At 69.8% G+C, this 901,581-nt stretch carries 857 protein-coding genes, 5 tRNA genes, 23 pseudogenes and 3 riboswitches (1 of these 888 only partly in view); of the genes and pseudogenes, 475 read left to right on the forward strand and 410 right to left on the reverse strand.

Annotation, left to right across the window (positions count from 1 at the left end; translation table 11 throughout):
* Nucleotides 1-186: 186 nt before the first annotated feature.
* Nucleotides 187-459, reverse strand: a complete 273-nt coding sequence (locus ACFSZT_RS06970) for a hypothetical protein (RefSeq protein ID WP_377392504.1) — start codon at nt 457-459, stop codon at nt 187-189.
* Between ACFSZT_RS06970 and dacB the strand changes: the two genes are divergently transcribed.
* The 13 genes from dacB (at nt 430) to folK (ending at nt 13,041) form a co-directional block, all read left to right on the forward strand.
* Complete coding sequence (gene dacB / locus ACFSZT_RS06975) at nt 430-1,956, forward strand: D-alanyl-D-alanine carboxypeptidase/D-alanyl-D-alanine endopeptidase (RefSeq protein WP_377392501.1); 1,527 nt, start codon at nt 430-432, stop codon at nt 1,954-1,956. The two genes, ACFSZT_RS06970 and dacB, sit on opposite strands and share 30 nt — an antisense overlap.
* 21 nt (nt 1,957-1,977) lie before the next feature.
* Complete coding sequence (locus ACFSZT_RS06980) at nt 1,978-3,045, forward strand: zinc-dependent metalloprotease (protein WP_377392498.1); 1,068 nt, start codon at nt 1,978-1,980, stop codon at nt 3,043-3,045.
* Nucleotides 3,024-3,986 carry a tRNA lysidine(34) synthetase TilS gene (gene tilS / locus ACFSZT_RS06985; protein WP_377392495.1) on the forward strand — a complete coding sequence of 321 codons (963 nt, stop codon included), beginning with the start codon at nt 3,024-3,026 and terminating at the stop codon, nt 3,984-3,986. The genes ACFSZT_RS06980 and tilS overlap by 22 nt, the downstream gene beginning before the upstream one ends.
* Nucleotides 3,987-4,021: 35 nt before the next feature.
* Entirely contained in the window at nt 4,022-4,576 is a 555-nt protein-coding gene (hpt, locus tag ACFSZT_RS06990; protein WP_377392544.1) for a hypoxanthine phosphoribosyltransferase, read from the forward strand.
* A gap of 155 nt (nt 4,577-4,731) precedes the next feature.
* Entirely contained in the window at nt 4,732-5,100 is a 369-nt protein-coding gene (locus tag ACFSZT_RS06995) for a hypothetical protein (RefSeq protein ID WP_377392492.1), read from the forward strand.
* A 21-nt stretch (nt 5,101-5,121) separates the two neighbouring features.
* The gene (locus ACFSZT_RS07000) at nt 5,122-6,474 is read left to right on the forward strand and encodes a hypothetical protein (RefSeq protein ID WP_377392489.1); all 1,353 of its coding nucleotides are present in this window, start codon (nt 5,122-5,124) and stop codon (nt 6,472-6,474) included.
* A 3-nt stretch (nt 6,475-6,477) separates the two neighbouring features.
* The gene (locus ACFSZT_RS07005; RefSeq protein ID WP_377392486.1) at nt 6,478-7,269 is read left to right on the forward strand and encodes an ESX secretion-associated protein EspG; all 792 of its coding nucleotides are present in this window, start codon (nt 6,478-6,480) and stop codon (nt 7,267-7,269) included.
* 58 nt (nt 7,270-7,327) lie between these two features.
* A complete protein-coding gene (locus tag ACFSZT_RS07010; RefSeq protein ID WP_377392483.1) occupies nt 7,328-8,107 on the forward strand; it encodes an ESX secretion-associated protein EspG in 780 nt (259 codons plus the stop codon).
* 221 nt (nt 8,108-8,328) lie between these two features.
* A complete protein-coding gene (gene ftsH / locus ACFSZT_RS07015; protein ID WP_377392480.1) occupies nt 8,329-10,734 on the forward strand; it encodes an ATP-dependent zinc metalloprotease FtsH in 2,406 nt (801 codons plus the stop codon).
* The gene (folE, locus tag ACFSZT_RS07020; RefSeq protein WP_377392477.1) at nt 10,694-11,362 is read left to right on the forward strand and encodes a GTP cyclohydrolase I FolE; all 669 of its coding nucleotides are present in this window, start codon (nt 10,694-10,696) and stop codon (nt 11,360-11,362) included. The genes ftsH and folE (ACFSZT_RS07020) overlap by 41 nt, the downstream gene beginning before the upstream one ends.
* The gene (folP, locus tag ACFSZT_RS07025) at nt 11,362-12,201 is read left to right on the forward strand and encodes a dihydropteroate synthase (RefSeq protein ID WP_449301409.1); all 840 of its coding nucleotides are present in this window, start codon (nt 11,362-11,364) and stop codon (nt 12,199-12,201) included. Before folE (ACFSZT_RS07020) ends, folP begins: the two co-directional genes overlap by 1 nt.
* Nucleotides 12,194-12,553: a dihydroneopterin aldolase gene (gene folB, locus ACFSZT_RS07030; RefSeq protein ID WP_377392474.1), complete on the forward strand. Its 360-nt coding sequence runs from the start codon at nt 12,194-12,196 to the stop codon at nt 12,551-12,553. Before folP ends, folB begins: the two co-directional genes overlap by 8 nt.
* The gene (gene folK, locus ACFSZT_RS07035) at nt 12,550-13,041 is read left to right on the forward strand and encodes a 2-amino-4-hydroxy-6-hydroxymethyldihydropteridine diphosphokinase (RefSeq protein ID WP_377392471.1); all 492 of its coding nucleotides are present in this window, start codon (nt 12,550-12,552) and stop codon (nt 13,039-13,041) included. The genes folB and folK overlap by 4 nt, the downstream gene beginning before the upstream one ends.
* Before the next feature lie 18 nt (nt 13,042-13,059).
* On the opposite strand, the gene ACFSZT_RS07040 is transcribed toward folK, so the two are convergent.
* Nucleotides 13,060-13,911, reverse strand: a complete 852-nt coding sequence (locus tag ACFSZT_RS07040; protein WP_377392468.1) for an NmrA family transcriptional regulator — start codon at nt 13,909-13,911, stop codon at nt 13,060-13,062.
* 140 nt (nt 13,912-14,051) lie between these two features.
* On the opposite strand from ACFSZT_RS07040, the gene ACFSZT_RS07045 reads away from it, so the two are divergent.
* The gene (locus ACFSZT_RS07045) at nt 14,052-15,020 is read left to right on the forward strand and encodes an AraC family transcriptional regulator (RefSeq protein WP_377392465.1); all 969 of its coding nucleotides are present in this window, start codon (nt 14,052-14,054) and stop codon (nt 15,018-15,020) included.
* A 185-nt stretch (nt 15,021-15,205) separates the two neighbouring features.
* On the opposite strand, the pseudogene ACFSZT_RS07050 reads toward ACFSZT_RS07045, so the two are convergent.
* A pseudogene (locus ACFSZT_RS07050) lies at nt 15,206-15,382 on the reverse strand (MerR family transcriptional regulator); the annotation flags it as partial.
* A gap of 110 nt (nt 15,383-15,492) precedes the next feature.
* Here ACFSZT_RS07050 and ACFSZT_RS07055 point away from each other — a divergent pair.
* The 9 genes from ACFSZT_RS07055 to ACFSZT_RS07095 all read left to right on the forward strand — a co-directional run bounded on the left by ACFSZT_RS07055 (nt 15,493) and on the right by ACFSZT_RS07095 (nt 24,215).
* Nucleotides 15,493-15,954 (forward strand): DUF3180 domain-containing protein, encoded by a 462-nt coding sequence (locus tag ACFSZT_RS07055; RefSeq protein ID WP_377392462.1) that lies wholly within the window; start codon nt 15,493-15,495, stop codon nt 15,952-15,954.
* A gap of 69 nt (nt 15,955-16,023) precedes the next feature.
* Complete coding sequence (locus ACFSZT_RS07060) at nt 16,024-17,637, forward strand: DUF6779 domain-containing protein (RefSeq protein ID WP_377392459.1); 1,614 nt, start codon at nt 16,024-16,026, stop codon at nt 17,635-17,637.
* 82 nt (nt 17,638-17,719) lie between these two features.
* Nucleotides 17,720-18,892, forward strand: a complete 1,173-nt coding sequence (locus ACFSZT_RS07065) for a PrsW family intramembrane metalloprotease (RefSeq protein ID WP_377392456.1) — start codon at nt 17,720-17,722, stop codon at nt 18,890-18,892.
* 146 nt (nt 18,893-19,038) lie between these two features.
* Nucleotides 19,039-19,935 carry a Rossmann-like and DUF2520 domain-containing protein gene (locus ACFSZT_RS07070; protein ID WP_377392453.1) on the forward strand — a complete coding sequence of 299 codons (897 nt, stop codon included), beginning with the start codon at nt 19,039-19,041 and terminating at the stop codon, nt 19,933-19,935.
* Nucleotides 19,932-20,846, forward strand: a complete 915-nt coding sequence (panC, locus tag ACFSZT_RS07075; RefSeq protein WP_377392450.1) for a pantoate--beta-alanine ligase — start codon at nt 19,932-19,934, stop codon at nt 20,844-20,846. The genes ACFSZT_RS07070 and panC overlap by 4 nt, the downstream gene beginning before the upstream one ends.
* An 11-nt stretch (nt 20,847-20,857) precedes the next feature.
* Nucleotides 20,858-21,358, forward strand: coding sequence for an aspartate 1-decarboxylase (gene panD, locus ACFSZT_RS07080; protein ID WP_377392447.1), 501 nt, complete (start codon nt 20,858-20,860; stop codon nt 21,356-21,358).
* Entirely contained in the window at nt 21,359-22,144 is a 786-nt protein-coding gene (locus tag ACFSZT_RS07085; protein ID WP_377392444.1) for a type III pantothenate kinase, read from the forward strand.
* Nucleotides 22,145-22,224: 80 nt separating this feature from the next.
* The gene (gene lysS / locus ACFSZT_RS07090) at nt 22,225-23,730 is read left to right on the forward strand and encodes a lysine--tRNA ligase (RefSeq protein ID WP_377392441.1); all 1,506 of its coding nucleotides are present in this window, start codon (nt 22,225-22,227) and stop codon (nt 23,728-23,730) included.
* A 134-nt stretch (nt 23,731-23,864) separates the two neighbouring features.
* Nucleotides 23,865-24,215 (forward strand): histone-like nucleoid-structuring protein Lsr2, encoded by a 351-nt coding sequence (locus ACFSZT_RS07095; protein ID WP_377392438.1) that lies wholly within the window; start codon nt 23,865-23,867, stop codon nt 24,213-24,215.
* A 9-nt stretch (nt 24,216-24,224) separates the two neighbouring features.
* Here ACFSZT_RS07095 and ACFSZT_RS07100 read toward each other — a convergent pair whose 3' ends face one another.
* On the reverse strand, nt 24,225-25,070 hold the full coding sequence (locus ACFSZT_RS07100; protein ID WP_377392435.1) for an AraC family transcriptional regulator: 846 nt from the start codon (nt 25,068-25,070) through the stop codon (nt 24,225-24,227).
* Between the two features lie 94 nt (nt 25,071-25,164).
* Between ACFSZT_RS07100 and ACFSZT_RS07105 the strand changes: the two genes are divergently transcribed.
* The 5 genes from ACFSZT_RS07105 to ACFSZT_RS07125 all read left to right on the forward strand — a co-directional run bounded on the left by ACFSZT_RS07105 (nt 25,165) and on the right by ACFSZT_RS07125 (nt 29,141).
* Nucleotides 25,165-25,731 (forward strand): TIGR03086 family metal-binding protein, encoded by a 567-nt coding sequence (locus ACFSZT_RS07105; protein WP_377392432.1) that lies wholly within the window; start codon nt 25,165-25,167, stop codon nt 25,729-25,731.
* 181 nt (nt 25,732-25,912) lie between these two features.
* Nucleotides 25,913-26,377 carry a hypothetical protein gene (locus ACFSZT_RS07110; RefSeq protein ID WP_377392429.1) on the forward strand — a complete coding sequence of 155 codons (465 nt, stop codon included), beginning with the start codon at nt 25,913-25,915 and terminating at the stop codon, nt 26,375-26,377.
* Complete coding sequence (locus ACFSZT_RS07115) at nt 26,374-27,027, forward strand: DUF3558 domain-containing protein (protein ID WP_377392426.1); 654 nt, start codon at nt 26,374-26,376, stop codon at nt 27,025-27,027. The genes ACFSZT_RS07110 and ACFSZT_RS07115 overlap by 4 nt, the downstream gene beginning before the upstream one ends.
* On the forward strand, nt 27,027-28,397 hold the full coding sequence (locus ACFSZT_RS07120) for a hypothetical protein (RefSeq protein ID WP_377392423.1): 1,371 nt from the start codon (nt 27,027-27,029) through the stop codon (nt 28,395-28,397). The genes ACFSZT_RS07115 and ACFSZT_RS07120 overlap by 1 nt, the downstream gene beginning before the upstream one ends.
* 3 nt (nt 28,398-28,400) lie before the next feature.
* Complete coding sequence (locus tag ACFSZT_RS07125) at nt 28,401-29,141, forward strand: ESX secretion-associated protein EspG (protein ID WP_377392420.1); 741 nt, start codon at nt 28,401-28,403, stop codon at nt 29,139-29,141.
* 85 nt (nt 29,142-29,226) lie between these two features.
* Here ACFSZT_RS07125 and ACFSZT_RS07130 read toward each other — a convergent pair whose 3' ends face one another.
* Complete coding sequence (locus tag ACFSZT_RS07130) at nt 29,227-30,063, reverse strand: (2Fe-2S)-binding protein (protein WP_377392418.1); 837 nt, start codon at nt 30,061-30,063, stop codon at nt 29,227-29,229.
* A 387-nt stretch (nt 30,064-30,450) separates the two neighbouring features.
* Here ACFSZT_RS07130 and ACFSZT_RS07135 point away from each other — a divergent pair, with 387 nt between their 5' ends.
* On the forward strand, nt 30,451-33,003 hold the full coding sequence (locus ACFSZT_RS07135; RefSeq protein ID WP_377392415.1) for an ATP-dependent Clp protease ATP-binding subunit: 2,553 nt from the start codon (nt 30,451-30,453) through the stop codon (nt 33,001-33,003).
* Nucleotides 33,004-33,067: 64 nt separating this feature from the next.
* Here the strand turns inward: ACFSZT_RS07135 and ACFSZT_RS07140 are convergent, their stop codons facing one another.
* The 4 genes from ACFSZT_RS07140 to ACFSZT_RS07155 all read right to left on the reverse strand — a co-directional run bounded on the left by ACFSZT_RS07140 (nt 33,068) and on the right by ACFSZT_RS07155 (nt 36,057).
* Nucleotides 33,068-33,874, reverse strand: coding sequence for an NAD(P)H-binding protein (locus ACFSZT_RS07140; protein ID WP_377478194.1), 807 nt, complete (start codon nt 33,872-33,874; stop codon nt 33,068-33,070).
* 70 nt (nt 33,875-33,944) lie between these two features.
* Complete coding sequence (locus tag ACFSZT_RS07145) at nt 33,945-34,763, reverse strand: SIR2 family NAD-dependent protein deacylase (RefSeq protein ID WP_377392409.1); 819 nt, start codon at nt 34,761-34,763, stop codon at nt 33,945-33,947.
* A complete protein-coding gene (locus ACFSZT_RS07150) occupies nt 34,760-35,071 on the reverse strand; it encodes an antibiotic biosynthesis monooxygenase family protein (protein WP_377392406.1) in 312 nt (103 codons plus the stop codon). The genes ACFSZT_RS07145 and ACFSZT_RS07150 overlap by 4 nt, the downstream gene beginning before the upstream one ends.
* A 50-nt stretch (nt 35,072-35,121) precedes the next feature.
* On the reverse strand, nt 35,122-36,057 hold the full coding sequence (locus tag ACFSZT_RS07155) for an AraC family transcriptional regulator (RefSeq protein ID WP_377392403.1): 936 nt from the start codon (nt 36,055-36,057) through the stop codon (nt 35,122-35,124).
* 95 nt (nt 36,058-36,152) lie between these two features.
* Between ACFSZT_RS07155 and ACFSZT_RS07160 the strand changes: the two genes are divergently transcribed.
* Complete coding sequence (locus ACFSZT_RS07160; RefSeq protein ID WP_377392401.1) at nt 36,153-36,887, forward strand: class I SAM-dependent methyltransferase; 735 nt, start codon at nt 36,153-36,155, stop codon at nt 36,885-36,887.
* Between the two features lie 14 nt (nt 36,888-36,901).
* Here the strand turns inward: ACFSZT_RS07160 and ACFSZT_RS07165 are convergent, their stop codons facing one another.
* Nucleotides 36,902-38,359 carry a M1 family metallopeptidase gene (locus ACFSZT_RS07165; protein WP_377392398.1) on the reverse strand — a complete coding sequence of 486 codons (1,458 nt, stop codon included), beginning with the start codon at nt 38,357-38,359 and terminating at the stop codon, nt 36,902-36,904.
* Between the two features lie 13 nt (nt 38,360-38,372).
* On the opposite strand from ACFSZT_RS07165, the gene ACFSZT_RS07170 reads away from it, so the two are divergent.
* On the forward strand, nt 38,373-39,140 hold the full coding sequence (locus ACFSZT_RS07170) for an alpha/beta fold hydrolase (RefSeq protein ID WP_377392395.1): 768 nt from the start codon (nt 38,373-38,375) through the stop codon (nt 39,138-39,140).
* A gap of 12 nt (nt 39,141-39,152) precedes the next feature.
* On the opposite strand, the gene ACFSZT_RS07175 is transcribed toward ACFSZT_RS07170, so the two are convergent.
* The 6 genes from ACFSZT_RS07175 to ACFSZT_RS07200 form a co-directional block, all read right to left on the reverse strand.
* Complete coding sequence (locus ACFSZT_RS07175) at nt 39,153-40,121, reverse strand: peptidoglycan recognition protein family protein (protein ID WP_377392392.1); 969 nt, start codon at nt 40,119-40,121, stop codon at nt 39,153-39,155.
* A 55-nt stretch (nt 40,122-40,176) separates the two neighbouring features.
* The gene (locus ACFSZT_RS07180) at nt 40,177-41,061 is read right to left on the reverse strand and encodes an A/G-specific adenine glycosylase (protein WP_377392390.1); all 885 of its coding nucleotides are present in this window, start codon (nt 41,059-41,061) and stop codon (nt 40,177-40,179) included.
* A gap of 57 nt (nt 41,062-41,118) precedes the next feature.
* Complete coding sequence (locus ACFSZT_RS07185) at nt 41,119-41,970, reverse strand: EamA family transporter (protein WP_377392387.1); 852 nt, start codon at nt 41,968-41,970, stop codon at nt 41,119-41,121.
* Nucleotides 41,971-42,215: 245 nt separating this feature from the next.
* Nucleotides 42,216-43,316 carry an HNH endonuclease signature motif containing protein gene (locus tag ACFSZT_RS07190; protein ID WP_377392385.1) on the reverse strand — a complete coding sequence of 367 codons (1,101 nt, stop codon included), beginning with the start codon at nt 43,314-43,316 and terminating at the stop codon, nt 42,216-42,218.
* A gap of 485 nt (nt 43,317-43,801) precedes the next feature.
* Nucleotides 43,802-44,293 carry a beta-class carbonic anhydrase gene (locus tag ACFSZT_RS07195; protein ID WP_377392382.1) on the reverse strand — a complete coding sequence of 164 codons (492 nt, stop codon included), beginning with the start codon at nt 44,291-44,293 and terminating at the stop codon, nt 43,802-43,804.
* A gap of 83 nt (nt 44,294-44,376) precedes the next feature.
* A complete protein-coding gene (locus ACFSZT_RS07200; RefSeq protein WP_377392379.1) occupies nt 44,377-45,477 on the reverse strand; it encodes a LacI family DNA-binding transcriptional regulator in 1,101 nt (366 codons plus the stop codon).
* 184 nt (nt 45,478-45,661) lie between these two features.
* On the opposite strand from ACFSZT_RS07200, the gene ACFSZT_RS07205 reads away from it, so the two are divergent.
* The 3 genes from ACFSZT_RS07205 (at nt 45,662) to ACFSZT_RS07215 (ending at nt 48,381) form a co-directional block, all read left to right on the forward strand.
* Complete coding sequence (locus tag ACFSZT_RS07205) at nt 45,662-46,606, forward strand: metal ABC transporter solute-binding protein, Zn/Mn family (RefSeq protein ID WP_377392376.1); 945 nt, start codon at nt 45,662-45,664, stop codon at nt 46,604-46,606.
* Nucleotides 46,603-47,430 (forward strand): metal ABC transporter ATP-binding protein, encoded by an 828-nt coding sequence (locus ACFSZT_RS07210; protein WP_377392373.1) that lies wholly within the window; start codon nt 46,603-46,605, stop codon nt 47,428-47,430. Before ACFSZT_RS07205 ends, ACFSZT_RS07210 begins: the two co-directional genes overlap by 4 nt.
* 66 nt (nt 47,431-47,496) lie before the next feature.
* A complete protein-coding gene (locus tag ACFSZT_RS07215; protein ID WP_377392370.1) occupies nt 47,497-48,381 on the forward strand; it encodes a metal ABC transporter permease in 885 nt (294 codons plus the stop codon).
* Here the strand turns inward: ACFSZT_RS07215 and ACFSZT_RS07220 are convergent.
* Both ACFSZT_RS07220 and ACFSZT_RS07225 read right to left on the reverse strand, forming a co-directional pair.
* Nucleotides 48,335-49,645, reverse strand: a complete 1,311-nt coding sequence (locus tag ACFSZT_RS07220; RefSeq protein ID WP_377392367.1) for an alginate O-acetyltransferase AlgX-related protein — start codon at nt 49,643-49,645, stop codon at nt 48,335-48,337. The genes ACFSZT_RS07215 and ACFSZT_RS07220 overlap by 47 nt on opposite strands.
* 37 nt (nt 49,646-49,682) lie before the next feature.
* A complete protein-coding gene (locus ACFSZT_RS07225; RefSeq protein WP_377392364.1) occupies nt 49,683-50,912 on the reverse strand; it encodes a DUF445 domain-containing protein in 1,230 nt (409 codons plus the stop codon).
* Nucleotides 50,913-51,024: 112 nt separating this feature from the next.
* Here ACFSZT_RS07225 and ACFSZT_RS07230 point away from each other — a divergent pair, with 112 nt between their 5' ends.
* From ACFSZT_RS07230 to ACFSZT_RS07245, 4 genes are all read left to right on the forward strand, one after another.
* Nucleotides 51,025-52,026, forward strand: a complete 1,002-nt coding sequence (locus tag ACFSZT_RS07230) for a DivIVA domain-containing protein (RefSeq protein ID WP_377392361.1) — start codon at nt 51,025-51,027, stop codon at nt 52,024-52,026.
* 164 nt (nt 52,027-52,190) lie between these two features.
* Nucleotides 52,191-52,958 carry an SDR family oxidoreductase gene (locus ACFSZT_RS07235; protein WP_377392358.1) on the forward strand — a complete coding sequence of 256 codons (768 nt, stop codon included), beginning with the start codon at nt 52,191-52,193 and terminating at the stop codon, nt 52,956-52,958.
* 114 nt (nt 52,959-53,072) lie between these two features.
* Nucleotides 53,073-53,756 carry a hypothetical protein gene (locus tag ACFSZT_RS07240; protein WP_377392355.1) on the forward strand — a complete coding sequence of 228 codons (684 nt, stop codon included), beginning with the start codon at nt 53,073-53,075 and terminating at the stop codon, nt 53,754-53,756.
* A gap of 49 nt (nt 53,757-53,805) precedes the next feature.
* Nucleotides 53,806-55,416 carry an SLC13 family permease gene (locus ACFSZT_RS07245; protein WP_377392352.1) on the forward strand — a complete coding sequence of 537 codons (1,611 nt, stop codon included), beginning with the start codon at nt 53,806-53,808 and terminating at the stop codon, nt 55,414-55,416.
* On the opposite strand, the gene ACFSZT_RS07250 is transcribed toward ACFSZT_RS07245, so the two are convergent.
* From ACFSZT_RS07250 to ACFSZT_RS07260, 3 genes are all read right to left on the reverse strand, one after another.
* Nucleotides 55,367-55,696: a hypothetical protein gene (locus ACFSZT_RS07250; protein ID WP_377392349.1), complete on the reverse strand. Its 330-nt coding sequence runs from the start codon at nt 55,694-55,696 to the stop codon at nt 55,367-55,369. The two genes, ACFSZT_RS07245 and ACFSZT_RS07250, sit on opposite strands and share 50 nt — an antisense overlap.
* Nucleotides 55,697-55,708: 12 nt before the next feature.
* Nucleotides 55,709-56,308 carry an MFS transporter gene (locus ACFSZT_RS07255; RefSeq protein WP_377392346.1) on the reverse strand — a complete coding sequence of 200 codons (600 nt, stop codon included), beginning with the start codon at nt 56,306-56,308 and terminating at the stop codon, nt 55,709-55,711.
* Between the two features lie 127 nt (nt 56,309-56,435).
* Nucleotides 56,436-57,287, reverse strand: a complete 852-nt coding sequence (locus ACFSZT_RS07260) for a glycerophosphodiester phosphodiesterase (protein ID WP_377392343.1) — start codon at nt 57,285-57,287, stop codon at nt 56,436-56,438.
* Nucleotides 57,288-57,412: 125 nt separating this feature from the next.
* Here ACFSZT_RS07260 and ACFSZT_RS07265 point away from each other — a divergent pair, with 125 nt between their 5' ends.
* Nucleotides 57,413-58,348 (forward strand): hypothetical protein, encoded by a 936-nt coding sequence (locus ACFSZT_RS07265; protein WP_377392341.1) that lies wholly within the window; start codon nt 57,413-57,415, stop codon nt 58,346-58,348.
* A gap of 41 nt (nt 58,349-58,389) precedes the next feature.
* Here ACFSZT_RS07265 and ACFSZT_RS07270 read toward each other — a convergent pair whose 3' ends face one another.
* Nucleotides 58,390-59,826, reverse strand: coding sequence for an MBOAT family O-acyltransferase (locus ACFSZT_RS07270; protein ID WP_377392338.1), 1,437 nt, complete (start codon nt 59,824-59,826; stop codon nt 58,390-58,392).
* 222 nt (nt 59,827-60,048) lie between these two features.
* Between ACFSZT_RS07270 and ACFSZT_RS07275 the strand changes: the two genes are divergently transcribed.
* Complete coding sequence (locus ACFSZT_RS07275) at nt 60,049-60,624, forward strand: dihydrofolate reductase family protein (protein ID WP_377478196.1); 576 nt, start codon at nt 60,049-60,051, stop codon at nt 60,622-60,624.
* A gap of 31 nt (nt 60,625-60,655) precedes the next feature.
* Here ACFSZT_RS07275 and rlmB read toward each other — a convergent pair whose 3' ends face one another.
* The 6 genes from rlmB to ACFSZT_RS07305 are packed head-to-tail and all read right to left on the reverse strand — an operon-like array spanning nt 60,656 to nt 65,366.
* Nucleotides 60,656-61,624, reverse strand: coding sequence for a 23S rRNA (guanosine(2251)-2'-O)-methyltransferase RlmB (gene rlmB, locus ACFSZT_RS07280; protein ID WP_377389268.1), 969 nt, complete (start codon nt 61,622-61,624; stop codon nt 60,656-60,658).
* Nucleotides 61,625-61,627: 3 nt separating this feature from the next.
* The gene (gene cysS / locus ACFSZT_RS07285) at nt 61,628-63,013 is read right to left on the reverse strand and encodes a cysteine--tRNA ligase (protein ID WP_377389265.1); all 1,386 of its coding nucleotides are present in this window, start codon (nt 63,011-63,013) and stop codon (nt 61,628-61,630) included.
* Between the two features lie 17 nt (nt 63,014-63,030).
* Complete coding sequence (locus ACFSZT_RS07290; RefSeq protein WP_377389262.1) at nt 63,031-63,717, reverse strand: HAD family hydrolase; 687 nt, start codon at nt 63,715-63,717, stop codon at nt 63,031-63,033.
* Between the two features lie 19 nt (nt 63,718-63,736).
* A complete protein-coding gene (gene ispF / locus ACFSZT_RS07295) occupies nt 63,737-64,201 on the reverse strand; it encodes a 2-C-methyl-D-erythritol 2,4-cyclodiphosphate synthase (protein ID WP_377389276.1) in 465 nt (154 codons plus the stop codon).
* A 17-nt stretch (nt 64,202-64,218) separates the two neighbouring features.
* Complete coding sequence (locus ACFSZT_RS07300; protein WP_377389273.1) at nt 64,219-64,869, reverse strand: IspD/TarI family cytidylyltransferase; 651 nt, start codon at nt 64,867-64,869, stop codon at nt 64,219-64,221.
* A gap of 5 nt (nt 64,870-64,874) precedes the next feature.
* Nucleotides 64,875-65,366, reverse strand: coding sequence for a CarD family transcriptional regulator (locus ACFSZT_RS07305; protein ID WP_377389260.1), 492 nt, complete (start codon nt 65,364-65,366; stop codon nt 64,875-64,877).
* 319 nt (nt 65,367-65,685) lie between these two features.
* Here ACFSZT_RS07305 and ACFSZT_RS07310 point away from each other — a divergent pair, with 319 nt between their 5' ends.
* The 4 genes from ACFSZT_RS07310 to ACFSZT_RS07325 all read left to right on the forward strand — a co-directional run bounded on the left by ACFSZT_RS07310 (nt 65,686) and on the right by ACFSZT_RS07325 (nt 69,105).
* Complete coding sequence (locus ACFSZT_RS07310) at nt 65,686-66,231, forward strand: copper chaperone PCu(A)C (protein WP_377389258.1); 546 nt, start codon at nt 65,686-65,688, stop codon at nt 66,229-66,231.
* A gap of 29 nt (nt 66,232-66,260) precedes the next feature.
* Complete coding sequence (gene radA / locus ACFSZT_RS07315; RefSeq protein WP_377389255.1) at nt 66,261-67,628, forward strand: DNA repair protein RadA; 1,368 nt, start codon at nt 66,261-66,263, stop codon at nt 67,626-67,628.
* 121 nt (nt 67,629-67,749) lie between these two features.
* On the forward strand, nt 67,750-68,832 hold the full coding sequence (locus tag ACFSZT_RS07320; protein ID WP_377389252.1) for a WD40/YVTN/BNR-like repeat-containing protein: 1,083 nt from the start codon (nt 67,750-67,752) through the stop codon (nt 68,830-68,832).
* On the forward strand, nt 68,833-69,105 hold the full coding sequence (locus ACFSZT_RS07325; protein WP_377389250.1) for a MoaD/ThiS family protein: 273 nt from the start codon (nt 68,833-68,835) through the stop codon (nt 69,103-69,105). It begins immediately after the preceding gene.
* Nucleotides 69,106-69,298: 193 nt separating this feature from the next.
* On the opposite strand, the gene otsB is transcribed toward ACFSZT_RS07325, so the two are convergent.
* The 3 genes from otsB to ACFSZT_RS07340 are packed head-to-tail and all read right to left on the reverse strand — an operon-like array spanning nt 69,299 to nt 74,856.
* On the reverse strand, nt 69,299-71,827 hold the full coding sequence (otsB, locus tag ACFSZT_RS07330) for a trehalose-phosphatase (protein ID WP_377389247.1): 2,529 nt from the start codon (nt 71,825-71,827) through the stop codon (nt 69,299-69,301).
* Nucleotides 71,828-71,866: 39 nt separating this feature from the next.
* The gene (locus ACFSZT_RS07335) at nt 71,867-73,318 is read right to left on the reverse strand and encodes an alpha,alpha-trehalose-phosphate synthase (UDP-forming) (RefSeq protein ID WP_377389245.1); all 1,452 of its coding nucleotides are present in this window, start codon (nt 73,316-73,318) and stop codon (nt 71,867-71,869) included.
* A gap of 23 nt (nt 73,319-73,341) precedes the next feature.
* A complete protein-coding gene (locus ACFSZT_RS07340; RefSeq protein WP_377389242.1) occupies nt 73,342-74,856 on the reverse strand; it encodes a threonine/serine exporter family protein in 1,515 nt (504 codons plus the stop codon).
* A gap of 226 nt (nt 74,857-75,082) precedes the next feature.
* Here ACFSZT_RS07340 and ACFSZT_RS07345 point away from each other — a divergent pair.
* The 3 genes from ACFSZT_RS07345 to ACFSZT_RS07355 all read left to right on the forward strand — a co-directional run bounded on the left by ACFSZT_RS07345 (nt 75,083) and on the right by ACFSZT_RS07355 (nt 78,854).
* A tRNA-Thr gene (locus ACFSZT_RS07345) sits at nt 75,083-75,155 on the forward strand.
* A gap of 1,072 nt (nt 75,156-76,227) precedes the next feature.
* Nucleotides 76,228-77,214, forward strand: a complete 987-nt coding sequence (locus tag ACFSZT_RS07350) for an ABC transporter ATP-binding protein (RefSeq protein WP_377389240.1) — start codon at nt 76,228-76,230, stop codon at nt 77,212-77,214.
* A complete protein-coding gene (locus tag ACFSZT_RS07355) occupies nt 77,211-78,854 on the forward strand; it encodes an ABC transporter permease (RefSeq protein ID WP_377389237.1) in 1,644 nt (547 codons plus the stop codon). The genes ACFSZT_RS07350 and ACFSZT_RS07355 overlap by 4 nt, the downstream gene beginning before the upstream one ends.
* Before the next feature lie 57 nt (nt 78,855-78,911).
* Here the strand turns inward: ACFSZT_RS07355 and ACFSZT_RS07360 are convergent, their stop codons facing one another.
* Together ACFSZT_RS07360 and ACFSZT_RS07365 are read right to left on the reverse strand one after the other, a co-directional pair.
* Nucleotides 78,912-80,546, reverse strand: coding sequence for an alkaline phosphatase D family protein (locus tag ACFSZT_RS07360; protein ID WP_377389234.1), 1,635 nt, complete (start codon nt 80,544-80,546; stop codon nt 78,912-78,914).
* A 395-nt stretch (nt 80,547-80,941) separates the two neighbouring features.
* Complete coding sequence (locus ACFSZT_RS07365; RefSeq protein ID WP_377389232.1) at nt 80,942-82,177, reverse strand: erythromycin esterase family protein; 1,236 nt, start codon at nt 82,175-82,177, stop codon at nt 80,942-80,944.
* Nucleotides 82,178-82,455: 278 nt separating this feature from the next.
* Between ACFSZT_RS07365 and ACFSZT_RS07370 the strand changes: the two genes are divergently transcribed.
* Together ACFSZT_RS07370 and ACFSZT_RS07375 are read left to right on the forward strand one after the other, a co-directional pair.
* Nucleotides 82,456-84,084 carry an amidohydrolase gene (locus tag ACFSZT_RS07370; RefSeq protein ID WP_377389230.1) on the forward strand — a complete coding sequence of 543 codons (1,629 nt, stop codon included), beginning with the start codon at nt 82,456-82,458 and terminating at the stop codon, nt 84,082-84,084.
* Between the two features lie 197 nt (nt 84,085-84,281).
* Entirely contained in the window at nt 84,282-85,001 is a 720-nt protein-coding gene (locus ACFSZT_RS07375; protein WP_377389228.1) for an SIS domain-containing protein, read from the forward strand.
* A 3-nt stretch (nt 85,002-85,004) separates the two neighbouring features.
* Here ACFSZT_RS07375 and ACFSZT_RS07380 read toward each other — a convergent pair whose 3' ends face one another.
* The 4 genes from ACFSZT_RS07380 to ACFSZT_RS07395 are packed head-to-tail and all read right to left on the reverse strand — an operon-like array spanning nt 85,005 to nt 88,831.
* Nucleotides 85,005-86,033 carry a sigma-70 family RNA polymerase sigma factor gene (locus ACFSZT_RS07380; RefSeq protein ID WP_377389271.1) on the reverse strand — a complete coding sequence of 343 codons (1,029 nt, stop codon included), beginning with the start codon at nt 86,031-86,033 and terminating at the stop codon, nt 85,005-85,007.
* Between the two features lie 31 nt (nt 86,034-86,064).
* Nucleotides 86,065-86,892, reverse strand: coding sequence for an aldo/keto reductase (locus ACFSZT_RS07385; RefSeq protein WP_377389226.1), 828 nt, complete (start codon nt 86,890-86,892; stop codon nt 86,065-86,067).
* Nucleotides 86,893-86,903: 11 nt separating this feature from the next.
* On the reverse strand, nt 86,904-87,224 hold the full coding sequence (locus ACFSZT_RS07390) for an STAS domain-containing protein (protein ID WP_377389223.1): 321 nt from the start codon (nt 87,222-87,224) through the stop codon (nt 86,904-86,906).
* Nucleotides 87,221-88,831, reverse strand: coding sequence for an ATP-binding SpoIIE family protein phosphatase (locus ACFSZT_RS07395; protein ID WP_377389221.1), 1,611 nt, complete (start codon nt 88,829-88,831; stop codon nt 87,221-87,223). Before ACFSZT_RS07395 ends, ACFSZT_RS07390 begins: the two co-directional genes overlap by 4 nt.
* A gap of 110 nt (nt 88,832-88,941) precedes the next feature.
* On the opposite strand from ACFSZT_RS07395, the gene ACFSZT_RS07400 reads away from it, so the two are divergent.
* On the forward strand, nt 88,942-89,643 hold the full coding sequence (locus ACFSZT_RS07400; protein ID WP_377389219.1) for a dienelactone hydrolase family protein: 702 nt from the start codon (nt 88,942-88,944) through the stop codon (nt 89,641-89,643).
* On the opposite strand, the gene ligD (ACFSZT_RS07405) is transcribed toward ACFSZT_RS07400, so the two are convergent.
* Genes ligD (ACFSZT_RS07405) through ACFSZT_RS07415 form a run of 3 tightly spaced genes read right to left on the reverse strand, consistent with a single transcriptional unit; the run spans nt 89,640 to nt 95,178 of the window.
* The gene (ligD, locus tag ACFSZT_RS07405) at nt 89,640-90,545 is read right to left on the reverse strand and encodes a non-homologous end-joining DNA ligase (RefSeq protein WP_377389217.1); all 906 of its coding nucleotides are present in this window, start codon (nt 90,543-90,545) and stop codon (nt 89,640-89,642) included. The two genes, ACFSZT_RS07400 and ligD (ACFSZT_RS07405), sit on opposite strands and share 4 nt — an antisense overlap.
* Nucleotides 90,542-91,978, reverse strand: coding sequence for a non-homologous end-joining DNA ligase (gene ligD / locus ACFSZT_RS07410; protein WP_377389215.1), 1,437 nt, complete (start codon nt 91,976-91,978; stop codon nt 90,542-90,544). The genes ligD (ACFSZT_RS07405) and ligD (ACFSZT_RS07410) overlap by 4 nt, the downstream gene beginning before the upstream one ends.
* 29 nt (nt 91,979-92,007) lie before the next feature.
* Complete coding sequence (locus ACFSZT_RS07415; protein ID WP_377389212.1) at nt 92,008-95,178, reverse strand: S8 family serine peptidase; 3,171 nt, start codon at nt 95,176-95,178, stop codon at nt 92,008-92,010.
* Nucleotides 95,179-95,397: 219 nt separating this feature from the next.
* On the opposite strand from ACFSZT_RS07415, the gene ACFSZT_RS07420 reads away from it, so the two are divergent.
* The 3 genes from ACFSZT_RS07420 (at nt 95,398) to ACFSZT_RS07430 (ending at nt 98,666) form a co-directional block, all read left to right on the forward strand.
* Complete coding sequence (locus tag ACFSZT_RS07420; protein WP_377389209.1) at nt 95,398-96,183, forward strand: metal-dependent hydrolase; 786 nt, start codon at nt 95,398-95,400, stop codon at nt 96,181-96,183.
* A gap of 625 nt (nt 96,184-96,808) precedes the next feature.
* Nucleotides 96,809-97,429 carry a DUF222 domain-containing protein gene (locus ACFSZT_RS07425; protein ID WP_377478198.1) on the forward strand — a complete coding sequence of 207 codons (621 nt, stop codon included), beginning with the start codon at nt 96,809-96,811 and terminating at the stop codon, nt 97,427-97,429.
* Nucleotides 97,383-98,666 carry an IS256 family transposase gene (locus ACFSZT_RS07430; protein ID WP_377478200.1) on the forward strand — a complete coding sequence of 428 codons (1,284 nt, stop codon included), beginning with the start codon at nt 97,383-97,385 and terminating at the stop codon, nt 98,664-98,666. The genes ACFSZT_RS07425 and ACFSZT_RS07430 overlap by 47 nt, the downstream gene beginning before the upstream one ends.
* A 9-nt stretch (nt 98,667-98,675) precedes the next feature.
* On the opposite strand, the gene ACFSZT_RS07435 is transcribed toward ACFSZT_RS07430, so the two are convergent.
* Nucleotides 98,676-99,484 (reverse strand): IS5 family transposase gene (locus ACFSZT_RS07435; protein ID WP_377478151.1). Its coding sequence is split into 2 segments (ribosomal slippage): nt 98,676-99,142 and nt 99,142-99,484, totalling 810 coding nucleotides; the frame shifts between segments, so codons are not numbered across the junction.
* A gap of 90 nt (nt 99,485-99,574) precedes the next feature.
* On the opposite strand from ACFSZT_RS07435, the gene ACFSZT_RS07440 reads away from it, so the two are divergent.
* Entirely contained in the window at nt 99,575-100,072 is a 498-nt protein-coding gene (locus tag ACFSZT_RS07440; protein WP_377396428.1) for an HNH endonuclease, read from the forward strand.
* Nucleotides 100,073-100,483: 411 nt separating this feature from the next.
* On the opposite strand, the gene ACFSZT_RS07445 is transcribed toward ACFSZT_RS07440, so the two are convergent.
* From ACFSZT_RS07445 to paaI, 9 genes are all read right to left on the reverse strand, one after another.
* On the reverse strand, nt 100,484-101,632 hold the full coding sequence (locus tag ACFSZT_RS07445) for a type III PLP-dependent enzyme (RefSeq protein WP_377396425.1): 1,149 nt from the start codon (nt 101,630-101,632) through the stop codon (nt 100,484-100,486).
* A complete protein-coding gene (locus ACFSZT_RS07450) occupies nt 101,629-103,317 on the reverse strand; it encodes an IucA/IucC family protein (protein ID WP_377396422.1) in 1,689 nt (562 codons plus the stop codon). Before ACFSZT_RS07450 ends, ACFSZT_RS07445 begins: the two co-directional genes overlap by 4 nt.
* Complete coding sequence (locus ACFSZT_RS07455; RefSeq protein ID WP_377396419.1) at nt 103,314-104,831, reverse strand: IucA/IucC family protein; 1,518 nt, start codon at nt 104,829-104,831, stop codon at nt 103,314-103,316. Before ACFSZT_RS07455 ends, ACFSZT_RS07450 begins: the two co-directional genes overlap by 4 nt.
* Nucleotides 104,828-106,384, reverse strand: coding sequence for an IucA/IucC family protein (locus tag ACFSZT_RS07460; protein ID WP_377396416.1), 1,557 nt, complete (start codon nt 106,382-106,384; stop codon nt 104,828-104,830). Before ACFSZT_RS07460 ends, ACFSZT_RS07455 begins: the two co-directional genes overlap by 4 nt.
* The gene (gene sbnB, locus ACFSZT_RS07465; protein WP_377396413.1) at nt 106,366-107,358 is read right to left on the reverse strand and encodes a 2,3-diaminopropionate biosynthesis protein SbnB; all 993 of its coding nucleotides are present in this window, start codon (nt 107,356-107,358) and stop codon (nt 106,366-106,368) included. Before sbnB ends, ACFSZT_RS07460 begins: the two co-directional genes overlap by 19 nt.
* Nucleotides 107,359-107,368: 10 nt before the next feature.
* Nucleotides 107,369-108,382, reverse strand: coding sequence for a 2,3-diaminopropionate biosynthesis protein SbnA (gene sbnA / locus ACFSZT_RS07470; protein ID WP_377396410.1), 1,014 nt, complete (start codon nt 108,380-108,382; stop codon nt 107,369-107,371).
* An 89-nt stretch (nt 108,383-108,471) separates the two neighbouring features.
* Nucleotides 108,472-109,086, reverse strand: a complete 615-nt coding sequence (locus ACFSZT_RS07475; RefSeq protein ID WP_377396408.1) for a TetR/AcrR family transcriptional regulator — start codon at nt 109,084-109,086, stop codon at nt 108,472-108,474.
* 12 nt (nt 109,087-109,098) lie between these two features.
* Nucleotides 109,099-110,397, reverse strand: a complete 1,299-nt coding sequence (gene paaK, locus ACFSZT_RS07480) for a phenylacetate--CoA ligase PaaK (RefSeq protein WP_377396405.1) — start codon at nt 110,395-110,397, stop codon at nt 109,099-109,101.
* Entirely contained in the window at nt 110,394-110,783 is a 390-nt protein-coding gene (paaI, locus tag ACFSZT_RS07485; RefSeq protein ID WP_377396431.1) for a hydroxyphenylacetyl-CoA thioesterase PaaI, read from the reverse strand. The genes paaK and paaI overlap by 4 nt, the downstream gene beginning before the upstream one ends.
* A 169-nt stretch (nt 110,784-110,952) precedes the next feature.
* Here paaI and paaZ point away from each other — a divergent pair, with 169 nt between their 5' ends.
* From paaZ to ACFSZT_RS07535, 10 genes are all read left to right on the forward strand, one after another.
* A complete protein-coding gene (paaZ, locus tag ACFSZT_RS07490; protein ID WP_377396402.1) occupies nt 110,953-112,986 on the forward strand; it encodes a phenylacetic acid degradation bifunctional protein PaaZ in 2,034 nt (677 codons plus the stop codon).
* Nucleotides 112,983-113,930, forward strand: a complete 948-nt coding sequence (paaA, locus tag ACFSZT_RS07495; RefSeq protein ID WP_377396399.1) for a 1,2-phenylacetyl-CoA epoxidase subunit PaaA — start codon at nt 112,983-112,985, stop codon at nt 113,928-113,930. Before paaZ ends, paaA begins: the two co-directional genes overlap by 4 nt.
* Nucleotides 113,920-114,210: a 1,2-phenylacetyl-CoA epoxidase subunit PaaB gene (gene paaB / locus ACFSZT_RS07500; RefSeq protein WP_377478202.1), complete on the forward strand. Its 291-nt coding sequence runs from the start codon at nt 113,920-113,922 to the stop codon at nt 114,208-114,210. Before paaA ends, paaB begins: the two co-directional genes overlap by 11 nt.
* A gap of 7 nt (nt 114,211-114,217) precedes the next feature.
* The gene (paaC, locus tag ACFSZT_RS07505) at nt 114,218-115,084 is read left to right on the forward strand and encodes a 1,2-phenylacetyl-CoA epoxidase subunit PaaC (protein ID WP_377393867.1); all 867 of its coding nucleotides are present in this window, start codon (nt 114,218-114,220) and stop codon (nt 115,082-115,084) included.
* Nucleotides 115,078-115,566 carry a 1,2-phenylacetyl-CoA epoxidase subunit PaaD gene (gene paaD / locus ACFSZT_RS07510; RefSeq protein WP_377393865.1) on the forward strand — a complete coding sequence of 163 codons (489 nt, stop codon included), beginning with the start codon at nt 115,078-115,080 and terminating at the stop codon, nt 115,564-115,566. The genes paaC and paaD overlap by 7 nt, the downstream gene beginning before the upstream one ends.
* 3 nt (nt 115,567-115,569) lie before the next feature.
* Nucleotides 115,570-116,655, forward strand: coding sequence for a 1,2-phenylacetyl-CoA epoxidase subunit PaaE (gene paaE / locus ACFSZT_RS07515; protein WP_377393863.1), 1,086 nt, complete (start codon nt 115,570-115,572; stop codon nt 116,653-116,655).
* Between the two features lie 42 nt (nt 116,656-116,697).
* Complete coding sequence (locus tag ACFSZT_RS07520; protein ID WP_377393861.1) at nt 116,698-117,195, forward strand: hypothetical protein; 498 nt, start codon at nt 116,698-116,700, stop codon at nt 117,193-117,195.
* A gap of 61 nt (nt 117,196-117,256) precedes the next feature.
* A protein-coding gene (locus tag ACFSZT_RS07525) for an IS5 family transposase (RefSeq protein ID WP_377478151.1) occupies nt 117,257-118,065 on the forward strand; the annotation gives its coding sequence in 2 pieces (ribosomal slippage) (nt 117,257-117,599 and nt 117,599-118,065; 810 coding nt in all).
* A 73-nt stretch (nt 118,066-118,138) separates the two neighbouring features.
* Entirely contained in the window at nt 118,139-119,227 is a 1,089-nt protein-coding gene (locus ACFSZT_RS07530; protein WP_377388293.1) for a sensor histidine kinase, read from the forward strand.
* Entirely contained in the window at nt 119,224-119,889 is a 666-nt protein-coding gene (locus ACFSZT_RS07535; RefSeq protein WP_377388295.1) for a response regulator, read from the forward strand. The genes ACFSZT_RS07530 and ACFSZT_RS07535 overlap by 4 nt, the downstream gene beginning before the upstream one ends.
* Here the strand turns inward: ACFSZT_RS07535 and ACFSZT_RS07540 are convergent.
* On the reverse strand, nt 119,867-120,109 hold the full coding sequence (locus tag ACFSZT_RS07540; protein WP_377388297.1) for a hypothetical protein: 243 nt from the start codon (nt 120,107-120,109) through the stop codon (nt 119,867-119,869). The genes ACFSZT_RS07535 and ACFSZT_RS07540 overlap by 23 nt on opposite strands.
* A 324-nt stretch (nt 120,110-120,433) precedes the next feature.
* Here ACFSZT_RS07540 and ACFSZT_RS07545 point away from each other — a divergent pair, with 324 nt between their 5' ends.
* Together ACFSZT_RS07545 and ACFSZT_RS07550 are read left to right on the forward strand one after the other, a co-directional pair.
* Nucleotides 120,434-121,537, forward strand: a complete 1,104-nt coding sequence (locus tag ACFSZT_RS07545) for an HNH endonuclease signature motif containing protein (protein ID WP_377388299.1) — start codon at nt 120,434-120,436, stop codon at nt 121,535-121,537.
* A 274-nt stretch (nt 121,538-121,811) separates the two neighbouring features.
* Nucleotides 121,812-123,902, forward strand: a complete 2,091-nt coding sequence (locus tag ACFSZT_RS07550) for an MMPL family transporter (protein WP_377388301.1) — start codon at nt 121,812-121,814, stop codon at nt 123,900-123,902.
* On the opposite strand, the gene ACFSZT_RS07555 is transcribed toward ACFSZT_RS07550, so the two are convergent.
* Together ACFSZT_RS07555 and ACFSZT_RS07560 are read right to left on the reverse strand one after the other, a co-directional pair.
* Entirely contained in the window at nt 123,886-124,275 is a 390-nt protein-coding gene (locus tag ACFSZT_RS07555; protein ID WP_377388303.1) for a VOC family protein, read from the reverse strand. The genes ACFSZT_RS07550 and ACFSZT_RS07555 overlap by 17 nt on opposite strands.
* A 96-nt stretch (nt 124,276-124,371) precedes the next feature.
* On the reverse strand, nt 124,372-124,821 hold the full coding sequence (locus tag ACFSZT_RS07560; RefSeq protein ID WP_377388305.1) for a MarR family winged helix-turn-helix transcriptional regulator: 450 nt from the start codon (nt 124,819-124,821) through the stop codon (nt 124,372-124,374).
* A gap of 94 nt (nt 124,822-124,915) precedes the next feature.
* Here ACFSZT_RS07560 and ACFSZT_RS07565 point away from each other — a divergent pair, with 94 nt between their 5' ends.
* The 5 genes from ACFSZT_RS07565 (at nt 124,916) to ACFSZT_RS07585 (ending at nt 128,402) form a co-directional block, all read left to right on the forward strand.
* On the forward strand, nt 124,916-125,881 hold the full coding sequence (locus ACFSZT_RS07565) for a ring-cleaving dioxygenase (RefSeq protein WP_377388307.1): 966 nt from the start codon (nt 124,916-124,918) through the stop codon (nt 125,879-125,881).
* Entirely contained in the window at nt 125,878-126,489 is a 612-nt protein-coding gene (locus tag ACFSZT_RS07570) for an alpha/beta hydrolase (RefSeq protein ID WP_377388309.1), read from the forward strand. Before ACFSZT_RS07565 ends, ACFSZT_RS07570 begins: the two co-directional genes overlap by 4 nt.
* 303 nt (nt 126,490-126,792) lie before the next feature.
* Nucleotides 126,793-127,080 carry a hypothetical protein gene (locus ACFSZT_RS07575; protein ID WP_377388311.1) on the forward strand — a complete coding sequence of 96 codons (288 nt, stop codon included), beginning with the start codon at nt 126,793-126,795 and terminating at the stop codon, nt 127,078-127,080.
* Nucleotides 127,081-127,090: 10 nt separating this feature from the next.
* Nucleotides 127,091-127,846: an Abi-alpha family protein gene (locus tag ACFSZT_RS07580; protein ID WP_377388313.1), complete on the forward strand. Its 756-nt coding sequence runs from the start codon at nt 127,091-127,093 to the stop codon at nt 127,844-127,846.
* A 49-nt stretch (nt 127,847-127,895) separates the two neighbouring features.
* Nucleotides 127,896-128,402 carry a hypothetical protein gene (locus ACFSZT_RS07585; RefSeq protein WP_377388315.1) on the forward strand — a complete coding sequence of 169 codons (507 nt, stop codon included), beginning with the start codon at nt 127,896-127,898 and terminating at the stop codon, nt 128,400-128,402.
* 3 nt (nt 128,403-128,405) lie between these two features.
* Here ACFSZT_RS07585 and ggh read toward each other — a convergent pair whose 3' ends face one another.
* Genes ggh through ACFSZT_RS07610 form a run of 5 tightly spaced genes read right to left on the reverse strand, consistent with a single transcriptional unit; the run spans nt 128,406 to nt 133,901 of the window.
* Nucleotides 128,406-129,764, reverse strand: coding sequence for a glucosylglycerate hydrolase (gene ggh, locus ACFSZT_RS07590; protein WP_377388317.1), 1,359 nt, complete (start codon nt 129,762-129,764; stop codon nt 128,406-128,408).
* A complete protein-coding gene (locus ACFSZT_RS07595; protein WP_377388319.1) occupies nt 129,761-130,843 on the reverse strand; it encodes an ABC transporter ATP-binding protein in 1,083 nt (360 codons plus the stop codon). Before ACFSZT_RS07595 ends, ggh begins: the two co-directional genes overlap by 4 nt.
* A 12-nt stretch (nt 130,844-130,855) precedes the next feature.
* Nucleotides 130,856-131,743, reverse strand: a complete 888-nt coding sequence (locus ACFSZT_RS07600) for a carbohydrate ABC transporter permease (RefSeq protein ID WP_377388321.1) — start codon at nt 131,741-131,743, stop codon at nt 130,856-130,858.
* Entirely contained in the window at nt 131,740-132,585 is an 846-nt protein-coding gene (locus ACFSZT_RS07605) for a carbohydrate ABC transporter permease (RefSeq protein ID WP_377388323.1), read from the reverse strand. The genes ACFSZT_RS07600 and ACFSZT_RS07605 overlap by 4 nt, the downstream gene beginning before the upstream one ends.
* Nucleotides 132,585-133,901 carry an ABC transporter substrate-binding protein gene (locus tag ACFSZT_RS07610; RefSeq protein ID WP_377388325.1) on the reverse strand — a complete coding sequence of 439 codons (1,317 nt, stop codon included), beginning with the start codon at nt 133,899-133,901 and terminating at the stop codon, nt 132,585-132,587. The genes ACFSZT_RS07605 and ACFSZT_RS07610 overlap by 1 nt, the downstream gene beginning before the upstream one ends.
* Before the next feature lie 75 nt (nt 133,902-133,976).
* Between ACFSZT_RS07610 and ACFSZT_RS07615 the strand changes: the two genes are divergently transcribed.
* Nucleotides 133,977-135,164, forward strand: coding sequence for an ROK family transcriptional regulator (locus tag ACFSZT_RS07615; protein WP_377388327.1), 1,188 nt, complete (start codon nt 133,977-133,979; stop codon nt 135,162-135,164).
* Here the strand turns inward: ACFSZT_RS07615 and ACFSZT_RS07620 are convergent.
* Both ACFSZT_RS07620 and ACFSZT_RS07625 read right to left on the reverse strand, forming a co-directional pair.
* Nucleotides 135,140-135,829, reverse strand: a complete 690-nt coding sequence (locus ACFSZT_RS07620) for an alpha/beta hydrolase (protein WP_377388329.1) — start codon at nt 135,827-135,829, stop codon at nt 135,140-135,142. The genes ACFSZT_RS07615 and ACFSZT_RS07620 overlap by 25 nt on opposite strands.
* A complete protein-coding gene (locus tag ACFSZT_RS07625) occupies nt 135,826-136,311 on the reverse strand; it encodes a pyridoxamine 5'-phosphate oxidase family protein (RefSeq protein WP_377388331.1) in 486 nt (161 codons plus the stop codon). Before ACFSZT_RS07625 ends, ACFSZT_RS07620 begins: the two co-directional genes overlap by 4 nt.
* A gap of 69 nt (nt 136,312-136,380) precedes the next feature.
* Here ACFSZT_RS07625 and ACFSZT_RS07630 point away from each other — a divergent pair, with 69 nt between their 5' ends.
* Nucleotides 136,381-137,043: a winged helix-turn-helix transcriptional regulator gene (locus ACFSZT_RS07630; protein ID WP_377388333.1), complete on the forward strand. Its 663-nt coding sequence runs from the start codon at nt 136,381-136,383 to the stop codon at nt 137,041-137,043.
* Here ACFSZT_RS07630 and ACFSZT_RS07635 read toward each other — a convergent pair.
* A complete protein-coding gene (locus ACFSZT_RS07635; RefSeq protein ID WP_377388335.1) occupies nt 137,019-137,393 on the reverse strand; it encodes a VOC family protein in 375 nt (124 codons plus the stop codon). The two genes, ACFSZT_RS07630 and ACFSZT_RS07635, sit on opposite strands and share 25 nt — an antisense overlap.
* A gap of 79 nt (nt 137,394-137,472) precedes the next feature.
* Here ACFSZT_RS07635 and ACFSZT_RS07640 point away from each other — a divergent pair, with 79 nt between their 5' ends.
* Nucleotides 137,473-137,979 carry a mycothiol transferase gene (locus tag ACFSZT_RS07640; RefSeq protein ID WP_377388337.1) on the forward strand — a complete coding sequence of 169 codons (507 nt, stop codon included), beginning with the start codon at nt 137,473-137,475 and terminating at the stop codon, nt 137,977-137,979.
* A gap of 362 nt (nt 137,980-138,341) precedes the next feature.
* On the opposite strand, the gene ACFSZT_RS07645 is transcribed toward ACFSZT_RS07640, so the two are convergent.
* Entirely contained in the window at nt 138,342-138,914 is a 573-nt protein-coding gene (locus ACFSZT_RS07645) for an HhH-GPD-type base excision DNA repair protein (RefSeq protein WP_377388339.1), read from the reverse strand.
* A 308-nt stretch (nt 138,915-139,222) separates the two neighbouring features.
* Here ACFSZT_RS07645 and ectA point away from each other — a divergent pair, with 308 nt between their 5' ends.
* The 4 genes from ectA (at nt 139,223) to thpD (ending at nt 142,546) form a co-directional block, all read left to right on the forward strand.
* The gene (gene ectA / locus ACFSZT_RS07650; RefSeq protein ID WP_377388341.1) at nt 139,223-139,777 is read left to right on the forward strand and encodes a diaminobutyrate acetyltransferase; all 555 of its coding nucleotides are present in this window, start codon (nt 139,223-139,225) and stop codon (nt 139,775-139,777) included.
* 43 nt (nt 139,778-139,820) lie between these two features.
* Nucleotides 139,821-141,074, forward strand: coding sequence for a diaminobutyrate--2-oxoglutarate transaminase (ectB, locus tag ACFSZT_RS07655; RefSeq protein WP_377388343.1), 1,254 nt, complete (start codon nt 139,821-139,823; stop codon nt 141,072-141,074).
* A gap of 60 nt (nt 141,075-141,134) precedes the next feature.
* Complete coding sequence (locus ACFSZT_RS07660; RefSeq protein ID WP_377388345.1) at nt 141,135-141,527, forward strand: ectoine synthase; 393 nt, start codon at nt 141,135-141,137, stop codon at nt 141,525-141,527.
* A 113-nt stretch (nt 141,528-141,640) separates the two neighbouring features.
* Nucleotides 141,641-142,546: an ectoine hydroxylase gene (gene thpD / locus ACFSZT_RS07665; RefSeq protein ID WP_377388347.1), complete on the forward strand. Its 906-nt coding sequence runs from the start codon at nt 141,641-141,643 to the stop codon at nt 142,544-142,546.
* A 247-nt stretch (nt 142,547-142,793) separates the two neighbouring features.
* On the opposite strand, the gene ACFSZT_RS07670 is transcribed toward thpD, so the two are convergent.
* From ACFSZT_RS07670 to ACFSZT_RS07690, 5 genes are all read right to left on the reverse strand, one after another.
* Nucleotides 142,794-143,672: a hypothetical protein gene (locus ACFSZT_RS07670; RefSeq protein WP_377388349.1), complete on the reverse strand. Its 879-nt coding sequence runs from the start codon at nt 143,670-143,672 to the stop codon at nt 142,794-142,796.
* Nucleotides 143,666-144,157, reverse strand: a complete 492-nt coding sequence (locus ACFSZT_RS07675) for a DUF6932 family protein (RefSeq protein ID WP_377388351.1) — start codon at nt 144,155-144,157, stop codon at nt 143,666-143,668. Before ACFSZT_RS07675 ends, ACFSZT_RS07670 begins: the two co-directional genes overlap by 7 nt.
* A 107-nt stretch (nt 144,158-144,264) precedes the next feature.
* A complete protein-coding gene (locus ACFSZT_RS07680) occupies nt 144,265-144,813 on the reverse strand; it encodes a hypothetical protein (protein ID WP_377388353.1) in 549 nt (182 codons plus the stop codon).
* A 13-nt stretch (nt 144,814-144,826) separates the two neighbouring features.
* On the reverse strand, nt 144,827-145,522 hold the full coding sequence (locus tag ACFSZT_RS07685) for an OmpA family protein (protein WP_377388355.1): 696 nt from the start codon (nt 145,520-145,522) through the stop codon (nt 144,827-144,829).
* A gap of 67 nt (nt 145,523-145,589) precedes the next feature.
* Nucleotides 145,590-146,396, reverse strand: coding sequence for an SGNH/GDSL hydrolase family protein (locus tag ACFSZT_RS07690; RefSeq protein ID WP_377388357.1), 807 nt, complete (start codon nt 146,394-146,396; stop codon nt 145,590-145,592).
* Between the two features lie 265 nt (nt 146,397-146,661).
* Between ACFSZT_RS07690 and ACFSZT_RS07695 the strand changes: the two genes are divergently transcribed.
* A complete protein-coding gene (locus tag ACFSZT_RS07695; protein ID WP_377388359.1) occupies nt 146,662-147,324 on the forward strand; it encodes a DUF3159 domain-containing protein in 663 nt (220 codons plus the stop codon).
* 37 nt (nt 147,325-147,361) lie between these two features.
* Here ACFSZT_RS07695 and ACFSZT_RS07700 read toward each other — a convergent pair whose 3' ends face one another.
* Nucleotides 147,362-148,297 (reverse strand): N-acetylglucosamine kinase, encoded by a 936-nt coding sequence (locus ACFSZT_RS07700; RefSeq protein WP_377388574.1) that lies wholly within the window; start codon nt 148,295-148,297, stop codon nt 147,362-147,364.
* Nucleotides 148,294-149,310, reverse strand: a complete 1,017-nt coding sequence (locus ACFSZT_RS07705) for an SIS domain-containing protein (RefSeq protein WP_377388576.1) — start codon at nt 149,308-149,310, stop codon at nt 148,294-148,296. The genes ACFSZT_RS07700 and ACFSZT_RS07705 overlap by 4 nt, the downstream gene beginning before the upstream one ends.
* A gap of 141 nt (nt 149,311-149,451) precedes the next feature.
* Here ACFSZT_RS07705 and ACFSZT_RS07710 point away from each other — a divergent pair, with 141 nt between their 5' ends.
* The 3 genes from ACFSZT_RS07710 (at nt 149,452) to ACFSZT_RS07720 (ending at nt 152,777) form a co-directional block, all read left to right on the forward strand.
* The gene (locus ACFSZT_RS07710) at nt 149,452-150,207 is read left to right on the forward strand and encodes a GntR family transcriptional regulator (protein ID WP_377388361.1); all 756 of its coding nucleotides are present in this window, start codon (nt 149,452-149,454) and stop codon (nt 150,205-150,207) included.
* Entirely contained in the window at nt 150,204-151,625 is a 1,422-nt protein-coding gene (locus tag ACFSZT_RS07715) for an MFS transporter (RefSeq protein WP_377388363.1), read from the forward strand. The genes ACFSZT_RS07710 and ACFSZT_RS07715 overlap by 4 nt, the downstream gene beginning before the upstream one ends.
* A gap of 123 nt (nt 151,626-151,748) precedes the next feature.
* Complete coding sequence (locus tag ACFSZT_RS07720; protein ID WP_377388365.1) at nt 151,749-152,777, forward strand: hypothetical protein; 1,029 nt, start codon at nt 151,749-151,751, stop codon at nt 152,775-152,777.
* On the opposite strand, the gene thiE is transcribed toward ACFSZT_RS07720, so the two are convergent.
* Entirely contained in the window at nt 152,755-153,438 is a 684-nt protein-coding gene (thiE, locus tag ACFSZT_RS07725) for a thiamine phosphate synthase (RefSeq protein ID WP_377388366.1), read from the reverse strand. The two genes, ACFSZT_RS07720 and thiE, sit on opposite strands and share 23 nt — an antisense overlap.
* Nucleotides 153,439-153,469: 31 nt before the next feature.
* Nucleotides 153,470-153,575, forward strand: a riboswitch (TPP riboswitch).
* On the opposite strand from thiE, the gene thiO reads away from it, so the two are divergent.
* The 4 genes from thiO (at nt 153,571) to ACFSZT_RS07745 (ending at nt 156,167) form a co-directional block, all read left to right on the forward strand.
* Entirely contained in the window at nt 153,571-154,686 is a 1,116-nt protein-coding gene (gene thiO, locus ACFSZT_RS07730; RefSeq protein WP_377388368.1) for a glycine oxidase ThiO, read from the forward strand. Its footprint overlaps the riboswitch before it by 5 nt.
* Nucleotides 154,686-154,886: a sulfur carrier protein ThiS gene (gene thiS, locus ACFSZT_RS07735; RefSeq protein ID WP_377388370.1), complete on the forward strand. Its 201-nt coding sequence runs from the start codon at nt 154,686-154,688 to the stop codon at nt 154,884-154,886. Before thiO ends, thiS begins: the two co-directional genes overlap by 1 nt.
* A gap of 2 nt (nt 154,887-154,888) precedes the next feature.
* On the forward strand, nt 154,889-155,665 hold the full coding sequence (gene thiG, locus ACFSZT_RS07740) for a thiazole synthase (RefSeq protein ID WP_377388372.1): 777 nt from the start codon (nt 154,889-154,891) through the stop codon (nt 155,663-155,665).
* Between the two features lie 76 nt (nt 155,666-155,741).
* Nucleotides 155,742-156,167: a MarR family winged helix-turn-helix transcriptional regulator gene (locus tag ACFSZT_RS07745; RefSeq protein ID WP_377388374.1), complete on the forward strand. Its 426-nt coding sequence runs from the start codon at nt 155,742-155,744 to the stop codon at nt 156,165-156,167.
* Between the two features lie 4 nt (nt 156,168-156,171).
* Here ACFSZT_RS07745 and ACFSZT_RS07750 read toward each other — a convergent pair whose 3' ends face one another.
* From ACFSZT_RS07750 to ACFSZT_RS07775, 6 genes are all read right to left on the reverse strand, one after another.
* Nucleotides 156,172-156,984 carry an ion transporter gene (locus tag ACFSZT_RS07750; protein WP_377388376.1) on the reverse strand — a complete coding sequence of 271 codons (813 nt, stop codon included), beginning with the start codon at nt 156,982-156,984 and terminating at the stop codon, nt 156,172-156,174.
* Between the two features lie 10 nt (nt 156,985-156,994).
* Nucleotides 156,995-157,846 (reverse strand): bifunctional hydroxymethylpyrimidine kinase/phosphomethylpyrimidine kinase, encoded by an 852-nt coding sequence (gene thiD, locus ACFSZT_RS07755; protein WP_377388378.1) that lies wholly within the window; start codon nt 157,844-157,846, stop codon nt 156,995-156,997.
* Between the two features lie 104 nt (nt 157,847-157,950).
* Nucleotides 157,951-158,775 (reverse strand): bifunctional hydroxymethylpyrimidine kinase/phosphomethylpyrimidine kinase, encoded by an 825-nt coding sequence (gene thiD, locus ACFSZT_RS07760; protein ID WP_377388380.1) that lies wholly within the window; start codon nt 158,773-158,775, stop codon nt 157,951-157,953.
* On the reverse strand, nt 158,772-160,418 hold the full coding sequence (gene thiC, locus ACFSZT_RS07765; RefSeq protein WP_377388382.1) for a phosphomethylpyrimidine synthase ThiC: 1,647 nt from the start codon (nt 160,416-160,418) through the stop codon (nt 158,772-158,774). The genes thiD (ACFSZT_RS07760) and thiC overlap by 4 nt, the downstream gene beginning before the upstream one ends.
* A gap of 159 nt (nt 160,419-160,577) precedes the next feature.
* Nucleotides 160,578-161,519 (reverse strand): S1C family serine protease, encoded by a 942-nt coding sequence (locus tag ACFSZT_RS07770; protein ID WP_377388384.1) that lies wholly within the window; start codon nt 161,517-161,519, stop codon nt 160,578-160,580.
* Between the two features lie 115 nt (nt 161,520-161,634).
* Nucleotides 161,635-162,186: a peptide deformylase gene (locus tag ACFSZT_RS07775; protein ID WP_377388386.1), complete on the reverse strand. Its 552-nt coding sequence runs from the start codon at nt 162,184-162,186 to the stop codon at nt 161,635-161,637.
* A 241-nt stretch (nt 162,187-162,427) separates the two neighbouring features.
* On the opposite strand from ACFSZT_RS07775, the gene ACFSZT_RS07780 reads away from it, so the two are divergent.
* Together ACFSZT_RS07780 and ACFSZT_RS07785 are read left to right on the forward strand one after the other, a co-directional pair.
* Nucleotides 162,428-162,751 (forward strand): DUF3263 domain-containing protein, encoded by a 324-nt coding sequence (locus tag ACFSZT_RS07780; RefSeq protein ID WP_377388388.1) that lies wholly within the window; start codon nt 162,428-162,430, stop codon nt 162,749-162,751.
* Nucleotides 162,748-163,413, forward strand: coding sequence for a LytR C-terminal domain-containing protein (locus tag ACFSZT_RS07785; protein WP_377388390.1), 666 nt, complete (start codon nt 162,748-162,750; stop codon nt 163,411-163,413). The genes ACFSZT_RS07780 and ACFSZT_RS07785 overlap by 4 nt, the downstream gene beginning before the upstream one ends.
* 120 nt (nt 163,414-163,533) lie before the next feature.
* On the opposite strand, the gene ACFSZT_RS07790 is transcribed toward ACFSZT_RS07785, so the two are convergent.
* From ACFSZT_RS07790 to moeA, 4 genes are all read right to left on the reverse strand, one after another.
* Complete coding sequence (locus ACFSZT_RS07790; RefSeq protein WP_377388392.1) at nt 163,534-165,774, reverse strand: AAA family ATPase; 2,241 nt, start codon at nt 165,772-165,774, stop codon at nt 163,534-163,536.
* 50 nt (nt 165,775-165,824) lie between these two features.
* Nucleotides 165,825-166,808, reverse strand: a complete 984-nt coding sequence (locus tag ACFSZT_RS07795; protein ID WP_377388394.1) for a CDP-alcohol phosphatidyltransferase family protein — start codon at nt 166,806-166,808, stop codon at nt 165,825-165,827.
* A gap of 5 nt (nt 166,809-166,813) precedes the next feature.
* Nucleotides 166,814-167,509, reverse strand: coding sequence for a phosphatidylserine decarboxylase (locus tag ACFSZT_RS07800; RefSeq protein ID WP_377388396.1), 696 nt, complete (start codon nt 167,507-167,509; stop codon nt 166,814-166,816).
* A gap of 193 nt (nt 167,510-167,702) precedes the next feature.
* Nucleotides 167,703-168,908: a molybdopterin molybdotransferase MoeA gene (gene moeA / locus ACFSZT_RS07805; protein ID WP_377388398.1), complete on the reverse strand. Its 1,206-nt coding sequence runs from the start codon at nt 168,906-168,908 to the stop codon at nt 167,703-167,705.
* 73 nt (nt 168,909-168,981) lie between these two features.
* On the opposite strand from moeA, the gene ACFSZT_RS07810 reads away from it, so the two are divergent.
* The 4 genes from ACFSZT_RS07810 (at nt 168,982) to ACFSZT_RS07825 (ending at nt 172,084) form a co-directional block, all read left to right on the forward strand.
* A complete protein-coding gene (locus ACFSZT_RS07810; protein WP_377388400.1) occupies nt 168,982-169,659 on the forward strand; it encodes a TIGR00266 family protein in 678 nt (225 codons plus the stop codon).
* 5 nt (nt 169,660-169,664) lie between these two features.
* Nucleotides 169,665-170,249, forward strand: coding sequence for an AIM24 family protein (locus ACFSZT_RS07815; protein ID WP_377388402.1), 585 nt, complete (start codon nt 169,665-169,667; stop codon nt 170,247-170,249).
* A gap of 114 nt (nt 170,250-170,363) precedes the next feature.
* Entirely contained in the window at nt 170,364-170,570 is a 207-nt protein-coding gene (locus ACFSZT_RS07820; RefSeq protein WP_005441480.1) for a cold-shock protein, read from the forward strand.
* Between the two features lie 71 nt (nt 170,571-170,641).
* Nucleotides 170,642-172,084: a serine/threonine-protein kinase gene (locus tag ACFSZT_RS07825; protein WP_377388405.1), complete on the forward strand. Its 1,443-nt coding sequence runs from the start codon at nt 170,642-170,644 to the stop codon at nt 172,082-172,084.
* A 7-nt stretch (nt 172,085-172,091) separates the two neighbouring features.
* Here ACFSZT_RS07825 and ACFSZT_RS07830 read toward each other — a convergent pair whose 3' ends face one another.
* From ACFSZT_RS07830 to ACFSZT_RS07845, 4 genes are read right to left on the reverse strand one after another with little or no spacing between them, the layout of a single operon-like run.
* Entirely contained in the window at nt 172,092-172,850 is a 759-nt protein-coding gene (locus ACFSZT_RS07830) for an iron ABC transporter ATP-binding protein (protein ID WP_377388407.1), read from the reverse strand.
* Complete coding sequence (locus ACFSZT_RS07835) at nt 172,847-173,824, reverse strand: iron chelate uptake ABC transporter family permease subunit (RefSeq protein WP_377388578.1); 978 nt, start codon at nt 173,822-173,824, stop codon at nt 172,847-172,849. The genes ACFSZT_RS07830 and ACFSZT_RS07835 overlap by 4 nt, the downstream gene beginning before the upstream one ends.
* Nucleotides 173,825-173,847: 23 nt before the next feature.
* On the reverse strand, nt 173,848-174,846 hold the full coding sequence (locus ACFSZT_RS07840) for an ABC transporter permease (protein WP_377388409.1): 999 nt from the start codon (nt 174,844-174,846) through the stop codon (nt 173,848-173,850).
* A complete protein-coding gene (locus tag ACFSZT_RS07845; RefSeq protein WP_377388411.1) occupies nt 174,843-175,805 on the reverse strand; it encodes a siderophore ABC transporter substrate-binding protein in 963 nt (320 codons plus the stop codon). The genes ACFSZT_RS07840 and ACFSZT_RS07845 overlap by 4 nt, the downstream gene beginning before the upstream one ends.
* A 156-nt stretch (nt 175,806-175,961) precedes the next feature.
* Here ACFSZT_RS07845 and ACFSZT_RS07850 point away from each other — a divergent pair, with 156 nt between their 5' ends.
* Nucleotides 175,962-176,423, forward strand: coding sequence for a MarR family winged helix-turn-helix transcriptional regulator (locus ACFSZT_RS07850; protein ID WP_377388413.1), 462 nt, complete (start codon nt 175,962-175,964; stop codon nt 176,421-176,423).
* Nucleotides 176,424-176,444: 21 nt separating this feature from the next.
* Here ACFSZT_RS07850 and ACFSZT_RS07855 read toward each other — a convergent pair whose 3' ends face one another.
* Nucleotides 176,445-177,422: an NAD-dependent epimerase/dehydratase family protein gene (locus tag ACFSZT_RS07855; RefSeq protein ID WP_377388415.1), complete on the reverse strand. Its 978-nt coding sequence runs from the start codon at nt 177,420-177,422 to the stop codon at nt 176,445-176,447.
* Nucleotides 177,423-177,686: 264 nt separating this feature from the next.
* Between ACFSZT_RS07855 and groL the strand changes: the two genes are divergently transcribed.
* Nucleotides 177,687-179,315, forward strand: a complete 1,629-nt coding sequence (gene groL / locus ACFSZT_RS07860; RefSeq protein WP_377388417.1) for a chaperonin GroEL — start codon at nt 177,687-177,689, stop codon at nt 179,313-179,315.
* 302 nt (nt 179,316-179,617) lie between these two features.
* Here the strand turns inward: groL and ACFSZT_RS07865 are convergent, their stop codons facing one another.
* The gene (locus ACFSZT_RS07865; protein ID WP_377388419.1) at nt 179,618-179,821 is read right to left on the reverse strand and encodes a PspC domain-containing protein; all 204 of its coding nucleotides are present in this window, start codon (nt 179,819-179,821) and stop codon (nt 179,618-179,620) included.
* A gap of 123 nt (nt 179,822-179,944) precedes the next feature.
* Here ACFSZT_RS07865 and ACFSZT_RS07870 point away from each other — a divergent pair, with 123 nt between their 5' ends.
* Nucleotides 179,945-182,323: a xanthine dehydrogenase family protein molybdopterin-binding subunit gene (locus ACFSZT_RS07870; RefSeq protein ID WP_377388421.1), complete on the forward strand. Its 2,379-nt coding sequence runs from the start codon at nt 179,945-179,947 to the stop codon at nt 182,321-182,323.
* A 359-nt stretch (nt 182,324-182,682) separates the two neighbouring features.
* Here ACFSZT_RS07870 and ACFSZT_RS07875 read toward each other — a convergent pair whose 3' ends face one another.
* Nucleotides 182,683-183,633: an o-succinylbenzoate synthase gene (locus ACFSZT_RS07875; RefSeq protein ID WP_377388580.1), complete on the reverse strand. Its 951-nt coding sequence runs from the start codon at nt 183,631-183,633 to the stop codon at nt 182,683-182,685.
* A gap of 92 nt (nt 183,634-183,725) precedes the next feature.
* Between ACFSZT_RS07875 and ACFSZT_RS07880 the strand changes: the two genes are divergently transcribed.
* Entirely contained in the window at nt 183,726-184,304 is a 579-nt protein-coding gene (locus ACFSZT_RS07880; protein WP_377388423.1) for a type 1 glutamine amidotransferase domain-containing protein, read from the forward strand.
* A gap of 160 nt (nt 184,305-184,464) precedes the next feature.
* Here the strand turns inward: ACFSZT_RS07880 and ACFSZT_RS07885 are convergent, their stop codons facing one another.
* The 3 genes from ACFSZT_RS07885 to ACFSZT_RS07895 form a co-directional block, all read right to left on the reverse strand.
* On the reverse strand, nt 184,465-185,373 hold the full coding sequence (locus ACFSZT_RS07885) for a DUF72 domain-containing protein (RefSeq protein WP_377388582.1): 909 nt from the start codon (nt 185,371-185,373) through the stop codon (nt 184,465-184,467).
* A 57-nt stretch (nt 185,374-185,430) separates the two neighbouring features.
* Complete coding sequence (locus tag ACFSZT_RS07890) at nt 185,431-186,186, reverse strand: DUF4253 domain-containing protein (protein WP_377388425.1); 756 nt, start codon at nt 186,184-186,186, stop codon at nt 185,431-185,433.
* Between the two features lie 276 nt (nt 186,187-186,462).
* On the reverse strand, nt 186,463-188,109 hold the full coding sequence (locus ACFSZT_RS07895; RefSeq protein ID WP_377388427.1) for a DNA repair helicase XPB: 1,647 nt from the start codon (nt 188,107-188,109) through the stop codon (nt 186,463-186,465).
* A gap of 246 nt (nt 188,110-188,355) precedes the next feature.
* Between ACFSZT_RS07895 and ACFSZT_RS07900 the strand changes: the two genes are divergently transcribed.
* The gene (locus tag ACFSZT_RS07900) at nt 188,356-190,902 is read left to right on the forward strand and encodes a sensor histidine kinase (RefSeq protein ID WP_377388429.1); all 2,547 of its coding nucleotides are present in this window, start codon (nt 188,356-188,358) and stop codon (nt 190,900-190,902) included.
* Nucleotides 190,903-190,936: 34 nt separating this feature from the next.
* Here the strand turns inward: ACFSZT_RS07900 and ACFSZT_RS07905 are convergent, their stop codons facing one another.
* The 4 genes from ACFSZT_RS07905 to ACFSZT_RS07920 are packed head-to-tail and all read right to left on the reverse strand — an operon-like array spanning nt 190,937 to nt 194,422.
* A complete protein-coding gene (locus tag ACFSZT_RS07905; RefSeq protein ID WP_377388584.1) occupies nt 190,937-191,767 on the reverse strand; it encodes an ABC transporter ATP-binding protein in 831 nt (276 codons plus the stop codon).
* A 44-nt stretch (nt 191,768-191,811) separates the two neighbouring features.
* Complete coding sequence (locus tag ACFSZT_RS07910; protein WP_377388586.1) at nt 191,812-192,594, reverse strand: ABC transporter permease; 783 nt, start codon at nt 192,592-192,594, stop codon at nt 191,812-191,814.
* Nucleotides 192,595-192,632: 38 nt separating this feature from the next.
* A complete protein-coding gene (locus tag ACFSZT_RS07915; RefSeq protein ID WP_377388431.1) occupies nt 192,633-193,400 on the reverse strand; it encodes an ABC transporter permease in 768 nt (255 codons plus the stop codon).
* A gap of 2 nt (nt 193,401-193,402) precedes the next feature.
* Nucleotides 193,403-194,422 carry an ABC transporter substrate-binding protein gene (locus ACFSZT_RS07920; protein ID WP_377388433.1) on the reverse strand — a complete coding sequence of 340 codons (1,020 nt, stop codon included), beginning with the start codon at nt 194,420-194,422 and terminating at the stop codon, nt 193,403-193,405.
* A 583-nt stretch (nt 194,423-195,005) separates the two neighbouring features.
* Between ACFSZT_RS07920 and ACFSZT_RS07925 the strand changes: the two are divergent.
* From ACFSZT_RS07925 to ACFSZT_RS07950, 6 genes and pseudogenes are all read left to right on the forward strand, one after another.
* Nucleotides 195,006-198,088 (forward strand): annotated as a pseudogene (locus tag ACFSZT_RS07925) (sensor histidine kinase).
* Between the two features lie 3 nt (nt 198,089-198,091).
* The gene (locus ACFSZT_RS07930; RefSeq protein WP_377388435.1) at nt 198,092-198,550 is read left to right on the forward strand and encodes a roadblock/LC7 domain-containing protein; all 459 of its coding nucleotides are present in this window, start codon (nt 198,092-198,094) and stop codon (nt 198,548-198,550) included.
* Nucleotides 198,551-198,627: 77 nt separating this feature from the next.
* Entirely contained in the window at nt 198,628-199,587 is a 960-nt protein-coding gene (locus tag ACFSZT_RS07935) for a DUF742 domain-containing protein (protein ID WP_377388437.1), read from the forward strand.
* A complete protein-coding gene (locus ACFSZT_RS07940; protein ID WP_377388439.1) occupies nt 199,568-200,179 on the forward strand; it encodes a GTP-binding protein in 612 nt (203 codons plus the stop codon). Before ACFSZT_RS07935 ends, ACFSZT_RS07940 begins: the two co-directional genes overlap by 20 nt.
* Before the next feature lie 113 nt (nt 200,180-200,292).
* Entirely contained in the window at nt 200,293-200,712 is a 420-nt protein-coding gene (locus tag ACFSZT_RS07945; protein ID WP_377388441.1) for a roadblock/LC7 domain-containing protein, read from the forward strand.
* Nucleotides 200,705-201,181: a DUF742 domain-containing protein gene (locus ACFSZT_RS07950; RefSeq protein ID WP_377388443.1), complete on the forward strand. Its 477-nt coding sequence runs from the start codon at nt 200,705-200,707 to the stop codon at nt 201,179-201,181. The genes ACFSZT_RS07945 and ACFSZT_RS07950 overlap by 8 nt, the downstream gene beginning before the upstream one ends.
* A gap of 286 nt (nt 201,182-201,467) precedes the next feature.
* Here ACFSZT_RS07950 and ACFSZT_RS07955 read toward each other — a convergent pair whose 3' ends face one another.
* A complete protein-coding gene (locus ACFSZT_RS07955; RefSeq protein WP_377388445.1) occupies nt 201,468-203,708 on the reverse strand; it encodes a helicase-associated domain-containing protein in 2,241 nt (746 codons plus the stop codon).
* A gap of 63 nt (nt 203,709-203,771) precedes the next feature.
* On the opposite strand from ACFSZT_RS07955, the gene ACFSZT_RS07960 reads away from it, so the two are divergent.
* The 4 genes from ACFSZT_RS07960 to ACFSZT_RS07975 all read left to right on the forward strand — a co-directional run bounded on the left by ACFSZT_RS07960 (nt 203,772) and on the right by ACFSZT_RS07975 (nt 206,966).
* Nucleotides 203,772-203,975 (forward strand): hypothetical protein, encoded by a 204-nt coding sequence (locus ACFSZT_RS07960; protein ID WP_377388447.1) that lies wholly within the window; start codon nt 203,772-203,774, stop codon nt 203,973-203,975.
* 108 nt (nt 203,976-204,083) lie between these two features.
* Entirely contained in the window at nt 204,084-205,484 is a 1,401-nt protein-coding gene (locus tag ACFSZT_RS07965) for an NAD-dependent malic enzyme (protein ID WP_377388449.1), read from the forward strand.
* Nucleotides 205,481-205,963: a cyclic pyranopterin monophosphate synthase MoaC gene (gene moaC, locus ACFSZT_RS07970; RefSeq protein WP_377388451.1), complete on the forward strand. Its 483-nt coding sequence runs from the start codon at nt 205,481-205,483 to the stop codon at nt 205,961-205,963. The genes ACFSZT_RS07965 and moaC overlap by 4 nt, the downstream gene beginning before the upstream one ends.
* 58 nt (nt 205,964-206,021) lie before the next feature.
* Nucleotides 206,022-206,966 (forward strand): molybdenum cofactor biosynthesis protein MoaE, encoded by a 945-nt coding sequence (locus ACFSZT_RS07975; protein WP_377388453.1) that lies wholly within the window; start codon nt 206,022-206,024, stop codon nt 206,964-206,966.
* A 427-nt stretch (nt 206,967-207,393) separates the two neighbouring features.
* On the opposite strand, the gene ACFSZT_RS07980 is transcribed toward ACFSZT_RS07975, so the two are convergent.
* The 3 genes from ACFSZT_RS07980 to moaA form a co-directional block, all read right to left on the reverse strand.
* Nucleotides 207,394-208,035: a LysM peptidoglycan-binding domain-containing protein gene (locus ACFSZT_RS07980; RefSeq protein WP_377388455.1), complete on the reverse strand. Its 642-nt coding sequence runs from the start codon at nt 208,033-208,035 to the stop codon at nt 207,394-207,396.
* Between the two features lie 1,126 nt (nt 208,036-209,161).
* On the reverse strand, nt 209,162-209,467 hold the full coding sequence (locus ACFSZT_RS07985) for a MoaD/ThiS family protein (RefSeq protein WP_377388457.1): 306 nt from the start codon (nt 209,465-209,467) through the stop codon (nt 209,162-209,164).
* Between the two features lie 4 nt (nt 209,468-209,471).
* Complete coding sequence (gene moaA / locus ACFSZT_RS07990; RefSeq protein WP_377388459.1) at nt 209,472-210,536, reverse strand: GTP 3',8-cyclase MoaA; 1,065 nt, start codon at nt 210,534-210,536, stop codon at nt 209,472-209,474.
* Between the two features lie 103 nt (nt 210,537-210,639).
* Between moaA and ACFSZT_RS07995 the strand changes: the two genes are divergently transcribed.
* The 7 genes from ACFSZT_RS07995 to ACFSZT_RS08025 all read left to right on the forward strand — a co-directional run bounded on the left by ACFSZT_RS07995 (nt 210,640) and on the right by ACFSZT_RS08025 (nt 216,304).
* On the forward strand, nt 210,640-211,044 hold the full coding sequence (locus tag ACFSZT_RS07995) for a TOBE domain-containing protein (protein WP_377388461.1): 405 nt from the start codon (nt 210,640-210,642) through the stop codon (nt 211,042-211,044).
* A complete protein-coding gene (gene modA, locus ACFSZT_RS08000; protein WP_377388463.1) occupies nt 211,041-211,784 on the forward strand; it encodes a molybdate ABC transporter substrate-binding protein in 744 nt (247 codons plus the stop codon). The genes ACFSZT_RS07995 and modA overlap by 4 nt, the downstream gene beginning before the upstream one ends.
* Complete coding sequence (locus ACFSZT_RS08005) at nt 211,771-212,577, forward strand: ABC transporter permease (RefSeq protein ID WP_377388465.1); 807 nt, start codon at nt 211,771-211,773, stop codon at nt 212,575-212,577. The genes modA and ACFSZT_RS08005 overlap by 14 nt, the downstream gene beginning before the upstream one ends.
* Nucleotides 212,574-213,692 (forward strand): sulfate/molybdate ABC transporter ATP-binding protein, encoded by a 1,119-nt coding sequence (locus ACFSZT_RS08010; protein ID WP_377388467.1) that lies wholly within the window; start codon nt 212,574-212,576, stop codon nt 213,690-213,692. Before ACFSZT_RS08005 ends, ACFSZT_RS08010 begins: the two co-directional genes overlap by 4 nt.
* 9 nt (nt 213,693-213,701) lie before the next feature.
* On the forward strand, nt 213,702-214,496 hold the full coding sequence (locus ACFSZT_RS08015; RefSeq protein WP_377388469.1) for an HAD-IIA family hydrolase: 795 nt from the start codon (nt 213,702-213,704) through the stop codon (nt 214,494-214,496).
* A 41-nt stretch (nt 214,497-214,537) separates the two neighbouring features.
* Nucleotides 214,538-215,338, forward strand: a complete 801-nt coding sequence (locus tag ACFSZT_RS08020; protein WP_377388588.1) for a metallophosphoesterase — start codon at nt 214,538-214,540, stop codon at nt 215,336-215,338.
* Nucleotides 215,339-215,440: 102 nt separating this feature from the next.
* The gene (locus ACFSZT_RS08025) at nt 215,441-216,304 is read left to right on the forward strand and encodes an endonuclease/exonuclease/phosphatase family protein (RefSeq protein ID WP_377388471.1); all 864 of its coding nucleotides are present in this window, start codon (nt 215,441-215,443) and stop codon (nt 216,302-216,304) included.
* 2 nt (nt 216,305-216,306) lie between these two features.
* Here the strand turns inward: ACFSZT_RS08025 and ACFSZT_RS08030 are convergent, their stop codons facing one another.
* A complete protein-coding gene (locus ACFSZT_RS08030) occupies nt 216,307-216,684 on the reverse strand; it encodes a YccF domain-containing protein (RefSeq protein WP_377388473.1) in 378 nt (125 codons plus the stop codon).
* Nucleotides 216,685-217,311: 627 nt separating this feature from the next.
* Nucleotides 217,312-218,070 carry a PhzF family phenazine biosynthesis protein gene (locus ACFSZT_RS08035; RefSeq protein WP_377388475.1) on the reverse strand — a complete coding sequence of 253 codons (759 nt, stop codon included), beginning with the start codon at nt 218,068-218,070 and terminating at the stop codon, nt 217,312-217,314.
* 151 nt (nt 218,071-218,221) lie between these two features.
* Here ACFSZT_RS08035 and ACFSZT_RS08040 point away from each other — a divergent pair, with 151 nt between their 5' ends.
* Nucleotides 218,222-219,880 (forward strand): AMP-binding protein, encoded by a 1,659-nt coding sequence (locus ACFSZT_RS08040; RefSeq protein ID WP_377388477.1) that lies wholly within the window; start codon nt 218,222-218,224, stop codon nt 219,878-219,880.
* Between the two features lie 913 nt (nt 219,881-220,793).
* On the opposite strand, the gene ACFSZT_RS08045 is transcribed toward ACFSZT_RS08040, so the two are convergent.
* The 4 genes from ACFSZT_RS08045 to ACFSZT_RS08060 form a co-directional block, all read right to left on the reverse strand.
* Nucleotides 220,794-221,897, reverse strand: a complete 1,104-nt coding sequence (locus tag ACFSZT_RS08045; protein WP_377478205.1) for an HNH endonuclease signature motif containing protein — start codon at nt 221,895-221,897, stop codon at nt 220,794-220,796.
* Between the two features lie 722 nt (nt 221,898-222,619).
* Nucleotides 222,620-223,657 (reverse strand): ion channel, encoded by a 1,038-nt coding sequence (locus tag ACFSZT_RS08050; RefSeq protein ID WP_377388480.1) that lies wholly within the window; start codon nt 223,655-223,657, stop codon nt 222,620-222,622.
* A gap of 41 nt (nt 223,658-223,698) precedes the next feature.
* On the reverse strand, nt 223,699-224,664 hold the full coding sequence (locus tag ACFSZT_RS08055) for a R2-like ligand-binding oxidase (protein ID WP_377388482.1): 966 nt from the start codon (nt 224,662-224,664) through the stop codon (nt 223,699-223,701).
* A 12-nt stretch (nt 224,665-224,676) separates the two neighbouring features.
* Nucleotides 224,677-225,267: a TetR family transcriptional regulator gene (locus tag ACFSZT_RS08060; protein ID WP_377388484.1), complete on the reverse strand. Its 591-nt coding sequence runs from the start codon at nt 225,265-225,267 to the stop codon at nt 224,677-224,679.
* Between the two features lie 83 nt (nt 225,268-225,350).
* On the opposite strand from ACFSZT_RS08060, the gene ACFSZT_RS08065 reads away from it, so the two are divergent.
* The gene (locus ACFSZT_RS08065) at nt 225,351-225,977 is read left to right on the forward strand and encodes an HAD family hydrolase (RefSeq protein ID WP_377388486.1); all 627 of its coding nucleotides are present in this window, start codon (nt 225,351-225,353) and stop codon (nt 225,975-225,977) included.
* Here the strand turns inward: ACFSZT_RS08065 and ACFSZT_RS08070 are convergent.
* Nucleotides 225,943-226,176, reverse strand: coding sequence for a hypothetical protein (locus ACFSZT_RS08070; protein ID WP_377388488.1), 234 nt, complete (start codon nt 226,174-226,176; stop codon nt 225,943-225,945). The genes ACFSZT_RS08065 and ACFSZT_RS08070 overlap by 35 nt on opposite strands.
* Before the next feature lie 161 nt (nt 226,177-226,337).
* On the opposite strand from ACFSZT_RS08070, the gene ACFSZT_RS08075 reads away from it, so the two are divergent.
* Nucleotides 226,338-226,724 (forward strand): cold-shock protein, encoded by a 387-nt coding sequence (locus tag ACFSZT_RS08075; protein ID WP_377388590.1) that lies wholly within the window; start codon nt 226,338-226,340, stop codon nt 226,722-226,724.
* Nucleotides 226,725-226,769: 45 nt separating this feature from the next.
* On the opposite strand, the gene ACFSZT_RS08080 is transcribed toward ACFSZT_RS08075, so the two are convergent.
* Genes ACFSZT_RS08080 through ACFSZT_RS08090 form a run of 3 tightly spaced genes read right to left on the reverse strand, consistent with a single transcriptional unit; the run spans nt 226,770 to nt 229,882 of the window.
* Nucleotides 226,770-227,261 carry a DUF2771 family protein gene (locus ACFSZT_RS08080; protein ID WP_377388490.1) on the reverse strand — a complete coding sequence of 164 codons (492 nt, stop codon included), beginning with the start codon at nt 227,259-227,261 and terminating at the stop codon, nt 226,770-226,772.
* A 9-nt stretch (nt 227,262-227,270) separates the two neighbouring features.
* Nucleotides 227,271-229,088 (reverse strand): MFS transporter, encoded by a 1,818-nt coding sequence (locus ACFSZT_RS08085; protein ID WP_377388492.1) that lies wholly within the window; start codon nt 229,086-229,088, stop codon nt 227,271-227,273.
* A 41-nt stretch (nt 229,089-229,129) separates the two neighbouring features.
* The gene (locus tag ACFSZT_RS08090) at nt 229,130-229,882 is read right to left on the reverse strand and encodes a glutaminyl-peptide cyclotransferase (RefSeq protein WP_377388592.1); all 753 of its coding nucleotides are present in this window, start codon (nt 229,880-229,882) and stop codon (nt 229,130-229,132) included.
* Nucleotides 229,883-229,965: 83 nt separating this feature from the next.
* Here ACFSZT_RS08090 and ACFSZT_RS08095 point away from each other — a divergent pair, with 83 nt between their 5' ends.
* Complete coding sequence (locus ACFSZT_RS08095) at nt 229,966-230,748, forward strand: DUF3027 domain-containing protein (RefSeq protein ID WP_377388494.1); 783 nt, start codon at nt 229,966-229,968, stop codon at nt 230,746-230,748.
* Entirely contained in the window at nt 230,726-233,566 is a 2,841-nt protein-coding gene (locus tag ACFSZT_RS08100) for a sacsin N-terminal ATP-binding-like domain-containing protein (RefSeq protein WP_377388496.1), read from the forward strand. Before ACFSZT_RS08095 ends, ACFSZT_RS08100 begins: the two co-directional genes overlap by 23 nt.
* Here ACFSZT_RS08100 and ACFSZT_RS08105 read toward each other — a convergent pair.
* Nucleotides 233,563-234,402 carry an aldo/keto reductase gene (locus ACFSZT_RS08105; protein WP_377388498.1) on the reverse strand — a complete coding sequence of 280 codons (840 nt, stop codon included), beginning with the start codon at nt 234,400-234,402 and terminating at the stop codon, nt 233,563-233,565. The two genes, ACFSZT_RS08100 and ACFSZT_RS08105, sit on opposite strands and share 4 nt — an antisense overlap.
* 53 nt (nt 234,403-234,455) lie before the next feature.
* Nucleotides 234,456-234,680, reverse strand: a complete 225-nt coding sequence (locus ACFSZT_RS08110; protein ID WP_377478207.1) for a DUF2530 domain-containing protein — start codon at nt 234,678-234,680, stop codon at nt 234,456-234,458.
* Nucleotides 234,681-234,774: 94 nt separating this feature from the next.
* Here ACFSZT_RS08110 and ACFSZT_RS08115 point away from each other — a divergent pair, with 94 nt between their 5' ends.
* Nucleotides 234,775-236,229 (forward strand): NCS2 family permease, encoded by a 1,455-nt coding sequence (locus ACFSZT_RS08115; protein ID WP_377388502.1) that lies wholly within the window; start codon nt 234,775-234,777, stop codon nt 236,227-236,229.
* Here the strand turns inward: ACFSZT_RS08115 and ACFSZT_RS08120 are convergent.
* Nucleotides 236,222-236,926 carry an ArsR/SmtB family transcription factor gene (locus ACFSZT_RS08120; protein WP_377388504.1) on the reverse strand — a complete coding sequence of 235 codons (705 nt, stop codon included), beginning with the start codon at nt 236,924-236,926 and terminating at the stop codon, nt 236,222-236,224. The two genes, ACFSZT_RS08115 and ACFSZT_RS08120, sit on opposite strands and share 8 nt — an antisense overlap.
* A gap of 65 nt (nt 236,927-236,991) precedes the next feature.
* Between ACFSZT_RS08120 and ACFSZT_RS08125 the strand changes: the two genes are divergently transcribed.
* From ACFSZT_RS08125 to ACFSZT_RS08135, 3 genes are all read left to right on the forward strand, one after another.
* Nucleotides 236,992-237,780 carry an isocitrate lyase/PEP mutase family protein gene (locus ACFSZT_RS08125; protein WP_377388506.1) on the forward strand — a complete coding sequence of 263 codons (789 nt, stop codon included), beginning with the start codon at nt 236,992-236,994 and terminating at the stop codon, nt 237,778-237,780.
* 61 nt (nt 237,781-237,841) lie between these two features.
* Nucleotides 237,842-238,276 (forward strand): MarR family winged helix-turn-helix transcriptional regulator, encoded by a 435-nt coding sequence (locus ACFSZT_RS08130; RefSeq protein WP_377388508.1) that lies wholly within the window; start codon nt 237,842-237,844, stop codon nt 238,274-238,276.
* 36 nt (nt 238,277-238,312) lie between these two features.
* Nucleotides 238,313-239,656, forward strand: a complete 1,344-nt coding sequence (locus tag ACFSZT_RS08135; RefSeq protein ID WP_377388510.1) for an MFS transporter — start codon at nt 238,313-238,315, stop codon at nt 239,654-239,656.
* Nucleotides 239,657-239,802: 146 nt separating this feature from the next.
* On the opposite strand, the gene ACFSZT_RS08140 is transcribed toward ACFSZT_RS08135, so the two are convergent.
* The 4 genes from ACFSZT_RS08140 to ACFSZT_RS08155 form a co-directional block, all read right to left on the reverse strand.
* Nucleotides 239,803-240,426, reverse strand: a complete 624-nt coding sequence (locus tag ACFSZT_RS08140; protein WP_377388512.1) for a superoxide dismutase — start codon at nt 240,424-240,426, stop codon at nt 239,803-239,805.
* A 162-nt stretch (nt 240,427-240,588) separates the two neighbouring features.
* Nucleotides 240,589-241,242 (reverse strand): biliverdin-producing heme oxygenase, encoded by a 654-nt coding sequence (locus ACFSZT_RS08145; protein ID WP_377388514.1) that lies wholly within the window; start codon nt 241,240-241,242, stop codon nt 240,589-240,591.
* Between the two features lie 49 nt (nt 241,243-241,291).
* Complete coding sequence (locus tag ACFSZT_RS08150) at nt 241,292-241,909, reverse strand: TetR/AcrR family transcriptional regulator (RefSeq protein WP_377388516.1); 618 nt, start codon at nt 241,907-241,909, stop codon at nt 241,292-241,294.
* Nucleotides 241,910-241,978: 69 nt separating this feature from the next.
* Nucleotides 241,979-243,475, reverse strand: a complete 1,497-nt coding sequence (locus ACFSZT_RS08155) for a glutamate--cysteine ligase (protein WP_377388518.1) — start codon at nt 243,473-243,475, stop codon at nt 241,979-241,981.
* Between the two features lie 224 nt (nt 243,476-243,699).
* Here ACFSZT_RS08155 and ACFSZT_RS08160 point away from each other — a divergent pair, with 224 nt between their 5' ends.
* From ACFSZT_RS08160 to ACFSZT_RS08180, 5 genes are read left to right on the forward strand one after another with little or no spacing between them, the layout of a single operon-like run.
* A complete protein-coding gene (locus tag ACFSZT_RS08160) occupies nt 243,700-244,524 on the forward strand; it encodes a TrmH family RNA methyltransferase (RefSeq protein ID WP_377388594.1) in 825 nt (274 codons plus the stop codon).
* A complete protein-coding gene (locus ACFSZT_RS08165) occupies nt 244,502-245,104 on the forward strand; it encodes a DUF2537 domain-containing protein (protein WP_377388520.1) in 603 nt (200 codons plus the stop codon). Before ACFSZT_RS08160 ends, ACFSZT_RS08165 begins: the two co-directional genes overlap by 23 nt.
* A gap of 23 nt (nt 245,105-245,127) precedes the next feature.
* Nucleotides 245,128-245,589: an MmcQ/YjbR family DNA-binding protein gene (locus ACFSZT_RS08170; RefSeq protein ID WP_377388522.1), complete on the forward strand. Its 462-nt coding sequence runs from the start codon at nt 245,128-245,130 to the stop codon at nt 245,587-245,589.
* A 5-nt stretch (nt 245,590-245,594) separates the two neighbouring features.
* Nucleotides 245,595-246,542: an NAD-dependent epimerase/dehydratase family protein gene (locus ACFSZT_RS08175; RefSeq protein ID WP_377388524.1), complete on the forward strand. Its 948-nt coding sequence runs from the start codon at nt 245,595-245,597 to the stop codon at nt 246,540-246,542.
* Nucleotides 246,543-248,819, forward strand: a complete 2,277-nt coding sequence (locus tag ACFSZT_RS08180; protein ID WP_377388526.1) for a glycosyltransferase — start codon at nt 246,543-246,545, stop codon at nt 248,817-248,819.
* A 295-nt stretch (nt 248,820-249,114) separates the two neighbouring features.
* Here ACFSZT_RS08180 and ACFSZT_RS08185 read toward each other — a convergent pair whose 3' ends face one another.
* Nucleotides 249,115-249,609 (reverse strand): GtrA family protein, encoded by a 495-nt coding sequence (locus tag ACFSZT_RS08185; protein WP_377388528.1) that lies wholly within the window; start codon nt 249,607-249,609, stop codon nt 249,115-249,117.
* 156 nt (nt 249,610-249,765) lie between these two features.
* Between ACFSZT_RS08185 and ACFSZT_RS08190 the strand changes: the two genes are divergently transcribed.
* Complete coding sequence (locus tag ACFSZT_RS08190) at nt 249,766-250,923, forward strand: NAD-dependent epimerase/dehydratase family protein (protein WP_377388530.1); 1,158 nt, start codon at nt 249,766-249,768, stop codon at nt 250,921-250,923.
* Between the two features lie 84 nt (nt 250,924-251,007).
* On the opposite strand, the gene sepH is transcribed toward ACFSZT_RS08190, so the two are convergent.
* The 3 genes from sepH to ACFSZT_RS08205 all read right to left on the reverse strand — a co-directional run bounded on the left by sepH (nt 251,008) and on the right by ACFSZT_RS08205 (nt 254,568).
* Nucleotides 251,008-251,883, reverse strand: coding sequence for a septation protein SepH (gene sepH, locus ACFSZT_RS08195; RefSeq protein WP_377388532.1), 876 nt, complete (start codon nt 251,881-251,883; stop codon nt 251,008-251,010).
* 192 nt (nt 251,884-252,075) lie between these two features.
* Entirely contained in the window at nt 252,076-253,206 is a 1,131-nt protein-coding gene (serC, locus tag ACFSZT_RS08200; protein ID WP_377388534.1) for a phosphoserine transaminase, read from the reverse strand.
* A gap of 12 nt (nt 253,207-253,218) precedes the next feature.
* Nucleotides 253,219-254,568, reverse strand: a complete 1,350-nt coding sequence (locus ACFSZT_RS08205) for a serine hydrolase domain-containing protein (protein WP_377388536.1) — start codon at nt 254,566-254,568, stop codon at nt 253,219-253,221.
* A 103-nt stretch (nt 254,569-254,671) separates the two neighbouring features.
* Between ACFSZT_RS08205 and ACFSZT_RS08210 the strand changes: the two genes are divergently transcribed.
* Entirely contained in the window at nt 254,672-256,381 is a 1,710-nt protein-coding gene (locus tag ACFSZT_RS08210) for an SDR family oxidoreductase (RefSeq protein WP_377388538.1), read from the forward strand.
* 213 nt (nt 256,382-256,594) lie between these two features.
* On the opposite strand, the gene ACFSZT_RS08215 is transcribed toward ACFSZT_RS08210, so the two are convergent.
* Nucleotides 256,595-257,746, reverse strand: coding sequence for a citrate synthase 2 (locus ACFSZT_RS08215; RefSeq protein ID WP_377388540.1), 1,152 nt, complete (start codon nt 257,744-257,746; stop codon nt 256,595-256,597).
* A 247-nt stretch (nt 257,747-257,993) separates the two neighbouring features.
* On the opposite strand from ACFSZT_RS08215, the gene ACFSZT_RS08220 reads away from it, so the two are divergent.
* The 11 genes from ACFSZT_RS08220 (at nt 257,994) to ACFSZT_RS08270 (ending at nt 268,427) form a co-directional block, all read left to right on the forward strand.
* Nucleotides 257,994-258,296, forward strand: a complete 303-nt coding sequence (locus ACFSZT_RS08220) for an urease subunit gamma (RefSeq protein WP_377388542.1) — start codon at nt 257,994-257,996, stop codon at nt 258,294-258,296.
* A gap of 38 nt (nt 258,297-258,334) precedes the next feature.
* Complete coding sequence (locus ACFSZT_RS08225; RefSeq protein ID WP_377388544.1) at nt 258,335-258,631, forward strand: urease subunit beta; 297 nt, start codon at nt 258,335-258,337, stop codon at nt 258,629-258,631.
* Nucleotides 258,632-258,775: 144 nt separating this feature from the next.
* Nucleotides 258,776-260,491, forward strand: coding sequence for an urease subunit alpha (locus ACFSZT_RS08230; RefSeq protein WP_377388546.1), 1,716 nt, complete (start codon nt 258,776-258,778; stop codon nt 260,489-260,491).
* Nucleotides 260,491-261,177 (forward strand): urease accessory protein UreF, encoded by a 687-nt coding sequence (locus ACFSZT_RS08235; RefSeq protein ID WP_377388548.1) that lies wholly within the window; start codon nt 260,491-260,493, stop codon nt 261,175-261,177. Before ACFSZT_RS08230 ends, ACFSZT_RS08235 begins: the two co-directional genes overlap by 1 nt.
* The gene (ureG, locus tag ACFSZT_RS08240; protein ID WP_377388550.1) at nt 261,167-261,901 is read left to right on the forward strand and encodes an urease accessory protein UreG; all 735 of its coding nucleotides are present in this window, start codon (nt 261,167-261,169) and stop codon (nt 261,899-261,901) included. The genes ACFSZT_RS08235 and ureG overlap by 11 nt, the downstream gene beginning before the upstream one ends.
* The gene (locus ACFSZT_RS08245; RefSeq protein WP_377388552.1) at nt 261,898-262,635 is read left to right on the forward strand and encodes an urease accessory protein UreD; all 738 of its coding nucleotides are present in this window, start codon (nt 261,898-261,900) and stop codon (nt 262,633-262,635) included. The genes ureG and ACFSZT_RS08245 overlap by 4 nt, the downstream gene beginning before the upstream one ends.
* A 111-nt stretch (nt 262,636-262,746) precedes the next feature.
* Nucleotides 262,747-263,439, forward strand: a complete 693-nt coding sequence (pdxH, locus tag ACFSZT_RS08250; protein ID WP_377388554.1) for a pyridoxamine 5'-phosphate oxidase — start codon at nt 262,747-262,749, stop codon at nt 263,437-263,439.
* A gap of 100 nt (nt 263,440-263,539) precedes the next feature.
* Entirely contained in the window at nt 263,540-264,826 is a 1,287-nt protein-coding gene (locus ACFSZT_RS08255; protein ID WP_377388556.1) for an MFS transporter, read from the forward strand.
* A 55-nt stretch (nt 264,827-264,881) separates the two neighbouring features.
* A complete protein-coding gene (locus ACFSZT_RS08260; protein WP_377388558.1) occupies nt 264,882-266,264 on the forward strand; it encodes an APC family permease in 1,383 nt (460 codons plus the stop codon).
* Between the two features lie 27 nt (nt 266,265-266,291).
* A complete protein-coding gene (locus tag ACFSZT_RS08265; RefSeq protein ID WP_377388560.1) occupies nt 266,292-267,209 on the forward strand; it encodes an aldose 1-epimerase family protein in 918 nt (305 codons plus the stop codon).
* Nucleotides 267,210-267,215: 6 nt separating this feature from the next.
* Nucleotides 267,216-268,427, forward strand: coding sequence for an amidohydrolase (locus ACFSZT_RS08270; protein ID WP_377388562.1), 1,212 nt, complete (start codon nt 267,216-267,218; stop codon nt 268,425-268,427).
* 45 nt (nt 268,428-268,472) lie between these two features.
* On the opposite strand, the gene ACFSZT_RS08275 is transcribed toward ACFSZT_RS08270, so the two are convergent.
* On the reverse strand, nt 268,473-269,618 hold the full coding sequence (locus ACFSZT_RS08275; RefSeq protein ID WP_377388564.1) for an acyl-CoA dehydrogenase family protein: 1,146 nt from the start codon (nt 269,616-269,618) through the stop codon (nt 268,473-268,475).
* Between the two features lie 90 nt (nt 269,619-269,708).
* On the opposite strand from ACFSZT_RS08275, the gene ACFSZT_RS08280 reads away from it, so the two are divergent.
* The 3 genes from ACFSZT_RS08280 (at nt 269,709) to ACFSZT_RS08290 (ending at nt 272,858) form a co-directional block, all read left to right on the forward strand.
* The gene (locus tag ACFSZT_RS08280; protein WP_377388566.1) at nt 269,709-270,314 is read left to right on the forward strand and encodes a TetR/AcrR family transcriptional regulator; all 606 of its coding nucleotides are present in this window, start codon (nt 269,709-269,711) and stop codon (nt 270,312-270,314) included.
* A 62-nt stretch (nt 270,315-270,376) separates the two neighbouring features.
* Nucleotides 270,377-271,297 (forward strand): carbohydrate kinase family protein, encoded by a 921-nt coding sequence (locus tag ACFSZT_RS08285; RefSeq protein WP_377388568.1) that lies wholly within the window; start codon nt 270,377-270,379, stop codon nt 271,295-271,297.
* Between the two features lie 247 nt (nt 271,298-271,544).
* Nucleotides 271,545-272,858 (forward strand): citrate synthase, encoded by a 1,314-nt coding sequence (locus ACFSZT_RS08290; protein ID WP_377388570.1) that lies wholly within the window; start codon nt 271,545-271,547, stop codon nt 272,856-272,858.
* Between the two features lie 184 nt (nt 272,859-273,042).
* Here the strand turns inward: ACFSZT_RS08290 and ACFSZT_RS08295 are convergent, their stop codons facing one another.
* Nucleotides 273,043-274,233 carry an ABC transporter permease gene (locus tag ACFSZT_RS08295; RefSeq protein WP_377388596.1) on the reverse strand — a complete coding sequence of 397 codons (1,191 nt, stop codon included), beginning with the start codon at nt 274,231-274,233 and terminating at the stop codon, nt 273,043-273,045.
* Nucleotides 274,234-274,238: 5 nt separating this feature from the next.
* Nucleotides 274,239-275,150 carry an ABC transporter ATP-binding protein gene (locus ACFSZT_RS08300; protein ID WP_377388572.1) on the reverse strand — a complete coding sequence of 304 codons (912 nt, stop codon included), beginning with the start codon at nt 275,148-275,150 and terminating at the stop codon, nt 274,239-274,241.
* A 133-nt stretch (nt 275,151-275,283) separates the two neighbouring features.
* On the opposite strand from ACFSZT_RS08300, the gene ACFSZT_RS08305 reads away from it, so the two are divergent.
* Nucleotides 275,284-276,152 (forward strand): IS5 family transposase gene (locus tag ACFSZT_RS08305; RefSeq protein WP_377478175.1). Its coding sequence is split into 2 segments (ribosomal slippage): nt 275,284-275,649 and nt 275,652-276,152, totalling 867 coding nucleotides; the frame shifts between segments, so codons are not numbered across the junction.
* A 23-nt stretch (nt 276,153-276,175) separates the two neighbouring features.
* Here ACFSZT_RS08305 and ACFSZT_RS08310 read toward each other — a convergent pair.
* Together ACFSZT_RS08310 and ACFSZT_RS08315 are read right to left on the reverse strand one after the other, a co-directional pair.
* Nucleotides 276,176-277,726 (reverse strand): glycerol-3-phosphate dehydrogenase/oxidase, encoded by a 1,551-nt coding sequence (locus tag ACFSZT_RS08310; RefSeq protein WP_377389876.1) that lies wholly within the window; start codon nt 277,724-277,726, stop codon nt 276,176-276,178.
* Complete coding sequence (locus tag ACFSZT_RS08315) at nt 277,723-278,367, reverse strand: TetR/AcrR family transcriptional regulator (RefSeq protein ID WP_377389878.1); 645 nt, start codon at nt 278,365-278,367, stop codon at nt 277,723-277,725. The genes ACFSZT_RS08310 and ACFSZT_RS08315 overlap by 4 nt, the downstream gene beginning before the upstream one ends.
* A 16-nt stretch (nt 278,368-278,383) precedes the next feature.
* On the opposite strand from ACFSZT_RS08315, the gene ACFSZT_RS08320 reads away from it, so the two are divergent.
* The gene (locus ACFSZT_RS08320) at nt 278,384-280,003 is read left to right on the forward strand and encodes an FAD-binding oxidoreductase (protein WP_377389880.1); all 1,620 of its coding nucleotides are present in this window, start codon (nt 278,384-278,386) and stop codon (nt 280,001-280,003) included.
* Nucleotides 280,004-280,067: 64 nt separating this feature from the next.
* On the opposite strand, the gene ACFSZT_RS08325 is transcribed toward ACFSZT_RS08320, so the two are convergent.
* Nucleotides 280,068-280,511 carry a MarR family winged helix-turn-helix transcriptional regulator gene (locus ACFSZT_RS08325; RefSeq protein ID WP_377389882.1) on the reverse strand — a complete coding sequence of 148 codons (444 nt, stop codon included), beginning with the start codon at nt 280,509-280,511 and terminating at the stop codon, nt 280,068-280,070.
* 67 nt (nt 280,512-280,578) lie between these two features.
* Between ACFSZT_RS08325 and ACFSZT_RS08330 the strand changes: the two genes are divergently transcribed.
* Nucleotides 280,579-281,931: an MFS transporter gene (locus ACFSZT_RS08330; RefSeq protein WP_377389884.1), complete on the forward strand. Its 1,353-nt coding sequence runs from the start codon at nt 280,579-280,581 to the stop codon at nt 281,929-281,931.
* A gap of 43 nt (nt 281,932-281,974) precedes the next feature.
* On the opposite strand, the gene ACFSZT_RS08335 is transcribed toward ACFSZT_RS08330, so the two are convergent.
* From ACFSZT_RS08335 to ACFSZT_RS08355, 5 genes are all read right to left on the reverse strand, one after another.
* A complete protein-coding gene (locus tag ACFSZT_RS08335; RefSeq protein WP_449301426.1) occupies nt 281,975-282,535 on the reverse strand; it encodes a gamma-glutamylcyclotransferase in 561 nt (186 codons plus the stop codon).
* Nucleotides 282,536-282,605: 70 nt separating this feature from the next.
* Nucleotides 282,606-283,706 carry an S-(hydroxymethyl)mycothiol dehydrogenase gene (locus ACFSZT_RS08340; protein ID WP_377389888.1) on the reverse strand — a complete coding sequence of 367 codons (1,101 nt, stop codon included), beginning with the start codon at nt 283,704-283,706 and terminating at the stop codon, nt 282,606-282,608.
* A gap of 77 nt (nt 283,707-283,783) precedes the next feature.
* Nucleotides 283,784-285,013, reverse strand: a complete 1,230-nt coding sequence (locus ACFSZT_RS08345) for a C39 family peptidase (protein WP_377389890.1) — start codon at nt 285,011-285,013, stop codon at nt 283,784-283,786.
* Between the two features lie 51 nt (nt 285,014-285,064).
* Entirely contained in the window at nt 285,065-285,463 is a 399-nt protein-coding gene (locus ACFSZT_RS08350) for a PaaI family thioesterase (RefSeq protein WP_377389892.1), read from the reverse strand.
* Nucleotides 285,464-285,641: 178 nt separating this feature from the next.
* Nucleotides 285,642-287,264, reverse strand: a complete 1,623-nt coding sequence (locus tag ACFSZT_RS08355; RefSeq protein WP_377389894.1) for a long-chain fatty acid--CoA ligase — start codon at nt 287,262-287,264, stop codon at nt 285,642-285,644.
* Between the two features lie 327 nt (nt 287,265-287,591).
* On the opposite strand from ACFSZT_RS08355, the gene mihF reads away from it, so the two are divergent.
* Complete coding sequence (mihF, locus tag ACFSZT_RS08360) at nt 287,592-287,903, forward strand: integration host factor, actinobacterial type (RefSeq protein ID WP_377389896.1); 312 nt, start codon at nt 287,592-287,594, stop codon at nt 287,901-287,903.
* A gap of 18 nt (nt 287,904-287,921) precedes the next feature.
* Here mihF and ACFSZT_RS08365 read toward each other — a convergent pair whose 3' ends face one another.
* Together ACFSZT_RS08365 and ACFSZT_RS08370 are read right to left on the reverse strand one after the other, a co-directional pair.
* Nucleotides 287,922-289,085, reverse strand: coding sequence for an isochorismate synthase (locus ACFSZT_RS08365; protein ID WP_377389898.1), 1,164 nt, complete (start codon nt 289,083-289,085; stop codon nt 287,922-287,924).
* A 4-nt stretch (nt 289,086-289,089) separates the two neighbouring features.
* Nucleotides 289,090-289,800: a 4'-phosphopantetheinyl transferase family protein gene (locus tag ACFSZT_RS08370; RefSeq protein ID WP_377389900.1), complete on the reverse strand. Its 711-nt coding sequence runs from the start codon at nt 289,798-289,800 to the stop codon at nt 289,090-289,092.
* A 99-nt stretch (nt 289,801-289,899) separates the two neighbouring features.
* Between ACFSZT_RS08370 and ACFSZT_RS08375 the strand changes: the two genes are divergently transcribed.
* The gene (locus ACFSZT_RS08375) at nt 289,900-291,069 is read left to right on the forward strand and encodes an acyl-CoA dehydrogenase family protein (RefSeq protein ID WP_377389902.1); all 1,170 of its coding nucleotides are present in this window, start codon (nt 289,900-289,902) and stop codon (nt 291,067-291,069) included.
* A 60-nt stretch (nt 291,070-291,129) separates the two neighbouring features.
* Here the strand turns inward: ACFSZT_RS08375 and ACFSZT_RS08380 are convergent, their stop codons facing one another.
* The 4 genes from ACFSZT_RS08380 to ACFSZT_RS08395 form a co-directional block, all read right to left on the reverse strand.
* Complete coding sequence (locus ACFSZT_RS08380; protein WP_377389904.1) at nt 291,130-291,465, reverse strand: hypothetical protein; 336 nt, start codon at nt 291,463-291,465, stop codon at nt 291,130-291,132.
* A 68-nt stretch (nt 291,466-291,533) separates the two neighbouring features.
* The gene (locus ACFSZT_RS08385) at nt 291,534-292,118 is read right to left on the reverse strand and encodes a TetR/AcrR family transcriptional regulator (RefSeq protein WP_377389906.1); all 585 of its coding nucleotides are present in this window, start codon (nt 292,116-292,118) and stop codon (nt 291,534-291,536) included.
* Nucleotides 292,109-293,635, reverse strand: coding sequence for an ATP-dependent acyl-CoA ligase (locus ACFSZT_RS08390; RefSeq protein ID WP_377389908.1), 1,527 nt, complete (start codon nt 293,633-293,635; stop codon nt 292,109-292,111). Before ACFSZT_RS08390 ends, ACFSZT_RS08385 begins: the two co-directional genes overlap by 10 nt.
* Entirely contained in the window at nt 293,632-294,375 is a 744-nt protein-coding gene (locus tag ACFSZT_RS08395; RefSeq protein ID WP_377389910.1) for an enoyl-CoA hydratase/isomerase family protein, read from the reverse strand. Before ACFSZT_RS08395 ends, ACFSZT_RS08390 begins: the two co-directional genes overlap by 4 nt.
* A gap of 83 nt (nt 294,376-294,458) precedes the next feature.
* Here ACFSZT_RS08395 and ACFSZT_RS08400 point away from each other — a divergent pair, with 83 nt between their 5' ends.
* From ACFSZT_RS08400 to ACFSZT_RS08410, 3 genes are all read left to right on the forward strand, one after another.
* On the forward strand, nt 294,459-294,899 hold the full coding sequence (locus ACFSZT_RS08400) for a GNAT family N-acetyltransferase (RefSeq protein ID WP_377389912.1): 441 nt from the start codon (nt 294,459-294,461) through the stop codon (nt 294,897-294,899).
* A gap of 33 nt (nt 294,900-294,932) precedes the next feature.
* Nucleotides 294,933-295,616, forward strand: coding sequence for a metal-dependent transcriptional regulator (locus ACFSZT_RS08405; protein ID WP_377389914.1), 684 nt, complete (start codon nt 294,933-294,935; stop codon nt 295,614-295,616).
* A gap of 118 nt (nt 295,617-295,734) precedes the next feature.
* Nucleotides 295,735-296,076: a transcriptional regulator gene (locus tag ACFSZT_RS08410; RefSeq protein ID WP_377389916.1), complete on the forward strand. Its 342-nt coding sequence runs from the start codon at nt 295,735-295,737 to the stop codon at nt 296,074-296,076.
* Here the strand turns inward: ACFSZT_RS08410 and ACFSZT_RS08415 are convergent.
* From ACFSZT_RS08415 to ACFSZT_RS08435, 5 genes are all read right to left on the reverse strand, one after another.
* A complete protein-coding gene (locus ACFSZT_RS08415; protein WP_377389918.1) occupies nt 296,026-297,288 on the reverse strand; it encodes a pyridoxal phosphate-dependent aminotransferase in 1,263 nt (420 codons plus the stop codon). The genes ACFSZT_RS08410 and ACFSZT_RS08415 overlap by 51 nt on opposite strands.
* Before the next feature lie 195 nt (nt 297,289-297,483).
* A complete protein-coding gene (locus ACFSZT_RS08420; protein ID WP_377389920.1) occupies nt 297,484-298,620 on the reverse strand; it encodes a sulfotransferase family protein in 1,137 nt (378 codons plus the stop codon).
* 10 nt (nt 298,621-298,630) lie between these two features.
* A complete protein-coding gene (locus tag ACFSZT_RS08425) occupies nt 298,631-299,404 on the reverse strand; it encodes an SDR family oxidoreductase (RefSeq protein WP_377389922.1) in 774 nt (257 codons plus the stop codon).
* Nucleotides 299,404-300,573 carry a hypothetical protein gene (locus ACFSZT_RS08430; protein WP_377389924.1) on the reverse strand — a complete coding sequence of 390 codons (1,170 nt, stop codon included), beginning with the start codon at nt 300,571-300,573 and terminating at the stop codon, nt 299,404-299,406. The genes ACFSZT_RS08425 and ACFSZT_RS08430 overlap by 1 nt, the downstream gene beginning before the upstream one ends.
* A gap of 21 nt (nt 300,574-300,594) precedes the next feature.
* Nucleotides 300,595-301,092, reverse strand: coding sequence for a nuclear transport factor 2 family protein (locus tag ACFSZT_RS08435; protein ID WP_377389926.1), 498 nt, complete (start codon nt 301,090-301,092; stop codon nt 300,595-300,597).
* Between the two features lie 107 nt (nt 301,093-301,199).
* Here ACFSZT_RS08435 and ACFSZT_RS08440 point away from each other — a divergent pair, with 107 nt between their 5' ends.
* Nucleotides 301,200-301,949 (forward strand): 3'(2'),5'-bisphosphate nucleotidase CysQ, encoded by a 750-nt coding sequence (locus ACFSZT_RS08440; protein WP_377389928.1) that lies wholly within the window; start codon nt 301,200-301,202, stop codon nt 301,947-301,949.
* 76 nt (nt 301,950-302,025) lie between these two features.
* Here the strand turns inward: ACFSZT_RS08440 and ACFSZT_RS08445 are convergent, their stop codons facing one another.
* From ACFSZT_RS08445 to ACFSZT_RS08495, 11 genes are all read right to left on the reverse strand, one after another.
* Nucleotides 302,026-302,379 (reverse strand): hypothetical protein, encoded by a 354-nt coding sequence (locus ACFSZT_RS08445; protein ID WP_377389930.1) that lies wholly within the window; start codon nt 302,377-302,379, stop codon nt 302,026-302,028.
* Between the two features lie 545 nt (nt 302,380-302,924).
* Nucleotides 302,925-304,730, reverse strand: a complete 1,806-nt coding sequence (gene recQ, locus ACFSZT_RS08450; RefSeq protein ID WP_377389932.1) for a DNA helicase RecQ — start codon at nt 304,728-304,730, stop codon at nt 302,925-302,927.
* Nucleotides 304,731-304,762: 32 nt separating this feature from the next.
* On the reverse strand, nt 304,763-305,122 hold the full coding sequence (locus ACFSZT_RS08455; RefSeq protein ID WP_377389934.1) for a DUF1801 domain-containing protein: 360 nt from the start codon (nt 305,120-305,122) through the stop codon (nt 304,763-304,765).
* 28 nt (nt 305,123-305,150) lie between these two features.
* Nucleotides 305,151-305,948, reverse strand: a complete 798-nt coding sequence (locus tag ACFSZT_RS08460; protein WP_377389936.1) for an alpha/beta fold hydrolase — start codon at nt 305,946-305,948, stop codon at nt 305,151-305,153.
* A gap of 13 nt (nt 305,949-305,961) precedes the next feature.
* The gene (locus ACFSZT_RS08465) at nt 305,962-306,699 is read right to left on the reverse strand and encodes an SRPBCC family protein (protein WP_377389938.1); all 738 of its coding nucleotides are present in this window, start codon (nt 306,697-306,699) and stop codon (nt 305,962-305,964) included.
* 308 nt (nt 306,700-307,007) lie between these two features.
* On the reverse strand, nt 307,008-307,898 hold the full coding sequence (locus tag ACFSZT_RS08470) for a Vgb family protein (RefSeq protein WP_377389940.1): 891 nt from the start codon (nt 307,896-307,898) through the stop codon (nt 307,008-307,010).
* Between the two features lie 281 nt (nt 307,899-308,179).
* Nucleotides 308,180-308,413 carry a biotin/lipoyl-containing protein gene (locus ACFSZT_RS08475; protein WP_377389942.1) on the reverse strand — a complete coding sequence of 78 codons (234 nt, stop codon included), beginning with the start codon at nt 308,411-308,413 and terminating at the stop codon, nt 308,180-308,182.
* Nucleotides 308,410-309,456 (reverse strand): alpha-ketoacid dehydrogenase subunit beta, encoded by a 1,047-nt coding sequence (locus ACFSZT_RS08480; protein WP_377389944.1) that lies wholly within the window; start codon nt 309,454-309,456, stop codon nt 308,410-308,412. Before ACFSZT_RS08480 ends, ACFSZT_RS08475 begins: the two co-directional genes overlap by 4 nt.
* A 14-nt stretch (nt 309,457-309,470) precedes the next feature.
* Complete coding sequence (locus ACFSZT_RS08485; RefSeq protein WP_377389946.1) at nt 309,471-310,445, reverse strand: thiamine pyrophosphate-dependent dehydrogenase E1 component subunit alpha; 975 nt, start codon at nt 310,443-310,445, stop codon at nt 309,471-309,473.
* Between the two features lie 118 nt (nt 310,446-310,563).
* Nucleotides 310,564-311,307 carry an IclR family transcriptional regulator gene (locus ACFSZT_RS08490; protein ID WP_377389948.1) on the reverse strand — a complete coding sequence of 248 codons (744 nt, stop codon included), beginning with the start codon at nt 311,305-311,307 and terminating at the stop codon, nt 310,564-310,566.
* Between the two features lie 79 nt (nt 311,308-311,386).
* Complete coding sequence (locus tag ACFSZT_RS08495) at nt 311,387-312,139, reverse strand: hypothetical protein (protein ID WP_377389950.1); 753 nt, start codon at nt 312,137-312,139, stop codon at nt 311,387-311,389.
* 95 nt (nt 312,140-312,234) lie between these two features.
* Here ACFSZT_RS08495 and ACFSZT_RS08500 point away from each other — a divergent pair, with 95 nt between their 5' ends.
* Together ACFSZT_RS08500 and ACFSZT_RS08505 are read left to right on the forward strand one after the other, a co-directional pair.
* On the forward strand, nt 312,235-313,311 hold the full coding sequence (locus ACFSZT_RS08500) for a hypothetical protein (protein WP_377389952.1): 1,077 nt from the start codon (nt 312,235-312,237) through the stop codon (nt 313,309-313,311).
* On the forward strand, nt 313,308-313,880 hold the full coding sequence (locus ACFSZT_RS08505) for a TetR/AcrR family transcriptional regulator (protein ID WP_377389954.1): 573 nt from the start codon (nt 313,308-313,310) through the stop codon (nt 313,878-313,880). Before ACFSZT_RS08500 ends, ACFSZT_RS08505 begins: the two co-directional genes overlap by 4 nt.
* Before the next feature lie 45 nt (nt 313,881-313,925).
* Here the strand turns inward: ACFSZT_RS08505 and ACFSZT_RS08510 are convergent, their stop codons facing one another.
* Nucleotides 313,926-314,984, reverse strand: coding sequence for an FAD-dependent monooxygenase (locus ACFSZT_RS08510; RefSeq protein WP_377389956.1), 1,059 nt, complete (start codon nt 314,982-314,984; stop codon nt 313,926-313,928).
* Nucleotides 314,985-315,038: 54 nt separating this feature from the next.
* Here ACFSZT_RS08510 and ACFSZT_RS08515 point away from each other — a divergent pair, with 54 nt between their 5' ends.
* The 3 genes from ACFSZT_RS08515 (at nt 315,039) to ACFSZT_RS08525 (ending at nt 319,245) form a co-directional block, all read left to right on the forward strand.
* The gene (locus ACFSZT_RS08515) at nt 315,039-315,638 is read left to right on the forward strand and encodes a TetR/AcrR family transcriptional regulator (RefSeq protein WP_377389958.1); all 600 of its coding nucleotides are present in this window, start codon (nt 315,039-315,041) and stop codon (nt 315,636-315,638) included.
* Nucleotides 315,639-315,857: 219 nt separating this feature from the next.
* Nucleotides 315,858-317,456, forward strand: coding sequence for an alkaline phosphatase D family protein (locus tag ACFSZT_RS08520; RefSeq protein WP_377389960.1), 1,599 nt, complete (start codon nt 315,858-315,860; stop codon nt 317,454-317,456).
* Nucleotides 317,457-317,856: 400 nt separating this feature from the next.
* The gene (locus ACFSZT_RS08525) at nt 317,857-319,245 is read left to right on the forward strand and encodes a PhoX family protein (protein ID WP_377389962.1); all 1,389 of its coding nucleotides are present in this window, start codon (nt 317,857-317,859) and stop codon (nt 319,243-319,245) included.
* 74 nt (nt 319,246-319,319) lie between these two features.
* On the opposite strand, the gene ACFSZT_RS08530 is transcribed toward ACFSZT_RS08525, so the two are convergent.
* From ACFSZT_RS08530 to ACFSZT_RS08550, 5 genes are all read right to left on the reverse strand, one after another.
* Nucleotides 319,320-320,096 (reverse strand): crotonase/enoyl-CoA hydratase family protein, encoded by a 777-nt coding sequence (locus tag ACFSZT_RS08530; protein WP_377389964.1) that lies wholly within the window; start codon nt 320,094-320,096, stop codon nt 319,320-319,322.
* 37 nt (nt 320,097-320,133) lie between these two features.
* Nucleotides 320,134-321,108: an NADPH:quinone oxidoreductase family protein gene (locus tag ACFSZT_RS08535; RefSeq protein WP_377389966.1), complete on the reverse strand. Its 975-nt coding sequence runs from the start codon at nt 321,106-321,108 to the stop codon at nt 320,134-320,136.
* A 180-nt stretch (nt 321,109-321,288) separates the two neighbouring features.
* The gene (locus ACFSZT_RS08540) at nt 321,289-322,437 is read right to left on the reverse strand and encodes an acyl-CoA dehydrogenase family protein (protein WP_377389968.1); all 1,149 of its coding nucleotides are present in this window, start codon (nt 322,435-322,437) and stop codon (nt 321,289-321,291) included.
* A 206-nt stretch (nt 322,438-322,643) separates the two neighbouring features.
* The gene (locus ACFSZT_RS08545) at nt 322,644-323,834 is read right to left on the reverse strand and encodes a CaiB/BaiF CoA transferase family protein (protein WP_377389970.1); all 1,191 of its coding nucleotides are present in this window, start codon (nt 323,832-323,834) and stop codon (nt 322,644-322,646) included.
* 10 nt (nt 323,835-323,844) lie between these two features.
* Entirely contained in the window at nt 323,845-325,011 is a 1,167-nt protein-coding gene (locus tag ACFSZT_RS08550; protein WP_377389972.1) for an acyl-CoA dehydrogenase family protein, read from the reverse strand.
* Nucleotides 325,012-325,132: 121 nt separating this feature from the next.
* Between ACFSZT_RS08550 and ACFSZT_RS08555 the strand changes: the two genes are divergently transcribed.
* The 4 genes from ACFSZT_RS08555 (at nt 325,133) to ACFSZT_RS08570 (ending at nt 328,909) form a co-directional block, all read left to right on the forward strand.
* Complete coding sequence (locus ACFSZT_RS08555) at nt 325,133-325,858, forward strand: IclR family transcriptional regulator (RefSeq protein WP_377389974.1); 726 nt, start codon at nt 325,133-325,135, stop codon at nt 325,856-325,858.
* Nucleotides 325,859-325,999: 141 nt separating this feature from the next.
* Nucleotides 326,000-327,052, forward strand: coding sequence for a TRAP transporter substrate-binding protein (locus tag ACFSZT_RS08560; protein ID WP_377389976.1), 1,053 nt, complete (start codon nt 326,000-326,002; stop codon nt 327,050-327,052).
* Nucleotides 327,039-327,617 carry a TRAP transporter small permease gene (locus ACFSZT_RS08565; RefSeq protein WP_377389978.1) on the forward strand — a complete coding sequence of 193 codons (579 nt, stop codon included), beginning with the start codon at nt 327,039-327,041 and terminating at the stop codon, nt 327,615-327,617. The genes ACFSZT_RS08560 and ACFSZT_RS08565 overlap by 14 nt, the downstream gene beginning before the upstream one ends.
* The gene (locus ACFSZT_RS08570; protein WP_377389980.1) at nt 327,617-328,909 is read left to right on the forward strand and encodes a TRAP transporter large permease; all 1,293 of its coding nucleotides are present in this window, start codon (nt 327,617-327,619) and stop codon (nt 328,907-328,909) included. The genes ACFSZT_RS08565 and ACFSZT_RS08570 overlap by 1 nt, the downstream gene beginning before the upstream one ends.
* A 48-nt stretch (nt 328,910-328,957) precedes the next feature.
* Here ACFSZT_RS08570 and ACFSZT_RS08575 read toward each other — a convergent pair whose 3' ends face one another.
* The 3 genes from ACFSZT_RS08575 to ACFSZT_RS08585 all read right to left on the reverse strand — a co-directional run bounded on the left by ACFSZT_RS08575 (nt 328,958) and on the right by ACFSZT_RS08585 (nt 331,000).
* Nucleotides 328,958-329,656 (reverse strand): HAD-IA family hydrolase, encoded by a 699-nt coding sequence (locus ACFSZT_RS08575; protein ID WP_377389982.1) that lies wholly within the window; start codon nt 329,654-329,656, stop codon nt 328,958-328,960.
* 24 nt (nt 329,657-329,680) lie between these two features.
* Nucleotides 329,681-330,343 carry a transcriptional repressor LexA gene (gene lexA / locus ACFSZT_RS08580; protein ID WP_377389984.1) on the reverse strand — a complete coding sequence of 221 codons (663 nt, stop codon included), beginning with the start codon at nt 330,341-330,343 and terminating at the stop codon, nt 329,681-329,683.
* Nucleotides 330,344-330,927: 584 nt separating this feature from the next.
* Nucleotides 330,928-331,000 (reverse strand) — tRNA-Arg (locus ACFSZT_RS08585).
* Nucleotides 331,001-331,154: 154 nt separating this feature from the next.
* On the opposite strand from ACFSZT_RS08585, the gene ACFSZT_RS08590 reads away from it, so the two are divergent.
* The 8 genes from ACFSZT_RS08590 (at nt 331,155) to ACFSZT_RS08625 (ending at nt 338,375) form a co-directional block, all read left to right on the forward strand.
* Nucleotides 331,155-331,805: a response regulator gene (locus tag ACFSZT_RS08590; protein ID WP_377389986.1), complete on the forward strand. Its 651-nt coding sequence runs from the start codon at nt 331,155-331,157 to the stop codon at nt 331,803-331,805.
* 85 nt (nt 331,806-331,890) lie between these two features.
* Entirely contained in the window at nt 331,891-332,580 is a 690-nt protein-coding gene (locus ACFSZT_RS08595) for a response regulator transcription factor (protein WP_377389988.1), read from the forward strand.
* 23 nt (nt 332,581-332,603) lie between these two features.
* On the forward strand, nt 332,604-334,001 hold the full coding sequence (locus ACFSZT_RS08600; RefSeq protein ID WP_377390025.1) for a sensor histidine kinase: 1,398 nt from the start codon (nt 332,604-332,606) through the stop codon (nt 333,999-334,001).
* A 114-nt stretch (nt 334,002-334,115) separates the two neighbouring features.
* Nucleotides 334,116-334,913 carry a DeoR/GlpR family DNA-binding transcription regulator gene (locus tag ACFSZT_RS08605; RefSeq protein ID WP_377389990.1) on the forward strand — a complete coding sequence of 266 codons (798 nt, stop codon included), beginning with the start codon at nt 334,116-334,118 and terminating at the stop codon, nt 334,911-334,913.
* Nucleotides 334,910-336,007 (forward strand): galactose-1-phosphate uridylyltransferase, encoded by a 1,098-nt coding sequence (gene galT, locus ACFSZT_RS08610; protein WP_377389992.1) that lies wholly within the window; start codon nt 334,910-334,912, stop codon nt 336,005-336,007. Before ACFSZT_RS08605 ends, galT begins: the two co-directional genes overlap by 4 nt.
* A 50-nt stretch (nt 336,008-336,057) precedes the next feature.
* Entirely contained in the window at nt 336,058-337,389 is a 1,332-nt protein-coding gene (locus ACFSZT_RS08615) for a S1C family serine protease (protein ID WP_377389995.1), read from the forward strand.
* Nucleotides 337,390-337,660: 271 nt separating this feature from the next.
* Nucleotides 337,661-338,161 (forward strand): MogA/MoaB family molybdenum cofactor biosynthesis protein, encoded by a 501-nt coding sequence (locus ACFSZT_RS08620; protein WP_377389997.1) that lies wholly within the window; start codon nt 337,661-337,663, stop codon nt 338,159-338,161.
* Between the two features lie 28 nt (nt 338,162-338,189).
* Complete coding sequence (locus ACFSZT_RS08625; RefSeq protein ID WP_377389999.1) at nt 338,190-338,375, forward strand: hypothetical protein; 186 nt, start codon at nt 338,190-338,192, stop codon at nt 338,373-338,375.
* Nucleotides 338,376-338,384: 9 nt separating this feature from the next.
* On the opposite strand, the gene mscL is transcribed toward ACFSZT_RS08625, so the two are convergent.
* From mscL to ACFSZT_RS08645, 4 genes are all read right to left on the reverse strand, one after another.
* Nucleotides 338,385-338,792 (reverse strand): large-conductance mechanosensitive channel protein MscL, encoded by a 408-nt coding sequence (mscL, locus tag ACFSZT_RS08630; RefSeq protein ID WP_377390001.1) that lies wholly within the window; start codon nt 338,790-338,792, stop codon nt 338,385-338,387.
* Between the two features lie 31 nt (nt 338,793-338,823).
* Nucleotides 338,824-339,468, reverse strand: coding sequence for an SAF domain-containing protein (locus ACFSZT_RS08635; protein WP_377390003.1), 645 nt, complete (start codon nt 339,466-339,468; stop codon nt 338,824-338,826).
* A 133-nt stretch (nt 339,469-339,601) separates the two neighbouring features.
* Nucleotides 339,602-339,928: an FmdB family zinc ribbon protein gene (locus tag ACFSZT_RS08640; protein WP_377390005.1), complete on the reverse strand. Its 327-nt coding sequence runs from the start codon at nt 339,926-339,928 to the stop codon at nt 339,602-339,604.
* Nucleotides 339,929-340,017: 89 nt separating this feature from the next.
* Entirely contained in the window at nt 340,018-340,647 is a 630-nt protein-coding gene (locus ACFSZT_RS08645) for a 5-formyltetrahydrofolate cyclo-ligase (protein WP_377390027.1), read from the reverse strand.
* 104 nt (nt 340,648-340,751) lie between these two features.
* On the opposite strand from ACFSZT_RS08645, the gene ACFSZT_RS08650 reads away from it, so the two are divergent.
* The 5 genes from ACFSZT_RS08650 (at nt 340,752) to ACFSZT_RS08670 (ending at nt 344,749) form a co-directional block, all read left to right on the forward strand.
* Complete coding sequence (locus ACFSZT_RS08650) at nt 340,752-341,654, forward strand: UTP--glucose-1-phosphate uridylyltransferase (RefSeq protein WP_377390007.1); 903 nt, start codon at nt 340,752-340,754, stop codon at nt 341,652-341,654.
* Nucleotides 341,654-342,925, forward strand: a complete 1,272-nt coding sequence (gene glp / locus ACFSZT_RS08655) for a molybdotransferase-like divisome protein Glp (RefSeq protein ID WP_377390009.1) — start codon at nt 341,654-341,656, stop codon at nt 342,923-342,925. Before ACFSZT_RS08650 ends, glp begins: the two co-directional genes overlap by 1 nt.
* 8 nt (nt 342,926-342,933) lie before the next feature.
* Nucleotides 342,934-343,614, forward strand: a complete 681-nt coding sequence (locus ACFSZT_RS08660; RefSeq protein ID WP_377390011.1) for a GNAT family N-acetyltransferase — start codon at nt 342,934-342,936, stop codon at nt 343,612-343,614.
* 185 nt (nt 343,615-343,799) lie between these two features.
* Nucleotides 343,800-344,621: a divisome protein SepX/GlpR gene (sepX, locus tag ACFSZT_RS08665; protein WP_377390013.1), complete on the forward strand. Its 822-nt coding sequence runs from the start codon at nt 343,800-343,802 to the stop codon at nt 344,619-344,621.
* A gap of 55 nt (nt 344,622-344,676) precedes the next feature.
* Nucleotides 344,677-344,749 (forward strand) — tRNA-Ala (locus tag ACFSZT_RS08670).
* Nucleotides 344,750-345,632: 883 nt separating this feature from the next.
* Here the strand turns inward: ACFSZT_RS08670 and ACFSZT_RS08675 are convergent.
* Nucleotides 345,633-346,424: pseudogene (locus ACFSZT_RS08675) on the reverse strand (recombinase family protein); the annotation flags it as partial.
* 347 nt (nt 346,425-346,771) lie between these two features.
* Between ACFSZT_RS08675 and ACFSZT_RS08680 the strand changes: the two are divergent.
* Nucleotides 346,772-347,980, forward strand: coding sequence for an IS110 family transposase (locus ACFSZT_RS08680; protein ID WP_377390015.1), 1,209 nt, complete (start codon nt 346,772-346,774; stop codon nt 347,978-347,980).
* 127 nt (nt 347,981-348,107) lie between these two features.
* On the opposite strand, the gene ACFSZT_RS08685 is transcribed toward ACFSZT_RS08680, so the two are convergent.
* The 3 genes from ACFSZT_RS08685 to ACFSZT_RS08695 all read right to left on the reverse strand — a co-directional run bounded on the left by ACFSZT_RS08685 (nt 348,108) and on the right by ACFSZT_RS08695 (nt 349,238).
* Nucleotides 348,108-348,401, reverse strand: a complete 294-nt coding sequence (locus ACFSZT_RS08685) for a hypothetical protein (RefSeq protein ID WP_110341528.1) — start codon at nt 348,399-348,401, stop codon at nt 348,108-348,110.
* Nucleotides 348,402-348,472: 71 nt separating this feature from the next.
* Nucleotides 348,473-348,979 carry a recombinase family protein gene (locus ACFSZT_RS08690; protein ID WP_110341526.1) on the reverse strand — a complete coding sequence of 169 codons (507 nt, stop codon included), beginning with the start codon at nt 348,977-348,979 and terminating at the stop codon, nt 348,473-348,475.
* 79 nt (nt 348,980-349,058) lie between these two features.
* Nucleotides 349,059-349,238, reverse strand: coding sequence for a hypothetical protein (locus tag ACFSZT_RS08695; protein WP_110341524.1), 180 nt, complete (start codon nt 349,236-349,238; stop codon nt 349,059-349,061).
* A gap of 786 nt (nt 349,239-350,024) precedes the next feature.
* Here ACFSZT_RS08695 and ACFSZT_RS08700 point away from each other — a divergent pair.
* The 3 genes from ACFSZT_RS08700 to ACFSZT_RS08710 all read left to right on the forward strand — a co-directional run bounded on the left by ACFSZT_RS08700 (nt 350,025) and on the right by ACFSZT_RS08710 (nt 351,340).
* Nucleotides 350,025-350,303: a helix-turn-helix domain-containing protein gene (locus ACFSZT_RS08700; protein WP_110341522.1), complete on the forward strand. Its 279-nt coding sequence runs from the start codon at nt 350,025-350,027 to the stop codon at nt 350,301-350,303.
* 174 nt (nt 350,304-350,477) lie between these two features.
* The gene (locus tag ACFSZT_RS08705) at nt 350,478-350,879 is read left to right on the forward strand and encodes a hypothetical protein (protein ID WP_146240091.1); all 402 of its coding nucleotides are present in this window, start codon (nt 350,478-350,480) and stop codon (nt 350,877-350,879) included.
* On the forward strand, nt 350,846-351,340 hold the full coding sequence (locus ACFSZT_RS08710; RefSeq protein ID WP_110341518.1) for a hypothetical protein: 495 nt from the start codon (nt 350,846-350,848) through the stop codon (nt 351,338-351,340). The genes ACFSZT_RS08705 and ACFSZT_RS08710 overlap by 34 nt, the downstream gene beginning before the upstream one ends.
* 29 nt (nt 351,341-351,369) lie before the next feature.
* Here ACFSZT_RS08710 and ACFSZT_RS08715 read toward each other — a convergent pair whose 3' ends face one another.
* The 3 genes from ACFSZT_RS08715 to ACFSZT_RS08725 are packed head-to-tail and all read right to left on the reverse strand — an operon-like array spanning nt 351,370 to nt 354,087.
* Nucleotides 351,370-352,164, reverse strand: a complete 795-nt coding sequence (locus ACFSZT_RS08715) for a recombinase family protein (protein ID WP_110341516.1) — start codon at nt 352,162-352,164, stop codon at nt 351,370-351,372.
* Nucleotides 352,161-353,102: a DNA methyltransferase gene (locus ACFSZT_RS08720; RefSeq protein WP_110341514.1), complete on the reverse strand. Its 942-nt coding sequence runs from the start codon at nt 353,100-353,102 to the stop codon at nt 352,161-352,163. Before ACFSZT_RS08720 ends, ACFSZT_RS08715 begins: the two co-directional genes overlap by 4 nt.
* A complete protein-coding gene (locus ACFSZT_RS08725) occupies nt 353,095-354,087 on the reverse strand; it encodes a hypothetical protein (protein ID WP_110341512.1) in 993 nt (330 codons plus the stop codon). The genes ACFSZT_RS08720 and ACFSZT_RS08725 overlap by 8 nt, the downstream gene beginning before the upstream one ends.
* A 539-nt stretch (nt 354,088-354,626) precedes the next feature.
* On the opposite strand from ACFSZT_RS08725, the gene ACFSZT_RS08730 reads away from it, so the two are divergent.
* From ACFSZT_RS08730 to ACFSZT_RS08775, 10 genes and pseudogenes are all read left to right on the forward strand, one after another.
* Nucleotides 354,627-355,604, forward strand: a complete 978-nt coding sequence (locus ACFSZT_RS08730; RefSeq protein ID WP_377390020.1) for a hypothetical protein — start codon at nt 354,627-354,629, stop codon at nt 355,602-355,604.
* A gap of 182 nt (nt 355,605-355,786) precedes the next feature.
* Complete coding sequence (locus ACFSZT_RS08735; protein ID WP_110341604.1) at nt 355,787-356,104, forward strand: pilin; 318 nt, start codon at nt 355,787-355,789, stop codon at nt 356,102-356,104.
* Between the two features lie 99 nt (nt 356,105-356,203).
* Entirely contained in the window at nt 356,204-358,210 is a 2,007-nt protein-coding gene (locus ACFSZT_RS08740) for a hypothetical protein (protein ID WP_236808377.1), read from the forward strand.
* A complete protein-coding gene (locus ACFSZT_RS08745) occupies nt 358,207-359,454 on the forward strand; it encodes a PrgI family protein (RefSeq protein ID WP_110341506.1) in 1,248 nt (415 codons plus the stop codon). The genes ACFSZT_RS08740 and ACFSZT_RS08745 overlap by 4 nt, the downstream gene beginning before the upstream one ends.
* Nucleotides 359,451-361,361 (forward strand): VirB4 family type IV secretion system protein, encoded by a 1,911-nt coding sequence (locus ACFSZT_RS08750; RefSeq protein WP_110341504.1) that lies wholly within the window; start codon nt 359,451-359,453, stop codon nt 361,359-361,361. The genes ACFSZT_RS08745 and ACFSZT_RS08750 overlap by 4 nt, the downstream gene beginning before the upstream one ends.
* A gap of 55 nt (nt 361,362-361,416) precedes the next feature.
* Entirely contained in the window at nt 361,417-362,262 is an 846-nt protein-coding gene (locus ACFSZT_RS08755) for a GP88 family protein (RefSeq protein ID WP_110341502.1), read from the forward strand.
* Nucleotides 362,263-362,311: 49 nt separating this feature from the next.
* Nucleotides 362,312-364,855 (forward strand): helicase HerA domain-containing protein, encoded by a 2,544-nt coding sequence (locus ACFSZT_RS08760; protein WP_110341500.1) that lies wholly within the window; start codon nt 362,312-362,314, stop codon nt 364,853-364,855.
* Nucleotides 364,856-365,119: 264 nt separating this feature from the next.
* Nucleotides 365,120-366,025: pseudogene (locus tag ACFSZT_RS08765) on the forward strand (replication-relaxation family protein).
* A gap of 3 nt (nt 366,026-366,028) precedes the next feature.
* Nucleotides 366,029-366,985 (forward strand): C40 family peptidase, encoded by a 957-nt coding sequence (locus ACFSZT_RS08770; RefSeq protein WP_110341496.1) that lies wholly within the window; start codon nt 366,029-366,031, stop codon nt 366,983-366,985.
* A gap of 39 nt (nt 366,986-367,024) precedes the next feature.
* Nucleotides 367,025-367,291, forward strand: coding sequence for a hypothetical protein (locus tag ACFSZT_RS08775; RefSeq protein WP_110341494.1), 267 nt, complete (start codon nt 367,025-367,027; stop codon nt 367,289-367,291).
* On the opposite strand, the gene ACFSZT_RS08780 is transcribed toward ACFSZT_RS08775, so the two are convergent.
* Together ACFSZT_RS08780 and ACFSZT_RS08785 are read right to left on the reverse strand one after the other, a co-directional pair.
* Nucleotides 367,286-367,630, reverse strand: coding sequence for a hypothetical protein (locus ACFSZT_RS08780; protein ID WP_146240090.1), 345 nt, complete (start codon nt 367,628-367,630; stop codon nt 367,286-367,288). The two genes, ACFSZT_RS08775 and ACFSZT_RS08780, sit on opposite strands and share 6 nt — an antisense overlap.
* Nucleotides 367,631-368,190: 560 nt before the next feature.
* A complete protein-coding gene (locus tag ACFSZT_RS08785) occupies nt 368,191-369,435 on the reverse strand; it encodes an IS256 family transposase (protein ID WP_110341587.1) in 1,245 nt (414 codons plus the stop codon).
* A gap of 195 nt (nt 369,436-369,630) precedes the next feature.
* Here ACFSZT_RS08785 and ACFSZT_RS08790 point away from each other — a divergent pair.
* Both ACFSZT_RS08790 and ACFSZT_RS08795 read left to right on the forward strand, forming a co-directional pair.
* Nucleotides 369,631-370,439, forward strand: a protein-coding gene (locus ACFSZT_RS08790) for an IS5 family transposase (RefSeq protein WP_377478151.1) whose coding sequence is annotated in 2 segments (ribosomal slippage) — nt 369,631-369,973 and nt 369,973-370,439 — 810 coding nt in all. Because the reading frame shifts where the segments join, the coding sequence is not laid out codon by codon here.
* A gap of 364 nt (nt 370,440-370,803) precedes the next feature.
* Nucleotides 370,804-371,712 carry an IS5 family transposase gene (locus tag ACFSZT_RS08795; RefSeq protein ID WP_110341492.1) on the forward strand — a complete coding sequence of 303 codons (909 nt, stop codon included), beginning with the start codon at nt 370,804-370,806 and terminating at the stop codon, nt 371,710-371,712.
* A gap of 390 nt (nt 371,713-372,102) precedes the next feature.
* Here ACFSZT_RS08795 and ACFSZT_RS08800 read toward each other — a convergent pair whose 3' ends face one another.
* On the reverse strand, nt 372,103-372,384 hold the full coding sequence (locus ACFSZT_RS08800; RefSeq protein WP_110341490.1) for a hypothetical protein: 282 nt from the start codon (nt 372,382-372,384) through the stop codon (nt 372,103-372,105).
* 74 nt (nt 372,385-372,458) lie between these two features.
* On the opposite strand from ACFSZT_RS08800, the gene ACFSZT_RS08805 reads away from it, so the two are divergent.
* Together ACFSZT_RS08805 and ACFSZT_RS08810 are read left to right on the forward strand one after the other, a co-directional pair.
* A complete protein-coding gene (locus ACFSZT_RS08805; RefSeq protein ID WP_369973573.1) occupies nt 372,459-372,833 on the forward strand; it encodes an oxidoreductase C-terminal domain-containing protein in 375 nt (124 codons plus the stop codon).
* A 64-nt stretch (nt 372,834-372,897) separates the two neighbouring features.
* The gene (locus ACFSZT_RS08810; RefSeq protein ID WP_110341488.1) at nt 372,898-373,473 is read left to right on the forward strand and encodes a TetR/AcrR family transcriptional regulator; all 576 of its coding nucleotides are present in this window, start codon (nt 372,898-372,900) and stop codon (nt 373,471-373,473) included.
* Between the two features lie 236 nt (nt 373,474-373,709).
* Here the strand turns inward: ACFSZT_RS08810 and ACFSZT_RS08815 are convergent, their stop codons facing one another.
* The 3 genes from ACFSZT_RS08815 to ACFSZT_RS08825 form a co-directional block, all read right to left on the reverse strand.
* Nucleotides 373,710-374,855, reverse strand: coding sequence for an acyl-CoA dehydrogenase family protein (locus ACFSZT_RS08815; RefSeq protein ID WP_110341486.1), 1,146 nt, complete (start codon nt 374,853-374,855; stop codon nt 373,710-373,712).
* A 54-nt stretch (nt 374,856-374,909) separates the two neighbouring features.
* Complete coding sequence (locus ACFSZT_RS08820; protein WP_233520109.1) at nt 374,910-375,284, reverse strand: PaaI family thioesterase; 375 nt, start codon at nt 375,282-375,284, stop codon at nt 374,910-374,912.
* A 103-nt stretch (nt 375,285-375,387) separates the two neighbouring features.
* On the reverse strand, nt 375,388-376,074 hold the full coding sequence (locus ACFSZT_RS08825; RefSeq protein WP_110341482.1) for a TetR/AcrR family transcriptional regulator: 687 nt from the start codon (nt 376,072-376,074) through the stop codon (nt 375,388-375,390).
* 167 nt (nt 376,075-376,241) lie between these two features.
* Here ACFSZT_RS08825 and ACFSZT_RS08830 point away from each other — a divergent pair, with 167 nt between their 5' ends.
* The 20 genes and pseudogenes from ACFSZT_RS08830 to ACFSZT_RS08925 all read left to right on the forward strand — a co-directional run bounded on the left by ACFSZT_RS08830 (nt 376,242) and on the right by ACFSZT_RS08925 (nt 402,277).
* Entirely contained in the window at nt 376,242-377,288 is a 1,047-nt protein-coding gene (locus ACFSZT_RS08830) for an LLM class flavin-dependent oxidoreductase (RefSeq protein WP_162788649.1), read from the forward strand.
* A 12-nt stretch (nt 377,289-377,300) separates the two neighbouring features.
* Nucleotides 377,301-378,741 (forward strand): annotated as a pseudogene (locus tag ACFSZT_RS08835) (cytochrome P450); the annotation flags it as partial.
* 132 nt (nt 378,742-378,873) lie between these two features.
* Nucleotides 378,874-379,929 (forward strand): IS256 family transposase, encoded by a 1,056-nt coding sequence (locus tag ACFSZT_RS08840; RefSeq protein ID WP_168214115.1) that lies wholly within the window; start codon nt 378,874-378,876, stop codon nt 379,927-379,929.
* 148 nt (nt 379,930-380,077) lie between these two features.
* Nucleotides 380,078-381,349, forward strand: coding sequence for a PucR family transcriptional regulator (locus ACFSZT_RS08845; RefSeq protein ID WP_233520110.1), 1,272 nt, complete (start codon nt 380,078-380,080; stop codon nt 381,347-381,349).
* A gap of 165 nt (nt 381,350-381,514) precedes the next feature.
* On the forward strand, nt 381,515-382,981 hold the full coding sequence (locus ACFSZT_RS08850; RefSeq protein WP_110341476.1) for a class I adenylate-forming enzyme family protein: 1,467 nt from the start codon (nt 381,515-381,517) through the stop codon (nt 382,979-382,981).
* Between the two features lie 156 nt (nt 382,982-383,137).
* Nucleotides 383,138-383,934, forward strand: a protein-coding gene (locus tag ACFSZT_RS08855; protein WP_377478383.1) for an IS5 family transposase whose coding sequence is annotated in 2 segments (ribosomal slippage) — nt 383,138-383,468 and nt 383,468-383,934 — 798 coding nt in all. Because the reading frame shifts where the segments join, the coding sequence is not laid out codon by codon here.
* A 16-nt stretch (nt 383,935-383,950) separates the two neighbouring features.
* Nucleotides 383,951-385,660: a DUF3556 domain-containing protein gene (locus ACFSZT_RS08860; RefSeq protein ID WP_377478211.1), complete on the forward strand. Its 1,710-nt coding sequence runs from the start codon at nt 383,951-383,953 to the stop codon at nt 385,658-385,660.
* The gene (locus ACFSZT_RS08865; protein ID WP_110341472.1) at nt 385,657-387,069 is read left to right on the forward strand and encodes a phytoene desaturase family protein; all 1,413 of its coding nucleotides are present in this window, start codon (nt 385,657-385,659) and stop codon (nt 387,067-387,069) included. Before ACFSZT_RS08860 ends, ACFSZT_RS08865 begins: the two co-directional genes overlap by 4 nt.
* 334 nt (nt 387,070-387,403) lie before the next feature.
* The gene (locus tag ACFSZT_RS08870) at nt 387,404-387,739 is read left to right on the forward strand and encodes a hypothetical protein (protein ID WP_233520111.1); all 336 of its coding nucleotides are present in this window, start codon (nt 387,404-387,406) and stop codon (nt 387,737-387,739) included.
* Between the two features lie 141 nt (nt 387,740-387,880).
* Nucleotides 387,881-388,744: an MlaE family ABC transporter permease gene (locus ACFSZT_RS08875; RefSeq protein ID WP_009156926.1), complete on the forward strand. Its 864-nt coding sequence runs from the start codon at nt 387,881-387,883 to the stop codon at nt 388,742-388,744.
* Between the two features lie 16 nt (nt 388,745-388,760).
* Nucleotides 388,761-389,645: an ABC transporter permease gene (locus tag ACFSZT_RS08880; RefSeq protein ID WP_232285490.1), complete on the forward strand. Its 885-nt coding sequence runs from the start codon at nt 388,761-388,763 to the stop codon at nt 389,643-389,645.
* A gap of 36 nt (nt 389,646-389,681) precedes the next feature.
* Nucleotides 389,682-390,542, forward strand: coding sequence for an ABC transporter ATP-binding protein (locus tag ACFSZT_RS08885; protein ID WP_009156924.1), 861 nt, complete (start codon nt 389,682-389,684; stop codon nt 390,540-390,542).
* Between the two features lie 4 nt (nt 390,543-390,546).
* Entirely contained in the window at nt 390,547-393,204 is a 2,658-nt protein-coding gene (locus ACFSZT_RS08890) for an MlaD family protein (RefSeq protein ID WP_377478213.1), read from the forward strand.
* The gene (locus tag ACFSZT_RS08895; RefSeq protein WP_236808371.1) at nt 393,201-394,484 is read left to right on the forward strand and encodes an MlaD family protein; all 1,284 of its coding nucleotides are present in this window, start codon (nt 393,201-393,203) and stop codon (nt 394,482-394,484) included. Before ACFSZT_RS08890 ends, ACFSZT_RS08895 begins: the two co-directional genes overlap by 4 nt.
* 5 nt (nt 394,485-394,489) lie before the next feature.
* Entirely contained in the window at nt 394,490-395,809 is a 1,320-nt protein-coding gene (locus ACFSZT_RS08900) for an MlaD family protein (protein ID WP_009156920.1), read from the forward strand.
* Nucleotides 395,806-397,071: an MlaD family protein gene (locus ACFSZT_RS08905; protein WP_110341464.1), complete on the forward strand. Its 1,266-nt coding sequence runs from the start codon at nt 395,806-395,808 to the stop codon at nt 397,069-397,071. Before ACFSZT_RS08900 ends, ACFSZT_RS08905 begins: the two co-directional genes overlap by 4 nt.
* Before the next feature lie 13 nt (nt 397,072-397,084).
* The gene (locus ACFSZT_RS08910) at nt 397,085-398,380 is read left to right on the forward strand and encodes an MlaD family protein (protein WP_009156918.1); all 1,296 of its coding nucleotides are present in this window, start codon (nt 397,085-397,087) and stop codon (nt 398,378-398,380) included.
* A gap of 119 nt (nt 398,381-398,499) precedes the next feature.
* Nucleotides 398,500-400,716, forward strand: coding sequence for an MMPL family transporter (locus ACFSZT_RS08915; protein ID WP_233520112.1), 2,217 nt, complete (start codon nt 398,500-398,502; stop codon nt 400,714-400,716).
* The gene (locus tag ACFSZT_RS08920) at nt 400,713-402,068 is read left to right on the forward strand and encodes a peptidylprolyl isomerase (RefSeq protein ID WP_110341460.1); all 1,356 of its coding nucleotides are present in this window, start codon (nt 400,713-400,715) and stop codon (nt 402,066-402,068) included. The genes ACFSZT_RS08915 and ACFSZT_RS08920 overlap by 4 nt, the downstream gene beginning before the upstream one ends.
* Nucleotides 402,065-402,277, forward strand: a complete 213-nt coding sequence (locus ACFSZT_RS08925; RefSeq protein ID WP_110341459.1) for a hypothetical protein — start codon at nt 402,065-402,067, stop codon at nt 402,275-402,277. The genes ACFSZT_RS08920 and ACFSZT_RS08925 overlap by 4 nt, the downstream gene beginning before the upstream one ends.
* A 12-nt stretch (nt 402,278-402,289) precedes the next feature.
* On the opposite strand, the gene ACFSZT_RS08930 is transcribed toward ACFSZT_RS08925, so the two are convergent.
* Nucleotides 402,290-402,958, reverse strand: coding sequence for a response regulator transcription factor (locus ACFSZT_RS08930; RefSeq protein WP_110341457.1), 669 nt, complete (start codon nt 402,956-402,958; stop codon nt 402,290-402,292).
* 164 nt (nt 402,959-403,122) lie between these two features.
* Here ACFSZT_RS08930 and ACFSZT_RS08935 point away from each other — a divergent pair, with 164 nt between their 5' ends.
* The 9 genes from ACFSZT_RS08935 to ACFSZT_RS08975 all read left to right on the forward strand — a co-directional run bounded on the left by ACFSZT_RS08935 (nt 403,123) and on the right by ACFSZT_RS08975 (nt 412,571).
* Nucleotides 403,123-404,397, forward strand: coding sequence for a sensor histidine kinase (locus tag ACFSZT_RS08935; protein WP_233520113.1), 1,275 nt, complete (start codon nt 403,123-403,125; stop codon nt 404,395-404,397).
* Nucleotides 404,398-404,586: 189 nt separating this feature from the next.
* Nucleotides 404,587-405,693, forward strand: a complete 1,107-nt coding sequence (locus tag ACFSZT_RS08940) for an NDMA-dependent alcohol dehydrogenase (protein ID WP_009156912.1) — start codon at nt 404,587-404,589, stop codon at nt 405,691-405,693.
* A gap of 81 nt (nt 405,694-405,774) precedes the next feature.
* A complete protein-coding gene (locus tag ACFSZT_RS08945; RefSeq protein WP_110341455.1) occupies nt 405,775-406,758 on the forward strand; it encodes a R2-like ligand-binding oxidase in 984 nt (327 codons plus the stop codon).
* A 109-nt stretch (nt 406,759-406,867) separates the two neighbouring features.
* Nucleotides 406,868-407,941, forward strand: a complete 1,074-nt coding sequence (locus ACFSZT_RS08950; protein WP_110341453.1) for an NAD(P)/FAD-dependent oxidoreductase — start codon at nt 406,868-406,870, stop codon at nt 407,939-407,941.
* On the forward strand, nt 407,929-408,249 hold the full coding sequence (gene fdxA / locus ACFSZT_RS08955; RefSeq protein ID WP_110341451.1) for a ferredoxin: 321 nt from the start codon (nt 407,929-407,931) through the stop codon (nt 408,247-408,249). Before ACFSZT_RS08950 ends, fdxA begins: the two co-directional genes overlap by 13 nt.
* Nucleotides 408,250-408,300: 51 nt before the next feature.
* Nucleotides 408,301-408,972 (forward strand): sigma-70 family RNA polymerase sigma factor, encoded by a 672-nt coding sequence (locus tag ACFSZT_RS08960; protein WP_110341449.1) that lies wholly within the window; start codon nt 408,301-408,303, stop codon nt 408,970-408,972.
* 11 nt (nt 408,973-408,983) lie between these two features.
* Nucleotides 408,984-410,474, forward strand: a complete 1,491-nt coding sequence (locus tag ACFSZT_RS08965) for an aldehyde dehydrogenase family protein (RefSeq protein ID WP_308191222.1) — start codon at nt 408,984-408,986, stop codon at nt 410,472-410,474.
* A gap of 46 nt (nt 410,475-410,520) precedes the next feature.
* A complete protein-coding gene (locus ACFSZT_RS08970; protein ID WP_110341445.1) occupies nt 410,521-410,928 on the forward strand; it encodes an SCP2 sterol-binding domain-containing protein in 408 nt (135 codons plus the stop codon).
* Nucleotides 410,929-410,939: 11 nt separating this feature from the next.
* On the forward strand, nt 410,940-412,571 hold the full coding sequence (locus tag ACFSZT_RS08975) for a long-chain fatty acid--CoA ligase (protein WP_110341443.1): 1,632 nt from the start codon (nt 410,940-410,942) through the stop codon (nt 412,569-412,571).
* A 570-nt stretch (nt 412,572-413,141) separates the two neighbouring features.
* On the opposite strand, the pseudogene ACFSZT_RS08980 reads toward ACFSZT_RS08975, so the two are convergent.
* From ACFSZT_RS08980 to ACFSZT_RS09000, 5 genes and pseudogenes are all read right to left on the reverse strand, one after another.
* Nucleotides 413,142-414,109: pseudogene (locus tag ACFSZT_RS08980) on the reverse strand (CoA transferase); the annotation flags it as partial.
* A gap of 30 nt (nt 414,110-414,139) precedes the next feature.
* Nucleotides 414,140-414,463: an enoyl-CoA hydratase/isomerase family protein gene (locus tag ACFSZT_RS08985; RefSeq protein ID WP_255565695.1), complete on the reverse strand. Its 324-nt coding sequence runs from the start codon at nt 414,461-414,463 to the stop codon at nt 414,140-414,142.
* A 230-nt stretch (nt 414,464-414,693) separates the two neighbouring features.
* Nucleotides 414,694-415,200, reverse strand: a pseudogene (locus ACFSZT_RS08990) (enoyl-CoA hydratase/isomerase family protein); the annotation flags it as partial.
* A gap of 5 nt (nt 415,201-415,205) precedes the next feature.
* Nucleotides 415,206-415,655: an enoyl-CoA hydratase-related protein gene (locus ACFSZT_RS08995; protein ID WP_110341435.1), complete on the reverse strand. Its 450-nt coding sequence runs from the start codon at nt 415,653-415,655 to the stop codon at nt 415,206-415,208.
* 26 nt (nt 415,656-415,681) lie between these two features.
* Nucleotides 415,682-416,029 (reverse strand): annotated as a pseudogene (locus ACFSZT_RS09000) (enoyl-CoA hydratase/isomerase family protein); the annotation flags it as partial.
* Nucleotides 416,030-416,056: 27 nt separating this feature from the next.
* On the opposite strand from ACFSZT_RS09000, the gene ACFSZT_RS09005 reads away from it, so the two are divergent.
* From ACFSZT_RS09005 to ACFSZT_RS09030, 6 genes and pseudogenes are all read left to right on the forward strand, one after another.
* Nucleotides 416,057-416,446 carry a hypothetical protein gene (locus tag ACFSZT_RS09005; protein ID WP_199542763.1) on the forward strand — a complete coding sequence of 130 codons (390 nt, stop codon included), beginning with the start codon at nt 416,057-416,059 and terminating at the stop codon, nt 416,444-416,446.
* A 35-nt stretch (nt 416,447-416,481) separates the two neighbouring features.
* A pseudogene (locus ACFSZT_RS09010) lies at nt 416,482-417,318 on the forward strand (IS256 family transposase); the annotation flags it as partial.
* 573 nt (nt 417,319-417,891) lie between these two features.
* A complete protein-coding gene (gene ltrA / locus ACFSZT_RS09015) occupies nt 417,892-419,346 on the forward strand; it encodes a group II intron reverse transcriptase/maturase (RefSeq protein ID WP_199542766.1) in 1,455 nt (484 codons plus the stop codon).
* A gap of 105 nt (nt 419,347-419,451) precedes the next feature.
* Nucleotides 419,452-419,954: pseudogene (locus tag ACFSZT_RS09020) on the forward strand (transposase); the annotation flags it as partial.
* 185 nt (nt 419,955-420,139) lie between these two features.
* Nucleotides 420,140-420,948, forward strand: a protein-coding gene (locus tag ACFSZT_RS09025; protein ID WP_377478151.1) for an IS5 family transposase whose coding sequence is annotated in 2 segments (ribosomal slippage) — nt 420,140-420,482 and nt 420,482-420,948 — 810 coding nt in all. Because the reading frame shifts where the segments join, the coding sequence is not laid out codon by codon here.
* Nucleotides 420,949-420,958: 10 nt separating this feature from the next.
* Nucleotides 420,959-422,404: pseudogene (locus tag ACFSZT_RS09030) on the forward strand (IS1634 family transposase); the annotation flags it as partial.
* Nucleotides 422,405-422,499: 95 nt separating this feature from the next.
* On the opposite strand, the gene ACFSZT_RS09035 reads toward ACFSZT_RS09030, so the two are convergent.
* Both ACFSZT_RS09035 and ACFSZT_RS09040 read right to left on the reverse strand, forming a co-directional pair.
* Nucleotides 422,500-424,056: an acyl-CoA synthetase gene (locus ACFSZT_RS09035; protein WP_110341429.1), complete on the reverse strand. Its 1,557-nt coding sequence runs from the start codon at nt 424,054-424,056 to the stop codon at nt 422,500-422,502.
* A gap of 261 nt (nt 424,057-424,317) precedes the next feature.
* On the reverse strand, nt 424,318-425,919 hold the full coding sequence (locus ACFSZT_RS09040) for an AMP-binding protein (protein WP_377388600.1): 1,602 nt from the start codon (nt 425,917-425,919) through the stop codon (nt 424,318-424,320).
* Between the two features lie 1,793 nt (nt 425,920-427,712).
* Between ACFSZT_RS09040 and ACFSZT_RS09045 the strand changes: the two genes are divergently transcribed.
* Nucleotides 427,713-428,303, forward strand: a complete 591-nt coding sequence (locus tag ACFSZT_RS09045) for a TetR/AcrR family transcriptional regulator (protein ID WP_009156892.1) — start codon at nt 427,713-427,715, stop codon at nt 428,301-428,303.
* A 464-nt stretch (nt 428,304-428,767) separates the two neighbouring features.
* On the opposite strand, the gene ACFSZT_RS09050 is transcribed toward ACFSZT_RS09045, so the two are convergent.
* The 3 genes from ACFSZT_RS09050 to ACFSZT_RS09060 are packed head-to-tail and all read right to left on the reverse strand — an operon-like array spanning nt 428,768 to nt 431,267.
* On the reverse strand, nt 428,768-429,766 hold the full coding sequence (locus tag ACFSZT_RS09050) for an FAS1-like dehydratase domain-containing protein (protein WP_009156891.1): 999 nt from the start codon (nt 429,764-429,766) through the stop codon (nt 428,768-428,770).
* Entirely contained in the window at nt 429,763-430,173 is a 411-nt protein-coding gene (locus tag ACFSZT_RS09055) for a Zn-ribbon domain-containing OB-fold protein (RefSeq protein ID WP_009156890.1), read from the reverse strand. Before ACFSZT_RS09055 ends, ACFSZT_RS09050 begins: the two co-directional genes overlap by 4 nt.
* Nucleotides 430,170-431,267 carry a thiolase family protein gene (locus ACFSZT_RS09060; protein ID WP_198285911.1) on the reverse strand — a complete coding sequence of 366 codons (1,098 nt, stop codon included), beginning with the start codon at nt 431,265-431,267 and terminating at the stop codon, nt 430,170-430,172. The genes ACFSZT_RS09055 and ACFSZT_RS09060 overlap by 4 nt, the downstream gene beginning before the upstream one ends.
* A 695-nt stretch (nt 431,268-431,962) precedes the next feature.
* Here ACFSZT_RS09060 and ACFSZT_RS09065 point away from each other — a divergent pair.
* The 9 genes and pseudogenes from ACFSZT_RS09065 to ACFSZT_RS09105 all read left to right on the forward strand — a co-directional run bounded on the left by ACFSZT_RS09065 (nt 431,963) and on the right by ACFSZT_RS09105 (nt 442,616).
* Entirely contained in the window at nt 431,963-433,117 is a 1,155-nt protein-coding gene (locus tag ACFSZT_RS09065; RefSeq protein ID WP_110341423.1) for an acyl-CoA dehydrogenase family protein, read from the forward strand.
* A gap of 33 nt (nt 433,118-433,150) precedes the next feature.
* Nucleotides 433,151-434,749, forward strand: coding sequence for an acyl-CoA carboxylase subunit beta (locus ACFSZT_RS09070; protein ID WP_377388604.1), 1,599 nt, complete (start codon nt 433,151-433,153; stop codon nt 434,747-434,749).
* Nucleotides 434,749-436,755: an acetyl/propionyl/methylcrotonyl-CoA carboxylase subunit alpha gene (locus tag ACFSZT_RS09075; protein ID WP_377388606.1), complete on the forward strand. Its 2,007-nt coding sequence runs from the start codon at nt 434,749-434,751 to the stop codon at nt 436,753-436,755. Before ACFSZT_RS09070 ends, ACFSZT_RS09075 begins: the two co-directional genes overlap by 1 nt.
* Complete coding sequence (locus tag ACFSZT_RS09080) at nt 436,755-437,567, forward strand: TIGR03084 family metal-binding protein (RefSeq protein WP_009156885.1); 813 nt, start codon at nt 436,755-436,757, stop codon at nt 437,565-437,567. Before ACFSZT_RS09075 ends, ACFSZT_RS09080 begins: the two co-directional genes overlap by 1 nt.
* Entirely contained in the window at nt 437,564-439,345 is a 1,782-nt protein-coding gene (locus tag ACFSZT_RS09085; RefSeq protein ID WP_377388608.1) for an acyclic terpene utilization AtuA family protein, read from the forward strand. Before ACFSZT_RS09080 ends, ACFSZT_RS09085 begins: the two co-directional genes overlap by 4 nt.
* 13 nt (nt 439,346-439,358) lie before the next feature.
* Nucleotides 439,359-440,129: pseudogene (locus tag ACFSZT_RS09090) on the forward strand (AMP-binding protein); the annotation flags it as partial.
* A 100-nt stretch (nt 440,130-440,229) separates the two neighbouring features.
* Complete coding sequence (locus tag ACFSZT_RS09095; protein ID WP_377388610.1) at nt 440,230-441,027, forward strand: class I adenylate-forming enzyme family protein; 798 nt, start codon at nt 440,230-440,232, stop codon at nt 441,025-441,027.
* Between the two features lie 41 nt (nt 441,028-441,068).
* Complete coding sequence (locus ACFSZT_RS09100; protein WP_110341414.1) at nt 441,069-441,797, forward strand: PaaI family thioesterase; 729 nt, start codon at nt 441,069-441,071, stop codon at nt 441,795-441,797.
* Nucleotides 441,798-441,848: 51 nt separating this feature from the next.
* A complete protein-coding gene (locus tag ACFSZT_RS09105; RefSeq protein ID WP_110341412.1) occupies nt 441,849-442,616 on the forward strand; it encodes an enoyl-CoA hydratase/isomerase family protein in 768 nt (255 codons plus the stop codon).
* A 355-nt stretch (nt 442,617-442,971) separates the two neighbouring features.
* Here ACFSZT_RS09105 and ACFSZT_RS09110 read toward each other — a convergent pair whose 3' ends face one another.
* Nucleotides 442,972-443,619 (reverse strand): TetR/AcrR family transcriptional regulator, encoded by a 648-nt coding sequence (locus ACFSZT_RS09110; RefSeq protein ID WP_110341410.1) that lies wholly within the window; start codon nt 443,617-443,619, stop codon nt 442,972-442,974.
* 121 nt (nt 443,620-443,740) lie between these two features.
* On the opposite strand from ACFSZT_RS09110, the gene ACFSZT_RS09115 reads away from it, so the two are divergent.
* The 3 genes from ACFSZT_RS09115 to ACFSZT_RS09125 are packed head-to-tail and all read left to right on the forward strand — an operon-like array spanning nt 443,741 to nt 447,318.
* Complete coding sequence (locus ACFSZT_RS09115; protein ID WP_110341594.1) at nt 443,741-445,336, forward strand: MFS transporter; 1,596 nt, start codon at nt 443,741-443,743, stop codon at nt 445,334-445,336.
* Nucleotides 445,333-446,403, forward strand: coding sequence for a BtrH N-terminal domain-containing protein (locus ACFSZT_RS09120; RefSeq protein ID WP_110341408.1), 1,071 nt, complete (start codon nt 445,333-445,335; stop codon nt 446,401-446,403). Before ACFSZT_RS09115 ends, ACFSZT_RS09120 begins: the two co-directional genes overlap by 4 nt.
* A 15-nt stretch (nt 446,404-446,418) precedes the next feature.
* Nucleotides 446,419-447,318, forward strand: a complete 900-nt coding sequence (locus tag ACFSZT_RS09125) for an alpha/beta fold hydrolase (RefSeq protein WP_110341406.1) — start codon at nt 446,419-446,421, stop codon at nt 447,316-447,318.
* 179 nt (nt 447,319-447,497) lie between these two features.
* Here ACFSZT_RS09125 and ACFSZT_RS09130 read toward each other — a convergent pair whose 3' ends face one another.
* Nucleotides 447,498-448,724, reverse strand: coding sequence for an IS256 family transposase (locus ACFSZT_RS09130; RefSeq protein ID WP_377388630.1), 1,227 nt, complete (start codon nt 448,722-448,724; stop codon nt 447,498-447,500).
* Between the two features lie 129 nt (nt 448,725-448,853).
* Between ACFSZT_RS09130 and ACFSZT_RS09135 the strand changes: the two are divergent.
* A pseudogene (locus ACFSZT_RS09135) lies at nt 448,854-449,516 on the forward strand (transposase); the annotation flags it as partial.
* On the opposite strand, the gene ACFSZT_RS09140 reads toward ACFSZT_RS09135, so the two are convergent.
* Both ACFSZT_RS09140 and ACFSZT_RS09145 read right to left on the reverse strand, forming a co-directional pair.
* Entirely contained in the window at nt 449,486-449,872 is a 387-nt protein-coding gene (locus tag ACFSZT_RS09140) for an integrase core domain-containing protein (protein WP_220818056.1), read from the reverse strand. The pseudogene ACFSZT_RS09135 and the gene ACFSZT_RS09140 sit on opposite strands and share 31 nt — an antisense overlap.
* A gap of 90 nt (nt 449,873-449,962) precedes the next feature.
* Nucleotides 449,963-450,493 carry a helix-turn-helix domain-containing protein gene (locus ACFSZT_RS09145; protein ID WP_199542774.1) on the reverse strand — a complete coding sequence of 177 codons (531 nt, stop codon included), beginning with the start codon at nt 450,491-450,493 and terminating at the stop codon, nt 449,963-449,965.
* Between the two features lie 56 nt (nt 450,494-450,549).
* On the opposite strand from ACFSZT_RS09145, the pseudogene ACFSZT_RS09150 reads away from it, so the two are divergent.
* Both ACFSZT_RS09150 and ACFSZT_RS09155 read left to right on the forward strand, forming a co-directional pair.
* A pseudogene (locus ACFSZT_RS09150) lies at nt 450,550-451,230 on the forward strand (TraM recognition domain-containing protein); the annotation flags it as partial.
* Nucleotides 451,231-451,465: 235 nt separating this feature from the next.
* Nucleotides 451,466-451,645 (forward strand): annotated as a pseudogene (locus ACFSZT_RS09155) (replication-relaxation family protein); the annotation flags it as partial.
* Nucleotides 451,646-451,687: 42 nt separating this feature from the next.
* On the opposite strand, the pseudogene ACFSZT_RS09160 reads toward ACFSZT_RS09155, so the two are convergent.
* Both ACFSZT_RS09160 and ACFSZT_RS09165 read right to left on the reverse strand, forming a co-directional pair.
* A pseudogene (locus tag ACFSZT_RS09160) lies at nt 451,688-453,207 on the reverse strand (helicase HerA domain-containing protein); the annotation flags it as partial.
* A gap of 151 nt (nt 453,208-453,358) precedes the next feature.
* The gene (locus ACFSZT_RS09165; RefSeq protein WP_158559813.1) at nt 453,359-454,156 is read right to left on the reverse strand and encodes a GP88 family protein; all 798 of its coding nucleotides are present in this window, start codon (nt 454,154-454,156) and stop codon (nt 453,359-453,361) included.
* Between the two features lie 1,089 nt (nt 454,157-455,245).
* On the opposite strand from ACFSZT_RS09165, the gene ACFSZT_RS09170 reads away from it, so the two are divergent.
* Nucleotides 455,246-455,551 (forward strand): MarR family transcriptional regulator, encoded by a 306-nt coding sequence (locus ACFSZT_RS09170; RefSeq protein ID WP_110341397.1) that lies wholly within the window; start codon nt 455,246-455,248, stop codon nt 455,549-455,551.
* 208 nt (nt 455,552-455,759) lie between these two features.
* Here ACFSZT_RS09170 and ACFSZT_RS09175 read toward each other — a convergent pair whose 3' ends face one another.
* Both ACFSZT_RS09175 and ACFSZT_RS09180 read right to left on the reverse strand, forming a co-directional pair.
* A complete protein-coding gene (locus ACFSZT_RS09175) occupies nt 455,760-458,099 on the reverse strand; it encodes an MMPL family transporter (protein WP_110341395.1) in 2,340 nt (779 codons plus the stop codon).
* A gap of 48 nt (nt 458,100-458,147) precedes the next feature.
* Complete coding sequence (locus ACFSZT_RS09180) at nt 458,148-458,750, reverse strand: TetR/AcrR family transcriptional regulator (RefSeq protein WP_199542772.1); 603 nt, start codon at nt 458,748-458,750, stop codon at nt 458,148-458,150.
* 412 nt (nt 458,751-459,162) lie between these two features.
* Here ACFSZT_RS09180 and ACFSZT_RS09185 point away from each other — a divergent pair.
* From ACFSZT_RS09185 to ACFSZT_RS09195, 3 genes and pseudogenes are all read left to right on the forward strand, one after another.
* Nucleotides 459,163-459,309: pseudogene (locus tag ACFSZT_RS09185) on the forward strand (TetR/AcrR family transcriptional regulator); the annotation flags it as partial.
* Nucleotides 459,310-459,394: 85 nt separating this feature from the next.
* A complete protein-coding gene (locus ACFSZT_RS09190) occupies nt 459,395-459,889 on the forward strand; it encodes a MarR family winged helix-turn-helix transcriptional regulator (RefSeq protein WP_233520116.1) in 495 nt (164 codons plus the stop codon).
* Nucleotides 459,886-461,574, forward strand: coding sequence for an MDR family MFS transporter (locus tag ACFSZT_RS09195; protein WP_110341391.1), 1,689 nt, complete (start codon nt 459,886-459,888; stop codon nt 461,572-461,574). The genes ACFSZT_RS09190 and ACFSZT_RS09195 overlap by 4 nt, the downstream gene beginning before the upstream one ends.
* 85 nt (nt 461,575-461,659) lie before the next feature.
* Here the strand turns inward: ACFSZT_RS09195 and ACFSZT_RS09200 are convergent, their stop codons facing one another.
* Complete coding sequence (locus ACFSZT_RS09200) at nt 461,660-462,631, reverse strand: AraC family transcriptional regulator (RefSeq protein ID WP_233520115.1); 972 nt, start codon at nt 462,629-462,631, stop codon at nt 461,660-461,662.
* A 161-nt stretch (nt 462,632-462,792) separates the two neighbouring features.
* On the opposite strand from ACFSZT_RS09200, the gene ACFSZT_RS09205 reads away from it, so the two are divergent.
* The 4 genes from ACFSZT_RS09205 to ACFSZT_RS09220 all read left to right on the forward strand — a co-directional run bounded on the left by ACFSZT_RS09205 (nt 462,793) and on the right by ACFSZT_RS09220 (nt 467,219).
* Nucleotides 462,793-463,113: a 2Fe-2S iron-sulfur cluster-binding protein gene (locus ACFSZT_RS09205; RefSeq protein WP_110341590.1), complete on the forward strand. Its 321-nt coding sequence runs from the start codon at nt 462,793-462,795 to the stop codon at nt 463,111-463,113.
* Between the two features lie 17 nt (nt 463,114-463,130).
* Nucleotides 463,131-464,519: a cytochrome P450 gene (locus ACFSZT_RS09210; protein ID WP_110341387.1), complete on the forward strand. Its 1,389-nt coding sequence runs from the start codon at nt 463,131-463,133 to the stop codon at nt 464,517-464,519.
* Between the two features lie 14 nt (nt 464,520-464,533).
* Nucleotides 464,534-465,718 carry an NAD(P)/FAD-dependent oxidoreductase gene (locus tag ACFSZT_RS09215; protein ID WP_377388618.1) on the forward strand — a complete coding sequence of 395 codons (1,185 nt, stop codon included), beginning with the start codon at nt 464,534-464,536 and terminating at the stop codon, nt 465,716-465,718.
* A gap of 895 nt (nt 465,719-466,613) precedes the next feature.
* Nucleotides 466,614-467,219 (forward strand): TetR/AcrR family transcriptional regulator, encoded by a 606-nt coding sequence (locus tag ACFSZT_RS09220; RefSeq protein ID WP_377388620.1) that lies wholly within the window; start codon nt 466,614-466,616, stop codon nt 467,217-467,219.
* On the opposite strand, the gene ACFSZT_RS09225 is transcribed toward ACFSZT_RS09220, so the two are convergent.
* Both ACFSZT_RS09225 and ACFSZT_RS09230 read right to left on the reverse strand, forming a co-directional pair.
* The gene (locus ACFSZT_RS09225; protein WP_110341383.1) at nt 467,134-467,658 is read right to left on the reverse strand and encodes an AMP-binding enzyme; all 525 of its coding nucleotides are present in this window, start codon (nt 467,656-467,658) and stop codon (nt 467,134-467,136) included. The genes ACFSZT_RS09220 and ACFSZT_RS09225 overlap by 86 nt on opposite strands.
* Before the next feature lie 30 nt (nt 467,659-467,688).
* Nucleotides 467,689-469,578 carry a sigma-54-dependent Fis family transcriptional regulator gene (locus tag ACFSZT_RS09230; protein ID WP_377388622.1) on the reverse strand — a complete coding sequence of 630 codons (1,890 nt, stop codon included), beginning with the start codon at nt 469,576-469,578 and terminating at the stop codon, nt 467,689-467,691.
* Between the two features lie 329 nt (nt 469,579-469,907).
* On the opposite strand from ACFSZT_RS09230, the gene ACFSZT_RS09235 reads away from it, so the two are divergent.
* From ACFSZT_RS09235 to ACFSZT_RS09285, 11 genes are all read left to right on the forward strand, one after another.
* Complete coding sequence (locus ACFSZT_RS09235) at nt 469,908-470,264, forward strand: VOC family protein (RefSeq protein ID WP_199542770.1); 357 nt, start codon at nt 469,908-469,910, stop codon at nt 470,262-470,264.
* A gap of 29 nt (nt 470,265-470,293) precedes the next feature.
* Entirely contained in the window at nt 470,294-471,478 is a 1,185-nt protein-coding gene (locus ACFSZT_RS09240; protein WP_110341379.1) for an LLM class flavin-dependent oxidoreductase, read from the forward strand.
* 82 nt (nt 471,479-471,560) lie between these two features.
* Nucleotides 471,561-472,727, forward strand: coding sequence for an acyl-CoA dehydrogenase family protein (locus ACFSZT_RS09245; protein ID WP_110341377.1), 1,167 nt, complete (start codon nt 471,561-471,563; stop codon nt 472,725-472,727).
* A complete protein-coding gene (locus ACFSZT_RS09250) occupies nt 472,724-473,785 on the forward strand; it encodes an acyl-CoA dehydrogenase family protein (RefSeq protein WP_110341375.1) in 1,062 nt (353 codons plus the stop codon). The genes ACFSZT_RS09245 and ACFSZT_RS09250 overlap by 4 nt, the downstream gene beginning before the upstream one ends.
* Nucleotides 473,778-474,578: an enoyl-CoA hydratase/isomerase family protein gene (locus ACFSZT_RS09255; RefSeq protein WP_110341373.1), complete on the forward strand. Its 801-nt coding sequence runs from the start codon at nt 473,778-473,780 to the stop codon at nt 474,576-474,578. The genes ACFSZT_RS09250 and ACFSZT_RS09255 overlap by 8 nt, the downstream gene beginning before the upstream one ends.
* A gap of 14 nt (nt 474,579-474,592) precedes the next feature.
* Complete coding sequence (locus ACFSZT_RS09260) at nt 474,593-475,906, forward strand: bifunctional 3,4-dihydroxy-2-butanone-4-phosphate synthase/GTP cyclohydrolase II (RefSeq protein ID WP_110341371.1); 1,314 nt, start codon at nt 474,593-474,595, stop codon at nt 475,904-475,906.
* On the forward strand, nt 475,903-476,421 hold the full coding sequence (locus ACFSZT_RS09265) for a flavin reductase family protein (protein ID WP_110341369.1): 519 nt from the start codon (nt 475,903-475,905) through the stop codon (nt 476,419-476,421). The genes ACFSZT_RS09260 and ACFSZT_RS09265 overlap by 4 nt, the downstream gene beginning before the upstream one ends.
* Before the next feature lie 52 nt (nt 476,422-476,473).
* Nucleotides 476,474-478,108 carry a long-chain fatty acid--CoA ligase gene (locus ACFSZT_RS09270; RefSeq protein ID WP_233520114.1) on the forward strand — a complete coding sequence of 545 codons (1,635 nt, stop codon included), beginning with the start codon at nt 476,474-476,476 and terminating at the stop codon, nt 478,106-478,108.
* 38 nt (nt 478,109-478,146) lie between these two features.
* The gene (locus ACFSZT_RS09275; protein ID WP_110341365.1) at nt 478,147-478,929 is read left to right on the forward strand and encodes an N-acyl homoserine lactonase family protein; all 783 of its coding nucleotides are present in this window, start codon (nt 478,147-478,149) and stop codon (nt 478,927-478,929) included.
* 531 nt (nt 478,930-479,460) lie between these two features.
* Complete coding sequence (locus ACFSZT_RS09280) at nt 479,461-480,564, forward strand: zinc-binding dehydrogenase (protein WP_110341363.1); 1,104 nt, start codon at nt 479,461-479,463, stop codon at nt 480,562-480,564.
* Between the two features lie 38 nt (nt 480,565-480,602).
* Nucleotides 480,603-482,042 (forward strand): aldehyde dehydrogenase family protein, encoded by a 1,440-nt coding sequence (locus ACFSZT_RS09285; RefSeq protein WP_110341362.1) that lies wholly within the window; start codon nt 480,603-480,605, stop codon nt 482,040-482,042.
* 109 nt (nt 482,043-482,151) lie between these two features.
* Here the strand turns inward: ACFSZT_RS09285 and ACFSZT_RS09290 are convergent, their stop codons facing one another.
* From ACFSZT_RS09290 to ACFSZT_RS09360, 16 genes are all read right to left on the reverse strand, one after another.
* Complete coding sequence (locus ACFSZT_RS09290; RefSeq protein WP_110341361.1) at nt 482,152-482,631, reverse strand: flavin reductase; 480 nt, start codon at nt 482,629-482,631, stop codon at nt 482,152-482,154.
* A 220-nt stretch (nt 482,632-482,851) separates the two neighbouring features.
* Nucleotides 482,852-484,096, reverse strand: a complete 1,245-nt coding sequence (locus ACFSZT_RS09295; protein ID WP_110341587.1) for an IS256 family transposase — start codon at nt 484,094-484,096, stop codon at nt 482,852-482,854.
* A gap of 68 nt (nt 484,097-484,164) precedes the next feature.
* Nucleotides 484,165-484,359 carry a hypothetical protein gene (locus ACFSZT_RS09300; protein WP_110341360.1) on the reverse strand — a complete coding sequence of 65 codons (195 nt, stop codon included), beginning with the start codon at nt 484,357-484,359 and terminating at the stop codon, nt 484,165-484,167.
* A gap of 118 nt (nt 484,360-484,477) precedes the next feature.
* Nucleotides 484,478-485,407: a hypothetical protein gene (locus ACFSZT_RS09305; RefSeq protein WP_146240086.1), complete on the reverse strand. Its 930-nt coding sequence runs from the start codon at nt 485,405-485,407 to the stop codon at nt 484,478-484,480.
* 43 nt (nt 485,408-485,450) lie between these two features.
* Entirely contained in the window at nt 485,451-486,266 is an 816-nt protein-coding gene (locus tag ACFSZT_RS09310; RefSeq protein ID WP_110341358.1) for a hypothetical protein, read from the reverse strand.
* 5 nt (nt 486,267-486,271) lie between these two features.
* Nucleotides 486,272-486,829, reverse strand: coding sequence for a hypothetical protein (locus tag ACFSZT_RS09315; RefSeq protein ID WP_110341357.1), 558 nt, complete (start codon nt 486,827-486,829; stop codon nt 486,272-486,274).
* Nucleotides 486,830-486,860: 31 nt separating this feature from the next.
* Nucleotides 486,861-487,451 carry a hypothetical protein gene (locus ACFSZT_RS09320; RefSeq protein WP_110341356.1) on the reverse strand — a complete coding sequence of 197 codons (591 nt, stop codon included), beginning with the start codon at nt 487,449-487,451 and terminating at the stop codon, nt 486,861-486,863.
* Between the two features lie 99 nt (nt 487,452-487,550).
* Complete coding sequence (locus ACFSZT_RS09325; protein ID WP_110341355.1) at nt 487,551-488,135, reverse strand: hypothetical protein; 585 nt, start codon at nt 488,133-488,135, stop codon at nt 487,551-487,553.
* A 146-nt stretch (nt 488,136-488,281) separates the two neighbouring features.
* Nucleotides 488,282-489,157, reverse strand: coding sequence for a hypothetical protein (locus ACFSZT_RS09330; RefSeq protein WP_110341354.1), 876 nt, complete (start codon nt 489,155-489,157; stop codon nt 488,282-488,284).
* A 61-nt stretch (nt 489,158-489,218) separates the two neighbouring features.
* Nucleotides 489,219-489,788: a hypothetical protein gene (locus ACFSZT_RS09335; protein WP_110341352.1), complete on the reverse strand. Its 570-nt coding sequence runs from the start codon at nt 489,786-489,788 to the stop codon at nt 489,219-489,221.
* A gap of 194 nt (nt 489,789-489,982) precedes the next feature.
* Complete coding sequence (locus tag ACFSZT_RS09340; protein WP_110341350.1) at nt 489,983-490,291, reverse strand: hypothetical protein; 309 nt, start codon at nt 490,289-490,291, stop codon at nt 489,983-489,985.
* Between the two features lie 362 nt (nt 490,292-490,653).
* The gene (locus ACFSZT_RS09345) at nt 490,654-491,259 is read right to left on the reverse strand and encodes a DUF7178 family protein (protein ID WP_449301410.1); all 606 of its coding nucleotides are present in this window, start codon (nt 491,257-491,259) and stop codon (nt 490,654-490,656) included.
* Nucleotides 491,256-492,052 (reverse strand): IS5 family transposase gene (locus tag ACFSZT_RS09350; protein WP_377478383.1). Its coding sequence is split into 2 segments (ribosomal slippage): nt 491,256-491,722 and nt 491,722-492,052, totalling 798 coding nucleotides; the frame shifts between segments, so codons are not numbered across the junction. Before ACFSZT_RS09350 ends, ACFSZT_RS09345 begins: the two co-directional genes overlap by 4 nt.
* A gap of 21 nt (nt 492,053-492,073) precedes the next feature.
* The gene (locus ACFSZT_RS28415) at nt 492,074-492,340 is read right to left on the reverse strand and encodes a DUF7178 family protein (protein ID WP_449301411.1); all 267 of its coding nucleotides are present in this window, start codon (nt 492,338-492,340) and stop codon (nt 492,074-492,076) included.
* 15 nt (nt 492,341-492,355) lie between these two features.
* Nucleotides 492,356-492,643 (reverse strand): hypothetical protein, encoded by a 288-nt coding sequence (locus tag ACFSZT_RS09355; protein WP_110341346.1) that lies wholly within the window; start codon nt 492,641-492,643, stop codon nt 492,356-492,358.
* Between the two features lie 168 nt (nt 492,644-492,811).
* A complete protein-coding gene (locus ACFSZT_RS09360; protein WP_146240083.1) occupies nt 492,812-493,057 on the reverse strand; it encodes a hypothetical protein in 246 nt (81 codons plus the stop codon).
* A 1,819-nt stretch (nt 493,058-494,876) separates the two neighbouring features.
* On the opposite strand from ACFSZT_RS09360, the gene ACFSZT_RS09365 reads away from it, so the two are divergent.
* Nucleotides 494,877-495,251, forward strand: a complete 375-nt coding sequence (locus ACFSZT_RS09365) for a winged helix-turn-helix transcriptional regulator (protein WP_158559785.1) — start codon at nt 494,877-494,879, stop codon at nt 495,249-495,251.
* Nucleotides 495,252-495,277: 26 nt separating this feature from the next.
* Here the strand turns inward: ACFSZT_RS09365 and ACFSZT_RS09370 are convergent, their stop codons facing one another.
* From ACFSZT_RS09370 to ACFSZT_RS09435, 14 genes are all read right to left on the reverse strand, one after another.
* The gene (locus tag ACFSZT_RS09370; protein WP_146240082.1) at nt 495,278-498,325 is read right to left on the reverse strand and encodes a BTAD domain-containing putative transcriptional regulator; all 3,048 of its coding nucleotides are present in this window, start codon (nt 498,323-498,325) and stop codon (nt 495,278-495,280) included.
* Between the two features lie 64 nt (nt 498,326-498,389).
* Nucleotides 498,390-498,827, reverse strand: coding sequence for a hypothetical protein (locus tag ACFSZT_RS09375; protein ID WP_110341339.1), 438 nt, complete (start codon nt 498,825-498,827; stop codon nt 498,390-498,392).
* Nucleotides 498,828-498,881: 54 nt separating this feature from the next.
* Nucleotides 498,882-499,334, reverse strand: a complete 453-nt coding sequence (locus tag ACFSZT_RS09380) for a pilus assembly protein TadG-related protein (protein ID WP_237338358.1) — start codon at nt 499,332-499,334, stop codon at nt 498,882-498,884.
* On the reverse strand, nt 499,331-499,828 hold the full coding sequence (locus tag ACFSZT_RS09385) for a TadE/TadG family type IV pilus assembly protein (protein ID WP_233520034.1): 498 nt from the start codon (nt 499,826-499,828) through the stop codon (nt 499,331-499,333). The genes ACFSZT_RS09380 and ACFSZT_RS09385 overlap by 4 nt, the downstream gene beginning before the upstream one ends.
* On the reverse strand, nt 499,825-500,244 hold the full coding sequence (locus tag ACFSZT_RS09390) for a TadE/TadG family type IV pilus assembly protein (RefSeq protein WP_233520033.1): 420 nt from the start codon (nt 500,242-500,244) through the stop codon (nt 499,825-499,827). Before ACFSZT_RS09390 ends, ACFSZT_RS09385 begins: the two co-directional genes overlap by 4 nt.
* Before the next feature lie 76 nt (nt 500,245-500,320).
* Nucleotides 500,321-500,506, reverse strand: a complete 186-nt coding sequence (locus tag ACFSZT_RS09395) for a hypothetical protein (protein WP_112277136.1) — start codon at nt 500,504-500,506, stop codon at nt 500,321-500,323.
* Between the two features lie 50 nt (nt 500,507-500,556).
* On the reverse strand, nt 500,557-501,450 hold the full coding sequence (locus ACFSZT_RS09400; protein ID WP_137096846.1) for a type II secretion system F family protein: 894 nt from the start codon (nt 501,448-501,450) through the stop codon (nt 500,557-500,559).
* A complete protein-coding gene (locus tag ACFSZT_RS09405) occupies nt 501,447-502,370 on the reverse strand; it encodes a type II secretion system F family protein (protein ID WP_377393711.1) in 924 nt (307 codons plus the stop codon). The genes ACFSZT_RS09400 and ACFSZT_RS09405 overlap by 4 nt, the downstream gene beginning before the upstream one ends.
* On the reverse strand, nt 502,367-503,815 hold the full coding sequence (locus tag ACFSZT_RS09410; protein WP_377393708.1) for a CpaF family protein: 1,449 nt from the start codon (nt 503,813-503,815) through the stop codon (nt 502,367-502,369). The genes ACFSZT_RS09405 and ACFSZT_RS09410 overlap by 4 nt, the downstream gene beginning before the upstream one ends.
* Nucleotides 503,812-504,651: a chromosome partitioning protein gene (locus tag ACFSZT_RS09415; protein ID WP_110341329.1), complete on the reverse strand. Its 840-nt coding sequence runs from the start codon at nt 504,649-504,651 to the stop codon at nt 503,812-503,814. Before ACFSZT_RS09415 ends, ACFSZT_RS09410 begins: the two co-directional genes overlap by 4 nt.
* The gene (locus ACFSZT_RS09420; protein WP_377393705.1) at nt 504,651-505,364 is read right to left on the reverse strand and encodes an SAF domain-containing protein; all 714 of its coding nucleotides are present in this window, start codon (nt 505,362-505,364) and stop codon (nt 504,651-504,653) included. Before ACFSZT_RS09420 ends, ACFSZT_RS09415 begins: the two co-directional genes overlap by 1 nt.
* A gap of 121 nt (nt 505,365-505,485) precedes the next feature.
* Entirely contained in the window at nt 505,486-506,529 is a 1,044-nt protein-coding gene (locus ACFSZT_RS09425; protein WP_377393702.1) for a hypothetical protein, read from the reverse strand.
* Nucleotides 506,523-506,879: a hypothetical protein gene (locus ACFSZT_RS09430; RefSeq protein ID WP_377393699.1), complete on the reverse strand. Its 357-nt coding sequence runs from the start codon at nt 506,877-506,879 to the stop codon at nt 506,523-506,525. Before ACFSZT_RS09430 ends, ACFSZT_RS09425 begins: the two co-directional genes overlap by 7 nt.
* A 324-nt stretch (nt 506,880-507,203) precedes the next feature.
* Nucleotides 507,204-508,072, reverse strand: a protein-coding gene (locus ACFSZT_RS09435; protein WP_377478175.1) for an IS5 family transposase whose coding sequence is annotated in 2 segments (ribosomal slippage) — nt 507,204-507,704 and nt 507,707-508,072 — 867 coding nt in all. Because the reading frame shifts where the segments join, the coding sequence is not laid out codon by codon here.
* A 260-nt stretch (nt 508,073-508,332) separates the two neighbouring features.
* Here ACFSZT_RS09435 and ACFSZT_RS09440 point away from each other — a divergent pair.
* A complete protein-coding gene (locus tag ACFSZT_RS09440) occupies nt 508,333-508,977 on the forward strand; it encodes a prepilin peptidase (protein ID WP_377393723.1) in 645 nt (214 codons plus the stop codon).
* A gap of 66 nt (nt 508,978-509,043) precedes the next feature.
* Here ACFSZT_RS09440 and ACFSZT_RS09445 read toward each other — a convergent pair whose 3' ends face one another.
* Nucleotides 509,044-509,526 (reverse strand): NUDIX domain-containing protein, encoded by a 483-nt coding sequence (locus tag ACFSZT_RS09445; protein ID WP_377478217.1) that lies wholly within the window; start codon nt 509,524-509,526, stop codon nt 509,044-509,046.
* Nucleotides 509,527-510,094: 568 nt separating this feature from the next.
* On the opposite strand from ACFSZT_RS09445, the gene ACFSZT_RS09450 reads away from it, so the two are divergent.
* From ACFSZT_RS09450 to ACFSZT_RS09510, 13 genes are all read left to right on the forward strand, one after another.
* Nucleotides 510,095-510,466 carry a hypothetical protein gene (locus ACFSZT_RS09450; protein WP_377396506.1) on the forward strand — a complete coding sequence of 124 codons (372 nt, stop codon included), beginning with the start codon at nt 510,095-510,097 and terminating at the stop codon, nt 510,464-510,466.
* Nucleotides 510,463-510,780 (forward strand): hypothetical protein, encoded by a 318-nt coding sequence (locus ACFSZT_RS09455; protein WP_377396503.1) that lies wholly within the window; start codon nt 510,463-510,465, stop codon nt 510,778-510,780. Before ACFSZT_RS09450 ends, ACFSZT_RS09455 begins: the two co-directional genes overlap by 4 nt.
* Before the next feature lie 151 nt (nt 510,781-510,931).
* Nucleotides 510,932-511,420 (forward strand): hypothetical protein, encoded by a 489-nt coding sequence (locus tag ACFSZT_RS09460; protein ID WP_377396500.1) that lies wholly within the window; start codon nt 510,932-510,934, stop codon nt 511,418-511,420.
* A gap of 2 nt (nt 511,421-511,422) precedes the next feature.
* Nucleotides 511,423-512,127: a 7-cyano-7-deazaguanine synthase QueC gene (gene queC / locus ACFSZT_RS09465; RefSeq protein WP_377396497.1), complete on the forward strand. Its 705-nt coding sequence runs from the start codon at nt 511,423-511,425 to the stop codon at nt 512,125-512,127.
* 206 nt (nt 512,128-512,333) lie between these two features.
* Nucleotides 512,334-513,107: a reverse transcriptase domain-containing protein gene (locus ACFSZT_RS09470; RefSeq protein ID WP_377396494.1), complete on the forward strand. Its 774-nt coding sequence runs from the start codon at nt 512,334-512,336 to the stop codon at nt 513,105-513,107.
* A 5-nt stretch (nt 513,108-513,112) separates the two neighbouring features.
* Nucleotides 513,113-513,670, forward strand: coding sequence for a formylglycine-generating enzyme family protein (locus ACFSZT_RS09475; protein WP_377396491.1), 558 nt, complete (start codon nt 513,113-513,115; stop codon nt 513,668-513,670).
* Complete coding sequence (locus tag ACFSZT_RS09480) at nt 513,667-514,128, forward strand: DUF6884 domain-containing protein (protein WP_377396488.1); 462 nt, start codon at nt 513,667-513,669, stop codon at nt 514,126-514,128. Before ACFSZT_RS09475 ends, ACFSZT_RS09480 begins: the two co-directional genes overlap by 4 nt.
* Nucleotides 514,125-515,174 (forward strand): glycosyltransferase family 2 protein, encoded by a 1,050-nt coding sequence (locus tag ACFSZT_RS09485; protein WP_377396485.1) that lies wholly within the window; start codon nt 514,125-514,127, stop codon nt 515,172-515,174. The genes ACFSZT_RS09480 and ACFSZT_RS09485 overlap by 4 nt, the downstream gene beginning before the upstream one ends.
* Nucleotides 515,171-516,148, forward strand: a complete 978-nt coding sequence (locus ACFSZT_RS09490; RefSeq protein ID WP_377396482.1) for a radical SAM protein — start codon at nt 515,171-515,173, stop codon at nt 516,146-516,148. Before ACFSZT_RS09485 ends, ACFSZT_RS09490 begins: the two co-directional genes overlap by 4 nt.
* A complete protein-coding gene (locus tag ACFSZT_RS09495) occupies nt 516,145-516,708 on the forward strand; it encodes a phosphoribosyltransferase (RefSeq protein ID WP_377396479.1) in 564 nt (187 codons plus the stop codon). The genes ACFSZT_RS09490 and ACFSZT_RS09495 overlap by 4 nt, the downstream gene beginning before the upstream one ends.
* A complete protein-coding gene (locus tag ACFSZT_RS09500) occupies nt 516,701-517,840 on the forward strand; it encodes a glycosyltransferase family 4 protein (protein WP_377396476.1) in 1,140 nt (379 codons plus the stop codon). Before ACFSZT_RS09495 ends, ACFSZT_RS09500 begins: the two co-directional genes overlap by 8 nt.
* On the forward strand, nt 517,840-518,694 hold the full coding sequence (locus ACFSZT_RS09505; RefSeq protein WP_377396474.1) for a 5'-3' exonuclease: 855 nt from the start codon (nt 517,840-517,842) through the stop codon (nt 518,692-518,694). Before ACFSZT_RS09500 ends, ACFSZT_RS09505 begins: the two co-directional genes overlap by 1 nt.
* Nucleotides 518,695-518,699: 5 nt before the next feature.
* Nucleotides 518,700-519,329 carry a PIG-L deacetylase family protein gene (locus tag ACFSZT_RS09510; RefSeq protein ID WP_377396471.1) on the forward strand — a complete coding sequence of 210 codons (630 nt, stop codon included), beginning with the start codon at nt 518,700-518,702 and terminating at the stop codon, nt 519,327-519,329.
* 18 nt (nt 519,330-519,347) lie between these two features.
* Here the strand turns inward: ACFSZT_RS09510 and ACFSZT_RS09515 are convergent, their stop codons facing one another.
* The 8 genes from ACFSZT_RS09515 to ACFSZT_RS09550 form a co-directional block, all read right to left on the reverse strand.
* Nucleotides 519,348-519,911 (reverse strand): flavoprotein, encoded by a 564-nt coding sequence (locus ACFSZT_RS09515; RefSeq protein ID WP_377396467.1) that lies wholly within the window; start codon nt 519,909-519,911, stop codon nt 519,348-519,350.
* Nucleotides 519,908-521,197 carry a helix-turn-helix domain-containing protein gene (locus tag ACFSZT_RS09520; RefSeq protein ID WP_377478385.1) on the reverse strand — a complete coding sequence of 430 codons (1,290 nt, stop codon included), beginning with the start codon at nt 521,195-521,197 and terminating at the stop codon, nt 519,908-519,910. Before ACFSZT_RS09520 ends, ACFSZT_RS09515 begins: the two co-directional genes overlap by 4 nt.
* The gene (locus ACFSZT_RS09525; protein ID WP_377396461.1) at nt 521,194-522,093 is read right to left on the reverse strand and encodes a phosphotransferase enzyme family protein; all 900 of its coding nucleotides are present in this window, start codon (nt 522,091-522,093) and stop codon (nt 521,194-521,196) included. The genes ACFSZT_RS09520 and ACFSZT_RS09525 overlap by 4 nt, the downstream gene beginning before the upstream one ends.
* Before the next feature lies 1 nt (nt 522,094).
* Complete coding sequence (locus ACFSZT_RS09530; protein ID WP_377478219.1) at nt 522,095-523,420, reverse strand: helix-turn-helix domain-containing protein; 1,326 nt, start codon at nt 523,418-523,420, stop codon at nt 522,095-522,097.
* Between the two features lie 65 nt (nt 523,421-523,485).
* Nucleotides 523,486-523,845 carry a hypothetical protein gene (locus tag ACFSZT_RS09535; RefSeq protein WP_377396454.1) on the reverse strand — a complete coding sequence of 120 codons (360 nt, stop codon included), beginning with the start codon at nt 523,843-523,845 and terminating at the stop codon, nt 523,486-523,488.
* Between the two features lie 14 nt (nt 523,846-523,859).
* Nucleotides 523,860-525,191 carry a helix-turn-helix domain-containing protein gene (locus tag ACFSZT_RS09540; protein WP_377396451.1) on the reverse strand — a complete coding sequence of 444 codons (1,332 nt, stop codon included), beginning with the start codon at nt 525,189-525,191 and terminating at the stop codon, nt 523,860-523,862.
* A 473-nt stretch (nt 525,192-525,664) separates the two neighbouring features.
* Nucleotides 525,665-526,393: a GntR family transcriptional regulator gene (locus tag ACFSZT_RS09545; protein ID WP_377396448.1), complete on the reverse strand. Its 729-nt coding sequence runs from the start codon at nt 526,391-526,393 to the stop codon at nt 525,665-525,667.
* A 30-nt stretch (nt 526,394-526,423) separates the two neighbouring features.
* Nucleotides 526,424-526,957, reverse strand: a complete 534-nt coding sequence (locus ACFSZT_RS09550) for a GntR family transcriptional regulator (RefSeq protein ID WP_377396445.1) — start codon at nt 526,955-526,957, stop codon at nt 526,424-526,426.
* A 296-nt stretch (nt 526,958-527,253) separates the two neighbouring features.
* On the opposite strand from ACFSZT_RS09550, the gene ACFSZT_RS09555 reads away from it, so the two are divergent.
* The 11 genes from ACFSZT_RS09555 to ACFSZT_RS09605 all read left to right on the forward strand — a co-directional run bounded on the left by ACFSZT_RS09555 (nt 527,254) and on the right by ACFSZT_RS09605 (nt 535,393).
* The gene (locus ACFSZT_RS09555; RefSeq protein WP_377396442.1) at nt 527,254-527,919 is read left to right on the forward strand and encodes a 6-pyruvoyl trahydropterin synthase family protein; all 666 of its coding nucleotides are present in this window, start codon (nt 527,254-527,256) and stop codon (nt 527,917-527,919) included.
* Entirely contained in the window at nt 527,916-528,380 is a 465-nt protein-coding gene (locus tag ACFSZT_RS09560; protein WP_377396439.1) for a 7-carboxy-7-deazaguanine synthase QueE, read from the forward strand. Before ACFSZT_RS09555 ends, ACFSZT_RS09560 begins: the two co-directional genes overlap by 4 nt.
* 63 nt (nt 528,381-528,443) lie before the next feature.
* Nucleotides 528,444-529,264, forward strand: a protein-coding gene (locus tag ACFSZT_RS09565; RefSeq protein WP_377478172.1) for an IS5 family transposase whose coding sequence is annotated in 2 segments (ribosomal slippage) — nt 528,444-528,798 and nt 528,798-529,264 — 822 coding nt in all. Because the reading frame shifts where the segments join, the coding sequence is not laid out codon by codon here.
* A gap of 28 nt (nt 529,265-529,292) precedes the next feature.
* A complete protein-coding gene (locus ACFSZT_RS09570; RefSeq protein WP_377478221.1) occupies nt 529,293-529,523 on the forward strand; it encodes a hypothetical protein in 231 nt (76 codons plus the stop codon).
* Nucleotides 529,524-529,757: 234 nt separating this feature from the next.
* Nucleotides 529,758-530,384 carry a GTP cyclohydrolase I gene (gene folE, locus ACFSZT_RS09575; protein WP_377392749.1) on the forward strand — a complete coding sequence of 209 codons (627 nt, stop codon included), beginning with the start codon at nt 529,758-529,760 and terminating at the stop codon, nt 530,382-530,384.
* Complete coding sequence (locus ACFSZT_RS09580) at nt 530,369-531,199, forward strand: hypothetical protein (RefSeq protein WP_377392746.1); 831 nt, start codon at nt 530,369-530,371, stop codon at nt 531,197-531,199. The genes folE (ACFSZT_RS09575) and ACFSZT_RS09580 overlap by 16 nt, the downstream gene beginning before the upstream one ends.
* Nucleotides 531,199-532,266 carry a hypothetical protein gene (locus ACFSZT_RS09585; protein WP_377392743.1) on the forward strand — a complete coding sequence of 356 codons (1,068 nt, stop codon included), beginning with the start codon at nt 531,199-531,201 and terminating at the stop codon, nt 532,264-532,266. The genes ACFSZT_RS09580 and ACFSZT_RS09585 overlap by 1 nt, the downstream gene beginning before the upstream one ends.
* Nucleotides 532,267-532,285: 19 nt before the next feature.
* A complete protein-coding gene (locus tag ACFSZT_RS09590; protein WP_377392741.1) occupies nt 532,286-532,981 on the forward strand; it encodes a dTMP kinase in 696 nt (231 codons plus the stop codon).
* Between the two features lie 31 nt (nt 532,982-533,012).
* Nucleotides 533,013-533,933, forward strand: a complete 921-nt coding sequence (locus ACFSZT_RS09595; protein WP_377392738.1) for a DUF2797 domain-containing protein — start codon at nt 533,013-533,015, stop codon at nt 533,931-533,933.
* A 72-nt stretch (nt 533,934-534,005) separates the two neighbouring features.
* Complete coding sequence (locus ACFSZT_RS09600; protein WP_377392735.1) at nt 534,006-534,845, forward strand: class I SAM-dependent methyltransferase; 840 nt, start codon at nt 534,006-534,008, stop codon at nt 534,843-534,845.
* Nucleotides 534,842-535,393 (forward strand): NUDIX hydrolase, encoded by a 552-nt coding sequence (locus tag ACFSZT_RS09605; protein ID WP_377392732.1) that lies wholly within the window; start codon nt 534,842-534,844, stop codon nt 535,391-535,393. The genes ACFSZT_RS09600 and ACFSZT_RS09605 overlap by 4 nt, the downstream gene beginning before the upstream one ends.
* 20 nt (nt 535,394-535,413) lie before the next feature.
* On the opposite strand, the gene ACFSZT_RS09610 is transcribed toward ACFSZT_RS09605, so the two are convergent.
* The gene (locus tag ACFSZT_RS09610) at nt 535,414-535,929 is read right to left on the reverse strand and encodes an NUDIX domain-containing protein (protein WP_377392729.1); all 516 of its coding nucleotides are present in this window, start codon (nt 535,927-535,929) and stop codon (nt 535,414-535,416) included.
* Between the two features lie 402 nt (nt 535,930-536,331).
* Between ACFSZT_RS09610 and ACFSZT_RS09615 the strand changes: the two genes are divergently transcribed.
* The 3 genes from ACFSZT_RS09615 to ACFSZT_RS09625 all read left to right on the forward strand — a co-directional run bounded on the left by ACFSZT_RS09615 (nt 536,332) and on the right by ACFSZT_RS09625 (nt 539,728).
* Nucleotides 536,332-536,748, forward strand: a complete 417-nt coding sequence (locus ACFSZT_RS09615; RefSeq protein WP_377392726.1) for a hypothetical protein — start codon at nt 536,332-536,334, stop codon at nt 536,746-536,748.
* A 541-nt stretch (nt 536,749-537,289) separates the two neighbouring features.
* Nucleotides 537,290-538,702, forward strand: a complete 1,413-nt coding sequence (gene ltrA / locus ACFSZT_RS09620) for a group II intron reverse transcriptase/maturase (RefSeq protein ID WP_377392723.1) — start codon at nt 537,290-537,292, stop codon at nt 538,700-538,702.
* Nucleotides 538,703-538,837: 135 nt separating this feature from the next.
* The gene (locus ACFSZT_RS09625; RefSeq protein ID WP_377392720.1) at nt 538,838-539,728 is read left to right on the forward strand and encodes a methyltransferase, FxLD system; all 891 of its coding nucleotides are present in this window, start codon (nt 538,838-538,840) and stop codon (nt 539,726-539,728) included.
* 76 nt (nt 539,729-539,804) lie between these two features.
* On the opposite strand, the gene ACFSZT_RS09630 is transcribed toward ACFSZT_RS09625, so the two are convergent.
* Nucleotides 539,805-540,668 (reverse strand): hypothetical protein, encoded by an 864-nt coding sequence (locus tag ACFSZT_RS09630; RefSeq protein ID WP_377392717.1) that lies wholly within the window; start codon nt 540,666-540,668, stop codon nt 539,805-539,807.
* A 170-nt stretch (nt 540,669-540,838) separates the two neighbouring features.
* Here ACFSZT_RS09630 and ACFSZT_RS09635 point away from each other — a divergent pair, with 170 nt between their 5' ends.
* On the forward strand, nt 540,839-541,483 hold the full coding sequence (locus ACFSZT_RS09635; protein ID WP_377392714.1) for an HAD family hydrolase: 645 nt from the start codon (nt 540,839-540,841) through the stop codon (nt 541,481-541,483).
* A 19-nt stretch (nt 541,484-541,502) separates the two neighbouring features.
* Here ACFSZT_RS09635 and ACFSZT_RS09640 read toward each other — a convergent pair whose 3' ends face one another.
* The gene (locus ACFSZT_RS09640; protein ID WP_377392711.1) at nt 541,503-542,771 is read right to left on the reverse strand and encodes a helix-turn-helix domain-containing protein; all 1,269 of its coding nucleotides are present in this window, start codon (nt 542,769-542,771) and stop codon (nt 541,503-541,505) included.
* A 442-nt stretch (nt 542,772-543,213) separates the two neighbouring features.
* On the opposite strand from ACFSZT_RS09640, the gene ACFSZT_RS09645 reads away from it, so the two are divergent.
* From ACFSZT_RS09645 to ACFSZT_RS09665, 5 genes are all read left to right on the forward strand, one after another.
* Entirely contained in the window at nt 543,214-543,699 is a 486-nt protein-coding gene (locus tag ACFSZT_RS09645; protein WP_110341260.1) for a 6-pyruvoyl trahydropterin synthase family protein, read from the forward strand.
* An 88-nt stretch (nt 543,700-543,787) separates the two neighbouring features.
* Nucleotides 543,788-544,240: an NUDIX domain-containing protein gene (locus tag ACFSZT_RS09650; RefSeq protein WP_377392708.1), complete on the forward strand. Its 453-nt coding sequence runs from the start codon at nt 543,788-543,790 to the stop codon at nt 544,238-544,240.
* Between the two features lie 73 nt (nt 544,241-544,313).
* Nucleotides 544,314-545,189, forward strand: coding sequence for an inositol monophosphatase family protein (locus ACFSZT_RS09655; RefSeq protein ID WP_110341258.1), 876 nt, complete (start codon nt 544,314-544,316; stop codon nt 545,187-545,189).
* Complete coding sequence (locus ACFSZT_RS09660) at nt 545,179-545,496, forward strand: hypothetical protein (protein ID WP_146240078.1); 318 nt, start codon at nt 545,179-545,181, stop codon at nt 545,494-545,496. Before ACFSZT_RS09655 ends, ACFSZT_RS09660 begins: the two co-directional genes overlap by 11 nt.
* Nucleotides 545,493-546,758 carry a hypothetical protein gene (locus ACFSZT_RS09665; protein ID WP_146240077.1) on the forward strand — a complete coding sequence of 422 codons (1,266 nt, stop codon included), beginning with the start codon at nt 545,493-545,495 and terminating at the stop codon, nt 546,756-546,758. The genes ACFSZT_RS09660 and ACFSZT_RS09665 overlap by 4 nt, the downstream gene beginning before the upstream one ends.
* Before the next feature lie 118 nt (nt 546,759-546,876).
* On the opposite strand, the gene ACFSZT_RS09670 is transcribed toward ACFSZT_RS09665, so the two are convergent.
* The 4 genes from ACFSZT_RS09670 to ACFSZT_RS09685 all read right to left on the reverse strand — a co-directional run bounded on the left by ACFSZT_RS09670 (nt 546,877) and on the right by ACFSZT_RS09685 (nt 550,542).
* Complete coding sequence (locus ACFSZT_RS09670; RefSeq protein ID WP_110341564.1) at nt 546,877-547,275, reverse strand: RNA polymerase-binding protein RbpA; 399 nt, start codon at nt 547,273-547,275, stop codon at nt 546,877-546,879.
* A 67-nt stretch (nt 547,276-547,342) separates the two neighbouring features.
* Nucleotides 547,343-547,564: a helix-turn-helix domain-containing protein gene (locus ACFSZT_RS09675; RefSeq protein WP_110341252.1), complete on the reverse strand. Its 222-nt coding sequence runs from the start codon at nt 547,562-547,564 to the stop codon at nt 547,343-547,345.
* 21 nt (nt 547,565-547,585) lie between these two features.
* Nucleotides 547,586-549,709 (reverse strand): hypothetical protein, encoded by a 2,124-nt coding sequence (locus tag ACFSZT_RS09680; protein ID WP_110341250.1) that lies wholly within the window; start codon nt 549,707-549,709, stop codon nt 547,586-547,588.
* Nucleotides 549,706-550,542, reverse strand: coding sequence for an SAM-dependent methyltransferase (locus tag ACFSZT_RS09685; protein WP_110341248.1), 837 nt, complete (start codon nt 550,540-550,542; stop codon nt 549,706-549,708). The genes ACFSZT_RS09680 and ACFSZT_RS09685 overlap by 4 nt, the downstream gene beginning before the upstream one ends.
* Nucleotides 550,543-550,976: 434 nt before the next feature.
* Here ACFSZT_RS09685 and ACFSZT_RS09690 point away from each other — a divergent pair, with 434 nt between their 5' ends.
* Nucleotides 550,977-551,573 (forward strand): cadmium resistance transporter, encoded by a 597-nt coding sequence (locus ACFSZT_RS09690; RefSeq protein WP_110341246.1) that lies wholly within the window; start codon nt 550,977-550,979, stop codon nt 551,571-551,573.
* Nucleotides 551,574-551,951: 378 nt separating this feature from the next.
* Here the strand turns inward: ACFSZT_RS09690 and merB (ACFSZT_RS09695) are convergent, their stop codons facing one another.
* From merB (ACFSZT_RS09695) to merA, 5 genes are all read right to left on the reverse strand, one after another.
* Nucleotides 551,952-552,635, reverse strand: a complete 684-nt coding sequence (gene merB, locus ACFSZT_RS09695; protein WP_110341244.1) for an organomercurial lyase — start codon at nt 552,633-552,635, stop codon at nt 551,952-551,954.
* Nucleotides 552,632-553,303, reverse strand: coding sequence for an alkylmercury lyase family protein (locus tag ACFSZT_RS09700; protein WP_168214104.1), 672 nt, complete (start codon nt 553,301-553,303; stop codon nt 552,632-552,634). The genes merB (ACFSZT_RS09695) and ACFSZT_RS09700 overlap by 4 nt, the downstream gene beginning before the upstream one ends.
* Nucleotides 553,300-553,974, reverse strand: a complete 675-nt coding sequence (merB, locus tag ACFSZT_RS09705; RefSeq protein WP_110341240.1) for an organomercurial lyase — start codon at nt 553,972-553,974, stop codon at nt 553,300-553,302. The genes ACFSZT_RS09700 and merB (ACFSZT_RS09705) overlap by 4 nt, the downstream gene beginning before the upstream one ends.
* A gap of 74 nt (nt 553,975-554,048) precedes the next feature.
* Nucleotides 554,049-554,462, reverse strand: coding sequence for a MerR family transcriptional regulator (locus ACFSZT_RS09710; RefSeq protein WP_245960021.1), 414 nt, complete (start codon nt 554,460-554,462; stop codon nt 554,049-554,051).
* 19 nt (nt 554,463-554,481) lie between these two features.
* Complete coding sequence (gene merA, locus ACFSZT_RS09715) at nt 554,482-555,903, reverse strand: mercury(II) reductase (RefSeq protein WP_110341238.1); 1,422 nt, start codon at nt 555,901-555,903, stop codon at nt 554,482-554,484.
* Nucleotides 555,904-556,019: 116 nt separating this feature from the next.
* Here merA and ACFSZT_RS09720 point away from each other — a divergent pair, with 116 nt between their 5' ends.
* Entirely contained in the window at nt 556,020-556,385 is a 366-nt protein-coding gene (locus tag ACFSZT_RS09720) for an ArsR/SmtB family transcription factor (RefSeq protein WP_110341236.1), read from the forward strand.
* 14 nt (nt 556,386-556,399) lie between these two features.
* On the opposite strand, the gene ACFSZT_RS09725 is transcribed toward ACFSZT_RS09720, so the two are convergent.
* Nucleotides 556,400-556,699, reverse strand: a complete 300-nt coding sequence (locus ACFSZT_RS09725; RefSeq protein ID WP_110341234.1) for a hypothetical protein — start codon at nt 556,697-556,699, stop codon at nt 556,400-556,402.
* Nucleotides 556,700-556,836: 137 nt separating this feature from the next.
* Between ACFSZT_RS09725 and ACFSZT_RS09730 the strand changes: the two genes are divergently transcribed.
* From ACFSZT_RS09730 to ACFSZT_RS09740, 3 genes are all read left to right on the forward strand, one after another.
* Nucleotides 556,837-557,547 carry a hypothetical protein gene (locus ACFSZT_RS09730; protein ID WP_245960020.1) on the forward strand — a complete coding sequence of 237 codons (711 nt, stop codon included), beginning with the start codon at nt 556,837-556,839 and terminating at the stop codon, nt 557,545-557,547.
* Entirely contained in the window at nt 557,544-559,541 is a 1,998-nt protein-coding gene (locus ACFSZT_RS09735; protein WP_110341232.1) for a hypothetical protein, read from the forward strand. The genes ACFSZT_RS09730 and ACFSZT_RS09735 overlap by 4 nt, the downstream gene beginning before the upstream one ends.
* Nucleotides 559,542-559,629: 88 nt before the next feature.
* Nucleotides 559,630-561,699 (forward strand): hypothetical protein, encoded by a 2,070-nt coding sequence (locus tag ACFSZT_RS09740; protein WP_377392696.1) that lies wholly within the window; start codon nt 559,630-559,632, stop codon nt 561,697-561,699.
* Between the two features lie 57 nt (nt 561,700-561,756).
* Here the strand turns inward: ACFSZT_RS09740 and ACFSZT_RS09745 are convergent, their stop codons facing one another.
* The 4 genes from ACFSZT_RS09745 to ACFSZT_RS09760 are packed head-to-tail and all read right to left on the reverse strand — an operon-like array spanning nt 561,757 to nt 564,745.
* Nucleotides 561,757-562,665, reverse strand: a complete 909-nt coding sequence (locus ACFSZT_RS09745; RefSeq protein WP_110341228.1) for a sterol desaturase family protein — start codon at nt 562,663-562,665, stop codon at nt 561,757-561,759.
* A gap of 48 nt (nt 562,666-562,713) precedes the next feature.
* Nucleotides 562,714-563,484: an AraC family transcriptional regulator gene (locus ACFSZT_RS09750; RefSeq protein ID WP_110341226.1), complete on the reverse strand. Its 771-nt coding sequence runs from the start codon at nt 563,482-563,484 to the stop codon at nt 562,714-562,716.
* 2 nt (nt 563,485-563,486) lie between these two features.
* Nucleotides 563,487-564,113, reverse strand: a complete 627-nt coding sequence (locus ACFSZT_RS09755) for a methyltransferase family protein (RefSeq protein ID WP_110341224.1) — start codon at nt 564,111-564,113, stop codon at nt 563,487-563,489.
* Nucleotides 564,113-564,745, reverse strand: a complete 633-nt coding sequence (locus ACFSZT_RS09760; RefSeq protein ID WP_245960019.1) for a class I SAM-dependent methyltransferase — start codon at nt 564,743-564,745, stop codon at nt 564,113-564,115. The genes ACFSZT_RS09755 and ACFSZT_RS09760 overlap by 1 nt, the downstream gene beginning before the upstream one ends.
* A 50-nt stretch (nt 564,746-564,795) precedes the next feature.
* On the opposite strand from ACFSZT_RS09760, the gene ACFSZT_RS09765 reads away from it, so the two are divergent.
* From ACFSZT_RS09765 to ACFSZT_RS09790, 6 genes are read left to right on the forward strand one after another with little or no spacing between them, the layout of a single operon-like run.
* The gene (locus ACFSZT_RS09765; protein WP_377392689.1) at nt 564,796-565,206 is read left to right on the forward strand and encodes an ArsR/SmtB family transcription factor; all 411 of its coding nucleotides are present in this window, start codon (nt 564,796-564,798) and stop codon (nt 565,204-565,206) included.
* Complete coding sequence (locus ACFSZT_RS09770; RefSeq protein ID WP_110341218.1) at nt 565,203-567,164, forward strand: heavy metal translocating P-type ATPase; 1,962 nt, start codon at nt 565,203-565,205, stop codon at nt 567,162-567,164. Before ACFSZT_RS09765 ends, ACFSZT_RS09770 begins: the two co-directional genes overlap by 4 nt.
* A gap of 29 nt (nt 567,165-567,193) precedes the next feature.
* On the forward strand, nt 567,194-567,667 hold the full coding sequence (lspA, locus tag ACFSZT_RS09775) for a signal peptidase II (RefSeq protein ID WP_110341558.1): 474 nt from the start codon (nt 567,194-567,196) through the stop codon (nt 567,665-567,667).
* A complete protein-coding gene (locus ACFSZT_RS09780) occupies nt 567,664-568,302 on the forward strand; it encodes a cation transporter (protein ID WP_110341216.1) in 639 nt (212 codons plus the stop codon). The genes lspA and ACFSZT_RS09780 overlap by 4 nt, the downstream gene beginning before the upstream one ends.
* Nucleotides 568,299-569,561, forward strand: a complete 1,263-nt coding sequence (locus ACFSZT_RS09785) for a phenylacetate--CoA ligase family protein (RefSeq protein WP_210407002.1) — start codon at nt 568,299-568,301, stop codon at nt 569,559-569,561. The genes ACFSZT_RS09780 and ACFSZT_RS09785 overlap by 4 nt, the downstream gene beginning before the upstream one ends.
* A gap of 18 nt (nt 569,562-569,579) precedes the next feature.
* A complete protein-coding gene (locus ACFSZT_RS09790; RefSeq protein ID WP_110341214.1) occupies nt 569,580-570,521 on the forward strand; it encodes a hypothetical protein in 942 nt (313 codons plus the stop codon).
* A gap of 356 nt (nt 570,522-570,877) precedes the next feature.
* Here the strand turns inward: ACFSZT_RS09790 and ACFSZT_RS09795 are convergent, their stop codons facing one another.
* From ACFSZT_RS09795 to trxA, 8 genes and pseudogenes are all read right to left on the reverse strand, one after another.
* Complete coding sequence (locus ACFSZT_RS09795; protein WP_110341212.1) at nt 570,878-571,681, reverse strand: hypothetical protein; 804 nt, start codon at nt 571,679-571,681, stop codon at nt 570,878-570,880.
* Nucleotides 571,678-572,088 (reverse strand): helix-turn-helix domain containing protein, encoded by a 411-nt coding sequence (locus tag ACFSZT_RS09800; protein ID WP_245960018.1) that lies wholly within the window; start codon nt 572,086-572,088, stop codon nt 571,678-571,680. The genes ACFSZT_RS09795 and ACFSZT_RS09800 overlap by 4 nt, the downstream gene beginning before the upstream one ends.
* Nucleotides 572,089-572,202: 114 nt before the next feature.
* Nucleotides 572,203-572,676 (reverse strand): phytanoyl-CoA dioxygenase family protein, encoded by a 474-nt coding sequence (locus ACFSZT_RS09805; protein ID WP_377478387.1) that lies wholly within the window; start codon nt 572,674-572,676, stop codon nt 572,203-572,205.
* Nucleotides 572,562-572,951: pseudogene (locus ACFSZT_RS09810) on the reverse strand (phytanoyl-CoA dioxygenase family protein); the annotation flags it as partial. The gene ACFSZT_RS09805 and the pseudogene ACFSZT_RS09810, both read right to left, overlap by 115 nt.
* Nucleotides 572,952-572,967: 16 nt before the next feature.
* A complete protein-coding gene (locus ACFSZT_RS09815; RefSeq protein WP_110341206.1) occupies nt 572,968-574,350 on the reverse strand; it encodes an MBL fold metallo-hydrolase in 1,383 nt (460 codons plus the stop codon).
* 29 nt (nt 574,351-574,379) lie between these two features.
* Entirely contained in the window at nt 574,380-574,706 is a 327-nt protein-coding gene (locus tag ACFSZT_RS09820; RefSeq protein WP_110341204.1) for a rhodanese-like domain-containing protein, read from the reverse strand.
* Between the two features lie 94 nt (nt 574,707-574,800).
* Entirely contained in the window at nt 574,801-575,385 is a 585-nt protein-coding gene (locus tag ACFSZT_RS09825; protein ID WP_110341202.1) for a class I SAM-dependent methyltransferase, read from the reverse strand.
* A 53-nt stretch (nt 575,386-575,438) separates the two neighbouring features.
* Nucleotides 575,439-575,801 (reverse strand): thioredoxin, encoded by a 363-nt coding sequence (gene trxA / locus ACFSZT_RS09830; RefSeq protein WP_110341200.1) that lies wholly within the window; start codon nt 575,799-575,801, stop codon nt 575,439-575,441.
* Nucleotides 575,802-575,926: 125 nt separating this feature from the next.
* Between trxA and ACFSZT_RS09835 the strand changes: the two genes are divergently transcribed.
* From ACFSZT_RS09835 to ACFSZT_RS09845, 3 genes are all read left to right on the forward strand, one after another.
* On the forward strand, nt 575,927-576,661 hold the full coding sequence (locus ACFSZT_RS09835) for a PIG-L deacetylase family protein (RefSeq protein ID WP_110341198.1): 735 nt from the start codon (nt 575,927-575,929) through the stop codon (nt 576,659-576,661).
* 377 nt (nt 576,662-577,038) lie between these two features.
* Nucleotides 577,039-577,317: an SHOCT domain-containing protein gene (locus tag ACFSZT_RS09840; RefSeq protein ID WP_245960016.1), complete on the forward strand. Its 279-nt coding sequence runs from the start codon at nt 577,039-577,041 to the stop codon at nt 577,315-577,317.
* 38 nt (nt 577,318-577,355) lie between these two features.
* Nucleotides 577,356-577,907 (forward strand): FAD-dependent oxidoreductase, encoded by a 552-nt coding sequence (locus tag ACFSZT_RS09845; RefSeq protein ID WP_110341194.1) that lies wholly within the window; start codon nt 577,356-577,358, stop codon nt 577,905-577,907.
* A gap of 49 nt (nt 577,908-577,956) precedes the next feature.
* Here the strand turns inward: ACFSZT_RS09845 and ACFSZT_RS09850 are convergent.
* The 6 genes and pseudogenes from ACFSZT_RS09850 to ACFSZT_RS09875 all read right to left on the reverse strand — a co-directional run.
* Nucleotides 577,957-578,064, reverse strand: a pseudogene (locus tag ACFSZT_RS09850) (hypothetical protein); the annotation flags it as partial.
* Nucleotides 578,065-578,075: 11 nt separating this feature from the next.
* Nucleotides 578,076-578,537: a YgaP family membrane protein gene (locus tag ACFSZT_RS09855; RefSeq protein ID WP_110341192.1), complete on the reverse strand. Its 462-nt coding sequence runs from the start codon at nt 578,535-578,537 to the stop codon at nt 578,076-578,078.
* 443 nt (nt 578,538-578,980) lie between these two features.
* Nucleotides 578,981-579,382: a DUF302 domain-containing protein gene (locus ACFSZT_RS09860; RefSeq protein ID WP_110341190.1), complete on the reverse strand. Its 402-nt coding sequence runs from the start codon at nt 579,380-579,382 to the stop codon at nt 578,981-578,983.
* Between the two features lie 28 nt (nt 579,383-579,410).
* Nucleotides 579,411-580,805: an MBL fold metallo-hydrolase gene (locus ACFSZT_RS09865; protein ID WP_110341188.1), complete on the reverse strand. Its 1,395-nt coding sequence runs from the start codon at nt 580,803-580,805 to the stop codon at nt 579,411-579,413.
* 2 nt (nt 580,806-580,807) lie between these two features.
* Nucleotides 580,808-581,125 carry a rhodanese-like domain-containing protein gene (locus ACFSZT_RS09870; protein ID WP_110341186.1) on the reverse strand — a complete coding sequence of 106 codons (318 nt, stop codon included), beginning with the start codon at nt 581,123-581,125 and terminating at the stop codon, nt 580,808-580,810.
* Nucleotides 581,126-581,152: 27 nt separating this feature from the next.
* Nucleotides 581,153-581,935: a sulfite exporter TauE/SafE family protein gene (locus ACFSZT_RS09875; protein ID WP_110341184.1), complete on the reverse strand. Its 783-nt coding sequence runs from the start codon at nt 581,933-581,935 to the stop codon at nt 581,153-581,155.
* A 638-nt stretch (nt 581,936-582,573) separates the two neighbouring features.
* On the opposite strand from ACFSZT_RS09875, the gene ACFSZT_RS09880 reads away from it, so the two are divergent.
* From ACFSZT_RS09880 to ACFSZT_RS09895, 4 genes are all read left to right on the forward strand, one after another.
* Nucleotides 582,574-584,736, forward strand: a complete 2,163-nt coding sequence (locus ACFSZT_RS09880; RefSeq protein WP_110341182.1) for an MMPL family transporter — start codon at nt 582,574-582,576, stop codon at nt 584,734-584,736.
* Between the two features lie 162 nt (nt 584,737-584,898).
* Entirely contained in the window at nt 584,899-585,963 is a 1,065-nt protein-coding gene (locus tag ACFSZT_RS09885) for a HoxN/HupN/NixA family nickel/cobalt transporter (protein ID WP_110341180.1), read from the forward strand.
* A gap of 745 nt (nt 585,964-586,708) precedes the next feature.
* On the forward strand, nt 586,709-587,110 hold the full coding sequence (locus tag ACFSZT_RS09890; RefSeq protein ID WP_110341176.1) for a GtrA family protein: 402 nt from the start codon (nt 586,709-586,711) through the stop codon (nt 587,108-587,110).
* A gap of 296 nt (nt 587,111-587,406) precedes the next feature.
* Complete coding sequence (locus tag ACFSZT_RS09895) at nt 587,407-587,670, forward strand: Chromate resistance protein ChrB (RefSeq protein WP_245960015.1); 264 nt, start codon at nt 587,407-587,409, stop codon at nt 587,668-587,670.
* 234 nt (nt 587,671-587,904) lie between these two features.
* On the opposite strand, the gene ACFSZT_RS09900 is transcribed toward ACFSZT_RS09895, so the two are convergent.
* Together ACFSZT_RS09900 and ACFSZT_RS09905 are read right to left on the reverse strand one after the other, a co-directional pair.
* Complete coding sequence (locus ACFSZT_RS09900; RefSeq protein ID WP_110341174.1) at nt 587,905-588,768, reverse strand: cytochrome c biogenesis CcdA family protein; 864 nt, start codon at nt 588,766-588,768, stop codon at nt 587,905-587,907.
* Nucleotides 588,765-589,496, reverse strand: coding sequence for a DsbA family protein (locus tag ACFSZT_RS09905; RefSeq protein ID WP_110341552.1), 732 nt, complete (start codon nt 589,494-589,496; stop codon nt 588,765-588,767). The genes ACFSZT_RS09900 and ACFSZT_RS09905 overlap by 4 nt, the downstream gene beginning before the upstream one ends.
* A gap of 150 nt (nt 589,497-589,646) precedes the next feature.
* Between ACFSZT_RS09905 and ACFSZT_RS09910 the strand changes: the two genes are divergently transcribed.
* Nucleotides 589,647-590,057 carry a hypothetical protein gene (locus tag ACFSZT_RS09910; protein ID WP_110341172.1) on the forward strand — a complete coding sequence of 137 codons (411 nt, stop codon included), beginning with the start codon at nt 589,647-589,649 and terminating at the stop codon, nt 590,055-590,057.
* Nucleotides 590,058-590,122: 65 nt separating this feature from the next.
* On the opposite strand, the gene ACFSZT_RS09915 is transcribed toward ACFSZT_RS09910, so the two are convergent.
* The 9 genes and pseudogenes from ACFSZT_RS09915 to ACFSZT_RS09955 form a co-directional block, all read right to left on the reverse strand.
* The gene (locus tag ACFSZT_RS09915; RefSeq protein ID WP_110341170.1) at nt 590,123-591,088 is read right to left on the reverse strand and encodes a M56 family metallopeptidase; all 966 of its coding nucleotides are present in this window, start codon (nt 591,086-591,088) and stop codon (nt 590,123-590,125) included.
* The gene (locus ACFSZT_RS09920) at nt 591,085-591,444 is read right to left on the reverse strand and encodes a BlaI/MecI/CopY family transcriptional regulator (protein ID WP_110341168.1); all 360 of its coding nucleotides are present in this window, start codon (nt 591,442-591,444) and stop codon (nt 591,085-591,087) included. Before ACFSZT_RS09920 ends, ACFSZT_RS09915 begins: the two co-directional genes overlap by 4 nt.
* A gap of 39 nt (nt 591,445-591,483) precedes the next feature.
* On the reverse strand, nt 591,484-591,831 hold the full coding sequence (locus tag ACFSZT_RS09925) for a hypothetical protein (protein ID WP_245960014.1): 348 nt from the start codon (nt 591,829-591,831) through the stop codon (nt 591,484-591,486).
* Between the two features lie 32 nt (nt 591,832-591,863).
* Nucleotides 591,864-592,757 carry a hypothetical protein gene (locus ACFSZT_RS09930; protein ID WP_245960013.1) on the reverse strand — a complete coding sequence of 298 codons (894 nt, stop codon included), beginning with the start codon at nt 592,755-592,757 and terminating at the stop codon, nt 591,864-591,866.
* 272 nt (nt 592,758-593,029) lie between these two features.
* Nucleotides 593,030-593,293, reverse strand: a complete 264-nt coding sequence (locus ACFSZT_RS09935) for a metal-sensitive transcriptional regulator (protein WP_110341166.1) — start codon at nt 593,291-593,293, stop codon at nt 593,030-593,032.
* A gap of 118 nt (nt 593,294-593,411) precedes the next feature.
* On the reverse strand, nt 593,412-593,627 hold the full coding sequence (locus tag ACFSZT_RS09940; protein WP_110341164.1) for an STAS domain-containing protein: 216 nt from the start codon (nt 593,625-593,627) through the stop codon (nt 593,412-593,414).
* A gap of 139 nt (nt 593,628-593,766) precedes the next feature.
* Nucleotides 593,767-594,345 (reverse strand): annotated as a pseudogene (locus tag ACFSZT_RS09945) (SulP family inorganic anion transporter).
* A 73-nt stretch (nt 594,346-594,418) separates the two neighbouring features.
* Nucleotides 594,419-594,679: pseudogene (locus ACFSZT_RS09950) on the reverse strand (SulP family inorganic anion transporter); the annotation flags it as partial.
* Nucleotides 594,680-594,855: 176 nt separating this feature from the next.
* Nucleotides 594,856-595,700, reverse strand: a pseudogene (locus tag ACFSZT_RS09955) (P-loop NTPase).
* Nucleotides 595,701-595,778: 78 nt separating this feature from the next.
* Here ACFSZT_RS09955 and ACFSZT_RS09960 point away from each other — a divergent pair.
* Nucleotides 595,779-596,060 (forward strand): metal-sensitive transcriptional regulator, encoded by a 282-nt coding sequence (locus ACFSZT_RS09960; protein ID WP_110341158.1) that lies wholly within the window; start codon nt 595,779-595,781, stop codon nt 596,058-596,060.
* A gap of 65 nt (nt 596,061-596,125) precedes the next feature.
* Nucleotides 596,126-596,686, forward strand: a complete 561-nt coding sequence (locus ACFSZT_RS09965) for a cysteine dioxygenase (RefSeq protein ID WP_110341156.1) — start codon at nt 596,126-596,128, stop codon at nt 596,684-596,686.
* A 540-nt stretch (nt 596,687-597,226) separates the two neighbouring features.
* Here the strand turns inward: ACFSZT_RS09965 and ACFSZT_RS09970 are convergent.
* Both ACFSZT_RS09970 and ACFSZT_RS09975 read right to left on the reverse strand, forming a co-directional pair.
* Entirely contained in the window at nt 597,227-598,027 is an 801-nt protein-coding gene (locus ACFSZT_RS09970) for a DUF2637 domain-containing protein (protein ID WP_110341154.1), read from the reverse strand.
* Nucleotides 598,024-598,419 carry a helix-turn-helix domain containing protein gene (locus ACFSZT_RS09975; protein WP_377392663.1) on the reverse strand — a complete coding sequence of 132 codons (396 nt, stop codon included), beginning with the start codon at nt 598,417-598,419 and terminating at the stop codon, nt 598,024-598,026. Before ACFSZT_RS09975 ends, ACFSZT_RS09970 begins: the two co-directional genes overlap by 4 nt.
* 67 nt (nt 598,420-598,486) lie before the next feature.
* On the opposite strand from ACFSZT_RS09975, the gene ACFSZT_RS09980 reads away from it, so the two are divergent.
* A protein-coding gene (locus ACFSZT_RS09980; protein WP_377478383.1) for an IS5 family transposase occupies nt 598,487-599,283 on the forward strand; the annotation gives its coding sequence in 2 pieces (ribosomal slippage) (nt 598,487-598,817 and nt 598,817-599,283; 798 coding nt in all).
* Here the strand turns inward: ACFSZT_RS09980 and ACFSZT_RS09985 are convergent.
* The 4 genes from ACFSZT_RS09985 to ACFSZT_RS10000 all read right to left on the reverse strand — a co-directional run bounded on the left by ACFSZT_RS09985 (nt 599,273) and on the right by ACFSZT_RS10000 (nt 605,384).
* The gene (locus tag ACFSZT_RS09985) at nt 599,273-600,901 is read right to left on the reverse strand and encodes a recombinase family protein (RefSeq protein ID WP_377389195.1); all 1,629 of its coding nucleotides are present in this window, start codon (nt 600,899-600,901) and stop codon (nt 599,273-599,275) included. The genes ACFSZT_RS09980 and ACFSZT_RS09985 overlap by 11 nt on opposite strands.
* 226 nt (nt 600,902-601,127) lie before the next feature.
* Nucleotides 601,128-601,376 (reverse strand): hypothetical protein, encoded by a 249-nt coding sequence (locus ACFSZT_RS09990; RefSeq protein ID WP_377389193.1) that lies wholly within the window; start codon nt 601,374-601,376, stop codon nt 601,128-601,130.
* Nucleotides 601,377-601,454: 78 nt separating this feature from the next.
* Nucleotides 601,455-603,371: a replication-relaxation family protein gene (locus tag ACFSZT_RS09995; protein ID WP_377389204.1), complete on the reverse strand. Its 1,917-nt coding sequence runs from the start codon at nt 603,369-603,371 to the stop codon at nt 601,455-601,457.
* Nucleotides 603,372-603,911: 540 nt separating this feature from the next.
* Nucleotides 603,912-605,384 carry a helix-turn-helix transcriptional regulator gene (locus tag ACFSZT_RS10000; RefSeq protein ID WP_377389190.1) on the reverse strand — a complete coding sequence of 491 codons (1,473 nt, stop codon included), beginning with the start codon at nt 605,382-605,384 and terminating at the stop codon, nt 603,912-603,914.
* Nucleotides 605,385-605,543: 159 nt separating this feature from the next.
* Here ACFSZT_RS10000 and ACFSZT_RS10005 point away from each other — a divergent pair, with 159 nt between their 5' ends.
* The 8 genes from ACFSZT_RS10005 (at nt 605,544) to ACFSZT_RS10040 (ending at nt 612,812) form a co-directional block, all read left to right on the forward strand.
* Entirely contained in the window at nt 605,544-606,191 is a 648-nt protein-coding gene (locus ACFSZT_RS10005) for a bifunctional DNA primase/polymerase (protein ID WP_377389187.1), read from the forward strand.
* Nucleotides 606,192-606,277: 86 nt separating this feature from the next.
* Nucleotides 606,278-606,829, forward strand: a complete 552-nt coding sequence (locus tag ACFSZT_RS10010) for a DUF4254 domain-containing protein (protein WP_377389184.1) — start codon at nt 606,278-606,280, stop codon at nt 606,827-606,829.
* Nucleotides 606,826-608,709: a hypothetical protein gene (locus ACFSZT_RS10015; protein WP_377389181.1), complete on the forward strand. Its 1,884-nt coding sequence runs from the start codon at nt 606,826-606,828 to the stop codon at nt 608,707-608,709. Before ACFSZT_RS10010 ends, ACFSZT_RS10015 begins: the two co-directional genes overlap by 4 nt.
* The gene (locus ACFSZT_RS10020; RefSeq protein ID WP_377389179.1) at nt 608,706-609,263 is read left to right on the forward strand and encodes a phosphoribosyltransferase; all 558 of its coding nucleotides are present in this window, start codon (nt 608,706-608,708) and stop codon (nt 609,261-609,263) included. Before ACFSZT_RS10015 ends, ACFSZT_RS10020 begins: the two co-directional genes overlap by 4 nt.
* Nucleotides 609,264-609,283: 20 nt before the next feature.
* A complete protein-coding gene (locus tag ACFSZT_RS10025) occupies nt 609,284-610,327 on the forward strand; it encodes a glycosyltransferase family 9 protein (protein ID WP_377389176.1) in 1,044 nt (347 codons plus the stop codon).
* 6 nt (nt 610,328-610,333) lie between these two features.
* Nucleotides 610,334-611,470, forward strand: a complete 1,137-nt coding sequence (locus tag ACFSZT_RS10030; protein WP_377389174.1) for a hypothetical protein — start codon at nt 610,334-610,336, stop codon at nt 611,468-611,470.
* A 2-nt stretch (nt 611,471-611,472) separates the two neighbouring features.
* Entirely contained in the window at nt 611,473-612,219 is a 747-nt protein-coding gene (locus ACFSZT_RS10035; RefSeq protein WP_377389171.1) for an SDR family NAD(P)-dependent oxidoreductase, read from the forward strand.
* On the forward strand, nt 612,216-612,812 hold the full coding sequence (locus ACFSZT_RS10040) for a histidine phosphatase family protein (protein ID WP_377389169.1): 597 nt from the start codon (nt 612,216-612,218) through the stop codon (nt 612,810-612,812). Before ACFSZT_RS10035 ends, ACFSZT_RS10040 begins: the two co-directional genes overlap by 4 nt.
* On the opposite strand, the gene ACFSZT_RS10045 is transcribed toward ACFSZT_RS10040, so the two are convergent.
* Entirely contained in the window at nt 612,749-613,159 is a 411-nt protein-coding gene (locus ACFSZT_RS10045) for a hypothetical protein (protein ID WP_377389167.1), read from the reverse strand. The genes ACFSZT_RS10040 and ACFSZT_RS10045 overlap by 64 nt on opposite strands.
* Here ACFSZT_RS10045 and ACFSZT_RS10050 point away from each other — a divergent pair.
* Nucleotides 613,149-613,577: a hypothetical protein gene (locus tag ACFSZT_RS10050; protein ID WP_377389165.1), complete on the forward strand. Its 429-nt coding sequence runs from the start codon at nt 613,149-613,151 to the stop codon at nt 613,575-613,577. The genes ACFSZT_RS10045 and ACFSZT_RS10050 overlap by 11 nt on opposite strands.
* Before the next feature lie 7 nt (nt 613,578-613,584).
* Here the strand turns inward: ACFSZT_RS10050 and ACFSZT_RS10055 are convergent, their stop codons facing one another.
* Nucleotides 613,585-614,061, reverse strand: coding sequence for an NUDIX domain-containing protein (locus ACFSZT_RS10055; protein WP_377389162.1), 477 nt, complete (start codon nt 614,059-614,061; stop codon nt 613,585-613,587).
* Nucleotides 614,062-614,442: 381 nt separating this feature from the next.
* On the opposite strand from ACFSZT_RS10055, the gene ACFSZT_RS10060 reads away from it, so the two are divergent.
* Entirely contained in the window at nt 614,443-614,841 is a 399-nt protein-coding gene (locus ACFSZT_RS10060) for a very short patch repair endonuclease (protein ID WP_377478390.1), read from the forward strand.
* A gap of 327 nt (nt 614,842-615,168) precedes the next feature.
* On the opposite strand, the gene ACFSZT_RS10065 is transcribed toward ACFSZT_RS10060, so the two are convergent.
* The 6 genes from ACFSZT_RS10065 to ACFSZT_RS10090 all read right to left on the reverse strand — a co-directional run bounded on the left by ACFSZT_RS10065 (nt 615,169) and on the right by ACFSZT_RS10090 (nt 622,559).
* Entirely contained in the window at nt 615,169-616,458 is a 1,290-nt protein-coding gene (locus ACFSZT_RS10065) for a DNA cytosine methyltransferase (protein WP_377389156.1), read from the reverse strand.
* A gap of 65 nt (nt 616,459-616,523) precedes the next feature.
* Complete coding sequence (locus tag ACFSZT_RS10070; protein ID WP_377389153.1) at nt 616,524-617,123, reverse strand: hypothetical protein; 600 nt, start codon at nt 617,121-617,123, stop codon at nt 616,524-616,526.
* A gap of 4 nt (nt 617,124-617,127) precedes the next feature.
* A complete protein-coding gene (locus ACFSZT_RS10075; RefSeq protein WP_377389150.1) occupies nt 617,128-618,798 on the reverse strand; it encodes a DEAD/DEAH box helicase family protein in 1,671 nt (556 codons plus the stop codon).
* Complete coding sequence (locus ACFSZT_RS10080) at nt 618,795-621,122, reverse strand: ATP-binding protein (protein WP_377389148.1); 2,328 nt, start codon at nt 621,120-621,122, stop codon at nt 618,795-618,797. The genes ACFSZT_RS10075 and ACFSZT_RS10080 overlap by 4 nt, the downstream gene beginning before the upstream one ends.
* Before the next feature lie 547 nt (nt 621,123-621,669).
* The gene (locus ACFSZT_RS10085; protein WP_377389145.1) at nt 621,670-622,353 is read right to left on the reverse strand and encodes a DUF2637 domain-containing protein; all 684 of its coding nucleotides are present in this window, start codon (nt 622,351-622,353) and stop codon (nt 621,670-621,672) included.
* 5 nt (nt 622,354-622,358) lie between these two features.
* On the reverse strand, nt 622,359-622,559 hold the full coding sequence (locus ACFSZT_RS10090) for a hypothetical protein (protein ID WP_377389143.1): 201 nt from the start codon (nt 622,557-622,559) through the stop codon (nt 622,359-622,361).
* 786 nt (nt 622,560-623,345) lie between these two features.
* Here ACFSZT_RS10090 and ACFSZT_RS10095 point away from each other — a divergent pair.
* Nucleotides 623,346-624,047: a uridine kinase gene (locus ACFSZT_RS10095; RefSeq protein WP_377389141.1), complete on the forward strand. Its 702-nt coding sequence runs from the start codon at nt 623,346-623,348 to the stop codon at nt 624,045-624,047.
* A 711-nt stretch (nt 624,048-624,758) separates the two neighbouring features.
* Here the strand turns inward: ACFSZT_RS10095 and ACFSZT_RS10100 are convergent.
* The 4 genes from ACFSZT_RS10100 to ACFSZT_RS10115 form a co-directional block, all read right to left on the reverse strand.
* Nucleotides 624,759-626,093 carry an MFS transporter gene (locus ACFSZT_RS10100; protein ID WP_377389138.1) on the reverse strand — a complete coding sequence of 445 codons (1,335 nt, stop codon included), beginning with the start codon at nt 626,091-626,093 and terminating at the stop codon, nt 624,759-624,761.
* 37 nt (nt 626,094-626,130) lie between these two features.
* On the reverse strand, nt 626,131-626,874 hold the full coding sequence (locus ACFSZT_RS10105; RefSeq protein ID WP_377389135.1) for a PDR/VanB family oxidoreductase: 744 nt from the start codon (nt 626,872-626,874) through the stop codon (nt 626,131-626,133).
* 102 nt (nt 626,875-626,976) lie between these two features.
* Nucleotides 626,977-627,132 (reverse strand): hypothetical protein, encoded by a 156-nt coding sequence (locus ACFSZT_RS10110; RefSeq protein ID WP_377389133.1) that lies wholly within the window; start codon nt 627,130-627,132, stop codon nt 626,977-626,979.
* A complete protein-coding gene (locus ACFSZT_RS10115; protein ID WP_377389131.1) occupies nt 627,132-628,265 on the reverse strand; it encodes an aromatic ring-hydroxylating dioxygenase subunit alpha in 1,134 nt (377 codons plus the stop codon). Before ACFSZT_RS10115 ends, ACFSZT_RS10110 begins: the two co-directional genes overlap by 1 nt.
* 108 nt (nt 628,266-628,373) lie before the next feature.
* Here ACFSZT_RS10115 and ACFSZT_RS10120 point away from each other — a divergent pair, with 108 nt between their 5' ends.
* Both ACFSZT_RS10120 and ACFSZT_RS10125 read left to right on the forward strand, forming a co-directional pair.
* Nucleotides 628,374-629,000, forward strand: coding sequence for a PadR family transcriptional regulator (locus ACFSZT_RS10120; RefSeq protein WP_377389129.1), 627 nt, complete (start codon nt 628,374-628,376; stop codon nt 628,998-629,000).
* 221 nt (nt 629,001-629,221) lie between these two features.
* A complete protein-coding gene (locus ACFSZT_RS10125) occupies nt 629,222-630,358 on the forward strand; it encodes a hypothetical protein (protein WP_377389127.1) in 1,137 nt (378 codons plus the stop codon).
* A gap of 99 nt (nt 630,359-630,457) precedes the next feature.
* On the opposite strand, the gene ACFSZT_RS10130 is transcribed toward ACFSZT_RS10125, so the two are convergent.
* Both ACFSZT_RS10130 and ACFSZT_RS10135 read right to left on the reverse strand, forming a co-directional pair.
* Nucleotides 630,458-631,357 (reverse strand): alpha/beta hydrolase, encoded by a 900-nt coding sequence (locus ACFSZT_RS10130; protein ID WP_377389125.1) that lies wholly within the window; start codon nt 631,355-631,357, stop codon nt 630,458-630,460.
* 177 nt (nt 631,358-631,534) lie between these two features.
* Complete coding sequence (locus ACFSZT_RS10135; RefSeq protein WP_377389123.1) at nt 631,535-632,212, reverse strand: DNA-binding response regulator; 678 nt, start codon at nt 632,210-632,212, stop codon at nt 631,535-631,537.
* A 95-nt stretch (nt 632,213-632,307) separates the two neighbouring features.
* On the opposite strand from ACFSZT_RS10135, the gene ACFSZT_RS10140 reads away from it, so the two are divergent.
* Nucleotides 632,308-633,240: an oxidoreductase gene (locus ACFSZT_RS10140; RefSeq protein WP_377389121.1), complete on the forward strand. Its 933-nt coding sequence runs from the start codon at nt 632,308-632,310 to the stop codon at nt 633,238-633,240.
* 10 nt (nt 633,241-633,250) lie between these two features.
* Here the strand turns inward: ACFSZT_RS10140 and ACFSZT_RS10145 are convergent, their stop codons facing one another.
* Genes ACFSZT_RS10145 through ACFSZT_RS10165 form a run of 5 tightly spaced genes read right to left on the reverse strand, consistent with a single transcriptional unit; the run spans nt 633,251 to nt 638,188 of the window.
* Nucleotides 633,251-633,832 carry a hypothetical protein gene (locus tag ACFSZT_RS10145; RefSeq protein WP_377389201.1) on the reverse strand — a complete coding sequence of 194 codons (582 nt, stop codon included), beginning with the start codon at nt 633,830-633,832 and terminating at the stop codon, nt 633,251-633,253.
* A gap of 12 nt (nt 633,833-633,844) precedes the next feature.
* On the reverse strand, nt 633,845-635,218 hold the full coding sequence (locus ACFSZT_RS10150) for a glucose-6-phosphate dehydrogenase (RefSeq protein WP_377389119.1): 1,374 nt from the start codon (nt 635,216-635,218) through the stop codon (nt 633,845-633,847).
* On the reverse strand, nt 635,215-635,904 hold the full coding sequence (locus tag ACFSZT_RS10155; protein ID WP_377478392.1) for a glycoside hydrolase family 15 protein: 690 nt from the start codon (nt 635,902-635,904) through the stop codon (nt 635,215-635,217). The genes ACFSZT_RS10150 and ACFSZT_RS10155 overlap by 4 nt, the downstream gene beginning before the upstream one ends.
* Nucleotides 635,822-637,042: a glycoside hydrolase family 15 protein gene (locus ACFSZT_RS10160; protein WP_377478225.1), complete on the reverse strand. Its 1,221-nt coding sequence runs from the start codon at nt 637,040-637,042 to the stop codon at nt 635,822-635,824. Before ACFSZT_RS10160 ends, ACFSZT_RS10155 begins: the two co-directional genes overlap by 83 nt.
* A gap of 33 nt (nt 637,043-637,075) precedes the next feature.
* Entirely contained in the window at nt 637,076-638,188 is a 1,113-nt protein-coding gene (locus tag ACFSZT_RS10165; protein ID WP_377389115.1) for an NAD(P)-dependent alcohol dehydrogenase, read from the reverse strand.
* Nucleotides 638,189-638,418: 230 nt separating this feature from the next.
* Here ACFSZT_RS10165 and ACFSZT_RS10170 point away from each other — a divergent pair, with 230 nt between their 5' ends.
* The 12 genes from ACFSZT_RS10170 to ACFSZT_RS10225 all read left to right on the forward strand — a co-directional run bounded on the left by ACFSZT_RS10170 (nt 638,419) and on the right by ACFSZT_RS10225 (nt 649,509).
* Entirely contained in the window at nt 638,419-639,000 is a 582-nt protein-coding gene (locus ACFSZT_RS10170) for a dihydrofolate reductase family protein (RefSeq protein WP_377389113.1), read from the forward strand.
* Between the two features lie 22 nt (nt 639,001-639,022).
* Entirely contained in the window at nt 639,023-639,400 is a 378-nt protein-coding gene (locus tag ACFSZT_RS10175; protein ID WP_377389111.1) for a YciI family protein, read from the forward strand.
* Nucleotides 639,397-640,614, forward strand: coding sequence for an RNA polymerase sigma factor (locus tag ACFSZT_RS10180; protein WP_377389109.1), 1,218 nt, complete (start codon nt 639,397-639,399; stop codon nt 640,612-640,614). The genes ACFSZT_RS10175 and ACFSZT_RS10180 overlap by 4 nt, the downstream gene beginning before the upstream one ends.
* A gap of 297 nt (nt 640,615-640,911) precedes the next feature.
* Nucleotides 640,912-641,340, forward strand: coding sequence for a dimethylamine monooxygenase subunit DmmA family protein (locus ACFSZT_RS10185; RefSeq protein ID WP_377389107.1), 429 nt, complete (start codon nt 640,912-640,914; stop codon nt 641,338-641,340).
* The gene (locus tag ACFSZT_RS10190; RefSeq protein ID WP_377389105.1) at nt 641,337-642,272 is read left to right on the forward strand and encodes a PDR/VanB family oxidoreductase; all 936 of its coding nucleotides are present in this window, start codon (nt 641,337-641,339) and stop codon (nt 642,270-642,272) included. The genes ACFSZT_RS10185 and ACFSZT_RS10190 overlap by 4 nt, the downstream gene beginning before the upstream one ends.
* Nucleotides 642,269-643,249 (forward strand): heme-dependent oxidative N-demethylase family protein, encoded by a 981-nt coding sequence (locus ACFSZT_RS10195; RefSeq protein WP_377389103.1) that lies wholly within the window; start codon nt 642,269-642,271, stop codon nt 643,247-643,249. The genes ACFSZT_RS10190 and ACFSZT_RS10195 overlap by 4 nt, the downstream gene beginning before the upstream one ends.
* Nucleotides 643,250-643,319: 70 nt before the next feature.
* Nucleotides 643,320-644,645: a type III glutamate--ammonia ligase gene (gene glnT / locus ACFSZT_RS10200; protein WP_377389101.1), complete on the forward strand. Its 1,326-nt coding sequence runs from the start codon at nt 643,320-643,322 to the stop codon at nt 644,643-644,645.
* Between the two features lie 25 nt (nt 644,646-644,670).
* A complete protein-coding gene (locus tag ACFSZT_RS10205) occupies nt 644,671-645,546 on the forward strand; it encodes a glutamine amidotransferase (protein ID WP_377389099.1) in 876 nt (291 codons plus the stop codon).
* On the forward strand, nt 645,534-646,217 hold the full coding sequence (locus ACFSZT_RS10210; RefSeq protein ID WP_377389097.1) for a GltB/FmdC/FwdC-like GXGXG domain-containing protein: 684 nt from the start codon (nt 645,534-645,536) through the stop codon (nt 646,215-646,217). Before ACFSZT_RS10205 ends, ACFSZT_RS10210 begins: the two co-directional genes overlap by 13 nt.
* Nucleotides 646,218-646,228: 11 nt before the next feature.
* Entirely contained in the window at nt 646,229-647,542 is a 1,314-nt protein-coding gene (locus tag ACFSZT_RS10215) for an FMN-binding glutamate synthase family protein (protein ID WP_377389095.1), read from the forward strand.
* The gene (locus tag ACFSZT_RS10220; RefSeq protein ID WP_377389093.1) at nt 647,539-648,720 is read left to right on the forward strand and encodes an NAD(P)/FAD-dependent oxidoreductase; all 1,182 of its coding nucleotides are present in this window, start codon (nt 647,539-647,541) and stop codon (nt 648,718-648,720) included. Before ACFSZT_RS10215 ends, ACFSZT_RS10220 begins: the two co-directional genes overlap by 4 nt.
* Nucleotides 648,721-648,849: 129 nt before the next feature.
* Complete coding sequence (locus tag ACFSZT_RS10225; RefSeq protein WP_377389091.1) at nt 648,850-649,509, forward strand: helix-turn-helix domain-containing protein; 660 nt, start codon at nt 648,850-648,852, stop codon at nt 649,507-649,509.
* A gap of 12 nt (nt 649,510-649,521) precedes the next feature.
* Here the strand turns inward: ACFSZT_RS10225 and ACFSZT_RS10230 are convergent, their stop codons facing one another.
* Nucleotides 649,522-651,069: an MFS transporter gene (locus tag ACFSZT_RS10230; protein WP_377389089.1), complete on the reverse strand. Its 1,548-nt coding sequence runs from the start codon at nt 651,067-651,069 to the stop codon at nt 649,522-649,524.
* Nucleotides 651,070-651,138: 69 nt separating this feature from the next.
* Between ACFSZT_RS10230 and ACFSZT_RS10235 the strand changes: the two genes are divergently transcribed.
* Nucleotides 651,139-651,714 (forward strand): TetR/AcrR family transcriptional regulator, encoded by a 576-nt coding sequence (locus ACFSZT_RS10235; protein WP_377389087.1) that lies wholly within the window; start codon nt 651,139-651,141, stop codon nt 651,712-651,714.
* Between the two features lie 124 nt (nt 651,715-651,838).
* A complete protein-coding gene (locus ACFSZT_RS10240; RefSeq protein WP_377389085.1) occupies nt 651,839-652,843 on the forward strand; it encodes a M14 family zinc carboxypeptidase in 1,005 nt (334 codons plus the stop codon).
* Between the two features lie 86 nt (nt 652,844-652,929).
* Here ACFSZT_RS10240 and ACFSZT_RS10245 read toward each other — a convergent pair whose 3' ends face one another.
* The 3 genes from ACFSZT_RS10245 to ACFSZT_RS10255 are packed head-to-tail and all read right to left on the reverse strand — an operon-like array spanning nt 652,930 to nt 657,656.
* Nucleotides 652,930-654,774, reverse strand: a complete 1,845-nt coding sequence (locus tag ACFSZT_RS10245; RefSeq protein WP_377389083.1) for a serine/threonine-protein kinase — start codon at nt 654,772-654,774, stop codon at nt 652,930-652,932.
* The gene (locus tag ACFSZT_RS10250; RefSeq protein WP_377389081.1) at nt 654,771-656,624 is read right to left on the reverse strand and encodes a serine/threonine-protein kinase; all 1,854 of its coding nucleotides are present in this window, start codon (nt 656,622-656,624) and stop codon (nt 654,771-654,773) included. Before ACFSZT_RS10250 ends, ACFSZT_RS10245 begins: the two co-directional genes overlap by 4 nt.
* 3 nt (nt 656,625-656,627) lie before the next feature.
* Entirely contained in the window at nt 656,628-657,656 is a 1,029-nt protein-coding gene (locus ACFSZT_RS10255; RefSeq protein WP_377389079.1) for a tryptophan--tRNA ligase, read from the reverse strand.
* 87 nt (nt 657,657-657,743) lie between these two features.
* On the opposite strand from ACFSZT_RS10255, the gene ACFSZT_RS10260 reads away from it, so the two are divergent.
* Nucleotides 657,744-659,162 carry a pyridoxal-dependent decarboxylase gene (locus tag ACFSZT_RS10260; protein WP_377389198.1) on the forward strand — a complete coding sequence of 473 codons (1,419 nt, stop codon included), beginning with the start codon at nt 657,744-657,746 and terminating at the stop codon, nt 659,160-659,162.
* Between the two features lie 90 nt (nt 659,163-659,252).
* Here ACFSZT_RS10260 and ACFSZT_RS10265 read toward each other — a convergent pair whose 3' ends face one another.
* The 3 genes from ACFSZT_RS10265 to ACFSZT_RS10275 form a co-directional block, all read right to left on the reverse strand.
* Nucleotides 659,253-659,840: a TetR/AcrR family transcriptional regulator gene (locus ACFSZT_RS10265; RefSeq protein ID WP_377389077.1), complete on the reverse strand. Its 588-nt coding sequence runs from the start codon at nt 659,838-659,840 to the stop codon at nt 659,253-659,255.
* Nucleotides 659,813-660,625 carry an SGNH/GDSL hydrolase family protein gene (locus ACFSZT_RS10270; protein ID WP_377389075.1) on the reverse strand — a complete coding sequence of 271 codons (813 nt, stop codon included), beginning with the start codon at nt 660,623-660,625 and terminating at the stop codon, nt 659,813-659,815. Before ACFSZT_RS10270 ends, ACFSZT_RS10265 begins: the two co-directional genes overlap by 28 nt.
* A gap of 192 nt (nt 660,626-660,817) precedes the next feature.
* On the reverse strand, nt 660,818-662,695 hold the full coding sequence (locus tag ACFSZT_RS10275; RefSeq protein WP_377389073.1) for a propionyl-CoA synthetase: 1,878 nt from the start codon (nt 662,693-662,695) through the stop codon (nt 660,818-660,820).
* A 212-nt stretch (nt 662,696-662,907) separates the two neighbouring features.
* Here ACFSZT_RS10275 and ACFSZT_RS10280 point away from each other — a divergent pair, with 212 nt between their 5' ends.
* Nucleotides 662,908-664,635, forward strand: a complete 1,728-nt coding sequence (locus tag ACFSZT_RS10280; protein WP_377389071.1) for a serine/threonine-protein kinase — start codon at nt 662,908-662,910, stop codon at nt 664,633-664,635.
* 132 nt (nt 664,636-664,767) lie between these two features.
* Here ACFSZT_RS10280 and ACFSZT_RS10285 read toward each other — a convergent pair whose 3' ends face one another.
* Together ACFSZT_RS10285 and ACFSZT_RS10290 are read right to left on the reverse strand one after the other, a co-directional pair.
* Nucleotides 664,768-666,342, reverse strand: coding sequence for a dolichyl-phosphate-mannose--protein mannosyltransferase (locus ACFSZT_RS10285; RefSeq protein WP_377389069.1), 1,575 nt, complete (start codon nt 666,340-666,342; stop codon nt 664,768-664,770).
* Nucleotides 666,343-666,353: 11 nt separating this feature from the next.
* Entirely contained in the window at nt 666,354-667,238 is an 885-nt protein-coding gene (locus ACFSZT_RS10290; RefSeq protein WP_377478228.1) for an HNH endonuclease signature motif containing protein, read from the reverse strand.
* A 165-nt stretch (nt 667,239-667,403) separates the two neighbouring features.
* Here ACFSZT_RS10290 and ACFSZT_RS10295 point away from each other — a divergent pair, with 165 nt between their 5' ends.
* A complete protein-coding gene (locus ACFSZT_RS10295) occupies nt 667,404-668,624 on the forward strand; it encodes an IS256 family transposase (RefSeq protein ID WP_449301427.1) in 1,221 nt (406 codons plus the stop codon).
* Nucleotides 668,625-668,659: 35 nt separating this feature from the next.
* On the opposite strand, the gene ACFSZT_RS10300 is transcribed toward ACFSZT_RS10295, so the two are convergent.
* Nucleotides 668,660-669,088, reverse strand: coding sequence for a DUF222 domain-containing protein (locus tag ACFSZT_RS10300; protein ID WP_377389700.1), 429 nt, complete (start codon nt 669,086-669,088; stop codon nt 668,660-668,662).
* Nucleotides 669,089-669,405: 317 nt separating this feature from the next.
* Here ACFSZT_RS10300 and rsmI point away from each other — a divergent pair, with 317 nt between their 5' ends.
* On the forward strand, nt 669,406-670,245 hold the full coding sequence (rsmI, locus tag ACFSZT_RS10305; protein WP_377389702.1) for a 16S rRNA (cytidine(1402)-2'-O)-methyltransferase: 840 nt from the start codon (nt 669,406-669,408) through the stop codon (nt 670,243-670,245).
* A 136-nt stretch (nt 670,246-670,381) separates the two neighbouring features.
* On the opposite strand, the gene ACFSZT_RS10310 is transcribed toward rsmI, so the two are convergent.
* Nucleotides 670,382-671,662 carry an aminodeoxychorismate synthase component I gene (locus tag ACFSZT_RS10310; RefSeq protein ID WP_377389704.1) on the reverse strand — a complete coding sequence of 427 codons (1,281 nt, stop codon included), beginning with the start codon at nt 671,660-671,662 and terminating at the stop codon, nt 670,382-670,384.
* Nucleotides 671,663-671,782: 120 nt separating this feature from the next.
* Complete coding sequence (locus ACFSZT_RS10315; RefSeq protein ID WP_377389706.1) at nt 671,783-672,571, reverse strand: acetoin reductase; 789 nt, start codon at nt 672,569-672,571, stop codon at nt 671,783-671,785.
* 108 nt (nt 672,572-672,679) lie between these two features.
* On the opposite strand from ACFSZT_RS10315, the gene ACFSZT_RS10320 reads away from it, so the two are divergent.
* Nucleotides 672,680-673,702, forward strand: a complete 1,023-nt coding sequence (locus tag ACFSZT_RS10320; RefSeq protein WP_377389708.1) for a DUF4185 domain-containing protein — start codon at nt 672,680-672,682, stop codon at nt 673,700-673,702.
* Here ACFSZT_RS10320 and ACFSZT_RS10325 read toward each other — a convergent pair.
* The 4 genes from ACFSZT_RS10325 to ACFSZT_RS10340 all read right to left on the reverse strand — a co-directional run bounded on the left by ACFSZT_RS10325 (nt 673,669) and on the right by ACFSZT_RS10340 (nt 676,775).
* Entirely contained in the window at nt 673,669-674,262 is a 594-nt protein-coding gene (locus ACFSZT_RS10325) for a GH25 family lysozyme (RefSeq protein WP_377389710.1), read from the reverse strand. The two genes, ACFSZT_RS10320 and ACFSZT_RS10325, sit on opposite strands and share 34 nt — an antisense overlap.
* Nucleotides 674,263-674,347: 85 nt before the next feature.
* Complete coding sequence (locus ACFSZT_RS10330) at nt 674,348-675,115, reverse strand: ABC transporter permease (RefSeq protein WP_377389712.1); 768 nt, start codon at nt 675,113-675,115, stop codon at nt 674,348-674,350.
* Nucleotides 675,105-676,091, reverse strand: a complete 987-nt coding sequence (locus ACFSZT_RS10335; protein ID WP_377389714.1) for an ATP-binding cassette domain-containing protein — start codon at nt 676,089-676,091, stop codon at nt 675,105-675,107. Before ACFSZT_RS10335 ends, ACFSZT_RS10330 begins: the two co-directional genes overlap by 11 nt.
* Nucleotides 676,092-676,169: 78 nt before the next feature.
* The gene (locus tag ACFSZT_RS10340) at nt 676,170-676,775 is read right to left on the reverse strand and encodes a PadR family transcriptional regulator (protein ID WP_377389715.1); all 606 of its coding nucleotides are present in this window, start codon (nt 676,773-676,775) and stop codon (nt 676,170-676,172) included.
* Nucleotides 676,776-676,835: 60 nt separating this feature from the next.
* Between ACFSZT_RS10340 and metG the strand changes: the two genes are divergently transcribed.
* The 9 genes from metG (at nt 676,836) to ACFSZT_RS10385 (ending at nt 688,183) form a co-directional block, all read left to right on the forward strand.
* Nucleotides 676,836-678,632 (forward strand): methionine--tRNA ligase, encoded by a 1,797-nt coding sequence (gene metG, locus ACFSZT_RS10345; protein WP_377389716.1) that lies wholly within the window; start codon nt 676,836-676,838, stop codon nt 678,630-678,632.
* Between the two features lie 2 nt (nt 678,633-678,634).
* Nucleotides 678,635-679,468 (forward strand): TatD family hydrolase, encoded by an 834-nt coding sequence (locus tag ACFSZT_RS10350; RefSeq protein WP_377389861.1) that lies wholly within the window; start codon nt 678,635-678,637, stop codon nt 679,466-679,468.
* Between the two features lie 322 nt (nt 679,469-679,790).
* On the forward strand, nt 679,791-681,158 hold the full coding sequence (locus ACFSZT_RS10355; protein WP_377389863.1) for a transglycosylase family protein: 1,368 nt from the start codon (nt 679,791-679,793) through the stop codon (nt 681,156-681,158).
* Between the two features lie 76 nt (nt 681,159-681,234).
* On the forward strand, nt 681,235-682,086 hold the full coding sequence (gene rsmA / locus ACFSZT_RS10360; RefSeq protein WP_377389717.1) for a 16S rRNA (adenine(1518)-N(6)/adenine(1519)-N(6))-dimethyltransferase RsmA: 852 nt from the start codon (nt 681,235-681,237) through the stop codon (nt 682,084-682,086).
* A gap of 52 nt (nt 682,087-682,138) precedes the next feature.
* Nucleotides 682,139-682,234: riboswitch (SAM riboswitch) on the forward strand.
* 186 nt (nt 682,235-682,420) lie between these two features.
* On the forward strand, nt 682,421-683,428 hold the full coding sequence (locus tag ACFSZT_RS10365; RefSeq protein ID WP_377389718.1) for a methionine ABC transporter ATP-binding protein: 1,008 nt from the start codon (nt 682,421-682,423) through the stop codon (nt 683,426-683,428).
* 69 nt (nt 683,429-683,497) lie between these two features.
* Entirely contained in the window at nt 683,498-684,466 is a 969-nt protein-coding gene (locus ACFSZT_RS10370; protein ID WP_377389720.1) for a 4-(cytidine 5'-diphospho)-2-C-methyl-D-erythritol kinase, read from the forward strand.
* On the forward strand, nt 684,463-684,678 hold the full coding sequence (locus ACFSZT_RS10375; protein ID WP_377389722.1) for a hypothetical protein: 216 nt from the start codon (nt 684,463-684,465) through the stop codon (nt 684,676-684,678). The genes ACFSZT_RS10370 and ACFSZT_RS10375 overlap by 4 nt, the downstream gene beginning before the upstream one ends.
* Nucleotides 684,679-684,681: 3 nt before the next feature.
* A complete protein-coding gene (locus ACFSZT_RS10380; RefSeq protein WP_377389724.1) occupies nt 684,682-686,454 on the forward strand; it encodes an ABC-F family ATP-binding cassette domain-containing protein in 1,773 nt (590 codons plus the stop codon).
* 43 nt (nt 686,455-686,497) lie between these two features.
* The gene (locus ACFSZT_RS10385; RefSeq protein WP_377389726.1) at nt 686,498-688,183 is read left to right on the forward strand and encodes a fatty acyl-AMP ligase; all 1,686 of its coding nucleotides are present in this window, start codon (nt 686,498-686,500) and stop codon (nt 688,181-688,183) included.
* Between the two features lie 430 nt (nt 688,184-688,613).
* Here the strand turns inward: ACFSZT_RS10385 and ACFSZT_RS10390 are convergent, their stop codons facing one another.
* The 8 genes from ACFSZT_RS10390 to ACFSZT_RS10425 form a co-directional block, all read right to left on the reverse strand.
* Complete coding sequence (locus tag ACFSZT_RS10390; protein ID WP_377389728.1) at nt 688,614-688,961, reverse strand: DivIVA domain-containing protein; 348 nt, start codon at nt 688,959-688,961, stop codon at nt 688,614-688,616.
* Nucleotides 688,962-689,294 carry a DivIVA domain-containing protein gene (locus tag ACFSZT_RS10395; RefSeq protein WP_377389730.1) on the reverse strand — a complete coding sequence of 111 codons (333 nt, stop codon included), beginning with the start codon at nt 689,292-689,294 and terminating at the stop codon, nt 688,962-688,964.
* A gap of 154 nt (nt 689,295-689,448) precedes the next feature.
* A complete protein-coding gene (gene pth, locus ACFSZT_RS10400) occupies nt 689,449-690,042 on the reverse strand; it encodes an aminoacyl-tRNA hydrolase (protein ID WP_377389732.1) in 594 nt (197 codons plus the stop codon).
* Nucleotides 690,043-690,052: 10 nt separating this feature from the next.
* Nucleotides 690,053-690,703, reverse strand: a complete 651-nt coding sequence (locus ACFSZT_RS10405) for a 50S ribosomal protein L25/general stress protein Ctc (RefSeq protein WP_377389734.1) — start codon at nt 690,701-690,703, stop codon at nt 690,053-690,055.
* A gap of 363 nt (nt 690,704-691,066) precedes the next feature.
* Entirely contained in the window at nt 691,067-692,047 is a 981-nt protein-coding gene (locus ACFSZT_RS10410; protein WP_377389736.1) for a ribose-phosphate diphosphokinase, read from the reverse strand.
* Nucleotides 692,044-693,516, reverse strand: a complete 1,473-nt coding sequence (glmU, locus tag ACFSZT_RS10415; RefSeq protein WP_377389738.1) for a bifunctional UDP-N-acetylglucosamine diphosphorylase/glucosamine-1-phosphate N-acetyltransferase GlmU — start codon at nt 693,514-693,516, stop codon at nt 692,044-692,046. Before glmU ends, ACFSZT_RS10410 begins: the two co-directional genes overlap by 4 nt.
* Nucleotides 693,517-693,560: 44 nt before the next feature.
* Entirely contained in the window at nt 693,561-695,276 is a 1,716-nt protein-coding gene (locus ACFSZT_RS10420) for a GGDEF domain-containing protein (protein ID WP_377389740.1), read from the reverse strand.
* Nucleotides 695,277-695,368: 92 nt separating this feature from the next.
* Nucleotides 695,369-695,440 (reverse strand) — tRNA-Gln (locus ACFSZT_RS10425).
* Between the two features lie 164 nt (nt 695,441-695,604).
* On the opposite strand from ACFSZT_RS10425, the gene ACFSZT_RS10430 reads away from it, so the two are divergent.
* Both ACFSZT_RS10430 and ACFSZT_RS10435 read left to right on the forward strand, forming a co-directional pair.
* Complete coding sequence (locus ACFSZT_RS10430) at nt 695,605-696,564, forward strand: acyl-CoA desaturase (RefSeq protein ID WP_377389742.1); 960 nt, start codon at nt 695,605-695,607, stop codon at nt 696,562-696,564.
* A 145-nt stretch (nt 696,565-696,709) separates the two neighbouring features.
* Nucleotides 696,710-697,309: a TetR family transcriptional regulator gene (locus ACFSZT_RS10435; RefSeq protein ID WP_377389865.1), complete on the forward strand. Its 600-nt coding sequence runs from the start codon at nt 696,710-696,712 to the stop codon at nt 697,307-697,309.
* A gap of 4 nt (nt 697,310-697,313) precedes the next feature.
* Here the strand turns inward: ACFSZT_RS10435 and ACFSZT_RS10440 are convergent, their stop codons facing one another.
* Entirely contained in the window at nt 697,314-698,558 is a 1,245-nt protein-coding gene (locus ACFSZT_RS10440) for a PQQ-dependent sugar dehydrogenase (protein WP_377389744.1), read from the reverse strand.
* 129 nt (nt 698,559-698,687) lie between these two features.
* Here ACFSZT_RS10440 and mfd point away from each other — a divergent pair, with 129 nt between their 5' ends.
* The 4 genes from mfd (at nt 698,688) to ACFSZT_RS10460 (ending at nt 705,118) form a co-directional block, all read left to right on the forward strand.
* Complete coding sequence (gene mfd / locus ACFSZT_RS10445) at nt 698,688-702,281, forward strand: transcription-repair coupling factor (RefSeq protein ID WP_377389746.1); 3,594 nt, start codon at nt 698,688-698,690, stop codon at nt 702,279-702,281.
* 93 nt (nt 702,282-702,374) lie between these two features.
* A complete protein-coding gene (locus ACFSZT_RS10450; protein ID WP_377389748.1) occupies nt 702,375-703,313 on the forward strand; it encodes a hypothetical protein in 939 nt (312 codons plus the stop codon).
* Entirely contained in the window at nt 703,310-704,275 is a 966-nt protein-coding gene (locus tag ACFSZT_RS10455) for a MazG family protein (protein WP_377389750.1), read from the forward strand. The genes ACFSZT_RS10450 and ACFSZT_RS10455 overlap by 4 nt, the downstream gene beginning before the upstream one ends.
* Nucleotides 704,276-704,284: 9 nt before the next feature.
* Nucleotides 704,285-705,118: a murein transglycosylase gene (locus tag ACFSZT_RS10460; protein WP_377389753.1), complete on the forward strand. Its 834-nt coding sequence runs from the start codon at nt 704,285-704,287 to the stop codon at nt 705,116-705,118.
* Nucleotides 705,119-705,122: 4 nt separating this feature from the next.
* Here the strand turns inward: ACFSZT_RS10460 and ACFSZT_RS10465 are convergent, their stop codons facing one another.
* On the reverse strand, nt 705,123-705,536 hold the full coding sequence (locus tag ACFSZT_RS10465) for a tetratricopeptide repeat protein (protein WP_377389755.1): 414 nt from the start codon (nt 705,534-705,536) through the stop codon (nt 705,123-705,125).
* Nucleotides 705,537-705,668: 132 nt separating this feature from the next.
* Between ACFSZT_RS10465 and ACFSZT_RS10470 the strand changes: the two genes are divergently transcribed.
* The 8 genes from ACFSZT_RS10470 to ACFSZT_RS10505 all read left to right on the forward strand — a co-directional run bounded on the left by ACFSZT_RS10470 (nt 705,669) and on the right by ACFSZT_RS10505 (nt 714,703).
* Nucleotides 705,669-706,127 (forward strand): VOC family protein, encoded by a 459-nt coding sequence (locus tag ACFSZT_RS10470; protein ID WP_377389757.1) that lies wholly within the window; start codon nt 705,669-705,671, stop codon nt 706,125-706,127.
* Nucleotides 706,128-706,228: 101 nt separating this feature from the next.
* Nucleotides 706,229-707,515 carry a phosphopyruvate hydratase gene (gene eno, locus ACFSZT_RS10475; protein WP_377389759.1) on the forward strand — a complete coding sequence of 429 codons (1,287 nt, stop codon included), beginning with the start codon at nt 706,229-706,231 and terminating at the stop codon, nt 707,513-707,515.
* A gap of 8 nt (nt 707,516-707,523) precedes the next feature.
* Nucleotides 707,524-708,060 (forward strand): FtsB family cell division protein, encoded by a 537-nt coding sequence (locus tag ACFSZT_RS10480; protein ID WP_377389761.1) that lies wholly within the window; start codon nt 707,524-707,526, stop codon nt 708,058-708,060.
* Complete coding sequence (locus ACFSZT_RS10485) at nt 708,053-708,580, forward strand: DUF501 domain-containing protein (RefSeq protein WP_377389763.1); 528 nt, start codon at nt 708,053-708,055, stop codon at nt 708,578-708,580. The genes ACFSZT_RS10480 and ACFSZT_RS10485 overlap by 8 nt, the downstream gene beginning before the upstream one ends.
* A gap of 150 nt (nt 708,581-708,730) precedes the next feature.
* Nucleotides 708,731-710,419 (forward strand): lytic murein transglycosylase, encoded by a 1,689-nt coding sequence (locus tag ACFSZT_RS10490; RefSeq protein ID WP_377389765.1) that lies wholly within the window; start codon nt 708,731-708,733, stop codon nt 710,417-710,419.
* A gap of 151 nt (nt 710,420-710,570) precedes the next feature.
* Nucleotides 710,571-711,524: a Ppx/GppA phosphatase family protein gene (locus ACFSZT_RS10495; RefSeq protein WP_377389767.1), complete on the forward strand. Its 954-nt coding sequence runs from the start codon at nt 710,571-710,573 to the stop codon at nt 711,522-711,524.
* Nucleotides 711,525-711,605: 81 nt separating this feature from the next.
* Nucleotides 711,606-713,336, forward strand: a complete 1,731-nt coding sequence (locus tag ACFSZT_RS10500; protein ID WP_377389769.1) for a S8 family serine peptidase — start codon at nt 711,606-711,608, stop codon at nt 713,334-713,336.
* A 377-nt stretch (nt 713,337-713,713) separates the two neighbouring features.
* Nucleotides 713,714-714,703: a glycoside hydrolase domain-containing protein gene (locus tag ACFSZT_RS10505; RefSeq protein ID WP_377389771.1), complete on the forward strand. Its 990-nt coding sequence runs from the start codon at nt 713,714-713,716 to the stop codon at nt 714,701-714,703.
* A gap of 66 nt (nt 714,704-714,769) precedes the next feature.
* Here ACFSZT_RS10505 and ACFSZT_RS10510 read toward each other — a convergent pair whose 3' ends face one another.
* Nucleotides 714,770-716,266 carry a S10 family peptidase gene (locus ACFSZT_RS10510; protein WP_377389773.1) on the reverse strand — a complete coding sequence of 499 codons (1,497 nt, stop codon included), beginning with the start codon at nt 716,264-716,266 and terminating at the stop codon, nt 714,770-714,772.
* Nucleotides 716,267-716,340: 74 nt separating this feature from the next.
* Here ACFSZT_RS10510 and ACFSZT_RS10515 point away from each other — a divergent pair, with 74 nt between their 5' ends.
* The 5 genes from ACFSZT_RS10515 to ACFSZT_RS10535 all read left to right on the forward strand — a co-directional run bounded on the left by ACFSZT_RS10515 (nt 716,341) and on the right by ACFSZT_RS10535 (nt 720,498).
* Nucleotides 716,341-717,480, forward strand: coding sequence for a macrolide family glycosyltransferase (locus ACFSZT_RS10515; RefSeq protein ID WP_377389775.1), 1,140 nt, complete (start codon nt 716,341-716,343; stop codon nt 717,478-717,480).
* A 38-nt stretch (nt 717,481-717,518) separates the two neighbouring features.
* Nucleotides 717,519-718,226: a uracil-DNA glycosylase gene (locus tag ACFSZT_RS10520; protein ID WP_377389777.1), complete on the forward strand. Its 708-nt coding sequence runs from the start codon at nt 717,519-717,521 to the stop codon at nt 718,224-718,226.
* An 82-nt stretch (nt 718,227-718,308) separates the two neighbouring features.
* Nucleotides 718,309-719,631, forward strand: a complete 1,323-nt coding sequence (locus ACFSZT_RS10525) for an NAD(P)/FAD-dependent oxidoreductase (RefSeq protein WP_377389779.1) — start codon at nt 718,309-718,311, stop codon at nt 719,629-719,631.
* A 25-nt stretch (nt 719,632-719,656) separates the two neighbouring features.
* Nucleotides 719,657-719,733, forward strand: a tRNA-Leu gene (locus ACFSZT_RS10530).
* Nucleotides 719,734-719,919: 186 nt separating this feature from the next.
* The gene (locus tag ACFSZT_RS10535) at nt 719,920-720,498 is read left to right on the forward strand and encodes a dihydrofolate reductase family protein (protein WP_377389781.1); all 579 of its coding nucleotides are present in this window, start codon (nt 719,920-719,922) and stop codon (nt 720,496-720,498) included.
* A 32-nt stretch (nt 720,499-720,530) separates the two neighbouring features.
* Here the strand turns inward: ACFSZT_RS10535 and ACFSZT_RS10540 are convergent, their stop codons facing one another.
* Both ACFSZT_RS10540 and ACFSZT_RS10545 read right to left on the reverse strand, forming a co-directional pair.
* Entirely contained in the window at nt 720,531-721,094 is a 564-nt protein-coding gene (locus ACFSZT_RS10540) for a dihydrofolate reductase family protein (RefSeq protein ID WP_377389783.1), read from the reverse strand.
* Nucleotides 721,095-721,220: 126 nt separating this feature from the next.
* Nucleotides 721,221-721,679, reverse strand: coding sequence for a nitroreductase/quinone reductase family protein (locus ACFSZT_RS10545; RefSeq protein ID WP_377389785.1), 459 nt, complete (start codon nt 721,677-721,679; stop codon nt 721,221-721,223).
* A gap of 65 nt (nt 721,680-721,744) precedes the next feature.
* On the opposite strand from ACFSZT_RS10545, the gene ACFSZT_RS10550 reads away from it, so the two are divergent.
* Entirely contained in the window at nt 721,745-722,401 is a 657-nt protein-coding gene (locus ACFSZT_RS10550; protein WP_377389787.1) for a TetR/AcrR family transcriptional regulator, read from the forward strand.
* Nucleotides 722,402-722,413: 12 nt separating this feature from the next.
* On the opposite strand, the gene ACFSZT_RS10555 is transcribed toward ACFSZT_RS10550, so the two are convergent.
* The 3 genes from ACFSZT_RS10555 to ACFSZT_RS10565 are packed head-to-tail and all read right to left on the reverse strand — an operon-like array spanning nt 722,414 to nt 725,342.
* Nucleotides 722,414-723,220: an ABC transporter ATP-binding protein gene (locus ACFSZT_RS10555; RefSeq protein WP_377389789.1), complete on the reverse strand. Its 807-nt coding sequence runs from the start codon at nt 723,218-723,220 to the stop codon at nt 722,414-722,416.
* Nucleotides 723,217-724,296 carry a FecCD family ABC transporter permease gene (locus ACFSZT_RS10560; protein WP_377478231.1) on the reverse strand — a complete coding sequence of 360 codons (1,080 nt, stop codon included), beginning with the start codon at nt 724,294-724,296 and terminating at the stop codon, nt 723,217-723,219. The genes ACFSZT_RS10555 and ACFSZT_RS10560 overlap by 4 nt, the downstream gene beginning before the upstream one ends.
* Nucleotides 724,293-725,342, reverse strand: coding sequence for a FecCD family ABC transporter permease (locus ACFSZT_RS10565; protein WP_377389795.1), 1,050 nt, complete (start codon nt 725,340-725,342; stop codon nt 724,293-724,295). The genes ACFSZT_RS10560 and ACFSZT_RS10565 overlap by 4 nt, the downstream gene beginning before the upstream one ends.
* Nucleotides 725,343-725,447: 105 nt before the next feature.
* On the opposite strand from ACFSZT_RS10565, the gene ACFSZT_RS10570 reads away from it, so the two are divergent.
* Nucleotides 725,448-726,440, forward strand: coding sequence for an ABC transporter substrate-binding protein (locus tag ACFSZT_RS10570; protein WP_377389797.1), 993 nt, complete (start codon nt 725,448-725,450; stop codon nt 726,438-726,440).
* A gap of 148 nt (nt 726,441-726,588) precedes the next feature.
* On the opposite strand, the gene ACFSZT_RS10575 is transcribed toward ACFSZT_RS10570, so the two are convergent.
* The 4 genes from ACFSZT_RS10575 to ACFSZT_RS10590 all read right to left on the reverse strand — a co-directional run bounded on the left by ACFSZT_RS10575 (nt 726,589) and on the right by ACFSZT_RS10590 (nt 729,112).
* Nucleotides 726,589-726,957, reverse strand: coding sequence for a hypothetical protein (locus ACFSZT_RS10575; protein ID WP_377389799.1), 369 nt, complete (start codon nt 726,955-726,957; stop codon nt 726,589-726,591).
* A 372-nt stretch (nt 726,958-727,329) separates the two neighbouring features.
* A complete protein-coding gene (locus tag ACFSZT_RS10580) occupies nt 727,330-728,286 on the reverse strand; it encodes a LysR family transcriptional regulator (RefSeq protein ID WP_377389801.1) in 957 nt (318 codons plus the stop codon).
* Nucleotides 728,287-728,343: 57 nt separating this feature from the next.
* On the reverse strand, nt 728,344-728,745 hold the full coding sequence (locus ACFSZT_RS10585; RefSeq protein WP_377389803.1) for an ATP-binding protein: 402 nt from the start codon (nt 728,743-728,745) through the stop codon (nt 728,344-728,346).
* On the reverse strand, nt 728,738-729,112 hold the full coding sequence (locus tag ACFSZT_RS10590; protein WP_377389867.1) for an STAS domain-containing protein: 375 nt from the start codon (nt 729,110-729,112) through the stop codon (nt 728,738-728,740). The genes ACFSZT_RS10585 and ACFSZT_RS10590 overlap by 8 nt, the downstream gene beginning before the upstream one ends.
* Before the next feature lie 159 nt (nt 729,113-729,271).
* On the opposite strand from ACFSZT_RS10590, the gene ACFSZT_RS10595 reads away from it, so the two are divergent.
* Genes ACFSZT_RS10595 through ACFSZT_RS10625 form a run of 7 tightly spaced genes read left to right on the forward strand, consistent with a single transcriptional unit; the run spans nt 729,272 to nt 735,674 of the window.
* Entirely contained in the window at nt 729,272-730,138 is an 867-nt protein-coding gene (locus tag ACFSZT_RS10595; RefSeq protein WP_377389805.1) for an STAS domain-containing protein, read from the forward strand.
* On the forward strand, nt 730,135-730,497 hold the full coding sequence (locus tag ACFSZT_RS10600; RefSeq protein WP_377389807.1) for an STAS domain-containing protein: 363 nt from the start codon (nt 730,135-730,137) through the stop codon (nt 730,495-730,497). The genes ACFSZT_RS10595 and ACFSZT_RS10600 overlap by 4 nt, the downstream gene beginning before the upstream one ends.
* The gene (locus ACFSZT_RS10605; RefSeq protein ID WP_377389809.1) at nt 730,494-730,916 is read left to right on the forward strand and encodes an anti-sigma regulatory factor; all 423 of its coding nucleotides are present in this window, start codon (nt 730,494-730,496) and stop codon (nt 730,914-730,916) included. Before ACFSZT_RS10600 ends, ACFSZT_RS10605 begins: the two co-directional genes overlap by 4 nt.
* Nucleotides 730,913-731,923, forward strand: a complete 1,011-nt coding sequence (locus ACFSZT_RS10610; protein WP_377389811.1) for an ATP-binding protein — start codon at nt 730,913-730,915, stop codon at nt 731,921-731,923. The genes ACFSZT_RS10605 and ACFSZT_RS10610 overlap by 4 nt, the downstream gene beginning before the upstream one ends.
* 14 nt (nt 731,924-731,937) lie before the next feature.
* Nucleotides 731,938-733,311 carry a PP2C family protein-serine/threonine phosphatase gene (locus ACFSZT_RS10615; protein ID WP_377389869.1) on the forward strand — a complete coding sequence of 458 codons (1,374 nt, stop codon included), beginning with the start codon at nt 731,938-731,940 and terminating at the stop codon, nt 733,309-733,311.
* 45 nt (nt 733,312-733,356) lie between these two features.
* A complete protein-coding gene (locus ACFSZT_RS10620; protein WP_377389813.1) occupies nt 733,357-734,364 on the forward strand; it encodes an ABC transporter substrate-binding protein in 1,008 nt (335 codons plus the stop codon).
* Nucleotides 734,364-735,674 carry an amidase family protein gene (locus ACFSZT_RS10625; protein ID WP_377389815.1) on the forward strand — a complete coding sequence of 437 codons (1,311 nt, stop codon included), beginning with the start codon at nt 734,364-734,366 and terminating at the stop codon, nt 735,672-735,674. The genes ACFSZT_RS10620 and ACFSZT_RS10625 overlap by 1 nt, the downstream gene beginning before the upstream one ends.
* A gap of 60 nt (nt 735,675-735,734) precedes the next feature.
* Here ACFSZT_RS10625 and ACFSZT_RS10630 read toward each other — a convergent pair whose 3' ends face one another.
* The 4 genes from ACFSZT_RS10630 to ACFSZT_RS10645 all read right to left on the reverse strand — a co-directional run bounded on the left by ACFSZT_RS10630 (nt 735,735) and on the right by ACFSZT_RS10645 (nt 741,059).
* Nucleotides 735,735-736,772: a cell division protein DivIVA gene (locus ACFSZT_RS10630; protein WP_377389817.1), complete on the reverse strand. Its 1,038-nt coding sequence runs from the start codon at nt 736,770-736,772 to the stop codon at nt 735,735-735,737.
* 92 nt (nt 736,773-736,864) lie between these two features.
* Nucleotides 736,865-738,859, reverse strand: a complete 1,995-nt coding sequence (locus ACFSZT_RS10635) for an SDR family oxidoreductase (protein ID WP_377389819.1) — start codon at nt 738,857-738,859, stop codon at nt 736,865-736,867.
* Nucleotides 738,860-738,904: 45 nt separating this feature from the next.
* Nucleotides 738,905-739,639 (reverse strand): class F sortase, encoded by a 735-nt coding sequence (locus tag ACFSZT_RS10640; protein ID WP_377389821.1) that lies wholly within the window; start codon nt 739,637-739,639, stop codon nt 738,905-738,907.
* A gap of 1 nt (nt 739,640) precedes the next feature.
* On the reverse strand, nt 739,641-741,059 hold the full coding sequence (locus ACFSZT_RS10645; protein ID WP_377389823.1) for an MSCRAMM family protein: 1,419 nt from the start codon (nt 741,057-741,059) through the stop codon (nt 739,641-739,643).
* A gap of 261 nt (nt 741,060-741,320) precedes the next feature.
* Between ACFSZT_RS10645 and ACFSZT_RS10650 the strand changes: the two genes are divergently transcribed.
* Nucleotides 741,321-742,139, forward strand: a complete 819-nt coding sequence (locus ACFSZT_RS10650; RefSeq protein ID WP_377389825.1) for a Bax inhibitor-1/YccA family protein — start codon at nt 741,321-741,323, stop codon at nt 742,137-742,139.
* Nucleotides 742,140-742,219: 80 nt separating this feature from the next.
* On the opposite strand, the gene ACFSZT_RS10655 is transcribed toward ACFSZT_RS10650, so the two are convergent.
* Both ACFSZT_RS10655 and ACFSZT_RS10660 read right to left on the reverse strand, forming a co-directional pair.
* Nucleotides 742,220-743,440, reverse strand: a complete 1,221-nt coding sequence (locus ACFSZT_RS10655; protein WP_377389827.1) for an acetyl-CoA C-acetyltransferase — start codon at nt 743,438-743,440, stop codon at nt 742,220-742,222.
* A 104-nt stretch (nt 743,441-743,544) separates the two neighbouring features.
* Nucleotides 743,545-745,389 (reverse strand): bifunctional metallophosphatase/5'-nucleotidase, encoded by a 1,845-nt coding sequence (locus ACFSZT_RS10660; RefSeq protein WP_377389829.1) that lies wholly within the window; start codon nt 745,387-745,389, stop codon nt 743,545-743,547.
* 123 nt (nt 745,390-745,512) lie between these two features.
* Between ACFSZT_RS10660 and ACFSZT_RS10665 the strand changes: the two genes are divergently transcribed.
* The 3 genes from ACFSZT_RS10665 to ACFSZT_RS10675 all read left to right on the forward strand — a co-directional run bounded on the left by ACFSZT_RS10665 (nt 745,513) and on the right by ACFSZT_RS10675 (nt 749,712).
* The gene (locus tag ACFSZT_RS10665; protein ID WP_377389831.1) at nt 745,513-746,883 is read left to right on the forward strand and encodes a cystathionine beta-synthase; all 1,371 of its coding nucleotides are present in this window, start codon (nt 745,513-745,515) and stop codon (nt 746,881-746,883) included.
* Nucleotides 746,884-747,041: 158 nt separating this feature from the next.
* Nucleotides 747,042-748,442, forward strand: coding sequence for a DUF4064 domain-containing protein (locus ACFSZT_RS10670; RefSeq protein WP_377389833.1), 1,401 nt, complete (start codon nt 747,042-747,044; stop codon nt 748,440-748,442).
* 112 nt (nt 748,443-748,554) lie between these two features.
* Nucleotides 748,555-749,712, forward strand: a complete 1,158-nt coding sequence (locus tag ACFSZT_RS10675; protein ID WP_377389835.1) for a cystathionine gamma-synthase — start codon at nt 748,555-748,557, stop codon at nt 749,710-749,712.
* A 12-nt stretch (nt 749,713-749,724) separates the two neighbouring features.
* Here the strand turns inward: ACFSZT_RS10675 and ACFSZT_RS10680 are convergent, their stop codons facing one another.
* Nucleotides 749,725-749,994 (reverse strand): hypothetical protein, encoded by a 270-nt coding sequence (locus tag ACFSZT_RS10680; RefSeq protein WP_377389837.1) that lies wholly within the window; start codon nt 749,992-749,994, stop codon nt 749,725-749,727.
* Between the two features lie 104 nt (nt 749,995-750,098).
* Between ACFSZT_RS10680 and ilvA the strand changes: the two genes are divergently transcribed.
* A complete protein-coding gene (gene ilvA, locus ACFSZT_RS10685) occupies nt 750,099-751,304 on the forward strand; it encodes a threonine ammonia-lyase (protein WP_377389839.1) in 1,206 nt (401 codons plus the stop codon).
* A 3-nt stretch (nt 751,305-751,307) separates the two neighbouring features.
* Here ilvA and hppD read toward each other — a convergent pair whose 3' ends face one another.
* On the reverse strand, nt 751,308-752,495 hold the full coding sequence (hppD, locus tag ACFSZT_RS10690) for a 4-hydroxyphenylpyruvate dioxygenase (protein WP_377389841.1): 1,188 nt from the start codon (nt 752,493-752,495) through the stop codon (nt 751,308-751,310).
* 118 nt (nt 752,496-752,613) lie between these two features.
* On the opposite strand from hppD, the gene ACFSZT_RS10695 reads away from it, so the two are divergent.
* On the forward strand, nt 752,614-753,090 hold the full coding sequence (locus ACFSZT_RS10695) for an Lrp/AsnC family transcriptional regulator (RefSeq protein ID WP_377389843.1): 477 nt from the start codon (nt 752,614-752,616) through the stop codon (nt 753,088-753,090).
* Nucleotides 753,091-753,380: 290 nt separating this feature from the next.
* Here the strand turns inward: ACFSZT_RS10695 and greA are convergent, their stop codons facing one another.
* Both greA and ACFSZT_RS10705 read right to left on the reverse strand, forming a co-directional pair.
* On the reverse strand, nt 753,381-753,878 hold the full coding sequence (greA, locus tag ACFSZT_RS10700; protein ID WP_377389871.1) for a transcription elongation factor GreA: 498 nt from the start codon (nt 753,876-753,878) through the stop codon (nt 753,381-753,383).
* A 169-nt stretch (nt 753,879-754,047) separates the two neighbouring features.
* Nucleotides 754,048-754,503 (reverse strand): DUF4307 domain-containing protein, encoded by a 456-nt coding sequence (locus ACFSZT_RS10705; RefSeq protein ID WP_377389845.1) that lies wholly within the window; start codon nt 754,501-754,503, stop codon nt 754,048-754,050.
* A 167-nt stretch (nt 754,504-754,670) separates the two neighbouring features.
* On the opposite strand from ACFSZT_RS10705, the gene mca reads away from it, so the two are divergent.
* Together mca and ACFSZT_RS10715 are read left to right on the forward strand one after the other, a co-directional pair.
* Nucleotides 754,671-755,585 carry a mycothiol conjugate amidase Mca gene (gene mca, locus ACFSZT_RS10710; RefSeq protein ID WP_377389847.1) on the forward strand — a complete coding sequence of 305 codons (915 nt, stop codon included), beginning with the start codon at nt 754,671-754,673 and terminating at the stop codon, nt 755,583-755,585.
* The gene (locus tag ACFSZT_RS10715; protein WP_377389849.1) at nt 755,582-755,917 is read left to right on the forward strand and encodes a hypothetical protein; all 336 of its coding nucleotides are present in this window, start codon (nt 755,582-755,584) and stop codon (nt 755,915-755,917) included. The genes mca and ACFSZT_RS10715 overlap by 4 nt, the downstream gene beginning before the upstream one ends.
* 41 nt (nt 755,918-755,958) lie before the next feature.
* Here ACFSZT_RS10715 and ACFSZT_RS10720 read toward each other — a convergent pair whose 3' ends face one another.
* Nucleotides 755,959-756,603 carry a maleylpyruvate isomerase family mycothiol-dependent enzyme gene (locus tag ACFSZT_RS10720; RefSeq protein ID WP_377389851.1) on the reverse strand — a complete coding sequence of 215 codons (645 nt, stop codon included), beginning with the start codon at nt 756,601-756,603 and terminating at the stop codon, nt 755,959-755,961.
* 25 nt (nt 756,604-756,628) lie between these two features.
* Complete coding sequence (locus ACFSZT_RS10725; protein ID WP_377389853.1) at nt 756,629-757,057, reverse strand: SAM-dependent methyltransferase; 429 nt, start codon at nt 757,055-757,057, stop codon at nt 756,629-756,631.
* 125 nt (nt 757,058-757,182) lie between these two features.
* Between ACFSZT_RS10725 and ACFSZT_RS10730 the strand changes: the two genes are divergently transcribed.
* The 4 genes from ACFSZT_RS10730 (at nt 757,183) to ACFSZT_RS10745 (ending at nt 762,840) form a co-directional block, all read left to right on the forward strand.
* Nucleotides 757,183-759,192 carry a thioredoxin domain-containing protein gene (locus tag ACFSZT_RS10730; RefSeq protein ID WP_377389855.1) on the forward strand — a complete coding sequence of 670 codons (2,010 nt, stop codon included), beginning with the start codon at nt 757,183-757,185 and terminating at the stop codon, nt 759,190-759,192.
* A gap of 102 nt (nt 759,193-759,294) precedes the next feature.
* Entirely contained in the window at nt 759,295-759,852 is a 558-nt protein-coding gene (locus ACFSZT_RS10735; protein ID WP_377389873.1) for a hypothetical protein, read from the forward strand.
* Nucleotides 759,853-759,896: 44 nt separating this feature from the next.
* Entirely contained in the window at nt 759,897-761,792 is a 1,896-nt protein-coding gene (locus tag ACFSZT_RS10740; protein WP_377389857.1) for an acyl-CoA dehydrogenase family protein, read from the forward strand.
* Nucleotides 761,793-762,240: 448 nt separating this feature from the next.
* The gene (locus ACFSZT_RS10745; RefSeq protein WP_377478233.1) at nt 762,241-762,840 is read left to right on the forward strand and encodes a DUF222 domain-containing protein; all 600 of its coding nucleotides are present in this window, start codon (nt 762,241-762,243) and stop codon (nt 762,838-762,840) included.
* 35 nt (nt 762,841-762,875) lie between these two features.
* On the opposite strand, the gene ACFSZT_RS10750 is transcribed toward ACFSZT_RS10745, so the two are convergent.
* Nucleotides 762,876-764,159 (reverse strand): IS256 family transposase, encoded by a 1,284-nt coding sequence (locus tag ACFSZT_RS10750; RefSeq protein ID WP_377478200.1) that lies wholly within the window; start codon nt 764,157-764,159, stop codon nt 762,876-762,878.
* Nucleotides 764,160-764,204: 45 nt separating this feature from the next.
* On the opposite strand from ACFSZT_RS10750, the gene ACFSZT_RS10755 reads away from it, so the two are divergent.
* A complete protein-coding gene (locus ACFSZT_RS10755) occupies nt 764,205-764,918 on the forward strand; it encodes an HNH endonuclease (protein ID WP_377478394.1) in 714 nt (237 codons plus the stop codon).
* Nucleotides 764,919-765,143: 225 nt separating this feature from the next.
* On the opposite strand, the gene trhA is transcribed toward ACFSZT_RS10755, so the two are convergent.
* Complete coding sequence (gene trhA / locus ACFSZT_RS10760) at nt 765,144-765,818, reverse strand: PAQR family membrane homeostasis protein TrhA (RefSeq protein ID WP_377384203.1); 675 nt, start codon at nt 765,816-765,818, stop codon at nt 765,144-765,146.
* A 94-nt stretch (nt 765,819-765,912) separates the two neighbouring features.
* Between trhA and ACFSZT_RS10765 the strand changes: the two genes are divergently transcribed.
* Entirely contained in the window at nt 765,913-766,692 is a 780-nt protein-coding gene (locus ACFSZT_RS10765; protein ID WP_377384205.1) for an isoprenyl transferase, read from the forward strand.
* A 506-nt stretch (nt 766,693-767,198) separates the two neighbouring features.
* Nucleotides 767,199-768,581, forward strand: coding sequence for a PhoH family protein (locus ACFSZT_RS10770; RefSeq protein ID WP_377384208.1), 1,383 nt, complete (start codon nt 767,199-767,201; stop codon nt 768,579-768,581).
* A 48-nt stretch (nt 768,582-768,629) separates the two neighbouring features.
* Here ACFSZT_RS10770 and guaB1 read toward each other — a convergent pair whose 3' ends face one another.
* From guaB1 to ACFSZT_RS10795, 5 genes are all read right to left on the reverse strand, one after another.
* Entirely contained in the window at nt 768,630-770,069 is a 1,440-nt protein-coding gene (guaB1, locus tag ACFSZT_RS10775; RefSeq protein ID WP_377384211.1) for a GMP reductase, read from the reverse strand.
* A gap of 52 nt (nt 770,070-770,121) precedes the next feature.
* Nucleotides 770,122-770,745, reverse strand: a complete 624-nt coding sequence (locus ACFSZT_RS10780) for an MBL fold metallo-hydrolase (protein WP_377384215.1) — start codon at nt 770,743-770,745, stop codon at nt 770,122-770,124.
* Nucleotides 770,746-770,759: 14 nt separating this feature from the next.
* Nucleotides 770,760-772,271 carry an ATP-dependent DNA ligase gene (locus ACFSZT_RS10785; protein ID WP_377384217.1) on the reverse strand — a complete coding sequence of 504 codons (1,512 nt, stop codon included), beginning with the start codon at nt 772,269-772,271 and terminating at the stop codon, nt 770,760-770,762.
* Nucleotides 772,232-773,170 (reverse strand): DMT family transporter, encoded by a 939-nt coding sequence (locus ACFSZT_RS10790; RefSeq protein ID WP_377384220.1) that lies wholly within the window; start codon nt 773,168-773,170, stop codon nt 772,232-772,234. Before ACFSZT_RS10790 ends, ACFSZT_RS10785 begins: the two co-directional genes overlap by 40 nt.
* 85 nt (nt 773,171-773,255) lie before the next feature.
* On the reverse strand, nt 773,256-774,008 hold the full coding sequence (locus ACFSZT_RS10795) for a TetR/AcrR family transcriptional regulator (RefSeq protein WP_377384223.1): 753 nt from the start codon (nt 774,006-774,008) through the stop codon (nt 773,256-773,258).
* 109 nt (nt 774,009-774,117) lie between these two features.
* On the opposite strand from ACFSZT_RS10795, the gene ACFSZT_RS10800 reads away from it, so the two are divergent.
* From ACFSZT_RS10800 to ACFSZT_RS10810, 3 genes are read left to right on the forward strand one after another with little or no spacing between them, the layout of a single operon-like run.
* Nucleotides 774,118-775,092, forward strand: a complete 975-nt coding sequence (locus tag ACFSZT_RS10800; RefSeq protein ID WP_377384226.1) for an ATP-binding cassette domain-containing protein — start codon at nt 774,118-774,120, stop codon at nt 775,090-775,092.
* Complete coding sequence (locus tag ACFSZT_RS10805) at nt 775,089-775,907, forward strand: ABC transporter permease (RefSeq protein ID WP_377384229.1); 819 nt, start codon at nt 775,089-775,091, stop codon at nt 775,905-775,907. Before ACFSZT_RS10800 ends, ACFSZT_RS10805 begins: the two co-directional genes overlap by 4 nt.
* A 54-nt stretch (nt 775,908-775,961) precedes the next feature.
* Nucleotides 775,962-776,537 (forward strand): TetR/AcrR family transcriptional regulator, encoded by a 576-nt coding sequence (locus tag ACFSZT_RS10810; protein WP_377384231.1) that lies wholly within the window; start codon nt 775,962-775,964, stop codon nt 776,535-776,537.
* A 10-nt stretch (nt 776,538-776,547) separates the two neighbouring features.
* Here the strand turns inward: ACFSZT_RS10810 and ACFSZT_RS10815 are convergent, their stop codons facing one another.
* Nucleotides 776,548-777,090: a sigma factor-like helix-turn-helix DNA-binding protein gene (locus tag ACFSZT_RS10815; protein WP_377384234.1), complete on the reverse strand. Its 543-nt coding sequence runs from the start codon at nt 777,088-777,090 to the stop codon at nt 776,548-776,550.
* Nucleotides 777,091-777,156: 66 nt separating this feature from the next.
* On the opposite strand from ACFSZT_RS10815, the gene ACFSZT_RS10820 reads away from it, so the two are divergent.
* Nucleotides 777,157-777,861: a zf-HC2 domain-containing protein gene (locus tag ACFSZT_RS10820; RefSeq protein WP_377384236.1), complete on the forward strand. Its 705-nt coding sequence runs from the start codon at nt 777,157-777,159 to the stop codon at nt 777,859-777,861.
* Between the two features lies 1 nt (nt 777,862).
* On the opposite strand, the gene ACFSZT_RS10825 is transcribed toward ACFSZT_RS10820, so the two are convergent.
* Nucleotides 777,863-779,260: a class II fumarate hydratase gene (locus ACFSZT_RS10825; RefSeq protein ID WP_377384238.1), complete on the reverse strand. Its 1,398-nt coding sequence runs from the start codon at nt 779,258-779,260 to the stop codon at nt 777,863-777,865.
* A gap of 102 nt (nt 779,261-779,362) precedes the next feature.
* On the opposite strand from ACFSZT_RS10825, the gene ACFSZT_RS10830 reads away from it, so the two are divergent.
* Complete coding sequence (locus ACFSZT_RS10830) at nt 779,363-780,361, forward strand: NAD(P)/FAD-dependent oxidoreductase (RefSeq protein WP_377384240.1); 999 nt, start codon at nt 779,363-779,365, stop codon at nt 780,359-780,361.
* On the opposite strand, the gene ACFSZT_RS10835 is transcribed toward ACFSZT_RS10830, so the two are convergent.
* The 6 genes from ACFSZT_RS10835 to ACFSZT_RS10860 form a co-directional block, all read right to left on the reverse strand.
* Nucleotides 780,362-781,135: a S1 family peptidase gene (locus ACFSZT_RS10835; RefSeq protein WP_377384434.1), complete on the reverse strand. Its 774-nt coding sequence runs from the start codon at nt 781,133-781,135 to the stop codon at nt 780,362-780,364.
* 8 nt (nt 781,136-781,143) lie between these two features.
* Nucleotides 781,144-782,199, reverse strand: a complete 1,056-nt coding sequence (gene glpX / locus ACFSZT_RS10840; RefSeq protein WP_377384243.1) for a class II fructose-bisphosphatase — start codon at nt 782,197-782,199, stop codon at nt 781,144-781,146.
* Nucleotides 782,200-782,308: 109 nt separating this feature from the next.
* Complete coding sequence (locus ACFSZT_RS10845; RefSeq protein ID WP_377384436.1) at nt 782,309-782,578, reverse strand: exodeoxyribonuclease VII small subunit; 270 nt, start codon at nt 782,576-782,578, stop codon at nt 782,309-782,311.
* Nucleotides 782,579-782,595: 17 nt separating this feature from the next.
* Entirely contained in the window at nt 782,596-783,012 is a 417-nt protein-coding gene (locus ACFSZT_RS10850; protein WP_377384245.1) for a hypothetical protein, read from the reverse strand.
* Between the two features lie 4 nt (nt 783,013-783,016).
* Nucleotides 783,017-784,273, reverse strand: a complete 1,257-nt coding sequence (xseA, locus tag ACFSZT_RS10855) for an exodeoxyribonuclease VII large subunit (RefSeq protein WP_377384248.1) — start codon at nt 784,271-784,273, stop codon at nt 783,017-783,019.
* Nucleotides 784,270-784,902 (reverse strand): lipid droplet-associated protein, encoded by a 633-nt coding sequence (locus ACFSZT_RS10860; RefSeq protein WP_377384251.1) that lies wholly within the window; start codon nt 784,900-784,902, stop codon nt 784,270-784,272. Before ACFSZT_RS10860 ends, xseA begins: the two co-directional genes overlap by 4 nt.
* A 117-nt stretch (nt 784,903-785,019) precedes the next feature.
* Here ACFSZT_RS10860 and ACFSZT_RS10865 point away from each other — a divergent pair, with 117 nt between their 5' ends.
* A complete protein-coding gene (locus ACFSZT_RS10865; RefSeq protein WP_377384254.1) occupies nt 785,020-786,048 on the forward strand; it encodes a 4-hydroxy-3-methylbut-2-enyl diphosphate reductase in 1,029 nt (342 codons plus the stop codon).
* A 349-nt stretch (nt 786,049-786,397) separates the two neighbouring features.
* Here the strand turns inward: ACFSZT_RS10865 and ACFSZT_RS10870 are convergent, their stop codons facing one another.
* Together ACFSZT_RS10870 and ACFSZT_RS10875 are read right to left on the reverse strand one after the other, a co-directional pair.
* A complete protein-coding gene (locus tag ACFSZT_RS10870) occupies nt 786,398-787,405 on the reverse strand; it encodes a DUF6542 domain-containing protein (protein ID WP_377384256.1) in 1,008 nt (335 codons plus the stop codon).
* Between the two features lie 148 nt (nt 787,406-787,553).
* Nucleotides 787,554-788,471, reverse strand: coding sequence for a DNA recombination protein RmuC (locus tag ACFSZT_RS10875; RefSeq protein WP_377384259.1), 918 nt, complete (start codon nt 788,469-788,471; stop codon nt 787,554-787,556).
* A gap of 162 nt (nt 788,472-788,633) precedes the next feature.
* On the opposite strand from ACFSZT_RS10875, the gene ACFSZT_RS10880 reads away from it, so the two are divergent.
* Complete coding sequence (locus tag ACFSZT_RS10880) at nt 788,634-789,800, forward strand: exonuclease SbcCD subunit D (RefSeq protein WP_377384261.1); 1,167 nt, start codon at nt 788,634-788,636, stop codon at nt 789,798-789,800.
* A complete protein-coding gene (locus ACFSZT_RS10885) occupies nt 789,797-792,766 on the forward strand; it encodes an AAA family ATPase (protein WP_377384264.1) in 2,970 nt (989 codons plus the stop codon). The genes ACFSZT_RS10880 and ACFSZT_RS10885 overlap by 4 nt, the downstream gene beginning before the upstream one ends.
* Before the next feature lie 183 nt (nt 792,767-792,949).
* On the opposite strand, the gene ACFSZT_RS10890 is transcribed toward ACFSZT_RS10885, so the two are convergent.
* Both ACFSZT_RS10890 and ACFSZT_RS10895 read right to left on the reverse strand, forming a co-directional pair.
* Nucleotides 792,950-793,456 (reverse strand): methylated-DNA--[protein]-cysteine S-methyltransferase, encoded by a 507-nt coding sequence (locus ACFSZT_RS10890; RefSeq protein WP_377384266.1) that lies wholly within the window; start codon nt 793,454-793,456, stop codon nt 792,950-792,952.
* Nucleotides 793,453-795,357: a DNA-3-methyladenine glycosylase 2 family protein gene (locus ACFSZT_RS10895; protein ID WP_377384269.1), complete on the reverse strand. Its 1,905-nt coding sequence runs from the start codon at nt 795,355-795,357 to the stop codon at nt 793,453-793,455. The genes ACFSZT_RS10890 and ACFSZT_RS10895 overlap by 4 nt, the downstream gene beginning before the upstream one ends.
* 95 nt (nt 795,358-795,452) lie before the next feature.
* On the opposite strand from ACFSZT_RS10895, the gene ACFSZT_RS10900 reads away from it, so the two are divergent.
* Nucleotides 795,453-795,770: a hypothetical protein gene (locus tag ACFSZT_RS10900; protein ID WP_377384272.1), complete on the forward strand. Its 318-nt coding sequence runs from the start codon at nt 795,453-795,455 to the stop codon at nt 795,768-795,770.
* A gap of 36 nt (nt 795,771-795,806) precedes the next feature.
* On the forward strand, nt 795,807-796,889 hold the full coding sequence (gene ychF, locus ACFSZT_RS10905) for a redox-regulated ATPase YchF (protein ID WP_377384274.1): 1,083 nt from the start codon (nt 795,807-795,809) through the stop codon (nt 796,887-796,889).
* Nucleotides 796,890-796,898: 9 nt separating this feature from the next.
* On the opposite strand, the gene ACFSZT_RS10910 is transcribed toward ychF, so the two are convergent.
* Entirely contained in the window at nt 796,899-797,378 is a 480-nt protein-coding gene (locus tag ACFSZT_RS10910) for a PaaI family thioesterase (RefSeq protein WP_377384277.1), read from the reverse strand.
* 79 nt (nt 797,379-797,457) lie between these two features.
* Here ACFSZT_RS10910 and ACFSZT_RS10915 point away from each other — a divergent pair, with 79 nt between their 5' ends.
* From ACFSZT_RS10915 to ACFSZT_RS10930, 4 genes are read left to right on the forward strand one after another with little or no spacing between them, the layout of a single operon-like run.
* On the forward strand, nt 797,458-797,658 hold the full coding sequence (locus ACFSZT_RS10915; protein ID WP_377384280.1) for a hypothetical protein: 201 nt from the start codon (nt 797,458-797,460) through the stop codon (nt 797,656-797,658).
* Nucleotides 797,659-797,707: 49 nt separating this feature from the next.
* The gene (locus ACFSZT_RS10920) at nt 797,708-798,046 is read left to right on the forward strand and encodes an ArsR/SmtB family transcription factor (RefSeq protein WP_377384283.1); all 339 of its coding nucleotides are present in this window, start codon (nt 797,708-797,710) and stop codon (nt 798,044-798,046) included.
* Between the two features lies 1 nt (nt 798,047).
* On the forward strand, nt 798,048-798,521 hold the full coding sequence (locus tag ACFSZT_RS10925) for an SRPBCC family protein (protein WP_377384286.1): 474 nt from the start codon (nt 798,048-798,050) through the stop codon (nt 798,519-798,521).
* On the forward strand, nt 798,518-799,141 hold the full coding sequence (locus ACFSZT_RS10930) for a maleylpyruvate isomerase family mycothiol-dependent enzyme (protein ID WP_377384289.1): 624 nt from the start codon (nt 798,518-798,520) through the stop codon (nt 799,139-799,141). Before ACFSZT_RS10925 ends, ACFSZT_RS10930 begins: the two co-directional genes overlap by 4 nt.
* Nucleotides 799,142-799,420: 279 nt before the next feature.
* Here the strand turns inward: ACFSZT_RS10930 and ACFSZT_RS10935 are convergent, their stop codons facing one another.
* Nucleotides 799,421-799,648, reverse strand: a complete 228-nt coding sequence (locus tag ACFSZT_RS10935) for a hypothetical protein (RefSeq protein ID WP_377384292.1) — start codon at nt 799,646-799,648, stop codon at nt 799,421-799,423.
* Nucleotides 799,649-799,815: 167 nt separating this feature from the next.
* Complete coding sequence (locus tag ACFSZT_RS10940; protein ID WP_377384295.1) at nt 799,816-800,106, reverse strand: 4a-hydroxytetrahydrobiopterin dehydratase; 291 nt, start codon at nt 800,104-800,106, stop codon at nt 799,816-799,818.
* A 33-nt stretch (nt 800,107-800,139) separates the two neighbouring features.
* Nucleotides 800,140-800,250: riboswitch (TPP riboswitch) on the forward strand.
* Nucleotides 800,251-800,280: 30 nt separating this feature from the next.
* Between ACFSZT_RS10940 and ACFSZT_RS10945 the strand changes: the two genes are divergently transcribed.
* Genes ACFSZT_RS10945 through ACFSZT_RS10955 form a run of 3 tightly spaced genes read left to right on the forward strand, consistent with a single transcriptional unit; the run spans nt 800,281 to nt 803,936 of the window.
* Nucleotides 800,281-801,330 carry a thiamine ABC transporter substrate-binding protein gene (locus tag ACFSZT_RS10945; protein WP_377384298.1) on the forward strand — a complete coding sequence of 350 codons (1,050 nt, stop codon included), beginning with the start codon at nt 800,281-800,283 and terminating at the stop codon, nt 801,328-801,330.
* A complete protein-coding gene (locus ACFSZT_RS10950; protein WP_377384301.1) occupies nt 801,306-802,922 on the forward strand; it encodes an ABC transporter permease in 1,617 nt (538 codons plus the stop codon). The genes ACFSZT_RS10945 and ACFSZT_RS10950 overlap by 25 nt, the downstream gene beginning before the upstream one ends.
* Nucleotides 802,923-803,936 (forward strand): ABC transporter ATP-binding protein, encoded by a 1,014-nt coding sequence (locus ACFSZT_RS10955; RefSeq protein ID WP_377384305.1) that lies wholly within the window; start codon nt 802,923-802,925, stop codon nt 803,934-803,936. It begins immediately after the preceding gene.
* A gap of 1 nt (nt 803,937) precedes the next feature.
* Here the strand turns inward: ACFSZT_RS10955 and ACFSZT_RS10960 are convergent, their stop codons facing one another.
* From ACFSZT_RS10960 to ACFSZT_RS10970, 3 genes and pseudogenes are all read right to left on the reverse strand, one after another.
* Entirely contained in the window at nt 803,938-804,831 is an 894-nt protein-coding gene (locus ACFSZT_RS10960; RefSeq protein ID WP_377384308.1) for an ABC transporter permease, read from the reverse strand.
* Nucleotides 804,828-805,804, reverse strand: a pseudogene (locus ACFSZT_RS10965) (ABC transporter ATP-binding protein). The gene ACFSZT_RS10960 and the pseudogene ACFSZT_RS10965 overlap by 4 nt, the downstream one beginning before the upstream one ends.
* Nucleotides 805,801-806,847, reverse strand: coding sequence for a LolA family protein (locus tag ACFSZT_RS10970; protein WP_377384311.1), 1,047 nt, complete (start codon nt 806,845-806,847; stop codon nt 805,801-805,803). The pseudogene ACFSZT_RS10965 and the gene ACFSZT_RS10970 overlap by 4 nt, the downstream one beginning before the upstream one ends.
* 136 nt (nt 806,848-806,983) lie before the next feature.
* Here ACFSZT_RS10970 and ACFSZT_RS10975 point away from each other — a divergent pair, with 136 nt between their 5' ends.
* From ACFSZT_RS10975 to ACFSZT_RS10990, 4 genes are read left to right on the forward strand one after another with little or no spacing between them, the layout of a single operon-like run.
* On the forward strand, nt 806,984-807,688 hold the full coding sequence (locus ACFSZT_RS10975; RefSeq protein WP_377384313.1) for a response regulator transcription factor: 705 nt from the start codon (nt 806,984-806,986) through the stop codon (nt 807,686-807,688).
* Entirely contained in the window at nt 807,685-809,028 is a 1,344-nt protein-coding gene (locus tag ACFSZT_RS10980) for a sensor histidine kinase (RefSeq protein ID WP_377384316.1), read from the forward strand. Before ACFSZT_RS10975 ends, ACFSZT_RS10980 begins: the two co-directional genes overlap by 4 nt.
* Nucleotides 809,029-809,040: 12 nt before the next feature.
* The gene (locus ACFSZT_RS10985) at nt 809,041-809,472 is read left to right on the forward strand and encodes a (deoxy)nucleoside triphosphate pyrophosphohydrolase (RefSeq protein ID WP_377384319.1); all 432 of its coding nucleotides are present in this window, start codon (nt 809,041-809,043) and stop codon (nt 809,470-809,472) included.
* A 38-nt stretch (nt 809,473-809,510) separates the two neighbouring features.
* Nucleotides 809,511-809,810, forward strand: a complete 300-nt coding sequence (locus tag ACFSZT_RS10990; protein WP_377384321.1) for a YciI family protein — start codon at nt 809,511-809,513, stop codon at nt 809,808-809,810.
* Between the two features lie 16 nt (nt 809,811-809,826).
* Here ACFSZT_RS10990 and ACFSZT_RS10995 read toward each other — a convergent pair whose 3' ends face one another.
* Complete coding sequence (locus ACFSZT_RS10995; protein ID WP_377384446.1) at nt 809,827-810,072, reverse strand: hypothetical protein; 246 nt, start codon at nt 810,070-810,072, stop codon at nt 809,827-809,829.
* A 151-nt stretch (nt 810,073-810,223) separates the two neighbouring features.
* Between ACFSZT_RS10995 and typA the strand changes: the two genes are divergently transcribed.
* The 5 genes from typA to ACFSZT_RS11020 all read left to right on the forward strand — a co-directional run bounded on the left by typA (nt 810,224) and on the right by ACFSZT_RS11020 (nt 818,253).
* Entirely contained in the window at nt 810,224-812,128 is a 1,905-nt protein-coding gene (typA, locus tag ACFSZT_RS11000) for a translational GTPase TypA (protein WP_377384323.1), read from the forward strand.
* A gap of 142 nt (nt 812,129-812,270) precedes the next feature.
* Nucleotides 812,271-814,019 (forward strand): ABC transporter family substrate-binding protein, encoded by a 1,749-nt coding sequence (locus ACFSZT_RS11005; protein WP_377384325.1) that lies wholly within the window; start codon nt 812,271-812,273, stop codon nt 814,017-814,019.
* Between the two features lie 337 nt (nt 814,020-814,356).
* Entirely contained in the window at nt 814,357-816,120 is a 1,764-nt protein-coding gene (locus tag ACFSZT_RS11010) for an ABC transporter family substrate-binding protein (RefSeq protein ID WP_377384327.1), read from the forward strand.
* 182 nt (nt 816,121-816,302) lie between these two features.
* Nucleotides 816,303-817,319, forward strand: a complete 1,017-nt coding sequence (locus ACFSZT_RS11015; protein WP_377384329.1) for an ABC transporter permease — start codon at nt 816,303-816,305, stop codon at nt 817,317-817,319.
* A gap of 1 nt (nt 817,320) precedes the next feature.
* Nucleotides 817,321-818,253 (forward strand): ABC transporter permease, encoded by a 933-nt coding sequence (locus tag ACFSZT_RS11020; RefSeq protein WP_377384438.1) that lies wholly within the window; start codon nt 817,321-817,323, stop codon nt 818,251-818,253.
* 133 nt (nt 818,254-818,386) lie between these two features.
* Here ACFSZT_RS11020 and ACFSZT_RS11025 read toward each other — a convergent pair whose 3' ends face one another.
* On the reverse strand, nt 818,387-820,171 hold the full coding sequence (locus ACFSZT_RS11025) for an ABC transporter ATP-binding protein (RefSeq protein WP_377384331.1): 1,785 nt from the start codon (nt 820,169-820,171) through the stop codon (nt 818,387-818,389).
* Between the two features lie 113 nt (nt 820,172-820,284).
* Here ACFSZT_RS11025 and mshB point away from each other — a divergent pair, with 113 nt between their 5' ends.
* The 3 genes from mshB to ACFSZT_RS11040 are packed head-to-tail and all read left to right on the forward strand — an operon-like array spanning nt 820,285 to nt 822,314.
* Nucleotides 820,285-821,124, forward strand: a complete 840-nt coding sequence (mshB, locus tag ACFSZT_RS11030; protein ID WP_377384333.1) for an N-acetyl-1-D-myo-inositol-2-amino-2-deoxy-alpha-D-glucopyranoside deacetylase — start codon at nt 820,285-820,287, stop codon at nt 821,122-821,124.
* Nucleotides 821,121-821,543 (forward strand): hypothetical protein, encoded by a 423-nt coding sequence (locus tag ACFSZT_RS11035; protein WP_377384334.1) that lies wholly within the window; start codon nt 821,121-821,123, stop codon nt 821,541-821,543. Before mshB ends, ACFSZT_RS11035 begins: the two co-directional genes overlap by 4 nt.
* A gap of 3 nt (nt 821,544-821,546) precedes the next feature.
* Nucleotides 821,547-822,314, forward strand: a complete 768-nt coding sequence (locus tag ACFSZT_RS11040; protein ID WP_377384336.1) for a hypothetical protein — start codon at nt 821,547-821,549, stop codon at nt 822,312-822,314.
* On the opposite strand, the gene ACFSZT_RS11045 is transcribed toward ACFSZT_RS11040, so the two are convergent.
* Nucleotides 822,308-823,087 carry a site-2 protease family protein gene (locus ACFSZT_RS11045; protein ID WP_377384338.1) on the reverse strand — a complete coding sequence of 260 codons (780 nt, stop codon included), beginning with the start codon at nt 823,085-823,087 and terminating at the stop codon, nt 822,308-822,310. The genes ACFSZT_RS11040 and ACFSZT_RS11045 overlap by 7 nt on opposite strands.
* A gap of 280 nt (nt 823,088-823,367) precedes the next feature.
* Between ACFSZT_RS11045 and ACFSZT_RS11050 the strand changes: the two genes are divergently transcribed.
* Together ACFSZT_RS11050 and ACFSZT_RS11055 are read left to right on the forward strand one after the other, a co-directional pair.
* Nucleotides 823,368-823,652: a WhiB family transcriptional regulator gene (locus tag ACFSZT_RS11050; protein ID WP_377384340.1), complete on the forward strand. Its 285-nt coding sequence runs from the start codon at nt 823,368-823,370 to the stop codon at nt 823,650-823,652.
* Nucleotides 823,653-823,724: 72 nt separating this feature from the next.
* The gene (locus tag ACFSZT_RS11055) at nt 823,725-827,051 is read left to right on the forward strand and encodes a glycosyltransferase (RefSeq protein ID WP_449301412.1); all 3,327 of its coding nucleotides are present in this window, start codon (nt 823,725-823,727) and stop codon (nt 827,049-827,051) included.
* Here the strand turns inward: ACFSZT_RS11055 and ACFSZT_RS11060 are convergent.
* Nucleotides 827,035-827,505 (reverse strand): metallopeptidase family protein, encoded by a 471-nt coding sequence (locus tag ACFSZT_RS11060; RefSeq protein WP_377384442.1) that lies wholly within the window; start codon nt 827,503-827,505, stop codon nt 827,035-827,037. The two genes, ACFSZT_RS11055 and ACFSZT_RS11060, sit on opposite strands and share 17 nt — an antisense overlap.
* 91 nt (nt 827,506-827,596) lie before the next feature.
* Between ACFSZT_RS11060 and ACFSZT_RS11065 the strand changes: the two genes are divergently transcribed.
* The 8 genes from ACFSZT_RS11065 to ACFSZT_RS11100 all read left to right on the forward strand — a co-directional run bounded on the left by ACFSZT_RS11065 (nt 827,597) and on the right by ACFSZT_RS11100 (nt 835,682).
* Entirely contained in the window at nt 827,597-827,950 is a 354-nt protein-coding gene (locus ACFSZT_RS11065) for a DUF3499 domain-containing protein (protein WP_377384342.1), read from the forward strand.
* A 159-nt stretch (nt 827,951-828,109) separates the two neighbouring features.
* A complete protein-coding gene (locus tag ACFSZT_RS11070) occupies nt 828,110-829,462 on the forward strand; it encodes a phosphomannomutase/phosphoglucomutase (protein ID WP_377384344.1) in 1,353 nt (450 codons plus the stop codon).
* 17 nt (nt 829,463-829,479) lie between these two features.
* Entirely contained in the window at nt 829,480-829,716 is a 237-nt protein-coding gene (locus tag ACFSZT_RS11075) for a Trm112 family protein (protein WP_377384346.1), read from the forward strand.
* A complete protein-coding gene (locus ACFSZT_RS11080; RefSeq protein ID WP_377384348.1) occupies nt 829,706-830,797 on the forward strand; it encodes a hypothetical protein in 1,092 nt (363 codons plus the stop codon). Before ACFSZT_RS11075 ends, ACFSZT_RS11080 begins: the two co-directional genes overlap by 11 nt.
* Nucleotides 830,798-830,846: 49 nt before the next feature.
* Nucleotides 830,847-832,082, forward strand: a complete 1,236-nt coding sequence (gene manA, locus ACFSZT_RS11085) for a mannose-6-phosphate isomerase, class I (RefSeq protein WP_377384350.1) — start codon at nt 830,847-830,849, stop codon at nt 832,080-832,082.
* 79 nt (nt 832,083-832,161) lie between these two features.
* Nucleotides 832,162-833,076 carry a cation diffusion facilitator family transporter gene (locus ACFSZT_RS11090; protein ID WP_377384352.1) on the forward strand — a complete coding sequence of 305 codons (915 nt, stop codon included), beginning with the start codon at nt 832,162-832,164 and terminating at the stop codon, nt 833,074-833,076.
* 86 nt (nt 833,077-833,162) lie between these two features.
* Nucleotides 833,163-834,677, forward strand: a complete 1,515-nt coding sequence (locus tag ACFSZT_RS11095) for an amino acid permease (protein ID WP_377384354.1) — start codon at nt 833,163-833,165, stop codon at nt 834,675-834,677.
* A 252-nt stretch (nt 834,678-834,929) separates the two neighbouring features.
* Entirely contained in the window at nt 834,930-835,682 is a 753-nt protein-coding gene (locus ACFSZT_RS11100) for a hypothetical protein (RefSeq protein WP_377384356.1), read from the forward strand.
* Nucleotides 835,683-835,686: 4 nt separating this feature from the next.
* Here ACFSZT_RS11100 and ACFSZT_RS11105 read toward each other — a convergent pair whose 3' ends face one another.
* Nucleotides 835,687-837,999: a hypothetical protein gene (locus tag ACFSZT_RS11105; protein ID WP_377384358.1), complete on the reverse strand. Its 2,313-nt coding sequence runs from the start codon at nt 837,997-837,999 to the stop codon at nt 835,687-835,689.
* Between the two features lie 115 nt (nt 838,000-838,114).
* On the opposite strand from ACFSZT_RS11105, the gene ACFSZT_RS11110 reads away from it, so the two are divergent.
* The gene (locus ACFSZT_RS11110; RefSeq protein WP_377384360.1) at nt 838,115-839,647 is read left to right on the forward strand and encodes an adenosylhomocysteinase; all 1,533 of its coding nucleotides are present in this window, start codon (nt 838,115-838,117) and stop codon (nt 839,645-839,647) included.
* Nucleotides 839,648-840,186: 539 nt separating this feature from the next.
* Here ACFSZT_RS11110 and ACFSZT_RS11115 read toward each other — a convergent pair.
* Nucleotides 840,187-841,173 carry an HNH endonuclease gene (locus ACFSZT_RS11115; RefSeq protein ID WP_377478236.1) on the reverse strand — a complete coding sequence of 329 codons (987 nt, stop codon included), beginning with the start codon at nt 841,171-841,173 and terminating at the stop codon, nt 840,187-840,189.
* A gap of 574 nt (nt 841,174-841,747) precedes the next feature.
* On the opposite strand from ACFSZT_RS11115, the gene ACFSZT_RS11120 reads away from it, so the two are divergent.
* Nucleotides 841,748-842,392: a dTMP kinase gene (locus tag ACFSZT_RS11120; RefSeq protein WP_377384449.1), complete on the forward strand. Its 645-nt coding sequence runs from the start codon at nt 841,748-841,750 to the stop codon at nt 842,390-842,392.
* 217 nt (nt 842,393-842,609) lie between these two features.
* Here ACFSZT_RS11120 and ACFSZT_RS11125 read toward each other — a convergent pair whose 3' ends face one another.
* A complete protein-coding gene (locus ACFSZT_RS11125) occupies nt 842,610-843,986 on the reverse strand; it encodes an FAD-binding oxidoreductase (RefSeq protein WP_377384451.1) in 1,377 nt (458 codons plus the stop codon).
* Between the two features lie 90 nt (nt 843,987-844,076).
* Here ACFSZT_RS11125 and ACFSZT_RS11130 point away from each other — a divergent pair, with 90 nt between their 5' ends.
* A complete protein-coding gene (locus ACFSZT_RS11130) occupies nt 844,077-845,036 on the forward strand; it encodes a helix-turn-helix transcriptional regulator (RefSeq protein ID WP_377384560.1) in 960 nt (319 codons plus the stop codon).
* Here ACFSZT_RS11130 and ACFSZT_RS11135 read toward each other — a convergent pair.
* The 4 genes from ACFSZT_RS11135 to ACFSZT_RS11150 form a co-directional block, all read right to left on the reverse strand.
* A complete protein-coding gene (locus ACFSZT_RS11135) occupies nt 845,017-846,123 on the reverse strand; it encodes an aromatic ring-hydroxylating oxygenase subunit alpha (RefSeq protein WP_377384453.1) in 1,107 nt (368 codons plus the stop codon). The two genes, ACFSZT_RS11130 and ACFSZT_RS11135, sit on opposite strands and share 20 nt — an antisense overlap.
* Nucleotides 846,120-847,265 (reverse strand): N-methyl-L-tryptophan oxidase, encoded by a 1,146-nt coding sequence (gene solA / locus ACFSZT_RS11140; RefSeq protein ID WP_377384455.1) that lies wholly within the window; start codon nt 847,263-847,265, stop codon nt 846,120-846,122. The genes ACFSZT_RS11135 and solA overlap by 4 nt, the downstream gene beginning before the upstream one ends.
* Before the next feature lie 10 nt (nt 847,266-847,275).
* Nucleotides 847,276-849,726 (reverse strand): GcvT family protein, encoded by a 2,451-nt coding sequence (locus ACFSZT_RS11145; RefSeq protein WP_377384457.1) that lies wholly within the window; start codon nt 849,724-849,726, stop codon nt 847,276-847,278.
* Between the two features lie 246 nt (nt 849,727-849,972).
* On the reverse strand, nt 849,973-850,758 hold the full coding sequence (locus ACFSZT_RS11150) for an IclR family transcriptional regulator (protein ID WP_377384459.1): 786 nt from the start codon (nt 850,756-850,758) through the stop codon (nt 849,973-849,975).
* 172 nt (nt 850,759-850,930) lie between these two features.
* Here ACFSZT_RS11150 and ACFSZT_RS11155 point away from each other — a divergent pair, with 172 nt between their 5' ends.
* The 8 genes from ACFSZT_RS11155 to secA all read left to right on the forward strand — a co-directional run bounded on the left by ACFSZT_RS11155 (nt 850,931) and on the right by secA (nt 861,539).
* Nucleotides 850,931-851,248 carry a bifunctional 3-phenylpropionate/cinnamic acid dioxygenase ferredoxin subunit gene (locus ACFSZT_RS11155; RefSeq protein ID WP_377384461.1) on the forward strand — a complete coding sequence of 106 codons (318 nt, stop codon included), beginning with the start codon at nt 850,931-850,933 and terminating at the stop codon, nt 851,246-851,248.
* On the forward strand, nt 851,245-852,411 hold the full coding sequence (locus ACFSZT_RS11160) for an NAD(P)/FAD-dependent oxidoreductase (protein ID WP_377384463.1): 1,167 nt from the start codon (nt 851,245-851,247) through the stop codon (nt 852,409-852,411). Before ACFSZT_RS11155 ends, ACFSZT_RS11160 begins: the two co-directional genes overlap by 4 nt.
* Before the next feature lie 63 nt (nt 852,412-852,474).
* Nucleotides 852,475-853,152, forward strand: coding sequence for an MtrAB system response regulator MtrA (gene mtrA, locus ACFSZT_RS11165; RefSeq protein WP_377384465.1), 678 nt, complete (start codon nt 852,475-852,477; stop codon nt 853,150-853,152).
* Between the two features lie 7 nt (nt 853,153-853,159).
* Complete coding sequence (gene mtrB, locus ACFSZT_RS11170) at nt 853,160-854,842, forward strand: MtrAB system histidine kinase MtrB (protein ID WP_377384467.1); 1,683 nt, start codon at nt 853,160-853,162, stop codon at nt 854,840-854,842.
* Nucleotides 854,843-854,877: 35 nt separating this feature from the next.
* Nucleotides 854,878-856,590 carry an LpqB family beta-propeller domain-containing protein gene (locus ACFSZT_RS11175; protein ID WP_377384561.1) on the forward strand — a complete coding sequence of 571 codons (1,713 nt, stop codon included), beginning with the start codon at nt 854,878-854,880 and terminating at the stop codon, nt 856,588-856,590.
* A gap of 75 nt (nt 856,591-856,665) precedes the next feature.
* Nucleotides 856,666-857,319, forward strand: coding sequence for a ComF family protein (locus ACFSZT_RS11180; protein ID WP_377384563.1), 654 nt, complete (start codon nt 856,666-856,668; stop codon nt 857,317-857,319).
* 452 nt (nt 857,320-857,771) lie between these two features.
* Nucleotides 857,772-858,452, forward strand: coding sequence for a ribosome hibernation-promoting factor, HPF/YfiA family (gene hpf, locus ACFSZT_RS11185; protein WP_377384469.1), 681 nt, complete (start codon nt 857,772-857,774; stop codon nt 858,450-858,452).
* Nucleotides 858,453-858,686: 234 nt separating this feature from the next.
* Complete coding sequence (secA, locus tag ACFSZT_RS11190; RefSeq protein WP_377384471.1) at nt 858,687-861,539, forward strand: preprotein translocase subunit SecA; 2,853 nt, start codon at nt 858,687-858,689, stop codon at nt 861,537-861,539.
* A 177-nt stretch (nt 861,540-861,716) separates the two neighbouring features.
* Here the strand turns inward: secA and ACFSZT_RS11195 are convergent, their stop codons facing one another.
* Nucleotides 861,717-862,190, reverse strand: a complete 474-nt coding sequence (locus ACFSZT_RS11195) for an Rv3235 family protein (RefSeq protein WP_377384474.1) — start codon at nt 862,188-862,190, stop codon at nt 861,717-861,719.
* Nucleotides 862,191-862,374: 184 nt separating this feature from the next.
* Between ACFSZT_RS11195 and ACFSZT_RS11200 the strand changes: the two genes are divergently transcribed.
* The gene (locus ACFSZT_RS11200; RefSeq protein WP_377384565.1) at nt 862,375-862,776 is read left to right on the forward strand and encodes an HAD-IA family hydrolase; all 402 of its coding nucleotides are present in this window, start codon (nt 862,375-862,377) and stop codon (nt 862,774-862,776) included.
* Nucleotides 862,777-862,895: 119 nt separating this feature from the next.
* Here ACFSZT_RS11200 and ACFSZT_RS11205 read toward each other — a convergent pair whose 3' ends face one another.
* Nucleotides 862,896-863,660: a TrmH family RNA methyltransferase gene (locus tag ACFSZT_RS11205; protein WP_377384475.1), complete on the reverse strand. Its 765-nt coding sequence runs from the start codon at nt 863,658-863,660 to the stop codon at nt 862,896-862,898.
* A gap of 35 nt (nt 863,661-863,695) precedes the next feature.
* Between ACFSZT_RS11205 and ACFSZT_RS11210 the strand changes: the two genes are divergently transcribed.
* Genes ACFSZT_RS11210 through pruA form a run of 3 tightly spaced genes read left to right on the forward strand, consistent with a single transcriptional unit; the run spans nt 863,696 to nt 867,288 of the window.
* Entirely contained in the window at nt 863,696-865,102 is a 1,407-nt protein-coding gene (locus ACFSZT_RS11210; RefSeq protein WP_377384477.1) for a WS/DGAT/MGAT family O-acyltransferase, read from the forward strand.
* Nucleotides 865,099-865,608 carry a DUF6912 family protein gene (locus ACFSZT_RS11215; protein ID WP_377384566.1) on the forward strand — a complete coding sequence of 170 codons (510 nt, stop codon included), beginning with the start codon at nt 865,099-865,101 and terminating at the stop codon, nt 865,606-865,608. Before ACFSZT_RS11210 ends, ACFSZT_RS11215 begins: the two co-directional genes overlap by 4 nt.
* Before the next feature lie 51 nt (nt 865,609-865,659).
* The gene (pruA, locus tag ACFSZT_RS11220) at nt 865,660-867,288 is read left to right on the forward strand and encodes an L-glutamate gamma-semialdehyde dehydrogenase (RefSeq protein WP_377384479.1); all 1,629 of its coding nucleotides are present in this window, start codon (nt 865,660-865,662) and stop codon (nt 867,286-867,288) included.
* Nucleotides 867,289-867,385: 97 nt separating this feature from the next.
* On the opposite strand, the gene ACFSZT_RS11225 is transcribed toward pruA, so the two are convergent.
* Nucleotides 867,386-868,225 (reverse strand): hypothetical protein, encoded by an 840-nt coding sequence (locus tag ACFSZT_RS11225; RefSeq protein WP_377384481.1) that lies wholly within the window; start codon nt 868,223-868,225, stop codon nt 867,386-867,388.
* A gap of 128 nt (nt 868,226-868,353) precedes the next feature.
* On the reverse strand, nt 868,354-869,358 hold the full coding sequence (gene rsgA, locus ACFSZT_RS11230) for a ribosome small subunit-dependent GTPase A (protein ID WP_377384568.1): 1,005 nt from the start codon (nt 869,356-869,358) through the stop codon (nt 868,354-868,356).
* Nucleotides 869,359-869,473: 115 nt separating this feature from the next.
* Here rsgA and ACFSZT_RS11235 point away from each other — a divergent pair, with 115 nt between their 5' ends.
* Both ACFSZT_RS11235 and ACFSZT_RS11240 read left to right on the forward strand, forming a co-directional pair.
* Nucleotides 869,474-870,277: an SOS response-associated peptidase gene (locus tag ACFSZT_RS11235; protein ID WP_377384483.1), complete on the forward strand. Its 804-nt coding sequence runs from the start codon at nt 869,474-869,476 to the stop codon at nt 870,275-870,277.
* Nucleotides 870,274-870,888 carry an alpha/beta hydrolase family protein gene (locus ACFSZT_RS11240; RefSeq protein WP_377384485.1) on the forward strand — a complete coding sequence of 205 codons (615 nt, stop codon included), beginning with the start codon at nt 870,274-870,276 and terminating at the stop codon, nt 870,886-870,888. Before ACFSZT_RS11235 ends, ACFSZT_RS11240 begins: the two co-directional genes overlap by 4 nt.
* A 46-nt stretch (nt 870,889-870,934) precedes the next feature.
* Here ACFSZT_RS11240 and ybaK read toward each other — a convergent pair whose 3' ends face one another.
* Nucleotides 870,935-871,411 (reverse strand): Cys-tRNA(Pro) deacylase, encoded by a 477-nt coding sequence (ybaK, locus tag ACFSZT_RS11245; protein WP_377384487.1) that lies wholly within the window; start codon nt 871,409-871,411, stop codon nt 870,935-870,937.
* A 206-nt stretch (nt 871,412-871,617) separates the two neighbouring features.
* Here ybaK and ACFSZT_RS11250 point away from each other — a divergent pair, with 206 nt between their 5' ends.
* Together ACFSZT_RS11250 and rsrA are read left to right on the forward strand one after the other, a co-directional pair.
* A complete protein-coding gene (locus tag ACFSZT_RS11250) occupies nt 871,618-872,271 on the forward strand; it encodes a sigma-70 family RNA polymerase sigma factor (RefSeq protein WP_377384489.1) in 654 nt (217 codons plus the stop codon).
* Nucleotides 872,268-872,609: a mycothiol system anti-sigma-R factor gene (gene rsrA / locus ACFSZT_RS11255; RefSeq protein WP_377384491.1), complete on the forward strand. Its 342-nt coding sequence runs from the start codon at nt 872,268-872,270 to the stop codon at nt 872,607-872,609. The genes ACFSZT_RS11250 and rsrA overlap by 4 nt, the downstream gene beginning before the upstream one ends.
* 84 nt (nt 872,610-872,693) lie before the next feature.
* Here the strand turns inward: rsrA and ACFSZT_RS11260 are convergent, their stop codons facing one another.
* Nucleotides 872,694-872,768, reverse strand: a complete 75-nt coding sequence (locus tag ACFSZT_RS11260; protein WP_098515123.1) for a 50S ribosomal protein bL37 — start codon at nt 872,766-872,768, stop codon at nt 872,694-872,696.
* A 158-nt stretch (nt 872,769-872,926) separates the two neighbouring features.
* Here ACFSZT_RS11260 and ACFSZT_RS11265 point away from each other — a divergent pair, with 158 nt between their 5' ends.
* On the forward strand, nt 872,927-874,411 hold the full coding sequence (locus ACFSZT_RS11265; RefSeq protein WP_377384493.1) for a sensor histidine kinase: 1,485 nt from the start codon (nt 872,927-872,929) through the stop codon (nt 874,409-874,411).
* Nucleotides 874,412-874,681: 270 nt separating this feature from the next.
* Here the strand turns inward: ACFSZT_RS11265 and ACFSZT_RS11270 are convergent, their stop codons facing one another.
* Complete coding sequence (locus ACFSZT_RS11270; protein WP_377384495.1) at nt 874,682-874,936, reverse strand: WhiB family transcriptional regulator; 255 nt, start codon at nt 874,934-874,936, stop codon at nt 874,682-874,684.
* Between the two features lie 291 nt (nt 874,937-875,227).
* Nucleotides 875,228-876,181 (reverse strand): diacylglycerol/lipid kinase family protein, encoded by a 954-nt coding sequence (locus ACFSZT_RS11275; RefSeq protein ID WP_377384497.1) that lies wholly within the window; start codon nt 876,179-876,181, stop codon nt 875,228-875,230.
* Nucleotides 876,182-876,480: 299 nt separating this feature from the next.
* On the opposite strand from ACFSZT_RS11275, the gene ACFSZT_RS11280 reads away from it, so the two are divergent.
* Nucleotides 876,481-876,960, forward strand: a complete 480-nt coding sequence (locus ACFSZT_RS11280; protein WP_377384498.1) for a hypothetical protein — start codon at nt 876,481-876,483, stop codon at nt 876,958-876,960.
* A gap of 3 nt (nt 876,961-876,963) precedes the next feature.
* Here the strand turns inward: ACFSZT_RS11280 and ACFSZT_RS11285 are convergent, their stop codons facing one another.
* Both ACFSZT_RS11285 and ACFSZT_RS11290 read right to left on the reverse strand, forming a co-directional pair.
* A complete protein-coding gene (locus ACFSZT_RS11285; RefSeq protein WP_377384500.1) occupies nt 876,964-877,446 on the reverse strand; it encodes a GNAT family N-acetyltransferase in 483 nt (160 codons plus the stop codon).
* A 19-nt stretch (nt 877,447-877,465) separates the two neighbouring features.
* Nucleotides 877,466-878,053 carry an acid phosphatase gene (locus ACFSZT_RS11290; RefSeq protein WP_377384502.1) on the reverse strand — a complete coding sequence of 196 codons (588 nt, stop codon included), beginning with the start codon at nt 878,051-878,053 and terminating at the stop codon, nt 877,466-877,468.
* Nucleotides 878,054-878,214: 161 nt separating this feature from the next.
* Between ACFSZT_RS11290 and ACFSZT_RS11295 the strand changes: the two genes are divergently transcribed.
* A complete protein-coding gene (locus ACFSZT_RS11295) occupies nt 878,215-879,828 on the forward strand; it encodes a GMC oxidoreductase (RefSeq protein WP_377384504.1) in 1,614 nt (537 codons plus the stop codon).
* Nucleotides 879,829-879,845: 17 nt separating this feature from the next.
* On the opposite strand, the gene ACFSZT_RS11300 is transcribed toward ACFSZT_RS11295, so the two are convergent.
* Nucleotides 879,846-880,454, reverse strand: a complete 609-nt coding sequence (locus ACFSZT_RS11300) for a dTDP-4-dehydrorhamnose 3,5-epimerase family protein (protein WP_377384505.1) — start codon at nt 880,452-880,454, stop codon at nt 879,846-879,848.
* Between the two features lie 293 nt (nt 880,455-880,747).
* Between ACFSZT_RS11300 and ACFSZT_RS11305 the strand changes: the two genes are divergently transcribed.
* Nucleotides 880,748-881,917, forward strand: coding sequence for an NAD(P)-dependent malic enzyme (locus ACFSZT_RS11305; RefSeq protein ID WP_377384507.1), 1,170 nt, complete (start codon nt 880,748-880,750; stop codon nt 881,915-881,917).
* Nucleotides 881,918-881,932: 15 nt separating this feature from the next.
* Here ACFSZT_RS11305 and ACFSZT_RS11310 read toward each other — a convergent pair whose 3' ends face one another.
* Nucleotides 881,933-883,354 (reverse strand): bis-aminopropyl spermidine synthase family protein, encoded by a 1,422-nt coding sequence (locus ACFSZT_RS11310; protein ID WP_377384509.1) that lies wholly within the window; start codon nt 883,352-883,354, stop codon nt 881,933-881,935.
* 103 nt (nt 883,355-883,457) lie between these two features.
* Here ACFSZT_RS11310 and ACFSZT_RS11315 point away from each other — a divergent pair, with 103 nt between their 5' ends.
* Nucleotides 883,458-883,838, forward strand: a complete 381-nt coding sequence (locus ACFSZT_RS11315; RefSeq protein WP_377384511.1) for a hypothetical protein — start codon at nt 883,458-883,460, stop codon at nt 883,836-883,838.
* A complete protein-coding gene (locus ACFSZT_RS11320; RefSeq protein ID WP_377384512.1) occupies nt 883,835-884,269 on the forward strand; it encodes a MarR family winged helix-turn-helix transcriptional regulator in 435 nt (144 codons plus the stop codon). The genes ACFSZT_RS11315 and ACFSZT_RS11320 overlap by 4 nt, the downstream gene beginning before the upstream one ends.
* 38 nt (nt 884,270-884,307) lie before the next feature.
* Here the strand turns inward: ACFSZT_RS11320 and ACFSZT_RS11325 are convergent, their stop codons facing one another.
* Genes ACFSZT_RS11325 through ACFSZT_RS11340 form a run of 4 tightly spaced genes read right to left on the reverse strand, consistent with a single transcriptional unit; the run spans nt 884,308 to nt 887,579 of the window.
* A complete protein-coding gene (locus ACFSZT_RS11325) occupies nt 884,308-884,772 on the reverse strand; it encodes a hypothetical protein (protein ID WP_377384514.1) in 465 nt (154 codons plus the stop codon).
* On the reverse strand, nt 884,769-886,175 hold the full coding sequence (locus ACFSZT_RS11330) for an ATP-binding protein (protein ID WP_377384516.1): 1,407 nt from the start codon (nt 886,173-886,175) through the stop codon (nt 884,769-884,771). The genes ACFSZT_RS11325 and ACFSZT_RS11330 overlap by 4 nt, the downstream gene beginning before the upstream one ends.
* 47 nt (nt 886,176-886,222) lie before the next feature.
* Nucleotides 886,223-886,897, reverse strand: coding sequence for a response regulator (locus tag ACFSZT_RS11335; protein ID WP_377384517.1), 675 nt, complete (start codon nt 886,895-886,897; stop codon nt 886,223-886,225).
* Complete coding sequence (locus ACFSZT_RS11340) at nt 886,794-887,579, reverse strand: phosphatase PAP2 family protein (RefSeq protein WP_377384518.1); 786 nt, start codon at nt 887,577-887,579, stop codon at nt 886,794-886,796. The genes ACFSZT_RS11335 and ACFSZT_RS11340 overlap by 104 nt, the downstream gene beginning before the upstream one ends.
* Nucleotides 887,580-887,743: 164 nt before the next feature.
* Between ACFSZT_RS11340 and ACFSZT_RS11345 the strand changes: the two genes are divergently transcribed.
* Complete coding sequence (locus tag ACFSZT_RS11345) at nt 887,744-889,270, forward strand: trypsin-like serine protease (RefSeq protein ID WP_377384520.1); 1,527 nt, start codon at nt 887,744-887,746, stop codon at nt 889,268-889,270.
* Nucleotides 889,271-889,355: 85 nt separating this feature from the next.
* On the opposite strand, the gene ACFSZT_RS11350 is transcribed toward ACFSZT_RS11345, so the two are convergent.
* A complete protein-coding gene (locus tag ACFSZT_RS11350) occupies nt 889,356-890,261 on the reverse strand; it encodes a GNAT family N-acetyltransferase (protein WP_377384522.1) in 906 nt (301 codons plus the stop codon).
* Between the two features lie 130 nt (nt 890,262-890,391).
* Between ACFSZT_RS11350 and ACFSZT_RS11355 the strand changes: the two genes are divergently transcribed.
* The 5 genes from ACFSZT_RS11355 (at nt 890,392) to ACFSZT_RS11375 (ending at nt 895,639) form a co-directional block, all read left to right on the forward strand.
* A complete protein-coding gene (locus ACFSZT_RS11355; RefSeq protein WP_377384524.1) occupies nt 890,392-891,489 on the forward strand; it encodes an ABC transporter ATP-binding protein in 1,098 nt (365 codons plus the stop codon).
* Nucleotides 891,486-892,181: an ABC transporter permease gene (locus ACFSZT_RS11360; protein WP_377384526.1), complete on the forward strand. Its 696-nt coding sequence runs from the start codon at nt 891,486-891,488 to the stop codon at nt 892,179-892,181. Before ACFSZT_RS11355 ends, ACFSZT_RS11360 begins: the two co-directional genes overlap by 4 nt.
* Nucleotides 892,178-892,873 (forward strand): ABC transporter permease, encoded by a 696-nt coding sequence (locus ACFSZT_RS11365; RefSeq protein ID WP_377384528.1) that lies wholly within the window; start codon nt 892,178-892,180, stop codon nt 892,871-892,873. The genes ACFSZT_RS11360 and ACFSZT_RS11365 overlap by 4 nt, the downstream gene beginning before the upstream one ends.
* A gap of 56 nt (nt 892,874-892,929) precedes the next feature.
* The gene (locus tag ACFSZT_RS11370) at nt 892,930-893,808 is read left to right on the forward strand and encodes an ABC transporter substrate-binding protein (RefSeq protein ID WP_449301428.1); all 879 of its coding nucleotides are present in this window, start codon (nt 892,930-892,932) and stop codon (nt 893,806-893,808) included.
* Between the two features lie 295 nt (nt 893,809-894,103).
* The gene (locus ACFSZT_RS11375) at nt 894,104-895,639 is read left to right on the forward strand and encodes a S8 family serine peptidase (protein WP_377384532.1); all 1,536 of its coding nucleotides are present in this window, start codon (nt 894,104-894,106) and stop codon (nt 895,637-895,639) included.
* A 151-nt stretch (nt 895,640-895,790) separates the two neighbouring features.
* On the opposite strand, the gene ACFSZT_RS11380 is transcribed toward ACFSZT_RS11375, so the two are convergent.
* Together ACFSZT_RS11380 and ACFSZT_RS11385 are read right to left on the reverse strand one after the other, a co-directional pair.
* The gene (locus ACFSZT_RS11380; RefSeq protein ID WP_377384534.1) at nt 895,791-899,507 is read right to left on the reverse strand and encodes a multifunctional oxoglutarate decarboxylase/oxoglutarate dehydrogenase thiamine pyrophosphate-binding subunit/dihydrolipoyllysine-residue succinyltransferase subunit; all 3,717 of its coding nucleotides are present in this window, start codon (nt 899,505-899,507) and stop codon (nt 895,791-895,793) included.
* Between the two features lie 379 nt (nt 899,508-899,886).
* A protein-coding gene (locus tag ACFSZT_RS11385) for an ABC transporter ATP-binding protein (RefSeq protein WP_377384571.1) crosses the window boundary here: on the reverse strand, nt 899,887-901,581 show its end. 2,007 nt of this gene lie beyond the right edge of the window; only the last 1,695 of its 3,702 coding nucleotides appear in the window; its start codon lies off the right edge, out of view; the stop codon is at nt 899,887-899,889.

The raw sequence follows: 901,581 nt of genomic DNA on the forward strand, positions 1-901,581 counted from the left end.
AGCGCGCCGCCCCCCGCGGACAGGCCGCGGCAGCCCCGGCAATCCCCGCAGCATTCCCGCGCACCCCGGCATCCCGCCCGGCCGCACCAGGCGCAAGGTCTGCCACCCCAGCAGCACGGCCAGTCACAGCCACCTCAGCAGCCACAGCAGCCACAGCAGCCACATCAGCCACATCAGTCACATCAGTCACAGGGGCAGTCTCCCCGGCAGCCCACGCAGCCGCACCGGGCGCTTCAGCAGCCGCCGTACCAGCCGCACCAGCGACCCGGGCCTCCCGGCCAGCAGCCACGGTCCCAGCAGCCCGCCCAGCCGCCCCGGGCGCAGGACCAGCCGCCCCGGGAGCCGCGCCCGATTCCGCGGGTGTCGCCCGAGCAGCCGCTCGAACCGGCCCACATCGAGGTCCGGCCTGCCGGTGTGCCCGCCGTGCCGATGCGGATCGAACCCGACGGTGAGCAGCACCCGGCCGCCGCGAAGGCCGCCGAGGACGACCACACCGAACCGGACCCGCCCGACGACGATCGCGGCGAACCGGATCCGCCTGCCGAGGCGGAACCGAAGCCGCGGCGCAGGCGCGGCCTGCTGCTCCCCGGGCTCGCGGTGCTCGTCGTCGTAGCCGTGGGGGTCGCGCTGGCGCTGCCCGATGTGTCCAACCGGCTGGGTCTGCCCTGGGCGCCGAACGCTCCGCAGGGCGATCCGCCCGAGCCGGTCGCGGTGTCCCGTCAGCTGCAGGGGCCGAACGCGTCCGCTCCCGCGCCCACGGCGGCCGGTGTCGGCGCCGCCCTCGCGGGCCCCGCTGCCGACCCGGCGCTCGGGACCCTCACCGGCAGCGTCATCGACCCCGCCACTGGGCGGACGCTCTGGGAGCGCGCGCCCGACCAGCCCATCACACCCGCGTCGACGACCAAGGTGCTCACCGCGGCCGCCGCGCTGCTCGCGCTCGACCACGGCAGCCGGCTCAGCACGAAGGTCGTCCAGGGACCGGAGCCGGGCACGGTCGTGCTGGTCGGAGGCGGCGACGTGACGCTGTCGTCGCTGCCGCGCGGCCAGGAGTCGGTGTACTCGGGAGCCGCGCACCTCGACGACCTGGTCGAGCAGGTCCGCACGGCCACCGGCGGCAACGTGAACGAGGTGCGGCTCGACCTCACCGCGTTCGCCGGCGGCACGACCGCGCCCGGCTGGGCCCCCGAGGACGCGCCGTCCACCTATGCGGCGCCCGTCGTGGCGGCGATGCTGGACGGTGGACGCACTGATCCGGCCGACGACGGGTCCGAGCGCGTCGGCAACCCCGGGGCCGTGCTCGCCCAGGAGTTCGCGGGCAGGCTCGGCGCGCGCGTCGGCTCGCTCGAGGCCACCGCGCCGCAGGGGGCGCGGCTGCTCGGCGAGGTCCGCTCCGCTCCGCTCACCGACCTCGTCGACCACCTCCTGCTGACCTCCGACAACCTGCTCGCCGACGTCGTGCAGCGCCAGGTCGCCATCGCCACCGGTCACGAACCGTCCTTCGCCGGAGCCGGTCAGGCGACGCTGGAGGTGCTGCGGCGCAACGGCTTCGACGTCCGGGGCGCCACGCTCTCGGACGGCAGCGGGCTGTCGACGAACAACAAGGTGCCCGCGCGGCTACTCGCCGACGTCCTCGCCGTGGCCGCCGCACCCGACGGCACGGCCGACGAGCGCACCCGGAAGCTCCGTCCGCTGCTCGGCGGCCTGCCCGTCGCGGGCGGCAGCGGCACGCTCGAAGGCCGGTACGACGAGGGCGTCGCCACGCAGGGCCGCGGCTGGGTGCGCGCGAAGACGGGCACCATTTCCTCCAGTGGCACGAACACCCTCGCCGGGCTGGTGCTCGATTCCGACGGGCGCGTACTCGTGTTCGCGCTGCTGACGGCGGGTTCCGACACCTCGACGGGCCGCGCCGCGCTCGACACCATCACGGCCACATTGCGCGGCTGTGGCTGCCGCTGAGGAACAGGTAGCGTCGACACGGTGAACCGCGCGCAGCAACAGCAGGACGAGCAGGCCGCCAACCCGTTGGTCGACTGGTCGGTCGCCGCGTCCACCGGCGCGTTCCTGGCCCGTGGCGGGCCGTCGGTGTCGATGGCCGAGGCCGAACGCGCCGTCGCGGAGCTGCGGGAGCTCACCGTCGACGCGGAACGGCACGTCCGCGAGCTCACCGGCCTCGGTGCCGGCCTGCCGCTGCTGCCCGGCGACGTCGTCGACCGGCCCGGCTGGGTCAGGGCGGCCGCGGCCGGGTTCGACGAACTCACCAGCCGCGCCCTGCCGCTCACGCAGAAGTCGCCGCTGGCGCCGCTCGTCGCGAGTGGCGCCGGTGTGCAGACGGGCGTGGTGCTCGCATTCCTCGGCTCGCGGGTGCTCGGCCAGTACGACCCGTTCGGCGGCGACGACAAGATGGGCAGACTCCTGCTGGTCGCGCCGAACGTCGTCACGGCACAGCAGGCGATGGACGTGCCGGGCCGCGACTTCCGCATGTGGGTGTGCCTGCACGAGTGCACGCACCGGCTGCAGTTCACGGCCGTCGGCTGGCTGCGGGACTACTTCGCCGACGAGGTCGCCCGGCTCGTCGGCGGCCTCGCCGAGAGCGACGGGCTCGTCACCATCCTCGGCCGGCTTCCGGAGAGCCTGCGCGAGGTGCGCAAGGCCAAGGCGGACGGCTCGCTGGCGCTGGCCGAGCTGCTGCAGTCGCCTGCGCAGCGGGAGGTGTTCGACCGGATCCTCGCGCTGTCCACGCTGCTCGAGGGGCATGCCGACTACGTCATGGACGCGGTCGGCCCGGAGGTCGTGCCGAGTGTCGCGACCATCCGGCGGCGCTTCACGGCCCGGCGCAAGGGTGGCGGTCTGCTCGACCGGCTGCTGCGCAGCCTGCTGGGCATCGACGCGAAGGTCCGCCAGTACGCCCTGGGCGCGACCTTCACCCGGCGCGTGGTGGACGCCGTCGGGATGGAGGGCTTCAACGCCGTGTGGACCTCGCCGAACACCCTGCCGAGCCGGGCCGAGATCAGGGATCCGCAGGCATGGCTTCGCCGGGTGCACTGATCGAGGTCCGCAGAGCCGTCCGCGAGTTCCTGCGGGAGCATGCTCCGCAGCGGCCGGGAGCGCTGTTCGTCGGCGTGTCCGGTGGGCCCGACTCCCTGGCTCTCACCGACGCCACCACGCAGGCGGCGCGCCACCTCGGAAAGCCGGTGACAGCGCTCGTCGTGGACCACGGACTGCAGCCGGGTTCGGCCGAGGTCGCCGCGACCGCGGCGGAGCTCGCCCGCAAGCTCGGCGCCGACGACGCGCGTGTGCTGACCGTGACGGTGTCCGGGGCCGGTGGGCCGGAGGCCGCCGCACGGCACGCGCGATACCGCGCGATGCGCGAGGCGCTGCCGTCCGGCGACGCGCTCGTGCTGCTCGGCCACACCCTCGACGACCAGGCCGAAACGGTGCTGCTCGGCCTCGGCCGCGGGTCCGGCCCCAGGTCCGTGGCCGGCATGCGCCCGCTCGACCCCCCATGGGGCAGGCCGCTGCTGGGCGTGCCGCGGGCCCTGACGAGGGCGGCGTGTGCCGAGCTCGGCGTGGAGCCGTGGCTGGACCCGCACAACAGCGACCGCCGCTACACGAGGGTCCGGTTGCGCGAGGAGGTCCTGCCGCTGCTCGAGGACGTGCTCGCGGGCGGGGTGGCCCGCGCGCTCGCCCGCACGGCCGCGCAGCTGCGCGAGGACACCGATACCCTCGACGCCCTGGCCGGCGAGCTGTTCGAGCGCGCCGCCGACGGCGCCGACCTCGACGTCGACGTCCTCACACCCGCGCCGCCCGCCCTGCGCAGGCGGGTGCTCCGCCGCTGGCTGCTGGCCGCCGGGGTGCGGGAACTGACCGACGCCCACCTTCGGTCGGTCGACGCTCTGCTCGGCGACTGGCGCGGTCAGGGCGGTGTTTGGTTGCCGGGCAATTTTGAGGCTCGCCGGGCACGTGGAAAGCTCTTGGTCAGACCGTGAACGACGCCGTACCCACCACCGAAGGGGACTGTCCCGTGTACGAAGGCGACATCGCCTCCGTGCTCATCACCGAGCAAGAGATCAAAGACAAGATCGCCGAGCTGGCCGAGAAGATCGCCGCCGACTACCCCGAGGACAACCGCAACACCGACCTCGTGCTGGTCGGGGTGCTCAAAGGGGCGGTCATGTTCATGACCGACTTCGCCCGCGCCCTGCCGATTCCCGCGCAGATGGAGTTCATGGCGGTCTCGTCCTACGGCTCCTCGACGTCGTCGTCCGGCGTCGTGCGGATCCTCAAGGACCTCGATCGCGACATCGCCGGCCGGGACGTGCTGATCGTCGAGGACATCGTCGACTCCGGACTCACGCTGTCGTGGCTGCTGAAGAACCTCAGCGCCCGCAACCCGGCCTCGCTCAACGTGGTGTCGTTGCTGCGCAAGGCCGAGGCCGTCCAGGTCGACGTGCCGGTGAAGTACATCGGCTTCGACATCCCCAACGAGTTCGTCGTGGGCTACGGCCTCGACTATGCGGAGCGTTACCGCGACCTGCCCTTCATCGGGACCCTCGACCCCAAGGTTTACGCCTCGTGACCGCAGGTCGACGGCTTGCGTCCGCGGCGGTGAATCCGGAACGCTTGGCGCGCGGATCGCGTCATACCGGCGCAGCTGTTGCGTTAACCTAAGCGAAGATCACAGGCGTGAGGCCGATCTCATCGGCTGTGCTGGGGAACAGGGAGAGTCTGGACATGGGGAACAGCAGCTACGCGGACGCCGCGGCGTTCCGCAACGCGGCCGCGACCGGTCAGGTGGGCGTTGACCCCGACGCCGCCCAGGCCGTGCTCAGCAAGATCCGCGCCGGCAAGGACACGGTGGAGGCCTTGCTGCGGGACGCGGGCGCGCTCGCGACGCCGCCGAAGCTGGGCGCGAACCCTGTCGGCAACGCCATCGCGGCCAAGTTCTCCGACCGCGCGAGCGGTGGCGGCGACTCCTACGCCGAGGCGCTGCAGAACCTCTACGCGCAGTACGACCACGCCGAGCACGCGATCACCACGGCCATGAGCCGCTACCACGAGATCGACGAGGCCGGCGCCGAGCCGTTCACCGGGCAAGCGTAGAAGCAGGGGGAACCGACCATCATGCGTATCGACAATCCCGGATTCGCGAGCGTGCCGGGCGGCTCCGGCCGGCCGGAGCCCGGCGGCGCCGTGCCGCTGGGGGACAACGGCGAGGTCGCCGACCTCGTCGCGCAGGCGCGGGGGCGCTCGGACGGCTTCACCTACGGCGACGACCGCGCCATCGGCGACCGCCCGAACTGGGAGGCGCAGGACAGCAGGCGGCTGTACGAGTTCGCCACGGTGAACAACGTGCCGGGCTCCGCCGAGGAGGTCGGCCAGATGTGGGCGAGCCACAGCTCGACCCTGCAGCGCGCGGCCGATGACCTCTACAGCGCCATCTCCGAGCTGGGTGCCGCGTGGATCGGTCAGGGCGCCGGTGCCGCGCAGGGCGCGCTCGTCGGCATCGCCAACTCCAGCTCGCAGGCCGCCGAGGCCGCCAACACGATGAGCTCGCGCCTCGCGCAGCAGGCCGCCGCGGCCGCCGAGCTGAAGAAGATGCCCCAGCCGGTGGAGTTCGATCCGGCGCAGGAGACCGCGGCCATGCTGGCCGGCGGACCCGCCGCCATGGTCAAGGACATGAAGCCGAAGTTCGACGCCGCGCGGGACGTCAAGGCCCAGCAGGTCGCCTACCTGGAGGCCTACACCGCGGCGATGTCCGAGGTCGACAGCACGACCCCGAGCTTCGGCCCCGAGTCGCTCGGTCTCAAGCCGATGGGCAACGCCTCCACGTTGCGTGCCGGTTCGGTGGGTGACGTGGGCGCATACGGCGGGATCGGCGGCAGTGTCGCCGGCGCGGTGTTCTCCGGCCTCGGCACCACGGCGCTGGGCGTGACCGGTGGCGAGGGTGTCGGCGCGTCCGGCTCCAACGAGCACCAGCGCGGCCCCGGGGCACCGCAGCAGCACCCCGCCGCTCCGGCTCCGGCCGCGGGCAGCGTGTCGGGCACCGGCTCGGTGTCGTCGGCCCCCGCACCTGGCGGAGGCGGCCCGAACCTGGCCGCCCTCGGCGGCGCGGTCGCCGGCGGTGTGCTCGGCGCCGCGGGCGTGCGCTCGCTGGCCAAGGGAAGCCGCAGCGGTGCGACCAAGGCGTCCGAGTCGTCGACGGCCGGCGCCCAGTCCGGCAACTCGGCGGCGTCGGTGCAGCCGCAGGGGCAGGGCGTCGTGGGCGCGGCGGGCACCATCGGTGCCGGTCAGGCGCCGCCACCTGCCGCTCCGATGGGCGGCATGGGTGCCGCGGCGGGCCAGCGCGACGAGGACAAGGAGCACACCCACGCCTCCTTCCTCATCGAGGCCGACCCCGACGAGACCTTCGGCGCCACGCAGGCCACCCCGCCGCCGGTGCTCGGCGCGTGGGGCCCGGACGACGAGGAGCGATGACCCGTGGCGGAGCGGCTCACTCCGCTGGAGTTCGACTTCCTCTGGGAGTCCTTCGGAGCCGGTGAACTGCCGTACCCGCTCGAGGTGCGCTCGCACGGCGCGACCCTGGAGGAGCGGGCCGCTCTCCGCGCCCAGGTACTACCGCAGCTCGCTCAGCGCGGGCTCGTGGACGACCGGGGACGGCCCGAGCCGCGCATCGAGGACTGGTTCGGCGTCCTCATCGGCTCTGACGTGAGCCTGGACTCCGTGCAGATCAGCAGTCCGGACGCCGAGCCGCAGCTGGCCGTGGCCGCTGCGCTCGGCGCTCAGGGCGTCCTCGCGATCAAGGACCCGCAGGGCTACTTCCTCGACCGCATTCCCGCCGACGGCCTGGCCAGCACGGTGGTCAGCCTGCTCTCACCCGCGCCGAGGGGGCAGGAGAAGTCGATCACCGTGCCGCTGGAGCAGCTGCTCTCGGGTCCTGGCGTCGACTTCCTGCAGCGGCGTGGCCCGGTGGGCGAGGACGGCAGGGCCAGTGTCGACGACGACCGCAAGGCGCTGGCGCGCCTGCACGCCCAGCCCAGGCTGCGGGGTGGCCAGATCGGGGCCAACGCGCGGAGCCGGACCGGCGGGAAGAGCCGCATGCCCGTGTTGAGCTGGTTCGACACCGAGTCGGGCCGGTACTTCACTCAGGCCAGCCGCGGCCGGGACGGCCGGGACTGGATCACGATCGCCCCCGCGGACGCGCCGACGTTGCGCCACCGGCTGTCCGAGATGCTCGCGGGGGCGGCGAACGCCACCGCCGCACCGCTCTGACCTGGTCGCGGTCGGCTACTGTTCGCGGGAACGAGTGTTGGATGTTGTCGGGAGGATCGTGCCCACGCAGGAGTTCTTCACCCCGGTCGCCTTTGATTTCCTGTGGGAGCAGGCGCGGGTCGGCGAGGTGCCGTATCCGCTGACCGTCCGTTCGCACGGCGAGACCGAGACCGAGCGCATGGCCCTGCGCCGCCGGGTGAACACGGAGTTCGCCGCGCGACGGATCGAGGACTCGCCGGTGGAGGACTGGATCAACCTCCTGGCATGGCCGGCGGTCAGCATCGACGCACTGTTCATCCCCGAGTTCCAGGCCCACCCGGTCGGCGCACTCGCCGCCTCCGACGGCAAGCAGGCGGTGCTGGCCGTCCAGGACGCGGACGGCGTGTGGCTGCGCCCGATCTACCCCGACGGTCTCGCGTCGGCGATCGTCGACCTCCTGCCCCGGACGCCCCGCGGCACCGAGGCGTCCATCACGTTGCCGATGGAGGAGGCCCTGCGCACGCAGCCGGCCCGCTCCGGGGTGCTGTCGGCGAGCCCGGGCGGCGGGTCCCGCAGGCGGATGAGCCTGGCCGACCGGCCGAACGACCCCCGCGAGGCCTACGCGCAGCTGATCGGCCAGCCCCGGCTGCGGGGTGGTCAGCTGGCCGCCAACAGCCGCGACGACCTGGGCGGAAAGCGGCGTTCGTCCGTTCTGGCGTGGTTCGACACCGCGAGTGGGCGCTACCTCAGCACGTCCCGCGCGGGTACCGACGGACGGGAGTGGGTGACCGTCGCCCCGGCGGATGCCAAGACCCTGCGCAGCAGGCTGTCGGAGCTGGTCGCGGCCGTCACGGACTGAGCCCGCGGCCCCCTGGCCTGGTGTGGTCCAGGCGCTGGTGGGAACATCGGTGCGCCCGTGACCGTTGAGTTCGTAAAGGATCGCCCGGCTGCTCTGCTGTGCCGGGCGGTACCCTGGTGGGACGGTTAGCTCCGTGCCCATTGCAGTTGTCAACACCGTGACGGCGGAAGTCACACGTACCGCCTAGCCAGGGAGGGTCGAGGCCACCACGGCCGGATCTAATGGACCGCAAGCGCCTGCTCAAGAACCCACTGTTGTGGATAGTCGCGGTTCTGCTGCTCTACTTCGCCTTCAGCATGATCTTCGACGGCGACCGGGGGTACACCCATGTGCCCACGTCGCAGGCAGTGCAGCAGATCGACTCCGGCAACGTCACGGAAGCCAATCTGGAGGACAAGGAGCAGCAGCTCAAGCTCCACCTGGCTCAGCCGATCGACGTCGAGGGCCAGCAGGTCAACCAGATCATCACCAAGTTCCCGGCGGGAGCCACGGGGCAGCTGTACAACGCGCTGCTCGACGCCCGCAACGGCGACTCGGGCGTGCGGTTCGACACCACCGTCACCCAGGACTCGTTCTTCACCCAGCTGCTGATCTACATGATCCCGCTCGGGATCCTGTTGCTGCTGCTGATGTGGATGATGAACAACGCCCAGGGCGGCGGTAACCGGGTCCTCAACTTCGGCAAGTCGAAGGCCAAGCAGCTCAACAAGGACCTGCCCAAGACCACCTTCAGCGACGTCGCGGGCGCCGACGAGGCCGTCGAGGAACTGCACGAGATCAAGGACTTCCTGCAGAATCCCGGCCGGTACCAGGCGCTCGGCGCCAAGATCCCCAAGGGCGTGCTGCTCTACGGCCCGCCCGGAACAGGTAAGACGCTGCTCGCGCGGGCCGTCGCCGGTGAGGCGGGCGTGCCGTTCTACACCATCTCCGGTTCGGACTTCGTCGAGATGTTCGTCGGTGTGGGTGCCTCCCGGGTGCGTGACCTCTTCGAGCAGGCCAAGCAGAACGCGCCGTGCATCATCTTCGTCGACGAGATCGACGCGGTCGGCCGCCAGCGCGGCGCCGGCCTCGGTGGTGGCCACGACGAGCGCGAGCAGACGCTGAACCAGCTGCTCGTCGAGATGGACGGGTTCGACTCGCGCGGCGGCATCATCCTGATCGCGGCGACCAACCGCCCCGACATCCTCGACCCGGCGCTGCTGCGCCCCGGCCGGTTCGACCGGCAGATCCCGGTGTCCGCGCCCGACCTGCGGGGCCGCGAGGAGATCCTGCGGGTGCACTCCGCGGGCAAGCCGCTGGCCGACAACGTCGACCTGAAGTCGCTGGCCAAGCGCACCGTCGGCATGTCAGGCGCGGACCTGGCCAACGTCATCAACGAGGCGGCGCTGCTCACGGCCCGCGAGGGCGGCAGCGTGATCACCGACGCCTCGCTGGAGGAGTCGGTCGACCGCGTGATCGGCGGCCCGGCACGCAAGAGCCGGATCATCTCCGAGAAGGAACGGAAGCTGACCGCCTACCACGAAGGCGGGCACGCGCTCGCCGCGTGGGCGATGCCGGACATCGAACCGGTGTACAAGCTGACGATCCTGCCGCGGGGCCGTACCGGCGGGCACGCCCTGCTCGTCCCTGAGGACGACAAGGAGCTGATGACCCGCTCCGAGATGATCGGCAGACTGGTGTTCGCCATGGGTGGACGGACCGCCGAGGAGCTCGTCTTCCACGAGCCGACCACCGGCGCCGTCTCCGACATCGAGCAGGCCACCAAGATCGCCAGGGCGATGGTCACCGAGTACGGCATGAGCCCGCGCCTGGGTGCTGTGAAGTACGGCCAGGAGCAGGGTGACCCCTTCCTCGGCCGCACGGCCGGCAGGCAGGCGGACTACTCCCTCGAGGTCGCGCACGAGATCGACGAAGAGGTCCGCAAGCTCATCGAGACCGCGCACACCGAGGCGTGGCAGGTGCTCAACACCTACCGCGATGTCCTCGACGAGCTGGTCGTCGAGCTCCTCGAGAAGGAGACGCTGCAGCGCCGCGACCTCGAGCGGATCTTCGCGACGGTCGAGAAGCGGCCGCGCATCACGGTCTTCAACGAGTTCGGTGAGCGACTGCCCTCGGAGAAGCCGCCGATCAAGACGCCGCGCGAACTCGCCATGGAGCGCGGCGAGCCGTGGCCTCCGGAGGAGGAGCGGCGCGAGCGCGAGCGTGAGCGCCAGCCGGAGGAGCAGCCGACCCCGGTGGCGACCGCTCCCGGTGGCAACGACCTGCCCGGCGGCCCGCCGTACAACGAACAGCGGCCGAACCCGCCGTCGTCGTACAACCCGTACGCACCCCCGTCGGGCGGCGGCAACTACCCGAACGGGTCGCGGGGCCAGAACGGCGGTCAGGGCGGCTCGTGGCCGCGCCAGCCCTACGGCGGTGGCCAGTCCGGTCAGTACCCGTCGGGTCCGCCGAACTACGGTGCACCTCCGGGGTGGACCCCGGCGACCACGCCCGGCGGTAATCGGCCCAGCCAGCCGTGGCGGCAGCAGCCGAACCCGAGCGGGCCGCAGTCCGGCAACGGCCCGGACTCCGCGCGGGGCGGGCGGCATGAAGGCGAATCGGACGAGCAGGACGGTCACTATCACTAGCGAGGTTTCCGGCAACGGCTACGGCGCGCTGGAGGAGGACACTCCACGCGCGACGGGCCGGGTCTTCGATCAGGCACGGGCGGAGAAGGCCGTGCGCGAGTTGCTGCTCGCCTGCGGTGAGGACCCCGATCGGGACGGATTGCGGGAGACGCCGGCGAGGGTCGCGCGCGCCTACCGGGAGATGTTCGCGGGGCTCTACAACGACCCGGACCACGTGCTGGACCGGACGTTCGACGAGAGCCACGAGGAGTTGGTGCTGGTCACCGACATCCCGATGTTCTCGACCTGCGAGCACCACCTCGTGCCGTTCCACGGTGTCGCCCATGTCGGCTACATCCCGAACGCCCAGGGCAAGGTGACCGGCCTGTCCAAGCTGGCGCGCCTGGTCGACCTGTACGCCAAGCGACCGCAGGTGCAGGAGCGGCTCACCTCCCAGGTCGCCGACGCGATCGACCGCAGGCTGCGGCCGCGCGGGGTGATCGTCGTGATCGAGGCCGAGCACCTGTGCATGTCCATGCGCGGCATCCGCAAGCCGGGTGCCCGGACCACGACGTCCGCCGTCCGGGGTCTGCTGCAGAGCTCGGCATCGTCGCGGGCGGAGGCACTGCAACTCATCAAGGGGCGCTGATGAACCCGCGAATCCCCCGGCCTGAGCGTTGTGTCGTGATGGGCATCCTGAACGTCACGCCGGACTCCTTTTCGGACGGTGGGAAGTACCTGAGCCGGGAGGACGCGCTTGCGCACGCCCACGCGATGTGGCGGCGCGGTGCGGACATCATCGACGTCGGCGGTGAGTCCACCCGGCCCGGTTCGGAGCGGGTGGACGCCGAGACCGAGAAGGCGCGCGTCGTTCCCGTGGTGCGGCAGCTTGCGGCGGACGGGATCGTCATGTCCGTCGACACGACACGAGCCGCGGTGGCGGCGGCCTCCATCGAGGCGGGCGCACACATCATCAACGACGTCTCGGGCGGGCTGGCCGATCCGGACATGGCCAGGGTCGCAGCCGAGACCGGCGCGCCGTTTGTCCTCATGCACTGGCGCGGGCACAGCAAGGACATGAACGCGCTCGCCGAGTACAAGGACGTCGTGGCCGAGGTGCGCGACGAGCTGAGCGCGCGCGTGGACGAGGCGCTCGCCGCGGGGGTCGCCGAGGACGCGATCATCCTCGATCCCGGACTGGGCTTCGCGAAGCAGGCGCAGCACGACTGGGCGCTGCTGCACCACCTCGACACCATCCTCGACATGGGCTTCCCGGTGCTGGTCGGCGCATCCCGCAAACGTTTCCTCGGCCGGCTGCTCGCCGATGCCGAGGGTGATCCGCGCCCGCCGTCGGGCCGTGAGGTCGCGACGGCGTCGGTGTCCGCGCTTGCGGCGGCCGCCGGGGCGTGGGGTGTGCGGGTGCACGACGTGGGAGCGTCCCTGGATGCCGTGCGGGTGGCCAAGGCGTGGAGCCGGGCCGGTGAGTGACCGCATCACGCTGACCGGCCTGAAGGTGTTCGGCCGGCACGGTGTGTTCGGCCACGAGAAGCGCAAGGGCCAGCACTTCCTGGTCGACATCACGGCGTGGTTGGACCTCTCGCGCGCCGCGGCGTCCGACGACCTTGCCGACACGCTCAACTACGGCGAGCTGGCGCAACAGGCCGCGGACATCGTCGGCGGCGAACCGTACGACCTGATCGAGAGCGTGGCCGGGCGTATCGCCGACCAGGTGCTGGATGACAAGCGGGTCTCGGCGGTCGAGGTGACCGTGCACAAGCCGTCGGCGCCCATCCCGCTCACGTTCGCCGATGTCGCCGTGACTGTTCGGCGCGAGCGATGAGCCGCGCCGTGCTGTCGCTGGGTTCGAACCTCGGCGACCGGCTCGGCTACCTGCGCCTGGCCGTCGAGGGATTCCGTGACGTGCTGGTCGCCGTGTCCAGCGTGTACGAGACCGCGCCGTGGGGCGTGACCGACCAGCCCGACTTCCTCAACGCAGTGTGCATTGTGGACGATCCGGCGCGGGATCACTGGGCGTGGCTGCGCGCAGGCCAGCGGCTCGAACGCGAGGCCGGGCGGGTGCGCGAGCAGCGCTGGGGGCCGCGCACACTCGACGTCGATGTGGTGACCGTCGACGAGGTGCGCTCCACCGACCCGGAGTTGCTGCTTCCGCACCCCGGAACTGCCGAGCGGGCGACCGTGCTCGTGCCGTGGCTGGAGATCGATCCGGACGCGGTGGTGCCCGGCGCCGGCCGCGCGGACGCGTTGCTCGCCGCGCTGCCTGAGGGCGACCGCGCAGGTGTTCACCGGCGCCCGGATCTCACTCTCTGACGGTCGGTTCGCGGCTGGTCAGCGGGCGGCGACGGGCTCCGGGGTCCAGGCGCCGAGGGCGGCGGTCTCGAGGATGTAGTCGGTGATGTCGCGGGGCTCGCGGCCGAGTGCTTGGCGTACGCCGTCGGTGAGGTGGGCGTTTCGGCCGTCGAGCACCTCGGCGAACATCGCGGTCAGTTGGGCGGCGAACTCGGGTGGCGCGCCCTGGGCGACCAGACCGGACACGAACTGGTCTTCGGTGATCGGCAGGTACGTGATCTCACGTCCGGTCGCCGCGGCGATCTCGGCGGTGGCGTCGGCGAAGGTGAGCAGTCGTGGGCCGGTGAGTTCGTAGACGCGCCCGGCGTGGCCGTCCTCGGTCAGCGCGGCGGTCGCGACGTCGGCGACGTCCGCGAGATCGACGAACGGTTCGGCGACTTGCCCCCAGGGAAAGGCCAGCATGCCGCCGCGCACACTGTCGGCGAAGGCCTCGTCCTCGCTGAAGTCCTGGGCGAAGAAGCTCGACCGCACGATCGTCCAGTCGGCTCCGGCCTGTTGCAACGCGTACTCGCTGAGCTGGGACCCGCGCTCTCCGCGGCCGGTGAGCAGCACCAGCCGCTGGACCCCGCGGGCCACCGCGGCCTTGGCGAAGGCGCCGATCGTCTCGGGCGCGCCAGGCGCGCCGGCGTCGGGGGCGTAGGCCAGGTACACCGCGCCGACGTCGGCCAGCACGGGCGCCCAGGTGGTCTCGTCCTGCCAGTCGAAGCGCGGATGCCCGGAGCGGGAACCGATCCGCACCGCATGGCCGCGGCTTCGCAGGCGGGTGGCGACCCGGCGGCCGGTCTTGCCGGTGCCGCCGAGAACCAGGGTCATCGTTTCGGTGTCTGTCATGGTGCCCTCCACTGGTTGATTGCTCGTTCGTCCAGTGTCGGGCGCGGCTTCCGGGACTTCCATGACTGTCCGTCGCTGCTTTTTGCTCGTTCGTCCAGATTGGCTGGACTGATGAACGTCCCAAGGTGGATGCTGGTCCGGTGACCGCGATCGATTTGTCGCCCCCGGCGGACCCGCTCGGGCAGGCGCTGCACTTCCTGCGCCTTTCCGGCACCTTCTACTGCCACACGTCGGTCACCGAGCCGTGGGGAGTCACGGTGCCCGCCATGGGTGACTACCTGTGGTTCCACGTCGTGACGTCCGGGCGCTGTCTGCTCGAGGTCGACGGCGGCGACGTGCAGGAGCTGGGGCCCGGCCAGCTCGCCCTCGTCCCGCACGGCCGGGGCCACCGGCTCCGCAGCGAACCGGGCGTGGCCGTCCCCGATGTCACCCAGCTGCCGCACGAGTACTTCGACGACCGCTATGCCGTGCTGCGCCATGGTGGCGGCGGCGCGCCCGGGACCCTGGTCTGCGGCGGCGTGCGTTTCGACCACCCCGCGGCGCGCGAGCTCGTCGCATTGCTGCCCCGGCTGCTGCATCTGGACGCATCTCGCGGCACCGAGGCGCAGTGGCTGCAGGCCACGTTGCAGTTGATCACCGCCGAGGCCACCACACTGCGACCGGGCGGGGAAACCGTGCTCACCCGGCTCTCGGACATCCTGGTCGTGCAGGCGATCCGGGCCTGGATCGAGGCCGACCCCGCCGCGCAGACCGGCTGGCTCGGCGCGTTGCGGGACCCGAAGATCGGGCAGGCGATCTCGCTCATCCACCGGCATCCGGCACACCCGTGGACGCTGGCCTCACTCGCCGCCGAGGTCGCCATGTCCCGCTCGGCCTTCGCCGCGCGCTTCACCGAGATCGCCGGAGAACCGGTGATGGCCTACCTCACCCGCTGGCGGATGCACCTCGCGCGCGAGCAGCTTCTCGACGGCGCCGCGGTCGGTGAGCTCGCCGGCCGGCTCGGCTACCACTCGATCGCCGCGTTCAGCCGCGCCTTCAAACGCGTCCACGGGATGCCGCCCAGCGCCATCAGGCGGCAAGCCGGGCAGCCGGGGTCGCCGTCGATCTGATCGCTCGACGACCGCGCCGGTGCGGTGGGCCCGGCGGCTCGCCGGACCCACCGCGTCCTACCGTGCCGACGCTCGCAGGGCGGCGACCAGCCACTGTGCGGCGGCGTTGCGGCTGGGGACCGGACCCCAGCCGTTGATGGTCGCGAGCAGCTGCCAGTACCGCTCGGCACGCGGGTCGGCGCCCTGACCGACAGTTCGCGAAGTGTGCGCACCAGCTCGAGCCTGGCGAGCGCCTTCGTGTCGTAGAGCCGGTACCCGGCGTGCGTGCGGTCGGTGGGTGGCAGCAGGCCCTCGTCGGAGTAGAACCGGATCGGCTTCACGGGCAGGCCCGTGCGTCGTGCCAGCTCTCCGATCGTGAACATGTCCGCCCCCACACATCCGATGCTGAACCCTCCAGTAGCTGGAGAGTCAACCATGAACGCGCTGACCGTCACGCCGATCACGAACAACGCGGCGTCAGTACGGTGGAGACATGCACTTCACGCGACCACGGGAGCTGCTCGCCGCCTGGCTGATCGGCCTCGCGCTCGGGTACCTGCTGTTCCAGGTCGCGTACGCGTCCATGCCCAGCCTGCCCACGCTCGCCGGGGTCACGCTGCTCGTGCTGGCCGCGGTCGAGGTGGTGCTGGCGTTCGTCGTCCGGAAGCGGATCCGCAGCGGCCGGGTGGTGACCGGGTTGGGGATCGCCCGCGCGGTCGCGCTCGCCAAGGCGTCGTCGTTGCTCGGCGCCCTCATGCTCGGCGGGTGGCTGGCCGGTGTGGCCTTTCTCGCGCCCCGCTCCGGCGAGCTGGTGGCCGCGTCGGACGATCTTCCGTCGGCCATCGTGGGCGCGGTCTGTGCCGCGGTGTTGATCGCCGCAGCTCTGTGGCTCGAGTATTGCTGCCGCGCACCGGAACCCCGTGACAGTGACCGCGATCGCCGGGTGACCGGTTAACGACCAAAACCCACCGTTCGAAGTACCGACAAGGTCTCGGAAGGATTACCGGAAGGTACGGTGTGGGGCATGACTGGCGTGGGTGAGGACTCGCGCGGCCACTCGTGGGGTAGGCCGTGGTTTGCCGTGAGCTTGACCCTCGCTGTCGCCGCCACGCTCGCCCTCGTGCTCACGGACGACCTGCGGTGGCTGCGGCTCGGCATCGTCGCGGCGCTGTGGGCGGCGTTGATCGGCGGCTTCGTGGCGGCTCGGTACCGCAAGCAGGCGGCCACCACCGAGGAAGCCGCCGCGCAGGCACAGGAGATCTACGAGCTCGAACTGGAACGCGAGATCGCCGCCCGGCGTGAGTACGAACTCGAGATCGAGTCCGAGACCCGGGAACGCGTCGAGGAGCAGTCCCGCGAGGAACTCGAGGCGTTGCGCGCCGAAGTCACCGCGCTGCGCGAAAGCCTGCAGTCACTCTTCGGCGGCGAAGTGTTATGGGAACGCCTTTCCCTGACCGCCCAGTCCACGCGCATGCGCGCACTGGCCGACGAGCGCCGGGTCGTCACGGCGGGCGACTCCAACGGCTCCCCGGCACGGATCACGGCGGGCAAGAAGGTCACGGCCGTCGCCGAGCGGCCCACCGAGCTGATCGCGCGCGTCCGGGACGACGACGAACCGGTCCCCGCGAACCCGCCCAGGCAACCGCAGGCCCGCCGCCAGCCGCCGGCGACGAGGCCGGCGCGAGCCCAGGAATCGAAGACCCAGTACGTTCCGCGCCCGGCCTCGCCGCCGGAGGAAAGCTCGCCGCCGCAACCGATCGACCCGCCCACGCGGCGAGTGCGCGCAGGCGAGTACGTCGGCGCGACGGCCGCCGCACGAGCCGAGCGTTCCCGCGGGCGGCAGCGTCCAGGGCAGGTAGCCACCGAATCCCGGGCGGAGCAGGGCCAGGAGACTCCCGTCGAGCGGTCCCGCCCGGAGCAGCGTCCGGTGCATCCGGGCGCCGGAACGCAGGCTCGGCAGCGCAAGCCGGAACCTGCCCGCTCCGGTATGGACCGCGTCCCGCGCGGGCGGCCCGCGGCGAGTGTGCCGCCACCGTCTCGCCAAGCCCCGGCCAGGGCCGAACAACCGACCACCTACGCTCGGAGCTTCGACCCTGACTGGAAACCGGATCAGTCGCACCTCGACGGTGCCGACGCCGAACCGGAGCCAGCCGTCGACCCGGCGCCCGCGCCGGCTCAGGCGGAGAAAGCGAACGCGGAGGAACCTGTCGCAGCCATGCGTGACCCCGAGGAGCCGGCCGCAGCCGCCGGTACCGACGAGCCCGCCCCGAACCCCACGCTCCCGCCCGCGGTGCGTGATCTCGCCCGCAGGCCCGGTGGCCGCAGGCGTCGGCCGGAGCCCGAGGAGCAAGCCGCCGAGACCGGCGAAACCGCACCGTCGGCAGGCGGTGGCGGCAGGCGGTATCGCCCGGAGGGCGAGCCCTGGCAGGGATTCCCGGCGGCCACACCAGCCGGCGGCGCGCGCCGTCACTCCAAGCCGGACGCCGACGAGGCCGGCGGCAGGCGCCGAGCCCCCGAACCGGCCGAGGACGCCGAGCCCAGCGGATCGCACAGCGAAGGCAAGTCGGTGAGTGAGCTGCTCGCCGCGTACGGCGCGGACGGGGCGACGCCGCGTCGCAGGCGGCGCGCCGCGGACTGATGCCGCCGGCGCGCCCGGCAGCGCGCCACCCGGCTCCGGTTCCCGATCATGCCCAGGGCGTGATTCGTCTAGGGTGCCCCGGATGAGGGGAACCACGACCGACTCCACGCACCGCCCGCGCAGGCACACACCACGCCGCATCACCGTGCTGCTGCCGGTGGTCGGCCTCCTCGCGGTGGCGCTGTGCGGGTTGCTCGTGGTCGGTCTCGCCACCGTGCGCGTCGGCGTGTTCCCGGTGGTGATCGGCGTCGTGGCCGCCCTGGTGCCGGTCGCCGTCGTCACCGCGGCGTTCCTGTGGGTCGACCGGTGGGAGCCGGAGCCGGCCAAGCTCCTGCTGCTGACCTTCCTGTGGGGCGCCTGCGTCGCCACGCTCACCGCACTGATCGTCAACGACACCGCTGAGACCGTCGGTGACCTGCTGCTCGGCTCCGGCAACGGCAGCAAGGTGACCGCGGTGGTGTCGGCGCCGCTGGTGGAGGAGGCCGTCAAGGCCGTGCCCATCGTGGCGATCCTCTGGCGGCGCTCGCACGAGTTCGACGGTGTCGTCGACGGCATCGTCTACGCCGGGTTCAGCGCCGCGGGTTTCGCGTTCACCGAGAACATCTACTACTTCGGTCGCGCGTTCGCCGAGCAGGGATACGGCGAGGGAATGGCGTCCGGTGTGATCGCGGCGTTCATCCTGCGTGGCGTGCTGTCGCCGTTCGCGCACCCGCTGTTCTCGGTGATCATCGGCATCGGGCTCGGCCTGGCCGCCCAGTCGCGCGGCCACGGGCGCAGCCGGTTCGCGCTGCCGCTCTTGGCCTACGTCGCGGCGGTGTGCCTGCACGCGCTGTGGAACGCGGCCGCCACGCTCGGCGGTGCGACCATGTTCCTCAACGTGTACTTCCTGATCATGGTGCCGATGTTCCTCGCCATGCTGCTGCTCGTGCTGTGGCAGCGCAGGCGTGAGCAGCGGATCATCGCCGCCGGGCTGCCCGCCATGGCCGAGGCCGGGTGGATCGCCCGGTCCGAGATCGACCTGCTCGCCGACCTCAAGGCGCGCCGCCGCTGGCGCAAGCAGGCCCGGCGCGAGTCCGGCAGGCAGGTCGCCAAGGCGGTCGCCGAGTACCAGGCGGGGGTCACCGAGCTCGCGTTCCTGCGGCGTCGGGGCTGCACCGACGACGAGGCCAGGGCCCGCCACGACCAGCTGGTCGCCGTCGTGCGGGAAAGCCGGGCCGAGGCGGTTCGGCTCGCCACAGCCACCCGGACCGCCTGAACCCCGGCGGGTGAAGCTCGTCACCTCGGCGCGTGGCGGGGGCGTCGCGGGAGCTAGTCTCGCGCCGTCGTCTGGTACCCGCGACCGAAGAGCGGGACTGGAACGAGCTTTGGGAGTTTCGCCATGAGCGTCCGTTGGGGCACGCGATGACGCGCCCTGCCCGCCTCGCGGTGGGCGTGGTGTCGGCGGGCAGAGTCGGCAGCGTCCTCGGCGCCGCACTGGCCCGGGCGGGACACACCGTCGTCGCCGCGTCCGGTGTCTCGGACGCCTCCGTCCGGCGCGCCGAACGCCTGCTGCCCGGGGTTCCCCTGCTGCCGCCCGACGAGGTCGCCCGCCGAGCCGACCTGGTCCTGCTCGCGCTGCCCGACGACGTGCTACCCGCCATGACGTCCGGGCTCGCCACCACCGGTGCCCTGCGTGCCGGTCAGATCGTCGTGCACACCTGCGGAGCCCACGGTGTCGGCGTGCTCCAGCCGGTCACCGACGTCGGCGCCCTGCCGCTGGCCCTGCACCCGGTGCTGACGTTCACCGGGCGCGCGGAAGACCTCGAACGGCTCGCGTCGTGCAGCATCGGCATCACCGCCGCCTCCGGTGACGACGCCGCCTGGAACGTCGGCGAGGCGCTGGCCGTGGAGATGGGCGCGGAGCCGGTGCGCATCCCGGAGGGCGCGCGGCCGCTCTACCACGCCGCCCTGGCCCACGGCGCCAACCACCTCGTCACGCTCATCGCCGACTGTGTGGAACTCTTGCGTGGCAACGGCGTGCAGAACCCGGAACGGCTCGTCGCGCCGCTGCTCTCCGCGGCCCTGGACAATGTGCTGCGCCACGGCGATCGCGCCCTCACCGGCCCGGTCGCCCGTGGTGACGCGGACACCTTGGCCGCCCACCTCCGCGTGCTCGGCGACAAGGCACCGGACGTGGAGCCCGCCTACGCCGCGCTTGCCCGTCGCACGGTCGCGCGGGCGAACGCGGCCGGCCTGCTCGGCGCCGACGCGGCGGCCGAACTCGACCACCTTCTCGACAACGGACGTGACACGCCATGACTGCCCCGAAGTTCCACCGCGGTGAGCTCAACGTCTACCGCAAGCCCGACGACGTCTCCAAGGTCACGGCCGCGCTGCGGGGCGTCGGCCGCCAGGTGGCGCTGGTGCCCACGATGGGTGCGCTGCACGACGGCCACCGCGAGCTGATCCGCCGCGCGAAGCGGCTGCCGAACACCATTGTCGTGGTGTCGATCTTCGTCAACCCGCTGCAGTTCGGCGAGGGCGAGGACTTCGAGGCCTACCCGCGGCCGGTGGAGCGCGACCTCGAGGTGCTGCGCGAGATGGGTGCCGACATCGCGTTCACGCCCCAGGTCGAGGACCTCTACGCGGCCGACGCCGCCGTCACGCTGCATCCCGGACCGCTCGGCGACGAACTGGAGGGCGCGTTCCGCCCCGGCCACTTCGCCGGGGTGCTCACGGTGGTGGCGAAGCTGTTCAACATCGTGCGCCCGCACTACGCGATGTTCGGCGAGAAGGACTACCAGCAGCTCGTCCTGATCAAGCGCATGGTGCGAGACCTCAATGTGGACACTCGCGTGCTCGGCGTGCCGACGGTGCGGGAACCGGATGGCCTGGCGCTGTCCTCCCGCAACACCTACCTGTCCGAAGAGGAGCGTGACCAGGCCGTCGTGCTCTCCGCCGCGCTCATCGCCGGCGTGCACGCCGGACGCAACGGCGCCGACGCCGTGCTCGAGGCCGCGCGCGCGACACTCGCGACGCGGCCCGAGGTCGAGGTCGATTATCTGGAGTTGAGGGGAACCGATCTGGGTCCCGCGCCCGTCGATGGTCAGGCAAGGTTGCTGATCGCCGCACGGGTCGGCAGGACCCGGCTGATCGACAACACCGCCGTGTTGCTCGGCGCCGCGGCCGAGAACGGGCTGGAACTGTCCGCAGAGGACGCAGGGGTATAGAGGGAGTCCGGATGTACCGCACGATGCTCAAGTCGAAGATCCACAGAGCCACGGTGACCCAGGCAGACCTGCACTACGTGGGCTCGGTGACCGTCGACGAGGCACTGATGGAGGCCGCCGACCTCCTCCCCGGCGAGCAGGTGTCCATCGTGGACGTCACCAACGGCGCACGGCTGGAGACCTACGTCATCAAGGGCGAGCGCGACAGCGGCGTCATCGGCATCAACGGAGCCGCCGCACACCTGGTGCACCCCGGCGACCTGGTGATCCTCATCGCCTACGGCCAGATGGACTCGGCCGAGGCCGCGTCGTTCGAACCGAGGATCGTCTTCGTCGACGCCGACAACCGCATCGTCGACCTCGGCACCGACGCCGCCCACGCCCCCGAGGGCTCCGGCCTGGTCAGCGGCGCGCTGCCCGTCCGCCCGAACGGCGACGCCACCCCCGCGTTCCCCGTGGCCGAGACCGTGGACGCCGCCCGGCTCGACGCGTTGCTGCACGCGGAGAGCTAGGTGCTGCTCACCGTCGACGTCGGGAACACGAACGTCTCGCTCGGCCTGTACTCCGGCAGGGGGGAGTCCGCCGAGCTCGTTCGGGACTGGCGGATGCGCACCGACGCACGGATGACCGCGGACGAGCTGTCGCTGACCATGCGCGGCCTGCTCGGCCAGTACGCGGACGCCGTCACCGGGATCAGTGCGCTTTCGACGGTGCCCGCGGTGCTGCGGGAACTGCGGGTCATGCTCGACCGGTACTACCCGCGGATCCCGAAGGTCGTCGTGGAGCCGGGCGTGCGTACCGGGGTGCCGCTGCTGGTGGACAACCCCAAGGAGGTCGGCGCCGACCGGCTCGTCAACACGCTCGCCGCCCACCATCTGCACAACACGGCATGCGTGGTGGTCGACTTCGGAACGTCCACCAACGTGGACGCCATCTCGGCCAAGGGCGAATTCCTCGGCGGTGCGTTCGCGCCCGGTATCGAGATCTCGGTGGACGCGCTCGCCGCCAGGGCGGCGGCTCTGCGCAAGGTGGAACTGGTGCCGCCCCGGTCGGTGATCGGCAAGACCACCGTGGAATGCCTGCAGTCCGGCATCCTCTACGGCTTCGCCGGCCAGGTGGACGGGCTGGTGCGCCGCATCGCGAAGGAACTCGCCGCGACTGGCGGCGGGCCGGTCGAGGTCATCGCGACCGGCGGGCTCGCGCCGCTCGTGGTGCGGGAATCCGAGACGATCACCGAGCATCGGCCGGAGCTGACCTTGCTCGGGCTGAGGCTGGTCTACGAGCGCAACGTCCGCTGAGCCGATGCCCCGGCCGCGCCGGCGCGTCAACCGCCAACCGGTTTACATCGCTCGGCGAGACGTTCGTACGCTAGGACCCCATGAGCGATATCCCGGAGCAGCCCAGGACTGACGACGACCTGCCGGAGCAGATGCGGGTGCGCCGGGAGAAGCGTGACCGGCTGCTGGCCGCCGGCGTCGAGCCCTATCCCGTGGAGGTGCCGCGCACGCACACGCTCGCGCAGGTGCGTGCCGCCCACCCGGACCTGCCGCCCGACACGCAGACCGGCGACGAGGTCGGTGTCACCGGCCGGGTGATGTTCCTGCGCAACACGGGCAAGCTGTGCTTCGCCACGCTGCGTGAGGGCGACGGCACGGAACTGCAGGCCATGCTGAGCCTCGCCAAGGTGGGCGAGGAGGCGCTGGCGTCGTGGAAGACCGATGTCGACCTGGGCGACCACGTGTTCGTGCACGGCGAGGTCATCACGTCCAAGCGCGGCGAGCTTTCGGTGCTGGCCGACAACTGGCAACTCACGGCCAAGGCCCTGCGGCCGCTGCCCGTGGCGCACAAGGAGCTCTCCGAAGAGACCCGCGTGCGCCAGCGCTACGTCGACCTCATCCTGCGGCCCCGGGCGCGCGACGTCGTCCGCACGCGGGCCGCGGTGCTGCGCGCGCTGCGCGACTCGTTCCACCGCCGCGGCTACACCGAGGTGGAGACGCCGATGCTGCAGACGCTGCACGGTGGCGCCTCGGCGCGGCCATTCGTGACGCATTCCAACGCGTTCGACATGGACCTCTACCTGCGGATCGCCCCCGAGCTCTATCTCAAGCGGTGTGTGGTCGGCGGTATCGAGAAGGTCTTCGAGATCAACCGCAACTTCCGGAATGAGGGCAGTGACTCGTCTCATTCGCCGGAGTTCGCGATGCTCGAATACTACGAGGCCTATGGGACGTACGACACAATCGGCGTGCTCACGCGCGAGTTGATCCAGGAAGCCGCCGAGGCGGCATTCGGTTCTCAGGTCGTCACGCTCCATGACGGAACCGAGTACGACCTCTCGGGCGAGTGGGCCGCAATCACAATGTACGGTTCGCTCTCCGACGCCCTCGGCGAGGAAGTGACGCCGGAAACATCTGTCGAGAAACTGCGCTCGTTCGCCGAAGCCCGCGGTGTCGAGGTCGATCCGAAGCTCAGCCACGGCAAGCTCGTCGAAGAACTGTGGGAGCACCTGGTGGGCGACCACCTCCACGCCCCCACATTCGTGCGGGACTTCCCCGTGGAAACGTCGCCGCTGACGAGGCAGCACCGCACCAAGGAGGGGGTCGCCGAAAAGTGGGACCTCTATGTGCGAGGATTCGAGCTGGCGACCGGTTACTCCGAGCTCGTCGACCCGGTGGTGGAGCGGGAGCGCCTCACCGCGCAGTCGAAGCTCGCGGCCGGTGGCGACTCCGAGGCCATGCAGCTGGACGAGGATTTCCTTCGCGCGCTCGAGTACGGAATGCCGCCGAGCGGTGGTGCCGGAATGGGAGTCGACCGCTTACTGATGGCGCTCACCGGTCTCGGTATCCGGGAAACGATCCTCTTCCCGCTGGTCCGTCCCGAATAACCCACAGGCGGATGACAATCCGCCGAAGCTGATTTGCTTTCGCCCCGGATAACGGGTATTAATGTCTCAAGTTCGAGACTTTGCCCTGCCACGGGGCGCGACGCGGTCTATCGCCGGCTTTACAGGAGGAAAAGATGGCGCAGAAGGTCCTTGTCTCCCTCGTTGACGACCTGGACGGGTCGGAGGCGGACGAGACCGTCGAGTTCGGTCTGGACGGCGTCAGCTACGAGATCGATCTGTCGGCGGAAAACGCCGAGGAATTGCGGGACGCGCTCGCCCAGTATGTCGAGCACGCTCGGCGTGCGGGCGGCCGTAAGCGGTCGGGTGGCCGCGCCGCCGCGGCGAAGGTTCCGGGCCGTTCGGCCGCTGTCGACCGGGAACAGAATCAGGCAATTCGCGCATGGGCGCGGAAGAACGGTTTCGACGTTTCCGACCGTGGCCGTATCCCGTCGGAGGTTGTCGAGGCGTACCACCGCAAGAACTGACGCCGGTTCTCACCGGTTCGACACGGCCTCCCGGGCAGCGGTCCCGGGAGGCCGTTTGTCGTCAGGGCCCTGTTCTCGGGCATACCGGGCAGGTGGCGACCCGACCACGGCAGTGAAATCGCGGACGAAATGCGCCTGGTCGCTGTAGCCCAGCTCGCCCGCCAGCCGCGCCTGGTCGAGCCGTGGGTCCGCCGCGATCCGCCGGGCGGCGTCGTTCAGCCGGTACACCCGGATGGCCCACTTCGGACTCACGCCGACGTGCTCGGCGAACGTGCGTTGCAACGTGCGCACCGACAACCCGGTGGCCGCGCTCAGCTGGTCGACCCGGGTGATGCCCGGGTCCTGGGCCAGGATCGCCACGGTTTCCCGGGCCCGGATCTCCGCGGTACTCGGCGGGGCGATGTCGCGGTCGAGCAATCGGTCGACGTGCCGCACCATCTCGGCCGGACTCTCCGCCGCACGCACGGCAGCCTCGGTGCGGACGGCCTCGGTTCCGAAGACGGCGGTCAGCGGCAGCGGTCCGTCGGCGAGGTCGGCGGCGGGCAGCCCGAGCAGTGACCGGCAACAACCCGGCCGGACACGGACGCCCAGCACCTGGTCGTGGCCGCCGAGGCGGTAGGTGAACACCTCCCTGCCCGGTCCCCACACGCCGGACGCGTCACTGGAGAACACGACGTGCACGGCGAGGTTCGGCAGCACCCGCTGCTCGTACGGTGGCCGCCCGTGCAGGTCCCACCGCAGCACCCAGTAATACTCGACGACCGGCCGCAGCCGCGGCGCAGGCTCGTGCCGCGACAGCTCGAACCGCCTCGCCGCCTCCTCGCCGGAGAGGATGCCCTGCGGGATGCGCTCCACGACCCGCACGATAGCCGCGGGCGGTGACGCGTTTGTTCAAGACGAACGGGCACGCGGGTGCTGGGATGGGCGGATGCCTCAACCGCGAGAAGCCGTGCCCGCAGCTGCCCGTGACCTGACCGATGTCGTGCGCGACATCGGTCGGCGCGACCTGGACCGTCCGACCCCGTGCACCGACTACACAGTGCGCGGCCTGCTGAACCACCTGCTGTATTGGGGGCCGAGCCTGCTGACGGCCGTGCGGAAGGAGGACCCGCCACCGCGCGCGGCGAGCGAGGAGACGGCCGCGCTGGTCACCGGTGACTGGCAGCGCCGGCTGTGCGATCTCGTGGCCGACCTGGCCGATGCGCTCAGCGACAAGAAAGCCTGGCAGGGCACCACCACGATGGGCGGCGGTGAGCTGCCCGGGTCGATGATCGGCGGGATGGTGCTGGTCGAGTTCGTCGTGCACGGCTGGGACCTGGCCACCGCTCTCGGCAGTCAGCGGCCGTGGTCACCCGAGGCGGCGGTCGGTGCGGAGGACGTGCTGCGCGGCATGGCCGAGCAGGGCAGGCAGATGAACGTCTTCGGTCCCGCGGTAGCGGTGCCGGCATCGGCTCCCGCGCTCGACCGCGCGCTCGCCCTCTCCGGCCGCGATCCGGCCTGGCAGCCGCTGGGGTGAGCGATGGTGGGGTGGCGGGCCAGCGTCGGAGGGTGGTTGGCGCGAACTGGCGTGCCATGGGGATCTGGCGCTCTGAACGAGGGGGAACGCTGACCACCCGATATGGGTGATCAGGGACAAGTCACAGCCAGTCGGTGACGGTCGCGCTACCCTGGGCACGCGATGCACTGGGGGAGGTGGCATGGCGACAACGGGGAACTGGCTCTCCGATGTGACGTTCTGGGTCGACGGCAAGGCTTCGGGTGGCAAGGCCGCTCCGGCCGGTGGCGGTAGTGCTGCGCCGGCGGGCGGTCAGGGCTTCAGCCTGAGCCGCGAGGAGGCCGAGGTCGCGCTGCGGGAGTTCCGCGCGATCCAAGACGAGTTGATGTACGTGAGCGAGAAGGCTCGCTTCCTCCTGCAGATGAAGCCACCAGCGGACGACCCTGCCAGCGTGCGGATGAACGAGGCCGCGACCGGGGGTGCCGCAGGGCAAGGCGCCTTCGGCCACGGCGCCGAGCATGTCGTTGCGGAGTACGAGTACTTTCGCGACCTGGTCACTCGCCTCGAAACCGCCTTGGGCTACTACCAGGAAGAGGACGAGTCGGCCGGTCGACAGGTCGGGCAATCAGGAGGATCGACAGATCCGGACAAGGGGTTCTTGGAATGACGCGGAAGGTTGCCGCGCTGACTGCCGTTGCTGCAGTGCTACTGGTCGCGGGCTGTTCCGAGTCGTCCCCCGGGCGGGCCGCGCCAATTTCGCAGCCGTCCGGCGCGGTTCACCCACCTGGTTCGGCCGAACCATCTAGTCCGCAATCGAGCGCTTCTGCGCTTCCCTACAGCGGGGCGCCTGCTGTGAACGACCCGCTTCCAGAGTCGGTCGTATCCGGCGATCCGTGTGAAGCGCTGACGCGCCAGCAGATCGAGCAGGCTCTTGGGGAGAACGCGCCTGAGGGGACACCGAAAGAAACTGAAGCCGGACCCGGATGCAATTGGCAGGATTCTCAGTCTGGGGCCGGCTTCACGGTCTTTTTCAGCAACGTCACCGGCCAGGGTCTGAGCGCCTACTACGCGAACACGCAACCGCAGGTGAAGGTGTGGCGCGAGCTGCCCCCAATTGAGGGCTTTCCTGCTGTTGCGTACAAGACCGCCGACGACGACCTCATCTGCTCCGTGGCTGTCGGCCTCGCCGACGAGTTCGCCGTTGATGTGGTCGGTGGTCTTGGTCGCGCAGCAGACAATCAGGTCGATCCTTGCGATGCGATGCAGGCGCTGGCCGCGTTAGTCGTCCAGAACCTCCGGCAGAAGGCAGGCCGGTGATGTCGATCTCCGACCTCAAGCATCTGTTCGACCCCTTCCTCGCCGGCGCCGTCCCGATGCCCGAGCTGGTGCGGCGGGTGCATGGTGGCCATTCCGGCACGTGGCAGGACGGTGGCAGGCAGGCCGAGGAGCTCGCCCGCACCCACGACCTGATCAGCGAGCGGGGCCGCAAGGCCCTCACTGTGCTGGAGAGTTCCTGGACCGGCGGTGGTGCCGACGCCGCCCGCGCCAAGCTGACGCCCGCATTGAAGGCGACGGTCAGTGCCTCCGCGGCCTACCAGGCGAACGCCCGGACCGTGACCGACAGCGCCTATGCCTTCGACGGGCTCAAGTCCTCGCTCGTACCGATGCCCGAGGCGGCGCCGTCCCGGAACGCGTGGGACACGCTCACCCCGTGGGACACCGACACCGAGGACCAGATCAACCAGTTCCGCCAGCTCGAGGAACAGAACCGGCAGGCCTACCAGGCCTACGAGCGCAACATGCAGGCTTCGGCACAGCAGTTGCGCAGGGACTACGGCACGCTCGACGCCCTCGACGGTGACATCACGCTGGACCAGCCGGGCGACACCAATGGCGTGGCAACGCCCAAGGACAGCGGCACGATCACGTTCGACGAGCACGGCTCCTCCCGCGGGTCGGTGTCCTCGCTCGCCGGCACGCCGTCCGGCATCGGATCGTCGGTCGGCACGCCGTCCGCCATCGCCGGCCCGATGGGCACCGTTTCCGGCACGGTGCCGGATTTCACGTCGACGCCCCGCCCGATCTCGGAGAGCACGTCGGCGTCGAGCTATCAGCCACCCGACCCGTCGCTCAACCGGCCCGCGGCTTACCAGCCGTCCACCTTCGGGTCCGGGGGTGGCCAGAACGCCACGACCGGCGCTCCGTGGACGGCCGGCGGCTTAGGTCGTATCCCGGCGCAGTCCACCGGCGGGTTCGGGCCCACCGGTGGCAGGACGGGGATGCCGGCAGGCGGCGGTTCGGCCGCGGGCCGGATCAACACTCCCGGGCTTGGCGGCATGTCGGGCAGCGGCAGCGCAGGTGGCGCGGGTGGCACGGGCAGCGGTGCGGGTGTGGCCGGACCGGGCCGGGGCAGCGGTGCCGCACCGCTCGGAGCGGGCGGAACTGCCGGCGCCCAGCAGCCGGCCGCCGGATCGCGGACGGGCGGCGGCGCGGCAGCCGGACGCGGGGCCATGCCGATGGGTGCCATGGGCGGCGCCGGCCGTGGCGGTCAGGGCGGCGACGACTCCGAGCACCGCAACAACTACGTCCAGGCCACCGACGAGGCGTTCGCGCTCACCGACGGCGACGAGGCTCTGCGCGACCCGGAAACCGGACACGTCGTCACGCCGCCGACCATCGGCGGGTGACTCGTGCCCGTGCTCAGAGGCCCCGTGGACGTCCCGCGGCCGGTGCTGCTGCACACCTGGGGCGTCGAGCGGCTCGGCGACCCACACCCGGTGCTGGGGTCGTTCGGCTACTACGTGCCTCAGGACGCCGTCGCCGAGCTCACCCGGCAGTGCCTGCGGTTGCTCGCCGAGCTCGGGCTCGCCACGGGTGACTCGCTCACCCGGGAATTCCGGGACACCCTGCGCACGCTGGCCCAACCAGGACGCGAACTGTACTGCTGGAGCAGCTTCGCCGACCCGGAGCAGGACCGCGCATGCCTCGTGGCGGAACGGGACGGCGAGGCTGTCGAACTGCAGGTGCAGGGCGACGTCGTGAGCATCGGTCCCGCTGATTCACGCCGGCTCGTGGAGGCGTTCGTCGCGAGCCTGCCGGACGTCCCCGCCGCGCGCGTCCGTCCGCTGACCGTGGACCGTGCCGAGTTCGAGCAGCGTGGTGAGACCGGCCTCGACGACCCGCTCGCGCAGCCGGGCGCCGCCGACGAGCTCGCCAAGCAGCTCCAGGCACCCCGTGACGCGGTCCACCAGCTCTACGGTGCCGTCACCTCGGACGGGCGGCGGCGCCGCAGCAGGCCGATGTCGGCGATCGACGTCTCCGGCGCCGGCCGGGTGCTCGTCCTCGTCGACGGCCACGACCGCCTGCACCGGCTCCCCGGTACTCCCGGCGTCCTCGCCGAGACGCTGGTCGCCACGTGGCAGAGCATGTGAAGAGCATGTGACCGGTACGGGCGGCCGAACGGCGCCATCGACCGAGGCCGTGCAACAGCACCAATGCCCGCACCGGCCGCCGGCCTCAGCCCTGCTTCGGGCAGCGGCGGGGGCAGCCCGCACACTCGTCCCGCCCGGGCAGCAGGTAGGTGAAGCAGCAGCTCTCCCGGCGCCGGGTCCAGGTGCGGCCGCCGTCGGCCTCCTCGGTCAGCCGCAGCGTGGACCGGGACGTGAGTGGGGGAAACGCCGATTCGAGCACCAGCGTCGCGTCGGCGACGCCGCCGCCCTCGTCGCCCGCGTCGCGCCCGGCCCACCAGAGGCTGTCGTCGAGCGCGTCGGTCGCCGCGGCCCACAGCATGCGCGTGCCCAGCGGGCTGATCCGGCGGTAACCGCGGACGAACTCGGCCGCGTGGCCGGTGAAGCGGGCCCGCAGGACAGCCGCCAGCGCGCGCTCGTCGGCCGCGACGGTGGCCTCCGGGCCGGTGCTTCCCGGGTCGAGCGGCAGGCAATGGAAGCGTTTGCCGAGCACGGCGATGCCGACGGGGTGGGGACGCCCTTCTCCCGCGATCCGGAGTGCGAGCTCCTCCGGCCGCAACCACGGCACCCGGCGCTCGTGGAAGAACAACAGCGCGCCGACGTAGGCGGGGATCCGCAGGTACCAGGACATGACGTAGGCGGCGACCGTGCGGTCCGGCGCCGCTCCGTATTCCTTCCGCAGCCAGCGGGCCAGCGCCGCCCACCACGGCAGGAAGCCCCGTGGGTCGGCGAGCAGGTCCGAGCACCGCAGCCAGCCGTCACCCGATACCTCCGTGCGGAGCTCGAGCCGCTGCTGGAAGCCGTCGGCGCGGGCCACCGAGGCGTCGAGAGCCGGGGCGGACAGCCGCGTGTGTCGAGGATCACGAAAGGATCGGTCAACGGTCACGCCCGCTCCTCGGCTGCTCCATCAGGACTACCTGCCCGCGTAAGGTGTGCCTAACCTAATGGTCTGGGCGGGCCGGCGCCAGAGCGACGACCCGATGGTGGGAAAGCCACGGCCGTGAGCCTGTTCGCAATGAGCGGACAAGAAGGATGGCCCGGAATCATCGGGGGCATCCCGGCGTTGTGCCAGACGTCCAGCCAGCAACAAACGGACTGTGTGTCCGAAGCGAGCCGTTGGCGGAACCGGCCGGAGCGGGTTCCAATCCGCCGTAGTGGTAGGCCGACACGCGCGCTTGGCTACTACAGTGGTCTCACGGTGCCGAGCTCATCATCGAACCAAGCATGATGACGGTGAGATCGGGCCGCCGGCGCAGCAGTCGAGGGAGTGGGAATGTTCGAGAGGTTCACCGACCGCGCGAGGCGGGTGGTTGTCCTGGCCCAGGAAGAGGCCCGGATGCTCAACCACAACTACATCGGCACCGAACACATCCTCCTGGGTCTGATCCACGAGGGTGAGGGTGTCGCCGCCAAGGCGCTTGAGTCGCTGGGCATTGCGCTGGAGGGCGTCCGCCAGCAGGTCGAGGAGATCATCGGCCAGGGGCAGCAGGCCCCGAGCGGGCACATCCCCTTCACGCCGCGTGCCAAGAAGGTGCTGGAGCTGTCGCTGCGCGAGGCGCTGCAGCTCGGCCACAACTACATCGGCACGGAGCACATCCTGCTCGGCCTCATCCGCGAGGGTGAGGGCGTGGCGGCGCAGGTGCTCGTCAAGCTCGGCGCGGACCTCAACCGGGTTCGTCAGCAGGTGCTGCAGCTGCTGTCCGGCTACCAGGGCAAGGAGCCGGCCGAGGCAGGCAGCGGCCGTGGCGAAGGCACCCCGTCGTCGTCGCTCGTGCTCGACCAGTTCGGCCGCAACCTCACCGCGTCCGCGCGGGAGGGCAAGCTGGACCCGGTCATCGGGCGCAGCAAGGAAATCGAGCGCGTCATGCAGGTGCTGTCGCGCCGTACCAAGAACAACCCGGTCCTGATCGGCGAGCCGGGCGTCGGCAAGACGGCCGTCGTCGAGGGACTGGCGCAGAACATCGTCAAGGGCGAGGTGCCCGAGACGCTCAAGGACAAGCAGCTCTACACGCTGGACCTGGGCTCGCTGGTCGCGGGCTCCCGGTACCGCGGTGACTTCGAAGAGCGGCTGAAGAAGGTCCTCAAGGAGATCAAGACCCGCGGCGACATCATCCTGTTCATCGACGAGCTGCACACGCTGGTCGGTGCGGGTGCCGCCGAGGGTGCGATCGACGCGGCGAGCATCCTCAAGCCGATGCTGGCTCGTGGTGAGCTGCAGACGATCGGCGCGACCACGCTCGAGGAGTACCGCAAGTACATCGAGAAGGACGCCGCGCTGGAGCGCCGCTTCCAGCCGATCCAGGTCGGTGAGCCGTCGCTCGAGCACACCATCGAGATCCTCAAGGGCCTGCGCGACCGGTACGAGGCGCACCACCGCGTCTCGATCACCGACTCGGCCCTGGTCGCCGCGGCGACGCTGGCCGACCGGTACATCAACGACCGGTACCTGCCGGACAAGGCGATCGACCTGATCGACGAGGCCGGCGCCCGCATGCGGATCCGCCGCATGACCGCGCCGCCGGACCTGCGCGAGTTCGACGAGAAGATCGCGGACGTGCGCCGCGAGAAGGAGTCGGCCATCGACGCGCAGGACTTCGAGCGGGCCGCGCGCCTGCGCGACGAGGAGAAGACGCTCCTCGGCCAGAAGTCCGAGCGGGAGAAGCAGTGGAAGGACGGCGACCTGGACGTCGTCGCCGAGGTCGACGACGAGCAGATCGCCGAGGTTCTCGCCAACTGGACCGGTATCCCGGTGTTCAAGCTCACCGAGGAGGAGACCACGCGCCTGCTCCGCATGGAGGAGGAGCTGCACAAGCGGATCATCGGCCAGGAGGACGCGGTCAAGGCCGTGTCGCAGGCCATCCGCCGTACGCGGGCAGGCCTGAAGGACCCGAAGCGCCCGTCCGGCTCGTTCATCTTCGCCGGCCCGTCCGGTGTCGGTAAGACCGAGCTGTCCAAGGCGCTGGCGAACTTCCTGTTCGGTGAGGACGACGCGCTCATCCAGATCGACATGGGTGAGTTCCACGATCGCTACACCGCCTCGCGGCTGTTCGGCGCCCCTCCGGGCTACGTCGGCTACGAGGAGGGCGGCCAGCTCACCGAGAAGGTGCGCCGCAAGCCGTTCTCGGTGGTCCTGTTCGACGAGATCGAGAAGGCCCACCAGGAGATCTACAACACGCTGCTGCAGGTGTTGGAGGACGGCCGGCTCACCGACGGTCAGGGTCGCACGGTCGACTTCAAGAACACGGTGCTGATCTTCACCTCGAACCTGGGCACGCAGGACATCTCCAAGTCCGTGAGCCTCGGCTTCTCTTCGGGTAACGACGAGGGATCTCGTTACGAGAAGATGAAGCAGAAGGTCAACGAGGAGATGAAGAAGCACTTCCGGCCTGAGTTCCTCAACCGGATCGACGACATCATCGTCTTCCACCAGCTCACGCAGGACCAGATCATCGAGATGGTGGACCTGATGGTGACGCGGGTCGAGGGTCAGCTCAAGGCGAAGGACATGGAGATCGAGCTCACCGACCGCGCCAAGGCCCTGCTGGCCAAGCGTGGCTTCGACCCGGTGCTCGGTGCCCGTCCGCTGCGCCGGACCATCCAGCGGGAGATCGAGGACCAGCTGTCCGAGAAGATCCTGTTCGGCGAGGTGCAGCCTGGCCAGATCATCATCGTGGACGTCGACGGCTGGGAGATCGGCGACGAGCGCGACGACAAGGCCAAGTTCACCTTCCGTGGCGAGGCCAAGCCGGTCAGCGTTCCGGACGCTCCGCCGGTGAGCATCGCCGCCGCCGGTGGCGAGGACTCCGGCGAGTCCGAGCAGGAGTAGGCCACCGCTCAACGACAAGCGCCCCCGCATTCGGCATCGAACGCGGGGGTGCTTGTCGTATCCGCTACCGGAATTCGTGCGCGTGCGCGCGAGCCCAGCCGGCGAACGTGGTGGCGGGCTGTCCGGTGATCTCCTCGACGGCGTTGTTGGCGTACATGGGTTCCTCGTCGAACATGGCCAGCACGTTGTCGACGAACCACTCGGCGTTCTCGCCCATCGCGGGGCGGAGGTGGTCGAGCGTCTCCTCCCGTGAGGCCGTGAGGAACGGAATGTCCCGGCCGAGCGCGGCGCCGATGTGGGCCACCTGCTGTGCGCGGGTGAGCGTCTCCGGACCCGTCAGCAGGTGCGCCTTGCCCTGGACGGCGGTGTCGAGCAGGGCGGTCGCGGCGACCGAGGCGATGTCGTCCATGGCGATCGGCGAGCTCGCGGCCTGCGGATACGGCTCGTGGACGGCCCCGGTGCGCCGGATCTGGTCGGCCCAGACGAGCGAGTTTTCCATGAAGTCGCCGGGCCACAGGTGTGTCCACGGGATGCCGGAGTTCTCCACGGCACGGGTGACGTCGCCCCACCACGTCTCGGGCTCACCGGAGAGGTCGACGACGTGCTCCACTCCGGCCTCGCGGGCGAGCCGCAGCACCTCGGCGACCGTTTCCGGCGTCGGCGCGAGGTACATGCCGGACACGCCGTCGAACACCCCGGGCAAGGTGTCCACGCGGCGGAGGTAGCCCGTGACCACCTCGACCGTCGGGGGCAGCGCCGCCCGGTCCGGGTCGATGGTGAGTGCGCGCACGGCGGTGGCGCCGCGTTCCAGCAGGTGATCGACGACCTTGCGGCCGATGTTCCCGGTCGCTGCGGTCACCAGAATGGTCATCCGTTTGCCCTTCCCCGTCGGCGGTCGAACCGGTGATGGTGCCACCGGGCCGAACGGGCGGGCAACGGAATCAGCCGGACAACCGGGCGTCGATGCGGGAAAGGGCGTCCAGCGCGCCGAGCGGGAGTGAGACGCCGCGGCCGTGCCGGACCTCGGGCTCACGCGGGTTGATGCGCACGAGAGCTCCGTTGGCCGCGCTGGCGAGCTCGGCCTGCCTGCGCACGGTCGGCACGGCGAGGCCCGCACCGAGTTCGACGACCACGAGGTCGGGATGCTCCCGTCGCCAGGCTCGCAGCTCGTCCAGCTGACGTTCGGTGCGTGTGCCCAGCCAGTCGAAGTCGCCGAACATCAAGATGTTCGGCCGCGCCAGGCCGCCGCAGTGAGGGCAGGCGGGCAGCGGCGGCACCGCGCGCATGGTGGCTTCGTCCACCGACACGGTCACGTCGTCGGCGGGCCAGATGTCGTCGCCGCAGCGTTCGAGGCACTGCAGGTGGTGGATCGAGCCGTGGACCTCGGCGACGTGAGGGAAGCCGGCACGCTGGAACTGTCCGTCCACATTGGACGTGAACACCCGGACCCCGCCGGATTTCGCGTCGCCCCAGCGGCGAAGAATCGCGAACCCGTCGTGGGGCCGGGTGCGGCGGTAGAGCTCGAGCCGGTGGCCGTAGAAGCCCCAGGCCAGCTCCGGGTCGGCCGCGAAGTGCACCGGATCGGCCACTTCCACGAAGCTCAGGCCGAGTCGCGCGTACGGCGGGTAGGCCCGCCAGAAGCCCTCGTCCCCGCGGAAGTCGGGCAGGCCGGAGTCGACGCCCATCCCTGCGCCCGCGCAGACCAGCAGCGCCCCGGCCGAGGAGATCAGCTCGGCGGCACGGTCGAGCTCCGCCGTCACTGAGCCTTCGGGCCCGAGCTCTGCACGACCTCGAACTCCAGCAGGCTCGCGCCGCTGGCCACCGGCTTCGCCCGCTCGCCGGAGTGGGCTTCCTTCGCCGGGCCCTGCGCCCACGCCTGGAAGTGCTCCTCCGACTCCCACTTCGTGTAGACGAAGTACCGGTTGTCACCGGAGACGGGACGCAGCAGCTCGAAACCTAGGAATCCGGGCTGCGAGTCGACGGCGTGCAATCGCGCGGCGAAGCGCTTCTCCAGCTCGGGGCCGGCGCCCTCGGGAACCTCGATCGCGTTGATCTTCACAACAGCCATGCCTCGAGCCTAGCCGTGATTATGAGGGCGGCCGTTCGGGTGCCCGATCCTCACGTCCGTGCGCGTTCGTCGCGCCGCCACCGCTCCGGCGTGATGCCGTAGCGGGCGCGGAAGCGGCGGACGAGGTAGGTGGCGTCGCGCAGACCGGTGCGGGCGGCCACCACGCCGAGTGGCAGGTCGGTCTCGCGCAGCATCCGCCGGACCTCGGTCATGCGCCGCTCGGTGATCCATTCGAGCAGCGGTCGGCCGGTGCGCTTGCGGACCAGGGTCGTGAGGTGGCCCGGGGTGTAGCCGAGCGCGCGGGCGACATCGCCGGCGGAGACGGGCTCGCGAAACGTCGCCTCGATCTCGTCGAAGACCCGCTCCACGAGGGGATTCGGGGCGCTCGGCGCCGAGGGCGCCAGCCGCGCGGCCGCCACGAGGATCCGCGTGAGCAGCCCGGCGACGGCCTCGCGAGCTCCCAGACGTCCCGGGTCGGCGAGCTCGTCGGCCAGCTCCGCCAGCCAGCTCGACCAGCGTGCCCGCTCCGCCTCGGCCACCAGACCGCGCCCCGCGCCGGGCGCGAACAGGGCGAGCAACGGATGGTGCTCCCACGCCAGGGGGGAGACGGAGGCCAGGGCGGGAACGGCGTCCGGGGTGAACGCGACCGACCACGCGTGGCAGTGGCCCGGCTCTGCGATGTCCGCGGCGTCGACGACCTGCCCCGGTCGCAGAGCGTGGACCTCTCCCGTGCGAAGTGCGCGCTCGGCGCCGTCGATCGCGACCGAGCCACCGCCCTGCTCGACGTACAGCAGGACGAGGAAGTCGTGGGCGTGCCGGCGATTCGGGGGCAGGTCGGCGTGGTCGGTGTCGGGGTCGAAGCGCATCACCGACACCGGCGGCAGACCCGGGCGTTGCCGGTAGCGGTAGACCGGCGTCCCGTCGGGCCGTACGGTTCGCAGGCTCGAGGCGGGTCCCGGCGAGTACTCGACCGAAGAATGTCCCATGACGACCGACTTTCGTCCTGCCCACACACCGCAGGATGTCCAACGCTGGAAGGTGACAACACCACGTTTACCACGCCGCCACCCAGGGAGCAGCCATGACCGCAGCCGACGTCCGAATCATCGACCACCGCACCCCCGACGAGCGGGACCGCCCGTTCCTGCCCGGCATGGGAAAGACCTGGCTCCTTCCGTTGTACGACGTCTTCACCCGGCTCGGAGGCATTCGCGCGCTGCACGCGCGGGCGATCGAGCTGGCCCGGATCGAGCCCCGGCAGGCCGTCGTCGACGTCGGCTGCGGCACCGGCAACTTGTCGTTCGTCGCGCTCGCCGCGCAGCCCACCGCTCAGGTCACCGGACTCGATCCGGACAGGGACGCCCTGCGCCGCGCCGCCCGCAAGGCGCGCCGCCGAGGTGTGTCCCTCACCCTCGTCCAGGGCTACGCCGACCGGATTCCGGGCGAGGACGGCTCGCTCGACCACGTGATTTCGTCACTGGCGCTGCACCACGTCGACGACGACGGGCGAGTCGCGTTCGCGCGCGATGCACTCCGCGCCCTCCGCCCCGGAGGGACGGTGACCGTCGCCGACTTCGGTGGCCCGGCGCAGGGTGCCGAGAACACGCCCCACGCCGGGCACGGCCCCGCCCACACTCTGCGGCACCTGACCGCCCGCCTGCGCAACCGCGCCGCGCAACACCCGGCCGTGGCCCGCAACCACGGCGACGGCATCATCGCGCTGCTCACCGGTGCCGGATTCGGCGACGCTCGCGAACTCGACCACGTCGACCACCGGTTCGGGCGGATTTCCTTCGTGCAGGCCACCCGCCCCTAGGGCGTCGGTGGCGGCTACAGCGGACCAGGGTGGAGGTACTCGTCGGCAGGCCGCTCGGTGGCGTGGAACCACGCCTGGAAGAAGCCGCGGAGGTCCTGGCCGGCGATGCGGGCGACGAACTGCTCGAACTGCGGCCACGAGGCGTTGCCCTCGGCGTGCGCCGCGGGCCACTCCCGCAGCACCCGGTTGAATGCGTCGTCGCCGATCTGCCTGCGCAGCGCATGAAGGGCCAGCGGCCCCTTGTCATAGACTCCGCCGAACTCGTTGCCCGCGCCCATGTCGTAGAGCCGTTCCGACCAGAAATCCTCGTCGCCGCGCAGCTCGTCGACGGCGCGGCGGTAACGGGCGTCGAGGTCGTCGCCGTTCCTGCCCTCCGCCCAGAGCCATTCCGCGTAGCTGGCGAGGCACTCGTTGAGGCAGATGTCGGCCCACGAGGCGACCGAGACCTCGTTGCCGTACCACTGGTGGGCCAGCTCGTGCACGATCGTGGTGAAGTCGGCGCTGCCGTCGTAGGTCGGCCTGCCCTGGGTCTCCAGTGCGTAGCCGACCTCCGCGGCGAGGTAGATGCCGCCGGTCGTGGATGCCGGGTAGTCGCCGAACTTCGTGGCCAGGAAGTCGATGATCTCGCCGACCCGCTGGGCACCGGGCCGGATGTCCTCGGAGCCGGGGGCGTAGGCGTCCAGCACGGGAGTGCCGTCGGCGAGGGTGCGGCGCTCGACGGTGAACCGATCGATCGCGACCGTCGTGAGGTAGCCTGCGACCGGCTCCGGCTCCACCCACCGCGTGGTCGTCCAGCCGCCGCCGGTGGACGAACCCTCCTCCCGGCCGATCGACACCGCCGTCCAACCGCGCGGCACCTGTGCGTTGAGCCGGAAGGTCGCCTTGTCGCGGGGATGGTCGTTCGTCGGATACCAGTACGACGCCGAGTGCGGCTCGCCGAGCACGAAGGCCCCGCCGGAGGGCGTGCGCTGCCAGCCGTTGCCGCCCAGGTCTTCGCTGGACTGCCCCGGCACACCGTGGTAGCGCACGCGCACGGTGAACGGCTCGCCACGCGGCAGCGGCTGCGGCGGCGTCACCACCAGCTCGTGCCGGCCGGACCGGTCGAACTCGGCACGTCGGCCGCCCACCTGGACCGATTCGACGGTGAGCCCGCGCAGATCCAGGTTGAAGCGGCTGAGCGCCTGGGTGGCCCGCGCCGTCACGGTGGTGTCGCCGTCGAGTCGTCCCGACGCGGGGTCGTAGCGGATCGAGACCTCGTAGCCGGTCGCGTCGTAACCCCCGTTGCCGGATTGCGGGTAGTAGGCGTCCCCGATACCTCCGGCGCCGGGGGTGGCCTGCTCCGTGGTCGGCGGGGACGGCGCCGCCTGCGTCGGTCGCGACGTCGGTGCCGGTGGCTCCTGGCCACCGGTGCACGCGGCTAGGGTGCACACGAGACCGCCGATGAGGCAGGTCCGGGCCCGGCTGTTCACCATGGATGGAGCGTAGATGCAGCACGGTGAGGGCGCCGTTGACTTCGGTGGCGAGGGAACGCCGATCGTCCTGCTGCACGGCCTCATGGGCCGCGCCACCACGTGGTGGCGGGTGGCGCGCTGGCTCACCGCGTACGGCCACGTGGTCGGCCTCGACGCCCGTGGGCACGGCCGCGCCCGCCGCGAGGGACCGTGGCACACCGAGGCGTTCGCGGCGGACGTCGCCGAGTTCCTGGACCGGCTGGACGAGGGACCCGCCATCGTGATCGGGCATTCCATGGGCGGCCTGCACGCGCTCGTGCTGGCGGCGAGCAGGCCGGAGCTGGTGCGCGCGGTCGTCGTCGAGGACATCGCTCCGGACCAGCGGGGCCGCACCGTCGAGCCGTGGCGGGGGCATTTCGAGTCGTGGCCGGTGCCGTTCGCCTCGCTGGCCCATGTCCGCGAGTTCTTCGGCAGCACGGGCGACTACTTCGTGGAGTGCTTCGAGGAACGCGTCGACGGCTACCACCTCATCGCCGAGCTGGCCGACCTCTATGAGATCGCCGCCGAGTGGGGCCGCCGCGACTACTGGTCCTATGTGGACAAGGTCAAGTGCCCGCTGCTGGTCGTGGAGGCCGGGGACACGGCGATGCCGCCGGGCCAGCAGGCAGAGCTGGCCCGCCGGGTCCCGGGCGGCGGCAAGCACATCGTCGTCGACGGCGCGGGGCACGTCGTGCACGACGACGCCCCCGACACCTACCGGGGCGCGGTCGAGGCGTTCCTGTCGGAGGTGCTCGGCCGGTAGCCGCGCTGTGGGTCAGCCCGCCAGCCGCGCCTTGAGTTCCTGCCGCTCGGCCCCTGAACCGGCGAGCAACGGCCAAATGTCGGCGCCGAGGAAGCCGCGCTCGTCGGCGTGGGCAGAGCCGTAACACGTCGCCTCGGGAACACCGTGCGCCCGCGCGAACTCCGCGACCGCGTCCCTCGTGGCGGGCCCGAACACGCCGTCCGTCGCGACGTTCACGCCGCGGGCACGCAACAGCCGTTGCGCGGTCCGGACCTTCTCGCCGGTGTCACCCGGCCTCAGCAACGGCCATTCGCGCGGCTGCACGGCCTCGACACCGAGTTCCGCGGCCACGGCCTCGCGCAGTTCGGGCAGCCGCGCGTAGAGCACGTCGCCCGGGCACTGTGTGGAGTTGAAGTCCCGGTGGCCCTTGATGAAGTCCGTCGTGATGCCGTACTGGTCGGCCATGTAGGCGACGAGCCGCACCAGCGAGTCCCACAACATCTGCGGGACGTCCTCTTCGGTGTAGAGGCCCTCGTTCTCGATGCCGATGACCTCGCTGTTGTGGTTGCCGACGTTCGCGCCCATGACGTGCTGGGTGCCGCCGCGCAGGACGTCCAGGCTGCGGTGCCTGCCCTCGGTGATGTAGCCGCCGCGGCTGTTGGTGAACTGCTGGCCCGAGTCGACCCAGCCGTTCGCGTCCATGTGGAAGTCCTGGATGGAGCGTGAGATCTGGAACGCCCGTTCCTTGGAGAAGTCGTCGGTGTTGCCGGGCTCCACGGTGTGGTGCACGACGATATAGGTGGGGGTGTGGTCGAGGACCTCGATGACGCCGTTCGGCGGGCGAGCTCCCCAGTCCGCGGTGGTGTAGATGGGTGGCTCCGCGGCCCGGCGCGGCGCGGCACCTGCCGCATTGGCGGGCAGCGCTGTCAAGGCACCGATCGCGGTGACGGTGAGCCCGCCCTTGAAGAGCGCGCGCCGGTCGAATCCAGGCTGGTCAGCCATGCGAACTCCCTCAGTCGTGGCGAGGGAGACGGTAACCAGAAGTGACGAAGCCTTGTCAATGTTCACCAGGAAGCGCGAAGCGCCCATCTGGGGTTTGTTCGACAAGACCATCCACAAGTAGGGAGTCCAGGCACCGGTCGCGCTGCCCCGCGCGTGCCCAAACGACGTCCAATCGCGACTTCTCGACGGGCTCGTCGGTGCCCCGCAGTACATCCAGGAGCAGCCCGCGCACCTGCCGGTCGGTGCCGGCGAACTTCTGGACCGGCTTCGCGGGGCCGTTGTAGGCGGGCCTGCCCGCGTGCTGCCACGCGCAGTCGGCCGTGATCGGGCAGTCGGCGCACTTCGGCGACCGCGCGGTGCAGACCAGCGCGCCCAGCTCCATCAGTGCCGCCGACAGCCGGGCGGCGCGAGCGTCGTCGTGGGGCAGCAGGGCCTCGACGTCGGCCAGGTCCCGGGTGTTCGACGGCGGGCCGGCGTCGCCCGCCCCGTGCACGGCCCTGGCCACGACCCGCCGCACGTTGGTGTCGACCACCGGCGCCCGCTTGCCGTACGCGAACGCCGCCACCGCCCGCGCCGTATAGGCGCCGATGCCCGGCAGGCCGAGCAGGGTGTCCACGTCGTCCGGGACGACGTCGCCGTGGTCGCGGGCGATGGCTTCGGCCGCGGCGTGCAACCGCAGCGCCCGGCGCGGGTAGCCGAGCTTGCCCCACGCCCGCAGCACCTCGCCCTGGCTCGCCGCCGCCAGCGCGGACGGCCGGGGCCAGCGCGCGAGCCACTCGTGCCAGATCGGTTCGACCCGCGCGACCGGCGTCTGCTGGAGCATGATCTCGCTGACGAGTACGCCCCAGGCGTCACAGTCGGGCCTGCGCCACGGAAGGTCGCGCCCGCACGCGTCGAACCAGTCGATCAGGGTGTCGGCGGTATCGGTGGAGAAGGGCACGCCGCGATTAAAACACCAACGGTCCGGCGTGCCGACCGGTGAGGTGCTCCGGATCGGTCACGCCAGCGCGATCGCCGTGACCCCCGCCAGGACGACGGTCGCGCCGACGATGCGGCGCACCGGGTGCGGTTCGCCGAGCAGGCGCCAGGCGGCGAAGCTGCCGAGCACGATGCTCAGTTCGCGCGCGGGCGCCACCAGGCTGACCGGGGCGAGGCGCATCGCGTACAGCACGCACACGTAGGCCACCGGGGACAGGGCGCCGACCAGCACCACCTTGCCGCGGTGCTCGCGCCACAGGGCACGGGTTGCGCTGCCGCGCATCGCGAACGGCGCGAGCAGGGCGCTCTGCAGCAGCGCGCCGAGGCCGAAATAGATCAGTGGCGGCACTGCGAGCGTGGTCACCGCGAAGGCGTCCCACAGGGTGTAGCCGGCGATGGCGGTGCCGGTGAGCAGGCCGTAGCCGACTCCTGCCCGGCTCGCCAGGGAACCCGCGCCGCCGCCGCTGATCACCAGCACGCCGGCGACGACCGCGAACGCTCCGAGCAGGCCGAGCGGGCCTGGCCGCTCCGCGAGCAGCAGCACGGCGGCGAGCACTGACAGCAGCGGACCGCTGCCCCGGGCCAGCGGGTACACCACCGAGAGGTCGCCGACGGCGTAGCCGCGTTGCAGCACGACACCGTATGCGACGTGCAGCACGGCGGTCACGGCTGCCGCGCCCAGCCATGTCCACTGTGGATGGTATGGGCCGGCGATCAGTTGCCACAGCACGAGGGGCAGCAGGGCGACGGCCGAGACCGTGTAGTAGAGGAAGACGAAGCGCGCGCCGCCGGGGGCGTCCTTGGCGACGAGGTTCCACATCGCGTGCACGACGGCGGCGACGAGGACGAGTGCGAGAGCGGTGCCGTTCACGAGTACCTTTCCGCCCTTCCGCGGGCGCGACAGGGCCAGGTACTCCAGGCTTTTGTCCCGTCATATGAACGCGGTGGCGGTGCCGCCGCGCTGGTGCCGCTCGGACCGGGCCCATCGTCCCTGGTTGTCGTGCTGGCTGTCGTCAAGCTGGCGGGACGGTGGCGGAACCCTAGGCACAGCGCGGCCATGCTAACAGCTCTGCCTTCGTAGCGGGTGTTGCGCGGTCACGGCGGGATTGCATCCCGTCATGACCGGTAGGTGTGGCCGGCCGGGGTGGTGATGTGGAGTTGGCCGGTGTTGGTCAGTTCGAATCGCCAGCCGGGGGTGTGTTTGGTGCGGTGGTGGCGGCGGAACAGCCCGATGAGGTTGCCGGTGTTGGTCTCCCTGTTGCGCTGGTATGGGATGACGTGGTCGAGATCGGTGTAGTGGGCGGGCCGGTGGCAGGTGGGGAAGCGGCATTCCCGGTCGCGGATCGTGACGTGGTCGGCGGTGACGGCGGGCGGGCGGTAGCGGGTGCGGCCGACATCGACAGGCGCCCCGGTGTGCGGGTCGGTGATGATCCGTCGCCAGGTGGAGTTGGGGTCGAAGGCGATGGCCCGCGCGATCGAGGCGGGGACTGGTCCGTGGCCGGCGAGCTCGGCCGGGTTCTCGGCGAGCCCGATCAGGGTGGCGACGTCGATGTGGATGAAGATCTCGGCCTTCGGTGACGCAGGACCGGCGTGGTTGCCCAGCAGAAGGTCGGCGAACACGTCGGCCCGTAGCTGATCCATGGTCCGGCTGTCGCCGGCGTTGCGTAGCGCGCGGGCACACCGGTCGATCCGCGCATACGCGGCGGAGGCCACCTCGGCCGGGAGGTCGGCGGTCAACGTGGCCATCGCATCATCACCGTGCCGCAACTCCACCCGCCGTTCCCGCCGCCGCGCCTCCGCCCGCGCCGCGGCACCCTCCGGATCCACCTTCTGCACCGCACGGTTCACCATTCGCCGAATCGACGAGGCATCCCGCCCCACCAACCGCCCGGAGACCAGCGCATCCACCTCCCGCGCCCGCGAATCAGACAAGACCGCTGTCGGTTCCGACACCTTCGACGCCTTGTACAGATCGATCTCGCCCCGCGACAACGCACCCAACGTTTCGGGAAGCCGCGACACCAAATCCCGCGCCAACCCTATTTTGATCCGGGCCACATTCTCCGAAATCGCCAACCCCAGCGCCACTTCCGACGCCACATCCGCAGCATCGTCCCGCGAAGCCGAATACTCCACCAAAGCCCGCACCTGCAGCGCCTGCAGCCGAGCGATCTCCCGCTCCAGTCGAACGACCTCATCGATAGAACTTTCCCCCATGCCAACGATTCTACCGCGAAATACCGAATCATATGGGTGAAGCCGCAAGCAACGGAACGTGACCAGGAAACCCGTTCCGTGGGGAACTGTCGCTAGCAATCAGATAATGCACGGTGATGTGTGGAGCGGCAGTTTCCCACGGCGCGCCGCAGGCGTGCTTGAAATCCAATAACCCAAGCAGGCCAGGCAACCACAACAATGGCAACCAATAACGTGAACGGCCCACTCGCACCGATCCCGGCCGCCATGATGGCCAGCCGTACCGACCCGCCACCCTGAACCACAGCCACGGCGACGCGAACGGCGAACACGGCAACACAGACGGCCGACACGGCGACCGGAATGGCCGACACGGCGACACAGACCGCAGACACGGCGACGCGAACCGCAGACACGCCGACCCGCCCCGCCGGCCAGCACGGCGACGCACACGCCCGAGCGCCGGCCGCCCCTCGACCCCGGGCCTGCTCCCCGACCTCGGGCCCCTACTTGACCTCGGACACCTGGCCGGTGTGCACGTCGTAGACGAAACCCCGGATGAGGTCGGTGTGCTCGAGGAACGGGCTTGCCTTGGCGCGCCGGATCGACTGCCGCACGCTCGCCTGCACGTCCCGGAACGCCTCGACGGCCCAGGTCGGACGCAGCCCGGTGGCCTCCTCCAGCTCGTCCTTGAACCCGTCCTCGGTGACGGCGTTGAGCCCGCAGTCGGTGTGCTGCATGATCAGCAGCTCGCGCGTGCCGAGCTTGCGCTGGCTCAGCGAGAGGGAGCGGATGGCGTCGTCGGTGACGATGCCGCCCGCGTTGCGCAGGATGTGCGCCTCACCCTCCTGAAGGCCGAACAGCTGGAACACGCGGATGCGGGCGTCCATGCACGTCAGGATGGCGACGTGCTGGGAAGGACGGGGCGACGAGCGGTCGCCGGACACCACGTTGCCGAGTTCGGAGTTGCGCTTGAGCAGGAGGTCGATCGCGGTCATGGCGGTTATCTGACTCCAACCGGGTCGGTGACACAAGTCCTGCGTGATTGTGTCACTCGAGGTTTGAAACCGGACGATCGCGGTTACGGGCCGAACCAGTGCTGCTCGGCGGTGCGCGGTGGCGCGGACGTGGTGCCGACATGCAGCTCGGTGGGCAGTGTGATGACCTTGTGTGCCACCCGGTCGCCGGCGCCGAGCAGCAGCTTGCCCGCCGCCTTGCCCTTCTCCAACACGGGTTGATGCACGGTGGTCAGCCCGGCGCGGGTTGCCTCGGCGATGCCGTCGAAGCCGGTGATCGTCAGGTCGGCGGGCACGCGGAGTCCGCGCCTGCCCGCCTCGGCCAGCGCGCCGAGCGCGAGGATGTCGGAGGTGCAGATGAGCGCGGTCACGCGGGGGTAGGCGTCGAGCAGCTGACGCGCAGCCGAGGCGCCGTCGTCGACGTGGTGCTCGAAGCGCTCCACCACCGGCACCGTCTCCCAGGCCACGCCCGCGGCCTCGAACGTGCGCTTGAGCGCCGCGAGCCGGGCGCGTTGTACGTGGAAGTGCGCGTTCTGCTGCCGGTGCAGCGGCACGAAGTCGTCGTTGCGGTCGCGACCGAGTCGCATGCACAGCACGCCGATCTGGCGATGCCCGAGGCTCACGATGTGGTTGGCGATGCTCACGATCGCGGCCTCGTCGTCGGGGCCGACGCGGTCGACGCCGTCGATCTGCGGCTGGTCGACGATCACGGTGGGCACCGGCCGTTGCAGGACGGCCTGCAGGTGCGGGTCGTCGTCGGGCACCGAGTAGACGACGAAGCCGTCCACGCCTGCCCGGTGCACGGCGGCGACGTCCTCGCGGCCCGGGCTCGCCGGCACGAGGTGCAGCCCGACGCCCGCGTCCTCGCACGCGAGGGCCAGACCTTCGAGCACCCCGATGGCGGCGGGGTCGCGGAAGGCGTACGAGAGGTTCTCGGTCAGGAGCAGTCCGACGGCTCCCGCCTTGCGGGTACGCAGGGAGCGGGCTACTGGGTCGGGCCCGGGGTAGCCGAGTCGCTTGGCCGTCTCGAGGACGCGTCTGCGCAGCTCAGGGGATAGTTGGTCCGGCCGGTTGTAGGCGTTGGACACGGTCGTTCGCGAGACACCCAGTTCGGCGGCAAGGGAGGCGAGGGTGGCCTGCCGCCGGGTTCGCATCGGCCGGTTCATGAACAAACCGTAACGGTTCAGAAGAATTTGCAGAAGCGCTGCCCAGCGACCGTCACATCTGACGGTCCGTCGCTCCGGGGTCGCCCGCCCGTGGCGGCCTCACCGTAAGGAGTATTGTCCATCCGACAATGGTTTCCATTATCTATACTGTCCGTGACAGGTCGGAAACTCTGACGGGGTGTGGATGACGATGAAGAGTGGTCGGACGAGGCGTCTGCTCGCCGCGATGCCGATGGTGGTGGCCCTGGCAGCCGGATCGGCCGCGTGCGGCGGTGGCGGAGGTGACGGCGCGGCCCAGGCGGGCGCCGACGGCAAGATCTCGGTGGTCTCCTCCACCAACGTCTGGGGCAGCGTGGTGCGTGCCGTCGGCGGCGTGCATGTCCAGGTCAACTCCCTGGTCGAGGACCCGTCGGCCGACCCGCACTCCTATCAGGCCAGTGCCGAGGACGCCGCGGACGTGCAGTCGGCGCAGCTGCTCGTCTACAACGGCGGCGGCTACGACGACTTCTTCGCCCAGCTCGCCGACCAGGCGCCGGACGCCGAGCCGGTGGTGGCCGTCGAGGGCGAGCCCGGCCACGAGGAACACGCCGGCGAGCACGAGCACGGGCACGACCACGGCAACGAGCACGTCTGGTACGACCTGCACATCGTCGGCGAGGTGGCGGACAAGGTCGCGAACCGGCTCGGCCGGATCGACCCCGAGCACCGGCAGACGTTCACCCGCAACGCGCAGGCGTTCCAGGACAAGCTCACCGAGCTCGAAAACACGATCGAGCGCATCCCCGCCGGCCGGGTGATCGCCACCGAACCCGTCGCGCACTACCTGCTCGAGGCGGCGGGTGTCGCCGACGCCACCCCGCGCGAGTTCTCCCAGGCCATCGAGAACGAGACCGACGTTCCCGTTGCCGCGCAGCAGGAGGTCATGGCACTCGTCTCGGGCAAGCGGATCGACGCAGTGGTGAACAACCCGCAGACGATGACCCCGGTGACCGAGAAGCTCGTCGGTGCGGCGCGCGGTGCCGGCGTGCCCGTCGTCGACGTGACCGAGACGCTCCCCGAGGGCACGACGGACTACATTGCCTGGATGGGCAGCCAGATCGAGTCGTTGGCGGGAGCACTGGGCAAGTGAGTGGCGCAGTCGTCGAGATCGAGGGTGCGGCGCTCGCGTTCGGCGAGCGCACCCTGTGGTCCGGGCTCGATCTCGACGTCCGGCCGGGGGAGTTCCTCGCCGTGCTGGGACCCAACGGCTCCGGCAAGACGACGCTGCTGCGCGTGCTGCTCGGGCTCCAGTCGCTCAGCGCGGGCAAGGTCCGGATCGCGGGCAGGCCACCCGGCAAGGGCAACCGCAGGCTGGGTTACGTCCCGCAGCAGCGCGCGATGGACCAGCAGCTGACGCTGCGGGGCGCGGACCTCGTGGGCCTCGGTCTCGACGGCGACCGCTGGGGCATCGGCCTGCGTGGCCTGCGTGGCAGGCGGCGCCGGATCGCCGAGGCCGTGGCCGCCGTGGGCGCCGAGCGGTACGCCTCCTCGCCGGTCGGCAGGCTCTCGGGTGGCGAGCAGCAGCGGCTGCGCGTGGCGCAGGCGCTGATCGGTGAGCCGGACGTGCTGCTCTGCGACGAGCCGCTCGCCTCGCTCGACCTCACCCACCAGCGCATCGTCACCGAGCTGATCGACGGGCGCAGGCGCGAGGCGGGCACGGCGGTCCTGTTCGTCACCCACGAGATCAACCCCGTCCTGCCCTACGTCGACCGGGTGCTGTATCTGGTCGGCGGGCGGTTCCGCATCGGCACGCCCGACGAGGTGATGAACTCGGCGACGCTGTCGGAGCTGTACGGCACCCGGGTCGAGGTGGTCCGGGTCGGCGGGCAGATTCACGTCGCCGGAGCGCAGAGCGCACTGTGCGAGGACGAGGTGCACCACCACCTCGAGCACACCGACGAGCCCGTGCCGTGATCAGCCCGAACCCCTCCGGAACACCCCGTCTCGCGACGTGCCGCGCATGACACAGAAGGCCTGCTGATGGACAAGCTGTTCGACTTCGAGCTGACCGCACGCCTGCTCGGACTCGACTTCGTGCAGACGGCGCTGCTCGCGGCCGCCGTGCTGGGACTGGTGGCGGGCACGCTGGGTCCGTTGATCGTGATGCGGCGGATGTCGTTCGCCGTGCATGGCACGGCCGAGCTCGCCTTCACCGGCGCGGCCGCCGCGTTGCTGCTGGGTGTCAGCGTCTCCTACGGCGCCCTCGCCGGGGCGGTCGTGGCGGCGCTGCTGCTCGGCCTGCTCGGTGGCAGGGAGTCCGAGCGCGACTCCGTGATCGGCGTGATCCTCTCGTTCGGGCTCGGCCTGGGCGTGCTGCTGCTGTGGTTCTACGAGGGCCGCGCGAACAACAAGTTCGGCATCCTCGTCGGGCAGATCGTCGCCATCGAGCCACAGGACCTGACCACGCTGGTCGTGTGCGCGATCGTCGTGCTGGTGGTGCTGGCGCTGATCTACCGGCCGCTGTTGTTCGCGACCGTCGACCCGGCCGTCGCCGTCGCCCGCGGCGTGCCCGCACAGCTGCTGTCACCGGTGTTCGCCGTGCTCATCGGCATCGCCACCGCACTCGGGGTGCAGATCGTCGGGGCGTTGCTCGTGGTGGCGTTGATGGTCACGCCGGCGGCCGCGGCCGCGCGGGTGACCGCGAGCCCGTGGCGGGCGACCGTGCTGGCCGTGGTGTTCGCGGAGTGCGCCGCGCTCGGCGGCATCGTGCTGTCGCTGGCTCCCGGCGCGCCGGTGAGCTTCTTCGTCACGGCCATCTCGTTCACGATCTACCTGACGTGCCGGGTCGTCGCGTACGTTCGTGGCCGCGAACGCCGGCTCAGCGAACCGGTTCCCGAGCCATCGCCTGCGCCACCCGGTCGATGAAGCCCTCGTCGACGAGTGGCAGGTTGCCGCTCGCGACCGAGCGCTCGACCACCTGCACCACGACCACTTCGGCGTCCACGAACGCATCGAGCGTCGTCTGCTCGTGCTCGCCCATGCGCGGGTAACCGAGGATGGTCAAGTCCGAGAATCCGGCGGGCAGGTAGCGCGAGGAGGCGGCCGTGAACGAGTCGCCGACCACCAGCGTCGGCGCGTCTACGGTGCCCTCGCCCGACGGCGCCGTGTAGTGCACCGGCCGGTCGTAGTCGAGCAGCGGTGGCTTGGTGCGATCGGTCTTGCCGTCAGGCTCGAGGACGTAGCGAATGGTCATCTTGTCCTCGGTGCGGCCCAGCATGGTGGGCAGGTCGGCGGTGCCGGTGATCCAGCCGATTCCCCGGCTCTGCCACTGCCGCGTCACCCCGGGCTCGATGGCCTCGGCGATCTCGCGTGTCAGCATGACCGCGCCCTCGTCGGTCCAGTGCGTGTCGTTGGGGTAGTAGGCCGGCTTGCCGAGTTGTTTCGCCGCGCGGTCGAGTGCCGGCCGCAGGTCGACGAACCCGGGTTGGGTGTCCACCGTGTCCCAGAACGTCCTCGTGGCGGGCTCCGAGCAGTCCTTGCCCGCATAGCTCGGCGGAAGGTGCTCGGGCACCATCGTGGTCTTGTCCGGTGCGATCACCAGCACGAACCGGCGGCCGGACGACTCCACGGCCTTGCGCAGGCGGTCGAGCCGGTCCAGCGTCTCGGCGAGTGGCCGGACGGGGGAACACTTGGCCTCCACGTCAGCGCCGTAGTACAGCCAGCCGTCCTCGCCCTCGATCACGCGCTGATAGCCCACCTCGCTGCCGGGGGAGTCGCTGGTGCGGCTGTCCCGCTCGCTCCCCGGCATCTCCTGCGGCGTGCCCGGAATCGGCCCCGTGTCCCGGCTGCCCTGGCCGAACGGCGCGGGCTCGCCGAAGAGCGACCGGCTGATCGCGTCGGCGGCGTCGATGGCGCCTGCCCGGAACACGAGCTGATCGGTGGCCCACGCCGGGAGGTCGGTGAAGAACGACCAGCCGTCGGCGATGCTGGGAAAGCCGGCGAGCTTGTGGTTCTCGATCTCGCCCGGCCGCGCGCCGAACACCCACATCAGCGTGGGCGCGGTGAAGAACACGACCGCGCTGATCAACGCCGTGAGCTGACGTCCGCCGTGACGTGGCCGGTGCAGCGCGTGCTCCCGCGGCAACCACGCCTCGTGCACGGCAGGCAGCTGTGGGGGTCGGTTCGTCACGGCCCTACGTTAGCCAGGGGCACGAACACGCGGGCCGCTAGTGCAACAAGAGCAGCACCTGCAGCTCACCGACGATGCCGCCGATGATGCCGCCGACCGCGACGAGCTTCCACTCGTCCTGCCGGAACGCGGGCCGCAGCAGGCCTTCGTACTCCACCGGGGTGAGCTTGAGCATCCGCTCCTCGACCATGTTGGCGACATCCATGGCCTTGGTGAGGTAGCCCTCGGCGTACTTGACGGTGTTCGGCAGCCGCTCGATGGCCTTGACCGCCGCTGCCCGCTTCATCTCCTCGAGCCGTTTCGCCCCGACGGCCACGCTCACCAGCGGTTTCGCGCTGCTGGTCTGCGCGTCGATCGTGGTCGCGACCAATCGCGTGATCATGGCCATCAGCCGGTCGGACCTGGGTCCCCGCAGGATCGACTCCATCAGGTTCGGCACGGTCAGCACGTCCCTCGCGATGATCTCGCCGTACTGCCGGGCCACCTCGGCGCGCCGCCGCTGGAACTTGCCCTGGAGGTACACCTTGCGCGTCAGGTGCACCGGCTCGCGCGGGATGAAGATCAGCTTGATGGCGAGCCAGTCGGTGAACAGGCCGACACCGGCGCCGAACAACGGCATCACCAGCGGGTTCTTGGTGATCGCCCACACGACGGTCTGGATGATGCCGAGGATGAAGCCGAAGTAGATGCCCGAACGTGCGATGAACGCCATCTCCGGGCGGGACGTCTCCCGGATCAGCCGGACGAGCAGAGCCTTGTCCCGCGTCAGCCGCTGGACCGTCATGTCCTTGACGTCGAGGAAGTCGTCGACGTTCTCCCGCATCTCGACCATCAGCTGGCGGACCAGCTGCGGGGTCTGTGCCTGGATCTGCTTGACGAGGAGGTCCCTCGCCACCGTGGGCAGCCGGTCCCAGACGCGCGGGTGGGTCTCGGCCAGCACCTCGCGCGCGATGTCGTCGACCGCCCGCAGAAGCGGCTGCTCGATCTCGCGCGTGATGCGGTCGGGATCGATCCGGGCGAAGACGTCCTTGATGTCGAGGAGGTTCTTGGTGAGCAGGTCCGTCGCGATCGCGGCCATCCGCCCGCCGTGCTGCGGCACGACGCCCTGCCAGCCCAGGAACGTGCCCTTGATGCCGACCCACTCGAGCGGCCGGAACATCATCTCGATGGCGACCCGCTTGGTGACGTAGCCGATCAGCGCGGCGATGAACGGGATGGCCGTGTACAGCGGCCAGTGCCGAGCGATATCGGCGAGGATCGCGTCCACTTCGGACCTCCTTCCCCGCGTCGGCACACCCAGGGCCACAGTATGCGGTCGGAGTGAAACGAGTCCGTACGGAGGTATGGGATTCCGCCTCCGGAATCATTAAAGTTGCCGAATGGCAGAAGCCGGAGCATCCCCCCACCCCACGAAGTCAAGCCAGTTCACGACCGTCTTCCGCGGCTACGACCAGGTCCAGGTCGACGAGCACCTCAAGAAGCTGATCAGCGAGCTCAAGCAGACCGCGCGCAGCCGCGACGAGGCGACGGCGTCGGTCGCGGACCTGACCAAGGCGCTGAACTACGCCCAGCAGGAGCTCGCGGAGACCAAGGCGGCTCTCACCCGGATGGTCGAGGACCCGTCGGGTCCCGCGGCCATGAGCGAGCGGGTCAAGACCATGATGCAGCTCGCCGAGGAGGAGATCGCCGACCTGCGGAAGAAGGCGGCCGACGAGGCCGCTGCGACACGCTCGGCCGCCGACGCCTACTCCGAGAAGACCCGCGAGAAGGCGCGTGCCGAGGCCAAGCAGCTGACCGAGGAGGCCGAGCGCGAGCGCAACCGCCTCGACAAGGAGGCCGAGGAGCGCCGCAGCGCCGCCGAGAGGGCGTCGGCGGAGAAGATCGCCAAGGCCGAGAAGGAGTCGGCCGAGAAGATCGCCAAGGCGGAGAAGGCCTCCGCCGACAAGATCGCCGCTGCCGAGAAGGCGTCCGAGGAGAAGATCGCCAAGGCCGAGAAGGAGTCGGCCGACAAGATCGCCGCTGCCGAGAAGGCTTCCGCCGAGGAGATCGCGGCGAAGAAGGCCGAGGCCGAGCGCGTGGCCAAGGAGGTCAAGGAGGACGCGAAGCGCCGCGCCGACGAGATGATCTCCGAGGCCGAGCGCATGCTCGCCGACGCCAGGGCCAAGCACGCCGAGGCGCTGCGCCTGCGCGGGGTCGTCGCCGAGCGGCTCACCGCCAGTCACACCGCGCTGCAGGACGCCCTCGACCGGCTGGGCCCGGAACCTGAGCCGGCCTCCGGGGACAGCGGCAAAGTGTCCGACAAGGCAGGTTCGGACAAGTCGGGTTCCGGCAAGGCGGCCGGCGTGTCGCAGGCGAAGGCATCCGCCAGGCAGCCCGCGTAGTACGTCCGGTACCGGTGCTCGTGCCGGCGAAAATGCCGCACGAGCACCACTTTCGCCGGTCCGTGTGTCCACTGTGTCCACCGTGTGCACTGTGCGCACCGGGTGCCCGGGGCCGGCGGTATTACGGTTGCCGGGCTGGGTGACCTGCCGTGATACTCGCGCGCATGCGGACCGTGCTGGTGACCGGAGTGAGCAGGAGCAAGGGCATCGGCTTCGCGATCGCGCGCCGGCTGCTGGCCGATGGGCACCGCGTCTTCGCGCACTCGTGGTCGCCCTACGACGCCACCGAGCCATGGGGTGCGGACCCGCGCGGCATCGGCGGCGTGATCGGCCTGCTCGACGGCGGGGACGCGCTCGGGCATGTCGAGGCGGATCTCGCCGAACCGGACGCCGCGAGCCGGGTGGTCGCCGCCGCGGCCGAGCGGTTCGGACCACTCGACACGCTGGTGGTGAACCACGCACGCAGTTCGGTCGCCACGCTGGCCGAGGTGACCGGCGAGGAGCTCGACCGGGCATGGGCCGTCAACGTGCGAGCCGCGTTGCTCCTGGTGCAAGCGTTTGCCGAGCAGTACCGGCCGGTGCCGCACGGCGGCCGCGTCGTCCTGTTCACCTCGGGCCAGCACCTCGCGCCGATGAGCGGTGAGATCCCGTATGCCGCCACCAAGGGCGCGCTGCACCAGCTGACCCTGACGCTGTCCGACGCGTTGATCGATCGCGGCATCACCGTGAACTGCGTGAACCCGGGCCCCACCGACACCGGCTGGGCGGGTGACGAGCTCGCGCGCACCGTCGGCAGGCAGCTGCCGAGGGGGCGGTGGAACACGCCCGACGAGGCCGCAGGCGTCGTGTCCCTGCTGCTGAGCGGGGATGCGGCCACCATCACCGGGCGGGTCGTGGACGCCGAGGCGGGGTTCCGGCGCTGGCTGTTCTGACCACGACAGTGCGAAGAGGACACGTCCATTCCGGACCGCTCTGGCCAGCACAGAGGCTGCAGGTTGATAACGGTCGTGCTGCCTTTTGCCCGAATCGGGTGCAGTATCTTCCGGGTGAGCTCCAAAGCGCCTGAGAAGACGTCGTCACCGGTCGACTTCCCCGTGTACGGGCTCGACCGCGAGATCCGGGGCCCGAGGTGGGTCGACTTCTTCGAGGGAGTCCCCGACGCTCCGCCGTGGGCGTTGTGGCTCGGCCACCGGGTGGAGGACACCGACCACGGTGTGCGGGTCGGCAGCATGCCGCGCTCCCGATACGAGCAGACGATGTGCCCCGGCGGCGGGGACCCGCTGGCCGAGGTCGCGTTCGGCGGTGCGTTCGGCCTGGTCAACCTGACCCTGCCGGACAGCACGGTGCCGCGGCCCGACGGCCTGATCCGGGTTCTCGTGGAGCACGCCGAGCAGCAGGCCAGACGCTACGAGCAGTGGCCGCGTGCGTTGTGGCGGGTGGACGGCATGTCGGTGCGCGCCCGGATCTGGCGGTTCGCCGGTGCCTGGACGGGCTTCACCGCCGACCTGGACGACACCTACCTCGCGGTGATCGGCATCGGCGTGGAGCCGGAGGGGCTCAGCCTCTCGCGGATCGACGACCCCAGTCCGTACGGCACCGACTTCCAGGAGCCGCTGAGCCTCACCGAGCTGGGCAGGCACAAGGCCAACCGGCCCGAGGCATGGCTGCCGCCGCCGCGGCGGGACGGCTTCCATCCGGACCAGCTCGCACTGGTGCCCGCGGCGGAATAACAACCCCAAGGTCTAGTGATGTGGATCACTTTCGAGCTACTGTCCCCGTATGGCGTCGAGCGATGAGGCTGAGGGCACCCGCACACAGAGCGTGACGCAGGCGCTGTTGTCCGGCAGCACCTACCGCGGACTGGCGGAGCAGCGACTATCGCCCGCCGAGGAGAAGTTCGAGAAGGCCAGGCGGACGGTCGGCTTCGTCCTGGCGCCCCTCGTCACCATCGTCTTCCTGTTCGTGCCGACGGCGCTGGACGCACCGCAGCAGAAGCTTGCGGCCGTGCTGCTCGGGGTGGTCGTGCTCTGGGTGTGCGAACCCGTGCCCATCCCGATCGGCGGCCTCATCGGTGTCGCCGCCATCGTGGTGCTCGGGGTCCTGCCGCCCGACGACGTGCTCGCGCCGTTCGGGTCGTCGACGGTGTTCGTCTTCATCGGCGCGTTCATCCTCGCCCAGGCCATGCTCCGGCACGGGCTGGCGCGGCGGTTCGCGTTCCGGATACTCGCGGTGCGCGGCGTCGGGCGCAGCACGTGGCGGGTGATCGCCGCGCTGGGTCTGGTGACGTGCGTGCTCTCGGCGTTCATCTCCAACACGGCGACCGTGGCGATGCTGTTGCCCACCGCCGTCGGCCTGCTGTCCGTGATCGCGGAGCTCGTGCGCAGACAGACGCCGGACGGGGAGAACTTCGACCCGCTCCGGCTGCGCGTGGGGATCGCGCTGATGCTCGTGCTCGCCTACGGCGCGAGCGTCGGCGGCCTGCTGACGCCGATCGGCTCGCCGCCGAACCTCATCGGGCGCGAGCTCATCGAGCAGGCGACCGGCGAGCGCATCACGTTCCTGCAGTGGACGACGCTCGCGTTGCCGGCGTGCGCGTTGATGTTCGTGATCCTCGTCGTGGTGCTCATCCTGCTCAACCGCCCGGAGGTCAAGCGGCTCTCCGGGATCGAGGAGTACGTGGCGAGCGAGCGGGCCAAGCTCGGCAAGCTGTCGCGGGCGGAGTGGAACACGCTGATCGCCTTCTCGGTGACCGTCGCGCTGTGGGTGGCGCCGGGCATCGTGGGCCTGGTGGCGGGCGCCGACTCATCGGCCTTCGAGACGGCGACGGAGCGGCTCGACGAGGGCATCGTCGCCGTCATCGGTGCCGCGCTGCTGTTCGCGTTGCCGGTGGATTGGCCACGACGGAGGTTCACGTTGACGTGGTCCGAGGCCAGCCGCATCGACTGGGGCACGGTGCTGCTGTTCGGTACCGGCATCATCTTCGGCTCGCTGCTCGCCGACACCGAACTGGCGCAGCGCATCGGCGGCGGGCTGGCGAACACGTTCGGGCTGACGAGCACGATCGCACTGGTGATCTTCGCCGTCCTGCTCGCCGTGGTGGTGTCGGAGACGACGTCCAACACGGCCTCGGCGTCGGTGGTGGTCCCGATCATCATCCCGATCGCGGTGGCGTCTGGCATCGACCCGTTCGTGCCCGCGCTCGCGGCGACGTTCGCGGCGTCGTTCGGGTTCATGCTGCCGGTGTCCACGCCGCAGAACGCGATCGTCTACGGCTCGGGAGCGGTGCCGATCACGAAGATGATCCGGTCGGGCGTCGTGTTCGACATCGCGGGCGCGGCGCTCATCGTGCTGATGATTCCGTTGATGGTCGGGGCCCTCGGCCTGGGCTGACGCGGGCGTACCGGGCGGCGACGGTGAACAGCACGAGCGCCACCGCGCCGGCCGCGGCGGCCACGACCGGCAGCGGTCCCGGCCCGTGCGTGTCCAGCACCAGGCCGCCGATCACCCCACCGCACGCCACGCCCAGGTAGGCGCCCGACGTGTTCAGCGCTAGCGCCTCACCGGAGACCGGTCCCGCCAGCATGTGCAGGCGTGCCTGGACCGCCGGGGAGTTCCAGAACGCGGCGCCGCCCCACACGGCCGCCAGCGGGAACAGGATGCCGACGGCCACCGGGCGCAGCGGTCAGAGCGCGGTGAACGTCAGTATCGCCGCCACGAACACCGCCACGCCCACCAGCAACGTGCGGTCGGGGCCGAGCCGGTCGGTCGCCCAGCCGCCCGCCGAGATCCCGGCCATCCCCGCGAGGCCGGACACGAGGAACAGCGCGCCCCGCTCGCCGACGTCGCCGTTCGCGAGCTCGGCGACGAACGGCGAGAGGTACGTCAGCAGCATCATCGAGCCGAGCATGAGCACCACGTTCGCGAGCAGTCCCAGCGAGGCCGCCGGTGCGGCGACGATGCGCAGGCGGTCCCGCAGCGCCGGGACGTCGTCGCGCGCGGTCTCGCGCGGCAGCCTCGCCAGGATCGCGACGGCCACGGCCAGCCCGGCGGCGGCCATGGCCGCGAACGTGGCGCGCCAGCCGAGTGTGCCGCCGATCCACGTACCCGCCGGAACACCTGCTGCGATCGCGCCCGTGACCGAGAAGGCCGTCACCAGCTGCCCGGCCGTGCCGACGCTGACCTCGAGGTCCGCCGCGAACTCCGGCAGGACACCGGCGATGACGTAGTCGTCGGTGTAGAAGACCAGCGCGGCGAGCGCGAGAGTCAGCAGCCACGCGGGCACGGCGGGAACACCTCCGGGCAGCCATGCGGTGCCGCCGCGCCGAGGTGAGCGACGCAGCGCCGCTCACCCGGGCACGGTAGCGCGGCCGCCGGCTACGGCCACACCGATTTCTGTGCGTACCGAGCTCTTACGAGCCGGTGAGGGACTGCGGGTAGTCGGTGATGATGCCGTCGACACCCAGCCCGGCCATGGTGCGCATGGCGCCGGGCTCGTTGACCGTCCACACGTTGATGCCCATGCCCAGCTCGTGCACGCGCGCGACGAGGGCGCTGTCGGTGACGGTGTACTGCGGGCCCACGTCGTCGGCCCACTCGCTGAGCGCGACGAGCTCGGCCTCGGTGGGGCGTTCGGCGTCGAGCACACCGACGGGAATCTCCGGCGCGAGCGTCTTGAACGCCTTGGCATCGTCCACTTCGAACGACTGCACGCCCAGCTCTCCGTCCGCGACCGCGTCCTCGACATAACCACGCACCGACCGCAGTTCCGCCTCGAGTGCCGCGGGCAGCCCGGTGGCCGCGTAGTGGCCACACGGGCTGATCTCGGCGAGCAGGCCCGTCTTGCCGCGCACCATCGTGATGACCTCGCGGACGGTGATGATCCGCTCGCCCGCGTACGTCTCGTGGAACCACGAACCCGCGTCGAGGGTCCGCAGTTCGTCCCAGGTGAAGTCGGAGACCCGGTACGACGGCCGGCCGGGGAAGCGCTCCTCGACGTCGGTGGTGCGTTCGAGGGTGCAGTCGTGGAAGTTCACCAGGCGCCCGTCCTTGGTGCGCTGCACGTCGATCTCGACGAAGTCGGCGTCCTGCTTGATCGCGGCCTTGACGGCGGGCGCGGTGTTCTCCGGGGCGACGCCGGACGAGCCGCGGTGCGCGATCACGTCGAGGGTGCCTGCTTTCTCGCTCGCCACCGCGGACGGGGCGGCGAGCAGGGCAGGTACGGCAAGGAGAGCGGCGATTCTGGCGATCGTGGCGGTACGCATCGGCGGCCTCTCGCTCGGAAACGGCAAACGCGATCAGGCTCCTCGCCTGCGATGACGTCGTGGTGAACGCGGCCGGGACGTGGGGGTGAAGAACCGGTGCCGGGGGCGGCGGGTGGTGTGGACAGGTGCGGCTCGCCGGCGCTCTGGCCCTCACCCGGACGGAGCACACGTCGCGAGGGGTCGGCTTGTGGTACGAGCTGGATGACGCAGATACTCCGCACTCGACCGCCTTGGAGACGCGTGGGATGCCATCTTCCAGTAAGCTTCCAGAACCTGAAGGGTGGGCGACCAGGATCGATACGAAGATCACCGTATCGCTGATCGTAGTGCTGTTCTTCGGCTGCGTATGCCTGCTCTCTGGATATGGCTTTGTAAACATTGGCAAGCCGATTGCGACGAAGTATGCGCTACTGTTTGCGGCTCTGTTCTTCCTGTCCGCCTTGTTCGGGTTCCTGACGCGGGTATCCAGGTCGCACAACGCCAAGGGCCTCAGTCTCGGTAGCCACGAAGGGCGGCCGGCGCTCATCATCCGGTACTCGCTCGCCGGTTTCGTCGTCATTTCCCTGCTGATTGCCTGCATGGCGGCCATCTTCGTGTGCGGACTGTTCGATGCCGTATCGGCCGGCAACGGCGTACTGGCAGCAGTGTTGGGTCTGATCGGCGCCTTCTTTCTGAGCTACTTCGTGCAGATTCTGTTGGGCCAGCGTCGCCGCGGATACCTCGTGCTGTCCGATCGGGGAGTTCTTCAGCGCGGGATGGCTTTTTCTTCGTTCCTTCCCTGGGAGGCATTCGGCGGAGTCAGCGCCGCATACAACGGCCGCCCCGAAGTGCTGGTCCTCGCTTACCAAAATGCCCGGTGGACAAACGCGCGATCGGCCGCCTGTGGCGTGTCGACAAGCTGCCGCCCCGTTCCGATGATCGAAATAGACCTGATCCATTTCACGGTGGACGCCAACCTGATGTACCACCTCATCCGGTTCTACGTCGACAACCCGGCAGCGCGCGCGGAACTCGGAACCCAGGCCTGCCTCGACCGTGCTCGCGCCGCCGCCTACCTCTGACCTCGTCGCTACGCCGGAGCGAGCCAACGCCGCAAGGTTTCTCAGAACTGGTAGTACAGGAACGGGCTGAACGTCCCGGTGGCCACCAGAATCGCGGCGTAGGCGATGCCGACGGTCATGATGCCGACCCTCAGCACGGTCGCCGGCTTGCTGCGTGCGGATTCCAGCAGCGGGCCCGCCACCGGGTTCGCGGGCAGGAAGAACACGGCCAGCGCCGCCACCAGCAGCACCAGCCGCTGGTTGGTGAGCGCCGCCTCGACGACGTCGGTGAGGCCTTCGACGTCCGGCGTCAGCATGTGGCCGACGATCGTCAGCGCGTGCCCCACGTCGGGGGACCGGAAAAACACCCAGCCCACGATCACCAGCAGCAGCGTCAGCGCCCGCCGGGCGATCCGGGGACCGCGTTCGGCGGGTGTACGGTTCCAGCCGGTCGCCCGCTCGATCACCAGCAGCGCCCCGTGATAGATGCCCCAGATCACGTACGTCCACGCCGCGCCGTGCCAGAAACCGGTCAGCACGAACACGATCCACAGGTTCCGGTACGTCTTGCGCGCCCCACCGCGGTTGCCACCGAGCGGGATGTAGACATAGTCGCGGAACCACCGGGACAGCGACATGTGCCAGCGGCGCCAGAACTCCGTGATCGTCACCGCCGAGTACGGTCGCGCGAAGTTCTCCGGCAGCCGGAAGCCGAGCATCCGGCCGAGCCCGATCGCCATGTCCGAGTAGCCGGAGAAGTCGAAGTACAGCTGCAGCGTGTAGCCGATGGCGCCGAGCCAGGCGATCGCGAATGTCATCTCGTCGGCGGGCGTGGCGAAGCACGCGTCCACCATCGGCGCCAGCGAGTCGGCGATGATGGCCTTCTTGCACAGGCCCAGCGCGAAGCGCGGGAACCCGGCGGCGATGTCGTCGAGCCGGTGTGAGCGTTGCTGCGGCAGCTGGTCGGCGATCTCGTGGTAGCGCACGATCGGCCCGGCGGCCAGCTGCGGGAACATCGAGATGTACGTGCCGAACGACACGGGGTTGCGCAGCGCGGGCCGCTCGCCGCGGTAGATGTCGACGACGTAGGAGATGTGGTGGAACGTGAAGAAGGAGATCCCGATCGGCAGCGCCAGTTCCGCGATCGGGAAGTCACCGCCGAAGAGCTGGGCGAACCACGCGATCTGCTCGGTCGCGAAGCCCGCGTACTTCCAGACCAGCAGGATCGAGAGGTCGAACGCGATGACGCCGATCAGGATCCAGCGCCTGCGGTCGTTCGGCCGCAGCCCCCACTCGTCGGGTTCCAGCGCGGGTCCCGCGGCGAAGTTCACCACCATGCACGCGAGCAGCAGCAGCGTGAACGCACCCGCGCCGGTGGCGTAGAAGATGAGGCTACCGACCGCGATGATGCCGTTGCGCCAGCTCCGGGGGCACACCAGCACCGCGATCAACACCGCGGGCATGAAGTACCACAGGAACAGTGGCGAAACGAACGACATGCGGTGAGCCCCCTGGTCGGTTCAGCATCGTGACCCTAACCGAGCTACTCGCTGTACACGCCGGATGCCGGCGACCGAGCCGTCGCGCTCAGTCGGAGGGAGGGCTCGGCAGGAAGAATGTGGCCCGCATCACTGAAGACACTCGCTGCGACGTGTCGTATCCGGCGCTTGTCGTTCGACGCACCGGTGACGGCACGTTCACGACAACCAAGGAGTCGCCACATGCGCACCCTGATCGCCACCGCATTCGTCTCGCTCGACGGCGTCATCGAGGCGCCGGGGGGAGAACCGGGCTACCGCAACTCGGGGTGGACCGTCGAGGGCATCGAGTTCGACGAGGCCGCCTACGAGATCAAGGGTCGCGAGCAGGAGGAGGCCTCGGCCATGCTGCTGGGCCGCGTCAGCTACGAGGCGTTCTCGCGGGTGTGGCCGGACATGACCGACGAGTTCCCCGGCTACAACGTGATGCCCAAGTACGTCGTGTCCACCACGCTGCGGGACGACGACCTGGTGTCCAACTGGGGCCAGACGACGATCCTGCGGTCCCTCGACGACGTCGCCGCGCTCAAGGACACCGAGGGCGGGCCGATCATCATCCACGGCAGCGCGAGGTTGAACCGCAACCTGTCCGACGCGGGCCTGATCGACCGCTACCACCTGCTGCTGTTCCCAGTGCTGCTCGGCGCGGGCAAGCGGCTGTTCAGCGACACCGACAAGGACAAGCAGAAGCTCAAGCTGGTGGAGAGCGAGTCCTACGCCAACGGAATCCAGAAGCTCGTCTACGACGTCGTCCACTGACGAGACGGCCGGGCCGGTCGGCCGGTGCGCGCTACACGCGGCCGGCCGCCCGGCGCCTGCGCGCGACCTCCGACAGGAGCACGGCCGCGGCGACCGAGGCGTTGAGCGACTCCACCCCCGGCGCCATCGGGATCGACACCGTCACGTCACAGGTCTCGCGCACCAGCCGGGAGAGTCCGCGCCCCTCCGAGCCGACCACGATCACCAGTGGTTCGGTGGCGAGGTCCAGACCGTCGATGTCGAGCGGGGCGTCGGCGTCGAGACCGGCGATCATCAGGCCTTCCGACGCCCAGGTCTTCAGCTGCCGGGTCAGGTTCGTGGCGACGGCGACCGGCAGCCGCGCGGCCGTGCCCGCGCTCGTCCGCCACGCGACCGCCGTCATGCCGGCGCTGCGACGCTGCGGAAGCAGCACGCCGTGGGCGCCGAACGCGGCCGCCGACCGGATCACGGCACCGAGGTTGCGCGGGTCCGTGACGCCGTCGAGCGCCACGATCAGCGGCGGGTCGCCGGAGTCCTGGGCCTGCGCCAGCAGGTCGTCCGGGTGCGTGTACTCGAACGGTGGCACCTGTAGCCCGAGCCCCTGGTGCACGGCGCCGCCGGTCTTGCGATCGAGCTCGTCGCGGGGCACCTCGAGGATCGAGATGCCCTTGTCGGCGGCGGTCCGCACGGCTTCGGTCACGCGGTCGTCGGCGTCGATGTTGAGCGCCACGTACAGCGCGGTCGCGGGCACGCCCGCGCGCATGGCCTCGACCACCGGGTTACGTCCCGCGATGATCTCCGGCCCGTCGGCGGCCTTCTTCGCCGCACGCTTCTTCTTCTCCGTCCTGGCCGCCGCGGCCGCGGCCCGCCGCTGGGCGGGGTGGCCGGGCCGGTCCTCGGCGCGCGGGGTCGGGCCCTTGCCTTCGAGGCCCTTCCGGCGCTGGCCACCGGAGCCGACGACCTGCCCCTTCTTGGTGCCCTGCTTGCGAATCGCGCCACGACGGCGGGAGTTGCCTGCCATCTCTCAGTCTCTCACTGTCCACAGGGGACCGTTGGGGGTGTCTTCCACCGCGATGCCCGCGGCGGTCAGCTGGTCGCGGATGGCGTCGGCCCGCGCGAAGTCGCGTTCGGACCGCGCCTGCTGCCGCTCGGTGAGCAGTGCGTCCACGAGCTTTCCGAGCGCCTCGCTCTGCCCGCCTGCCGCGCCGGTGTCGCGCCACTGCTCGGACAGCGGGTCGAGGCCGAGCACGTCGACCATCGCCCGCACCGCCTCGGCGAGTTCGAGGGCCTTGGTCTCGTCGGCGGCGTCGAGCGCGGCGTTGCCGTCGCGCACGGTGTTGTGCAGCACGGCGAACGCCTGGGGTGTGCCGAGGTCGTCGTCGAGCGCGGCCGCGAACTCCTTCGGCACGACTCCGATGTTCACCTCGCCGCGGGCGCCCGCGACCCGCCGCAGGAACTGCTCGATGCGCCGGTAACCCTCGGCGGCTTCCGACAGCGCGGCGTCGGAGTACTCGATGGTCGACCGGTAGTGCGGCTGGATCAGGTAGTAGCGCAGCTCGACGGCCCGGTAGCGGCGCAGCATCTCCGGGATCGACACGACGTTGCCGAGCGACTTCGACATCTTCTCGCCCGACAGCGTCACCCACGCGTTGTGCAGCCAGAACCGCGCGAAGCCGTCACCCGCCGCCAGCGACTGGGCGCGCTCGTTCTCGTGGTGCGGGAACACGAGGTCGACGCCGCCGCCGTGGATGTCGAACTCCGCGCCGAGATATGTCGTCGCCATGGCCGAGCACTCCAGATGCCAGCCCGGTCGCCCGGGGCCCCACGGCGTCGGCCACGCCGGCTCGCCGGGCTTGCTGCCCTTCCACAACGTGAAGTCGCGCGGGTCGCGCTTGCCCTCGGCGGCGGTCTCGCCCTGCTGCATCTCCTCGAGCCGCTGCCCGGACAGCGCGCCGTAGCTGTCGAACGACGTCACCGAGAAGTAGACGTCACCGCTCGCCGCGTAGGCATGGCCGGAGTCGATGAGCCGCTGGATGAGCTCGATCATCTGGGTGACGTGCCCGGTCGCCCTCGGCGCGATCGACGGCGGGAGGCAACCGAGCGCGGTGTAGGCGTCCTCGAACGCGCGCTCGTGGGTCGCCGCCCATTCCCACCAGGGCCTGCCCGCCTCGGCCGCCTTGGTGAGGATCTTGTCGTCGATGTCGGTGACGTTGCGCACCATCAGCACGTCGAGTCCACTGTGGACGAGCCAGCGGCGGAGGACGTCGTAGTTCAGTGCCCCCCGGACGTGGCCGATGTGCGGGATGCCCTGGACCGTGGCCCCACAGACATACATGGACGCCGTTCCACTGCGCGCGGGATGGAACTCCCGCACGTCCCTGGTCGCGGTGTCGTAAAGGTAGAGGGCCACGTCGAAAATGGTACGGGTCAGAGCAGGGAGTGCTCGCGCAGGGCGGCCAGCAGGGCGTCCGGCCGCTCGGTGGTGGGCAGCGGCTCGACCAGCGCGAAAGCGCAGCCCAGCTCCCGGGCGCCGCCGTCGGCCTCCTCGCTGTCACCGATCATGAGCGTGTGTTCCGGGGCCGCACCGAGCCGGTCGAGCAGCAGCCGGAAGATCGCCGGGTCCGGTTTGATGGCACCGACCTCGAACGACAGCACGAACTCGTCCACGTAGGCGTCGAACCCGTGCGCGCCGAACGCGGGCCGGATGTCGAAGGCGATGTTGCTCAGTACGCCGACGCGCACGCCTCGTTCGTTCAGTGCCTTCAACGCGGGGCCGGTGTCCGGATACGGATTCCACTCCGCCGGGTCGATGAGCCGGTCGTAGAGGGCCTTGGCCTGCTCCACGCGCGGCACCCCGGACTGCCGCAGCACCTCGAGGTAGATCTTGTGGTGCAGCGCCGGGTCGAGGTCGCGGTTCTCCCACGCGTGCCGGTGCTCGTCGTCGAACTGGACGGTCTGGGTCACGGGTGCGGTCATCCGCCGCATCAGCTCGGCTTGTGCCTCGACGTCGAGCGGGTCGCCGTCGTGGTCGGTGAGGTCCGCCAGCCACGATTCGTCCTGTTCGAGCCGGAACAGGGTGCCGGAGAAGTCGAACATCACCGCCTGGATCGTCACACTCCGCAGGCTACCGGGGCTATGTGGCGATCAGCAGCGCACTGGCGATCGCGGCAACGCCCTCACCGCGCCCGGTGAGCCCGAGGCCGTCGCTGGTGGTGCCGGAGACGCTGACCGGACCGCCCACCGCCTCGCCGAGCACGCGCTGAGCCTCGCCGCGCCGCGTGCCGATGCGGGGCTGGTTGCCGATCACCTGCACCACGGCGTTGCCGACCCGGAAGCCGGTCGCTTCGATGCGCCTGCGGACCTCGGCGAGCAGGTCGGCCCCGTGCGCGCCCGCCCAGCGCGGATCTCCGGTGCCGAAGACGGCACCGAGGTCACCGAGGCCCGCGGCGGACAGCAGCGCGTCACACAGCGCGTGAGACGCCACGTCACCGTCGGAATGCCCGGCGCAACCGTCCACACCGGGCCAGAACAGGCCGGCGATCCAGCAGGCGCGACCGGCCTCGACGGGATGCACGTCCACGCCCTGGCCGATGCGCACCCCGGCGTTCGATGGAGTCACTGGCGGGTCTCCGCGGTCAGGAGTGCTTCGATGACGGCGAGGTCGAACGACGTCGCCAGCCGCATGCCGTGCGGGTGGCCCGCGACGGTGTGCACCTTCGCGCCGAGCCCGGCCAGCGGGTCGGCGGGGTCCGCGGCACGCAGGACGTGGGCGAGGAACGCCACCGGAGTCTGCGTCGAGCGGAGCAGGGAGCGGTCGCGGGTGCCGCTGACGAGGTCGCCGGAGTCAACGGTCTTGATGGTGTCGGTGACCGGCTCCACCGGGACCGCGGCCTGGGCGCCGGCACGCATCGTGTCGACGACCGCGCGGATGGTCGCGGGCGGGGTGAACGCCCGGGTCGGGTCGTGGACCAGCACCACATCGGACGGCTCGACCGGGACGCAGGCGAGCGCCGACCGCACCGACTCGGCCCGGTCGGCGCCGCCTTCGACGACCCGGATCAGCTCGCCTGCCCCGAGCGCACGGAGCGCGGCCGAGTAGCCCGCCACATAGCGTGACGGTCCGGCTACGGTCACGCGGTCCACGGACTCCGAGCGCAACAGGCCGCGAACAGCATGTGACAACAACGGTTCACCGCGGACGTGAACCAGGGCGCCGGACTGCGGCGCATCCTGGTCCCCGAGCGGAACCAGTGCGATGACGTTCAGGGCTGCTAGACCGTCGCGGTTTCCAGGACCTCGTCGAGCAGCACCTCGGCCTTGCCCTCGTCGGTGCCCTCGGCGAGCGCGAGCTCGCTCACCAGAATCTGTCGCGCCTTGGCCAGCATCCGCTTCTCACCAGCGGAAAGGCCACGGTCCTTCTCACGCCGCCAGAGGTCGCGCACCACTTCGGCCACCTTGTTCACGTCGCCGGAGGCGAGCTTCTCGAGGTTGGCCTTGTACCGACGCGACCAGTTGGTCGGCTCGTCGGTGTGCGGTGCCCGCAGCACATCGAACACGCGGTTGAGCCCGTCCTGGCCCACGACATCACGCACGCCGACGATCTCGGCGTTGTCGGCGGGAACGCGAACGGTGAGATCTCCCTGCGCGACCTTCAGGACGAGGTACTGCTTCTCCTCGCCCTTGATCACGCGTGTCTCGATCGCTTCGATGAGTGCGGCACCGTGGTGCGGGTAGACGACGGTCTCTCCGACCTTGAAAACCATGTGTCCTCTGCCCCTTTCGCTGTATCCAGCTTAGCACGGAGTACGGAGGGCTAACCAGCCACCCGCACTCGTCCTCGCAGGTCAGTGGCCTGATCAAGGCTTACGCGGGGGTTGACAAACGTGCAATTCGCGTACTCACGCAGGTGGGCCCGGATGCGATTCCCGGACTTGTTTAATCCACTGTGGACATTTGATCTTGTGGCCCGGGTGCGGGTGCCGTCACGTCACCGCCCACCAGGTGCTGCCCTCTATAAGCGGCCGGGATAGTCTGCGCGGCAGGGCAAGCAGGGTGCAGCCTCGCCAGGAAGGACTCGGAGAAGTGAAACGTCGCATGCTGGGTTCGGCCGTCCTCGGTCTCGGTGCCGCGTTGCTCGTCACGGGATGCGGGGCGGGGCAGATCACGCAGACGGACACCCAGGTCGCGGCGATCAACGGTGCGTCGGGACAGACCGGCACGATCGCGGTCCGCAACGCCGAGCTCGCCTACCCGGAGGGCGTCCAGCCGGCCGCCTATCTGCGGGGCACCGACGCCGAGGTCCTGATGAGCATCGTCAACCAGGGCGGGCGGGCCGACCAGCTCGTGTCGGCGCGGTCGGACGCGGCGACGAACATCACGATTCGCGGCACCCGAACCGTCCCCGCCGGCGCGGCTCTCGCCATCGGCCCTACCGAGCCCACGGCGGGCAGGCAGCTGCACGGCGAGATGGTGTTCCAGGGCCTCACGCGGGAGGTCCGGCCTGGACAGACCGTCAGCACCACGCTCACGTTCCGTGACGCCGGTCAGGTGCGGCTCGAGATCCCGATCCAGGTTCCCGAGGAGGCCCGGCACACCGAGGGCGGACACGGCGAGCAAGGCGGTCACTGACTGTCGGTGGCGGCGGCTACCGTCGGCCCGTGGTCAAGAAGGGGTCGAGCAGCTACCGCTGTGCCGAGTGCGGTCTCGAGGTCGCGAAGTGGGTCGGCCGGTGCCCGGAATGCCAGGCATGGGGCACGATCGAGGAACGCAGTGACACCCGGCCGCCGATCGCGCGGGTAGCCGCGGGCGCACCGAGTGCGCCGGCGCGGCCGATCGCCGAGGTGGACGTCGAGGCATCGCGAGCCCGTCGGACGGGCGTGGCCGAGCTCGACCGCGTGCTGGGCGGGGGCCTGGTGCCCGGCGTCGTCGTGCTGCTGGCGGGCGAGCCCGGCGTCGGCAAGTCGACGCTCCTGCTGGAGGTCGCCTACCAGTGGGCGGCGAACGGGACGGCGCCCGCGTTGTACGTCACCGGCGAGGAGTCGGCGGGCCAGGTGCGGTTGCGGGCCGAGCGCACCGGCAACGTGCACGACCGGATGTACCTCGCCGCGGAGAGCGACCTGGCCGCGCTGCTCGGTCACGTGGACGACGTCAAGCCGGGCCTGCTCATCGTCGACTCGGTCCAGACCATGTCCTCACCCCAGGTGGACGGTGCCCCCGGTGGTGTCACGCAGGTGCGGGCCGTCGCGGCTGCGCTCGTGGCGTTGGCCAAGGAACGCGGGCTTCCCGTGGTCCTCGTGGGACACGTCACCAAGGAGGGGTCGGTGGCAGGCCCGCGCGTGCTGGAGCACCTCGTGGATGTCGTGCTGCACTTCGAGGGCGACCGGCATTCCACGCTGCGTATGGTCCGCGGCGTGAAGAACCGCTTCGGCGCCGCCGACGAGATCGGCTGCTTCGAACTGCGCGACGACGGCATCGTGGGCGTTGCGGACCCCTCCGGCCTGTTCGTCAACCGGCATGCCGAGGCCGTGCCCGGTACGGCGGTGACGGTGACCGTCGAGGGCAAACGGCCGCTGCTGGGCGAGGTGCAGGCACTCGTCGGCCGGTCCTATCTGAACCAGCCCAGGCGAGCCGTGAGCGGGCTCGACTCGGCGCGCGTGAGCATGGTGCTCGCCGTGCTGGAGAAGCGAGGCGGCGTGCAGCTCGGTGACAAGGACGTGTACGCGGCGACGGTCGGCGGGATGAAGGTCACCGAACCGGCCGTCGACCTCGCCGTGGCGCTGGCCGTGTCGTCGGCGTTCAGCGACGAGGCGCTCTCGCCACGGCTGGTGGCGATCGGGGAAGTGGGGCTGGCCGGCGAGGTCCGCCGGGTCACCGGTGTCGGCAGACGGCTCGGCGAGGCGGCGCGGATGGGCTTCACGCACGCGCTCGTGCCGCCGGATCCGGGACCGTTGCCGGACGGCATCAAGGCGCTCGAGGTGACCGACCTCGCGAGCGCGGTCCACGCGGTGCGCTACGTACCCGGATAGGCGGCCGGGACGTCCCCCGACGACATCCCGGCCGCCCACCGTTGTGAACAAGACGGCCGGGCTTTCCGTCGGTGTCGCGACTTACCCTTCGCTGTGACTCGACTCACACGGAGGTGCTCGGATGGACACGTTTCTCGCCATCGGTACTCGAAAGGGTTTGTGGTTCGCGCGCAGCCGGAACAGACATACCTGGGAGCTGTCCGGGCCGCAGTTCCCGATCGCGGACATCAAGGCCGTCGGCATCGACGTGCGGCGATCGACACCCCGGCTGTCGGCGAGCGTGCTGAACAGCCATTTCGGCCCGACCGTGGTCACCAGCGACGACCTCGGGGCGACATGGAGTGAGCCCGACGACGCGCCCGTGGCCTTCCCTGCGGACACCGGCGCCGCCCTGCAGGGCGTGTGGCAGTTCGCCTACGGGCCCGAACCCGACGTCGTCTACGTGGGCACCGAGCCGACCGCGCTGTTCCGCTCGGGCGACGGCGGCCGGACCTACGAACTCGTGCGCGGGCTGTGGGACCACCCTCACCGCGAGCACTGGGAGCCCGGTGGCGGTGGTCAGGCGCTGCACACCGTGCTGCCGCACCCGGACGATCCGCAACGGCTCAGCGTCGCCATGTCGACCGGCGGCGTGTACCGCTCCGACGACGGCGGGGACACCTGGCGGCCGTCGAACACCGGCGTGAAGGTCGAGTTCATGCCGGATGATCGGGCCTATCCGGAGTACGGGCAGTGTGTGCACAAGGTGGCCGTCGACGTGACCGATCCCAGCAGGCAGTACCTGCAGAACCACGGCGGCGTGTACCGCTCCGACGACGGCGGCGACACCTGGACCTCGATCGCCGAGGGCTTGCCCGCCGACTTCGGCTTCCCGGTGGTCGCGCACCCGAGCAGGCCGCGGGTGCTGTACAACTTCCCGCTCGAGTCCTCGATGATGCGGTTCCCACCCGAGGGCCGGTGCCGGGTGTATCGCAGCGAGGACGCGGGCGCCACGTGGGAGGGCCTGTCGAAGGGACTGCCGGACGCACCGTTCTGGTCGGCCGTCATGCGGGACGCGATGTGCACCGACGGTGCCGACCCGGCCGGGCTGTACTTCGGCTCGCGTGGGGGCGAGGTGTGGGCGAGCGCCGACGAGGGCGATTCGTGGTCGCTGGTCGCCGCTCACCTGCCCGACGTGTTGTGCGTACGCGCCGCGGTGATCTAGATGGTGTCGGTGGGTCTGCCGTCGATGCTACGCGGCCTGGCGGGCGGCGAGTCGCATGTGGAGCTTTCCGCCGCCACGCTGGGCGCCGCACTGGACGTGCTGAGGGAGCGCTACCCAGCGCTGGAACGCCGGCTCCGAGACGAACAGGGCGGCCTGCGCCGGTACGTCAACTTCTACGTCGACGGTGAGGAATGCCGGCGACTGGCGGGCCCCGCGACGCCGCTGCGCCCGGACGCCGAGGTGGTGATCATCCCCTCGGTCGCGGGTGGTTGAGGGGGCCGGTCCGCGAGTTGTCCACATCGGGGTGGTTATCCACAGGCCGGTGAACCGGCTCTGGGCGGGAGGCCGCCGGACCTCGATGATCGGTGGCGTGGCGAGAACAGCGAGGGCATGCAGAACGAAGGCCGGCCGGCCCGCGTCGGATGCGGACCGGCCGACCTTCGGTGTGGTGACCGGGCGGCTCAGGTCACTGCGAGAGCAGCCGCGCACAGCGGATGAGCCCGATGTGCGAGTAGGCCTGCGGGTGGTTGCCGAGCGAGCGCTCCGCGATGGGGTCGTACTGCTCCGGCAGCAGGCCCGTCGGGCCCGCCGCGTCGACAAGCTGCTCGAACAGCTCCTGCGCCTCCGTGCGCCTGCCCGTGAGCAGGTAGGCCTCGATCATCCACGCCGCGCACAGGTGGAAGCCGCCCTCGCCGCCCGGAAGGCCGTCGTCGCGGTGGTAGCGGTACACCGTCGAGCCGCTGCGCAGCTCGGCCTCGATGGCCGTCACCGTCGACTGGAACCGCTCGTCCTGCGGGTCGAGCAGGCCGGAGAGCCCGACGAACAGCGACGCCGCGTCGAGGTCGGTCCCGTCGTAGGCGGTCGTGAACGCCTTCACCTCGGGGTTCCAGCCGTTCTCCAGCACGTCGGCGGCGATCTGATCGCGCAGCTGCGGCCACATCGGCGGCACCGGGCGGTCGTAGACCTCGCCGAGCTTGATCGCGCGGTCGATGGTCACCCAGCACATGACCCGCGAGTACACCCGGTGCCGCGGCATGTGCCGTTCTTCCCAGATGCCGTGGTCGGGCTCGTTCCACCGCCGCGACACGGCCTCGGCCATCGCGCGGACCATCTGCCAGTCCTCGTCGCGCAGGTCGCCCCGCGCCTCGGCCAGCGTCATGACCAGTTCGACCACCGGTCCGAAGACGTCGAGCTGAACCTGGTGGTTGGCCAGGTTGCCGACGCGCACCGGTCGCGAACCCCTGTAGCCGGGCAGCGAGTCGATCACGGCCTCGGCGCCCAGCTGTGTACCCGCCAGCGTGTACAGCGGGTGCAGACGCTCGGGGCCGGCCAGGGTGGCCAGCACACCGTGCAGCCAGCGCAGGAAGCCCTCGGCCTCCTCGATCGACCCGAGGCTCACCAGCTCGCGCACGGTCATGGCGCCGTCGCGGATCCAGCAGTAGCGGTAGTCCCAGTTGCGGACGCCGCCGATCTCCTCGGGCAGCGAGGTCGTGGCGGCTGCCATCACGCCGCCGGTGTCGCTGTCGGCGAGTCCCCGCAGGGTGAGGGCCGAGCGTGCGACGAGTTCCGGCTCGACGGGCGGGAGCTTGAGCGTGCTGGCCCACGAGCTCCAGTACTCGCCCGCCTGCGCGCGGCGGTCGAGTTCGGGCAGCTCGTGCGGGCCGAGGTCGGTGGTGCCGCAGCGCAGTTCCAGCACCACCGGGTTGCCGGGTGCGGGCTGGACGAGCGCGGTCGCAGTGTCGTGCATGCCGTCGCTGGTGATCTCCCACTGCACGCCCGGGGAGCGCAGGACGAACGGCTCCGACGTGCCGAGCACCCGCAGGCCGTCCTCCTCGCGCAGCAGCCGCACCGGCACGCCGCCGAACTCCGGTCGCGGGGCGAACACCACCTGGGCGGTGGCCTCGCCGGAGATGACGCGCACGATGTCGGTGCGGTGGGCGGGGCTCAGTGGCTCCATGTAGTCCGTGACGAGCAGCCTGGACCACCGCGTCTCCACGGTCATGGTGTTGGGGAGGTAGCGCTGCCCCAGCGGGAGCCCGTTGCGGTGGGGCTTGATCGTGAAGTGTCCCGCGCTCTCTCCGCCGAGCAGGTCGGCGAACACGGCGGGGGCGTCGGGGCCGGGGTGGCACAGCCAGGTCAGCTTGGCGTCCGGCGTGAGCAGCGCGACCGAGCGTGCGGAGGCGAGCATGGAGAGTCGCTCGATGGGCGGGGACTGCTCGCCGTAGAGCCAGTTGCGCCGTTCCTCCAACAGGAAGGCGAGGACGGTGGCCACCTCTTCGGTGTCCGCGACGCGGTACTCCGCGAGGCTCTCGCCGCCACCCACCTTGATGCCGAGGTCGGGGCCGGAGAGCTGCGCGAACGCCTTCTCGTCGGTGACGTCGTCGCCGATGAAGAACGCCGCGGTCGCGCTCACCTGGTGCCGGAGGGTGTCGAGCGCCTTGCCCTTGTTGGTCTGGACAACGGAGAGCTCGACGACCTCCTTGCCGTCGGTGGTCGACACGCCTTCCCACTCGCACGGTCCATTGTGGACCTCGTCGATGATCCGCTGTGCGTCGTCGCGGGCGGCACGGCGCACGTGGACGGCGATGCTCGCGGGCTTGACCTCCAGCGACGCGCCGGGCACGCCGTTGATGATGCGGTCCAGCTCCTGCTCGATCCGGCGGTGCAGATCCCGGGCCTTGGCGTCGATCTCGTGGACGAAACCGATGTCGAACTCGGAGCCGTGGCTGCCGACGAGGTGAACCTCGGAGGGCAACCGCGACAAGGTGGCCAGGTCGCGGAGCGCGCGGCCGGAGATCACCGCGGTGGTGGTCTCGTGCAGCCCCGCGAGCGAACGCAGAGCACCGACCGACTCCGGCCGCGGGCGCGCCTCGTCGGGATTCTCCGTGATCGGCGCCAGCGTGCCGTCGTAGTCGCACGCGACCAGCAGGCGCGGCGTCCTGGCGATCTGGACGATCGCACGCCGCAGCTCAGCGGGCAGGGCCTCGGCGGTCAACACTCCTCCTTAAGGAGCTTCGCAATGGTCTCGGGGGGATCAGGCGGTCGTCTCGGCCCCGAGGGCTTCGAGGAACGAGCGCGCCCACCTGTCGACGTCGTGCGTCAGAACCTGACGACGCAAGGCGCGCATCCTACGCCGACCTTCCGCGGGGTCGAGCGTAATAGCCTGTTCCAGAGCGTTCTTCACCCCGTCCAGGTCATGCGGGTTGACCAGGAAAGCGCTGCTCAGCTCGGCCGCGGCGCCGGCGAACTCGGACAGCACCAGCGCGCCGCCGAGGTCATGCCTGCAGGCCACGTACTCCTTGCAGACCAGGTTCATGCCGTCACGCAGCGGCGTCACCACCATGACGTCGGCGGCCGAGAAGAACGCCGCGAGCTCGCTGCGGTTCACGGACTGGTGCAGGTAGTGCACGACCGGGTGACCGACGCGGGCGAACTCGCCGTTGATGCGGCCCACCATCTGCTCGATCTCGCTGCGCATCTGCTGGTAGTGCTCGACCCGTTCCCGGCTCGGGGTGGCGAGCTGCATGAACGTGACGTCCTCGGGCTTCACCCGGCCTTCCTGGAGCAGCTCGTGGAAGGCCTGCAGGCGCAGGTCGATGCCTTTGGTGTAGTCGAGGCGGTCGACGCCGAGGAGGATGGTCTTCGGGTTGCCGAGATCACGGCGGACCTGGGCGGCCCGCTCGATGACGGGCTTGCTGCGAGCGAGGGAGTCGAGGCCGGCGGCGTCGATGGAGATCGGGAACGCGCCGACGCGGACGGTCCGGTCCCCGACCTGCACCATGCCCGGGCGGGACCGCACACCGACCGAGCCGCGGCTCGGCTCCAGGCCGATCAGCTGGCGGGCCAGCCACAGGAAGTTCTGCGCACCGCCGGGCCGGTGGAACCCGACCAGGTCGGCACCGATGAGCCCGCGCACGATCTCCGCCCGCCACGGCATCTGCATGAACAGCTCGACCGGCGGGAACGGGATGTGCAGGAAGAAGCCGATGCGCAGGTCGGGCCGCAGCTCGCGCAGCATCGTCGGCACGAGCTGCAGCTGGTAGTCCTGCACCCAGACCGTGGCGCCCTCGCCCGCGACGGCCGCGCTGGCCTCCGCGAACCGCCGGTTGACCCGGACGTAGCTCTCCCACCAACCGCGGTCGAAGATCGGGCGGGCGACCACGTCGTGGTAGAGCGGCCAGAGGGTCGCGTTGGAGAAGCCCTCGTAGTAGTCGCGGACCTCGTCGGAGGTCAGGGTGACGGGGTGGAGGACGAGTCCGTCGTCGGTGAACTCGTCCACCTCCACGTCGGGCACGCCGGGCCAGCCGACCCACGCGCCTTTACGGGACCGCAGGAAGGGTTCCAGCGCGGACACGAGCCCGCCGGGGCTCTGTGTCCAACGCTGGGTGCCATCCTCCGCACGCTCCAGGTCGACAGGTAGCCGGTTGGCCACGACCACGAACTCGGCATGGGCTTGTGATGAGTCCGGCGTTCCTGCTGCGGGCATATCCAAACACTATCGCGCCGGGCTCAGTCGAGATGCCTGCCAGGATCCAGCGGACCGGCCATACGCGGACCGGCGAGTTTGCGCTCGAGCCTGCCCAGGCCCGTCCGAACGGGCTGGGCGAGGAACTCGCCGAACACCACGCCCGCCGCCAGCGCCATACCGGTCGCCACCGCCCCCATGAGCGGGGTGATGGCGCCGTAGTCGGCGAGCTCGGACAGCCCGCGGTAGGTCGCGAAACCCGGCAGCAGTGGCGTGATTCCCGACACGGCCACCACGAGCGGGGTGACCCTGAGCCTGCGCGCCATCACGCCACCACCGAGACCGACGAGCGTGGCGGCGAGCGCCGACGCCGTGATCTGCCCGGCGTCGAAGATCATCAGGGCACCGTACGCGCCCGCGCCCACAGCGCCCGCGCACGCGGCGACCAGCAGCGGACGCAGGCTGGAGTACGACGCGAGCGCGAAGCACGCGGCCGCGCCAGTGCCCGCCAGGATCATGATCGGCAGGTTGAGGACGTGCAGGTCTGGGATCGCGGGGACCGGCGTGCGACTGGCGCCGAACCACTCGGCGATCTTGATACCGCCGGCGACACCGGTGATCAGTCCCGCCGACATCAACGCGACTTCGAGACTTCGACCTGCCGCGGTGACGTAGTAGCCGGTGATGGCGTCCTGCACGGCGGAGACGGTCGACAGTCCTGAGAGCAACACCGTCAGGGCTGCCGCGACGACCAGGGTCGGTTTCTCCAGTGGCATGACATCGGAGTTCACGATGGCGATGGCCGCCAGCGACGCGACCAGACCACCAGCGACCTGCTGGAAGAAGAACGGCATCGAGATGCGGTTCAGCAGCCGACCGAGCCGGTCGATGAACGCGCTGATCACGAACGCGACCAGGGCGGTCCAGCCGGTGCCGCCCAGCAACAGGGAGATGAATCCGGCCATGCCGCCCCAGGCGAGTGTCGAGACCCACCGGGGGTACGGGTGCGCGGCCTCCGTGATGCGGTGCAGCTCGGTGTAGGCCTCTTCGGCGCTGAGCTTGTTGCGGATCAGCTGCTGGACGAGCCGCTCCGTGTCGGAGAGCCGGGTGTAGTCGAGGCTGCGTGAACGGACCACTCGCAGCGCCGTCACGGGGGACAGGTCGCTACCGCGGTGGCAGGAAACCGTGATCGACGTGAAGATGACGTCCACCTCACAGTGAGGTAGACCGAGGGCGCGGGTCAGGGCAAGAATCGTCGCGGTCACGTCAGAGGCGCCCGCTCCGCTGGCCATCTGGACCTCACCGATGCGCACCACGAGATCCAGGACCAGGTGGACGGTCGCTTCGTCGGGAAGCTCCGGGCCCATGGTCGTGTCGGTCTCGACCGCGGGCAGCTCGCCGGTCGGCGCTTCGAGAATCTGCCAGGCGCGCTGCCGGGGACTCCGGCCACGCTGCTGGCGCGGTACTCGCTTCTCGTTCTGATCCTCGGCCGGCGCTTCGAGGATCTGCCACGCGTGCCGGCGACTCATCGCCGATCTCGCGCGCGGCTTCAGTTTCATGTGGCCCCACCTCCTCCAAAAGTTCCCGCGTGGCATCGCCTGAGAAGGCCGCGCCGTTGCATCCTGACCCGTGTGGCGTGCACCACGTTGGCGGCTGACGAAATGTCCCGCGTCCAACTTAGCTTCGTGACGCTGTTTCAGCAGGTGATCGTGCCTGTCCGGGCGACGCCACGCGCGAGGCCGGACAGCCGTATAGTGGGCTCGCGCCCTGCCGCACGCGGGGCATGCCGGTATAGCTCAGTTGGTAGAGCAGCTGTCTTGTAAACAGCAGGTCGCAGGTTCGAGTCCTGTTGCCGGCTCACACCCTGACCAGGGCTTTTCCGTGTGTGCGGAGCCCTGGTCGGCTCGATCTTCGTCTTGGTTGTCTCGCTGCGGCCGTCCTCGGCCTGTCGCGTGTCGCCACCCGGCACCTGCCGGAGCGGGCGCCCCGAGCCGGCCGACGGCGTGTGCGACGCAGCGTTGTGGCGTGTCCGCGCCCACCCCATGACGTCCGTCACCGCGCCGATGTCACGTGATTGCGCCCGCCCGGAATAGGGCCTCCGCTGCGCTCGCCGCGGCTCCGGGAAGGCCGCAACAGCACGGGCCGAATGCTGACGAGGTTTCCGTTCGCCGCGATGTGGACTCACAGTCACCAGCGGCCGCTTCGGGCGGTCCGCTCGCCGGCAAGGGGTCGCGCTCGCAGCCATGTCGGCATGTCCGCTGCCTGCAACGCCCGCCGACCGGTGGGCATTCCGTTTGTGCTGCCGCGGCTGGACCATCCGCGGTGGCCGTGGCGATCGGCAGCTGTCACCGAACGACGCTTGCCAGTTCCCGGAAGGGTTTTCGACTCGGGCCGGCGGTCTGCGCCCGGGCGGACAGTGAGCAGGCGCGGAGCACTCGGCTCGCGTCCAGGTGGCGGTGCCGTCGCGACGCGGTTCCAGCCCTGCTCACCGGTCGCGCGCACTTCGGCGAGAAGACAGCGACCTCCGACCGTTCGGTCGGTACCCGGCACCTCGACGCGCACGAACTCGCCAGCGATCTCGATCCGCGATGACCCCGGCCTATTCAGTATTCACAACTTCGTGAAATACGTGTATCTTCCGAGGCATGGCGGACACGCTGCTGAGGACCGCCAGGGCGACGTCCCTGGACCGGCCGAGCCGGCTGTCGTCATCACATGCGGGTGCGCGCAAGGCCGACTCCGACCCGCCTCGCTGACGCCGTCACCCCGCCGACACGCGCCTTGGGCGGCGCGGGTCGTTCTCCGCAAACCTTCAGCTCCGGCGAGCGTGCCGAGACGCCGTCCGACGACTCTGAGCAGTCGCTGACGTGCAAGGACGTGTGAGCGCGCTCGCCCTCACCAGGCGTAGTCGACGAGACGGGAACACAGCCATGCCCGGTTCCAGGCACGAGCACACCGACGCCGCGATCGCGGTGTCCGACCTGAGCAAATCGTTCGGGCCGACCACAGCACTGGATCACCTCACGATGTCTGTAGCGGCCGGCGAGGTACACGGTTTCCTCGGGCCGAACGGCGCGGGGAAGTCCACGACGATCCGCGTGCTGCTCGGCCTTCTGCGCGCCGACTCCGGGACCGTCACCGTGCTCGGTGGCGACCCCTGGCACGACGCCGTCGCACTGCATCGCCGGCTCGCGTACGTGCCCGGCGACGTGAACCTGTGGCCGAACCTCACCGGCGGCGAGGTCATCGACCTCTTCGCGCGGCTGCGCGGCAACTTCGACAGCAGGCGGCGTGACGAGCTGTGCGAACGGTTCGACCTCGACCCGACGAAGAAGGGGCGTACCTACTCCAAGGGCAACCGGCAGAAGGTGGCCATCGTCGCGGCACTGGCCTCCGACGTGGAGTTGCTGATCCTGGACGAGCCCACCGCCGGCCTGGACCCGCTGATGGAGGCGGTATTCGCGGAATCGATCCGCGAGGCGAAAGCGGCCGGGCGGACCGTGCTGCTGTCCAGCCACATCCTCGCGCAGGTGGAAGCGCTGTGCGATCGGGTGTCCATCATTCGGCAGGGACGCATCGTGGAGTCCGGCTCCCTGGCCGAACTGCGGCACCTGACGCGCACCACGGTCCGGGTGGAAACCGTCCGCCCCGCGGGTGATCTGAGCGGCCTGCCCGGGGTCCACAATGTGTCCGCTTCAGACGGTCGGGTGGACTTCGACGTCGACACCGAAAACCTCGATGCCGTGATCGGACACCTGCACCGGCTCGGGATCCGCTCGCTGATCAGCCAGCCGCCCACGCTGGAGCAATTGTTCCTGCGGCATTACGGCGACGAACTCGCCGGCGCCACGAACGGCGCCACGAACGGAGCCACGAACGGCGCCACGAACGGCGCGGCCGGCGGGAGCGGGCGATGAGCACGACGACCATGGCGCCCGCGCTGTCGGTGACCGTGCGCCGCGACCATCTCGCCGGCACAGCGACGTTGATCCGGTTCATCCTGCGTCGCGACCGGGTGCGCATCCCCGTCTGGCTGGTGGTGCTCGGCCTCGTGTCCGTCGGCACGCTGGGCAGTTTCCTCGGTACCTACCCGGATCCCGCCGCCCGGGCCAACATCGCGCAGACGCTGCACAGCCCCATGGGGCTGGCGATGACGGGGCCGGCGCGCTATCTGGAGAACTACCACTACGGCTCGATCCTGTCCCACCAGATGCTCGGGTTCACGGTGCTCGCGGTGGGCATGATGAGCGTGCTGCTGGTGGTTCGGCACACGCGCGCCGAAGAGGAGACCGGTCGCGCGGAACTGGTTCGCGCGACCGTGGTGGGCCGGCACGCCAACCTGGCCGCGACACTGATCGTCGTGGCGGCCGTGAACGTGGTGCTCGGCCTGCTGATCGCGGCTACGCTCGCCGGCAGTGCTGCCGAGGGGATCACAGGTTCCGGCGCTCTGCTCTACGGAGCCGCGCACACGGCCGCCGGGCTGGTGTTCGCGGCGGTCGCGGCCGTGACGGCCCAGATCACGGGGTATTCCCGGGGTGCGACGGGGATGGGGCTGGCCGTGGTCGGCCTCGCCTACGTCGTACGCGCCATCGGCGACGCCGGCGAGAACGCGCTGTCCTGGCTGTCCCCGATCGGCTGGGCCCAGCACACGTGGCCCTTCCTCGACGACCAGTGGTGGCCGCTGCTGCTGTCCCTCGCACTGGCCGCCGCGCTCACCTGGCTCGCCGTGACCCTGAGTTCGCACCGGGACGTCGGCACCGGTCTGCGGCAGACCCGCGCCGGAGCGGCGAGAGCGTCCAACCTGCTGGCTACGCCGTTCGGCTTCGCGCTGCGGCTGCACCGTGGCCTGCTCGCCGGATTCGGCGTCGCCGTCGCCGCGCTCGCCGCGATGTACGGTTCGCTGCTCGGCGACGTCGAAGCGATGCTCGGCGACGTCGACGTGATCACCGACGCGCTCGCCGAGCGAGGCGGCGCGCTGGTCGAGGCGTTGGTGTCGATGGTCATGCTCGTCAACGCCGTGGTCGTCACCGTCTACGCCGTGCTCGCGGCGACGCGGGTTCGCAGTGAGGAAACGGCCGGGCGAGCCGAGCCGGTGCTGGCCACGCCGCTGCACAGGTCCCGCTGGGTACTCAGCCATCTGGCCGTGGTGCTGCTCGGCTCGACGCTGATGCTGGTCGTCGCGGGCCTGGTGCTCGGGGGACTGGGAGCGAGCACGGTGGACGACGGTGCCTTCTTCGGCAAGGCGATCGGTGCCGCGCTCGCCTACCTCCCGGCGGTGTGGTGCACCATCGGTGTAGCCGTCGCGCTCTTCGGTCTGCGTCCACAGTGGATCGGATGGACGTGGCTGGTTCCGGTGTGGACGTTCGTGGCCGGGTACCTCGGCGAGCTCATCGGGTTCCCGGACTGGCTGGCGCGCCTGAGCCCGTTCGGATGGGTGCCGGAGCTGCCGGTGGCCGACTTCGCCCTGACCCCGCTCGTGGTGCTGACGGCGTTGGCGGCGGCGCTCGTCGCCCTCGGCCTGGCGGCACTGGGCAGGCGCAGCATCAACACCGGCTGACCGGCCGTGCTGCCGGTGACCGGCCTCGGCGTCGGTCACCGGCAACGAGCCGGTGGATCAGCCCACCGGCCGCTCGGTGTCGAGCGTCGCGCCGGGCACGCCGTTCTCCACGACGTACGACGCGCGCGTGGAGACCGGCGCGTTCGGCTCGGTCACCGACGGCAACACGAGGAAGTCACTGGTCCACAGGTCCTTGGTCACCGTGCACCGGACATAGCCGCGCTGCTGGTTCCAGAACTTCAGGTGCGGGTTGTTGGCGAGCATCCGCCGGCCCTCCTCGGTCATGTCGGCACCGTTTCCGCCACTGGTGATGGAATTGCCGACGAACTCGGCGCCGACCACCGGGGAGTCCGGATCGTCGTAGTCGGCCTTCAGGTTGAGCACGTTGTTCTGGTGCCGGTCTCCGGTGATCACGATCAGGTTCTCCACCCCGCGTTCGCGTGCGCCGTTGAGCACCCGCTGCCGGTTGGCGACGTAGCTGTCCCAGTTGTCGATGGTCACGGTCTTCACCGGGTCCCAGTGCGTGACCGTCTCGGCCAGCGGCGCCTGATTCGCGAGTACCTGCCACCGGGCCTTCGAGCGGGCGAAGTTGTTCAGCAGCCAGCCTTCCTGCTCCCAGCCCAGGATGGTGCGCCGGGGTTCGTACGCTTCCGGCGTCTGCGGACCGTCCCAGGTGTCGGCGATCTGGTCGTCGCGGTACTGGCGGGTGTCGAGGACGTTGAAGTCGACCAGGTTGCCGTAGCTCAGCTTCCGGTAGAGCTGCATGTCCGGGCCGTCCGGCAGCTGCGCGGCCCGCAACGGCAGGTTCTCGTAGTAGGCCTGGAACGCCGCGGCCCGGCGTGGCATCCACAGCTCGCCCTTGGTCTGGCTGGAGGCTTCGGGGACCTCGCCGGCCCAGTCGTTCTCCACCTCGTGGTCGTCGAGGGTCACGATCCAGGGGTGGGCGTGGTGGGCGGCGATCAGGTCGGGGTCGCTCTTGTAGAGCGCATACTGGATCCGGTACCGCTCGAGCGTGATCGTCTCGGACCGGAAATGCTCCGGGACCGGCTGGTTGCGCGCGCCGCCGTGGGCGTTGATGGCGGATTCGTAGAGGTAGTCGCCGAGGTGAATGGCGACGTCGAGGTCCTGCTCGGCGAGGTGCCGATGCGCGGTGTAGAAACCCGACGACCATTCCTGGCAGCTGGCGAAGGCGAACGTCAGCGACGAGATCGCCGCGCCGACGGCCGGTGCGGTCTTGGTCCGCCCGACGGGTGAGATCTCGTTGCCGAGCATGAATCGGTAGTAGTAGTGCCGTCCGGGGCGCAGGCCCCAGACCTCGGGATGCACCGAGTAGCCGAGCTCGGGCGTGGCCGTGGCGGTGCCGTGCTTGACGACGCGGCGGAACTGCTCGTCCTCGGCGACCTGCCAGCGCAGCACGTACCGCTTGTCCCGCGGCATCCCGCCGAGGCCGCCCTCGGCCAGCGGGTCGGGCGCCAGCCGTGTCCACAGGACCACCGAATCCGGCAGCGGGTCGCCGGACGCGACGCCGAGCTTGAACGGGTAGTCGGGCAGCCGGTGCCGCGGGGCGGGGGAGGCGGCGGACCGGCCGCCGATGCCGAGGAACACAGCGGCGGCGCCGGCCGCGCTCATGCCGACGAAGCCACGTCTGGTGAGTGGCGCGCCGGTGCCGAGCCTGGGGCGCGAGAAGGCCATGCGGACTCCAAGGAGGGTGGGGACGCGGGTCGGCGACAGCCAACGCTGCGAAGATGACGCCCGGCCGACCGTGAGATGTGGTGATCTTGACGGGCGAGCGTCGTTGGAACATTTCGGAAGTCGGGCACGATTCGTGCATACCGCTCCGGAGTGCTTCGCCGGTCCGGCCCGGACTCTCCACTGCCGCGCTTTCGGTTGCCGATTTTCGTGATCGTTTCGGTGCCGAATCCCCGTCGCGCACTGGGGCCTCCCGCCGATGGAGGTGTCACGGATACAAGGTGAGGAGGGGTAGCGCTGCACACGTTCTGGGCCCGGGTGTGGGGCTGGGTGCGGTTCTGGTGGCACTACGAGCCCACCGACGCCGACGACGACGATCTGCGCGCCTACTAGACCGCTTACTGGACGCCGTCCTCGGCCGGGCGGGGTCGCGGAGCGTGGTCCGGGAGCGCGGGCGACATCGCCGGCAGGCACACGAGGCCGTCGAAGGCAGCGAGCACGTCGACCGGTGTTTCCGTGGTGACGTGCCGGATGCTGGTGGGGCCGGGCCGGCCGCGAGCGGGACGCAGATCCAGCAGCACCGGCTCGTCGCCGGGCGTGCTCCGGGCGACGGCGTGTTCGACGCTGCCCTCGCCCGGCGGCTCGAGGGGCGCGCTCAGCACCTCCAGCCCGGCCGGGGCGTCGTCGGCCAACCGCGCGGTCGTGGTGGTGCCGTCGAGTGCGGTGACGCCGATCGCCACGTAGTCGCTGCCGAGCTCGGCGGCGAGGTAGGTGCCCGTCGACGGCGCGTGGACGCCGGGCACCAGCTGCATCGGCACGCGCTGGCAGTGGGCGTTGTGCAGCAGCAGCACGAGGCGGGCGTCCGGTTCCAGGTCCCGCAGCAGCCGCACCGTGTCGGCCTGGTGGATGTCCCGCGACGACGGCACGAGCCCCCGCCGGTCACCGAACTCGTGCAGTTCGCGGAGCTGTTCGTCCAGCCGCAGAGCGCCGTACGCGTGGTGCCGGGCGATGCGGTGGGCCCCGGACACCGGGCCGGGACCCAGCGCGTCCAGCCGGAGCAGCAGCCGGGTGAGGGCCGTCGTCGCGGCGTCCCGCTCGGCCGGGGTCAGCTGGGCGTAGCGGGCCGGGGCGGCGCCGTTGTTGGCCGCCGCGTAGGCCCGGGTGGCGTCGATGGCGGCCTCCACCAGGGGCAGCTCGCCTGGAGCGTGCTCGGCGAGATGGTCGCGCACCCGCGTCAGTGCCGGTAGCGGGGACCCTCCCGAGCCGGGTAGGTCCAGCCCGGCGAAGCGCACCCGGCCGCCGGCGGCGTGGTGCTGCCGGAGCCCACGCAGGAGCTCGCGCAGCTGTGGAGACTCACCGAAGCGGAAGGTGAACCCGTCGCGCGCCACCGCGCCGACGTCACCCGGGCCGCCCCGGATCCACCGGTCGACGAGCTGGCCCTCGGCGAATCCCGACTCGTAGCCGACGATCGAGAAGCCCAGTTCGGTGACGAGCACCCGCACCAGATCGGCGCGCAGCTGCGTGAACTCGCGGATGTAGTGGTTGTTCTCGCCGATCGCCACCACCCGCGCGTCACCGACCAGCTCGGCGATATCCGGCAGCGGCACCCTGCGAACGGACTCGGGCAACGACATGGCCTCCCCCTCGAACCCGGTGCGTTCACTGTGCCGCGTACGGAGATACGGAGGCAACCGGATACCCGGGAGACCGTCCACAGTGGCTGAGTGGAGGTGGCGCGTGCTCCCGGTACACAGTGGAGGGCGACCAGCAGCGGGGCGTGATGAAACCCCCGCTTCGGCGGGCCGGCCGCGACGCCGGGCCGGTGTTCGCCGACGGACGTCCCGCGGCCGAGCACCGGGCGCCTACGCTGCCGGATGACCCGGTTGCATCACCTGGCGTGAAAGGAACGGCCATGCTGGATCTGTTGCTGCGCGACGTGCGCGCCCTGACGCTGACCCCCGAGCGGCCCCACGCGCACACCGTCGGCGTGCTCGGCGGCCGCATCGTGGGCGTCGACGAGGAGGTGGCGGACCTCTCCGCCCGGCATGTCGTCGAGGGTGAGGGCGCCGTGCTGACGCCGGGCTTCGCCGACGCCCACAACCACATGGTGTGGTACGGCCTGTCGCTCGCCGAGATGGACCTCTCGGCCATGCGCACACCGGAGGAGCTCTACGACGCCGTGGCCGCGAAGGCCGCGACCCTGCCGAGTGACGGCTGGGTGGTGGGCTCCGGCTACGACGACTTCGTGCTTGGCGGGCACCCCGACCGCGCCGCACTGGACCGCGCTGGCGGCGGCCGTCCCGTGTGGCTCAAGCACCGCTCGGCTCACATGTCCACGGTCAGCTCCGAGATCCTGCGGCTGGCCGGCGTCCTCGACGGGTCGGCGACGGTCCCCGAGGGCGGGGTCGTCGAGCGCGACGAGCGGGGCGAGCCGACCGGACTGCTCGCCGAGCAGGCACAGCAGCTCGTGGACGCGCTCGTGAAGCCCTACCCCGTGGAGGAGCTCGCCGCCGCCATCGCGCGGGCGGCGAAGGTGTACGTGGCGGAGGGACTCACGCACGTCACCGAGGCCGGCATCGGCGGCGGCTGGATCGGGCACAGCCCGGCGGAGGCGGCGGCCTACCAGCTGGCCCGCCAGCGCGGTGACCTGCCGTTGCGGGTGGAACTGATGCCCGCCCGCGAGGTACTGCACCCGGTCGACGAGGCCTACGGGCTCGACCTCGGCCTGCGCACCGGGTTCGGCGACGACTTCCTGCGCATCGGCCCCATGAAGATCTTCACCGACGGCGCACTCTCCAGCCGCACCGCCGCCGTCACCGAGCCCTTCTGCGGGCATGGCGGGCACGGCGTGCTCGGCGACGACCCGGAGGTGCTGCGGCAGGCCATCCTGGCCGCCCACCGCGGCGGCTGGCGGGTCGCCGCGCACGCCATCGGCGACCGGGCCATCGACCTCGCCCTGGACGTCTTCGAGGAGGCCCAGCGCGTGGCGCCGAGGCCCGGGGTGCGGCACCGGCTGGAGCACGCCGCGATGGTGCGCCCCGACCAGCTGCCGAGGATGGCGGCGCTCGACGTGGTTCCCGTGCCGCAGGCGCGGTTCCTGTTCGAGATCGGCGACACGATGGCGGAGGCGCTCGGCGAGTCGCGGGTCCCGTGGCTCTACCGGCATAAGTCCTTTGTGGACGCCGGCCTGCGCGTGCCCGGTAGCTCCGACCGGCCGTGCGTGTCGGTGGGCGCTCCGCTGCTCGGCATCCGGTCGATGGTGGAGCGCACCACCAAGGCCGGTGTCGTGCTCAGCCCCGGCGAGCGCGTCGACGCCGAGGAGGCGTTGCGCGCCTACACTACCCACTCCGCCTACGCCGCCACGCAGGAGAACGAGCGTGGCCGGATCGCGGGCGGCATGTTCGCCGACTTCGTCCTGCTCGACGACGACCCGACCACCGTGCCGAGTTCACGGATCGGCGACATCGGGGTGCTCACCACCTTCGTCGCCGGTCGAGCGGTGCACGGCGCGGAGAAGTTCGCCGGAGTCCCCACCACCTGACCCGGGAGGCACGGCTCGCTGCGGCGCCGCCGCGTCGGTCGGGTTCGTGGTCGGTGGCACTGCTGCCGGTGGTGGCCGTGCTCACGGGTGTCGGCCGCTTCGCCGTTGTCGTGCGTAAACCTCGTCACGTTCCCGCCGGAGTGGTCTGGACGGCCTTCGCCCCGCGCCCCTAGCGTGCGCTGGAGGGAGGTGCCGAGATGCGGGAGACGGTGCGGACGCTGCTCGACGCGCTCGACGGCAGGGTCGACGCGATCGGCCGGGCGGCGGCGCTCGTGCTGGACTGCGTGGAGGCCGGTGGTGTCGTGCACACCGCCGGCGCGGGGCATTCGCTGGCCATGGTGTGCGAGACGTTCTACCGGGCGGGTGGGCTCGCCGCCGTGCGGCCGTTGTGGGACAGCGAGGTGCTGCCGCTGGACGGGGCGTTGCGTAGCTCGGCGGCCGAACGGGAGCCGGGCCGGGGACGGGCGCTCGTGGAGCAGGCCCGGCCGGAGCCGCCGGACGTCGTGGTCGTGTTCTCCACCAGCGGCCGCAACCCGTACCCGGTGGAGATCGCGCAGGCGGCCCTGGAGCGCGGCGTGCCGGTGATCGCGGTGACCTCGCTCGCGGCGTCGGCGGCGGCGTCGGACCGAGCGGGAACCCGGCTCGCCGACCACGCGACGGTCGTGCTGGACACCGGCGTGCCGCCCGGCGACGTCGTGCACCCCGAGGACGACCCGCGCACGGCAGCGGTGTCGACGATCCTGGGCGCGTACGCGTGGTCGGCGTTGCTGGCCGAACTCGACCGGCAGGCCGCCGACCGCGGCGTCGCGCTTCCACTGTGGACCAGCGCGAACGTGCCGGGTGGCGACGAGCGCAACGTGGAACTGTTCGCGCGCTACTCCGATCGCATCCCCGAGCTCAGACGCGGTCTGTCGTAGCGATCAGGCGGGCAGCGGTGCGGGCCGGGCCCGCGGCAGTCCGAACAGGTCGAACACGCTCAGGTCCATGAAGTTCGCGACGTGGCCGATGCCGTCGCCGGCCATTCCGAGCACCTGCACCGTGAACGCCCGGAACTCGCCGGTGTCGTCGTCCCGCAGGTACATGGCGTAGGCGGGTTGCCCGTTGGCGCCGACGGGCAGCATCAGCACCCCGCCCGCTCGCGCCGGGCACCGGTGCTCCAGGTGCCTGCCCACGTCGGTCCGGCCGCGATACCAGGACGCGTACGGCGGCATCTCCCACACGATGTCGCGTGTGAACAGCCCGACGAGCGCGTCGACGTCCTTGTTCTCGAACGCCGTGACGTAGCGGTCCAGCAGGCGTCGTTGTGTTTCCTCGTCCGGCTCGGCGACCTCGTCGGGCACCGGCGCCGCCTGGGCGAGTTGCGCGCGGGCACGCTGCAGGATGCTGTTCACCGCCGCCGTGCTCAGGCCCACCGTCTCGGCGACCTCCTTGGCCCGCCACTTGAGCACGTCGCGCAGGATCAGCACCGCCCGCTGCCGCGGCGGCAGGTGCTGCAGGGCCGCGACGAGGGCGAGCCGGACGCTTTCCCGCTCGGTGACGATCGCCGCCGGGTCCGCCGCCGACGTGCCGGCGAGCCGGTCCGGGAGCGGCTCCAGCCACGGCACGTCGGCGCGCTCGGCGAGATCGTCTGCCGGGTCCGCGCTGCCGGCACCGAGTCCGGTCGGCATCGGCCGTCTGCGGCGGCTCTCCAACGCGGTCAGGCAGGCGGTCGTGGCGATGCGGTGCAGCCAGGTACGCAGCGACGACCGGCCCTCGAACCGGTCGTAGGCGCGCCACGCCCGCAGGTAGGTCTCCTGCACCAGATCCTCGGCGTCGTGCGCCGACCCCAGCATCCGGTAACAGTGCGCGAGCAGTTCGCGGCGGTACGGGTCCGCCTCGCGGAGGAACTCGTCGTCCACCTGCGCCCGTGCCATGGCACCCTCCTTCTTGCTCTCCGGCAATCCTCGCAGAGGCGGGTGACAGAAAACACGGGTCGCGCGACTACAGCATTTCCAGCGGTACGGGGCCGTCGGGTGCCGGGAACCGCCGGTCGAGGTCGGCGAGGTCCTCCTCGGTGAGGGCTATGTCGAGTGCCGCGGCGTTCTGCTCGACGTGCTCGGGGTCGGCCGCCTTCGGGATCGCGCACACGAGGTGCTGCTGCAGCACCCAGGCGATCGCGATCTGGGCGGGTGTCGCGTCATGGCGCCGGGCGACCTCCCGCAGCAGCGGGTCGCGGAGCAGCCTGCCCTGCTCGATCGGCGAGTACGCCATCACCGGCAGCCCCCGCGCCCGGCACCAGGGCAGCAGCCCGGTCTCCGGTCCCCGCCGGGTGAGGTTGTAGAGCACCTGGTCGGTGACGGCCTGCCGGCCGGTGTCGAGTGTCCACAGTTCGTCGAGGTCGGCGGCGTCGAAGTTGGAGACGCCGAACTGGCGGATCTTGCCGTCCGTACGCAGCCGGTCGAACGCCTCGACCGTCTCCTCCAGCGGCACGTTGCCGGGCCAGTGCAGCAGGTACAGGTCGATCCAGTCGGTGCCGAGCCTGCGCAGACTCGCCTCGCACGCCTGGATCGTGCCGCGCAGCGTCGCGTGGTGGGGAAGCACCTTGCTGACCAGGAACACCTCGTCGCGCCTGCCCGCGATCGCCTCGCCGACCACGGACTCGGCGTCGCCGTACATCTCCGCCGTGTCGATGAGGCCGAGGCCGAGCTCGAGCCCGTGCCGCAGCGCCGCGACCTCCGCGGGGCGGTCGGCCCGCCGCTCGCCCATGTGCCACGTGCCCTGTCCGAGCACCGGAAGCCGGTCGCCCGAGCTCAGTTCGAGGAGGCGCATGCCGGCTCCCGTCAAGGCTGCACGGCCACCACGGTGTCGAGCCCGGACAGCTCGATCACGCGCCGGGTGGGCGAGCCGTGCGGGGCGACGATCTCGAGCTCGGTCTGCAGCAGCTGCAGCCGGTCGGCGAGCGTGAACAGAATGCGCAGCCCCGCACTGTCGATGTAGGTCAGTCCGGCCAGGTCCAGCCGGACACGGATCAGGTCGTTGGCGACGGCACCGTAGATGTCGTCCTGGACGACCTCGGCGTTGGACAGGTCGACCTCGCCACTGATGCTGATCTCCACCGTCTTGGTGTCCGGTGAACGGACGTCGACGTTGGCGACGGTCATCGCGCACCACCGTCGGACAGCCGCCTGCGTACGTGCACGTCGGTACCGTCGCTCCCGTATTCGATTCGCAGGTCGTCGCTCAGTTGCCGCATGAGCTGGGTTCCTCTGCCTCGATGCAGACCTCTGGGGGATCGCCACTTGCCGTTGTCGCTGATCGTGGCGTATACCTCACCGCCCTTGGCTTCAAGCCGGACCGTGAACTTTCCGCCGAGCGGCCCATACGCGTGTTCGATGACGTTGGCGCCTGCCTCACCGATCACCACGAGCAGGTCGGCCACGTCGTCGGGCGCGGCACCCACCGTGGGCAGCCAGCGGCGCAGGGCCGCGCGGATGTCGGCCAGCGCCTCGGGCACCGCGTCCAGTTCGAGTGTCAGCTCGCGCTGTTCGTCCGCCGTCTTCCTCCGCATGGCGAGGATGGCGATGTCGTCGTCGGTCGGGTCGGCGCCGACGAGGTGAAGCATGACGTTGGAGCACAGTCGTTCCACCGGACCGCTCTCCATCGCGTCGCGAAGCAGGCCGAGGTCCACGTCCAGATTCCGGTGCCTGCGTTCCACCAGCCCGTCCGTGTAGAACAGCACCGTGGCGCCCGGCGGGATGTCCACCGTGCTCGTGCGGCGCTGTCGGGGCACGGCGCCCGCCCCGACCGGCGGGTCGACCGGAACATCCAGCATGCGCGGGGGTTCGCCCGGCGCGGCGAGCATCGGCGCGAGGTGCCCGGCCAGCGACAGCCGCAGCCGGCCCAGTGACGGCTCCCACATCGCGTAGCCGATGGTCGCCATGATCTGCGGCTCGAAATGCCGCATGTGGCGATCGAGCTTGCACAGCACGTCGGCCGGGTCGCTTGCGTCGAGCGCGAACGCCCGGGTGGTGGTGCGCATGCGGCTCATCACCATGGCGGCGTCCAGGCCACGCCCGACGACGTCGCCGATCGCCGCGCACAGCCACCCCGACGGCAGCTTGAACACGTCGTACCAGTCACCGCTGACGCCGCCCGCCTCGCCCGGTGCGTACCGCGCGGCCATCTCGAGGCCGGGGATGTTCGGCAACTTGCCCGGCAGCAGCGTGCGCTGCAGCGCTGAGGCGGCGGCCTGGTCGGCGTTGGTGAGCCGGTTCCTGGTGGCGAGCGCGACCCGCTCGGCCACGAGCCGCAGCAGCTCGACGTCCTGCTCGGTGAAAGGCGTCGCGTCGATCATGCCGACGTGCAGGACGCCGAGCACCTCGCCTCCGCCGAGCAGCGGTACTCCGGCCAGGGACCGGATGCCCTTCTTCCACAGGACCGGGTTCACGACGGTCGTCTCGTCCACCTGCTGCAGGATCAGCGGCTGCCGGGTGGCGGCGATGGTGCCGGCGAAGCCCTCGCCGACCGGAATCCGGGCGCCTTGCCGCACTTCCTCCTCGATGCCGGACGAGGCCGTGGCCACCAGGTGGTCGCCGCTGTTGTCCAGCAACAGGACCGTGGCGGTGTCGGCCTCGAGAACCTCCCGGACACGTTCGAGCAGGGCATGGAGCAGTCGCTCCACGTCCATGTGTGCAAGTGCGGCATCGGTGACCGCTTCGATCCGGCGCAGGCGGTCGGTGGCGCTGCCCGAATCGATCGACCTCGGCATAGCCGCGAGCATATCTCTCACGGCTACCGCGGGCAGCGCACGACGTTTCGGCTCCGCGCGAGCTCGCCCGGGGTTTGCAGCTCGGGGCGCACGCGACGATGATCCGGATCATGACTCCGGCTCGTGAGGAACGCATCGGCGCGGCCGACGGCGGCACGTTCTCCGCCTACTGTGCCCTCCCCGCGGGCACCCCCGCTCCCGCGATCGTGCTGTTACAGGAGGTGTTCGGCGTCAACGACAACATGCGGGAGCTGGCGCACCGGCTGGCCGGCCGGGGCTATCTCACGCTGGTGCCGGACATGTTCTGGCGGTTGCGGCCCGGCTTCGAGAGCAAGGACGAGTCGGGCCTGGCCGAGGGCATGGCACTGGCGCAGCGGCTGGATCTCGCCGCCGCGGCCGGTGACCTGGCGCAGACGCTCGGCCACGCCCGGTCGCTGCCGGAATGCTCGGGCAAGGTGGCCGGGGTCGGGTTCTGTCTCGGCGGCACGCTCGCGTATCTGCTCGCCGTGCACGCCGATCCCGACGCCGTGGTGTCGTACTACGGCTCCGGGGTGCACACGATGCTCGACGATCTGGACCGGATCGGCTGCCCGGTGCTGTTCCACTACGGCGACGAGGACCCGTTCATCCCGCGGGAGGCGGTGGCGGCCGTGGAGGCCGACATCGCCGGGCGGCCGGGAATGGAGCTGTACCACTACGCAGCCGGTCACGCCTTCTCCAATTTCGACGCCCCGTCGTTCCACCAGCCGGAAGCCGCCGAGCTGGCGTGGGGCCGCACGCTGGAGTTTCTCGACCGGCACCTCCGGGCCTAGAGGCGCGGGCGGTCGCTCGCCAGCAGCGGCTCGAACAGGTCGCCGTGGGTCTCGATCCGATCGAGCACCTCGTCGGCGGTGAACACCAGGTCGCTCGCGTGCTCGCACTCGGCCACCTCGTCCCACGTGATGGGCGTGGAGACGGTCGGCCTGGGCCGTGCCCGCAGCGAATACGGCGCGACGGTGGTCTTCTGGGTGTTGTTCTGGCTCCAGTCGATGAGAACCTTGTGCGGGCGCAGGTTCTTCGCCATCCGCGACACGACCAGCTGTGGCATCTCTTTCTCCAGCCGCTCGGCGAGTTCCTTCGCGTACTCGCGTGTGCGCCCGGGCTCCTTCGTCCGCACGGGAGCGTAGAGCTGCATGCCCTTCGAGCCGCTGGTCTTGGGATAGGCGTCGAGGCCGTCCTCGGCCAGCACCTCGCGCAGCCGCAACGCCACCTCGCAGCACTCGACGATGGTCGCGGGCTCCCCGGGGTCGAGGTCGAACACCAACAGATCGGGATTGCGCTTCCCGCCGCGTGGCCCCACGGTCCACTGTGGAATATGCAGTTCCAGGCTGGCGAGATTGGCCACCCAGATCAGCGTCGGCAGGTCCTGGACGAGCGCGAAATCCGCCTTCTCCGACCCGCGCGAGCTGCCCGGCGTCTCGATGCACACCGTGCGTACCCACTCCGGCGCGTGGCGTGCGACGTCCTTCTCGAAGAACGACTTGCCCTCCACGCCGTTCGGGTACCGCTTGAGCGTCAGCGGGCGGTCCTTGACGTGCGGCAGCAGGATCGGCGCGATGCGGGCGTAGTAGTCGAGCACCTCGCCCTTGGTGAACCCGGTCTCCGGGTACAGCACCTTGTCCAGATTGGACACCTTCATGCGGCGGCCTGCCACGTCCACCACGGGACTGGTCATGGGCGGAGCTCCTCGGGGTCGCGGTCGGTGCGCAGCCCGCGCCATGCCGGCGCGCGCAGCCTGCCGTCCTCGGTCCAGTCCTTGAACACGACCTCGCCCACCAGCGAGGGCCGCACCCAGTGTGCGCCCTTCGCGCGGTCGCGGGGCACCTCGGTACCGAACGGCGAGGTCTTGCGTTCCAGCTTCCGCAGCCTGGCCACGATGTCGTGCAGCATGTCCTCGGTGAACCCGGTCCCGACCTGGCCGATGTAGCGCAACCCGTCCTCTCCGGGCAGGCCGAGCAGCAGCGAGCCGAAGGTGTCGGACCTGCGGCCTTCGCCGGGCCGCCAGCCGCCGATCACCACCTCCAGCGCCTTGAGCTCGGTGATCTTGACCCAGTCGCCGCTGCGGTCGCCCGGCGAGTACGGCGAGCCGGCCCGTTTGGCGATGACGCCCTCCAGTTGCTGCTCGGCCGCCGCCTCCACCACCGCGGCGCCCTCGCCCCGGAAGCTCGGCGAAAGGTTCCACCTCGGCCCGCTGACGTTCAGTTCCTCGAGCAACGCCCGCCGGTCCTCGTACGGCAGCGGCAGGCACGACCGGCCGTCCAGATGCAACAGGTCGAACACGACGTAGGTCACCGGATTGTGCCTGGCGAGCTGCCGGGCCCGCTGGTCGCTGGCGTGCATCCGGCTCTGCAACGCCTTGAAGCTGGGCCTGCCGTCCTTGAGCGCGACGATCTCGCCGTCCAGCCACGCCTGCGTGCTACCGAGTTGCTCGCCGAGGCCCTTCAGCTCGGGATAGGTGGCCGTGATGTCGCCGCCCCGGCGGGAGAAGAACGTGACACGGCCGCCGTCCACGCGGGCGAGCGCGCGTACGCCGTCCCATTTGAACTCGTACGCCCAGTCGGCGTCCTCGGCGGCGGGAGGCAGCTTGCCGGACACGGCGAGCATCGGCCGCATCAGCTCCGGCAGCGCCTCCCAATCGGGATCCTGAGGCGGATCGGACCGGATCACCTGCCAGTCCTCGCCCGCGCGGAAGAACACGTACTTGCCCTGCACCCGGCTGCCGTGCAGGACGATCGAGACCTCGCGGTCGGTCCACTTGAGCGTCTCGTAGCGCCCGCTGTCCCAGATCGTCATCCAGCCGGCGCCGTACTCGCCCTTCGGGATCTCCCCGGAGAACGTCGCGTACTCGATGGGGTGATCCTCGGTGTGCACGGCCAGGCGCTGCACCCCCGGCTCCGGCGGCAGCCCCTTGGGCACCGCCCAGGACGCGAGCACGCCCTCGCGTTCGAGCCGGACGTCCCAGTGCAGGCGGCTGGCGTGGTGCTCGTGGATGACGAACATGTCGTCGTCGCCACGAGGCACCACGCCGGAGCCGCTGTCGTCGGGCAGCGGCTCCGGCGTGCGACCCGCGCGCCGTTTCCGGCGGTACTCGTCGAGGTTCGGCGCCATACGACGGGTCTACCCGATCAGCGCCCGCCTCACCCGGTGAGCGACTCGACCAGCACGGTCGCGCTGCCGACCCGCACGTTCTCGTCGGTACGCACGGTCACCGCCCCACGCAGGATCCGGCCGTCGCCGGGGCCGCCGTTCGCGGTGACCGTGGCCGGCACCGTCCACGTGGAGCCGGTGGGCCGGGTGGCGTCGGAGTCGGTGACCTCGATGGATCCGAGCGTCGGGTGCGCGTAGGTGTCGAGGTAGTCGTACTCCGTGCTGCCCGAGGGCACCGCATAGGCGTCGATCTCGACCCGCCACCGGCCCGGCCCCGGGTCGGCGATGGTCACCGATTCCTCGGAGTCGCCATCGGCGGTGTAGCCGGCCAGCTCGCACGTGCCGCTCGTGCAGTCGTAGACGAACAGGTCGAGGTCGGCGCCGCCGTCCGACGTGCCGCCGATGGTCGCGGTGAGCTCGGTCGCGCCATCGGGAACCTCGACGTCGTAGGACCGCAGCTCGCCGTCGGCGATGGTCGGCCGCTCGATGCGCGCACTGTCGAGCGCCCCGCCGGTGAGCCGTCCGGTGAACGCGCCGAGCGTGTTCGTCACCGTGTACTCGCGCGGCACCGGCTGCCCGGCGGTCGCCTCGGCGATGACGTCCGGGTCCGGTTCGACCGTCGTCCCCTGCACCGTCGCCGTGATCCTCCATGGCACCTCGGCGGCGTCGGACGTGCGCCGGGACTCGACCACGATCTCCCACACGCCCGGCATCGGGTCGGTGACCGTGCGGCTCGTGGCGGAGCCGGTGGGACAGCCCGCGCCCGCGTCCGGGTTGTAGCAGTACGTGGTCGATGTCGGGTCCACCGGAATGCCGGTGGGGTCGTAGCGCAGGAACCGCACCTGGCCCGCCCCCTCCGGTCCGCCCGCTGCCATGTCGATCCGCAGGGAGCCGGCGCCCTCGGGCACCCGGACGAAGACGCTGCGTACCTGGTTGCGGCCGACGGTGCCGGACGCCGTGGTCGCGAACTCGTTGTCCTGCGTGAACTCCTGCGGCGCGAACACGGTGTTCATGGTCTGCACGTCGAAGCCCACCGTGCGCGGATCGTCGAGCCGCAACAACGCCGAGTGTGTGCCCGCCGTCTTCGGGTGCACCCGCACGTCGAAGCTCACCGGCTGGTTCAGCGGCAGGCGCACGGTGCGTGCGGAGGAGAACGTGCCGTCGTTGCCGACCCAGCTCACGAGATACGTCAGCGGCCGCTGGGCGCCGGTCGTTCTCGTCAGCGTGTAGGTGCGGGTGTAGGCCGTGCCGACCGTGACGCCCTCCCGGTCGTGGATGCCGACACCGGTGTCGGGCGTGGCCAGCTGTCCGGAAAGGACGGTCTGCACCGGCACCGACGTCGTTACGGTGTCCGGCCGCGCACCACGCAGCGCCAGCAGCGCCGTGACCGTGTCGATGACGCCGGCGCCCTGGGCGTTCGCCTCGACGCCCTGCAGGAAGCGGGCCGTGGACGACATCGCGGTGCGCAGCGCCACCGCGGGCGGCCGTTCGCCGCGATGCAGTCCCTTGTAGGCGCTGACGAGCAGGGCCGCCGCACCCGTCGCCTGCGGCGCGGCCATCGACGTGCCGTTGAACATGCCGTACCCGGCAGGCAGCTCGTAGGTACCCGGCACCGGCTCACCCGCCTGCCAGGTCGGAATCGCCGAGATCGCCGAGCCCGGCGCCACCAGATCCGGCTTGAACCCGCCGTCCTCGCGCGGACCACGGGAGGAGAACGGGTGCAGCGACTCCGGCACCGGCGACTCGGAGCCGTAGTTCGACAGCCACGTGTCGTCGGTGATCGACGAACCGACGCTCACCGCGTTGGTCGCCACCGACGGGTCACCGACCGAGTTGGCGCCCGCGCCGCTGTTGCCCGCGGAGATGAACAGCTGCACGTTGTAGGTCTCGATGACGCGGTTGTAGAGCTCCGCCCGCGCGTTGTTGCCGTCGTTGAGGGCGGGCAGACCGCCGATGGAGATGTTCACGACGTCGGCGCCGTGCGTGGCGGCGTAGATGACGCCGTCGATGAGGCCGCTCGACGTGCAGGACGGCGTCGACAGGCAGACCTTCACCGACATGAGCTTCGCCCCGGGCGCCGCCCCGTCCATCTGACCGCCGAACAGGTCGTTGCCCGCGGCGATCCCGGCGACGTGCGAACCGTGTGCGGCGCCGGCGATGCCGATGTTGACGTAACCCGGCTGATCGGTCTGCACCACGAATGCCATGCGCTCGGCGATGCCGGTAGCCGGGTCGTCCACGCCGAGGTGGCCGACGTCGTGGTTGGTGGCGTAGTCGGTCATCGGCTTCTCGTCGGTGAAGTCGCCGTCGCCGTCGGTGTCGACCAGCACCCGGCCGGAGCCGGTGTCACGCAACACCCCCCACCGGTCGGCGCGGTCGCCGTCGCGGTTGACGTCCCCGCCGGTCTCGCTGGCGGCCGTGCCCAGATCACCGGCGACCTCGGAGAACACGCCGAAGGAGAACTCGCCCTCTGGTGCGGTCCACTCGCGGTCGCCCGCGGTGAAGGTGCCCGAGTAGGTCTCGCTCGACATCGTGACCCACGTTCCGTCGCCCGAGGTCGGCGAATTGGCCGTGTACCAGTCGACGATCTTGCGCTCGCCGGTGCTGGTGGTGGCCAGGGCCGGGTGGTCGAGGTCGATACCGGTGTCCAGCACCGCGACGGTCGTGCCACGGCCGTCCCAGAACGGGAACTTCTGGCTGAACTGTGCCGCCTTGGTGTCGGCCGTCGGCAGATACGGGTTGACCTTCGGGGTGTCGGCTCCCGGCGCGGGCTGGGGCAGGGGATCCGTCGCGCCCACGGGAGCGGGCTCGTCGCGCTTGATGAGCCCGTCGACGTCCACCGCGTCCACCGACTTGAGCTTCTGCGCCCGCTCGGTCTCCGAGATGGGCAGGGTGACCTTCAAATAGTCGAGCTCGCGGTCCGCGGACCGGACCACACCGCCGAGGGAGCGGAGTTCGCCTGCCGCGGCGTCGGCGCGCCCTCGCTGCGCCGCGACGAGCAGGGTGATCTCCGACTTCCCGGCCCGCTGGGCCTGCTGGATCAGCGCATGATCCTCCTGATCCAGCTGTTCGTCACCCGCGACCGGCGGTGTCTCCGGCTGCGCGAGTGCTGGTGGAGCGACGAATCCCAGGGTTCCCACGGCGGCGGCGACGGCGGTCACGCCCGCCCGTCTCCACCCCCGAACGTGCTTGTGACCTCGCACTATGTCGACCTCCCGGCTTCAGGTGCCCGAAGCATCTCCGGGCGTCGCACCAACGTTTCACATTCGGGTGAAGCCGGTGGAAAAACCCGACTTTCGTAGGGGGTCGGATGGCGCAGCCAGTGGTCCGAAAGACTGTTCGATGATCTTGCTCGACCGACGTTGGAGGACCACTCACCCATGATGGGCCGCACGCACGCGCTCACCGGCTGGTGCGCCGGGCTCGCCGTCGCACCGCTCGCCGGCGTCACCTCGCTCGCCCAGGCGGTGGTGTTCGCGGCGACGACCGCCGGCTACGCACTCCTGCCTGATCTGGACCATCCGGGAGCGCGGGCGTCGAAGCTGCTGGGACCGCTCACGCGCGGCCTGTGCTGGCTGCTGCGCAAGGCGTCCTCGGCGCTGTACTCCGTGACGAAGGGACCCCGCGACGAGAAGCACTCCGGCATGCACCGGCACCTCTCGCACACGGTGCTCTTCGCCGTCGCGCTCGGCGCGGCGACCGCGGCGGGCACCGCGGCGGGTGGTCCCTGGGCCGTGGCGGGGGTCGTCCTGCTCGGCCTGTTGCTGGCGGAGGACGCGCTCGGCGACTGGTTGCTGCCCGTGTCCGGCGCGGCTGTCGTGTGGTGGGTGTACGAGAACAGCCCGCACGCGCTGGAGCAACTCGACGCGGTGAGTGGTCTGCTCGGCATCGCCGTCGCGGTCGGCTGCGTGACGCACTGCCTCGGGGATGCGCTCACCGAGTCCGGCTGCCCGTTCCTCTTCCCGCTGCCCATCGCGGGGGAGACCTGGTACGAGCTGCGTCCGCCGCGCTGGCTGCGGTTCCGGACCGGCAAGGCCGTGGAGAACCGGTTGGTGTTCCCGGTGTTCCTGGTGCTCGGTGTGCTGCTGATCCCCGGTGTCTGGCCGCTGGTGACCGAGCTGGTGTCGGCCGTGTTCAGCGAGGCGACGGTGGAGGCGGAGTCGTAGCGCGCGGCCGGGGTCGGCGGGGTGGCCGGGGGATCGGTGGATGGGTGGATGGGTCGCCGGTGCGGCTGCGGCGCGTACGGTCACAGCTCTTCCGGCAACTTCGTCCCACAGGCCGGCGTGTCTGCCGTCTGCGTCGTCGTGTCGGCGGTTGTGGTCGCCGTGTCTGCCGTTCCGGTTGCCGTGTTTGCCGTTGTGGTCGCCGTGTCTGCCGTTCCGGTAGTCGTGTCTGTCGTTTTCGTCGCCGGGTGTGAAGGGTCCATTCGCGCCGTGGGGCTGTGGTTTGCGGTGGGGTTTCCGGTTGTGGTGGTTGCCTTGGTTGCTTGGGTGGTTGGGTTTCAGGCACGCCTGCGGCGCGCCGTGGGAAACTGCCGCTCCACGCATCACCTCTCATTGTATGATTGCTAGCGGCAGTTCCCCACGGAACGGGTTTCGTGGTCACGTTCCGTTGTTTCGCGCTTCACCCTTTCGGTCCGTGGTTTCCCGGTAGAATCGTTGGCATGGGGGAAAGTTCTATCGAGCGCGTTGTCGAGCTGGAGCGGGAGATTGCTCGGCTGCAGGCGTTGCAGGTGCGGGCTTTGGCGAGTATTCGGCGGCGCGGGACGATGCTGCGGATGTGGCGTCGGAAGTGGCGCTGGCGTTGGCGATTTCGGAGAATGCGGCCCGGATCAAAATCGGTTTGGCGCGCGATTTGGTGACCCGGCTGCCGGAAACGTTGGGTGCGTTGTCGCGGGGTGAGATTGATTTGTACAAGGCGTCGAAGGTGTCGGAACCGACAGCGGTCTTGTCTGATTCGCGGGCGCGCGAGGTGGCTGCGGCGGTTTCTGGGCGATTAGCGGGGCGGGATGCTTCGTCGATTCGGCGGATGGTGAATCGGGCGGTGCAGAAGGTGGATCCGGAGGGTGCTGTGGCGCGGGCGGAGGCGCGGCGGCGGGAGCGGCGGGTGGAGTTGCGGCACGGTGATGATGCGATGGCCACGCTGTCCGCCGAGCTGCCCGCCGAGGTGGCCTCGGCGGCGTATGCGCGGATCGACCGGTGTGCGCGGGCGCTGCGCAACGCCGGTGACCAGCGGACCATGGACCAGCTACGGGCCGACGTGTTCGCCGACCTGCTGCTCAGCGACCGGCCGTGTCATGACAACTGTGTAAGCCGCGGATGGACCAAGATCAGCTTGTCCGACGCGATCCAGAAAGGATCCATCTGTGACCGAGAACACACCTACTCAGGCTGGGGATTCCGCGGCCGGTAAGGCGCTCGCCGGCGCGTTGTCATCGGAGGCCCTTGATGCTTTGGTGAAAGACGCCTACGCCAATGGCGGCGCGTTGGGTGCCCAGGAATTGCTGAATCGCATGACCAAGGCCGTGCTGGAGCGCTCGCTGGAAACCGAGATGACACATCACCTCGGCTACGAGAAAGGCGACCCGGCCGGCGCCGGGAGTGGTAATTCACGCAATGGCAAGTCGACGAAAACGGTGTCCACGACGAACGGCCCGATCGAGGTCGCAGTGCCGCGGGATCGGAATGGCTCGTTCGAGCCCGCGATCGTGCCGAAACGCGCCCGACGTCTCGGCAACATCGACGAGGCGATCCTGTCACTGTATTCACGTGGCATGACCACCCGCGATATTGAATCCCACCTGCACGAAGTATACGGCGTGAACGCGTCGCGGGAATTGATTTCCAATGTCACCGAGGTCGTGGTCGACGAGATCGCACTCTGGCAATCCCGCCCGCTGGACGAGGTGTATCCCATCCTGTACGTGGACGGGCTGCGCCTGCGGATCAAGGACAAGGGCGTGGTCACCACCAAGGTCGGCTACTTGGCCCTCGGCGTAGACGTCGAGGGCCGCAAACACGCCCTCGGGCTCTGGATCGCCGACACCGAAGCCGCGAAGTTCTGGGCCAAGGTCCTCACCGACCTACGCAACCGCGGCGTGAAAGACATCGTGATCGCCTGCTGCGACGGACTGACCGGACTGCCCGACGCGATCCGCTCGGCGTTTCCCGACACCGTGATCCAAACCTGCGTGGTACACGTGATCCGCAACGCCATGCGCTTCATCTCCTACAGCGACCGCAAAAAGGTCGCCGCCGGAATGCGCGACATCTACACCGCCCCCACACTCGAGGCCGCCGAGATCGCACTGAAGAACTTCGACAAAGAATTCGGCACCCAATACCCCGCCGCCGTCCAGGTATGGCAACACGCCTGGAACGATTTCACCCCGTTCCTCGACTACCCACCCGAACTACGCCGGGTCATCTACACCACAAACCTCATCGAGAACATCAACTTCCAACTCCGCAAACTCACCAAGAACCGCGGACATTTCGACAGCGACGCCGCCGCAACGAAACTCCTCTACCTCGGACTACGCAACATCACCAGCCACCGAGGAGGACCATCAGGAACAGGCACATGGGGCTGGAAACAAGCACTCAACACCCTCGTCACCCTCTTCCCCAACCGCATACCACTCCACTAAGAGCATGTCTCATTTCGCGAGTTTCTTGAAGCAGGTGAGGGCTGCGGCGAGAGTGAGGAAGGCGCAGAAGTGGTTGGCGTAGCGCTCGTAGCGTATGGTCAATCGTCGGTATCCGAACAGCCACGCGATACATCGTTCGATGACCCAGCGGTGCTTGCCGAGTTTCTGGCTGGATTCGATGCCTTTGCGGGCGATGCGCACGGTGATTCCTTGCTTGCGTACCCAGTCTCGGAGTTCGGCCTGGTCGTAGGCTTTGTCGGCGTGGAGCTTGTCCGGCTTGCGCCGGCGGGGCCCCCGCCGGGAGTTCACGGCGGGGATGGCCAGAATCAGCGGTTTGAGGGCGTGCGCGTCGTTGGTGTTCGCGGCCGAGATCGCGACCGCCAGCGGCAGTCCCGCCCGGTCGGACAGTGCATGGATCTTCGAGCCGGGTTTCCCGCGGTCCACAGGACTGGGACCGGTCAGAGATCCCCCCTTTTGGCCCTGACGGAGGCTCCGTCCAGGACCGCGCGGGACCAGTCGATCATTCCCTGGCTGCCGAGTTCATCGAGTACCGCGCGATGCAACCTGCGCCATAATCCGGCTTTCGTCCACTCGGTGAAGCGACGATGCGCGGTCGGGACCTTCACTCCGAAGCTGGGTGGCAGGTGTCGCCAAGCGCACCCGCTTGTCAGCACGAACACGATCGCGGTGAACACAGCACGATCATCCACGCGCGACCGTCCGCCTCCCTGCGGACGAACCTGATGCGCAGGGACCAGCGGTTCGACCAGTGCCCACAGCTCATCAGGCACCAACCGCCGCGACAACTCATCAACCACGAACCAAGATCATGCCCGCAACCCAACCAAGATCCAAACGAGACACGCTCTAAGATAAGAAACACATCATCCGTGGCTTACACGGAAATCATGACAGTGCCCAGCGACCACCCAGGTGGTGGCTCACCGAAGGCCGAGATCTTCATCCACATCGACTTCGCCACCCTGACCGGTTTGTCGGGCAACCCGGCCGAGCTCGCCGGGCACGGGCCGCTGCCCACGTCGATCGCGCGGGCGATCGCGTTCGACCCGAACTCGACCTGGTGGCGGATTATCACCGACCCGCAGACGGGCGCGCCTGTCGATGTCGGCCGCACCCGCTACCGGCCACCGGCCGTCACCGCCGACCATGTCAAGATCCGCGACCGGGAATGCCGGTTCCCCACCTGCCACCGCCCGGCCCACGACACCGATCTGGACCACGTCGTCCCGTACCAGCGCAACGGCGAGACCAACACCGCCAACCTGATCGGCCTCTGCCGACGCCACCACCGCACCAAACACACCCCCGGCTGGCACTTCGACCTCACCGAGGCCGGCAGCCTGCACATCACCACCCCGACCGGCCACACCTACTGGGCGGCCTAGCGGCTGACCACGGCCAGACGGTGACCACAGCCACCGGGCTGCCGTAACGGTCGACTGGCACGGAACGCCGCTACGCCCGCGGTAGCGAACCGCACTTCCGACACCCACCGGCCGCGGTAGCACTCTGCTGCCACTGCCCCTCCGCCGACCGGCCGCGGTAGCCTCGCTTTCCCGGTACACCCTCCGCCGACCGGGCCCGTAGCGCTCTGCTGCCGCTGCCCTCCCGCCCTGGCCGCGGTAGCGCCCGCTCTCCCGATACAACCCTGCGCGCGCCCTGGCCGCGGCAGCCCTCGCTCTCCCGACACCCCCTGCGCGCCCTGGCCGCGGCAGCGCCGGCTCCGCCGACGACCTCCACCCAGCGCCCGGCGGCCGTCACCTGAGCCGGCCACCCGCGCCCGGGCGTACACCACCTCAGGCGAACACGTGCTCCGGGTGGGGGTGGCTGAGGAAGTCGTGGTGCGAGATCTCCCAGCCGTAGGCGCCCGCGTACTGGAACTCCACCACGTCGCCTGCCCGGATGCGCTCGACGACCACATCGCGGGCCAGCACGTCCTTCGGAGTGCACAGCTCGCCCACGATCGTCACCGGTACGCCCGCCACCTCCGGCCGCGGCAACCCGGCGGGCCACGCCTCCACCGGCCGCACGCGGAACGGGTGGCTGTGCTGCCACGACACCGGCAGCCGGAAGTGGTGCGTACCGCCACGCACGAGCACGTAGTGGACACCGTGGTTGCGCTTGACGTCGAGCACCTCGGTCTCGTACGTCCCGCACGCTGCGACCAGGAAGCGCCCGCACTCGAAGTCGATCTCCCGCCAGTGCGCGGGGAAGGTGTCGACAAGGCGACCCAGGCCCTCGGTGAACGCGGGCCAGTCGAACTGGGCGTCCAGGTCGGCGTAGTTCACGCCGATGCCGCCGCCGACGTTGACGACCTCGCAGCGCAGGCCGAACCGCTCCTCCCAGCCCGTCACCTTGTCCCGGTAGAGCGCCAGCATCTCCAGGTGTGCGCCGGGCGAGAGGTTGTTGGACAACGAATGCAGGTGGAATCCGGCCAGCCGGACGCCGGGCAGTCCCCGCGCCGCGCGGACCGCCTCGGGCAGCGCCGGCTCCTCGATGCCGAACTGCGTCGGCCGCCCGGCCATGGCGAGTGTGGCGGGAGGGAACGGACCCGCGAGGTTGACGCGCAGCAGCACATCCGCCCTACACCCGAGGGAGGTCGCCACCGCGGAGATCTGGTGCAGCTCCAGCACGCTTTCCACGTGCAACCGCTCGACACCGCACCGCAACGCGTGCTCGATCTCGCCCGGCGTCTTCGCGGGACCGCCGAACAGCACCGGCACGTCGTCGGCCACGGCGCGCGCCTTCGTCAGCTCACCGCCCGAGGCCACCTCGAAACCGGCCACCAGCGGTGCGAGCGTGCGCAGGATCTCGGGTGCGCTGTTGGCCTTCATGGCGTAGAACATGCGGCACCGCTCGGGCAGCGCGGCCACGACCTTGCCGACGTGCGTGGTCAGTTCGCCGAGGTCGTAGGTGTACCGGCAGACGGGCTCGCGTGCGCTCACTGGTGCGCCAGGGGGTTGGGGACGGTGTGCAGCCGCAGTTCCGTGTCCGGCAACAACCTGCGCATCGTCAGCTTTTCCACGGCCACGGTCGGCTTGAACACGTCGTAACGGGGGTCCGGGAAGCGAGCCAGGTGCTTGCGGACGGCGTCGCGCACGATGGCCCAGAACGCACGCTCGTCGAACCCGTACGCGTCGTCCAGGAAGATCGCCAGCTCGCCGATGTTGACGAAGAGGAACGCGTCGAGCATGAAGTCGGCGACCAGGTCCGGGTCGTCGGTCTCGAGAAACGAGTTCCGGTTCTGGTGGTACGACGGCGTGGACCGCAACGGCGGGCACCGGTCCGGGTCGGTCAGCCGGGCGCGGGAGAAGCGCACGCCGTCGTGGAAGTCGCGCAGTGCGACCCGGGTCGGCTCGCCGTCGCGGTGCAGCAGCACCATGTTCTGCGCATGCGATTCCAGCGCGATGCCGTGACTGCACAGCAGGTGCACCACCGGCACGACGGCGACCTCCGCCAGTCGCCGCACCCACGCGGCAATGCCGCGGACGCGAACCCATCCGTCGATGAGTGGCGTCCCGTCGGTCTCGCGGGCGGTCAGCCCGGTGAACGGCACGGCCGCCTCGCCGGGGTCGAGATGGTCGTGCAGACTTTCCCGCCAGATGCACGCGAGTGTTCCGTAGGTGTCGTCCCGCAGCAGCGCGGTCTCCGCGTGTGGGGTGACCGCCGTGCCCATCACCTCGCCGAGCAGCACGGTCCGCGCCTCGTCGCGCAGGTACGGGTCGCTGCTCGCCACCGCCTTGAGCCAGTCCGACACCAACGGCGCGTTGTGGACGGTGTGCGGAGCGAGCACCCGGCTGGTCGAGGTGTTCACCAGCGATAGTGCGAGTTTCAAATACGGCCGGTCCGGACGGTCCACACAGGCCAGGGTGCGGATCGACTGCTGTGCGCGGAACCGGTCCGGGTCCTCGCCGAGCACCACCAAGTTTCCGGACGCGAGCTCGTCGGCGAACGCACGCGCGACGTGCCGGCTCCACTGCCACGGGTGCACCGGAACGAGCGTGCAGTCCGGGGATAGGCCGGCGAGCGCACCGGGTACTTGATCGGCCAGGAAACCGTTCTCCTGCACCGACTCCGAGGTGGTGACCTCCGTGATTCGCCGGTGAGCGGCAAGCCACAGTGGACGGACATCGCGCGCGAACTCGGGACCGTAAGCGACGTTGTCATCGGTGCCGAAGCCGATCCGCGACTTGTACGCGGGGTGGTAGCGGTGGCCGTCGGTGATGGCCGATTCGAGCGTGTCGAAGTCGGCGTCCGCGAGCCGGGTCGTCCGGTGGTGCTGGGCGAGTGCGTCTTTGAGGAACGTCTCCTCGAGCTCGCGCGCGAACCGGGTCAGGTGCTCCGGGTCGGCGTCGAGCCGGTCGCGGACCTCCTCGAGGAAGAGGCTGATCGACCGTGGTTCCTCGCCGTCTCGGAGCACCTCGTCGACCGTCACGCGGGAGAACGTGTACCGGCGGCGGGCGCTGTAGGTGTAGCGAACACCGTCCGAGGTCACGATGCTGGAGTCGCCGTCGGTGCGGATCGCGTCCTCGTAGAGCAGCGAGCCCAGCAACTGGCGAAACAGCCGCCGCCGCACGTCGACGGCGCTTGGTGCGCTCAGTGCCTGTTGGACGGTGAGGGCGTCGGTCATGGCAACTCCCGCAACGGGTTGGGGATGTCGACGAACAGGGGGTGCTCACCGCGGCCGGTGAAGCGGCTGACGAGGTTGGCCTTGGCGGGCAGCGTCGGGCAGTCCAGCAGGTCGGCCGCCTCCGGCCTGCCGGACAGCTCTTCGCGTGCCACCGTCCACAGTAGCCGCTCGCCCGCGTCGGTGTACCGGCCGAGCACATGGATGACGTGGGCCAGCTGGTTGGTGAACGCGTGGTAGCGCAGCCGCAACCAGGCTTCCGCGTCGTCGTAGAGCGCGGGACTGTCGGCGGGAAGCTCGCCGTGCCGCACCCGTGACCGGCTGATCGCCACGCCTTCCAGGTCGCGCACGAGAAACCGCACCGGCCTGCCGCCGTCCAGGCACAGCAAGGAGTTCTGTACGTGTGCCTCGAAACTGACCCCGTCGACGGCGAAGGCCGACAGCAGTGGCCGGTGCGCGATCGTGACGAAACACCGCAGCCACTCGACGACGTCACCGGCCTGCCGGACGCACCGCACGAGCTCGTCGGGATCATCAAGCAGTCCGGCCAGCACCCGCGGGGCCGGACCGTCGCCGGCAGCGGGGTTCTCCCGGTACAGCACGTTGAGCTCGGCGGCGAGGTCGTCGCCGATGACGGCGGGATCGACCACGCGGTATCCGGTTTCCCGCACGACACCGAACCCGTCCTGCGGCGGCAGGTGAGCCACGACCGCCGCCGCGTCCATGGCGCGCGCGAGGTGCTCCAGCGGGGTGTTGCGGACGAAGTTGGTGATGCGGACGTGCAGCGGCAGCTTCCACGACGTCGCATGGTCCGAGGCGCACACCGTACGGACCGACGACGTCGGGTACACCCGTGGGCCGAGGGCACCGAGCGAGATGAGCCCGCCCTCGTCGGCGAGCTTGCGCACCATCGGGTTGCGCAGCAGGTACCGGGCCTGCCACGGATGCGCAGGGAGCGGCGCATACCCGCTGGGCGTGGCGGCGAGCACCTCCTCCGGATCCCACTCACCGCACCCGCGCTGGATCACCAGCTCGCGAGCCACCGCGAAGTAGTGCGGCACGAACGTCACGCCGAGCTCCGGGGCGAAGGAGTCCAGATCGCACTCGCTGAACCCCTCGCTGCTCTTCGGAGTCGGATGGAACGGATGTCCGAAAAGGATGTTCTGTTCGGAATGCCGGGTGAGATCGCCGGACGGCGCCCGGCGTCCACGGGCCAGGAACCGGGCCGTGTGCGCGACACTGCCCTCGATCTGGGCGCCGAGCGTCGCGGCTGCGCGGTGTCCCGTGCTCGCCTCCAGTTCGGCCAGCACTGCCGCGGTCAGCTCGTCCGGCAGGTCGCCGTAGTCGTGGTGGCCGGACGGCGAGACATACACGACCTCGACCGGCAGTGTCCCGCCCGTCGCAGGCAGCGGCACCGCGAACGGGCCCAGTGGTACGTCGTACACGCCCGTCTCGCGGAGGTAGGCGTTGAGCAGCCTGCGCCCGGCGGCGTGGCGCGCGACGTCCGGCGCGGTCACGAGGCCAGCGGATTCGGCACCGTCCCCGTGCTCGCCGGCATGCTCGCGTCGTTCGACCTGCCCGAGCGCAGCAGTGGCCCCAGCACCTGCCTGCTCGGCCACGTCGGCGCCTCCAGCAACAGCCGCCGGACCAGCGGCGGCGGTTCGAGCCGGTCGAGGCAGTCGGTCAACGCTGCGCGAAGCTGGTTCCACAGGACGTTCTCCGTGATGCTGTAGTGCCGGGTCAGGGCATCGGCGATGCCGTAGAGGTTCACCTGGAAGCCCAGTGTCTGCAAGAAGCCGACCAGCGCACCAGGGTCGTCGAGCCGTAACGACTGCCGCACTCCCGGTTTGACGCGGTAACCGGGTTCGGGGATCCCGGCCGCGGCCAGCCACCCTGGGCAGTACCGGACCGCGTCGTGGTCGCGCAGCACGAACCGGCGACCGCTGCGGGCCACGTTCTGTCCGTGGAGTTCGGGGAGCACGCCGTGGCGCAGGAAGCCGATCGCCATGGCGCAAAAGTCGTCCGCCAGCGCGCGGAAGAACGGCACCGGATCGACGGGCCGCATCCGGTACCACTCCTCGGCGGCCAGCGCACCGAGCGGCACCGCGTCGGGCACCTCGGGCGGGTAGCTGCGGACCTGCGCGGCGAGCAGGCCGGGCCGGTCGGCGAACTCGTCACCTGCCCAGCCGCACCAGGTCCGTTCGTCACAGACCGTCACGAGCGCGGCCAGGTCGGCATCGCGCGTGAGCACCTGTCGCAGGAGCCGTTCGCCGCGTTCGCCGTTGTCGAGGTAGCGGGGCGGCAGCAGCCGTGCGGAGCCGAGTGTGTTGACGCCCAACGGCAGCTTGACGTGCCGGGCGGGGTCGGCCGAGACGAGGGTGCGCAGCGACGAGGTCGGGCGGAACCTGCCGACTCCCAGCGCGACCGGCCGGATCGCGCCGTTGTCGATCTCGGCCGCGAACTCCCGGCGCAGCACGCAGTCGTAGTGCCACGGATGCACCGGCACCAGCGTGTAGCCGGCGGGCAGCCCAGCCTGCAGGCGGTCGTGGTCGCCGGGCTCCAGCAGCAGTGCCGCCGGCTCCCGGGAACCTGAGCCGAACCGCAGGCAGTCGGTGTGCACGGCGAGCCAGTCGAGCCCGAGCGGGTCGCGGCGGTGCGGTCCATACCTGGCGACCTCGGCCACGGTCCAGCCGACGACGGCGCGGGCGGTCGGGTGGAACGGGCGGTTGCGGCGGGCTGCCATCCGTTCCCCGTCGGCCTCGCCGTCGGTGAGCACGCCGGCGTGCGCGACGGCGGTGGCCAGGTCCTGAGCCACCTGCTGCACGGCGGGCTCGTCGGCCGCGACGAGCCGGATCAGCTCGTCCGGGCCGATCTCGCGTGTGCCGTGCAGCACCGGACCGTCCGCGTACCGCCACGGCTGGAGCTTCCCGCCGGGCCGCACCCGCAGCCGGATGTCGCCGACCCGGTACCACTCCCCGTCGTGTTCCCCGTCGGCGAATCCGAACAGCCGCTCCTGGATCAGCGCGTCCACGAGGTCGCGCATCACCAGGTTCAGTACAGGCTCAGCCATGTGCCGACACCCTGTGCCTTGGCGCGCTGGTAGACCTCGGCGGCGCAGGCGATGTCCTCCACGGCCATCCCCATCGGGTTGAGCAGGATGATCTCGTCGTCGGTCTCACGGCCGGGCCGGGTACCCGCGAGCACCTCGCCGAGCTCGGCGTGCAGCCGCTCGCGGGAGAAGGACCCCTCCAGCACGAGTTGGTTGATGATCTTCTTCTCGCGGTTGCTCTGGTCCCAGTCGTCCACGATCACCTTGTCGGCGCCGAGGAACACGTCCTTGTGGGTGTCCATGATGGACACATTGGCGAGGAACGTGCCGGGCTTGAGCCAGGAGAACTCGATGTAGGGCCGGTCGGTGACCGTGCACGGGACGACGACGTCGCCGGCGCGCACGGCGTCCTCCGCGCTCGGGGCCACGCGCACCCGGTCGCCGATCCGCTCGGCGAGTGCCTGTGCGGCCTCGGGGCGCACATCGTAGGCGTGCACGGTGCGGATCTGCGGGAACTGCTCCAGCAGCGCGGTGATCTGGGTGCGGCCGATGACGCCGCAGCCGATCAGCGCCACGTCGGTGAAGTCGCGCCGTGCCAGGTGGCGGACGGCCAGGCAGGTCACGGCGGCCGTGCGCCACGCGCTGATGAGGCTGCCCTCGAGGATCGCCACCGGATAGTTGGTGGCCGGGTCGTTGAGTACGATGATCGCGCTGGCGCGTTCCCTGCCGTGCTCGGGATTGTCGTGCTTGCTGCCGATCCACTTCAGACCGGACATCCCGGGATCGCCGACGTAGGCGGGCATGGCGATGATGCGGTCGGCGATGTGGCCCTCGCCCACCCGCAGGTACGGCTTGAGCGGCTGCGCCGTCCTGCCCTCGGCGTGTGCGACGAGCGCCTTGTGCAGGGCGGCCACGTACAGTTCGGAGTGGTCGCCACCCACGGTCGCGACGTCGCCGCGGGTCAGGTAGAGCATCCGGGGTTCGGCTTCGGACACGAGCGGTCTCCTAGTCATCGGTCTCGCGGTCACGGCGCGCGCGGGCGGCGGCCAGCCAGTCGTCGTCGTACACGAGGTCGAGGTAGCGATCGCCCCGGTCGGGGAAGATCGCCACGACCCGGCAGGGCCTGGGCAGCACCGGCAGCGTACGCCGGATCGCGGCCACCACCGAGCCGGTCGACCCGCCCGCGAAGATGCCCTCCGCGGCGAGCAGCTCGCGGCAGCCGAGCGCGGCGTCGACGTCGTCGACGTACACCACCTGGTCGATTTCCTCCGGGCGGCACAGCTCGGGTACCCGGCTGGACCCGATACCCGGGATGTCGCGGCGGCCCGGACGGCCTCCGAAGATCACCGAGCCGACCGCGTCGACGGCGACCACCCGCAGGTCCGGGAACCGTTCGCGCAGCCTGCGCGCACAGCCGAGCACACTGCCGGTGGTGCTGACCGCGCCGAAAAGCACCGTGGGCGGCTCGGCGAGTTGCTCGGCCAGCTCGGCACCGGTGCCGTGGTAGTAGGCCTGCCAGTTGCGGTCGTTGGCGTATTGGTTGATCCAGACGGCGCCGGGCATCCCGGCGAGCAGCTCGTGCACCCGGCGGATGCGGCTGAGCAAGTAGCCGCCCGCCTCGTCCACTTCATCGACCACGTGCACGTCGGCGCCGAGGTGGCGCAGCAGAGCGAGGTTCGCGGTGGTCGTCTTGGGGTCCACGACACAGGTGAACCGCAGGCCGTGCACGCGGGCGGCCATGGCCAGTGCGATACCGAAGTTGCCCGAGCTGCTCTCGACCAGCGTGCCACCGGCCGGGATGGTGCCGTCGCGCAGTCCGCTCTCCACGATGTAGCGGGCCGAGCGGTCTTTCATGCTGCCGCCGGGGTTCATCAGCTCCAGCTTGGCCACGACCTCGACCCCGGGGTCGGGGAAGAGCCGGCGCAGCGCGACGACCGGCGTGTTGCCGACGCAGTCACAAATGGATTCGCCGACGCGGGATTCACTGGCGGACTTGACCACGGGTGCAGCGGCGGTCACGGGACTCCTCGGTTCGACGGCCGGAACCTGTTAGGAAAGTCTTACCTTACCCGCGTTGTCACTTTCGAGAAGGGTGACAGCACTGACCGTTACCGACCGTGGTCGTGAACCCGGATCCCGTCGAAGGCGATCTTGGCGACGGCGTCGGCGAGGTCGGTGTCGCCGCGACCCGGCCGGTACCACTCGATGAGGGAGTTGACCATGCCGAAGACGAGCCGGGCGGTGACGGCCGGATCGACGTCGGGCCGGATGTCACCCTCCTTTTCGGCCTCGGCGACCAGGTCGGCGACGATCCGGTCGAACTCCCGCCGCCGCGCCAGCGCGGCGCGCTCCACCTTCGTGTTCCCGCGGACGCGCAGCAGCAGCGTGACGAACGGCAGCCGGTCGACCAGCACGGCGACACTGCCCCGGACGAGGAACTCGAGCCGGTCGACGGCCCTGCCCTCCACGGTCTCCAGCTTGGCGGCCAGCTCGAACAGTCCGTCCAGCGCGCGGTTGACCGCGAGCCGCAGGAGCTCGTCCTTGCTCGGCACGTGGTGGTAGATGGCCGACTTGGTGATGCCGAGCTTGCGGGCGAGGTCCTCCATGCTGGTGCCGTCGTACCCGCGCTCGTTGAACAGCTTGACCGCGACCCGCAGTACCGATTCCAGGTCGTAGCCCGGCCTGCCTCGGCGGCCGGGTCGGGACTGGGGCCGATCGTTCATACCCGCAGTATCTCAACTGTGTCGCCGGTCGATCACCCGGCGCATCTTGCCCATCGACCGTTCGAGGGTGTCGGGATCCTCGACGGCGACGTCGACTCCCACGCCGATGCCGTCGCGCACCCGCGCCCGGATCTCGGCCGCCGCGGCGGCGCGCACCTCCGGCCCGGCGCCCGGGTCGGCCTCCACGTGCACGGTGAGCTTGTCAAGACGGTCCTGTTTGGACAACTCGAGTTGGAAGTGCGGCGAGAGGCCGGGGATGCGCAGCACGATCTCCTCGATCTGTGTGGGGAAGAGGTTCACCCCGCGCAGGATGATCATGTCGTCGGAGCGTCCGGTGACCTTCTCCATCCGCCGGTGTGCGGGCCGGGCCGTTCCGGGACGCAACCGCGTGAGGTCCCGGGTGCGGTACCGGATGAGCGGCAGCGCCTGCTTGGTCAGTGACGTGAAGACGAGCTCGCCGTGCTCCCCGTCGGCCAGCACCGACTCGTCGAACGGGTCGATGATCTCGGGCAGGAAGTGGTCCTCCCAGACGTGCAGGCCGTCCTTGGTCTCCACGCATTCCTGGGCGACGCCGGGGCCCATGACCTCCGACAGCCCGTAGATGTCGACGGCGTCGATGGCCAGCCGCTCTTCGATCTCGGACCGCATCTGCTCGGTCCACGGCTCGGCGCCGAGGATCCCGACCCGCAGGGACGACGAGCGCGGGTCGATGCCCTGCCGCTCGAACTCGTCGAGCAACGTGAGCAGATACGACGGCGTCACCATGATGACGCCGGGCCGCAGGTCGGTGATGAGCTGGACCTGCCGGGCCGTCATGCCGCCGGACGCCGGCACCACCGTGCAGCCGAGCTTCTCGGCGCCGTAGTGCGCGCCGAGCCCGCCGGTGAACAGGCCGTAGCCGTACGCCACGTGCACCAGGTCGCCCGGGCGCCCGCCGGCCGCCCGGATGGAGCGCGCCACGAGCATCGACCAGTTGTCGAGGTCGGCCTCGGTGTAGCCGACGACGGTCGGCTTGCCGGTGGTGCCGCTCGACGCGTGCAGTCGCCGGACCTGCTCGCGCGGTACGGCGAACATGCCGAACGGGTAGTTGTCGCGCAGGTCCTGTTTGGTGGTGAACGGGAACTTCGCGAGGTCGTCGAGCGTGCGGCAGTCGTCCGGATGCACCCCGGCGGCCGTGAATTTATCGCGGTAGAACGGGACGTTGTCGTAGGCGTGCCGCAGTGTCCACTGCAGACGCTCCAGTTGCAGGTGCCGCAGTTCGTCGATGCTCAGGCGTTCGGCGGTGTCGAGCGGCTCGGTGGTGTGCGTCATGAGGCGTCCTTGGCTATGACTCGGCTGCGGCCCCGGAACTCGGCGATCACCGTGTGGCCGCCGGGGTCCTCGCGATACACGGTGACGTCGTAGATCCCGTTGCGGCCGTAGCAGGTGCGTTCCTCGGCGGCGGCGACGAGCAGGTCGCCGAGCCGCGCCGGGGCTACGAACGTGATGTCCGCTCCCGCCGCGACCGTCACGGGTCCATGGCTGTTGCAGGCGCAGGCGAACGCGGTGTCGGCCAGCAGGAACACGTAGCCGCCGTGGGCGATGTCGTGCCCGTTCACCATGTCGGCGGTGACCCGCATGGTCGCGATGGCCTTGCCGTCGGTCGCCTCGATGAGCTCGATGCCGAGCGTCCGCGACGCCTGGTCGGAGTCCATCATCTCGTAAGCAGCATTGCTCGTCACCGGTCACCGCCTTTGCCAAACTGACCGAATGGACGGTTAATGGTGAAGGTGCCGGATCGGCGTTGTCAAGGCGTTGTGCGCTGCGGTTCGTGCGCCTACTATTACTGAACGAGCGGTAGGTTATTCGACGAGGAGGTCGCTACCGATGGCACTGCTGCCCAGCTATGTCGCAGGCGAATGGCGCACCCCCTCCGGTGAGGGTGTGCCGGTGCGCGATGCCGTGACCGGCGACGAGGTCGCCCGGATCTCGGCCGACGGCATCGACCGCGCCGCGGCGCTCGACTACGGCCGCACGGTCGGCGGCCCGGCGTTGCGGGAGCTGACCTTCCACCAGCGGGCGGCACTGCTCAAGGCACTGGCCTCCCACCTGCGCGAACACCGCGACGAGCTGTACGCCCTCTCCGCGAAGACCGGTGCGACGCTCGGCGACGCGAAGTTCGACGTCGACGGCGGCATCGGCGTGCTGTTCGCCTACGCGAGCAAGGGCAGGCGCGAGCTTCCCGCGGGCAACGTCTACGTCGACGGCGGCGTCGAGCAGCTCGGCAAGGGCGGCACGTTCCTCGGCACGCACATCGCGACCCCGTTGCGGGGCGTGGCCGTGCAGATCAACGCGTTCAACTTCCCGGTGTGGGGTCCGCTGGAGAAGTTCGCGCCGGCGTTCCTCGCCGGGGTGCCGAGCCTGGTCAAGCCGGCGAGCCAGACCGCGTACCTGACCCACAAGCTGGTCGAGCTGATGGCCGGTTCCGGTCTGCTGCCGGACGGGGCGATCCAGCTGTTGTGCGGCGGCGCGGGGGACCTGCTCGACCACGTGACACCGCAGGACCTGGTGTCGTTCACCGGTTCGGCGGCGACGGCGGCCCGGCTGCGGGCGCACCCGGCGGTGGTGCGGCACTCGGTGCGGTTCAACGCCGAGGCCGACTCGCTGAACTGCTCGATCCTCGGCCCCGCCGCGACGCCCGGCACGGCGGAGTTCGACCTCTACGTCAAGCAACTGGTCACCGAGATGACCGTGAAGGCGGGGCAGAAGTGCACGGCCATCAGGCGGGCGTTCGTGCCCGCCGAGCTGATGGACGACGTCGCGCAGGCCGTGAGCGAACGGCTCGCGAAGGTGACGGTCGGCAACCCCGCGAACCCGGACGTGCGCATGGGGGCGCTCGCGAGCCTGGAGCAGCGCGAGGAGGTACGCCGCTCGCTCAAGGCGCTGCTGGCCACCGGGCGGGTCGTGTTCGGTGACCCGGAACGGGTGGACGTCGTGGACGCCGATGCCCAGCGTGGCGCGTTCGTCTCACCGGTGCTGCTGCGTGCCGACGACCCGGCCCGCGCGGAGCCGCACGAGGTGGAGGCGTTCGGGCCGGTGTCCACGCTCATGCCGTACACGTCGGTGGAGCAGGTGGTCGAGCTCGCCGCGCGTGGTCAGGGCAGCCTGGCCGGTTCGGTCGTTACCGGCGACGCCGACTTCGCCCGGGACGTCGTGCTCGGTGTCGCGCCGTGGCACGGCAGGCTGCTGGTGCTCGACGCCGACGACGCCAAGGAGTCGACCGGGCACGGGTCACCGCTGCCGGGACTCCTGCACGGTGGGCCCGGCCGCGCAGGCGGTGGCGAGGAGCTCGGCGGCATCCGCGGGGTGCTGCACCACATGCAGCGCACCGCCGTGCAGGCGAGCCCCAAGGCGCTGGCGGCCGTCACGGACCGGTGGGTGCCCGGCGCGCCGAGGAGCGAAGGCGAGCACCCGTTCCGCAAGTCGCTGGCAGAGTTGCGGATCGGCGACAGCGTGGTCGCCGGTCCGCGCACGGTGACGGACGAGGACGTCGCGCACTTCGCCGAGTTCACCGGCGACACCTTCTACGCCCACACCGATCCCGGCGCGGCGGCCGCGAACCCGCTGTTCGGCGGGATCGTCGCCCACGGCTACCTCGTGGTGTCGTTCGCGGCGGGGCTGTTCGTCTCGCCCGAGCCGGGCCCGGTGCTGGCGAACTACGGCCTGGAGAACCTGCGGTTCCTCACGCCCGTCAAGCCCGGTGACGCGCTGACCGTGACGTTGACGTGCAAGCAGATCACACCACGCGCCGGCGCCGACTACGGCGAGGTGCGGTGGGACACGGATGTGACCAATCAGGACGGTGAGTCGGTGGCGAAGTACGACGTGCTCACACTCGTTGCGAAGGAGCGGGTCCGATGACCACGATGGCTCCGTCGCTGGAGCAGCATTTCCGCCGGACGATCGCCCACGATCAGCGGATCGAGCCGCGGGACTGGGTGCCGGAGGCGTATCGAGCGACGATGATCCGGATGATCGCGCAGCACGCGCACTCCGAGATCATCGGGATGCAGCCGGAGGGCAACTGGATCACGCGGGCGCCGTCGTTGCGGCGCAAGGCGATCCTGCTGGCGAAGGTGCAGGACGAGGCCGGGCACGGACTGTATCTGTACTCGGCGGCCGAGACGCTCGGCGCGGACCGGGCCGAGCTGACCGAGAAGCTGATCTCCGGCAAGCAGAAGTACTCCTCGATCTTCAACTACCCGACGCTCACCTTCGCCGACGTCGGGGTGATCGGCTGGCTGGTGGACGGTGCGGCGATCTGCAACCAGGTGCCGTTGTGCCGCAGCAGTTACGGGCCCTACGCGCGGGCGATGATCCGCATCTGCAAGGAGGAGTCGTTCCATCAGCGGCAGGGTTACGAGCTGTTGATGACGATGATGAAGGGCACCCGGGAGCAGCGGGAGATGGTGCAGGACGCGACCGACCGCTGGTGGTGGCCGTCGCTGATGATGTTCGGCCCGCCGGATGCCGATTCCTCGCACACCGAGCAGTCGATGCGGTGGAAGATCAAGCGGCACACCAACGACGAGCTGCGGCAGCGCTTTGTCGACATGACGGTGCCGCAGGCCGAGGCGCTCGGGGTCACGCTGCCCGATCCGGACCTGCGCTGGAACGCCGAGCGCGGGCACTACGACTTCGGCGAGATCGACTGGTCGGAGTTCAAACAGGTCGTGTCCGGCAACGGCCCGTGCAACGCGCAGCGGATCGCCCACCGCCGCGCGGCACACGAGGACGGGGCCTGGGTCCGCGAGGCGGCTGCCGCACACGCGGCGAAGCTGGAGAGGAGGCGTCGTGAGCGCTAAGGCCGAATGGCCGCTGTACGAGGTGTTCGTGCGCAGCAAGCGTGGCCTCAACCATGTGCACGTCGGCTCGCTGCACGCCGCCGACGACGAAATGGCCCTGCACCACGCGCGCGACCTCTACACGCGGCGCAACGAGGGTGTGAGCATCTGGGTGGTGAAGGCCTCCGACATCACCGCGTCCAGCCCGGACGAGAAGGACCCGTTCTTCGCGCCGGCGGCCGACAAGGTGTATCGCCACCCGACGTTCTACGACATCCCCGGCAACGTTCCCCACATGTGAGCCGATCATGTCCTTCGACAACGCCTACGAGGCGATCACCGAGGAGAACGACGCGCGCTGGGCGTTCGGCACCGGGTTCACCGACCCGCTCGCCGGCGTCGACCGCAGCGTTCCGTCCGGTGTGGACGTCGCCGACCTCGAGCTGTACTGCCTGATGCTCGGCGACGACGCACTCGTGTTCTCGCACCGTCTGCAGGAGTGGTGCACGCGGGCGCCGGAGCTGGAGGACGAGGTCGCGATCGCCAACATCGCGCTCGACCTGCTCGGCCAGGCGCGGCTGCTGCTCGCGAGGGCCGGGCAGCGCAGCGAGGACGCCTACGCGTTCTTCCGCCCCGAGCACGAGTTCCGCAACGTACGGCTCGCCGAGCTGCCACGCGGCGACTTCGGGGAGCTCGTCGCGCGGCTGCTCGTCTTCTCGACGTGGCGGCTCGCGCTGCTGCACCGGCTCGTCGAGTCGCGCGACCCGGTGCTGTCGGCCATCGGGCTGAAGGGCGTCAAGGAGATCACCTACCACCGCGACTACGCAGCACAGTGGACAGTGCGGCTCGGCGACGGTACGGCCTACTCGCGGCAGCGGATGCGGGCCGGGCTCGCCACCGTGTGGCCGTACGTCGGGGAGTTGTTCGTCCCGAACGACGTGGAGCTGCGCCTGGCAGCGGCCGGAGTCGCGGTGGATCCGGCCACCGTGCGGGCGGAGTTCGACGACGTCATCGGCCAGGTGCTGCGGGCAGCGACGGTGGAGGTGCCAGACGTGCCGGCGAATCCCGGGGTGTCGGGCAGGTTCGGTCGCGACGGTGTGCACACCGAGGCCATGGGCTATCTGCTGGCCGAGCTGCAGAGCGTCGCCCGCGCGCATCCGGAGGCGACATGGTGAGCGCGCGTGCCGTCGCCGAGCGAGTGACCGACCCGGAACTGCCGATGCTGACGCTGGCCGATCTCGGTGTGTTGCGGGACGTATCCGAGCAGGGCGGCAAGGTGGTCGTCGAGATCACGCCCACCTACAGCGGCTGCCCGGCGCTGACGGAGATGCGGGCCGACCTCGTCGACGCGCTGGCCCGCGCCGGCTACCGCGACGTCGAGGTCCGCACGGTGCTCGCGCCCGCGTGGACCACCGACTGGATCACCGAGCGCGGCAGGCGCAAGCTCGCCGAGGCCGGCATCGCGCCACCGGACACGGCACCCCGACCCGGCGGGCCGGTCCCGCTCACGCTCGGTCCGCCGGTGCGGAGCGTGCCGTGCCCGCGCTGCGGGTCGGCCGACACCGAGGAACTGTCGCGGTTCGGCGCCACGGCCTGCCGTTCGCTGCACCGCTGCCGGGACTGCGCGGAGCCGTTCGAGCACGTGAAGGAGATCTAGCCGATGACCACCGCACCCGCGCGGCTCCGCTCGCGGACGACGTTTCGCACGCTGACCGTCGCGAGCGTCAAACGTCTGTGCCCGGATACGGTGGCCGTGACGTTCGACGTGCCGCGCGACCTCGCGGAGGAGTACGCCTTCCGGCCCGGGCAGTCGCTGACGCTGCGGCGCACCATCGACGGCGTCGAGCACCGGCGTTCGTACTCCATCTGCGCCCCGGCGGGTGCGCCGCTGCGCATCGGCGTGCGCGAGATCCCCGACGGCCTGTTCTCCCGATGGCTCGTGCACGACGTCCGCGCGGGCGACGAGATCGAGGTGGGCACGCCGACCGGAACGTTCACCCCGGACCTGGGCACATCCGGCAGGCACGTGTTCGTCGCCGCGGGATCCGGCATCACGCCGGTGCTGTCGATCGTGGCCTCGGTGCTGCGCGACCCGGTGAGCACGGCGACCCTGTTCTACGGCAACCGGCGCACCGACACCGTGATGTTCGCCGACGAGCTGGCCGACCTGAAGGACCGCTACCCCGCGCGGTTCGAGCTCGTGCACGTGCTCTCGCGCGAGCCGCGGGAGGTGGAGCTCTTCACCGGGCGGCTCGACGCCGAGAAGCTCACCGGCCTGCTCCGGCTGCTGCCCGACCCGGCGGCTGTGGACCACTGGTGGCTGTGCGGGCCGTACGGGATGGTCACCGACGCGCAGGACGTCCTCGAGAGCCACGGGGTCGAGCCCGCCCGCGTCCACCAGGAGCTCTTCTTCGTCGACGACCTGCCGCCCGACCCGGTGCGGCACGCCGAGCCGACGCTGACCGGGGAGGTCGCCGAGGTGACCGTCCGGCTCGACGGCAGGCTCACCACCGCCATGGTCGGCAAGGACACCCCGGTGCTCGACGGTGCGCAGCGGACCCGGCCCGACCTGCCGTTCGCGTGCAAGGGCGGCGTGTGCGGCACGTGCCGGGCGAGGGTGGTCGACGGCGAGGTCGACATGCGGCGCAACTTCGCCCTCGAACCGGACGAGGTGGCCGCCGGTTTCGTGCTCACCTGCCAGTCGCGCCCCGTGTCCGACCGGGTGACCGTGGACTACGACGCCTGAGCTGTTGACCTTCGAGCCGGTCGAACCCGCATGCTCGGCCGCATGTCCGAGGTCGAATCGAAGCCCGACGCCGTGCTGTCGGCGATCGGGGAAGCCGTCACCGCGGGACGGTCCGGTTCCGTGGAGACGGCGAGGCGGCGGCTGGTCGCCCTCTGGCACGAGATCGGTGTGGCGGGCGATCCGCTGCACCGCTGCACGCTCGCCCACCATCTTGCGGACCTCTACGACGACCCGGCGCGAGCGCTCGCCTGGGACGTCCGTGCGCTGGACGCTGCCGACGCTCTCATCGACGACCGCGTAGAACGGCACCACACGAACCTGGGCGTTGCCGGGTTCTATCCGTCGCTGCACCTCAACCTCGCCGACGACTACCGCCGGCTGGGTTCGTTCGAGGCGGCCGGGGAGCACATCGCCGCCGCTCGCCGGTACGGGCCCGAGCTGGGCGACGACGGGTACGGGCGCCTCGTCCGGGCCGCGATCGAGGAGGTCGCGCAGGCCATCACGCAGCGGGTGACCGACAAGCGGGCGAGTGCGCCGTGACCGTCCCCTAAGAGCGTGTCTCGTTTGGATCTTGGTTGGGTTGCGGGCATGATCTTGGTTCGTGGTTGATGAGTTGTCGCGGCGGTTGGTGCCTGATGAGCTGTGGGCACTGGTCGAACCGCTGGTCCCTGCGCATCAGGTTCGTCCGCAGGGAGGCGGACGGTCGCGCGTGGATGATCGTGCTGTGTTCACCGCGATCGTGTTCGTGCTGACAAGCGGGTGCGCTTGGCGACACCTGCCACCCAGCTTCGGAGTGAAGGTCCCGACCGCGCATCGTCGCTTCACCGAGTGGACGAAAGCCGGATTATGGCGCAGGTTGCATCGCGCGGTACTCGATGAACTCGGCAGCCAGGGAATGATCGACTGGTCCCGCGCGGTCCTGGACGGAGCCTCCGTCAGGGCCAAAAGGGGGGATCTCTGACCGGTCCCAGTCCTGTGGACCGCGGGAAACCCGGCTCGAAGATCCATGCACTGTCCGACCGGGCGGGACTGCCGCTGGCGGTCGCGATCTCGGCCGCGAACACCAACGACGCGCACGCCCTCAAACCGCTGATTCTGGCCATCCCCGCCGTGAACTCCCGGCGGGGGCCCCGCCGGCGCAAGCCGGACAAGCTCCACGCCGACAAAGCCTACGACCAGGCCGAACTCCGAGACTGGGTACGCAAGCAAGGAATCACCGTGCGCATCGCCCGCAAAGGCATCGAATCCAGCCAGAAACTCGGCAAGCACCGCTGGGTCATCGAACGATGTATCGCGTGGCTGTTCGGATACCGACGATTGACCATACGCTACGAGCGCTACGCCAACCACTTCTGCGCCTTCCTCACTCTCGCCGCAGCCCTCACCTGCTTCAAGAAACTCGCGAAATGAGACATGCTCTAAGGGAGGGTGCCGGGATACTTCCGGATGTGGCCGCCCCCGCGGGTACGCCATGCTGGCGGGTATGCCGATCGCACTGTCCACGCGGACGCGTGACGTGGGCGTCGCCGTGCTGGTCGCGGCGGCCGTCGTTGGCGGCGCGCTGTATCAGGGCCGGTACGGGGATCGCCCGGGCATGCCCGACGGGTGGTCGTGGCTGCTGTTGGTGGGGACGCCCGCGATGCTGCTGTGCCGGCGGCGCTTCCCCGTCGCCGTCGCGGCGGCGACCCTGATCGCCACCGGCGTGTACTACGCGACCGCCGCCATCGACGGTCCACTCGTGCTGCCGTTCGTGGTCGCGCTCTACACGGCCGCCGCGCACGGCCGCACGACGCAGGCCGCGGCGCTCGCGGTGCTGGCGATCGGTGGGGTCGCGCTCGGAGAGTTCGCGGGGGACCGGCGGCATATCGACGACGCCGCCGTGCTGATGCTCGCCGGCTGGCTCGTCGCGAGCATCGCGCTGGGCCGCGCCCGCCGCACCCATCTCGCCTACCTGCACGAGGCCGAACAGCGCGCGGCCACCGAGGAGCGGCTGCGCATCGCCAGGGAGCTGCACGACGTCCTCGGCCACAACCTCTCGCTCATCAACGTCCAGGCGGGCGCGGCCTTGCACCGCATCGACGCCGACCCCGGCCAGGCCCGGGGCGCGCTGGACGCCATCAAGACCGCCAGCCGCGACACGCTGCGCGAGTTCCGCGCCACGCTCGGCGTCCTGCGACAGGTCGACGCCCGCCGTCCGGGGCTGGACCAGCTCGACACGCTCATCGAACAGGCTCGCGCGGGCGGTCTCTCCGTCGTCACCGAAGTGGACGGTGAACGTCGCCCGCTCGCGCCCGAAACGGACCTCACGGCGTACCGGCTCGTGCAGGAGGCTCTGACCAACGTGCGCAGGCACGCCGACGCCCGCACGGCGACGGTGCGCATCCGGTATGCGCCCCGGGAACTGCGCGTGGAGGTCGCCGACGACGGTCGCGGCGGCGCCGTCGAACCCGGCAACGGGATCCGCGGCATGAGCGAGCGGGTCCGCGCGCTCGGCGGCGACCTGTCGGCAGGCGGCCAGGCAGGTGGAGGTTTCCGAGTGGTGGCCCGGCTGCCGCAGGGGGCCGGTACGTGATCAGGGTCGTGCTGGCGGACGACCAGGCACTCGTCCGCGCCGGCTTCCGGTCCATTCTGGACGGCGAGGACGACATCAGCGTGGTGGCCGAGGCGCCCGACGGCGACACCGCCGTGCGGCTCGCGCGCGAGCACCGGCCCGACATCGTCCTGATGGACATCCAGATGCCCGGCAGCGACGGCCTCGAAGCCACCCGCCGCATCGTGGCCGACGAGCGGCTCGACGGAGTCCGGGTGGTCGTGCTCACCACCTACGAGATCGACGACTACGTCTACGGCGCCCTGCGCGGCGGCGCGAGCGGCTTCCTGGTCAAGGACACCGAACCGGCCGATCTGCTGCGGGCCGTACGTGTCGTCGCGCGGGGCGAGGCGCTGCTGGCGCCGTCGGTGACGCGCCGGCTCATTGCGGAGTTCGCGGGCCGCGTCGCACGCCCGGAACCCAGCCCGCGATTGAACGCGCTCACCGAACGCGAGCGCGAGGTCCTGACCCTCGTCGCCACCGGCCTGTCCAACGACGAGATCGCCGACCGGCTCGTGCTGTCCCCGACCACGGCGAAGACCCACGTCAGCCGCATCATGACCAAGCTGCGGGTACGCGACCGCGCCCAGCTCGTGGTGCTGGCATACGAGTCGGGGATGGTCACTCCCGGCTGGCTGGGGTGAGGGGGCGGGTGCCGCAATGCCTGCCGTCCACGTCGCCGTGTTCGCCGTCTGGGCAGCCGTGTTCGCCGTTCCGGTCGAGGTGTTTGCGGTTTAGGTCGCCGTGTGTGCCGTCGATGTTGCTGTGTCGGCCTTTCCCGTCGCTGTGTCTGCCGTAACTGGCGCCGTGTCGGCTGTCCATGTCGCCATCTTCGCCGTTCGAGTCGTGGCTTTGGTCGTTCACCTCGTAATGTTGCGCTTCTGCGTCGCCGTGTTGCGGTTATTCGTCAACCTGCTGCCGTCTCCGAACGTGCCGCTTCCCATATCTGTCGTGAGTGGACCGTTCGCGTCACAGTTCTCCGACTGTAGGCGGTTGTGGTGGTTGTCGAGCTGCGTTGGTGGTTGGGTTTCAAGCACGCCTTCGGCGCGCCGTGGGAAACTGCCGCTCCACGGATCGCCTTGCTATGTCTGATCACTAGCGGCAGTTCCCCACGGAACGGACCCGTGGTCACGTTCCGTTGTTTATGTTCACCCGAACGATCTGAGGAACTTCGGTAGAATCATTGACATGGGGGAAGGTTCTATCGAGCGCATTCAAGAGCTCGAACGCCACATTGCTCGGCTGCAGGCGTTGCAGGTTCGGGAGATCGCTGCTTATTCGAGCTCGCGGGGCGATGCTGGTGATGTGGCGTCGGAAATTGCGTTGACGTTGTCGATTTCGGAGAATTCGGCGCGGATCAAGATGACGCTGGCGCGGGATTTGGTCGATCGGCTTCCCGCGACGTTGGCCGCCATGTCGCGCGGCGACATTGATGTGTACAAGGCGTCGAAGGTTGCCGGGCCGACGTCGGTGCTGTCCGATGTGTTGGCGCGCGAGGTTGATGCGGCCGTGGCGGATCGCCTGGCCGGGCGGGATCCTTCGTCGATCCGGCGGATGGTCAACCGCGCGATCCACAAACTCGACCCCGAGGGCGGGGCCGTCCGCGCCGAGAAGCGGCGGCGGGAACGGCGCGTCGAACTGATGCACACCGACGATGCGATGGCGACTCTGGCCGCTGACCTGCCGGCCGAGGTGGCCTCGGCCGCGTACGCGCGAATCGACCGGCGGGCCCGTGCACTCCGGAACGCGGGGGACGAGCGGACCATGGACCAGCTCCGCGCTGACGTGTTCGCCGAGCTGCTCCTGAGCAACCACGCGGGCACGCCAAGCGCGAAGGCCGAGATCTTCGTGCACCTCGACCTGGCGACCCTGGTCGGCCTGGCCAACAATCCCGCCGAACTCGCCGGCCACGGTCCACTGCCCGCCCCGATCGCCCGGGCGATCGCCTTCGACCCCAAGTCCACCTGGCGCCGGATCATCACCGATCCCCACACCGGCGCCCCGATCGACGTCGGTCGCGAACGCTACCGACCACCAGCTGTCACCGCCGATCACGTGAAAGTGCGTGACCGCGAATGCCGGTTCCCGACCTGCCACCGGCCCGCCCACTACACCGACCTCGACCACGTCGTCCCACGCCAACGCAACGGCGAAACGAACACCCGCAACCTCATCGGGCTGTGCCGCCGTCATCACCGCGTCAAGCACACACCCGGCTGGCAGTTCCACCTCACCGACACCGAAACCGTCCACATCACGACGCCAGGCGGCCACACCTACGACTCGCCGTAATCCGGGCGCACCTGTTTGGCCATCGGCATCCACCAGGGTGGGGCCGTGGGTGCCGGCCAGAGCACGGTGCTTGCCGCGGTGGAGGGTTCACCCGAGCGCGCTTCGGTACCGACTGCCGCGCCGCGACGAATGGGCCACCAGTCCGCTAGCCGCCACCCCCTCACCGTCCACTTCGGGCCTACGGGATGCCCCGGAAGGGCCTACCGGCGGGGCATGCCGACTCGAGACCACCGCGGGACGCGCCCAGGCGCGACGTCGGCGCATCGTACGCGGCATGAGTACACAGACCATGTCCCGAAGCCGGTTGAACCGGCTGGCCGGTTGGGCGCAGCGACGGCACTGGCTCGCGCTCGGCGCGTGGTTGGTCGTGCTGGTCGCCATCACCCTCGGGTCGCAGGCCCTGGGCAGCGACTACCGTGACGACCACTCGCTGCCCGGCACCGAGTCGCAGCAGGTGAGCGACATCGTCGCGCGGCATGCGCCCGCGCAGCAGGGCGAGACGGTGCAGGTGGTGTTCGCCCACGACGAAGGCCTCGACCAGGCGCGCCCGCGCGTCGACGCGCTGCTCGCCGAGCTTCGCGAGTTGCCGCACGTGGCCGATGTCCGCAGCCCCTACACCACACCCGGCGCGATCTCGACGGACGGCGGCATCGGCTACGCGACGGTGCTGCTCGACCCGGACCCGCCCGCCGAGGACGTCCAGCGGCTGATTGACATCACGGAGGCCGCGGAAGACAAGACCCTGCACGTGGCGCTCGGCGGCGACGCCGTGCGCGAGGCCGAGGACGGCGGAGGCGGTGCCGCCGAGGGTGCGGGGATGCTGGCGGCGCTGGTGATCCTGGTCGTGATGTTCGGTTCACTGCTGGCGGCCGCGGTTCCGTTGCTGACGGCGGTGTTCGCGGTCGGCAGCACGATCGGCGTCATCGCGCTGGTGTCCTTCGTGATGGACATGCCCTCGTACGCGCCGCCGCTCATGATGCTGGTGGGGCTCGGCGTCGGCATCGACTACGCCCTGTTGATCTTCTCGCGGTTCCGCGGTGAGCTGCTCGCCGGCCGCGACCGGGATGACGCGGCGCGCGTCGCACTCGACACGGCCGGACGCTCGGTGCTCTTCGCGGGCTGCACGGTGATCACCGCGTTGCTCGGCCTGCTGGCACTGGGCCTCGGGTCGTTGCGCGGCGTGGCCTTCGCGGTGACGTTGACGGTTCTCGTCACCATGCTCGCGTCGGTCACCCTGCTGCCCGCACTGCTGACCGTGTTCGGCGGACGCATCGAGCGCACCATTCGGCGCCGCGCCACCCGCCGGGTGCACGGCGAACGCTGGCGCCGACTCGCGGCTGCCGTGCAGCGCAGGCCGGTCGTGCCGCTGGTCGTGTCGGTGGTCGCGCTCGCGCTGCTGTCACTGCCCGCGCTCGGTATGCGGCTCGGGTTCGCGGACGCGGGAACCGGATCGACGGCTTCCACCAGCAGGCAGGCCTACGACCTCCTCGCCGAGGGCTTCGGTCCCGGGGTGAACGGTCCGCTCGTCGTGGTGTCGGAGGGCCCACCGGGACCAGTCCGAGAGGCGATCGAGGCGACGCCGGGGGTGGCGAGTACCACCGCACCGCAGCAGCTCCCGGGCTCGGACACCGCGACCGTGCTGGTGTTCCCGGACAGTGCACCGCAGGACGAGGCCACCCACGATCTGCTCGAACGGCTGCGCGCCGACGTGCTGCCCGGCGTCGCCGAGCAGACCGGCTCGGCCTACCTCGTCGGGGGATCGGTCGCGGCGGCCGACGACTTCGCCGCGGCGGTCTCCGACCGGTTGCCGCTGTTCATCCTCGTCGTGGTGGGGCTGTCGGCCGTGCTGCTGGCCGCGGTGTTCCGCTCGGTGCTCATCCCGCTGAAGGCGGCCGTGCTGAACCTCCTGAGCATCGGCGCCAGCCTGGGTGTCGTCACGCTCGTGTTCGGCGAGGGCCTGTTCGGCGCGCAGCCGGGCCCGATCGAGGCGTTCGTGCCCGTGATGATCTTCGCGATCGTGTTCGGCCTTTCCATGGACTACGAGGTCTTCCTGCTCTCGCGCATGCGGGAGGAGTGGCGCCGCACCGGCGACGCCGCACACGCCGTGCGCGAGGGGCTGGCGACCACCGGAGGGGTCGTCACGGCGGCCGCGGTGATCATGACCGTGGTGTTCGGCGCGTTCGTGCTCAGCCCGGACCGGATGCTGCAGCAGTTCGGGCTGGGCCTGGCGGTCGCCGTGCTGCTGGACGCGTTCCTGATCCGGTGCCTGATCGTGCCAGCGGTGATGCGGCTGCTCGGCGAACGCGCGTGGTGGCTGCCGCGAGGGCTTGCACGGGCGCTGCCGACGGTCAGGCTCGACCCGTGACCTCGTGCAGGCAGAGCACGTTGCCCTCGCTGTCGTGGAACCACGAGGCACGTTCGTTGCCCAGGTGGGCGATGTGGTGCACGGTGCGCAGGTCGTCGCTGTCGAAGTCGGCGAACGTGACGCCGCGACTCTCGAGCTCCTTGATCTCCGCCTCCAGGTCGTCCACCTCGAAGCTGAGCGCGGTGCGCTCGCTCCGCGAGCCCTCCGGCATCGGGCGTAACCCGATGAGGTCACCGCGACCGGTGCTGAGGAAGACGCTGCCGTCGTCACCGGTGCCGTTCAGTTTCAGGCCGAGCGTCTCGGTGTAGAAGCGGGCCGCTCTGTCCACATCACTCACGGGCAGGAGCGTGGTGATGGTCGATCCGGTGAGCATCGTGGCCTCCTCGGGCCGGGCGCCGCACCTTCCGCGGCGCGACCATCCCATGCTCCGTCGGTATCCGTCGGGCGGGCAACAACCCGCACCGGGTTCTTATGTCGCGTTGACCTCGCGCAATGTCCGCATGGCGTTGGCGAGCGCGGCGGAGGCGTCCGGGCCGAGCGGGCGCAGGACGCGCTCCCGCAGGATGTCCGCGCAGGCCGTGCGGGCCCGCTCGGCGACCTCACGGCCGTGCTCGGTCAGGCACGCGTAGGTGACGCGTCGATCCTCGGAACTGGGTACCCGGCAGATGAGGTCGGCGGCGCACAGACGGTCGGCGACCTTGGTGAACCCGCCGCTGGACAGGGCCGCCTCCTTGGCCAGCCGGGTCATCGGCAGCCGGTGTTCCGGCGACCGGACGAGCCGCAACAGGATGTCGAAGGAGGCGGGCGCGAGGCCGTAGCGCTCCGCGATCTCGCCCATGAGGCGGTCCTGCGTGGCCAGGTAGCCCTCGATCACGAGGCCCCACCAGGTCACGATCTCGTCGTCGGGTTCGGTGCGCACGCTGCCAGTATAAGCCGAAGTCTTGCCGGAATATATCTTGCGCGCGAGAGGTTTCCGGGTTAGCTTGGCTTCACCCACTCCGAAGGAGATCGCCATGTCGTTCAAGACCAGCGGCCTGCACCACGTCACCGCGATCGGCGGCGACCCGCAGCGCAACGCCGACTTCTACCTGCGCACGCTGGGGTTGCGGTTGGTGAAGACGACCGTCAACTTCGACGACCCCGGCACCTACCACCTCTACTACGGCGACGAGTCCGGTAAGCCGGGCACGCTGCTCACCTTCTTCCCCTGGCGCGGGGTCCCCGGCGGGCGCATCGGCACCGGCCAGGCCACGACGACGTCGTTCTCCGTGCCGGAACACTCGCTCGGCTGGTGGAAGCAGCACCTCGAGGCCGCGGGCGTCACGACCAGCGAGGTCACCACGCGCGACGACGAGGAGTCGCTCACCTTCCGCGACCCCGACGGCCTCCGGCTCGCCCTCGTCGCGCACCAGCAGCCCGACCCGCGCGACCCGTGGGACACCCCGCTCGTGCCCGGCGAGCACGCCATCCGCGGCCTGCACTCGGTGACGATGTCGGTGTCGAAGGAGGACGCCACCGCCGACATGCTCACCCAGGGCCTCGGCCTGTCGCTGGACGGCGAGCAGGGCAACCGCTTCCGCTTCCGCGCCGGTGACGGCGGACCCGGTGCGCTCGTCGACGTCGAGGTGACGCCGGACGCGCCGAAGGGCCTGGTCGCCGGAGGCACCGTCCACCACGTCGCGTGGCGGGCGCCCGACGCGGAGACCCAGCTCGCCTGGCGCGAGGAGCTCGTCGGCAACGGGGTCGGCGTGACGTCGGTGCTGGACCGCCAGTACTTCCGGTCGATCTACTTCCGCGAGCCCGGTGGCGTGCTCCTGGAGATCGCCACCGACCAGCCGGGCTTCTCCGTCGACGAGCCGCTGCTGGAGCTCGGCCGCTCGCTGAAGCTGCCGCCGTGGCTGGAGCCCGACCGCGAGCAGATCGCCGCGACGCTGCCGAAGCTGAACCTGCCCGCCGAGAACAACCCGGTGCAGGCATGAGCACGCTCACGCTCGACCACCGCTACGTCGAGGGATCGCCGGACGCGCCGGTGCTGCTGCTGTTGCACGGCACCGGCGGTAGCCCGGACGACATCCTGGCCCTCGGCAAGGAACTGAACCCGTCGGCTCCGATGCTGGCTCCTGCCGGCCCGGTGTCGGAGCACGGCGCGGCCCGCTGGTTCCGCCGGCTCGCCGAGGGCGTGTTCGACATCGAGGACGTCATCGCCAGGGCAGGCCAGCTGGCCGACTTCATCCTGGCCGCCCGGGAGCACTACGGGCTCAGCGAGCGCAGGCTCGTCGCGGCGGGCTTCTCCAACGGTGCCAACATCGCGGCGGCGGTGGCGCTGCTGCGGCCCGACGCGCTCACCGAGGCCGCGTTGTTCGCGGCGATGTCCCCGGTGCCGGACCCGCCTGGCCATGACCTCGCGGGCACCCGGATCTTCCTGTCCAACGGGCGGCGCGACCCCATGGCGCCGCTGGACTCGAGCCGGGAGCTCGTGACGACCTTCCGCGAGCGCAACGCCGATGTCGCCGAACACTGGCATTACGGCGGGCACCAGATCACCCCGGACGGCCTCGATGCGGCACGCGACTGGCTGAATCGCTGACCGGCCGAACGCGGTGCGTCAGCACGGAATAGCCGATCATGACGCGAACGTCCGAATGATCCGACGTCCGGCCTGAGTCATACTGTGGGTACGTCCCCGGCCCGGTGCGAACTAAGATCGTTCTGCTTTCCAACCGCAGAGGGGGGAGGTACCCGATGAACTTCGGCGACATGGTCGACTGCCCGCGTTGTCATGGCTCCGGGCTGGCGCCCAACCGGAAGGACCCGTGTGGCAACTGCGGAGGGCTCGGACAGGTTCCCAAGTGAGTCCGGCGACCCGTGCCCGCTGTGTCACGGGAGCGGCGTGCTGTCGTGGCGGCAACCGGTTCCCGCGCAGGCGCTGTTGCGCACCGTCGAGATGCCGTGTCCGCACGGCTGCGGCGGGCATTGGACCCATCCACAGGCCGAACGCGACCACGTGATCGACGCCGAGGGCGAGCCGGACCCCGCGGGGGAGCCTGAGCCCGTGCGCAAGCAGGGCAACGCGGCGCAGGCCGACCGGATCGGCGCGGAGTTCATCCGCCAGGCCCTCGTGAACTGGGGTTTCGCGTCCGGAGAGCAGGGCCGAGGCAGCACGCCTACGGCCGAGTAGCATCAGCGGCGTGGAATCGGAGGACCTGGTGCAGCGTGCCGGCAGGCTCGCGAGCTGGGCGGCACGCACCGGATATTCCCTCGGCAAGCGGCTGCCCGGCGCGGACAGCGCCGAGCGCACGCTGCGTTCGTTCGAACAGAAGGCACTGGCCGAGCTGCGCAGACGACTGGAGAGCGCGAGCGACCCGTACCTCGCGACGCTCAGCGACGCACCCGCGCTGCCGCAGACCTCCAACGGCCACAACGACTCGTCGTCCGGCGCGGTCCCGCTGCCGATGCCCGCCGAGCCGCTGCGTGCCGGCATGGCGGCACTGCTCAACCGCTCGACCCACCTCAGCCGCGACGCCGCCCGCGACTACCTCTACGCCACCATCCTCCGGCAGCTCACGCCCGACGAGGCGCGCATCCTCTCCACACTGTCCGACGGTGCGGCGTACCCGCTCGTCGACGTCGCCGAGCGCACGAGCCTCGGCGGTGCCGGCCGCGTCGTGCTGCGCAACGCCTCGACCGTCGGCAAGGCCGCGGGCGTGTCGGCGAACGATCACGTGCCCGCCTACGTGAGCAGGCTGATCGGGCTCGGGCTGGCCGAGATCGAGGACGAGAGCGACGAGCTGAGCACGCAGTACGAGGTCCTCCTCACCGACGAGACCGTCCGGCGGGCCCAGGATCTCGTCCGGCGTGCCCGGTTCATCCGGCACACACTGCGCATCTCCCCGCTGGGACTGGCGTTCTGGCAGGCCTGCGACCCGGCGCGCACCATCGTCTGACCGGGGCGCGGCGCTTGACGGGCTGGTGCCCGCTCGATGTCATGGCCCCATGACGACCTTCGCCCAGCTCCGCAAGGCCGCGCTGGCACTGCCCGAGACCGCGGAGCAGGGCAGCCGCGCCCCCGGTGCGGCCGCGTTCTCCGTGCGGGGCAGGCGGTTCGCGACCCTGGACCGCGACGACCGGGTGCTGCTGCACCTGCCCGAGGCGGAGGCGGACGAGGTGGTTGCCACGTACGCGGGCGCCGAGCGGCTGCCGTATGGCGTGGCCGTACCCATCGCCGGGATCAACGGCCAACAGCTCAACCACTGGGTCCGGCGAGCCTGGCACGCGCGGGCACCCAAGCGGCTGACCGAGGCGGCGGCCGCGGCCGATCACGCGGTCCCCGGCGAGGTCGGTGACCTGCCGAGATCCATCGGCGCACCGGCCACGCGCGCCCTGCGGCAGGCGGGCATCACCACGCTCGCCCAGATCGCGCAACGGTCCGACGCCGACCTGCTGGCCCTCCACGGCGTCGGTCCGAAAGCGGTGCGGCTGCTCCGCGAGGCGTGCGGGTAGGGGCTACACGCCGCACAGCCAGTCGAGGACGACCGCCGCGGTCCACGACTGGTTCGTGCTGCCCAGCGGCTTGCCGGTGAAGGGCTCGTAGTACTCGCCGAAGGAGCCGTCCGAGACGAGGTGGACGCCCTGGGCGCGGAACTCGCTCGCGTGTCGCTGCCAGCCGCGCTGCTCGAACGCCCAGCCGAACAGCCAGGTGATCACCGGCCACTGCGGGCCACGCCAGTAACGGCGGGAGTCGAAGTCCTCCGACTCGGGTGACACCGACGGCGGTACGGCGGCCAGCAGGTCGGGATGCCCCGACCAGCGCGGGCTGTCGAGCGTGGAGATCAACTGCTGCTCGACCTCGTGGGCCAGCCCGCCGCACAGCAGCGGGGAGAAGCCCGCGATCGTCTCGGTGGCCAGCCAGCGGCCCCGGCGCATGTCCCGGTCCCGCGCCATCCCCGTCTCGGGGTGGCAGCTCATCGCGACGGCGGCCCGTGCTCGGGCCGCCCATCTTCTCAGCTCGGCGATCTCCCCCTCCGGTGCGCCGAGCTCGTCGCCGATGCCGGCGAGGGTGTCGCTCGCCAGCGCGAACAGCGCCGTCGTGAACACGTCACCGACCAGGAAGCCGGAGGTCTGGACGACCTTGTCGGGGTTGTAGTCGGCGCGGCGCATCTGCTCGATGAGCCACAGGTAGCGGTCGTACTCGTCGTCGCTCGGCCGTTCGCCTGGGTCGCCCACCTGGAGCAGATCGAGCCGGACGTACGGCGGCAGATCGGCGCCCGGCAGCACGGCGGCGTACGGCTCGTCCCAGCGCGGCGAGTTGTCCATTCCGGACTCCCAGCCGTGCACGATCGCGACCAGGCCACTGGCGTCGGGCATCCGGTGCCGGACGATCCAGCGGTGCCAGCGGTACAGCGACGACCAGGCACGCTCGGCGAAGCTCTCGGCCAGTTCGGCGTCGGCCTGCGAGGTCTTCCGTGCCGTCTCGAGGATGCGGCGTAGCGCGATGGCGTGGACCGGGGGCTGGCAGATGCCCGACGTCCGCACGCCGTCGGGACGCTGCGGTGCGAGGTCGGTGCCCCAGCGGTCCGGACCGGGGAAGTAGTCGGTGTCGCTGGTGAACACGATGTGCGGGATCATCCCGTCCCGCCACTGCGCCGAGAGCAGCGTGTCCAGCTCGCGCACGGCGCGCCCGACGTCGAGGTAGGCCAGGCCCATGGAGATGAACGCCGCGTCCCAGCTCCACATGTGCGGGTACAGCTTCGGGGAGGCGGTGACCAGGTTGCCGTTGTCGTTGTCGCGCAGCACGAGAGCGGCCCGGGCGGCCAGGTTCGCGGGCTGGTAGTGGACAGCGCGGTTGCCCGCGGCGGTGATCACCGGACCTCCAAGAGCAGACTTGTTTCAGGGTCGTACCAACGGCACGCGTCGGTGGGTAGCCGCAGGCTCAACCGGCCGCCGGGGTCGGCGCGGAACGTCGACGGCGCCGATACCTTCACCGTCTGCCCGCAGACCTCGGTGGTCAGCAAGGCCGACGAACCGAGTGGTTCGAGCACCTGCAACTCACCGCTCAACGCACCGTCCCCGCCCGCGACCTCGATGGCCTCCGGCCGGATACCGAGCTTCAGAGTCTTGCCGGCATAGGACGACAGTGCCGCCGGCACGGACAACGACTGCCCACCGAGATCAAGTTTAGGTCCGCCGTCCGACGCCTCCACGGTGCCCGTGAGGAAGTTCATCGGCGGGCTGCCGAGGAAGCCGCCGACGAACTCGCTCGCGGGCTCGTCGTACACGGCGGTCGGGCCATCGCACTGGACGATCCGGCCGTCGCGCATCACGGCCACGCGGTCGCCCAGCGAGAGTGCCTCCACCTGGTCGTGGGTGACGTAGATGGTGGTGGTGCCCAGTTCGCCCACCAGCTTCTTCAGCTCCGCGCGGAACGACAGCCGCAGCAGGGCGTCCAGATTGGACAGCGGCTCGTCCATGAGCAGCACGTCGGCGTCCATCACGATCGCACGCGCTACGGCCACGCGCTGCCGCTGCCCGCCGGAGAGCTTCGCCGGGTACCGGTCGAGGTAGGGCGTGAGCTGCAGCAGGTCGGCGGCCCAGTCCACCTTGCGGCGCACCTCGTCCGCGGCGACGCCGCGCATGCGCAGGCCGAATGCGATGTTGTCGCGCACCTTCTTGTTGGGGAACACGGCGTAGCTCTGGAACACCATCGACAGGTTCCGCCGCCGCGGCTCGGCGTAGGTGACGTCGCGGCCGCCGATCACGACCTGGCCGGCGTCGGGCAGTTCCAGCCCGGCGATCATGCGCAACAGCGTTGTCTTGCCGCACCCGGACGGCCCGAGCAGCACCATGAACTCGCCGTCGCCGACGTCGAGCGAGACCTCGTCGGTCGCCCGGTTCTTGCCGCCCGGGTAGGTCTTGACCAGGTCCCGGAGGATGACCTCAGCCACGGTTGTACTCCCTCATCGCAGCGTCGTTCCCCACATGTTCACCAGGTAGCGCCGCATCACGAAGATGAACAGCAGCGCGGGCAGGATCAGCGCGAAGCCGCCGGCGAAGCGGTAGGCCGTCGACGCCTCCTCCAGGGCCGTGAGCACCTGTGCGGGCAGGGTCCGGTGGCCGAGCGTCACCACCGTGGCGCCGAGGATCTCGTTCCACGACAGCACGAAGGTGAAGATCGACGACGCCGCCAGCCCGGGCAGCGCGAGCGGCAGCACGACCTTGCGGGCAGCCTGCCACCGGGTGCACCCGAAGATCTGCGCCGCCTCCTCGACGTCGGTGGGTACCGACACGAAGATGCTCGCCGTGATGAGCACGGTGGTGGGCAGTGCGAGCGTGGTGTGCACCAGTGTCACGGCGAACACCGTGTCGTAGACGTCGAACTGGAGGAACATCGTCGCCAACGGCACCGACAGCACCACGATCGGCAGCGCCCGCACCAAGAGGATGAACACCTGGTACGGCTCCTTGCCGCGGAAGGCGTAGCGGGCCAGCGCGTATCCGGCGGGCCCGCCCACGACCAGCGACCAGAACACCGTGTAGATGCCGACCAGCAGCGAGTTGCCCAGAGCGGGGAACGTGCCGGTCGCGTCGAAGAAGGCCAGCAGCGTCTCGGTCGAGTACTCGCTGGGCAGCAGCGGCTTGGGGAACTCGGCGAGCGCGCTGCGCGAGGAGACGGCCGACAGTCCGATCAGGACGATCGGCAGAGCCATGAACAGCGTGACGAGGATGGACGCCAACTGCACCCACGCGGCGCGCGTGCGCCTCCTGCGCAGCGGGGAGAGATCGACCGGCGGCAGTGCCGCCGCGGTTCTGGCGCCGTCGAGAGGATCCTCGACCTGCGTGCTCATCGGGCCCCCTCCGGCTGGCGAACGGTCCGCAGGTACAGCACCGCGGTGCCGAGCGAGATGACCAGCACGACCAGCGCCACCGCGCTGGCGACCGCGGGATTCTGGAGGTTGACGTACCACTCGTAGGTCTCACCGACCAGCAGCGGGAAGTCGCGGCCGGTCAGCGCCTGGGCGACGGCGAAGGCCTGCAGCGCCAGGATCGTGCGCAGGATCAGCGCCACCTGCAGGCTCGGGCCGAGCATCGGCAGCGTCACGTGCCGCAGCCGCTGCCAGAACCCGGCCCCGAACACCTGCGCCGCCTCGTCGTACTCCCGCGGGATCATCTGCACGCCCGCCACGACAATCACGAACACCAGCGACGTCGCCCGCCAGATCTCGGCCAGCACCACGGTGAGCAGCATGGTCGCGGTGTTCTCGTAGTTCAGCCACTGCACGCCGTTCTCGGACAGGCCCAGGGAGACCAGCAGCGAGTTGAGGTATCCCCGGTTGTCGAAGATCGACAGCCAGACCAGGCCCGCGGCGAGCTCGGAGATCGCGAGCGGGATGCACCACAGGTAGAAGTGCCCGGCGGCGAACCTCGGCTTGGCCTGGATCAGCAACGCCATCGCGATCGCCAGCACGAGCTGGATCGGCACCACGATGACGATCAGCAGCAGCGTGTTGCGCAGCGAGCGCAGGAAGTACGGGTCGTCGAAGAGCCGCTGCCAGTGGGCGAGGGTGAAGCCGTCGTCGTCGGTGAACGCCTCCAGCACGCCCTGCACGAGCGGCCATCCGAACAACGCGAGCATGAGCACGATCGACGGCGCCAGCAGCAGCCACGGGGAACGCGACATCGAGCGCATCAAGCCACCTCGCACTGGTCGGCGGCGGGGTCGGGCGCCCAGCACGGCACCTTCAGATCGGACAGCACGCCCTGCAGCACGCGTGCCTGGGCGTCCAGAGTGGACCGGATGTCGGCGCCGTCGAGCACGATCGAGCGGAAGCTGTCCTGGAAGACCTTGCTCACCTCGCCCTCGCGGGTGCCGAGCCCGACCGGCGGCAGCGACAGGATCGCATCGGGCGCCTCCTGCTGCTTGGTGACGGCGTCGGCCTCGAGCCGGACCGCGGGCGGTAGATCAGCGGGGATCTCGGCCTCGACGGCGGGGAAGAAGCTGTTGGAGCGCAGCAGCTCGATCTGCGTCCGTGGTCTGGACAGCGCGTCGATGGTCCGCCGGGCGAGTTCGGGGTCGGTGCCGTTCTTCGGGATCGCCAGCCCGGCCACCACGGCCATGTAGCCGAGCCCGTGCGGGCCGCGCGGCGCGGGCAGCATGCGCCAGTTCCGCGGCTCCCGCTCCGGTGCCTCCACCAGCCGGACCACGTGGTCCCACGCCATGCGGACCTCGCCGGTCTCGAGCGGCTCCTGCATGAAGTCGTAGGTCGTGCTGGCGGGGTTGCAGTTGGCCCACAGCTCCCGCAGGTACTCCCAGGCCGTCACCGCCTCCGGCGAGCGGAACGTGGTCATCTGCCCGCCGGTGAACGACGGCAGCAGGTAGCCCTGGGTGAACCGGTGGAGCAGGCCTTCCGGACCCGCGGGCAGGCCGAGCATCGGCCGGTTGCCGTTGGCGCGCCGCGCGGCGATGGCCCAGTCCAAAAACTGGTCGTAGGTGAGCGACTCGGGGTCGGCGCCCGGGGGGAGGTGTTCCAGCGCGTCGGTGTGGGCGGCCAGGACGTAGCTGGCGTTGGCCCACGGGATGTACCAGGTGCGGTCGGTGCCCGCCTTGGCGAGCTCGAGGTACTCGGCGGGCCAGCCGCGCTCGCCCAGGTCGGCGAGCAGATCGGTGAGGTCTTCGAGGTAGTCGCCCGCGAGCGGTGCGAGGTCGCCGTGCAGCCCGCCGAGCAGGCCCATCTGCGTGGATCCGGCGTCCACCTGGCTGCGCACCTGGCCGGCGAACGGGCCGTCCTCGATGGTCACGTAACTGACGCCGGACACCGTGCGCCCGAGCAGCGAGCGGAAGCGCTCGGCCTCGTCCACCGGACGGAACTGGGTGGACAGGAAGATCATGCCGCCGTTTCCGGTCGTCGCGAAGCCGGTGCAGCCCGCGGCGAGGGCGATCGCCCCGAGGCCGGCGCCGCGCAGAAGGGTCCGGCGGCTGACGCCGGCCCCCGCCATTCCCGGCATGCACAGCCTCCAACGATCATGTTACGGACTTTTGTCAGGTGCGTTAACATAAGTAGCGGGAGGACGATTGTCAACGTGACAGTGACCAAACCGACGCCGGCCAGCGCGACATCGCCGGGACACGTCCTGGCGGTGCTGCGGGCGCACGGCCCACTGACCCGGCTCGAACTGCAGGAACGCGTCGGGCTGTCGCGTGTCACGCTCGTCGAGCGGCTGGATGTCCTGCGCCGGCTTGGTCTGGTCCGCCAGACCGGTCACCGTGAGTCGAGCGGCGGCCGCCGGGCCGAGGTGCTCGAGGTGGACGACACCACCCCGACCGCGCTCGTCGCCGACCTCGGGCAGAGTCACGCGACCCTGGCCGTCACCGACCTGCGCGGCACCGTGTTCGCGCGCGACGACCACAAACTGCCCGTCCGGCACCGGCCGGCCGATGTCGTGCCCGTGCTCCTGGAGGCCGGCCGCACCTTGCTGCGCCGCACGAAGCGGGCCGACACGCTCCGCGCGATGGCGTTGTCAGTGCCGGGACAGATCGACCACGACCGCGGCGTCACGGTCGCGCCGCCGACCATGCCCGACTGGGGCGGCACGCCGTTGCGGGACCCGTTCGCCGCCGCGTTCGGTGTGCCGGTGCTGCTGGAGAACGACGCCAACGCGCTCGCGCTCGGCGACTACTACGCCATGGGCAGGCCGGAGTCCACGGTCGTCGGCGTCAAGGTCGGCACCGGTATCGGCGCGGGCGTGGTGATCTCCGGGCGCATCCACCGCGGGGAGAGCGGCACCGCGGGTGAGATGGGGCACATGCGCATCGAGGGCAGCGATCAGCGGTGCAGTTGCGGCAGGCGCGGCTGCGTGGCGGCGAGTGCGAGCGGGCAGGCGCTGACGCGCAAGCTCCGGTCGACGGGTGTGCGGTCCATGGCCGACGTCGTCCGGCGGGTGGAGGAGGGCCGGGGCGATGCCGTCCGGGCGGCGGCGGAGGCGGGCAGGCTCGTCGGGACAGTGCTGGCCACGGTGGTGACGATCGTCAACCCGCGGTATGTCCGGGTGGGCGGCGCCATCGGCGTGCTGCCGCCGTTCCTGGAGAGCCTGCGGCGGACGGTCGAGGCCAACGCCCACGCGAGCGCGTTGCGCAACCTCGACATCGAGCCGTCGCAACTCGGTGAGAACGGCGCGTTCGTCGGCCTGGCGGGGCTGGTCGCCGACGAGATGCTAGCTCCGTCCACTGTGGATGCCCTGGTGGCTCAGCGGTCGAAGGCCACCCGGTAGGCATGCAGCCGTGCCGTCAGCTCCTTCGGCCGGGCGAGCGCGGGCAGGTGGCCGCCGTCGATCTCGTCCGGCACGATCCCGAGCCGCTCGCGGACGACCCGGCGCTGGAACTCCGCGGGGAACAGCCGGTCTCCCCGGCAGAGCAGGAACCGGGTCGGCACATCGGGCCATCGGTCGAGCGGCCACGGCTTCTCGAACGGCGCGTTCGCCTGCCGCTTTTCCCCGCGCGCGAACGCCTCGGCCTTCACCTCGGCCGGAACGTCGTGGAAGAAGAGCTCCTTCAGGTCCATTTCGGTGGACAGGCCCTCGCGCTCCGCGAGCGCACGCTGTGCCTCGGGCTGGCCGGTGGCGGCCCACCACTCGCCCGGTGACTCGCCGGGCGTGGGCGTCATCGCCGCCACGAGGATCATCAGCTCCACCGGAACCCGTTCGCACACCATCGGCGCGGTGAATCCAGCCATCGACTGGGCGACCAGGACGATCTCGTCGCGGTCACCAATGGCCGCGACGACGGCATCGGTGTACTCGGCGAGGCCTGCTCCGTCGTCGTCTGTCGGCAGGTCGGGGGTCACGACGTCGTAGCCGTGGGCCCGGAGTTGCGGTGCCACGAGATGCCAGTACCAGGAATCCGATCCGGCGCCGTGGATGAGCACGAACGTCGTCATGGTCGGCCCGCCAATGCGCCGGGGAACCGAGTGCGGAAGTCGAGCAGGCCGACCCAGGCTGGGCGCACGCCGATCCGCGCCATCCGGGTGCCGGGCCGGTCGACCTCCGCGATGGTCCGGGCCGCCTGCTCGGCGCCGTAGTAGCGCTCGTGCGCCAGCGCGTACTCCGGCACCACTCCGTCTACTTCGGACACCTCTGCCCGGCCGCGGAGCAGGAGCACCTCCGGGGGAACACCGGACGTGTCGATGGTGAGTGCGACGTCCGGCCTCGCCCGGATCGCGGCGATCTTGGCGGCGCCGGCGAACGTCGACAGCACCACCTCGGTGCCGGTCCAGTGGAAGAGCATCGGCATGACGCGCGGTGTGCCGTCACGCGCGATGTAGGCGAGGCGCGCGAGTTCGGTCGAGTGCAGCAGGCGCTGCGCGAGGTCGGTGTCGAGCAGTCGCACGTCGCCTTGGGGGAGTGTCTCCGAGCGAGGCATGGCTGCCTCCTTTCGTATGGTCCTAAATTAGCACTAAATGGTGCGAGATCAGAAGTGTATGCTCGCGATGTGGCAGGAAAGCGCTGGTACGACGACCCGTGCGGGGTCGCGCGGGCCCTCGACATGGTCGGGGAGCGGTGGGCGTTGCTCGTGGTGCGCGAGTTGCTGCTGGGGCCGAAGCGGTTCACCGACCTGCGGGCCGGACTGTCGACGGCGAGCCAGAACGTCCTCACCCAGCGCCTCCGCGAGCTGGAGGAAGCCGGCATCGTGCGCCGACGCGGGCTCGCCCCGCCCGCGAGCGGCACCGGCTACGAGCTCACCGACCGCGGCCGCGAGCTCGAACCGGTACTGCTCGCCCTGGCCCGCTGGGGCAGCAGGCTGCCGTTGACGTCGGAAGCCGACCTCAGCGCCGACGCCCTCATGCTGGCGCTGAGGACGACCTTCGACGCGCCTGCCGCGCGCGGGTTCCACGCCGTCGTCGAGCTGCGCCTCGGCGTGGACCGCTTCCGCGCGGAGGTGTCCGGCGACCGGCTGACCCTGTCGCGCGGTGAGGCGCCCGCCCCGGACGCCGTGATCGAGACCGACGCCGCGACGTTGCGGGCACTCGTGTTCGGTGCCTGTCCGCTCGGCGACGCGCCGGTGCGGGTAGCAGGTGAGGTGGAGGTCGCCGAACGGTTCCTCGGGCTCTTCCCGCGGCCGGCGCCCCGTCAGGCCGACGCCGGCAGCTGCTGAATCGCCCACCCGTTGCCGTCCGGGTCGGCGAAGAAGAGGAATCGTCCCCACGGGTAGTCCTGGATCTCGCCCACCTCGACCCCGCGATCGGCGAGCTCGGCCCGCGCCGCCTCGATGTCGGCGACCACGAGCTGCAACCCCTGCTGCGCACCCACCGGCATGTCGACCACCCCCTTGCCGAGCACGATCGAGCACGCCGACCCGGGCGGGGTGAGCTGCACGAACCGGGTGTGTTCGTCCACCACATGGTCGTGGTCGGCATGGAAACCGACCTGCTCCACGTAGAACGCCTTCGCCCGGTCGACGTCCGACACCGGAACGCCCACCAGTTCGAGCCTGAACTCCACCATCACGCCTCCTCGCGGATGCCGGTGTGGCCGGGCCTCTCAGTGTGCGGCAGAACACGGGCCGAGCGAACACAATGGCGACATGGGAAGTGTGGAGCTACTGACCGATGCCTTCGGCCGCATCAAGGAGACCGTGCACGACGTGGTGGGCGGCCTCGACGCCGACGCGCTCGCCTACCGCGTCGACGACGAGGCCAACTCGATCGCCTGGCTGGTGTGGCACCTGACCAGGGTGCAGGACGACCACATCGCCGACGTCGCCGACCGGGAGCAGGTGTGGACCGCGGGTGGCTGGGCCGAGCGGTTCGGCCTGTCGCTGCCGGACGAGGACACCGGCTACGGCCACTCGAGCGAGGACGTCGCCGCGGTCCGGGTGGACGACGGGAAGCTGCTCACCGGCTACCACGACGCCGTGTACGAGCAGACCGTCGACTACATCAGTGGCATAACCGACGCCGACCTCGACGTGGTCATCGACGAGAGCTGGGACCCGCCCGTGACGCTCGGCGTGCGGCTGGTCAGCGTCATCGGCGACGACATGCAGCACGTGGGTCAGGCCGCGTTCGTCCGGGGGATCGTGCTCCGCTGAGTTGTCCGCGGCGGGCGTGGGTGGGGGTGGCCGTGTCTGCCGTCTACGTCGCCGTGTCTGCCGACGATGTCGCCGTGTCTGCGATCCGCGTAGCCGTGTCGGCCGTCCATGTCGCCGTGTCGGCCGTCTACGTCGCCGTGTCGGCCACCGCTGTTGTTCTGTCGCGCATGGCCTCGTGCCGCTCGCCGGGCCGACGAGGTGCAGTCGGCTCGAACCCGGGCACGGCGCCGTTGCCGTGGACGGCCGGGCAGCGACCCGAACGGCGGACACAGCGACGGGGAGAGCAGACACGGCGACCGGAACGGCGGACACGGCTACCGGAACGGCGGACACGGCGGGCTCGGCTTCGTCGCCCAGGCGGGTCAGCCCTTCACCGCCGCCTTCGCGGCCTTCTTGAAGCTGCGGACCTCGGCGAGCGACTCGGGGCCGGTGACGTCGGCGATGGAGCGGCGTGAGCCCTCCTCGCCGTAGGCGCCCGCCGCTTCCCGCCACCCCTTCGGCTGCACGCCACGCTGCTTGCCGAGCAGCGCGAGGAAGATGCGAGCCTTCTGGTCGCCGAAGCCCGGCAGGGCCTTGAGCCGCTTCAGCACTTCCTTGCCGTCCGGGTCGCCTTTGGTCCAGATGGCCTCGGTGTCGCCGTCGTAGTGCTCGACGATGTACTGCGCGAGCGCGTGGACCCGCCGGCCCATCGACCCGCCGTACCGGTGAATCGCCGGCTTCGCGACACATAGCTCGACGAACTCGTCGAGGTCGCTCTCGGCGATTTTCCGGACGCTGAAGCCGCCCATCCGTTCGGCGATCTTCCTCGGCCCGGAGAAAGCCACCTCCATGGCGATCTGCTGATCCAGCAACATGCCCGTGAGCAGGGCGAACGGGTCCTCGGAGAGGAGCTTGTCCGTCTCGGGATCCCCGGTGAGGTGCAAGGTGCCAGCCATGCCGACCAGCATCGCACGGCGGCCCCGCGCCGGTCACCACGAAGGCCGGCCGCCGCGACCCGCATGGTGGAAATCGGCGGTAACGGACGGTTGCGTGTGATTGACCCCTCGCGTGGGGCGACGTGTGCCACTACCGTGCTAAGCGGGAGCAGCGGCCAGCCGCGCTGTGCCCATAGCACATCGAGCGCCATGATCGGTAGCTTTGTGTCTCCATTATCACACGTGTTTCTGTGTTGTTGCAGGTAGCCCGGGGTTCGCTCGCCGACTCGAGCTGAGGGCGTAACGCCACTCTGTTACGTTGCATGAATATGTCCGGAAAGCACTCAAAGCGTGCAAACGGCGATAATCATTCGGCGGGCCACGTGGTGATCGAAAGTCCTTCCCGGGACGACGGTGCGGCCCTCTGGCGAATTGCGCGTGATTCACAAAAGCTGGACCTGAACTCGTCCTACGCGTACTTGCTGTGGTGCCGTGATTTCGCCGACACCTCTGTTGTCGCCCGCGCCGATGGAAATACTGTGGGATTTGTCATCGGCTATCGACGGCCGAGTGCGCCGGACACCGCGCTGGTGTGGCAAGTCGCTGTCGACGACTCCCAGCGCGGCCGGGGCTTGGCAGGCAAAATGCTCGACGCCCTGTTCGAACGTTTGGTGGACGCCGGTGTGCGGTACCTGGATACCACCATCACGCCGGACAACGAGGCATCGATCCGCCTGTTCACCTCGTTCGCCAAGCGGTGGAACGCCACGCTCGAGCGGTCCGAACTGTTCGCCGCGGGGGATTTCCCGGACCCGCACGAACCGGAGGACCTCTTTCGCATCGGCCCGCTGACGCGCGCCCGGCACGAGCCAGGGCAACAGTAAAAGCGAACTGCATATTCGCCTGATAAAGCAGGAGACGGAGCAAGTGAGCATCTTCGAAACGCTCGAGTCCGAGGTGCGCAGCTACAGCCGTGGCTGGCCGACGGTTTTCGACCGAGCGCAGGGCAGTTGGCTGTACTCGGAGGACGGCAAACCGTATCTCGACTTCTTCGCCGGGGCCGGCGCGCTCAACTACGGGCACAACCACCCGGTGCTGAAGAAGGCATTGATCGACTACATTTCCCGCGATGGCGTCACCCACTCGCTGGACATGTTCACCGTGGCCAAGCGCGACTTCCTGGAGACCCTCAACGAGGTGATCCTCCAGCCGCGCTCGATGGAGTACAAGGTCATCTTCCCCGGCCCCGGTGGCGCCAACGCGGTGGAGGCCGCGCTGAAGCTGGCGCGCAAGGTGACCGGCAAGGAGTCGGTCATCAACTTCACCAACGCGTTTCACGGCATGACGCTGGGCGCCTTGTCGGTGACCGGTAACTCGATGAAGCGCGGCGGCGCGGGCATCCCGCTGGTGCACGCCACGCCGATGCCGTACGACCAGTACTTCGACGGCGCCTACCCCGACTTCCTCTACTTCGAGCGGCTGCTCGAGGACTCCGGCAGCGGCCTGAACGAGCCCGCGGCCGTGATCGTCGAGACCGTCCAGGGCGAGGGCGGCATCAACGCCGCGCGCCTGGAGTGGCTCAAGGGCCTCTCCGACCTGTGCAAGCGGCACAACATCCTGCTGATCCTCGACGACGTGCAGATGGGCTGCGGCCGTACCGGACCGTTCTTCAGCTTCGAAGAGGCCGGCATCGAGCCCGACATGATCTGCCTGTCCAAGTCGATCGGCGGCTACGGCCTGCCGATGGCGATCACGCTGATCCGGCCGGACCTCGACGTCTGGGCGCCGGGCGAGCACAACGGCACGTTCCGCGGCATCAGCCCCGCGTTCGTCACCGCCGCCGAGGCGCTGCGCACCTACTGGCGTGACGACGAGCTCGAGAAGTCGACCAAGGCCAAGGGCGAGCGCATCGGCACGGTCTTCAACGAGATCGTGGAGGCCTACCCGGAGTCGAACCTCGTCGCCAAGGGCCGTGGCCTCGCCCGGGGGCTCGAGTTCCCCAGCGGCGAGCTGGCAGGCAAGGTGTGCGCGGCGGCGTTCGACCGGGGTCTGCTGATGGAGACCTCCGGGCCTGATTCCGAGGTCGTCAAGCTGCTGCCCGCGCTGACCACGACCGATGACGAGATCGAAAAGGGTCTCGGCATCATCAAGGACTCCGTGGAGTCCGTTCTGGCGCGCTGACCGCGTGTCCTGGCAAGGTAACGACACCCGAGAAGACGACACCCGAGAAAAGGAGACGTTTTGATCGTCCGCACCCTCGACGAGATCACCGACACCGACGCCGACGTCAAGACCCCGAACTGGCGTAGCAAGCGCATTGTGCTGAGCAAGGACAAGGTCGGTTTCTCGGTGCACGAGACCACGCTGTACGCAGGGACCGTCAACGATTTCTGGTACGCCAACCACATCGAGGCTGTCTTCATCGTCGAGGGCGAAGGCGAGATCACGAACAAGGCGACCGGGGAGACGCACCAGCTCAAGCCGGGTTCGCTGTACCTGCTGGACGAGCACGACAAGCACCAGGTCCGGCCGAAGACGGAGATGCGCACCATCTGCGTCTTCAACCCGCCGGTCACCGGCCGTGAGGTTCACGACGAAAACGGGGTATACCCCCTCGTGGTCGAAGAAGACTGACTTCCCCGGCCACGTGAGCAGCCGGCCGCCGCAAATCTCGGCGGCCGCTGTTCACGGCAAGGAAAGGAACAGCCGAAAAAACAGCACAGTGGCACTCGTAGGAGGCGAGTAACTTGACTCTCGCAGAGAGCCGGATTGAGGACGCTTACCCGACCCGACTCGGCAGCGGCACGGCGCAGCTGCTCGAGAGGACCGACCCCACGGTGTGGGGCAGCGAGAACGACGGCCCGTTCGACGCCGCCGGCCTCGCGTCCCATGACGCCAAGGGGTACACGATCCTCGAGGGTCTCCTGTCACCCGCCGAGGTGCAGGGCTACTGGCAGGAACTCGTGCGGCTCTCGTCGGACGAGGAACTCAAGACCGACGAGCGCGTGGTGACCGAGAAGAAGTCCGGCGAGGTCCGGTCGATCTTCGAGGTGCACAAGATCAGTGAGCTGATCGGCGAACTGGCCCGGGATCCCCGCATCCTCGACCGGGCGCGGCAGATCCTCGGGTCGGAGGTCTACATCCACCAGAGCCGGGTGAACTACATGCCCGGGTTCCGGGGCAGCGGCTTCTACTGGCACTCCGACTTCGAGACCTGGCACGCCGAGGACGGGATGCCGAAGCCGCGCGCGGTGAGCTGCTCCATCGCGCTGACCGACAACTACCCGTTCAACGGCGGCCTCATGGTCATGCCGGGCTCGCAGCGCACGTTCGTGCAGTGCATGGGCGAGACCCCGGACGACCACTACAAGGAGTCGCTGAAGGAGCAGGAGATCGGCGTGCCGAGCGAGGACGACATCACCAAGCTCGCCGCCGAGTGCGGAATCGACCAGTTCACCGGCCCGGCCGGGTCGGCGCTGTTCTTCGACTCGAACATCATGCACGGGTCGGGCAACAACATCACGCCGTACCCGCGGTCGAACATCTTCCTGGTGTTCAACAGCGTCGAGAACACGCTCGTGGAGCCGTTCGCGGCGAGCAAGCCGCGGCCGACGTTCATCGGCGCGCGGGACTTCACCCCGCTCACCCGCTGACGGGAGTACACGACTGGTAGCAGGCTGTGTGGGGGTGGCTGTAGCCATCTCTGCGCAGCCTGTTACTGTGTCGCACACCTCATCGCAGTGCGATGGGTAGTCGTTGCCGGCGTGGACCGGGTGGCTCCTTGCTCGGGGTGAGTCCTGTACCGCCGCCGGCGACGATGACGAGTTCGAAGAGTACGGCCCCGCGCCATCAGATCGGGACTGATGGCACGGGGCCGTATTCTGTTGCGCACCTCGGGTTTCAGTCGAACAGACTGGTCTCCGAGTGGATCTCCAGCAGTTCGTAGACGGGCCGTCCGCGCCTGCCGTCGATGGTGGTCGTGCGGACCACCCGCAGCCGCGCCGTGACCGGCCGGTCCAGGTTCACCTTGATCTCGTCGAGCAGGTCCGGCGCGACGGCGCCCTGGATGGTGCTGCCCGTGTCGCGTTCGAGGTAGAAGATCCGCCTGCGCGTGCGGACACCGTCGAGCCTGCCGGTCACCGTCTCGTACCCGACGTCCTCGCGCGACTCACGCAGGCTGTTGTGCAGCACCCGTGCCTGGTCGGCCGTCATGCTGCGCACCACCTCCTCGCCCGACGTCGGCGTGAGCGACAGGGCGAGGCTGGACGTCCGGAGCACCGCGGTGACGATGTCGCTCACCGCGTTGCGCACCGTGTCGCGCTGCAACAGCACGGCGTCGAGCGCGCCGTCGTCGGATCCGTTGACGGGCAGGAAGTCGCACAGCTCCTTCACCGCGCGCTCGGACAGCGTCTCGATGCCGTCGCTGATGAGCGCGTCCGGGTCGGTGGTCTCCGGGAAGCCGAAGAACATCGCGTTGCCGGCCTGTCCGCGCTGGATCAGCGGCGCCTTCTCGCGGTCGGCGGGCTGCACGTAGGTGATCTCGCCCTGCGGGTTGCGCACGATGTGGCCGATCTTGGCCGTGGCGTCCTGGAATGCCTTGCTGATGTCGGAGAACGTGTACGCGTCGAGCTGCGACGACCCGAGCAGCGAGACCTGCAGCAACGGGGAGCGGGACGTCCGCTCGAACTTGGCGTGCGCCGCCATCGCCGACGCTCTGGCGAGATCGTCGAGCCACGTACCGCCGGGAATGTTCTCGGCCACCTGCCGGAAGCTCACCACGTCACCTCTGCGAATCCCTTCACGGTGCCCTCCCGCGGCCCGCGCGCCCACGTCTGTTCCCATACGTCCTCGTCGCCGGGCCGGCACAGGAAGCCGTCGAGCAGGCCGCCGACCGGACGCACCCGCTCGAGGTACATCGCGGGCTGCTCGGCGATCACGCCGTGCAGCGTCAGCATGCCGTAGAGCGCCTCGCGGGCCGGGCTGGCGAGCCGCTTGAGGCTGCCCCAGTCGTCCGGGATCAGCAGGACGTCGACGTCGCGGGGCACCAGTTCGGACCGGACCGTGATCTCGCCCGACACCCACGCCCGCCCGGACGGGATCAGCCTGGTCACCACACCGAGGTAGCCGCTCAGGGCGCTGAACAGCACCTCGCGCTCGTTGCGGTGCGGGGCGTCCCACACGAAGCGCTCGTAGAGGTCGGAAAGATCAGCGGGATGCCGGCCGGGAGGCAGAACGTTGTCCGTTGTCCAATAGGGGAGCGGCATCCACGTTCCTTACGTTGTCCTGGAGGCGCGCACGCACGCGCGTGAGGACTTGAACTTCGCCCGTCAGGCGGGCGTAGCGAACCTACCAGCCGTCGCGCGGGGCAGAGTCAACCGCCTCGGCGGGGCGTGCGGTACTCGCTGGCCCGCACATCCTGCTCGTCAGGCCACTCGTTGCGGGCGTGCCACTCGCGCCACGAGGGCAGCGTGCCGGACTGGTATCCGGTCTCCAGAGGCTGTGGTTCACCCGTTCCGGCGTACTCGTCGCCGTTGGCGGGTGCCTCCGCGGCGGGCCGCCAGGCGTGGTCGTTCCGGTGCTCGCTGCGGGTGGGCGGGATGTCGGCGTACCCGGTGTGCCCGGTGTACTCGGTCTGCGGTCGGTCCGGGTAGGTGTCCTCGGCCCGTACCGCGGGCTGGCGCGTCGTGATCTCGGTGGCGTCCTCGGGCTCGGGCACCCGGTGGGACGGCAGCGCACCGGCGACCGGGATGTGCCGCGTCTCCTCCTCGGGCGGTGCTTGGGGCGCGGGTTCGAGCGGGGAAACCGGGCGCGCGGGCCGCCGCGGCCTGCCCCACCTCGTCAGCACGAGTGCCGCCGAGCCGGCGCCGAGCGCGAACGCGAGCAGCAACCACAGCCAGATCTGCCCGAACAACCACAGCATCGCCGTTTCCCCTCTACAACACCCGGATCTCCACCCGCCGGTCGTCACTGATGTCGTCGTCGCCGCCCAGCGGCCGCGTGTCGCCGTAGCCGACCGAGGTCACCCGGTCGTCGGCAACGCCCTGGTCCACGAGCAGATCGGCGACGGTCTCGGCCCGGTCCTGGGAGAGCTGCCGCGCCTCCTCGGCGCTGATCTCCGGAACCCGGGCGACGTGCCCGCCGACCTCGAAACGGAACCGGGCGGGGGCCGCGGCAAGCAGGTCGGCCACGCCGGCCACGGCGGTCTCGCCCTCGGTAGACAGCTCGGAGCTGTAGGCCTCGAACGTGATCGGACTGCGCTGCAACAGCGCGTCGAGCTGCTCCTGGAGCTGTTCCTTCCGCGGCTGCCGGGCAGGCTCCGGCCGCGCGGGCGCGGGTCGTCGGGCCGGCGCCGCCGCGCTGACCTGTACGTCCCGCACGCCTTCGACCCCGCGCACGACGTAACGCGCGAGCTCCACCTTGTCCGCGGGGACGTCTTGGACCGTGGCGTCGCGGCCGGTGAAGGAGACACCGTCCGCGGGCAGCCCGGCTGCGCCGAGCGCGGATTGTGCTCGGCGCTGCAGCTCGGACTCGATCCGGTCGGCCGTGGCCCACGTCGCGACGCCGGCGAGTAACCCCGTCAGCAGCAGCGCGAGCGGAACCAGCCACAACCGGCCCCGGTCACCGGTCATGGACCGACTGTAAACGCCCCACGGCGACCGTGCGACCGGGAAAAACGGCCACTGTGGGCCGTTCGGGCTAGTTCTCGGCGGGCTCGGCCAGTGCGGCGACACCCGGCCGGTCGAGCAGCGGCGTCAGCCGTGGGCGCTTCGGAGTGAGCCCGTCGCCCATCGACTCCCCGCGCAACTGCCTGCGGATCCACGGCAGCAGGTGCACCCGGGTCCATTCGAGGTCGGAGCGACGCAGGGTGAGCCAGTTCGGGTGGCCGTCGGTCTGCGGCCACGGTTCGCGCCAGTCCTCCGCGGTGGGCACGCCAAGCACCTCGGCGGTGCGCAGGGCGATGCGGCGGTGCCCCTCGGGCGTGAAGTGGAGCCGGTCGTCGCTCCACGCGCGGACGTCGTGCAGGACGTCCATCGCCCACAGGTCCACGACCTTCGCGCCGTGCTTGTCGGCGATGGCCCACAGGTGGGCGTTGTAGATGGCGACCTTTCCGCGCAGGATGCTCATCACCGACATGCTCTTGGTGTCGGGGCCGGTGAAGATGACGACCTCGATGCCTTCCGCGCGCAACGCCGCGATCCCTTCCTCGAACGCGGCGGCCACGGCGTCGACGTCGGCGCCGGGAACGATGATGTCGTTGCCGCCGGCGCACACGGTGACCAGGTCGGGCTTGGTTTCCAGTGCGACGGGCAGCTGCTCGGACATGATCTCGGCGAGCAGCTTGCCGCGGATGGCGAGGTTGGCGTAGGCGAAGTCCGGACGTCCGTCGGCGAGGATTTCGGCGAGCCGGTCGGCCCAGCCCCGGAACGTTCCGTCGGGGCGCTCGTCGTTGAGTCCTTCGGTGAAGCTGTCCCCGATGGCGACGTAACTGTTGTAGCCCGTCACGAGCTCTCCCTCCGCCCAGCGCCTGCGAGTTGAAGTCCCGAGCCGATCGTCGACCGGCGGGAGCCACGGTAATCCCCCTTGATCCGCGCATTGGCGACCGCCGGTTCGATCAAGACTCTCAGTTTCTTACGTCGTCGGTCACGTCCGCACCCGTATTACCGGATCGGTACCGGGCGTGTGGCGAACGTTACGAACGATGCCGACGCCGGCCTCCGGTTGCGGGCGAAGGGTGACCTAACCTCCGAAATGAGGGAGGCTTGAGATCGTGACAGACACTCCGGCGACCGAGCCCGCTCCGGGCCGGGAGTCACTCGCGAGTCTGCTCGGCGGACGCAAGGGGGCGATCGACGCGACCCTGCCTCCGGTGGCGTTCGTGGCCGGCTGGCTGGTCGCGGACTCCTCGATCGGATGGGGCGCGGCGACCGCCATCGCGGTCAGCATCGCCGTCGGCGCGTTCCGGCTGCTGCGTGGTGACAAGGCCCGCGCGGTGGTCGTCAGCCTCGCCGCCGTCGTCGTCGCGGCGCTCATCGCGCTGCGCACCGGACGGGCTCAGGACTTCTTCCTCATCCAGCTGCTGTCCAATGTGGCCAGCGCGCTGGCGTGGGCGACGAGCATCGTCGTCCGCTGGCCGCTGCTCGGCGTCGTGGTGGGACTCGTGCTGGGCCAGAAGACCCGCTGGCGGCGTGACCCGGCGCTGCTGCGGGCGTACTCCCGCGCGAGCTGGGTGTGGGTGTTCGGGCAGTACACGCTGCGTGTGGCGGTGTTCGGCGCGCTGTGGTGGGCCGGCGAGGTGGTCGCTCTCGGGATCGCGCGCACCGTGTTGTCGTGGCCGCTGGTCGCACTGACGGTCGCCGTCAGCGGCTGGGTGCTCCACCGGACGCTGCCCAGCGGGCATCCCGGGCTGCGGCATCCACAACCGCCGGAGTAAGGGGCCCCCGGCGAGGGGGAGGTCCGGGGGCCACCACCTACAGTACGCCTTTCGGGTGAAGTGCGTGTTCGCCGAAGGCCTCGACGGCGGCCAGCCACGCCGCGCCGAGCACGCCGTCGCTGCTGCCCAGCACGTCGAGGCCGGACAGGCGGGTACGCACCCGTATGCCCACGGGGCTGTCCTCCGCCAGCACACTTCCGACGAGCACCACCGGGGTGCTCTCGTCGACGTCCCGCGCCGTCAGCGCCGTGCGCGTCAGCAACCCGGCGGCCTGCTCCACGATCCGCTCGGCCTCGGGATCGTCGTCCACGGCAGCGCTCACCAGCGGGGCGAACCGCGCCAGCCGCACCGGTGGCTCGCCGTTGGCCGCGGTGATGAGCCGGTGGAACGCCCGGGGCTCGTCCGGGTCGATGCCGGCCTGCGCCAGGACCGACGTCGCCAGCGTGCCGAGTGCCGTGCCGCGGCTCAGCGCGTCGAGGGTCGCCCGCACCGCCTCCCGGCCGATCCAGAAGCCCGATCCCTCGTCGCCGAGCAACCAGCCGTAGCCGCCCGCCACCGACACCATCCGGCGCTTGCGGATGCGGCCCGCGATGGAGCCGGTACCCGCGACGAGCACGGTGCCGTCGGGCTCGGCCGTGGCCGATGCGAACGCGGCCTCGGCGTCGGAGACCACGCGCGCCACGTCGCCGAACCCGCCCTCCCGCCAGGTACGCCGGAAGATGTCCGCGACCGCCGGATCGGTGAGCTTGCCGGCCCCGGCCATGCCGACGACACACGCCCGCAGGCCCGCGCGGTCCAGTCCGGCGGTCGCGGCGGCAACGGCCTCGGCCACGGCCGCGGCGGCCTGGGCGGGCGGGTGCGAGTTGGGGTTGGCCCCGCCGGCGCGTCCCGTGCCGAGCACGGTGCCGTCGGCGGCGAGCGCCCGGGCCCTGGTGGTCGTGCCGCCCGCGTCCACTCCGACGACGTACATCAGCGCGTCTTGGTCACTTTGCGCAGGCCGCGGGGGCTGTCCGGGTCACCACCACGGGCCAGGGACAGCTGCAGCGCGAGCCGCTGCACCGGCAGTACCTCCAGGATGGGTGCCACCTCCTCGGCCGTCTCGGGCACGTCGATGCGCAACGCGGCGGGCATGTCGCCGGCCGCCGACCCGATGGCCAGCACGTCGGCACCACGCTCGGCGACGGCGCCGAGCACGTCCCGCATGGCCGTGCCACCGTGGCCTGCGCTGGTGAGGCCGAGCACGGCGGTCTCCTCGTCGACCGCCGCGACCGGGCCGTGCAACAGGTCCGCGCCACTGTAGGCGCGGGTGTGCAGGTAACTGGTCTCGGCCAGCTTGAGAGAGGCCTCCAGCGCCGTCGCGTAGGAGTACCCGCGGGCGGCGGCCACCACGCGGTCGGCGAACCGGTACCGGTCCACCGCCCGCGCGACCCCGCTCGCCGAGTCCCGCAGCGTCGTGTGCGCGAGCCGGCCGATGTCGCCCACCGCGGAGCCGTCGCCGCCGCGCATCGCGTCGACCAGCAGGTACAGCGCCAGCAGGGTCGCCGTGTAGGTCTTGGTGGCCGCGACGGCGTGCTCCTCGCCCGCGCCGATGTCGACGGCGAGATCGGCGACCTCGAACAGCCGTGAGGACGGCGTGTTGCTCACCGCGACCGTGCGCGCGCCCGCCTTGCGGGCCGCCTCGGTGACCTCCAGCAGATCAGGGGACCCGCCGCTCTGGCTCACCGACACGAGCAGAACGTCCCGCAGATCTGGGTGGGCGCCGTAGAGAGTGGTCGTGGACGGCGAGACGAGCCCCGCGGGCAGGCCCAGGAGGACTTCGATCAAGTACTTGGCGTAGAGCGCGGCGTGGTCGCTCGACCCGCGCGCGGCGAGCAAAGCGAACCGCGGTGGTTTCTCCACGATGGCGCGGGCAACTCCCGCGATGGTGGCGCGTTGCTCGACGAGCCGGGCGAGGATGTCCGGCTGCTCGTCGATCTCTGCCGTCATCAGCCTGCCCGGCTGGGCCTCTGTCACGATGATCCTCTCGTCGCGCCGCAAGGTCTAGACCAATAGTAGACAGGTTCAACGTGCGGGGCGAAGGGTAGTTTTGCAGGTAAGCGTCGCGGGGTTGAAGTGAAGGAGTCGGTCATGTTGGAGGTTTCGGGGGCCAGGGCGGGTACCGCAACAGGTACACGGGCCCAGCGCGAGCCGAAGTACTGGGCGCTCAAACAGCATCTGCTGGATCTGCTCGAGTCGCTACCCGCGGGATCGCCCATTCCCACCGAGCGCGCGCTCGCCGGGGATTTCAACGTCTCCCGCACCACGGTCCGGCAGGCGCTGGCGGACCTGACGGCGGAGGGGCGCCTGCACCGCGTGCAGGGCAAGGGCACCTTCGCCGCGGAGCCCAAGGTGGCGCAGCGGCTCCAGCTGTCCTCCTACACCGAGGACATGCGCGCGCAGGGCCGGGAGCCGTCCTCCCAGCTGCTGGAGGTCGAGGAGATCGTCGCCGAAGGGGACCTGCCGAAGCTGCTCGGCATCCGTACCGGTGCCAAGGTGCTGAGGCTGCGCAGGCTCCGGCTCGCCGACGGCGAACCCATGGCGCTGGAGACGACCCACCTGCCGCTGGCGCGCTTCCGCGGCTTGCGCAGGCAGATCACCGAGGGTGGTTCGCTGTACGAGGCGCTGAAGGAGCGCTACGGCGTCGAGCTCACGCGGGCGGAGGAGACCATCGAGACCTCGCTCGCGGGACCGCAGGAGGCCGAGCTCCTCGGTGCCGACGTCGGAATGCCGGTGCTGCTGCTGTCCCGGCACTCGTTCGGCGCCGACGGCAAGCCCGTGGAGTACGTGCGCTCGATCTACCGCGGTGACCGGTACAAGTTCGTCACCACGCTGACCAGGCCGTGACCGTCCGCTGGGGCACCTCGGCCGCGCGCGGTGTCCTGGCCACCACCGTCCTCGGCTCCGGGATGGTGATGCTCGACGGCACCGTGGTCAACGTCGCCCTGCCCCGGATGGGTGAGGAACTGGCCGCCTCGGTCTCGGGGTTGCAGTGGATCCTCGACGGCTACCTGCTCGCGCTCGCCTCGCTCATCCTCGTCGCCGGAGCACTCGGCGACCGCTACGGCAGGCGGCGGGTGTTCCAGCTCGGCATCGTCTGGTTCGGTGCCGCGTCGCTGCTTTGCGGCATCGCGCCGACCACGGAACTGCTGGTCGGGGCGCGGGTTCTGCAGGGCGTCGGTGGCGCGCTGCTGACGCCGGGTTCGCTGGCGATCCTGCAGGCGTCGTTCGCGCGGCAGGACCGGGCGCGGGCGATCGGCGCGTGGTCCGGCCTCGGTGGCGTCGCGGCGGCGCTGGGGCCGCTGGTGGGCGGGCTGCTGGTGCAGGCGTGGTCGTGGCGGCTGGCGTTCCTGGTGAACCTGCCGCTGGCGGCGGTCTGCGTGTGGCTGGCGCACCGCTACGTTCCGGAGTCCTGCGACGCGCGCGGGCAGGGCAGGCCGGACACACTCTCGACCGTCCTCTGTGCGCTCGGTCTGGCCGGGGTCACCGGCGCGTTGGTGGAGGCGCCGCCCCGCGGATTCGACGACCCGCTCGTGCTCACCGCGGCGGTTGGCGGAGCGCTGGCCCTGGCCGCGTTCGTGGTCGTCCAGCTGCGCTCGCGAGATCCGCTCGTCCCGCCGAGCCTGTTCGCCGACCGGACGTTCACGTTCTCCAACGCGCTCACCCTCGTCGTGTACGCCGCGCTCGGCGGCGTGATGATGCTGCTCGTTCTGCAGCTGCAGACCTCGCTCGGGTACTCACCCCTCGAAGCTGGCGCGGCCGGGCTGCCCGTCACCGCGTTGATGGTCGCGTTGTCCGGACGTTCCGGCGCTCTCGCCCAGCGGATCGGCCCGCGTACGCAGCTGGTCGCCGGCCCGTTACTGCTCGCACTCGGGATGTGGCTGCTGCAGCGGGTCGCGCCCGGTTCGTCCTACGTGGGCACGGTGCTCCCGGCGGTGACCGTCTTCGGGCTCGGCCTCGCCACGGTGGTGGCGCCCGTGACGGCGACCGTGCTGGCCGCGGCGCCCGATCGCCATGCCGGCGTGGCGTCCGGGGTGAACAACGCCATCGCCCGCAGCGGGAACCTGCTGGCCGTCGCGGTGCTGCCCGCCGTGGCCGGGCTGAGCGGCGCGGCGTATTCCGATCCGGTCGCCCTGACGGCGGGTTGGCGCACCGCGTTGTGGGTATGTCTTGGGCTTGCCGTCACCGGGGCGGCGCTCGCGACGGGGATTCGCGACAACGTGCTCCGCACGGCTACGCCACGTGAAGAATCTGTGAGCCGCTGACAGTCCTTTGTGGACTCGAAATTGCGCCGTGTTCGTGCTCACTTCTGGCAACGCCGGGAGCATCCGTGGCGTTTTCAACGTTGGAGTGTTGGAGATGGGGAGTCCGCGTGAGCGATCGGAATCATGGCTGAGGAGAAGAAGGAAAAGAGAGAGGACGAGGAATCGGAGAAGTCCGGTCTCAAACCCGCGCAGTTGATCGCCGCGGGGCTGGCGGCGACGACCGCGGCGTTTCTGTGCTCGTTCTTCGGCGTCTACGGGACGGTGATCGGCACCGGTGTCATGAGCGTCCTGAGCACGGTCGGCAGCGAGGTGTACCTGCGGTCGCTGCGCAAGACCAAGGAGGCGACGAAGAAGGCCAAGGCGATGGCGGCCGCCATCACCGACGCCAGAGGGTGGCAGACCCGTGTCCAGGGCTCGCCCGGACGGACGTCCGCGGCGAACCAGAGTTCGGCGCCGCCGACCACCCGATTGGCCGAACCGCAGGACGAACGGACCCGGCGGATCGGTCCGCTGGGCGACGAACGGACCCGCTACATCGCTGCTCCGGGCGACGACCGCACGCGTCGGATCGGCCCGCTGGGGGAGGAGCAGACGCGCTACATCGCCGCCCCGGGCAGCGAGCAGCAGACCGTCTACCTCGGTGCGCAGCAGGCCGGGCAGCCGGATGCGACCGAGCAGGACAAATGGGGCTGGCTGAAGCGCCGGTGGCCGGTGGTGCTGGGAACCAGCGTCGCGGCGTTCGTGATCGGCATGTTCATCCTCACCGGGTTCGAGCTGGCGACCGGTAGCTCGGTGTCGGGTCAGGGCCGCAGCACGGTGGGACAGCTGGTCGGCAACACGTCCGGCCAGTCCGAGTACCGCGAGGACCCGGGCCGGCAGCAGGAGCAGGAGCAGACGCCCGCGCCGAGCGAGCAGCAGCAGCCCGGCGACGAGACCGAGCCGACCTACGAGCCTACGGAGTCCGGCACGCCGGTGCCGTCCGAGGAGCAGCAGCCGACGGAGCAGTCGGAGCCGGTCGAACCGACCGAGCCCAGCAGCCCGGTCGAGGAGCAGCCCGAGCCGACGCAGGAGGAAACCGAGAGCGTTCCGCTGCCGGGCCTCGGCGGCGAGTCCGGCGGAGGTGCCGAGGTCACTCCGAGCGAGGGCGGCTGAGCGCCTCTCGCAGGCCGGTCGCGGCGGCCTGGGGGTCGTCGGCCTCGGTGACGGCCCGGACGACCACCGCCCGGTCCGCCCCGGCCGCCACGACCTCCGGCAGGCGCTGCGCGTCGATCCCTCCGATGGCGAACCAGGGCCGTGGCGTGCCGATCTCGGCGGCCACGGCCCGCACCAGCTCCAGCCCGGGTGCCTCGCGTCCGGGCTTCGTCGGTGTCGGCCAGCACGGCCCGACGCAGAAGTAGTCGACACCCGGCTCCACCGCCGCCGCCCGCGCCTGGTCCAGCGAGTGGGTGGACCGGCCGATCACCGGACCGTCCCCGACGATGCGGCGCGCGAGATCCACCGGCAGGTCATCCTGGCCGAGGTGGAGCACGTCGGCGTCCACGGCCAGGGCCACGTCCGCTCGGTCGTTCACCGCCAGCAGCGCCCCGTGGCGCGCGCACGCCTCCGCCAACACTTCCAGCGCCTGGAGCTCGAACCGCGCTTCCAGCGGCGCGCCGCTCGTCTTGTCGCGCAGCTGGACGATGTCGACGCCACCCGCGAGCGCGGCGTCGACGAACTCCGCGAGGTCGCCACGTGTACTGCGGGCGTCCGTGCACAGGTACAGCCGGGCGTCCGCCAGACGCCGGCGGATCTGATCACCGTTGAGGCCGGGCATGGCGTCACCGTAGTACGGCCCTGTATGTTGGTGACGTCCGCACGGGAGCCCCGCAAACGGGCTGAGAGGGAGCAGCAGCTCCGACCGTGGAACCTGATCCGGGTCATGCCGGCGCAGGGAGCGTGATCGACAGTGCCCAGCCAACCCCACCTCACGGTCGTCGGTGCCGGCGTCATCGGCCTGGCCGTCGCCTGGCGTGCCGCCGCCGCCGGGCATCGCGTGACCGTGTTCGACCCCCGGCCCGGCCAGGCCGCCTCCTGGGTCGCGGGCGGGATGCTCGCCCCGGTGACCGAGGCGTGGCCGGGTGAGGAAGACGTCCTCGAGCTCGGCGAGGAATCGCTGCGCCGCTGGCCCCGCTTCGCCGAGGAGCTACGGGCCGACGGGTTCGACCCGGGCTTGTCCCTGGCCGGGACCGTCGTGGCCGCATTCGACCGCGCCGACGCCGAGCAGCTGCGGATCCTCGCCGACTACCTGCACGGCCTGGGCCGCGAGGCCACCTACGTGACCGGCAGGCAGCTGCGGCACGCCGAACCCGGGCTCGGCAGCTCCGTCACCGCGGGCCTGCTGGTGCCCGGCGACCTGGCCGTCGACAACCGCAGGCTGCTCGACGCCCTGCGCGGCGCCGCCCGCGCGCACGGTGCCGAGTTCGTGGCCGAGGAGGTCGTGGCACTCGAACCCGGAGTGGTGCGGACCGCGACGGCGGGCCACGCCGCCGAGCTCGTCGTGCTCGCCGCCGGGGCGTGGAGCGGACGGCTCGCTCCCCGGCTCGCCGGGCATGTCCGGCCGCTCAAGGGCGAGATCCTGCGCCTGCGCTCCCGGAGGCTGACGCTGCCACCGCCGCGGCACACGGTCCGCGCGATGGTGGAAGGCGAGCCCGTCTACCTCGTGCCACGCGAGCACGGCGAGCTGGTGCTCGGCGCCACGCAGTACGAGGCGGGCTTCGACACGGCCGTCACCGCCCGGGGCGTGCGCCGACTGCTCGACAACGCCGAACGCGTCTTCCCCGGCATCGCCGAGTACGAGCTCACCGAGACCGCCGCGGGTCTCCGCGCGGGCAGCGCGGACAACCTGCCCTACCTCGGCGAACTCGGCGACGGCGTGTTCGCGGCCACCGGGCATCACCGCAACGGCCTGCTGCTCGCACCCGTCACCGCCGACGCCGTGCTGGCCTGGCTCGCGGGCACGGAGCCACCGCCGGGGGTCACCGCGGCACATCCCGAACGCATGCGCAGTGAGGAACGAGTCTGATGCGGATCACAGTCAACGGGGACGCCCGGGAGTTCCCCGACGGCAGCACCGTCGCCGACCTGCTGGAGGCGCTCGGCACCGCGCGCGAGGGTGTCGCGGTCGCGCTCGACGGCCAGGTCGTGCGGCGCGCGGAGTGGGCCCGTGTCGTCGTGCCGGACGGCGCGCGGTTGGAGATCCTCACGGCCGTCCAGGGAGGTTGACGATGACCGACATGAACTCCGAGAGCGGCGAGACGCTGGTGATCGGCGATCTCAAGCTGAGTTCACGCCTCATCATCGGCACGGGCGGCGCCGCGAACCTGAACGTTCTCGAACGGGCGCTCGTGGCGTCCGGCACCGAGCTGACCACCGTCGCGATGCGCCGCGCCGACGCCGAGGGCGGGTCGGGCGTGCTCGATCTGCTGCGCAGGCTCGGCATCACCCTGCTGCCGAACACGGCCGGCTGCCGCACGGCCGCCGAAGCCGTGCTCACGGCCCAGCTCGCCCGGGAGGCACTCGGCACCGACCTCGTCAAGCTCGAGGTGCACGCCGACGACCGCACGCTGCTGCCCGACCCGGTCGAGACCCTCGACGCCGCCGAACAACTCGTGGCCGAGGGCTTCACCGTCCTCGTCTACACCAACGACGACCCGGTGCTGGCTCTGCGGCTCGAGGAGGCCGGCTGCGCCGCCGTGATGCCGCTCGGCGCGCCGATCGGCACCGGCCTCGGCATCCGCAACCCGCACAACATCGAGCTGATCGTCGCCAGGGCCGGCGTGCCGATCATCCTCGACGCCGGCATCGGCACTGCGTCCGATGCCGCCTTGGCCATGGAGCTGGGGTGCGACGCCGTGCTGTTGTCGACGGCGGTCACGCGGGCGCAGGACCCCGAACGGATGGCGCACGCCATGCGGGCCGCGGTGACGGCGGGCAGGCTCGCGCGACAGGCCGGCCGCGTGCCGCAGCGGTTCTGGGCGCAGGCCTCGTCTCCGCCGCGCTGACCGGATTGACGCGCCCGCGCGCCCGGGCCACGTATCGTGAACGCGATCTCAGGCGCGCGTACCCGAAGGAGCGCAGGTGACCACGCCGAACGACATCCCACGCAGGCTGTTCCTGACGATCGGCAGGCTGTCGCGATCACTGCGTCAGGCCGGTTCGCCCGGGCCCGGCCACGGGGCCATCTCGGCCATGGCCACGCTCGGCGCGCACGGGCAGCTGCGGCTGGGCGACCTCGCCGCAAAGGAGGGCGTGGCCGCCGCGACGATGTCGCGGATCGTCGCCTCGCTCGTCGAGGCCGGATACGTGCGCCGGGAGTCCGATCCCGCCGACCGGCGGGCCTGGCTCGCGACCCTCACCGAGGAAGGCGAGCAGCTGCTCAGCGGCGTCCGCTCCACGCGCGTGCACGAGCTGGGCAGGCGCATCGACAACCTGTCCGACCGGGATCGCCAGGCCCTCATCGACGCGCTGCCCGCGCTGGAGGCACTGCTCGACGACGGGGAGTGAGGGGTCAGCTCGGGTCGGGCTGCCGCTCGCGCAGCCGCGCGACCTCGGCGCGCAGCGCCCGCAGTTCCGCAAGAATCTGCTCGTTGACCGCCGCCTGCTCGGCGGCCTGCCGGTCCTCTTCCTCGCGGATCTCATCGCGCAGCTGTTCCTCCATCGCGCTCACCACCACGGCGATGAACAGGTTCAGCACCGCGAAGCTCGACACGAGGATGTAGACGACGAAGAAGATCCACGCCATCGGTGCCCGTTCCATGACGGCATCGGCGATGTCGGGCCAGGCTTCGCCGGTCATCACCTGGAACAGCGTGAACAGCGACGTGCCGAGGTCGCCGAAGTCGTCCGGCACGATGCCGCCGAACAGCTTCGTCGCCATCACGCCCGCCACGAAGACGATCAGCCCGAGCAGCGCGGCGATCGAGGCCATGCCGGGCACCGCGGCCAGCAGCCCGGCCACCACCTTGCGCATCGACGGGACCAGCGAGACCAGCCGCAGCACGCGCAGGATCCGCAGCGCCCGCAGCACCGCGAACGGTCCGCTCGCGGGTACGAGCGCGATCCCGACCACCACCAGGTCGAAGAGGTTCCAGCCGTCGCGGAAGAAGGCGCCGCGGTAGACGTAGATCTTCGCGAGCAGCTCGGCGACGAAGATGCCCAGCGCGATGTAGTCGACCGTGTGCAGCAGGCCGCCGTAACCGGCCACGATGTCGCGCGAGGTCTCCAGCGCCAGCGTGACCGCGTTGACGATGATCACGGCGATGACGAGGTTCTGGAACCGGCGGTCCTCGACCAGCCGGCGCAGCCGGGCGCGTAGAGTCACGCGCCGGATCCTATTCGGGTGATCGCTGTCCGGTCCCGGGCTCGGCGGCCAGCCGCCAGAACGCCGACACCGGCCCGACCTTCGCCCCCATCGGGTACGAGTGCTCGACGGCGTTGCTGACGAACCACTTGCCGAACCTCGCCGCCTCCGGCACGGTCATGCCGCGCGCCAGCCCCGCGGTGAGCGCGGAGGCCATGGCATCGCCCGCGCCGTGGGTGTGCGGGGTGGAGAACCGGGGCCCGGGCAGCTCGAGGAATTCGGAGCCGTCGTAGAGCACGTCGACGCACTCCGGGTCCTCGACGAGATGGCCGCTCTTCACGAGCACGTAGCGAGGCCCCAGCTCGTACAGCGCCGCGGCGGCGTCGCGCATCAGGTGCCGATCGGTGACCTCGATGCCCGTGAGCAGCCGGACCTCGTCGAGATTGGGGGTCAGCACGGTCGCGCGGGGCAGCAGCTCCTCACGCAGTGCGTCGAGCCCGGCGTCGTCGAACAGCGGGTGCCCGTGCATGGAGGCCGCGACCGGGTCGACGACGAAGGGCACGTCGGTGTCCCTCCCGATGCCCGCCGCGTCGCAGGCGGCGGCGACCGCGCGGATGATCTCGCCGGAGGCGAGCATGCCGGTCTTGGCCGCCTCGAGGCCCATGTCCGCGGCCACCGCCTCGATCTGACCTGCCACGATGTGCGCCGGGATGTCGGCCCTGTCGTGCACGCCGAGGGTGTTCTGCACGGTCACCGCGGTGACGGCGACCAGGCCGTGCACGCCGCAGGTCAGGAACGTCCGCAGGTCGGCCTGCAGGCCGGCTGCTCCGCCGGAGTCGGACCCGGCGATGGTCAGTGCGGCGGGCGGTCGGGCTTCGCTCATGGCCTCCAGTGTCGCTGGCCGGGTGTGGGCCGGACCAGCGGGGGCGCGGCCGGTGTCACCGCGCCCACTCTCCGGGCAGGCCTCTCGGTACCGGGCCGGGCCGCTCAGTTGCCTCCGGCGAGCCGCCAGAAGGGCGACACGGGGCCGATTCCCTTGCCCAGCGGGTAGGCCTGCGCGACCGAGCGTTCGATGAACCGCTTGCCCTCCCCCACGGCGTCCGGCACGGCCATGCCTTTGGCCAGCGACGCCGTGATCGCCGAGGCGAGGGTATCGCCGCCGCCGTGGGTGTGCTCGGTGGCGTGCCGTGGCCCGTCGAGCCGGACGTACCGGCTGCCGTCGGAGAGCAGGTCCACGCATCGTGGGCTGTCGTGCAGGTGGCCGCCCTTGACCAGCACCCACTCCGGTCCGAACGCGAGGAGGGCGTCGGCCGCCTCGCGCTGGGTGGTCTCGCCGGTGACGTGCACGCCCGTGAGCAGGCGCACCTCGTCGAGATTCGGCGTGACGAGCGTGGCGCGCGGGAACAGCTCGGTGCGGATGGCCTCCAGGGCTTCCTCCCGCAGCAGCGGGTCGCCGTGCATGGAGGCGGCGACGGGGTCCACGACGAACGGCGTGCCGGTGCCGCGTCCGATGTGGACCTCGTCGAGCGTCTTCGCCACCGCCTGGATGATCTCCACGGTGGCGAGCATGCCGGTCTTGGCGGCGTCCACTCCCATGTCACCCGCCACCGCCTTGATCTGGGCGGTGACGATGTCGACCCCGATCTCGGTGAACCCCTCGACACCCAGCGAGTTCTGCACGGTGACCGCCGTGATCGCCGTCATCCCGTGCACTCCGCAGGCGAAGAAGGTCCGCAGGTCGGCCTGGATGCCGGCACCGCCGCCCGAGTCGGACCCGGCGATGGTCAGCGCGGTTCTCGGCGTGGTGGTCATGGCCGCTCGACCACCGGTAGGTAGACCTGGTTGCCGTTGCGCCCGAACTCTTCGGACTTCTCCCGCATTCCGGCTTCGATGGCCTCCACAGAGGACAGGCCGTGCTCCTCGGCGTACTTGCGCACGTCCTGCGTGATCCGCATCGAGCAGAACTTCGGCCCGCACATCGAGCAGAAGTGCGCGGTCTTGGCAGGCTCGGCCGGCAGCGTCTGGTCGTGGAACGAGCGTGCGGTGTCCGGGTCGAGGGAGAGGTTGAACTGGTCGTTCCAGCGGAACTCGAACCGGGCCTTCGACAGTTCGTCGTCCCATTCCTGCGCGTAGGGGTGGCCCTTGGCCAGATCGGCGGCGTGGGCGGCGATCTTGTAGGAGATGACGCCGGTCTTCACGTCGTCGCGGTCGGGCAGACCCAGGTGTTCCTTGGGCGTCACGTAGCACAGCATCGCCGTGCCGTACCAGCCGATCTGGGCGGCGCCGATGGCGGAGGTGATGTGGTCGTAGGCGGGCGCGATGTCCGTCGCGAGTGGACCGAGAGTGTAGAACGGAGCCTCGCCGCAGAGCCGTTCCTCCAGCTCGACGTTCTCCTTGATCTTGTGCATGGGCACGTGGCCGGGGCCCTCGATCATCACCTGGACGTCGTGTTCGCGAGCGATGTGAGTGAGCTCGCCGAGTGTCTCCAGTTCCGCGAACTGGGCGCGGTCGTTGGCGTCGGCGATGGAGCCGGGCCGCAGCCCGTCACCGAGCGAGAAAGTCACGTCGTAGGAGCGCAGGATCTCGCACAGCTCCTCGAAGTGTGTGTAGAGGAACGACTCGCGGTGATGGGCCAGACACCACGCGGCCATGATGGACCCGCCGCGCGAGACGATGCCGGTGACACGGTTCGCCGTGAGCGGGACGTAGCGCAGCAGCACGCCCGCGTGCACGGTCATGTAGTCGACGCCCTGCTCGCACTGCTCGACCACGGTGTCGCGGTAGACCTCCCAGGACAGCTTCTCGGGGTCACCGCCGACCTTCTCGAGGGCCTGGTAGATCGGCACCGTGCCGACGGGCACCGGCGAGTTGCGCAGGATCCACTCGCGAGTCTCGTGGATGCGTTTGCCGGTGGAGAGATCCATGATCGTGTCGGCACCCCAGCGGGTGGCCCACACCATCTTGTCGACCTCTTCCTCCACCGACGACCACACCGCGGAGTTGCCCATATTGGCGTTGACCTTCACGAGGAAGTTCTTGCCGATGATCATGGGCTCGGACTCCGGATGCCTGCGGTTGGCCGGAATCACCGCGCGCCCGCTGGCCACTTCTGACCGTACGAACTCGGGATCGACGCGTTCGCGGGCGGCGACGAACTCCATTTCCCTCGTGATGACGCCCGCCTTCGCCCAGCCGAGCTGGGTTCGGTGCTCGCGGCCGTCGATCCAGCCGGACCGCATCGGGTGAAGTCCTCTGTGGACGTCAATGTCGGCGTCCGGGTCGGTGTAGGGGCCCGAGGTGTCGTAGACGTCGAAGTGCTCGCCGGTCGAGAGCTCGATGCGGCGCACCGGAACGCGCAGGCCGGATTCCGTGTGGACATAGGCTTTCCGGGAACCGGTGATGGGACCCGTCGTGACGGTCGGCCGGACGTCGGCGTTGTTCTCCAGGGTCGTCAAAAGAAGTCACTCCCTACGCTGGCATTACCCAGTCAGGTTCATGCGGTCGGCGGCACCGGGTCCACGAAACGGACACCAGCCGCCCTCTCAGCCCGCCAAGGCGCGAGCTCCCGCGTTCTGCAGTTGTCCACCCGACCATGCCATGTCGGACGGCAGAGCTCAACCCACAAGTTCGCTCGGGACCGCCAGCACGTCCACCATGGCGCCGTTGCGCAGCACGGTGACCGGGAGCCGCGTGCCGATGACCTCGGCGAACAGCTGCCGTTGGATTCCCTGCGCGTCCGAGATCCGTTCGCGCCCCACGGTCAGCACCAGGTCTCCCGCCCGGAGTCCGGCCCGGTCGGCGGGGCCGCCGGGTACGACCTCGACCACGCGCAGGCCGGCGGACTGCCCGGTACGCGCCGCGATGTCGTCGGGTAGCGGAGCCGGAACGCCGACGACCCCGAGGTAGGCACGCCGGACGCGGCCCTCCACGAGCAGCGTGTCGATGATCCGCCGGGTGGTCGCGTTGATCGGAACCGCGAGGCCCAGCCCGAACCCCGCGACCGCCGTGTTGATGCCCACGACGCTTCCGGCCGAGTTGGCGAGTGCGCCCCCGGAGTTGCCGGGGTTGAGCGCGGCGTCGGTCTGGATGACGTCCTCGATCACGCGCGCCATGCGGCCCTGCCGGACCGGGATCGCACGTCCGAGCGCGCTCACCACGCCGGCGGTGACCGATCCCGAGAAGCCGAGCGGGCTGCCGATCGCCACCACCAGCTGGCCCACGACCAGCCGGTCGGCGTCACCGAGCCGGGCGGCGGGCGGTGCCGCATCGCGGACCCGCAACACGGCGAGGTCGGACAGCGGATCGGCCCCGACGACGCGGAAGCCGGCCTCCGTGCCGTCGTTGAAGGTGGCGGTACCGCGCTGGTCACGGCCGACCACGTGCGCGTTGGTGAGCAGATAGCCCTCGTCGTCGAACACCACCGCCGATCCGCCCCCGCGCGGCAGTCGTATGCTCGCCACGTGCGGCGTGACGGAGGTGGCGACGGAGCTGACCGCGCGCGAGTATGCGTCGAGCGGGTCGACCGGGTCGGGCTGGGCAGGGTCGAAGTCGCGCATCGCGATCACCGCCGGGGATTACACCGTTGCACCTGTCTCGATTGTGCGCCGGTTGCGGGCGGGCTCGCCCTGCGTTCGCCGTGGGCTGAAGTGCGGGCCGGGTCGGGGCGCGAAGTCAGCGCGGTGGCAGCCAGCTGTTGCCGGGCACGCCCCACTTGTTGGCCTTGAGCATCTTCTTGGCGGCCCGGGCGTGCCTGCCGACGAGCCGGTCGAGGTAGAGGTAGCCGTCGAGGTGATCGGTCTCGTGCTGCAGGCAGCGCGCGAAGTACCCGGTGCCCTCGACCTCGATGGGGTTGCCCTCGGCGTCGAAGCCGGTGACCTTGGCCCAGCTCGCCCGGCCGGTCGGATACGCCTCGCCGGGGACGGACAGGCAGCCTTCCCAGTCGTCGTCGGGGTCCGGCATGGTCTCGGGGATCTCGGAGGTCTCGAGCTTCGGGTTCACCACGACGCCCTTGTGCCGCACCCCCTCGTCGTCCGGGCAGTCGTAGACGAACAGCCGGAGGTCGAGGCCGATCTGGTTCGCCGCGAGCCCGACGCCTTCGGCGGCGTACATCGTCTCGAACATGTCGTCGACGAGCGTGCGCAACTCGTCGTCGAACTTCTCCACCTCACGGGTGGGGTTGTGCAGCACGGGGTCGCCGGCGATGACGATGGGGTGAACGCTCACGGTCCCATTGAACTAGGTCGCGCGTGGCGCGTCGTCGGGGGGCGGTGGTCGGGCGGGGGTGGAACGGGCTCGCGCGGAGCGCCTCGGCGGGTGGCGCGGTCTGCCGTGCGCGAACCGGCCCGGCTCGCCCAGATGGGCACGGGACGCGCCGGGCGTGCTCCGGGACCGGGACTGCTCTGCGTGATCTAATGGCCTCGCGGAACCACAGCCGTGTCATTTCGCCGAGAATGCGAGGAGCCAGATGGACGCCGCGGAGTCGATGGCCCGGAAGGACCAGCCGTCCCCGCCCGCCTCGGCCGACCAACCCGCGGAGGGGCTCACCCAGCGTGAGCAGGAGGTGCTGGCGTTCGAGCGCCAGTGGTGGAAGTACGCCGGGGCGAAGGAACAGGCCATTCGCGAGCTGTTCGGGATGTCGCCCACCCGCTACTACCAGATCCTGAACCGGCTCATCGACAAGCAGGAAGCCATGCGGGCAGATCCGATGCTGATCAAGCGGCTGCGGAAGACGCGCGCCGCACGGCAGCGCACCCGGGCGGCGCGGCGGTTGGGGATTGAGCTGCCATGAGCGTCTTCGACGGCCTGTCCAGGCCGATGCGTGCCGCAGGCCTCGGACTGCTCGCGGTCGCGGTGATCGCGGCCGTGCTCGGCGGGGTCACGCTGCTCACCGGCAACGGTGGCGACCCGACCGCGGCTCCGTCCACGTCCCGGACTCCGCCCGGCGACGGTCAGGGCAGCCCCTCGCGGCAGCCGTCGTCCTCGGCACCGGCGACGACCACGCCGGGCACCCCGCCGGGCAGCGCCTCCGCCACCACTCCGCCCGGCGGCACCAGTGCCGCGCCCGGCGGGGACGGCACCGGTGACGCCGACGGCTCCGACGGCGACGGCGCCGGGGACGGCGGCAACGGCCAGGACCAGCAGGCCGGCACCAGGTCGGTGGGTGTCCGGGTCTACAACAACAGCACCATCTCCGGGCTCGCGCGCGAGGCCGCCGATGACCTGCGCGGTCAGGGCTGGAACGTCGTCCAGGTGGACAACTACTCGGCCGGCATCATCCCCACGAGCACCGCGTACTTCCGGCCGGGCACTCCCGAGGAGGAGGCGGCGCGGGCGCTGGCGCAGCAGTTCGGGTTGCGCGTCGAACCCCGCTTCGACGGCATCAAGGACTCCAGCCCCGGCGTGATCGTGATCGTCACGCGGGACTACCAGGGCGTCGTCCAGGGCAAGTAGCCGCCCGTTCTTTCCCGGCCGCAGTTCGCACGCCGCACCGGTTATCGGTGCTCGGCGGTCCTGCCCCTCCCGCTCGACGAAGCACCCCATACCCCGCCCGCTACGGCAACGCGGCCGCCGTCAGCGGTTGGCGGCGTAGGCCTCCAGCGCGGCGAGCTGGGCCGGGTCGAGGGACGGGCGCACCACGTCGCGGGCCTTGGCCAGGTGCTCCGCGGCCACCTCGGTGGCCTCCAGCGACTCGCGCATGGCCGTCAGCGCGGCTTCGCGGATGAGCGCGGCACAGTCGGCGGCGGAGTACCGGTCGAGGCCGGCGGCCAGCTCGTCCAGGTCGACATCGGACGCCAGCGGCGTGTTCCGGGCACTGGCTCGCAGGATCGCCGCGCGGGCCTCGGCGTCCGGCGGGGGCACGTAGATCAGCCGCTCCAGCCGTCCCGGCCGCAGCAGCGCCGAATCCACCAGCTCGGGACGGTTTGTCGCACCGAGCACCATGACGTCGCGCAGCGGCTCCACGCCGTCGAGTTCGGTCAGCAACGCCGCCACGACGCGGTCGGACACACCGGAGTCGCTGGACTGGCCTCTGCGCGGGGCGAGCGCGTCCACCTCGTCGAGGAAGATCAGCGAGGGGGAGGCCTCGGCAGCGCGACGGAAGAGCTCGCGCACGGCGCGCTCCGACTCGCCGACCCACTTGTCCATCAGCTCGGCGCCCTTGACCGCGAACACGTTGAGCGCGCCGGTCCCGGCCAGCGCCCGCACCAGGAACGTCTTGCCGTTGCCGGGCGGGCCGTACAGCAGCACGCCGCGTGGCGGGTCGACGCCGAGCCGGGAGAACGAATCGGGGTAGCGCAGCGGCCACAGCACGGCCTCGGTGAGCGACTGCTTGACCTCGACCATGTCGCCGACGTCGTCGAGGGTCAGCCCGCCGGTGGCGAGGGTGTCCGATTCGGACATGGAGATCGGGCGGACGGACTCGAGCGCGTCGAGCAGGTCCTGCTGGGCGATGCGCGGTTCGGACTCGCTGTCCCGCTGCCGCAGCGCGGCCCGCAACGCGGCGTCGCGGCGCAGCGCCAGCAGGTCGGCGGCCGCGAACCCGGGGGTGCGCTCGGCGATGACACCGAAGTCCACATCGGGTTCCAGCGGCGTGTCCCGCAGCAGGATGCGCAGCAGTTCGGTCCGCACGGCGGCGTCGGGCAAGGCCAGCACGAGTTCCCGGTCGAGCAGGTCGACCGCGCGCAGGCGAGCGTCCACGGACTCCGGGTGCGCTGTCGTGGCCACGAGCGCGAACCCCGGCCGTCCGAGCGCCTCCCGCAGGCGGTCGAGCAGCACGGTCGCGACAGGTGGCTGCTGCTGGGCGGGCAAGAGAGCGTCGATGTCGGTGATGAGCAGCACTCCCGCGCCGTCGCCGGAGACGGTCGCGTCGACGGCCTGCGCGAGCCGGGTGAGCGCGGCGTCGGGTTCGAGCACCGCCACCGACGGCGCGGCCAGCGTCACCACCCGCACCTTCTCGGCATGGGCCACCGAGCGGACGAGCGTGGCCTTGCCGACGCCCTCCGGACCCGCCAGCAGCACGCCGAGCCTGCTGGACGTGCCCAGCTTGGCGAGCAGGTCGGGGCGGTGGAAGGCGAGATCGAACCACTCGGCGAGCTTGCGCGCCGGAGCCGACTGGCCGGCCAGGTCCGCCAGCGGCGGGGGCGGGTTCTCGGTGTCGTCGTCGACGACGATCTCCGCGACCTCCGGTTCCGGTGCCCGTGTCGTGGTGCGGGCGGCGGCCTCCGGCTCGGCCGGTGCCGGGCTCTCGTCGCCGCGCCAGCGCACCACAGTGGACTGTCCAACGGCGACGGGACCTTCCGGTTCCGTCGCGGTGACCGTGAGCAGTTCGCTGGTCCACGTCGCGCCGATGGCGCGGGAGAGCTGGCCGCGTACCGCGGAGACGTCCGAGCCGGGCGGTGGAGCCAAATCCTGCGGCAGGAGCGACACCGCGTCGCCGACCGTGAGTACCTTGCCGATCAGCGCGAGCCGCAGGTGGCCCGACGTCAGCGACATGCTGGCCAGCCGGGAGCCCGACACCGTCACCGTGCGCGCGACCGACACCTCGCACGGCGCGACCACGACCTCGGAACCCTCGGTGACGCCGAGGTTGGCCATCGTGACGTCGTCCACCAGCACCACGCCGGGCGCACCGCCGCCGGTGGCCGGAGCCGCCAGCGCGGCGCTCACCCGAGCGCCGGTGAGCCGTACCGCGTCCCACGCCCGCAGGCCCAGCGCGTCGAGGACCTCCGGGTGCAGCCGCACGACACCGCGGCGGGCGTCGAGAGCCGAAGGGGTGTGCCGGACGGTCAGGGCGATCTGCGGTGAGGACGTCACGCCCCCACTGTATTGCCCTCACCCGGCCGGGGGCGGCGGAACAGGCCGCCTTACCGGCCGCGCTGGCGCAATCCGATGCGCCGCCAGTTACGGCGACGCGGTCCGCGGCCGGCGCCGTCGGGCGGGTAGACGCGGGGTACGTGCGCCGGCGAGGTCCCGGTGGCCGGTGTGTCGGCCCGTGGCCGTTGGACGGCGCGCCGCGCGGCGCCCGCGACCCGGCGCAGTCGCGGCTTGCGGAGGCCGAGCCTGCGCTGGCTGCGGGCCCGCCGGATCGCCCGCCGCTCCCGGGGCGGGACGTCCCACGCCTCCGGGTGCCGGGCGAGCCAGTGGTAGCGGCGCACCGAGTACGGGATGTGGGCGAGGTAGAGCAGGAGCGCGACCGCCAGCGCGATCAGCGGGTACTGGATGACGGCGGCCGCGAGCAGGCCCACCCCGACGAGCAACGGCGCCACCGCCTTGGCCGGGGCACGCAGCCGCTTGAGCGACAACGTCGGGATCCGGCTGATGAGCAGTGCCGCGACGGCGACCGTCCACACCCACACCACAGCCTGCTCGGACCACCAGCTCTGTCCGAACTCGAGCGTGAGGATCACCGGCATCAAGGCCAGCAAGCCGCCCGCGGGCGCGGGTACGCCGACGAAGAACTCACTCGCGTACGGGGGCTGGTCGGTGTCGTCCAGCAGCGTGTTGAACCTGGCCAGCCGCAGCACCATGCACACCGCGAAGATCAGCGCGGCCACCCAGCCGAACCGGCTGTCGCCGGGCATCCAGACGTAGAGCGCCAGGGCGGGCGCGACGCCGAACGAGATGGCGTCGGACAGGGAGTCGAGCTCGGCGCCCATCTTCGACGTCGCGTCGAGCAGGCGCGCGATCCGGCCGTCGAGGCTGTCCAGCACCGCGGCGACGCCGATCGCGCCGATGGTGAGCACGTAGTTTCCCGTGAGGGCGAACTGGACGGCCGAGAGGCCCGCGCAGAGTGCGAGGACGGTGATGGCGTTCGGCAGCAACCGGACGCCGGGCGTGGTCCGGGACATGGGCCTCAGTTCCTCTGCGGCAGGTCGGCGATCACGGTCTCGCCGCCGATGGTGCGCTGGCCCTTGCCGACCAGCACCCGGCTGCCCGGCGGCAGGTAGGTGTCCACGCGAGAGCCGAACCGGATCAGACCGTAGGTGGCGCCGGCGTCGAGGTGATCGCCCTCGGAGACCTGGCACACGATCCGCCGGGCCACGAGGCCGGCGATCTGCGTGACGACGAGCTCGTGGCCGTCGTCGGTCCGCAGCAGCAGTGAGTTGCGCTCGTTGTCGTCGCTGGCCTTGTCGAGGTCGGCCGAGAGGAACTTGCCCGGCCGGTAGGCCACGCGATCCACCTTGCCGCTCGCCGGCACGCGCTGGACGTGCACGTCGAACACCGACAGGAACACGCTCACGCGCGTCCTCGGCTCGGGCGGCAGCCCCAGCTCGGCGGGTGGCGTGGCCTCCTCGATGAGCGAGACCAGGCCGTCGGCGGCCGCGACGACGACGCCGGACCGCGTCGGCGGTACCCGGCGCGGTTCACGGAAGAAGGCGGCGGTCGCCAGCGTGCCCAGCCCGGCGACCAGGCCGAGCCGCTTGGACAGTGTGCGCAGGACCAGGGTGGCCGCGGCCCCGCCCAGCACGAACGGCCTCCCGGCCGGGTGCATCGGCGGGAGTGTCTCGCGGGCGAGCCGCACGGCATGACCGAGCGAGTTGGAACTCATGTGCCGGTGTTTTCCCGTTGACGTTGAGGAGGAGTCGAACAAGACCACGCTACGCCAAGCGCTGGAGCTGGACGGGCCGGGTGGCGCGCGCCCCCCGACGCCGTACGCCACCCGGCCGCGGAGGGCCGATGGTAGACCCGACGCGCAGGGCTGATAACCCCCAGTGCGGAAAACGTTACAAAGGGTTGTCGGCTCAGAGCAGGAGGACGTCGACCTCGGAGCCCTCGGGCGCCTCGGTGACGTCCTCGCCCAGGACGATGAGGCAGTTCGCCTGCGTGAAGGCTGCCAGCAGGTGCGACCCGGGTCCGCCGCGCGGCCCGACGACGCCGGTGACCTGGCCCTCGCTGTGGGTGTAGTAGCCGCGGCGGAACTGGCGCTTGCCCTTCGGCGACTCCAGCGTCTCCAGCAGCCGCGCGCGCACGTGCCTGCGGTCGACCCCGGTGTGGCCGAGCGAGGAGAGGATCGCGGGCCGCAGGAACGCCTCGAACGACACGAGCACGCTCACCGGGTTGCCCGGCAGCGTCACCACCGGGACACCGTTCCACCGGCCGCAGCCCTGCGGGCCGCCCGGCTGCATGGCGACCTTGGTGAACGTGATGCCCGCGCCGGTCAGTGCGTCCTTGACCACCTCGTACGCGCCCGCGCTCACTCCGCCCGAGGTCACCACCAGGTCGACGCCCTCCAGCCGGGGCTCGATCGTCGCGCGGAAGGTGTCGACGTCGTCGGCGACGCTGCGCACCGACTCCACCTCGCAGCCCAGCGCCCGCAGTGCCGCCACGAGCATCACGCTGTTGGACTCGTAGATCTGGCCGTGCCGCAGCTTCCGCGGCGGCAGCACGAGCTCGGTGCCGGTGGAGACCACGAGCACGCGCGGCGGGGCGTGCACCGTGAGCCGGTCCAGGCCGACCGCCGAGGCCAGCCCCAGCTGGGCGGGCCCGAGCACGGTGCCCGCCTTCAGTGCCACCGTGCCGACGGCCACGTCCTCGCCGGTGCGGCGCACGTGCGCTCCCGGGGCGGCGTCGGTGAAGATCCGCACCGTGTCCGTGCCGCCGTCGGTGCGCTCGACGATCACCACGGTGTCGGCGCCCTCGGGCATGGGGGCGCCGGTCATGATCCGGTGCGCGGTGCCCGGTAGCAGGGTGGGGATGTCGGTGCGGCCGGCCGGGATGTCCTCGCTCACCGGCAGCTCGGCCGGTTCGTCCTCGCTCGCGTGCGCCACGTCGACGGAGCGGACCGCGTAGCCGTCCATCGCGGAGTTGTCGAACGGGGGCAGGGACACGCCCGCGTGCACGTCCTTGGCCAGCACGAGGCCCGCGCAGTCGGCCAGCGGGAGCTCCACGGCGGGGCGGGTGCCCACGAGCTCGGTCACGGCGGAGCGGTGTTCGTCGACGGAGATCACGCGGACCATCCTCCCCCGCTTCGGCGGCCGTGCAAGACTCTCCCCGCTCACGTGAGGACACAGGGGAGGATCCATGCAGGTACAGCTGCGCCACCAGCCGTCGTTCACGGTGGCGAGGCTCATGCTGGCACCGGGGGAGCCGGCGCAGGTCGAGGCGGGCGCCATGGCCGCGACGAGCTACGGCGTGCACGTCCAGGCGTCGACGCAGGGCGGTGTGATGAAGGGGCTCGGCCGCGCCATCCTCGGTGGCGAGTCGCTGTTCATCTCCACCTACACCGCACCGCAGAACGGCGGCTGGGTGGATGTCGCCACCCACCTCCCCGGCGACATCCAGGTGATCAACATGGACGGCCGCACGGGCTGGTGCGTCACGCGCGGGTCGTGGCTCGCCTCGTCGTACGGGGTGCAGACGCAGACCAAGTGGGGCGGGTTCAACAAGCTGTTCGGCGGCGAGGGCGGGTTTCTTACCTACGCCACCGGCCAGGGCCAGCTCGTGGTCGCCTGCTACGGCGCGCTCGAGGTCGTGACGCTGCAGCAGGGCGAGATGGTCACCATCGACTCCGGGCACGTCGTCGCCTACGCCGAGACGGTCCAGTCCCAGCTGCGCAAGGTGTCCAGCGGCATGATCCAGAGCCTCAAGAGCGGGGAGGGCTTCGTGTTCGACTTCGCCGGGCCGGGTCAGGTCCTGACCCAGACGCGCAACCCGTCCGCGCTCGCCGCCTGGGTGATCGCGCAGGTGCCGTCGCGGTAACCGGCATGCAGGTGCAGACGCGGCACACGCCGACGTTCGGGGTCGCCAGGATCGTGCTGGCGCAAGGTGAAGCCGTGCAGGCCGACGCCGAGGCGATGCTGGCCAGCAGCTTCGGCATCACCACCTCCCGCCCCTCGCGCGGCCAGCCGCCGGTGTTCACCGCGCCCGCGGGCGGCGGCTGGATCGACCTGGCCCCCGGCCACGCGGGCGACGTGTACCCGCTCGGGTTCGACGGGAAGACGGGCTGGTCGGTGGCGCCGGGTGCCGTGCTCGCGCGGCCGTCCACCGTGCGCCGGGACCACCCGTGGCCGCCGTTGCAGGCCCTCTTCGGCGGGGACAGCGGCTTCCTGGACCACTTCAGCGGGTCGGGACAGCTGGTCCTGGCCACCCGCGGTCCGGTGGACGCCCTGACGCTCGAGGCGGGTGAGCTCATCACCGTGCGTCCGGCGTTTCTCGTCGCCTATCCGGACACCATTCAGGTGCGGCTGCGGGCGCTCGATCCGGCGGGGCCGCAGTCCGTGCGCACCGGTGAAGGACTGGCACTGGACTTCGCGGGTCCGGGAACGGTCCTCGTCCAGGCACGACGCTGACCGACGTTACCGCAAATTGACCATTGCCGAGCGGCGCTAATCCGGTAGCGTGATCGAGGCTTGGAACGGGCAGGTTCGGCTGCCGCGTTTTCGGTTTGGTGCAAGGAGGACGCCGTGGCTGTCGGCACGGTCAAGTGGTTCAACGCGGAAAAGGGCTACGGATTCATCGAGTCCCCCGAGGGTCCCGACGTGTTCGTACATTACTCCGCCATTCAGGCGGAGGGCTTCCGGACCCTCGACGAGGGGGACCGGGTGGAATTCGAGATCACCGCGGGGCGGGACGGCCGCAGCCAGGCGGCCGATGTCCGAAAGGTCTCCTGACAGCGAGACCTTCGGCCTGAACGACCGACACTTCGCGTTGAGCGAACGCCGTGGGCGTTAGGCTGCGCCCCGTGACAGGCGATGTGTCGGGGGACCTCACCGGTCGGCGACTGGGCAATTACCGCATCGACGGTGTGCTCGGTCGCGGCGGCATGAGCGTGATGTACAAGGCCACCGATGTGCGCCTGGGGCGCAAGGTGGCGTTGAAGGTCATCGGGGAACATCTCGGTGCCGACGCCGAGTTCCGCGAACGTTTCGTCGACGAGGCGCGCAACACCTCGGCGATCGATCACGCCAATATCGTGCCGCTGTACGACTTCGGCGAGCTCGACGGCATGCTCTACATCGCGATGCGGCTGGTCGACGGTTCGGACCTGGCCAGCCTCATCGAGGGCTCGCCGATGGTGCCGGAGCGCGCCATCGGCCTGCTGGAGCAGGTCGCCGACGCGCTCGACACGCTGCACAACCGCGGGCTGGTCCACCTGGACGTCAAGCCTGCCAACGTGCTCGTGACGAGCCGCGAGTCGGCGCGGGAACACGTTTACGTCGCCGACTTCGGGCTGACCCGGCGGGGCGCCACCGGACACCGGACGCGGGGCGGCGACTTCCTCGGCTCGCCCACCTACGCGGCACCGGAGCACCTGCGCGGCGAACCGCTGGACGGGCGCACCGACCAGTACGCCCTCGCCTGCATGCTCTACGCGTGCCTCGCCGGCAGCCCGCCGTTCACCGGCGACGTGCAGGCCGTCATCTCCGGGCACCTCAACAGCGAGCCGCCCACGGTGTCGCAGGCGGTGCCGAGCTTGCCCGCCGCGATCGACGACGTGGTGCGCAAGGGCATGGCGAAGAAGCCGGCGGAGCGGTACGGCAGTTGTGTCGAGTTGATCAACGCGGCCCGTGAGGCGCTGCGGTCGCCGCCGGCGATGCCCGTGCGGCAGGCCGTCGCCGTCGGCCAACACGGAGAGGGGGGTCCCGTGCACCCGTACGGTCAGCAGCCGGGACAGCACCACGGCGGTCCGGGCGGGCAGCCGGCACCACAGCAGCCGGGACCACAGCCTGGCCCGCAGCAGCCGGCACCACAACAGCCTGGACCGCAGCTGGGGTTCGGCCAGCCACCCGTGGGCTACGGCCCGCCACCCGGCGCGCCGCCGCAGTTCGGCACCCCGCCGCAGGGCATGGGGGTCGCACCGCAGGGCCCGCCGCCCGGCTACGGTCCGCCGCCCGGTGGCTTTCCCCCGCCCGGCGGGCCCCAGCCACCGCACAAGACCGGCGGCAAGGCGTGGATCTGGGCGGTCGTGGCGGCCGTGGTCGTGGTCGGCGCCGCCGTCGCGGCCATCCTGCTCCTCACCTCTGGCGACGACGAGGGCAGCGGGGAGACCGGCGGCCCGGCTCCCACCTCCTCGGCGCCCGAGATCCCGGTCGGACCCGGCTCGCAGAGCGGTGAGCCGACCTCCCCCGGGGACAGCGGAGGCAACAACCCGCCGCCGACGTCGATCCCGGTCGTCCCGGGCTGAGCGCGCGTCAGCCGTAGAACACGCCGATGCGCTTGCCGTCGAGCTCGTGCACCGGAATCTCCAGGTCGTAGACCTTGCGCAGCACGTCCGGCCGCATCATGGCCTCGACGTCACCGTGCGCGACGACGGACCCGTCCCGCATGGCCACGATCTGGTCGGAGTGGCACGACGCGAAGTTGATGTCGTGCACCACCATGACCACGGTCTTGCCGAAGTCGTCGGCCATGCGGCGCAGCCGGTTCATCATATGCACCGAGTGCCGCATGTCCAGGTTGTTCAGCGGCTCGTCGAGCAGCACGTAATCGGTCTCCTGGCACAGCACCATGGCGACGAACGCCCGCTGCCGCTGGCCCCCGGAAAGCTGGTCGAGTTGGCGTTCGGCGAGGTCGCCGAGCTCGAAGTAGGAGATCGCGTCCTCGACCGCCTCCCGGTCTTCCGCCGTCAGCCGGCCCCCTGAATGGGGGAACCGTCCGAACGAGACCAGGTCACGAACCGTCAGCCGAACGGTCATGTGATTTTCCTGCCGCAGCACGGCGAGCCTGCGCGCGAGCTGGGCGCTCGGGGTGCGCGCCACATCGAGACCGTCCACAGTGACCGTACCGCTGTCGGCTGGAAGCAGCCTGCTCATGATGGAGAGCAATGTGGACTTGCCGGCGCCGTTCGCGCCGATGATCGACGTGATGCCGCCCGCCTCGATGCGCAGTGACACGTCGTCGACCACCGTGGTGTCGCCGTATCGCTTGGTCACATTGCTGATCTCGATCACCGTGTGGACTCCCGGACGAGCAGGGCGATGAAGTACGCGCCGCCGACGAAGTTGATGATGACGCTGAGTGCGGTGTCCATTCCGAACACCTGCTCGAGCACCAGTTGGCCGGCCGCCAGCGTGGTCACCGCGATGAGCGCCGAGGCAGGCACGACGATGTGATGCCGGAACGTGGCCGTGAGCTGGCGGGCCAGGTTGACCACCAGCAGGCCGAGGAACGTGATGGGGCCGACCAGCGCCGTCGACACCGACACCAGCACGGCCACCAGCACCAGACTTTGGTTGACGGTGCGCCGGTGGTCGACGCCGAGGCTCACGGCGGTGTCCCGGCCGAGCGCCACCACGTCCAGCCGCGGGAACAGCCGCACGCCCCAGCCACAGGCGAGGACCACGAGCAGTGCGGCGAAGGCGAGTAGGTCCGGTTCGACCGAGTTGAAGCTCGCGAACAGGCTGTCCTGCAGCGCCACGAAGTCGTTGGGGTTGATGAGCCGCTGCGCCAGCGACGCCACACTGGCGAAGAGCGTGCCGAAGATGACGCCGACCAGCACGAGCACGTACAGGTCGTGGGTGGTGCGGTCGAACAGCCAGCGGTGCAGCACCGTGGAGAACACCACCATGACGAGCACCTGCACCACGAACAGCAGCCGCGGATCGGCCGTGCTCAGCGCGATCGCGCCGGCGAAGTAGACGATCAGCGTCTGGATCAGTACGAACAGCGAGTCGAACCCCATGATCCCGGGCGTGAGGATCCGGTTGTTCGTCACCGTCTGGAACACCGTGCTCGAGTAGGCGACGGCGCAGCCGACCACCACCATCGCGGCGAGCTTGCGCAGCCGGATGCCCAGGGCGTACTCGATGTTGCCCGCGAGACCCACCGTGCAGAACGCCACCATTGCGGCCGCGGTCACCACCGCGAGCACCACCACCATCCGGGCCGGACGCTTGCGGGCCACCCGCACCCGGTCGGCCGGCATGGGCGGGAGGGGGCGAGTGTCGCTCATGCCGGCCTCCGTCGGGTCCGCAGCACCACATACACGAACAGCGCCCCGCCGAGCACTCCCGCGATGGTCTCCACCGGGATCTCGTACGGGTGCCGCACCACCCGCCCCAGCACGTCGCACAGCAGGACGAAGAACGCACCCGCCAGCGCGGTCACCGGCAGCACGCGGCGGAGGTTGTCGCCGAGGGCGAGCGTCACAAGGTTCGGCACCACCAGCCCGAGGAACGGAATGTTGCCCACCGTCACGACGATCACCGCGGTGATCACCGACACCAGCACCAGGCCGGTGTTGACGACCCGGTCGTAGTGCAGCCCGAGGTTCACCGAGAAGTCGCGGCCCATGCCGGCGACGGTGAACCGGTCGGCGTAGAGGTAGCCGAGCACGGCGATCCCGCCCGCGATCCACAGCAGCTCGTACCGTCCGGCCAGCACCCCGGAGAACTCGCCGCTGGTCCACGCGCCGATGGTCTGCAGCAGGTCGGCGCGGTAGGCGACGAACGTCGTGGCTGCACCGATCACGCCGCCGAACATGATCCCGGCCAGCGGCACCACGATGATGTCGGTGTAGACCAGCCTGCGCAGGATCCGCAGGAACACGGCCGTGCCCGCCAGGGCGAACACGACGGCGATCAGCATCTTCACCCACACGGACTCGCCGCCGAAGAACATCGTCGCCACCAGCACGCCGAGGCTCGCCGATTCGGCCGTGCCCGCGGTGGAGGGCGTGACGAACCGGTTGCGGGTCAGGCTCATCATCACCAGCCCGGCGACGGACAGTGCCGCGCCCGCCAGCAGCACGGCGAGCAGCCGCGGCAACCGCGATTCCGTCAGCACGAGCAGCTGCTCGGGATCACCCCGCAGCAGGCCCTCCGGGGTCAGCTCCGTGACGCCGGCGAACAGCGACGCCGTCGCCACCGCGGCCAATGCCACGACGGCGACGCCGAGGTGCCAGCTGCGGACGCCGCGGCGCCGCGTGTCCGGCTCGGTGGTGGTCACTTCAGGCTGGCGCCGATCTCGTCGACCATCGCCTCCAGCGAGCTCAGACCGTTCGACGCGAGGTACCAGGTGGCCGGGTCGAGGTAGACGATCTTGCCGTTCTTGGCCGCGTTGGTGCCGTTGACGAGCTGGTTGTCGAGCAGCTGCCGGGCGGCCTGGCCCTGTTCGCCGATGGCCGAGTCGCGGTCGATCACGTAGAGCACGTCGGGGTTGGCGTCCGCGATGAACTCGGCGGAGATGGCGTCACCGTGCGTCTCGGCGGAGAGGTTCGGCACGGCGGGCTGCACACCCAGGGCGTCGTAGACGATGCCGAACCGCGAGCCGGGGCCGTAGGCGCTCATCTTCCCGCCGGTGGTGAGCACGACCAGTCCGCGCTTGCCCGTCGCGGGCTGGGCCGCGGCGACCTCGGCGGCCTTGGTGGTCAGCGCGTCGAGGCGCTGCCGGGCCTGCGACTGCTTGCCGAACAGCTTGCCGAGCGTGACCACACGTTCCTTGGCGCTGTCGAGGAATCGCTCGCTGTCGACCGTCAAATCGACGGTCGTGGCGATCTTGGACAGCTCGCCGTAGGCGGGTGCGGAGCGGCCCGCCACCAGGATCAGGTCGGGTGCGAGCTCGTTGACCTGCTCGTAGTCGGGTTCCTTGAGGCTGCCGACCTTGGTGTACTCGTCGCCGGCGTACTTGGTCAGGTTCTTCGGCATCGACGCTACCTCCGGCACGCCCACGACACCGTCCACCCCGAGGTCGTCGAGCGTGGTCAGCACACCGAGGTCGAAGACGACGATCTTCTCGGGGATGCCCTCGATGGTCGCCGTGCCTTGCGCGTGCTGGACGGTCACGGTCGGGCCCGGCCCTTCGCTGGTCTGGCTGTCGGCCGCGCCGCTGCAGGCGCTCAGCGCCAGCAGCAAGCCACCCGCACCGAGCGCGGTCAGCCACCGTCTCCGCGTGCTTGCGTGTCGCATCGTCTCTCCCGACGAACATCTGCCTACGAGCAAAAGTGAGGCTAACCTAATCGAGTGATGCCCGGGAATCCAGAGGCAAACGGACAGCGTGGCGCAGATCGCCCGCCCGAGATGACTCTGAGGCAGAAGGACCAGGGGGTGGGCCATACTGAGCCGATGGGCCAGCCAGGGGATGCCGACCTCGTGCACGAGCTCGTCAGCACGCTCGGCCCGTTCTCCCGCTTCCTGCGCCGGGTCGTCTCCGCGTCGTTCCCGGAACCGGCCATCAGCGGTGCGCAGGCCGACCTGCTGCGCACGGTGCAGCGGCGGCCGGGCATCGCCGTCAACGCCGCCGCCGAGTGGCTGCAGGTCGCGCCGAACACCGTCTCCACGTTGGCCGGAGCGCTCGAGGCCGAGGGCTATCTGGAGCGCCGCCGCAGCGACGACGACCGGCGCAGCATCGGGCTCCACCTCACCAGCCAGGCCGACGAGTTGCTCGAACGCTGGGGTGAGCACCGCGCCCGCATCGTCGCCGCCGCGCTGGCCGAGCTCGATCCGCTCGAACGGCACGTCCTGGTCGGTGCGCTGCCGGTGATACGCAAGCTACAGAAGACGCTGGAGGCGCAGGCGTCCCGCTGACGCCGGGCCCACAGTGGACGGTCAGCGCGTGTAGACGCCCGTGGGTTCGGCGTGGTAGCCCTTCGCGCCGACAGCCTGGGCCAGCGGGCTGCGTGGGGCTCCGCCCGCGCGCACCAGTTCCGCCACGGCGCGGAAGTCGTACCGTGGTCGCCAGCCGAGCACCCGGCGAGCCCGGTCGTTGACGTACACGCGGTCCAGCGAGGGCAGCATCCGCCAGCCCCAGCGCTCGTAGTCGGCGGCGATGTCCGGGAACAGCCTGCCGAACACCGCGGGTGCGTCGACGGCCAGCTCGCCCAGATCGTCCGGCGTGAACGGGGTGGTCGCGCTGATGACGAACCGGTCGAAGCCGAGTTCCGGCGCGCGCCGTGCCGCGAGCAGATGCGCGTCCACGACGTCGGCGAGGTCCACGCGGCGATACAGGAACTCGTTGACCTTGAGGTTCGTGTCGTGGTAGCCGGCCCGGACGTCGTCGCGGTCGTCCGGCTCCGGGAAGAACCGCGAGGTGCGCAGCACCACCACCGGCAACCGCAGGTCACGGGCGGCGAGCTCGCACAGGTCCTCGGCGGCGATCTTGGTGGCGCCGTAGATGTTGCGCACGACCGGCCGTACGTCCTCGGTGATCCAGGCGGCAGGCTCGCCGGGCGCCGGGGTGAGCGCGCGGCCGAACGCGCTCGTGCTGCTGGTGAACACCACGCTCTCGACCCCGGCCGCCGCGGCCTCCTCGAGCACGGCCAGCGTGCCCGTGACGTTGGTGTCCACGAAGTCCTGCCTGGCGTGGGAGATCACGTGTGGCTTGTGCAGCGTCGCCGCGTGCAGGACGCGCGTAACGCCGTCGAGGGCGCGGCGCACGGTGTCCCGGTCGGTGACGGAGCCGGTGACGGTGGTGAACGGCGCGTCCAGGACGTCGAGGCCGACGACGTCCTCGCCCCGTTCGCGCAGCGTGCGCACGAGCGCCTCGCCGAGGTGTCCCGAGCTTCCGGTGACCAGGTATCTCTCCACGACCGTGATCGAAGCAACGCGGGCAGCCCGTGAGCAACCCGGTTTGCGGCGCCGGGCGAGGGGACCCCTTCCTTGCACTCTCCCCGCGAGAGTGCTAAACACGGAATTGGCACTCGGCACCGTCGAGTGCTAGGCGATAGGCCGACAGCCGTCGCCTGAAGGTCGGGACGGTGAGGCCACGTTCGGGACAGCCCGAACTGGTCGTCCGTCGCGGGCACCGAGCCTGGCCGAGGACGTGTCCGATTACCGGAGGACCACACCGCAATGGCCAAACTGATTGCGTTCGACGAGGACGCCCGCCGCGGTCTCGAGCGCGGCCTGAACACCCTCGCCGAGGCCGTCAAGGTGACGCTTGGCCCCCGTGGCCGCAACGTCGTGCTCGAAAAGAAGTGGGGCGCGCCGACCATCACCAACGACGGTGTCTCGATCGCGAAGGAGATCGAGCTCGAGGACCCGTGGGAGAAGATCGGGGCCGAACTCGTCAAGGAAGTTGCCAAGAAGACCGACGACGTCGCGGGTGACGGCACCACCACCGCCACCGTGCTCGCCCAGGCCCTGGTCAAGGAGGGCCTGCGCAACGTCGCGGCCGGCGCCGACCCGATCGCCCTCAAGCGTGGCATCGAGCAGGCCGTCGAGGCCGTGACCGAGCAGCTGCACAAGGCCGCCAAGGAGGTCGAGACCAAGGAGCAGATCGCTGCCACGGCCTCGATCTCGGCCGCCGACCGCACCATCGGCGAGCTGATCGCCGAGGCGCTCGACAAGGTCGGCAAGGAAGGCGTCGTCACCGTCGAGGAGTCCAACACCTTCGGCCTCGAGCTCGAGCTCACCGAGGGTATGCGCTTCGACAAGGGCTACATCTCGGGCTACTTCGTCACCGACGCGGAGCGTCAGGAAGCCGTGCTGGAGGACCCGTACGTCCTGCTGTTCGGCTCGAAGATCTCCAACGTCAAGGACATGCTCCCGATCCTCGAGAAGGTCATGCAGGCGGGCAAGCCGCTGCTGATCATCGCCGAGGACGTCGAGGGCGAGGCCCTGGCCACCCTGGTGGTCAACAAGATCCGCGGCACCTTCAAGTCCGTCGCCGTCAAGGCTCCGGGCTTCGGTGACCGCCGCAAGGCGATGCTGCAGGACATGGCCATCCTCACCGGTGGCCAGGTCATCAGCGAGGACGTGGGCCTCAAGCTCGAGAACGCCGACATCTCCCTGCTCGGCCGGGCCCGCAAGGTCGTCGTGACCAAGGACGAGACCACCATCGTCGAGGGCGCGGGCGACGCGGACCAGATCCAGGGCCGGGTCAACCAGATCCGGGCCGAGATCGAGAACAGCGACTCCGACTACGACCGGGAGAAGCTGCAGGAGCGCCTGGCCAAGCTGGCCGGTGGTGTCGCGGTCATCAAGGCCGGTGCCGCCACCGAGGTCGAGCTCAAGGAGCGCAAGCACCGCATCGAGGACGCGGTGCGCAACGCCAAGGCCGCCGTCGAGGAGGGCATCGTCGCCGGTGGTGGCGTGGCCCTGCTGCAGGCGTCCAAGGCCGCGTTCGACGGCCTCAAGCTCGAGGGTGACGAGGCGACCGGCGCGAACATCGTCAAGGTGGCCGTCGAGGGTCCGCTCAAGCAGATCGCCGTCAACAGCGGTCTCGAGGGCGGCGTCGTGGTCGAGAAGGTGAAGAGCCTTCCCGCCGGCCATGGCCTCAACGCGGCGACCGGCGAGTACGAGGACCTGGTGGCCGCGGGCGTCATCGACCCGGCCAAGGTCACGCGTTCGGCGCTGCAGAACGCCGCCTCGATCGCCGGCCTGTTCCTGACCACCGAAGCCGTGGTCGCGGACAAGCCGGAGAAGGAGAAGGCCCCGGCTGGTGACCCCACCGGCGGCATGGGCGGCATGGACTTCTGAGTCCGGCTTCCTGACCAAAAATCCCCGAGGGCATCCCGCCCTCGGGGATTTTTGTGCTTGCTTGGCGGTGCGGATGGGAGAACCTGAGTGCTTCCCTCGCTCCGGAATCGTCTCCTCATGAATGTCCAATTCACCACGTCGACGCTGTCCTCGCGAGGAAAGCACTCAGAACCTCCGGCGGTGCCGGTTGCTCGGGTTGGCGGTGCCGGTTGCTCGGGTTGGCGGTGCCGGTTGGCAGCCGGGGTTATGACTTTGGCGCGGTGCCGGTTCTGGGGGATGCGGCGTCGTTCCACCTCGATCCGCTACTCCTCCTCCGGCATGAGGAGCCAGCAGGCGGCGTAGAGCAGCACCGGCGCGCCGAGTCCGAAGATCGCCGAGGCCACGAAACCGATCCGCACGATGGCGGCGTCCACGCCGAGCAGCTCGGCCCACCCGCCGCAGACTCCGGCCAACATGCGGTCGGACCTGCTGCGGCGGAGCTTCCTGGTCGTCACGTTGTTCGTCATGCGTCCATGCTCGGCCGTCCAGGGGACGCGGACATCAGGGAACGACCCGGAACGTTCCCCCATCCGCCGCCCCTGAGCCGCGAACCCTGGGCATGATCGCGCCGGGCCGTTATGGTCGAGATCATGCCCGGATCAGTGCTCGGAACCGAGGTGCGGCGGGTCGAAGACCCCGAGCTCCTGCGCGGAGAAACCACCTACGTCGACAACCTTCCGATCGAGGGCGTGCTGCACCTCGCCTTCGTACGCTCCCCGTTCGCCCATGCCGAGATCACCGGCATCGACGTGAGCGAGGCCGAGAAGGCGGACGGCGTGGTCGCCGTGTACACCGGCGCGGACCTCGATCTGCCGTCGGTCCGTCAGTTCATGACGGTGAACGCGGACTGCGTGCGCAAGGCGCTGGCACAGGGCCGCGTGCGGTTCGTGGGCGATCCCGTGGCGGTGATCGTGGCGGAGACGGCGACGGCCGCCGCCGACGCCGTGGAGCTCGTGGACGTGGACTACGAGCCGCTGCCCGCCGTGGTCGACCCCGAGCAGGCGCTGGAACCCGACGCACCGCTGCAGTTCCCCGAGCTCGGCACCAACATCGCCGCGGGCGAGCGGGACGCGGTCGGCTCGGAGATCCTCGCCGACGCCGACGTGGTGGTGCGCGCGCGGATCGAGAACCAGCGGGTGGCGGTGGTCCCGATGGAGGGCAACGCCATCGCCGTGGTGCCCGGCGGCGAGGACGCCGACTACGAACTCACCATCCACGTCTCGACCCAGAATCCGCACGCCTTGTGGCTCACCGCCGCGAAGCAGTTCGGACTGGACCGCGAGCGCATCCGAGTCGTGACTCCGCATGTCGGCGGCGCATTCGGCGGTAAGTTCGGCCTGATCGCGGAGCACGTGGTGGCGGTCGGTGTCGCGCGCCGGCTGGAACGCCCGGTGAAATGGACCGAGTCGCGATCGGAGAACCTCCAGTCGATGCCCCAGAGCCGGGCGCAGGTGCAGTACGCCGAGCTCGGCCTGAAATCGGACGGCACAATCACCGGCCTGCACTGCCGGGTGCTCGGCGACTGCGGTGCCTACGCCGGGTTCGGCGGTGGCTTCGCGCTCGGCCCGACGCGCACGATGGCCCAGGGCGTCTACCGCATCCCGAAGATCAGCTTCGCCGCCATCGCGGCGCTCACCAACACCACGCCCACCGGTGCGTTCCGGGGCGCGGGCAGGCCCGAGGCCGCGGCCATGCTGGAACGGATGATCGACCTGGCGGCCGCCGAACTCGACATGGACCCGGTGGAGCTGCGCCGCCGCAACTTCCTGCAGCCGGACGAGTTCCCGTACACCACCGTTGTCGGCGCCAGCTACGACTCCGGCGACTACGACCTGCCGCTGCGGGAGGCGCTGCGGCTCGCCGACTACGACGAGTTGCGGGCCGAACAGGCGCGGCGGATCGAGGCGGGCGACCCGGTGCTGCTCGGCATCGGCGTGAGCACCTACGTCGAGATCACCGGTGGCGGTGGCGGCGGCGAGTACGCGTCGGTGGAGATGAGCCCCGAGGGCCGGGCGACGATCAAGGTCGGCACGTCGGGGCACGGCCAGGGCCACCCGACGTCGTTCTCGATGCTGGTGGCCGACGCGCTCGGCATCCCGATCGAATCGGTGGACTTCGTGCAGTCGGACACCGCGCAGGTCCCGCGAGGCGGCGGCACGGGTGGTTCGCGGTCGCTGCAGGTGGGCGGCAGTGCCGTGCGGCAGGCCAGTGAACTGCTGGTGCAACGGGCGAAGGAGCTGGCGGCGTCGAAGCTGGAGGCGGCCGTCGAGGACATCGAGCTCACCGAGGACGGACGGCTCGGCGTGATCGGCGTGCCGAGCGCGAGCCTGAGCTGGGCGGAGCTCGCCGCGGCCGCCGCCGAGGACGGCGAGCGACTCGCGGTCGACACCGACTTCACGCCGGGCGGGCCGACGTTCCCCTTCGGTGCGCACGTGTCGGTCGTCGAGGTGGACACCGAGACCGGGCACGTGCGGCCGGTCCGGCACATCGCCGTCGATGACTGCGGGCGCGTGCTCAATCCGCTGCTCGTACGCGGTCAGCAGCACGGTGGTGCGGTCCAGGGGATTTCGCAGGCACTGTGGGAGCACTTCGTCTACGACGAGGACGGCAACCCGGTGACCGGCACCCTCGCCGACTACCTCGTGCCCACGGCCGTCGAGGTGCCGATGCTGGAGGTCGCGAACACCGAGACCGAGACGCCGCGAAACCCGCTGGGCGCGAAGGGCATCGGCGAGTCGGCGACGATCGGTTCGACGCCTGCAGTCCAGAACGCCGTGATCGACGCCGTGAAGCACCTCGGCGTCCGGCACATCGACATCCCGCTCACGCCGCAGCGGGTGTGGCGCGCGATCCAGCAGGCCCGGGCAGGCGAACCGGCTCAGCCGTGGCGGGAACCGCCGTCGGCGTTCGACACACTGCCCATCCGGCCCGAGGGACCGAACCCGCACGCCGAGGAGGCAGCGGTCTAGCCCTGCCGGTCCGTCGTCAGGACTGCGCCGGTGCGCTGCCGGCAGCGGCGTGCCGATGCGCCGCCGGAAGCGGGCCGGTCCTCGGCTGGCAGCGGTAAGCCGCGTGCCGTTCTTCCGTCGAGAGTGTGCCGGTCCTCCGCCTGCAGCCTGCCGGCCCGTCGGGGCGCGGAGCGCCCGCCACGGAGGCTCCTGAGGTCGGCCGCAGTCGGCGTCGGTGGTTTGCCAGGGTGCCGCCTCGCCCGCTGCGGCGAGGCTTCCTGCTCACCCCTGGCCACCTCGCCCGCCGGGCTCAGGCGGCCGCTGTGGGGTTGACGGCGTCGGCGGCTCGGCGGCTCGGCGGGTCGTGGTGCCCGACGGGCTCAGGCGGGCGTGGCGAGGGCTCGCACGCGGGCCAGCCGATCGAGCCACCACGCGCGCGTGGGGCCGTCCGCGGTCACGTCCGCGGCACGCTCCGGTTCCGGTGCCCGGCGCGGCACGGGCAGGAAACCGTCCACAGGGCACAGTGAATTGCCGGTGACGTCCCCTCCCAGCAGCGATCGCGTGCCCAGCCCGCAGGCGAAGTCCAGCGAGGGCAACGCCCCGGCGAGCGCCACCCCCGCGGCCAGGCCGACGCTGCTCTCCACCGCCGACGACACCACGCACGGCAACCCGCAGGCCTCCGCGACCTCCAGCGCTCGCCGGACCCCGCCCAACGGCGCGACCTTCAGCACGGCGACATCAGCGGCCCCGGCCACGGCGACGCGAAGCGGATCCTCGGCGCGCCGGATCGACTCGTCCGCGGCGATCCGCACGTCGACCTTCCGCCGCACCCGCGCGAGCTCGTCCACCGACTCGCACGGCTGCTCGACGTACTCCAGGCCCGAGGCCGCGCGGTCCAGCTCGGCGATCGCGGCGACCGCCGTGTCGACGTCCCATGCCGCGTTCGCATCGACGCGGATCGCGCCGTGCGGGCCGAGCGCGTCCCGCACGGCCTCGACCCGGGCACAATCGTCCACAAGAGACGATCGGGGGTCGGCCACCTTGACCTTGGCCGTCCGGCATCCGGATTCGGCGACGAGCTCGTGGGCCCGCTCGGGCGAGACGACCGGAACCGTCGTGTTGACCTCCACGCTGTCGCGGACCGGAGCAGGCCAGCCGTCCCGGCTCGCTTCGACCGCGGCCGCGAGCCACGGCACGCATTCCGCGACGTCGTAGTCGCGGAACGGGCAGAACTCGCCCCAGCCCGCCGGGCCGTGCAGCAGCACTCCCTCGCGGACCGTGATGCCACGGAATCGGTTGCGTAGCGGAATCGCGTATACGTGGTGGTCGATCACACCCCCATTGTCGGCCCCTGACCGGGCGAGACGTGTTTCGGTGCCGTGCTCGGCCGGGTAGTCGCAGAACGGACCGACAGAGAGGAGTGATGAACGTGGCTGACACGCTCAGCGGCCGTCGCGTCGCCTTCATGGTGGCACCGGAAGGGACCGAGCAGGTCGAGCTCACCGAACCGTGGAAGGCGGTGAAGGAGGCCGGTGGCCAGCCCGAACTGATCTCCTTCAAATCCGGGGAGATCCAGGCTTTCAACCACCTGGACAAGGCCGACACCTTCCCGGTGGACAAGGTGGTCACCGACGCGTCGGTGGATGACTACGACGGGCTGGTGCTGCCAGGTGGCGTCGCCAACCCGGACCTCCTGCGGACGGACAGCAACTCGGTGCGCTTCATCGGCGAGTTCTTCTCGAAGCGCAAGCCGGTCGCCGTGATCTGCCACGGCCCGTGGACGCTCATCGAGGCGGACGTCGTTCGTGGCCGCCGGATGACGTCGTGGCCGAGCCTGCAGACCGACCTGCGCAACGCCGGCGCCGAGTGGGTCGACGAGGAGGTCGTGGTCGACGAGGGCCTCGTCTCCAGCCGCAAGCCCGACGACCTGCCGGCGTTCTGCTCCAAGCTCGTGGAGGAGATCGCGGAAGGTGCCCACGCGGGCCAGGCCAAGAGCGCCTGAACCGCAGCCGCCACGACCGGCCTGCCCAGCCTGCGGCGCCGGGCACCGCGACTCGGCCGCCGGCTCGCGGGCCGGACGGCGGTAGTGGGCTGCGCCCATGACTCGCGACATCGACATTGCCCGGGGTGCCCTACCCGGCCTGTGACATTGCCCGGGTGCCCTACCCGGCCTGTGACGAGGCGCCTGGCGATCCGATCCGCTCGCCGACCTTCCGGGCGAGCGTGATGGCGTCGCCGGGCGCCTTCACTTTGATGTCGTTGTCGAAGTAGACGTACACATCGCGCCGTCGCCGGGGTGCCGCCGGGGCTACCGTGTGCTCGGTGCGGGGCGACCGCCCGGAGCGCCAGGCGCACACCTTGTCGGCCCAGCTGGCGAGGGCCTCGTCGGTGTAGCTGCTGGCATACAGTTCCTCGTCGCCGTGCAGTCGCACGTACACGAAGTCGGCGGTCACGTCTTCGAGGTACGGCCAGGTGCCCGCCGTGTCGGCGACGACGAGGCCGATCCCGTGCTCGCGCAGCAGCTCGACCGCGGACGCGTCGGCGAAGCTGGGATGCCGGACCTCCAAGGCGTGGCGCAGTGGCCGGTCGGCATCGGTCTCCGTGTACGCGTCGAACTTGACCTTCTCGTCGTGCTGTGTCGCCAGTCGTGCGGCGGCCCCCGTACTGCGCGGGAGCAGGTCGAAGAACCGGGCCAGCCGCTCGCGGTCGAACGCCATCCTCGGGGGCAGCTGCCACAGCAGCGGCCCGAGCTTGTGGCCCAGCGCGAGCACTCCGGAGGCGAGGAAGTTCGCCAGCGGGGCCTCCACATCCCGCAACTGCTTCATGTGCGTGATGAACCGGCCGCCCTTGACGGCGAACACGAAGTCGTCCGGCGTCTGTGCGAACCACGCCCGGTACCGCTCCGGTCGCTGCAACGAGTAGAAGGACCCGTTGATCTCGACGCTGTTGACCAGCCGCGAGATGTACTCCAGCTCGCGGCGGTGCGGGAGGCCCTTCGGGTAGAAGGTGCCGCGCCACGGCGGGTACAGCCAGCCCGACGTGCCGATGCGGATCGGCTGGTGAGCGGTGATGTCGTCCCTCCTCGACACGGTTGCCGGTCCAGGTTGACATGCTCCGCCGCGCCGCGCTCACTCCCACCAGAACGACCACAGCCGCTTGCCGAGCAGCTGTGCCGCCACCTCGCGCAGGCTGCCGGGCTGGGCGAGGAACCGGTCGAGGCAGAACGCCCGGTGCTCCGCCGCGACGACCAGTGACCGTTCCCGCGTCTTCGGTGGCGCGGCGACCGACAGATCGAGCGAGTCGAAACCGAGGCAGATCAGGACCGCGCCGAAGCGGTCCTCCCAGCTCCGCAGAACCGACGACACGGCCTCCGCCCGATCGGTCATGGTGCGCATGCCCTGCCAGCCGAGCACGGCCGGGATGTCGGCTGGCCGTGGGGTCTCGACGATCCCGAGCCTGCAGTCGCCCCGGGCGGCGAGAATCGAACCGGTGTTGCCGGCCTCGGCGAGCGGATCGGCCCGGCGCACGGACTTGCGGGCGAGCCCCGGGAACGCGGCCCCGAACGGGTCGAGGCAGTTGCCCTCGCAGCACGGGCCCTGCCACCAGGACGCCAGCGCGTCGTGCGGGCTGACGTCGTCGATCAGGCCGGCCGAGGGCTCGGCCCAGCCACGGTCGTCGATCCAGTCCTCGCCGCTCATCTCGAAGCGCAGGTCACGCGGGATCAGCACGGGCCAGCGGCCGGTGCGCGGATACGCGGCCACGCAGGCGAGGTAGAGCGTCGAGTCCGCGATCGGCGCGTCGGACACCCAGAGCCCGTCGTGCATCCGGCCGGGCGGCAGCGACAGCTCACGGGCACCTGTGGGGGCGAACGGGACGGCGGTCATGGCACTCCTCCGGACGGTCGGCTGCTGAACTGACTCGAACACTAGTTCGAACCACCGACAATTTCCGGTGCACCGTCGAGCACCACCCGTGTGGGCGATGCCACCTGGGCCGGGTGCCGGAGGGCAGCAGACCAGGCCGGCACCGGGGCGGGCCGCAGAGAGACCGGCCACCCCGACGAGTGGGGACGCCGGGCAGCAGTGGTCGAGAACGGAATCCGGCGTCACCCGCGAGCGGACTAAGCCGAACGACAGGTCAGAGCGCCCTGGAAAACCAGGTCAGAGCGGGCGCAGCAGGTCGTCGGCGTCGATGATCCGGTAGGCGTAGCCCTGCTCGGCGAGGAACCGCTGGCGGTGTGCGGCGTAGTCGGTGTCCACCGTGTCGCGCGCCACCACGGAGTAGAAGTGCGCTTGGCGACCGTCCTCCTTGGGTCGCAGCAGCCGCCCGAGCCGCTGCGCCTCCTCCTGGCGCGAGCCGAACGTTCCCGACACCTGGATCGCCACCGACGCCTCGGGCAGGTCGATCGAGAAGTTCGCGACCTTCGACACCACGAGTTTGTCGATCTCGCCCTTGCGGAAGGCGTCGAACAGCGCCTCGCGTTCCTTGTTCTTCGTCGAGCCCTGGATGACCGGCGCGTTCAGCTCCGCCCCGAGCTCGTCGAGCTGGTCGAGGTAGGCGCCGATCACCAGCGTGGGCTCGCCGGCGTGCTTGTCCACAATGGACTTGATGACGGACGTCTTGGTGCGTGCCGTCGACGCGAGCCGGTAGCGCTCCTCGGACTCCGCGGTGGCGTAGGCCAGGCGCTCGGCGTCCGTGAGCGTGACGCGCACCTCGATGCAGTCGGCGGGCGCGATCCAGCCCTGGGCCTCGATGTCGCGCCACGGCACGTCGAAGCGCTTCGGCCCGATCAGCGAGAACACGTCGCCCTCACGGCCGTCCTCGCGCACGAGCGTCGCCGTCAGGCCGAGTCGCCGCCGCGACTGCAGGTCGGCCGTCATGCGGAACACCGGGGCGGGCAGCAGGTGCACCTCGTCGTAGACGACCAGGCCCCAGTCGCGCGAGTCGAACAGCTCGAGGTGCTTGTACTCGCCCTTCGACTTCCGCGTGATGACCTGGTAGGTCGCGATCGTGACCGGCCGGATCTCCTTCTTCTCGCCGGAGTACTCGCCGATCTCATCCTCCGTCAGCGACGTCCGCGCCACCAGCTCGCGCTTCCACTGCCTGCCCGCGACCGTGTTGGTCACCAGGATCAGGGTGGTGGCCTCGGCGCGTGCCATCGCCGCCGCGCCCACGAGTGTCTTGCCCGCGCCGCACGGCAGCACGACCACGCCGGAGCCGCCCGCCCAGAACGCCTCGGCGGCCTGCCGCTGGTACTCCCGCAGCGCCCAGCCGTTCTCCTCCAGCGAGATCGGGTGCGCCTCACCGTCGACGTAGCCCGCCACGTCCTCGGCGGGCCAGCCGATCTTGAGCAGCGTCTGCTTGAGCCTGCCGCGCTCCGACGGGTGCACCAGCACCGTGTCGTCGTCGATGCGCGCACCCAGCATCGGGCTGACCTTCTTGTTGCGCAGCACCTCCTCGAGCACGGCGCGGTCGGTGGTGGTCATCACCAGGCCGTGCGCGGGGTGGTTCTGGATCTGCAGCCTGCCGAACCGGCCCATCGTGTCCACGATGTCGATGAGCAGCGGTTGCGGCACCGGGAACCGCGAGTACGTGGTGAGCGCGTCCACCACCTGCTCGGCGTCGTGCCCGGCCGCGCGCGCGTTCCACAACGCCAGCGGGGTGACCCGGTAGGTGTGGACGTGCTCGGGAGCGCGCTCCAGCTCGGCGAAGGGTGCGATCGCGATGCGGGCGTCCTCCGCCCGCTCGTGGTCGACCTCGAGCAGCACGGTCTTGTCCGACTGGACGATCAGGGGGCCATCACTCACGCCCTCCTTTATACGTTCCCCGCTCCGGTAACGGCCGTCGCCGCGAAATGCGGGACGTCACGACACCCGGACGGAGTCACACCGCGTGTTCACGCGTGCGCCCCGGGTGCGAGGCGGGAATCGGTGGTGAGCCCGACGGGCGGAGGCAATACCATCGCCGGGCGACCCGGTCGGGTCCACGGTCATGATCACAGGCCATGGCCCGGCGCTACCCTTCAGTGGTTCCCGGTGACATAAGGAAGTCAGGTGACCCGTCGCAGCCAGCGTCCCCAGTGGGATGACGCGACGGATCCTGGTCGTGCCGGCGGCAGATGGCGCTTGCGCAACTGGCGGCTCCGGACCCGCCTGCTCGCCGCGCTGCTGATCCCCGTGATCGCCGTGGTGCTGCTGGCCGGTCTGCGCATCGAGTCGAACCTTGATCAGGCGAACCGGTACGCCGAGGGCGCTGAACTGGTGCGCGTCGACAGCAGCGTGGCAGCGATGGTCCACGAGCTGCAGCGGGAACGCGACACGACCGTTCGCTACGCGGCCGGTGGCAGGCGGGGCGGCCTGGACCGGCTGCGGGAGCAGCGCGAACGCGTGGACGCCGCGATCGGCGAGTTCGGTCGCACGCTCGTCTCCGCCGAACCGGACCTCTCCGCGCCCGCCGTCGGCAGCTTCCGTCAGATGGAACGCCGCCTCGACGGGCTGACGGGCGTCCGGTACGCCGCGGAGAACTCGCCGGAGCCCGCGGCATCCGTGCTCATCGCCTACAACGAGCTCGTCACCGGGTTGCTCGACCTGGGTGACCAGGCCGCCCCCGAAGCCGCCGACCGCGAGCTGGCCCGGAGCAGGCTGGCCGCGGGCGCGCTCGCGCGGGTGAAGGACCGGCTCTCGGTCCGGCGGGCGCTGGTGGCCGAGGCGCTCGAGACCGGCAGCTTCGGCGAGGACCGGCTCCGGGCGCTGCTGGCCGCGGACGCCGAGCTCGCCACCGCGCACCGGGACTTCGTCAAGTTCGCGACGCACGAACAGCGCAAGCTCTACGACGACACGGTGACCGGCTATGCCGTCGATGCCGTCAACGGCGTGGTCGAGTCCGCGTTGAGGGGTCCGGACGGCGACGAGCCGTTCACGAGCATGGGCCCGCAGGAATGGGACCGGCACGCCACGCAGGTGGTCGACCTGGTCAAGCAGGTGGAGGATCGGCTGCACGGCCAGATCCAGCAGCGCTCCGACGCCCTGGCCGCCGACGCGCGCCGCAACGCGCTGCTCGACGGTGGCGTCACGCTCGGCGTCCTGCTCGTCGCCGCGCTGCTGGCGGTGCTGATCGCCCGTTCGCTGCTGCGTCCGCTGCGGGTGCTGCGGCGCAGCGCGCTCGACGTCGCCCACTACCGGCTCCCCGAGGCGGTCAAGGGAATCCTCGCGGATCCGGATCCACGCCCGGAGGACGCGCACCGCCGGGCCGTCGAGCCGGTGCCGGTGTTCAGCCGGGAGGAGCTCGGCCAGGTCGCGCGTGCGTTCGACGCCGTGCACGGCCAGGCCGTGCGGCTCGCCGGTGAGCAGGCGCTGCTGCGGGAGAACGTCAACTCGATGTTCGTGAACCTCTCGCGGCGCAGCCAGGATCTGGTCGAGCGGCAGCTCACGGTGCTGGACCGCATGGAGGAACACGAACAGGACCCCGACGTGCTCGCCGGGCTGTTCGAACTCGATCACCTCGCCACGCGGATGCGCCGCAACAGCGAGAACCTCCTGGTGCTCGCCGGACAGGACGTCGGCAGGCCGCTGCCGGGCGCCGTGCCGGCCGAGGAGATCATCGGCGCGGCGTTGTCGGAGGTCGAGCACTACCAGCGCATCAAGGTCGCCGCGACGCCGCAGATCGCCGTGCGCGGTGACGTCGTGGGTGATCTGGTGCACGTGATCTCGGAGCTGTTCGAGAACGCCACCGACTACTCGCCCGACGACGCACCGGTGTCCGTGGTCAGCGCGGTCACCCCGGAAGGGGAGTGGCGCATCGACATCACCGACCGTGGTGCGGGGATGCCGGAGACGGAGATCCGCAGGGCGAACGCTCGGCTCGCCGAGCCGCCGGAGGTGGACGTCGAGGTGTCGCGGCGGATGGGCCTGTATGTGGTGGCGCGGCTGGCCCAGCGGCACCACATCCGCGTGCGGCTCGCGGCCGCCGACCTGCTGGGGCTGACGGCGACCGTCGTGGTGCCGGCCGCGCTGATCCGGCCCGCCGACCCGGTGCCGCAGGGTTCCCCGGTCGTGCTCGAGCGCCCGGCCGAACCCGCGCCCACGTCCGGCCCGCAGCCGGTGGTGCTCGGCCCGCAGGAGCCGGCCGACTGGCCCGGACCCGAGCCGGTATCCGCACCCGAGCCCGCCCCGCCGGCCGAGCCACCCGAGCCCGCACCGCCGGCCGAGCGTGCTCCGGCACCGGCCTCGGCCGACGGCGCCCCCACGGTCGTGTATCCACCCGCGCCTGCTGCCGGAACACCCGCCCCGCGACCGCGGGAGGAATCGGCGCCGGCACCGCAGCGGCGTGCGGCGCAGTGGCAGCCGCCGCCGAGCTGGCCCACCGAGGACGGCGACCAGCGCCCGCATCCTCTGGACGACGACGCCCCGACCGACCGGTTGCCCGCCTACCAGCAGTTGCTGACGAGGTGGTTCGACACCGGCGAGCCGCAGGGCGAGGCCGTGTGGCCGACCGAGGACGGCGACCTGCCGACCGTCAACCGCTCGCCCGAGGCGGTGCGGTCGCGGATGGCGAGACTTCAGCACGGGGTGCGCCGCGGGCGGCATGCGCGCGCCCGCTGACGACGGTCAGTGGCAGACGGTCAGTGGCAGACGGTCAGTGGGGAACGTCGCCGGGCGACGCCGTGAGTTCCCGCTCGGCCTCGTCCGTCGCCGTGCCGGGCTGTCCCTGTTTCCCCTGGAGCAACCGCGCCACCTCGCCCCGCAGCGCTACGAACCGGGCCGACTCGCGCGTGGCGATCTGATCCCGGTCGGCGGGCAGGTCGATGGTCAGGTCGGCGACGATGCTCGCGGGCGAGGACGAGAGCACCAGCACCCGGTCGCCGAGGTAGACGCTCTCGTCGATGTCGTGGGTGACGAGCAGGATCGTGCTCTGCTGTTCGCGCTGTACGCGGCGCAGCAGATCCTCCAGGTCGAACCGCGTCTGCGCGTCCACGGACGCGAACGGCTCGTCCATCAGCAGCAGTGCCGGACGGCTCGCCAGCGCCCGCGCGATCGACACGCGCTGCTGCATACCGCCGGAGAGCTGCCACGGGAACTTCGTGCCCACGCCGGCCAGCCCGACCGCGTCGAGCGCCTCCTGGGCGCGCTGCGCCCGCTCGCGCTTGCCGATCTTCTTCCAGCGCAACGGGAACTCGACGTTCTTCGCGACCGTCAGCCAGGGGAACAGCGACCGGCTGTAGTCCTGGAACACGACGGCGAGATCGTCGGGCACGCCGGTCACCTCGTCGTCGTGCAGGCGCACCGAACCCTCGGTCGGCGGAATGAGTCCCGCGATGCAACGGAGCAAAGTGGACTTGCCGCAACCGGACGGGCCCACGATGCACGCGAGCTCGCCCGCCTCGACGGAGAAGGAGAGCTCCCGCACGGCGACGTGGGCGCGCTCGCCCTGGCCGTAGCGGTGGTTGAGGCCGGACACCTCGAGCATGGTCGGCACGTCAGTCTCCTGTGGATGCTGGTGCGATCGGGCGATCACACATCGTCGTTTCGGGTGGGCTGCCAGCGCAGAACCCGGCGCTCGACGGTGAGCAGCACGCCGTTCAGGCCGTAGCCGAGGATGCCCAGCAGCACGATCCACGACCACATCATCGGGAAGTCGAAGTTCTGCTGCGTGGAGATGAGCTGGTGGCCGATGCCGGCGAACGAGCCGATCAGCTCCGAGACCACCATGAGAATCAAGGAGATCGACAGGCTCAGCCGCAGGCCCGCGAAGATCTTCGGCAGCGCCGCGGGCAGCACCACCAGGCCGATCCAGTACGGGGCAGGCGTGCGGAACGAGCGGGCGGTGTCGGCCTTCACCGAGTCGACCGAGCGAACCCCGTCGACGGTGTTCAGCAGGATCGGCCACACGGCACCGAAGATGATGGTGGCCACCTGCATGCCCGGCCCGAGTCCGAAGAGGACCATGAACACCGGAACGAGCGTGGGCGGCGGGATGGCCCGGAAGAAGGCGAACAACGGGCCCACGTAGTCCATTCCGGTGCGGGAGCGGCCGAGTGCGGTGCCCAGGCCGGTGCCCAGGACGACCGCGACGGCCCACCCGCCCAGGCAGCGGCCGAGGCTCGGCAGCACGTCGTCGAACACCGTGTCGGTGAGGAAGAGCTGCGATGCGGGTCCGGAGAACCACAACCGCACCGCCGTCGCCACGATGTCGGTGGGCGGCGGGAAGAAGACGCTGCCCGCCAGCCGGGCGGCGAGTTCCCAGCAGGCGACCGCACCGGCGAACACGAGCCAGTTGGTGGCGCCCGAAGTCATCCGGCGCCCAGTGGTGCCCTCCCGATCGAGCGTCTGGGTCACGTCGTCCTCCCCGTGGCCTCGTTCCAGCGGAACAGGCGCTTGCCGGTCCGCTCGAGGCCCTCGTTGATGAGGTAGCCGATGAGGCCGGCGATCACCGTCCCCGCCAGCACCTGGTCCATGCGCATGCCGCTGGAGCTCACCTCGAGGATGAACTTGCCGAGCCCGCTCGCGGCCCCGGCGACGTACTCGACACTCACCACGACGATCAGGGCCACCGCGGCGGACATGCGGATGCCGGTGAACACGAACGGTGCCGCGTGCGGCAGCGCGACGGAGGTGAGCAGCTGCCTGCGGTTGGTGCCGCACGCTCGTGCGGTGTCCAGCAGCACCGGGTCGATCTCGCCGAGCGCGTAGATGGCGTTGAACAGGATCGGCCACACCGCCGCGTACACGGCAAGAGCGATCTTGGCCTCCGGGCCGCCGCCGACGACCAGCAGCACCAGGGGAATGAGCGCGACCGACGGGATGGGCCGCAGGAACTCCACGATGGCTCGCGTGGCCGCACGCAGCCACGCGACGTTGCCCAGCACCAGCCCGAGCGGAACGGCGATGCCGATGGAGATCAGCAGCGCGATCGCCCACGCCAGCAGGGTGGCGATGACATCGCGCAGGAACAGCTCCTGGCTCAACAGCTCCACTGTGGTCACCAGGACCTCGCTGGGCGGAGGGAGGAACACCTCGGGTACCAGACCGGACCTGACGGCAGCTTCCCAGAGCAGGAAGAAGCCGATCAGGCCGGTCAGGTTTCGCAGCAGCTTCGGCACGGCTAGTCGGCGGCGGGCTGCGCGATCATCGAGCCCGCGTCCATCCGCTTCGGCAGACCACCGAACTCCAGCAGGAGGTCAGCCACTCGCTGCAGCCTGCTCGCGTCCAACTTGGACTGGAACGTCAGAAGTTCCGTCATGGCGGCGATCTCCTTGTCCACCTTGGCGAACTCGACCATCAGCGGCTCGATCTTGCTCCGATCCTCGGATTCCCGCGTGGCCCTGTCCATCGCCCGCTGGAAGGCCGCGACAACTTTGGGGTTCTCCTGCGCGAACTTGGCCTGCGAGGCGTAGCCGGCGGTCGGGAAGTCCTTGGTGGGGCCGGTGGCGGTGTCGAACATCGGCACGGCGCCGACAGTCTTGGCCGCCGAGGTGATGAACGGTTCGGTCATGAACGCCGCGTCGATGTTGCCGCGCTGCAGGGCGTTCGGCATGTCCGGGAACGGCAGGAAGACCCATTCGACGTCGCTGAAGTCGACGCCATTGGTCTTCATCAGCGACTTGGTGAGCACGTCGGAGGTCGTGTTCTCGCTCGTGACGGCAATGCGTTTGCCGGCGAGGTCCTGGACGTTCTTGATCGGCGAGTCCGCCTTGGTGACGATCATGGTGCTCTTCGGGCCCGCGGAGGAGGCGTCGGAGACGAACTTGAAGTCGGCCGCGCCCTTGCTCTGCGCGATGAAGAACGCCGTGTAGCTGCCGTAGGCGATGTCGACCTCGCCGTTGATGAGCTTGGTCAGTGAGGCCTGGCCGTTCGGTGCGTTCACCGTCTCGACCGTCAGGCCCTCGTCCTCGAAATACCCGTTGCGATTTGCAAGATGCAGCGGTGCCAGGTCGATCGTCGGCATGACGGACACGGTGATCTTGGACTTCTCCAGGTCACCATTGCCGCTGTCGGAAGCTTCCTCGGAGCCGCCCAGCAGGCCGCAGCCACTGATCGAGGTCAGCAGAACGAGTCCGGCGGTGAGCAGCGCCGTGGTGCGGCGTCTGGAGGCCCGTCCCGAGCGGCGTGGTAGTGGAAGCAAGGGAACTCCTCGAGGTGCGAAGGACACTGTGGTCGGTCATCGCGTGGACGAGGCATTGGTCCATACCTGGTCCACGGCGTTACGCGGCCACTGTAGAGAAAGTTCCGAACCGATCACAATGGGTGCTCACTACCGTCGGGTAGGTGGCGCAAATCACTCTTTGGCTTCAGTGCGTCATCGTCGGGGGCTACTCCTCGTGTTCACCCTGCTCGACGTTGGGACAGCTCACCGGAACCGGCGTTAGCCCTGTTGGTGCTGATCCACCGGTCTCGCCTGTAAGGGTTACATGTTCACACGAGCTTCGCTACTCTCTGCCCCTGCGATCTCGGTACAGACCACCACGTCAGTGAAAGAGTGCCTGCAATGGCTGAGCGATGGGGCGTTCACCGCGCTACGGCAAGCCTGTCGAGGCAGGGCTGTCCAGCGTTTTCCGCCTGGGCGCGATAACTCGAAAGGGCGACGCAGGAGCCATGTCGGTGCGGTTGGGGAACCGGGCGCTGAGCCGCCACCGAGGCTTCTGTGGTGCGGTCCGGCCGAGCGCAAACCGGACAACTGGGATGAACGACATCCAGTCGGTTAGTGGATGTCCGTGGAGCTGCAGGGCTCGGAATTTGGGAGTGTGCTCGTAGTGCTCGACGAGAAGGCGGAGAAGGGACTCGCCGGGGACGGCGACGGTCCGGCCGCCGGGGCGGATGCCTCCCCGTCGGCCCGGGACGACGTCGCTGAGCAGAGTCGCTCTCGCCGGGGACCGCGGGACTGGAAGCTGCGGTCCAAACTCGCGCTCGTGTTGATCATACCCACGGTCACGGCCCTGGTACTGGGTGGCTTGCGGGTGTACGACGCGCTCGGCCAGGCCGAGGAGTTCCAGCAGACCGCCGAGCAGGTGGAACTCGCCGACAAGATCACCAGTGTGGTCCACGAGCTCCAGGCCGAACGGATCCTCGCCGTCACGAAGGTGGCCTCGGGTGGCGATCCGCGGCGGGACGGAGCGCTCGACGCGCAGATCCTGCAGGTGGACCGGGTGGTGTCCGAGCTGCGCGACGTGGCCGACGACCTGGAGACCGACGATCCGGCCGCGCGCGAGCGGTACAACCGCGGCATTCAACGGCTTGACGCGCTCGGTCCGCTGCGCAACGCGATCGACACCTCGCCCTACTCGGACGTTTCCGCGCTGTCCACCTATTCGTCGATTGTGGACGAACTTGTCCGGCTCGGTCGCGAGGTCAACACCGCGATCACCGACCAGGACCTCCTGCGCGAGGGCACGACGGTGCAGGCGCTCAGCGAGGCGAAGGAGTTCGTCGCGCGGCAGGACGCGGCGTTGCAGATCGCCGCGCTGCACAACGAGTTCCGCGCCGACCTGCTCGACCAGGCGCGGGCGGCGTTCGCGGGCAGCGAGGCGTCGATCGAGACCTTCACGGCGTTCGCCTCCCCCGATCAGCGGCAGTTGTTCATCGACACCGTGAGCGGACCCGAGGTCGACGGCAGGCAGCGCACGCGGGAACAGGCGTTCGTCCGGGCGGAGTTCGGTGAACCACTCGCCATCAACAGCGCCGAACTCGCCAACGACACCACCGTCACCCTCGACAGGTTCCGCACCGTGGAGGAGGAGCTCCTCGGCGGCCTGAGGGCGCACGCCGACAGCCTGGCCGGCTCCGCGACGGCAGCCGCCTGGCGCGACTCCGGCATCGTGCTCGCCGCGCTCGTGGCCGCGCTGCTGCTGATGTTCGCGGTCGCCCGGTTGCTGCTCGGACCGCTGCGGGTGTTGCGCAGCAGCGCGCTGGAGGTCGCCTACGTGCGGCTGCCCGAGACCGTGCGGCGCATCCTGGCCGACCCGAATCCCATCGAGGCCTCGCAGGGCGCCATCGCGCCGGTGCCGGTCGACACCAAGGACGAGATCGGCGAGGTCGCCCGGTCGTTCGACGTGGTGCACGAACGCGCCATCCGGATGGCCGCCGAGCAGGCACTGCTGCGCGAGAACGTCAACGGCATCTTCGTCAACCTCTCGCGGCGCAGCCAGCGGCTGGTGGAACGCCAGCTCGGCGTGATCGACCGGCTCGAGGCCGACGAACAGGACCCGGACCAGCTCGCGAGCCTGTTCGAGCTCGACCACCTCGCCACCCGGTTGCGCCGCAACGGCGAGAGCCTGCTGGTGCTCTCCGGCGCGGGGCTGTCGAAGTCGGTGTCCCGTCCCGTGCCCGCCGCCGACGTGGTGGGGCCGCGGTGTCGGAGATCGAGCAGTACGCGCGGGTCGAGGTCGGCTCGATACCGGACGTCGCCGTGCAGGGCAGAGCCATCCACGACCTCGTGCACCTGCTCGCGGAGCTGCTCGACAACGCGACCTACTTCTCCGAGCCGGAAACCAAGATCTCCGTGCGTGCCGTGGTGACCCGCAAGCGCGCACTGGCCATCCAGATCACCGACCGCGGCGTCGGCATGACCGAGGAGCAGCTCGCGAAGGCCAACGCGCGGTTGGCCGACCCGCCGGACCTCGACGTGTCGGTGACGAGGCGGATGGGCCTCTACGTGGTGGCGCGGCTGGCGAAGCGGCACGGCATCGAGGTGCGGCTGCGGGAGAACGAGGACATCGAAGGCGGTGTGATCGCCCGGATCGTCGTGCCTGCCGAGCTGCTGACGCAGCAACCGCAGACGCCCCAGCCGGCCGCCATGCCGCGGATGGCGGGGCACCACAACGGTTCCTTCGCCGGCGTCCCCGCCGCGGCCGAGCTGCCGATGCGCCGGCTCGACCAGCCGGAGGAGCCGGCCGCCGACGCGTCCCCGAGGGTGTCCGAACCGGATACTGTGGACAGTGCACGGACCTCCGCGCTCCCGCGGCCGAACATCGAGGCGGGTGCCCCGGCCGACAACGCCGGTCTCAAGCCCCTGGAGCAGCCGATCAGTCTCGACGATCTCGTCGGCGGCGCCGCCAAGGCGGCGGGCCCGTTCGTCAGCCCCGCCTCCGCCGAGCCGCCCCCTCCCGGACCGGGGGAGGAACCGCAGTGGCCGGCCGAATCGCCCGAACCGCACGCCGACGGCGCCGCGTCCGGTGACGCCGACAACCCGCTGTCCCTGCCGAAACGCGAGCCACGCTACGTTCCGGTGGTGCCGGAACCGGCCGCGGCCGCCGAGCCCCACGCGAGCAACGGCAGCGCACTGGAGGACGAGGTGCCGACCAAGAGGTTGCCGATCTACCAGTCCGTGCTCTCGCGGTGGTTCAGCGAGGAAGCCGAACCCGAGCCGGCCGAGGCGGAGCAGCAGGACGAGAGCGGCGACCGTGCCGAGGACCGGACCGGGTCCCCCGAGGAGGAGGGCTGGCAGAGCGTGTCCGACACCGGGTGGCAGGCGGCTCACGCCCTGCTCGAGCCGAAGGGGGAGGAGATCACCCCCGCCGGCTTGCCGAAGCGCGTGCCCAACGCCTACCTGGTGCCGGGTTCGGTCCGGTCGGCGGGCGGCAACGCATTCACCGACATGACGGCGGGCAAGCCCGGGCGTGAGGCCATCGCCAGATCGGCGGAGGCCGCGCGCAACCGCATGGCGAGCTTCCAGCGGGGATACCAGAGCGGCCGGCACGCGCTGGAGGAGCCGGCCGGCGGAGGCACACGATTCGATTCTGTGTCGTCGCACGATTCGGACGACCGAACAGGCGACAACGGGGCGAAGGAGTAAGAGTTGACACGGGCTGGTTCGATGCAGCCGGGGGCGCCCAAACAGGGCAGTTCCGGACAGACCGGGAGCTTCGCTTGGCTCATCACGGACTTCGTGCACCGGGTGCCCGGTGCGGCGCACGCCGTCGTCGTCTCGGCGGACGGGCTGCTGCTCGCGGCGTCCCGGGGGTTGCCGAAGGACAGAGCCGACCAGCTCGCCGCCGTGGCCTCCGGCCTGACGAGTCTGGCGCGTGGTGCAGCCCAGGTCTTCGAGGGCGGCCCGGTGGCTCAGACCGTGGTCGAGATGGCCAACGGCTTCCTCTTCCTGATGTCGGTGTCCGACGGCTCCTGTCTGGCTGTGCTCGGCGCGCCGGACAGCGACATCGGCCTGGTGGTGTACGAGATGACGTTGCTGGTCGATCGGGTCGGCCAGCAGATGACGCCGGAACTGCGCGCTCAGCTCCAGGGCAGCGCGCGCCGGTGAGCAGTCGCCGAGATCGCATGGCGAACACGTTTCCGATCAGGCATCCAGCACAGTGAGCACACACTGAGGAGACCGCCGTGGATTCCGGGCACTCACGAGGTGACCGACGGCTCGACCGGGGAATTCCGCCCGGCCCGTGGCCGGAGGAGGGGCCGGACGAGGACCTCGGCAACGCCGAACCCGACGACCGGAACCGGGAACCGGTGCGACCTGCCTCGCACCGCGCCGACAGCCCGATCGACACGGGCGAATGGTTGCATCGTGCCGACGACGACCGCGGTGACCCGGCCGAGTTCGATGTCGCGGAGTACCGGCAGCGGCTGTTCAGCGGCCCTGGCTCCGAGCTCTACGGCATGGGCGGCGGTGGCTTCGACGCGTTCGCCCGTTTCGACGACTCGGCGGGCTTCGACCGGTCCCGGGGCTTCGACAGCTCGACGGGCCCTTCCGGCTCGACCGGTTTCGGCGGATTCGAGGGGTTCAAAGGGGTCGAGGGGTTCGAGGGGTTCGGCGAGCACACCGACGAGTCGGCCGCTTTCGCCGCGTTCGCCGAACGCTCGCTCGACGACGACCCGGCCCCACGCGAGCGGTTCGTGCCCTCACCCGTTCCCAGGCAGGCGTCGGCGGACCCAGGTACGCGAGCCGAACCCGGTGGCTGGGCCGAACCCGGTGGCTGGGCCGAACCGGAGAGCCCGATGGAGTCGTCGGGCCTGGTCCGGCCGTATTTCCGGACGAGGGGCAGGACCCGCCCTGCTTACGACCTCGCACTCGAGGCGCTCGTCCAGACCTCCGAACGGGGCAGGCGGCTGGAGCGCGTGCGGGTGCCCGAGCACCGGTCGATCTGCGGGCTATGCCTGGACACCCGGTCGGTCGCGGAGGTGGCGGCGCTGCTCCGGCTGCCGCTCGGCGTGGTGCGGGTCCTTGTTGGTGACGTTGCCGGTCTCGGGCTTGTGCTCGTGCACTCCGCGGACTCCATGGTGGGGGACCGGCCCAGTATCGAGTTCATGGAAAGGGTTCTCAGTGGCCTTCGGCGACTTTGACACCGACGCGAACACACCCGCCGCGGCGGGTGGTCCCACCTCCTCGGCCAAAATCGTGGTCGCGGGCGGATTCGGTGTCGGCAAGACGACGCTGGTCGGCGCGATCTCGGAGATCGACCCGCTGACCACGGAGGCGTCGATGACCGAGGCGAGCGTGTCCGTGGACGACCTGTCGGCCACGCCGAACAAGATGACCACCACGGTCGCCATGGACTTCGGCCGCATCTCCCTGGACTCCGACCTCGTGCTGTACGTGTTCGGCACGCCCGGCCAGCACCGATTCTGGTTCATGTGGGACGACCTGGCCTACGGCGCGATCGGTGCCGTCGTGCTGGTCGACACGCGGCGGCTGGCCGATGCCTTCCCGTCGATCGACTTCTTCGAGAACCGCAAGCTGCCCTACATCGTGGCGATCAACTGCTTCGACCGGCTGCTGCATCACTCGATCGAGGATGTGCGGCACGCGCTGACGATCTCGCCGTCAGTGCCGATCATGGCCTGTGACGTGCGCGAGCGGGAATCGGCGAAACAGGTGTTGATCTCGGTGGTCAAGCACGCGATCGCACACGACAGCGCGCTGCAACCCGGCTGACCGGTGCCCGCGGCTCGCGTGCACCGCGCGCGTGGACGGGGCTCGCGCTCGAGGAGGATTGACCAGGCTAATAGTCTGGCTGTTCGGATCGTGTGCGCACGCGAGGAGGGACAGTGACGGCTCCGGGTCATCGGGGTAGCTTCGGCTGGCTCGTCAGCGATTTCGTGCGCAGAGTGCCCGGTGCGGCGCATGCCGTGGTGGTCTCGGCGGACGGGCTGATGCTCGCCGCGTCCGACGGGCTGCCGAGGGAGCGTGCCGACCAGCTGGCCGCGGTGGCGTCGGGGCTGGTGTCGCTGACGCTCGGGGCGGCTCGCTGCTTCGAGGCCGGGAACGTCAACCAGACCGTCGTGGAGATGGAACGGGGCTACTTGTTCCTGATGTCGATCAGTGACGGCTCGTGTCTGGCGGTGCTGGCCGCGCCGAATTCGGACATCGGCACGGTGGCCTACGAGATGACGCTGCTCGTCGACCGCGTCGGCCAGCAGCTGACTCCAGAGTTGCGTGCGCAGTTGCAGGGCGGGGTGCGTGGGTAACGGATTGGACGCATGGGAGGCCCTGCACCAGGGCACCGGCCGGGAAGCCTTCGACTCGCCGGAACGCTTCGACCTCAGCAGCCTGCCCAAGCTCACGCACAGGCAGCCGCCAGCCCCGACGCGGTACGAACATCGGTCATTGGTCCGGCCCTACGCGCGCACGGGCGGCCGGACGCGGCCGGGCAAGGACCTGCAGATCGAATCGCTGGTGGAGACCAGCGAGCAGGGCAGGCGCTATGTCGGCGCGGCGACGACCGTGCAGCGGTTCATCTGCGATCTGTGTGTCGAGGTGCGCTCGATCGCGGAGATCGCCGCGTATGCGCGGCTCCCGCTCGGCGTGGTGAAGGTGATCGTCGCCGACCTGGCCGAGGCAGGCGCCCTGGTGATCCAGCAGTCGGACATGATGCTGAACGACCGCTCGTCGCAGGCGTTCATGGAGCGGATTCTGGACGGCCTGCGGGCTCTGTAGCCCCGGTCGCCACGCCGCGGGTGGCGCCGGCCCGGTGTGCTTCCGCGCCCGGGCCGGCGCTCGGCGGGAAATTCGGTCGATCCACAAATCCCGCCCCGCGACGGATCGGATAGGCGTGAAAGCGTCCACCGACATAGCGCGACTTCCAGAAACACGCGTTGCCGGGCGGGCACTGCTGCTGGATACGCATCTTGGTTGCCGCGTCGAGTGCCCCCGGGACCTGCGGTAACCGGCGACCTTGCCCGTCGTCGACGACCGGTGTCAATCACCGATCGGGCGAGGAGGTTCAGTCCTCCACCAGCGCCGCCGAGGTGATGCGGTGGAGGGGATAGCGCTCGTTCTCCGCGCTTTCGAGAATGCCGCCGCCCACGCGCACCGGTGTCACCACGCGCTGGCTCGCGGTGCCGTGCGAGTCGACGAACCCGATCCAGACCTCCCGCTGTTCCCGCGTGGCCCGCGCGAGCAGGGCCATGGTCGCCGACGTGTCGGCGCCCCCGCCCGCGGGCAGCCGCACGGTCGTGCCGCGCCGGGTTGTGGCGGCACGGTCACCCGCACGGATGTGCGCCAGCACGGCCGCCACCTGCTCGGGGCTGATCGGACCGGGTTGCGGCACGGTACGGCGGGCGGGCCGGCCGCGCGCCGGGATGCGCCGGCCGCTGGGCCGCAGGTCGAGGATTCGGCCGTCGGGGCCCTCGGCGGCCGGCGTGAAGCCCGCCGACCGCAACGCGTCCAGCAGTTCCGCGAGCGGGTAGGGGCTCACCAGGACGGTCGGTGCGATCTTGCGGAGCTCGTAGTCGCGCGCGGCCGCGGTACGCAGGACCTCGGCGATCAGCACCTCGTCGTCGCAGCGCAGGAACGATGCCGCCGCGCCGCCGCGCAGCCGCCCGTGCCTGCGGGCGACGTCGTCGATGAGGTACGTGAGCGACTGTGGCACCGGCGTGGCCGAATGGGTGCGGAACAGGTCGTGCAGGTCGTCGGCGGTCCGGCCGGTGTCGAGCGCACGCCGGACGGAGTCCTCGGTGACGCGGTAGACGGTGGCGTGCCCGGCCGACTCGACGTCGGCGACCGCGGTGATCTCGGTGGCCAGCTCCGCCTCGAGCGGTCCGGGCGCGACGACCGTCAGGTCGGCCTGGACGAGCACCTGGTCGACCGGTTGCGGCATCGCGTCGGCCATCGCGCTCGCCGCGAGGTGCGGGTCGTCGTCGAGCAAGGCGCCCGCCGCCGACGTCAGCGCGCCGAGTGCCACCACGCCGAGCGCCGACGCCTCGGCCATGGTCCAGCGGACGATGTCGTCGCGCAGCCGCCCACCCCGGCGCGGGGCTCGCCAGGCGAGGAGCGCGACCAGCTCGTCGACGCTCTTGATCCCCGCGCCCGAGGGCAGCTCGGCGAGCGTGTCGAGCACACGGCGCCGCAGGGTCGGCGCCTGCGGGCGGCGCAGCTCCTCGGACAGCGGGACGAGCGTCTTGTCCTTGGCGTCGCGCTGACCCGCGAGCCCGGGCAACCGGGGCAGGTCGAGCCAGGCCTGGGCGATGGTCATCCAGCGGACCGCCGGTGGCGACGACAGCCAGGAGTCGGTGAGCGTGGTCGGAACCCACTCGGCGTTCGGGTCGTCGCTCGCGGCCACCAGGCCCGCTCCGGCGGCGAGCTCGGCGAGCAGCGTGACCCGTGGCTCGTCGATGTCGAGTTCCTTGGCCAGCCGCCGGACCTCGCGCACGCCGAGCCCGCCGGACTTCAGCACCGGCGACGGCTGCTGTGACCACGCCCGCAGCACCGATTCCAGGTGCCGCAGGAACTCCATGGCCTCACCGGCGGCCGCCTCGTCTACTGTGGACTGTTGATGCGGGTTGGTCGGCAGGTCCGGTTCGCGCAGCGTGCCGGGCGGGTGGATCACCCCGCCGCGCAATGCGAGCCCCAGTTCCCTCGGCAGCTCGACGGTCTGGTCGTCGCGGCGCAGCAGCAGCCCGCGGGCCAGCAGGCGCTGGACGGGGTTGGCCGCCAGCTCGAGCGGCACGTCGGTGGCGGCGTCCCGGGTCCGGCCGATCGGTGGTCCGGCGGACAGCTTGCCGAGCAGCGCGCGTTCGTCCTCGCCGATCTCCGCGAGTGCGGCGGCGAGGTCGGTCTTCGCGAGCGCCGGCGCCGGCGAGCCCAGTCCGGCGGGGAAGGGTCCGAAAGTCTCGCGGGCACCGGGTGCGACCTGCAGGGCGTCGTCGTCACCCCACGCGAGGGCGAGCCCGCGCAGGCGGTCCAGCGCCGGGCCGGGATCGGTGCCGAGGAGCTCGCTCAACGTATCCCGGCCGACCGGCTCGGTGTCGGCGCCGGCCACGACCAGCGCCTCCAGCACCGACAGCGTCGCCGTGTCCAGGTTCTCGCAGGCCCGCGCGATCGAACCGGCCGTTCCGGCACGGGTCGCCAGCACCGCCGAGTCGGCAGGGGGCGGAGTCGCGAGGTCGCGGCGCGCGCGCAGCAGTTCGGTCAACGTGTCGTCGGAAGCCGAGCGCAGCCAGTCCGCGAGAGAGATGGCGGCCATCGCAGACCACGATATCTCGCGTGCGGCGGCATCGGGCACACTGTGTTCATCGTTGGTCGAGTTATGGAGGACGACGTGGCGAAGGCCGACAGCCGCAAGACCAAGCGGATCGACCCGAACTGGCCGCAGGTGCCGGAGGGCGCGCACCCCGTTTCGGAGCTCGCGGCCGACCGGCAGGGCGCGCTCTCCCCGTACGGTGACATGACGTTCCCGCTCGAGACGGTGCCCTACGAGCACCCCGAGACGGAGATCAACAAGCGCGGCTAGTGCCGTGTTGTTACTGCTCGGTCACCCTGCCGGGCGACGGTGACCCCGGCCACGGGACTAGTGTTTCCACCCGTATCCAGCTCGTTTCTTTGACGCGGGGGTAGTGAAATGCCGGTTCCCGGTCCGGGTTATTCGATCACCGTACGGCTCGAGGCGCCACCGTCGGCGAGCGCGGCCGGGGACCTCACGACCGCGGTCGGGAAGGTGGGCGGCGTGCTCACCGCGTTCGACGTCGTCGAGTCGCACGCCGACGCCATCGTCATCGACATCACGGCGAACGTGGCCTCGGCCGACCACGCCGAGGACATCACCACCGCGCTCGACGCCCTGCCCGGCGTGCACGTGCGGAAGGTGTCCGACCGCACGTTCCTCATGCACCTCGGCGGCAAGCTCGAGGTGAGCCCCAAGGTCGCGCTCCGTAACCGTGACGACCTCTCCCGCGCCTACACGCCCGGTGTCGCCCGCGTCTGCCAGGCCATCGCCGCCAACCCGGACGACGCCCGCAGGTTGACGATCAAGCGCAACACGGTCGCCGTGGTCACCGACGGCTCCGCCGTGCTGGGCCTCGGCAACATCGGCCCGTCCGCCGCGCTTCCCGTGATGGAAGGAAAGGCGGCGCTGTTCAAGAAGTTCGCCGGCGTCGATGCGTGGCCGGTGTGCCTCGATACCCAGGACACCGACGAGATCATCGCCATCGTCCGCGCGCTCGCGCCCGTCTACGCGGGCATCAACCTCGAGGACATCGCCGCGCCGCGGTGCTTCGAGATCGAGGCCCGGCTCCGTGAGCAGCTGGACATCCCGGTCTTCCACGACGACCAGCACGGCACCGCGATCGTCGTGGTCGCCGCGCTGCGCAACGCGCTGCGTGTCGTGGGCAAGCCGATCGAGAAGTGCCGCATCGTCGTCAGCGGGGTGGGGGCCGCGGGCTCGGCGATCATCCGCCTGCTCCTGCGCAAGGCGCCGGCCGACATCGTCGCCGTCGACATCGACGGCATCGTCCACTCCGGCCGCGAGGGCATGGACCCCAACCTGCACTGGGTCGCCGAGAACACCAACAAGGACGGCATGACCGGCAGCCTGCACGACGCGCTCGTCGGCTCCGACGTCTTCATCGGCGTCTCCGCGCCCAACATCCTCGGTGCCGAACACGTCGCCACGATGGCCGAGGACCCCATCGTGTTCGCCCTGGCCAACCCGGACCCGGAGATCGACCCGCTGGAGGCGCAGAAGCACGCCGCCGTCGTGGCCACCGGCCGCAGCGACTACCCGAACCAGATCAACAACGTCCTCGCGTTCCCGGGTGTGTTCCGCGGTCTGCTCGACGCGCAGGCCCACCACATCGACGACGACATGCTGATCGCCGCGGCCAACGCCATCGCCGACGTGGTGGACGACCGGCTCAACGCCTCGTTCATCGTGCCGAGCGTGTTCGACGCGGCGGTGGCACCGGCCGTTGCCGAGGCCGTGAAGTCCGCGGCAAGGAAGGAAGAAGTAGCCTCGACGTCGTGAGTGAACTGAGCCACGTCGACGAGTCGGGCGCGGCCCGCATGGTGGATGTGTCGGGCAAGGACGTCACGGCCCGCACCGCGGTCGCCACGGGCCGGGTCCGGACTACGGCCGAGGTCATCGGGCTGCTCTCAGCGAACGGCCTGCCCAAGGGTGACGCCCTGGCGACCGCGCGGATCGCCGGCATCATGGGCGCCAAGCGCACCAGCGAGCTGATCCCGCTGTGCCACCCGATCGCGCTCACGAAGGCGGATGTGAGCTTCGAACTCGAGGCCCAGAGCGTGCGGATCGAGGCGATGGCGCGCACGAGCGACCGCACCGGGGTCGAGATGGAGGCGCTGACGGCCGTCGCCGTCGCGGGTCTGACCCTGCACGACATGATCAAAGCGGTCGATCCGGCCGCGACACTCGACGAGGTCCGGCTCGAAGCCAAGGATGGCGGTAAGACGGGCCGTTGGCGCCGCGAGGAGCAGGGCCGATGAACGACGAGGCTCTGTTCGCCGGCCCGGCCCGCGTGGGCCGCGAGACACGGGAGAAGCGATGAATCGCACGGCGAGGGTCGTAGTGGCGTCGAACCGGGCCGCGACCGGGGTCTACGCCGACCGGACGGGCCCGGTGATCGCCGCCTGGCTCACCGAGCGCGGGTACACGACGCCGGATCCGGTGGTCGTGGCGGACGGCGAGCCCGTGGCGCAGGCGTTGCGGGACTGTCTGCGCGACGAGGTGGACGTCGTCATCACGACGGGCGGCACCGGCATCTCGCCGACCGACCGCACTCCTGAGGCGACGGCTCCACTGCTCGACGTCGAGGTCCCGGGCCTGGCCGACGCGGTGCGCGCGGCCGGGCAGGACAAGGTGCCCGCGGCGATGCTCTCCCGGGGTCTGGCCGGGGTGGCCGGGCGGACGCTGATCGTGAACCTGCCGGGGTCGCGTGGTGGCGTGACCGACGGGCTCGCCGTTCTCGACGGGGTGCTCGACCACGCCGTCGAGCAGATCGCGGGTGGCGACCATCCGCGGCCCGAGCCCGTCGCCGAGCCGCGCGAGTCCCTCAGCGGCGGGACGGCGCGGATCGCTCTGGCGCAGGTGACGGACACCCCGCTGTCGGTCGAGGAGCACGCGCACCTGGTGAGCGAGTCGGCTGCCGGGGCTGTGGTGACCTTTGGTGGCGTGGTCCGCGACCACGACGACGGCCGGTCGGTGGAGTCCCTGTACTACGAGGGGCACCCGACGGCGGGCGATGTGCTGGCCAGGGTCGTCGCCGACGTGGCCGGACACCGCACGGGCGTGCGGGCGGTCGCGGTGAGCCACCGGATCGGTGCGCTGGAGATCGGGGACGTGGCGCTGGCGTGTGCGGTGGCCGCCGACCACCGGGGCGAGGCATTCGCCACCTGTTCGGAGCTGGTGGACGAGATCAAGGCCCGGCTCCCGGTGTGGAAGCACCAGAAGTTCACCGACGGCACCGACGAGTGGGTCAACTCGCCCTGACCGGCTGACGGCGCGAGCCCGCCCAGCCCGCCGTGTCTGCCGCTCAGGTCGCCGTGTCTGCCGTTCGCGTCGCCGTGTCGGCGGTCTGTGTCGCCGTGTCGGCCTTCTGAGAGGCTGCACGTGCGTCGAGCCGACTGTGGTCCTGCCGAGCGCCTCGACGAAAAACCTGGGTGGAGGCTGGGCAGCCCGGAATGGTCGCGTGATGGCGCAAGCGCGTGCGGGCTCGCAAAGTCCATGGCGTGACCCCGAGCCGTGGCTCTATTTCGGATCGACGTTGTTCGGACCTCTGTGGTCTGTACCGCCACGGCCGCCCCCGAACGATGCCGAAAGGCGTAGGGCCCCACCGTCCGGGGGACACGGTGGGGCCCTACGTGCTAGCCGTCAGCTAGCACCCGCGCCATTCGGCACAAGCGAACTGCGGAGCAGGTCACTTGGTGGCGATCTTCTGGCCGACGACGATGAAGTCGGGGTTGCTGATGTAACCCTCGTTCAGCTCGACCAGCTTCTGGTAGCCGCCCTGGACGCCCTTCTTCGTGGCGATCTTGCTCAGGGTGTCGCCGGCGACGACGGTGTAGTCACCGTTGGGGTTCGACTTGGCGACCGCGGCCGGAGCAGCCGGCTCCGGAGCCGGAGCGCTCTCCTCGACCGGCTCGTAAGAGGTCTCGGTCTCGGCCTCGTACGAGCCCTCGGTGTTGGAGCTCTCGTAGCTGGCGGTGGAGCCCGCCTGGGCACCACAGACCGGCCACGCACCGATGCCCTGGCCCTGCAGGACGCGCTCGGCGACCGCGATCTGCTCCTCGCGGGACGCGTTGGCCGGGTTGCCGCTACCGCCGTAGGCCTCCCAGGTGCTCTGCGAGAACTGCAGACCGCCGTAGTAGCCGTTACCGGTGTTGATGCTCCAGTCGCCGCCGCTCTCGCACTCCGCGATGGCGTCCCAGTTGACGCTGTCGGCCTGCGCGGGGGTCGCAGCGATCGCCAGCGGGGCGCCCACAGTCAGGCCCGCCACAGCGAAACGGGCAAAGGTGCGGGAAGCAGCGGAGGTCTTACGGTGCTTGCCTCGATAAGCCATTTTTGACTCGGTCTCGCCTTCCGCGCCTCCGTGGATCGAGGCAGGCCGCACTGGCCTGGCCGACCCTGTCGGGCCGGCTCCCATCGCCGTTCAGGCTCCGTTCCCTCTCGTCCCAGTCCGGAAGTCTCTCGCTCGGGGTCGGGTCCGGGATCCCGCGGACTGGGTGCGGCGCTTCGGGATCCCGGTCTTGCTGTGGTCGGTCGGGGCCAACCGAGAAGCGACGGTACGTAACGAGAAGCGTGATCGGAAATTTTTGAAGGCGTGACCTAGCTCACAGTAACAGCATGCAACCTTTTGCGATCACGCCGTTTTTCCTGGTCAGCTGGCCGTTACCCGGCCGTTTCCTTTCCGAGATCTTTCACGGATAGTGAGGTCTGTGTCACGTCGTTTCGGCGCGATTGGTCCGTTTGTGACGACCACTTTGGAGAGTGCGAACCGGGTGAAGCGGACACTTCGGGCGTGGGTCTGGTCCACTCCGGCGCTCGCGAAAGCCGTCGAAGTGCCGCCCAGTGCGGCCATTGCGACGCCTTTGGACCACCCTTCGAAGTGGTGGACGAGACCACTGCGGCCGGTCGCACACAGGGCGTCCGTGGGCATGTGTGACCAGCGCGTCGCGTGGTGTGAAACACGCTGACCGCCGGCGCGCAGTGGGTCAGACCAGCGGATACGCCGTCGCCCGGGCCGGGGCGTGCGACTGGCCGGTGGTACGACCGGCGGGCACCGGTTGCCGAAGATCCACCGGTCAAGGGGCTGGATGTGACCAGTCGGGCGATGTCGTGATCGCTCAGCGAATCCGGACAAAGCGGTCCCTGTGGAAAATCCACCGGATCGTGCGCCACCAGCCAGGTGTGGCCCTCGCGTGGAGTCAGCGCCGTGATGGCAGCTCGGCACCGATGTCGCGGCGTCGTGGCACCCCGGGCCGGGCGCGGGCGGGACATCGGCACTCCGCCATCGAACGCCGACAGTGCGGCAGGCGGATGAACAGAGGGGCACCGGGACCCCACAAGGTAAGGAACTCCCGATTCAGCCGTCGGCGAACGACAGGACTGAGCCAGGCACGTCACTGAGCCGCGGCCCGGTCAGCCGCCAGGCGAGACAGGAGTGCCCCCGGCACGCCACCGGCAGCTCAGCCGCCGGCGAACGGGGGCAGCACGTCGAGTTCGGCGCCGTCCGGCACCGGCCGGGTCACGTCGCGCACGGCGACGCCGTCCAGCAGGAAGCTCGCCGCCTCCAGGATGCGCGGCAGCTTCTCCGGGTGCAGCTCCCGCAACGCCTCGACAGCGTTCTCGATCGTCGAGCCCGGGGCCAGCTGCAGCATCTCCTCCTCGACGCCGCTCGCGGCGCGTGCGGAGGCGAAGTAGCGCACCTTCACCGTTGTCGCGTGCTGCTCGCCCTGGACGGGAGTGACCGGTTCCGACGACACCGAACCCACCTGTTCACCCTCCGATCGCGCTCATCGGCCGGATCGGCTGGGCGAATCCGGCCTCGTTGATCTCGTGACCAGCGAGTTTGCCCCACATGGTCTGCCGCCACGTGTCGGCGATGTCCTCGTCGCTCGCGCCGCCGCGCAGCAGCAGGCGCAGGTCGGTCTCCTCTGTGCTGAACAGGCACGAGCGGATGGCGCCGTCGGCGGTCAACCGGGTCCGCTCACAGGCGGCGCAGAAGGGGCGGGTCACCGAGGGGATCACGCCGACCTCCTCGGGGCCGCCGTCGACGAGCCAGCGCTCGGCGGGTGCGCCGCCGCGTTCCTTCGGGCTCGGGGTGAGCGTGAACTCGGCGCCGAGCAGCTCGAGGATCTCGTCGGCCGTGATCATGCTTTTGCGGTCCCACCCGTGCTGGGCGTCGAGCGGCATCTGCTCGATGAACCGCAGGTGGTAGCCGCTGTCGAGGGCGAAGCGCAGCAGCTTGGTCGCCTCGTGCTCGTTGATGCCGCGCATCAGCACGGCGTTGATCTTCACCGGGTTCAGCCCGGCGTCGCGGGCCGCGGAGAGTGCGTCGAGCACGTGGCGCAGGCGGTCGCGCCGGGTGATCCGTGCGAACGTCTCGCGGTCGACCGAGTCCAGCGAGATGTTGATCCGGTCGAGCCCGGCCTCGGCGAACGCCGCCGCCCGTTTGGCGAAGCCGATGCCGTTGGTGGTCATCGACAGCCGTGGAGTCGGCTCGAGCGCCTTGATCCGCGCGACCAGGTCTTCCAGCCGTGGCCGCAGCAGTGGCTCGCCGCCGGTGAGCCGGATGTCGGTGACGCCGAGCATGCTCACCGCGATCCGCATGAGGCGGACGAGCTCGTCGTCGCTCAGCAGTTGCTCGCCGGGCATCCAGTCGAGGCCCTCGGCGGGCATGCAGTAGGTGCAGCGCAGGTTGCACTTGTCGGTCAGTGACACGCGGAGATCCGTCGCCACCCGGCCGAACGTGTCGATGAGCGCGGGGTTGTCCGGGCGCGGCACCATGTTCTTCGTGCGCGCGCCGGGCACTTTCGGGGTGCCGAGGTCCACTGCTGCCATCGACCCCAGCCTAGTGCTGAACACCGACAACCTGTGACGTCGAGCGCATACCGAATTGATAGAGACATGGTGCTTTCGCATCTGCGGAGATAATCTCCGATCCATGCCGCAGTTTCGGTTCTCCGAGGCCGCCCGGCTGCTGGGTGTCAGCGACGACACCATCCGCAGGTGGGTCCGCGCCGGTCAGCTCCGAGCAGGCGAGGACTCCGCCGGCCGGAAAGTGGTCGACGGCGCCGAGCTCGCCGCGTTCGCCCGCAGGCAGGCCGAGGAGACGGAGGATCCCACGGAGGTCGCCCGGTCGGCCCGCAACCGGTTCGTCGGGCTGGTGACGGACGTCGTCGCCGACACCGTCATGGCGAAGGTCGAGCTGCAGTGCGGCCCGCAGCGGGTGGTGTCGCTGATGAGCACCGAGGCTGTCGAGGAGCTCGGGTTGCGCCCGGGCGTGCTCGCCGTGGCCGTGGTCAAGGCGACGCAGGTGATCGTCGAGACCCCGGGAGGCCCGCGATGAGAGCACTGACCGCGCCGCTGCTCGTGGCGCTGCTGGTCGTCGCCGGCTGCGGGGCTTCGGCCGGTGGCCGCACGCTCGACGTCTACGCGGCGGCGTCGCTCACCGAGGTGTTCGGCACGCTGGAGAAGCGCTTCGAGCAGAACCATCCCGGCGTGGACGTGCGGCTCAACCTGGCCGGGTCGTCGAAGCTCGCGCAACAGATCACCGAGGGCGCACCCGCGGACGTATTCGCCTCGGCCGACGAGCCGACGATGGAGCGTGTCGTCGAGGCCGGGGCGGTGGACGGGCAGCCGGAGACGTTCGCCACCAACCGGCTCACCATCGCCGTCGCGCCGGGTAACCCGCTCGGGATCAGGGGTTTCGGGGACCTGGCCCGGCCCGGGGTGTCCGTCGTGGTGTGCGCGCCGCAGGTGCCGTGCGGCGCGGCGACCGGCAAGCTGGAACGGCTCACCGGAGTCACCGTGCGACCCGTGAGCGAGGAACAGGACGTCAAGGCCGTGCTCACCAAGGTCCGCGCGGGCGAGGCGGACGCCGGCCTGGTGTACGCGACCGACGTCGCGTCGGCGCGCGGGAAGGTGGCCGGCGTCCGGGTGCCGGAGGCCGGGCAGGCCCTCAACCGGTATCCCGTCGCCGCGCTCGCTGACGCGGACGAACCCGGGCTGGCCCGCGAGTTCCGGGACCTCGTGCTCGGCGAGGCGGGCAGGCGCGAGCTGAGCAGGGCGGGCTTTGGCGCGCCGTGACAGCCGCGGCGTCCCGTGGGTGCTGTGGATCCCGGCGGGCGCCGCGCTCGCCCTCGTCGTGCTGCCGGTCGTCGGCCTGCTCGTGCGCACCGACTACACGCGCCTGCCGGAGCTGCTCACCTCGCCCGCGTCGCTGAACGCTCTGCGCCTGTCACTCGTCACGGCCGTGCTGTCGACACTCGCGTGCGTGGTGCTCGGGGTGCCGCTCGCGGTGGTGCTGGCGCGCTCGGCCGGCCGGGGCGTGCGGCTGCTGCGGGCCGTCGTGCTGCTGCCGCTCGTGCTGCCGCCGGTGGTGGGCGGTCTGGCCCTGTTGTTCCTGCTGGGCCGCAACGGCTTCCTCGGCTACGTGCTCGACGTCGCGACGGGCGTGCGGATCCCGTTCACGACGGCGGCCGTGGTGGTGGCGCAGACGTTCGTGGCGATGCCGTTCCTCGTCGTGAGCCTGGAAGGCGCGTTACGGGCTGGGGGCGACGCCTACGAACAGGTCGCCGCGACGCTCGGTGCCCGCCCGTGGACGGTGTTCCGGCGGGTGACGTTGCCGTTGCTGCTGCCCGCGCTCGGGTCCGGCGCGGTGTTGAGCTTCGCGCGGGCGCTGGGCGAGTTCGGCGCCACGATCACCTTCGCGGGCAGTCTGGAAGGCGTGACGCGGACGTTGCCGCTGGAGGTGTACAACCAGGCCGAGGCCGATGTGGACAGTGCGGTCGCGCTGGCGTTGCTGCTGGTGGTGGTGGCCGTGCTGGTGATCGCGGTGGCGCGGCCGAGGGCGTTCGACGCGGGCGGGGGAGCGCGGTGACCCCGGCGACCTCGACAACCCCGACGGGCCTGCACGCCGAGCTCACCGTGACGCGCGGGTCGTTCACCCTGGCCGCCGAGTTCGACGTGCCCGCGGGCGCCGTACTCGCCGTGCTCGGCCCCAACGGTTCCGGTAAGTCCACGATCCTGAGCTGCCTGGCTGGGCTGTTGCGGCCGGACGAGGGCAGCGTCACGCTCGGCGACCGCACCCTCACCCGTACGCCCGGGGTCCAGGTGCCGCCCCACCACCGCGAGGTCGGCCTGCTCGCCCAGGACGCGCTGTTGTTCCCGCACCTGTCCGTGCTGGACAACGTCGCGTTCGCGCCCCGCTCTCGCGGTGCGTCGCGGAACGAGTCCCGGGACCGCGCGCGACACTGGCTGTCCGAAGTGGATGCCCTGGAGCTGGCGCAACGCTCACCCGCGCAGCTCTCCGGCGGGCAGGCGCAGCGGGTCGCCGTCGCCCGTGCGCTCGCGGGCGAGCCGCGGTTGCTCTTGCTCGACGAACCGCTCGCCGCGCTCGACGTCGACGCCGCACCCGCCATCCGCGGGCTGCTCCGGCGCGTGCTCCGGGCCGACCAGCGGCGCTCGGCCGTGCTCGTCACCCACGACCCGCTCGACGCCCTCGCCCTCGCCGACCACGTCGTCGTGCTCGCCGGCGGCCGGATCGTCGAACGCGGGCCGACCAGGGAGGTGCTCGCCGCTCCGCGGACGCCCTTCACCGCCCGGATCGCCGGGCTGAACCTGGTGGCCGGCACCGCCACCGCCGACGGCCTGCGTACCGGCTCGGGCCGGCTGATCGCGGGCATCGCCGCACCCGACGTCACCGAGGGAGAACCCGCCGTCGCCGTGTTCGCACCGGGATCCGTGGCCGTCCACCCGGCGGGGGCGCCGCACACCGGCAGCCCGCGCAACAGTGTCGACGCGGTCGTCGGCGCGCTGGAGCCGCACGGCGCGGTGGTGCGGCTGCGCGCTCACGACGGCGACGGCTGGGCCGAGGGCGTCGCCGCCGACCTCACGCCCGCGTCGGTGGCCGAGCTCGCCCTCGAACCCGGCACGCCGGTGAGGTTGGAAGTCAAAGCGGCGGCGGTGGCCATCCACCCGGCGTTCGGCCCATAGGGTGGAGGCATGAGTGAAGAGCGGTGGAGCTACCTCACCGACATGGACGGCGTTCTCATCCACGAGGACCACCTGGTGCCTGGCGCCGACGAGTTCCTCGCCGAGCTGAAGGCCAACGGCGCGGGATTCCTCGTCCTCACCAACAACTCGATCTACACCCCGCGCGACCTGCGGGCCAGGCTGCTGCGGACCGGGCTCGACGTGCCGGAGTCGGCGATCTGGACCTCGGCGCTGGCCACCGCCAAGTTCCTCCACGACCAGCGGCCCGGCGGCTCGGCGTACGTCATCGGCGAGGCGGGGCTGACCACGGCGCTCCACGAGATCGGCTACGTGCTCACCGACACCGACCCGGACTACGTGGTGCTCGGCGAGACCCGCACGTACAGCTTCACCGCCATCACCCGCGCCATCCGCCTCATCGAGGGCGGCGCGCGCTTCATCGCCACCAACCCCGACCCCACCGGTCCGAGCCGGGAGGGTGTGCTGCCCGCCACCGGTTCGATCGCGGCGCTCATCGAGCGGGCGACCGGCCGTTCGCCCTACTACGTGGGCAAGCCGAACCCGTTGATGATGCGCTCGGCGTTGCGGGCGCTCGGCACGCACACCGAGCACACCCTCATGATCGGCGACCGCATGGACACCGACGTGCATTCCGGCATCGAGGCCGGACTCAAGACCATCCTCGTCCTGAGCGGCATATCCACAGCGGAGTCGGCCGATCGCTATCCGTTCCGGCCAACCTTGATCATCGACTCGATCGCCGACCTGGTCGGCCGGACGAAGGACCCGTTCGGGTCGGCCTGACCGCCGCGACCCCGCGGCCAGGGCTTATGGTCGAGAGCGTGATGGACGATCCCACGTTCGTCGTCGGTGACGTCCACGGGCACCGTGCCGAGCTGGCCGAAGCGCTCCGAGAACAAGGGCTGATCGACGACGCCGACGACTGGACCGGCGGCCGCGCGCGCCTGTGGTTCCTCGGCGACTTCGTCGACCGCGGCCCCGACGGCATCGCCGCCATCGAGCTGGTGCGCAAACTGCAGCGGCAGGCGCCGGACGACGGCGGCTCCGTGGAGACCCTGCTCGGCAACCACGAGATCCTGCTGCTCGGCATGTACCACTTCGGCGACACGCCCGTGCCGTCCGACTTCGGGCCGCGCAGCTTCGCGCGCAGCTGGGAGATCAACGGCGGGCAGCTCGCCGACCAGGACGAGCTGACCGACGAGCTGGTTGCGTGGCTGAGCACCCGGCCGCTGGTCGCCACCGCCGCCGACCACCTGCTGATGCACTCCGACACGCTCGAGTACCTCGAGTGGGGCTCGACCACCGAGAAGATCAACGACAGCGTCCACGAGATCCTGGCCGGCGACGACCTGGCGCAGTGGTGGGACGTGTGGCGCCGGATGACCACGCGCTACGCCTTCCGCGGCCCGCACGGCCAGGAGGCGGCCGAGACGCTGCTCGACGAGCTCGGGGGCGAGCGGGTGGTGCACGGCCACAGCGTCATCGCCGACCAGCTCGGCATCCACCCGGCGCAGATCGAGGAGCCCTACCTCTACGCGGGCGGCCGGGCGCTCGGCATCGACGGCGGGCTGTTCGTCGGCGGGCCGTGTCTGGTGGTCGAGCTGCCGTACGAGCCGAAGGACTGAGCCGCTTCCACGGTTGTTCACCGGACCGTGGTGCGGCCGTCGCGCGGTGTGCGCCGCCGGCCTCTACGCTCCCGGTTCGTACACCGAGTCTGGGGGTCGCCGATGCACCGGACACTGGCAAGCCTCGTCGCCGCGCTGGCGATCGCCGCATCGGGCGTGCTGCCCGCGAGCGCGAGCCCGCCACCTGTCGAGCTGCGCGTCGCGTCGTACAACATCCACGCCGGGTCCGGAATGGACGGTGTGTTCGACCTCGAGCGCACCGCGGCCGCCATCGCGGAGATCGGCGCGGATGTCGTGGCGCTGCAGGAGGTCGACCAGCACTGGGGCGAGCGCAGCCGCAGCCTCCCGCTCGCCCGTGAACTCGGCGAACGGCTGGGCATGCACGCGCGGTTCGCCCCGATCTACTCGCTCGACCCCGCCGAACCCGGCGGGCCTCGGCGCGAGTACGGCGTGGCCGTGCTGTCGCGGTACCCGGTGGGGGAGTTCACCAACCACGAGCTCACCCGACTGTCCACACAGGATCCCGAAGCCGGACCGGAGCCGATGCCCGGGTTCGCCGAGGCGGTGGTGCAGGTGCGTGGTGCGCGGGTGCACGTCTACTCGACACACCTCGACTACCGTGCCGACCCGGCCGTCCGCGCGACGCAGGTGGCCGAGACAGTGGACATCCTGGCCGACGACGGCGAGCACGCCACGCAGGTGCTGCTCGGCGACTTCAACGCCCTGCCGGACGCCCCCGAGCTCGCTCCACTGTGGACGCAGGTGCGGGACGCCTTCGCCGCGGCCGGATCCGGCTACGGCTCGACCTTTCCCGCCGACGCTCCCGATCGGCGGATCGACTACGCCACCGTGTCCCAGCAGGTCGGCGCGCGGTCCGCCACCGTGCCCAGTACGGCCCTCGCCCGCGAAGCGTCCGACCACCGGCCCGTCGTCGCCGACCTGCTCGTGCCCCGGGGCGGTTGGTGAGCTCACCGCGACAGGGGCACGACCTCCCGGCCCAGCGGCACCAGTGACACCGGGATCAGCTTGAAGTTGCCGACCCCGAGCGGGATGCCGATGATCGTCACACACAGCAGGACGCCGGTGACGAGGTGCGCGAGCGCGAGCCACCACCCGGCGACGAGGATCCAGATGACGTTGCCGATCAGTGAGGCCACGCCTGCGTCCCGGCGGTCGGTGATCGTCCGGCCGAACGGCCAGAGCGCGTAGTTGGCGATCCGGAAGGCCGCCAGGCCGAACGGGATCGTGACGATCAGGAGGCAGCACACGATTCCGGCGATCAGGTAGCCCACGGCCAGCCAGAACCCGGAGAGCACCAGCCAGATCACGTTCAGCAACAACGTCATACCGCGATTGTCCTCGCGCGCGCACGGTTCGCGCCACGTCGAGGCATTCCGGCCCTGGTGCCGATCATCATGCGGCGCGAGCCTCGACGTGACCGACGCTGGTTCGAAGGAGGTGCGCCATGGCACGCGCGATGGGCAGACAACGGGGGACGCGGTGGCCGGTGGGTCCATGCGGGCGCGGTGACTCGAACTGAGGATGGCACCGGAGCCGCCCGCTCGGCGCATCGCTATGTCCCCGTGCTGCTCCTCCTGGTCGCCGGCTATCTGACGGGCGCGCTCTCACGGTCGTCCTCGGCTACGTCGTGGGCGACGTGCTCGCCGACCGGGTCGTCACCGTGCAGAGCATCGCGGGCGCCCTCAGCGCGTAGCTGCTGGTCGGGCTGCTCTACGCCGCCGCCTACGCGGCACTGGCGCACCTCGGGCCGGTCTCGTTCTTCGCCGACGACGCGCCGGTGAACGCCAAGACGCTGCGGTACTTCAGCTTCACGACGCTCACCACGCCTACGGCGACTTCGCGGTGCTCGCCGATGCCGGCCGAGCGCTCGCGGCGTTGCAGGCGCTGACCGGTCAGATCTTCTTGGCCACGCTCGTCGCGCGGCTCGTCTCGGCGTTCCGGAGACCGTGACGTCAGACGAGGAGTTCGCCCTCCACGACCGTGACCGCCGTGCCTGCCAGCGTCACGCGGTCGCCGTCCACGCTCGCGCGCACGACGCCGCCGCGTGGTGACGCCTGCTCGCCCGTGAGGTCGGTGCGGCCGAGGCGGTCCGCCCAGTACGGCGCCAGCGTGCAGTGCGCCGATCCGGTCACCGGATCCTCCGGAACCCCCACGGCGGGCCCGAACACGCGGCTCACGAAGTCGACGCCGGGGCGGTCGCCGGGCGCGGTGAGGATCACGCACCGGGCGTCCCAGGTGGCGACGACGTCCAGGTCGGGCTCGCACTCGCGGACGTGCTTGGCGTCAGTGGTCACGACGAGGAGGTCGCTGACCCCGCGCGCCACGTACTCGACCGGCACGGACGGCAGCCCCGCCCGCACGTCGTCGTCGGCGGGGGAGGGCGGGTCGGCCGGGAACACCATCTCGATCCGGCCGTCCTTCGCCATGCACCGCAGTTCCCCGGAGCGGGTGGTGAAGACCTGCGATCCGCCGAGCACGTGGGCGCTCGCCAGCGTGGCGTGGCCGCACAGGTCGACCTCGGTCTCCGGGGTGAACCAGCGCAGGGACTTCGGGTCACTCGTGGTCACCACGAACGCCGTCTCCGAGTGCTTGAGTTCCGCGGCGACGGACTGCATCCACGAGTCGTCGGCGGGCGCGTCCAGCAGGACCACGCCGGCGGGGTTACCGCGGAAGGCGGAGTCGGTGAACGCATCGACGATGTACAGGCGCATGACGTCAACCTAGCCGCTCACCGCTCTGCCCGGGGTGGCTGCCCGCTGACACCCCGTGGCACCGGCTGCACTCGTTGTGCTGATGGCCTCCGGGCGGCGGCGTTCCTAGACTCTTCCTCGACACGTCAACGTCGACGTCCAGGAGTGGATCATGCCGAACCCATCCGCCGTACCCAGCTATGCCTCCGGCATCTCGGACGTCCCGCTGCTCGGTGACACCATCGGAGACAACCTCGACCGCACTGTGCAGGCACACGGCGATCGCGACGCGCTCATCGACCAGGCAGGCGGCAGGCGGTGGACCTACCGCGAGTTCAACGCCGAGGTCGACGCCCTCGCGCTCGGACTGCTCGCCAACGGCGTGTCGAAAGGCGACCGGGTTGGCATCTGGGCGCCGAACTGTCCGGAATGGACGTTCGTGCAGTACGCGACCGCCAAGATCGGCGCCATCCTGGTGAACATCAACCCGGCCTACCGTGCGCACGAGCTCGAGTACGTGCTCAACCAGGCCGGCATCCGCATGCTCATCGCGGCCGAGCGCTTCAAGACCTCTGACTACGTGGCCATGATCAGTGAGGTCCGGCCGCGCTGCCCGGCGCTCACCGACGTCGTCCTGATCGGTGGCGACGAGTGGCACGCACTGAGTCGCACCGGGCGCGAGGCCGATCCGGCACGGCTCGCCGAGGTGCAGCGGACCCTGAGCGCGGACGACCCGATCAACATCCAGTACACGTCGGGCACCACGGGTTTTCCGAAGGGCGCCACGCTCAGCCACCACAACATCCTCAACAACGGCTTCTTCGTCGGCGAGTTGTGCAACTACACCGAGTGCGACGTCATCTGCATCCCGGTGCCCTTCTACCACTGCTTCGGCATGGTGATGGGCAACCTCGCGGCCACGACGCACGGCGCGTGCATGGTGATCCCGGCGCCTGCGTTCGACCCGAAGGCGACGCTCGAGGCAGTGCAGGCGCAGCGCTGCACGTCGCTGTACGGGGTGCCCACGATGTTCATCGCCGAGCTGTCCGAGCCCTCGTTCGACGACTACGACCTGTCCAGCCTGCGGACCGGCATCATGGCGGGCTCGCCGTGCCCGGTCGAGGTGATGAAGCAGGTGATCGAGCGGATGGGCATGGCGGAGGTGTCGATCTGCTACGGCATGACCGAGACCTCGCCGGTGTCCACCCAGACGCGGGCCGACGACTCGATCGAACGGCGCGTGTCGACGGTCGGCCGCGTCGGGCCGCACCTGGAGGTCAAGATCGTCGACCCGGCCACCGGATTGACCGTGCCGCGCGGAGAACCCGGTGAGCTGTGCACCCGCGGCTACTCGGTGATGCTCGGCTACTGGGAGGAACCGGACAAGACGGCCGAGGCCATCGACGCGGCGCGCTGGATGCACACCGGCGACCTCGCGGTGATGGACGACGAGGGCTACGTCAACATCACCGGCCGCATCAAGGACATGGTCATCCGGGGCGGCGAGAACGTCTACCCGCGCGAGATCGAGGAGTTCCTCTACACCCACCCCGACATCCTTGACGCTCAGGTGATCGGCGTGCCGGATGCGCGCTACGGCGAGGAGCTCATGGCGTGGATCCGCATGCGGGAGGGCGCGGAACCGCTGACCGCGGAAAGCCTCCGCGAGTTCTGCACCGGCAAACTCGCCCACTACAAGATCCCGCGTTACGTCCACGTCGTCGACGACTTCCCGATGACCGTCACGGGCAAGGTCCGCAAGGTCGAGATGCGGGAGAAGGCCGTCGAGCTGCTGGGGCTGCAGGAGCTCGCGAAGGCGAAGCACGCGTAGGCCGGGCGGTTCGGTGGTGGGCCGCTGGTTGGGTGGTGGGCCGGCGGGTCGCCGGCGGGTGATCTGCTGCGCCGTTGCGGTGCGCTGCCGGTCTTTCCGGGCTGAGGCGGCCCGGCAGCCATGCCGGGCTAGCGGCGGCCTGCCCGGCGTGGCGGTCTGATGCGGCCGCCGGGCAGGCCGTGGTGCGCCGTCGGGACGTGGCGGTCCGGCGCTGGCCCGCTGGCACCTCGGGTGTGGAACGGCCCGTGCTGCCGGTGGCTGGCCGCCGGGTCGCCGGCGGCCGGGCGAGGGCTACCTGGCCGTGGCGGTCCGGCGGGCGTGGCCGGTGACCTGGCGGACGTAGCGGGGCTAGCGGCGGCTTACCCGCGATGGCAGTCTGGAGTGGCTCCCGATGGGGCGCCCGTGGTGCACCGCCGGTCAGATCTCGCGAGAGGGGCGGGCCCGGAGGGCCGTGACCGGGCTGGCGCGGCGACGCGGCTGCTGTGAATGGGCTCGGCGGTTCTGCCTGTCGTGGTGAACGGCCGGGCCGCGGGTCGTCGGATGCCGAGCCATCCGTTCGTGCTGGATGCGGCGACATGGCTGGGGTGCCGGCCGGGCTGGTGCGGCGACGCAGCTGACGTGGCGTTCGGGCCAGCCGTGCCCGAGCGGTTGCGGCGGTCCGGCCGAGCGGCGTTCTGTGGCGGTGACCCGGTTGGATTGCGGCCGTGGCCAGGGGCGGCTCACAGGGGCGTATCGGGCGCGTTGCGGTGACGCGGCCGGTGGGGTCGGTCTGCCGGTCCTTCCCAGGATTGGTGCACCCGTGATCCGGTCGGCCAATGTGCTCCGGTCGCTGTGTCGCGGTGGTGCCAGGTATGGCGGACACCGAACGACGCCGACTCAGCGACGGCCCGACCGACGCGCACTCCGCTGAACCTTATGGCGTCGTATACGTGTGCCCAGCCGGCGTGGTGATGTGGAGGGTGCCGGTGTCGGTGAGGTGGAACTGCCAGCCGGGCGTGTGCTTGATGCGGTGATGACGGCGGCAGAGGCCGATGAGGTTGCGGGTGTTTGTTTCGCCGTTGCGTTGTTTCGGGATGACGTGGTCGAGGTCGCTGTAGTGGGCGGGCCGATGGCAGGTCGGAAAGCGGCATTCGCGGTCGCGGATCTTGACGTGGTCGGCGGTGACAGCTGGTGGCCGGTAGCGTTCGCGGCCGACGTCGATCGGGGCGCCGGTGCGGGGGTCGGTGATGATGCGGCGCCAGGTGGACTTGGGGTCGAAGGCGATCGCCCGGGCGATCGGGGCGGGCAGTGGACCGTGTCCGGCGAGTTCGCCGGGATTGTTGGCCAGGCCGACGAGGGTCGCCAGGTCGACGTGCACGAAGATCTCTGCCTTCGCGCTTGGTGTGCCCGCATGGTTGCCGAGCAGGAGATCGGCGAACACATCAGCCCGCAACTGATCCATCGTCCGCTGATCACCGGTGTTCCGGAGCGCGCGGGCCCGCCGGTCGATGCGGGCGTAGGCGGCCGAGGCGACTTCGGCAGGAAGGTTGGCGCTGAGTGTCGCCATCGCGTCGTCGGTGTGCATCAGCTCGACCTTACGCTCTCGCCGCCGGTTCTCCGCACGGGCGGCCGCACCGTCCGGGTCGACCTTGTGCACCGTGCGATTGACCATCCGCCGAATCGACGACGGATCCCGCCCGGCCAGCCGATCCGCCACCGCCGCATCAACCTCCCGCGCCAGAGAATCGGACAGCACCGACGTCGGCCCGGCAACCTTTGACGCCTTGTAGGCATCAATCTCGCCACGCGACATCGCAGCCAACGTTTTCGGCAGCCGGGAAACCAAATCCCGCGCAAGCGTCATCTTGATCCGCGCGGAATTCTCGGAGATCGACAACGCCAACGCTAATTCGGATGCCACATCGACAGCATGACCCCGAGGCGTCGAATAGTCAGCAAGTGCCCGAGCTTGCAAAGCCTGAAGCCGAGCGATCTCCCGCTCCAGCTCCAGAACGCGCTCAATAGAAGTTTCCCCCATGCCAACGATTCTACCGAAAAATCCGAGATCATTCGGGTGAAGCAAGAAACAGCGGAACGTGACCACGGGTCCGTTCCGTGGGGAACTGCCGCTAGTGATCAGACAGAGCAAGGTGATGCGTGGACCGGCAGTTTCCCACGGCGCGCCGAAGGCGTGCTTGAAACCCAACCACCAATGCAGCTCGGCAACCACGGCAATTGCCTACAGTCCGGAGAATGGCGGTGTGAACAGTCCATTCGCGGCCTATTTCGACCAACTCATTCGCCGGGTTTCCAAAGTCGCAGCGAGAAGTGGCAGCACCCAGAGCGTCCACAGATTTGCCACGGCAGGCGACAGGTGGCAACAGGTACGGCCAACGCGCCGACGGGAACGGCAGACACGGCGACGGCAGCGGCCGACACGGTCACGCGGTGACGCGGGCGGCTGGCACGGCAACCGCAACGGCGGACACGGCTACCGGAACGGCACACACGGCTACGCCAACCGTAGACACGGCGACCTAGACCCGGACATGGCGACGGGAACGGCAGACACGGCTACACCAACCGCAGACACGGCGACCCAGACCGCGGACACGGCTACCGGAACGGCAGACACGGCTACCGGAACGGCAGACACGGCTACCGGAACGGCAGACACGGCGACGCCAACGGTTGACACGGCTACCCAGACCGCAGACGCGGCGACCAACCTGCCCGGCCGGCAACCCCCGAGCCCGGCGATCACCCCGCAGGCGCGCGGAGTGCGTCGGCGACGTCCTCCGCGGTGAGCCGGGTGTCACTGACGTAGTACAGCATCGCCCCGGCGGGCAGCTCGGTGGCGCCGTCCGGGTTGACGAGCAGCCCGTCACCGGTGCGGGCGGCCAGCAAGGTCGCGCCGTGCCGCCTGCCGAGTGCTGCGCGGCAGCGGTCGACGAGCACCGGGGCGGCGGACTCCGGCAGGGTCACCGAGTAGGTGTTGGCGCCGCCGGAGGTCATGAGCTCGGCGTACACCTCCGCGATGCCCGGCGAGGTCAGCTCCTCGGTGACCATGCGTGGGGAGTGCCACTGGACGGTGCTGATGCCGGGGTCGATGTAGCGCAGCAGCGACGACCGCTCCAGATCCCGCAGCGTGACGACGAGGTGGGCACTGGGGTTGACGTGGCGGACGGTCACGGTGATGGCCAGCGCCTCGTTGTCGTCCCGCGCGTCGACGAGCACCGTGCTCGCCCGATGGACGCCGGCCCGGCGCAGGGTCGCCGCGTCGGCGGGGTTGCCCCGCACGAACTGCACCGGCTCCTCGGGCATCGGATGCGTGGGCACCTCCTCCCACGTGCACAGCACCACCCGGGAGTCGGTGTCGGCCACCACCTCGCGAAACATCCGTTCCGTCCGGCCCGGCGTGTATCCGATGAGGACGACGTGATCGCTGTCGTCCACCGTGATGGCTCCCTGCATCCGCCGCCCTCTCGCCCGTTCGATCACCGAAGCCAGCTTGGTGAACACCGTCGTCAGCGCGACGATGCCGCCGACGATCACATACGCACCGACGACGTGCCCCCAGCCGGTCTCCGGGTAGAAGTCGCCGTAGCCGACCGTGGAGGCCGTCACGACGAAGTACCACCAGTAGTTCTCCGGCCGCACCAGTTCGCTGCCCGCGGGTTCGGCAAGCGCGAGCAGTGGCCAGCTGGTCACGAAGACGAACCCGATGACCACCAACGGCGTCGCCCAGCTGCGGCCCGCCAGGAGCAGGGCGAGAAGGCGCGACAGGAAGAACGGCACGGCGAAACACTACCGGTCGGCGCCCGCGCCCGGCGCGGATCTCAGCGTCCGGCGACCGTGTCGGCGAAGGCCTTCTCGTCCTCCTCGCCGAAGGTCTCCTCGAGCCGTTCCGGCGTGTGGTCCAGATCGATGGTGGCGACGTCCGCGCCCCGGGCCGACTCGATGGCACCGAGCCGCCGCTGTGCGCGGTCGGCCGCGTAGGTCACGAACTCGTCGTTGCTGATGCCGAAGGGCTCGCCGTCGAGCTGTGCGTTCACCCACTCGATCATGCCGAGCGCGTGCGGGAGCAGCTCGGCCATGCGCTGCTGCACGACGTCCCACAGCGTGTCGTCGGCGGCGACGTGGCGGCGGCAGGTGAAGGTGCCCCACGCCATGTGCCTGCGTTCGTCGTCCCCGATGCGGCGGACGAGTTCCCGCATCCCGGGCAGGATGCCGCGGCCCGTGCACACCTTCTGCCACGCGTAGTACCCGGTGAGGGCGAGGGAGCCCTCGATGACGTGGTTGTAGGTCACGCTCGCCCGGACCTGGTTGGCGGGGCTGGGGTCGTCCGCGAGCAGGTGCAGCGATCGCGGCAGCTCCTCGTAGAACAGCGTGCGGTAGTGCGGGTTCTCCGCGACGTAGGGGTGCAGATCGTCGTCGAGCCCGACGGCGTCCATCCAGCGCCGGAAGACCTCGGTGTGCTTGGCCTCCTCGAAGCAGAACTGCGTCAGGTACATCTCGTCGCCGAGCCTGCCCTCCGCGGCCATGGCCCGCATGAACGGCTGGATGTCCTCGGTGACGGCTTCCTCGCCGGCGATGAACTGGGCACAAAGGAAGGTGGCGGCCCGGCGCTCCTCGTCGCTCAGCGATCTCCAGTCCCGGGCGTCCTGGCCGAAGTCGATGTCGGCGGGGTTCCAGAACTTCGCGTTACCCTTGACGAACAGCCGCAGCGGGAACGAGTCCCAGTTCAGTCCGCCCCGGCGCAGGGACTGGAATCCTTCACGGTGGGGCGTCACGGTTCCGGTCATGCTGTTCTCCGTTCACTCCGTTGTGGACCTTGCGATCAGTGCCGAGGCGACCGCGGACACGCGCGTGGCCACGGTCTCCGTGGGCGGCGCGGGCAGCACCAGGTAGCTCAGCACCAGCCGGGACACGGTCTCGGCCACGGCCTCCGGCTCGGCGAGCGCAGGCAGCCGGTCGCGCAGAAAGGTCCCGACCAGTTCGGTGGCCACCCGCAGCACCGGTTCGCCCCGGGTGGTGAGCAGCGGCAGCAGGTCCTGGCCGGTCTCGGTGCCGACGGCGGCTGCCACGAGCCGGTTCTCGCGTGCGTGCTCGACGGTGAACGCGACGGCGTCGTGGATGCCGGCCACCACGTCGCCGGCGCTGTCCAGCCGGTGCTGGATCCCGTCGGCGAACTCGGCCATGGTCCGCAGTGCGACGGCCTGGGCGAGGCCGGCCTTGGTGCCGAACTCGTTGTAGACGGTCTGCCTGCTCACCCCGACGGCGGCCGCGACGTCGGCCATCCGCAGCCGGGCGTAGCCTCGCTCGGCGAGCAGGTCGGTGGCGGCGCTCAGCAGTTGCTCACGCAGCGTCGCCTTGGCCCGCTGGCCGAACCTGGTGACCTCCGACACATCCTCAGCTTGACACAAAACCGCTCTCATGTCAAGTCCATGGACACCGAAGGCTGCCATGTCAAACCGGCTACGGTGGAAGGGTGCGGATGTGCGTGGGCTTCGACCTGGACATGACGTTGATCGACCCACGGCCCGGCATGATCGCGGCCATGGACCAGCTCGCAGCGGAGACGGGACTCGCGCTCGACGGTGAGTACTTCGCCGCCAACCTAGGTCCACCGCTCGATCACGTGCTGCGCGGCTTCGAGGCGCCGGAGGAACGGATTCCCGAGCTGGTCGCGCGGTTCCGCGAGATCTACCCCGAGGTGGTCGTGCCCCGGACCGTGGCGCTGCCCGGCGCCGCGGAGGCTCTCGAGGCCGTGCGCGACAACGGCGGGACCACGCTTGTGGTCACCGGCAAGTACGGGCCGAACGCGGCGCTGCACGTCAAAGCCCTCGATCTCGCCGTCGACACCTTGGTGGGCGACCTGTGGGCGACCGGGAAGGCGGCCGCGCTGACCGAGCACGGCGCGTCCGTCTACGTGGGCGACCACGTCGGAGACATGCTCGGCGCACGTGCGGCGGACGCCATCGCGGTGGGTGTGCTCACCGGACCGTGCTCGCGCGAAGAACTGCTCGAGGCGGGCGCCGACGTGGTGCTCGACTCGCTCGCGGGGTTCCCGCAGTGGCTGGCTAGCGACCCCGGTGTTCGCGCACGAGTGAGATGAGCCCCAGCGCCAGGCCGAGCGGGGTGATCACGCCGGCGGCGACGGAGAGCCATACCGGGAGGTCCTGAAAGCCGGCGGCGAAAAGCACGAACACCACGACGACGGCCAGCATGCCGAGGGCGAACAGGCCGATACCCAGCCGCATCAGCAACGGCTTGCTTTCCCTGGTCACGGTCTTGTCCGGCGCGGCGGTCTCCATGGCGTCATCTTAGGACGCGCAATGTCTGTGTACGTACGGTGTGTGGCGAGATAGGCTTGATGAACACGCGTCCTGGGTACGCACCTGGGGCGCGTTCGTCGTGCGGGGCCGGCGAGGCGGCCGGTCCCGTTGCTGGAGTAGCGAAGGAACGGGTGAGGGCAGTGCCGACCGGCAAGGTCAAGTGGTACGACGCGGAGAAGGGGTTCGGCTTCGTCACGCAAGACGGCGGAGCGGACGTCTACATCCGGAAATCCGCGCTGCCGCAGGGTGTGGAGGCTCTCAAGGCCGGGCAGCGACTCGAGTTCGGAGTCGCTGACGGCAGGCGGGGCCCGCAGGCTCTCTCGGTCCGGCTGCTCGACCCGCCGCCGTCGGTTGCCGAGGCGCGCCGGCGGCCGGCCGAGGAACTGCACGGCCTCATCGAGGACATGATCAAGCTGCTGGAGATGCGGGTGCAGCCCGACCTCCGGCGCGGCCGCTACCCCGATCGCAAGAAGGTCAAGCGGATCGCGGAGGTCATGCGCGCCGTGGCGCGGGACCTCGACCCGTAACGAGACCCGGCTCCACCGGCGAGGCTCACCACTCGGCGGTCCGGCTCAGGCCGGGTCCACCTGCAGCGACCACACCCCGCGGACCACGAGCTGGGGCTGCCCGTTCTCGTCGACGATCGGGTTGCCCCGCTCGTCGGCCGCGTAGGCCGCACCGAGCTGTTGGATCTCCACCACCAGCACCTGGTGATCCGGCGACGGGGGCGTCACGGTGTACGCGTGCTGCTTGCCGTTGGTGAAAACCTGCTGCCGCAACGGCTGCCTGCCGTCCGGCGTGCGGTACTGGACGTTGAGCGCCCACGGGGTTTCCGAGACGTCGGCGGGCAGCGACACCTGGACCGGCCTGCCTGGGCGGACCTTCAGCCGCACGGGTTCGGCGCCCTCGTCACATTCCCTGAGCAGTGCGTCGCAGTAGATGAGCGGCTCGGCGTGTGCCGTCTCGCCGTCGGCATAGAAGGTGATCGCCGGATCCGGTGGTGCCGAACACCCGGCCACCGTGACCGCCGCACCCGCCAGCAAAGCTCCTACCGCTCGTCGCATATCGGCAGATTACGGTCTGCGTGCCGCGGTGGCGGGATCGGGGCGTAGCGGGCGGTCACCGCCGAGCCCGGGGATCAACGACGTGCCCTTGCGCACGAGCCACGTCTGCGCGAGCCCCAGTGCGAGCAGGATCGACACCACCAGGAAGCCGATCCAGTACGTGGGCGGCAGCAGCAGCCCGACCGCGCCGCCGAACACCCACGCCAGCTGCAGCACGGTCTCCGAGCGGCCGAACGCGGACGCGCGCGACTCCTCGGGCATGTCGTGCTGGATCACGGCGTCGAGCGAGTTCTTCGCGAGCGCACTGGCCGTGGCGCCGACGAGACCCACGACGGCGGCGGTGGCCAGCCCGGCGAGCACCGCGGCCAGGATCGTGGACGCCAGCGTGGCCGCGACGCAGGCGAGGATCACCTGGTCCGGCTTGCCGAAGTGCATGCGTGAGCCGAGCGCGTTGCCGAGGAAGCCGCCCGCGCCGGCGGCCGCGCCGATGATGCCCAGCAACAGCAGCTGCACGAACGGGCTGTAGTCCCCGCTCTCGGTCTGCGCCTTCACCGCGAACGCCGCGAACATCATCAGGAAGCCTGTGAGGACGCGGATGGTTCCGTTGCCCCACAACGCGATCACGACGTGCCTGCCCATCGGCTGGCGTTTCTTGCGTTCCGGCGTGCGCTGGGTCAGGGCGGCGGGCACCTCGCCCTCGGTCACCTCCACCCACGCCGGAATGCGCATGGCCTGCACGGCGCCCACGACACAGATCGCACCCGTGTAGAAGAGCGCACCCGGGGAACCGAAGAGCGAGTTGATGCCCGCGGCGACCGCACCGAACACCCCACCGGCCGCGAGGCCGAACACGGCGAGCCGTGCGTTGGTCTTGGACAACGTGATCTCCGGCGGCAGGACTCTCGGGGTCACCGCCGCCTTGAGCACCATGAACGACTTCGACAGCACCATCTTGCCGAGCGCGGCGGGGTAGAGCACCCAACTGTCGAAGTTCAGTGCCATGAGCACGCACATCAGCGCCTGCCCGGCGGAGGCCACGCACATGGCGAGCCTGCGACCACGCTGGATCTTGTCGAGCGCCGGGCCGATCACCGGGGCCACGAGCGCGAACGGCGCGATGGTGATCAGCAGGTACAGCGCCACGCGGCCGCGGCTCTCCCCGCTGCTGGCGGCGAAGAACAGAGTGTTGGCCAGCGCGACGGCCATCGCGGCATCGCTGGCGTAGTTGAGCATGACGGCGTAGGTCAGCGACGTGAGCCCGGACTTGTCGGCGCCGTCGGCCTTGGTGGCCCGGCGGAAGGCGTCGACGGCCTGGCCCGAGAGCTGACGTCCGCGCAGTGCGGCGACCCGGGTGACGGTCAGCTTCTTCGGCAGGCGCGGCAGGCCGCTGGCGCCGTCGTCGAAGCCGTGCTCGGCGCGAGTGGGCTCGTCGCCCTCCGGTGGGCCCCCGCGGGACTGGCCGGGCGCGTATCCGCCGGTGTCGTAGCGCTCGTAGTCACCACGAGGTGGTGGCTGCTCCCACGGCCGCGGCTGTCGTGGGGGATAGGGCCGCGCGCCACGGGGAGGTGGCGCCGCGTGCGGTGGCGGTTGTACGGGCACGGCGCCGGTCGGCGCGTCGTCCGCGGTGGGTCCCGGGCCGGGTGGCGGCGTGGCAGGCGGCGTGGACGGCGGCGGTGTGGCCGACGGGTACGGCCGCGTCGGCCGCGGGTTGCCGCGGGGACGTTTCCCGGGCTCGGACGGCGGCGTGTCGCGGGTGCGTCCCACCGGCGGCTGGTGCGCCCCGGGCTCGGGCGTCCACCTCCGCTTTCCCCTCCTGCCGGAACGCATGTACCAATCCTGCCGTACTCGGGGTGGCTCGTGTCGGGCGATCAGGCCACCGGGACCAAATTCACCCGGAACATCTTCGGCCACAGCTTCCCCGTGAGCAGAAACTGGTCCGTTCCGGGGTAGGCCGCGATGCCGTTGAGCACGTCGGCGTCCTGCTGCTCCTGCGGACTGAGCAGGCCGGAGGCGTCGATCCGCGCGGTCACGGTGCCCGAGCGGGGGTCGATGCGCACGATCTCGTCGGTCTGCCACACGTTGGCGTAGACGTCCCGGCCCACGCACTCGAGCTCGTTGAGCTCGGTGACCGCGATCCCGCCGTCGGTGACCGTGACCGACCCCGTCTCGGCGAACGTGGCCGGATCGCGGAAGGTCAGCCGCGCGGTCCCGTCGCTCATGACGAGCCGGTCACCGTGCTCCTGGTGGCACAGCCCCCAGCCCTCGCCCTCGTACTCGACGCGGCGCCGCTCGGCGAGGGTGTGCGGGTCGCGTTCGATCGCGATGCCGTTGCGCCAGGTCAGCTGCCAGACCCGCGGCCCGGCGATGGTGATGCCCTCCCCGAACAGCGGTTCGGGCAGCGACACGGTGACCCTCGGCGGGCCGCCGGCGGGCCCGGCGCGCAGCGTCGAGCGCCCGACCAGCCCGGTGCCCTCGTAGAGCGTGTCGCCCGCGAACTCCAGGCCCTGCGTGAACGCCTTCGGGTCGTGGGGCAGCTCGGCGACGACCTGGACGCGCAGCCGCTCGGGCTGGGCAGCAGGCCCGCTCGGCGCCCCGGCTCCGCAGGCGGTGATGGCCGCCATGGCCGTGAGGAAAGTCAGCACTCGTCTCACGCCCGCAAGCCTGACACGACCGCGCACTTGTCCGTGCGGCACAATGGGGGCTTATGACGTTGCTGCTCACCCTCGACGACGGCGCCATCCGGCAGAAGCTGGTCGACGCGGTCGAGCGCGCTCGCGAGGCCGCCGTGGAGGACGCGGGCGAGGAGAACGTCGGCGCGCACGCCGGTGTCGAGTACGAGGACGCCGTGTCGGTCACCCACCTGTTCGAGGCCCGCCTGCCGGGCTACCGCGGCTGGTGTTGGTCGGTGACCGTGGCGACCGCGGACGTCGACGCGCCGGTGACGGTCAGCGAGGTCGTGTTGCGACCGGGCCGGGACGCGCTGGTGGCGCCCGCCTGGGTGCCCTGGGAGCGCCGGGTGCGGCCGGGCGACCTCGGGGTCGGCGACCTGTTCCCGCCCGAACGCGACGACGTGCGGCTCGTGCCCGCCTACCTCGACAGCGACGACCCGGTGGTCACGCAGACCTCGCACGAGCTGGGCCTCGGCCGCCTCCACGTGATGTCGCGCTACGGCCGCGAGCAAGCGGCGGCGCGCTGGCACCGGGGCGAGTTCGGCCCGCGTTCGGACATGGCCCGCAGCGCTCCCGCCACGTGCGGGACGTGTGGCTTCTACCTCGAGCTCGGCGGCTCGCTGCGAGCGGCGTTCGGGGTGTGCGGCAACGAGTTCGCCCCCGCCGACGGGCACGTCGTGCACGCCGAGTACGGCTGCGGCGCCCACTCCGAGGTCGAGGTCGAGGTGACACCGTCGGTGCCGGTCGCCGAACTGGTCTACGACGACTCGCTGCTCGACATGGAACCCGCGACCGGTGAGCAGCCCGCCGAGTCCTGAGCCGTTCGGCGCGGACCGGCTGCGCGCGGCCGTCCTGCGGGCCTGGCAGGACTCGCCGACGCGCTTCACCGAGGACACCAACACCGAGCGCGACCTGCGGGTCGGCGGCTACCGCGACCGGCTGTTCGTCGAGCTGGCCCAGAACGCGGCGGACGCCGCCGCCGCGGCGGGCACGCCGGGGCACGTTCGCGTGTCCGTTGTGGACGGAGAACTGCGCGTCGCCAACACCGGTGCGCCCCTGGACGACGCCGGTGTGGCCGCGCTGTCGTCGTTGCGTGCTTCCGCCAAGCGCGAGGGCACGGTCGGCCGGTTCGGGGTCGGCTTCGCCGCCGTGCTGGCCGTGACGTCGGAGCCCCGGATCGTGTCGCGCACCGGCGGCGTCGCCTTCTCCGAACAGCGCACGCGCCGGGCCGCGGGACGAACGGCCGACGTGCCGATACTGCGGCTGCCGTGGCCCTTGCCCGCCGGCGAACCGCCGCTGCCGGACGGGTTCGACACCGAAGTCCGGTTGCCGCTGCGGTCCGGTGTGGACGCCGCCGACGTGCTCGCCCGCATCGCCACCGAGGTTCCCGACCTGCTGCTCGCCCTGCCGTGGCTGGCGGCGATCGACGTGGCCGGGCAGCGGTGGACGCGGTCAGCAGAGGACGGGTGCGTCGAGCTGGCCGCCCCGGACGGCCGGACGCGCTGGCTCACCCACAGCGAAAACGGCTACGTGTGGGCTGTCCCGGTGGACGAGGAGACGGTGCCGCGGCCGGTGGAGCAGGACGTGCTGCACACGCCGACCCCGACCGACGAGCGGCTCTCGCTGCCCGCGCGGCTGCTCGCGCCGGTGCCGGTAGAGCCGTCGCGCCGCCGCGTCCTCGCGGGCGAGGCCACTCGCGAGGCGCTGGACGCGGCGGCGAGGGCTTACCCCGGGCTGGTCCGCCGCGTGCCTGCCGAGCACCGGCTCGCGCTGGTCCCGCCTGCCCGGTTCCCACTGTCCGAGGTGGACGCTCTGCTGCGGGAGTCGGTGACCCGCGCGCTGGAACGTGAGCCGTGGGTGCCCGCCGCGGCCGGTGGCGAGCTGGGCGGCGAGCGGGCGCGGGTGGTGGCGATCGGCTCGGCCCGGCTCGTCGAGCTGCTCGCCGACGTCGTCCCCGGCCTGGCGGCAGCGCCGCTGTGCGGTGCCGAGGCCGCGCGCGTGCTGGCGACCGTGGGCGCGACCACGGTCGGTGTGGCCGCTGTGGTCGACGCGGTCACCGGCATCGACCGCGCACCGGCGTGGTGGTGGGAGCTGTCCGACGCGCTGTTCGCGGCCGTGCAGGAGCGGGAGATCGCCGTCGAGGAGCTCGGCGCGCTGCCCGTGGCCCTGGCCGACGGCCGAACCGTGCCCGGCCCCCGGGGCGCGCTGCTGCTCGACCGGGACGACCCGGCCGTGGAGAAGGTCACCGATCTCGACGTCGTCGGCCTGCACGTCGTGCACCCCGAGGCCGCCCATCCGTTGCTCGAACGGCTCGGCGCGACGCGGGCCGGTGCCGGCGACCTGCTGGCCGCACCCGCGCTGCGCGACGCCGTCGACCGCAGCGTCGAGGACGCACTGTCCGGTGTGGACGTCATGCCGCTCGTGGAGGCCGTCCTCGTCCTGGCCGGCCGGGCGAACGCCGAAGGGCTCGGCGCGCTGGCGCTTCCCTCGCGCAGCGGCTGGCGCCGGGCCGACGAGCTCGTGCTGCCCGATGCCGCGCTGCTCGACGTACTCGACCCGGAGGCGCTCGGCGACGACGGCCCGCTCGACGTGCTGGACGACCGCTTCGCCACACGGTGGGATGCCGACGTGCTGACCGGCATCGGCGTGCTCGACACGTTCGCCGTGGTGGACGACGAGGAGCCCGCGGAACCCCGCCACGACCTCCCCGACGAGCAGGAGTGGTGGGACGCTCTGCCCGAGCCCCCCGCCCGGGTGCTCGCCGTGCGGGACCTCGACCTGGTGGCCGACGACGCCTGGCCCGCCGCGGTGCGCCTGCTGGCGGCGCGGCCGGAGACGTGGCGGGCGCTGAGCGCACCCGGCGGCCACACGCCGTGGTGGCTGGCTCGGTTCGCGCTGCTGGCCGGGCGTGCACCGGGCGAGTGGCGGCTGCCCGACGCCGATCACCTCGCGGGGCTGTACGACCCGGTGCCGGACGTCGGGCTGTCACCGGAGCTGCTCGCGGCGGTCGGGGTCCGGGCGGAGCTCACGGTGTCCGGGGCGGAGGACGCCGCGGCGTTGTGCGCACGGCTCGCCGACCCCGGGCGCAGCGTGCCTGCCGGGCTGGTCCTGCGCGCGCACGCGGCACTCGCCGCGCTGAACCCGGACGAGGTCGAGCGCTTCGACCCGCCGGAGCGGGTCCGCGCACTCGACGGGTCCGTGGTCGACGCCGCCGACGCCGTGGTGCTGGACGCGCCGTGGCTGCTCGGGGTGTGGCCGCCCGAGCGGCTCGTGGCATTGCCGAGCTACGACCAGGCGGCCCAGCTCGCCGACGTGCTCGACCTGCCGCTCGCCGGTGACGAGACCACGGCCGAGGTCGGCAGCGAGGGGGAGTTCGCGGCGTGGGCCGACCTGCCCGCGGCCGTCGAGGTCGCCGGGATGCTGGGCGTGCCGGTGCCGCGGGGTGGCGTGTTCGTGCACGAGAAGCTCACCGTCGGAGGACATCCGGTGCCGTGGTGGTTCGACGGCGCCCTGCACGCCGCCGACACATCCGGCGGGCTGGCGCGGGCGTTCGCCTGGGCGGCGAGGATGTGGGGCCGGCGCGCGGTGGTCGCCGCACTGCTGGACGACCCGGATCCGAGGGTGCTGCTCGGTTAGGCGGGTTCGGACAGCCGGTCGAGCCGTTCGCGGTGGGCCGGGGGCAGGTGCAGACCTTCCGCGGCGAGGTTCTCCTCCAGGTGGTCGATCCGGGCGGTGCCCGGGATCGGGAGGACGACCGGCGAGTGGCCGAGCAGCCAGGCGAGGGCGACCTGGGCGGGCGTGGCGTCGAGTTCCGCCGCCACGGCGGCGACCTCGGCTCCCGCCCGCGAGTCCTCCCACGCGGTCGGGCGCCACGGCAGGAATGCGATCCCGGCTTGCTCACAGGCGGCGAGCACGGGTGCGTGCCCGCGGTCGAGGAGGTTGTAGCGGTTCTGCACGCTGGCGATGTCGACGATCTCGCGTGCCTGCTTCAGCTGGTCGACATCGACTTCGGACAGTCCGATCCGGGCGATCTTGCCCTCGGCCCGCAGGTCTCGCAGCGTGCCGAGCTGGTCGGCGAGCGGCGTCCTGGGGTCGATGCGGTGCAGCTGCAGCAGCTCGATCCGCTCGACGCGCAGCCGACGCAGGGCCTGCTCGACCTGCTCGCGCAGGGCGGCCGGCCGTCCGTCGTGCCTCCACTCGTCCGGCGGGCCCGAGCGCGCGATGCCGACCTTCGTGGTGACGAGCACCTCGTCCGGATACGGGTACAGGGCTTCGGCCAGGAGTTCCTCGTTGGCTCCCCAGCCGTACATGTACGCCGTGTCGATCAGGGTGACGCCCAGCTCGACGGCCCGGCGGGCGAGCGCGATCGAGGTCTCCCTGGCCGGCCCGGGCTGGGTCGGCAAGCGCATGGCCCCGAACCCGAGCCGGCGCACCAGCCGTTCCCCGCCGATCCGGAACACAGTGGTCGTCACGTGTTGGTCTCCGCCTCTCGCTCGTCGGCGCCGGGCCACCGGCGGCCCGGACCTCAGAGCCCGCGCTGCGCTCCACGCGAGCCGCGGCGGGACGCGGCGGCCTGCCATGCGATGATGCCGAAGCCCACGAAACCGAGCCCGCCTCCGGCCAGCGTCGTCCAGAGCCAGATGCCCTCGACGCCTGTCAACAACATGATCACGAAGGCGACGAACCAGAGCACGGTGCCGACGCCCACGGGAGCCCACAGGCCCACCAGAGGCTTCGGCAGATCCGGCACCGGACGAAACTGTCCTGTAACGCCGGGGGAGTTGCTGGCTTGGTCCACGTGGGACAGGCTACCGCTGCCACATTCGACGCGAGGTAGGTGACAAGTGGCTCAGGCGAGCACCGAGAAGGCGACGCGACCCGCGCTCGATCGGTTCTTCAAGATCAGCGAGCGCGGTTCGAGCGTGGGCAGGGAGGTCCGCGGCGGGCTGGTCACTTTCGTCGCGATGGCCTACATCATCGTGCTCAACCCGCTCATCCTCGGCAGCTTCAGCCCCGACGACCCGGGCGCCAAGACCGACGCGACCGGCGCCATCCTCGGCGTGCCGCAGGTCGCCGCCGTCACCGCGCTGGTGGCCGGTGTGCTGACGATCCTCATGGGCGTCGTGGCGAACTTCCCGTTCGCGCTCGCCGCCGGGCTCGGCATCAACGCCCTCGTGGCCTTCACGATCGCGCCCCAGATGAGCTGGGCGGCCGCGATGGGGCTCGTGCTCGTCAACGGCATCGTCGTGCTGCTGCTCGTGGTCACCGGCGTGCGCACGATGGTGTTCAACGCCGTGCCGCAGGCCCTCAAGGCCGGGATCGCCGTTGGTATCGGCCTGTTCATCGCGCTCATCGGCCTGGTGGACGCCGGATTCGTGCGGCCGGGCGACGGCACCGTGGTGCAGCTCGGCATCGGCGGGTCGATCGCGTCGTGGCCGACCGCCGTGTTCGTCGCGACCCTGATCGTGATGGCCGTGCTCGTCGCGCGGAACGTCAAGGGCGGCATCCTCCTCGGCGTCCTGTTCGGGACGGTGCTGGCCATCGTCATCGAGGCGATCGTGGGCGCGGGCACCTCGGCGGACGCACCCGACACCGGCTGGGCCTACGGCTACCCGGCGCTGCCCGACGACATCTTCGGCCTGCCGGACCTCTCGCTGCTCGGCCAGGTCAACTTCGACGCCTGGGTACAGGTGCCCGCGATCACGGCCGCGCTGCTGGTGTTCAGCCTGGTGCTCACCGACTTCTTCGACACGATCGGCACGATGACCGGCCTCGGCCGGGAGGCGGGCCTGGCCGACAAGGACGGCAAGCTGCCGAACGTCGGCAAGGGCCTGTTCGTCGACTCCCTCGGCGCGGTCGCCGGTGGTGCCGCGTCGGCCAGCTCCAACACCGTCTACGTCGAGTCGGCCGCCGGTATCGCCGACGGCGCGCGCACCGGTCTGGCCAACGTCGTCACGGGCCTGCTGTTCATCGCGGCGATGTTCTTCACCCCGCTGTACGAGGTCGTGCCGATCGAGGCGGCCGCGCCCGCGCTGGTGATCGTGGGTGCGCTGATGATCAGGCAGGTCACGGAGATCGACTTCCGCGATTTCGCCCTCGCCCTGCCCGCGTTCTTGACGATCGTCGTCATGCCGTTCACCTACTCGATCTCCAACGGCATCGGCGCGGGCTTCGTCAGCTACGTCGTGCTGCAGGCGGCCACCGGCCGGGCCCGCAAGGTCCACCCGCTGATGTGGGTGGTCGCGGCGGCGTTCGTGGTGTACTTCGCGATCGGGCCGATCCAGGACGCGCTCAGCTGATCGCGTCGGCGTCGAGGCCGAGCAGGTCTCGCAACGCCGTCGCCCCGGCCGGGGTGACCGCGACGGCGCGGTCCGAGCCGATGCGCTTGACCCACGCGCGCTCCAGCAGGTGCTCGCAGAGCAGCGCCCCGGCCAGCCCGGCCAGGTGCGAGCGGCGTTCGGTCCAGTCCAGGCACGCCCTGGCCAGCGGCCTGCGGCTGCCCCGCAGGCGCTCGGCGGGCACGCCGAGCGGTCCGGTGAACCACGCGATGCCCTCTCGCGTCAGCGCGAAGCCGCCGGAGTCGTCGAGCAGGCCGCGGTGGGCGAGCGCGTCGGTGACGGCGACGCCGAGCCTGCCCGCCAGGTGGTCGTAGCAGGTGCGGCCCCGGGCGAGCGCCTCGGCGGCACGGGACGCCCGTAGCGTCGCCGGTGCGCGTGGTGCCGGCTCGACCTGCGCGGCGAGACGCTCGACGAGCTCAGCGACGCCCGGGTCCGCGAGCTGCACGTAGCGGTGTCTGCCCTGCCGTCGCTCGACCAGCAGGCCACCGGCGACGAGCTTGCCCAGGTGCCCGGTCGCCGTGGACGGGGAGACCCCGGCGAGGGCGGCGAGCTCGCCGGCCGTCCACGCACGGCCGTCCAGCAGCGCGAGGCAGAAGCTCGCCCGGGTGCGATCGGCGAGCAGCCCGGCGAGGGCGGCGACGTCGGCGGAACGGGACACCTCACCGATTCTGCCCGCCGACGGTTCGGCCGGCGCCGAACCGTCACCGCCCTAGCGTCGCGCCCATGAGCACACACCACGACCCGTTCACCGAGTTCCGCGCCCTGCACCACGCCACCGAACCGCTGCTGCTGCCCAACGCCTGGGACCACGTCAGCGCCGCGGCCCTCGTGGCGGCCGGGTTCCGCGCGATCGGCACCACGAGCCTCGGGGTCGCCGCCGCGCACGGCCTGCCCGACGGGCAGGGCCGTACCCGCGAGGAGACGGTCGCGCTCGTCCGGCGGCTCACCGGGCTGCCGTGCCTGCTGACCGTGGACGTCGAAGGCGGCTTCAGTGACGATCCGGCGGAGGTGGCCGACCTCGCCGAGACCCTCGCCGGGCTCGGGGCGGTCGGCATCAACCTGGAGGACGGCCGCGCCGGGCGGACGCTCGCCGACCCCGGCCGGCAGGCCGAGGCGATCCGGGCCGTGAAGGACCGCGTGCCCGAGTTGTTCGTCAACGCACGCATCGACACCTACTGGCTCGGCGTGGACACCGGCGACCTCGCGCCCACGCTCGACCGGGCGCACCGGTATCGCCAGGCCGGCGCTGACGGGATCTTCGTACCGGGCCGCATTCCCGACCTGCCCGCGCTGCTCGTCGGCGTCTCGCTGCCGCTCAACGTGCTGTACCTGCCGGGTGAGCGGACGGTGCCCGAGCTGGCGGCCCTCGGGGTCCGGCGGGTCAGCACCGGCTCGCTGCTGTTGCGGGCCGCCGTCGGCGCGACCGTGGCCGCCGCCGAGGCGATCCGGGCGGGGGCGAGCCCGGCCGGCCCGGTCCCGTCCTACGCCGACATCCAGTCGCTTTGTCGGTAAATTGGGTTGTCTGGCTCACCGACGGTGCAGGTCGGGCGGGATCGTAAGGTAAGCTAAGCAAGTGTCCACGTCTGTCGAGAATCAGTCTCTGGCGAGTCGCCTGCGGCTGGCCGTGGTCAGGCTGAATCGCAGACTCCGGGCACAACGAACCAGCGAGGACCTCTCGCTGACCCAGATCTCCGCGCTCTCCACGCTGCACAAGTGCGGCGCGATGACTCCGGGCAAGCTCGCGGCGAAGGAAGGCGTGCAGCCACCGTCGATGACGCGCGTGATCGCCGCGCTCGAGTCGGCAGGCTACGTCGAGCGGACACCGCATCCGACCGACGGCAGGCAGGCCATCGTGACGATCACCGACCGGGGCCTGGAGTACGTGCACGCGACGATCTCGGTCCGAGAGGCCTGGCTCGACGGAAAACTGGCGGATCTGAGCGGCGAGGAGCGCGAGGTGCTCTCCAGAGCCGCCGAGATCATCGAGCGAATGGCGGGTCAAGGCTAGGTCCGGCCCGTCGTTCACGGGAGGCGACAACACGGCGTGACTGTCACGGATAGCGCAGCTCAGGGACGATCGACATCGGACGCTATTCCGCGAACCCGCCGTACACCACTGCCGTCCCGCCAGGCGTCGGACGGCCGTCCCGCGCGGGGCATGTTCTCCTCGCTGCGGGTCCGCAACTACCGGCTCTTCTTCTCCGGGCAGATCATCTCCAACGTCGGCACCTGGATGCAGCGCATCGCCCAGGACTGGCTGGTGTTCACGCTCAGCGGCCACGACCCGGTCGCGCTGGGCGTCGCGGTCGCCCTGCAGTTCACGCCGACGCTGCTGCTCTCGCTGTGGGCGGGCGTGCTCGCCGACCGCGCCGACAAGCGCAAGCTGCTCATCGCCATCCAGACGGGCACGCTGGTGCAGGCGGTCGTCCTCGGTGTGCTCGACCTGTCAGGCGTGGCCGAGCTGTGGCACGTCTACCTGCTGTGTTTCGTGCTCGGCACGTTGTCGGCGCTGGAGGTGCCGACCCGGCAGTCGTTCGTGGCCGAGATGGTCGGCAAGGACCAGGTGGCCAACGCCGTCGCGCTGAACTCCTCGATCTTCAACATGGCGCGCATCGTCGGACCCGCCGTCGCCGGCTTCGCGATCGTGGCGGTCGGCGAGGGCTGGTTGTTCATCGCGAACGCCGTGACCACGCTCGCCGTCATCGGCGGCCTGGCGATGATGCGGGCCGCCGAGCTCTACCGGGAGCCCGGCGTCGCGCGCGGCAAGGGCCAGCTCCGGGAGGGCCTGCGCTACGTGCGCGGCCGCTCCGACCTGGTGACCGTGATGGCGCTGGTGTTCTTCGTCAGCACCTTCGGCATCACGTTCTTCACGTCGCTGGCGGTCGTGGCGGGCAACGTGTTCGGCACGGAGGCCGACGGCTACGGCATGCTCTCGACTCTGCTCGCGGTGGGCACATTCACCGGTGCGCTGGCCTCGGCCCGGCGCGGCAGCAGGCGCAAGCCGACGATGCGGCTGCTGCTGGTGTCGGCGTTCGCACTCGGGGTGCTGGAGTTCGCGACGGCGTTCATGCCGACGTACCTGGCGTTCGGCCTCGCCCTGGTGCCGCTGGGGCTGGCGACGATCACGTTCCTCAACACGGCCAACGCGCTGGTGCAGACGTCGGTCAGCCCGCAGATGCGCGGCCGGGTGATGGGGCTTTACGTGCTGGTGCTGATGGGTGGCAACCCGCTCGGCGGAATGATGACCGGATGGATGGCCGAGACGTTCGGTGGGCGCTCGCCGTTCTATATCGGCGGCGCGATCGCGGCCGTCGCCGCGGTGGTGTGCGCGCTGGTTCTGTACCGCGCTCGGCGGAACCCCTTGCGAGGGGAGCTGAGGTTAGGCTAACCTCAGAGGCGTCGCTTCGTGGTGGGAGCGGCAGTCAGTTCGGGAACGGACGAGGCCCCGGCCGGGAACCGGTCGGGGCCTCGTTCCTGTCCGGAGCCCTGCGGTGAGGCCACCCCGCTGGGCGAGGCGGCCTCATGCCGGTCGGCTCAGGACAGCAGCAGACCGTTGCGGCCGGCCTTGGCGTCCTCGAAGCGCTTGCCGATCTCGGCCCAGTCGAAGACGTTCCACAGCGCGTTGACGTAGTCCGGCTTCACGTTCTTGTACTGCAGGTAGAACGCGTGCTCCCAGACGTCGACGAGCAGGATCGGCACCGTCGGCAGGATCAGGTTGTTGTGGTGGTCGCGCAGCTGCTGGGTGATCAGCGTCTTGCCGATCGGGTCCCACGACAGCGCGCCCCAGCCGTTGCCCTGGATCGTGGTGCAGACCGCCGTGAACTGCGCCTTGAACTTGTCGAAGGAGCCGAAGGCGTCGTCGATCGCGGCCGCCAGCTCACCGGTCGGCTTGTCGCCACCGTTCGGCGAGAGGATCTTCCACCACACGACGTGGTTGGCGTGGCCGGCGAGGTTGAAGGCCAGCGTGGTCTCGAGACCGACGATCGAGCCGAAGTCGTTGGCGTCGCGGGCGGCGGCGAGCTTCTCCAGCGTCTGGTTCGCGCCGTTCACGTAGGTCTGGTGGTGCTTGCTGTGGTGCAGCTCGTTGATCTCGCCCGAGATGTGCGGCTCGAGGGCGCCGTAGTCGTAGTCGAGATCGGGAAGCTCGTACGTGGGCATGAGCCCTCCTTCGTCGTTCGTTCCGACACACAAGTCCTTCTACGCTGCCAACCTAGTAGCCGACGGAACCGCCTGCTAACCGGGTCGGTGCGAGTTGACCTTGCTACGTCGAGCTAACTGGAGGTCAAGGCGCTGTTACCACGCCCACACCGGGCGCGTCCGTCACGCTGCCCGGTAGTTCTCGAGCGACTCGGCGAGGTCGGCGAGCACGGCGATGTTGAGCTCGAACGCCCGTTGGGTCTCGGCGATCACGCGGCGCCGTTCCCCGGCGCCCCACGCTGCCTCGTCCAGCAGGGCGCGGTAGCGCTTGCGGAACACCGACGGGCTGCCGAGTGCGCTGAAGTCGTAGAACCGCGCGCCGGCCCCGGTGATGCCGTACTGACGCTTCAGCAGCGCGCCGACGACCTGGCCGCCCGCCAGGTCGCCGAGGTAGCGCGTGTAGTGGTGGGCCACGAAGCCGCCCGCCCAGTCGAAGGCGACCTCGCGCAGCCGTCGCACGTACTCCCGCGTCGCGGGCACCGGCTCGATCCGGTCTTGCCAGCTCGGGCCGAGGAGGTGTTCGAGGTCCGCGACGAGCGAGGGGGTGCGGTGCAGCTCCGGGATCACGAACGGCGCGCCCACGCGGTCGGCCGCCATGGCCTCGGCCGCCTGCTCCAGCGTGCTGTAGACGAAGTAGTACTGCTCGGCCAGCCGCGTGTAGCCGTCGAGGGTCAGCGAGCCGTTCAGCAGGGCGTTCATGTAGCTGGAGTGGTGTGCGCGGTCGTGCACCTCCCGGGTCGACTCGCGCAAGGTCTGGGAGAACGCCACCGCCGGCATGTCGACCTCCTCGATCTGACAGTGTGTCAGAACGAGCGTAGCCGAGAAGCTAGCCGAATTTCGCCTGCTCGTGCGGAATTACTCCGACCGCGCGCAGGATGAACTGCACCGCCGTCTCGATGGCGTGCGGCAGCTCCTCCGGCGGGACGTCGATCACCGGCCGAGCCGCCAGCGCCGCGTTGACCATCGGTGTCACCACGGCGAGGTCCTGCTGCGGCAACCTGCCCGCGCGGATTCCCTCGGCGAGGATCTCCTGCAGTTGCTCGGCGATCGGGTCGGCGTGCGCGGCGATCCGGCGGTAGGCCGACGGCGCGAGCGCGGACGCGAGCGTGCCGCCCGCGGGAAGGTGGAACTCGGCGAGCGCCCGCAGTTGCAGACGCGCGAACTCGGCCAGTTTGTCCACCGGGTCGGTCACCGCCGCGACGGCTTCCCGCAACCGCTCGACGTAGCGGGCCGCCTCGTCCTCCACGAACGCGACGAGCAGATGCTCCTTGTCGGCGAAGTGGTTGTAGATCGCCGTCCGCCCGACCCCGGCCTCCGCCGCGACGCCGGCGAGGGTGATCGCGTCGAAACCGCGCTCGTAGAGCTGGTTCCGCAACGCCTCGAACACCTTGGTGCGGACCTGCTCGCGATGCTCGTGCAGCGACCTGCCGATGATCTTGGGCATGCGAGCGCCTCCCTGGGCTCGAAGGTGCGGGCACGTGCCGTGTCCGTGCCTGCACACGGGGGAGGCTTGTCAGGGTACCGGCCAGGCATGCACCGGCTCGCCCGCGCGGGAGAGCTCCAGGTACTCCGCGAGCATCGCCGCCAGCGCCGAGTCGCGGTCCATGCCACGCGCCTGCGCGCCCGCCACGGCCTCCCGCTGCCACGCGCTGCCCGTCCGCTTCGTGACGCACCGCCGTTCGATGATCCCGAGGTAGCGGTCGATCACCGTCTCCGAAACCTCGGACTGCCGCAACCCCTCGTGCGCCAACGGCAGCAGCACGCGCAGGACGAGTTCGTCGGGTGGGATCCAGCCGATGCCGGGCCAGTAGAGCTGGGCGTCGAAGCCGTTGCGGGCACCGGCGTGCAGGTTCTCCTCGGCGGCGTGGAACGACATCCGCGTCCACACCGGCCGGTCCTCCTCGGCCAGTGCCCGCTGCGCGCCGTAGAAGAACGCGGCGTTGGCCATCATGTCGACCACCGTCGGGCCCGCGGGCAGCACCCGGTTCTCGACCCGCAGGTGCGGCGTGCCGTCCACGACGTCGTACACGGGTCGGTTCCAGCGCCACACGGTCCCGTTGTGCAGGCGCAGCTCGGTGAGCTTGGGAACCTGACCCGATTCGAGGGCCTCCATCGGGTCCTCGTCGTCGGTTTCCGGCAGCAGGCCGGGGAAGTAGCGCACGTTCTCCTCGAACAGGTCGAAGATCGACGTGATCCACCGCTCGCCGAACCACACCCGCGGCCGCACGCCCTGATTCTTCAGCTCCTCCGGCCTGGTGTCGGTGGCCTGCAGGAAGAGCGGAATCCGCGTCTCGGACCACAACGCCTTGCCGAGCAGGAATGGCGAGTTCGCACCGAGCGCCACCTGCACGCCCGCGAGGCACTGCGCGGCGTTCCAGTGCGCGGGGAAGTCCTCCGGCGCCACCTGCAGGTGCAGCTGCACCGACGTGCACGCGGCCTCGGGCAGGATCGACTCCGCGTAGGCGCGCAGGCCCTCCGGCGGCTGCCCGGGCAGGCCGTCGCCCTCCAGCGAGAGCAGCGTGTGCTCACCGCGCGCGGCGAGAATGCGGTCGTTGAGCAGGGAGTAGCGGGAGCTGTTGGTGAGCCACTTCTGGTCGAAGTGCTCGAGGGCGAGCGTGGGCAGGATGCCGATCATGGCGAGGTGCGCACCGGTCTCCCCGGCCTTGTTCTCCGCACGGCCCAGGTAGGCGTGCAGGTCGTCCTCGAGCTGCAGCGCCGACTCGCCGTCGAGTGGTCTCGGCGGCACGTTCAGCTCGATGTTGTGCTGGGAGAGCTCGGTGGTGAACAGAGCGTCGTCGATCGCGTCGAGGACGGCGGCGTTGGACATCGACGGGCGCATCGACTCGTCGACGAGGTTCAGCTCCACCTCGAGCCCGATGTGCCTGCGCGGGAACGTGAAGTGCCCGTCGGCCAGCATGCGGGCGAGGGTGTCGAGACAGCGCTGCATTTTGCGGCGGTAGCGCCCCCTGTCCCGTGGCTGGAAGGAGCTCGGCGACACGTCCTTACCCATGGCGTATCCCTTTTCCACGTCGGCCCCGGCTTCCCCCGCCTTGGCGATTGACCCCTGCCAGGCGGAAACGGTGACATATCGGCGGGCATGCAGCTAGCGGCCAAACTGGTGCAGTCAGTCACCTCCACTTAACGCTGCGCAAGGAGCCGTCGTTCGCACGAGCGGAGTACCCAGCATTCGGAGCACCGATGCCTGGGCAACGGGCGGAGTGGGAGACTCGGCAGGTGGCGTCGTTGATCTACACCGAGGATGTCGCCGACGAACGGCTCGACGAGTTCCGGGATCTCACGACCGCCGACCGCAGGCCCGACCGGCCGGGCGGCCGGGGCCTGGTGATCGCCGAGGGCACCGTGGTGGTGCGCAGACTGCTCTGCTCGCCGTACCGCGTGCGTGCGCTCCTCGGCGTCGAGCGGCGGATCGCCGAGCTGACCGACGAGCTCGCCGGCCTCGCCGTGCCCGCCTACGTCACCTCGGCCGAGGTGATGGCCAAGGTCGTCGGGTTCCACCTCAACCGCGGTGTGCTCGCCACGGCCGACCGGGTGCCGCGGCCGCCGCTGGAGCGGATCGTCGCCGGAGCCCGGGTGCTCGCCGTGCTGGAGGGCGTCGGCGACCACGAGAACCTCGGCGCGTTGTTCCGCAACGCCGCCGCCCTCGGCGTCGACGGCGTGCTGCTGGGGCCCGGCTGTGCCGACCCGCTGTACCGGCGCAGCGTCCGCGTCTCGATGGGTCACGTGCTGCGCGTGCCGTTCACCGCGCTGGACAAGTGGCCGCAGTCGCTTGACGTGCTGCGTGACCACGGTTTCCGGGTCGCCGCGCTCACGCCGCGGGCCGGATCGGTGCCGCTGCGCGAGCTGACGGCGACGGCGGACGAGCAGGTCGCGCTCCTGCTCGGTTCCGAGGGCCACGGCCTGTCCGAGGAGGCGATCGCGGCCGCGGACGTGGCCGTGCGGATCCCGATGGCGGAGGGCGTCGATTCGCTCAACGTCGCGACGGCGGGCGCGGTGGCGTTCTACGAGCTCACGGGACGTGGTGGGCGTGCGGGGAGCTGAGGTCGAGTTGCGCGTGCGGGGCGAGCGGGCCGTGCTCGCCGGGACGGAGAACGGTCAGGAGGCCGACCCGTACCGTTTCGCGCTCGGCCCCGAGCTCGCCGACGCACTGCACGAGTGGGCCCGGGTCTCTGCGGCGGTGCAACGGACCGGCAGCCCGGAGGGCGCGGACGTGGTCGCCCGGCGCGGCAGGCAGCTCGCCGGCCGCGTCGCCGACGCCCTCGGGGTCGCCGTGAGTTACTGGGATCCCGTCGCGGACAAGGCGTTCGTCGTTCCACCGCCGCCGCCCGAGCCGCGTCCCGCGCCCCGGCAGTGCCCCGGCGAGCCGACGCCGTGGGCCACCGGACTGCTCGTGGCGGCGTTCATCGCGGTGTTCGCCCTCGTCGCGATGCTCGCGCTGGCCGGTGCGCTGGCCTCGGCCACGCACGGCCTCGTCGCCGTCGCCGCCGCGCTCGTGGTCACGGCTGGGCTGGCGCCCTCGCTGTGGCTCGGCCGGAAGGTGCCGATCGTGCGCTGGATCGTGCTCGGCGCCGCCGGCGGGATCGGACTGTCGTGGATAGGAGTGCTGGTCATCGCGTTCTGAGTCGCCCGGAGGCAGAATGGGGTATGGCCGAGGATCCTGCCCGCTCCGGCGACGTCGCCGGAGCGGGCACCGAAGACCCGCTGCCCCGCCTGCGGGAGCTGTGCCTCGCGTTGCCGGAGACCACCGAGCGGCTCAGCCACGGCGAGCCGACGTGGTTCGTGCGCGGCAGGAAGACGTTCGTCACCTACGCCGACCACCACCACGACGACCGGGTGGCGTTCTGGTGCGCGGCCTCGCCGGGCGTGCAGGAGGCGCTGGTGGCCGCCGACCCGGCGAAGTACTTCCGGCCTCCCTACGTCGGGCATCGCGGGTGGGTCGGAGTCCGGGTGGACGTGCCGGTCGACTGGACCGAGATCGCCGAGCTCGTCACCGATGCCTACCGCGTGGTGGCGCCCAGGACGCTGGTGGCCACCCTCGACCAGCAGGGCGACATGCCGGAAAACGGACCGCCGTCGCAAGGTCCGACCGGGCGACAGGTACTTTGACGACCATGGCTTCGTCGATCCTCAATGACGCGTCCAGTGTCGTGGTTACAGGGGGTAGCGGCTTCATCGGCCGTGCGGTAGTCGCGAAGTTCCGCGAACGCGGCGCGCGCGTCACCGTGGTCGACCGCGAACCGTCGCCCTACCCGGACGACGCGGGTGTCGTGCACATCCAAGGCGACCTTGCCGACCCCGACGTCCGGGAGCGGGCGATCCAGCCCGGCGTCGACGGCATCATCCACCTCGCCGCCATCACCTCGGTGCTCAAGTCGGTGGAGATGCCGTCCAAGACCTACTCCGAGAACGTCGCCATCACCCACGAGCTGCTCGAGCTTGCCCGGATGCACAGCGTTCCCCGGTTCATCCTGGCCTCGACCAACGCCGTGGTCGGCGACGTCGGCACGGCCACCATCACCCCGGACCTCGCTCTGGCGCCGCTCACGCCGTACGGAGCCACCAAGGCCGCCTGCGAGATGCTGCTCTCCGGCTACGCGGGCGCCTACGGCATGAAGACCTGCGCGCTGCGGTTCACCAACGTCTACGGTCCCGGCATGTCGCACAAGGACAGCTTCATCCCCCGGCTCATGCGCGCCGCGCTGACCGGCACCGGCGTGAAGGTCTACGGCACCGGCGAGCAGAAGCGTGACCTGGTGTTCCTCGACGACGTCGTGCGCGGCATCGCGCTCGCCTGGGACTCCGGCCACGTCGGCCGGGCGATCATCGGCGCGGGCAAGTCGGTGTCGGTGCTGGACATGATCGAGGGCGTCCGCGAGGTCACCGGCGCCGAGATCCCCGTCGAGCACGTTCCCGCGCCGGGCGGGGAGATGCCCGCCGTGATCGTCGACATCTCCCGCAGCGCCGAGACCATCGGCTACACACCGGCCTACGACCTCACCGCCGGGCTGGCCGCCACCTGGCAGTACTTCCTCGACCACGACAGGCAGAAAGTGCGCTGAGTGACCAGGTTCCTGGGCCGCCACTGGCTCCTGCTCCTGCTGTTGGCAGGCGGAGTCACGTTGCGGGTGTTGACGTGGCTCGCGTACCAGCCCGCGCTGCTCTACATCGACACGTTCCGGTACCTGGACAATCTCGGTGAGCTGCGCCCGACGGACCTGAACCCGCTCGGCTACACCGTCGTCCTCAAGATCCTGCTGCAGTTCGGCGGATTCGCCTTCGTGCAGGCCGTGCAGCACGTCGTCGGCGTGCTGCTGGCGCTCGTGCTGTACCGGCTCGCGCTGCGGTACATCCGGCACGGCTGGCTGGCCGCGATCGTGGCGGCGCCCGTGCTGCTGGACGGCTACCAGCTCCAGATCGAAGCCAACCTGATGTCGGAGATCTGGTTCCAGGCCGCGCTCGTGGCGATGCTGTGGGTCCTGCTCTCGCGCGGCGAGCCGACGCCGAAACGGGCCGCCCTGGGCGGCGTGCTGCTCGGCATCGCGGTATTGACGCGCACCATCGGCTTCACGATCGCGGTGCCGTTCGTGCTGTTCCTTCTGCTCGCGGGCGGCGCCTGGCGCAGCCGGGCGGGCTGGAAGCGGATCGGCGTGCGCACCGCGGCGGGGCTGGCGGGCCTGGCCGTGGTGCTCGGCCTCTACGGCACGTACTTCTACACGCAGGCCGGCCGGTTCGGCCTGACGGGCGCCCAGGGCAACGTGCTCTACGGGCGCACGGCGTCCATCGCCGACTGCGGCCAGCTGCCCCAGCACGACGCGGGCCTGCTGATGATGTGCCCGCCGGAACCGCTCGAGGAGCGGCTTGGCGTCGACTATTACACGCACTTCCGCTACGGCGACCCCAACTGGCCCGCGGAGCCGCTGCCCGACGAGCGGAGCAAGGAGACGCTGGCGCGGCAGTTCGCCTACCGGGTCATCCTCAACCAGCCGGTTGATCTCGCGCTGGCCGTGCTCGAGGACTTCGGCAAGAACTTCTCGCCGGAGAAGAAGACCTTCCCCAACGACGTGCCGGTCGAGCGCTGGCAGTTCCAGCTCTACTACCCGTATCACGACCTCGGCGCGGAGACCGTGCAGATCTACCAGGCGATGACGCTCGCCTACGACGGTGTACTGCCGGGCGCCGACCTCGAGCTGGCGTCGTTCCTGCGCGGCTACCAGCTGGGTGGCGGCTACACCTGGGGGCCCGTGCTCGCCGCGTTCGGCCTGTTCGGCATCCTTGGTGCGGCCGGGGTCGGCAAGGCACGCAGATCCGGGCTGCGGTCGGCGGCGTTCCTGGCCACCGGCAGCGGGCTCATCATTCTGCTCGGCTCGGCCGCGTTCGAATTCTCCTGGAGGTATCAGTTGCCAGCGCTCGTCCTGCTGCCGCTCGGCGGCGTGCTGGGTCTCGCCGCCATGTTCGGGCTCAACAAGCGCCGGCCCGGTGGCGGCGGGCGGCGGCCGAAGATGGCCGACTATCCCGACGACGTGGACAAAGCCGCCGCCGCCGAGTTCCGCTCGCGCTACGGCGACGCGCCGCTGTCGCCGCTGGTCGTGGTGATCGCCGCGTACAACGAGGCCGAGGGCATCGGCCCCGTTCTGCGCAACATGCCGACGCACTGCGGTGACCTGCCTGTGTCCACGCTCGTCGTGGTCGACGGCGCCACCGACAACACCGCCGAGGTCGCCAGGGAGAACGGCGCCTTCGTGTGCGAGGCGCCGCGCAACCGCGGTCAGGGCGGAGCCCTGCGGCTCGGCTATCACCTCGCCGCCGAGTGCGGTGCGCGCTACATCGTCACCACCGACGCGGACGGCCAGTACGACAACGCCGAGCTGCCGATGCTGATGAAGCCGCTGCTCGACGGGTCTGCCGACTTCGTCACCGGCTCGCGCCGCCTCGGCACCGGCAAGTACGACAGCGGCATCCGCTGGCTGGGCGTGCGGGTCTTCGCGGTGCTCGCGTCGATCCTCACGCTGCGCAAGATCACCGACACGTCGTTCGGCTTCCGGGCGATGCCCGCGGACCTGGCCACGTCGGTGACGTTGCGCGAGCCGCAATACCAGTCGTCGGAGCTGCTGCTCGGCGTGATGGCGCGGGGTGCGCGGGTGCTCGAGGTACCGATGACGATGAACCTGCGCAACAACGGCAAGAGCAAGAAGGGCCGCAGTCTCAAGTACGGCGCGAACTACGCCCGCGTGATGACGGGGACCTGGCTGCGCGAGTACGTGCTGCGGGGCGGCAAGCGGCGGCCGTACGTCCGTAAGCAGGAGGTCACCGCGGCGGAGGGCCGTAAGACGGCCTGAGCGCGCCGCTGCCGCGTACCTGGATCAGAACGGGCCCGGCCTCCGAATGGGTGGCCGGGCCCGTTGTCGTCCAGCTGGGGCGCCGTTGCGGTCTGCTCACCAGGTCGACGGGATCAGGCCGGGATCACGGTGTGGAGATCGGCGAGCGCGGCGTCGGGCTGCGGGGGCGAAGGCTTGTCACCCTCCGTGCGGGCGAACGGCGCCGTGCCCGCTCACGGACCACCGCCGACGACCACGCACAGAAACGGGCCCGGCCCCCCGGAAGGGTGAGCGGGCCCGCTGGTCTTCGGTGTGTCTACTGGGCGTGGACCACGTGGCGTGGACGACGGAAGACCAGCCGGTCGAGCAACGCGAACTTGATCACGAACACCAGCGCGTAGCCGATCAGGTAGGCGGCGTCGAGCACGATGATCCGCGTGAACCCGGAGATCTCCAGCGGCTCGGTGATCATGCCCGCAAGTGTGGTGAGACCCACTGAGGCGAGCGCGCCGAGCCCGATCACCGCGAGGTAGGGCAGCAGTTCGCCCTTGACCTGCGGTTTTCCCTTCCGGTTCCACGCCCAGCGGCGCGCGACGAAGTAGTTCGGAATGGCGCCCGCAACGAACGCCACAGCGCTCGCGACCGTTGGCGTCGCACCCCACCAGAGCAGGCCGATCAGCGTCACCTGGCTGATGGCGGTCGCGAGGACGGAGCTGGTGGCCGCCCGGACCAGGCGCGCGAAGAACCGCGGCTGACCCGCGTGCGGCTCAGACGTCCTCGGCGCTGCGGTTACGGTGCTCACCTCGTCCATTGTGCCAACCGCCTTTCGGGTGGTTGCACCGCCATCCTTATTCTTAGCGCGGGTTGAGATCAGCCCGTTACTAAGACAAGGTGGACCGGACAAGCGAGCGGCGGCGGACACTCGATCCCGACGCACGCTAAGTAACGATCTGGAGGCAATCGAGTCGTGCGTGTACTCGTTCTCGGTGGTGACGGTTATCTGGGGTGGCCCACAGCGCTCCGCCTCTCCGACTGTGGCCACGAAGTCGCCGTCGCGGACAACTTCGCCCGCAGGAAGTATGACGAAGAACTGGGCTCCGGGAGCCTGGTGCCGATCGAGGACCTGAGCGTCCGAGTTGCGGCATGGAAGGAGGTCTCCGGCAAGGAGATCCCGATGTACGTGGGCGACCTGGTGGACGCCGACTTCGTGTACCGGATGGTGCGCGAGTTCGAGCCCGACACCATCGTTCACTTCGCCGAGCAGCGGGCGGCACCGTACTCGATGATCGACCGCGAGCACGCGGTCTACACCCAGTACAACAACGTCATCGGCAACCTCAACGTCATGTACGCCATCGCCGAGATCAACCCCGAGATCCACCTGGTGAAGCTCGGGACGATGGGCGAGTACGGCACGCCGAACATCGACATCGAGGAAGGCTGGATCGAGATCGAGCACAACGGTCGCAAGGACCGGATGCTCTACCCGAAGAAGCCGGGCTCGTTCTACCACCTGTCCAAGGTCCACGACTCGCACAACATCGAGTTCGGCTGCCGGATCTGGGGCATGCGGGCCACCGACCTCAACCAGGGTGTCGTCTACGGCCAGAAGACCGAGCAGACCGAGCGCGACCCGCGGCTGGCGACCCGGCTGGACTACGACGCCGTGTTCGGCACCGTGCTCAACCGCTTCATCATCCAGGCGGTGCTGGGCCAGCCGCTGACCGTCTACGGCAAGGGCGGCCAGACCCGCGGCATGCTGGACATCCGCGACACCGTCGAGTGCCTGCGGCTGGCGGTGGAGAACCCGGCGGAGCGCGGTGAGTTCCGCGTGTTCAACCAGATGACCGAGAGCTTCTCGGTCAAGGAGGTCGCCGAGCTGGTGGCCAAGACCTTCCCGGGCCCGGTCCAGATCGACTACCTGGAGAACCCGCGCTGGGAGCTGGCGGAGCACTACTACAACGTCAAGCACACCGGTCTGGTGGAGCTCGGCCTGAAGCCGCACTTCCTCTCCGACACCCTGATCGAGTCGCTGTTCCCGATCGTGGAGGCGAACAAGCACCGGGTGAACATGGAGAAGATGCTGCCCAAGGTGAAGTGGGCCAGCCCGAAGAACGAGATCTGACCCGCTGAGACGACGTCCGAGGGCGCCTCCGGCCTGCCGGCCAGGGGCGCCCTCGGCGTATCGGGCCATACCGCCCGCGGTGTTTCAGCCTCGCTGGCTGCGGACGCCCAGCAGGACGTCCTCCCATGCGGGCACGGCGGGGTGGTTCTTCCGCTTGGGCTTCGGCTTGGGTGCCGCGGCCGCAGGCCGCTGCGGATCGGGCGCCTCGCCCGCGGGCTCGGGTGCTGCCTCGGCGGTGTCACCGGCGGCCGCGATCGGTGCCTCGATGACGTTGCTCTGCGACTCGACGGCGTAGTCGAACATCGGCTGCTCGGGCTGGTCCGGCTCCTCGGGCCGCGCCGGTTCGGCGGCCTGCCGGTCGACGGCCCGGGGTGTGCGGTAGGAGTTCGGGTCGAGCAGCGCGACGGCGAGCTCGTCCAGCGCCGTCACCGTGCCGCCGTGTGCGCCGGGCGAGAACGCCCAGTGCGCGCGGTTCTCCGAGCGGCCCGCGTGCCACTGGAGGCACACGACCCATCGCCCGTCCTCGCCGCGCCACGAGTCCCAGCTGGCCTGTGAGTAGTCGTGCCCGCGCACGCCGAAGGAGTACGCGACCACTTCTCCGAGCGTCTGCACGTCGGGGCCGTCCTCGCGCACCGGGTGCGCCTGCTGGGCGAGTTCGGCGTTGCGCGATCGCTCGAGCAACACCGGGTAGGCGAACCGTTCGACGCGCTGCTCGGGCAGTCCCGAGGCCGCGGCGACCTGTTCCACCGACTCGCCTGCCCGGATCCGGGCCTGGATTTCGCGTGGTCGCATCTGGCTCTCCAGCTCGATCTCGATCTGGCCGAGGCGGGTGATGTCCCCGCGGGCGGCGGCGCGCAGTCGTTCGTCCGCGGGCAGGAGAAACCGCTCGCGGCGCTCCGGGTCTTCGCACACGATGGACTTTCCGTCCTCGTGCAACCCGACCACCCGTAGCGTTCGCATTCCCGCCTCCCATGCGCGTTCACGTACGTGGGTCTCCACGGTAGGACGGCGCGTCGCCTTGACGGCGCAGGCGCGCCGGGCTCCCGGCACATCCACCCGGTTCCCATCGTGCGGTCTGAACCGCACGATCGCGCGGGGACGCGCCGGGAGTGGCACGCCTGAAGGAGAGATTCGCCCGGATGCGACCGGGGATCAGCCGTGCAGTCGCTCGACCACGAACTCGACACACCGCGTCAGCGCGGTGATGTCGTCCGGTTCGATGGCCGGGAACATGCCGACGCGCAGCTGGTTGCGGCCCAGCTTCCGATACGGCTCGACGTCCACGATCCCGTTGGCACGCAACGTCTTCGCCACCGCGGCGGCGTCCACGTCGTCGGAGAAGTCGATGGTGCCGACCACCTGCGAGCGCAACGCCGGGTCGCTGACGAACGGGGTGGTGTAGCTGGTCTTCTCGGCCCACTCGTACAGCCGGTTGGACGACTCGCGGGTGCGTGCGGTGGTCCACTCCAGGCCGCCCTGACCCAGCATCCACTCGATCTGGTCGACGAGCATGAAGAGCGTCGCGACGGCCGGCGTGTTGTAGGTCTGGTCCTTGCGGGAGTTGTCCAGCGCGGTCGGCAGCGACAGGAACTCCGGCACCCAGCGGTCGGACGAGCCGATCTCGCCGACCCGCTCGACCGCGGCGGGCGACATCAGCGCGATCCACAGCCCGCCGTCGGAGGCGAACGACTTCTGCGGCGCGAAGTAGTAGACGTCGAAGTCCTCGGCGCGCACCGGCAGACCGCCCGCACCGGAGGTCGCGTCGATGGCTACGAGGGCGCCCTCGCTGCCGGCGGGCCGCCGCACCGGCACCGCGACACCCGTGGACGTCTCGTTGTGCGCCCAGGCGACGAGGTCCGCGCCCTGCTGGTAGGCGATCTCGGGAGCGCTGCCCGGCTCGCCTGCGACGACGATCGAGTCGGCGAGGAACGGCGCCTTGCCCGTGACCGTGGCGAACTTCGACGAGAACTCGCCGTAGGTGAAGTGCTGAGCGCGCTCACGCACCAGGCCGAACGCCGCGGCGTCCCAGAACGCCGTGGTCCCGCCGTTGCCGAGCACCACCTCGTAGCCGTCGGGCAGGCCGAACAGCTCGGTCAGCCCGGAGCGGACTCTGCCGACGAGGGACTTCACCGGCTTCTGGCGGTGTGACGTGCCGAGCAGGTTCGCCCCCTCCTTCGCGAGGTTGGCGAGCTGCTCGGGCCGCACCTTGGAGGGGCCGCACCCGAACCGGCCGTCGGAAGGCTTCAGCTCTGCGGGAATCGTCAACTCAGCGGCTTCGGTCATGCCCTCAGTCTTTCACGCCCGCCAGCCGGATTCGTCCACGCCGCCGGGTACTGGGGCGGCCGGGTCGTAGGGGGTGCGGGTGAAGATGAAGGTCGCGAGGTCGAGGTAGGCCGGTGTGCCGTCGCTCACGCGGTGCACGGTGAGGGTCTCGCCCGCGTAGTAGCCGTCGAGGCCGAGCCAGCGATCCTCGTCGAGCGGGCGGAACCGGGACGCACGGCCGGCGCCGTTCGCCGGGGTCAGGTCGAGCCAGCCGTCCGGCAGTGCCCGCAGGTGGTAAGGCGTCGGACCCCAATGCCACAGGCCCGTGAGCTCGAGCAGGCCCTCAGCCACGGGGGCGGGACGCCACTCGGCGGGCAGCGGCGGCTCGTAGTCGTCGGCGATGGCGATGAGGTCGGCGGCCACGGACAGGATGCCGATGCCCGAGGTGGTGTTGGCAAAGGCGACCGCGCCGGTCTGGGTGGCCGGGTCGATCAGCGAGCAGGCCAGGAAGCCCGGCATCGATCCCGTGTGCCCTGCGAGCCGCTTGCCGTTCACGCGGACCAGCTGGAGACCGAGGCCGTAGCCGGCGTTCCACGTGTCGCCGTCGTCGATGGTGGCGACCTCGCGCATCTCGGCGACGGTGTCGGGGCTGAGCACGTCCCCCGTGCGGCCGCCGACGAAGGCCGTCCAGCGGGCGAGGTCGTCGACACACGACCACAGCTGCCCTGCGGGTGCCATGGCCCCGGCGTCGTGGGCCGGTTCGGGCAGCAGGACGTCGGCGAACGGGTGCACGGCGTAGCCGGTGGCGTGCCTGCCCTCGGGCCGGTCGGTGGTGCGGTTCATGCCCAGCGGGGTGAGGATCTCGTCGCGCACGGCGTCGAGCCAGGTGGTGCCACGCAGCCGGGCGACGAGCTCGCCGAGCGTGCCGTAGCCGACGTTGGAGTAGTGGAACCGCCTGCCGGGTCGGTGCTTGATCTCCTCGGCGGTGAGGCCGGCGCTCAACTCGGTCCACGAGCCGCCCGGGCTGCGTTCCCACCACGCGCCCGGCGACTCGGAGGTGAGCCCGCTCGTGTGCGAAAGCAGTTGCGCGATGGTCGTGCCCCCGAAGCTGGTGCCGGGCACGTGCTTGTCGAGCGGGTCGCCGAGGTCGAGCTTGCCCTCGTCGCGCAGGCGCATGACGACGGCGGCGACGATCGACTTGGTGATGGAGCCGATGCGGTACTGGGTGGTGCGGTCCGGAGCCGTGTCGCCGACGTATCCGCGCGCGCCCGACCACACGATCTCGCCGTCCCGGACGACCGCCGCGGCCAGCGAGGGCGCGCGGCCCGTCGCCTGCTCGGTGGCGATCCGGCGGAGCAGCACGAGTTCGGTGGTAGGCAGCATGTAGCCCATAGTAGTCAGCGCGTGTCCCTCGAATGGCGGCATCGAGCGCGGCGCAGGTTACTCGTGGGTAGTCTTCCGGTGATCGCCTGGCTAGCATGGCCGAATGTCCACGCGGTGGGTCACGGTCGACGACGGTGTCAGGCTCTCGGTCAGCATCACGGGCCCCGGCGACGCGCCGACGCTGGTGTGCGTGCACGGCTACCCGGACAACTCCTCGTTGTGGGACGGCGTCGTCGCCGAGCTCTCCGGCCGCTTCCGCGTGGTGACCTACGACGTGCGCGGGGCGGGGGCCTCCGACAAGCCCACCGATCCGGCCGCATACCGGCTCGACCGGCTGGCCGCCGACCTCGCCGCCGTGGCCGAGGACGTTTCGCCCGGGCGGCCGGTGCACCTGCTCGCCCACGACTGGGGGTCGATCCAGAGCTGGCACGCGGTCACCGGCGAGTGGTTGCGCGGGCGGGTCGCGTCGTTCACGTCGATCTCCGGACCCTGTCTGGACCACGCCGCGCACTGGTTCCGTAGCGGCCTTCGCAGCCCGCGCCGGTGGCGGGCGGTGCTCCGCCAGGCACTGCACTCGACCTACATCGGCTTCTTCCAGCTGCCGAGGCTGCCCGAGCTGGCGTGGCGCACCGGCGTCGCGGCCAGGGTCGTCCGGCGGACGGAGCCGCACGAGCCCGCGCCGGTGATCTCCGACGCCGTGCACGGGCTGAACCTCTACCGCGCCAACATGCCGAGCCGGCTCGGCGAGCCCGCTGCCCGGTACGCCGACGTGCCGGTGCAGGTGCTCGCGCCGATCGGGGACCCGTTCGTCACGGCGCCGCTGCAGACCGAGATCGCGCGCTGGGTGCCCGACCTGCGTGTGCGCCGGATCGCTGGCGGGCACTGGGTCGTGCGCGAGGCGCCCGCCCGCATCGCCCGGGCCGCGGCCGAGCTCGTCGACCACGTCGAGGGCGGCCCCGAGCCGCGCGCGCTGCGCCGGACGAGGGTCGGCCGCCGGCCCGGCGGCCGGTTCGCCGGAAACCTCGTGGTGGTCACCGGAGCGGGCAGCGGGATCGGCAGGGCCACGGCGCTCGCGTTCGCGGGGGAGGGCGCCGACGTCGTGCTCGCCGACATCGACCCGGCGGCGTGGGAACGGACGGCCGGCGAGATCCGCGCGCGTGGCGCCGTGGCCGCGGGGTACACAGTGGACGTCGGCGACGCGGAGGCGATGGAGAAGTTCGCCGCCTCGGTCGCGGCCGAGCACGGCGTGCCCGACATCGTCGTGAACAACGCGGGCGTCGGCGTCGCGGGGTCCTTTGTGGACACGTCGGTGGCCGACTGGGAGCGGGTCATCGACGTCAACCTGTGGGGCGTGATCCACGGCAGCATGCTCTTCGGCAGGCAGCTCGTGGAGCGGGGCGAGGGCGGCCACGTCGTCAACGTCGCCTCGATGGCGGCCTACCTGCCCAACAGCCTGCTGCCCGCCTACTCGACGACAAAGGCCGCGGTGCTGCAGCTCAGCGAGTGCCTGCGGGTGGAGTTCGCCCGGCAGGGCATCGGCGTGAGCGCCATCTGCCCCGGGTTCGTGCGCACCGCGATCGCGAGCACCACGACGTTCGCCGGGGCCGGCGCCCGCGAGCAGGACGAGCGAAGGCAGCGGTCGGGCCGGATGATCGCGCGGCGGAACTTCGCGCCGGAGAAGGTCGCCGCCGACATCCTGCGTGCGGTGCAACGAGACACCCCGGTGGTGGCGTCCACTCCCGAGGCGAAGGCGACGCTGGCCCTCTCGCGGCTGACTCCTGGCCTGCTCCGGGCCGCCGCCCGCCGCCTCTAGGGCGCGTGTCTGCCGTTCGTGTCGCCGTGTCTGCCGTTCGTGTCGCCGTGTCTGCCGTTCGTGTCGCCGTGTCTGCCGTTCGTGTCGCCGTGTCGGGCGCTCAGGGCTTCGCTCTCGACGGCCCCGGGGCACTCGCGGCCGGCCACCCGATCGCATGTGGACAGCCGGCGGCACCGCGAAGGACGTCGGGCGTCGCTCCCACCGCCCGCGCCCTCAGCGCAGCCGCCGCACCGAGTCCCAGCCCTCCACCTCCTCGGGCCGGCGCGGGCCCGGGCCGACGTAGGCCGCCGACGGCCGCACGAGGCGTCCGGTGCGCTTCTGCTCGAGGATGTGCGCGGCCCAGCCCGCCGTCCGCGCCGAGGTGAACATCGCGGGCATCATGTGCGGCGGCACCTGTGCGAAGTCGAGGATCACGGCAGCCCAGAACTCGACGTTGGTCTCGATCGCCCGGTCCGGGCGGCGCTCGCGCAGCTCGGCCAGCGCCGCCTGCTCCAGCGCGGCGGCGACCTCGTACCGTTCGGCGCCGAGCTCCTGGCAGGTGCGGCGCAGCACGCGTGCCCTCGGGTCCTCGGCGCGATACACCCGGTGACCGAAGCCCATGAGCCGCTCCTTGCGGTCGAGCAGCCGCTTCACGTACGTCCTGGCGTCGCCGGTTCGCTCGACCTCCTCGATCATCGGCAGCACCCGCGCGGGCGCGCCGCCGTGCAGCGGACCCGACATCGCACCGATGGCACCCGACATCGCCGCTGCCACGTCGGCACCGGTGGAGGCGATGACGCGGGCGGTGAACGTGGAGGCGTTGAGGCCGTGCTCGGCGGCCGACACCCAGTAGGCGTCGACGGCCGCCACATGCGCCGGGTCGGGCTCGCCCCGCCAGCGGATCATGAACCGCTCGGGAATGGTGCGCGCCTCGTCGACACGGGACTGCGGCACCGCCGGCACGCCGATGTCCCGGGCGGACTGGGCGACGTAGGACAGCGCCATCACCGACGCCCGAGCCAGCTGGTCGCGGGCCTCGGCGTCGGAGATGTCGAGCAGCGGCCGGTAGCCCCAGATCGGGGCGAGCATGGCGAGCGCGGCCTGGACGTCCACCCGCACGTCGCCGGTGTGCACCGGGATGGGGAACGGCTCGGCGGGCGGCAGGCCGTCGCCGAACCGGCCGTCCACGAGCAGCGCCCAGACATCGCCGAAGCTGACCTTGCCCGCGAGGTCCTCGATGTCGACGCCGCGGTAGCGCAGGGCTCCGCCGTCGCGGTCGGGTTCGGCGATCTCGGTGCGGAAGGCGACCACGCCTTCCAGGCCGGGGCGGAAGCCGTCGTCGGGTCGCTCGGCGGGAGTCGGCTGTGCGGTGAGCGGTGAGTTCACGGGTCCGGACCTTTCGACGCGCGCTGGCAACAGGTCACCTCCGCCGTGCGAGGCCCCTGGAGCGCACGGGTGCCGCGACGCACGGTGCAGTGAGGAAACTGTCCTCCTCACGGGCTCGCGTATCAATCAAAAGAACAGGTGGTTTCGGTCACGGTTCCGAGAACGATTCAGTGAGCAACGTCGTTTTGACGTAAATCCTGTGTTTCGTGGAGCCGTCCGCACCGGGGCGCGGTGATAGACAGTCGCCATGCATCTGAGCCCACAGGAACGGGACAAGCTGCTCGTTCACGTCGCCGCCGATGTGGCACGGCGACGGCTGGAGCGCGGTCTGCGGCTCAACTACCCGGAGGCGGTCGCCCTCATCACCGACCACGTGGTGGAGGGTGCGCGCGACGGTCGCAACGTCAGCGAGCTCATGTCGTCCGGCCGGGAGGTGCTGTCCCGCGAGCAAGTGCTCGACGGAGTGCCGGAGATGCTCGACTCCGTTCAGATCGAGGCCACCTTCCCCGACGGCACCAAGCTCGTCACCGTCCACGACCCGATCGTGTGATCGGGGTCCGTTTGTCCGGCAGAAACGGTAGGTGAGCCGTGCGACCAGGAGAGATCATTCCGGCACCGGATCCGGTGGAGCTCAACCCGGGCCGGGAGCGCACGCGGTTGCTCGTGCGCAATACCGGCGACCGGCCCGTCCAGGTGGGCTCGCACTTCCACTTCGCCGAGGTGAACGCCGGACTCGCCTTCGATCGCGCCGCCGCGGAGGGCAAGCGGCTCGACATCCCCGCGGGCACGGCCGTGCGCTTCGAGCCGGGTGTCGAGCGGGAGGTCGAGCTGGTGCCGCTCGCCGGCCGCCGGGTGGTTCCGGGCCTGCAACGGAGGAACGCATGATCGACGATCGCGTAGCCCTGAGCGTGCGGTCCGACCGGGTGCGGGTGTCCCGCGAGACACGGAGGAACGCATGATCGACGGTCGCGTAGCCCTGAGCGTGCGGTCCGACCGGGTGCGGGTGTCCCGCGAGACACGGAGGAACGCATGAGCGAGCTGAACCGGGACCGATACGCCGAGCTCTTCGGCCCGACCGTCGGCGATCGCATCCGGCTCGCCGACACCGACCTCCTCATCGAGGTCACCGAGGACCGCAGCATGGGCGCGGGCTCCGGGGACGAGGTGCTGTTCGGCGGCGGCAAGGTGATCCGCGAGTCGATGGGCCAGGGGATGGCCACGCGAGCGGAGGGCGCGCCGGACCTGGTCATCACGGGCGTGGTGATCCTCGACCACTGGGGCATCGTCAAGGCCGACGTCGGGGTGCGGGACGGACGCATCGTCGGTATCGGCAAGGCGGGCAACCCGGACACGATGGACGGTGTCGACCCGGCGCTCGTGATCGGCCCGTCCACCGAGGTGCTCGCGGGCAACGGCAGGATCCTCACCGCGGGCGGCATCGACTGCCACGTCCACTTCATCTGCCCGCAGCTCACCGAGACGGCACTCGCGTCCGGGCTGACCACGCTCATCGGAGGCGGCACCGGCCCGGCCGAGGGCAGCAAGGCCACCACGGTCACTCCGGGTGCGTGGAACCTGGGCCGGATGTTGCAGGCCATGGACGACCAGCCGGTGAACGTGCTGCTGCTGGGCAAGGGCAATACGGTGCGCACCGAGGCGCTGCACGAGCAGCTCGCCGCGGGCGCGGGCGGGTTCAAGCTGCACGAGGACTGGGGCACCACACCGGCCGCGATCGACGCGTGCCTGTCGGTGGCCGACGAATCCGGTGTGCAGGTGGCGATCCACACCGACACGCTCAACGAGGCGGGATTCGTCGAGTCGACCATCGACGCGATCGGTGGCCGGTCGATCAACGCCTACCACACCGAGGGTGCCGGTGGCGGACACGCGCCGGACATCATCACGGTGGCCGGGCTGCCCAACGTGCTGCCGTCGTCCACCAACCCGACGCGCCCGCACACGGTCAACACCGTCGACGAGCACCTCGACATGCTCATCGTGTGCCACCACCTCAACCCGTCGGTGCCGGAGGACCTGGCGTTCGCGGAGAGCCGCATCCGGCCGAGCACGATCGCGGCCGAGGACGTGCTCCACGACCTCGGCGCGATCTCGATGATCGGATCCGACTCGCAGGCGATGGGCCGTATCGGTGAGGTCGTGATCCGGACGTGGCAGACGGCGCACGCCATGAAGCGCAGGCGTGGCGCGCTCCCGGGCGACGGCGCGGCCGACAACCTGCGCGCCCGCCGCTACGTCGCGAAGTACACGATCAACCCGGCGATCGCGCACGGACTCGAGCGGGAGATCGGTTCGGTGGAGGTGGGCAAGCTCGCCGATCTGGTGCTGTGGGAGCCGAAGTTCTTCGGCGTCCGCCCGCATGTCGTGCTCAAGGGCGGGTTCATCGCCTGGGGCGCGATGGGTGACGCCAATGCATCCATCCCCACCCCGCAGCCGTATCTGGCACGGCCCATGTTCGGCGCGTCGCCCGCCGTGGCGGCCGAGAGCAGTGTCCATTTCGTCGCCGAGTCCGCCGACGCGGACCTGGCCGACCGGCTCCGGCTGCGGCGCAGGCTTGTCCCGCTGGCGAACACCCGCGGCCGCACGAAGGCCGACATGCTCCTCAACGACGCGACACCGCGCATCGACGTGGACCCGGACAGCTTCGCCGTGCGCGTCGACGGTGAGCTCATCGAGCCGGAGCCGGTGGCCGAACTGCCCATGGCACAACGGTATTTCCTGTTCTGATGGACGCCGTGTCACTGATCCTGGCCGACTCCCGGTTCCCGGGCGGTGGGCATGTCCACTCCGGTGGGCTGGAGGAGGCCGTGGCCCGCCGGCTCATCGGTGGCCTCGCCGACCTGCCGTCCTTCCTCATCGGACGGTTGCGCGTGGCGGGCGAGCTGGCCGCGGTGTTCGCCGCCGCGGCCGCGCACGCCGCGGCCCGGGGCGTCCACCGTGGACACTGGGGCCTGCTCGACGCCGAATTCGACGCGCGCACGCCGTCCGCCGCGCAGCGGGAGGCCTCCCGCGCGCAAGGCCGGGGCACGGCACGCGCGGCGAAGGTCGCGTGGCCGTCGCGGGTGCTCGACGACCTGCTTGCCATCACCCCGCGCCCGCACCACCCCGTGGTGCTCGGCGCGGTCACCGGCATCGCCGGCGGCCGGCCTGCCGACGCTGCCGCCGCCGCGGCCTACCTCGCGGTCAGCGGGCCGGCGAGTGCGGCCGTGCGGCTGCTCGGTCTCGACCCGCTCGCGGTGAACGGAATCGTCGCGAGACTGTCCGGCGCGCTCGACGACGTCGCCGCGCGCGCCGCCACCGTCGCGGGCCTGGACCCGCACGACCTGCCCGCACCCGGTGCCCCGGCGCTCGACCTGCTCGCCGAGGCACACGTGCGGCATCACAAGGAAGAGGTGCGTCTCTTTGCCAGCTGAACACCACGGACACGGCCATGACCACGGACACGGCCACGGACACGGCCACGTGCACCCGGTGAACTTCGATCCCACCGTGGCCGAGCCCGATCACTACGACCCCGAGCCGCAGCACGGCCGGGCCTACCGGATCGGCATCGGCGGTCCGGTCGGCAGCGGCAAGACCGCGCTGACCGCCGCGTTGTGCCGGGCGCTCGGCTCCGAGCTGAACCTCGCCGTGGTCACCAACGACATCTACACGACCGAGGACGCCGACTTCCTGCGCAAGGCGGGCGTGCTCGACCCGGACCGCATCGAGGCCGTGCAGACCGGAGCGTGCCCGCACACGGCGATCCGGGACGACATCACGGCCAACCTCGATGCCGTCGAGCAGCTCGAGGAGCGGTTCCCCGGGCTCGACCTCGTCATCATCGAAAGTGGCGGCGACAACCTGACCGCCGTGTTCAGCCGGGGCCTGGTGGACAGCCAGGTGTTCGTGGTGGACGTCGCGGGCGGCGACAAGGTGCCGCGCAAGGGCGGCCCCGGTGTCACCACGGCCGACCTGCTGGTCATCAACAAGATCGACATCGCCCACCTCGTCGGTGCCGACATGGACGTGATGACCTCCGACGCCCACCGAATGCGCGGCGAGCTGCCGGTGATCACGCAGTCGCTGGTCGAGACCCCGAACGCGCCCGCGGTCGCCGACTGGGTGCGTTCGCTGCTCCCGGCCAGAGCGGCTTGAAGGCCCACGCCCGGCTGACCGCCGAGCTCGACCCGGCCACCGGCCGCACGGTGCTGCGTGAGCTGCGGTCGATGGCGCCGTTGACGCTGTTCCCGAAACGCGGTGGCACGGCGGCGTTCGTGCATCTGGTGAACTCGGCCACCGCGCCGCTGGGCGGCGACGAGCTGACGATCACCGTGCGGGTCGGTCCCGGCGCGAGGCTGTGCGTCTCCGGCGTCGCGGCGACGCTCGCGCTGCCGGGCCAGCACGGCGAGCCCAGCGCGGCGGCCGTGCACGTGGAGATCGCCGAGGGCGGGTTGCTGGAGTATCTGCCCGAGCCGACGGTCGTCACCTCCCGCGCCCGGCACCACGCGAGCCTCACGGCCGTGCTCGAGCCGGGCGCCCGCCTGCGGACGCGCGAAATGCTCGTGCTCGGCCGCGACGGGGAGCGACCCGGGAGGCTGACCACGGCGACCCACGTCACGCGCGCCGGCGTGCCGCTGCTGCGGCAGGAGCTGACCGTGGGCGATCCCGTGCTGGACCCCAGTCCCGCGTATCTCGCCGGCCGCCGGGTGCTGGGTACCGAGGTGCTCGTCGGCGCCGAGGACGGCGCCGTGCAGCCCGCGTCGGGGCAGTGGTGGTCGCTGACGCCCCTCGCCGCGGGCGGCGCCCTCGCCACGGCGCTCGCTGCCGACGCGGTGACGGCCGCCTCCGATCTCGACGAGGCGCGGCGCCACTATCCGGCGTGGTGCTGACGGTGGCACGATCCAGTGGCACCCGTCACGGAGGGAAAGGTTTCGCGTAGCCGTGCCAAGCCCTAACGTCGCGTGGAGGCGGGGTGAAGCCCCACAAGGGCGGAGGTTGGCATGCCGGAACTTGGTGAGGTGGACAACGGGGTGGCGGCGAGCTCGGACGTGACGGTCCGGCTGCCCAACATGCGCGTCTCCTACGACGGCGAGGCCTTCGACGAGACGTCGCTCGCCCCGACGTGGACCGAGCAGCTGCAGCTGTGGCTCGACCAGGCCGTCGCCGCGGGCCTGCCGGAACCGAACGCGATGGTCCTCGCGACCGCCAACGCCGACGGCGTCCCGTCGTCGCGCACGGTCCTCTGCAAGGGCCTCGACGAGCGCGGCATCGTGTTCTACACCAATTACACCTCGGCCAAGAGCCACGACCTGACCGTGACGCGGTACGCCTCGGTGACGTTCCCCTGGTACCCGCTGCACCGGCAGGTCACCGTGCGCGGCGAGGTCGAGAAGGTGAGCGCGGCCGAGACAGCGGCCTACTGGGCCACCCGGCCGCGCGGCTCGCAGCTCGGCGCGTGGGCGTCGCCGCAGTCGCGCCCGGTGGCCGACCGGCGCGCGCTCGACAACGCACTGAAGGCCATCGAGCGCCGGTTCGCCGACGTCGAGGAGATCCCGGTGCCGCCGCACTGGGGTGGCTGGCGCGTGCGGCCGGAGACCGTCGAGTTCTGGCAGGGCAGGCAGGACCGCCTGCACGACCGGCTGCGCTACGTCTGCACCGAGGACGGCTGGCGGGTCGAGCGCGTCGCACCCTGAGCCGCTGCCGCACACCGGCGCGGTCCGGTCTCCGGCCGAGCGGCTCGATACCGCCTGTCCGCGTCGGCCCGGATCGTTAGCTGCCGTAAGCTAACCGTTCGTGGGTGATCGGGCAGGGTCGGCGCCACCCAAGGGCGTCCGGAGGGTGCTCGGCTCCATCGTCGTCGACGGCCGCCCGTTGCGGATCCCCGCGTTCCGCAGGCTCTGGGTCAGCTCGCTCGTCACGGCCGTCGGCAGCCAGCTCACCGCGGTCGCCGTGCCCAAGCAGGTCTACGACATCACCGGATCGTCCGGCTACGTCGGGCTGACCGGTGCGTTCGGCCTCGTCCCGCTGCTCGTGTTCGGCATCTGGGGCGGCGCGATCGCCGACACCGTCGACCGCCGCAAGCTGCTGTTCGTCACCAACATCGGCATCGCCGTGACGGCGGGGCTGCTGTGGGCGCAGGCTTTTCTCGACATCGGCTCGGTCTGGCTCGTGCTGGGGCTGCTCGCCGTCAACCAGGCGTTCTTCGCGGTCAACATGCCGACCCGGCAGGCCGTCGTCGCCCGGGTCGTCCCCGAGCGGCTGCTGCCCTCGGCGTCCGCGCTCACCGGCACCATGACCACGTTCGGTGCCGTGTTCGGCCCGCTGGCGGCCGGCGCGTTGCTGCCGGTGGTCGGGTTGGCCGCGCTGTACCTCGTCGACACGCTCGCCCTCGCGGTCGTGGTGTGGGCGGTGTGGCGCCTGCCGCCGCTGCCTCCGCTGTCCGGCCAGGTGCGCCGGGCGGGGCTGCGCGATGTCGTCGACGGCTTCCGGTACCTGGCGACGCAGAAGATCCTGCTCGCGTCGTTCGTGGTCGACATCATCGCGATGGTGGCGGGCATGCCGCGCGCGTTGTTCCCGGAGATGGCCGAGCGGACCTTCGGTGACCCGCCGGGCGGCGGCCTCGCGCTCGGCTGGCTGTACGCCGCCATCCCGGCGGGCGCGATGCTGCTCTCGCTCACCTCGGGCTGGGTGAGCCGTGTGAGCAGGCAGGGCGTCGCCGTGGTCGTGGCGATCGGCGTCTGGGGGCTCGCGGTGGCCGGGTTCGGGCTGTCGTCCTCGCTGTGGCTCGCCGTGGTGTGCCTCGCCGTCGCGGGCGCCGCCGACATGGTCAGCGCCATTTACCGGATGGCGATCCTGCAGACCGCCGCGACCGACGAGATGCGCGGGCGCACGCAGGGCGTGTTCACCGTGGTCGTCGCGGGAGGCCCGCGGGTCGCCGACCTCACCCACGGCTGGGCGGCCGCCGGCGTGGGCACGGCCGCCGCCGCCACGGGCGGTGGTGTGCTTGTGATCGTGCTCGTCGTGCTGGCGATGGTGCTGCTGCCCGCGTTCTGGCGATACCGTGCTCCCACCGCGGACTGAGGTAGATCCGCCCCTCGTGCACGCCTGACCGGGCGCGTGCGGCACACTCCCCCGCATGGCGGACGCGACAACGACACCGGATCAGACCCCGGGAGGCCAGCCCGCGCTCAAGCGGGTCATGGGCTCGAAGCTGCTGTTGTTCTTTGTCGTCGGTGACATCATCGGGACGGGCGTGTACGCGCTCACCGGCCAGGTCGCGGGCCGGGTCGGTGGCGCGCTGTGGCTGCCGTTCCTGCTGGCGTTCATCGTCGCCTTCATGACGGCGTTCAGCTATCTGGAGCTGGTCGGCAAGTACCCCAAGGCCGCGGGTGCCGCGCTGTACGCCAACCGCGCCTTCCGGATCCGGATACTCACGTTCCTGGTCGCCTTCGCGGTGATGTGCTCGGGCATCACGTCGGCGTCGTCGGCGGCGGTCGCGTTCGGCGACACCTACCTCGCCGAGTTCATCACCGCGCCGATGCCGCTGGTCGCGATTCTGTTCATCGTCCTGCTCGGTGCCATCAACTTCCGCGGCGTGCGCGAGTCGGTGACCACCAACGTGGTGCTCACCTGCATCGAGATCGCCGGTCTGCTCATCATCATCGGCGTCGGTGTGTGGGCCGTGCTCAACGGCAACGGCGAACCCGAACGGCTCGTGGAGTTCAACACCGCCGACCAGACGTGGCTCGTGGCCATCACGTCGGCGACGTCGCTGGCGTTCTTCGCGATGGTGGGCTTCGAGGACTCGGTCAACATGGCCGAGGAGACCAAGGATCCGGCGCGCGTGTTCCCGAAGGCGATGCTGTGGGGCATGGTCGTCGCCGCGACCATCTACATCCTGGTGTCGGTCACCTCGTCGCTGCTCGTGCCCGCGAACGAACTGGAGGCCGCCGAGAGCAGCGCGCTGCTCAAGGTGATCGACGTCGGCGCGCCGGGCATGCCGAGGGAGATCTTCTCCGCGATCGGCCTGTTCGCGGTCATCAACTCCGCCCTCATCAACATGCTCATGGCCAGCAGGCTTCTCTACGGCATGGCCGACGAGCGGATCATCCCGAAGGTGTTCGGCACGGTGCACCCGTTCCGCCGGAGCCCGTGGGTGGCGATCGTGTTCACCAGCGCCCTGGCGATGGTCCTGGTCTCTACTGTGGACATCAGCGTGCTCGGCGGCACCACCGCGCTGCTGCTGCTCGTGGTGTTCGCGGTCGTCAACGTCGCGGTGCTGGTGCTGCGCAGGGAGACGGTGTCGCACCAGCACTTCCGCGCCCCGACGGTGATCCCGGTCCTCGCCGCGATCTTCTGTGTGTACCTGGCGAGCCCGCTGTCGGGACGCCCCGCACGCGACTACGTGGTCGCGCTGATCCTGCTCGGCGTGGGCCTGCTGCTGTGGGCGATCAACTGGCTCGCCATGCGGGCGACGCACCAGCAGCGCGAGGAGCCGTCGGACACCTCGGTGCAGTGACCGGCCCGGCGCAGTAGGTTCTCCCGCATGGGGAATCCGACCGGGGAACAGTTCGAGCTCCTGCGCGGCGACGCACGCGCGGTGGTCACCGAGATCGGCGCGGGCCTGCGGGCGTTCGAGGTCGGCGGGGTGCCCTACCTCGAGACGTTCGCGGCCGGCGCCGAGCCGCCCAAGGGGGCCGGGCAGGTGCTCGTCCCGTGGCCCAACCGCACCAAGGGCGCGCGATGGACGTTCGACGGAAAGCCGCAGGAGCTGGCGGTCACCGAGCCCGCACGCGGCAACGCCATCCACGGCCTGGTGCGACGCAAGGAGTGGCAGCTCCTCGAACACGCCGAGTCGTCGATCACGCTCGCCTGCGACATCGACGGCGAGCCGGGCTGGCCCGTGCCGCTGCGGACCGGCATCGTCTACGATCTCGCCCCGCGCGAGCTCACCGTCACGCACACCGTCAGCAACGAGGGCGAGCAGGCGATCGGCGTCGGTGTCGGCACGCACCCGTACTTCCGCATCGGGGACGTGCCGACCGACGAGCTCACCCTCACGCTGCCCGCCACCCGCGTGCGGCCCTACGACGAGAGCAGGCAGCTGCCGTTCGGCGAGGAACGCGACGTCGAGGGCACCGACTACGACCTGCGTGGCGGCCGGATCGTCGGCGGCCTCGACCTGGACACCGCGTTCACCGGTCTCGTGCCCGGTGAGGACGGCCGCCACCACGTCCTCCTGCAGCACGGCGAGACGACCCTCGACGTGTGGACCGACCCGGACTTCCGCTGGGCGCAGGTGTTCACCCCGTCCGACCTCACCGGGCGCGGCCGCGCGATCGCGATCGAGCCGATGACGTGCCCCGCCGACGCGCTCAATTCGGGCACCGACCTCATCACGCTCGAACCGGGCGAGACATGGCGAGGTTCCTGGGGAATCCGCGTGCGCGGTTCGTTAGCGTGACAAACCATGGTTAGCGCAATCACCGGCGGCTACGTGGTCCCCGTCGACGGCGATCCGATCGACGGCGGCACGGTACTGATGGACGGCGGCACGATCGTCGCCGTGGGCCGGGACGCGGACGTCGACATCCCCGATGGAGCCGAGCTCATCGACGCGTCCGGCGCCTGGGTCCTGCCCGGCTTCATCGACGCACACGCCCACCTCGGCGTGCACGAGGAAGGCGAGGGCTGGTCCGGCAACGACACCAACGAGATGACCGACCCGAACGGGGCGCGCTTTCGCGCGATCGACGGCATCGACCCCTACGAGGTCGGCTTCGACGACGCGCTCTCCGGCGGCGTCACGAGCGTGGTCGTCAAACCCGGGTCCGGCAACCCGATCGGCGGCCAGACCGTCGGCGTCAAGACGTGGGGCCGGACCGTTGTCGACATGCTCTTCGCCGAGTCGGTGAGCGTCAAGAGCGCACTCGGCGAGAACCCCAAGCGGGTCTACGGCGAGAAGGACAAGACGCCCGCCACCCGGCTCGGGGTCGCGGCGACGCTGCGCGAGGCGTTCACCGAGGCCCGCAACTACGCGGCGCGGCGCCAGCACGCCCGTGCGGAGGGCAAGCCGTTCGACGTGGATCTGACCCTGGAGACGCTCTGCAAGGTCCTCGACGGCGAGCTCTACTGGGACCAGCACACCCACCGCGCCGACGACATCGTCACGGCGGTGCGGCTGGCCGAGGAGTTCGGCTACAAGCTCGTGGTCAACCACGGCACCGAGGGTCACCTCATCGCCGACTTCCTCGCCGAGCGCGACATCCCGGTGATCCTGGGCCCGTTGTTCACGTCACGCTCGAAGGTCGAGCTGCGGCACCGGACGATGCGTGCGGCGGGCATCCTCGCCCGCGCCGGCGTGCGGCTCGCCATCACCACCGACCACCCCGTGGTGCCGATCAACTTCCTCGTCTACCAGGCCGCCCTGGCGGTGAAGGACGGGCTCGATCCGGAGACGGCGCTGCGCGCGCTCACCGTCAACCCCGCGGCGATCCTGGGGCTCGACGACCGCGTGGGCGCGCTCAAGCCCGGTCTGGACGCCGACGTGGTCATCTGGTCCGGCGACCCGCTCGATGTCATGAACCGCGCGATGCGCGTGTTCGTCCGTGGCCGCGAGGTGTACCACTTCGACGAGGGTCGCGGCGAGGGTGTGGTCGCGGACCGGCGTTACCGCGAGTGAGCCGGCCGGGCGAGAGCGCACGCCGCGTTCTCGCCCGGTTCTCGCTCACGCCCTGCGCAGTTCCCGGGCGATCACCATGCGCTGGATCTGGTTGGTGCCCTCGAAGATCTGCGGCACCTTGGCCTCGCGCATGTACCGCTCGACGGGGAAGTCGCGCGTGTAGCCGGCACCACCCAGTACCTGGACGGCGTCGGTGGTCACCTTCATCGCGGCGTCGGTCGCGACGAGCTTGGCCACCGACGCCTGCCGCTGGAACGGCAGGCCGCGGTCGCGCCTGCGGGCGGCGTCGAGGTAGGTCGCGCGCGCCGAGTCCACGGCGGCCGCCATGTCGGCGAGCATGAACTCCAGGCCCTGAAAGTCGATGATGGGCCTGCCGAATTGCGTGCGGCCCTTGGCGTACTCCACTGCCTCGTCGAGCGCGGCCTGCGCGAGCCCGACCGAGCACGCGGCGATGCCCAGCCTGCCCGAGGCCAGCGACGCCAACGCGATCCTGAGGCCCTCGCCTTCGCTGCCGATGAGCCGGTCGGCGCCGACCCGCGCGTCGGTGAAGATCATCTGCGCCGTGGTGGAGCCGGTGAGGCCCATCTTGCGCTCCGGCGGTGCCGCGGAGAGGCCGGGTGTCGAGCCGTCCACCAGCAGGCAGCTGATGCCCTTGCCGCCGTCGTCGGACGTGCGCACCATCGTCGTGTAGAAGTCGGCCTGGCCGCCGTGGGTGATCCAAGCCTTGGTGCCGTTGACGACGTAGCCGTCGCCCTCCCGGCGGGCGCGAGTGGACAGTGCCGCGGCGTCGGATCCGGCGTGCGGCTCCGACAGGGCGTAGGCGCCGAGCAGGTCGCCGCCGAGCATCCCGGGCAGCCACCGGTCCTGCTGCTCCGGCGTGCCGTGATGGACCAGCGCGAAGCACGACATCGTGTGCACGGAGAGCCCCACGCCCACCGACATCCACGCCGAGGCGACCTCCTCCAGCACCTGCAGGTAGACCTCGTACGGCACGTCGCCACCGCCCCAGCGTTCCGGATAGGGCAGGCCGAGCAGGCCGGACTTGCCGAGCAGCCGGAACTGCTCCCGGGGGAAGCGCTCGGCCTCCTCGTACTCCGCGGCCAGCGGGGCGAGTTCCTCGCGGGCGAGCTCTCGGGCGAGCGCGAGCAGGTCCTCGGATTCGGTGTCGGGCAGCAGGCGTTGCGCAGGCATCGGTGTCTCCGTCGTCGTGCCGCGTCGGCGTGTACTGATACTGTCAGCAGTACTGTAGTGGCATCGCGAGTACTCGCATAGGGTCAGGGAATGGCTCGGAACCAGCTTCGGCACCACAGGCAGCTCACCGCGCGGCAGCGCGCCCTGCTCGGTGAACTGGAGGAGCTGTTTCTCGCCGAGGGCTTCCTCGACTTCACCCTCGACGACCTCGCCACCCGCCTGCGGTGTTCCAAGTCGACGCTGTACGCGCTGGCGTCAAGCAAGGAGCAGCTCGCCGTCAAGGTCGTGGCGCACTTCTTCAAGGGCGCGGCGGAGCGGATCGAGCAGCGGGTGGAGAGCGCCGCCGACGCCCGGGCCATGATCGAGACGTACCTGGCCGGCGTGGCGGAGGAGCTCAAACGAGCCTCCGAGCGGTTCATGGCCGACATCGCCGCCTTCGAACCCGCCCGGGCGGCCTACGAGCTCAACTCGCAGGCGGCCGCCGAGCGGATCCGGACGTTCATCGCCAAGGGCGCCGCCGACGGGATCTTCCGGGACGTGCACGCCTCCCTCGTCGCCGAGCTGGCCGCGGTGCTCATCGGGGCGATCCAGACCGGTGTGGTCCGCGGGCGCACCGGTGTCTCCGACGCCGAGGCCTTCGCTGCGCTGTCGGATCTCCTTCTGGGAGGGCTCCAGCGCCGCGAAGCGGCTCGTTGAGCGGGCCCCGTGGAGGCGCCGCGAGGCGGCCCCGGCGGGGCGTGGGCGAGTAGCATCGCGGCGTGATTGTCTCCGGTGGCGAAGCTCTCGTCGATCTCGTTCCCGCGGAGTCCGGTATGGACTTGCTGGCTCCCCGGCTCGGTGGTGGACCGTACAATGTGGCGCTCGCAGCGGCCCGGCTCGGTGTGCCGACGGCGTTTCTGTCGCGCATCTCGACCGACCGGTTCGGCCAGGCGCTTGTCGACCGGCTCAAGGCATCCACTGTGGACACCTCGCTGGTGCAGCGCGGACCCGAGCCGACGACGCTCGCCGTCGTGGCGCTCGACGAGCAGGGCAGTGCCGAGTACAGCTTCTACACCGAGGGCACCGCCGACCGGCTCGTCACCGACCCCGGGCCACTGCCGGAGGGCACCCGGGCGCTGTCGCTCGGCACGCTCGGCATGGTGCTGGAGCCCGGCGCGGGCGTCTACGAAACCCTGCTGCACCGGGAGGCCGGGCGCGGCGTGCTCACCGCCCTCGATCCGAATATCCGCGCGGACATGATCCCGGACCCGGCTGCCTACCGTGCCCGGTTCCGCTCGTGGCTACCCAGCGTCCGGCTGCTCAAGGTGTCGGTGGACGACGCCGGATGGCTGGCCGAGGGGGCCCCGGTGGAGGACGCGGCCAGGGCCTGGCTCGACGCGGGCGTCCAGGCCGTCGTGGTGACGAAGGGCGGCGACGGGCTGTCCGTGCTGACGGCCGACGGCGAGGTCGCGAGCGGTCCCACGGTCGAGGTGGACGTCGTCGACACGATCGGTGCCGGCGACACCGTGCAGGGTGCCCTGCTGGCGTGGCTGGTGCAGCAGGACGTGCGCGACCTGCCGCAGCTGGAGCCCGCGGATTGGCAGCAGGCGCTCGGCTACGCCGCCCGGGCGGCCGCCGTGACCGTGTCGCGCAGCGGCGCCGAGCCGCCCACGGCCGAGGAGCTCGCCCGGTTCCGGTAACCGTGGTGAGGGCTGCGTCACCTGCTCGGTTACGGATACCGCTGGGAGCGTGTGAACCTGATCGCAAACGAATAGCTGTGGGTAACACCACGGCTGCGAACAAGGGCCCTTCTGGACTAGCGTAAGGAGGCATTCATACCCCAGCGGGGCGGTGTGCGACGAGGCTCAAGGGCTTCTCGCGTACGTACGCGGTGACCAGCGCAACCTGCGGTCACCACCGGCCCGTGTGACCGTGAGAGGCATGTGCATGTCCGACGCGACTGCGGCGCAGTCCGGGGGCGAGAACGTCGTGCTCCGCCTTCCCAATGGCGAGCACGAGTTGAAGGTCGTCCGCGCCGTCGAGGGCGCCCCCGGCATCGAGCTCGGGAAGCTGCTGGCTCAGACCGGCTACATCACCTACGACCCCGGCTTCGTCAACACCGGGGCCGCGTCCTCCGCCATCACCTACATCGATGGCGATCAGGGTGTGCTGCGCTACCGGGGTTACCCGATCGAGCAGCTTGCTCAGCATTCGACCTTCCTCGAGGTCTCCTACCTGCTGATCTACGGCGAGCTGCCCACCAAGACGCAGCTCGAGGAGTTCACCTCGAAGATCAACCGGCACACGCTGCTGCACGAGGACCTCAAGCGTTTCTTCGACGGCTTCCCTCGTGACGCTCACCCGATGCCGGTGCTGTCCAGTGCCGTCTCGGCGCTGTCCACGTTCTACCAGGACTCGCTCGACCCGTTCGACCAGTCGAACGTCGAGCTGTCCACCATCCGGCTGCTGGCGAAGGTCCCCACGATCGCGGCCTACGCCTACAAGAAGTCGATCGGGCAGCCGTTCCTCTACCCGGACAACTCGCTCGGTCTCGTGGAGAACTTCCTCCGCATGACGTTCGGCCTGCCCGCCGAGCCGTACGAGATCGACCCGACCATGGCCAAGGCCCTGGACCTGCTGTTCATCCTGCACGCCGACCACGAGCAGAACTGCTCCACGTCGACCGTGCGGCTCGTCGGCTCCTCGGAGGCGAACCTCTTCGCGAGTATCTCGGCGGGAATCATGGCCCTGTTCGGCCCGCTGCACGGCGGCGCGAACAGCGCCGTGCTGGAGATGCTGGAGGGCATCAAGGCCGACGGCGGCGACGTCGACAAGTTCGTCGAGCGGGTCAAGAACAAGGAGAAGGGTGTCCGCCTGATGGGCTTCGGGCACCGGGTCTACAAGAACTACGACCCACGCGCGAAGATCATCAAGCAGACGGCGGACGAGATCCTGTCCAAGATCGCCGGTGGCGACGAGCTGCTCGACATCGCGAAGCGGCTGGAGGAGCGGGCGCTCTCGGACGACTACTTCGTCGAGCGCAAGCTGTACCCGAACGTCGACTTCTACACCGGCCTGATCTACCGGGCGATGGGTTTCCCGACCAAGTACTTCACCGTGCTGTTCGCGCTGGGTCGCCTGCCCGGGTGGATCGCGCACTGGCGGGAGATGATCTCGGACCCGCAGACGAAGATCGGCCGTCCGCGGCAGATCTACACCGGCGAGAAGCAGCGCGACTACAAGCCGATCTCGGAGCGCTGACTCACCGCGATAGTCCGCGACGACAGGCCATCGTCCCCGACCGGGACGGTGGCCTTCGTCGCGTCGGGGCCGGGGTCAGATCGGCGGCTTGCGGATCACGGCCGCCAGGTGCAGGTCGCCTGCGGCGGCCGGCCTCGGCTCCGTCGTGGACGACCGACTGCGGTCTCGCCCTCGCCCGACCTGGTCAGCCCCGGAGCGCGGTTTTGAGGCTCACCCGGCTGCCGGTGTGCAGGATGGCGGTCTGGTACACCCGGCCGCCCAGCCAGGTCAGCGCGGCGATGGCGGCCAGTGTCAGCGCCAGGGCCGCCGCGACCTCGGCCGCGCCCACGGAGCCGGTGGCGATCATGCTCGGCATGAGGATCGGCGAGAGCGGCGGCAGCAGCGCGAGCACGGTCGCGAGCGTGCTGTCCGGCTGCTGGAGCACGGTCACCCCGGCGATGAACCCCACCATCAGCACCATCGTGATCGGTGTCAGCACGGTCTGCGCGTCCTCCTGCCGCGACACCAGTGAGCCGGCGGCCGCGAACACCGTCGCGTAGAGGAAGAAGCCCAGCAGGTACCACAGCACGCCCCAGAGCAGGACGTTCGTGGCCACACCCGGCACCGTCAGTACGCCCGTCGCGGTCGCCATGGCCAGCCCGGCTCCGCCGAGGATGACCAGCTGCACCAGGCCGACGAGGCCGAGCCCGAGCACCTTGCCGAGCAGCAGGTGCCACGGCCGCACGGTGGACAGCAGGATCTCCACCACCCGGCTCGACTTCTCCTCCACGACACCCTGCGCCACCGTCGAGCCGTAGGCGGTGATGCCCAGGTAGAGCAGGAACATCATCACCAGGCCCACGACGAGGCGCTGCCCGCGATCGGGGTCCGGCGTCTCCAGCGTCGACACCGCCACCCGCGCGGCGCCCACGTCACGCATCACCTCGGCCGGGTTCTCGCCCGCCTGCGCGAGCTTGGCGTTGAGCACCTCCTGCTGCGAGATCCCGGTCAGCAGGGCGTTCAGCGGGCGGTCCAGGTCGGACTTGACGAGCACCGACAGGTTGGCGGGGCTGCCGGACACGAGCACGTCCAGCTCGCCCGCGTGCACCTGTTCGCGCCCCTGACCGGCATCGGCGACGCGCCGCAGGTCGAGGTCGACGCCTGCCTGCCGGGCGGCGTTGCCGAGCTGCTCGGAGATGGCCGACGCCTGACCGGTGAGGCCGACCGAGGTGCGGTCGGCGGCGTTGACGACCTTCGCCTGGAGGACCAGGTAGCCGCCCAGGACCAGCAGGATCACCAGGGTGCCGACGACGAAGCCCCGCGTGCGCAGCCGGGTGTTGAGTTCCCGCTGCGCGACGAGCCGGACCGCGGTGGCCGGCGACACCTGATGGCGCACCCCGTTCACCGGGCGGCTCCTTCCCCGACGGCGCTGCGGAACAGTTCGGTGAGGGACGGGCGGTGACGCGTGAACTCGCGGACCGGCCCGGCGGCGAGTGCGGCCGACAGGACGCTCTGGTCGTCGGTGCCGGGCGCGAGCTCCAGGACCGTGCCGGTGCCGTTGTCGCCGACCACCCGAACCCCGGGCAGGCCTTCCGCCCAGCCGGTCGGCGCACCGGGTACCGACACAGTGAGCCGGGTACCGGCTTCGGCCGTCAGCTCGTCGACCGACCCGCACGCGACGATCCGTCCACTGCGGATGATCCCGACGCGGTCGCACAGCCGCTCGACGAGATCGAGCTGGTGGCTGGAGAACACCACCGGCACCCCCGTGGCCGCCTTGTCGCGCAACACCTGGCTCATCACGTCGACGGCCAGCGGGTCGAGGCCGGAGAACGGCTCGTCGAGCACGAGCACGTCCGGCTCGTGCACCAGCGCCGCTGCGAGCTGCACGCGCTGCTGGTTGCCGAGGGAGAGCTTGTCCACCGGGTCGCCGCGTCGTTCGGCGAGGTCGAGCCGCTCGATCCAGGCCTCCGCGCTGCGATGGGCGTCGTTGGCCGTCATGCCGTGCAACTGCGCCAGGTACACCAGCTGGTCGAGCACCTTCATCTTCGGGTACAGGCCGCGTTCCTCGGGCATGTAACCGATGCGGGTGCGGATCTCGTGACTGATCGGGGTGCCGTCGAAGCGCACCACACCGGAGTCGGCGGCGAGGACACCCAGCACGATCCGCATGGTGGTGGTCTTGCCCGCGCCGTTGCTGCCGACGAAGCCGAACAACTCGCCCGGCCGCACCTCGAACGTCACGTTGTCGAGGGCGACGTTGCCGCCGAACCTCTTGCACACGTGGTCGATGTCCAGCGTGCGCTCGCCCATGGTCTGGTCCCCCTCCCGGGTCGCGGCCGGCGTCTGCCCGCGAGCACGACCCGAGCATACGCAGCCCGGGACGACGCGCGGCTAGGGCGTGTCCTGTAAATGATCTAGCTGCGGATGGGGTTTGATCTTGTCCGTGGTTGGTCGGGGTGAGTTGACGGATCGGGCCTGGGCGCGGATTGAGCCGCTGCTGCCGGCGGTGTCGGGGCCGGGGCGGCGGTGGCGGGATCACCGGCAGGTGATCAATGCGATTCTGTGGAAGCTTCGGACCGGCGCGCCCTGGCGTGATCTGCCCGAACGGTATGGGCCGTGGAAGACCGCCCATGAGCGGCTGCGGTTGTGGACCAAGGACGGTACCTGGCAGCGGATTCTGGACGAGGTGATCGTCAAAGACGACGCTGTCGGGGACGTGGAGTGGGTGATCAGTGTCGATTCCTCGGTGGTCCGGGCTCACCAGCATGCTGCGGGAGCCCGGAAAAAGGGGGCTGCACGCCCGCCATCGAGGCGATCGCGGTCGACGGCGAAGGACTCGGACGTTCCCGCGGCGGATTGAGCACCAAGATCCACCTCGTGGTCGAGGGACGCGGGCTGCCCATGCGGGTTGTGCTCACCCCGGGGCAGGCTGGTGACAATCCACAATTGGTGCCGCTGCTGGACGGGATCCGTGTCGCTCGCACCGGGCCTGGCCGCCCACGCCGCCGTCCCGAGGTGGTGATCGCGGACAAGGCCTATTCGCACCCCTCGACCCGCCACGCCCTGCGACAACGCCGGATCCGGTTCGTCAGCCCCGAACGCGACGACCAAATCGCCCGCCGCGCCGCGCACGGCTCACGGGGCGGACGCCCGCCCGCCTTCGACGCCGAGTTGTACAAGCAGCGCAACGTCGTCGAACGCTGCTTCAACCGGCTCAAACAGTTCCGCGACCTAGCCACCCGCTACGCCAAACGCGCCGCCTACTACCAGGCAGAACTCACCATCGCCGCCATCATCCTCTGGCTACGATGAATTGCAGGACACGACCTAGGCAGTCAGGCGGTTTCGTGCAGGCCACGGGTGGTGCGGTCGACGAGGTCGGCGACCACGTCGCGGGCGGCGTCGGCCTCCTCGGGCACGAGGCCGATCCTGGTCCGCCGGTGCAGCACGTCGTCGGCGTCGAGGGCGCCCTCGTGCCGGACGGCCCAGACCACCTCGGCAGCCGTCACCTCGCAGCCGGGGAACAGCGGGCGGGCGAGCTCGGGATCGACCTCGCCGAGCGCGGCCACCCGCGGTGCCTCCGTGCCGTACTTGCCGATGAGCCGGGCCGGTGCATCCACTGTGGACAGCTGATCCCGGCGGGCGGCGCCCAGCAATGGCAACCGCGCGGTGTGCGCCGCCCCGGCGGGCAGCGACGCCACCCGGACGGCCGTGGTCACCGCGTCCTCGGCCATGCGCCGGTAGGTGGTGAGCTTGCCGCCGACCACGGTGACGACTCCGGTGGTCCCGTCGGTCAGCACGGCGTGCTGCCGGGACAGGTCGGCGGTGTGGCCGTCGGCGGCCAGCAGCGGGCGGAGCCCGGCGAACGCGCCCAGCACGTGCTCGGCGCGCAACTCGGTGTCCAGGACGCTCGAGGCGACCTCCAGCAGGAAGTCCACATCGGACTGCGGAGCGGCGGCGACGTCCTCGGCCTCACCGTCGAGCGGTTCGTCCGTCAGCCCGAGGTAGGCCTTGCCGCCGGGCTGCGGCAGCAGGAGCACGAAGCGGTTGCGCTCTCCCGGCACGGGAACCATCACGGCGGTCTCGGCGAGGCCGGTGCGTTCGGCGTCGAGGACGAGGTGTGTGCCACGCGAGGGACGCAACCGCACCGAGGGCACCAGCCTGCCCGCCCAGACGCCCGTGGCGTTGATGACCTGCCGGGCGTACAGCTCCACGCTGTGCCCGGTCAGCTCGTCGCGGGCCGCCACGCGGTCGGCGTGCAGGCCGGTGGCCGTCAGCCGGGTGAGGACGCGCGCGCCGTGCGCGGCCGCCGTCCGGGCCAGCGTCACGACGAGACGGGCGTCGTCGGTGAGCGCCCCGTCGAACGACAGCAGGCCGCCACGCAGCCCGCTCCGGCGCAGGCCGGGCGCGAGCGCGAGGGCTTCGGCCGCCGGCACCGAACGGGGGCGCGGCAGGAGCCAGGACGGGGTGCCGGCAGCCCGGCGCAGGGCGTCCCCGGCACGCAGGCCGGCCGCGGTGAGCAGGCGGTCGGCGCGGGAGGCCGATTCGTAGGCGGGGAAGAGCTGGGGGAGCTGCCGGGTGAGGTGGGGTGCGGTGCGCGTCATCAGGATGTGCCGCTCGACCGCACTCTCCCTGGCGAGCGCGATGTCGCCGTGGGCGAGGTAGCGCAGGCCACCGTGGACCATCTTGCTCGACCAGCGCGACGTACCGAAGGCGAGGTCGTGGGCCTCGACGAGGGCCACCGACAGCCCACGCGACGCCGCGTCGAGTGCGCAACCCACTCCGGTCACGCCGCCGCCGACGACGATGACGTCGACGCGCTCCCCGGAGGCGAGGGCGTCCAGCTCGCGGGCCCTGCGCCGGGCGGACAGTGAGGCCGTGATCATGGTGCGAGGGCTCCTTCGAGCAGGTGACGGAGTTCGGTGAGCAAGGTGGCGTCGTCGATGCCGGTCGTCGCGGGGCGCCGGGAGAGCACGAACGACTGCAACAGCACCAGCAGGGCGCGTGCCTGCACGGCGGCGTCGCCACGCCGGACGGACCCGTCCCGGTGGCCGTCGGCCACGAGCGCGTGCAGGAACTCCTCCGCGAGGAGCTGCGTCGCGCCGAACCGTTCGGTGATGTAGGGCAGCAACAGGTCGGAGTCGAGGTCGAGCACGGTCCGCAGCAGCGGGTCGGCGGCGAGCGCGCATACACCCGCGACGGCGTGTTCGACCAGCCGGGCCCGGGCGGTGCCGACCCCCGCGGGCACCTCGGCGGCCACCCGGCGCAGGAGCGCGCCGAACTCCCTGGTCATCAGAGCCGCCAGCACACTTCCGACGTCCGGGAAGCGGCGGTACACCGTCATCCGGCTGACGCCCGCGCTGCGCGCGATGCCGGCGAGCGTGGTGCGGCGGACGCCGTCCGCGAGGACGCATCGCCGGGCCGCGTCGAGGAGCGCGTCGTCGGCCACCCGAGCGGGGTGCGGCCGGTCGCGCGTGGCGGCGCCCCGGTTCCCGTCCGCCAGCAGGGTGTGACGTTCCGCCTCCATGTGTCACACTCTAGTCGTGACCGACAGCCTTGACCACCGGCTCCGCGGAGCCTGGACGCCGGAGGGCGCCGACGCCGTCGAGCTCGCGCCGAAAGCCGTGCGCTGGCTGCGCCGGCGCATCGGCGAGACCACGCCGAACGACCCGGTCGCGCCGGACTCGGCCATCGCCGTCGCCCCGTCCCGGATACCCGCGAAGGCGCGTGAGGAACTCGCCGCCATCGTCGGACCCGGCAACCTGCTCGACGACCCTCGCGAGCGCCTCGCGCGCAGCGGCGGCCTGTCCTACCTCGATCTTCTGCGCAGGCGGCACCCCGCCGCGGGGATCGCCGTGCCCGACGCCGTGGTGCTGCCCGCGGACCCGGAGCAGGTCCAGCGGGTGCTCGACGTGTGCGTGAGCCACGACGTCGGTGTGGTGCCGTTCGGCGGCGGTACGTCGGTGGTCGGTGGCGTGACGGCGCTGCGCGGGGACAAGGACTCCGTGCTCGTGCTCGACCTGGAACGGCTGAACCGGCTGGTCTCCGTCGATCCCGTCTCGCGCATCGCCGTGCTGCAGGCGGGCGTGCGGGGCCCGGACGCGGAGCGCATGCTCTCGGTCCACGGGTTCACGCTCGGCCACGTGCCGCAGTCGTTCGAGCGCGCGACGATCGGCGGGTTCGCCGCCACCCGCTCGGCGGGCCAGGCGTCGTCGGGCTACGGCCGCTTCGAGGACATGGTGGCGGGTGTCCGGCTCGCGACGCCGTGCGGTGAGTGGCGCCTGGGCGTCGCCCCCGCCTCGGCGGCCGGGCCTGACCTGCGGCAACTCGCGGTCGGCAGCGAGGGCACGCTCGGCGTCATCACCGAGGTCGCCGTGCGGGTACGGCCACTGCCGGAAACGGAGCGGTTCGAGGCGTTCGCCGTCGACGGCTGGGAACGCGGGACCGCGCTGGTGCGGCACCTCGCGCAGCGCGGCCTGCTCGCCGACGTGACCAGATTGTCCGATGTGGACGAGACGGAGTCCTCGCTCGCACTGGCGGCGGGCTGGAAGACCACGCTGCTGCGCCGGTACCTCCGCGCGCGTGGCGTCGCCGAACCGTGCCTGCTGGTGCTCGGCTGGTACGGCGAGTCCGGCAGGCGGCGGGCCGAGGTGTCGCGCAGCCTGCGCGCGGCCGGGGCGGTCCGGCTCGGAGCGGCTCCCGCGCACGCCTGGCTGCGGGGCCGGTTCGCCGGACCGCGTCAGCGGGACGCGCTGCTCGACCTCGGCGTGTGCGTCGAGACCCTGGAGACGGCAACGCACTGGGCGAGAATCGGCACGCTCTACGACCGCGTGCGCATGGCCCTCCGGGACACGCTCGGCGACCCGCTGGTGCTCTGCCACATTTCGCACGCCTATGAGACCGGGGCGTCGCTGTACTTCACCGTGCTCACGCCACGGGACACCGCCGACCCGATCGGCCAGTGGAAACGCGCGAAGCGGGCGGCGTGTGAGGCCATTGTGGACGATCGACTCGGCACGATCTCCCACCACCACGCCGTGGGCACCGACCACGCGCCGTACCTCGAGGCCGAAGTGGGCCGCATCGGCCTCGACGTGCTGGCCGCCGCGAAACGCGCCGTCGATCCCACCGGCATCCTCAACCCGGGCAAGCTCATCGGCTGACCGCTCGCCGTGTCCGCCGTTGGCGTCGCCGTGTCTGCGGTTCGGTCGGTGTTTCGGCAATTCGTCAATGACGCGCCTCGCGGTCGAGGATCTTCTGCAGGGCCGTGATCAGAGCGGTTCGCTCGTGGGCCGTCAGCGGTTCGACGAGCTCGTTCTGGGTGACGGTCAGCCGGGCGTGGATCTGGTCGAGCCTCTCCCGGCCTTGCGTGGTTATCCGGACGAGTTTGCGCCTCGGATCGGCTGGGTCAGGGCGGCGTCGCAGGCACCGCTGCTCTTCCAGTTCCAGGACCCGTTGGGCGACGTCCTTCCGGTCCATGTGCAGGTGGTTGCCGATCTCGGCCTGGCTGCAGGGCCCGAACTCCTCGACGGCGCAGAGGATCGCGTAGTGGTAGCGGCCGGCTCCGAGTGAGTCGAAGACCTCGCGACTGCGACGGCCGGCGATCGCCGCGACCTGGGTGAGCAGCCAGCTGGGCGTCTCCAGGAGTCGCTGGGGTGGACGATCGGACATGCATCTCCTTGCGTTGGTGACACCAACGATATAACTTGCGTTGGTGACACCAACTATAGGAGACAGTGTGAGCGGGAAACCACGATCGTGGCTGGTTCTCGGCGCCGTGGTGACAGGACAGCTGATGGTCGGGGTCGACGCGACCATCCTGGCCCTTGCCGTCCCCGGGATGGCCGCCGATCTTCACCTGAGTTCGCAGGCGGTGGCCTGGGTGATGGCCGGGTATGTCCTGGCAGCCGGGTCCCTGATGATCGCCGGAGGACGGGTCGCCCAGGCGGCCGGGTACAAGCGCGTGATGACGCTGGGGCTGGTCACCTTCGGCCTCGCCTCGGCGGTCGGAGGCGCTGCTGATTCTGCCTGGGTGCTGATCGGTGCCCGGGGCGCCCAGGGGGTCGGCGCGGCGGCGATGACGCCGGCCGCGATGGCGCGGCTCTCGGCGGCGTTTCCCGGCGAAGGGCGCGACCGGGCGTACGGCATCTTCGGGATGATCATGGGGAGCGGAACGGCCATCGGACTGCTGCTCGGAGGTATGCTGACCCAGCTGTCGGGCTGGCGGGCCTGCATGTACGTCAACGTCGCGTTCGTCGCGGTCGCACTGATCCTCTCGGCCCTCGCCGGAGACCGAGTTGAGCGGTCACCCGGACATGGCCGCGGCTCTTGGCGCGGTCTTCTCCTGGCTGTGGGGGCCGCGCTGGTCATCCATGCGCTCACAGTCGTGGCCAGTCCCGGGCAGGCAACAGCATTCGGGGTCGCTGGTGTCCTGGTACTCGTGGGGTTTGCCATCTCCGACCGGCGCGCGGTCACCCCGTTGATACCGACCGAGCTTTTCGGCGACGCGACCAGGCGGGTCGCTTATCTCGGGCTCTTCCTCTGGGGTGTTGCGACGATTGCCACGTTCATGGCGGCGAGCAGTTCGCTTCAACAGGTGCATCAACTCTCGCCGCTGGCGACCGGTGTCGTGTTCTTGATCTACCCGGCCGCGATCCAGCTGGGGCTGTTCTTCTCCCGCCGATCCGGCGCCACACCTCCGGCCCGGTCGATCGCTGCCGGACTCGCGGTGATCTGCACTGGCCAGATCGTCTTCGCGATCGCGCCGACCGGCCTCGCCACAGTTGTCATCACCTTGGGGATCATGGGGCTGGGGACCTCGCAGGTCATGCCGAACGCCAACAGTGCGATGAACCGGGACGCCGGACCCCACGCGGGAGTCGCCGGAGCCGTCGGGACCACCCTGCAACAACTGGGAGCAAGTGTTGGCCTTGCCCTTCCCGTGACCCTGACCGCCATGACCGCGCACGCACCCGGCATCGCCCCCGGCGTCACCGCGCTCGCGTTGATGATCGGCTCGGGGCTCGCCCTGCGTCAGACGCGATCGACCACCACACCCTCATCGCACGCGGCCGCGGTACGAGAATCCTGACCCGGAGCACGGCCGGGGGAGTTGCCGCCCCCGGAATGGCCACTCACCGGCCGGCCTCCGCCGGTACCACCGCCACATCCAGCCCATGCGTTGCAGCCGGGGTGCCGGTGAGCTGCCGAGCCTCCTCCTGCGGCAGCTCCGCCGTGCGCACCGGCTCGCCGTCCACGAGCAACGGCATCCGCGCCGGACCGGCCGCGACGTAGGCGAGCACCCCGTCCGGCACGGTCCCGTCGTCCAGCCGGACGGTGCCATGCGGCAGCCGGGCCAGGTCGTAGCGCACGCCGCGGCCCTCGCACACGTCGAGCACGGCCAGTTGCTCCGGCGTCGCGAACCACACCGCGTGCCACTCGGTGAGACCGGGAGCGGAAGCCAGGGTCGCCGGCCGCTGCCCGTCCCGGGCCCGCACGCCCGCCGCCCACACCGCCGCGACGTCCCGGCACTCGGCCCGCGCCACCACCACTGGCCCGCGCAGGCCGAGTTCCTCGCGCAGCCACGTGATCTTCGACGGGCAGGCGTTGGACCCGTAGGCCAGCACCGGAATCCGGTCGGTGCGCCAGCCGTCCGGCGCGGCCCCGAGCGCGTGGCCGGCGCCGTCGTGGTGCACGTACGAGCAGTCCGGTCGCGCGCCCGGGTACGGGTCGGCGGGGAATTCCGCGTCGGTGAACAGCAATGCGTCAGTCGAAGGTGACCACGCTGCGCAGCACGTCCCCGGTGTGCATCCGCTCGAACGCGTGCTCCACGTCGGTCACGCCGATGCGCTCGGTGACGAACTTGTCGAGCGGCAACCGTCCCTGCAGGTACAGGTCCACGAGCATCGGGAAATCGCGGGACGGCAGGCAGTCGCCGTACCACGACGACTTCAGCGACCCACCGTGCGAGAAGAAGTCGATCAGCGGCATGTCGTCAAGCCGCATGTCCGGCGTCGGCACGCCGACCAACACCACCGTGCCCGCCAGATCGCGCGAATAGAACGCCTGCTTCCACGTCTCCGGCCTGCCGACCGCGTCGATCACCACGTCGGCGCCGAAGGACCCCGTCAGATCCCGGATGGCCTCGACGATCTCGTCGTGGCTCTTGCCGCGCGCGTTGAGCGTCGCCGTGGCGCCGAAGTCCTTCGCCCACTCCAGCTTCCGGTCGTCCATGTCCACGGCGATGATCGTGGTGGCGCCGGCGAGCCGGGCGCCGGCGATCGCGGCATCACCCACGCCGCCGCAGCCGATCACGGCCACCGAGTCGCCCCGGGTCACCGCACCCGTGTTGATCGCGGCACCGATCCCGGCCATCACACCGCAGCCGAGCAGACCGGCGACCGCGGGCTCGGCCTCCGGATTGACCTTCGTGCACTGTCCGCTGTGGACAAGGGTCTTCTCCAGGAACGCGCCGATGCCCAGCGCCGGACTGAGCGGGGTCCCGTCGGCCAGCGTCATCGGCTGCGCGGCGTTGAACGTGGAGAAGCAGTACCACGGCTTGCCACGCTTGCAGGCGCGGCAGGTGCCGCACACCGCGCGCCAGTTGAGGATCACGTAGTCACCGGGAGCCACGTCGGTGACGCCCTCACCGACCGCCTCGACGTAGCCGGCGGCCTCGTGGCCGAGCAGGAACGGGTACTCGTCGTTGATCCCGCCCTCGCGGTAATGCAGGTCGGTGTGGCACACCCCGCATGCCTTCACCGACACGACCGCCTCGCCGGGGCCCGGGTCCGGCACCAGCACGGTCTCCAGGGTCACCGGTTCACCCTTGGCGCGGGACACCACGCCTTGCACCTCGTACGGCATGTCGCTGTCGTCCTTTCGGCCGTCGTCTCTAGCCGCAGCTTGCCACGATTGCCACGGTGGCCGCGAGGTCGAGTGATTCAGGGCTTGATCACATACACGATGCCACCCGGCCCGCTCGCGACGTTGCCCTGCGCGTCATGGCGTTTGGTGCGCTGCCAGATCGTCTCGAACTGCTCCCGCGGGTAGACGTTTCGGACACCCTCCGTGGTGTCCGAGGCGGGGTCGTTGACGATCACGTCGCCGTCCTCGGTGAAGCCGATGACCACCATGATGTGCCCGGCTGTGCCGTAGCCCGCGCCGTCGAGCTCCTCGGCGAGGAACGACTGCGACGTGATGACCGGTACGCCCCTGGCGATGTAGTCCTCCAGCTCGGCCAGCGAATGCAGCCGCGTGATGTGGCCGCGCAGGCCGTAGTGCGCGGCATAGGCCGTGTTGAACGGCCAGTTGCCGGTGCCCTCGTAGGAGTAGTCGTAGGTGTGCCGCGCGGCGTGGGCGACCGCCGGGTCGGGGTAGCCGGCCGGCAGCCAGGAGAGCTCGTCGGCGCTCGGTCCCCGGCCCCAGTACTCCAGGACCATCGCGGTCGAGGTGGGGCTGCACCAGTTCTCGCCACCACCGCCGTACTCGGGGTAGTGGCCGCGGTGGACGTTCTGCGCGTACCGCGGCACGTCGAGCTCGATGCCCGCCGCCTTGCCGGGCGGGGAGATGGGCACCTCGAACCGTTCGGGCACGTACGACGTCATGGCGCCGGCCTGGCGCAGCACCGGCGTCGCGTCGCTGCCCCGCGCGCGGTAGAGGGTGACCCGCAGCTGATACGCCGCGAACCGCACGCCGGGCTTGGCGACAAGTGTGTCGACATTGACGCTCGCGTGGTCGTCGTCCTGCCCGGCCACCGTGGTGCGGCGGATGTCGCCGTCCCCGTGAGCCCATTTGCCCAGGACGTACCACGCGGTGTCCGTGCCATCCGCCGTGCGTGCCTTCGCCTCCACCTCCAGCCACGTGCCGTCCGGGGTCGCGGCGTTCCACGACGCCACGAGCTCACTCGCGCCGAACCCGGGCTTGTGCAGCGGGGACGTCCACCGGCCGTACTCGTAGCCGTCCCGCGTCCCGGCGGGCTCGCTGATCCGCAGGCCGTCCTGGCCGGGGCGGACGCCCGTGAGCTCCCCGCGCGCGAACTCCCGCGCGGCGCTCCAGCTGTGGTAGTCGATGTCCTCGTCCTCCCGCGTGTCCACGCTCGCCGTCGCCGTCGGCTGGATGATCGCCGAAGCCACGACGGCTGCCAGCAGCACCGTTCGGAGTCGTCCGCGCATGGCGAGCAATTTTCGCCGTCACCCGGGTGTCTGTAAACAGCTTTCGGCCGTTCAGACCACGGCTTGAGTCTGGGTCACTTTCGCGGCCAGCCCGCCCGCGTCATCGTGGATCTCGGTCTCGACGACGATGATCCGCCGCCCCGCGTGCAGGATCCGGGCCGTTGCGGTGGCGTGGCCCTCGCGGATCGGCCGCAGGAAGCTCGTCCGTGACTCGACGGTCGTGGTGCCCGAGGCGCCGTCGGGCAGGTTGAGGTAGGCGCACACGGCCGCGGTGGAGTCGGCCAGCGACATCAGCACGCCGCCGTGCAGGGTGTTGCCGAGCGTGCACAGTGACGGGTCGAACGCGATCCGGCTGCGCACGATCTCGCGGCGGTGTTCGAGCACCTCTATGCCGAGTCGCTCGGTGAACGGCATGGTGCGGTGGAAAAGTGTGGTCCCCTCGGTGTCCATGCGCCCGACTCTGCCCTGCGCGCCTGCCCCGTGTCGATGACCCGGGAGGTAAGGACCGATCATTCATCGGGGCGCGGGCCGTCCTCTTCGGACTTCCCGGCATGGTCGGAACACGCCACGGGCACGCGCCCCCGACCGCGGCGACGCGTGCCCGTGACTTCGGCGTAGGAAACCGGCGTCAGAAGTGGCTGATGTCGAGCTTGCCCTCGGCATGGGCGGCGCGCAGCCGCTTCTTGTCGAACTTGCCGACGCTCGTCTTCGGGACCTCCGGCACGAACGTCCAGTACTCCGGCAGCTGCCACTTGGCGACCTTGTCCCGGAGGAACTCGCGCAGCTCCTCCGCGGTCACCTGCTCGCCCTCCTTGACGACCACGGCGACCAGCGGCCGTTCGTCCCACTTCTCGTCCGGCACGCCGACCACGGCCGCCTCGGCGACGGCCGGGTGCCCCATCACCTGGTTCTCCAGGTCGACCGAGGAGATCCACTCGCCGCCGGACTTGATGACGTCCTTCGCGCGGTCGGTGAGCGTCAGGTAGCCGTTCGGCGTGATCTTGCCGACGTCGCCGGTGCGCAGCCACCCGTCGTGGAACTTGTCGGGGTCGACACCGCCGTGGTAGCCGCCCGCGATCCAGGGTCCGGCCACCTCGAGCTCGCCGACGCTCTCGCCGTCCCACGGCACCTCGTTGCCGTCGTCGTCGATGAGCCGTGCGCGCACCGACGCCGGGAACCGGCCCTGGGTGTAGCGGTACTTCCACGCCTCCTCGCCGCTGGTGCCCGCAGGCGGCCGCGCCACGCTGCCGAGCGGCGAGGTCTCGGTCATGCCCCACGCGTGCAGCACCGGAACGCCGTAGCGCTCCTCGAAGGCGTGCATCATCGCGGGCGGCGCCGCGGAGCCACCCACCACGACCTCCCGCAGGTGGCTGATGTCCTGCGGGTTGGCGTCGAGGTACTGGAGCAGTCCCTGCCAGATGGTCGGGACCGCCGCGGCGTGGGTCGGCTTCTCGGCCGCGAGGATCTGCGCGATCGGCTCCGGCTGCAGGAACCGGTCGGGCATCACCATCGACGCACCCGCCATGAACGCCGCGTACGGCACGCCCCACGACATCGCGTGGAACTGCGGCACGATCACCAGCGCCTTGTCCGACTCGTCGAGCCGCATGCCGTCGCTCATGCACACCTGCATGGAGTGCAGCCAGATCGAGCGGTGCGAGTAGACGACACCCTTCGGGTCACCGGTCGTGCCGGACGTGTAACACATCGCGGCCGCCGACCGCTCGTCGATCTCCGGCCAGTCGAACTCCTCCGGCTGGCCGGCCAGCAGCTCGTCGTAGGAGTGCACCTGCACGCCGTCCGGCGCCTCCAGCGACGCGGCGTCGCCGTTGGCCACGATCACGTGCCGGACGGTCTTCAGCTGTGGCAGCTGCTTGGCGAACAGCGGGATCAGCGTGCCGTCGACGATGACGACGTGGTCCTCGGCGTGGTTGGCCACGAACACCAGCTGCTCGGGGAAGAGCCGGATGTTGAGGGTGTGCAGCACCGCGCCCATCGCGGGGATCGCGAGGTAGGCCTCCACGTGCTCGGCGTTGTTCCACATGAACGTGCCGACGCGCTGGTCGCCGGTCACACCGAGGCCGCGCAGCGCGTTCGCCAGCTGGGCGGCGCGCTTGCCGACCTGGGCGTAGGTCGCCCGCCGGGCGCCCGAGCCGGTCCAGGTGACGACCTCGCTATCGGCGTGCAGGGTGGAGCCGTGCCGCAGCAGGTGGGCGAGAGAAAGCTGTCCGTCCTGCATCGTGCTCAACATTGAGTCTCCCGCGGGGTTTCGAACTGTGAACTGGGTTACGCGATGTGGGTTACGGGCGAGCCTAATGCGCGTCGGGTGTGGTGCACATGTGCTGTCTGCACAACTGTTACCGACCGGTATTGGGCCTTGTTCGCACCGGCCGCGGGCGCTGACCAGCATGCCTCGGTCGGGGGGACATCGCGTGTCGATTTCGCGGGATCGGTGGTCTTGGCGTTTACTGGGGCCCGTGGTAAGAGACGGCCTGGCCAGCGCTTGCTCGGGCAAGCACCTGGGCATCCGGGTTGTCGCCGCTGCACACGCGGCACCCGAGAAGAAAGGAAAGGTACGTTGGCTCTGCCTACGTTGACTCCGGAACAGCGGGCGGAAGCCCTGGCCAAGGCGGCCGAGGCTCGCAAGGCGCGCTCGGAGCTGCTCGCGTCCATCAAGTCGGGCAAGGAGAGCATCGACTCGGTGCTCAACCGCGCCAAGGAAGACAAGACGGTCGGCAAGACCAAGGTGACTCAGCTGCTCAAGGCCGTCCCCGGGCTCGGTGCCGTCAAGGTCGCCGCGCTGCTGGAGCAGACGGGTATCGACCCCGACCGGCGGGCCGCCGGCCTCGGCGAGCGGCAGCGCGAAGCGCTCATCAACGCGCTCAAGTGACGTGAGCCTCGTGGGTGGCTAGCCGCCCTCGTGGCCGGCCGGCCACCCACGGGGAAACCCCATGGCCCGGGCCAGCGTCGCGAACTTGGCCGACGTCTCGGCCAGTTCCGCGTCCGGATCGGACTCCGGCACGATCCCGCCGCCCGCGTAGAGCCGCAGCGACCGCTGCGCCACCTCGGCGCAGCGGATCGACACTGCCCACTCTCCGTCGCCCTCGGCGTCCACCCAGCCGACCGCGCCCGCGTAGTAGCCGCGCTCGAACGGCTCGAGTTCCCCCGCCAGTTGCCTGGCCGACTCGGTCGGCGTGCCGCAGATGGCCGGAGTGGGATGCAGCGCCGCCGCCAGCCGCAACGCGGTGACGTCCCGGTCGGCGAGCTCGCCCCGGATCGTGGTGCCGAGGTGCCACATCGTGGGTGTCGAGACCAGTTCGGGCACGCTCGGCACGTCCAGCGTCCGGCAGAACGGCCGCAGCGCCTCCGCGACGGCCTCGGTGAGCACGGCGTGCTCGATGTGGTCCTTGCGCGAGGCCAGTAGCGCCTTGCCGTTCTCGGTGTCGGTCACCGGGTCGGGTGAGCGCGGCATCGACCCGGCATGCGGGTGCGAAACCACCCGCGTGCCTCGCCGGGACAGCAGCAGTTCGGGGCTCGCCCCGACGAGCGTGCGGCCACCCGGCAGGCCCGCGCCGAACGTGTACCCGCGCCGGTTGTCCTTGACGAGATTGCACAGGATCGCCTCCGGCGACACCGGCTCGGCGAACTCCACATCGAGCGCCCGGGCGAGTACCACCTTGCGCAGGTTGCGGGCCCGCAGCTCGGTGACGGCCCTGGCGACGGCGGCCGCGTGCCGGCGCCCGTCCGGGAGCGAGCGCACGCGGACGGGGGTGCCGACGTCGCGGCGCGGCAGCCGGTTCACCCCGGGGTGCGCGGGCCCGGCGAACCGCACCGTCTCCGGCAGCACGAGGCGGCCCGGAGTGGCATCCGGTTCGGCGCTGGTGAAGGGCAGCACGCCCACGGCGACCGGCGCCGCGGCGGTGGGCAGGACGGTGCGCACCCGCTCGGCCAGCGCCACCTCGTCGGTGCCGGTGAGCTCCGCTGCCACCCCCGCGGCGTGGAGCGTGGTCTCGGCGGTCGCGAAGAAGAAGTCCCCGCGCACGTATTCCTCGACCAGTCGCGCTGCGTCCATCCCTCTATTGTCCGGTCGCCGCCGGGGCGGCACCCCACCAGCGCTGCGTGAGGTGCACCTCGTCGGCGGTGAGCACCGCGACGGCCGCGTGGTAGCCCTCGCCCGGGTCGAGCTCGGCCAGCCGCGTGCGCTCCGGCGTCAGCGCCGGGTCCTCGGACGCCGCCAGCCGGGGGCGCTCGTCCGGCGCGGAGAGCGTGAGGCTCCGCAGCGGGATGCGCAGCCCGCGGCCGGTGGCCTTCATCAAGGCCTCCTTGCCGGTCCAGTACCGGAAGAACGCCTCGGAGCGCTCCGCGGCGGAAAGCCCCTCGAGGGCGGCGCGCTCGGCGGGGTTGAGCGCGTACTCCAGCATCGAGTCGTCGGCGCGCCTGCCGGTCGACTCGACGTCCAGGCCGAGATCGACGCCGTCGGCCAGCGCGATCCCGACGCGCTCGCCCGCGTGGGAGATCGACAGTTTCAGAGCGGCACCCGGGATCCGGGGCGGTCCGTGCTGCTTGCCGCAGTCCTCGCACGTCGCGTCGAAGACGATGTCGGCCGGGTCCGCGCCGAGGTGTTCCGCGGCGAGGGTCCTGGCCAGCACCCGGCCGGTGACGAAGCGCCTGCGGTCGTCCTCCCGTCGGTACGCCGCGTGCCGTTCGCGCTCGGCATCGGTCAGCAGGGGCAGGTACTCGCCAGGGTCGGCGACAGGGGTGGCCCACCACACCGCGCACTCGATCACGTTTCGAACCTACGGCGTGCCGGTGGCCTGTCACCAGGTGCCCGGGTGCGTTACGGTGGCCACTAAGCGAATGCTTAGTAGTCGAGGGAGTCTGCGGGCATGGATTTCAGCCTGAGCGTGGAAGAGCGCGAGATCCGGGACTGGGTGCGCACCTTCGTGCAGCGCGAGCTCGTCCCACGCGAGCAGGAGGTGCTGCGCCGCGAGCGCGCGGGCGAGCCCGGCCTGCGGGCCGACGAGCTGGAGGAACTGCAGCTCAAGGCCCGCGAGTCCGGCTTCTGGGGGGTACAGACCCCCGAGGAGTACGGCGGCATGGGGCTCTCGGCGGTCATGACGGCGCTGCTCGAGGCGGAACTGGGCCGCACGTTCGTGCCGTTCCGCTTCGGCGGCTCGGCCGACAACATCCTGTTCCACGCCAACGACGAGCAGAAGGAGCGCTACCTGCTGCCCACCATCGAGGGCAAGCGCAAGTCGTGCTTCGCGATCACCGAGCCGGGCGCCGGATCCGACGCCAAGGCCATCCGGACCACCGCCCGCAAGGACGGCGCCGACTGGATCATCAACGGCGAGAAGACGTTCATCACCGGCGGGAACGAGGCCGACTTCGTCATGGTGTTCGCCGTCACCGACCCCGAGAAGGGGGCCAACGGTGGCGTGACGTGCTTCCTCGTCGATCGCGACATGGGCTGGCGCTCGGAGTACATCGACACGATGGGCGAATGGGGCCCGGCCTCACTGATCTTCGAGGACGTGCGCGTACCGGAGAGCCAGGTGCTCGGCGAGGTCGGCCAAGGCTTCACGCTGGCCATGCAGTGGATCGGGCGCGGGCGCTACCTGTTGCCCGCGCGGGCCATCGGATCATGTGAACGGCTGCTCTCGATGGCCATCGAGCACGCCAATACGCGCGAGACGTTCGGCGCGCCCATCGCCGAACGGCAGGCGATCCAGTGGATGATCGCCGACTCTGCCGTCGAGATCGAGGCGCTGCGCTGGCTGGTGCTCAACGCCGCCTGGCAGGTCGATTCCGGAATGGACTCGCGGCACGCGCAGTCGATGGCCAAGCTGTACGGCGGGATCAAGGCCAACGAGATCGTGGACCGCGTGCTGCAGATCCACGGTGGCATGGGTTACACCCGGGAGCTGCCGATCGAGCGGTGGTACCGCGAGCTGCGGCTGCTGCGGATCTACGAGGGCACCGACGAGATCCAGCGCCGGACCATCGCGCGGAACCTGCTGAAAGGCCACGTCAAGGTCGGCGCGGCCCTCGGCTGACGTGGTGGGGACGGTCCCGCTGTGGCGGCGCGCACGGCACCGCCACAGCGGGGTCGCCCGTCAGGACTTGTTCGGCTCGCCGCGCTCCTTCAGAGCCAGGGGCACGCCGGCGAGGTCCTCCTCGTTGCACAGGATCTTCAGGTTGTAGTACGGGAACCCGTCCCGGTCGTCGTAGTCGAGGTGGACGGCGACCACGTCCACCGCCTCGCCCAGCCACTGCTGAGCCTGCCGGAGCCAGTCGGCACACCGGTCGAGCGCGGCAGGGAGATCGTCGTCGCGGAACTCGACGGGCCGATAAGGCACATCCTGAATCTGGTCTCGCGGGTCGGAAGGCGTCGGAAGCCCCGGAGCGAGACCCGCGTCGTTGAGTTCCAGCTGGATTGTTTCCTCACTCACCCCACGAGCGTCCCTCAGTGGCGGCTCCGGGGCAAGCGTGGGGGGTCCGAGGAGTTCGGCAGACCACATCATCGTCGCATGTCGGGAACGCCCAGCGCACGGTGTGCGAGCTGGACGTAATGCGCCGCGAGCTGCTCCAGCGTCAGTGGGCCACGAGGTGAATACCACCTGGCCACGCCGTTGCACATCTCCAGCAGGGCGATCCTGGTCGCGGCGGGCTGGGTGGTGGCGAACACACCGCTGCGCAGGCCGTCGTCGATGGCGTCCGACCACAGCTGCTCGTAGGTGTCCCGCACGTCGACGACCGCCCGCCGCGCTCTCGGCGAGAGCACGTCGACATGGTTGTCCACCACCCGGGTCTCGTTCGGCTGCCGGGCGTGGGTGGTCACATGCAGGGTGACGAGCCTGCCGATGCGCTCGACGGGGTCGTCGACGCCGTCGAGCTCGCGGGCGGCGGCGTCGAGCAGGCGTTGCAGGCAGTCGAGCATGATCTCGGCGAGCAGCTGCTCCTTCGTGCCCATGTAGTGGTACAGACTGGCCGAGGAGAGCTTCGCGGCCTGCGCCAGATCGCGGATGCCGGTGCCGTGGAAGCCCTTGGTGGCGAACAATTTGACGGCAGCGCGGCGCACCCGCTCCCGGCTGGTCAGAGCCATGTGGCCGCTCGCAGGTCGTACGATCCCGCGCGCAGGTCGCCCGCCTTGCGCAGTTCACCCTTGGCCACCCGCTCGGACGGCGTCATCGGCAGCGAGTCCACAAAGGTCCAGAAGCGGGGAACTTTGAAGTAGGCGAGCTTGCTCGCGCAGAACTCGGCCAGCTCCTCGGGCGAGGCGTCCGCACCGTCCTCGAGCACGACGTAGGCCTTCACCTCCTCGCCACGGAGTAGATCCGGGACCGCCAGCACCGCCGCCGCCCGCACGCCGGCGTGCAGCTGGAGGACCCGCTCGACCTCGTCGGCGGAGATGTTCTCGCCGCTGCGCCGGATCATGTCCTTGGTGCGGCCGACGTAGAACACGCGCCCCTCGGCGTCCATGCGCGCCAGGTCGCCGGTGTGGAACCAGCCGCCGCGGAACGCGCGCGCGGTGGCCTGGGGGTCGTCGTGGTAGCCGTGCATGAGGCCGATGCCACGGATGAGCAGCTCGCCCGTCTCGCCGCGCGGCACGGGCCTGTCGTGCTCGTCGGCGATCATCACCTCGCGGTGCGGGGCCGGCCTGCCGAGACACCCGGTGCCCACCAGCGCGTCGTGGTCGTCGGGGTACATGCGGATGTCGCCGCCGGTCTCGGTCATCCCGAACGCCTCGTACCACGGCGCTCCCCATCGGCGTTCGAGCTCGGCGTGCAGATCCGGCGGGATGGCGGAGGCGGTGACGGCGCGGACGCGGTGGTCGCGGTCGGCCGATGATTCCGGCATCCGCAGCAGCAGCGTCGGCATGAGCCCGAGGCAGTAGAACCACGTGACGCCGTGCTCGCGGACCTTCTGCCAGAACGTCGAGGGGTGGAACCGGTCGAGCACCACGAGGGTCGCGCCGGAACGGAGTCCCAACGCGACATTCCACTGTGGATCGATGTAGTGGAACGGTTGTGCCGTCAGCATGACGTCGGTGTCGGTGACCGCCGGGAACGCCGTGGCGAGGTCGTCGGCCAGGGTGGTCCAGTACCGGTGGGGGAGCACGCAGCCCTTCGGCGCTCCCGTCGTGCCGGATGTGTACTGGATGTTGGTGGGCAGTTCGGGCGTGGGCGTGAACGCCGGCGGGTCCCCGGCGGGCCGCAGGTCGTCGAGGGTGAGCACGCGCTCCACGGACGTGCGCGGGGCGATGGTGCGCAGCAGGTCCGCGAACTCCGGCGTGGTGACGGCGAGCGTCGCGCCGGAGTGCCCGAGCACGTGGGCGCCGTCCAGCTCGCGGTAGCCGGTGTTCACGGGCACCAGCACGGCACCGATCCGCGCCAGCGCCAGCCACAGCAGCGGGAACTCGGGCTGGTTGCGCAGCATGACGCCCACCCGGTCGCCCGGTCCGGCGCCGTGCGCGGCCAGCGCGGACGCCAGCTCGCGGCTGCGCCGGTCCACGTCGGCGAAGGTCAGCCGCTCGCCGGTGGCGTCGAAGATCCACGCGAGCTTGTCCGGCCGGCGGCGGGCGGCGGTGGTGACCAGTTCGACGAGGTCCTGCGTGCTCATCGCGACCGGAACTCCTCGCTGCTGCGCGCCACCTCCGTCGAATGTTCCGTCAGCAGGGCGTGGGCGACCTCGACCTCGAGGGCCGTGTCGAGCGCGCTGTCGATGCCCTGGTCCAGGGCACGCTTGGCGAGGGTGACGGAGGCGGCGGGCTTGGCGGCGAGCGCCGTGGCCAGCCCGGTGACGCGCTCGACGAGCTCCTCCCGCGGCACGACGGTGTTGACCAGGCCGATGCTCGCGGCCGTGGGGGCGTCGATGTGCTCGCCCAGCAGCACCAGCTCCTTGGCCTTGAGCGGACCGACCAGCAGCGGGAGCAGCCGCGACGCCGCGCCCGTGACACTCAGCCCCAGGCCGGCCTCGGGGAAGGCGAACACGGCGTCGTCGGCGGCGACGACGAGGTCGCAGCCGAGTGCGAACTCGGCGCCCGCGCCGATGGCGTAGCCGTGCACGGCCGCGATCACCGGCTGTGGAAGGGCCCGCAGCCGGCGCGTGACGTCCTGCAGCCGTTCCAGCCGGGCGCGCGAGTCGCCCGTGGGCGGTGGTGCCTTGAGGTCGTGCCCCGCGCAGAAGGCACGACCCCGGCCCGCGAGCACCACGGCGCGCACGGTGTCGTCCGCGGCGATCCGGCCGAGCGCGCCGAGCAGGTCATCCACCAGCTCGGGGGAGACGGCGTTGAGCCGCTCCGGGCGGCGCAGCCACACGAACGCGACCGCGTCGGACACGGTGAGTTCCACGGTCCCCATGCCGGGCAGCGTATCCGAACCGATCGATCGATCGATAGCCCGCGCGCTGGACGCGGCCCGCGCCGCTGTGCTGAACTCCACCCATGCCCGTACGTGACGCCGTCGCCTCGGACGTCGAGGAGATCTGTTCTCTCATCGAGGAACACGCCCGCTACGAGGGCAACCACGACCTGGTGCTCGACCGCGCCGAGCTCCGCCGGTACCTCTTCGGTCCGCAACCGAAGGCATGGGTGCTGATCGCCGAGGTCGACGGCCGGGTCGCCGGGATGGCGTTGTGCACGTGGACGTTCCCGAGCTGGGACGCCCGGCCCGGCATCTTCCTCGACGACCTGTTCGTGCGGCCGGCCTACCGCAGACACGGCCTCGGCAAGGCCCTGATGGACGAGCTGGCCGCGCGCACGAGTGGCCGGGTCGAGTGGGAGATGCAGGAGGGCAACGAGCGCGCCGAGGCGTTCTACGCCCACCTCGGGGCGAAGCCCGTGGAGGGCTGGATCCGCTACCGCTGGCGCCCCCACGACGGATGATGATCGCTCCGGACGACGCCGTATCGTAGTGGTATGTCTGACGGCTCCACCCGGCGATCGTCCTCGATCGAGGACTACATGCGGGCCATCTACGGCCTGTTCGAGCGCGGTGAGCCGGTCACGAACACGTCGCTGGCCGGCCGGCTCGAGGTGAGCCCGTCGTCGGCATCGGGCATGGTCACCAAACTCGCCCAGCAGGGCCTCGTGGAACACGTGCCCTACCGCGGCATCGCGCTCACCCCGGAGGGCCTGCAGCTGGCCCGTGCGGTGCTGCGCAGGCACCGGCTCATCGAGTCGTACCTCGTGTCCGAGCTCGGCTACACGTGGGACGAGGTGCACCCCGAGGCCGACCTGCTCGAGCACGTGATGTCCGACCGGCTCGTCGAACGGATCGCCGCCAAGCTGGGCAACCCCGTGCGCGACCCGCACGGCGACCCGATCCCCGCAGCGGACGGCAGCGTGGAGGAGTTGTCGACCCGATTGCTCGACGAGTTGCCGCCCGGGGCGGTCGGCGAGATCGTCCGCGTCTGGGACACCGATCCGGAGTTGCTGCGCTACCTCGCGGAGCGCGCGATCACCATCGGTGACCGCATCGAGGTGGTGGAGCGCCAGCCGTTCGGCGGCCCGGTGGTGGTGAAGGTGGGCCCACCCTCCGACGCGGCGACGCACGCACTCGGCACCGAGATCGCGCAAGCGCTTTCGGTCGCGCTGCGCTGAGGCTCTCGCTGCCCCTCGTCGTCGATCACTGACGCCCTGAAACCGGGACTTTCGCCCCTTACCGGTCCTGTCGCCACGCTTCTACGGTTTGGCCCGTTCCTCGACGAGCGGAGCGACGATGACCGGTCAGCGAACACCCCAGATGGAGCGGGGCCGGATTGCGCCACGGGAGCTCGACTCGCTGCTGGCGACCGGGCCTTTCTCCGTGGCGCTGCGAGCCGCCATTAGGGCGCGGGGCCTCGGACTCGAACGGATCCAGTACCGGCTCAAGCGCAGAGGGGTTCCCGTGAGCCTGGCGACGTTGAGCCACTGGCAGTCGGGCCGCTGCCGCCCGGAGCGCCCGGGATCCCTGGCCGCACTCCGGTACCTCGAGGAGGTCCTGGAGGTGCCGGACGGTGCGCTGCTCCGGCTACTCGCCCTGGAAGACCGCCGTCAGGGCGTCGCGCACGCGAGCCAGTGAGGCGCGGATCCACGGCAACGCCACCGGGTCCGCGCTCGTGAGCGCGCAGGACCGCTGCTCGGTGTCCTCGCCGTAGAGCAGGCTCGTGGCGACGCGGAAGCGCAATGCCGAGGGGTCGTCCCCGAACGCCGCACCCGCCAGCACGCCGATGCCGTGCCGGTCGAGCAGGTGGCCGGCGAGCTCGGCTCCGGTGGCGAATCCGTGGGCGCGCAGCGGTTCGAGGTCGGGATAGAGGTAGAAGCCCGCCCGCGGTGGCCTGCAGTGCGCCCCGGCGGCGGTGAACGTCTCGTGCATCGCGCACGCGACGGCGCCATGCAGCCGACGGCTCGCGGCGATGTGGTCGCGGACCTCCGGTGGCTCGTCCAGCACGTACGCGGCGACCTCCTGCATGGGCGCGGGCAGGCTCGACCAGACCTCGCTGGCCACGCCGATCACGGCCGCGCGGATGTCGGGCCGCGGGATGCGGGCGAAGCCGATGCGGTAGCCGCCGAGTGCCATGCTCTTGCTGAGTCCCGCCGTGACGATCGTCCGTTCCGGCAGGTGGTGGGCGGGGCTGTGCACGGTGGCCGGGCGCGGGCCGCTCGCGGAGTGGACGAGGTCGCGGTAGATCTCGTCGGAGACCACCGTGAGCCTGTGGGCGTCCGCGACGGCGCACACCTGCGCGACCAGGTCCGCGTCGGCGAGCGTGCCGGTCGGGTTGTCGGGCAGCGTCAGGATCAGCACGCCGGGCTCGGCGCCGTCCCGCCGTGCGCGCGTGAGGGCGTCGTCGAGCAGCGCCGGGTCGGGGACGCCGCCCGCCTGCTGCGGGATGGGCACGCCGAGCACGCGCTTGCCGGTGAGGGCGGCCTGCGCGGCGTAGCTGACCCAGGACGGGCGCGGCAGCACGAGGTCACCGGGCAGCACGGCCAGCAGCGCGTACAGGAGCGCCTTGCTGCCGGGTGCGAGCACGACGTCGGCCGGCTCGGTCGGCAGCCCGCGCCTGGTGAGGTACCCGGCGGCGGCGTGCCGCGCCTGCGGCGAGCCGGCCACGGCGCCGTACTCGTTGCGCCCGGCTGCCCCGGCGAGGACCTCGGTGACCTGGGCCAACACCGGCAGGCCCGCTTCCCCGAAGCCGAGGTGCACGACGTCCTCGCCTGCCGCCCGCCGGGCACGGACGCGTTCGTCGAGTGCCAGCGTCGCGGAGTGCTGTACCACTGCGGAGTCCCGCGGCATCGGATGCCTCCTTGTCTTGCATTCAGGATAGCCGGTGCAATGTTCATTGCGGTCGTTCGGTGGTGGGACGGGCGCCGGGCGAGCGCGGGCTCGCTTGGTGTGCGCCGTTCCCGTCACCGTGTGCGCCGTTCCGGCAGCCGTGTGCGCCGTTCCGGTCGCCGTGCGGGTGCCGAGCCGCGGCCGGCACGCACTCGGTCAGACACGTGCCACGCCGGCGAAGCGCCTCCGCACGTCGGCGACCGACAGGCCGAAGTCGGCGAGGCTGTACCGGTGCGCGGGGCGGGTCGCGCCCGTGGTGCTCTCGGCGTGCAGCGCCCGCATGGCGGTGCGGGCTTCGTCGGAGAGCCGCAGCCCGAAATGCGTGTAGACGTCCTCGACGGTGCCGATCGGGTCGGTCACGAAGTCGTCGTAGCGGACGTCGAAGAAGCGGCCATGGTCGTGCCGGGCGCGCTCGGCGGTGAACGTCTCCAGCCCGCGCGCCCACAGCTCCAGCTGGTCGCGGCCGACCGTCGCGCCGGTGAACGTGTCCGACCAGCCCGCGCTCGCCTGCGCGTTCAGGCTGCACACCGAGGCGATCGCGACCTCCGGCGGCCGGTGCGTCTGGATCACCAGCGCATCCGGGTACACACGCAGCAGCGCGTCGAGCGCGAACAGGTGGCTCGGGTTCTTGAGCACCCAGCGGCGGTGGCCGTCCGGGAGTCCGATGAGCTGCAGGTTGCGCCGGTGTCGCCGGTACGCCGCTGTCCAGTCCTGTTCGGACAGCCATTCCGAGTAGGCCGGGATGTGCGCGAGGCACTCGAACGACACCGACCGCATCGACTGCCGCAGCAGCTGCCAGCATTCCTCCACCTGGTCGGCCGACATCGCGTGCACGCCCATGAACTCGGGGTGCTCCACGTGGTAACGCTCGTAGCCCGCCTGGATCCTCGCGTACACCGGATCGTCGGGCCACGTCTCGCGGGGCGGTCTTGGCTGCGGTACCTCGGTGAGCCACACCTCGAGCCCCTGGTGGGCCGGATCGGCGGTGAGCAGCCGGTGGAGCGCGGTGGTGCCGGTCCGCGGCAGTCCGGTGACGAAGATCGGCCGTTCGATCGCGACGTCCGCGTGTTCCGGGTGCCGTTTCCACGCGGCCTCGCTGAGGAGCCGGGCCACGAGCGCACCCCGGAGGAACGCGCGTTTCACCTTGCGTCCCAACGGCGTCAGCCCCGCCTGCCGGTGGTAGGAGTCGAGCAGCACGGCGAGCCCGTCGGTGTAGTCGTCGATGCCGAAGTCGTCGAGTCCGGTGACCCTGGTGGCCGACGCCTGCAGGTCCTCGATCGTGCCGACGGTCATGGTGGTCCCCTCAGTGGTGGTACTCGCCGCAGTTGACATCGAGGCACTGGCCGGTGATCGCCCGCGCGAGCGGCGAGGCCAGGAACACCACGGCGTCGGCGATCTCGTCGGGCTCGGGCAGCTTGCGCAGGTCGATCGCCGCGGCGGTCTCGTCGTACACCTGCTGTGGGTCGACGCCGCGTTTCCTGGCGAGGTAGCCGAAGTACCACTTGAGCGAGTCGCCCCAGATGTAGCCGGGCGCGACCGAGTTCACCCGCACGCCGGCCGGTCCCAGCTCCGTGGCCAGGCTCTGCGCGAGGGCGAGCAGGCTCGCTTTCGACATCTTGTACGCGCCGAACGTCCGCCGGGAATGCCGCAACACGGCGGAGTTGATCATCACGACCGATCCGCCGCCCTCCAGTTCGGGAACGAACAGGCGGGTGAGCCGCAACGCCGCCAGCACGTTGGTCTCGAACGCCGACCGCACGGCATCGATGTCCACAGTGGCCAGATCGGCGAGCGGCGGCATGGCGAAGGCGTTGTTGACGAGGGCGTCCACGTGGCCGAACGCCTCGATCGTCGTACGCACGAGCTGTCGCGCCGAATCGTCGTCGGTGATGTCGGTGGGCACGGTCACCGCCCGCCTGCCGAGTGCGGTGACCTCCTTCGCCACCTCGTCCAGCCGGCTCTCGGTGCGGGCGCCCAGCACCACATCGGCTCCCTCCCGCGCGCTGCGCACCGCGATCGCGCGGCCCAGCCCGGGGCCGACACCCGAGACCACCACCACCTTGCCGTCGAGCAGCATCAGCCGAGCATCCTCGTCGCCACGGCGGTCTGCCGCGCCGTGATGCGTCCCGCCCACTCGTCCCGCGTGATCCGGGCGTGGTCGTAGTACGGGAGCCGCCGCGGGAGTTCGTCGACCGGGACCACCTCGACCGTCGGGCCGTCCTCGGGCCCCAGGTCGCGGGACAGACGCTGCCAGCGGATCTGGACGTACCCGCGGTCGTGCCCGAGCCGTTCCAGCCAGTTGGCAACGCCGGGATCACGCTCGCTGACGACGAAGCGCAGTATCCCGTCCGGGTCCACTCTGGCCTGGTCGGCGGTGAGGCTGGTCTGGTGGTTGACGTAGTCGAGCGAGACGTACCACATGCTGCCGAGCTGGATCCCCTGATACGGCGCGTCCGACGCGGGCACGGTGATGACCATCGCCTCGTCGTCGGCGAGGTCGTAGTGCCCGGCGGAGGAGAACTGGGTCGCGAGGCCGCCCGGGGTCCGGCGTGGCTCGGTCATCGTGTTCACCGGCAGCCTCAGGTAGAACCACTCGGGGAAGGCGAGGAACGTCCGCAGCCTGCTGAGCAGGATCTTGCCCGCGACGCCGTACCGCTTGGCCACCGTGTCGCGGGCGAGCGGCGGTGGTGCGGCGCCGAGGTTGCCTGCGCGGTGGATGCGCAGGGTCCCCCGGTGTTCGCGGTGCCAGTCGCTGTAGACCTCGCGCACCACCAGCATCGCCGAGCCCTCACCGAGCACGAAGTAGCCGGGTCCGGCCTTGGCGCGGTCCGGGCCGAACCGGATCTCGAACTCTCCGTCCTCGCCGATCTCGATCTCGCGGTCGTCGAAGGCGGTGAGGCTGTCCGGGACGTCGACGGGCGAGTAGTCGCCGTTGAGCACCTGGAAGCTCAGGTCGCGGGTGGTGCCGCGGGTGCCGCTGACGACGTACTCGGCGTCATCGCGCAGGTAGGCGTGGAAGTACAGCGCGTCGGGGTTGTCCAGCCCCATCTTGGTGTACGGGCCGGTGGACTGCACGAAGAACGGGAAGTCCCGTTCGTAGGCCCAGGCCAGGTGCAGGGACGCGCGGATGCTGCCCGCGAGGTAGTCGTATCCCTCGACGAGGTCGGCCTCGGTGCGCACGTGCGGGGCGTCGGCGATGATCTTCTCGGCCTCGACGACGGCATCGGCGAAGGGCTGCGTGATCACCCGGCAACAGTAGAACTTGTTCTACTGATTGGTCAATGACGAGCCGGAGGACGCCGCCCACCTGATGGCCGTGAACCGCAGGCTGGGCAGGTCGTCCAGCGACAGCATCAGCTCGTACACGCGCGTGTAGCCGGTGTGCCGGATGCGCCAGGTGCCGTCGCCGTCGCGGGTGTAGCGGTCCTCGTAGAACGCGGCGCCCTTGATGAGCACGCGGTGCTCGGGGGAGATCACCGTGTCCTCGAACGACCAGGTCCCCGTCGCCGTGTCGCCCGCGATGTCGATTTCCGGCTGCCCTGCGGAATGCGTGGTGATGATGTCGCCGCCGAGGTGGTCGCGAAGGAAGCCGAGGATGGCGTCGCGGCCGGTGAGGGCGAGCGGGTCGCCGTAGGTGCGGGTGCCGTACTCGGCGGTCGCGTCGGGGGTGAAGACGTCGGCGAGTTCGGTCCAGCGCTTGAGGTCGACGCAGCGGAGGTAGCGGTGCTTGACGCGCTTGATCTCTTCGAGGGCGACGATGTCCATGGTCCCAGCTTCCGCTCGGTGTTGGGATTAGGCAAGAACACGTTCTCATTCCGCTGCCGTCCAGTCCCGCCCGAGGCCCGGCGGGCGCGGCTTGCTTTGCTGGAGTGGTGACCACAGACGCACGAGTCGCCGCGCGGCTCGCCGAGGAGGCCGGACGGCTGCTCCTGGGCGTGCGCGCCGAGGCGGGAGATCTGGACCCGAAGAAACTGGGCAGGCGTGGAGACCTGCGCGCCAACGCGCTGCTGCTCGAACGGCTCGCCGCCGAACGGCCCGGCGACGCCGTGTTGTCCGAGGAATCGGCCGACGACCCGGCCCGCCTCGACGCCGACCGCGTGTGGATCATCGACCCGCTCGACGGCACGCGGGAGTTCTCCCGCCCCGGACGCACCGACTGGGCCGTCCACGTCGCGTTGTGGCTGGCGGGCAAGGGCATCGCGGCCGCGGCGGTGGCGCAGCCCGCGCTCGGCGCCGTGTACGCCAGCGACGACGTCACCCCGCCACAGCGGCGCGACGGGCCGCGCCGGATTCTGGTGAGCGACTCCCGTCCGCCCGCGTTCGCCGACGCGGTGGCGGCCCAGGTCGGCGCCGAACTGGCTCCCATGGGGTCGGCGGGGGCCAAGGCGATGGCGGTGCTGCGCGGGGAGGCCGATGCCTACCTCCACGCGGGCGGCCAGTGGGAATGGGATTCCGCGGCGCCGGTCGGTGTCGTCCTGGCCGCGGGGCTGCACGCGTCCCGCATCGACGGCACGCCGCTGGAGTACAACGCGGCCCACCCCTACCTGCCGGACCTCCTCATCTGTCGCCCGGAGCTGGCGGAGCCGCTGCTGGCTGCCCTCGCCGGGCACGCCAGGGACTGACCACGAACAGACGAACGCGGGCGGGGCCGTGTGGTCCCACCCGCGTTCGTTGTTCCGGCGCTGTACCGCGGTCGGCTCAGCCCTCGGACTCGGCGACGCAGACGTCGGAGCCGCCGCCCTCGGACTCGCCCGCCGGCGAGAGGAGCGGCACCGACAGGCCGTTCAGCGCGTCGGCGACCTGAACGCCCAGCACGTTGACGTTGTTGTCGCACACGCCGACGTTGTTGTCGTTCAGCACGTCGTTGACGTTCACCAGACCGAGCTGGCCGTTGGGGCCCTCGACGTCGTCGTTGATGATCTGGGTGGCCGTCTTGTGGATTTCCTTGTGAATGTCCTTGTCGATGGTGTCCCCGCCGCCTGCGAATGCAGGCGAGCCGATCATCAGCAGGCCGGCCGCCGTTGCGGCTACAAATGCGGACTTCTTCAACATCTACCTATTCCTATCGACTCGGGGAATCGTTTGGCGGGTCGGGTTGTCAACCGCAGCCGGGAATGAAGTTACTCGAGAAGCGGGCGGCGTACAGCTCGCCGAGTAACGCCGCCGTCACCCGCTGTGGTTGTGACGCATGCCATACCCAACAGGGGTTTGGTCGTGTTTCAGCCGTGTGACGAGCCCAGACGTCGTCGCTCGACAACTACGGAGAGTGTGTCCCATGACGCGGCCGTGTGGGCGTTACCACCCGACGTAATGGCACTCCGGTTTGCGGTAAGTAGTTTTGCTTTCTTCGAGAAATGCCCCGATAGGGTTACGGAGCCGACTTGATCGCGAAAGAGATTCAGGAATTGTCGCTGCTCGTTGCCGGAGGAACGCGGTCGCCTTTCCGTTCGGCCGGCCGGCAATGCGCGGGGCGTCGATGCCGGCGCGGCAACACGAGGCGTCGTGCTCATTTCTCCGCAAGGGTCGAGAAAATGCCCGTCGGATTCCCGCGAAATCGATTCCGCGCAAGCCCGATTCCGTTCCGCCGGGCGTGCCGGTCAGCCGGCAAGGGCCTCCAGCACCTGGCGGCCGTACTTGGCCAGTTTGTTCTCCCCGACCCCGCTGACACCGCCCAGTTCGGCGAGCGTCGTCGGGCGCTCGGCGGCGATCTGGCGCAACGTCGCGTCGTGGAAGATCACGTACGCGGGCACGCCCTGTTCCTTCGCCGTGGCCGCGCGCCACGTGCGCAGCCGCTCGAACACCGGCGCCGCCTCGGCGGGCAGCTCCGCGGCCGCGTCGGCCCGCTTCGCCCGGCCACGCACCACCCGCTTCGGCTCCCGGCGCAACCGAACCTCACGCCCGCGGTAGAGCACCTCGTCGCTGGACGGCGTCGTCACGAGCGTGCCGTAGTCACCCTCGACGCCGAGCAGTCCCATCGCCAGCAGCTGGCGCACCGCGCCGCGCCACTCGCCCTCGGCGAGGTCGGTGCCGACGCCGAAGACGCTGAGCTCGTCGTGCCGGTGCTGTGTGACCTTCGGGGTCTTCTTGCCGAGCAGGATGTCGATGATCTGGCCCGCGCCGAACTTCTGGTTCCGCTCGCGGCGCAGCCGCACCACCGTGGACAGCAGCTTCTGCGCGGCGACCGTGCCGTCCCACGACTCCGGCGGCGACAGGCAGGTGTCGCAGTTGCCGCACGGCTCGCAGTCCTGGCCGAAGTAGGCGAGCAGCCGCACGCGACGGCAGTCGACCGTCTCGCACAGCGCGAGCATCGCGTCGAGGTGTGCGGCCTGCTTGCGGCGGTGTGCCTGGTCGCCCTCGGAGTTGTCGATGAGCTTGCGGTGCTGCATCACGTCCTGCAGCCCATAGGCGAGCCACGCCGTGGACGGCAGGCCGTCCCGCCCGGCGCGGCCGGTCTCCTGGTAGTAGCCCTCGACCGACTTCGGCAGATCCAGGTGGGCGACGAACCGTACGTCCGGCTTGTCGATGCCCATGCCGAACGCGATGGTGGCCACCACCACCAGGCCGTCCTCGCGCAGGAACCGCGCCTGGTGCTCCGCGCGCGTCCCGGCGTCGAGCCCGGCGTGGTAGGGCAGCGCCTCGATCCCGTTGCGCACGAGGAACTCCGCGGTCTCCTCGACCGACTTGCGCGTGAGGCAATACACGATCCCCGCGTCGCCGGAGTGCTCGGTGCGCAGCAGCTCGAGCAACTGCTTGCGCGGCTCGTTCTTCGGCACGATGCGGTACTGGATGTTGGGCCGGTCGAAGCTCGCGACGTGGTGCAGCGCGTCCTCGAGGTTCAGTCGCGAGGCGATCTCGGCGTGAGTGGCGGGGGTCGCCGTCGCGGTAAGTGCGATGCGTGGCACGTCCGGCCAGCGTTCGTGCAGGTCCGACAGGCCGAGATAGTCGGGCCGGAAGTCGTGCCCCCACTGGGCGACACAGTGTGCCTCGTCGATGGCGAACAGCGACACGGTGCCGCGGTCGAGCAGCCGCTGTGTCGACTCGACCCGCAGCCGCTCCGGGGCCAGGTAGAGCAGGTCCAGCTCACCGGCGAGGAACTCCGATTCCACCATGCGCCGTTCGTCAGGGTCCTGCGTCGAGTTCAGGAAGCCCGCGCGCACGCCGAGCGTGCGCAGGGCGTCGACCTGGTCCTGCATGAGCGCGATGAGCGGGGAGATCACCACGCCGACGCCGTCCCGCACGAGTGCGGGGATCTGGTAGCACAGCGACTTGCCACCGCCGGTCGGCATCAGCACGAGGGCGTCGCCGCCGGCGGTGACATGGTCGATGATCTTCTGCTGCCCGGACCGGAACTCGGCGTAGCCGAAGACCCGGTTCAGCACCCGCAGTGTCTCGGGGGAACTCACCCGCGCGATCCTACGGAAGACGCGTGGCGACCTCAGCCGAGTGCGCGAGCCTCCCGCAGCCAGCCGGAGAAGACCGCCTCGTCGACGTCGTCCGCGCCGCGCAGCTTCACGCCCGCCATCTCGCGCGCGCCCGGCTCGAGTCTGCCGGACGGGTCCGGGACGGCCTGCCCGCGCCAGAGGCTGAACGCCAGGTGGGCCTTGTAGCCCTTGAGCAGGCAGATCGGTTGCTTGCCGGGGGCATCGCCCGCGCTCCACACGGGGTGGCCGTGCCACATCGCCTCGTTGGCGCCGGGGAGTGCGTCGCGGATGAGCGCGAGCATCGCCTTGCCCGCGTCGGCGAGGGGCTCCGGGAGTGCGGCGAGGTAGTCCTCGACGGTCGTGTTCGTGGCCATGATCATCCTCTTTCGGTGCTGGAAGAACTCAGTGCTGGGCGAAGAACTCGCGAAGAACGGGAACGAGCGCCGCGGCCTTCACCATGTGGGTCTGGCCGGGGAGTGTGTGGTACTGCGCGGTCGGGAGCCGGTCGGCGAGTGCGCGCACGCCATTGCGCATCCACTGCGGGCTCTTGCCGCCGTCGATCACCAGCGTGGGCACGGCGACGTTCGTCCAGCGTTGCCTGGGCAGCGGCTTGCCGTGCTGGTAGGCATTCACGAAGGAGAAGTCGTACGGGAGCGTGTGCGCGATGCGCTTCATCTTCGACCACGCCGGCATGAGCTTCATCATGGCGATCGCGAAGGCGGGAACCTCCACCTGCCGCATGAACAGCTTCACCGCGTCGCCGGGCTTGCCCTGCGCCACGGAGGCGCTGAACCGGTCGGTGACGTCGGCGGGAATCGGCGGCCGGGTGTCGTCGACGATCAACGGCGGCTCGTAGAGAGCGAGCCGGCGCACGGGCAGGCCGGCGTTGGCGGCCTCCAGGGCCAGCATCGCGCCCGAGGACGTGCCGAACAGGTGGGCGGAGCCGCCCGCGTCCTTCATCAGCGCCTCGATGTCCTCGATCTCGCGCTCGGGTGCGTAGGGCGCGGTGTCGCCGCTCTCGCCGCGGCCGCGCCGGTCGTAGGTGTAGACGGTGAAGTCGGCGGCGAGCTGCTTGGCGAACTCGGGCAGCGGGCTCTGCTCGCGGTAACACATGGCGCCGTCCACGAGGATCAGCGGATCCCCGGTGCCGACCCGGTCGAACGCGATTCCGGTGCCGTCCGCGGAGGTGACCGTACTCATCGGTGGTTTCCCTTCAGGAGAGCCGGGCCAGCCAGGCCCGCCAGGCTTGTTCGGCTGCCGCGGTGTCGGCGGCGGAGAAGAGGTGGTGCCCCACGACGAGCGAGCCGTGGAAGCCTTGCAGGAAGCGATAGAGCGCGTCACCGGTCCGGATGCCGATGGTCTGGGAGTTGGCGCAGTACACCACGCCCTCGATCGGTGTGCCGTCCACAGTGAACCGGGCGGTGTCGCCGGCGGTCACGGTGCCGCCGAGCCCCAGCGCCGCGCGGACGTTCGCCCAGGCGGACTCCCAGTCGGCCACCGGCGGCCCGAACAGCGTGATCGGCGTGGCGAACCGGCCCGCGAAGTGCCTGAGGTAGGTGCTCAGGGTCGCGAAGAAGAGCTCGCCGCCCTTGGTCATGGCCTCGAACTCGTCCTCCCAGTCGTCGCCGGGAAGAAAACCGCTGGTGACCATGCGCAGCACGGTGCTGCCGGTGTCGCGGGCCTCGATGAGGAACTCGTAGGCGATGAACCGGCCGTCCGGTGCGGCGGCACCGCCGTGGACGAGCCGCTTGCCGGGTTCCCACGCGGTGACCGGCGACTCGGGCAGATAGTCGCCGAAGAACGTGCGGACGGCGCCGCCCTCGCCGGGATCGACCTCGTTGCGACCCATGAACCACGAGTCGATGCCGGGTCCGGTCGCGATCGCGTCCCACACCTGCTCCGGCGTCGCGCTCAGTTCGACCTCGTCGGTGCGTTCGAATCGGTGGCCCATGTCTGTCCCTTCCGTGGTGTGATGAGCTCACTTTGCCACCGACAATATTTCTTGTCAAGACAGGTCCAATTGTCGGATGGAGTTGCTGCTTCCCGGAAATCGCGCGAAGGGAGGTGAGTTGTCACAAAGCGCACCACGTGCTGGGTGCCGGTGACGGGGGAGCCGGTCGGCGGGTTGGTCGGCCGCGCGCGAGGTGGCGTCCAGGCAGGTCAGAGCGGTCGGCCGGGGGTGGCTGGTGGATGAGACCGAGGCCGGTGCGGGACCGGCTCGGAAGGGGGCAGCCGCGCTCCCCTGGAGAGGTGGCGGCGCTACGGCGTGGACAGGCGGGCCAGGGAACCGCACTCCTGTGCCACCCACACCGCGCCGTCCGGCCCGATGGTGATGCCGTGCGGTTCCGACGACGGCGTGGGCAGGGCGTGGTGCGCGACGCGGCCGTCCTCGCCGATGTGGCCGATGCGGTTGCCCGCCCACTCGGTGAACCAGTACCCGCCGCGTGGGTCGGCGGCGATGGCGTGGGGCCTCGCGGCCGGGTCGGGCAGCGGGAACTCGGTGATCGCGCCGTCGGGGGTGATGCGGCCGACGGCACCCGCGCCGATCTCGACGAACCACAGCGCGTCGGGACCGCTCGTGATGCCCACCGGCGCGGCTCCCGGCGTGGGCAGCGGATGGACGGTGACGTCGCCGCTGGTGTCGATACGGCCGATGGCGTTGCCCTGGTTCATCGTGAACCACAGCGCGCCGTCGGGGCCGGTGGTTAGCACCGAAGGCATCGCGTTCTCCACGGGGATCGCGAACTCGGTGACCACACCCTCGGTGGTGATCCGGGCGATGGCGCCCGCGGCCAGCTCGGCGAACCACAGCGCGCCGTCGGGTCCGGACGTGATGCCGTACGGGCAGGCGCCGGGCGTCGGCAGGTCGAAGGTGTGGACCTTTCCGTCGGTGGTGATCCGGCCGACGACGTGCGCCTGGTTCGTCGTGAACCACAGGGCGCTGTCCGGTCCGGTGGTGATGACGGTCGGCTGCGGCGACTCCAGGCCGAGTGGGTAGGACACGTACTCGCCGGCCGTCGTCATCCGGCCGATCGAACCGGCGTGGAGCTCGGTGAACCACAGCGCGCCGTCGGGTCCCGTCGTGACGGCGTACGGGCCGGCCGCCGGATCGGCGACGGGGAACTCGGTAAGCGACGACGAGCGTGGCATGGCTCCACGGTACGGAGCCGTGCAAGGCAATTTGACCCGCCGCCGAGGTCAGTGACCGATGAAGGCCTCGGCCACCGCGCGGGCCGGGTAGTCCGGTTCGGACACATTCGAGCAGGGATGTCGTGGGACCGGCCAGGAACGCCCTCCGCCAGGTCGGGGTGCGCTCGCTCGACATGCCGCTGACCCCGGACCGGGTGTGCGCCGCCATCGCCGCGGCGGCGCGCTGACGCACGGCCGCCGGGTGGCCTCCGGCCCTCCGGACGCCACCCGGCGGCTCGCGCTCACTCCAGACGCGCGATCGGCGTGCCCTGCTTGACGACGTCACCTTCCTGGACGAGCAGCCGCAGCACACCGGAGGCCGGTGCGGGAACCTCCACGTCCACCTTGTCGACGGCGACCTCCGCGATCAGGTCACCCTCGGAGACCTGCTGGCCCTCCTCGGCGAACCACGTCGAGACCACGCCCTCGGCTTCCGGTTCCTGCTCCGACACCGCGGGAAACGGGATGTCGGTCATCGCCCCATCAGGCCGAGCACGGCGCTCCTGATCCGGTCGGCGGTGGGCAGCACGGCGTACTCCAGCGGGCGCGCGTACGGGATCGGCACGTCGGGCACGGCCACCCGGGCGGCCGGTGCCCGCAGCAGACCCGGGTCGGACTCGGCGACCCGCGCGATGACCTCGCCGGAGAGCCCGAACGACAGGTAGTCCTCGTCCACCACCAGCAGCCTGCCGGTACGCCCGACCGACTCCAGGATCGTGTCGGTATCCAGCGGCACGAGGCTGCGCAGGTCGATGACCTCGCAGTCGATGCCGTCGCCGGCGAGGCTCTCGGCCACGTCGAGCGCGTGGTGCACCGACAGCGACAGTGTCACGATGGACACGTCCGTGCCCGGGCGGGCGATGGCGGCCTTGCCGATCGGCACCTCGTAGGACTCCTCCGGCACCGGGCCGACCGAACGCCGGTTCTTCGCCATCCACGGCAGCCCCATGACGCCCTTGTGGAACATGTACACCACGGGGTTGTCGTCGCGGATCGCGGAGATCATCAGGCCCTTCGCGTCGGCCGGGTTGCTCGGCACCACCACTTTCATCCCTGGCAGGTGCGCGAACGTGCCCCACAGGCATTGCGAGTGCTGGGCGCCGTCGGAGTACCCGCCGCCCACGGCCGTGGTCAGCACCATGGGCACCTTGATGTTGCCGCCGGACTCGAAGTGGATCTTGGCCATGTGGTTGTAGATCTGGTCCATGCACACGCCGAAGAAGTCGACGAACATCAGCTCGACGATCGGCCGCATGCCCTCGACGGCCGCGCCGATGGCCGTGCCGATGAACGCGGTTTCCGAGATGGGCGTGTCCATGACGCGCTTCGGCCCGAACCGGTCGAGCAGGCCGGTGGTGGAACTGAAGATGCCGCCGTAGGCGCCGACGTCCTCGCCCAGGACGAAGACGTCCTCGTCGCGTTCCATCTCCATGGCGATGCCTTCGACCATCGCCTTGGCGGTGCTCAGCTTGCGGCTGGTCGGCGTGGCCGACGGCGCCGGGCTGTCGGTGAGCGACATTGCTCCTCCTCGTGTCAGGCGAAAACGTGCTCGAGTGCCGATTCCGGTCCGGGTTCCGGGCTGCGCTTGGCGAAGTCGATCGCGGCCTCCACGCGCTCGCTCGCCTCGGCCGCCACGGTTTTCACGGCGGCGTCGTCGAGCACCCCGGAGCTGCGCAGTTCCTGTTCGTAGGTGGGCAGCGGATCCCGTCCCGGCACACCCTCCAAATCGGACCGATAGGCCTGGGCGTCGCCCTCGAAGTGGCCCCACAACCGCAGCGTGTGGACCTCGATGAGGCTGGGGCCCTCGCCCGCGCGGGCCCGGGCGACCGCCTCGGCGGCCACCTGGTGCACGCCCTCGACCGAGTTGTCCTCCACCCGCTCGCCGGGGATGCCGTAGCCGGCGGCCCGGATGGCGTTCGACGTGACGCACGTGGACGCACTGCGCGGTACGGAGATGCCCCAGTCGTTGTCCTCGACGACGAACACCACAGGCAGCTTCCACAGCGCGGCGAGGTTGAGCGACTCGTGGAAGGCGCCCTGGTTGGCGGCGCCCTCGCCGGTCACGGCCACCGCGATCCGGTCGGTGCCCCGGCGCTGGAACGCCAGCGCCTGGCCGAGGGCGGGCGGGTAGCCCTCGGCGATGATGCCGGAGCACGAGAAGTGTGTGTCCGGGTCGAACAGGTGCATGTGACCGCCGCGGCCCTTGCCGAGTCCGTCCACTCTGCCGAAGATCTCGGCGGCCATCTTCTCCAGGTTCACGCCGTGGGCGATGGCGAAGTGGTGGGGACGGTGGGTGGCCGTGACGGCGTCGTCGGCGGTGAGGTGTGCGCACACCCCGGCGGCGACGGGTTCCTGACCGGCGGACAGGTGCATCTCGCCGGGGATCGCCCCGGCACCGATGTCGAACACGGGCTTCTTGTCGGCGTGGTATTCCCGCAGGATCGCTTCCTCGAAGGTGCGGATGAGCACCATCGTGCGGTAGAGCTCCAGCCTCGTTGCTGTGTCCATGCGGCCCTCCCTCGATCTCGAGAGTCTTCGGGAGTCACTGTCGTCGCCCCGGCCGACCGCCGACAACGATCCCGATTTCAGATGGTGATTCGCGTCCCCACGGTCGTGGGATGGCGGTTCACCGGCCGAGCGCGACGGCGCGGGCGACCCGGCGCGCGGCTCGCTGCACGGCGCCGCGGTGCGCGCCGACCGTGCCGTAGCGGCGGGCGGGGACCGAGACCGCGACCGCGCCGAGGACTCCCGGCCCGCACACCACGCCGCCGAGGCAGGCCGTGCCGATGAGGTATTCCTCCCGGTCGTCGAACACCTCGCCGCCGCGGGCCAGGCGCTGTTCCAGGACACGGGCGTCGGTGATGGTGTGCGGGGTCAGGTCGGCGAGCCGGTGCCGGGACAGGTAGTCCCTGCGCTCGCCGGGCGGGAGCGCGGACAGGATGCACTTGCCGAACGCGGTCGCGTGACCCGCCTCGTGCACGCCCACCCACAGGTCGGCGGACGGCGTGCCCGGGCCGTCGACGACGTCGACGAGCCGGATCTCGCCGTCCGAGTACAGCGACAGGTACGCCGCACCGCGCAGCTCGTCCCGCAGCGCGCGCAGGACCGGCCGTACGCGGGTGAGCAGCCGTTGCGTCGCGGTGTGCTCGCGCAGGGCACCCACGTGGTCGCCGAGCACGTAGCCGTCCTCGAGCTTGCGCAGGTAGCCCTCGTGGACCAGCGTGCGCAGCAGGTGATACGTCGTGGGCAGCGGCAGCCCGACCCTGCGGGCGAGGAACTTCGCCGGAACGGGCCGTTCGCTCGCGCCGACCGCGTCCAGCAGGTGGAGAGCGCGCTGAACCGAGCCGATGAGCGTGGGCCCGCTGGCCACCGTTCCACCTCCGCCACGTCGTCGTAGCCGTTCTCCAGCATGGTCGGTCGCGGGCACGGGCGGCAAGCCCGCGGGCGGGTCAGAGGCCGTGGGTGCGGAGGTGTGGTGTCTGCGCGGCGAGCATGTCGAGCTGGGCGCGGACGCGTTCGAAGTCGGACTCCTGACGCAGGTCGAGCGCGATGGCTCCGGCGCGGTCGGTCGTGTCCCGGAACGCCTGCTCGGCCTTGTCGAGCAGGTCGGCGATCCGGAGGGCGGTGCCGGTCAGGTAGCCGCCGTCCGGGGCCAGGCTCTCGCCGAGTTCGGCGAGCCGCAGCGCCTCCCGCAGCTCCTCGTCCAGCGAGGTACCGATGCCGGTGAGCCAGTCGCGTCCCGGACCTGCCGGGAGTGCGGCGACGATCGCGTGGAACGACGTGACCGACCGGGCGCACCGGTCGAACGACCGCGCCCACCGGCCGGACGAGCGCAGCCGTCCGGCGTGCGGAGCGGGGGTGGCGGCCTCGCGCGCGGCCGTGCGTTCGGCGTCGGTGGGCGTCCGCAGCCAGGCCCGGGCGAGGAACTGCGCGCCGAGCCCGATGGCGCCCGCGACGAGGGCACCGATCGGCACGAACACCACGAGGCCGCCGACGAAGTTGGCGGCGGGCGCATTGTCGGAGCCCTCGGCGGTCGGGTTCAGGGTCCAGAGCACCGCGACCCCGACCATGAGCAGCGCGCCGACGATGCCGAAGGCCGCCCAGCCCGCCCGGGCCACGGCGTGCGTCACCGGGCCGCCGCGCACCGCCATCCGCGTGCGCCAGTCGTCGAAGCGGGGCGGTTCGGTCGCTCGTGCGCTCATGGGTACCTCCTGGTGGTTCGACCCTATGTCGCGACGTCCGGTTCCGGGGCGGCTGTTTGCGGGTATGCCCCCGGAATTCACGGGAGGTGGTCACGGTGGCCGACGACGAGGACCGCACCGCGGTCGAGGAGCGCGACGACAGCGGGGACTACGAGGATTACGACGAGGGCCAGGGAGATCCTGATGTCCTGCTCGACGTGCCGAACCTGTCGGTGGAGGAGATCACGCTCGAGGTCGAGGACCTGCGTGCCCGGGTGTCGTTGCAGGCCGAGGTGCTGGAGCTGCTGAAGCTCAACGTCGGCGCGGACGTCGAGCTGGGCCGCGTGTCGTTGAAGATCACCGGGGTGCAGGCGGAGGCGCTGCTCAAGGTCCGGCTCGACCGTGTTTCCCAGATCATCGAGCGGGTGCTCACCACCATCGACCGCAACCCGCAGATCCTCGAACAGGTGGTCCGCAGTGCCGGACGGGCGGTCGAGGAGCTCGGCGCCGGGGGCGGTAAAGCCGTCGGTGAGGTCGGTCGCGGCGCCGGCGATGCCGTCGGTGACGTGGGCAAGGGCGCGGGCGAGGCGGTCGGTGAGGTCGGTCGCGGTGCCGGGGACGCGGTCGGTGAGGTGGGCCGCGGTGCCGGGGACGCGGTCGGTGAGGTCGGCCAGGGCGCCGGTGAGGCGGTCGGTGAGGTGGGCCGCGGTGCCGGGGACGCGGTCGGTGAGGTCGGCCAGGGCGCCGGTGAGGCGGTCGGTGAGGTGGGCCGCGGTGCCGGCGATGCCGTCGGTGAAGTCGGCAAGGGTGCCGGCGAGGCTGCCGGGGACGTCGGCAAGGGTGCCGGCGAGGCTGCCGGGGACGTCGGCAAGGCTGCCGAGGACGTGGGCCAAGGCGCAGGCGAGGCGGCCGAGGATGTCGGCGGCACGGCCGGTGAGGCGGTCCAGGACACCGGCGACGTTCGCGCCACCGGCCGCAGGACGACGAGAAGGACCACGCGCAGGGCCACCGGCGAGCAAGGCGAGACCGGTGACGAGGGCGAAGCCGGCGACCAGGAGCGGCCCGCTCGCCGCACGGCGCGCACCGGCGCGCGTGGTGCCACGGGAAAAGCGACGGCGAAGTCAGCGGGCAGAACAACGGGCACCCGGACGGGAAAGACGGAGACCCAGACCCGCCGCGGTCGGCGGACGTGAACGACATCGCGTTCACCGCGACCGTCCGCGCCGACCGGATGCGCTGGGACGACGACCCGGACGCCCGGGTCACCTTCCACGGCACGCCGGGATACCGGTCGGTCTCCGACAGCGACCGCGTCAACCTGCCCTACCGGGTGCGGGCCGAGACCACTTACCGGGACCGCACGGGGCTGCTCCAGGCATTGCTCGACCACAGCGAGACGCGATTCCAGGAGTCGTTCCTCGAAGGGCCACCGCCGCTCGGACCGGGCGCCCCTGCGCGTGAGCGGTTGCTCGCCTTCGGGCCAGCCGCGCTGCGGCACGACAGTGGACACCTCGACCTCTACCTCGCGGGCGAGCCCAAGCCCTCGCGCAGGCACACGCTGCCCTCCCGCAAGGTCCGGCACACGCACATCGCGATGCTGCTCCGCGAGGCGGACGCCGGCGGTGACACCGAGTTGCTGGCCCACACGCTGCTCGGCTACCTGGACACCGTGCTCGTGCAGCACCTCCTCGTGCAGCGCGGCATGCCGCTGGACCGGCTCGAGGACGGCTGGTGCGATCTCGTGCGCCGCATGGTCGGGTGACCGGCGACCGTCTACACGCACCGGACACAGTGGAGGATCGCAGCGCTAGGCCGGTAGCCCGAAGGACAGCAGCCCGCGGACGAGGGTGTCACGGACGCCGGTGAACCGGCGGATCTTTGTCAGCCTGCTGATCCGTGCCGACCGGGCGGCGAGCTGCTGGGTCGGTTTGCGTCGCTCGGCGTCGTACCGGCGCAGGGCGGTCGCGATGTCCGCCTCGGCCGTCAACGCCTCCGCGAGCGACGCCGCATCGATCATCGCCTGGCACGCGCCTTGGCCCAGATCCGGTGTCATGGCATGGGCGGCGTCGCCGAGGAGCGCGACGTTGCCGTCGGCGTAACTCGGCAAGGGGCTCGAGTACCACAGATCGTGGTGCAGGAACCCGGCGTCCCGGGCCAGCTCCAGCACCGTGGGAATCGGATCGTGCCAGTCCCCGAACCGCGCGCGCAGCTCGTCGAGGTCGTCACCGGACCGGTGGCCCTGTGGCGCGGTCACCATCGCGTACCAGTTCGTGCTGCCGGGTCCCTGCGGAGTGAGGCCGAACTTGGCACCCGGCCCCCAGGTCTCGCCGCCCGCCTCGATGTCGAGCGGCACGGTGCCGCGCCAGGCTGTCGCGCCGGAGTAGCGCAGGGGATGGCGATCGCCGAAGAGCGCGCGGCGGACGGCACTGTGGATGCCGTCGGCGCCGACCACCACATCGTGCCGCGCGTGCAGTTCAGCAGGGTCGCCGACCGGCGTGGCGAAGCGCACGACGCCGTCGGGGAGTTCGCCGGCCAGCACGTGCAGCAGGGTGGGCCGCGGCACCAGGTAGACCGGCTCGCCGTGCTTGCGCTCGATGACGCCGACGTCCAGCGTGGCGATCCGGGTGCCGTCGGGCTTGCGGATGGCACCGCTCGGCTGCCGTCGGCCCGCCTCCCGCACCCGGGTGCCGATGCCCAGCCGGTCGAGCGCACGGAGTGCGGACGGCCAGATGCCGAGCCCCGTACCCGCGTCGGGCAGAGCCGATGCGCGTTCGAACACGGTCACGTCCCAGCCCGCGTGGTGCAGCCCGATCGCGGTCGCGAGTCCGCCGATGCCGCCTCCGACGACGGCCGCTGTCCTCGTCATGAACCCACGCTACTACAGCTGTAGTGAATAGCACTACTGTTGTAGTGTCTCGACGTGGCCACCAGGAAAGACCAGGTGCTCGATGCCGCCATCCAAGTGCTCGGCACCCGCGGGATGCGCCAGCTCACCCACCGCGCCGTCGACGAGCAGGCCGGCGTGCCGCCCGGCTCGACGTCCAACCACTTCCGCACCCGTGAGGCGCTGCTCAGCGGGGTCCTCGACCGGATCCTGGAGCAGGAGATCGCCGGCTGGAACCGGGTAGCCGAGACGATGGCGCCGGACGAGACCGTGCCGCGGGACAAGACAGTGCTGCGGGACAAGACAGTGCCGCTGGACGAGGACCGGTTCGTCGCGGTGCTCGGCTCGCTGGTGGACCACCTGAGCAGCCGAGACCGGGTGCTCACGCTGGCGCGCCTCGCCGTGTTCGCGGAGGCGGCCACCAATCCCGCGCTGCAGCGCCGGATCGGTGAGGCGCAGCGGCGGCTGCTGACGTGGGCGGCGCCGCTCGCGGCGGGTCTGGGACTGCGCGAGCCGCGGCAGCTCAAGGCGTTGCTCGCGCTGATCGACGGCCTGCTGGTCAACCAGTTCGCCAACCCGGACCCGGAGTTCGACGCGGTGCCCGCCATCTCCGCGTTGTTGAGCGGGTTGCGCTGACCCGCCGCGCGACAGTCCACAGAGGATTCCCTTGGTGAGATCTTCGTCGCATCGGCTGCGCCATTGGGAGTATGACCGGGATCCGGGCGGCGGGGTTGAGTGCACAAACCGCGGAACGAGACGCCAACCGGTCAAACCCGGACAACCACCGCGACATGTGTCGTTCAAACTGCGCTGTTTGGCTGAGCGGGCTTCCACCCCGTTCCCCATGGAGGTTCGATGACTCAGCCACGTGTCGGTGCGAGCAAGTCCGTGAACAGACGAGGTTTCCTCGGCCTCGCCGGCGCAGCGGGCGTCGCGGGCGCCGGTGCGGTGTTGCTCGGCAACGGCGTCGCTCCCGCCGCGGTCGCCGCGCCGTCCCGCCGGCTCAGTGACCCCTTCCAGCTCGGTGTCGCCTCGGGCGACCCGTTGCCCGACTCCGTCGTGCTGTGGACCCGGCTGGCCCCGAAGCCGCTCGACTACGACGGCGGCATGCCCAGGCGAGTCGTCCCGGTTCAGTGGGAGATCGCGCTCGACGAGAAGTTCAGCAAGGTCGTCCAGCGCGGCGTCGAGCACGCTGTGCCGGAGGAGGCCCACACCGTCCACGCCGACGTGAAGGGCCTGCGGCCGCACTACGAGTACTACTACCGGTTCCGCGTGGGCGACGAGATCTCGCCGGCCGCCCGCACCCGCACCGCGCCCGCTCCCGGCACCTCGCCCACGGTCGACTTCGCGTTCGCGTCGTGCTCGAACTGGGAGGTCGGGTACTTCACCGCGTACCGGCACATGGCCCAGGAGCGGCCGGACGTGGTGTTCCACCTCGGTGACTACCTCTACGAGTACGCGGCAGGCGTCAACGGCGACATCCGCACGCACGCCGGCAACGAGATGAACACCCTCGACGAGTACCGCCAGCGGCACGCGCAGTACAAGACCGACGCGGACCTGCAGCTGGTGCACTCCGTGGCGCCGTTCATCGTCACCTGGGATGACCACGAGACCGACAACAACTACGCGAACCTGGACCCGGAGAACCGCGACGCCGCTCAGGGCAATGACACCCCGGAGGCGTTCGCCGCGCGGCGCCGGGCGGCCTACCAGGCGTACTGGGAGCACATGCCGCTGCGCCGCTTCCGCAAGCCGGTGGACACGCACCTGCCGCTGTACCGCCGCTTCGAGTACGGCGCCACGGCGACGTTCAGCGTGCTCGACACCCGCCAGTACCGCGACAACCAGCCGTACAACGACCAGTGGCAGGTCTCGGGTCCGGACCAGTGGCAGACCGACATCCTCGGCGAGGAGCAGCACGCCTGGCTCGAGCAGAGCCTGTCGCGGTCCCGCTCGACCTGGAACGTCGTGCCCCAGCAGATCTTCTTCGCCGACTGGGACCAGGTCGTCGGCCCGGACGTCGGCGGCTACAACGACGGCTGGGACGGCTACAAGGCCTCCCGCGACCGGGTGCTCGGGTTCGTCGAGGAGCGGGGTATCGACAACTTCGTCGTGCTGACCGGCGACGTGCACACGCACTACGCCAACGACCTGCGGCGTGACTTCGAGCGCCCGGAGACGCCGGTGATCGGCAGCGAGCTCGTCGCCACCTCGATCACCTCGAACGGCGACGGCAGCGGCAACACCCAGCTGAGCCCGGTGCTGCAGCAGGAAAGCCCGCACGTCAAGTACACGTGCGACCGTCGCGGTTACGTGCACTGCAACGTGACCAAGGACCGCTACGTCGCGGACTACCGCGTGGTCGACTACGTCAGCAGGCCGAACGCGCCGCTGCGCACGGACGCCTCGTTCGTGATCGAGGCGGGCAGGCCGGGGCTGCAGGAGCTCTGATTCCGTTACCGCACAAGTGAACCCCTGCCGGTCTCGTCCGGCAGGGGTTCCCGCGTCTCGGCAGAGGGTGCGGAAGAACGTGCGGACGTCGCCGCCGGCAGGTCCGGTGCTTTGCAGGGCGGCGACGTGGCCACGACGGTTCGAATTCGCTCCAGTGCACCAGGGTGTGCTCACGGATGCCTCGCATACCGCTCATCCACCTGGTGCGTCGGCGGGGTCCGGTCAGTCCGGACCGTATGGACAGTCCGCCCACGTTCGTTCGGAAGCAGGACCCGGTCGCCCGGTTCGCGTGGCGGCCATTCGGTGTTCACGACACCGTCGCGCCTTACCGGGTTTTCCGGACAGATCGGGTGATTAACGTTCGGCCTCGTTTGCTCCCACCCCCACGAGGAGGCGCGTCATGTCCGATGGAAACCGCTCCAGATCCGGCCTCGGTCGCCGAGGATTTCTCACGGGCGGCGTGGCCGGCATCGCCGGGCTGACCGCGCTCGGGCCGCTGGGTGCCCTGGGCGCACGGACGGCAGGCGCGGCGCCGATGGTGAAGGCGCCGGAAAGCCCCGACTACGGCCCGCTGCGGCCGGTGAAGGACCAGACGACCGGGCTGCCGCTACTGGCGCTGCCGCGCGGGTTCGAGTACCTGTCCTACGGCTGGACCGGCGACGAGATGTCCGACGGCACACCGACCCCGGGCATGCACGACGGGATGGCGGCCTTCCACCGCCCTGACGGCAAGATCGCGCTGGTGCGCAACCACGAGCAGGGCGGCTACACCGGCGCGTTCACCGACCCGTCGTACGACCCGCGCGCCACCGGCGGCACCACGAACCTCGTGTTCGACCCGGACAAGGGCGAGTTCCTCGAGTCGTGGGGCAGCCTCGGCGGCACGATCCGCAACTGTGCCGGTGGCCCGACCCCGTGGGGCACCTGGCTGACGTGCGAGGAGACCACGGAGACCGGCGCCGACGGGACACGGCACGGCTACGTGTTCGAGGTGCCCTTCGACGCCAAGGGCGACGCGCGTCCGCTCAAGGGCATGGGCCGCTTCAGCCACGAGGCCGTGTGCGTCGATCCGGGCACCGGGATCGTCTACCTCACCGAGGACGCCACCCCGTCCGGGTTCTACCGCTACCTGCCCAAGACGCCGGGCAGGCTCTCCGACGGCGGTGAGCTGCAGATGCTGGTGGTCCGGACACCGGACGGCTCGTCGTACAGCACCTACGACGACGGCACCGGGACGGAGTACCGCACCGGCTGGGTCACCATCGACAACCCCGACTACGGCCCCGGCGAGACCCGGCCCGCGGAGCAGGGCGCCGCCAAGGGGGCCGCGGTGTTCCGCAGGCTCGAGGGCGCGTGGTGGGGCAACGACCGCGCATACATCGTGTCCACCAGCGGCGGCCCGAAAGGCCAGGGCCAGGTATTCGAGTACGACCCCAGGACCGAGACGATGCGGGTGCTGTTCGCCTCGCCGGACGCCGCCGTGCTCAACAACCCCGACAACATCTCGGTGAGCCCGCGCGGGGGCATCGTCCTGTGCGAGGACGGCAGCGAGGGCGAGTACGTCCACGGTCTGACGACCGACGGCGTGGTCTTCCCGTTCGCGCGCAACGACGTGGTGGTGCCTGCGGGCGGTATCCCCGGGAAGTCGGTGGAGCCCGGTGACTACCGCGGATCCGAGTGGTGCGGCTCGACCTTCGAGCCGAGCAACGGCAACTGGCTGTTTGTGAACACGCAGTCGCCCGGCATCACGTTCGCCATCACCGGTCCGTGGCGGACCGGATCGCTGTAGGCCGGCCGGTGCGCCGGGGTGGTTCGGTCATGCCCGGGCCATCCCGGCGCAGTCCGCGGGCCGGGTCGTGCCGGCTAGCGCTTCGCGATCTTGTCCATGGAGGCCCGGTGTTCCTCGGTGTGGTGGGCGAGGGCCTGCATCGACGCGCTGAGTTCGAGCACGCCGGCGAGGTCGCGGCGACGCGCTTCGCGGAGCAGCTTCTTCGTCATCCGCACCGACGGCCCGGGGTTCTTCGCGATGCGCTCCGCGAGAGCCCGTGCCTCGTCGAGCAGGTCACCGGGCGCGCACACGCGGGTGACGATGCCCCACTCGAGAGCGGTCCTGGCGTCGATCCGGTCGCCGGTCAGCGCCATCTCCGCCGCCCGGGCGGGCCCGATCGCCTGCGTGAGGAACCACGCGCCACCGTCGCCGGGGATCAGCCCGAGCTGCACGAAGCTCTCGGCGAAGAACGCCTGCTCGGAGGCGATCCGCAGGTCGCACATCATGGCGAGGTCGCAACCGGCGCCGACGGCCGGGCCGTTCACCGCGGCGACGAACGGCACCTCGCAGTCGTGCAGGGCCAGGGGGATCCGCTGGACGCCGTGCCGGTAGCCGTTGCGCTGGACGTACGGCGAGCCGCCGAACATCCCCTGCCGCTCCGCGATGTCCTTCAGGTTGCCTCCCGCGGAGAACGCCTTGCCCGCTCCGGTGAGGATCACGCATCGCACGTCCTGGTCCCGGTCGACGCGAGCGGTGTTGTCGACGAACGCCTCGATCATCTCCGGACTGGTGATCGGGTTCCGGATGTCGGGGAGGTTGATCCACCAGGTCTCGATGTTTCCGGACCGCTCGACGATCAGTTGCTGGGACAAGGGGTTCTCCATCTCTATCCGGGACGGGTGCGTGCCGCTAGCGCGCGGTGGGATCCACGACGACCTTGCCTTGGACCGTGCGGTTCTCGAGCTGCGCGACGGCCTCGCCCGCCCGGGCGAGCGGGTAGGTGGCGGCGATCGGCGGGTTGACGGCGCCGGATTCGAGGTAGGGGAGCAGCGTGTCCCATTCCCGGCGGAGGGTGCCCGCCTCGGACATCGCGTAGGCGCCCCAGGCCACACCACGGACGTCGATGTTGTTCAGCAGGAGGCGGTTGACCTTCACGGTCGGGATGTCCCCGGCGGTGAACCCGAGCACCAGCAACCGCCCCAGCGGCGCCAGGCACCGCAGCGAGTCGGTGAACCGATCGCCCCCGACGGGGTCGACGACCATGTCGACACCGCGGCCGTCGGTGAGCTCCTTGACCGCGTCCTTGAACCCGTCGGCCAGCACGACCTCGGTGGAGCCGACGGACTTGACGAACCGCGCTTTGTCCTCTGTGGACACGACCGAGATGACGCGGGCTCCCATGGCGGTGGCCAGCTGGATCGTGGCGGTGCCGATGCCACCGGCCGCGCCCTGCACCAGCACCGTCTCGCCGTCGGTGAGCTGCCCGCGCTTGAGCAGAGCGAAGGTCATGGTCAGGTAGTTCATCGGCAGGCATGCGCCCGCGGCGAAGTCCACCGTGTCGGGAAGCGGGAAGACGGCCTGCGCCGGTACCGCGACCCGCTCGGCGAAGGCGCCGGTGGTGCTGCTGGCCGCCACCCGATCACCGGGGGAGAAGCCGGACCCGCTCGGTGCCTCGACCACGACGCCCGCGAGCTCGCCACCCAAGACGAACGGCAGCTCCGGCTTGTACTGGTACATGTTCTTGGTCAGCAGCAGGTCCGGGAAGTTGACACCGGCCGCCTTGACGTCGATGAGGACCTCGCCGGCCGAGGGCACCGGCGCGGGAGTCTCGACGACCTCCAGTGCTGCCGGACCGTCCGTCCGGGTGACCGTCGCTGCGTACATCGCTGTCGCTCTCCGTTCCGTCGTTGGTGCCGGGCCGGCCCGGGCGCATGGTCCCGGAGCCGGCTCGGCGGCCGGTCAGCTCGGATTCTATGGACCGACGCGGCCACCGCCCAGCGATCATGGAACCCCACCGCCCGGCGCACCCGGTCACACCGGACCTTCTCGGCGTTGGGGGCGAGGTCAGAATGCGGAGACTCCGGTCTCGGCCCGGCCGATGATGAGCTTCTGGATCTGCGAGGTGCCTTCGTAGAGGGTCATCACCCGGGCGTCGCGCATGAACTTCTGCACGGGGTACTCGTCGATGTAGCCGTATCCGCCGTAGACCTGGATGGCGAGGTTCGCGGCCTTGACGGCGGCCTCGGAGGCGAAGAGCTTGGCCTTGGAGGCCGCAGTGCCGAACGGCAGGCCGCGCTCGACCAGGTCGGCGGCACGCCAGGCGAGCAGCCTCGCCGCGTCGGCGTCGACGGAGATCTCCGCGATCATGTCCTGGACGAGCTGGTAGGAGGCGATGGGTTTGCCGAACTGTTCCCGGGACTTCGCGTAGTCGACGCACGCCTCGAGGCAGGCCTGAACGATGCCGACGCAGCCGGCGGCGACCGAGATCCGGCCCTTGTCCAGCGACTCCATCGCGTACTTGAAGCCCTTGCCCTCCTCGCCGACCAGGGCGTCGGCGGGCACGCGGACGTCGTTGAACGACAACTCGGCGGTGGCCTGGCCGCGGAGGCCGAGCTTGCCGTGGATCAGGTTGCGCTCGAAACCCGGCGTGTCGGTGGGAACCAGGAACGCCGAGATGCCGCGCGGCCCTTCCCCGCCGGTGCGGGCGAAGACGAGGGCGACGTCGGCGATGGTGGCGTTGGTGATGAAGATCTTCGACCCCGTGATGACCCACTCGTCGCCGTCACGCTGCGCGCGGGTCTTGAGGTGGCCCGGGTCGGAGCCGTTGTCGGGCTCGGTGAGGCCGAAGCAGCCGACCTTGGTGCCGTTCGCGATGCCGGGCAACCACCGCTGCTTCTGCTCCTCCGAGCCGTGGGCGAGGATGGTCTTGCCGCACAGGCCCATCGACACCGACACGATGCCGCGCACGGCGGAGTCGGCGCGGCCGAGCTCCTCCATGCCGATGCAGTAGGTGATCCAGTCGCCACCCAGGCCGCCGTACTCCTCGGGAATGGTGAGCCCGAAGAACCCGATCTCGCCGAGCTTGGGCACGATCGCCGGGTCGACTTCCTCCCTGCGGTCCCACTCCTGCCGGTGCGGGACGACCTCGGCCTCCAGGAACTCTCGGGCGAGCTTTTTGAACTCGAGCTGCTCCGCGGTGAGCTGCAGGTCCATCAGGCTTCTCCGATCATGTTTTCCGTCGCTGGTGTAGCGGGACCGGCCGTCGCCGCGCCTCGACCTGTTCGGTGAGGCTGCGGGCGTCGGTGGATTCCTCGCCAAGCGACCCTGCCTCCTGGCGTGCCCGATGTCGAGTCCGGTCGGGGTCACCTCGGAACTGGCCCATGGGGTGACCGAGGGCAGTCCGGCAGGCCGAGTCGAGGTCAGTGGAGGGTTCGGCGACCTTGCGCGTCGATTCGGGCGATCTCCTCGTCGGCGTAGCCAAGTTCGCGGAGGACCTCTCGAGTGTCCGCGCCGTGCTCGCGCGGCGGCGTTCGCACCGTGCCGGGAGTGCGCTCGAGCTTGACCGGGATGCCGACGCCGCGGTAGCCGTCGAGCTCGACGACCATCTTTCGATGCAGGACGTGGGGGTCGGTCAGCGTCTCGCCGACGTCGTGCACGGGTGATGACGGCACGCCACGTTCGAGCAGGCGGGTGCCGAGTTCGTCGCGATCGCGGTCGGCGAGCAGGGCAGCGATGATGGCGCTGAGGTCGGCGCGGTTGATGACCCGGTCGGCGTTCGTCGCGAAGCGCGGGTCGTCGGCGAGCGCCGGACGGCCGAGAACCTCGACCAGGGACCGGAACTGCCGGTCGTTGCCGATCCCGAGGAACATCGGCCCGGTAGCGGTGGCGAAGGTGTCGTACGGCGCGATCGTCGGGTGCGCCGAACCGCTGCGTGGAGGGACCTTTCCACTGGCGAACCAGGTCGCCGTGTGCGGGTGCAACAGGCTCACGGCGGTGTCGATCAGCGTATTGTCCACCAGCTGACCGCGTCCGGAGCGCTGTCGCTCGTGCAATGCGAGCAGGATCCCGCCGAACGACAGCATTCCGGTCACCATGTCCACAATGGGCACACCCACTCGCAATGCGGGGCCGTCGGTCTCGCCGTTGATGCTCATCAACCCCGCGTAGGCCTGCAGCACGGCGTCGTAGCCCGGCGCCGAGCCGAGCGGGCCGTCGACCCCGAACCCGGTGATCCGGCTGTGGACGAGCGCCGGATAGGTTCGCCGGAGGTACTCGTCGCTGAACCCCCACTTGGCCAGGGTGCCCGCCTTGAAGTTCTCCACCAGCACGTCGGCGTCCGCGAGCAGTCGCGCGAGAACGTCCTGTCCTTCGGCGGAGCTCAGGTCGAGGGCGATGTTGCGCTTGTTGCGGTTGAGGCCGCTGAAGTATGCGCTGGTACCTGGGCGCAAGAACGGCGGCCCCCAGCCGCGACTCTCGTCGCCGCCCGGCGGCTCGACCTTGATCACGTCGGCGCCGTGGTCGGCCAACATCTGCGTGCAGTAGGGCCCGGCCAGCACGCGGGACAGATCGACGACACGGATGCCGGCCAGTGCACCGTCGGTAGTCGGCAACGTCGCTCCCTCAGTAGGACTTCGGCAGGCCGAGTACGTGCTGGGATACGTAGTTCAGCACCATTTCCTGGCTGACCGGGGCCAGCCGGAGGATCCGGGACTCCCGGAAGTAGCGCTCGACGTGGTACTCCCGCGCGTATCCCATGCCACCGTGGGTCTGGATCGCCTGGTCTGCGGCGATGAAGCCGGCGTCCGCGCAGAGGAACTTCGCCATGTTGGCCTCCCGCCCGCACGGCAGGCCGTTGTCGTAGCGCCATGCCGCGTTGCGCGCCATCAGTTCGGCCGCGTCCAGTCGCGTGGCCGCCTCGGCGAGCGGGAACGCGACGCCCTGGTTCCTGCCGATCGGGCGGTCGAACACCACGCGTTCGTTCGCGTACCGCGTTGCCCGCCGCAGCGCGGCCCTGCCGATCCCGAGTGCCTCGTGCGCCAGCAGGATGCGTTCGGGATTGAGCCCGTCGAGGAGGTAGGTGAAGCCCTTGCCCTCTTCGCCGATGCGCGCGGAGGCCGGCACTCGCAGGTCGTCGATGAACACCTCGTAGGACGCCACGGCGTTGCGCCCGAGCTTCGGGATCGGCCGCAGATGCACGGCGTCGGAGTCGATGTCGACGAGGAACAGCGTCATCCCGTCGGTGGGTTTGGCCACCTCGGCCCGGGGCGTCGTCCGCGCGATCAGCACCATCTTCTGCGAATCGCCCGCCTTGGTGATCCACACCTTCCGGCCGTTGATGACGTAATCCTGCCCGTCGCGCCGGGCGAAGGTACTGATGCGGGTGGTGTCGGTGCCGGCGTCCGGTTCGGTGACTCCGAAGCAGACATGGAGGCTGCCGTCCGCGGCTGGTGGCAGCACTTCCTGTCGCAGTTCCGCACTGCCGTGCTTGACGATGGTGTTCAGGCCGAAGATCGTCAGGTGCATCGTGCTGCACCCGTTCATGCCGGCACCGGACGCGGCGATCTCCTCGACGAGCAGTGACGCCTCGAGCAAGCCGAGCCCGCCCCCGCCGTAGGTCTCCGGGATCGCGATGCCGAGCCAGCCTGCGTCCGCGAACGCCCGGTAGAACTCCCACGGGAACTCACCCAGCTGGTCGCGTTCGGCCCAGTAATCGTCGGAGAACTCGGCGGCGAGTTCGCGGGCGGCCGCGCGCAACTGCTTTTGGTCGTCTGTCAGCTCAAAGTCCACCGATATCCCTATATACGAAGGAATGTTCCGATATAGGGACAAGCTACGGACCCTGTCCTGCCGCTGTCAAGCGGGAAGGGGGCAACTATTGTTCGTACATACGAACGCGTCAGGAGTGGACATGGTCGAATCAGTCGCGAAGTCGCATCGCACGGTCAGCCGGGTGACCGCGATCCTCGAGCTGGCCGCCGAGCGCCCCGGCGTCCGGCTCGCCACTCTGGCTGCCGCGCTGGACGCCCCCAAGTCGTCGGTGTTCGGTCTGGTCAAGGGTCTGGTGTCCACCGGCTATCTCATCGAGGAGGGCGGCGGCTATCACCTCGGTCCTGCCCTGGGGAACCTGCTCACCGCCGAACGGCCGAATCTCGCGGACGCGGCTCGGCCGAGCCTCGAGGAACTACGCGACACCTTCGGCGAGACGGCCATGCTGGGCACCGCTGTGGGAGAGTCGGTGGTATACATCGCCGCCGTCGAATCGCGGCAGCCGATCCGCTACTCGGCGCCGCTGCGCGTCCGTCGTCCGCTCTACCCGCCGAGCGCCGGGAAGGTGCTGCTGGCGTCGTGGCCCGAGCGCAGGCGGGACGCCTACCTGCGTTCGATCATCGACGACCCGGCGGCGTTCGAGCGTGCCCGGCAGGAGCTCGAGCGGGTCCGCTCCGACGGCGTGGCGACCAACCGCGGCGAGACACTTCCGGACGTCAGCGCAGCGGCGCGTCCGATCGTGGTGCACGGCCGCGTGGTCGCCGCCATGGCGGTCGCCGGGCCCACGACGCGTATTTCCGAACGGCTGGCCGACATCGCCGAAGCCCTGGTCGAGGCGACCAGGGCGGCCGCTTCCCGGCTCTCGTGAGTCGCTCGGCCGACTCCGCAGCGCGACCACGCGAGCATTGACAGTGCGTCAGCTCACACCTTACGGTGGCATATCGGAACAGCCATTCGTATTTAAGAACGGTGGTGGGGAATGCGCAGGGGTCGACGGAGACCCGCCGCGGTGCTGACCGTGTCGCTCGCCCTGGCTACGGCGAGTACCGCGTGCGCGGCGCCCGCGCCGGTCCTGGAGTCCGACGGCGTCTACACGCTGCAGGTCGCCGACTCGTATCCGCTCGGTCACCCGTTCTCCGATGCCGGGGCGCGCGTGCTCATGGACCGGGCACGTGAACTCTCCGGCGGCCGGATCCAGTTCGACTACTTCCCCGCGGAGCAGATGGGCAACGCCGCCGACATCCCGTCGCTGATCCGCACCGGTGTCGTCGATCTGGGTTCGGTCGCACCCGCCTACGTCCCTGCCGAGCTTCCACTGTCCGGGGTCGCGGACCTGCCGGGCCTGGTCGGCGACTCGTGCACCGGCTCGCTCGCGGTGTCGGAGCTGATGTCGGAGGGCGGACTCCTGTGGCGCGAGGATTTCGAACCGAAGGGGCTGCGTCCGCTCGTCGTCGGCATGATTCCCGATTACGACGTCCTGACGGGTTCCCGCCCGGTGCGTACGCCCAGTGACCTGCGCGGCCTGCAGCTGCGCTCGTCGGGGGGAACCATCGATCGGACCGTCGAGGGCCTGGGTGCCGCTCCGGTGGGGATGCCGGCCACCGAGATGTACGAGGCGATCTCGCGGGGCACCGTCGACGGCACGGTCCTCGGGCCGGTGAGCGCCGCGCCGTACCACCTGGAGGAGGTCACCGGCCACGCCACGGTCGGCGCCAGACTCGGCAGCTTCACGATGACCTACAGCATCAGCGAATCCGCCTGGGACGTGCTGCCGTCCGAGCTCCAGGACGTCCTTCACCGTGCGGGTCGGGAGGCCACCCGTAGCCTGTGCGCCGCTCTGCAGGAGGGCAACGTCCAGGGCAGGCAACAGATGCGCGACGCGGGTGTGCACATGCATCGGATCGCCGGTGACGAGCGTGAGGTCTGGGATCGGGCGACCGAGCCCATCCAGCGGCTCTGGGCGGCCGACATGGCGGAAATCGGCCGTCCCGGCGGCGCTGCCCTGCGCGAGCTGAAGGAGCGGCTGCGGAGACTGGAACAGGACGCCCATGACGACAACTGACACCACGGAACGATCCACATCGGACACCGAGGCCGCACACCGCCCCTCCGTCGTCCTTCGGGCAGTCTCGGCGATCGAACGCATCGGCATCGCCGGAGCGGGAACCGCGTTGATCGTGATGACGGTGTTGATGGTGATCGAGACCGGGATGCGCTACGTCGCCGGATCGCCGCTCGGCTGGAGCTTCGGGTTCATTCAGGACTACCTGCTTCCCGGCTACTTCTTCCTCGCGCTGGCGTACACGTTCCGGGTGGGTGCGCACGTCTCCATCGACGTCGTGTACCAGCGATGCCCCGCGAAGGTGCAGGCGGCCATGACCGTGGTCGGCAGAGTGCTGATGCTGGCCATGTCGGCGCTGCTGCTGTGGGCGGGAATCCTGGCTACCCACGATGTCTGGCAGTCCCGGGACATCCCGCCACCCGGTGGAGCCGAGCTCAGCATTCCGACCTGGACCTGGCACATCCTCGTACCCCTCGGTGCCGCGCTGCTGACGCTTCGCCTGGTGTGTGACACGGTGACGCGACGCCGGCCGTTCACCGATGACGGAGCCGGGGAGGCGAGCTGATGTCGGTCGTCGTCGTCATCGCGGTGATGCTGCTGTTGTTGCTCATCCGGATCCCGGTGGGCTTCGCCATCGCCATCGCCGGCACATTGGGCCTCTACATCCATGGTGGACTGTCCGTTGTCCTCGGTGTACTGCAGTCCGCGCCCTTGGCCGCCGTGTCGTCGTACTCGCTGTCGCCGATTCCGCTGTTCATCCTCATGGCTCAGTTCGTCGTGGCCAGCGGAGTGATGGACGATCTCTTCCACGCCAGCCGAGTCTGGATCGGCCGGGTCCGCGGTGGCACGGGTATCGCCGCGACCGGAGCGGGCGCCATGTTCGCCGCCGTCTCGGGTTCGAGTACCGCTGCCGCCGCGACTCTCGCGCACACCTCGTCCACGAAGATGATCGAGTCTGGTTACAGCCCGAGGATCTCGACGGGTCTGGTGGCGGTCGTCGGAACGCTGGCCGCCATGGTGCCGCCGAGCATCATCCTCGTCTTCTACGCCATCCTCGCCGAGCAGAGTGTCGGCAAGGTGCTCGTCGCGGGATTCGTCCCAGGTGCGCTGGTGACGGGCGCGCTGATCATCACGCTGATGATCCTCGTCAAGGTGAACCCGGCGTCCGCGCCGGCAGGACAGCGGTATGCGTGGGCGGACAAGCTCCGCAGCCTTCGGACAGCCGGTCCGGTGCTCGCTCTCTTCGCGCTCGTCACCGGAACGGTGTACTTCGGCGTCGCGACACCGACCGAGGCCGCCGCACTGGGAGCCGTCGGTGGCTTCGCCCTCATGGCTGCGCGCAGGCGGGTGACGTGGAGCGCGATCAAACACGCGATCGTCGAGACCATCAATTCCAGCGTGATGATCCTGATGATCATCCTCGGCGCGCACATTCTCGGCTACTTCATCACCTCGACCAGGGTCACGCCTGCCGTGGTGGAATGGGTGGGCTCGCTCGATGTCGCGCCCATCGTGGTGATCGTGTTCCTGGCCCTCTGTTATGTGGTGCTCGGGTTCTTCCTGGACCAGATCGCGATCCTGGCCCTCACCGTGCCGATCGTGCTCCCGCTGGTGCTCGAACTGGGTTACGACCCGATCTGGTTCGGTGTGTTGATCGTCCTGCTCGCCGAGATCGGACTGGTCACCCCGCCGCTCGGCCTGAACGTGTTCGTGGTGGCCCGCACGGCACGCCATCCGGTGACCGAGGTCTTCTGGGGGGCGCTGCCGTTCGTGCTCGCGCTCATCACGGTTGCTGCCCTGCTGATCGCCTTCCCCGACATCGTGTTGTGGGTGCCGAACACCATGTCGGCCGAGTGACCGAGTCGTCGGCTGACGCGCCGATGCCGGCCCCGCAGAGCACCGCCGTCAGGCGCGAGCGGCCTCGGCGAAGGCCGCCATCGACGGGTACTCCCAATCCGGGCGCACGTCCTGGCCCGGGTCCGGCGTGGCGCCCCAGCCGGGACGGTCGTGCCTGCGGTTGATCCACACGCCGGGCAAGCCGGCGCGCTTGGCCGGGACGTGGTCGTGGAACAGGCTCTGCGCCACGCGCAGCAAGCTCAGGCCGTCGTCCCTGGCGTATGCGGTGAGCACGTCGAAGTTGCGCTGGGCCGGCTTGTAGCTGCCGACGTCCTGCGCGGTGATGATGTGGTCGAACTCGATGTCGAGCCGCTGCCTGCTGCCCTCGAAGCTCGCCCTGTCGACATTGGACAGAACGATGAGCCGGAACCGTTCTCCGAGCGAGGCGAGGGCGTCGTGCGAATCGGGGAAGGCGGGCCAGTCCGGTACGGACGAGCCGAGCCGCTCCGCCTCCGCGTCGGGCACCGGATAGCCAAGTTTCCGTCCGGTGGCGCGGAAGGCCTCGGCGAGTACGTCCGGGTAGAGCATGGTCGGGGTCTCCCTCGCCACCCGCGCCTCCTCGTCGGCGTAGGCGACCAGGACCTGTTCGTCGGTCAGCGTGGAGTCGAACCGGCGCGCCCAGGGGCCGATCACCGCGGCGATGCCCGTCTCCCAGTCGATGAGGGTGCCGTAGCAGTCGAAGCTCAGCGCGTCATAGGTGTCGAACATCGTGCTCCTCATCCGCCGTGCGGGTCAGACGCTGCGCAGCACCGACACGACGATGCCGAGCACGACTGCCTCGTCGCCGTCGATGACGTCGTAAGCCGGGTTGCGTGGTTCGAGGTAGACGTGGCCGCCGCGGCGGCGGAACACCTTGACGGTGGCCTCGCCGTCGATCATCGCGGCGACGATCTGGCCGGAGTGCGCCTCGGCCTGCTGTCGCACCACGACGATGTCCCCGTCGCAGATCGCGGCGTCGATCATCGAGTCGCCGCGCACGCGCAACCCGAACACGTTGCCGCGTCCGGTGAGCTCGCGCGGCAGGGTCAGCGTGTCGTCGAGGTGTTCGTCCGCGGCGATCGGGGTGCCCGCGGCGATGTCACCGACCACGGGCACGGAAACCGAGTCCTCAGTGGACTGTCGTGCCGAAGGCTCCCGGAGGAACGCGCGGACGTCGATCGGCCGCGACACGGTGCTGCTGCGGCGGAGGAAACCCTTCTCCTCGAGGCTCGCCAGGTGCTTCGACACCGACGACGACGAGCGCAGCCCGACGGCGTCGCCGATCTGCCGGGTGCTCGGGGAGTATCCGTACCGGACCACCCAATCCCGGATCACGGCCAGGATTCGCTGCTGACGGAGCGGCAGTGCGGAGGCGTCCAGATCACCGAAGGCGTTGAGATCGTCGTAGGTGGTCACCCGCGGCATCGTAGCCAAAGACGATTGCTCTGCCGATCGGTGCGTGCTTCACCGTTCGTGCTCAGCGTCACCTGTGGCCGCAGCCTGGCCGGGACGCTCAGGGAATCAACCCGGCGTCGCGGGCCAGGCGGACGGCGTGCGTGCGATTGGACGCGCCGAGCTTGCGGGTGATACCTCTTCCGGGGCGAGCAAGGGGGAGAGGTCCCGCTCATCACCTGGAATCGCGTCTGGCAGCGAGCACGGGCCGCGACACTGTCCAAGGCCGTCGCGGCGACACCGCTCGCGAAGCGGCCGCACGACCTCCGCCACGCAGCGGTGTCTACCTGGCTCAATGCGGGCGTTTCGCCGACTCAGGTGGCGGATTGGGCCGGGCGCTCTGTGGACGTGCTGCTGGAGGTCTATGCCAAGTGCCTCGGCGCCAGGTCCAACAAGGACTGGGGCACTGATGGGGCGCGGCCGGGGCGCGTATGGGGCGTGACGGCCCGCAAACAACCGCTCCGAACCGCATACAGCCGCCACTGGCAAGATCGCCCTCCATCGGCATTTTCGCTGATGGGGGGCGATCTTTTGCGCTCTGACCTGTGCGCCCCCGGGAGGATTCGAACCTCCGACACCCGCTTTAGGAGAGCGGTGCTCTATCCCCTGAGCTACGAGGGCTGATACAACCGACAGCTTAACGGTCCGCGGTCGGGTGTGGGCAACCGGACCTTGACTACCGGCCAGTCTCTCACTGTAATACCTCCACTACCAGTGGGTAACTTTCCCGTCCCCGGCGCGGTGAACCCGCGCCACCCCAGCCGGGAGGCAGGCCGTGATCACAGTCATGTTGGCCGACGATGAGGAGCTCGTCCGCTCGGGTCTGCGGGCGATGATGTCCGCCGCCCCGGACATCGAGGTGGTCGGCGAGGCGGTCGACGGCAGATCGGCTGTGGAGACGGCGAGACGGCTGCGGCCGGACGTCGCGTTGCTCGACATCAAGATGCGCCAGCCTGACGACGGCATCCGGGCGCTGCGGGCGATGCAGGCGCTGCCCGAACCGCCTCGGATGGCGATGCTCACCACGTTCGACGTGGACGAGTACGTCAGCCTCGCGCTGCGGTTCGGCGCCAACGGGTTCCTGCTCAAGGACATCGAGCCCGCCGTGCTCGTTCGCGCGGTCCGCGACCTGGCGCGCGGCGGAGCCGTGCTCGACCCGAGCGTGGCCGCCCGCATGGTCAATGCGCAGCGCGACGAGGCGCGGGCGGCGGCGCCGGCACGGCGGCTGCTGGCCTCGCTGTCGGAGCGCGAGCGCGAGGTGGTCGAGCTCATCGGGCAGGGCCTGTCCAACGCCGAGATCGGCGGCCGGCTCCACCTGTCGGAGGCGACGGTGAAGGGCTACGTCTCCGCGGTGTTGTCCAAGATCGGTGCGGCCAACCGTGTCCAGGCCGCGCTGCTGGCTTACCGCGGTGGCCTCGTGAACTGACGGCCTACTCCGCGTGACGCGCCCGACACCCCGAACGGGGGTCCGCCTTAAGGCCGGTCTCAGCTGAACAGGCCAGACTGGTCGCATGCGGATACTCGTTGTCGACGACGATCGGGCCGTCCGGGAGTCGCTGCGGCGCTCCCTGGAGTTCAACGGCTACCAGGTCGACGTCGCCGGTGACGGCGCGCAGGCGTTGGAGAAGGTCGTCGCCGAGCGGCCGGACGCCATGGTGCTGGACGTCATGATGCCGCGCCTCGACGGGCTCGAGGTGGCGCGCCGGCTACGCAGCACCGGAGACGACCTGCCGATCCTGGTGCTCACCGCGCGCGACACCGTGTCCGACCGCGTGTCCGGCCTCGACGCCGGCGCCGACGACTACCTGCCGAAGCCGTTCGCGCTGGAGGAGCTGCTCGCTCGCCTGCGGGCGCTGTTGCGCAGGGCGGGCGCCGAGTCGCAGTCGCACGGCGCGGAGGTGCTCAGCTTCGCCGACCTCACGCTGGACCCCGACACCCGGGAGGTGCGCCGGGGCGAGCGGCGGATCAGCCTCACCCGCACCGAGTTCGCCCTGCTCGAGCTGTTCATGACCTACCCGAAGCACGTGCTCACGCGCAGCCGGATCCTCGAGGAGGTCTGGGGCTACGACTTCCCGACCTCCGGCAACGCGCTGGAGGTCTACGTCGGCTACCTGCGGCGCAAGACCGAGGCGGACGGCGAACCGCGGTTGATCCACACCGTGCGCGGGGTCGGTTACGTCCTGCGGGAGACGCCTCCGTGACCCAGCAGGCAGCGCCCGCGAGCATGGCCGGGACGCCGATCGCGAGGGGCCGGCCTGACGAGCCCCGGCGGCGGATCTCGCTGCGCACCCGCGTCATGCTGCTCGCCGCGACCTGCGTGGGCGGCACCGTGGCGCTGGTGTCGCTCGTGGCGTTCCTGACGGTGCGCGACAACCTGTACGAGCAGTTCGACGCCAACCTCACCGAACGCGCGGCGGCCGCGGCCGACAGCGTGCCCGTGGTGTCGCGCTTCCGGCAGATCCCGGTGGCCGTGCTGGTCGGCAGTGACATCCAGATCGGACTCCTGCAGGCGAACGGCCTGCTGTTCTATCCCGACAGTGGCACGGCGCCGCCGTGGGGCCGCCAGGAGCTGGCGGTGGCGACGGGTGGCGCCGAGCAGTCGTTGCGCACGGACCCCGAGACGAACATGCGCGTGGTCGCGCTGAGCTCGGGGCCGGGGCAGGCGCTGGTGCTCGCCCAGTCGCTCGAGCCGACCGAGCACACGTTGAAAGATCTGTCGTTCGTGCTGCTGTTGTTCGGCGGAGCGGGCATCGTGGTGGCCGCGGCCGCGGGCACGGCGGTCGCGCGCACGGCGCTGAGACCGGTCGAACGCCTGACCTCGGCCACCGAGCGCGTGGCCAGCACGATGGACCTACGGCCGATCCCGGTCACCGGCGACGACGAGCTGTCCAGGCTCACCCACAGCTTCAACACCATGCTGTCGGCCGTGGCCGAGTCGCAGGAGCGGCAACGCCAGCTCGTGGCGGACGCCGGGCACGAACTGCGCACGCCGTTGACCTCGCTGCGCACGAACCTGGAGCTGCTGCTGTCGGCGAGCAGGCAGGGCTCGCCCGCGCTCGCCGAGGACGTCCGTGCCGAGATCGAGGCCGACATCCGCGGCCAGCTCGACGAGCTCACCCAGCTCATCGGTGACCTCGTCGAGCTGGCGCGGGACAGCGGACCGCAGCAGCACGTCGAACGCGTCGACCTCGCCGAGGTGGTCGAGCGGGCGCTCGACCGCGCCCGCAGGCGGGCGGGCGACACCGAGTTCGACGTGGAGCTCCAGCCCTGGGTGCTGACCGGGGACCCGGGCGTGCTCGAACGCGCGGTGTTGAACCTGCTCGACAACGCCGTGAAGTTCTCGCCGCACGGCTCGACGGTGACGGTGCGGCTGCGGCAGCTCGGCGACGGCACGGCCGTGGTGGAGATCGGTGATGCCGGGCCGGGCATCGCGCCGGAGGACCTGCCGAAGGTCTTCGAGCGCTTCTACCGTTCCCGCGAGGCGCGCACACTCCCCGGGTCCGGCCTGGGCCTGGCGATCGTGAAGCAGGCGGCCGAGCGGCACGGCGGCACGGTCTACGCGGGATCGAATCCCGATGGCGGCGCGTTGATGACCATCCGGCTGCCCGGGGTTGCCGGCTGACCGGCGTCCACCTCTCGCCGCCGCGGCAGCGGATCACACCACCAACGGCTGTTGGATCATGTAGAATTTTGTGTAGTTAGGTGTGATTCGGCGGGACGGCGGGAGACTACGCGAGTGCTGGCGCGGCAGCGGCAAGCGATCATCCTCGAGGAGGCTCAGCGCACCGGCGCGGTACGCGTCAGCGACCTGGTGGAGCGGCTGGGCGTCTCGGACATGACCGTGCGCCGGGACCTCGACGTCCTCGCGAGCCGTGGCCTGGTCGAGAAGGTCTACGGCGGCGCCACCACGATCACCGGCCGCAGCACCGACGAGCCCGGGTTCGAGGCCAAGTCCGTCCGGCAGCGGGAGCAGAAGGAAGCCATCGCCGAACTCGCAGCGAGCCTCGTGAAACCGGGCACCGCCATCGGGATCTCGGCCGGAACCACCACGTGGACGTTCGCTCGCGCGCTCGACGGCATCCCCGACCTCACCATCGTCACCAACTCGGTCCGCGTCGCCGACATCCTGCACGACTCCGGACAGACCGACCGGACCGTCGTGCTCACCGGCGGCGTGCGGACGCCCTCCGACGCGCTGGTGGGTCCGGTCGCCGTGCAAAGCCTGCGCAGCCTGCACCTGGACCTCGTCTTCCTCGGCGTGCACGGCATGGCCGAGGGTCCCGGCTTCACCACGCCGAACCTCACCGAGAGCGAGACCGACCGGGCACTGGTGGAGGCGGGGCGCAAACTCGTCGTGCTCGCCGACCACACCAAGTGGGGCACGGTCGGCATCAGCACCATCGCCGACCTCGCCGACGCGGGCGTGGTGGTCAGCGACACCGGACTGCCCGAGGACGCCAGGAAAGTGCTGTCCGAGAACGCCGGCGAACTCCTGATCGCCGACCCGGAGCGCCGGGCGGAGGCGGACGAGTGAGAAAGACCGTGCGCCACCTCGCCGATGGCCGCGAGATCCTGTACTTCGACGACACACCGGACGCCCCGCCGCGGGAGGCGGTCGACACCCGGGACATCCCGCCGGTGGCCGCCGCGTCCGAGATCCGCCGCGACCCGCTCACCGGCGAGTGGGTGGTGCTGGCCGCCCACCGCCAGACGCGGACCTACAAGCCGCCCGCCGATCTCTGCCCGTTGTGTCCCACCAAGCCCGGCAAACCGAGCGAGGTGCCCGAGAGCGACTACGACGTCGTGGTGTTCGAGAACCGGTTCCCGTCGCTGGCCCAGGGCGTGCCGGGTGAGGCGGCCACCGTGGACGGCGCGGGCCTGGTGCCCGTGGCGCCCGGCCGCGGTCGTTGCGAGGTCGTGTGCTTCACCAGCGACCACCACCGTTCCTTCGGCGAGCTCAGCCCGCAGCGGGTGCGCACGGTCGTCGACGTGTGGGCCGACCGCACGGCGGCGCTGTCCACACTCGACGACGTCGAACAGGTCTTCCTCTTCGAGAACCGCGGCGAGGAGATCGGCGTCACGCTCCACCATCCGCACGGCCAGATCTACGCCTACCCGTTCGTCACGCCGCGCACCGAACGGATGCTCGACACCGCGGCCGCCTACCGGGCCGAGCACGGCAGGCACGTTCTCGGCGACGTCCTGGCCGCCGAACGGAAAGCGGGCACCCGCATCGTGGCCGAGGGCGAGCACTGGACGGCGTTCGTCCCGCCGGCGGCGCGGTGGCCGGTGCAGGTGCAGGTGGTGCCGCACCGGCAGGTCGCGGACCTCACCGAACTCGACGACGCCGAGCGCGACGACTTCGCCCGCGTCTACCTGGGCGTGCTGCGTCGCTGTGACGGCCTTTACGGACGCCCGCTGCCCTACGTCGCCGGCTGGTACCAGGCACCCAAGCACCGCGACCGGGAACTGTCGTGGCTTCACCTCGAACTGTTCTCGGTGCTGCGGACGGCTGACAAGCTGAAGTACCTCGCCGGGTCCGAGTCGGGCATGGCGGTGTGGGTCAACGACGCGACGCCGGAGCAGATCGCCGGCCGGCTTCGCGCCGCGGCCACACTCTCGTCCTGAGCACAGTCGCTGTTCAGCAAGCTCTCAGGGGCATGCCCCATCATGGGCGTATGACGGAGAACGACCCGAACGCTGCGGACAAGTCCGGCACTCCGGCATCGGGAACTCCCGACCAGGGGGCCTGGCCGGGTGAGGCGAACCCCAATCCGTGGTCCGCGCAGAGCGCGCACGGGCAGCCGGGGAACGCACACGGGCAGGCGGGAAATCCGTATGCCGGCCCCCAGTACCCGCACACGGCCACGTATCCGGCGGCGTCGATGCCGGGTTCCGGTGCGAGCGAACCCCGGCCACGCGCCGGCGCGGGCAAGCTGGTCGCCGGGGTCGCGTTGCTGGCGCTGCTCGTCGGAGGCGGGGCCGGTGCCGCGGGCGGCTACCTGGCCGCCGAGAACGCCTCCTCCGGCGGCGGCACCTCCGTCAACGCGCTCGAGCAGGAGCCGCCTGCCAGGCAGACGGGCAACCCGCCCGCGGGCAGCGTCGAGTCCGTCGCCCAGAAGCTGGGGCCCAGCGTCGTGCAGCTGCGGACGCAGGGCAGTGCGGGCGCGGGTGAGGGCTCCGGCTTCATCATCAGCGCCGACGGCTACATCCTCACCAACAACCACGTGATCGCGGGTGCCGCCGACGGCGGCCGCATCGAGGTGGTGTTCCAGGACGGCCAGCGCGCCGAGGCGTCGATCGTGGGCCGGGACCCGACAACGGACATCGCCGTGGTGCGCGCCGAGGACGCCCGCAATCTGCCCACCGTCGAGCTGGGCCGTTCGGACGACCTGCGGGTCGGCCAGCAGGTGGTGGCCATCGGTTCGCCGTACGAGCTCGCCGGCACGGTGACCTCCGGCATCGTCAGCTCCCTGCATCGCCCCGTGACCGCCGGCGGGCAGGGCGATCAGACCACGGTGATGGATGCCATCCAGACCGACGCCGCGATCAACCCGGGCAACTCGGGTGGCCCGCTCGCCAACATGGCGGGCCAGGTCATCGGTATCAACTCGGCCATCTACAGCCCCCAGGCCTCCTCCGGCTTCGGCCAGCAGGAGGGTGGAAATGTCGGCATCGGGTTCGCCATCCCGATCGACCAGGCCCGGCGCACCGCCGACGACATCATCCAGAACGGCCACGCGACACAGACCTACATCGGTGCCACCGTGGGTGACGCTCCGGGCGGCGGCGCGGCGATCGGCGAGGTGTTCGCCGGCAGCCCCGCCGAGAAGGCCGGGCTGAAGGCGGGCGACGTCGTGACCAAGCTCGACGACCGCGTGATCGACGATGCCAACACCCTCGTCGCGGCCATCCGCACGCGGGCGCCCGGTGAGCAGGTGACCCTGACGCTGTCCGGCAACCGCACCCTCGAGGTGACCCTCGGCGGACAGCCGGTGGGAGGCAACTGACCACCCAGTCGCTCGGCCGCAGGGCGCGGCCGAGACCAACCCCGTGTTCGCCGCGCAGGCGAGCCCGCCATGACCGCGCGCAACCGGTGCCATGCGGCCGGTTGCGCGCGGTCGCGCGTGTGCCGGGTCGTCACGGGATGGTCCGGACCTCGCTCTCCACATCGGACCGTCGCGTGTGCCGGCGACGCAACCGGCCCGCGACGTGCCGGGCAGCACACACCGGTGTCGGCCGTGCTCCGCATTCCGGGCTCGTCCTACTACGGTGGTGACCATGGAACGGAGTGCACAGCGGCTCGGCCGCGCTCTGGTGGTGGTCGTGGACGACCGGACCGCCCAAGGGGAAACCGAGGACTCGATCGGTCCGCTGGTGACCGAGCTGCTCGAGGAGGCCGGCTTCATCGTCGACGGGTCCGTCGTGGTGCGCGCGGACACGGTGGAGATCCGCAACGCGCTCAACACGGCTGTCATCGGAGGCGTCGACCTGGTGCTCACCGTGGGTGGGACAGGAGTCTCGCCGCGCGACGTCACACCGGATGCCACGGCCGGCGTGCTCGACCGCCCGATCCCGGGCATCGGTGAGGCCCTGCGGTCGTCCGGTTTGGCCGCCGGTGCGATCGATGCCGGAATTTCCCGTGGCCTCGTCGGGGTCTCGGGCAGCACACTGGTGGTGAACCTCGCGGGCTCGCGCGCCGCCGTGCGCGACGGCATGGCCACCCTGTCGGCCCTGCTGCCGTACGTCATCGAGGAGCTCTCCGGGCTCGACGAGGACTGACAGCACGAGCGCAGCGAAGGCCTTCGGCATGCCACGGGACGAACACGAGCCACAGCGACGCCCTGAGCCACCTCGTCGATCCCGGCGCGAGCTCGACGAGGTGTTCGGGGACGTCCTGCCGGAGACGACATCGGACGAGCGCGACCCGAAGCCGGGCCGCTCCTCGGCCGACGACTGGTACCTGGAGAACCGGCCGCCCCATCACGACCGGTGATCCGGGCGGTCAGGCGTTGTCGCGCACCCGCTGTTCCTTGAGCAGGTCGCGGATCTCCTGCAGCAGCTCGACATCCGTGGGCTCCGCCGGACCCTCTTCCTGGCCACGCTTGCGGCGCTCCTGAATCTTCTGCATCGGCAGCACCAGGATGAAGTACACGACCGCGGCGATGATCACGAAGTTGATCGCCGCATTGATGACCGAGCCGAAGTCGAGGAACGTCGAGTCGTTGCCACCGAGGATGTTGAAGCCCAGCCCCTTGGCGGCATCGGAACCGCCGATCGTGTTGATCAACGGCTTGATCAGGCCATTGGTGAACGCCGTCACAATCGCGGTGAAGGCCGTACCGATGACGACCGCGACCGCGAGTTCCACGACGTTGCCGCGCATCAGGAAATCCTTGAAGCCCTTCAGCACGCCGCACTCCCTTCCACATAGGACTTTGTCGCTAGCGGAGGGTAACGGTCACGGGCTGGGCGAGCGAAACGGCGGCGAGGTCGGAAGCGAGGCCCGTCCGCACCGCCAGCAGCACCAGCGGACCGCCGTCGACGCCGGGCGGACCGTCGCGGGACGAGCCCGGTGACGTGATCACCGAGAGCACCGACACGTCGTCCGCCAGCACCTGGCCGCGCTGTTCAGCGGCCGTCAGGGAGACCACGTCGACCCGGATTCCGGGGTGCAGCAGTGGCGTCACGTCCGGTTCGGCGAGCCGCACCGGAACGGTCACCGTGCCGGGTGGTGCGAGGTGTGGGCCGGCCAGCCGGGTGTCGGTGACAGGTTCACCCGCGCGGGCGACACCGACGAGGCGGCGTCCGGCCACGAGCGCCGGGTCGCTGAGCGTGCCGGCGGGCCGGTGCGCGGCGGGGAGGTCGACGCGCCGGACATCGTCCGGCCCCAGCGGCGCCCCCAGTGGGAGATCACGCGCGAAGACGAGGGCGGGCTCGCCGCGTTCCCCGTCCGCGGTCGCCGGGTGAGCGGCGAGAGCGGCCGCGAGCAGAAAGAGGCCGACGGCGAGCGCACGCCGGATGAGTGTCGCGGGCCGCGTCCGCAGCGACGAGGGCAGGCGCAGGCGCCGCCCGGAAGGTTTGGTCATCGACGTCCCCCAGTGATCGGGCCGAGGGCACGTCCACCCTCGACCCGATCGACGCTAGGAGAGCCTCTCCACGGCGGGGAAGCGGCGAATCACCAACCTGTGGACAACGGGGGTGATGTGGATAACCGGTCCGTCAGGAGGCGGCCGAGCTCGTGGTGGACGCGCTTGTCGACGAGGAGCTCGAGGAGCTCGCCGAGGACGAGGAGCCGTTCGAGTCCGACTTCGAGCTCTCGGAACCGGACGAACTGGACGAACCGTTCGACTTGCCGCTCGAGCTGGTGGACGAGCGCGAGTCGGTGCGGTAGAAGCCGCTGCCCTTGAAGATGACGCCTACCGATCCGAACAGCTTGCGCAGCTTCCCGTTGCATTCCGGGCAGTCGGTCAGGCTGGCGTCGGAAAACGACTGGACCACCTCGAACTGGTGGCCACACTCCTTACAGGCGTACTGATAGGTCGGCACGGGCGCTCCTTCGGGCATTGGCACTCGACTCGTCAGAGTGCTAACGCAATTTTGCGGTATGGCATTCCGGCGGCGCAATCGAGTCCCGGTCACACCGGGTGCGCGTCCGGGAGCTCGACCAGACCACGACCTGGCGTGAGCACGCCCGTCATCCGCACGTCGTGCGACTCGGCAGGAAGCCGGTCCACCAGCTCCGTGTCGCGGATCACGGCCACCAGTCGCGTGTCCGGCGCCGCGAACACCAGCGAGCGGTCGTAATACCCGGCTCCCCGGCCGAGCCGCACTCCCTGCCGATCCACCGCCAGCGCCGGCAGCAGCACCACGTCCGCCTCGCCGATCGCGCGCGTCCCCAGCCGTGGCCCGCCCGGTTCCAGCACGCCGCGGAACCGGCCCGGGACCAGACCGGACGTGCCCGCGTACTCGGCCCAGTCCAAGGGGCCGGGCGCGTCGGGGACCACCGGGAGCAGCACCCGGGCGCCGGCGTCCCGGAGCACGTCGAGCAGGACGATCGAGCCCGGTTCGGAACCGAACGGCACGTAACAGCACGCCGTGGACAGCCCGGCGGCGGCGAGCTTCCGCACCGCGTGGGCGAGCGCGCCCGCCTCGGCCACGCGCTGCTGCGCGGAGATCGCGGCGCGCCCGGCGGTGATCCGCGCCCGCCACTGCGCCTTGCTGAGCTCCTGGGCCTCACCGACCTCCCGCGCGTCCTCGTCGGGCATCGGCAGGTTCACGTCCGGTTCCTCCGGTGGCAGGGGCTCGGCTGGCCGTGTCGCTGGTTGTCATTGTCCGCCTGATTCGCTACGTCAAGCTAGGCTTTGCGGTCATGACGGGCCCCACGAGTGATAACACGTTCCGCACGGCCATCGTCCCCGCGGCGGGCCTTGGCACCAGATTCCTCCCGGCCACCAAGGCCGTGCCCAAGGAGCTGTTGCCGGTCGTGGACACGCCCGGCATCGAGCTGGTCGCGGACGAGGCGGCGCAGGCAGGCGCGGCACGTATGGTCGTCGTCACATCGCCCGACAAGCAGTCGGTGGTCGAGTACTTCCGCAACCGGCCCGATCTGGAGAGCACGCTCGAACGCAAGGGAAAGACAGCGCTGCTGGAGAAGGTGCGCCGCGCGCCGGCCCTGCTCGACGTCGAGGTGGCCATCCAGGAGGAGGCGCTCGGGCTGGGGCACGCCGTCGCGCAGGCCGAGCCGAACCTGACCGACGAGGACACGGCCGTCGCCGTCCTGCTCCCGGACGACCTGGTGCTCCCCATCGGCGTGCTCAGCAAGATGGCCGAGGTCCGGGCGCGCCACGGCGGCAGCGTCCTGTGCGCCTTCGACATCCCGAAGGAGCAGATCTCGCCGTACGGCGTGTTCGACGTCACCGACACCGACGATGCCGACGTCAAGCGCGTGCACGGCATGGTCGAGAAGCCCGCGCCGGAGGAGGCACCGTCCACCTACGCCGCGGCCGGCCGGTACCTGCTCGATCGCGCGATCTTCGACGCCCTGCGCCGGATCGAGCCCGGCACGGGCGGCGAGCTGCAACTGACCGACGCGGTGGCCTTGCTGATCGCCGAGGGACACCCGGTGCATATCGTGGTGCACCGTGGCGGCAGGCACGACCTGGGCAATCCGGGTGGCTTCCTGCGCGCCGCCGTGGACTTCGCGCTGCGGAACCCCGATTACGGACCCTCGCTGCGTGACTGGCTGAAGGAACGAATCGAGAACGCCGACTGATGAGCGAACGCGAGCCGAGCACCGCCCCGACCCCGGACGCCGACGGCTTCCGGTCGGTCGACGAGCAGCTCTCCCTGGCATTGAGCGCCGCCGTGCGGCCGCGCCCGGTGCGGGTGGCCATCTCCGAGGCGCAGGGACTGCTCTGTGCCGAGGAGGTGGTGGCCGAGCAGGCGCTGCCCGGGTTCGACCAGGCGGCGGTGGACGGCTACGCGGTCCGCAGCGTCGACGTGCGTACCGCGGGCCAGGAGCCCGTCACCCTTCCCGTGGTCGGGGAGATCCAGGCCGGGTCGCGTCAGCCGCGCCGGCTTCAGCCCGGTCAGGCGGTGCGCGTGGCCACGGGCGCGCCGCTGCCGACGCTCGCCGACGCCGTCGTGCCCACGGCGTTCACCGACGGGCACCAGGCCAAGGTCACCGTGCACCGGTCCGTGCCGTCGGCGGGTTACGTGCGGCGGACCGGCGAGGACGTCCAGATCGGGGACGTCGCCGTCCGTGCCGGTGACACGATCGGATCGGCCCAGGTCGGCCTGCTCGCGGCGGTCGGCCGTTCGAAGGTGCTCGTGTACCCGAGGCCGCGGGTGTCGATCATCTCGGTGGGCGACGAGCTCGTGGACGTCGATCGCACGCCGTCGGTGGGCCAGGTCTACGACGTCAACTCCTACGCGCTCGCCGCCGCCGCGCGGGACGCCGGCGCGGAGGTGAGCCGGGTCGGCATCGTGCCGCTCGACCCCAAGCGGCTCCGCGAGACGGTCGAGGGCCGGCTGCTGATGTCCGAGGTCGTCGTGGTCGCGGGCGGCGCGGGCGGCACCACCGGCGAGGAGGTGCACGCGGCCCTGTCGGATCTCGGCCAGATCGACGTGCACCGGGTCGCCATGCACCCGGGCTCGGTGCAGGGGTTCGGCAAGCTCGGCCCGGATTCGGTGCCCACGTTCCTCGTGCCCGCCAACCCGATGAGCGCGCTCGTCGTGTTCGAGGTGATGATCCGCCCGCTCATCCGCGCCGCGCGGGGTACTCGCAACCCGCACCGCCGGGTCGTCGAGGCGAAGCTCCTCTCACCCGTCACGTCCACTGCCGGGCGCAAGGGGTTCCTGCGTGGCCAGCTGCTCCGTGACGAGAGCAACGGCGAGTACCTCGTGCAGCCGCTCGGCATGTCCGGCGCGCACCTGCTCGCGTCGCTCGCGGAGGCCAACTGCCTCATCAACATCGACGAGGAGCTCACCGAGGTGGCCGCGGGGGAGCAGGTCAAGGTGACCTTCCTGGCCCAGCGGGCGTAGCGACGGCGATGTCGTCGCAGGTGTATGCCGGCCCGTACGGTGCGGAGCCGCGTCACCCGGGCTGGCCGGCCAGACTGGGACCGCTCCTGGTGCCCGCGGGCAGGCTGGAACTGCGGCCGATCCGGTTGCGTGATGCCGCCGACTGGAGTCGTATCCGGCTGCGGGACCGCGCCTACCTCGAGGAATGGGAGCCCACCGCGACGGGTCCGTGGGGTGACCGCAACGCGCGCTGGTCGTGGCCGCCGCAGTGCATGTCGCTGCGCTCGCTCGCCCGTCGCGGGCAGTGCCTGCCGTTCGCGATCACGGTCGACGGGGAGTTCGCCGGGCAGATCACGGTGGGCAACATCATCAGGGCTTCGCTGCGCTCGGCGTGGGTGGGTTACTGGGTGTCGTCCAAGCTCGCGGGTCGTGGTGTGGCGACGGCCGCTGTGGCGTTGGTCACCGACCACGCGTTCACGGCGGCGGGGTTGCACCGGCTCGAGGCGACCGTTCGGCCGGAGAACGCCGCCAGCGTGCGGGTGCTCACCAAGGCGGGATATCGCCAGGAGGGTCTGTTCCTGCGCTACCTCGACGTCGCGGGGGCGTGGCGGGACCATCTGAGCTTCGCCATCACCGCGGAGGAAACGGGCAAGGGTGTGGTGGCCCGGCTCGTGGCGGAAGGGCTGGCGCAGCGCCCCGAACAGCGTTAACTACGCGTGAGTTCACCACCGGACTCAGTGATGCCAATCCGTGATACGCCCGGCGAGCCTCCGGGTTTTCTGTTACTCGTGTGACTAGCGTGACGAGAGTCAGCGTGGAGACATGAGGGAGTGGGGCGGTCCGTGGACCGCGCGGTTCCACGACGACCGAGCAAGGTCGGGGGAGGTGACGGGAGATGCCAAGCTCGTTGATCATCGTCGGGCTCGCGGCGGCGTGGCTTGTCGTTCTCGTTCCCATGGTGGCGCGCAAGCGTCAGGAGATTACGCAGACCAATGATTCCGCGTTGGCTGCCCGGGTCGTGCGGAGCGGGAGTACACGCAACGAGTGGCGGAGGGAGTTCGCCGTGTCCCGAGACGCGAAGACGCGCGAGGACCTGGCCGAGGCCGAGTACGACGAGGACCTCGACGACTACGACGCCGAATTCGACGATGCCGACGACACCGAGCCGGAGCCGGAGCCGGAGCCGGTGCGCAGGCCGGTCGCCGAGGAGCGGCCTGCCCGCAGGTACCGGCCCGGGCGCGGCGGGTTCGACCCCGAGGCCGCCGAGATGGCGGCTCGCGCGAAGTACGCCTTCCGGCAGCGGGTCGTCCTGGGCCTGATCATCGCGGCCGTGCTGACCGCGATCGTCGCCGCGGTCGTGCTGCCGGTGGTGTGGTGGGCGCACGGCGCCGTCGACGTGACACTGGCCGGCTACCTCGTCTACCTGCGACGCCAGGTGCGCATCGAGGAGGAGATCCGGCAACGGCGCATGGCCCGGTACGCGGGGGCGGCGCGTCGTCCAGTCCACCGGCCGGAGTCCGAGGAGCACATCGCCGACGTCGAGGTGGCCCGCCCGCGGCCGCGCCGGGAGCTCGTCAACCTCGAGCGCAGGCAGGCGCCGCCGGCCGCACGCCCGCCGCGCAACGCCGTGGTCGTGGACCTGGACGACGAGGACCCCGCCTTTCACGAGCTCGACGACCCCGGCGAGCTGCCGTACCGGCGGGCCGCGGGAGAGTAGGACCCCCCTGCTCGGTGGGCATGGCACCACTGTTATGCTCATCGAGCAATCCCAAGGGGCTGTAGCGCAGTTGGTAGCGCGTCTCGTTCGCATCGAGAAGGTCAGGGGTTCGATTCCCCTCAGCTCCACCCTAGGGGTCTTACTAGAACAAGTGCCTGAATGAAGGCCACGAAGTAGGACCGTGACGCTTGACGGCGTGCAAGGACCACCCGCGTTGCGGGTGGTCCTTTTGTTTGTGTCCTCCGCGTTGGATGCGGCGGTCCGCTGACCTTGGATGGCGTGGAGTTCGCCGAAGGGTTCACGGAGCTCACCGTCTGTGATCTTGTCGTCCTCGATGTAGAGGGCGTGGAAGATCGCCTGGTTGAGGAGGCGGCGCTGTTGGTCGTTGCAGCGTCGGTACAGCTGGTCGGGCTGTTCGAGGAGGGCAAGGCTGGCGTTGACGAGCTGGGCGCTGTCGGTGAGGTCGGCGTTGGCTGTGTCGAGGCGCTCCTCCAGCCGGCGGCGCTCGCGGGCGATGTCGCGCAGCTTCTCCTTGACCTTGGTCCGAGGCAGCGTGCTGTCGGCGGCGAGGTCGATCAAGTTCTCCTCCTTCGTGTCGAGTTCCTTGAGCTGTGTGGTGATTTGCTTGCGCAGCAGGCGTGCGGACTTTTCCTGCTCGCCGAGCACGGCATCGATCTGGTCGCGCATGTCAGCGATGAACGGCTGGCTGAAGCGAATCGCGGAGTAGTGGCGCTCAACCGCGTCCTCGACGAGTGTGACGTTGACGTGGGGTGCTTGGCACAGCCCCTTTTGCCGGCCGCGGCAGAAAAAGTACAGGTACTCGGCACCCTTCGAGTTGATGGTCCGTTGGATGATCATCCGCCGCTTGATGCCGTCGCGTTGGCAGCGTCCACAGAACAGCGATCCCTTGAGGTAGTGGTGGTGGACGCGACGGCGTTCTTGTGCCGTCATGCGCGATTCGAGGATCTCCTGGACGGTGTCGAAGAGGTCCTCGTCGATGAGGGGCTCGTGTCGCCCCTGGATTTCTTCGCCGTCGTACTCGACGTATCCGAGGTAGTAGCGATCGCGCAGCATTTGCGAAATCTTGTTCTCGGAGACCTTCTTGGCTGGGTGTCGCCGGGTGGCCCTGGTGCGGAGGCCGCGGTCGTAGAGCTCGTCAGCCAGCTCTTCTTGCGTGTAGTCGCCGGTGGCGAAGAGCTCGAAACCCAGCTGGACAAAGGGCGCTCGTTCGGGGTCGACGATGATCGTGCGGATCACGCGGCCGTCGGAGTGGTCGATGTGGTTGAGGTAGCCGAGCTTCGCGCGGCCGAGCGTGCCGCCGTTGCGGGCCTTCTGGCCCATCTTGTAGGCGATGTCGGCACCGGACTGGCGGGATTGGTACTCGTTGAACGTGGCCAGGATGCCGTGCATCAGCTGGCCGACCGGGGTGTCGTCGATGGCCTCGGTGGCCGAGACCAGGGTGACGCCGCGCTTGCGCAGGTCTGCCATGACGATCGCGTCGTCGTAGCGGTTCCGCGCCATGCGCGAGAGCTGGTAGATGATGATGACGTCAACGTCGCCCTGGCTGCGCACCCGCGCGAGCATCTGTTGGAATGCTTCGCGCTTAGTCATCTCCATGGCTGAGCGTCCGGGCTCGACGTACTCGTCGATGACCGTGACGCCCAGGTCCCGCGCCTTGCGCAAGCACGCTTCCCGTTGGGCCGGAATGGAGATGCCTTCCGGGTTGTAGTCGGTCCGGACTTGCCCGGTCGAGGACACGCGCAGGTAGATCACTGCGCGAGTGCCGGGGGCAAGGTCGTCCATCGGCGGCTGGATGGGGATGGTGACGTCCTGCTGCAGTTCATCGATGAAGTCGGCATAGGCGCTGGTCACTAGTGCACCCTCTTCCGTGCGGGCCCCTGGATGGGGCTTGTGGTAGGAACTAGGCGGAAGTCGGGGTGACGGCTTGGGCTGGTCGCCCTTTGTGGGCCTTCATGACACTGCCGCCCCCGGCTTCCCCGGAACCGTGAAGCGATGACAAAGGGACGCGCGATCGAGCGCCGGTTAGTGACCACTCTGCTGTCGGTTCCCTTGCCTCCGTCTGGCTCCTGCCCTGGACTACACGCAGGAAGGCGACCCGGTTGTCGCAGCAGGATGGGCCACTGTTCTTCGTGGGGATCGACTGGGCGGGGGCTGAGCATGCCGTGTGCGTGCTCGACCACACCGGCAAGAAGATCGCCGCGTTCACCATCGATCACACCGCCGCCGGTTTCGGCCGGCTGGCCGCCAGGCTGGGCAGCCTCGGCCCGGCCGAGCAGATCCCGGTGGCGATCGAGCGCCCGGACGGGCGCCTGGTGGACGCGCTGCTGGAGGCCGGTCACCCGGTGCTGCCGGTCAAACCGAACGCGATCAAGACCTGGCGCGAGGCCGAAGTCCTCTCCGGCGCCAAATCCGACCCCGGCGACGCACACGTGATCGCCGACTACCTGCGAGTGCGGATCCACCGGCTGCGCCCCGCCGCACCGTTGTCCAGTCACACCAAGGCACTGCGCACCGTTGTGCGTACCCGTAGTGATCTTGTCGAGGCCCGTATAGCGGCGACCAACCAGCTCGCCGCATTGCTGGACGCGCACTGGCCAGGCGCCAAGGCCATCTTCGCCAACATCGAGTCCGCGATCGCCCTGGCGTTCCTGACCCGCTATCCCACCGCCGTCTCGGCGGCCTCGTTGACCGAGAAGCAGCTGGCCGCGTTCTGCGCCAAACAAGGCTATTCGGGCAGGAAACCCGCCGCCGTCCTGCTGGCCCGGCTGCGCTCTGCCCCGGCCGGCACGCTCGATCCCGTGGTGTCCACAGGAGTCCAGGACGCCGTGCTCGCCCAGGTCGGCATGCTTACCGCGCTCAATACCGCGATCAAGGCCCTGGACCGCTCCATTGCCGAGAAGATGGACACCCACCCCGACGGCAAGGTCTTCCGATCCTTTCCCCGTGCGGGCACCATCAACGCCGCCCAGATCCTGGCCGAATGGGGCGATTCCCGCGCCGCGTTCGACCACCCCGACGCCATCGCCGCACTGGCCGGGATCACGCCCGTCACCAAAGTCTCCGGCAAACAACGCGGCGTGTCCTTCCGCTGGGCCTGCAACAAACGCCTGCGCCTGGCCATCACCACCTTCGCCGACAACAGCCGCCACTCCAGCCCCTGGGCCGCCGACATCTACAACCGAGCACGCGCCTCCGGCAAGGACCACCCCCACGCCACCCGCATCCTGGCCCGAGCCTGGATCCGTGTCCTCTGGCGCTGCTGGCAAAACCACACGCCCTACGACCCGGCCCTGCACGGCGGCGCCCAACACCGGATGAAACAGCCGACCGCAGCCTGACTTTGATCTTGAGGTTGACACAAGGGGTGTCATGACACCTCCTTCTGAGGGCGGCCTGGACGGAGGACCGTGCAACCGGCGAGTGGGTCCTGGCGGCTGGATCGCGCGCTCCCGGCGAGCGGCGAATTCATGGCCGGGTTGCTGTTTCTCGACGGCTGCGGAACCGCGCGAGCATGCGTCGGAACAGCTGGCGTTTCGGCCGTCGCCAGAGTCGAGCGTTTGGGTCGACGTACTCGTCGATGAGCCAGACGCCCAGTTCCCTGGCCTTGCGCAGACATGCCGCACGCTGGGCCGTGACGCTGTGGTCGGTCTCGGCCCGTCCGAGCGAGGCCACGCGCGTGTAGATCACCGCGCGGGTGGTGGGCGCAGGGGCATCCGACGGCTGGAGTTCGTTGTCCGAGTTGGCGTAGTCGGTGGTCATGACACCTCGTTACGAGTCGGTCTGGATGGGGATGTGCTGGTCGGCGCAGTGGGCCCCGGCGGGATTTGCAGTTACCCGGCGAGCGGTGACTCGTCGGCGGATTGCTGGTCGTGGCGACGACGGTCGCGACGATCTGCGAGTGCGCCGGTCTGCTCGATCTCCGCGACGGCACTCACCACGCGTACGAGGAAGAGGCCGTGCGCGGTCTCCGTGTCGAGGGCGGGATCAGCGGCCGAGACGACCCGCACGCCTCGGGACGTCAGCTCGTTGAGCACGAAGGCGAGGTGCTGCGTCTTGCGGGAAAGGCTGTACAGGTGGTTGACGACGAGCACGTCGATGACTCCGGATCGGGCTGCCGCCAATACCCGTTGCAGCCCAGGACGCTTCAGCGTGCCGCCTGATGCGTAGTCGCTGCTGCGGAGAGCGATGTGCCAACCGGGTTGGGCCGCGACGTAGGTCTGCAGGTGATCGCTTTCGCGGAGCGTGGGCCACCGCGGGTAGAGGCCGACGCGTACCAGCCGTCGAGTCCGTGGGTGTGCGGCCCGACGGCTGCGGGGATCGCAAGTGGCAGGCGGCATTGTGGTGAACCTTCCTTTCGAGTCATTGGCGAGTGGCTTCGATCCGCTGGGTTCGTTGCGCGAACGCGAACGCGCGACGTCATGCCGCGTCGCGGCGGTGATCGGGGTGGCTGGCGTCTGAGGTGCCTGGCTCGGCGGGCAGTGTTTGCTCGCTGGCTTCGGCCTGCGCCAGGTCTGCCGCGAGGCTGGCGACCACCCGCGCGAGCTTGCGCATGTCGGGGGGATCGCGGCGGACACCGCGCACCACCACGTTGCGCACAGCTCTGCTCGCGCCAACGCGCCGTCGGGGTTGCCTGCTCGGCGCGTTGACGGGGCTTCCCTGCTGCTCCTGGTCGGCCGGAGCAGGAACGTCGGCGCAGTTGTTGTCGGCCTGATCGGGGTTGCGAGGTTGAGCGCACATGAGCGCCCCCTTCGTGCCCGTGAAGCCCGCGGCTGGCGGAGGTTCACAGGGCTGCTGGTCGGCGACAGGAACCGTCGACACAGCGGGCACTCCCAGCTGCCGACACCTGCGGTCGCCGATCCGCGCGAAGCGGGTTTCGCGGCGATGCGGGCACGCACCATGACGTGCGTTGAATGAGCTGGGACCGCCAAAGCTGTCACGACCAACGGGCCTCTACTCCCCGCATGCGTCTGTGTGGGGCCGGCGCTCGTGGCCGTGTTGGACTCTTGCCGTTCGGTAGGACTGTGTGCCTTGCCGAACTGGTGCTGGGTCACCTCGTCAGCACGAGGTGGGCGGTCGACGCGAGTCCAGAAGATCGCTACCGGCGCTGACCGCGAACGGCGGCGCGTCGGCATGGCGATGAACGTGATGGGTGCCGAAGCACCTCCTCTCTGTTGAACCGGGGACAGGTGCGCCATTCAACTAAGGTAACACCTGAATAGATCTAGTGCAGCCTGTGTATCTCAAGTGTCATCTGTGCATGGGTGTGTGTCTGCTGAACACGCCGAACGTGCGGCGGCCGGCTTCGGTCGCCATCGGGGACACTGAGCGTCGGTTGGCGACGGCGCGAAGCGCCTCGGAGCGACGGGGACGGGACGGCAGCGGGTGCAGATCGAGTGGCGGCTGCGGAAAGTCATGGCCTCCCGCGACGTCTGGACGGCGACCCAGCTGCGCGAACTCCTCATCCAACGCGCCGGGTTCGAACTGTCCCTCCAGTCGGTTGACGTGCTGATCAAGAAGCAGCCGGTCCAGGTGAAAGTGGCGACCTTGCAGGCGCTGTGCACGACGCTGCGGTGCACGCCCAACGAGCTGTTCGGAATCGACACGCCACGCGATGTCTCGCTCGTCGAACCGGACACCACGGAGTCCCGCGGCGAGCAGTGAGCCCGCGGCGGCGAATGCGGCGACGGCCATCACGCGGCCCTCCCCAATACCTGCGGGGGACACGCTGTCCGCAAACAGTCCTGCCGAACCAACGTGGTTCGAATCAGCCGATACCAGCTGAGCGCGAAGCGCAGACAGTCCGCCGGGGACTCCGAAGATGAGGAAGTGGTGTGCGTGCGCGGCTGGCTGGATGCCAGCATGGTGGCCATGACGAAGCGTGCGATGTCCAAGGAGGGCGAGGAAGAAGCTCGACGGCTGGTGGAGTCGGTGCGCGGCGTGCCGGTAACCCCTTGGGACGAAGGTGGTGGTCGCGGCTCCAGGTACGACTTCAACATCGGCAAGGACGGCGCGCTGGAGGTAACCAGCCTGGCTGATGAAGGCGCGGAGGTCGTGTTGAGGCGTGCCAGCCGCGCAACGACATCGAGGCCCTCGTCTCGGTTGACCAGGACCTGGCTGGTGATGGTCGACATGCCGAACAACTTCGGACTGACGAGCGGAACACCGAGTTCCGCGGGCTGGCTGACCGGATCGAAGACCAACTCGTGGAGATGGAGCGCCGGGGCGAGTCGGAGATGAGTCGTTGGTCTTCTCGTGTCCAGGGCCTCTGTGATGATCCGTCGTGCCCGTTTCACGGCCTGGCGCGGTTGAGGGTGGTCTCGGCAACCGCGTTCGACGTGAAGGGCCTGCGTCCGCCGGAGATCTTCATGTCTCTGGCTCACGGGCAGGTGTGCCATGGCCCCAACGATCTGCCGGAAGCGATCGAGCAATGCCTGGCGGACAAGCCGGACAACTGGCGAAAGCTCCAAGTACCCGGCAAGGCTGATCGGCAGGTCTTCTTCTGGGCCCGGCAGAGTCGGTGGAGTGCGCTGCGCGCGTTGCGGATGGACGAGTTGCCCAGCCGTGCCCCGGACGTGGAGAAGTACGGGATCACCGGTGTGTGGGCGGGCATCCTCGGGCGGTGGGACAAGGCACTGTTTTGGTCGGTGACCACCGACTGGGTTCGCGTGCAGATAGATGAGAACGCTGAGTCGGCGTAAGGCGACGGCGAGGGTCCACCGACGGGAGGTCATGCCGCGCTCGGCGGGGAGTCGGCCGAGTCCGCCGCGCCGGACGGACCTTCAGCAGCGCCGGGCTGGGCGCGGTGGAAGGTGCGCTCGTCGACGAGTGGCTCGTGCACCTTCGGCGCCGAGGTGACCCATTGCTCGATGGGCGCCGGGCGGCCGGCGACGGTGCGAGCCCAGACCTGGCGCCCGGTGTACTTGACGTTGGTGACAACCCGCCGGACCCCCTTGGCGGTCCAGCGCCCGTTGGGCACAGGGGCGGGGTACTGGTGGGGGTCGCTGTTGAGTCGTGCGGCGATGACGGCGAACGTCATGCCGTGGTCGGCGCGCCAGGTGAAGATCTGTTTGACGACGGCGGCGGTCTGCCAGTCCGGGACGAGGACCGCGCGTAGTTTGCTGTGTCCGCTGGGGTCGGTGACCCGGATGCGCAGGGCTCGGTAGCCGTAGGGCGGCGGCCCGATTTGGTAGCCGGCGCGGACGAGTTCGACCATCGCCTGACGGGCGCGGCGGGTGGTCTCGGCGTGGTGCGCGGCGAGTGGGGCCCACTGGATTCGGTTGCCGCGGGCATCGACCAATACGTCGTCATCGGACTGGTCATCCGCTCGTGCTTCGGGGTCGACGGCGGTTGCACCCGACTGACTTGTCCACAGGTTTGTCCACAGGTGGGCCCACCATGGTGGACGGGTCTCGGCCACCGGTGTGCCGGTGCAATGGTGGTATGCGGCGGCGCGAAGCGCGGTGCGCTTGCGGCGGAACTCGGGGTGCCAGCCGCACTCGCGGCAGTACAGGCGGGTGGTCATGCCGCTCGCCTCCAGCCGGGGTACTCGGCGCCGTTGACGGCGGGCCGGATGACCTCGTCCTCGGTCGGCCACGGGGTGCCGGCTGCCGCGGCGGCGGCGAGTTCGGCGTCGTGGGCGAGTTGGAAGACGAGCACCTCGTGGTGCGCGGTGAGCGCGGCCAGCGTACCGGCGGCGCGGGTTCGGGCGGCGGCGCGGCGCTCGGCCAGTGAGGCGCGGGTGACCAGTCGGTTGCCGCGCAGTCCGGCGGTTAGTGCGATGCACCGCTCGACCGGGGACAGCCCGGCCGAGGTCGCGGCGGCGATGAGCGGGGTGGTCAGGTCGACCAGCGCGCCGTCCGGGTTCCGCAGGGGTCGCGTCACGATGGCGACGTGTCCGCCGGAGCGCAGCAGCGGCTCGCAGTAGAGCAGTGTCGTGGCGAGGTCGGCGAGGGCGGACTCGACCGGGTCGCGGTCCGGACCGTTCGCGCGGTCCGGCGCGGTGCGCAGGGTGGTCAGGACGAGTCCGACTCGCCCGATCAACCCGGCGGCCCGGACGGTCGCGAGCACCTTCGGTCGGGCGTCGAGGACCGAGCCGTCGCGCCACGCGCCCGCGGTCTTAGCGGCGGTGACGTTGGCGCGAGCGAGCGTCCACCACCGGGTGCGGGAGGTGAGTCCGAGCGCGTGACGGCCGGCGCGCAGTGCCTCAACGAGGACGGTGCCGGCGCCGCAGTCCGGGTCGAGAACGAGGTCGCCGGGACGGGTGTAGGTGGCGATCGCGTGGGCGGCGACGGCGGGCGGAATCCGGTCGATGTCGGTCTCGGTGCCGGACACACAGCCGGCGTCGCGCAGCTGCGCGAGCGGGTCGCGCTGGCCGGTGGGCCAGACCGACAGCGGCGGCATCGGCGGCTCCTCCCCCGGCGGCAGGGGGAGCGGCCAAGGCGACGTGGGGCGGTCAGTCATCGGAGGTCTCCTCCCCGTCGGCGGCGTCGGTCAGGGCCGGCTGGCGGGTGAACACCAAGAGGTCGTCATGCACCTGGGTGTGCCGAGCGGGCGTCGCGAGCGGGCGCGCTGGCCCCTGCGGTCGGGGGTGCGGGGCCGGGGTCGCGACCGCGAGGGCGCCGTCGCGGACGGGGACGCGCAGCAGGGCGATGCGATCGAGGTAGTGCAGTCCGGCGTGCTGCGCGGCGCGCACCAACGAGCCGGCGGGGTCGGTGAGCCGATCACGGGACCGGTCACTGTGAGTGATGACGGCGAGGGTGCCGGTCGGGGTGAGCAGACCGGCCCAGTCGGCCGGACGGAACCAGTCGAGGGTGCGCGGGTCGGCCGCGGTGATGACGAGGTCGTAGCGGTCCGGACCCGCGCCGGTCGCGGTCGAGTCCGGTCCGGGACGGCGGTGTGTCGACGGCCCGGCGGGCTGGTCGGTGGTCGGACTGTCGGTGCGCGGTCGGGGTCCGGACTCGGACTCGACCGACGCGTCAGCGGAGTGTTCGTCTACCGGGTCGGGGTGCGCGACTGCGGTCTGGGTTTGGACGCCGCGGCCGAGTCGGACCACCGTCCAGCCCGCTTCGTGTAGTCCGGCGTACGGGCCGGGCCGGGACTGGTTGCGGCCCCCGGTTGGCGACCACGACGAGGGTGGGGCGAGGTAGGGCGCGGGGTCGAGCAGGAGCACCCGCTGGCCGGGCTGGGTGTAGGTGGTGACGAGCTTGATGACCGCGGTCAGCAGCCAGTTGGCGAGCAGTCCGGTGCCCTCGCGGAGGTCGTCTTGCGCGCACGGCCAGACGGTGCTCGGCCGAGCGGGACGCCGGTGGCGCAGGTTGAGGCGCAGGGTGCGCAGGCGCGGTGTTCGCCGCCTGTGCGGTAGCGGGATCGGGACGGTCGGGGGGTCGGTCGGGCTGTGCTCCTGGGAGCCGTCTCCCGGTGAGTCGTGGCCGTGTGTCGGGGTCATCGCGGGTCTCCTCCGACGGATGGGTGCCGTGCGTTCTGACGCCCCTTAACTCCGTATTTCGACCCCGTTTTGGACACGTCCCGCCAAATTTCTTTGCACCGCCCACTCGGGCTAAGCGCGACTCGACGCGATTCGGACAGTTCTGCCAAAGCCGTGACTGAGGAACCGCTTGTCCGGTCATCCCGCGCCGCCGCGAACCGCTTCCTGGACCAGTCGCGGCCAGATTTTTCAAGATCTTTCCGGCGGTGCGATGTGGATCTCGCCGCTGGTCCGCATCGGAGCCCTTCGTGACTACTAGCGCCGTACTAGCGAGCGACTATAACCCCAGCTCAACGGCTACTAGAGTTGATCAACGATCGTAGTTGACCAAGCCCATTTTTGATCTTGGATCGACGCGTTCGCGAGGCGAAATAGTAGTTCGCTAGTAGCCCCGGAACGGTTTGCTAGTTGGCGCCTAGTAATGGCGTGGTATTTCCGTGGTATCGGTCGTGGCTTCCTGACGGCGTTGTTGTTCGCATCGACGCCGTGGGAGTCACGACATGGCAGCACAATCCGTTTCTCGTCGCCGTGGCGACGAGGCTGTCCCGAACTCGTTGGATATCGCGCGGGACACGTTTACCTGGCTGGTGACCGGGCCGCACCCGGTGTCGCTGAACGGCCGGCTCTTCCCCGGCCTGCCCGACCGGCACATCCCGCTGGACGAGGTCCGCGACCGGCTGCTGGCGCGCCGCTGCCCACAGGCGACGCGGGACGCGGTGTGGGCGCATCTGGTGCTGCGCTCCCGTACTGAAGGAGCGACCTGGACGGTCGCCGCGGTCGGGGTCGCACTGCCCGCGCTGACCTCGGTCGCGGCCACCCTGTCCGATCGGTTCGCCGGCGACCCGGCAGACGTTCACGCCGAGGTGTTGCGCGGCTTCCTGACCGCGTTGTCGACCATCGATCTGCGTCCGCCGCGGATCATGCTGCGACTGCGATGGGCCGCCTACCGGTCCGGCTACGACGCGCTCGCCGAGGCCCTCTCCGGTCCGACTCCAGTCGCGCCGGGCTTCCGATCCACCCCGCCACACACGCCGTGGGGACACCCGGATCTAGTCCTCGCTCGCGCGGTCGCGGACGGAGTCCTGACCCAGACCGAGGCCGCACTCATCGGGGCGACCCGGTTGGAAGAGGTGCCCGTCGCGGACTGGGCCGCGGCGCACCAGACCGGCGAGTGGGCGGTCTACAAGACGCGCAAACGCGCCGAGCTCCGGCTCGCCGCGTACCTGCGCGACGGTGCCGCCGAGACCGATCCGACCGACCCGCTGACCGACCAGGTAGCCACCGCGTTGGCCCTCGCGCGCCCGGTCTCGCCGGTCCGCGACTTGCCGCTGTCGTCACTGTCCGTGTCCGTCGCTGACGCGGAATCGGGGCAGAAAGTTCAGGGTCGCGTGTCCAAAACGGACGCGAAATCCGGAGTTCAGGGCTGCGGGACACACCCGCGCTCAGCCCGACCTTCGGAGGTGCCCCAATGCGCCTGATCGATCGATTCTTCCCCGCCGCGAGCGGACCGCGCAGCGCCCGCCTCGACGGCAATCCGCAGCCGCCAGCCGAGGCCCCAGCGTCGAGCACGCCGGACCATGTCACCGGCAGCGAGTCGACCAGTGCTCCGATCATTACGCCGGAGGACTGGACCCCGGTCCGCCCCCGCCGCTGGTCGCACGTGGTGCTGATCGTCGAACTGGCGATCCTCGCGCTGTTGGCGTCGGCGTCGGCGGCGCACGCCGACACGATGGTCGTCGCCCTCGCGGACTCGGTGACCACGGTCCTGAACAACGTCCGCAACTGGATCATGGGCATCTTGGCCGGTCTGGCCACGGTGTTCCTGTCCATCGGCGGCGTCCGCTACGTGATGGGCGGCGGCGACCCCGGCGAGGTCGAGAAGGCCAAGACCGCGTTCAAGTCCGCCGGGTGGGGCTACGGCCTTGCGGCGCTCGCGCCGCTGGTCGTGGAGATCCTCAAAGGGATCGTGGGGGCCTGACCGATGGCCGTCAGCACCCCGCCCACGGTTCGCCCGTACCGCCGGTCCGGCGGCCCGGTCGCGACCGCTGCCGCCGGACGAATCGACGGGGACCGAGCGATGCTCTCCCCGGTCTCCGACGCCAGCGCCGACCGGCCGCCGGCTGGTCGGCCGCGGCGCTGGCGCGCGGGCTGGATGCTGGCGCTGAGCATCGTCGTGCTCCTGGTCGGCGTCCTCGCGGTCAGCGCGTGGGCCTCGCCCACTGCGCCGCAGCAGCCCCCGCCGCAACCACCGCTGCCGATCCCGACGGTGGATCCGTGCACGCCGGGTTCGCCGCTGCCGGTCTGCCAACTGCCCGCGCCGACCACCACCAAGCCGCTGCCCACCGCGCCGCTGCCACTCCCGACCGGGGTGCCCGCGCCGACGACATGCAGCTTCCCCGGCCAGGTCGGCTGCACCTCGTCCACGCCGACCACGACGCCGAGCCAGCCGTGCACGGGTGAGGACTGCATCCCGCAGCCGACCACGCCACCACCGAGCACTGGTCCGCAGCAGCCCGGCACGGGCAGCGGCGAGGGCGACTCGGACTGTGGGATCACGGACATCGGGGCCTGCATCACCGAGGCCATCAACGGCGCGTTCCGCAGCATCGTCGACGCCGCGCTCTCGCCGATCCTGGAATTGATCGGGCACACCGCGCTGTCCACGCCGACGATCAGCGACCTGCCCGGCATCGGCGAGTTGTGGAACAACTCCTGGGAGCTCGTGGTCGCCGCCTACGGCCTGCTCATCCTCCTCGGCGGCATCCTCGTGATGGGCCACGAGAGCGTCCAGGCGCGCTACTCGATCAAGGAGATCGGGCCGAGGATCCCGATCGCGTTCATCGCCTCGGCGCTGTCGCTGTTCTTCACCGACAAGCTCATCCGACTGGCCAACGGCCTGACCCTGGGCATCCTCGGCGACGGAGTCAACGCGCCCTCACTGGGCAACACCCTCAAGGACGCCGTCGCCGGCATCCAGACCGGCGGACTGTTCATCATCCTGGTCGGCCTGGTGCTCGTCGTGGTCGGCCTGGGCCTGCTGGTCGTCTACGTGGTCCGGATCGTCATCACCCTCGTCTTGATCATCTCTGGCCCCCTGTTCCTGATGTTCCACGCGCTGCCACACACCGACCCGCTGGCTCGCTGGTGGTGGAAGGCGATCACCGCGACGCTGGCGATCCAGGTCGCTCAGGCCCTGGTGCTGATCACCGCGGTACGTACGTTCCTGTCCGGCGGCGTGAATCTGTTCGGCTCGACGCTGTCCGCGCTCGGCACGCTGGTCGCCGCGATCGCCCTGTTCTTCATCCTGTTCAAGATCCCGTTCTGGCTGTTGAAGGCGGTCAAGGTCAGCAACGGCCGCTCGTTCCTCGGCGGTCTGGCCCGCGCCTACATCGCGGCGAAGACCTTCGGCATGGTCGCCGGGAAGACCGGCGCGCTCGGCAAGGTCGGCGGCGCCGTCGGTGCGAAGAGCGGCGGGGGCGGTGGCGGCGGTGGGGGCCGCGGTGGCGGTGGGTCGGCGGACCCGCCGTGGCCCGCGCAGCCACGCCTCGCGCCCACCCCGGAGATGGTCAACAAGCGGCTCAAGGCGGCCCATGACGCCGAGCGCGCCCGCGCGGCCCGCCGGTCGCGGCTGCCGTCGCAGGCGCCGCAGTTCCTGCAGCCCTCACCTCAAGACACCACTCACGACCCCGCCGTCACCCCGGCGAACCAGGGACCAGCCATGCCTCCTGAGTTCAGTTCCGCACCCACGCCCGCCACGCCGATCTCACCGCCGCGGCGGGGACCTCGGCCCGGATCGGCGCCGCAGTTCCAAGCCGCTGGAGGGCCACGTCGACGCGGCGCCACCCCACCGCCGGCCCGCCCGATCCGCACCGCGTCGGTGCCCCCGCAGTTGCAGTTCCGGCCCGCCACGCCACCCGCGCCGGAGCCGTCGTCGCCACCCAGGTCGGCGTCCGCTCCTGCCGCGCCGGTGTTCCGGCAAGCCCAGCCCAAGCCGCGCATCGGGGACGCCTACCGGCGTACCCAATCGGTTCCGCCGCCGGTGTTCCGCGCACCGAAACCCGCCCCAGGAGGTGAAGGGAAATGAGTCAGCCGGTAAGGATTCCCGCCGACGTCGATCGCGAGGACCGCGTCATCGGTCCGCTGACCGCGCGGCAGCTGCTCATCCTCGCCGTCACCGGGATCGTGCTGTACGGGGCGTACACGCTCACCCGCGAGTTCGTGCCGCTGGTGGCGTTCCTCATCGTCGCCATCCCGATCGGGGTGACCGCCGCGTTCCTCGCGCTCGGGCAGCGCGACGGCATTCCCCTCGACCGGTTGGTGCTGGCCGCGCTGCGGCAGCGGTTGAGCCCGCAGCACCGGGTGGCCGCGCCGGAAGGCATCCGGCCCGTCCCCGAGTGGCTGGGCAGCCAGGTCGCGAACACCAGCAGCACGGGCCGCGCCAAGCGGAAGGACAGCGCGGGCGGCGCGGATGCCGCGGCATCGACGGTCTCGCCGGCCGCGCTGCGGCTACCCGCCGAAGCGGTCACCGACACCGGTGTCATCGACCTCGGCAAGGACGGCGTCGCCGTGGTCGCGGTCTGCTCCACGATCAACTTCGGGCTGCGCACTCCGGCCGAGCAGGAGTCCCTCGTCGCCTCCTTCGGGCGCTACCTGCACAGCTTGACGGCACCGGTGCAGGTGCTGGTGCGGGCGGAACGGCTGGACCTATCCGGGCAGATCGCCGAGCTCCGCGACCAGGCCGGCGGTCTGCCGCACCCGGCGCTGGAACGGGCGGCGCGCGAGCACGCCGAGTACCTCGACCAGCTCGGCCGCGCCACCGATCTGTTGCGCCGTCAGGTGCTGCTGATCCTGCGTGAGCCGCTGCTGACCACGGGGCCAGCCGACGGGCTCGGCGGCGCCTCACCGCTGGCCGCGTTGACGGCGAAACGCCGGGCCGCCAAGCAGGCCGCCTTGGTCGACGACGCCACCCGGCGCGCGGCCGAAGCCCGGCTGGTCCGCCGGCTCGGCGAGGCGGTCGAGCTGCTCTCCCCGTCGGGGATCGTGGTCACCCCGCTGGACGCCGGACAGGCCACCGCGGTGCTCGCCGCAGCCTGCAACCCCGACAGCGTGATCCCGCCGAACTCCGGTCTCGCCGGCTCGGACGAAGTCATCACCACCGCCCCAGACGAGGGCTGGGACGCAGGTGCGTTCGGCCGCGCAGCGTTCCCTGCCGACGGCGAGTTCGGCGAGGCCGAGGACGCCTGGGACGACGGCCCTGACGACGGCTTCGACGACACCGCCGAGGACCCCGACGACTACGCCAACTCCGCGGGGAGGTACCGCCGATGAAGACCACAGCCAAGCGCCACGGCCGGAAGGCCCAGGCCATGCAGCCGCCGCTCGGGCGGGCCAGCGCGTTCACCCCGGACGCCATCTCCGTGCGCCCCCGCGCGCTGGAAGTCGGCGGCGAATGGGTCGCCAGCTTCGCCGTCGTCGGCTACCCGCGCGAGGTCCACCCCGGTTGGTTGCAGCCGCTGCTGACCTACCCCGGACGGGTCGACGTCTCGCTGCACATCGAGCCGATCGACCCGGTCACCGCCGCGAACAGGCTCAAGAAGCAGCTGTCGAAACTGGAGTCCGGCAGGCGGCACACGAGCGAGAAAGGACGGTTGATCGACCCGCACGTCGAAGCCGCCACCGAGGACGCCTACGACCTGTCCGCCCGAGTCGCTCGCGGCGAAGGCAAGCTCTACCGGCTCGGGCTGTACCTGACCGTGCACGCCCCCACCGAGGAAGCCCTCGGCGATGAGGTCGCGGCGATCCGGTCGCTGGCGGCGTCGCTGCTGCTGGACTGCAAACCGACCACGTACCGCAGCCTGCAGGGCTGGATCACCAGCCTGCCCATGGGCCTCGATCTGGTCGGCATGCGCAGGACGTTCGACACCAGTGCGCTGTCCGCGGCGTTCCCGTTCACCTCGCCCGACCTGCCGCCTCCGGACCCGACCTCGGTCGGTGCACCCAGCGGTGTGCTCTACGGCTTCAACGTCGGCAGCCAGGGCCTCGTGCATCACGACCGGTTCGCTCTGGACAACCACAACAGCGTGATCCTCGGCCGCTCCGGCGCGGGCAAGAGCTACCTGGTGAAGCTGGAGTTGCTGCGGTCGCTGTACCGCGGGATCGAGATCCACGTCATCGACCCCGAGGACGAATACGCCCGGCTGGCCGCCGCGGTCGGCGGGACGTACGTGCACCTCGGCGCCGAGCAGGTCCGGCTCAACCCGATGGACCTGCCGATCCACACCCGCCCGGACGGCCGGCGCACCGCGCCGCGCGACGCGCTCATCCGACGCAGTCTGTTCCTGCACACCGTGATCGCGGTACTGCTCGGCGCTGAGCTCGAAGCGACCGAACGGGCGGCGCTGGACCGGGCGATCACCGCGACCTATCAGCGCGCCGGGATCACCTCGGATCCGCGGACCTGGACCCGCCCGGCTCCGCTGCTGGCCGACCTCGCCGAGGTCCTTGCCGACGCCGGAGATCCCGCCGGGGTGGAGCTCGCGGCGCGGCTGCACCCGTACGTCACCGGCGCGTTCTCCGGCCTGTTCTCCGGCCCGACCTCGACACGCCCCGAAGGGCACCTGGTGGTGTTCTCGCTCCGCGATCTCGCCGACGAACTCAAGCCCATCGGCACGCTGCTCACCCTGGATGCGGTGTGGCGGCAGGTCTCCAACCCGGCCATCCGCAAGCCCAGGCTGGTCGTGGTCGATGAGGCGTGGTTGCTGATGAAGGAGCCCGCCGGTGCCGAGTTCTTGTTCCGGATGGCCAAGGCGAGCCGCAAGCAGTGGGCCGGCCTCACGGTCGCCACCCAGGACACCGCGGACGTGCTGGGTTCGGACCTCGGCAAAGCCGTCGTCGCGAACGCAGCCACGCAGATCCTGCTGCGGCAAGCCTCCCAGGCGATCGACGAGATCACCCGCACCTTCGACCTCTCGCTCGGCGAGCGCCAGTTCCTGCTCTCCGCCGACCGCGGCCAAGGTCTGCTCAGCACCGGGACGCAGCGGGTGGCGTTCCAGTCCATCGCCTCGCCGGTCGAGCACGAGTTGGTCACGTCCAACCCCGCGGAAATCGCCGGGTATTCCGACGCCTCGTCGGGAATCGAGAACTCCTTCGTCGAACTCGGCGCGGACGATACCGCAGGAATTGCGGACTCGTTCGACGACGGCGACGCGTCGCAGATCGAACTCGACGCCGCCTGACCGCCTCGCTCGCAAGCGCTAATCCGTTCACATCGAATCGCACCTAGGGGATCCCATGTCTACGTCATTGCCCATTTCCGCCACTGTTCGCCGGCCCGCTCGGCTGCTGACGCAAAACAGCGAGATGCGTCAGATCGGCGTGTGGAACTGGTCGCTGCCGGCCTGGGCCGGGCGACTGCCCGATGGTCGTACCTATAACACCTGTCTCAGCGCTGGAATCTGCGCTCAGGCGTGCTACGCGCGGCACGGCACCTACACCTGGCCGGTCGTCCGCGCCAAGCACCAGGCGAACCTGATGTACGTCCTCGACGATCTGGCCGGCTGGCAGGCCGCGATGGTCGCCGAACTCGGCGCGGCCAAGTTCTGCGGCGCGTGGATCAGAATTCACGACAGCGGTGATTTCTTTTCCGACTCCTATCTTCAGGCATGGCTGGATATTTGCCGGGTTCGACCTGACACGAATTTCTACGCCTACACCAAAGAGGTGTCCCGGTTCCGGACGCTGGTCGAGCCTGACCCGCCGCCGAATTTCCTGTGGGTCTACTCGTATGGCGGGACACAGGATGTCGCGCTGAATCCTGCCGTCGATCGGGTCGCGGATGTGTTTCCCGACGAGTCCGCGATCGCCGAGGCGGGCTGGGCCTCGCAGGAAGCCAGCGACCTGCTCGCGGTCCTGGGCCCGCGGCTGGTCGGTGTGCCGGCCAACCGCATTCCCACCTATCTCAAGCGGCTGGCCGGGCGCCGGTTCTCCGAGTGGCAAGCCGAGGTCGACGCCGACCGCGCCGCCCGCCGAGGCCGCCGGCACCTGCGGCTCGTCGTCGACAACACCCGTCCCGACCAGAGCCAGCAGCCCACGGCCGAGGCCAGCACGACGCAGGCCGACCAGCCACGCGCTGCGTGACCGCAGCTCGCGCCCGTCCCGTCGACCGCTTTGCGTGGGGAGGTTCCCGATGTCCTGGCCAACCACTGCCACACCCCTGTCCGCCCTCGTCCCTCCGCGGGTCGAGCAGGCCGCGGACGGGCTCGCGTCACCGGTCGGCGACTACCTGCGTGACCCGCTCGGCGCCTTCGAGAACGTGCTGGCGCACCTGCGCGACCTTGCCCTCACGTGGGGCCCGATCGTCGGGCCGGTGCTCGCGGTCGTCGTCACCGCCGCGGTCGTCGCGCGGCGCCGGTGGCGCCGCCGCTACCACCAGCGCCTGGCCACCGATGCCCGCCTGGTCACCGTGCTCGCGCCACCGACGGTCGACCCCACGGGCGCGATCACCGTGTGGTCCAACCTCGTCGGCTTGCTGCGTCCCGGTTGGCTGCGCCGCTTCGGCGGGCAGCCGCACCTGGCCTTCGAGCTGACGTTCACCGACGACGGTGTGCAGATCCGCCTGTGGGTGCCCGGCCTGGTGCCGCCCGGCATGGTCGAGCGCGCGATCGAGGCCGCCTGGCCCGGCGCGCACACCCGCACCACCCTCGCCAAGCCGCCGATCCCGACCACGGCGGCAGCGGGCCGGCGCGTCGAAGCGGCCGGCGGTGAACTGCGGTTGGCCCGCTCGGAGGCGCTGCCGATCCGCACCGAGCACCCGGCCGACCCGATCCGGGCGATGCTCGGCGCGCCGGTCGGGCTCGGCCCGCACGAGCGGGCTTGCGTGCAGATCCTCGCCCGCCCCGTCGCCGGCCACCGGGTGACCAAAGCCCGGCGCGCGGCGCGGCGGGTGCACGCGGGCGGGTCGGTCCACCTGGTCGGCCGGCTGCTCGACGCCATCACGCCGGGCAAGACCCCGAAGCGGTCGACCAGCACGCGGACACCGGGCCTGGATCGGCAGACCAGCCTGGAGTACGCCGCCCAGGACCGCGCGGTCGTGGAGAAGCTGCGGGCGAACCAGTTCGAGACCCGCATCCGCTACGCCGTGGCCACCACCGTGCCCGAGGACGTCACCTCGGGCGAGGTCCAGGCGGTGCGGGAGGTGCTGCGGGGCCGCGGGCACGCGATCGCCTCGGCGTTCGCCGCCTACTCCGAGCACAACTACTACCGCCGGGTTCGGATCCGCCGCGACCCGGTTGCCGTGTTGGCCGAACGCCGCCTGGGCAAGGGCGACCTGCTGTCGATCCCGGAGCTGGCCGCGATCGCGCACCTGCCGATCGACGAGTCCACACCCGGCCTGCAGCGGGCCGGCGCGAAAGCTGTGCCGCCCCCGCCGGGCATCGCCACGATCGGCGAGCAGATCAAGCCCCTGGGGCTGTCGGACTCCGGGCACTCTCGCCCGGTCGGCCTGCACGTCGCCGACGCCCGCCACCACCTGCACATCCTCGGCGCCACCGGCTCAGGCAAGTCCGAGCTGATGGCCCGGATGATCCTGGCCGACGCCGAGGCCGGCCGCGGTGTCGTCGTGGTCGACCCGAAGGGCGACCTGGTCAGCGACATCCTCATGCGCCTGCCCGAGGAACTGGGCGAGAAAGTCGTGCTGTTCGACGCCGACTCCCGAGCCCGCCCGCCGGTGCTCAACCCGTTGGAGGGAGCTGACAAGGCCCGCGCGGTCGACAACCTCGTCAGCATCTTCTCCCGGATCTACGCCTCCTCGTGGGGGCCGCGCACTGACGACATCCTCCGCGCCGGGCTGCTCACGCTGACCGCGATGCCCGGCACGCCGACCCTGGTCGACCTGCCCAAGCTGCTCACCGTGCCGGCGTTCCGGCAACGAGCCTGCGACCAGATCGACGACGAGGTCCTCAAGGGCTTCTGGTCCTGGTACGACGACCTGTCCGAAGCCAGCCGCGCACAAGTGATCGCGCCGCTGATGAACAAAATCCGCGGCTTCCTGCTGCGCCCGTTCGTCCGCGCCGCCATCGCCGGTGGAACGTCCACTATGGACATGGACGAGGTGCTCAACACCGGCGGGATCTGCCTGGTGCGCATCGCTCGCGACGCGCTGGGGATGGAAACCGCGCGATTGGTCGGCTCCATCGTCGTGGCCCGCACTTGGCAAGCGGCCACCCGCCGGGCCCGCGTCCCGCAGCGTCAACGCCGCGACTGTGGGCTGTACGTGGACGAGTGCCACAACTTCTTGAACTTGGCCTATCCGTTGGAGGACATGCTCGCCGAAGCCCGTGGTTACCGGCTCTCCATGGCGTTGGCGCACCAGTACCTCGGGCAGCTACCGAAGGAGCTCGAAGAGGGCATCAGCACCAACGCCCGCAGCAAGATCTTCTTCAACGCCAGCCCCGAGGACGCGAAACGACTCTCGCGGCACACCATGCCGCGGCTTTCTGATCACGACCTGTCCAACCTCGGCGTTTACCACGTCGCCGCCCGGCTCGTCCTGGGTGGCGAGGAAGCACCGCCGTTCACCGCGGTGACCGAGAAGCTTCCGCCCGCGATTCCCGGACGCGCCAAGGCGATCCGCAAAGCTGCCAGGGTCAACACGCGCCCGCCCGTCACCGACGCCGACGCCGCAACGCGCCACGCGGATCAGCCCACTGTGGACCCGCGCCGCGCGGCCTGACTCGCCGAATCCCGTTTTCCCGCAACGCATGCGGGCTCACTGACTGCGCACGTCCGCTCCGGTGATGCCCGCATGCGTTGCCCTTCGCCTTCCCCATTCCGGCCAACGCCTGGGAGGTGCCTACCCATGATCTCGAATCCCACGCCTCAGAGGGCATTGCGCGGGCACATGCCCCAGCGCCCCACACCACGGGCGGCCACCACCGGGGAGCACCATGCCCAGCTCGCCGGGCGGCTCACCCTCCGGGACCGGTGGCTGGCCCGGATGCTGAACGAACACAAGGTCTTCACCACCCAGCAGATCGTCGAGCTCTGCTACCCGACCATGCGCGCGGCCAACCACCGCCTGCTCGACCTGTTCAAGTGGCGCGTCGTCGACCGCTTCCAGCCGTTCGTCAGCTCCGGCACCGCCCCGATGCACTACGTGCTCGACATCGCCGGCTCCGTGGCGCTCGCCTACGAGGACGGTCTCGACCCCAAACAACTCGGCTATCGCCACGAAGACGCCATCGGCATCGCCCACTCCCTGCGACTCGCGCACACCGTGGGCGTCAACGGCTTCTTCACGAGCCTCGTCGCACTGAGCCGGGAGCCCGGTGCCCGCGGACGCCTGACCGCGTGGTAGTCCGAACTGCGCTGCGGCCGGCTCTTCGGCGACATGGTCCGCCCCGACGCCTACGGCCGCTGGCGCGAAGACGGCCACCAAATCGAGTTCTTCCTCGAATTCGACTTCGGCACCGAGGACCTCGGCAAGCTCGGCCGCAAGCTGCACGGCTACGAAAAGCTCGCCACCGCAACAGGAATCACCACACCCGTCCTGGTGTGGCTGCCCACCAACCGCCGCGAAACCACCGCGCGCAGGGCGCTCGCCGACGCACTGTCCCAGTTGGACCGGCCCGCGCTCGTGCCTGTAGCCACCAGCGCTGCAGATGTCGCGGGTGTGGCCAGCGAGAACGACCCCGCCGTCGCCCGGTGGCTGCCGATTACCGGCCCGGCGTCACGACGGCCGGGCCGGCTGCGGCTCGCCGAACTCGCCCAGCTCTGGCCCCACACAGACCCGCCCACCACGGCGCCGTCCTCGACCGCGGCCAAGGCCCAGCAGGCGTCCACGGAACTGGCCGCACCGGACCCACTTCCACCACCGCTCCCCACCAGCCGCTTCCGGAGGTGACCCATGAAGATCGCCGTTGCCGCTGTCGCGGCCATCATCGCCATCCCCATCCTCATCGGAGGTGTCGGCAAAGCCATCGTCAGTGCCCTGTTCGGCACCGGTGGCACCGAGCCGAGCCAGGCCGCGATCGCCGAGATCCCCAACGACTACCTGTCGCTCTACCGAGCCGCAGCCACCGTGTGCCCAGGGCTGGACTGGACAATCCTCGCCGCCATCGGCGACGCCGAATCCAAACACGGCCGCGGCTCCGGCGACGGCATCAAGGAAGGCGAGAACCACATGGGAGCCGGCGGCCCCATGCAGTTCCTGAAACCGACCTTCGACGGCGTCATCACACGCCACACGATCCCGCCCGGAGGCGCCAACCCACCGTCACGCTACAACCCACACGACGCCATCTACGCCGCCGCGTTCTACCTGTGCGATTCCGGAGCACAGAAAGACATCCGCAAGGCACTGTTCGCCTACAACCACTCCGAGGAGTACGTCAACGGCGTTCTGGCACAAGCAAAACGCTACGGCACCGCCACCGTCGGAACCGGCGACTGCAACAAGATCCAGGCACCCAACCCGGCCGCGATCATGGCGATCAACTTCGCCTGCGGCCAACTCGGCCTGCCCTACGTCTGGGGTGGCAACGGACCAGCCGGCGGACACGCCGGCTTCGACTGCTCCGGCCTCACCAAAGCCGCCTACAACGCCGCCGGCATCAACCTGCCCCGCACCGCGCAAACCCAGTACAACGCCGGTCCACTGGTGCCCGCCGGCCAACCGCTGCTCCCCGGCGACCTGGTCTTCTACGGAACACCCGGCAACGTCCACCACGTCGGCTTGTACATCGGCGCCGACAAGATGGTGCACGCCCCGACCTTCGGCCAGCCGGTCCAGGTCAGCAACTACCGCTGGAACGGGGACGACTATCTCGCGGCGAGCCGTCCTGCGGTCGATCCTTGGCTCTAGTGCGCCGGTACGGTGAGTTCGAGCGGAGCCGAGGGAGCCATGGAGCAGGAAACCGACCTGTCGTCAGAGGAGCTGGAAGCGCTAGGCGACTGGCGCGCCTTGCTGGAAGAAGTGGTCCGGCTTGACCACGAGTACCACCTCAGCGCAAACCTTCACCCAGACGACACACGGTCAGAGCGGGAAGCAGCACTGTTGGAACTGCTGCAGGCTCGTTTTCGTGGCTACCCGATCATCCAGCGCGCAACCGTCCAGAACTTGGATGGTACGTCGCACAAACAGCACGACATTGTGTTCGCAGATTCATAGGTGCCGCCGCATCGCGTCCTGCGAAACGGCAGAGCACTGATCGTCCCACGCAGCGTGCACGCAGCCATCGAGGTCAAGAGCACCTTGGATTCGAAGAGCCTGGTTGCCTCCCTGGATCACCTCGCCCAGCTCAAACGCGCTGCGCGGTGTGATGTCGAAGGCACGTTCCAGGTGATCATCGGGGATCGTGAGTTTCCGTATGTGCCGATCAGTGGTGGCGTTTTCGCCTACCACAGTGATCTGCGCTTGAGTCTCATTGCTGAGCGGATTCGTGACTGGGCCGGGCGAAACCCTCACGAACTGTGGCCCAACTTCGTCACGATCTTGAACCGAGGTCACCTTGGGTGGGTAGACCCTTCGAGTGGTGAGGTCCGCACAACGCCGCACCGGGACGACGTGCCGATGTGGTACGAGCCGACTGATCCCTGCGGTCCGCTCGTCGGACTCGTGTACACACTTGAAGGACTCAGCCGTTGGTGGCGCGCACCCGGTACGCCGTGGCTGCCTCTTCCAAGGCCGATCCCACGACGCACTGTGGGAATGAAGATTGGCCGCCCCGTCCGACCCGTCGGTGTGCCTGAACCCGAAGATTGCGACTGCCTGTGCGTTAACTGCCACCCTTACGGCCGCATGAGCTTCGAGCAGCAACGGCAGACTTGATCCGATCAGAGCGGCAGGGTGCTGTCGTATCAACTATTGCTGAAGACCAGACGAGGTTATTGGGCCTCGACGCTCTCTGCGGTCTGCAGAGATTGGTTTCTCGTTCTTTGAACTTGAAGTACATCGAGAAGCTGATTGCGGCAGCAACGAAACCGCTAAGTGCGGCAGCGCACCAAAGTAGCGGCGAGGAACCCGCCTGAGGGTCTGTCAAGAAGCTGGTGTAACTGATCTTGTCGGTTCTACTTCTTGTTCGTGGTCAGGCGTCCGGGGAAGGTGAGCTCGAAAGCGTTCAACGGCGCCTTCCAACGGGCGACCCAGCGTTTGCGCCCAGTGCCGGTGGGATCGAGGCTCATCAACGCTAGGTAGACGCACTTGAGCGCGGCGGCCTCGGTCGGGAAGTGGCCACGGGCCTTGACCGCCCGTCGGATCCGCGCGTTGATCGACTCGATGGCGTTCGTGGTACACACCACGGTGCGGATCTCGGCGTCGAACTGCAAAAACGGCACGAACTCCGCCCAGCTGTTCTCCCATAGCTTGATGATCGCCGGGTAGCGGGCCTCCCACTTGTCACCGAAGGCAGCCAGCGCGTCCAGTGCCGCCGACTCGCTGGGCGCGGTGTAGAGGGGCTTGAGGTCCTTCGCGATCGCCGCCCAGTCCCGCTTGGAGGCGTAGCGGAAGCTGTTGCGCAGGAGGTGGACGACGCAGGTCTGGGTGATCGCTTGCGGCCACACGGTTTCGATGGCCTCGGGCAGGCCCTTGAGTCCGTCGCACACGACGATACACACGTCGGCTGTGCCGCGGTTCTTGATCTCCGAGAGGACCCGCAGCCAGTACTTGGCTCCCTCGCCGTCGCCGTGTTCGCCAGCCCACAGCCCGAGGATGTCGCGGGTGCCCTCCACGGTGACGCCGAGCGCCAGATAGATCGGCCGGTTCGCGACGTTGCCCTCACGGATCTTGACATTCACACAGTCAATGAACACCACCGGATACACCGCATCCAGCGGCCGGTTCTGCCACTCGGCCATGCCGTCCATCACGCGGTCGGTGATGGTGGTGATGGTCTGCTTGGACACCTCGGCGTCGTACACCTCGGCCAGGTGCGCGGCGATCTCACCATGCGTGAGCCCCTTGGCGGACAACGAGATCACCAGATCATCCAGCCCGGTCAGCCGGCGCTGGCCCTTGCCCACCAGTTGCGGCTCGAAACTGCCGTCGCGATCCCGCGGGGTAGCGATCTCCACCGGGCCGGCCTCGGTCAGCACCTTCTTGCCGCGCCGGCCGTTGCGAGAGTTCCCGCCGTTGCGGCCGGCCGGGTCATGCTTGGAATAGCCGAGATGGTCGTCCATCTCGCCTTCCAACGCCGACTCCACCACCTTCTTGGTCAGCATCGCCAGCAGGCCGCCCTCACCGGTCAACTGCAGACCCTCGGCCCGCGCCCGATCCGCCAGCTGCTGCACCAGCTGATCGTCCACTCCATCCGCCATCGCCGGAGCCTTCGCCTCGCCGCCGTTGCCCGTCCCATCAGTCACAGATGTCTCCTTCACCTCAGGAGTTACACCAACGAAATTACAGTCCCCCGCCTAGTGCCGATGAGGCTGAGTCTGACGATGGAACTGGCGAGTGTGCTTAGAGCGTGTCTCGTTTGGATCTTGGTTGGGTTGCGGGCATGATCTTGGTTCGTGGTTGATGAGTTGTCGCGGCGGTTGGTGCCTGATGAGCTGTGGGCACTGGTCGAACCGCTGGTCCCTGCGCATCAGGTTCGTCCGCAGGGAGGCGGACGGTCGCGCGTGGATGATCGTGCTGTGTTCACCGCGATCGTGTTCGTGCTGACAAGCGGGTGCGCTTGGCGACACCTGCCACCCAGCTTCGGAGTGAAGGTCCCGACCGCGCATCGTCGCTTCACCGAGTGGACGAAAGCCGGATTATGGCGCAGGTTGCATCGCGCGGTACTCGATGAACTCGGCAGCCAGGGAATGATCGACTGGTCCCGCGCGGTCCTGGACGGAGCCTCCGTCAGGGCCAAAAGGGGGGATCTCTGACCGGTCCCAGTCCTGTGGACCGCGGGAAACCCGGCTCGAAGATCCATGCACTGTCCGACCGGGCGGGACTGCCGCTGGCGGTCGCGATCTCGGCCGCGAACACCAACGACGCGCACGCCCTCAAACCGCTGATTCTGGCCATCCCCGCCGTGAACTCCCGGCGGGGGCCCCGCCGGCGCAAGCCGGACAAGCTCCACGCCGACAAAGCCTACGACCAGGCCGAACTCCGAGACTGGGTACGCAAGCAAGGAATCACCGTGCGCATCGCCCGCAAAGGCATCGAATCCAGCCAGAAACTCGGCAAGCACCGCTGGGTCATCGAACGATGTATCGCGTGGCTGTTCGGATACCGACGATTGACCATACGCTACGAGCGCTACGCCAACCACTTCTGCGCCTTCCTCACTCTCGCCGCAGCCCTCACCTGCTTCAAGAAACTCGCGAAATGAGACATGCTCTTAGCTGAATAGCAGTGTGGATCCGACGGTTCCGCCTGGCCGCGGATCTAAGGGTGTGGCTTTCGCCGGCCAAGCGGCGCACGTAGTCAGGCGTGGTATCGCCAAGTACACGGTCGAGTACGAGTCTCAGTTGTGCTGCCGCAACTTGCTCTTCCGCTGTACCGGGTGGCATGTCAGGTTCGGTTTCGCCTAGCACGCGCGCCGGAAAGGCGTCGAGGACCAAGTGCTCATCCCGCTGCGAGAGTTCAGAGAGGGCTAGGAGCTGTTTAAGAAGGGGCCCTGGTGTGTGGGTGTAGCGAGGTCTCCGGTAGATGGATCAACGACGAAGAAGATCAGCATCTATCCGGAGACCTCGGTGGGAAGCGTATCGGTGGGCGCGCGTAAAGACTTGACGGACCGGCAGTGGCAGGCGTTGCAGCGTGTGTTGCCGCCTCGACCCGTGGCAGGTCGTCGGCCGAAGTGGACGTGGCGTCAGTTGCTGGACGGGATCCGGTGGCGGGTACGAGTCGGTGCTCCCTGGCGGGACGTGCCGGAACGGTACGGGCACTGGCAGTCGATCTATCAGTTGTTCCGTCGCTGGCAACGGGAGGGCGTGTGGCCCTGGATTCTCACGATGCTGTGGGCATGGGCCGACCGGGCAGGGCTGATCGACTGGCAGGTGTCGGTGGATTCCACGATCAATCGGGCCCACCAGCACGCGTCCGGGGCCCGCCGCCGACCCGATGAGCAGGTCGAACCGCCCGGCGACGAGCCGGGCGACCACGCGCTCGGTCGGTCCCGGGGCGGGTTCACCACGAAGATCCACCTGGCCTGCGAACAAGGACGCAAACCGTTGTCACTGGTGATCACCGCCGGTCAACGCGGTGACAGCCCTCAGATGACCAGCGTGCTGGACGCGATCCGGGTGCCCCGGCCCGGACCTGGACGAGCGCGCACACGCCCACGGCGCGTGCTGGCCGACAAGGCCTACTCCTCCCGCTCGAACCGGGCCTACCTGCGCACACGCGGGATCGCGGCCACGATCCCGACCCCCAAAGATCAAACTGCCCACCGCCGCGCCCGCGGATCAGCCGGTGGCCGCCCACCCGCCTTCAACCCCCACCACTACCGGCAACGCCACGCCGTCGAATGCGGCATCAACCAGCTCAAACACCACCGCGCCATCGCCAGCCGCTACGACAAACTCGCCGTCCGCTACGAAGCCACCCTCCACGTCGCCACCATCGACATCTGGCTACGCAACCTCACCAAGACCAATTCCTAAACAGCTCCTAGCTGAGTGAGCACTCGGAGTCCAGCTGCGCGCTTGACCGCCGCCTCGTCGAGGGTCAACTCGGCCGCCCATGTGAAGCGACGCCACCACTCCTCGCGACGTGCGGGCGATCTCCCGCTGGATCGTCGCACGGTCGTTGCCTCGAACCGACAGCTTCACGCCGACGAACGCACCGATCGCCGCGACCAACGCTGTTGCGGTTTGCAGCCACAGATTCAAGGATGGCCTCCTTATCGGTCGCTGAACTTCGCCAGCTGTCGCAAGCCTCCTCGCGCTCAACGACGCCAGTCGACCGAGCAAGTGGCATGGCTACGCATGAAGGCGGGTGCCTCGATCCTGACCTGCGCGAGCCAGCATTGCGCAGACGATTATGCGACGCGGTCACGCGTCGGCGTTGTCGTCCTTGCCTTCAAGCAGCTTGTAGAGGTTGGTGCGGTCCATGCCGAGTTCGCGGGCGACCTGCGCCTTCGGGACGTTGTCTTCGATCGCCGCAGTCATGCGTTCGAACCGCGCGTCACGGGCCTTCTTGAGCTCTTCGAGCGTTGTGACTCGCTGGGCTTGTAGCGCCGCCTCTTGATCACGAATGCTCTGGAGCCGATCCTGGAGCTCCTTGACCTTGGCCGCACTCTCCCGGAGCAGCTCGAAGTGCTGTTCCTTGTCCACTTCCTTGCCTCTTTTCCGGGTCGTGTTGCCAAGCTGACCTAGCGACATGTTGTATCACACTGTAGACGGCAACAGTGATCTGTGACGCCACTTTGGCGACCGGCCTGCCCGGTGTGTATGCGGCGGGCGATGTGGCGCAAGGCGCGGCCGCCGCCCGCCACGCCCTCGACCCAGCGGCCGCACGCCCGCTGGTACCGGTGCCGTACTTCTGGTCCGACTGGTACGGCCACCGCATCCAGTTCGTCGGCACCCCACGCGCTGAGGAGGTCGTGGTCGCCGTGCCCGCTGAGGCGGGGTTCACCGCGCTGTACCGGCGCGGTGACCGGATCGTCGGCGCGTTCACCGTGGACCGGCCACGCGAGATCATGAAGTACCGGCGACGCGTCGCGGCCCGGGGCTCGTGGGCGGAAGCGGTCGCGTTCGCGGCCACCACGACCACAGCCGCCTAACATGGCGGCCATGGGCAGAACCCTCTCCACCTAACCGACGGTCGGCGGCCAGTACCGCCAGCCGATCATCGCTGCGGCGATCGAGCTGACGGCTCGCAGCGGCTGGTCAGCGGTTACCATGGCGCGGCTGGCCGACCACGTCGGTGTCAGCCGCCAGACCGTCTACAACGAGATCGGCTCCAAGGCCGCGCTGGCCGACGCCATGGTGGACCACCACCTCGACCAGTTCCTCGCCGTTGTCCGGGACGCCTTCGACCGCCACCCCACCGACCTCGTCGAAGCGATCCACGACGCAGTGCGCGACGTGCTGGACCTCGCCGCCGGCAACCTCCTGCTCCGTGCGATCGCCTCCGCCACCTACGGCGCGGACACCGAACTGCTCCCGCTGCTCACCACCCAGGCGAACACCTTGATCACCCGGACCACAGCGATGCTCACGCAGCGTGTGACGACCTACCAGCCCGACCTCACACACGAGCAGGTCAGCGTGGTGATCGATGTGATCGTCCGGACAGTCCTCAGCCACGTCATGCAACCCGCACAGTCCCCGGCCCATACTGCCGACCGCCTCGCCTGGCTGGCCGCCCGAGTGCTCGGCGGCCAACCCTCCCGGACCCGCACACCCCTACGCTACCGCTGACGACGGACCAGAGCCGGGGGCCAGACGCCGCGGTTAACCCGGCCAGTCGCGTTGTGTGCCATCGCACCAGCCGGTCACGGAGCATTCGGAGCTCGGGTGCGCTGTCGCGCTGAGCCGAAACGGGTTGGCGAGCGTGCGGGCGGGTCGTCGCTCACGTGTCCGCAGGACGCCGACCACTGGCCGCCGAAGCCCTGGCGGCTGCGGCTTCAGCGCACCTGGTCCCGGGGAACGTCGAGTTACAGCGTGCGGGCGATGATCTCCTTCATGATCTCGTTGGTGCCGCCGTAGATCTTCTGGACTCGCTGGTCGGTCCAGGCGCGGGCGATGCGGTACTCGCTCATGTACCCGTAGCCGCCGTGGAGTTGGAGACAGTTGTCGATCACCCGCATCGCTCGGTCGCTGCACCACCACTTGAGCATGGCTGCGGTGGCCACGTCCAGGCCGCCGTCGAGGTGCCGGCTGATGCAGTCGTCGAGGAACACCCGGCACACTCGGGCCTCGGTTGCGGCCTCGGCAAGGGTGAACTTGGTGTTCTGGAAGGAGAAGATCTGCCGGCCGAAGGCCTGCCGGGTTTTGGTGTAAGACAGTGTGTCTTCCAGCGCGGCTTCCAGGGCGGCGACCGAGGTGATGCCGATGAGCAGCCGTTCCTGCGGGAGTTGCTGCATCAGCTGGAGGAAGCCCTGACCCTCGGTGGTGCCGAGGAGGTTGGTGGCCGGGACGCGGACGTCGTCGAAGAACAACTCCGCGGTGTCCTGGCCGTGCAGGCCGACCTTGTCCAGTACCCGTCCGCGCCGGAATCCCGCGCGGTCGGTTTCCACCACGACCAGCGAAATGCCCTCCGCACCCAGGGTTGGATCGGTCTTGGCGACCACGATCACCACGTCGGCCTGGCCGCCGTTGGTGATGAAGGTCTTGGCGCCGTTGACCACATAGCCATCGCCGTCACGGATCGCTTTCGTCGCCACGTTTTGCAGGTCGGAGCCGGTTCCCGGTTCGGTCATGGCGATGGCGCCCACCCATTCGCCGGTGGCGAGTTTAGGCAGCCACGCCCGCTTCTGGTCCTCGGTGCCGTAGGCGAGCAGGTAGTGCGCCACGATCGCGTTGTGCAGCCCCACACCCCAGCAACTGTCGCCGCTGGCGGCCTGCTCTTCCAGCAGCACGGCCTCGTGCGCGAACGAACCACCACCTCCGCCGTACTCCTCCGGGATGGACAGGCACAGCAGCCCAATCTCTCCAGCCTTGGTCCACAGCTCCCGGTCGACGCTTTTCTGCTCGGCCCAGCGCTGCTGGTTCGGGGCCAGTTCTTTCCGGCAGAACTGACGGGCCAGATCACGGAACTCGTCAAGATCAGCGGTCGTCCACCGGCTGCGGTACTCGCTCATGGCATGCTCCTTCGCTGTTGCTCATTCCCCAACGGGTGCGGGCACGTGTGCTTGTCAGCGGTGTTCGGGCGGTCGGTTGAACATGGCCAGAACATCGGCGTCGGCGCCGTGTGGCGTGAAGTGTTCGCGGTCGACGACGAGAAACAGGGCTTCGGCGGTGAACCGGGTCACGTCGTCGTGGCCGGTACCGGTGGCTTCCAGGTGGAGCCGTCGGCCCTGGCGGCGCTGCAGGCGTGCGGTGATGCGGTGTGGCTGACCTAGCGGCACCGGTGCCAGATAGTTGACCGTCAACGTGCGGGTGACGGCGATCTCCTGCACAAGATAGAGCACGAAGCCGAACAGGTCGTCGCAGGCCGCGGAGATCGCGCCACCGTGTGCCAGGCCAGGGGCACCCCGGTGCCGGGCGTCGAAGGCCACGTCGGTGGCCACGGTGTCCCCGTCACGGTAGACCTTCAGATGCAGGCCGGCCGGGTTGTCCGGACCGCATCCCAGGCACTGGGAGTGGTGCGGCGGCAGCGAGATGAGGGAGGGGTCAGCCATCGCGTGTCGGTCCTTCGGAACTAGAGGCCAGCAAGGCAGTCGTGTGAGGGGTTGAGGTTGGGTTTCGCCGGGTGGCGGCGGCGAACTGGGTGGCGGCGACCTCGATGATGTCCTGGCGACTGACCGGCAACTCCCCGGCCAGCCAGGCCATGAGCAGTTCGGCGAGGCCACCGGTGAGCAAGAGGCCGGCGATCTGGTCATGGGGTGCCGAGAGCGCGTCGGCGCCGTGCAGGGCGTGGGCCTGCCTGGCGATCAGCTGGGCGAACTCCCGCAGCAGTTCGTGCCGCCGGGTGCGCAACGGGTCGGCGGCGGCGGATTCCAGCATGGCCACGCGGCCGATACGCGGATCACTTGTGAGCAGGTCGACGAACGCGCTGATCGCCGCTGTGGCTTTTCTGTGGGGATCACCATCGGTGGTAGCCAAAGCGTGCAGCGCGACGTCACGGATCTGAGACGCGATCCGATCCAGTACCGCCAGCAACAGCGCGTCACGGTCGGAGAAGCTCTCGTAGAAGTAGCGCTCGGTCAGACCCGCCCGCGAACAGACGGCCGTCATCGTGGTCTGCCGCCACCCCTGGGTGCCCAGCAGATCCAACCCGGCCTCCAACAACTGCTGGCGTCGATCGTCACGGCGCTGCTGGGCGCTGATCCCTCGATAGCTTCGCTTCGGCACCGACATAGCTGTCATCTTGACATAGCCTCCAGTCAGAATCATTCTGACTGTGACCTATGTCAGAAGTTCGAGCGGCGGCGGAGGCGATGCCGGTGCGACAGTCGAAGGATGGCCAGCTGGCCGCGGATGGCTCTGGTCACGTCGTGCGGTCCATGGCAGCTGACCGCTCGTCCGTGGCTGGGCCTGCGGACATCCCGGGGTTCGGCAAGGGACTATCCCTGGTGTGCACCGGCCGAGATGTGCACGAAGTGGCGGCGATGGCCGCGGACGCCGAACGAGCGGGGTTCGAGTCGGCGTGGGCGGCGGAGTTCTACGACCGCTCGGCCGTGGTCGCGGTGGCGGCGATGGCCGCGGTGACCGAGTCGATCACCCTGGGTACCGGGATCGCCTACGCGTTCGGGCGCAGCCCGCTGGTGCTGGCCACCGAGGCGCGGGATCTGGACGCGCTCTGCGGCGGCCGGCTGATCCTCGGACTGGGCACGGGCACGCGTCGCATGCAGCAGGACTGGCACAGCTTGTCCGGGGAACATTCCGCACCCCGGATTGAGGAGCTGGTGCCGTTGCTGCGCAGGTTGTCGCGGCTGGACGAGGGCCCGGTGCGGCACGAGGGCCGGTTCTACCGCTCACACGTGATCCCCACCGCGCCCGTGGCAACCCCCACGCGGCCGACGATGCCGGTGTATGTGGCCGGGGTGAACACGCGCATGGTGCGCGCCGCCGGGGCAGTGGCCGACGGACTGGTGGGCCATCCGCTGTTCACCCCGGAATACCTGCGCTACATCGTGCGGCCCGCGCTGCAGGCGGGCGTCGATCGCGCCGGACGCGCCGGGCCAGTGCCTGTGGCCGGGTATGTGATCTGCGCGGTGCATCCCGACGAACACCACGCCCGGCGGATGGCCGCCGCGCAGATCGCGTTCTACGCCTCGGTGAAAACCTACGACCCCATCCTCACCCTGCACGGCTTCACCGACGAGGCGCGCGCCATCCGGGCGGCGCGTCGCGCCGGTGACCTGGAGGCGATGGTGGACGCGGTGTCGGACGGGATGATCGACACGATCGCCGTGTCCGGCACACCTGAGCAGGTCCGCAGCCAATTCACCGCGCGATGGGCGGGACTGTACGAACGGACGCTGCTGTATCCGCCTTCCTTCGCCGGCCCGTCGGCCACCACCGCCGTGCTCGACGCCTTCGCCCCACTCGCCAGCACACCTACCAGATAAGGGAGAGCCGTCATGGTCCCCGTCATTGAACGTACCACCCAGGCGGCGCGGCAGCGCCTGTCCTCGGTACTGCTGGCACCCGCACCCCAGCCGTCGACCAGGCGTGGCGTCGGTTCAGCCGCCGCTGGCCCACCACTGACCTGGCCACCCCGCCCGCGGGCAGCGGACTGCGGCCGGTCCGCGGTGACTACGGCACCCCGGTGGTCGGGCATCTGCTCGACTACATCCGCTTCGGCACCGAGTTCGGCCGTGAACGCTACGACCGCTACGGCCCGGTCACCTGGATGGGCGCGTTCGGCACCCGCATCGCCGTGATCGCCGGTCCCGAGGCCACCCAGCGCGTGTTCACCAACGCCGACAAGGCCTTCTCCCAAGCCGGCTGGCGATTCCTCATCGACCGGTTCTTCCACCGCGGGCTGATGCTGCTCGACATCGACGAGCACAAGATGCACCGCCGCATCATGCAGCACGCCTTTACTCGCGACCGCCTCGCCGGCTGACACTCACCAGGTCAGCCCCTGCGTGCGCGCCACCATCCCCACCTGGCCGACCCAACGGCCGGTGCGGCTGTACTGGCTGCTCAAGCGCCTCACGCTGGACATCGCAACCCAGGTGTTCATGGGCGGCCGCGGCGGCACCACCGACACCGAACGGATCAACCAGGCGTTCGTCGCCACGGTCCGCGCCGCCAGCGCGCTGGTGCGCGCCCCGCTGCCCGGCACCCGCTGGCGCGCCGGCGTACGCGGCCGCAGGGTTCTCGAAGCCTACTTCGCCCAGCAGCTGCCCGCCGCCCGTGCCAGCAGCGGGGAGGACCTCCTCGCCGCGCTGTGCCAGGCCACCACCCCCGAAGGAGAGCACTTCAGCGATGACGACGTCATCAACCACATGATCTTTCTGATGATGGCGGCCCACGACACCGCCACCATCACCACCACCGCCTACTACCTCGCCACCCACCCCGACTGACAAGACCGAGCCCGGCAGGAATCCCTCGCCCTCGGCGACGCCCCCCTCGACATCGACGCCCTGGACACCCTCGACACCCTCGACCGGATCATCAACGAATCCCTCCGCTACTGGCTCCCGTGCCCCTCGTGATGCGCAAAACGGTCACCGACACCGACATCCTCGGCCACTACCTGCCCGCCGACACCCTCGTCGCCCTCGCCCCCGCCTCAACCACTTCGTGCCGGAATGCTGGACCGACCCGGACACCTTCGACCCCGATCGCTTCGCCCCCCACCGCCGCGAAAACCACAGTCATCGCTTCGCCTGGGTCCCCTTCGGCGGCGGCGTGCACAAATGCATCGGCATGCACTTCGGCACCCTCGTAGTCAAAACCATCCTGCACGAGATGCTCCGCACCACCCGCTGGACCATCTCCCACGGCTACCAGGCCCGCTGGGATAACACCTCACTTCCCGTACCCGCCGACGGGCTCCCCGTCCGCCTGCACCCCGTTGACCTGCCCGGGAAACACCAAGCCGACCCGGCCAAAGGCCTCGCCGCGGGCGTGTCCTACCGGCTGTGTAAGTGACGTGGCTCGACTCTGAACTGCGGAAGCGGTTCGGGAAGGGACCACGTGATGACGAATTCCGATTCAGCGCCGGCGGGCAGGGCTGCTCGACCGGCTGCGGAAGAGTCGTTGATCGACGGTGCGCTGGCTGATCAGCTGCTGGCGAAGGCCGAAGCCGAAGGGGTCGAATTGCTCGGCCCGGACGGCCTGCTGTCCCAGGTGACCAAGGCCGTGCTGGAGCGGGCCCTGGGCGAGGAGCTCACCGAGCACCTGGGCTACGAGAAGCACGACCCGGCCGGTCGCGGGTCTGGCAACTCCCGCAACGGCGCCACGGGGAAGAGGCTGCTGACCGAGGCCGGCGCGGTCGACCTGCAGGTGCCGCGAGACTGGCGGGGCAGCTTCGAACCGAAGATCGTGCGCAAGGGCCAGACCCGCCTGGACGGGTTCAACGACCTGGCCATCGGGATCGACTGCGAGGGCGCCAAGCAGGTGCTGGGCATGTGGGTGGGTGCCTCCACCGGTGAGTCGGCGAAGTTCTGGATGTCGGTGCTCGCGGAGTTGCGTAACCGCGGGGTGCGGGACGTGTGCATCCTGTGCTGCGACGGGCTATCCGGGCTGCCGGAAGCGGCGACCACCGTGTGGCCCCAGGTGACCGTGCAGTTGTGCGTGGTGCACCTGATCCGCGCCTCGCTGCGCTACGCGTCTCGCAAGTACTGGCCGGCGTTGGCCAAGGACCTCAAGGCGATCTACACCGCCAGCGACGAGGCCGCGGCCGCCGCCGCGCTGGAGGCCTTCGCCGAGCAGTGGGAGGCCCGCTACCCGGCGATCGTGCGGCTCTGGCGAACCCACTGGCAGGAGTTCACGCCATTCCTGGCGTTCCCGCCCGAGGTCAGGCGGGCGATCTATACGACGAATCTGATCGAGTCGCTCAATGCCCGACTGCGGAAGGTCACCCGCAACCGTGGCCAGTTCCCGTCCGAGCAGGCCGCGCTGAAGGTGCTCTACCTCGCCGTCCGCAACCTCGAGGACTACCGCACGCCGAACATCGGCATCCGAACATCGGGCTGGAAACAAGTACTGCAAGCGTTCACCATCTATTTCGAAGGGCGGATCCCCGCCCCATGACCGCCACGATCACTTACACAGGCGGCCGGACGCTCCCCGCCGAACCCAGGGCTCGAGGGTGTCGCGTGTACTTCCACCCACCGCAGCACTCCCGAGCCCTGTGGGGATGAGGTTTACGCTCGGCGGGTGAATTACATTACTTAAGGAGGTGGACATCACGACCGGCGACGCGAATCTGGTCACGGAGCGGGTCGCCGCGGTGGGTGCGGCACTCAACCGCCGGCTGAGCTCGCTTACGCTCGAGATCCGCAGCAGGCTGGCCAGCGACATCGAACCGCTGCGCGGAGACGAGCGTCTCGTGCAGCTACTCGGCGCCAGTGTCGAGGGCAACGTCGACAGTGCCCTGCACGTGCTGCAGCACGGCATCGACCTCGATCTGGTCGAGGCGCCGCCTGCGGCGACGGAGTATGCTCGGCGGCTTGCCCAGCACGGAGTAGCGGTGAACGCCTTGGCGCGTGCCTACCGTCTAGGTCACGACACATTCCTCCGGCATGGCCTGCAGGAACTCGACCGGCAGGGCGGCGAAGCGTCGCTACTCAGCGCGGCCGCGCGGCATCTTGTGGCGCTCACGTTCGGGTATATCGACCGGGTGACCGAGCAGGTGCTCGCGGTCTATGAGGACGAGCGCGAGCGCTGGCTGCAGGATCGCAACACTGTGCGGGCGGCGCGCATCCGGGAGCTGCTCGACGGGGAGCGCGTGGACATCGCCGCCGCCGAGGCGGCGCTCGGCTACCGGCTGGTGGGCTCGCGCCACCTCGCCGTCGTCGTGTGGGCGACCGGGTCGGTGCCGCCTGACGGCGCCATGTCGACTTTCGAGCGGTTCGCCCGGGAGCTGGCCGAGTGCCTCGGTTGCCGGGCGCTGCCGTTGTTCCTGCCGCACGATCAAGTCACCGCATGGGCGTGGCTGCAACTCGGTCGGGAGGCTCCGGACGTGGATACCATCCGCTCGACCATGTGCCCGAGCCATCCGGGGATCTCGGTCGCCGTTGGCGAACCCGGCACCGACGTGTGGGGCTTCCGCCGCACACACCTGCAGGCGCGCCAGGCACAGGCGGTTGCCGTGGCGGCGGGGGAGAGTGCACCGGTCGTCACGGCCTTCCGCGAGGTCGGCCCGATCGCGCTGATGTGCGCGGACCTACGCGCGACAAGGCACTGGGTCCAGGACACGCTCGGCAGGCTGGCCTTCGACGACGACCAGCACGCGCGGCTGCGCGAGACCCTGCGCGTCTTCCTCGCCACTGGGGGCAGTTACCAGTCTGCGGCAGCCATGCTGGCCCTGCATCGGAACTCGGTGTACTACCGGGTGCGCAAGGCCGAGGAGGAGCTCGGCAGGCCGATCGACGCCGACCAGCTGGACATCGAGATCGCCCTGAAGGCCTGCCACTGGCTCGGCACGAGCGTGCTCACCGAACAGGCTTGACAAGCCGCCACTCGTCCGGTGGCCGCCGGGCGGCCCGCCTCGTCGCGTTCGTGCGGTCCGCACGAACGTCCTGGGAAGATTCGTATGCCGTGCCCATGTGCGGCCAGGGGAAACGCTTCTACGGTTGCCCTCTACAGGATCACAACGTTGTGACTGAGGAGCGAAATGCATCTTGCGGTGCTGCCCGACTCGCGCGCAGCGCGGTCGCCCGAGGCCCTGTGTGTGTCCGACGATGACCTCTCGCTGAACAATTCGCAGTTCCTGGCGCACGTGCGGGCAGCCGCCGCGCTCCTGCGCGGGCGTGGCGTCGCTGCCGGTGACGTCGTTGCCGCCATGCTCCCGAACCGGGTCGAGTTCGTCATCGCATTGTTTTCCGCATGGCGGCTCGGAGCCACCGTGACGCCGATCAATCCGAACCTGACGCTCACCGAGGCGGAGTACCAGCTCGCTGACTCTGGAGCGAAGTTGCTGATCAGTGACATCCCAGGGATGCGAGTCGACACGATCGGCGCACGCGAGCTGTGTGCCGCCGCGGAACCCCGGGACGAGCCACCCGTGAGGCAGGAGAGCGAGGCGCTCGCGCTGCTGATCTACACGAGCGGAACTACCGGTAAGCCGAAAGGTGTCATGCTCGACCACGCCAATCTACAGGCGATGTGCGACATGGCGATCAAGGCCGTCGAGCTTTCGGAGGACGACCACAGCCTACTGATCCTACCGCTGTTCCACGTTAACGGGATCGTCGTGAGCATTCTGTCCCCGTTGCTGGTAGACGGCCGGTCGACCATCGCGGGGCGGTTCGACCCGGAGACCTTCTTCAGCCGGGTGGAACGGGTCCGGCCGACGTACTTCTCTGCGGTCCCGGCGATCTACGCGATGCTGTTGGCACGGCCGGAGGAGGAGCGACCAGACCTGTCTTCGATGCGGCTGGCGGTGTGCGGTGCCGCGCCGATGCCCGCGGCGCTCATCGAGCGGTTCGAGAACCGATTCGGCATCCCAGTCGTCGAGGGTTACGGCCTGTCCGAGGGCACATGTGCATCGACCATCAACCCGGTCGGCGGTATCCGCAAGCCTGGAACCGTTGGACTTCCTATTGAGGGCCAGGATGTCGCGATCATGGACCGCTCCGGGAACGTCCTCCCCAAGGGGGAGACGGGCGAGGTCGTGGTTCGCGGACCCAACGTCATGCGTGGCTACGTCAACCGACCGGATGACACCTCGAAGGCTATTGTGGACGGCTGGCTGCACACCGGGGACGTGGGCCGCTTCGACGAGGACGGGTACCTCGTGCTCGTCGACCGCATCAAGGACATGATCATCCGCGGTGGCGAGAACATCTACCCCAAAGAGATCGAGTCCGTCCTCTACGGGCACACCCAGGTCCTGGAGGCCGCCGTCGTGGGAACTCCACACCCGGTGCTCGGCGAGGTGCCGACAGCTTTCGTCGCTACCCGTCCGAACGCGACGGTCGACGTAGCCGAGCTGCACGAACACTGCCGTGCCGGGCTGTCCAAGTACAAGCTGCCCACCGAGATTCATCTGATCGACGCCTTGCCCAAGAACCCGGTCGGCAAGATCGACAAACCGCAACTGCGCGAGCGGCTCGCTGCCATGGCCAGCCGGCCCGCCTGACCGCGAGGAGGACCGACATGGGATTCATCAATCCAGTCCTGCCTGACGTCGACTACGGCGAGTGGCGCACGAAGACCCGCGCCGAGCGGATTAAGAGCGTGTCTCGTTTGGTTCTCTGTTGTTGCGCTGTCATGATCTTGCGCTGTGATCGACTCGCTGTCGCAACGGTTGGTGCCCGACGAACTGTGGGCGTTGGTGGAACCGCTGATCCCACCGGCGAAGGAGCGTCCGCAGGGTGGCGGCCGGGCGCGGAGGGATCCACGGGCGGTGTTCACGGCCATCGTGTTCGTGCTGACCAGCGGGTGTGCGTGGCGGCACCTGCCGCCGTCGTTCGGGGTGTCGGTACCCACGGCGCATCGGACGTTCACCGAGTGGACCGAGGCCGGGTTATGGAGACAGGTGCACCAGGCGGTGCTGGACGAACTGGGTGGCCAAGGCATGATCGACTGGTCACGTGCGGTCCTGGACGGAGCATCCGTCAGGGCCAAAAAGGGGGCGGTCTGACCGGTCCGAGCCCGGTCGATCGCGGCAAGCCCGGTTCGAAGATCCACGTGCTGTCTGATCGGGCCGGCTTGCCCTTGACGGTCGGGATCTCCGCGGCCAACACCCACGACAGCCACGCGCTCAAGCCTCTGGTCAACGCGCTGCCGGCAATCCGATCCCGCCGGGGACCCCGGCGCCGGAAACCGGCCAAACTGCACGCGGACAAGGCCTACGACATCCCCGCCCTGCGCGACTGGCTGCGTCAGCGCCGCATCATCCCACGTATCGCCCGCAAAGACATCGAATCCGCCGAGAAACTCGGCCAACACCGCTGGGTGATCGAACGGTCCATCGCCTGGCTAACCGGCTACCGGCGACTGACCATCCGCTACGAACACAAACCCAGCCACTACCTCGCCTTCCTCACCCTGGGCGCCGCCATCACCTGCCACAAGAAACTCACCAAATGAGACACGCTCTAAGCCGATGGTGCAGCATTGGGGGGTCGCGGGGTTCGGTGCACCAGACGGCGTGTATCTGCTGTATATCGCGAAGATAATCGGCTACATCGCGGGCGGGTTGTTCTTCGCCTCGCTCACTCCGGGCATTGGGGCCTTTTGGGACTTCCCGGACTGGTGGGACGAGCCCGTGGTGTTCCAGAAGGTCGTCGTGTGGACACTCCTGTTCGAAGTGCTCGGCTTCGGCTGCGGGTTCGGGCCGCTGACCTTGCGATTCCTGCCACCGCTCGGCGCGTTTCTGCACTGGTTGCGACCGGGCACGATCCGGATGCCGCCGTGGCCGGGCAAGGTCCCGTTCACCAGCGGGTCCCGGCGTTCGGTTGTCGACGTGTTGCTCTATGCCGTAGTGCTGGCCGCCACGCTCTGGATCCTGTTGGCCCCGGCGAATCGCTCCGCGGGCGGGCTCGATGCGCAGGTCGGAATGATCGAGCCGAGCCGGTTTGTGCCGCTGCTGGTGCTGCTGCCGCTGCTCGGGTTGCGGGACAAGATGATCTTCCTCGCGGCGCGGTCCGAGGTTTACTTGTCCGCCGTCGTCGTGTTCCTGCTGCCTGGGATCGACATGATCGTGGCCGCGAAGCTCGTGCTGGTCGCGATCTGGTGGGGTGCGGCGACGTCCAAGCTCAACCGGCACTTCCCAAACGTCGTCGCTGTGATGCTGAGCAACACGCCGTTGGTGCGCAGTAAGGCGATCAAGCGCAGGCTGCACCGGGGATACCCGGAAGACCTCCGACCCGGTGCCGTCAGCCGATTCCTCGCGCACTTCGGTACCGCAGTCGAGTACCTGGTGCCGCTCGTCCTGTTCGTCTCCGACGGCGGTACGGTCACGCTGGTTGCAGCCGCGATCATGGTCGCGTTCCACCTGCTTATCCTCACCAGCATTCCGATGGGTGTGCCACTCGAGTGGAACGTATACATGATGTTCGGAATCGCGTTCCTGTTCGTGGACAAGGCGCAATACGGGCTCGCCGACATCAGCAACCCACTTCCGGTGGCGCTGGTGATATGCGCGCTGGCGGCCGGGGTCGTCCTCGGTAACCTTTTTCCGAACAAGATCTCCTTCCTGATCGGAATGCGCTACTACGCGGGCAACTGGGACACCTCGATGTGGTTGCTCAAGCCGAGCGCGGTGGCGAAGCTGGACACGCACGTCAAGAAGGCCGCGACGCTCCCGCGGAGGCAACTCGTAAAGCTCTACGGCGAGCGAGTGGCCGACCTGCTCGCACACAAGGGCTATACGTTCCGTGCCATGCACACGCACGGCAGGGCTCTGTTTGGGTTGATCCCGCGGGCGGCAGGACCTGAGCACGAGACGGGCTACGTTGTGATCGACGGGGAGTTCATCGCGGGGCCGATCCTGGGCTGGAACTTCGGCGATGGGCATCTGCACAACGAGCAGCTGGTCGCCGCGCTGCAGGAGCGATGCCACTTCGAGGAGGGCGAGGTGCGCGTCGTTGTCCTGGACGCGCAGCCGATCCAGCGGCAGCGGCAGCGCTACCGACTTGTCGACGCGGCTATCGGTGAGTTCGAGCGCGGCTATGTCGCCGTCTCCGATATGCTGGCCCGCCAGCCCTGGGACTGTGACATCCCAGCGCACATCACATGGTCGCGCGCGGCCGCGAATGCGGGATCGAACCCGCCCGCAAGCCAGGCGGCACGCCAAGATCCGAGGGCGGTATGACCGAGGCGATCGTGGTGGGGGCCGGCCCGAACGGTCTGGCCGCCGCGCTCGCCCTGGCTGGTGAGGGCATCGACGTGACCGTGCTGGAGGCCGCGGACCGGATTGGCGGCGGCACTCGCACGAGCGAGCTGACGGTGCCCGGCGTGCTGCACGACCACTGCTCCGCATTCCATCCCATGGGGCTGGGGTCGCCGTTTCTGCGCGGACTCAGCCTCGACCGGTACGGCGTCGCTTGGAGGTGGCCGGAGATCGAGGTAGCGCACCCACTGGATGGTGGCCGTGCCGGAGTGTTGCTGCGGTCGTTGGACGACACGGCGGCGCGCCTCGGCACCGACGGCGGGGCGTGGCGGCGGCTGTTCGGCCCGCTGGCCGAAGGGTTCGACGAGCTGGTCGAGGACGTCATGCGCCCGGTTGTCCATGTGCCCCGGCACCCGATTCGGCTCGCCCGGTTCGGGACGCGCGCACTGCTGCCCGCGGCTTGGACCGCTGGCCGCTGGGACGGTGCCGAGGCCAGGGCGCTGTTCGGCGGGGTCGCGGCACACGGTTTCCACCCGCTCGGCAGGCCGACTACGTCGGCGATCGGGTTGATGCTGATCGCGGCAGGGCACCGGTTCGGCTGGCCGGTCGCCGAGGGCGGCTCACGAGTGATTACCGATGCCATGGCGATGCTGCTAACGGACCTCGGTGGCAAGATCGAGACTGGGGTGCGCGTGGCCTCCCTGGCCGAGTTGCCGCGAGCGGATGCCGTTCTCCTCGACCTGGCGCCGAGGGGCGTCGTCGAGGTCGCGGGCGACCAGCTGCCCGCACGAGTGCGGCGGGCCTACGAGCGGTACCGCCACGGGCCCGGGGCGTTCAAGATCGATCTTGCGGTCGAGGGGGGGATCCCATGGGCGAACCCGGACTGCCGCCGGGCTGGGACCGTCCACGTCGGAGGGTCTTTCGAGGAGATGGCCGACGCCGAGAGCGACGTCGGCCGCGGGCGGATGCCGGTCCGCCCGTTCGTGCTCGTGGGGCAGCAATACCTCGCCGATCCAACCAGATCGGCCGGGGACGTGCATCCGGTCTGGGCGTACGCGCACGTACCGCACGGCTATTCGGGCGACGCGACCGAGTCGATCCTCGCTCAGATCGAACGGTTCGCACCAGGCCTGGGCGACCGGATCGTCGGCCGGTCGGTGACGGCCACGACCGCGTGGCCGACCTACAACGCCAACTACGTCGGTGGCGACATCATCACCGGTGAGAACACACCGCTGCAGGTCGCCTTTCGTCCCACAGTGGCGCTCGATCCTTACTACACCGGGATACCCGGCGTGTACATCTGCTCGGCGGCGACCCCGCCGGGTGGCGGCGTGCACGGGATGTGCGGCTATAACGCCGCACGCTCGGCGCTGCGGCGACTCAGTTGAGGCGGTTCGCGATACGTGCGAGCAACAAGATTTTGGAACAGTCCCCAGGCCAGTGACGGGGCCTTTGGTCTGGCACCCCAGGCGGGCTCTCCGTTTCGTTCGTTGGCCCGTTCGGACCAGTGTTGGCCCACACGTGCCGTGTGATCCACGGCATACTCTCACCGCGTTCGGGTCGTGCCTGCGGCGTCGAACGGGAACTGCGCAGCGCCGCGCGACAGAGAGGTTTGATCACATGGGTGTGACGTCGGTTCGCCGCCAGCATGCGGAGCGGACCCGCCGAAGCGGCTCCGGTCAAGGAGGAGCCGGGCAGCGAGCGCCTGGGGACGTCATCGACATGCCGCTCGCGGTACGTGGCGCGTCTACGGGATTCACCGTCCTGCTGCTGGGAAGTCTTGCGCATCCGCTCGTCGCCGCTTGGACTCCAGCATTGTCTCAGCTGTGGCTTCCACTCGTGGCATTGGTTGCTTTCGTGGTGGCGGCGCGCCGCGTCGGCAGGGCGCGCATTCCCATCGTGCACGGCGCGGTGGCCGCGATGAGCAGCTATTTACTGATGTTGCCGCTGGTGTTGCTCGGCCCCGCCGGCGGTGATCCGGCGCAGATCGCTCTGACGGTGGCGGCCTCGCTGATCACCGGAGCTGCCGTCGGCTTTCTGCAGGGCAGCCGAAGGTAGTCGGCTACCTCATGTGAGCCTCGCGTTCGTCGATCCTGTACGGGTTGACGGCCTGGCAAGCCCCCCGCCGCCGGGCAGCTCCGGCCATGTCTGCTGCCCAAGTCGTCAGCATCGGCACACGTCTGAATCATAGGAGCGGCTTTGACTTCCACCGACATCTCGGTGTCATCGCGGCGGCCGTCGCGCGAGCCCGAAGCCAAAACGCGCACACTTGGTGGTCTGGGTTCGTCGGTAGCGAAGCCGTTCGAGCAGGCCGGCGAGATGGTGCGGCTACTCGGTGTCGTTCTGTACTCGGCGATTCGCCACCCGATGGGCTACTGGGGCGAGGTCCGGGACCAGATGTTCCTCACGCTGAGGTTGTGCTCAATTCCGATGATCATTTCCACGATCGCATTCGGACTTGGCGCACCTGGCCTCCAAGGTGGCAACATCTTCTATCTGTTCGGCATTCCCGAGCGTCTGGGTTCGTTCTTCATCATGGCGAGCGTGCGCGAGTTCGCGCCGTGGATCAACGCGATGATCATCGCCGGAGTCATGGGCACCGCCATCACCGCCGACCTCGGTGCGCGCCGTATTCGGGAAGAGATCGACGCCATGGAAGTGCTCGGCGTCGATCCGATCCGGACGCTTGTGGTGCCTCGAGTTGTCGCGCTGACGCTCATCACGGGATTGATGGACATCGTGGCGTTGGTATTCGGCGTCGTCGGTGGATACATCGCGGCCGTCCCTATTCTCGAGGCGAATCCGAGCGCCTTCGTGGCGAGCTTTTTCGACAATGCGACAACGACCGATATCTGGGCGAGCGTGGTCAAGACGTCGCTGTTCGGCATGATCATAGGCGTCGTCTGCTGCTACAAGGGGATGAACCCGGGGAGCGGCCCCATCGGTGTCGGCAAGGCGGTGAACCAGGCGGTCGTCATCGCATTCGCGACCATCTGGATCGTCAATGCCGTGTTCACCGCGATCATCCTCGGTGTGAACCCGGACATGATTGTCTTCAAGTGATGAGGCGGTGGACCCTGTGAGTAGCGGAATGCCACGACCGACAGAGACCGGCACGCAGGCTGGCCGTTCACGAGCCCGTCCTCCGAAGCCGGCCGATGTCATCGTCTCCCCGGGCAGTATCGTCAAGTCCATCAAGGAGGCGGTGACGACCGGTGGTGACATCGCGCGGTTCTCCTGGCAGGTGGTTCGCGCGTTACCTGACTTGCGTCATTACCCGACCGAGGTGTTCCACCAATGTGGCGTGCTCATCCTGTCAAGCGGATTGATCATCTGGATGATGCAGTTCGTCATGGGATACGAGTGCGGCTTGGAGGGCAACTACACGCTGAAACAAATCGGCGCGCCGTTATACTCTGGTATTTTCAACGCCTGGTGTGGCATCCGCGAGATGGCGCCCTACATGTGGGGATACATCATCTCCGCGAAGGTCGGATGCGGCCTTGTAGCCGAAATCGGGTCCATGCGTATCTCGGACGAGATCGATGCGATGGAAGTCATGGGCGTGAAATCGCGCAGTTACCTGGTCGGAGCCAGGGTGGTCGCGGCGTGGCTCGCGCTTCCGTTTCTCTACATCGTCGGACTCGGCATCATGTACATCGGTGAGTATCTCACGACGGTGAAGATGCTGGGCGGGGTGTCCGAAGGCGGATACAGCTTCATTTTCTGGCTCTATCAAAATCCCGCCGATCTGCTGTATTCCCTTGTCAAAGTGATGGCGATGGGAACAGCCGTCGTGTTCGTGGGATGCTACTACGGCTACACGGCCAGTGGCGGGTCCGTCGGTGTGGGCCGAAGTACGGCGAAGTCCATGATGCTGAACATGGTGCTGGTGCATGTGATCGGAGTGCTGGGCACCCAACTGTTCTGGGGCCTCAGTCCCAACGCGCCGATCGCGAACTGATCTTGAGCCAGGTCCCTCTACGGCAAGGAGTTGACGATGTCCTTTGTGTCACCCTCGACGGCGACAGAGCCGACGACGCAACTTCCCCATGCGGGGAACCTGCCTGCCGGCGATCAGGTGCGTCGAGACGGCAACGGACAGCTGCGGCACTCGATGGAAGTGCGGAATGTCGTCAAGTCGTTCGGCAGCTTCCGGGTGATGAACGGAATGAGCATCGACTTCGTCGATGACGCGATCACGACCGTCCTGGGACCTTCAGGGACCGGCAAAAGCGTACTTTTGAAGCACCTCGTAGGACTGCTGGAGCCGGATGACGGAGAGATCGTCGTGTTCGGCAAGAACATCTGGCAAATCAGCGAGAAGGAACGCTACGACCTGCGCAAGAAGTTTGGCGTCCTGTTTCAGGACGGTGCACTTTTCGGATCGATGAATATTTATGACAACACCGCCTTCCCGCTGCGTAAGCACACCGATCTCGACGAGTCGGATATCGAGGAAATTGTGGTGAGTCGGCTCCAGGAGGTCGGGCTGGAGAAGGCAATGGCGAAACTACCCAGTGAGGTTTCGGGTGGGATGCGCAAGCGGGCCGGATTCGCGAGGGCGCTCGTGCTGGATCCCGAGGTCGTGCTGTTCGACGAACCGGATTCCGGTCTCGATCCGGTGCGTACCAGCCTGCTCAACGACCTCATCCTCAAAATGCACAACGAGCACAAGGGGACCTACCTTCTCGTCACGCATGACATTAGGACCGCGCGGAAGGTCAGTGACTATGTTGGCCTGATCTGGCAGGGACAGGTGGTGCATTACGGCGAGGCCGAGGAGGCATTCGCGTCCGAGGACCCGTTTGTCCGGCAGTTTCTCTCCGGAGATTCCGCTGGACCGTTGGGAATGGACTGACTCGATGCGACGCATCTTGGCTTTCGGCGTCGTCGCCGTCGTCGTTCTCGGAGTTGCTGGCTTCGTGCTGGGGAGGGACGACGGTTATCGAGTCGACGTCGTGCTCGCATCAGCCACCAACGTCGTCGAAGGCGGCTCAGTTCACGTCAAGGGTTTCGAGGCGGGCAGGGTAGAGAACATCGCGGTGCAGGACGGCAAGGCCCGGGTCACGTTGGCGATGAACAACGACCACGCTCCGCTGCACGACGGTGCGGTCGTGACCATCGAGTGGAAGGCGGCGCTGGGTGAACGTATCGTCGCCGTCGCGGACGGGCCCGCCGGGAACGCCGTCATCCCGGACGGAGGAATGATTCGAGGGGAAATGCCTACGCCGATGGAGGTCGACCAGGTCCTCGCGGCACTGGATGAGCCCACGCGAGAGCACCTGTCCTCCCTGATCCGGCGGCTTGACAAGTCCGTGGACGGCAACGAAGAGGACCTCCGTGACACGTTGCGGTCGGCGGGGCCGGCGCTGGAGGCCCTGGGTGAGGTTCTGCGGGCGGTCGGCAGTGACGGTCCGGCGATCAAGCAACTGATCACCCAACTGGATGGCATCGTGTCCACGCTCGTCAACCGCGAGCAGGCCATCCGCAATATCATCGAGCAGGTTTCGACCACGACCCGTCTCACCGCACAGCAAAAGCACGCGGTGGCGGAGGCGTTGGACAAACTTCCGGGCACGTTGGACACGGCGAAGACGACACTGGACCGGGTCCCTTCCGTCGCGGACAAGGCGGTTCCGCTGCTCGAGGATCTGAAACCCGCTACCGACAAGTTGCCGTCGGTGGCCCGGAACCTGAGGCCGGTGCTGGCTGACCTGCGCCCGCTCGTCGCGGAACTGCGGCCAACACTGGCGGTGGCGCGGGATCTGCTTCGCTACACCCCGGGGTTGCTGGACAGCGCTCATGGGGTACTGCCGGGCGCCAACTCACTAGTCGGGGACCTCACTCCCGCGTTGAGTTTTCTCCGGCCCTACACCCCGGAGATCGCCGGATGGGCCGCGAACTGGGGCTCCGCGAACGCCAACTATGACACCAACGGCCATTACGCCCGGATCTACGTTCAGGCCGGGCTCGGCAGCGTCAACGTCAATCCGGGCATCGTCCCCCCCCGGCTACAAGAAGGACCTGACACCGGCGCCCGGTTCGCTGGTCGACCAGCCCTGGGTGGATGCCGCCGGAGGTGGAGTGCGATGAGCAAGCAGCCCAACCAGGTGCCTCGTCGGCTACCGCGTGGCCGGATTCTCGCCGTCGTCGCGGTGGCCGTGCTCGGGGTGACAGCGGGAACAGTCGGCATTGACCAGGAGAGCGAGCCGGGCCAGACCACGATCGTCGCGCGCTTCGCCGATGCGAGTCCTCTGCTGGTCGGCAACGAGGTGAAGGTCAGTGGCGTGAAGGTCGGCCAGGTGGCGGCGATGGATGTGCGGGGCGGCAAGGCCTCCGTGGTGCTGAGCCTGGAGAGCGAGGCCCTTCCCGTGCACACGGACGCCAGGGCCACCATCCGTCCAGTGAGCCTGCTCGGCGAGCGCTACGTCGAGCTGGATCGGGGAAGCCCCGACGCGCCGGTACTCGGCGATGGCGATGTCCTCCCGATGCGGCAAACCGGCGCGCAGGCCGACCTCGATGAGGTGCTCAACACGGTCGACGACCCCACCGGACGGTCGCTGGCCGCGCTGGTGACCATGCTCGGGGAAGGTATCCGTGGCAACGGCGGAAATGTCGACGCCACCATCCGGGCCCTCGAGTCGTCGATGAACGACACCACGGCCCTGTCCGGTGTCCTGCGGGACCAGAACCAGCTGCTCGGCAGCCTGGTGGACAAGCTGCAGCCTGTCGCGAGCGCTCTCGCCGCCGACCAGGGAGCCAACCTCGACCGGCTGGTCGCCTCGGCGCGAAAGCTCACCGCGGCCACCGCCACGAAACGGCGGGAACTGACCGAGACGTTGCGGCGTCTGCCAGAGACCCTCGCGACGGCCCGCGCGACGCTCGCCCAGCTCACCGGCACCGCCGCCGAGACCACGCCGACCCTCGCGGCGATCCGGCCCACCACCGACGACCTCGCCGCGATCAGCGCCGAAATCCAGCGCTTCGCCGACGCCGCCGATCCCGCCCTGGCGCACGCCAACCCCGTCCTCGAGCACGCTCAGCGCCTGCTGGACGAGGCCAGGCCGGTGGTGGACCAGCTTCGGCAGGCCGGTCCGGACCTGCGGTCGGCGGTGGGCGACCTGCGTCCGGTCGTCGGTGAACTGACCGCCAACCTCGGCAACGTGCTCGGCTTCATCCGTAACTGGGCACTGACCACCAACGGCCGGGATGGCATCTCACACTACTTCCGCGCGATGCTGGTCGTCAGTCCGGATCTGCTCGGCGCGGCCGTGCCCACGCCCAACGGCGCGCCACCCGCGCAGCAGCAAGGTCCGCCCTCCGAACGACCGCCGGAAACACCACCCCAGCCTGACCGTGCGCCGTTGCCCCTGCCGCAGGTACCCGGCCTTACCGGGGACGGCGGCATCCTCGGTGGGCTGCTCTCCACCGAACAGGACCCCAAGGCAGGTGTGACCGGGCTCGACCCACAGCAGGAGCAGGGACTCGTCCAGTTCCTCATCGGGGGAGGAAGTCGATGATGGCAAGCAACAGCAAGCGCCGCCGGCGTTCGGTGCTCACCGGAATCGTGGTGCTCGTGGTGTTCGTGGCCTCCGTTGGCGTCGCGATCACTGCGAACAAGGGCATACCCGGTCTGCCGCGCACCGTGGTGCGCGCCGAGTTCGTTGAGGTCGGAGGCTTGCGCAGCGGGGATGACGTGCGGATCAACGACGTGCGCGTCGGGCAGGTCGGCGAGATCACCCTGGTGGACGGCAAGCCAGTCGTCGAGCTGAGGTTCGATGGCCACCGGTCCATCTACCGCAACGCGACGGCCGTCACCGCATCGGTGGGGGCGCGCTCCGCGCTCGGCCAGAAGTACGTCGCCTTCAACCCCGGTTCACCACAAGCCGGCGCGGTCGACCCCGGGGAGGTCATCCCGGCCTCGGAAACGACCGGAGCCCAGGAACTGTCGGACCTGCTCGCCGTGCTGGACGAGCCCACCCGCAAGGCGCTGGGCTCGACGCTCCGGGAAACAGGCGGCGGTGTCGCAGGCCATACGCAGGACCTGCGAGACACGCTGGCCGCTCTGCCGACCGAGCTGCCCGACCTGGCGACCGTGTCGCGCGCGCTGACCACGGAGGGGGGTGCCGACCTTGTCCAGACACTGCAGGCCGTGGATCGCTTCAGCGGCCGCTTCCAGGGCCGGGAGCAGCAACTCAGCAACCTTGTGCGCCAGCTCGACACCACCCTACGCTCGGTCGCCGTCGACAACGCCAGGCCGGTGTCCGACGCGCTGACCAAGGCGCCGGACACGCTGACCAAGGTCCGCGGCAGCCTCGAGGCCCTGCGGCGGCCGCTGGCCGACACCGAGGCCGCCGCGGCGGCATTGCGGCCCGGAGCACAGGCGCTCGGCCAGGCAACCCCCGATGTGCGCGGCGTGCTGCGAGAAGGGATTCCGCCGTTGAACAAGGTGCCCGGTGTCGCGGGGCAGGCGATGCCCGCGGTGGACGGCCTGACCCGGACGTTCACCGATGCGCGCCCGGTGGCGCCGCGTATCCGGGAGGCGGTCGGCTCGGCGCAGCAACCCCTGGCCGTTCTGGCGCCCTACGCCCCGGAGATCTCGCTGTGGTTCACCCACGCCACCGACGCCCTGCATCAGGGTGACGCGGCTGGCCACTGGCTGCGCTTCTCACCGCCGGTCGGGACGAGCACCGCGACCGGCATCGTGCGGGGCCTGCGTGACCCGCTGACTGCGCGCAACCCGTACCCGGCACCCGGCGAGGCCGCACGAGACAAGAGCACACTGCTGGGACCGAGGTGACACAGATGGAATCGAATCCGCGGAAGAGGCTCGCACGGGCCCGGCGCTCCCCGTTCCGACTCGGCCTGGTCTTCATCGTCGTAGCGTTGGTGGTCGGCGTCGGCCTGTTCAACAAGGACCCCATTCTCACCACGTTGAAGCCGGGCACGACATTCGCGATCCACTTCGCCCGGGACTACCATCTTCGTCCCTACGTCACGGAGGTCAAGGTCGCCGGGGTCCCGGTCGGCAAGGTCACCGCCGTCGAACCGGGGTCCGACGGCTCCGCGCGAGTCGAGGTCAAGGTCGACGGCGACATTCCGGGCAAGCTCCGCTCCGCGCCGTCCGCGGTGATCCGCCCCGCCACACTCCTGGGTGGCAAGTACTACCTCGATCTCGTACCCGGAGGGCAGCCCGGGGACTTCGGCGGCACCATCCCGGTCGCGCGAACGGAGGTCCCAGTGGAGCTCGACAAGGTCACCCGGGCGTTGCCACCCGACACGCTGGAGTCCGCGACGTCGGCCGTTGATTCGCTGGATCGCACGTTGGACGAACGTGGCCGCGCCGCGCTGGACCGGCTCCTCGCCGATGCCCCAGGCACGTTGGACCCGGCGGCCACCGTACTCGACGCCGCCCGGGGCACGCGCCCGGCAACGGACCTCACTCACGTCGTGGGGGGCTTGGAGTCGACGGCGCGGACGCTGACCGAGCAGCCAGGGCAACTGGACGCCATCGTGCGTGACCTGGACACCCTGGGCACCGTGCTGGGGCGGCGCTCGGCCGACCTGGCGGACGCGCTCGCGACGTTGCCCCGGACCCTGGACTCGACGAACGCTGGGCTGCGCCGCCTGGACGGCACGCTGATCCGGCTGCGGGACACCGCTGACCCGGCGCGCCCCGTCGCGGCGGAACTCGACACCGCGCTGGCGCATGCCGATCCCGTACTGGCGAAGGCCCGCCCGTTGGTGACCGACCTGAAGAACCTGCTGGTCGATGCCAGGCCCGTCGTGGAGCGGCTGGTGCCCACCGCCCGCGACGCCACGCCCGTGCTCGACGACGTGCGTGGCCCGGTGCTGGACCGCCTCAACGGTCCGGTCAAAGCCACGGTCCTTTCGCCCTACCACGGCACCGGGCCCTACTCGGACACCGGCGGAGACAGGCCGCTGTACCAGGAGCTGGCGTACATGTTCGCCAATGTCGACCGGGCCTCCTCCATGACCGACGCCAACGGCGCCTCGATCGCGTTCCATCCTGGAGTCGCCCCAGGCACGCTCGCCGGCCTGCCGATCAGCCTGGAACAGCTGTTCCGCAACCTCACCGGCATCGGGAAGGGAGAGCCACGATGAGCGGCACACGGCACCGCCTGCGCAAGACGTGGCAGCGGGTGCGCAACGAGCCGCGCCTGGGACGCAACGTGCTCACGCTGGCCGTTCTGGTGGCCCTCGGCCTCGGCGCCGGCGGATACATCCTGAGTCAGCAGGGATCGGGGACCACGACCTGGCCGTGGCAGGATCAGTTCGTCTTCACAGCCGAGTTCGACAACGCGCCCGCCGTGAGCCCCGGCAACGGACAGGAGGTCCGCATCGCCGGTGTGCAGGTCGGGCAGATCGAGTCCGCTTCGGTCTCCGACGACGGCAAGGCGGAGCTGACACTCTCGATCGAACCCGGTCACACCGTCTACGACAACGCCCGGACGGTGCTGCGGCCCAAGAGCCCGATGAACGAGATGTACGTGGAGATCGATCCCGGTGGCCCGCCCGGCAAGCCGCTCGCCGAAGGGGACATGATCCCGGCAACGCAGTCGCAGCGGCCCATCCAAGCGGACGAGGTCCTCGCGCACCTCGACACGAATACCCGCAGCGCCCTGACCGCGCTGCTCACCGAGTCCGACACGGCACTGGCCCACGCGCCGGAGGCACTGCCGGGCGGGCTGTCCGCCACCGACCGCGTCGTGCGTGACCTCAAACCCGTCGTCGTCGAGCTGCAGACCCGCAAGGACAAGCTCGCGCAACTGGTCACCGCACTCGCTCAGGTGTCCAGCGCCGTCGGTGAGAACGACCAGCGCCTGGCCGAGCTCGCGAGGAACCTGCAGCACACGCTGGCCGCGGCCGGAGAGCAGAGTGACGCCATCGACGAGGCGCTCGCCCAGCTGCCCGACGTGACCGACGAGCTAGGCCGCGCCACCGGCAGCGTGCAGGCCCTGAGCGACCAGCTCGATCCGGTCCTGGACAGCCTGCGGCAGGCCTCCGGCACGCTCCCGGATTCCTTGCGCAGGCTGACCGCCACCGTCGATCGCGTCGGCGAGACCGTGGACGTGGCCAACCCGGTGGTGACCAAGGCCAGGCCCGTCGTCAACGACCTGCGGCCCCTGGTGACTGACGTCAACGCCCTCCTGCCCGACCTGCGGCACACCACCAGCCGGCTGGAGCCGATCACCGCCTCCCTGCTCCCCTATCTCAACGACCTGGGAGCCTTCGTGTACCAGACCAACTCGGTGACCAGCCTCCACGACGCCAATGGCGGCATCCTGCGTGGCCTGCTCCAGGTGACGCCCAGCACGTTGCCGCTCCCGGGCGCCGAGATCCTGTCCAGCCCGACACCACGCTAGGCGGTCGACCACCATGAGAATCTCGCATTCCGTGCTGCCGGCCATCCGGCTCACCGTCCTGATCGTCTTCGTCGCCGTGTGCGCCGTGATCTTCGGCTATCTCTGGGACAACTCGGGCGGGCGGCTTCCCTTCCAACGCTCGGCCTACCAGTTGTCGGCGAGCTTTCCCCGGGTGGCGAACCTGGTGCCCGGCGCGGACGTGATGGTCGCCGGCGTCCGGGTCGGCGAAGTCGCCGAGGTTCGCCCTGCCGGGGAGCGGGCACGCGTGACGATGGAACTGGACAACCAGTATCCGGTGCACGAAGGTGCCACGGTGCGGGTCCGGAACAAGACCCTGGTCGAGGAGACCTTCCTGGAGATCAGCGACGGTGACGGCGCGCCGGTGCCCAGCGGCGCCACCCTGCCGGACTCAGCCGGCCAGCCGCCGGTGCAGCTCAACGATGTTCTGGCCAGCCTCGACCAGCCCACCCGTGAGGCGCTGGCAAGCGCGGTGCGTTCCCTCGGCGGGGCGACGGAAGGCAGCCGCGAGAACATCTCCCGTGCGCTCACCGGCCTCGGCTACCTCGGCCGGGAGGGACAGGGCGCCCTGGCCGCGCTGTCCGCCCAGAGCGACGATCTGTCGAAACTCACGGGGAAGACGGCGACCCTGCTGGCCGCGCTCGACACCAGCCAAGGACAGATTGCCCGGCTGGTCGCCGACGCCGACACCCTGACTCGTACCACCGCCGACGGCGCCGGCCAGATCGAGGCGGTGCTCCGTCGACTACCACCGGTCCTGGACAGCGCGAGCGCCGCCACCGACGACCTGGACCGGCTCTCCACCAGCCTGGCACCCATCGCCCAGAACCTGCGTACGGCCGCCCCCGACCTCAGTGCCGCACTGCGGGAACTGCCGCGGACCTCCGCCGACCTGCGCGGCCTGCTGCCCTCCCTGGACGGCGTGCTGAACACCGCGCCGGACACCCTCACGAGGGTCCCCGCGGTGGCGGCCGACGCGCAGCGCCTGCTGCCGACCCTCGACGTGGCGCTCGCCGACGTCAACCCCATGCTGGCCTACTTGCGGCCCTACGGCCCCGATGTCGCCAGCATGTTCGCCAACATGGCACAGTCGATGGCACGGGGGGACACCAACGGCCGCTGGCTGCGGACGTTCCCGCCGGTCAACGAGCAGAGCGTCCGGGGCAACCCGCTCAACCTCAACCAGATCCCCCTGCTGGACAAGTACAACCCGTACCCCGCACCGGGGGAGGCGGCCAACCCGGGCCCGTTCGACGGCGAGTACCCCCGCGTGCAGCGTGATAACAAATGAGAAGGCCGCGTCCTCCACGCCTCCGGCTCCGACTGCCCATGCCTTGGGGTCGGCACTCCCATGCGCCAGCGGAGAAGCGGCGCCCCCGGTGGTCGCGGTACCGGACCAAACGCGGCGCCGTGACCATCCTGGGCGCCCTGCTCGTGGTCGCCTTCCTGATCGGCGGGCTGGCACAGGTGCGCCTGGAGACCAGTGTCGAGTCCTTCCTGCCACACGACGACCCCGCGCTGCAGGAGCTGCAGGCGGCGGCGTCCGACTTCGGCGGGGACCCCGTCGTGGTCCTGCTCGAGTCACGCCAGCCGGGTGAGCTGCTCGACCAGCAACATTTGCTGCCGCTGCTGCAGCTGGAGGGCCAGCTGTCACGCCTACCCGACGTCGCCGCCACCTACGGCCCCGCGACCACGCTCAACCAGATCGCCGGCCGGGTGCAGGACCTGCTCGCCGAGCTCGCGGGACGACGCGACGCCCTCCGCGCCCGAGGCGGAGACGCGACGGCGGCCGAGTTCGACGCCCGGTACGGGGCACTCCTGGTGCAAGGGCTTCCGGCTGGGCTGCCCACGTTGCGCAACCCCGGCTTCGTTGAGACGGTCCTCCACACACCGGACGGGCAACCCAAACCACAGTGGCGGTTCATGGTCCCGTCCGACCGGGCCGTCGCCGTGCTGATCCGGCCACGCGAGGGGCTGGACCAGGACGGCACCGACCGGCTCGTGCAGAGCGTCCGGAATGCCGTCTCGGCGGCCCGCGACACCGTGGGTGCCGAGCGTGCCATCGTTTCCGGCGTTCCCACGGTGACCTCGGATCTGGCCAGTCAGGTGCGCTGGGAAATCCCTGTGATCGGGGGGATCGCGGTGGTGGCGGTCGCCGCGTGCTTTCTGCTCATCCCCTGGACCCGGGGTGTGCGACGACGGCTCCTGCCCGTGGTGACGACCACCGTGGCGGTGGCGCTCACGGTCGCCACGTTCGGGTGGCTAGACCGGCCCCTGTCCCTGGGCGTGGTCGCCTTCCTTCCCGTGCTCTTGGGCATCGGCAGCTACTATCCAACCTACTTCGCGCAGCACGCCCGGCGTCGCGTCGTGCTGGTGGTCGCCAGCGCGACCGCGGCGGCATTCGCCACCCTGGCGCTGTCCCCGTTACCCCTCGTCCGGGACCTCGGCCTGACGCTGGCCTTCGGCGTTCTGCTCGCCGCCGCGCTGGGTATGGTGCTGGTGCGCGCGGTGTCACGGGCTGACGCTGAGCCTCGCGGCGACCGTCGGCCCGCTACCCGCACCGCTGCGTCCTGGCCGATCCGGGCTGCTGCCGCGCTGCTCGCCGTCGCGGTCGCGGCGACGGGCTGGGTCATGCTGCCGCAGTTGAGACTCGACAGCGACTTCCGCAACTTCGCCGCAGGGCTGGAAACCCTCGAGGACGCGCGTAAGGTGGAATCGGTCATCGGCTCCTCCGGTGAGGTGGCGGTGGTGTTGCGCGGCCCCGACGTGCTCGCACCCCAGGCCGTCAGCTGGTCCCACAGCGCTCAGAGCATGATCGTCGAACGGCACGGAGACCAGCTCCGGCCGGTCATCTCGCCCGCCACCCTGCTTCCCTTCCTCGGGTCGTCGCCGTCCGCCGCGCAGATCGAGGCCGCGACCCGGCTGCTGCCGCCGTACCTCACCGGCTCGGTGTTCCGCGACGACCGGCGGGCAGCTGTGCTCAGCTTCGGTGTGCGCATGGACGACCTCGACCAGCTGCGGACGCTGCGCGACGACGTCGCCAGGAACCTGCCACCGCCCCCGACGGGGTACCGGGTGGAGTTGACCGGCTTGCCGATGGCTGCGGTCCGCGGGCATGAACTTGTCTCCTCCGACCGTGTCATCACCAATGTGGCGGGGATCCTCGCCGCTGGGGGCGTGCTCCTGATCGGCCTGCGCCGCAGGAGCGACGCCGCGCGCGCCGTCGCCGCCGCCACCCTCGCAACCGGGGTCGGCCTCGCCGCCCTGTGGGTGGCACGGGTTCCGCTGACCCCGATCACCGCCGCGCTGGGTTCCCTGACAGCGGCCGTCGGGTGCGAGTTCACCGTGCTGCTCGCCGAAGCGGTGCGACGGGGCAACGCCGCGCTGCGCACCTCCGTGTTGCTGGCCACGGCGACATCGGCCGTCGGGTACGCGGTGCTCGCCGTGTCCCAGCTCGAGGCGGTCCGGGAGTTCGGTCTGCTGCTCGCCGCATCGGTGCTGCTCGCCCTCGGAGCCGCGGCGTGCGTCGTCTGGCTTACCGTGAAGCCCCTCCGGCGGAGCGATCGTCGCCCAGCGACCGCGACCACTCCGCCCGTATCCGTCACCACGCCAGGAGGTGGATCATGAAGCAGCGGCAGACATCCGACGTGACGGATGCCAAGGAACAGGATGCTGATACGCGTGAGAACGACGCAGAGCGTTCGGGCACGGACCGGGACACCCACGTCGCCGAGGATTGCTCGCCGGACCAGCGGCGAGAGCAAGGAACCCAGGGCACGGGTGGCCAAGACCGCGACATCGCCAACAACGACGACAGCGGTGCGGACGGCGTAGATGCCGAGCGGAACGCCGACGGTGAGCCGGGCGGCCTGCGCGGCCTCCTCAGGCGAATCAGGCTCCCGCGGACCCGGAAGGCGCGGACAGTCGCGGCCGTGACGCTGCTGCTCGCGGGCGGTGGCGCGGGCGGCTACCTCTGGTGGGTTGGTGAGCAACTGCCGGACGATGCCGCCTTCCGGATCGACGATCGTGTCGTCACCGTTGACGACCTAGGCGAAGTCACCGACACATGGCGTGCACTCTACGGTATCGAGCCACCGCAGGAGCCCGGCAGGCTGGACCGTTTCCGGCGCGACGCCGCCAAGGCCTATGCGGTGAGCCTGCTCCTCGACAGGGCGGCGCGGGACCACGGCATCGTGGTGGCGGACAAGGCGGCCCGGGACACGTTGAGCCGGTTCGTCACCCAGCAGTTCGGCGAAGGCACCCAAGGTCGCGACCAGTTCGTCCAGGCGCTGGGCAACGCGGGCACGTCGGAACGAGCCGTCCTGGACGAGGTGAAGAAGCAGTTGGCCATGGACCAGCTGTTCAACACGGTCACCAAGGACACACCGGAGGTCGGCGACCAGGAAATCCGTGAGGCATTCAGCAAACGAAAAGATCAGCTGGGGACTCCTGAGCGCCGGGAACTGGCCAACATCGTCGTTCGGACCAAAGACGAGGCAGACCGGATCGTTGCCGAACTCCGCAGCGGGGCATCGTTCGACACGCTTGCCCGACAGCGTAGTCTTGACAGCGCGACCCGAAGCGACGGTGGAAACCTTGGCACCGTGACCCGGGACCAGCTTCAGCCCGGCTACGCCAAGGCAGCCTTCGCCGCTGGGCGGGGTGAGCACTTCGGCCCTGTGCAGAACAAGTTCGGCTGGAACGTCGGTATGGTCACCGGAATCACCCCGGCCGAGCCCGCGAGGTTCGACCAGGTGCGCGACCCGCTGAAGCAGCAACTCGAACTGGAACGAAAGCTCCAAACCTGGCGCGACTGGCTGGCCGAGCGAATCCGCGACGCGGACATCCAGTACGCCGATGCCTACCTGCCCGCATCCCCGGACGCTCCGCCGAGCGTGCAGCCGGGTGAGCTCGGGGTTCCCCAAGGGCAGGAGCCAGCCGAACCCGGTCAGCCGCCCCGGCAAGGGGGTCCCCGGTGAGCACGGCGGGTCCCCTGCTCGTGCTGGCGGTACTACTCGTGTTGCTCGGCCGGTGGGGCTTGCGGAATGCCGACACGGCGGTACCTGCGGCGCTCGGTGCCCGGGAACGCGCCCGCCGCGCGCGGGTGCTGCGCCGGGGTGCGGTCGCCGCACAGGTGGTGGCGGCTGCCTTCGTCGTCCTGTCCGTTCTGGCCTTGTGGGGACCTTGATGCCGGCATGTCTCAGACGCCCGTATCCTTGGGCCGGTCGATCAGCCCATAGTATCCAGCCAGTCCCGCGGCTTCCGCGCGGCTCCCGACGTCGAGCTTGTGTAACAGGGCCGCGATCATGCGTTTGGCCGTACGCTCGGAGACCAGCATCCGTTCGGCGATTTCGATGGTCTCGGCGCCCCGCGCGAGCAAGCCCCACAGGCGCATCTCCTCGGTATCCAATCTCTGGAGAATCGTTTCCGGCGGGCGGCGGATGCCATCCAGCAGCGCGGTGAACAGATCTGGTTCGACGACTCGGAAACCGGCCGCGACGCTTAGTAATGGGGCGACGAGCGTGTCGGGGTCCGCGGACTTCGACAGGTAACCGTCGGCGCCCGCCAACAATGCCTCCTCCGCCAAACCCCGATCGGTGGTGCCCGACAGCGCCAAGATCCTGGTGTCCGGATGGCGCGACTTGATGTGCCGGACTGCCGCCACGCCGCCGATCGGCGGCATGGCGAGATCGACGATCGCCAGACCGGCGCCAGTCGAACCGACCAGCGCGGCCGCTTCCTCCGGCCGGCTGGTCGACCCTGCGACCGAGATACGATCGCCGACCCGGCTCTCCAGCAACAGAGCCAAGCCCTGTGTGAACAGATCGTGGTCGTCGACGATGACCACCACCAGCTTATCACCATCCATGGCCTAACCTTAATACGACTGTAACCAGTGGGGTTCAGATGCCAGACGACCACGTGGGCGCGACGCAGGTGCCCGCTACCGCGATGAGCTGGTGGCGAGCGCCTCGGTCACGCCGGTACCTGGCGGGGCAGCCGGATCCTGGCGACACGCTGCGTCCGGTCGGTTTGATCACCGTCTGGGTCCGGGTCGGCGTCGTGCTCTCAGCGGCGGTGCTCCTGCTGGTGGGGTCCAGCCCGTTCGTCCAGCACACGGCGGCGGCATGGTATCTCGTCGGCATCGCGACGGTCTACTCGACCGTCATGTTGGGACATCCCACCTGGGAGGTCGAGGGTCGAGTGCCGGCTGCGATCATCACCGTCCTGGACGCGGGGCTGGCGTCGGGGATCGTGGCGTCATCCGGCGGCGCGCAAAGCCCAGCGGTGTCTATCCTGTTTCTGGTCATCGTCGCCGCGGCTGCCCGACTGTCCTTTATCAGCACGCTGGGAGTGGCCCTGCTGCTCGGCGGCTGCTTCGTCACAATCGCGCTGACGGTGAACCCCACGAGCGGCCCAACCCACGATCGCCTCCTAGCCGGGGTGTGGTGGGCGCTGTACCTGCTCTTCACCGGTGCGCTCGCCTCGGGGCTCGTCTTGCTGAACGAGCACGCCGAACGCGCCCGCGGCCTAGCTCAGGCGGAGACCGCCGCCGCGCGCATCGTGGCCGACGAAGAGCGCGATCTCCGGACTCGCCTGACGGCCTCCTACGACGCGCAGCAGACTGGGCTGCGCGTGATCCTCCACGAGTTCCGCACACCTGTAACATCCTTGGATGCGCTGGTCCGTGATCTGTCGCGGGAGACCGGTGGCACGGCGCAGTCCGCCGACCCCCGCCTCGCTTTGTTGACCGCGCACGTCGAGCACCTGTCGGCCATGCTCAACGCGCTGGCCGACGTCGCAGCCAGCCGGCGACCAGCCTTCAGCACAGGGCACCTTCGGGTGGTGAACGTGCACGAATTCATACTCATGGCTGCTGACGCTGCTGGCCTGCCGCGTGAACGACTTCGATTGATCGTCTCGCCATCGAACGCCCACGCCCAACTTGATGCCCAGCTCGTCCGCAGGGTCGTCACAAACCTGCTGGAGAACGCATCCCGCCACGGCCGTGACCAGCCGGTCAGTGTCATCGCGAACCTTGACCAAGGCTCGCTGTCACTGGAGATCGCCGACCGAGGGCCGGGAATGCCCCTTGACCGCGCCGTCGAGCTCACCGCCAAGTTCGCGCAGGCCGGGCAGGAACGAGGCACCGCAGGTCTCGGCCTGTGGATCGTCGACCAGATCATCCAGGCGCTGAACGGCACGATCGACTTTCAGGAGGCCGCCGGAGGCGGGTTGGCCGTGCGCGTGACATTGCCCGTGCGGACGCTGGCTGGTCGCCCACCCACCCAGTCGCCTCACCCATAGGTCCGCACCACGAGCGCCAGGGGGTGGCGATGGTGCGCCCAGACCAACTGGGCCTCGACCGATCTTGCGCGGCCCACACTGTCCGTGGCCTTCATGGGCCACTCGCGGCACGGATGGCCCGTATTGCCGGGTGCGCATTCCCCATACGCTGGGGGAAGAAGCCCTTCAGAGTCGAAGGAGACGATGTCGATGAAGACCAAGGCCGCCGTCTTGTGGGGCCTCAACGAGAAGTGGCAGGTCGAAGAGATCGACCTCGACCCGCCGAACGAGGGTGAGGTCCAGGTCAAACTGGCCGCCAGCGGATTGTGTCATTCCGACGAGCACCTCGTCACCGGCGACATCCCGATCCCGTTCCCGGTCGTGGGTGGACATGAAGGCGCCGGCATCGTTGAGGCGGTGGGCGCGAACGTGACCGAGGTGGCCGAAGGCGATCCTGTTGTCTTGAGCTTTCTCCCGGCATGCGGCAAGTGCTCCTACTGCGCCCGTGGCATGACGAACCTCTGCGATCTGGGTGGCGCGGTGATCCTCGGGCCGCAGCTGGACGGCACCTACCGGTTCCATACTCGCGGCGAGGACGCGGGCCAGATGTGCCTGCTGGGTACCTTTTCCGAGCGCACGGTGGTGCCCGCCGCCTCGGTGGTGAAGATCGACGAAGGGTTTCCGCTGGAGAAGGCCGCCCTTGTCGGGTGTGGGGTCACGACCGGATTCGGTAGCGCCACCCGGGCCGGCGAAGTGCGTGCCGGCGACGTGGTCGTCGTGGTCGGGGCCGGTGGCATCGGTGTCAATGCCATCCAAGGAGCACGGGCCGCCGGCGCGCGTGCCATCGTCGCCGTTGATCCGGTCGAGTACAAACGTGCCAAGGCGGGCGAGTTCGGGGCCACGCACACGGCCGAGTCGATGGACGAAGCGTGGAACGTGGTCAGCGAGTTGACCCGCGGGCAGCTCGCTGACGTATGCGTGCTCACCACCGACGTCGCCGAGGGCTCCTACATCGAGCCCGCTTTGAGTCTGGTGGGCAAGCGTGGGCGTGTGATCGTCACCGCGATCGGCCATCCGGACGAGCACACGATGAGCGGCAACCTCTTCGAACTCACGCTCTACGAGAAGCAGATCCGGGGCGCGCTGTTCGGATCCTCGAATCCGCAGCATGACATTCCGCGACTGCTTGAGTTGTACAACCTCGGCCAACTCAAGCTCGACGAACTGGTGACCGCTGAGTATCAGCTGGAGGACATCAACCAGGGATACCAGGACATGCGTGACGGAAAGAACATCCGCGGAATGATCCGCTTCTGAAACTCCTAAGTCGACAGAAACAGTTATCGTCGCCAAGTTATTCCCGCCCTATCCGGCGTGTATTCGAATCGAGGATGTGACATGGCAATCGACCGCGTCATCCAGCACGGTAAGCGGAATGGGTATGGCAGCCTCTGTGAGGGCGGCCTACGCATGGAATCCTTCCCTATGCGGCTGTTCCGGAAGGGAAACAAGAAATTCTGGGACCCGGAAACGATCGACTTTTCGCAGGACGCCGCGGACTTCGCCGCGATGTCGCCGGACGAGAAGAAGTTGACCTGCATCCTTGCCTCACAGTTCATGGCCGGGGAGGAGTCGGTCGCTCAGGACCTCCAGCCGTTCATGGCGGCCATGGCGGCAGAGGGACGGCTGGCCGACGAGGCCTACCTCACCCAGTTCACCTTCGAAGAGGCCAAGCACATGCAGTCTTTCCGACTGTGGTTCGACGCCGTCGGGCTCGGCACGGACCTGCATGAGTACGTGGAGTACAGCCAGCCATACCAGACAATCTTCGCCGAGGAACTGCCCAAGTCCCTGTACGCCTTGGAGAAGGACCCGTCGCCCGCGGCGCAGGTGCGTGCCTCGATTACCTACAACCACGTCGTCGAGGGTTGTCTCGCCCTCACCGGCTACTTCGGATGGGCGAAGGTATGCGCGAGCAGGAACATCCTGCCGGGCATGCAGCAGCTCATCAAGTACATCGGCGACGACGAGCGCAGGCACATGGCGTGGGGTACCTTCACGTGCCGCCGTCACGTCGCCGCGGACGAGCGGACCTGGGAGGTCGTTGAGGAGCGGATGCAGGAACTAATCGAGCCAGCGATGAGTTTGATCGTGAAGCTGTTCGACCAGTTCGAAGCTGCGCGGGCCCCGTTCGGTATCGATCTCGACGAGATGACCGACTATGGCATGGACAAGATCAACCGTCGGCTGGAGTCGATCGAGGGGGCACGGGGCCGCCCCGTCGAGGAGATCGACGAGGACTACTCGCCTATGCAGCTTGAGGACACCTTCGCCGAGGAGGACGAGAAGGCCGTGGCGAAGTCGCTTGCGGCCGTGTCCTGAGCCGACGCGCTCCGAGCACTGTTCCGTGGAACTGTTCGTCCGGGGGCGGAGACCCGACCCGGGCGAACAGTTCGCGTCGGCAAGGTCACCAGAATCGAGGCAGCAAGAGATGGGCACAACAACCGCGCCAGCTGGCGAGGTCACCGTTGACGTGTTGTTCGTCGGCGCCGGGCCCGTGGGCTTGTTCGGTGCCTACTACGCGGGTTTTCGTGGGCTTACCACGGCGTTGGTGGATCCGCTACCGGAGGCCGGTGGTCAGGTACAGGCGATCTACCCCGAGAAGAACATCTACGACATCGCAGGCCTGCCCGCTGTTCAGGGGCAGCAGCTGATCCGCAACCTCCTCGAGCAGGCGAAACCGTTCGGCCCCCGATTCCTGTTGTCTCAGCAGGCGAGCGACATCCGGGAAGTTGCCGATGGCTGGCGGGTGACGACCTCCTCGGGTGTCGTCGTCAACACGAGAGCCGTGATCGTCACCTCCGGAGTGGGTTCGGTGACCCCGCGTCCGCTACCAGCAGGTGAGGAGCTTCTCGGGCGCGGGCTCTGCTACTTCGTCCCGCAGCTGGAGGTGTTCGACGGCAAGGATGTCGTCGTGGTGGGCGGTGGCGACTCGGCGCTGGACTGGGCACTGGCCGCGGTTCCGCGTGCCCGGTCGGTCACCCTCGTGCACCGTCGCAAGCAGTTCCGGGCGCACGAACATTCGGTCGCGCAGGTGAAGGACAGTCCGTGCCACCTGGTGCTCGACGCCACCGTTACCGCGGTTCGTGGTAACGACAGCGTGGAGAGCGTGGACGTCACTGTGCGCGGGGAGGACGGCGCGCGGGAGCTGAAGGCTCAGGTCGTGGTCGCCGCACTGGGTTTTCTGATGGACCTCGGCCCGATCGCCGGGTGGGGCCTTGAGATGGAGGGGCGGGCCATCCGCGTCGACACCCGGATGCGTACGAATCTGCCGCGCGTCTATGCCGCTGGGGACGCGGCGACCTTTCCGGGCAAGGTGAAATTGATCGCCGTCGGTTTCGGCGAGGTGGCGCTCGCCGTGAACAACGCTGCCGTCGAGTTGAATCCGGACGCGACTCTTGCTCCCGGGCATTCGAGTGATCTCGTGCCCGCGTCGGAACCGTTGGCGCCCGAGGGAAATTCTGCACAGCCGCGAAGCAAGGAGGTCGCAGGATGGCGTTCGTGATCGGCGAGCCGTGTGTCGACGTCAAGGACATGACGTGCATCGAGGAATGCCCGGTCGATTGCATCTACGAGGGCGAACGGATGCTGTACATCCACCCGACGGAATGCATCGACTGCGCGGCCTGCGAGCCGGTATGCCCAGTAGAGGCCATCCGTCCCGCACAACACGTTGACGAGGAATGGAAACCATTCCAGGAGTCGGCGCAGCAGGCGTTTACGGGGATCGGGTCACCGGGAGGATCGACCAAAGTGGATACCCCGATACCCGACACCGAGTTCGTGAAAACGCTCCCTCCCAAGGAGGACTAGTCAAGGTCGAAGGTGCGTCGCGATCGCGATGCCGCATCACGAGGAGTGAGTGTGGGCTCAACCGCTGTGGCTCAACGAGGAGCACGCAGCGCCGCCGATGACGGACAGGCCGGCGGTGATGTCGTGGACCTGTCCGCTGACAACTGGGTGCTTGTTCGTGCGGCTCAACGAGGAGACGCGTCGGCGTATGCCGTGCTGTACGACAGATTCGCGACCAGCGTTCACCGCTTTGCCCTATCCCGTGTCCGCGATCGGCACCTAGCCGAGGACGTCACCAGCGAGACGTTCGCGCGGGCGCTGCGGGCAATCAACTCGCTGGAGTACCGGGGACGAGATGCGGGCGCGTGGTTCCTCACCATCGCCCGCAATATCATCTTCGACCACACGAAGTCCGGGTCCGTGCGGCATGAGGTCACGGTCGACGAGCTTCCGGACGCCTCCGGTCACGAGACGCCGGAGGAGCTCGTCATTCTCGGGATCGCGCGAGCGGAACTGATCCGGTGCCTGGGATTACTCGCCGATGACCAGCGGACGTGTCTTGTGCTGCGGTTCTTCTGCGATCTTTCGGTCAACGAGACCGCGAGAATACTGGACCGCGAACCCGGTGCGGCGCGTGCTCTGCAGTATCGGGCGATTCGTCGTCTTGGCGAGTTGATTGGCGGATCTGCGGATGGGCGGCGTCGCGTGCAGCCGGCACCGTCCGGAGGAGAGAAAGGCAGTTGACGATGACAACAATGACCGTTGACGTTCCGGAATCCGTCCAGCGATTTCTCGGCAGGGCTTCGGACAGCATCGTGGTCGGTGCGGAGCAGCGAAGTGCGACCGGGAACGGCCAGATCACGACTCAGGACCCCGCGACCGGTGCGACGTTGACCAGCATTGCGGCCGGCGGGAAGCCCGACGTCGACGAGGCGGTCGCCTCGGCGCAGTCGGCCTTCGGAGAATGGCGAGCGATGAGCGCGGCAGCCCGCGGGCATGTTCTGCTCGACATCGCGACGATACTGGACGCCCATGCCGAGGAATTGGCGACGCTCGAAACCCTGGACAACGGAAAGCCGTTCACCGAGTCGATGTACGTCGACGTCGCGCTCGCGGCGCAGGTCTGGCGCTACTACGGTGGCTGGACGACGAAACTGACCGGGCAAACCGTGCCGGTCTCTCCTCCGGTCGGAGAGGCACTGGTTTATACTCGGCGGGAACCCCTCGGCGTCGTCGGCGCGATCGTGCCCTGGAATTTCCCGTTGCTCATCGCATCGTGGAAGGTGGCACCGGCGCTGGCGGCCGGAAACACCGTCGTCCTCAAGCCGTCCGAGTTCACCTCGTTGAGCGCCCTGCGGATGGTGGAGTTGGCACTCGAGGCTGGGCTGCCTCCCGGCGCGATGAACCTGGTCACCGGCTACGGGCCCGAGGCGGGACAGGCGCTGATCGATCACCCCGGCGTGGCCAAGATCTCGTTCACTGGTTCGACGGACACCGGCAGGCGCATCGTCACCGCGAGCGCGCCACACCTGAAGAAGCTGACGCTGGAACTGGGTGGGAAGTCGGCGAACATCGTCTTTCCGGACGCCGACCTTGCCGCCGCGGCACAAGGCGCGCTGACCGGGATCTTCATGAACCAAGGGCAGGTGTGCTGCGCCGGATCACGGCTGTTCGTGCATCGCGACGTTCACGACGAGCTGGTACAGGAGCTGGCTTCGGCGGCGAAAGCGATCCAACTGGGTCATGGACTGGCCGACGACACCGAGATGGGCCCGCTCATCTCGCCGAAACAGCTGGAGCGCGTGCAGGGGTATGTCGAGTCGGGGCTGCGCGAAGGCGCGACGCTGGTGTGCGGTGGTGACCGCCCGAATGGTGTACTGGCTAACGGCAATTTCCTGAGCCCGACCGTGTTCACCCAGGTCCGCGACGACATGTCCATCGCGGCTGAGGAAATCTTCGGGCCGGTGCTGTCGGTGCTGTCGTTTGACGACGAGAACGAGGCGGTTCGGCGTGCCAACGCGAGCGCCTACGGATTGGCCGCGGGCGTGTGGACCAACGACGTGAGGCGGGCCCACCGCGTCGCAGCGGAATTGGATGCGGGCACGGTATGGGTGAACATGTACAACATGATCGACCCCGCCGCGCCCTTCGGCGGTTTCAAGGCGTCCGGCTACGGACGCGATCTCGGCGAGGAAGCGTTGCTCGGCTACACACAGACGAAGTCTGTGTGGCTGAACCTCGACTGATCCCAAGAGCCAAGCAGAGGCTCACACCACAAGAAAGGAAATCGCAATGGGCGTGTTCAAGGACGAGGCGGAAGTTCACAAGTACATCGGAGGGGTCTTCGAGAAGGGGCTCGCCGATCCCAAGATCGGCCCAAAACTGTCGGGCTCAGGGGTGATCCTGCAGATCACGTACACCGATCCCGACGCGGTCGTCACGGTCGACATGCCGAACGGCAAAGTGTACGCGGGCGCCACCGATCTCAAGCCCGTTGTGGAACTGTTCATGACAGCCGACGACGGAAACCGGTTCTGGCTCGGCGAACTCAACCTCGCGACCGCGTTGGCGAAGGGCAAGGTCCGCGCTAAGGGACCGACTTCGAAGGTCCTGAAACTTGTGCCCGCCGCGAAGTCCCTGTTCCCGGCATATCGTGAGATGCTGGAAGCGGACGGTCGACAGGACCTGCTTTCGGCGTAACGGAGGTCACCATGCTCAGCACCATGCAGACAACACCGCTGACGGTGTCCTCGATCCTGCGGCACGTGGTGCAGAACCACGGCGATCGTGGAGTCCTCACGGCTACCGGTGACGGCGTCAGGCGGGTTTCCTACCGCGAACTGGGCGAGCGGTGTGGCAAGCTGGCGAACGCGTTGCGTCGCCTCGGTGTCGCCGACGACGACCGGGTCGCGACGTTCCAATGGAACAACCAGGAGCACCTGGAGGCCTATGCGGCGATCCCATCAATGGGCGCCGTGCTACACACCCTCAACATCCGGCTGTCGCCCGAACAGATTCGGTTCATCGCCACACACGCCGAAGACCGGGCGGTCATCGTTGACTCGTCGCTCATCCCACTGATGGCCAAGGTTCTCCCCAGCCTCGACACCGTGCGGTTCGTGCTCGTGACCGGAGAAGGTGACATCACCTCCTTGGCGGGATGCGGCAAGGAGGTGCTGCGTTACGAGGATGTGCTGGCTGGCGAGTCGTCCGAGTTTCCCTGGCTGGACGGTGACGAGAACGCGGCGGCGGCGATGTGCTACACCAGTGGCACGACCGGCGATCCCAAAGGCGTCGTGTACAGCCACCGGTCGATGTACCTACACTCGATGGCCGCGTGTTCCGGGAACGCATTCGGCATCGCGGAACCCGATCGAGTGCTTCCGGTGGTTCCGATGTTCCACGCCAACGCATGGGGCCTGCCTTACGCGGCGTTGATGGCTGGCGCGGACCTGCTGCTACCTGACCGATTCCTGCAAGCAGAACCTCTGGCGGACATCATCCAGGCGCAGCGCCCGACGCTTGCCGGCGCTGTGCCCACCATCTGGAATGACCTCTTGCATCATGTCGATCGAAACCCGGACATCGACCTCTCCTCGTTGCGCCTGGTCGCTTGCGGTGGTTCGGCGGTGCCGAGAGCGTTGATGGAGTCGTTCGAGCAGAGGTTCGGCGTCACGATCGTGCAGGCATGGGGCATGACCGAGACTTCGCCGCTTGGCGCAATCGCGACGCCCCCGGCCGCCGCCGAAGGGGAAGACCGAATGCGGTACCGGGCCACTCAAGGACGGCCAGTTTGCGGCGTCGAACTCAGGCTGGTGGACGACGACGACAGGGTGCTCCCGCGCGACGGCAAGGCGGTCGGCGAGTTGGAGGTGCGTGGTCCGTGGGTTACCGGGTCGTACTATCGTGTCGAAGCCGAGGACAGGTTCCACGACGGCTGGCTGCGAACCGGCGATGTCGGGAACATCAGCCCGGACGGGTTCCTCACCCTAACCGACCGGGCCAAGGACGTCATCAAGTCCGGTGGCGAGTGGATCTCCTCGGTTGAGCTGGAAAATCTGCTTATGGGCCATCCCGACGTCGTCGAGGCAGCGGTCATCGCCGTATCCGACCCCAAGTGGCAGGAGCGACCCCTTGCCGCCGTGGTGCTTCGAGACGGCACTGAGACGACTGCCGACCAGCTGCGGTCGTGGTTGGCCGACAAGGTTCCGAAGTGGTGGCTGCCGGAACGATGGGCATTCGTTGACCAGGTCCCGCGCACGAGCGTCGGCAAGTTCGACAAGAAGGCTCTACGCCGTATCCACTCGGATGGCAGGCTGGCGGTGAACGAAGTATACGAATAGCTTCGTTCGTCATCAGGAGCAGTGTCGATGGTTCCGGCTGCGGCTGGCGGAGCTCACCAACGATGAGGTGTGAGCTACCTGTCGGCATGTCACCGGGCATCGACCATGAGACCCCGACCGTGGCGCGAAGTAGCACCGAGGATTGATATCCAGTAGCGTCAACCCAAGCAGAGAGCCGAGTTACAGCCGCTCGCCCCGCACTGCCCGGGTGCGCCGCGCCGACATACGGAGGCGCGGCGCACGACCCTGGACCGCCCAGGTGTCCCCCACGACTGCGACACGTAACCCGACCTGAAGTATGACACGCGACAGCTCCTTCAGCGGGAACGGGGGCACAGCCACCGCTTGCTGGCTGCACCGCGATCTGCCAGGAGTGGCGCTCGACGTGGTGCGCGGTGTGGTCGCGTGGTGGTTGATCCGTCGAGCCGGTCCCGAGCGGACCAATAGTCATCGAACCAGTTCGCGACGTACCGGATGCCTTCGCTAATCCGTTCCTGGTTCCTGGCAACGCGGAATCCACATCAGACTCCCTTCCACGTCGGCGCGGAGTTCCGTAGCTGTCCCATGGCTTCACCGTCGCGTCGTACCGGGAACACGACGTGCCGTTCTCCGTCCAACGTCCGCACCCAGGTCGCTGTTCTCGGCCACCTCGGTGAGCGCGCGGACCGGGCTGACCGGTGCGTCGGTTCCGGCGAACAGCACGAGCCGGGTGTCCGGTCGCGGGTGGCGAATGTGCGGTGCAGCAGCGCGTGTAGCTCGTCGCCATGTCGCAGCTGGTTCCCCAGGCCTGGGAACCGCGTGTCGGCGAACGCAGGCTCGATGGTCGCGAGCACCGCGCGGGTCGGCGCCCAGAACCGCTCGTCGACGGCGCCGAGGGCGAGCCAGCGCCCCGTCGGCGGTCGCGGAGACATCGTTGGTGGGGTAGAGGTGGCGCCGGTCGTCCGCGCCGCGCTCCAGCGGTGGGCCGCCGCGCGCGGCGGCCCACGCGGTCATCACGTCGGTCATGCTCACGTCGAGGTGGCAGCCTAGGCTGGTATGGGGCCCGTTCGTACAGGGCCGACAAGATCGCGATGAGGCGAAGCACGACGAGCCGAGGTCGGCCATCGGCACGCCTCGGCGTGGTTCCTGGCTCCAGCGCCCGCTGAACGACAGTGTGCCGGATGCAGCGAGGTAGTTGATGTCGTGGCCGGGCAGTTGCTCGCCGCGGCTGCCGTAGCCGGAGATGGAGCGGTACACGATGCCGGGATTGATCTCGGCGACGCGTTCGTGCCGACGCCGAGCTCGTTCATCACGCCCGGTCGGAAGCCCTCGACGAGCACGTCGTGCTCCCGCGCCAAGTCGAGGAACTCGGCCTGGCCTGCCAGGGTCTTGAGGTCGATGACCACGCCGTGTTTGTTGCGGTTTGCCGCGGCGAATAGCTCACCGCGGATCAGCCGGCCGCCGTCCCTGCCCGGCGGCTCCACCTTGGTCACCTCGGCACCGAGGTCGCCGAGCACCTGCGCCGCCCACGGTCCCGGCAGCAGTTGGGATGCGCGTCGAACACTCGCACCCCGTCCAGTACGCCGCGCTTACCCATGCTTCTCCATAAGCACCACGCGGTTGACCAGTCCGGCCGCGGCCGCGGTAGGAGCCGGGAACCGTTCACCGAGCATCAGTAGTTCAGCCGCGCGGGTTGGGCCCAGACTGCGGGTGAGAAACCAGGCCAACCCGCCGTCGGGCGCCATCCCGCGTTGGGGGAACGGGGCCGCGGAGAAGGCGTCTTCGGCGGTGACGACGAGGTCACAGCAGCGCACCAGGCTCCAGGCGACGCCGACCGCGAAGCCCTCCACCGCGGCGATCGTGGGCATCGACAGGCGCGCCAGCCTGGTGAGGGCGCGGTCCCCGACAGACAACCTGGCGGATGGGGCGCCGATGCCTTCGCCTCGGGACGGGGAGGTTTCACGTCCCCGCCCGCCGAGAAACAGCCTGCGGCTCCGGTGAGCACCAGTGCGCGGATCGTGCTGTCCTCACTGACCTCCGACAGGGCCGCGTCCAGCTCCGCCCAGGTCTGCCAGCCGATCGCATGTTCCGCCGGCACCATTTGATCGACTAGCCCGAGACGCAACCCCTCTTCGGGGGTGACCGCCCTACCGGTGTAGAGCAACTCTAGCGTCGGGCCCTTACCGACGGCCTCTACCAGTCGCTGCGTGCCGCCCGCCCCGGGAAGCAGCCTCAACCGCACCTCGGGCAGGCCCAGCCGGGTCCCTTCGGCCACGAACCGCGGGTCGCAGGCCAGGGCCAGCTCCAGCCCGCCACCCACGGCCGGACCGTTGACCGCCGCGATCCTCGGCATCGGCAGCCGCTGCAAGTCGTCGAAACCGCGCTGGATCGCGCTGACGAACCTCGGAAACAATGAGTCATCGAGCCCGCGCAACATCTTGATGTCGGCGCCGGCGATGAACCTGGACCGGGTGCTGGTGATCACGACGGCACCGACGTCTCCCCGCCGCACAAGTGAGGTGGCCGCCCGGCTGAGCTGGTCCACGAGTTGCCGGTCGAGCGCGTTGGCGGGTGGCCGGTCGACAGTCAGGACCGCGACCGCCCGTTCGACCTTGACCCGAACGTAGCCGTTCTCCGTGGGCGTTCCCATCGTACTCACCGCCACGGGGAGAAGCCGGGGGCGCGCTTCTCCAGGAACGCCGATGCGCCCTCGGTCTGCTCACCCCAAGTCCAGAAGCCGGGGTTGACCTGGTCGAGGATCTTGAACCGGTCCTGCGCCTTGCGAACCGGTGCCAGGGAGTCGTCGAACGACTTCTTCACCAGCTTCAGTACCGTGGGGCTCAACGCCAGCAGTTCGTCGCACCAGCGCCGGACCTCGGTGTCGAGTTCATCCGCCGGTACGACCGAGTTGACCAAGCTCCACTGGAGAGCTTGCTGAGCGTCGTGGCGCCGACACAACATCCAGATCTCCTTGGCCCGTTTCATGCCGACGACGGACCAGAGGTGGCTGACGATCCATCCCTCGGCCGTGCTGGCCACGCGCGGCCCGTTCTGCCCGAACACTGACCGGTCCGAGGAGATCGTGAAGTCGCACATGTACGCCATGTAGTGTCCGCCCTGATCGCGTATCCGTCCACCCGGGCGATCACCGGTTTCAGGCAATCTCGCAACGCCTGGTACAGCCGTTCGCACCTCTCGTCGAAGGCGTCGGCTCCTGCCGCGGCGGAGATCGTCCGCGCGCTCTCGGTGGCGACGTCACCGCCGGCGGAGAAGGCTCGCTCTCCTGCGCCGGTCAACACGATCACGCCCACCTGGCCGTCCTCGGCGGCACGGGCGACCGCACGGTTCCACTGCGCATCTGCGTCCAGGGCGACGTCACGTTCGAGGGCTGACACACCGATCGCGCGAGCGTCGGCCGGCGCTCGCGCCATTCGCGCACCGCCGAACGACTCCACTGATCGTCCACTAAGGATCGCCATCGCGTCACGTTGATGAAGAGGTGACTCATGCACGCGTCAACCACCGAAATGCCGAATCTCGCCGCCTATGACGTCATCCTCGTCAACAGCAGCGGCGGCAAGGACTCACAAGCAATGCTCGACGAGGTCTGTACCCTCGCCGAGGCCGTGGGAGTCCTCGATCGCATCACCGTCCTGCACTGCGCGCTCGGTCACGTCGAGTGGCCCGGCACCAGCGAACTCGCCCGCAAACGAGCAAGGACTGCTCCTCGACCAAGTTCGTCGCCGCGGTCGCTGGCCTTCGGCCTCGGCTCGCTACTGCACTTCGGGCCAGAAGCGAGGCCCAGCAAGGAAACTCATTACGCAACTGGTCGCCGAGCTCGGCGATCTGGGCCGTCCGGGACTGTCCGAACAACGGTGGATCTGATCTTGGTCTGACACGCCGGGCGTGAGCTTGGCGGGAAGGATCGATCATGACCGAAACACTGGACCTCGTGACCGATGATGTGGATCAGCAGCGGCTGGCGGAGCAGCTGCTCGCGCAGGCCAAGGAACAGGGCGTCGACCTGGTGGGGCCGGACGGGCTGCTGAACCAACTGACGAAGAATGTGCTCGAAACCGCGCTGGACGCGGAGATGACCGAGCACCTGGGATACGACAAGCACGACCCGGCCGGCCGCGACAGCGGGAACTCCCGCAACGGCACCAGATCGAAAACGGTACTGACCGAGATCGGGCCGGTGGAGATCGAGGTGCCGCGCGACACCGACTCCTCGTTCGATCCGCAGATCGTGCGCAAGCGGCAACGCCGGTTGACCGGTGTCGATGAGATCGTGCTGTCGCTATCGGCGAAGGGCCTGACCACCGGTGAGATCGCCGCACACTTCGACGATGTCTACGGCGCGAAGGTTTCCAAAGACACCATCTCGCGGATCACCGACAAGGTCGTCGCGGAGATGACCGAGTGGGCAAACCGGCCACTGGACCGCGTGTATCCGGTGCTGTTCATCGACGCGATCCACGTCAAGATCCGCGACGGGCAGGTCACCAACCGGCCCATCTATGTCGCCATCGGCGTTACCGTCAACGGCGAACGTGACATCCTCGGCCTGTGGGCCGGAGACGGCGGCGAGGGCGCCAAGTTCTGGCTCAGCGTGTTGACCGAGATCAAGAACCGCGGCGTTGCCGATGTGTGCATCGCGGTCTGCGACGGGCTGAAAGGGCTGCCGGAGACCATCATCACGGTGTGGGAGCGGGCGGTCGTGCAGACGTGCGTCATCCACCTGATCCGCAACGTGCGCCGTGAGGCGCCTGTTATTTCGATCGGAGGTGAGAGACCTTCGACGCCGGGCCGTCGCAGCGGTTTGGTGAAGCTGAGGGCAGCCTGATCCGCGGAGTGGCGGGGAAGGGTGGAAGCGGCCCTGACAAAGCCGGGACGTGCCAGTACCGCCAGATGGTGCGGGCCCGGCGAGCGAGACGAGAAGGTGCACGTGAGAAACCAGCGGTGAAGCCTCGTTAGCAGGAACCGGCTCGAGCCTGGTGGATCTGGGCCGGGGCGTGGTGCGTGGTCCCCACTGTTTCGATGGGGCCTCCCGTCATGATCGAAGCCGTCGGTCGTGACAGTTCGGGATGAAGGTCTGCGGCGTAGTCCCGAGGGCCGCCGGGTATAGCTGGGCGCCTAACTCGTTGATCGGTAACAGGTGAACACGGGAACCGTCCCGGTCCTGCCTTGCGCGACCGTGTGTCCGATGCGGTGACGTGAGGCTGGGTCCGCTGCCGGCCGATCGGGCCGGGACGGGGCGGAGCCACCGTAGTAGTCCGAGGCCGGGAGAGCCGGTCACATGGCGAAGGGCGGCAGCGATGTGAGCGGGAAGGATGCTGTCATGCCGGAAGACGCACCGGTGAATATTGGTGCTCTGCTCGACCGCCCACTGGTGGTCCGGGAGCGGGTACTGGGGATTCAGACCAAACTGCACCGTTGGGCGACGGCCGACCGGGGCCGTCGCTTTGATGATCTGTTCAACCTCGTGGTGGACCCGGCGTTCCTCGTCATGGCGTGGACCCGAGTCCGGGAGAACAAGGGCGCCAAGACGGCCGGGATCGACGGGGCAACCGCGTGGTCGATCGAGAACAGCGAACGCGGCGTGGCCGGTTTCCTGACCGAACTGCGGTCCTCGGTGAAGAATCGTTCGTTCCGGCCAGCCCCGGTGCGCACCGCGCAGATCCCCAAGACGGGCGGCAAAATCCGCCGCCTGGGGATCCCAACGGTGCGCGACCGCGTCGTGCAGGCGTCCTTGAAACTGGTGTTGGAACCTATCCTGGAGGCCGATTTCGACCCGTGCAGCTACGGGTTCCGCCCGCAATGCCGATGCCAGGACGCCATCGAGGAGATCCGCTTTCACGCCGCACGCGGCTACGAGCAGGTCTTCGAGGTCGATATCGCCGCCTGCTTCGACGAAATCTCGCACCCGGCCCTGATGGACCGGCTGCGGACTCGTGTCGGAGACCGGCGTGTCCTGGCGCTGATCAAGGCGTTCCTGAAGGCGGGCCTGCTGGACGAGTTGCGTGACTTCCGGGACACCACCACCGGAACTCCTCAGGGCGGCATCCTCTCGCCGCTGCTGGCCAATCTCGCTTTGAGTGTTCTCGACGAGCATTTCCGCGCCCGGTGGGAGGCGATGGGCACCCAGATCCAACGCTGGCGAGCCACCCGGCGCGGGGCCGCGACCTACTGCCTGATCCGCTATGCGGACGACTTCGTGGTGATGGTCTTCGGCACCCGGCAGCACGCCGAGAACCTCTACGGGGAGATCGAAACGGTCCTGGACCAGGTCGGGTTGCGGCTGGCGCCCGACAAGACCCGGGTGACCGGCATCGACGAGGGCGTCGACTTTCTCGGGTTTCAAATCCAGCGACACCGGCAGAAAGGAAGCGACCGGCGGCTGATCTACACCTATCCGTCGAAGACGTCCCTGGCGACGATTCGACGCAAGGTCAGCGCAGCCACCGGCAGACAGACCACCAGCCTCCCCGCGGACAAGCTGTTCGTTCGTTTAGGACAGATAACCCGCGGCTGGGCCTTCTACTTCCGGCACGGCGCGTCCAGCCGGGCGTTCGGCGCTCTCGACCACCATCTGTGGTGGAGGGTCTGGCGCTGGCTGCGCAACAAGCATCCGAACCGGAACGCGCGGTGGATCATCCGCCGCTACTACGGCCCCGGCCAGTGGTGGCCCACCAGCAACGGCGTCCGGCTCTTCCAACCCGCAACGGTGAGCATCCAGCGTTACCGATTCCGGGGCGCGAAGATCCCGAACCTGTGGACGGCCCAGAAGGCATAACGGCACTCGCGGAGAGCCCGGTGCACGGAAACGGGCACGCCGGGTTCGGCGGGCGGCCCGCAAACGGACCGGTGGCAACACCGGCACCGCGCTGCGGGCCGACCCCACTCGTTCCGCTATGCCGGACGCCAACACCGGGATGCGATCGTGCGAGGTCTGAAGCCGATCTACACGGCGCCATCGGAGCAGGCGGCCACCGACCGGTTCGACGAGTTCGCGAAGCAGTGGCAGGACAAGTACCCGGCGATCGTGGCGTTGTGGCGCAACGCCTGGGCCGAGTTCGTGCCGTTCCTCGAATACGACGTCGAGATTCGCAAGGTCATCTGCACCACGAACGCGATCGAGTCGATCAACGCCCGCTACCGGCGGGCATCAAGGCCCGCGGTCATTTCCCCTCCGACGCCGCGGCGCTGAAGTGCCTGTACCTCGTCACCCGATCTCTAGACCCCACCGGCCGTGGCAAGGCACGATGGACGATGCGCTGGAAAGCGCCGTTAAACGCGTTCGCGATCACCTTCCCCGGACGCCTCGACCCGACCACCAACGAGAACCAAGATCAGATCCACCGTTCATCTGACAGACCCCTGATCTGCGCCGTGGTTCGCTGACCTGCTGGTTTGTCGCGTTGTCGGGTGGAATCTGTGCACTAAATCGCGGCTCTAGGGTTGCCGGGTGGCTTATGTCCGGACCGTGAAGACCGCCTCGGGGGCGCGTGCGGTGCAGATTGTGCACTCCTCCCATAAGAGCGTGTCTCGTTTGGATCTTGGTTGGGTTGCGGGCATGATCTTGGTTCGTGGTTGATGAGTTGTCGCGGCGGTTGGTGCCTGATGAGCTGTGGGCACTGGTCGAACCGCTGGTCCCTGCGCATCAGGTTCGTCCGCAGGGAGGCGGACGGTCGCGCGTGGATGATCGTGCTGTGTTCACCGCGATCGTGTTCGTGCTGACAAGCGGGTGCGCTTGGCGACACCTGCCACCCAGCTTCGGAGTGAAGGTCCCGACCGCGCATCGTCGCTTCACCGAGTGGACGAAAGCCGGATTATGGCGCAGGTTGCATCGCGCGGTACTCGATGAACTCGGCAGCCAGGGAATGATCGACTGGTCCCGCGCGGTCCTGGACGGAGCCTCCGTCAGGGCCAAAAGGGGGGATCTCTGACCGGTCCCAGTCCTGTGGACCGCGGGAAACCCGGCTCGAAGATCCATGCACTGTCCGACCGGGCGGGACTGCCGCTGGCGGTCGCGATCTCGGCCGCGAACACCAACGACGCGCACGCCCTCAAACCGCTGATTCTGGCCATCCCCGCCGTGAACTCCCGGCGGGGGCCCCGCCGGCGCAAGCCGGACAAGCTCCACGCCGACAAAGCCTACGACCAGGCCGAACTCCGAGACTGGGTACGCAAGCAAGGAATCACCGTGCGCATCGCCCGCAAAGGCATCGAATCCAGCCAGAAACTCGGCAAGCACCGCTGGGTCATCGAACGATGTATCGCGTGGCTGTTCGGATACCGACGATTGACCATACGCTACGAGCGCTACGCCAACCACTTCTGCGCCTTCCTCACTCTCGCCGCAGCCCTCACCTGCTTCAAGAAACTCGCGAAATGAGACATGCTCTAAGGGCTCTCGCGACATCGAGCACATCAGCTCCGCCCACGACGATGTGGAGTTGGAGCTGTTGCGGACGGTCGCTCGCCAGCGGCTCGTCGCCGGGCAGGGCGAGCTCGACCTGGGGCTCGATGCGCCGCCGGAGGCGGGTGGTCCGTTGCCGATCACAGCCTCGCGGATGGGGCACTTGTGGGACGCGCTCTCGCTGGCCTACGAGGTCCTCGGGTTCGATGCCGCCGCCGACGGGGACGAGGTGTTCCGGCAACTGGTGCTGGCGCGCATTATCGAGCCGACCAGCAAGCTGGACTCGCTGCGGGTGCTGGAGGAGACGGGCATCGCGCCGGTGTCGTATCGGACCCTCAAGCGGCGCCTGCACGCCTATGCCGGCGAAGCGTGGCGGGAGCGGCTGGCGGCGCTGTGCGCCCATCATGTTGGTCTGGGGCCTGCGACGTTGCTGCTCTACGACGTGGCGACCCTGTACTTCGAGACCGACGCCGGGGACGGGTTCCGCGAGTCCGGGTTCTCCAAGGAACGCCGCCTGGAACCTCAAATCACCGTCGGGCTGCTGACCGACGCGACGGGGTTTCCGTTGATGGTCAACGCGTTCGAGGGTAACACGGCCGAGACCACCACCATGCTGCCTACGATCACGGCGTTCCTGGCCGCCCACCGCCTGACAGATGTGGTCATCGTCGCTGACGCCGGGATGATCTCCGAGAAGAACATGAAGGACATCGAGGCCGCAGGCCTGTCGTTCATCCTCGGGATGAAGATCCCCGAGATCCCCTACATCGTCGCCGAGTGGCGCAAGGCCCACCCGGACACCGAGATCGCCGACGGGCAAGTGTTCACCCAGCCGTGGCCGGCCGGGCCGACTGATAAGCGCAAGGACCAGGTGCGCTACTACCAGTACAAGCACGATCGAGCTCGGCGCACGCTCAAAGGCATCGACGAACAGGTCCGCAAAGCCGAGCAGGCCGTGGCCGGCAAGACCGCGATCAAGCGCAACCGATTCGTCAAGCTCACCGACGCCACCAAGACCGTCAACCGCGACCTCGACCTGGAGGCCAAGGCCCGGGCACTGGCCGGGATCAAAGGCTACGTCACCAACATCGAAGACCCCACGCCCGAGCAGGTCATCGGCGCCTACCACCAACCGTTTCAGATCGAGAAAAGCTTTCGCATGGCCAAATCGGACCTGGCCGCACGCCCGATCTTCCATCGCACCAGGGACTCGATCGAGGCGCACCTGACGATCGTGTTCGCCGCCCTGGCCGTCTCCCGCTGGATCGAGGACACAACCGGCTGGTCCATCAAGAAGTTCGTCAAGACCATCCGCCGCTACCGCACGCTCCATATCCAGGCCGGCGACTACGTGATCACGGCAGCCGACCCACTACCCGACAACATCCAGCACGTTCTCGAAGCGATCAAAGCCCGAGCCGCTACGCACTAAATTGGCCCAACTCGGGAAGCACTGCAACCCTCGCTGGCGAAGAGCTTTGGTCGCCGTTGCAACCTGTTTCGCAGACGTTTGGCCAGGGTTTCTGGTCAGCGGACCACGACGCCGTCTGTCACACCGGCGTACTTCTCCCGCAGCACGGTCTTGAGTAGTTTGCCGGTGGCGTTGCGCGGCAGGGCATCGACGAAGTGCACCTCGCGCGGGCACTTGAAGTGCGCCAGTCGTTCGCGGCACCAGGTGACGAGTTCTTCCGGGGCCGGGTCCCGCCCGGCCGCGGGGTCGGGTACGACGACGGCCACCACTCGCTCGCCCCATCGCGGATCGGGACCGCCGACCACTGCGGCGTCGGCGACCTTGGGGTGCTTGAACAACACCTGCTCGACCTCGATAGGATAGACGTTCTCACCACCGGAGATGATCATGTCTTTCTTCCGGTCGACCAGGGTGATGTAGCCTTCCTCGTCCATTCGCCCGAGATCACCGGTGTGGAACCAGCCGTTGCGGAAGGCCTCGGCGGTGGCCTCGGGGCGCATCCAGTAGCCAGCGAAGATGTTAGGACCGCGAAGGACCAGTTCGCCGACGGTGTTCGTCGGGACGTCCCGGTCGCCGTCATCGACGATGCGGGCTTCGACGTGCATCGCGACCCGCCCGATCGACCCGGCCTTGCTCCTCGCGTGGGCCGAGTCGAGTATGGAGACCAGCGGCGCGGTCTCGGTCATGCCGAAGCCCTCGATGAACGGGACGCCTCGCTCGTTGAGGAACTCGATCATGGGCAGTGGACATGGAGCTCCGCCTCCCATGGCCAGTTCCAGGGACGACAGGTCGTAGGAGCCGAAGTTCGGTACCTGAGTGATCGCGACCCACATCGCCGGCACCATGAACTGGACCGTTGCGCGGTGCTCGGCCATGGCCGTGAGCGTGCCGACCGGGTCGAAGTTGGGCAGGATCACGTTCGTGCCACCGACGTAGAGCAGCGGCAGTGAGTGCACGCCGAGTCCGCCGATGTGGAACATCGGGGCCACCGTGACCGTCACGTCGCGCGAGGAAAGCGGGTGCTCGGTGCCGAGCACGTTGATCGCGTTCCAGAGCAAGTTGTCGTGGGTGAGCATGGCCCCCTTGGGGCGTCCGGTGGTCCCGGAGGTGTACATCAACATGGCGGTGTCAGTTCCGGCGACGTCCGCCGCGGCGAAGTCCGCCGGCCCGCTGGCCAGCAGCTCGTCGTAGGCCAGGCCGTCTTCGTACCCGCCGTCGCCCACCTGGACCGTGTGGCGTACCCGCACGCCGGGTTCGGTCAGGGCGCCGCGCACGATGTCGGTGAACTGGCCGTTGAACACGAGCACGTCCGCGCCGGAATCGCCGAGAATGAAACCGACCTCCATGGCGGCCAACCGCACGTTGATCGGCACCATGATCGCGCCGAGTTTCGCGCAGGCCAGCAGCGTCTCGAGGAACTCCACCGAGTTGACCATCAACGCGGCGACCCGGTCGCCCCTGCGCACGCCGAGTCCGGCGAGCGCCGAGGCCAGCTGATCGGTCCGCCGGTCGGCGTCCGCGTAGGTGAAAGTGCGCTCGCCCGCAACGAAGGCTTTCGAGTCGCCTTGCAGAAAGGCGCGTTTGGTGACCCAGGCGCCGATTCCTCGGTTCATCGTGTGTCTCCGGTTGGTAGTCGCCCCGCGCGGTACCACGGCGCGGGGGCGAGATCGTGGGCAGGTCTGTTCATCGGTCATGTCTGGGCTGCCGGAACGGTTCGCGTCGGTCGGCGGGTCGCCACGATTTCGGAACGCCACACTCGGGGACCGACTCGTCGCCGCCGAAGGTCTGGATCGAGCATGGTCACCGGCCGGGCGGAGACCGCTGCCGGTTGGGCGCGGGCTTGCTGTCTCGGTCACGTCGAACACGACCCCGCACTAGTCGTTGCGGAAGTGGTCCCGGTACTGATCGCGCAGGACGTTCTTCTGGATCTTTCCGGTGGCGGTGCGGGGCATCTCGTCCACGAACACGACGGCCTTGGGCACCTTGAACCCGGGCAGTCGACTGCGGGCGGCGGCGAGCACGTCCTCCTCGCTTAGATCACTGCCTGGCTTGCGGGTCACGACCGCCGTGATCGCCTCCGACCACCGTTCGTGCGGCAGTCCGACCGCGACGACCTCCTGGATGCGGGGTTCGGCCTCGTAGAGTGCCTTCTCCACCTCGATGGAGGCGACGTTCTCCCCGCCGGTTTTGATGACGTCCTTCTTGCGGTCGGCGAACCACAGCAGTCCGTCCGCGTCGAACCGGCCGACGTCGCCGGAGTGGAACCAACCGTGGGCGAACGCCGCGGCCGTGGCTTCGGGGTTGCGCAGGTAGCCCTCCATGGCGTGTGGGCCACGGTAGACGATCTCGCCCGTTTCGCCCTGGGGGAGCAGGTGGCCGTCGTCGTCCATGATGCCGACCTGCACGTTGGGAACCGGTAGTCCGACCGAACCGGCGTGGGACAGCTGGTATTCGGGGGGAAAGACCGTGGTGATCGGGTTCATCTCGGTCTGGCCGAAGCCGAGGGCGAACTCACATCCGAACACCTCGATCGCCCGGCGAAGGTCGGTGTCGGGCATCGCTGCCATGGCGTAGATCGCCAAGCGCAGGCTGGAGAGATCGCGTTTGTCGATGTCGTCGTGGTCCATCATCGCCCGGTACATCATGGGCAGCGCGAAGATTTCGGTGAGGCGTTCGGACTCGATGGTGGCCAGCAACGCCGCCGGATCGAAGGTGCGCAGCAGTACCGCGGTTCCCCCCATGTAGAACAGGCCGGTGGTGAAGCCGTTGAGTTGCGCGGTGTGGAACAGCGGCATCATCACCCCGGCGCGCTCCCGTTCGCTGATGCCCAGAACCAGCGGGGCGTTCAGTGATTCGAGATAGACCGCGAGGTGGCTGCTCACCACACCCTTGGGGGCCGAGGTGGTACCGCTGGTGTAGAGGTAGCTGACCGGGTCGCGATCCTCGACGAAACACTCCGGCTCCGCGTCGCCTTCCGCGCCAACGAAGTCGTCGAACTCGCGCCAGGACGCCGAGCCCGAGGCTTCCCACGCCGCACCGGTGCCGTGGGCAACGACCACGTCGGTCACGGCGCTGTCGTCGAGCTGGTCCAGCGCGGCCGACACCAGGCCGGCAAGCTGGCTTTCCACGACGACGCCCCGGGACCGGGAGTGATCGAGCACGTAGGCGGTCTCCCGTGGGCCCCAAGCAAGATTGACCGGCACACAGACGACACCGGTCTTGGCGCACGCGTAGTAGGTCAGCAGGAACTCCGTGCTGTTTCCGCTGACCAGGGCCAGCACCTCGCCGCGCCGGTATCCGTTCCGCAGCAGCGCGTTCGCCAGCCGGTTCACCGCCGCGTTGAACTCGCGATAGGACAGCCGTCGTGGCCCGTCCACGACCGCCTCGTGGTCGGGGCGCCGCCAGGCGGTGCGGGTGAGCATGTCGCCGACATTCACCCGGGTCACCAGATTCCGCTGGAGATCTTGCTCGGTCATCGATTGGCTCTCCTTCTCGACACGCTCCGCGACGCGGCGGACCGGATGGCTTGGCCGAGGTGGCGACTGACGTCCGCCAGTTGTGAATCGTTCGTTGGGTGAGGCCCGCGGCATCGTGGCCGCTCGTCGCGTGCCCACGAACTGTTCACCACACGCGTGCCGAGGTCGTCGGCTCGCCGGTGGTTCAGCCGCCCGGGCCCAGGGTGCGTGTGAGCGCCAGGACCGTCGACGGACGGCTGGTCGTGTGGGAGGCTCCAGGTCGCGCGCACGACGAGGCCGCCGGCGGTGACGGGTTCCCGTCGGTGCGCGGCGGGCGGGTGGTGCTGCCCGACCGTGACGTCCAGGTCGAGGTCCACGTTACCCATCGTTGCCCTCGTTTCGCCGTTGATAACCGGGCTGACATAGTTAAAGCTGAATTACTAGGATCCTACTGTTCGAGTGCCGCGTTGTGAAGCTGGTCGCATCGAGGCAGGCCTGGCCGAGATGGCCGGGCCGCGCGCACGGAGTGCTTCGCACCGTTGTTCAAGCTAGTGAATCGCGAGCGACGCTCAGCAAACGGATGTGGAGGCGAGAGGGACATGCCGACGCCGAGAGGGGCGGATGCCTCGAGCGAGAGGCGTCGGCGGTACACGACCGGGCGCCCCCGCACCCACGATGTCGCCGCGGCCGCCGATCGGCCTCACCGTCGAGGTCGGCCGCTGGCACGGGCGAGGCATGAGACGCCGCTGGATCTGACGTCCGGTCCCAGGGCAGTCGCCCGTCGCCGCGTATCCGTACCGGGACGGCCTGCGGTCGACCCGGCGGAGTCCGACAACGCGGGCGTGTCGGTCCGCCTGCACGCCGGCATGAATCCTCCGCGACCTCGCCGCCCGCTCCGCGACCCGTCACACGATCGACACAGTGATGGGGCATCGGCGATCGAGGTGAGCTACCCACAAAGTGGGCCAGTGGCTTGGTTGACCATCAACCGCCGGAAACCCCGCATCGTGTTGAACGAGGCAGGGCGCGGTTGGCCGTGTGCGGGCGTGTACAGGTTCGACGGTGATGCGAACGTGCTGGTGCTGGCCGGCGTGGGCGGCCGGGCAGTCCGCGCCGGTAGCAGCCGGAAGGAACTGGCCGATACCGCGCTTACCGTGCTACCACTTGACTTCGTGTCCCAGTACGGCGGCGACATCGAGGTGGCCACGCCGACGATCGCCGCCGGGCAACGTCGTCGCGAACCCTGGTGGGTTCGTGCTCGCGCAGTGCTGCGACCTGTGCGTGGCCGCCGACACCGCACGGTTCGCGGTCACCGGGGTCAAGGTGGTCAGGGGTACAAACCGTGGGTCGTGCCGCTGCCCCGCCTTGTTTCGCCGCGCATAGCCATGCGGCTTCTGCTCATCTGCGACCCAATTGACGCTGGCCGGGCATACCAGGTTGGACTGCTGAACGCGGTAGCGCCGTCACCCCGACTCGCGGAGAGCGGTGCAACGACCGGCCGAGCGCATCCTCGCGAACGCACCGCCGTCCGTGCTGGCCGCCAGGAGGAACTATGCGTCTGATGGCCGAGTCCCCGCTGGGACGCCTGCGCCACGGCGAGGCAGAGCTGGGAAGCCCGAGGCATCGCTGCCGGGACGCCCAGGAAGAACTCGTGGCCGTCGCGGCCAAGCCCGCTTCAAGAGGAGCGGGGCGCTGATGGGTGCCGCACCCCCGCCTGGGATGCGCGCTGTCGCATTCTCCTGTCTGGCCGCGTGGCGGGAACAAGTTCCCATCGCGACGGCGGCCAAGCAACGGGATGAAGGAAGGGGCTCCAAGTGAGCAGCGAGGCCGAGGCACCACTGCGGACCCGTGATCCCGCGCGCAAGGAACGCATCCTCGCCGCCGCCGCCGACCTGGTAGCCCGCCACGGCTACCACGCCGTGTCCATGGCCGACATCGGCGCCGTGGCCGGCATCACCGGCGCCGGCATCTACCGGCACTTCGACAGCAAGTCTGCCGTGCTGGTGGCGCTGTTCGACCGGGTGATCGACGGGCTGGTGCGTGAAGAGCAGGGCATCGTAGCTGGCACCGCCGACCTTCGGGAAACCCTGGACAAGTTGATTGCCGGCCAGGTCGAATTCGTGGTGCGCGATCGGGAACTGGCCCAGGTCTACCACAACGAGATCCATAATCTTCCCGAGGAAGACCGCCGCCGGCTACGCCGCAAGCAGCGGCTCTACCTCGAAGAGTGGGTACACGTCCTGATGGAGCTGCGCCCGGAACTCACCGATACCGAGGCCCGCACCATCGTGCACGCGGCCATCGGTGCTATCCAGTCGACGCTGTTCCACCGCGTCGGTCTCCCCGAACCGAGGCTGCGCGAACTGCTCGCCGAATGCGCCCGCTCGGTGCTCAACGGCGGCTGACCCCCGGACACAGGAGGTCCTGCGGCAAGCCTCCAGCACAACCAAACCATGGGTCCGGTTCGCCGTGGCCAGTGCGTGGCGCGGCCGCGGGTCGTGCGGTGGCCATGTCGGTCGGTGTCGCCCTCGGCTGGGAACCGGCGCTGGGCCTCCGGTGGCGAATTCGACGACGTACGCGGAGATGTCCACTCCGGACTCGATGCGGCTGGACGCTTGATTCCGTGAAGTTGGTGTTGACGGTCGAACGCAGTGCGGTCGCGTCGGTGGCGTTGGCCTGGCAGCGGGAGGTTTCCGCGGACCTGGACCGGGCCAACGCCGATGGTGGGGTCACCGCCATGGGGCCACGCCTAGAAGTGACTTGGCTGGTGCGTGGTTCCCGGACGGGCGAGCAGGTCGCGTCACGCGGTTTGAGACTACCGCGACCGTTGGCGCGGTAGCGGCAAGCAGGGAGTCGGAGACGAGGTGTGTCATCGGCTGGTCGTGACGTGACCGGGTAGCTGGTCGAGGTTGAAGACGAGGGTGGATCGGGCGGCCAGGCCGTGCTCGGTGTGGCAGTCGATCGCTAGCGTCGCCTGGCGGGGCTGCGCTGTGTCGTCGATGGAGAGCACGCGGCCGTCGGTGCGCAGGGTGTCGCCGGCGCAGACCGGCGCGATCATCTGCAGCCGCCTGCGCGCTAGCCAGGCGTCCGGGCCCGCCCAGGCCTTGCCGACGCGGTCGACGAAGCCGTGGAGAAACATGGTGTTGAGGTAGACGTCGCGGGCGCCCTGTTCTCGCGCGTAGGCCTGGTCGTGGTGGCCGCGGAAGAAGTCGCGGGTGGCCGCGGCGTCGAGCACGCACCGGGTGACTGTCACCGGCATCCGCACCTCGGGGAGAACCTCGACCGCGTCCGCCGGGTCAGCCGCGGCCGGGGCAGCCTGCCGCGTGGGCGGCTTGGCGTCGGAGGCGCGGTAGCGGAAGAGCACGTTGTCGTTGGTGGCGACCAGCGTGCCTTCCTGGTTCCGGCATGCGGACCGTGTGGTGACAAAGTGGCCCACGCCCAGCGCGGTGTGCTTCTCCGCGGAGACGGACTCCACGCGCTCGCTGAAGGTGAGCCGGTCGCCGACTCGCATCGGGGCGAGGAACCGGGTGTCGGTGGAGACGTTGATCAGCGTGGTGCCGGGCAGCGGCACGTCGAGGGCGAGGATCGGCGCGTGCTCCGGTCTGCCCCACGGGTTCCACGGCAGCGGGAACGCCCAGACCATGAGCATTCCGGGCGGCGAGATCAGCGCCCCGTACCGCCTCCCCGCGGCGTCGGCGTCCCAGTGGTTCTCGTCGGCGTCCTCGACGAGGGCGCAGAAGTACGCGATCTGCGCTTCGTTGACCGGAAACGGCGCCTCGGTGGTGACCTCGTGGCCGATCCAGGCCTGCGCTTCGGCGTGCGACCCGGTGACCACGTAGTTGAGCGCGTCGGCGTAGTTGACGGTCATGAGGGTGTCTCCTCCCGCGGCCGGAACTGCGGGATCGCGACGTCTCCGCGTGGTTCGAACGTGACCTGGACCGGGGTGCCAACGCGGACCGTGTCCGGGGCGCAGTCGACGACGTTGGCCATCATCCGAGGTCCTTCCGCCAGTTCGATCACGGCCAGCACGTAGGGTGCGGTGAACGCGGGGGACGGTGGCTGGTGCACGGTCGTGTAGGTCAGCACGATGCCGCGGCCGGAGGGCTCCGCCCATTCGAGGTCGGTGCACCAGCAGTAGGGACACCATGCTCGCGGGTGGTGGTGGAACCTGCGGCACGCGCGGCACCGAGGTAGTGCGAACCGGCCCTCGACGGCCGCACGCCAGTAGGGTGCGGTGTCCTCGTACAGGGTGGGAACGGGTGCGGTGGTGGTCATCGTGCGGTCCTTCCCAGGAGCACGGTGGAGTGGTCGGCCATCATTCCGCCGTAGGTGTGGACCAGGGCGATGTCCGCCTCGACCTGCCGGTCTCCCGCCTGGCCCATCACCTGGCGGGCGCCCTCGATCAGCATCGACATACCGGAGGCGTCTCCAGTGTGTCCGAAGGACAGCAGTCCGCCGTAGGTGTTGACCGGAAGGACCCCGTCCGGCGCGGCCGCACCGTTCAGGTAGAAGTGGCCACCCTTGCCGGGCTCGGCGAGGCCGGTCTCCTCCAACAGCAGGATCGGGTTGATGCTGAAGGCGTCGTAGAGCTGGGCGATGTCCACGTCCGACGGGGCGAGGCCAGCCATGGCGAACGCGGTGCGGGCCGAGACGCCCGCGCCCATGGTGGCGAAGTCGCTGGCGTGGCTGATGTTGCCGTGGTCGTGGTGCTCCCCGAAGCCGAGTAGGTAGGCGGGCTGCTGGGTGAGCTCACGTGCCAGCTCGCCGCGCATCACCAGGAACGCCGCGCCCCCTTCGCACGGCACCGAGCAGTCCAGGAGGTGAAACGGCGAGGCGATCGGCCGTGAGTCGAGAACCTGCTCGATGGTCAGCGGGCCCGCCGGTCGCATCAGCGCGTCAGGGTGGCGCAGCGCCCACTCCCGGCTGGTGACCGCGACCGCGGCCAGCGCTTCCCGCGGGGTGCCCCGCTCAGCCATGTGCCGGGTGGCGGCCAGGGCGTAGAGGGCGGGGATGAAGCTGCCGTAGGGGTACTCGAAGTCCGGGTGGCTGATCATGCGGGCCATCAGGTCGGCACCGCCGGCGCCGACCTTGGGGAACTTGCCCGCGCCCACGCACAACACTGCGTCCGCCAGCCCCGCCCTGATGGCCGTCGCCGCGCGGGTGAGCATGACGGTGTAGGTGGCGCCGCCCACGTTGATCGTTTCGCAGAACCGCGGTCGGATGCCCAGCGCGTCGTTGATCCGCTCGTGGTTGAAGACGTCGGCGCCCTGTCCGCCCGCCATGCCGGCAGGGCAGACCAGCAGCCCGTCCACGGCGTTCGGCCCGATCCCGGAGTTGGTCACGAAGTGGCGCAGGACGAGTTCCTGCATCGCCGCTCCGTCGTAGTCAGGATAGCGCCCGGGCGGAAGCTCTTCGACCGCCGCGATAGCGGGGCTGCCGGACAGTGCTGGTGACCTCATGGTGCGCCTCGCATGTCACCGGTTCGGCCAGGACCCAGTGATCGCCAGGACCACCTTGGATCGTCAACAACAAGAGAACTCGGAGTGCCCGTGTCCGGGTCACGGTGGCGGTCAGGATTGGCCCTTCGCGCCCGGCTCCTTGGCCGGTCCTTGGGTTCGGATTCGTCCACAGTGGCACCAGGGGGCGCCTGGGGACGGGGTTCCCTTCGTCTGGTGATTGGTTCTCGCTGTTCGACGCGCACGCCTCTCCTTCTGTCAATCCCTGTCAACCGGCGCGTTCGGGGATCCCGGCTGGTGTTAGACATCTCAGCCCACTGCCACCGGCGCGCGGCACGCGTGCCGGCGGGGGTTGTGGTTGGCGCCTCTCTCCAAGTATGTTAACCATGATTAACGGAGCGTGGGAAGGCTCAGAGGTGATGGCGCACACTCGGCGGATGTGTCACAGCCGCCGGGTGTGGCCGGAACGTCATGAGGTGCCACGAGATTTGGTCAAGCGTCCGGACGGTGGGTGAGTCCGCCGACAGGTTGTCGGTGCGATTCGACTTGCGGGAGCGCTGAAGAGGTGCTTCGTGCGGCGAAGGGCATCGGAGTGGAGGAGAGCCAAGGTGGACTTTCGGGAGACCGACGAGCAGCGCGCACTTCGCGAGGCGGTGTCCAAGCTCGCCGCCTCGTTCGGCCACGAGTACTTCGTGGAGCGGGCGAAGTCGGGCCAGAAGAGCACCGAACTCTGGCAGGCCGTGGGACGGCAGGGCTTTCTCGGGGTGAACATCGATGAGGCCCATGGCGGCGGCGGGGGTGGCGTCTACGAGCTGCAACTGGTGAGCGAGGAACTCGCCGCTGCGGGCTGTCCGCTGTTGATGATGGTGGTCTCGCCGGCGATCTGCGGCACGATCATTCAGGCGCATGGCACGGACGAGCAGCGCAAGCGGTGGCTGCCCGGCATCGCCAGCGGTGAGACGATCATGGCGTTCGCGATCACCGAGCCGGACGCCGGGTCGAATTCACACAACATTTCTACAGCGGCGACCCGGGACGGCGGCGACTACGTGCTGCGCGGAACCAAGTACTACATCTCGGGGGTGGACGAGGCGGAGGCCGTCCTGGTGGTGACCCGCACGGGTACCGACGCGTCCGGACGTGGCAGGCTCAGTCTGCTGATCGTGCCGACCGACGCGCCGGGGCTGGAGCGAACCGCGATCCCGGTGGAGGTCACCGCGCCGGAGACGCAGTTCACGTTGTTCTTCGACGATGTGCGGGTGCCTGCGGAGAACCTGATCGGCGTTGAGGGGGAAGGCCTCAAGCAGGTGTTCATGGGGCTGAACCCGGAGCGGATCATGGGTGCGGCGCTGGCGAACGGGATCGCGCGCTATGGCCTGACCAAGGCGTCCGAGTACGCCCGCGAGCGGAATGTGTGGGGGGTGCCGATCGGGTCGCACCAGGGCGTTGCCCACCCGCTGGCGAACGCCAAGATCCAGGTCGAGCTGGCTCGGCTGATGACCCGGCAGGCCGCCTGGTTGCACGACGAGGGCGACCCCGCGTCTGGTGAGGCGGCGAACATGGCGAAGTACGCCGCCGCTGAGGCCGGATTGACGGCGCTGGACCAGGCGATTCAGACCCACGGCGGCAACGGGATGTCCACCGAGTACGGGCTGGCCACGTTGTGGGGGCCGTTGCGGTTGATGCGGACCGCGCCGATCAGCCGGGAGATGATCCTCAACTACGTGGCCCAGCACGGTCTGGGCCTGCCGAAGTCGTACTGACCGGCGCGGACGCGATCGAAAGCGGGAAGAAGCATGCCGGTGCTGAAATCAACGCTCGACACGGCCAGCGAGACCTACCTGCTCAACCGGAAGGCCAATCTCGCCGCGCTGGCCGAACTCGACGAGCAGCTGGAGATCGTTCGTGCGGGAGGCGGCCCGAAGTACCTCGAGCGGCATCGCAAGCGGGGACGGTTGCCGGTGCGGGAGCGGATCGAGCTACTGGTTGACCGCGACGCGCCGTTTCTCGAGTTGTCGCCGCTGGCCGCGTGGGGCACCGACTTCCTGGTGGGCGCCAGCGTGGTCACCGGCGTCGGCGTCGTCTCGGACGTCGAATGTATGATCATCGCCCACGACCCGACGGTGCGCGGCGGGGCGATGAACCCGTACTCGCTGCGCAAGACGCTCCGAGCGCTGGAGATCGCGCGCCGCAACCGGTTGCCGGTGATCAATCTGGTCGAGTCCGGGGGTGCCGACCTGCCGACGCAGGCCGAGCTGTTCGTCCCCGCAGGCAAGATCTTCCACGACCTCACCGAGCTGTCCGCGATGGGGGTGCCGACCGTCGCGCTGGTGTTCGGCAACTCCACCGCCGGTGGGGCGTACGTGCCGGGCATGTGTGACTATGCTGTGCTGGTCGATCGCCAGGCGAAGGTGTTTCTCGGTGGGCCGCCGCTGGTGAAGATGGCCACCGGGGAGGAGGCCGACGACGAGGAGCTCGGTGGGGCGGACATGCACGCGCGGGTGTCCGGGCTGGCGGATCATTTCGCCGTGGACGAGCTGGACTGTATCCGGATCGGCAGGCAGATAGTGGCCGAGACCAACTGGCGCAAGCTGGGGCCGCCGCCGACGGAGCTGCCTGATGAGCCGCGCTACGACCCGGAGGAGCTGCTTGGTGTCGCCTCGGCCGACTTCCGGGTGCCGTTCGACCCTCGGGAGGTCCTGGCCAGGGTTGTGGATGGTTCCCGGTTCGGGGAGTACAAGGCGCGCTATGGCACCAGCCTGGTCACCGGGTGGGCCTCGATCCACGGTTATCCGGTCGGGGTCCTGGCCAACGCGCGCGGCGTGCTGTTCTCCGAGGAGTCCGAGAAGGCCAGCGAGTTCATCCTGCTGGCGAACCAGTCCAGCACTCCGTTGATCTTCCTGCAGAACACCACTGGCTACATGGTCGGCACCCGGTACGAGCAGGGGGGGATCATCAAGGACGGCGCCAAGATGATCAACGCGGTGACCAACAGTACGGTCCCGCACATCACGATTAACATCGGGGCGTCGTTCGGAGCGGGCAACTACGGCATGTCGGGCCGTGCCTACGATCCCCGGTTTGTCTTCAGCTGGATCAACGCCAAGTGCGCGGTGATGGGGCCGCAGCAACTGGCGGGCGTGCTCTCGATCGTGGGCCGTCAGGCCGCCGAAGCCGCGGGCAAGCCGTTCGACGTCGAGGCCGACGAGAAGCAGCGGCGCGCCATCGAGGCGCAGATCGAGCGCGAGTCGCATGCCTTCTTCATGTCCGCCCGGCTCTACGACGACGGGGTGATCGACCCGCGGCAGACCCGCACGGTGCTGGGTATCGCGTTGTCCGCGGCGCATTCCCAGGAGGTGGCGGGACGGCGCGGTTTCGGCGTGTTCCGGATGTGATGGAGTCGATGGTGTCCAGGATCAACAAGCTGCTGGTGGCCAACCGGGGTGAGATCGCCTCCCGGGTGATGCGCACGGCCCGTGAGCTCGACATCGGCACGGTGGCGGTGTTCTCCGACGCGGACGCGCACGCCCCCTTCGTCGCGGAGGCCGATCAGTCCGTGCATCTGCCGGGCGTGGCGCCGGCCGACACGTATCTGCGTGCCGACCTGCTGCTGGACGCGGCCCGGCGGACCGGGGCGGACGCCGTTCATCCCGGCTATGGCTTCCTGTCGGAGAACGCGGGGTTCGCCAGAGCGTGCGAGGACGCGGGACTGGTGTTCGTCGGGCCGCCGCCGGCCGCGATCGAGGCGATGGGCTCGAAGACCGCGGCCAAGGAACTCATGGCCCACGCGGGTGTGCCGGTGCTGCCCGGAATCGTGATCGACGACGAGGAGGTCGACCCGCGCTCGCTCGAGGCTCAGGTGGCCGCCGAGATCGGGTTCCCCGTCCTGGTCAAGGCCGCTTACGGCGGTGGCGGCCGCGGCATGCGGGTGGTCGAGGCCAAAGCCGGGCTGGCCGACGCGGTCACCTCCGCCAGGCGCGAGGCCGCCTCGGCGTTCGGCAACGCGACCGTGTTCCTCGAACGCTACGTCGACTCTCCCCGCCACGTCGAGGTGCAGATCTTCGGCGACCGGCACGGCACCGTGGTGGGCCTGTTCGAGCGCGAATGCTCCATCCAGCGGCGCTACCAGAAGATCCTCGAGGAGGCGCCGTCCCCCGCGGTCGACGATCGGCTGCGCGCCGAACTGGGCCAGGCCGCCGTCGCCGCCGGCAAGGCGATCGGCTACGTCGGCGCCGGCACCGTCGAGTTCGTCCTCGATTCCAGCGGCCAGTTCTACTTCCTCGAGGTCAACACCCGGCTGCAGGTGGAGCATCCGGTGACCGAGCTGGTGACCGGACTGGACCTGGTGCGGCTGCAGCTCCTTGTCGCTGAGGGCGCGCCGTTGCCGCAGGAGGCGCTGGAGGCGACCATCTCCGGACACGCCGTGGAGGCCCGGCTGTACGCCGAGGACACCGCCGCCGGTTTCCTACCCGCCACCGGCACGCTGCACCGCTTCGACATTCCCCGCCTGCCCGGTGTCCGGGTCGACGCGGGCGTGGCGGACGGTTCCGTGGTGAGCCCGCACTACGACCCCATGCTGGCGAAAGTGATCGCGCACGGCCGCACCCGAGACGAAGCGATCCGGACACTGGCCCGGACCCTCGCGGACAGCAGACTGCACGGTGTCGTCACCAATCGGGACCTGCTCGTCGGCATCCTGCGCGAGGACGAGTTCCGCTCGGGCGCGATCGACACTGGCTACCTGCGCAGGCACGACCCAGCCGAGTTGGAGCGCTCCGCGCGTGACCCGCAGGCAGTGTCGACGCATGCGCTCGCGGCGGCGCTGGCCGGACAGGCCGAGCGCAGGGCGAGGGCACGGGCGCTGGCCACCGTCCCGTCCGGCTGGCGCAACGTGGACAACGGCCCGCAGCGGGCGGCCTTCGTCGCCGACGGCGAGGACATCGACGTGACGTACCGGATTCGGGGCGGTGAGGTGACCGGGAGCGTGGCCGGGCAGGCGCTGGGTGCCGTCCACGCCTTCACGCTGGCGCCGGACGGAGTGGACATCGCCGTCGGCGGTACTCGGTGCGCGATGTCGGTGAGCCGCTACGGCGACGAAGCCTACGTCGACAGCGCGCTGGGCAGCACCCGGCTCACCGAGAAGGCCCGGTTCCCCGACCCCACCGCGGTCCGGGAACCGGGGTCGCTGCTCGCGCCGATGCCGGGGACGGTCGTACGCGTGGCGGCCAAGCTCGGGCAGGAGGTCACGGCCGGCACCCCGATCCTCGTGCTGGAGGCCATGAAGATGGAGCACACGGTGGCGGCCCCCCATGACGGCACGGTCGCCTCGGTGAACGTCGCGATGGGACAGGCCGTCGACACGGGCTCGGTGCTCGCGGTCGTCGAGGAACGGATGGACTGATGGTCGCCTTCGCCGAGTTGCTCGCCGACCTCCAGACCGAAACCCGAGTGGTCGAGGACATGCTGACCGGGCTGAGCCCCGCCACCTGGGACGCGCCGACCCCAGCGCCCGGGTGGGCGATCCGCGACCAGGTCAGCCATCTGGCCTACTTCGACGAGGCGGCCACTCGGGCCGCAGTCGATCCCGACCGCTTCCGCGCGGTGGAGGCCAAGCAGGTGTCGCGAAACCCGGCGTTCGCCGACGAGGTCGCCCAGCGGCATCGGGGGCTGCCGCCGGCGGAGCTGCTGACCTGGTTCCGCGACGCGCGCCGGCGCCTGGTCGACACGGCGTCCGGACTGGACCCGAAGCTGCGGGTGCCGTGGTACGGGCCGGAGATGAGCCTCGCGTCCTCGATCATCGCCCGGCTGATGGAGACGTGGGCGCACGGCCAGGACATCGCCGACACCCTCGGCGTCGAGCGCGCCCCGACCGCGCGGTTGCGGCACGTCGCGCACCTCGGGGTGCGCACCTTCGGGTTCGTGTTCGGCCTGCACGGCAAGCCGGTCCCCGCCGACCCGGTCCGCGTCGAGCTGACCGGCCCGGACGGCGCGACCTGGACGTGGGGACCGCCGCGAGCGCGGGACACCGTGTCCGGGCCGGCGTTGGACTTCTGCCTCGTCGTGACCCAACGGCGGCACGTCGCCGACACCGTCCTGAAGATCAGCGGGCCGGTGGCGGCCGAGTGGATGTCCGTCGCCCAGGCCTTCGCCGGCCCACCGGGACCGGGGCGTGCGCCAGGTGAGTTCGCCAGGAAGGAGAAGACGGTCCGATGACTTCCCGTCCGGTGCGGATTGGCAACTGTTCCGGCTTCTACGGCGACCGCGTCGCCGCGGCCAGGGAGATGGTCGACGGCGGCCCGGTCGACGTGCTCACCGGCGACTACCTGGCCGAGCTCACCATGTTGATCCTGTGGAAGGCCAAGCAGAAGGATCCCGGCGCCGGGTATGCCCAGACGTTTGTCACGCAGATGGAGCAGGTGCTGGGCACCTGCCTCGACCGCGGGATCCGGGTAGTGACCAACGCGGGCGGATTGAACCCGGCCGGCCTCGCCGAGCGGCTCACCGAGCTGGCCGAGCGCCTCGGACTGTCACCGCGGATCGCCTATATCGAGGGCGACGACCTCACGAACAGGATCGACGACCTCCTCGACCAGGGGCACTCGCTGGCGCACCTGGACACCGGCAAGCCCCTCGCCGACGCCGGCGTCAAACCCGTCACGGCCAACGCCTACCTGGGCGGCTGGGGTATCACCGAAGCCCTGGCCGCTGGCGCCGACATCGTCGTGTGCCCCCGGGTCACCGACGCCTCCCTGGTCACCGGCCCGGCCGCGTGGTGGCACGGCTGGGCCCGGACCGACTACGATGCCCTGGCTGGCGCGGTCGTCGCCGGGCACATCATCGAGTGCGGCCCCCAGGCGACCGGCGGCAACTACTCCTGGCCGCACGAGGTGACCGACCGCCGCTATCCCGGCTTCCCCATCGCCGAAATCGCCGCCGACGGGTCCAGCGTCATCACCAAGCATCCGAATACCGGAGGCATGGTGTCGGTGGGCACGGTCACCGCCCAGCTGCTATACGAGATTGCCGAACCCGCCTACCCCAACCCCGACGTGGTGGCACACTTCGACACCATCACCCTGACCCAACAGCAGCCCGACCGGGTCCGCGTGTCCGACGTGCGAGGCAGCGCGCCACCGGACACGGCGAAGGTCGCCATGAACTACGTCGGCGGCTACCGCAACACCATGACATTCGTCCTGACCGGCCTCGACATCGAGGACAAGGCCGCCTGGACCGAAGGACTGCTGTTCGACATCCTCGGCGGCAAGGACACCTTCGCCGAGACCGACGTGCGCCTGATGCGGTTCGACACCGACGATGCCCCGACCAACGAGCAGGCCACCGCCCACCTGCGGATCACCGTCAAGGACCCGGACGCACGCAAGGTCGGGCGGGCCTTCTCCGGCGCGGTCATGGAGGTCATCCTCGCCGGGCCCGCCGGGCTGCACACCACGACCCCACCCACCGCCGAGAGCGCCTACGGCGTCTACTGGCCCGCCTTGATCCCCGCCGACCTGATCGAACAACGGGTCGTGCTCCCCGACGGCACGACCAGAACGATCGGCCGCGCCGAGCACGCCCCAGCCACCGGCCAGCCCGTCCCCCCACCCCATCCAGCCACGGTGGCAGTGCGGGCACCGACCCGGACAGTCCCACTGGGGCGGGTCTGCGCGGCGCGGTCAGGTGACAAGGGCGGCAACGCCAACGTCGGCGTATGGGTCCGCACCGACACCGCGTACGCCTGGCTACGCGACTACCTCACCGTCGACCGGCTGCGGACCCTGATCCCCGAGGCTTCGCCGCTGACCATCCACCGCCACGAGCTGCCGAACCTGCGGGCGCTGAACTTCGTGCTGGTCGGCCTGCTCGGCGAGGGCGTGGCCGCCTCGGTACGGCCCGACCCACAGGCGAAGGGGCTCGGCGAGTACCTGCGCTCCCGCCACGTGCCGATCCCCATCACCGTACTCGAGGAGGACGCACCGCCGTGCTGACAGGAGGATGACCATGTTGTCAGGTCCCATCGACGTGACCAGTCTTCGCGGCCGCCACGAAACCCAACGCTGGAACCGGGTCAGCGTCGGCGATCTGTGCGAGCGGCTGATCTGGAGCCGCCCCGACAAGGCGGCGGTGGTGGGCCGCGACGGAGCCTACGCCTATCCCGAGCACCGCAGGCTGACCTACCGCGATGTCGACGAGCTGGCCAACCGGGTGGCGAACGCGCTCGCCGCGCAGGGCCTGCACGCGGGCGAGCGGGTGTCGCTGTTCTGCGAGAACTCGGTCGAGGCGCTGGTCACCAAGCTGGGCATCGCCAAGGCGGGCCTGGTGTGCGCGCCGGTCAACCCGTCGCTCGCACCAGACGTCGTCAGTTACCTCATCGAGCACGTCGAGGCCCGGTTCGCCTTCGTCGATGCCGAGTTCTGGCCGGTCGCCGAGGGCCCCGTCACCGCCGCCGGGCTGACCCCGATCGTTCTCCCGATCGGCGGGAACGTGCCCGAGGGTGTGCTGAGCTGGACCTCCTTCCTCGACGGCGCGCCGGCCGACGAGCCCGACGTCGCGATCCACGGTGACGACATCTGGCAGATCCTGTCCACCTCGGGCACCACGTCCATGCCCAAGGGCGTGATGCTGTCACACCACTACAGCTACCTCGCCGCGTACAGCTTCGCGTTACCGTTCAGCCGCGGCCTGCGATTCGAGTCCGACCTGGTACTGGGCACGTTCCTGCCCATCGTCTACCACATCGGCGACCAACTGATGCTCTCGACGTTCCTGACCGGTGGGACAATGGTGCTCGGCCGGCGTCCCGACGCCCAGCAGATCGCCGAAGCGATCACCCGCCGAGTCCGTCACAGCTCTGTGGGCTGGCTCGCCCGCGATGGTCAACGCACTGGTCGACGCGCTGTCGACCGACCCGGTCCGCTACGACGCTCGATCGCTGCGCGTGCTGGTCTACGGCTGGGCCGCGCTGCCGCCGGGCACTGTGGCCCAGCTCAAGCGGCTGTGCGGCGAGGAACTGCAGCCCATGGAGATCCTGGGGCAGACGGAGGCGATCGCGTGTCACCGCTTCTGGGTGGACCAGTGGCGGGACACCTTCCTGCGGACCGCGCCCGAACAGAACTACGTCGGACTCCCCAGCCCGCTGCTGGCCGCGAAGATCGTAGACGAACAGGGCCACGACTTGACGGACAAGCCAGGTACGCCCGGCGAGGTGGTCTACCGCTCGCCCGTAGTGACCGCCGGCTACTACCGCAACGAGGCGGCGACCAAGGAAGCGTTCCAGGACGGCTGGTTCCACTCCGGGGACAGTTGCCGCGACGACGCCGACGGCCTGCGCGTCATGCTCGACCGGTACAAGGACATCGTCAAGACCGGCGGGGAGAACGTCTCCAGCCTGCGCGTCGAGTCGGTACTGCACCAACACCCCGCGGTGGCCAAGGCCGCAGTAGTCGGCCTGCCCCACGAGCGGTGGGGTGAGGCGGTGACCGCGTTCGTGGTGCCCACCGACGGCCAGACGGTCACCGAGGAGGAGGTCACCGAGTTCTGCCGCTCCCGTCTGGCCGGGTTCGAAACACCCAAACGAATCGTGGTCACCGACGCGTTGCCCGAAACCGTCGGCGGCAAGGTGCTCAAGTACAAGATCCGGGCCGAGCACCAGACCCTGTACCACGGATGACCTACCGGCGGGTACTAGTGAGTTGACATTAACCTAGAGGTATGGCACACATCATCGCGGCGCGCCGCGGCGCGTGGCAGAAGGGCGACTCCCGCCGGCGCAACGAGGTTGGCGAGCCAACGGCGTGTGATGTTGGCGATGCCGAGCCGGCGGGTTGTAAATGGCTGATAACGTCTTGCTTGTTCGGAGTCGAAACGGGCGTGCAGGGGAACGAGCGAATGACCGGTGAAAGGGAAGATGGGCAGCGTTCGGGATCGGGCATTCCCACGGGGCCGCTGAGTGGCTTTCCCGCGGTGGGCGGCGGTTCGGCGTCACTGTGCGCTGGTTGTCGGCAGGCGGGGCGCTGCCGACTGGGAATCGAGGCGGTCGAAACGCGGGACGACGGTAGCGTGGTCGGGCGGTTTCGGCTGGGCGCCGAGCATGAGGGTGCCGGTGGCGTCGCGCATGGCGGGTCGGTCATGGCGGCCTTCGACGAGGTGTGCGGTGTGGTGCCGTGGTCCGCCTCCGTGCTCGCGGTCACGGCGGACATGCAGGTGTCGTTTCGCCGCCCGGTCCCCATCGAGCACGACCTCGACATCCGAGCGTGGTCGGAGAACCGAGACGAGCGCGGATGGTGGACCATTGCCGCGGAGCTGCTCCTGCCTGGGCCGAACATGGTCCTCGCGACCGCGCGGGGTCGTTTCGTCGAGCGCGATCCGGAACGTCACTACGCCCGCTTCCACCAGTGGCTGAGTGAGCGGACAGGTCGGACCAGCGATGCCCACGCCTGAGCGCGTCCGGACCGTGACCGTCGGTTTCCCGAACTAGGAGGGTGAACGGAGATGACAACGCGGGCGCTCGCCTATGAGCTCGTCGACGAGGTGGCCTGGGTGACGATCAACCGGCCGGAGGCGCGCAACGCGCTCAATTCGAAGGTTCGGTCCGCGCTGTTCGAGGCGTTCGACGCCTTCAACGCCGATCGCGACGCGAAGGTGCTGGTGCTCACCGGCGCCGGTGACGCTGCTTTCTGCGCCGGGGGAGACCTCAAGGAGATGGCCGACACGGAGTTGACTGTGCCGCCAGCGGACTTCGTTCCGCACCTCGGCCGCAACGTCAAGGTCGACAAGCCCACCATCGCGGCGGTCAACGGGGTGGCCTACGCCGGTGGTTTCCTGCTTGCCCAGATGTGCGACCTGGTCGTGGCCGCCGAGCACGCCCGGTTCGCGGTCACGGAGGTCAAGGTGGGCCGGGGTGCTCCGTGGGCCGCGCCGCTGCCGTGGCTCATTCCGCCGCGCGTGGCACTGCAGATCCTGCTGACCGGGGAGCCCATCGATGCCGCGCGGGCCCACCAGATCGGTCTGGTCAACGAGGTGGTCCCGGCCGGGGAGCTCCGGAAGGCGACGCAGCGCCTGGCGAAACGCATCGCGGCGAACGCGCCGCTGTCCGTGCTCGCCGCGAAGGCGATGGTGTACGCGGCCGCCGACCGCGGGTGGCACGACGCGCTGGACGAGGCTGACCGGATATGGGAGCCCGTCTACCTGAGTGAGGACGCGCAAGAGGGACCGCGCGCCTTCCGCGAGAAGCGCAAGCCGGTGTGGCGCGGCAGGTAGCCGATTGCGCCCGCGCAGACCCGGCGACTGGCACCACGGGATCCGACCCACACCGGGTAGGTCGGACAGCGTGCGTCGTCAACTAGCGGGGCGGGCGGCCCCACACCGGATTGCGGCCACGGCCTGTCCTTGTCTTCCCGCTGTGGGGCCACCCGGACGGTGTGCTCAAGCGCGCGGGCCACACCAGAGCCTTGATCGAAGCGTGCCCGGCTCGCCGGCCGCGCGCTCAGGCCGGTGCGATCCACGGCACGGGGGAGGGCGTGCTGAGGCTGTGGGGGCACTCCAACCGTTGTCGGTGTCAGAGCGAGGGCGGGGGTGCGCCTCAGCTGAGCCTGTGCTCAGTGGTGGCGGGTCGTCAGCGGTCGCCCGTGTGGGTTGGCGGCGTGTGGCTGGTGAGGAAGTTGTCGACAAGGTGTGCGCAGAACTGTTCGTCGTTGGGGGTGCCGGTGACGAGGCGGTTGAAGATGAGGGGGCCGATGAGTTGGGCGAGGGCGGTGGTGGTGTCGGTGCCGGGGCGGAGTGTGTTGTGGGCGGCGTCGCTGGTGAGGACGGCGTCGAAGGGTTGGCGGTATTGCTCGATGATGCGGCGGCGCAGGGTGTGCAGGTGTGGCCGGTCGCTCTGGGTGGGGGTCGAGGGTGTTGGTGCGATGCTCATGCCGAGCCAGGACAGCACGGTCAGTTGCAGGGGGGCGTGGTCAATGAGGTGGGCTTGGTTGGTCAGCAGCGTGAGCAGCCGTTCGCGTAGGGGGCCGTGGGCGGGTGCGGGTGCGACGGGGGGCAGCAGGCGTTCGAAGGCGGCGGCGAGCAGTTCGGTGCCGGTGCCGAAGTGGCGGTAGAGGGTGGCGCGGGCGATGCCGGCGGTGCGGGTGACCGCGTCGATGGTGACCGCGTCGATGCCGCCTTCGGCCAGTAGGTGGGTGGCGGCGTCGAGCAGCCGTGCGCGGGAGCGTGCCAGCCGCGGGTCTTCGTCCGGGGTGCTGGGTGTGGGGGCGGCGGTGGACATCGATCTCCTGCGTATCCGGAGGGCGGCGCGGGCGCGAGCAAGCCTAACGACAGCCGGACTTGTGAAACCGTCAGTCTAGGTCCGATACTGTCGGTTCACAAATGTTCGAGTCTTGCGGGTGATGCGTGTGGCGGAGTCGGCCGGGGAAGCGGGCGGGGCGCGCCGTGGCTGGACGCTGGCGGTGTCGTGTCTGGCCGTGGCGTTGGTGATGGCCGGGGTGGCGTCGCTGACCACGGCGTTGCCGGAGCTGGCTGCGGATATCGGGGCGAGTCAGACGCAGGCGACGTGGATTGTGGATGCCTACACGTTGGTGTTGGCGGGCGTTCTGTTGCCGGCGGGCGCGGTGGGGGACCGTCTCGGGCGGCGCGGTGTGCTATTGGCTGGACTGGTCGTGTTCGCGGTGGGTTCGGCGCTGCCGCTGGTGATGGACACGCCGACAGGGGTGATTGTGTGCCGGGCGGTCGCGGGGTTGGGGGCGGCGCTGGTGATGCCGGCGACGTTGTCCCTGCTGACCGCGGAGTTCCCTGCCCGGCAGGCCGCGCGTGCGGTGGGAGTGTGGGCGGGTTTTGCCGGGGCGGGTGCGGTGCTGGGCATTCTCGGGGCCGGCGCGTTGTTGGCGGTCTGGTCGTGGCAGGCGGTGTTCGTGGCCACAGCGGTGTTGGCGCTGCTGCTGGTGGTGGGTGGCTGGTTCGTGCCGTCGTCGCGTGAGCCCGCGGCGCCCGGGCTGGATGTGCCGGGGGCGGTGCTGTCGGCGGCGGCGGTGGGGTTGGTGGTGTTCGGGGTGATCGAGGCTCCCGATCACGGCTGGGACAGTGCGCTGGTGGTCGCCTCGCTCGGTGGTGGGGTGCTGGCGGGGGCCGGGTTCGTGCTCGTCGAACGACGACGGGCGGCACCGTTGCTGCAGGTCGGGTTGTTCGGCGACCGCGGGTTCGGTGCTGGCGCGGTGTCGCTGGTGGTGCAGTTCCTGGCCGCGTTCGGGGTGTTCTTCCTGCTGATGCAGCATCTGCAGCTGGTGTGGGGCTACTCGCCGCTGCGGGCGGGGCTGGCGTTGGCGCCGGTGGCCGTTCCGCTGGTCGTGGCCGCGGTGCTCGCACCGTGGGTGAGCGAGCGGGTGGGGTTGCGGGTGATGACCGGCGCCGGCCTGGCGCTGGTGGCTGGTGCGCTGGTCGGGATCGGCGGGCTGGGGGTGGACGAGGACTATCCGCGGCTGGTGGTGTTCCTCGGTGTGTTCGGGCTCGGTCTGGGCATCTGCGCGACACCGGCCACCGCCGCCATCGTGCGCGGGGTTCCCCGCGCCAAACAGGGCGTGGCCTCCGCGGTCAACGACGTCACCCGGGAACTCGGTGCCGCGGTGGGGATCGCGCTGGCCGGCAGCCTGCTCGCCAGCAGCTACCGCACCCATCTCGCCCCGCAGATCACCCACCTCCCCGCCGCAACTCGCGCCCAGGCCAGTGATTCGCTGGCCGCCGCGCTGCGGCTGGCCGGCGACACGCCCGCCGGACCTGATCTTGCCGCCGCGGCGCGGCGCGCCTTCGTCGACGGGTTCCACGACACCCTCAGCGCCCTTGCCGTGCTCACCGCGGTCACGGCCGTGGCGCTCACGGCGTGGGCTCCCGGACGCCACCGCGTGGACGGGCCGTCGCAGCCTGCGGAAACCTGCGGCAGTGACGCTACCGACTCTGCATTTGTCGCCGAACAGGACAGGAGTACTTCGTGACCGGACGACGCGTTATCAGCGACTACCCGCACCAGCTGGCCGGGCATTGCGGGTCAGGAGCGCTGCGCGACCTGATGCAGTGGGCCCGGCTGTCCTACGACGAGACGCCACTGGATGAAGGCACCGTGTTCGGGCTCGGCGGCGAACTCGGGTTCAGCTACCTGCGCCATCCCGCCATGAGCCCGCCGATCTACCTCGTGGGTCGGGGCCCCGACCTCACCGGTGGGTTCACCCGCCGTCTCGGGATCACCGCCACCCAGCATGCCACCGATGATCCCGACGAAGGCTGGGCCTGGGTCCGCGAGGAACTCGACCACGGGTATCCGGTGCTGTGCTGGGCCGACATCGCCCATCTCCCGTATCTGCGGGTGCGGCTGAGCATGAGCCGCCACGACATCGTGATCACCGGCTACGACGACCACACCCGTACCGCTACCGTCGTCGACAACGACCGCGCCGACCCCCAACCCGTCCCCTACGACGCGCTGGCCCGCGCCCGCAGCTCCACCGGATTCCCCGTACCCACCCGGCACACCACCTACCGGCTGCGCTACCCCACCCAGCTGCCGCCCCTGGCCGACACCGCCGCCGACGCCTGCCACGCTGCCGCTCGAGCTCTGCGAAATGCCCAGTCACTGCTGCCTGCCGGTCAACTCGACGGGGTGGCCGACCTCGTGCATGGCGCCGGCCTGGACGGCATCAGCGTCTTCGTCGACGACCTGCGGCGCTGGCCCGACGTGTTCACCCCCACGCAACTGGATACCGTGCTCACCGCGCTGGCCGCGTTCATCGACAAGGCCGGCACCGGCGGCAGCCTGTTCCGCCGGCTGCAAGCCGACTACCTGCACTACCTCAACCAGCGCGCCGGCCTGCCCATAGCAGGACAAGCCGCCGACCTCTACGCCCAGCTCACCCAGCTCTGGCACGGCCTCGCCCGCATCGCCACCGCCGACATCTCCACCACCACCCGCGTCACCGCGCTCGCCGACACCGCGGAACATCTCCCCGAACTCGAACAGCAAGGCGCCGATCTGCTCGACCTCCTCGCCCGCGAACTCAGCTCTTGACGCCCCGGAGACGCCGTGACCACTCCCACACCCCTCACCTACCGCCGCGCGGGCCTCACCCTGGCTGGTGACCACTGGACCGCACCACCAGCCACCCCATCGCGCGGCACCGCCGTCCTGCTCCACGGCGTCGGGCAAACCCGCCACTCCTGGCACCACACCGCCGCCCGGCTCGCCGGGCACGGCTGGACCGCGCTCACCCTCGACGCCCGCGGACACGGTGACAGCGACTGGGCACACCCCCACGACTACACCGTCGATCACCTCGTGGACGACCTCGTCCACATCGCCGGCACCCTCAACGACACCCCCGTGCTCATCGGCGCCTCCATGGGCGGTATCACCGCACTGCTCGCCCACGCCGACCACACCATCGCCCGCGCCCTCGTACTCGTCGACATCGCGCCCCAGATCAATCCCGCCGGCGCCGCCCGCATCCTCGATTTTATGACCCGCCACCGCGACGGCTTCGCCACCCTGGACGAGGCCGCCGCCGCGATCGCCGCCTACAACCCCCACCGAACCCGCCCCGCCACCACCCACGGACTCCGCAAGAACCTCCGCCAACACCGCGACGGCCGCTGGCGCTGGCACTGGGACCCGCAACTGCTCCAGTTCATCAGCGACACCTCCGCCCTCACCGACCTCACCACCCGCATGGACACCGCCGCCCAACAGATCACCATCCCCACCCTGCTCATCCGCGGCGAACTATCCGACATCGTCAACCACGACTCCGTCGACCACCTTCTCCACCACATCCCCACCGCCCACACCGCCACCGTCACCAACACCGCACACATGGTCGCCGGCGACGACAACGACATCTTCACCAACCACCTGATCGACTTCCTCAACCACCTCCTCCCCCTTCCACGCGCCGAATCGAGAAAGCGGAGCGGGCCAGGGACATGAATACCGGGACAGCGGCCGACACCGTTCCTCCGGCCTTGATCACCTGGCCTTCTGCCGCTACCGGATTGACCTGTTCCGCAGCTCCCGTGAGGGGAACGTCGGCTGGCCGACGAACGCCATCGCCCCGCCATCGCCACCCAGCTCGGTTACTCGGGCCCGGTGGTGCGTTGTCGGGTCTGTCAGATGAACGGTGGATCTGATCTTGGTTCTCGTTGGTGGTCGGGTCGAGGCGTCCGGGGAAGGTGATCGCGAACGCGTTTAACGGCGCTTTCCAGGCACTTCAGCGCCGCGGCGTCGGAGGGGAAATGACCGCGGGCCTTGATTGCCCGCCGGTAGCGGGCGTTGATCGACTCGATCGCGTTCGTGGTGCAGATGACCTTGCGAATCTCGACGTCGTATTCGAGGAACGGCACGAACTCGGCCCAGGCGTTGCGCCACAACGCCACGATCGCCGGGTACTTGTCCTGCCACTGCTTCGCGAACTCGTCGAACCGGTCGGTGGCCGCCTGCTCCGATGGCGCCGTGTAGATCGGCTTCAGACCTCGCACGATCGCATCCCGGTGTTGGCGTCCGGCATAGCGGAACGAGTTACGGATCAGGTGGATCACGCATTGCTGCACGATGGTGTGTTCCCAGGTCGTGGTGATCGCTTCGGGTAGGCCCTTGAGCCCGTCGCAAACCGCGATCAGCACATCGGTCACGCCGCGGTTCTTGAGCTCGGAGAAGACCTGCAGCCAGAACCGTGCCCCTTCACCACCATCGTCGCCGGCCCAGATACCGAGGATGTCTCGTTCACCGCTGGTGGTCACCCCGACGACGACATAGAACGGCTTGTTCACGACCTGGCCGCCACGAACCTTGATCACCAGGGCGTCGACGAAGATCACCGGATAGATCGAATCGAGCGGCCGTGACGACCACTCGGCCATCTGGTCGACGACCTTGTCGGTGATCTTGGAGATCGTCTCCTTGGAGACCTTGGCCCCATAGACCTCGTCGAAGTGCGCGGCGACCTCGCCGGTGGTGAGCCCGCGGGCGGTCAACGACAGCACGATCTCGTCGATACCGTCCAACCGCCGCTGCCGCTTACGCACGATCTTCGGGTCGAAAGACGCGTCAGTGTCGCGGGGCACGTCGATCTCGACCGGGCCGATCTCGGTCAGCACCGTCTTCGACCTGGTCCCGTTGCGGGAGTTCCCGCTGTTGCGACCCATCGGGTCATGGCGTTCATAGCCGAGATGGTCATCCATCTCGGCCTCTAACGCCGTCTCCAGCACGTTCTTCGTCAGCCGGTTCAACAGCCCGTCCGGGCAGACCAGATCGACGCCCTGTTCCTTGGCCTGCGCCAACAGCTGCTCAGCCAACTGCCGCTGATCGATGCTCTCTCCGCTCACAGGATCGAGCATCTCTTCCGAGCCAACCTCACGATCGCTCGGATCAGTCATGGTCATTGGTCATGTCCTCTCGGTCAGACCAAGACCAGATCCACCGTTACCCGGACAGTCCCCAGATCAGACCCGATTCGTGGCCCAAGTCAGGTCCCCGGTGTGCTGGAGCGCTATCAGCGGCGCACGGTGCGATTGATCGAGCAACTACGCGGCGTCGTCAGAGAGCTTGCGGGCCGCGCGTCGGCTCGGTTGCTACCCGTGATGGGAATCGCTGCGGGCAAGGACACTGCGGTGCGTGCGTTGTTGGGTATCGCCTTGCCCGAGCGGACGGTGCCGCGGGTGCTGGGGATCGATGACTTCGCTCTGCGTCGCGGCCGCCAGTACGCCACGGTGTTGATCGACGCCGACAGCGGCGTCCGCATCGACGTGCTGCCCGGCCGTGGCGCGAGCGTGGTCGCCGACTGGCTACGTGGCCATCCCGGCGTCGAGATCGTGTGCCGCGACGGGTCGAACACCTACGCCCAAGCCGTCCGCGATGCCGACCCGGCCGTGCAGCAGGTCGCGGACCGGTGGCATCTGTGGCACGGCCTGGCTGAAGCAGCGGCCAAAGAGGTGGCGGCCCACTCTGCCTGCTGGGCCGGGGCAACCGGCGTCCAGGACGGGCCGCTGGCTCGCACCAACATCGAGCGCTGGCATCAGGTGCATGACCTACTCAAGCAAGGTCACGGACTGTTGGAGTGCACCCGGCGGCTGAATCTGTCTCTGAACACTGTCAAGCGCTATGCCTGTGCGACTGCGGTAGACCGGCTTCGCCCGGGCGCTTCGGCTTGGGTCTTCTGTCGGAGTCTTCCATAGGGTGTCTGTCCGTTGAGGCTGCCGTGGGGGCGGTCGTAGTTGTAGTAGTCCTGCCATTCTTTGAGGCGGGCGTTGAAGACGTTGACGTCGTCGATGACGATGCCGTCGAGCAGGCGGTAGAACTCGTCGGCGTCGATCCGGTGAGACCGCTCCACTTTGCCGTTCAGTCGTGGCGTGCGGGGCTTGATGTAGACGTGCCCGATGCCCTTGTCGAGCACGTGCCAGTGGAACTGGGTGCCGAACTCGGTGCCGAACTCGGTGCCGTTGTCCGTCTGGATCTTCTCTACAGCGAACGGCAGCTGGGACAGCACGTAGTCCAGGAACTGGATCGCGGTCTTCTGGTTGAGCGTGGGGTAGATCTTCAGGATCCGCAGCCGGGTGCAGTCGTCGATCGCGGTGAACTAGTAGAACTTGCCGCGCCGCCCGACCGGCTTGAGCGAGACGCCGGTCTTGCTGACCTTGGGCAGGGGTTCGACGAACTTGACGTCGATCTGCACCTGATGTCCCGGGCGTTGCTTCTCGTAGCGCTTCCATCGGCGATCGTGGCGCTGATATCGCTGCGATGTGGGCAGCCGGCCCATGCCCAAGTGGCACAGGATTCGCCACACGGTCGAGCGGCTGATGGTGACGTCGTGGTAACGCTGCAGGTACATCGCGATCTTCTCCGGCCCGAAGTGGTAGTTGCGCCGCAGGTGGATGATCTTGTCCACCACGTCGGCGCGGGTGGCGTTCGGGCTGGTCCGCGGCCGCTTCGACCGATCTCGTAGCCCGTCGACGCCGTCGGCCTCGTACCGGCGCAGCCACTTGTAGTACGTCGGCAGGCTGATGCCGTAGTAGCGGCACGTCATCGCGACGTTGCCGGACACTTCCTCCGCATGACGAAGGACCGCGAGGCGCCGACGCACCTCGCGGTCCAACACGGGCTCACTCACCCGGATCCCTATGATCAACAAGCCCAGGTGTCAACCATCTCCCGCAGTTTAGACCGACACGCCCGTTCGTGGTCAAAGCCATCGCCGTCGGTCCATCCACAGTGGATCTGTCTGCAGCGCTGGATGGTGGGTTGTGCCTCGTGCGCATCCCCAAGGGCAGCTTGGGTGAAGACACCACTCGGCTGTTGGGCTCGCTGATCGTGGCGCGCGTGTGGCAGGCCACCACCGCGCGGGCCGCGTTGGCGCAGCGGCAGCGCAGGGACGCCTCGTTGTATGTGGATGAGGCGCACAACTTCCTCAATCTGCCCTACGCCATGGAAGACATGTTGGCCGAGGCGCGGGGCTGCCGGCTGTCGATGACGCTGGCGCACCAGCACCTCGGGCAGCTCGGGAAAGACTTGAAGGAAGGGATCTCCACCAACGCGCGCAGCAAGATCCTCTTCAATGCCTCGCCCGAGGATGCCCGCGAGCTGGCGCGGCACACCGCGCCCCGAATCGGCGAACACGATCTGGCGCACCTCGGTGTGTTCCATGCGGCAGTCCGCCTCGTGGTGGGCGGCGAGGAAACCCAGCCGTTCACCGTGACCACCGAACCGTTGCCCCCTGCGATCCGCGGTCGAGCCCGGCTCGTGCGCAAGACCGCTGCGCGCCATACCCGGCCGTTGTCCGCCTCGGCCGAGGGCCGCGACGCGTCCGGGCCGGACGACACCGGGACCGATCCCCGCCGCGCCACCTGATTCCCGCTACCCCAGCGGAGCGGGCCGCACCGACCAGATGGGTACAGCCCGCCCCGCTGCTCTCGTTTTCCTGCACACGGTCCGCAAAGGAGATTGCGTGTTCGACCCCACGTCTGCCCAGAGGGACTTGCGTGCCCGGGTGCCCGCCCGTACGAGCGCGCGGGTCGCGGCCACGGCCGATCACCTGGCCACCGTTGCCGCGCACCTCACCGCGCGGGATCGGTGGCTGGCGCGGATGCTCGCCGAACACCGCACGCTGACCTCCACCCAGATCACCCAAATCGCCTTCCCGAGCCGGCGCGCAGCCAACCAGCGGCTGCACAAACTGCACCAGTGGCGGGTGCTCGACCGGTTCCAGCCCTACATCGGGCGCGGCCGGGCACCGATGTTCTACGTCCTAGACACCGCTGGCGCTCACCTGCTGGCGCACGAGGACGGCCTTGATCCCCGCGACCTGGGGTCCCGCCCGCAACGCCAAACAGCCGGCGCGCAGGATGTCCTCGGTGCGCGGCCCCACGCTGAGGAGAACACCCGGGAGAACACGGACACGAGGTTATCGACCGCCGCTTCCTTCGACCCCTCCAAGGGATTCAGGCAGGGTGTCGGTCCGGGCGAGTCGGCGTCGAAGAGCACCACCTTCTCGGCGGCGTGCTCCGGCAGGCGCTGCAGCACATCGGTGATCAGGTCGCCCTTGGGGTCGATGACCACCCCACCCCGGCCGTGCTCGGCATCGGCCAGGATCATCCGCGTCAGCATGGTGGATTTCCCGCTGCCGGTGGCGCCGAGCACGTGCACGTGGTGCCGGGCGTCGGAGACCTGGAGCCCGACCGGGCGGGTGTGCCCGGTATCGGAAACCCCGATGGGCCGGATCAGCTCACCCTCGGTGGGCGTATTCGGCGGGGTGGCACGGCCTTTGCTCTCGCTCGCGCGAGGCCGGGCAGAGCCTCGTCGGTGGGCAGGTGCGCCAGCGCGGCCAGCTCCGGCACCGACAGCAGGTCGCCGCGCCGCAACCGCCGCCGCGCCATGGCCGTCAGCGGGTTGCGCAGCCGGCGGCGCTGGTAGTGGTTGTGCTCGGTGTAGCCGGAAAACGCACTCGCGATCGCATGTGCCCGGCCCCGCAACTGGTCGCGCACCCGTGTGATCTGTTCGGGCGGCGTCTCGGCGGGCACGGTCGTGGCAACTGCGTACCGAATCACGGTCTCCCACTGCGAGCCGCGCTGCTTGCCGACGATGGCGCGGTTCTGCGCCTGGTACTCCAACGACGTTTGCGGGTCGAGCTTCGGCTCACCGGCGCGGCTCACCGCCGTCGGCGTGGGACCCGGCGTGATCGCGTCCAGGAGTCGGCCCACCGGCCGGGTGGAGCGCCCGGCGTGCAGGTGCCGCGCGGCGCGCCTGCTTGACCCGCCGACCAGTCACTGGTCGCGCGAGCACCTGCACACACGCCCCGTCATACACGCCCAGACCGACCGGAGCACCGAGCAGCGCCCGGATAGGGTCCACGTCGAAATCGCTGCGGATCGGCAGGGCTTCCGAGCGAGCCAGCCGCAGTACACCCCCGGTGACCAGTCGGCGCCGGCCACCGTCGGCCCTGGTGGGCAGCGGAGCCGCTGCCGGCTCGGTGGTGGTGTGCGATCCGGGCCAGGCCGCTTCGACGGCACGCTCGACCATGCCCGGCGGTACTGTGCCCGGCACCCACAGCCGGATCTGTACGCCGTCGTGGCCGAACACGTACTCCCATGCCAGATGGGGCTGCCCCTGCGCGAGCCGAGTCCACATGGGACGCAGAAGTCCGACGAGGTTCGACCATACTGCTGGCGCGCCCTCCGGGTCGACCGTGGGCGGGGCCAGGATCGTCACGATGCGAGCGTTGTCGTGCAGGGCGTCCTGGCAACGGTTGGACCACCAGCGTCGCAGCGCCCACAGCGCCGTAATGGTGATCAGCAGTGCGAGTGCGGCGATCGGACCCCAGGCCTGCATCCAAGACCAGGCCGTAGTGAGCAGCGCACGGATCGTGCCCCAGGGATCGGTGAGCAGCCCGCCGAGCGGGCTGTCCACGGGCGAACTGAGCGGAAACACAAGTAATAACCTCCCGATATGAGGAACTGAAGGCGGGACAGCGAGCCGCGAGCTAGGCGGCGTGCGTGTCGGTCCGGCGGCCGTCGCGGCGGCGCAATGACGGCGCGCTGGTGATCGAACGGACGCGGCCGGTGCCCCGGCGGGCCTCGCGCTCGGCGTCGACTTCGGCCTGCCACTGCGAGAACCGACGACCCTGCAAGCGCCGCAGGAAATGGGGAATGCGGTTTGATGGCACGCCCACCAAGCGAGGACCTAGCACCGCCAGCAGGTCGGACGCTTCTTGCGAGGACCATCCGGCTTCGGCGATGGCCTGCTCGTCCGCGAACACATCGGCCACCCGGTCCGTCGCGGCGTCGATCCGGCCGTCTTGCGTGCCGCCGTAGGAGTAGACCCATAAGAAGTTCTCGGGCGGGTCCGGCTCGACGAGTCGCCGGAAGCGGTGGATCTCCTTGGTATAGGCGTAAAAGGTCACGTCAGGAGCAGAGCGCATGATGCGCAGCCAGCTGCGGGTGTAGTCGTCGGAAAAGAAGTCGCCCGAGTCGTGCACCCGCACGAACCGGCCGCGGAACTTCGGTGCGGCCAGTTCGGCGAGCATCGCCTGCTCCCACCCGGCCGGATCGTCCAGCACGAATATCAGGTTCGCCTGGTGCTTGGCGCGCACAGTCGGCCACAAGTAGGTTCCGTGTCGGGCGTAGCAGACGTGGCGGCAGATTCCTGCTGACGGGCAGGTGTTGTAGGTGCGGCCGTCAGGCAACCGGCCAGCCCAGGCGGGCAACGTCGTCACAGCGCGGCCACCGCAATGCTGACCGCAGGCGCTTCGCTGGCCGAGATCGGCCAGGTGCTGCGTCATCGTGATCCGATCACGACCACGCTCTACACGAAGGTCGACGTGGCGGCCCTGCGTCCGGTCGCCCGTCACTGGCCTGCTTCGGACGGTACGGCATGAGCGCATTGCGTCCAGCCCTCGCCGACTATCTGGGTGTCCGCCGCGGACTCGGTTTCCGGCTAGATCGGGCGGAGAAGCTGCTCGGCCAGTTCGTCGCCCGCTTCGCGGCTCGTTTGACAGACCCGCTCCGAGGTAGTGGCGCTGGCCGGCCGCACGGCTCCCCCTTTTCCTCCTGAGTATTTCAGCGTACGGTGAACTCTACCGCTGGGTACAGGGTGATCGTGATGCTCGGTTCGGCCACCAGGGTGGAGGTGGGTGAAATTGAGGTACCGGGATCCGTACGGGCTGGCATGGCAACAGCTGGGCAACGCGCTGTGGGATGTGTTGGCAGTCGCGTGGTGGATGCTGGTGGCTGCCAGCGTCGCGTTCGGTGCATGCTGGTGCATGGGGCAGTTCATGTATATGGAGTGGGTTCGCGAACATCCTCCGCCCCGCCTCCGGTTCTTTGCCGAACGCAGGCTGCGTCAGGACATCGCCCGCGGGTTGGGCGATCTTGAGGACTACCTGCGCAAATGCGATCCAGTACACCTTGACGACCGGCCAGCTCGGGCCGGACGGTCCCGAACTTGGAGGGGGTGGTGCCGACCTTGAAACAGACTCCGATGGCCCGGACGCCTCCTGAGTCTACGGTTCGCAGTTCGATCTCTGACTGCAGCCCCAACACCGGCCGCTGGGGGCCGACGAGTTCGAACCTGTGCCCGGCGGGACGTCGGTGCCAACCACGGCTCGGTGGCGGCCAAACGGATCGGGGGCGGCTGGAGCGTCCGGGCTGTGAGGCGACATCGACGCCGGGCCGAGTCCTGTGAGGAACGTGTCAGTGGCCCGCAGGCTGCAGCGGCTGCGGGCAGCATCCCCGCAGGTCGTACCGGGTGGGCCTGGCTGGATGGGTGATGGTGAGCAGATGATGGCGAGCCGCTGGCAGGACGAGGGCGAGGGGCTGCTCCGGGTGGTGGAGCGCATCGCCCTGATCCTGAACGAGGCGGGGTCCCACGGATGTCGGCCAGGGTGTTCGCCTACATGCTCGCCGACGACGCCGAACGCTACACCTCCGCCGCGCTCGCGGAAGGGCTTCGGGTCAGTCCGGCCGCGATCTCGGGGGCGGTGCGCCATCTCACCGCGACGCGGATGGTGGTCAAGGAACGCCAACCCGGGAAGAGGGCGGAGCTCTACCGGGTCTGTGACGGCAACGTCTGGGGCATGGTCGTGGCCCCTGGATCCCGGTTCTCAAGCAGTGGCAGTCCACGCTGGAGAGCGCCACGGTCGAGCTCGGCGCTCCCGGCGGTGAAGGCCACCGATTAGCCGAGGCGACGACGTTCATCGCGTTCCTGCGCAACGAGCTGGAGGGAATGCTGGAGCGCTGGTCTGATCACCGGCTGGATCCTCGGTGACCGAGACACCGGCGGTGATGGTCGACCGCGTTCGGCCGTGCGGGCAGACGGGGTCGACGTGGTGGGGCTGCTGAACGTGCCCCCGGTGGTTCGGCTCCGGATGCTTCCGGGGGGCTCGTTCAGTCGCGGACCTCGATGTGGTGTCGGTCGGTGGCCTCGGCCTGCTGGTTGAGCATGGTCAGCAGCTTGTCGCCCTCGACGTCAAGGTCCGGCAGCAGGCGGTCGAGCCAGCGGGGCAGCCACCATGCTCGTTCGCCGAAGAGGGCCATGAGCGCCGGGACGAGGGTCAGCCGGACGACGAAAGCGTCGATGAGGATGCCAGCGGCGAGAGCGAAGCCGATCTGCTTGATCATGATGTCGTGGCTGAAGATGAAGCCGGAGAACACCGCGACCATGATGATGGCGGCCGCGACGACGACCCGGCTGGCCTGGTCGAACCCATGGACGACGCTGTGTCGGGCCGGCTGGCCGTGGATGTGTGCCTCGCGCATCGAGGAGACCAGGAAGACCTCGTAGTCCATGGCGAGTCCGTAGAGGATGCCGGTCACGATGATCGGCATGAAGCTCATGAGTGGGCCGCCGGTGTCGAACCCGAAGAGGCCGCTGAGCCAGCCCCACTGGAAGACGGCGGTGGTGGCACCGAAGGTGGCCAGGATGCTGAGCAGGAAGCCGGCTGTGGCCTTGATCGGGACGACCACGGAGCGGAAGACGAGCATCAGGATCAGGACGGAGAGGACGATGATGATGCCGAGGTAGAGCGGAAGGACATCGGCGAGTTTGTCGGACATGTCGATGCCGATGGCGGTGAACCCGGTCACGCCCAGCCGCACCTGGTTGCTCTGGGCGATCGCGTTGCTGGGCTCGCGCAGCGACTTCACAAGATCGCTGGTGGCCTCGTCGCTGGGGCCGGAGGTGGGGATGACGCTGAACACGGCCAGGTCGCCGGCCTCGTTGACGCCGACGGGTGCGGCCAGCACGATGTCGTCTCGGTGTTGGAACTCGTCGGCCAGTTTCGCGGTCAGCTCGGGTGTGACGCGGCCTGCGGTGCCGGTGGGCTCCGCGGTGACCAGGAGCGGGCCGTTGAATCCCTCACCGAAGCCTTGGGAGACCGCCTCGTAGCTCTGTCGGGCGGCGGTGTCCTGGTTCGCGGTCGCACCAGTTGGGATGCCCAGGTTCATGCTGGCCGCGGGGATCGCCATCACGCCCAGGATCGCGACCACGCCGCCGATGACGGGCCACCGGAACCTGATGACACCCTTGACCCAGTGGTCAGCGACGCTGTGGGACTCCGCGTCCGCCTTGGCGTAGCGTCGGGCTCGGGCCTTGTCCGAGCAGATCCGCTCCCCGACCAGCCCTAACAGCGCGGGCAGCAGGGTCAGGGCGATGAGCACGGCCAGGGCCACCGTGGACGCCGCGACCAGGGCCATCGTGGAGAGCATCGCGATGTCGATGACGGTCAGCGCGGTCAGCGCGATGAGGACGGTCAGGCCGGCGAAGAAGACCGCGCTGCCTGCGGTGCCGACAGCTCTGCCTGCTGCCTCCTGTGCGGTGAGTCCCTGATCGAGAATCAGCCGTCGCTGCCGGTTGACAACGAATAGGGCGTAGTCGATGCCGACGGCGAGGCCGACCATGAGACCGAGCACGGGCGTGGCGGAGTTCATCTCGACGGCCGTGGAGAGCGCGTACGCGCCGCCCACGCCGATGCCGATGCCGACCAGCGCGGTGATCAGGGGCAGGCCGGCCGCGATCAGCGAGCCCAGGGTGAGCACCAGCACCAGGGCGGCGACGGCGAGACCGATCACTTCGCCAACACCGACCGGGATCTCGATGGCCTTGAGCGAGTCGCTCGGGAGAACGGTGATCCCCGTACCCTGCTCGGCACGCTCCACCACCTCGACCACCGAGCTGACGTCCTCAGGTGTCAATGAGGTGGAGGCGACCGTAAACTGGAACTGGAACAGCGCGACCTGCCCGTCCGAGGACACGAGCACGCCGGGCACCGGTGCCCCGTCCACCAGCAGCGGCTGGTAGGGAGGCGCCTGCCCGTGGTCCGGCCCGGCTGGCGGAGTGCCCGGTGCCTTCTCCTCGGGCGTGCCTGGGGTGCCCTCCTCCGAGGTACCCGTGGCGAGGTCAAGGGGATTGACGACCTTGTCGAGGTCATAGACGTCGCTGACGGTGCCGCTGATCACCGCGAGTCGCTCCGCCGTGTCGAGGCGCTCACCGTCGGGCGCGGTGAAGACCACACTGGCCTGCCCTCCCGAGGCGGCGGGGAGCTCATCGGCTACGCGGTCGAGCACAGTCTGGGCCTCGGTGCCCTCGATCTTCATCTCCGAGCTGACGCTCACCCCGTTGATGGCGACCGCACCGACGACCACTGCGAGGGCGGCGAGCCAGCCCGCAATGAACAGCCACGGCCTGCCGAACGCCGTTCGTCCGAGCCGGTACAAGAAAGTGGACATGAGGGACTGGTGCTCCTTGAGGGCAAAGAGGGGCGGTGTCTAGAAGGTCTAGAAGCCGTGGCGCAGGTAGTCGAAAGTGATGTCGAGGAACGAGCTGTAGTCCATCGACGCGGGGCTGGGGTCGTACTCGCCGCCGAGGTCCACATCAAGGGTTCCCTCTAGAGCGGCCATCACGGCGCCGTACACGGCACCGAACAACAGCGGCACGTAGACGGTGGGGTACCGGTCCCCCGCCACCGAGCCCAAGAGTTCCTGCGCGGTATGGCGCATGCGTTGCTGAACGCCCAGCACGTGGGGCTCCAGGGTCGGGTACCGCCGCGCCATCGCCATCAGCTCGCGCATCCTCACCAACGCGTCCGTGGTGAACTGCGTCTTCATCACAGCCAACAGGACGTCGAGCAGCGGCAGGTCAGCGGGAAGGCCGGCCAGGATCGCGCTGGCGTCGTCGACACCACCGAACGCGACCGAAGCGACCGCCTCCTCCTTGCAGGAGAAGTGGTTGCCGAAGGTCCGCCGCGAGTACCCCGCCCGCTCCACCACGTCCGCGGTGACAAACCCCGACAAGCCGCGCTCACGGGTCAGCTCGAACGCCGCCTTGGCCAGCGCCTCTCTCGTCGCCTCGCGCTTGAGGTCCCGCAACCCACGATCCACGCCCTCAGTATGCCCACCTCTGCCCAATGAGCAAAATTGCCCAATGTGCACATCGATGCTGGCCTCGGCGCAGTTGCTCCCAGGCAGCCGTCCGGCGACGGCGGGCCGCTGGCGTGACGGCACGACGGGCTTCGCAGCGGACGGCGAGGTCGGAGGCCCCCTGAGAATCGGAGGTGCCACTCGTCGCGGCATCCGGCTCAAGCAAGCCGCTGAGGCGCGTGGGGTTGAGGTGCTCGTTTCCTGCGCCTGCAGGATCCGTGGACGAGGCGGGTTTGAGTGCCGTCCGGCCTGCTGGGTTTCCCGTGGTGGACGAGGTAGTCGCTTGAACGCCCTGCGGGTGACAGGCAGCCACCATCGTTGCCATTCGTGTGCGGAATGTGGCCCGACTTGGGCCACGAAACCGGTCTGATAGTTGGCACGGTCTTCGACCTGGTCGGCGCCGGGCACACACCAGCGCGCCGCGCTCGCGATATCGCAGATTCCGGGCCCCGCCCTGGCTCGCCACGCTGTCGGCCTCGACAATCTGACCTCGGCAAGCCAGGACGATCTGGTGGCCGTGCTTCTCCCGGCCTCGCCCCGGCTCTGGCCACGCGAGAATGGCGGGCTGGTGCGCTCGCTGTCCCTCCACCGGTTATGGTTGGTACATGCAACCGCTTGGGTCGAAGGCCGACCTGGTCTCGGTGGAGTCCATCGAGCAGGAGCTGACTTTGTTGGTGCGGCGCGCCCAGAAGGTGCATCTGCGCGGGGGCCCGACCGAGCAGGTCGTGGAGAGGGCCGCCTACGGCATCCTTGCGTGGCTCCATGACACCGGCCCACTGCGGCCCAGTGCGCTGGCAGCACACTTCCACCTGGACGCCTCGACGATCAGCCGGCAGGTCGCCTCCCTGGAGCAGGCCGGCCTGATCACGCGGGAAGCCGACACCGAGGACCGACGCGCCTTCCGACTGCGACTCACCGAGCGCGGCCGAGACGTCCTGACCACGACCCGGGCGGAACGACGCGGTGTCGTCCGGAAGCTGCTGCAGTCGTGGTCGCCCGAGGACCTGGCGAACTTCGCTTCCCTGCTCGCCGCGTTCAACGCCGGCCTCGACAAGCATCTGGCCTCGGACCCGAACAGCACAGAACGGAGCCAGCGATGAGCACGCCGTCTTCCCCCGAAGCCGGTGCCCCTGGGGCACCCGGCGAACAGGTGATGCCGGGGCTGACGCACCGGCAGATCCTCACCGTCCTGGTGGGGCTCATGATGGGGATGCTGGTCGCCGCCCTGTCCCAGACGATCGTGGCCACGGCGCTGCCCACCATCGTCGGTGAGCTCGGCGGCCAGGACCAGCTGGCCTGGGTCGTCTCGGCCACCTTGTTGACCTCGACCGCCTCCACACCGATCTGGGGCAAGCTGTCGGACCTGTACGGCCGCAAGATCATGTTCCAGTCCGCGATCGGGATCTTCCTGGTCTCCTCCCTGGCCTCGGGGTTCGCCCAGAACATGGGGCAACTCGTCGGATTCCGGGCCGTGATGGGAATCGGCGTTGGTGGGCTGATGGCACTGTCCCAGGCGATCATCGGCGACGTCGTCAGCCCCCGCGAACGCGGCCGCTACCAGGGCTACATCGGCTCGGTCTTCGGCCTGGCCACCGTCGCCGGGCCACTGCTCGGTGGCTTCCTGGTCGAGCACCTCTCGTGGCGGTGGACCTTCTGGGTCGGAATCCCCATCGGCATCGCGGCCCTGGCGGTGACCGAACGTGTGCTGAAGCTGCCGTTCCCGCGCCGCAGGCATGCCATCGACTGGTTGGGGGCCTTCTTCATCGTCGCCGGGATCAGCGCCCTGCTGTTGATGCTCTCGCTCGGCGGCAAGGAGTTCGCCTGGAACTCGGGCTGGACCTACGGGCTGACCGCGGTGGCGGTGCTCATGCTCGCGCTCACCGTCTGGCAGGAGCGCCGGGCGGTCGAACCGATCATGCCCCCGCGACTGTTCGCCAACCACACCTTCGTCATCACCAGCCTGGCCGGTTTCGCGGTCGGGGTCGCCATGTTCGGCGCCATCATCTTCCTCCCGCAGTACCTGCAGATCGTCAAAGGCGAGTCACCCACCGCATCCGGCCTGCTGACGCTTCCCCTGATGGTCGGCCTGCTGGCCACGTCCATCGCCTCCGGACGCATGATCACCCACACCGGCCGCTACAAGATCTACCCCGTCGTCGGCCTGTTGGTCGCCGTCCTGGGGCTGACGCTGATGAGCCGGATGTCGGTGGACACCTCGCTGTGGCTGGCCGGGGTGTTCATGTTCATCACCGGCGCAGGCATCGGCATGGTGATGCAGGTCCTCGTGCTGGCGACCCAGAACGCCGTGCCCCACGCCGACCTCGGCGTCGCGACCTCCGGAGCCACCTTCTTCCGCTCCCTCGGCGGCGCGATGGGAGTCGCAGTCTTCGGCGCACTGCTCACCCACCGCCTCCGCGACACCATCCCCGCGCAGCTCAAGGCGGCCGGGGTCACCGCCGACCAGATGCCCGCCGGGACTGCCACCCAGGGCAGCCCCGAACAGATCGCGGCGCTGCCCGAGCCCATCCATCTCGCAGTCACCACCGGGTTCGCCGAGGCGCTGCAAACCACCTTCCTCGCCGCCGTACCGTTCGCGCTGCTCGGGTTCGTCACCCTGCTCTTCCTACGCGAAACCCCGCTGCGACAGACCCACGGACACACCTCCGCCGAGGACCTCGCCACCGCATTCGAAACCTCGGTCGACCCCGACGCGCATCTCACCGACCACGAGAACCGGCCCGGATCGGGCGAAGTCTCCAGGAAGGTTGGTCAGCCGGGTGACTGATGGACGGCCTCCGAGGGTCTGTCAAACAAATTTCGGACGGCGCCCCAGCCGCGGTCCTGCCGAGAGGCTGCGCTGGGAGCCGTGCTCAAGGGTGCTGGTGGGCGCGTCGGAAGTGGCTCGGTGAGGAGCCGGTCCATGCTTTGAAGGCGTGCGAGAAGTTGGTGACGTCGCTGTAGCCGAGTTCGGCGGCGACCTCACTGACCGACGTGGATCGGTCGAGCAGCCGTATCCGGGCACGGTCGAGCAGGGACTTCTGGAGGAGTTCGCGGAAGCTGGTTCCCTCCGCGGCGAGGCGGCGTTTCAGGGTGCTCGAGGAGATCGAGAACTCATCCGCGACTGACTGGATCGTCTTCACCCCTGGCCTGTCGTCCAACAGCTCCCGCACTCTGCGGGTGAAGTCCTGGGGGCCAGCCCGACGTTCGAGCGCCTGCTGGAGGTCAGTTATGGCGACTTCGTAGGCGAGTGGGTCGGGGAAGCGGCAGGCCGTGTGCAGCGTCCGTGCAGGGATATGCAGGTAGGACAAGGGGGCGTCGAAGACGAGCCGACCCCCTGGCCATGCCTCTCGAGACAGGACGCTCGGCTCCGGCCAGCGACTATGCATGGTCACCTCCGACGTGTCGCCGACCAGCAGGTCGATCAACCGCATGAGGGCCAGGCCGCAGTAGGTGACGACTAGACAGTCCAGGTCGGGTTCTCCTGCGTTCCCGGACAGCCGAATCGTCAGGTCCTCCGGCTGGCGATCGAACTGGGTGGTGACGGCCTTGGTGATAACCGGAAGATAGGTCAGCAGCTGCACGACCTCGGCGACGGTTCCTGCGCTGACCAGCGGCACGCTCATCGGCCCGAAGGACGTGAGCTGGGCCTGTTCCGCGCAGGCGATCCCCAGCCGGGTCGCCTGCTCGGCGTCGAGTTCGGGATAGACCTCGCGAAACCACCGCAGCGGTGCTTGCGCTTGGGTCTGAATCAGAGTCAGCTCGCCGGTTCCCTCGCGCGCCATGATGGCGCGGAACTCCTCCACGGCGTTCTGATCGATCGCTGAACTGCTCAGCAGTTGCACGAACACAAGAGATGGGACGCCTGGCTCGTCTCTCCACATGGCGATCCTCACGTGATCCGAACTCACAACAGGATGGCGCGGCTTCGACATGGCCTTGTCGGACGCCGACGACAATCATGAAGGAAGTGTCCGTCTTGTGGTCAAGAGTGGGGTAGTTGTCGATGGCAGTCGTTACTTTCGTGTCGCACGACGGGGAGAAGCACGAGGCGCCCCTCGAGGAGGGCTGCTCGCTGATGCAAGTCGCGACGAACAACGCCATTCCGGGCATCGATGGCGACTGCGGCGGAGAGGCCGCCTGCGGCACCTGCCACGTGATCGTGGATCCTGCCTGGGCCGACAAGGTCGGCCCGTCCGGTCCGGTGGAAGAGGAGATGCTGTCGATGAACCCCGAGCGACAGGCGACGTCTCGGCTGTCCTGCCAGATCAAGGCCTCCGAGTCATGGGATGGCCTGACCGTGCAACTGCCCGAATTCCAGATGTAGCAGGAGGTGTCGACGAGATGAAGATCCCTGAAGCAGTCAAGAGGAAGGTCGAGGCCGCCATCCCGCTGGATCGACAGGTCCAGGCCGCACACCTCTACGACAAGGGCCGACGCTGGCTGACCCGCACGAACGGGCAGAAGATGTTCGTCGAACGCCCGATCCCGCCGGTCGAAGAAGTCGCGCTCGAAGACATCGACCTCAGCAACCCGTTCCTCTACCGGCAGGGGCGCTGGGCCTCCTACTTCAAGCGCCTACGCGACGAGGCCCCGGTCCACTACCAGCCTCACAGTCCCTTCGGACCGTTCTGGTCGGTCACGCGTCACGCCGACATCATTGCGGTGGACAAGAACCACGAGGTCTTCTCCGCGGAACCTCTCATTGTCATCGGGGCGCCGCCGCGGTTCATGGACATCGCGATGTTTATTGCCATGGACCCGCCCAAGCACGACGTTCAGCGCCGCGCCGTCCAAGGGGTGGTGGCTCCGAAGAACCTCCGCGAGATGGAGGGCCTCATTCGCGAGCGCGTCAGGGACGTCCTGGACAACCTGCCCGTCAACGAACCCTTCGACTGGGTGAGCACCGTGTCGATCGAGCTCACCGCCCGCATGTTGGCGACGCTACTGGACTTCCCCTTCGAGCAGCGGCACAAGCTCGTCGAGTGGTCAAACCTGGCCACCTCGATGGAGCAGGCCAACGGAGGCCCCTCCGACAACGACGAGCTGTTCCGCGGCATGGTGGGCATGGCGCGTGGACTCAGCACATTGTGGCATGACAAGGCCGCCCGCCTCGCGGCCGGTGAAGAGCCCGGGTTCGACCTCATCACCATGCTGCAGAGTAATGAGAGCACCAAGGATCTGATCAAGCGTCCCATGGAGTTCGCCGGCAACCTGATCCTGCTCATCGTCGGGGGCAACGACACAACGCGCAACTCGATGAGTGGTGGCGTTCTCGCGCTGAACCAGTTCCCCGACCAGTTCGAGAAGCTCAAGGCCAATCCGGACCTGATCCCGAACATGGTCTCAGAGATCATCCGCTGGCAGACTCCGCTTGCCTACATGCGCCGGATCGCCAAGACCGACACCGTGCTCAACGGCCAGTTCATCCGTAAGGGTGATAAGGTGGTGATGTGGTATGCGTCCGGCAACCGCGATGAGACTGTGTTCGAGCGACCGGACGAGTTGATCATCGACCGGCCCAACGCCCGCAACCACATCGCTTTCGGGTTCGGCGTGCACCGGTGCATGGGCAACCGGTTGGCCGAGCTGCAGCTGCGGATCCTCTGGGAGGAGATCCTCCCGCGCTTCGAGAGGATCGACGTAGTCGGGGAGCCGGAATACGTCCAGTCCAACTTCGTTCGGGGCATCAGCAAGCTGATGGTCGAGCTCACCCCCAAGGGCGCCGGATGAGCTCAGCGCGCGCGGTGGTGGTGGGTGCCAGTCATGCCGGGGCGCAGCTGGTCACCAGCCTCCGCCAGGAGGGCTGGTCCGGTGAGATCGTGCTGGTCGGTGACGAGTCGGTGCTGCCCTACCAGCGACCTCCTCTGTCGAAGGCTTACCTCGCTGGCAAGTGCTCGCTGACGGAGTTGGCCATTCGCTCCCAGGACTTCTACCTCAAGCAGGGCATCGAGTGCCTGGACGCCTGCGTGGAGGAGATCGATCGTTCGGCTCGCCAGGTCCTGCTCAGCACGGGGGACAGACTGTCCTATGACGCCCTGGCTCTCTGCACCGGCGCACGCCCACGACGCCTGCGCGCCGCCGGCACCCAGCTCGACGGGGTGCACTACCTACGTCGGTCATCTGATGTGCAGCGGATCCGCGAGGACGCCATCCCCGGACGGCGTGCCGTCATCGTCGGTGGTGGCTACATCGGCCTGGAGACCGCCGCGTCGTTGCGCGCGCTGGGTCTTGACGTCACCGTGCTGGAGGCCGCAGACCGTGTCCTCGAGCGGGTGACCGCTCCTGAGGTGTCGGCATTCTTCACGCGCGTCCACCAACATGAGGGAGTCGACGTGCGGACGAGCGCATCGGTCGAGGCCCTGGTCGGCGACCACCGCGTCCGCGAGGCGGTCCTGGCGAGCGGCGAGCTTATGGCAGCCGATCTCGTGATCATCGGGGTCGGTATCGAACCGACCACGGAACTGGCCGAGGCAGCCGGCCTGGCGGTGGACGACGGGATCTTGATCGACGCGCACGCGCGCAGCAGTGATCCCACCATTGTGGCCGCCGGGGACTGCGCCTCGCAGGACATGCCACGCTACGGCCGACGGATCCGCCTGGAGTCGGTGCCGAGCGCGGTGGAGCAGGCGAAGGTGGCAGCGGCGACCATCTGTGGAACGGACAAGGAGGTCACGGCGCTCCCGTGGTTCTGGTCGGATCAGTATGACCTCAAGCTCCAGATCGCGGGACTCAACACGGGCTATGACGACATCGTCCTGAGCGGTGACCCGACCGCCGACCGCGATTTCACCTGCTACTACCTCCGGAAGGGCGAGCTGATAGCCGCTGACTGTGTCAACCGTCCCCGGGACTTCATGACCACCAAGCGCATGCTCGGCCAGGGGACCGCAGTCGATATGGCCGCCCTGACAGCAGAGGTTGCGGTGTGACGAAGGGGGCCGACCGCTGACCGTGGTCACCACCGAGGCACCGCCCAGTGCGGCGAACAAGGATGACTTGGATGTCGACAGCGTGGACGGCGATGGGGCTTCTGTCTAACATCCTGGGCGTCCGTGAATCGCGTCGGTTGCAGACGTGAGGCACGTCCCCAGAGACGCACGCGGTCCTGCATGGTGGCTGGTGTTGCTCGTTCGCAAACCGCTGCTGCTGGTGGCCAGGAGAGTGGACTGGCGCGGCACGGGACGCCTCGCCGAGACGGGAGGTGCGGTGCCGGCGGTCAGCCCTGTCTCCCGAACCGATCCGTTGTTCCCGGCGGGGATGATCCTGGACCAGAGGGCCGGACCCCCGGTCATAGCAAAGACGAGCCCGTTTCAGAGCAGAGCTGTCGGCTGGTGGTTTCGGCCGGCCGGCCACGTCGAGGTCGATCGTTCCAACAGCCGAGCTGGGCTCCGCGCTGCGGTCGAAGCCGTGGATCGCGCGCCCTCGTCGTCTACCCGAAAGGATCGATCACGAAGCGGCCGGAGGGAAGTCTGATGCCGCTCAAGGATCGGGTACTGTTCGCATCGCGCTGGAGACGAGACGTCAGCTCCATTGACTCCTGTTGCACAGTGGGGCGTGCAGACGATCGTGCCAGCCTACGAACGGAGGGTGGTGTTGGGCCGTCGTCGTCCGATCACGCTACTGGTCGGGGACCCGGTGCCATTCGAGTCGAGGACCTCCGAGAGTTGCCGACGACCACGGCAGTTGGTGCGGGATACTCGCGGGGCCTTGTCCAGTCGTACAGCGTCACGACCAGGGTTGCAGACGACCACGCACGGTAGCTTGATCTTGTCCAGATCGGTGACGGGAGTCGGTAGCGAGACAGAGATCGCTACCCTGTCTTTCATGCGGGCACACTCCATGCGTGAACGGTTCAGGGAGCACATGCGCTCGGCTGTCCTCGAGGCTGCCCACGACTTGATCATCGACCGCGGCTGGGACCGGGTGCGCATGGGGGAGGTGGCGGACCGAGCCGGGGTGTCGCGGGCAGCTCTCTACAAGGAGTTCGGTGACAAGGCCGGCCTCGGAGAAGCCGTCGTGCTTCGGGAAGCCTCACGCTTCCTGGAGGGCATCCAGGGGGCGCTGGAGGCGCACGTCGGCGATGCGAAGCGCGGCATCGCTGCAGCCGTCGACTACACCTTGGACGAGGCGGGGCGTAGCCCCCTGCTCAAGGCGGTGCTCATCTCCAACCGCGACCTGAATGGGGGGAGCCAAGCGTCCACGGGGATGCTCCCACTGCTCACAACTTCCGCGCGACTCCTCGACCTCGCCTCCGACACCCTGGCCGGATGGGTCGCGGAGAGTTACCCGAGTCTTCCCGAAAACGACGTCATCGACGCGGCCGACACCATGGTCCGCCTGACAGTCAGTCACCTGGCCCTGCCCAGATGGGACCGAACCGCGACAGCACGCAAGATCTCAGAGGTCGCGGTCCGGTTCCTCTCCCTCTAATCGTGACCTGCGCCGGATTGGCACGACGGGAGCAGTCTGAACTGAGCTCAGCGGCGTACTGCGTGTTCGTCTGCGCCCTGCTGCTGACGTAGCACCGTCTAGAGAACCTTGCCGGCGCTGTGCGGTGCAACTCGGCCACGAACTCGACCCGGGTAGGGCACTTGAAGTGGGCAAGCCGCTCCCGGGCGTACGCGATGAGCTCCTCGGCCGTCGTCTCGGCGGCGTTCTGGAGCGCCACGGTGGCCACTGGCGTCTCGCCCCAGTGGACGTCGGGGACGCCGACGACGGCCACTTCACGGACGGCCGGGTGCCGGTAGAGCTCCTGCTCGACGGTGTCTCCGACGGGCCCCAGCCAGGGTGCCGATCCGGGCGCCGTGTCCTTGAGCGTCTTCGGAGCCAGCACCGTCGCTGGCCTCAGCGCGGCCGTCCGCCGATCCATCCGTCGACGCAGCGCGCTTCTCCGCCGCGATCAGCGAGCTGGTCCTCGACGGTCTCGCGACACCTGGCAGTGGGACTGTCCGATAAGTTGATCAGATAGCCCCATCTGGAGTTCCTGGGCGGTGGAGACGCCGAGGGTACGGATCTTGCGGTACAGGGTGGCGCGGCCGATGCCCAAGATTCTCGCCGCTTGTGTCCGGTTGTTCCCGACGCTGGCTAGTGTTTCGATGATCAGTTCGCGCTCCGACTGCTCCATTACGGATAATTGTCGTTGGTGTGCACGTTTGAGCACCCAGGTCGGTAGGTGGTGCGGTTGGATCTCCTGGCCATGGCTGGCGTTGAGTGCGGCGGCAAGGGCGTCTCGTAACTCGGCGATGTTGCCCGGCCATGGGCTACGCATCAGGGCTTGTAGCGTTGGCAGGCTGCAGTGTGCGGTGGGTTGGCCGGCGAGTTCCGTGAGCAGGACCGACGTCAGGTCGGCGATGTCCTCGATGTGCTGGGCCAGCGGCGGCACCCACAGGTGGTGCGGGTAGGATGCGAGGGCTTGTTCGAGCCGCTCATGGGTGTGGGTCGTGGTTTGGGCGGTGACGATGAGTCGTCCGGTTGTCGATGCGGAGGCGGGATGGGGGCTCGTCGCCGCGAGGGCCCGCAGCTGCGCCTGCGCCTGTGTCGGAAGGTATTCGATTCGCCGTACGATGACGTTGTCGCCTTGCCCAAGGGTATCGTTGGTCCGGATGATCAGGTCCTTGGGTGCGGTCTCGGTGGGGTCGGCGGCGTTGAAAACGCGCAGTCCCCGGGCGGGGCTGGACAGTTCGTGCAGGTACTTGGCCAGGTAGAGCTTGCCTGTGCCCGGTTCGCCGGTGATCGCTACCGGATCGGGGAGCTGAGCCAGTTCCTGGATTCGCGTGGTGACGCGGCGCCACTGTGGGCTGCGTCCCGCTGGAGGTGTGCAGCCGGTGCCGGTGGGCGTCGCGGATGGGCGGTAGCCCGTGCTGAGGTGGCGAGGCCGGATCGGATCGAGGTACACCACGACCCCAGCGGGGTCGTGGGAGGCGGTCGTGACGGATTGGCACCGGACACGGTACCGCCCGTGCGTGAGGTCCACGCTTACTTCGGAGCGCTGGGTACGAGCCAACTGTGTGGACGCGTCCCAGAGTACCGCCTGGTCGTGGGGTGTGAGATTGCCGCTGGCGATGGGGTTGGTGAGGATCATGTTCGGGTTGAGGCCGAGTATGGCGCCTCGATGCAGACGGCGGGCACGGGTGAACGCCTCGACGAGGGCGACGTCGGCGGGGGACGACAGGTGGCTCAACCGGGTTTCGATGTGCTGTACCGATTCGGAGAGCAGAGCGGGGATGAGCGGGTTGTAGTCGTCAGCGAGGCAGGTGATGTCGAGAACTCCCTCGACGGCTCGGGTGACCGGGTTGTGGATGGGGACCCCAACGCACGACAGGTGGCGTAGGAAGTCCGCGTAGTGTTCTTCGCCGCGAACCGCGACCGTTCGAGCTTCCTCCAGGACTGTGCCTAACCCGTTAGTGCCGGCGTACTCCTCCGCGAAGGCGAACCCGGGGGCCGCGTATGCGTTGTCCAATGCACTGTACAGCGGCTTCTCGCCAACCCAGCGCCGCACGATCCTCGCCTGCCGGTCGGCGAGCAGGATGCTGGTGGAGGTGTCGGCCAGGGAACTGGCGAGACGTTCTACCACCGGCGTGGCCGCCTTCAGCAGTCGGCTGTCACTGTCGAAGTCCGGATCGTAGGGTAGTTCAGCCTTCTTGTCAGGGGCTATTCCGCAGGCTGCGGACCGGCGCCATGACAGCGCGATCTCGGCACGTACGGACAGCTGTGGGGACTCGCGGCGTGCCTCAGGTGTGGCCGTCCCGCCTGAGGCACGGCCACCGAGTGTGACTGAGGTGGGCTCCATTGCCTGCACTCCATCGTCCACGGGGGTGTGACGTGATGGTCCAACCAGAGTAGCGCGGAATCCCGTTGGCCCGATTGTCTCACTTTGAGACACAGGTCACCTTTGCTTGACGCGGCTTGAGTGGGCTCCGCCCAGAAGTCGTTGACCTGAACCTTCGGCCATCATGTGCCCGACACGCTGCGAAAACGCGCGGTCGATCCCTCGGCCAGACGCGAGGCAGGGTCGTCGTCTCACATTGATACGGCGTGCTCGTCCGCGTGGCGGGTAACAATCTGTTTCCACAGGTGAAACCTCGGCCAAACTCGCGAGATCGGACGAATGGAGTGTTTGTGGCTGATTCGAAGTGTGATTTGCGGTCTATCCTGCTCCCCGCGTCCGATTTGGAAAGTTCATTGGCCTTTTATCGAGATGGGTTGGGGCTCGGTGTCCGGATGCGGGATCGGGACGACTATGCCGAACTCTCCGCCGGGTCGATAAAGCTCGCCTTGGCGACTCCGGCTGACCATCCGGTGCCGGAGTCGGCGTTGCCGGTGTTCCGGAGCGACGACGTCTCGGTTGCGGTGTCCCGACTGCTGGCGGCCGGTGCGACGGTGTTGTCCGGGCCGGTTGAGGGGGCGCACGAGATTCGGGCGGTATTGCGGGACCCCAGCGGGAACCCTTTCGTGGTCTACCGAAGCCGGGCTTGACCAGTTAACCGATGTGAGGAGTAAGTCTTATGAAGGAGATTTTGTTCTACCTGCCGGCCGTGGGCAGTTATGACCAGATGAAGAAGGGCTTCGCTGGGGTCAACGACAAGAACTACCAGAACATGCTCTTCCAGATCACCAAGCAGGCGCAACTGGCTGACGATCTCGGGTACTGGGGCGTCGCGTTTACGGAGCACCATTTCCACATCGAAGGCTTCGAGGAGTCGAACAACCCGATCCTGCTCGATCTGTACATCGCGATGCAGACACAGCGGATCAAGGTCGGGCAGATGGCGAACGTGCTGCCGTTCCAGAATCCGATTCGGCTGGCCGAGGACCTCGCGATGCTCGACCAGATGACGCGCGGACGCTCCTTCGTCGGGATCGCCAGGGGGTATCAGAAGCGGTGGGCGGACGTGCTCGGGCAGACGTACCACGTCGGCGCCACGTCCTCCGACAAGTCGGAACGCGATGTGGCCAACCGCAAGCGGTTCAACGAGCACTGGGAGATCATGAAGGCGCTGTGGAGCGAGCGCACGACGTCTCTGAAAACCGAGAACTGGCAGGTTCCGCCGCCGGGAATCGATTTCAATCACGAAGCGGTGAATAATTTTGGCGGTGGCCAGGACGATCAGGGCGTGATCACCGAGGTCGGTATCGCCCCGAAGCCGTACCAGAAGCCGTGGCCGCAGGTGTTCCAGCCGTTCAGCTTCAGCGAGGAGTCCTTCCGGTTCTGCGCCCGCGAGGGCATCGTCCCGATCGTGATGAACACCAATGACGAGGTCATTTCTCGGTTGCTGGACGTGTATCAGGAGGAGGCCGAGGCGGCGGGTCGCGGAGCGCTCAAGCGCGGGGAGGGGGTGGGCATCTTCCGCGACGTGCTGGTGTCACGAGACGCCGATGAGGCCCATTACTGGGCCCGACGCGGTAATGGTTTCATCTTCCCAAACTGGTTCGGGCCGATGGGCTTTGCCGAGGTGATGCGGAATCCCGGCGAGACCGGCCAGATCGGGGCCGACTACGACACCCTGTGTGAGCGTGGTTTCGAGTTCGTCGGTACGCCTGACGACATCAACCGCCAGATCGAGAAGTTGGTGTCGCAGCACGACCCCGAGTATCTGCTGCAGTGGCAATACCCCGGCCCGGTGCCGCACGACGTGCAGATGCGCAGCATCGAGCTGTGGGCCTCCGAGATCGCTCCGAACTGGCTGTGAGGCACGTGACCGCCGCGGCCGGACCATTCCCCTCGCCGACCGGCCGCGGCGGCGGATCCCTCTGTCACAACAGGAGGCACTGATGAGCAGCCGCGTTCTACCGATAGATGTGGTGCGGGTTCCGCCCGGTCTGGAACCGCTCCGGGCCGAAGTACGTACGTTTCTCGATTCCGAGATCCGGCGAGGTGCGTTCACCCCACAATGTGACTCCTGGTTGACCGGCTGGGACGAGCCGTTCTCCCGGCGGCTGGCCGAGCACGGGTGGATTGGCATGACCATTCCGCGCCGGTACGGCGGGCAGGGACGGACGGTGCTGGATCGGCAGGTGGTACTTGAAGAGCTCCTCGCCGTGGGGGCCCCGGTGGCGGCGCACTGGATCGCTGACCGCCAGACAGCGCCCTCGCTGCTGCGCTACGGCAGCGAACAGCAGCGGGCGGAGTTCCTGCCTGAGATCGCGGCGGGACGCTGTTACTTCGCCATCGGCATGAGCGAACCTGACAGCGGCTCCGACCTGGCTTCCGTGCGGACACGAGCGGTCCGAGTGGCTGGCGGTTGGCGGCTGACCGGGACGAAGGTGTGGACCAGCGGAGCACATCGGGCGCAGTGGTTCTTCGTGCTCGCCAGAAGCGCACCGGATACCGGAGATCGGCACGCCGGGCTGAGCCAGTTCATCGTGAACCTGCGTGCCGAGGGTGTCACCGTACGGCCGGTCCGGCTGCTCACCGGTGAGCACGAGTTCAACGAGGTACAGCTGGACGGAGTGTTCGTCCCGGATCGGTACGTGCTGGGTGAGATCGGCAGCGGTTGGGGCCAGGTCACCTCTGAGCTGGGTTATGAACGCAGCGGACCGGAACGCCTGCTCACCACCTTCCCCCTGCTCGCCGCGCTCGTCTCCGAGGTACGCCGACGCGCGGACCGAGACCCGGCGGCGGTCGCCGAGATCGGCGCGCTCACGTCCCGCCTGCTCACCCTGCGGCAGTTGTCGTTGTCTGTCGCCGGAATGCTCGCGGCGGGCAAACCCGCCGACGTGGCCGCCGCGCTGGTCAAGGATCTGGGCACCCGGTTCGAACAGGAGGTGGCCGAGCGGGCGCGGATGCTCGCCGACGAGATGCCGGATCCGGACGCGGCGCTGGGCACGTTCACCGGCCACCTTGTTCGCGGTCTGCTTCATTCCCCCGGATACACCCTGCGCGGTGGCACCAACGAGGTGCTGCGCGGGGTCGTCGCCAAGGCGTTGGAGCGCGCATGAACGAGGAGTTGCACGCGATCGCGGCGACCGCGGCTCAGATCTGCTCGGAGTGGACGCCGGAGGCCGCGGCCCGGTACTCAGGCGGGTGGGCTGACGAGGTATGGGACTCCTTGACAAAGGCGGAGTTCACCGTGCTGCCGGTGCCCGAGTCCTCTGGTGGGGCCGGGGCGGGGCTGGCCGAGGCCGCCGTCGTGGTGCACGAGATCGGACGCGCCGCGGTGCCGGTGCCATTGGCGGAGACGGCGCTGTTGGCAGGGTGGCTACTGGCCGCGGCCAGCCGGACGGTTCCGACCGGTCCGCTGACCGCGTCGGCGACCACGGACATGGCAGTCGACCGATGCCCCGGGGGGTACCGGTTGACGGGGAAACTGTCCAGGGTTCCCTACGGCCACCTGGCCGAGCGGGTCGCGGTGCTGCTTGACCGTGCCGAGCCGCTGGTGGCGATCCTGGACTCGCCGAGGGAAGCGTGGGAACGTGGCCGTAACCTGGCCGGAGAGCCCCGGGATACTTTGCTGCTGCAGGACACTTTCGTGCCGGGCGAGGACGTCACCGAAGTGGACGCCACGATCTCCGGCAGGGCATTTCGGGTTCGCGGTGCGCTTGGCCGGGCACTGCTGCTCAGCGGGGCCATGGAAGCCGCACTCGATTCGACGATCACCTACGCCGGGCAGCGGGAGCAGTTCGGCCGCCCGATTTCCCGGTTCCAGGCCGTCAGCCATCACCTCGCGGCGATGGCTGAGGAGGCGGCGGCCAGCACCACGGTCGCGATGTCGGCCGCCACAGCTGGTCAGCAACCGGACTGGATCCTCACGGCAGCGGCCAAGGCGCAGGCCGGTCGTGCCGCGGGCGTGGTGGCGCGACTGGCCCATCAGGTACACGGCGCGCTTGGCTTCACCGACGAGCATCCGTTGCGGCTGATCACCACCCGCTTGTGGTCATGGCGCGACGAGTTCGGCAATGAGCGGTTCTGGGAGCGGGAACTCGGCGCGGCTGCCTGCGCCGCACCAGATCTGTGGACGCTTGTGACCGACCCGGCGGAGGTGCGCGCAAATGGCTGACCTGGAGTACTCCCGGGCTGACGCGGTCGCCACCATTCTGCTCAACCGCCCCGAGCGGAAGAACGCCTTCACCCTTCAGATGGTGCGTCACTGGGCGGACGCGCTGCACGAGGCGGCCAAGGACGATCAGGTGCGGGCGGTCGTGGTGCGCGGTGCAGGCGGCGCGTTCTGCTCCGGTATCGACCTCGACGAGTTGACCTCCGTGGATCCGGCGCCGCTGTCGCGTCGGCGGATGCTCACCGACGAGGTACACCGGGTGGCACGCGCCCTGGAGGACCTGGACAAACCGGTGATCGCGGCGGTACAGGGGACCGCGGTGGGCGCCGGTCTGGACATGGCGCTGATGTGCGACATCCGTCTGGTCGGCGAGTCGGCCCGGTTGAGCGAAGGCTACATTCACGCGGGCCTCATCCCAGGCGATGGTGGCTGCCTGTGGCTTCCCCGGCTGGTCGGCGTTGCCCGCGCACTCGAACTCCTGCTCACCGGCGACGTGGTAGACGGCCCGAGGGCGGAGCGAATCGGACTCGCCAACCACTGCTACCCCGACGGCGAATTGCTCACCCGCACCTACGAGCTGGCCGCCCGCCTCGCGGCACTGCCCCCGGTGGCGGTCGGCTTCATCAAGCGTGCGACATACGAGTCGTTGCACCTGGACGCGCGAACGCACTTGAACATGATCGCCTCACACATGGCCGTCGTGCAATCCACGGAGGACTCGGCCGCGACGTTGGCGGCGCTGCGCGCCAAGCGGAAAACAGGTGTCAAACGATCCGAGCCCAAACTCCCAGAGTGAAACGGTGTCGACGAATGCGACAGATGCAATGTCACGAGCGGTCCGCGCGGCCGATCCAGGTGTCCGGCTCCCAGAACACCGACGAGGCCGACACGGCGGTGCGCGCGGCGGTGGCCGCCTTCGCCCGGGGCGAGTTCGTCGTCGTGATCGACGATGAGGATCGCGAGAACGAGGGTGATCTGATCATCGCGGCGGAAACCGTCACCAGTGCACAGATAGCCTTCCTGGTGCGCCACACGAGCGGCCTCGCCTGTGTGGCCATGGACGGGCAACGGCTGGACCAACTCCGCCTGGAACCGATGGTGGCCATGGGCGACGATCCCCGTGGCACCGCGTTCACCGTCTCGGTGGATCTGCGCGAGGGCACCACCACTGGCATTTCCGCCGCAGACCGAGCGTCGACAATCCGGGCACTGAGCGACCCGGCGGCCGGTCCGCACGACTTCACCCGGCCCGGCCATGTTTTCCCGCTTCGCGCTCGGCCCGGCGGCGTGCTCAAACGGGCTGGGCACACCGAGGCCGCAGTAGACTTGGCGCGGCTGGCCGGGAAGCGACCCGCCAGCGTGCTCGCTGAGATCGTCAACGACGACGGCACGGTGGCCCGCAGGCCACAGCTGGCCGCCTTCGCCCGACGTCACGGGCTCACCGTGCTCACCATCGCGGATCTGATCCGCTACCGTCAGCGCACCGAGCGCCTCGTCGAACGCACATCGCAGGCACCGTTGCCGACACCCTACGGCACCTTCGACGCGTTCTGCTACACCTCCCTGCTCGACGGCACCGAGCACCTCGCCCTCGTGGCGGGGGACGGCGCGAACCGCGACGAGGTCCTCGTCCGCGTGCACTCCGAGTGCCTCACTGGCGACGTCCTGGGTTCCGCGCGTTGCGACTGCGGGGAGCAACTACGCCAGGCGTTGCGCGAAATCGCCGAGGCAGGCAGCGGTGTCCTGGTGTACCTGCGAGGTCAGGAAGGCCGCGGCATCGGGCTCGGGCACAAGCTCCGTGCCTACACCCTGCAGGACCAGGGATTGGACACCGTCGACGCGAACCTGGCCCTTGGCCTGCCGGTGGACAGCCGCGAGTACGGTGTGGGGGCTCAGATCCTGGCCGACCTCGGCGTCCACTCGATTCGCCTGATGACCAACAATCCGGCCAAATACTCGGGGCTTTCGGGCTACGACATCACGATCGCGTCGCGCGTACCGCTCATCGTCACGGCCGGTGAGCACAACGCCGCCTATCTGATGACCAAACGAGACCGGCTGGGACACCGGCTGGATCCGGTCGGCGGCACGCCGACAACCGCCCGGGAGCAGTCGCAGCCATGACCGAGACCACCGCACGCGGCCAACAGGGCCCTCCGGCGCATGAGACGTTCGCGGCGCAGTTTCGCGATGCGATGTCCCGGTTCCCCAGCGGAGTCACCATCGTGACCACGACCGACCACTGCGGAGCGCGGTGGGGATTCACCGCGAGCGCCTTCTGCTCCGTATCCGCGGAACCGCCGCTGGTGCTGGCCTGTCTGGCCGTCTCCGCCGACAGCTACCGTGCCTTCCGCACCTCAAGCAAGTGGGTGGTCAATATCCTCGGCGAAGAGCATGCTCCCCTGGCGAAACGGTTTGCCACCAAGGGAGCGGACAAGTTCGCCGGTGGCGAATTCGACACGGACGCCGACGGTCTGCCGGTGTTGCCAGAGGCGGTGGCCTCCCTGGTGTGCCGGACGCAGGCCCGCCACCCGGCCGGTGATCACGTGATCCTCATCGGCGAAGCGGTCAACGTGCGGCTGCGCGATCACACCCCCCTTGTCTACTACGCCCGGGACTTCGCCCGGCTTTCCGCCTGACAGCGAGGCGGAAAGCCGGTACACCCGGCACCGAGTTCGAAGGGAGAGCAGCGTGGACAGTCTCATGATGGACCGGCCGCTGCAACTGAAGACGCTGTTGTGGCGCGCGGAACGGCTCTTCGGGCACAAACAGATCATCACGCGGCGCGACGACGGCTACCGCCGCTATACCTACGCCGAATTCGGGAAGCGAGTTCGGCGGCTGGCTGACGCGCTGAACCGGCTCGGCGTACGCACCGGTGACCGGGTGGGCACGTTGGGCTGGAACACCGACCAGCACTACGAAGCCTACTTCGCGGTGCCCTGCATGGGCGTGGTGCTGCACACCATCAACATCCGGCTATCCCCGGACCAGATCGGGTACGTCATCGAACACGCCGGGGACAGCGTGCTCCTGGTCAGTCCTGAACAGCTGCCGATGCTGGAACAGATCCGCGACCGGCTCACCAATGTGAAAGCAGTGGTCGTGTTCGGGGATGGCCCGCCGCCGACGACCGCGCTGGGACCGGTCTACGGGTACGAGGAGTTGCTCGCCGACGCCGACGAGGAGATCGAGTTCCCCGATGTTGACGAGGACAGCCCAGCCGGAATGTGCTACACGTCGGGCACCACCGGGGAACCCAAGGGCGTGGTGTACAGCCACCGCAGCACCGTGCTGCACGCCCTGATCCTGTGCCTGCAGGGATCGATCGGCGTCGCCGAGCGGGAGACCTATCTCCTGGTGACGCCTATGTCCCACGTCAACTCGTGGGGCATGCCGTACGCCTGCGCCCTGCAAGGAGCATCGCTGGCGTTGCCGGGAACGCAGCCACGACCGCACCACTACCTGGAGATCATCGAGCACGCCCGAGTCAGTGTCTGCGTCGCCGCGGTGACGGTCGGCATGCTCATGCGCCAGGAACTCGAATCCGGACGGCAATCCTACGTTCTCGACTCGCTGCACACCTTGTGGCTGGGCGGCCAGGCGCCCCCGATCGGCGAGATACGGTGGTGGCAGCAAGCACACGGCGTGCACGTGTGCCAGGGCTGGGGCATGACCGAGGCGTCGCCGCTGCTCACCTTCACCACCCTCACAAGCCAGTTCACCGACCTCGACGACGAGGGGAAGTTCCGCCTGCTCGGCACCCAAGGCCAGCCGATGCCGCTCGTGGAGATCAAGCTGGTCGACGACCACGGCGAAGAGCTGCCCTGGGATGGCAAACACGCCGGGGAGATCCTCGCGCGCTCCCCCTGGGTGGCCCGCGCCTACTACCACGACACACGTTCCCAGGACAGCTTCGCTGGTGGCTGGTTCCACACCGGCGACGTCGGCGTCATCGACCAGAACGGCTACCTGTCGCTGGTCGATCGCGTCAAAGACCTGATCAAAAGCGGTGGCGAATGGATCTCGTCAGTCGATTTGGAGAACGCACTCATGGGGCATCCGGAAGTCCGGGAAGCCGCGGTGGTAGCCGCACCGGATCCGGTCTGGCTGGAGCGACCGATCGCCATCGTCGCCACCAACTCGCCGGTGGCGTCCGACGATCTCACCGAATTCCTCCGTGAGAAGTTCCCCAAGTTCTGGTTGCCGGACCGCTTCGTGTTCGTCGACGAGGTACCCAAGACCGGAGTCGGAAAATTCGACAAGAAGCTGCTCCGTCAACAAATTGCCGCCGGAAACAACCACAGCACGGACAAGACCCCCTGACGCGAAACCAAGTCAAGACGACACCAAGGAGAAACGACATGAACACGGGAACAGCCAACCGGATGTGGGCTTTGCCGGGGGCGGAATTCACACTCGACACCGGCATCATGATCGTCAACGGGCAGGGGCAGGTCACCATTCCGGTACCGTCCTTTCTCATCGAACACGACCGGGGGCTGGTCCTGTTCGACACCGGCATCGCGTTTGAGGCGGCCAAGGACCCGCACGCCGTCTACGGCGACCTCGCGGACGTCGTCGGACTCGCCTACGGACCGGAGGACCGTGTGGACCGGAAACTCGAGGCGCTTGGCTACAAGCCCTCGGCCATCGATCACGTGATCGTCTCGCACGCGCATTTCGACCATGCCGGCGGCATCCGGCTCTTCCCCGACGCTCAGCTGTACATCGGTGAAGGCGACCTGCCCTACTCGTACTGGCCGTTGCCCGCGGCCAAACCCTTCTTCCGGACCGCGGATTTCGACACGACGCGTGACTGGAAATGGAACCAGCTCTCGACGGATCATGACCTGTTCGGCGACGGCAGCATCGTCATCCACCGCATGCCAGGTCACACCCCCGGCAACACTAGCGTGCTGGTGCGGCTGCCCAACCAGACGTTCCTGCTCACCGGTGACACCGTCCACCTCCGCCAGGCCCTCACCGAAGACCTTCCGATGCCGTCGGACTACAACACCTTGCAGGCGGTCCGCTCGATCCGTCGCCTCAAGCAGCTCGCGAGGGCGCACGATGCCACGGTGTGGATCTCCCACGATCCCGAGGACTGGGCGACGCTCAAGCACGCACCCGCTTGCTACGACTGACACCATGGCTGTTCTCGTCGAATACTCGTGCACGTCGTGCCGTGCACGACACGAAGCATGGGTGGAACACCCAATCCCCGCGGCCACCAGCTGCGTGCGGTGCGCGCGCCCAGCACGCCGCCGGTTCGGAGGTGCGCTGTTGCGCGGTACACCCTCAACCGACGTCGCCCGGCAGCCTGGCGGCACAAGCTGCCAGCACGGACCAAGCATCCCCGGTGCTTGCACGCTCCTCCCGACAGCGGCACGCTCACTGGCCGCACGCGCTCGCGGGGACAATCGAGCTCTGGAAGCGGAGATCGCCCACCAGGAAGCCGCCATCGCCGCGGGAACGCTCGACCCCACCGCGACGCCGGTCACGCCGTACCACGGCCACCAGCCGCCGCCGACTACCGCTCCCAGAAACGACTCCTCACCAGGACCCGGCGTGTAGCGAAACGGAACCCTTGCGACTCACCGCGGGACCGCGCCGCCAGTAGGCCTGTCGCCTGTTCCGCGGGCCCCGCAACAGGCCTGGCGAGAAAGGAAGAATACATGTTCGAGGGCCGGATCGCGCAATTCAACGCACCCGAGCAGCCATTTGAGCTGCGGCGCGTCGCGCTACCGTCGATTGGACCGGACGAAGTGCTGGTGAAGGTACACCGAGCCAACATCTGCGGCTCAGACCTGCACGCCTGGCACGGTTCGTTCGTCACCCGCGGGCTCGGCGGGACGCTACCAACCGTGCTCGGCCACGAGATGGTCGGTTCGGTGGCCGCAACCGGCGAACGAGTCACCGAGGACTCCAACGGCGCGCCGGTGCAGACGGGCACACGGGTGGTTTTCCCCTACTTCTTTCCCTGCCACCGGTGTCGGAGCTGCCTGGCGGGACGGCGCGTGTCCTGTCAGAAGCTGACGATGGCCATGCTCGGCGACGCCAGCAGACCACCCTACTTCGTTGGTGGCTACGGTGACTACTTTCTGCTCCCCGCCGGCGCGGTGCTCTACACCGTGCCGGACACGCTGCCTGACGAAGTGGTGTCGGGGGTCAACTGTGCGCTGTCGCAGATGATCTACGGACTGGAGCGAGCCGACCTGAGCTTTGGCGAACGCGTCATCATACAGGGGGCCGGCGGGCTCGGGCTGTTCGCGACGGCGGTTGCCCGCGCCCGCGGGGCCGCGCAGGTCATCGTGGTCGACGCGGTCCCCGAGCGGTTGGAACTGGCCCGCGCATTCGGAGCTGACGAGGTGATCAGCCTCGCTGATCATCCCGATCCGGCGGATCGTATCCGGCGGGCGCGCAAGTTGACCGACGGCGGCGCGGACGTGGTGGTAGAGGTGGTCGGCACCCCGGCCGTGGTGCCGGAAGGCCTGAAGATGCTCGCCCAGAGCGGCCGGTACCTGGAAGTCGGCAACATCAACATGGGACAAACCTACGCAGCCGACCCATCCCGGCTGGTCACCGCGAACAAGAGCATCATCGGCGTCTCGCTGTACGAACCCACAGCGCTGAGCCAAGCGCTCTCCTTTCTCGCGGCCAACCAGCACCGGCTCCCGCTGGACCAGTTCGCCACCACGACGTTTCCCCTGGAAGACATCAACGCGGCGTTCGCCGCAGCGGACAGCCGCAAGGTCGTGCGCGCCAGCATCGTGATGTGAGACCACAGCAACGACCATCGACCGGGAAGGCCGCAGCATTGGACCAGCACGACAGAACACAGCACTACATCGGCGGGCAATGGGTGCAACCCAGCGGGACAGACCGCATCGCCGTGGTCAACCCGGCCACCGAGCAGGTCATCGGACACGTGCCGGCCGGAACCGTCGACGACGTCGACCGTGCGGTGACAGCGGCGCGGAACGCGTTCGATCCCGGTGTGTCCATGGCCGAGTGCCGAGACCGGGTGGCCCGGCTGGTCGCGGCACTGGAGCCCCGACTGCCGGACATCGCCACCACCATCGGACAGGAGATCGGCGCGCCACTGAAGGTGCAGCGCGGTGTGCAGACCGCCGTGCCCATGGCGATCGCCAGCAGCTATCGGGACCTGCTCGAGGAAACGAACTTCGAAGAGCAGGTCGGCAACTCATTGGTGATCCGGGAGCCCTACGGGGTGGTCGGGGCCATCACACCGTGGAACTACCCGCTGTATCAGGTGGTCGCGAAAGTGCTGCCGGCTGTCGCGGCGGGATGCACCGTCGTCCTCAAGCCAAGCGAGGTGGCGCCCCTGTCGGTGTACCAGTTCGTGGAGGCGGCACACGAGGCTGGCCTACCGCCGGGAGTCCTGAACCTGGTGACGGGATATGGACCAGAGGTCGGCGAGGCGGTAGCCGGTCATCCCGGAGTCGACCTCGTCTCCTTCACCGGTTCGACGGCGACCGGCAGGCGCGTCGCCTCGATCGCCGCGGACACCATCAAGAAGGTATGCCTCGAACTCGGCGGAAAGTCCGCCAACATCATCCTCGACGACGCCGACCTCGACACCGCCGTCAAAGTCGGCGTGGGCAACGCATTCCTCAACTCCGGCCAGACCTGCGCGGCATGGACCCGGATGCTCGTGCCCGAATCACGCTACGACGAGGCGCTCCTGCTCGCCCGCCAGGCCGCACAACGCTACACCGTCGGAGACCCGTTCGACCCAGCGACCAGACTCGGCCCGCTGGCCTCACAGACCCAGCAAGCACGCGTCCGCGGGTACATCGAACGTGCCGTCGCGGACGGAGCCCGACTCGTCACCGGCGGCCCCGAGCCCGCACGCGAGCGCGGCTACTTCATCGCCCCCACCGTGCTCGCCGACGTGCACAGCGCCTCCGAACTAGCACAACAGGAAGTCTTCGGACCAGTACTGGCCGTCATGAGCTACCGCGATGACGACGAGGCACTCCGGATCGCCAACGACACGATGTACGGGCTCTCCGGCGCCATCTGGTCGGCGGACCACCGGCGCGCGATCGCCCTCGCCCGCCAGATACAGACCGGGCAGCTCGACATCAACGGCGCCCCCTACAACCCACGCGCACCATTCGGTGGCTACAAGAAGTCCGGCATCGGCCGCGAACTCGGTCCCGCCGGCCTCGAGGAATATCTCCAGACAAAATCAGTCCAGCTGCCGGACTCGGTCATCAGCCAGCAAGAGTAGTAGGGAAATCTCAGGTTTTCTGGCGCAGCCCAAAATAGAGACATTCCAGAGTTTGTCGCACCGTGGCCATGAAGGCAGGCCGCAGTGTCTGCGCCGAGTACCGTGCGCGTCACGAGCTGCCGTCGCTTCCTCGTGTCACACCGGGGCGTCGAAAATCTCCTCCGCGCGTAGACCACTGGTGTCTCGGGCCGAGTGAGTGTGTTGGATGGATGCGGCCGACCAGGATCGTATGGTCGCCGCCCCGGGTAACGCGCCTCGACCCGCACTCAACCGTCGCCACCGCATTCTGAAGGCGGGGCGTTCCAAGTACGCCCTCCTTTCGTCGCAACCGAACGGCGAAGCCGGTATGGCGCGGGCCTAGGATGCTGACGGCGAACCGGTGGGTGCGCCCGAAGGCGGAGTGACAGTCGGCCGACCTGTCGAGGCATACCAGAACAAGCGGGGACTGACGGACGGGGCCCGCGAACGCGCTCGCGGTGAAACCCAGCGACGGCCGGCCGCGTCGACGGTGGTGACTATCGTGACCCGCTGGGGAACTGGCTCGTGGCTTCCCGGAACAGCCCTTCGTCCACAAGCAGACCGCACTCACTCATGTCGCTTCTCCGGCGGCGACGAGGGTGAGGCCGAGCAGGTCCCCATCTTTCCTGCTTCGTTCGCGGGTACCGAATGTTGTGCGACGTGTGCTCGCACACCACGGGCACCCCTTCGACGATCCCTATTCCATATCCCGCGCCCTGCGCATTTGGCAGGGTCGTTGGTGAGCCGAGCCGGGGTCTGTCAAGAAGCTGGTGTAACTGATCTTGTCGGTTCTACTTCTTGTTCGTGGTCAGGCGTCCGGGGAAGGTGAGCTCGAAAGCGTTCAACGGCGCCTTCCAACGGGCGACCCAGCGTTTGCGCCCAGTGCCGGTGGGATCGAGGCTCATCAACGCTAGGTAGACGCACTTGAGCGCGGCGGCCTCGGTCGGGAAGTGGCCACGGGCCTTGACCGCCCGTCGGATCCGCGCGTTGATCGACTCGATGGCGTTCGTGGTACACACCACGGTGCGGATCTCGGCGTCGAACTGCAAAAACGGCACGAACTCCGCCCAGCTGTTCTCCCATAGCTTGATGATCGCCGGGTAGCGGGCCTCCCACTTGTCACCGAAGGCAGCCAGCGCGTCCAGTGCCGCCGACTCGCTGGGCGCGGTGTAGAGGGGCTTGAGGTCCTTCGCGATCGCCGCCCAGTCCCGCTTGGAGGCGTAGCGGAAGCTGTTGCGCAGGAGGTGGACGACGCAGGTCTGGGTGATCGCTTGCGGCCACACGGTTTCGATGGCCTCGGGCAGGCCCTTGAGTCCGTCGCACACGACGATACACACGTCGGCTGTGCCGCGGTTCTTGATCTCCGAGAGGACCCGCAGCCAGTACTTGGCTCCCTCGCCGTCGCCGTGTTCGCCAGCCCACAGCCCGAGGATGTCGCGGGTGCCCTCCACGGTGACGCCGAGCGCCAGATAGATCGGCCGGTTCGCGACGTTGCCCTCACGGATCTTGACATTCACACAGTCAATGAACACCACCGGATACACCGCATCCAGCGGCCGGTTCTGCCACTCGGCCATGCCGTCCATCACGCGGTCGGTGATGGTGGTGATGGTCTGCTTGGACACCTCGGCGTCGTACACCTCGGCCAGGTGCGCGGCGATCTCACCATGCGTGAGCCCCTTGGCGGACAACGAGATCACCAGATCATCCAGCCCGGTCAGCCGGCGCTGGCCCTTGCCCACCAGTTGCGGCTCGAAACTGCCGTCGCGATCCCGCGGGGTAGCGATCTCCACCGGGCCGGCCTCGGTCAGCACCTTCTTGCCGCGCCGGCCGTTGCGAGAGTTCCCGCCGTTGCGGCCGGCCGGGTCATGCTTGGAATAGCCGAGATGGTCGTCCATCTCGCCTTCCAACGCCGACTCCACCACCTTCTTGGTCAGCATCGCCAGCAGGCCGCCCTCACCGGTCAACTGCAGACCCTCGGCCCGCGCCCGATCCGCCAGCTGCTGCACCAGCTGATCGTCCACTCCATCCGCCATCGCCGGAGCCTTCGCCTCGCCGCCGTTGCCCGTCCCATCAGTCACAGATGTCTCCTTCACCTCAGGAGTTACACCAACGAAATTACAGTCCCGTGAGCCGCCACATCCGCTTGTCGGCTGGCCGGGTCGACGTAGAGCGCGACGTGGACTCCGGCGACGGTGATCGTCGGCCGTTCGTCCTCGTTCGTCATCGGCTCGAAGGTGGCTTTACGGTTGGCCGTATCGGCGATGGTGGGCAGATCGGTGTTGTCGGTGCTGTTCATGATGATCTCCTCGGAAGGCGGGCGGCCGTCATCGCCGGCCCGCGCGGACGCGGGTCGGTGTGGCGTGGGTGCGGGTGGGTAGTCCGGCCGCGTGGCCGGGGAACTGCGGTGCCTGGTGCTAGCGGGCGGCGTCTGGGCCGCGCTGCGCCGTGGTGATGTCGCGGTGGTCCGTGCTGCGGTAGCTGGTGTCGCGGTCGGTCGTGGGCGTCCAGCCCAGTGCGGCCAGCAGCGGCCGGACACCGGCCCACCAGCCACCAGGAAACCGCCGGAAGACCCATTCCTCTGCGGTGTAACGGTCTAAGTCGGCATTGGGCCGCGGGATCACGATCGAGGTGGGACTCAAGCTGAACAGTTCGATCGTGATCACGAGAGCGCGGAAGGTGCCACCCGACGCGGTGCCGACCGTGGTGGCGCTGGGTGCTGCGTTTATCAGCGTGGCGTGGTACCGGGTGGCGTCACCGGGGCCCACCAAGCCCAGCGCGGGCGTTCCGCGGGGACGTTGATCTCGGCGATGAGTTGCCGGGCATCGTGAATGTCGTTGGTAGTCATGGCGGTTCGAGCTCCTTCGGATGTGTGTCAGCCCATGCAGCGCGATGCCCTCCCCGTGGCGAGTTGGTGCTGAGGAGGGCATCTCGCTGAGTTGCGTAGCTGGTTGCCGGAGTGGCCAGGAGTGGCGGTGTCTCCGGATGGCATGCTCGACAGCGTTGGTGATCGTGTCGCCATTGGTCTGCGCGTTCGCGTGCTGGTAGAGTGGCCAGGACCAGACGCAGTCGCGGCCGTCGCAGTAGATGCGGACGTGCCCGTCGTCGTTTTCCTGGAGTACCAAGGGAAGTCGGTGCCGCTCGGACTCCGGCCACCGGGGCGCGCTGCCCGGCAGGGTAAGGCGTGAGCCGTCTTGAAATCCCACGTCGACCCCGCGCTCGGCGAGGTGCTGCACGACGTGGCTGACCAGGTCTTGCGCGTTGACCTTGCCGACGGCCGAGCCGGGCCGAGCGGGATTTTCGAGGTAGTTGTGCACCAGGTCTTCCAGCGTTTCGACCAGAAACATCGGATGAGTCCTTTCGCGAGAACGGGTTGCCTGACGGGAGCGATTAGCCCCAGTTGCGGTGTTCGCGGTTCCACTTGGCTTCGACCTTCGGCGCCAGTTCGGCGCGCAGGTCGTCCACGGTCCGGCCGTGTTTGGCGGCCAGCGCGGCCAGGATGAGCTGCGCATCCTCGCGGTACTCGGCGATGGTGTCTCGGTGGTGGGCGATGCTTGCCCTGGTCAGATACCGGGCGTAGGCCAAGGCGTCCGCGTAGGAGCGCCGCGCGGTGAACTCGGTGTCGATCTGCCCATACCCCTTGGTGCGCAAGGGCGTTCCGTCGGGTGCGGTGATCGCTTTGGCGGCTTTGGCCTTCGCCCGTTCGGCCTTCTCCGCTTCCCGCGCGAGTTGCTCGGGGGTCTTGATCCGGCTGGGCCGGTTGCGGACGTCGACCGGCGCGCTCGGGTAGCACTCGGTGCACGCGGCCTTGCCAGCCTGCTCGACGATCTCGGTCTCGTCGTGCCCGGAGAGCTGGGTGAGCCAGGCGAACCGGGTGGACGGGAAGCAGGTGCGGCACGCCATGGTGCGGTGCACGTGGCGACCGCTGTTGTCGACCAGCCAGGCGCGGGTCCAGCCGCCCCGACGCTCGAACTCCGCATCGAGGGGCCGCGCGGCGGCCTCGCACCCGGCGATCGTCTGGCGGGCCTGCTCGATCCGGGGCCGCAACTCAGTCGCGTACTCGGCCATGCCGTCGTTCACCAGACGCTGGACGCGGGCGGTGAGCCCGTTGAGGGTGTCGGTGGCCTTGGCATGCTCGATACCGAGCCGGGCGAGCTCTTCGTCGATCTCGGACGGGGTTGCGGTCGTGGGGTCGTCGATAGGCATGGTGTTCACCTCGGAACGGGTTCGGGCCAGGCCGTGTCGGCCAGGCGCGGGCGTGGGAAGGCGTCGCCGGTACGCCAGGCACGGACGGCAGGCGCGAGTTCACTGGTGACGGCGCGGTCGAGGTCGCGGATGTCGATCGCGGGCCGGCCGTTGCGGCGGGCGTCGGCCCACAGGTCGAGGACCTTGGTGAGGCTGTCGGCCAGCAGCGCGGTCAGCGCGGTGGGCGGGTAGTCCTCGGCGACCGCGGCCAGCAGCCCGGCCATCTCGGTCAACGGCATGCCGGGGGTGGTGTAGTGGTCGAGCTGGCGGACCGGCAGCGTGACCACGTGCTCGGGTCCGGGCTCGGCGCCGGCCAGGGTGACCGTGCCGAGCTGGACATCGGCGCCGAGTTGGAAGACGTAGACCCAGAAGCCCATGCGGGTGGTCGCGCGGGTGAGCGACTGGCGCGGCAAGTGGCGCTCCCGCGCCACGTCGAGCGCCTTGGCGCGGTTCGCGGGCACCGTGAGCACGTCGTCCAGGCGCGCCCGTGACAGATCGAGGCGGTCGTAGAACTTCACGAACACGAGGGACTCCTTTCCTTGTGGTGGCGCGGTTTCACGCGCCGGTCTGGGCGAGCGCGCGGGGTGACAGGGCGGTGGTGGTCCAGCCGTAGAGGTCGAAGACCTGGCGGGCGTGGGTGCGGCAGTAGAGGTCGAAGGCGCCGCCCTGGCCGGCGTGGGTGGCGCGGCGGTGGCAGTAGCGCGGGGGCCGGCCGTTGCCGAACTCGGTTTGCCAGGTGCACACGCGCAGCCGGTGGACGCGGATGACGAGGCCACGGCCGCCGTTGACGCCGGTCCAGCGGCCTCCGTCGACGTCGGTGGCGTGCCACACGTAGCGGGTCCACCGTCCGCCGAATGGGGTGTAGGTGCGCCGGCCGACCTGGTGGGCGTCGGCGGGGTCGATCGTGGCCAGGTGCCCGCCGGGCCAGGTGGTCAGCGCGTCGCCAGCCGAGGACACGTAGGCGACGAACGTGTTCGCGCGGGTCATCGCGTGGCGTTCGCGTTCGTTCGAGCACGGGTAGCAGCTCGTGGCGCCGGTGGTCGGGTCGATCGCACGGCCGGTGCCGATCCCGCTGGGGTCCGGGGTGGGCGGGTGGCCGCAGTCGAGAACGTCCGCCACGGGGGCGATGGTGGAGGAGGTGGTCATGGCGGTATCGGTCCCTTCGGGCCGGAGGTGAGCGGAATCGGCAAGGCACAGTCCGGCCGTTCGGCCACAGGAGGGGGTGGACCGAACGGCCGGAGGTGATCAAGGAAGGTGTCCGAACGTGGCCAGCAATCGGGCGAACTCGGCCACCCGGTCGTGCGGGACGCGGACGGTGAACACCGAGTCGGACGCGCCAGGCCGCACGCAGACGCGTCCGTGGACGCCTGCGTCGACCGTGCCAAAGTGGAAGTCGGTGTCCTGGTCTTGGCGCTGCACGCCCAGGCGTGCCGCGACGGTCGCCGCGAGTTGCTCACGGGCGGCGGCGATGCCGTCGCTGGCGTGCTTCTCGTCCCAGGCCGCGTGCAGCGCGGCCTCATAGTTCGGCAGCAGCCGGCGCCGGATCTCGTGGGCAATCACGTCGGGCGGTTTGCGCTGGTCCACGGTGATCTTGTGGTCCTGCTCGTGGTCCTGCGGGACGTGGTTGCGCAGGAAGCCGAGGTGACCGGCGATGATCAATCGGCCCTGGTCGGTCTTGCGGCCGGTGGTGGTGCCGTCGAACAGGTCGAGGACCTGATCGTTCGGTCCGGCGAGATGGGCTTCCGAGCCGTCGGCGGCCTTGCCGGTGTAGGCGCGCCACCCCGTGCCGAGGTGCTCGGCGACGGTGTGTGCGAGGTCGAGGGTGGTCATGGGGTTCTCCCGTGGTTGCTGGTTGACGGCCAGCCCGAGTCGAGCTGGCCGACCTAGTGGTGAGGTGTGGCGGTAACCGGCGCACGACGAGGCGCCGGCCGACCGTCGACGGGGACGGCCGACCGGCGGGAAAGGAGAGACGGAGGTCAGCGGCAGTGGCCGGTGATCTGGACCAGGTGGGCCATGTCGACCACGGGCCCGGCCCAGTAGCGGACGTGGGCCGGTTTGTTGCCGATGCCCCAGACGTAGAGCCGGAAATCGGGGTCGCTCGGGCAGGCCCACACGGAGCGCTTACCGGGCCCATCGGGCGCGGGGGCGCCGTGTTCGTCGCACCGATCATCGACAACCAGGCCCCCACCCCAGGACGACCGCAGGTGCGCGAACACCCGGACGTACGAGGCATCGAACGGCACCGTGTGCGCCTGCTGCCGGGCCGCGACCCACTTCATCAGCGCCTCCGCGGACAACGGCCGGCGGGAGGTGATCACGGCGCGCACGGCGTCGACGTCGGTGAGCCGGCCGTGGTCGCTGATGTCCGCGTAGGCCAGTGCACACGGTCCGGTGAACCACAACGTGATCCACTGCGGGCCGCGATGCCAGCCGCGCGCATAGCCGCGCCGGTCGCCCAGCTCGGTGATCGGGATCGGCGGCAACACGCCGTCCAGGCCCCGGTCAGGTCGGGGCGTCCACCCGTGTGCGCGGAGGTCATCGTCCACGGACGGGTAGATCATGTCCGTGGTCCGGGCGCCGGAGTAGCCGCGCGCCGCGCGGCTCAAGGTCTCCGCCAAACCGTCCATGCGGCCGGTGACGTTGCGCAAGCCCTGCACCGGCATCGGGCGCGAGCTCAGCGCATCGTCGTGCAGGTCGGCAACCTGGCAGCGGAGTTCCTCCGCGAGCCTGGCCAGGCCGGTGAGGCTGCCGGCCTGCACACGGTTCACCGTCTCCAGAGAATCGGCCCGTGCGCGCTCCCGGTCGAGCTCCGCGCGCAGCGCGTCCAGAGTGGTCGAATGGTCGTTGGTCATCGTGGTGCTCGCTTTCGTCGGTCGAATTGCGTGAATGTGCGGAGGTGCTGGGAAAAGGGAGTCACTGTTCGGCGAGCACGCGGTCGAGCTGATCAAGGAAGTAGTCGACGTCCGTGTTCGGGCGCATCGCGTCGCCCGACGGCATCCAGTCGGAGTCGTCGACGTAACCGGTGCCGGCGACCTGGTCGAAGGTGTCGACGTAGTCGGTGTGGTCGCACTCGCAGCAATCCGGCGCGGTCACCGGGTACAACTGACTTCCGACATTCAGGCAGGCGGTGGCCAGAGCGCGTTCCCGGAACGTGGCCGCGGTGTAGGTGGCGACCGCCGTAACCACACGGGCGGCCGGAAATCGGGCGAACAACTCAGCCAGCACGTCGTAGTGGGCGTGCCAACACGCGGAAATCGTGCGGCGCCTGCCGTTCGGACCGGTGCCCTTACCGAACGCGGACGCGCTTCCCTTCGCGCCGGAACCCGCTGTGTCGGTGGCGCGAAGGGTGAACGTGGCGCGGGGGCCTGCGCGGTTGCTGCGATCCTCGCCCGTGCGCACGGTGATGTTTCCGTCGTAGAGCGCGCTGGACACGTCGCGTACGACGCTGTGAATATCGGTGAGGGACACGCCGTACACGAACATGGTTGAACTCCTTTACTGATTCGGGAAACGGAGGTGATGACGTACGCGCGGATGAGTCGAACAATCCGCAACGGAAAGCCGAGCCGTTGCAACCGTTGCGCGCGGGTGAGAGCTGCGCGGCGCCCGTATGAACGGGCGCCGAGACACGCGGCTGACTATCAGTGAAATTTCCGGGGATGCGCTGGACGATTGCGCTAGATCCAGGAATCGACTCGGCGGACCGTGGCGCCGCACTTCTTGGCGACGTACTCCGCAGCGTCCGCCAGGCCCGAAAATCGGTACCGGTAGGCGGACAGCGGCACCGGACCAGCCGCGCCGTCGGTGGACTCGATACGCCAACGTCCGCGCGGTGCGCGCTCGCAGGCGACAAACGCACACCCGTCACGAGTGAACGCGACCGCGCTATCGGCGTCCTGTTCGCCGTACGTGTCGTCTGTCATGACGTAGCCGTTTTGGGCGTACTGAAAGTGAAGCTCTACGACGTTGTCCGTGTCGGTGGACATGTGATCTCCCTTGACGTTGGCCGATCGGGTCGGTTACGTGCGCGGGTTTCAGGCCCAGCGCGGTTGAAATTCGTCGCGCAGTCCGTCAAAGGTCCACGCGCCGAAGATGCGGAACTGTCCGCAACGCACGCCGGACGTGTGCGCGCGGGACACAGCCACTCGGGGCGAATGTGGTGTGTTCGCCACGGCGGTAGGCGCCGCGCGTGGCGGTCACCAATACGGCGATTTCGCCGCGCGGGGTGTACCCGGTCACCTTGGCCGGTACGAGTCCGGAGAAACTGTCCAGAAAGATAAGGTCACCGACCCGAATAACAGTTGTCGGAATCGAACGGTTCTGCGTGTCAGTCATCGTGAGACCTCACTTAGGCAGCCGACTGGTAACCCGTACCGGGGCACGTGGCCAGATCAGGCAGGTAGACGGTCCGGAATTCGTTCCACGCGCGTTCGGAATTCGCGCGGGCATGGTTGCGTCCCCTGTCCAGCCGGTTGGGGCCGCGCCGTTGCTCGGCTTCCTGATTGAGCCGTTGACGGACCAACCAGGTCACGGCCTGCACCTGGTGCGCCGAGACCCGTTCTCCCCCGCGTGCGGAGATCAGCTCCGCGGCACGGCGGTACAGGCTCACCACGTGGTCGTACTGCCGACGGGAAACCGATCCGTCCTTACGGCGGAACCCGTTGACCGGCGCCGAGTCGTACTCCTCGGAGGTGAGCGCGCGACCGTGCGCCACCGACAGCGCGTGCCGATCGATCACCACGCGCGGGTCATCCGGATCTTGATCTCCGCCGAACTCGATCAGGTGGGCAAAGTCGCGGATTTTCGGACCGTTGAGGATGTCCTCATACCGCTCACCGACGAGCAGCCGATCCGCAGCGCGTTTCTGGCCGGTCGTGGCGAACATTCCGGAACCGGGCCCGCCGATTCCCCTACCCTCGCGCAATACGCGAGCGGCATTAAGAGCGTGTCTCATTTGGTGAGTTTCTTGTGGCAGGTGATGGCGGCGCCCAGGGTGAGGAAGGCGAGGTAGTGGCTGGGTTTGTGTTCGTAGCGGATGGTCAGTCGCCGGTAGCCGGTTAGCCAGGCGATGGACCGTTCGATCACCCAGCGGTGTTGGCCGAGTTTCTCGGCGGATTCGATGTCTTTGCGGGCGATACGTGGGATGATGCGGCGCTGACGCAGCCAGTCGCGCAGGGCGGGGATGTCGTAGGCCTTGTCCGCGTGCAGTTTGGCCGGTTTCCGGCGCCGGGGTCCCCGGCGGGATCGGATTGCCGGCAGCGCGTTGACCAGAGGCTTGAGCGCGTGGCTGTCGTGGGTGTTGGCCGCGGAGATCCCGACCGTCAAGGGCAAGCCGGCCCGATCAGACAGCACGTGGATCTTCGAACCGGGCTTGCCGCGATCGACCGGGCTCGGACCGGTCAGACCGCCCCCTTTTTGGCCCTGACGGATGCTCCGTCCAGGACCGCACGTGACCAGTCGATCATGCCTTGGCCACCCAGTTCGTCCAGCACCGCCTGGTGCACCTGTCTCCATAACCCGGCCTCGGTCCACTCGGTGAACGTCCGATGCGCCGTGGGTACCGACACCCCGAACGACGGCGGCAGGTGCCGCCACGCACACCCGCTGGTCAGCACGAACACGATGGCCGTGAACACCGCCCGTGGATCCCTCCGCGCCCGGCCGCCACCCTGCGGACGCTCCTTCGCCGGTGGGATCAGCGGTTCCACCAACGCCCACAGTTCGTCGGGCACCAACCGTTGCGACAGCGAGTCGATCACAGCGCAAGATCATGACAGCGCAACAACAGAGAACCAAACGAGACACGCTCTAAGGACGTTGCCGATCCATCCCTGTTGTGGTGAGTAAATCGCGAGCATTCCGGCGCCGAGATGGGCGTCACCGTTCGCGATGGCGGTTGCCACGTGGTGCGCGTCGGCATACCAGCGCATTCCTTGCGCGATTTCGTCGGGTGTGGCCTGTTCCCAGTGCCACACGATGTTTTCGTGACTCACAGGGTGCGCCCGGAACCATGGGTGATCGCTGGGGGCAGGCATGACAATTCAGTCCTCTTAGGTGTGATTCACGGTCACCGGCGAGTCGTCCCACAAGCGGGACCATCCCGATTGCGCGGGACGCGCGCCGGCCGTTCGTACGTACTTGTCCAGGGCGAGCAATTCGCGTCGCACTTCTCCGACGTCCAATTGCCACAGCTCGCGGGAGATCTCGTCCCGTACGCGGTCAAGGTCAATCGCACCCGATGACGCGAAGGAATACAGAGCGGACGACATACCGTCGTGCCAATCGGACGCAATCCGTCGCGCTTGCCCGTCGCTGATCATGACAATGACTGCACTCATCGGTTTTCACTCCTTGATTCACGCCGCGACCGTGACCGGAATGGATTCCATGGCGGAAAAATCGAAAACGGCGAGCTGTGCGGTTTCCCGCGCGAGGGTCATTGCGTCGGACAGGTCCGCGGTCACGACGGAAACGTCCAGGTAGACGCGACCGGTCGCAGGGTCGCGCTACCCACCGAGAACGCGACCGGGTAGCGAAAGAGCGTCTTTTGCTTGCGCGATGTACTCGTGAAGATCGTTACTGGTCACGGAACCGTCGAAAACGCGTTCGTGTTCCGGATGTACGGCAACCGCATAGCCCGTGCTGATGTCGGAACCGTCGCTCGGGTTGACGGAAAATCCGCCATCCGGAACGGACAGAGCGTCCGCCATGGCGCTAATCCGGGCGGACCAATCGATCAGAGTCGTAGTCATGGCGGTACTCCATTTCGTGTGCGAAAGTGGTTGACTGGCAGCGATTCAGGCCAGTTGTGAACTGGCACCGAAACGCGCAACCCTCGCCGTTGTGAGATCTCCGCAAAGGGGACAGATCCTGTATCCGGGCAATACGGCACTACTCACGGGTGAGGGTTGCGCGTTTCGATGGCACATTCCCTGAATCTCTAAAACACTGTTGGGATAAGCCGTTATGTCTAGCGCGCAACGCAAGGAACCATGCCCGTAAGGGTTTGGCGTGCTATGGGCAGGCGAGAGTGACGCTCTCAAGCCAGAGAAACCCAATGTCGGCAACCGCCTAAAACAACCTCGAACGCCTACACGTTGCGACGTTTTTCGGTGCTGGACCACCATTGACTTATCTTGGGGACACACCTGTGGCAGGCATGCCATTTATGCGCGCTTCTCCGCTTTATAGCAAGAACTTTACGTCGCGAAGCTGCAAGCGCAGTTACTACGCATTCCAGACTAGAAATGCGCGTTTGGCTACGCGTCGTTCTTCACGCTGCTCTGCACGGTTTCGCTGCTGTCCGCACGGCCCAAGCCGTTGCCCGCGCTTTACGGGACTACTGTCATCTCGACACCCGGAAGGAGGTACTGACCGAATCGGAGAGCTCGCAGGGACGCCGTGCCCTGGTCCTCACCCTCTCGGTTCGATCCGTTTACTTCCTGGTGTGGAGTCGACATGTAGAAGTACACACCTTGGGTCCACACTTTGCAAGCCCAAGAGGCCCCGTCGTTACCGTTCCGTGACCTTGCGGTGCAAAACGGCTGGTCAGAGTTGCGCAGCGTCAGCCGGGCCTCTCGGTCTCCACTGCCCAAACCGGGGCATAGAAGAGCCACAGCAGCCGGCACGGCGGAGCCCAGCGGAGCGGACAGCAGCCGGCACGGCGGAGCCCAGCGGAGCGGACAGCAGCCGGCACGGCGGAGCCCAGCGGAGCGGACAGCTCATCTCTTGCTTTTCTGGGTTTATGAATGGCGAAGTGCCGAGAAATGGTGAATCGCGAGCATGTTTAATCCAGCTTTCGGCTCATGCGATTCACCCCGAGAGAACTCAAACAAAGTTTGAGTATTGACACGCCGTCGAAATTGTGATTGTCAAGCGCAAGTGGCAATCCGATGCAAATTGATACAGCGTCGAATTCGAGTCAAGTTGATCAGCGGCGACTGCACAGCAGGAGGCTGCCACCGTAACGAACAGAGCAGCGAGATGCGGGCAATGCATGACGATCAGACAGCGGGAAGTGGGGTACGGATGGATGGTGACCAGCGCAACCAGGGGGACCACGGGGTCACGAGTAACGGCAGGTGACCACCCACCCAAGTCGACTGTTCATGTGCCTGCCGGCCACCGAGTCGGGCGTTACATCGGTAGCCCCTGCGGGGCCGGTGACCAGGCAGTTCGCGGACTCGGAGGGCTACCGCTCTAGTAGGCAGTTGAATCGGACCGTCGTCCGGTAGGTGACCAGGACACTACGAGGTGATCACTGATCGTACTGTTGATCTACTAGTTGGTCACTCGGTGTGGTGACGCCGGTTCGTCCTAAGTAGAAATACGCTGCACCGGGTACCCCGTTTGACGTAGCGTTGACAACCTTGACACTGATCAACCGAGGTGGCCGATGACGGAGACGATTATACGCCCTCTGGCCAGAAAGGAGGCGATTCTCACTTTGAATTTCAGGGCTCGCCTGTGCCGCGGGGGCGGAGTGTAGGCGAGCCGTCACGAACGATTATGGGGGCGTACATGGTAACGGGGGACGCTAGGTACCTAGCGCGGTCGCGGGATCTCCGTCACGTGCTGAACGGGGAATGGATCACGCACATTCTGGTGGCGTTGAATGCTGGGCCGCTGCATTACAACGAGCTTCATGCCGCCATCCAGGAGATGACCACGTTCGATCCGTGGACCGGGTTGGTCCGCAAGATTCAGAGCCGGGCATTGGGCCGGACCTTGCGAAGGATGGAGACCGCCGGCCTGGTGGACCGGGTCGAGGAACGGACGTTTCCGCGGTCGGTGGTGTACTCGCTGACGCCCGCGGGCGCGGATTTGCTGGTCCGGGCGCGGCCTCTGATCGACTGGGCGGAAGAGAACCTCGATCTGATCGAGCGCCTGCAGAAGGCGCCGGACGACGGCGATCAGCCGCAGGACGACGAGGATCAGCCTGACTGAGCTACCGCTGCACTGGCGGACGCGGTTCAGCTGGCCGCGGCGTTGTCGGTGGAGACCGGCCGCCGAGTGCTGCCGCGGCGTTGGAGGAAGTCGGCGAGGTTGAGCGTGTCGGGGCTGGGATGTTGGCCGATCTCGTCGAGCGTGGTGGTCAGCAGCGCGAGGGTGCGGGGGATGGCGGCGTACTGGTCGAGGCGGGCTTGGGTGCGGATGATGTCGCGGTAGACGCCCTCGTTGTAGCGGTCGAGCTTCCGGGTGCGTTCCAGGAGCGTGAGCATGGTTTCTGGGGCGCTGTCGCCGTGCGCGCGGATCAGGGCGCCGAGCGCGTCCAGGACGTCGCGTCGGGTGGCCTCGCGGACCGGTTCGATCCAGGGCACGAGCAGGTCCTCGGCGAGGTCGCCCTGGTAGAGCTCGACGGCGTCGTGCAGCTGGGCCTGGGCCGCGGCGTCGGGTGGGCGGGGCGCCTGCAGGGCGTGCTGGAGCTGCCAGTAGTCGACGACGGCGAGTTCGTCGTTGAGCTGGTAGCGGCCGTCGTCGTTGACGACGAGGTTGTTGATCCTGCCGTCGGTGGCGTCGGTGAGCGCGCGGCGCAACATGGACAGGGTGTTGTGGAACGAGTTGTACGGCCGCGGTGGCCGGCTGTCGGGCCAGACGGCCTCGTTGAGGACTTCGCGGCGGACGCCGTGGGGGTGCAGCGCGAGGTAGACGAGCAGTTCCCGTTGCTTCGGTGTCAGCGCGCCACTGAGCTCGCGTTCTCCCTCGTCGCCGCGCAGGGCCAGGTGCAGGCGTCCCAGCACACGCACAACCAGCGGGGTTTGCGGTGCTGCCACGTCACCGTTGTCCGGTTTCCGGGGTTCCTCGGCGGCCGGTGCCTGCTCGGCGGCCGGCTTGACGTCCTCGGCGGCCGTGCGGCGCTCGTCGGTGTCGTCCGGGGTGGCTGCGGCCGGGGCCTTCGGCGGGACGTCCACGGGGATGGGGTGGACGTCCAGCAGTTGCAGGCTCGGGGCCGGTGGGGTCTGCTGGTTGTCTTCCTGTTCCGGCGGGCGGGTGGATTCGAGCTGGGTCATCTCGTCGACCGAGCGCTGCTCGGGGACGGGCGGCGTGGGTGCAACGTCGTGATCGTCTGCGGGCGGTGCGAGTTCGTCGCCGGTGAAGCCGCTGGTTGCGTGGTCGGGTGTGGCCAGGTCGGCGGGGCCTTCAGCATCGCGGAGCACGGCAAGCAGTTCGGTGGCATCGGTGGAGGGCAGGCTGAACAGGCGTGTGTCGGCGAGGGCGTCGCCGAGGCCAGGGCTGGTCGCGCTGACGGTGCCGTCGTGGCGGACGCGCACGGTCGCGCCGGGGCGCCATTGGCCGAGGAGCACGCCGGCCAGGCCGAGAGTCGAGCCGTTGTCGAGGACGGCTTGCAGGCGGCGTTCCGCGTGGGGCGTGGGGCTGGCGAGCAGCACGAGCGAGGCCGGAGTGAGTCGGGTTTCGGTCTGCTCGATGGCGTGGCGGGTCCGGGTGAGCAGGGCCGCTTCCATCTCGTCGAGGGCAGCGTCGAGCGTGGCGACGACGTGGACGGTGGACGGCAGGTTCTCGACGTCGGTGCCGTCGAAGACGAGGTGCAGGTCGTCGGCGGGGACGAGCACGCGGATGCCGTCGCCGGGCTGCTGTTCGGTGAGCAGGTGCAGCAGCAGCGCGCGGGCAGCGGCGGTGGCGCCAGGTCCGGCGAGACCGAGGCCGCGGGTGCTGGCCAGGTTCAGGGCGAGTTCGCGACCGCCCCGCACGCCGACCTTCGCCGGTACGGGGACTGGTTTGTCGTCGGGTTCCAGGTCCCCGGCGGCGGTGATGTGGATCCGCGGTGGGGCCGGCGCGAGGTCGACGAACTCCACGTCGTCTACGGGCCTGCGGTCGCCGTCGTCCTGGTCGTAGGCGGCCCGCAGGGCGCGGACCACGGGCGCGATCGGGCGCTGCAGGTCGGCGCGGTCGCCGCTGCCGATGCGGTAGCGGCGTCGGCGCCACATCCGGACCGACACCATGGCCGTCGTGATCGCTCCGGCCAGGCCAAGGCTGACGAACACGCCGGTCAGCAGGTCCAGCCCCGGTTCGGCCTGGTCGTCGTGGTGCTGGCCGGCCTCGTCCGCCGTGGCCGGCGCCGGGGTCGTGTTCGGCGCGGGCTGTGTTGACGGAGGCGTGGTCGGTGCAGTGCTCGTCGGAGGAGGTGGCGGCTGCGGCGGCGGCACCTGCGGCTGCTGCTCGCCGGGAGGATGTTGTTCGGGCGGGGCCGGGATGTAGGCGGTGATCTTCCAGCCGGGGCGCACGAGGTTGGGTTGGGTCAGCGCGCGGCCGTCGGGCTGCTCCACGCCGCGGTTGAGCTGGAACAACTCAGGCCACCGGGTTCCGCCGCCGGGACCGTAGATGCGTTCGGCGACCCGCCACAGGCTGTCGTAGATCCCGTCCTCGGGGAGCCGGACCTCCTCGGTGACCTGGACCATGCCCGGCGGGGCCGGCGCTGCCCGATCGACCACCAACGTGGCGGCCGGGACGACGGCCGCCTGCGGAGCCGCGGCCTGCGCGGTCGGGCCTGGGGTCAGCGGTGCGACGACGGCGACCGGCGTGAGATCGGCGGCCAAGACTGCGGTGGCCGGGGTGGGAGCCGTGTACGGGGTCCGGTTGCCGAGCAGGGTCAGCACGATGGTGCCGATCAGAGCCGCGGCGAGCCCGTGCAGCGGGCCAGGCGGGCGGACCTGCGGCCAGGTGATCCCGCGCGCCGCGTCGACGGTGCAGCGCAGGACGTCGAGCGCGAAGAAGAACCAGACGATCCAGCACAGCACCGCCAGGGTGTTGAGCAGGAACTGCGCGCTCATCGGGTTGAGCAGCGTCGCCTGGATCTCGTCCCACGTCGGCACGTCGTCAGGCAGGGGCCACCCCACGAAGTGCACGAGGGCCCAGGGCAGGCCCGCCACGAGCGCGAGCAGGACGACGAGGGCGAGCAGACCGCGCACGAACCGGAGCACCGCGGCCAGTGCCCACCACGCGGGGCGGCCTGTCCTCGGCCGTATCGGCTTTCGGTGAGGGGAGTGCGAGTGTGCGGTCATGGCGTGCTCGATTCCTTGGACGTACAGGTTTACGGCTCCGCGGTCGCCAGCGGAGCAAGCGGCGTCATGTCACCGGCGTGGGAATCCGGGTGGAGGTGTCCGCCGCGCCGTTGCGAGGTCCGGCGAGCTCGGGTGACGCGGACTGCTGGGTGGTCGGCGCCGGGTTCGATGTGGACGATGCTTGGCTCGCGTCCCGTTTCGCGGTGGCGGTGCCGGCGGTAGACCGCTTGCGCTTGGGGCGAGTCGTCTTGCGGCCGTTGAGCCACTGGGTGAGGTCGGTGGCCGGTACGTCGGTGAACTTGGCCAGCTCGTCAACGCTGATGACGTCGCTGGACTCAGCGAGGACGTCGCCGAGTTCTCGCTCGACGTCGCCGAGTTTCTCGGCCACCTCTGCCCGCAGCAGTGCGAGTTCACCGACGCGCTTGGCAGCAGCTGCCCGCTTCGCGCTGCGGGCCGCGTCGGCTTGCTCGACGCGGCGTTCGATCTCTTCAGTCGTCGCCATCCTGGTCTCCTTCCCCGGTGTGGCACTGAACTGGGTACGAGCATGTGAAGGTCGTCATGGGAGTACTCCGGAGATTCCGCGTTGCGGTTGGGCCTGCCCGGTTCCCGTGACGGTGATTGAGCCGATGCTGACCAGCCCGAGCAGCTGGGTCGGCTGGTCGATGCTGACGGTCACGTTCACGGTGGTGCCGGCGACCGAGACGGTGCCGGTGTGGCCGGCGGCGGCGAGGTAGCTGCGGGCCGCGGCGCTGGCTTGGTGTGGGACCAGGCGCAGGGTGCCGTCGGTGCGGTAGGCGGTCAGGTCGATTTCCTGGGCGCCGGCCCGCGCGGCTTCCTGCGCCTCGCCCATCGCACGGACCTTGGCGGCCAGGGCGAGCCCGCCGTCGAGCACGAGCCCGGCGAACAGCAGCGCGGCGAGGGCGATGATGACGACGAAGGCGGTCACCCGGCCGTCCTGGTCTTCGCGCAGCCGGCCGGTTCGGCGGCGCAGCGATGCGGCCACCCTCATGGCGCACCTCCCGCTTGGGCGTTGGGGGCGGTGCCGCGCCAGACATCGACCGGGGAGGAGAAGCTGGATTGGAACGTCCGGCTGCCGGGCACGCCGAGCGAGGTCAGGTCCCCGAGGCCGACGCTGCAGGACACGGTGACGGTCACCGTGGAGCCCGGCTTGAGTCCCTGAGTGTCGGTAGACACCGACAACGACTGGCAGGTGATCCCCGCGGACGCCAGGGCTGCGCTGGCGGTGGCTTGGGCGTTGGCGGTGGCCTGCGATGGGGTGCGGGCCAGGGTGGCGGCGCGGGCCGCTTGGTGCGCGACGTCGTTGATCCGCAGCTTGGTGTCGGCCAGCCGACCGCAGAACACCACGAACAACAGCAGCAGGATCAGCAGCGGGGTCAGTAGAGTGAGCTCGGCCGCAGCGGAGCCTCGTTCGTCCCGGCGCAGCGCGCGAATACTCGCGCGCATCGAGCGCGCGAACGCGGGAAGACGGCGGGCCGCAGTCATGGTGCCACCGCCCCTGCACCGGTCGGCGGGGTGAATTTCTCAACGGGCCCAACGGCTTCGGCGTGCACCGTGAAGGTCGCGAACGGAATCACGTTGATCACGGTTCCGGTGACCGTCACGGATGCTTGGTTCGGTCCTCGCTGGACGTTGACCGATGTTCCTTGCAGCGGGCCACTTCCGAGTTGGGTGAGGACTCGTTGTCCTTCGGCATTGCCCGCGGCAGTGCTGCCGCCGTACACGCGTGCTGCGGACAGGGCTTCGGAGGCGGCGGCTTGGGCTATGTGGGTGGCGTGCATGTAGAGCGCGAACTGCGCGATCAACAGGATCAGCAGCAACAGCAGGGGCGTGGCGATGACGAGTTCGACCGTGCCGGCGCCACGCTGATCCGTCCGCAGCCGGCGCAGCGCCGCCCGCACACGTGTCCGGTGTGGACGCTCGCGTGTGTTCGGCGTGCGGGGTCGGCTGGGGCGTCGAGGCATTGTGGTCACCGGCCTACAGGTTGATGCCGTTGGCTTTCTGGGTGACCTTAATGACGATGATCGCGATGACCGCGATGGCCAGCGCCGCCAGCAGGGCGGTGACCACGACCGCTTCGGTGGAGTAGCCCGCCTCGTCGCGGCGCAGCCGCTCCAGCTCGCCCCGGATGCGGGCGATGAGGATCTGAACTTCGGTGAACATCAGCTTCTCCCCCGTGGTTCGGGGTCCGGTATGGACAGTTCTTGTGGAACTCAGAGACCTCCCAGCACGCTCGCGAGGGCTGGGAACCCGATGAAAATCAGGAATCCGCCGAACAGCATCACCACGGGAAGGCTCATGCGTTCGGTGGCTGCTTGCGCTTCGCCTTCAGCGTCGGTGAGTTCACGGGTGCGCAGCGCCGCGGCCTTGGCCGCGAGGCTGGCGCGAACGCGGGCGCCTTCGGTGCCGGCGAGGCTGACCGAGGCGGCGAGCTCGGACAGCTGGTGCACGTCGAGTTCGGTACCGAGCTGGCCGAGGGTGGACCACGGCGTGGTGCGGGTCAGCTTGGCGGTGACGAGTGCGCGGCGCAGCTGTTGGAAGGCCCAGCCTTTGCCGATACCGACCGCGTCTGACAGGGCACCGTCGACTCCCGCGCCGCCGGCCAGCAGGACTCGGATCAGGTTGAGGTAGGCCGACAGCGCATGCCGGAAGGTGGAGCGGCGCCGCTCGGCTTCCTGCCGGACGCTGATGTCCGGGAGCAGGAACCCGCCGAGCGCGAAGAGGAGGCTGGCGACCGCGGGGACTTCCCAGCCGAGACCGACATCGGCCACGACGAGCAGGAGGTGCATCAGGATCGGCAGCAGTAGCCCGGTCAGCGCCAACGTGGCCTTCTCGGCCAGGTGGTGTTCGATGCTCTTGCCGGTAACCGCGAGGTCGTTGCGGAGTTTGCGGTTGGGCAACCCGAGCGCGGCCAACGGTTTGATGAACGGGCGGCCCACGCGCAGGGCCCAGCCGTCGGAGTCCGCGGTGAGGATCGGCGGTGGCGCGGGGGTCGCGTGCAGCCGGTCGACCAGCGCTCGCAGCGGCGGCCGGGGCGGGAACACGTAGACCACCAGCGCCCACAATCCGACGCCGAGCCCGGCGCCCCACAGCAATGCGCTGATCATGACGACGTTCCCTTCCCGGTGAGCAGGTCATCGACGTCCACGTCGGCATCGTGGGGCCGGATCGTGGCCAGTTCCGTGAGGAAGCGCTCTGGCTCGCGGAGCCGCGCAATCCTTGCCAGCCAAGCAAAAGAGGCAGCGAACAGCGCGCCGACGAGCAGCAGCATGATCTGGCCGAACGCGGAATCGTACGGGGCGAGGTAGCCGCGGTTGAGCAGCACCAGACCCATCGCGAAGGACAGTGTGGTGATCACGATGACGCGCACGCTGGTCCGGGTGCGGGCGCGGCCGGCTTCGACCCGCATCCGCATGGACGCCTGCTCGCGGGCCTCGCTGGCCAGTTCGCCGAGCAGGTCGGCGAGCTGGCGGGCCTGGTGCTCGGCAGCCAGCACGAGCGCGGAGATCACCAGGTCCGCCGTGGGGTCGCGCAGCTGGTCGGCGAGGTGACGCAGCGACGGCGCGAGACGTTCGCCGCGTTCCAGCCGGACGGCCAGCTCGGTGATCTCCTCGCGGATCGCCTCGGGGCAGGCCGGGGCGGTGGCGAGGATGGCCTGTTCCAGACCGGCCGCGGCGACCAGGGTATCGCGCAGCATCTCTGTCCAGCCGGCGATCGCCTCGATGCGTTCGAGGTGACGCTTGTGGTCGACGTTCGAGCCAAGGATCCGCGGCAGGCCGACGACCGCAAGGACGGTCAGGATGGCGGCGACCACCCAGTCGGTGACCGCGCCGACGGCCAGGCCGGCGAGCACGGCCACGACGAGCCACCCGACCCGCCTGCGGTCGTGCCGTGCGGCCAGCCAGGCGCTCAGCCGCGAGGGCGTCGCCGCGCGGGCGGGCCGGCCGCGCAGTCCGGCGACGATGAGCAGGACACCGACGGCCGCGCCGGCGCCGAGCAGGCCGAACAGGGCGGCGGTCGTGGTCATGGCGTCCACCACCCTTCGCGTCGCTCGAACAGGTCCGGGTCGTAGCCCGCCTCGACGAGCACGTCGACGGTGTCGGTGCGCAGCGGTGCGCCCGGTACGGCGCGCAGGTCCGGGCCGGGGCGCCAGACCTCGTTGCTGATGATCTGTGCGCCGTCGGCGCCGACGACTTCCCGGATCGAGGACACCACGCGCTTGCTCGGGTCGTCGCGGGGCTTTTCCAGGTGCACCACGAAGTGCAGCGCCGCGGCGACGAGCAGGTTGGTCGCTTCCATCGGCAACCGCTCGGGGCCTTGCACGGCGTAGGCAGCCAGCTTGGTGAACGCACCCTGACTGCTGGAGGAGTGCAGGGTGCCCATGCTGCCGTCGTTGCCCATGGACATCGCGTTGGTCAGCGGGATGACCTCCGGGCCGCGAACCTCGCCGACGATGACCCGGTCCGGGCTCATCCGAAGGGACTGCCACACCAGGTCCGACAGCGAGATCTCGCCCTGCCCTTCGATGTTCGGTTCGCGGGCCTGCAGCGCCACCACATCCGGGTGCGCCTCGGCGTCCTCGCCGAGGCCGAGCTCGAAGACGTCCTCGATGGTGATCAGCCGCTCCCACGACGGGATGGCCGAGGCCAGGCCGCGCAGCAGGGTGGTCTTGCCGATCGCCGTGCCGCCGGTGACCAGGACGTTGCGCTTGGCCCGCACCAGGGCCTTCAGGAAGCTCTCCAGCGCGACGTCGATGGTGCCGTTCTCGCGCAGCTCGGCCAGCGTGACCTTGGCGAACCGGTGCCGGCGGATCGACACCGACGGGCGCGCGGTGACCGCCATGACCGCCGAGACACGCTCGCCACCGGGCAGCTGGAAGTTCACGATCGGGCTGCCGCGGTCGAAGCGGCGCTCCTCCACCCCGGAGCGGGTCGCCAGGTCGCGGATGAGGTCGATCAGCTCGGTGTCCGAGCCGACCACCGGGGGCAACCGCTTGCGGCGGCCGTCGGCGTACTTGACGAAGACACGGTCGCCGTTGATGTTGATGTTCTCGATGTCGGTGTCGGCCAGCAGCGGTTCCAGACCGGCCAGGCCGAAGACCTCGTCGAGGACCTGGCGGATCAGGCGCTGCTCGACCTCGGGCGCCACGAGCATCCCGCCGGTGGCGGAGTTGCGCAGCTCGGCTTGGGCGTGCGCCTCGGCCGCGTCGGTCAGGATCGCCTCGGCCAGCCGGCGGCGTGCTGGGGCGTCCATCGGCGGGCGGCCGGCAGTCTCATCAGCCCGGATGCGCCTGCTGAGTTGGGTGGACAACTCCTCGCGCAGGTGCTGCCGCAGCCGTTCCACCGCGGCGGCTTCCCCGGCGGGCCGGTGTGGCAGATCCGCCGGTCCAGGCGTGTGCTGGGCAGCCAGGTTCGGGCCGGCGCCGTTGGTCGACGCCGCCAGGCGCGGATCACCGACGTCAGGCCGCGTCATGGCGTCGCCCCGTTACGGGTTTGCGGCCCGAGCGGTTGCAGCGCCGCACCCGAGACCGGCTCACCCGGAACTGCCAGCCGCAGGTGCGGGGCACGGGCGCCGTTGCCGGTCGGCTGGTGCCCGTGCGCATAAAGGTTGAGCGCGATCCTGGCGGCAGCCCGCCCCAGCGCGGACTTGTCGGGCCCACGTCGGCCGGTGCCCTGGCCACCGAGCACCGCGGCGCCCTTGTCGTCGCGCGGCACGCGACCCATCACCGGGATGCGCAGCGCCTGGGAGACCTCCGCGGTCGGGTAGCCGTCGCCGACCAGGACGAAGCACGGGCGTCGTGACCACTGTTGGGCGGCCTGCAGCTTGAGCGCGACGTGCGCGAGCTCGTCGTCATGTGGGCGGGCGACCAGCAGCATCGCGTCCGCGCTGCGGATGATCGGGAAAGCGGGTGAGTCCGGATCGACCCGGCCGCAGTCGGCGATGACCGTGGTCTCCGGCTGGTCTGTGGCCCGACGCAGCGGCGAGGACGGGCCCGAGGCCAGCACCGTCAGGGCGGCGCGAGCTTGTTCGGCACCGACCGGGCCGAGCACCACCCGCAGGCCACCGGGGAGACGCTGCGTGTGCTGGACGAGCAGATTCGGATCGGCACCGCTGCGGCCTCGTGCCGCCGCGGCCAAGCTGACCAGACCCGGTGTGTCGGGCAACCGGAAGCGGGCCATCAGGTCACCGCCGGCAGGGTCGACCTCGACCACGATCGGGTTCTCCTGGCCCGGCCAACGGGCCCCGAGCGCGGTCGCCAGGGTGGTCACACCCGGCGACCCTTTCAGCGAGCAGACGGCGATGAGCATCAGCGGCCTCCTCCCGCGATCGCGACCAGACTGAGTTGCCCCGCCGGAGCCGAGGCCAATGCGCGAGCGTCCGATTCGGACAGTTGCAGCGACACCACCGTGGTCTGCTCGGTATCGCGCGTGGCAATACCGGTCACCACCGCGGTCCACGACGACGTCTGTCCGGAGCCGGTCGACGTCCCTGTCGTCGTGCCCTGCCCTGGCGTGATGAGGACCGCGACGGTGGTGCCGGGCGACAGGTCGGGCGGGAACTGTCCCGGCTTGAGCCCCACAGCGGCGATTGCCTTGCCCTGCGCGGGAATCTGCGGTGTCCCGAGGACAGATCGGGTCATGAGCGAGCCAGCGGGCAGGCTGAACGCGACCGGTTGTCCTACCACTGTGGACGCAGCCGATGCTGGCAGCACGTCCATACCGGAGTCCGCCGCCATGCTGACCTGCTTGAGATCCTGCGCGGTGAGGATCTGGCCTACGGCAACGGGACGGGCCAGCGCGAGAACGCTTTCCCGCTCGCCCAGCTGCATTCCGGCGAACACACCGCCGGCCGCGCACACCAGAACCAACAGGACACCGAGTAGCAGGTAGGGCACGCTGCGGCGCCGACCGCTGCCGCTCAAGCGCGAAGGAGTCTTGCCGTCACGGCCAGCCCACGCGTTCGGCGACGCCGGCTTCTGCGTCGTCGTGTCCGTGCTGGTCGAACCTGCGGTAGTGGTCACCACCGACCTCCTTCAGGCATGACGCCATCGCGACGCGTCGACTCGGGTGTTCGACGTGCCTTGCTCTCAACAGGGTTGTTTCGTTGTGCACGCCCGCCCTCGTGAGGCGGGAGGCTTCGGTTCAGCCGGTCGCGATTCCCTGGCTCTCCGCCACACGGAACGCCACCGACGCCGAGGTCGTCATATTCGGGAACGTGCCGCCCTGGCCCGCGCCCGACCACGTCACGGTCCAGTTCACCGTGGCGGTCACCGGGAACGCGTCGGCGCGCTGCCCGGCCGAGGACGTCTTGTACGTGTAGCCGCAATCCGGCGAGGCGCTCTTCGGATCACCACCAGCGGGGAACGGCGAGCCAGGACCGGTGCAGGTCACCGAGCCACCGTCACCCATCGACCACGTCACCGAGGTCGGCCTCGCGACCGCGGTCACCGACACGCCCGGCACGGACGCGGTAGCCGAGACATCGCCCCAGCTGCTGCGGTCCAGCCACAACCAGGTCGGCAGGCTAACCAGCTGGTCACCAGCAGGGTTCGCCGCGATCTTCGGAGCAGGCAGCCGCAACTGGTTCCGCGCCTGCGCCGCGAGCTCAGCCGGCGACGGCAACGGCACCGGGCCAGGCTGGCCGTCCGCGATCCACACCGGCGGCCGGTACAGCGCATCCGCGAAACCGGGCCCAGTGCACTTGTAGACGTACCAGGCACCCGACGGCGGCTGGGCCTGTGCGAACCGCGGCTGCGCGACCGCGAACTGCGCGGTGGCCGGCTCGCGCTGCGGCCGGTACACCGCGGGCACCGCGGTGACGGCACCCGACTTGGGCGGCACGTGGAAGGCCGCCGGCTGCGCGCCTCCCGGCGGCGGGCCCTGATAGTCACTGCGTTCATAGCCGCACTGGGCCAGATTGTTGTTGCCGCCGATGATCGTGTCGCCGTTGGCGTTGGCCTGCCCCGTGCCGGGATTGGTCTGGCCAGGGTTGCTGGGCTTGCCGTTTCCGTTGCCCTGGTTACCGGTTCCAGGCCGAGGGTTCTTGCCTGCGCCGAGCTCGCAACCAGGGTTGGGGTACTGGCTGCAGTCGGTGAATCCCCAGCCGCCGTCCGCGAACGCGGGTACCGCGGTCGCCACGAGCACGGCCGCAGACAGGCCGGCAACGACTCCTAAACGTTTCAACACGAGCCCACCGCCTCTACTGCGAAGCGGGTGACCCTCCACGTGCCGTCCTGCTGCTTCTTGACTTCCGCGGTGATCGAGCGTCGCCCGCCCGGTGTGTCGTTGACCAACTGGCCGTTCTTGTACTTGAGCCAGCCGCTGTCGTCTCCGCAGTCCGAGATCATGACCGTGGTGGGGTTGTCCGGTGGTTCCACCTTGGACACTTCGGGGTTCGTCTTCGGCTCGCCCTTCGTCACCACACCATTGAGGTGGTCCGTGTACAGGCTGCGATTGATCACCCCGAGCGCGTCGCCGGTGGCGTACTTCGCGAGCTCGGGCGACTGCCAGTCTCCGGTCTCACCGGCCTTGGCCATCTGCCGCCACATGCCTGTGTAGGCAGCCGTCGCCTGCTGACGCGCCGCGTCCGCCGGAGAGACCGACGACGGCGGAGGGCTGGTCGTTGGTGGCGGCGTTGCCGCCCCAGTCGTGCCCCCAGGCGTCGAAGACGGATTCGAACTACAGGCCGCCAACGTCAGCGCAACGAGTCCAACAAGAGCCAGTCCCACCCTGCGCCGGCCGTTGCGGCCGTGTACGTTGCCCCCGACCACGTGCACCCCCTCGGATCTGCGAAAATTCCTTTCGATCTAGTGTGGTACTCCTCACGTCTACCTGCCGCCCCCTAGGTCGTGTCCTGCAATTCATCGTAGCCAGAGGATGATGGCGGCGATGGTGAGTTCTGCCTGGTAGTAGGCGGCGCGTTTGGCGTAGCGGGTGGCTAGGTCGCGGAACTGTTTGAGCCGGTTGAAGCAGCGTTCGACGACGTTGCGCTGCTTGTACAACTCGGCGTCGAAGGCGGGCGGGCGTCCGCCCCGTGAGCCGTGCGCGGCGCGGCGGGCGATTTGGTCGTCGCGTTCGGGGCTGACGAACCGGATCCGGCGTTGTCGCAGGGCGTGGCGGGTCGAGGGGTGCGAATAGGCCTTGTCCGCGATCACCACCTCGGGACGGCGGCGTGGGCGGCCAGGCCCGGTGCGAGCGACACGGATCCCGTCCAGCAGCGGCACCAATTGTGGATTGTCACCAGCCTGCCCCGGGGTGAGCACAACCCGCATGGGCAGCCCGCGTCCCTCGACCACGAGGTGGATCTTGGTGCTCAATCCGCCGCGGGAACGTCCGAGTCCTTCGCCGTCGACCGCGATCGCCTCGATGGCGGGCGTGCAGCCCCCTTTTTCCGGGCTCCCGCAGCATGCTGGTGAGCCCGGACCACCGAGGAATCGACACTGATCACCCACTCCACGTCCCCGACAGCGTCGTCTTTGACGATCACCTCGTCCAGAATCCGCTGCCAGGTACCGTCCTTGGTCCACAACCGCAGCCGCTCATGGGCGGTCTTCCACGGCCCATACCGTTCGGGCAGATCACGCCAGGGCGCGCCGGTCCGAAGCTTCCACAGAATCGCATTGATCACCTGCCGGTGATCCCGCCACCGCCGCCCCGGCCCCGACACCGCCGGCAGCAGCGGCTCAATCCGCGCCCAGGCCCGATCCGTCAACTCACCCCGACCAACCACGGACAAGATCAAACCCCATCCGCAGCTAGATCATTTACAGGACACGCCCTAGGAGACCGCAATGTCCCTATGAAGGGACACAGGTGTCGGAACAGCGAAAACTGGTCAAAGTTCACCCGAATGGGCTAATGACAGCGTGTCCAAATGGCGCTGCGTAGTAGGTTCACTACACCGGAAAGCCGTAACTAGGGGGCTACAGGGGGTAGATCGTTGACGAACTCTGTCACTCGTGCGAACCGACGAGCGGCACGAGATTCACGGTGACGCCGGTCAGCATCGCCGGTTGGGGCCTGGTAGGGCTCGTACTTGCCAGCATCCTGCGCATCGCCGTCCAACGGAGTTCGATCCTCCCAGCGACGTGCGATCGGCTGGCGCCACCAACCGTTCTGGAAGTAGTCACCGCCGCCCTGTTCTCGGCGCTGGCCTGGCGCATCGGCGCGGAACCTGACCTGTTCGCTTACTCCTGGCTCGCCGCTGCCGGTGTCTTGCTCGCCGCGGTGGACTGGAACTCCCGCATGCTGCCCACCAAGCTGATCTGGCCCAGCGGAATCATCCTGGCCGCGCTGTTCAGCCTCGCCGCCGTCCTCAATCGCGATGCGTACCCGCTCATTCGCTCCGCGGCCGGCATGCTCGCGCTACTCGCGTTCTACGGAGCGCTCTATTTCCTTCAGCCTGGCCAGCTCGGCGGCGGAGACCTCCGACTCGGCGCCCTTCTGGGCCTTGCTCTCGGGTGGGCAGGCTGGTCGGCGGTTCTGGGCGGCACGCTGTTCGGTTGGTTCAGCGCTGCCGTCGCTCTGCTCGTGCTGCGTATCGCTCGGCGATCGAGGACTGGCCGTGACGTGCCGCTAGGCCCGTTCCTGATCATCGGAGCCTTCGCGGCGGTGCTCATCCAACCGACGAATTGACGGCGTCCACGGGCGGTCTGTCGACCGCCGCTTGGTAACGCATCTCCAGCGCTGGAGCCGGGCGTGTCACTCGGAATAGTCCGTGGCGCCTGTGGCGAGGGCATCGTGCGCACGGGCCAGTCGCTGCGCCATGTCGGGCCGCAACATGGCCTTCGCCTCGGCAAGTTCGACGAACGCGAACTCGCTGATCTCTGGATCGCAGATGCTGATGGTCTCCACCTGCGTGGCAGACAGCGTTCCTCCATCGAAGATGAACACCAATTGGTCATCCCACGGGCCGTGAGGTCCGATCCAGTCCAGAAGTAGGACGCGGCCAGCGAGCACGGTGAGCCCGAGTTCCTCGGCCAGTTCGCGCTCGCCCGCCGCCTTCGGCGGTTCATTGCTTTCCGCCATGCCGCCAGGCAGGTCCCAATTCTCCTTGTAGGTGGGGTTCACCAACAGGATGCGTCCGGCTTCGTCACGGATCAGCAGGTCGGCGGCCACACGCTTGCGAGCCTGCTTGGCGTTGCCCTCCGCCAGGTAGGCGAAGCGGGCCTCGTCGTCGGTCATACCGGCCACGATGACACTGGTAGCCCGAGATATCACCGTGAGAGGGGTACCGCGCACCCGCCTCCGGTCAACTGCTTCAAGTGGGCGCCAGTTATCACAAATCGCCCCGTGGTGTCTCGCTTTTTTGCGGCCAGTACCCAGAGTATTGCGCGGTTTCACCCATTCGGCACAACCGTGCTCGATCGGGATTTCCGCAGGTCATGACACCTGCCGCCCCGTGCACGCCCCATGGCCGCCACGCCCGCGCTCTGGTTCGTGTCGGGCCGCGGACGTTTAGCTGCATTGGCGGGTTCGCAGCGGCTCTACCAGCACCGTTGCCGCTAGAGCCCGCCGGTCGCCCGGCTTGGCCGAGCGAACGACTAAACGCTCGACGCTATGGGAGTAGCAGAAGTTCGGGACATAAGTAAATCGGGACTCGCTGAGTATCGGAGTAGATGATGAAACTCTCCCAGCGATTCGCGGAACTTTCGGTTCCGCGATGCCCACAAGCAAAGCTCGCTGTGCCGCGTTTCCTCGTGCAGCCGGTGTGGGTACGGAGTTGGGCCACCGCACGAGGCGGTGACGCACGATGAACGACCGCGGACCTTGGGCGGTGACGTGCCGCGATGTCGCCGGCCGCTCTCGGAGCCTGACGGTGATCGTGCGCGGCTCGGAGGTCGTAGTGGTGGCGCCCGCGGGTGAGGCAGCCTCGCTCGACGCTGCCGAGGCCGAGCAGTTCCGCTCCGTCTTCACCAAGGCCAAGGAGGTGGCCGCCACCCCGGCCCCCGGTGGACTTGGCGCCTCCGAGGAGACCGGCACGGCGAGCACGGTGAAGCAGTACAGCGGCGGTCATCCCCCAGCCGTCGCGGGGCGCCCTGCTTCACCGCCATGTCGCGGCGGAATCACGACCCCGATACCTGGTTCCGCCGCGATCCCCGCCCTGCGAGGTGAGATCGCATGATCCCACTTGCCCCGGTGATCACCGCGATCGCCGCCGTGGTGTTCGTCAGTTGCCTGCTGTGCCGCGCCTTCCGGCAGCGCCGTCGTTCCGATGCGACTTCCACTGGCAGGCACCGACCTGCCAAGTTGCCGCGCGTCGGAAGGCATTGGCGCGAGCCGGACCAAAACCCGTCGCCGGTACTCGTGCACGCGCTGAAGACGGTTGGCACACACACGGCCTGGGTTTCATTCGAGAAAGCGAAGCCGCATGAGGTGGCCTACATCAAGGCGTCGCATAAACCCGGCACTTCCCAGGCAGTTCCGAGCATTGCCTGACGTTGCCTGACCTGAATTGCCTCGCCCGCCTGTCGTCCGGCGCGATCTCGCGCGGTGTCACCACCGCCTCCTCGATCACGGCGGAGCTGGGGTTTTCCCGTTGAGGCACTCCGGCTCCGCCGCACCATCCCTTGCAGTAAGGAGCACAACCATGACCACCGCCACAGCAGTTGACGTTCAGCAGCGTGAAGCGGTTCACGAAAGTTCGCAGTCGCAGTACACCAAGTTTCTCAGCTGGCCGACCACCATCGAGCCGTCGACCGGCGAAGTTCGGCTGCGTCTGGGCGACACTGTGGACGCGCTGGTCATGCGGGCCGGGCTCGGCGACGAGGTAAACCATCAACTCGTCCAAGCGATTCTCACGGCCCCGATCATCGTCGTGCCCGGCGTACCAGGCACGAAGCCCGACGACTGGATCTTCCTGACTCAGCCCCGCACGCGCATGCGGGAGTCCACCATCGCCGACCTGGTGTCCATACAGGTCGGTTGGTATGAGTCTGATACGACGATCCCGTTGCCCGCCTTCGGTTGCACTGAAGGCGGACTGCGCTGGCTGGCGTGGCCCGAGGCCGGTCTGGAGTTGCCGACCTGGGGTGTCGTCGTCGGTGCTGTCCGGCGCACCTTGTCACGGGCGTGGTGAGCATGTCGACTGCCCAGGCCGAGCACCGGCACCCCGAACACGTCGTCGTGATCGCCTCCGGCGGACTGGATTCGACGGTCCTGGCCTACTGGCTGGCGGCCCGACACGCCCGCTTAACGTTGCTGTCGTTCGACTATGGACAGCGGCATTGTATTGAGCTCGATCATGCCGCCGAGATCGCGCAACTGCTCGACAGTCCACACCGCATCATCGACTTGACCAGCCTGGGCGCGTTGCTGACCGGATGCGCGCTGACTGACGCCTCGGTGGCAGTACCGGACGGGCACTACACCGATGAGTCGATGGCTGCCACGGTGGTGCCCAACCGCAACGCGATCATGCTCGATGTCGCCGTGTCGGTCGCCATCGCCGTCCGGGCCGACGCGGTGGCGTTCGGCGCACACGCCGGAGACCACACGATCTACTCCGACTGCAGGCCCGAGTTCGTCGAGCGGTTCGCCCGCAGCGCGCAGGCCGCCAACGAGGGCCTACTCGTGCCGGACTTCCAGGTGCTCGCACCTTTCCTGACCCTGTCCAAGACCGACGTCGTACGGCTCGGGGAAGCACTGGAAGTGCCGTTCGCGCGAACGTGGTCGTGCTATCGCGGTCAGGACGTGCACTGCGGCACCTGCGGGACCTGTACGGAACGGCGGGAAGCCTTCCGTGGCAACGACATCACCGACCCCACCGTGTACCGGGCCGCGTAGAGGGCGTGACGACCGTGGACGTAGACGCTTCCGGAGCCGGGCCTGAGCGGGGCCGTCTTTCCTCGGGTCACAGCTCGCGCGTGTTGGGTTGCGAGCCTGACGTCAGTGATCGGGGGATCGTGCCTGCCGCCCAAGCGGCGCCGACGCTAGCGCACCGCCGCGCCGCGCCGCCACCCCGCGGCCCGCAAGCGCACTCGCTGATGCCGATGCTGGATGAGAAGCACCTGCGAACGGCCTTGCGGCAGTGCGGCAGGCGCACTTCGGCGCCCGGCGTGGACCGGATGACCCTGGCGGAGTTGCGTCGGCGCTCCGGCGAACTGCTGCCTCGGCTGGCACACCAACTGGCCGATGGCGCCTGGCGACCAGGTCCGCTGCGGGAGGTGCAGTTTCCTACCTACACCGGCAAGTCGATGGTGGTCTGCGTCCCCACATTGCTTGACCGGCTCGTACACCGCGCACTGCGCAACGCCATCGAACCGATTCTCGAAGCCCGCGTGCTGCGCGACTGGGTGTCGGGTTACCGACCTCGCCGCAACCGCATCACCGCGCTGCGGCACGCCGCGGCCCACGCCGAAGCCGGCTTCCGTGCGGTGGCCGACGTGGACGTGGCCTCGGTGTCCGAGGGCGTCACAGTCGACCAGGTCGTGGACTGGTGTGCCCAGCACGTCCACGACGGCACCTTCCTCGGCCGTGTGCGCACCGCATTGACCGCGATGCCGCATCCAATCGCTCCTGGGTCGGGACTCGCACCGATGCTGATCAACCTGCGCCTGTCGAGGCCGGACGCGCTGCTGGACGGATTGCGGGTGGTGCGGTTCGCCGACAACTACGCGGTCTTCTCCGCCGACGAGGCAGAAGCACGGGACGCCTTCGCGGTCATCAGTGCCGCGCTCGCCGAGTTCGGGCTCCGTCCCAACGAGTCCAAGAGCCGGGTGCGGCCACGCGCGAACGTCGAAGACCTCTTCCTGATCGGGGGCTGACTGAGGTGAACATCGAGTGGACCGAGGTGCCTGGCGGGACTTGCGCGTTCGGCGACGACGCCCGACCGGTCGAGATCGGTACCTTGCTGTGGACACGCACTCCAATCACCTACGCCCAACTGCACGGCGGACGCACCGGCACATGCGGCCTGCACCCGGTCACTGGCCTCAAGCACGCTCAGGCCGTTCAGGTCGCGCACGCTCTGGGCGGCAGGCTGCCGACCTCGGCGGAATGGGAGTGGATGGCGGCCGGGCCCACGGGCCGCCGTTGGCCGTGGGGCGATCAGGAGTGGATCCCGGAGCTGGCGAACCTGAATGGCTCAGGGCTGGACGCCACGAGCCCGGTCGACGCCCACCCTGCCGGCGCCACCCCTGAAGGACTGTTGGACGTAGCGGGCAACGTGTGGGAGTGGACCGCCCGCTCGACGATGGGCAACGGGGCGGTCCTGCGCGGCGGGTCCTACGCCTCGCACCCGCTGTACGCACGGTCAACGTTCCTCAACGCCGCGCCCGCCGAGCTGGCCTCGGAGGGCATCGGGCTTCGGGTGGTGCGCCGACCATGACGCTCGCCGCTGCCATCGAGCCCGAGCAGGGCTTGGTCATCGTCTCTTGCAGCCGCGAGAAGCTCGTCACCACCGACCCGACTCCGGCGCTGGAGCTGTACCAGGGCGCGCTGGTGCCTCTCCTGCGCGAGCACCTGGCCTCCGACTACCAAGCACGGATCAGGATCCTCTCCGCGGAACACGGTCTGCTGCACCCCGAGGACCTGGTCGGCACCTACGACCACAAGCTGCGCAGCCGCGACGAGGCCGAAGCCCTCCGGGCTCGGGTGGCCTCGCGCCTGGCCACCGACCTGCGCGGCAAGGCGCTGCGGCAGGTGCTGGTGGTCCTTGAGCCGCTCTACGTGATCGCCGCCGAGTGCCTATTCGACCACGTGCCGCCGCTGGAGTTGACGTTGTTGCCGGAACCGACCGACTGGTTGAGCGCAAGCGCAGTGCTGTCCCGGTGGGGCTGGCTATGACCGACAACTCCGTGCCGCTGCAGGAGGAGTTGCTGCGGCACGGCAACAACCACAGCTCCAGCACCCATGCCTGGGAGGCCCTCGCCGACGGGATCAGCTGGCACCAGCCCACCCCGTCGGACTGCTGGCTGGCGTCCGCACGGACGATCTCGGTGGTCATCCCCGCCCACCAAGTCGGTTACAGCCTGCCCACGGTGCTCGACGCCCTGGACGCTCAACACCACCAGTACGAGTTCGAGGTCATCGTCGTCGACGACGCCAGCACCGACGACACCGCCCAGGTCGCCGCTCGGCACCGGGTGGTCGATCGGCTGGTGCGGCTGCCACAGCGGATGGGCGCGGCCACCGCCCGCAACGTCGGCACAGCGCTGGCGAAAGGGCAGACGGTGCTCTACCTCGACGGCGACATGGTGATCCCTCCACACGTGATCACTGACGTCGCATCCCGCGCCACCGACACCAGCGTGCTGGTCGGGTTCCGCCACAACCTGCGCTACGAGGTCCACTCCCAGGAGCCGGCCATCCTGGGGCGCATCCCGAACCTCGCGGCCGACCACCGCGTCGTGTGGCGGCCACCGCCGAACACCGTGCTGCCCTACAGCGGGATCACGCTGCCCGAGCCGCTGGACGGCCGGCCACTCGACGACACCCACGACTTCATCGACCTCGGGTACGGGCAGTCCTACTACGACTGGGACCTGCCCCGCATGGTCGTCACCGCCCTGGTCGCGGTACCGCGCGCCGCCGTGCTGGACGTAGGGGGCTTCGACGCGGAGTTCGGCCGCCTCGGGTGGGGCATGGAGGACACCTACCTCGGAGCGTGCCTGATCGCCGCCGGACTGCTGGTCATCCCGCTGCGCCAGGTCGTCGGCTTCCACCTCGACCCACCGGACGCCGCCGAGCAGTGGCAGCACAAGCTCGCCGGCTGGCCGCGCACCCTCGCCCGCTACCGCGAGCTGCTTGACCTGCCCGCCCCGCGAGGCCGCACCCAGGACTTCATCGCCACCTTGAACACTCTGCTCACCCACTGCGAGGTACGCCCATGATCACTTCGACCGCGACTACCGGCCGCGCTTCGGCGCGCCGGAGGGTCGGCTGCGGCACGCGCGGCGGGACCGGTGTCGTCTACGACCCACTCACCGGCCTGACCCACCGAACCGGCGAGCCGACCCTGACCGGGCGCGCCACCCTGGCCAACGAGAGCATCGCGGCCTTGCCCGAGGTACACCCCGGTGGGCTGGGCGACGTGATGCCGGTCAGCGTGTGCTGGTCGCCGATCGTGCGCTGCAACCTGGCCTGCCCGCACTGCCTGGACGACAAGTCCGTCCCGGAGCTCGGCCGCGGCGGGCGCGCCGAGGTCGCGGCCAGGATCGCGGCCTCCGGGGTGCTCGGCGTGGACGTCTCAGGCGGTGAACCGCTGCTCATCCGGGACCTGCCCACCCTGCTCGATGTGCTGGTCGACGGCGGCTGCGCGGTCAGCGTCACCACCAACGGTACCCACCTGCCCCGCCGCGCCGAAGCCCTCGCCCGCCGGGTGGACGCGATCAGGGTCAGCCTCGACGGCCCGGACCCGCAGCGGCACGACCGCTGGCGCGGTGAGGGAAGTTTCGCCAAGGCCGTCTCCGGCATCCGCGCCGCCCTTGCCCACGGCATCCCCACCCAGATCCAGGCTGTGCTCATGCGCTCCACCGCCGCTGGTCTGCCCGCGTTGGTCGAGCTGGCCGACCGGCTCGGCGTCCACGGCGTGACTGTCCTGCAGTACCTGCCCTTCGGCGAAGGCGCCTCCCTTGCCAATGTCGAACAGGTGCCCGATGAGGAGGCCCTCGACCTGGTCGGCGCGCTCGGCCCCGCCCCGGTTCCGGTTCGGTTGCGCACCCGCGCTGACGCGGCCGGATTCACCGTTGTGCGCGCCGACGGGCAGGTCTGGCGCAACGCCCCGGACAGCACCGCCATCGCCGCCCTGCGCCCGCTGACCGGGCCGGTCAGCCTGGCCGTGACCGGACGGGACGGTTCGGCATGACCCGCACCGCACAGCGTGTGTTCGAGCACCAGCGCATCTGGCGGGTCACCCCCGAGGCCCTGAGCGATGCCTGCCTGCTGCTGTTCGCCACCATCAGCCGCGACCACCCGAAGGTCGACCACCTCATCGGCATCGCCAACGGCGGCGTCGCTCCCGCCCGCGTCCTCGCTGGCCGTCTCGGAGTGAAGCCCCGGACCGTGCAGGCCCGGCACAACGCCGACGACGGCCTCTACCGCCAAGCCACCGGCAGAGTCACCGTCGACTTCGACGCCTTCCGCCGCACCCTCGGCCGCCGCAAGCTCGACGGCACCATCCTCGTCGTCGACGACATATGCGGCAGCGGCGCCACCCTGCGCAAGCTCCGCAATGTGCTCACCCCGGTCCTCGCCCCGGACGCCCGAGTCATCACCGCAACGCTGTGCCTGAACACCGGGGCCGAGACCTGCCCGGACTACTCGGTGTGGACCGTGTCGGACTGGGTCAGCTTCCCGTGGGAGAAGCGCCCCGACCAGCCGACCACCGACATGCCGATCCCGGACCGGGTGACCAGCCATGCTTGACGCCATCAAGCCGCTGACCGTGGCATTCGTCCTGGCGTCCTACACCCGTGACGCGCCGGCTGGGATGGAACGTGCCACCGCCGCACTGGCCCGCGGACTGCGACAGCTCGGGCACCGCGCCCTGACCATCACCGCCGTCGAACCCGATCCGACCAAGGACGAAGTGGATGAGGACTTGGTGGTGCTCGGCTCAGTCGGCGTCACCTTCCCCGCCGACGACGACGAACTGCGCGAGGCGATCAGCACCCACGGCCAAGACAAGATCATCGCCGCCGACCTACGCGCCCTCTTCCGCCACCACCGCGTCGACATCGCCGTCTACGTCGACGCCCTGTGGGGACTCGGGCGCCTTGCCCCAGCCTGCTTTGGCGTGCGGACGGTGCTTGCGGTGCATGTCGTCGGCCACGACCAGGACCTCGTGCCCGGTCTGGAACGTGCCGACGCGGTGATCGCGCCGTCGACCACGGTCCTCGGCCAAGCCCACGACCGGGGTTACGACAGCACCTGCTGGCAGACCGTGCCCAACGCGCTGCTCGTCGACCATGGCGCGCCCGACGCCCGCCAGCGCGAGGTGCTGCGGCAGGGCGGGCCGGTACGGGTGCTGGCCCGGCTCGGCCCGGAGAAGAACGTCCGCGCCCTGCTCGACGTCGGCCGCCTCGTCGACCGCGGCATCGAGGTCGTCCTCGCCGAGGCCGGGTTCGAGCACGCTGCCGGTGCACAGACGGCCGAATATCGTCGCTGCGCCCACTCTGCCGCCCACCTGCTGATGGGCAGCATCCGCGACGGCGGCCTGCCGTGGGATCAGGTCCAGCCGTGGCTGGCCGACGCCGCCGTGGTCATCGTGCCCTCGATCAAGGAGACCTTCGGGCTGATCGCCCTGGAGGCCATGAGCATGGGCACCCCGGTTGTCGCCTTCGACGTGGACAACCTGCCCGCCCTCATCGGCACCGGGGAGGGAGCGGGCGGGATCGTGGTGCCCCGCACCCACGGCGAGTTCGGGCTGTGGGGTGCCGCCGAAGTCCTCCTCGACGATCCGGTACGCTACGCAGCGCTATCACGGGCTGCGTACTACCGCTCGCGGGACTATCTGCCCACCACAGTCGCCCATGACTTCCTCAAGGCGGTGCGGTGATGAACGATGTCCCTCTTCTGCTGGTCGACGGCCACAACCTGCTCTGGCGCGGAGCCTTCGGCTTCCCCGCCGCGATCCACTCTCGCGACAAGACCCGCGACCTGACCGCCGAGTTCGCCTTCTTCGCGCTACTGCGCGTAGCCATCCGCGAGGAGTTCGCCGCGCCGCCCGAGGTGATCGTGGTGTTCGACGGCCAGCACGGCGCGGCCGAACGCCAAGCCACCGACAGCGACTACAAGGCCAACCGCGTCCTCGACGAAGCCGCGCTCAAACCCATCCGCGCCATCCCGCACGTCCAGGAAGCGCTGACCGCCTACGAGCTGGCGTGGATCGAGATCGAGACGGCCGAAGCCGACGACGTGATCGCCACCCTCGTTGCCCACGTCCGCCGCGACGACCCCGAGCGCCGGGTGTGGATCATGTCCGGTGACCGCGACTTCTACCAGCTCATCGATGACCACGTCCGGGTGCTCAACACCGCCATGAAGCGAGGACGCCGCCACATCGAGCCCGATACCGTGTTCGACCGCTACCGGGTCCAGCCGACCCAGTGGGCGGACTTCCGGGCCCTCACCGGCGACCCGGCCGACAACATTCCCGGCGTGCGCGGTGTCGGGACGGGCACCGCCGCCAAGCTCCTGGCCGGCGGCCTCACCCTCGACCAGCTCGCCGACGCCGGGCGGCTCATCGGCACTAAGGGCAAGGCCGTCGTCGAAGCCTGGGACCGGGTCCTCGGCTGGCGCGACCTGATCAGGATGCGCACCGATCTCGACCTGCCCCTGCTACCTGTCGGCCGCAGCAGCCGGACTCTGCCCACGCCCGCCGAGGTCATCGACAAGCTCGGGCTGTGGTGACTCCGGTGACCGCGACCGCGTTCATCCCGCCCGGCTCGGTGTTGACCGTGATGGCCCACCCCGACGACGCCGAACTCTGGGCAGGCGGCACGCTCGCTCTCTGCGCCGCCGCCGGAGCTGACGTCACCATCGCCGTCCCACGCCACCCGGAGCCCCGCGCCAGCGAGGCCGTCGCCGGGGCCGCCCTACTCGGCGCCGGGCTCCACGAGATCAACGAGCCCACCGCGGCGGCCGTACGCGAGCTGCTGCTGGACACCCGCCCTGAAGTCGTCCTCACCCACCCCCTGCGCGATGTGCACCCTGACCACCGACGCATTGCCGAAGCCGTGCTGGAGGCACTTCCCGAGGTCGTCATCGCCACCGGACACCCTCAGCGGGTCTACGCCGCCGACACCTACAACGGCCTCACGCTCGACGGCCCTATCCCGGCTCACACCATCATCGACATCACCAGCACCTGGACCACCAAGCAACGCGCACTGGCTGCCCATGTCTCCCAGCCGATCGCCGAGCACTTCGGGCCGATGGCCAAAACCCTCGGCCGGCTATGGGGCGCACGCATTAGCGCTTCCCACGCGGAGAACTTCGTCCCGCTTCCCGTCCTCGGACGCCTGCCCGCCGCGGCAGCCCTGTGACCTCGACTGGCCTCGCGATCATGTGCCGGACGGTAAACCGGTCGGCGATTCGTCGCTGGTGCTCACGGCCACGGCTGACAGGATCTGCGCCCAGTCGAAGGCGGCAAGCCCATCTTCGGCGCGTGTGGTGACCGCATCGGGGTCAAGCATGACCACTCCGCACTGTGTGAGGCGTTCTACGCTGTCGGCGTACGCGGGATGCTTGCGCAGCAAGGCTTTCACGCACGGTGCGGCGATGATCGGTATCTCGGCGCCGAGCAACTCGTTCAACACACCCAGAGCCACACAGTCGCTGATACCCCCAGCCCACTTGTTGAGGGAGTTGAACGTCAGCGGAGCGACAATGACGATGTCTGCTGTCGGCAGCGAGTCCTGTTGGCCTGGCGGACGTGCAGTCACCCGCGTCAGGCATCCGGTTTCGGTAGCGAGTGCTTCGAGGTCGATCCACGAGGCCGCAGTGGGAGTGGCGATCAACGACACCCGCCATCCCTGTTTGGACAGCAGGGCAACGAACTCGTCGATCCGTAGCACCGGCGGCGCGGCCGTTACTACGAGGTAGGCAGAGCCGCGGTTCTGGCTCACGCCGCTACTCCGGTACGGATCGCTAGTTCGCGCAGGCCGGGCACGTCACGACGCCGTTCACGTGCCATCAGGTCTCGGATGAGGTTGTGGGCCGTACGGCTGGTGTAAACGATCTCGGGGGCGATCCGATCGGTTTCCAGCAAGTGCAGCACCGCAAGGGCATCTTCGTCGATCTGTGTGTGTGCCCAGGCGCTGTCGAGGTGGAACTGGGCTCGCCGTCCACGCAATCCCGTGGGCATACGCATGAGATCGAGTCGTTCGCTGGTGGCGAGCAGTTGATACGGGTCGTCCAAGGCCACAGCCGCCGACATGCGGTGAATGGTGACATTAGTGGGGCCGAACGCCGTATAGCCGATATTGGTGTCGCGTCCGAGCCGGTCTGCCAGTCGTTGTGCTGTGTCCAGCCTCCCGCGGGCAGTGGCAAGGTCGTTTCGCCGTGCTGCGATGATCGCCGCGATCAACGTCAGCGCGCCCGCCCAACTGATGCGGCGAGGATCATCGCCGGTCATGCTCGCAGCTGCACCGACCGCGAGTTCCTCCGCAACAGCGGCTTGGTCAAGCTTGAGCAAGGCGCAAGTCATCTGGTACGCCGCAGCAGCCTGTCCAAACGGATCGTCAGCGTCGTCGGCAGCCGCTTTCGCACGTTCGGCGGCAACCCGTGCCGCCGCGCCGTCACCTGTTTTGGTTGCCAGCTTCGCTTCCACCACTGCGGCACTGCATCGCAGGATCAGAGCTTGGCGTCGTTCTTGTCCCTGACTGGTGGACATCAACGCAGTGATGGCGTCTGCCACAGTGGACAGCGCGCCGGCTACCTCGGCGTACCGAGCGGCTTGATATGTCTCGTGCAACCGCGTCACCGCCGCCGTTGTCGAGGGCAGACCTTGCAAAGCAGCTCCATCGGAGCTGGCTTCGGCGACGGTGCCAGCGGGGAGCCAACGGTGTGCAAGGACCGTGCCCGTTAGCAGAGCTGTATCCCGCATGACGTCACGTCGACTGATCGTGGCGTCAGCAGGCGCGGCGCCGGATGTCGAGGGATTGAGCAGCGCGTCGAGCTCGGCGAGCGAGAGCTTGAGTTCCGATGCGATTCTCGGTCGACGCCACGGTTGCGGCGTGAGCGTGCCACGTTCCCACCGACCGACCGTTGAGGCTTCCACGCCGAGCTTCTGGGCAAGTGATTCCTGTGTGAAGCCCATCGCCTCGCGTCTAGCAGCGAGTTCCTGTCGCCGGTCCAACGTGTACCACCTCAGATGTTCGATGTACGAGTAAGTCAGAGGCCGCCGACTCAAAACGCCGACCACGACCACGGTCGTTCGATCTCGCCTCGCAGGCACGCCACCCGGTGTCGTACCTGTTCGTAGGCTTCCGGGCTGGTCGCGGCTTTGCCGAGGACGAAGGCGGTCCACCGTAGTTCTCTGATCGTCGCCAGGGTGCGGTAGCCAGGCCCGGCGGTCATGTCGTACCCGCCGTAGGCGTCCACAAAAGCCTGATAATCCGAGTCCGTGATCCGGGCGAAGTCGGTGTAGTCGACCGCCAACGAGACCAGGTCCCATTCGGGAGGTCCGATCCCGACATGGTCGAGATCCAGCAGCACGGGTGCGCCGCCCGCCCTGGGCGCAACAACGTTGCCCTGCCAGGCATCGCCATGGATGACGCACCGAGGCAGTCCTGGAACCAGCACCAAGTACTCGCTGCGCAGCTGCTCTGCGAGATCTCGAAGCCAGGCCCGGTCATCCTCGGGCAGGACGGTTCCGTCGTCGATTGATTCGCGCAGCCCTTCAAAAGGGTCGACCGCGGGGAACGAAGTCGACTTCGGTATCTCCAGGGCGTGGAGACGTCCGAGGACCTCGCCCAGTTCGGCCGGCGTGGCGTGGCGATGATCAGGAAGCTCTACCCACCATGTGACGGGTCGGTTCCCAACAACCGTGGGCTGGTCGATGTCGTCGACGGCGCGCACAACGGGGATCCCGGCCTCAGCCAGCCAACGCGACGCCTGGATTTGACGGGCGGCGACAAGCTGCGAGCCTGGAGGGCCCACACGAGCAACGACACCACCGGTCATCTGGTAGATGACGTTCGTGCCGTCACGGATCAACGTCGCTTTCGCGGTTGGCACACCGGCTTTCTTGCCCGCTGCCGCTAGCACGTCACGCGGATCTCCCGAGAGGACCAGCTCGGTGTCCACATCAGACATTGGTCATGGCCGATGCAGCGAAGTCGGAGAGGTCAGCCACTTCTGGTATTGACAGGTGACCTTCGCACGCACGTACCAGTTTGGACAGTTCCTCGTTCATCCTCCGCGAGTGCAACATCGCGGCATCGGCGATGGCTTGTTGTCCAATGTCGACTGCCTCGCGCGGGTCGCCGATCGTCATGTGCAAGGTCGCCAACCGCGTTCTGGAGAATGCCCGTGAGCGAGGGTAGGCGTCGCTGTGCAAGCGGATCGCCGTTTCGAGGCGCTCCGTGGCATCACCCGGCCGCTTGTCGGCCATGGCGAGTGGAGTGAGTGCTCGCGCGCTGCTGCCTGCGTGTTCAGCCTCGTCGTAGTAGACCAACCAGGGCGGGTCGGTCGCCGCTTGACGCCCAACGAAGTGCATGTCAGCGCGCTCGACCTCGGCTCGCGCTTCGTCGTGGCGGCCTAGGATCGCCAGCAACCGAGCGCGGACGACGCCGATCATGGCCCGCGCGGTGGCGCTCAGCCGGTCAGCTCGGACCTGAGCGAACTCGATCAACGACAGAGCGTCGTCGAGATTGCCCAGGTAGATGGCTTGGCGCGCCATGTCGGCGAGAGTCGCAGCACGTAGCTCCCACGAGCCGCCCTGCTCTGCGCACCAGAGGCCGAAACGGAAGCATCGTGCTGCGGCGTCATGGTTACCGATATCGAAGGCTGAGAAGGCCACGACTCCTGCCAGGTTCCCGACCGCCTCGAACATCCCTGCTTCGACGCTGGTGTCGGCCTGGGAGCTCAGCAGGCGACTGGCCCACCGCAGGTGAGCGAGCCCGGCCTCGCCGGCCATGCCGCCGCCGTAGAGGTTCTCGCTGGCGGCCAGCGTGCGCGTCATCAGCTTTACCTGCTCGACCTCGGCCCACCCGACACGCCGGGGAGGCTGCACGTTCAAGGTCAACGGCTTGAGGAACTCGGCCGGGCCAGCTCCTACGTCAACATGCGCGGTTGGGTCGTAACCGGCCACGCCAGTGGAGGCGGAGCCTTGCAGCGCCAGCGAGGTACCGGATTGCCCAGGAACTTCTTGTCCGGTGCTCAACTGTGACGGATTCGTCGGGGCGTCAGCCGAGACCTGTCCGAGCAAGGCGTCCAACTCATCGAGGGGAACTTCGAGCGCTGTCGCGATGCGGGGCCTGCGCCACGGTTGAGGAGTCAGGGCACCGCGTTCCCAGCGGCCAACGGTAGAGAACTCCACACCGACGGCAGCAGCGAGGCTCTCCTGGGTGAAGCCCATCGCCTCGCGTCGAGCCGCGAATGCTTCACGCCTTTTCCCCACGTGTTTCCTCACTCCACCCGTTCACTCGTCCGCCACGCCGGAGCTTGAAGGCGGTGCCGCCCTACAGCGGCTTGGGCTTACACGTCCTGTTCGATGCGCTCGAAGATGTCGATGTCCGTCGCCTTCTGCCAGTCCGGCAGGTCGTCCCAGTCCGCGACGTAGGACGCCTTCGGCTCGGGGAAGTGCTTGAAGATCTGGCCGATCCAGCACAGCGCGACGAAACGGCCTTTCTGGTCGCGGGTGAGCTTGGCGGTGGCGCCATCGGTTGCCTTGATGAAGGCGAAGACCTGGTCGTACACAGCGGTCGCGGCGTCGCGCTCCCAGTCCGGGGTCTGGTCCCACGGCGTGATGTATCCGGGCTTGGGCTCGCCGGGGTAGTGCTTGGTGACTCCAGCGATCCACGCCTCGCGGAACACGCGGCCTCGGTCGTCCTGCATCCTGTTGTCCTCCATCACGCGGCGTGGCTGCCGATAAGGCTGTTGATCTCGGCATCGAGTTGTTGGATCTGCTGGTCGGCGAGCAAGGGTGCCAGGTGCGGCTGTAGGCCGCGCAGCTTGCGCACGACGACTCCGGAGCCTGTCTGGCGAGCGGTGGCTAGGACGGCGTTGGTGTAGCTGACGACCTGGTCGGGATCGCGCCGGTGCACACCGATCATTGCCAGGTCTGTGAGGACGCCTGCCTTTCGCCGCGCGGTCAGGTTGCCGGCCAGCGCATCGGTCAGCGCGGCCTCGGCGAGATCTGGGCGGCCAAGGGTGACGTAGCAGGTGCCGCGTTCCTCGGCAAGGCGGGAGCCGTCGAACCGGAGCCAGCCGCCGTTGTGCACCCGCCCCTGCAGGTGTTCGACCTCGGCGGCGGTGTCGAGTGCGCGCTGGCAGGTGTCGAGGTCACCGAGGCCGGCGAAGGTCTCGGCCTGTACGGCGGCGATCCAATGCCGGGTCGAGAGAGCGGGGTCGCCGCGGCGGGCCAGGTCAGCAGCCAGTTCGAGGATCGGGGCGGCTTCGGTGAACCGGCGTTCGTAGACGGCGATGAAGGCGTGTCTGGTCAGCGCGCATGCCCAGAGGTCTGGGGTGTTGGCTTCTTTGCTCGCTGTCGCGGCGAGGGTGTAGCAGTGGGCGGCGTCGGTGTAGCGATCACCGTCGAAGAAGATCTCGCCCGCCAACTGGAACAGGTCGGCGGACAACTCGCAAAGTCGCTGCCGGGTAGCCGATGTCTGTGGTCGACGCAAGCCTTCGGACAGCACATCGAGCTGGGCGCGGACCAGGGGAAGTACCTGGCTCTTGGTCGGAGCGAAGGCATACACGCGCCACAGATGGCTGTTGAGCTGCTCAAACTCAGCGACTGCCGTCGAGTCCACGGCACCAGTTTGGGCTGCCGCGGCGAGCCTTTCCGCGTCGCAGACAGCCGACTCGGCCGCTGGCAACGCCAGCAAGGCACCGGTCATGCTGAACAGGCGTAGCAGGTCGCGACGGTTCATGTCGTCTGTCTCCGCGAGGTCTGGCTGAACAGGGAGGACATCCGCTCCCGCGATCTGGGCCAGGACGACGGCCGAGGTGCCGTTCTGCCCGGACGGTGTCGGTGTGAGCAACGTACCCAGCTCTTCGAGGGTGAGACCGAGCGCCTTTGCGATGCGGGGCCGCCGGTACGGCTGCGGCGTCAGATCACCGCGTTCCCACCGGCCGACGGTGGAGAACTCCACACCGACGGCAGCCGCGAGGCTCTCCTGGGTGTAGCCCATCAGCTCACGCCGCGCAGCGAATGCCTCTCGCCGGTCGCCCATGAACATCACCTCGCTCCGTCGGTCCAATGCCACGATAACCAGCTACCGGTCAAGTCTGATCACCCGCTCGGCGAGCAGCACCCGTTCGGCCTACCGCCACAAAAAAAGGTGTTTCCGCAGGTCAGGGAGGGTGACGCCTCATTGCCGCCTCATTGCCGCCGCGTCGTCGCTCTGGATGCCGTTGATCATCGGGAGTTGACTGAGGTCGCTGCGGTCTGGGGGAGCTTCTGCCTCCGGCGGCAGCCCGAGTACCTAGAAGCGCCTTCACCAGAACGCCCCGCTGTGGATGCAAGGTGGCGAGCCCGCCCTCTACGTCGATGGGGAGTTCCCGTTCACGCGGACGTGCTGGTGGGCACGCTCGATGCGCCGCATTGAGGTCTCGGACCGGGACCGTTTCGTATTTCCAGGGCGTGACCGATGAGGAGATCGTCACCAATGCAGTTGCCGTGTCTGAAATCGAAACCCTTGGCATCGTGGCTCTAGCCCAACTCGGTCTCTACGGTCTGGCGGTACAACAGCTCATACAGGTGTGCGCCCTTGATGAGGACCGAGGCTTCGACGGGGCGTTCGTTGTCGCTGTAGATGACACGCAACTGCCGGATCACCGGCGTCCCATCTGGAAGGTCCAGCGTCTCGGCTTCCTCCACCGTCGGGGGGCGTGCCGAAATCCGGTCGACGAAGGTCCGCTGAGGAAAGCCGAGGTCGGCAAGCGCCTGGGGTGCGCCGCCGCGGATTTTCGCGGCCTTCGCCAGGCTGCTGGTGGCGGCAATCTCGGCGGGATAGTACGACGCGGACAACTCCACGGGCTGCTCGTCGTGGAAGAGAATTCTGGTGCGAATGATCGTGGTAGCACCTGGCATCAGCTGCAATCCCTCGGCGATGTCCGCGGGTGGGACGACGTTGTCGACGTTGAGCAACTGGTAGCGGAACCGGCCTGGTTCAGGCTTGATGTAGGCGGAGGCGTCGATGATGAACGGCTGCCGATCACGGACATAGACGCCTTTGCCAACACGGCTGTCGAGGAAGCCTTCGTCCTTCAGTGCCTTCAGCGCGTGCTGGATGGTGGCGTTCGCTGCGCCGTACCGCTCGACGAGTTGCGCGGTGGACGGCAGTTGCGTACCTGGGCTCAGCTCGCCGCGCATGATGAGATCGCGCAGTTCCGCCGCGATCTGCTGATGCCGGGGCCGGATGTCACGGGCGCGAGGCAAGGCCGACTCCTGGAGACGCTGTCAGGGCGGTCATGGCGTCAGCTCGTATCGCAGCCGTCGCCCCTCGGCCACCATCGTCATCACGCTGGCTTCGACGGGCAGATCGTTCTCGGAGACGAGCGCGCGAGCGAGCAGCAGCACACAGGACGGGTCGTCCAGCTCCAGCGCGGTCCGTTCGTGTGGTGTGGCCAAGCGTGCGCTGACGTCTTCACAGACGCGGCGAGGCGGATGTCCGAGGTCGGTCAGGAGTGCGACAGCACCGCCGGGGATCTTGCGGGGCTCGGCCAGTCTGGTGCCCCGAGCGATGTTCGCGGGGTAGTACGAGTCGACGAGCTCGACCGGGTGGTCGTTGAACAGCATGAGGCGGCGCCGCACGACCACCGCCTCGCCCGCATTCAGGCCCAGCATGTCGGCGACCGTCGCGGAGGCGACCACCTCGTCAACACTCAGCAACTTTTGAGTCCCCGTGCCGCCATGCTCTGCTGCCTCGGCGCCCCAGGCGTCGCCCCGGTGGCCGCTCACGTAGGGCATCGACACGCTCGTCCACGGGCCGGCGCTCGTCATCGCTCGCCCTCCTTGTGTCTCGCGGTGGGAGGTACTCCCACCATTGACCTTAGTCGTAAGGCAGCAAGGCCACGTTCGATGCTCATCCGACGACCTTGTCACCTTTCCGATATCGCAGTAAGGTCAATCGTAGCGAAGGTACTACAGATCGTCACTGGTCAGCTCGACCCCCGAACTTTCCGGCCGCTGCGTCAGCCGGGCCGGCAAGACAGTTCGGCCGCCAGCGCACATCGTCCGAGTGCCGTTCGGCATGACCGAAGAAGGAGGGCTACATGAAGGCCACTGAGGAGAAGTGTGTGGCGGACGGCCAGATCACCATCTCGCAGTCGTTCGGCTTCAGCGCCAGCCACGAGCTGAGGCAGTTACCGGCCAGTCACAAGTGTCGCCGCAACCACGGCCACAACTACACGGTGACCGCCTCGGCGTTCGTGCGCGATGACGCCCCCGGAGACCTGTCGCCTCTCGGGGACTATCTGGCCGCGACGTTTGACCACCGGTTGCTCAACGAGCAGGTCACCTTCCACCCGACGAGCGAACTTCTCGCTGCGCACCTTGCCGAGTGGTTCCGGGACCATGTGGAATCGACAATGCCGATCACGCTGGTCGAGATGGTGGTGTCGGAGACCGCGACCACGTCAGCACGCTGTGACGGCGTCACCAGCGAGGTCACGATCTCGAAGACCTTCAAGACCAGCCACGGCGACGTCACGCTGGTTCTGGGGGCGGACGGACTCAACGAGGTTGGGTTCATCACCGATTTCGGCGACCTGAAGCCGTTCGGGACGTACCTCCAGGCGCCTGACGCCGACGCGGGGTTACGTGCTGCCGGCCCTGCGCTGGTCGCCCACCTGGCTGGCTGGTTCGTCGACAACGTCGAGCCGGAGATCCGCGGTCGACTCGTATCCGTACGGGTCGACTCGGGGACGACCACCGGCCTGTGGGAACGAGGCGATGCCTCGTGAACACGCCGGCCTTGGCTCCCGAACGTGTAGAGGGTTCCGCGATTCTCACGGAGAAGTTCGAGTCGTTCCAGGGCGAAGGCCCGTGGACCGGGCAGCGCTGCGTGTTCGTCCGGTTCTCCCGGTGCAACCTCCGGTGCGGCTTCTGTGACACCCCAGAGAGCTGGGACTGGAGCAGATACAACCCGGCCGAGGTCAGCGACAGAGTCCCCATCGCCGAGCTGGTGTCGTGGGTGCGTGAGCGCGGCGTGGACATGATGGTGATCACCGGCGGGGAGCCGATGTTGCAGCAGCCCGCCATGACCGCCCTCGCCCGCGGCCTGGCGAACGTGCGAGTGCAGGTCGAAACCAACGGCACGATGGCGCCCACACCGGAACTTGCCTCCTTGGTCGATCTCTGGGTGGTGAGTCCGAAACTCGCGAACTCCGGCATGACCTACTCAACCCGCATTAAGGGGTCCTAACATAATGACCTTGGGTGTGGTTTGATGCCGTGTCTTGTTGGTCTTCGGTGAGAGGTGGGCTGGGTGGGGCAGCGGCGTCCGTGGGAGGTCGACGACGGTCTGTGGGAACGGATCGAGCCGTTGTTGCCGCAGGTGGAGCGTCGGTTTCGACATCCGGGGCGTAAGCGGTTGGACGACCGCAAGGCGTTGTGCGGGATCATGTTCGTGCTCTATACCGCGATTCCGTGGGAGTTCCTGCCGCAGGAGCTGGGCTATGGGTCGGGCATGACGTGCTGGCGCCGGCTGCGGGACTGGACCGAGGCCGGGGTATGGCAGCGGCTGCACGAGGTACTGCTGGCGGAGTTGCACGCGGCGAACCGGCTGGATTGGTCACGGGCGGCGGTCGATGGATCGCATGTAAGGGCGTTAAAAGGGGGCCGAAAACCGGTCCCAGCCCGGTAGACCGAGCCCGCACTGGGTCCAAGCACCACGTGATCACCGACGGTACCGGCATCCCCTTGGCAGCCACTCTGACCGGTGGGAACCGGCACGACGTCACCCAGCTGATGCCGTTGATCCAGGCGATCCCGCCGGTGCGGGGCCGTCGTGGACGGCCCCGCCGACGACCACGACGGATCTACGCCGACCGCGCCTACGACCACGACAAGTACCGCAAACTCGTCCGTGCCGAGGGAATCACGCCAGTCATCGCCCGCCGCGGCGAGGAACACGGCTCTGGCCTCGGCGTGTACCGGTGGGTCGTCGAGGGCGCGTTCGCCCTGCTGCACTGGTTCCGGCGCCTGCGCATCCGATGGGAGATCCGCGACGACCTCCACGAAGCCTTCCTCACCCTCGGCTGCGCCATCATCTGCTGGCGCCGCCTCAAAGCCCACTCATTGTGTTAGGACCCCTAAGGCCGATGCCCTCTCGGCGTTGGTCGCGACAGACCGCGCGGTGTTCAAGTTCGTTGTCACTGAGCCCGACCGCGACCTCGACGAGATCGCCCAGCTCGTCGAGGAGCACCAGCTGGCTCCGGTGTGGGTGATGCCGGAAGGCACCACCCAGGAGAAGGTTCTGGCCGGTATGGATGCGCTCTACGGCCCGGCCACTGAACGCGGGTGGAACGTCTCCACCCGCCTGCACATCCTGACCGGAGCGCGGTGACACCGATTCCCAGACCGAGCGCTGGATCGCGTGGTTTCCGCGCCAGCACCAACAACTCGGCGATCTCCCGTTTGGGACTCGGCTTCGGAGGACCTGACCGGGACCACCCTGATGCTCGCAGTCCCCAACGCTGCCCTGGCATGTCGCGCAGCGCCTGCGCGCCGGGGCTCTATCTCCAGCCGCCGCTGCTGACGTCTTTGACCCATTACCAAACCCGGAAGCGAGGCGAAGTCCGTGACCAACACCCTCGACAGGCTGGCTTCCAGCGACAGCCAGGACCTGGCGTCGCCGGGTCCGGTCGACACCGAGCGCGTCGCCGATCTTGTCGGCCAGCTCCTCGCCGCGATCGGCGAGGACCCCGGACGGGAGGGCCTGTCGGACACGCCGACCAGGGTCGCCGCGTGGTGGCGCGATTTCTTCTCCCCGGAGCCGTCGGCCACACCGACCTGCTTCACCGAGCAACACCTGAGCGGCCAGTTGGTCGTGATCGGCGGCATGAGCGTCTGGTCGCTGTGTGAGCACCACCTGCTGCCCATGAACCTGGACGTCGCAGTCGGTTACGTACCGGACGGCGAGGTGATGGGCCTGTCGAAGTTCGGCCGCATCGCACAGCAGTACGCGGGTCGCCTCCAGGTGCAGGAGCGCTTCACTCGGCAGGTAGCCGACGAGATCGCCTTAGCGCTCGGCAGTAACGACGTGGCCGTCGCGGTCCGCGGCACGCACCTGTGCATGAGCGCACGGGGTGTGCGGATGGAGGCAGCTCGTACCACCACAGTGCAGGCCGGTGGTCGATTCGAGAGCGATTCTGTGCTGTCCCAACAATTCCTCACCCTCGCCACCGACAGGTGGAGGGCAGCGTGATGGCCAAAAGCATCGCCTTCTCCGCGATCGCGCCGCCCGACTACCTGAACGCCTTCGTCGCGCAGGAGCCCGCCAGCGTCCACCACGTGGCAGCCCAGCGTGTTCTTACCGACGCTGCCTACCGCGCGTTCTTCCACCGCGAAGCCCAGCGGGGCGCGGAGATCATTGTCGACAATGGAGTCTTCGATCTCGGCCACGCCCTGCCGGCCGCCGACCTGATCGCGGCAGCCCGCATAGTCGACGCCCGCGAGATCATCCTGCCGGACGTCATGCGCGACGGGCTCGCCACCATCAAGGCCAGCGACGAAGCCGCCCACGAGATCCTCGACCTGAGCGACGAGTTCCGGCTGTGCGTCGTGCTGCACGCGGCAGACGATCAAGAGTGGTTGCGCTGCTACGACTACTTCGCTTCCAGCGACTACGTCGGAGCGATCGCGTTGCCCGCATCCCGGCGTCCGGCGCCCGAAGATCAGCTCTGCCGCACCCGCTGGGCGGCCACTCGGTATCTGGAAGACCACGGCATGATCGAGGACGGCATCGTCTATCGGCTGCTCGGCCTCGGCCGTACCGGACACCTGGAACTCGTCGAACAGCGCGAGCACGAATGGATCGCCTCGGTCGACGGGGCCGCGCCGGTCATCCTCGGCGCGATGGGCATCGCGATGCTGCCCGGCGGCCCCTACGAGAAGCCCAAAACTCCTCGGATCGAGGACCTGGGCCCCATCCCCGAGGAACGGTTCGACCTGATCCGACGCAACATCGCCGTCGTCCGCGAAGCGGCCGGCAGCAGCGTCCGTATCCCGGAGGCCGCCTGATGAACTTGCTCGCCAATGCGGTCCTGCCCGCACGCCCCGACTCGGCGTTGCGCAGTTCTCCCATCGCGGTGGACGGGCACACCATGGCCCCGGACCGCCTTCTGCGCTACCTCCAGATCAAGGTGCACCACCTGATCCAGGACCACGACTGGGACAGCATCCACGTCGTCGGCAGTTACGACCGCCAAGCGGTGATCTCAGAGCACGAGAAGACCGGCAAGCTGTTCAACTTCGAGCGCCCCACCGCCGACGTCCAAGGCCGTGACCTCACCGTCAAGGCATTCCCCGGTACCGACTACGTCCACCACTACGCACTGATCATCGCCACTTACCTGGCCATGACAGGAAAAGCGGCCGACACCGTCACCTACGAGTTGCCTGACCCGACGTTGTCCCGCGAGGCGGTGGGGAAGCTCGACCTCGAACTCGATGGCGACCTCGTGATCGTCGGCTGGGGTCTGGCGCACCTCGCCCCGCCGGGCGGCGTGTGGAACCACGGGCACGGCTACGCCTGGCAACGCACAGAGATCCACGGCCGCCGGGTGGTCTACCTCGGTTTCCTGCACAGCATCTGGGGCGACGTCGCCGGGCGCGTGGTCACGCGCCTGGCGGAGCTCGGCGCCCGCGACGTCGTCTACGTCGGCAAAGTCGGCGCGCTGAACCCCGACATCGAGCCCAACACGCGACTGGCCACCGGAAACACGAGCCTCGTCGGTGGCAGCTTCGTCACGTGGCCCGATTTCTTCGGTGACTTCGCCACCGCCCAAGCGGGCGTGCACACCGGCGTCCACGTCACCTCGCCCTCGATCCTGCTGGAGAACCGGGACTGGCTGACCGAGCACGCGGAGCACGCATTCGTCGATCCGGAGATCGGTCCAATGGGGGTCGCAGCACGCGATGCCGGGATCGATTTCGGCTATCTACATGTCATTTCCAACAACCTCGCTCGCCATTACCCCGCGGACTTGTCCAACGAGCGTCACAGCGACGTTGTCCGACGGCGCACCGTCCTAATCAGACAGATACAAGACGTCATCGCCAACCGACTGGCCGCTCGGCCAATCTGAACCCCTTGGAGGGCACCACATGACGAACGCAGCACCTTTCTTCAACCCTGCGCGCGGGCGGGAGATCACGGTGGTCGGTATCGACGGCGCGGGCAAGTCCACCCTCGCCACCCGCCTGCACCAAGCGCTCAACGAGGCCGGCCACGAAGCGATCCTGATCGGCAAGCACAGCACCGAAGTCCCGATGGACCCGGAGTTGTCCGCCTACGTCGATCGGCTCAACGCACTCGTCTACCGCCGCGACGCCCGCGTCGCCCAGGCGTGCGGCGACCATTACTGGCTGCTGGCGTTGGCCGCCTGGTACACCCTCCAGGACAAACTCGTCATCCAACCCGCTCTCGCCGCCGGAACCCACGTGATCCTCGACAACGCCCACCACAAGATCCTCGCTCGCTACGCGGTGAATCCCGAAGTCTCCACCAGTTTGGCCGAGCAGGTCTTCGCCCACCTCACCGAACCCGACCTGGTCTTCTTCCTGCGCATCAGCGCCCGCGACGCGCTCGCCCGCAAGGGCGAGTTCAGCTCCCTGGAAACCGGCCACTCCGGCGCCACGGACGAGGACTTCATCCGCTACCAGGACATCGTTCTCGCGAAGCTGCGCGAGCACGAGCAGCGCGGCGGATGGCTGTCGATGGACGTGACCGACATGGACCGCGACGCGGTCTTCAAGACCGCCGCCGACGCGCTCGCCGACCGCCTCCAGCTCGCCATCTGATCCCGCCCGCAGTCACCACGAGGAACGCACCATGCCAGCGACCCAACCGACCGACGGCGAGTACGTGTGCCACGGCATCACCTGGGCGACAGGAGATCCCCGGCTGCTGCTGGCCCCGCTGCCCGACGGGCCGCTGGTCTACGCCGAGATCATGAACCAACGACTCGGCTTTGCGGTTGGTACTGGCCGGTGGTGCACCGGCCGGTATCAGTTCGCCGACACGGTGCGCGTCGAGGCCCTCGCCTGCCCCAACCGCGCGCCGACCGAGCAGAGCGACCAGTGCGGCCGGTGCTTCCGCCAGGACGAGTTCCGCTTCGCCCACCAGTTCCACCAGGGCGGCAACGTCCCCGAAGCCTTGCGCCAGTACATGGACCAACCGCACTGGCTCTATCTCGCCGCCTTCGCCGACGGCGCGACCAAGGTCGGCACCGCAGCCGAACCACGCAAGCAATCCCGCCTCGACGAACAGGGCGCCCTGATCGCCACCTACCTGACCAAGAGTCCCGACGGCCGGGCCGTACGGCACCTCGAAGACGCCATCACCCGCGGGCTGCAGATGCCCCAGACCGTCCGAGCCTCGACCAAGCTCAAGGCGCTGGCCAACCTGACCGACCTGACCATGGCGACCGCGACCCACGACCGCCACGTCGCCCGCGCCGTTGACGCGCTCGCCGCCATGGGCACCTCGGCGATGCCGGAGAAGTGGATCCCTCCTGCCGAAGGCGACCGTATGCGCGTCGCCGACGGTGTACGGATGCTGTATCCACACGATCTGCGCGACGGTGAGCACGGCCTCACCGTCGTCTCGTGCGTCGGCACCCAGGTGCTGGCCGTCCTGGACGGTGCTGACGAGGTGGACTACGTGCTCGACCTCGGCACCCTCAAGGGTCGCCGCATCACGCTCGGCCCGTTCGCGTCGCCCGTCGCCGCCTTCCAGAACGCTCTCTTCTAACCGCCCCCGCCTGGCTGGTCAGCGTCCCGTCCGCCTAGAACCCGGCCCTGCATCCTGAAGCGAGGTACCCACATGGCACCCCTGGACGCCGTTCTCGGTTGGGACGAGGACACCACCGCAGAGGCGTATGCCGCCTTCACCCGTGGCTTCCCCATGTACGGCGCCACCAGCCGAGACCTTGCCCACCGCGCCGGTCTCGCCGGCAGCAGCCTGGTGATCGACCTGTGCGGCGGAGCGGGCGCGACTGCGGAAGCGATCCTCGATCTCGTCCCTTCCCAGGCCCAGGTCATCTCCCTGGACAACGCTGCGGCCATGCAACGCGTCGGCAGGCGGACCCTGACCGACCCGCGCCTGACCTGGGTCACGGCCCCGGCCGAGAACCTGGCCGAGCACGTTCCCGGCGCGGCGGACGCCGTGGTGTGCAACTCCGCGATCTGGAAGACCGACGTGCCACAGGTGCTCGCCGCCGTCCACCAGGTCCTGCGGCCAGGGGGCCGGTTCGTGTTCAACATCGGCGGCGGTTTCGCTGGCGTCCGCCACCCCGATGAGACCAGCGTGCGTCCCGGACCGTCGCTGAACACCCTGATCCACCAAGTGGCGGCCAACGACTACGGCTACGCCCCGCCGCCGACCACCGAGGAAGCTCCTAAGCTGCCGCTGGACGCGGTCGCCGACCATCTCTCCGTCGCTGGGCTGACCATGCTCGACACCGAGATCGTCGCCCAGCACAGCACCATGGCGGAGAAGAAGGCGTGGCTGTCGATTCCGGTCTTCGCTCGCCCCAACGGGGACTTCACGCACGCTCAGCGGATGGACATCCTCGACAAGGCGTACTCGCTGACCACGCCCGACACGCCTACCGTGACGAGCTGGCTCGTGGTGGTCGCACAGCGACCCAGGGAACAACGTTGACCGCGCCGCCGCCGATCAGCAGCCGCGGCAGCGGGACAAAGTACTGCGACCATGCGGCCGTCGGTGTGCTCATCTCCTCACCGGACGGGCTGCTGGTCTTCGAACGGGCGAGGCCCCCTGCGGGGATCGCCCCGGTCGCCGGCCATGTCGACCAGCACGGAGGGCCCGAGCAAGCCGCCCACATTGAGGTCGCCGAGGAAGTCGGCCTGACCGTCACCGCTCTTCACCTGCTGCTGACCGCATGGCGGCCCAACCACTGCCGCCGGCCGACCAGCGACCACGTGGGCCATCAGTGGTGGATCTATCGGGCCCAGACGTCTGGATCGGTCAGCCCATCTGCCCAAGAGGTGCGCGCCCCCCGATGGCTGCACCAAGACCAGCTCCAGCAGTACGCGCACCGCACCGCGGCCTATGCCGAAGGGCAGCTGAGCGAGGAGCAGTTCACCGCGAACCCCGGCTTGGAGCCGGTGTGGGTTCGATTCCTTCACGAGCTCCAACTGGTGACGCTGCCCGACGACACCCTGAGCTCGATCGACCAGGTCCTCTGACCGTGCATCGGCGATGGGCCTCAGTGCGCTCCCACTACGTTCCCCGCCGCCAATCGGCGCACGTACGCGCGGATGCGGTCGCGGTCCTCGGGGAACACGCTCTCCCACGTCTCGTCCAGGTCGACCCACTCCGACGGCTGGCCGGTCTCCCCGCCGAGCGGCACATCACGACTGACGACGGCCCCGTAGGACAGGCTCAGCGTCGGCGCCCAGTCGGCACGGAAAGAGCGGACAGCCACCGCGGCCGGCACAGGCAGCAGCTCGCCCGCCACGCCGGCCTCCTCCACGAGTTCACGGGCCGCGGCTGCCCGCGGCGTCTCGCCCGGCTCGACCTTTCCGCCAGGCGGTACCCATCCACGCACGCGGTGCCGCACGAGCAGGACGTGGCTGTAGGACGGGTCCGTGACCCAGACCTCGGCCGCGAGCGGCTCCATCAGCGTCTGATGGGCGCGCAGCCACGCCTGGGCGTCATCGAACTCCATCGCAGCAAGGCGAGCATCGGCGACCGCCGCTTCCACGGTCAACTGGTCAATCACCTGACCCAGCCTAAGCCGACGCCGCAGCCACCCCGGACATTGCGGAGAGATCAACGCCCGCCGTGTCCCAGCCCGCGAATGAACGGCCTGAAGGCTGGATGCCCCCTAATGGTGGAATCGTCGGCGACGAATCGCCAAGTTCACGCAGGTCAAGCCAGGTGACACCTCATTCACACGTGCACGGCATTGCCCCGACGCGCTTGAGGGGATGGCCCATTTGGCACTTGACTACCTCCGGCTGCGCCGAGAGGGAGGTGCTGCCTTCGCGGCATGCTCCGGCGAGAGCAGCCCGGCCCGAACAACCCAGGGTGTGCGACCCACCCCATGTCTGGATGCGTCGCCGACGGAGCCATGCTGGCTACGGCCGTCCGCAGAGTTGATCGTTAAACGAGAAGGGAAGCAATGGACACCGATACCACCACCGTGTCGCCGACGACGCTGCGCGCGGAGATGGTCGCCAAGGTCCGCAAGGCGGGATACGCGCAGCTCAGCGAGGTCGAGCGGGTGCTGCTCGATACGCCACGCCACGAGTTCGTTCCGGACGTCCGGTTGGCCGCCGCCTACGACCCGTGGCAGGCGGTGGTCACACACCGATTCGAGGACGGCCGGTCGTTGTCCTGCGCCTCGGCGCCGTGGCTGGTCGCGGCGATGCTCGACCAGCTTCACGTCCAACCCGGCAACCGCATCCTGGAAATCGGCGCGGGCACCGGGTACAACGCCTGCCTGGTGCGCCACGAGGCGCCACCAATTCCGTGTGGGGATGGGAGATCCCCGCCGTTGTCCTGTCGCAGCAGGGTAACGAAGCCGAGGGCAGTCTGACCGCGGAGACGCGCGGGAGGATGGCAAGCGGCCCTGACAAAGTCGGGACGTGCTGGTACTGCCAGACAGCGCGGGTCCGGTGAGCGAGACGAGAAGCCGTACGAGAGAAGCCAGCGCTTGAAGCTCCGTAATCGTTGTGCCGGCTCAAATCTGGTGGATACGGGCCGGTGTGCAGTGCACGCCTTCAGGATGTCTCTGGATGCGACTCCGTAACCGGTTAAGGCTGCCGGGGCGGAGGCCACGCCGAAGGTCTGCGGCGTAGGTGTGGCGAGTCTGCCGGGGTAGAGCTGGGCGGCTCACTTGTCGAACGGATGGTGGTGAACGTGGGAAGCGTCCGGATGCTGCCCGACCCTTCCGATATCCGATCGGAAGCGGGGCAGGCTCGTCGTCGGCTGATGGCGTCCGGACGTGGCGGAGTCCTCGTAGTAGTCCGAGCGCGCGAAAGGCGCGTACATGGCGAAGGAGGACAGCAAGTCAGCAGCGGAAGGACTGGAATGCCAGGAGGACGTCGCCGGTGAATACCGACGAGCTGGAGTACGCCTTGGTCAAGGCGGAACGCCGGGTACTGGAGATCCAGACGAAGCTGCACCGCTGGGCCTGTGATGACCCTCGTCGCAGGTTCAACGACCTGTTCAATCTCGTGGCCGATCCCGCGTTCCTGTTGGTGGCGTGGGCTCGGGTGCGGGGTAACAAGGGAGCCCGGACGGCCGGGGTGGACGGCGAGACCGCCCACTACGTGGAGGCTGTGCGGGGTGTCGAGGTCTTCCTCGACGGGCTGCGGTCCGCACTGCGCGACCGCGGTTTCTGCCCGCTCCCGGTTCGTGAGCGGCTGATCCCGAAGGCGAACGGCAAAGTCCGTCGCCTGGGGATCGCCACGGTGACCGACCGGGTGGTGCAGGCGTCCCTGAAACTGGTGCTGGAGCCGATCTTCGAGGCGGATTTCCTCCCGTGCTCCTACGGGTTCCGCCCGAACCGCCGGGCACATGACGCGGTAGCCGAGGTACGCCACTATGCCGCCAACTCCTATGAGTGGGTGGTGGAGGGTGACATCAAGGCATGCTTCGACGAGATCTCGCATCCTGCGCTCATGGCGCGGGTGCGAGTTCGGATCGGGGATAAGCGCGTCCTGGCGCTGGTGAAGGCGTTCTTGAAGTCGGGAATCCTCGGTGAGGATCGCCTGCTGAGGGAGACCAGCACCGGAACCCCGCAAGGGTCGATCTTGTCGCCGTTGCTGAGCAACGTCGCGCTCTCGGTTCTGGATGAGCACATCACCCAGGCACCGGGAGGGCATGACACCGCTCGGTGGGGTGCTAGCGGACGGATGTGGCGCCGTCGCCGAGGACTGCCGAACTTCCGGCTGGTCCGCTATGCCGACGACTGGTGCCTGATGGTGTGTGGCTCTCGGGCCGACGCCGAAACGCTCCGGGACGAGATCGCCGACGTGCTCTCCACGATGGGTCTGCGCCTGTCGGAGGAGAAGACGTTGACCACCCATATCGAGGATGGCCTTGATTTCTTGGGGTGGCGCATCCAGCGTCATCGCAAACGAGGCACGAACCAGCACTACGTCTATACCTACCCGGCGCGGAAGTCCGTTAGCGCGATCACGGGGAAGGTCAAGGAGCAGTGCCGGAAGACGGGCGTTGGGCTGACGCTGGATGACCTGCTCGTCCATCTCAACCGGATGATGCGGGGCTGGTGCGTCTACTTCCGTCCGGGGGTGTCGAGCAAAGCCTTCAACTACGTGTCCCACTATGCGTGGGAACGCGTGATCTGGTGGCTGCGCAAGAAACATCCCCGGATGAACTGGAAGGAACTGCGACGCCGCTACTGCGGCGGCCGATGGTGGCCAACAGGCGAGACCACGGACCTGTTCAACGCGGCCACGGTGCGCACCACGCGCTACCGCTACCGAGGAACAGCTATCCCCTCGCCCTGGCCACGAACGGCATGAGGATCACCCAGCACAGCGGGACCTGTGGAGCGCCCGTTGCGGTGAGAGCCGCACGGCGGGTGCGGGAAGCGGTCCGGAGAAACGGGCTGGCGGAAAGGCCAGCACCGCGCTCCGGGCCGACTTCACCTCGCGCAGTTGACCGGCAGCGCGGACCTGGTGACCACGATCGACATCGACCCGGACGTGACCGCGAAAGCCGCACAAGCGCTGACCGCCACCGGCTACGGCGACGTGCACGTCGTCACTGGCGATGGCGGGCTCGGCTACCCCGACCGCGCGCCGTACGACCGCATGATCGCCACCGTCTCACCGTGGGACATCCCCGCCCACTGGTGGAAACAGCTCGCGCCCGGAGGACGGCTGGTCGCCCCGCTGCGCTGGCGCGGCCAGGGGCGCAGCGTCGCCTTCACCTACACCGACGGCCGTCTGATCTCCGACTCGCTCCACCTGTGCGGCTTCGTGTACCTGGTCGGTGACGGCGAGGGCGAACTCAGCGGCTCGATCACCGCCGACGAACTGGTGTCGCTCCACTGGGACCGCGACCAGGCCGTGGACCCCGAAGCGTTGCGCGGAGTGCTCGACCAGCCGCGTGTCACCGCCTGGTCCGGGACCACGATCGCCAGGAACGAGTCGCACGACGGGCTCTGGCTCCGCCTGACCGCGACCGACCCGCGCGTGTGCCGGATCAAGGTCCACGCCGACGTTCCACCCGAGGTGTGTGACCCGATCGGTGGGTGGTGGCGCATGGCGCTGGTCGACGGCGACACGCTGGTCTACCTCACCGCCCGCCGCCTGGAATCCGACGACGAGGTGCGATGGGAGTTGGGCGCGATCGGTCACGGCCCGACCGCCGACCAGCTGACCGAGTACCTCTGCGACGAGATCCGATCCTGGGCGCCCAAGCGGAACCAGCACACGCCATCGCTCATCGTCTACCCGGCCGATACCCCGGACAGCGAACTGGCGGGCCCCGCCATCGACAAGACCCACAGCAGGTTCGTCCTCACCTACGACCCGACCGGATAATCTCGTCGCCGATCTGCGACCTCGGTGTCAGGCAGAGGCGCGGCCTGACCGTTGCCGTGGAGCGCGGCGAGGTGGGTCATCCAGGGAGTGAAAGTCCCGCCGTCCGCCAAGGGCTGGCCAAAAGCGCGCTGGTGTCGGAGTCGAGTCGTCCGGCGAACGCCTGCGAGATCGCCGCGCCCCACAATGCGTTGACGACCGACGTGTCTGTGGGTGACTCGCCGACGGCGTCCTCAGCGGCTGGAACGGCCTCCCAATACAGGGAGCGCGCCCGGAGCGGGAACCCCCACGCGATCGACGCCTCGGTGACCGCGGCACAAGCCGCTTCCCAGCGTTGCTCGTCGATTTCCGTGCACACCCGACCCATCCGGCGCGCAACCGCTGCCGGCGTGGCTTCGGCATGGCGCAGGACTCGCAGCGCGGCTTGGGTGTGAGGGCCGTAGGCGTCAGTCGCGGTGTATCGCGAGGGCAGACAGGTCTGCCGCCACGGAGCGGAGAGCAATTCGTGGTCGGCGATTCCCTCGTCGTCGTGGCCTGCCGCTGCGATCGCCAGTCCGGCGTCGAACACGGGCAGGACCACCTTGTGCCAGCCGGAGTGGCCCGGTGAAGCCTGCCGGGCCAGCAGGTAGGGGTGGTGCAGCACGGCGATCGGGTCATCGAGTTCGGTGGGCATCGGCAGGCCGAAGGTGTCCTTCCATCGGATCCACCGTGAGGCGAGCCGTCCGGCCAACTCGGGGTCGATGATCCGCGCGATGATCCTGTCCCGGACGGCCTGGCGATCGGAGGCGCGCTCCTCGCCGAGTGAGCCCATTCGAGTGATCTGCTCGAAGGTCAGGTTGGCAATGGTCACATCAAGCTGTCGCCATTGCTCGCCACGAGGGTGCTGGGCCAACAGCGCGCGTCCCAAGTCGTCACGACCGCGGCCCTGACCGGAGGTGCTCATCGGTTCAGGATGGCAGCCCCGATCTGCGCACGTTGTGCAGGCTGCGTGTTCGGCGTGGCAGACCACGCGGCGGCCTGACCGGCTTCCGCAGCGGTGAGGTCGGCGGGGCTGTATGGGCCCGCAAGGGCCCTCTGTGGTGCGGTGTTCGTGGGTGACGTAGGAGTAGGAGCATGGTGACTGCGGTGGTGTTCGATGTGGGCGAGACGTTGCTGGACGACTCGCGCGAGTGGGGTGCGTGGGCCGACTGGATCGGCGTGCCACGTCATACCTTCTCGACTGTGCTGGGTGCGGTTACCGCTGCCGGCCGGGACAACGCCGAGACGTTCCAGTACTTCAAGCCCGGCTTCGACCTCGCCCGCGAACGGCGGCTACGGGAAGAGGCCGGACTGGGTGAGCGTATCGAGGACGGCGACCTTTATCCCGACGCCCGGCCCGGCTTGGCGCGGCTGCGGGAACTCGGCTTGTGGGTGGGGGTGGCCGGGAACCAGACCGCCCGTGCGGCCGAGCTATTGCGTGCGCTGGGCCTGCCGGTGGACCAGGTCGCGACCTCGGGCGAGTGGGGTGTCGCCAAGCCTTCGCCCGAGTTCTTCGCCCGCGTCGCAGAGATGGTGCCCGACGGGCCAGGCGAGACGATGTACGTGGGTGACCACCGGGACAACGACGTAGTCGCCGCGAAGGCAGCGGGATTCCGCACGGCGTTGATCCGGCGCGGCCCGTGGGGTTACCTGTGGGCTGATGACCCGCTGGTGCGTCGCGACGCGGATTGGGTGATCGACTCCCTTCACGACCTGCCGGATCTGCTGTCCCCGCGCTGAGTGGCTGGTGACTGGCGGATCAGCGAGCGCGGGCCCAAGCAGCGAGGTCGAGCAAGCCGGCGCTGGGCGCGCTGTGGGTGCGCAGGAGGGACGAGAGGGATTGGCGGACCTGCGGGTGGGTGCGGGTGTGCTCGGGCGCGGCCTGGCGTGCAGCCTGAAGACACAGGTGAGCGTCTTCGTGGCGACCGAGGGTGAGCTGGGCGCGGGCCAGATCGATGAAGTAGTGGGAACGACGCTCGGCGGGCAGTTCGTGGGGCGGGTGCCAGTACGCAGCGCGTTCGATACCCAATGGATCTCGAAGTTCGACGGCGACCGCGAGTTCGTGGATGCGCAGCGAGGCCGGGCCGAACGCGGTGCCCACGTAGATGCCCTCGGGCACACTGCCCGCGGCGCGGCGGGCCTCACGCAGGTGGTCGGCCGCGAGGTCAGCTTTGCCCGCCCGGCCGGCCACCACCGCGGCGCGCATGTGCAGGGCGCCGAACGCGGCCAAGGAGGAGGTCGTGTCGAGATCGGGCACGTGGTCAGCGGCGAGTTCGAGAGCGCGAGCGGCGGTGTCCAGGTCGCCGGTGGCGAAGAAGGTTTCGGTGCGCACGTATGCCACGGCGGCCAGCAGCAGCGGGTCCTCGGCGATCTGGGCGGCCGAGCGCATCAGGTCGATCAGGCGGGCGGACAGATCCAGGTAGCCGAACTTGAACGCCACGCCGTCAGCAGCCCGCAACGCCAAGGTCAGTAGGGAGGCGGCGTGGCGCTGGCCTGCCGCGTCGCCCAGCTGACCGGCGCGGGCGAGTTCGGCGATGAGGTCGGGCAGGCGGCGGGCGAGGTTGCCGTAGCGGGACTGCAGCCGGTCGTCGCTGGCGCGGATGATCTCGCCGTGCAGATCGTCCGGAGACCTGGTTGGTCCGTCGTCAGGCAGATCCAGCCGGTCAAGCGCGCGGCGCAGGCGCGGGATGGCGGCGTGGATGACGTCGGCCTCGGGCTCCGGTCCGTCCTGGTGAACGATTTGCTCGATGGGGGTCGTCACCAGGCTCGACGAAGGTGAGACCAGGACCGTCGTAATGTTGGCAGCAGGTCGCCGAAGGGTACGTCGCAGCAGGTCGTCGAGTACGTCGAGCGAGACCTGCAGGGCGGTGGCGAGGCCGCGCCGCTGCCAAGGCTGAGGTGACTGGACCCCACGTTCCCAACGTCCGATGGTGGTCCGTTCGACCTTCAGAGTGACGGCGAGGGCTTCCTGGGTATAACCCGCGGTCTCGCGGGCAACGGCGAGCGGGGTGAGAGGCCGTGCTGCCATCGTCGTTGTCCCTCCTTCCAGACCCTCCATAGCGCACAGTACTCGCCGGTTTTCGCAGCGTAGGGAGGGTGTCGCCTCATCGCTGCCTCATGGCCGCTCCGTTCTCGACCACGGCTGACGACCCGACTGATCGCCAATCGCAGTTGCATGCCCATCTGGGTGAAGCCCCTCGCTCCAGCAGACCAACAGCGCGCTGGTCAGCGCCTGGGTCGCCCCGTTGACGCCTCGTTCTCGCCGCACGGCCGCTCTGGTGATCGGCAAGGGCGGCGTCGTTGACTGGGATTCGGCCTGCGGTGGGCGACCCCCGACCGCCCACCGCAGGCCATACCGGTCTCAGCCACCCTCTCGCTACGGAAAGTGAGCTTGCTTCAGTGGATATGCGCGAGGTGCAACCAGCACGCTCACCCGCGCCGGTTGACCAGTCGAACCTGGTGCCCCGCTGATGTCGCACAAGATCACCATCGAGCACTCCTTCGAGTCCGGGCATCGCTTGCCGCACCTGGGCGGCAAATGCGTAAACCTGCACGGCCACTCCTGGTCGGTTGCCGTGACAGTGAGCGCAGCAGAGCTGAGCCCCGAGGTGACCGTCGTGGAGTTCGGCGCATTGAAGGTCGGGGTGCGGCGCTGGATCGACGAGCACCTCGACCACGCCACGATGCTCGGTGTCCGTGATCGGCTGATCGCCCCGCTGGTCGCCGATGGCAACCGAGTGTTCCGTTTTGGAGCCGAGCGCCCGGCCGACGGCGCCGAAAAATTCGGGTACGGGCTGCCGTGGCCCACGGTAGAAGCCGTGGCGGTACTGCTAGGCCGAGTCGCGGAGAGCGCGCTGGCCGAGCTTGCCCGCGCCGACGGTGCGCGGATCGAGCGGGTCCTGGTCCGCGAGACCCGGCTGAACACCGCCGTCTACGAACCCCCGGTGACGCGATGAGCACCAAGAACTGCACGCGGCCTTCAAGTCCTTGCTCACTTCGAGGCGTTACCTCGATATCGTCCTGTCCGTCGATCGTGAGAGCACCATGATGACCTCCTCCACCGCTCCCGCTCTCGGTCCGCTTGTCGCGGTATACGGCCTCGTCGGGCACGACGAGCGCCTTCTACTCGTACGAGACCGGGACGCCAGCGCCTTCCGGCTACCCGGCGGTCGAGTACGGCCCGGTGAATCCGTTGAGGACGCCCTGCGGCGCTCCCTGCGGGAACAGACCAACGTCGACGTCGCTTACCTCGACTTCTGCGCGACGGTGGAACTGCGCGACCACGACTCACCAGACGAGCCTGTGCTCTATGAGCTCGCGCTGCTGTTCGACGTGACTCTCGCCGGCCCCGAAGGCGCCTGGGCCAGCGAACACGAACTGCGGTGGCTCGCCGAGGCGGACCTCCACCAAATCGAGCTGCGCCCCGCGGTCATCGCGGAACGACTGCGAAGCGACGCGCTGACCGTCGAACGCCCGTGGTGGCCGCACCACTCCTGACCCTCACAGTCCACGGCCCGGTCCATTCGACGCTGCTGCGCGAGCCGGGTGTGTCCGAAGAACCGAAGGAACCATGCTGTCGGCACCCGACTTCACTACTGCCCTGACCGCGGCACAGGCCGCGATCGATCTTGCGGTCGAGCATGTCCTCAGCCACCGTCCTCGCTCGATCCGGTACAAGGGCGACCGCGACCCTGTATCCGAAGTGGACGAGGACGTCGAACACGTTGTCCGCCAACGGTTGATTGCCGACGGGCACACCGAGATCGGGTTCCTCGGAGAGGAAACCGGCGCGGTTGGTAGCCAGGAGACCTACTGGGTTCTCGATCCCATCGACGGCACGATCAACCACCACCACGGCAGTCCCTTGTGTGCGATCGCCCTCGGGCTCGTGCACAACTACCGGCCCATCCTCGGCGTCACCGCGCTTCCCTTTCTCGGACACCGCTACTGGGCGACCGACGGGCAAGGCGCCTACCGCGACGGAGAACTCATCGCCGTCTCGGCCACCGAGTCGCTCGATCGAGCCCTGATCGGGTTCAGCGACTATGGCAGCGGCCAGGACACTGCCCTACGAGACGTGCTCTGCTCCACTGTGGACCGGGAACTCACCGGACGGGCACAAGGGCTTCGCCGCTACGGCTCTTCCGCACTTGACCTCGTCTGGGTCGCCGACGGCACCCTTGACGCCTGCGTCCTGCTCGGCAACCGGACCTGGGATACCGCGGCCGGGGCTGCCATCGCCCGCGAGGCCGGGGCCCTCGTCTTGGATGCCGACGCCAGCCCTCACACCACCCGTTCCCGGTGCGCGATCGCCACCACGCCGGGACTTCGCGACGAGTTGCTGCCCTTCCTGCACGTCTTGCGTGGCACCCGTTTCTGGCCCGATGACGACCGACCCGAACCCGTCATGAGTCCGACCGGCTTGCCGCAGAGCGGTGAACCGTAGTGAGGAGCCGGACACGAAGCCGGACGCCATGGTGATCCTGCCGAGTCCTCGCTGCTCGCCGGAAACCCCCGGACTGCCGTTCGATGCTGTCCACGGTAAAGCCGCGCGCCGCCGTGCCGACAACGGACCACTCACCGAGTACCTCCCCAGCCTTGGACAACTGCCCGCCACGGGACCGTCCGCGCTTCCGCTGGACCTCGACGAGGAACGAGCCGCCGCGCGGCGGGCCGCGCTGGAGGGACCGCGGCCCGACGACGAGCACCTGGCGCTTCTCGACCGCGTGCTGCACGCACTGCGCCGCCTGTGACCAGCGCCGCCGCGACCTTGGCTGGAGTCCGTTTCATGCACCCGGCAACCGATGGCCTCACGATTCCCGACCCGATCCCGGACGCTTCGATCTTCCAACCCGCGCCGTGGGTCGCGCCGTCTTCCGAGCAGCTTCCCTTCCTCCGCCGGCGGCTTCACGACCACTACACCACTATCGCGGCCGAGGGCGCCCAGCAAGGACGAACAGGCCAGGTCGCGAGAGCCGCCCCGGCGGAGAGCGAGGACCGGGAAGTACGCCGATACGCCCGCGATGAAGCTGGCCGCCTCAAGAACGCGAGCCTGACGTGGGTCGACCACGAGGCGATCGAGATGGCCGTGACCTACTCGTCCACCCCGTCCACCGAACCCGCCCGCCCGGATCGAATGCCCAGCATGACCGGCTTCATGCTGTTCGAGAGCTGCATCGGCGGCGCCCTCTACGACGCCGCGCGTGCGCAAGACCTGCCAGGCTCAGGATGGACACCAGCCCCCTGGCTCCACGACGTCTCCGGTTACGTCGAGGCCCCAATCGTCGCCATCAGCTGGTCACGCCTGCCACCGCCGCACGAGGACCGGGTCCAACTGTCGTTCTACACCCCAAATCGGCCGCCCCAATGGGACGGCCTGCCCCCGGACACGTTCGTCGCCCAGTGGGCAGCGACAAAGACCTGCTACAGCGCGGGCTACTTCGCCGACCATGTCCGCACTGTCTCGGCCCGGATGAGCCCGATGCCGGTACTCGCTACCTTCACCGCGACCCTCCAGTTCGGTGAACTGCTCCCCGAACCCGACGCGAACCACTGCGCCGGATGGGTCCAGACCGTCTACGGCCTATGGCAATTGCTCGACCACAAAGTCAAGAAACCGCTGACCCACACCGATGTGATCGCAGCTCCGCGATCAGTGACCCGAGGCGACGTCCGAGCCGGCATCACCGCGACGAGCGCCGTGAACATCGTCCGGGTACACCCGCGGTTCAGGACCGAAGACCTGCCTCCCGACGACGGAGAGGACAACGCCGACCACGACACGTCGGACAACAGCCGTCGCTCGCCTCACTATCGCCACCGGTACTGGCGCGGCCCGTATCGAGCAAACATGTGTATGAACACCTGGGGGCATAGCGAAGGAAACTGTGAACACAAAGAGGTGCCCGTGGGTCGGCATTTGCGCGGGCCGGTCGGCGCGCCATTCCGCGAGCGCGTCACGGAACTGCGCGGCTCACCGGCTCGTAACTCCGGCACCGGCCAGCCCAGGCCGTAGACCGCGACCTGCACGTCGATGATGAGGCGAGGCGCCCTCGGGCTCGATACCTCGCATGCTCCGAGGTAGTCGGCTCGAAACATCAGAGCCAGCCTGTTACGCCTTCTCGGGCTGGCGGTCATGGCTCGAACCGGAAACCGTAGGTTCGGTCGCCGATGGGCACGCGACCGTAAGGTGATCGGCGCTGCAGGCGGATGCCCGCCAGCGCCTGGTCGACGAGGACTTCAAGATCGGCGATGCTCCGTCGTTCCAAAAGCATGACGTAGTGCGTGCGTGGGGGCTTTCCCTTGGGCGGTTGCCAGTCGGAGTCTTCATTGATTCGGAGGCAATGTTCGACGCCGTGTCGTGGGCATCTCCAGACGGCGGGTATCTCGGCGTCTGTCGAGAATGGCACGGTGAACTCGTGTCCTCTTCGGCACGCGAAGCGGACTTGAATCCGCGGCGCCGGCCGCGCATCGCGATCCGGTTCGCCAGTGGGCGTTCCCAGGCGGTAGCCCCGCAAGACCCGTCTGGGCATCATGATCTCCGCTCGCGTATCGGATGGGCTGGTGTCGCGAGCCGTTCTCGTGCCCGCTGTCGCTGGGCTATGAGGCTTTGGGCTTGGTCCGGGTAGCGCCGCCGCGTCCACGCAGCACCACACCGGACTCCGACAGGATTCGGTGCACGAAGCCGTACGAGCGGTCGGTGGCCTCGGCCAGCGCACGGATGCTGGCGCCCTTTTCGTACTTCTTCTTCAGGTCAGCGGCCATCTTGGTGCGGGCCTCGCCGGTGATCCGGCGTCCCTTGGCCGTGGTGTGTGCTGCCATGCCGTTCGCTCCTCTTCGCGTTCAGGCGGTCGGTTGGTCGGAGTCGAGGGCGTCGCGCCGGGCGATGACGGTGGCCTTGCTCTTGTCGGCGCCGGGGCCGGCGGCGGTGTAGTAGTCGATGGCCTGGCCGTAGCGGCGGTGGGCTTCGGCGGTGTCGCCGAGCGCGGCGTGGACCTCGCCGAGCACGGTGCATAGGTCGGCCAAGTAGCCGACCGAGCCGTAGTCGCGCACGGCCTGCTCGATCGCGGCGAGCTCCGACACTGCCTCGGCGGCTTGCCCGTTCAGGGTCAGGGCCCGTGCCAGGTGCAGGACGGTGCGGGCGTGGCCGATGTCATCGCCGATGCCGGTGAACATGCTCGCCGCCAGCCGCAGGTGGTGGAGTGCGAGCGGGGCGTCGGCGACCTTGGGGTGCAGGGCAGTTTCGCCGAGGCGGCGGTGCCGCAGCGCGATGCTGCGGGCGTCGCTCATCCCCTCGGCGATTTCCAGGGCATGTTCGAGGTCAGGGAGGGCGGCGTGCGGGTCGTCGGCCTTGAGGTGGGCGCGGGCGCGGGTGGACAGCGCGCCGGAGTGCAGCCACGGGTCGCCGACTTCGGCGGCGCGCTCTACGGCAATCGTGCAGATGGCGACGGCGGCCTCGTGGTGGCCGAGGTTGGTCTCGCCGAAGCCCTGGCGGGTGCGGCAGACGACCTCCAGGATGTGCCCGGCGTCGGCCGCGGCATTGGCCCCGAGGAACTGCGAGCTCACCAACTCACCGGCGGTGTAGTTGGGGCGCAGCGGGTTCCACAGGACCTCGCCGAACTGGTACACCAGCTCCGTCCAGCCCTGGTCGGCGGCGACCTGTTGAGCGGCGAGAAGGTTGGCGCGTTCGGTCTCGGCCCATTCCAGGGCGGCCTTCGGGTCGGCGAACACGCCGGTGTCCAGACCGGTGTAGACGGGGCTGAACCGGCGAGGGAAAGGATTGATGATCTTGTCGGCCGCCGCCGCGCGCCGCAGGTACCACTCGATCATCCGGCGGCGCACCGCAAGCCGCTTGGCCTGGTCATCCTGGCCTGCCAGGGTTTGCACGTGCTCTCGCAGGACGTCGTGCAGCCGGTAGCGCTCGTCTCCAGTCTCGGTGACGAGGTTCGCCTCCACCAGCCTCCCGAGCCCGCGGCCGACCTCGGCGACCGGCACGTCGAGCCCGGCCGCGAGCGGTTCGGCGGTGAACTCGACGCCGGGATGCTCGGCCAGGCCGCGGTAGAGCCGGGCGGTGGTGGCGTCGAGGTCCTCGTAGCTCATCTGCAGCACTCCTTCAACGGACAGCTCGTGCGGGTCCAAAGCGCCAGTGGACGCCTCGGCGAGGTGGGTCAGGCGGGTGATCAGGCGCGCCGGGTCGCGCCGGGGGTAGGCGGCGAGATGGGCCCCGGCGATGGTTAGGGCCAGCGGATGCCCGTGGCAGCGGGTGGCCAGCGCGTGCAGCAGCTCCTCGCCGATGGGCTGTCGTTCCTCGTCGAGGAGGCCGGTCAGGAGCGCGGCGCCGGTGGCGGCGGGGAAGCAGTCGAGGTCGAGGTGGCGGAAGCCCACGATGGCCAGCTCGGCGAGCCGATTGCGGCTGGTGACCAGGATCGTGCCGCGCGCCGTGGCAGGTACCAGGGGCTGCACCTGCTCGGCGGAGCGGGCGTTGTCGACCAGCACGGCCACCGCCTTGTCCGAGGTGACCGTCCGGTACAGCGCGACCAGCTCGGCCACCTCGCCCGGCAGGTCGTCGGCGGCGACGCCGAGCGCGCGGAGCCATCCGGCGAGGACCTGCGCGGTGGCCGGTGGCGGGTGGCCGCTCCAGCCGTTGAGGTCGACGTGCAGCACGCCGTCGGGGTGGCGCCCGTGGTGTCCGTCGAGCCAGCGCACCGCCAAGCCGGTCTTGCCGACTCCACCCAGTCCGGTCACAACCACACGGGTCGGTCCTGATGTGACGAGCAGTCGGTCCAGTCGGTCGAATTCGTCGGCTCGGTCGACCCACGTGCGCGCGGGTGGCGGAAGCTGTCGAGGCACCGACACCCGTCGTTCGGGGGCGTGCAGGTTGATCGTGTCGGCGGTGATCGTGCGAGCCTGGAGGATCGGGCCGCGGACCGTTCCGGACACGTTGTTGACGTGCTCGGGCCGGCTCATGCCTGCTCCGCGAGCTCGTGACGACGGCTGGCCAGGACGGCATTGCCCAACACGTGCTCGGGTCTGAGCAGGGTCAAGCTGTCCGGTCGCCACCAGCCGACGGGCACGACGCCGTCCGGGTGCGGGTGCCACAGCCCGAGCAGCTTGGCGAACTGCCGCTGGCTGCGGTGCACGACGGTGATCCCGGCCTCGGCGAAGCAGCCCTCGACTGCGGCGGCCAACTCCGGCCCCAGTGTCTTGCCATCGGCGTGCGAGACGGCCAACAACGAACCGGGCGCCAACCGCTCGTAGTAGCTGGTCAATGCCGCAGCGGCTTCCTCCGCGTCGGGCAGGCAATGGAGTACTGCCCCGGCCACCACGGCGACCGGCCGACTGAGGTCGAGCCGGCGGGTGGTGACGGCGTTGTCAAGAACCTCATCGACGTTTCGGAGGTCGGCCTCGACCACCCCGACTCTCGGGTCGTTCTGCTCGACAAGGAGGCCAATGCTGGCGATCACCACGGGGTCGCGATCGACGTAGACGACGCGGGCGTCGGGACGTTCAGCCTGGGCGAGATGGTGCACGGGGTGGGTGCTGAACATGCCCGCCCCCAGGTCGAGGAACTGCTCGATTCCAGCCGTGAGCATGTGAAGCACTGCGCGGCGGACGAAGGTGCGGCTCTCGCGGACGAATACGTCATACCCAGGCACCAGCGTGGTGATCTTGTTGGCCACGGCGCGGTCGGCCGCGAAGTTGTGTCCACCGCCGAGCAGGTAGTCGTAGATCCGGGACAGCGACGGCGCGTCGGGGTCTACCTGTTCCACAAGACCTGGCGAGTCCTCTTGCGTCGCCATCACCGTGCAGTTCTCCCCACCCCGCCTCGTCACCACGAGCCGACTCGCGCCATGCGCTTGGTCGACCCGGTAGCCGTGACCTGCGGTTCATCCGCACCACCCGCACCGGCCGGGTCGATTCGTGTGGGCGATTAGACCGGCGATATCAAGATCTGAACCAGAGCGGCAAGGAGGCGCTGGTGAGGCGTCCGTGAGGCGGCACCACGCGTGAGCACGACATCAGCGGCGGCACGGTTCACCCGGCCGAGTGGCCGCCTACCGCGACTGCCCCCCGCGTCAGCCCCGGTTCCTCCTCCGCATCGGCCAACCCCGGCTCATGGCGCGTGATTTGCGGCGGGTCTCGATCCGGTGCGGCTGCGACTGATCACCTGTGGTCACCTGGTCGGCGTCCGCCCGTAGAGGCGCCGACAGCGGGCGAGGGAAGAGGGACTGGGGTGGATCTGGGGCTCATCGCCCTGGCCGTGGGGATGTTTGCGGCCACCAACGTCGACGACATCGTCATCCTGGCGATGTTCTTCGGCCAGACTGCAGGGCACCGGGGCGGCGCCGTGCGGGTCGTCGGGCAGTATCTCGGGTTCGCCGCGATCCTGGTCATCTCGATCCTCGGCGCGCTCGGCGCCGGGCTGCTGCCCGCCACGGTGATCCCCTACCTCGGGTTGCTGCCGTTGGCGCTCGGAATCCGCTCGGCCTGGCACGCCTGGCGCGAGCGCCGCGACACCGCCGACGACGAGTCCGTCGCCCCCGGCAATGGTCCTGCCGTGCTCGCGGTCGCCGCCGTGACCTTCGCCAACGGCGGCGACAACATCGGTGTCTACGTACCGGTCTTCACCACCGCCGGAACGAGCGGACTGCTCGTGTTCGCCGTGGTGTTCCTCGCGCTTGTCGCCGTGTGGTGCGCAGCCGGCCGGTTCTTCGCCACCCGGCCGATCATCGCCCGCGCCCTGTCGCGCTGGGGCCACATCCTGCTCCCGATCGTGTTGATCGGCCTCGGCCTGCTGATCCTCATCGAAGGCAACGCCTTCGGGGTATGACCACTGGCGACAGTCAGCGTGGTCGGGCGACAGAAGGTTTTGGTTAGTCGCACCATGCCGCACGCCGTCTTCCGCACCCAAGGCGACCCGTACTCGAACATGTTCGATTCGTAGTGCTGCAGGTCATGGCAGCAGGTTTGACCAGCGGCGACAGTTTCCAACTCAGCAACCGCGCGGGGCGCGCTACATAGCGACTGGCCACGGCGGGCAGATGGTGGTTGTCCCACCCACTGCGTGAGTGGGCTCCACGGTCTGGCCAACGCCGGCTATCGCACCTGCGAATCCGACCAAACGCTGCAGGTGACCTGCCAGACGTGCCTCGAAAGCGACGAACTGCACGGGAAAGACCCCTGGCTCACCGATGTCAGCCCAGCCAACTCAAGGGCGGTTGGTGGGGTGGATCAACGGTCGGAGAGTGTTGCGGTAATGGCTGAACCAGGGTCGTTCGAGCATTTCCTGGACGGTGAAGGCGCGGCTTCCGGGGCGGGCGGCGAGCGCTGGTTCGGCCGCTTCGGTGGAGGCGAAGAACGGCTGGTAGGTGCACACGGTGGCGTTGATCTCGTCGAAGTGTCCGCCGACGGAGTCGCTGAAGTCCTGGGGGTGCAGCAGCACCGTGACCGCCTCCGGTGGGTCCATCCGCTCGACGCCGCCGGGGATGAAGTCGATGCGGATCGGTGTCCCGGTGGTCGGGCAGGTTTCCTCGACGCGGAAGGGCACGTCGAGGACGGCGGCGAAGGTGAACACGTCGGGTCCGCACCCGCTGCCCATCGGGACCTGGCGATCGCCGAGATGCACCACTCGGCGAATCCGATTGCCTGGGTAGGGGTCGTCCCAGTGGATCAGCCCGTTCTCGATGCGGGCCGTGAACTCCTGTCGGACCAGCGCCGCGGTTTCGCTGTCGGACCGGTTGAGGATGGTGGCCAGGCGGTGCACTGGCGCGGGGCGTTCGCCGAGCCTGGTCAGCCCGGACAGCGCGATGATGGCCTTCACGAACGGCGTCTGCTCCATGGCCGCCAGCCAGCCCTGGTCGAACTGCGCCAGGTCGGTGGTCCGGTCGTTCACCGGCTGGCCTCCTGGTCGATGGGCTGCAGGAGGGCGCCGAACTCGGCGATACCGCTGGCGAGTGCCTGGTGGTGGTCCAGCACCACCCCGGTGACCTCGGGATGGCGGGTGGACCAGGCGTGGGCGGCGTCGGGGGTGGTGAAGAAGTTGATGTGGCCGCAGGTGCGGTCCACCGAGGGGCAGCAAGCAGCCTCGCTGCTGTCAATGGTGCCGGCAAAGACGACCGCGGTGCCGGGCTGCCAGCGCGCGGTGTCGTGGTCGACCTGGACGGTCACGATGTGGCCGGTGTCGGGTTCGGTGCTGGTGATGGTGACCGGGTGTCCGAGCATGGCGGACATGCCGAGGGCGTCGACGGCGCACATCGCGTACACGGTGGGGCCGCGGTCCCAGGTGACCTGGTGGCGGGTCGGGACGGGTGAGAACGGGTAGGCGGCGCGGATCTCGCCCTGCTCGTCGAGGGCGACGAGGTCCCGTTCGGTGAGTTCGGTCAGCGCGCGACCGGGGTCGATGCCGTGGCCGCGAGTGATCCGTTCCAGGTCTGCCCGCAGCGGTGCTTGGCCGGTCTCGGCGAACGCCGTCAACACCACGCGGTGCAGGCGCTGTGCTGGTGGGGTGAGCGCGGCGGCGGCCCGGCACTTGTTCAGCTCCAGGTTGGGCGGCTCGGTCATCGCGTTCCCTCCGGTTCGTAGCGCAGCAGCGCTGCGGCCATGTCCCGCGCCGCCGTGAAGGCGTCCGGCATGGACAGGATGGCGATGTCGTCGCGGTCGGCGGCCCATTGCTCAGCCTGGGCTTGGTTGGGGAAGAAGAGGTTGTGGTGGCAGAAGGTGCCCCAGATCGCGGTCGTGCTGCTGAGGTCGACCTGGTCGGAGCCGGGCACCCGCTGGGTGGCCACCGCGCCGACCGGCTGGAGGTGGGTGATTCCGGTGGGGCTGGCGTGCAGCGTCACGACGTCGCCGGAGCCAGGCGTGGTGGAGGCGATGGCGATCGGTTTGTCGAGGATGTGAGTGAAGATCAGGGTGTCCATTGCGTACCACGCCCACATCCGCACGCCGTCGATGGTCATCTCGTGCGGCGTGGGGTTGTAGGTCACGCCGAGCCCGACGATCAGGCCGTCGTCGTCGCGTTCGGTCCACGTGTCGAGCAGCGCGTCGGCTCGCGCTCGGTCGATGCCCAGTTCGGTGATCGTGTCCAGGGCGTGGTCGTGGGTGACTGGCTGGCCTTCGCCGGCGAGCAGGCGGAGCATCCGGGTCACCAGGCGGGCCTGGTCGTGGCCGAGGTCGAGGGGGCCTCCCGGTCGGGTCAGTTCGGTTACCGCGTGGTTGGCATGTGTGCTGGTCACGGTCGTCCCTCCGGCGATTTCTGGTGTGCTGGTCAGGTCGATCGCGACCGTATGGTCTGCCCCTGGGGTGAGGGTCAAGCGCTCGCGGCGCATCGAGGATCGCCCAGCCAGCACTGGCCGCCCTGACCGGCCAGAGCCGCCTGGTGGGTGGCTTCGAAGTCGTCGATGCGGCGCAGGGTCTGCTGCAGCTCGGCGATCCGTGCGGTCAGCCGTGCTCGTGACCGGTGCAGCAGCTCCGCGAGCTGGGGACCGATCGGCGAATCGGTGCGGGTCAGCTCGCGGATCTCGGCGACGGTCAGGCCGAACCCGCGCAACTGGCCGATCAGCTGGACACACCACAGGGCATCGGTGTTGAACAGCCGATAGTTGGTGGGGCTGCGGCCGATGGTGTAAATCAGGCCCGAGTCGGTGTACTGGCGCAGCGTCTTGATCGGCACCCCGGTGCGCCGGGACAGTTCCCCGACCGTCATCAGCCCGTTGCTCGTCATGAGGTCGCTTTCCCCAGGCTTAGGAGGCGCAGCAGGACAGTTTGGCCACGTCACGGGTGAACGTTTGGGCAGCGAGCTTGAGGCCCTGGGCCATGGTCAGATACGGGCACCACAGGTCGGCCATCTGCTGCACGGTCATCCGGTTGGCCAGGGCGTACACGGCAGTCGCGATCACGTCGCCGGCACCGTCTGCGAGCACGTGCGCGCCCAGCAGCCGCCCAGTGCCGTGTTCGGCGACGAGCTTGATCAGGCCACGGGTGTCCCGGTTGACCAGCGCCCGCGGCACGTACTCCAGTGGCAACACCCTGCTGTCCGTCACGTAGCCCTGCTCGGCGGCCTGAGCGTCGGTGAGGCCGGCTGCCGCGATCTGCGGGCTCGTGAAGATCACCCGCGGTAGGTGGCGGTAGTCCAGCGTGCGTCCCGCGTCCGCGAAGGCGTTGTCGGCGACCAGCGTGCCGTGGGCGGCGGCGACGTAGACGAACTGCGGGTGCCCGGTGACATCCCCGGCGGCCCAGATGCGGGGATTGTCGGTGCGCAGGTACTCGTCGACGACGACCGCGCCGCGCGGGCCGGTCTTTACCCCGACCGCGTCGAGGTTCAGGCCGTCTGCGGCCGGGCGGCGGCCGGTGGCCACCAGCAGCTGCTCCGCGGTCAGCTCGCTCAGGTTTCCGTGCGCGTCGGTGAGCCGGACGCGGTAGCCGTCCGGTCCGGACTCGACGCGGCTGACTGTGGCACCGGGCATCGCCCGGATGCCCTCGTCGGCGAACACCTGCTCGATGCCCGCGCTGACCTCGGGTTCCTCGAACGGCGCCAGCCGCGGCAACGTCTCGACCACGGTCACCTCGACCCCGAGCCGGTGCCACAGCTGGGCTTGTTCCAGGCCGATGGCGTTGCCGCCGAGCACGATCATCGACCGGGGCAGCGCGTCGAGTTCCATCGCCGTGGTCGAGGTCAGGTAGTTCGTCTCGGCGAGTCCGTCGATGGGCGGAGCTCCTGGGATGGATCCGGTGGCGATCAGGTAGTGCTCGGCCTCAACCGTCACGGTCTCCCCAGAGGCCAGGTCAACCTCCAGTACGGGCCCGGACCGGATGGCGGTGAACCGGGCGGCGCCGGTCAGGATGTCCCAGCCGTACTCGGCGGCCAGGTCGGTGTACTTCTCCGCCCGCAGGGACTCGACCAGCTCTCGCTTGCCGTCGATCAGGTTTGGTAGCTCCACCTCGAACGGGGAGGTGGTGATGCCGGGAAACCGGCCGTCCAGGCTCACGTGGCGTGCCTCGGCCGCGGCCAACAGCGCCTTGGAGGGCACGCACCCGGTGTTCACGCAGGTACCGCCCACCGTGTCGCGTTCGATCATCACCACCGACCGGCCCCTGCCGCGAGCCGCGATCGCCGCCGCGAAGCCCGCGCCACCGGAACCGATCACGGCCAGGTCGTACCGCATCCGGCTGCCTCCTAGCGTCGCCTCACCCACGTATTCGCCTACGCGGATATATCTGATGCTAATCTCATATCTGTTCATCCGCATACATGGGTGCTTGATCTGAGGATGGCGAAGACATGACCGCAGGTCCCCAGCCGGCTGCCACGCTGCTGCCCACCGAGCCGAACGGGGTCGAGATGGTGGCCAAGTTCTTCCGCGCGTTGGGCGACCCCGCGCGGCTGCGGCTGCTGGAGTTCCTGCTGCACGACGAGCACACCGTCACCGAGTGCGTCGCGCACGTCGGCCTGTCCCAGGGACGGGTGTCCACCCATCTCGGCTGCCTGTCGGACTGCGGCTACGTGCAGGTGCGCCGTGAGGGCCGCTTCGCCTACTACACGGTGACCGACGCACGCGTCGCCGAACTGGTGCTGCTGGCCCGGTCGCTGGCCGCGGACAACGCCGCCGCCCTGGCCGCCTGCATGCGCATCACGCCCACCACGTGAGCCATCGTCAGCTGCTACGGCAGGCGGCGGTCGATCCAGCGCAGCACGGCGCCGATCACGCCGCGCTCATGCCAGCCCTTCCTGATCACTGCGGCGCGCACGGCATTGATCCCCGAACGCAACCGGCCCATCGGTGAGGGATGCTGCTCGTCGTAACGCTGGACCGCTCGTCGTTGCAGCCATCGCGCGCACCCGAGGCACACACCAACCTCGGGGTGCTGGCCCAAGCGAACCAGTTCCGTCTCCGGATAGTCGGTACCGCAGCACCAGCACGATGTTTCCGTTGCCCTGTCCTGCTCCGGTTGGACGGTCACCTGGCCACCTCCAGGTCTGTGAGCGTACGCCGAGACATCTGCCCCCGACCGGGCATCACTCTCGCGTGGATAACGAAACCGGCATGCAGGCAGTTTGACCTTTGGCTGTCACTCAGTGTCGCCTAGGCTGACTGATCGTGGACGGCGGCGATGACGACGTAAACGACCAGGTCAGTGCGCCTGTGACCAGTCGCGAGCAGGATGCGGTGCGGATCTTGTTGTTGATCGACGGCGCCGCCGAACCACTACCCCCACCGATCACTGACGACGCCGCCTTGGTGGACGCTGTCGGAGTGGTGGAGGGGCAGCTTCGGCTGCAGAAGCTGGACTTCTGGCTACGGAGTCCCGATTTCCTCGCCGACGAGTTGCTCAACGACTACGAGCGCAGCGGCGAGCCCAGGCTGCTGGACTTGGCGGCGCAGATCCTGGACTCCGAGGAACCGGAGGTACGCCGATACCCGATGCTGCGTCATCACTTCGGCGCCTACGAGCCGCTCGATGACGCGCTGGCGGTTCTGCGCAGCGCGGGGCTGGTCGTGCGGCGCCGCCACGGGCGGGTCGGCCGTACTTCGCGACACGACTACTACCTGCTGGCTCGGGGCCGCGAGGTCGCCCGAACGGTCGTTGCCCAGGCGCCGGCCTTTCGCTATTACGTCGATCGTGTGCAGCTGGTGCTCGATCTGGCCGACGGACGAGGGGGGAACCAGTTGAAGGAGCGTCAGTACCTGCAGGACGAGTACGCGACGGCAGCCCGTGGGACACGGATTGGCAGCATCAGCGCTCGGGCACGGAGCCGTCTCGCCCAACTGCGGACGGAGGCCACGGTGACGGACGGGGTAGACGCATGACCGTGGAGGCATCCCGCGCCGAACACTCTGGCTCGCTCGTCGCGCGGATCGCTGCCGCGGCAAAAACCACCGAGGATGCTGTTGTTGAGGTCTTCACGACCCACGGCATCCCGCTGGCCTACCCGCCGGCACGCCCTCGGTCGGTCCGAGTCCACCGCCTGCGCGTGCACGGTGTGCGTGCCGGAACGAAGCATGACGGTCCGTTTGACCGCACGTTCACCTTCGACACCGACTTCACCGCGTTGGTCGCATCCAACTTCCGGGGCAAGACCAGCGTCTTGGAGGTCATCACGTGGTGCTTGCGGGGGTCACCTCGCGACCGCTTGCAGGCTGATGTCCGCCGCTGGCTCTCCGGAGTTGAGCTCGACGCCACCATCGCGGGGCAGGCGATTGGGTTTCGCCTCTCACTCGACAAGGGTGTTCTGACCAGAGGCGTGGTGCTCGCTGCCGCACGCTGGGAGAGCCTCACGGCGGAGGATGGTGCCGAGGACCGCCAGGGTGTCTCGATCCTGGTTGATGCCGCAGACGAGGACGACCATGCCGCGCAGGTGGCCACGTTGATGCTCGATCGGCTCGACTTGCAGCCGTTGGTGAATTCGGTGAGCAAGGACAAGCAGGTCGGCACCCAGACTCATGGCTGGCCTGCCTACTACTCCGCGATTAATCTTCCGGCTGGGCCCGACAAGCCCCTGCTCGGGGATCAGCCGATGGCCGGTCTGCCCGGACGGCTGTTGCAGGTGTTCCTCGACCTGCCTGCTGCCGCGGTGCTCACACGGGTGAAGGCGACGCGCGAGGTGTTGCAGTCCGAGGTCACCCAGGAACGTGAGCGCGCACGGGGAGCGGCCGAGCAGCGGGCGGCTGAACGTGCCCGAGCCCAGGAGGCGCTCACGGCTGCACAGACCGAACTCGACCGACTCGTCCAGCAAGCGCCCGGACCGTCGCTGACCGACCTGGCAGACACAGCCGGTCGGCTCGCCCGCCAAGTTGCCGATGCCGACGAGGAGTGGGACGAGCTCAACCGGGCCTACCGGGCCGCGCGGCGACAACGGCAGGCGGACGAGAAGGCGCTGAACGACGTCAAGGAAAGCCAGATCGCTCGGCTGCTGTTCCACGGTCTGGACCCCAGCGCGTGCCCGCGCTGCGAAACGCCGATCACCACGCAACGCCGCCAGGAAGAGCGCGATGTGCACCGTTGCGCGGTCTGCACCGCCGAGGTCGTCGGCGAGACCGCCAGCGACGAGGAGGTCGAGGCCGAGGCACAGGCGCGTGTCGATGCCAGCAGGGCTGCCGAAGATGCGGCACGGCAGGCGCTGGAATCCGCTGAATCAACCCTCTCCCAACTCACCGCACAGTTGGATGAGGCACAACAGCGATTGCGGGCCGCTGGCTCCACGGACACAGTGCGCCAGCGCATGACTGCAGAGCTTGAGGTGGCGCGGTGGAAGGGCGCGTTGGAGATGGTGCCCGAACTGGCCGAGCACGAGGAAGACCAGGAGTCCACTGTCCTCAAGGTGTTGGCCGCCGCGGACAAGGTGCTCGATCAGGACAGCAAGGCCGCTGCCGCCGCCCTGTTCACCGAACTGAACGCCGAGATCGCTGATCTTGCACGTCGATTCGGGATGAGCGCACTGGAAAGGGTGGAGGTCAACCGGGCCGCGCAGCTGAAGGTGATCAAAGGCGGGGGCGCGCAGTCGTTCTTCGGCAAGCAGAGTCCCGGTGAACAGGTCCGGCTGCGCATCGCCGTTGTGATCGCCTTGCTGCGGGTTGGTGCCAAGCTCGGGATCTCGACCCACCCCGGTCTCGTCCTGATCGACAGCCCCAAGGCCGAGGAGGTACAGGACTTCGACGCGGCCGTCGTCTTCAAGGAGCTCGCGGAGTTGGCCGCGAGCAACCACATCCAGGTGCTGATCACAACCGCCGACCGCGAGCTGAGCAAGGCAGTTCTGCCCGCCGACTGCCTTGTCACCGCCGAGGAAGGTGCGCCGCTGTGGTGATCTCGGTATCTCCGCTGCAGCGTCCTGTAGGCGCATGCTCTGCGGCGTTCGACGTGACCGGTCGGAAAAATCGCTCACCATGGCGGTTGTGGACATGACCCGGCTCGCCGAACACCTTGCCGACACGGCGACCGCACGGACTACTGCCACGCTCGCCCAACTCGGAGTGGAGGCGGTAGCCGAGGAGGCAGCCGACATCGCCGCCGGCCCACTGGCTCCGGTGCTGGCGCACGCGCTAGCCCAAGTTGTCGGCGCCGAGACAGCTGGCTGGGAGACCGCCACTGCTAGCTTCATCGATGGCCTGACCGGCCAGCAGAGCCTGCTGGCGCTGGCGGGCAGCCTGGACGAGCTTCTTGCTAGTCCGTCCACAGTGGACGCTCAAGGAGTGCAGCTGCACAACGTGTTGCTGCGCGACCTCGCGCCGCTGATCCACTCCAATCCGTTGCTGGCAGCTGGACGTCTCGAAGGCGCCGTGCGTCTGGCGGTGGCCGGTGCCGTCACGCCGTTCGGCATTCTCGGCCACCTCACCGCACCGCCGTCCGACGCTCCCGAGGAGTTCACCGAACGCCTTCCCCGCCTGCTGGGCGCGGCTATGGATCGCTGGGCGAACGAGGCCACCATCGCCACTTCACTGCACAGCGCGCTGGATCAACTGCGCCACGACGAAGCGGCAGCGGTGGACGCGGCTTTTGAGCTGGCCTGTTACGAGTTGAGATCCGCCCTTGCCGCCGAGACTCTCCCGGCGGCAATGGAGGCCCTCACCACCGCCCGGTCAGGTTTCGCCACCGTCGACGCCGCCGAGGAGGCGCGTCACGATGCCAGGGCATACGCGGCTGCCTGTGATGCGATCCTCGCGTTCGCCGCCCACGACCAGAACCGGTTGACCGACGCCGTCGATCGGCTCACCGCGGCGCTGGACCAGCGCGAGGCATGGTTGAGTGGGATGCACGCGCCGTCGTGGCTTCGGCCTCGGCGTGCCGCAGAACTCGCGTGGCAGCGACTCGTGCTCCTGCTCAATGCAGCAGCAGAGCGGTTGTCCGAAACGGTCTGGATGGACGTGTGGGAGGCGCTCGCAACGGTCCTCGACGCGTACGCCCAGGCCCGCACTGTGCGACCGCTGCCCGGCGTGGAAGCGACGCCAGGACTGGCTGCTGTTGTCGAGCCTGCTATCGAGAACGCGATCATGCGTCAGCAGAGTCTGCTTGCGGCGCTTCGCCGCTCGGTCACCGAAGTGTCCAAGTTGGATGCTCCTCCGCTCGACGTCTACACAGGAGAGCTGCTCCTTGCCCGTATTGAGGCAGTCGCTGCACGACAACGTGAGGACCACAGTCATTCGTCGCGCTCCGCAACCGATGGGGACGACGATGAGGAGCCTCACGCGGCCGATACCGCTCGGTTGCACCGTCTGGCACCCGCACTAGTCCATGCTCTTGGCGAGCAGCAGGCCGCTGATCTCGCTGCCGACATCAGCGACGACAATCTCCAGGTTCTCGAAGGGGTCGTGCACAGCAGCGAGCTTGCACGGTCGCGGACTGCGCACCCGGTACTCGATCGCCTCCTTGAGGATCTCCTCCGACAACTCGCCGAGTCACCGCACTTTGTCGGCGAAGTGCGAGACACCTTCGGGCTGCTGCTCGAACAGACCTTGCGGTTCCTGCACAGCCGCGCCGACCTCACGACCAAGACGTGGGGGCTGCACAAGGAGAAGGACAAGGACTACCGCCGCCAGCTCAAGAAGGGCGAACGTCGGCCTGTCGAGGCGGACCTGCAACAGGACTACCATCAGTGGCTCGCAACCGGACAGCTCGGCGGTTTGGTCTCGGTCGAAGCTTCCGACATCGCGACGGGGCGTGCCGACGTCATCGTGACGTTCGGAACCCTTCGGTACCTCACTGAGATCAAGCGCGAACTCGCCAACTCCGCTCCCACCAATCTTGAGGGCAAGTACGTTCGTCAGGCTGCGGAATACGGCAACACCAACGTGCCGTTCGGCCAACTTCTTGTACTCGACCTCACACCACATCCCGACGGCGCGCCACGAGTCGACGAATCGGTCTGGGCCGCCCGCCATCGTCCACCCGGTGCTACAACGGACCGCACTGTGATCGTTGGGGTCGTGGCTGGAAACCGCCCGACACCTCACGATCTGTCTACGTAGCCCGCCAAAGCGGCGCGCCGTCCTTGCCGCAGCAGCCGCCTTTCGACCGAAAGCGGGTCAGCGCGACGCCGGATGAGCCTGTTCGCTCATTGTTTCCGGTTGCGGTTCGTCGGCTGCGCACGCACCGCTGGGACGGAAAGGTTCGGCGAGCTGGGCGAGATAGCCGTTGGGGTAGTGCGGTTTCGCCGCCATGCCAAGGTCGTCGCTGCTGAACCGGCGCTCGGGGTCGTAGGAGTAGGTGCGGAGCAGGTGGTCCCAGATCAGGGTGAACAGTCCGAAGTTGACGTCGCCGATGCCGGCCCATTTCAGGTGGTGGAACCGGTGCGCCTGGTTGAGCGCGAGCACGACGCGCAGACGACCGACACGGTAGTCCACATTGGAGTGCTGGAGGAGGAGTTGGACGGCGACGCACAGCGCGAGCGCGTAGGCGACACTGGTCGGTAGGCCAAGTAGGACCAGGGGCGCTACTCCAGCGGCGGTTTCCAGGGTCTGATGCAGCGGGTGTTTCATTAGACCGTTGAAACCGTAAGCGCGTTTGACGCTGTGGTGCACCGCGTGCAGCCGCCACAGCGCCGGGACTTTGTGGCTGGCCAGGTGGACCAGCGTGATGCCGAGATCAGCCACGAGAACGGCGACGAGCACCTGCAGGATGAACGGCCAGTCGTGGGGCCAGACGCCGTCGATCGAGGCCACTGCAGTGAGCACAGGCAGGGCGGCGACGCTGCCGAGGGTGAGGGTTTCGTTCACCGCGGCGTGGACGGCGTCGCGCCGGTCGTCGTCGTGCGGAGTGTTCCAGTCCTCGCGGTAGGGCAGGACGCGTTCGGCGGTGAACGATGCGGCGATGGCGAGCAGCAGCAGGGCGAGCAGCCAGAGTTTAGAGCCGCCGGAGGCGGCGATGGCAATGCCGGCGCCATTGATGGCCAGGAGCATGAACGGCACGTAGCCGTACCGGACGAGCGTTTTCATGCTGTTGAGCCTGCGGGCAGATCACCCGTTCCACCTTGAACAGACTCGCTAACCCATCTCCGGCACTGGTTCGTGCCAGTGCACGGCGCGAGCCAGGAGTGAGGGGGCGAGGCCGAACATCTCGTGGCAGACGCGGGTGAGGTGGGCGCTGTCGGCGAATCCGGCGGCGTGCGCGGCGTCGGTGAGTGTTGAACCCTGCCGAGCGTGGTCGATCGCCCGCTGCAGGCGTGCCCAGCGGACGTAGGCCCGGAACGGGAGGCCGAGTTCGTCGCTGAACAGGTGACCGAGCCGGCTGGCCGAGATACCGACCGCCGCGGCGAGCTGTCCCAGGTGGACAGTGTGGTCAAGCATGGTCGGCAGCGCAGCTACCGCGTGCCGTAGCGCTGGGTGCAACGGCACCTGGTCAGGTGTGTCCGCATCGGCGAGCTCGGACAGGATCTGGTCAAGCAGCCCGATCGGGGTGCCGTCGACTGGGAGGCCGTTGTCGAGCAGTGGCTGCGCCGCCGCAGCCCACGCGGCGACGGAGTCGACGGGCAGCCCGGTGCGCCGCACCCGTGCGGTCAGTGTCTGGCCGAGCAGCCCGTCGGCGTCGATCCATGCCAGCAGTCCCGACGAGCCGCCGACCATCTCGTGTTCCGCGCCGGACGGAATCACCGCCGCGCGGGCCTGCCGGCCGGTGCCGGCCTCGTCGCGCAGCCGCACCGGCTCGTCGGTGGCGAGCACGAGTTGCACCGCGGCGTGTCGGTGCCGATGGGCGACGCCGACCTGGCCGGTGTAGATCAACCGGCCGGGCCGGAGAGCCACCGTTCCCTGCCACATCGTCAACTCCCGTGAGGGCGGCTGGCCCGCAGGCGACCGATACTGGGCAGGAAGCGGCCGACACGAGAGGCATAGTCGGTGTATGGCGCGCCGTGGACACCGCGTAGGTAGGGCTCTTCGACCAGGCGCACCTGGATCTCGATTCCGATGAGTGTGACCGCCAGGCCGGCGATCGCCACGAGGTTGGGCACCATCAACGCCAAGCCTAGGAACACACTGGCTGCGGCGGTGAAGACAGGGTTGCGCACCAGCCGGAACGGACCGGTGGTCACCAGCGTGGTGTGTTCGATCTGGTCGACCCCGATCCGCCAGGAGGCGCCCAGCGCCAGCTGGGAACCGAAGGTCGCGAGGATGCCGAATATCACGAGCACGACGCCCAGACCGCGCACAACCGGGTAGTCGACGACGGCCAGCGGCGGCACGCCGGCCAGCGCGGCGACCGGCGCGCCGAGCCCCACCAGCAGGTAGCCGAGGTCAGCTACGGCGAGCCCCCACCATTCCAGCGAGCCGCGTGCCGCCCAGGTGCGCCGGTTGCCGGTGTCGCCGGTGCGGCGGCGCTGGATCAGCGTGCGCACTCCGCCAGCGAGGGCCATGAATACGACGAACAGGGCCAGGGCTGCGACGGCCATCACCCGTCACTCCCTGTAGGCACCGGCTTCGCGGCCACGCCGAGCAGGTAGTCACCGCTGATCCGGGTGACCGAGCCGAGCACCGCGAGGCCGTGGTGGGCCAGTTGGTCGAGGAACTGGTCGGCGGTGAACCGGTCCTCGGTGGGGTGGTCGAACAGCCGCTGGTAGATGGGGCGGGCCAGGGCGTGGGCGGTGACCTCCTCGAAGTAGAACCGCCCGCCCGGCGTGAGCACCCTGGCGACCTCCGCGATGGCCGCGCGCCAGTCCGGGATGTGGTGGACGATCCCGAAGTCGAACACCGCGTCATAGCCGCCGTCCTCGGCATCCAGCGCGGCGCGCAGGTCGGTCGCGCTGCCCTGCACGAGCCGAACCCGGTCTCCGTAGCGAGCGAGGCGCCGGCCAGCGTGCTCGATCATCGCCGGGTCCAGGTCCACGGCGTCCACGCTGCCGGCGCCGAACCGCTCCAGCACCAGCTGCGTCCCGTACCCGGACCCACAACCGATCTCCAGCACCCGCGCCCCAGGGATCAGCCGCCCGCCGAACCGCATCAGCACCTGGGCCTCGTAGAAGCGCTGCAGCCAGCGCCGGGGCGGGGAATTCACCAGCGCTGTCTCGGCCTTGTTCATCAACATCGTCCAACCTCGATTCCATCACGTGTCACTGCTATCATCGCCTAGTGACGATGAATAGCACGGATGGATGTCTCGCGTCGAGCGTGGGCGCGGGCTTGGACCCGGCGGTGGCGTTGTTCCACAGCCTTTCGGACGCCACGCGGCTGGCGATCGTGCAACGCCTGGCCTGCGGTGAGGCGCGAGTGGTGGACCTGGTGGCCGCGTTGGGAATGGCGCAGTCCACGGTCTCGGCGCACGTTGCCTGCCTGCGTGACTGCGCGCTGGTGGTGGGCCGCCCGCAGGGCCGGCAGGTGTTCTACAGCCTCGCCCGCCCGGAGCTGATGGACCTGTTGGCATCGGCGGAAACACTGCTGGCCGCGACCGGCAACGCGGTGGCGCTGTGCCCGAACTACGGCACCGACACCCCAGCCGACGCGGATCAGGACAGCGCGATTGAGGACAGCAAGGAGAGTGCTCGATGAGCGACGCGTGCGGCTGCGGCCACGACGAACCCGTGGGCGAGGAGGCCGAGGAGCACGAGCCGGAACGGCTCTGGCAAGTCAAGGAACTCCAGTTCGCGGCGATCTCCGGGGTGTTCCTGCTCGCCGCGCTGATCGCGGGCTGGGCCGGCGCTTCGCGGCCGGTCGAGCTGGTGCTGGAGGTGGCGGCGTTGCTGGCCGGTGCCTACACCTTCGTCCCCTCCACGCTCAAGCGGCTGGTCAAGGGCAAGATCGGCGTCGGCACGCTGATGACCATCGCCGCGGTCGGCGCGGTCATCCTCGGCGAGGTCGGCGAGGCCGCGATGCTGGCCTTCCTGTTCTCCATCAGCGAGGGCCTGGAGGAATACTCCCTCGCGCGCACCCGCCGCGGCCTGCGCGCCCTGCTGTCCCTCGTCCCGGAAGAGGCCACCGTCCTGCGCGACGGCACCGAGACCGTGGTGTCCCCGGCCGAGCTGAGGGTCGGCGACCGGATGCTGGTCAAACCTGGCGAGCGGGTCGCCACCGACGGGATCATCCGCGAGGGCCGCACCGCGCTGGATGTCTCGGCGATCACCGGCGAGTCCGTCCCGGTCGAGGCCGGCCCCGGTAGCGAGGTGTTCGCCGGGTCGATCAACGGCACCGGCGTGCTCGAAGTCGAGGTCACCACCACCGCCGAGGACAACTCGCTCGCCCGGATCGTGCGGATCGTCGAGGCCGAGCAGGCCCGCAAGGGCGCCTCCCAGCGTCTCGCGGACCGGATCGCCAAACCGCTGGTGCCCGGCATCATGATCGCCGCCGCGCTGATCGCGGTGATCGGCAGCCTGCTCGGCGACCCGGTCACCTGGATCGAACGTGCCCTGGTCGTGCTCGTCGCCGCCTCCCCCTGTGCGCTGGCGATCTCCGTCCCGGTCGCCGTGGTGGCCGCGGTGGGTGCGGCCAGCAAGCTCGGTGTGCTGGTCAAGGGCGGCGCCGCGCTGGAAGCCCTCGGCGCGGTCCGCGGGGTGGCGTTGGACAAGACCGGCACCCTCACCGCGAACCGGCCCGCCGTCATCGACGTCGCCACCACCAACGGCGCCACCCGCGACCAGGTCCTGCACCTGGCCGCGGCCTTGGAGGCCCGCAGCGAACACCCGCTCGCCAAGGCGATCCTCGCCGCCGTCGACGACGTCACCCCCGCCAGCGACGTGGAGGCCGTCACCGGCGCCGGGCTCACCGGCCGCCTGGACGGACACACCCTCCGGCTGGGTCGCCCCGGCTGGCTCGACCCCGGCGCACTCGCCGCGGACGTGGAGCGGATGCAGCAGGCCGGCGCGACCGCTGTGCTGGTCGAGCAGGACGGCCAGGTCGTCGGCGCGATCGCGGTCCGCGACGAACTGCGGCCGGAAGCCGCCGAGGTCGTGGCCCAGCTGCGCCGGGACGGCTACCACGTCGCGATGCTCACCGGCGACAACCACGCCACCGCTACCGCGCTCGCCAAGGACGTCGGCATCGACGACGTGCACGCCGAACTCCGCCCGGAGGACAAGGCCCGCCTGATCGACAAGCTGCGCGGCCAGCGCTCGACCGCGATGGTCGGCGACGGCGTCAACGACGCACCCGCCCTGGCCACCGCCGACCTGGGCATCGCGATGGGCGCGATGGGCACCGACGTGGCGATCGAGACCGCCGACGTCGCGCTCATGGGCGAGGACCTGCGGCACCTGCCCCAGGCGTTCACCCACGCCCGCCGCGCCCGCCGCATCATGCTGCAGAACGTCGGCCTGTCCCTCGGGTTGATCATCGCGTTGATGCCGCTGGCACTGTTCGGCGTGCTGGGGCTGGCCGCGGTGGTGCTGGTGCACGAGCTGGCCGAGGTCGTCGTGATCGCCAACGGCGTCCGCGCCGGCCGCACCAAGCCCCTGCAGGACACGGCCGACCATCAGCCAGCGTTGACGCCGACCGCGGTGGGGGCTTCCTCGTGAGCGTCAGCGGACCCATCCGGACGGCCAGGGTGACCCGAGCCCGTGTCGCCCTGGTCGCCACCGCCGCGCTGCTGGCCGCGCTCGACCTCGGTCTGAAGACCTGGGCCAGTCGAGCGTTGGCCGACGGCGCCTCGGTGGACCTGCAGGTGATCCAGCTGCGGCTGGCGTTCAACTCCGGGGTGGCCTTCAGCCTCGGCGACACCCTGCCCAGCGGGGTCGTGCTCGGCGTCACCGGGCTGATCATCGCCGGGTTGGCGGTGTTCGCCTGGCGCGCCACCCGCACCGCGACCCTGCCCATGCGGCTCGGGCTGGCCGCGGTGCTGGCCGGGGCAATCGCCAACCTCGTCGACCGCGCCGCCGATGGGATGGTGACCGACTACCTGCACACCGGCTGGTTCCCCACCTTCAACCTCGCCGACGTCTTCATCACCGTCGGCGGCGCCGCGCTGGTCCTGGCCAGCCTCCGCGCCACCGACAGCACCAGTAAGGACTCCACGCCATGACCGCGCAGGACCAGGCAACTCTCGTGCGCCGCGGGCTGGCACTCGCGTGGTTCATCGTGGTCTGGGACGTCATCGAAGGCGTCGTCGCCGTCACCGCCGGACTCGCGGCCGACTCCATCGCCCTGGTCGGGTTCGGCATCGACTCGGCCATCGAGGTCTTCGCCGCCAGCGTGGTGATCTGGCAACTACGCGCCGGTGCCCACGCCCGGCAGCAACCCGCGCTACGCGCCATCGCGGTCACCTTCTACGCCCTGGCCGCCTACGTCGCGTTCGAGTCAATCCGAGACCTCATTACGCAGGACAAGGCCGGCGAATCGTTGATCGGGATCGTGCTCAACGTGGTCGCCCTGATCGTGATGACCCCGATCGCGCTGGCCCAACGGCGTACCGGGCGAGCGCTGAACAACCCGGTGCTGGTCGCACAGTCCACCGAAACGTGGATGTCCAACGCCCTGTCCATCACCGTCCTGGTCGGGCTGGGGCTCAACGCCACGCTCGGCTGGTGGTGGGCCGACCCCGTCGTCGCCCTGGTGGTCGCCGCGCTGGCGGTGCAATCCGGCCGCGAAGCCTGGCACGAGGCCAGCGAAAGCTCGACTCCCGAGAAGCACCCCGGCACCTCCGAGGAACGGCCATGACGACCGAAAGCCGCTTCTGGCTTCTGCGCGACTCCCGCGCCGCCCACAAACAGGGCACGGAGGCGATCGCGCAGCGGCAGCGTGACCGACTCGCCGACATGGTCGCCTTCGCCCGCGCCCACTCGCCGTACTACCGCGAGCACTACCGCACCCTGCCCGACCGCGTCACCGACCCGACACAGTTGCCGGTCACCAGCAAGGCCGAGCTCATGCCGTGGTTCGACGACTGGGTCACCGACCCTGCCGTCACACTCGCCGCCGTGCGGGCGTTCGTCGAAGACCCCGCGCTGATCGGGGAGAAGTTCCTGGGCCGCTACACCGTCTCCACCACCTCGGGCACCACCGGCACGCCCGGAATCTTCCTGACCGACCAGCGTGTTCTCGCCGTCACCGCCGCGGTGGGCGCACGCACGCTCAGTTCCTTGCTCAACCTCAAGGACGGCGCGCGCATCGTGGCTCGCGGCGGGCGCATCGCCATGGTGATCGCCACCGGCGGCCACTTCGCGTCCGCCACCGCCGCCGCCGCGCTGCGTAAGAACCGGTTGCGCCGCAACAGGATCGGGGTCTTCGGCGTGCACACCCCGATGCCCGAACTGGTCGAGGCGCTCAACGCCTTCCGCCCGGCCATCCTCGCCCCCTACGCCAGCATGGGCGCCCTGTTGGCCACCGAACAGCAAGCCGGCCGCCTGCACATCGACCCTGCCCTGGTGATCCTTTCCGCCGAGGGCCTCCCGCCGGGCGAGTACAGCCGAATCGCCACAGCGTTCGGCGCCAAGGTCCGCCACAGCTACGCGGCGAACGAATGCCCCTTCCTCAGCCAGAGTTGCCAGCACGGTTGGCTGCACGTCAACAGCGACTGGGCCATCCTCGAACCGGTCGACACCGACCACCAACCGGTCCCGCCCGGCCAACGCTCGCACACCGTGCTTCTGACCAACCTCGCCAACCGCACCCAACCCATCCTGCGCTACGACCTCGGCGACTCCGTCCTGCTCCGGCCCGACCCCTGCCCATGCGGCGATCCGCTCCCCGCGATCCAGGTCGAAGGCCGCACCGCCGACCTGCTCACCTTCCCCACCAGCCGCGGCGAACCAGTCACGATCGCACCCCTGACTATCAGCCTGACCCTCGAACGCCTCCCCGGAGTCGAGCTCTTCCAGATCGTGCACACCGCACCCACCAACCTCAGCATCCGCCTCCAACCGACACCCGGCGCCGACCCGGAACAGATCTGGCAGTCGGTGCACACCGAGGTTTGACGCACGCGGTGGAGCGGCATGACCGTCACGCCGATGAGGCTGCGCTCGGCCATCGCCGAAACGCTCTGGGAGTGCGTCAAGGCCCACCACCTGGAAGCGGCCTGTGACGCGCTCGGCATGAAACCCGCCCGCGAGGGCAGCCCTGAGCCGTTCAACAGCAAGCGCAGCTACGTCGAGGGCCGGCTACAGGGCATGTCACTGACGGACTTGACCGACCTCGCCCACCGCGTCGCGGCCGAGTACGACGCCGAGCACCTACAGCCGTTGCTCGATGCATCCGGTACGCACGGCGTAGCCGGCGAACTGAAGAACCTGATCTTCGCGGCCGACGGACCCAAGCCGGAGATCGTGTTCAGCGACGCCCTGAACAACGACGTCCTCGTCGTCAGGAACGAGCAGTTCTGTCTCGTTTACGACCGGCCGCTGGGCGCCCATGGCCTCACTTGGGCCGAACTGACCAGCTGGTGGGCTGACCGCGAGGGACTGACCGACGCACCGGCCCGTGAGGTCTCGCTCAGCCTGTACCGGCGGCTGGACCGCTCTCTTGGTGACAACCACGCGGAGCGACGAATACTGCGCACGTACGCCGATCGGTACGTCCGGCTCGGCGACGGCATCCCGGCGCTGATCCCGCAGGTGTACCTGCATTACGACCCGTACACCCGAGCGCACCACGCCCCTGGCACACCACCTCTGGCCCGCCAGCGCATGGACTTCCTCCTGCTGCTGCCACAGCGGATCCGCATTGTCATCGAGTGCGACGGTAAGCAGCACTACGCCGACGAGAACGGGCACGCGGATCCCCGTCGGTACGCCGAGATGGTGGCCGAGGACCGTGAACTGCGACTGCACGGCTATGAGGTCTACCGCTTCGGCGGCGCCGAGCTCACCGACACTCCAGCCACTGGGCAACGGCTTGCAGCGTTCTTCGACCGGCTCGCCGAGCGTTACTCCACCTGACTCCCCGTTGCCCAAACCAGTGAAAGCCGGTGGCCCGAGCAGGGTTGGGAGTCAGCGTCGTCGTGGAGGACGAGAAGGCCAAGGGCAGCGGCGGCCATCAGAGCACAGGCGACGCGAGCGCTTCGCCCGGAACCGGTAGGAGCGCCTCAAAGGAGAAACCTCGGACAGAACCAGCGAGTTGACGTGGAGCGTGAGCGCGGCTTCCAACACAAGCATGGCCGACGCCGGAACACTGTCGATGTCTTCACGCCACGCTGCCAACAGAACCGCGAGCTCGTCGTCCTCGCCACCCACGCCATCACCTCCGCTACCAACAGGCGTCGTACCTGCTCGACCTGCCGTTACGCGCGACACCGCTAGGCCACCAGCATCGCCGCGGCATGCATCTCATCCGCCGCATCAACTTCGGCTCGCTGTGCACCGACCTGCTCATCGAACTCGGACCGGACGATCTTGACGAGTTGGCGGGCCCGAGCCGCCCCTATCCCGAGCCGGACTCGCAAGGTGTCAGCGGATATCGGCTTCTGGTGTGCCGCACGATGAGCGGCGTCCTCTCGCCGCGCCTGAGCCAAGAGTGCCTCCGGCGTGCGCCTAACGACTGCTTGCTCACGACCTTGCTGCGGGACGTCCTCGCCAGGGTGGACCTGGGTCTCCGGCGCACCGGCATCCGAGTCCGCATCGACAGCTGGCTCCGGCCGCTCGACATCGCGTGCGACCGGCGTACGACTCGTGGCGCCGATCGCTTGCAATAGGCCAGGACCGACCTCCGACCAGCCGATCAGGAGGAGTGGCCCTACCGCGTCGAACGCCGCCTTACCGAACTCGCCCGCCACGAGAGGCTCCGCCACGTTCAGCGCGAGGGTGACCACGCTCGCGAAGATCAGCAGCCGGCGAGCGGGCCGCAGCACCTCCGGGGACGCTCCGACAAGGGCCAGGTGCCGCGTGCCGAGCAGAAGCCCGAGGATCGAAAGGTCGACCGCTGGAGCGACCAGCGGCGCGACCCAGGCGGGCACGCCGAGTCGAAGCGCGAGATTGAGGACGTTGCCGAAGCCGAACAGGAAAGTGAGGCCGACGACGACGCCCATGATCACGGTGACAGCCTGAACCACAGCAGCCCCGTCCGAACCTGATCGAGTCGACACAGCTGCGCGCCTGGTCATCGTGTACCACCTGCTTCGACGCGCGGGCGTCCGTGGCTATCTCGCGTGGGGACGCCGCGTTCACGCAGCTTGTTCAGCACGGTGGTGTGGTTGACCCCCAGGTGGTCGCCGACTCGCGCCAGCGACCAACCGAGCTTGTAGAGGTGGATGGCGTCGTCGACCTGGTCGGGGGAGAGGCCACGGCGGCGCATTGGCACGCCGTGTCGATGGAGGATGTTGCTGACCGTTCGCCGTTCGATGCCGAACCGATCACCGAGTTCGTACACAGTCGCGCCGGACTGATAACCCGCGATCAACTCGTCGACTTGCTCGGCACGGAGTTGCCGGGCCCGCCGGGGCCGATCGCGCTTGATCGACGGCGGCTCGGGCGTATCGAGCCTGGGAAGCTTCTCGCAGAGCCCTTCCAAGGCCCTGACCTGGTCTTTTATGTTCGAGTAAGCTCCCCTAACCTCCACAGCGGGTTTTTGGACAGGCAGCTGCGATTTGTGTCTGTTTCGTTATGTACGGTCAGTCATCGCAGCTCACCGCTCACCGTGCTCCGGCTGGGCGTCATCAGGTGCCGGCTCGTCGGGGTGTTCGAGGGTAGCGGTGGTCCGGGAGGGGATTGCCGGGTCGCAGGCCGAGCGTGTCATGGCCGGGCAGCGGCGGTAGGTGGCGTCCGGGTCGGTGAAGGCGACCAGGAAGGACAGCCGAGCTTCGTCGCTGGTGTTGGCGCCGACATAGTGCGCCGTGCGGCCCTGGTGGAGCGTGGCGTCGCCAGCCCGCAGCGGGACGGTGACGCGCGGGCTCCAGCGCAGCTCGGGCCAGCGGTGAACAGGTAGTTGTCCGGGTCGGCGGTGTGCTCGGACAACTCCACCCGGTCCGGGCCGCCGCAGCGGTGCGAGCCGGGCAGGAAGGTCAGGCAGCCGCGTGCGGCGGGCACGTCGACCAGCGCGATCCAGGCGTTGAAGATCAGGCGCGAGTCCAAAAGGGCGAAGGTCAGGTCGTCGTGCCAGCCGGTGGGCGCGCTGTGTCCGGGCTCCTTGCGCAGCACGTCGCCACCGCACACGCGCAAGGGGATGCCGGCCAGGTGTTCGGCGAGCGTGCCGATGCGGGGGTGCAGCGCGAGTTCGCGCAGGGTGGGGTGGTGTTCCCAGGCGTCGGTGGTGGCCGTGATTCGGGTGCCGAACTCCTCGTCGGTGTGGCTCTGCGCGGCGAGGGCCTCCTCGGCCGCGGTCCGGAAGCGGGCTACCTCGGCGGCGGTGAGCAGGTTCGGCAGGTGGGTGAACCCGCGCTCGCGGAAGTAGTTAGCGCGTCACCGTGTTGTGCTGGGCGGGTGCGCTGATGGGTGCCCCGGTTGCGGTCGCCTGGTCGATGTCGTCGTCGATCACTACGACATGGCGGCCGGCGGCGGCCAGGATCGACGCGGCGATGGAGGCGCGGTAGCCGGAGCGGCAGTGCACCCACACCTCGCCACGGGGCACGTCGTTGAGCCGGTCCAGCAGGTCGTGCAGCGGGATGTGCACGGCGCCGTCCAGGTGACCGGAGGCCCATTCCTGGTTGCGGCGCACATCGAGGACCACGACCGGGCGGTGGTGGAGCACTGTGGCCAGGTCGGCGAAATCCGCGACCGCCAACGACTCCAGGGGCGTGTCGCCGGACCACTCGTGCGGGTCTCCGGTGGCCGCGGCTTCGATGCGGTCGAGGCCGATACGCACCAGTTCGCGCTGCGCCTCGGCGACCTGCTCGGCGGTGTCTCCCAAGAGTGTCAACGGGGTTCCCCAGGGGATCAGCCAGCCGAGGTAGGTGACGAAGTTGCCGTCGGCTCCGAAGTTGAGCGTGCCGGGGACGTGCCCGGCCGCGAACGCGGTCCGGGTGCGCAGGTCCACCACCCATTCGCCGGACTCGATGCGCCGGCGCAGCTCGGGAGCTTCGGCCTGCTCCGGCGGGGACAGGTCTGGCGCCTGCGGTCCGGCGGTGTTGAGCGGCATCATGTGCGCGTAGTAGGCGGGATAGTCGTCCAGGCCCTGCAGCAGGGCGTGGACATAGTCCTGCTCATCCTGGGTCAGGACGGGGTTGGCCTGCTTCTCCTGGCCGATCGTGGATCGCTCGCCCTGTGCCTGTGTGGCGGAGCAGAAGCTGCCGAACCCGTGCGTGGGGTAAATTTCCGCGTCGTCGGGCAGTTCGGCGGCCAGCCTGCGTGCCGAGGCGTACTGGGCGTGCGCCAGTTCTTCGGTGTGCACGGCTCCCAGCAGATCCGGTCGACCGGTCGAGCCGTAGAGCAGCGAACCACCGGTGAACACCGCCGGCGGTCGGCCGGGGGTTTCCAGCACGTAGGACAGGTGTGTGAAGGTATGGCCCGGGGTGGCCAGGGCCCGCACCCGCATCACCGGGCCGATCTGTACCTCGTCCCCGTCGGTGATGGGCTGGCGATCGAAGGACACGGTGTCGGCCGCGTTCACGTGGTAGGCGGCCCCGGTGGCCTGCGCCAGCGCCAGTCCTCCGGTCACGTAGTCATTGTGGATGTGCGTTTCGAAGACGTCGGTGACCCGCACGCCTCGTTGCCGGACGATCGTGAGGAATCGGTCGATGTCGCGCTGCGGGTCGACCACGAACGCCACCTCACCATCGGTGACCAGATAGCTCCGGTCGCCCAGCGTCGGCGTGTCGAGTGCGATGATCTCTACCATCCTGCTACTCCCTTCTCGCAGGTTTCAGCTCAGGCGGTGTCTTCTCGTGGGCCCCGCACGACGGGATGTCCCGCTTGGATCCACGCGCCGGTACCGCCGGCCACGGAGTACGCGTCCACCCCGGCACGGGTCAGCCAGGAGGTGGCGGTATCGCTGCGATTGCCCGAGGCGCAGACCACGTAGATCGGTCGGTCCTTCGGGATTTCGACGACCCGCTCCTGCAGCCTGTGCAGCGGTATCAGTCGCGCTCCCGGAACGTGCCCGGCCTCGTATTCACCGGGCTCTCGGACATCTACGACGACCGCGCCGGCAGCACGCGCCCGAGCCAACTCTTGAATATCAACTTCTCGCATCATCGATCTCCAAAATACCCAGCGGGGTATATTTTCGCTGCATCTGTTATCCACGACCTCGCCGACTGGTCGTGCTGTGGTTGCGGGCGAACGCGTGTCAGGTGCGCGTTGCGCGGACCAGGGTGTCGATGGCCTCACCCTGCTGTAGTGGTCGGCGAAGCCGCTCAGCCCGCTCGATGCGCAAGGCGGGCAGTGCTGCGACGATCCCCTCGGGTGTGTAGAGCACGTCGGGGTCGGGCGGCCCGCCCACGCCCGCGGTGAGGTTGGTCAAGTCGTGGCCGATCACCAGCAGGGTGCCCTTGGTGGCCACGGCCGAGGCGGCCCGGTCGAGCACGCGGGGGAGCTCGGCCGAGGGCAGGTGCAGGTAGGCCACGAGCACCAGAGCGAACGCCGACGGTTCGGGCTGGTAGTCGCGCACGTCGGCCAGCGTCCAGTCGACCCGGACGTCCCGCGCGTGCGCGAGCCGGCGCGCCTTGTCCAGCCCGACGGTCGAGAAGTCGACCCCGCTGACCGTCCAGCCTTGTTCGGCCAGCCAGACGGCGTTGCGGCCCTCTCCTGTTCCCAGGTCCAGCGCCCGCCCGGGTGTCAACCCGGTGGTCTGCTCGACGACGAACCGGTTCGGCTCGGTGGTCCATTCGAACTCGGCCCCGGTGTAGCGCCGGTCCCATGCTGTGCTGTCCAACGAAGACTCCCCTCCGGGTGTCGGTGCCCGCACTGAAGATCGGGATCAGATCCTCATTGCCGCTGTTCGGCGAGCTCTTGCCGAACCTGGTCCATGTCGACCTCGCGGGCCTTGGCGATCAGCTCCTCGAGCGCACTCTCCGGGAGCGCACCGGGCTGCGCGTACAGCACCACGCCATCACGAGCGATCATCAACGTCGGGATCGACGAGATGCCGAACCTCGCCGCCAGTTCCGGTTGCGCCTCGGTATCCACCTTGCCGAACCTGACATCCTCGTGACGCTCGGACGCACGCTCGAACACCGGCGCGAACATGCGGCAGGGTCCGCACCACGCCGCCCAGAAGTCGACCAGCACAATACCGTCCCCGCCTATCCTGTCGTTGAAGTTGTCGGTCGTCAGCTCGATGGTCGCCATCATGCACCTCCTAGTCTTTGATACCCCCTCGGGTATCGTAACGGGCTTGTGGCGGTTGGCATTCCCGGCTCATCGCACGCGCCGCTCCGCTGGCGGCCATATACCCCTCGGGGTACAAAGGTGGTATGGGAGAGGATACGCAGGCGACAACCAGGGCGGGGCAGGTCCGTGCCCTGCTGGACGAGCCGGGCGCCGTGCTGGCGGTGGTGGCGCACCCGGATGACGAGTCGTTCGGACTTGGGGCGGTGCTCGACCGCCTGGCCGCTGCGGGCACACCGGTGACGGTGCTGTGTTTCACGCGCGGTGAGGCCTCCACCCTGGGCGGAGAGCAGGCCGATCTGGGCGCGGTGCGGGCCAAGGAGTTGGACACGGCAGCCACCGTGCTGGGTGTCACGCGCACCGTCCTGCTCGACTACCCCGACGGAGACCTGGCCCACGTCTCCTTGGACGAGCTCGCCGGTCATGTCGAGTCGCTGGCCGCCGAGGTGAGACCGACCTACCTGCTGGCGTTCGACCCCGACGGCGTGACATCCCATCCCGACCACATGCGGGCCACCGAGGCTGCCCTGGCCGTCGCCGATCGTTCGGTTCTGCCCGTCGTCGGCTGGACCTTACCGGCCCAGGTCGCCGACCAGCTCAACGCAGAGTTCGGCACCGCTCTGGTCGGCTCGCGGCCCGACGTGGTGGATCTGACCCTGCCCGTCTCCCGCAAACGCCAGCGGGAGGCCATCGCCTGCCACCGCAGCCAATCCACCGACAACCCGCTGCTGCACCGGCGCCTGGACCTGCTCGGTGACACCGAACACCTCCGCCTGCTCCGCCCACAGCTCCTGCCCCCGCCTGCCCACGAACGATCCTGACCAGGGTCTCCGAGCCGCGTGTGGAAGGCACGCTGTACGCCGAAGATGCCTCCCTATCCGTCCCGATTCGCTGTGGCGCTCCGCTGCCGAGAAGCTGGTCGAGCTCGGGCACGGTGACCATGGCCTGGGGGCGAGACCTCCTGACCAGGTTTCTGGTTGTCGCCGGCGGCAGGGACGACGACGTTGGGCGGCAGCGGCATTCGCCCGCGCCGACGCGCAGCTGTTCGGGACCGGGGTCAACCGTCGCACAGCGCGGCAACGCTACCGCCTGGATGCGTGAGGCACAGCGAACGCGGGTAGGCAGTACCCCACGGGAAATGACAGTGGCGGGATGCTTGGTCACCTACCACACATCTGGAGGAGGAGCGACAGACATCGTGTCCGACTGGGTGAACAATGGGCCGCCCGGGATGGGCTGGGGTTGGCTCGGCATGCTGATCGGCTTCGTGGTTTTCCTGCTCGTGCTCGGCGGTCTCGTTGTCGGCATCGTCTACCTCGTCCGCGCGCTGTGGAAACCGAACGGTGGCACGCGCAGCGGACCCGGTGAGCGGGACCGTGCCGTGGGAATCCTCGACGAGCGCTATGCCCGCGGTGAGATCGGCCGTGACGAGTACGAGGAACGGCGACGAACGCTGCGTGGCCAAGGCCCACCGTAAGTTGCCCGACGAGGAGGAGGCTTGACGATGGCAAGTACATTGATCCTGGGAGGGGATTCGGCGGCCCCGCCGCCGCCCACGAGCTGCGGGCGCGGCTGCCCGAACACCAGGTGACCGTGGTCGCCGCCGACGACCATCTCTACAACGGGTTCGCCAAGACGTGGGACCTTGTGGGCACCCGGCCACTCCACCAGGGCACCGTCGGCCGGTCGGCCCTGCAACGGCACGGGATCCGCTTCGTTCATACACGCATCACCTCGATCGACCCTGCCCAACGTCGGGTCGAGACCGAGGCGGGTCGGTTGAGCGCCGATTCCCTTGTGGTCGCGCTGGGCGCGAAAACACCGCCCGATCAAGCCGCGCAACTGCGCGGATCGGCTGCACGACCTCTACAGCGCCGAGGGGTTGCCGGCGAAGCGGAGCGTGTGCGGTCGCCAGGTGTGCGGGAGCAGCCGCGGCACCGTGCGGATTGCGGCGCGCCGGGGTGCGAGCCCGAGCGTCTCGATGGCCTCGTCGGGGTGGGTGAGCACACAGGCGCCATGCGCCTGCAGGTGGGCGGCACCCCCGACGTGATCGGCGTGCGTGGGTGAGTAGCACGGCGACCACGTCCTGCGGTCGCCTGCCGAGGTCGTGAAACGCGGCAACGAGGAGCGGCACGTGGGCCGGCAGGCCGGTGTCGATGACGACGAGGGCCTCACCGTCGTCAACGATCCAGGCGTTAACGTATCCATCGGTCACCCGGTGCACACATCGGTCTTTCAGCGCGGCGGTCGTCGGGAGACCGACCGGGCCCGCCCCGCCAGCGCCACGGGCTCCTCTTCCGAAGCCGGTGGGTCGCCGAAGTCTCCGCGCAACAGCTTCAGCGCGTAGCGCTCGGCGTCGATCTCTGCCCGAGTCCGAGCGCCCAGTCGGCGAAAGACCGCGATCGGCGGGCACCAGCCCTGTAGCCTGTGCTGCAGGAGGAACGCCGTGACGATGCCCGCCAGCCAGAGCCAGCGCCGGTGGTGTGCCGCGGCGAGGAGAGTGCCAGCCAGGCCGAGGGTTGCGGCGCTGACCTCGAGGGCCCGCTCGACATCGGTCTCCTGCTCGAGCTTGCCGATGCGAGCTGTGATCGCCTCCTGGCCGTCGGCTGAGGTGAGGCGCTCGGCGTAGTGCCGGATGCGGGCGCTCAATTCCTGGTCGAGCTCGACCTGGACGGCCGTCGCCGTGTGCTCGCGCACCCGGTCCGTCCGCGTGCGGCGTGCAGGTCGATCAGCCCGGTCGCGTTCATCGGTGCTCCGTTCGTCGGCTGGCGGTTACCCCGGTACCTGGCCCGGCATGCGGAGGTCGCCGAGTCGATTCCTCGGCTTCAGCGCGCCGCGGGCGGCGGTGCCCACCGTCAATCAACCGCCTACGACGTGGCGGCCATCGTGCTGACAGCCGCCGCCACGCTGCTCGACTGGGAGCTCATCGCGCCCATCGAGCACTATGTACCGAGCTGCCGCGCCGAACGGCGCCGACTGACAGCTGACACGGCACTCGCGAAGCAAGCCCGATCACAGCAGAAGTACTGGCCAGAGCCAGAACCAGCTCCAGATTGAAGCGGCTTTCATGATTATTTCTCCGGTTGCCCAATCGAGCCGCTTCGCCGTCCTGTGCGGAGGGTCCATGTTCCGACGCACCGTCAGCGGTTGGGCGGGGTCAACGCCTGGAGTGCGGCCTGGATGCGTTGCCCGGCTTCGTCGGTGATGGGTTGGAGCTGGTCGAGCTCGGGGACGGTGACCATGACCTGGGGATCGAGGGCCTGGACCAGTGTCTGGTTGTCCCCAGTGGCGCGGACCACGACGTTGCACGGCAGGAGCAGCCCGATCTGGCGGTCGATGTCGAGGGCGCGGTGCGCGAGTTGGGGGTTGCAGGCGCCGAGGATGATGTAGGGCTCCATGTCGGCGTCGAGTTTGTTGTGCAGGGTGGCCTGGACGTCGATTTCGGTCAGCGTGCCGAAGCCCTGTGCTTGGAACGCGTCCTTGACCCGGGACACGGCCTGCTCGTAAGGCAGATCCAGGGTGATCGTACGGGCGTACTCCATTGCGATTCCTCCAACAGTGGGTGTGGTGTCAGGTGGTGGGGTAGCCGGCGCGGTGCCAGGCGGTCATCCCGCCGGCGACGTTGATGACGGGAAGGCCGCGTTCGCGGGCGAGCAGGCTGGTGGCCACGGAGGAGCGGTAGCCGCTGCCGCAGGTGACGGCGATCGGTTTGTCCGCGGGTACCTCGTCGAGCCGGTCGGGTAGTTCGGCGCCGGTGATGAACGTGGCGCCTTCGGTGTGGCCGGCGGCCCACTCGGCGGGCTGGCGCACGTCGAGCAGGGTGACCTCGCCCTGGTCGAGTCTGCGTTTCAGCTCGTGGACGGTGATCTGTGGGGTGAGTTCGACCGGTCGTGCGGAGGTGCGCCAGGCGCTCATGCCGCCGGCCAGCCAGCCCGTCGGCATCGGGTAGCCGATGCGCAGCAGCTGCCAGATCGCCTCCCACAGGTCGCTGGACCGGTCGAGCACGAGCAGTATCTCGGCCTCGGCGGGGAGTACGGTGCCAGCCCAGGTGGCGAAGGCCGAGCCGAGGCCGACGTTGAGTGCGCCGGGGATGTGGCCGCCGCCGAAGGCTTCCGCGGACCGGGTGTCCAGCACGATGGCGCCGCGGTTGATGGCGGCGGCGACGTCGTCGGCTGGCAGCGCGGGGGGCTCGGTGAGTACGCCGAGGGGGTCGACGCCGGCCATGTTCTGGGTGCGCATGCGCCGCCAGTACGGGGGCACCGCGGGCAGGTTGTCCAGCCGCAGGCACTGCCGCACGAACTCGTCCTTCTCGGAGACCTCGGCCAGGATGGCGTTTGCGCGCTTCTCGTAGCCCACTGTGGTGGACAGCCGGGACCCGATGTTGCCGCCGCACAGTGACCCGGCCACGTGGGTGGGGAACACCTCGACGTGGTCGGGCAGCGTGAGCAGCTTGGTCTGGATCGTGTCGCAGAAGACCTCGGCGTGGCGGCGGGCCTGCTCCTCGCCGCCGAGCAGATCGGGGCGGGCCAGGTCACCAACCAGGAGCGCCCCGCCGGAGAGCAGCAACGCCGGGCTGTCGGCGCTGGCGGAGCGGTCATAGACCAGCAGGCTGATGTGCTCGGGGGTGTGCCCGGGGGTGTGCATCACCTCGATGCCGACATCGCCGAACTCGATCTGCTCGCCGTCGGCGAGCGGCCGGTGCGGATAGCTCAGCTCGCCCGCGGCCGAGCCCCACACCTGCGGCGAATGCGGCGAGTCTGCCAGCTCGCCCAACCCGGACAGGTAGTCGTTGTGCCCGTGCGAGTCACAGGCGTAGGTGATCCGGAAGCCCTGGTCGCGGGCCGCCTGCCGGTAGATGTCGACATCGCGGCGGGGGTCGAACACCAGCGCCTGACCAGTCTTCTCGTCCCCGACGAGGTAGGAGGCGTGTCCGAGACTGTTGAGGTAGAACTGCTGGAACCACATGGTCACGCCACCTTTCCCGGCTTGCCTTCGGGCGTGGTGAAGGGCAGGCCGGCCTGCTGCCACGCCTGCATCCCGCCCTCGGCGTTCTCCGCCGCGTAGCCCTGTTGCCGCAGGAACTCGGCCGCCTGCCCGCTGCGATGACCGCTCCGGCAGACAGTCACCACCGGCTGTGTGCGGTCGAGCTCGGCGAGCCGGCTGGGCACCTCGGCCATCGGGATGTGCCGGGCGCCCTCGATGCGGCCGGCATGCCACTCCTCGGGCTCGCGCACATCCACCAGCTGTATGTCGTTTCGTCGCCGGTAGAGCTCGTCGACCTGCATCCTGTACTCCTTTCTTCCCGTGTTTTCTCATCCCAGGGCGGACGGGTTGATCAGGGCCTGAACCGCGACGAACACCGCGACCGCGATCACCACGTAGGCGAACCAGCGGCGCAACCGGTCGGCATTCAGGCGACCGGCGAGCCTGCCCGCGGCCATGGAGGTCACGAGAGCGGCGATCGTGAACGACCCGACCACGCGATAGTCGAGTTCGGCCACGGCGTCCAGGTGCGCCGCCAGCCCGGCGATCGAGTTGATCGTCACGACGACCAGGGAGGTGCCCACTGCGACCGGCATGTCCAGCCCGAGCATCAGCACCAAGGCCGGCACCACCAGGAACCCGCCCCCGACCCCGAACAGGCCGGTCAGAAACCCGACGACCGCACCCACGCCCAACGCACGAGGCAGACACGCCCGCCAGTTCACCCGTCCACCGGCCACCGTGCACGCCCCCCGCTGCTCGGCCTGGCCGACCAGCATCCGCGCCGCTGCGGCCACCATCACCACCGCAAACGCCAGCAGCAACACCTGTTCCGTCACCAACTGCCCCACGGCCGCCCCACCGAAGGCCGCCCCCGCACCCGCCGCGCCGAACACTGCGGCGATCGGCCACCGCACCACGCCCTGGCGCAGCCGCGGGATGACCCCGCCCAGCGCCGACAGCCCCACCACCACCAACGACGCCGGGATCGCCTGGCGCACCGGCTCACCCACGCCGTAGACGAGGGCGGGCACCGCCAGAATCGACCCCCCGGCGCCGAGCAATCCCAGGGCCACGCCGATCAGGAGCCCGAAACCCGCCGCGAGGATCATTCAGGTTTCCCGGCGAGGGGAGCACCGGCTCCATCGGTTCCGGTGGCCGACTGCATCCAGACCCTCCCTTCGTTGGGCGACTACCCGGCAGGGTATCCCGCCAAACCCAGTTCGCCCGCTGCCGCGACCCGCACTCCCGCCATCGCCGCCTTGCAGCGTGGGCAGGTGTGTGGACAGCAGCGGCAGACGTTCCCGGCCGTCGTCAGGACTACCCTACCCCGTAGGGTATAGTGGCCGCGATGATCGTCCGAGGGGATGTCCACGTGCAGCAGAACCGGCAGGTTCCTCGCCTGCGTTGCGGCCAGGCAGGGTGGACTCGCGCCGGGCTTCCCGTCGTGAGCGGGCAGGTGTGGAGCGAGCGAGCGGCGCAGCGACCACGCGCCACAAGCCCGTCACATCGGACTCGGTCAACTCGCCACGGACCCGAGCCGGCCTGCCCGGCCGGTCGGTCACCTTCTGCGCTGAGGTGCGCGCTCCGTCACCGTGGCCAGAGCTCTCAGCACAGCAGACGGTTTTCAGGCGCCCGCGGTGGCACCTCAGGCCGCCTCGCCTGATCCAGCGAGTCCGTCGCCCCGACCCGGAGCGGCGGTCGTCGCACGCCCGAGCAAACAGCCCTACCAAAATGTGGAGGAAACCGGATGACCGGCGTAACCCGTACCGACAGCCACCCGCCCGATACCGCGACACGCTCTGTCCAACGAAGCGGCCCGCTGGGCAGGCTGGGGACGCGCATGGCCGCCCGCGCGTGGTGGGTGGTCGCGGCCTGGGTGCTGGTCGTCGGCGCGCTGGGTTCGTTCGCTCCGACGGTGTTCACGTCGCTGGCCGGCGCCGGGTGGCAGGCCAACGGATCCGAGTCCGTGCAGGTCCGCGAACTCGCCCAGCAGCACTTCGGCGGCAACGCGTCCTCGGCCATCCAGGTCGTCGTGCAGTCCGACAACACTGCGATCAGCGACCCGGCCGTGCAACGAGTCCTCGACCAGGCCACCGACGTGCTCACCCAGGACAGTCGGATCGGGCAGGTCGTGCCGCCACAACCGGGGATGACGATCAGCCCGGACGGTCGCACCGGCATCCTGCTCGCCGGGGCCAACGCCGACACCAACGATATGGTCCGCGCGGTCGACGACCTCAAGGCCGACCTGACCGGGCTGTCCACCTCTACGGTGCACGTGTATCCCACCGGGGCATCCGCGTTGTGGAGCGACTTCAACAAGGCCAACCACGACGCCATGATCCAGGCCGAAATGGTGTCGTGGCCGGTCACCCTGGCGATCATGGTGCTCGCCTTCGGCTCGCTCGTGGCCGCGGGGCTCCCGTTGCTGCTGACCCTGGCCGGGCTCGGTGCCTCCGCCGGTGCGCTGGTGCTGCTCAACGAGGTCACCCCGATCTCGGTGTGGGCGATGAACTTCGCGATGATGTTCGCCCTCGCCCTGGGCATTGACTACGCGCTCTTCCTCGTCGTCCGTTTCCGCGACGCGCTGCGCAAGCTGGGCGATCCGCGCGCCGCGGTGGCCGAAACGATGGACACCGCCGGTAAGGCGGTCCTGTTGTCCGGCATCACCGTGCTGGTCAGCCTCTCCGCCGTGCTGCTCGTGCCCGCGCCGGCGGTGCGGACCATGGCGGTGGGCATCATGCTCGCCGTCGTCTTCGTGCTCGCCGCCACCCTCACCCTGCTCCCGGCCGTGCTGGGCAAGCTCGGCGCTCGGGTCAACGCGCTCGCCCTGCCCTGGGCCAAGCGCGCCGAGGCCTGCTCGCCACGGTTCACACGATGGGGCGAGTTGCTGAGCCGCAAGCCATGGCCGTTCGCCATCGGCGCGGTGCTGGTGCTGGTGGCCCTGTCCCTGCCGGTGTTCGGGCTCAAGGTCGCGATGCCCTCCATCCAGGTTGTTCCGGAGGATGCCCCGGTCCGGCAAGGCTATGAGGCCGTTCAGGACGGTTTCGGCGAGGGCGCTCCCGGCATGCTGCAGATCGTCACCCCCGCCGCTGACGCTCAGGCCACCGCCGCCCAGGCCAAGGGCACCGACGGGATCGCGATGGTCACCCCACCGCAGCCCACTTCCGACGGCTCCGACTACGCCCTGCTGCAGGCCATGCCCACCGTCGACCCGTCCTCGCCGCAGCTGGCCGATACCCTCGACCGGCTGCGCGACACCCTGCCCAGCGGTGCGCTCGTCGGCGGCGCGCCGGCGGAGAACCTGGACCTGCAAGACGCCCTGAACGACTATCTGCCGCTGGTCGTCGGTGTGATCCTGGCGCTCGGGTTCGTCCTGCTCCTGGTCGCTCTGCAAGCCCCCGTCATCGCGCTGCTGGGCACCATCGTCAGCCTGCTCTCAACCGGAGCCGCGTTCGGCGTGGCGAAACTGATCTTCCAGGACGGCCACCTCTCCGGGCTGCTCGGCTTCACCCCCCAAGGGTTCCTCGACGGCTGGGGGCCGGTGTTCTTCTTCGCGATGATCTTCGCTATCGCCATGGACTACACCGTGTTCCTCCTCGCCACTGCCAAGGAACACTACGAGCTCACCGGCGAACCCCGGCGAGCCAAGGTCGACGGCCTGGCCCACTGCGGACGCGTCATCTTTGCGGCCGCAGCCGTCATGGTCGCCGTGTTCTTCACCTTCGCCCTCGCCAACCCGCTGCCCCCCAAGGAGATGGGCATCATCCTCGGCATCGCGGTCCTGCTCGACGCCGCACTCATCCGGCTCGTGCTGCTGCCCGTACTGCTCCGGCTCACTGGGCACGGAGCCTGGTGGTCACCCCGCTGGCTGCGCAAGATGCTGCCCACCATCCGCTTCTCCCACTGACCCGCCCGAGGGGTGGCCGCGGGGCACCGGCGTCTCGACCACCCCTCGGCCCCGGACCGCACAGGCGGGTGATCAGGGCGACGAGATGAACCGAACCACTCCCGGCGCCAGCGTTGTTCCTGCCGACCCTGTCGTGGACCATGCAATGGAGGCGACCAAGCCATGACCAAGCCCACAGTAGCCCGGGCGGGACCGGCCCCGGTGCCGCGGGCGTGGCGCTCGATCGGTGGCGTGGCCGGCTTCATCGTGGCTCTCAACGCACTCGGCTGGGGGATGCTGACTTTCGTTGTCGTACCGCAGCACCATGCCCTGAACGGCTCAACCGTGTTCGGTTTCGGGCTCGGTGTCACCGCGTTTGCACTCGGCGCCCGCCACGCCTTCGACGCGGACCACATCGCCGCCATCGACAACACCACCCGCGCCCTCCTGTCCCAGGGACAACGTCCGCTGTCAGTGGGTTTCTGGTTCTCCCTCGGCCACTCCACCATCGTGTTCGCGCTTTCGACAGCGCTGGCTATAGGGGTGCGAGGGCTGAGCGGCGCAGTCGGCGACCAGACATCCACCCTGCGTCACACGACCAGCGTCCTCGGCTCGGCGGTGTCCGGTGTCTTCCTCTACGCCATCGCCATCACGAACCTTGTCACGCTGGTCGGGATTCTCAGGGTGTACCGACGGATGCGCCGCCAGGCGGCCGGCGCAGCGGATCTTGATCAACAACTCGACAACCGCGGGTTCCTCAATCGCCTCATCAAAGGCATCATCAAGACAGTTCGCAAACCGTGGCACATCTATCCAGTAGGCCTGCTCTTCGGCCTCGGGTTCGACACCGCCACCGAGATCGGTCTGCTCGTGCTCGCCGGCGGGGCCGCCGTATCCCTACCGTGGTACGCCATCCTGGTACTACCGGCGCTCTTCACGGCAGGTATGACCATGTTCGACACAGCCGAGGGTGTTCTCATGAACGTCGCCTACGAGTGGGCGCTCATCAAGCCATTTCGCCGGGTGTTCTACAACATCATGGTCACGGCGCTGTCCGTCGGCGGCGCGTTTCTCATTGGCACGGTGCAACTGGCGTCACTGCTCGCCCAAACCTTGCACTTTGGCTCTGGGCCAGTCGCCGCACTGGCAGCGTTCGACCTCGACTATGTCGGATTCGGCATCGTTGGACTGTTCGTCCTTGTCTTCGTCCTCGCACTGCTGCTCTGGCGCCTCTACGACTCCGACTAGGAACCGGCAATGCGCGACCTACACAGACATTCTCCGCAACTGCGTCGGCAGCCGCCGCCCGCGATACTCCCGTACTCCCGTACTCCCGTACTCCCGTGCGCGAGTCTCGGGCAGCCGTCCTCACTGGCCATGCCCGACGCCAAAAACCGCTGAAGGCGGAGATCGCACACGACGTGCGATCTCCATGCGACGAAGGAGACTAGATTGTCCGACTCCTCCCACGAGGTTCACGGGGCAACTTCCCCGGATGCCCGGGCGACGTCGTCAAAGTGGCAGCTCGAACGGGTTCTCTTCGCACTGGCGGGAACCTTGAACCTGACCGGCCTGCTTCTTGCCGTCATCGTCAGTGAATGGTTTCTGGTCATTATCGCAATGGTTGGGGTCAACCAATTGTTGTTTTCCTCAACCGGGTTTTGCCCAGCCTCGTTGATCCTCCGCTGTCTCGGCGTAAAAGGGTCATGTAAGTGGTGAGCCCCCCTCGAGAATGTTGTGATAGTGCCGTGATCGGAGTCGATCTTTAAAAATGAGAGCCGACGATGGATTTCGGTAATCTCCGACGGTTCGGCAGCACTTGGCGGACGAAACGCGGTAGGACGCGTGTTTGGAGGGCTTTTCGACTGCGGAGAATTGAATGGATCGCTGTTGGCCTGACAAGTGTCGTCCCTGTGAGCCGGTCGGCCGGTTGTGGAAGCTGGGGCTTTGGGCCTCCAGCGCAGCCGAAATTAGTTCCAATGGCAGGTAGCGGATGGCACGTGTAGACTTTCTCCGGCAGGCTGGCTGGTACCTCTCCGCCGGTGCGGCAGCCACTCTTGTGCAGGGATTACTATTCATCGTTCTTCGCACGCCGTGCGATGCGTCGTGCAGCAATGTGCTCGCAACTGGATTGAGCACCGTAGCCAACACCGAGTTTCACCGCCGGGTCACCTTCGCTGGAGCGCCCGACAGAAAACTGCGTCGACACGTGCAAACGCTGGTTTCCGCAGTGTTCTACATACTGCATGGCTCCGCGGCACTCGCCATACTGGACGCCGTCACAGGTACCTACAGTCTGCTTACCGAAGCACTGGTGGTCGTCGCGGCCAGTGCATTTGCCGGAGCCGCACGCTTCATCGTGTTGCGGCAATGGGTGTTCCCATCCCAGAACTAGGCTGAATCTCCGGTCCGAGCGGTACGGAGGCCGTATTGACAGCCGGATCGTGTGCTCGGCCGGTCTGGGAAAAGCAGCAACCGACTGTTCGGCAAGCAATGACGTGCTAAGAGTGAAATGTAACGCCTGCCACATTGATTGTGATGGCATATGCGTCTTTTCGACTGAGGTGGATCGTTCTGGTGGCTCGGGTGCCAGCGGAAGCCTCCAGTCACCGTGTGGCAATCTAGCGAGATCTGCGCCCGATCGGAGCGCTTGAGCTGTGGCCACGGGGCTGGACGACGCCGCCAAGAGGAATGGACCGAGTTTCTCGCCGACTGGGGCAAGTTCGATACCGAGATCGGCAAGACAGGTTTTCCGTTGCCAAACTGGAAAAAGAGGAGCAGAGTCTGGAGCGGCTGTGCCGCTGGCACCGCGGCCTGGAGATCCGCGACCTGTTCGGCGCACCTGCGGTGGCAGAGGCCGAACAGCGCTTGACAGCCTGCGACCTGCAGTTGCAGGACGACACGGAGCGGGCATTTCGCGCCGCGCACGGACTGGACGGCGAGGCGGGCGCTTGAGACCCGGCTGGCTACAGACGCTGCATCGCTGTCGGCGCGCTTGTCGCTTCCTGACAGGTGCTCGGCCTGGACGCAGGGAATGTGGCCTTCTCTCCGGACGGGTAAGACTGGCTGGTGTCCCGGCTCCCGGGCCGAAAGTGCGCCTGAAGTTGATCAGAAAGCTGATCCAGCAAGAGCTGCGCGGTTCCCTCCATTCATGCGAGAAGGCGGTTGGCAGGCCAACCCGAGAGCGTCTCACTGGACGCCGCTGTCGTCGGGATGCCTGGGCTGCTTGTGGCGCTGGTGCCGGGCGCGGGCGAGGCGCACGACGAGCACCGCCAGGGCCCCGGCGACGAGCGCCAGGAGTAGGGCTGCGTTGGAGACGTTCGAGGTGAGGTCCTGCAGCCAGGCCTGCAGCGTGAACTGGGTATCGACGCTAGTAAATCCGCCGAGATTTGCTGTGCCTTCGGTGAACAGGAAGAGCGCACCAATGGCGATGAACAACAGTCCGGAGATCAGGCTGGTGGTGTGGGTGCGCAGCGGCCCCATGGTGATTTTGCGACCTCGCAACCAGGTTTTGCGCCCCAGGTTGAGGCGATCCCAGAACAGTGCCAGCACGAACAGCGGAGCGGCCATGCCCAGCGCGTAGAGGGCCATCAGCACGCCGCCGTAGGCTGGGTCGCCGCCTGCTGCCGATACGGTCAGAACGCTGCCCAGGAGTGGCCCCGAGCAGAACCCAGCGAGAGCGTAGACGGTGCCCAGCGCGAAGACCGACGCCCCCGAAGCGATCTTGATTCTCGCGGCGGCACGTTGGGCTGTGCTGATGCCGAAGCCCCTGCCCACGATCATAGCGATGCCGAACAGGATCAATACGACACCGCCAACCGTGGTGGTGACACCGCGGTACTGCGTCAGCACGGCTCCGACCACGGCTACTCCCGCACCCAGCGGCACGAGCACGATCAGCAGCCCCGCGTAGAAGGCTGCGGTGCGGCGCGCGAGCGCACCGACGCGGTCGAAAGCGTAGGCGAAGAACGACGGCAGCAACAGCGCCGAGCACGGGCTGACCAGCGTCAACAGCCCGCCAAGGAAGGCGCCCAGTAATCCGATCTCGATCATGACTGCGCCGCCGCGCGGTCGATCGCGCTGACAAAGGTCTCCAGTGGTTGAGCACCCAGGATGGGCTCTCCGTTGATCACAAACGTCGGGGTGCTGGACACGCCAATCGAGGCGCCTTCGGTAAGATCGTTCCGGATCGCCTCGTCGAAGCGCTGGTCGTCCATCGCGGCGGTGAACTTCTCCATATCCGGCATCCCCACCTCGCGGGCATAGCCACGCAGCTTCTCCTGCGTGAGGTCGGGGTGGCCGGTCGGTGGCGAGTCCCCGAAAACGGCGCGGTTGAACTCCCAGAACCTGCCCTGCTCGGCCGCTGCGCGGCCGGCCCTGGCTGCCTCCATCGACTGCGTGCCGAAGATCGGCAGATCCCGCCACTCGATGCGCAGGACACCTTCCCGGACATAACGTTCCACCAGGATCGGCTCAGTGTCGCGGCTGAACTTGGCGCAGAACGGGCAGCGGTAGTCGGAGTACATGACCATGGTCACCGGAGCGTCGACGTCGCCGATTGCTAGCGGGTCACCCTGCTCCCGGCGGGCGAGGTTTGCCAATGGGTTCTCGCCCTGGGCAGCGGCTTGTTCTTGCGACGGGGGCTGCCCGGGTGGGGCCGCGGCGTCCTGCCCGGGGGGCTTGGCGAGCAGGTACGTGATCAGGCCTGCGGCGACGAGGACCAGCACGACGACCAGCACGGCATCGCGCTTCCACGTGTCCCGCCCCGAGGTTTTCGACATCGACACTCCAATCCATCCCGGACTCCAGCTACTATGACTCATAGTAGCGATGGCTTCGAATGGAACTGGAAGTGCCTCGTGGCGTTCACGACGAGTTCGACAGACCGGTCCACCCCACGAACCCGCGGTAGGCTGCTGCGCGCCACTGTCATGAGCGGTCTCGCCCTGCTGGTAGTCGGGGTGCCCACCGACATCATCGACACGCCGCTGTTCTCCCGGGAAATCCCGGTCCGCTGGTGGGAGTACCCGGTGCTGGTGGCCACCGTCGCGCTCACCGGGGCGTGGTTCGCCATCCAGGGGCCGACATCCTCCGACCGCGCCCGCCGCACCCCGCTCGGCGGAGTGTTGCTGTCGGTGTTCGCGGTGGGGTGCCCGGTGTGCAACAAGCTGGTGCTCATCGCGCTCGGTACATCCGGCGCGTTGAGTATCTGGCAGCCGGTCCAACCGTTCCTGGCGCTGATCTCGCTGGGCCTGCTCGGTTTCGCCGTTACCCAACGCTGGCGGCGTCGCCACTGCGCGGATAACACGTGTCCCGCGCCAGGATCCAAGACATCAGCCTGACGAAGACAGGCTGTGTTCCGCGGTACCACCGGGGTGTCACTCTCTGCGTCGGCAGGTGGCTGCTCTTATCCCGTGACGCCGAGGCAGTAGAGCGCCACCAGTGTGGCGACCACGGCGAGGGAGGCCACTGTCGGTATGGCGGTCAGCGCGGCTCCCGCGACGTAGTCAAGCTGTACGGGAAGCCTCCGCAGCCCTGCCCGCTCCGTGGACAGCCACAGCAGTCGCGCCTCGACGGACTCGCGGGACATCTCCAGTGCGCCGCTGTGGGGACCGAGCGGCGTCGGCGCTGGGGTGCCACCCTGGCTCATGGCCAGTAGCGCCGAACGTAGCGGGCCGGGCCCGTGGCTTCGTGCGGCCGAGGCGTCGGCAGCCAGTTCGGCCAGGATCCGGATGGCTCCTGGCGCCCGCCGAGCGAGCGGAACGAATGGCAAAGCGGCCGAGAGGATGTCGGCGGCCAGTATCAGCAGGTGGTGTCTGCCACGCAGGTGGGCTCGTTCGTGCGCGAGCACCGCCTCGCACCGAAGGGCTCCCAGCCGTCGCACGCCAGTGGTGGCCACGATGGTGCCGTGGCGCCGCCCAGCCACGCTGTAGGCCACCGGTTTCGCCTCCTCAATCCAGAGGACGGACCGCTCGCCCTGGCACACGGACCGCAGCAACGTGAGGTGTGCGCGCCGCCAGCACCGGTGCTGCCGCACCCGGCGGACGGCAATGACGGCCGACCGGGCGGCCAGCCCGATAATGACACCGGCGAGACCGAGCCGCACGATGTGCTCGGCCACGATCTCGCCGCCACGGATGATGTTCACGCAACTGTTGGCCATGCCGATCAGCCCGTCGACGCCCACAGAGCGAGGCAGCACCAGCAACACAGCCGCCCCGAGTGCAGCAACCAGCATCATCGCGGTTGAGCTGACCCAGCCGGCGAGCGCGAGCCCCGGACGTAGGCTCGGCGTCGCGGCGGTACGCAGGTAGCTCGGCGCGGCCACGCCCATCACGACAGCCGCCGCCAGCAGGCCTAGTGCGATCGTCACCGCTGCCCCTTCGATCGCAGTGCGCGCCGCAGAATGTCCGACTCCTCGGGGGTCATCGATCGGGCAAAGTGCAGTAGGATGCGTTCGGAGTCGCCGCTGGTCTGCAGCACTTCCCGCAGCAGCTTCGCGCCGACCTCTTCGCGCGACTCGGCTGCCGTGTACTCGTAGGCGCGTCCTGCCCGATCGCGCCGGGCGTAGCCCTTCCCGTGCAGCTTGTCCAGCACGGTCATGACGGTCGTGTAGGCGAGTGGCCGTGTGGTGTCGAGCCGTTCCAGCACGTCACGCACACGTAACGGGCGTGTCGCGGACCACAGCACGTCCATGACCCTGGCTTCCAGTTCCCCAAGACCTCGCATCCGACCACCCTTTCGCCAACGTCGGCCTGTCGGTTCGATTCACCGTGTCCGGTAGGCGACGAAGCCCGGACCTGCCCCAGCGAGACGGTCGCTCGGTTCCGCAGCCGGATCACGCGGCAGGGCGGTGACGAGGGTGCCCTTGTTGGCTGTGACGGGAACAGGCCAGTCGCCTTGCTCGAGGATCCGGCCGGTGGCCAACTGGACTGCGACCGACTGTCCAGCCCGCGTACCGAAGCCCACTCCGCCGTCCGCGACCGTGATGTCCACCAGCCCAGCCCCGCCACCATTGATGGTCCAGTCCAGCTGTCCGGAGTCAAGGTCGTAGGCGCGTGTCTCGGTAAAGCCGTTGAGGCCAGCCACGATCGCCGCCTTACCCTGGTCGGCCACGACGGTCCGAAAGTCGGTCTCGTTCCCGAGTGCTACCAGCAGGTTGCCGGTGGCAGATCGTGCAGAGCGGTTCGCGGTGCGCTTGCCGCGCCGTCGCCGTCACTCCCGGACCAGCGCAGGGCCACCACCCCCGCCTCGGAGGCCTGCGTGCTGCTCAACAGCTCGACAGAACGAGCCCGGCTCGGCCACTGCGGCGGCAGGTGGAGCTCGGTCGAGGTCCACAGCACCTCTCCCGTGCCGGTGTCGACGGCCGTGAGGGTGCCGTCCTTGCCGAAGAGCCCGACGCCGTCGTGCTCGTAGAGCGGCACCGCATCCCTCGTGGGTGGCTCGACCGGTTCCCCTGTGTCGGTGTTGAGCATGACCCGCGGCCCGGTTTCACCACCCACCACCGAGGCGGTGACCTTCCCAAAAATCAAGCCAGGCCCCTGCAGCGGTCCGGGAACGCGCACCGGGCCCCACACTCGGTGCCCGTCCTCTACGTCATACGCATTCGCGGTGGTCTCGGTGGCGACCTTGTCACCGCGGTTGTCGGCGTTGCTGGCCAGCACGACCGCGGCGGGTCGGTCGTTGACGCGGGTCACGCCATAACCGACGCAGGACGGATTCGTCCGCACCCGCCACCGGGTCGCGCCGGAGAGATCGACGCCGACAATGGACAGATCCGACTGAGTGTCGACGGGAAATACCACGCCAACCAGCGTGTCTCCCGCGGCGAGGGGCACGTCGTCGAACGGCGCCTTCCAGGCCGGCTGGGGACCCGATAGTGCGGGCGCCCGCCACTGCGCGACCTCGGGCGGTGGCACCGGTGGCTTGGTCGCGGTCACCAGTTCCGGCAGGGGCAGTGCGGCGCCAGTCGTTTCAGCGCTGCTGTTGCTGCCGTCGCTACTGCACGCCGACAGGGCAACCGCAGCCGCCACGATGGTCACGGCCAGCCGTCTGGACGCGCGGTGCTGCATCGATCCTCCGATCCCATCACTACTATATGTCATAGTAGTGATGGGGTGCGGTGGGGATGATCCCATGGCCCCATGCGGCGTCGAGTAGTCGATCGCGGTGTCCACGGCGGGCTTGCCAGCGTGGACACCGCGAGCAGATACCTATCACGGTCTAGTGGTCTCCTGTGCCAGCCGGGGCTGGAACGGGGTCAGGACACCGTCGTCTTTGGCATGGCCGGCAGCGTCTGACGGGGCAGCCGGGCTCAGGCGAGGGCGAGGAACAGCTTCTCGAGTTCGGCCTCGGTCATGTGTTCCGGGTCGTCGTTGCCGGTGATGCACTGTCGCATGCCAGTGGCAACAATCTTAAACCCAGCGCGGTCAAGAGCGCGTGAGACGGCGGCAAGCTGGGTGACGACGTCCTTGCAGCCGCGGCCCTCTTCGATCATGGTGATGACCCCCGCGAGCTGCCCTTGCGCGCGGCGGAGCCTGTTGAGTACCTGGCCGATGGTTTCCTCATCCCCGGTCATAAACACACCTCGCTTCGCATCCGCTCCGGACTCAGTGTACCCCACCCCGTATATCGATCGTGCATGCGCATCGGTGCCGCGGCGAGGCGTGCCGCTGGTGCACATCAGCGCGCTCCGCTCACTCCAATGGGCTGGTCGGCGGGCCGAGGATGCATTCGGTCAGTCGCCGTGACTGCGGGGGAAAACCCCGTATCCGGGCCGCCAGGCCGGCGTCCCTGGCCGGGTCGAGCACGGAGCGCAGCACCAGGGCGCCGGTGGTGTCGATCCGGCCGAGCCGGGTGAGGTCGATGACGAGCCGTCGCGCTGCAGCGTGCGCGGCGAACGCGTCGAGCAGCGCGCGTCCAGCCGCTGCGCCCTACCGAACCACAGCACGCCGCGCGGGGTGAACGTCAGCAGGTCGTCCTCGGCGTCCACGTCGATGTCCAGTTGCAGCGATCGCCACAGGAAGACGGCGACCGAGAGTCCGATGCCGGTCAGCACCGCAACGTCGAGCCGGGGGGACGGGGGGCGAGCAGCACCGTCGCGAAGAACGTGCTCCACGCGATCACCGCCTGCGGCAGCGAGAGCCGCCACAGCCGGAACAGGGGGTGAAACCGCAGGAGCCCGACGACGGCGATGATGACGATCGTTCCGAGCACCGCAAGCGGAAGCGGCCGGAGGACCGCGGCGAACGGCAGGAACGCCAGCACGGCCAGCCCGGCGAACGCACCCGACCATCTGGTTCGTGGCCCGGACATCCGGTCCATCGAGCTGCGCGAGAACGATCCGCCGCACGGCATGCCACCGACAGCCGCCGCCGCGCGGTTGGGCACACCCTGGCTGACGAGCTCCGGATCGGCGCTTCAGCGTCGCCGCTCCTCGGAGGCGAAGCGGCGCGCGATGGATGCGGCCTCGGTGAACCCGATGAGCGCGATCACGGCGCCCGGCAGTAGCAGCTCGGGGAGCCGGCCCCACGGTAGTTCGTCGAGCGTGAACGGCAGGAAGCCGCCCGGGATGTCGCCGACCACCGCTGCCGGGTAGAACCCCAGCGCGGAGACCGCGATGCTGAGTATCGCGGCCCGCGGGCACGAAGCCCAGCAGCATCGGCTCGGACATCAGGTAGGCCAGCCATCCTGCCCGCAGCACGCCGAGCAGCAGCCGCACCGCGCCGATCACGAGAGCCAGCGCCAGGCCGAGCCCGACGTAGTCCAGGCTGCCCGGGGTGGCCATGGTGCTGAGCGTCGCGTATGTCAGCAGGGCGGTGATCGCGACCGGCCCGGTCTGCAGGTACGGCGACGAGGCGAAGATGGCCGCCACCATCGGTGGCAGCGCGCCTGCGTACGGTCCGGCGATCGGCGGCATCCCGACGAGCTCGGCGTAGGCGAGCGACTGCGGGACGCCGACCATCGCCACGCTCACCCCCGGCGACCGCGTCGTACAGCATGGTCTTTGCCGGTCGTATCCGCCCGACGCGACCGGTACGCGCCAGGCGCACGACGTCCCCGCTCAGCCCACGACCGTCAGCGGCAGTGGGAGCCCGGCCAGGCTTCGCCGCATCACGGGCAGGCGGTGCGCGACCTCCGTCAGGGCGACGGTGGAGGCGGCGCCGCGATCGCGCACCACCACGGGAACGCCGGCGTCACCCGCCTCGCGCAGCGCGGTGTCGAGCGGGACCGGCCCAGTAGCTCGGTGCCGAGCTCGTCGGCGAGCAGCCGCCCGCCACCCGCCCCGAAGAGCGCGGTCCGCTCGCCGCAGCCCGCGCAGGCCAGCGCGCTCATGTTCTCCACCACCCCGGCGATCGGCATGCGCATGTCCCTGGCCATGCGGCCGGCGCGCGAGGCGACGGTCTGCGCGGAAGGCTGCGGCGTGGTCACGGCAAGCAGGGCGGCCTGCGGCACCAGCTCCAGCAGGGACAGCGTGACGTCCCCGGTGCCGGGCGGGAGGTCCAGCAGCAGCACGTCGAGCTCACCCAGTGGACGTCGGTGAGGAACTGCTCCAGCGCCTTGTGCAGCATGGGCCCGCGCCAGATGACCGGTTCGCCCTCGCTGACGAGGAAGCCGACCGACATCAGCCGCACGCCGTGGGCCTCGACCGGCAGCATCAGCCCCTTGAGTGCGACCGGGTTGCGCCGCACGCCGAACAGCCGCGGCACCGAGTGGCCCCATACGTCCGCGTCCAGCAGCCCGACGCTGCTGCCCGAGCGGGCGAGCGTCACCGCGAGGTTGGCCGCGACGGATGACTTGCCCACGCCCCCTTTGCCGCTGGCGACGGCGTAGACGCGGGTGTCCGCGCCGAGCGACATGCCGCGTGGGCTGCGCAGCTGCTGCGCGAGTGCCAGGCGCTCCCGCTCGGACAGCGTCGTGAAGGTGACCTCGACGCCGCTGACCCCGGGCACCGCGGCGGCGGCTGCCGTGACGTCGGCCCGCATTCGCTCGCGAAGCGGGCAGCCGGAGCACCGCACATGAAATGGTACCCTAGGGGGTATCACAGAAGGTGGGGTAGCAGCGTGGAGATGGACAAGCAAATCCTCGCCGACGTGCTGGTGCGGCTACGGCGCATTCAGGGGCAGGTCGGCGGGGTCATCCAGATGATCGAAGACGGCCGTGAGTGCCAGGAGGTGATCACGCAGCTCGCCGCCGCCTCACGCGCGCTCGATCGAGCCGGATTCAAGATCATCGCGACCGGGATGCGGCAGTGCGTGCTCGCCGGCAACGGCGACGACACGGCGTCCGCCGAGGCACGCGCGGATGTCGCCCAACTGGAGAAACTGTTCCTGCGACTCGCGTGACGCGGGCGCGCGTCAGGAAAGCTCCAGTGCGCATGTGACGGCATCCCGCGGGAGGTGAGGACCGGATGCCCGATTCGACGTCGCCACCGCAGGTGAGCGAGTCACACTGTTTCAAGGCACGCCTGGCGCGGCTGGTGGCCGCGGCGGGCCCGCTGGCCACGGTCGAGGCGGACATGACCGCACGACGCAGGGTACTGCGCTTGCTCGCCGACTTCGCGGTCGACACCGCAGCGCACACAGATATGCCTGCCTTTCTACGCGAGGCGGATCAAGACGGTTCGTACGGGGTGCACTGTGTGCACGACGACCCGGCAGGGTGGTCACTGGCGGCCGTGGTGATGACCCCGGGCCAGCAAACCCCGCCCCATGACCACGACAGCTGGGGCGCGGCGGTGACCGTCATGGGGGTAGAGAGTAACCGCCGCTACCGCGGCACTTGCCCGGATCAGCTGACCCTCTTCGACGAACAACTCGCCCCCGTCGGCGGCGGGTATCTCTTCGCGGCGGGAGACATTCACCAGGCCGCCTGCGCCGCGCCGAGTACCACGGTCTCGCTGCACCTGCTCGTCAAGGGCGGCCCACATGCCCATCAGCGCTGCAAGGAGCCGCCCCGAACGTCCGGCTGAGGATACCCCGGAGCTCGGCCGCAGGTAGGCCGGTGATGTCGTGAGCGGGAAAGCGAGGCCATGTGGCCGTCGCCAGCACCGAGCGTTGCCTGCCCGAGCGGCCCGATGTCAGACACGTCTGGCCGCGCAACCGGTTCGCGCTGGCCCCGTCGCTGTCCCTGCCGTGCACGGGCGATGTCCGGCGACGTGCGGAGGCAGTGCCCCACCAGCACACTCAGATATACCCGCGGGGGTATATGATAGTGCTGTAATAGTCAGAGGAGGTTCACGATGTGTCAGCGTGCTGTGTGTTCGACCTGCGGGAAGGCCACCTATACCGGATGTGGCCGCCACGTCGAGCAGGTGCTGGCCGGCGTGCCCGAGTCCCGACGGTGTCAGTGCCAGCCCGGGCGGCGCGGTTCCGAGCGGAAGTGGTGGAAGCTGTTCGGCCGCTGACCGCTACGGTCGCGGAGAGCCGGGCACTAGCTTGGGGTGCTCGGCTCTCCGCGGACCAGGGGCTGTGAACGGTATCAGTAGACGTCTGCGTCGGGGTCCCGGCGTTCAGTCCACTGCCGCCAGTGCTGCGGGTGATTGGTGCTGGCGGATGTGGCGGGTCAAGGCGCGGGCGCGGCGTGAGCCGATGCCGAGTTGTCGGCGGAGCGTGTCGGCTGAGATCGGACGCTGGTGGAGGTTCCAGTGCTCTGCGTCGAGTTGGTATGCCTGCGCGCGTAGCGGATCACCATCCTGGCTGGACAGCGTCTCCGTAGTTGCGTTGATTCTGTGACCAGGCATGGTTTTCGCAACCGTGCGCAGCGCTGGCGCATTCTCAGCGTCCGGCACCGACTTCGGTAATGGCTTCGGCTCGCCCGAATCCGCGGTGTGTGCAACCGATGTTGCGACGTCCTCGGACTTGTGATCGCCTCCGGTCGTGGCCTCCGCGCGGTGTCGTTTCAGTGCTTGGTTGAGGAGTTCCACCGACAGCAAGAGCGCTAGCGGTGGGCAGGCGGCTACGGCGATGGCGAAGGTGTTCAGTTCGGGTGCGGAGGAGATGTTGGCGCATAGTGATAGTCCGATTCCGAGAGTGAACGATCCCCAGGCTTTCCACTGGCCGCTCGCGCGGTGGCGGTGGCGGTGGCGGTGGCCAGCTTGCCACAGCTCGATGGTGGCCATGGTCAGCAGGCCGTCGACAATCAGCGGCCACAGGGTGGCGGTGGTCTCGTCAGCGCCGAAACGCAGGGCGAACTCGCGGCCGTGTCGGTAAGAGACGTAGGCCGCTCCCACGGCCACCAGCAGCGTGCACCCGCACTGCAGGCGCAGCGATCGGTTCGGGCCGGGACTGGACGTGGCTGGATGGGTGCTCATCGGGCTTCACCTGCCCGAGGCCGGGGCCGTCCTTGGGGGTCGCGTATCTCGACTCCGCGCTCGAATAGGCGTTGACGCACGGTCCACTTGTCGACGTCCATGCGCGCGCTGATGCGGGCCAGCGACCACCCCTGGTTATAGAGCTGGACGGCTTCATCGATCTGGTCCTCGGACAGGCCGCGGCGGCGCATCGGCACGCCGTGTCGGTGGAGGATGTTGCTGACCGTGCGGCGTTCGATGCCGAACCGGTCACCCAACTCGTATACCGTCGCACCGGACTGGTAGTCGGCGATCAGCTGCACCACTTGCTCGGAGCCGAGTTGCCTCGCGCGGCGCGGGCGGTCGCGCTTGATCGTTGGCGGCTCGGGTGTATCGAGGCTGGGAAGCTTCACACTTAGAGCGTGTCTCGTTTGGTTCTCTGTTGTTGCGCTGTCATGATCTTGCGCTGTGATCGACTCGCTGTCGCAACGGTTGGTGCCCGACGAACTGTGGGCGTTGGTGGAACCGCTGATCCCACCGGCGAAGGAGCGTCCGCAGGGTGGCGGCCGGGCGCGGAGGGATCCACGGGCGGTGTTCACGGCCATCGTGTTCGTGCTGACCAGCGGGTGTGCGTGGCGGCACCTGCCGCCGTCGTTCGGGGTGTCGGTACCCACGGCGCATCGGACGTTCACCGAGTGGACCGAGGCCGGGTTATGGAGACAGGTGCACCAGGCGGTGCTGGACGAACTGGGTGGCCAAGGCATGATCGACTGGTCACGTGCGGTCCTGGACGGAGCATCCGTCAGGGCCAAAAAGGGGGCGGTCTGACCGGTCCGAGCCCGGTCGATCGCGGCAAGCCCGGTTCGAAGATCCACGTGCTGTCTGATCGGGCCGGCTTGCCCTTGACGGTCGGGATCTCCGCGGCCAACACCCACGACAGCCACGCGCTCAAGCCTCTGGTCAACGCGCTGCCGGCAATCCGATCCCGCCGGGGACCCCGGCGCCGGAAACCGGCCAAACTGCACGCGGACAAGGCCTACGACATCCCCGCCCTGCGCGACTGGCTGCGTCAGCGCCGCATCATCCCACGTATCGCCCGCAAAGACATCGAATCCGCCGAGAAACTCGGCCAACACCGCTGGGTGATCGAACGGTCCATCGCCTGGCTAACCGGCTACCGGCGACTGACCATCCGCTACGAACACAAACCCAGCCACTACCTCGCCTTCCTCACCCTGGGCGCCGCCATCACCTGCCACAAGAAACTCACCAAATGAGACACGCTCTTAGCTCTTCCAGGGCCCTGACCTGGTCTTTTATGTTCGAGTAAGCTCCCCTAACCTCCACCGAATTAGTCATTGTGCGAACCACTCCGTTCGGGGCCGTTTCCGCCGGTAGAGCGGATGCGGCCCCGTCGTTGTTGCGGGGTTGGGGGATGCGGAAGACCGGGATGAGCCGGTCGGCGCCGGTGATGGTGACCTTGGCGACCAGGGCTTCCACGAGTGCCTTGATCTGGTTGTGGGTGCCGCTGGTGATGATCTCGGCGATGTGATCAGCCACCGCTACCAGGGTAGCGGGCTCCGGGGCGCTGGGTTCGTCGTCGAGCGCGAGGGTGAGTTCGTCGCGGCGGACGCGGAGTTGTTTGGTCTTGGCGCGTAGTTCGGTGAGGCGGTCGGCGACGAGTTCTTCGTCCATGGTGCCGCGCTCGAACGCGGCCAGGTAGCGGTCGATGGCGAGACCGGTCTTGGTGATCTCGTTCTCGACCGTGGCGAGTTCGGCGTGCCGGTCGGCGTGCGCCGCGCGGTGCTGTTTCTGTTCGTGGGCGATGGCGTCGGCGATGAGGTCGTGCCGGGTGCGGTAGAAGCTGGCCAGCGCGTCGAGCACGGCCGCGTCCACGGCGTCGGCGTTGAGCCGCGACATGTCGCACTTGCTGGCGTCGTAGCGGGCGAGGTTCCAGCAGGTGTAGTAGCGGTAGGTGCGGTTTCGTCCGGTGGCGCGGGTGCCGATCATGGCCTTGGCGCACTTGGGGCAGCGCAGGCGTCCGGTGAGCACGTAGTCGGAGCCGGACGCGGCGCGGTGGGCGTGGGACTCGCCGCGTGCGTCGAGGATGGCTTGGGCCTGTTCCCACCGTGTCAGGTCGATGATGGGTGCGTGGGCGTCGGTCACGGTGGTCTCCCGGAAGGTCAGTTCCCCCAGATAGACGCGGTTGTTCAGGGCGCGGATGACTTGGTAGCCGGACCACTTGCCGCCTGAGCTGGTGCGGTGGCCCCGGTCGTTGAGCACTTTGGCGATGGCGCGGGAGCCGAGCCGGTCCTTGGTGTAGAGGTCGAAGATCAGTCGCACGATCACGGCTTCGTGCTCGTCCACGATGAGGGTGTGGGTAGTCTTGTCGACCTGGTAGCCGAAGGGGCGTTTGCCGCCCTTCCACTTTCCCTTGGCGTGCTTGCGTTCCATCCCGGCGATGACGCGGTCGATGATGGTGTCGCGTTCGAACTGGGCGAACATGCCGAGCATCTGCACCAGCATCCGGCCCATCGGGGTGGAGGTGTCGAACGGCTCGGTCGCCGACCGGAACACGACACCGGCGGAGTCGAGTTCGTCGAGCAGCATGACCATGTCGCGCAGGTTGCGGGAGAACCGGTCGACTCGGTAGACGAGCAGCACGTCGATCAGCCCGGCGCGGGCGGCGGCGAGCGCGCGTTGCAGCCCGTCGCGTTCGGTGGTGGCACCGGAGGCGTCGTCGGGGAACCGCGCCACGAGCCGCCAGCCGGGCTGCGAGCCGATGTAGGCGTCCAGGCGGGTGTCCTGGGCTTCGATCGAGTAGGGCTGGTGCTCGTCGTCGGTGGAGCGCCGCACGTAGATCCCCACCCGTACATAGTCGCCGAGTGTGGTCATCGCCGCTTTCTTGGTGCGTTGCGCGGTCGTGGATCGCGCCATTATTCCGACCCCCTTGGTTCGGTATTTCCGTGTGCCCTGTAGTAGCCGTTTCCGACTACTGCAGGGCGACTACGTGGCTACTAGCTCACTGCTAGTGTGAACTTAAAACCGCAGCTCACAGGCGATGTCACGATGGTTCCATTATCCCTCACCGGGCGTGGAGAGGGAAGCGACATTCCGTGTGCTATGCGGCTTTTTTGTGGTCCTCCTTCGTGTTTTCCTGATTGTTACGCCACTGTGTGATGAGCGTGGCCAGGGTGGTGACGGCGAGGTCGTATTGCTGGGCGGTCATCGGTTCGGTGTCGATCCGCTCCACGCGCCAGGTGTCCTGTGTGGCTGATCGTGTAGCGCGGAACGGGAGCACGCTGGCGTCATCGCCGCCGCTGTCCTGTTCGTGGTCGTGTTGGGCGTGGTCGGGTGTGTGCTGGGGCATGGTGCACCTCGGTGTCCGCGAGCCCGCGCTCGATGGCGGGAGGTCGCGGGCGGCTGTCGGGCGGTCACTGGGCAACCGTCAATCAGCAGGACCCGCCGACTCTCTGGTCACCAGCACCCCGGAACCCTCCACACAGGAGGTTTCGTGGTGGGGTGATGGCCGCGCCGCTACGCGCGATTCAAGAACCGGCTGGGGGCGTGAACTGCTCCAACCATTTGTGCCGCTTCGAGTCCCCGACTGCCGTAGCACCCGTCGGGGCCAGCGATCACCGGTTGACTGAACCCTCCCACTGTCCACCCGAGACACTCGGCGAGACCGCCGCCGGGACCGCGACACTTGGTGCGAGATTGGGTGTCTCGCTGGTCTCGCTTGTGGTCTCGGTGTTTCGTCTCGACCTGTCTCGGCGTTCCGGTGTGGTCTCGCCAGGTATGGGACCACGGTGGACAGCTCGACGTACAACGGGTCCAGATTTCCTTGCTGCGCAGGGACGACGGGCCGAAGCCACGCGGGCAGGCGCGCCCGTCGTCGGTGTCGTTCGCACGGGGTCACGTCATCGTCGGTCACCTCCTCCTCAAGGCAAGCGAAAGCGTGTGGGAACCCTTGCGGGCAGAGGGATTCAGGCGGCCCAGCGTGTCCGCCGGGGCGCAGCGCGTCCGGCCGCGCCGGGGCTCGGTACACGTCGTCATCGTCCGCGTCGTCGTAGAGCGCCACGTCATCGAGGTCGTCATCGTCGACTGCATAGCCCGCCGGGTCGGCCGGTTCGGGCTGGGCCGTGTTGATCCAGCGCAACATCTCCGGGTCCATGCGGTCGAATGCGGCCTCGTTGAGCGGCTGATCGGTGTTCGAGGCGCTGTGTTCGACGGACGGGCCACGTTGGGGCAACTCCGCCAATCTGTACCGGCGCGGCACATTGTCGCCACCCTGCGGCGTCCACGGGCCCCAGACCGGCCCTGCCGGGCCATCGACGTGGCCGAAGGCGTTGCGGTCGCGGACCGCGGTGGCGATCACGAAACCAAGGTCGGAGCCAGCGAGGACGCGGCGCAGCGCCGCCCGCAGGGCGATCTCCCGCCGGGCTGAGTGCACCGAGAACAGCAGAACGCCGAAGGCGTCGGTCGGGAAGGCGCCGTAGTCGTCGAGCTTGGCCGTGACCTTCGCCAGGGACTCGGTGCCGGTGTCGTGTTCGAGGAAGAACCGCACCACACGTCCCGACTCTTCCCAGCAGCCATACCCGTCCGGGCGCAGCCGGGTCTCCCGGCCACCGCCCAGGTACTTCCAGAAGAACTCGGTGCAGCGCTTCTCCGACCACCACTGCGTCAGGCCGCTCACCTCACCCTCGCGGCCCGTCTCGCGCAGCCGGGCGGGGTTGCGGTGGGCGGCCAGGGCACAGAAGAAGTCGTTCACGCCGAGCTGGTGATCGAGCTTCGGCCACAGCGCGAGTCGTTCCAGGCTCTCGGTGTACGCCTTCGGCGCGGGCGGTTTCTCCGCGCGCTGCGCCGCGATCAGCCGCGCGCCGAGGTAGCCCAGCGCGTAGCGCGTCTGGCTCGTCCCGCCACGCAGATAGGACTCGCGGAACGCGAACACCACGCCGAGCTCCCGCAGGTGCCGCAGCCGGTCCTGCGCGCGCCGCACCGACAGGAACTCGATCGCGGCGATCTGGTTCGTGGTCAGCACCTTGTGCTCGGCCAGCAACGCCAGCAGGCGTCGATCCCGATCGACAAGACGGAACCACAGGCCCGCGTCGGGTTCCCCGGCCCGCCGGCCGCCGCGCCCCGCGCGCCCCCGATGTGCGGATGGGTGAGGATCACTCCTCAGTCGGCCATCCGTCCGCTCCCGCCGATACCACCGCTGACCAGCGGGTTGAGTACCAGTGGCCTCGGCGTTTTGGTCGGCGGATTCAGAACGCCGAGGCCGCGCTGACCCAGACGCGGAACGAGACGCCAACCCATCCGCACCCACCACGCCACGGCCACCAGCACGGTCAGCACCGTCCACCATGATCACCACCACCTTCCGGCCGGAGCAGCCGAGAGATCCCCGGCACCCCTGAACTCCGGATTTCGGCCCCAAAATCCTGGCCCGTGACCCAAGCGTGACCAAAAACCGGTGGATTGTGACCGTGGAGTGATCTCGCCGTGACCGGCGCGTTGCGATCGGTGATCTCGCCGCTTTCGGCGGGTGGTGACCATGATCGACCGTCCCTTCCAGTGTGCCAGGAAACCCCTGCACTACTGAAGGCCGATTTTTGGGCCGATTTTGGACACCACTACGGTCTGCTGAGACCAGGCCGTTACTTCTCAAGTCCGCCCACCGCCGCGCGGGCCGCAACGAGCACCGGAACGCCGTGCGCGGCCATCGCGCATGACGCGCCCCGGATGTCTACGGTTGGATCTCCAGATTGTCGGGCGGCCCGCTCGACCCGCTCACAGGGCAACTGACCTGCGCGAACAGCGCACCATGCACGGCCAGTCGGCAGGCCAGCCATAGGTGGCCTGCTCACTGGCCGAACGGTGGCTGACCGACTGGCCCACTAACCGTTCAGTCGAGCAGGACCTTGCGATTGCTCCAGGCAAGGTGCAACGCCGCCGATGCGCCGGGAGAGAGGCGCTTGGACTCGCGGAGCCACGTCAGGGTGTTCTCCTCGAAGGGAAAGGCTCGCGCGGGCATGGAGCCCTCCGAGTTCGTCTCAACCGCGTTGGCGAACAGCGCGTCGTAGGTGTCCGGGGCGATGACCGCGACGGTGAGGATGTCGCCGGCAAGAGTGAGCGCGTCGAGAGTGACGCCGAGGCAGAACAGGCGGATGTGACCGTCGCGCAGTGCCTCGTCCATCGTGGTGAACGGTTCCAGCTTGTCGTATCGGATCGGCTTACCGGAGCCGTCGTACTCGTCATGGCCCAGCAGTTCTTCGGCGTACTCGCGCTGGATGTTGCGCCAGATCGAGAAGTCGGCCGCGACGGCGGCGGGGATGACGGAGGAGGGCTGGAAGATGCCCGCGGGCAGCAGGTGTGCCATCCCGCCACCGCCTGAGACGCGGGCGGAGTCACGCTGGTGAAGGACGACGCTGGGACTGTCGCCGCCCCTGATGGTCAGGGTGCCGATCGCTCCCATGAGCGGTCGGCGGCCGAGGTCGAACGGGTCTGCGATCAGCTTGCGGAATGTCAGCCGCCGCATGGAGGCACGCGGCATGACAGTTTCCCGGTCGCCGTCGATGGCGAGGTGGTGTGCGGCGAATTCGTGGGCAAGCGCCTCGTTGGTGTCGACCGCGTCGAAGAAACACATCTGCCCGAAGTGCATGCCCGGCTGCGTCCAGTCGAGTCCGAGCAGGCGGAAGCACAGCCGGTTCTCGAACAGGCGTGGTGCGGCGAGGTCGCGGATGGCGTCGTGGTAGCTGCGGTACCGGGCGTCGATGGTGGCCAGCGGGCGAACCAGGGCGCTCTCGGGTTCTTCTCCGGTGATCGTGGGCTCGGCGACCACGGAGTCCAGCGTCAGCGCGATCTCGTGCAACGGGACGGGCTCGGCAGGTATCCAGCTGGGCGCGCTGATGACGCCTGTGTTCTTCAGTCCTGGCACCCGATGGTCGCGGTACAGCGCCTCGGCGAGCACCGCGAGATCGCGGCGGTGCCTGCCCAAGGCCGACCGGACCTGGCGCCACTCCTCCTGGTCGCGCTCGACATGCGGCTCGGCGGTCGCGGGCGCGGTGGCGAACGTGAGCGGCGCGGGAAGAGGCTCGGTCTGGTCTTGCTCGGGGCGGACAGAGCGCGGCCTGCGGAAACCGAGTTCGTCGCCCGCGCAACCGAAGAACTCGGCGAGCAGTCGGCGATAGAAGGGCTGTGGCCACACGACTTCGCCGCGTTCCCATCGGCCGATGGTCTTGCGTGTGATTTGCGGGTGCTTGCCGTACCGGGCGGCGAGGTTCGTCAACTCGTCAGCCAGGTCCTGCTGGGACAGCCCGCCCCGCTCGCGCAGGGCGATCAGCACGGTGTTCGGTACGCGGGGCTCATCGGGTGGCACAGGATCAACGGTAGGGCGTGCCACACCCGCAGATCAGGAATGTCCCCCCAATGTCCCCGATCTGGCCCAACTGTGGGCACTCGCTGTGGTCGTGTTCGTCCCTGCTGCCTGGTGAACTCGTAGACGCAGTTATACCACGTCAGTCGGAGGCGACTACCAGTGAGTGATCGTATTGACGCCGCTCGGCGACCGACGAGCGCACCCCTGGTACCGGGGATTCCGGGACTGGCCTGGGCCGACACGCGTGCCGCCGCCGTCGACCTGGCGCAGCACGGCTGGCCCGTGCTGCCGGGAACCTACCAACTTGCCGAACACGGGGCCTGGCTGGGCAGGCGCGGCGCGGCAGGGCTGGAACCGGTCGCTCCGCTCTGGCAACTGGCCACGACGACCAACCCGGACGTGGCGATGGAGTGGTGGACACGGCGGCCGTACTCCGTGCTGCTGGCGTGCGGAGCCGGGGTCGACGGGATTGAGGTACCCGCCGCCCACGGGCAACGCGCGCAGGCGCAGCTCTCGCCGGCCCGGCGTGGTCCGGTCGCCGTCACGCCCTTCGGTTCGTGGTTGTTCTTCGTGCGCAGCGACGACGAACCGCTGCGGCCCGAGCTGGCCGCGAACGGACATGCGCAGTTGCACGCGAGCGGGGCGTGGTTGCCCATCCCTCCAACGGCGCGTGGCGGCTTGCCGTATCGCTGGCAGGTGTCCCCGTCCACCGTCGGCTGGGCGCTGCCCGCCTCGGGCGAGGTTCAGCGAGTGCTCATCGCGTCGCTGACCCGTCGAACCGGCGGCGCACGACCCAGCCTCGCATGAGTAAGCCGCGCCTGCGCCGAGGATGCCCCGACCGCCCTCGGCGCAGGCGCCCCATGCCCACATCGACCGAAGGGGAGGTACCGATCATGGCTGACCGCAGTGAACAGGCCACACAGCACGTGGCGCGTGTGCGGGAGATCCTGCCGCGATCCGCGTCGATCATCGAGGCGTTCCGCGACACCAGCAGCAGAGACCATCCCGGCCAGCTCGTCCTCGACACGGCGAACGAGCTGGCGGCCCAACACGAGCAGCAGTGGCAGGCCGAGGATGTCAGCCGCGCTTCCGGCGCGTCCGCCGACGCCATCGCCGAAAGTAAGCGGCTCATCGACGACCTCAACGCCCGACGGGTCGCCCTGGTGGAACGGATCGACGAGTGGGTGTCGACCCAGGTCCACAGCCGCGCGGACGCCTCCCTGCACACCGAGACCCTCGGTTCGGTTGTCGACCGGCTAGCGATCGCGTGGGTCCGCGCGAACAGCCTGATCAACTCGGGCGGCGCCCGCGAACGAGCCCGCTTGGCTCTGCGGCAGCTCGCCGAGCTGGCCGACGCCTACGACGACCTGATTCGTGATGTCGCCACCGGCCACCGACGGCTCCCGGCATGGCGGCCCCTGAAGACCTACCGGAGCGCATCGTGACCGCAGAGACGCACCAACACCTGTCGGTGTCGCTCAACGGCGTCGACAACGTCGGCAAGACCACGCAACTCGCCTGGCTCCAGCGTGGAGTGCCCGACGCCCACCTCGTAGGCACTGTGGACGCCTGGGACTCCCGATGGCGCGAGGTCGCTGCCGGCGACTTCGCCCACTGGTGGTTCGTCGGCTCCACCACGGCCGAGCACGTCGGGCTGATGCTGGGCAGCCACGTCGCCCGCCGCGACGCGAGCGGACCGCTGGCCCTGGAAGACCGCGGCTTACCCATGCTCCGGGCGACCTGCGCCGCCACCGCCGCGCTCAAGGACGGACTGTCCCCGACAAAGGCGCTCCGGCTGGTGGACCGCCTCGCGGCCGATCTCCCGGCCGCCGCACCTCGGCGCGAAGTCCACGTGCTGTTACGTCGGTCCGGTGACCCCGCGCGGGAAGCGGCCGAGGCGCTGCGGCACGAGCCGAGACCGGCCAACGAACGGTACGCCGCCTATCAGCGCACGCTCGCGGAGGTCGTGTCCGTCCAGGTTGAACGCGGGGACTACCACGCGGTACTCGACCTCGGCGACGCCCCGATCCTGGACGTCCAGCGAACGCTCCGGAGCAACCTGGCTGACGCGGGTGTCACCGTTGAACGGCTGCCGAAGGACGTGCTGGACCGGCTCTGGGTGCTGGGCGGCATGTCCGAGAGCGGCAAAAGCACGGTCGGCGAACTGTTGCGCGACGAGCACGGCGTGACCAGGTTGAAGATCGGCTACCTGGTGGAAGTCGCCGCCATGCGGGCTGGGGTCGCCGACCCGTACGAGCGCTGGTCGGAGCGGGAGCAGGCGGAGCGGCTTACCGAGGAAATCCTGAGGTTCGCCGAGACGACCAAGGCACCCACGGTCAGCCTGGAAAGCGCGCACCGTTTCGAGGCGACCGCGCACCTGAAGCGGGTTTGGGGTGAGCGCTGCCAGGTCGTGTACGTCGATGCGGATACGACCGTCCGGGCGAGTCGCGCGGCGGAGAGCGAGTCCCGGTTGCGTGCCCGCGACGCAACCAAGCGCGAACGCGGAGCGGACCGGATCGCCGAGATCGCCGATCACCTCATCGACAACTCCGGGTCGCTGGGCGCGCTCAAGCTCGCCGTCAGCCGAATCGCGTCGACCGTGGACCTGCCCAGGGTGACGCTCCACGCGAGTGGGCCGATGACCCAGAGCGGGTGGTTGGGCCAGGCAGTCGACCACGTGTGCGACGAGCAGGTCGCGCTCGTACTCGCAACCGGCAGCACGGGGACCACGAGCTGGCTGGACGGGTGGAGCGATCTTGACCTGCTCGTGGTTCGTGACACCGCGCCCGCCGCGTGGCTAAGGGACGTTGCGGGTACCCTTCCCGCGCTCGACGGGATCAAGGTCGGCCTCAGCGTCTTCACCACCGCCGACATCGACGCGCTGCGGGTACCACCGCGCGTCGTGCAGTCGCTGCGCCGCGCCGCCCAGGGGTTCGGCGTGCTCTACCGGCGAGCGGGCCATCTGCTGCCGGTGCCGGCCGCCGCACACGGCGATCGCACCAGCCGGAGCGAGCTGGGACTCGTGCTGATGACCACCCGCCGCCTGCTCGCCGCCGATCAGCCGGACGTGCGCGCCGTGCACAAGCACCTGGTGCTGCTCACCAAGATCGTGCTGCGCGCCGACGGACACGACCTCCATGACGCCGATGACGTGCTCACCGCGTTCCGCGAGTTTCACCCCGCCGCTGAATGCGCACCGCCTGAGCTGTCCGACCTCATCCGTCGCCCCAGTGATCCGGTCCTGCGTGAGCAACTCGTCGACGCGACGGACCGACTGTTGACCTACCTCGACCGACTCGACCACATCGTGAGGATCAGCGAATGACCACCGTTCCCGAAGACCTCGCCTACCAGGCCCGGCGCATCCGCCGTCTCGGCGTGCCCCCGCAGACTCGGGATGTCCGGATCGTCCACGAGCTGGACGGCATCCTCGACCAGGTCCACCCGGCGACGTTGCTACGGACCGGTGGCGCGCTGTGGGACGCATGGTCGCGCCACCCGGAGTTCACGGCCCCGGACCTCCTGCTCGGACTGGACGCGGGCGGCATCCTGCCCACCGTCGCCCTCGCACTGGCCAGCGACCTGCCGTACCGCCTGGCCTGGAAGCTCGACCTCGACCTGCCCGACAAGCGGCGCTTCACCGAACCCCATGCCCGCCGCACCGAGGTCTTCACCTACGGCGACCTCGCGGGAACCCGCGTGCTGATCGTCGATGACGAGATCACCACCGGGAACACGCTGGCCAACCTGATCACGGTGCTCCGCGAGTCAGCCGTGGAGGTGACCGGCATCGCGTGCTTGATCGAGGACACCGCCGGCAACGCCCGTCCGCTGCTGGAATCGCTAGGAGTACCGCTGTGCACCCTCACGCGACTGTGAGCCCGTGGACGATCGAGCCGGTGACGCTGCTACGCGGCGGGCCGGTCATCGTCCCCCGTCAGCACGCACCCCTGGCCCGCGCGCTGCCCTTCCGGCGCGCGGCCGGGGAACTCCCGTCCTACACCAGTGGCGCGGACATGATCGGCGAACGCGGCTGGTCGGTGGTCCTCGGCGACCGGGGCCTCGGTGATGTTCTGCTTGCACTCGGACTCGTTCAGGCCCTCGCCGACGGGACCGGGCGCGACGCCGAACTCCGCTACGAGGGGCCTCGTCCACGCCTGATGCAACGCTGCCGGCTGCCGTTAAGCACAAGCCACACCGAAGGCCCGCACACCGTGAGCACCAGGCACGGCAAGGGATTCACCTTCCACGCGATCCCCGAGCGGCCCCAGGCGTGGCTGGACATTCTGGACGACGAACTCGTGGAGGTCCACGCCGCTCTGCCGATGCGGTACTACCTCGCCGCCGAACAAGCTCTCGGCGTCCGCCTCCCCGCCGACCGCGCGCCGATTCCGACGTTCATGTCGACGGAGCGGGCACGACCGTTCCACGTCGTGTTCGTCTCGGCGACCAGTTGGCCAAGCCGGAAGGACTACGGTGCAAGCGGTTTCGCCCGCATCGCGGCTGTCCTCGCCCAGCGCTTCCCGGCACCGTGGACGTTCACCTTCGTCACCAGTAGCGACGCCGAGCCGACGACGTTCGAGGGCACGGAGGTTCTGGCCGGGCTGGATGCGGTGGACTGCCTGGACGTGTTCGCCTCAGCCGAGGTCGTGATCGGTAATGACACGGGCCTGACCCATCTGGCCGCGCTCACCGAACGCCCGGACGGAACCGGCCCGCACGTCATGGGGCTCTACGGTCGCCACGCCCACACCAAGTGGACCACCGGGACCGTACGTCACCACGCCATCGCCACCACGTTCTCCCAGATGCTGGCCCTCGCCGACCGCTGCCCGGTGCGCGACCACCTGGACGACGCGCTGTGGTCAGGGGCGGCGAGCCTTGCCGACCTTCCGGCGGAGGTTATCGCCGAGTTCGCAAGCGACCTCGCCGGTTGGTGGTGACTGCTCATGCTGAGGATCGCCAACCACCGACGCTTCACGGCCAACCACACCTGGCACGTCGACTGGGCCGGACATGCGCTGTTCGTCAAGGCCAACCCGAACCACGACGAGGCTGACGCCGAATGCGCAGGACATGCGCGCATCCGCGAGTTCTATCCCGTACCAGGGCTGCGTGGCGTGCGACGGGTCGTCCGCTGGACTGTGCTCGCCTACGACCGGTGGCCGCACCTCGGCCCCGATCACGGCCTGCTGCTCGACGAGATCACCCACGCCGACCTCACGGGCGACATGGTGCGCCTCGACACCTGCCTGACCGCGGTGTTCCGCCACTACCAGCACGTCATCGGCAGCACCCTTCGCCCCACGACCAACGGGGAGACGATCAGCAAGCTCTACGGCGACCGCGCCGCTCCCGATGGCCGCCTCGACCAGTACTACAGACCCAACGCACCGTGGCCGATCACCAATGACACGCGGAGAGTCCGCCCACAGGATCTGGCAGACGTGCGGCTGGTCGTCAACGGCCGCGAGCACGCCGTTGACTTCGCCGAGCTGATGACCAGGCTGCGGGTCCACTTCGCCCGCCACAGCCCGGTCTGGGCCGCCATCACACAGGGCGATCCCACCGACATCAACATCGGGTGGTCGCCCGCAGGTGGACCGGTGTGGTTCGACTCCGACACTGGAGGACTCAACGCGCTGCCCGGCGAGTTCGCCTGTTTCCTGCTCTACCAACGCCTCCACGGCGCATGGCTCACACCGCACTACAACCGGGCCGCGTTCGACGATCACCCCTCAGCGCTCACCCCGTCGAGCCTCGCCGAGCCCGTTGTCCAAGTCGAATACACCGGCTCATCGCTGGTGATCGACTATCGACACACGCCCAGCCGAGCTCGCCGACATGTCCTGCGCCGCTACCTCGACGAGATCATCCGGCCCGTCGTCCGCCATCTCGGCATCGAAGACCTGATGGCGTGGATGCGCCCGTACCTGGTGATGCGGCTGCTGGCCGTCTACCACCTCGCCGACCTCGAACCGCGCGACGCTGCGCTGTCGCTGGCACTGCTCGCCCAGGCACTGGACCCTGACATCACCCTGCCGGACTTCCTCGCCCTCACACCATCAGATGCGGAGGTCAACTGATCGTGGCCCGTCCCGTCGCCATCGTCACCGGAGCCGGTTCCGGTATCGGCGCGGCCATCGCCGCGCGCCTCGCCGACCGTTACGACCTCATCCTCACCCACCTCCACGACGACTCGGATCTGCACAACGTGCTGGCCACCGTTGAACAACGCGGCGCTGTCGCAGCGGTGATCACGGGCGATCTCACCGACCCGATGACGATCGACACACTCGCACACGAAGTCGAGCACGCCGCCGACCGGCTGGACGTCCTCGTGTCCAACGCCGGCGCCTATCCGCGCATCCCCTGGACCAGCCTTGACCTGGACACCTTCCGGGAGCAGATCGAGGTCAACCTGATCACGCACGCGGCGTGCGCCCAGCTCGTCACGCCGCCCCTCACAATGCGCGGCCACGGTCGCATCATCACCGTGTCCTCGGTGCTCACCCAACTCGGCCGCGTCGACCTCGCCGCCTACATCGCGGCCAAGAGCGGCCTGGAAGGACTCGTCCGCGCCCTGGCCCGAGAACTCGGACCACACGGCATCACGGTCAACTGCGTCCGCGCGGGCTCCATCGAAGTACCCGCCGAACACGCCGTCGTCCCCGACCACGACGCGATGCTCACCCGGCAACTCGACAGACAGTGCGTCAAACGCCGTGGACATCCCGACGACATCGCCGCCGCCGTCGACTTCCTCGCCTCCCCCGACGCGGGGTTCATCACCGGCCAGTGCCTCACCATCGACGGGGGCTGGTGCATGACATGACCCCCGCCGCGCTCTGGATGCGCCACGGCACCTGCGACGACGGGCACTGCCGCCCCGGCGCTCACGCCCGCCCCGGCAGCCCACTCACCATCGCAGGCACCGTCGAAGCCGAACTGACCGCGCGCGAGCTGCACAACCATCGCTGGCAACCGGCACTCATCACATCCAGCCCACTGCGCCGCGCTCGCCAGACCGCCGCCATCGTCGCCCGCGTATCGGACAGCCGACTTGCCGAACCGATCAGCGCGTTCGCCGAATGGCGCGCCCCGCACTGCGTGCTGGGCCTCGCCCCCAACCAGTACCCACCCGACTACATCACCTGGCGGCAAACGCGCGCCGACAACCCGGACAGCGCCCTGCCCGGAGGCGAAAGCCTCCGGGCGTTCGCCGAACGCGCACTCGAAGCCGCGACCATCGCCGGCGACCTCGCCACCCAACACGGCCCAGTGCTGATCGTGTCGCACCGGCTGCTCATCGGCGCCGTCGCCGCCCTGCACCACGGCTACCGCCACCCCGCCGACATCTTCGGCTACGCCAGCGACTTCCGCCTTGCCCCCGCCCAGCTGTGGGCACCACCGAGGGAGACCACGTGATCAACGATCAAGCCGAGGACCGGATCTTGCCGCACGAATCCGACCACGAGCGAACCGTCCGCCCCCGCCTCGCCGACCTGCTGGCCGACACCCCCATCCCACCCGAGGAACTGGTCGACAACCTGGCCCTCTACCTGCGCAGGCAGCCGCTGACCCACCTGCTCTCCCTGGACGCGCTCTACCGGATGATCCTCGACGTGCCGGGCGTGATCATGGAGTTCGGCGTGCACCGCGGACGCCACCTCGCCGCCCTCGCCGCGCTGCGCGGCGTGTACGAGCCGTACAACCCGCACCGCCGGATCATCGGCTTCGACACCTTCACCGGCTTCCCCCGACGTGACCGACATCGACACCACGAGCCCCAGCGCCGTCGCAGGCCGGTTCTCGCTCACCGACGGCTACCCACACCACCTGCGCGACGTGCTCGACGCACACGAGCAGGGCGAACACCTCGGCCACATCCAGCGCACCCTGATCGTCCAGGGCGACGTGCGCGAAACCCTCCCGCGCTACCTGACGGACAACCCGCACACCGTCATCGCCCTGGCCTACTTCGACCTCGACCTCTACGAGCCCACCCGCGACACCATCGACGCCGTCCGGTCGTACCTCACCAAGGGCAGCGTGCTCGCCTTCGACGAACTCGCCCACGCCAAGTGGCCAGGTGAAATCGCAGCCCTGCGCGACACCCTCGGCACCGATCACGGCACGCTGCGCACGCTGCCCGGCCGCGCCACCCCGACGTATCTGCGGTGGAGTACGTAGTCGCAGCTCAGGCGGCTGCGCCCGCCTCGACCAGCAGAGCCTCCCGGTTAGCCAGGATGAACTCCTTCAACGCGGTCGGCTTCAAGTCGATCGACGCGAGATCTTCTCCCCGAAGGTCAACTCGGTCCAGGTCGTACCCGCCGCGCGACGGGTCGCTGAACTCCGGGCCGCTCCGGGCGGACTCGTCCAGGTCGGCCAGCCGCGCCACAAAGAAGTGCTGCACAGCGACGCCACTGTCCGACGGCGAGCTGAACAGGAACACCTGCGAGGCATCCGTGGCCTTCGCGCCCAGTTCCTCCGCCAGCTCCCGGTACAGCGCCGCCTCCACCGAGGCGTCGGTGTCCTCGACACCGCCACCGGGCGCGGTCCAGTACGGCGCCTGCCCCGGCTTGGTCCGCTTGATCAACACCAACCGGCCGAGCTCGTCAATCAAGATCGCCCGTGCTGCACGCCGCCCCACCGCCACCGTCAACTGATCCGTCACGTCACAAGCTTACGGTCGCCACTAGGAATGGTGGTGCCCCGGCTAACCCTGTGGTTTCCCTGGTGCCCGATCGAGTCTTCCCGACCCGTGCGCTGTCTGGGAGGCGCGGCACGTGACCGTCGAATCGGCAGTGGCATCCCCGGCGCAGCCTCGCGGCGAGGGTGCCCAGGATGACGCGTAGCCTTCGTTGCGTTGCCAGAGGACCAGCGGCGAGGGAGGGATTAATACCCTGATGGCGCGGACCAGGTTGCTTGAACGGGCCACGGCTGAAGCTGGCGGACTTGATCGGCGTCGCGTGGGCGACCCAGGCCATACGGAGTGTCAGGCACGGCGATGAACATACAACGGCCCCAACGGGTCGATCCGGTGGTCAGCAACCGGATGAGTCGTGTCCGCGGTCGCGACACCAAGCCGGAACTCGCCATACGGTCCGAACTTCATCGGCGGGGCCTGCGGTTCCGGGTGCATCAGCGTCCCATCGAGTCCTTTCGTCGCACGGCCGACATCGTGTTTCGACCAGCCATGGTGGCCGTCATGATCGACGGGTGTTACTGGCACGGATGTCCCGACCACCATCGACCTTCGACGAAGAACTCGGTCTTCTGGCGGGAAAAGATCGCCTCCAATCTCAAGCGTGACCAGGAGACGAACGAGACCCTGAGCGCGGCGGGGTGGCTGGTTCTAAGGTTCTGGGAGCACGAGGACCCGAGAAGCGTTGCGGATCGAATTCAGGAGTTGGTCATCGCCCGGCGCGTGAGCCCTCGGCACAAGAGCCGATGATCTCTCTGGCGCGTACGATCTCCCATGCCTGCCGAAGATTCTCCTCGCGCGTGTCACGGGTGACCTCGCCAACGTACTTGACTGTGGTCCTCCCGTCGCATGAATAACGGAGGTTTGCATAGATCCGACGTCTTTTCGGCTGACGTTTCAGCTCGATCGACGCACGCACCTCTCGACCATCCGGTAGAATGACTAACCGGGCGTCGCGCCCACCAGCCGCACGGTCTTGTTCCAATGCCACGTCCCGGGCCGAGCGTGGCCCTTGTGAACTGTCCGGCTTCCACGCTCGCTCATCCGGAATCTCATGCCGCCAGAGCGGATGTGCCATCACTCCGCCCAATCGATGTCGAGATCGGGCCGTAGGGCTCGCGCGATCGCCTTGGCGAAGACCGTTCCGAGGTCGACCGGGACGGCATTGCCCAACTGGCGCATCTGTTCGCCGCGCGGCCCGGCGAATCGCCACGTGTCGGGGAAGGTCATCACCCTTGCGGCTTCGCGGACGGTCATGTAGCGGTGGGAGCCGTTGTCCTCCAGGAGGACGGTCTCACCACCGGGCACGCCATGCACGCCAGCCTTGACCGTTTTGGCTGGACGATCGAGGAGGTTCGGGGTGTGGCCTTTATAGATCCGCGCGCCAGGCCATCCGATGTGGTGGTGATAGCCCTTTCGCTCCTTGCCCACGATTGGCTTCGGCAGGTCGCCGATAGCGTCGCGCAACGTGACCCACGGCTGTTTCCCGTCGTCGGCAACTTCTCGTCGACGAGCACGCTCGATGAGTTCTTCGTTCGGCGCTAATCCCCGTTCCGCCCAATAGCTGCCATCGAGCTGACTAAGGAGCAGTGCCGCCTCGCTGTACTGCCTTCTAGGCTCCTTCCAGTCCACGGCGAGATCCTTGCGGAAGGCGACGATGATGACCCGTTGCCTGATTTGCGGTACGCCGTAGTCGGCGGCGTTTACAGGTATCGGTAGGACCTCATAACGTTGCGACAGGTCGCTACCGTCCTTCTTGAGCGCCCGACGGAGACGCGCGTCGTGTTTGAACCAGGGCTCGTCCTCTTTGCGCTCCTCAAAGGGGGCGCGTAGTTCGTTGAGGATGTACTCGAAGTAGGGCGCGAACGACGGCCTCAGCAATCCGCGAACGTTTTCACACAGGACCGCCTTGGGGCGGGTTTCCCGGACGACCGCGAACAGCTCCGGAAACATGTTCCGCTCGTCCTCGTGGCCCTTCGCGACACCACCCAGACTGAAGGGCTGGCAGGGCGGGCCGCCGGCCACGACGTCGACCTTCTCGACAAGTCCCTTGAATACGTCCTCCTTGATGGCCGCGCGGATGTCCTTCTCGATCAGCGGCCACGGCGAGTTCAGTGCCTCCGGAACCGGGTCTCCCGCCTTCCAGTCCTTAGCCCCGTTGAGCCGAAGCGTCTCGCAAGCGCGCTTGGCGACCTCGTTGGTCAGCAGATGACGAAATCCGGCGCGATGCATTCCCTGAGCGAGGCCGCCGCCGCCGGCGAACAGCTCGATGCTGGTCCCCACCTCGCGGTGCACCTGACTCGCGCTGATGGGCACCGTGTCGTCCGAGGCTTTGACGTCGAACAGGGTGTCGGTTGGCTGAGGCACCGGCTGACTGTACCGCGGAGAGTTGATCATGTCGTGGAGGCGCGCCGAACGGCCGTGGGCTGCATTCACAGTTCGATGTGCTCCACCTGGAGCTTGCAACGACGGGCGATGCGTCGATGCAGGGCCTTCATGTCGGCCGATACCGGCTTCTCGAAGGTCTCCGTCACGGCGAGTACCCAGGAGCGATGGTCGTCCGACTCGACGGCCTCAAGAGCGGCCCACAGGAGGTGTTTGAAGTTGTCCGAGTTACCCCAGGTAACGATGCGGGGTTCGGCTTCCTCGTGCTTGGGGGGATGGACCACCATCCGCATCGGTTTCTCGGTGATGGAATCCGGGTCAGGGACCCACTCGGGAAGTGTGAGTCGGACGATCTTCTCGGCGAGTCGCCGTCGCTCCGCGGCGGGATCGTGGTCCTCGCCGAGGAGCCGAGCGTGAGATCCGTGACCGATCTTGGCGCGGGGCCATTCCTTGACCGGTCCGTCCTTGATCCAGTGCCGCGGGTCATCATTGAAGTTCGCGATGACGCCTCCGATCTCTGGATCGTTGACCCAGAGATCGTATTGTCGGGTCCTCTCGCGCGGGCTCAGTTCGTCCCAGTCAATCGCGCGCATGTCGGCGTAGATGCGGCGGATGACACGGTCGCGCACGTCCTTGGGTAGTGCCATGGGGTCAGTTCACGCTCGCTGATACGTCGGGGAATTGCAGGCGGACCTCGTCGGCGGAGGTCTCCAGGTCAGCGGCATCACGAATCCACTGATCGAGGAGGGAGCCCGCCGAGGCATCGGTGAATTCGATCTTGTTTCCCCTGGCGAGGGGCAGGTTGAGCGTTTCGGTATCACCGACGTCGAGGGACCGCCGCAAGCGCAGTGCGGCGGCGACACGACGGATGTCGGAGACGAAGTCGAGAGCCAGCAACGACTCCTTACCGTCACGCAGGCGCAGGCCGCGACCAAGCTGTTGAACGAAGATCCGGCGGCTGTGCGTGACGCGCAGGAAGGCGATGATGTTGACATCGGGCACATCGACTCCCTCGTTGAACACGTCCACGGTCGTCAGAATCGGGACACGCCCCAACCTGAAGGAGTTCAACAGGATCTGCCGATGTTGTTTGGGGACCCCGCTGTGCAGTGCCGCGGCTCGCGCCCAGACGGGATCGGAGGCGGCGAGGAGTTCCGCCATACGTTCGGCGTGTTCGATCGTCTGGCAGAAGATGATGCCGCGGGGTTCGTGCACTCCCCGCCATGCCTCGCGCAGGTGATCGATGATGATCTCGTCTCGCTGGGGCAAGAACAGCTTGCTGTTCAGCTCCCGGATCGTGTGGCCCTGCTTGCTGGCCGCCGCCACGAAGTCCCAGTCGAGATTGTCGACGAATAGCCGGTAGTCGACCTTGACCAGATGGCCTTCCCGCATGCCCTCCTCGATGCCCATCGTGAAGCTGGCGGCGCCGAAGTGTTCCTCGATGTCGAACTTGTCGCCCCTCCACGGCGTCGCGGTGACACCGAACTGCAGTGCTCCCTCACAGGCTTCGAGCAGCATCTGGTACATGCCAGCGGCGCCGACGTGATGGGTCTCGTCAACCATGATCAGGTTCGGCTTGTAACCATTGGTGACCAGCCCGAGCGCGGAGTCGACGGTCGCGCAGGTCACTCCGTCGAACGAGACGGGCTTCCGCTCACCGGTGAGGACCTGCGTGGGGACCGTCTTGGGTAGGTGCCGCCACAAGGATCGTTCGAGTTGTTCAACGAGTTCGCGCATGTGCGCGACGACGAGGACCCGGTCGTGTGGATGCTCGTCGAGGTGCTGGCGGATGACCTCTCCACCGACGACGGTCTTGCCGAGCCCGGTGGCGAGCACCAACAGTGCGCGTTGGCGCTGCGCGAGATCTTCCCTCAGTCGTGCGATAGCGCGCTCTTGATACTTCCTGGGCCGTAGTCGTGATGGCACATCGGTCGACATCCGCTCGCCGATCGTGGCCAAGGTCTTACCGTTCCATACGTCGATCTTGATCCCGACCTCGTCGAGGACCTTGCGTCGACTCTCCGCGCTCCGGCCGAGCGTGCCGTTCGTGGCGAGGACGCACTTGTCGGCCTCGTAGCGGGTCTTGGCGCGCTCGCAATCGTCGATGCCGGCACGATCAATGGTGCCCCGGCTCGTCCATTTGGACTGGACGACCCACTGCTGACCGTTCCGAACCGCCAGCAGGTCAGCTCCTCCGTCATCACGGCCATCCACCACTCGCACGTCAGCGAAGCCGAGGTGCCACAGCGCCCGTTCCAGGGCGTGGGTCAGGCCCCTCGGACCGTCGGCCAAGAGCTTTCGGGACTCCAGGAAATTGGTCATCGCTCCGGCGCCAGTTCGTCGAGTAGGAGCTGCATGCTCAACCGCGTGCGCTTGAGACGCAGTTCGCCGGGGTCGTACTGCTGGGCGAGAGCGGCGACATCGGCCAGCAGCGAGGTGACTTGGGAGACGGATTGCCGCTTGCCGGCGGCGGAGGTGACCCCGTTGTAGGGAGACCGGAAGACCTTGCCATCGAGGAACATCTCCGGCATCTCCTCGACCAGCCGCACGAGGAACAGGCTGGGGGCGTAGCGCACGAACGGTGCCTCATCCATAGGCCCTGAGCCCCGGCTACCACTGGCGATCATGGCGTTCTCGGTGGCCACGAGTTCGTCATCGGTGAGGTACTGGAACGCTCGCTCTGGTTCGTCCTCGAGCTCGGCCGCCATGCGGTTCCGAACCTCACCGAGAAGGTCTTCAGCCTGCGTCTTGATCGTCCGCACGTCGATCGCGGTGTCTTGCATCGACTTTTCCTTGACCATCGAAATGATCTCGGATACTGACAAATCGGAACCAGCCCTGGCTCGTAGCAGTCCAGCCAGCTCGGTGACGATGGCGTCCTCGTAGGACCATCCGAAACGCACGAAGAGCGCGTGGCGTCGATTTACGAAGGCCGTCGCGGACCCTCCCGAGCCGGGAACGACCCGGGCTGCGGTCTCCTTGCCATTGGCGTCCAGCAACCGCTGGTCCAAGGAAAGCGCCTCGACCTTCATGAACCCAAGGTCGGGATGCCCGAGGTCGCCAGCGAGTTCGGCGATGGGCCTGCCTTCTTCCTTGTACCGCGCGATGCGCTGTTGGTCAGTCTCCGGCTTCGGCGCGGGTGGCTCGGCAGGGGGCGCCGGTGCCGCGCCGGTGGCCTCCGAGCGATCGTTTGGCTGATCCAACCCGAGCGCGTCGTCCACCGCCGTCTCGTCGACCGACCCACCTTCGGCGGGGTCAGGCTTCGGGCGCGTAGCCTCGGCCTTGCGCCTCTCGTGTTCGAGTACCTGCTCCCACCACTTCTCATCCGTCTGGTATTCGGCGATCCCCTTGTGGAACTCCTGCCCCCACCGCCAGGCGGTCGAGTGGACCGCCTTCTGGCCGTCCCCAGGAATCAGGTAGCGCTTCCCTGGGTCGTTCCGCCGAAAGCCGCGATGGAGCCGAGCGAGGGGACTGTTGTTCGGCTCGTGCCAGCCAAGGTCCTTGGCCTTCTCCGGCAACATGGGGCCTCGCCCGCGGAGATACTCGATCGCTCGTCGCCACTGCGGGTCCGATTTGTCGAAAGTGTCCTTCTTGTAGTCGACCCGTACGTGATCGAGGTGGATCTCACCGACGATCCGCCCGCCCTGGCCGAGTTCGATCGGGTACTCCCTGATGACACGGGAGGTCGGGTCGTTGATGTCAGTCCACTGGAAGATGTCCTTGTAGTTGGTGAGGATCTTGCGGCCATTGCGAAGGAAATCGATGCCGAACTCATCGTTGTCGAGGTAACGCTGAATTCCGACCCATCCATGCATTCGCCGCTCGCGCGGTTTGAGGTGTTCGGACTTCCCACAGTTCTCGCACTCATCAAGACCCTGCTGCTGCCAGTGCCCACAATCCATACAGGCGTCGGCCAGCGAGTAGGGCTCGTCGATCTCGATGACCGCGGGGATCTGCTCCGCCCGCGAACCACTGCCGTAGGTGACGCTTCTGTTCTTGCCCCACACGCAGTGACGCCGGGGCTTGACCTCGACGCCAGCGACCCACAACTCGAAGGGGCGATGTTCCAACAACCATCCGTAGACCTTGCCGAATTGAGCACGCAGGGCCTTTCCATTCCGGGCGAGCCAGTCAAGACGCGCGGGATCGAGCCTGCTGATTTCGATCTTGGTGCCGTGCTCCGAGGGATCGTTCTTGGGCTCGACGATGTCCGGTGCCTCGAAGTCGTCCCCGATCTCGTCCAGGTCGATCTCTACGCCGATCCACTGCGGATCGCCCGCTCGCGTCGTCAACACGCGGGTCTTCCGTCCGAGTCGCGCCGTGCTCACGTTGAACCCCATGCCGAACAGTCCCAGCTTGTCGAACTGGTTGTTGCTCGACCAGCCGGCACGGACGGCATCCGCGAGGCGTTCCCTCGTCATCCCCCGGCCGCTGTCGCGGACGACGATCTCAGCGTCCGCTGGTCGGGCGTTGGACTTCGGGAGCGTCACGCTGACCTTCATGCCTCCGGCCCACCGGATATCAGAGGCGATGATCCCGTTGAAGTCGTCGAAGGCATTGTCGATCAACTCCGCCAGACACTTCCACTCCTCGATCTCGATCTCACCGAGCATGCGGAGAATCCGCGCGGAGGGTGTGATCTGCACCTTGGACGACTCCCTCGAACGTGTGGGTTACGGGCGTGACCCGATCAAGCCACCTGATCTTAGCGACCGGCCCCGACAAGATGAGCCACACCGTGCCCACCAGGAGTAACAGACGTAGGGCCTCCTGTCCGGGCTACCCTCGGAACTAACCCGAATGTCGTACTCGCCCGCACATCGTCGCGCCCCGTTGAGCCTCATCGGTGAGACACGGTCAGCCTTACCGACGTGCTCAGCGAAGATGGCGGCCAAGCCCAGTGGGCGGCTCGACACGCCCACCACCAGCGGCTCCAGCTCGCGAGCCAACGTCAGCCGCAGCCAGAAGCCGCAACCCATCCCACCCGGGCAACCCAGAGGCGACCCGACGCAGTAGTGTCACCTGCCACTTGAGGTTCGCTGGCCGCGATCGCCATTCCGTGATCATGGATCGTACAAGCCCGACCAGCTCAACTCAGCATGGCGTGTAGCCCCGTGGACCTCTCCACCACCCCCATGTTCGTGGCGAAGAACCGAGAAAGCCCATTCGATCTGTGCCGGTCGTTCGCCACGGCTATTCTGACTGCGGATGGCTGAGGACTCGCTCCCCGTCTGTCGCCACCTGCGCAGGACCTTGCGGCCGTAGTTGTTCGTGCCCGCGATCCCGATCCAGGTCTGCGCCGGTCGGCGTGCGGCCCTTGGCCCGCTCGGTTATATAGTAGGCCCACATCCGCTTCTCGGCGGTCGGCTCCGTCGGCTGAGCCTCGTCCGAGACCACCGCGAGACGCACCACCGACCCGGTCTCGTCGCCGATCTTGCCTGTCTCGGCGGTCTCGGTGCTGGTCTCGCTCGTGGTCTCGGCGCGGTGCCGCTTGAGCGCGCGGTTGGGCAACTCGACCGCCAGCAGCAGTGCCAGCGGTGGGCACGCCGCCACCGCCACGGCGAACACGCTCAGCTCCGGGGCCGCCGCCACGTTCGCGCACAGCGACAGCACGATGCCGAACACGAAGGACAACCAGGCCGCCCACCGGCCACCGGCGCGGCGGCCGTGGCCGGTAGTCTTCCACAACTCGACCGTGGCCGTGGTCAGGATGCCGTCCACGATCAACGGCCAGATCGCCGCCGTGGCCTCGTCGGCACCGAACCGCAAGGCGAACTCGCGGCCGTGCCGGTAGGAGGCGTACGCCGCGCCGAGCGCGACCAGCGCCGTACACGCGCACTGGACCCACAGCGCACGGTCCCTCCGAGGGGTTGCCATGGTGCTCACCGCAGCCCGCCTCCCGTCGCGCGCCGCACATCGTCCGGGCAGTAACCGACGCAGGCGAACACCTGCGAACCGGTCACCGACCGGCCCACCTGCACATGCGGGCCCCGGACGCGGAGGTAGTCAGCTCCGCACGCCATGCAGGCCAACCCGTCGGCCTGCAACGCCGCCAGTCCGGCGATGATCGTGTCGTGGTTCATCGGGTGCCACCTGCCGACAGGCGACGGGTACCGACCGGGCGGATCGTGATTTCAGGGCCTTCGACCAAGATCGTCTGGTTCGTGTGCTGAAGCGTTAGGCCCACCGGAATCCAAGATCCGCCCCGTTCGATGACGGGGCGGATTCGTTTGGGGGCCCACGTCGGCTGACGATCCTGTCGACGTCGCCCTCTGTCGGCCGGGAGCGACCTCTCGGGAGACCCCCGCACTCTGCCCCTTGTGAGGTCGGCAGCTGATCGGGCCTCGTCGGCCTCGGCCTTTCGGTGCGGAGGCGTTCGGTGCGGCCGGGCTGTCCATGCCCGGGGAGCTCGACGGGCCACGTCCGGCTTCGCTCCGGTCTCGACGGCGGCCTGGCGGACCCGATTCTGCAGTCCTTGCGGACTGGATCGTGCCAGGGAGATCGCGGAGTTCGCGGACATCGGCCTTGGGCAGAGCCAAACCGCGAGACGCGGTGCCGATCGGGTGGCACCCGCTCTGGCCTGACCAGGCTCGCAGTGCTCATCGGCCGGTGGCAGGAAATCGATTCGTTCAGAATGTGCCGTCTAGCATGACGAGAATGCTGTCATGTCCGTGCGGCCCGTCCTTAGAGCTCCGCCAGGCGCCGGATCTGATCCTGGCGTCATCGAGTGCGCGTCCTGCTCAGGTGGCTGGTGCGCCTACTGCCACCGTCGGCGTCGGCGACTCCTTCACGGTGACGGCGTGAAGCTCTCCTCATCCACGCTCTGGAGCCCGCTGCCCTCTCTGCCCCGAGCAGGCAAACGCGCTGAGGTGATCTCGACTGTCGCGAGGCTCGTGTCCACCCGGAGCACCGGCCGCCTCGCGGTCGTGATCGACGGCCGAACCGGCGCCGGCAAGACATTGTTCGGCCACGAGCTCGGGCTAGCCCTGGAACGACTCGGCAGGCCCGCCTACCGAGGCTCGCTCGACGACTTCAAAAGGCCATGGTCCGAGCGGGACCGCTACGACCGGCTCACAGGCGAGGGCTACTACCGTAACGCCTACGACCTCGACCGGATCCGGCTCCGCCTCATCGGTCCCGTCCACACCGATGGAAGAGTGACGCTCTGCGGCATCGATCCGCTGACACAGATCGACCACGGCGAGGAGATCACCATCCTGGAACCCGACGCTGTCCTGGTCGTCGATGGGGTGTTCGCCCACCGCCGGGAACTCGCGCACCTATGGGACGTCGGCATCTGGCTGGCGGTGGACCCTGACGTCGCCTTCGAACGTGGAGTAGCGCGCGATGCCGGCCACCGTCGCGCGCACGCGTTTTCCGAGGCACCCGACGTGGCTTCCCTGCACCGTTCCCGATACGCCGCAGCCGACGACATCTACCTCCGCGAGACCGCGGTGGAGACGATCGCCGACATCATCGTCGAGAACACAGACCTCGACGCTCCCGTGGTGCACAGTAGGGAGACCGGATGCTGCCACATCCCTGGCGTCAGCGCGGTCGAACCACCATAGCCACAGCGCGGACCGGCAGTCGGAAGCAGTCGCATGGACCAGTGACGGGCGAGTGTCGACAAGCCTCCCCTAGGCCCACCGAATTGGTCATGGTACGAACCGCTCCTTTCGAGGCCGTTTCCGCTGCCGGCCGGGGGTGGCCTCTTTGTTGTCGCGGGCCTGGGGATGCGGAAGACCGAGGCGACGAGCCGGTCTGGCCCGATGATCTCGACCTGGGTACGAGGGCTTCGATCAGGGCCTTGTTTTGTGCGCGGTGCCGTCGGTGATGATCGCGTCGGCGTTGGGCACTGGGTGTCGCACGTGCGGGAGTCGTAGCGCGCTCCGGCCGGTGGCCCCTGGTGCCGAGTATGGTCTTGCCGCACCCGGGTCAACGCATACGGCCAGCTGCCGTGCGGTCGGACCGGAAGCGGCGCGATGCGAATGGTCTTCGCCGCACTCGGCCACGATCCTTCGGCGTGCTCGAACGTCTCATTGTCAACGAGCGGGGCGTGGCAGTCCGCGACGGTAATGCCGGGAAGGCCGGCTCACCGATGCAGAGCGGTGTGACAGCACCCGCATGACTTGGTATGCACCAGTGCCGTCGCCTGTGGTCGAACTGGGCGAACAGGCCACCGGACAGTAGTGAACGGGGCGCTGTCGTCACCCCGGTCGACCGGGGTGACGACAGCTGGCCGGCCGAAGTCGACCTCGATTCGCGTCTTGGGAGGAGTGTCAGGCCGTGGCGGGCTCCTTGGTGGCTGGGGTGTAGTCCGGTTCGTGCTTGCGGACCGCCACGAGGGCGAGCGCGCAGAGCGCGACGACTGCGGCGGCCCCGACGTAGAGCTGGGTCGCCGAAGCACCTGCGTCCTTGAGAACCCCTGCGATGGTCGGGGACAGAATGGCGCCGATCCGGCCCATGCCGAGCGCCCATCCCATGCCGACGCTGCGGACGGTGGACGGGTACAGCAGCGGTCCGACGGTGTACGCACCGGCGATGCATCCGTTGATGAGCGCGCCGACGAGGACGCCGATCCCGAACCCGAGCCACAGGATCGAGGTGCTCAGGATGAACACGATCATCATGCCGGCGGAGAGCAGCGAGAACCCGATCAGCACGACCCGCGGTGGACGAAGCCGGGCAGCCAGGCCATAGAGCACGGAGCCGACGGTGCCGCCGATCGAGATCGCCATTCCGGCGGTGACCGCGGCGCTCTCCGAAAGCCCCTCCTCGGTGAGCAGGGTGGGGGTCCAGCTGTTCACGAAGTAGAAGCCGAACATGATGGTGATGAAGACGATCCAGAGCAGGATCGTGGGGGTGAGCAGCTGCTTCAACCAACGGGAGCCGCTCTGTCGTGCGTTCTTTCCGGCGGCGGCGCCTTGGTCGAGGTCGGCCTCGCTGATGGAGTCCATCCTCATCCGCGCCAGGGTCCGGTTGATACGTTCCAGAGCGTCCTGCGGACGACGCTGTTCGAGGAAGGCGACCGACTCGGGCAGTAACACCGCGATGACGATCAGCGCCAGCAGGGTGCCGAAACCGCCGACGTAGAAGACGGTCCGCCAGTCACCGCCAACGGTGCTCCTCGCGACGAGGCTTGCCAGGGTCGCGCCGATGCCGTATCCGGCGGTGTAGATGCCGATGGCGAGCCCGCGGTTCTTCGTGTTCGAGAACTCGCTGGCGATCACGTTGGTGCTGGCCAGGATGCCGCCCACGCCGAGGCCGGTCACGAGCCGGAACAGGCCCATCATTGTCACCGACGGGGCCATCGCGGCGCCGAACATGCCGATCGTGCCCAGGGTGAGGCTGATCAGGATCAGCGGGCGACGCCCGATCAGGTCGGCGAATGGGGCGAGCAGCATCGAACCCAGGGCCATTCCGATCAGGCCGACCGAGACCAGCAGTCCGAACTGGGAGCCGGTCAGGGCGAACTCTTCGGTCACCGAGGGGCCGGTATAGGCGACTGCCATGACGTCGAAGCCATCGAGGCAGTTCATGAAGGTGCAGAGCGCGACGATGAGCCACTGGTAGCCGGACATGGGCGCCGCGCCGATGCGTGCCATGAGGGTCATGGAGGTGTCCTGTGGTGAGGGATCCGGTGCGTCCGGATCAGGTGAGGTGGAGGGTGACGGATGCGCGGTCGCCGGTGTTGCCGGCCACCGCGCGGGAGACGCAGAGGCACAGGGTGGTGGAGCGCTGCTTCTGCGCTTCGCTGAGGAAGACGTCGCGGTGGTCGATGGTGCCCTCGACCTCGACGATCTTGGCGAGGCAGAGTCCACACTCGCCCTTGCGGCAGTCCGAGAGCGTGTCGATCCCGGCGGCGTTGAGGGCGTCCAGGATCGAGGTGTCGGATGCGACCGCGATTTCGCGGCCGAGCTGGGGAAGGCGTACCAGGAACTCCTCGGCGTCGAACCGGCCACTGGAGCCGAAGGTTTCGAACCGCAGGTTGGCCTGCGGAAGCGCGTGCTCGGTCCAGCTCGACCTGATGGCGTCCATCAGACCGATCGGGCCGCACATGTAGAGCTCGGTCGTGGCCGCGTTCGGTGCCGCGGCGATAGTGCTGACGAGGTCGGGTACCGACAACCGCGTACCTTCGTCGTCGACGTGAACGCGGATCCGGTCGCCGTGCTCGGCGCTGAGCTCGTCGAGGTATGCCATCACCCGGCGACTGCGACCGGCGAACACGAGCTCGTAGTCGGCCCCGCGACGGCGCAGCGCCGACGCCATCGCGACCAGCGCGGTGATGCCGATGCCGCCGGCGACCAGGACGTAACGACCGGCGCCGACCGCGAGCGGGAAGTTCTGCACCGGACCGGTCACGGTCAGCTCGTCACCGACGGCCAGTGCGTGCATCGCCTCCGAACCACCGCGGGAGTTGGGCGAAAGTTGCACGCTGAGCGTGAGCCGGCGCCCGCCGTTGTCGGACTGGACGACGGAGTAGGAACGGACCTGCCGTCAGCCGTGCACGCGCAGCTCGACGTCGACGTGCGTACCGGGAGCCGCGTGCTCGGGCCGCTCGACCTCCAGCACGATCCGGCGGACGCCGTCCGCCACGTAGTCGGCCTCGACGACCTTCGCGCGCTGCCAGCGGGACTGGGACTGGACCGCCATCAGGACTCCCGCCCGACTGCGGGAGCCGCCGAGGGCCGACCCTCGGCAGCCAGCATCCGCTCCAGGATCTGGCGCACCCACATCCCCCCGGCGTCGATGTTGAGGCTGTAGAACTCGTGCTCGGGGTTGGCGTCGATCGCCCGCTGCTGGGCGCGCAGCATGTCCTCGTCCTCGGCGAAGACACCGTGCACGCTTTGCCGCAGCTGGGTGGTGATGGTCTGGCTGTCCAGGCAGTAGTTGCGCATGAACGCCCAGAAGTAGTGGCAGGTGCGGTCGGTCTCCGGGGTGATCGTGTTCATCACGTAGCCGTTGACGCCCTGGCTGCGGTCGCCCTCGGGGGCACCGGTGCCGGCCTTGGCGACACCGACGTCGATGCAGATCGTGCTCGGTGCTTCGAACCTGATGATCTGCCACCGATCGACCTTGCCCTCGAAACCGGGGAACTTGTCGCGCATGTTCTTCAACCAGAACGGTGGTGCTTCGATGTCGCGCATCCACCGGGTGACGGTGACGGTGTTGCCCTCGTGGACCACGTCGAACTCGGCTTCGGAGAGCTCTTCCTGTCCGATGCTCGAGGAGTGCACGAACTCCTCGTGGGTGAGGTCCATCAGGTTGTCGAGGACCAGCTGGTAGTTGCAATCGGCGTGGATGGTCTCGCCGTCACCGGCCCAGCCCGGGTCGTCCATCTGGTGCATGTCGGGCACGGTGGCCGGGTCGGCGAGGTCGGGGTCGCCCACCCACACCCAGACGTAGCGGTAGCGCTCGACGACGGGGTAGGAGGGGACGACCGCGCTCGGGTTGATCGTCTGCTGCGCGGGCATGGCCGTGCAGCGGCCGGACGAGTTGTAGCGCAGGCCGTGGTACGGGCACTGCAATTCGTTGCCGAGGATCTTGCCCTGCGACAGCGGTGCGAGCCGGTGCCAGCAGGCGTCCGCGAGTGCGACGGCGCGCCCTTCGGAGTTGCGCCACAGCGCGAGCGGAACGCCTGCGACAGTGCGTGCCAGCGGTTGCTTCCCGGTGACCTCGTAATCCCAGGCCGCGACGTACCAGGCGTTGCGGGGGTGGTTGAAGATCTTCGCCGCAGCCGTGGTCGGAGCTGCGCCTGCCGTTGGCAGAGGAGCGGTGAGCGTCATTGGCCAACTCCCTATGTAGAGAGGTATTGGTCAGGTGGGCTACAAGCTATCTATGGATATAGTGAGATGGCAAGAGCCGGATGGCGCGACCGAGCCGGAGGAGAGACCTTGTCGCTGCGATACGCGCTGATCGCGCTGCTGACGAGCCGCCCGATGACCGGGTACGACCTCTCGAAGAGCTTCAGCCGCTCGGTCGCGCACGTCTGGCACGCCCCGGACTCGCAGATCTACCCCGAACTCAACCGGATGGAGCGCGACGGACTGCTTGATTCGGTCGAGGTGCCCTGGGGGAAGAAGGGCACCAAGAAGGAGTACCACGTCACCGACGCGGGGCTCGCCGACTTCCGGAAGTGGATGGAATCGCCGCTGGTGCCGCAGCGGCAGCGCGACCCCGCTTACCTCAAGGCGGCGTACTTCGACTTCGCCGACCCCGCCGCGGTGCGCGAGCAGCTGCGGCAGCAGCGGGCCTACTGGGAAGAACACCTGGCGATGCTCGAAGCCACCCGGGCAACCCTCGTCGACCGCAGTCACCCCACCCTGGCTGCCAGGATCGCCAAGCTGAGCGAGTGCGAAGCCGAGCTGGCCGTCCGCTACAAGATCTACGCCTACGACGGGTTGATCGCGCGCGCTCGCACCGAGCTGGCCTGGATCGAAGACGGTTTCGCCCTCGTCGATGAGCTCTGCGGACCAACCCGGGAACGACCGAGCTGCCGTTCTGACTCTGCCCGCGGATAGCGCTGCACCGATCCTGGAGCGCGAGCTCGGGTGGGTCGCGATGGCGGGCGGCACGATGCTGGAGCCGGTCAGGTAGCGGAGTTCCCGTTCCAGGCGCAAGCGCCGGTGGAAAGGTCCCCCAGTGAGTGCCGGCTGAAAGCGCCTTCATCGCAGCGCCGAATCACGCGGTCCGACACCGTAGAGGGAGATCGCTTCGGCTCCGATCTGCGATCATCACACCCGTGACGACCTATGCCTTCGACGAGGCGCGACATTCCCTCCTCACCACCTGGGAGACCGGAGCCGGGTGGGTCGCGGGCACGGTCGCGGAGTTGCCGGCGTCGGCCGAGCTCGCCCATGCCCTCTTCCTCGCGGACAGCCTGACCGGCCTGTCCCGCCACCTGTGGCGCACCTACACCCATCCGGCCAGTGCTGCCGGAAGTTTCGAAGCCAACAGGCAGGGTTGGCTCCGGCAAGCCGAGCGGGACGCCTTCGCCGACGTCATCCCCGCCATCACGAACCCCAACCTGCCCACAGGGGACATGATCGCCCACTCCCACCTCCTCGTGGAGGAAGCCGCGCATCGCGTCGGACGCGCACTCCACGTACTGGGCGAGCAGACCTTGACCGGCCGGGTCGTCGCCGACGTGGAGCAGGAACTCGCGGCCGTGGAGCAGGCCGAGCGGGGCGATCTCTCCGGCAGGGCGAAGCAGGCGGTCGTCCTGACCCGTGCTGACGCTTCCCCTATTCAGGTCGCCGCCGCCGACGACCTGCTCCGCGCGTTCCCGCTCGGCTCCCTCCGACTTCGCCAGGAGCTCGACCCCACCGCCGCCGCTGTCGCCGCCGCGCACTGGCTGCAGGCCGCTGCCGAGATCGCGTCCGAAGTGGCCGGCTGTTCCCCCACCGCTGTGGTGCGTGAGGCGGACAGCATCGAGGCGCTTGACATCGAGATCCCCAGCCTGGTCCTCGCTTACCTCCATGCTGGCGGAACGCCGCGGACTGTCGTCATCGGCATGGTCAGGGCCGCGATGATCGCTGCCGAAGGAAACATCCCGGTCTCGGACTCGCTGATCGAACAGATGAGGGCAGCCACGCGCGAAGCCGAACGTCAGGCGGCGGGTGGCGACCAGCCACCCGCGGCCGTGACGTTCCGGGTCACGCCGCTCGATCCCCTCCGGCCCGCGCGGGGACTTCTGGAAGGCTTGCTCGAAGGCATCCGCGGGTGCTGGATCCTCTATCGCGAGTACGCCGAGAAGGACCCGCGGGGCGCCGTCGCCGAATCCGACGAGGAGCTCGCGAAGGGATACGACAACGTCGATCTGAAGTTCTTCGACGCTGTCCGGAAGGAAGCCGCCGAGCACTCGGAAAGGCTGCTGTAGCCGGCGTGCGACACCTCTGTTGCGTGACGGCCACGTACGTGCGGACAGCGCTCGCGCGACCACGCGGCCGTGCATCCGTTGCGGTGCAGGCGAAGGCGGTCAGGAGGCGAGGTGTTCCAGGAACCAGTCCCGAGCCGGCACGCTGGACTGTTCGAAACCGTCGACGTAGGCGTCGAAATGCCCACCCGGGAGTATGCGCAGACGCTTCGGCTCCCGCGCCTGCTCGTAGGCGGCGATCGCGAGCTCGGTCGGGGTGAGGACGTCGTTGCGTGCGGGGAGCATCAGCAGCGGAGTCGGGCTGATGTAGGGCAGGTAGGCGACCGGCTCGTACTCGGTGAGCATCTCGACGCTGCGCAGTGTCACCTCGTTGCGCCAGGAGGGTGCCCGCAGCCGATGAGTCTCGGTGAACCACGCGTGGGAATCCGGCGTCGGCAGGGCCGACGGGGCCAGCGGGTCCTTGTCGACCACCGGCACCATCGCGGGCGCCTTGCCCTCGAACCGTGCCAGCCGATCGGCGTCGAACTGCGCCCGGAAGCCGTCGATGAAGTCCGCGCGGACCAGGGCACGGAAGTTGGCGTGTCCGCTGACCAACGGGACCTGGCTGACCACGGCCTTGACCCGGCGGTCGATCGCCGCGACGACGAGCACATGCCCGCCCGAGTAGCTGCTGCCCCACACACCGATCCGGTTCTCGTCGACCTCGGGCAGCGTGCCGGCGTAGGTGATGGCATGGCGGTAGTCGCGGACCTGAGCCCAGGGGTCGATCTCCTGCCGAGGCTCACCGTCGCTCGCGCCGAAATTGCGGTTGTCGTACACCAGCGCGTTGAGCCCCGACGCAGCGAACGTTTCGGCATAGGAGTCGAGGTACATTTCCTTCACCGCCGAATAACCGTGCGCCATGACGACCGTCGGTGCCGGCGATGCCGCACCCTCGGCGCTGTAGAACCAGCCACGCAGTGTGACGCCTTCGGCGTCGAATTCGATGTCACGTCGGGCCATGGTGGGCCTCCTCCGTCGGGTCCGTTTCCGGCCCGGAGCGAGACGGCACTGCGTCGGGGCCGGTGACCGTCGAAGCTACGCGTGGCCCACGCGAATATGTATGCCTCGCCGTCGAATTCGCCCGAAAGCTCGCGCGGCTGCCGTCCGTCCTGGATGCCTCGGACTGGACGCCGCGGCCTACACCAGACCGAGTTCCCGCGCGCGGACACCGGCCTGGAAGCGGGATTCGGCGCCGAGCGCGGCCATCAGCTCGGCGACGCGGCGCCGGTAGGTCCGCACGCCCAGACCGAGGATGCGCGCGGCGGACTCGTCCTTGACGCCCCGGCTGAGCAGGTCGAGCACGGCAGGCGCGAGCCGGCGGATCTCGGCGACCTGCGCGTCGTAGACGGCGAGGTCGGTGGCCGACCTCCAAGCCGTCTCGAACAGCGACATCACGCCCTGGACGGTCTCGGGCTGGGTGATCACGCTGTAGCTTCGCCGTCCTGCGCTGAGGTCGCCCGCCAGGATCACCACCCTGCGGTCGAGGACGATCGTCTCGTTGATCTCGCCGGTGGTGATCCGGATCTGCGCCCCGAAGTGGTCGCGTCGCATCGCGAGCTCTCGTGCGGCCACCGAATCGAGCATCACCCCGGGCCGGTAGATCTTGCGGATACGAATCTCGCCGAGGCGCCCCGCGGTCGCGGCGGCCAGCTCGTCCGCCTTGCGGGCGGCCACCCAGGTCGCGAGGTCGTTGGCGGCGCAGGCGAGGTCGGTGACCGTCGCGAACAGGTGCCCGGCGCGCTGGAACAACTCCTCTTCGCCGCGCACGATCGTGACCGCATCGCTCGCCCGCACCAGGCCGTCGCTCGGTCGCATATCACCGATTCTGCCCGGATCCGCCCCGGGCCGGCCACTTTGGCAGGTTGTTGCCATTTCCGGACAGCCGGCGAGCGCGTCCGCAGTCTGGGGTCATGGCGACACACACCACGGACATGAACAGCACACCGACCGCCGGCGCCGCGGGCACCTGGCAGCTCGGCGACCGCACGGTGAACCGGATGGGCTTCGGCGCGATGCGCCTGCCCGGCATGCCCTGGGACGAGAAGCCCAGGGACCGCGCCGACGCGATCGCCGTGCTCCGCCGCGCCATCGAGCTCGGCGTCAACCACATCGACACGGCGTCCTTCTACTTCGTGCCGACCCGCTCGGTCAACGAGCTCATCAGCACGGCGCTGCAGCCCTACCCCGACGACCTGGTCATCACCACCAAGGTCGGGCCCGCCCGGTCCCGGGACGGCGCGTTCGAGTACGCGCGCCCCGAGCAGCTGCGGGGGCAGGTGGAGGAGAACATCCGCCAGCTCGGGCTCGACCACCTCGACGTCGTCAACCTGCGCTGTGGCGCCGCGATGGACAAGGTTCCCGGTTCGATCGCCGACCACTTCGGAGCGCTCGCCGAGCTGCGTGACGCCGGCCTGATTCGCCACCTCGGCGTCTCCAACGTCGTGGCGGAGCAGCTGACCGAGGCGATGTCGATCGCGCCGGTGGTCTGCGTGCAGAACCGGTACGGCCTCACCGAACGGCAGGACGAGGATCTGGTCGAGCTGTGTGGCCGGCACCGGATCGCGTTCGTGCCGTTCTTCGCCGTCGCGACGTCACTGCCCGGCGCGACACCGGACGGCAGCCACATCGCGACCGGTCAGGCCGAGGTCGCCAAGGTGGCCGAGGCCCACGGCGCGACGCCGGCGCAGGTCCGCATCGCCTGGACGCTGCACCGCGGCGAGCACGTCCTCGCCATTCCCGGTACCGGCACCCGCGCCCATCTGGAGGAGAACATCGCGGCGGGCGGCCTCCGGTTGAGTACCGATGAGCTGGCACTGCTCGACGGCATCACCGAAGCCGGCTAGCCGGGACCGCCTACACCGTTGTGGCCACGGATTCCGTGCGATGCCACGCGCGCCAGGCGAGCTGGGAGAACGGAACGATCACCAGGAGGTCGACCACGTAGGCGATCCATTCCAGACGCAGCACCCGGCCCACCGGAAAAGCGATGGCGGCAAGGCAGATCAGCACCACGACCCACCGCGGAGCCATCCGGGTCCACGCGAGGAGGAGGCCGAACACCAGGAGCGACAGCGGAAAGGTCGGGCCAGGCAGCCACAACATGACAACGCTCTGCGGCGGATACTCACCGAGCCTGCCCAAAGCTGTCCGGTCGTCCAGGCCGACACCGAACACCCCTTCGAAAAAGCCCTGCATTCCGAAGCCGATGGTGCCGAACATCCCGATCAACAGGAGCAACAACCACAGTCCGGCCGCGGTGGGCGTGCGTTCGCGCAGCCGTTCGTATTCGCCGATCAAGCCGTACACCCAGGGAACCATGGACAGTGCGATCAACATGCCGCCGTTGACGCCGTAATGTCCGTTGGTCCAGAAGAATGGTGACGTGGCGAAGATGACCGGGCCGGCGACGAGTGCCGCCGCCTGCAATCGTTGCACGACCATCGGGCGTCATCCTCCCGGCCGCGCCGGCGAGGGTCCGTCCGACCCGGCCGGGTATTCCTGGAGGGGAATGAGATCGCGCGACCACGCCGACAGCACAGGCTCGAGGAGCCGCCAGGCTTCTTCGGCCTCGTCGCCGCGAATGGACAGGGCGGGGTTCCCGGTGAGCACGTCGAGCAGCAGCCGGCCGTAGGGCGGCAGGTCGGCTGCCGCCATCTCCGCGGTGAGCGTGAGCGGGGCGAACGTGCGCGCGCGGGACCCCGTCCCGGTCAGGTCGAGTGCCAGGCTCTCTGGTTCCAGCCCGAAGCGCAGGACGTTGGGCAGCACCTCCCCGCTGTGGCCGAAGGGCACGTGCGGCACGGGCCGGAAGCGTACGGTGACCTCCTTGCGGTTCCGCCCCAGTGCTTTGCCGCTGCGCAGCCGGAACCTGGTTCCGGCCCAGCGCCAGCTGTCGAGTTCGAGTTCGATCTCGGCGAAGGTCTCGGTGCCGCGGTCCGGATCCACGCCTTGCTCGTCGACGTAGGCGGGAACGTCGTGGCCGTCGACGCGGCCGGCCCCGTAGCGGGCGCGCCGCGTCCGGTGCACGACGTCGTTGTCGGTGAGCGGCCGCACCGACCGCAACACGTCGACCTTCCGGTCGCGCAGGTCGCGCTCGCCGAGGCTGATCGGAGGCTCCATCGCCACCAGGCAGAGCAGCTGCAGCAGGTGGTTCTGCACCATGTCCTTGAGCGCCCCGGCCCCGTCGTAATAGCCCGCCCTGCCTTCCAGCGCGAGCTGCTCGTCCCAGACGATGTCCACCTCGGCGATGTGCGCGCTGTTCCAGAGGGCCTCGAGCATACGGTTGGCGAGCCGGGCGCCGAGCACGTTCTCGACGGTCGTCATGGCCAGGAAGTGGTCCACCCGGAACACCGCGTCCTCGGGCACGACCTCGCTGAGCTGCCGGTTCAGCTCCACGGCGCTGTTGAGATCCTCGCCGAAGGGCTTCTCCAGCACGATCCGGCTGCCTGCCGGGAGCTTCGCGCGGTCCAATGCGGACACTGCTGAGGAGAACAACGCGGGCGGCAGGGCCAGGTAGACCACCAGCGGTTCGTCACCGGCGATGGCCGACGCGACATCGACGGGGTCGGTGACGTCGGCGCGGTGGAAGCGGGCCGAGGCGGTGATCGCCTTCCTCGCGTCGGCGGGCGAGGCGTCGCCGTGCCGTTCGAGCTGTGCGGCCGCCCAAAACCGGAACTGCTCGCTGGTCCAGTCACTGCGGTCGGAGCCGAGCACCTCGAACTCCTCGTCGAGGTGCCCCGCCGCCCGCAGCGCGGCCAGCCCCGGCAGCAGGTACCGCGCGCTGAGGTCCCCCGTGGCGCCGAAGATGGCAAGCCGATTGATCATCGCAGCCCCGCCCTTGCTCGCGAGAGGTTCACCCCGCTGGCGATCACGCCGATGTGGCTGAACGCCTGCGGGAAGTTGCCCATGAACTCGCCGGTCGACGGATGGATCTGCTCCGGCAGCAGCCCCAGCGGGCTCGCCCGGCCGCACATCGAGGCGTACAGCCGCTCGGCCTCCTCGACGCGGCCCTGGAGAGCCAGGTTGTCCACGAGCCAGAAACTGCACAGCAGGAAGGCGCCCTCGTCGCCGGGCAGGCCGTCGGCCGACTGGTCGTGCAGGTACCGGTAGAGCAGGCCGCCCCCGGCCGACAGTTGCTCCGCGATGCGGGCGGTGGTGGCGATGGCGCGCGGGTGGTCGGCCGGCACGACCTGTCGCAGCGGAAGCGCGAGCAGGCTCGCGTCCAGGCCGCCGCTGCCGTCGAGATGTTCGCGAAAGGTCTGCGCGTGCTCGTCCCAGGCCTGGTCCAGGATGAGCTGGCGTAGCTTGTCGGCGGATGCTCGCCAGGCCGCGATGGGTCCGGGCAGGCCGAGCCGTTCGCCGATGGCCGCGGCCCGGTCCAGGGCCACCTGGCACATCCCGGCCGAGTAGGTGAACACCCGGCCGGCGCTACGCACCTCCCAGATGCCCTGGTCCGGCTGCCGCCACGCCGTGGCCGCGGTGTCGGCGAGTTCGGTCAGGCCGGCCCACAGTGCGGGCTCCGGCGTCCCCCCCGGCCCGCAGCCACTGGTCGGCGCAGTCCAGCACCTCGCCGTAGACATCGTGTTGCAGCTGGTCGGCGGCGCCGTTGCCCCACCTCACCGGGGCGGACCGCCGGTAGCCCTCCAGCTCGGTGTCCTCGACCTCGTCGGGTACCTGACCGCCGCCGAGGCGGTACATGATGCGCGGCATCCGGCTCTGCTCGAACGCGTCGAGGACCCAGCCGAGGAATGCGTCCGCCTCGGTTGCGAAGCCGATCCGGCGCATCGCGAACACGGTGAACGCGGCATCGCGGATCCACGTGTACCGGTAGTCCCAGTTGCGGACCCCGCCGATCGGTGCGGGCAGCGAGGACGTCGGTGCCGCGACCAGGGCTCCGTTGACCCAGTCGTCGCACAGTTTCAGGGTGATCGCCGCGCGCCGGACCAGCGCCTCCTCGGGACCGTCGTAGTCGAAGTGCGTCATCCAGCGACGCCATGCCTCGGCCGTGTCCCGCAGCATGCGCTCGGCGTCGAACCGGTGGTGACGGTGAAAGCGTCCCCAGGACAGCACCAGGTCGACTCGCTCGCCATGCTGCAGCTCGATTGTGCTGTCCAGGCCACTCAACGGGCGGTTCGAGCGCAGGTGCAGACGCAGCTCCGGCCGCCCCGGCAGCTGCAGCTCCAGGCCACCGAACGCGGAGCGGACCTGCGCGCCGCCGCGTGGCCGCAGCACCACCCGCAGGCGCACGTCGCCCTCCGTGACGACGGCGGACCGCACGAGCTCGGCCCGTCGCGCGGGTGTGTCGTCGCTGAGATCGGCACCCGAGCGCAAGGCCAGCGCGTCGGTGAGCCGGACCGTGCCGGTGGCACCGGCCAGTTCGGTCGTCAGGACAGCCGTGTCCGGCTCGTAGCGTTGCCGTGCCCGTACCAGCTCCTCCGGCTGGACCGTGAAATGCCCGCCTCGCTCGTGGTCGAGCAGGCCGCAGAACAGCGGATCGGAGTCGAAGTGAGGAAGGCACAACCACGGGATGGATCCGTCGAGACCGACCAGCGCTGCCGTCGCGCCGTCGCCGATGAGGCCGAGATCCTCCAGGGGCAGGTAACCCTCCCGCAGGCGAACCGGTCGAAGCGGTGGATCGAGATCGAGCATGGGCGGCTCCGTTTCCGGCCGGCACGGGGGTTTTCAGAAGGTGATCAGCACCTTGATGACGTCCTCGAGCTTCTTGTCGGAGACCTCGAACGCACGTTCCATGTCGTCGAAGCGGAACGTGTGTGTCGTCATGCGCGTGGGATCGATGCGGTTGTTCTGCAGCAGTTGCAGCAGGCGCTCCATCCGCACCCTGCCGCCGGGGCACAATCCCGTCGCGATCGTCTTGTCCGCCATTCCCACCCCCCATTCGACCCGGGGAATGCGCACGAACTCGCCCTCACCGAAATAGCCGATGTTGGAAATGGTCCCGCCCGGCTTGGTGATCTTCACGGCCGTCTGGAACGTCGCGTCCGCGCCGAGCGCCTCCACGGCCGCATCCGCGCGCTCGCCGTCGGTCAGCTCCAGCACGCGATCCAGGACGTCCTCGCGGGTGAAGTCCACGATCTCGTCGGCCCCGTAGGTGCGCGCGAGCTTCTGCCTGCTGGGCACCGATTCCACGCCGATGACGAGCCCGGCGCCGCGCAGACGGGCGCCTGCCGTGGCCATCAACCCCACCGGCCCCTGGGCGAGCACGACGACCGTTCCGCCGATCGGGATGTTCGCCTTCTCCGCTCCCATGAATCCGGTCGACAGCATGTCAGCGCAGTACACGGCAGCCTCATCGGAGATCGAATCCGGTATTTTCGCCAGGTTGGCGTCGGCGTCGTTGACGTGGAAGTACTCGGCGAAGACCCCGTCCTTGCCGTTGGCGAACTTGAAGCCGCCGAGCGGCCCCCCGGATTGCGACGGGTAGCCGTTCTGAGCCGCCGAGCTTCCCCAGTCCGGGGTGATGGCGCCGGCCAGCACTCGCTCACCCGGGTGGAAGTCCCGCACCTCGCTGCCCACCTCGTGCACCACACCGACGCCCTCGTGGCCGAGCGTCAAATCCTCCCGCGGCCCGATACCGCCCGCCACGGTGTGCGTGTCCGAGGTGCAGATGAGTGCGCTGGTCGTGCGCACGATCGCATCGCTCGGGCCTGGTCGTGGCATCGGTTTGTCCAGGAAACCGACCCGGCCGATTTCCTTCATCACGAAAGCCTTCATCGGCACCGCCTCCCCATCGAGGGCCGCTCCGGTGCCGTCCGCCTCGGAGTCGAACGAGGCCACCGCGCCTTCCCCGCCCCTGGACGCGCTCGCCTTACACCCTCGGCCCAGGTGCATACCCAGCCGTAAACCGGGTAAACGCGTGCACTGTCTGGTGCTCTGGCCGAGGATCGGCAGGCCCTCGTCGACCGCACCCGACCGAGAACTGAGCTCTCCCTCCGCCGTTGTCTGTTCGCGCCCGGCGACCTCGTCATCACTGTGTCGAGCACACGGCACGAGACGAGGAGCACGACATGGCCACCATCAGCGCGTTCGCGAGCGTCACCCTCGACGGCGTCATGCAGGCCCCCGGCCGTGCGGACGAGGACGCCCGCGACGGTTTCCGGCACGGCGGGTGGGCCGCCGGGTATTCCGACGAGGTGATCGGGCGGTTCGCCGCGGCCGGCATGGGGACCACCACGGCGCTGCTGCTCGGGCGCCGCACCTACGACGACCTGCTGGGCTACTGGACGGCGATGCCCGAGCCCAACCCGTTCACCGAGGCACTGGTGACCCAGCCGAAATACGTCGTCTCCCGCCACGAGCACGTCCAGCCGGGCTATCCGAACTCCACGCTGCTGGCCGGCGAGGCCGCCGAGACGGTCGCTCGGCTGAAAAAGGAGGTCGGTGGTGCGCTGACCGTGCTCGGCAGCGGCGAGCTGGTCCGGTCCCTGCACGCGGCCGGGCTCGTCGACGAGTACGTCGTGCTCGTCCACCCCATCGTGCTGGGCGCGGGCACCCGGCTCTTCGGCGACGGCGATCGGGTCGACCTGTCGCTGGCGGATTCGCTGACCTCCACGACCGGCGTCCTGCTCGCGCGCTATCGCGTGCGCTGAACCGAGAATGCGAGGATCGACCATGCGTTACGTGCTGCTGTTCCACTACAGCGAGGAAACCGACGAATCGATCGGGGAGGAGGCGATCGCCGAGGGCATGCGTGCCATGGACAGCTATGCCGCGACGCTGGAACAGGCGGGCATCCTGGTGACCGGTCAGGTGCTGCAGCCGTCGACCAGCTCGACCACGCTCACGCTCGTCGACGGGGAGCCGCGGGTCCAGGACGGGCCGTTCGCCGACACCAAGGAACAGCTCGGCGGCGTGATGGTCATCGACGTGCCGGACCTCGACACCGCCCTGCACTGGGCCCGGCAGGCGCCACCCGCCACGTGGGGCACCGTCGAGGTCCGCCCGGGCGCCGTGCACACCGACTCGGGCACGTGGGTGCCCTCGGTGTGACCGCCGAACCGGCAATCGTCGTCGCGGAGCGCACGGCCCGGGAGTCCTACGGCCGGCTGGTCGCGCTGCTCGCCGCGCCCACGGGCGACCTCCAGCTCGCCGAGGACACCCTGGCGCAGGCCTTCGAGCAGGCACTGACGACCTGGCCGCGGGACGGCGTGCCGGACAACCCGGAGGGCTGGCTACTGACCGTGGCGCGCAACCGGCAGCGCGACCTGTGGAAGTCCGCGGCACACCGCCGATCCGTGGCGCCGGAGGCCGAGCGGGACGCCCGCGTCGTCGCGCCGTTCGACGACCTCGACCCGGATCGCATCCCCGACCGGCGGCTGGCCCTGCTGTTCGTGTGCGCGCACCCGGCGATCGCCGCGCACGTCCGGACGCCCCTGATGCTGCAGACAGTGCTCGGCTTCGATTCCGCCGTGATCGCGCGGCTGTTCGCCGTCCCCGCCGGGACGATGCAGCAACGCCTGGTGCGGGCCAAGCGCCGGATCCGGGACGTTCACATCCCGTTCGTGGTGCCCGGGCGGCAGGCGATGCCGGAGCGGTTGCCGCCGGTACTGGAGGCCGTGTACGGCTGCTACGCGCTGGCCTGGCCCGACCGCGGTGACGTGACCTCGCCGGCGGGCGAGGCGCGCTACCTCGCCGTCACGACGGCCGGCCTGCTCGGCGACGAACCGGAGGCCTGGGCGCTGGCGGCACTGCTCACGCTGGCCTCCGCGCGCGCGACGACACCCGGTCAGCGGTACCTGCCGCTGGCCGACCAGGACCCGGCGACGTGGGACCGGAGGCTGATCGCCGAGGGCGAATCGTACCTGCGGCGGGCCGAGCGGCCCGGTCGGGCGCCGGGGCGGTTCCAGCTGGAGGCGGCGATCCAGGCCGTCCACTGCCACCGCGCGCGCACCGGGGACACCGACTGGCAGGCACTCCGCACGCTCTACACCGCCCTGGTCGCGATCGCGCCGACGCTGGGCAGCCTCGTCGCGCGGGCCGCCGTCGTGGGGCGCACCGACTCCCCGGAGCAGGGGCTGGCGTTGCTGAACGCGCTGCCGCCCGAGCGGGAACGGTTGCAGCCCTACCACGCGACGCGCGCCGCACTGCTCGCCCGACTCGGCCGGGACATGGACGCAGCGCAGGCGCGCGCCGTCGCGGCGAGGCTGGCCGACGACCCGGCGGCCCGGGCGTTCCTCCAGCGGCACATTCCTGAGCCGGACTGATCCGGCGGGCTGGGGCGGGCCGGCTCGAGCCGTCGCACCCGCGTAATACGGTTTCACGCCGCTGTAACCCACCGGGTGTTTCCCGACGAGAGAATCCGTTTCTCAGAGGGACAAGGAGGGTTGCGATGTCTGCCGTGGAAGGTGCCGTCCAGGGAGCCGACAAGGAACCGGGCTGTCCGTCCTTCATCGGCGTCGCCCACTGACCGGGGGCCGATGGTGGGATTCGACCACACGAGCGTGCCCCGGTGGTCCACGTCGGTGCCGAGCGCCGATCTCTCGGGGCGGTCCTACGCCGTCATGACCTTTTCGGACGCCTGCCTGCCTGCCGCTCGCCGGTGGCTGCGGGAACTCACCGGCCGTCCGGTGTGGACCTGGCACGGCGCGCGGGCCGGCGACGACGCGCTCGCGGCGCTGCGCGAGCAGATCGCCGAGGCGAGCGTCGGCTGGCGGCTCCTGCTCGCCGGCCCGGAACCCGACGTGCTCACGGTGCGGTCCGAGGCCGTCCGGGCGGGCGTGCTCGACGCGGAGATCACCGTGTCGGTGTCGGCGTCCGGTCGCCGTCGCGTCTGGTGCGCCCACTGCGGTCACGACACGGAGGCGACCGCCGACATCGGCGCGCTGATCGACTGCGCGGGCTGTGGCCGGTCGCTGCTCGTCTACCACCACGTCGCCCGCAGGCACGCGGCCTATCTCGGGTTCCAGGCCGACGCGGAGGAGGTCCCATGACCACGTTGCGGCTCGTCGTGGCGAGCACGACCGAGATCGCCACGGGCATCCGGGAGATCACCTTCGTCCGGCCGGACGGCGGCGTGCTGCCGTCGCATCCGGCGGGCAGCCACATCGTCGTCGAGGCCGGTGACCAGCGCAACGCCTACTCGCTGACCAACCCGGGAGCACGGCCGCGTCGCTACTCCGTCGCCGTGCTGCTGCGGCCGGACGGCAACGGAGGTTCCCGCGCGCTGCACGACCTGCGTCCCGGCGCCGAAGTGGTCGTCTCGCCGCCGCGGAGCGCGTTCCCGCCGGTGGCCACGGCGCGACGACACCTGCTCGTGGCCGGTGGTATCGGGATCACGCCGATGCTCGCGCACGCCCGGGAGGCGCTGCGCTGGGGCCGGGAGGCGGAACTGCTCTACGTCCACCGGCCGGAGGCGGCCGCCTTCGGCTCCACAGTGGACGACCTGCTCGGGCCGCGCGCGCACCGCACCACCGACCGCGCCGAGTTCGGCAGGCTGCTCGGAAAGCTCCTCGGCGGCGCGCCCATCGGCACCCATCTCTACGTGTGCGGCCCGACGGCGCTGATGGACCATGTGCTGGACACCGCGGCCGGGCTGGGCTGGCCGGCCGAGCGGTTGCACTCCGAGCGGTTCACGCCCGCCGAACTGGAACCGGGCCGCCCGTTCACCGCGCGGCTGGCCAGGTCCGGACGGGACGTGAAGGTGGGTCCGGGCACCAGCCTGCTCGACGCACTCCTCGCCGAAGGCGTCCCGGTGCCCAGCATGTGCAGGCAGGGCGTGTGCGGTGAGTGCCGCGTGCCCGTGTTGTCCGGACGACCGTCGCATCGCGACGAGTACCTCGACGACGACGAACGCGCCGCGGGCACCGCCGTCATGTGTTGTGTGTCCCGCAGCGAGACCGACCTCCTGGAGGTGGACCTGTGACGCAGACGGCCCTGCCCGCACGCATCGCCCAGTTCCCGTTCCCGTTCCGCGCGGACACCTACCGCTATTCCACCAACGTCGAACCCGCTCGCGTGCCCGTTTCGACCGAGGCGGGCGAGTGGGGCGCCGCGATCCTGCACATCGACGAGCACTACAAATCCGAATTGGACGAGCGCGCTCGCATCCTGCGCGGGGACCCGAGCAGGCTCGACGTGCTGCCCCACATGCGGCCGGCGTGCTGGGACGCGCTGCTGACCTGTCTGCGCGAGCTGGCGGCCCAGTACCCGGATGTGTTCTCGCTCCAGGAGGACGGCGCGGACCTGGTGTGGCGCAACGATCTGCTCGGTGTCACCCAGCGGTTCCGGGAGGGTGACGACGAGTCGCTGCCCGGCGGACCGCTCGGCTTCCTGGGCAGCCAGATCCAGGACGACGTCGTGGTGCTCGACCAGCGTGAGGGCTCGCTGTGGGCCGACGCCGGGCTGGTCACCTTCGCCGCCGACTGGTCGCTGCGCTTCGACGTCGGCATGCGCTTTCTGGAAGTGCACGGTCCGGTGCCGCGCATCCACGAGGAAGGCGTGATCACGCGCGCGGAGAAGTTCCTCATGCGGCTGCAGCCCGGCCAGGAGTACCGGCGGACCAACTGGACGATGTCGGTGGGCAGGCGCCTGGACCAGTCCACCGAGCTCTATCCGGAGTGGGGCCGGGACCGCCGGATCGTGGCCGAGCTGCCCGGCGACGAGCTGGCGCGGCAGTTGCATCTGCGGGTGGAGGTCCAGCACCTGATCCGGCTGGGTGACTCCGGTGCGCTGCTGTTTCTGATCCGCACCTACCTGCTCTCGCTCGCCGAGCTGGCACAGGTGCCGCAGTGGCGGCGACGGTTCGGTGCGGTGCTGGCCGAACTGCCCGAGGACATGGCCGATTACAAGGGCCTGACCCGGTTCCGCCGGCGGGCGGCCGACTGGCTGCTCGCGGTGTGACACCGCCATTTCTTGTGAAGATAACGAGTTTCGTGCAAAGATAAGTCTACGACCCGACAGGGAGACCGACATGACGCTCGATGCGCCACCCGCGCCGCTGACCGCGGCGGCCCGCGGCGACCTCGCCGCGCAGGCCCGTGCCGATGGTGTGCGGTTCCTGATGGCCGTGTTCGTCGATCTGACCGGCAAGCCGTGCGCCAAGCTGGTGCCGGTCGAGGCCGCCGAGGAACTGCAGTACGAGGGCGTCGGGTTCGCCGGCTATGCCGTCGGCGCCATCGGCCAGGAGCCGTGCGACCCGGACCTCGTCGCGGTCCCCGACCTCGCCAGCTACACGCTGCTGCCCGCCGTGCGGGAGGGGCTGGCACTGGTGCACTGCGACCCGCACGTCGAGGGGCAGCCGTGGCCGTACGCGCCGCGAGTGATCCTCAAGTCGTTGCTGGAGAAGGCGCAGGAGCGCCGGCTGGAGCTCTACGCCGGAGCCGAGATCGAGTACTTCCTGGTCGCCCGCGACGCCGACGGCAAGCTGGTGCCCGCCGACGGCAGGGACCGCGCCTCCCGGCCGTGCTACGACGCGCGCGGCCTGACCCGGATGTACGACCACCTCACCGGCGTCTCGTCGGTGATGAACGAGCTCGGCTGGGGCAACTACGCCAACGACCACGAGGACGCCAACGGCCAGTTCGAGCAGAACTTCGCCTACGCCGACGCGCTGACCACCGCCGACCGGGTCATCACCGCCCGGTACCTGATCTCCACGCTCGCCGAACGCCGCGGCATGACGGCCACGTTCATGCCCAAGCCGTTCGCCGACCAGACCGGCTCGGGCATGCACCTGCACCTGTCACTGTGGGACGACGGGGAGCCGCTGTTCCCGGGCGACGGGGCTCACGGACTGTCCACTGTGGCCCGCCGGTTCCTCGCCGGAATCCTCGAGCACGCGCCCGCGATGCAGGCGGTGCTCGCGCCCACCGTCAACTCCTACAAGCGCACCGGCGCCACGTCGACGCGGTCCGGCGCCACGTGGTCGCCGCGGCGTGCCACCTACGGCGGCAACGACCGCACCCACTACGTCCGCATCCCCGACGGCAACCGGGTGGAGCTGCGCGGCGGGGACGGCGCGACCAATCCCTACCTGGCGCTGGCTGTCTCGCTCGCCGCCGGGCTCGACGGCATCGACCGTGAGCTCGACCCGGACGTGCCCGACCGCCCGGAACTGCCGCCGACGCTGCTGCACGCCGTCGACGCGCTCGGCGCGGACCCGGTGGTCGCCGCCGCGCTGGACGCCGCCGGTCCGGGTGTCTGCGAGTACTTCGCCCGCCTCAAGCGGGAGGAGTTCTTCGACTGGCACGGCACCGTCGGCTCCTGGGAGCACGACCGCTACCTCACCGCTTTCTGAGGATGTAACCGAAAGGAGACGGCCCATGTGCGGGATCGTCGGTCTCCACCTGCGTGATCCCGAGCTGTATCCACGGCTGGGAAGACTGCTGGAGGGAATGTTGTGTCAGGTCGTCGAGCGCGGCCCGGACTCGGCGGGCGTCGCCGTCTACGGAGACCGGCGCCGGTGCCCTGAAGGCCACGCCGCGGTGTCGGTGCTCTCGGCCGATCCGGAGCGGCTGCGTGAGCTGTTCCCGGATGCCGTCGTGACCGAGGCGGGCGACACCACGATCGTCGCCGCGCCGACGAGCGCCGACGACCTCGTCGCCGCGGTCCGCGAGCGCGTGCCGGGTGCGCGCATCGTGGGTTCCGGCACCGACCTGACCGTCTACAAGGGAACCGGTCATCCTCGGGAGCTGGCCGCCACCTACGACCTGGCGGGCGCGCAGGGCTGGCAGGGCCTCGCGCACACGCGGATGGCCACAGAGTCGGCCGTGACCCCGGAAGGCGCTCACCCGTTCTCCGTCGGACCCGACCAGTGCCTGGTCCACAACGGATCGTTCGCCAACCACGCCACGATCCGCCGCGAGCTGCGGGCCGAGGGCGTGGAGTTCGACTCGGAGAACGACTCCGAGGTCGGTGCGCGGTTCGTCGCGCAGCGCCTGGCCCAGGGCGAGGATCTGGACAAGGCGCTGCGGGCCCTGTGCGAGCGTTTCGACGGCTTCTACACGCTGCTCGTGACCAGCGCCGACGGGTTCGCCGTGGTCCGCGACGCCATCGCGTGCAAGCCCGCGATCATCGCCGAGACGCCCGCGTGGGTCGCGATGGCCTCGGAGTTCCGGGCGCTCGCGGAGCTGCCCGGCATCGAGACCGCCCGTATCTACGAGCCCGAGCCGGAAAGGGTCTACGCATGGCAGCGCTGACGACCACCGAGACCGTCGACCTCTCGCTCACGTCGGTGCGCGAGCTCAACGCCGAACTGCACCAGCCCAAGGCCGCCGCCTACGAGGTGCTGCATCCCCAGGGCGCGCATGCCCTTGCCGCGGGGGTCCACGACGACATCAGCGTCGACATCCGCGGTCACGCCGGGTACTACTGCGCCGGCATGAACGACGGAGGCACGATCACGGTGCACGGCAACGCGGGCACCGGGGTCGCGGAGAACATGATGTCCGGCCTGGTCCGCGTGACCGGTGACGCGTCACAGTCGGCGGGCGCCACCGCGCACGGCGGGCTGCTGGTGATCGAGGGCTCGGCATCGATGCGCTGCGGCATCTCGATGAAAGGCGTCGACATCGTCGTGGGCGGTGACATCGGCCCGATGAGCGCGTTCATGGCGCAGGCCGGGCGGCTGGTCGTCTGCGGCGACGCGGGCGACGGCCTCGGCGACTCGATCTACGAGGCCCGGATCTACGTCCGTGGCAAGGTGGGCGCGCTCGGCGCCGACTGCATCGAGAAGCAGATGCGCGAGCAACACCGCGCCGAACTGGCCGAGCTGCTGGCCGCCGCCGGCCTGGACCACGACCCGGCCGAGTTCCGCCGTTACGGCTCCGCCCGGCAGCTCTACCACTTCGCCGCGCACAACTCGTACTGACAGGAGCAGCCATGATCGACCCCGCCCTGCGCGAGTCCGCGACGTTCGACCGCGCGACCATCGCCGCCATCCAGCGCGCCGCCGCCACCGGCGTCTACGACATCCGCGGCTGGGGGGCCAAGCGCCCGCTGCCGCACTTCGACGACCTGCTGTTCCTCGGCGCGTCCATGTCGCGTTACCCACTCGAGGGCTACCGCGAGCGCTGCGACACCGACGTCGTGCTCGGCGACCGCAACGCCAAGTACCCGCTGCACCTGGACATCCCGGTCACGATCGCGGGCATGAGCTTCGGCGCCCTGTCGGCGCAGACGAAGGAGGCGCTCGGCCGCGGCGCGTCGGAGGTCGGCACGTCGACCACCACCGGCGACGGCGGCATGACCCCCGAGGAGCGGGGACAGTCCAAGCACCTCGTCTACCAGTACCTGCCCTCGCGGTACGGGATGAACCCGGACGATCTGCGCAAGGCCGACGCGATCGAGGTCGTGCTCGGGCAGGGGGCGAAACCGGGCGGCGGCGGGATGCTCTTGGGGCAGAAGATCTCCGAGCGCGTCGCCGAGATGCGCACCCTGCCTGCCGGCATCGACCAGCGTTCGGCGTGCCGGCACCCGGACTGGACCGGGCCGGACGACCTCGCCATCAAGATCCTCGAACTGCGCGAGATCACCGACTGGGAGAAGCCGATCTACATCAAGGTCGGCGCGAGCCGCACGTACTACGACGTGAAGCTCGCCGTCGCCGCCGGAGCCGATGTCGTGGTGGTGGACGGCATGCAGGGTGGCACCGCGGCCACACAGGACGTGTTCATCGAGCATGTGGGCATCCCGACGCTCGCGGCGATCCCGCAGGCCGTGCAGGCGCTGCAGGAACTCGGCCTGCACCGCAAGGTCCAGCTGATCGTCTCGGGCGGGATCCGCACCGGCGCCGACGTCGCGAAGGCCATGGCGCTGGGTGCCGACGCGGTCGCGATCGGCACCGCGGCGCTGATCGCCCTCGGCGACAACGACCCGCGCTACGCCGAGGACTACGCGAAGCTGGGTTCGGCGCCCGGGTTCTACGACGACTTCCAGGACGGCCGCGACCCGGCGGGCATCACCACGCAGGACCCGGAGCTGGCCGCCCGCCTCGACCCGGTGGAGGGCGGCCGCCGCATCGCGAACTACCTGCGCGTGCTCACCATGGAGGCGCAGACGCTGGCTCGTGCGTGCGGCAAGGCGCACCTGCGCAACCTCGAACCCGAGGACCTGGTCGCGCTGACCATCGAGGCCGCCGCCATGGCCCGCGTGCCGCTGGCCGGCACCGAGTGGATCCCGGGGGTGACGCGGTGAACGCGGACGTGGTGATCGTCGGCGGCGGTCTGGAGGGCGCGGCCGCCGCCTGGGCGTTGGCCCGCCGGGGCGTCACCGACGTCGTGGTGTGCGAGCGCGACACCGTCGGCTCCGGCGGCACCGGCAAGTCCAGCGGCGTCGTGCGATGCCACTACGGCGTCTCGTCGCTGGCCGCGATGGCCAACAAGAGCCTGGAGCTGTTCGAGAACGCGGAGGAGATCCTCGGCACCGACATCGGATTCCACCAGACCGGGTACGTGGTCGGGGTCGGCGAATCCAATGTGGACGCGTTGCGGGCCAGCCTGGCCGACCAGCGCGCGGTCGGCGTCCGGACCGAGGAGATCGATCGGGCCGAGGTCGCCAAGCTGTGGCCGGTGGCCGACCTGGACGACTTCGCCGCCTTCGCGTGGGAACCCCGCGGCGGCTACGGTGATGCCTACTCCACCGCGCAGGCGTTCGCGGCCGCCGCCCGCCGGGACGGGGTGCGGATCCGGCAGGGGACCACGGTGACGGAGATCCTCACGTCCGGGGACACGGTCACCGGTGTCCGGCTGGCGGACGGCTCGACGGTCAGCGCGTCCACTGTGGTCGTCACGGCGGGCCCGTGGTCGGTGCCGCTGCTGGCCGCACATGACATCGCGCTGCCCATCACCGTCCACCGGGAACAGATCGTGCTGATCGATCCGGGGGTCGACCTGGGCGCCGTGCCGGTGTTCTCCGATCTCGTGTCGCTGCAGTACGTGCGGCCCGAGGTGTCCGGGGACATCCTCTTCGGCAACAGCGACCTCGCCACGCTGCACCCGGCCGATCCGGACAACTACGCCAACCGGGCCGACTCCGACTTCCTGGAGCTCGCCGTGGGCAAGCTGGCCCACCGCTTCCCCGGCCTGCCCGACGCGTCGATCGCCAGCACCTATGCCGGCTGCTACGACGTCACTCCGGACTTCAACCCGGTCATCTCCCACACGCCGATCGACGGGCTCGTCGTGGCCGCCGGATTCAGCGGCCACGGGTTCAAGATCTCGCCCGCGGTCGGCGCCCTCATCGCCGATCTCGTCGTCGACGGCAAGAGCCGGGACGCCGACATCCCGGAAACGGACTTCCGGCTGTCCCGGTTCGCCGAGGGTGCGCTGCTGCGCAGTCCGCACCCGTATGTGGGCGCGGGGGAGATGCGCTGACCACTCCCGCGGGCATCCACTGTGGAGGTTCGGCGCAGGTGGGCGCCGCGCCGGGAGCTCCGGCGTGGGCCCGGGAGGGCGGGCGAGTATTCCGAACGCCGGTATACTCCCGGGAATGGGCGGGGAGTCGTGAGCAAAGCCGAGCGGAATGGCACGCCAGGGCACGGGCCTGCCGCGCGCGAAGTCGACCGTCCGGCGCCCCGGCAGGGCAGGCTGGAACGGGCGATCGCCGGGCAGGTGCGGCAGCTGCGTCGCGCGCACGGGCTGACCCTGGCCGAGCTGGCCGCGCGCACCGGGATCTCCGTGGCGATGCTGTCCAAGATCGAGAACGCCTCGATCTCCTGCAGTCTCACCACACTCGACCGGCTCGCCGACGCGTTCGACGTGCAGGTCACGTCGCTGTTCCGCACCGCCGACACGCAGCGGGAGGCCGTGTTCACCCCTGCGGGATCCGGTGCGCGGATCGTGCAGCGCGGCACCCGGGTGGGCCACGACTACACCCTCCTGGGCGCGCTGCGCGGCCCGCACAAGCGGATGGAAGCGCACATCGTCACGCTGACCGAGCGCAGCGAGGAGTTCCCGCTCTTCCAGCATCCCGGCACGGAGCTGCTCTACATGCTGGAGGGGGAGATGGTCTACGGCCACGGCGACGCCAGCTACACCATGCGTCCCGGGGACGCGCTGCAGCTGGACGGCGAGGGTGTGCACGGCCCGCGTGAGCTGATCCGGCTGCCGATCCGGTTCCTGTCGGTCGTGGCCTACGGCGAGGCACCCGCCGACCTCGGCTGACCGCGCTCGTGCTCACCGGCTTCCGGCCTCGGGCGCACGGTGCTGGCCCGGCGGTGAGCCCGCAGGTGCGGTGCGGTCCACCGTGCGGCGTGCGTGCAGCGTCAGCGCCGCGGCCACGGCCGTGAGCACCATGCCGGCCAGTGCCGCCATGGTGACCCCGTCGGTGTAGGCGGCGAGCGCCGTGTCCCGCAGTGTCGTGGCGAGGGGTTCCGCCGCCCGCGCCGCGACGGCCAGGGCCGCGGTCACCGTTTCCGTCGCGGCGGGGTCCGCGTCGGCGACGCCCGCCATGCCCGCGCCGTAGACGGCGCTGGAGATCGCGCCGAACACGGCGATCCCCAGCGCACCACCGAACTCGGTGCTCGTTTCGGAGATACCCGACGCCGCACCCGCGCGTTCGGCGGGCGCGGTGCCCAGGACCAGCGAGTTGGCGACCGTCGCGGTGACCCCGACCCCGAGGCTGAGGACCGTGTAGCCGCCGATGAACGCCACCACCGTCGTCTCCGGGGAGCCGAACGCGACCACGGCGAAACCCGCCGCGGCGGCGAGCAGACCCGCGGCCAGCACGGCGGCGGGGCGAACGCGGGCGCCGAGCCAGGCCGCGACGCCCGCACCCGTGAGGCTGCCGGCGAAGGTCGGCAACGCCCACAGCGCCGACTGCAGCGCGGACAGCCCGTGTACGGCCTGCAGGAACGTGAACGCCAGCGCGCCGAGCCCGACGGTGGCCATCGAGACGACGGTGTTCGCGCCGATCGCGACCGAGAACGCGGGCAGCCGGAAGAGCGCCACATCGACGAGCGCGTGCGGGATTCGCCGTTGCCGGACCACGAAGGCCGCCAGCCCGGCGACACCGGCGAGTGCCGCGACGGCACCGGTGGCGTCGAGACCGTGCCCGGCGGTGTGCTTCAACGCGAAGACCAGCCCCGGGACGCCCACGAGCGAGAGCGCGGCACCCGCCAGATCGAACCGAGTGTGCTCGGCGCCCCTCGACTCGGCGATCAAGACCGGCCCGGCCGTGACGAGCAGGATCATCACCGGGACGTTGATGAGGAAGACCGAACCCCACCAGAAGTGCTCGAGCAGCAGGCCACCGATGATCGGACCCGCCACGGCCCCGCCCGAGAACGCCGCCGTCCAGGCGCCGATCGCGATCCGGCGCTGATCGTCGGCGGCGAACATGCCCCGGATCAGCGACAGCGTGGACGGAGCCAGGGTGGCGCCGCCGATCGCCAGCAGCGCCCGGCCGGCGATGAGCAGTTCCGCGGTGGGCGCGTAGGCCAGCAGCAGGGACGCCGCTCCGAACAGCACGGCTCCGGCCAAGAGCAAACGTTTGCGGCCGATCCGGTCACCCAGGCTGCCCATCGTGATGAGCAGGCCCGCGATGACGAAGCCGTAGATGTCCATCGCCCAGAGCCACTGTTCCGCCGTCGGCCGCAGGGCCTCGGTGATCTCGGGTGCTGCCACGAACAACACCGAGATGTCCATCGCCGTCAGCAACGCGGGCAGGAGCAGGATCGCCAGCCCGAACCAGGTGCGAGCGGTTGCCCGGGATGCGGCCACCATGGTGCGAATCGTACGTACGTACAAACCAGCGTCAAGACGTACGTTCGTCAAAATGCTAGGGTCGCCGCCATGAGCCAACGCGAGGATCTGCTGGCGGGGGCGCGACAGTGCCTCGTCGAGAAGGGGTACTACCGCACGACGGCGCGGGACATCGCAGCGGCGTCCGGGGCTCATCTCGCGTCGATCGGGTATCACTTCGGCTCGAAGGACGCCCTGATGAACCTGGCCGCGCTGCAGGCGCAGGACGAGTGGGGCGACGTGGTCGCGGCGGCCGTCCGGGCGAGTGCGCACGCGAGCCCGTCGGACCGGTTGCGGGTGTGCCTGGAACAGCTCATCACGTCGCTGCCACGTCACCGACAGCTGATCGTGGCCAGCGTGCAGGCCTACGCGCAGGCCGAATTCGCCGACGACATCCGGCAGGCCCTCCTCGACGCGGGCGGGCAGGCGAAGGTGGAGTTCGCCGCCGTGCTGCTCGACCGGGAGGCGGACGAGATCGACGACAAGACGGCCGACACTGTCGGCACGATGGCGTACTCGATGGTCATCGGTCTGGCCGTGCAGTCCTTGCTCGCGCCCGCGACACTGCCGACCGGCGAGCAGGCCGTCGCCGCACTGCGCGCACTCGTGGCCGAGCGCGACGATTAGCCGGTCCTCAGTGGACTGCCTTTGTCCACTGAGGATCAGTAAGTCGAGCGTGCGTGGCCGGTGAGCGCAGCGGCGACCACGTCCTGTGTTGCGGCGGTGGTCGAGGCGGAGAAGACTGCGGCGAATGGCGATGTCCACCCGCACCGCGCTCGGCTCCGCGGCCGTGTCGGCGCTGACCGTGCTCGGGTTGGTCACACCCGCCCAGGCCCGCCGGGTCGACGCCAGGCCGGACACCGCGGAGCTGGGCAGGGAGCTGCGCAAGCTGGAATGGCGCAGCGGAGGCGTCGTCAGCATGTCCCGGATCGGCGAATCCAACCAGGGCAGGCCGGTGTGGGGCGCGCGGGTGGGGCACGGTCCGGTCCGCATCCTGTACATCACTCAGCAGCACGGGAACGAGCCGCTCGGCACGCCCGCCGCGCTGCGGTTCCTCGCGGCGACCGGCGTCGGGCGGACGGCGGCGCAGCGGTGGCTGCGCTCCCGGGTGACCGTGGACGTCGTAGTGCGGGCGAACCCGGACGGCCACGAGCACGACTGGCGCTACAACCACGATCCGTCCGCCCGGCCCGGGCACGGCAAGCCCCGTAAGGGCTACGACCTCAACCGGTATCACGACCCGCACATCCCGCCCGCCGACAACCCCGCCACGGAGGCCGGCCTCATCCAGCGACACTACGCCGGGTTCCGCCCGGAGATCGTGGTCGACTACCACATGCAGGGCCGGTACGTGCTCGGTGACGGCCGGGAGATCACGGCCTCGCTGATGTGGCCCACCACCCCGGGCGTCACGCCGTCCGCCGGCGCGTTCGCCCGGCAGATCGCGGTGGTGGCGCAGCGTGCGATGACGGCCGCGGGTGGCACCGTGACGCAGTTTCCCGGCGGGGAGTACCGGGGCATCGCGCGCAATGCCTACGGCCTGTGCGGCAGCGGCAGCGTGCTCGTCGAACTGAGCGATCTGGGCGCCGAGCACGAGCGCGCACAGATCGACTCCGCACTGCGGGCCATGCTGGCCGTCGCGTGGAGCGCCGCCGACGGATCGGTCGAGCGGGTCGATCCGGGAGCGGCCGAGCGCCTCCCGCCCCGCGGTGAGCCGTTGCCGGACACGGACACCACCGAGCGGGCGGCGGACTGAGACCGGCGCCGGCGTCGGGGCGGGCACCGAGTGCGGGCGCCGGTGGCGGGCGTGCCCGGCTTACCGGCGCCGGTGCGCCGGGCCGCTCACGCGGGCGGCAGGGTCGCGATCGCCGCCTTCGCCACCGGAATCGCCTTCTCGCAGGGGTGTCCCGGCACGTCTCCCATGTACTGCAGACGCACGGCCTCGCCTCGCCGGTCGGTCATCGGCCGCTGCATCCACGTCACCGCACACGACGTCTCACTCACGAGCCGGGAGTAGCCGCGGACGCCGTCCAGGTCGACGGGGCCGTAGCCCTCGTCCGGGTACGCGCCCGGGAAGACGTAGTCCACCGACAGGCGCACGGTTCCGCCGGTGGTGGACCACACGCAGGTGTGCAGCCGTTCCACGGTCTTGTCCTGCACGGCGCCGACGGCGTCGTTCATCGTGCGATCGTCCACAAGGGAGCACGGGTCGACCCGGATCGCGCTGTGGTCGGGAAGGTTTCGCGTGCCCGCTCCGGCGCGCAGCCGCTCGACGTACGCCGTCAGCAGGGCTTCCGCGTTCTCGCACGGCTCGCCGGACGGACCCGCGTGGTCGTCGACCGACAGAGCCAGCTGCGGGTCGTCCGGCAGACTCACCGACAGCGTGCAGCCGCTCAGCGTGGACACGAGCACCGGAAGCCCGGCGATCTCGTCGCCGGACTCGGTGGCGCCGTCGTCGGCACGGTCGCCGAGGGCCACCTCGAGCCGGTCGCCGTCCTCGTTCTCGTAGTGGCAGGAGTGCACGCCGAATCCGTCGCGATTCGGTTCGAGGAGCCCGAGCCCGCGCACTCGCTCGTCGCCGAGGACCTCGCACGGGTCCACCATGCGTAGCCGGTCGGCGCTGAGGGTCTCCGCGATCGGGGCCAGGCGCGGCGGCTCCGGTTGCGCGCCCGCGGACGGTTCGTCGCCACCCCGGGTCAGGGCGATGATCGTCCCCGCGGCCACGACGGCCACGGCTCCCAGCGCCGCTGCGACCGCGAGCCCCCGGCGGGCCCGGCGTGGCTCGGCCGGCGGGATGGGCACCGGCCAGGACAGCGCTGCCCGGACCTCCGCTTCCTGCCGGGCGATCAGGGTCTCCACGGCGGGCGGCCAGGGCGACAGGCCCGGCGGCACCGGGCCGAGGAAGTCCAGCAGTTGAGCGGGTGTCGGGCGCTGCGCGGGGTCCTTGGCGAGGCACGGTTCGGCGATCTGCCGGACCTCGGCCGGCACCCCGCTCAGCTCCGGTGAGGCGTGGACGACGTTGTACAACGTCTGCGCGGCCGTCGTCCCGGTGAACGGGCCCCGGCCGGTCGCCGCCATCACCAGCACCGCGCCCAGCGAGAACATGTCGCTCGCGGGCGTCAGCTGCGCGCTCGCGGCCTGCTCCGGGGACATGAACGCGGGCGAGCCGATGATCGCGCCCGTGCCGGTGAGCTCGGAGCCCTCCGCGGCGCGGGCGATCCCGAAGTCGATCACCCGCGGCCCGTCCCGGGTGAGCAGGACATTGCCCGGCTTGAGATCCCGGTGGATCAGCTGTGCCCGGTGTACCTCCGCCAATGCCGCCGCGAGCCCGACGGCCAGCCGGTGCAGCGCCGGCAGGGGCAGCGGACCAGCAGCGTCGACGGCCTCCCGCAACGACGGACCGGCGACGTACACCGAGGCGAGCCAGGGAGCGTCGGCCTCGGGATCGGCGTCCATGACCGCCGCGGTGTAGGCACCGGACACCCGGCGCGAGGCGTCGACCTCGTGCGCGAACCGGGCGCGGAACCCGGCGTCGTGGGCGAACCCGGGGTGGATCTGCTTGACGGCGGCGAGGCGGCCGTCCGGCGCGACGGCCAGGAACACCCGCCCCATGCCGCCCTCGCCGAGCAGCGCCAGCGGGCGGTACTGCCCGATCGGACCGGCCTCGTCCGGACGCAGTGGCCTCATGCGCGTGGCAGCCCCTCCAGGACGACCCGGGCGAGCTCCCGGGTCCGCCCGCACGTCTGTCCGACCGGCAGGCGCGTCGCGGTCGCCCGATAGCGGATCCGCACGACCTGGGAGGCCTTGTCCGTGTCCGGCGCATGCGACCAGGTGATCTCACAGGCCGGGCTCGCGACCTGGGGTTCGGCCTGCTCTTGAACCGTCCTGCCGCCGAGGTCGACGGCTCTGTAGGTGCCGGGCAGCCGCTCCGGCGGGGTGGACAGCTCCAGGGTCACGGACACCGTGCCGTCGACGTGCAGGTCGCACTGGTGGAGCCCGTACGGCTCGGCGCCGGCGAACCGGTCGAAGATCGCCCGGCCGCGCGAGGCGGGCACGAGCGAGCACGGGTCCACTGTGGCCAGTGTGGATCGCGGACCCTGCCAACGGCCCTCACCGGATCGGATCGCGGCCAGGGCGTCGGTGAGCAGGGTCGTCGCGGTACCGCACGCGTCCGGGTCCTCGACGTTTCCGACCCCGGGCCCCACCGTCACCCCGATGCCACTCGTCGGCTGAGCCGGAATGAGCGCGGCCACCTCACAGCGGCCCGGATCGTCGGACCGCTCGACGACCGCGGGTAGCCCGGCGACGTCCTCGGCGGGCACGCCGTCGGGGGGCAGCTGGTCGCCGATCGACAATTCGATCCACTGGCCGTCCGGTGTCTGGTACGTGCAGTGGAAGAAGTGCACGGCAATGGCCACCGTGAGCTCGCCCCCGAGCACGCGGCACGGGTCGAGCTCGCGCAGCCGATCGGGGGAGAGGGGATCGGGCGGCGTGGAGCTGTTCGCCGAGGTCGTCGGTGTGGTGGTCACCGGCAGCGCTGTGCCCGGCTGCGGTTCGGTGACGCCGATCAGCGCGGTCGCCACCACCGCACCGGCGAGCGCGGTTACGCCGAGCGCGGCGAGCACGGGCCGGCGCGACCTCCCGGTGAGCTCGGCCGCCGGTGCGGATCGTGCCTCGGCCTCCTTCGCGGTGATCAGCTCGGGTACCGGCGCCGGCCACGGCATCGCCGCCGGCGGTACCGGCCCGATCAGCTCGCGCAGCTGCGCCGGCGTGGGCCGCTGCACGGGATCCTTGGCCAGGCACGGCTCCACGAAATGCCGCACCTCGGCGGGCACCCCGCTGAGATCCGGTTCGCCGTGCACGACGTTGTAGAGCGTCTGCGGCGTCGACGCCCCGGCGAACGGGCTCCGCCCGGTGGCGGCCATGACCAGCAGCGCGCCCAGCGAGAACACGTCGCTCGCGGACGTGAGCGGCCCGCCCTCGGCCTGCTCCGGCGACATGAACCCGGGCGAGCCGATCACCGAGCCCGTGTGCGTCAGCTCCGAGCCGCCCTCCACCGCGCGGGCGATGCCGAAATCGATCACCCGCGGTCCGTCGGCGACCAGGAGCACGTTGCTCGGCTTCAGGTCACGGTGCACGAGCCCGGCCCGGTGGATGTCGGCCAGCGCGGAGACCAGCCCCGCCGCGAGGTGCCGCAGCGACGTCACCGGAAGCGGTCCCGCGGCGTCGACGGCCTCCCGCAACGACGGCCCCGGCACGTACACCGACGCCAGCCACGGTTCGGCAGCGTCCGGGTCGGCGTCCATGACCGCCGCGGTGTAGGCGCCCGAGACGCGGCGCGACGTCTCCACCTCACGCCGGAAGCGCTCCCGGAACCCCCGGTCGTGGGCGAACGCGGGATGGATGCGCTTGACGGCCGCCAGCCGCCCGTCCGGTGACACGGCCAGCAGCACGCGGCCCATGCCACCCTCGCCGAGCACGCCCAGCAGGCGGTAGCGGCCCGCGTACCGTGGCTCACCGGCGCCGAGGGGCTGCACGGCCTACCGGTTGACGCCGATGGCCTTGCGCACCGAGGACAGCACCCGCGAGGCGCGCTCACGGGCCTTCTGGGCCCCCTCGTCGAGCACCACGTCGAGGTCGCTGCCCGGCTTCATGAGCTCGTCGTAGCGCTCGCGCATCGGCCCCAGCTCGGTCAGCAGAACCTCGAACAGCACGTTCTTCAGCTCGCCCCAGCCCATGCCGCCGGCTTCGAGGCGCTTGCGCGTGTCGGCGACGACGTCGGCCGACGAGGGCGGCGCGAACTGCTCCAGGATCTGGAACACCGGCGAGCTGTCCGGGTCCTTCGGCGCCTCCACCGGCGTGCTGTCGGTGGGGATTCGCCGCACGAGCTTCTTCAGCTGGTTCTCGGGCAGGAAGAGCGGGATCGTGTTGTCGTACGACTTGCTCATCTTGCGCCCGTCGAGGCCCGGCAGCGTGTTGCCGTTCCCGGACTCGGGGATGATCGCCTTCGGTATCTTGAAGGAGTACGAGTCGCCGTAGACGTGGTTGAAACTGCCCGCGATGTCGGCGGCGTACTCGACATGCTGCACCTGGTCCTTGCCGACCGGCACGACGTCGGACTCCATGATCAGGATGTCCACCGCCATCAGGATCGGGTAGTTGTACAGCCCCATGTTGACGCCGGCATCCGGGTCCTCACCGGCCTCGACGTTGCGGTCCCTGGCCGCCTTGTAGGCGTGCGCCCGGTTCATCAGGCCCTTGCCGGTCATGCACGAGAGCACCCAGTTGAGCTCGAAGATCTCCGGTACGTCCGACTGCACGTAGAACGTCGTGCGCCGGGGGTCGAGACCCGCGGCGAGCCACGAGGCGGCCACCGAGCGGGTGTAGTGCCGCAGTTCCTCCGGGTCGCGCACGGAGGTCAGCGCGTGGTAATCGGCGATGAAGTAGAGCGAGTCGTACTCCTCAGCCAGTTGCAGCGCCGGCCGGATCGCGCCGATCAGGTTGCCCAGATGGGGCTCGCCGGTCGGTTTGATGCCGGTCAAGGAGACCTTCGCTACGGGCTGTGACATACCTGCCATCCTACTGACCTGGGACGCCGCGACGGCTCGCGCCCACCCGTCGCCCGGCGCCGCTACGTTCGTCGCATGAGCGCGCACATGACGCCCGACGAGTTCCGCAGGCACGGCAGACAGGTCGTCGACTGGATCGCGGACTACCTCGAGAGCCTGGAGTCGCGGCCGGTCCGGTCGCAGGTCCGGCCCGGCGAGGTGCGCGCCGCGCTGCCGTCCGCGCCACCCGAGCGGGGCGAGCCGTACGAGCAGGTGCTGGCCGACCTGGATCGCGTCCTCCTGCCGGGCATCACCCACTGGCAGCACCCGAGCTTCTTCGCCTACTTCCCGGCCAACGCGAGCGGCCCGGCGATCCTCGGCGACCTGCTCTCGTCCGGCCTCGGCGTGCAGGGCATGTTGTGGGCGACCAGCCCGGCCTGCACCGAGCTGGAGACCGTGGTCGTCGACTGGCTCGCCCGGCTGCTCGACCTGCCCGCGGCGTTGCGCACCGATTCGGCGGGCGGCGGCGTCATCCAGGACACGGCCTCGAGCGCGAGCCTGGTGGCCCTGCTGGCGGCGGGCAGCCGCGCGGGTGGCGAGCTCGCCCGGCGCACGGTCTACACGTCGTCGCAAACGCATTCGTCGCTGGAGAAGGCGTGCCGCATCGCCGGCATCGCGCCCGGGAACCTGCGCGTCGTGGACGTCGACCCGCGGACGCTCGCGCTCGACCCGGAGCACCTGCGCTCGCTCGTCTCGGCCGACGTCGCGCAGGGTGCCGTCCCGACGCTGGTGTGCGCGACCATCGGCACGACGGGCACCACGGCCATCGACCCGGTGCGCCGCATCGGCGAGATCTGCCGCGAGCACGGCGGCTGGCTGCACGTCGACGCCGCCTACGCCGGCGTTTCCGCGGTCTGCCCGGAGCTGCGGTGGATCAACGACGGCGTCGCCGACTACGCCGACTCCTACGTCACCAACCCGCACAAGTGGCTGCTGACCAACTTCGACTGCTCCGTGCTGTGGCTGCGCGATCGCCGGCCGATGATCGAGGCGCTGTCGATCCTGCCCGAGTACCTGCGCAACGCCGCCACACTCTCCGGCCAGGTCATCGACTACCGGGACTGGCAGATCCCGCTGGGCCGCCGGTTCCGGGCGCTCAAGCTGTGGTCGGTGATCCGCTGGTACGGCGCCGAGGGTCTGCGGGAGCACATTCGCGGGCACATCCGGCTGGCCGACGAGTTCGCCGGGCTCGTGGCGGCGGACGAGGAGTTCGTGCTGTGGGAGCACCATCCGTTCGGCCTCGTGTGCTTCCGGCCCCGGTGGCCCGGTCTGCCCATCCAGGACGCGAACGAGGCGACGATCGCGTTGCTGGAGCGGCTCAACGACTCCGGGGAGCTGTACCTGAGCCACACCAAGGACACCGAGCACGTGCTGCTGCGCCTGGCCGTGGGCGCGCCGTCCACCGGGCGGGAGCACGTGCACGCGGCCTGGCGGGTCATTCGCGACACCTACGCCGCGATGGCGTAGCCGACGTGACCGGACGAACGCCGTGTTGCCGCCGGGAGTGGCTCGCCGACGCGGACGAACCCGCGCGGCAGCGGGAGCACCGGAGCACGATCACGGCTGCGGTGCCGGAGGGCTCGGGCCGAGGTATGCCTCCAGCGTGACGGTCAGGGCCGCGTCCACCCGACCACGGTCGAGGGCGTCGGGCAGCCCGCCCCACAGCCACAGCGTCGCCAGGCCGTGCAGTGCCGCCCACAGCGAGGCCGTCAGCACCGTCGGGTCGGCGTCGCTGCGCCAGCCGTCGGCCTGCGCCTCGCGGACGAGCCGGCTGAAATCGTCGAACACCGCCGTGTTGGTGCTCGCCAGCTCGGGCTCGTCCGCGTCGACGAGATCGCGGCGGAACATCAGCTCGAACATCGCCGGGTTGGCGAGCGCGAACTCGATGTAGGCGCGACACATGGCGAACAGCCGCTCCCGAGGGGACCCGGTCGCCAGGTCCTCGCCCCGCCTGCGGAGCTCGGCGAAACCCGTGGTGGCGACCGCGGACAGCAGCTCGGTCCGGCCGGCGAAGTGGCGCAGCGGCGCGCCGTGCGACACCCCGGCCTCGCGGGCGATCCGCCGCAGCGTGACGGCCTCGACGCCCTCGTCGGTCAGCAGCGCCGTGGCACTGTCGATCAGGCGCTGCCTGGCATCGGTGACCATGTGTCTCGTTCGTCGGCCAGCACGGGTAGCAGTTCGGGCCGCTTCGGCGCATAGCCGTCGCCGGACGAACGGCCCGTCAGGTAGTTGAGCACCCGGGTGCGCGCGCTCGGCAGCACCGACTCCCACACCCACCGGGCGTGGGCGATGAAGTTCGGTTCCGCGGGCGCGCCCGGCAAGGGCTCGAGCCAGCTCTGCTCGAACGGCACCTGCAGCGTGTTCAGCATGTGCGCGGCCACCCGGCGATGGCCGTGCTCGCTCAGATGCAGCCGGTCACGGCCGAAGTACCGCAGGTCCTGTGCGGCCTCGTCCGGCCAGAGGTCGACCAGCAACGCACCGTAGGTCTCCGCCGCCTCCCGGACGGCCTCGTTGAACGCCTCGATGCGCCAGCGCATTTTGCGCACGATGGGCATCCGGGTGGAGATGTCGCTGAGGGTGAACAGAACGACGGTCGGCGCGCAGTCGGCGAGCAGCCGCACGGCCGCCCGCACGCGCTTGGCGACCACCTCCGCGCTGAACCCGCGCGTCAGCATCAGGTCGTTGCCACCGCCGAAGAGCGCCACGATGTCCGGTTCGAGGTCGATCGCGGTGGGAATCTGCTCCACGATGATCTGGTCGAGCCGGCGTCCGCGCACGCCCAGGTTCGCGTACAGCAGGTTCGGCTCGTCCTGCGCGAAGCGGGTGGCGACCAGGTCGGCCCACCCGCGGTACAGCTGCCTGCCGGGGTACGGGTCATCGATGCCTTCGGTGCAGCTGTCCCCGAGTGCGACGAAGCGTTGGAATCCCATTCAACTCTCCGACATCCGCTGTTCAACTCGTAGCGCACTGTGTACCAAAGGGCTGTAGACGCTGTCTACGTCTGTGTGACGATCGTGATCGTCGGCCGAAAACCCGGTAACGCCAACGGATTCGAAGGTTCGGGCAGGTCGCGGCGAGGTTGCGTGGCCCGGGCCACCGGCGGCGGCCCGGGCCACCTGCCGTCACTTCCCGCGCAGCACCGGCAGCAGCGCCTTGAGCACGTCCGGGTCCTCGATGGTCGAGGGCACCGGCTCGTCGCGGCCGTCGGCGAGACCGCGCATCGTCTTGCGCAGGATCTTGCCCGAGCGCGTCTTCGGCAGCGCCTCCACCACCGACACGTCGCGGAACGCCGCCACCGGACCGATCTCGTCGCGCACCGCCTTCACCAGCTCCTCGCGCAGCTGGTCCTCCGTGATGTCGACGCCCGACTTGAGCACCACGAAGCCGCGCGGCAGCTGGCCCTTGAGCGCGTCCTTGACGCCGATCACCGCGCATTCGGCCACGGCGGGATGCGCGGCGATGACGGCTTCCATCGACCCGGTCGACAGCCGGTGCCCGGCGACGTTGATGACGTCGTCGGTGCGGCCCATGACGAAGAGGTAGCCGTCCTCGTCGCGGTAGCCGGAGTCGCCGGTGAGGTAGTGGCCCTCGTAGCGCGACAGGTAGGCGTCGACGAACCGGTCGTCGTCGCCCCAGAGCGTGGGCAGCGCGCCGGGCGGCAGCGGCAGCTTGATCGTGATCGCGCCCTCCTGCCCCGCGGGCAGGTCCTCGCCCTGCTGGTCGAGGACACGCACGTCCCATCCGGGCACCGGCATGGTCGCCGAGCCGGGCTTGACCGGCATCGGCTCCAGCCCGCGCAGGTTCGCCGCGATGGGCCAGCCCGTCTCGGTCTGCCACCAGTGGTCGATCACCGGGACGCCGAGCTTGTCGTGCGCCCAGTGGTAGGTCTCCGGGTCCAGCCGCTCACCCGCCATGAACAACGTGCCGAACCTCGACAGGTCGTACTTGGCGAGTTCCTTGGCGTCCGGGTCGACGCGCTTGACGGCCCGCAGCGCGGTCGGCGCCGTGAACAGCGCCTTGACGCCGTACTCGGAGATGACCCGCCAGAACGCGCCCGCGTCGGGCGTGCCGACCGGCTTGCCCTCGTACAGCACGGTCGTGGCGCCGATCAGCAGCGGCGCGTAGACGATGTAGGAGTGGCCGACGACCCACCCCACGTCGGAGGCCGTCCACCAGACGTCCCCGGGCTTGATGTCGTAGATGGCGCCCATGGACCAGGTCAGCGCCACGGCGTGGCCACCGCAGTCGCGCACCACGCCTTTCGGCTTGCCGGTGGTGCCCGACGTGTAGAGCACGTACAGCGGATCGGTGGCGGCCACCGGAACCGGGTCGGCCGGGGAGGCCTGCGCCATCAGCTCGGCCCAGTCCACGTCGAGGTTGGTGAGCTCGCACCGGTGGGCGTCGCGCTGCAGCACCACCACCCGGTCGGGCTGGTGCGCGGTGGCCTTGAGCGCTTCCTCGACGATCGGCTTGTACTCCACGATCCGCGTCGGCTCGATGCCGCACGACGCCGCGACGATGACCTTCGGCTTGGCGTCCTCGATGCGCGCCGCCAGCTCCTTCGGCGCGAACCCGCCGAACACCACGGAGTGCACGGCGCCGATCCGGGCGCAGCCGAGCATCGCGACGACGGCCTCCGGCACCATCGGCATGTAGATGATCACCCGGTCGCCCTTGCCGACCCCGAGCGAGGTGAGCGCGCCCGCGAACCTGGCGACCTCGTCGCGCAGCTCCCGGTAGGTGTAGGAGCGCTTGGACTGGGTCACCGGCGAGTCCCACAGCAGCGCGGGCGTGTCGCCGCGGCCCTGCTCGATGTGGCGGTCGAGCGCGTTGTAGGCCGTGTTCAGTTCGCCGTCGGGGAACCAGCGGTAGAACGGTGCTCGTGAGGAGTCCAGCGCCCGCGTCGGTTCGCGGGTCCAGCTGACGGCCTGCGCCGCCTCCAGCCAGAAGCCCTCGGGGTCGTCAAGGCTGCGCCGGTAGGTGTCGGCATAGGCGCCCATCCTGCCTCCCTGAAGTGTCGTGCGGGGCGGACCCCGCACCGTGGGCGGCAACGCTGCCGCCGCCCGCTCCGCGTCGAGTTCGTGCCTGGAACCGTAGAGCTTCCCGGTCCGGCGCACCAGGTGAACCCGACCCGCACCGGATGCGTCAACGGGGAGGGCAATCGACATACTGTGAGCGGACACGTGCACGGAACGCGGCGAAGGAGCGAGGGGTGGAATCGATCGCTAGCTCGTTGCTCTCGCTGGCGTACCAGATCTTCCAGCCGGGGTTCTGCCCAGGCGACTGGGTGTGGGCGACGAGCATGGCAGGCGCGCTGATCGGGCTCTGGCCGGTGTTCGGTGCCTTCGCGGTCGCGGTCGTGCGCAAGTTCACGGGCAACCGCTATCACGGGGCTTCGCTCATCGCCATCGCGGCGATCGGCGTGATCTGCGTGCTGGTGATGCCGTGGCTGCTCGCGACGGGTGTCTCGAGCATCTACCGGGCGGTGTTCGCGGGCGGCACCGGCGGCCTGTCGCCGACGGAGGTGGCCAACCTCGGCCAGGAGTACTGCTTCGTCGGCGTGCAGAGCGAGTACCTGGGCGGCGGTCAGAACATCTACGAGACGCTGTTCTACCCGTCCGACAGCGTGCTGGCCTACGGCTACTACCTCGGCGCGCTGGTCGGGCTGCCGATCCTGACGCTGCTGGCCGTGATGCTGCTCGGCCGCGTGGCGCTGCGCCGCGGGCCGAAGTGGCCCGGCCGGCTGCTGTGGATCCCGTTCGTGGCGTTCGTGCTGCTGAGCGCCGGCGTCGAGGCGAACACCGCCGTGCACCTGTGGCTGGGCTTCCTGCCCGCCACCATCCTCGGGGTGATCCCGGTCGCGCTCGTGGGGCCGCCGAGCTGGTCGGTGATCCAGCGCTCGGACCGGCCACCGGAGCCGCGCCGCGCGCCCCGGCCGGCGCAGCCGCCGCCGTACGTGCCGCCTGCCGAGGAGGAGAAGCCTGCTCCGCCGCCACCCGCGGCCAAGGAGTACCCGCCGACCGCGGTGGCCCCATCCCAGGAGGCCGCGGGGGCGCTGGCCGCGGTGCCCGGTCCGGTGCCCACCCCGCCCGGATCGGCTCAGGCAGGTGGTGGCCGGTTCAAGCGCATCCGCAGGCTCGGCCACGGCGGGTTCGGCACGGTGTGGGAGGCCCAGGACACCCAGCTCGGGCGCACCGTCGCGTTGAAGATCGCGCACGCGCCCGACCGCGACACCGAGGAGCGGATGCAGCGCGAGGCCCGTGCGCTCGCGATGCTCAACCACCCGAACTGCGTGCGCGTGTACGACCTGGTGGAGGAACCGGACGGCCTCGCGCTCGTCATGGAGTACCTGCACGGGCAGTCGCTCGCCAACGCGGTCGACACGGGCGGTCCGCTCGACGACGTCTCCGCGGGCAGGCTGTGGGCGACTCTGGCGAGTGCCCTGTCCGCCGCGCACGCCCAGGGTGTGCTGCACCGCGACATGAAGCCGTCGAACGTGATCGTCGACCCGGAGGGGTTGCCGCACCTGATCGACTTCGGCATCGCGCGCAGCAAGGGCGACGCCAAGCTGACGGCGACAGGCATGATGATCGGCACCCCGGACTACACGGCACCGGAGACGGCGGCCGGCCAGCCGGCCAGCCCGGCCTCCGACGCGTGGCAGCTCGCCGCGACGGTGAGCTTCGCCCTGTCCGGCTACCCGCCGCGGGGCACCCGGGAGACGCCGATGGCGGCGCTGATGGCCGCCGCCCGGGCCGAGCCGCCGAGCAGGCTGCCCAGGCAGAGCGTCCACGCGCGGCTGCTCATGGCATCGCTCGACCCGCAGCCGCGGAACCGGCCGACGCTGGCCGCCGTGCAGCGGGAGGTCGAGGGCTGGCTGGCGCGGGTGGGCAAGTCGGCCGACGGCCCGGTGGCGAAGGTGGTCCCGCGCCTCCAGTGACGGGGTGGTGTCCCGGGCGTGGCTCGGCGTCCGGCCGGGCGGGGCGCGCGCCGTGCGGTGATCCGGGGGCGCTGAGGTGGCGCTTGCGAACCCGGTCGGTCCCCGCGAGGCACGCTCAGGCGGTAGCGGTGGTCAGCGCCAGGACGGCAGCCACAGCTCCGCCTGCCAGCGCTCCGGGGTGATGGAGTCGCCGTTGAGGATCGGCCAGAGCCACACGAAGTTGGCCACGACCAGCCCCGTGTAGAGGGCCACCGCGAGCAGTCCGGTGCCGCGGCGTTCGAAGCCGTCGCGCGCTCTGCCGAGCAGGTGGCCCAGCACGAGCGTGATGCCGAGGACCAGGAACGGCGCCATCGGCGTGGCGTAGAAGAAGTACATCTGCCGGTCGAGGTTGACGAACCACGGCAGCAGGCCCGCGAAGTAGCCGACGAGGACGGCGGCGTAGCGCCAGTCCGACCGGAACACCGTCCGCCACAGAGCCCACACCAGCACCGGCAACGCCAGCCACCACATGGCTGGCGTGCCGATGAGCATGGTCGCACGCACACAGTCGTTCTGCCCACAGCCGGCGGCGCCGTCACCGGAGGCGTAGTAGTAGAGCATCGGCCGCAGGCCCATCGGCCACGTCCAGGGCTTGGACTCCCATGGGTGCGGGTCGCCCGTCGGCGTGGCCAGGCTGCTGTGGAAGTCCAGGACGTTGAACGTGTACGAGACGAGGGAGCGCAGCGCGGCGGGCACGAAGCCGAACGGCCCGCCCTCCTCGCCGTGGATCTCCACGTAGTGCCGGTCGGTCGCCGTCTCGCTCGCGAACCACGCCCACCAGCTGCTCAGGTAGGTGAGCACCGAGATCACGCCGATGCCCCACAGCGCGGGCGCGAGGTCGCGGCGCAGCGCGCCCACCCACGGCCGCGGCACGCCCGCCGCACGGCGCGCCGCGATGTCGAAGACGAGCGTCAGCAGACCGAATGCCAGCACCCAGTACATGCCGGACCACTTGACGGCCGTCGCCAGGCCCAGCAGCACACCGGCACCGAACCGCCACCAGCGGAACCCGAGCTTCGGCCCGTACGGCGACTCGTCCGCCCAGCCTTCCCGCACGGCGACGGCCATGCGCTCCCGCACCTGGTCGCGGTCGAGCAGCACGCAGCCGAACGCGGCGAGCACGAAGACGGCCAGGAAGATGTCGAGCATCCCCATCCGCGACTGGAGGTGCAGCACGCCGTCGCAGATGACGAGGATGCCCGCGACCGCGCCGAGCAGCGTGGAGCGCGTGAGCCTGCGCGCGATGCGGATGGTCAGCAGGATCACGATGGTGCCCGCGATCGCGGCGCTGAACCGCCAGCCCCAGCCGTTGTAGCCGAAGAGCCACTCTCCGATGGCGATGAGTTGCTTGGCCAGCGGTGGGTGGACGACGAGTTCGTAGCCGTAGTTGTCCTCGTAACCGCCGTTGCGCAGCATCTGCCACGCCTGGGGCACGTAGTGCTTCTCGTCGAAGACCGGGGTGCCCTTGTCCGTGGGGAACCCGAGGTCCTGCAGCCGCACCACGCCGCCGATGACGGTGAGCACGATCGTCACCCACAGCGCTCGGATGCGGTCGCCGGGCATCGGCTTGCCGAGCAGCGTGGCCTCGCGGTCACCCGGCGGCCGCCGGGCCGGACCGTTTCCGGGGCCCACGTCGCGGCCGAGCGAGCGGGTGAGGAGTGCGGTCACGGGGCCCGATCCTACGGGCGGTCAGGTGAACTCGATGTCCACCACCCGGCGAGCCTGTCGGCGGTCACCGGGACGCTCCGCTCAGGGAGGCGGCCCTGCGCCCTCGGGAGTGTGCTCGCGTTCCGGTCCCGGGCTGTGGGCAGGCCGGTGCGGTCGCCGGCCGGGCGAGGCGCTTCGCCCGTGCTGCGGCACGTCATGGCCGGTGGCCTGGCAGCACGGTTTCGCCAGCTCGTGCGCGTTAGGACTGGTAGGTGTGGCCGGTGGGTGTGGTGATGTTCAGCGTCCCCGGTGTCGGTGAGGTGGAATCGCCAGCCGGGGGTGTGTTTGGTGCGGTGGTGGCGTCGGCAGAGTCCGATGAGGTTGTCGGTGTTGGTGTCGCCGGAACGCTGGCGGGGGATGACGTGGTCGAGATCGACAAAGTGCGCCGGGCGGTGGCAGGTGGGGAACCGGCATTCGCGGTCGCGGATTGTGACGTGGTCGGCGGTGACGGCGGGCGGGCGGTAGCGGGTGCGGCCGACATCGACAGGCGCCCCGGTGTGGGGGTCGGTGATGATCCGTCGCCAGGTGGAGTTGGGGTCGAACGCGATCGCCCGCGCGATCGGCGCCGGGAGTGGTCCGTGCCCCGCGAGCTCGGCCGGGTTCTCGGCGAGCCCGATGAGGGTGGCGACGTCGATGTGGATGAACACCTCCGCCCGCACCGACGCCTCGCCCGACGGCCCGCTGAGAAGCAGGTCGGCGAACACGTCGGCCCGCAGCTGATCCATGGTCCGGCCGTCCCCGGCGTTGCGAAACGCCCGCGCACACCGGTCGATGCGGGCGTAGGCGGCCGAGGCCACCTCGGCAGGAAGGTCGGCGGTCAGCGTGGCCATCGCATCATCGCCGTGCCGCAACTCCACGCGCCGTTCCCGCCGCCGTGCCTCGGCCGTGTCATGACAACTGTGTAAGCCGCGGATGGACCAAGATCAGCTTGTCCGACGCGATCCAGAAAGGATCCATCTGTGACCGAGAACACACCTACTCAGGCTGGGGATTCCGCGGCCGGTAAGGCGCTCGCCGGCGCGTTGTCATCGGAGGCCCTTGATGCTTTGGTGAAAGACGCCTACGCCAATGGCGGCGCGTTGGGTGCCCAGGAATTGCTGAATCGCATGACCAAGGCCGTGCTGGAGCGCTCGCTGGAAACCGAGATGACACATCACCTCGGCTACGAGAAAGGCGACCCGGCCGGCGCCGGGAGTGGTAATTCACGCAATGGCAAGTCGACGAAAACGGTGTCCACGACGAACGGCCCGATCGAGGTCGCAGTGCCGCGGGATCGGAATGGCTCGTTCGAGCCCGCGATCGTGCCGAAACGCGCCCGACGTCTCGGCAACATCGACGAGGCGATCCTGTCACTGTATTCACGTGGCATGACCACCCGCGATATTGAATCCCACCTGCACGAAGTATACGGCGTGAACGCGTCGCGGGAATTGATTTCCAATGTCACCGAGGTCGTGGTCGACGAGATCGCACTCTGGCAATCCCGCCCGCTGGACGAGGTGTATCCCATCCTGTACGTGGACGGGCTGCGCCTGCGGATCAAGGACAAGGGCGTGGTCACCACCAAGGTCGGCTACTTGGCCCTCGGCGTAGACGTCGAGGGCCGCAAACACGCCCTCGGGCTCTGGATCGCCGACACCGAAGCCGCGAAGTTCTGGGCCAAGGTCCTCACCGACCTACGCAACCGCGGCGTGAAAGACATCGTGATCGCCTGCTGCGACGGACTGACCGGACTGCCCGACGCGATCCGCTCGGCGTTTCCCGACACCGTGATCCAAACCTGCGTGGTACACGTGATCCGCAACGCCATGCGCTTCATCTCCTACAGCGACCGCAAAAAGGTCGCCGCCGGAATGCGCGACATCTACACCGCCCCCACACTCGAGGCCGCCGAGATCGCACTGAAGAACTTCGACAAAGAATTCGGCACCCAATACCCCGCCGCCGTCCAGGTATGGCAACACGCCTGGAACGATTTCACCCCGTTCCTCGACTACCCACCCGAACTACGCCGGGTCATCTACACCACAAACCTCATCGAGAACATCAACTTCCAACTCCGCAAACTCACCAAGAACCGCGGACATTTCGACAGCGACGCCGCCGCAACGAAACTCCTCTACCTCGGACTACGCAACATCACCAGCCACCGAGGAGGACCATCAGGAACAGGCACATGGGGCTGGAAACAAGCACTCAACACCCTCGTCACCCTCTTCCCCAACCGCATACCACTCCACTAAGATAAGAAACACATCATCCGTGGCTTACACGGAAATCATGACAGTGCCCGTGCCTCCGCCCGCGCCGCGGCACCCTCCGGATCGATCTTGTGCACGGTCCGGTTCACCATCCGCCGAATCGACGACGGATCCCGCCCGGCCATCGCCGCATCGACCTCGCGCGCCATGTCATCGGACAACACCGGGGTCGGCTCCGAGATTTTCGAGGCTTTGTACACATCGATCACGCCCCGGGACAACGCACCCAAGGTTTCCGGAAGCCGGGTCACCAAATCCCGCGCCAACCCGATTTTCATACGGGCCGCATTCTCCGAAATCGCCAATGCCAGCGCCACTTCCGACGCCACATCGGCAGCATCGTCCCGCGCCGCCGAATACTCCGCCAAAGCCCCTACCTGCAATGCCTGCAGCCGAGCGATCTCCCGCTCGAGTCGAACGACCTCATCAAGAGAACTTCCCCCCATGCCAACGATTCTACCGCGAAATACCGAATCATATGGGTGAAGCCGCAAACAACGGAACGTGACCACGAAACCCGTCCCGTGGGGAACTGCCGCTAGCGATCAGACAATGCACGGTGATGCGTGGAGCGGCGGTTTCCCACGGCGCGCCGAAAGCGTGCCTGAAACCCAACCACCCAAGCAATCACCATAACCAGGAAAAAAATAGCCCAAGCCAACCACCACAACCAGGCAAGGAATTCCCAACTCCACCCAGAAGTACGCACGCCGAGCCACCCACCACCCAACCGCAGCCACCCGCACGTCGATAGCCTCGACCCATGCCCCTCGTACTGGCCGGGACCCCACTCGGCGACTCCCGTGACGCCTCGCCCCGCCTGGTGCAAGCGCTCGCCGACGCCGACGTCATCGCCGCGGAGGACACCCGGCGCCTGCGGTCGCTGTCCACAGCGCTGGGGGTGACGCCGACAGCGCGGGTGGTGAGCTTCTACGAGGACGTCGAGACCGCCCGGCTGCCGAAGCTGCTCGACGCGGTCCGCGAGGGGGAGACGGTGCTGCTGGTCACCGACGCGGGGATGCCGAGCGTGTCGGATCCTGGGTTCCGGCTGGTGGCGGCGTGCGCGGCGGAGGACCTGCCGGTGACGTGCGTGCCGGGCCCGTCGGCGGTCACCACCGCGCTGGCGTTGTCGGGGTTGGCGCCCGACCGGTTCTGTTTCGAGGGCTTCGCGCCACGCAAGAGCGGGGAGCGCGCGAAGTGGCTGGCGGCGCTGAGCGGCGAGTCGCGGACGACCGTGTTCTTCGAGTCACCGCACCGGTTGGCCGGGACCCTCGCCGACGCGGCGCGAGCCCTCGGCGCGGAGCGGAAGGCGGCCGTCTGCCGCGAGCTGACCAAGACCTACGAGGAGGTTCGGCGCGGGACGCTCGGTGAGCTCGCCGAGTGGGCCGCGAACGGTGTGCGCGGCGAGATCACGGTGGTCCTCGCCGGGGCCCGGCCGGCTGAGGTCAGCGTGGCCGACCTCGTCGGCGAGGTCGCCGAGCGCGTCGAGCGGGGTGAACGGCTCAAGGCCGCCGCCGCCGACGTGGCCACAGCCGCGGGGGTATCGAAGAAGGAGCTGTACGACGCGGTGCTCGCCGCCCGCAAGAACGATGGTGATCACTGAGCGTGCGCGGGTATGCACCGCCGTCGGGACGCGCCGGGCGGGAGCATCCGGCGAGCGCTGGGACACGGCAGGCGGGACAGCCGCATCCGTCCGTGGACCTGCGCAGGCCCCCGAGGCCCCCGCCGGCTCCGCCCCGTCACACCGGCGGCGTTACCAGCAGCCGCTCCAGCGGAGCCACCTTGTCCAGGCACTCGGCCCACTCCGCAGCCGGGTCGGAGTCCGCGGTGATGCCGCCGCCGACACCGACGGCCACCGAACCCGCGCCCACCTCGAAGGTGCGGATCGCGACGTTCAGTTCGAGCCCCGCGACCGGCGACACCAGACCCATCGCCCCGGTGTAGACGCCACGCGGGGCCGTCTCGAGCACCGCGATCTCCTCCAGCGCCCGGATCTTCGGCGCGCCGGTGACAGAGCCGGGCGGGAACGTCGCGCGCAGCAGGTCCGTGTCGTCGCGCCCGGTCGCGAGGGCACCCTCGACGGTCGAGTCGAGATGCCACACGCCGGGTGCGGGCCGCACGGCGAGCAGCTCCGGCACGCGGACGCTGCCGACCTCGCACACGCGGCCGAGGTCGTTGCGCACGAGGTCGGTGATCATCACGTTCTCGGCGACGTCCTTCGTGGATCGCCGCAGCTCGGCCGCGCGCTGGTCGTCGGCGGGCCCTCGGCGCGGGCGCGTGCCCTTGATCGGCGTGGAGCGCACCCGTCTGCCATGCCGCGCCAGGAACAGCTCCGGCGACATCGACACCACGGCGCCCCACGTGCCGGCGAGGTATGCGGCGCGAACGGGCCGTAGTCGGCGCGTGCCCTCGGCGAACAACGCCGTCGGCGAGCCCTCGAAGGCACCCGTGAACCGCGTGCAGATGTTCGCCTGGAAGAGCTCGCCCGCCTCGATGGCGTGTATGCAGCCCTTGACGGCCCGGTGGTGCTCATCGGCAGCCGGCCTGTTCAGCACCGCCGCGCGCCATGACCCGGCAGGCACCTCGGTGCCGAGCAGGCGCGCGAACTCCTCGGCGGAGGCTGGCGGAGCGTCCTCGACGAGTGCCTCGAACCACCAGCGTCCGGCGGAGTCCTGGCGCAGCACGTGGTCGGCCCAGCCCCACGTGGCGGCGGGCAGTGCGGCGTGGCGACCGGACGGATCGGTGAGGTCGTAGGACAGGTAGCCGAACCAGCCACCGCCGACGGCGCCCGCGGGCGCATCGGGGACTGCGGGCAGGCGGGCGGGAACGGCCAGCGCGGTCTCGGCGTCCGGCATCGGCTCCAGCCGGACGGATGGAGCGAGCACGGCGCGCGAGCCAAACCAGTCGCCGGTCAGCGCGGCGGGTCCGGGGATCCCGAGTGCCCGTGCGCGCCGCTCCAGCAGCATCAGCACAGCTCCCGCCGAGTGGTCCGAGGGAAGTGCCGTCCGCAGCAGCCGCATGCCGGACATTCTCGTCCCGGCCCCCCGGCTGAGTACGCGAGCCTGTCCGTGGCCCGACGACCGCAGGCCCCGGCGTGGCTCGAGCGGCCCCAGCTGTGCGAACGCCGGGCCGAGTGACCGCTACGAGTAGAGGATGCCGCCGTCGATGAGCACCGACTGCCCGGTCATGTAGTCGGAGTCGGGCGAGGCCAGGTACGACACGAACGACGCCACGTCCCTGGGCTCCTCGACTCGGCCGAGCGCGATCGACTCCGAGTAGCGCCGCAACGCCGTGCCGCGCTCCTCGCCGGACTGCTCGGTCATCTTCTCGTCGATCAGGTCCCACATGGCCGTCCCGACGATGCCGGGGCAGTAGGCGTTCACCGTGATGCCGTGCTTGGCCCACTCCTGCGCCGCGACCTGTGTCAGGCCGCGCACGCCCCATTTGGTGACGGAGTAGCCGCCCAGCAGCTCGAAGCCCTTGTGCGCGGCGATCGAGGCCGCGCCGATGATCTTGCCGCCGGTGCCCTGCGCGATCATCTGCCGCGCCGCGGCCTGGTAGGAGTTGAAGACCCCGTAAAGGTTGACGCGCACGAGCGTGTCGAGCTCGTCCAGCGACATGTCCAGCAGCGTGCTCACCCGGGCGATGCCCGCGTTGGCGACGAACACGTCGAGCGTGCCGAACTCCTCGGCGGTGCGGCGCACGAGCGCGTCCACCTGCTCGGGGGAGGTCACATCGGCGGTGACGGCGATGGCGCGCCCGCCGGCGTCCTCGATGCCGCGCGCGGTCTTGTCGAGCTCGTCGCGCATCGACTCGAGGTCGGCCACGGCGACGGCGAGTCCGTCCCGTGCCAGCCGTTCCGCGATCGCCTGGCCGATCCCGCGGGCCGCACCGGTCACGATGGCGCTGCGCTGCCCGGAGCTCGTCATGTGACATCCCTCCTCGCGTCGGGTGGAGTCCCTGAGCTCAGCGCCTACCCGGTGCTGTGTCGCCTCACACCCCGGCGGGCCCTCCGGTGCCTGCCTACCCTCGGGGACATGACGGCTTCGGTAGTGCCCGTGCAGACCACGCGCGTGGCCCAGGTGACTGGCGCGGGGACGGCCAACCGGACCGATGAGCGGTTCGGCATCGTGGCCACCGACCTCGGCATCCTCTGGGACGCGGGCGACGGGCGCGTGCTCGTGCTGTTCGGTGACACCTACGGCGAGGGCTGGTGCGGCAACGGCGCCGGCCCCGGCACGGCGGACTGGCGGCGCAACGTGCTCGCCTACTCCACCGACACCGACCTCGCGTCGGGCCTGTCCCTGGACGGCGTCGTGGAGCGGCCCGGCGGCGGCGCCTGCCAGGTGATCCCGTCCGGCGGCGGCCGAGAGGTCACCGTCATCCCCAACGGGGCGATCGCGGTGGACGGCAACCACTACGTGCACTACATGTCCGTGCGCGAGTGGGGCGCGCCGGGCAGGTGGCGCACCAACTACGCGGGCATCGCGGTGTCTCGCGACGGCGGGCACACGTGGGACAAGCCGCGCTCGGCCCGCTGGTCCAACCGGTGGACGGGCACCAACCGGTTTCAGATCGGGGCGTTCGCCCGCGACGGCGAGCACGTGTACCTGTTCGGCACCACCAACGGCCGCTACGACGACGCCTACCTGGCGCGTGTCCTGCCGTCCGGCCTGCTCGACACGGGCGCCTACGAGTACTGGGACGGCTCGGCGTGGAGCCGCAGCGAGCGGGCGGCCGCGCCGGTGTTCACCGGCCCGGTCGGGGAGATGTCGGTGGGCTACAACGTCCACTTCGGATGCTGGCTCATGATGCATCTCGACGAGCGGCGCCGCGGGATCGTGCTCCGCACCGCTCCCGAGCTCACCGGGCCATGGACCGACGGCGACGTCGTCGTGTCCGGTGACGAGTTCCCCGCGATCTACGGTGGATTCCTGCACCCGTGGTCACTCGACGGGCCGGACCTCTACTACCTGGTCTCGCAATGGGGGCCGTACAACGTCTTCCTTACCCACACCCGGCTCGGTCACAACAGCACGTCGGCCAGCGTGAACGGGTAGACGAGCGCGTCGGCGCCGAAGCCGTTGCCCGCGCTGTGCTGGTGCAGCCCGAGTCTGCTGTGGAACCAGCCGGGCCTGCCCGGGATACCGTTGTGCCTGATCAGCCACAGCACGACGTCGCTGTCGGCCCACTTGTCGGGCCGGAAGCGGTGCTGCCAGTCGTCGAACGCGGCGTACACCAGCACGCGCCGCAGCCCGGCCTCGTTTCGGACGGCTTTGATCCACGCCTTGACGAACCGGTCGTCGACACCCTCCGCGCGGGCGTCGAGCGCGGGAGCCAGCGCGCCCGGTGCGAACGCGCCGAGCGGCGCGCCCGTGCGCACCAGGTGCCTGGCCTGGTCCTGCGCGCCGCCGGGTCGCGCGAAGTGCCGGATGCCGGCGTGCACGCCCGCGTGCAGGGCGTCGCGCAGTTGCCGGGCCGCGGTGGAGTCGGTCCAGTTGAGACTCTCCGTGACGGTGATCGATGCGAACGTGATCGACGCGGCCCGGACCGCGGCCCAGTCGGGCACGGTCTCGTGCAAGGAGAGGCTGATGCCTCGTTCCGCGCCTGGTTCCGTCACGCCCTCCACCTCGACCTCGCCGAATGCGGTGGAGGCCACCTTACGTGCGCGGCTGGCACGCAAGGTGGCTCGCAGCCCGGGCGTGTCAGGCGTTTTCCTTGCGGAACGTGTGTGTTCCCCAGAACACGGCGAGCGCCATCAGCACCACGAGCACGACCGAACCGGTGAACATCGCATCCATCGTGATGTCACCGCGGAATCCGGCGCGACCCGCGTCCACGATGTGCGTGAACGGGTTGATCCGCGAAATGGTGTAGAGCCATTCGGGCGCGAGCCCGGTGGTGATCGGCACCAGGATTCCCGACAGCAGCAGCACCGGCATCAGCACGGCGTTGAGCAGGGCCGGGAACGACTCCTCACTCTTGACCGTCAGCGCGAGCGCATACGAGGCGGAGGAGAGCGTCACCGACAGCAGCGCGACGATGAGCAGCGTGAGCAGCACGCCGCCGAGCGGTGCCGCGAGATCGAAGAACAGCAGCGCCAGCACGGTGAGCACGACGGTCTGGACGATCGTCTGCAGCGCGTTGTTGAGCACCTTGCCCAGCAGCAGCGCCGTCCTGCTCGCGGGGGTGACGCGGAGCCGTTCGACGACGCCGCTGCGGAAGTCGGCGAGCAGCGCGAACCCGGCGAACGACGCGCTGAACAGCGCCAGCTGGATGACGAGCGCCGGGGTGAGGATGGTCCAGCTGCTGCCCGGAGGGAAGCCGGGCGTGCTCGTGACGATCTTGTCCATCAGCGGCCCGAACAGCACGAGATACAGTACCGGCTGCATCACCCCGATGAGGATCCACGCCGGGTTGCGCAACGACAACGCCAGGTCGCGCCGGAAGATCAGCCAGATGTCACGCAACATGGGCGGGCTCCTCCGTCTCCTGTGGGGTTTCCGCGTCCCGCAGCGTCCGCCCGGTGAGCGTCAGGAACACGTCGTCCAGCGTCGGCCGGGTCACCTGCATCGATCGGGGTGCCACGCCCGCCGCGTCGAACGCGCGCAGTAGCTCGGGCAGCGCGGTGTCGCCGCGTGGTACGCGAAAGCGCACCTCGTCATGACCGACGGTCACCTCGTGGGCGCCCTCGACCCTGCCGACGATCTCGGCGGCCCTGCCGGCCGCGCCGTCGTCGACCCCGATCACCACACCGTCGCCGGACACCCGTGCCTTGAGCGAGTCGGGGCTGCCCTCGGCGACGATGCGCCCGTTGTCGATCACGAGGATCCGGTCGCAGAGCGAGTCGGCCTCGTCCAGGTAGTGCGTGGTGAGGAAGAGCGTCACGCCGTGCTCGGCGCGCAGCCTCCGGATGTGCTCCCAGAGGTTGGCCCGGCTCTGCGGATCGAGCCCGGTGGTGGGCTCGTCGAAGAACACGAGCTTCGGTGCGTGGACCAGGCCCAGCGCGATGTCGAGCCTGCGCCGCTGGCCACCGGAGAGCGTCTTGGTGAGCCGCTGGTCGAGCCCGGCCAGGTCGAGCTGTTCGGTGAGCACCGCGCCGCGTTTCCTCGCCTCGGCCTTCGCCAGGCCGTACAGCCTGCCCTGCAGCTCGATCTCCTCGGCCACCCGGCATTCGGGTGAGGTGCCGCCGCCCTGGGCGACGTAGCCGATGCGCTTGCGCACGCCGAGCGGGTCGGTGCGCAGGTCGCAGCCGGCCACCGTCGCCTCGCCCGCCGTCGGCCGTAGCAGGGTGGTGAGCATGCGCAGTGTGGTCGTCTTTCCTGCGCCGTTGGGTCCGAGGAAACCGACGAGTTCGCCCTCGGCGACGTCGATGTCGACGCCCTTCACGGCGTCCACGGTGCGGCCACGGGCGGTGAACCGCCGTTGCAGGCCGCGCGCCTTGATCATGAGACCCCCATCGGGCTAATCAAATTTGACTAGTGATGCCGGACAACGCTGCCGCACAGTGCGCGCGAGGTCAAATCCTTATCGCGGAGAGTGAACGGGTTCGCCGAACGCGGGCCCCGGGTCGTCGGCCATCACGTACTCGCCGGCCCGCAGCCGGGCGATCATGTCCTCGGTCCAGGCGATGTCGGCGTCGGCGTGCGCGTGCCAGAGCCGGTAGAGCGCCATGACGTGCTGTGGCTGCCCCCAGTCGGTGCCGTGTTCGAGCAGCGCGGCCACGTTCGCCTGGTTGCCCTTGAGCTGGGTCAGCCGGTATTTCAGCAGGCTCAGCGCGCGCTCGCGGGTGAGCGCGGGCAGGAACGCCACCGCCGCCGCGAACCCGAACCGGCCCGCGACGTCGTCGCGCACCTCGCCGAGCATGGCGTGCAGCTGCCGCTCGAAGTCCGCCTCGCCCGCGCTGGTGAGCCGGTACGCGACCCGATCGGGCCCCCTGCCCTCGGTGTCGCGCTCCGCGGGTTCGAGCAGTCCTTCGGCGGTCATCTTTTTCAGCGCGTGGTAGATCGAACCCGGCTGCACGTTGGCCCACGTGTCGGCCGACCACGACAGCAGCTCGCGGCGCACCTGGTAACCGTGCGCGCTGCCGTACATCCGCACGACGCCGAGCACGAGCAACCGCGTCGCCGACATGGCCGACCTCCTCCACTCCCGGCGCAACGGGACGAGACGCCATCCGTAGGCTAAACAGGCATGAGCACCCCTGTGTTGACCGCGGTGGCCTGGCCCTATGCCAACGGCCCCCGCCACATCGGCCACGTATCCGGATTCGGCGTCCCGTCGGACGTCTTCTCCCGTTACCAGCGAATGGCCGGCAACCGCGTGCTCATGATCTCGGGGACCGACGAGCACGGCACCCCGATCCTGGTGCAGGCCGACAAGGAGGGGCTCTCCCCCCAGGAGACCGCCGACAAGTACACCAGGCAGATCGGCGAGGACCTCCGCGGCCTCGGGCTGAGCTACGACCTGTTCACCCGCACCACCACCGGCAACCACGCCGAGGTGACGCAGCAGATCTTCCTGGCGCTGCACCGCAACGGCTACGTGGTGCCGAAGACCACCACGGGCGCGGTCAGCCCCTCGACCGGCCGCACGCTGCCCGACCGCTACATCGAGGGCACCTGCCCCATCTGCGGCTACGACGGCGCGCGCGGCGACCAGTGCGACAACTGCGGCAACCAGCTCGACGCCGCCGAGCTGAAGAACCCGCGCTCGCGCATCAACGGCGAGACGCCGAAGTTCGTCGAGACCGAGCACCTGTTCCTCGACCTGCCCGCGTTCACCGAGACGCTCGGCAAGTGGCTGTCCACCAAGACCGACTGGCGGCCCAACGTCCTCAACTTCACCAGGAACCTCGTCGACGACATGCGCCCCCGGCCGATCACGCGCGACCTCGACTGGGGCGTCAAGGTGCCGCTGGACGAGTGGCGCGACCAGCCGCTCAAGCGGTTCTACGTGTGGTTCGACGCCGTCATCGGCTACTTCTCCGCCAGCGTCGAGTGGGCCCGCCGCTCGGGCGACAAGGACGCCTGGCGCGAGTGGTGGACCAACCCCGACGCGCGGTCGTACTACTTCATGGGCAAGGACAACATCACCTTCCACGCCCAGATCTGGCCCGCGCAGCTGCTCGGGCACAACGGCCAGGGAGACAAGGGCGGCGAGCCCGGGCCGTACGGCACGCTGGCCCTGCCCGGCGAGATCGTGTCGAGCGAGTTCCTCACCATGAGCGGCTCGAAGTTCTCGACCTCGCGCGGCACGGTGATCTACGTCGAGGACTTCCTGCGCGAGTTCGGCCCCGACACGCTGCGGTACTTCATCAGCGTCGCGGGCCCCGAGACCCAGGACACCGACTTCACCTGGGACGAGTTCGTGCGCCGGGTCAACTTCGAGCTCGCCAACGAGTGGGGCAACCTCGTCAACCGGTCGATCTCCATGGCGCACAAGAACAACGGCGGTGTGCCGCGGCCGAACGCCCCGCAGCAGGCCGACGAGGAGCTCAAGGCCCTGGCCCGCGCAGCGTTCGACACCGTCGGTGGGCACCTGCAGCGGTCGCGGTTCAAGCAGGCCGTGAGCGAGGCCATGCGCGTGGTGTCGGCGGCGAACCGGTACCTCTCCGACCAGGAGCCGTGGAAGCTCAAGGACGACCCCGAGCGCAGGGACACCGTCCTGCACACGGCCCTGCAGGTGGTCTCGGACGCCAACACGCTGCTGACCCCGTTCCTGCCGCACGCCGCGCAGAAGGTCCACGAGGCGCTCGGCGGCACCGGGGTGTGGGCGGCGCAGCCGGAACTGAAGGAGGTCGAGGACCTCGACATCCCCGGCCGTATCAACCCGATCCTCACCGGGGACTACACCCGCGAGCAGGCGCGCTGGGAGTCCGTGCCGATCGAGGTGGACAGGCCACTGGCCAAGCCGTCGCCGCTGTTCGCCAAGCTCGACCCCAAGCTCGGCGAGACCGGACCGGAGTGGGCTCCGATCGAGCAGGCGTGAGCGTGAGCAAGCGGGACCAGCGGCCGCCCGTTCCGGACCGGCTTCCGGCGCCGGCGATCGACGCGCACACCCACCTGGACGCCTGCGGCGCCGAGACGGCGGCCGACGTGGCGAGGCTGCTCGACCGCGCAGGCGAGGCCGGCATCGAGCGGGTCGTGACGGTGGCCGACGACCTCGCCGCCGCGCGCTGGGCGGCCGAGGCGTCCACGTGGGACGACCGGGTGTTCGCGGCGTGTGCCGTCCATCCCACGCGCACCAAGGACTTCGGCGACGCCGAGAAGTCCGAAGTGGAGCGTCTGGTGCGGGGCGAGCGCGTGGTGGCGGTGGGCGAGACCGGCCTGGACTACTACTGGGACTACTCGCCGCCCGAGGCCCAGCAGGAGGCGTTCCGCTGGCACATCGACCTCGCCAAGCGCGTACGCAAGCCGTTGATGATCCACGATCGCGACGCCCACGACGACGTGCTGCGGATCCTCGAGGAGGAGGGCGCGCCGGACACGGTGGTGTTCCACTGCTTCTCCGGAGACGCCGAGATGGCGCGCCGCTGTGCGGATGCGGGGTACGTGCTGTCCTTCGCGGGCACGGTGACCTTCCGCAACGCCAGGGCGCTGCACGAGGCCGCCAAGCTCGTGCCCTCGGACGGCTACCTGGTCGAGACGGACGCGCCGTTCCTGACGCCCCATCCGTTCCGGGGCAGGCCCAACGAGCCGTACTGCGCGGCCTACACCGTGCACGGCCTCGCCGAACTCCGGGGCGAACCGGTGGAGGACGTCGCGAATGCCGTCCGGGCCAACGCCGAACGCGTCTTCCGATTGCCCAGCGTCACCTCGGGTTGAACGGACTGCGACAAAGGTGGAGACCTGTCCGTCATTCGACTCAGTGATCAAGCTCACGAGATTGCAGGGGGTGTTTGCGCAACCCCTAGGGGGTTCGTTACGGTCCCGTGACCGTGCTGGATGGTGGTTCGGACGAGCCGCCAACTGGTTGGCCCACAGTCACGTCGGTGTACGTCGGGGTGATGTCCTCCGGGACGTCAAGGGGCGGCGCTGACTGCGGGAGTCCTGGCCATGCGTGAAAGGGATTGACCCTGTGACTGGTAGCTACGGGCGCGCTGACGCGGGTCTCGACGCCTCGCCGAGATCCGGCGGCTCGACAGCCCTGCTCGACCGGCCGTACGACCTGGAGTTCTCGTCCGACCCCCGGGTGACCCGGGGCGACGTTCTCGCCGTGCTCGGCCCCGACGCCGACGACCTGATGGCCGAGGCGAACGTCGACGTCGACGAGCTCATCCGGCTCATCAACGCCGAGACGACCATGCTCCCCGCCATCGTCGTCCCCGACGAGGCGGCCGCCGACCGCACCGCGGAGGCCGACGAGGAGCCCGAGGACGGTCTCGCCACCGCGGTCAAGACGTGGAAGAAGCGTTTTCTCAAGGGCACCGTCCTCGCCGTGATGATGACGCTCACCGGTGGCGGTGCCGCGGCGCTCGCGATGAACAAGAGCGTCACGCTCGATGTCGACGGCGAGAAGCAGACCGTCCGCAGCTTCGGTGACACCGTCGGCGAGGTCCTCTCCGACGCGGGCATCTCGGTCGGCGCGCACGACGCCCTCTCGCCCTCCCCGCAGGCCGAGGTCGGCGACGGTGGGGTCATCAAGCTGGAGCGCGGCCGCCACCTCAACCTGATCGTCGACGGCGAGCAGCGCGAGTCCTGGGTCCGCGCCACCACCGTCGGCGAGGCGCTGACACAGCTCGGCCTCGACGAGCTCAACCAGAAGGGCACCTGGTTCTCCACGCCGGTCAACGGCGAGGTGCCGCTGGAGGGCATGACCCTCGAGGTGAAGACGCTCAAGCACATCACCCTCTTCGACGGCGGCAACGCCCCGCGAGAGCTGACCACCAACGCCGTCACGGCGAAGGAGCTCCTGCGCGAGCTCAACCTCAGCCTGGGCCCCGAGGACGAGATCGACGGCGGCCTGGAGCTCCGGCTCCTCGACGGTGCCGAGGTGCACATCAGCCGCACCGGCGTCTCCGTGGTGAACGAGACGGAGATCATCGAGCCGGAGGTCCGCTACGTCGAGGACCCCGAGCTCGAAGAGGGCAAGGAGATCGTCGAGGAAGAGGGCGTTCCCGGCGAGAAGATCGTCACCTACCGCGTCACCAAGAAGAACGACCGCGAGATCGCCCGCGAGGAGCTGTCGAGCAAGGTCGTCAAGGAGGCGAAGGAGAAGGTCGTGCGGGTCGGCACCAAGGAGCCGCCGCAGCCGGTCATCTCCGACGGTGCGGTGTGGGACCGCCTCGCCGAGTGCGAGTCCGGCGGCAACTGGGCCACCAACACCGGCAACGGCTACTACGGTGGCCTGCAGTTCGACAAGAGCACCTGGGACGCCTACGGCGGCGACGCCTACGCCGCCTACCCGCACCAGGCCAGCCGCGAGCAGCAGATCGCCATCGCCACCAAGGTCCGCGACGACCGCGGTGGGTACGGCGCCTGGCCGTCGTGCTCGTCGCAGCTTGGCCTCTCGTAACCAGCTCCGCCGCGCGCCGCGCCCCGACCACCACCCCTGGTCGAGGCGGGGCGCGCCGCTGTGCTGAACTCGGAAGGTGACCGCCGAGACGCCGAGCCTGCTCGGGCCCGCCGAGATCCGGGGGCTTGCCGCCGAACTCGACGTGCGCCCCACGAAGAAGCTCGGGCAGAACTTCGTGCACGACGCCAACACGGTGCGCCGCATCGTCGAGCTCGCCGACGTCGGTGCCGATGACGTCGTGCTGGAGGTCGGCCCCGGGCTCGGGTCGCTGACGCTCGGCCTGCTCGGTTCCGGTGCGCGCGTCGTGGCCGTGGAGATCGACCAGGTGCTCGCCGGGCGGCTGCCCGAGACCGTGCGAGCCCACGCGCCCGCGGCGGCGGACCGGCTGGCCGTCGTCGCCGACGACGCGCTGCGCCTGCGGGCCACCGACCTCGACGTGGCTCCGGACGCGCTCGTCGCCAACCTGCCGTACAACGTCGCCGTGCCGGTGGTGCTCCACCTGCTCGGCGAGCTGCCGTCGCTGCGGCGGGCGCTCGTCATGGTCCAGACCGAGGTGGCCGACCGCATGGCCGCCGCTCCCGGCAGCCGCGTCTACGGCGTGCCGAGCGTGAAGCTGGCGTGGTACGGCACCGCGCGCAAGGTCGCCGCCGTGCCGAGGTCGGTGTTCTGGCCGGTGCCGAACGTCGACTCGTCGCTCGTCGCCTTCGAGCGCGGGCAACCTCGGGAAGGTGTGGACCGCGACCGCGTGTTCGCGCTCGTCGACGCGGCTTTCTCCCAGCGGCGGAAGACTCTGCGTGCCGCACTGGCCGGGTGGGCCGGTTCGGCCGTTCGCGCCGGCGAGCTCCTCGCCGCGGCGGGGATCGATCCACGCACGCGCGGGGAACAGCTCGGCATCGAGGACTACGTCGCCATCGCGGCGAACGTGTGATCTGTACCCACCGGCTTGCTTTCGCGTGTCCGGTTCGGGTGTACTTTATGGGCATCCATCCCGAGCGACCGAGAGACCTGGCTCGACGACGTCGCAGCAACCGCCCGCGGTGATCGCGGGAAGGTGCTAACGCCAGGACCGATGGAGGATCCTGTGTACCGCTCGCGACTGCTCACGAAGCGCCGAGTCGTCGATCAAGGCCGCCGCACGGTCAGTGCGTGTTGTCGCCACCGCGCCGCTTCCTGATCCGACTCAGTACCACCTTTCGTCACCTTCCAGCGCCCGTCCTGGTCCGGACGTGTGTCGCTGCGACTCGAGCTGTCTTGGAGCCTTCGTGATCACCGTCGACAACGTGAGCAAGTCGTTCCCCGGTCGTGCCGGTGCGCCCGTGCACGCCCTGCGCGAGGTGAGCCTCGACGTGGGCGCGGGCGCGCTGTACGGCGTGGTCGGCGCCGAGGGCGCCGGCAAGTCGACGCTGGCCCGGTGCGTCGCGCTGCAGGAACGGCCGGACCGCGGTGCCGTGCGGTACGACGGCATCAACCTCACGGCGCTCGAGGGTCGCAAACTCCGGGAGGCGCGCAGCCAGGTCGGTGTGGTCGACCCGAAACTGCGGCCGGAGCGCACCGTGGCGGGCAACGTCGCCGCGCCGCTCGAGCGCCTCGGAGTGGACGCGCCCCGCCGCCGTCAGCGGGTGGGCACGTTGCTCGACCTCATCGGGCTCAGCCGCGCGGCCGCCCAGCTGCCCGCCGAGCTGACGCCGGGACAACAACGCCGGGTCGCCGTGGCCCGGGCGCTCGCCACGGCACCTGCCGTGCTGCTGGCCGACGACCCGACCGGCGGCGTCGACGCCGAAGAGAGCGGCGCGGTGCTGTCGGTGCTCGATCGCGCCCGCGCCGAGTTCGGGGCGACCGTTCTCGTCACCACGCCCGACCCGGCGGTGGTGCGGCGCGTGTGCGACGACGTCGCCCTGCTCGAGCGCGGCTCGGTGGTGGAGAGCGGCAACCTGCTGGGGCTGCTCGGCAAGCACGGCAGCCGGATCGCGGACGAGCTGCTGCCCGTCATCACGACCTCCCGCGCCGAGGCCGCTCAGTACGACGTCGCGGTGGACGTGGTGCTCGTCGGCTTCGCGGCCGTCGGCGCCCTGCTTCCGGAGGCCGCGAGCCGGTTCGACGTCGAGCTCGCCACCATCGGCGGTGGCCTGACCCGCTTCGGTGACACGCCGGTCGCGAGGTTCCGCCTCGGTGTGCGGGGGCAGCGCGCCGACGCGGCGCTGGCGTGGATCGCCGAGCGCGGCGCCCACGTCACGCACACCCTGTGCGGCCTGCGCAACGTGGCCGCCTGACCAGCCGTCCGAGGGCGACATCGGAGCTGGTCGCGCGCCGCTGGTGATACCGCCAAGTAGGCTTGGGACGTGCTCGCCGTCGTACCTCCGCCCGTGACCGTCAAGGTGCCCTCCAAGATCAACGTGCACCTGTCGGTCGGTGAGGCGCGCAAGGACGGCTACCACGAGCTCACGACGATCTTCCAGGCTCTGTCGCTGAGCGACGAGGTGACCGTCGCCGCCGCCGAGGAACCCGGCCTGGAGGTGCACGGCGAAGGGGCCAAGGTCGTGCCGACCGGCGAGAACAACCTCGCCTGGCGCGCCGTCCACGCGCTCGCCGAGCACGTCGGCCGTCCGGCGGCCGACCTCGCCAAGGTCCGGATCGTGCTGCGCAAGGGCATCCCCGTGGCCGGTGGCATGGCGGGCGGCAGCGCCGACGCGGCCGCCACCCTGGTCGGGCTGGCAGCGCTGTGGAAGCTCGACCTCGGCCGCGACGAGCTCGCCCACGTCGCCGCCACGCTCGGCAGCGACGTCCCGTTCGCCCTCTACGGCGGCACCGCGCTGGGCACCGGCCGGGGCGAGGAGCTGGTGCCCGTGCTGTCGCGGCACGTCTTCCACTGGGTTCTGGCGTTCGACCAACGCGGGCTGTCCACGCCCCGGGTGTACGGCGAGCTCGACCGGCTGCGCAGTGCGGGCGACCCGCCGCGCGTCGGTTCGCACGCGCCCGTCGTCGAGGCGCTGGCCTCGGGCGATCCGCACCGGCTCGCGCCGCTGCTCGGCAACGACCTGCAGGCCGCCGCGGTGTCGCTGCGGCCGAACCTCCGGCGCACACTGCGGGCGGGAGTCGACGCGGGCGCGCTCGCGGGCGTGGTGTCCGGGTCCGGTCCGACCTGTGCGTTCCTGTGCGAGGACGCCGACACGGCGCTGCGCGTGTCCGCGCGCCTGGCCGGCGCGGGTGTGTGCCGTACGGTGCGGGTCGCTCACGGGCCCGTGCCCGGCGCCCGTGTGGTCGATGGGGACGATTCACCACACGATCCGGTGCCGCGGGTGCACGCGTGAGGCTCGCCGCCGTGCTGTGCGGCGACCTGGTGACGGCCACGCCGGTACGGGCGGAATACGAGCCCGCCGGCGGGGCGTTTGCCGAACGCGTGCACGCCGAGCCGTTCCGCGCCGGCGAGGGCATGCGGGCCGCGTCGGGCGGTCCTGTCACCATCGACGATGCGACCGCCGTGGTCGCCGAACGATCCCGAGTCGTGGAGAGGTTTGTCTAGCGGATGGCCAATCTGGTCAATCTCGAGTCGGTCAGCAAGTCCTACGGCGAGCGCATGCTGCTCGACGGCGTCTCGCTCGGCGTGGGGGAGGGCGAGCGCATCGGGGTCGTCGGCCTCAACGGTGGTGGCAAAACCACGTTGCTGGAGGTGCTCGCCGGGCTGACCCCACCCGACAGCGGCCGCGTCAGCCGGGTCCGCGACCTGCGGATGGGCGTGGTGACGCAGCGTACCGACCTGCCCGAGGCAAGCACGGTCCGTGACGTCGTGCTGGCGGACTTCGCCGCCGAGCACGAGTGGGCCTCCGACGCGCGTGTGCGCTCCATTGTGGATGGACTGGGTATCTCGGCGATCGGCCTCGACACACCCACCGCCACGCTCTCCGGCGGGGAACGCAGGCGGGTCGCGCTGGCCGCCGTGTTGGTGGCCGAGCTCGACCTCGTCGTGCTCGACGAGCCCACCAACCATCTGGACATCGAGGGCGTTCGCTGGCTGGCCGAGCATTTGCTCGCGCGCAGGACCTCGCTCGTCGTCGTCACCCACGACCGTTGGTTCCTCGACACGGTCTGCGGCCGGACGTGGGAAGTCGTCTCGGGCACGGTGGAGCAGTACGAGGGCGGCTACGCGGACTGGGTGTTCGCGCGTGCCGAGCGGGCCCGGCTCGCCGCGGCCGCCGAGGAGAAGCGGCAGAACCTCGCGCGCAAGGAGCTCGCCTGGCTGCAGCGCGGCGCCAAGGCCCGCACGTCCAAACCACGGTTCCGCGTGGAGGCGGCCGAGGCGCTGATCTCCGACGTGCCCCCGCCCCGCGACTCGGTGGAGCTGCTGACCTTCGCCAAGCGCAGGCTCGGCAAGACCGTGCTGGAGCTCGAGGACGTCTCGCTCAGCGCGGGCGATCGTTCGTTGCTCGACCACGTCACCTGGCGCATCGGGCCGGGCGACCGGATCGGCATCGTGGGCGTGAACGGCTCCGGCAAGACGACACTGCTGCGGCTGCTTGCGGGTGAGACCGAGCCGGAGACCGGCCGGCGCATCGAGGGCAAGACGGTGCGGCTGGCCCACCTCAAGCAGGAACTGGACGACCTTCCGGGCGAGCTTCGCGTGCTGCAGGCCGTCGAGAACGTCGCCGCTCGGGTGCAGCTCGGCAAGCACGAGCTCTCCGCGTCCCAGCTCGCGGAGAAGCTCGGCTTCCCGCCCGCCCGGCAGTGGACGCCCGTGGCCGACCTCTCCGGCGGCGAGCGGCGCCGGCTGCAGCTGGTGCGGCTGCTCATGGCCGAGCCCAACGTGCTGCTGCTCGACGAGCCGACCAACGACCTGGACATCGACACCCTGCAGCAGCTGGAGGACCTCCTCGACGGCTGGCCCGGCACGCTCGTGGTCGTGTCGCACGACCGGTACCTCGTGGAGCGGGTGTGCGACACGGTCGTCGCCCTCTTCGGCGACGGCACGGTGACCGACCTGCCCGGCGGCATCGACGAGTACCTCGCGCGCAGGCAGAGCGTGGCGACGTCGCGCCCGGTGAAGGAGCCCGCCGCGCGGGAGCCGGTGGCCGAGCCGAAGGTCTCGGCGGCGGAGTGGCGTGCGGTCACCAAGGAGCTCGCCCGGCTCGAACGCAAGCTGGACACGCTCGCCGAGAAGGAGGCGAAGCTGCACGCGTCGCTGGCCGAGGCCGCCACGGACCCGGAACGGCTGATGGAGCTGAACACCGAGCTCAAGTCGTTGCAGGCCGAGAAGGACGAGCTGGAACAGAAGTGGCTGGAGACCTCCGAGGCCGTGGAGTGAGTCCGCGGCAGGGGCGCGCTGCCCACGCGGTTAAGGTCACAGCATGAGTCGGTTCGTGGAGACGATGGTCGCCACCGCGAACGCGGGTGGTCGGCAGCGTGGCATGGTCACGGGAGAACCCAAGGAGCCCGTCCGCAGGACGTGGGCCGAGGTGCACGAGCGGGCCAGGCGCGTCGCGGGTGGGTTGGTCGGCGGCGGGCTGGAGCCGGGCAGCGCGGTGGCCGTGCTGGCCGCGGCGCCGGAGCTCATCGCGCCGACCGTGCAGGGCGTGTGGCTGGCGGGCGGCAGCGTCACCATGCTCCACCAGCCGACCCCGCGCACGGACCTCGGGCAGTGGGCCGCCGACACCCTGCAGGTGCTGCGGATGATCGGTTCGAGTCTCGTGGTGCTCGGCGAGCCGTTCGACCAGCTCGCGCCGGTGCTGGAGGAGAACGGCATCGGCTACCGCAAGATCGACGAGCTGCTCGGCTCCGAGCCGATCGCCGAGCCCGTGGCCAGTGGCGAGGACGACTTCGCGCTGCTCCAGCTCACCAGCGGCTCGACGGCCGAGCCCAAGGCGGTGCGGATCACGCACGGCAACCTCTACTCCAACATCAGCGCCATGGCGCAGCGCGCCGAGCTGGACTTCGACCACGACGTGATGGTGTCGTGGCTCCCGACGTTCCACGACATGGGCATGGTCGGCTTCCTGACCGTGCCGATGACGTTCGGGGTCGAGCTGGTCAAGGTCACGCCGGTGGAGTTCCTCGGCGGACCGCTGCTGTGGCCGGAGCTCATCAGCCGGTACCAGGGCACGGTCACGGCCGCGCCGAACTTCGCCTACGCCATCGTGGGCCGCAGGCTCGCCCGCGTCGAGGACGACAACGCCTACGACCTGTCGACCCTGCGGATCGCCCTCAACGGCGCCGAGCCCATCGACGCCACGGCGGTCAAGACGTTCACCGACGCCGGCGCGCGGTTCAAGATGCCGGCGGAGTGCGTGTTCCCGGCCTATGGGCTCGCGGAGGCGACCCTCGCCGTGTCGTTCGCGCCGCTGTTCACCGGGCTGACGGTCGACGTGGTCGAGGCCGGTCCGCTCGAGGGCCACAACCGCGCGGTCGCGGTCCCCGAGGCTGACCCCCGGCGCGGCACGGACGACGTCCGCGCGTTCGCGGTGCTCGGACCGCCCCTCGACGGGCTCGAGGTGCAGATCACCGACGAGCACGGGACGGTGCTCGGCGAGCGGCAGGTCGGGGAAATCCGGCTGCGCGGCGACGCCGTGTCGCCTGGCTACCTCACCGTGCACGGCCCGGCGCCGACGCAGGACGCCGACGGGTGGTTCGCCACGGGCGACCTCGGCTACCTCGTCGAGGGCGGGCAGATCGTCATCTGCGGGCGCAGCAAGGACGTCATCATCCTCGGCGGCCGCAACGTCTACCCGACCGACATCGAGCGCGCCGCGGGCTCCGTCGACGGCGTGCGCGCGGGCAACGCCGTCGCCGTGCGCATCGACGCCGGCACACGGCGGGAGCGCTTCGCCGTCGTGCTGGAGTCCAAACTGGCCGGTGACGCCGAGGCGGAGAACCGCATCGTCAAGGAGGTCGCCGCGCGCGTCCGCGACGCCGTGGACGCCCGGCCGTACGCGGTGGTCGTGCTCCCGACGGGCAGCCTGCCGAAGACCCCGTCCGGCAAGGTGAAGCGCGCCGCCACGGCCGTCCAGTACCGGGACCGCATCGACGCCAAGGCCTGACGGCCGGGGCCCGGGGGACGGCCGTCAGGCTCGTCCGGGTGTGGGGTGCGGTCCGTGTGGTCGACGCGGCCGGCGTAGGCGAAGGCACCGGGTCGGCGCCTGCCGGCCGTGGTCGCCCAAGGGCTGCGGGCGCGGCCATGGGCGGGCCGTGCCGTGCACCGAAACCGTGCGGCTGACTCGCCGGTCCACCATGATGGCTTCACCGCCGCCGGGGAGGAGACCGGATGCGTGTCGTCGGGGTGATCGCGGATATCCCGGTGGCCGACATCGAGGCCGCTCGCGACTTCTATGCCGGCTACCTCGGCGGCCACGGCCTCTCGCGAGTCGCCTCGGACGGTCCGGCCCCGTGTCGCCTCCGCGGTGCCGACGGACGTCGAGCCGCCGTCTTGCCACGGGCTCGTCGGCTGCCGCCGCACACCGGCCAGCCGGCTCACCGACGGACGCGCCGCCTCCACAGTGGTCTGCGGGTGTGGGTGTGTTCGAGCGCGGGAGCGAGGTACGGCGTGCTGGACGTCGCCGCGGTCCGGGCCGCGAGTGTGCTTTCGACCGTCCGGAGGAAGGCATCGACGGATGCCTGGTCGTATCCGCAGCGGCGGCCGATCGGCGTGCGTCCGAAGGAGACGTCGTGGACATCCTCGGCCGTCACGTCGTCCTCGCCGTCCAGAGTGGAGGCGATGCGGTCGAGGAAGGCATCCACTTCGGACTCGTTGTATCCGCGTGTCCCGAACGGCGCCTCTGGGAATCGGATGTTGCGCACGTCCTCGGACGTCACCGCCATCTACAGTTCCCTGGCCCGCTCGAAGACCGGCGAATCGGAGCGGGCCTCGGGCACCCGGTGCTGGTCGCCGGTGGACCCGGTGCGAGCCAGCAGGGTCTCCTCGACGGCGTCGAGGAAGTCGTCGACCTGCTTCTCGTCGTAGCCGCGCTTGCCGATCGGCGGACGTCCGAACTGCACGTGATGCACCTCGGCGGCCGTGAGGTCGTCCTGATCGGACAGGGTCTTGGCGATCCGGACCAGGAACGCGTCGACCTCGTGCTTCGCGTAGCCGCGGCGGCCGATGGGTGCGTTCTTGAACTCGGTGTTGCGCACGTCTGCTGCCGTGATCGACATCGGACTCTCCTGGGCTCGGCTCGATCGGGCACTCGTCCTGGTTTCCGTCCTAATCGCTGAGACAGACAGCGGGAAGAGGCCAGACGGGTGCTCGACTCGAACAGGGGCGTCGGAGAACCCCATTGAGTGACGCTGCGCTAGGTGGACGCGACTCTCAGTCGCCGTGGAAGGCGTTCTGGGCCGCCGTGAGGCCGCGGCCGATGAGTTCCTCGACCGCGTCGGCGCACCGGTCGACGTTGAGCGCCAGCTCGCGGCGCTCCACGGTGGAGAAGTCCTTGAGGACGAAGTCGGCGGCGTCCATGCGGCCGGGCGGCCTGCCGACGCCAAAGCGGACCCGGTAGTAGTCCTTCGTGCCCAGTGACTTGGTGATGGACCGGAGTCCGTTGTGGCCGTTGTCCCCACCGCCGAACTTCAGCCGCACCGAGCCGTACGGCACGTCCAGCTCGTCGTGAACGACGACGACGCCGTCGGGAGCGATCTTGAAGAAGCGGGCGGTGCCCACCACGGGACCGCCGGAAAGGTTCATGAACGAGCGTGGTTTCGCGAGCACCACCTTGCGCCCGGCCAGCTGCCCCTCGAGCACCTCGGCGCCGGCCTTGTGCGCCTTGAACTTCCCGCCGATGCGGGCGGCGAGCTCGTCCAGCACCATGAACCCCGCGTTGTGCCGGTTGCCGGCGTAGCGGGGGCCGGGATTGCCGAGGCCGGCGAGCAGCACGTGCTCGCCGGCCCCGGGCAGATCGTGTTCCACCGGCGTCCGCTTACGACTCGTTCGAGGACTCGTCCTCGGGGGTCTCGGGCTGCTCCTCGACCACACCGGCGCCCTCGGTGTCGACCTCGGCCTCCATCGCGGCCTCGGTCGGGGCCTCGTTGATGGCGACGACCATCGCCTCGGGGTCGGTCACGAGCGACGCGCCCTGGGGCAGCTGGATCTGCGAGGCGAGGATCTGGGTGCCGGGCTCGGCGCCGTCGATGGACACCTCGAACTGCTCGGGGATGTGCAGGGCCTCGACCTCGACCTGGATCGTGTCGAGGTCCTGGTTCACCAGGGTGCCCGGGCCGGCCTCACCGGTCAGCACCACCGGCACGTCCACGGTCACCTTCTCGCCGCGGTGGACGACCAGCAGGTCGACGTGCTCGATGTAGTTCTTCAGCGGGTGCACGGTGACGGTCTTGGTCAGCGCGAGCTCGGTCGACTTCTCGTTCGAGCCGGCGACGTCCAGCGTGAGCACGGCGTTCTGGCCGTTCTCGCGGACGACGCGGGCGAACTCGAGCGCAGGCAGCGACAGGTGCCGCGGCTCGACGCCGTGGCCGTAGAGCACCGCAGGGATCTTGCCGGAACGACGGGTGCGGCGGGCCGCCCCCTTGCCGAACTCGGTTCGTGGTTCGACGGTCAGACGTACCTCGGACACGGGGATGCACTCCTTGCGGTGGGGTCTACAGCGTTGCTTGTGGCTGTCCGGCGGCGAGTTCCACGACGTGCGCACACGGGTGGCCTCTCAAAGCCGCCGCGTCGATCACGTCGGGTGCCGGAGGTTCGGGCCGGCCCCGCCTCGCCGAGACAACTTGCCCAGTGTAATCCAGCCGGAAACCACGCTCCGCACGGCACCCGGTCACCGTCCGGGCAGCCGGGGAGCACGACGGGGCGGAGGTCCACCGGCGGCGGACACACAAGACGCAGGTCCACCGGCGGCGGACACACAAAAGGACACACAAAAGCCCCGGGCCTTCCGGCGGTGACGCCGAAGGCCCGGGGCCGGAGCCGAGATGGAAACTCAGGCGCTGCCGTCGAACAGGCTCGTCACCGAGCCGTCCTCGAACACCTCCTGGATGGCGCGGGCCAGCAGCGGCGCGATGGAGAGCACCGTCAGCCCGGGGAATCGCTTCTCCTCGGGGATCGGCAGCGTGTTGGTGACGATCACCTCGCGCGCGTTGCACTTGGCCAGCCGCTCGGTGGCCGGGTCGGAGAGGATGCCGTGCGTCGACGCGATCACGACGTCGGAGGCACCTTCCTCGAGCAGCGCCTCGGCAGCCTTGGTGATCGTGCCGCCCGTGTCGATCATGTCGTCGATCAACACGCACAGGCGGTTCTTCACCTCGCCGACCACGCGGTTGGCGACGGCCTGGTTCGGCTTGTCGGGGTCGCGGGTCTTGTGGATGAACGCGATCGGCCGGTCGCCGAGCTGCTGCGCCCACTTCTCCGCGAGCCGCACGCGGCCGGAGTCGGGGGAGACTACCGCGATGTCCTGGTCGCCGTAGTGCTCGTTGATGTAGTCGGCGAGGACGTTCTGCCCGTGCAGGTGGTCGACCGGGCCGTCGAAGAAGCCCTGGATCTGCGCGGTGTGCAGATCGACGGTCATGATGCGGTCGGCGCCCGCGGTCTTGAACAGGTCGGCGATGAGCCGGGCCGAGATCGGCTCACGGCCCTTGTGCTTCTTGTCCTGCCGCGAGTACGGGTAGAAGGGCATGATCACGGTGATGCGCTTGGCGCTCGCGCGCTTGAGCGCGTCCACCATGATGAGCTGCTCCATGATCCACTCGTTGATCGGCGGGGAGAAGCTCTGCAGGACGAAAGCGTCCGTGCCGCGAACCGACTCCTGGAAGCGCACGTAGATCTCGCCGTTGGCGAAGGTGTGCACCGTCTGCGGGGTGATCGTCACGTTGAGGTTCTTGGCGACCTCTTCGCTGAGTTCGACGTGTGAACGCCCCGAGAAGAGCATCAGGTTCTTCTTCGGCGTGCCGGACTTCGGACTCATTCTGGCGACTCCCCGTCGGTTTCGGTTTCCTGCTGTGCGGCGAGCGCCCTTTCCGCTGCCTCCGCCGCGGGAGTACCCGGCCTGCGCCTGGGCACCCAGCCTTCGATATTGCGTTGTGGCGAGCCCGACACCGCGAGCGCACCCGGCGGCACGTCGCGGCGGATCACCGTGCCGGCGCCACTGTACGCGCCGTCTCCCACGTTCACCGGCGCCACGAACATGGTGTCCGAGCCTGTCCGGACGTACGAGCCGATCGTGGTGTGGTGCTTGGCCACGCCGTCGTAGTTGACGAACACGCTGGAGGCGCCGATGTTGCTGTACTCCCCGATGGTCGCATCCCCGACGTAGGTCAGGTGCGGCACCTTCGTCCCGGTGCCGATGTCGGCCTTCTTGGTCTCGACGAACGTGCCGATCTTGCCCGCCTCGCCGAGCTTCGTGCCCGGCCGCAGGTAGGCGAACGGGCCGACCTCCGCGTTCTCGCCGATGACCGAGTCCCGGCCGTGGGTGCGGACCACGGTGGCACCGGCGCCGATCCGCATGTTCACGAGTGTGCAATCCGGACCGATGCGCGCGCCCTCCCCCACCACGGTATCCCCGTAGAGCTGCACGCCCGGCTCGATGACCACGTCGCGGGCCAACGTCACACCCAGGTCGATGCGGGTGGACGCCGGATCCACCACCGTGACGCCCTCCAGCTGCCAGCGCCGCACGATCCGGCGGTTGAGCTCGGTGCCCAGGGCGGACAGCTGCACGCGGTCGTTGACGCCCTCGGTCAGCCACGGGTCCGCCACCGGCACGGCGCCGACCGTGCGCCCGTCGCCGCGGGCGATGCCGAGCACGTCGGTCAGGTAGAGCTCGCCCTGGGCGTTGTCGGTGGAGAGCCGGGAGAGGCCGGCGGCGAGGACGGCGGCGTCGAACGCGTACACCCCGGAGTTGATCTCTCTGATCCCGCGCTGCTCGTCGGTGGCGTCCTTGTGCTCGACGATGCCGGTGACCGTGCCGTCGGCGTCGCGCACGATGCGGCCGTAGCCCGCCGGGTCGGCCACGACGGCCGTGAGCACGGTGACAGCGTTGCCCGCCTTCGCGTGCTCCTCCAGCAGTGCGGACAGGGTCGGGGTGTCGAGCAGCGGCACGTCGCCGTAGGTCACCAGGACGGTCCCGGACTCCGCGGCAGGCAGCGCGTCGAGCGCGCAGCGCACGGCGTGCCCGGTGCCGAGCTGCTTGTCCTGCACGGCCGTGCGGACCGGCCTGCCGATGGCCTCGGCGACCGTGCCCAGGTGGCCGGTGACGGCGTCGCGGCCGTGGCCGACGACCACGACGAGCTCGTCGGGCTCGAGCCCGGCCGCCGCGCGCACGGCGTGCTCGACGAGCGGGCGGCCGGCGATGGGGTGCAGCACCTTCGGGATGTCCGAACGCATACGGGTGCCTTCGCCCGCAGCGAGGATCACTGTGCTCAGCGGCCCGGTCACGGCACTCCTCAATTCACCGGGGACTTCTGGACCGGTCAACGATCCTACGTCGGCCCTCCGGCGGCGAACGTGGGGTCGTCTTCGGCCTCCGGCTGCTCGTCGCCCGCGCTCTGCGCCGACGACGCGATCTGGTTCCCGCCGCGACGTTTCGCCTGGTACATGGCCGCGTCGGCGCGGGAGAGCACCTCCTCGGCGCGTTCGTGCGGGCGCAGTGACACCAGCCCGACCGACAGTGTCACGCCGTGCGAGAGGTGCTGGGGCAGGGAGGCGACGGCGTCGACGGACCGCGTCAGCGCCTGGGTCGCCGCCGACAGCGGCGCACCCGGCAGCAGCACGACGAACTCGTCACCGCCGTAGCGTGCGACCACGTCGTCGCCGCGCAGGGTGTCCCGCAGGGTGCTCGCGACCACGCGCAGCACGTCGTCGCCCATGGCGTGCGAGTGCTGGTCGTTGACGTCCTTGAACCCGTCGAGGTCGACCAGCGCCACGGCGAGCGGGTGGGCCGTGGCCGACGACGCGAGCGTGCGGAGCCGCTCGTCGAGGGCGCGCCGGTTGGGCAGGCTCGTGAGCGGGTCCTGCAGCGCCTGCTGGGTCATGGCGCCGTGCTCGGCGGAGAGCCGCTCGTGCTCGCGGCGCGTGTTGAGGGTGGCGATCTGGGACTCACGCATCGACCACAGCTCGGCCTCGAGCGCGGCGGCGTAGTCGGCGAGCAGGCCGCCTGGCTTGGACTCCTCGCCCGCCGGTTCGCCCGGCTCCGCGTCCTGCCGGTCGTCGGGCTCGTCACCCAGCCGGGCGAGCTCACGCACCAGGTTGAGCCGCATCGACGGCTGCGAGTTGTCCTCGGTCTGGCTGTGCCGGGCCTCCAGCAGCAGCCGGAACGCCTCGTCGCGGCGGCCCTCGACCTCCAGGCACCGGGCCAGCGCGATGGTGACCAGGATGTTCTCGTGGGGGTAGCCCTGCGTGCCGTGCAGCCGGCGCAGCCGCTCCACATGTGCCGCGCTGGGAGCGGCGAAGGCCAGCGACGCGGCCAGCACGCCGACCTGCTCCACGGCCGGCACGCCCGGCCTGCGGGGGAACAGCGACTCGGCGAACGGCGCCTCGACGGCGATGGCCATCGAGGCGGCGGTGCGGAACTTCTCGCCCGCCTCGCGGTAGCGCCCGACGCGCTCGAGGCGCAGTCCCCAGCCGAGCAGCATCTTGACGCGGTTCATCAGCTGCAGGGTGATCTCGTGCGGCCCGGCGCTGTCGCGGATGGCCTGGTGAGCCCGGGCGATGACCTCCTCGGCGGCCTCGTAGACGCCGAGCTGGTTGAGCACGATCCAGCAGTCGTTGAGGGCCGAGGAGAGCAGCCGGTCCCAGGCGCGCCTGCCCAGCGCCACCTCCGGGGCGGGCGGGTCGTCGAGCAGCGCCAGCGCCCGCGCGATCTCGGTGAGGGCCGCGTCCTCCTGCATCGCCAGCACGAGCTGCCTGCCGCGCAGCGCGTGGGCGTCGGCACGGAGCAACGTCAGGCCGTGCCGTTTGGTGTGGGCGAGCATCTCGTCGAGCAGCTGCTCGGCCTCGCCGACCATGCCGCGGGTGACCAGCCGGGCGAGCGCGGCGGCCCGGAGCAACTGCGCCACCAGGAGGGGTTCGCCGCGGCGCTGGGTCTCCTCGAGCAGGTCGTCGAGGGTGTCGATGACCTTGAGCTGCTCGGGACGGTCGCTGCGCTGGACCGCCGCGATCAGTTCGCGGGCACGGCCGAGCAACCAGGCGTCGGACATGTCCCCCAACGCCGGGCGACGGGGTTCCTCCGCGTCGTGCTCCTCACCGTGCAGCCGCCACACACCCCCTAGGGCCAGCAGAATGCCGCTTGCTCCGCCGCCAGGGCTCGAACCTGGACTGTCAGAACCAAAATCTGAAGTGCTGCCAATTACACTACGGCGGATCGCGCCTGGTCAGGATAGCCAGTTCGAGTCGGGCCCCTCGGGACGGGGCCGATGCGCCGGTTTTCAGCTCTCCCCCAGGGGGTAAACCTCCTGTACCGTAACTTACGCCCTCGTAGGTTAGGCGACCCTTCGCAAGATCGCCTCGTGGAAAGAAGTGAAGTGCATGACGGCAACGCTCGGCGATTCCCCGGTATCCCGGAAAGAAACGACCAACGGCCCGAAACCCATCCTCGACGGAAAGCGCGGCCCCGGCGTTCAGTTCGCGGTGTACTTCGGGGTCCTGGCACCGCTGGTGGCACTGATCGCCGCCGTACCGTTCGCCTGGGGCTGGGGGCTGTCCTGGGTTGACGTCGCGCTGTTCGTCTTCTTCTATGCCTTCTCGGGCCTCGGCATCACCGTGGCCTTCCACCGCCACTTCACCCACGGCTCGTTCAAGGCGAAGCCGTGGCTACGGGTGGTGATGGCCATCGCGGGGAGCATGGCCGTACAGGGCCCGGTCATCACCTGGGTGGCCGACCACCGCAGGCACCACGCGTTCTCCGACCGGGAGGGCGACCCGCACTCGCCGTGGCTGTTCGGCACCTCGCCGCTCGCGATCGCCAAGGGCTTCTGGCACGCGCACATGGGGTGGCTGTTCGACCGCGACAAGAGCAACGCCCAGCGGTTCGCCCCCGACCTGCTCAAGGACAAGGCCATCGTCAAGGTGGACCAGCTGTTCTGGCTCTGGACCCTGCTGACCCTGGTACTGCCCGGGATCATCGGCGGGCTGGTGACCTGGTCGTGGTGGGGCGCGGTGACTGCGTTCTTCTGGGCCGGGCTGGTCCGGGTCTGCGTGCTGCACCACGTCACGTGGTCGGTGAACTCGATCTGCCACATGATCGGCGAGCGGCCCTTCGCCGCGCGCGACCGCTCGGCGAACTTCTGGCCGATGGCGGTGTTGTCGTTCGGCGAGTCCTGGCACAACCTGCACCACGCCGACCCGACGTCGGCCCGGCACGGCGTCAAGCGCGGCCAGATCGACATCTCCGCTCGCGTCATCTGGCTGTTCGAGAAGCTCGGCTGGGCCTACAACGTGCGCTGGCCGACCCCGAAGCGGCTGGACAAGCTGTCGGTCACGGCCTGACCGGCCCACCCGTCGCCGACCACCGCCCACACGGAGATGCCGTGCGTCACGTATTTTCTTGTGAATGGCGGGTCGACGGCGAGCGAAGCGAGAAGCGGCCACCGCCGGGGCGCGCCCGAACGCCCCGGCGGTGCCCCGCGTGCGCATGACGGGAACCGAGCGCAGGCAGCAGCTGCTCAACGTGGCCCGCGCGTTGTTCGCCGAGAAGGGCTTCGACGGCACGTCCATCGAGGAGATCGCCCGGCGCGCGAGCGTCTCCAAGCCCGTCGTCTACGAACACTTCGGCGGTAAGGAAGGCATCTACGCCGTCGTCGTCGACCGGGAGGCGCAGAGCCTGCTCGACCGAATGGTGTCCACTTTGCACGGTGGACATCCGCGCGCGATGCTGGAGCAGGCTGCGGTGGCGCTGCTGAGCTACGTCGAGGACTCGCAGGACGGATTCCGGATCTTGGTCCGCGACTCACCGGTCGCCAGCGCCACCGGGACGTTCTCCACCCTGCTCAACGACATCGCCAGCCAGGTCGAGCACATCCTCGGCCAGGAGTTCTCCGCCCGCGGCTACGACGACAAGTACTCCGCGCTCTACGCGCAGGCGCTGGTCGGCATGGTCGCGCTCACCGGGCAGTGGTGGCTCGATGCGCGCAAGCCCAAACGCGACGAGGTCGCCGCCCACCTGGTGAATCTGGCGTGGAACGGCCTGTCGCATCTGGAACACAAGCCGAGGCTGCGGCTCACCGAGACCTGAGCCCTCACGACCCGGCGAGCGTGACGCGCAGCAGCTTGTCGTCGTCGCCTTCGGACGTGGTGATGTAAAGCGCGCCGTCCGGCCCGCTGCGCACCCCGCGCAACCTGCCGTAGGTGTCGTTCAGCTCGGTCGGCAGGTGCAGGTTCGTCACCTCGGTGCCGGCGTCGTTCAACTGGAACAGCAGCACCTTCTGGCCACGCAACGCCACCACGGCGAGGCTGCCGTTCAGCTCACCCCACCGCTCGCCGGTGAGAAACGCCGCGCCCGACGGTGCCTCGGTCGACGTCTCGCCGGACGTCCACAACGGCGGCACGGCGTCGGGGAAGCGCTCGCGGTCGGTCATCGGGACGTCCTCGTCGTAGAAGTCGACCGTGCCGCCCTGCGAGGGGTCCCAGCCGTAGTTGGCGCCGGGGCGGATGCGGTTCATCTCGTCGAACCCCGTGGGGCCGTGCTCGGAGGCGAACACCTGACCCGACCCCGGCCGCACCGCGACGCCCTGGACGTTGCGGTGGCCGTAGGTGTAGATACGCCGCTCGTTCGCATCCCGCGACGAGGCGAACGGGTTGTCCGGCAGTCCCTCGCCCGTGCGCAGGTCGATGCGCAGCACCTTGCCGCCGAGGTTGCGCCGGTCCTGCGGGATCGCCGGATCGTCCGCGGTGTCGCCGGTGCCGACGAGCAGCGCACCGTCGGCGGCGATGGTGGGCCTGCAGCCCGAGTGCCGTCCGCTGTCGTTGACCGGCAGCCCGGTAAGCAGATCGCGCACGCGGGTGGCCGCGCGCGCGTCCTCGGAGAGCCGCCAGGTGACGAGCCGGACGTCGATCGCGTCGCCGTTGTCCTGGTGGGTCTGGCAGGTGGTGAACTCCCGGGTGCGCTCGAAGTCAGGGTGCACGACCAGCCCCATCAGGCCGCCCTCGCCCTCGACGTGGACGTCGTCGAGGTCGGCGGAGATCTCGGTGACGGTGCCCGCGTCGACGAGCTTGAACCGGGCCGGTCGCTCGGTGACCAGCATCCGGCCGTCGGGCAGGAACCCGATGTCCCAGCCGTGCTCGAGCCCGCCCGCCACCTCCTCCACGCGCAGTGCCGTGCCGGTGGGCGCCGCCGCCCCCGACGTGGGCGAGGCCGTGGTGGTGGCGGCGGTGGTGCGGGCAGGCTCGGCCGGCTGTTGCTGCTGCGCCGGTTGTTCACCCGTGCACGCGGTGACGAGTGCGAGCAGTGCCAGCGAGACGACGGCCGGTGTTCGCGGACGCATGCGCCCAGTCTGCCGTGCCGCGGGTTCCGTCGCTGGTTGTCGGCGCGGCTGCGTACTCTGGAGGTGAGCGCCCCTGCATTGCCTCGTCCCAGGCAGGGGTCTGTTCTCGTGTGAGGGGATTTCGTGGTCGTGTCCAACCCGTCCGACGAAAACAACGCTGCCCAGTTGTCCGGGCTGCTCGCCACCGTCCTTGCGGACCCCGCCCTGCGCGGTGTGCTCGAGCGCGCTGGCGCGCCGTTGCTGGATCTCGACGGCGCGCCGGCCACCCGCCAGCTCGTGATCGCGGCACTCGCTGCCGAGAACGGAGCGGGCAGGCCCGTGCTGGCCGTGACGGCGACCGGCCGCGAGGCCGAGGAGCTGACGAGCGCGCTCGGCAGCCTGCTCGGCGAGGACGTCGTCGCCGACTTCCCGTCGTGGGAAACCCTGCCGCACGAGCGGCTCTCACCAAGGGCGGACACGATCGGCAAGCGGCTCGCGGTGCTGCACCGGCTCGCCCAACCAGGGCACGGCGGCCTGCGGGTGGTCGTGGCGACCGTGCGCAGCCTCATCCAGCCGATGGCGCCGCGGCTCGGCGACCTGGCACCGGTGGAGCTGCGGGTCGGCGAGGAGCAGGACTTCGAGGGCGTCCTCGACCGGCTCGTCGAGCTCGCGTACACGCGGGTGGACATGGTCGAGAAGCGCGGTGAGTTCGCGGTCCGTGGTGGCATCCTGGATGTCTTCTCGCCCACCGACGAGCACCCGCACCGCGTCGAGTTCTGGGGCGACGAGGTCAGCGAGATCCGCGCATTCGCCGTGTCCGACCAGCGCTCGCTGCCGGGCGAGGTGTCCGAAGTGGTCGCGCCGCCGTGCCGGGAGCTGCTGCTCACCCCTGAGGTCAAGGCGCGCGCGGCGGAGCTGGCCGAGACTCACGCGGCGGACGCCCACCTCGCCGAGATGCTCACCAAGCTCGCCGACGGCATCCCGTGCGAGGGCATGGAAGCGCTCATCCCGGTGCTGTGCGAGGGCGAGCTCGAGCTCCTCACCGACGCGATGCCCGAGGGCACGCACGTGGTCCTCACCGATCCGGAGAAGATCCGCGCCCGCGCGGCCGACCTCGTGCGCACCGGGCAGGAGTTCCTCGAGGCGTCCTGGATGAGCGCGGCGGGGGGAGGAGCGGCGCCCATCGACCTCGGGGCGTCGGCCTACCGCGGGCTCGCCGAGGTACGCACGCACGCCACCGACACCGGCCGCGCGTGGTGGACCCTCTCGCAGCTGACCAGCGAGGCCGACGTCTACCACGTCGCCATCGATGCCGCCCCCGCCTACCGCGGGGAGCTCGACCGCGTCAGCACCGACCTGCGGGCCCACACCGCCGCGGGCGGGGCGGCGGTCGTCGTCGTGGCCGGTACGGGGACGGCGCAACGGGCCGTCGAACAGCTCTCCGGCGCCGATGTACCCGCCACCCTGGCCGACGCGCTGCGCGAGCCGCCGAAGCCGGGCGTCGTGACGGTGACGTGCGGGGCCGTCACCGAGGGGTTCGTCGCCCCGGAGTGCGCGCTCGTCGTGCTCAGCGAGTCCGACATCACCGGGCGCGGGGCGAGCCTCACCCGCTCCGGGCGGGATCTGAACACGAAGATGCCGTCGCGGCGGCGCAACGCCGTCGACCCGCTGGCGCTCAAGGCCGGCGACTACGTGGTGCACGACCAGCACGGCATCGGCCGGTTCGTCGAGATGGTGCAGCGCACCGTCGGTGGCGCCACGCGGGAGTACCTGGTCCTCGAGTACGCGCCGTCCAAGCGCGGCCACCCCGGCGACCGGCTGTTCGTGCCCAGTGACCAGCTCGACGAGGTGTCGCGCTACGTCGGTGGCGAGCTGCCGACGCTGAACAAGCTGGGCGGCTCGGACTGGAAGAACACGAAGGCCAAGGCACGCAAGGCGGTCAAGGAGATCGCCGCAGAGCTCGTGCAGCTCTACGCCGCGCGGCAGGCCGCGCCCGGGTACGCCTTCGGCCCGGACACGCCGTGGCAGCGGGAACTCGAGGACGCCTTCCCATTCGTGGAAACCAACGACCAGCTCGCGGCCATCGACGAGGTCAAGGCCGACATGGAACGCAGCGTGCCGATGGACCGGGTCATCTGCGGTGACGTCGGCTACGGCAAGACAGAGATCGCGGTGCGCGCGGCGTTCAAGGCCGTGCAGGACGGCAAGCAGGTGGTGGTGCTCGTGCCGACGACGCTGCTGGCCCAGCAGCACCTCAACACGTTCACCGAGCGGATGCGCTCCTTCCCGGTGACCATCCGCGGGCTGTCCCGGTTCACCGAGCCGCACGAGGCGGAGAAGACGCTCGAGGGCCTGGCGAACGGCGAGATCGACATCGTCATCGGAACCCACCGGCTGTTGCAGACCGGAGTCCGCTACAAGGACCTCGGCCTCGTGATCGTCGACGAGGAGCAGCGGTTCGGCGTCGAGCACAAGGAGCACATCAAGGCGCTGCGGACGCACGTCGACGTGCTCACGATGTCGGCCACCCCGATCCCGCGCACGCTCGAGATGAGCATGGCGGGCATCCGCGAGATGTCGACCATCCTGACCCCGCCCGAGGACCGGCACCCGATCCTCACCTACGTCGGCGCGTACGACGACAAGCAGGTGGCCGCCGCCATCCGCCGCGAGCTGTTGCGCGACGGCCAGGTGTTCTACGTGCACAACCGGGTGTCGTCGATCGAGAAGGCGGCGCGGCGAATCCGGGAACTCGTGCCGGAGGCTCGCGTCGTCACCGCCCACGGCCAGATGAACGAGCACAAGCTCGAACAGATCATCCAGGGTTTCTGGGAGCGCGAGTTCGACGTGCTGGTGTGCACCACCATCGTCGAGACCGGGCTCGACATCTCCAACGCCAACACGCTCATCGTGGAGCGCGGTGACCTGCTCGGGCTGGCCCAGCTGCACCAGCTGCGGGGCCGGGTCGGCCGCGGCCGCGAACGCGGGTACGCCTACTTCCTGTACCCGCCGGACAAGCCGCTCACCGAGACCGCGCACGACCGGCTGGCCACCATCGCGCAGAACACCGAGCTGGGCGCGGGCATGGCGGTGGCCATGAAGGACCTGGAGATCCGTGGCGCCGGCAACATCCTGGGCGCGGAGCAGTCCGGCCACATCGCGGGCGTCGGCTTCGATCTCTACGTCCGGCTCGTCGGCGAGGCGGTCGACGTGTTCCGCCGCAGTGCGGGCGCGGAGCCGGTCGAGGAGGAGGCCCCGGCCGAGGTTCGCGTGGACCTGCCCGTCGACGCGCACATCCCGCACGACTACGTGCCGGGCGAGCGGTTGCGGCTGGAGGCGTACCGCAAGATCGCCGCGGCGGCCGATCAGTCCGAGTTGGACGGCGTCCTCGACGAGCTCGTCGACCGGTACGGTCAGCCGCCCGAGCCCGTGCGCAGGCTGCTCGCCGTGGCGGCGTTCCGGCAGGTGTGCCGCAGGGCAGGCGTCACCGAGGTCACCGTGCAGGGCAACACCATCCGGTTCACGCCGCTGCCACTGGCCGACTCGCAGCTCGTGCGGCTCAGGCGGCTGTACCCGAAGGCGGTGTACAAGGCGGTGACGCACACCGTGTCGGTGCCGAAGCCGACCGAGGGCCCGGCGGGCGGCCGCATCGGCGCGCCCCCGCTGCGGGACGAGGCGCTGCTCGACTGGTGCACCAACCTGCTGACGGCGATGACGAAGCAGCCCGCCGCCGCCGGCGCGTAGCCGGCGTCAGGCCCGGCATGAGGCCCCAGTGCCGCGTGCGCGCTTGCGATCCGCACCCGGTCGTGTGAGAGGGTACGGCCTGTGATCCGGATCATGAGACGCGCTGCCACGCTGTCCGTCGCTCTGGTCGCCGGCCTGGTGCTCGCCGGGTGCGGGTCCGGACCGAGTCAGGTCACCTCGGCCGCGATCGTCGGGGACCGTTCGGTGCCGCTGGACGACGTTCAGCAGGAGATCCGGTGGCTGCTCGACAACGTGCCGCAGGCCGAGCAGGCCAAGCAGCAGCGCAAGCTCGACCTGCAGGCGCGCGAGGTGGTGCGCAGCCGCGTCGCCCACGAGCTCACCGCGATCGCCGCCGAGCGCGAGGGGCTGCGGGCCGATCCGGCGCAGGTGACGGAGTTGGTCGAGACCAGTGGCGGCGCCGAGGCGATCGCGCGGTCGGTGGGCGTCGAGCCGGGGCGCGTGCGCGAGATCGCGACCGACCAGATCCTGCTGCAGCAGCTCGCGCAGCGCTACCTCGACCGGCTGACGGTCAGCCTGATCGGCACCACGATCGTCACCGAGAGTGCCGGGTCCACCGCGAAGGAGCAGGCGATGGAGCTCGGCAGGCGCATCGCGGAGCAGCCGGGCCAGGTGCGCCGGATCGTCCGGCAGAGCGGGCACGAGGTGCTCGACGCCGACCTGCCGCTCGCAGACGTCATCCAGACGCAACCGGAGGTCGCCGCGAGCGCGATCTTCGGCGCCGCGGAGGGCACCGTGCTGGTGATCCAGCCCAGCAGGCAGCAGACCGGCTGGCTGGTGGCTCTCGTCGAGGACCGCCGCGTGGCGGCCCGGGGTGACCGGTCGGCCGCGACCAGGACGAGTCCGGAGTACCTGTACTTCACCGGACTGCGGTTGCTGCAGCCGATCGCGGAGGAGGTCGGGGTCCGCATCAACCCGCGATACGGCGTGTGGGACGAGACCGCGCTGGCCCCGGCGGCCAACGAGGACGAGGTGTCGGGCTACCAGTTGCGGTCCCGTACCGTGCAGCCATGACCTGGCGATCCGCGACGGTGGTGCTCTGTTCCCCGGCACTGCCGGAGGTACTTCCCGCCGCGGCACTGGGTGTGCTGCGTGCGGCCGAACACGTCTACGCCGCGGCCGAGCTCTCCGAAGGCATGCGGGCCTCGCTCGAGGCGAAGCCGGCCCCGGCTCCGGAGGAGCTGACCACGCAGAGCGGTGTCGTGCTCGTCGCCATGAACGCGGACGACCCGGGTGCGGCGGCGTTGATCGAGGCGGGCGCGACCGTCGTCGACACGCCGGTGCCGCCGCTGCTGCGCGCCGCCGAGGTGATGGACCGCCTCCGCTCGCCCGGCGGCTGCCCGTGGGACGCCGCGCAGACGCACGAGTCGCTGCGCCAGTATCTCGTCGAGGAGACCTACGAACTGCTCGAGGCGATCGAGGAGGGCGACCGCGCGGCGCTGCGGGAGGAGCTGGGCGACGTGCTGCTGCAGGTGCTCTTCCACGCCCGCGTGGCCGCCGAGCACTCCACCGACGCGTTCGACATCGACGAGGTGGCCGACCGGCTCGTGACGAAGCTCGTCGGCAGGCACCCGCACGTGTTCACGGGCGCAGACCGCGTCGAGACCGCCGAGCACCAGCAGCTGCGCTGGGAGGAGCTCAAGCAGGCCGAGAAGCAACGTGAGTCCATCATGGACGGTGTGGCGCTGGGGCAGCCCGCCGCGGCACTGGCGGGCAAGCTCGGCCAGCGCACGGGCCGCTCCGGGGTGCCGTTCGACCTGTTCCCCGCGGGCGACGACGAGGGCTCCAGGCTGTTCCGCATCGCCGCGGCCGCGCGCCGGGCGGGCATCGATCCGGAGGGCGAGCTGCGGGCGGTCGCGAAGGCGTTCGCCCACCAGGTCCGCGCCGCCGAACGGGCGGCGCGGGACGCCGGCTGGAACCCGGCGGACCTCGATGCCGACGGATGGCGGCGATTCTGGCCGGGGCACCCCGCGTAACCTGGGCGGGTGAGCGAACCCACCTCGCGCCGCACGCCACGCGTACGGGCAGGGCGTCGTCCGCCACCGGTGCACCCCGCGCTCGCGCGGATCGCACTCACGCTCGCGCTCGTCGGGACCGGCCTGATCCTCGTCCTCACCATCGGTGTTCACCGCGACGACGAGGAGCGCCCCGAGACCGAGGTCCCCGTCCCGGATCAGCGGCCGCGCTCGCACCAGACCGTTCCCAGTCCCGCGCTCGCCGCGCCCGTCGACCGGCCGAGAGCCTCCGACCAGGAGGAACTCGAGGCCTGGGCGCGGCAGGTCGCCGACGCGACCGGGGTGCCCGCCCGGGTGGCGGCCGCCTACGGTCGCGCCGAGATGTGGCTGGCCGGCGAGCAGCCGGGATGCAACCTGTCGTGGGCCACGCTGGCCGGCATCGGCCGGATCGAGTCGCGGCACGGCGAGCTCGGTGGCGGCATCGGCGACGACGGGCTGCCCGGCACGTCCATCATCGGCGTGCCGCTGGACGGCTCACCAGGTGTACGGGCGATCCCCGACACCGACCGCGGCCGCCTCGACGGCGACACCCGCTGGGACCGGGCGGTCGGCCCGATGCAGTTCCTGCCCGGCACGTGGCAGCGCTGGGCCGCCAGGTCGGTCAGGGACGGCAACGGGCCCGACCCGCAGAACATCGACGACGCCGCGCTGGCGGCCGCGCGCTTCCTGTGTTCCGGCGGCCGCGATCTCTCCACCCCGCAGGGCTGGTGGGACGCCGTGCTCGCCTACAACAACTCGGTCGACTACGCCCAGGACGTGTTCAGCGGCGCCGACGCCTACGCCACCGCGACCCCGCGGCAGTGAGCCGTCAGGGATTGCCGAGCGCGAGCCGGGCGGAGACCTCTCCGATGGCGTCCTGGTATTCCGGCACCGGGTTCATGGCCGATGCCATCCGCAGTTGCGCGAGCGCCTCGACCAACCGGCCGAGGCGCTGCAGGGTCCTGCCGAGGACGAACCGGGCGTAGTGATCGGAAGGATCCAGTTCGATCACCCGGCTCAGCGCCCGTTCAGCACGGTTGAGCTGGGCGGAGTGGAAGTACGCGCGACCGGCCAGCAGCTGCACGCTCGGCTTGTCCGGCTCGGCGTCCAGCACCGGCTCCAGCGCCTTCAGCGCAGCGAGCGGCCGCCGCCGGACCAGTGCCTCGGCCTGACGGAACGCCTGAAACCGCACCTCGCCCGGTACAGACTGGGCCGGCCTCGGTAATGGCTTCTCGTCATCCATGATTCTGTCGACGGTACCTGCGGCGACGACGATTCTCGACCCACGCGGACCGACGCGGAGACCATGATCGACCGGCCGGAGCAACCGGGGGTCCCGGGCGCGGCGATCTTCCATATGGTGGACTAGCCCGTCATGAGCGACGAAGACCCGAGGTACCTCGGCCTCGCGCCGTACCTGTACTACACCGATGCCACCGAGGCGCTGGAGTGGCTGACCCGCGTGTTCGGGTTCGAGGAGAAGGTGCGCTACGTCGACGCGGCAGGCGAGGTCTTCCAGGCCACCGTCACCGCCGGTGACGCCGAGATTCACCTGACCGGCGTCGGGGCCGACTACTGGACCGGCAAAGGCGTCGACGGTCCGGTCGGCCAGCTCAACGTCGTGTACGTCGACGACGTGGACGCGCAGTACGAGCGGGTCTGCGAGGCCGTCGGCGACACCGTCGAGGTGACGCGTCCGCAGGACCAGCCGTACGGCGCGCGCCTGTTCACGGTCCAAGACATCGGCGGCAACAGCTGGGCGTTCTGGCAGCGGGTTTCCGACACCGTGGAGCTGCCGACCGGCTGGCAGGAGATCCGTCCCGAGCAGGAGTGACGCGCGGCGCACTGCCCTGAGTGCGTGCCTCCACCGGGTGACCGGCGCGGGCGTCTACGCTGGGTGCCATCGTCGCTGGCACAACCGGGTGAGGAGCAAGTGTGGCGGTTATCGAGCAGGTAGGCGCGCGCGAGATTCTGGACTCTCGTGGCAACCCGACGGTCGAGGTGGAGGTGGCTCTGGACGACGGCACGCTGGCGCGGGCCGCGGTCCCGTCGGGTGCGTCCACCGGTGAGCACGAGGCCGTGGAGTTGCGGGACGGTGACGCGAACCGCTACGGCGGCAAGGGCGTCGAGCGCGCGGTCTCGGCGGTGCTCGACGAGATCGGCCCTGATCTCGTCGGCGTGGACGCCGTCGACCAGCGCATCGTCGACCAGAAGCTGCTGGACCTCGACGGCACGCCGGACAAGTCCCGCCTGGGCGCCAACGCCATTCTTGGCGTCTCGCTGGCCGTCGCGAAGGCGGCGGCGGACTCCGCAGAGCTGGAGCTGTTCCGCTACCTCGGCGGGCCGAACGCGCACGTGCTGCCCGTGCCGATGCTGAACATCCTCAACGGCGGCGCGCACGCGGACACCGACGTCGACATCCAGGAGTTCATGATCGCTCCGATCGGCGCCGAGTCGTTCCGCGAGGCGCTGCGCTGGGGCGCGGAGACCTACCACTCGCTGAAGTCGGTGCTGAAGGGTCGCGGGCTCTCCACCGGTCTCGGTGACGAGGGTGGTTTCGCGCCGAGCCTGTCGAACAACCGTGAGGCGCTCGACATCATCGTCACGGCGATCGAGAAGGCCGGCTACCAGCCGGGCCGCGACATCGCGCTGGCGCTCGACGTGGCGGCGACCGAGTTCTTCGACGACGGCGCCTACACCTTCGAGGGGTCCAAGCGCAGCGCCGAGCACCTGATCGGCTACTACACCGAGCTGGCGGACGCCTACCCGCTGGTGTCCATCGAGGACCCGCTGTCCGAGGACGACTGGGACGGCTGGGTGCGGCTCACCGCCGAGCTCGGCGAGAAGCTGCAGCTGGTGGGCGACGACCTTTTCGTCACCAACCCCGACCGGCTCGAGGAGGGCATCGCCCGCCGCGCCGCGAACGCGCTGCTGGTGAAGGTCAATCAGATCGGCACGCTGTCGGAGACGCTCGACGCGGTCACGCTGGCCACGTCGTACGGCTACAAGTGCATGATGAGCCACCGTTCCGGCGAGACCGAGGACACGACGATCGCCGACCTGGCGGTGGCCACCGGTGTCGGCCAGATCAAGACCGGTGCGCCTGCGCGCAGCGAGCGCGTGGCCAAGTACAACCAGCTGCTGCGCATCGAGGAGACCCTCGGCGACGCCGCCCGCTACGCGGGTGACCTGGCCTTCCCGCGGTTCACTCCGGAGAGCTGACGAGACCGGTGGCCGAACGGGGCAGAGCACGTGGCAGGCGCAGCGGGGGACGGGCTCGCGGCTCGTCCCCCCGCGGCCTGCGCTCGCCGCGGCCGACGCGGCGGGGCGACCGCAGGTGGCGGCTGCGCCGTGGCCTGACGGTCACCCGTGCCTCCGGCGCGGCCAAGGTGCTGGGGATGTCCACGACCCGGCGGGCGGCGGTGGTGGCGATCGTGGTGTGTGCGCTCGCCTTCACCATCGCCGTCCCGCTGCGGACGTACCTGTCGCAGCGCGCCGAGGTCGCCGAGGAGGAGGCGCGGCAGGCAGAACTGCGGCAGGAGGTCGGCAGGCTGGAGGACCGCAAGGCCGAGCTGTCCGACCCCGCGCAGGTGGAGGCCGAGGCGCGGCGCAGGCTGCGGTACGTGATGCCCGGCGAGACGCCGTACATGGTGCAGCTGCCGGAGGACAAGGCCGCCGCGGAGCGGCCCGAGGAGAACCAGAGCTCGGTGCGTCGCGGGGGCACCTGGTACGAGACGTTGTGGGATGGCGTGACCAAGGGTGAATAGGACCGAGTTCGAGCCCGTGACCGACGCGGACCGGGAGATCATCGCCCGTCAGCTGGGCAGGCCGCCGCGGGCGCTGCGGGCCGTCGCGGCGCGTTGCCCGAGCGGGCACCCCAGTGTGGTGCAGACCAATCCTCGGCTCGAGGACGGTACGCCGTTTCCGACGCTGTACTACCTGACCTGCCCGAACCTGACCTCGCTGGTGGGCAGGCTCGAGGCATCGGGGCTCATGCGCGAGATGACCGAGCGGCTCGGCCGGGATCCCGAGCTGGCGGCGGCGTACCGGCGTGCGCACGAGTCCTACCTGGCGCAGCGCGACGCCATCGAGCCGCTCGGCCACCAGGTCACCGCGGGCGGCATGCCGGGGCGGGTCAAGTGCCTGCACGTCCATCTCGCGCACACGCTGGCCTGCGGGCCGGGCGTGAACCCCTTCGGCGACGAGACGCTGGAGCTCCTCCGGGAAGGCGGCTGGCCCTCCGGGGAGTGCAGTCCGTTACCTCGAGTGGAGCAACCTGCCGAGTAGTTTTCCCTTTCGTGTGAGGCCCGCGTCACGGCCGGGCAATCTGTGCGACGTAGGACGTAGGGGCGTCGCCGGCACGCGAGGAGGGGGCGAGGCGTGGTCGAACCGCGAAGGTCCACCGGCCGCCGATTCGGGTTACGGCACAAGCTTTTCGTGACCGCGGTGGCCGGCTCGCTGGCCGTGGTGCCGGCCGTCGTGCTGCGCAACGACGACTCCGCGGGAAATGAGACCACCCGGTCCGCGCACGACGTGCCGCTGGGCGGCACCAATCCGCGAGGCCCCGACCGGATCTCCGTGGACGGCAGCCTGCCCGAGCCACCCGACCCGGAGGACCTGGGCGTCGTCACCGATCCGCCCGAGCCGGGGCCGTTGGGCATTCCGGCCACCGCGCTGGCCGCCTACCGCAACGCCGCCCGAATCGTGGGCGCGGAGTTCCCCGGTTGCAACATCGACTGGGCCTTGATCGCGAGCATCGGCCGGACCGAGTCGAATCACGCGCGCGGCGGTTACGTCGACGCCGAGGGCGATACGCTGGAGCCGATTCTCGGTCCGGTGCTCAACGGCTCGGGCAACGTCGCGGCGATCCTCGACACCGACGGCGGCCGGCTCGACGGCGACATCGGCTGGGACCGCGCCGTCGGGCCGACGCAGTTCATCCCGGCCACGTGGGCGCGCCACGGCGCCGACGGCAACGGCGACGGCAGGCGCGACCCGGACAATCTGTTCGACGCGACCGTCGCCACGGCGCGGTACCTGTGCTCGGGCGGGCTGGACCTCGCCAACGGCGACCAGCTGCGGGCGGCCCTCTACCGCTACAACAACTCCCGGTCCTACGTCGAGACGGTGATCCGCTGGGCGGAGGCCTACCGCGACGGCGTGCTGCCGCAGCCGGACAGCGACGTTCCGCTCGGCGTGCCGTCCGTGCCGACCCGGGAGGCGCCGTCCCCGGTGCCGCCGCCGAGCAGGCCGGCCCCTGTTCCGCCCGGCACGCCGCCTCCGGTCCTCGCGCTGCCGCGCCCGCCGGCCGGGACCCTGCCGGGTGATGACGGGCTCGGCCGGGCACCTGGCATGTCGCGGCCCGGTGGTACGCAGCCTGGGGTGACGCCGCCTGGGGCCACGCCGCCTGGGGTGACGCCGCCTGGGGCCACGCCGCCCGGGGTGACGCGGCCTGGGGGCACGCCGCCGGAGATCGCACCCCCGGGTACGACTTCACCGGGGACCACCCCGTCGGAGACGTCGCCATCCGGCACGACGCCGCCGGAGACGACGCCGCCTGTGCCCACGCCCCCGACCACACCGCCTGGCACGTCTCCGCCTGGTACCACTCCGCCGGGGACGACACCGCCTGGCACTACGCCGCCGGGCACCCAACCGCCGGGCACCCAACCGCCGGGCACTACGCCGCCGGGCACCCAACCGCCGGGCACCACGCCGCCGGGCGAACAACCGCCCAGCAGTCAGCCGCCTGGAGCCACGCCGCCCGGTACCCAACCACCCGGCACGACCCAGCCACCCGGCAGCAGGCCACCCGGTAGCCAGCCGCCGGGGACGACACCGCCGCCGGGCACGACGGATCCCCCCGAGCCGCCGGAGTGTGAGACGCCGACCCCGGAGACCCCGGCGCCACCGAACACGCCGCAACCCGTGCCGCCGCAACCGGCACCCCCGAAGCCTCCACCACCGGACGTGGCCAGGCCGACGCAACCGGTCCCGGCGGATGACGCACGCCCACCCGGGTGCGAACCGGAGGAGCCCATCGAACCGGCGTCCGCGCCGCACGCGCCGGCCGCAAGTCCGGCGAGCGTGCCGGGCGTCATCACGGCCACCCGGAACATCCGTTAGACCGGCGGCCCGGCGGCCCGACGACCTTCGCGAATGGCGCACACGGCGACGGGAGCGGCAGACACGGCGACGGGAGCGCCAGACACCGGCACGAAACCGCCGCACCTACCGCCCGGGCGGGGACGCGCCACATGGCGGTTAGGCTCGGGTCATGCCCCGGGTAGCCGCCATCGACTGTGGAACCAACTCGATCCGCCTGCTCGTCGCGGAGCTGACGCACCGGCACGACGGCAGCGTCGACCTACGTGACCTCCATCGCGAGATGCGGGTCGTCCGGCTCGGTCAGGGCGTCGACGCGACCGGCAGGCTCGCGCCCGAGGCGCTGGACCGCACCCGCGAGGCCCTCGCCGCGTACACCATCGCGGCGCGCCGCAAGGGCGTCGAGAAAGTCCGCATGGTCGCCACGTCGGCCACCCGCGACGCGAGCAACCGCGACGACTTCTTCGCCATGACGCGCGAGGTGCTGGGCGTCGAGGCCGAGGTCATCACCGGCGACGAGGAGGCCCGGCTGTCGTTCACCGGCGCGGTGGGGGAGCAGGACCCCGAGGACGGTCCTTTCCTCGTCGTCGACGTCGGCGGCGGGTCGACGGAGCTCGTCCTCGGCACGTGGGACGGTCAGCGGGCCGAGGTGCTCGCCGCGAAGTCGGTGGACATCGGGTGCGTGCGGATCACCGAGCGCGCGCTCGCGGGCGACCCGCCGACCGCTGACGAGGTGGCGGCGGCTCGCGCCCTCGCGGCCGAGGTGCTGGCCGGCGCGTTCGACGTGGTGGACGTGGCGAAGGCGAAGACGTGGATCGGCGTCGCCGGGACCGTGACCACGCTCTCGGCCGTTTCGCAGGAGCTGCCGGAGTACGACTCGGAGCGCACGCACCTGTCCCGGCTCTCGCACGCCGAGATCGACCGGATCGCCGGCGAGCTGCTCGCGGCCGACCACGCCGCACGCGCCGCGAACCCCGTGATCCACCCCGGGCGGGTGGACGTGATCGGCGGTGGAGCGCTGATCGTGCGGGTGCTCGCCGAGGAGCTGGCTCGCCGTGGTGGTCCGGACGAGCTCGTGGTGAGCGAGCACGACATTCTCGACGGCATCGCCCTGTCCCTCGCCTGATCCGACTTTCGTAGGATCTTGCTGCGTAGGCGTCATCGGAACGCATAGGTTCTTCTCACTCTTGTCCGAGGAGGAAACCGAGTGAGAAGACCCAAGCTTCTGGCCGCTGCGCTCGCAGTGCCGCTGCTCGGCGGCATCGTGGCCGTGGTGGCGCCCACCGCCACCGCCCAGCCCCAGCTGTCCGGCCCGGCCACCGAATACACCGTCCTGGCCGCCGAGGGACAGAGCGTCGGAGAGGCGGCTCGCGCCGTCCGGGACGCGGGCGGCACGGTGGTGCGGACCAATCAGGCCGTCGGCCTCATCACCGCGACCGCGCCGGCGAACGGGTTTACCGAGCGGGTCGCCACGAGTGACGCGGTGCTGTCCGCGGCGGAGGCCCGCCCCATCGGCAGCGCCCCGAAGCGGGCGCGCGCCGCCTCTCCGGACGAGCGGATCGAGCGGGAGAACCGCTATGTCGCGCGTACCGCACGCGGAAAGGGCAAGCAGCCCGGCCCGGCCGGCACCGACCCGCTCGACGACAAACTCTGGGGGCTCAAGTCCGTCCGGTCGGACCTCGCGCGCACCGTGCAGCCCGGCGACGAGCGGGTGAAGGTCGGCGTCATCGACACCGGTGTCGACGGCACGCACCCCGACATCGCCCCCAACTTCGACGCGCGCGCCTCCCGCAACTTCGTGCGCGACATCCCTGCCGACCCGAACGGCAACGAGGTCGACGGGCCGTGCGAGTTCCGAGGCTGCATCGACCCCGTCGACCACGACGGCAACGGGCACGGCACCCACGTCGCGGGCACGATCGCGGCCGCGGCCGACGGCACCGGCATCTCCGGGGTCGCGCCCAACGTCACGCTGGTCAATCTGCGCGCGGGCCAGGACTCCGGCTACTTCTTCCTGCAGTCGGTGGTCGACGCCATCACCTATGCCGGCGACGCGGGCATCGACGTCATCAACATGTCGTTCTACGTCGACCCGTGGCTGTACAACTGTGTGGCCAACCCGGCCGACTCGCCCGAGCAGCAGGCCGCGCAGCGGCTGACGATCGAGGCCGTGACGCGGGCGCTGAACTACGCGCACCGCAAAGGCGTCACACAGGTGGTGGCCCTCGGCAACCAGCACACCGATCTCGGCGCGCCCCAGCCCGACACCGGCAGCCCCAACTACCCGGCGGGCTCCGAGCACGACCGCGACATCGACAACGCCGGCTGCTTCTCGCTGCCGACCGAGGGTGAGCACGTGATCTCGGTGTCGGCGTTCGGGCCGTCCCAGGCGAAGGCCGACTTCTCCAACTACGGCACCGAGCAGATCTCGGTGTCCGCTCCGGGCGGGTACTTCCGCGACTACTTCGGCACCGACCGGTTCCAGGCCAACGAGAACATGATTCTGTCGGCCTACCCGCGCAACGTCGCCCTCGCGGAGGGCACCATCGACGCCCACGGCAACATCACTCCGCTCGGCCGGGAACTCGGCGTCACCAAGGCCACGGCCGCCGACGGCACGGTGGGGTACTACCAGTACCTGCAGGGCACGTCGATGGCGTCGCCGCACGCGGCCGGAGTCGCGGCACTGATCGTCTCGGAGTACGGCTCGAACAAGCGCGGCGAGTTCGGCATGGATCCGGACGCCGTCGAGCGCGTGCTGCTCGGTACCGCGGCGCAGATCCCGTGCCCGGTGCCGAACACGGTCGACTACCTCGACGAGGGGCGGGACGAGTCGTTCACGGCGACCTGCACCGGAACGCCCGCGTTCAACGGGTTCTACGGGCACGGCGCGGTCGACGCCTACGCCGCCGTGCGGCATGGAGCCGAGCACCTGTGATGCGGCTCGTGGCCCCGTCCCGACCGGAGGCGGGGCCACGGTCGCGGTGCCGGTGGGCCTGAGCTTGCGGCCGACGGCCCCATGGATGATCCGCTCCATCTCGGCGAGGGTCACCGGTCCGTCCGGCCACCACTCCGCGGTCCGCACGAGACCCGGCTCGGACCGATCCGGGCACGGGGGCCGATGACTGTCCACACCAGACAGTCCCGGGTCGGACACATTTCCGGCCCCGGACAAGGGCGTCGACGCTAGACTCGCCGGCGTGCTCGGTCGCGTCGACGAGTCACGGAGGCGAGCGAGGATGTGGTCCGTACCTGGCGCGGCCGGTGTCGCCGGTGGCCGCGCGGGGCAGCCGCGACCGGCGGCGTGGAGCTGACATGGCCGACGAATGGTGGGCCGACTACTCGGACGGCACGCTCTCGGCGGCCGCGCTCAAGCGACACGGCTATGCCGGCGTCATCCGCTATGTGACCGCGCCCAGCCTCATGAACCCGCCGGGGCGGCTGCGGAAACACACCACGCGCGCCGAGTTCGACGAGCACCGCCGGGCCGGCCTCGGGCAGTTGCTCGTCTACCAGGACGACACCACCGACGCCGACGGCGGCTACGACACCGGCGTCCGCAACGCACGCCGTGCGCAAGCCGGCGCCGATCACCTCGGCTATCGCGGCCTCGTCTTCTTCACCAACGACCGCCCGTCGCTGCCGGACCCGGCCACCTGGCGCGCGTATCTGGACGGCGCGGCCTCCGTGCTCGGCCGCGGCCGGGTCGGCGCCTACGGGTTCGGCAACGCGATGGACGCCGCGAAGGGGCACGCGTCCCTGTTCTGGCAAGCCGGCCGGCGCGCCGACGTCCGCCCGCACGTGCACATCTGGCAGGACAACAATCACCAGCCCGTCGTCACCGACGGCGGCCGCCGCGTCACCACCGATCGCAACCTGATCCTCAAGCCGCTCCCGGGCATCGGGGACGGCCGGGCCCCGAGTGACGCGCTCGCGATTCTCACCGGAGGTACGGACATGCTCGAGCTACCCGCAGGCGGCGGCGAGGACTGGAGCCGCATCGAGTCCATCCCGATGCCGTCGATCCTGCGCGCACACGACCTGGTGATCGCGCCGGCGTACAACCGGGCCGTCGTCGTCCGCGGGCTGAACACCTGGAACAACCAGGACGCCCCGCTGGCGGGCCCGGACGTGCGTAACCCGGGCGGCCAGGGCGACCTCCTCGCGCGCAACGGGTGGGACGAATTCACCGTGTGGGAGCACGCCGGCAAGTCCTTCGTGGTGCCCGCGGGGGTGGCGAAGATCGACTTCGCGTACTGGTCCGACGCGCCGTTTCGCATCGCGATCTCGCCGCGACTCATCTGATCTGATCCCGCGCTGGGACGATGCGGGTGTGGGACGTCCCCTGGCCCGCCCCACACCCACCGCCCGCTAGCGGTTGGAGCTGCGCCGGACGAACTCGGCGAGATCCTTCGACTGCTGCACGCGGGAGGGCTCGTGGACGTACATCATGTGGCCGGCCGGGTAGTACGCGGTCTCCACATTGGACCGCAACTCGTCCGGGATCTGCAGCCTGGCGATGACGTGCTCGGCCGCGTAGTACGGGGTCGCGCCGTCGTAGTGGCCGAGCGCGACGTGGACCCTCAGGTGCGGGTTGGCCCGCATCGCCGAGCTCAGCGAGTCCACCACCGACACCGCGCGTCCCTCGAAGTCCGAGTAGGACCATGCCCGGTTGACGTCGATGGACAGGATCTCGTACGGCAGGTCGTTGACGTACTCGAGTTCCGCGCGCACGTAGTGGTTGAACGCGGCCGCGTAGGCGCCCATGATGCGCGAGACGGACGCGTCGTCGCTCATGTGCTCGCGCCCGCCGTCCGGTTCCCAGGTGGTGAACCGCCCGTCCATCCGGCCCGTCGCGAGGCCCTGCTCGCGCAGCAGTTCGGTGAAGAACCGCACGTGCTCGATCCGCAGGTTCACCCGGTCCACATAGGACTCGGATAGGCCGGTGAGCCGAGCCAGCCTGCGCACGATGTCGGAACGCTCCGAGGCGCTCAGCCGCGCGCCCCGCTGCAGGGCCCACGGCAGGTCCCGGGAGGCGAACTCCTCCGCCTCGCGCAGCACGTCCTCGAGCTTTCGCTTGCCGTGCTTTCCGTGGTAGTGCGCGATCGCCGCGTAGGTGGGCACGAAAAGCGTGTACGGCAGGTCGTTGCCCTCGGTGAAGCGGATGGTGCCCATGTCCAGGACGGAGGAGATGAGCAGCAGCCCGTTGAGATAGAGGCCGTGCCGCTCCTGCAGGTGCGCGGCCAGGGCGGCGGCCCGCAGGGTCCCGTAGGACTCGCCCGCGACGAACTTCGGCGAGAGCCAGCGCTGGTTGCGCGACGTCCACAGCCGGATCACCTCGCCGACCGACTCCACGTCGGGCGTGAAGCCGTGGTACTCCTGCGGCTTCTCCCCGTTCGTGGGCCGCGAGTAGCCCGTGGACACCGGGTCGATGAACACCAGGTCGCTGTGGGCGAGCAGGGTCTCCGGATTGTCGGCGAGCCGGTACGGGGGCGGTTCGGGGTCGTTGACGTCACCCGAAATCACCCGGCGCGGCCCGAGCACGCCGAGGTGCAGCCAGATGCTGGACGACCCGGGGCCGCCGTTGAACGCGAAGGTCACCGGGCGCGTCGTCGGGTCGGCGCCGTCGAGCGTGTACGCCGTGACGTACACTTCGGCCTTGGGCTTGTACCCGTCGAACTTGCCGTCGGTGATGACTTCCTTGCGCAGGACGATTCGCCCGGTCTGGGCGGTGTAGTCCAGTTTGCGGCGCTTGACCGTCAGCGTGTGACGGGTGGTCACCAGGTCGTCGGTCGGCTCGACGGCGCCCGCCTTGGCCGTCGGCTCGGCGGTGTCGGTTTCCGTGGCTTCATCGGTCGTGTCTGGCATGGCTCCAACCTATGCGAGCCGGTGCGGAAAGAAATTCACTGTGTGGGAAAAGAGCGGGCTGTGAGACTGACGCCATGCACCTCGTCATGGCCGGTGTCACCGCTCCCAGCCACGTCTACCCCGGCCTGGGGCTCATCGCCGAACTCGTCGCCCGGGGGCATCGGGTCAGCTACGTCGTCGGCCATCGCCTCGCCGGGCTCGTCGCCAGGACCGGCGCCGAGCCCGTCTGCCACGACTCGGTGATGCCGCAGGCCGACGAGCATTGGACGGATGACCCGGGAGCGGCGATGCAGGTGTTCCTCGACGACGCGATGACCGCGCTGCCCGTCATCCGCGGCCTCCCGAAGCCCGACGCCGTGCTCTACGACATCGGCGGATTCGCCGGACGCGTCGCCGCGCACCACTGGGGCGTGCCGGCGATCCAGCTGTCCACCGCGTACGTGGCGTGGGAGGGCATCGAACAGGACCGGGCCGAGTTCAACGCCGCGCTCGAGGCGTCCCCGACCGGCAGCCGCTACTTCGCGACGCTGCGCCGGTGGCTCGCCGACAACGGCATGGACGTCGACGCCGACGAGTTCCTCGGCACACCGCCGTCATGCGTGGTGCTGATTCCGCGTGTCCTGCAGCCGAACGCCGACCGGGTCGACCCGCGCTACGTCTTCGCGGGCCCGTGCATCGACTCGGCCCGCCGCACGGGGTGGACGCCGGAGCCCGGCGACGACCGCCCGCTGGTGTACGTGGCGCTGGGCACCGCCTACACCGACCGGCGGGACATCTATCGCGCCTGCCTCGACGGGCTGGCCGGGGACCACCGGATCGTGCTCGCCACGGGCAAGGTCGATCCCGCCGAGCTCGGGCCTCTTCCGGACGGCGTGATCGCCGATCGCACCCAGCCGCAACTGGACGTGCTCGAGCACGCGTCGGTGTTCGTCAGCCACGCCGGGATGGGTAGCGCGGCGGAGTCGCTGTGGTTCGGCGTGCCGACCGTCCTGCTGCCGCAGGCCGTCGACCAGACCGACAACGCCGACACGCTCGAGCGGATCGGCGCCGGAGTGCGCCCGGCGGAACCGCTGGATGCCGCGAACCTGCGGGCGGCCGTCGAGACCGCGCTCGGCAAGGCGGACCGGGCGCGCGAGCTGCGCGACGAGGTCCGGGCCCACGGCGGCACCGAGGTCGCCGCGAGCGCTGTCGAACTCCTGTGCCCGAATCCGTGACAAGCCGTGGACCCGGTCGCCGGTCACAATGACTCACCATGACGGACGTGAGGTGTTCGCTGGCCGAACTCGACCAGGCCGTGAGCGAGTGCCGTGCCTGCCCCCGGTTGGTGGAGTGGCGGGAGCAGGTCGCGCGGACCAAGCGCGCCGCCTACGCCTCGGAGACCTACTGGGGCCGGCCGGTGCCGGGCTTCGGCCCGGCCGACGCCTCGCTGGCCGTGGTCGGGCTCGCTCCCGCGGCACACGGCGGCAACCGCACGGGCCGCATGTTCACCGGTGACCGCTCCGGAGACGTGCTGTTCCAGGCTCTCTACGACGTCGGCCTCGCCTCGCAGCCGGAGTCGGTGAGCCGCGACGACGGGCTGCGGCTCTTCGGCACCCGCATCACGGCACCGGTGCACTGCGCACCGCCCGCCAACCGGCCGACGCCCGCCGAGCGGGACACGTGCAGCGGGTGGCTGGCACAGGAGCTCGACCTGCTGCGACCGACCCTGCGGGCGGTGGTCGTGCTCGGCGGGTTCGGCTGGCAGGCGCTGCTGCCGGTGCTGGCGCAGGCGGGCTGGCAGGTGCCGCGGCCGCGGCCCCGCTTCGGCCACGGCGCCCATGTCGTCCTGCCCGGGCCGTCCGACCTGCATCTGCTCGGCTGCTATCACGTCTCGCAGCAGAACACGTTCACGGGCAGGCTGACCCCCGCGATGCTCCGTGAGGTCTTCGGCCGGGCCGCGTCGCTCGCCGGGCTCGACTGAATCGTTTGCGTAACGCGGCGACGCTGGTCACAGCAAGGAGGCCCCGTGAGCGTCGCGAGCCCGACGGTGAGAACATGAACACATGGCAGTCAAGTCGGAACCGACGAGGATCCTCGTCCTCGGCGGCGGATACGTCGGCCTCTACACGGCACTGGGCCTCCAGAAGAAGCTCCGCGCCAACGAGGCGTCCGTGACGGTCGTGGATCCGCAGCCGCACATGACCTACCAGCCGTTCCTCCCGGAGGCGGCTGCCGGGTCGATCGAACCCCGGCACGTGGTGGTGCCGTTGCGCCGGGTCCTCCGACGCTGCCACGTGCTCACGGCGCGCGTCAACAAGATCGAGCACGAGCGCAAGACCGTGACCGTCGAAGCCGCCGACGGCCACATCGAGCAGCTCGGGTACGACGTGCTCGTCGTCGCGCTCGGTTCGGTCGCACGGCTGCTGCCGATCCCGGGCCTGGCCGAGGAGGGCATCGCCTTCAAGACGATCGGCGAGGCCATCTACCTGCGCAACCACGTCCTCACCAAGCTGGACGAGGCCGCCAGCACCCTCGACCCCGACCTGCGCAAGCGGTTGCTGACGTTCACCGTCGTCGGCGGTGGGTTCGCCGGTATCGAGGCGCTCGCCGAGCTCGAGGACATGACGCGCTTCGCAACGCGCTACTACGAGAACATCGAGCCGGAGGACATCCGGTGGGTGCTCGTCGAGGCGGCGGGCCGGATCCTGCCCGAGGTGCGCGACACCCTCGGCGTGTGGACGGTCGAGCAGCTCGAGAAGCGCGGCATCGAGGTGTACCTGTCGACGGCTGCCAAGTCGTTCGAGAACGGCCACGTGGTGCTTTCCGACGGCACCGAGTTCGACAGCGACACGATCATCTGGACCGCCGGCGTCAAGGCCAACCCGGTGCTCGCCCAGTCCGACCTGCCCGTGGACAAGCGCGGCCGGCTCCAGGCGACCGCGGGTCTGCAGGTGGTCGGCCACCCCGACGTGTGGACCGCGGGCGACGTCGCGGCCGTGCCGGACCTGTCGAAGACCGAGAAGGACCCGACCGCCACCTGCCCGCCCAACGCCCAGCACGCGGTGCGCCAGGCGAGGCACCTGGCGAAGAACATCATCCGCGTTCTGCGTGGCGGCCAGCCGGTGGACTACTACCACAAGAACGTGGGTTCGGTCGCCAGCCTGGGCCTGCACAAGGGCGTCGCGGACACCTTCAACATCAAGGTCAAGGGCTTCGCCGCGTGGGTCATGCACCGCGCCTACCACGTCAAGGCCATGCCGACCTTCAACCGCAAGGTCCGTATCCTGCTCGACTGGATGCTCGGTGGCGTGCTGCGGCGTGAGGTCGTCTCCCTCGGGCAGATCAACAACCCGAAGGAAGAGTTCGCGAGGGCGTCCAAGTCGTGAGCCTGCGGGGGCATAAGCTTCACATGCCCCCGTAGCCCAATTGGCAGAGGCAGTCGACTTAAAATCGATCAAGTGCGGGTTCGAGTCCCGTCGGGGGCACCATCCGCACCGAGCTCCGACTGATGGGTCGTCTACGCAGGTAGGCCGCCGTTCATGGCCGGGACCGTGGCTGCGACTTTTCGCGCCTGCTGATTTCTCCCGCGGTGGTTGTCGAATCGCGTCGAGTCCGTTCGACGCCTGGGTGAGAGACCGGAAAACGTCCGGTCGCCCGCGATCGAGGAGACGACCATGACCGCCACCTACACCTTCGACGTCTTTTCCAGCCTCGACGGCTTCGGCGCCGCCAGCGGTGGCTGGACCGGCTACTGGGGCAAGCAAGGCCCCGAGCTGCTGGAGCACCGCCTCGCCGTGTACGACCAGCAGCAGCGGATGGTCTTCGGGGCCAACACGTACCGGGCGTTCGCGGGGATGCTGGCGTCGAGTACGGAGGACTCCGACGTGCGGGATCCATGGGTCACCCGGATGAGGAACCTGCCGGCGACGGTGGTGTCGACGACGCTGCAGGGGCCGCTCGACTGGCCGGACGCGACGGTCGTGAGCGGCGACGCCGTCGATGTCGTCGCACGGCTGAAGGAGGAGTCCGAGGTGCCGTTGCGCTCGCACGGCAGCCTGTCGATGAACCGGGCGCTGATGGCGGCCGGCCTCGTCGACCGCGTTCAGGTGACGCTGTTCCCGGTGATCACCGGGCGGACCGGGGTGGACCCGGTCTTCCGGGGAGCGGCCGACTTCGACCTCGAGCTGATCGAGAGCCGGACGCTCGACGGCCACATCCAGGAGCTCAGCTACCGGCCCGCCCTGCATGCCTGAGGCGAGCCGGCTCCGCGCCACAAGCGTTCCGGCTAGCGCGCCACGCGGTAGCGGAGATAGACGACCTTCGAGCTGAAGGTCCGGGTGTCGGCGAGTTCGAGATCCACCCGGCGCTCGCGCTGGGGAAAGAACGGAATGCCACCGCCCACCAGCACCGGGTAGACCCTCGCCCGGTATTCGTCGATCAGATCCGACGCGGCCGCCTCGGCGGCGAGCGTCGCGCCGCCGATCGCGATGTCGCCATCCCCCGGCTCGGCTCGCAGCCGCTCGATCTCCTCCGCCAGGCCGCCGGCGGCCAGGCGGGTCTTGCCCTGCACCTCCGACAGGGTCGTCGAGAACACGACCTTGGGCAGCGCCTTCCAGATCGCGGCGAACTCGAGCTTCGAGTCGTCGAGGGACTGATCGTGCTCAGCGGTCTCCCAGTACACCATCGTCTCGTACAGCCGCCGGCCCATGAGGTGGACGCCGACCTGTCGTACCTCGTCGATCCAGGAGCGGAAGACCTCCTCGCTGGGCACCGTCCAGTCGAAGCTGCCGTCCGGCCCGACGATGTAGCCGTCGAGTGAGACGTTCATCGAATAGGTCACGCTGCGCATGAGAAGCCTCCCGGGGTACGCGTTCGACAGTACGACCGCCGGAACTCGCGGGACTCATCGCGGCCGCGGGATCCCTGGGCCTGCCGGATCTTCGCGGACACGCCGGCCGCGACCCGATGGGTCGGATCACTCCCGCGGCATCACCCGGAACACCGGAAACGCGGGCGCCACGCGCTCGAACTCGGCGAGCGCAGCGTTCCGGTCCACCGGCACGTGTGCTCGGGCGTTGGGCGCCCGGCGCAGATACGCCCGCAGCACGGGCGCCCGGTGCTCCGGCGGCACCGCGGCCAGGCGCACCTGCTCGCGCCTGCCGTGGCGCAGCGTCACCTCGCCGTGCGCGGCGCGCACGTTCCGGACCCAGTTCGTGTTCTCGCCGAGCATCGCCACGAGGTAGCGCTCGTTGCCGAGCGTCGTCATGACCAGCGGTAGCGCGACGGTCCTTCCCGAGCGCCGGCCCGTCACCTCGAGGGTGACGAGGTAGTTCGGGGCGATGCCGAGCGCGTAGAGCGCCCCGGTGCCTCGGTCGAGCACGCGCGCCACCCGGTTGGGGCGTGCGTCGCGGTAGTACCACGTCTTCAGGCTCATGGCGGCCTCCCTCACCTCGTCCTGTACAGCGTACAGGAGTACTGTACGGTGTACAGTAGCTGCCGATGAACCAACGCCCGGACACCGCCGAGCGCGCAGCTCTCACACCTCGCGTGGTGGTGGAGGCAGCGCTCGCACTCGCCGACGCGGAAGGGCTCGCAGCGGTCACGATCCGCAGGCTGGCGAAGGACCTCGGTGTCACCCCCATGGCTCTCTACTGGCACTTCCGCAACAAGGACCAGCTCCTGGACGGCATGGTCGAGCGCATCTGCGAGAAGATCGACCTCACTGCGGACCCGTCCAGGCCCTGGGCCGCCCAGCTGCGGGCACTTCTCGCTTCGATGCTCGGAGTGCTCCGCTCGCACCCTGCCACCGCGCCGCTGTTCTCCACACACAGCACGGCCTCCGAGGCGAATCTGCGCATGACCGAGGTCCTGCTCGACATCCTGCGACGCGGCGGGTTCTCCCCGGCGGAGGCCACCCAGGTCGCCCGGCACGCGCTGACCACCCTCACCGGCCTCGTCGGCGCGGTCCCCGGGACGACCACGCCCGACGACGAGCGCGCCCGGCAGCTCCTGGAGTCACTGCCGCCCGAGCAGTACCCACGGCTGGTGGAGGCCGCCGGACCGCTCAGCGTCTGCGAGGACCCGGACGGCTACTTCGCGTTCGGCCTCGACCTGCTGCTCGCCGGCATCGAGGCGATGGCGCGGCGCGACCGCTGACCGCCCGCGCCCTCAGGAGACCGTCGCCCGCACGTGGGCACTGATCGGGATGACGAGCGGCGTCCCGGCGACCGGGTCGGGCAGCACTTTCGCGTCCAGGTCGAACACCTCGGACAGCAGCTCCTCGGTCAGCACATCGCCCGGTTCGCCCTGCGCCACGATGCGACCGTCCCGCATGGCGACGAGCGTGTCGGCGTAGCGGGCGGCCAGGTTGAGGTCGTGCAGCACCATCACCACCGTCGTGCCGCGCTCGGTGTGCAGGCGGTGTACCAGGTCCAGCACGTCGACCTGGTGCGCGAGGTCGAGGTAGGTGATCGGCTCGTCCAGCAGGAGCAGCGACGTGTCCTGGGCCAGTGTCATCGAGATCCACGCCCGCTGTCGCTGCCCGCCGGAGAGCTCGTCCACCACGCGGTCGGCGTGGACGTCCATCCCGGTGAGCGCCAGCGCCCTGGACACGGCCTCCTCATCGGCCGACGACCACTGCCGGTACCAGCGCTGATGTGGCTGCCTGCCCCGGGCCACGAGGTCCGCCACCGTCAGTCCCTCCGGCGCGCTCGGCGACTGCGGCAGCAGGCCGAGCACCTTCGCGACCTCCCGGGTGGGCAGCCGGTCGATGCGCTTGCCGTCGAGCAGCACCGAGCCGCCGCTCGGGCGCAGCAACCGGCCGAGTGCCCGCAGCAGCGTCGACTTGCCGCAGCCGTTCGGTCCGATGACGACGGTGACGGAGCCGTCGGCGACTTCGAGATCGAGGTCCTCGACCACCAGCCGCTCGCCGTAGCCGAGCCGGACACCGTCGGCCCGCAACCGCGTTTCGGTCACGTGCGTGCCTCCTTACGAGATCGCACGAACAGGAAGATCAGATACGGCGCGCCGAGGATGGCGGTGAGCACCCCGACCGGGAGATCGGGTAGCACCAGTCGCGTGGCCAGATCGGCGGAGACGGTCAGGAGCGCACCCAGCACCATCGAGCCCACGATGGGCGGCTGCGGCGTGCGCGCGAGCCGCAGCGCGATCTGCGGAGTCGCCAGCGCGACGAACGTGATCGGCCCGGCGGCGGCCGTCGCGACCGCCGCGAGTGCCGCCGCCAGCAGCAACAGCGTCCCGCGGGCCGCGTCGACCCGGATGCCGAGGCCGCGCGCGGTGTCGTCGCCGAACTGCAGCCCGCCGAGTGTGTGGACGCAGACGAGCGTCGCCGGGACCAGCACGGCGAGCGCGGCCGCGACCGGCCCGATCGACTCCCACCCGACGTCGGCGAGGTTGCCCACGATCCACGTGGTCGCGCGGGTGGCGTCGTCCACGTCGCCGAGCGTCAGCAGCCAGTAGACGACGTTGTAGCCGATCGCGGAGAGCCCGATGCCGACCAGGACCATCCGGTAGCCGTCGAGGCCGCGCCGCCACGACAGCGCGTACAGCAGCAGCCCAGCGAACAGGCCGCCCGCCAGCCCCGCGAGCGGCACGCCGAGTTCGGCCACGATGCCGCTGACCTGGCCCCGCGAGCCGCCCACGGTGATCAGTGCGACGGCACCGACCCCGGCGCCCCAGGTGATGCCGAGGATGTCCGGGCTGGCGAGCGGGTTGCGCGCGATGGTCTGGAAGATCGCGCCGGCCAGACCGAACGCGGCACCCACGAGGATGCCGGCGAGTGTGCGGGGCAGCCGCAGGTCGAAGATGATGCCGGTCTCGCGCCGGTCCCCGCCACCGAGCAGGGTGCGCAGCACGTCGAGCACCTCGATGTGCGAGCTGCCCCGGCCGATGTTCAGCGCCGCGACGAGCACGAGCAGCAGCAGGCCGATCAGCGGGACGAGCACCACCTGGGGCCGGAACGTCCACGTCAGCCCGCCGAGGCGCACCTGTTTGCGCCCGGGGACGGCCTCGACGTCACGCAACGCCCTCATATCCGTGCCACGCCCTTCCTCCGCACCAGATGGATGAACGCGGGCGCGCCGATGACGGCGAGCATGATGCCGACCTCGAGGCTGTCGTCGGAGACCAGCCTGCCGAGCACGTCGGCCGCGAGCACCAGGATCGCGCCGAGCAGTCCCGCGAACGGAACCAGCCACCGGTAGTCGGGACCGGTGACGGCGCGGGCCAGGTGCGGCACGATGAGGCCGACGAAGGCGATCGGCCCGCACGCCGCGACCGCCGTGCCGACCAGCAAGGTGATGGCCAGCACGCCGAGCACGCGCGTGCGCCGCACGTTGCGGCCGAGCGCCGTCGCCATGTCCTCGCCGAGCGCGAGGGTGTTCAGCCCCGGTGTGTTCACCAGCGCCAGCACCAGCCCCGCGAGCACGAACGGCGCCATCTGGCCCGCCACGGCGAAATCCCGGCCCGCGATGGAGCCGACGTGCCAGAACCGGTAGGTCTCCATGCCCTGCCGGTCGCCGAGCACGATCGCCGAGATCAGCCCGTAGAGCAGGGCGCTGACCGCCGCGCCCGCCAGCGCGAGCGTCACCGGTGTCGAGCCGCGGCTGCCGACCGTGCCGAGCAGGAACACCACCACCGCGGCGACGAGCGCCCCCGCGAAGCCGAACCAGACGTAGGAGGTCAGCGCTCCCACGTCGAACACGACCACGGCGATCACGACGCCCAGCGCCGCTCCCTGGTTGACCCCGAGCAGGCCGGGATCGGCGATCGGGTTGCGCGTGTGCCCCTGCATCAGCGCACCGCCGACGCCCAGTGCGAGTCCGGCGAGGATGCCGATGACGGTGCGTGGCGCGCGCAGGGACCGCACGACGATGTCGTCCTCGCTGCCCGTGGGGTCGGTGATCGCCCGCCAGACGGCCTCGAGCGGCACCGGGTGAGCGCCGTAGGCCAGGCTCGCCACCGCGGCCACCGCCGCGCCCAAAGCCAGGACCGTCAGCCCGAGCAGCCGCCGCCTGCGATGCCGCCTCGACGAGCGATCACGCACGGCGTCCGGCCGTGCCGCGAGACTCGCGCCCATCTCCGCTCCTGTAATCCTCGCGACAAGCCTTCCGGTACGCCGGGCCGGTCGTTTATGGTCCGAGGCCTTCGTTAGGAAAGCCTAACCGAAACCGAAAGGTGAGCGATGATCCGCCTGTCCCGACCTTGGCGCGTGGCCCTCGCGGCCGCGGCGGTCGCGTGTTTCACCCTCACCGGGTGCTCGCCCAGTGGCGAGGAGCCCGCCGACACCGCCGCACAGCAGGGCGGCTTTCCCCGCACCGTCTCCCATGCGATGGGTGAAACGACGGTGGAGCGCAAACCGGCGAGGGTTGCCGCATTGGATTCCAGCTACGTCGACGCGGCGCTCGCACTCGAGACCGAGGTCGTCGCGTACACCAAGTACCCGTCGTCGGACGGGCTGCCCGGCTACCTCGGCGACGACGCGCGTTTCGCGAAGGGCGGCAGGGTCGTCGGTGAGCTGTCCAGCCCGGATGTCGAGGCGCTCTACGACGCGGCGCCGGACCTGATCGTCTCGGCCAGGATCCGGCACGAGTCGATCTACCGCGAACTGTCCAATGTGGCCCCGACGGTGTTCAGCGAGACGACGGGCGCCACATGGAAGGACAACATCCGCCTGCTCGCCAAGGCGCTCGGCAAGGAGCGGCTCGCCGAGGAGAAGATCGGCGCCTACGAGCGGCGGGCCAAAGCGATCGGCGAGGCGATCCGGGCCAAGCACGGCCGGATGCCCACGTACTCGCTGGTGCGGTTCATCGAGGGCGAGCCGACGGTGCGCCTCTACACCAGCAACTCCTTCCCCGGCATCGTCATGTCGGACGTGGGCCTGCAGCGGCCGCAGGGCCAGCCGGACTCGCAGGACGACATCGCCGTGGACCTCAGCCAGGAGCAGATCGGCAAGCTCGACGCCGACCGGGTGTTCGTCTCCTCCTACGCCGACGCCACCCAGCAGGCGGAGGACCCGCGGGCGATGTTCCAGTCCAACCCGTTGTGGGGCACGCTCAAGGGCGCGATCGGCGACGTCGACGACGAGACCTGGTACGTGTCGGTGAGCCTGCAGGGCGCTCACGCCATGCTCGACGACATCGCCCGGCAGTTCGGGGTGGACCCGGCCCGCGGCTGACGGTTCCGTGCCGAGGGGCCGGGACGACCGGCTCCTCGGCACGGTCGGTCACGCGGCCTGCACCGGGCCTGTTCGCGGCCCACGGGCACCACGACCCACCGCCCGGCCCCGTCGCCGGCCGAGCGCGTCAGGCGGAAACGGTCGCCCTTCAGCACTCGCTCTTCGGCAGATAGCCCTGTTCGCAGGCGTAGCGGCGTTGTTCCTCGCCGGAGGTGTCCTTGCGTCCCGCGCCCCCGGGGTCGAGGTAACCCTGGTACTCCTTGCAGTCCGGGTTGAACCTGCCCGCGTCGACCGCGCGCTGTCCGCATCCTGGCCCCGTGTCCGCTCGCGAGCCCGACCTGGACGCGGGCGCCGGTGACGGTGCCGAGGGCGCCCGGAACGACGTCGGCGAGGTGTCGGGCGACCGCACCGAGGTCGTCGCCGGCCCGCCGGGTACCGGCCCGGGGTCGTCGGTGCACGCGGTCACGGCGACGCCCAGCAATGTGGCCGCCAGCACGCGTGTGGCCCACGTCCTCATCCACCCATTGTTCATCCGGGGGATGTGGAAGGCAGAACCCCGGTACCCTTGGTCGCCACGGGAGGGCTCGCCTACCTTGGCGCCACCCGGACGGCCTACGCCGCCGTCCCCGGCGGCTGCGGTGTGCGATGTCGGCGTGCGCGCAGCTCGGCAGGCGATTCGTCGGTGCACGGGCCCGGCACAGCTGACGTCCCGGACATGACGGGTCGGCAGCCGCACCCCCAGCCGAGCGACTGCCGACCCGAGCTTGCAGGAGCGACACAGCGCCGAGCCGAGGCCGGTGATCGTCACGGCCGCTCAGCGTGGGTCAGAGCCTGCCAGAGCTTCGCGTAGGCAATCAATACGGCATTGTTAATGACTGGATTAGCGATGCTAATCGTGGCTGGTGGCAGGCGTCAGAGCCAGGACGGCCGCCTCGGCGAAGGCGCGAATCGCCGGGTTCTCGGCTGTGGCCGACCACACGGGAACGAGCGCCATCGGCGGCATGTCCCGCACGGGCACGGCCGCGAGACCGGGGAACGGTATGTGCTCGAGCAACGTCGCGACCGTGAGGTGCAGCCCGTGCCCCCGGGCCACGAGCGTGAGGACGTCGTCCGCGGTCAGCTCGTCATGGTGGGTCATCGCGACGACGTCGTCCGCGGTGAGTCTGAGCCGCTTGCCGCTCGGGGTGACGCTCGGCGTCCACAGCTCACGCTGCCACTGCGGTGCCGCGTTCGACGGGTTGATGAGGACGTAGTCGACGAGGTCCTCCAGCGATACCGACTCGTACGCCGCCAGTGGATGGTCGGCGGGCACCAGGACCGCGCGCGGAACCTCCGCCAGCACCGGGCCGACGACCAGCCGCGGAGACGCGACGGCGGCGCCGTCTCCGCCCGGTGACCAGGACAGCGCGATGTCGGTGTCGCCCTCGAGCAACGTCGGCTCGAGATCGATCTTCCTCGACGGGAACAGCGTGTGCAGGTAGACGCGGCATTCCGGGTGTCCGGCCTCGAAGGTCCGGACGATGCGCGTGACGAGGTCGTTGCCGATGCTCGGCAGGTAGGCGATCGACAGCCGGCCGGTGACGTTCCGCGCGGCCGCGCGGGTGTCCCGCAGAGCCCGGCGCAACTCGTCATAGCCCCGCTGGGCGCCCTCCCGGAAGCGCGCGCCGAGTGGCGTCAGGCGCACCTGGCGGTTGGTGCGCTCGAACAGCGAACCGCCGACCTCGGTCTCGAGCGCCCGGATGGTCTGGCTGACCCGGCCCTGCGTGAGGCGCAGCCGCGCCGCGGCACGGCCGAAGTGGAGCTCCTCGGCCAGCGCGAGGAACACCTCGACTTCGCGCAGTTCCACCCGCATGCCCCTTTGCAGTTCCGCTACCAGGGACCTTTACATATCAGACCGGGCGCCTCACCGGCGAAGTTCGGCCCACACCACTTTGCCCGGACCCGTCGGGACGTCCTGCACACCCCAGTCGTCGGCCATCGCGGCGACGAGCACCATGCCGCGCCCGGTGGGCTCGTGGGGCTCGGGGTCACGCACGACCGGATGGCGCGCCGCGGTGTCGGCGACCTCGATGCGCAGCCGCTCGTGGTTTTCCAGCATTCGCATCGAGAACGGTGGCCTGCCGTGCACGACCGCGTTGGTGACCAGCTCGGTCACCAGCAGCAGGAAGCACTGTCTCGTGCTGCTTGCGACCGAGCCGAGCACTTCGTCGGCGGCATGCCTGGCGTCGGTGGGCGTGCGGGGGTGCACCCGCAGCGGCATGTCCAGGACGAGGGTGTCGGTCCGCGAGCGGCCCTGGTCAGTCATCCGGCTCATCGTCAGCGGCACGGTGGATGTCGAACAACGGAACCAGACCCGCGATCTGCAGCACCCGGTAGGCGAACCGGTCCACGTTGACGAGCCGAACGGCTCCTCCGCGTTCGTTCACAGTCCTGTGTGCCCTGACGAGGGCGCTGATACACGCCGAATCGAAAAAAGACAGTCTCGAGAAATCGATCACCAATCGGCGCGCTCCCGCTGAGAAGAGCTTGTCGAGTGCCGCGTCCAGTTCCGGGGCGATGCCGTGATCGACCTCACCGGTGAGCGTGACGTGTCCTTCGTTGTCGCTGATGAGCTCAGCCCGTACCACTGTGGGAGCCGCGGCCGCGCCGGGTCGCTCCTCACTGTCTGTCATCGTCTGTATCTCCCGGTACCGCACTCGGGGTATGCGGTTGCGTTTGTACCTTCCCTGGAGGTCCGCCATGCTGTGGCTTAAGTTTGCCAGGGCGCACCATGATCCTCAGTGCGAACGACGGACCGCAGCGCCAAGCACGTCTCTTGGAGGGCTTCACGCATGACCGCCGGCACAGGCGACCAGGCTCGCGAGCGGCTGACCGAGTTCCTGGAGCACAACCGGGAAGAGATCGAACGGGTGTGGTCGGCGGCGCCCGTTTTCGCCGCGCGCCGCGGCGGCGACCCCGGCGAGGAGTCCGCGGAGCTCCTCGCGGGCATCCGGCAGGTGATCGCCACCGGGGCCGAGGAGGACCCCTCCGCGGAGGCCTTCAGCGCGGTGCGGTCGGTCCTCGGTTCGATGGCCGAGCGCTCGGCCGGTGGCCCGTCCGGCAGCACCAGGCCCGATGTGACGGAGCTCAAGGGACCGTTGCTGCGCCTGTGGAACGAGCAGGGCCTCGACGCCGGCGTCGCGCAGTCCGGTGCGTTGATCCTCAACAACGCGCTCAACACACTGCGCATCGCGCTGCTGGAGATCGAGCTGTCGGTCAACGCCGACACCATCATGAACCAGCAGGCACAGCTCACCGAGCTGTCGACGCCCGTCATCAAGCTCTGGGACGGCATCCTGGCGATCCCGCTCATCGGCACGCTGGACAGCACGCGTGGGCAGGTCGCGACGGAAAGCCTGCTCGAGGCCATCGTCAAGCAGCAGGCGCAGGTCGCGATCCTCGACATCACCGGTGTCACGGCCGTGGACACGCTCGTGGCCCAGCACCTGCTGAAGACCGCCGTCGCGGCCCGGCTGATGGGTGCCGAGTGCATCATCAGCGGCATCCGGCCGCAGATCGCGCAGACGATGGTGCAGCTCGGCATCGACCTCGGCGAGGTCGCGACGCGAGCCACCCTCGCGGACGCGTTCGCCCAGGCGCTGCGCACGATCGGCATGTCCATCACGCCCGACGACTCCAGGGCTGGTAACCGGCGATGAGTACGACCTCCGTCATCCCGCTCGGCGACGTCCTCCTCGTGACGATCCAGGGCGAACTGACCGACCACGACGCGATGGGCCTGCAGGAGGACGTCACGACGGGCGTCGCCGACAGCGGGGCTCGGGGCGTGCTCATCGACGTGTCCGGACTGGACATCGTCGACTCGTTCCTGGCAAGGACACTGCACGACCTGGCGGGCGCCACAGGTCTGCTCGCGGCCAGAACGGTCGTCGTGGGGATGCGACCGGAAGTGGCGATCACCCTCGTGGAGCTCGGACTCACCTTGCCCGGCCTCGAGACTGCTCTGACCGTGGCCGATGGTCTGGCCAAGCTGGGCGGCTCCGCGAGGATCACATGACGAACGTTCCCACCGTGCAGGAAGTCCCGATCCGCGAGGAGATCGATATCGTGCACGTGCGGCAAGCGGTGAGGGACGTTGCCGTGTCGCTGGGTTTTTCGCTTGTCGAACAGACGAAAATGGTGACGGCCGCGAGCGAGCTCGCCCGCAACACGCAGGTCCACGGTCGCGGAGGCACGGCCCGGATCAGGGTGGAACGCCACACCGACGCGACCACGTTGCGGCTGGTCTTCGATGACGACGGTCCCGGTATCGTCGACGTCGAACAGGCACTCACCGACGGCTACAGCAGTGCGGGTGGCCTCGGTCTCGGTCTGAGCGGCGCGCGCAGGCTGGCCGACGAGTTCGACCTGCACACCGTGCCGGGAGAGGGGACGACGGTGTCGGTCGGGTTCAGGGCACGTAAGCCGGTGCCGTGATCAGTGCCGCGCTCGCAGTGAACCTGCCGGTGCATGTCGGCAAGGCTCGCTCGATGGCGACCACGGCCGCCCGGGAAGCCGGGCTGCCTGCCAAGGCGGTCGACCGTGTCTCCATCGCGGCGTCCGAGCTGGCCAGCAACCTCGTGAAGTACGCATGCGAGGGCCTGCTCGCGGTGGTGGCAAGCCCACGGGGATTCGATCTCCTCGCCACCGATCGCGGTCCGGGCCTGCGCCGCCCGGAGGAAGCCCTGCGCGACGGCTATTCGACGTCGGGCAGTCTCGGGACCGGCCTCGGTGGCGTGCGGCGGCTGGCCGACGAGTTCGACCTGTACTCGCGTTACGGCGAGGGCACGACGGTGCTCGCCCGCTGGGTTCCGGAGACCCTGCCGGAGACGCTGCCTGTCCTGGGCCTGCACATCGGCGCGGCGGTGTTCACCGCGCCGGGCGAAACCGTCAGCGGCGATGCGTGGACCGTGGTGCGGTCCGAAGGGCTGGTCACCTTCGTTGTCGCCGACGGACTCGGGCACGGTCCGGACGCCGCGGCGGCCAGCGCCGCGGCGGTGTCGCACGTCGCGGCGATGCCGGCCGCGCCTCCGGCGGCACTGCTCGAGGCGATGGACGCCGACCGCGCGGCCGCCCGCGGCTCGGCGGTGGCGATCGCACAGTTCGACCTCGCCCGCAACCGGTTGTGGTTCTCCGGCGTCGGCAACATCGCGGCGCGGCTGTATTCGGCGACCGGTTCCCACGAGACATTGGTGTCCGTACCGGGCATAGTGGGGAGGAGGCAGCGACGCGGACGGCGTGCCGATCCATTGATGCGTTCGTGGTCCGAAGAAAGCCGGCTGATCATGCACACCGATGGCGTCTCCGAACGATGGAACGCGGCTGACCTGCACGACGCTTTCGGCCACGACGCCGCTACGGTGGCGGGGTGGCTGCTCGGGCAACACTGCCGTCGCCGCGACGACGCGTGTGTGCTCGTGGTGGGCGGAGGTGATACCCGGTGAGCCTGGAGCACGGCCTGACCAACAAGCTGAGGGCCGAGATCGCTCGTGTGCTGCGCGGGGGAAAGCTTTCCGCCGAGTGGTGGGACGCCGTCGCCGACGAGCTGGACAACGTCGACCCGGCAAGTCCGATCGGGACCATCCTCGCGGCACTCACCGAGGTGGTGCGTGAGCAGGCGAGCGAGCTGCGCTGGCATCAGTCCGAATTGGAGCAGACGAACGCCGGTCTGCTCGCCCTGCACACGGAGATCGACCGGCAACGCCAGCGGACCGCCTTTCTCGACGACGTCAGCAGGGCGTCGGCGACATCGTTGGACAGCACCGAGATGCTCGCGCATGTCGCCGCGCTCGTGCGCACCAACGGCCTGGCCGATCGCACTTGGGTCTGGACGGCGACCGACGACGGTCTGCGCTGCGCCGACGAGCCGCACCGCAAGCCCGACGAGACGACGCAGGAGGCGCTGATCTCGCGCAAGACGGCGCGGGACGGCGTTCGCCGGCTCAGTGTTCCGCTCACGGCCGGTCCGCACACCCTGGGTGTGCTGGACCTCCACCGCGACTCGGCCGACTTCACGCACGAGGACGTCTCACTCGCCCGCGCCGTCGCCAACCGGACGGCGGTGGGCCTGCGCAACGCCTACGAATACGAGCGGGAACACGAGCTCGCCGAACGACTGCAGCGCGCCATGCTGCCGGTGCTCGCCGCGCGCGAGGAACTCGACATCGTCGCCCGGTATCGCTCCGCGACGCGCGGCGTGCACATCGGCGGCGACTGGTACGACGCGTTCGCGCGGCGCGACGGCACGGTGGTCCTGACCGTGGGCGATGTCACCGGCCACGGGCTCGACGCCGCGGTCGTCATGGGCCAGCTGCAGAACGCGCTGCGGGCGTATGCACTGGAGGGACACGGTCCGGCGTCGTCGCTGCGGCTGGTGCACGAGCTGCTGCGGGCACGGCGCGGGACGTTGTTCGCGACGGCCGTGGTGGCCGAGATCGAGCTGGACACCGGCGTGATCCGGTGGGCCAGCGCGGGGCATCCGCCGCCGCTGCTCCAACAGCACACGGGTGAGGTGGAGTATCTCGACCTGGACCACGGGCCGATGCTCGGCATCGACTTCCCGTTCCAGGTGCCCGAGCACGAGCGCGAGCTCGCTCCCGGGGCGTCGCTCGTGCTTTACACCGACGGGCTCATCGAACGGCGGTCGAGCGACATCGACGCCGGCATGGAACGGCTGGCGGCGGCGTTCACCGAATGTCCCGCGACGCAACTCGAGGAGCGTACCGAGCACGTCCTGCAGGAGATGCTGGGCGGTACCGATCACGACGACGACGTATGCCTGCTGCTGTGCCGGTGGACCGGTCCGGGCGGCGCGAATATCGCGTCCGTCTGATCACACCCTCTTTGCCTTTAGCTTAGGCTTGGCTAAGTTACGCGCATGGATTCCATGCTGTCTCGCCGGAGCCTGCTCGGCGGCGCCGCCGCCCTCGCCGCCACCGGCCTGCTCTCCGCCTGCGGGCGTGGCGGTTCCGACTCCGACCAGGGCGGCTCCACCGGGTCCGGGGCCTGGTCGTTCACCGACGACCGGGGTGTGACCGTCGAACTGGAGCGCAGGCCCACCCGGATCGCTGGGCTCAACGACGCCATCGCCTCGCTCTGGAACTACGGCATCGTGCCCGCGGCCTCGTTCGGCTACACCGGCCTCGCCGCCGACGTGAACTTCCAGGGCAAGGATCTCTCCAAGGTCACCGAGGTGGGCGCCAGCTACGGCGAGATCAACCTCGACCGGCTCGCCGCGCAGCGGCCGGAGTTGATCTTCACGCACGCCTATCCCGAGGACGACTCCGGCAAGGTGGACCCGAACAAGCCGCTGTACGGCTTCAAGGACCTCAAGCAGCAGGAGACCGCCGCGAAGATCGCGCCGATCGTCGCCATCGCGATGACCGGCTCGGCGAACAAGGTCGTTCAGCGCACCACCGAGCTGGCGACCTCGCTCGGCGCCAAGCCGGACACCGTCGAGCGGGCCCGCACCGAGTACGAAGCCGCCCGCAACCGGCTCCGCAAGGCAGCCTCCTCCGGCCTCACCGTCATGGCGGTCGCCGCCTACCAGGGCGAGGGTGTCTACATCGCCAAGGCCGAGGACGACCCGGCGCTGCGCAGCTACACCGAGCTGGGCGTGAGGTACCCCGACCCGGGCGGGCCGGACTACTACTGGCGCCACGTGAGCTGGGAGAACATCACCGACTTCCGCACCGACGTCGTCCTGTACTCGCTGCGCGCCATGAGCGGCGACGAGATGCTCAAGCAGCCCACGTTCGCCACGATGCCCGCCGCGACGGCCGGGCAGGTGTTCCCATGGGAGTTCAGTGCGATGGACTACGTGGCGCAGGCCCGCACGCTGAACAACCTGGCGAAAAACCTGGAGGGGGCGCGTAAGGTCGTCTGATGCCGGTCACCACCGCCACGGACATCGCCTCCCGGGTCCGCGCGGGACTCGATCCCGTACGGCCCACCGAGGACGCCTTGAACCGGATCGACGCCGACGACGCGGTCGTCGGCGCGTTCCGCCGCGTGCGGGCCGCCGAGGCGCTCGCCGAGGCCAAGGCGTTGCGCGACCGGCCTGATCTGGACCGGCTCCCGCTCGCCGGGGTTCCCGTGGCCGTCAAGGACGTCGTCCCGGTGGCGGGCGAGACGGTCGAGTGGGGATCGCGGGCCACGAACCGGACCCCGGCTCCCGCCGACGGCGCCATCGCGGCACGGCTCCGGGCGGCGGGTGCGGTGATCGTCGGCATTACGCGGGTGCCGGAGCTGTGCGTGTGGCCGATGACCGACGACCCCGGCGGCATCGCCCGTAACCCACGGCAACCGTCCTATGTGGCCGGAGGGTCGTCGGGTGGCAGTGCCGCGGCCGTGGCGGCGGGGCTGGTACCCGTCGCGCACGGTACCGACGGCCTGGGCTCCGTCCGTCTCCCGGCGGCCATGTGCGGGCTGGTCGGGATCAAGCCGGGTCGCGGTGTGGTCGGGACCGAGGCGGAGAGCCACTGGTTCGACATGTCCACCCACGGCGCCCTCGCGACGACGGCCGCCGACGCCGCGCTGCTCCTCGGTGTGCTCGCCGAGCGGCCCGAGCTGACCCGGCCGCGCGAGCCGGAGCGGTTGCGCGTGGCCGTGTCGTCGCGGGTGCCGCTCACCCACGCACCCGTTCCGGCGCCGATGCGGGCCGCGGTGGACCGGGTGGCGACCCTGCTGGCGCGCTCCGGGCACCGGATCGTGCACGCCACGCCCGACTACCGCACCGCCGCACCGCTCGGCCTGCTCACCCGCTGGTTCGCCGGGCCGGCCGAACAGGCCGAGTCGCTCGACGCCTCCCTGCTGCAACGCCGCACGCGCACCCAGGTGCGGATCGGCAACGCGGTGCGCCGCGCGGGCCTGGTGCGGGAGCGCACCCAGCACGAGTGGACGCGCCGGGCCACCGATTTCTTCACCGAGCACGACGTGCTGGTCACCCCCACGCTGGCCGCCAAGCCGCCCAAGGCAGGCCGCTGGCACGAACGGTCGTGCCTGGCCAACGCTGTGCCGTCGGTCCGGCTGGCCGGGTTCGCGGGACTGTGGAACCTCGCGGGCTTCCCGGCGATGTCCGTACCGGCGGGCACCTTCCCCGACGGTCTGCCCATCGGCGTGCAGCTGGTCGCCGCACCCGGCGGCGAGGAGACTCTCCTGGGCCTGGCCGCCTGGCTGGAGGCACACCGGTCCTGACCGCCGGTGGGGGCGGGCGGCCGGGCGAGCCACGCGGCGTGCGTGGCCCGCCAGACGTCCTCAGCTGGTCTGCTCGCGGGCGGGCGTCTTCCCGCTCGCCGCGCTCGTGCCGCTCGTCGCGCTCGAACTGCTCGTGGCGCCCTTCGTGCCGTCCGTGGACGGGCGTGCCGCGTCGTAGGGCTCGGTCAGCGACGCGGGCAGCTCGCCCAGCACCGTGTCCTCGTCGTCCGTGGCCACGAGCGCGGACTCGCCCATGTGCAGGGCCTCCTCGGCCGCCTTGAGCCGGGCGCGGGCCTCGTCGCGGATCTTGGTGAGCCGCTCGACCGTCGCGTTCGCCTCGGTCGTCCGCCGGTGAGCGTCGGCGGTCGCGTCGTCCACCAGTTTCTTCGCCTTGGCGGTGGCCTCGTCCACGAGCCGCTTGGCCTCCGCGGTCGCCTCGGCGATGCGGCGTTCCGCGGCGTTCTTGCTGGCCGTCTTCGTGTCGGCGACGTGCTTCTCGAGCGCGGCACGTTCCGCCTTCATCTTCGCGTCGAACTCGCGCTCGATGGTGCGCCGCTTCTGCTCGGCCTCGGCGTCGAGGCGCTCGCGCCTGCGCACGGCCTCCGTCGTCATTCGCTCGACCTCGGCCTTCGTCGCGGCGAGGGCTTCGGTGTGCTCGCGCTGCAGCGCGTCGGCATGAGAGTCGAGCGTCTCGAGCAGCTTCATGTAGCGCTCGTGCAGTTTCTTGGAGACCTCGCCGCTCTCGGCCCACGTCTTCGTGGCGGCTTCCTCGGCCCGACCGACGATCTCCGCGGCGCGCGTGTTGGCGAGCTCGATCGTGCGCTGCATGCGCTCGTCGAGATCCTCCATACGCTCGGGTGGCTTCTTCAGCTCGTCGACCCGCTGCTGGAGGCGTGCGACCTCCCGGCGGGCAACCTCGAGCTCGCGCGACAGCGTCGTGTTCTGGGCCCGCGCGGTGTCGCGGTCGGCCATGATCCGCTGCAGCTGCGCTTCGAGATGGTCGACGTACTGCAGCACCTGGTTGCGGTCGAACCCGTGCCACGCCTGGGTGAAGTCCCGCCGGAGCGGCAGCAGGCGGTTGTCGTGCTCGGAAGCCATACCCAAGACCGTACCTGCGCACGGGGCGCCCGTGGTGACAGGCGGGCGAACGGATATGTCGCGTCCGTCCACGGAGGAGTCCCGGTACGCGCTCACCAGTGGAAGCCGCGCGTGAGCTTCACCAGGGCCGCCGCGGCGCGGGAGAGGTTCCGGTCGCCTTTACTGATGTTGAACGTTCCGGTGCCACCCGCCGCGGTCGAGTCCGGGAACACCCGGTAACCCTCGTAGGCGATGGCATTGACCAGTCGCGGCGCGGCCGTGTAGGCCGCCTGGATGAGGTAGCCCTCCGGGGCACCGATGTGCTTGGGCCGGTGCTTCAGCGCCCGCACCACCATGTCGGCGGCCTGCTCCGGCGACCGCGTCGGGAACGCGTCGTAGATCTTCGTCGGCCGGATCATCGGTGTGCGCACCAACGGCATGTGCACGGTGGTGAACGTGATGCCGTCACCGTGGGTCTCGGTGGCGACGATCTTGCTGAAGTAGTCCAGCGCCGCCTTGGACGCCACGTACGCGGAGAACCGCGGCGCGATGCCCTGCACCCCGATGGAGGAGACGTTGACGATGTGCCCGAACTTGCGTTCGGTCATGTGCGGCAGCAGGGCCAGAATGAGCCGCACGGCGCCGAAGTAGTTGATGGCCATCGCGCGCTCGAAGTCGTGGAACCGGTCGTAGGACAGCTTCACCGAGCGCCGGATCGACCGGCCCGCGTTGTTGACCAGCATGTCGATGTGGTCGTGCTCGGCGAGCATCGCGTCGACCGCCTTGCGTACCGATTCCTCGTCGGTGAGGTCGGCGGGGTAGACCGACGCCTGCCCGCCCGCGGCGACGATCTCGTCGCGCACCTCGTCGAGCTCGTGCTTGCGGCGCGCCACCAGCAACGGCACGCCGCCCTCGGCAGCGACCCGCAGGGCTGTCGCCCGCCCGATGCCCGACGAGGCGCCCGTGATGACGATCCGCCGGCCGTCCAGCTCGCCGCGGGGACCGTGCTTGCGTGCGCGGAACGGGTCGAGGTGCTCACGCCAGTACCGCCACAGCGCGGGCGCGTAGCGCTCCAGCGGCGGTACGTCCACACCGGACCCGACGAGCGCGCGCCGCGTCTCCGACGAGGCGAACACGGCCGGGAAGGTGAGTGTGTCCAGCACGACGGGAGGGATGCCCAGCCGGGACAGCACGGCGTCGCGCGCGATGGTGGCGCCCGGCACGTACTCGATGAGCCTGGCCAGGCCGACGATCCCGCGGGAGATCCCCTCGCCCAGTTCCACGTCGATGGTCGGGGCGCCCGCCGCCTTGGCGAACGCGTTGTACACCGTCGCAACCGGTTGCGGCTCGGGGTTGACCAGGTGGAACGCGCGGCCGTCCAGGCCGTCCTTGGTGACCAGCTCCAGCAGGGCGGCCGCGACGTAGTCGACGGGCACGATGTTGGTGTCGCCGATGTCCGGACCGACCACGGGCACGTTGGGCAGCCCGGTCAGCCGGTCGATGGCACTGAAGAAGTAGTAGGGACCGTCGATCTTGTCCATCTCGCCGGTCTCGGAGTGCCCGACCACGATCGCCGGCCGGTACACGCGCCACGGCAGGTCGTGCTGTTCGCGAACGATCCGCTCGGCCTCGAACTTCGTCCGGTGGTACGGCGTGACCAGGCGCTGGCCCACGTCGAACATGTCCTCGGTGAACACGCCCGCGTAGTCGCCCGCGACCGCCACCGACGACACGTGGTGCAGACACCCGGCGTGCACGTCGGCGGCGAGCTCGACGACGTGCCGGGTGCCGTCGACGTTGGCCTTCACGCTGGCGTCGTCGTCGGCCGTGATGTCGTACAGCGCCGCCAGGTGCACCACGTGGTCGACGTGGCCGCGCAGCCCCTCGCGCGTGGCGTCGTCGAGGCCGAGCCGGTCGGCGGAGAGGTCGCCGGTCACGAGCGTGACCTTCTCCGGATGCGGCCAGCTCTGGACCAGCCGCTCGAGCCGCCGCACCGACGCCTCGCGGACGAGCAGGGTCACGTGCTCGGTGTCGTCGCGGTCGAGGACGAGCGGGGTGAAGTGCCGGCCGATCAGACCGGTCGCCCCGGTCACCAGATAGGTCGCCATGGCCCGTTCCTTCCGCCGCGCTGCCGAGAGGTCACGCGCATTGTCTCAGGACGGCTCGGCGACGACGACCCGGTTCTCCGCGTAGCCGGTGTTTCCGCCGAGCCAGCGGCCGCCGCACGTGACCAGCACGATCCGGTGCCTGCCGCTCTGGGCGAACAGCTCGCTCGCCCGGGCGGGAAGTGCGTCCTTGTGCAAGGTGATGATCTGGGCGACCCGGTAGGTCCACACCTTGCCGCCGGCATCGGACACGGTCACCCGTTCGCCGACGCGCACGTCCCACAACTCCGCGAACGGCCCCGTCCGGCCCTTCCAGTTGACGTGCCCGGCGAACACGCTCGCCCCGCTCGGTGCGCCCAGCCCGGCGCCCCACCATGTGGCCTCGCTGAGATCGTCGGGAACGGGCAGCACCGCGCCCGGGCCCAGCTGCTTGCGCACGAGCGTCGCGGTGCCACCGTCCGGAAGCCGGATCGTGCCGGGCCGCTGCCCGCTCGGCGCTGTACGCACGGCCGGCGCCGGAGCTTCTGCCGGGGCGGGAGCCGGTGCGGGTGGGCCGGCCGCCGGCGCCGGGGGAGCGGGCGCCGGCGGACCGGGCGGTGGGGTGGTAGCCGGTGGTGGTTTCGCCGTCACCTGCCGCGTGGCGGCGGGCGGCTCCGGCTGGGCGTGGCCCGCCACCGCGACGGTCGGCGGCACCAGCACGGCGGCGGCCACCGCCACCTCCACGACGAGCACGCTGCCCACGCCGAGCAGGTACGCCGTGATGCGGTCGCGCCTGCCCGCCATGTCAGCGCTCGGAGACGTGGCGCCGCGCGGCCAGGCCGACCAGCGCGGAGACGATCAGCGCGAGCACACCGAACCCGGCGAGGGCGCCGACCGGCGTGGACGTGGTGGTGGCGCTCTGCGCGACCGGTGCCGGCGGCCTGCCGGCCGGGATCACGCGTGGCACCTGGTCGGCGACGTTGGCGACCGTCAGCACCAGCGTCTCGCCGGGCCGCACCGTGCCACACGCCGACGGCGGGTTCCGCGGATCGAACGCCTCCGCGTAGCCGTTGGGCGGGCTGACCTCGACCACGCAGACCTCCTGCGGCGCCCGCAGGTTCTCGACGGTCACCGTGCCGTCCTCGCCCTCGGTGATGACCACGGCGGGCTTGCCGTCCGCGCCGACGAGCGGCTCGTCGTCGGCAGCGAGCGCCGGCGAGCTCTTGTCCGGACCGGTCAGGCGCAGCGGAACACCGGCGATGCCCGCGCCGTCGGCCGCGTCGACCTTGGCCACGCGCACCACACCGGGAGCGTTGCCGGCCGTGCCGGTCGCCTCGGCGACGAGTTCCTGTTCACCACCGGTCGACACCACGCGCTGGGTGTCGGCGGTGACCGGATCCTGGACGTACGGGCGGTCGGCCGGTGCGGACAGCCGCGCGGTGACCCCGGGCGTCTCGCCGGTCGGGGTGACGGCGATGGTCGCCCTCCCGTCCTCGCCGGTGGTCACGGTGGTCTCGGCGCCGAGCTCGGCGTCTGCCGTGGTGATGGTGACGGGCACGTCGGGCACGCCCTGGCCCGCGGCGTTGGTGACGGTCACGGTCCACTCACCCGGCTCGCCGATGGTCTGTTCCTCCTCGGGAGCCGTGACGGTGGCCGTCCACGGGCCGCGGTTGGCCTCCGCGTCGGCCCGCAACCGCTCCACGGCCTGCCGCGCGCCCGCGGGCAGCTTGCGGTACTGCAGGTCGACGTCGTAGGCGATCTGGTCGAACGGCTTGGCCGGGTCGAGATCGGCAGGCGTGCGCGGGGCCGCCGTCCAGGAGTGCAGCAGGTGCGCCAGCGCCGCCGCCTCGTCCGGGTTCGTCGTGTCGCCGTACCGCAGCAGGAGGTAGGAGATGTTCGCGGCGACGTCCGCGGGCAGCGGGGTACCCCACTTGGTGAGCAGGTCGTCGCCGGGGCGGTACTCCTCGCCGGTGTCCGGTGCCTTCAGCGCGAACGAGACGCAGAACACCTGCCTGCCACCGACGAGATAGGAGCCCACCCAGTCGTAGGCGCGCTCGCGGTCACCCCACGACTGGCCGGGCGTCGTGCGATGCCCGATGCCCTCCTGTACCGCTGCCGATGCACTCGGCGTGACGACCACCAGTGACAACGCGGCCAGCATGCACGTGATCAGCAACCGCAGAGCCATGCCTGTGCGTGCCGTTCGCACCACGTGAACCCCCATTGAGCGATGCTGAGCGATGGACCCCCGACACGCGTACGGTGATGTCCTCGATACGCCAGGTGAGCATCTCGTGCGCGGGATCACGCGGCAATCGGCCACCCAGGTGGAAATCGATCATCGAATTCGTGACCGGACTTTCACTCCTCCTGAGCCACCGGCCGAGTCGATGTGAGTAAAGTCAGCTTTACTGACCTACGGGAACCGGCCGGCATCAGCGGTCGTTGTACCCAATGCAAGTGCCAGTAGATCCAGGAGGATCAGGTGCGAACCTCAAGCAACCCCGCGTTCCGTAACCTGCCGAGGGGCGCCACGGCTTACGGACCGTACGCCGGCTTCAACCAGCCGCAGGGTGGCGTACCGGGCTACGGCGCGCCGCAGGCGCCCGCAGGTGCCGGCGACCGCCCGATGACCGTCGACGACGTCGTGATGAAGACCGGCGCCAGCCTCGGCGTGACCCTGCTCGTCGGTGTCATCACCGCGATCTGGGCGCGGTCGCAGGTGCTCGCCGGCTCGACCGGCGCCATCACCGGCGCCATGATCGCCGGCATGCTGGTGGGCCTCGTCCTGGCCCTGATCATCAGCTTCAAGCAGATGGCCAGCGGCCCGATGACGCTCGCCTACTCGGCCGCCGAAGGTGTGTTCCTCGGTGCGATCACCGGCGTCTTCGAGATGCTCTACCCGGGTATCGCGCTGCAGGCCGTGCTCGGCACCGCGGCCGTGTTCGTCACGATGCTCGTGGTCTACAAGACCGGCGCCGTGAAGGTGACGCCGAAGCTCACCAAGTGGATCATCGGCGCGCTCGGCGGCGTGCTCGTGCTCATGCTCGCCAACCTGGTGCTCGGCCTGTTCGGCGTGAACATGGGGCTGCGGGACGGCGGCGCGCTCGCCATCATCTTCAGCCTCGTCTGTATCGGCATCGCCGCGTTCAGCTTCCTGCTCGACTTCGACATGGCCGACCGCGCCATCCGCGAGGGCGTGCCCGCGAAGTTCGCGTGGTACGTGGCCTTCGGCCTGATGGTGACGCTGGTGTGGCTGTACCTGGAGATCCTGCGCCTGCTGTCGTACCTGCAGAACGACTAGGACGACTTCCACTCCTGGACGACAAGGCGCCCGGCCGTCCTCGGCCGGGCGCCTTTCGTTCGGTGGTCGTGCAGCGTCGATCAGCTCAGGCGCTCGATGACCATCGCCATGCCCTGCCCGCCGCCGACGCACATCGTCTCCAGCCCGAACTGCTTGTCGTGGTGCTGCAGCGAGTTGATGAGCGTGGACGTGATGCGGGCACCGGTCATGCCGAACGGGTGGCCCACCGCGATCGCGCCGCCGTTGACGTTCAGCTTGTCGATGTCGATGCCGAGGTCCCGGTAGGACGGGATGACCTGCGCGGCGAACGCCTCGTTGATCTCCACGAGGTCGATGTCGCCGATCGACATGCCGGCGCGCGCCAGCGCCTGCTTCGACGCCTCCACCGGGCCGTACCCCATGATCTCCGGCGACAGCGCGGACACGCCCGTGGACACGATGCGCGCCAGCGGCGTGATGCCGAGCTCGCGGGCCTTCGTGTCGCTCATGACCACCAGCGCCGCCGCACCGTCGTTGAGCGGGCAGCAGTTGCCCGCCGTGACGCGCCCGTCCGGGCGGAACACCGGCTTGAGCCCGGCCACGCCCTCCATCGTGACGCCGGCGCGCGGGCCGTCGTCCTTGGTGACGACGGTGCCGTCGGGCAGCGTGACGGGGGTGATGTCCTTGGCCCAGAAGCCGTCCGCGATGGCCTTCTCGGCGAGGTTCTGCGACCGCACGCCGAATTCGTCCATCTCCTCGCGCGAGATGTTCTTCAGCCGGGCGAGATTCTCGGCCGTCTGGCCCATCGCGATGTAGACGTCGGGCAGCTCGCCGCTCTCGCGCGGATCGGTCCACGTGTCCGAGCCGTGCTCGGCGACCTTCGCGGTACGCGCCTCGGCGTCGGCGAAGAGCGGATTGTGGGTGTCGGGCCACGAGTCCGCGCTGCCCTTGGCGAAGCGCGACACGGTCTCCACGCCGGCGGAGATGAACACGTCACCCTCGCCCGCCTTGATGGCGTGCATGGCCATGCGGGTGGTCTGCAGGCTCGACGAGCAGTACCGGGTGATGGTGCAGCCGGGCAGGTGGTCGTAGCCGAGCTGCACGGCGACCACGCGGCCCATGTTGAAGCCGGACTCCCCGCCCGGCAGCCCGCAGCCGAGCATCAGGTCGTCGATGTCGGCGGGATCGAGCTGCGGGACCTTGTCCAGCGCGGCCCGCACCATCTGGACCGTCAAGTCGTCGGGCCGCATGTCCACCAGCGATCCCTTGCCCGCCCTGCCGATGGGCGAGCGTGCGGTGGAGACGATCACGGCTTCGGGCATGGTGGAGACTCCTTCGGTTCCTAAGCAGGTGCTCAGGCCTCATCCTGCACCGTGGCGGCGGCGAGGGCCACCACTGCCGCCACCGCCGCCGCCACGCTGCTCCGCTACCGCGCGACGATCCGGCCGTTGCCGCCCACCGGGTACTGCGCCGCGGTGACCGACCCGCCGAGCTCGTCGGTCAGGTAGTCCTGCAGCGCCTGCTGGTAGGTGGTGCCGACGGGGGTGAACGGCAGGCCGCCGAACGGGTAGCCGTCGCCGCCGCGCGCCGAGAAGTCGTTCGTGGCGACCGACACCGGCGGCCCGTCCACCACCTGACCGTCGCGCACGATCACCGTGCCGTCCTCCAGCACCACGTCCCGCACCCGGTCGCCGGGAGTGACGATGGTGCTGGTGCCCTCGTCGACGACCTGGGCGGTGCGGCTGACGTCGTAGGTGAACGACACCCCGGAGACCTGCATGAACGCCCCCGACGCCCCGGGTGACGCGGCGACGCCCCGCTCGAGCAGCTGACGGAACGTCTCGCGGGGCACGTCCGGCACCACGGCGACGAAGTTGGAGAACGGCGCGATCTCGTAGGTGTTCAGCGCGGTGATGTCGCCCGCGGGCAGCGTCGAGTCGTTGCGGATGCCGCCGCCGTTCTGGATCCCCACCTGCGGCGGGGTCACACCGTACTCGGCCGCGCGCTGCCGGCCTGCCCACCGGAGGCTGTCGGCGACCAGGTTGCCCAGGTTGGTCTCGCGCGAGCGCACGTCGTTGCGCACGCCGTTGAGCGGCACCTCGCTCGACGCCACGACCGTCTCGGCCAGCGTCTCCAAGTGCTCGGCGACCGGTTTCTCCACCTCGGCGCGCACCTCCGGGTCGCCGTGCACCGCGTCCGGCCCGACGCCGGACACCCGCACCGGCCCGGTCTGCTTCTCGTCGACGCCGATCACGTTGCCGTGCCGGTCGAAGTTGAGCACGAGCCTGCCGATGTACTTGTAGTCGCCCGTGGTGGTGACCACCGGCACCTGCCTGCCCGTCCTGTCCTCGGCGTACAGGGGGAACCCGCGTTCGGCGACGTCGCCGGGGATGAGCCGGTCCTGCGGCCCGGCGAGGATCTCGCCGCCGCCCGCGCCCACGACCGCGTCCACGCCCTCCAGCTGCGGCACGAGCGCGAGTTCGTTGTCGATGTCCTGCAGGTGGCTGACCAGGATGACCTTGTCGATCCCGCGCCGGGCGAAGTCGCGGGCGAGGCCGTTGGTGATGCCGGCCAGCTCCCCGTCCACGGTCACGTTCCGCGGGCTGGACAGCGCGGGAAGCTCGGGCGTGGTCAGCCCGATCAGGCCGATGCGCCCGCCAATCGAGCGCAGCACCGTGCTCCGGATGATCGTGCCGTCCTCGGCGTGGGCCTCGAGCTTGGGCTCGCCGGACACGTCGAGGTTGGCGCTGACGAAGTCGAGGGAGCCGTCGAACTCGGTGATGAAGTCGGCGAAGACCTCCGGGCCGAAGTCGAATTCGTGGTTGCCGATGGCGCTGGCGTCGTAACCGATCCGGTCCACCGCGACGGCGTCGTAGAACGGCGCACCGGGTTCGAGGCTGGCGGAGAACTCCGGCCCGGCGAGGAAGTTGTCGCCGCCGGAGAGGGTGATCTCGCCGCGCCACGGTGACTGTCCCGGCTTCGGTCTGCCCGTGGTGGCGTCCTTGCGCAGCGTGTCCATCAGCGTCGCGACGCGGGAGGGGCTGCCGTACGGGTTGGCCCCGCCGTCGACGATCGGCCCTTCGTCGGTGCCGTCACCGGCGACCCCGAGCAGTGCCGACTCCATGTCGTTGGTGAACAGCACGCTCAGCGTGAACGTCGGGACGTGCCCGCGGTCGGCGGTGGCAGGCAGTGCGCCCGCGGTGGCGAGCAGGGTGCCTGCGAGCGCGGTGGTGACCGCCGCCCGCAGGGGTCGTCTCGGCAGGGCTCTCACGGATGTGACTCCTCGTATTCACTCGGACGTGGAAACAGCGAGAGCTAATCACAGCGGTCCTATTCGGACAATGAGTTCCCTGCGGACGATGTGCGGCGTGTCCTGACTGTTTACGCTGTGGACATGGATTACGCCGAACACGTCATCGACCTCGTGGGCGACACCCCGCTGGTCAAGCTCAACTCCGTGACCGACGGGGTGAGCCCGCTCGTCCTGGCCAAGGTCGAGTACATGAACCCGGGCGGGAGCGTGAAAGACCGCATCGCCCTGCGCATGGTCGAGGCCGCCGAAGCGTCCGGCGAGCTCAGGCCCGGGGGCACGATCGTCGAGCCGACCTCGGGCAACACCGGTGTCGGGCTCGCCATGGTCGCGCAGCGCAAGGGGTACCGGTGCGTGTTCGTGTGCCCGGACAAGGTGAGCGAGGACAAGCGCAACGTCCTCAAGGCCTACGGTGCCGAGGTCGTCGTCTGCCCGACGGCCGTGCCGCCGGAGCACCCCGAGTCCTACTACAGCGTCTCCGACCGCCTCGTCGGCGAGATCGACGGCGCCTGGAAGCCCAACCAGTACGCCAACAAGGAGAACCCGCAGAGCCACTACCTCACCACGGGCCCCGAGATCTGGCGGCAGACCGAGGGCAAGGTGACGCACTTCGTGGCGGGTGTGGGCACCGGCGGGACGATCTCGGGCACCGGGCGTTACCTCAAGGAGGTTTCGGACGGCAAGGTCCGCGTGATCGGCGCCGACCCGGAGGGCTCGGTGTACTCGGGCGGTACGGGACGGCCCTACCTCGTCGAGGGCGTCGGCGAGGACTTCTGGCCGGAGACCTACGACCGCGGGATCGCCGACGAGATCATCGCGGTCTCCGACGCCGACTCCTTCCACACCACCCGGCGGCTCGCGGCCGAGGAGGGTCTGCTGGTCGGCGGCTCGTGCGGGATGGCGGTCGCCGCGGCGGTCCGCCTGGCGCAGCGGTGCGGCCCGGAGGACGTGATCGTCGTCCTGCTGCCCGACGGCGGGCGCGGCTACCTCGGCAAGGTGTTCAACGACTCATGGATGGCCTCCTACGGCTTCCTGCCGCCCGACTCGTCCGAGGCCACTGTCGGCGACGTGCTGCGGCGCAAGGACGGCACCATGCCCGCGCTGGTGCACTCGCACCCGAACGAGACGGTCGCGGAGGCGGTGGCGATCCTGCGGGAGTTCGGAGTCAGCCAGATGCCGGTCGTGAGCGCCGAGCCGCCGGTGATGGCGGCCGAGGTGGTGGGCGCGGTCAACGAGCGGGACCTGCTCGAGGCACTGTTCACCGGCAAGGCGGCCCTCGCCGACCGGCTGCAGAGCCACATGTCGCCCCCGCTGCCCACGATCGGTGCCGGGGAGCAGGTCGGCGCGGCGATGAAGGCGCTGACCTCGGCCGATGGTGCGCTCGTGCTGGAGGGTGGCAAGCCGGCCGGGGTCGTCACCCGGCAGGACCTGCTCGCATTCCTCTCCGGCCACTGACGAAAGGGGCCCCGAGTGACGCCGACGGAACCGGAAAAGGGCCGACATCACTCATCGCTGTGACTGTTCGGGGCGTTAACAACCATAACGGGACTTATCCGCTAGCGTGTGCGCGAGCGAAATCACCAAGGTCCTCGTCAAGGGGGTTCAAGTCCCACATGAGTGCTCCGCAGCCACCGAACCAGCCCTGGGGCGGCGGGCAACAGCCGCCCCAGGGTCCGCCGAGTGGCCCTCAACCACAGCAAGACAGCCCGTTCGGCTCCTCCGAGCCGACGCAGGTGGTGCAGCCAGGGCAGCAGCCTGAGCAGCAGTCCGAACAGCCGGGGGACGGTCCGGAACCGACGCAGGTCGTCCAGCCGCCGCAGCAGGGCGACGGGGCCGGCGCCGAGTCGACCCAGCTCGTGCCGCCCGGCTCGCAGCCGCCGCCCGCGATTCCGTACGCGCCGCCGCCGAGCGCGGCCGACAACCCCGCGGCGATGAACCAGCAGCAGGGCTTCGGCCAGCAGCCACCGCAGGGCGGATTCGGGGCTCCCCAGCCGCAGCAGGGCTTCGGTCAGCCGGGCGGCTTCGACCCGGCGCAGGGCCAGGGTGGTTTCGGCGCACCGGGCGCACCCGGGGCTCCGGGAGCTCCGCAGCCGGGTCCGTTCGGGGCTCCGCCGCCGGCGTTCGGCGGCCCGCAGTACGGCATGGGCGGTGGCGGCGGCAACCCGATGTTCGGCTGGATCGCCGGTGGCGCCGCGGCCGTGCTCGGCCTCATCTCGCTGATCTTCTCGTTCGTCGACATGGGCGACGTCAGCGACTTTTCCGACATGTTCGACCAGGCCGAGGCGTCCGGGGCCGATGTCGGCGCCATCCTGGACCAGGTCGGCATCGCCTCGCCCGGCACGCTGATGTTCTACATCATCATGGTGCTGGTCGGCTCGGTCGCCGCGCTGGCGGGCGGCGTCCTGCTCGCGCTCGCGGGCAAGCTGGGCGGCATCGTCAAGAAGCTTGCGCCGATCGTCACGGCCGCGGGTGGCGCGCTGCTCCTGGTGTTCTCGATCCTGCTGCTCATCGGCACGAGCCCGTCCGGTGACGCCGCCGACCGCATGGGCAACACCTCGCTCGGCACCCCGGTGCTGTATCTGATCATGGGCATCCTGGTGCTCGCGGTCGGCGTGCTCGGCCTCATCCCGTCGACCGCGCACTTCGTCGGCCTCGGCAACGGCCCGGGCGGGCCCGGTGGCCCTGGTGGTCCCGGCGGTTTCGGTGGCCAGCCCGGTGGCTTCGGCCAGCCAGGCTTCGGGCAGCCCGGTTTCGGTCAGCAGGGGGGCTACGGCCCGCCGCCCGGTGGTTTCGGCCAGCCCGGTGGGCACAACCCGAACAGCGGCGGCTTCGGCCAGCCCGGCGGGTACAACCCGAACAGCGGCGGCTTCGGCCAGCCCGGCGGGTACAACCCCAGCAGCGGCGGCTTCGGCCAGCCCGGCCAGCAGCCGCAGCAGCCGGGCGGGTTCGGCGGCCCGCCGCCCGGGCAGCCCGGTGGCTTCGGCCAGCCCGGTCAGCCTCCGCAGCAGTGGTGACCCGGTGAACTCCGGCGATGCCCCCGGTCGTCATGGCCGGGGGCATCGCTGTCTCCGCGAGGAGGTTCGCGACCGGGCGGCGACGCGGATGAGGCGCCCGTAGGCTGGGGGCATGGTTCACGACTCCGCCAGTCACGGCTTCTCCACGCGCGCCATCCACGCAGGTCAGGAGCCTGATCCGCGCACCGGATCGGTGATCGTGCCGATCTATCAGACCTCCACCTATGCCCAGGACGGCGTGGGCGGCACGCGCGAAGGCGACTACGAGTACTCGCGCACCGCCAACCCGACCCGGACCGCGCTGGAGGAGGCGCTCGCCGCGCTGGAGAACGGGCGGCACGCGCTGGCGTTCGGCTCGGGCATGGCGGCCAGCGACGCGGTGTTGCGTACGACGTTGCGGCCCGGCGACCACCTGCTGCTCGGCAACGACGTCTACGGCGGCACGTTCCGCCTCATCGACAAGGTCCTCACGCACTGGGGCGTCACCTACAGCGTCGCGCACCTGTCCGATCTGGACGAGGTGCGGTCGGCACTGCGCCCGGAAACCAAGCTCGTGTGGTGCGAGTCGCCCACCAACCCGCTGCTCGGGATCTCCGACATCACCGCGCTGGCCGAGGTCGCCCACGTCGGCGGTGCGCGACTGGTCGTGGACAACACGTTCGCCACGCCGTACCTGCAGACGCCGCTCGACCTCGGTGCCGACATCGTCGTGCATTCGACCACGAAGTACCTCGGCGGCCACTCCGACGTCGTGGGTGGCGCGGTGGTGACCAACTCGGACGAGCTGCGGGAAGAGTTGTTCTTCCTGCGCAACGCGTCCGGCGCCGTACCGGGGGCGTTCGACGCCTGGCTCACCCTGCGCGGGCTGAAGACGCTGGCCGTCCGGATGGAGCGGCACTGCGACAACGCCGAGCGGATCGTCGACGCGCTCGTCGGCCACCGGAAGGTGCGGCGGGTCTACTACCCCGGACTGGCCGAGCACCCCGGCCACGACGTCGCCGCGAAGCAGATGCACCGGTTCGGCGGCATGGTGTCGTTCGACCACGCCGACGGTGAGCAGGCCGCGCTCGAGGCGGCGGCGCGCACGAAGCTATTCGTGCTGGCGGAGTCGCTCGGTGGGGTGGAGTCGCTGATCGAGCACCCGGGCCGGATGACGCACGCGTCCGCGGCGGGCTCGCTGTTGCAGGTCCCGGCGGAGCTGCTGCGGCTGTCGGTCGGCATCGAGGACGGGCGCGACCTGGTCGCGGACCTGCTCGACGCGCTCGACTGAGGCCTGCCCGGTTTACGGCCGGTAGTTGCTGGGCGATTCGGTGCCGGCGGGACCGTGTTGAGTCTCGCCGGTGCCGGTCCGCGGCAGCTCGGATCCGTCGATGCAGCCGCCGACGAGCTCGATGTGGTTGTCGTGGCGGATGTAGCGGGCCGGATCGGTGCACGCGGCCTGGCCGACGGTGTAGACGGCGGCTCCGGTGAGCGCGAGGGCCGAGGCGATCCCGGCGACGAACGGCACGACGCCCGCTTTGCGCGACCCCCGGGGTGTCGTCGGCCGTGTCATGCTGTCCCTCCAGTGCCGGATACGTTGATCAGGGTACCCAACGGTGACGCACGACATGCACGTAACCGGACTGTGATGTCCGCCGAGGCGAAAGAACAGCGGCTATGGAACTCGTGAGTGTCGAACGGATCCTCCGGGCGCGCGACCTCCTCGCGGGTGTCGTGCGGAGGACGCCGATGGAACACGCTCGGGAGTTCGAGAAGCCGCACGGCGGTCCGGTGCACCTGAAGTGCGAGAACCTCCAGCGCACCGGCTCGTTCAAGATCCGCGGCGCCTACACACGCATCCACGCGCTGAGCGAGGCCGAGCGGGCGCGCGGGGTCGTGGCGGCAAGCGCGGGCAACCACGCGCAGGGGGTGGCGCTCGCGGCCGCGCTGCTGGGGGCGAAGGCGACGCTGTTCATGCCCGAGCGGGCGCCGTTGCCGAAGCTGGCGGCCACGCGGGGCTACGGCGCGGAGGTCCACCTGCACGGCGCCGTGCTGGAGGAGGCGCTCGCCGCGGCCACCGACTTCGCCGAGCGCACGGGTGCGGTGTTCATTCACCCGTTCGACCACGCCGACGTCATCGCGGGCCAGGGGACGGTCGGGCTGGAGATCCTGGAGCAGGTGCCTGACGTGGCGACGGTACTGGTGGCCACCGGGGGAGGTGGACTGGTCGGCGGGATCGCGAGTGCGGTCAAGGCGCGGCGGCCCGGGGTGCGCCTGGTGGGCGTGCAGGCCGAGTCCGCGGCGGCGTATCCGCTCTCGCTCGCGGCGGGCGAGCCGGTGCGGGTGGAGTCGATGCAGACGATGGCCGACGGTATCGCCGTCGGCAAGCCTGGGCCGCTGACGTTCGCGCACGTGACGTCGCTGGTGGACGACGTCGTAACGGTGACCGAGGAGTCGTTGTCGAGGGCGGTGCTGAGCTGTCTGGAACGCCGCAAGCTCGTGGTGGAGCCCGCCGGTGCCGCCGCGGTGGCGGCGCTGCTGGAGCATCCCGGCGAGTTCGAGCCGCCGATCGTGGCCGTGCTGTCCGGAGGCAACGTCGACCCGCTGCTGTTGTTGCAGATCATCCAGCACGGCATGACCGCGGCCGGCCGCTATCTCTACGTGCGGCTGTCGGTGCCCGACCGGCCGGGGTCACTCGCCGGCGTACTGACCCGGGTGAGCGAGCTCGGCGCGAACGTGGTCGACATCGAGCACTCCCGCATCTCCGGCAGGCTCGCCATCGGCGAGGTGGAGATCGCGCTGAAGCTGGAGACCCGCGGCCCCGAACACTGCCGGGACGTCACCGCGGAGCTCCAGCGCGCCGGCTACAGCATCGTGGTGTGACGGTCAGAGGTTGCCGCGGCGGGCCTGCTCCCGCTCGATGGCCTCGAACAGGGCCTTGAAGTTGCCCTTGCCGAAGCCCAGCGATCCGTGCCGCTCGATGAGCTCGTAGAACACCGTGGGCCGGTCGCCGATCGGCTTGGTGAAGATCTGCAGCAGGTAGCCGTCCTCGTCGCGGTCGACGAGGATCCGGTGCTCCTTGAGCGTCTCGATCGGCACGCGCACCTCGCCGATCCGCGCCCGTAGCTCCGGGTCGTCGTAGTAGGAGTCCGGCGTGTCCAGGAACTCCACGCCCGCCGCGCGCATGGCCGTCACCGTCGCGATGATGTCGTTGGTGGCGAGCGCGATGTGCTGGCAGCCCGCGCCTGCGTAGAACTCGAGGTACTCGTCGATCTGGGACTTCTTCTTCGCGATCGCGGGTTCGTTGAGCGGGAACTTGACGCGGTGGTTGCCGTTGGACACCACCTTGCTCATCAGCGCCGAGTACTCGGTGGCGATGTCGTCGCCGATGAACTCCGCCATGTTCACGAAGCCCATCACGCGGTGGTACCAGTCGACCCAGTAGTCCATCTTGCCGAGCTCGACGTTGCCGACGCAGTGGTCGATGGCCTGGAACAGGCGCTTGGGGGCGTTCGGCGAGCGGACGATCGAGCTCGTGCGCTCCTGGTAGCCGGGCAGGTAGGGACCCGAGTAGCGGGACCGGTCGACGAGGGTGTGCCGCGTCTCGCCGTAGGTGGCGATGGCCGCGAGCCGCACGGTGCCGTGCTCGTCGGAGACGTCGTGCGGCTCGGCGAGGATCGTGGCGCCCTGCGAGCGCGCGTGCTCGATGCAGCGGTCTACATCGGACACCTCGAGGGCGAGGTCGGTGACGCCGTCGCCGTGCCTGCGGTGGTGGTCGAGCAGCGGGGAGTCGGGCCGCACGCCCCCGTTGATGACGAACCGGGCCGAACCGGACTTGAGGACGAACGACTTGTACTCGGGGTTGCCGGTCTCGGGCCCGGAGTAGGCGACGAGGTCCATCCCGAACGCCGCCTGGTAGAACCACGCGGTCTGCGTCGCGTTGCCGGCGACGAACACGACCGCGTCCATGGCCTTGACCGGGAACGGGTCAGCCGAGTCGTCGTGGTCCACCAGCCCCACGAGCTGGCGCAACTGGTCGTAGCTGATGTCGTCGAGTGCGGGATTCGTCGTCATGCCAGAAGCATGCGCCGGAACAGGCAGATTGGGCAACGGACGCGTTTCTAGCTGGACAATTTGTCCAATGATCGACACGATGGGCCGATCAGAATGAGCAAACTGTGCAGGAGGTCACATGGCGTCGTCCGGGATCGACGGGCTCGATGCCCGGCTGCTGTTGCTGCTCACCGACGCGCCCAGGCTCGGCGTGCTCGAGTGTGCGCGCAGGCTCGGGGTCGCGCGGGGCACCGTGCAGGCACGGCTCGACCGGCTCATGGCCGACGGTGTGCTCACCGGTTTCCCACCGGAGCTCAAGCTCGAGGCGCTCGGCTACGGGCTGACGGCGTTCGCGGTCCTCGAGATCGCCCAGGGTAGGCGAGCCGAGGTCGCCGAGGCGCTCGAGGCGATCGACGAGGTTTGCGAGGTGCACGCCACCACCGGGCAGGGCGATCTGTTCGTGCGCATGGTCGCGCGGTCCAACGACGATCTGCAGCGCGTCATCGACGAGGTCGTGGGTGTGCCCGGGGTGCAGCGGACGTCCACCTCGATCGCGCTCTCGACCCCCGTGGCGCCGCGGGTGCGCCCGCTGTTGGAACGCATCGCGCGAAGCTGAGGCGACCCGTTCGCCGTGCCGGCCGGTAGGGCGTGTGGGAGCCGGCGGGTGAAGGGGAGGGCGAACCGGCCGGCCGGGCCGCCAGTGGTGTCCTGGCTGCCCGGCCGGCCGGAACAGTGAAGCGTCCGTTCGCCGCGTACTGACAGGCGTGCGGGTCGGCGACGACGTGGAGAGGCGTACCGGTGCCGGCGATGCGAGCCGGTGCCCCGGCCGTTCCGGCCGAGCGGGGCACCGGGTACCGACAGCAAAAGGCGCGCCCGGCGTCCCACCGAGCGCGCCGCCTTCCGATGTCAGCTCGCGCTGTAGGGAACCGCCTTGACCAGCGTGACCTTCTGGGTCTTGCCGTTGGGAAGCAGGTACTCCCGCGCCTCGCCTTCCTTGGCCCCCAGCAGTGCCTTGCCGAGCGGCGAGTCGGGCGAGTAGACCTCGAGCGGACCCCCGCCTCCCTCTTCCCGGGTCGCCAGGAGGAACGTCTCCTCGTCGTCGTCGCCGTCGTAGCGCACGGTCAGCACCATGCCCGGCTCGGCGACGCCGTCGTTGGCCGGTGCCTCGCCGACCTTGGCGTTGCGCAGCAGCTCCTGCAGGTGCCGGATGCGGGCTTCCTGCTGGCCCTGCTCCTCGCGGGCGGCGTGGTAGCCACCGTTCTCCTTGAGGTCGCCCTCTTCCCTGCTGTCGTTGATCTTCGCGGCGATGACCGGACGATTCTCGATCAGCTCATCGAGCTCGTTCTTGAGCCTGTCGTAGGCATCCTGGGTCAGCCAGGTCACCTTGGTGTCGCTCACGGTCACCATCTCCTCCTAGGGCCTGCCGTGCTTGGGTATTCAAGCCGGCCACCACGCGCGGGCGTGGCTCGAATAAAGGAAAGACACGGCCCGCTTGGGACCGTGCCGATACCGCAGGGTACCACGGAACGGCGCGCCGGCGGTGCGTTCGGCGCGCTGGTCACCCCTCTGGCCGCTAGGCTCTTGACAAGTATTCAGGGATATCGTACGAGCAGCCGTACACGTCGGCGGTGACGGGTCTCCTGATGCTCCGGATCACCGTCGAGACCCGGCTCTCGCCAGGTGCGACGAGAATCTCTTTCCGTCCGCTCTCCGCGCCCGAGATGTCCCGGACGCGTACGATGCACACCCCCGGCCGCTCCGGGTCCTGCCTGGTCACGTCGATCGTGATCTCCATGGCGTTCCCGGGCCGCTCCTCGTACCCCACCCGCTGCGCCTCGATGGGCGTGTCGACGAGGTTGGTGTAGCCGAAGTAGACGGCTGCACCCCCTCCGACCAGGGCGAGCACGACGATCAGGGTTACCTGCCACCGACGTGGTGCGCGCGAGCGGGTGCGAGTGGTGCCGTAGCGGCCCTCGGGCAGGGCCTGCCGCCCGGTCCCCTCGGTCGAGGGTGCGCGCCCCTGGGACAAAACGGAGGCCTCCCGATCGGTCGTGTCGTGGGAACGAGGAAGATGGACCCCGTACTCCGGCGTTACGAGTATCCGCGGAGGACGTCGGCATCCGGCTCGCGGGGTCCGCGAACCGGCTCCGCACGACACGGACGACAGCGTAGGTGGCGAGAGGGGCCTAGTCGGTCATGGCTGCATCGGATGGACGGACGGCGACCGGAGCGGGCACGGGGCTGCGGCTGATGGCCGTACACGCCCATCCCGACGACGAATCGAGCAAGGGCGCGGCCACCATGGCCCGGTACGTCGCCGAGGGGCACGAGGTCATGGTCGTCACCTGCACCGGCGGCGAGGCGGGCAGCGTGCTGAACCCCGCGATGGACCGGCCCGAGGTGCACGCCAACATGCATCAGCTGCGCCGCGAGGAGATGGCTCGCGCGGCGAAGATCCTGGGGGTGCAGCACCGCTGGCTCGGCTTCGTCGACTCGGGCCTGCCCGAGGGCGAACCGATGCCGCCGCTGCCGGAGGGCTGCTTCGCGACGGTGCCCCTGGAGGAGTCCACCGAGGCGCTCGTGCGGGTGATGCGGGAATTCCGCCCGCACGTCGTCGTGACCTACGACGAGAACGGCGGCTACCCGCATCCCGACCACATCCGCTGCCACGAGATCTCCGTCGCCGCGTTCGACGCCGCTGCCGACCCCCAGCGCTTCCCCGGCACCGGTGAGCCCTGGCAGCCGCTCAAGCTGTACTACGTGCACGGCTTCTCCCGCGCCCGGATGAGCGCGTTCCACGAGGCGCTGGTGTCGGCGGGGCTGGACTCGCCGTACGAGGAGTGGCTCGCCAAGTGGGACCCGGACAAGGCCGACGTCATGGAACGGGTCACCACGCAGGTCCGGTGCGAGGACTACTTCGAAACGCGGGACGAGGCACTCAAGTCGCACGCGACGCAGATCGACCCGAACAGCCGGTGGTTCGCCGTGCCGCTCGAGATCCAGCGCAAGGTGTGGCCGACCGAGGAGTACGAGCTGGCCCGCTCGCTTGTCGACAGCACCCTTCCGGAGGACGATCTGTTCGCGGGGGTCCGAGAGAAGGTGAACCCATGATGCTTTCCGCGGCCGTGTCCGTGCCCGTGTTGACGGGGGCCGCGGCGCTCGCGCAGCAACAGGACACCGGCGGTCAGGGTGAGGACTTCGGCAAGTCCTCGCCAGTCGGCCTGCTGCTGATGCTGGTCTTCCTGATCGCGGTGGTCTTGCTGGTGCGCTCGATGACCAAGCACCTCAAGCGCGTTCCGGCGAGCTTCGACGGCGAGCCGGACGCACCTGCCGGCGACCGCTCGGATGACGGCCCCGAGTCCGGTGCCGCCGGCAACCCGGCAGGGGAGCCCGGCAAGGCCGAGACCGCGACCGCCGAGAAGGCCAAGTCCGAAGGCTCCTGACGCGGCACGGGGCACGGGGCACGGGCCACGGGGGTTCGGGTTCAGCTCGCCGCGCAGCGGGACCGCAACGTGGCGACACCGTCGCCGGTGAGGTCGTCGCAGAACGACTCGCGCCCGGCCATGGCCATCGTCAGCGCCAGCGTCGTGCCGCGGACCAGCGGCCCGGAGCCGGACTCGAACGGGCCGTCGGTCGCCGCCAGGCGTAGCCCTTCGACGGCGCTCCGGCTGGGCACCGTGAAGTCGCGGCTCGCGAAGAACCGCGCGACCTCGGTGACCGCGGCGACGTCCGGCGAGCCGTGCAGTCCCAGCGGCCGGCGAATGTCCTCGCCGTGTACGACGACCTCACCGAGCCAGGCCGGGGTGTGCCCGGACGCCGCCGTCGTGCTCGTGACGACGGCACGGAAGCGGGCGAGCGTCTCGCCGGGCGTGGCCCCGCGATGCTCCCGCAGCCTGCGCTCGTTGTGAAGATCGAAGTCGAACCGCGCCGCGAGCACGCTCCTGATCCAGCGGAGGCGGGTGGTGCTCGCTGCCGCGGTCAGATGGGCGAGCACCTCCTCGACGGTCCACCGGCCACACAGCGACTGCCGCGCCCACTGCTCGTCGGTCAGGCCGGCGAGGTCGTCGGCGAGTCTGGCGCGTTCGGTATGGATCGCCGCCCACAGTTGGTCGCGGCTCGTCGTCGTCACGTCGTCATCCAAGCACGCCGCCGGATCATCGCGGCAACGCGACCTCCCGCAACGGATCGCCGCCGTCGACGAACAGCTTCCCGCCCGGCCGGAGTGCAGCCGCGATCCGTTGCCGCGCACGCGTGCCCGCGTCGGGATGCCTGCCGTCGAGCGCACCCACCCGGACGGCGAAGGCCAGATCGTAGGGCTCCTCGCCCGGCTCGAGCGCGAAGTCCTCGACGGCCGCCCGGCGCACGCTCAGCACGCCCGCTTCGATCTCGGCGGCGGCGGTGCGCTCCGTGAGTGCCACTCCCTTGGCGGACCGGTCGATCACCAGCACGTGCCCGTCCCCGATCCGCCGCGCGACCTCGCGCGCCGCCGCGCCCGGAGCACCGCCGATCTCCAGCACCCGCAACCCGGGACGCAGCGGAAGCGCGTCCACGATCGCGGCGAGCCGGGGCGACAAACCGGTCATCGTCGTGCGTCCTCACCTCGTCGTGGAGAGCCGTGGTGCCGGCCTCGAGCCCATGATTGGTCCGCTCGTGACGCGTGTCCAGGCGAGGGCTCGCGCGCGGGTGTGCGGGGACCTACGGTCGAGGTGTGTCGAACAAGCTCAGCGCCTCGCTCAGCCCGTATCTGCGCGCCCACGCCGACAACCCGGTGGACTGGTGGCCGTGGTGCCCCGAGGCACTGGAGGAGGCGAAGCGGCGCGATGTGCCGATCCTGCTCTCCATCGGGTACGCGGCGTGTCACTGGTGCCATGTCATGGCGCACGAGTCGTTCGAGGACGCCGACACCGCGGCGCTGATGAACGAGAATTTCGTCAACATCAAGGTGGACCGCGAGGAGCGTCCCGACCTCGACGCCGTCTACATGACCGCCACCCAGGCCATGACGGGCCAGGGTGGCTGGCCGATGACGTGCTTCCTCACGCCGGACGGCGAGCCGTTCCACTGCGGTACCTACTACCCGCCGGTGCCCGCGCACGGGATGCCGTCGTTCAAGCAGGTCCTGACCGCCGTCGCGCAGGCCTGGCGCGAACGGCCCGGCGAGCTCAAGGACGGCGCGGGCAAGATCGTCAGCCACATCGCCGAGCAGACCGGCCCGCTGCGCGAGCATCCGGTGGACGAGGAGACGGTGTCGTCGGCTGTCGCGAAGCTGCGGCAGGAGACCGACCCGGGGCACGGCGGGTTCGGTGGGGCGCCGAAGTTCCCGCCGTCGATGGTGCTGGAGTTCCTGCTGCGCCACTACGAGCGCACGGCGAACCCGGCGGCATTGTCCATTGTGGAGCTCACGGCCGAGGGCATGGCTCGCGGTGGCATCTACGACCAGCTGGCGGGCGGCTTCGCACGGTACTCCGTGGACAGTCAGTGGGTGGTGCCGCACTTCGAGAAGATGTTGTACGACAACGCGTTGCTGCTGCGCGTCTACGCGCACCTGGCACGTCGCACGGGGCACCCGCCGGCGGCGAGGGTGGCCGGGGAGACGGCGGAGTTCCTGTTGCGCGACCTGCGCACGGACCAGGGCGGCTTCGCCGCGTCACTCGACGCGGACACCGACGGCGTCGAGGGCCTGACCTACGTGTGGACGCCGGAGCAGCTCGCCGAGGTGCTCGGGCCCGAGGACGGCCGATGGGCGGCCGAGCTGTTCCGTGTCACCGGCGAGGGCACCTTCGAGCGCGGGACGTCGACGCTGCAGCTGCCGAAGGACCCCGACGATCCCGCGCGCTGGATGCGGGTGCGCTCGGCACTGCTGGAGGCGCGGGCGCAGCGTCCGCAGCCGGCCAGGGACGACAAGGTCATCGTCGCGTGGAACGGCCTCGCCATCACCGCGTTGGCGGAGGCGGGCGTGTCCATGGAGCGCCCGGACTGGGTGGACGCCGCGGTCGAGGCGGCCGGCTTCCTGCTGGACAAGCACGTCGTGGACGGCAGGCTGCGGCGCAGCTCCCGCGACGGCGTGGTCGGGGACGCGCCGGGAGTGTTGGAGGACTACGCGTGCCTCGCCGACGGACTCCTGGCTCTGCACCAGGCGACGGGGGAGTCGGTGTGGTTGGTGGAGGCCACGCGGCTGCTGGACATCGCACTCGCGCGGTTCGCCTCGGACGTGCCCGGCGCCTTCTACGACACCGCCGACGACGCCGAGACCCTCGTCAACCGGCCGTCGGATCCGACGGACAACGCGACGCCGTCCGGCGCCTCCACGCTCGCGAGCGCGTTGCTGACGGCCTCGGCGTTGGCGGGGCACGAACGCGCGGCGCAGTACCGGTCGGCCTGCGAGCAGGCGGTCAAGCGGGCGGGCGCCCTTGCCGCGCAGGCGCCGCGGTTCGCCGGGAACTGGCTGTCGGTGGCCGAGGCGCTGCTGGCCGGGCCGGTGCAGGTCGCCGTCGTCGGAGCGGACGCCGCGGAGCGGGCCGAGCTGCTGGTCACGGCAGCGAAGCAGGTGCACGGCGGCGGTGTGGTGCTCGGCGGCGCCCCCGAGGCCGAGGGCGTGCCGTTGCTGGCCGACCGGCCGCTGGTCGACGACGGCCCGGCCGCGTACGTGTGCCGTGGCTACGTGTGCGACCGGCCGGTCACGACGACGGAGGAACTCTCGCGCGCGCTCGACGGCTGATCCGGGCCGTTCCGCCCACGGTGAACAGCACTTCCCTTTGCCGCGAATCGGCGTAGCGTCTGTATTGCTGTAATCATGTAATCGCCAGCGCGGGAGGCAATGATGCGACACGGTTGGCGCGGGCGAGGCGGCAGGCAGCAGGCCGAGGTGCCCGATGCGACGGACGCGGCAGCCTGGTTCGGCGGGCGGCTGCCCGACGACTGGTTCACCGGCGACCCCGAGGTCACGGTGGACCGGGAAGAGATCATCGTCGTCGGCGAACTGCCTGCGCTCACGGGTGAGTACGCCGACGAGGTCGCGCGGGCGGCGGCCGAGGCGGGACGGATCAGCCGGTTCCGCGAGGAGACCCGCGAGGCGCGGATCGAGATCGCGCGGCAGGCCGAGCATCGCTACGGGCGCAAGGTCGCGTGGGGCGCCCGGCTGGGCGGGACCGAGGAGTTGTTCACCACACTGTCCGTTCCGGTGATGACGCGCCTGCGGCAGCCGGAACGCCGGGTACTGGACACGCTCGTCGACGCCGGCGTGGCGCGGTCGCGGTCGGAAGCCCTTGCCTGGGCGGTGAAACTGGTCGGCCAGCACGCCGAGTCCTGGCTCACCGAACTCCGCGAGGCGATGTCCACAGTGGATGACCTGCGGGCCAAAGGTCCCGACCTCGGCTGATCGCTCACTCTGCGAGCTCCCGCGCCGTCGGGCAATCTGGCTACATGAAGTCCTTGACAGACGTGCTCGACGGCCGGTGGGCGGAGATCCGCCGGGAGATCCGGGCGCAGGTGGCCGACACGACGTTCCAGGCGCCGTACGGCTTCGGCGTCGAGGAGCATCGCGCCCAGGTGCTCGAGCAGCTGCACGAGCTCGCCAGGACGGGCAGGCCGCGCCTCGGCTTCCCGAAGGAGTACGGCGGCAACGGCGACATCGGCGGGTCGGTGGTCTCGTTCGAGATGCTCGGGTTCGGCGACCTCTCGCTGATGGTCAAGGCCGGCGTGCAGTGGGGGCTCTTCGGCGGCGCCGTCGAGCTGCTCGGCACGCGCGAGCACCACGAGCGGTACCTCCGCGCGATCATGGACCTGGAGCTGCCCGGCTGCTTCGCGATGACGGAGTTCGGGCACGGCTCCGACGTCCAGCACCTGCGCACCACGGCGACCTACGAGCCGGCGACGCAGGAGTTCGTCGTTCACACACCGGAGCCGTCCGCTCGCAAGGAGTACATCGGCAACGCTGCCCGCGACGGGCGAATGGCGGTGGTCTTCGCCCAGCTCGTCACGGGCGGACAGAGCCGCGGTGTGCACGCGTTCCTCGTGCCGATCCGCGACGAGAACGGCAGGCCGATGCCCGGCGTCCGCATCGAGGACTGCGGACCCAAGGCCGGGCTGAACGGCGTCGACAACGGCAGGCTCACGTTCGACCGCGTGCGCGTGCCGAGGACGGCCCTGCTGAATCGCTACGGCGACGTCGCCGAGGACGGCACCTACTCGAGCCCCATCGACAGCGACGGGCGGCGGTTCTTCACGATGCTCGGCACGCTGGTGCGTGGCCGGATCAGCGTCGCGGGCAGTGCGGGCAGCGCGACCAAGCGGGCGCTGACCATCGCCGTCCGGTACGGAGAGACGCGCAGGCAGTTCGAGCGCCCCGGCACCGACGAGGAGACCGTCATCCTCGACTACCTCGGCCACCAACGGAAGCTCCTGCCTGCGCTCGCCACCACCTACGCCCTGCACTTCGCCCAGGAGGAACTGGTGGCATCGCTGGACGAGCTGCAAAGCTCGCGCGACCCCGGTGAGCGGAGCAGGCGGGAGCTGGAGTCGCGGGCAGCGGGGCTGAAGGCCGTCGCGACCTGGCACGCCACGCGGACGATCCAGACCGCGCGCGAGGCCTGCGGCGGCGCGGGCTACCTGGCCGAGAACATCCTGCCCTCGCTCAAGGCCGACACCGACGTGTTCACCACGTTCGAGGGCGACAACACCGTTCTGCTGCAACTGGTCGCGAAGGGCCTGCTGACCAGCTACAAGGAGGAGGTCCAGGACCTCAGCCCGCTCGCGACGGCACGGTTCGTCGCCGAGCAGTTCGTCGGTGCCGTCATCGAACGCACCGCCGCGCGCAAGGTGATCGAGCGAATCGTCGACGCCGGTCCCGGTCGGGATGACGATGACGCGCTGTTCGACCGCGCCTGGCAGATCAGGGCGTTCGAGGACCGCGAGGAGCACGTCCTGGACAGCCTCGCGCGCCGGCTGCGCCGGGCCACGCCCGAGACGGCGTTCGAGGTCTTCAACGCCGCCCAGGACCACGTGCTGCGCGCCGGCCGCGTGCACGTCGACCGGATCGTGCTCGAGGCGTTCGTCGCCGCCATCGACCGGTGCGAGGACGCGGAGGCGAAGGCGCTGCTGGAGCGGGTGTGCGACCTGTACGCCCTCGCGAACATCGAGGAGGACCGCGCCTGGTTCCTCGAGCACGGGCGGCTCACCAGTGCCCGGTCGAAGGCGCTCGTGGCGGCGGTCAACACGCTGTGCTCCGAATTGCGGCCCCACGCGCGGGCCCTGGTGGACGCGTTCGCCATCCCGGAGCAGTTCCTCGCCGCTCCGATCATCTCGGGTCCGACCCCGTAGGGGTGCCGTGGTGCCGGCGGTGGGTGTGGCCGGGTGGCCGTGTGCGCCGCTCGCGTCGGCGTGTTTGCCGTTCCGGTAGCCGTGTGCGCGGTTCCGGTAGCGGTGTCTGCTGTCTCGGTGGGCGTGTCTGCGGTCTGGGTTGCCGTGTCTACCGTTGCGGTGGCCGTGTGTGCGGCTCGCGTCGCCGTGTTTGCGGTTTGTGTCGCTGTGCCTGCGGTTCCGGTTGGCATGTTCTTGGCTCGCGTCGCTGTTTCTGTAGTTGTGGTGTCGTGTTTGCCGTTTGCGTCGTTGTGTCCGCTGGTTGCGTTGCCGCGTATGCCATTCGCGTCGCGCGTTTGCGCTCGTGTCAGTGCGCTGGCTGGCTAGGCCGTTTCGGTCGAATTTCTAGGTATCGCGTTGACGGCGTGGCCTGGTTCCCTTCTTCTGGTTGCCGGAGTTGCCTGGGTGGTTGGGTTTCAAGCACGCCTTCGGCGCGCCGTGGGAAACTGCCACTCCACGCATCACCGTGCGTTGTCTGATTGCTGGCGGCAGTTCCCCACGGAACGGATCTCGTGGTCACATTCCGTTGTTTGCGGCTCACCCATATGATTCGGTATTTCGCGGTAGAATCGTTGGCATGGGGGAAAATTCTCTTGATGAGGTCGTTCGACCGGAGCGGGAGATTGCTCGGCTGCAGGCGTGGCAGGTGCGGGAGATCGCCGCGTATTCCGGGTCGCGGGATGATGCTGCGGATGTGGCGTCGGAAGTGGCGCTGGCGTTGGCGATTTCGGAGAATGCGGCGCGGATCAAAATAGGGTTGGCGCGGGATTTGGTGACGCGACTTCCGGAAACGTTGGGTGCGTTGTCGCGGGGTGACATTGATTTGTACAAGGCGTCGAAAGTGTCGGAGCCGACAGCGGTCCTCGCCGATGACATGGCGCGCGAGGTCGATGCGGCGGTGGCGGATCGGTTGGCCGGGCGGGATCCGTCGTCGATTCGGCGGATGGTGAATCGGGCGGTGCAGAAGGTGGAGCCCGAGGGTGCCGCGGCGCGGGCGGCACTGTCATGATTTCCGTGTAAGCCACGGATGATGTGTTTCTTATCTTAGTGGAGTGGTATGCGGTTGGGGAAGAGGGTGACGAGGGTGTTGAGTGCTTGTTTCCAGCCCCATGTGCCTGTTCCTGATGGTCCTCCTCGGTGGCTGGTGATGTTGCGTAGTCCGAGGTAGAGGAGTTTCGTTGCGGCGGCGTCGCTGTCGAAATGTCCGCGGTTCTTGGTGAGTTTGCGGAGTTGGAAGTTGATGTTCTCGATGAGGTTTGTGGTGTAGATGACCCGGCGTAGTTCGGGTGGGTAGTCGAGGAACGGGGTGAAATCGTTCCAGGCGTGTTGCCATACCTGGACGGCGGCGGGGTATTGGGTGCCGAATTCTTTGTCGAAGTTCTTCAGTGCGATCTCGGCGGCCTCGAGTGTGGGGGCGGTGTAGATGTCGCGCATTCCGGCGGCGACCTTTTTGCGGTCGCTGTAGGAGATGAAGCGCATGGCGTTGCGGATCACGTGTACCACGCAGGTTTGGATCACGGTGTCGGGAAACGCCGAGCGGATCGCGTCGGGCAGTCCGGTCAGTCCGTCGCAGCAGGCGATCACGATGTCTTTCACGCCGCGGTTGCGTAGGTCGGTGAGGACCTTGGCCCAGAACTTCGCGGCTTCGGTGTCGGCGATCCAGAGCCCGAGGGCGTGTTTGCGGCCCTCGACGTCTACGCCGAGGGCCAAGTAGCCGACCTTGGTGGTGACCACGCCCTTGTCCTTGATCCGCAGGCGCAGCCCGTCCACGTACAGGATGGGATACACCTCGTCCAGCGGGCGGGATTGCCAGAGTGCGATCTCGTCGACCACGACCTCGGTGACATTGGAAATCAATTCCCGCGACGCGTTCACGCCGTATACTTCGTGCAGGTGGGATTCAATATCGCGGGTGGTCATGCCACGTGAATACAGTGACAGGATCGCCTCGTCGATGTTGCCGAGACGTCGGGCGCGTTTCGGCACGATCGCGGGCTCGAACGAGCCATTCCGATCCCGCGGCACTGCGACCTCGATCGGGCCGTTCGTCGTGGACACCGTTTTCGTCGACTTGCCATTGCGTGAATTACCACTCCCGGCGCCGGCCGGGTCGCCTTTCTCGTAGCCGAGGTGATGTGTCATCTCGGTTTCCAGCGAGCGCTCCAGCACGGCCTTGGTCATGCGATTCAGCAATTCCTGGGCACCCAACGCGCCGCCATTGGCGTAGGCGTCTTTCACCAAAGCATCAAGGGCCTCCGATGACAACGCGCCGGCGAGCGCCTTACCGGCCGCGGAATCCCCAGCCTGAGTAGGTGTGTTCTCGGTCACAGATGGATCCTTTCTGGATCGCGTCGGACAAGCTGATCTTGGTCCATCCGCGGCTTACACAGTTGTCATGACACGGCCGAGGCACGGCGGCGGGAACGGCGGGTCGAGCTGCGACACGCCGACGAGGCGATGGCCACGTTGACCGCCGAGCTGCCCGCCGAGGTCGCCTCGGCGGCCTATGCCTGGATCGACCGGTGTGCCCGGTCCCTGCGGAAGGCGGGTGATGAGCGAACCATGGACCAGCTGCGGGCCGACGTGTTCGCCGAGCTGTTGTTCGACAACCCGTGCGGTGGCTCACCGAAGGCGGAAATCTTCATCCACATCGACGTCGCCACCCTGACCGGCCTGTCGACCAACCCCGCCGAGCTTGCCGGCCATGGACCCCTCCCGGCACCGATCGCGCGGGCGATCGCGTTCGACCCGAACTCGACCTGGCGGCGGATCATCACCGACCCCCACACCGGGGCGCCTGTCGATGTCGGCCGCACCCGTTACCGGCCGCCGGCCGTCACCGCCGACCACGTGAAGGTCCGCGACCGGGAATGCCGGTTCCCGACCTGCCACCGCCCGGTGCACTTTGTCGATCTGGACCACGTCATCCCGTACCAGCGCAACGGGGAGACCAACACTGGCAACCTCATCGGGCTGTGCCGACGCCACCACCGCACCAAACACACCCCCGGCTGGCACTTCCACCTCACCGACACCGGCCAACTCCACATCACCACCCCGGCCGGGCACACCTACCGATCGCCATAGCGCTGGACACGGCGACCATGCACCAACGACTTAGGGACCGGTCGCGAGGCATGCCTGTGCCGCCGCCAGTCGCGCCGCGTGCCGATGCCACCGCCAACCGCACACGGCGACCTGCCGACGCTCCCGATGCCTGCCGGCCGCCCTGCCGACGGCCGCGACCCCAACCAGCCGCCACGACCGCCACCAAAGCCGCACCCGCGACCGGTCGAGGCGCTCGGCGACCGCTCAGTACATGACCAGCCAGATCGCGATGTAGTGCGAGATCGCCGCCAGCACCGTGCAGGCGTGGAAGAACTCGTGGTAGCCGAACGTCCGGGGCCAGTAGTCCGGCCAGCGGGTGGCGTAGAAGATCGAGCCGACCGTGTAGAAGACGCCGCCGACCAGCAGCAGCACCATCGCCGCGATGCCGCCGTTGGTGGCCAGTTCGGGCAGCACGAAGATTGCCACCCAGCCGAGCGCGATGTAGATCGGCACGCCGAGCCAGCGCGGGGCGCGCGGCCACAGCATCTTCAACGCGACGCCCGCCAGCGCGCCGCCCCACACCACCGCGAGCACGATGTAGCCGGTCGGCTGGGACATCGCGAGCAGCGTGAACGGCGTATACGTGCCGGCGATGAACAGGAAGATCATCGAGTGGTCGGCCCGCTTCATCCACGCGTACGCGCGCGGGCTCCAGATGTGCCGGTGGTACAACGCACTGACTCCGAACAAGCCGAGCACGGTGACGCCGTACACCGACGTGGCCAGCGCGGCGAGCCCGGACACCGTCGACGCGGCCAATGCGATCAGCGTGGCGGCGGCGGCGAGCGCGCCGAAGAAGCTCCAGAAGTGGATGTGTCCCCGCAGGCGCGGGCGGTCCGCCGCAGTTTTCTCCGGAGGGTTCTCGGTCGCAAGACTCACGACTCCAGGTTACGGCGCCGTAGGTTGATGTGCACCCGCGTGGCGCCGAGCGCAGCGAACGTCACTCCATCACCGAGGCGTACGCTGCCGTGACGTGAGTCTTCGCTCGTTCCTCTCCAAGGTCGTCTACACCGTCTACTCCTGGCGGCTCCGGCAACAGGCAGCCGGACGGCACCCGCGCCACATCGGTGTCATCCTCGACGGCAACCGCCGCTGGGCGCGGGAGGCCGGTTTCACCGACGTCAACGGCGGGCACCGGGTCGGCGCGAAGAAGATCGCCGACTTCCTGGGCTGGTGCCGCGAGGCGAACGTCGAGGTCGTCACGCTCTGGCTGCTCTCCACGGACAACGTGCGCAGCCGCTCCAGCGAAGAGGTCGCCGCGCTGCTGGAGATCATCCCGGACGTCGTGGACGAACTGGCCAAACCGGGCAACCCGTGGCGGCTTTCGATCGTCGGCGCCCTCGACATGCTGCCCGCCGACGTCGCCACGCGCCTGACCGCCGCGGCACAGCGCACCGACGGGCGCAGCGGCATGGTGGTCAACGTCGCCGTCGGCTACGGCGGCAGGCAGGAGATCGCCGACGCCGTGCGCAAGCTGCTCAAGCAGCACGCCGACGAGGGGACGACAATCCACGAGCTCGCGAAGATTTTGGATGTCGACCATATCTCCGAGCATTTGTATACTTCGGGTCAGCCTGATCCGGACCTCATCATTCGGACGTCCGGAGAACAACGTTTGTCCGGGTTTCTGCTCTGGCAATCGGCCCACTCGGAATTCTGGTTCACCGAGGCCTATTGGCCCGCGTTCCGGCGTGTGGACTTCCTCCGCGCCCTGCGCGACTACGCCGTCCGCAACCGCCGGTACGGCGCCTGAGCGGTCCATAACTGCTCTGAGCTGGGAAGACGCAAACTGCGACATGCACTACCCGGTGTAGGTCTTGTCACGGGTTTACGCGAACTGGTATAGCCCGCGCCCATTTGTAACTGTGACGAAACCATTGCCCTTTCCCGGTGAACCGAAATTCGACGGAGTGGTCCGCGAGTCACCCTCAGTATCTGTCACCTGGCCTCTGGTGACCCGTCACCTGCGTGGACGTGACGAATCGGTGAATCACCTGCCTGGCTGCCTGCGTCCGGGGGCCCGCGCCGGTAGCTTCCGTGGTGACGGTTCGCGAAACCGATGTGGATCGTCGCGGGAGGCCCTGGTCGTGGCAGTAGGGAAACGAACGGCGACGCCGTTCATGCGCACGAGGGGGCCGGCACCGGGCCCTCGTGGCCGCACACTCTGACGCCGCGGCGTCGGAAAGAGCGACCAGCCAGGGCAGTGCCCGGCCCAGCGAGTGCGGGCGTGGTGCCAACGCCCCCGAGGGAGATGCCGTCGTGACTGCGCAGCGTTTGCCCCGAAAGGCCTCCGGCCGCTCTTCGACCAGTGCTTCCGGCACTGAGGGTCCATCCGGTTCACAGCGAAGCACCTATGTTCTGGACACCTCGGTGCTGCTGTCCGACCCCTGGGCGGTGACCAGGTTCGCCGAACACTCGGTGGTCCTGCCGCTCGTCGTGATCAGCGAGCTGGAAGCCAAGCGGCACCACCCGGAACTCGGATGGTTCGCACGGGAGGCCCTCCGGCTGCTCGACGACCTGCGACGCACGCACGGTCGCCTCGACGCACCGGTGCCGATCGGCGACGAGGGCGGCACGGTGCACGTCGAACTCAACCACTCCGACCCCACCGTGCTGCCACCCGGGTTCCGCACCGACTCCAACGACCACCGCATCCTGGCCTGCGCGCTGAACCTGGCCACCGAGCTCACTGACGTGACGCTCGTCACCAAGGACATCCCGCTGCGTGTCAAGGCAGGTGCGGTCGGACTGGACGCCGACGAGTACCGGGCGCAGGAGGTCACGCCGTCCGGCTGGACCGGTATGGCCGACCTCGACGTGCCGCAGGAGGCCATCGACGGTCTGTTCGCGGAGGGCACCGTCGACCTCGCCGACTACGGCATCCACGACGCCGGCGAACTGCCCTGCCACACGGGGCTGCGCCTGCTGGCCGGGACGTCGAGTGCGCTGGCGAGGGTGACCCCCGACAAGACGGCGCGCCTGGTGCGCGGCGACCGGGAGGCGTTCGGTCTGCACGGACGGTCGGCCGAACAGCGGATCGCGCTGGACCTGCTGCTCGACCAGAACGTCGGCATCGTCTCGCTCGGCGGGCGTGCCGGTACGGGCAAGTCGGCGCTGGCGTTGTGCGCGGGCCTGGAAGCCGTGCTGGAACGCGGGATGCACCGCAAGGTCGTCGTCTTCCGGCCGGTCTACGCGGTCGGCGGGCAGGAGCTCGGCTACCTGCCCGGCTCGGAGAGCGAGAAGATGCAGCCGTGGGCTCAGGCGGTGTTCGACACGCTGGGCGCGCTGGCGAGCCAGGCGGTCATCGACGAGGTCATCGACCGCGGGATGCTCGAGGTCCTGCCGCTCACGCACATCCGGGGCCGGTCCCTGCACGACTCGTTCGTGATCGTCGACGAGGCACAGTCGCTGGAACGCAATGTGCTGCTCACGGTGCTGTCCCGGCTCGGCTCGGCGTCGCGGGTGGTGCTCACGCACGACGTCGCCCAGCGCGACAACCTGCGTGTGGGCAGGCACGACGGGGTTTCCGCGGTGATCGAGAAGCTCAAGGGACACCCGCTGTTCGCCCACGTGACGCTGACCCGTTCGGAGCGCTCGCCGATCGCGGCGCTCGTCACCGAGATGCTGGAGCACCACGGGTAGGCCACGCCGGGGTCGTGGGCGCGCCCGCGTCCACGACCCCGTCCGGGCTCACCAGCCCGCGGGAAGTGGCCGGCCCTCGGCGAACCCGGCGGCGGACTGCACACCCAGCACGGCGCGCTCGTGGAACTCCTCGAGCGTGGTGGCGCCCGCGTATGTGCAGGCCGAACGGACACCTGCCGTGATCGAGTCCAGCAGGTCCTCCACGCCGGGGCGCGCCGGGTCGAGCGCCATCCGCGAGGAGGAGATGCCTTCCTCGAACAGGCTCTTGCGGGCGCGCTCGTAGCCATTGTCGGTGCGGGTCCGGGCGCTCACGGCGCGCTTGGAGGCCATGCCGAACGACTCCTTGTACGGCCTGCCCTGCTCGTCGTAGCGCAGGTCGCCGGGCGACTCGTAGGTGCCCGCGAACCAGGAGCCGATCATCACCGACGACGCACCGGCCGCGAGGGCGAGCGCGACGTCGCGCGGGTGCCGCACGCCGCCGTCGGCCCACACGTGCTTGCCGAGGGAGCGGGCCGCCGCGGCGCAGTCGAGCACGGCGGAGAACTGCGGGCGGCCGACCCCGGTCATCATGCGGGTGGTGCACATGGCACCCGGGCCCACGCCGACCTTGACGACATCGGCGCCCGCCTCGATGAGGTCGCGCGTGCCCTCGGCCGTGACGACGTTGCCCGCCACCACCGGCACCGACGGCGACACCGAACGGACCGCCTTCAGCGCGGCCAGCATCTTCTCCTGGTGGCCGTGTGCGGTGTCGACCACGAGCACGTCCACACCGGCGTTGAGCACGGCCTCCGCCTTGGCGGCGACGTCCCCGTTCACGCCGACCGCGGCGGCGATGCGGAGCCTGCCGTGGGCGTCGGTGGCCGGCGTGTAGATGCCGGCCCTCAGTGCGGAGACCTGCGTGAGGACGCCGGCGAGCCTGCCCTCGGCGTCCACCCCGACGGCGAGCCGCGAGCCGTGCTCGTGCAGCCGGTCGAAGACCGCCCGTGGCGGGGTGTCGAGCGGGCAGGTCAGCACATCGGTGTCGGCGACCTCGCCGAGGCGGGCGAACCGGTCGACCCCGGTGCACGCCTGCTCGTCCACCACCCCGACCGGCCGGCCTTCGCCGTCCACGATCACGACGGCGCCGTGGGCGCGCTTGCCGACGAGGTTGAGCGCGTCGGCGACCGCGTCACCGGCGGTGAGCACCAGCGGGGTGTCCCACACGCGGTGGCGGTCTTTCACCCAGGCCGTGATGTCGGCGACGGCAGCCGGGTCGACGTCCTGCGGCAACACGACCAGACCGCCGCGCCGCGCGACGGTCTCGGCCATGCGCCGTCCCGCGACCGCCGTCATGTTGGCGACGACGACCGGGATGGTCGTGCCCGTGCCGTCGACGGTCGAGAGGTCGACGTCGAAGCGGGACTCCACCGCCGAGCGGTTCGGCAGCAGGAACACGTCGTCGTAGGTCAGGTCGTGAGCGGGCCGGTGGCCATCCAGAAACTGCACGAGCGCCCAGCTTACGTGGTCGATGGGCCTTCGGCGTCGCCCGGCTCGCCGGTCAGGGCTTCTCCCAGCCCGACGATCCGGCCTTCTCGGCGCCGATAGCGGTCGACTCACCGTGCCCGGTGTGCACCGTCGTGTCGTCCGGCAGCGCGAACAGCCGCTCGGTGATGGACTTCACGATCGTCGGGTAGTCGGAGTAGGAGCGCCCCGTGGCGCCGGGACCGCCGTGGAACAGCGTGTCGCCGCTGAACACGACACCGAGCTCCCGCGAGTACAGGCACACAGCGCCCGGCGCGTGGCCGGGGGTGTGCAGCACCTGGAGCTCGGTGCCCGCGATGGTCAGCGTCTGGCCGTCGGTGAGCTCGCCGTCGGGCGCGCGGTCCGGGTGGGTCTGGTCCCATAGCACGCGGTCCTCCGGGTGCAGCAGGATCGGCGCGCCGGTGCGGCCCGCCAGGTCGGGTGCGGCGTTGACATGGTCGTTGTGGGCGTGGGTGCACACGATGGCGCGGACGGCGCGCTCGCCGACAGCCTCGGCGATCCGGCCGGCGTCGTGGGCGGCGTCGATGACGATCACCTCACGGTCGTCGCCGACCACCCAGACGTTGTTGTCGACGTTCCAGCTGCCTCCGTCCAGCTCGAACACCCCGGACGTCACCACGTTCTGCACAGTCGCTGCCATGGTTGGCACACTAATCAACCCCGCAGCATCGCGCGCACCGCGTCGATGGTGTCGGCGTCGGCGGCCTGTTTGTCGGGCCGGTACCGCAGCACACGGGCGAAGCGGAGGGCGACGCCGCCGGGGTAGCGGGTGCTGGTCTGCACCCCGTCCAGTTCGATCTCCACCACCAGCTCGGGACGCAGGTAGACGGTCCAGTCGTCGCGCCGCCGCTCGAGCTCGGGAAACCGCTCGGTCTGCCAGGCGAGCAGCTCGTCGGTGAGGCCCTTGAACGTCTTGCCCACCATGATCGGCGGACCCCCGTCCGGGTCCCGGGCGCCGAGGTGCAGGTTGGACAGGTACCCGGTGCGCCTGCCGTGTCCCCACTCCGCGGCCAGTACCACGAGGTCGAGCGTGTGCGAGGGCTTCACCTTCAGCCATGCCCGGCCGCGCCTGCCCGCCGCGTACGGGGCGTCGAGGTCCTTGACCATCACCCCCTCGTGGCCGGCGTCGAGCGAGGCGTCCAGGAGCGCGGCGGGGTCGGCAGGCTGCGTCTCGCCGGGGGTCACGTGCTCGCCGGCGACGTCGCGCAGGGCGGTGTTGCGGTCGCGCAACGGGGCGTCGAGCAGGTCCGTGCCGTCGAGGTGCAGGCAGTCGAAGAAGTACGGCCGCAGCAGCAACTCCCGGACCTGTTCCTCGCGGGTGCTGCCGAAGCGCGACATCGTCTCCTGGAACGGCCTGGGCCTGCCGTCGTCGGTGAGCGCGAGCGTCTCGCCGTCGAGGACCACCGAGCGGCACGGCAGCTCGCGCACGAGGTCGGCCAGTTCGCCGACGTGCTTGGTGACCTCCCGCAGCGTGCGGGTGTAGACGCGGACGTCGTCGCCGTCACGGTGCACCTGGATCCGCGCACCGTCCATCTTGTACTCGACGACCACGTCGCCCAGTTCGGCGAGCGCGTCGTCGAGCGACTCGGCGGGGGAGGCGAGCATCGGTCGGATCGGCCTGCCGAGTTCGAGCCGGAACGCGCGTAGCGCGGGGGCGCCGCCGGCCACGGCGGCACCGGCCGTGGCGGGCAGGCTGCCGGAGAGCATGAACGCCCGCCGCACCAGCTCGACCGGCACCCCGGTGGCCGCCGCGACGCCGTCGACCATGACACCCTCGAGCGCGCCCTGCCGCAGTTCGCCGGTGAGCAGCCGGAACAGGAATTCCTGCTCCGCCGGGGTCGCGCGGGCGAACAGCGTGCCGAGCACCTCGGCCCGCCGTCGCGCCGAACCGCTGCCGCTCGTGGCCGCCACCTCGCCGAGTGCGGTGTCGACGTCGGTGACCGTCAGCTCCGGCCGGGCCGCCGGCTCGCCCCGCAGCTCGGCCAGCGTGCGCCAGCCGATGCCGATGCGGCCCTGCGTGGGACGTCCGGTGAGGAACGCGACCGCGGCCGCCAGCTCGCCGGGAGGCGCGGCGTTCAGCAGCTCCGCGAGGATCGCGGTCTTGGCCTTGCGCGAGCGGGTGGCCGTCAGCTCCGCGGACGCGCGGACGACGTCGTCGAGGTGCATGCCGCCATCATCTCCCCGGATGCCGACATTCCGCGTGGCTTGCGCAGTGCGAGCAGCACGCCCAGCAGGCACACGCCCAGACCGGCGAGCCCACCCGGGGTCACCGGGTCGCCGAACATCACCAGGGCGAGCAGCATCGTCGCCGGCGGTGTCAGATACAGCAGGGTCGAGACGCGGGTTACCGAGCGGCGGGCGTTGAGCCAGTAGAAGCCGTACCCGCCGAACGTCGAGAACACCACCACCCACGCGACGGCGACCCAGAAGGTGCCGTCGGCGGGCACGACGAGGTCACCGGTCAGCACGGCGATGCCCGTGAACGCCACGGCCGACACCGCGCACTGGACGAACAGCGAGTCGGCGAGTCCGAGCTCGGAGGGCACCCTGCGTTCGGTGAACGTCGCCGCGACCAGCCCGGCCATGGCCAGGAACGGCAGTGCGTAGGCGGCCGGGGGCGCCGCGCCGGGTGAGGCGAGGTCGCCGCCCACCACGAGGGCCACCCCGCCGAGGCCCAGCATGAGCCCTGCCCACTGGGTGCTCGACGTGCGCTCGCCCAGCAGCGGTCCCGCGAGCGCGGCGGCGGCCAGTGGTTGCAGTGCCGCGACGAGGGCGGCGATGCCCGCCGGTACGCCGAGTTCGGCCGACCACACGACGCCGGACAGGTAGACGCCCTGCGAGAGCAGTCCGATCACCGCGTGCACCGCGATCTCCCGGGCGGGCAGCCGGCGCCTGCGCGTGAGCGCCCACCAGCCGCCGAGCAACGCCGTCACGACAAGGAACCGCCACGCGAGCAGGGTCGCGGCCGGCGCGGAGGCCGTCCCGAGCACCGCGCCGACGAATCCGGAACTCCACATGAGAACGAAGCCGATCGCCAGCACGGCGCCGGATCGCAGCAACGACACGGACACACTCCTCAGGTATACCGACCGGTATGGTTACCGAGAGACTATACCGATCGGTATACCAGAGGAGGGTCGGCCGAGGCGGTCAGGCCCGGTCGATCCGGGCCTGGACGCCGTCCAGAATCACCTCGAGGCCGAACGCGAACACATGCTCGGGGCTGGACGCGGCGTTGAACGCGGTTCCGACGGCCGTGCCCACGCGGCCCGACACGACGAGATCGGGGTCGACCATTACCTGCTCGAGCACCGGCGCGACGATGGCCCACCACTCGGCGTCGGACATGCCGGACTCGTCCTGCTGCTGTGCGAGATGTGCGCGTGCGGAGTCGGCCACGTGCCCGAGCACCAGGCTCAGGACGGTGTCCATCTCGATGTCGGACAGGCCGATCCCGTCGAGTGGCCGGATCTCCGCCTCGTACTTGCGGCTCGCGTTCGGCCCCAGATTCGGCCGCGCCGAGCGCACCTCGAGCAACCACGGATGCCGCAGGTAGAGCTCCCAGTTCCGGCGCGCGACGAACCGCATGGCCTCGCGCCAGTCGCCGGCCCGCGTCGCCGCCTCGACGTCGCCCTCGTACGGCTCCGCGAGCACCGCGTCCACCATCAGGGCGGTGAGGTCGTCCTTGCCGGGAACGTAGCCGTAGAGCGACATGGCGCCCGCGCCGAGGTGGTCGGCGACCTTGCGCATCGACACCGCGGCGAGGCCGTGCGCGTCGGCGAGCTCGATGCCCGCCTGGACGATCGCCGACACCGTCAACCCGGAACGGCCTGGTCGCGGGTGGTGTCCCCACAGCAGGTAGATCGAGCGGGCCAGGTCGGCCACGGGGCTGCGTCGGGGCACGAGGCTCGTCCTTCCGGTGCGAAACAGGCTGGCCTTGCTTCTCACCGGCACGCTACCGTACAGTGCGCCGTACACCGTACGGTCAATCGTACGGAACCAGGGAGGTGGCATGCCGGAGCAGGAGACCGCCGTCGAGGCCACGGGGGTCCACAAGGTCTATCCGGGCGCCCGCGGTGAGCCGCGGCCCGCGCTCGACGGGTTCGACCTCGCCGTCCGGCGGGGAACGGTGCACGGCTTGCTCGGCCCGAACGGTGCCGGTAAGACGACCGCGGTCAAGATCATGGCGACGTTGCTGGATTTCGACCGCGGGACCGTGCGCGTCGCCGGGTACGACGTGCGGCGGGACGGCGGCCGGGTGCGCAGGCACATCGGCCTGGTCGGCCAGTACGCGGCCGTCGACGAGGAACTGTCCGGCCGGCAGAACCTCGTCCTGTTCGGCAGGCTGAGCAGGCTCTCGCGCCACGCCGCCGAACGCCGTGCCGACGAGCTGCTCGAACGGTTCGGTCTCGCCGGCGCCACCGGCAAGCGCGCCGCGGCCTACTCGGGAGGCATGCGCAGGCGGCTCGATCTCGCCGCCGCGCTGCTCGTCGCGCCGGACGTACTGTTCGTCGACGAGCCCACCACCGGACTTGACCCGGCAGGGCGCAGGGAGGTGTGGGACGCCCTCCGCGCACTGGTGTCCCGGGGCACCACCGTGCTGCTGACCACCCAGTACCTGGAGGAGGCCGACCGGCTGGCCGACCGGATCTCCCTGCTCGACGCGGGACGGATCGTCGCCGGAGGTACGCCCGCCGAGCTCAAGGCCCGCATCGGCGACGACTGGCTGGAACTCGTGCCCGCCGTGCAGGCCGACGCCCAACGCCTCGTGCGACTCGCGAGGCCGTGGGCGAGCGGCGAGGTACACCTTGCGCACGGGCGAATCCGCGTGCCGGTTCTCGACCGCGCCGAGGCTCTGGTCGGCGTGGCGTCGGCCGTGCGCGACGCCGGCATCGGCCTGGCCGACATCGCGATCCGCACACCCACGCTCGACGAGGTGTTCCTCGAGCTCACCGAGTCCGCCGACGCACGGAAGGTGCCCGCATGACGACCGCAGTCGCTCCCCGTTCCGTGGCCGGGGTCCGCCAAGGGCTGCTGGACACCTGGACGATCACCCTGCGCGAGTTGCAGCACTGGCGGAACCGGCCCGGCGTGATCGCCTTCGGCTGGCTGTTCCCGGTGCTGTTGGCGGGCATGTTCATCGGCTTGCTCGGCGGCGCACTGGGCGCGACCACCGGCGGGTCCTATGTGGACTTCGTGATGCCCGGAGTGTTCGCGATGGCGATGTTCTTCGGGCTGGAGTCGACGATGACGGCGGTGTCCCTCGACGCCTCGAAAGGGGTGACCGAGCGGTTCCGGTCGCTGCCGGTGTCGGGCGTGGCCGTGCTGGCGGGCCGCTGCCTGGCGGACATGCTCCACTCGCTGGTGGGCCTGGCCGTGGTGGTCGTCGCGGGGCTGTTGTTCGGCTGGCGTCCGGACGCGGCACCGCTCGCGATCGGGGCGGCACTGGCGCTGCTGCTCGCACTGCGCTTCGCGATGTTGTGGATCGGGATGTTCATCGGGCTGCGGGTGAAGAACCAGGAGGCGATCGTCGCGGTCCAGGTGGCGATGTGGCCGCTGCTGTTCCTGTCGGGCGTGTTCGTCGACACGGCCACGATGCCGCGCTGGCTCGGCATGATCGCCGACGCCAACCCGCTGACGGCCACGGTCACGGCAATCCGGGACCTGGTGGGAGCTCCCGGCGCGGGCGGAACGTCCTGGGTGGCCGAGTCCGCGCCCTGGCCCGCCGTGCTCTGGCCCGCTGTGCTGGTGGCGGTCTTCCTGCCCCTGGCCGCACGGACCTGGCGACGGCTCCGACGGTGAGCGCGGGCACGTCCCTCCGTGGACCTACTAGACCGCTCGGTATACCGTCACGGTGTGGCTGAGGAACTCACGTTGACCCCGGCGGCCGAGCGCGTGCTCGAGGTGGCGGGACGGCTTTTCTACGAGAACGGCATTCACGCCGTCGGCGTCGAGTCCATCGCATCCGAGGCCGGGGTCACGAAGAAGACACTCTACGACCGGTTCGGCTCCAAGGACGCGCTCATCCGGCTGTACCTGAGCCGCCGCGACGAACGCTGGCGTGAGCACATGCTCAGCGTGGTCGAGCGGCGCGGCCGGATCACACCCGCCCGGCGGCTGCTGCTCGTGTTCGACGCCATGGAGGAGTGGATCGCCACCGAGAACCCACGCGGGTGCGCGTTCGTCAACGCGCAGGCCGAACTGCCGGACGCCTCGCACCCGGCTCGCGAGGTGATCCGCGAGCAGAAGCAGTGGCTCCTCGACTACCTGCGCACGCTGGCGCGGGAGGCGGGCGTGCGCAACCCGCGCAAGCTCGCCACGTCGCTGCTCGTACTGCTCGAGGGCGCCACGGTGACCGCCTCGCTCGGCGTGGTGCCGGGCGCTGTCGGCAACGCCAAGGACGTCGCGCGGCAGCTCATCGACGCCAGCTGACGCCGCCCGCTCAGGAGAGGCTCGCCGCGCGGCCTTCCTCGCCGCCGAGGGCGGAGACGAGCTGCTCGCGCGCCCGGAAGACGCGCGAGCGGATGGTGCCCACCGGACATCCGCAGACCTCGGCGGCTTCGGCGTAGGAAAGCCCGGCCACCTGGGTGAGCACGAACGCCTCGCGGCGCTCGTCGTCGAGGGCGGAGATCAGCTCGTGCAGCACCACGAGCCTGCCGTGGTCCGGCCATCCGGGGACGACGTCGTCACCGATCGGTTCCGGCGCCGTCCGCGGCCGCCGCGCCCGCGACCGCACGTGGTCGGCGGCGACCCGGCGTGCGATCGCGAACAGCCACATCCGTGCGGGCGAGCGAGCCTCGAAACCCGGCAGCGCCGCGAACGCGCGCAGGTAGGTCTCCTGCACGAGGTCCTCGGCCGAACGTGGATCGGACAGGTAGGCCAGCAGCCGGTGCAGCTGGGCGCGGGTCGCCGCGACGAAGCGCTCGGCCGCGGCCCGGTCGCCGTCGGCCGCCAGCAGCGCGCAGGTGGTGATCTCGTCGTCCACGGGAGGAGACCCTAGATCACGTGGCGGCCCGGGAACTTTTCCGGAACGCGTGGCAACCTGCACGGTATGGACTGCAGGACCGCACGTGAGGCGATCTCGGCCACCCTGGACGGTGAGGAGCCCGGCGTCCCGCTCGCCCAGCTCGACGAGCACGTCGCCGGATGCCGTCCGTGTTCGGTGTGGCGGGACGGAGCCGCGGAGGTCACGCGCATGGCGCGGCTCGCGCCGGTCGGCGAGCTGCCGGACGTGACCGATCGGGCCCTCGCCGGATTCGACCCGGTCCGGCGGAGGGCCCGGCGCGGGCGGCTGCGCTGGGCGGTCGCCGTGGCGGCGTTGTGCCAGCTCGGAGTGGTGGTGGCCCAGTTCCTCGTGCCGGACCCCCTGCACGGCGGTGGGCACCTGCTCAACGAGACCGCCGCGTTCAACCTCGCCGTCGCGGTGGCCCTGCTCTACGTCGCCGCGCGGCCGGAGCGGGCTCGCAGCCAGTGGCCGGTGCTGCTCACCGTCTCGGCCGCACTCGTCGTGCTCTCGGTGGCCGACGTCGTGCAGGGCGCCGTGGGCTGGGGTCGGCTCGGCACCCATGTGCCACTGCTGGCCGGGGCGCTGCTCACCGTGCTGCTCGGCACCGGCGAGTCCGGCGAGCCGCGGCCGGGAAGAGGACGTGCCACGCCGCGCTGGTTCGCCCGCTCCGCGACGGCCGCGCAACGCCGGGAGCACCGGCCCGGCGCGCGCGAGCATCACCAGCCGCCCGCCGCCCGCCGGGCCGCCTGACCTACTTGCCGCCGCGGGCCATGCGCAGCACGTCGAGTGCCTCGTCCAGCTGCTCCTCGGTGAGCTTGCCGTTCGCGACGTGGCCGCGCTCGATGACGACCTCACGGATCGTCTTGAGCTCCTTGAGGGCCTGCTTCGCGACGGCCGCCGCCTCCTCGTAGCCGAGGTAGGCGTTCAGCGGCGTCACGATCGAGGGCGAGCCCTCGGCGTAGGCCTTGGCCCGCTCGGTGTTCACGGTCAGCCCGGCGAACACCTTGTCCGCCAGCAGCCGCGACACCGCGGCGAGCAACCGGGCGGACTCCAGCACGTTGCGCGCGATCACCGGCAGGTTCACGTTGAGCTGGAAGTTGCCTTGCGCGCCCGCGAACGCCACGGCCGCGTCGTTGCCGATCACCTGCGCCACCACCTGCAGCGTGGCCTCCGGAATCACCGGATTCACCTTGCCCGGCATGATCGACGACCCCGGCTGCAGGTCCGGCAGTGCCAGCTCGGCCAGCCCGGTGCGCGGGCCGGAGCCCAGCCAGCGCAGGTCGTTGGCGATCTTGTTCAGCGACACCGCCACCGTGCGCAGATGACCGGAGGTCTCGACCACGCCGTCCTGCGAGGCCTGCGCCTCGAAGTGGTTGCGGGCTTCGGTGAGCGGCAGGCCGGTGACCTTCGCCAGCTCGTCCGCCACGGCGGCGCCGAAGCCGTCCGGCGCGTTGAGTCCACTCCCGACGGCCGTGCCGCCGATGGGCAGCTCGCCGAGCCGGGGCAGGCCGCTGCGCAGCCGCTCGATGCCGAACCGCACCTGCGCCGCCCACGCGCCGGCCTCCTGACCGAGCGTGATCGGCACGGCGTCCATCAGGTGCGTGCGGCCGGACTTCACCACGTCCGCCCACTCGGCCGCGCGTTCCTCGATGACCGTGGCCAGGTGGTCCAGTGCCGGGATGACGTCCCGCAGCACGGCCTCGGTGGCCGCGACGTGGATCGTGGTCGGGAACGTGTCGTTGGACGACTGCGACGCGTTGACGTGGTCGTTCGGATGGACGTCCCGGCCGAGCGCGCGGGAGGCGAGCGTGGCGATCACCTCGTTGGCGTTCATGTTGGACGACGTGCCCGAGCCGGTCTGGAACACGTCGATGGGGAAGTGATCGTCGTAGCGGCCCTCGGCGACCTCGTCGGCGGCGCTCGCGATGGCCGCGGCGAGGTCGGCGTCCAGCACGCCCAGTCGTGCGTTGACGCGGGCGGCAGCGGCCTTGAGCAGGCCGAGCGCCCGGATCTGCGAGCGCTCCAGACCACGGCCGGAGATGGGGAAGTTCTCGACGGCACGTTGCGTCTGCGCGCGGTACAGGGCGTCGGCGGGGACCTTCACCTCGCCCATCGTGTCGTGCTCGATCCGGAATTCCTGTTCAGCCATGACGCCAGTCTGGCGCAGCGTCGGAGGCCCCGCCCGGTGTCGTTGCGCACTAAGATCGGTTGCCGAGACGGCCACCCACCACTGGCGGAAGGGCGGTGAGCCATGGGCTCGCCAGCAGAGTTGTCGGTCGACGTGCTCATCGTCGGCGCCGGGCCCACCGGCCTGTTCGGGGCGTACTACGCGGGATTCCGGGGGCTGTCCATGGCCGTCGTGGACTCGCTGCCCGAGGCGGGCGGGCAGGTGACCGCGATGTACCCCGAAAAGATGATCTTCGACGTCGCCGGGTTCCCGGCCGTGCGTGGCCGTGACCTCGTCAAGGGCCTGCTGGAGCAGGCGGGCCAGTGGAACCCCACCTACCTGCTCGGGCGCAAGGCCGAGACACTCGAGACCGTCGGCGACGGCCTCGAACTGACCCTGGACGGCGGCGACGTCGTGCGGGCGAAGGCCGTGCTCATCACGGCGGGCATCGGCGAGTTCACGCCCCGGCCGCTGCCCGCGGGCGACGGCTGGCTCGGCAGGGGCCTCGTGCACTTCATTCCGGCGCTCGACGCGTACGCCGGCCAGGACGTCGTGGTGGTCGGCGGCGGCGACTCGGCGTTCGACTGGGTGCTCGCCCTGCACCCCATCGCCCGCAGCGTCACGCTGGTGCACCGCCGGGCGAAGTTCCGGGCGGCCGAGTCGATCGTCCGGCAGGCGCGCGAGACCGGGATCCGGATCATCACCGACGCCGAGGTCACCGCCCTGCGCGGCGATGACGGCACCGGCGAGGGCAGGCTCGCCGAGGTGGAACTGGACATCAAGGGCAGCGGCCGGGAGGTGTTGCCCGCGCAGACGGTCGTGGCGGCGCTCGGCTTCACCGCCTCCCTCGGGCCCATCGAGGACTGGGGTCTGCAAATCCACCAGCGCGCCATCGCCGTCGACTCCACGATGGCGACCGCCCGCGAGCGCGTCTACGCGGCCGGGGACGTCGCGGCCTACCCGGGCAAGGTGAAGCTCATCGCCACCGGCTTCGGTGAGGCGGCCACGGCCATCAACAACATCGCCGTCAGCATCGACCCGGCCGCGCACCTGTTCCCCGGCCACTCCAGCAACGCCGAGTGACTACGCGGCGGGCGAGCTGCTCACGCGGTCGTTGATCCACGGCGCGTAGGCCACCGCCGAGGTGTAGATCGACGGGGCCGCGCCGCACACGGCCCGGTCGTCGCCGGACCTGCTGGACAGCCCGGTGAGCCGCCACCGTCCGTCCACGTGCACCAGCTGCGGGCCACCGGAGTCGCCGTAGCAGGCGCCGCCCTTGCCGCCGGGGTTGTCCGTGCACAGCTCCTTCGCGGCATCGAACGCCGCCGTGCAGCGCGTGCCGTCGACGATCGTGGTGTCGAGTTGCCGCAGCATCGCCGGCGCCTCCCCGCACCCCTGCGTCGGGCACGTCTGCCCCCAGCCGAGCAGCCGGGTCCTGGTGCCGACCGGAGCGTCCGTGGCGAGTTCGACGGGTTGCGCGCGCACCGGTGCCGACAGGCGCACGAGCGCGAGGTCACCACCGGCCGCGCCCAGGTTGTAGTCGGGGTGCACGACGACCTCGGCCGGCCGTGCGATTTCCCCGCCCCGGGTGCGGTCGGCGCTGCCGATGCGTGCGCTGAACTCGCCCGGCGTGCGCTGTTCCACGCAGTGGGCTGCGGTGAGCAGCCACTGCGGGCGGATGAGAGAGGCGCCGCAGAAGTGCTCACCGGCACCCTGCTGCAGCGACGCCATGAACGGGTAGGGCTGATCGGACTCGGATCCGCCGATCAGGTACGGCTGGGTCGCGGACACCGGGGACGGCCACGCGCACACCACCATGACGGCGGCCGCGAGGATGCCCGCGACCCGGCTCAACAGTTCTCGCATCAGGGAATCGGGGGTACGACGTCCTGGTCCGCGGCGCCGTCGAAGTCGACCGAGGAGTACGCCCGCAGCTTGGTGAGCCGGTGATAGCCGTCGATCATCCGGACGGTGCCCGACTTGGAGCGCATCACGATCGACTGCGTCGTCGCGCCGCCCGCACGATAGTGCACGCCCCGGAGTAGATCACCGTCGGTGACGCCGGTGGCGCAGAAGAACACGTTGTCGCCGCGCACGAGGTCGTCGGTGGTGAGCACGCGGTCGAGGTCGTGCCCCGCGGCGAGCGCCTTCTCCCGCTCGGCGTCGTCCTTCGGCCACAGCCTGCCCTGCAGCTCACCGCCCAGGCACTTCAACGCGCAGGCCGCGATGATGCCCTCGGGGGTGCCGCCGATGCCGAGCAGCATGTCGACACCGGTGGTCGGCCGGGCCGCCGCGATGGCGCCCGCGACGTCACCGTCACTGATGAACCGGATGCGCGCGCCGGCCTCCCGGACCTCCTTGACGATCGACTCGTGCCGCGGGCGGTCGAGGATGCACACGGTGACGTCGGAGACACCGCTGTGTTTGGCCTTGGCGACCCGGCGGATGTTCTCGGCGATCGGCGCCGACAGGTCGACCACCCCCGCCGCCTCCGGGCCGACCGCGAGCTTCTCCATGTAGAACACCGCGGACGGGTCGAACATCGCGCCCCGCTCGGCGACGGCGAGCACGGCGAGCGCGTTCGGCATGCCCTTCGACATCAGGGTGGTGCCGTCGATCGGGTCCACGGCGACGTCGCAGTCGGGTCCGTCGCCGTTGCCGACCTCCTCGCCGTTGAACAGCATGGGCGCCTCGTCCTTCTCGCCCTCGCCGATCACGACGACACCGCGCATGGACACGGTTCCGATGAGCTGACGCATCGCATCGACCGCCGCGCCGTCGCCGCCGTTCTTGTCGCCCTTGCCGACCCAGCGGCCCGCGGCCATCGCCGCCGCTTCGGTCACGCGCACCAGCTCCATCGCGAGGTTGCGGTCCGGAGCCTCGACTCGTCTCGGCGTGTTGCTGGGCTGGCTGGCGGTCATGGTGGCCTCCCGGATGGCATCTTCGACGCGGTCGACGCGGCGTTGACGTGACTACAGTCGGACTGACTACAGTCTGCGCGAGCCTGCGTTCATGGAGTTATCACGGACGTCACTCCGAGTCGCCGCCGGCGGAGCCGGCCGCCTCCTCGGTGTCCTCGTCCGACGTGTCCTCCACCGTAGCCAGCGCGGCTTCGATGCGCTCCCGGGCTCCCTCGAGGTGCCTCTCGCACAGCCTCGCCAGCTTCTCACCGCGCTCCCACAGCGCGAGCGACTGCTCCAGTGACAGCCCGCCCGCCTCGAGCTCGCGTACCACCTCGACGAGTTGGTCCCGTGCCTGCTCGTAGCCGAGGTTGGTCAGGTCGCCGTCCGGTTCGCTCACGGTGTCCGTCTGCCGCCTCACGTCGTCGATGCTGTGGTGCCCTGCGCGCACACTACCGCGCTGGCCATCGCGTGGTCGTACCCGATGAACGCCCTGGCGAACTCGCCGCCGTCGCCGTCCGCGATCGCCTCCTCCAGCTGCGACTGGGCGAGCGCCACGCGCCTGCGATGCGCCGACCCTTCGGCGAACCACCAGCGCGTCCCGGCGTAGAGCGAGGTCGCCTCGGACAATCTACGCAGCCGTGGCACCAGCTCGGCGGGGCCCACGGAGCCGCACCCGGCCAGCAACGCGGTCCAGCAGTCCGCGGCGGCGGTGTCGGCCTCCGCCGCACGGCGGCGCACCGTGACCGCCCGATCGTGGTGATCGTCCGTGGCGGTGCGGCAGGCGTGCTCGGCTGCCTCCCTGGTCAGCGGGAGGAACGTGCCCTGGTGCACACCATCACTCCTCGCGTGCGTGGGTGGTCGCCGTGATCGCGCCGTCGGCCACCCGCACGCGCAGCGGGGTGCCCTCGGCAACATCGGAGACGGATCGCAGCACCCGGAGGTTGCCTTCCGGGTCGGTGAACTGCACGACGGCGTAGCCGCGTTCGAGTGTCGCCGAGGGTCCCAGTGCCGTGAGCCGCGCCCGCGCGGACGTCAGCGCGCTCTGCTCGTGGGTCAGTGTGGTGAGGATCGCGCGTCGGCCGCGTTCGACGTACGTCGTGACGTCCGCGGCCCGGCGTTCGACGGGCCCGAGCGGGTCGGCGAGCGACGGACGGCTGCGGAGCTGGTCGAGCAGCCTGCACTGGGTGTCGACCCAGCCGTGCAACGCGCGCCGCGCGCGGTCGCGGAGCTGGTGCACCCGCGCCGTTTCCTCGCGGACGTCCGGCACGACGGTCTTGCCCGCGTCGGTCGGTGTCGAGCAACGCCGGTCGGCGACGAGGTCGAGCAGCGGCGAGTCCGGCTCGTGCCCGATGGCGCTCACCACGGGCGTTCCCGCGGCCGCGACCGCCCGGCACAGCGTCTCGTCGGAGAACGGCAGCAGGTCCTCGACGCTGCCACCACCACGGGCGATGACGATCACATCCACGTCCGGATCGGCGTCCAAGGTGGAGAGTGCGCGGACGATCTGAGGAACCGCGCTGACGCCTTGCACGGCGGTGTTGACGACGTGGAACTTCACCGCGGGCCAGCGGGTCTGCGCGTTGACGAGTACGTCATGTTCGGCCGCCGACGCGCGGCCGGTGATGAGGCCCACGCCGCGCGGGAGGAACGGCAGCGGGCGCTTGCGCTCGGGCGCGAACAGGCCTTCGGCCGCGAGGAGCTTGCGCAGCCGTTCGATCCGGGCCAGCAACTCACCGATGCCGACCGCGCGGATCTCGTTCGCCCGCAGACTGAGGCTGCCGCGGCCGAGGAAGAACGTGGGCCGGGCGTGCACGACGACGCTGGCGCCGTCCCGCAACGGCGGGTCGATGGAGCGCAGCAGCCGCATCGGGCACGTCACCGACATCGACACGTCGGCGGCCGGGTCGCGCAGGGTCAAAAACGCGGTCTGCGTGCCGGGTCTGGCCGAGATCTGGGTCACCTGGCCCTCGACCCACACGGCGCCGAGCCGGTGGATCCATTCGGCGATCTTGCGCGCGACCGTGCGGACGGGCCAGGGATTCTCCGCGGTCGACGGCTGGCCCGCCGACCGGGTGGCCGGTTCGGTGCTCACCGCTCGGCCGTGCCCCCTCCGGTGTCGGCGCTGCCCGCCCCGTCGTGCAGTTCCGCCCGGACGTTGCCGATGCGGCGGGTGAGCATGCCGGTGAACGACGGCCGGTTGGCGTGGTCGCGCTCGTAGGCGAGCAGTTCCTCCAGCTCGGCCAGCGTGTAGTGGCGCAGCCGGGTACGCAGCTGCGGCAAGGTGAGCTCGTCGTAGTCGGTGACGCCGGCCGGCGCGTAACCCGGCGCGCCGGGGCTGTCGAACTCGCCTTCGCGGTGTTCCTCGCCGAGTGCCCGCGACTCGGCCCCCCACGGGTCGTCGAACGAGGAGGCCGTCGCGGGTCCGGCCGCACCGTTCGTCGTCGGTGCCGCGGCGCCGGGGACGTCCTGGTCGTCGTCGATGTCCTCGTCGAAGGTCGCCCAGCTCGGCTCCTCGTCCGCCGGGCGCAGCGACGCCAGCGCGTCGTCACCCTTGATGGCGAGCTCGGTGACGTGCTGCTGGACCCGCATGGACGTCTGCAGGACCTGGCTGGCGACCGTCACCGGCAGCTCGATGAGCTGCTTCGGCAGGTCGCGAGCCCGCTCGACCGTCGTGACGGCGAGGCCGGCGGCTACCCGCAGCGGGAACGGGAGATGCTTCATGCCCCTAGCGTGCCGCAGATGGAGCGTCCTGCCCAGCGGGCCGGGACGATGCGTGTCGCGCGTCCCATGAGGTCGTCTCGGGTCTTGTCGCATCCGCTCGGCCCGTACCCTTGAGGTATGAGTGCAGCGAGTCCCGGAACAGAGCCTGCCACCAGCGAATCGATCGACGCGCGTGACGGCGCGGCCGGAACCGGTGGTAAGCGCGTTCTGCTGGCCAAGCCGCGCGGGTACTGCGCCGGAGTCGACCGGGCCGTGATCACGGTCGAGAAGGCGCTCGAGATGTACGGCCCGCCGGTGTATGTGCGCAAGGAGATCGTGCACAACCGCCACGTCGTGGACACGCTGCGGGAACGTGGTGTGATCTTCGTCGACGAGACCTCGGAGGTGCCCGAGGGTGGGCTGGTCGTGTTCTCCGCCCACGGGGTGTCGCCCGCGGTGCGCGCCGAGGCGGAGGAGCGAAACCTGCGCACCATCGACGCGACGTGCCCGCTCGTGACGAAGGTGCACAAGGAGGTCAACCGGTTCGCCCGGAACGACTTCGACATCATGCTCATCGGCCACGAGGGCCACGAAGAGGTCGAGGGCACCTCGGGCGAAGCGCCCGAACACGTCCAGCTTGTCGACACGCCCGAGGACGTCGACAAGGTGCAGGTCCGCGATCCGTCCAAGGTCGTGTGGCTCTCGCAGACGACGCTGAGCGTGGACGAAACGATGGAGCGCGTCGAGCAGCTCCGGGCGCGGTTCCCGGAGATCGCTGACCCGCCGAGCGACGACATCTGCTATGCGACCTCCAACCGTCAGGTGGCCGTCAAGGCCATGGCCGCCGAGTGTGACCTGGTGCTGGTGGTGGGCTCGCGTAACTCGTCGAACTCGCAGCGCCTGGTGGAGGTCGCTCTGCAGGCGGGTGCTCGCCGGGCGCACCTGGTCGACTACGCACACGAGGTGGACGAGTCCTGGCTGGACGGCGTCGAGACGGTAGGCGTCACCAGTGGCGCGTCGGTGCCGGATGTGCTGGTGATGGAGCTGCTGCAGTGGCTGTCCGACCGCGGCTGGGCCGACGTGCAGGAGGTCACCACGGCGAACGAGAAGATCTCGTTCGCGCTGCCGCGTGAGCTGAGGGCAGGCGCCGGCAGCAGCGTCCGGTAAGGCGGCGGCAGCAGCGTCCGTAAGGCGCCGGGCAGCAGCGTCCGGTAAGGCGGGTCCGGCCGGTCACGGTCCACGGCCTCCGGCTGGCGTTACTGGGGTCCGGCTACCCGTCCGTTGCGGATGCGGGTGCCGGCGCGGATTCCCGTGCTTGTTCGGCTGCCCGGTGTGGTCCGGCTGCCCGGTGTGGTCCCGTTGCGTGGTTGTGGTCCGGACGCTCGGTCCCGGTCCGGCTGTCCGGCGCCGGTCCCGCTGCCCACGGTGCTGGTTCGGCTATCGCCTGGGGCGAGGCATTCCGTCCGACAGGAAGGACCGGCCTCATACAGGCCACGGCAACCGTGGCGGCGAGCCGTCAGCCGTCGTTCTCCCACGGCCTGCGCCGGCGCGGCGGCCGCTCGGGACGGCCCGGGTCGGCTCCTCCACGGCCAGGTGGCGGTTCCTCGCCGCGCGGACGGCGCGGTCGCTTAGGACCCGGAATCGAATCCGGCCACTCCTCGAGGCGTCGTCTGCGTTCGGCGGCGTCCGGCGGCACCCGCGGCGGACGTGCCGGGCGTCCGGACCGTTCACGAGGCGGCGTGCCGCCGGACGGGCCGGGATCGCGGTCCGCGGGCCGGGCACGCCGTGGCGGCGGTGCATCCTCCGGGCGCCGACGTCCGCCTGCTGCGCCGGCGCCCGCCACTGCGGCACCCGGCGTGCCCTGACCGCCGCGTCGCGGTGGTTCTCCCCGGCCCGCAGCGCGACCCTCGTCACGGCTCTCGGGCGGCTTGGATTTGGCCGGGGGCTTCCGCTTCGCCTCGCCCGCGGCGGACTTCGCGGCACCGCGCGCGTCGTCGGGGCGCTTCTTCGGCGTGCCTTCTGCCCGGGCGCCCTTGGCGCGCGGCTTCGCCGACGCCTCCGGATCACGCTCGCGGTACATGCGGTAGAGCCCGAGGCCCACGGTGAGGGCGGTGGTGACGGCCATCATCGGGAAGCCGTTGATGAGCGGGGTGCCGATGGCCAGCAACTTGGCCAGCGTGTCGCTGCTCTCCGGCAGTCCGGAACCCGTCAGCACGACGGCGGGCACCGTGACGGCGAGGATCAGCGGCGGCTGCACCATCGGGCCGAACAGGTTGCGTCTGCGCACCGCGCCGACGGCGGTCACCGCGCCGATGAGGTAGATCACGTGGAACAGGACGCTCAGCCCGTCGTTGATCTGGGTGTCCAGAACGGCGCCCACGACTGCCGTGCCGAAGGCGAGCAGCACCGCTCCCCACCAAGGCAGACCGCGCCGGGCGCCGAGGGCCGCGCGCTCATCCCACGGGATGTGCGCGTCCTCGTTCGCGGCGTCAGGATCGCTCCGGCGATCGCGTATGGCGGTCACGAGGCAACACCGTATCCGGTAGGCATCGAAAACCCACTACCGCTCCGCAGCTTCGTTACTGCACTGCACCCGTAAGTGGCCTACCGCACACCTGCGCCACCCATGGCCGACTGGTATGGACCATGGTGTCCGTTTTCGTCGAGCTCCGTCAGTTCGCGGCCAGTTCGTCTCCCTTTCTGATCGCAGGCACGGCGGCCGGGCTCGCGGCCGCCTCCGTCAACGGGGACACGCTCGCCCGGAAGCTCTCGAGCGCCTCGAGCTCCCTGCGGCGAGCGGACAAGAACCGTTGCAGATGGGTGCTGGACAGATTGACCGCATCCACCGCGTTGCCCGCCGCGCGATGAGCGGAGGCCGCGGTCGAGCGCACGCGTTCCACGTCCTCCACGAGGGTCCGTTCCGTGGCCGCGAACATGGCCGCCGACGCGATGACGGCGAACCCGGTCGGCCCGCACAGGAAGACGCGCCGGTCGAGCATCCAGCGCAGCAACTCCGGATCGGTGTCGAGCGCGGCGACGACGGCGGCGTCCGACGGGACGAACATCACCGTGCCGTAGATCGCATCGGCCCACCGCTGGTAGCCCTTGCTTGCGAGTTCCGTCGCTCGTGACCGGAGATTGCGGACGTGGACCCGCAGCGCGTCGAGTCGCTCCTCCGGATCGTCCGTCTCGACCGCTTCCGCCCAGCAGGCCAGGCTCGCTTTCGCGTCGACCGGCACGGTCCGGTCGCCGCCGACCCGCAGCACCATGTCCGGCTTCGCCGCACCACCGCCCGCGAGATCGGTCTGGAGCGTGAAATGCAGGCCCTCCCGCAGGCCCAGCGCGCGAGCGGTCTCCACCAGCACCTGCTCGCCGAGCTCGCCCCGGCCGCTGATGGAGGCGAAGGCGACCTCGTAGCGGCGCAGCGCCGCCTGTTGCTCGTCCACCCGGGCCCGCTCGACGTCGACCTGCCGCGCGGCCGCATCGGCCCTGCGCATGCCGTCCTGATACAGCCGCCACAACATGACGACCGCTCCCGCCAGCAGCACCGCGACGACCAAGGCCGCTGTGGCGAGCACCGTCGAAGCCACGGGCAGCGCTCCTTTCTCCTGTCCGACCGACGTGATCGATTGCTCGCATCATGGCGTACGGCACCGACAAAATCCGCCCACTCGCGGATCGAACACACGTTCGAGTGACACGCCGGTCGTTGTTGCGGTGTTCTGTCGCCCCGCCGTCCTAGCGTTGATCGCGTGCGGATGCTGCATACCTCGGATTGGCACGTGGGACGGACCTTTCACGGCGCCGATCTCCTCGCCGAGCAGGACACGGTCCTGCGTCACCTCGCCGGCCTCGTGGCCGACGAGGCGGTCGACGTCGTCCTTGTCTCGGGCGACATCTACGACCGCGCCGTGCCCTCGGCCGAGGCGGTCCGGGTGGCCACGAGCGCGCTCAGGCGCATCCGCGAGGCGGGCGCCCAGCTCGTCATCACGCCGGGCAACCACGACTCCGCGGCGCGCCTCGGGGCGTTCGCCGACTTCGCGGCGGCGGGCGGTCTGCACCTGCGCACGACGGTCGCCGGCATCGGCGAGCCGGTCGTGCTGCAGGACGAGCACGGGCCGGTCGCCATCTACGGAATTCCTTACCTGGAGCCGGAAACCGCACGGCACGCGCTCGGCGCTCCGGAGGCTCGCGGGCACACGGGCGTGCTCACGGAGGCGATGCGCCGGGTCCGCGACGACCTCGCGAGCCGGCCGGCCGGGACCCGGTCCGTGGTGCTCGCGCACGCGTTCGTCACCGGTGGCGTCGGTTGTGACTCCGAGCGAACGATCGCGGTCGGGGGAGTGGAGCAAGTTCCGGGTTCGGTGTTCGACGGTGTCGACTATGTCGCGCTTGGACACTTGCACGGCGCGCAGACGTTGGACGACCGGATCCGGTACTCCGGGAGCCCGCTGGCGTATTCGTTTTCCGAGATGTCGCAACGGAAATCGGTGTGGCTGGTCGATGTGGACGGTTCGGGCCTCGCCGGGGTCGAACGACGCGACTTCCCGGTGCCGCGCAGGCTGGCGACGATGCGGGGGATGCTCGCCGAGTTGCTGGAGTCTCCGGACTACGCCGAGTTCGCGGACTGTTTCGTGTCCGCGACGCTGACCGACCGCGTGCGGCCGGTGGACGCCATGCGCAAGCTGCGCGACCGCTTTCCCTACGCCGTGCACCTGGACTGGGAGCCCGAGGGCGGTCCACCGGCCGTGCTCCGGTACGCCGAGGCGGTGCGGGGGCGGTCCGACGCCGAGATCGCGCGCAGCTTCCTCGACGACTGCCGGGGCGCGCCGCCCAGCGAGCGGGAACAGGCGTTGCTGGTCGCCGCGCTGGAGACCGTGGGCAAGAGCGATCCAGACCAGGACGGTGATATCCGGTGAGATTGCATCGGCTCGAGGTCTGTGCCTTCGGTCCCTACGCCAGCCGCGAGGTGGTCGACTTCGACGCGCTGGGCACCGACGGACTGTTCCTGCTGCACGGCGACACCGGTGCCGGGAAGACGACGCTGCTCGACGCGGTGGCGTTCGCGTTGTTCGGCACCGTGCCCGGAGCGCGTGGCCAGGTGAAGCGGTTGCGGTGCGACCTCGCCGATCACGACACGGCGACCGAGGTCGCGCTGGAGCTGACCGTGCAGGGACATCGGCTGCGGGTGGTGCGCAGTCCGGAGTACCAGCGACCGAAGCGGCGCGGTGACGGGTTCACGACCCAGCAGGCGAAGGCGTCGTTGAGCTGGGTCGGCGAGCCGCCACCGGGGTTGCCCGCCGACGGGATCACCCGGATCGACGAGGTGTCCCGCACCGTGCAGCGGCTGCTCGGGATGAGCGCCGAACAGTTCTTCCAGGTGGTGCTCCTGCCTCAGGGAGAGTTCGCCCGGTTTCTGCGCGCGGACACGGCTGAACGTGAGCAATTGCTCGAACGGCTCTTCGGCACCCAGCGCTTCGCCGAGGCCGAGAAGTGGTTCCGGGAGCTGCGGACCACGCGGGGCCGGGAGCTCGAGCAGCGGCGGCAGGTCGTGCGCGAATGGGTCGCCCGCATCGCTCAGGTCGCCAAGGAGGACGCGCCGGACGACGACCTGGACGCGTGGCTCGACGACGTGCGGATGCGGACGGCCGATGCCGTCGCGGCGGCCGAACGTGCCGGACGGGAGGCCGCGCAGGCCCGGGACCGGGCCGATGCCGTGTTGGAGGAACGCCGGGTGGCGGCCGAGCGGGTACGCCGGGTTCGGGCCGCGTCCGAGAGCCTCGCGGCGCTGGAGAAGGAAGCCGACCGGCGGGCCGGGTGGAAGGCGGAGCTCGCGGCCGCCCGGCGCGCGGCCACTGTCACCGGGCTCGCGGCCGAGGCCGACCGGCAGCGCGTGCGGTTCGACCAGGCACGTGACGCGGAGGCCGCCGTGCGTGAGGAGCTGCTCGCGGCGGGGGTCGACGGCGTCGACAGCGAGGTCGCGGTGGTACGGCGGCGCGCGGGTGAGCTCCGCGAGGAGGCAGGCGCACTGGCCGGGCTCGTCGCGGAGGCGGAACAGCAGCAACGGGACCGCACCCGCCTGCGTGATCTCGCGGAGACCGCGACCTACGCCGCGGCCCAGGCGACCGCGCTCGGCGAGAAGCTGGAAGGCCTCCCGGAACGGTTGAAGGAACTGCGCGCAGAACTCGACCGGGCCGCGGAGGCAGCGGTCCGGCTCGACGGGCTGCGCGAACGCGAAGCAGAACTCGCCGCCGCGCTGGCCGACGCCGAGCGGCTTCCCGGGTTGGAGAGTGCGGCCGCACGTGCCCTCGAGGCGGAGCAGGCAGCGGTCGACGCCCACCAGAACGCGCGGGAAGCGCTCCTCGATCTCCGCGACCGCCGTCTCGCCGGTATGGCGGCGGAGCTGGCCGCGGGGCTCCGGGACGGTGAACCGTGCGCGGTCTGTGGTTCGGCCGACCACCCCGCACCGGCGGCCGCGACCGCACTGGTGGGCGAGGCGGAGGAACGCGCCGCCGCCGAGCGCGAGCAGACCGCCGAACAGCGCAGGCACCAGGCCGTAGCCGCACGGCATGAGGCCGACCGCGCCGTGGCGGCGGTTCGGGAACGGCTTCGGGACCGGACGGCCGAGCAGCTCGCGCACACACTCGGGGACGTGCGCGACGAGCTCGCCACGCTCGGTGAGCTGGCCGCCCGGAAGGCCAAGCTCGACGGCCTGGTCCGCGCGGCCGAGGCCGAGCACGAGGAATTGGTGGCCGAGCGGACCGCCGCCGAGCGGACGGCAGCCACGGCGGAGGAGCAGCGCCGCTCACTCGACGACCAGGTCCGGCAACGGCAGCGGCGACTGGACGCGGCCGCGGGCGGGTTCGCCGATGTCTCCGAGCGGCGCGCCCACCTGGTCGCCGTCGTCGGGATGCTCGAGACGCTCGCCGACGCGCGCACCGCGTGCGACGCCGCGCGGGCGAGGCTGGACGAGCATCTCGCCGCCGTGCGGGACGCCGCGCGGCAGGCCGGGTTCGACACGGTCGAGGCCGCCCGCGACGCCGCGCGCTCCGAGGCCCGCATCGCCGAGCTGGAGCGGGCACTCGCCGACGCCGAGACCGCGGAAGCCACCGCGCGCGCCGTACTGGCGGAGCCCGAACTGGCGGGTGTGTCACCCGACGATGTCGTCGACGTGGAGTCGGCTCGGGCGGCCGCCGAGCTGGCCCGGTCGCGGGCGGAGGCGGCGGCCGCCACCCTGCAGGCGGAGACCCAGCGGGCTCGAGACCTCGAGGGACTCGTCGGGAAGCTCGGCTCGGCGCTGGCGGAGCTCGCCCCGGCCGAGGAGGAGTACGCCGAGCTGGACGCGCTGACCGACGTCGTGAACGGCCGTGGGCAGAACGCGCGCCGCATGTCGTTGCGGTCCTACGTGCTCGCGGCGCGGCTCGAGGAAGTCGCGGTCGCGGCGACGGCGCGGCTGCGGTCGATGAGTCACGGGCGGTACTCGTTCGTGCACTCCGACGCCGCCGGGGCGCGCGGCACCCGGGGCGGGCTCGGGCTGGACGTGCTCGACGACTACTCCGGGACGGTGCGTCCGGCGAAAACCCTGTCCGGCGGGGAGTCGTTCCTCGCGTCGCTGTCGCTCGCGCTGGGGCTGGCGGACGTCGTGGCGGCGGAGACCGGCGGCGCCCTCCTTGACACCCTGTTCGTGGACGAGGGATTCGGCACCCTCGACGGCGAGACGCTCGACGTGGTCATGGACGTGCTCGACGAGTTGCGTGCCGGTGGCCGGGTCGTCGGTCTGGTGTCCCACGTCGAGGAGCTGCGCCAGCGGATCCCGACGCGGTTGCGGGTACGCAAGTCCCGCACCGGTTCGTCGGTGCAGCTGGAGGGAGCAGTGGCCGCCTGACGCGCCGACCGGTTACCGGCGTACGTCGCCCCGTCGTCGTGGCCTGGCGGCTTGCGTTGCCGGCCCGTCGACGCGCCGGCCCGCCTGACGCCGCGTCTCGCCGGGTGTCGTGGTCCGGTGTGAGTCGCGCATGCTCCGAGCCGTGCCGTCCATCGGGCTCCGGGCGCCAGCGGCGTGGTCGTGTCAGCGGACCGCGGCCTCGTGGTCCAGCAGCCAGCGCTTGACGGGAAGGCCCCAGCGGAAGCCGCCGAGTGCACCGCCGGCCCGCAGCACCCGATGACAGGGCACGAACAGAGCGGCGGAGTTGCGGGCGCACGCGGACGCGGCGGCGCGGATGGCGTCCGGTCTTCCGGCGAGGGCGGCCAGGTCTCCGTAGGTCACCGGCTTGCCCGCCGGCACCGTGCGCAGGACGTCCCATGCCTGCTGGAGGAATTCGCCCGAGAGCTGGCGGACCGGGATGGGATCGACCGCGTCGAATTCGCCGGCGTGGTAGCGGCGCACCGCCGTGGTGACCGGCCCGAGGTCCCGCTTCTCGCGAAGCTCGCCGGGGCGGAGCCGCGGCGACATGACCGCGACGAGTTCGGCAGGGCCGGCCGTCCAGCCCGACGCCAGCACCGCCCCGTCCGTGGCGACCAACGCGGTGAACGGACCGATCGGCGTGTCCTGTGTGGACCAGTGGGCGATGCTCATCGGTTTCCTCCTGGGTGGGCGGCGGCGCGCCAGAGATACATGCCTGCATAGGACCGCCATGGCCGCCATGCCTGGGCGCGGTCGGTGAGGTCGTTGGGATCGATGCCGACGGCGGCCGCGCCCTTACGCAGCGCGAGGTCACCGTCGAGCAGGACGTCGGGGTGGCCGAGCACCCGCATGGCGACGTAGTCGGCGCTCCACGGTCCGATGCCAGGCTGGGCGAGCAGGTCGGCGCGGAGCTCGCCGGGGTCACGGCCGACGTGAACGTCGAGGTCACCGGAGGCCAGGGCGGCCGCGACGGTGCGGATCGCCTCGACCCGGCGCCTCGGTCCGCGCAGGACGTCCGGCGCGTGCTCGGCGATGGCCGACGCGCTGGGGAACAGCAGGTGCGGTTCGCCGCTGTCAGCCGGTACCGGATCGCCGAGCGCGGCCGCGAGGTGACCCGCGGCCGTTCGCGCTGCGGCGACCGACACCTGCTGGCCGAGCATGGCCCGCAGCACGAGCTCCCCGCCGTCGACCGCTCCCGGCACCCGGATTCCGGGTGTCGCGGTGACCAGCGGCGCGAGCACCGGGTCGGCCTGGAGTACGTGGCCGACCGCCAGCGGGTCGGCGTCGAGATCGAGCAGGCGGCGGACCCGGGTGACGGCATTGCCGAGGTCGCGCACGTCGGTGAGCCGGAGATCGCAGTGGACGTGGGTCTCCATGGGCGTCAGGCGGACGAGGCCACTGCCGTGGGGCAGGCGCAGCGTGCGGCGGTAGCCGTCGGTGACGTCTTCGACGCCCGGCACGGCACGTGCGGCCAGGAAGGCGAGCACGCCGGCGCCGTCGAACGGCGGACGCACCGGCAGGCGCAGACTCAGCCGCGTGCCCGCCGGGGGAAGGGCGTCCGGAGGTGGGGCGATGTCGGTTCCGGCTGCGCCGGCGGCGCCCCGAGCTGGGTGAGGTGTGTCGTCGGGCTGCGACATGCCGCCCCCGGAACCGGCGCCGGCGACCTCGGCCGTGCCGGACGCGGCGCGGGGTGGCCGGCTCGGTCCGGCTCCGTCGGGGCGAGTGGTACCGGCCGTACCGGTGCCGCCCGGAGCTCCGACGAGACGAGCGGCGCCGGAGTGGCGAACGCCTGCGGCCGTGGCCGCGGATGCCGCCGGCACACCGTCGCCCGACCGCACACCGTCGCCCGACCGCACACCGTCGCGCGACCGCACACCGTCGCGCGACCGCACACCGTCGCGCGACCGCACACCGCCGCCCGGCCGCGCGCCGGCGACCGACGACCCGTCAGGATGCCGCGCCGCGGTACCCCGTCGGACCGCCGCCGTCCGCAACTGCGAGGGCGTGCTGGCGAACACCTCCCGGATCGTGTCGTTGAACTGGCGCACGCTCGCGAACCCGGCCGCGAAGGCGACCTCGGTGAGCGGGAGCGGGGAGAGCTCGATGAGCAACCGGGCCGAGTGCGCGCGGTGAGCCCGGGCGAGCGCGAGCGGACCGGCGCCCAGCTCGGCGGTCAGCACGCGGCCGAGCTGGCGCTCCGAATAGCCGAGCCTGCGGGCCAGCCCGGGCACGCCCTCGCGCTCGACGGTTCCCTCGGCGATCAGCCGCATCGCGCGGGCGGCGAGGTCGGCGCGCACGTTCCATTCCGGCGAGCCCGGGACCGCGTCGGGCAGGCAGCGGCGGCAGGCGCGGAAACCGCGGGCCTGTGCGGCCGCGGCCGTGGGGAAGAACTCGACGTTGTGAGCCTTCGGGGTCATGGCCGGACACGACGGGCGGCAGTAGATGCCGGTGGTGCGCACCGCGACGATGAACTGGCCGTCGAACCGCGCGTCACGGGACATGACGGCGCGGTAGCACCGCTCGCTGTCGCGCCAGATGCTCCGGTCCGCCACGGGAGCCGCCGAATGGGTCATGTCGTCGATCCTGCCAGCGAGGTCAGCGACCCGGCTCGCGGAAATCGGACATCACGGACCTGCGTCCGGAACAGGCTGCCCGTACCGTCGAGGCCATGAGCGCGCACAGCTACCGGCGGCCACTACGCATGCTCGTCGCGATCGCCGCGGCGGCGGGGGCGATCGGGGTTGTCTCGGCGTGTGACGACCCGGCTCCTCCGCAGGACGGCGGCGGCAACCAGCAGGAGGACGGTGGCGGCCGGCAACAGGATCAGCAGAACAATCCGAACAACAACCAGAACAACCAGGACGACGACCAGAACGACAACGACCAGAACGACAACGACCAAGACGACGACGGCCAGAACGACGACCGGGACGACAATCAGGAGGACAACCGGGACGACCAGAACGACGACGGGGACGACGGCTGAGCAAGCCCCGGGTACCGGCACGTACACTTGCGTGTCGTGAGTTTGACCCTCGGCATCGTCGGGCTGCCCAACGTCGGCAAGTCCACCCTGTTCAACGCCCTGACGCGCAATGACGTGCTCGCCGCGAACTATCCGTTCGCGACGATCGAGCCCAACGTCGGCGTCGTCCCGCTGCCCGACCCACGCCTGGACAAGCTCGCCGAGATGTTCGGCTCGGCGAAAGTCGTGCCGGCCACCGTGTCGTTTGTGGACATCGCGGGCATCGTGAAGGGCGCGTCGGAGGGTGCCGGGCTCGGCAACAAGTTCCTCGCCAACATCCGCGAGGCCAACGCGATCTGCCAGGTCATCCGGGTGTTCGACGACCCCGACGTGACCCACGTGGACGGCCGGATCGACCCGATGTCCGACATCGAGACGATCAACACCGAGCTCATCCTCGCGGACCTGCAGACGCTCGACAAGGCGCTGCCGCGGATGGAGAAGGAAGCTCGCACCAAGAAGGACGCGCGGCCGGCGTTCGAGAACACCCAGCGCGCGAAGGAGATCCTCGACTCCGGGCGCACGCTCTTCGCCGCGCAGAACGCGGTCGATCTCGACGGCCTGCGCGAGCTGAGCCTGCTCACCGCCAAGCCGTTCCTGTACGTCTTCAACGCCGACGAGGGCGTGCTCACCGACCAGGGCAAGCGGGACGAGCTGGCCAAGCTGGTGGAGCCGGCCGACGCGGTGTTTCTGGACGCGAAGGTCGAGGCCGAGCTGCTCGAGCTCGACGACGAGGAGTCCGTGCGGGAGCTGCTCGAGTCGGTGGGCCAGCCGGAGCCGGGCCTGCATGCGCTGGCCCGTGCCGGGTTCCACACGCTCGGCCTGCAGACCTACCTCACGGCGGGGCCGAAGGAGGCGCGCGCGTGGACCATCCCGCAGGGCGCCACCGCTCCCCAGGCCGCGGGCGTCATCCACACCGATTTCGAGCGCGGTTTCATCAAGGCCGAGGTCGTGTCGTTCGACGATCTGGTCGAGGCCGGTTCCATGGCGGCGGCCCGCGCGGCGGGCAAGGTCCGCATGGAGGGCAAGGACTACGTGATGGCCGACGGCGACGTCGTGGAGTTCCGCTTCAACGTCTGACGCGGCCGGTCACGTCCGCGGCCGCCAGCGCTTCCACACCGCCGTACCCGTGGCGCGGGTCTTGCCGCCCCAGTGGATGTGGGACACCACCGTCATCTCGGACTCGGCGACCGAGGTGAGTTCCGCGGTCAGCTCCACCGGCTCCCGCAGCGGTGTCGGGCGCAGGAACCGGACGTCGAGTCCGGCCGTGACGAACGCCAGGTCGGCGCCGGGAGCCGGTTTCCAGCCACGCCGGTGTGCCTCCAGCATCACGGCGGCGGCTCCATGGCAGTCGAGCACGGTCGACACGATGCCCCCGTTGAGGAAACCCGCGCCGTTGTCGTGCTCCGGCCACGGCGTGAACGTCGCGCTCACGACGCCGTCGACCTCGAAGCTGCGCAGCCGGAGCCCGCGCGCGTTGGCGGGTCCGCAGCCGAAGCAGTTCAGCGCCGGGTAGTACGTCTCCTGGATGCTCGTCCCGGAGGCACGGGACTGCGGATCGGCGGTCATGGCGACATCATTCCAAGTTCGCCAACCGCGGCCGGGCGGCCTGGGCGCCTATCGTCGGGGTGAGGGAAGGAGGGAATCGATGCCCGCACCCGAACACCCGCGCCCCGACGACCCTCCGGAGCGGCCCGGTCACCAGCCGCCGTTCCCGCGCCGCCGGAAGCCGGAGGGCGCGGCGGAGCAGTACCCGCACGAGACGCCCACGCGCTATCCCGGCAGCGGCGCGCGAATCGAGGGTCTCCCGGAGCCCCCGCGCCCGGCCCCGGAGCCACCAGAAGAGTAAGTGACGGCTTACGGTTGACCGTGGCTTACCGTTCGTCGATACTGGCCGAGTGTCCGGTTACGCTGCTGCCGCGCTCGACGCGCTCGGTGACCCCAACCGCCGCCTGATCCTCGAGCGGCTGGCCGAGCGACCGCAGGCCGTGGGTGTGCTCGCCGCGACCCTGCCGATCTCGCGGCCTGCCGTGTCGCAGCACCTGCGTGTACTGAAGCAAGCCGGCCTCGTCCGCGAATCGGTGGAGGGCACCCGGCACGTCTACCGGGTCGATCCCGCCGGGTTCGCGACCGTTCAGGACTATCTCGGCCGCTTCTGGTCGACCACAATGGACAACTTCGCCCGCCTCGCGGCCGCCGAGGCGGAACGGTCCGGCGAGCCCGGAGAGAGGGCGTGACATGGGTACCGAGTCGATCCCCGAGGTGGAGGTGCGCCGGTCGGTGACCGTGCCGCTCAGCGTTCACCGCGCGTTCGCGCTGTTCACCACCCGCATGACCGAATTCTGGCCACCGGAGCACTCGATCAGCGAGGCCGCGATCGCCGAGGTGGTGATCGAGCCGCGCGTGGGTGGCCGGTGGTACGAACGCGGCGTCGACGGCAGCGAATGCACGTGGGGTCGCGTGGCGGAATGGGAACCGCCCGTGCGGGTGGTTCTGCTGTGGCAGATCGGAGCGAACTGGCAGTACGACCCCGACCTGGAAACCGAGGTCGAGGTGACCTTCACCGAGGAGACGGCCGGGCGCACGCGGCTGGAGCTCCGGCACCGGCACCTGGAGCGCTACGGCGACCAGGCCGACGCGATGTACGCGATCTTCGACTCTCCCGGCGGCTGGGGTGGCACGCTGGACCGGCTCGCGGCGGTGGCGTCATGACCGCGCTGGCGCTCGCCCGGGACGAACGCGCCGACCTGGCGGCGTTCCTCGCGACGCTGACCCCCGAGGAGTGGGAGCAGCCGAGCCTGTGCGAGGGCTGGCGCGTCCGGGACGTCGTCGTGCACCTGCTGAGCTACGAGGACCTCGACCGGCGTGGGCTCGTCCGGCAGTTCGCCCGCGGGTGGTTCCGGCCGAGTCGGGTGAACCAGGTCGGGGTCGCCGAGTATCGCGGCCGGACACCGGACGAGCTGCTCGAGCGGCTGAACACCCATCTGACGCCGCGTGGTCTCACCGCAGGCTTCGGCGGGCTCATCGGGCTGCTCGACGGGCTGATCCACCACCAGGACATCCGCCGCGCCCTCGGCAAGCCGCGCGAGGTCCCGGCCGAGCGGCTGCGGGCCGTGCTGCCGCTGGCGGTCGTCGCGCCGCCGATCCGGGGGTTCTGGCGCTCTCGTGGACTCCGGGTGGTGGCCGAGGACCTGGACTGGGCGAAGGGTCGCGGACCCGAGGTGCGGGGCAACGGGGAACCGCTGGTCATGGCCATCGCCGGCCGCCGCGGGGTGGTCGACGAGCTGACGGGCCCGGGCAAGGCGAAGCTCGCCGCGCGGATCAGGGAGTGACCGCCGGGCGGCCGTGTGCGGGGTGCGAACGACCGGCGGCCATGACGTGACATGTGCCGCCGGTGCCGTCGCGGAGAACCCGTTTCTCAGCCTGCCGCGGCGAGCAGGATGACGAACAGCAGGGTGACCGTGGTGGCGAACGCCGTCACCAGGGCTTGCGTGCGCGGGTCGAGAACGGGGGCGCGGTGCATCAATGGCTCCCCAAGGGCCGAGTGGATGGATTCACCCGTGAGAGCGCCTCGATCATCGGCACTGTTAGCGTCGCGCCGGAAATGTGACTCAGCCCACGCCGCCCTCGTGCTGTCGGCGGTGTCCCTTCGCGGTGTAGTAGAGCACCGCGCACGCCAGCGCGATCATCATCCCGAACGCTGTGCTGCCGACGACGAGTGCCTGGGTGATCTCGTCCCACGGGGCCGACGCCGCCTGCTCGGTCTTCTCGGTCGCCGCGGCGGCGGGCAGCACTCCCGCGCCCAGGGCCATCAGAACCATCAGCCCCAGTGCCGCCATGATCCGGAATCGACGTGGCGACTGTGGCTCGTGCCGGCGTCCCGAGCGGTCGGATCCGTTGGTACCAAAGCTGAATCGGCTCATTCGCACTCCCTCCTGTCGTGGTGGTACCCAGGGAACGCACGACGACAAACAAAGGTTGCCGAGTGGCCGCATCGCGCCCGAGATCACATGGATTCGATGGCGTTGTCGATCTCGCCCGCCAGCGAGACGTCCTTCTCCGTCAGGCCGCCCGCCGAATGCGTGCTGAGCGTGAAATGCACGGTGCGCCAGCGGATGTCGATGTCGGGATGGTGGTTCTCGCTCTCCGCGATCTCGGCGACGCGGTTGACGACTTGAATCGCCTGCGGGAAGCTCGCGAGCTTCGCCTCGCGGGTGATCGAATCGCCGACCCTGCGCCAGTGCGGAAGGTGCTCGAGTGCCTTCTGGATGCGGTCGTCGTCGAGTAGCTCTGCCATGTGTCCAATGGTGAGCCCGGAGCGAGTACGCTGCACGTTTGCCACGGGAGTCCGGCCTGGCCGGGCTGAGAGGTGGGCGCGAGCCCACGACCGTTCGCACCTGATCCGGATCATGCCGGCGCAGGGAGGCGCACTCTCCTTGCCGGACGACGCCGGGCACGACGAGGAGGGTTGATGAAGTTCCTTCGCCGAGCGGCGGTCCTGACACTCGCCGGCGCACTCACCGCAGGCTGCACGTTGTTCACCGGGAACGGCGAGGACGAGCAGGGCCCGACCACGGTCACCCTCGCCACGCACGAGTCGTTCGCCGCACCGCAAGGCGTGCTGGACGCCTTCGAGCAGCAGTCGGGCATCCGCATCCGGGTCGTCAAGCAGGGCGACGCGGGAGAGCTCGCCAACAAGCTCGTGCTCACGAAGGCCAACCCGATCGCCGACGTCGCCTACGGCATCGACTCCACCTTCGCGTCGCGCACGCTCGCCGAGGGTGTCTTCGCGCCCTACACCAGCCCGGAGGCCGACCGCGGTCCGCAGCGGTACTCGATCGATTCCCGCAACCGGCTCTCGGCGGTCGATGTCGGCGACGTGTGCGTGAACATCGACCGGACCTGGTTCGCCGAGCGGAACCTGCCCGAGCCGCAGACCTTCGACGACCTCGCCGACCCCCGCTACCGCGACCTGCTGGTGGTCGAGAACCCCGCGACCTCCTCGCCGGGACTGGCGTTCCTGCTCGCCACGATCGCGCGGTACGGCGAGAACGGCTGGTACGACTACTGGTCTCGGCTCAAGGACAACGGCGTGCAGGTGGTGAGCGGCTGGACCGAGGCCTACACCCAGCAGTTCTCCGGTTCGTCGGGTCGGGGCCCGCGGCCGATCGTCGTCTCCTACGCCTCGTCGCCCGCCGCGGAGATCGGAGAGGACGGGAAGTCGCGCACCAAGGCACTGCTCGACACCTGCTATCGGCAGGTGGAGTACGCGGGCGTGCTCGCGAACACCGAGCGGGAGGAGGCGGCGGGCCGCGTCGTCGACTTCCTGCTCTCGCACCAGTTCCAGGCGACCGTCGCGGAGAACATGTACGTCTACCCGGCACGGGAGGGCGTCGCGTTGCCGTCCGGCTGGGCCCAGGCCGCGCCGCTGCCGCAGTCGCCCGCGTCGCTGCCCGGGGAGCGCGTGCAGGCCGGGCGCGAACAGTGGATCGAGCGATGGCGCGGGTTGCTGCAAGGCTAGCCGGCGGCACGGCGCTCGCCGGGCTGCCGATCGTCTTCCTCACCGTCTTCTTCGCGTGGCCGGTGGTGGCGATCGTGCGGCTCGGCTTCACCAACGGCGGCGTCACGTCGACCCTCGCCGAGGCCCAGACGTGGGAGCTCGCCGGATTCACCGTCGCGCAGGCGGCGGCGTCGACGCTCGTCGCGCTCGTCGCGGGCATGCCGGTGGCGTTCCTGCTCGCGCGGGTGCGGTTGCGCGTGGTCGGTGTGGTGCGCACGTTCCTGCTGGTGCCGTTCGTGCTGCCGACCGTGGTGGTCGGGCTGGCGTTCAAGGCGCTCTGGCCCGGCGGCGGCGTGGGTGCCATCGTGCTCGCCAACGCGTTCTTCAACGTCGCCGTCGTGGCGCGCACCGTCGGCGGGCTGTGGGCGCACCTCGACCGGCGCGGTGAGGACGCTGCGCGGGCGCTCGGCGCGTCCCCGTGGCGGGCCTTCCGGTCGGTGACGCTGCCCGCGCTGATGCCCGCCGTCGCGTCGTCGGCCGCGGTGGTGTTCCTCTTCTGCGCCACCAGCTTCGGGGTGGTGCTCATGCTCGGTGGCGCGCGGTACCGCACGCTGGAGACCGAGATCTACGTGCGCACCGTCGACCTGCTGGACCTCTCCGGCGCGGCCGCGCTGTCGCTGGTGCAGCTGGGCGCGGTGATCGCGGCGCTGGTGATCGGCGCGGTCGCGCGCAGGCGACGCGAGACGGCGGCCCGCCTGCGCGCGCGTGCGGAGACGGCACGCCGGCCCGAGGGCGGGGAGTGGTGGGTGGTGCTCGCCGCGTTCGGCGTGCTGGCGTTGCTGCTGGTGCCCATCGGGGCGCTGCTCGTCCGCTCACTGTCCACTCGGGACGGCTGGGGTCTCGACGGCTACCGTGCGCTGGCCGGCTTCGGGGAGCGGGGCGCGCTGAACGTCACCGGCTGGGATGCCGCACTGAACTCGCTGCGCACCGCGTCCGACGCGACGGTGCTGGCCGTCGCCGTCGGGGTGCTCGCCGCCGTCGCCCTGGTGGCGTTGCGCAGGTCACGGGAGCGTGGTGCCCGCGCCGCGGGCGAGGTGCTGGACGCCGCGCTCATGCTCCCGCTGGGCGTCTCGGCGGTGACGGTCGGGTTCGGCTACCTGATCACGCTCGGCGCGCTGCCCGGCGACCTGCGGACGTCACCACTGCTGGTGCCGTTCGCGCAGGCGCTGGTGATCATCCCGCTGGTGATCCGCATGGTGCTGCCGGTGCTGCGATCGGTCGACGAGCGGCTCCGGCAGGCGGCGGCGACCCTGGGCGCCGGGCCGGTCCGCGTGTGGCGGGAGGTCGACCTGCCGCTGGCCGCGCGGTCGCTGGCGGCCGCGGCGGCGTTCGGCTACGTCGTCGCACTGGGCGAGTTCGGCGCGACGAGTTTCCTGGCCCGGCCCGACGCCCCGACACTGCCGGTGGCGATCGGCGCGCTGATGAGCAGACCGGGAGAGGTGAACAGTCAGATGGCCTACGCCGCGTGCACACTGCTCATGCTCGTCACCGCTCTGGTGGCCACCGTGATCGACCGGCTGCGGTCGCCGCACGCGCAGGTGGGGGAGTTCTAGATGCTGACCGTGGACGGGCTCACCGCGGCCTATGGGTCGTTCACCGCCGTCGCGGACGTGCGGCTGGAGATCGCCGACGGTGAGGTCCTCGCGCTGCTCGGACCGTCGGGGTCCGGCAAGTCGACGCTGCTGCGCTCGATCGCCGGGCTCGACCCCCCGGCCGCCGGCACCGTGCGCTGGGACGGCGCGGACCTCGCGAACGTGCCGGTGCACCGGCGCGGGTTCGGACTGGTGTTCCAGGACGGTCAGCTGTTCCCGCACCGCGACGTCGCGGGAAACATCGCGTTCGGCCTGCGCATGCACGGCACCCCGAAAGTGGAACAGCAAAGCCGGGTGCGCGAGCTCTTGGAGCTGGTCGGGCTGGCCGGGTACGAGCGGCGCAAGGTCACCGGGCTCTCCGGCGGTGAGGCACAGCGGGTGGCGCTCGCGCGGGCACTGGCGCCCCGGCCGCGGCTGCTGTTGCTCGACGAGCCGCTTTCCGGTCTGGACGCCGAGCTGCGTGAGCTGCTGGCGCTCGATCTGGCGTCCGTGCTGCGCCGCGCCAAGATCACCACCCTGCTCGTCACCCACGACCAGGAGGAGGCGTTCACCCTCGCCGACCGGCTGGCCGTACTCGATCACGGGCGGATCCAGCAGGTCGGCGACGTGCTGGACGTCTGGCGCCGCCCCGTGGACGAGCGGGTGGCGCGGTTCCTCGGCGTGACGACCGTCCTGGCCGGGGAGGCCGTCGACGGCCGGGTCACGTGTGCCCTCGGCTCGGCGCGGGTGCCGTGGGCGCTGGACGGTCCGGTGTCGCTCGGGCTCCGTCCGCACGCGCTGCGGGTCGCGGAGTCCGGTGTCGAGGGCGAGGTGCTCAGCCGGGTGCACCGGCGCGACCACGTGCGGCTGACCGTCCGGCCCGGCTCCGGTCCCTCCACAGTGGACGCCGTGGCCACGATGGCCGCCGGGGTCCAGCCGGGCGAGCGTGTGCGGCTGGCCCTCGACCCGGACGGGCTGGCCGTCATCGGCCGGTAGGTCAACCGTCCTTCGTCGCGAGCCGGGCGTAGGCCAGCGACACCCCGATCACGATGTAGCACGCCGCCTTCAACGCGCCTTCGGCCAGCGCGTCACCGGGCATGGGATCCCGGAGCACGTCCACGAGGGCGGTCCACGAGTCGGTCAGCAGGAACGGGTGCAGCCAGGCGAGCGCGTCCAGGAACTGGAGCACCGTGAACACCACCAGCCCGCCCAGCACCGACGCGAGCACCACGATCGGATGCTCGGTGAACGCCGAGATCGCCAGCGCCACGGCGCCGACCGCCCACAGCTGCACCGCCACCCAGCCGACCGCGACGGCCACCTTGCCGAGGGCCTCGGGCAGCGAGAGCGTGGTGCCGGAGAGCGTGACCAGTGAGTCGGTGCCGTTGCTGATCAGCCCGGTGACGATGCCGGTCACCGCCATCACCGTGACCGCCGTCAGGGCGAACGCCGCCACCCCGGCCGCCTTGACGAACAGCAGCCTGCCCCGGCTCACCGGCGCGAGCAGCCAGCCGCGCAGCGTGCCGTGTGCGGACTCGCCCGCCAGCGCGTCGGCCCCGGACATCGCCGCGCACAACGGCAGCAGCATGCTCAGGGTCATCGTCAGCGTGGCGACCGGCAGCGCCAGCGCGCTTCCGACCGAGGACAGCAGCACCGAATCGCCGCCGTCCTCCGCGCCACCCGGTCCTCCGGGGCCGCCGCCGGGCGGGCCGGCCGGATCCACGAGGGTGAGCGCGATCCCGACGACCACGGGAATCACCGCGAGCACGGCGAGCACCACGAGCGTGCGCGGCCTGCGGAAGATCCAGCGCAGCTCGGCGCGCAGGAGCCGGACCGTCGGCGCGCGCAGGTGTCCCGGTGCCGTCGTCACTACCTGGGCCGGCGCGGTCATGAGGCGCCCTCTCGGTCGGATTCCTGGGTGAGCCGCGCGAACAGGTCTTCCAACCCCGTCCTGGCGCGGCGGGCCTCGTGCACCGCAACGCCCGCGTTGACGAGCACGGCGATGGCCTCCGGCGACGTGGTCGCCGTGAGGTCGACGCGCACGCCGTCCGGGGTGAGCCGGGCGGGGACGCGGGCGGACCGCAGTGCCGCCGCCGCGGCCGGACCGTCCGGAGTGGACACCTCCAGCGCGGGCGAGCCGGACTCCAGCAGCTCGGCCAGCTCGCCCTGCGCCACCACGTTGCCCTCGTTCAGCACGGCGACATGAGTGCACGTCGCCTCCACCTCGGCGAGCAGATGAGAGGACACCAGCACGGTCACTCCCGCCGCGTGCAGGTCCGCGATGATCGACCGCACCTCCCGCGTTCCGGCGGGGTCGAGGCCGTTGGTCGGCTCGTCGAGTACCACCATGCGGCGCGGCACCAAGAGCGCGGCGGCGAGGCCGAGCCGCTGCTTCATGCCCAGCGAGTAGCCGCGGTAGCGGCGGTTCGCGGCATCGGCCAGGCCCACGCGCTCGAGCGCCGAGCCGACCGCGCGGGGAATGTCGGCCTTGGTCAGCCGTGGTTCGGCGGCCGCCATGCGCAACAGGTTCTCCCGCCCGGACAGGAACGGGTGGAAGCCGGGGCCTCCACGAGCGCGCCGACGTCCGGCAGCGCCCTGCTCGCCTGCTCCGGCATGGCGTGCCCGAGCAGGTCCACCTCACCCGCGGTCGGGCGGACCAGACCGAGCAGCATCCGGATGGTCGTCGTCTTGCCCGAGCCGTTCGGCCCGAGCATGCCCAGCACGGCCCCCTCCGGCACGTCGAGGTCGACGTGGTCGACCGCGACCGTCCTGCCGTAGACCTTGCGCAACCCGCGGGTGCGCGCGGCGGCGGTGACCGTCCCCGGGGAGACGGTCACCACCGGTTCGACCGACGTCGAGCTCACCGGTTCTCCAGCGCCTGCGTGAGGACCTGTTCAGGAACCGCGCCGACCGCGACGCGGCCGTCGTCGGTGACCAGCGCGCTGCCCACCCTGGTCTCGACAAGGTGGCCGGAGCCGAACTCGCCGCTCACCGGCCTGCCGAGCTGCTCGAGCAGGCCGCGCACGTCGCTGTCCTGCCCCGAGCCCCGCAGGGCCTCGGCGGGCACGCGGGCGATCGCGACCGTGTCCCAGCCGTCGCCGACGGCCCGGACGGGCGGCTGCTCGGACATCCGCGGGCCGCGCTGCGGCTGCTGCTCGGTGACCTCCGTGCCGGGTGGCGGGGTGAACGTGAACAGCTCGGCGGGCTGCGGGCCGAACTCGATCTCGGTGAACCCGATCTCCAGCGCCGGTTCGGTGGTGCCGTTGGTCAGCACCGACATCCGCAGCGGCAGCCGGGTCTCGGAGTCCACGGCGACCCGCACCTCGCGCAGCAGGGTCCGCTCGTCGGGCTTCGGCGTGAGCACGAGCTCGTACGCCGTGCGGCCGGCCACCGAGGCGGTGCCGTCGACCGCCACGGTGCTGCTCTCGCGAACGTGTGCCACGAGCCGCGACGCCGCCGACGCCGGATCGGTCATCCCCTCGGGCATCCCGCGGCCCTCGTGCCGGGTCGCGGCCTCGTCGGGGATCCGGATCCGCGACGCGGTGTGCTCCGCCGAGTCGTAGGTCCAGACCGTCGTGCCGTCCTTCACGACCGTCAGCTCGCTGCTCTCCCGCTGCGCGGCGAGCCTGCTGTCGCCCTCGCCGTCGTAGTAGACGCGCCCGGACTGGGTGTCGAGCGCGGGCATCCCCGGAACGGAGGGCAGGCCGAGCGCGTTGTCGACGGCCACGGTTCCCGCGAGCGCGGGAGCCTCGGCTTCGAGCACGGACTCCACCAGCGCCTCCGGGCTGATCGGCGGCAGGTCCGGAGCCTCCCCCGCTCCGGCAGGCATCGCGAGAATGCCCAGCCCTGCCGCGCCGATCGCGGTGCCGGCGACGGCGGCGGTCACCGCTCGTTTCTTGGGGTTCACGAGTCCTCCCTCGGTCAATGGTCAGTGTGCGCCTGTGCCACCGAGATTGCTCCGCGCCCGCTGAGATCGGCCTGAGATGCTGAGAACCGGCTGAGAGCGGGCGCGCGTACCCGCACGAGACGGCATCCTGAGAGACGTGAAACCTCGAGTGCTGGTGGTCGACGACGAACCCGGCGTCCGCAAGGCCCTGCGGCGCGGCCTCACGGCCGAGGGCATGGACGTCGTGACGGCCACCGACGGCCCGACCGCGCTGCGGCTCGCGCAGACCGGTGCCTTCGACGTGCTGCTGCTCGACATCATGCTGCCGGGGTTGTCCGGCTACCGCGTGCTGCAGGCGCTGCGCGCGCAGGAGGTGGCCACCCCGGTACTGCTGATCTCGGCCAAGGACGGCGAGATCGACCAGGCCGACGGCCTGGACCTGGGCGCCGACGGCTACCTCGTCAAGCCGTTCTCGTTCGTCGTGCTCGTCGCGCAGGTGCGGGCGGTGCTGCGCCGGGCGGCGGTCCAGGGTGCCCGCGGACAGCTGCGCATCGGGGCGCTCGTGGTCGACCGTGCCGCCAGGGAGGTGCGCTGGCGCGACGAGCCGGTGCCGCTCAGCCCGCGCGAGTTCGCGTTGCTCGAGGTGCTCGCGAGCCGGGCCGGGACGGTCGTGACCAAGGACGAGCTGCTCCGTGCCGTGTGGGGGGACGAGCAGGCGGCCACGCGCAACGTCGTCGAGGTGTACGTCGGCTACGTGCGGCGCAAGCTGGACGCCGTCGGCGCTGGTGCGTTCGTGCGGACGGTGCGCGGGCACGGCTACGTCGCGGGCGAGTTCGAGCTCGAGCACGTGACGAGCGGGTGATCGGCTCGCCGCGCCGCTGGTGGCTCCGGCGGAGCCTGCGGTTCCGGATCACGCTCGTCGCCACCACCATCACGCTCGCGTTCCTGTTCGGGCTGGCGCTGCTCGCGGGCAAGGCGCTCGGCCCGTTGCTGGTGGGCTCGGTGGACGACGAGCTGCAGGCGGTGCTCGCCACGGCCGCCCAGCGCGTGGAGGCGGGACGGCCGCCGCCCGGTGCGGACGGGGTGGAGGTCCGGGTGCTCGACACGGCGGGCGGACCGGTCGACGGCGAGACACGTCCCGCCCTGGACGACCGGGACGTGGCCGAGCTCAAGGCCGGGGTGCCGGTGTCCAACGACGCGGGCGGCGAGGCGTCGGCGACGTTCCGCTGGGTCGGCCGCGTCGTCACGGCACCGGACGGTGCCCAGCGCCTCGTCGCCGTCGGCGCGCCGATGGTGGGCGCCTCGGCGGCGGTCGAGGACGGCACCCGGTTCCTGCTCCTCGCGGCCCTGGTCGGGGCGGCCGTGGCGACGCTGGCGACGTGGCTGGGCGTGCGGTCGGCACTGCGCCCGGTGGGCCGGATGCGCCGGTCGGTGCGGGAGCTGCCGCAGGGCGGGCGGCTGCCGCTGCCGGAGTCGCGCGACGAGCTCCGCGCGCTCGCTGCCGACTTCAACGCCCTTCTCGCGCGGTACGAGGAGATGAGCGAGCGGCTCCGGCGGTTCACCGGGGACGCCGCTCACGAGCTGCGCTCGCCGGTGGCGTCCATCCGCGTGCAGGCCGAGGTCGCGGTCACCAACCCCGACGCGGGGCTCGCGCAGGAGACGCTCGGTGACGTCCTCGACGAGGCGGAGCGGCTGTCGGCCCTCCTCGACGGACTGCTCACGCTGGCGAGATCCGACGCCGGGGAGCTGCCGCCCGCCGAACCCGTCGAGCTGGTCACCGAGGCCCGGGCGGCCATCGACCGGCTGCCGCCCGGGTCGCCGCCCGTGCGGCTGAGCGCGGTCGTGCCGACCGCGTGGGCGCTGGCCGCGCATGCCGAGGTGGAGCTCGTTCTGGACAACCTGTTGCGCAACGCCTGCCGGTACGCCGACGCGCAGATCGTCGTGTCGGTGCTCGCGTCGCGGGCCCGGGTGCGGGTGGTGGTGGACGACGACGGCCCGGGAATCGCGCCGGAACACCGCGAGCACGTGTTCGAGCGCTTCTATCGCGTCTCCGACGACCGCGCCCGCAGCTCCGGGGGCACGGGCCTGGGGCTCGCGCTGGTCGCCGAGGCGGTGCGCAGGCGCGGCGGGACGGTGCTGGTCGGCGACTCGCCGGACGGCGGCGCGCGATTCCAGGTCAGCTGGCGCAGGCACGATCGGTAGCGTTGCCGTCTCGTGGAGACCGGGAACCAGACCGTGATCGTCGGCGCGGCCATCGTCGCCGCCGGAGCCCTGCTGGCCCAGCAGCGTGCCTACCCGGCCGAGGCGGCCGGGTTGTGGGAGCTGCCGGGTGGGCGGGTCGAGCCGGGGGAGACCGAGGCGGACGCGCTGCGCCGGGAGTGCGCCGAGGAGCTCGGGGTCGAGGTGACGATCGGCGAGCGCGTCGGCCCGGACGTGCCGCTGCCGGGCGGCAAGGTGCTGCGGGTGTACGCCGCCACGCTCCGCGCCGGGCACGCCGAGCCCCGGGCCGTGGAGCACCGGGCTGTGCGCTGGGTGGGCGCCGGGGAGGTCGCCGCCGTCGAGTGGCTGCCGGCCGACCGCGTACTGGTCGGCGACCTGGAGGCGCTCCTGCGGGCTGACCCGGCTCACCGGTCCGGCGCGAGTTAACAGGAATCACCGCGCCGCGACGGGCTTACCGTGGTGGCATGTATGTTGTGTTGCTCACATACACCGCGCCGTTGCAGGAGATCGACTACACCCTGCCCGACCACGCGGAGTGGCTCGCCCGGCAGTACGAGCACAATTACCTGCTCACCTCCGGCCGCCGGGACATGCACCTCGGGGAGGTGATGCTGGTCCGGCAGATGCCACGGCTCAAACTCGACGCGATCCTGGCCTCGGATCCGCTCGCGATCCACCATCTCGCCCACTACGAGGTGGTGGAGTTCTCCGCGACGCGGACGGCACCGGAGATGCGGTCGCTCAACGAGGCGCTGGCACGCTGACCGTCCGGCCGGGGCTTCACGCCGCCTTGGCGGTGGTGCACGCCTTGGCCTTCTGCAACGCGAGCACGGGGCACTTCTTGCACCGGGGCTTGGACTTGCAGCACTTCTTCTTGACCTTGCCCGCCTTGATGAGCCGGCGGACCACGGCCCGGGGGTCGTCGCCGGCGTCCAGGTGATCGAGGTCCTTCAGGCCCTTCAGGTTCTTGAGGCTTTTGTCGCTCTTGTGGCCCTTGTGCTTCTTGCCCACCGGATCACGCTCCACGCCGACTGCCGTACCCGGGTTAGGTTAGGTGAACCTAATCTTGATCGAGGTGTGGCGCTGAGCACAATGCTACCGGCGGTACGCTGAAGAGGACCACGCGCGGCGTTCCAGCCGCTGGTCGTCCCCGTTCTCTTCCCACAGGAGCCGACGCGTGCCTGCAGTTACCGCCGAGAAGGTCAGGACCGACCTCCGGAACATCGCCATCGTGGCACATGTCGACCACGGCAAAACCACCCTGGTCGATGCCATGCTCCGGCAGTCCGGTGCCTTCAACGAACGGTCCGAGCCCGTCGACCGCGTCATGGATTCCGGCGAGCTGGAGCGGGAGAAGGGCATCACGATCCTGGCCAAGAACACGGCCATCCGCAGGCAGACGCCCGACGGCCCGGTGACCATCAACGTCATCGACACCCCCGGCCACGCCGACTTCGGCGGTGAGGTCGAGCGCGGGCTGTCGATGGTCGACGGCGTGGTCCTGCTCGTGGACGCCAGTGAGGGCCCGCTGCCGCAGACCCGGTTCGTCCTGCGCAAGACGCTGGAGGCGGGCCTGCCCGTCGTGCTCGTGGTCAACAAGGTCGACCGGCCGGACGCCCGCATCGCCGAGGTCGTGGAGGAGACCCACGACCTGCTGCTGGACCTGGCCTCCGACATCGAGGACGCCGATCTGGACGCCGTGCTGGACCTGCCGGTCGTCTACGCGGCCGCCCGCGACGGCCGGGCGAGCCTCAACCAGCCCGCCGACGGCGAGCTGCCCGACAGCGAGAACCTCGACCCGCTGTTCGACCTGCTGCTCGGGCACATGCCGCCACCCGCCGCCGACCCGGAGGCGCCGCTGCGCGCGCTCGTCACCAACCTCGACGCGTCGAGCTTCCTCGGCCGGATCGCGCTCGTCCGCGTCCACGCGGGCAAGCTGCGCAAGGGCCAGACCGTGGCCTGGCTGCGGGAGGACGGCTCCGCCCAGTCCGTACGCATCTCCGAGCTGCTCGTCACCGAGGCCCTCACCCGCGTGCCCGCACAGGAGGCCGCCGCGGGCGACATCGTGGCGATCGCCGGCATCCCGGACATCACCATCGGCGACACCCTGGCCGACCCGGAGCACCCCGAGCCGCTGCCGCGCATCACCGTCGACGAGCCGGCGATCTCGATGACGATCGGTGTCAACACCTCGCCGCTCGCCGGCCGCGGCGGTGGCGACAAGCTGACCGCCCGCCTGGTGAAGGCGCGGCTGGACGCCGAGCTCGTCGGTAACGTCAGCATCCGCGTGCTGCCCACCGAGCGTCCCGACACCTGGGAGGTCCAGGGCCGCGGTGAGCTCGCGCTGGCGATCCTCGTCGAGCAGATGCGCCGGGAGGGTTTCGAGCTCACGGTCGGCAAGCCGCAGGTGGTCACCCGCACCATCGACGGCAAGCTGCACGAGCCGTTCGAGCGGCTCTACATCGACTCGCCCGAGGAGCACCTCGGCGCGATCACCCAGCTGCTGGCCGCCCGCAAGGGCCGCATGGAGCAGATGGAGGGCGCGGGCAGCGGGCGGATCAAGCTCGAGTACGTGCTGCCCTCGCGGGGACTGATCGGCTTCCGCACCGACTTCCTCACCGAGACGCGCGGCACCGGCATCGCCAACCACATGTTCGAGGGCTGGTTCCCGTGGGCGGGCGAGATCCGCACGCGGCACTCCGGCTCGCTGGTCGCCGACCGGTCCGGCCCGGTCACCACCTACGCCATGCTGCAGCTCGCCGACCGCGGCGAGTTCTTCGTGGAGCCGGGCGCCGACGTCTACGAGGGCATGGTCGTCGGGGAAAACCCGCGGGCCGAGGACCTCGACATCAACATCACCAAGGAGAAGAAGCTCACCAACATGCGCTCGTCGACCGGCGACGAACTCGAGCGCCTCGCCCGGCCGCGCAAGCTCGGTCTGGAGGAGGCACTGGAGTTCTGCTCGGTGGACGAGTGCGTGGAGGTGACGCCGAAGTTCGTGCGCGTGCGGAAGGTGACGCTGGACGTCTCCCAGCGCGCCAAGGAGCGCTCGCGCGCGAAGTCTCGCGACCGCAACGCCTGATCCGGCCCGGGAACCACGGGCGGCGACGCTGCGTCAGCCCCGACAGCCGGGTATCCGATCCGGTATCGGGGCTTGACATCTCGTCTGGCACTCTCGTCTGCGACCAGGACGAGCCGATCCGACGAGCAGGAGGGGCAGCGGCGTGCGCACGACCGGTGGGAGAGCGCGGGTACGGCTGCTCGCGCTCGTGTTCGCGGTCGTGGCGACGGTGCTCGCGTCCTGCACCAACACACCGCCGCCGCCCGTGGTCAGCTCGCCCGTGGTGCGGACGTCGACGCCGCCCGCCGAGACGCCGTCGCAGATCTCGGTGAGCGTGGACGACATCGTCGGCGGGTACAACCCGCACCACCTCGCCGATCAGTCCACCGTGACCTCGGCGCTGGCGCAGATGCTGCTGCCGTCGGTGTTCCGTCCCGACGAGCAGGGTGAGCTGCAGCTCGACGAGAACCTCATGGTCTCCGCCGAGGTGACCGCGCACGACCCGTTCACGGTGTCCTACGAGATCCGGCCCGAGGCCGCGTGGTCGGACGGGGCGCCGATCGCCGTCGAGGACTTCGTCTACCTCGTCGACGCGATGAAGTCGCAGCCGGGCGTGGTCGACGCCGCCGGTTACCGGCTCATCTCCGGCATCCAGCCCGGCGCGGGCGGCAAACAGCTCGACGTCGTGTTCAGCGAACCCTATCCCGGCTGGCGCACGCTCTTCGACAATCTGCTGCCCGCGCACCTGCTCAAGGACGCCCCCGGCGGCTGGCAGGGCGCGCTGACCGACAGCTTCCCGGCCTACGGCGGCCCGTTCGCCATCAAGACGCTCGACAAGGAGCGCGGCGAGATCGTGCTCGAACGCAACGAGCGGTACTGGGAGAAGCCCGCCGCCGTCGACCGGATCGTGCTGCGCCGGGCCGACCAGCCGGGCATGGCGGCCGCCCTGCGCAGTGGTACCGACCAGCTCGCGCTCGCCCGCACCGACGCGACGGGCATGGAGCTGTTGTCCGGTCTCGGCGAGGACGTCGAGCTGCACACCGTCGCGCGGCCGTACGTGGCCACGACCCTGCTGCGACCGGTCGGCGTGCTCGCCGACGACCAGGTGCGCGCGGGGGTGGCCGCGCTGATCGACCGCGACCGGCTCATCGAGGAGGGCACCCGGGGCGGGCCGTCGGCCGGCTTCCGCGCGGGTGCGCACGTACTCCCGCCGTCCGATGAGGACTATGCGCCGACCATCCCGCGGTCCGGGTCCCCACGACAGCCCCAGCCCCGCAAGGCGGAACGGCTGCTCGCGGCGGCCGGGTACACGCGCGAGGCCGGCACCTGGACCCGCGACGGGCAGCCGCTGTCGGTCGTCGTCGCCTCGCCCGGTCAGCAGGAGCCGTACGCGAGCATGGCCGAGGAGCTCTCGCGACAGCTCATCGCGGCCGGCGTCGAGGTCACGACGGTGAACCCGCCCGCGCGGGAGCTGTTCACCAGCCTGCTGGTCCCCGGCCAGCCCGCCAATGGTGGCGTGGCCGTCGACATCGCGGTGGTGCCGCAGCCGGTGAGCCACGACCCGGCCTCCACACTCGCCTCGTCGTACGGCTGCGCGCCCGGCTGGGCGGAGCGGGCCCCCGGCGACGACACCGAGCCCGGTGACGGCCCCGGGCAGGCTGCCGCGAACACGGCCGCCTACTGCGACGAGGTGCTCCAGCCGGCCATCGACGGCGTCCTCACCGGTGAGCAGCCGCTGTCCGAGGGGCTGGCCACGACCGAGCCCGCGCTCTGGCAGAGCAACGTGGCTATCCCGCTGTTCCAGCCCGTCGACACGCTCGCCCTCACCCGCTCGGTCGCCGGCGTCAGCCCCGGGCCCCCGATGGCCGGGCCGTTCTCCTCGGCGGTCGACTGGACCCGCGCCACCCGGTGACGGATCGGTCGCGATCCGTCCGCGATCGGTGGGTCAATCGCCCACTTCGCCTCCTGCCGGGGCCGGTGAGCGGCTACATTGCTTGTCGTCATCGGTCGATCGGCCGGTCGGGATGTTTACCGAACGTAGTATCTGGATGTCCGGACGCAAGATGGAAGTCACCCTTTGGTCACGATCACACGGTAAGTGGTGACCGGCGGTGGTTTTCCTTCTTAGCGTTCCTCCGCAGTGCGCCAATCGAGTGGCTTGGCGTGTCATAAGCTCCGGTCCAATTCCGGAGGGGTGGGCCGCCTCGGTCCGGACAACCAGGGGCCCAGTGCTAGGAGGGCACACGTAAATGAGGAGATCCAAAGTAGTCTCCGCCTTGTCGCTGGCGGCCGCGTCCGCGCTTGTGCTGAGCGCCTGCGGCGGTGGTGACGGGGGAGACTCGGGCAGTGGCTCGACCACCGATGTCAAAAGCATGGCGGTGGGCAAGGCCCAGCAGGGTGACACCTTCAAGCTCGCCGATGTTCCGGAGAGCGAGCCGGTCACCGTCGCCGTCGACGAGGGCTACTCCGCGTACAACAACAACACCGCGGACGCCAACAGCTCGTACAACAACTACGTGCTCACGTCGGTCATCGCCGGTCCCACCGTGCTGGACGGCAACAACAAGGTCCTCCTCAACGGTGACGTGATGGAGTCCATCACCAACCCGTCGAAGGACCCCTTCGTCGTCGAGTGGAAGGTGAAGCCGGGCGTCAAGTGGTCCGACGGCGACGCCTGGGACTGCCGCGAGTTCTACCTCGCCTGGCTGGCCAGCAACGGCAAGACCGAGGGCTTCAACACCGCGTCCACGACGGGTTACGACCTCGTCGAGCAGGCCCAGTGCACCGACGATCGCACGTTCCGGGCTACCTTCAGCGAGCCCTACATCGACTACAAGGGCATGTTCGCCGACGTCCGGCTGATGCCCGCGCACATCGTCGAGAAGCAGACCGGGATCTCCGACATCCGCCAGGTGCAGCCGAACACCCCGCAGGCGAGCGAGGTCGCCAAGTTCTGGTCGGGCCAGTGGAAGGGCTTCAAGAAGGACCTGATGCCCGGCTCCGGTCCGTACAAGATCAAGTCGTTCGACCAGAACTCCGACACGGTCGTCCTCGACAAGAACCCGAACTGGATCGGCGCCAAGGGCGGTCCGAGCGAGGTCACGATCCGGGCCATTCCGGACACCAAGGCGATGGCCACCGCGCTGCAGAACGGTGAGATCGACGTCGCCGCCTCGACCCAGCCGGACGACACGGCGGCCAACACCCTGAAGAACCTCGAGTCGCAGGGCGTCACCTACGGCTCCGCGCCGCAGCTGACGTTCGAGCACCTCGACCTGAACTACAACCGCCTGTTCGCCGACGAGGCCGCCCGCAAGGCGTTCTTCCAGGTCGTCAACCGCGAGGAGATCGTCAACAAGCTCCTCAAGGGTGTCCAGCCGGACATCGCCCCGCTGAACAGCATCGTGTTTTTCAAGGGCGAGGAGGGCTACGAGGACCGCTACAGCGACAAGACCAACAAGGGTGCCCAGGCCACGATGCAGACCCTCGAGCAGGGTGGCTGGACCAAGGGCCCGGACGGCATCTACCAGAAGAACGGCCAGCGGTTCTCGGTCGCGATCTCGCACAACGAGAACGAGCGTCGTAGCCGCACGGTCGAGATCATCCAGTCGCAGGCCCGCAAGGCCGGCATCGAGATCAAGGACGACACCGACCCGAACTTCCTCAAGGGCCGGGTCGACAAGGGTGACTACGACATCGCCCTGTTCGGCTGGTCGTCGGCGCCGTTCAAGGCCGAGCAGAAGACCATCTACATCACCGGTGGCGGCCAGAACTGGCAGGGTCTGAGCGACCCGAAGATCGACCAGGCGTTCAACGCCGCGACCTCGGCCACGACCGAGGAGGAGGCGCGCAGGCACTACATCGAGGCGGACACGGCGCTGGCCAACCAGCACGCGACGCTGCCGCTGTTCGAGACCCCGTCGATGTGGGCCTTCCGCGGAATCGACCGGGTGTACATGCAGTCGTACAACGGTGCTCTGTGGAACGTCGGCGAGTGGGAGCGCACCGAGTAGCCAAGGTCGTTTTCCTCGCTGAACGAGTCATCGACTGACCGTCCCGACGTCGGGGGCGCAGACCACCGTCTGCGCCCCCGACGTCCGACGGAAGTAGCTGTTGTCGCCTTCCCGACCCCCACTATCGTGGCCGCGGGCAGTGGCGAATAATTCCGGGCTGAGCCCGGACTAGGAGCAAGTCGTTGAACCTGGTTGTCTATATCCTTCGCCGATTGGCGATCTCGATTCCGATCCTGCTGGTCGGAAGCTTCTTGGTGTTCGTGATGGTCGCGGCCGCGGGTGACCCCCTCGCCGAGATCAGAAACCAGCCGAACATCAACCCGGAGTCGGTCGCCGCGCTCGCGCACGAACTCGGCCTCGACAAGGGCATCGTCCCCCGCTACTTCGATTGGCTCGGTGGCTTTCTGACCGGGGACTGGGGCATCTCCATCGCCCAGGGCTCGGCGATGGAGGAAGTCTTCCCGAAGATCATGAGTGCGTTCTGGGTGACCATTCGCCTCGTGCTCGCCGCCGAGATCATCGCGCTGATCCTCGGTGTCGCCGTCGGCGTGCTCGCCGCGGTGAAGCAGTACTCGCCGGTCGACTACGTCGCGACCACGCTGGCGTTCCTGTTCTTCTCGATGCCGATCTTCTGCGTCGCGATCGTGCTGAAGACGTACGCCATCGACCTCAACGTCCTGATCAACGACTGGGGCTGGGACGAATGGCTCGGGAATCCGTTCCTGAAGACCACCAGTCCTGAGTCGCTCAGCGGCGACGGATTCGGCGACCTGGTCGTCAACTACATCGGTGCGTTCGCCCTGCCGACGCTGTCCATCATGTTCATCAGCTTCGCGGCGTACAGCCGATTCCAGCGTTCGTCGATGCTGGAGACGCTGAACATGGACTACGTCCGCACCGCGCAGGCCAAGGGCATCTCGCAGACGCGGGTGATCTTCCGCCACGCGTTCCGCAACGCCCTGATCCCGGTGACCACGTTGTTCTCCGTGAACTTCGTGACGGTGGTGACCGGCGCGATCATCACCGAGCGGGTCTTCAACTGGAACGGCATGGGCACGGTGCTCGTGGAGGCCGTCAACAAGAACGACCCGAACGTGATGATGGGCTGGATCGTGGTGATCTCCATTTCGGTGGTCGTCGCCAACCTCATCGCAGACCTGGTGTACGGCATTCTGGACCCGAGGATTCGCGTTGGCTGACATGAACTCGCTGGTGACCGGCGCACAGACCGGTGCCCAGCCTCCGATCCACGACGGCGAACTCGGCACCGAGGCGCTGCCGGAACCGCGCAGCCAGGGTTCGCTCGTACTCCGGAAGTTCCTGCGCCACAAGCTGGCGATGGTCAGCCTGGGCGTGCTCGTGCTGATCACGCTGGTCACCCTGATCATGCCGATGTTCTGGCCGCACGGGTACTGGGACGCCTCGTTCCCGTCCTATGAGGAACCGAGCGCGGAGTTCCCGCTCGGCACCACCCAGGTCGGCAAGGACATGGTGTCGCAGGTGTTGCGCGGCACCCAGTTCTCGTTGCTGATCGCGCTGACCGTGGCCGTGGTGGCGACGTTGATCGGTGTCGTGTTCGGTGCGCTCGCCGGGTACCTGCGTGGGTTCGTCGACTCGGCGATCTCGCGGCTGACCGACCTGTTCCTGATCATCCCGCAGATCGCCGCGGCGGCGATCCTGGTGAAGGTGTACAGCGGCAGCTGGTACATCGTCGCCATCGTGCTGGCGTTGTTCGCGTGGATGCCGATCGCGAGGATCACCCGCGCCGAGGCGATGTCGTTGTCGCAGCGGGAGTTCATCGAGGCGGCTCGGGCGTCGGGCGCCGGCACCGGCCGGATCGTGTTCAAGCACCTGGTGCCGAACATGGTCGGCACGATCACGGTGAACGCCACGCTCGCGGTGGCACAGGCCGTGCTGGCGGAGGCGGCGCTGTCGTTCATCGGTCTCGGTGTGCAGTCGCCGGACACCTCGCTGGGCCGTGTCATCTCCGAGAACTACGCCCAGATGCAGGGCCGGCCGTGGCTGTTCTTCGGACCGTTCATCGTGCTGGTGCTCATCTCGCTGTGCATCAACTTCATCGGTGACGGGCTGCGCGACGCCTTCGATCCGCGCCAGCGTCGCGTCAAGGCGTAGCACCGGACACCTCGGACTCGCGACGGACGGGCCACTCGCCGGCCGGCGAGTGGCCCGTTTCGTGTTCGTGGCCGCCGATACGAAACGGCCCTGCCCGAGCTCGGGCAGGGCCGTTGTCCGGTCTGTCGCGCTCCTAGTCGCCGACGGGGGCGAGCCTTCCGGCCTCCCAGGCCTCGCGGCGTTCCCGCTGGCGCGCCGGATCGGCCACGGGAGCCGCCGAGAGCAGCCGCTTCGTGTAGTCGTGCTGCGGCGAGTGCAGCACCTGGTCGCGGGTGCCGACCTCGACCAGCTTGCCCTTCTGCATCACGGCGACGCGGTCGGCCAGCAGGTCGACGACCGCGAGGTCGTGGCTGATGAACAAGCACGCGAACCGCAGGTGCTGCTGCAGGTCGAGGAACAGGTCGAGCACCTTGGCCTGCACCGAGACGTCGAGGGCCGACGTGGGCTCGTCCGCGATGAGCAGCTTCGGGTCGAGCGCCAGTGCCCGGGCGATCGCGACACGCTGCCGCTGGCCGCCGGACAGCTCGTGCGGATACCGGTTGCGGTAGTGCCCGGACAGCTGCACCTTGTCGAGCAGGCTGGTGACGCGGGCGGTCAGCTCCTTGCCCGCCAGGACCTTGTGCAGCACCAGCGGCTCCGCGATCGACTCGCCGATCGTCATCTTCGGGTCCAGCGTGGACGCCGGGTCCTGGAACACGATCGAGAAGTACCTGCGCAACGGGCGCAGTTCCTTGTTGGACAGCTTGGTGATGTCGCGGCCCGCCACCGAGACGACGCCGGAGGTCGGCTTGAGCAGCCGGATCGCGCAGCGGCCGACGGTGGACTTGCCGGAACCGGATTCGCCGACCAGGCCGAGGATCTCGCCGCGGTCGATGTGCAACGAGACGTTGTCCACGGCGCGGATCTTCTGCTGCCGGGAGCGGCCGGGGAACTCGAGCACGAGGTCCTTGATCTCCAGCGCGGGCGCGCCCTCCTCGACCTGGCCCTGCAGCTCGGCCTCGGCGATCTTCAGCCGCTCCTCGACCGCGGCGTCCTCGGTGTGCGCCGACGCGGTGGCCGGTCCGTCCTCCAGCAGCCGCCTGCCCTCGGGGCGCTGGCCCAGCACCGGGACGGCGGCCAGCAGGCGCTTGGTGTAGTCCTCCCGCGGGTTGCGGAACAGCTCCTCGACCGGAGCCTGCTCGACGATCTCGCCGTTGTACATCACCACGACCCGGTCGGCGAGGTCGGCGACCACGCCCATGTCGTGCGTGATGAGCACGATCGCCGTGTTCAGCGTGTCCCGCAGTTTGCGCAGCAGGCCCAGGATCTCCGCCTGCACCGTGACGTCGAGAGCGGTGGTCGGCTCGTCCGCGATGATGATCTTCGGGTCGCACGCGATGGCCATGGCGATGACGACGCGCTGGCGCAAGCCCCCGGAAAGCTGGTGCGGGTATTGCTTGAACCGCACCTTCGGCTCCGGCACGCCCACCATCTCGAGAAGCTCGATCGCGCGGGCGTCGGCCGCGCTCTTGGCGAGGTCCTGGTGCGCGCGCAGCGACTCGCGGAGCTGCCAGCCGACGGTGTACATCGGATTCAGCGCCGTCATCGGCTCCTGGAAGATCATCGCCACGTCGTTGCCGCGATACTTGCGCAGCTGCTTGGCCGGCATGCCGCCGAGGTCGACACCGTCGACCTTGCGCAGGCCGCTGATCTTCGAGGTCTTCGGAAGCAGGCCCGGCACGGACATCGACGTGACCGACTTGCCCGATCCCGACTCGCCGACGATCGCGAGGATCTCGCCCGGCGCGACGTCGAACCCGATGCCCTTGACGGCCTCGACCACGCCGTCCTCGGTGGAGAACGAGATGAAGAGATCCGAAATGGACAGGACGGGTTCGGCCGTGCCCGACGGGTACGGCGATGTTGCTTCAGTGCTCACCAGAAGCCCTTCGTGGGGGGTACGGGTGCCACGGTGTGTGGTCGTGGACGTTGGCGCGAGAATAGTCGAGACGCGCGCGCGTGTGGACCTGACTAACGAACTAATCTTAAGCCGTGATCTCGGATGATGGGCGCAGGGTGCTGCTGGTGCACGCGCATCCGGACGACGAGAGCATCACCACCGGCGGCACCATCGCGCGGTATGCGGCCGAAGGGGCACACGTGACCGTTGTGACGTGCACCCTGGGTGAGGAGGGTGAGATCATCCCGCCCGGCCTCCAGCAGCTCGGCGCGTGGGCAAGTGACCAACTGGGTGGCTACCGGGCCGGGGAGCTGGCCGCGGCCGGCGCCGCGCTCGGCTGGACGGAACACCGCTACCTCGGCGGCATCGGCCGGTGGCGCGACTCCGGCATGGCGGGCACGCCCTCGGCCGAGCATCCGCGCGCGTTCGTCGGCGGTTCGGTGCGGGAGCAGGCACGCCAGCTGCTCGACATCCTGGACGAGCTCCGGCCCCAGGTGGTCGTGACCTACGACTCCTTCGGCGGCTACGGGCACCCCGACCACATCCGGGCCCACGAGATCACGATGGAGGCAGCGGCCCGCGCGGAGTCGGTGCGCCGGGTGTTCCACACGGTGTCCTCCGCGACGGCGACCGCCCGCGGCCTCGCCGAGCTCCGCGAGGCCGGCGACGACGTGCCGTTCCGCATCCCGCACGATGGCGAGCTGCCCACGACGCCCGACGAGAAGATCAGCACGGTCGTCGACATCGGTGCTCAGCTGGACCGCAAGTTCGCCGCGCTCGCCGCCCACGAGACGCAGATCAGCGTGGCCGAGAACTGCTTCGCGCTGTCCAACGGCATCGCCCAGCCGGTACCGCCCGCCGAGTACTTCGTGCTCGCCTCCGGGCCCGCCGAGGGCGCAGGCACCGACCTGTTCGGAGGACTCGTTCCGTGACGCGCACACCGGCCGCCGACCTGGTCCTCCTTGCCGTGCTCGCCGTCGACGCGGTGCTGCTGGCGGCGCTGGAGCTGTTCTACCTGCCGCTGCGCCTCGACGGCCTCATCCTGCCGCGCGTCGGCGACGTCGCCTTGCCCGTGTCGGTGCTGGTCGCGATGGTGACGACCCCGCTGCTGGTGTCGGCCGCCGCGCGGCTGGGCAACCGGAGGCTTGGATTCGTGCCGCTGGCGGCCTGGCTGCTGACGCTGCTCGTGGTCGGAGTGACCGGCCCTGGGGGCGACACGGTGCTGCTGGCCGACTGGCGGACGTTGCTGTTGCTGGCGGGTGGAACGTTGCCGGGTGCGCTCGCGGTGGGCGGCACCCTGGGCCGGGCCACCCGGCTGGCGCGGGAAGCCCAGCTGAGCCGGAGGAGGTAGCCGATGGCGGAGGCCATCACCGATCGGCAGGTCGTCGCCGTCCTGCGACCGTTCGTGCGGGCCACCGCGCCGCTCGTGGACGCGCTGCGGGAAGCGGATCCGTTCGGAGTGGTCGCCGGAGAGCGCGAGCGGGCCGTCATCACCGAGCCGAAGCTGCGGGACCGGCTCCTGACCAGGCTGCAGGCGGTGAAGGTGCCCGGGACGCGGGCGTGGGCGGCGATGGACGTCGGCGACCGCACGAACTGGTGGATCAACCGGGTCGGCCGGTTCACCTCCCTGGTCACGGCCGTGCCTGGGCTCGGTGGTGCGCTCGCCGACCGGCTGCCGGTGCAGGACACGCTCGGCGCGGCGAGCCAGGGGCTGCTGCTGTGCGCCATCGCGGGAGAACGCGGGTGCACCGACGTGGGCGAGCGGGTGCGTCTGGTCGCGTGGGTGCTGTTCGAACGCGATATCGACCGCGAGCTCGCGTGCGGCACGCAGGCCGACCGCGCCGCCGAGGACGCCGAGACCGAGAAGCTCACCGAGGAGCTCGACGCCGCGTCGCGCAAGCACGGCAGGGCCGGCCTGAAGGTGGTCGCCCGCACGTTGTGGCGGCTGGGCCGTTCGCTGCTGGCCGTCACCGACGAGCTCGAGAAGCGCCCGCACGGCCGGTTCTACCACCGCGCGGTCGGCATGCTCCCGGTCGTCGGCATGGCAGGCGACTACCTCGGCGAGCGCTCCGCGCTCAAGCGGGTGGCGCGGCGTGCCGAGCAGTGGTTCGAGGCTCAGTAGCGCCAGAACATGAACGACATCTGGCCGAGCTGCGAGTAGCCGACGTCGCCGCCGACGGTGCCGAAGATGGTGTCGGCGAGGTCCCACAGCACCTGGGCGAAGCCCGGCACCGCCAGGATCAGGGCGAACAGCACCAGCGGCGCCCACGGACGCGCCTTCGCGCCGAACTCGCGTGCCTGCGGCGAGAGGTACGGCTCGATCGCGCCGTATCCGTCGAGGCCGGGCACCGGCAGGATGTTGATGACGAACGCCAGGATCTGCAGCGACGCGAGATACGACAGGCCGACGGCGAGTCCGTCGGGCAGGTCGAGGAACGCGACCGCCACCGTCAGCACGACGCCGAGCGCGAGGTTGGTGAGCGGTCCCGCCAGCGACACCCACGACGACACCGAGCGCGACCGCAGCGCCCACTGGTTGATCCACACCGCGCCGCCGGGCAGCGGGATGCCACCGATCGCGAGGATGATCAGCGGCAGCACGATCGAGAGCACCGGGTCGGTGTAGCGGCGGATGTCCATCGACAGGTAGCCCTTGTGCGCCACCTCGTGGTCACCGCCCCGGTAGGCCACGAAGGCGTGCCCGAACTCGTGCAACGTGAGCGAGAGCGCCCAGCCGCCGAGCACGAGCACCACGATGCCCAGCGTTCCGAGTGCGTCCCGGCCGGTGAGTGACTCCGACCACGGCGTCACGAGGGCGGTGAGTACGCCGCCGGCGACCGTGACGAGCAGGATGACGTAGAAGATCAGGCTGGGGCGGACCACGGAACGTTGCACGCCCCCATCCTGTCGCATGCGTCGTGACGCGTGTGTCGGGTCCGGCGTGATCCTGGTGATGTTTCCTCGGCGTGTCCGCTTGCGCCCGGAGGCCGAAGTATCCCCCAACCTTGCTACTCCGCTTGACCTCGCCGGACTACACAGGTGTAATCACATTGATGTCATTCGCTGTCGTTAAGGGGGGCAGCGTCTGGCACGGGACACCGCCAGCCTGGGAGTGCGTGAGAGCGAGGAGGCGGACGTGCGGTTGGACATTAGTGGAAGGGAACGGGGGCACGCCATGGATTGGGCGGGACACCCGGAAGACGAACTGGGTGTTCTCACTGATCTGCTGGACGTCACCGACGAGCAGGACTGGCAGGAACGCGCACTGTGCGCGCAGACGGATCCCGAGGCGTTCTTCCCGGAGAAGGGTGGCTCCACCCGGGAGGCCAAGCGGATCTGTCAAGGCTGTGAGGTCAAGAACGACTGCCTGGAGTACGCGCTCGCCCATGACGAGCGGTTCGGCATCTGGGGTGGTCTCTCGGAGCGGGAGCGGCGCAAGCTCAAGAAGCGCGCTGTCTGACGGGGCGGTTCGGGGCACGTCGTAGGGTGAGCGCACCCGACACCCGCGCTTGCGTGACACACGGAGTGGTACTTGCCCCGGACGCCCATGCCGCCGTCGGTGCACTCCGCACCGATCCTCGCGATTCTGGTGTGCCACAACGGTGAGGACTGGCTGCCCCTGACGCTCTCGGCGTTGCGGCGCAGCACGGTCCGTCCCCGGCACGTGCTCGCCGTGGACACCGGCTCGACGGATCGCACGCCCGAGTTGCTCGACGAGGCGGCGCGTGCGGAGGGCACGCCGGCCCAACGGGTGCTCGACGGCGTCGTGACACTGCCCGCGGACACCGGGTACGCCGCGGCCGTGCGGCACGCCGTCGCCCACGCCGTCGAGCGCTGGGGCGAGCCCGGTGAGTGGATCTGGCTGCTGCACGACGACAGCGCGCCCGAACCGGACTGCCTCGACACTCTGCTGCGCGCCGCCGACACGTCGCCGTCGGCGGCCGTGCTCGGCCCGCTCGCGGTGGACTGGACCGATCCCCGGCTCGTCGTCGAGGCAGGACTGTCCACCGACGCCTCCGGACACCGGCAGGCCTCCGTGCCGGGCAGGCTCGGTGACCAGGACTCGCCCGAGCAGAGCACCGAGGTGCTCGCGATGCCCAGCGCGGGGTCGCTCATCCGCATGCGGACGTGGGAGTCGCTGGGTGGTTTCGACCCGGACATCCCGCTGCTGCGGGAGGACATCGACTTCGGCTGGCGCGTGAACCTGGCGGGCGAGTTCGTGCTGTGCGTTCCGCGGGCACGCCTGCGGCACGTGCGCGCGACCGGCACCGGACAGCGGACGGCAGGCGCGCTGCCCGCGGAGCTGGGTTCGGTGGCCGCGGCCGACCGTGTCCACGGGCTGCGCACGTTCCTGCTGAACTGCTCGGCGTTGGCGTTCGTGCTCGGCGTGCCGCGGCTCGCGTGGTTGTGCCTGCTGCGTGCGGTCGGGTTCGCGATGCTGCGCAACGGGACCCGCGCGCGGGCCGAGCTCGCCGCCGTCGGTCACCTGCTCGGTGGTCTGCCGGACCTGCGTGCCGCCCGGTCGGGCCGCGCGCACGGGTCGGTGCCGGGGCTGTTCACGAGTCGCTTCGCCAGGCTGCGCAACGCCGTGCGCGGCGGGGTCGAGCACCTCGTGCGCAGGCGGGTCGCCACCGAGGCCGCACTCGGCCGGTTGCCCGAGACCCCGGCCGACGAGGAGTCGGCGTGGATCCCGCCGGAGGTGCGGTACGCGCGTCCGGTGCCAGTAGGCCCGGACGCGTTGCCGGCCGGCGCGCGGCGCGCGTTGCGGGCGCGGTCGACCGGCCTGCGCAAGCCAGGCGCGGTGATGGCGGTGCCGGTGCCCGAACAGTCCGAAACGGACACCACCGGGGACGGCGCGGGACCGCCCGCACGACCGTCGCCGGGCGTCACCGCCGAGCCCGGACTGGTCTTCGTGGAGCTCGACCGGCGGCGGATCCTCGCCGCGACGGTGTTCGCTCCGCCCGTCCTGCTGGCAGTGGTCCTGACCGCCCTCGGCCTCGTGCTGAACGGCACGCGGCTCGGTTGGGACCTCGCGGGCGGTGCGCTGCTACCGGTGGGCGACCTGGCGCAGGTCTGGTCCACCTACCTCGACGCCTGGCACGCCGTCGCGGGCGGTACGGCGAGTGCCGCGCCCACGGGCATGGCGGTGCTCGGGCTGCTGGGAGCGCCGCTGGCCCCGTGGGGCGGGCCTGCCGCGCTGGTGGCCGTGCTGCTGATCGGCGACCTGCCGCTGTCGGCCCTGGTCGCCTATGCCGCCACCCGGCGGTTGCGCGTGGACCGCCGGGTCCGTGCGGGCGCCGCGGCCGCGTACGCGCTCCTGCCCGCCGCGACGGACTCGGTCGCGCACGGCCGGGTGGACGTGGTGGTGGTGCACATCCTGCTGCCCGCTCTCGTGGCCGGGATCGTCTCGGTGCTGACGCGCGCCGACGTCCGCTGGCTCAGCACGAGCGCGTTGTGCGCGCTGACCCTCGCCGTGGTGAGCGCCTTCTCCCCGCTGACGTACGGGCTGGCGCTCGCCGGTCTGCTGATCGGGTTCGTGGTGCTGCCGCCGCCGGGCCGCCGCCCGGGCCGCGGGATCCCCGCCGTGGCGCTCGTCGTGCTGCTGCCGCTGGTGCTCCTGCTGCCGTGGCTGCCGACCGTGTTCGCCCACCCCGCGCTGCTCCTGCACGGCATCACCGGCCCCGCCGACCCCGTCTCGGCCACCGGTGTCCTCGGTCTGCACCCCGGAGCCTCCGATGCGCTGCCGATCGGGCTGGCGCTCGTGGTGGCGGCGATCGTGGCGGTGATCGCCCGGCCGACGACGCGGCTCGTGCCCGGAGCAGCGCTGGTGCTGCTCGGTGCTGCCGGAGTCGCGGTGACCCAGGTGGTCAGGCTCGAACCGGTGACCGGCGGTGACCCGGCTCCCGGCTACGCGGGCGTGCCGCTGCTGGTCGCCGGTGCCGGGCTGGTCGTCATGGTGCTCGGGGCCTCGGTGCCCGGGGTGAGGACGGCGACGCGACCGCTCGTCACGGCCGGCGCGGTCGGCGGCGTCGTCGTGGTGGTCGCGCTCGCCGCGGGCGGTCTCGTCGACGGCCGCGACGGTCCGCTGCGGGCAGGCGGCGGCACCCGGCTGGCCTCGTCACCGGCGGAGGAACTCGCCGCCACCGGCCGCGGTGTGCTCGTGCTCGGCGCGGACGGCGAACCCGACCGGCTGGTGAGCGGACGGTCGCCGAGGTTCGGCGACGACGCGCTCGCCGCCGTCGCCGGAACACCGGAACGGCTCGCGGGGTGGCACCGCGACCTGCTCGACGGCTCGCGGGAGGCGCTGACCTCGGCCGCGGCGGCGGGCGCGCTGTTCGTCGTGCTGCCGCCCGGCGAGTCGGGCGACGAGCTGCGGCGCAACGCGGGCGACCTGGTCCGCGACACCCCGCCGACCAGCGACGGCCGGACGGTCCTGCGGCTCGCGCCCACGTCCGGGCAGGTCACGCTCGTCTCGCCGGAGCAGGCGCGGCGGGCCGTCAGCGGCAGCGCCCCCAGTGACGAGCTCATGAGCGGCTCGGCGATCGCCGCCGTCGACGCCCGGCTGCCTGAGGTCCGGGTGCGGGTCTCCGACGGCCCGGACGGGAGGCTGCTCGTGCTCGCTGCCGAGCACGAGCCGGGCTGGCGGGCGAGGGTCGACGGCAGGCAGGTGCCGATCGTGCCCGCGTGGGGTCATCAGGTGGCGGTCTCGGTGCCGCCCCGCCAGTCGGAGGTCACCGTCGAGTACTCGTCGGCCACGCACAACGTGCTGCTGCTGGTGCAGGTGGCCGCGCTGCTGTTCACGGTCCTCACCGCCATCCCCGGGCGGCGGCCGGAGGGCGGCGTCACTCGCCGTCGATGATGTCGGGCTCCACGCCCAGGTAGGCCGCGATCTGCTCGACGAGCACGTCGTGCACCAGGTCGGCCAGCTCGCCGGGGTCCTTCGCCCTGGCCTCCAGCGGACGCCGGTAGAGCACGATGCGCGCGCGGGTCGGCAGGCCCGCGCGGTCCACGCCCGCCGGCACCAGCCGGGACAGCGGCACCGCGCCGTCGTGCAGCACGCCGTCGTCCTGCGCGGGCGGCACGGACGAGCCGTCCGCGGGCACGTCCGGAACGTCGTCGACGGCCACGTCCAGCTTGGTCAGCTCGGTGCGCCACCGGGCCTCGATGGGCTCCAGCGCGTCGAGCACGAGGGCGTCGAACTTCTCGGCGCGGCTGGCCGCGGCGGGCAGGCTCGCGGGATACAGCGGCCCGCGCAGCCCCCGCCCGTGCCGGTCACGCCGGATGCGCTTCCGGTGTCGTGAGCTTCGAGCCATCGCCACGTGGGGAAGGGTACGCGGTCCGGTGACGAGCACACCGGTGTGTCATCGCCCGCCACCGACTGCCGACCGGCTATCGTGATCAACCGTGCGGAGCGTACGGAAGTGTTCGCGGACGGGCTGCCTCGAGCCCGCGGTCGCCACGCTGACCTACGCCTACAGCGACTCCACCGCAGTGGTGGGACCTCTCGCGACGGCGTCGGAGCCCCATTCCTACGACCTCTGCGAAGCGCACGCCATGAGGCTGACGGCGCCCCGCGGCTGGGAGGTCGTCCGGCACGAGGGGGAGTTCTCGGCGCCCGAGCCCTCCAGTGACGAGCTGACGGCGCTGGCCGAGGCGGTGCGCGAAGCGGGCCGCACCGACCCGCCCCCACCCCCGCAACACACCGAGCCGACCTCCGGCAGGCGCGGGCACCTGCGGGTCCTTCCCGGGCGCTCGTAAGCCGCGCCACCCCGACGGCGGACGGTGCCACTGCCGGCACGCCGCGTCACGTCGCGCGGGACGGACGGGCGGTGCTCGGGTGACGGTCGGGCAGGTGGGTAGGCTTCTCGCGAGTACCGAGGCTCGGGGAAGCCACCATCGGACGATCGGGGAGAAGGCGTGTCAGACCTGTCGGCCATCGTGAAGGCCTACGACATCCGTGGCGTCGTCGGCGAGCAGCTGGACGCCGGGCTGGTCAAGGACTTCGGAGCGGCGTTCGCCCTGCTCATCAAGCCGGACTCGCCGTCGGTGGTGGTCGGCCACGACATGCGGGAGTCCTCGCCGTCGCTGGCCGCCGCGTTCGCCGAGGGCGTGACGTCCCAGGGCCTCGACATCGTCTCGATCGGCCTGGCGAGCACCGACGAGCTGTACTTCGCGTCGGGCAAGCTCGACATGCCGGGCGCGATGTTCACCGCCAGCCACAACCCCGCCAAGTACAACGGCATCAAGCTCTGCCGGGCGGGCGCGGCACCCGTCGGCCAGGACAGCGGCCTCGCCGAGATCCGGGACACGGTCGAGCAGGGCGTGCCGGCGTTCGCGGGGCAGCCCGGCACGGTGACCGAGCGCGACGTGCTCTCCGACTACGCCGAGTACCTGCACTCGCTCGTGGACCTCTCCGGCATCCGGCGGCTGAAGGTGGTCGTCGACGCGGGCAACGGCATGGGCGGCTACACGGTGCCGAAGGTGTTCGAGGGTGTCCCGGTGGACATCGTGCCGATGTACTTCGAGCTGGACGGCACGTTCCCCAACCACGAGGCCAACCCGCTCGACCCGAAGAACCTGGTGGACCTGCAGGCCAAGGTGCGGGAGGTGGGCGCCGACATCGGCCTCGCCTTCGACGGCGACGCCGACAGGTGCTTCGTCGTGGACGAGCACGGTGACCCCGTGTCACCGAGCGCCGTGACCGCGCTGGTGGCCGTACGCGAGCTGGCCAAGGAGCCGGGCGCCACGATCATCCACAACCTCATCACGTCGAAGGCGGTGCCGGAGATCGTCGCCGAGCACGGTGGCCACGCCATGCGCACGCGGGTGGGTCACTCGTTCATCAAGGCGAGGATGGCCGAGACCGGCGCCATCTTCGGCGGCGAGCACTCCGCGCACTACTACTTCCGCGACTTCTGGCGGGCCGACACCGGGATGCTCGCGGCCCTGCACGTGCTGGCGGCGCTGGGCGAGCAGGACGGCCCGCTGTCCGAGCTGACCAGGAAGTACTCCCGCTACGCGGCCTCGGGGGAGATCAACTCCACCGTCGACGACCAGGCGGGGCGCCTGGAGGCGGTCAAGGCGGCGTTCCGGGAGCGCAGCGGCGTCACCATCGACGAGCTCGACGGGCTCACCGTCGACTTCGGCGACCGCTGGTTCAACCTCCGCGCGTCCAACACCGAGCCGCTGCTCCGCCTCAACGTCGAAGCGCCCGACGAGGCGGGCGTGAAGGCACTGACCGACGAAGTTCTGGCGATCGTTCGCGCCTAGCGTGGTAAATAGGAAAAATGGCCGTCACCCTTGATGCGCAGCTGCTCGACATCCTCGCGTGCCCGTCGCCGGACCACGCGCCGCTGAGGCCCGGCACCCCGGAGGACCCGGCCGCCGACGCGCTCACCTGCACGGCCTGCGGACGTGTGTTCCCCGTCCGCGACGGCATCCCGGTGCTCCTGCTGGACGAGGCGACCCCGCCGACCCGCCCTGAGCCGGACTCACCCGACGAAGCCAGTTCCGATGGTGCTTGACGACACGATCCTCGACGATCCCGCGCGGCTGACCGAAGCCGACGGGTCCGGCCTTCTGCGTGCCACCGCGATGGCGGGTGCGCAGGTGCGCTCGACCATCGAGGCCGCCGCGGAGCTGGAGCTGTCCGACCGGCTCGACATCGGCCGCCCGCGGTCGCTGGTGCTGATCGTGCGGCCCGGCGTCAGCCACAGCGTGACGAAGCTGCTGACGGCGTTGCTGGCGCCGTCGTGCCCGGTTCCCGTCGTGGTCAGCGACGTCGTGCCGTCGTGGGTCGGGGCGCTGGACGTCGTGCTGGCACACACCGACGATCCGTACGACCGGGAGCTGGCAGCCTCGCTCGAGCGCGCCGCCCGCTACGGCGCCACGGTGGTGCTCTCGGCACCGCCGGACGGTCCGGTCGCCTCGTCGATCGCCGGCCGCGGGCTGTTGCTGGCTCCGCGGGTGCTGGTGCCGCCCGAGCTGGCGTTTCCCAGAGCGCTCGCGGCGGGGCTGCTCACTGCGAACACGCTTGGCCTGCTCGTCGCCGACGTCGAGGGGCTCGCCGACCGGCTCGACAGCGAGGCCGAACGTTGCCACCTCGGGCACGAGTCGTTCGTCAACCCGGCCAAGGCGCTGGCGCTGCGCATCGCCGACCACACGCCGCTGCTCTGGGGACTCGACCACGTGGGCGTGGCCGTGGGTCACCACGCGGGGTACGCGCTGGGCGCGCACGCCGCGATCGTCGCGGACGTGGCCGAGTACCGGCAGGCGCTCGCCCGCCCGGCGCTGCACCGCGTGGCCGGGCAAAGTGGCGACGAGCGCAACATCTTCGCTGATCCGGACGACTCAGAGACTGAAGCCCCGCCACCGCGGGTGTTCCTGCTCGCCGTACGCACCGGACCGGCCGCGGACGGCGCGCGGTACCGAGCCAACGAGATGTTGCCGTCAGCCGATGTGCTGGCCCCTGCCGAGGAGATCGAGGCCGACGACGCCGGTTGTGCCGCCGCGCTCGCGTTGCGGTTCGAGCTGGCGGCGGTCTACCTGGGCCTGGCGGCAGGCACCATTGGGGGAACCGGCCGGTACACGCCGGTGCCTGCGTGACGCCGACGATGAGAACGGCCGGATTCGACGCGGCCGGCGAGGAGTGGAGTTGACCGTGGAACTGCTGCGCAACGCCGTACGGCCATATGCGTGGGGGTCCCGAACCACGATCCCGGAACTGCTGGGGCGCCCGGTTCCCTCGCCGCATCCGGAAGCCGAACTCTGGATGGGGGCGCATCCCGGCGATCCGTCACACGTGGTGCGCCCGGACGGCAGTGAACAGAGCCTGCTGGAGGTCGTCGACGCCGACCCGGTGGGCCAGCTCGGGTCGCGGTGCGCCGACCGCTGGGGTGGCCGGCTGCCGTTCCTGTTGAAAATCCTGGCGGCCGAGGAGCCACTGTCGATGCAGGCGCACCCGTCGGCGGAGCAGGCCGCGGAGGGCTACGCCCGCGAAGAGGCGGCGGGCATCCCGCGGGACGCGGCCAACCGCAACTATCCGGACCCCACCGCGAAGCCCGAGCTGGTGTGCGCGCTCACCGAGTTCCACGCCCTCGCCGGGTTCCGCGACCCGCACCGCACGCTGAAGCTGCTGCGGGCCATCGACACGCCGGGGCTCACCAAGTACACCGAGCTGCTGGCCGCCCAGCCCGGTCCGGACGGGCTGCGCGCGCTGTTCACCACGTGGATCACGCTCCCGCAGTCGGCGCTCGACGAGCTGCTGCCGGAGGTGCTCGACGCCTGCGTGCGGCACGTCAAGGACAAGGGCGAGTTCGACACCGAGTGCCGCACGGTGCTGGGCCTCGGTGAGGCCCATCCGCGGGACGCGGGCGTGCTCGCGGCGCTGCTGCTCAACCGGCTGACCCTGCACGCGGGCGAGGCGATCTACCTGCCCGCGGGCAACCTGCACCTGTACCTGCACGGCACCGCCGTGGAGATCCTCGCCAACTCGGACAACATCCTCCGCTGTGGGCTCACGCCGAAGCACGTGGACGTTCCCGAGCTGCTGCGCGTGGTCGACTTCGCGTGCGGCGACATGCCGGTGCTGCGGGGCGAGCCCCTCGGCCGGATGGCCGTCTACCGCACCGAGACGCCCGAGTTCGAGCTCTCCCGGGTCGAATGGCCCGCCGAAGACCGCGGCGAGGTGGAGATCATGGGCATCGGCCCCGAGATCCTCCTGTGTACCGCAGGCGAGCTGCTGCTCGACTGCGACGACGGCACCAAGATCGAGCTGCGGCGTGGCGAGTCCGTCTGGCTGCCCGCCTCGGACCCCGCCGTGCGGGTTCGCCCGGTCGGGCTCGAGGCCGCGCAGCTGTTCCGGGCGACCGCGGGTACCTGCCTGAACTGACCGCCCGGGCCGTGACACGGCGTGACCCGCGGCACTCTAAGCTGCACGCGGTCACGAAGCCGAGTCCAGGGAGTCAAGGGTGGCAGCAAGCGGCGGTACGAAAGCGATTCTCGCGGCGCTCGGCGCGAACGCGGGAATCGCCGTCGCCAAGTTCGTCGGCTTTCTCATCACCGGGTCGTCGTCGATGCTCGCCGAGTCGGTGCACTCGGTCGCGGACACGTCCAACCAGGGCCTGTTGCTGCTCGGCCAGAAGACGGCTCAGCGCAAGGCCACGAAGGAGCACCCGTTCGGCTACGGGCGCGACCGCTACTTCTACTCGTTCATCGTCGCCCTCATCCTGTTCACCCTCGGCGCGGTGTTCGCGATCTACGAGGGCATCCACAAGATCCAGCACCCCGAGGAGCTGACCTCGCCCTTGGTGGCGGTGGTGATCCTCGTGGTCGCGATCGCGCTGGAGACCTACAGCTTCGGTACCGCCATCACGGAGTCGAAGAAGGTCAAGGGTCGCAAGACGTGGTGGGCCTTCATCCGCCAGTCCAAGAGCCCGGAGCTGCCGGTGGTGCTGCTCGAGGACGCGGGCGCGCTGTTCGGCCTCATCTTCGCGCTGATCGGTGTCGGGCTCGCCGTGCTGACCGGCGACCCGGTGTGGGACGGCGTGGGCACGATCATGATCGGTGTCCTGCTCGGCGTCATCGCGATCACGCTCATCATCGAGATGAAGAGCCTGCTGATCGGTGAGGGCTCCGGCGAGGAGGAGCTGAAGACGATCGTCGGCCAGCTCACGATGGGCGACATCGAGCGCGTCATCCACATCCGCACGCAGTACATCGGGCCGGAGGAGCTGCTGGTGGCGGCCAAGCTCGCCATGCGGCGGGGGATGCCGATCGACGAGGTCGCGCGCGCCATCGACGAGGCCGAACGCAGGGTGCGGGAAAGCGTGCCGACGGCCCGCTTGATCTACCTCGAGCCGGATCTGGACCGCACGCGCGTCTGAGAAGGGCACCACACCCTGCCGCGGCACGAACGGCAGGCTATGGTTGCCGACCGGTTCTGTTAACCGGGTGCGTCGAGGAGGGCATCGTGGCCGGTACCGGTATCTGGCGGACGAAATCCGTCGAACGATCGATCGCGGACACCGACGAGCCGGATACGCGGCTGCGCCGGAATCTGAGCGCGTGGGATCTGACCGTCTTCGGCGTCACCGTGATGGTCGGTGCCGGCATCTTCACGCTGACCGCGCGCACGGCCGGTGACCTGGCCGGGCCGTCCGTGTCGGTGGCGTTCGTGCTCGCCGGTGTGGCGTGTGCGCTCGCGGCGCTGTGCTACGCGGAGTTCGCCTCGACCGTGCCCGTCGCGGGGAGCGCGTACACGTTCTCCTACGCCACGTTCGGCGAGTTCATCGCGTGGATCATCGGCTGGGACCTCGTCCTGGAGTTCTCCGTGGCCGCGGCGGCGGTCGCGAAGGGCTGGTCGGTGTATCTGGAAGAGCTGCTGGTGTCGGTGTTCGGTGAGAGCGTCGCCACGACGCTCGACCTGGGCGGCGTCAGCTTCGACTGGGGTTCGTTGCTGCTGGTGGTCGTGCTGGCAGTGCTGCTCACCCTGGGCACCAAGCTCTCCGCGCGCGTCAGCATCGTGATCACGACGATCAAGGTGCTGATCATCCTGTTCGTCATCGTGCTGGGCATCGCCTACATCAACCCGGACAACTACACGCCGTTCGTGCCGCCTGCCGCCGAGGGCGAGGCCGCGGGCGGCGGTGTCGAGCAGTCGCTGTTCTCGGTGCTGGCGGGCGGCTCGGGCAGTGTCTACGGCGCGTTCGGCCTGCTGGCCGGTGCGTCGCTGGTGTTCTTCGCGTTCATCGGCTTCGACATCGTGGCCACCACCGCGGAGGAGACGCGCAACCCGCAGCGTAACGTGCCGCGCGGCATCCTCGGCTCGCTCGCGATCGTGACCGTGCTCTACGTGGCCACCTCGCTCGTGGTCGCCGGCATGGTGCCCTACACGGACCTGGCGACCGATGCCGAGCCTGCAGGACGCAAGACGCTGGCGACGGCGTTCGCCAACAATGGCGTCGACTGGGCGGCGCACATCGTGTCGATCGGTGCCGTCGTCGGTCTGATCACCGTGGTGATGGTGCTGCTGCTCGGCCAGCAGCGGGTGCTGTTCGCCATGTCGCGGGACGGCCTGCTGCCGCGCGCGCTCGCCAAGACCGGTTCCCGGGGCACGCCGGTGCGCGTGAACGTTCTCGTCGGCATCGTCGTCGCCGTCGCGGCCACCTTCTTCGACGCGAGCCAGCTGGAGGAAATGGTCAACGTCGGCACGCTGTTCGCGTTCGTGCTCGTGTCGGCGGGCGTGATGGTGCTGCGCCGGAAGCGGCCGGACCTGCCGCGCGGGTTCCGGGTGCCGTTCGTGCCGCTGATCCCGATCCTGGCGATCGCCGTGTGCCTGTGGCTGATGCTCAACCTCACGGTGCTCACCTGGCTGCGCTTCCTGGTGTGGATGGCGCTCGGGGTGGTCATCTACTTCGCCTACAGCAGGCGAAACTCGCTGCTCGGCCGGGAGCAGAAGGAGGCCCCGGCCGCGACGACGGACTGACCGGCCCTCCGAAACAGACACCGAACCGGCGCCCGCGGGACCACCACCGTGGGCGCCGGTTCTGTGTTTGGCCAGTGTTGCGATATGGACGCGGTTCCGCGTTGCTTGATCACCGAATCGCCTCGATGTGATCACTCGTGTGACGGAAGACCTCCGTCGTCACTCGGACGGGGGTAGCTTGCCTGCGGCCCGGTGCCGCACGGCGGATCGGGCCTCCCCGAGCTTTCCCCCCGACTCGCCTGGAGTGACCACATGCCCTCGATGCCGCGTGCCCGCCTGCGCACGTTCCTCGTCGCCGCCGTGACCGGAGGCCTGCTCGCCGGCCCCGTCGCCGTCGCCGCTGCCACCGGCGCCGGGGAGGACCCGCGCGCCGAGATCCACGTGGGCAACGTGACGACGTGCGCGGACGCGGGCCTCGACGGCGTGCAGCTCAAGGGCGACACCGACTTCGACTACGCACTGAGCGACCAGCAGAAGCACCTGGCGATCACCTCGGTGACCGAGGGCGTCACGGTGACCGGCATCGTCGTCAAGGGCGGGCCGGATGCCAACATCTACGTTCCCGGTGAGCGTGGGCTGCCCGAGCAGCCGGTGTGGAAGAAGTTGCGCTCCCCGCTCAACGGGGGCGGCCAGATCCCGACGATCAGCCACTGGTTCGTCTGCGGGGAGGTGACCCCGCCGACCACCACGGAGCCGACCACGACCACCACCGAGCCGTCCGAGCCCACCATCAGCACCCCGCCGCAGCCCACTACGACGACGACCGTGCCCGCGGCGTCGACGACCGGGGAGTCCAGCACGACGCCGGTGACCACGACGTCGAGCGAGGCCGGCGGGGCCGTGGCCACGACGACCACCGAGGCGCCCGTCTCGCCTGCCGGCGAGTCCGACGACCTGGCCTCCACCGGGTTCGGCGGTGGCTGGCTGCTGGTGGCGGGCGTCGCGCTGCTCGCCGGTGGTGGTGCGCTGGTGCTGCTCGCACGGGCACGCCGCGGTCAGGCCTGACGCGTCAGTTCGCGCAGCGGGGCTTGCCGAGGATGTCGCCGAACAGCGGCACCTGCTCGGCGAGCCCCGCCGACAGGTCCGGGCCCTCGAGCCCGGCGGCCATCGCGACGGCGCGGTCCCACTCGGGATCGCCCACGTAGTCGGCATGCCGCCGCACACCCGCCGTCCAGCGCCTGCCGTTGAGCGGTTCGCGCATCGGATCGGGCAGCCAGTGGTCGCCGCCCAGCACGAGCACGCCGGTGGGGCCCTGCACGGCCGGTTCGAGGGCGCCGACACCGCCGTCGGGCAGGTAGCCGACGCCGAGGAGCTTGCCGTGCGCGACCTGGTGCCGCCAGGTCGTGGCCCCGCCGCCGAAGGTGTCCGTGCCCCGGCAGAGTCCGCGCCACCGACCGCCGAGCAGGCCGTAGAGGCGGGCGAGGGAGTGGTGCGGGAACACGGCGGGGAAGGCGCGCTGGTAACCCCACTGCAGCGGTGCGCCCGCGGTGAGGACGCCGACGCGTTCCCGGTCTTCCTCGGGCAGGTCGGCGGCGAGCCGGGCCGCCGCGAGCACGGCGAGCAGGCCGCCGACGTGGTAGCCGGCCAGCACGACGCGGGTGTTGGGCTCCTCGAGGTGCGTGCGTGCCCGCTGCGCGAGCTCCGGCACCACCTTCAGCGCGTACGACGGCGGCACGGCCGGGTGCGCCGCTCTCGGCCAGAAGCACACGAGGTCGGTGAACGCGCCCAGGTGGCGGCTGCGTTCCGGGCCGGTGGCCGCTGTGTACACGGCTCGGAGCAGCGCCGCGGCGAGGGCGCCGAGCGCCACCACACCCACTCCGGAGAGCGGGTTCAGCCAGTCCGGCACCGAGCCGAGGCCGAACCGGACGGTCAGCAGCGCGGCCGTGCCCAGCCCGAGTGCGACGACGAGCGCGAGCACGAACCGATGCAGGTACTTGCGCTCCCAGGCGGCCCGGGCCCACGCCGCGGCGGCCACCTGCTCGTCGTCGGGCCGGGTCTCCATGAGGCGCACGACCTCCGGAACGCCGCGGCGTACCCGGCGCAGCGCGGCTCCGCAGGCACCGGCCACGGCCAGCAGTGCGGCCACGGCGAGGGCGCCGCCCCACAGCATCGTGATGAGCGTGTAGCCCTCCGGCAGCCGGAGTCGCCCGGTGCCGACGAGCCTGCGCAGCGCCACCGCCAGCCCCGCGCCGAAGCCACCGCCGAGCAGGCCCGCGAGCGCGAGCGCGGGCGCCGCCGCCCAGCCGCCCGCCCACGGCCGGAGCCGCCGGGGCAGGCTCGCCCACTCCGATCTGGCGAGCAGTGCGGCGGGCACGAGCAGCAGTCCGAACAGCACACACGCGGCCAGCAGGAAGGCGCCGATGACCTCGACGGTGCCGTCGGTGCCCGCCAGCGTGGCGGGCAGCGGCGCCGCCACCATGGCGGCGGCCACGGCCAGCCCGGCGGCGAGCGTGACCAGCACGCTCCGCACGACATGCGGGACCAGCCGGCGCGCACCGGCCGCCGCGGCCAGGAGGGTGGCGCCCAGCAGCGTGACCGTGGCGATCCACAGCCCGGCCTCCACCGGCTGCTCCGGGATGCCGATCGGGCCACCGAGCAGCAACAACGCCACCACCCCGAGCGCGGCCACCGTGTGCAGGCAGCGCAGCACCGGGGTGTCGGCACCGTCGACGAGCTCGTCACCCGGCAGCGTGCCGTCGGCCTGCGAAGGGTGCTCCGGGGCGTCGACGTGCCACGTCGCCCGGGACACGCGGTACAGGACCAGCACGGTGAGCAGCAGCGGGAGCACGCCGACCGTCATGCGGATGCCCGGGACGTCGCGCACCCACGACGGCGCCGAGGGCAGGCATGCGGCGCCCGGGGCGAGGCACTGGGCGGCGAAAAGGTCGAGGGTCACCACAGCGAGCTGGCTGATCAGCAGCATCGTCAGCAGCACGGCCGCGATCCGCAGCAAACCCCGGCACACCGCGCCGAGGGCGGCGGCGACCTGGTTGCCCGGCGGCACCGGCGGCAGCATCCAATGCGCCACGTTGGCCAGCGAGAACGGGAACAGCAGCGCCCAGGTGGCTTTCGCGGCGCCGCCCGAGGTCATCCGGCTCCACAGGTAGCCCTCCAGCGTGCGCGGCATCGACCTGCCGAGCGCCTGCAGCACCGGCCCCGGGGCGGGTCTGCGCAGCCGATCGGACGGCCGGACGATCCTGCCGACGCCGTCGCCTGCCACGTCGACCGTGCCGACGGAGTCGAGCAACGACTCGCCGCTCGTCCCGATGAGGCCCGGGACGCGCAGCTCGACGACCCGGGTGTCTGGGCCGGGGAGGGGCACTTGGACGCCTCCTAGCTGGACTTCGGGCGGATGATGGACGGAAGAGACCACGGTAATGGGCAGACGTCGGCCCGGCCGGTTGGCGGCCCAGCGAGTCCGAAGGGTTGTGGAGAACATGTCCCCTGAAAGCGTTGGTTCGCGGCACCAGACCCTGGGTGGCGTCGAGTTCGCGGTGGCGGACCTGGGGCTGGCGGAGTTCGGTCGCAACGAGATCCGGCTGGCCGAGCACGAGATGCCCGGGCTCATGGCGTTGCGGCGGGAGTACGCCGGGGTGTACCCGCTGCGCGGAGCCCGGGTGTCGGGCTCGCTGCACATGACGGTCCAGACGGCTGTGCTGATCGAGACGCTGGTGGCTCTCGGCGCGGAGGTCCGGTGGGCGTCGTGCAACATCTTCTCCACCCAGGACCACGCGGCCGCGGCCGTCGTGGTGGGCCCGTACGGGACGCCGGAGGAGCCGAAGGGTGTGCCCGTGTTCGCGTGGAAGGGGGAGACGCTCGAGGACTACTGGTGGTGCACCGAGCGGATGCTCACCTGGGACGGTGAGGGTCCGAACATGATCCTCGACGACGGTGGCGACGCGACGCTGATGGTCCACAAGGGTGTCGAGTACGAGAAGGCCGGCGTGGTGCCGCCCGCCGACGACAACGACCCCGACGAGTGGAAGGTCTTCCTGGAGCGGATGCGCCGGTCGCTGGCTGCCGACTCCGGGAAGTGGACCAAGATCGGCGGCGGCGTCGTCGGCGTCACCGAGGAGACGACCACCGGCGTGCTGCGCCTCTATCAGCTCGCCGCACAGGGGCAGCTGTTGTTTCCGGCCATCAACGTCAACGACTCGGTCACCAAGTCCAAATTTGACAATCGCTACGGAATCCGGCATTCCCTGATCGACGGCCTCAACCGCGGCACCGACGTGTTGATCGGCGGCAAGGTCGCCGTCGTGTGCGGTTACGGCGACGTGGGCAAGGGCGCGGCCGAGGCGTTGCGGGGGCAAGGCGCGCGCGTCGTGGTGACCGAGATCGACCCGATCTGCGCGCTGCAGGCGGCCATGGACGGGTACCCGGTGAAGCGGCTCGAGTCCGTGCTGTCCGAAGCGGACATCGTCATCACGACGACCGGCAACAAGGACGTGGTGACGGTCGAGCACATGGCCCGGATGAAGCACCAGGCGATCCTGGGCAACATCGGCCACTTCGACAACGAGCTCGACATGGCGGGGCTCGCGCGGTACCCGGGCATCACGCGAATCAACATCAAGCCGCAGGTCGACGAGTGGATCTTTCCCGCCGACGGTCCGGGGGACGGCTCCGGCTCGCGCGAGGATGGTGCCCGGGGTGAAGGTTCGCGGGGGCACTCGATCATCGTGCTGAGCGAGGGCAGGTTGCTCAATCTCGGTAACGCCACCGGGCACCCCTCGTTCGTGATGTCGACCAGCTTCTCCAACCAGGTGATCGCGCAGATCGAGTTGTTCACCAAGCACGAGGAGTACGACAACGAGGTCTACCGGCTGCCGAAGAAGCTGGACGAGAAGGTGGCGCGGATTCACGTCGAGGCGCTCGGCGGTGAGCTGACCCCGCTGACCAAGGAGCAGGCCGAGTACATCGACGTCGACGTCGAGGGCCCGTTCAAGTCCGAGCACTATCGGTATTGAGGGTGTTTTGGCCGGGGGCTGCTGCGGGGAGGCGCGCGCCGGGGACGTGTGCTCGTGAGGGCGTGCTCGGGTGATGTGTCCTCGTGAGGCCATGTGCCCGCGAATGCGCGCTCCGGTGAGGTCCAGCGGGTGAGGTCCGGCGACACCGGACGCTCCTGAGGTCGTGCGCAGGCTGAGGTCGTGCGTGCTTTGCGCTACGGAGGGGCTGCGACCGGCGAGGTGCGCCGTGCCATGTTCTTGCGCCGCCGCGCGGTTGGCGGGTGGCTGGTGGCGCGGCCACAGGTTTCCGCTCGCCGCGACACCCGTGCCCTATGCGACCGGGCACGCTCGACCAGGCCGCAACGGGCGCATCGTGGTGCGTGTCGCATGCGAGCAGCGCCCGCATCTCCTCCAGGTAGGTCTCGACGCCCAACTTGCCCATGGGGTCGACGAGCACCTCGCGCGTGTCGTCGGGCGGTGCCTGTTGGGCGCTGCGTCCTTCGGCGCACGCCTCGGTTGGCGCGCTGATTAGGCGTGGTTCCGGCCAGCCGTGTTCGGCGTCAGGGCGTCGGGTAGGTGTGGCCGGTGGGGGTGGTGATGTGGAGTTGGCCGGTGTCGGTGAGGTGGAAGTGCCAGCGGGGGGTGTGTTTGGTGCGGTGGTGGCGTCGGCAGAGGCCGATGAGGTTGGCGGTGTTGGTGTCGCCGGAACGCTGGCGGGGGATGACGTGGTCGAGGTCGGTGTCGTGGGCGGGTCGGTGGCAGGTGGGGAACCGGCATTCCCGGTCGCGGACCTTCACGTGGTCGGCGGTGACGGCGGGCGGCCGGTAGCGGGTGCGGCCGACATCGACAGGCGCCCCGGTGTGGGGGTCGGTGATGATCCGTCGCCAGGTGGAGTTGGGGTCGAAGGCGATGGCCCGCGCGATCGGTGCTGGGAGGGGTCCATGGCCGGCGAGGTCGGCGGGATCGTTGGAGAGCCCGGTCAACGTTGTGAAGTCGATGTGCACGAAGACCTCCGCCCGCACCGATGCCTCGCCGGACGGCCCGCTGAGCAGGAGATCGGCGAACACGTCCGCCCGCAACTGATCCATCGTCCGCTCATCACCCGCCTTTCGCAGCGCGCGGGCACACCGATCGATCCGGGCATACGCGGCGGAGGCGACCTCGGCGGGCAGCTCGGCGGTCAACGTGGCCATCGCGTCGTCGGCGTGTCGCAGCTCGACCCGGCGTTCCCGCCGCCGTGCCTCCGCCCGCGCCGCGGCACCCTCCGGATCGATCTTGTGCACGGTCCGGTTCACCATCCGCCGAATCGACGAAGCATCCCGCCCGGCCAACCGATCCGCCACCGCCGCATCGACCTCGCGGGCCATGTCATCGGACAACACCGAGGTCGGCTCCGACACTTTCGAGGCTTTGTACAAATCAATGTCACCCCGGGACAACGCACCCAACGTTTCCGGAAGCCGGGTCACCAAATCCCGCGCCAACCCTATTTTGATCCGGGCCGCATTCTCCGAAATCGCCAATGCCAGCGCCACTTCCGACGCCACATCCGCAGCATCGTCCCGCGCCGCCGAATACTCGCCAAAGCCCGCACCTGCAACGCCTGCAGCCGAGCAATCTCCCGCTCCAGCTCGACCAGGCACTCGATAGAACTTTCCCCCATACCAACGATTCTACCGCGAAATACCGAATCATATGGGTGAGCCGCAAACAACGGAACGTGACCACGAAACCCGTTCCGTGGGGAACTGCCGCTAGCAAACAGCCAATGAGAGGTGATGTGTGGAGCGGCAGTTTCCCACGGCGCGCCGAAGGCGTGCTTGAAACCCACCCACCAACGCGACTCCGGCAACCACCACAACGGCACCCCGCCCGACGCAAACGGCGCACACGACGCGAACGGCGCACACGGTGACGGGAACGACAGACACGACGACGCGAACGGCCGACACGGCGACGCGGACGGCAGACACGGCGACGCGAACGGCGCACACGGTGACGGAAACGGCAGACACGGCTACCGGAGCCGCGCACACGGCGACGTCGACCGCAGACGCGGCCTCGCCGCCATGCGTCCGCGTGTGCGCAGGTGCCCGCGGCCGTGCGGTTAGGGTGAGTCGCGTGGGTCGTTTGGTGGTCATCGAGGGCCTTGACGGCGCGGGCAAGCGGACGCTGACCGACGCGCTGACGAAGGCACTGCACGACGCGGGCGCGAGCGTGGCGGCGCTGGGGTTCCCGAGGTACGGCGAGAGCATCCACGCCGACCTCGTGCGGGAGGCGCTCCACGGCGAGCACGGTGATCTCGGCCAATCCGTGTACGGCATGGCGTTGCTGTACGCGCTCGACCGGCGCGACGCCGCGGGTCACATCCGCACCGAGTTGGGCACGCACGACGTGGTGCTGCTCGATCGCTACGTCGCGTCCAATGCCGCCTACCAGGCGGCCCGGCTCCACCAGGGCGCCGACAGCGCGGTGGTGGAGTGGGTGCGCGCGCTGGAGATCGACCGGTTCGGCCTGCCGGTGCCCGATGCGCAGGTGCTGTTGCGCGTCGCGCCGGACCTCGCCGCGGCCCGGGCCCAGAGCCGGGCGCGGTCCGACGCCGCCCGTCGCATGGACGCCTTCGAGTCCGACGACGGGCTGCAGGCGCGCTGCGCCGCCGTGTACGACGAGCTGGCCGCGGCCGGCTGGCTTTCGCCGTGGCACGTCGTGGACGGCGCCGACCACGTCGACGCCGGAGCACTCGCGACGCGGCTGCTCGGCTCCTGAGCCGGGTTCCTGGCGGACACCCAACCCGAGCGCTGGCCGTCCCACCCCAGCCCCTGCCGATCGCCCGGCTTCCTCGCCGGATCCCGCCCCGAACGTCGGTCGGTCGTCCCGTCGATCCCCGCCCGCTCGGCGCACCAAGCTTCCGGCCACGAGGTCGGCTTCCGCCCGACCTCTCGGCCACTCGCCAGCCCGCCCTGCGAGAGCTCTGCCCGAGCCTCTACCCGACCTCCTCGCCGATGGGATGGTTCGGCAGGAACATGCGATCCGGGTCGTACCGGTCGCGCAGCGCGGTGAGCCTGTGGTAGTCCTCAGGCCGGTACGCCGAGCGCACCCCGTCCTCGTCGAGCGCGCCGAAGCTGAAGTTGAGCATCCGGCCGATGGCGTGCCGGGCGAACGGCGCGATCGCGTCGGCGTGGACCGCGCGTACCCTGTCCTCGGCCGCCGAGCCCGCCGAACCCGCCGAACCGTCCCCGACGGGTGACAGCACGGACACGGCGTAGGCGGCGTCGCGGTGCCCGATGGCGTTGGCGTGCCGGGGTTGTCTGGCGAACGCACCACCGAGGTGGCGCAACCCCGCCACGCACATGACCGGAGCCGAGGGGCCGGCCAGCTTGACGAGCGACTCGAGAGCCTGCGGGTCGAGTGTGCGGAGCAGCCGCCCGTCGGAGCGGTAGGCGTGTGGTGTGTCCGGTTCGTCGAACACCGACCCCGACTCGGTGAAGGGCAGCAGGCGCAGCGTGTCGCGGAGGACGGGACCGAGCTCGCGCAGCGGTCGCACGAGACGTTCACCGGCGTCGGCGGGTCCGGCATAGCAGACCTGGACCTGCGCGACGTGCCTGCCGCGCAATGCCTTCGGCACCATCGGCAGGTCCGGGAACGGCAACATCGACACGGCCGAGGTGAGCTCGTCCGGCACCGTCGCCGTCCAGCGGCGCCAGGCGTCGGGCACCTCCGGGACCCGCGCGAGGTCGAAGTAGAGGCTACCGCCGTAGACGTGGCTCACCGGCACCAGCTCGATCTCCATCGCGGTCACGACGCCGAAGTTGCCGCCGCCACCGCGCAGCGCCCAGAACAGGTCGGGCTCGTGCTCCGGCGTCACCCGCAGTGACCGGCCGTCTGCGGTCACCAGGTCGAGGCGGTGCACGTGGTCGGCGGCGAAGCCGTAGCGCCGGCCGAGCAGGCCGACGCCGCCGCCCAGCGTGTAGGGCACGGCGCCGACGCCCGGCGCGCTGCCGGACAGCGGGGCCAGCCCGTGCTCGGCGGCGGCGTCGATGACGTGCTGCCACGTCGCGCCCGCCTCGACACGCGCGGTCCGGCTGCGCGGGTCGACTCGCACGCCCGCCATCCGCCGTGTGCTGATCAGCACGCCGCCGGTGAGCGGACGGTTCACGCCGTGCCCGCCCGCCTGCACGGCGACGCGCTCGCCCCGCGCGGCCGCGAACGTGACGGCGGCGCGCACGTCCTCGGCCGATGCCGCGGCGACCACCAGGGCGGGCCGGTGGTTCACCAGGCGTTGGTAGCCGGTGCGTTCGTCGTCGTAGGCCGGTTCTCCGGGACGGTGGATCGGTCCTGTGGTGTGTGGTTGAGCGGTCATGGACGCAAACCGTAGGAGCCGTTGCGGACGCATCCTGTCCGCAAGCGATGGCATTCTTGATCGGTGGTCGAAACGTCCGTTCGCAAGGAGATGCCGGGCCGGCTGCTGCGGCTCCTGGCGTTGCTGCAGAGCCGGCGGGAGTGGTCCGGCACCGAGCTGGCCGAGCGGCTCGGCATCACCACTCGCACGCTGCGCCGGGACGTGGAGCGGCTGCGCGCGCTCGACTACCCCGTGCACAGCACCACCGGCACCGCGGGCGGCTACCGGCTCGGGGCCGGTCGCAACCTGCCACCGCTGCTGCTCGACGACGAAGAGGCCGTGGCCGTCGCGGTCGCGCTGGCGACCGCGGCGGGTGGGAACGTGGCCGGGATCGAGGAGAGCTCGATGCGGGCGTTGGCGAAGCTGCAGCAGGTGCTGCCCGCCCGGCTTCGGCCACGGCTGGCGGCCGTGGGCAGCGTCGCGGCGGCGGTGCCCCACCACGACGCGCCTCCGGTCGACCCGGCGAGGTTGGCGTTGCTGGCGGCCGCGAGCAGGGACTCGGAGCTCGTGTCGTTCCACTACACGGGCCGCCGCGCCGACCCGGGCGAGCGCCGGGTCGAGCCGCACCACCTGGTGACCGTGCGCGGCCGGTGGTACCTCGTCGCCTACGACCCGGAACGCGACGGCTGGCGCACGTTCCGGGTCGACCGGATGGAAGGGCTGCTGGCCACCCGTCGTCCGTTCAGGCGGCGGCCGCTGCCCGCCGCGGATCCCGCCACCTACCTTCGCGACTCCTTCGACTCCGCGTCCTATCGCTACACGGCCCGCCTGACCATCGGCTTGCCGGAGTCCGAGGTGCGGTCCCGGCTGCCGACCCGCGTTCCGGGTGAGCTCACCCCCGCGGGACCGGACCGGTGTCATGCGCGGCTCAGTGCGGACTCCGCCGAGCTCGTGGTGCACTACATCGCCGCGATCGCCGCGCTGGGTGCCGAGTTCACACTGGACGCTCCGGAGGAGATCGAGCACCGGCTACGAGCGCTCGCGCGCGCGATCAGTCCGGGACCAGCTTGAGCAGCCAGTCGTGGAACTGTCCGATGTGGTGCTCGACGGGCACGAGCACACCGCCCGCTGCGTAGGCACGGGAACCCATCGTGGGCTGGCATCGCTCGCACGCGGCGAAGTCCTGTTCGTTCACGCGGTGGAACAGCTCGACCGAGTGGGAGATGTCGAGTCCCCGCGCGACGACGTCCGGCGAGTACAGCCAGTCGCACTCGACGAGCGTGCGGTCGGGCGCGAGCGGGAACATGCGGTGCATGATGACGTGGTCGGGCACGAGGTTGAGGAAGACCTGCGGGCGCACGGTGACCGCGTAGTAGCGCCGGTCCTGTTCCGGCGTGATCCCGGAGAGCCTGCCGAATCCCTCGCCTCCGTCCACTGTGAACCCACGTACCTCCTCGCCGAACTCGGCGCCGTGGCCGACGAAGTACTGCGCGGCATAGCCCTCGGCGAACTCCGGGAGCACCTCGGTGAGCTCGGGATGGATGGTGGCGCAGTGGTAGCACTCCATGAAGTTCTCGACGATCAGCTTCCAGTTGGCGCGCACGTCGTAGCCGATCCGCTTGCCCAGGGCCAGATCCTCGACGTGGTAGGCGTCGACGACGCCGGGATCACCGAGCCGCTCGGTCACCGCGCCGGTCACCGTGTCCGCAAAGGACGGTGGGTCGTCGGCGAGGCACACCCACGCGTACCCGAGCCACTCGCGCAGGTGTACCGCCGCCAGGCCGTACTCGGTGCGGTCGACGTCGGGCATGTTCGTCAGGTTGGGCGCGGCGACGAGCTTGCCGTCCAGTCCGTACGTCCAGGCGTGGTACGGACACTGGAACGAGCGCTTCACCGAACCGCTCTCGCTCGTGCACAGGCGCGCGCCCCGATGCCGGCACACGTTGAGGAATGCCCGCAGTGCACCGTCCCGGCCGCGGGCGACAAGCAGGCTCTCCCGTCCGATCCGGACGGTGCGGAAGTCGCCGGGCCGGGCCAGTTCGGCCGAGCGCACGGCGCAGATCCACATCGCCTCGAACACGGTTTGCTGTTCCCGCGCGAAGATGGCGGCGTCGGTGTAGTAGCGGCCGGGAAGCGTGGAGATGAGACTGGCGGTCATGCCACTCCTTGGGGACTGCGCAGCCGGGCGGGGTCGAACAGGGCGATCGGGTGCCGGGTCCCGCCGTCGACGGCCAGGTCGGCGAGGATCTCGCCAACGACGGGGACGAACTTGAACCCGTGCCCGGAAAAGCCGCACGCGACGACGACGTCGTCGTAGGCCGGGTGGCGGGCGATGACGAAGTGCTCGTCGGGCGTGTTGGTGTACATGCAGGTGGCGGCACGCCGGAACTCGCCCGGCAACTCGGGGATCCGGGCGCCCGCGAAGGCCGCCATCCGGTCGATCTCGGCCGGGTGCACGGTGCGGTCGATGGTCTCCGGCGTGCACGTCTCGCCGCCGCGGAAGAACGCGACCTTGACGGTGCCGTCCACGGCGGGGAAGCCGTAGAACTGGGTGCCCGACGCGTCCTCCCAGATGTAGACGGGATGCCGGCCGGGCCGGAACGGCTCCAGCGACCCGCTCGGCGTGAACCAGTACTGCACCTGCCGTTCCACGGTGAACGGCACGCCGAGGTCGGCGAGCAACCGCGGCGCCCACGCACCCGGGCAGACGACGAGCGTGCCCGCCGTGTACTCGCCCCGGCCGGTGCGCACGCGGACGCCGCCGGAGGTGGCCCGCCAGTCGAGCACGGGCTCCGAGAAGTGCAATTCCGCGCCGGCGCGCTCGGCCAGCCGGAGGTGGGCGGTGACGCTGGCCTCGGGCACGACGAACCCCGCTCCCGGCTCGTACAGGCCGATCTCGCCGGCCGCCGGGCGCATGGTCGGGAAGCGGCGGGCGACCTCGGTGGCGTCGAGAATCTCGTGCGGCAGGCCCCACGTCTCGGCACTGCGGATGCTGCCGGCCACCGTGCGGCTGTCCGGTCCGCCGACCATCAGTCCACCGGTCCGCGTGAAGATCGCGATCCCGGAGTCCGCCTCGATCTGCGGCCACAACTCGTGCGCGCGCCGCAACAGCGGCACGTACGCCGGGTCCTCGAAGTAGGCCTGGCGCGTGATGCGGGAGCCGCCGTGGCTCGAGCCCCCGTCGTGCGCGGGGGTGTACTGCTCGAGCCCGAGCACTCGTTGCCCGCGCCGGGCCAGCCGGTACGCCGCGGCGCTGCCCATGCCGCCGAGGCCGATGACGATCGTGTCGTATGCCGTCACGCCGAACCCCCTACGCCCGCAGCCGGGCCATCGCGGGATCGAACAGCGGCTCCTTCGCCACCGCCGCGGGCAGCCGCTGTCCGAAGTACTCGATCTCGACCTCGCGCCCCGCTCCGGCCACCTCCGAGGGCAGCCACGCGTAGGCGATGTTGAGGCCGGTGGTGTAGCCGAAGCCCGCGCTGGTGACGTAGCCGGCGGGCCTGCCGTCGGCGTACACGGGCTCGCTGCCGAGCACGACGGCCTCCGGATCGCGGATGGTCAGGCACGTCAGCGACCGCGTGACCGTCTCGGCCGACCGGCCGGCGAGCGCGTCCCGGCCGATGAAGTAGCCCTTGTCCATGCGGACGGCGAAGCCGATCCCGGCCTCGTACGGGTCGTGCTCGGTCGTCATGTCGACACCCCAGGCGCGGTAGCCCTTCTCCAGCCGCATGCTGGTGAACGCCTCGCGCCCGGCGGCGATCACGCCGTGTGCCTGCCCGGCTTCCCACAGCGTGTCCCACAGTGCGCGCCCGAGGTCGGCGCTCGTGTAGAGCTCCCAGCCGAGTTCGCCCACATAGGACAGTCGCAGCGCGGTGACCGGGACGTGCCCGACGTGTGTGGTGGTGGCCCGGAAATAGCGCAACCCGTCGTTGGAGAGATCGGTGCCGGTGAGCGGCTGCAGCAGCGCACGGGCCCGCGGCCCCCACAGCCCGATGCAGCACGTTCCCGCGGTGACGTCGCGCAGCCCGACCGAGCCGTCGCCGGGCAGGTGCCTTCGCAACCAGTCCACGTCCACCGTGCTGTTGAGCCCAACCTGGAAACGTTCGGGGCCGAGCCGGGCGACCGTCAGGTCGCTGCGGATGCCCCCGTCCTCGCCGAGGAGCAGGGTGTAGCTGACGCTGCCCGGTTTCCGGTCGAGCTGGTTGGTGGTGAGCGCCTGCAGGAACGCCAGCGCGTTCGGCCCGGTGACCTCGACGCGGCGTAGCGGCGTCATGTCGAACATCGCCACCCGCGACCGCGCGACCATTGCCTCGGCGCCGGCGATCGGGGACCAGTACCGCGCCGCCCAGTCGCCCCGCGCGGGCACGTGCTCGACCTCCGGCAGGCCGGCGTTGGCCTCGTACCACTGCGGCCGTTCCCAGCCGTTCGCCTCGGTGAAGTACGCGCCCAGCTCGGCCTGCCGCTCGTAGAACGGGCTCGTCCGCAACGGCCGCGGGTGTTCCACGGGTTGGCGCGGATGCACGATGTCGTAGACCTCGGCGAAGCTGCGGCAGCTGCGCTCGTGCACGTAGCCGGGCCCGAGCTGGACGTCGTCGAACCGGTTGAGGTCGCACTCGTGCAGGTCCTGCCGCGGCTGGCCGTCGACCATCCACTCGGCCATCGCCCTGGCCACGCCCGCCGAGTGCGTGATCCACACGGCCTCGGCGACCCAGAAGCCGTCGAGGTCGGGGTGCTCGCCGAGCAGCGGCATACCGTCGGGCGTGAACGAGAACAGTCCGTTGATGCCCTCCTCGACCTTCGCGTCGCCGAGCGCGGGCAGCAGCTCTACGGCGTCGGCCCACGACGGCTCGAAGTCCTCCGGCGTGAACACCAGCTCGGAGGGCATGTGCGCCGCCGCGCGCGGGTCGGCGATGTCTGCCGGGTCGACGGGCATGGGCCGGTGCCCGTACGCGCCGATGCCGAGCCGGTCGACGTGTTCGCGGAAGTACAGGTCGGCCTCCTGGTGCCGCAGGATCGGCAGCCCGGCCTCGGTGAGTTCGTCGTTGCGCCCGGTGAGCTCCGGCAGCGCGCTCGTGCGTGCGTACTGGTGCGCCATCGGCACCATCGGGATCACCAGGTCGACGAGCCGGCCTAGGAGCGGGCCCCACATGCCCGCGCACGACACGACGAGGTCGGCGCGGAAGCGGTCGGTCTCGGTGGCGACCGCGGTGACGCGCCCGCCGGACCGTTCGATCGCGGTGACCTTCTGGTGGGCGACGAACCGGGCTCCCCGGGCCATCGCGGCGCGGGCCTGCGCCTCGGCGGCACGCACGGGTTTCGCGAGTCCGTCGCCGGGAATGTGGAACCCGCCGAGCACCCGGGCCGGGTCGAGCAGCGGGTGCAGCTGGGCACACTGCTCGGGTGTGCGCAGGTAGCTGCGGACGCCCCAGGACGTCGCCCAGCCGTGCCTGCGCTGCAGATCCGCCCACCGCTCGGGCTTCGTGGCGATCTCCAGGCCGCCGAGCGGCTGGAAGCACCACTTGCCGTCCAGTGTCAGGCCGCTGTACTTACCCACCGTGTAGGTGGCGAACTCGGTCATGGTCTTGCTGCCGGTCGTCTGGAAGACGAGCCCGGGGGCGTGCGAAGTCGAACCACCGGTGGTGAAGAGATCGCCCTGTTCCAGGACGGTGATCTCGGTCCAGCCGCGTGCGGTGAGTTCGTCGGCGAGTGCGCAGCCGACGATGCCTGCGCCGATGATGACCACTCGGGGATTGGTGACCATCGCGGACCTCCTGCTCGGAGCGAACATGATCGTCCACTGAGGACAAACGGCCGCACGCGCGCGAGAGGGCCCTCGGCGGGAGCGGGGGAATGTCTGTGGAGTGTTGCGAATTAAGGAACGAGTTTCGTTCTCAGCAACACGGTGCGGCACGCGGGAGAGCCGTGTCAAGAGGCTTTTTTGCCCTGGTGAACGCGCCGTTACCGGCGTGGGTCGAACGTGGTGCTGCTGCGCCGTCCGGCCCGGTCGTCAGGCCGGAAAATGGCCCAGTTGACCGGAAAGCTCGGCTGCGGCCTCCGTCATCGGACGGACGAGCTGGCGGATGCGCTGCCGCGACAACCGGTAGGACGGGCCCGACGCGCTCATCGCGGCGATCACGTCGCCGCGGTCGCCGTGGATCGGCACCGCCACGGCGTGCAGCCCGAGCTCGAACTCCTCGAAGCATGCGGCGTAACCGTCGGCGGCGATGCGCTCGAGCTCGGCGGCCAGCTCATCGGGATCGGTGGTGGTCCTGGGAGTGAACTCCTCGAGCTTGTCCGGAAGCACCCGGCGTCGCTCGTCGGGATCCATGTAGGCCAGCAGCACCTTGCCGCTCGACGTGGCGTGCAGCGGGGTGCGCCGGCCGGTCCAGTTCTGCGCGGTGATCGACGCCGTGCCGACGGCCTGGCTGATGTTGATCGCGAGCCCGCCGTCGGCGACCGCGATGTTGACTGTCTCCCCGATGGAGTCGGCCAGCGACTGACACGTCTGGTTGCCGAGCTTGGCCAGGTCCATCCGGGCGGTCGCCGCGCCCGCCAGCCGGACGATGCCGAAACCGATCGCGTACTTGCCGCGTTCGGTGAGCTGCTCGACGAGGTTTCGCACCTCGAGCGCGGAGAGGAGTCTGGACGCGGTCGACTTGTGGACTCCCAGCTCGTCGGCGATCTCGGTGATGCCGGCCTCTCCGTGTCGGGCGAGCAGCTCCAGCACACTGATCGCCCGATCCACGGACTGGATCGGGCTGGCGGCACCCTGGGCGTCGTCGGAGTTCCGCATAGCGCAACACTAACGCTCCTTCCCAAGCCCGCTCCGCCGTCCGGGGGACCGAGGCCGGTAATAACCGTGTGAATTCCTTGACGGGGACCCTAGTGGGCGCGGAGTGTTGCGCATAGCGATGTCCATCGCGCATTACGCAACATCTCCGACAAAGTCGAATCGGAGGTCGTGAATGATCCGAGCCTGCGACGTCGCAGATCTCCCGGACGGTGAAGCGATCCGCATCCTCGCGCACGTGCCGATCGCCGTTTTCCACGTCGACGGCGCCTACTACGCCGTCGACGACACGTGCACGCACCAGGACGCCTCGCTCGCCGACGGCTGGGTGGAAGGGTGCACGGTCGAGTGCCCGTTGCACGCGGCGTCGTTCGATCTGCGGACGGGCGTGCCCCTGTGTCTTCCCGCCAAGACGGCGGTGCGGACCTACCCCGTCGTCGTCAGCGGCGGAGTGATCTATGTGGACACCGGTGTCAGTGAGGGTGTCGCATGAGGACGGTCACGGTCGTCGGCACGTCCCTGGCGGGCCTGCGCGCGGCCCAGGAGCTGCGCGCGCAGGGTTACGACGGTGAGCTGGTGCTCGTCGGCGAGGAACCGCACCGGCCCTACGACCGGCCTCCGCTGTCCAAGGACTTCCTCCTCGGCACCACCACGGCGGCCGGGTGCGAACTCGCCGGCGCCGATGAACTGCTGGAGCTTCGGGCGCGCTGGTACCTCGGGACACGGGCCGTCCGGCTGGACCCGGGCGCGGGCGCGGTCGTGCTGTCCGATGGCACCGAGATCGCGACCGACGGCGTGGTGGTGGCGACGGGCGCGGTCGCGAGATCCGTGACGCCGCAAGGGAATCCGGCAGGTGTGCACACGCTCCGCACGCTCGACGACGCCGTCGTGCTGCGCCGGGACCTCACCGCGGGGTCGCGTGTGGTCGTGGTCGGCGCCGGATTCATCGGGGCGGAGGTCGCCTCGGCGGCGGCCGCGCTCGGCTGTGTGGTGACGGTGGTCGAGGCGGCGCGGGTGCCGCTGTCCGGCGTGCTCGGCGACCGGATCGGTGCGGTGGCCGCCGCGCTGCACGCCGACAACGCCGTGCGGCTGCTCACCGGCACGCCGATGGTGTCGGTGACCGTGACCGGAGGCCGGGCCACCGGCGTCGAACTGACCGACGGCACCCGGCTGCCCGCCGACGTGGTGGTGGCCGGCATCGGCGCCCGGCCCGCCACGGCGTGGCTCGCGGGTTCCGGTCTCGCCGTCGACGACGGCGTGCGCTGTGACGCGGGCTGCGTGACCACCAACCCGCGCGTCGTCGCGGTCGGCGACGTGGCCCGGTGCGCAGGCACGCGCAGTGAACATTGGACGACGGCGAGTGAACAACCGGTTGTGGCCGTGCACAACCTCCTCGCGGGCGCGACCGTCCGGCACCACACCCGGCCCGGCTACTTCTGGTCCGATCAGTACGGAATCCGGCTGCAGTTCGCGGGCACGGCCGAGGGACACGACGAGCTCGAGATCGTCGAGGGCGATCCGGACGAGCGGCGGTTCGTCGCGGTCTATCGCCGCGCCGGCACGCTCACCGGAGTGTTCGCGATGGACAGTCCGCGCCCGTTCCTCCGCCTGCGCAAGCGGTTGCACCAGGAGGCGGCCATGGTCCAACCGGGCTAGGGTCGGACGCGGAAACACCGGGTCGCGCGCGCGAACCGGACAGACAGTGCGAATATGTTGGTCATGAAGGCACGTGTGCTGGTCGTCGACGACGACCCCGCTCTGGCGGAGATGCTGACCATCGTGCTGCGCGGCGAGGGGTTCGACACCGCCGTCGTGGCCGACGGGTCGCGAGCGCTGCCCGCGCTCAGAGAGCTCAAGCCCGACCTGGTGCTGCTCGATCTGATGCTGCCGGGCATGAACGGGATCGACGTCTGCAAGGCCATCCGCGCCGAGTCCGGCATCCCGATCGTCATGCTGACCGCGAAGAGCGACACGGTCGACATCGTGCTCGGTCTGGAATCCGGCGCCGACGACTACGTGGTCAAGCCGTTCAAGCCGAAGGAGCTCGTCGCGCGCGTCCGGGCCCGCCTGCGCCGCACCGAGTCCGAGCCCGCGGAGACGCTCTCGATCGGTGACCTGACCATCGACGTGCCCGGTCACGAGGTCACCAGGGAGGGCAAGGCCATCCCGCTGACGCCGCTGGAGTTCGACCTCCTCGTCGCGCTGGCCCGCAAGCCGCGCCAGGTGTTCACGCGCGAGGTGCTGCTGGAGCAGGTGTGGGGCTACCGGCACGCGGCCGACACGCGGCTGGTGAACGTCCACGTGCAGCGGCTGCGGTCCAAGGTGGAGAAGGACCCGGAGCACCCGGAGGTCGTGTTGACCGTGCGCGGTGTGGGGTACAAGGCCGGCCCACCATAATCGAGCCATGAACGATCGGCTGACCAGGTTCGGCTGGTCAGCGCTGGCGCTGGCCCGCCGGGTCGCGGCGTACGGCCGCCGCAAGGCCGCCGGGTTCGGTGAGCTGTGGCGGCACTCGCTGCAGTTCCGGGTCACCGTCTCGACCCTCGCGATGTCGTCGGCCGTGGTCTTCGTGCTCGGCATGGTGCTGCAGAACCAGATCACCGAGCGGCTCGTGGACACCAAGGAGCGGGCGGCGATCGCCCAGCTCGACGTCGTCGTGCGGACGGCGGAGAGCGAACTCGTCGGTGACGCGGGGCAGGACGAGGCGCTGCGCAACCGCCTGTCCAACGCGATCAAGAAGATCACCAGCAGCTCGGTGGCCACGCAGGGCGCCGAGAGCTCGGCTGCCGGCGCGTTCGAGCCGGTGCTGGCCGCGGGCGATCCGGCCGAGTCGTCCGAGCACGCCATTTCGGCGGGCCCCTACGACAAGGTGCCGCGGGGCCTGCGCAACTTCGTCGAGAACAACTCGCAGGCCAAACAGATCCACACCGTCGACGGGTCGACCTATCTGATCGTCGGCGCGCCCGTGACCACCACGACCCGGCCGCTGCAGCTCTACCTGCTCTTCCCGCTCGCCACCGAGCAGAACACGGTGGCCACGGTGCAGAACACGCTCATCGTGGGCAGCTTCGCCCTGCTCGCACTGCTGGCCGGCATCACGAACATCGTCGTGCGGCAGGTGGTCAACCCGGTGCGGCGCGCGGCGGCCGTCGCCGAGCGGTTCGCCCACGGCGAGCTGGACCGGCGGCTCGAGGTCGACGGCGAGGACGACCTCGCCAAGCTCGCCGTGTCCTACAACGAGATGGCCGCGAGCATCCAGCGGCAGATCCAGCAGCTGGAGGAGTTCGGCCAGCTGCAACGCCGGTTCACCTCCGACGTCTCCCACGAGCTGCGCACCCCGCTGACCACCGTCCGGATGGCCGCCGACGTGCTGCACGCCTCGCGCGAGCAGTTCCCCGCCGGCCTGGCCCGCTCCACCGAGCTGCTGGTGGACGAGCTCGACCGGTTCGAGACGCTGCTCGGCGACCTGCTGGAGATCAGCAGGCTCGACGCCGGGGTGGAGGAGCTGGCGGCCGAGGTCATCGACGTCCGGCCCATCGCCCGGCGGGCGGTCGAGCAGGTGAGCGTCCTGGCCGGCACGGCGGGCAGTCCGGTCGAGCTCGACCTGCCGGACGAGGAGGTCACCGCCGAGGTGGACGCCCGGCGCGTCGAGCGGATCCTGCGCAACCTGCTCGCCAACGCCGTCGACCACGGCGAGGGCAGGCCGGTGCGGCTCCGGGTCGCGGCGGACGACGACGCCGTCGCCATCACGGTCCGCGACTACGGCGTGGGCCTCCGTGCGGGCGAGGCCGAGCTGGTCTTCAACCGGTTCTGGCGTGCCGACCCGTCCCGCAACCGGCGGACCGGTGGCACCGGCCTGGGCCTGGCGATCAGCCAGGAGGACGCCCGGCTGCACGGCGGCGCGCTCGACGCGTGGGGCGAACCGGACCGGGGCTCGTGCTTCCGGCTGACGCTGCCGCGCCGCGCCGGCGAGGAGCTCACGGGCAGCCCGCTGCCGCTGCCGCCCGAGGACCACACGGTGTCCCCGGCCGAGGAGGAGCCCGCCGAGGTGGCTCTGACCATCGCCCAGCACGAGGAGGTCCGGTGATCGCGGGAAGATTCCGGCTGCTGCTCGCGGTACTGATGTGCGCTCTCGTCGCGGGCGGGTGCGCGGCCATCCCCGCCGAGACGCAGCCGGAGGCGGTTCCGCGCGAGCGGACGGGTCAGCCGACCCAGGACGTCCCCGAGCCGGCGCCGGGCCTGGACCCGCTGTCGGTGGTGCGCGAGTTCGTCCGGGCCAGCGCGCAGCCGACCAGCGACTACGCGGCCGCCCGCGCGTACCTGACCGCGGGCGCGCGGGCGAAGTGGAAGCCGGACCAGACGCTCACGGTGATCGAGGACGAGTTCAGCACCGTCTACGTCCCGGAGAACGAACAGGCCTCCGGTACCGGCGAGGAAGTCGTCATGGTACGCGGCCAGCATGTGGGCAGGCTCGGCTCGGACAGTGCCTTCATCGCCTCCGACGAGCCGGTGCTCGAACCGGTGCGGCTGCGCAGGCAGCCCAACGGGCAGTGGCGCATCATCGATCCGCCGCCGGCCATCATGATCACCGTCAGCGACTTCGCCGAAAGCTACTTCCGGGTGCCGGTGTACTTCTTCGCCCCGGATTCGAGCGTGCTGGTGCCCGACCTGCGGTATGTGGTGGCGCGGCCGCAGTCGGGCTTGCCCGCGCGCGTGATGGACCTGCTGCTGTCCGGGCCGTCGAACGGGCTCGTCGGCGCTGTCCGCAATCCCCTCGGCGAGGACGCGTCGCTCGAGAGCAACGTGACCATGGCCAACGACGGCGCGCTCGTCGTGCCGCTGACCGGTGTGGGGGAGCAGAGCGAGCAGGAGAAGGAACTCATGGCGGCGCAGGTGGTGCGTTCGCTCCAGACGGTCACCACCAGCCGGATCCGGCTACTGGCCGACGGCACGGCGCTCGTCCCCGGGCACATCGACTGGCGGCCGAGCGAGCTGCCCGCCTACGAGGCGCAGGCCTCGCCCAGTTCGGACCTGCCGGGCCTGATGACCGTGGGCGGCCGGGTGTACTCGCTCGGCAGCGGCGCGCCCATCGACGGCCCGGCCGGCTCCGGGGAGTACCAGGTGGAGAGCGCGGCGCAGTCGATCAATGGCGACCAGCTCGCGGTCGTCGAACGTTCCGGCCCGGACGTGGCGCTGCGGGTCGGCAACTACGGCTCCGAGGGCCAGCTCGTCGAGCTGCGGGGCAGGTCGATGACACGCCCGAGCTGGCGGCCGGCCGCGTCGAGCCGTGGCGAGTCCGGTGAGCTGTGGACCGTGGTGAACGGCGACACCGTCGTGCGGGTGGTCCCGGGTGCGGACGGCCGGTGGGTCCCGCAGTCGGTGAACGCCTCCGAGGTGCTCTCGGTCGGCGGGATCTCGGGGCTGCGGTTGTCGCGCGACGGCACCCGGGTGGCGATGATCGCGGGCGGTCAGGTGGTCGTGGCGTCGATCGTGCGCGCGCCGGACGGGACGTCGGTGACCTTGCGCGCGCCCAGGGTGTTGCGGCCCGGGGAGTTGGACAGCGTCGTGGACCTCGACTGGATCAGTCAGGACACGCTGATCGTGGCGACGGCGTCGGATTCGGTGCCGGTGGCGAGGGTGCCCGTGGACGGGCTGCGGCTCGACCAGTTCAACAGCTCCAACCTGACGCCGCCGATGCGGGGCATCACGGCCGCGCCCGGCAGGCCGATCGTCGTCGCCGACACCACGGGACTGTGGACGGCAGGCGACGTGGGCGACGTGTGGCGTCCGCACAACCACAGCCGGCCCGACGCGATGCCGTTCTACCCCGGCTGATCCGCCGTGGGTGGTGCCGGGCGCCGGAAACTGTCGGGGGCACCCGGCATGCTCCGTGGCGTGGCTACCTGGGGGATGACGGAACTCGGGCGCGCCGCGCTGGACCTGCTGCTACCTGTGACCTGCGCCGGATGCGGTGAGCCCGGCGAGGCGTGCTGCCCGGAGTGCGCGGCCGTGTTCGCGGGGCCGGGGCTGGTCGCCCGCGGCGGCGGCACGTATGCGCTCACGCGGTATGACGGCGTCGCCCGGCGTCTCGTGCTCGCGCACAAGGAACGCGGCAGGCGGGATCTCACCGCCCCGCTCGGGCAGGCGCTCGCCGCGGCGGTCACCCGGCTGCCGGAAGCGCGGCCTGCCGCCGACGGCACGTGGTGGCTGGTCCCGGTGCCCTCCCGCCGCAGCGCCGCCCGGGCCCGTGGGGGCTCGCACCTGCACGCGCTGGCGCGGGCGTGTGCGGCGACGCTCGCGGAGACCGGGGTGCCTGCCGCGGTGGCGCCCGCGCTGCGCCTGGCGGCGGGTACGCGCGACGCTGTCGGGCTCGACCGGCTGCAGCGTGCCGCCAACCTCTCGGGCCGGCTACGCCTCCGGCAAGCAGCCGTGCCGCCGCGCGGCACGCCGGTGGTGCTGCTCGACGACGTGGTCACGACCGGGGCGACGCTCGCCGCGTGCAGGCGGGCGCTGACGGCGGCCGGGGTCGAGGTGGCCGCCGCACTCACCCTCACGGCGGCGTGACCCGGTTCGGGGCGGAAAGTTTCACTCGATCGTGTGGCGGGGAACCGGGGGCGGGACCTCGCACGTTGGTCGGGTATGAGGCAGGCACCTGTCACCGTCCGACAGGCGAACCGGCGCCCGGTGTCCGGTATGTCCCGCGAGGCCGACCGGGTGCTGCTCCGAACGGGGCGAGGCAGTGCCGCCTGCGCTGGCAGTCCACTCCGGACTGTGACAGTCATTCACCGTCCGATGTACCCCGCCCCGGGGTCTGTTCTCCCGGCGGCAAGCGGGCTAACGTGCCCGCTAACAGCTATCCCGGCAGCAGGGAGGTGACGAGCCGATGTCCCTGGCGCCGGAGGAAGGCTGAATTCGCGTAAAGGCCCGCACGAGGTGTCGTGCCGGCATTTCCGTTTTCTCCCCGGCGCTGGTGTTCGTGAAAGCAACTCGCAGTAATACAGCGAGGGAGGTCGTGTATGGATATCGTCGTCAAGGGCCGTAACGTGGAGGTGCCGGAGCACTACCGGCGGCACGTCGGTGAGAAGTTGGCGCGCCTCGAGCGCTACGACCGGAAAGTCATTCGCTACGACGTGGAACTGTTCCACGAGCCCAATCGGCGCCAGTCCAAGAACTGCCAGCGCGTCGAGATCACCGGCAAGGGCAAAGGCCCTGCCGTGCGAGCGGAGGCCAGTGCAGGCGACTTCTACGCCGCGCTCGACGCCGCGGTGAACAAGATCGAGAACCGGCTGCGCCGGGCACACGACCGGCGGCGCGTCCACTATGGGCGACGCTGTCCCGAGTCGGTGGCCGAGGCGACCGCCGCGATGGCGACCCAGTCAGGGCCGGGCCAGCGCGGCCGCGGGCGCGCGGCGAGCACCGCCGTGATGGAAGCGCCCGCCGAGCCCGTGCCGGACACCGCGAGCGAGGACATCGAGCTCCCTCAGCAGCGCTGGGACGACGGGGTGGCCGGCCACGAGCCCGGCCGCATCGTGCGCGAGAAGCAACACTCCGCGGAACCCATGACAGTCGACCGTGCTCTCTACGAAATGGAGCTGGTCGGACACGACTTCTATCTCTTCAATGACTCGCAGACCGGCAAGCCGAGCGTCGTCTACCGCCGGAAGGGATTCGACTACGGCGTGATCCGGCTGGGCTGAGCGCCCACCGACCACCACGGATGACGGCCCGTATGCAGCGCGCGTACGGGCCGTCATCCGCGCTCCCGGCGCGCATCGTGCCCGCTCAGCACGCCGCGTGCACGCGGGCCTGCACATTCCCTACGATGGGCAGTGCTGTGTGGCCTTCCGGCCACGCATACCTGGCTGCCCGGCGCCTGTCCGGGTGCCGCAGTACGACCTACCGACCGGAACCAACTAGCGAGGTCGACCCGGATGCTTCTGAACCGCCTGCTCCGCGCGGGCGAGGGCAAGATGGTGAAGCGGCTCCGCCGCATCGCCGACCACATCAACACCCTCGAAGACGACGTCAAGGACCTCTCCGACGCCGAGCTCAAGGCGAAGACCGACGAGTTCCGCAAGCGGCATCACGAAGGCGGCGAGTCGCTGGACGACCTGCTTCCGGAGGCGTTCGCCGTCGCGAGGGAGGGTGCGCGGCGCGTGCTCGGCCAGCGGCCGTTCGACGTGCAGCTCATGGGTGGTGCGGCCCTGCACCTCGGACAGGTCGCCGAGATGAAGACCGGTGAGGGCAAGACGCTGACCTCGGTCCTGCCCGTCTACCTCAACGCGATCTCCGGCAAGGGCGTCCACGTCGTCACCACCAACGACTACCTGGCGAAACGTGACGCCGAGTGGATGGGCCGCGTCCACCGGTTCCTGGGTATCTCGGTCGGTTCGATCCTGTCCGACATGCCGCCGTCGGCGCGCCGGGAGGCCTACGCCGCCGACGTCACCTACGGGACGAACAACGAGTTCGGCTTCGACTACCTGCGCGACAACATGGCATGGAGTCTCGACGACTGTGTGCAGCGCGGGCACAACTTCGCCATCGTCGACGAGGTCGACTCCATCCTGATCGACGAGGCGCGTACGCCGCTGATCATCTCCGGTCCCGCCGACCAGTCGTCGCGCTGGTACGTCGAGTTCGCCCGGATGGCGCCGCTGATGAAGCGCGACGTGCATTACGAGGTGGACGAGCGCAAGCGCGCCGTGGGTGTCACGGAGAAGGGTGTCGAGTTCGTCGAGGACCAGCTCGGCATCGACAACCTCTACGAGGCCGCCAACACGCCGCTCGTCGGCTTCCTCAACAACGCGCTCAAGGCCAAGGAGCTCTACCACCGCGACAAGGAGTACATCGTCCGTAACGGTGAGGTGCTCATCGTCGACGAGTTCACCGGCCGCGTCCTCGCGGGCCGCCGCTTCAACGAGGGCATGCACCAGGCGATCGAGGCCAAGGAAGGCGTCGAGATCAAGGCGGAGAACCAGACGCTCGCCACGATCACGCTGCAGAACTTCTTCCGCCTCTACGACAAGCTCGCCGGCATGACCGGTACCGCCGAGACCGAGGCGGCGGAGTTCCACCAGACCTACAAGCTCGGTGTCGTGCCCATCCCGACCAACCGGCCGATGGTCCGCGCCGACCAGCCGGACCTCATCTACAAGACCGAGGCCGCGAAGTTCGAGGCCGTCGCCGAGGACATCGCCGAGCGGCACGCCAAGGGGCAGCCGGTGCTCGTCGGCACCACGAGCGTCGAGAAGTCGGAGTACCTCTCGAAGCTGCTGGTCAAGCTGGGTGTGCCGCACGAGGTGCTGAACGCCAAGCAGCACCACCGGGAAGCACTCATCATCGCCAAGGCCGGGCGCAAGGGCGCGGTGACGGTGGCCACCAACATGGCGGGCCGCGGTACCGACATCGTGCTGGGCGGCAACCCCGACATCATCGCCGACGAGGTGCTGCGCGAGCGCGGCCTCGACCCCGTGGAGAACTCGGCCGAGTACGAGGCCGCGTGGCCGAAGGTGCTCGAGGAGGTCACGGCGGAGGTCAAGGCCGAGGCGGAGGTCGTGCGGCAGGCGGGCGGTCTGTACGTGCTCGGCACCGAGCGGCACGAGTCCCGCCGGATCGACAACCAGCTCCGCGGTCGTGCCGGCCGCCAGGGCGACCCGGGTGAGTCGCGGTTCTACCTGTCGCTGGGCGACGAGCTCATGCGGCGGTTCAACGCGGCCATGGTCGAACGGGTCATGACGACCATGCGGCTGCCCGATGACGTCCCGATCGAGCACAAGATGGTCTCGCGGGCCATCAAGAGCGCTCAGACGCAGGTCGAGCAGCAGAACATGGAGATCCGCAAGAACGTCCTCAAGTACGACGAGGTCATGAACCAGCAGCGCAAGGTCATCTACGCCGAGCGCCGCCGCGTGCTGGAGGGCGAGGACCTGCGTGAGCAGGTGCAGCACATGATCCGCGACGTCGTCACCGCCTACGTCGACGGTGCGACGGCCGAGGGCTACGCCGAGGACTGGGACTACGAGAAGCTCTGGACGGCGCTCAAGACCCTGTACCCGGTGGGCGTGGACTGGGAGGAGCTCGTCGAGCGCGAGGAAGACCTCGAGGCCGACCGGCTCCGCGAGATCCTGCTCGAGGACGCCGCCAAGGCGTACGAGAAGCGTGAGGCCGAGATCGACTCCACGGTCGGCGAGGGCGCGATGCGCGAGCTCGAACGGCGTGTGGTGCTCTCCGTGCTCGACCGCAAGTGGCGCGAGCACCTCTACGAGATGGACTACCTCAAGGAGGGCATCGGCCTGCGCGCGATGGCGCAGCGCGACCCGCTCGTGGAGTACCAGCGCGAGGGCTTCGACATGTTCAACGCCATGCTCGACTCCCTGAAGGAGGAGGCGGTCGGCTTCCTGTTCAACCTCCAGGTCGAGCAGGCCGAGCCGCAGCAGCCCGCCGCCGCGGCGCCCGCCGCCGGCGCGCCCCCCACCGGTGCAGCGGCAGGTGCCAGGGGCAATGGTCAGGCCGCGTCGGGCAAGCACGCCCGGCCGGTGCCGCCGCAGCCCGCTGAGGAGAAGGCCGAGCCCGTTCCGACGGCCCTGCGGGGCAAGGGGCTCGACGGCGGTGGCCGGCAGGCGCTCACCTACTCCGGCCCGGCCGAGGGCGGTGGCGTCCAGTCGCGGGGCGCCGGCGACGGCACCTCCCAGCGTGCGGCCGCGAGCGGTGGCACCCGGCGGGAGCGTCGCGCCGCCGCCCGCGAGCAGGCCAAGAAGAACAAGAAGTCCGCTCGGCGGTAAGCGATCTCCCGGCCGTCTGGGGCGCGAGGCCGGCGCGCCTCAGACGGCCGCTCGCTGTCGGACGCGCGGTCCGGAGCGAGCGACCGCCCGAGCGGCCGGACGGCGTGCGTCTCGGCGCGCCGCGGCACTCGGTCCGGCGCACGGCCGGTTCAGGTGACCGCCTTCCCGGCTACCCCGCTACGCGCTGTCCGGCGTGCCGGGTTCGAGCACGGTGAACGTCGTGCACCGCCAGCTGCCCGCGTCCAGTTCGAAGCGGGCCGCCACGGCGCACACCCGCGGTCCGGCCGATGCGGTGGCGGCGACCTCCAGCGAGTCGTCGGCCGGTCGGCAGGGGTGCACGCGGCGCAGCGCCAGCCGGGGACGGCGAACCCGCACCCGGTCGCGCAGCGCCAGCCGTAGCGCCGGCGTCAGCCAGCCGTCCACCTGTGCCACCGGTCTGTGTCCGGTGTGGACTTCCAGCAGCGCCGTGAGGACGCGATGGAGCTGTCTGCGGTGCAGGTCCGCGTTCGGCCGTGCCGCGGTCCGCTGTGCCGGGATGTCGCCGAGCAGCGCGTCGAGCGACAGTTGTCCACCGGGTGTTCCGGCGCCCCGTGCCGGGCGGCCGGGGTCCGGCGGCTCGTACGGCGTCAGCGGCAACAGGCCGCTTTTCACCGATTGAGTAGACATACGCAATTCCCCCAGTATTCTCACTTTCGTGGTCATGGACGGCCCCCTCGCCGCCCGTTACAACAGAGGGACGGCGGCGCGATTCCGATTCAAATGCCGCCCGGTTCGGTGTTTTCGGCGGAATGTGCCGTCGGCGAAGATCCACATGCGCTACTAGGCTTGCCCGGTGTTGTTGCGCGGAATGGTGCTCGATTACGCGGGAGTGCTCACCGACGCCGGCGCCGAGCGGCTGTTCGATGTGCTGGACGCGGCGCGTGATCGCGGCATCCGAACGGCCCTACTGTCCAATGCGGCTGGTGGCGGCCCGGTGCGCCGCCGGCTGGGCTGCTGGTTCGACGAGCTCGTCTTCTCCGGGGAGGTCGGGGTCGCCAAACCGGATGTCGCGGTCTTCCGGCTCACGGCCGATCGGCTGGCCCTGCCGCCCGAGGCGTGCGTGTTCGTGGACGACGCGGCGGGCAACGTCGCCGGTGCGGTGCGCGCGGGCATGGTGGGAGTGCGGCACACGTCGGTGGCCGACACGCTGATGGAACTGGACGCGCTGTTCCCCGGTCTCATCGAGCAGGCCCGCTGACACGGGCGAGCCGTCGCGAGGGGAGCAACGGAATGGCCGGCGGGATACCGAGCACGATCCAGCCGTACGAGGCACCGTGTCTGCCGTCTGCGTCACCGTGTGGGCCGTCCACGTCGCCGTCAGCGGCCGGACCGGCGCACCAACTCGAAGCACAACACGGCCGCCGCGGCGGAGACGTTCAGCGACTCGACGTCGCCGGGCATCGGGATGGACAGCCAGCTCGCCACGTACCCCGCGACCTCCTCGCCGACGCCGCTGGTCTCCGCGCCGAGCACGAACGCCGCCCGCTGCGGCAGCTCGGCCTCGAACAGCGACTCCGCACGCGAGGCGCCGAGGGCGTACACCGCGTACCCGGCCTCGCTCAGCTGCTCCACCGCCTCCAGCGCCGTACCGCACCGCAGCACCGGCGCGCGGAACGCCACGCCTGCCGACGCCTTGACCACCAGCGGATCGAGCGCGGCGACGCCGCGGCGCGGCACCACGATGCCGCCGACACCCGCCGCGGTGGCCGTCCGCAGGATCATCCCGACGTTGGCGGGGGTCGTGATGCCGTCCAGCACCAGCACGGGTGCCGGCGGCTGCCGCTGCGCCAGCGCGCGGTCCAGCGGGAGCATGCGTGGCGCGACGACGTCGGCGAGCACACCCTGGTCCTGCTTGCCGTTGCCCGCCAGCACCTTGACGCGGTGTGCGCTGGCCCGTTGCACCGGTACGCCCGCGGCTTTCGCCGTCCGCTCGATCTCGGCCACGGCCGGACCCCGCGCGACGTCGGCGAGAATCACCTTGTCGACATCGAGCTCCGGGTCGGCCAGCGCCTCCAGGACGGGCTTGCGGCCGTACACGGTCAGGAAGCGGTCCTTGGGGGATACGGCGGTGTCATCGCGCACGGCGCGAAGTGTCCCACCTGTGCCAGGATCGACGCATGCCCGACCGCCTCTCCGCGCTGGACGCCTCGTTCCTGTACGTGGAGGAACCGACCACGCCGATGCACGTCGGCAGCGTGGCCGTCTTCGAGCGGCCGCGCGGCGGCTTCGACTACGACGCCCTGCTCGCGCTCATCAGCCAGCGGCTCGGCTACCTGCCGCGCTATCGGCAGCGCGTCGTGCCGGTGCCGGCGCACCTCGCGCGGCCGGTGTGGGCCGACGACGTGGACTTCGACCTCAACTATCACGTCCGCCGCTCCGCGCTGCCCGCTCCGGGCGCCGACGACCAGCTGTTCGAGCTCGTCGCGCGGCTGATGGTCCGCCCGCTCGACCGGGAACGGCCGCTGTGGGAGGCCTACTACATCGAGGGGCTCGCCGGCGATCGCGTCGCCCTGGTGACCAAGACCCACCAGGCCATGATCGACGGTGTGGGCACCGTCGACCTGGCCCAGCTCGTCCTGGACGGGGCCGGTTCCGAACGCGATCCGTTCGAGCACCACTGGACGCCACGCCGGCCGCCCGGGCGCGCGCAGCTCGTGGTCGACGCCATCGGTGACGCCGTGCAACGGCCCGGCGACGTTCTGGACAATGCCCGTCAGGTCGCCCGCGATGTCGTGAGCTCGGCCGAGAAGACCGTCCGGGTGGTCGGCAGCCTCGCCTCCGCGGTGCGGTCCGTGGTGCGGCCCGCCCCGTCCGGGCCGCTGAACGGACCGGTCTCCGGCGGCCGCGTGTTCGCCGGCGTGCGCACCAGCCTCGACGACTACCGCACGATCCGGGCCCGGCGCGGGTGCACCGTCAACGACGTCATCTTCGCCGTGCTCACCGGGGCGCTGCGGCAGTGGCTGCACTCGCGGGGCGAGACGCCCCCGACGTCCGCCACGGTCCGCGCGCTGGTGCCGATGGCCGTGCTGGAGCCCGACACGGCGGAGTTCTCCACCGCCGGGCTTGTCGGCAACCGGCTCGAGCCGTGCCTGGTCGACCTGCCCGTCGGGGAGCCCGACCCGGCCTTGCGGTTGCAGCACGTGGCCCATGAGATGGCCGCCCACCTGGACACCAGGCGGCCGGTCACCGCACGCGCGATGCTCAAGGTCGGCGGGTTCGCGCCCGCCACCATGCATTCGCTCGCCGCCCGTGCCGCGGGATCGGTGTCAGGGCGCATCTTCAACGTCCTGATCGCCAATTCTCCCGGGCCGCAGGAGGCGCTGTACGCGGGTCCGGCGAGGATGTCGGCGATCTACCCGGTGATGCCCCTGGCCCGGAGCCAGTCGCTCGCCATCGGGGTGACGTCCTACCACGGAAATGTCTATTTCGGACTGAATGGCGACCGGAAGGCCATGCACGACGTGAACGTCCTGGCGGAGATGATCGAGGAAGCCCTGGAGGAGCTGAGGGGGACGGAGTGGTGAGGGTCTATGTGCCCGCGACCGTCGGCATGCTGAGGCAGTTCGTCGCGGACGGCGAGTTGCGGCCCGTCCGCGGCACGGCATTCGCGCTTACGCCCGCGTTGCGGGAGGCCTACGTGAGCGGCTCGACCGAGGAGCTGGAGTACGCGGCCCTGCTGGACGCGGCCCGCGCCTCGCTGCGGCTGCTGTCCGCGCACGAGCCGGAGCAGTCCGACATCAAGGAGCCCCCTCGGCGGGTCGTGGTGTCCGCCGACGTCGACAACGTCACGGCACGCCCGGACCTCGACCATGCGGTCGTGCGTCTCGCGGGCCCGATCTCGATGGACGACGTGGCCGCGGTGCACGTCGACGCGCCGGAGGCCGAACAGGCGGTGCTCGCCGCGGCTGCCGTCATCGACGCCGCCGACCTCGGCGACCCGGACGCGGAGTTCGTCCTCGGCGACGTCGAGGACCACGAACTGGCCTGGTACGCGCCGCAAGAGCTGCCGTTCCTGCTCGAGCTCATGTAACCATGGGGGCAAGCGCCCACGAAGCGCGCAGACCAGGAGGCGAGACTCACCATGGACGCCGTCACATCGGTTCCGGTTCCGGTCAACGAGCCGGTGCACACCTACGCGCCGGGCACGCCCGAGCGGACGTCCCTGCAACGCAGGCTGGCCGAGCTCGAAGGGGAGAAACACGAGCTCACGCAGACCATCGGCGGCAAGCGCAGGCTCGCCGGCGGTCAGCGGTTCGACGTCGTGCAGCCGCACGACCACGGCCACGTGCTCGGCGTGAGCGCACAGGCGACGCCGGAGGACGTGTCGGATGCGGTCGCGGCCGCGAAGGGTGCCGCGCGGGAGTGGAGCGAACTGCCCTTCGACGAGCGCGCCGCCGTCTTCCTCCGCGCGGCCGACCTGCTCTCGGGCCCCTACCGCGACACCGTCAACGCGGCCACGATGCTCGGCCAGTCTAAGTCGGTGCAGCAGGCCGAGATCGACTCGGCGTGCGAGCTGATCGACTTCCTGCGCTTCAACGTCCACTACGCGCGCCGCATCCTCGCCGAGCAACCGAACTCCGTCGCCGGGTCCTGGAACCGGATGGACTACCGGCCGCTCGACGGCTTCGTCGTCGCGATCACCCCGTTCAACTTCACCGCCATCGCGGGCAACCTGCCGAGTGCGCCCGCGCTCATGGGCAACACCGTGGTGTGGAAGCCGACGCCCTCGCAGCAACTGGCGGCCCACTACACGATGCAGGTGTTCGAGGAGGCGGGCCTGCCGCCGGGCGTCATCAACATGGTGACCGGCGACGGTCAGGCGGTCAGCGAGGTCGCGCTCGCCGATCCCGGTTTCGCGGGCCTGCACTTCACCGGCTCCACCGCGACGTTCAAGCTGCTCTGGCGCACCATCGCCGCGAACCTCGACCGCTACGCCTCCTACCCGCGCATCGTGGGCGAGACCGGCGGCAAGGACTTCGTGGTGGCGCACTCGTCGGCCAATCCGGACAAGCTCGTGACAGCGCTCGTCCGTGGCGCCTTCGAGTACCAGGGGCAGAAGTGCTCCGCGGCCTCCCGGGCCTACCTGCCGCGATCGCTGTGGGAGAGCGGCCTGCGTGAGCGGCTCGCCGACGTCACGCGCACCGTCGAGTACGGCGACATCACCGACTTCTCCCTCTTCGGCGGCGCGGTCATCAACGCCAAGGCGTTCGCCAAGCACCGGGACCTGCTGTCACGTGTGGACAGTGACCCGGCGCTGGAGGTGCTCGTCGGCGGGGGCAGCGACGACCAGGTCGGCTACTTCGTCGAGCCCACCGTGCTGCTCACCGACGACCCCGCCCACGAGGTGCTGTCCACCGAGTACTTCGGACCGATCCTCGCCGTCTACGTCTACCCGGACGACGAGTACGAGCGCGTGCTCGAGCTCGTCGACGCCAGCGCGCCCTACGCGCTGACGGGCGCGGTGTTCGCCGACGACCGGGTCGCCATCCAGCAGGCGCACCGGGCGCTGCGGTTCACCGCGGGCAACTTCTACGTCAACGACAAGCCCACTGGCTCCATCGTGAGCCAGCAGCCGTTCGGCGGGTCCCGGGCGTCGGGCACCAACGACAAGGCCGGCTCGGTGTTCAACCTGTTGCGCTGGACCAGTCCGCGCTCGATCAAGGAGACCTTCGACGCGCCGACCTCCATCGAGTACCCGCACATGGGCTGAGCAGGCGGCCGCACGGCGAAGGCATGGCAAAAGGGCCCCGGGATTTCCGTAGTGGAACCCGGGGCCCTTCGTCAGCCGTACCGGTGGTGATCCGGCGTCAGTTCGACGGCAGCTCGCCGACCTCGGAGGCCGGAGGCGCCTCCACGTTCACCGGGGCGCCCCAGTCGGTGTACTTCATGACCATCTCGGCCTTCTGGTTCCCGGCTCCCGCGGCCTCCATGATCTTGGTCATGTCCATGCTGACCTGGACCGGCAGCTGGTCGGAGTTCAGCCACAGCTGCATCGGCAGCTTGTCGATCTTGCCGGACAGCTGGGCGATCTGCTCCTGGGTCAGGCCACCCGCGGCCATCTGGTCGGCGATCTTCTTGAAGTCCAGCTCGACGGTGTAGTGGGTGACCTGCTGGCCGTCGAGCGTGGTCTCCTCGCTGCTGACGATGTTGCCCGCCTGCTTGACGTACTCCAGGCTCTTCGACGGGTCGCTCTGCGCGGCCATCTGGTCGAGCTGGCCGCCCAGCTGCTGCGACAGCGGGTCGGTGCCCTCGGCGGAGATCTTGACCCACGGCTTGCCGCCGGTCTGAGCCGACAGCTGCTGCGGCAGCTTCATGTACATGGTCTGGTCGACGAAGCGCATCTCCATCTGCTGACCGGCCATGTCCATCGTCATGGCCACCGCGGTGTTCTCGCCCGCGTAGCTTCCCTCGCCCTGGGCGGACATCTGCTGGCCCGCCATGTTCATCTGCATCGTGAACTTGGACGACTTGCTGGCGGCCGTCTGCTGCGACGCAGCCTCCGCGAGCTTGGCGGGGTCGGTGAACAGGTTCGTGCCTGCCTCGCCGCCACCCACCGCAGAGTCGTTGCTACCGCCGTCGTCGCCGCCGCACGCCGTGAGCGCGAGGACCAGCGCGAAACCGCTGGCCGCCATGGCCGTCTTACGCATGAGACCCCTTGAAAGTGTTGTAATCCGTAGGAACCGCATCACTCGGACGCCGGATCCGCCCATAGCGTTCCATGGGACCGCGTTTCCTTCTTGGCGGGGGCTTGACTCGTTCAGGTGGTCACGGACCGTCACGCATCGAGCCCGGCTCGGGACGCGAGCAGCCTCCGCAGGGACTCCAGCCGGCCGGGCCGGGCGGCACCCGTCGCGACGACGTCGTCCAGCGCGCAGTCCGGGTCCTCGGGCGCGCCGAGATGGCCGCAGCCGGACGGGCATTCCTCGGCTGCCTCGGCGAACTCCGGGAACGAGCCGACGATGTCGTCGGCCGTCACGTGGGCGAGGCCGAACGAGCGCACGCCCGGAGTGTCGACGACCCAGCCACCCCCGGGCAGCGGCAGCGCGACCGCGCTGACGGACGTGTGCCTGCCCTTGCCGACGGCGCTGACCTCGCCCACCGCCAGGTCCGCGTCCGGCACCAGGCGGTTGACGAGGGTGGACTTGCCGACGCCGGAATGGCCGACGAGCGCCGACACCCGCCCGGTGAGCCGGTCGAGCAGTCCCTCGGGGTCCTTGTCGTACCGCGTGACCACGGCGGGCACGGCCAGATCCGAGTACGACGCGAGCAGCTCGTCCGGGTCGGCCAGGTCGGCTTTGGTCAGGCACAGCACCGGCTCGAGCCCGCCGGTGTAGCAGGCGACCAGGCAGCGGTCGATGAAGCCGGTGCGCGGCGGCGGATCCGCGAGCGAGGTGACGATCAGCAGCTGTTCGGCGTTGGCCACCACGACGCGTTCGTAGGGGTCGGTGTCGTCGGCGGTGCGGCGCAGCACGCTGGTGCGCTCCTCGACCCGGACGATCCTGGCCAGCGTGTCCGGCTTGCCGCTCACGTCGCCGACCAGGCCCACGCGGTCGCCCACGACGATCGGCGTGCGACCGAGTTCCCGGGCGCGCATCGCGGTGACGGTGCGGTCCGCGTCCGACCCCACCGCACACCGCCACCGGCCGCGGTCGACGGCCGTCACCATCGCGGGCACGGCGTCGGCATGGGCGGGACGGCGCTTGCTGCGGGGCCGGGTGCCCTTGCCGGGACGCACCCGGACATCGCTCTCGTCGAGCTTGCGCCAGTCGCCGCGGGCCAACCGTTCCAACCTCCCGTTGTGGTGTCGCCAGCAATGATCCCCCATCGCGCTCGCCACGGCCCGGCAACCGTGCCACGATGGCGCTCTACGGGAGTCGAGCACAGGGAGCGATGCCATGTGCGGCCGATACGCGGCCACCAAGGACCCGGCCACCTTGATGCGGGAGTTCGACGCGGCCGACGGCACGCAGGGCCAGGCGCCCACGGAGAACTACAACGTCGCGCCCACGAAGAACATCGTGAGCGTGGTCGAGCGGCATCCGCGTGACCCCGAGGGCAACGTCGTCGAGGACGAGCCGGCCGTGCGCGCCCTGCGTGTCATGCGCTGGGGCCTGGTGCCGTTCTGGGCCAAGGACCCCGCGATCGGCAACCGCATGATCAACACTCGCGCGGAGACGGCCACCGAGAAGCCGGCGTTCCGCAAGGCGCTGTCCCGCCGCCGCTGTCTCATCCCCGCGGACGGCTGGTTCGAGTGGCGGGTCGCCGACGGCGCCGCGAGCGGTGGCAAGAAGGCTCCCAAGGAACCGTTCTTCATGACCATGCGCGACGGGTCGTCGCTCGCGTTCGCGGGGATCTGGGAGACCTGGCGGGACCCGAAGGGTGAGCCCGGCGCGCCGCCGCTCGTCACGTGCTCGATCATCACCACCGACGCCGTCGGCCAGCTCACCGAGATCCACGACCGGATGCCGCTGGTGATGCCGAGGGAGCGCTGGCGGGCCTGGCTCGACCCGGACCGCACCGACGCCGCCGAGCTGCTGGAGCCGCCCGGCCTCGACCTCGTCGACTCGCTGGAGCTGCGGCCCGTGTCCACCAAGGTGAACAACGTCCGCAACAACGGTCCCGAGCTGCTGGAGCGCGTCCAGCCGGAGGCCGCCGATCTCGACGACGGCGCGCTGTTCGATCTGCCGAACCCGCGATGACACGCAAAGAGATCGACACCCCGCACGGCCCGGCCCGGGTCGAGCTGCACTGCGCCGAGGAAGGTGGCGCGGCACTGCTGCTCGGTCACGGCGCCGGGGGCGGCATCGGGGCGGCCGACCTGGTCGCGGTGGCCAGGGCGGCGCGGGACGCGGGCGTGCACGTCGCGCTCGTCGAGCAGCCGTACCGCGTCGCGGGCCGCAAGGCGCCCGCCCCCGCCAAGCAGCTGGACGCCGCGTGGCTCGCCGTGGCCGAGGAGCTGGCGGGCACGTGGTTCGACGGCCTGCCGATGGTGTTCGGCGGCCGTTCGTCCGGGGCCAGGGTGGCGTGCCGCACGGCGGCGCAGGGACAGGCCGACGCCGTCCTCTGCCTGGCCTTCCCCGTGCACCCGCCGGGCAAGCCGGACAAGACGCGCCAGCCCGAGCTCGATGCCGTGGAGGTCCCCACGCTGGTGGTGCAGGGGGAGCGGGACCCCTTCGGGCAGCCCGAGCCCGGGCCGCATCGCGAGGTGGTGCTCGTGCCGGGTGACCACAGTCTCAAGGCCGGGCTCGACGCCCTCTCGCGCGCCACCGGCGAGTGGCTCGGTCGGGTGCTGCGCCCGCTGGTGTCCTGAGCGGTCGACGGCCGGACTCTCGATCCGGGGCGGGCGTGGGGAGCGCTCAGGCGGCGATCTCGGCCGTCACCGCGCCGGTGAGCCGCACGAGGTCGGTGGGCGCGAGCTCGATCTCCAGGCCACGCCGTCCGCCCGAGCACAGGATCGTGTCGAATCGTTCGGCCGAGACGTCCACCACCATCGGCAGCCGGGAGCGCTGGCCGAGCGGCGAGATGCCGCCGAGCACGTAGCCGGTGGCTCGCTGCGCGTCGGCCGCGTCGGCCATCCTGGCCTTCTTGCCGCCCACGGCGGCGGCCAGCGCCTTGAGGTGCAGCTGGGCGGTAACGGGAACGACACCGACCGTGAGCTTGCCGTCGACCTCGGCGACCAGCGTCTTGAACACCCGTTCCGGCTCGACGCCGAGTGCCTCGGCTGCTTCGAGCCCGTAGGACTCGTGCCGCGGATCGTGCTCGTAGGTGTGCACGGTGTGAGCGACTTTCTGCTTGCCCAGCAGCGCGGTCGCGGGCGTTCCCTTGCCGGCCATGGCACAAGAAGATACGGGTGCCTGCCGGGCACCTCGTCGCGGCGCGAGGCAGGAATGCGTGATCGGTCGTCGGCGTTGCACGGGATGTGCCGATGATTCTGACCAGAAGCGCAGCCAGAACCCGCGTATCCTCGGACGGGACATATGTGCCGTCGGCAGCGGGTACTCCAAGCCGGCGTTACAACGCCGATCTGGAAGGGAACGGTTTGCCGAGCACGCAGAACTCTGCCGAGCCCGCGGCCCCCGAGGCCGTGGACCACCCGGAGCAGGAACACGAACAGGAGCGGATCGAGCGCTTCGAGCGCGACGCCATGCCGCTTCTCGACCAGCTCTACTCGGCCGCGCTGCGGATGACGCGCAACCCCGCCGACGCGGAGGACCTGGTCCAGGAGACGTACCTCAAGGCGTACGCGGCGTTCTCGTCGTTCAAGAAGGGCACGAACCTCAAGGCCTGGATGTATCGCATCCTGACCAACACCTACATCAACGGCTACCGCAAGCGGCAGCGTCAGCCCGTCCAGCAGCCGACGGAGGAGATCACCGACTGGCAGCTCGCGCAGGCCGAGAGCCACACGTCGAGCGGTTTGCGCTCCGCCGAGGTGGAGGCCATGGACAAGCTGCCCGACACCGACGTGAAGGCGGCGCTCCAGCAGTTGCCGGAGGATTTCCGGCTGGCCGTCTATCTTGCCGATGTCGAGGGTTTCGCGTACAAGGAAATCGCGGACATCATGGACACACCGATCGGCACGGTGATGTCGCGACTGCACCGCGGCCGTAGTCAGCTGCGGAACCTGCTCGCCGACGTCGCCAGGGAACGCGGTTTCATCCGCTCCACGGAGCAGGAGGTGGCCGGCCGATGAGCACACTGGACGGCTCCGGCAAGTCCCAGCAGGACGACAAGGTCCACTGTGACGAGGCGCTCGCCGAGATCTACTTGCTGCTGGACAAGGAGTGCACTCCCGAGCGCGACGCGCAGCTGCGCAAGCACATCGAGGACTGCCCGCCGTGCCTCGAGGAGTACGGCATCGATGAGCAGATCAAGCAGCTGCTCCACCGCAAGTGCGGCGGGGACCATGCGCCTGCCGACCTCAAGAACCGGCTGCGGGCGTCGATCCGCAAGACCGTGGAGGAGCGCGGTGGCCTGCGGTTCGCCGAGAGCGAGCTGACCGTGGAGCAGGTCAAGGAGACCACCGACTGACGCACGGGGATCTGTCCCCGGACACGACACGGCCCCGGCGCCTTCCGGCACCGGGGCCGGTGCATGTCCACCTACGCCGGGTCGTCAGGCGTTGGGCTTCTTGCCGTGGTTCGCGCCGTTCTTCTTCCGGTCGCGGCGCTTACGAGCACGCTTCGACATGTTCACTCCTCCATGACTGGCTGAGTCCTAGTGTGTCATGCAGGCGTGACGCTGCCCGCTACAGGTGGGCTGCGTGCCGTGTCCTCTGGTTGTATTGCCTCGGGCGGGCCGAGCGGGCTCGCCGGGCCCGATTGACGATGTGCGGTGGTCGATAACCGATGTCCACGCTTGCCGAGCTGCTCGCCGACAACACCGGTCTGCCCGGTGAGGCGGTCGATCATCTGCAACTGGTCGTCGCCGAATGGCAGCTGCTGGCCGACCTCTCCTTCGCGGACTTCCTCATGTGGGTCCCGGTGGAGGACGGCGACGGCGACTTCGTCTGCGTGGCGCAGGTGCGCCCGACGACCGGGCCGACCGCGCATCCCGAGGACGTGGTGGGAACCCGGTTCACCACCGAGGAGCACCCGCAGTTGGCCAGGGCGGCCCGCGAGCTGCGCCTGTGCCGTGAGGAGGAGCCGCACTGGTACCGCGACCTCCCGATGCGGCGGGAGGCCGTTCCGGTGCGCTTCGGCGACCGGGCCATCGCGGTCCTCAGCCGCGACACCAACCTGGCGTCGCCCCGCGTGCCCAGCCCACTGGAGATCGCCTACCTGGGCAGCGCCGCCGACCTGTGCCAGATGATCGCCGACGGCACGTTTCCCAGCCCGGACAGTGGCACGGACGTCCACACGAGCCCACGGGTCGGAGACGGCCTGATCCGGCTCGACCAGAGCGGCACCGTCGTGTTCGCCAGCCCGAACGGCCAGTCGGCCTACCACCGCATGGGCTACGAGTCGGACCTCATCGGCGCCCGGCTGGCCCCGCTGACCAGGTCGCTGATCCGCGACCCGTTCGACGCCACAGAGGTCTCGCATCGCATCCTCGACGCGCTCGACGGCAAGCCCAGCAGCCGCACCGAGGCCGAGTCGCGACGCGGAGCAGTCGTGCTGTTCCGGGCGTTGCCGCTGCGGCCCGCCGGCCGCCCGGCCGGCGCGCTGGTGCTGGCGCGGGACGTCACCGAGGTCAAGCGGCGTGACCGCGCGCTGATGTCGAAGGACGCCACGATCCGCGAGATCCACCACCGGGTCAAGAACAACCTGCAGACCGTGGCGGCGCTGCTGCGCCTGCAGTCGCGGCGCACGCAAAGCAGGGAGGCCCGGCTGGCGCTCGGCGAGTCGGTGCGGCGGGTGGCCTCGATCGCGATGGTGCACGAGGCGCTGTCGATGTCGGTCGACGAGCGCGTGGACCTCGACAAACTGCTCGACAACGTGCTGCCGATGGTCGGTGAGGTCGCGACTGCCGAGTCGCAGGTGAAGCTCACCCGCTCCGGCTCGTTCGGGGTGGTGGTAGCCGAGATCGCGACGCCGCTGGTGATGGTGGTGGCCGAGCTCGTGCAGAACGCCGTCGAGCACGCGTTCGCGCCGGGCCGGCCGGGTGAGGTCTCGCTCGTGGTCAAGCGCTCCGCCGGCTGGTTGGACATCCTGATCCGCGACGACGGGCGTGGACTGCCGTCGGGCTTCTCGCTGGAACGCGCGGACGGCCTCGGTCTGCAGATCGCGCGCACGCTCGTGGAGTCCGAGCTGCGCGGCTCGCTGTCGCTGCGCGGGGTTCGCAGCGGTGGCACGGAGGCCGCGCTGCGCGTGCCGCTGAACCGCCGTATGTGAGCTTTCCGCGCCGACGCGGTCTTGGACATCCGTAGGGATACCGGCGGCAATCGCCTACGGGCCGGGCATATGCGTGGTCGGTGTCACCTATTGCGGTGACGATGTTCTCTCGGCCTTGTTCGCGCGGATCCGCGGAATGCGGCAACTGGTCCGACGACCGCACGCTTGAGGGCCGGCACCCGAATCGGATGCCGGCCCTCAAACCTTTTGCCTCGGCCCCAGATGTGCCTTATCGCATTCCGGGCAAAAGGCAGGTGATGCCTGCGGCTGTCAGAAGTTGCTGCGTGTGCCGATCTGCGAACGGCGACGCTTGAGCGCGCGCCGCTCGTCCTCGCTCATGCCGCCCCACACGCCGGCGTCCTGGCCACTGGCCAGTGCCCAGGCCAGGCAGTCGGAGGCAACGGTGCAGCGGTGGCACACGGCCTTCGCCGCGGTGATCTGCGACAGGGCGGGACCACTGGTTCCCACGGGGAAGAACAGTTCGGGGTCCTCGTCTCGGCAGGCCGCGCGGTGGCGCCAGTCCATTTCGTGAGCTCCTTTTAATGGCGCGGGGGTTCCCACGCCACAGTCGTCATGGCGGTCGTTTCTTGGGGTGCTTGTGAATGCTTTCACGAGTCACCGAGTTCGACAAGTGTTTTCCGCGGATCGGTGAGTCAGCTCACCTGGCCATGTCACCGGCCTGACCTGCGGCTTTGCGCCGAGCGGGCGCCACTGTGAGGTGGAACCATGCGGCGAGTGGAGCTTCTCCGTCGCTGAACGGCAACACGCAGTTTGCCGGAGGTGATCAGCTCACTGCTGTTCACCGTCAGCGACCAGTCATATCGCGACGGTGAGCGCGCCTGGCACGCTCCGGAACTCCACCCGGGTGCGCTGCCCGACCAGATCTCCGTCAACCTGCAAGTTGACGGGCACCTCGGCCGTCACGCAGATCAGCGAGAGGTCGTCGCGGCGCACCAGCTGCTTCCCGCGGTGTCTGCTGCGGGTCTTCAAGGCCTGGTAGAGGTGCCGGAGTACGGTGACCGGCCCGAGTGCCCGCAGGGCGAACAGGCCGAGCCCCGTGTCGAACGAGCAGTCCGTGTTGAGGTGCACCGGACGGGTGCCGAGGTAGCTCCACGGATCGGTGTTGGAGACGAAGGCCGTCCGGACCTCGGCGGGTTCCTCGCCGGGCACGTGCACGGTGAGCGCCGGCCTGCCCTGGGGCGGGCGCAGGTAACACGAGACTGCGGTGCGTGCGTAGAGCGACGGACTGGTGCGCTTGCCCCGCCGCTTCTCCACCCCGGCCACCACGTCGGCGTCCCAGCCCATGCCCGCGTTGAACGTGAACCACCGGTGGTCCGCGAGGCCGAGTCCCACCTGACGTGCGCTGCCCTGCTCGAGGGCATGCAGCAGGCGGTAGGTCGCCTCCACGGGGTCGCTCGGCAGGCCGAGGGCACGCGCGAACACGTTCGCCGAACCACCCGGCACGACGCCCAGCATCGGAGCCTGCCGGTAGCCCCCCGGCCGGCTCTCGCTGCCGGCGCTGTCGGCGCTGCCGGCGCTGTCGGCGAGCAGCCCGTTGACGACCTCGTTCACCGTGCCGTCGCCGCCGTGCGCGACGACCAGATCGACCTGGTCGCGCGCGGCCGCGCGGGCGACCGCCATCGCGTGCCCGCGGTGTTCGGTCTCGACCACATCGAGCTTGACCTGGCTGGCCAGCGCGTGCGCAAGCACGTCGCGACCACCCGGTGTGGTGGCTGTGGCCTGCGGATTCACGACGAGAACTGCGCGCACTACCGCAGAGTAGGTCAGGTAGCGGCGTACTCGGCAAGGCCGCGGGGGCCAATCCCTGCGAGCCTCGTCACGTGCTCAGAGTGCTGCACAGTCCGTCTCCGTGCTGATCCCGGTCGCTGCCCTCCGTTCCTCCGATCCGAACGATGACACCGCCGTGACGAGTTGCACCCCGGGCCGACCGCCCGCTCATCGACGACACCCCGATCTTTGCGCCGACGGCGGGCATCCGAAAACGGCCGACCGGGTGGCATACCATCGAAACCGTTCACTCACGGTCACTTTGAGGGAAGGCCCGGCCGGTGGCGCTCGCCGACAAGATCTCGCCCGCTCCCAGGGAAGTCCGCTACGCGGGCGTGCTCACCGCGCTGCCCGGGTTCGCCCTGATCGCCATCGGCGTGGTCCTGGCCGTCGAACATGCCGCCAGCGAGCCGATGTCGGGCAACAACATTTACGCCGAGGTGGCCTACTACGTCGTGCTCGGCCTGGGCGTGCTCGCGTGCGCGACGGGGTTGCTGCTCGGCAAGACGTGGGCGCGCTCGCCGTCGCTCGTGGTCGGCCTGCTGCTGATCGGGATCGGCTGGTACGCCACGGGTCCGTCCGATCAGGCGGGGTTCGGCGTGCCGATCATGATCGCGGGCGCGGCCGTGGTGGTCCTGCTGTTCCGCAGGCCCTCCCGGGCATGGGCGCTGGGCCAGCGCGAGGGCGAGACCGAGGAGGAGGCCTCCCGCCGCGGCGGCCTGGAGGGACGTGCCGCCGAGCGGGAACAGGACGAGAAGTGACGCTCAGCCCGCCTCGGCGGCCAGCTCGCGCAGTGCGTCGTCGGTGAGCCGGTAGACCGTCCACTCGTCCATCGGCCGCGCTCCCAGGGCCTTGTAGAAGCCGATCGCGGGGTTCCAGTTGAGCACCCACCACTCCAGCCGCGCGTAGCCGCGGTCGGTGCACTCCTGCGCGAGGGCGGCCAGCAGCGCCTTGCCGAGGCCGGAGCCGCGGAGTTCGGGCCGGACGTAGAGGTCCTCCAGATAGATCCCGTGCACGCCGCGCCAGGTCGAGAAGTTGAGGAACCACAGCGCGAAGCCGACGACCTCGCCGTCCACCTCGGCCACGTGGCCGAACAGCGCGGGGTTCTCGCCGAACAGTGCCGCGTGCAGCTGCTCGGACGTGAGGTGGCACTCGTCGGGTGCCTTCTCGTAAGCGGCCAGGTCGTGCACGAGCCGCACGACGGTGTCGACGTCGGTCTCGCGGACGCGGCGGATGCGGTTGTCCAAGATGGGCGCCTCTTTCGGGTCAGGCGGGGACGTTGAGGTGCAGGATCTGCGGCTCACCCCGCTCGTGGCCGAGCACGGTGATGCTCGCCGGATCGAACTTGAAATGCACGCCCCCGGAGGCCTCCAGACCGAGCCAGCGCGCGATCAGGACGCGGCTGAAGTGGCCGTGGCCGACGAGCACGACGTCGCCGTCCGCGAGGGCGGGCCGGATGCGCTCGAGCACCTTGTCCGCCCGGGAGCCGACCTGCGCGACGCTCTCCCCGTGGGGTACCGGGTGCGACCAGATCGTCCAGCCCGGTACCTCCTGGCGGATCTCGTCGGTCGTGCGGCCCTCGTAGTCGCCGTAGTCCCACTCGGCGAGGTCCTCGGTGGCCTCGTCCACGGCCAGGCCTGCGAGTTCGGCCGTGCGCAGCGCTCGCCGGCGCGGGCTGCTCAGCACCAGCACGGGTGGGGTGTCGCGGTCCATGAGCGCGTAGGTGCGCCCCGAGGCGTGTGCCTGCCGCTCGCCGACGGCGGTGAGGGGGAGATCCGTCCGGCCGGTGTGCCTGCCGGCCGCGGACCACTCCGTCTGGCCGTGGCGCAGGAGCAGGAGCGCGTGCTGGTCCACGCCTGCGAATATAGCCGCCGGCGTGGCCGCTCCAGGGCGCGCGAGGCGACGCGGCCGCGTTAGCCCTGCCGAGTGAAAATGAACACCGTTCACCCTGCTGATGTGAGTTTTACTCACGTTTGATCTTGTGCGCGTGCGCGGTCGCCCGACAGCATCCCGCCATGGCACCCGTCTCCCGCAGGCACTTCCTCGGCCTCGCCGCGCTGAACTCCGCGGCGGCACTCGGACTCACGACCATCGCCACCCGTCCGGCCACGGCCGCCGAATCCGACGGCGCGTTCTCCCCGGCCGTGGTCGTCGGCACCGGCTACGGCGCCGCGGTGACGGCGCTGCGGCTCGGCCAGGCCGGTGTCCCCACGCTCATGCTCGAGATGGGCCAGCTGTGGGATACGCCTGCCGAGGACGGCAGGACGTTCTCACCGATGCTCTCGCCGGACCGCCGCTCGATGTGGCTCAAGGACCGCACGGAGATGCCGCTCGCGTCGTTCCTGTGGCTCGACATCAACCGCCGCATCGAGCGCTACGCCGGCGTGCTCGACCGGGTCGACCACGGCGACATGTCCGTGTACGTCGGACGCGGGGTCGGCGGTGGCTCACTGGTGAACGGCGCGATGGCCGTGACGCCGAAGCGGTGGTACTTCGAGGAGATCCTGCCCGAGGTGGACGCCGACGAGATGTACGGCGTCTACTTCCCGCGCGCGAACGCCGCGCTGGGGGTCAACAGCGTGGACCCCGGCTGGTTCGAGACGTGCGACTCGTACCGGTACGCACGACTGTCCCGCAGGCACGCGCACAAGGCCGGATACCGCACCACGTTCGTGCCCAGCGTGTACGACTTCGACTACATGCGGCGCGAGGAGGCCGGTGAGGTGCCGCGCTCGGCGCTGGCCTCGGAGGTCATCTTCGGCAACAACCACGGCAAGCGCTCGCTGGACCGGACCTACCTCGCGGCCGCACTCGGCACGGGCAACGTGACGATCCGGACCTTGCGCGAGGTCCGCGAGATCCGGCGCGCGGGCGACGGCACCTACTGGCTCACGGTGAACGAGCTCGACCAGGCGGGCAACGTCGTGGCCCGCAGGCAGCTCGGCACGCGGTACCTGTTCCTGGGCGCGGGCAGCCTTGGCTCCACCGAGCTGCTCCTGCGCGCCCGCGACACCGGGACGCTGCCGGACCTCGGCGAGGAGATCGGCCGCGGGTGGGGTCCCAACGGCAACGTGATGCTCGGCCGCGCCAATCACGCGTGGGATCTCACCGGCATCACCCAGTCGGGCATGCCCGCGCTCGGCATCGACGCCTGGGACGACCCCGAGCACCCCGTGTTCGCCGAGATCGCGCCCATGCCCGCGGGCGTGGAACTGTGGGTGAGCCTGTACCTGGCCATCACGAGGAATCCCGAGCGCGGGCACTTCACCTACGACGCGGCCACCGACTCGGCCCGGCTGCACTGGACGGCCGGCCAGGGCGAGCCGTCGATCCGGGCGGCGAAGGCGCACTTCGACCGCATCAACCGGGCCAACGGCACCATCTACCGGCACGACCTCTTCGGCGACACGCGCGTGTTCGAGAACCGGTTCACCTACCACCCGCTGGGCGGGCTGGCGCTGGGCACGGCGACCGACCTCTACGGCCGCGTGCATGGCTACCCGAACCTGTACGTCACCGACGGCTCGCTGATCCCCGGCAGCACCGGGGTGAACCCGTTCGTCACCATCACCGCGCTCGCCGAGCGCAACATCGAGCGCGTGCTGGCCGAGGACATCCGGCGCGGGTGACGTCCGCGCTCGGCCGGCTACCGCGTGGCGGCGCGGAGCTGCTCGTAGCGGGCCAGGCAGTCGTCGTAGCGCGGCAGGAGACCGGCCGCCTCGGCCTCGGCCAGCGTGGGCGCCGACCGGTCCTTGTCGGAGAGCACGAACTCCTCGCCGTCCGGCCAGGGAAGCCGCAGCGCCGGGTCGAACGGGGTGAGGCCGTGCTCGGCGGGCGGGTTGTACGGCGTCGAGCACAGGTACCCCATGACCGTGTCGTCCTCGAGGGCCAGGAACGCGTGCCCGAGCCCCTCGGCCAGGTACACGGCGCGGTAGTCCGCGGAGTCCAGCCGGACGGCATCCCAGGTGCCGAAGGTGGGCGAGCCCACGCGCAGGTCGACGATCACGTCGAGCAACGCACCGCGCGGGCAGTAGACGTACTTGGCCTGGCCCGGCGGGGTGTCGGCGAAGTGGATGCCGCGGATGGTCCCGCGCCGGGACACGCTGTGGTTGGTCTGCGCGACGGTGAGCGGATGACCGACCGCCTTGGTGAACGCCGCCTCCTGGAACGGGGCCACGAACAGTCCACGCTGGTCCGGGAACACGGGCGGGGTGAACTCGAAGGCGTTCGGCACGGCCAGCTCGCGCACATCCATACCGCGGGAGCTTAGTCCTGGCTTCCCAAGCCGGACGGTCGTCTTGCTAGCAGCGCCGTGACCAGCGGAAAGGCGGCGGAGTCTGTGATCTCAGCCGCACCCGGACAGCGACCTCATTCCCGTGGTGTCACACTGGTCGAACCGCCGCGTCCGCGGCAACGCCTGACCACGGGCCTAGACGGACGCCTCGCCGGTGTAAGGCGCTACCGCGCCGGGCAGCCGGGAACGAGGAGCCCAACACCATTGGGGATGCCGGTCGGGCAGCCCCTTGCTTTTCAGCCCTGGAGAATGACGTGTCCCAAGCTCAGGTGAGCGACGACGACATCTTCGGCGGTCACGAGGGCGGCAAGCTCTCCGTGTCCGCCACCCGACCCATCACGCAGGCGCGTGACCTGTCCATCGCCTACACCCCCGGTGTAGCCAAGGTCAGCCGCGCGATCGCCGAGGACGTCACCCTCGCGAAGCGCTACACATGGACCGATCGGCTCGTCGCGGTGGTCAGCGACGGCACCGCGGTACTCGGTCTCGGTGACATCGGCGCGCGTGCCTCGCTGCCGGTGATGGAGGGCAAGTCGGTCCTGTTCAAGACCTTCGCCGGCCTGGACTCGATCCCGCTCGTCCTGGACACCACCGACGTCGACGAGATCGTCGAGACGCTCGTGCGGCTGCGGCCGTCGTTCGGCGCGGTCAACCTGGAGGACGTCTCGGCGCCACGCTGCTTCGAGCTGGAGGAGAAGCTCAAGGCGGCGCTGGACTGCCCGGTGATGCACGACGACCAGCACGGCACGGCCATCGTCGTGCTGGCCGCGCTGCGCGGCGCGAACATGGTGCTGGACAAGTCGATCGCCGAGCAGCGGGTGGTGATCTCCGGTGCGGGCGCGGCGGGTGTCGCGTGCGCGAAGATCCTGCAGGCGGCCGGTGCCGGCGACGTGACGGTGCTCGACTCGAAGGGCATCATCCACTCCGGCCGGGACAACCTGAACCCGGTGAAGGAGCAGCTGGCCCTCACCACCAACACCACGGGCCTGCGCGGTGGCCTCGCCGACGCCCTCAGCGGCGCCGACGTCTTCATCGGCCTGTCGAGCGCCACCATCGACGAGAGCCTGCTCGCGTCGATGGCGCCGGACTCGATCGTGTTCGCGCTGTCCAACCCGGACCCCGAGGTGCACCCGGACATCGCCGCCAAGTACGCGTCGGTGGTCGCGACCGGTCGCAGTGACTTCCCGAACCAGATCAACAACGTGCTGGCGTTCCCCGGCGTGTTCCGCGGGGCACTGGACGCCGGTGCGCGGGCGATCACCGAGAACATGAAGCTCGCGGCGGCCGAGGCCATCGCCTCGGTGGCCGCCGACCACCTGGCCCCCGACCACATCGTGCCGAGCCCGCTCGACCCGCGGGTCGCGGTCGAGGTCGCCAACGCCGTGGCCAAGGCCGCCGCGGAGGACGGGGTGACAGCGGACTGACGGGCCGGGCGAGCGTCAGGCTCCGGCCAGACGCTCGCCCGCCTCGGCGATGCGGTGCCTCGGCAGATCGATCAGCCGCAGGTCCGCGATGTCGTCCGGGGCGGAGGGCCACAGGTTGCCGAGGCGGCCGTGCGCGCGGGTCAGCACCGCGTGCACGGCCGTCGTCGTGTCGGCGGCGGGCACCGCGGTGGCCACGACGACGGCGTGGGTGTTGTCCGGGGTGCTGCGCAGCAGCCGTAGCCGGTACTTCGGGGCCAGCAGCGTGCTCAGGGCGCGCTGTGCCTCGGCGTCGGCGAGGTCCGGGTGCGCGTTGGGCACCAGCACGGCGACGCGGTCGGCGTTCACGGCCAGGAGCGTGCGCAGCAGCCACGGACCGGGGTCGCCCGAGAGGTCGACGGCCACGGCGGTGCCTCGCGGAACACTCGCCGGCTTGGTCCAGTCCACGGTGCGGAGGTCGACGTCGAGTCCGGTCTCGCCCGCGATGGCGACCAGCGCGTCGCGCAGCGCGGGCGGGGTGTCGCGTGCTTCGACCGACTGGGGACCGTGCGTGTAGATGGTCTGCTTGCCCTTGCGGACTTTTTTCGCCTTGGCGGTGGGTTGGCAGACGTACAGGTCGGCCGCGCTGCCGATGGCCTGCGCGCCCGTGTAGCGGTGGAAGCCGGGCACGATGGCCTCGAAGGTCAGGCCCAGTGCCAGCAACGCGCGCTGCGCCTGGTGGCCGAGTGCGGGATGCCGTGGGCTGTAGCCGTAGGCGAGGACGAGGCGGCCGTTCGGCGGGTCGGCGAGGCAGTCGAGGCCGCGGGCGGCGAAGAGGCCCATGCCCTCGGGTGTGTAGGGCGGGTCGCTGAACACGACGTCGGCTTTGCCGGTGACGGCGAGGGGCAGGCCGAAGCGCAGGTCCGCGTGGACGGTGTGGATGGTCCGGTCGCTGTGCCGGTCGATGTACTCGAGGATCCGGTCGTCGACGTCGATGACGGTGAGGTTGGCCTCGGGCCGCAGCGCGCGGACGGCGAGTGAGGTGAGGTCGTGGTCGCCGACGAACGTCAGCCGGGCGCTGCGGAGGTCGAAGTGCTCGTCGAGCCAGCGGGCGCGGCGGACGACGGTGTCCGTCGTGGCCTGGACGTGGTCGAGCGCGGGCAGCGGCGGCGGTACGTCGGCGAGGTAGCGCGCCACGGTCTCGGTGAACTCCGGCCCTGCGTCGGCCGGGCGGCCCGCGAGCTCGCGGTATCCGGGGATCGCGTCCTTGCACAGCCGCACGGCTGTGCCGTCGCGTTCGAGGTCGCCGCCGAGTGCGGTGAGCAGCTCCTCGACGCTGCGCCGGGGCGCCGCGAGGTCGCGCACCAGGTCGTCGAACTCCTGCCAGCCGTCGCTCAGCAGCGCGATCGCCCGCCGCAACGGCGACGCCGGCACTCCGAACACCTGGGTCACCGATTCCACGTCAGAAGAGTAATTGTGACGCGCAGCGTCTCCGGTTGGTGGTGCCAGGAGAGGACGGGCAGCCCGACTACCCGGATGTATGCGTTTCGCATAGAATCGCGGTATGGATTCCGCGCTCGTGGGAGCGATCAATCAGTGGCACGACAGCGTGAACGCCGGCGACCTGGTTCGTTCGGCGAAGGCTGTCGGCGATCCGATCGTCGTTCTGGGCCCGAAGGGTGCCGGCGCGATCACGCCCGAGCAGTTCGCGGAGTGGGTGAAGCGCTCGGGGATCACGCTGATCCCTCGCTCGTGGCACCCGGTCGGTGACCGGCTCATGGTCGTCGAGGAGGACGCGAGCTGGCCCGGGAGCCGGCGGTCGACCCGGGTGGCGACGGTCTTCCGGGTACACGGCGAGAAGGTCACCGCCGCGCTCCGGCTGCCCGACCTGACGTCGGCGCTGGAGCTGGCCCGCATCTGCCGGGAGATGGCGGCGACCGAATGAGCAATCCGGGACCGGGCCAGACCCTGTTCGCCTTCGTCCGCCACTGGGCGCGCAGATCGCCGGTCGGCGATCACGCGGTCGCCGAGCACGGTCGGCTCGTGCTCGTCACGGAGGCTGTCCAGGCGTTGACCACGCGAGGGATCGCGGCGACGGTCAACGCCGTCGCCCAGGAGATCGGTATCGACCAGAGCGGAGCCTCGCGGCTGATCAAGAGTGCGGTGGACGCGGGATACCTGACCATGCGGGCGTCGGAGGCAGACCGGCGCCGGCGCCAGGCGTCGATCACCTCGGCGGGAGAGACCATGCTGGCCCAGGCCCATCACTGGCAGGAACAGGTCTTCGACCGGTTGACCACCGGCTGGAGCGAGCAACGGCGCCGTGACTTTCACCAGGCCATGACGGACCTCATGGACCGCTCGTACGTCGTGTGATCGCCAGACTGTCCACATCGGATCCGGGCGCGAGGTCGCTAGCCGGTGACGGGACAGGAGAGCGGTCCGCGAGATCGCCCGTCACCGCGCACCGTGACGTACTCGCCCGGTCCACCCGCGGTGCAGACGATCTGTCCGATCGCCGTGTCCGACAGCGCGTCGACGGAGCGGGAGACGGTCACGACCGTCCCGGCCGGTCCGGCCGACACCGAGAACGGCGCCGCGCTGCCCGGAACCTCGCTGGTGAGCCCGCGGGCGCGCTCCTCGTCGGTCGGGCCGTTCGCCAGCAACGCGAGGGTGTCCGCGCGAGACCGTGGCTCCGCGTCGCGCGGTGTGGCGGCGAGTTCGCCGTTCCGGAGGAGGTACACGATGACGGCGGCACTCTCCAGGGCCGCACCGCTCGGCGGTGAGGCCCCGGTGATGACCCCCGTGGGCTGGACGCCGCAGCCGGCGGCGAACAGCAACAGGACCGCCGCCGTGCCCCGCGCGTGGTGTTTGCTCATCCGTCCTCCTTGCCCGCCGTGCCGGCGCGCCTCGGCAGCCGCAGGCTGAATACGGCGCCACCGTCGGGCGCGTTGGCGGCCGTGAGGTCGCCCTGCCGCCCGCCGTCGTGATGCAGCCGTGCATTCTCCCGCGCGATGGCGAGGCCGAGCCCGCTGCCGTCGGATCGGGTCCTGGCCGCGTCCGCCTTGTAGAAGCGGTCGAACACGTGGGGCAACACCGACGGGTCGAGGCCGGGTCCATGATCGCGGACGACGAGGGTCAGCCAGTCGTCGTCGGCGTGCAGGCGAACCGACACCGGCGGCTCGCCGTGTTTGAGCGCGTTGCCGACCAGGTTGGCGACGACGACGTCCATCCGTCGCGGATCGAGGTGCGCTCGGATCGTGGCCGGCAGGTCGGCGTCGACCAGCTCCAGCCAGCCCCTGGTCCGCAGACTCGCCTGAACCAGCCGGGTCACGTCGATCTCGTCGAGTGCGAGGGACGCGACACCGGAGTCGAACCTGCTGATCTCGAGCAGGTCGTCCACCAGCCTCGACAGGTTCCGCGTCTCACTGCTGACCAGCCGGGCGGCACGGCCCGCGTCCCCGGACATCTGCGCCGCCTCCTCGTCGAGCACATCGGCGACGGCGGTCAGCGCGGCCAGAGGCGTGCGCAGTTCGTGGGACACATCGGCCACGAACCGGCGAGCGTCGGCCTCCATCGCCGTGAGCTGCTCGACATGCCGTTCCAGCTCGGCGGCGGTGTTGTTGAACGTGCGCGCGACGCCGGCCAGCTCATCGGAGCCGCGGACGGCGATCCTGGTCTGCAGCCGACCCGCACCCAGTCGCCGCGCCGCCTGATCGAGTTCGCGCGCGGGACGCAGCACACTGCGCGCGGCCACCAACGCCAGGAGTATCGCGAGGGCCAGCGCGCCACCGGCGAGGGTCCACGCGGTCGTGGCGAGCTGGTCGATGCTGCGTTCCTGGGGGACGAGACTACGGGTGGTGTAGACCTCGATGCCGGAGGCCGTGGTGGTGCCGTCCGGGTGGACGATCAGCAGGGGTGTGCCGACGATCAGGCCGGGAACGCCGTACCGCACCACCCGCTGCCAGGCGATGTCGCCGCCGTGGACGGCCCGCCGCAGGTCCTCGGGGATGTCGGCCGCCTCGATGTCGTCGCCGGAGCGGAGCCCCCGGTAGGTCGCGACCGCCGCGCTGTCGCGGTCACTGACGGCGGCCGCGATGTCGGCGAGCTCCGTCCGCCCTGGGTTGCCCGGCAGCGGGTAGACGGTCGAGAGGCGGCTCTTCAGCTCTTCCACGGCGCTGTCCTGGGCGCTCTGCAGGATGGTGTCGCGGGCCTGCACGTAGATGCCGCCCGCGACGCCTGCCGCCGTGACGGCGGACAGCAGCACGAACGCGAGCAGCAACCGGGCACGCAACCCGAGAGAGCGGTCGCCGCACCGGAGCCACCGCCTCACAACGGTCCGAACCGGTAACCGAAGCCCCGCACGGTCTGCACGTAGACCGGCGATGCAGGGTCGTCCTCGAGTTTGGCACGCAGCCGCTGCACACAGGCGTCCACGAGGCGGGAATCGCCGAGATACCCGTAGTCCCACACGGACTCCAGCAGCTGCTGCCGGCTGTGTACGCGGCCGGGGTTGGCGGACAGTTCCAGCAACAGACGCAGTTCGGTCGGGGTGAGCTCGACGGTGCTCCCGCGCTTGCTGATCACCAGACTCGACCGGTCGATGGTCAGGTCCCCGTGCCGCTCCGCGTCGGCCTGCTGTCTGACGCCGCGCCGCAGCACCGCCCGGATCCGGGCTTCGAGCACTCTGGGCTGCACGGGCTTGATCACATAGTCGTCGGCGCCGGCTTCCAGCCCGGCCACCACGTCCATGTCGTCGCCGCGAGCGGTGAGCATGATGATCGGTATGTCGCCGATGGCGCCGATCCTGCGACAGACCTCGAAACCGTCCATGCCGGGAAGCATGAGGTCGAGCACGACGACGTCGGGCGTTTCCGCGCGTAGCCGTTCCAGTCCCCGCTCACCGGACTCTGCCGCGTGCACGCCGTGTCCCTGTCTGCTCAGCGCCAGTTCGAGACCTTCTCGGACGGCCGGGTCGTCCTCGATCAACAGGATCCGAGACATACCTTTGGGTATCACAGTGCTCTCCGGGTAGTGACCGACACGCCCACGCATGCGAGCAGGCCGCCGTCAGCAGGCACAGCGCGGTGGCCGTCAGAACGCCGCCGAGTACATCGCTCGGCCGATGCCAGCCGACGGCCACGGTGGCCGCGCCCACTGTGGACACTGCGACCGCCCCGGGTATCGCGCACCACCAGCGGGCGCGGGTGGGCATGGCGTACAGGGCGGCGAGGACGAGACCGGCCGCGGCGGCGACGTGCCCGCTGGGGAAACTGTTGTGCGTTGTCGAAGCCTCGATGCCGAGGTCGGGCCGGATCAGAATCAGCTTGAGCAGCCGTGCGCCGACCACCGACCCGCCGACGATGGCGATGCCGAGCAAGCCGGGCCCGAGTCGGCCGCTCACCGCGCCGACCAGTGCCACGACGACCAGGAGACCGGCCAGCACCAGCGGATCACCCGACCAGGCCAGCACGGCTTGTGCGAATCCCGACCGGTTCGGCTGAACGGCGACATCGGACGTCGATAAACCGATCCATTCGTCGAGCACCCGGCCACCGGTGGTCCAGACGAACAGCACGTAGCACACGCCGAGCGCGAGCAGGCACGCGAAGGCGCTCTTGCGCAGGTGGATGGCCTGTTGCCGCGAGGATCTCGTTGCCGCGTGCGGCGGCGTCTTCGTTACCACTTCAGCAAGCCTCGCCGCGCGATGTCCTGGCGGCGTGCGTGCGATGTCATGGTTGTGTCACAGCCACAGCCATCGGATTCGCAGCCCTGGGGTCGGCGGCAGTAGTACGGAGCTGTTACACAACGCGGACCGTGCGCGCACACGGCGCCACGACGCTTACCTCCATGCGTATACACAGGAAAGTGCTCATCGCGTGCTTCGCGGTGGTCGCGGCCGTCGCGGGCGCGAGCCCGGCACTGGCCATCCGCGGCGGTACCGAGTCACCGCGGCCGTACTCCTTCGCCGGCTCGCTCCAGCGTCCCGACTCACCACGTTCCGACGGCCACGTCTGCGGCGTCACGCTCATCGCACCGCAGTGGGCGCTGACCGCAGGCCACTGCACGCGCAACCCGAGCGGCGCTCAGGTCGGCACGCCACGAGACTGGACGGTGCGCATCGGCTCGGTCAGTACCACCTCCGGCGGCCAGGTCGCCGCCGTCGACACGTTCTACGCCTACTCCGCCGATCCCGTCCGCGAGGGCGACATCGCCCTGCTGCACCTCGAAACCCCCGTCGACGCCATCCCGGCCGCCCTGCCCGTGGCCCGGCCCGCCGACCACACGCCGATCCGCATCGTCGGCTGGGGCATGACCTGCGGGCAGATGCAGCCGCGCTGCTTCCCGGACCACCTGCGTGAAGCCGACACGGAGATCCAGCCTGCGAAGCTGTGCGAGCGCAGCGGAATCGCCGCAGATCGCGATCTGTGCATCGGCAGCGAGGACGGCAGCGTCGCCGCGACCAACATGGACTCCGGGGGCCCCGCGCTCGTCCGCACCGGCGAGAGCTGGACCATCGTGGGAACCGTGAGCGGGAGCAATGGCGACGACCAGCCCGTGGTCTACACCGATGTACACCACTACGCGGACTGGATCGCGGGTGTGCTGGACGGGTCCGCTGTGCCGCCGGAGAGCCCCGTCCCCGACCTGGAAGGTGCCGTTGCGCTCGGTGGCTGCTCCGCGTCCGTCGTGCGCACCGCGTCGGCGTCGCCGTCGGACCCCGCGCTGCTCCTCACGAACGGCCACTGCGTCCCGCAACCGCCCGCGCCCGGCAAGGCCGTCGCGGACCTCCCGATGAGCGTGCCCGTCAGCATCGGGGACCACCAGGGCTACCCCCAGACCACCGCCCACACGACTCGCCTTGTCTACGCGACGATGACCGGCACCGACGTGGCCCTGTTCCGCCTCGACAAGACCTACGCCCAGCTCGGCGACGAAGGCGCGAAGGTCTTCGAACTGGCCACCACGCCCGCGCGCCCCGGCACGCGCGTCGGCATCGTCTCCGCCGGCACCGGTGACCGTTACGCCTGCACGATCGATGCCCTGATCCCGCACCTGCGCGAGGACGGCTACCAACAGGACGACTCGTATCGCTACGACGCCGCCTGCGGCACGACCCACGGCGCCTCTGGCTCGCCGCTCGTCCTCGACGACGGCACGACGATCGTCGGCGTCCACGGCACCGGCAACGACAGCGGCGAACGATGCACGGCGAACAACCCGTGCGAGGTCGCCGAGGACGGCACGGTGCGCGTGGAGGAGGGCCGCCGCTACGGCCAGCGCACCACGATGCTCCCGGCATGCCTCACGGCAGGGTCGCGGCTGGACATGGCCAAGCCGGGCTGCACGTTGCCGCACCCGCGGGTGCTCTCGTAGCGGTATGCCGGGTCCGGCTCCGGGGAGACGGGTGCGGGCCGAGCCGCCGCCGGGGGAGCGCCCGGCTCGCCCCGCGTGTGCCCGGTCAGTCGCCACGCGCGGGCGGGTCGTTCGGGCGGGGCGGGAGGCAGGCGTCCCGGTGCCGGTCCCGGATCTCGGGCAGTCGCTGGAAGCCGGCCGACGTGTAGGTGGCGACGGCGGCGGCATTGGAGCTCGGGGTGCAGACGATGGCGCTCGACGAGCCCAGCTCCCGGAGTGCCGCGGCCGCGGCGAGGCTGATCGCCGTGCCGTAGCCGTGCCCCCGATGGTCCCGGTGCACACCCATCGGTTCGAGCAGCCCGGGCCTGCCCGGGCCGGCCGACCACACTGTCACCGCCGCCACGGCGTTGCCCCGCTCGTCGAACGCGACCAGACAGCGGGCGTCGGCGTAGGGCAGTCCGGCCGACATCGCGTGCCGGCGCTCGGCCGTGAACGTCGATCCCTCGAACGCCGCCCGCTGCACGGCGGCCCGCAGCTGCGCCAGCTCCGGACCGGCCACCTCGACCCGCACCCCCGGGTCCCGCACCGGCTCCGCGAGATCGCGGCGCAGGGGCGTCCACGGGTCGCCGGCGTTCCAGCCGTGCTCGGCCAGCAGATCGTGGACCACTGCGTCGCTCGGCGCTTCGACGGACGCCGTGCCGTGGGTCAGGACGCCGCGCTCCGGCTCGGTGAGGTCGGCGACGAGCCGACGCGCCAGCTCCTGGTGCCGCCGAGCGTCCGGCGCGATCGCCAGCCGCAGCAGCTCGGGGCTGTCCAGCAGCCCGACGGCGAGAATCCGCCCGTCCCGGCTCCAGGTCCGGACCGCCGCGGCCGTCGCCTCCGCCCCGAACCGCCAGAACCAGCCCAGGTCCCCGGGGTGCAGTTGCGGCGGCCCGTCGTCCTGCCACTCCCGCAGCACGCCCACGGCCGCGCCCAGCCCGTCGGTACCCGGGTTGCCCAGCACAATCCCCATGGTCGCGATCACACACCAGACCACCGGCCCGCCGCACACGGATTTCGGCCGGCCGGCCCGCATGCCGGGAAATCCGCGCCCCTCCGGGTGATCTCCGCTACCGTCGGCGAAGCGGACGAGGGGAGCAGCCATGGCAATCGAGTTCCGCGAGGTGACGAAGGCCTATCCCGACGGCACGGTGGCCGTCGACGAGCTGAGCCTGACCGTCGAGGACGGCACCATCACGGTGCTCGTCGGCCCGTCCGGGTGCGGCAAGACGACGTCGTTGCGCATGGTGAACCGGATGGTCGAGCCGACGTCCGGAACGGTTCTGGTGAACGGTGCCGATGTTCGGGACGCCGACCCCGCTCTGTTGCGGCGAGGCATCGGCTACGTCATCCAGCACGCCGGTCTCTTTCCACATCGGACGGTGCTGAGCAACATCGCGACCGTGCCGATGCTGTCCGGATGGGACCGCCGGAAAGCCTTGGCCCGAGCCGAGGAGCTGCTCGACACCGTCGGCCTGCCCGCCGAACTCGGCACGCGGTATCCCGCCCAGCTCTCCGGCGGACAACAGCAGCGGGTCGGGGTCGCCCGCGCGCTGGCGGCGGATCCGCCGGTGCTGCTCATGGACGAGCCGTTCTCGGCTGTCGACCCGGTGGTGCGCGAAGGGTTGCAGGACGAGCTGCTGCGCCTGCAGTCCCAGCTCGGCAAGACGATCGTGTTCGTCACCCACGACATCGACGAGGCCATGCGGCTCGGCGACCGGGTCGCTGTGTTGCGGGTCGGCGGCAAGCTCGCGCAGTACGGCACGCCGTCGGAGGTCCTGCGCCATCCGGTGGACGACTTCGTGGCCGGGTTCGTCGGCCGCGACCGTGGCTACCGCGGGCTGTCGTTCCTGTCCGCGGAGGACGTCCGGGTGGAAGAGGTCCCGACCGTGCGGCTCGGGGAGACCGGGCTGGTGGCGGCACCCCACTGGCGGCTCGCCGTCAATGACAGGGGCGAGCCGCGCGGCTGGCTCGCGCCCGAGTCCGGAGTGGACGGGCCACTGGCCGAATCGGACCTCCTCGCCGGAGGGTCGCTGTACCGCCGGGGAACACCGATCCGCGGCGCCCTCGACGCGGCGCTGTCGTCGCCGGCGAGTCTCGGCGTGGTGGTCGACGACGAGGGCAGGGCGCTCGGTGTCGTCACCGCGAGCCAGGTGCTCGACGTGATCGAACGGCATCCCGAGGGCGTGGCGGCGACATGAGTTTCCTCGACGAGCTCGGCGCCTATCTCGGCAGCGCGAACACGCGTGAGCAGATCCTGACCGGCCTGGCCGAACACTGCTACCTCGCGCTCGTACCGGTCGTGCTCGGCGTCGTCCTCGCCGTCGGTGCCGGGTGGATCGGCCGGACCTGGCGCAGGGCTCGCGGTGCGCTGCTCGTGCTCGCGAACCTCGTCTACACGGTGCCGTCGCTGGCGTTGTTCGTGGTGATCCCCGGCATCATCGGCACCAAGATCCTCGACAGTCTCAACGTCGTCGTCGCGCTCACGCTCTACACGACCGCGCTGCTCATCCGCCCGGTGCTCGACGCGCTGGACGCCGTGCCACCGCACGTGACGGCCTCCGCGACCGCGATGGGCTACCGCCCGGCGCGCCGGTTCCTCGGTGTCGAGCTGCCGCTCGCCGTGCCGGTGCTCGCGGCCGGCGTGCGCGTGGCGGCGGTGAGCAACATCAGCCTGGTCAGCGTCGGTGCGCTCATCGGCATCGGCGGGCTCGGCGTGCTGTTCACCGACGGCTTCCAGCGAGAGTACGCCGCGCCGATCGTGGTCGGGGTCGTGCTGACGCTCGCGCTCGCCCTCGTCGTGGATCTGCTGCTCGTTCTGCTGCGCCGGATCCTGACGCCGTGGGACCGCACGGCGTCGGCGGCCCGGCCGGAGCGGGAGGTGACCACGTGATCCCGGAGATTCTCGACTGGTTCGGCGACGCCGCGAACTGGAGCGGCCCGGACGGCGTTCCGGCCCGCGTGCTCCAGCATCTCGGGTACGTGGCGCTGTCTTTGGGGATCGCGGGGGTGATCGCCGTGCCGATCGGGCTGTTCGTCGGGCACACCGGACGCGGCGGCGTGGTGCTGGTCGGCCTGGGCAACGCGGTGCGTGCGCTGCCGACGCTGGGCCTGGTGACGTTGCTGTTCCTCGTGTTCACCGACAGCACGGTGGCCGCGATCATCGGGCTCGTCGTGCTCGCGATCCCGCCGATCCTCGCGGGGACCTACGCGGGCGTCCAGGCGGTCGACCGCAATGTCGTGGACGCCGCGGAGGGTATGGGCATGCGCGGCCTGCACCGGCTCTGGCAGGTGGAGGTGCCGATCGCACTGCCACTGTTGCTCGGCGGCGTGCGCAATGCCGTGTTGCAGCTCGTCGCCACCGCCGCGGTCGCGGCGTACGTCGGGCTCGGCGGCCTCGGCCGGTACCTGCTCGACGGACTGGCCATTCTCGACTACGGCGAGGTGGTGGCCGGTGCGGTGCTCACCGCGGCGCTCGCGGTCGTCCTCGACCTCGGTCTCGCCGGGGCGCAGCGGGCGGTCGTGCCCCGTGGTGTGCGGCTCGCGCGAGCGAGCAGAATCCCGGCGACGGAGGAGGCCGCATGAGCGGTGACGTCACCACGAGCCCGCGAGTCACGCGGGCCAGCCACGTCGCGGGGCGGCTGGCGGCACTGTGCGCGGTGCTGGCCTTGCTGGCCACCGCGTGTGGCAACCCGTTGCGCGGCGGTGCCGAGGGCGGGCCGGCTGGCGAGATCGTCATCGGCGCGTCCGATGTGGGCGAAAGCCTCCTGCTTGCCGAGATCTACGCGGGTGCGCTGCGGCATGCCGGCGCCACCGACGTCACCGTGCGCCCGCCGGTCGGCGGCCGGGAGGTGCTCGTCCAGGCGCTGCAGGACCAGTCGCTCACGCTGGCGCCCGACTACAGCGGCAACCTGCTGCGGTACTTCGACCCAGGCACCGGGGCCACGACGCCGTCCGAGGTCTACACGCAGCTGCGTACCGTGCTGCCGGACGGGCTCGAGGTGCTCGATCAGGCGCCCGCCGAGAACACCGACATGCTCGTGGTCCGCCGCGAGCTCGCCGAGCAGGGGGTCCGGACCATCTCGGACCTGGCACCGCACTGCCGTGACCTCGTCTTCGGCGGTCCCGGTCAGTGGGCCGATCGGTGGAAGGAACGCATTCGCGAGCTGTACGGCTGTGAGTTCGCCGAGATCCGCACCACCGACACCGGCGGGCCCGTCACCGTCGAGGCCCTGCGGTCCGGTGAGGTCCAGGTGGCCGACCTGTTCAGCACGTCGTCGACCATCCGCAGCAACGGGTTCGTGGCGCTGGAGGACGACCGGAACATGTTCCCGGCTCAGAACATCGTGCCGCTGGTGGCGACCGGCGCGCTGTCGCCGGCCGAAACGCGGGCGCTCGACGCCGTGTCCGCTGCCCTGACGACGGAGAAGCTGACCGAGCTGGGCGTCGAGTTCACCGAGCGCAAACGCAATCCCGCGGATATCGCCGACGACTTCCTCCGCGACAACGGTCTGGCCTGACCGGTCGGCTTTCCCACTTTCGTCGCAGACTTCCGGCGGCGTCCGTTCGGGTGTTCTTTGTGCGGTGAGGCAACGGAATTCCGGCGTCGCGGTGACTGTTCGTTCTCCCCGCGCGGTCGCGACTCGGCCGCCCGGCCGCAGCGATTGCGGAAAACGGCCCAGTGGCCCGGTTTTTCCGCATTTTCCGGGAAACGGGCCGGTGATTTTCCCCCGCTACTCTCGCTGGCGTTCGAAACCCGAACACCCTGCTGAAAGGGGACGGACCGTGCGTCAACGCGAGGGCGGAACACGTGGAGTGAGGGCGGCAGCCGGGACGGCAGCCGTGGTGACGGCCGTGCTGCTGGGGGCGTCGGGCGCCGCGTCGGCGGCCGAGCCCGAGGGCGTCATCCTGGGTGCCGATGCGCCGGGAGCCATCGAGAACAGCTACATCGTCGTGCTCGAAGACGGGGTTCAGGCGGCCGCCGCCGACTTCGGGGGCGAGGTGAAACACCGGTTCTCCCGGGTGCTCAACGGTTTCTCGGCGACCATGACCGAGGCGGCGGCCAAGCGCGCCGCGGCGGACCCGGCGGTCGCGTACGTGGAGCAGAACCGCAGGGTGACGGCCACCGCGGACCAGACCGATCCGCCGTCGTGGGGTCTGGACCGTATCGACCAGCGCGACCTGCCGCTGGACGACACCTACAGCTACGCCACCGAGGCCTCGAACGTCACGGCCTACATCATCGACACGGGCATCCGGACCTCGCACGAGGACTTCGGCGGCCGTGCGTCGTCGGGCTACGACTTCGTGGACGACGACGCCGACGCCACCGACTGCAACGGGCACGGCACACATGTCGCGGGGACGGTCGGTGGCAGTGACTACGGCGTCGCGAAGGGCGTCTCGCTCGTTGGTGTCCGGGTGCTCGACTGCGCCGGCTCGGGCAGCTACGACGGCGTGATCGCCGGCATCGAGTGGGTCACCGAGAACGCCGCGAAGCCCGCGGTCGCGAACATGAGCCTCGGTGGCTCGGCGTCGGCGGCGGTGGACGACGCGGTGCGCGCGTCCATCGCGTCCGGCGTCACCTACGCCCTCGCGGCGGGCAACGAGTACGGTGCCGACGCCTGCGGCTCCTCTCCCGCCCGCACGGCCGAGGCCATCACGGTCGGCTCCACGACGAGCACGGACGCCCGGTCCGGCTTCTCCAACATCGGCTCCTGCGTCGACATCTTCGCGCCGGGCAGCGACATCACCTCCGCCTGGATCGACAGCGACACGAGCGAGAACACGATCAGCGGGACGTCCATGGCCAGCCCGCACGTCGCCGGTGCCGCCGCCCTGTACCTGGCCGCAAATCCGGGCGCCTCGCCGCAGCAGGTGCGTGACGCCCTGGTGGACGCTGGCACTCCCGGTGTGGTGAGCAACCCGGGCAGCGGTTCGCCGAACGTCCTGCTCCACACGGGCACGACCACCACGGAACCGGAGCCGGAGCCCGAGCCCGGCGAGTGCTCGGCCGTCAGCAGCGAGTCCGCTGTGGACATTCCCGACGGCGGTGCGGCCGTGACGAGCCCGGTCACCGTGAGCGGCTGCGACCGTGCGGCGTCGAGCACCGCGACGGTGGCCGTGGACATCACGCACAGCTACCGGGGTGACCTGGTGATCGACCTGATCGCCCCGGACGGCACCACCACCCGGCTGAAGAACGCCGGCTGGGACTCCGGTGACGACGTGGTCGAGACCTACACCGTCGACGCCTCGGGCAAGCCCGCCAACGGCACCTGGACCCTGCGGGTGCAGGACGTCTACCGCTTCGACAGCGGCACGCTGAACGGCTGGACCTTCACCCCGTGACCGCCGGCTGACCGCGACACCGAGAGGCCCCACCCGACAGGCGCGGGTGGGGCCTCTCGCGTGAGACGTCCCCGCTCGGCACCGCGACCGGGCCCGGATACGCCGGTGGCGGCGGAACCGTGGTTCCACCGCCACCGGGCCGCGCGCGCGGTTACTCGAAGGCGCGGGTGATCAGCGCCTTCTGCTCGACCTCGTGCACCTTGGACGACCCCGCCGACGGCGCGGCCATCGGACGGCGCGCCACCACCTGCAGATTCGAGAACAGCTCCGGGAACTTCCGCGGCAGGTTCAGCCCGAAGAACGGCCACGCGCCCTGGTTCTCCGGCTCCTCCTGGACCCAGACCACCTCGCCGGCGTTGGAGTACCGCTCCAGGGCCGCCGTCAGCTTCCGCTTGGGCAGCGGGTAGTACTGCTCGATGCGGACGATCGCGACGTCGTCGATCTCCCGCTTGGTCCGCTCGGCCACCAGCTCCCAGTAGAGCTTGCCGGAGGTGAGCAGCACCTTGCGGGCCTTGGCCGGGTCGACGGTCGAGTCGTCGATCACGGACATGAACTTCGAGTCGCCCGTGAAGTCCTCGACCGCCGAGGTCGCGGCCTTGTTGCGCAGCATCGACTTCGGGGTGAAGACGATCAGCGGCCGATTGACGCCGTCGAGCGCGTGCCTGCGCAGCAGGTGGAAGTAGTTCGCGGGCGTCGAGGGCACCGCCACCGTCATCGAACCCTCGGCGCACAGCTGCAGGAACCGCTCGATGCGGCCCGAGGTGTGGTCCGGGCCCTGGCCCTCGTGCCCGTGCGGCAGGAGCAGCACGACGTCGGAGAGCTGGCCCCACTTGGCCTCACCGGAGGAGATGTACTCGTCGATGACGGTCTGCGCGCCGTTGACGAAGTCACCGAACTGCGCTTCCCACATCACCAGGGCGTCGGAGTTGGCCACGGAGTAGCCGTACTCGAAGCCGACGGCCGCGTACTCGGACAGCGCCGAGTCGTAGATCATCACGCGGCCCTGGTTCTCGCCGAGGTGCTGCAGCGGCGCGTACTCCTGGCCGGTGTTGCGGTCGATCAGCACGGAGTGCCGCTGGGTGAACGTGCCGCGCCGCGAGTCCTGGCCGGACAGCCGGACGAGCCTGCCCTCCAGGGCGAGCGAGCCGAACGCCAGCAGCTCGCCGAACGCCCAGTCGATGCCGCCCTCGCGCGACATCTTCCGCCGCCGCTCGAGCACCGGCTTGACGCGCGGGTGCGGGGTGAAGCCCTCGGGGAGCTCGGCGAACGCGTCGCCGATGCGCTCGATGACCTCGCGGGTCACCGCGGTCGGCAGGTTCGCCGGGACCTGCTGCTCCTCCTCGACCGACGGGCTCGGCGTCACCGGGTGCTTCTCGAGCTCGCGCACTTCGTTGAAGACGTGCTCGAGCTGGCTGGAGAAGTCCCGCAGCGCGGCCTCGGCCTCTTCCATCGAGATGTCGCCGCGGCCGATGAGCGCCTCGGTGTAGGTCTTCCGGACGCTGCGCTTGGTGTCGATGATGTCGTACATCGCGGGCTGCGTCATCGACGGGTCGTCGCCCTCGTTGTGGCCACGCCGCCGGTAGCAGATCATGTCGATGACGACGTCCTTGTTGAACGCCTGGCGGTAGTCGACGGCCAGCCGGGCCACCCAGTACGCGGCCTCCGGGTCGTCGCCGTTGACGTGGAAGATCGGCGCGCCGATCATCTTGGCGACGTCGGTGGCGTACTGCGACGAGCGGGCGTGCTCGGGCGCGGTGGTGAAGCCGACCTGGTTGTTGATGATGACGTGCACGGTGCCGCCGGTGCGGTAGCCGCGCAGCAGCGCCAGGTTCAGCGTCTCGGCGACCACACCCTGGCCTGCGAAGGCCGCGTCGCCGTGCAGCAGTACCGGCAGCACGGTGAAGCCCTGGCCATTCTGGTCACCCTTGTCGAGGATGTCCTGCTTGGCGCGGACGATGCCCTCGAGCACCGGGTCGACGGTCTCCAGGTGGGAGGGGTTGGAGGCCAGCGACACCTTCGTCTCACCGTCGCCGAACATCCGGAAGTACTTGCCCTCGGCACCGAGGTGGTACTTCACGTCGCCGGAACCGTGGGCCTGGCCCGGGTCGAGGTTGCCCTCGAACTCCCGGAAGATCTGCGAGATCGGCTTGCCGACGATGTTGGCCAGCACGTTGAGGCGCCCGCGGTGCGGCATGCCGATGACGACCTCGTCGAGCTGGTGCTCGGCCGCCTTGTCCAGCACGGTGTCGAGCAGCGGGATCACCGTCTCGCCGCCCTCGAGCGAGAAGCGCTTCTGGCCGACGTACTTGGTCTGCAGGAACGTCTCGAACGCCTCGGCCGCGTTGAGCTTGGAGAGCACGTACTTCTGCACGGCGGGGTCCGGCTTCTCGTGCGGAACCTCGACGCGCTCCTGGATCCAGCGCCGCTCGTCCGGATCGAGGATGTGGGTGTACTCGACACCGACCGTGCGGCAGTAGGAGTCGCGCAGGACGCCGAGCACGTCGCGCAGCTTCATCCGCTGCTGGCCCGCGAAGCCGCCGACCGCGAACTCGCGGTCGAGGTCCCACAGCGTCAGGCCGTGGGACAGGATGTCGAGGTCCTCGTGCCTGCGCTGGCGGTAGTTCAGCGGGTCGGTGTCGGCCATGAGGTGGCCGCGCATCCGGTAGGCGTCGATGAGCTCCAGCACGCGGGCGGTCTTGTCGATCTCGCCCTCGGGGATGTCCTCGACCCAGCGCACCGGCTCGTAGGGCAGGCGCAGCGACGTGAAGATGTCGTCGTAGAAGCCGTCCTCGCCGAGCAGCAGCTCATGGATGCGCTTGAGGAACTCGCCCGACTCCGCGCCCTGGATGATGCGGTGGTCGTAGGTCGAGGTGAGCGTCATGATCTTGCTGACGCCGAGCTTGACCAGGGTCTGTTCGCTCGTGCCCTCGAAGTGGGCCGGGTACTGCATCGCGCCGACGCCGATGATCGTGCCCTGGCCCGACTGCAGCCTCGGCACCGAGTGGTTGGTGCCGATGCCGCCCGGGTTGGTCAGCGAGATGGTGGTGCCGGCGAAGTCGTCCGCGGTGAGCTTGTTGTTGCGGGCCTTCTTGACGATGTCCTCGTAGGCCTGCCAGAACTGCAGGAACGTCATGGTCTCGCAGTTCTTGATCGAGGCGACGACGAGGTTGCGGCTGCCGTCCTTGCCCTTCAGGTCGATGGCGAGGCCGAGGTTCACGTGTTCCGGCGTGACGGCGTGCGGCTTGCCGTCGATCACGGCGTAGTGCCGGTTCATGTTCGGGAAGTCCTGCAGCGCCCGCACCATGGCGTAACCGATCAGGTGCGTGTAGGAGATCTTCCCGCCGCGCGTGCGCTTGAGGTGGTTGTTGATGACGATGCGGTTGTCGGCCATCAGCTTGGCCGGGACCGCACGCACACTGGTCGCGGTGGGGACGCTCAGCGAGGCGTCCATGTTCTTGGCGATGGCGGCCGCGGCGCCGCGCAGCGGCTTACGTTCCGGTTCGGTCTTCTGCGGCGCGGCCTTGGCGGGCTGGGCGGCCTTGTCGCTCGTGGCCGGCGCGGGCCGGGCCGGAGCCGGCTTGGTGGCGGGCGCGGGCTTGGCCGGCGCGGACTGCTGCGCCGGAGCCTGCTGCGGCTCGGCGGCCTCCTGCTTCGGCTTCTCCTCGGACGAGACGGTGGGCTGCCCGTTCGCGGCCGGGGCGGCGTCGGTCCTCGTGTCCGGCTTGCGGTCTTGCGTGGGCTTGAAGTCGGCAAAGAACTCATGCCACGCGGCGTCTACGGATGAGGGGTCGGCGAGGAACTGGTCGTACATCTCCTCGACGAGCCATTCGTTGGGGCCGAACTGTGACGCAGGGCTGCTGCTGGACACGGCTTGGACTCGCCTCTATCTGTCTCGATTGGGTCCGATTACGCGCATACCAGGCTAACCCCCCGGGTTCCCGCGCATTCATGGAACTAGGCGTTCCCGGCCAGGTGTCGCTTGGCATTTCTCACTTAATCGATCACGGAGCGCGACCGGGCGGCGGGAGCCGGCCGGTCGCACGCCTGCCGCCAGTGGCTGACCTGGGCTTTCACCGACCGTGTCCGCACTGCTGCCACCGGTGCGCAGCCGCGCCCGGCGGAGTTGTCACCGGGCCCGGGGTCACGCTGCGTGACCCGCTTCCGGTGTCGGCCGGCCCCGGTGTGAGCCACGAGTGGTCCACCCGCCACGACGAACGGTCCGCGGGGGCGGCGAGTGGCCGTCCGGGTCAGAGTTCGCCCACGCCGAGCCGCCACAGCCGAGCGTAGTGCCCGTCCGCGGCGAGTAGTTCCTCGTGCGTGCCCGACTCGACGACCCGGCCGTGATCGAGCACGACGATCCGGTCGGCCCGGGCCGCGGTGGCGAGCCGGTGCGCCACGACGAAGGTGGTGCGCTTCTTGGCGAGCTCGTCCGTCGCGCGCAGCACGGCCGCCTCGGTGGCCGGGTCGAGCGCGGCGGTGGCCTCGTCGAGCAGCAGCACGTCCGGGTCCACCAGCTCGGCCCTGGCCAGGGCCACCAGCTGCCGTTGCCCGGCCGAGAGGGCCCGTCCGCGCTCGCCCACCTGCTGGTGGAAGCCGCCCGGCAGTGCCGCCACGCCGTCGAGCGCACCGACCGCCCGGACGGCGGCCTCCACCTCGGCGTCGGTCGCACCGGGCCGGCCGTACCGGACGTTGTCGGCGACGGTACCCGAGAACAGATGCGCCTCCTGCGGCACGACGCCCAGCCTGCCCCGCAGCCCGGCGAGGTCGTAGTCGCGCACGTCCACACCGTCGATGCGCACCACGCCTGCGGTCGCGTCGTAGAACCGCGCGACCAGCTTGACCACCGTGGATTTGCCGGCGCCGGTCGCGCCGACCAGAGCCACCGTCGTGCCGGCGGGCACGTGCAGCGTGATGTCCCGCAGCGCCGGCGTCTCGGTGCCGGGGTAGGCGAACGAGACGCCCTCGAGGTCGACGTCGCCGCGCAGGCGCTCGGGCACGGGCACGGGACGCTCGGGCTGGGGCACCGACGTCGGCGTGCGCAGCAGGTCGCCGATCCGCCGCAGGCCGACCTTGGCCTGCTGGTAGCCGTCGAACACCGATGAGAGCTGCTGCACGGGCGCGAAGAACAGGCCCAGATAGAGCAGGAACGCCATCAGCACGCCGGGGGACAGGCTGCCGCCCGCGACCCGCGTCGCGCCCGCCGCCAGCACGACGACCTCGGCGACCCCGGACAGCAAGGTGACGAACGGGAAGTAGGTGGCGACGTAGCGCTGCGCGCGCAGGCGCGACCGGCGGTAGGCGTCGCTGCGGGAGGCGAAGTCCCGCGCCGAACGCTCCTCCCGCGTGTACGCCTGGGCCACCCGAAGCCCGCTGACGTTCTCCTGCATGTCCGCGTTGACGGCACTGACCCGTTCCCGGGCCTCCGTGTAGGCGGCCGAGGCGAGCCTGCGGAAGATCACGGTCGCCACCAGTAGCACCGGCAGGACGGCGAACACATACAGCGACAGGCTCGCGTCGGTGACCACCAGCGCCGCGCTGATGCCGACGAGGGTGAGCACGCTGACGACGGCGGTCGCCAGCCCCGTCTGCAGGAACGTCGAGAGCGCGTCGACATCGGTGGTCATCCGCGTCATGATCCGGCCCGCCAGCTCGCGCTCGTAGTAGTCCAGCCCGAGCCGTTGCAGGTGGGCGTAGCTGCGGACCCGCAGCAGGTACAGCACCGATTCACCGGTCCGGGCGGTGAGCCGGGTCTGCACGGCGACGACCACCCAGTCCAGCAGGATCACCGCCAGGCCCACCGCCGCCGCGATCAGCACGGCCGACTCGACCCCGGTCCGCACGCCGCCGTCGACGCCGCGCTGGTACAGCGCCGGCACCGCCAGTGTCGCCAGCGCGTCGAGTGCCACGAGCGTCACCACGGCGGCCAGGAGTGCTCGCACCGG

It is taken from the genome of Prauserella oleivorans, from assembly GCF_042685745.1.
GTDB lineage: Bacteria > Actinomycetota > Actinomycetes > Mycobacteriales > Pseudonocardiaceae > Prauserella_A > Prauserella_A oleivorans.

Coding starts and splice junctions, on each gene's coding strand:
- ACFSZT_RS10865 (WP_377384254.1), top strand. CDS start 785,020: ATGAGTGCAGCGAGTCCCGGAACAGAGCCTGCCACCAGCGAATCGATC.
- ACFSZT_RS10945 (WP_377384298.1), top strand. CDS start 800,281: ATGAAGTTCCTTCGCCGAGCGGCGGTCCTGACACTCGCCGGCGCACTC.
- ligD (WP_377389215.1), bottom strand. CDS start 91,978: ATGGCGCCGAACCTCGACGAGTACCGCCGGAAACGGCGCGCGGGTCGC.
- ACFSZT_RS07625 (WP_377388331.1), bottom strand. CDS start 136,311: ATGCCTCGCTCGGAGACACTCCCCCAAGGCGACGTGCGACTGCTCGAC.
- ACFSZT_RS08840 (WP_168214115.1), top strand. CDS start 378,874: ATGACGAATTCCGATTCAGCGCCGGCGGGCAGGGCTGCTCGACCGGCT.
- ACFSZT_RS10320 (WP_377389708.1), top strand. CDS start 672,680: ATGACGGCTTCGGTAGTGCCCGTGCAGACCACGCGCGTGGCCCAGGTG.
- ACFSZT_RS10540 (WP_377389783.1), bottom strand. CDS start 721,094: ATGCGCAGCGTGACCTATTCGATGAACGTCTCACTCGACGGCTACATC.
- ACFSZT_RS10695 (WP_377389843.1), top strand. CDS start 752,614: ATGGCGTCGTCCGGGATCGACGGGCTCGATGCCCGGCTGCTGTTGCTG.
- ACFSZT_RS11320 (WP_377384512.1), top strand. CDS start 883,835: ATGAGCAATCCGGGACCGGGCCAGACCCTGTTCGCCTTCGTCCGCCAC.
- ACFSZT_RS07710 (WP_377388361.1), top strand. CDS start 149,452: ATGTTGGAGGTTTCGGGGGCCAGGGCGGGTACCGCAACAGGTACACGG.
- ACFSZT_RS07140 (WP_377478194.1), bottom strand. CDS start 33,874: ATGACCATTCTGGTGACCGCAGCGACCGGGAACATCGGCCGCAAGGTC.
- ACFSZT_RS10960 (WP_377384308.1), bottom strand. CDS start 804,831: ATGACCGCGCCGGCCCAGGTAGTGACGACGGCACCGGGACACCTGCGC.
- ACFSZT_RS08860 (WP_377478211.1), top strand. CDS start 383,951: ATGGTGCAGCATTGGGGGGTCGCGGGGTTCGGTGCACCAGACGGCGTG.
- ACFSZT_RS08895 (WP_236808371.1), top strand. CDS start 393,201: ATGATGGCAAGCAACAGCAAGCGCCGCCGGCGTTCGGTGCTCACCGGA.
- ACFSZT_RS07640 (WP_377388337.1), top strand. CDS start 137,473: ATGGGAAGTGTGGAGCTACTGACCGATGCCTTCGGCCGCATCAAGGAG.
- ACFSZT_RS10240 (WP_377389085.1), top strand. CDS start 651,839: ATGGCGATGTCCACCCGCACCGCGCTCGGCTCCGCGGCCGTGTCGGCG.
- ACFSZT_RS09490 (WP_377396482.1), top strand. CDS start 515,171: ATGATCACTTCGACCGCGACTACCGGCCGCGCTTCGGCGCGCCGGAGG.
- ACFSZT_RS07880 (WP_377388423.1), top strand. CDS start 183,726: ATGAACGTGGCTGACACGCTCAGCGGCCGTCGCGTCGCCTTCATGGTG.
- ACFSZT_RS10600 (WP_377389807.1), top strand. CDS start 730,135: ATGAGTACGACCTCCGTCATCCCGCTCGGCGACGTCCTCCTCGTGACG.
- ACFSZT_RS09910 (WP_110341172.1), top strand. CDS start 589,647: ATGAGCGGTCTCGCCCTGCTGGTAGTCGGGGTGCCCACCGACATCATC.
- ACFSZT_RS10520 (WP_377389777.1), top strand. CDS start 717,519: ATGACGGACGTGAGGTGTTCGCTGGCCGAACTCGACCAGGCCGTGAGC.
- ACFSZT_RS08865 (WP_110341472.1), top strand. CDS start 385,657: ATGACCGAGGCGATCGTGGTGGGGGCCGGCCCGAACGGTCTGGCCGCC.
- ACFSZT_RS09295 (WP_110341587.1), bottom strand. CDS start 484,096: ATGGCGGATGGAGTGGACGATCAGCTGGTGCAGCAGCTGGCGGATCGG.
- ectA (WP_377388341.1), top strand. CDS start 139,223: ATGTCCGGAAAGCACTCAAAGCGTGCAAACGGCGATAATCATTCGGCG.
- ACFSZT_RS09100 (WP_110341414.1), top strand. CDS start 441,069: ATGGCACACATCATCGCGGCGCGCCGCGGCGCGTGGCAGAAGGGCGAC.
- ACFSZT_RS09075 (WP_377388606.1), top strand. CDS start 434,749: ATGGAGTCGATGGTGTCCAGGATCAACAAGCTGCTGGTGGCCAACCGG.
- ACFSZT_RS09445 (WP_377478217.1), bottom strand. CDS start 509,526: ATGACCGACGACGAGGCCCGCTTCGCCTACCTGGCGGAGGGCAACGCC.
- ACFSZT_RS08620 (WP_377389997.1), top strand. CDS start 337,661: ATGGAACGGAGTGCACAGCGGCTCGGCCGCGCTCTGGTGGTGGTCGTG.
- ACFSZT_RS10545 (WP_377389785.1), bottom strand. CDS start 721,679: ATGAGCCTGAAGACGTGGTACTACCGCGACGCACGCCCCAACCGGGTG.
- ACFSZT_RS07400 (WP_377389219.1), top strand. CDS start 88,942: ATGACTCCGGCTCGTGAGGAACGCATCGGCGCGGCCGACGGCGGCACG.
- ACFSZT_RS09720 (WP_110341236.1), top strand. CDS start 556,020: ATGACCGCAGGTCCCCAGCCGGCTGCCACGCTGCTGCCCACCGAGCCG.
- ACFSZT_RS08140 (WP_377388512.1), bottom strand. CDS start 240,426: ATGCCCACGTACGAGCTTCCCGATCTCGACTACGACTACGGCGCCCTC.
- ACFSZT_RS09895 (WP_245960015.1), top strand. CDS start 587,407: ATGGACCGAGTTTCTCGCCGACTGGGGCAAGTTCGATACCGAGATCGG.
- ybaK (WP_377384487.1), bottom strand. CDS start 871,411: ATGGCCGGCAAGGGAACGCCCGCGACCGCGCTGCTGGGCAAGCAGAAA.
- ACFSZT_RS08435 (WP_377389926.1), bottom strand. CDS start 301,092: ATGGACATCGTCGCCCTCGAAGAGATCAAGCGCGTCAAGCACCGCTAC.
- thiD (WP_377388380.1), bottom strand. CDS start 158,775: ATGACCACCACGCCGAGAACCGCGCTGACCATCGCCGGGTCCGACTCG.
- ACFSZT_RS11145 (WP_377384457.1), bottom strand. CDS start 849,726: ATGGTCACCAATCCCCGAGTGGTCATCATCGGCGCAGGCATCGTCGGC.
- ACFSZT_RS09880 (WP_110341182.1), top strand. CDS start 582,574: ATGACCGGCGTAACCCGTACCGACAGCCACCCGCCCGATACCGCGACA.
- ACFSZT_RS08870 (WP_233520111.1), top strand. CDS start 387,404: ATGCCGCTCGCGGTACGTGGCGCGTCTACGGGATTCACCGTCCTGCTG.
- ACFSZT_RS10190 (WP_377389105.1), top strand. CDS start 641,337: ATGACCACGTTGCGGCTCGTCGTGGCGAGCACGACCGAGATCGCCACG.
- ACFSZT_RS07135 (WP_377392415.1), top strand. CDS start 30,451: ATGTTCGAGAGGTTCACCGACCGCGCGAGGCGGGTGGTTGTCCTGGCC.
- ACFSZT_RS08995 (WP_110341435.1), bottom strand. CDS start 415,655: ATGGCGTACATGTGCGACTTCACGATCTCCTCGGACCGGTCAGTGTTC.
- ACFSZT_RS08555 (WP_377389974.1), top strand. CDS start 325,133: ATGGTCGAATCAGTCGCGAAGTCGCATCGCACGGTCAGCCGGGTGACC.
- ACFSZT_RS07545 (WP_377388299.1), top strand. CDS start 120,434: ATGGGGGAAGGTTCTATCGAGCGCATTCAAGAGCTCGAACGCCACATT.
- ACFSZT_RS10625 (WP_377389815.1), top strand. CDS start 734,364: ATGCCGGTCACCACCGCCACGGACATCGCCTCCCGGGTCCGCGCGGGA.
- ACFSZT_RS08375 (WP_377389902.1), top strand. CDS start 289,900: ATGGATTTCAGCCTGAGCGTGGAAGAGCGCGAGATCCGGGACTGGGTG.
- ACFSZT_RS10060 (WP_377478390.1), top strand. CDS start 614,443: ATGAGTCGTGTCCGCGGTCGCGACACCAAGCCGGAACTCGCCATACGG.
- ACFSZT_RS09210 (WP_110341387.1), top strand. CDS start 463,131: ATGAAGATCCCTGAAGCAGTCAAGAGGAAGGTCGAGGCCGCCATCCCG.
- pdxH (WP_377388554.1), top strand. CDS start 262,747: ATGCCGGAACTTGGTGAGGTGGACAACGGGGTGGCGGCGAGCTCGGAC.
- ACFSZT_RS11270 (WP_377384495.1), bottom strand. CDS start 874,936: ATGGACTGGCGCCACCGCGCGGCCTGCCGAGACGAGGACCCCGAACTG.
- ACFSZT_RS10300 (WP_377389700.1), bottom strand. CDS start 669,088: ATGGGGGGAAGTTCTCTTGATGAGGTCGTTCGACTCGAGCGGGAGATC.
- ACFSZT_RS08535 (WP_377389966.1), bottom strand. CDS start 321,108: ATGTACGCAGCGACGGTCACCCGGACGGACGGTCCGGCAGCACTGGAG.
- ACFSZT_RS10930 (WP_377384289.1), top strand. CDS start 798,518: ATGACCGCGCTGGCGCTCGCCCGGGACGAACGCGCCGACCTGGCGGCG.
- ACFSZT_RS08850 (WP_110341476.1), top strand. CDS start 381,515: ATGCATCTTGCGGTGCTGCCCGACTCGCGCGCAGCGCGGTCGCCCGAG.
- ACFSZT_RS09595 (WP_377392738.1), top strand. CDS start 533,013: ATGCCAGCGACCCAACCGACCGACGGCGAGTACGTGTGCCACGGCATC.
- ACFSZT_RS09220 (WP_377388620.1), top strand. CDS start 466,614: ATGCGGGCACACTCCATGCGTGAACGGTTCAGGGAGCACATGCGCTCG.
- ACFSZT_RS07780 (WP_377388388.1), top strand. CDS start 162,428: ATGGACGCCGCGGAGTCGATGGCCCGGAAGGACCAGCCGTCCCCGCCC.
- ACFSZT_RS09815 (WP_110341206.1), bottom strand. CDS start 574,350: ATGGTAGAGATCATCGCACTCGACACGCCGACGCTGGGCGACCGGAGC.
- ACFSZT_RS08015 (WP_377388469.1), top strand. CDS start 213,702: ATGAGTGAAGAGCGGTGGAGCTACCTCACCGACATGGACGGCGTTCTC.
- ACFSZT_RS08540 (WP_377389968.1), bottom strand. CDS start 322,437: ATGGACCTGCAGCTCACCGCGGAGCAGCTCGAGTTCAAAAAGCTCGCC.
- mca (WP_377389847.1), top strand. CDS start 754,671: ATGGCTGCATCGGATGGACGGACGGCGACCGGAGCGGGCACGGGGCTG.
- ACFSZT_RS07360 (WP_377389234.1), bottom strand. CDS start 80,546: ATGGCCTTCTCGCGCCCCAGGCTCGGCACCGGCGCGCCACTCACCAGA.
- ACFSZT_RS09165 (WP_158559813.1), bottom strand. CDS start 454,156: ATGACGCAGCACCTGGCCGATCTCGGCCAGCGAAGCGCCTGCGGTCAG.
- ACFSZT_RS11240 (WP_377384485.1), top strand. CDS start 870,274: ATGACACGCAAAGAGATCGACACCCCGCACGGCCCGGCCCGGGTCGAG.
- ACFSZT_RS08125 (WP_377388506.1), top strand. CDS start 236,992: ATGAGCACACACCACGACCCGTTCACCGAGTTCCGCGCCCTGCACCAC.
- ACFSZT_RS10235 (WP_377389087.1), top strand. CDS start 651,139: ATGAGCCAACGCGAGGATCTGCTGGCGGGGGCGCGACAGTGCCTCGTC.
- ACFSZT_RS07850 (WP_377388413.1), top strand. CDS start 175,962: ATGGGCCAGCCAGGGGATGCCGACCTCGTGCACGAGCTCGTCAGCACG.
- ACFSZT_RS10525 (WP_377389779.1), top strand. CDS start 718,309: ATGGCAGTCAAGTCGGAACCGACGAGGATCCTCGTCCTCGGCGGCGGA.
- ACFSZT_RS09710 (WP_245960021.1), bottom strand. CDS start 554,462: ATGACGAGCAACGGGCTGATGACGGTCGGGGAACTGTCCCGGCGCACC.
- sepH (WP_377388532.1), bottom strand. CDS start 251,883: ATGCGAACGCTACGGGTGGTCGGGTTGCACGAGGACGGAAAGTCCATC.
- ACFSZT_RS08415 (WP_377389918.1), bottom strand. CDS start 297,288: ATGCCGCGGGACTCCGCAGTGGTACAGCACTCCGCGACGCTGGCACTC.
- ACFSZT_RS09380 (WP_237338358.1), bottom strand. CDS start 499,334: ATGAGGGTGGCCGCATCGCTGCGCCGCCGAACCGGCCGGCTGCGCGAA.
- ACFSZT_RS07955 (WP_377388445.1), bottom strand. CDS start 203,708: ATGGCCGCCATCTCTCTCGCGGACTGGCTGCGCTCGGCTTCCGACGAC.
- ACFSZT_RS07475 (WP_377396408.1), bottom strand. CDS start 109,086: ATGAACGATCGGCCCCAGTCCCGACCCGGCCGCCGAGGCAGGCCGGGC.
- folP (WP_449301409.1), top strand. CDS start 11,362: ATGAACCCGCGAATCCCCCGGCCTGAGCGTTGTGTCGTGATGGGCATC.
- ACFSZT_RS08425 (WP_377389922.1), bottom strand. CDS start 299,404: ATGCTGCTCGACGGCAAGGTGGTGGTGGTCTCGGGTGTCGGCCCCGGG.
- ACFSZT_RS07160 (WP_377392401.1), top strand. CDS start 36,153: ATGACCGCAGCCGACGTCCGAATCATCGACCACCGCACCCCCGACGAG.
- ACFSZT_RS09410 (WP_377393708.1), bottom strand. CDS start 503,815: ATGACGCGGCCTGACGTCGGTGATCCGCGCCTGGCGGCGTCGACCAAC.
- ACFSZT_RS09735 (WP_110341232.1), top strand. CDS start 557,544: ATGACCGTGGAGGCATCCCGCGCCGAACACTCTGGCTCGCTCGTCGCG.
- ACFSZT_RS08090 (WP_377388592.1), bottom strand. CDS start 229,882: ATGGCGGCCATCACCGCCTGCGGAGCCGGGGCGCCGAGCGGGCCTGCT.
- mtrB (WP_377384467.1), top strand. CDS start 853,160: ATGAACGATCGGCTGACCAGGTTCGGCTGGTCAGCGCTGGCGCTGGCC.
- ACFSZT_RS10275 (WP_377389073.1), bottom strand. CDS start 662,695: ATGGGCGCCTATGCCGACACCTACCGGCGCAGCCTTGACGACCCCGAG.
- ACFSZT_RS07550 (WP_377388301.1), top strand. CDS start 121,812: ATGAGTACACAGACCATGTCCCGAAGCCGGTTGAACCGGCTGGCCGGT.
- ACFSZT_RS07095 (WP_377392438.1), top strand. CDS start 23,865: ATGGCGCAGAAGGTCCTTGTCTCCCTCGTTGACGACCTGGACGGGTCG.
- ACFSZT_RS07060 (WP_377392459.1), top strand. CDS start 16,024: ATGACTGGCGTGGGTGAGGACTCGCGCGGCCACTCGTGGGGTAGGCCG.
- fdxA (WP_110341451.1), top strand. CDS start 407,929: ATGGCGTTCGTGATCGGCGAGCCGTGTGTCGACGTCAAGGACATGACG.
- ACFSZT_RS09870 (WP_110341186.1), bottom strand. CDS start 581,125: ATGCAGGTCGACGAGCTCTACCGGCGACGAAACGACATACAGCTGGTG.
- ACFSZT_RS07965 (WP_377388449.1), top strand. CDS start 204,084: ATGCCGGTTCCCGGTCCGGGTTATTCGATCACCGTACGGCTCGAGGCG.
- ACFSZT_RS08890 (WP_377478213.1), top strand. CDS start 390,547: ATGCGACGCATCTTGGCTTTCGGCGTCGTCGCCGTCGTCGTTCTCGGA.
- ACFSZT_RS10605 (WP_377389809.1), top strand. CDS start 730,494: ATGACGAACGTTCCCACCGTGCAGGAAGTCCCGATCCGCGAGGAGATC.
- ACFSZT_RS09330 (WP_110341354.1), bottom strand. CDS start 489,157: ATGACCAACGACCATTCGACCACTCTGGACGCGCTGCGCGCGGAGCTC.
- ACFSZT_RS07720 (WP_377388365.1), top strand. CDS start 151,749: ATGGCTGAGGAGAAGAAGGAAAAGAGAGAGGACGAGGAATCGGAGAAG.
- ACFSZT_RS07810 (WP_377388400.1), top strand. CDS start 168,982: ATGCAGGTACAGCTGCGCCACCAGCCGTCGTTCACGGTGGCGAGGCTC.
- ACFSZT_RS09770 (WP_110341218.1), top strand. CDS start 565,203: ATGAGCGACGCGTGCGGCTGCGGCCACGACGAACCCGTGGGCGAGGAG.
- ACFSZT_RS09680 (WP_110341250.1), bottom strand. CDS start 549,709: ATGAGCCGGCCCGAGCACGTCAACAACGTGTCCGGAACGGTCCGCGGC.
- ACFSZT_RS09175 (WP_110341395.1), bottom strand. CDS start 458,099: ATGTCCACTTTCTTGTACCGGCTCGGACGAACGGCGTTCGGCAGGCCG.
- ACFSZT_RS08275 (WP_377388564.1), bottom strand. CDS start 269,618: ATGCCTGCGCAACGCCTGCTGCCCGACACCGAATCCGAGGACCTGCTC.
- ACFSZT_RS10915 (WP_377384280.1), top strand. CDS start 797,458: ATGCCCGCACCCGAACACCCGCGCCCCGACGACCCTCCGGAGCGGCCC.
- ACFSZT_RS07165 (WP_377392398.1), bottom strand. CDS start 38,359: ATGGTGAACAGCCGGGCCCGGACCTGCCTCATCGGCGGTCTCGTGTGC.
- ACFSZT_RS11345 (WP_377384520.1), top strand. CDS start 887,744: ATGCGTATACACAGGAAAGTGCTCATCGCGTGCTTCGCGGTGGTCGCG.
- ACFSZT_RS10040 (WP_377389169.1), top strand. CDS start 612,216: ATGACCCCCGCCGCGCTCTGGATGCGCCACGGCACCTGCGACGACGGG.
- ACFSZT_RS07770 (WP_377388384.1), bottom strand. CDS start 161,519: ATGCGCGACTTCGACCCTGCCCAGCCCGACCCGGTCGACCCGCTCGAC.
- ACFSZT_RS09320 (WP_110341356.1), bottom strand. CDS start 487,451: ATGACCACCTCCTCCACCATCGCCCCCGTGGCGGACGTTCTCGACTGC.
- paaK (WP_377396405.1), bottom strand. CDS start 110,397: ATGACGCACACCACCGAGCCGCTCGACACCGCCGAACGCCTGAGCATC.
- ACFSZT_RS10140 (WP_377389121.1), top strand. CDS start 632,308: ATGGCGACACACACCACGGACATGAACAGCACACCGACCGCCGGCGCC.
- ACFSZT_RS07115 (WP_377392426.1), top strand. CDS start 26,374: ATGACGCGGAAGGTTGCCGCGCTGACTGCCGTTGCTGCAGTGCTACTG.
- ACFSZT_RS09395 (WP_112277136.1), bottom strand. CDS start 500,506: ATGTTCACCGAAGTTCAGATCCTCATCGCCCGCATCCGGGGCGAGCTG.
- ACFSZT_RS09480 (WP_377396488.1), top strand. CDS start 513,667: ATGACGCTCGCCGCTGCCATCGAGCCCGAGCAGGGCTTGGTCATCGTC.
- ACFSZT_RS08690 (WP_110341526.1), bottom strand. CDS start 348,979: ATGCCGCCTGCCACTTGCGATCCCCGCAGCCGTCGGGCCGCACACCCA.
- ACFSZT_RS08715 (WP_110341516.1), bottom strand. CDS start 352,164: ATGACCACCCGCCTGTACTGCCGCGAGTGCGGCTGGCACCCCGAGTTC.
- ACFSZT_RS08080 (WP_377388490.1), bottom strand. CDS start 227,261: ATGCGACGAGCGGTAGGAGCTTTGCTGGCGGGTGCGGCGGTCACGGTG.
- ACFSZT_RS07375 (WP_377389228.1), top strand. CDS start 84,282: ATGCGGGAGACGGTGCGGACGCTGCTCGACGCGCTCGACGGCAGGGTC.
- ACFSZT_RS10735 (WP_377389873.1), top strand. CDS start 759,295: ATGCGACACGGTTGGCGCGGGCGAGGCGGCAGGCAGCAGGCCGAGGTG.
- ACFSZT_RS07680 (WP_377388353.1), bottom strand. CDS start 144,813: ATGCTGTGGTTGTTCGGGCAGATCTGGCTGTGGTTGCTGCTCGCGTTC.
- ACFSZT_RS10215 (WP_377389095.1), top strand. CDS start 646,229: ATGATCGACCCCGCCCTGCGCGAGTCCGCGACGTTCGACCGCGCGACC.
- ACFSZT_RS08350 (WP_377389892.1), bottom strand. CDS start 285,463: ATGGACACCGAGGGGACCACACTTTTCCACCGCACCATGCCGTTCACC.
- ACFSZT_RS11020 (WP_377384438.1), top strand. CDS start 817,321: ATGAACTCGCTGGTGACCGGCGCACAGACCGGTGCCCAGCCTCCGATC.
- ACFSZT_RS10900 (WP_377384272.1), top strand. CDS start 795,453: ATGAGCGCGCACAGCTACCGGCGGCCACTACGCATGCTCGTCGCGATC.
- ACFSZT_RS07390 (WP_377389223.1), bottom strand. CDS start 87,224: ATGACCGTCGCCAACGTCGACGTCCGTTCACCGGACACCAAGACGGTG.
- thiD (WP_377388378.1), bottom strand. CDS start 157,846: ATGAGCGAAGCCCGACCGCCCGCCGCACTGACCATCGCCGGGTCCGAC.
- ACFSZT_RS10925 (WP_377384286.1), top strand. CDS start 798,048: ATGGGTACCGAGTCGATCCCCGAGGTGGAGGTGCGCCGGTCGGTGACC.
- ACFSZT_RS07995 (WP_377388461.1), top strand. CDS start 210,640: ATGCCGCAGTTTCGGTTCTCCGAGGCCGCCCGGCTGCTGGGTGTCAGC.
- ACFSZT_RS09780 (WP_110341216.1), top strand. CDS start 567,664: ATGACCGCGCAGGACCAGGCAACTCTCGTGCGCCGCGGGCTGGCACTC.
- ACFSZT_RS09535 (WP_377396454.1), bottom strand. CDS start 523,845: ATGCAGGACGACCGAGGCCGCGTGTTCCGCGAGGCGTGGATCGCTGGA.
- ACFSZT_RS11050 (WP_377384340.1), top strand. CDS start 823,368: ATGGATTGGGCGGGACACCCGGAAGACGAACTGGGTGTTCTCACTGAT.
- ACFSZT_RS07960 (WP_377388447.1), top strand. CDS start 203,772: ATGGAGGACGACGTGGCGAAGGCCGACAGCCGCAAGACCAAGCGGATC.
- ACFSZT_RS09600 (WP_377392735.1), top strand. CDS start 534,006: ATGGCACCCCTGGACGCCGTTCTCGGTTGGGACGAGGACACCACCGCA.
- ACFSZT_RS09760 (WP_245960019.1), bottom strand. CDS start 564,745: ATGTTGATGAACAAGGCCGAGACAGCGCTGGTGAATTCCCCGCCCCGG.
- ACFSZT_RS08650 (WP_377390007.1), top strand. CDS start 340,752: ATGACGGGCCCCACGAGTGATAACACGTTCCGCACGGCCATCGTCCCC.
- ACFSZT_RS09325 (WP_110341355.1), bottom strand. CDS start 488,135: ATGACCACCCTCGACCTCGCACACACCGTCGCCGAGCACCTCGGCACG.
- ACFSZT_RS07865 (WP_377388419.1), bottom strand. CDS start 179,821: ATGACGAACAACGTGACGACCAGGAAGCTCCGCCGCAGCAGGTCCGAC.
- ACFSZT_RS07205 (WP_377392376.1), top strand. CDS start 45,662: ATGACGATGAAGAGTGGTCGGACGAGGCGTCTGCTCGCCGCGATGCCG.
- ACFSZT_RS09060 (WP_198285911.1), bottom strand. CDS start 431,267: ATGCAGGAACTCGTCCTGCGCCACTTCGTGACCAACTCCGGGATCGGG.
- ACFSZT_RS09225 (WP_110341383.1), bottom strand. CDS start 467,658: ATGGATCGGCGGACGGCCGCGCTGAGGCCAGCGACGGTGCTGGCTCCG.
- ACFSZT_RS10105 (WP_377389135.1), bottom strand. CDS start 626,874: ATGCACGCACTGGCCGTCGGTGACGAGCTGACCGTGACCGGTCCGGTG.
- ACFSZT_RS07910 (WP_377388586.1), bottom strand. CDS start 192,594: ATGACTTCGGGCGCCACCAACTGGCTCGTGTTCGCCGGTGCGGTCGCC.
- ACFSZT_RS10310 (WP_377389704.1), bottom strand. CDS start 671,662: ATGCGGCTGCTGCGGACGGCACTTCCCTCGGACCACTCGGCGGGAGCT.
- ACFSZT_RS08720 (WP_110341514.1), bottom strand. CDS start 353,102: ATGACTGACCGCCCCACGTCGCCTTGGCCGCTCCCCCTGCCGCCGGGG.
- ACFSZT_RS09645 (WP_110341260.1), top strand. CDS start 543,214: ATGTCGCACAAGATCACCATCGAGCACTCCTTCGAGTCCGGGCATCGC.
- ACFSZT_RS11080 (WP_377384348.1), top strand. CDS start 829,706: ATGGTGCTTGACGACACGATCCTCGACGATCCCGCGCGGCTGACCGAA.
- ACFSZT_RS10950 (WP_377384301.1), top strand. CDS start 801,306: ATGGCGCGGGTTGCTGCAAGGCTAGCCGGCGGCACGGCGCTCGCCGGG.
- ACFSZT_RS08030 (WP_377388473.1), bottom strand. CDS start 216,684: ATGACGTTGTTGCTGAACGTGATCTGGCTGGTGCTCTCCGGGTTCTGG.
- ACFSZT_RS07040 (WP_377392468.1), bottom strand. CDS start 13,911: ATGACAGACACCGAAACGATGACCCTGGTTCTCGGCGGCACCGGCAAG.
- ACFSZT_RS10270 (WP_377389075.1), bottom strand. CDS start 660,625: ATGGGATTCCAACGCTTCGTCGCACTCGGGGACAGCTGCACCGAAGGC.
- ACFSZT_RS09650 (WP_377392708.1), top strand. CDS start 543,788: ATGATGACCTCCTCCACCGCTCCCGCTCTCGGTCCGCTTGTCGCGGTA.
- ACFSZT_RS08235 (WP_377388548.1), top strand. CDS start 260,491: ATGGACGCCGTGTCACTGATCCTGGCCGACTCCCGGTTCCCGGGCGGT.
- ACFSZT_RS09035 (WP_110341429.1), bottom strand. CDS start 424,056: ATGAACCGAGGAATCGGCGCCTGGGTCACCAAACGCGCCTTTCTGCAA.
- ACFSZT_RS10505 (WP_377389771.1), top strand. CDS start 713,714: ATGGCCGACGAATGGTGGGCCGACTACTCGGACGGCACGCTCTCGGCG.
- ACFSZT_RS07055 (WP_377392462.1), top strand. CDS start 15,493: ATGCACTTCACGCGACCACGGGAGCTGCTCGCCGCCTGGCTGATCGGC.
- ACFSZT_RS09670 (WP_110341564.1), bottom strand. CDS start 547,275: ATGCCCAGACGGGTCTTGCGGGGCTACCGCCTGGGAACGCCCACTGGC.
- ACFSZT_RS10380 (WP_377389724.1), top strand. CDS start 684,682: ATGGCCAATCTGGTCAATCTCGAGTCGGTCAGCAAGTCCTACGGCGAG.
- ACFSZT_RS08950 (WP_110341453.1), top strand. CDS start 406,868: ATGGGCACAACAACCGCGCCAGCTGGCGAGGTCACCGTTGACGTGTTG.
- dacB (WP_377392501.1), top strand. CDS start 430: ATGCGGATCGAACCCGACGGTGAGCAGCACCCGGCCGCCGCGAAGGCC.
- ACFSZT_RS10230 (WP_377389089.1), bottom strand. CDS start 651,069: ATGGTGGCCGCATCCCGGGCAACCGCTCGCACCTGGTTCGGGCTGGCG.
- ACFSZT_RS10935 (WP_377384292.1), bottom strand. CDS start 799,648: ATGGCGGCACTGGGGCTGATGGTTCTGATGGCCCTGGGCGCGGGAGTG.
- ACFSZT_RS10910 (WP_377384277.1), bottom strand. CDS start 797,378: ATGACCGCCGATCCGCAGTCCCGTGCCTCCGGGACGAGCATCCAGGAG.
- ACFSZT_RS09300 (WP_110341360.1), bottom strand. CDS start 484,359: ATGAACAGCACCGACAACACCGATCTGCCCACCATCGCCGATACGGCC.
- ACFSZT_RS10560 (WP_377478231.1), bottom strand. CDS start 724,296: ATGAGGGCGTTGCGTGACGTCGAGGCCGTCCCCGGGCGCAAACAGGTG.
- ACFSZT_RS07070 (WP_377392453.1), top strand. CDS start 19,039: ATGACGCGCCCTGCCCGCCTCGCGGTGGGCGTGGTGTCGGCGGGCAGA.
- ACFSZT_RS08355 (WP_377389894.1), bottom strand. CDS start 287,264: ATGTTGAGCACGATGCAGGACGGACAGCTTTCTCTCGCCCACCTGCTG.
- ACFSZT_RS10020 (WP_377389179.1), top strand. CDS start 608,706: ATGACCACCGTTCCCGAAGACCTCGCCTACCAGGCCCGGCGCATCCGC.
- ACFSZT_RS08750 (WP_110341504.1), top strand. CDS start 359,451: ATGAAGACCACAGCCAAGCGCCACGGCCGGAAGGCCCAGGCCATGCAG.
- modA (WP_377388463.1), top strand. CDS start 211,041: ATGAGAGCACTGACCGCGCCGCTGCTCGTGGCGCTGCTGGTCGTCGCC.
- ACFSZT_RS07305 (WP_377389260.1), bottom strand. CDS start 65,366: ATGGTTTTCAAGGTCGGAGAGACCGTCGTCTACCCGCACCACGGTGCC.
- ACFSZT_RS08775 (WP_110341494.1), top strand. CDS start 367,025: ATGGAGCAGGAAACCGACCTGTCGTCAGAGGAGCTGGAAGCGCTAGGC.
- ACFSZT_RS08345 (WP_377389890.1), bottom strand. CDS start 285,013: ATGCGCGGACGACTCCGAACGGTGCTGCTGGCAGCCGTCGTGGCTTCG.
- ACFSZT_RS09540 (WP_377396451.1), bottom strand. CDS start 525,191: ATGTTCATGGGCGACCGGCGAGAGGCATTCGCTGCGCGGCGTGAGCTG.
- ACFSZT_RS09370 (WP_146240082.1), bottom strand. CDS start 498,325: ATGACCGCACACTCGCACTCCCCTCACCGAAAGCCGATACGGCCGAGG.
- ACFSZT_RS10110 (WP_377389133.1), bottom strand. CDS start 627,132: ATGGCGGTCCAGTCCCAGTCCCGCTGGCAGCGCGCGAAGGTCGTCGAG.
- ACFSZT_RS10390 (WP_377389728.1), bottom strand. CDS start 688,961: ATGGCGGTGACGTCCGAGGACGTGCGCAACATCCGATTCCCAGAGGCG.
- ACFSZT_RS10740 (WP_377389857.1), top strand. CDS start 759,897: ATGAAGTCCTTGACAGACGTGCTCGACGGCCGGTGGGCGGAGATCCGC.
- ACFSZT_RS07585 (WP_377388315.1), top strand. CDS start 127,896: ATGACGACCTTCGCCCAGCTCCGCAAGGCCGCGCTGGCACTGCCCGAG.
- ACFSZT_RS08410 (WP_377389916.1), top strand. CDS start 295,735: ATGACCGGTCAGCGAACACCCCAGATGGAGCGGGGCCGGATTGCGCCA.
- ACFSZT_RS08745 (WP_110341506.1), top strand. CDS start 358,207: ATGAGTCAGCCGGTAAGGATTCCCGCCGACGTCGATCGCGAGGACCGC.
- ACFSZT_RS10785 (WP_377384217.1), bottom strand. CDS start 772,271: ATGCACCTCGACGACGTCGTCCGCGCGTCCGCGGAGCTGACGGCCACC.
- ACFSZT_RS07320 (WP_377389252.1), top strand. CDS start 67,750: ATGGACACGTTTCTCGCCATCGGTACTCGAAAGGGTTTGTGGTTCGCG.
- ACFSZT_RS11225 (WP_377384481.1), bottom strand. CDS start 868,225: ATGCGTAAGACGGCCATGGCGGCCAGCGGTTTCGCGCTGGTCCTCGCG.
- ACFSZT_RS09170 (WP_110341397.1), top strand. CDS start 455,246: ATGTCGGCCAGGGTGTTCGCCTACATGCTCGCCGACGACGCCGAACGC.
- ACFSZT_RS07675 (WP_377388351.1), bottom strand. CDS start 144,157: ATGCCGCTCCCCTATTGGACAACGGACAACGTTCTGCCTCCCGGCCGG.
- ACFSZT_RS07530 (WP_377388293.1), top strand. CDS start 118,139: ATGCCGATCGCACTGTCCACGCGGACGCGTGACGTGGGCGTCGCCGTG.
- ACFSZT_RS10395 (WP_377389730.1), bottom strand. CDS start 689,294: ATGTCGATCACGGCAGCAGACGTGCGCAACACCGAGTTCAAGAACGCA.
- ACFSZT_RS07235 (WP_377392358.1), top strand. CDS start 52,191: ATGCGGACCGTGCTGGTGACCGGAGTGAGCAGGAGCAAGGGCATCGGC.
- ACFSZT_RS09820 (WP_110341204.1), bottom strand. CDS start 574,706: ATGATGCGAGAAGTTGATATTCAAGAGTTGGCTCGGGCGCGTGCTGCC.
- ACFSZT_RS08930 (WP_110341457.1), bottom strand. CDS start 402,958: ATGGATGGTGATAAGCTGGTGGTGGTCATCGTCGACGACCACGATCTG.
- paaZ (WP_377396402.1), top strand. CDS start 110,953: ATGGCACTGCTGCCCAGCTATGTCGCAGGCGAATGGCGCACCCCCTCC.
- ACFSZT_RS10895 (WP_377384269.1), bottom strand. CDS start 795,357: ATGACCCATTCGGCGGCTCCCGTGGCGGACCGGAGCATCTGGCGCGAC.
- ACFSZT_RS11210 (WP_377384477.1), top strand. CDS start 863,696: ATGCCCGACCGCCTCTCCGCGCTGGACGCCTCGTTCCTGTACGTGGAG.
- ACFSZT_RS08570 (WP_377389980.1), top strand. CDS start 327,617: ATGTCGGTCGTCGTCGTCATCGCGGTGATGCTGCTGTTGTTGCTCATC.
- ACFSZT_RS08395 (WP_377389910.1), bottom strand. CDS start 294,375: ATGGGGACCGTGGAACTCACCGTGTCCGACGCGGTCGCGTTCGTGTGG.
- ACFSZT_RS09005 (WP_199542763.1), top strand. CDS start 416,057: ATGCACGCGTCAACCACCGAAATGCCGAATCTCGCCGCCTATGACGTC.
- ACFSZT_RS08270 (WP_377388562.1), top strand. CDS start 267,216: ATGGTTAGCGCAATCACCGGCGGCTACGTGGTCCCCGTCGACGGCGAT.
- ACFSZT_RS08455 (WP_377389934.1), bottom strand. CDS start 305,122: ATGGCCACGAACACGACCGTCGAGGACTACCTCGCCGCACTCCCGGAG.
- ACFSZT_RS07570 (WP_377388309.1), top strand. CDS start 125,878: ATGAGCACGCTCACGCTCGACCACCGCTACGTCGAGGGATCGCCGGAC.
- ACFSZT_RS07905 (WP_377388584.1), bottom strand. CDS start 191,767: ATGCTCGAGGTGTCCGGCCTCAACCACCGCTACGGCCAGGGCGAGCGC.
- ACFSZT_RS08645 (WP_377390027.1), bottom strand. CDS start 340,647: ATGCCCGACGAGGACGCGCGGGAGGTCGGTGAGGCCCAGGAGCTCAGC.
- ACFSZT_RS08390 (WP_377389908.1), bottom strand. CDS start 293,635: ATGAGCACGCAGGACCTCGTCGAACTGGTCACCACCGCCGCCCGCCGC.
- ACFSZT_RS10575 (WP_377389799.1), bottom strand. CDS start 726,957: ATGAGGACGTGGGCCACACGCGTGCTGGCGGCCACATTGCTGGGCGTC.
- ACFSZT_RS11010 (WP_377384327.1), top strand. CDS start 814,357: ATGAGGAGATCCAAAGTAGTCTCCGCCTTGTCGCTGGCGGCCGCGTCC.
- paaE (WP_377393863.1), top strand. CDS start 115,570: ATGACCACCGCACCCGCGCGGCTCCGCTCGCGGACGACGTTTCGCACG.
- ACFSZT_RS09640 (WP_377392711.1), bottom strand. CDS start 542,771: ATGGCAGCACGGCCTCTCACCCCGCTCGCCGTTGCCCGCGAGACCGCG.
- ACFSZT_RS10595 (WP_377389805.1), top strand. CDS start 729,272: ATGACCGCCGGCACAGGCGACCAGGCTCGCGAGCGGCTGACCGAGTTC.
- ACFSZT_RS09460 (WP_377396500.1), top strand. CDS start 510,932: ATGACCACCGCCACAGCAGTTGACGTTCAGCAGCGTGAAGCGGTTCAC.
- ACFSZT_RS09310 (WP_110341358.1), bottom strand. CDS start 486,266: ATGCCTATCGACGACCCCACGACCGCAACCCCGTCCGAGATCGACGAA.
- glp (WP_377390009.1), top strand. CDS start 341,654: ATGAGCGAACGCGAGCCGAGCACCGCCCCGACCCCGGACGCCGACGGC.
- ACFSZT_RS10085 (WP_377389145.1), bottom strand. CDS start 622,353: ATGGCAACCCCTCGGAGGGACCGTGCGCTGTGGGTCCAGTGCGCGTGT.
- ACFSZT_RS10070 (WP_377389153.1), bottom strand. CDS start 617,123: ATGGCACTACCCAAGGACGTGCGCGACCGTGTCATCCGCCGCATCTAC.
- ACFSZT_RS09275 (WP_110341365.1), top strand. CDS start 478,147: ATGAACACGGGAACAGCCAACCGGATGTGGGCTTTGCCGGGGGCGGAA.
- ACFSZT_RS11135 (WP_377384453.1), bottom strand. CDS start 846,123: ATGACCGCCAGTCTCATCTCCACGCTTCCCGGCCGCTACTACACCGAC.
- ACFSZT_RS10340 (WP_377389715.1), bottom strand. CDS start 676,775: ATGTCGGCGACGCGGTTGCTCGTGCTCGGCGTCGTGCGGATGTACGGC.
- ACFSZT_RS09875 (WP_110341184.1), bottom strand. CDS start 581,935: ATGATCCTCGCGGCGGGTTTCGGGCTCCTGATCGGCGTGGCCCTGGGA.
- ACFSZT_RS09415 (WP_110341329.1), bottom strand. CDS start 504,651: ATGCTCATCGCCGTCTGCTCGCTGAAAGGGTCGCCGGGTGTGACCACC.
- ACFSZT_RS11180 (WP_377384563.1), top strand. CDS start 856,666: ATGACGGAACTCGGGCGCGCCGCGCTGGACCTGCTGCTACCTGTGACC.
- ACFSZT_RS08055 (WP_377388482.1), bottom strand. CDS start 224,664: ATGACCGGAACCGTGACGCCCCACCGTGAAGGATTCCAGTCCCTGCGC.
- serC (WP_377388534.1), bottom strand. CDS start 253,206: ATGACCGAAGCCGCTGAGTTGACGATTCCCGCAGAGCTGAAGCCTTCC.
- ACFSZT_RS09755 (WP_110341224.1), bottom strand. CDS start 564,113: ATGGCCGTCGCAGCCCTGGCCCTGTTCGTCGTATTCATGGCCCTCGCT.
- ACFSZT_RS10045 (WP_377389167.1), bottom strand. CDS start 613,159: ATGTCGGTCACGTCGGGGGAAGCCGGTGAAGGTGTCGAAGCCGATGAT.
- ACFSZT_RS09505 (WP_377396474.1), top strand. CDS start 517,840: ATGAACGATGTCCCTCTTCTGCTGGTCGACGGCCACAACCTGCTCTGG.
- tilS (WP_377392495.1), top strand. CDS start 3,024: ATGGCTTCGCCGGGTGCACTGATCGAGGTCCGCAGAGCCGTCCGCGAG.
- ACFSZT_RS08300 (WP_377388572.1), bottom strand. CDS start 275,150: ATGGGCGAGCGCACGCTGGACATCGACCACGTGTGCAAGAGGTTCGGC.
- ACFSZT_RS10955 (WP_377384305.1), top strand. CDS start 802,923: ATGCTGACCGTGGACGGGCTCACCGCGGCCTATGGGTCGTTCACCGCC.
- ACFSZT_RS10205 (WP_377389099.1), top strand. CDS start 644,671: ATGTGCGGGATCGTCGGTCTCCACCTGCGTGATCCCGAGCTGTATCCA.
- ACFSZT_RS08495 (WP_377389950.1), bottom strand. CDS start 312,139: ATGAGCGCACGAGCGACCGAACCGCCCCGCTTCGACGACTGGCGCACG.
- ACFSZT_RS09615 (WP_377392726.1), top strand. CDS start 536,332: ATGGACACCGATACCACCACCGTGTCGCCGACGACGCTGCGCGCGGAG.
- ACFSZT_RS07335 (WP_377389245.1), bottom strand. CDS start 73,318: ATGCCCGCAGCAGGAACGCCGGACTCATCACAAGCCCATGCCGAGTTC.
- ACFSZT_RS09965 (WP_110341156.1), top strand. CDS start 596,126: ATGCCCGATTCGACGTCGCCACCGCAGGTGAGCGAGTCACACTGTTTC.
- ACFSZT_RS09865 (WP_110341188.1), bottom strand. CDS start 580,805: ATGTGGTTCCAGCAGTTCTACCTCAACAGTCTCGGACACGCCTCCTAC.
- ACFSZT_RS08685 (WP_110341528.1), bottom strand. CDS start 348,401: ATGACCACCGACTACGCCAACTCGGACAACGAACTCCAGCCGTCGGAT.
- ACFSZT_RS08365 (WP_377389898.1), bottom strand. CDS start 289,085: ATGGACGCAGCGCGACTGGTCGAGGAATACGTGCGCGGGGACTTCTTC.
- ACFSZT_RS09750 (WP_110341226.1), bottom strand. CDS start 563,484: ATGTGGCAGGGAACGGTGGCTCTCCGGCCCGGCCGGTTGATCTACACC.
- ACFSZT_RS09985 (WP_377389195.1), bottom strand. CDS start 600,901: ATGACCACACTCGGCGACTATGTACGGGTGGGGATCTACGTGCGGCGC.
- ACFSZT_RS08260 (WP_377388558.1), top strand. CDS start 264,882: ATGGCGGACGCGACAACGACACCGGATCAGACCCCGGGAGGCCAGCCC.
- ACFSZT_RS11325 (WP_377384514.1), bottom strand. CDS start 884,772: ATGAGCAAACACCACGCGCGGGGCACGGCGGCGGTCCTGTTGCTGTTC.
- ACFSZT_RS10800 (WP_377384226.1), top strand. CDS start 774,118: ATGCCGGAGCAGGAGACCGCCGTCGAGGCCACGGGGGTCCACAAGGTC.
- ACFSZT_RS09385 (WP_233520034.1), bottom strand. CDS start 499,828: ATGACTGCGGCCCGCCGTCTTCCCGCGTTCGCGCGCTCGATGCGCGCG.
- ACFSZT_RS10010 (WP_377389184.1), top strand. CDS start 606,278: ATGGCTGACCGCAGTGAACAGGCCACACAGCACGTGGCGCGTGTGCGG.
- ACFSZT_RS08525 (WP_377389962.1), top strand. CDS start 317,857: ATGTCCGATGGAAACCGCTCCAGATCCGGCCTCGGTCGCCGAGGATTT.
- ACFSZT_RS10115 (WP_377389131.1), bottom strand. CDS start 628,265: ATGACGCTCACCGCTCCTCTGCCAACGGCAGGCGCAGCTCCGACCACG.
- ACFSZT_RS10675 (WP_377389835.1), top strand. CDS start 748,555: ATGGTTCACGACTCCGCCAGTCACGGCTTCTCCACGCGCGCCATCCAC.
- hpf (WP_377384469.1), top strand. CDS start 857,772: ATGGATATCGTCGTCAAGGGCCGTAACGTGGAGGTGCCGGAGCACTAC.
- ACFSZT_RS11110 (WP_377384360.1), top strand. CDS start 838,115: ATGTCCCCTGAAAGCGTTGGTTCGCGGCACCAGACCCTGGGTGGCGTC.
- paaC (WP_377393867.1), top strand. CDS start 114,218: ATGTCCTTCGACAACGCCTACGAGGCGATCACCGAGGAGAACGACGCG.
- ACFSZT_RS08265 (WP_377388560.1), top strand. CDS start 266,292: ATGGGGAATCCGACCGGGGAACAGTTCGAGCTCCTGCGCGGCGACGCA.
- ACFSZT_RS07110 (WP_377392429.1), top strand. CDS start 25,913: ATGGCGACAACGGGGAACTGGCTCTCCGATGTGACGTTCTGGGTCGAC.
- ACFSZT_RS09255 (WP_110341373.1), top strand. CDS start 473,778: ATGGCTGACCTGGAGTACTCCCGGGCTGACGCGGTCGCCACCATTCTG.
- ACFSZT_RS09990 (WP_377389193.1), bottom strand. CDS start 601,376: ATGCCCCAGCACACACCCGACCACGCCCAACACGACCACGAACAGGAC.
- ACFSZT_RS10670 (WP_377389833.1), top strand. CDS start 747,042: ATGAGTGCTCCGCAGCCACCGAACCAGCCCTGGGGCGGCGGGCAACAG.
- ftsH (WP_377392480.1), top strand. CDS start 8,329: ATGGACCGCAAGCGCCTGCTCAAGAACCCACTGTTGTGGATAGTCGCG.
- ACFSZT_RS11355 (WP_377384524.1), top strand. CDS start 890,392: ATGGCAATCGAGTTCCGCGAGGTGACGAAGGCCTATCCCGACGGCACG.
- ACFSZT_RS07440 (WP_377396428.1), top strand. CDS start 99,575: ATGACAGTGCCCAGCGACCACCCAGGTGGTGGCTCACCGAAGGCCGAG.
- ACFSZT_RS07275 (WP_377478196.1), top strand. CDS start 60,049: ATGCGCACCCTGATCGCCACCGCATTCGTCTCGCTCGACGGCGTCATC.
- ACFSZT_RS09920 (WP_110341168.1), bottom strand. CDS start 591,444: ATGCGAGGTCTTGGGGAACTGGAAGCCAGGGTCATGGACGTGCTGTGG.
- ACFSZT_RS10565 (WP_377389795.1), bottom strand. CDS start 725,342: ATGGGCGCGAGTCTCGCGGCACGGCCGGACGCCGTGCGTGATCGCTCG.
- ACFSZT_RS07245 (WP_377392352.1), top strand. CDS start 53,806: ATGGCGTCGAGCGATGAGGCTGAGGGCACCCGCACACAGAGCGTGACG.
- ACFSZT_RS07645 (WP_377388339.1), bottom strand. CDS start 138,914: ATGGCTGGCACCTTGCACCTCACCGGGGATCCCGAGACGGACAAGCTC.
- ACFSZT_RS10860 (WP_377384251.1), bottom strand. CDS start 784,902: ATGAAGCATCTCCCGTTCCCGCTGCGGGTAGCCGCCGGCCTCGCCGTC.
- ACFSZT_RS09050 (WP_009156891.1), bottom strand. CDS start 429,766: ATGACCGTCAACTACGCCGACGCGCTCAACTACGTGGTCACCGGGTCG.
- ACFSZT_RS09105 (WP_110341412.1), top strand. CDS start 441,849: ATGACAACGCGGGCGCTCGCCTATGAGCTCGTCGACGAGGTGGCCTGG.
- ACFSZT_RS09080 (WP_009156885.1), top strand. CDS start 436,755: ATGGTCGCCTTCGCCGAGTTGCTCGCCGACCTCCAGACCGAAACCCGA.
- ACFSZT_RS08770 (WP_110341496.1), top strand. CDS start 366,029: ATGAAGATCGCCGTTGCCGCTGTCGCGGCCATCATCGCCATCCCCATC.
- paaA (WP_377396399.1), top strand. CDS start 112,983: ATGACCACGATGGCTCCGTCGCTGGAGCAGCATTTCCGCCGGACGATC.
- ACFSZT_RS10170 (WP_377389113.1), top strand. CDS start 638,419: ATGGCCACCATCAGCGCGTTCGCGAGCGTCACCCTCGACGGCGTCATG.
- ACFSZT_RS08210 (WP_377388538.1), top strand. CDS start 254,672: ATGTCCACGCGGTGGGTCACGGTCGACGACGGTGTCAGGCTCTCGGTC.
- ACFSZT_RS09230 (WP_377388622.1), bottom strand. CDS start 469,578: ATGGAGCCCACCTCAGTCACACTCGGTGGCCGTGCCTCAGGCGGGACG.
- ACFSZT_RS08910 (WP_009156918.1), top strand. CDS start 397,085: ATGAGAATCTCGCATTCCGTGCTGCCGGCCATCCGGCTCACCGTCCTG.
- ACFSZT_RS10335 (WP_377389714.1), bottom strand. CDS start 676,091: ATGATCAAGGCGCGCGGCCTGCAACGGCGGTTCACCGCCCGTGGCCGC.
- ACFSZT_RS10450 (WP_377389748.1), top strand. CDS start 702,375: ATGAGACGCGCTGCCACGCTGTCCGTCGCTCTGGTCGCCGGCCTGGTG.
- ACFSZT_RS09790 (WP_110341214.1), top strand. CDS start 569,580: ATGACCGTCACGCCGATGAGGCTGCGCTCGGCCATCGCCGAAACGCTC.
- ACFSZT_RS09835 (WP_110341198.1), top strand. CDS start 575,927: ATGGGAGAGGATACGCAGGCGACAACCAGGGCGGGGCAGGTCCGTGCC.
- ACFSZT_RS28415 (WP_449301411.1), bottom strand. CDS start 492,340: ATGCCTGCCCCCAGCGATCACCCATGGTTCCGGGCGCACCCTGTGAGT.
- sepX (WP_377390013.1), top strand. CDS start 343,800: ATGCCAAGCTCGTTGATCATCGTCGGGCTCGCGGCGGCGTGGCTTGTC.
- ACFSZT_RS08310 (WP_377389876.1), bottom strand. CDS start 277,726: ATGATCACGGCCTCACTGTCCGCCCGGCGCAGGGCCCGCGAGCTGGAC.
- ACFSZT_RS11160 (WP_377384463.1), top strand. CDS start 851,245: ATGAGGACGGTCACGGTCGTCGGCACGTCCCTGGCGGGCCTGCGCGCG.
- ACFSZT_RS07270 (WP_377392338.1), bottom strand. CDS start 59,826: ATGTCGTTCGTTTCGCCACTGTTCCTGTGGTACTTCATGCCCGCGGTG.
- ACFSZT_RS10435 (WP_377389865.1), top strand. CDS start 696,710: ATGACGGGAACCGAGCGCAGGCAGCAGCTGCTCAACGTGGCCCGCGCG.
- ACFSZT_RS10420 (WP_377389740.1), bottom strand. CDS start 695,276: ATGTCCGACGCCTGGTTGCTCGGCCGTGCCCGCGAACTGATCGCGGCG.
- ACFSZT_RS08085 (WP_377388492.1), bottom strand. CDS start 229,088: ATGCGTTCCGGCAGGAGGGGAAAGCGGAGGTGGACGCCCGAGCCCGGG.
- thiE (WP_377388366.1), bottom strand. CDS start 153,438: ATGCCCGGCCTCAACGGTGATCAGATCCGCCGGCGTCTGGCGGACGCC.
- ACFSZT_RS11150 (WP_377384459.1), bottom strand. CDS start 850,758: ATGCGGAACTCCGACGACGCCCAGGGTGCCGCCAGCCCGATCCAGTCC.
- ACFSZT_RS08970 (WP_110341445.1), top strand. CDS start 410,521: ATGGGCGTGTTCAAGGACGAGGCGGAAGTTCACAAGTACATCGGAGGG.
- ACFSZT_RS11155 (WP_377384461.1), top strand. CDS start 850,931: ATGATCCGAGCCTGCGACGTCGCAGATCTCCCGGACGGTGAAGCGATC.
- metG (WP_377389716.1), top strand. CDS start 676,836: ATGAGCACCCCTGTGTTGACCGCGGTGGCCTGGCCCTATGCCAACGGC.
- ACFSZT_RS07555 (WP_377388303.1), bottom strand. CDS start 124,275: ATGCTCACCGGATCGACCATCACCACGCTCCTGCCCGTGAGTGATGTG.
- ACFSZT_RS08340 (WP_377389888.1), bottom strand. CDS start 283,706: ATGCCGTACGAGGTGCAAGGCGTGGTGTCCCGCGCCAAGGGTGAACCG.
- ACFSZT_RS08230 (WP_377388546.1), top strand. CDS start 258,776: ATGAGCGAGCTGAACCGGGACCGATACGCCGAGCTCTTCGGCCCGACC.
- ACFSZT_RS10830 (WP_377384240.1), top strand. CDS start 779,363: ATGGGCTCGCCAGCAGAGTTGTCGGTCGACGTGCTCATCGTCGGCGCC.
- ACFSZT_RS07195 (WP_377392382.1), bottom strand. CDS start 44,293: ATGACCGCGATCGACCTCCTGCTCAAGCGCAACTCCGAACTCGGCAAC.
- ACFSZT_RS09485 (WP_377396485.1), top strand. CDS start 514,125: ATGACCGACAACTCCGTGCCGCTGCAGGAGGAGTTGCTGCGGCACGGC.
- ACFSZT_RS07685 (WP_377388355.1), bottom strand. CDS start 145,522: ATGACCGGTGACCGGGGCCGGTTGTGGCTGGTTCCGCTCGCGCTGCTG.
- ACFSZT_RS07190 (WP_377392385.1), bottom strand. CDS start 43,316: ATGGGGGAAAGTTCTATCGATGAGGTCGTTCGACTGGAGCGGGAGATC.
- ACFSZT_RS07200 (WP_377392379.1), bottom strand. CDS start 45,477: ATGAACCGGCCGATGCGAACCCGGCGGCAGGCCACCCTCGCCTCCCTT.
- ACFSZT_RS10510 (WP_377389773.1), bottom strand. CDS start 716,266: ATGCCAGACACGACCGATGAAGCCACGGAAACCGACACCGCCGAGCCG.
- ACFSZT_RS11235 (WP_377384483.1), top strand. CDS start 869,474: ATGTGCGGCCGATACGCGGCCACCAAGGACCCGGCCACCTTGATGCGG.
- ACFSZT_RS09675 (WP_110341252.1), bottom strand. CDS start 547,564: ATGGCAGCACACACCACGGCCAAGGGACGCCGGATCACCGGCGAGGCC.
- ACFSZT_RS10075 (WP_377389150.1), bottom strand. CDS start 618,798: ATGACCAATTTCCTGGAGTCCCGAAAGCTCTTGGCCGACGGTCCGAGG.
- ACFSZT_RS08040 (WP_377388477.1), top strand. CDS start 218,222: ATGCCGAACCCATCCGCCGTACCCAGCTATGCCTCCGGCATCTCGGAC.
- ACFSZT_RS07635 (WP_377388335.1), bottom strand. CDS start 137,393: ATGGTGGAGTTCAGGCTCGAACTGGTGGGCGTTCCGGTGTCGGACGTC.
- panD (WP_377392447.1), top strand. CDS start 20,858: ATGTACCGCACGATGCTCAAGTCGAAGATCCACAGAGCCACGGTGACC.
- ACFSZT_RS08220 (WP_377388542.1), top strand. CDS start 257,994: ATGCATCTGAGCCCACAGGAACGGGACAAGCTGCTCGTTCACGTCGCC.
- ACFSZT_RS09450 (WP_377396506.1), top strand. CDS start 510,095: ATGAACGACCGCGGACCTTGGGCGGTGACGTGCCGCGATGTCGCCGGC.
- ACFSZT_RS07975 (WP_377388453.1), top strand. CDS start 206,022: ATGAATCGCACGGCGAGGGTCGTAGTGGCGTCGAACCGGGCCGCGACC.
- ACFSZT_RS09305 (WP_146240086.1), bottom strand. CDS start 485,407: ATGTTTCTGGTCGAAACGCTGGAAGACCTGGTGCACAACTACCTCGAA.
- ACFSZT_RS08400 (WP_377389912.1), top strand. CDS start 294,459: ATGCCCGTACGTGACGCCGTCGCCTCGGACGTCGAGGAGATCTGTTCT.
- ACFSZT_RS07355 (WP_377389237.1), top strand. CDS start 77,211: ATGAGCACGACGACCATGGCGCCCGCGCTGTCGGTGACCGTGCGCCGC.
- ACFSZT_RS09430 (WP_377393699.1), bottom strand. CDS start 506,879: ATGGCCAAGGCCGGTGAGACCGGAGACTGGCAGTCGCCCGAGCTCGCG.
- ACFSZT_RS09765 (WP_377392689.1), top strand. CDS start 564,796: ATGAATAGCACGGATGGATGTCTCGCGTCGAGCGTGGGCGCGGGCTTG.
- ACFSZT_RS09190 (WP_233520116.1), top strand. CDS start 459,395: ATGCAACCGCTTGGGTCGAAGGCCGACCTGGTCTCGGTGGAGTCCATC.
- ACFSZT_RS08205 (WP_377388536.1), bottom strand. CDS start 254,568: ATGCTGCCTACCACCGAACTCGTGCTGCTCCGCCGGATCGCCACCGAG.
- ACFSZT_RS09700 (WP_168214104.1), bottom strand. CDS start 553,303: ATGACCGAGCCGCCCAACCTGGAGCTGAACAAGTGCCGGGCCGCCGCC.
- rsrA (WP_377384491.1), top strand. CDS start 872,268: ATGAGCACACTGGACGGCTCCGGCAAGTCCCAGCAGGACGACAAGGTC.
- ACFSZT_RS10245 (WP_377389083.1), bottom strand. CDS start 654,774: ATGAGGCCACTGCGTCCGGACGAGGCCGGTCCGATCGGGCAGTACCGC.
- ACFSZT_RS09655 (WP_110341258.1), top strand. CDS start 544,314: ATGCTGTCGGCACCCGACTTCACTACTGCCCTGACCGCGGCACAGGCC.
- ACFSZT_RS10385 (WP_377389726.1), top strand. CDS start 686,498: ATGAGTCGGTTCGTGGAGACGATGGTCGCCACCGCGAACGCGGGTGGT.
- ACFSZT_RS08290 (WP_377388570.1), top strand. CDS start 271,545: ATGTCCGACGCGACTGCGGCGCAGTCCGGGGGCGAGAACGTCGTGCTC.
- ACFSZT_RS07460 (WP_377396416.1), bottom strand. CDS start 106,384: ATGGCTGAGCCTGTACTGAACCTGGTGATGCGCGACCTCGTGGACGCG.
- ACFSZT_RS10135 (WP_377389123.1), bottom strand. CDS start 632,212: ATGCGACCGAGCGACGGCCTGGTGCGGGCGAGCGATGCGGTCACGATC.
- ACFSZT_RS10330 (WP_377389712.1), bottom strand. CDS start 675,115: ATGTTGCGTGACATCTGGCTGATCTTCCGGCGCGACCTGGCGTTGTCG.
- ACFSZT_RS08020 (WP_377388588.1), top strand. CDS start 214,538: ATGGACGATCCCACGTTCGTCGTCGGTGACGTCCACGGGCACCGTGCC.
- ACFSZT_RS09905 (WP_110341552.1), bottom strand. CDS start 589,496: ATGTCGAAAACCTCGGGGCGGGACACGTGGAAGCGCGATGCCGTGCTG.
- ACFSZT_RS10030 (WP_377389174.1), top strand. CDS start 610,334: ATGCTGAGGATCGCCAACCACCGACGCTTCACGGCCAACCACACCTGG.
- ACFSZT_RS11300 (WP_377384505.1), bottom strand. CDS start 880,454: ATGGATGTGCGCGAGCTGGCCGTGCCGAACGCCTTCGAGTTCACCCCG.
- ACFSZT_RS10150 (WP_377389119.1), bottom strand. CDS start 635,218: ATGATCAATCGGCTTGCCATCTTCGGCGCCACGGGGGACCTCAGCGCG.
- ACFSZT_RS10620 (WP_377389813.1), top strand. CDS start 733,357: ATGGATTCCATGCTGTCTCGCCGGAGCCTGCTCGGCGGCGCCGCCGCC.
- ACFSZT_RS10315 (WP_377389706.1), bottom strand. CDS start 672,571: ATGACGAGCTCCGGGCAGCGCAGCGCCATCGTGACCGGTGCGGCCCGC.
- ACFSZT_RS08900 (WP_009156920.1), top strand. CDS start 394,490: ATGGAATCGAATCCGCGGAAGAGGCTCGCACGGGCCCGGCGCTCCCCG.
- queC (WP_377396497.1), top strand. CDS start 511,423: ATGTCGACTGCCCAGGCCGAGCACCGGCACCCCGAACACGTCGTCGTG.
- ACFSZT_RS09885 (WP_110341180.1), top strand. CDS start 584,899: ATGACCAAGCCCACAGTAGCCCGGGCGGGACCGGCCCCGGTGCCGCGG.
- ACFSZT_RS08025 (WP_377388471.1), top strand. CDS start 215,441: ATGCACCGGACACTGGCAAGCCTCGTCGCCGCGCTGGCGATCGCCGCA.
- ACFSZT_RS09265 (WP_110341369.1), top strand. CDS start 475,903: ATGACCGAGACCACCGCACGCGGCCAACAGGGCCCTCCGGCGCATGAG.
- ACFSZT_RS08965 (WP_308191222.1), top strand. CDS start 408,984: ATGACCGTTGACGTTCCGGAATCCGTCCAGCGATTTCTCGGCAGGGCT.
- ACFSZT_RS09900 (WP_110341174.1), bottom strand. CDS start 588,768: ATGATCGAGATCGGATTACTGGGCGCCTTCCTTGGCGGGCTGTTGACG.
- lysS (WP_377392441.1), top strand. CDS start 22,225: ATGAGCGATATCCCGGAGCAGCCCAGGACTGACGACGACCTGCCGGAG.
- ACFSZT_RS11100 (WP_377384356.1), top strand. CDS start 834,930: ATGCCCTCGATGCCGCGTGCCCGCCTGCGCACGTTCCTCGTCGCCGCC.
- ACFSZT_RS07610 (WP_377388325.1), bottom strand. CDS start 133,901: ATGCCGGGAATGGCGGGGGCCGGCGTCAGCCGCCGGACCCTTCTGCGC.
- ACFSZT_RS07605 (WP_377388323.1), bottom strand. CDS start 132,585: ATGCGCTCGATGTCGCGTTCCCCGTGGCTGCTGCTGGCGCCGTCGATC.
- ACFSZT_RS10590 (WP_377389867.1), bottom strand. CDS start 729,112: ATGACAGACAGTGAGGAGCGACCCGGCGCGGCCGCGGCTCCCACAGTG.
- ACFSZT_RS09860 (WP_110341190.1), bottom strand. CDS start 579,382: ATGGAGTACGCCCGTACGATCACCCTGGATCTGCCTTACGAGCAGGCC.
- ACFSZT_RS08940 (WP_009156912.1), top strand. CDS start 404,587: ATGAAGACCAAGGCCGCCGTCTTGTGGGGCCTCAACGAGAAGTGGCAG.
- glnT (WP_377389101.1), top strand. CDS start 643,320: ATGACGCTCGATGCGCCACCCGCGCCGCTGACCGCGGCGGCCCGCGGC.
- ACFSZT_RS10550 (WP_377389787.1), top strand. CDS start 721,745: ATGAACCAACGCCCGGACACCGCCGAGCGCGCAGCTCTCACACCTCGC.
- ACFSZT_RS10455 (WP_377389750.1), top strand. CDS start 703,310: ATGACCTGGCGATCCGCGACGGTGGTGCTCTGTTCCCCGGCACTGCCG.
- ACFSZT_RS07385 (WP_377389226.1), bottom strand. CDS start 86,892: ATGCGCCTCCTCGAACTGAGCTCGGGCGACCGGCTTCCGGTGCTCGGA.
- ACFSZT_RS08660 (WP_377390011.1), top strand. CDS start 342,934: ATGTCGTCGCAGGTGTATGCCGGCCCGTACGGTGCGGAGCCGCGTCAC.
- ACFSZT_RS07230 (WP_377392361.1), top strand. CDS start 51,025: ATGGCAGAAGCCGGAGCATCCCCCCACCCCACGAAGTCAAGCCAGTTC.
- ACFSZT_RS08740 (WP_236808377.1), top strand. CDS start 356,204: ATGCTCTCCCCGGTCTCCGACGCCAGCGCCGACCGGCCGCCGGCTGGT.
- ACFSZT_RS07000 (WP_377392489.1), top strand. CDS start 5,122: ATGCGTATCGACAATCCCGGATTCGCGAGCGTGCCGGGCGGCTCCGGC.
- ACFSZT_RS07370 (WP_377389230.1), top strand. CDS start 82,456: ATGCTGGATCTGTTGCTGCGCGACGTGCGCGCCCTGACGCTGACCCCC.
- ACFSZT_RS09630 (WP_377392717.1), bottom strand. CDS start 540,668: ATGAGCACCTCCGGTCAGGGCCGCGGTCGTGACGACTTGGGACGCGCG.
- ACFSZT_RS11295 (WP_377384504.1), top strand. CDS start 878,215: ATGGCACCCGTCTCCCGCAGGCACTTCCTCGGCCTCGCCGCGCTGAAC.
- ACFSZT_RS10570 (WP_377389797.1), top strand. CDS start 725,448: ATGATCCGCCTGTCCCGACCTTGGCGCGTGGCCCTCGCGGCCGCGGCG.
- ACFSZT_RS09240 (WP_110341379.1), top strand. CDS start 470,294: ATGAAGGAGATTTTGTTCTACCTGCCGGCCGTGGGCAGTTATGACCAG.
- ACFSZT_RS07150 (WP_377392406.1), bottom strand. CDS start 35,071: ATGGCTGTTGTGAAGATCAACGCGATCGAGGTTCCCGAGGGCGCCGGC.
- ACFSZT_RS08170 (WP_377388522.1), top strand. CDS start 245,128: ATGGCCGAGGATCCTGCCCGCTCCGGCGACGTCGCCGGAGCGGGCACC.
- ACFSZT_RS10825 (WP_377384238.1), bottom strand. CDS start 779,260: ATGGCTGAACAGGAATTCCGGATCGAGCACGACACGATGGGCGAGGTG.
- ACFSZT_RS08520 (WP_377389960.1), top strand. CDS start 315,858: ATGACTCAGCCACGTGTCGGTGCGAGCAAGTCCGTGAACAGACGAGGT.
- ACFSZT_RS09970 (WP_110341154.1), bottom strand. CDS start 598,027: ATGAGCACCCATCCAGCCACGTCCAGTCCCGGCCCGAACCGATCGCTG.
- ACFSZT_RS08150 (WP_377388516.1), bottom strand. CDS start 241,909: ATGCCCAAGATCATCGGCAGGTCGCTGCACGAGCATCGCGAGCAGGTC.
- ACFSZT_RS10635 (WP_377389819.1), bottom strand. CDS start 738,859: ATGGCGACCTATCTGGTGACCGGGGCGACCGGTCTGATCGGCCGGCAC.
- ACFSZT_RS08035 (WP_377388475.1), bottom strand. CDS start 218,070: ATGCGCCTGTACATCGTCGATGCGTTCACCGACTCCGCCTTCCGCGGT.
- ACFSZT_RS08475 (WP_377389942.1), bottom strand. CDS start 308,413: ATGACCGACATCCCGTTTCCCGCGGTGTCGGAGCAGGAACCGGAAGCC.
- ACFSZT_RS08385 (WP_377389906.1), bottom strand. CDS start 292,118: ATGGCTCTGACCAGCCGGGAGCGGGTGCGCCGCGCTGCCGTCAAATTG.
- ACFSZT_RS08905 (WP_110341464.1), top strand. CDS start 395,806: ATGAGCGGCACACGGCACCGCCTGCGCAAGACGTGGCAGCGGGTGCGC.
- ACFSZT_RS09250 (WP_110341375.1), top strand. CDS start 472,724: ATGAACGAGGAGTTGCACGCGATCGCGGCGACCGCGGCTCAGATCTGC.
- thiG (WP_377388372.1), top strand. CDS start 154,889: ATGACCGACATGAACTCCGAGAGCGGCGAGACGCTGGTGATCGGCGAT.
- ACFSZT_RS10820 (WP_377384236.1), top strand. CDS start 777,157: ATGGACTGCAGGACCGCACGTGAGGCGATCTCGGCCACCCTGGACGGT.
- ACFSZT_RS08185 (WP_377388528.1), bottom strand. CDS start 249,609: ATGGACGAGGTGAGCACCGTAACCGCAGCGCCGAGGACGTCTGAGCCG.
- ACFSZT_RS08155 (WP_377388518.1), bottom strand. CDS start 243,475: ATGGGTAAGGACGTGTCGCCGAGCTCCTTCCAGCCACGGGACAGGGGG.
- ACFSZT_RS08625 (WP_377389999.1), top strand. CDS start 338,190: ATGCCACGGGACGAACACGAGCCACAGCGACGCCCTGAGCCACCTCGT.
- ACFSZT_RS10465 (WP_377389755.1), bottom strand. CDS start 705,536: ATGGATGACGAGAAGCCATTACCGAGGCCGGCCCAGTCTGTACCGGGC.
- ACFSZT_RS07815 (WP_377388402.1), top strand. CDS start 169,665: ATGCAGGTGCAGACGCGGCACACGCCGACGTTCGGGGTCGCCAGGATC.
- ACFSZT_RS08575 (WP_377389982.1), bottom strand. CDS start 329,656: ATGTTCGACACCTATGACGCGCTGAGCTTCGACTGCTACGGCACCCTC.
- ACFSZT_RS08145 (WP_377388514.1), bottom strand. CDS start 241,242: ATGCCGGCGGTGGCGTTCTCCCAGACCTTGCGCGAGTCGACCCGGGAG.
- folE (WP_377392477.1), top strand. CDS start 10,694: ATGAAGGCGAATCGGACGAGCAGGACGGTCACTATCACTAGCGAGGTT.
- ACFSZT_RS10185 (WP_377389107.1), top strand. CDS start 640,912: ATGACCTTTTCGGACGCCTGCCTGCCTGCCGCTCGCCGGTGGCTGCGG.
- paaI (WP_377396431.1), bottom strand. CDS start 110,783: ATGATGGACTCCGACCAGGCGTCGCGGACGCTCGGCATCGAGCTCATC.
- ACFSZT_RS08635 (WP_377390003.1), bottom strand. CDS start 339,468: ATGACCAAACCTTCCGGGCGGCGCCTGCGCCTGCCCTCGTCGCTGCGG.
- ACFSZT_RS07420 (WP_377389209.1), top strand. CDS start 95,398: ATGATGGGCCGCACGCACGCGCTCACCGGCTGGTGCGCCGGGCTCGCC.
- ACFSZT_RS07260 (WP_377392343.1), bottom strand. CDS start 57,287: ATGCGTACCGCCACGATCGCCAGAATCGCCGCTCTCCTTGCCGTACCT.
- ACFSZT_RS07365 (WP_377389232.1), bottom strand. CDS start 82,177: ATGTCGTTGCCCGAGTCCGTTCGCAGGGTGCCGCTGCCGGATATCGCC.
- ACFSZT_RS07120 (WP_377392423.1), top strand. CDS start 27,027: ATGTCGATCTCCGACCTCAAGCATCTGTTCGACCCCTTCCTCGCCGGC.
- ACFSZT_RS08755 (WP_110341502.1), top strand. CDS start 361,417: ATGTCTACGTCATTGCCCATTTCCGCCACTGTTCGCCGGCCCGCTCGG.
- rlmB (WP_377389268.1), bottom strand. CDS start 61,624: ATGGCAGGCAACTCCCGCCGTCGTGGCGCGATTCGCAAGCAGGGCACC.
- ACFSZT_RS06995 (WP_377392492.1), top strand. CDS start 4,732: ATGGGGAACAGCAGCTACGCGGACGCCGCGGCGTTCCGCAACGCGGCC.
- ACFSZT_RS09635 (WP_377392714.1), top strand. CDS start 540,839: ATGGTGACTGCGGTGGTGTTCGATGTGGGCGAGACGTTGCTGGACGAC.
- ACFSZT_RS09095 (WP_377388610.1), top strand. CDS start 440,230: ATGGTCAACGCACTGGTCGACGCGCTGTCGACCGACCCGGTCCGCTAC.
- ACFSZT_RS09280 (WP_110341363.1), top strand. CDS start 479,461: ATGTTCGAGGGCCGGATCGCGCAATTCAACGCACCCGAGCAGCCATTT.
- ACFSZT_RS08565 (WP_377389978.1), top strand. CDS start 327,039: ATGACGACAACTGACACCACGGAACGATCCACATCGGACACCGAGGCC.
- mtrA (WP_377384465.1), top strand. CDS start 852,475: ATGAAGGCACGTGTGCTGGTCGTCGACGACGACCCCGCTCTGGCGGAG.
- ACFSZT_RS07340 (WP_377389242.1), bottom strand. CDS start 74,856: ATGAAACTGAAGCCGCGCGCGAGATCGGCGATGAGTCGCCGGCACGCG.
- ACFSZT_RS10260 (WP_377389198.1), top strand. CDS start 657,744: ATGACGCCCGACGAGTTCCGCAGGCACGGCAGACAGGTCGTCGACTGG.
- ACFSZT_RS10640 (WP_377389821.1), bottom strand. CDS start 739,639: ATGGCGGGCAGGCGCGACCGCATCACGGCGTACCTGCTCGGCGTGGGC.
- ACFSZT_RS07980 (WP_377388455.1), bottom strand. CDS start 208,035: ATGGCTTATCGAGGCAAGCACCGTAAGACCTCCGCTGCTTCCCGCACC.
- ACFSZT_RS07175 (WP_377392392.1), bottom strand. CDS start 40,121: ATGGCTGACCAGCCTGGATTCGACCGGCGCGCGCTCTTCAAGGGCGGG.
- ACFSZT_RS07795 (WP_377388394.1), bottom strand. CDS start 166,808: ATGTCCCGGACCACGCCCGGCGTCCGGTTGCTGCCGAACGCCATCACC.
- ACFSZT_RS09340 (WP_110341350.1), bottom strand. CDS start 490,291: ATGTCCACCGACACGGACAACGTCGTAGAGCTTCACTTTCAGTACGCC.
- ACFSZT_RS09745 (WP_110341228.1), bottom strand. CDS start 562,665: ATGAAAACGCTCGTCCGGTACGGCTACGTGCCGTTCATGCTCCTGGCC.
- ACFSZT_RS10495 (WP_377389767.1), top strand. CDS start 710,571: ATGCCCCGGGTAGCCGCCATCGACTGTGGAACCAACTCGATCCGCCTG.
- ACFSZT_RS09345 (WP_449301410.1), bottom strand. CDS start 491,259: ATGAGACACGCTCTTAATGCCGCTCGCGTATTGCGCGAGGGTAGGGGA.
- ACFSZT_RS09590 (WP_377392741.1), top strand. CDS start 532,286: ATGACGAACGCAGCACCTTTCTTCAACCCTGCGCGCGGGCGGGAGATC.
- moaA (WP_377388459.1), bottom strand. CDS start 210,536: ATGGCAGCAGTGGACCTCGGCACCCCGAAAGTGCCCGGCGCGCGCACG.
- trxA (WP_110341200.1), bottom strand. CDS start 575,801: ATGGCGACCATCGAGCTGACGACCGACAACTTCAACGACAGGATAGGC.
- ACFSZT_RS08315 (WP_377389878.1), bottom strand. CDS start 278,367: ATGGAGGCGGAACGTCACACCCTGCTGGCGGACGGGAACCGGGGCGCC.
- ACFSZT_RS10890 (WP_377384266.1), bottom strand. CDS start 793,456: ATGAGCATCGCCCACTGGTCCACACAGGACACGCCGATCGGTCCGTTC.
- ACFSZT_RS07215 (WP_377392370.1), top strand. CDS start 47,497: ATGGACAAGCTGTTCGACTTCGAGCTGACCGCACGCCTGCTCGGACTC.
- ACFSZT_RS09470 (WP_377396494.1), top strand. CDS start 512,334: ATGCTGGATGAGAAGCACCTGCGAACGGCCTTGCGGCAGTGCGGCAGG.
- ACFSZT_RS09055 (WP_009156890.1), bottom strand. CDS start 430,173: ATGACCACCACCGCACCCGTTCCCACCCTGTACGAGGACACCGCACCC.
- ACFSZT_RS08480 (WP_377389944.1), bottom strand. CDS start 309,456: ATGTCGCTCACCGACAGCCCGGCGCCGTCGGCCACGCCGACCAGCCGC.
- ACFSZT_RS07395 (WP_377389221.1), bottom strand. CDS start 88,831: ATGCCGAGGTCGATCGATTCGGGCAGCGCCACCGACCGCCTGCGCCGG.
- ACFSZT_RS09195 (WP_110341391.1), top strand. CDS start 459,886: ATGAGCACGCCGTCTTCCCCCGAAGCCGGTGCCCCTGGGGCACCCGGC.
- ACFSZT_RS11315 (WP_377384511.1), top strand. CDS start 883,458: ATGGATTCCGCGCTCGTGGGAGCGATCAATCAGTGGCACGACAGCGTG.
- ACFSZT_RS10515 (WP_377389775.1), top strand. CDS start 716,341: ATGCACCTCGTCATGGCCGGTGTCACCGCTCCCAGCCACGTCTACCCC.
- ACFSZT_RS11335 (WP_377384517.1), bottom strand. CDS start 886,897: ATGTCTCGGATCCTGTTGATCGAGGACGACCCGGCCGTCCGAGAAGGT.
- ACFSZT_RS11265 (WP_377384493.1), top strand. CDS start 872,927: ATGTCCACGCTTGCCGAGCTGCTCGCCGACAACACCGGTCTGCCCGGT.
- groL (WP_377388417.1), top strand. CDS start 177,687: ATGGCCAAACTGATTGCGTTCGACGAGGACGCCCGCCGCGGTCTCGAG.
- secA (WP_377384471.1), top strand. CDS start 858,687: ATGCTTCTGAACCGCCTGCTCCGCGCGGGCGAGGGCAAGATGGTGAAG.
- ACFSZT_RS10175 (WP_377389111.1), top strand. CDS start 639,023: ATGCGTTACGTGCTGCTGTTCCACTACAGCGAGGAAACCGACGAATCG.
- ACFSZT_RS09795 (WP_110341212.1), bottom strand. CDS start 571,681: ATGACCAGGCGCGCAGCTGTGTCGACTCGATCAGGTTCGGACGGGGCT.
- ACFSZT_RS09500 (WP_377396476.1), top strand. CDS start 516,701: ATGCTTGACGCCATCAAGCCGCTGACCGTGGCATTCGTCCTGGCGTCC.
- ACFSZT_RS08280 (WP_377388566.1), top strand. CDS start 269,709: ATGGCTCGGAACCAGCTTCGGCACCACAGGCAGCTCACCGCGCGGCAG.
- hppD (WP_377389841.1), bottom strand. CDS start 752,495: ATGACGACGAATCCCGCACTCGACGACATCAGCTACGACCAGTTGCGC.
- ACFSZT_RS10410 (WP_377389736.1), bottom strand. CDS start 692,047: ATGAGTCCGAAGTCCGGCACGCCGAAGAAGAACCTGATGCTCTTCTCG.
- ACFSZT_RS07450 (WP_377396422.1), bottom strand. CDS start 103,317: ATGACCGACGCCCTCACCGTCCAACAGGCACTGAGCGCACCAAGCGCC.
- ACFSZT_RS08460 (WP_377389936.1), bottom strand. CDS start 305,948: ATGAGTACGGTCACCTCCGCGGACGGCACCGGAATCGCGTTCGACCGG.
- ACFSZT_RS08600 (WP_377390025.1), top strand. CDS start 332,604: ATGGCCGGGACGCCGATCGCGAGGGGCCGGCCTGACGAGCCCCGGCGG.
- ACFSZT_RS08815 (WP_110341486.1), bottom strand. CDS start 374,855: ATGAGCGAGTACCGCAGCCGGTGGACGACCGCTGATCTTGACGAGTTC.
- ACFSZT_RS11060 (WP_377384442.1), bottom strand. CDS start 827,505: ATGGCTCGAAGCTCACGACACCGGAAGCGCATCCGGCGTGACCGGCAC.
- ACFSZT_RS11040 (WP_377384336.1), top strand. CDS start 821,547: ATGGCGGAGGCCATCACCGATCGGCAGGTCGTCGCCGTCCTGCGACCG.
- ACFSZT_RS07785 (WP_377388390.1), top strand. CDS start 162,748: ATGAGCGTCTTCGACGGCCTGTCCAGGCCGATGCGTGCCGCAGGCCTC.
- ACFSZT_RS09935 (WP_110341166.1), bottom strand. CDS start 593,293: ATGACCGGGGATGAGGAAACCATCGGCCAGGTACTCAACAGGCTCCGC.
- ACFSZT_RS10535 (WP_377389781.1), top strand. CDS start 719,920: ATGACCGCCACCTACACCTTCGACGTCTTTTCCAGCCTCGACGGCTTC.
- ACFSZT_RS07835 (WP_377388578.1), bottom strand. CDS start 173,824: ATGCCGGCCGACCGGGTGCGGGTGGCCCGCAAGCGTCCGGCCCGGATG.
- ACFSZT_RS11130 (WP_377384560.1), top strand. CDS start 844,077: ATGCCGGGCCGGCTGCTGCGGCTCCTGGCGTTGCTGCAGAGCCGGCGG.
- ACFSZT_RS09495 (WP_377396479.1), top strand. CDS start 516,145: ATGACCCGCACCGCACAGCGTGTGTTCGAGCACCAGCGCATCTGGCGG.
- ACFSZT_RS07065 (WP_377392456.1), top strand. CDS start 17,720: ATGAGGGGAACCACGACCGACTCCACGCACCGCCCGCGCAGGCACACA.
- ACFSZT_RS08730 (WP_377390020.1), top strand. CDS start 354,627: ATGGCAGCACAATCCGTTTCTCGTCGCCGTGGCGACGAGGCTGTCCCG.
- ACFSZT_RS07565 (WP_377388307.1), top strand. CDS start 124,916: ATGTCGTTCAAGACCAGCGGCCTGCACCACGTCACCGCGATCGGCGGC.
- ACFSZT_RS08045 (WP_377478205.1), bottom strand. CDS start 221,897: ATGGGGGAAACTTCTATTGAGCGCGTTCTGGAGCTGGAGCGGGAGATC.
- rsmI (WP_377389702.1), top strand. CDS start 669,406: ATGCCCCTCGTACTGGCCGGGACCCCACTCGGCGACTCCCGTGACGCC.
- ACFSZT_RS07620 (WP_377388329.1), bottom strand. CDS start 135,829: ATGACGACGTTCGTGCTCATCCACGGCGCCGGATCGGATTCCTGGTAC.
- ACFSZT_RS08785 (WP_110341587.1), bottom strand. CDS start 369,435: ATGGCGGATGGAGTGGACGATCAGCTGGTGCAGCAGCTGGCGGATCGG.
- ACFSZT_RS08975 (WP_110341443.1), top strand. CDS start 410,940: ATGCTCAGCACCATGCAGACAACACCGCTGACGGTGTCCTCGATCCTG.
- ACFSZT_RS09085 (WP_377388608.1), top strand. CDS start 437,564: ATGACTTCCCGTCCGGTGCGGATTGGCAACTGTTCCGGCTTCTACGGC.
- ACFSZT_RS08885 (WP_009156924.1), top strand. CDS start 389,682: ATGTCCTTTGTGTCACCCTCGACGGCGACAGAGCCGACGACGCAACTT.
- ACFSZT_RS08945 (WP_110341455.1), top strand. CDS start 405,775: ATGGCAATCGACCGCGTCATCCAGCACGGTAAGCGGAATGGGTATGGC.
- paaD (WP_377393865.1), top strand. CDS start 115,078: ATGGTGAGCGCGCGTGCCGTCGCCGAGCGAGTGACCGACCCGGAACTG.
- ACFSZT_RS10990 (WP_377384321.1), top strand. CDS start 809,511: ATGTATGTTGTGTTGCTCACATACACCGCGCCGTTGCAGGAGATCGAC.
- ACFSZT_RS09110 (WP_110341410.1), bottom strand. CDS start 443,619: ATGTCCACCGCCGCCCCCACACCCAGCACCCCGGACGAAGACCCGCGG.
- ACFSZT_RS10805 (WP_377384229.1), top strand. CDS start 775,089: ATGACGACCGCAGTCGCTCCCCGTTCCGTGGCCGGGGTCCGCCAAGGG.
- ACFSZT_RS07800 (WP_377388396.1), bottom strand. CDS start 167,509: ATGAGTTCCAACTCGCTCGGTCATGCCGTGCGGCTCGCCCGCGAGACA.
- ACFSZT_RS10630 (WP_377389817.1), bottom strand. CDS start 736,772: ATGGCTTCCGAGCACGACAACCGCCTGCTGCCGCTCCGGCGGGACTTC.
- ACFSZT_RS10780 (WP_377384215.1), bottom strand. CDS start 770,745: ATGGCAGCGACTGTGCAGAACGTGGTGACGTCCGGGGTGTTCGAGCTG.
- ACFSZT_RS10715 (WP_377389849.1), top strand. CDS start 755,582: ATGATGCTTTCCGCGGCCGTGTCCGTGCCCGTGTTGACGGGGGCCGCG.
- thiS (WP_377388370.1), top strand. CDS start 154,686: ATGCGGATCACAGTCAACGGGGACGCCCGGGAGTTCCCCGACGGCAGC.
- ACFSZT_RS08725 (WP_110341512.1), bottom strand. CDS start 354,087: ATGACCCCGACACACGGCCACGACTCACCGGGAGACGGCTCCCAGGAG.
- ACFSZT_RS11175 (WP_377384561.1), top strand. CDS start 854,878: ATGTGCGCTCTCGTCGCGGGCGGGTGCGCGGCCATCCCCGCCGAGACG.
- ACFSZT_RS08175 (WP_377388524.1), top strand. CDS start 245,595: ATGGCTTCGTCGATCCTCAATGACGCGTCCAGTGTCGTGGTTACAGGG.
- ACFSZT_RS09890 (WP_110341176.1), top strand. CDS start 586,709: ATGGCACGTGTAGACTTTCTCCGGCAGGCTGGCTGGTACCTCTCCGCC.
- ACFSZT_RS10940 (WP_377384295.1), bottom strand. CDS start 800,106: ATGGCAGAGCTACTCGACGACGACCGCATCCAGAAGGCACTCGAGCAC.
- ACFSZT_RS07170 (WP_377392395.1), top strand. CDS start 38,373: ATGCAGCACGGTGAGGGCGCCGTTGACTTCGGTGGCGAGGGAACGCCG.
- ACFSZT_RS10265 (WP_377389077.1), bottom strand. CDS start 659,840: ATGGTCACCGATGCCAGGCAGCGCCTGATCGACAGTGCCACGGCGCTG.
- ilvA (WP_377389839.1), top strand. CDS start 750,099: ATGGAACTCGTGAGTGTCGAACGGATCCTCCGGGCGCGCGACCTCCTC.
- ACFSZT_RS09685 (WP_110341248.1), bottom strand. CDS start 550,542: ATGGCGACGCAAGAGGACTCGCCAGGTCTTGTGGAACAGGTAGACCCC.
- ACFSZT_RS10130 (WP_377389125.1), bottom strand. CDS start 631,357: ATGGCCCGACGTGACATCGAATTCGACGCCGAAGGCGTCACACTGCGT.
- ACFSZT_RS08760 (WP_110341500.1), top strand. CDS start 362,312: ATGTCCTGGCCAACCACTGCCACACCCCTGTCCGCCCTCGTCCCTCCG.
- ACFSZT_RS08420 (WP_377389920.1), bottom strand. CDS start 298,620: ATGACCGTCGGCACGATCGAGGACCTGCAGGCGTCGGCCACCAGGGTC.
- ACFSZT_RS07325 (WP_377389250.1), top strand. CDS start 68,833: ATGGTGTCGGTGGGTCTGCCGTCGATGCTACGCGGCCTGGCGGGCGGC.
- ACFSZT_RS07155 (WP_377392403.1), bottom strand. CDS start 36,057: ATGGGACATTCTTCGGTCGAGTACTCGCCGGGACCCGCCTCGAGCCTG.
- ACFSZT_RS10470 (WP_377389757.1), top strand. CDS start 705,669: ATGAGCGACGAAGACCCGAGGTACCTCGGCCTCGCGCCGTACCTGTAC.
- ACFSZT_RS10440 (WP_377389744.1), bottom strand. CDS start 698,558: ATGCGTCCGCGAACACCGGCCGTCGTCTCGCTGGCACTGCTCGCACTC.
- ACFSZT_RS08070 (WP_377388488.1), bottom strand. CDS start 226,176: ATGGAGACCGCCGCGCCGGACAAGACCGTGACCAGGGAAAGCAAGCCG.
- ACFSZT_RS07705 (WP_377388576.1), bottom strand. CDS start 149,310: ATGACGGCAGAGATCGACGAGCAGCCGGACATCCTCGCCCGGCTCGTC.
- ACFSZT_RS11350 (WP_377384522.1), bottom strand. CDS start 890,261: ATGGGGATTGTGCTGGGCAACCCGGGTACCGACGGGCTGGGCGCGGCC.
- ACFSZT_RS07520 (WP_377393861.1), top strand. CDS start 116,698: ATGTCCGAGGTCGAATCGAAGCCCGACGCCGTGCTGTCGGCGATCGGG.
- ACFSZT_RS10100 (WP_377389138.1), bottom strand. CDS start 626,093: ATGACCCTCATGGCACGCATCGGCGCGGCGCCCATGTCCGGCTACCAG.
- ACFSZT_RS10645 (WP_377389823.1), bottom strand. CDS start 741,059: ATGGGGGTTCACGTGGTGCGAACGGCACGCACAGGCATGGCTCTGCGG.
- ACFSZT_RS07600 (WP_377388321.1), bottom strand. CDS start 131,743: ATGAGCACGCAGGTCGAGGATCCTCTCGACGGCGCCAGAACCGCGGCG.
- ACFSZT_RS11125 (WP_377384451.1), bottom strand. CDS start 843,986: ATGACCGCTCAACCACACACCACAGGACCGATCCACCGTCCCGGAGAA.
- folK (WP_377392471.1), top strand. CDS start 12,550: ATGAGCCGCGCCGTGCTGTCGCTGGGTTCGAACCTCGGCGACCGGCTC.
- ACFSZT_RS10665 (WP_377389831.1), top strand. CDS start 745,513: ATGGATTACGCCGAACACGTCATCGACCTCGTGGGCGACACCCCGCTG.
- ACFSZT_RS07890 (WP_377388425.1), bottom strand. CDS start 186,186: ATGACCGCCGTCCCGTTCGCCCCCACAGGTGCCCGTGAGCTGTCGCTG.
- merA (WP_110341238.1), bottom strand. CDS start 555,903: ATGCGGTACGACCTGGCCGTGATCGGTTCCGGTGGCGCGGGCTTCGCG.
- ACFSZT_RS08095 (WP_377388494.1), top strand. CDS start 229,966: ATGACGTTGCTGCTCACCCTCGACGACGGCGCCATCCGGCAGAAGCTG.
- ACFSZT_RS08825 (WP_110341482.1), bottom strand. CDS start 376,074: ATGTCGGTGCCGAAGCGAAGCTATCGAGGGATCAGCGCCCAGCAGCGC.
- ACFSZT_RS09400 (WP_137096846.1), bottom strand. CDS start 501,450: ATGATCAGCGCATTGCTGTGGGGCGCCGGGCTCGGCGTCGGATTGTGG.
- pruA (WP_377384479.1), top strand. CDS start 865,660: ATGGACGCCGTCACATCGGTTCCGGTTCCGGTCAACGAGCCGGTGCAC.
- ACFSZT_RS07350 (WP_377389240.1), top strand. CDS start 76,228: ATGCCCGGTTCCAGGCACGAGCACACCGACGCCGCGATCGCGGTGTCC.
- panC (WP_377392450.1), top strand. CDS start 19,932: ATGACTGCCCCGAAGTTCCACCGCGGTGAGCTCAACGTCTACCGCAAG.
- ACFSZT_RS09360 (WP_146240083.1), bottom strand. CDS start 493,057: ATGACTACGACTCTGATCGATTGGTCCGCCCGGATTAGCGCCATGGCG.
- ACFSZT_RS07845 (WP_377388411.1), bottom strand. CDS start 175,805: ATGCGACACGCAAGCACGCGGAGACGGTGGCTGACCGCGCTCGGTGCG.
- ACFSZT_RS09040 (WP_377388600.1), bottom strand. CDS start 425,919: ATGACCGAGCAAGATCTCCAGCGGAATCTGGTGACCCGGGTGAATGTC.
- ACFSZT_RS08920 (WP_110341460.1), top strand. CDS start 400,713: ATGAAGCAGCGGCAGACATCCGACGTGACGGATGCCAAGGAACAGGAT.
- ACFSZT_RS10680 (WP_377389837.1), bottom strand. CDS start 749,994: ATGACACGGCCGACGACACCCCGGGGGTCGCGCAAAGCGGGCGTCGTG.
- ACFSZT_RS10160 (WP_377478225.1), bottom strand. CDS start 637,042: ATGCTCGATCTCGATCCACCGCTTCGACCGGTTCGCCTGCGGGAGGGT.
- ACFSZT_RS08405 (WP_377389914.1), top strand. CDS start 294,933: ATGTCTGACGGCTCCACCCGGCGATCGTCCTCGATCGAGGACTACATG.
- ltrA (WP_199542766.1), top strand. CDS start 417,892: ATGCCGGAAGACGCACCGGTGAATATTGGTGCTCTGCTCGACCGCCCA.
- ACFSZT_RS09205 (WP_110341590.1), top strand. CDS start 462,793: ATGGCAGTCGTTACTTTCGTGTCGCACGACGGGGAGAAGCACGAGGCG.
- ligD (WP_377389217.1), bottom strand. CDS start 90,545: ATGACCAGTCCCGTGGTGGACGTGGCAGGCCGCCGCATGAAGGTGTCC.
- ACFSZT_RS09455 (WP_377396503.1), top strand. CDS start 510,463: ATGATCCCACTTGCCCCGGTGATCACCGCGATCGCCGCCGTGGTGTTC.
- ACFSZT_RS09355 (WP_110341346.1), bottom strand. CDS start 492,643: ATGAGTGCAGTCATTGTCATGATCAGCGACGGGCAAGCGCGACGGATT.
- ACFSZT_RS09130 (WP_377388630.1), bottom strand. CDS start 448,724: ATGCTCGATCCTGTGAGCGGAGAGAGCATCGATCAGCGGCAGTTGGCT.
- ACFSZT_RS10655 (WP_377389827.1), bottom strand. CDS start 743,440: ATGCCCGAAGCCGTGATCGTCTCCACCGCACGCTCGCCCATCGGCAGG.
- ACFSZT_RS10210 (WP_377389097.1), top strand. CDS start 645,534: ATGGCAGCGCTGACGACCACCGAGACCGTCGACCTCTCGCTCACGTCG.
- ACFSZT_RS10090 (WP_377389143.1), bottom strand. CDS start 622,559: ATGAACCACGACACGATCATCGCCGGACTGGCGGCGTTGCAGGCCGAC.
- glpX (WP_377384243.1), bottom strand. CDS start 782,199: ATGACCGCCAGCCAGCCCAGCAACACGCCGAGACGAGTCGAGGCTCCG.
- ACFSZT_RS09785 (WP_210407002.1), top strand. CDS start 568,299: ATGACGACCGAAAGCCGCTTCTGGCTTCTGCGCGACTCCCGCGCCGCC.
- ACFSZT_RS08325 (WP_377389882.1), bottom strand. CDS start 280,511: ATGTCCGATCGTCCACCCCAGCGACTCCTGGAGACGCCCAGCTGGCTG.
- ACFSZT_RS10430 (WP_377389742.1), top strand. CDS start 695,605: ATGACGGCAACGCTCGGCGATTCCCCGGTATCCCGGAAAGAAACGACC.
- ACFSZT_RS09405 (WP_377393711.1), bottom strand. CDS start 502,370: ATGACCACGACCGCCGCCCTGTTCGGCCTGCTCGGCGCCGGCGCGGCC.
- ACFSZT_RS09995 (WP_377389204.1), bottom strand. CDS start 603,371: ATGGTGGACGGTGCTGACCGTGCTGGTGGCCGTGGCGTGGTGGGTGCG.
- ACFSZT_RS10255 (WP_377389079.1), bottom strand. CDS start 657,656: ATGTCACAGCCCGTAGCGAAGGTCTCCTTGACCGGCATCAAACCGACC.
- ACFSZT_RS08470 (WP_377389940.1), bottom strand. CDS start 307,898: ATGCCACGCTCGTCGTCGCTTACCGAGTTCCCCGTCGCCGATCCGGCG.
- ACFSZT_RS09115 (WP_110341594.1), top strand. CDS start 443,741: ATGCGTGTGGCGGAGTCGGCCGGGGAAGCGGGCGGGGCGCGCCGTGGC.
- ACFSZT_RS11075 (WP_377384346.1), top strand. CDS start 829,480: ATGGCCGTCACCCTTGATGCGCAGCTGCTCGACATCCTCGCGTGCCCG.
- ACFSZT_RS11360 (WP_377384526.1), top strand. CDS start 891,486: ATGAGTTTCCTCGACGAGCTCGGCGCCTATCTCGGCAGCGCGAACACG.
- ACFSZT_RS07870 (WP_377388421.1), top strand. CDS start 179,945: ATGCCCGGATCAGTGCTCGGAACCGAGGTGCGGCGGGTCGAAGACCCC.
- ACFSZT_RS08445 (WP_377389930.1), bottom strand. CDS start 302,379: ATGTTGAAGAAGTCCGCATTTGTAGCCGCAACGGCGGCCGGCCTGCTG.
- ACFSZT_RS09260 (WP_110341371.1), top strand. CDS start 474,593: ATGCGACAGATGCAATGTCACGAGCGGTCCGCGCGGCCGATCCAGGTG.
- ACFSZT_RS08615 (WP_377389995.1), top strand. CDS start 336,058: ATGACGGAGAACGACCCGAACGCTGCGGACAAGTCCGGCACTCCGGCA.
- ACFSZT_RS09550 (WP_377396445.1), bottom strand. CDS start 526,957: ATGACGAGCGCCGGCCCGTGGACGAGCGTGTCGATGCCCTACGTGAGC.
- ACFSZT_RS10725 (WP_377389853.1), bottom strand. CDS start 757,057: ATGACCGGTTTGTCGCCCCGGCTCGCCGCGATCGTGGACGCGCTTCCG.
- ACFSZT_RS08595 (WP_377389988.1), top strand. CDS start 331,891: ATGCGGATACTCGTTGTCGACGACGATCGGGCCGTCCGGGAGTCGCTG.
- ACFSZT_RS09070 (WP_377388604.1), top strand. CDS start 433,151: ATGCCGGTGCTGAAATCAACGCTCGACACGGCCAGCGAGACCTACCTG.
- ACFSZT_RS10585 (WP_377389803.1), bottom strand. CDS start 728,745: ATGACTGACCAGGGCCGCTCGCGGACCGACACCCTCGTCCTGGACATG.
- ACFSZT_RS09585 (WP_377392743.1), top strand. CDS start 531,199: ATGAACTTGCTCGCCAATGCGGTCCTGCCCGCACGCCCCGACTCGGCG.
- ACFSZT_RS08485 (WP_377389946.1), bottom strand. CDS start 310,445: ATGGACACAGCAACGAGGCTGGAGCTCTACCGCACGATGGTGCTCATC.
- ACFSZT_RS08465 (WP_377389938.1), bottom strand. CDS start 306,699: ATGGGCCACCGATTCGAACGCACCGACGAGGTCGAACTGAGCGCGACG.
- ACFSZT_RS08510 (WP_377389956.1), bottom strand. CDS start 314,984: ATGACGAGGACAGCGGCCGTCGTCGGAGGCGGCATCGGCGGACTCGCG.
- ACFSZT_RS09335 (WP_110341352.1), bottom strand. CDS start 489,788: ATGTTCGTGTACGGCGTGTCCCTCACCGATATTCACAGCGTCGTACGC.
- ACFSZT_RS09375 (WP_110341339.1), bottom strand. CDS start 498,827: ATGGCGACGACTGAAGAGATCGAACGCCGCGTCGAGCAAGCCGACGCG.
- ACFSZT_RS09245 (WP_110341377.1), top strand. CDS start 471,561: ATGAGCAGCCGCGTTCTACCGATAGATGTGGTGCGGGTTCCGCCCGGT.